Below are 917316 nucleotides of genomic sequence, written 5' to 3'. Positions count from 1 at the left end.
GGTACGTGCGCCACTGCGGTGATCGCCCAGCCGGGCAGCACCACCTGGCCGGGTACGGGGGTCAACTCGTCGACGATCTCCTCGACGGTGACCAGGGACCGGCGGGCGGCCAGCACCGCCTCCTTCTGCACGCCGGTGATGCCCCACATCTGCACGTTGCCGGCGCGGTCGGCGCGCTGGGCGTGCACCACCGTCACGTCGGGGTTCAGCGCGGGGACCGCGGTAAGCGTCTCCCCGGTGAACGGGCAGTCGATGCTGCGGATGTTGCCGGTGTGCCGGGGCAGGTCGGTGCCGGTGTAGCCGCGCAGCACCGCGAACGGCAGGCCGGAGGCACCGGCGACGTAGCGGTTGGCCATCCCGGCGTGGCTGTGTTCCTCCAGCTCCAACGGGACGGGCCAGGAGTTCTGCACGGCGTCGCGGAAGCGGTGCAGCGACCCCACGCCGGGGTTGCCGCCCCAGGAGAAGACCAGGCGGCGGGCGCAGCCGGCGCCGATGAGCTGGTCGTAGATGACGTCGGGGGTCATCCGTACCAGGGTCAGGTCGCGCCGCTCCTGCCGAATGATCTCGTGGCCGGCGGCGAACGGGATCAGGTGGGTGAATCCCTCCAGCGCCACCGTGTCCCCGTCGCGGACCAGCTCCGCGACGCCGTCGGCCAGCGGGACGAGCTTCGCCATGAGCCTCCCTGCCTCCTGTTTCACGTACCCACCGACCGCTGTTCGGCATGCGGACCGGCGTACTTATCTCGAACGTAATCGGCGTTGGTGACGTTCGTCAACGCGCCCCGGCCGGCCGGATTCACCCGTCCGACCTGTCGCAGAAATGTTGCGGTGATCCGTTGACGCGAGCCGAGTCCCGTGCAAATGTCCTTGATGAGAACGCCTGTTCGGCAAGCGAACAAGCGACGCGCGCGGTCGGCCCTGGCTACCGCCGGGCCGCCGCACGTATCAGGCGTGGCCGGAACCATCCCGCCGGCCACCGCCCGTGCCTGTCCCACCTGCGGCGCAAGGAGGATCACCATGCCCCTGCTCGACACCGACACCTGGCACGGCCGGATCTACAGCGACGGTTGGGTGCGGGCCTCCGGCGGCACCGCCACCGTTCGTGCCCCCGCCACCGGCGAGGAGATCGGCCAGGTCGGCGTGGCCGACGCCGACGACGTCGCGCGGGCCAGCATCCGGGCCGCCGCCGCGCAGCGAGCCTGGGCCGCCACCAGCTACACCGAGCGGGCCGCCGTGCTGCGCCGGGCCGGCGCGTTGTGGGAGCAGCACGCCGCCGAGGTCGGCGAGTGGGTGGTCCGCGAGTCCGGGTCGATCCCGCCCAAGGGCGGCCTGGAGACCGGCACCGCCGCGCAGGAGTGCTACGAGGCCGCGACGCTGCCCTCGCAGTCACTCGGTGAGATCATCCCGAGCGCCCAGCCCCGACTCAGCCTGGCCCGCCGGCTACCGGTCGGCGTGGTGGGCGTCATCTCGCCGTTCAACGCTCCGCTGATCCTGGCGATCCGCTCGGTTGCCCCGGCGCTGGCGCTGGGCAACGCGGTGGTGCTCAAACCGGACCTGCGTACGGCGGTCTGCGGTGGGCTGTCCATCGCCCGGATCTTCGAGGAGGCGGGGCTGCCCGAGGGCCTGCTGCACGTGCTGCCGGGCGGCGTCGCGACCGGCGAGGCGCTGGTCGCCGACCCGCGCGTACGGGTGATCAGCTTCACCGGGTCGTCCGCCGCGGGCCGCAAGGTCGGTGAGGCCGCTGCCCGGCACCTGAAGCGGGCGCACCTGGAGCTGGGTGGCAACTCGGCGCTGGTGGTGCTCGACGACGCGGACCTGGACCTCGCCGTCTCGGCCGGTGCCTGGGGTTCCTTCCTGCACCAGGGGCAGATCTGCATGACCACCGGCCGGCACCTGGTGCACGAGAGCCTCGCCGAGCGGTACGTCACCGAGTTGGCCGCCAAGGCCGACCACCTGCCGGTCGGTGACCCCGCCAAGGAGCAGGTGGCGCTCGGGCCGATCATCGACGAGGCGCAGCGCGACAAGATCCACGCGCTGGTCACGTCGAGCGTGGACGCGGGTGCCCGGCTGGCCGCCGGTGGCAGCTACGAGGGGCTGTTCTACCGGCCCACCGTGCTCGCCGATGTCACCCCGACCACCCCGGCGTACGCGCAGGAGGTGTTCGGCCCGGTCGCCCCGGTGCTCGCCTTCAGCGACCTGGACGAGGCGGCGGCGCTGGCCGGCGCCAGCGAGTACGGGCTGTCGCTCGGCATCCTCAGCCGCGACGTGATGAAGGCGATGGCGCTGGCCGAGCGCATTCCCAGTGGCATCGTGCACATCAACGACCAGACCGTCAGCGATGAGGCGGTGGCGCCGTTCGGCGGGGTCGGTGCGTCCGGCACCGGTTCCCGCTTCGGCGGGGCGGCGGCGAACATCGAGGCGTTCACCGAGACGCAGTGGCTCACGATGCAGGGCGACATCACCCGCTACCCGTTCTAGGCCCCAAGGAGGCATGGATGCGTACCCAGGTCGGCATCATCGGAGCGGGACCGGCCGGTCTCATGCTGTCGCACCTGCTGCACCGGCACGGGATCGACTCGGTGGTGGTCGAGAGCCGTAGCCGGGAGTACGTGGAGCACCGGCTACGCGCGGGCGTGCTCGAACAGGGCTCGGTCGACCTGCTGCGAGACACCGGCCTGGGGGCACGCCTGGACCGGGAGGGGATGCGGCACGAGGGCATCGAGCTGCGCTTCGACGGCGAGTCGCACCGGGTGCCGATGACCGAGCTGACCGGCCGGGCGATCACGGTGTACGGCCAGCAGGAGGTGGTCAAGGACATGATCGCCGCCCGGCTGGCGGCGGGCGGGACGATCCTGTTCGAGGCACCCGCCGACCGGCTGTCCGGGCTGGACAGCGCCCCGGTGATCCACTTCCGGCACCAGGGCCGGGACGAGGAGTTGCACTGCGACTTCGTGGTCGGTTGCGACGGCTACCACGGGATCAGCCGGCCGACGGTGCCCGACGGGGTGCTGACCACCTACGAGCGCACCTACCCGTTCGCCTGGCTGGGCGTGCTCGCCGCCGCCCCGCCCGCGGTGGAGGAGCTGATCTACGCCCACCACGAACGCGGCTTCGCCCTCTACAGCATGCGCTCGCCGCAGATCTCCCGGCTGTATCTCCAGGTGCCGGCCGACGAGGACATCGCCGACTGGCCGGACGAGCGGATCTGGGCCGAGCTGCGTACCCGGTTGGAGACGGTGCCGAACTGGACGCTCAACGAGGGGCCGGTGCTGGAGAAGTCGATCACCCCGCTGCGCAGCCTGGTGGTCGAGCCGATGCAGTGGCAGCGGCTGTACCTGGCCGGCGACGCGGTGCACATCGTGCCGCCGACCGGTGCCAAGGGCATGAACCTGGCGCTGGCCGACGTCGCGCTGCTCGGTGACGCCTTCGCTGCCTGGTACGCCGACGGCAGCACCCACCTGCTGGACGGCTACTCGCGTACCGCGCTGCGCCGGGTCTGGCGGGCGCAGCAGTTCTCCTGGTGGATGACGTCGATGCTGCACCGACTCAACGCCGACGACCCGTACGAGGCGAAGCTCCAGTCGGCGACCCTGCGGTACGTCACCACCTCCCCGGCGTACGCGACAAGCCTCGCGGAGAACTACGTCGGCCTACCCGAGGTCTGAGCGCGGAAGGTGAGGGACCTCAGCGCTTGCGCGCGAGGATGAGCCGGAACCGTGGGCTGCCGTCGCGGTGCTGACCCAGACCGGTCAGGGCGGTGTCGGTCGCGGTGAAGCCGACCGCCGTCAGGTCGTCACGCAGCGCGGAGAGGCTGGTGGTGTGGTAGTACATCACGAACGGCGGGCGCCACACGGCGTTGCGGACCCGCATGGTCAGGTCGAACCCGCGGGTGACCCAGTGCGAGACCGAGGTACGCGGCGACGGCGTACCGATCGGAATGGCGAACAGCCCACCCGGCCGCAGCGCCCGGTGGACCCCGGCGAAGAGCGCGGGCCGTTCCTCCGGCAGGAAATGCCCGAGCGCACCGGCGCTGACCGCGAGATCGAACCCCTCGGTGAACGGCAGGGCCCGAACGTCGGCCCGCACCCAGCTGGCCTCCGGAAATGCGCGGCGCGCCTGCGCGAGCATCCCGGCGCTGAAGTCCACGCCCGTGATCCGATCCCGACACAGAGAGCTGAGGACCTGCATTCCCGCGCCGGTGCCGCAGCACACGTCCAACCCATTGTCGAACGCACCGACTTCGGTAAGCGCCTGCGCGGTCGCGCGGAGAACGCTGTCCGGCGTGCGGAAGGGCGTGTGGTCGAACTTCGGCGCCAGCAGGTCGTAGCCGCGCTCCACCGAGGAGAGCGCCTGGACGCACAGCTCCCGTAGCGACGGGCCGTTGGGCGAGAACACCGGCCGAGGGTACCTTCCGGACCGCCGGCATCCGCCGATGCCGAGGTACCCAGCCGAGTGGACTATTCGCGCGGGCCGGAGTCGCGGGGACCTGGCGCACGGCGGCGTTACGAGGTAGAAACATCTCGGCGAGAGAGCGCTCTCACAGACCTGGTCCACCGTGTCGTCGGGCCCGCCATCAACCGGCCCGACGGGAAGGACGAACGCATGCCGACCCCACCACCGCACCGGCGACTCGGCCGGGCACTGGCCTTCGGGCTGGTGCTGACCACCGCCGCGGTCGCCACGAACACCCCGGTCAGCGCGGGTCCGCCCCGGCCGACCAGCCCCACCTTCGGGCCCAACGTCACGATCTTCGACCCGAGCATGCCGGTCAGCCAGATCCAGGCGACCCTCGACGCGGCGCACGCCGCGCAGGTCGACAACGAGATGGGCACCACCCGACACGCCTACCTGTTCCGGCCGGGCCACTACGGCACGGCCGACCAGCCACTCCAGATCAAGGTGGGCTACTACACCGAGATCTCCGGCCTCGGCGCCTCCCCCACCGACGTGGTCATCAACGGCAAGGTCGAGGCGTACAACCGCTGCCTCACCGAGGGCGGCACCGCCAACTGCATCGCGCTCGTCAACTTCTGGCGCACGCTGAGCAACCTGTCGCTGCGCATCAACGCCACCGGCCAGGACGACTGCCGCGCCACGGCCAACTTCTGGGCGGTGTCCCAGGCCGTGTCGATGCGCCGGCTCGACATCAGCGGCGGCGGACTGTCGCTGATGGACTACTGCACCAACGGACCGCAGTACGCAAGCGGCGGCTTCATCGCCGACTCCCGGCTGCCGGCCACCACCAACGGCTCACAGCAGCAGTGGCTGACCCGCAACAGCGAGGTCGAGAGCTGGTCCAACGCCGTGTGGAACCAGGTGTTCGCCGGGGTGGTCGGCGCTCCCGACGACGCCGGTTTCCCCGACCCGCCGTACACGACGCTCGACACGACCCCGTTGAGCCGGGAGAAGCCGTACCTCTTCGTCGACGCCAGGGGCAAGTACCAGGTCCGGGTGCCGGCCGTGCGCCGCGACACGCGCGGCATCACCTGGGGTACCCGGATGACGCCGGGACGGACCATCCCGATCAGCGACTTCTTCGTCGCCCGGCCGTCCGACCCGGTGCACGTCATCAACCGTGAACTCGCCCGGGGCCGGCACCTGCTGCTGACCCCCGGGGTGTACGACGTGGCCCGCAGCATCGAGGTCCGCCGGCCCGACACGATCGTGCTCGGCATCGGGCACGCCACCCTGACCGCGGTCGACGGCGCGGTGCCGCTCAACGTCGCCGGGGTGCCCGGCGTGGTCGTCGCCGGGGTCACCATCGACGCGGGTCTGAAGGAATCACCGGTGCTGCTGCGGGTCGGCCGCAAGCACGGCCGCAACCACAGCACCCCGCGTAACCCGATCACGCTCTCCGACGTGTACTTCCGGGTCGGCGGCCCACACATCGGCAGGACGGACACCGCGCTGGAGGTCAACAGCGACCACGTGCTGATCGACCACACCTGGGTGTGGCGGGGCGACCACGGCGTCGAGGGCTTCACCGAGGGCGTCAACGGCGACACCGACCGCTGGCGTACCAACACCGGTCGCTACGGCGTCGTCGTCAACGGCGACCACGTCACCGCCACCGGCCTGTTCGTCGAGCACTTCCAGCGGTACAACACGGTGTGGAACGGTGAGCACGGCACCACGATCCTCTACCAGAACGAGTTGCCCTACGACCCGCCCACCCAGGCGGACTGGCACAACGGCAAGGTCAACGGGTGGGCGGGCTACAAGGTCGGCGACCGGGTCCGGCACCACACGCTGCACGGCGGCGGGGTGTACGTGTTCAACCAGAACAACCCGTCGATCCGTACCGAGAACGGCTTCGAGGTGCCGGCACGCCCCGGCGTGCGGCTGCACCACATCATGACGGTCAACCTCAGCGCCGGCACCATCGACCACGTGGTCAACGGCGTCGGCGAGGCGGCCGACATGGACCGGGTCGGCGCTCCGGTCTACCTGGAGCAGTACCCGTAGCGCCGCAGGCGGGGGCCGGCGGCTCGCCGGCCCCCGCCGAGCGGTTCAGTCCACCACCGGGCTGCGGCGCTCCAGCAGGACGACGTCGCGCCAGCGGCCGTGGTGGCGGCCCACCCGTTCGCGGGTGCCGACCACCCGGAACCCGGCCCGCCGGTGCAGCGCCAGGCTGGCGGTGTTCTCCGGGAAGACGCCGGACTGGATCGTCCAGATGCCCGCCGCGTCGGTCGACTCGACAAGCGCGTCGAGCAGCAGCCGGGCCACGCCCCGCCCGTGGGCGGCCGGGTCGACGTAGACGGAGTGCTCCACCACCCCGGCGTAGACCGCCCGCGCCGAGGTCGGTGACACGGCGATCCAGCCGATGAGCGTCCCGTCTGCGCCGACCGCCACCAGCCGGTGGGCCGGCAACCGGCCGGCGTCGAAGTCGGCCCAGGATGGCGCGACGGTCTCGAAGCTGGCGTTCCCGCCGTCCAGCCCGGCCTGGTAGATCGCCAGTACCCGGTCGGCGTCGTCCGCCGTCATCGGGCGCAGCCGCACCTCCGCCGTCACCGGCTCATTTCCGATCATTGGCGAATCGTAGGCGAGGGCACCGGACGGCCCGCACGGCGATCGGAACCGCGCCGGGTCTGGGTCCGGCGACCGCCGCCGCGCTAGCTCGCCGGCCCGTACCGGTACCGCTCACCGTGGCAGCCGAGTCGACGCGAGCGCAGCCGCCGGGCCGGGCGCGGCCTGCCGGCGGACGGTTCCGGCACGGGCGAGTCGCGCTCCCCCTCGGCCACGTGGACGACCGTGTCGAAGGTGCTGGTGAAGCGCTGCCGCAGGGACGGCGGCAGCGGTGCCCGGCTCACGCAGTGACGCAGCCGGGGCAGTACCCGGCGGCCCCGGGCCGCATCGAGCAGGGCCGCGTACATCGCCGACGTGCCGTGGAAGACGGTGACCTCCTCACGCAGCATGAGGTCCAGCGCCGCCGGGCCGGTGAAGCGGCTCAGCAGCACCAGGGTCGCCCCCGCCCGGAAGGTGCCGGTCAGGGCGACGGCCCGGCCGAACCGGCCGCCCAGCGGCAGGCAGCCGAGCACCACGTCGGTGCCGTCCGGGTCGGCGGCCGGGTCGACGTCGGGGTCCGCGAACGTGGCGGTGCCGCCGGGTGGGGTGTCACAAAGATCCTCCAACCGGGGTACGCCGGACAGGCCCCGGGCCGGGCCGACCGTGAGCAGCGGTACGCCGGCCCGCGCACTGAGCCGCCGCCCGGCCGCCAGTTGCGAGGTGTGGCAGACCAGCAGCCTCGCCTCCCGGGCCAGGTGGTCGGCGTGCGGACCGACCGGCACGCCGACCGGTAGCACGACCGCACCGGCGGCGAGAGCGCCGTAGTAGACCCGGGGGAAATCCACCACGTTCGGCGCGAGCAGGGCCACCGCGTCGCCGTCGCGGACCCCGGCGGCCCGCAGACCGGCGCCGTAGCAGCGGGCCTCCAACCACAACTCGGCGTACGTGACGCGGGCCCGGCCGTCGACGACGGCGACGGTGTCGGCGTGCCGGTCGGCGGAACCGGCAAGCACGGTCGCCGGGGAGAGCGCGGTCATCGGGGCGGGTCCACGTACAACCGGCTCACCGTCTCGGCCACGCAGACCGGCTTGCCGCCACCATCGCCGTCCACTGTCACCGTGGCCACCAGCTGCGCTCCGCCGTCGAACGGGCTCACCTGGTCGATCGTGGCGACGACCCGCACCGAGCTGCCGACGCGTACCGGCGCGGGGAAACGGACCCGGTTGAGGCCGTAGTTGACCCCCATCCGCACCCCGTCCACCCGGTAGAGGCGGCCGACCAGGGCGGGCAGCAGGGCGAGCGTCAGGTAGCCGTGGGCGATGGTGCCGCCGTACGGCCCGGCCGCCGCCCGTTCCTGGTCGAGGTGGATCCACTGGTGGTCGTCGGTGGCGTCGGCGAACAGGTTCACCCGGCGTTGGTCGATGGGGAACCACGGGCCCGGCCCGAGTCGCTCGCCGACCGCGCCGGCCAACTCGTCGATGCTGGCGAAGCGCCTCATCCCAGATGCCCTCCGAGCTTCGTGTACCCGCGCAGCAGGTCGCGGGAGATGATCAGTCGCTGCATCTCGTCGGTGCCCTCGAAGATCCGGTACAGCCGCACCTGCCGGTACCAGCGTTCGATCGGCAGCTCGCGGGTGTAGCCCATCCCGCCGTGGATCTGCATGACCCGGTCGACCACCCGGTTGACCATGCCGGCGCCGTAGAGCTTCGCCATCGAGGAGGCGTGCCTCGGGTCCAGGCCGGCGTCGACCGTCCACGCGGCCCGCAGGATCAGCCAGCGGGCCGCCTCCAGCTCGGTCTCCGAGTCGGCGATCATCCACTGGATGGCCTGGTTGGTGCCGATCCTGGACCCGAAGGTCTCCCGGGTGTTGGCGTAGTCGATGGCCATCCGCAGCGCGCGTTCGGCGATGCCCACGGCGTGCGAGGGGATGGTGTAACGCCCCTTGCCGATCCACTGCATGGCGAGGGTGAAGCCCTGCCCGACCTCGCCGAGGATGTTGCGGTTCGGCACCCGTACGTCGTCGAAGAACAGCGAGGCGGGCCCGCCCTCGCCCATGGTGGGGATGAACTCCGACCGCCAGCCCATCGCCCGGTCCACCAGGAACGCGGTCGCTCCGCCGTCGCGGGCCCCGCGCTCCGGGTCGGTGACCGCGATGACGATGGCGAAGTCGGCCTCGTTGCCGCCGGTGATGAAGGTCTTCTCGCCGTTGAGGATCCAGTCGTCACCGTCGCGCCGGGCCCGGAACCGGATGTTGGCGGCGTCGGAGCCGGCGCCCGGCTCGGTGATGGCGAAGCAGGAGTTCCGCTCCCCCTCGATGGTGGGCAGCAGGAACTCCTGCCGCTGCTCCTCGGTGGCGTGGAAGAGGATGTTGTCCGCCTCGCCACCGAAACGGAACGGCACGAAGCTGCGGCCGATCTCCGTCCAGATCAGCGACTGGACGACGGCGGGCAGGTCCATGCCGCCGTACTCCGCCGGCGTGGCCAACCCCCAGAAGCCGAACTTGCGGGCCTTGAGCTGCAACTCCCTCAGCTCGGAGCGTTCCAGGCCGGGTTGGTGGGCCCGCTCGCGACGCAGCAGCTCCTGCTCCAACGGCATGACCTCGCGGGTGATGAAGTCGCGGGCGGTGTCGCGGATGGCCCGTTCCTCGTCGGACAGCCCGAAGTCCATGTGCTCACGGTTCCTCTCGCGGGTTCAGAAGGCGTTGACGCCGGTGAGCGCCCGCCCGATGAGTAGCTGCTGGATCTGGCTGGTGCCCTCGTAGAGGGTGGCGACGCGGGCGTCGCGCAGGTACTTGCCGACCGGGTACTCGTCGATGTAGCCGTACCCGCCGAAGACCTGGATGGCGTCGTTTGCCGCGCGGACGGCGGCCTCGCTGGCGAACAGCTTCGCCATCGACGCCTCGGTGGCGAACGGCTGACCCCGGTCGATCAGGTCGGCGACCCGCCAGACCAGCAGTCGCGCGGCGGCGGTGTCGACCGCGATGCCGGCGAGCAGTTGCTGCACGAGCTGGTGCCCGGCGATCGGCTTGCCGAACTGCGTACGTGTTCCGGCGTAGCCGACGGCGGCGTCCAGGCAGCCCTGGGCGATGCCGACGCAGCCGGCGGCGACCGACATCCGGCCCTTGGCGAGGGTGGCCAGCGCCAGCTTGAAGCCGGCACCGCAGTCGCCGAGGCGGGCGGTGTCGGGCACTCGGACGGCGTCGAGGACGAGTTCGGCGGTGGCCTGCCCGCGCAGGCCCAGCTTGCCCTTGATCTCCGACCGGGTGAGGCCGGGGCTGTCGGTCGGCACCAGGAACGCGGTGATCCCCCGGTGGCCCGGGCCGCCGGTACGGGCGAAGAGCAGCGCCACGTCGGCAGTGGTGCCGTTGGTGATGAACGTCTTGCGGCCGGTCAGCAGCCAGTCGTCGCCGTCACGCACGGCGCGGGTGGTCAGCGCCGCCGCGTCCGAGCCGCTGTCCGGTTCGGTGAGGGCGAAGCAGCCGAGCGCGGTGCCGGAGCAGAGCGCGGGCAGCCACCGTTCTCGCTGCTCCGGGGTGCCGTGGGTGGCGATCGACTTGGCGACCAGGCCGAGCGAGACCGACACGATGCCCCGGACGGCGGAGTCGCCCCGGCCGAGTTCCTCAAGCACCAGGCAGTACGCGAGGTGGTCGCCGCCGGATCCGCCGTACTCCTCGGCGATGGTGAGGCCAAGGAAGCCGACCTCGCCGAGCTTGCCGACGATGCCGGGGTCGACCGCCTCGCGCCGGTCCCAGGCCGTCGCGTGCGGCACCACCTCGCGGTTGACGAACTCGGCGGCGAGCGCGCGGACCGCGACCTGCTCGGCGGAGAGGTGAAGGTCCATGGCAGTAAACTAGCGGTGCAAGTTTTATGCTGTCCAGACCCCGGTGTGGCAAAGTTCCCCGCGAGCCACCCACCCGAAGGAGGACGCCATGCCCCGGCCGCGACAGGCCCTGCTCAGCAGGGAGCGGATCGTCGAGGCCGCTGCCGCGTTGATCGACGCCGAAGGGCTCAACGCGTTCTCCACCCGCCGGCTCGCCGCCGCGCTGGGCGTGCGCGGGCCCTCGCTCTACAACCACTTCGGCACCAAGGACGAGATCCTCGACGCGGTCGCGGACAGCATCACCGGCCAGGTCGACGTGTCGTTCTTCGCCGAGGTCGACTGGCGTGAGGCGCTGCGTCGCTGGGGCCACTCCTACCGGGCCGCCCTCGCCGCCCATCCGAACATCGTCCCGCACCTGGCCCAGGGTCCGGGTCGACGCCCGGCGGCGCTGGCCATGGCCGACGCCGTCTACGGCGGGCTGGTCGCGGCAGGCTGGCCACCCGCCCGGGCGACGCACATCGGCGCGCTGATGCGCTACTTCGTGATGGGTTCCGCGCTCAGCTCCTTCGCCCAGGGCTTCGTGGAGGATCCGGGGCTCTACGCCGAGCAGTACCCGCACCTGAGCCAGGCCCACCGCCTCGCCGAGCACCAGCAACAGGTCGACGAGGGCGCCTTCGCGCTGGGCCTGGAGGCGCTCATCGACGGGCTGACGCACACGTACGAACGCGTCGTCGGCCCGCTGCCGCCCCTCCCGCCGAGCGGCCCGGCGTACTAGAGTCCAAACTTGCACCGCTAGTTTTAGTCTAGGTGAGGAGCCCATGGAATCCGTACGGACCGACTTCTACCTCGACGGACGCTGGGTGCGCGCCGAGAACGGGCAGCCGCTGGAGGTGCACAACCCGACGACCGAGGAGGTCATCGGCACCGTCCCGGCCGGCACGGCCGAGGACGTCGACCGGGCCGTGACCGCCGCCCGGGCCGCCTTCGAGGGCTGGGCGGCGACCGACCCCGCCGACCGGGCCGCCCACCTCGACCGGCTGCACGCCGCCCTGACCGCCCGCGCCGACGACATCGCGCACACCGTCGCCGCGGAACTCGGCACCCCGCTGAAGGTCGCCACCCGGGTCCAGGCCGGGCTGCCGCTCACCGTGCTGCGCAGCTACGTCGACCTGGCCGCGCACCCGCCTGCGCCGCAGACCGTGGGCAACTCCCTCGTGGTACGCGAACCCGTCGGCGTGGTCGGCGCGATCACCCCGTGGAACTATCCGCTGCACCAGATCGTCGCCAAGCTGGCGCCCGCCCTGGCCGCCGGTTGCACGCTGGTGCTGAAGCCGAGCGAGCTGACCCCGCTGACCGCGTACCTGCTCTTCGACGCCATCGACGAAGCCGGCCTGCCGCCCGGCGTGGTCAACCTGGTCACCGGCACCGGGCCGGTGGTCGGCGAGGCGCTCGCCGGCCACCCCGGCGTGGACCTGGTCTCATTCACCGGCTCCACCGCCACCGGCCGGCGGATCACGCACCTGGCCGCCGACCGGATCGCCCGGGTATCGCTGGAGCTGGGCGGCAAGTCGGCAAACGTGATCCTCGACGACGCCGACCTGGCCGGCGCGGTCAAGGTGGGCGTCGGCAACGCCTTCCTCAACTCGGGCCAGACCTGCACCGCCTGGACGCGGATGCTGGTGCACCGGGACCGCTACGACGAGGCCCTCGACCTGGCCGCCAAGGCCACCGACGGCTACCGGCTCGGTGACCCGCTCGACCCGGCCACCCGGCTCGGCCCCCTGGTCTCCGCCCAGCAGCGGGACCGGGTACGCGACCACATCACCCGGGGCCTGGCCGACGGCGGCCGGCTGGTGGCCGGCGGCCTGGACGCCCCAGTCCCACAGCGGGGCTGGTTCGTCGCCCCCACGGTCATCGCCGACGTCGACCCCGACAGCGCCCTCGCGCAGGAGGAGGTCTTCGGGCCGGTCCTGGCGGTCATCCCGGTCGACGACGACGACCACGCGGTACGGGTCGCCAACAACTCCCGCTACGGCCTGGCCGGCGCGGTCTGGTCCGGCGACGAGGAGCGGGCGCTGCGGGTGGCGCGCCGGCTGCGCACCGGTGCCGTCGACATCAACGGCGCGCCGTTCAACCCGCTCGCCCCGTTCGGCGGCTACAAGCAGTCCGGCGTCGGCCGCGAGCTGGGCGTGCACGGGCTTGAGGAGTTCAGCGAAGTGAAGGCGATCCAACGGTGAGGGGCCTGGTGGTCCGGGGCGTCGGCGCGCCGCCCCGGGTGGAACCTGTCGAGCTGCCCGGCACCGGCCCCGGGCAGGTACGGGTGGCGGTCCGGGCGGCCGGCGTCTGCCACTCCGACCTGTCCATGGTCGACGGCACCATCGCCGCGCCGTACCCGCTGCTGCTCGGCCACGAGGCCGCGGGCGTGGTGGTCGAGGTCGGTGACGACGTCGACCGGATCGCCGTCGGCGACCACGTGGTGCTCGACTGGGCTCCCCCGTGCCGCGTCTGCTGGTACTGCGGGCACGGCGAGCCGTGGCTCTGCGAACGCTCCGGCACCCCCGCCGCCACCGCCGGGCACACCATCGACGGCGAGCCGCTGCACGTCACCCTCGGCCTCGGTGCGCTCGCCGAGCAGGTGGTGGTGCCGCAGCAGGCAGTGGTGACCGTACCGCCGGAGCTGCCCTTCCCCACCGCCGCGTTGCTCGGCTGCGCGGTGCTCACCGGCGTCGGCGCGATCCGCCGTACCGCCGACGTGCGGCCCGGCGACTCGGTGGCCGTCATCGGTCTCGGCGGCGTCGGCCTCTCGGCGGTCGCCGCCGCTCGCGCCGCAGGCGCTGCCCGCGTCATCGCCGTCGACGTCGCACCCGCCAAGGCCGAGCTGGCGCACGCCGCCGGGGCCACCGACTTCCTGCTCGCCGACGACACCCTCAGCCGCGCGGTACGGTCACTCACCGACGGCCGGGGCGTCGACCACGCGGTCGAGTGCGTCGGCCGGGCCGCCACCATCCGCGCCGCCTGGCGGGCCACCCGGCGCGGCGGGCAGGTCATCGTGGTCGGCATGGGCGGCAAGGACGACATGGTCGCCCTCAGCGCCCTGGAGATCTTCCACTCGGCCCGCACCCTGCGTTCCTCGGTGTACGGCTCCTCCGACCCGGACCGCGACGTGCCCGAGCTGGCCCGCGCGGTCCTCGACGGCACCCTCGACCTGGATTTCCTGGTCACCGACCGGATCACGCTCGACGCGGCACCGGAGGCCCTGGCCCGGATGGCCCGGGGCGAAGGCGCCCGCACGGTGGTCCTGTTCGACTGACGCGCCCCGGTCGGCCAGCGGCATCCCCGCTCCGAGCATCGAGGGCGTTTATCGAGTGTCGTGACAGGTCGGTGCCCTGCCACCTGTAGCGACCTTCCCTGGCCCAGCACGGACACCTTTTCCGGCGACCTGGAGATCTTCCGTCAGTACGTGTCGCCCCAGTAGGTGTCCGTGCTGGCGTTCACCACGTCCTCCAGCGTACGAAGACCGGTGGGAAAGATGTTGAGTTGCCGCAGGTCGGCGAGGTTGCACCAGCGCATCCCCTGCTGGCCTTCGTCGGAGACATCGTCTGCGGCCAGGTAGTCGGCGGACAAGTCCGATTTGAGTTCCGCGAGAAAGTAGAACTCGATCTTGTGTTGATCGCGCCCCTTCCCGGCCAGTTCGTGGCGCGCGTGAATGTACTCACGAACGAAGAGCAGGCGCCCTGGCATCACGTCCGCGCCGATTTCCTCCTGGCATTCACGGATCAGAGTTTCGGTCAGCGTCTCGCCGTACTGCTGCCGACCGCCGGGCAGCGAGTACCAGACCCCGAGCCCCATCTTGCGGTCCACATACTTCAGCAGGAGCACCCTGTCGCCATCGAGGATGACAGCCTTGGCAGAGTTTTCGAGCCGGCTCTCGGCACTCGTCATGTCGTCGCTTCCAATCCCGCTGCTTCGATCATGTCCTGGAACGTGTGCGGAGGTGGGTTGTTCTGCCAGCCATTCATCGCCAGGCGGTCGAGCAGCGCCCGCTTGAGGTCGATGATCGCCAGGAGCGGCTCACCGAACCGAGGGTCCAGAGCATCGAGGCCGAGCGCGATCTCACGCCAGAGGGTATCGGCCTCCCGGTAGCACTCCCGCATGATGCCACCCGACACCAGCATCTCCAAGATGGCGCTGTGCGTCTCGTTCAGCTCAGGATCGTCGGCCAGCGCCCGGTTGAGCACACCAGCATGCCTGCCGTGGCTGCCGATGACCTGCTGCGCCCGGGTCCAGAGCTTGCTGATCGAGTGGCGCAGGTGCGCGTTGAGCGTCGGCTCGGCGAGCCCCTTGGCGACCGGGTAGCTCACCAGCCCAGTAACGGTGTCCTCGAACAGGTCCGCCAGTTCGTCCACCCGCTGTCTCAACCGGCGCATGTCGCGGAGCTCGTCGGCCAAGCCATCCGGCACGGTCTTCCCGAGATAGGCAAGCAGTCCGAGTAGGCCAGACGAGTAGAAGCCAGATCCGAGGTGTCGAGACCTGACATCCATTCGATACCAGTTCACAAGGCTGTCTCCGTCTTCGAGCGGCGCTGCGTCGAAGCGGGCGGCGTAGTTGTCGTACATGGACTGCACGATTTCCACCGTCACCTCGGCCATCACCGGTAGTGCCCGAACGCCTGCTGGTGTGAGCGTCGCCTCGCGGACCATCGTCAGCAGGCTGGTCATCGAGAGGCACATGGTCGAGTTGACATCGGCAAGCAGCAAGGCCGGGTCGCGGATGCTGTAGGAAGCCGAAAGGTCGAGGTGGCGGTCCATGTTGTTGAGGATGAGGGTCTGACCCAGTGCGTAAATCTTCAGGTACTCAGCCAGCACCTCCGGATCGGCACCGATCCGGGCACCAACCGCGGCCACCGGCACCGTCTGCCGGAACAGCAGCTCGGAGTCAAGGGCATCCTGATACAGCCGGGACATCCGGGGAAACAGAAAGTCCATAGTGCGTAGTTGGCTAATGGCTATCAAGATCGGCTGACCGTATCGGGCGAGAAGTTCGACCGTCGTACCGAAGTCGTAGCCGACTGGGTCAGCACCCGTAGAGAAACGCCTCACCCGCCCGCTCCCACTGACCGTTTTCGTTGTACCCTCTGGAGTACCTCCCACGTGAACTCCATCTGCAAGAGGAAGTAGATCAGCGCGAACGCCGCTGACAGCAGGGGCGTCCAGGAGATGTCTGTTCCATACGTGATGAGACGGTCGGCACCGACAGCGACGTACGCGGCGTTGAGCGATCCGATCACCACTGAAGTAAGTGCTGCGGCCTTCAGCTTGCGTCGACTCTCCAGGTATGGGTTGGTCGACCCCCACACCGGTTTCCATCCTTCGGGAAAATCGGCGGCAAGCGCGTGCAGATAGAGGCTTCGCAGCCGGTTGACCTGGTGTTTCGCCTCGGTCTGCACCCGATCGGTGACGACATAGGCCCGCAGGACGATCGTGTTCAACACCCCAGCAATCACCGCCGCCGCATAGATGATCGGTAGCCGCAGCACCGTGCCGACCTGCCCCACCGAGGAGATCAATTTTGCGGACACCAGGGCACCAGCGACCAGCACCGGAAAAGCCAGGATACGGAGACTGAGCTTATAGAGATCCCTTTCGGCGTCCTTGTAGTCGTTGTGCAGGATGAACGCCTGCTCGAAGTCGATCAACAACATCTTGCGGGCGGTCTCTACGTCGATGCCCCCGGGTCGCGTCCGCGCTGGCGGTGTGGTGCGAGCCTCCGCATTCTTGGGCGTCAGCGCCTGCTTGATCACCTGGCGCAGACGCCTGCGGCGTTCGTGAGTAGGCACGGGTGATCGCCACCTCCCCATGGTCACGTGCTGCGCATTATCGCGTCAGACGTGGCATCATGGAAACGGCGCCGCAGAGACGACAAATGCCGACGGAAGACTATCGCGATCGAGGGCGGTTCTGCGGTCAGTGCACTTCGCCGCGCTACGGTGACGGTCATGCCGCGCTACCTGAAGGTCGTCTACCTCCTAATCCTGCTCGCCCTCGTGGTCTTGGGCTTCGCCTGGGACGCGTCCGTCGGTCTTAAGATCCTGGTTGGTGCGGTGGCGGTAATCCCTGTTGTGGTAGCTAATTTCGTCCTCAGGCACCGGCGGAGCGGGTCGCCCAACGCATAGCCCGAAATGTACGGCGGCCTGTCCCACCTCCGGTCATCGCGCTCACCAGCGCGCCGCCAACCCGTCGGCCGCCGACCCCACACCTCGGTGGAGCAGCCGTTTGGCAACTCGACCTGGAGCCGTCTGGCCCTGTCGGAGCCGCAATCCCCAAGTCTCAACCCTGTCCCACCGTCGGCCCTGCGATGAGGATCAGTCGGTTGCGGGCTGGGCGAGAGACAGGAATGGGGCCGTCACTGGTCAGCCCACCCCGAGGGCAACGGCGAGCTGCGTGATCGTGCTCGGGGCGCACGCGTCACGGGCGATCTCGGCGAGTAGCTCCCGGCCCGCGGGCCGGTGACGGATCTCGGCCGGTGCGGTGCGTTCGGCTTCGATCAGGACCCGGGCAGCATTGGTCGCATCGTCGGCGTGGAGGTAGGCGCGGGCGACGTCGAGCAGGTGCGCAGCGCGATGTTCGGGGGGTAGCCACCGCCACCCGGGTCGCCTGGTGGCCTTCTCGTGCCAGCCGATTGCAGCACGGACGTCACCGGACTCGACGGCTGCGGCGGTACGCGCCAGGGCGACGGCGGTGGGTCCGAACCCGGTGTGGTGATGGTCGTGCCCGTCGCCGACCCGCTCGGCCATGCCGGCGGCCTCGTCGATCAGCTCAGTGGCGGTCGACTCGTTCCCGTGCTGTGCGGCGGCCAGGGCCGCCTGGCTGAGCAGGGTTCCACACAGGGACAGCTCCGCCGGTGTACCGCTGTCGATCTCCGGCGGGGCGATCCGGTACGCGCCGGCGAGCATCAACGACTTCGCCTCCCGCGTACGACCCGACATCCGCAGCACCTGGCCGAGCTGGACGGCGGCGGCTGCCACCAGCTCCCGGTCACCGGTGGCAGCGAGCATCGCCCGATCGGTGGCCAGCCAGGCCAGCTCGGCGTCGCCGAGCTTGATCAGCAGGGCGGCCGTGATCCGGTACGCTCCACCAGCGGGGTTCGACCTGTGGCCGGGGCTTGGGCGTAGGTGCGCTGTGCATTGGTGAGCAGGTCCGGTGCTATGTCGATCACCTGCTGGTAGCGGGCGTACTGGAACGTCGTCCACGCGTGCCCCACCTCCCGCAGCATCCGGTCCACCGGCATCACCGGCCGCAGGCCCGCCGGCATGCCCAACGGAATCTCGTACCGGGACAGCGCAACCCTGATCCGATCGACACCCTCGGCGCGATGTGTCACCTCGGCCGGCTCGGTGTTCCCGCCGACCAACACGGCGGCATCGATACGCAGCACGCGGGCGATCTGCTGGAGGGTGGACAGTCTGTCCAACGATCGGGCTCCGCGCTCAACCTTGTCGACCCAGCTCTTCGACTTGCCGAGCCGGTCGGCGAACATCTGCTGCGACAGCTTCCGCCGCCCCCGCCAGTACTGCCCTACGTCCTGGTCGCCCCGGCGCTCGTCCTGGCCTGGCTGGTCTCCACCCGCCGTCCGACCGGCAACAGCTCAACGCTGTCCACGACGCCACCGCCGGTCCGGTCTCGCCCGGGTGATCTCCTCCGCCGGGATCCGCTCCGCCTCAGCCTCGGCGAGAAGCCGCCGCTTCGCCGCTTCCCGCTCGACTGCTTGGATCTGCTCGCCCCGGCTCACCCCTGGCTCGTCGCCGTCACCCTGCATCCCCACCTCCGTCGGCCGAAGCGCGGCGGCAGTCGACCGTCGCAGGTCTACAGTGACGTCCGAATGTCACCGACCGCGACGACACAAAGCCCGGCAAATAGGCCACATTGGTGGCGACAAAAAGGCGACACGACGCTATCTTGTCGGTCATGGACGCCCCCAATACCGCCCTGCGAGCTATCCGCATCGGGATGCGGATGAGCCAGGACGACTTCGCCCGCGCGCTCCAGGCGGCCGGCCATCGCGTCGGTGAGCCCAACGACGCCAACAAGAGGCTCGTCCAACGATGGGAGTCCGGCGCGATCGCTGCGCCCAGACCCGTCTACGCTCGCGCGCTGGAGGTCGTCACCGGCCTGCCGATCTCGCTGTTGGGCTTCGCCTCGGTTCCCGGCAGGGAGGTCGCCGACGACCAGCACGGCGGCCACGACCTGACATCTCCCATGTCCAGCCTGGCCACGCCGACGCCAAGGCCGACCACGGTTCACCAGTCGTACGAGGGAATCTGGCTCAGCCGCTACCAGTACTACTCAAGCGGCCGGGGAGACTCCTTCGCCGGCCAGCACTTCGTCGTAGTTCTCCAGCACGGCGACCGACTGACCGCACGTAGCCTGCCCGGTTCGGCAGCCTCGTCTCTCTCAATGGACCTGACCGTGGACGGCTCCGTCATCACCGGCACCTGGGTCGAGCAGACCGACCCGGCCGGCTACTACCGGGGTGCCCGCTATCACGGTGCGATCCAACTCCTCGCCGAGCCCACGGGCCGACGGATGGCCGGAAAGTGGGTCGGGTTCGGCAAGGACATGGACGTCAACACCGGCCCGTGGGAACTCATCTTCCGCGACCCCTCGACATCCAAGGCAACACTCGACCGATACAACACGACGGCGACGTAGCGCGCCGCTATCCGACCGACGACGCCGAGCCGCGGCCGACCTCGGCGTGGCGCTTGGCTAAGCCTGAGTACAACTTCCCTGTTGTTGTCGTCTCCGTTCGGTTCGAGGCGACAGCTTCCCCGTTGTTGTCCTATCCGTAGGGCCACTGACTACGGTCGGCGCTTGTACTGGTTGCCGTGTCGGGCGGTGAGGTGGTCGGGGCTGATTCAGCCGGGCCACCCGTCGAGGTACTCGGCGAAGGAAACGTCGCCCCGCTCGTCGCCGCCGATTTCCCGGAGCTGGTCCAGGTCGTCGTAGCCAGGAGTATCGGGCAGCAGCACCCGCAGGGGGTGCGTGGCGTGGTCGGCCAGGGACTTCCACAACGCTCGGGTCAACTCAGGCTGGTCGGAGTTGGCGCTGTAACCGTCCTGGAAATAGCCGATCCGCTGGTCGCCCAGCCGGTACGCGGTGCCCAGTGCCATACACATGGCGCACTGCGGACAGGCCAACCAGCCGGTGAGCGACATTCGGGAACCCCAATCACATCGTCATGCCACGGCGGTCAGGTGGCGGCGTCGCGTTCGGCCGCGTCGCGTTCGGCGGCGTCGATGTTGGCGTCGGTGACGACGAACATGCCGAGCAGCAGGGTCAGCGTCAGCGACCCCATGATGGCGAAGACCGCGCGGAGGCCGAAGACCTCGGCCGCGACGCCGCCGACCAGCGCGCCGGCCGGCATGCTTCCCCAGGCCAGCATTCGGTAGCCGCTGTTGACCCGGCCGAGCAGCCGGTCCGGGGTGATGCGTTGGCGTAGCGAGATGGTGATGACGTTCCAGGTGGCGAGCAGGATCCCGCCGACGAAGAAGACCGTGCCGATCACGAAGGGGTTGGTGCTCAGCGCCGGTACGCCGACGACGGCGGCCATCGCCAGCACGGAGAGCGCGAGGGTGCGGGACCGCCCGAGCCGTTGTTCGATCTTGGCGGTGGCGACCGAGCCGAGCACGATGCCGGCGGCGATGGTGGTGAGCAGGAGGCCGTACCCGGGTTCGGTGAGGCCGATGGCCGAGTCCGGGCCGACCGCGTAGAGCACCAGCACGGCGAAGATGCCGCTGGTGATGAAGTTGCTGGTCCCGACCATCGTGGCCAAGGTGCGCAGCAGCCGGTGCCGCCACAGGAAACGTAGCCCTTCGGCGATGTCGGCGCGCATCGTCGTCGGCTCGTCGCGCTCGATCCGGAACCGGCCGGTGACCAGGAGCAGTGCGGCGACCGCCAGCGCCCACAGCACGGCCGGCCCGGCGAGTGCCAGGGCCACCCCGGCGGCGATCAGGAAACCGGCGAGTGGCGGGCCGATGAACTGGTTGGCGGCCAGTTCCACGGCGGCCAGCCGGCCGTTGGCCCGGGGCAGCTGGTCGCGGGTGACCACCTGCGGCAGGATCGACTGGGCGGAGGTGTCGTAGAGGGTCTCGGCCATGCCGAGGCCGAGCGCCACCAGGTAGAGCAGCCAGATCGACCCGGAGTCGAAGGCCGCCGCCAGGGCCAGTGCGCCGATGAGTGCCGCGCGCAGGGTGTTGGCGGCGAGCATCACCCGCCGCCGGTCGAGCCGGTCGGCGAGGGCGCCGGCCGGCAGCGCGAACAGCAGCCAGGGCAGGCTGTACGCGGCGGCGACCCCGGCCACCAGCACCGGTGAGCGGGTGTAGCCGACGGCGACCAACGGCAGTGCGATCTTGACGATCCCGTCGGCCAGGTTGGACACCGCCGACGCGGACCAGAGCCGCCAGAAGCGACCCCCCAGCCGAGAATCGTGCGCCGCCCCCTGATCCGTACGCACTGGTTCCTCGACCCCCGTCATGCCGCCGATCATCGCAGCGTCGCGGCGACCGGCGAAAGGCCGCGCGGCCTTTCACTGAGTGAAATAGACGCTGCCGATCAGCGGTCGGATCACGGGATCATCCGACCGCACCCCGCTCCCGTCCCGAGAGAGGTTGGGTCACGATGGCGTTCGCCCGCAACCAGTGGTACGTGACGGCCTACAGCAACGAGGTCGGGCGGGATCTGCTCGCCCGCACCGTGCTCGGTGAGCCGCTGGTCCTCTACCGCACCGAGTCCGGGGAGGCCGTGGCGCTCGCCGACCGGTGCGTGCACCGTCGCTACCCGCTGTCGGAGAGCCGCCTCGACGGCGACACCATCGTCTGCGGCTACCACGGTTTCACCTACGACCAGACCGGCACCTGCGTCTTCGTGCCGGGCCAGCAACGCATTCCGCGGACCGCGCGGGTCGCCGCGTACCCGTTGGTGGAGCAGGATTCGCTGATCTGGGTGTGGATCGGCGACCGGGACCGGGCCGACCCGACTACCATTCCCCGCGCCCCCTGGCTGGACGACCCCCGGTACGCGGTCGTCCGCGGGATGGAGCCGCTGAACGCGCGGTACAGCCTGCTGGTCGACAACCTGATGGACCTGTCGCACGAGACCTACCTGCACGGCGGCTACATCGGCACCCCCGAGGTGGCGAACACGCCGATCACCACCGAGGTGGACGAGGAACGCGGCATCGTCTACGTCAGCCGGCACATGGACGACGCCGAGTGCCCGCCGTTCTACGCGAAGTCGACAGGCATCCAGGGCCGGATCACCCGCTGGCAGGACATCGAGTTCCACCCGCCGTGCCTGTACCTGCTGCACAGCCGGATCGCGCCGCAGGGCCTCTACCCGCCGGCCGAGGGCGAGGACAGCGACGCCTTCCACGCCGAGATCGTGTACGCCATCACGCCGTCGACGGAGAACACCACCTACGATTTCTGGGCTGTGGCCCGCGACTTCGCCATCGACGACGAGTCGGTGAGCGAGTACCTGCACCAGAGCAACCGCACGGTGGTCATGCAGGACGTGACGGCGCTGAACATCCTGGAGCAGGTGACCGCCTCCGAACCGGACAAGTACCAGGAACTGAGCATCAACATCGACACCGGCGGGCTCGCCGCCCGACGTCTGATCGCCCGGATGGTCGAGGCGGGGACGGTGGGGGCGCCCCGATGACCGAGCCGGCCCACATGCTCACCGGCGACCGGATCTACCGGATCCACTGGATGCCGGGTACGGACACGCTGCGCGGGATCTGCCACTGCGGTGCCGAGCGCGTCGCCGAGGAACCGGTCGAGCTGTGGGAGTGGCTGCTCGCCCACCCGTACGGTCACCAGCCGCCGGAGGCGGTCGCACCGACCCCGCACGCCGCACCGACCCGGTCGGCGGTGCCGGCATGACCGACGACGACCTGGCCGGCGCGGAGCTGGTGGTGACCGACCGGGACCCGGCAGCGGAGGGTGTCGCCGTGCTGAGCCTGTGCCGCCCCGACGGCGGCGACCTGCCCGCCTGGACCCCGGGTGCCCACCTCGACCTGGAACTCGGGCCGGGGCTGGTGCGCCAGTACTCGCTCTGCGGCGACCCGGCCGACCGCGCCACCCTGCGGGTCGCGGTCCAGCTGGAGGCAGAGGGGCGCGGCGGCTCGCGGCACGTGCACGAACGTCTCACCCCGGGCGCGACCGTCCGGGTGCGCGGGCCGAGGAACAATTTCCCGCTGGTGGCGGCGCCGCGCTACCTGTTCGTCGCCGGTGGCATCGGCATCACCCCGATCAGGCCGATGGTCGCCGCCGCCGACGCCGCCGGAGCCGACTGGCGGCTGGTGTACGGCGGACGCAGCCGCGCCACCATGGCCTTCGCCGACGCCCTGCGGGAGAAGTACGGCGACCGGGTGAGCCTGTATCCGCAGGACGAGGTCGGCCTGCTCGACCTTGACGAGCTGCTGGGGCAGCCGGTCGACGGGCTGGTCTACTGCTGTGGGCCGGAGGCGTTGATCGCGGCGGTGGAGCAGCGCTGCCGGACGTGGCCCGCCGGGGCCCTGCACGTCGAGCGCTTCACCCCGCTGGCCCCCACCGAGGCCGCGGACGCCGCCGTCGAGGTGGAACTCGCCCTCAGCGGCCGGACGCTCACCGTGCCGCCGGGCACGTCGATCCTCGAAGCGGTGGAGGCGGCCGGTGTGCAGGTGCTCTCCTCGTGCCGGGAAGGTACCTGTGGCACCTGCGAGACAGGCGTGCTGGACGGCGTGCCGGAGCACCGGGACAGCCTGCTCACCGAGGCGGAACGGGCCGCCGGCGACACCATGATGATCTGCGTTTCCCGGTCCGTCACGCCCCGGCTGACGCTGGAGCTGTGACCGGCGGGCCGGGGTCGGCATGATGGCGGGGTGGACGCGCAACCCGGACGGTCGGTCACCAACAAGGTGCTGGCCCTGCTCGACGCGTTCACCCCGGCGAGTCCGGCGCTGACCCTCAGCGAGCTGGCCCGGCGGGCCGAGCTGCCGTTGCCCACCGCGTCCCGCCGGGTCGCCGAGCTGGTCGCCTGGGGCGCGTTGGAGCGGGGTGACGACGGGCGGTACCGGATCGGGTTGCGGCTGTGGGAGGTCGGTTCGCTCGCTCCCCGGGGGCTCGGGCTGCGTGAACTGGCGCTGCCGACCATGGAGGACCTGTACGAGGTGACCCACGAGAACGTCCAGCTCGCCGTCCGGCAGGACGTCGAACTGGTCTTCATCGAACGGATCGCCGGGCGGCACGCGGTGCCGGTGCTCACCCGGGTCGGTGGTCGCTTCGCGTTGCACGCCACCGGCGTCGGGCTGGTGCTGCTCGCGTACGCGCCGGCCGAGGTGCAGGAACAGGTGCTGGCCGCGCCGTTGGAGCGGTACACCCCGCTGACCATCACCGATCCCGGGCGGCTGCGACGTGGGCTGGCCGAGGTGCGCCGCACCGGGTACGCGGTGAGCGACCGGCAGGTGACCATGGACGCCCTCTCAGTGGCCGCGCCGATCTGCGGACCGGAGGGCGCGGTGGTCGCCGCGATCTCACTCGTGGTCGCGCAGCACCGGGCGGACCCGGTGGCGCTGGCGCCGCTGGTCCAGGCGGCCGGCCGGACCATTTCCCGATCCCTCGGCACCTCGTACGGGTCACGGCGGCCGGTCGGGTGAGGCCGGTACCGCGCTGTGACCTGGCGCAGTAACGTGTCCGGGTGTTGATGCGCTCTGGTCAGCCCCGCAGCGGCGCAATCGCCACCGGGGCGTCGTCGTGGTGAGCGATGTTCTGGGTGAGTCGCCGCCGGGTTCGCCGTCGGAGCGGGCGGCGGTCGGGCGGGCCCGGTCCCAGCGGCTGCTGGTGACCCTGCTCGGCGACCACTGGCACGCCGGTCGTGCTCCGCTGCCGTCCGGGGGTCTGGTGGCGGTCCTCGCGGAGTTCGACATCGCCCCCGCGAACGCCCGCGCCACGCTCGCCCGGCTGACCCAGCGGGGCATGCTCCAGCGGACCAAGGAGGGCCGCCGGACCAGCTACCGGTTGACCGAGCCGGCCTGGCACATCCTCCAGCGCGGAGCGCGGCGCATCTTCGCCGCGACCGACGAGAGCACCTGGGACGGCAGTTGGACGCTCATCGCGTTCACCGTTCCGCTGGAGGACGCGAACCAGCGGCGGCTGATCCGGGCCCGGTTGCGCTGGTTGACGTTCTGGCCGCTGTACGACGCCACCTGGGTCACCCCGCACGACCGGCTCCACGAGGCACGCGAGCAGCTCAGCGAACTCGGCGTCACCGACGCGGTGCTCCTGCGCTCCACGGACCTTGAGCTGCTGCCGGACGGCAGGGCGCGGCTGGAGGCGGCCTGGCGGATCGACGAGGTGGCCGCCGGATACCAGGAGTTCCTGCACCGCTACCGCGACCTGGCCGACCGGGCCGAGGCCGGTGCGGTGCCGGCGGCGGAGGCGCTCGTCGCGCGTACCGAGTTGGTGAGCGACTGGCGGGCGCTTGTCGGCACCGACCCTGACCTGCCGGTCGAGTTCCTACCCGCGTCGTTTCCACGCGCCGAGGCACGGGCGATGTTCCTGAGCATCTCCGAGGCACTGGCACCGCTGGCCCAGAAGCGCTTCGAGGACCTCGTCCAACGGCTCGAACCGGTCTGACCGCACCGTACATCCGTGCCGAACCCGGCCCAGGGCCACCTCACGGCATCGATGCATTGCACTTCCATTGACTGCCGATCAGTTTTCGCATTACGTTCTCCCCGTGCCTTCGACCCCGGAGGCCCAGCCGCCCGTCCCCGGCTGAAAGGGGTCCCGCCATGCCCATCCACCGTTCGAGGAGGAGCACCCGGCACCGACCCCTCCGGGTGGCGTTGACCGCGCTCGTCGCCATCGCACTGGTCAGCAGCTCCGCACCGGCCGGCGCCGCGCCCCTGACCGGCAAGGGCGGCGACAGGGGCTTCGACGTGACTGTCGTCTCCGGCCGCCCGGACATGGTCAGCGGCGGCGACGCCCTGGTACGGGTCACCGTGCCGCGTACCGTCGCGCCCCACCGGGTGAAGGTCCGCCTCGACGGCCGCGACGTGACCGGCCGCTTCCGCCCAGCGGGCGACAAGCGGACCCTGCTCGGCCTGGTGGACCGGCTGAAGCTGGGCCGCAACCGGATCGAGGTCCGCACGCACGGACCGGGCTGGGGACGCCCCGGCGCCAGCCTGACGCTTGTCAACCATCCGGCCGCCGGCCCGGTCTTCTCCGGGCCGCACATCCCGCTGTTCTGCACCGCCTCGGGCAGTCCGTGGCACCTGGGCCCGGTCGACGAGAACTGCCACGTCACCGAGGCTCAGGTCAGCTACCGGTACCGCAGCACCGCCGGGAGCTTCGCCGACCTGCCCGACGGTCCGCTGCCGGCGGACGTGGCCAGCACAACCACCACGGCCGGCCGGACCGTCCCGTACGTGGTGCGGATCGAACGCGGCACCATCAACCGGGCGGTGTACGAGATCGCCATGCTGCACCAGCCCGGCACCCCGGCCCCGAGCCCCTGGGCGGCCACGCGTGGCTGGAACGAGCGGCTGGTCTACACCTTCGGCGGCGCCTGCGGCATCGGCCACACCCAGGCCACCAGCACCGGCGGCGTACTCGACCACACGCTGCTGAGCCGCGGCTACGCGGTCGCCAGCGCGACCTTCAACGTGTACGCGCACAACTGCAACGACGTCACGTCCGCCGAAACGGCCATGATGGTCAAGGAACACTTCGTCGAGACGCTCGGCGTACCGGCCTTCACCATGGGTTGGGGTGGATCGGCCGGCACCATGCAGCAGTTGCTGATCTCGAACGCCTACCCCGGCATCCTGGACGGCGTCATCGGCAGCATCGGCTACCCGGACGAGCGCTCCACGACCATCTCCGGTCACGAGTGCCGGTTCATCTCCCAGGCGGCCACCGCCGCCGGGCTGTCGGCGGCGCAGCAGCACGCCGTCAGTGGCTTCGGCAGCCCGAACACGTGCTTCGGCTACCAGTTCTTCGACAGTGTGGACTGGCCGACCGCCTGCCCCGCCCACATCCCCGCCGACCGGCGCTACCACCCGGACACCAACCCGGAGGGCATCCGCTGCGCCATGGCGGACTTCGTCTCGAACGTCTACGGCGTCGACCCGAGGACCGGTGCCGGCCGGCCGATCATCCCGGACACCGTCGGCGTGCAGTACGGCCTGGCGACGCTCAGGGCGGGCGTGATCAGCCCGGAGCAGTTCGTCCGGCTCAACGAGGGCATCGGCGGCTTGGGCGTGGAGGGCAACCGCACGCCGCAGCGCACCTCGGCGAACGTCGCGGCGATCAGCAGGGCGTACGCGACCGGCCGGGTCAACCAGTTCGACGGCGGGCTGCGCTGGACCCCGGTCATCGAGACGCGCGGCTACACCGACCCGACAGGCGACTTCCACGACCGGTTCCGCTCGTGGACGATGCGGGAGCGGCTGGTGCGGGCCAACGGCAACGCCGACAACCACGTCAGCGTCACCGGCCCGCCGGGCGCGGCCAGCGCGGCGATCCAGGAGCAGGCGCTCGCCGACATGGACGCCTGGCTGACCGCGCGCGGCCGGCTCGCGGCGGCCCGTCCGCACCTCGACGCCGTCGCGCTCACCCGGCTGTCCCGGCCGCGTGGCCTGGCCGACGGTTGTGTCGCGCCCGACGGCGAGCGGATCGTGGAGCGGCTGACCCTCGACCCGAACGCCCGGTGCAACCAGCTCTACCCGTACCACCGCAATCCCCGGGTGGTGGCGGGCGGGCCGACCACCTCGGCGGTGCTCAAGTGCCAGCTTCAGCCGCTGCGCAAGTCGGGGTACGGGGTGCGCTTCACCGCCGAGCAGTGGCAGCGGCTGCGCGCGGTCTTCCCCGACGGTGTCTGTGACTGGTCGAAACCGGGCGTCGGGCAGCGCCCGCTCGCCGGCACCTGGATCCGCTTCTGAGGCTCAGCGCGTAGTCGGGGAGGCTCGCTCGTCGCGGGCCTCCCCGACCGCGCTCAGTCGGGAAAGGCGAGCAGGCGCAGCAGGCCGGCCAGCCGCTCGTGCTCCTCGGGGGTGACCGGGGCCAGCAGGCCCAGCTCGACAGCACGGGCGGCCTGCTGCGCACGGGCGAACAGATCCCGGCCGGCGTCGGTCGCGACGAGGACGTTGGCCCGCCGGTCGGCGGGGTCGGTGCGGCGCTCCACCAACTGGCGCTGTTCGAGCCCGTCGACAAGCGCGACGACCTGGCTCGGGTCGAGGCGGAGGAACTCGGCCAGCTCCCGCTGGGTGGGTCGAACCCCGTCGGCGGCCAGCGCGAGCACGGAGTAGGACCGCGCCTTGAGCCCGTGCTCGGCGAGGGCGGCGTTGGCCGCCGCGAGCGTGAGCGCGTTGGCGCGGGCCAGCAGAAAGACCAGGTCACCGCCGAGCACGCTGTCCCGCAGGGCGTCCCGCCCCGGCAGCCGGGTCTTCCCGCTAGCGGACATGGCGACGATGGTAGCGCGTTTCACCAATGATTGACATTTTCAACGGTCCGTGCTCAGATCGGGTGAACACGAAGGAGTTCTCCATGTCCCTGGACGGCAAGGTCGCCATCGTCACCGGATCCGGCCGCGGTCTCGGCCTCGCGTACGCGCAGGAGCTCGCCCGGCAGGGTGCCGCCGTGGTGGTGAACGATGTCGACGCGCAGGCCACGGCCGACGCCGTCGCGTCGATCGAGGCGCTCGGTGGCCGGGCCGCCGCGGTGGTCGCTCCGGTCGGCCCGACCGAGACCGCCGAGCGGTTGGTCGCTGCCGCCGTCGAGACGTTCGGTCGACTCGACATCCTGGTCACCAACGCCGGTGTGCTGCGCGACACCGTGCTGTGGAAGATGACCGACGAGGACTTCGACACCGTCATCAACGTGCACCTGCGCGGCACCTTCACCACCGTGCGCGCGGCGGTGCAACACATGCGGACCGCGGGCGAGGGTGGCCGCATCATCTGCATCGGCTCCCCCACCGGCCAGCGCGGCAACTTCGGCCAGACCAACTACGCCGCCGCCAAGGCGGGCATCGTCGGCATGACGCGTACCTGGGCGCTGGAGCTCAAGCGCGCCGGCATCACCGCCAACACCGTGGTCCCGGTGGCCGCGACCGCCATGACCGCCACCGTTCCCTACTTCGCCGCTGCCGTGCAGGCGGCCGAGCAGGGCGAGCCGATGCCGGCGTTCTTCCGGCACGATCTCGGCTTCGGCACGGCTGAGGACGTCGCCGGTCTCATCGCGTTCCTCGGCTCCGACGCGGCCGGCGGGGTCACCGGTCAGGTGATCGGGGTGGGCGGCGACCGGCTCCAGGTCTGGACCCACCCGGAGGCGGCGCTGACCGCCCACCGCGAGGGCGGCTGGACGTACGATGCTCTGCTCGAAGCCTGGCCGGCGACGTTCGCCGGGGCGCTGCAGAGCGTCGGCGAGCGGTTCCCGGAACTCCCCGAGGAGTTCAAGACCGCAGGCTCCTGACCCGCCGGACGAAAGTTCCCCATCATGTACCAACCCGCCATCGACCTCGACGCCGTCACCGCGATCGACATGCACGTGCACATCGAGGTCGACGAGCACGGCCACAACTCGCTGCCCGACGACCTGGTGGCGGCGGTGTCGAAGTACTTCAAGGCCGACGGGCCGCGCCCGGCGATCGAGGCGGTGGCGCAGTACTACCGGGAACGCCAGATGGCGGCAGTCGTGTTCACGGTGGACGCCCGCACCCAGTTGGCGCACCAGCCGCTGTCGAGCGTGGAGATCGCCCGCGCCGCGGCCGAGCATGCCGACGTCCTGATCCCGTTCGGGTCGGTCGACCCGCGCACCGGAGCGGCGGCGCTCGACCTCGCCAGTCGGCTGATCGAGGACGAGGGCGTACGCGGCTTCAAGTTCCATCCCACCGTGCAGGGCTTCGATCCGAGCGACGAGCAGTACGCCCCGCTGTGGGGCCTGCTCGAAAAGGCCGGTGTGCCGGCGCTGTTCCACACCGGGCAGACCGGCATCGGTGCCGGGATGCCGGGCGGCTACGGCTTCCGGCTCGGCCTGTCGAACCCGATGCTGCTCGACCCCGTCGCGGCGGAGTTCCCCGACCTCCAGATCATCATGGCCCACCCGTCGGTGCCCTGGCAGGACGAGGCGCTGTCGGTGGCCACCCACAAGCCGAACACCTGGATCGACCTGTCCGGCTGGAGCCCGAAGTACTTCCCGGCCGAGCTGGTGCGGTACGCGAACTCGCTGCTCAAGCGCCGGGTGCTGTTCGGCACGGACTACCCGCTACTCACCCCGGACCGCTGGCTGCGGGACGTGCGCACCACCGACCTCAAGCCCGAGGTGCTTCCCGGCATCCTGAAGGACAACGCCGTCCGGCTGTTGCGCCTGTCCAGCTGACGACGAGAGGACGCTCATGACGACGACGATCACCTACGAACAGCTCGCCGACCTTGCCGGCACCGACCTCGGCTACACCGACTACCGGACGGTCACCCAGGACCAGGTGAACCTCTTCGCCGACGCCACCGACGACCACCAGTGGATCCACGTCGACCCGGAGCGGGCGAAGAACGGCCCCTTCGGCGCGCCCATCGCGCACGGCTTCCTCACGCTCTCGCTGGCGGTGCCCTTCTGGACCGAACTGCTCGACGTGAAGGGGGTCACCACGAAGGTCAACTACGGCCTAGACAAGGTGCGCTTCCCGGCCCCGGTAAAGGTCGGCTCGCGGGTACGCATGACCGCGACGGTCGCCGAGGTCGTCGAGGTGGCCGGCGGCTACCAGATCGCCGTCGACCAGACGATCGAGATCGACGGCGGCGCCAAGCCCGCAGTGGTGGCCCGCGGCCTGTACCGCTTCTACGCCTGACAGCCAGCGGCACGCCGGGAGGCCGCCCGGCCACCGGCACGCCGACCGGCCACGCATCGACGCACCATCCGCCACCACCGGGAGACCGCTGATGCACGAACAAGGAATCGGTGCCTGGCTGGCCAAGCGCCGGCTCAAGTCCCCCGACAAGCTCGCCCTAGTCCACGGCGAGGGCTCCACCGTGACGTACCGCCAGTTCGCCGACGGCACCGACCGAGTCTCCGCCCTGCTGCGGCGGCTCGGCGTCGGCAAGGGCGACGCGGTGGCCTACCTGGGCGAGAACAGTCCGGATTTCCTCCAGGTGATGTTCGGCGCGGCGCGGCTGGGCGCCGTCTTCGTGCCGATCAACACCCGGCTGGCGCCGCCCGAGGTCGCCCACGTGCTCACCGACTGCGGCGCGCGGGTGCTGATCCACGATCCCGAGTTCGGCGAGCGGGTGGCCGCAGCCATCGGCACCGGGCCGTCCCCGCGCGTCGTCGTCACCGGAGAGGGTACGGCCGACCGGCCGGGACTGACCCGGCTGCTGAGCACGACCGCCGTGGACGACGCTGCCGTGGCGGTGAGCCTGGACGACCCGGCCGCGATCATCTACACCTCGGGCACGACCGGCCGGGCCAAGGGTGCCGTGCTGACCCATGGCAACCTCACCTGGGTCGCGCTCAACTGCGTGGTCGACTACGACGTCGTGTCGACCGACGTCGCGCTGATGATCTCGCCGTTGTTCCACGTCGCGTCCCTCGGCATGGGTGCGCTGCCGGTCATCCTCAAGGGCGCCACGCTGGTGCTGGAGAAGGGCTTCGAGCCGGGACGCGCGCTCGCCCAGATCGAGCGGCACGGCGTCACCATGCTCAGCGGCGTGCCGACCACGTACCAGCTGATGGCCGACCACCCGAACTGGGTCACCACCGACCTGTCGACGTTGCGCAAGCTGACCTGCGGTGGCTCGGCCGTACCCACCCGGATCCTCAACGCCTACGAGGAACGCGGCCTGTCGTTCTCGCAGGGCTACGGCATGACCGAGGCGTCGCCGGGTGCGACGTCGCTGCCCCCGGCGATGACCCGCGCCAAGCAGGGCAGCGTGGGCCTGCCGCACTTCTTCACGAGCGTGCGGATCGCCGACGAACACGGCGCACCGATCGGCGACGACGGCATCGGTGAGATCCAGATCTGCGGCCCGAACGTCTTCCCCGGCTATCACCTGCTGCCGGAGGCGACGGCCGAGGCGTTCACCCCGGACGGCTGGTTCCGCTCCGGCGACCTCGGATACCTCGACGCCGACGGCTACCTCTACATCTCGGGCCGCCTCAAGGACATGATCATCTCGGGGGGCGAGAACATCTACCCGGCCGAGATCGAAGTCCTGCTCGGCGAGATCGACGGAGTGACCGGCGTGGCGGTCATCGGCGTACCGGACGCGCGGTGGGGCGAGGTGCCGTGGGCGATCATGACGGTGCGGGAGGACGCCACCGTCGACACGGCGACGGTGCAGCAGTTCCTCGACGGCCGGGTCGCCCGTTACAAGGTGCCCAAGAACGTGGTCGTCGTCGACGAACTTCCCCGGACCGCGTCCGGGAAGGTGCGCAAGGGCGATCTGCGGAGCCGGTTCGCCGGCTAGGCCCGGCTGCGCCGGGCCGGATCGCCGACCGACCTCGCCGCGGCACCGGCGACGTTCCTGGCCACCGCACCGGTGCCAGCGGTGACGAGGGCGGCGAACTCGTCGGCGGAGGCCGCAGCCAGCCGCTGGTGCATCCGCCGGTAGACCTGCGTCGACCGCTCGGCCGGCCACTGCGCGTCCATGAACTCGCGGGGCAACCTCGGGTCCGCGCGCAGCAACGCGAGCCAGTCGGCCACCAGCATGGTGCGTACGGTCAGCGCGCTCGCCGCCTGGGTCGCGGCGCCCGGATCGCCCCACACCTCGATGAACGCCAGGTGTTCCCGCCGGATCGCCTCGATGTCCCATGCCGCCCGGACACTGTCGGCGATCGGAAACCCGGCGAGTTCCCGGGCGTGGAAGGCGACGACCGTCTTGGGGGGAAGGTCCTGACACAACGGCTCCAGCGACCCGGCGAGGTCGACCTCACCGGGCGCCAGCCAGAGCCCGTCGCGCAGCGGCGCGAACCCCTCCCAGGTCAGGGTGGAACGCAACCGGTGGCGCAGGGTCCGCTGTCCCTCGGGGATCGTGAACGTGACGAGGGTCCAGCCGGTGCCCTGCGGCTCGAACGGGCGCGGGCCACGGACGCGTGCGGTGGCCTCCCGCAGCACCGCCACGCCGTGCTCGGTGAGCGAGAAGAGGATCTCCCGGCCGCTCTTGCTCCGGTCCAGCATGCCGGTCTGCACCAGCCGGTCGAGGGTCGCCCGCGTCGCCGGTGCGGCGACGCCGGCGCCTTCGAGCACCCCGATCAGGACGCTGGCGCGAATCGGGCCAACCGCATCGTCGACGACGTGCTCGCCGAAGAACGCGAGCAGCAGCTGCTTCGGCTGACGACTGCGCACAGCTCTCCCTCTCGAGCGAATCCACCCCGCGGCACGGTCACGGGGCGACGGTCTGCCCGCGCTTCGCACGCTGGATCTGGTCGTAGACATGCGTACGCAGCTCGGTGAAGCGCGGCAGCGCCCGGGTGGTGATCTGGTCGCGCTCCGGCGGCAGGTCGACGGTCAGATCCTCCTGCACCCAGGTCGGCGACGCGGACAACACCAGCACCCGTTCCCCCAGGTAAACCGATTCGTCGATGTCGTGGGTGACGAAGAGAACCGAGATCTTCCGGTTCGTGTGCAGCTCGCGGACGAGATCCTCCAGGTCCGCGCGGGTCTGCGCGTCGACCGCGGCGAACGGCTCGTCCATGATCAGCACTTCGGGTTGGTACGCGATGGCCCGCGCGATCGCCACCCGCTGCTGCATGCCGCCGGAAAGCTGCCACGGGTGACTGCGTGCCGCGTGCGCCAGCCCGACCGCCTCGATGGCGTCGGTGACGAGCTTGTCGCGTTCCTGGCGGGACAGCCGCTTGTGCCGCAGCGGCAGCTCGACGTTGCCCCGGACGGTCAACCACGGGTAGAGGCTGCGACCGTACTCCTGGAAGACGACTGCCATCGCCGGGCTCGGGCCGGTCACCGGCTCTCCGTCCATCTCGACCAGGCCGCTGGTGGGCCGGAGCAAGCCGGCGAGACACTTCAACAGGGTCGTCTTGCCGCAGCCCGACGGCCCGACGATGCAGACCAGCTCACCGGAGCGCATGGTGAAGCTGATGTCCCCGATCGCCTCGACATCGCCGTTCGTGGACTCGTAGACCTTGCGCAGGTGCTCCACCCGCAGCAGGGTGCTCCGGTCAGGCACGGTTGACCTCCCTGATTCCGTGGTACCAGCGCAGCACCCGTCGCTCGACGACACCGAAGGTCGCGGCGAGGAGCACGCCGACGAGGCCGAGCAGGAGAATGCCGCTCCACATCTCGGCGATGAGGTAGTTGCGTTGGAAGTAGGCGATCCGATAGCCCAGTCCGGCGGACGAGGCGAACATCTCCGAGATGACCATCAGGATCAGCGCGACCGAGAGCCCCTGCCGGACCCCGGTCATGATCCGCGGACTGGCGGCCGGGAGCACGAGGAACCGGAGCCGCTCCCACCAGGTGATCTGGAACGAGTCGGCGGTCTCGGACATCACGCTGTCGGTGGCCCGGACACCGTCGATCGTGTTCAGCAGGATCGGCCAGACCGCGCCGGAGACGATCACGACCACCTTCATCGTGTCGGTGATGCCGAGCAGCAGCATCACGACCGGGATCAGCACCGGCGGCGGGATGGCCCGGAAGAACTCCAGCAGCGGTTCGAGCAGTTCCCGTAGCCATTGGAACAGCCCGATGAGCGTGCCGGCGGCGATGCCGATCACGATCGAGGCCGCGATCCCGAGGGCGAGCCGGTAGAGGCTCGGCAGCACGTCGTCGACGAACGCGGGGCCGATCCAGGTCTCCCGGAAGGCTTCGAAGATCGTGAGGGGGCCGGGGAAGAACCGGTTGGTCGACGAGCTCGACGCCACTCCCCAGACCACCAGCAGCAGGAAGGGCAGGCCGAGCGGGTAGAGGAAACCCGCAGCGACGCGGCGCCCGAGGCCGCGCCCGCGCGAGCGCTGGGCGATCCGGCCGGTGTGCACGGTCACAGGACCTCCTCACCGCGTACGGACTGGTGCCACGACAACGAGCGCCGCTCGATGAACCGGAAGACGAGATTCACCACGAGCCCGAGCAGACCGGTGACCACCACGAAGGCGTACAGGCCGACCGCGTCACCGGCGGACCGGGACAGCTCGATCATTCGCCCCAGACCGGGATTGCCGATCACCATCTCGGCTGTGATGGCGAGGATGAGGGCGACCGCCGCAGCCAGCCTGACGCCCGTCATGAGGTACGGCAGGGCGGTCGGCAGCACCAGGTACGACAGCCGCTCGCGGCGGGTGAGTCCGAAGCTGCGGGCGGTGTCCCGGGCGACCGCGTCGACGTCGGCGACGCCGTAGATCACCTGGACGAAGACCTGCCAGAACGACGCGTAGATGATGATGAGCAGGGCGGCCTGCATCTGGATGCCGAACAACAGCACGGCGAGCGGGATGAGCGCCACCGACGGGATGGGCCGCAGGAACTCCACCACCGTGTGGGTGGCGCGGCGCAGGAAGGGCACCAGGCCGACGATCGTGCCGAGGACGACGGCGGCGGCGGTGGCCACGGCCAGCCCGATCGCCCAGGAGGTCATGGTGTACCCGAGCCGGCGCCAGAAGGCGAGGTCACGGAACTCCTCGGCGAGCCGGGCGAGCACGTCCGTGACGTACGGCAGGTACTGCGAGTTGATCAGGCCCAGGGTCGGGACCAGCTGCCAGATGACGAGGAACCCGGTCAGCCCGACAACGCCCAGCATCACCTTGCGCAGCGAACGGGGACGCCGGAGGGACAAGACGTGCATGTTGCTCCCGTGGTCGGCGGCGACGCCCTTCCCGGTCGGTCACCGGGAAGGGCGGGACCGCGCCGGCTACTGCTGTTGGATGAGGCGATCGAAGTTCGGCTGCTGATCGAGCACCTTGTACTTGCCGGCGAGCGTGGCCAGCGATTCCAGGCTCGCCCGGTCCAGCTCCCAGCCGAACTCCGGCAGCTTCACCGAGTCCGCGACCGCCTCCGGAAGTTCCAGGTTGTCCTTGATCGCCTGGCGGACGGCCGCCTCGTTGGCGGAGTCCTGGGCCCACGCGAGGGTCTCCTTCATCGCCGCGGTGAAGTCGGCGACCAGCTCGGCCTCAGAGTCCAGCTGCTCCTTCGTCGTGATGGCGGTGAGCGTCGCGAGCCCGGGGGCGACCGCCTGGTACGGCGCGACGACGAAGGTGTCGCCACGGTTGCGCAGCTGGGTGACGAAGGGTTCCGGCACCCAGGCGGCGTCGATGTTGTCGGCCTCGAGCTGCGCCGGGACGTCGGGGAAGGCGACCTCGACGAACTTGATGGTCGAGGGGTCGCCGCCGTCCTTCTCCACCGCGGCCATGATCGTCACGTCGCCGGCCGCGCCCAGGCTGTTGACCGCCACCCGCTTGCCCGCGAGCTCCGCCGGCCTGGTGATGCCCGACTTGGCCGAGGCCACCACGGCGTTGATGTCGTCGCCCTCGGCGTAGGACGACGCGTAGTTGCCGATGATCACGACTCCGAGATCCTGCAGGTCGGCCCGGAACGGACCGAACGGCTGACCGATGGCGAAGTCGATGTCGCCGTTGATGAGCGCGGGGATGGCCTGTGCGCCGCCCTGCGCGGGCAGCACCTCGATCGACAGCCCGTGCTTTTCGAAGATGCCGGCCTTCATGCCACCCCACAACGCGGCGGTCTCGGTGATCGGCAGGGCCGCGACACGAACCTGGCGAAGTTCGCCGCTATTCTCTCCCGAGGGGGTGGCATCGGAGTCCGTACATCCAGCGAGCGCGATCGCGACGCTGGCGATCAGCCCGACCGTGAATAGCTTCTTCATCGACAAGGCCCTTCCTGGGGCGGGAGTGGTGGGCGCGTCAACACCGACAGGTGCCTTGGGACCTGCGGCGGGCTGGATGTGAGTGAGATCACCCGGCCGTGTTGGCCATCGTGGGCCACCGACCCTCAAATGTCAAGAAATTCTGACGCCCGTCATGGATCAGTTGAATATCGGTTTGGCCACGTCAGCCCAACGCGCGGACCAGCTCGGTGCGGGAGCGGATGCCGAGCCGGTGGTAGATGTTGCGCAGGTGATGGTCGACGGTCCGGGTGGACAGGAACATCTGCCTGGCCACCTCCTGGTTGGTGGCACCGGAGGCGACCAGGTGGGCGACGCGCAGCTGCTGACCGGTGAGCAGCCGCACGGCGTCCGGGTCCGGCGTACCGACGGACTCCCCCGCGGCGCGCAGCTCCACGGTGGACTGCCGCGCCCACGCCTCGGCGCCGAGCAGGATGAAGGTCTGCCGGGCCCGGTGCAGGTGACCGCGAGCCTCGCGGGGGCGGCGGGCGTGGCGCAGTTCCCGACCGAAGAGCAACTCGGTGCGCGCCCGTTCGAAGGTGGCGGCGTCGCACGGGTGCAGGGACAGCGCGGCCCGGAAGTACCGCTCGGCCTCGGCGCTACCGCGCGGGGCCAGCAGCGCGTGGCAGCGGGCCGACAACGCCCGGCGCAGCGGGCTGGCGGTGCTGCCGGCCCAGCGGTCGAAGACGGCGAGCGCGGCCCGGGCCCGGGCGTGCCGACCATCGTGTGCGGCGGCCTCCACGAGGTGGGGCGTCGCCATCACCTGGACGAGGACCTGGCCGCGTCCGGTACCGGGCCGGGCCAACGCGGCCAGGCGGTCTGCCGCGTCGGCGTACCTGGCGTCGACCAGGTCCAGCAACGCGAGGGCCCACTCGGCGAGGGCGTGCGGGCGGCTACCCGGTACGGCGACGTCGCCCAGCTCGGCGACGTGGCCGAGACTGGCGTCGTGGTCGGACCGCACGGCCGCGAGCACGGCGAGCAGGCCGAGATGCACGCCGGCGCTGCTGCGCTGGCCGGCGGCCCGCGCCACCCGCAGCCCTTCCCGGCAGCTCTGCGTCGCGGCCTCGTGGCGACCCAGCCAGTACTCGCTCATCGCGCGTAGTTCGAGCGCCCGGGGCAACAGGGACACCTCGCCCCGGTCGGCCGCCAACTCGACGGCGCGGTCGGCGAGCCGGTACGCCGCCGCGTCCACCGCGACCAGCAGACCGGCCACGGCCGCGCCGGTCAACGCGGTCGGGGTCGCTGCCGCACTTGTCAACCGGTCGCCGAACACCACCGCCCGACGTAGCAGCGGGCCGCCGTGGGCGTGGTCACCGCGCAGCGTGGCGGCCACCCCGGCGACCAGGGTGGTCAGCAGGTCCGCCCAGGGTGGGTCCCCGTCGCGACGGAGTGCCGCCATCCGTCGGGCCACCTCGGCGTAGCGGTACTGGTCGCCGCAGAAGCAGACCGCCTCACCGGCGCGGACCAGCGCGACCAGTGCCGACTCACGGTCCATCTCGGCCAGTGCGCCGGCGGCGGCCAGCAGGTTCGGCAACGCGGCCGGCGCCGAGCCGCAGCGCAGTCGCATCTCGCCCCGCAGCAGCTCGGCGAGACCGCCGGTGGGAGAAGTGACCGGCACGTCCGCGACGCGATGTAGCAACGCGCGGGCGCGACCGGGATCCCCCGCCTGCCAGGCGTAGCGGGCGGCGGTGACCTGCCGGCTGGCGGCGAGCACCGGATCGTCGCTGAGTTCGGCGGCCCGGGCCAGCGCGGTCGCCGCGGTGGAGCGGTCCACACGGTCGTCCACCGCGTCCGCCAGTTCCGTGGCCAACGCCGGTGCCGGTCCGTCGGTCGCCGCCGCCAGGTGCAGGGCCCGACGCAACCGGGCCCCGGTGCCGTCGAGCGCGGCGGCGAGCAGTAGATGGGCGTCGCGGCGCGCGGTCACGGAGGCGGTGGCCTCGACCATGGCCCGGGCCAGCGAGCGGGGAAAGGCGACACCGCCCGGTGCGGTGAATCGGATCAGGCCGGCGGCCTCGGCCGGTGCGAGCACCGCGAGACTGTCGCCGGCCGCTCGCAGCGCCCGGCTCAGCGTCACCGGATCCGCGACGTCCGTATGGTCGGCCGGGGCGGTCGCGGCGAGCGCGGCCAGCAGCAGCGCGCGCCGCGTCTCGCCGGGCAGACGGGAGAGCAGGCCACGGTAGGCCCGGCCCAGGCCGCCGTCGGCCGGCGGGGTCGTGGGCAGCGGTTCCAGCCCGTGCCACTGGCCGTGTGCCAGCGAGTCCGCGAGGTCGACCAGGGCCTGCGGGTTGCCGGCGGCGAGGGCGCTCAGCCCGGCCAGCACCGGGCCGGGTGGTGGCGGCCCCGGGCGGCGCGCGGCCAGCAGGGCGTGGCTGTCCGGCTCGTCGAGCGGCAGCAGCCGGCGGCCGGGTATCGCGTCCGCTCCGCGGTCGCTGCCGGCGGTGAGCAGCAGGACGACGGGCAGCTGCGGCAGTCGTCGGGCCACCAGGGTCAGCAACCGCGCCGTCGGGGCGTCGCCGACGTCGAGGTCGTCCATGGTGCACAGCAGCGGGCCGTCGTGGGCGGCCTCGGCGAGCAGCCCGAGCACGGCGTGGGAGAGCACCAACTGGTCCTGGTCGCGACAGCCCTCACCGGCCACCGCCCGACGCAGCACCTCCCGTTGCCGCTCGGGCAACGCGCCGATGCCGTCGAGCACCGGATCGAGCAGCCGCTGCAATCCGGCGTAGGGCAGCATCGCCTCGTCGGGCAGGCCAGCCGCGGCGAGCAGCCGACGCCCCCGGCCGTGCCGGTGGGCGTACGCCAGCAGGGTGCTACGCCCGGACCCGGGTTCGCCGTGCAGCAGCAGCGCCTTCCCGGCCGGTGCGGCGAGCAGTCTCCGGATCTCCCGGCACTCCGCCTGCCGGCCCCGTAGCACAGCTATTTGCACCGTCGATGCAGTAACCATGCATCGAGTCTCGCCTACGCATCGGCGCTTGAGAAGAGGGAATTGTCGGGTGGCGGCGGCCCGGGTCAGCGGTCGGCCGGCTCGGCGAGCAGCGCGCCGACGGTGCGGGCCATCACCGCGCGGGCGGCGTCCACGCCCAACCCGAGGCTGTCGCGCAGGGTCGACCACGCCGGCCAGGTGCTCGCCGCCACCACGGCGTTGACCACCTGGTCCCGGGCCGGCCCGGTGCGGTCCAGCTCGTCGGCGAACAGCTGCTCGACCTCGTCGCGTACCCGGGCGATGTGTTTGAGGCGGTTGCGGCGCAGCTGCGCGGAGACCGGTTCGCGCATCTGTGCCGCCCGAGCCGACGGCGCGATCAGTTGCAGCAGTTTCGCCCGCTGCCGGCAGAACGCGTCGACCCGCTTGGCCAGCGGCAGGCTGGGCGAGATCGGCCGCCACGCGGCGTCCTGCTGACGAAGCAGCTCCGCCCCGCTGGCCTCGAACAGGGTCTCCATGTCCTTGAAGTTGGTCCAGAGCGTACGCAGGGAGATGCCGGCCCGCTCGGCGATGCGCTCGCCGGTCGGGCGCAGGTCTCCCTCGGAGATGAGCGCGAGATGCGCCTCGACGATCGCCGCCCGGGTGCGCTCGGCCCGGGCGGTGCGCCCGTCGACCCGACCGGCTGCCTCGGCACTGACCATCCCCGCCGTCCCCCTCACCCTGGCGTCGCCTTCGTGCGAGCCGAGTCTAGGCGTTTGCCGAGACCCTGCCCGGACGAGCCGGCCCGATCGCACCGGTGCCGCCGCGGATCGCGGCGGGTCGGCGCGGGTCGGCTCAGCTCGCCGGTGTGCACCGACCGGGATCGGGCCGGGCGGTGCACACCGGGCGAGCGGATCAGGCGCTCGGCACGCCGTTCGCCGGTGGCGGCACCGGCGGTGTGGCGTACTCGTTGACCGGCCCGTCGGACTCGTCGGTCTCGTACGTCGGACCGAAGTAGCGCTGCTCTCCCCCTTCGACCCGGCTCAGCCGACCGCCGCCGTAACCGGAGTGGTCGGTGGCGGAGAACCGCAACGGCGCCACCCCGGGCCCCTGGTAGCCACCCTTGCGGACGGCTTCGACAAGCGACTCCCGGGTGAGGTCCTTGCCGGCGGCCTGGAGCACCTGCACGAACAGGTAGCCCACCGCCATTCCGTAGACGGTGTTGCCGTCGAACTCCGCGCCGCCGTTGTGCTCCGTGTTGACCTTGGTGAACAACTGGATCCACGGATCGTCGGCGTCGTTCTGCATCGGCAGGTAGTTCAGACCGACCATGCCCTCCAGCAGCCCGGCGGCGTCGCCGAGCTGGCGAGCCAGCGTCGGGTGGTCGGCGCCCACGTTCGACACCACCCACTGGGGGCGGAAGTCCAGTCGGGCGGCGGTGCCGACGGACAGGGCGGTGAAGCCCGGCACGGTGGCCAGGATGACCACCTCGCAACCGGCGGCCTTGAACGCACCGATCTGCGGCGCGACGTTTGTGTTGCTTGTGACGTAGGTCTGGCGGTCGGTCACGCCGTCGGCGCCGAGCACCTTCTCCACGCCGGCCAGCGCGTCCCGGCCGAAGTCGTCGTCCTGCCCGAGGAAGCAGACCTTGCGACCGGGCAGGGTGGTCTTCACGTGGTTCGCCAGGATCTTGCCCTCGACCGTGTAGTCGGGGTTGAAGCCGAAGGTGTTCGGATAGCGGTCGGGCTGGTCCCAGCTGCGGCTGCCGGAGGCGACGAAGAGGTCCGGCACCCGGTTGGTGTGCAGGAAGTCCAGCACGCCGGTGTGGGTCGGCGTGCCGAGGCCGTTGAGGATGGCGAAGACCTTGTCCTGGAGGACGAGCTGCCGGACGACCTGCTGGGTGGTGGCGGGGTTGTACCCGTCATCCATGATCTTGTACGTGATCTTGCGGCCGTGCACGCCGCCGTTGGCGTTGACGTAGTCGAAGTACGCCTTCGTCGCCGGGGCGATCTTCGAATAGCCGGCGGATGCCGGACCGGTCAGCGGCATGTGGGTGCCGACGACGATCTCCGAGTCGGTGACGCCGGGCACCGGCGCTCCCGCACCGGGACCGTCGTCCGAGCCGCACGCGGCAGAGGTGAGCAACAGGGTGAGAGTGGTGGCGATCACGAGACCGCGCCGTGCCGTGCTTCGCATGGGACACCGACCTTTCATCGGTCCGGTAGTGCGAAATGGATGGTTGGGGTGAGTAGGTGCGACGGTTACGACCGCCCGACCGGCCAGCGGGCGCGCATCGCCCTGGCCAGCCGGGACAACAACCCCTGCACACCGCCCGGCGCGACGATCATGACCGCGATCAGCGTGCTGCCGAAGATCGCCAGCGGCAGGTTGCCCTCCAGTCGCTGCGCCGCGGCCGGCGAGAGGGTGAACAGGTTGGTCAGGGAATGCGTCAGATCGGGCAGCGCGACCAGCAGGATGGCGCCCCAGGCCGCCCCGGCGATCCGACCGAGACCGCCGATGACCACGGCCATCAGCAGGAACAGCGACAACGTCAGGCCGAACGCGCCGGGCGACACGCTCTGCGCGAGCACCGCCAGCAGGGCCCCGCCGAGGCCAGCGCTGGCCGCGCTGACCACGAACGCGACCACCTGGGTACGGGCCACGTGGATACCGGCCAGCCGGGCGGCGACCTCGTCGTCGCGTACCGCCCGGAACGAGCGGCCGTAGCGGCTGCGGACCAGGTTCGCCAGCAGCACCAGGCAGATCAGGGACGCCGCGGCGGCCATCCAGAGCTGCCACCGCTCGTGCGGGAAGTAGCTGCCCAGCGCGGCCGGGGCCGGGGCCACCGGCACCGCCAGGCCCTGTTCGCCGTTGAAGACCCCGTCGAAGGTGACGGTCAACGCCGGCACCACCACCGCCACGGCCAGGGTCAGCCCGGCCAGGTACGGCCCGCGCAGCCGGGCGGCGGCGACCCCGACGACCGCGCCGACGACGACGGTGGCCAGCACCGCCACCACCAGCGACACGGCCAGCCACCCACCGGCGGTGAGACCCCGATCGGCGAAGGCGTTCTGTACCAGCGCGAGGCTGTAGGCGCCGGTGGCCATCAGCGCGCCGTGTCCCAGCGAGAGCTGCCCGCAGAGCCCGGTCAGGACGGTCAGCCCGGCGGTGGCGCAGAGGTAGGCCGCCACCGTGGCCAGTTGGTAGTTGCGGAACGAGTCGAGTTGATAGCTGACCGCCAGCACCAGCAGGGCGACGCCGGTCGCGACGGCGAGGTGGCGCACCAGGGTCGGCAGTGACCGGCCGGGGCGAACGGGATCGACGGCGGCGTGCCGGGTGGGCGGTGTCGCCGCCCGGGTGGCGCTCACACCCGCCTCGCGGCGACCGGGGCGAACAGCCCACCGGGGCGTAACAGCAGCACCGTCAGCAGCAGCGCGAGCACCGCGAGCGGGATGAGATCGCCGCCGGCGTACCCGCTGACGTAGGACAGCAGCAGGCCGACACCGAGACCGCCGACGACCGCGCCGGGCGGGCTGTCCAGCCCGCCGAGCACCGCGGCGGTGAACGCGGAGACGAAGACCAGGTCCATCGCGTGCGGATGCAGCCCCAGTTCGGTGGGGATGACCAGCATCCCGGCCAGGGCGCCGACACCCGAGGCCAGCGCCCAGCCGAGGGTGAGCATGCCGCCCACGTTCACCCCGAGCAGCCGGGACACCTCGGGTGCGAACGCCGCGGCGCGCATCCGCAGCCCGATCGCCGTCCGGGTGAAGACCCAGACCAGGGCCGCGCCGACCACCCCGACGGTGGCGAAGACGAACAGGTCGTACGGGGACAGCACGGCCGTGCCGCCGACCGTCAGCGCGGTCCGGCTGAACGGTGTCCGGGCCGGCAGGTACTCGTTGCCGTACACCATGCCGAGGATCGCCTGGATCAGCAGGACCAGCCCGAGCGCCACGATCACCGGATTGAGCGGTGACCGGTGGTCCACCAGCCGCATCACCGCGACGTCCACGACCGCGCCGAGCAGCAGCCCGGCCAGCAGCGCCGCGCCGAAGCCGAGCCAGTACGAGCCGGTCACGGCGGTGACGCTGTACGCGACGTACGCGGCGGCCACCGCCATCGCGCCCTGGGCGAAGTTGACGATCCGCCCGGCCCGCCAGATGAGCACCAGGGCGAGTGCGAACGCGGCGTAGACCGCGCCCCTCGACAGGCCGTCGAGGGTGAGGAAGAGGAAGCGGTCCACGGTCCTCCTTGCGCTTCAGAATCCGAGGTAGGCGTGGCGCAGGTCGGCGTCGTCGCGCAGCCGGGCGGCCGGGGCGGCCAGCGCGACCCGGCCGAGCGACATCACGATGCCCTGGTCGGCGACGGCCAGGGCGCTGCGCACGTTCTGCTCGACCAGCAGCACGGTCAGCCCGGTGTCGTCGCGCAGCTGGCGCAGCAACGCCATGGTCTGGGCCACCACCCGCGGCGCCAGGCCGAGTGACGGTTCGTCCAGCAGCAGCAGGCGGGGCCGGCCGACCAGCGCCCGACCGAGGGCCAGCATCTGCCGTTCGCCACCGGAGAGCTGGTGGCCGAGGTGTCGCCGCCGCGAGGCCAGCGGCTCGAACAGCTGATAGACCTCGTCGAGGGCGCGCGCGGCGTCGCTGCGGTCCCGCCGCCACAACGCGCCGAGCCGGAGGTTCTCCTCCACGGTGAGTTCGCCGATCACGCCGCGCCCCTCCGGCACGTGCGCGACGCCGCGCCGGACGAGTTGCTCGACCGGGGTGCCGCGCAGGTCGCGGCCGTCGAGGAGGATCCGACCGGCGGTCGGGCGCAGCATGCCCGACAGGGTGCGCAACAGGGTGGTCTTGCCGGCGCCGTTGGCGCCGATGACGGCGGCGATGGTGCCGGGGGGCACCCGCAGGTCGACGTCGTGCAGCACCGGCACCGGCCCGTAACCGGCGGCCAGGGCCTCGGCGGTGAGCAGGTCGCCGGCCACTACGCGGCCTCGTCGAGAGCCGCGCCGAGGTAGGCGTCCACCACGGCCGGATCCTCGCGGACCGCCTCGGGCGGCCCGGTGGCGACGACCCGCCCGAAGTCGAGCACCACGATCCGGTCACAGACCGCCATGACCAGGTCCATGTGGTGTTCCACGAGCAGTACCGCGCAGGGGTCGGAGGCCCGGTGCGGCAGCCCCCGGATCAGCTCCGCGAGGCTGTCCACGTCGTCCGCGCCGAGGCCGCCGGCCGGCTCGTCGAGCAGCAGCAGCCGGGGGCGCGCGGCCAGCGCGCGGGCGAGCGCGACCCGCTGGCGTACCGCGAACGGAAGGGTGTCCGGCGCGGCGTCGGCGTACTCCGTGATGCCCAGGTCGGCCAGGACGGCGCGGGCGTGCTCGCGCAGCCGGCGCTCGTCGCGGTCGCTGCGAGGCAGACCCAGCAGGGCCGGTATCAGCCCGGTGCGGGCGGTGTGGGTGGCCCCGGCCATCACGTTCTCCAGCACGGTGAGCCCGGCGAACAGGCCGGTGCCCTGCAACGTCCGGGCGATGCCCAGCCGGGTCAGCCGGTGCGGCCGTGGTCGAAAGGGCCGGCCGTCGAGGGTGAGTGTGCCGGTGTGCGCGGTGGCGAAGCCGCAGACGACGTTGAACAGCGTGGTCTTGCCGGCCCCGTTCGGACCGATCACCCCGACCACCTCGCCCGGCCCGACCGTCAACGAGACGTCGTCGAGGGCGATGAGGCCGCCGAAGCGGACGCCGACCTGGTGCAGTGCGAGACCGTCCGCCATCAGCCCGCTCCTCGCCTCGCCGCCATATTATTACACTCGGAGTGTACGTTTCTCGCGTGTTTCGTCAACACCCTCGATGCCTGGTTGTTACCTGTCGGTACTGCGACTCGTGACGCCCTCGGCGGTGCCCGGCCCGGGCAGGTCGACCAGCCGGGCCAGGGCGGCCCGGTGCCGGTCGGCGGTGCCGAAGGCGATCGCGGCGCTCTTGGCCCGCTTGAGATAGAGATGGGCCGGGTGCTCCCAGGTGAAGCCCAGCCCACCGTGCAACTGGACGCAGACCTCCGCCGCCCGGACCGCCACCGGGCCGCAGTACGCCTGCGCCAACGCGGCGGCCAACGACGCCTCGGAACCGGCGGCGTTGGCGGCCGCGTACCGGGCCACCGCCCGAGCCTCGGTCAGCTCCACCCAGAGGTCGGCCAGCCGGTGCTTGACCGCCTGGAACGAGCCGACCGGTCGGCCGAACTGTCGACGCTGCCGCACGTAGTCCACCGTCGTGTCCAGACACCACTGCGCCACCCCGACCTGTTCGGAGGCGAGCAGCGCCGCACCCGCGGTGAGCGCCGCCCGCACCGCCGTCGCGGCCACCTCGCCCGCCGCGACCCGGCGGGCGGGCGCGGCGGTGAACTCGATGTCGACGAGCGGTCGGGTGGCATCCAGCGACACCACGGGAGTCGTCCGCACCGCCGGATCGGCGGCGTCCACCGCGTACAGTCCGTCGCCGGTCGGGACCAGCAGCAGGCCAGGCGGCGCGGTGTCGGCGACGCCGGCCACCCGGCCGGAAAGCGTCGGCCCGGGGCCGGCGGTGACCGCGCCGGGAGCCGCGTCGGGCGCGGTGGCGAGACCGACGGCCAGCGCCACGTCGCGTTCGGCGGCCGCGACCTGACGCAGCAGCGTGGACTCGCCGCAGGCGAGCAGCGCCCGGGTGGCCACGACGGTGCCCAGGAAAGGCACCGGCGCGACCGCTCGGCCCAGTTCCTCCAGCACCACCGCGACCTCGCGGAACCCGGCCCCGGCGCCACCGTGCTCGGCCGGCACCACCAGGCCGGTCACCCCGGTCTGGTCGACCAGCCGACGCCACAGCTCCGCGTCGTACGACGCACCGGCGTCGACGGCGGCGAGGATGCGCTGCCACGGTGCGTGCGTGGCCAGCAGGGCGCGGACGCTGCCGCGCAGCGCCTCCTCGTCGGAGTCGTAGAGCAGGTCGGTCATCGGTCCACCCGGGGCTCGGCGGGCAGCCCGAGCACCCGCTCGGCGATGATGGTGCGCAGGATCTCCGACGTGCCGCCCTCGATGGAGTTACCCCGGGCGCGTAGATATCGATAGGTGGCGGTGCGGCCGAGCAGGTCCGGGGCCACCGGCCGCCGCATCGTCCAGTCGTCGTGCCGCAGCCCCTCGGCGCCGCGCAACTCGACCTCCAGCCCGCTGATCCGCTGGCTCAGCTCGGCGAAGGAGAGCTTCACCGCCGAACCCTCGGGGCCGGGTTGGCCGGCGGCGACCAGTTGGCGCAGACGCAGCGCGGCCAGCCGGGCGGCTTCGGCGCGCACCCACGCGCGCAGCACCTCCTCGTGCAGGCCACCGGTGCGCAGGTCCGGTCGCTCCCGCCACAGCCGGGCCAGCACCCCGACCATCCCGCCCTCCCGGGGCAGCGGCCGGCCGCCGATGGCGACCCGTTCGTTCATCAGGGTGGTGCGGGCGATCCGCCAACCGTGTCCGACCTCGCCGATGCGGTGGGTGTCGGGTATCCGGACACCGGTCAGGAACACCTCGTTGAACTCTGCCTCACCGGTGGCCTGCCGTAGTGGCCGCACCTGCACCCCCGGCGCCGCCATGTCACAGACGAAGTAGGTGAGGCCGTGATGCTTCGGTGCGGCGGGGTCGGTGCGGGCCAGCAGGATCGCCCAGCGCGCCTCGTGGGCCAGCGACGTCCACACCTTCTGCCCGTCGACCACCCAGCCGTCGCCGTCGGGCACCGCCCGGGTACGCAGGCTCGCCAGGTCGGAGCCGGCATCGGGCTCGCTGAACAGCTGGCACCACACCTCCTCGCCGGTCCACAACGGTCGCAGCCAGCGCCGGCACTGGGCCTCACTTGCGTGCCGCAGCAGGGTGGGCGCGGCCATGCCGAGCCCGATGCTGTTGCGCCGGGGCTGGTTGTCCGGCGCACCGGCCGCGGCGAAGGCGTCGTCCACCACCGCCTGGAGATGCGGCGGTGCGCCCAGGCCTCCGCGACCCGGCGGGTGATGCACCCAGGCCAGTCCGGCGTCGAAGCGAGCGCGCAGGAAGCCGGTGCGGTCACCGCTCGGATCGTGCCTCCGCAGGAACGCGGCGACCAGCCCGCGCAGCCCGTCGGCCGTGTGGTCGGACACTCGCCACCTCCAATATTTTTGCACTGCTGATGCAATATAAGGCCGCCGGTCCACGGGACGGAAGACCGGCGGCCGGACGGCCGGGGCGGACGCGACGCGACCGCCCCGGACCGACCTCAGTGCGGGCAGGTGTCGCGGTACTCCTCGATCGCCAGGCCGCTCGGCCCCGGGCAGAGGAACTGCTCGTACCGGGTGTCGTCGTCGACGAACCGCTTGAGCCAGGCCACCATCTGCTTGGCGGTGGGGGTGTTTACCGTGTTGGGGAAGAAGTGACCTTCGCCGTTGAGTTCGAGGTACGCCTTCTCCGCCGAGGCCGGGATGCTGTTGTAGAACGGCTCGGAGTGCGACGAGACCGAGGCCACGGTGTCGTACTCGCCGCCGACGATCAGCGTCGGCACCCGCAGGTTGGACCAGTTCTTGGTCAGGTTCCACGGCGCCAGCGGCACGGCGGCCTGCAACGACGGCCGGCTCGCCGCAGCCTCCAGGCTGCCGCCACCACCCATCGAGTGCCCGGCCACGGCCAGCCGACTGGCGTCGATCCGGCCGCGCACCGAACTGCGCTCGGTCAGGTAGTCCAGCGCGGCCAACAACTGCCGACCCCGGCTGCTCGGCTGGTCGAACCGGGTGATCGTGTCGATGCCGATGACCACGAAGCCGTGCGAGGCGATCCGCGGGCCGAGCCAGTCCAGGCTCGACCAGGAGGCGGTGTAGCCGGGCGAGATGGCCACCGCGCCGAAGGTGCCCGCCGTGGTGGTGGTCGGGTAGTAGATGACGCCGCCGCCGAAGCCGCTGACCAGCGAGGAGACGCTCGTCGACGAGGTGGCGAACGGGCCGCGGCTGGCCTCCAGGATGGCGTTTGTCGGTGCCGGTCCCCGCTCGTACGGGTTGGCGGCCTGGACTGGGGACGAGGCGGCGACGACGCCACCGGTGGCCACGACGGCGGCCATCGCCAGCCGGGCCAGGAGGGAGAGGGAACGGGGACGGGTGGTGGTGGTAGATCGCACGTCGGATACTCCCTTGGGTTGGAGTTGTATCGACTGCGATCAGTGTTTGGGGCGTCCCACCAGCCCCGCATCGGCAAAATCACCAGTCCCGGCGTCGTCGGTGGAGCGCGATGCCGCCACCGACGACGCCGGCGGCCTCACAGCACGGCGCAGAGGGTGCCGTTGAGCCGGAAGGCGGTAGGTGTCACGTTCGGCCCGCTGTACTCCCCGACGAAGCCGGCGCTCGTACCACCCTCGGCGGGTATCCGACGGTTGTCGTCGGTGCTGGTGACCCGGACGGTGGTGTCGACCTGCTCCCAGTTCGCGCTCCAGCCGCTGCCCACCCGCTGCCACGTCGTCGGCCAGGTCCAGGTCAGCGTCCAGCCGTCGATCTCGGTGTCGGTGTTGTTGACGATGTCGACGTTCGCCACGTAACCGTTGCCCCAGTCCGTGGTGCGGGTGAAGCGGACGCCGCAGCTGCTGGTGGCCGGGGCGCCGGTGGTGAAGGTCAGCGGCGGCGACGCCCACGAGACCCGGCCGGCGGTGTCCCGGGTCAGCACGTTGACCGTGTACCTGCGCCCGGGGACGAGGTTGTCCACGGTCAGCGAGGTGCCCGAGGTCTCGCCGAGCTGCTCGCTGACCGCGCCGTACTGCCGGTGCACCTCGTACTTGGCGATCGGGCTCGCGCCCCGGGTCGCCGCCGGCCAGGAGATCGTCGCGGTCCGGTCGGTGACCTCGGTGGCCGTGGGCTGCCCCGGTGCGCTGGGGTGCCCGGTGGCCGGAGCGGCTGACTGCACCACGAGCGTGGTCAGCGAGTACGGCGGCAGGGTCCGGCTGGTCGCGCTGCCGGACCGGCTGGTGGTGATGGCGGTGGCGCCGTTGGTGTGGGTGTGCACCGTCGGCTCCCCACTCGACGGGGCGAAGCCGGCGTAGTCGATGGTCACCTCGTGGGCGTTGTCCGGATCCCGGTTCACCAGCAGCACCGCGACCTCGCCGTTGGCCCGGCGTACCGCGTGTGCGGCCACCAGCGGGTCGTCGCTGGCCGCCCGGATGAACTGATCGCCGGTGCGGGCGAAGCGGCTCATCATCGACAGCCCGTGGTATGCGGCGAAGGGGGTGTTCAACGGCGGCTCGCAGACCGATCCGTCCGAGGTGCAGGTGCCGCTGGAGAGCATGCCGAAGTCGCCGTAGTCGGTCTGCCCGGCCACTGTCGACACCTGCCCGATGCCGTTGCGCACGTTCCACCAGTGGACGGTGAACACACCGTTGGCCAACAGCCCGCTGTACGCGTCGGCGAGGAACAGCGCGGCCGGCTGGCTGGTCATGCCCTGGGAGGTGACGTTCACCTCGGTGAGGCTGATGCCGATGCGCCCGGCGTCCGGGCCGGCGTACCTGGTGATCTGCTCCCGGAGCAGGTGGACCGCGTCGGTGATGTGGCTGGTCCGGGGCAGCGATTCGGCGGCGCTGCCACCCGGGTACCAGTGCACGTCAACGAAGTCGATCTTCTGGCCGGCGATGTCCAGCACGGTCTGGTTCCACGGTCCCGGATCGTCACCAGCGGTCAGCCCGTCGGGCCAGTTCGCCGGCATGGTGAGCACCGCGCCGACCTTGATGCTCGGGTCCACGGCCTTCATCGCGTCCGCGTACTCGACCACCAGGTTCGCGTAGTAGGTGGCGCTCTTGTCGGGGTGGTGGTCGGCCTCCCACGCCGACCCGTAGTGGCCGTTGCCGTAGTTCTCGTTGCCGACCGTCCAGTACCGGGCGTCGTAGCCCTTCGTCACGTTCGCGTACCGGACCCACTCGGCCGCTTCCTCCGGGGTGCCGGTGCCGTAGTTCGCGATGATCATCGGCTGGGCGCCGGCCCGCCGCACACCGGCCATGAAGGTGTCGAAGTCGGTGCCGGGGGCGACGTAGCCGCCGGGCGCGGTGTGGTCCTCCCAGTGGTAGATGTCGGCGTAGGAGCCGCCGGGATAACGCATCATCTGCACACCGGCCGTCCGCAGCAGGTCCGACGTCTCGGTGGTGCCCAGCTGCGAGTCCCAGATGGCGTGGTTGACGCCGAGCGCGGTGTCGGGCACGGTGGCCAGCCCGGCTCGGGCATTCACTGTGATCGCCGCCGACGTGCTCGCCGCGACGGCGTTCGGTTGGTCGATCCCGACCAGTGCCGTGCCGAGCAGCAGGCCGACCGCGAAGAAGGAGTGCGCGCGTCGGACGGATGGTCGAGGTCGGGCCAGGTGTCGAACCCCGTGCCGGTCCGAGAGTTTCATGATCTTCCTTCGTTGGTCACGCGGAGACCCACCGGCCCCGAGCCCGACGTGCCGGACCCGGGGCCGATGGATCGGAGACGAATCCGTCTTCGGCCGTCACCCCCCGGAACCGTGACGGTCCCGGTTGCCCATCGAGCGACGGTCACTCACACGCGCGACAACGCATCGGCGTCCAAGAATCCCACAGCAATCGGTCCGGCTCAACGCCCGGTTCACTGCTCGGAACTAATAGTAAGGTTTATGAACAGTGGGTGTTACCATCACAGTCGTCGATGACCGTTCCGGCTCTCGACGTACCACTCCCCCCGGAAAGGAGTGATCGCATGTCGAGATTGCGCGCCCTGGCCGCGCTCGCGGCACTGACGCTCACCGGCGCGCTGCTGGCGGTCATCCCGTCGACCGCCGCCTCCGCCGCCGCCTGTGCCACCCCGTGGCAGTCCGCCGCGGTCTACACCTCGGGCATGCAGGTCTCCCACAACGGCCGCAACTACCAGGCGAAGTGGTGGACGCAGAGCGAGGCCCCGCCCGGCACCACCGGAGTCTGGCAGGATCTCGGCGCCTGCGGCGGCAGCACCCCGCCGCCCCCGGGCGGCACCTGCAACCATCCCAACTGGATCGCCGGCACCTGGTACCCGGCCGGCAGCATCGTGCGGTACACCAACGGCCAGTACTACATCGCCGAGCACGACAATCCCGGCTACGACCCGATCATCAGCACCTGGTACTGGAACCCGTACACCTGCTCGGGCACGCCGCCCACCAGCAGCCCGCCACCGACCAACCCGGGTGGCTTCGTGGTCAGCGAGGCCCAGTTCCGTCAGATGTTCCCGAACCGGAACTCCTTCTACACGTACTCCGGGCTGATCAATGCGCTGAGCGCCTACCCGGCGTTCGCGCGCACCGGTAGTGCCACCGTGCAGCGACAGGAGGCGGCGGCCTTCCTGGCGAACGTCTACCACGAGACCGGCGGCCTGGTGCACATCGTGGAGCAGAACACCGCCAACTACCCGCACTACTGCGACAGCGGCCAGCCGTACGGCTGCCCGGCTGGCCAGGCCGCCTACTACGGGCGCGGGCCGATCCAACTGAGCTGGAACTTCAACTACAACGCGGCCGGCGCCGCCCTCGGGCTGCCGCTGCTGACGAACCCGTGGCTGGTGCAGAACGACGCTGCCGTGGCCTGGAAGACCGCCATCTGGTACTGGATGACGCAGCACGGGCCCGGCACGATGACCGCGCACAACGCGATGGTCACCGGGGCCGGCTTCGGGCAGACCATCCGCAGCATCAACGGCTCGATCGAGTGCAACGGCGGCAACCCCGCCCAGGTGCAGAGTCGGGTCACCCGGTACCAGCAGTTCGTGGGCATCCTCGGGGTGCCCGCCGGAGCGAACCTCTACTGCTGATCCCCCGGCTCCGGCGTCGCCGCCCACCGCGGCGGCGCCGGACCGGTCAGCCCACCTTCGGGGTGGCCCGGTCGATGATCGCGGCGAAGTCGACGCCGGCCGGCAACGTGCCGTAGGCATGCCCCCGGTCGCCACCGAGCCGGGACGCGCAGAAGGCGTCGGCGACCGCCGGGTGACCGTGACGCACCAACAGCGCCCCCTGCAACACCAGCGCCAGTTGTTCGACCACCCGGCGGGCACGTACCTCCAGATCGGCCGGATCGGCCAGGGCCGCCCGCACCTGGCGGACCGCGGCGTCGAGCCGGGCGTCAGCGCCCGCGGCGGCGTCCACCTCCGACTGGAACGCCGCCAGCACCTCGGGCTGGCCGGCCAGCGCCCGCAGCACGTCCAGCGCGGCGACGTTCCCCGAGCCCTCCCAGATGGAGTTCAGCGGCGATTCGCGGAACAGCCGCGGCATCCCGGACTCCTCCACGTAGCCGTTCCCGCCCAGGCACTCCAGGGCCTCCGCGGCGTGACCGGGCCACCGCTTGCAGACCCAGTACTTGCCCACGGCGAGGGCGATCCGCTTGAACGCCGTCTCGGCCGCGTCGCCACGTGCCGAACGGTCGGTCGCCCCGGCCAGGCGCATCATCAGCACCGTGGCGGCCTCGGACTCCACCGCCAGGTCGGCCAGGACGTTGCGCATCAGCGGCTGATCCACGAGGTACCGACCGAACGCCCGCCGGTGCGCGGCGTGATGGGTGGCGGTGACGACCCCGTGGCGCATGCCGGAGGCCGCACCGATCACGCAGTCCAACCGGGTCAGGTTCACCATGTCGATGATGGTGCGGACGCCCCGGCCCTCGTCGCCGACCCGCCAGGCCACCGCCTCGTCGTACTCCACCTCGGCGGAGGCGTTGGAGCGGTTGCCGAGCTTGTCCTTCAGCCGCATCAGCCGCATCGGGTTCCGGGTGCCGTCGGGAAGCACCCGCGGGACCAGGAAGCAGGTGAGCCCGCCCGGCGCCTGGGCGAGGGTGAGGAAGAGGTCGCACATCGGCGCTGAGGTGAACCACTTGTGCCCGACCAGCCGGTAGCTGCCGTCGGGCGTCGGGCGGGCCGTCGTGGTGTTCGCCCGGACGTCCGACCCGCCCTGCTTCTCGGTCATCGACATGCCCGCGAGCAGCCCCTGCTTGCGCTGCGGTTCACGCAGCCCGAAATCGTAGCTGCGGGCGGTGAGCAGCGGTTCGTAGCGAGCGGCCAGGTCGGGGGCGTGCCGCAGCGCCGGTACCGCCGCGTACGTCATCGAGATCGGGCAACCATGGCCGGCGTCGGGTCGCCAGACGTGGAACTTCGCGGCCCGGGCGACATGCGCGCCGGGTCGCTCGTCGGCCCAGGGAGCGGCGTGCAGGCCGTGCGCCACGGCGGTACGCATCAACTCGTGCCAGGAGGGGTGGAACTCCACCTCGTCGACCCGGTGTCCGTACCGGTCGTGGGTACGCAGCACCGGCGGATGTTCGTTGGCCAGCCGGCCGTGCTCGACCGCCTGTTCGGTGCCGGCCAGCCGGCCGAGTTCGTGCACCTCGGCCGTGGCCCAGTCGGCCCCCTCCCGGGCCAGCGCGTCGAGCAGCGCGGGCTCGTCCGCCGTGTCGTGGCTGACCAGCGGCGGCACCTGGTTGAACACCTCGTGTGTGCTCACGACGGGACTCCCAACGCGCGGTGGATGAAGGTGATCAGGCCGCCGACGGTGTCCGGGCCGGCGACGCCGGCGGCCAGCGGGCCGACCATCGCCTCAGCCAGCGCGCCGACCACTGCGGTGGAGGTCAGCTCGGGATCCTGCGCCGGCAGCTCACCGTCGGCCACCCCGTCGGCGATGTAGCCGGCCAGCAGCGCCGCGTGGGCACGCCGGAAGACCAGTCGCTGCGCCTCCACCGCCGGATCGACCGGCTCGGCGAGCAGGGCGTACGCCAGCCGTGGCGACCGTAGGGCCCGGCCGGCGAAGGTTTCGATGACCGCGCGGACCCGCGCCGCGGCCGTGCTCTCGGCCGCGGCGGCCCGGGTGACGGCGTCGATCTCGCGCTGGCTGGCGGAACGGAACACCTCGGCGACGAGGTCGGCCTTGGCGGGAAAGTGACGGTACACGCTGCCGGTCGCCACCCCGGCCCGCGCCGCGACGGCAGCGACCGCGCAGCCGGCATAGCCGTCATCGGCCAGGATGTCGATCGCGGCGGCCACGATGCGTTCCCGCGAGGCGGTCAGCCGCGCCTTCACCCGCTCCGTGCTCCGGTAGGCCACCAAAGGATTGAACCATCATTCATTTCTTGCCGGCAAGCACCCGACCGGCGACCAGTACCGCCGCCGGGACGTCCCCGCCGGGTGAGCCTCAGGCGGCCACGGTCACAGGTCGTACGCCTGCGCGAGTTGCTTGCGCAGCGCCTCGACGAATGGCCGCAGCTCGGCATCGAGGGAGGCCGCTTCGTCGGGGGTGACCACGACCGAGGCGTCCCGGTGGGGCATTCCCGAGATCACCTGGTGCCGCCGGCCCGGCGCCGGATGGCTGGCGAGCAGTGACGCGTACTCGCGGATGGTGAGCTGACGCAGCATCGGCAGCCGCACTGCCTGCTCCGCACGGGTGGTGGCGATGGCCCGCCGCCACACATCCATCGCGACCCCCGGCGTTGGATGCGCGGTGACGAGAGGCGACAGCAGAGGCGACAACGCCAAGACGTCGATCATGCTGAGAGCCGCGGTGCTGCCCGCCGCACTCGCCGCCATCGCGTCGGCTCGCACCTCCGCTCGACGCCCCTCCCGGGCATCGAGCGTGTTCATCGCGAGGTGTACGGCGAACAGCAGCCAGCTGACGGCACCTCCGACCAACTGCCAGAGTGTGTAGAAGAGGGCGTAGATACCCGCCACGTCCCTGTCGTGCGCGTCTCCGTGTGGCGGCCGGGTCACGGTCGCGAGCATGCCGAAGAAGGTCCGGGCCGGCTGCGTGAGGAGACGACGGCGGGAGTCGGCCCAGCGGAAGTGTCCGAGTTCGTGACCGATCAGTGCCACCATCTCCTGCGGCGACAGGCCCACGAGCAGCGGTACACCGAGCAGCAGTACTCGGGTCCTGCGCACCCCGACGACTGCCGCCGCCGCGTTCCACTCGCCGTTGAGCACTATGAGGTCGGGCTTCGGTGCGCCGACAGAGTCGCCGACCTGTTCGACCAGACGGTGCAGCGCCGCCTGTCGCTGCGGAGTCAACCGGTAGGTGCCTTTGACCACCTGTCGGACGCTGCCCAGGCGGGGACGCAGCGCGTAGGCCACGGCGGCGAGCAGCAGCGGCAGAATCAACGGCCCCACGCCGTCGACCAGCAGCCACACGGCGGCGGCCAGCGCACCTAACGGAAGAAGCACCAGCGCGAACGAGACCAGCACGAGCAGCAGGAAGGCAGGCGTCAGCCAGGAGTGGGAAGCACCCAACTGCGTGGCCATGTGGGCCAGGCGGCGGTCCGCCCGGAACCCGGCACGACGATCGAGCCGTTCGAGAGACCGGCCGAGACGGCCGACGGCACTCGAAGCGGCGACGTCGAGGTTCCACTCACAACGTCCGCACCAGGGTGGCTGATCGACGACGGTCCGCAGCTCCGTGCTGGCGCAATCCGGGCAGGAGCCGACGCCGGGCTCGGACATGATGTGGTCACGCGCGATGGGCACCGCGACAGTGTGATCAACTGCTATGTCTCCGTCAACGGCTCACCATCGCCGGGCTTCGGCGGGTACCTGCCAGCGCGCGTTTCAGGTCAGCGGCTTGGCGAACCAGTGGTGGGCGTACGGGTTGTCGTTGTAGCGCGGGATCTCCTGGTAACCCTCGGCGCGGTAGAGCCGCATCGCCTCGGTGAGAGTGCGGTTGGTGTCGAGGCGGATGCTGGCCGCGCCGGCCGCCACGGCGTGCCGCTCCAACTCGCCCAGCAGGCGACGCCCGACGCCGAGCCCGCGCACCGAGGCCGACACCCAGAGGCGCTTGATCTCGGCGGGCTCGCCCGGGGACAGCCGCAGCCCACCACAGCCCACCGCCTCGGTCGAGAGGGTGGCGACCAGGAAGAGGCCGGCCGGAGGCACGTATTCCTGCTCGTCGGCGCCGCCCTGACCCACCTCGAAGCCGGAGTCGAACCGGGCGGCGAGTTCCCGCACGTACGCCCGCAGGCAGGCGCGGGCACGCGGCTCACCGGGATGGCAGGGTTCGATGGTGACAAGCGACGCCATCAACAGGCGCTCGACCTCGGCCATGGCGCTGGTGAGCCGGGCGCGTTGGCCGGCGGTGAGCGGTGCGAGGACGGACCAGGCCAGCTCGTCGGACCTGCCGTCCAGCAGGTGCCACTCGGCGCGGCCGGCGTCGGTGAGGCGGACGGTCCGCACCCGGCCGTCTCCCCCAGCGGGCCCCACCACGACGAGGCCCGCACCCTCCAGCGTCCGGAGCAGCCGGCTGAGGTAGCCGGCGTCGAGATCCAGCCGGGTACGCAGGGCCGCGACCTCGGCACCGTCGGGTCCGATCTCCCAGAGCAGCCGTGCTTGCGCCAGGGGCCGATCCCGAGCGAGATAGCTGTCGTCGAGCGCGCCGACGCGCTGGGTCACCGTGCGGTTGAAGCGCCGCACCACGTCCACGAGTGCACGATCCACGATTGCTGACTTTAGTCAGATATTCGAGTGACGAACAGTCGCCGGGGACGATGAGCCGCGCAGGGTCGGCGTGGCCAGGGCCGCCAGCCCGGTCACGGCGAGTACGCCCGCGCAGCCGAACAGCACCGCCGGGACGTCCACGATCTCGACGACGAGGCCGAACGCGTTGGCCGTCACCAACAACGGCAGGCTCTGCGCCAGCACCAGCACGGACTGCACCCGAGCCAGATGGGTGAGCGGCGTGGCGGCCAGGACCAGTGGACCGACGTGCGTGGCGAAGCAGCCGGCGCCGGCACCGACGAGCACACCGGCCAGGACGGCCGGCAGCGGAGCGCGGGCGACCGCGAGCGCGACCACGCCAGCGGCGGCGACCAGCAGGCCGACGGCGGCCACCGCTGCGGGACGGGAGGACCCACCGCGCAGCAGAACCCCCAGCGCGATGGCGGCGGTGCCCAGCGCCATCGCCGCGACGACCGCGCCGGTGGCCGACGCCGACCAGTCCCGCTGCCGGGCCAGCAGGGGCACCAGCAGCGTGCCGACCGGCAGGAGGAACCCGGCCGCGACGCCGGTCACCAGCAGCGCCAGCCGCAGCACCGGCACCGACCAGGCGAGGCGCAGTCCGTCCAACCCGGCCGACACCGGCGACCGCCGGTGAGCCACCCCGGCGCCGGGCGGCCTGTGGCCTCGTCCGGTGTTCGGTGGCCGCCCGCCGTCCGACCCGGCGTCGGGCGGCCCCTCGCAGTCCGGCCCGGCGTCCTGCGGTTGCTCGGCGGCGGGTCGGACGACCAGCAGGACCGCGAGCATCGCCAGGAAGGTGGCGGTGTTGGTCAGGGCCGCCCCGGCGAGCCCGGTCATCCCGAGCAGCACGCCACCCAGCGGCGGGCCGCTGAACAGCGCGAACTGCCCGACGAGTTGCCGGGCCGACATCGCGCGGGCCAGCACCCCCGGCGGTACCAGCCGCCGTGGCATCGAGCCCGAACTCGGCAGCTGAAAGGCGTCCACGGTGCCGATCGCCAGCGCGGTGAGCAGCAGCGGCAGCCGCAGGTCGAGCGGCGACCACGCGACGGCGGCCAATGCCACGGTGACCACCACCATGGCCGCGTTCGAGGCGAGCAGGACGAGCCAGACGCCGAACCGGTCGGCCACCGCACCGCCCACCAACAGCAGCAACACCCGAGGCAGCACGATCGCGGTCGGTACCAGGGCGGCGAACCGAGCCCCCTGCCCGGCCGCCGACCAGGCCATCGCGAACGCCATCGCCTGTACGCCGACCAGACTCAGCGCGCTGCCGCCCAACCACACCCGGTACGCACCCGGCATCTTCGCCCGGCCCCCACTTGCCACCACCACGTGCCCCTGCCGTCGCCGCTCGCCCGACCGGTCTCGGCGAGGACGCCGGCCGGCTGCCCTCGGCACCCTCCGGCCTCGACCGGGTCGAGGGTCAATCCGGGTCGCCCCGCAGCCCCGTCAGCAACGTCTTGCGGTAGCCATATAGAGCCGCGTATGTTAGCGATAACATTGATGGGCTTGGCAAGGCCGCCACCGCAGCAAACGCGCCGGGTCCGATCGTTGCGCGCTGCGCGCCGCGCATCGACGTCATCGCACCACTCCTCGCCGCCCGGTCGGCCACCACTCCCGCCGGGTCGGGCGGCGTTCCCCCATGCCACCACGGAGGTCGTGATGCCCTACCCGTCCCTCAACCGTCGACACGTGCTCCGGGCCGCCGGCGCGGCCGCCGTCGCCGCCGCCGTCGGCCCCGCACTGGCCAACGGCACCGCCAGTGCGGGACTCCCCCCGGTACGCCCCGACCTCGGCGTCTCCGCGTACGCCTTCGAGCCGGGTCAGGTTCGGTTGACCGCCAGCCGTTGGCTGGACAACCAGAACCGCACGGTCAACTACCTGCGCTTCGTCGACGTCAACCGGCTGCTCTACAACTTCCGCGCCAACCACCGGCTCTCCACCGCCGGTGCCGCGGCCCTGGGCGGCTGGGAGGCCCCCAACTTCCCGTTCCGCACCCACTCGCAGGGGCACTTCCTGAGCGCCTGGTCGTACCTGTGGGCCGTGCTCGGCGACACCACCTGCCGGGACAAGGCCAACTACATGGTGGCCGAGTTGGCCAAGTGCCAGGCCAACAACGGTGCCGCGGGCTTCAACACCGGCTACCTCAGCGGCTTTCCCGAGTCCGACTTCACCGCCGTGGAGAACCGCACGCTCAACAACGGCAACGTGCCGTACTACGCCATCCACAAGACCCTGGCCGGGCTGCTCGACGTGTGGCGATACGTCGGCAACAACCAGGCGCGCGACGTCCTACTGGCGTTCGCCGGCTGGGTGGACTGGCGCACCAGTCGACTGAGTTCGGCGCAGATGCAGGCGATGCTGGGCACCGAGTTCGGCGGGATGAACGCCGTGCTGACCGACCTGTACCAGCAGACCGGCGACGCCCGCTGGCTGACCACCGCCCAGCGGTTCGACCACAATGCCGTGTTCAATCCCCTGGCGGCCAACTCCGACCAGCTCAACGGGCTGCACGCGAACACCCAGGTACCGAAGTGGATCGGCGCGGCCCGCGAGTTCAAGGCCACCGGCACCACCCGGTACCGGGACATCGCCAGCAACGCGTGGAACATGACGGTCAACGCCCACACCTACGTCATCGGCGGCAACAGCCAGGCCGAACACTTCCGGGCCCCGAACGCCATCGCCAGCTACCTGCGCAACGACACCTGCGAGGCGTGCAACACGTACAACATGCTCAAGCTGACCCGGGAGCTGTGGCTGCTGGACCCGAACCGGGTGGCGTACTTCGACTTCTACGAGCGGGCACTGCTCAACCACCTGATCGGAGCGCAGAACCCGGCCGACAACCACGGCCACATCACGTACTTCACCCCGTTGAACCCCGGCGGGCGGCGAGGTGTCGGACCGGCATGGGGCGGCGGCACCTGGAGTACGGACTACAACTCCTTCTGGTGCTGCCAGGGCTCGCAACTGGAAACCAACACCACCCTGATGAACTCGATCTACTTCCACAACGACACCACGCTCACGGTGAACCTGTTCCTGCCCTCGGTGCTGAACTGGTCGCAGCGCGGCATCACGGTCACCCAGAGCACCACCTACCCGGTCAGCGACACGACGACCCTCACCGTGACCGGCGACGTCGGCGGGTCGTGGACGATGCGGATCCGCATTCCGGCGTGGACGCAGGGAGCGACGGTCAGCGTCAACGGCACCGCGCAGAACATCAGCACCACCCCGGGCACGTACGCGACCCTCACCCGATCCTGGGCCTCCGGCGACACGGTGACCGTACGGCTCCCGATGCGCGTGATCGTGCAGCCCGCCAACGACGATCCGAACGTGGTGGCACTCACCTACGGGCCCGCGGTGCTCTCCGGCAACTACGGCAACACCGCGCTCTCCGCCCTGCCCGCCCTGGCCACCACCTCGGTCAACCGGACCAGCACCTCGGCGTTGACCTTCACCGCCACCGCCAACGGCGCCACGGTCAACCTGGGCCCGTTCTACGACGCGCACGGGCACAACTACACCGTCTACTGGAACGCCAACGGCCAGTCCCCGGGCACCGGAACGGCGACGTTCCGGCTCGCCAACGCCGCCAGCGGCCTGGTGCTCGGCATCGAGAACATGTCCACCGCCGACGGGGCGCCGGCGTTGCAGTGGGGCGACAACGGCACCGCCGACCATGACTGGCAGCTGGTCGTCGACGGCAACGCGGTGAAGTTCCGCAACGCCAACAGTGCCAAGGTGCTCGGGGTGCAGAACATGTCGACCGCCGACAACGCGCAGGTCCTGCAATGGTCCGACACCGGCACGGCCGACCACCGGTGGACGATCGTGGACGTCGGCGACGGGTCACACAAGATCCGTAACGGGCACACCGGCAAGCTGCTCGCCACCCTCAACGGGTCCACCGCGCAGGGTGCCCGGGTCGTCCAGGATCCGGACAACGGCACGCCGGACAACCAGTGGCGGTTCGTGCCCAACGGTGCCCGCCGGATCCAGAACCTGGCCACCGGTCTCGTGCTGGGCGTGCAGAACATGTCCACCGCCGACGGCGGCCTGGTGATCCAGTGGGGCGACACCGGCACCGCCGACCACCTCTGGACCGCGATCGTGGACAGTGGCGGCTACCTGCGGCTGCGCAACTCCCACAGCGGCAAGGTGCTGGGGGTGGAGAACGGCAGCAGCGGCAACGGCGCCCGCGTGGTGCAGTGGGCCGACAACGGCGCGGCCAGCAACCGGTGGCGGCTGCGGTACGCCGCGAACGGCTACTTCCGGATCCAGTCCGCAAACGGCGGGCGGGTCCTCGGCGTCACCGGCGCCTCGTCCAGCCAGGGCACTCAGATCGTGATCTGGGACGACAACGGCGCGGGCGACCACCGTTGGCGTTTCATCTGAGCCTGACCGCTGTCACCGAGGCCGTCGGAGCGACCCACCACGGGGTCGTCTCCGGCGGCCTCGACCGTCATTGCATCCATCGTCATCGCTTGAGCATGTTATCGATAACATGCTAGCTTCGGGACAGGGAGCCACGGGCACGCTCCTGTTCAGGTCACCGGCCACCGGGCCGAGGCGGCACCAAGCCGACCCCGCCTGGCGGCCTGTCCGGGCCGGCATCCGCGAGACGCCGCGCGCTGTCAATCCGCGCGGAAGGGCACGCCTCGACGGCACCGATCGTCGCGTCATGGCCGCTGTCATCGGCGACCGCCACATCCCGACCAACCCCGCAACCCGTGCGATCCGCGCTCGGGTCGCCTCGCCGTGCCCGGATCCACACCTCCGCGCCGGTAGGCGGCCGCCAGCAGGCTGATCCGGGGTGGCATCCCGAACCACCACCATCGAAAGGGCACGTCGATGAAATCCAGAACCACCGGAGGCAGGGTCGTGGGCATCCGACCGCGTACCGTGCTGATGTCCGTCGCGGCCGGTGCCGCGCTGCTCGTCTCCACCGCGCTGGTCGCGCCCTCCGCCCACGCCGCCGCCAGCACCCTCGGCGCGGCGGCGGCGCAGAGCGGTCGCTACTTCGGCGCCGCCACCAACTCGTTCCAGCTCTCCAACTCCGCCTACGCCACGATCCTCAATCGTGAGTTCAACTCGATCGTGGCCGAGAACGAGATGAAGTGGTACGCCAACGAGCCCCAGCAGAACTCCTTCAGCTTCAGCGCGGGTGACCGGCTCGTCGCGCACGCCCGGGCCAATGGGATGTCCGTACGTGGCCACACCCTGCTCTGGCACGCGCAACAGCCCGGCTGGGCACAGAACCTGTCCGGCACCGCGCTGCGTAACGCGGCGATCAACCACGTCACCCGGGTAGCCACCCACTACCGGGGTCAGATCCACTCCTGGGACGTGGTGAACGAGGCGTTCGCCGACGGTGGCAGCGGCGCGCGGCGGGACTCGAACCTGCAACGCACCGGCAACGACTGGATCGAGGCCGCCTTCCGCGCCGCCCGCGCGGCCGACCCCGGCGCCAAGCTCTGCTACAACGACTACAACACCGACGGCATCAACGCGAAGTCGACAGGCATCTACAACATGGTGCGCGACTTCAAGCAGCGCGGCGTCCCGATCGACTGCGTCGGCTTCCAGTCCCACCTCGGCACCACCCTCGCCGGTGACTACCAGGCCAACCTGCAACGCTTCGCCGACCTCGGCGTCGACGTGCAGATCACCGAGCTGGACGTCGCTCAGGGCCCCAACCAGGCGAGCATCTACGAACGGGTGACCCGGGCCTGCCTGGCCGTGACGCGCTGCACCGGGATCACGGTCTGGGGTGTCTGGGACGCCGCCTCCTGGCGGGATGACAACCCGCTGCTGTTCGACGGCAACGGGAACAAGAAGCCCGCGTACACCTCGGTGCTCAACGCGTTGAACAGTGTCAGCGGACCGAACCCGACCACCGCGCCGCCGACCACCACCGCGCCCCCGCCGGGCGGCGGTGCCTGCTCGGCCTCGGTGTCGCTGAACTCCTGGAACGGCGGCTTCGTGGCCACCGTACGGGTCACCGCCGGCAGTGCCGCGATCCGGGGCTGGACCGTGCGGATCACGCTGCCCGGCGGCGCGGCGGTCACCGGCACCTGGAACGCGCAGGCCAGCGGCAGCACCGGGACGGTGAGCTTCGGCAACGTCAGCTACAACGGTCAGGTCGGCGCGGGCGGTAGCACCGAGTTCGGCTTCCAGGGCACCGGCGTCGGCCCCTCCGGCACCCCCACCTGCACCGCAACCTAACCCACCCCACCCGGGTACGAATCGCCGGTTGATCAAGAAGTTTTGGTCGCGTCCAGCGCGCAGGCCGACCAAAACTTCTTGATCAACCCTTCGGTGGAGGGGTTGGTCAGGGGCGGGGTGGGGGGCCTACGCTTCGGCGGGCCACCAGGGTCGGGGCGATGGTCCGGCGCAGGGCGCCACCGCTCACCGACTCGATCTGGGTGAGCAGCATCTCCAGGCTCGCCCGGGCCACCGCGCCGAAATCCGGTCGTACGGTGGTCAACGGCGGAATGAAGTAGGCGGCCTCCGGCACGTCGTCGAAGCCGACCACGCTGATGTCGTCCGGCACCCGGCGGCCGTGCTCGTGCAGGGCGCGCAGCACCCCGAGGGCCAGGTGGTCGTTGGCGGTGAAGACGGCGGTGACGTCGGGCATCCGGGCCAGCATCTGCCCACACCGGTAGCCGGCCGCCGCGGACCAGTCCGCCGGCACCAGCGGCGGGATCTCCGCGCCGGCCGAGGTCAGCGCCGCCCGCCAGCCCTCGATCCGGCCGGCGCTGTCGAACCAGTCCGACGGACCGGAAACGTGCCAGACCGTACGGTGACCGGCGTCGAGCAGGTGCTGGGTGGCGGCCCGGGCACCGGCCGCCTGGTCCACCGTCACCAGCGGCATCGGCCGATGCGGATCCCCGTCCACGGTCACCAGCGGCACGTCCTTCGGCAGACGCTCCAACGCCTCGCCGGCCGACTCCACCGGCGCGATCACCACGATGCCGGCGACCCGGTGCGCCAGATGCCGCTCCACCACCGCCGAGATCGACCGATGATCGAGGTCACGCACGCTGCCCACACTTACCGCGAAACCGGACTCGGCGGCCGTCTGCTCCAGCGCGGCCAACAGCGAGGCCGGACCGTAGAGGGTGGTGTTCTGCGCGACCACCCCGATCACCTGCGAGCGGCCGGTGACCAGCGCGCGGGCCGCCCGGTTCGGCCGGTAGCCGAGCTCGGCGATGGCCGCCTGGACGCGCAGTCGAGTCTGCTCGCGTACGTTCGGGTGCCCGTTGAGCACCCGCGAGACCGTCTGATGGGAAACACCGGCGAGGCGGGCCACGTCCGTCATCGCAGGATCGCGTACGGCCATCTCACACTCCCCGCAATCCAGTCGCTCGCCGCAGCCCGTCGGCGATGACTGGCACGGCTCAGGTACAAAGATCCCCTCGCGCGGTGCCCACGCCGGCCCGTGCCGTCCGGGTGGAGAGCGCTAGATCACGCACAGTCTAGCGCCAGTAGCCGCCCCGGTGGCCGCCGGGCCGTCCGCGTACGCCACACAGCGTCCTTCATCGCTGTCTGTTAGCGGTCACACCCGGATTCCACTCCGTTCGGTTCGACGCAGATCTGTTGCTCCGAGAGGCTGTGTGGGCAAGCAACAGACAATTTACAGGCATTGATGATAGCGATAACATTCCTGTCATCGGAACGGTGCCTGCCGACACGGCGCGGCGGCAACCGTGCGGGGCCCGAAACAGCGTGCCGACCGGCGATATCCGGGCCCTGCACATCGGCGTCCCGGACGACTGCACGCGTACGTGGGCGGCGTGCGCAGGATCCGCCCGCAGAGTTCCACCCGGCCGGACCCCGCCGAACGCCGCGATGCCGGCGACCGGACCGATCACCACACCGACGCAAGGAGGATTCGACGTGCGTAGCGCAAGAAGGTGGCTGACCGCCGCCCTCGGCATCCTGGCGGTGACGCTCACCGCGAGCTTCGCCGACGGGGTCATCTCCCCCAAGCCGGCGCAGGCGCTGAACAACGGCGTCGCCCGTACCCCACCGATGGGCTGGAACACCTGGAACACGTTCGGCTGCAACATCAACGAGACGCTCATCCGCCAGATGGCCGACGCGATCGTCAATCACGGGTTGCGCGACCTCGGATACAAGTACGTCGTCGTCGACGACTGCTGGTTCAACCCGGACCGGGACGCGCAGGGCAACCTCCAGGCCCATCCGCAGCGGTTCCCGAGCGGCATGAAGGCCCTCGGCGACTACCTGCACTCCCGCGGGCTGCTGTTCGGCATCTACCAGGGGCCGCTGGACCAGACCTGCGCCCAGTACTTCGACGCCTTCCCCGGTTCCACGGGCAGCCTCGGACACGAGTACCAGGACGCCCGGCAGTTCGCCGCCTGGGGCGTGGACTACCTCAAGTACGACTGGTGCTCCCCCACCGGCACCATCAACGACCAGGTGGCCCGGTTCGGCATCATGCGCGACGCGCTGGCGGCCACCGGCCGGCCGATCGTCTACAGCATCAACTCGAACAGCATCCACGAGAAGACCGGGCCGCAACGCAACTGGAGCGACGTGGCCAACCTCTGGCGGACCACTGAGGACATCACCAACACCTGGGACAGCGGCCAGACCAACGGCTACCCGATGGGCATCCAGAACATCGTCAACGTGAACGTGCCACTCGCCGGCTACGCCGCACCGGGCGGATTCAACGACCCGGACATGTTGGAGGTCGGCAATGGCGGCATGAACGACACCGAGATGCGCAGCCACTTCGCGCTGTGGTCGATGATGGCCGCGCCGCTGATGATGGGCAACGACCTGCGCTCGGCCAGCACAGCGACGCTTGACATCCTGCGCAACCAGCACCTGATCGCGATCAACCAGGACACGTTGGGGCTCCAGGCCGTGCAGGTCTCGCACGACGGCACCCGGCGGGTACTGGCCAAGCGGCTGGCCAACGGTGACGTCGCGGTCGCGCTGTTCAACCAGGGCAACTCCACCACGACGATCTCCACCACGGCGGCGGCGATCGGCAAGACCGGCAGCTCGTTCACGTTGCTCAACGCGTGGACCGGCGGCACCTCCACGACCACCGGGACCATCTCCGCGAGCGTGCCGGCACACGGCACCGTGGTGTACCGGGTAAGCGGTGGCGGCACCACCAACCCACCGGTCCCGAGCACCTTCCGGCTGCGCAGCGAGTCGGCCGGGCGCTGCCTCGATCTCGACAACTCGAACACCGCGAACGGCACCGGAACCCTGATCTGGGACTGCCACGGCAACCCCAACCAGCAGATCACCCAGGACGGCCAGACGTTGCGGATCCTCGGCAAGTGCCTGGACGTGCCGACGAACGCCACAAACGGCACCCGGGTGCAGGTCTGGGACTGCAACGGCGGCACCAACCAGCAGTGGACGTTCAACGCCAACGGCACGGTGAGCAACGGCCGCTTCCCGTCGCTGTGTCTGGACGTCAACAACGCCGGCACCGCCAACGGGACCGCGGTGATCCTCTGGTCCTGCCACGGCAACGCCAACCAGCGGTGGAGCCGGGCATGAGCATCACGGCGCTCCGCCGCGTCGTCGCCGTGCTCGTGAGCATGACCTGCGCGATCGCCCTGCTACCCGGCGCGGCGCGGGCCGACAACCCGATCGTCCAGCACATCTACACCGCCGACCCGGCACCGATGCTGCACGACGGTCGGGTCTACCTCTACACCGGCCACGACGAGGACGGCTCGACCTACTTCACCATGCGTGACTGGCGGGTCTTCTCCTCGGCCGACATGGTGAACTGGACCGACCACGGCACGCCGATGAGTCTGGCCACGTTCGCCTGGGCGGACGCCAACGCGTGGGCCGGGCACGTCATCGCCCGTAACGGGAAGTTCTACTGGTACGTGCCGGTCCGGCAACGCTCGAACGGGCAGATGGTCATCGGGGTCGGGGTCGCGGACAGCCCGACCGGGCCGTTCCGGGACGCGCTCGGCCGCCCGCTGGTCGGCAATGGCGAGATCGATCCGCACGCGTTCATCGACGACGACGGTCAGGCGTACCTGTACTGGGGCAACCCGAACCTGTGGTACGTACGGCTCAACCCTGACATGATCTCGTTCTCCGGCGGTCCGACCCAGATCCCGCTCACCACGGCGGGCTTCGGTACCCGGACCGGAAACGCCAGCCGGCCCACCCTCTACGAGGAGGGGCCGTGGGTCTACAAGCGCAACGGGCTCTACTACAACGTGTTCGCGGCGGAGTGCTGCTCGGAGTTCATCGGCTACTCGACGGCACCCGGCCCTACCGGCCCGTGGACGTACCGGGGAACGGTCATGCCCCGGCAGGGCTCCAGCTTCACCAACCACCCCGGCGTGATCGACTTCGCCGGTGGGTCGTACTTCTTCTACCACAACGGTGCGCTGCCCGGCGGTGGCGGCTACACCCGGTCGGTCGCGGTGGAGAAGTTCACCTACAACTCCAACGGAACCATCCCCACCATGAACATGACCACCGCCGGGGCACCCCAGGTCGGCACGTTGAACCCGTACGTACGCCAGGAGGCCGAGACGATCGCCTGGGGATCCGGTATCGAGACCGAGCCGGCCAGCGAGGGTGGCATGAACGTCGGCTGGATCGACAACGGCGACTACATCAAGGTAAAGGGGGTTGCCTTCGGCACCGGAGCGACCACCTTCTCCGCGCGGGTCGCCTCGGCCACCAGCGGCGGCCGTATCGAGGTACGGCTGGACAGCGCCAGCGGTCCGCTCGTGGGCACCTGCACGGTGGCCGGTACGGGCGGCTGGCAGACCTGGACGACCACCAGTTGCGGGGTGTCCGGCGCCACCGGCACACGCGATCTCTACCTGCGTTTCGCCGGCGGCAGCGGCAGCCTGTTCAACGTCAACTGGTGGCAGTTCGCCGGTGGCGGTGGCGCACCGACGGCCTACCGGATCACCAATCGCAACAGCGGGCAGGTCGTCGACGTCCAGCAGCCGAACCTCGACAACCTCGCGGTGATCGGTCAGTGGAGCAGCAACGGCAACGCCTGGCAGCAGTGGCGTTTCCTCGACGCCGGCAACGGCAACGTACGGCTGCAGAGCGTGCACAGTGGCAAGTGCGTCGACGTGCGCGACGTCTCCACGGCCGACGGGGCGCAGATCATCCAGTACACCTGCCACGATGGCCTGAACCAGGTCTTCAGCTGGCGATCGACCGGCGACGGCTACCACCAGCTGGTCAACGTCAACAGCAACAAGTGCCTGAACGTGGCCGGCGGCTCCACCGCTCTCGGTGCCGCCCTGGAGCAGCGTACGTGCAGCTCCGCGTCGAGCATGCAGTGGTCCCGCGCCGCCTGAGCCACAGGTAGCCGAGGCCGGACGGGTGCCGGGTGGGATGTCTCCCACCCGGCACCCGCATGTCCCCCGGCTGCCGGCGGCGGCAATCGCCGGGCCGGAGGAGGGGCCTGTCGCCCGCTCGGCGGGCAGGCGACAGGCCCCGGTCCGTGGGTGACGGCCCGGCATCGGTACGACGCCGGACCGTCAACCGTCACCTCATGGCGTGGCCAACTCGAAACGGCGCACCGTCACCGAGCCGCCCAACGCCTGGGTGGCGTAGTTGAAGATGGCGAACCGGTAACCCATGAAGAACGTCCAGTTGTTGTTGAGCGTCAGGGCGTTGCCCAGCGGGACGAAATTGACCCCGTCGGTGCTGTAGGAGAAACGCGCCTGCCGACCGGAGCCGGGCCGGATGTCGGCGTTGGCCCGCAGCCAGATTCGCCCACCGGAGACCGCGGCGCTGGCGATCTCGCTACCGGTGCTGCTGGTGTCCCAGTTGCTGTTCATGTTCAGCCCGTTGGTCATCACCACCCGGGTGGCACCGTTGTCCCGCCGGACGCCGATCCACGCCGAGACGTCCCGCAGCATGGCCAGGCCGGTACGATCGCCGTCGCGCATCGTCGAGTAGTCGATCTCGACCGTGCCGGTCGAGGTCGGCCCCTGGATGCGGTGGGTGATCGTGTTGCGTGCCCGGTAGAGGTCGTTGGTCACGGTGGCGGTCTGCAACCGAAGCCCGTTGTTCACCGACCACCGGCTGTTGTCGGGGTTGTGGTTCCACTCGTACTGCGGACCGAGGGTGGTGCCGGTGAACGTGTCGACGCCGGTGAGCGGCTTGACCGGACGCAGCGGCAGCGGGTTCGGGTAGTTGACGCCCCAGGCGCCGTTGACCGTCTGCACCTGCGGCCAGCCGTCCGCGGTCCAGTTGATCGGCGCGAGGGTCGGCATCCGGCCGCCCGGGTACGCGTCGGTGAATGCCATGTAGTACCAGGATCCGTTCGGCAGCTGCACCAGTCCGCCCTGGTGGGGCACCCCGCCGCCGGAGATCGGGCCCTGCATGTTGAGCAGCACCTGGCGCTGCTCGTACGGGCCGAAGGGGCCGTTTGTGGACTTGAGCACGTACTGGCCGTTGGCCGGGCGGGTCAGCCAGATGTAGTAGGCGCCGTTGCGCTTGTAGAAGCGCGCGCCCTCCAGGGTGCCGATGCTCGACGGCGTCTGGTAGACCTGCTGCGCCCGGACCTGGCTGCGCCCGTCGGCGGAGAGCTGAGCCACGCTGATGGTGCCGTTGCCGTACGCGACGTACATGGTGTCGTTGTCGTCGATCAGCATCCCGGCGTCGTAGTAGCACTGCGGCAGGGTCGCGTGCCGGCTCCAGGTACCGTCGACGGCCGTCGCGGTGTAGATGTGGGTCTGGGCGAAGTTGATGCACCCGGCCCAGTAGTAGGTCTGGTTGCTCGGCCGGTAGTTCAGCGTCGAGGCCCAGATGCCCTCCACGTACGCCTGCTGCCCGGCGGGCAGGTCGTACTTGGTGCCGAAGTCCAGACGGGGTACCGAGTGCCCGGCGAACTCCCAGTTCACCAGGTCGTACGAGCGCAGGATCGGGGCGCCGGGCGAGTAGTGCATGGTGGAGGCGGTCATGTAGTACACCTCGCCGACCCGGATGACCTCGACGTCGGCGAAGTCCTGCCAGACGACGGGGTTGGTGAAGCTGCCGCCGGAGGGCGGGTCGGTGGGGTTGCCGCCGCCGTCGACGCGGACGAGTTGCCACTGCTGGTTGGCGCCGCCCCAGTCGTCGTACTGCACGATGTTGCCGCCGTCGGCGGTCGAGGCGTTCTGCACCTCCATCACCTTGTTGGAGTTGCGGTTGATCAGCCGTACGTAGCCACCTGCCGAGTCGGCCAGTCGGAACTGCTGGTTGGTCCCGTTGTGGTCGGACCACTGCACGATCGAGGCGCCGTTGGCGGTGGAGAAGTTGTAGACGTCGAGCACCTTGCCCGAGTGCCGCGACTTGAGCCGGTAGTAGCCGCCGCCGGAGTCGACGAACTGCCACTGCTGATGGTTTCCGTCGTTACGCGACCACTGGGTGATCCGGGCCCCGTCGTTGGTGGCCAGGTTGTAGACGTCGAGAGCCTTGCCGCTGTTACGGTTGACCAGCACGTACCAGGCGTTGGTGTCCACCGTGGCCGCGGCTGCGGGCGATGGCGCCACCGCGGCGAGGGAGCCGCCCACCACCATCGCCGTCAGGATGGCCGCCGCGCGCGACAGCCAGCCGCGCCGGCCCGGCGCGGTCCGTGGGACCTCACCATTGGCAATCATGATTCTCCTTCGGGATACGAGCAGAACGAACAGGACGGCTCCTCTGCGGCCTACGCCGTCGCTGATCCGGTGCGGCGTGTGATCGCTAACATGACCGCCCTGCCCAAGGGAGAGATCAGGTGACCACCAGCTTCAGAGCAACGTGGCGCGTCCCGGACGGCCACAGATATCGTCCGTCTTCACTACGACTGTGAGCGATAACACGGCCTTCGTCAAGACGTAACATCAACGACGCCGTACGGCTCGCAGAAGCCTGCTCGCGGTCCCCGGCCGGCGGGGTGGCGCGCCGGCCGGGGACCCTGCCACCCGCGGGCGCGGGCAGCCGCTGGCGGGGCGGAGAGGCCGCTACGGCAGCTCCGCCACACCAGCGTCAGCGGGCGGTCAGAACCCCCGGGCCAGCCGGTAGTACGCCTGGTTCCAGCGCAGCTCGTCGGCGAACCGCCGGGGATCGGTCTCGGCGTCGATGACGACGAGTTCGGTACGGCTCATCTCGGCGAGGTCGTGCAACTCCTCCACCCCGACCGCCTGGGACAACACGGTGTGGTGGGGCGCGCCAGCGGTGATCCACGCTTCGGCGGAGCCGGGCAGGTGCGGTCGCGGCCGCCAGACCGCCCGGGCGACCGGCAACCGGCGCAGTGGTTGCGGTGGGGAGACCACGTCGACCTCGTTGGCCACCAGCCGGAAACGCTCGCCCATGTCCGCCAGGCCGAGCACCACCGCCGGCCCCGGCGCGGCGTCGAAGACCAGCCGGACGGGATCCTCACGACCGCCGATGCTCAGCGGATGGATCTCCACGTTCGGCACGTCACCGGCGATCGACGGGCAGACCTCGAGCATGTGGGCACCGAGCACCAGTTCCTCGCCCGGGGTGAGGTCGTAGGTGTAGTCCTCCATGAACGAGGTTCCGCCCTCGGTGCCGACGGCCATCGCCTTGAGGGTGTGCACCAGCACCGAGGTCTTCCAGTCGCCCTCACCGCCGAAGCCGTAGCCATCGGCCATCAGTCGCTGCACCGCGATGCCGGGCAGTTGACGCAGCCCGCCCAGGTCCTCGAAGTTGGTGGTGAAGGCGCGGAAGCCACCGGCGTCCAGGAAGGTGCGCAGCCCCAGTTCCAGCCGGGCGGCGTACCGCAGCGAATCGTGCCGCTCGCCGCCGGGTCGTAGCTCGGCGGCGACCCGGAAGGTGTCGTCGTACTCCTTGACCAGATCGTCGATCTGCGCCTCGGACACCTCGTCGACCACCCGCACCAGGTCGTTGACCCCGTACGTGTTCACCGAGACGCCGAAGCGCAGCTCCGCCTCGACCTTGTCCCCCTCGGTGACGGCCACGTCGCGCATGTTGTCGCCGAATCGCGCCAGCCGCAGCGAGCGCATGGCCGACCAGCCGATCGCCGCCCGGGTCCAGGCACCGACGCGGGAGACCACCCGGGGGTCGGAGACGTGCCCGGCGACCGTCTTGCGGGCCACCCCGAGCCGGGTCTGGATGTACCCGAACTCCCGGTCGCCGTGCGCGGCCTGGTTGAGGTTCATGAAATCCATGTCGATCTCGTCCCACGGCAGCAGGACGTTGGCCTGGGTGTGCAGGTGCAGCAACGGCGTCTGCAACGCGTCCAGGCCCGAGATCCACATCTTCGCTGGCGAGAAGGTGTGCATCCAGGCGATCACCCCGACCGCCCCCTGCGACGCGGCATCCCGGCAGGTCCGCAGGATGTCGGCGCTGGTGGTCAGGACCGGCTTCCAGACCACCCGGGCGGGAATGTGCGGCGATTCGTCGAGCAGAGCGGCGATCTGACGGGACTGGTCGGCCACCTGCCGGAGCGTGTCCTCGCCGTACATTGCCTGGCTTCCGGTTAGGAACCAGACCTCGGGTTCAGGGTGTGTTGCCATGGGAGTTGCCTTCCGCGAGAGGGGCGGTCACTTGTAGCGGATGCCGATGAGGCGCTGGAGCAGGATGAACGCGAAGAGCAGGCCTCCGATCACGATCTTGGTCCACCAGGAGTTGAGGCTGCCGTCGAAGGTGATCAAGGTCTGGATCACGCCGAGTACCAGCACACCGAGCACCGTGCCGAAGATGTACCCCGAGCCACCGGTGAGCACCGTGCCACCGATGACCACGGCCGCGATCACGTCGAGTTCCATCCCGATGGCGATCAACGGGGCGCCGGACAACGTGTAGAAGGAGAGCAGGATCCCGCCGATCGCCGCGCACAGGCCACTGATGGTGTAGACCGCGATCCGGGTCCGGCCCACCGGCAGCCCCATCAGCAGCGCCGACTGCGGGTTGCCGCCGATCGCGTAGACGTTGCGTCCCAGTCGCGTGTACGCCAGCACGTACGCGGCGATCAGGACCACCGCGAACGCCACCAGCACGCTGATCGAGACGAAGTTGCCCCGGGGATCGCCGATCCGGTACTGCGACATCGTGGTCCAGAACCCGTCGGTGATCGGAATCGACGCGTCGCTGATGAACGTGCACATGCCCCGGGCGAAGAACATCCCGGCCAGGGTGACGATGAAGGGCTGGATGTCGAAGAAATGGATCGCGCAGCCCATCAGGAACCCGAGCGTCGGCCCGATCAGCAGGGCGATCACCAGCACCAGCAACGCGGGCAGCCCGGACTGCAACAACCAGGCCGAGACCATCGCGGTCATCGCCGCCACCGAGCCGACCGACAGGTCGATACCGCCGGTGAGGATCACGAAGGTCATCCCGACGGCGATGACGAGAAGGAAACCGTTATCGATGAAGACGTTGAAAACCACCTGGACGTTGGAGAACGCCCGGTACTGGGACACACCGATGCCGTACATCACCAGCAACAGCGCCAACGTCGCCAGCACCGGCATGTGCCGCCGAGGCAGCTTGGCCCAACTCGGAGCGGAGATCGGGAAAGTACTCATGCCGGCACTCCGCTCCGCTCCGTGCCGCCATGAGGCACCAACACCCTGAACTGATGATTCGCTCGCTGACGCTCACTCATGCCGGCACCTGCTCCTTCTGCCGCTGCGGAGACGGCTGGGGCGGCGGCGGTGCCCCGGGCCGTCGACGGCGGAACTTCGCCCGGAAGGCCGGTGCCTGGATGAGGCAGACGGCGATGACGACTACCGCTTTGAACAGCAGCGCCGTCTGGGGTGAGATGTTCATGGCGTACACCGTGGTGGTGAGGGTCTGGATGATCAGGGCGCCGAGGATGGTGCCGCCGAGGTAGAACCGGCCACCGGCGAGCGAGGTGCCGCCGATGACGACCGCGAGGATCGCGTCCAGCTCCACCCACAGGCCGGTGTTGTTGCCGTCGGCGCTGGAGACGTTGGCGGTCATCATGAACCCGGCGATCGCGGCACAGGCGGCGCTGACCACGTAGACGAGGAAGACGACCCGACCGGACCGGATGCCGGCCAGCCGGCTGGCCTCCCGGTTACCGCCGACCGACTCGACGATCATGCCGAGCGCGGTACGGCGGGTGAACGCCGCGACGAGTAGGGCCGCGGCCAGGGCGATGAAGATCGCCAGGGGCAGGGTCAACAGGTGCCCCAGCCCGATCGCCCGGTACGGCCCGGAGTTGATGGTGATGATCTGGCCCTCGGCGATCAACTGTGCGAGGCCCCGGCCGGCCACCATCAGGATGAGCGTGGCGATGATCGGTTGGATGCCGATGACGGAGACCAGAACCCCGTTCCAGGCACCGAGCACCAGCGCGACCCCGAGCGCCATCGCGAGCGCGGTCAGCACGGTGACGAGGTTGTTCTGGTCCGGTGCCCGGCTGATGTAGAGGCAGGCGATGGCGCCGCTGATCGCGCAGAGCGAGCCGACCGACAGGTCGATGCCGCCGGTCGAGATCACCAGGGTCATGCCCAGCGCGACCAGGATCAGCGGGGCGCTCAACCGCAGGATGTCGATCGGGGTGCCGTACAGGTGCCCGTTGTTGACCTCGATGGCCAGGAACCCCGGACGGTAGATGGTGTTGGCCGCCAACATGACCACGAGCACGGCGACCGGCCAGAACAGCCGGTGGCCGAGCATGGTACGGAAGCGGTTCCCGGCGTCGCTCATCGGCTCGCCTCCTCACGCTCGGTCCCGCTGGCGATGGTCTGCATGACGCGGTCGGCATCCACAGTGTCGTCGTTGTCGAGCTGGGCGACCAGTTCCCGGTCGCGCATCACCGCGATCTTGTGGCTGAGACGCAGCACCTCCTCCAGCTCGGCGGAGATGAACAGCACCGCCATCCCACCGTCGGAGAGCTCCACCACCAGCCTCTGGATCTCGGCCTTCGCGCCGATGTCGATTCCCCGGGTCGGCTCGTCGAGGATTAGCAGTCGCGGCTCGGTGATCAGCCAGCGGGCCAGCAGAACCTTCTGCTGGTTGCCGCCGGAGAGGTTGCGCACCGGCATGTCCGGGTTGGCCGGACGGATGCTCAACGCCTTGATGTACCGGTCGACCAGCTCGTCCTGGCGGCGACGTGGGATCGGGCGCAGCCAGCCCCGGGCGGCCTGCATGGCCAGGATCATGTTCTCCCGGACCGACAGGTCGCCGATGATCCCCTCCGCACGGCGGTTCTCCGAGCAGAAACCGATGCCCCGCTCGATCGCCTGCACCGGGTTGCGCAGGCCGGTCTGGGCGCCGTCCACCTGGACCTCGCCGCGGTCGGCCCGATCAGCACCGAACAACAGCCGCGCCACCTCGGTACGCCCGGAGCCGAGCAGCCCGGCCAGGCCGACCACCTCACCGGCGTGGATGGTCAGGCTGAACGGGGCGACCGCGCCCCTGCGCCCGAGCTGCGACACCTGGACGAACGGGGCGCCGCTCTCGATGGCCGCCGTCGTCTGCCGGGGCTGCTCGTCGATCCGATCGAGAACGTCGAGCTCCTTGCCGATCATCTTCTCCACCAGCGCCAGCTGCGGCAGCTCGGCGATCGGGTACTCCCCCACCAGCGTGCCGTTACGCAGCACGGTGATCCGGTCGGCGATGCCATAGACCTGGTCGAGGAAGTGGGTCACGAAGAGAATCGCGATGCCCTCGTCCCGCAACTGCCGCATGATCCGGAACAGTTGCGCGACCTCGCCGGCGTCCAGGCTGGAGGTCGGCTCGTCCAGGATCAGCACCCGGGCCTGTACGTCGATCGCCCGAGCGATCGCCACCATCTGCTGCACGGCCAGCGAGTAACTCGCCACCGGCGCGGTGACGTCGATGTCGAGGTCCAGCCGGGCGAGCAGCTGTCGGGCCCGCCGACGCACCTCGCCCCAGCGGACGGCGCCGAAACGGCGCGGCTCCCGCCCGATGAAGATGTTCTCCGCCACGGACAGGTTCGGGCAGAGATTGACCTCCTGGTAGACCGTGCTGACCCCGGCCGCGGCAGCCTGCATCGGTCCGTTGAAGGCCACCTGCTCGCCGTCGAGGGTGACGTTGCCCTCGTCGATGCCGTAGACGCCTGTCAACACCTTGATCAGGGTCGACTTGCCGGCGCCGTTCTCGCCCATCAGGGCGTGCACCTCGCCAGGAAGGAGCCGGAAGTCGACATTGTGGAGTGCGCGCACCCCGGGAAAGGACTTGCTGATCCCGGTCATCGTCAGGACCGGACGACTATCCGTCATCCCATCGATCCTCTTCTAATTTTCATCGATGCGGAAGGGCCAGTTCTCCCGGCACGCCGCCCGGCCGGCCAGCGGGCCGGCCGGGCGGCGTGGCACGGGACGTCGGGCCGGACGCCCAGTCCGTCGGGAATGGGCGACGCGGCGGGGCCGCCACGTGGGTGCGGCGGCCCCATGCGTCATCAGTACTTGCGGTTGGGCAGGGCCTCCTTGGCCTGCTCCTGGGTGAAGGTGGTCTCCTCGGTCTCGATCCGCGGCGGCACCTCCTCGCCGGCGTGCACCTTCTTGGCCAGGTCCATCAGCTGTGGGCCGAGCAGCGGGCTGCACTCCGCGATGAAGTTGAACTTGCCGTCGGCCAGGGCCTGCATGCCGTCCTTGACCGCGTCGATGGTGATGATGGTGATGTCCTTGCCCGGCTCCTTGCCCGCCGCGGTGATCGCCTCCAGCGCGCCCAGACCCATGTCGTCGTTGTGCGCGAAGAGGACGTCGATCTTCGGGTGGGCCTTCAGGAACTGTTCCATCACCTGCTTGCCGCCCGCGCGGGTGAAGTCACCGGACTGGGAAGCGATGACCTTCAGCTTGGGGTCGGCCGCGATCGCCTCGGCGAAGCCCTTCTTCCGGTCGTTGGCCGGGGCGGAGCCGGTGGTGCCCTGCAACTCGACGATGTTCACGTCGCCGGTCGCGTCCTTCTTGTTCTCCACCAGCCACTCGCCGGAGAGCCGGCCCTCCTTGACGAAGTCAGAGCCGAGGAAGGTCTTGTAGAGCGACTTGTCGGCGGAGTCCACGGCGCGGTCGGTCAGGATGACCGGGATGCCGGCGTCCTTGGCCTCCTTGAGCACCGTGTCCCAGCCCGACTCCACCACCGGCGAGAAGGCGATCACATCGACCTTCTGCTGGATGTAGTTGCGGATGGCCTTGATCTGGTTTTCCTGCTTCTGCTGCGCGTCGTCGAACTTCAGCTCGATGCCGGCCTCGGCCGCCGCCTCCTTGATGGAGTTGGTGTTGGCCGTACGCCAGCCGCTCTCCGCGCCGACCTGGGAGAAGCCCAGGACGAGCTTGCCGTCGTCGCCTCCGTCGCCGCCGCCGGTGTCGCTGTTGCCGCAGGCCGCCACGCCGCCGGCGAGCAGCACGGCGGCGACGACCGCGATGGCGCGCCGACGCGCCATGGGCATTCGCATGTTCCTCATCGGATCTCCTCGGGTGGGGTGCGGTTGTCCACGCCGGCCGCAGAGGTACACGAGCAGCCAGCGCTGGTGGTGCGGAATCTGTGCGTCAGGTGGTGCCAGGCGACCCGGTTCACCGGGTCGGTCAGGAGTTCGCCGGGGGCGAAGAACGTTGGCCGTAGACGTTCTGGTAGCGGTCGTAGAGGGCGTCGATGTCGGCCTGCGCCATCGGCACCGGTTGCCCGAGCGCGCGCGCCAGGTGCGCGGTTCGGGCGACGTCCTCACACATCACCGCGGCCTTGACCGCGGCCCGGGCGTTGCGCCCGATGGTGAAGACGCCGTGGTTGCGCATCAGCACCGCGGGCGATCGGTGCCCGGTGAGCGTGCTGACGATCCCCTTGCCGATGTCGTCGCCGCCGATCAGGGCGAACGGGCCCACGGGGATCTCCCCGCCGAACTCGTCGGCCTGCGCGGTGAGGTGGCACGGGATCGACTCGCCCCGCGCCGCCCAGGCGGTGGCGTACGTGCTGTGGGTGTGCACGACGCCGCCCACCTCGGGCATGGCGCGGTAGACGTAGGCGTGCGCCGCGGTGTCGCTCGACGGCGACAGTTCCCCCTCGACCGGCACGCCGTCGAGGTCGCAGAGCACCATGTTGTCGGCCGACAGGTCGTCGTAGTCGACGCCGCTCGGCTTGATCACCATCAGCTCGTGCCCGGGTACCCGGGCGGAGACGTTGCCGGCCGTCCAGGCGACCAGACCGTACCGGGTCAGTTCGCCGTGCAGCCGGGCCACGCTCTCGCGCAATTCGCTGATCTGTCGGCTCACTTCGACGTTCACGCGAAGACCTCCTGCTGCGACGTAGCCGACTCCACAGCCGCGTTGCGGATCGCCCGCAGCCGCAGCATCACGTCGTTGGCCCCGCGACCGAAGTGGTCGTGCAGCGCCCGGTACTCGGCGTAGAGGGCGTCGTAGGCGCGTACCCGGTCCGGGTCCGGCTGGTAGACCGCCGCCGATATCCGCCCCATCGCCTGCGACGCGTGATGGATCGAGGGGTGGGCGCCGGCGGCCACGGCGGCGTGGATCGCCGAACCGAGCGCCGGCCCCTGCGCGGAGCCGATGATGCCCAACGGCCGGTTGGTGACGTCGGCGTAGATCTGCATCAGCAGCTCGTTCGACGTGAGGCCACCGGCGATCACCAGGTCGTCGACCGGCACGCCGGCCTCGACGAACGCCTCGATGATCATCCTGGTGCCGTACGCCGTCGCCTCCAGCAGGGCCCGGTAGATGTCCTCCGGGCGGGTGGCCAGGGTCAGCCCGACGATCAACCCGCTGAGGTCGTGGTTGACCAGCAGCGACCGGTTGCCGTTCCACCAGTCCAGCGCGACCAGGCCGTGCGCGCCGACCGGCTGCGCGGCGGCCAGCTCGGTGAGTCGCTCGTGCGAGTCGACGCCGGCCGGCGCGGCGTGCTTGACGAACCAGCCGAAGATGTCGCCGACACCGCTCTGCCCGGCCTCGTAGCCCCACGCACCGGAGCTGATGCCACCGTCGACCACCCCGCACATCCCGGCCACCTCGGCGAGATCGGTGCCGTTGACCACGTGACAGGTCGAGGTACCCATGATCGCCACCAGCCGGCCCGGGTCGAGCGCCTGGGCGGCGGCCGCGGTCACGTGCGCGTCGACGTTGCCGACCGCGACGGCGATCCCCTCCGGCAGCCCCGTCCAGGCCGCGGCACGGGCGGTGAGTCCACCGGCCCGGGCGGCGAGGGGCATCAGCGGGCCGTCCAGTTTGGCCACGAAGTCACCGAAACCGGGATTGAGCGCGGTGAGGTACTCCGCCGACGGGTAGCTGCCGTCCTGGTGGATGCCCTTGTAGCCGGCGGTGCAGACGTTGCGGGTCTCGACACCGCACAACTGCCAGATGATCCAGTCCGCCGCCTCGATGAACCGCTCGGCCCGGTGGTAGACCTCCGGATCCTCCTCCAGGATCTGCAAGCCCTTGGCGAACTGCCACTCGGCGGAGATCTTCCCGCCGTAGCGACCGATCCAGGGCTCGCCACGTTCGTGGGCCAACGCGTTGATCCGGTCGGCGTGCGGCTGGGCGGCGTGGTGCTTCCAGAGCTTCACCCAGGAGTGCGGACGCTGCCGCAGCTCCGGCACCTCGCACAACGGCGTACCGTCGGCCAGCGTCGGCAGCACGGTGCAGGCGGTGAAGTCGGTGCCGATGCCGACCACGTCGCCCGGGTCGATCCCGGCGGCGGCCACCGCCGCCGGCACCGCGTGGCGCAGCACGTCGCGGTAGTCCTCCGGGTCCTGCAACGCCCAGTCCGGCGGCAGCGGCGTACCCCCGTCCGGCAGCGCTGAGCTGATCACCGCGTTGCGGTACTCGTGCACCGCGGTCCCCAGCTCGGCACCGTCGCGGACGCGGACCACCAGGGCCCGCCCCGACAGGGTGCCGTAGTCGACGCCGACGACGTACTCGTCGCCCGCTGCCACACCGCTCATCTTCACCTCCGGCCGATGACGGACCTCAGTGTTAACGCTCACATCCGATGTCGTCAAGACACCTCCCGGCAACAGCTCCGTAACGGACTGCATGGTCGCAGGCCCACCCGCCGGTCGGCTACCCCATGCCACCGGCCCGACCGCGTCGTCGACGCCGGCCGCCCTGCTCAGACCTGTTGTCGCCGCCGGAAACCCGGCACCGGCGCGGACGTCGGCACGCCGACCTCCGGCGACACCGGTGCGGTCAGCGCCGCCAACGGATCGTCGAGCAGCCGGGCGAAACCGAGTTCCGCCGCGCCGACCAGGGTGGCGTCGTCGCCGAGGGCCGCGGTGCGCAGCCGGACCGTCTCCCGGGCCACCGGCAGCACGTGCCGGGCGATGCGACCGCGTACCTGGGCGGCGGCCCCCGGGTAGAGGTCGCACAGCATCCCGCCGAAGACCACCACACCCGGGTTGAACAGATTGATCAGATTCGCGACCCCGATGCCGAGCCAGTCGCCGATCCGGCGCAGCGCCTCCCGCGCCATCGGATCCCCACGGTCGGCGTCGTCGGCCACCGTCCGGACGGCAGCACGCCCGAACAGCTCGGCGGGCCGACCGGCGGCATCGAGCAGGGCCCGCTCCCCCACCTCCGCCTCCAGGCAGCCGCGCGAGCCGCAACCACAGGGCCGGCCGTCGTACGGGTTGACCACCATGTGCCCCAACTCGCAGCCGTAGCCGCTGTCGCCGCCCAGCAGCCGCCCGCCGACGATGATTCCGCCGCCGACGCCGACGTCACCGTGCAGGTACACGAGATCGTCGAGGCCGACACCCGCGCCGCGCTGCTGTTCCGCCTGCGCACCGAGGTGGGCCTCGTTGCCCACCGACACCGGCAGGCCGAGCCCGAGGCGGCGGCCGAGTTCGTCGCCGAACGCCTGGTCGACCCAACCCAGGTCGGGCCCGTACCGCACCATCCCGTCGCCCGGCCGGATCATGCCGCAGTACGACGCGCCCACGCCGACGCAGCAGGCGCCCGGCGGTGCCGCCCGGTGCAGCTGGCGGCCGAACCGGGCGAGGACCGTGACCACGTCGTGCAGGTCCGGCCCGGCGCGCGGACGCACCGCCTCCCGCCGGTCCAGGATCCTTCCGCCGAGCCCGACCCGGGCAGCGACCAGCCGGTCCACGGCGACGTCGAACGCCAGGACGTAGCAGCGCTCGGACGCCGGTCGCACCACAAGTGACGGGCGTCCGGCACGGCCGGTGTCCACCGGTGACTCCTCACCGACGAGACCGAGCCGGCTCAGCTCGGTGGTCAACGCCATGATGGTGCTGCGGTTCAGGCCCATCCGTTCGCTGAGCTCGGCCCGGGACAGCGGGCCGCGGAGATGCACGTGCCGCAGCAGCGCGCCGGCGTTGCGCCGCCGAATCTCCTCCTGGACCAATCCGACCTCCGCAGGTCAGCTCCGAGCGACGCGGAGCCGACCCGAGGAAGTGTTTCCACACCGCGACCCGACGTCAAGCGTCGGCCCGCGCCCCGAAGCTGGCGGTCGCTCAGCGGCTCGCGCCGGCGCGGCGCTTGTTGTAGACGTCGAAGGCCACGGCGACCAGCAGCACGAGGCCCTTGACCACCGACTGCAACGACTGGTCCACACCCATCAGCTGCATCCCGTTGCTCATCACCGCCATGATGAGCCCGCCCACCATCGCGCCGACGACGGTACCGACACCGCCGGTGACCGCCGCACCGCCGATGAACGCGGCGGCGATCGCGTCGAGTTCGAACATGTTGCCCGCCGCCGGCTGCGCACCGTTGGAGCGGGAGGAGAAGATGATCCCGGCCACCGCGGACAGGAAACCCATGTTCACGAAGATCCAGAAGTTCACCGTGCGGACCTTGACGCCCGACAGCATCGCCGCGGACAGGTTGCCGCCGATCGCGTAGACCTGCCGACCGAAGACCGTACGCCGGGTGAGCAGCCCGTAGACGAGGACCAGCGCGGCCAGGATGATCAGCACGATCGGCAGGCCACGGGCGTGGGCCAGTTGCCAGGCGAACCACATGACCACGGCACCGACAAGCGCCAGCCGGGCGACGAACAACGCGAAGGACTCGACGGGCTGCTGGTAACGGACGCGCGCCGCGCGGGTACGGAAGCCGCTCACCACGTACCCGGCCACCGCGATGCCGCCGATGAGCAGGGTGAAGGCGTCGTAGCCGTCGCCACCGATGAGTCCGTTGAGGAATCCGGCCGCGATCCGGTTGTACTCGGCCGGGAACGGCGACAGCGAGATGTTGTCGAGCACCCGCAGGGTGAGGCCGCGGAACAGCAGCATGCCGGCGAGGGTCACGATGAAGGCCGGGATGCCGACGTACGCCACCCAGAAGCCGTGCCAGGCACCGACCGCGAGCCCCACCGCCAGGGCGGCCAGCACGCCGACCCACCATGGTTGTCCCTGCCGGATCACGACCACTGCGGAGACCGCGCCGGTCAGCGCCACCACCGAACCGACCGAGAGATCGATGTGCCCGCCGATGATCACGATGACCATGCCGATGGCGAGCACCAGGATGTACGAATACTGAAGGACGATGTTGGTGATGTTGCCCGGGCTCAGCGAGAGACCGTCGGTCAGGAACGCGAACAGGGCGACGATGACGACGAGAGCGACGAAGATGCCGCTCTGCCGCAGATTGTTCAGGATCAGCGTACGTGGGTCGCTGGTGCCGACGTGCAGTGCGGCGGCGGAGGCGCTCTCGGCCGACTTCCGGTCGGTCGAGGAGGGCTTGGTGCTGGTCATCCGACGCTTTCCTTGTCCTTCGCCATGAGTTCCATGAGCTTTTCCTGGGTCGCCTCGGCGACCGGCACCTCGCCGGTGATGCGCCCGGCCGACAACGTGTAGATGCGGTCACACATGCCGAGCAGCTCCGGCAGTTCCGAGGAGATCATGATGACGGCCTTGCCGTCGGCCACCAAGCGGTTGATGATCGTGTAGATCTCGAACTTCGCCCCGACGTCGATCCCCCGGGTCGGCTCGTCCAAAATCAGCACCTCCGGGTCGGTGAACAGCCACTTCGACAGCACGACCTTCTGCTGGTTGCCGCCGGAGAGCTTGCCCACGACCGACATCACGCTCGGCGCCTTGATGTTCATGTCGCGCCGACTGGACTCGGCGACCTTGATCTCCTCGTTGTCGTTCACCCAGCCCAGCCGGGCGAGCCGGCGCAGCCCGGCCGCCGAGACGTTGCGCCGGATGTCCTCGATGAGGTTCAGGCCGAAGCGCTTGCGGTCCTCCGTCGCGTACGCGATGCCGTTGCCGATCGCCTCCGCGACGGTGCGCGCCCTGACCTCCCGGCCGTGCACGAACAGTCGACCGGTGATGTCCCGACCGTAGGAGCGCCCGAAGACACTCATCGCCAGTTCGGTACGACCGGCGCCCATCAGTCCGGCGATGCCGACGACCTCGCCGGCGCGCACGTTCAGGCTCGCGCCGTCGACGACCAGGCGGTCCTGGGTCGGGTGCCGCACCGACCAGTCCTCGATGCGCAGCACCTCCTCCCCCGGCGTGGAGACCCGCTCGGGGTAGAAGCTGTTGATGTCGCGGCCGACCATTCCCCGGATGATCCGTTCCTGGGTCATCTCGCCGGAGGCCATCTCGAGCCGTTCCACCGTCCGCCCGTCCCGCAGCACCGTGGTGGAGTCGGCGATCGAGGTGATCTCGTTGAGCTTGTGCGAGATCATGATGCAGGTGATGCCCTCGTCGCGCAGGCGTCGCATCAGGTTGAGCAGGTGGGCCGAGTCGACGTCGTTGAGCGCGGCGGTCGGCTCGTCGAGGATGAGCAGTCGGACCTTCTTGGAGATGGCCTTGGCGATCTCCACGAGTTGCTGCTTGCCCACGCCGAGCTGCACCACCGGCGTGACCGGGTTCTCCGCCAACCCTACCGAGGCGAGCAGTTTCGCCGCCTCGGCGTTGCTGCGGTTCCAGTCGATCAGACCACCGGGCCCGCGCTGCTCGTTGCCGAGGAAGATGTTCTCGGCGATCGACAGGTACGGCACCAGGGCGAGTTCCTGGTGAATGATGACGATGCCCCGCTGCTCGCTGTCGCGGATGCCGCGGAAGTGCACCGGTTCGCCGTCGAGGAGGATCTCGCCGTCGTAGCTGCCGGACGGGTAGACCCCCGAGAGCACCTTCATCAGGGTGGACTTGCCGGCGCCGTTCTCACCGCAGATGGCGTGGATTTCCCCACGGCGTACGGCGAGTGTGACGTCCTGGAGCGCGGCCACGCCCGGGAAGGTCTTGGTGATGCGACGCATCTCGAGGATGTTGTCGTCGGTGCTCACCATCCTGAGCCTCCAGATCGTCGTGGGTGTCAGGGGTGGTGCCGGGCTCGGCCGCGGTAGCGCCGCCGAGCCCGGCGGTGCCGTCAGCCGGCCTGGCCGGCGGCGACCTCCTCGGCGGTGAAGTAGCCCGAGTCGATCAGGACCGGCTTGATGTCGTCCTTGAACACCGTCTGGACCGGCAGCAGGTACGACGGAACGACCTTGACACCGTTGTTGTACGTCTCGGTGTCGTTGGCCTCCGGCGCCTTGTCGGTCAGGAACGCCTCAGCGGCGACGACGGCCTGCTCGGCCAGCAGCCGGGTGTCCTTGAAGATGGTGGAGCTCTGCACCCCGTCGTCGATCAGCTTCACCGAGGCGATCTCGGCGTCCTGGCCGGTCACCACGGGGAAGTCCGCCCCCTTGTAGCCGGCGTTCTGCAGGGCGGTGATGATGCCCCGCGACAACCCGTCGTACGGCGACAGCACGCCGTCGACCTTGGTGCCGCCGGTGTAGCTGGAGGTGAGCAGGTCCTCCATCCGCTTCTGCGCGGCCTCCTGCTGCCAGCGCAGGATCGCCACCTGTTCGATGTTGGTCTGCCCGGAGGTCACCTTCAGGGTGCCGTCGTCGATGAACGGCTTGAGGGTGTCCATCGCCCCGTCGAAGAAGAAGTGGGCGTTGTTGTCGTCGAGCGATCCGGCGAACAGCTCGATGTTGAACGGGCCCTTCGCCTCGCCCCGCGCGCCGTCCTTGGTCTGCACGCCGAGACCGACCAGCAGTGCGGTCGCCTGGGCGACACCGACCTTGTAGTTGTCGAAGCTGACGTAGAAGTCGACGTTCGGGCTGTCCCGGATGAGCCGGTCATAGGCGATCACCGGGATGTCGGCGTCGGCCGCCGCCTGCAACTGCCCGCTCAGCGCCGTGCCGTCGATCGCCGCGATGATGAGCACGTCGGCACCCCGAGTGATCATCTGGTCGACCTGCTGGGACTGGGTGGGGATGTCGTCACCGGCGTACTGGAGGTCGACCTGGTAGCCCTTGGCTTCGAGCTTCTCCTTGACCGAGTTGCCGTCCGCGATCCACCGCTCGGAGGTCTGGGTCGGCATCGAAACGCCGATGGTCAGGTCGCCGGGCTGGTCGCTGTCGTTTCCGCCGCTGCCGGCGCCGTCGCCGCTACAGGCCGCCATGCTCAGCGCCAGGGCGGCGCTACCGAGAGCGGCCAGGACTCTTCTGTTCACTGGCTTCCCCAATCTGGAACTCGCGCCGTCGCACCGGCTGCGCGGGTCGCACTTGGGGCCCAAGTGTTAGCGCTCACAATGCCTAGGTCAACACCTGGTTGGAAATACTGCGGTCACGGTCTCGTAACGAACGCCCCGCTCCCCCATCCGGCCGAATCGCCGCAGGTCAGGGCGGCGATCACGAGGTGCGACCAGGGCGTCGCGCGGACCTACCGGACGGCGGTCATCGACGTCAGAGAATACGGCAAGCCCGGGGTGGCGAAAACCCCAGGGCCGAGTGCCGTCCACACCCGACCGTGGCCGCCGGGTGGACCGGCGGCGAGCCGGCGATTCTCCCGAAGATGTGAACAGTCGGTTTCGACCCCGTCACCAAAGGCGGCCTTGACATCGACCCGACCGACGCCGATGCTCTGCTAAATCAGTTTAGCGCCCGCTGATTCGGAGCTCGACAGAGCCGCTCCGGCGCGAAGCCGGACCAGACGGACGCGTCCAACGAGGAGGGCCGATGAGACTGCGCAGGACGCTCGTCTCCGTCGCCGCGGTGCTGCTGCTGGCCACGTCCGGCACGGCTGCCTATGCCGCGACCAGGGAAAACGGCGGCGGCACCGGTGGCATCCGTAGCGTCACCCCCATCACCACGGTCTACACCTACGGCCAGAAGGTCTCCGCCGTCGCCGTCGAGTACGGTGCGACGGTCAACCCCCGCAAGCTCGACAACTCGACCTTCGCGGTCTCCGACACCAGCTACAACTTCCGCTTCAACCCGATCGAGGATCTGCCCAAGCTGACCGAGCGGAAGATCACCCACACCTACACCAACAGCAGCGCCACCGTCCGCGCCGACCGCCGGTCCGTACCGGGCCGGTTCGTCATCGTCGAGTTGGACCCGGACCAGAACGCCGGCTGGACGGTCATCGTCTCCAAGTGCCCGACGTTCCTGTGCACGGTGAAGGTGAACCCTGAGCTGCCGACCCGGGTGACCCAGCGCAAGGACGTGCACGCCCAGCCGGGCAAGGGCAAGGGCGCCGGGCCGGTGCTGGCCAAGGGAGCGCCGCGTACCTCGCACGGTGTCACGGAGGCACCGGTGAACCTGCTTGTCGACGAGTTCCGTTACGGCTCGTACCTCAGTGGCGGCATGGTGCTGCCGTACCACTACCACCTGCCGAAGAACTACCAGCCCGGCCGGAAGTACCCGCTGATGGTCGTTCTGCCCGGGCACGGCATGGGCTGGGACGGCGACAACACGGGCGTACAGATCGCCGCCGACATCCCGGCGACGGCCTGGCTCCAGCCGAGCGTCACCGGCAGCCGTGAGGACGTCATCGTGCTCGCCCCGCAGAACCAGCGGGTGGGCGACGTGGCCGAGGCGGAGCTGCTGGTCAAGCTGGTGGAGCAGTTCAGCAAGGACCACGCGGTGGACACCGAGCGGGTGTACGCCACCACGGTCTCGTACGGCTCGCGGCTGTTGTGGGAGGCGTACGCCAAGCGCCCCGACCTGTTCACCGCCGGCCTGGTCACCGGCGGGTTCCAGGTGAGCACCAGCCAGGCGGAGGCCATCGCCGCCGCCGAGATCCCGCTGTGGATCACCCACGGCGTCAACGACCACCTGCTGAACATCTCGCTGGCCCGCAACTCGCGGGCGGCGCTGCGATCGGCGTACGAGGCGCAGGGCAAGACGCCCGAGCAGATCGCCGAGTTGCTGCACTACACCGAGTACGACAACGAGGCGTTCACGCTGCCCGACTACCACGCGGCCTACGGTCCGACGTACGACGACCAGAGCATCCTGCAGTGGCTGCTGGCCCAACGAAAGTGAGTGCCGGCCGGTACTGAGCACACCGGGCTCGCCGGCCGCGACATCCCGTCGCGGCCGGCGAGCCCGATCTGTTGCCGCCCGGCGGCGAGTCGGAGACCCGCCCTCGGCCGTCAGCTGCCGATCGCGATGGCGAAGATGTGCATGGTCGGTACGTTGGCCGCCGGACGTGCGCTGATGTTCGGCAGTTCCACCCGGGCCACCGGCTTGTTCTGCAACCCCACCCCGACGTAGTAGACGCAAGCGGTGGTGTTGTGCCGCTGGTTGCCGGGCCGGTTCTGGTACGCCATCACGACGGCGGCAGTGCCACCGGCGTGGGGGCCGCCGTACCAGTCGGGGGTGCTCAGCGTGAACGTCTGCCGGGTGCCGTCGGCGTAGACCACCGCGGCCGTGCCCGACACGGCCCCGTAGGTGCCGGTCGCGAGGAACCCGAGCGTACGGCCCGTGCCGGTCAGCCCGATCGACTGCCCGGAGGCGATGGCGTTGTCCGCGCCGCCCGGCGCGACGTTGGGCCAGCGGAAGGTGACCCCGTTGCGGCTCACCGTGCTGCCCGGCGTCACCCCGGCCTGGGCCAGGGCCTGCGCGGAGAGGGTGGCGCCATTGCCGTCGAAGTTGCCGGCGCCGGTGTTGTTGTCGTTTGTGGTGCTGACGTTTGTGAAGCTCTGCTCCAGCGGCGGTGCGGTGGGCGTGCCGCCGGAGCCGGTGGCCCGGTAGGTGCGCCCCGCCTCGACGGTGACCTCGATCAGGTCGTTCTCGACCTTCGTGGTCCGGGCCGGGGTGCCGTCAGCGGCATCGACAACGGTGTGGTCGCCGGTGAACATCCGGCCCCGCAGCCGGACGGTGCCGGCCCGGTCCGGCCGGACGAGGATCTCGGTGGCCTGGCCGTTGCTCCAGGTGATGCCGACGGTGTGACCGCCCCGACCGCGCAGTCCGCTGACCCGTCCGCTGGGCCAGGCCGCCGGCAGGGCCGGCAGGATGTGCAGCTCACCGACGTGGCTGTGCAGCAACATCTCGGCGATGCCGGCGGTGGCGCCGAAGTTGCCGTCGATCTGGAACGGCGGGTGCAGGTCGAACATGTTCGGCGCGAGCCGGGCCGGGGTGGCGAGGAAGCGGATCAGGTCATGGGCGCGGTTGCCTTCCTCCATCCGGGCCCAGAAGTTGATTTTCCAGGCGAGCGACCAGCCGGTGCCGTCGTCACCCCGGATCTCCAGGGTGCGCCGGGCCGCCTCGAAGAGTTGTGGGGTGCCTCGCCGGGTGATCTGGTTGCTGGGCGCCAGCCCGTAGAGGTGCGAGATGTGCCGGTGGTTCCGCTCGGTCTCGACCCAGTCGTACAGCCACTCCATGATGTTGCCGCGCGACCCGATGCGGTTCGGCGCGAGCCGGTCCCGGGTGGCCCGGACCTGCGCCCGGAAGGTGGCGTCGGTGTTGAGGATCTCGCTGGCTCGGGCGCACCCGTCGAAGAGGTCCCGCAGGATCTGGTTGTCCATCGTGGGCCCGGCGCACACGCTGGCGTCGGCGTGGTGACCGATCTCCGGCGAGTTCGACGGGTTGGTCACCAGGTAGCCGAGGCTCGGCTCGGTCACCAGGGTGTCGAGGAAGAACTGCGCCGCACCCTTCATCGCCGGGTAGTTCGCCCGGAGGAACTCGACGTCCCCGGTGAACAGGTAGTGGTCCCAGATCAGGGTGGCCAGCCAGGCGCCGCCGGTCTGCCACATGCCCCAGAAGGCACCGTCGACCACCGAGGTGGCGCGCCAGGCGTCGGTGTTGTGGTGGGTGACCCAGCCGCCCGCGCCGTACTGCACCTGGGCGGTGCGGGCCCCGGCCACCGCGAGATCCCTGACCATGTCGAAGACCGGTGCGTGGCACTCGGAGAGGTTCGTGGTGTTGGCCGGCCAGTAGTTCATCGGCAGGTTGGCGTTGATCGTGTACTTCGAGTCCCAGGCCGGCGTGAGGGAATCGTTCCAGATGCCCTGGAGATTGGCCGGCTGGGTGCCCGGCCGGGAGGACGAGATCAGCAGGTACCTACCGAACTGGAACAGCAGCGCGGAGAACTGCGGATCGTTGACGCTGTTGTGCTGCGCGATCCGCACGTCGGTCGGCTGGTCCGCGGCGGAGGTTCGGCCCAGGTCGAGGCTGACCCGACCGAACAGCGCCTGGTAGTCGGCGACGTGCCGAGCGCGCAACTGGTCGTAGCTGCTGGCCCGGGCGGCGGTGAGGTGGCGCCGCGCGATGCCCTGGTAGTCGCCGCCGACGTTGCGGTAGTTGACGTAGCTGGAACCGATCGAGACCAGCAGGGTCACGCTTGTGGCGCCGGTGACCCGCAACGTGCCACCGGAACTGCTCACGGTGCCGCCGCTGACCGTGGCGTTGGCCAGCGCCAGGAAACGCACCGCACCGTTGACGCCCTCCTGATTGCCGGAGACCCCGTCAAGGGCGATCGTGCCGCCGTCCGGGCTGGAGGCGGAGGTCCGCTGCGGACTGTCGAAAGTGGCGGTGAAGGTGATCGAGCTGGCCCGGTCGGCGGTCAGCCGCATCGCGATGACCTGGTCCGGCGCGCTGGCGAACGTCTCCCGCTGGTACCGCACGCCGTTCATCACGTACGACACGCTTGTCGTCGCGGTGGTGAGGTCCAGCTGTCGGTTGTACTGCGACGCCCCGCCGGAGGTCGGGAAGGCCAGCCGGAGGTTGCCGACGGTCTGGTACGCCAACTGTCCGACCGGGTTGCCGAGCATCGTCTGATTGATCAGGTTCTGAGCCTGGGTCCACTGATTGGCGAAGACGAGACGCCGGATCTCGGCCAGCGCGCCCAGGCCACGGGGGTTGCTCGGGTCATGCGGTCCGCCGGCCCAGATGGTGTCCTCGTTGAGCTGTAACCGCTCCGCGTCGACGTTGCCGAAGACCATGGCGCCGAGCCGGCCGTTGCCGATCGGCAGCGCCCGCAACCAGTCGGTGCCGGCGGCCTCGTCGTACCAGAGCGCCAGGTCACCGGCGGCCAACACCTGTGGCGGTGCCGCCGAGTCCGCACGGGCCGCGGCGGTCCACGGCAGCGGCAGCAGGGCTCCACCCGCACCCGCCGCACCGATCTTGAGGGCCTGCCGTCGAGTCAGGTCTGACATCGATCCTCCAACCGAGACCGATCCGGCCATGCGAAGCCTCACTGATCGCCGGCAGACCCAGAACGGCCCAGACGTCTGATGTGTTTCGCGTAGGTTACCGCCGAGCAAGCCGATAGGCAACGGTCGATCCAGGCATCGGAACGACGCGTTCACCAAGCGGTCGATGCCGCTTCCACCAGGTGTTCTATGGCCTGGAGGCAGGATGATCCCGCTCCCGTCGGCCGCCCGGGTAGACCGGAGCACGCACCGAGCGGGAAGCTCGACTAACCATATTCATCAGATGAGCTGCCGGGTCGGATCGGTGTCAGCGCCGGTCCGTCGCGACGCGCTCAGGCGACACGGTGCGCAGGACAGCCGCCCACCAGTCAGGGGTTCCGGTCGGACAGGTCAGGGCACCTCCTCGGTCAGGTGCCAGATCTCCTGCATCGGGGCCCACCAGTGCCCCGATCCGGGTTCGGCGAGAGACTCCTGGCAGGGGTCGGTCAGCTTCCACCACGCCTGCGTCTGCGGGTCGTCGGCCATCCGACGCTGGTCCGCGTCATGATCGTCGCCGACGTACTCGTAGTAGCCGAACAACAGGTCGCCGTGGAGAAAGATGGTGAAGTTGCGGATGTTCCCCTCGCGCAGCGTCTGCTCGACAGCGGGCCAGACCGCGGCGTGCAGCCGCAGGTAGGTTTCCCGGTGCTCCGGCCTGAGCCGGATCACCATGCCGTAGCGTCGCACGTCACATCCTCCGGCGAGGTCGGTTGATCCTGGTCCCGGCAGCCGCACCGCGAGCGAGCAGCGTCGCCGACAAACGTCCGATGTCTCTATAGTGGTGGGGGTCGCCGGCGCCCCTCACGGGCATCGGGTGCAGGCCGGCGTCCGGCTGACCTGTCCGAAGGGGGCGCGCATGGCACTTACCGACGACGCGATCGCGAAGATCCGGAGCATGATCCAGAGCGGTGAGCTGCCCCCGGGGACGCGATTGCCACCGGAGCCGCAACTGGCCGCCCAGATGGGGCTCTCCCGAAGTGGCGTCCGGGAAGCGGTGAAGGTGCTCGAATCGGCTCGGGTGCTCGACGTGCGACGCGGCGACGGGACGTACGTGACAAGCCTCGCCCCCCGGCTGTTGCTGCAAGGGCTCGGCGTCGCGGTGGAGTTGCTGCGTGACGACACCCTCCTGGAGGTCATGGAGGTACGCCGGATGCTGGAGCCGATGGCGACCGGCCTGGCGGCGTTGCGGATGACCGACGCCGACCTCGACGAGCTTGGCCGGATCCTGGAGGACATGCGCGCGGCGGCCGACGACGCCGAGAAGCTGATCCAGTTCGACACCGCCTTCCACCACACCGTCGTCGCCACGACCGGCAACGAGACCCTCACCTCGCTGCTGGACGGGCTCTCCGGCCGTACGCTGCGGGCCCGGGTGTGGCGCGGGTTGATAGAGGGCAACGCGGCGCACCAGACCATCGAGGAGCACCACACGATCTACCTCGCGCTGCGCACGCGTGACCAGTTGCTGGCACAGGCCAGCGCCCTGCTGCACGTCAACACCTCCGAGGCGTGGCTGCGCACCGTGCTCGCCGCGACGTCGGCAGACGGGTAGACACCGCCCGGCGCGGACCGGGGGTCTGTCGGAATCGCTCCGACGGTCGTCCGGACCGGGGCGGAGGCCGGCCGCCGGCACGCCCCGCCGGGTCTGCTTTGTCGGCGGTGTCCGAGGACCCGCGGTCAGCCGGATCGGATGGGGCGGACCGACTGAGTCGAGCCAGACATCAGACGACCCACGCCGGACGGCGGCGTGGCCGAGGAACTCGGCGGCCTCGTCGGGACGGCAGCGGCCGCCCCGCACCAGTACGGTGCCGTACCGCCCGGCCGCAACACTGATCATGTCTGCCGTGCTCCCGCCATGACCGACGCGTCCGCCCACGCCGGGCCGCCCGGGAAGCGGTACTGCGCCAACGAGTCGGGCAGGATCCGGGCGCTCATGCCGGGCGCGTCGGGCGCGAGGTAACGTCCGCCATTGACGCGTACCGGATCGACGAAGTGCTCGTGCAGGTGATCGACGTACTCGATGGCCCGGTTCTCGGTGCTGCCGCTGAGCGCGACGAAGTCGAACATGGCCAGGTGCTGCACCAGCTCGCACAGTCCCACTCCCCCGGCGTGCGGGCAGACCGGCACCCCGAACTTCGCGGCGAGCAGCAGGATCGCCAGGTTCTCGTTGACACCGGCCACCCGGCAGGCGTCGATCTGCACCACGTCGACGGCGTCGGCCTGGAGCAGCTGCTTGAACATGACCGCGTTGTGCACGTGCTCGCCGGTGGCCACCTTGACCGGGGCGAGCGCCTTGCGGACGGCACCGTGCCCGAGCACGTCGTCCGGCGATGTCGGCTCCTCGATCCAGTACGGGTCGAACTCGGCCAGCTCCCGCATCCAGCGGATCGCCTCGGGCACACCCCAGATCTGGTTCGCGTCGACAGCGATCCGGATGTCCGGGCCGACGGCCCGTCGCGCGATGCCCATCCGGCGGATGTCGTCGGTCAGGTTCCCGCCCACCTTGAGCTTGATCAGCCGGTAGCCGGCCGCGACCGCCTCCCGGCAGAGCCGGGCCAGCTTCTCGTCGTCGTAGCCCAGCCAGCCGGGGGTGGTGGTGTACGCCGGGTAGCCTTCGGCCCGTAGCCGCCGCTCGCGCTCGGCCCGCCCACCCTCGGCGGCTCGCAGCAACGCCGCCGCCTCGTCCTCGGTGAGGGCGTCGCGCAGGTAGCGGAAGTCGACCTGGGCGACCAGTTGCTCCGGGGTGAGGTTGGCGAGCAGCTGCCACAGTGGCTTCTCCGCCCGCCGGGCCGCGAGGTCCCACACCGCGTTGACCAGACCGCCGGCGGCCATGTGCACGACCCCCTTCTCCGGCCCGAGCCAGCGGATCTGGCTGTCGCCGACGAGCCGGCGGGCCAGTGCCCCCGGATCGGCGACCAGCTCGTCGACCGGCTGGCCGACCACCATCGGGGCGAGTGCCTGCACCGCCGCGACCTGGAGGTCGGTGCCCCGGCCCACGGTGAAGACCAGCCCGTGTCCCTCGGCATCGGCCGAGGTGCGCAGCACCACGTACGCGGCGGAGTAGTCGGGGAACGGGTTCATCGCGTCCGACCCGTCGCGATGCCGGGAGGTGGGGAACCGTACGTCGATGGTCTCTACGGACGAGATGCGCTCACTCACCAGTAACTCCTGAGGGTCGAGCAGGTGGGCCTGGTTGCCTGCCTCGCGTTGGGCCCGGCCGACGGGCGGGCCGCCTCACGTCTGCGCCTTGCCTCCGGTGATGCGGGAGACCACCAGGGCCACCAGGATGACGGTGCCGTTGAGGAAGTTCGTCCACTGCGCAGGCACCCCGGCCAGGGTCAACACATTTATGATCATGAACAGCAGCAGGACGCCGGTAAAGGCGCCGAAGACGCTGCCCTTACCGCCGTTGAGGCTGACGCCGCCGATCACCGCCGCCGCGAAGACCTGGAAGATGGCGCCGCTGCCCTGGGCCGACGGCACCGCCGCAAGCCGGCCGCTGATCAGCAGACCGGCGAGCGCCGCGAGCACACTGGCCACGATGAGCGTCAACCAGAGCACCCGGTCGGTACGGATACCCGCCGCCCGGGCCGCGTCGGCGTTGCCGCCGATCGCGTACAACGCCCGACCCGCCCGGGTGTAACCGAGAACGACGATCCCGGCGGCGAACAGCAGCAGCGACAGCCAGATCGAGGCCGGTACGCCGACCCAGGTGGCGGAGCCGAGATAGGTCATCGACTCGGGCAGCATGAAGAAGGTCTGACCACCGGAAATCCCGGTGAGCAGGCCGCGCAGGACGATCAGCATGCCCAGCGTGACGACGAAGCCGTTGAGGCCGAAGCGGACGATGAGCAGCCCGTTGAAGGCGCCGACGAGAGCGCCGACGAGCAGCACGACCGGGACCGCCCAGGCGTCCGGTAGCACGTCGAGGCCGAGACCCCGGGTCAACGCGGGATCCACCACCAGCCAGGCGGCGATACCCGGGGCCAGGCCGAAGGTGGACTCCAGCGACAGGTCCATCTTGCCGGTGATCAGCACGATGGTCTGGGCGAGGACCACGATCGCGATCTCCGACATGCTCTGCAGCACGTTGATGATGTTGTCGGGGCTGAGGAAGACCGGGCTGACGACGGACCCGACGATCGCGACCGCGATGATCGCCGGCACCAGCGCCAGGTCCCGTAGCCGGGCGATGGCCAGGCTCCGTGATGCGGCGGCCCGGGGTGGTAGTGGCGTTTCGGCCGGCCGCGCGGTGGTGGAGAGCGTCTCAGACATGGTGGAGATCCACCCCTTCCATGGCGGCTACCAGCTCGTTGTCGCTCCAGCCGTGGGCCAGCTCGCGGACCACCCGCCCCTGGAACATCACCAGTACGCGATCACAGATCCGTAGGTCGTCGAGTTCGTCGGAGACGACAAGCACGCTGGTACCGCGACGGCGTACCTCCTCGACGACACCGAGCAGGGTCTGTTTGGAGCGCACGTCCACCCCGGCGGTCGGGGTGATCAGCACCAGCAGCTTCGGATCGCTGGCCAGTGCCCGACCCATGACCACTTTCTGCTGGTTGCCCCCGGACAGCTCGGAGACCGGCACCTGCGGCCCGGCGGCCTTGATCGCCAGTTCGGTGATGGTGTCCCGGGCCAGGGCGTCACGCCGGGCCGGCGAGATGAGGCCCCGCCGGCCGATCCGATGCGGCACGGTCATGGTGACGTTCTCGGCGATGGACAGCAGTGGCACCAGCCCTTCGCGGTGCCGGTCCTGCGGCACCAGCCCGACACCCGCGTCGAGGGCGTCGGGCACGCTGCCGGGCCGCAGCGCACGCCCGTCGACAACGACCGTCCCGTCCGCTGGCCGGGCCAGGCCGACGATCGCTTCGGCCACCTCGACCTTGCCGCTGCCACCGCCGCCCGCGATGCCGACCACCTCGCCCGCTTGGACCTCGACGGACAGCTCGGCGCCGGAGGTGGTGACCAGATCGCGTACGGCGAGCAGCACCGGCGCGTCGGCGAGCAGCGGCCGGTGGTCGGCCTCGGGCATGGTCACGTCCTCGCCGGTCATCGCGGCCACCAGTGCGGGTCGGCTCAGCTGCGCCACCGGGGCGGTGACGATGTGCCGGGCATCGCGGAAGACCGTCACCTGGTCGCAGATCTCGTAGATCTCCTGTAGGTGATGGCTGATGAACAGGAAGGTCACGCCCTGCGCCCGCAGCTGCCGGATCCGGGTGAACAGCCGATTGATGCCAGCCCCGTCGAGCTGGGCGGTCGGCTCGTCGAGGATGATGAACCGAGCGCCGAAGGAGAGCGCCCGGGCGATCTCGACGAACTGCCGCTGCTCGACGGAGAGCGTCGACGCGGGCTGGCGCACGTCGACCTCCACCGACCACTCCGCCAGCAACTGCTCGGCCGCGCGGCGCAGCCGCGACCAGCGGATCAACCCGGCCCGACCGCGGGCGTGCCGGTTGAGGAAGAGGTTCTCCGCCACGGTGAGCGTGCCGATGATCGTGGACTTCTGGTAGACGCAGGCCACCTGCTTGCGCCAGGCGTCGCGGTCGCCGAGCGGCGGCGCCGGACGCCCGTCGAAGGCCACCGCTCCGTCGTCGGCCGCCTGCAAGCCGGTGAGAATGCTGACCAGTGTGGACTTGCCGGCGCCGTTGCGCCCGACCAGGGCGTGGGTCTCGCCGCGACGCACCACGATCCCCGCGTCGGCCAGCGCCACCGTCGACCCGAATCGTTTGGTGATGCGCACGGCCTCGACGACGGGCTGGCCGGCATCGCCCAGCCCGTCGGCCGACCCACTCGGGGTGACGCTCATGCGTTGTTGCCCCACAGGGACGGGTCGTCGAACTTGAGGGTGGGTTCCCCCGCGATCGGCGCACCGTCAAGCGTCACCAGTGGCGCCGGCAGTTGGTCCTCCAGCAGGCCGTCGCGCACCTGGATGATGTTGCTGCCGTGCTCGGTCGGGCCAGGCTGGAACGTCTTGCCCTCGATCGCCGCCTGCACGTACTCCAGGCCGTACTTGGCGTAGAGGTCGGCCGGCTGGCTGACCGTGGCGTCGATCAGCCCTTCGCCGATGTTCTTCAGCTCCTCGGGAATGCCGTCGTTGGAGACCACGAAGACGTGCTTCGCATCGCTCGGCGGTACCTGGAGACCGCGCTGCTTGAGGATCTGAAGGGTCCCGGACAGGGCGAACGAGGACTGCATGTAGATGCCCTTGATGTCCGGGTCCGACGCGAAGCGGGTCTGGAGCTTCGACGCCGCCACGTCGGCCTTCCAGTCGGTGGCCTCGCCGAAGACGGTGATGTCGGGGAACTGTTGCTGCATGCACTCGTTGAACGCCTCGGTACGGTCCCGACCGTTGATCGAGTCGAGGCCCCCCTGGAGCATCACGACCTTGCCCTTGCCCCCGAGTTTGGTGCCGAGGAACTGACACGCCTTGATGCCGTAGGCGCGGTTGTCTGCTCGGACGACCATGAACACGTTGCCGGTGTCCGGCCGGGTGTCGATGGTGACCACCGGGATCTTCTTGCTGTCCAGTTGGGACAGGGTCGGCGCGATGGCGGCGGTGTCCTGCGGCGCCATCACCACACCCTTGACGCCCTGGCTGATGAAGGTCTGGGTGTTCGAGATCAGGTTGGCGATGTCGTTCTGCGAGTTCGTCGTCTTGACCTCGACGCCCAACTCGTCGGCGAACTGCGGGACGTACTTGATGTAGGAGTTCCAGAAGTCCGTGTCGGAGCGGGGGTAGTCAACCCCGATGACCTGCGAGCTGCCCGATCCGGTCCCGTCGGCCGCGCCGTCACCGCAGGCCGCCAGGGAGGCCGACACGCCGAGCAGCAGCGTCAGCCCCACGCTCGTCAATGCCCTGTTTCTCATTGCCGTTCCTCCATATCCGGGACGTCACCGCAGGTGCGTCGTCGCGACCGGGTCCGGTCGCGACGACGCGCGTGTCGGACGTGATGTGCGAAGGGTTCATGTGGTGGCGATGGTCCACCGCAGATCGCCGCCGTCGCCGGGCGCCTGGTAATCCGCCGCGCCGTCACTGGTCCGCAGTTGCCGAGGCAGTCGGACGGGCCCGCGGTGGCGGCCCGGCCGGGCAACGGCCCAAAGGAACGGAGTGCGGGACATGGCGATCCCTCCAAGGCACGGTGGCGGGGTGGTGGAGTTCACGTGACTTAGACATCAGACGTTAGGGCTTGCAGACATGTGACGTCAACGTCCAGGATCGCGCGAAACCCGGACGGTGGTGACGTCGGATCGTCTTAGACATCAGATTGATTGCATCAACGAGCAGCACTCCAGCCCACCGGAGGCTGGCGGCCCGCCAGCGCGGGCACCACCGCCCGCGCCTCGCGGGCGGCCCAAGGGACACGGCGCGTGACCGCCACGAGCGGGAACCTCGGCCACCGATGTTGGCGATCACATCGGCACAACAACCGCTGTCCGTCCGGGTGTGGGGGACGCTAGATGCGAACGCTAACATCGATGTCGCTGAGATTGCTAGCTTGTTGCGGACGCGATCAGGAGAATCTGAGCCGCCAGCGTCATCGCCCGCCCACCACGGTCGCGCACCGAATTGTCGGCCCTGCCTGGCAGGGTGACTGCCGGAACGCGAACGGAATGGAGCAACGCGATGAGCCGCCACATCCAGGTCACCTTCGACGCCCACGACCCGACAGCGCTGTCGACGTTCTGGCGGGACGCACTTGGCTACGTACATCCCGGCCCGCCCGGCGTCGACCTTCCCGAGGGCGCCGACCCGCTGGCCGCGTGGGACGACTTCCTCGCCCGGATCGGCGTACCGCCGGAGCAGCGCAACACCAGGTCGGCCATTGAGGACCCGGAAGGGCACGGCCCACGGCTGTTCTTCCAACAGGTGCCGGAGGACAAGATCGTCAAGAACCGGGTGCACCTCGACGTGCGGGCCGCGCCCGGGCTGACCGGAGCGGAACGAATGGCAGCCTTACAGGCCGAGTCTGATCGGCTTGTCGCGTTGGGCGCCACGCAGGTGCGCCGGGTCGAGCCCGCGCCGCCACTTGAGGGCGGCTTCATCGTGCTGACCGATCCCGAGGGCAACGAGTTCTGCCTCGACTGACCGGGCCGGCCTTACGCCGACTCCCCCTGCTCAGCGATCAGCGTCAACAGGTCGGCGTGCGTAGGCGCGTCGGCCGCCGCGACGAGCCCGCCCAGGCCGCTGCGCCAGGGTTGGCCGTCGAGCCCGGTCACCACGCAGCCGGCCGCCTCGCAGAGCGCGATGCCGGCCGCGAAGTGCACGTTGTCGCGCAGTCGGCCATCGGTGACGTACGCGGCGCGCCGACCGGCCGCGACCCAGGTCAGTGCCAACGTGGTCGACACGACCCGGGGCCGGAATCGCTCGACGAACCTTTCGTGAGCCAACAGCCGGACGGCCCGGAACACCCGCTCGTTCGGGTATGGCGGATCGAGATTGACGTCCACCAGCCCGGAGGCCGCCGAAGGCGTGAGTTGCTCGTCGGCACCGGCGCGCCGCACCCGGGCGTCGGTGCCGTCGGTCCAGAAGACCTCCTGGGTGAACGGGTCCACGGCGGCCGCCACCACGACCTGCGCGCCGACCCGCAGGGCCACGTTTACCGAGACCAGCGTGGTGTGTACGGCAAAGTTGAGCGTCCCGCAGAGCGGATCGACAAGCCAGACGCGCCCGTTCCCGCCTGAGCCGCTGCGTCCGCTCTCCTCGGCCAGCACGGCGTCGTCGGGTCGCGCGGACCGCAGCACGCCGAGGATCGCCTGCTCCGCCTCAACGTCGGCGGTGGTGGCGAAATCCCCACCCGACTTCGCGAACCGGGCCACCGCTGTGCCGTGGTGCGAGCGCACCACCTCGGCGCCGGCCTGCGCCGCCCGGATCGCGAGATCAGCATCGACAAGGGACATCCGACCAGCGTACGGCGATCCCGGTCGCGGGTGTGCCCCGGCTCAGCCGAGCGGCTTCGCCGGGCCACCCGCGTCGGTCACCTATCGCCCGAGGCAGTCCCGGACCGCTGCGGAGAGCAGGTTGGCCCGCTCGTCGTCGAAGCCGCCCATCTGGTTGACGACATAGCCGAAGCCGACCTGGTGGGCGTCGTCGCCGAAGGCCAGGTGTCCACCCGCGCCGTCGTGCCCGAAGCTGCGTACGCCGAGCATCGGGCGGGGCACCGAGTGCACCAGGAAACCGGTGCCCCAGCGATGCCCCGCATCGGGCAGCCCGTAGACCTGTTGACCACTCACCCGGACCGTGACGGCGTCGTCGACGGATGCGGGGCTGAGCAGCCGCGCCGCACCCACCTCCGAGACGCAGGCGGCGTAGAGGCGGGCCAGGCTCTCGGCCGTGCTGACCGCGCCCGCGCCCGGGATCTGGGCGGCCTGAATAGCCGGGTCGTTGAAGCTGACCAGGCCGTTCTCGTCGGCGGGGAAGGCGAAGGCGCCGCCCATGGTGATGCCGCGCTCGGCGACCGGGTCGCTGGCCGGGACGGGCTCGCCGATCGGCGCCAGCATCCAGGCGACGGCGTCCCGCTCGGCGGCCGGCAGTCCGATCCAGGTACGCAGGCCCAGCGGCTCTCCGAGAACGCGGGCGAAGTAGGCGCCGGGCATCTCACCGGTGATCCGCCGGATCACCTCGCCGATCAGCCAGCCGTAGGTGATCGCGTGGTAGCTGTGCGCGGTGCCCGGCTTCCACAAGGGAGCCTGCGCCTCGATGGCCTTGATCACCGGCTCCCAGGCGAGCACCTCCTCGCGGGAGAAGGGCTTGTCCAGCGCCGGCAGGCCGGACTGGTGGGTGAGCAGCCACCGGACGGGGATCTCCGCCTTGCCGTGCTGGCCGAACTCCGGCCAGTAGCGGGTGACCGGCGCGTCGAGGTCCAACCGCCCCTCCTGCACCAGCAGGTACGCGCAGATCGCCATGATCCCCTTGGTGCAGGAGAAGACGACGGCAGGCGTGTCCGCCGTCCAGGGGCGTCCCGACCGGACGTCGGCCAGCCCGCCGTGCAGGTCCACGACCTTACGGCCGCGCAGGTAGACGGCGACCGCCGCGCCCACCTCCTGCCGGTGGGCGAAGTTGTCCCGAAACACGTCGGCGACCGGGCCGAAGCCCTCTTCGACGTCACCGTGGATCTGGCTGTCGCTCAACCCGCTATCCCTTCACGGAGCCCTGAAGCAGGGCCTTGATGAACTGTCGCTGGAAGATCAGGAACACGATGAGGGTAGGCGTGAGGATGAGCAGCGAGCCAGCGCAGAGCAGCACCAGATCGGTTCCCCACTGTCCCTGAAAGGCACCGAGGGCACCCGCCATGGTCCGCTTCGTCGCATCGTCGACGAGCACGATGGCGAGCAGGAACTGGTTCCAGGTCCACAGGAACAGCAGGATGGTCAGCGACGCGATGGCCGGCCGAGCCAGCGGTACGTGCACCCGCCAGAACAGCTGCCAGGTGTTGCTGCCGTCCACCCGTGCCGCCTCGGACAGTTCCCGGGGCACGTTTATGAAGTGGGCGCGCATCCAGAAGACCGCGAACGGCATGTAGAGGCCGATCAACGGCAGGACGATCGCCCAACGGGTGTTGAGCAGGCCCAGGTCCCGCATCTGGTAGTACAGCGGGGTGACCACCGCCTCGAAGGGCAGGGTCAGGCCGAGCAGCAGCAGCCCGAAGGCGAGGTGACCGCCGGGCACCCGCAGGTGGCCGAGGCCGAACCCGGCCATGGTCGCGATGAGTACGCCGACCGGCACCACCCCGGCCACGATCAGCGCGCTGGATTTCAGCAGCGCGCCCATGTTCGCGGCGTTGAAGGCGTCGACGAAGTTGCCCCACTGCGGATCGGTGGGCCAGGCCAGGCCGGTGGGCACGGTGCCGCGCGGTTGCAACGCCGCCGACAGCATGCTCAGGAACGGCAGCAGGGTGACCACGACCAGCGCGATCAGGAAGATGCGTCCGGTCAGCCGCTCGCTGCGGGTGGTCAGGTTCATCACTTCTCTCCCCGGGTCAGCCGCTGGATCGGCAGTACGCACACCAGCACCAGCGCCATCAGCACCACCGCGAGGGCCGAGGCGAGGCCGACCTGACGCTGGGAGAAGGCGAGCCGATAGATCTCCAGGCCGGGCACGGTGGTCTGGATCCCCGGGCCACCGCTGGTGGAGATGTAGACGATGTCGAAGCTGGCCAGCGCCGCGATGATGGTCACGGTCAGGCAGATCCCGATCTCCTGGCGCAGGCTGGGCAGGGTGACCGCGAAGAACTCGCGCACCGGGCCGGCGCCGTCGATGCGGGCGGCCTCGTAGAGCGAAGGGTCGATTTTGCTCATCCCGGTGATCAGCAGGATCGTGCAGAGGCCGAGCATGACCCAGGTGCCGATCACGCCCACCGCCGGCAGCGCGGTGTCGAACTCGCCGAGCCAGGCCCGGGTGACGCCGCCCAGCCCGACCGCCCGCAGCGCCTGGTTGACCAGGCCGTTGGTGGAGAGCACCCAGCTCCAGGCGATGCCGGCGGCGACGAGCGGGATCACCTGGGGCAGGAACAGCACGGTCCGGACCATGGTGCCGGCCGGGCCGGTGGTGATCCGCCGGACCAGGCTGGCCACGAGCAGGCCGAGCAGGACCGGGATGAAGCTGAAGAAGATGATCAGAATGAACGCGTTCGAGATGATCTTCAACAGGTCCCGGTCGGTGAAGACCGTGAGGTAGTTGTCCAGCCCTGCCCACCGGGCCGCACCGATGCCGTTCCAGTGGTACAGCGAGTACTGCATGGTCAGCACGAGCGGACGCAGCACGAAGACGCCGTACATGATCAGTGCGGGCAGGACCCAGAGCCACCCGGACCACCGGACCGTGCGGCCCCACCGCTTCCGGTGGGGCCGCGCGGGTGACCGGGTGTCCCCCCGGCCGGGTCGGGACGCGGTGCCCGACCCGGCCGGGGCGCTGCCGAGGGCAGACGTCATCGGGACAGTTCCTTCTCGTACTCGGCCTGGACCGCCTTCACGTACCCCTCGGGGGTCTGCTGGCCGGCGATCAGCTTCTGCATTTCGGGGGTGATGGCGGCGGCGAAGATGCCGCCGGTGGCGTTCGCGGTGAAGTCGACCGCGCCGTTGTCCGCGCCGAGCTGCTGGGACGCCTTGAGCGTCTCGGCGAGCACGGTGCCCTCCGACACCGGCGGCAGGGCCAGGTCGGCCGGGCCGCCCGGGTGCGAACCGCCGATGGTGACCGAGATTTCCCGGGCCTTGTCGTTGGTGTGCACCCAGTTGAGGAAGAAGGCAGCGGCGTCCGGGTTCTTCGCCTTGGCGCCCACGCCGAACGTGTTCGGCGCGGACATCGCGACCCGCTTGGCGTCGGCGGTCTCACCCGGGAAGAGGAAGAAGCCGACCTCACCGGCCATGTTCTTGTCCAGGTTGCCCGACTCCCAGTCGCCGTTGAACATGAACAGGCCGTTGCCCTTCTGGAACTCGCCCATCATCGCCGTGTAGTCGATGGCGTTGGCGTCCTTCGGGAAGTAGCCGGCCTCCGCCCACTTCTGGATGGTCTGGGTGGCCTTGAGCGCTGCCGGCGTGTCGAAGGTCGCGCCCGGCTTCTGGAAGATCCAGTCGGCGATTGCGGTCGGGTCGCCGTACTGGTTCTGCAGCGCCTGGTGCGGGAAGTTGATGCCGGCGGTGTTCTTGTTGAACTGCATGATCGGCAACAGGTTGGCCGCCTTCGCCTTGGCCAGCAGCTCCTCGAACTCGGCGATGGTGGCCGGCGGCTGGGTCATGCCGACCTGCTCGGCCTGCTTCTTGTTGTAGAAGACGCCGGTCACGCTGTAGCCCAGGCCCATGCCGTACAGCGAGCCGCTGCCGCGCACCGCGCCGCCGTCGGACAGGCGCAGCTGGACGAGCTGGGAGGCGGGGAACTTGTCCCAGCCGTACGCGTCGAAGTACGGGTCCAGGTTCTTCAGCAGCCCGTCCTTGACCAGGTCGACCATGGTGGGCAGGCGGATGATGTCGGGCGCGTTGTCCGAGGCGAGCACCCGGGGCGCGTTCTCCGTGATGACGGTGAACTGGTCCTCGCGGACGTTGAACTTGACGTTCGGGTGCTGCTTGGTGAACTCGTCCGCGAGGGCCTTGGCCAGCGGGAAGCCGGTCTCGGCGTACATTTCCAGGGTGATCGGGTCGGTACCCAGCTCGGTGCTCACCGGGGCGTCGGAGTCCCCTGCGGGGGTCTCCTCCGAACCCGGTGCGCTACAGGCGGTGATGGCCAGGCTGACGCCCACCAGTGGCACCAGCAGGGCCAACCGGCGTCGGGTGAATCTTGTCGAGAACTCCGGCACCTCATGCTCCTTGACTCATCCGCGCGCCGGACCGACTGACGGCCGTTCGTGGCGACCGCCACGAGTCCGGCCCGTCGGCCACCACGTGTCGCACGTCGCGTGCCGAACCCCGGCTCGCGGCCCGCGGTACCCAATATGACGTCGGAAGACGCGAAGGCGTCCACCGCAGAGGCGAAACCACGTCGCTAAACTGATTTAGCAGAGCATGCGCGCGTCGCCGGGGACTGTCAAGGACGAGTTCGCAACGGTCTGGAAACAACTGGTTCACCGGCCCCCGACCAGGCCGGACACACCGCCGGTGACCACGGAAGTGACTCGACCCAGCATGATGGGACCACGGCGGCGTCGGGACGGCCGCCGTGATCGGAGGACGCAATGGGCCGTGAGAGAGCGACACTGGCCGACGTGGCGCGACGGGCCGGTCTGTCCAAGACCGCCGCGTCGATGGTGCTGAACGGGCGCGAGGGCACCCGGCTCTCCGCCGAGGCGCACCAGCGGGTCTTCGCGGCAGCGGAGGAACTCGGCTACCGACCGAACGTGGCCGCCCGCAGCCTACGGACCCGCAAGACCGCCACCATCGCGTTCGTCTCCGACATCGTCGCCACCACCCGCTTCGCCGGTGGCCTCATCCGCGGGGCGCTGGACGCCGCCCGCGAGCGCGACCACGTCCTGCTGATCACCGAGACGCAGGGCGACGCGACGTTCGAGCGGTACGCCATCGAGGCCATCCTCGACCGCCAGGTCGACGGGGTGATCTACGCGGCCATGGCGACCCGCCGGCTGGCGGTGCCGCCGGCCATCCTCGGCGGTCCGGTGGTGCTGCTCAACGCGACAAGTCCGGAGCCGTTGCCCTGCGTGCTGCCCGACGACGAGGGCGCCGGCGCGATGATCGCCGAGACGCTGCTCGCCCAGGGCCACCGGGACCGGATCGCCCTGATCGGCCGCAACCGGCAGAAGGAACTCGACCCGGAGATCTCGCTGGCCGCCGACGCCCGGTTGCGCGGCATCCGGAGCACGCTCGCCGCGGCCGGTGTCGCACTGCTCACCGAGGGCTTCTGCCCCGAGTGGCTACCGGAGCACGGCTACGCCGCCATGCGTACGCTGCTGGACCGCCCGACCCGGCCCACTGCGGTGATCTGCATGAACGACCGACTCGCCTTCGGCGCGTACCAGGCGCTCGGCGAGGCCGGCCTGAGCATTCCCGGCGACCTGTCGGTGATCTCCTTCGACGACGACCCGATCGCCGCGTGGCTGCGGCCGGGGCTGTCCACGGCGGCGCTGCCGCACGAACAGATGGGCCGCCGTGCGGTGGAGGTGCTGCTCGACGGGGGTGACGGCGGCGCGTCGCTCGTGCCGATGCCGCTGCGGCGGCGACGGTCCGTGGCCGCCCCCGACGCCTGAGCTTCACCGTCTCCCCGACAGCACCACCGCACCCGCTGTAGTCGCTAAACCGATTCACTGGTACGTTTCCGGCCATGCTTCGACTGCCCGACCACTGGGTGTGGGACAGCTGGTACGCCCAGGACGACGACGGCCGCTGGCACGCGTTCTTCCTGCGTGCCTCCCGAGCCCTGCTGGACCCCCATCGCCGCCACCGGCGCGCCTCGATCGGCCACGCGGTCTCCACCGACCTGCGCTCCTGGCAGCTGCGCGCCGACGCGCTCGTACCCGCCGACGCACCCGCCTGGGACGACCTGGCGACCTGGACCGGCTGCACGGTCCGCGGCCCGGACCAGCGTTGGTACCTCTTCTACACCGGGGTCGGCCGGGCCGAGGACGGCCTGGTGCAGCGCATCGGCCTGGCCGTCTCCGACGACCTGGTCAACTGGCACCGGCACGGCGACGGGCTGCTGCTCGAAGCCGACCCGACCTGGTACGAGCTGCTCGACCGCGAGCTGTGGTACGAGCAGGCCTGGCGCGACCCGTGGGTCTTCCCGGACCCCGACGGCGACGGTTGGCACATGCTGATCACCGCCCGCACCAACCAGGGACCGGGCGACACCCGAGGTGTCGTCGGCCACGCGACCTCCCCCGACCTGGTCAACTGGACGGTCCGGCCGCCGTTGTCCACGCCGGCCGGCTTCGGTCACCTGGAGGTGCCGCAGGTCGCCGTCGTCGACGGACAGCCGCTGCTGCTGTTCTGCACCAATGCCTTCGCCGCCGGCCGGGAACCCGAGTCGCGGCTCTGGGTCGCCACCGGACCGACGGTGCGCGGGCCCTGGGACATCGCCGCCGCCCGGCCGGTCGCGCAGCCGCACCTGTACGCGCCCCGCCTGGTCCCCGACGGCGACGGCTGGTCCCTCATCGGCTTCGTCGAGCACGCCGACGGCGAGTTCGTCGGAGAACTCAGCGATCCCGTTCCGGTCCGCTACGACCCCGCCCTCGGCCTCGTCGCCCGGCACCCGGCGCCCGTCGGTAGGTGAAGTGCCGTCGACGCCCGCCAACGGGCGGTCCCGGTACGCGGGCGCCCGGGCTGACGGGTCACCGGTCGATCGGTGCGGACGCCGGCCGCTGCCCGCCCCGCGCGTACGGCAGTAGGACCACGCCGAGCAGGTAGATGGTGAGCACGCCGATGGCGACCAGGGCCGGCAGCGCCCGGCCGACCGGCAGCAGGAGCAGCGGTACGACGGCGACGGCCAGGTGGCCCGCCCGGGTGCCCCACCCGGACAGATAGCGCACCAGCAGGGTGCCCAGCAGATAGAGCGCGGTGCCCCCGTAGAGTGCCACCACTCCCGGCCATCCGAGGGGTTCCCCACCCGGCGTGTCGGCGGCGGAGATCAACGCCAGCACGTCCTCGAACCCGAGCGCCGTGTAGAGCACCCCGGCGATCAGCGGCAGATGTCCCAGCGAGTAGGCGTCCGCGCCGATCCGGTCCCGCCGCTCACCGTCGGCCCGCAACAGCGCCTGCTCCGCGAGCGGACTGACCCGGTCGAAGTGGACCGACCACAGGCACGCGATCAGGATGAAGCCGATCACCGCGCCGGCGAGCACCGGAAGCTTGGTGACCATGGTGCCGACACCCACCCCGGCCGCGAGGAACGACTCGCCCAGCGCGATGATCAGGACCAGCCCGTGCCGTTCGGCGAAGTACTCGGGGCTGCGCACCGGCCACCCGCCCAGGCGGTTCTGCACCACGCCGCGCTGCCCGCCGATCTCGACCAGGAAGGCCAGCACCCACAGCCAGGTCTGCGCCCATCCGCCGAGCACGGCACCGACCAGCAGCGGGAACCAGGCCAGCACACTCGCCACGGCGAAACGCCGGATCCGCCGCCGCAGCGCCGGCTCGCCCGCCCAGTGGTAGAGCGCCAGGTGGACCGCGCGCAGCAGCACGTACGACAGGGCCAGCAGCAGCGGCCCGTCCAGGCCCGACGCGCTGTCCCAGGCGCCCGGCATGACCAGCGCGGCGACGAAGAACCCGGCCATCGCGGCGAGCACCAGGAGGCGTACCGGCGGCCTGTCGACGCGGGTCTGGTTACCCAGCCAGAGATACCCCGACCAGGCGAACCAGAGCAGCATCAGCAACAGCAGCCCGCGGCCCATCGCCACCGGATCCGGTGGCTTCCCCATGAAGGCGACGATCCGGGTGAGCGTGAAGACGAAGACCAGGTCGAAGAAGATCTCGAACGGCGTGACCGCGCGTACCCCACGCCCCGGCGCCGGCCGACCCACCCGCCACCCACGGCGCACCTGCCGAAGACCCTTCCGTCGGTCAACCCCGCCGCCACCCTGCGGCTTCAGCAAGATGCTAGGCACCAACCACCCCCACCCAGACCCAATTCCCCACCCCAGCCCGCCCAGGTGATCAAGAGGTTTGCGTCGCTTCCCGGCCGGGATCCGACGCAAACTTCTTGATCAACGTGGGGTCGGGCTCGGTCGGAGGTGTCGGGTCACGCGGCGCGCATGGCGCGCACGGACTCCTTGGCGAACAGGCACGCCGCGCGGTGGTCGGGGTCGACCTCGGCCAGCACCGGATCGGTCTCGGCGCACTCCGGACGCGCCTGCGGACAGCGGGTACGGAACCGGCAGCCGCTCGGCGGGTCCACCGGGCTGGGAATGTCACCGCTGAGGATGATCCGGCGGCGTTCCCGCTCGGCCTGCGGGTCGGCGACCGGCACCGCGGACAGCAGCGCGGCGGTGTACGGGTGGGCCGGGTCCCGCCAGATCTGTGCCGGGGTGCCGCTCTCCACGATCCGCCCCAGGTACATCACCGCCATCCGATCGCTCATGTGCTCCACGGCGGCCAGGTCGTGGGCGATGAACAAGTAGGTCAGGCCCAGATCCCGTTGCAGCCGGCGGAGCAGATTCATGATCTGCGCCTGCACGCTCAGGTCGAGCGAGGCGATCGGTTCGTCCAGCACGATCAGGTCCGGTTCGCCGGCCAGGGCACGGGCGATACCGACCCGCTGCCGCTGGCCGCCGGAGAGTTCGTGGGGATGCCGGTCGGCCAGTTCGCCGCGCAACCCGACCATGTCGAGCAGTTCGTCGACCCGGCGGCGGCGGGCGGCACCACCGTCGGTGAGCCGATGCACGATCAACGGCTCGGCGATGCTCGCCCCGATGGTGAGCCGGGGATCGAGGGACGCCTGCGGGTCCTGGAACACCATTGCCACCCGGCGACGCAGCGCCCGCAGCCGTCGTCGGGACCAGCGGGTGACGTCCTCGCCGCCCACCCGCACCGTGCCGGAGGTGGGATCCACCAGCCGGAGCAGCGCCAGCCCGGTGGTGGACTTGCCGCTGCCCGACTCACCGACCAACCCCAGCGTCTCCCCCCGCCGTACCCGCAGGGACACGCCGTCGACGGCCCGCACCACACCGCCCAGCGTCGGGAACCACACCGTCAGATCGTCGAGTTCGGCCACCACCTCGCCCGGCTCCCGCTGCTTCGGCACCACGCCGTGCGCCGTGCCGTCGGCGGACCCGACCGCGCTGAGCCGATGATCCGCTCGCTGCCGCTCGCTCATCGGCGCTCCCCGTCGCTCGGCTGCGGATAGAAGGTGCGGACCTGGTGTCCGGCCGAGACCGGTACCAGCGGCGGCAGCTCGTGCTCGCAGCGGGCGTCACCCCGCACCGGGCAGCGGGGCCAGAACGCGCAGCCCGCCGGCAGATCCAGCGGGCTGGGCGGCGCACCGGCGATGGTGACCAGTTCCGCGCTGCCGGCCGCCGGGTCCGGACGGGCGGCCAGCAGGGCCTTGGTGTACGGGTGCGACGGCGCACCGAAGACGGCGTCGACCGGCCCCTGTTCGAGGATCCGGCCCCCGTACATGACCGCCACGGTGTCGGCGATACCGGCGACCACACCCAGATCGTGGGTGATCCAGACGACCGCGGTGCCGAGCCGCCGTTGCAGGTCGCCGACCAGCTCCACGATCTGGGCCTGGGTGGTGACGTCGAGGGCCGTGGTCGGTTCGTCGGCGATCAGCAGGTCAGGTTCGCAGGCCAGCGCCATGGCGATCACCACCCGCTGGCGCATGCCGCCGGAGAACTGGTGCGGGTACGCGTCCACCCGCTGCCCGGCCGACGGGATGCCGACCATGTCCAGCAGTTCGACGGCGCGGGACCGGGCCGCCCGTCGGGTCAGCCCGAGGTGTTCCTCGGCGGCCTCGGTGACCTGCCGGCCGACGGTGAGCACCGGGTTGAGCGAGGTCATCGGATCCTGGAAGACGAACCCGATGTGCCGCCCCCGCAGTCGCCGACGGCGTTCCTCGGTCACCCCGGTGAGTTCCGTGTCGAGCAGGTGCACCCGCCCGGTCACCCGCGCGGTGCGGGGCGCCAGCCCGGTGGCGGCGAGCACGCTCATGCTCTTGCCGCTGCCGGACTCGCCGACCAGCGCCAGCGTCTCCCCGGGCCGCACCGCCCAGTCGACGCCGGCGACGGCGCGGGCCGGACCACGCCGGGTGCCGATGGTGACGGTGAGGTCCTCGACGGCCAGTACGGGCTTCATGCGGTGCTCCTCCTGGCTTCGCTGACGGTGAGCTGGCGGGGATCCAGCACGTCCCGCAGCGCGTCACCGACCAGGTTGAACGCCAGGACGGTGAGGAAGATCGCCGCACCGGGGAAGAAGCCCAGCCACCAGGCATCGGTGACGAAGCCGCGCCCGTCGAACAGCATCCGGCCCCAGGCCGGATCGGGTGGCTGGACGCCGAGGCCGAGAAAGGACAGCGCCGCCTCGGAAAGGATCGCGAAGGCCAGGGAGAGCGACGTCTGCACGATCAGCGGCGCCGCGATGTTCGGCAACACGTGCCGGCGCATGATCCGCAGGTCGGACGCGCCGACGGAGACCGCGGCCCGGACAAAAACCTGTTCCCGCACCGAGAGCACGCCGGCCCGGGTCACCCGGGCGAAGATCGGCGTGTAGACCACGCCGATCGCCACCATCGCGGTGACCAGGCCCGGACCGAGTACCGCCACGATCGCCACCGCCAGCAGCAGCACCGGGAACGCGAACAGCACGTCCATGCAGCGCATCAGCACGTTGTCGAGCCAGCCCCGGTAGTAGCCGGCGAACAGCCCGAGGGTCGCCCCCACCACCAGCGCGATGCCGACGCTGACCAGGCCGACCTGCAACGACACCCGGGCGGCGACCATGACCCGGCTGAGCACGTCACGGCCCAACTCGTCGGTGCCGAACGGGTGTGCCCAGCTCGGCGGCTGAAGCATCTGGTCGACGTTCACCTCGTTGATGCCCGACGGAGCCAGCCACGAGCCGCCCACGCCCACCACGACCAGCACCAGCAACACCAGGCTGCCGGTCAGGGCCAGCGGATCGCGCCGCAGCGCGGCGAGCACCCGGCGCAACTGCCCCTCATGGTTGATCGTCTGCTCGCTCATTTGACCGTGATCCTCGGGTCGAGACGGGCGTAGAGGATGTCGACCAGCAGGTTGACCAGGAGGAACAGCGCCGCCACCAGCAGCACCGCCCCTTGCAGGACCGGATAGTCCCGGGCTGCGACAGCGTCGTAGGTGAGCCGCCCGATGCCGGGCCAGGCGAACAGCACCTCGATCACGATCACCCCGCCGAGCAGGCTGGCCAACTGCACCGCCACCACGGTCACCACCGGAATGAGGGCGTTGCGCAGCACGTGCCGCAACACCACCACCCGGGTACGCAGTCCCTTCGCCTCGGCGGTGCGCACGTAGTCCTCGGAGAGCACCTCCAGCATCGACGAGCGGATGAACCTGGTCAGGATCGAGGCGGTGACCAGGCCGACCGTGGCGGCGGGCAGCGCCACGTGGGACGCCCAGCGCCCCGGATCCTCGGTGAGCGCGACGTACCCCGACGGCGGCAGCCAGCCGAGCACCCCGGAGAAGAGCAGGATGCCCATGATTCCCATCCAGAAGTCCGGCACCGAGACACCGAACTGGCTGAACACCCGGGCCGCGTGGTCGACAAGCGAGCCGCTGCGGATGGCCGAGACGATCCCCAACGGAAAGGCGATCGCCATGGCGAACACCACCGCGGTGACCGCCAGCGACAGGGTCGCCGGCAGCCGCTCCAGAACGATCGCGGTGACCGGGCGTCCACTGCGGAAGCTGACCCCGAGGTCGCCGGTCAGCGCCCGCCGCAGGTAGTCGAAGTACTGCACCACAAGTGGCTGGTCCAGCCCCGCCCGGGCCCGCAACGCCTCGTACGTCTGCGGGTCGAAGCGGGTGCCGAGGGCGACCCGGACCGGGTCACCCGGCACCAGTTGGAGCAGCAGGAACACCACGAGGGTCACGCCGAGCAGCACGACGGCCGACTGCAACAGCCGACGGATGACGAAGCGGGCCACCTGAGGTCCCCCGCCGGGTCACCGAGCGAGAGCCACGTCGCGGAACCGGATCGCCCGGTCCGTGCGTACCTCGTAGCCGCTGACCTGCTTGGACCAGCCCTGGGCCACGTCCGGGTTGTAGAGGTAGATGTAGCTGGCGTCGTCCACGATCTGCTTGGCCACCTGCTCGTACTGCTGCTTGCGGGCGGCCTGGTCGGTCTCCGTCCGGGCCTGGTCGAGCAGCCGGTCCACATTCGGGTTGGCGTACTCGTGGAAGTTGAACGTGCCGTCGCTGTGGTGCTGGGCGTAGTAGAACTCGTCAGGGTCGATGTTGCCCAGCCAGCCGAGCATGAACGAGTCGAACTTGCCGGCACCCTGCTCGTCGAGCCACTGCGCGAAGTCCAGCGTACGGATCTCGACGGTGATCCCGACGGCCTCCAACTGGGAGGCGATGACCTGGGCGGCGGTGACCGTCTCCGGGTACTCGTTGGTGACCATGAGGTCCATGGTCAGGCCGCTCACCCCGGCCTGGTCGAGCAGTTGCTTGGCCTGGTTGACGTCGTGGGTGTACGGCGCGTACTCGTAGTAGAAGGCGCTGTTCTGGGGGATGGCGGTCTGGTTGACCGTGGCCAGCCCGAACTTGGCGGCCTTGGTGATCGCCTCACGGTCCAGCGCGAAGGCGATGGCCCGGCGGACGTTGACGTCGTCGTACGGCTTGCGCGCCTGGTTGAGCGCGAGATACCAGTAGTCGGTCGAGGGCACCGACTGCACCGTCGGGTCGTCCCCGTCGAGCAACGCCGGCACCTGCTGCGGTGGCAGGTTGTCGGTCCAGTGCACCTCACCGCCGCGCAGGTTCTGCAGGGCGACGGTGGGGTCGCTGACGAAGGTGAACCGGACGCCGTCCAGCTTGGGCTTCTCGCCCCAGTAGTTGTCGTTGCGGACCAGCCGGATGCTGTCGCCGGAGCTGTAGTTCTCCACGGCGAACGGGCCACTGCCGACCGGCTTGGTGGTGATCTCGCCGGATTCCACGTTGGCCTTCTGGACGATCGCCACGCCCTTGAAGCCACCGAGGTTGGCCAGCAGGTTCGGGGTCGGCGCGTTGAGGGTCACCACCACGGTCTTCGGGTCGGTGGCCTCGATCGACTTCACGGTGCCGAACTTGTACGCGTTGTTCAGCTTCTCGTCGATGATCCGGTTGTAGGAGTAGACGACGTCCTCGGCGGTAAGCGGCGAACCGTCGGAGAACTTGACGCCCTCGCGGAGGGTGAACGTCCAGGTCAGCTGATCCTCGCTGGTGGTCCACTCGGTGGCCAGGGAAGGCTTCATCTCCAGGTTGGCGTCCGGCTCGACGAGCGTGTCGAAGACGTTCTCCAGCACCTGGAAGCTGTAGTAGGCGGAGGTCTTGTGCGGATCGAGCTGGTCGGGCTCACCGCCGATCGCGGCGTTGAGCACGCCTCCGGCGCCCGCCGTGTCGTTGCCGTCGACGTCGACGCCCTCGCCCCCACTGCATCCCGCCGCGGCGGCGAGCATCAGGGCGATCGTCGCGCCGGCCAACCGGAATCTGGTCCTGGACATGGTCCTCCCCTGGATTCTTCCCCGGCAGTCGAAAGATCTTGCGAGTCTGGTCCCCCGACCTAGCGATGTCAACACAAAACGTGGCAAATTGCCCTGGTCGCCGCCGCCCTGCTCGCCCACGCTAACCGCAAACCCGCCGGCCGGCAGGGCTCGGACCGGTGGGCGGACACGTTCGCCGTCAAGCTGTGACCCGGGCGGTCAGAGGCAGCACCAGCAGTAGAGGTGGTGACCGGCGGCCTGGGCACGGCGGGCCAGGGCGCTGATCTCCTCGATCACCGGCAGCAGTTCATCCGGCGGCAGCGGCTCACCCCAGGCCAGCTCCTCGATCTGCCCCCACCGCGCCGACAGCTCGGGAGACTGAGCGGCAGTGATCGACGCCAGGGTGTCCCTGGTGGCATCGTCGAGGACCATCAACCATGGCCCTTCGTCGCCACCGCTCCAGATCAGCCGCTGCTCGATCAGATCGGTGGACCAGGCCAGCCCGCGCACGAAGCCGACCAGCTTGCCGAGGGTCACCGCCGGCTCGATGCCCTTGAGGTCGATCGCGTCCACCCCGGGGCGGCCCCCGGACACGGCGACCGGACCGCCGTCGAGCTCCGCCATCAACCCGATCGCGGCGTCGTCGTCAGCCGCCCGGAAGTAGTCATACAGAACACCCATGGGACGTACCCCATCAGGTGGGTACGACAGCGCCCGCGCTACGGACAGTTGTTGCTGGTCAGCCGCAGCGTGTACTCGGCGTCGTCGTTGGTGATGCCCGACGGGGCGCCGTCGAAGTAGGTCTCCACCTTCTGCCAGCCGCGCCGCTGCTCGTAGTGCAGATGCGGGGCGCCGGAGTTGCCGGTGCTGCCGATCCGGCCGATCTGCTGGCCCTGGACGACCCGCTGGCCGGCCTGCACCAGCGGCGGCTCCAGCAGATGCAGGTACTGGGTCTCCCACCGGCCGCCGTGGTCGATCTTCACCCAGTAGCCACCACCACGACCCCGCGGGCCGTCCGGATTGTCCGGGGTACGACCACCAAGCGACCCGTTGATCCCGGCCACGGTGACGGTGCCCTCGTACGAGGCGAGCACCGGTTGTCCCCACGGGTCGCCGGAGAGCGGGAAGAAGTCCACGTCGTAGTCGCCGTGCCCCGGGTAGGTGCCGACCTGCCAGGTCTCGCCGCAGCCGACCGGCATCTGGAACAGCGGGCGGGGTCCCGGCGGGCGCAGCACGATCACGGCCGCCACGGCCAGGGCGATCACGATGCCGAGGCTGAACAGGAGCCCGAACCGGGTACGGCGGGCGCGGCGGTGGGAACGGGGGTGGCCGGTCGTCACGGCCCAGAGCATGTCAGAGACCGGCAACCCCCGTCGGTCGCCCTCAGGCCGGCACCGCCGGCACGGCGGGACCGCTCGGCGCCGGCACCGGCACCGGGAGCACCACCACCGGACAGGTCGCCTTGCGTACGCACTCCTCACTTACCGAGCCGAGCACGGTGTGCCGCAGCCGGCCGTGCCCGTGGCTGCCCAGCACCAGCAGGTCGGCGCCACGGGCGGCGGCGGTCAGCACGTCGGCCGGCCGGCCCTCGACGACCTCGGCCGAGACCGGTGCCGCCGACGCGCCCCGGGTGACCTCGCCGATCTCCCGGGCCAGCAGGGCGGTGGCCCGCTCCTCCTCCTCGATCGGATTGGGCGCGACCATGGCACCACCGTCCAGGCCGTCCCACCGCCAGGCGGTCACCGCCTGCACGGTGCCGTTGCGCTCGGCCGCCTCACCGACCGCCCACCGCAGGGCACGCCGCCCACCGTCCGAACCATCGACGCCCACGACAATCAGATACGTCATCGTTCTCACCTCTCTCCGTCCTGCTTCCAGTGCAGCGCCCGGACGTGGTGCGGACCAGCGGCCGGAGTCCCCTCCGGACGGGTCGGACGGCCCTGGGCCGGGCAGGACCTGCGACCCGGTCGAGCCGCCCGAATTCCACGGAAGATCGCCGTCGATCATCGGCCTTGTGAGGCGTCACGATCACCTGGTAGACATCACATGTCTTGCGGCTCGTTCGCGCCGCGGTATCTGGGGGTGACGGTGAAGCTGCTGCGAGTGGGCCCTCCGGGGCGGGAGACGCCGGCACTGCTCGACGAGGCCGGCCAACTCCGTGACCTCAGCGGTGTGACCGACGACCTGGACCCCGCCTTCCTGGCCACCGACGGCCTGGCCCGCCTGGCCGGCATCTCCCGGCACGATCTGTCTCCGATGGACCCCACCGACCTGCGGATCGGCCCCCCACTGCGCCCCGGAAAGATCGTCTGCATCGGGCTGAACTACCGCGACCACGCCGCCGAGACCGGCACGGCCCTGCCCGCCGAGCCGGTGGTCTTCCTCAAGGCGGCGGACACGGTGGTCGGTCCCGACGACCCCGTGCTGGTGCCCCGCGGCAGCACCAGGACGGACTGGGAGGTCGAACTCGCCGTCGTCATCGGCCGCAAGGCGCGCTACCTGCCGTCGGCCGAGGCGGCGCTGGACTGCGTCGCCGGGTACGCCATCTCCCACGACGTCTCCGAGCGGGAATTCCAGCTCGACCGGGGCGGCCAGTGGGACAAGGGCAAGTCCTGCGAGACGTTCAACCCGCTCGGCCCGTGGCTGGTGACCGCCGACGAGGTCCCCGATCCGCAGGACCTGCGGCTGCGGCTCTGGGTCAACGGAGTGCTGCGGCAGGACGGCACCACCAAGGACATGGTCTTCCCGGTGGCCGAGATCGTCCGCTACCTGAGCCAGTTCATGGTGCTCTACCCCGGCGACGTGATCAACACCGGCACCCCGGCCGGCGTCGCCCTCGGGCAGCCGGAGCCCAAGCCGTACCTGGTCGCCGGGGACGTGGTCGAGTTGGAGATCGACGGCCTGGGCCGGCAACGTCAGACGCTGGTACCGGCATGACCGGCGACGGGCCGGGGTTCGCTGGCGAACCCGTCGCCGGCTCGGGCGAGTTCACCGGGTTGGCGGCGGTGGTCACCGGCGGCGCCTCCGGCATCGGCCTGGCCACGGCCACCCTGCTGGCCGAGCGGGGCGCCCGGGTGGCCTGCCTGGACCTGAACGCACAGCACGTACCCGAGCCGTTGCTCGGGCTGGCCGCCGACGTGACCGACGACGCGTCGGTACGGGCCGCGATCGCCGCCGCCCACGAGACGTTCGGCGGCCTGGACGTCCTGGTCAACAACGCCGCCGTCGGTGCGGTCGGCACCATCGAGGCCGGCACCGATGAGCAATGGCACCAGGTTCTCGACGTCAACGTGGTCGGCATCGTCCGGGTGACCCGGGCCGCGCTGCCGCACCTGCGCGCCTCCGCGCACGCCGCGATCGTCAACATCGGTTCCATCGCCGCCTGGCTCGGGCTGCCGCAGCGGGCCCTCTACAGCGCCAGCAAGGGGGCGGTGCAGGCGCTCACCCTGGCGATGGCCGCCGACTACGTCACCGCCGGCATCCGGGTGAACTGCGTCAACCCCGGCACGGCGGACACCCCGTGGGTACGTCGGCTGCTCGACGCCGCCGACGATCCGGCGGCGGAACTGGCCGCGTTGCGGGCCCGCCAGCCCACCGGTCGTCTCACCACCCCGCAGGAGGTCGCTGCGGCCGTGGCGTACCTCGCCAGTCCGCTGTCCGGATCGACCACCGGCAGCGTGCTCGCCGTCGACGGCGGCATGCACGGCCTCCGCCTGCCCACGCCGACGACCCGGGCCTGAGCGGCAGCTCAGCGGGCGAGACCGATCGCCGGGCCGGCCTTGCGGACCGACCGGCGGGCCACCGCAACGCCCGGATCACCGGGATGGCCGGGCCCCACCACGTCACCGCGTACGTCGGCGACGATTGTGGCGAGCAGGTCCCGGCTGGACCGCAGCGACTCGATCTTCTCGGTCAGCAGGTCCAACTCGCCCTGAAGGGTGTCGGCCAGGCGGGCCCGGTCGGCCGGCTCGTCGGGGATCGCGGCCCGGCCGTCCAGCAGGAACCGCAGCGCCTGTCCGACCACTCCGGACGGCAGCGCGGCCGACAGCATGCACCGGATCCGGGCCACCCGGTCGACGTCGGATTCCTGGTAGATCCGGTAGCCCGACTCGGTGCGTACCGGCGTCAGCAGGCCCTGCTCCTCGTAGTAGCGCAGCATCCGCACCGACGCGCCGGTCCGCGCGCTCAACTCACCGATCCGCATCGCTTGACTCTAACGTCGGTGTGAGGCTTTAGCGTCCCCTCTGTGATCATCTACGTACTCTTCGTCTGCTCCTTCGCCGTGGCCACCGCCGAGTTCGTGCTCGTCGGCCTGCTCCCCCAAGTCGCCACCGACCTGGACGTCTCCGTGGCCGCCGCCGGGCAGTTGGTCACCGCGTACATGATCGTGGTGACCGTGGGCGGCCCGGTCGCCACCGTGCTGACCCGTCGGCTGCCACGCCGGAAACTGCTCGCCGGCACCATGGCGCTCGCCACGGTGTCCGCGGTAGCCAGCGCCATGGCCACCTCGTACCCGATGCTGCTGTCGGCCCGGTTGGGCTCGGCGCTGGCGCAGGCGCTGTTCATGGCGGTGGCCTCCCAGGTGGCGATGGCCTCGGTCCCGCCGGAGCGGCAGACCGTCGCGGTGGCCCGGCTGTTCGGCGGGTTCGCCCTGGCCACCGTGCTCGGCCTGCCGCTGGGCAGCCTGATCGGTGAGGCGTACGGCTGGCCGGTCACCTTCGTGGCCGTGGCCGGCATGGCCGCGCTGGGGCTGCTCGGCGTGCTCGTCTTCTGCCCCCGCATTCCCACCCCGCCACCGGCCGGCGTCCGCGACAGCGTCGGTGCGCTGCTGCGCCCCGGCATCTACGCCGGACTCGGCGTCACCCTGCTGGCGCTCACCGGTTTCGTGGCCGCCTTCACCTACGTCGCGCCGATGCTGCGCACCGTCACCGGACTGAGCCCCGGCTGGGTGAGCGTCGGTCTGGTCGGCTACGGCCTCGGCACCATCGCCGGCAACCTCCTCGCCGGCCGGGTACGCCCCGAGGCGATCACCCGCCGGCTGCCCCTCGCCGTCGGCGCGCTGACCGCGATCCTGCTGGTGCAGCCAGTCCTGCTGCCGGTGGCCCCGCTGGCGCTGGCCGGGCTGGCCCTGCTGGGCGCGGCGGCGTTCCTGGTCGTGCCGCTGGTCCAGACCTGGCTGATGGGTCAGGTCGACGCGGCCACCACCGGCCTGGTCGCCGCCGTCAACATCTCCGTCGCCGGTGCCGCCGGAGCCCTCGGCGCCGCGCTCGGCGGCACGGTGCTCGCGGTCGGCCTCGGCCCGGCCTGGATCGGCCCGGTCGCCGCCGTCTCCGTCCTGGCCGCCACCATCGTCGCCACCCGCCTCCCCCGGGTTCTCTCGTCACGCGGGCCTTCGCCCGCCGCACTGCTCGACCGCTGAGCACAGGAGTCGGTCGTGCCGTCGGGCGGGAGACCGCACCGACTAGCGAGACGCACCATGCGTGGGAAGCGTCAGGTCAGGGAGAGCCGTTCATGTCTCCCTGACCTGTGGTGTCAGCGGATGATCGGGGTGGTCTTGACGAAGATGGGTGGCGGCTCGGGCGGCCGGGGCGGCAATGCTATGCCGACCGGGAGTGTCTGACCGTCCCACAGCAGCAGGATCTCGTTGGTTCGCGAGCCGGTGCTGATCCACTCGATCAGGATCACCACAAAGGACGCGCCCGGCAGCACCACGCCCTCGTCCAGCCCCTCGATTTCGCTGATCTTGAATCCTCGGGACTGCACCTTGACACCTGTCGCCGGTTCGTTGCCGACGTTACGGATCACGTACGGCGTCCCGATCTCCATCCGGCGGCTACGAGGAAGCTCGGCCTGCCAGGACACCGGCGGAGGTGCCTGCGGTACAGCCAGTTCGGCGGCGACAGCCTGCCGCTCGGCGGCATCAGCGGCGCGCTGAGCGTGCCGCAGCGACCGTACCGACACCGCCAGGGCCGTCGTGGAGAAGATGACAGACGATACGACACCGGCCCACGCCGCCGCGTCGCCGTAGCTCACCGCCATGCCCGGAAGGGTAGCCCCACCCCGCACCTGGTCCATCCACCGTCGAGCGATGCCATCGGGGCCGCCCGTCCGACAATGTTGCCGGGAAGAGTTACTCGGCGACCGTGCAGGTGTACGGTCCGAAGTGGCGGCTCCGAGTTAAGAGCTGCGGATCCTCGCGTTCGGGGGCGTCGACATGGCAGTCATCGCGGATGGTCGGTTCGGTGAGGAACTGCGTAGGCTCCGCCTGTTGGCGGGCCTGTCACTACGGCAGCTCGCTCCGCTTGTCCTGTCCAGTCGAGGGCATCTGCACGATCTGGAGACGGGTCGACGCCGGCCAGCCGTAGACCTGGCCGCACGACTCGACGATGTGCTCGACACCGACGGCGTCCTGTCCGGCATGCTGCATCCATCGCCCGCGCCGCGCGACCCTGAGCGCTTGTCCTATGTCGCCGAGCATCCCCGTCGTGTCGACCCTGCGACCCTGCACACCTTGGCCGAGTTGCTCGCCGCGCATCGTCGGCTGGAAGACACCCTCGGCTCCACACCACTGTTGCCGACGATGCGTACCCAACTGGACCTGGTCACCACACTCGTAGCGGAGGCAACCTCGGAGCTGCGACCGAAGGTGGTTGACCTCGCCGCACAGTGGGCCCAATTCGGTGGGTGGCTGTACGCCGCCAGCGACCGGCCTCGGCTCGCCAGCCGTTGGTACGGCACGGCCCTGGAGTGGGGCACTGAGGCGGGTAATCCGGACATGGTCGCCACGGTGCTCAGCATGCGAGGACATATCGCCTGGTCGGAGCGGCGTTCGCACCCGATGATCGGGCTTTCTGCGGCGGCGGCACGACAGCCGGCCAGCCCTGGCATACGTGCCATTGCCATCCAACAACAAGCCCGTGGTCAAGCGCTGCTCGGCGAGGCGGACTTCGTGACCGCCCTGCTCGATCAGGCTGCGGAGTTGATGGAGGCGGCCCGCCAGGCACCCGACCGCGAGCCGCCATGGATCTACTTCCACTCAGCCGCCTACCTGACCATGCAGCGCGGCCTCGCCTACCGGCTCCTCGGCTGGAATGCGCAGGCGATCGAGTATCTGCGGTTGGGGCTGTCCGGGCTGCCGCCAGAGGCTGCCGGCGCCGCCTGGACCGGGCCCTACCTCCTGCGTCTGGCGGCGGCGCTCGTCGACACCGGAGACGCCAGTGAAGCGCTGAGCATCTACGAGAGAGTCCGAAGCATCGGGCAGGCGACCCACACGGTCAGCCTCGTTGACCAAGCCGAGGGGGCCGTCCGCGCAATGTCCGCAGGTAGATAGCAGACACCCACCCCCTCGACCGTCACCGTCCGATCACTGAATGCTGATCGAGGGCACATAGTGCCTGCTCAGGGAGGTGACGATGAGGGACGAGGTGCCGATCGGGCGGCGGGTGGCGTACTGGCGGGCGCGGCGGCGGATGTCGCAGCAGGTGTTCGCCGACCGGCTCGGCAAGTCCAAGAGCTGGGTGGACAAGGTCGAGCGCGGGGTACGGGCCCTGGACAGGGTTTCCACGCTGCGGGACATCGCTGCCGCGCTGCGGATCGATCAGGCGTTGCTGCTCGGCCAGGACAGTCGACCTGCCGAAGCGACCACCAGCGTCGAGGGCGTCGAGTTGATCCGGGCGGCACTGTCCGCGTACGACATTGCCTTGGATCGGCCCGCGGCGCGCCGGGACGCGCCGGACGCGGCTCGGCTGGCGCGGGGCGTCGCGCATGCCTGGACCAGTTTTCAGCATGCGCGGTACCCGGCGCTTATCGGTCTGCTGCCCGAGTTGCTGGCCGGGACACAGCGCGGTCACGCCCACGATCCGCAGGCGGGCCGGGTTCCGCTGGTGGAGGCGTACCGGGTGACCGCTTCGCTGCTGGTGAAGCTCGACGAGACCGAGTTGGCCTGGCTCGCCGCCGACCGGGCGATGACGGTCGCGACCGGTGATCCCCTACTGGTGGCCGCCGCCACCGTGCAGCTCGGCCAGGTGTTGCGGGCGGCTGGTCGCGCGCGGGAGGCGGGCACGGCGGCACTGGCCGCGGCGTACCGGATCGGGCAGACCGACCTCGACGTGGCACGCATGTCGCTCTGCGGGACGTTGCTCGTGCAGGCGGCGCTCGCGGCAGCCCGGCACGGCGACGACCGGGCCGCCGCCCGCGTCGACGAGGCCGCCGACCTGGCCGCCGAGGTCGGCGACGGCAACGATCATCATCACACCAGCTTCGGCCCGACTGCCGTGGCGCTCGCCCGGGTCGCTGTCGCGATCGATCTGGGTACGCCGGACGAGGCGATCGTCCGACACGAGAAAGCTGTCGGACGGGACGGCTGGCGGTGGCTGCCGCCGGAGCATCGGGCCGCTCATCTGATCGACGCCGGTCGTGCGTACCTTCAGGTTGCCGACCCGGTGAACGCGGCCCGGGTGCTGCTGGAGGCCGACCGGACCGCCCCCGCCGAGGTACGCCGCCGACCCGCCGCCCGGAACGTGCTCGCCGCCACGGTCCGCCATCCGGGTGCTCCCGCCACGATCGTCGCGCTGGCCGCCACCCTCGGGGTGGCCCGCGCATGACCGCACCGTTGCTCACCCTGGCGCAGATCCTCAACCGGCTCACCCTGACCGCCCGCTGGACGCTCCGTGACCACGAGCAGGCCTCCGACGGTCGCTGCCCGATCTGCCGCGTCCCCGACTGTGCCGTGGCCACCGCCGCCCGCAACCTCCTCACCACCCTCAGGCAGACCCGCTGGACCGGGGACGGTGACACTTTGGATCCGTGGCAGTCGCGGTAGTCGACACGCCGACCATCTGACGCCTTTGCTGCCACGGATCCTTCGGCGACGGGTTACGACGGCGCGTGCTGGGGCGGGAGCTCGGGTGCCGGGTCGAGGAGGCGTTGGCGCTCGGCCGCCACGACCTCTCGGACCAGTTCGGCCTCGGACAGGTCGACCGCCTCCGGGCTCGCGTCGGCCGTGTCGCTGACCCGGGCGAAGTCGTCGAAGATGCGTCGCTTGCCGGCCAACAGTTCGGTGATCCGCTGGTCGACGCCCTCCTCGGAGAGCAGCCGGTGGACCTGCACCGACTGGACCTGCCCCATCCGGTGTGCCCGGGCGATGGCCTGCGCCTCGGTGGTGGGTTTCAGCTGAGGTTCACAGAGGACGACGACGGAGGCGGACTGGATGTTGAGCCCGACGCCACCGGCCACGATCTGGGCCACCAGGACGGCCCCATGGCGGGCGGCCGAGAAGTCGTCCACCATCCGCTGCCGGTGGTTGGCGGGCACCGAACCGGTCAGCGGACCGAAGACCGGGCCGGGAAGGGTACGGGCGACCAGTTCGAGTACCTCCCGGAAGTGGGAGAAGACGATGACGCGGCGCTCGTTCTCCGCCGCCTCCCGGACGATCTCGACGAGGCGCTGCATCTTTGTGGACTCGGCGGCCTGAAGCATGGCCGCCTGGCGCATCCGCATGAAGTTTCCCCGCTCGACCGCCTCGCGGTAACGCGTGGTGTCCGCCGAGGACATCGGCAGCCACTCCTCGACCTCGATGAGTTCGGGCAGTTCGTCGAGCACGTCGTCCTGGTTGCGGCGCAGGTACGCGGGCGCGATCTGCCGCCGGAACCGCGCGGGTGACGGGTCGGTGGTGTCGACGGTGAGATCGGGGCGTACATAGCGGGCGAGGTTGCGGAACTCGTCGACCTTGTTCTCCAGCGGTGTACCGGTGAGCAGGATGGCCCGTTCGGCGCGCGCGACAATCTCCTTCGTCCTGATCGACCGCTGCGCCTGTGGGTTCTTGACGTAGTGCGCCTCGTCGACCACGACGCACGCCAGTTCGGGGACTTCCCGGAGTTGCGGCTCCCACCAGGCGAGGGTCTCGTACGTGGTGACCGCCACGCCCCCGTCCCGCAGCCAGGTACGGGCCGCGGCATCGCGTTCCGGGCCGTGCACCCGGTGTGGACGCAGCCTCGACTTGCCGCTGATCTCGCGGACCCAGTTGGTCACCACGGCGGCGGGACACACCACCAGGAAGTGAGTGCTTCCGCTGCTGCGCAGGTGCGCCAGTACCGCGAGCGCCTCGACTGTCTTGCCGAGGCCCATCTCGTCCCCGATGATGACCTTGCGCTGGACCAGGGCGAAGCGCGCCGCGAAGCTCTGGTAGCCGCGCAGCGAAGCGGTCAGGTGTGCGCCGTCGAGCACCTGGTCGCGTACCGCCTCGATGATCTCGTCCGGGAGGTCGCCGTGCGCGGCGTTCCCGTCGCCGCTGGCGAATCCCAGCTCGGAGAGCATCGCGAAGTAGTCGGCGGGGCGAGTGAGGAAGTCGTCCCAGGGGTCGGCACGCATGTTCCGCCGACCCGGTGCGGAGGATCTGCCGAGCAGCTCGGCTCGCCGTTTGACGATCTCGATGCTCTCGCAGAGGCCGCTGGCGGCGAGCCTTCGGGTCGGCACCACCAGCAGGTGAGTGGTGCTGCGGTCGATGGTGCCGCCCAGCGGCGCGAGTTCCGCGGCGCGTTCGAGATCGGCTGCCGCGCCACGCGTGCGCCGGCGCGCGTCCCACTCGGCGAGCCGCCGCAGCAGAAGAGTGGTCTCCGGGTGGCGGTGGTCGACGTCGATTCGGACCGGCGTCTCGTCGTAGGTGGTCTGCCAGAGGGTGCGGGCAGCTCCGATCAGGCGACGAGCCGAGGTCTCCCCGACACCCGGAAGCGCCTGAAGCGACGGGCCATGGTGCAGCACGTCCTGCACCGTGACGACTCCGGCGTCGGCCAGTGGCCCGAGGCGGAACCGGTCGCGGGTGACGGTTCGCAGCGCCTCCACCGGCATGTCTTGCAGGATGCGGTGCACCTCGGATTGTCTGACCTGCTCGCCCGCTTCACGGGCCGCCGACCGGTACGGGGCTTCACCGGCCACGACCTTGTCGATGGCGGCAAGTGCCGCCGGCAGCCCTCCGAAGACCGACCGGTCCACCAGCTCCGGCTCCGGACCGGTCCACCCGGCCGACTCCCGCTCCGGTCCGATCCGGCCGGTGGGCCCGCGCTCCCGCCCCGTCTGCTCGACAAGTTCGGGCTCCCGGCCGGTGCGCTCGGCGAGGAGCGCGAAGCGAAGGGACGGGTCGAGCAGGTCGCGGACGTCGTCCCGGACCGGGTCGGAAGCTGCGGTGGGGACGCCGAGGTACGCCAGGCGCTCGGGACCGCCAGTGGCGATGACCTGCGCGTGCCGGTCGCGGAGGAACATCGCGGCGGTGGCCGCTGACTGCTTCCTGGCTGGCCCGGCGAGGTGACGGCGTACGTCGAGCATGGGCGCGAGGTCGGCGACGGCGCGAGGAGCGTCATCGGTGAGCAGGCGCAGCAGGGCGTGGTCGGCGGCTGTCGTCGCGGGAAGCACGGCCCGCTCCTGGAGTCGCCGGACGGCGTCACGGTCGTTCGCCCGCAACGCGAGCACGCGCCACGCCCCCTGGCCGGAGCGATCGACCACAACGCTGCGGTCCCGCAATCCCATCTCGGCGCTGCTGGCCGCCTGCTGGACGCCCCGGTGCCAGTCCCGTACGTCCTGGGCGACTTGGCCCCACCGCCTGAAGTCCGCCACGAGCCGACGCAGCTCTACGCGCTCGGCCTTGTCCATCCGCACCCCGGCCCGGTACCCCGCCACCCACCCGAGCATGCCGCACAGCTGACCGCCATGCGGCAGCAACTTCCCCGACGTTGCTGCCTCGGGCGCCCTTGAGGGGACAACATCGCCGATGTTGCTGCTTCCTGGGGCCTGTCTCGCTAAGGGTGTTTCCGGCGATCTTGGTTAGTAGGTTTCAGCGGCTGGGAAGCGGTCGCTGAAGGTGATGGCGAAGGCGTTCAGGGCGGGTTTCCAGCGCATCGTCCATCGGGTTCTGCCTGCCCCGGTGGGGTCCAGGGATCGGGTCACCAGGTACAGACACTTCAACGCGGCCTGCTCGTTGGGGAAGTGGCCGCGGGCCTTGACCGCCCGCCGGTAGCGGGCGTTCAACGATTCGATCGCGTTGGTCGAGCAGATGACGGTGCGGATCTCCAGGTCGTAGTCGAGGAACGGGATGAACTCCGCCCACGCGTTGTCCCACAGCCGGATCACCGCCGGATACCGGCCGCCCCATTTCTCGGCCAGGTCGTCGAACGCGGCCCTCGCGGCGGTGGCGTTGACGGCGGTGTAGATCGGCTTGATATCGCGCTTCAGCTCATCCCAGTAGCGCCGCGAGGTGAGCCGGAAGGTGTTGCGGATCAGGTGGATCACGCACGTCTGCACGATCGTCTGCGGCCACACGTTCGTGACGACATCGGGCAGGCCCTTCAACCCGTCGCAGACCAGGAAGAACACGTCCTTCACGCCCCGGTTGCGCAGGTCGGTGAGCACGCTCATCCAGAACTTCGCGCCCTCACCACCCGAGCCGGCCCACAACCCGAGGATGTCCTTGTCCCCGTCGAGGGTGACCCCGATCGCGGCATAGAACGGCCTGTTCGCCACCTGCCCATCCCGCACCTTCACCACGATGGCGTCGATGAACACCGCCGCGTAGATCTCGTCCAGGGGCCGGTGGGACCAGTCGGTCATCTCCTCGATCACCTTGTCGGTGATCCGCGAGATCGTCTCCTTGGACACCGAAGCCCCGTAAATCTCGGTGAAGTGCGCCGAGATCTCCCCGGTGGTCAAACCCTTGGCATACAACGACAACACCACCTCATCGACGCCCGACAGGCGACGCTGCCGCTTGCGCACGATCTGCGGGGTGAACGTGCCCGCCCGGTCCCGCGGCACGTCGATCTGCACCGGTCCCGACGCGTCGGTCAACACCGTCTTCGACCGAGTGCCGTTGCGGATGTTGCCCGAGCCGGCGCCGTCGGGTTCGTGTTTGGCATAACCGAGATGCTCCGTCATCTCCTCGTTCAACGCGGTCTCCAGGACCGTCTTGGTCAACTGCTTCAACAGCCCGTCCGGACCCGTCAACGACAAGCCCTGCTCCTTCGCGGCCCGAACCAGCTCAGCGGCGGCTTTCGCCTCCGCCGACGGCTCGGGCCGCTTCTTCCGTCCGGTCTGGTCGTTCAGTGTCGCGGTCATCACGGCACCCTCCTCACCAGGCACAACGCCCGGCAGGTCAGGCCGGAAACACCTTTAGATCCACAGACCCGCTTCCTGTTCCCCGTCGGGGCGAGGGTCCCATTGGGTGGGTGGGTGGGTGGGGGGTGGGCGCAGGGTCAGGTGATGAGGAGCTTGCGGCCGATGCCGGCGCGGAACTGCGACATCGCGTCGGCGTAGGCGGCCAGGGGGAAGCGGTGGCTGATGAAGACCTGCGGGTCCAGCACGCCGGCCGCGAACAGCTCGGCGGCGCGGTCGAAGCTGTGCAGGACGGCCATCGAGCCGGTGACGGTGATCTCCTTGTTGTAGATGCGGTACGGCTCGACCGGCACCCGGGTGGCGTACTCGGAGACGCCGAACTGGAGGAAGGTGCCGGCGGGAGCCACCCGGGTCAGGCCGTCGGCGATCGCCGCCTCGACGCCGGTGCAGTCGATCACGACGTCCCAGCCGCGCGGGCGGTCCAGCTCGTCCGCATTGGCGGCGCTCGCCGAGCAGCCCAACTGGACGGCGGTTGCGAGGCGGTCGGGGTTCAGGTCGACCACGCTGACGGACGCCGCACCGCAGCGCTTCGCCAGCTCCAGCATCATCAGGCCCATGGTGCCGGCGCCGTAGATGAGATAGTGGTCGGCCAGCCGGCGGGGCAGCACGTCGAAGCCGCGTACCGCGCAGGAGAGCGGTTCGATGAGGGCGGCGTCAGCCGGGGCCACACCGGACGGCAGCACCACGCAGTTGCGTACCGGGGCGAGCGCGTACTCGGCCGCCCCACCGGAGACGGTGACCCCGATGGCGTTCCACCGTTCGCAGAGGTTGCCCCGGGCCCGGCGACACTGGTAGCACTCGCCGCAGTGCAGCGACGGGTCCACGGCGACCGGGTCGCCGACCCGCACCTCGGTGACGTCCCGCCCCACCGCGACCACCGTGCCGGCGAACTCGTGGCCCGGCACGATCGGGTACGCGGGCGCGAACTCGCCGTCCATGATGTGCAGATCGGTGCCGCAGATCCCGCACCCGGCGACCTCGACCACCACGTCCCGGGTGCCGGGCGTCGGGTCCGGCACCGACTCGACGCTGATCTGGCCCGGCTTGACGATGACTGCTGCCTTCACTTGACCGCCCCCATGGAGAGTCCTCGGACGAGTTGTTTCTGGGCGATCCAGCCAGCCAGCACGACCGGTAGCGACACGATTGTCGCCGCCGCGCAGAGCCGGGCCAGGAACAGCCCTTCGGACGTGATGAAGCCGACCAGGAAGATCGGCGAGGTGCCGGCCCGGGTGGCGGTCAGGTTGACCGCGAAGAAGAACTCGTTCCAGCTGAAGATGAAGCAGATCAGCGCGGTCGCGGCCAGGCCGGGCGCCACGATCGGTAGCAGGATCCGCCGGATGGTGACGAGCAGGTCGGCGCCGTCCATCGCCGCCGCCTCGATCAGCGCCGCCGGCACCTCCAGCAGGAACGACCGCATCATCCACACCGCGAGCGGAAGGTTCATGGCGGTGTAGAGCACGATCAGGGTCCAGACGTTGTCCAGCATGCCGAGGTCCTGCACCAGCAGGTAGATCGGCAGCAGCGCGGCGACCACCGGCAGCATCTTGGTGCTGATGAAGAAGAACAGCACGTCGCGCCAGCGTTCGACCGGCCGGATCGACAGCGCGTACGCCGCCGGGGTGGCCAGTACGAGCACCAGCAGGGTGGACAGCACACTGGCCATCACCGAGTTGAGCAGGTACGGGGTGATGTCCCGGTCGAAGACCTGCCGGTAGCCGTCAAGCACCGGGGTGAAGAACCAGGACGGCGGGTTGCTGGCGGCGTCGACCTCGCGTTTGAAGCCGGTGAGCACCATCCAGGCCACCGGCAGGAAGAACAACAGGCCGGCCAGCCACGCCAGCACGGTCCACGCGGCCCCGGTGCGGCCCGCGCTGCGCCGGGCCGGACTCGCGGTACGGGTCATCGTGCGTCCTCCATCCGGAACAGGCTGGAGATCACCCGCAGCGCGAAGGTGGCGACGATGATGGTGCCGATCACCACCACGACGCCGGCCGCGGCGGCCTCGCCGTACTCGAACTTGCGGAAGGTGGTCAGGTAGATCTCGTACGGCAGGTTGGTGGTGGCCCGACCTGGGCCGCCCTGGGTGATGGTGAAGACCGCGTCGAAGGTCTGCACCAGGTAGATGGAGCCGAGCAGGGCACCCAGTTCCAGGTAGGGCCGCAGGTAGGGCAGGGTGATCCGGGTGAAGGTCTGCCACGGGCCGGCGCCGTCGACCCGGGCCGCCTCCAGCGTCTCCAGGGACTGGCTCTGCAGGCCGGCCAGGATGATCAGCATCATGAACGGGGTCCACTGCCAGACCAGCGCGGCGACCACGGAGACCATCGGGTACTGCGACACCCAGTCGGTGCTGCCGCCGAGGATGCCGTTGATCAGGCCGTAGGACGGGTTGTATATCGCGTGTTTCCACAGCAGCGCCGCCGCCATCGGCATCACCAGGAACGGGGTGATGAGCAGGGTGCGGACGATCCCCCGGCCGGGGAACTTGCGGTCGAGCAGGATGGCCAGGCCGAGGCCGAGCAGCACGGAGGCGATCACCGACGAGGCGGTGAGCACCACCGTGTTGAGCAGCGCGGCACGCAGTCGACCGTCGGTGAGCACGGTCGCGTAGTTCGCCAGGCCGATGAACTCGCGGCTGCCCGGCCGCAGCGCGTTCCAGCTCTGGGTGGACAGGTAGAGGGTGAACAGGAAGGGCAGTTGCGTCACCACGATGGCGAAGACCAGGGCGGGCAGCAGCGGGGCCCGACGGGTCCAACGGTGCCGCCGGTCGCCACGGGTGGGACGGACGGTGGGACGCGGTGGGGCGTCCGCACCGGTGGTGCTGGTGGTGGTCATCGATCCGCCTCGGGGGCAGGGCCGGGGCCGGTCGGTCGACCGGCCCCGGCGGGCGGCTACCGGTGGTTGCTGGCGGCTTCCTCGGCCAACCGCTGGCCGTCGGCGAGCGCCTGGTCGACGGTGGTCTGGCCGGCGATGGCGGCCGACACCTCCTGCGACACCTTCGTGCCCAGGTCGGCGAACTCGGGGATGCCGACGAACTGCACGCCGAGGGCGGGGCGCGGTTGCACCCCGGGGCTGACCGGGTCGGCCTCCTGGATGGACTTGAGCGTGATGTCGGCGAACGCCTCGGCGGACTGCCGGTACTCGGCGATCTCGTAGGTGGACTGACGCTTGCCCGCCGGCACCCGGGACCAGCCGAGTGACGAGCCGACCAGCTTCTCGTACTCCTTGCCGGTGGCCCAGGAGATGAACTTCCAGGCGGCGTCGGCGTTCTTCGTGGTCTTCGGCATGGCCAGGGCCCACGCCCACAGCCAGCCGGAGGATTCGGTCTTGTCGACCGGCGCGTACGCGTAGCCGACCTTGCCGGCGACGGTGCTGGCGTTGGCGTCCTCCAGGGTGCCGGCGGCGGAGGTGGCGTCGTACCACATGGCCGCCTTGCCCTGCCCGAAGGTGTTCAGGCACTCGGTGAAGCCGGACTGCGGCGCGCCGGGCTGGCCGTGTTCGCGCAGCAGGTCGACGTAGAACTTCGTCGCCTCGGTGAACTCGGGTGCGTTGACCTTCGGCGTCCAGTCCTGCTCGAACCAGGTGCCACCGAAGGTGTTCACCACGGTGGTCAGCGGGGCGAACAGCTCACCCCAGCCGGGCAGCCCGCGCAGGCAGATGCCGGAGACGCCGGCCGCGTCGTCGTCGAGCCGTTCGGCGAACTCGGCCACCTGCTGCCAGGTCGGCCGCTCCGGCATGGTCAGGCCCTCGGCGGCGAAGAGTTCCTTGTTGTACATCAGGAACGACGACTCGCCGTAGAACGGGGCGGCGTAGAGCTTCCCGTCGGTGCCGGAGAGCGAGGCGACCATCGGCTCCAGCAGGTCACCCTTGTCGTACGCGGTGTCGGCGTCCGCGTACGAGCTGAGTTCGTGCAGCCAGTCGTTCTGCGCCCAGATCGGCGCCTCGTACGCCCCGATCGTCGCCACGTCGTACTGGCCGCCCTGGGTGGCGACGTCCTGGGTGACCCGGTCGCGCAGCTCGTTCTCCGGCAGGATCGTGAACCGCACCTCGATTCCGGTGTCCTTGGTGAAGTTGTCGGCGGTGACCTTCGCCAGGTCCTCCATCTGCGGGTTGCCGACCATCAGCACGGTGATGGCGGTGCCGTCGCTTGAGGAACCACCGCCCGCTCCGGAACAGGCGGTCGAGACCAACGTGACGGCGAGGACGGCGGCGAGCGCGGCCGGCCCACGCCGTCGACGAGGAGTTCGTGTTTCAGGCACAGCGAACCTCCATGGTGGGGTGTGGTGGTGAGGGAAAGGTGGGTCGGACGGCGGCGCTCAGACGCGCAGCACCACCGGGCCGAGCAGTGAGTAGCGGTGCGCCTCGGACGCCGGCAGGGCCGTGTCCGTGACGATGGTGTCGACGTCCGCGACGTCGGCGAAGCGGCAGAAGCTGTGCCCACCGAACTTGGTGTGCACCCCGGCGAACACCACCCGCCGGGACACCGACATCACCTGGGCCTTGACGGCGGCCACCGCCGGGTCGGGCGTGGTCAGCCCGTGCTCGCGGGAGATGCCGTTGGCCCCGACGTAGGCCAGGTCGATGACGAATCCGGCAAGCATGCGGGTGGCCCAGTGGTCGACGGTGGCCAAGGTCCGGCCACGGACCCGGCCGCCGAGCAACAGCACGGTGAGGCTCGGGTACGCGGCCAGCGCCGCAGCGGTGTGCAGGGAGGCGGTCACCACCGTCAGTGGGCGGTGGGTGGGCAGCGCCTCGGCGATCAGTTGCGGGGTGTAGCCCTCGTCGATGAAGACCGACTCGGCGTCGCCGAGGTGTTCCACCGCCGCGGCGGCGATCCGTCGCTTCTCCACGACCATCCGGGTGGCCCGGGTCTCCAGGGTCGTCTCGAAGCGGGCCGTCTCCACCGGGTACGCCCCGCCGTGGGTGCGGCGCACCAGCCCCTGCTGGGCCAGCAGGCTCAGGTCGCGTCGGACGGTTTCCGGCGCCACGCCCAGGTCGGCGGCGAGCTTACGCACGTCGACGTCACCCTGACGGCGAGCCAAGGTGAGGATGTGCTGCCGGCGCTGGGTCGGGTCCACCTGCACACCTCCGTTCGGCTCGGGTGCTTTTTTGTAACACCGATGAACGGCAGGTGACCCCGGTCACCTGCCGTTCAATCCAGTGGATTTGGTGACCGGCTTCCACCGCCGAACGGGCAGCCCATAACCGTCACCGCCGGCAAACCGCCACAAATACCTTGCCCGTTTCGTGGCACGGCCTGCCCGACCGGTACCCGCGCTGCCCGCTCGGGCAGGGACCGGTCATCCCGGTGCCGCTCCGTTGTCGACCAGCCGGAACCGCGTGGTCAGTGGTGCGTCGCCCAACTCCTCCAGGATCAGGCCACGGGTCGGCGAGTTCTGCAGGTACGCCGACTGGCTGCTGATCGCGTACGTCGGCGCACCGCCGCGTTGCCCGTCCCGGACGATGGTGAACTGCTGCCTCGGTTCCTCCGGCGCACAGGTGGCCGCCACCACCCGCAGCGGCTGGCTGCCCGACGACCGCACCTCCCAGCAACTGTCGGTCGGTTCGCCGCCCCGCTCGGCGGCCCGGACCAGATAGGTGCCGGGTCCCTGCGGTGTGACCACGAACAGCTGGCGGCCCTCGTCGCCGTCGACCTCGGCGAGGCGACCGTCGGCGAGCAGGGAGAGCCCGCCGCTCTGCTCGGCCGCCCGGACGATCGTCACCTGCCGCCGCCCCGACAGCAGCGGATCGTTGCTCGGCGAACCGGACGTGCCGGCCGCGTCGGGAGTCGCCGACGCGGCAGCCGGCGGTGTCGTCGGGCCGGCCGGGCCGACGGGGAGGGAGTCCGAGCCCCCGGTGGGACGGGCCAGGACCGCGCCGGCACCGAGCAGACCGACGAGTACGACGCCCAGGGCGGCGGAAGCGGTCCGTCGGCGGCGGCGACGGGTGTCGCCCCGACGTCGGATGTCGACGGCGGCCGGCACCCTTCCCTGCCGGCCGTGCCCGGCCAACGCGCGCAGGGCCTCGTCGAGACGCGGCTCAGGACCCATGACTGCCTCCCCCGCCGGTGGTCTCGTATGCGTCGTCGCTCAGGTGCGCGGCGAGGGCCCGGCGTCCCCGGGCGAGCCGTGTCTTGACGGTGTTCACGTTGCTGCCGATCTCCGCCGCGATCTCGGTCACACTCAGCCCGACCAGGTGGTGCAGGACCACCACCCGCCGCTGGTCGGCGGAGATGCGTCGCAGCGCCGACACCACCGCCACGTGATCGACCGAGGTCGGCTCGACCTGATGGCCGGCCATCTCCCGGCGGTGGGCACGGAGCCGGTTCACCGTCTTGCGCCAGGCGCTCACCGCGATCCGGTACGCGACCCGGCGCACCCACGCCTCCGGGCTGTCGCACTCCCGTACCGACGCCCAGCGGTCCCAGGCTCTGGCGTACGCCTCCGCCACCGCGTCCTCGGCCTCGGCCCGGCTGCCGGTCATCGCCGCCAGGTGGCCCAGCACCCGCTGCGCCGACGCCGAGTAGAAGGCGTCGAACTCCTCAGCGTCGCGTTTCACTCACGTTCCCACCCGTACTGTCGCTGCTTGTCGTGGCCTGGCGGTCACGCCCCCGGGACCGGTGCCCGGGGGGCGTGACCACGCCCTACCTCCGGGGTGCCGGTCCGGTGTCGGTGAACCGGAAGCTACTCGCCGGCGGGGCATCCCCCAACTCCTCCATGATCAGGCCGGAACGTGCGGAGTTCCGCAGGTAGGCCCACCGGTTGCTGATCAGGTACTCGCGGGGACCACCGTCGGCCACGGCGGTGATCTCGAAACGCTGGGCGGGGTCGTCGGCCCGGCAGACGGCGCCCCGTACGTGGAGCGGCCGGGTGTCGCCCGGGTTGCGCACCTGCCAGCAGACCGGCTGCCCGGTGCCGCCACCGTGGTACGCCTTGACGAGGAACTGTCCCGAACCCACCGGCGTCGGTACGAACACCTGTCGGCCCCGGTCGTCGTCCACCTCGGCCAACCGGCCGCCGTCGAGCAGTGCCAGCCCCGACTCGAAGGCACCCACCCGGACCATGGTGATCCGACGCTTGCCGGACAGCAGCGGGTCCGCCGCCACCGTGGGCGGTGGCGTTGCTGCCACCCCCGACGGGGCGTCCACGGGCGGCGGCGTCCGTCCCGCTGCCACCCCCGCCGGAGCGTCCACGGGCGTCGCCGCCTCGCGCGCCGGCCCGTCGCCGGAGGCCGGACCCATGGTGTATACCGCGACGGCGGTGCCGGTCAGCACCACCAGGCCCGCAGCGGCGAGCCACCTACCCAGCGACACGATTCCTCCCGAGCTGGTCGGCACCGGGGCCAGCCGCCGGGTGGCGGGTGATCCTCGGTCGATTCAGCGGGATGACGCGTACCGGCGGCGGAAGGTTTCACGGCTCGGCCGGATCTCTCACCTCAGACTCGGCGCGGCCGACAGGCTGGGGCCCGGCGCGGCCGGCGGGGCACCTGTCGGCGCGGCGCGGTCGGCCGTCAGCTCAGTTTGACCAGGCGCATGCCGGTGCGGATCAGGACCACCGCGCCACCTGCGGCCATGACCAGGCCGACGCCCGGCATCAGTTGCCCCCAGGCACCGGTGCTGGCGCTGAGGCTGATCAGACGGGCCACCTGCCATCCGACGATCGCGGCGACGACCAACCCGGGGATCAGGCTGTGCGCGATGGCCACCTTGCGGTACGGCAGCAGGGCACCGGCGACGGCCAGGAACGCCATGCTCAACGTCCAGAGACCGGGACCGGCCGCGCCGGAGAGCGAACCGAACGGCGTGATGACCCAGGGCAGCAGCGAGCCGACAAGCGCGAGCACGCCGCCGACGATCATGCCGAGACTGCCGGCGTGGAAAACGCGCCGGCGAACCGGGGCGGCGGTGGATGCGGTGTCGGCCATGTCCGGATGCTAGGCGCTCCACACCGTTGATCGACCGGGCCGATCGGTGAGCGGTCGGGCGGGGTCGGTGGGCGGACGGACCGGGCCCGCGAAAACCGCGAAACGGGACGATTTCGCGCTCCGGTCCGCCCCACTCGACCGTTCGCGGGGTCCAACGGACCGCTCAGCGACCCGAGGCCGCACCTGACGGATCAACTCTTGCCTGGCCAGGCTGCATCACGTTCGCTTCCCAGACCAAAGGTGTGACCGACCGCACAACCACGTCGAGCAGTACGGCGACGCGGCTGGGCGGGTCGGGCCACGGCACCAGCACCGCGTCACCACCAACCGGGCGCCGTGTCGCAGGCCCCTCGCCGGATCTACCGGTTCCATACCGACTAGGAGGCTCCAGACATGACCGAGGTAACCCCCGATAAGGAGACCCGTGGCGGTGAACCGCCACCGGCGGCACCACCACCGGCTTCCCCGCCGGACAACAGCTGGCGCAAAGAGTACTGGAGCCGCAATCTGCGGCTCATGGTGATTCTCCTGGCCATCTGGTTCGTCGTCTCGTTCGGCTTCGGAATCCTGCTCGTCGAACCGCTCAACAACATCGTCATCGCCGGATTCCCGCTCGGGTTCTGGTTCGCCCAGCAGGGATCGATCTACGTCTTCGTGATTCTGATTTTCGTGTACGCGAAGATGATGGATCGCCTCGACAACCAGTTCGGTGTTGACGAGCAGGAGACCGAGGGGGCTGGCAAATGAGTCAGATCCAGATCTGGACCCTCGTCTTCATCGTCGGCTCGTTCGCCGTCTACCTCTACATCGCCTGGCGCAGCCGGGTGAAGGAGACCGCCGGCTTCTACGTCGCCGGCCAGGGCATCCCCACCATCGCCAACGGTGCGGCCGTGGCCGCCGACTGGATGTCGGCGGCGTCGTTCATCTCGATGGCCGGCCTGATCGCCTTCCTCGGCTCCGACGGCACCATCTACCTGATGGGCTGGACCGGCGGCTATGTGCTGCTGGCCCTGCTGATCGCCCCCTACCTGCGTAAGTGGGGCAAGTTCACGGTGCCCGAGTTCGTCGGTGACCGGTACTCGGAAACCGTGCGCACCATCGCCGCGGTGGCCGCGATCATCATTTCCTTCACCTACGTGGTCGGGCAGATGCGCGGTGGCGGCATCGTCTTCAGCCGGTTCCTGAAGCTGGACGTGACCCAGGGCGTCATCCTCGCCGCCGTGATCATCGGCTTGTACGCGGTGCTCGGCGGCATGAAGGGCATCACCTGGACCCAGGTGGCGCAGTACACGGTGCTGATCGTCGCCTATCTGATTCCCGCCTTCGCGGTGGCGCAGCAGATGACCGGATTTCCGGTCCCGCAGGTGTCGTTCGGGCAGATCCTCGCCGAACTCGACGCGATCAGCGTCGAGATGGGCTTGAACCAGTACACCGAGGCGTTCGCGGCCCGGCCACAGATCGACGTGTTCCTGGTGACGATGGCGCTGATGATCGGCACCGCCGGTCTACCGCACGTCATCGTCCGGTTCTACACGACGAAGACCGTACGCGGTGCCCGCTACTCGGCGTTCTGGGCGCTGTTCTTCATCGCCCTGCTCTACACCACCGCCCCGGCGGTGGGCGCCTTCACCAAGCTGAACCTGCTCCAGGACGTCAACGGCGTCTCGGCCAACGCCCTGCCCAGCTGGATCGAGAACTGGGCGGCGACCGGGCTGGTCACGGTCAGCGACGGCGCGACGACCATCAACACGGTAAGCAACAGCCCGACCTCCGGCGCCGACCTGATCGTCAACAACGACATCCTGGTCCTCGCCAGTCCCGAGATCGCCGGCCTGCCGGCACCGATCGTGGGTCTGGTGGCGGCCGGCGGCATGGCCGCCGCGATGTCCACGGCAGCCGGCCTGCTGCTGGTGATCTCGTCGTCGTTCTCGCACGACCTGTACTTCCGCCGGGTCAAGCGCGACTCCACCGACCAGCAGCGACTGCTCGCCGGCCGGATCGCCATGGGCCTCGCGGTGCTGGTCGCCATCTACGCCGGCATCAACCCGCCGGCGTTCGTGGCGCAGGTGGTCGCCTTCGCCTTCGGCCTGGCGGCGTCGACCTTCTTCCCGGCCATCGTGCTTGGCATCTTCTGGAAACGATGTAATGCCACCGGCGCGGCGGCCGGCATGGTGACCGGCCTGGTCTTCACCGCCAGCTACATGATCTACACGCTGCCGGTGTTCGGCACCGCGGCCAACCCGCACATCTTCGACATCAGCCCGGAGGGCATCGGCACCATCGGCGCGATCGTCAACTTCGTCGTCACCATCGTGGTGTCGAAGATGACGGCGCCACCGCCGGACGAGATCGTCGAGATGGTGGAGAGCATCCGCTACCCGGCCGCCCGGCGGGAGGTGACCGCCGGCACCGCCGCCGACGCCGCCTGACCCACCTTCCTGTCGAGAACCACCGGTCGCCGGTCCCACCATCGATGTTGGGGCCGGCGACCGGCCCGTTCCGGAGGACCTGGGTCCGCTCAAGATCCGCGCAACATCGGGGAACCTGCTGCCTCAGCCCGGCCGGAGGCAGCAGGTTCCCCGATGTTGTCCCCCTCGGCCGGTGTCGCCGTCAGGAGGGGCGTGCTGGGGGCGGTGGGATGTGTGAGGTGTGTTACCGGTGTTGTGGGGAATCAGGTCGGCGGCTGCGGGTTGCAGCCAGGTATGACCGTCGCACCACGATCCGCCCCGGCTCCGGTCCGGCGGGAGACCTTCCGGTGAGCGCCGTCGACACCGCCGCTCCGCCGTCCGCGCTGATGCCGGGCGACCTGATGAGCCGTCGCCAGCGCCTCCGCCTCATTCTCGTCCTCGGCTCGCTGATCGCGGTGGGCCCGCTCACCATCGACATGTACCTTCCGGCGTTGCCCTCGATCGTCGACGACTTCGGCACCACCTCGGCGGCGGTCCAGCTGACGCTCACCGGCACCCTGATCGGCCTCGCCCTCGGACAACTGCTGATCGGTCCGCTCTCCGACGCCGTCGGCCGGCGGACACCGCTGATCGCCGGTACCGCACTGCACATCGTGGCGTCCGTGAGCTGCGCCCTCGCCCCGAACATCACAGTGCTCGGCGCACTGCGGGTGGTCCAGGGCCTGGGCGCGGCGGCGGCTGCCGTGATCGCCATGGCCGTGGTCCGCGACCTGTTCAGCGGCGCGGCCTTCGCTCAACTGCTGTCCCGCCTGTTGCTCGTGATGGGCGCCGCTCCGATCCTCGCGCCGACCCTCGGCAGCGAACTGCTGCGGTGGACCCAGTGGCGTGGCGTGTTCGCCGCCCTCGCGGTCTTCGGCGTACTGCTGCTGCTGATCGCGATGCTGGGCCTGCCGGAGACGCTGCCACCGCTGCGGCGTCAACGCGGTGGGGTGCTGCCCACCGTCCGGCTCTACGGCGCACTGCTGCGTGACCGCGCCTTCGTCGGGCTGGTGCTGGTGGCCGGGCTGGCCATGGCGGCTCTGTTCGCCTACGTCGGCGGCTCATCGTTCGTCCTGCAGGAGCGGTACGGGCTCGACGAGCAGCAGTTCGGGCTGGCCTTCGGCGCCGGGGCGGTGGGGCTGATCGCGGCCACCCAGGGCAACGTACGGCTGCTGCGTCGCTGGTCCCCGCAACGGATCCTGGTGACCGCCCTGATCGTGGGCTCCGCCGCCAGCGTGCTGCTGCTCGGCCTCGCCGCGACCGGGATCGGCGGCCTGCCGGCCCTGCTCGCGTCGCTCTGGGTGGTGCTCGCGGCGGCCGGCCTGGCGCTGCCGAACGCTCCCGCGCTGGCCCTGACCCGACACGGCGAGGCGGCCGGCACCGCCTCCGCTCTGCTCGGCGCGGTGCAGTTTGGCATCGGGGCGGTGGCCGCTCCGCTGGTGGGCGTGCTCGGCACCGGTGCCGTGGCGATGGCCCTGGTGATCGCCGGCGGAATGGTCTCGGCCCTGCTCGTGCTCGTCGTGGTGGTCCGCCCCGGCCAGCTGGCCGTGCCGGAGCCGGTGGAGGCGATGGCAGTCGCCGCCCACTGAGGACTCCCGGCACGGCGCTGCGGTGTCGGTGGGTTGCACTACCGTGCGGCGGCGTGAGCGTAGTCCAGACATACCGGTATCTCGCCCCCTCCACCCTCGCGCAGCGATCACTCGCCCTGCAGACCAGCGGCGGTCCCGCGCCGAATCCCCGCTTCTTCACCGGTTTTCTCACCACTGGGCAGGCAGCCGCGGTGGGTCTGCTGGCGGTGGCCGAGGTGGCCCGCACCCGCTACCACCGGCCGGTCAGCCCGGCCAGCCTCGACCCGGTGGTCACCGGCAGCCGCGACCGGCTCCGCTTCGAATCATTCTCCGGCTGCTGCGGGGTGTACGCGCGGCTCGACGTGCTGCCCACCGGGCTCGACGGTGACGTGTCCGAGCACGGCACCACGAACGTCGACGTGAACACCCCGCTGCGCGAGGCACTGGCCCGGGTCGGTGGTCTGGATCCGCTGCACCTGTCGGTCGGTCCCGACGATCTCACCGTCTCCACACTGGACGGTGCGGTGGTGGAGAAGAAGGTGCCGCTGCCGGCGCGCTGGCTGCGCGGCTTCGCCGAGGTCCAGGTCCTCGCGGCCCGCTTCGAGCCTCGGGCGGAGCTGCCGGCCGCCGAGGCCAGCGCCTTCCTGCGCCGGCTACCCAGGGGCAGCGAACGGTCGGTGCTCTGGGTGGTACCGGCCGGCCGGTCCCTGCGGCTGACCTCCCGACCCGTTCCCGGAGCGGTCTGCCTGGCCGGGGCCGGCCGACTGGTCGCGCTGCAACCGATGCTGCGCTTCGCGAAAACCCTCCGGGTGTACGGGCCGACGGTGGCTCCCGGCGCCGCTCCGGCCCCGAGCGTCTGGGACCTGGACACCGGCGCGCTGCGGCTGTCGCTGACCCTCTCCCCCGAGCCGTACCGGGGTTTCTCCGGCGAGGGGGCCGCTCTCGCCGCGCTCGCCGGAGACGATGTCGTCGACGACGCCGACCTCATCTCCGCTCTGCTCTCCTGGGATCCGACCATCGAGCCCGACCGGCTGGCCGAGCAGGCCGGCATCGACGCGGAGCGGGTCCGGGGCGCACTGGCCCAGCTCGGCACCGCCGGTCGGGTCGGCTACGACGTGGCCGAGGCGGCGTACTTCCACCGGGTGATGCCGTACGACGCCGGCCGGGCCGAGCGGGACAACCCCCGGTTGGTCGGTGCGCGGGCGTTGCTCGACGCCGAGGCGGTGCAGCTCGACGGCACGGCAGCGACGGTACGCAGCGGGGACCAGGTGTACCGGGTCCGCCAGCTCCCCGACGGCGGGCTGACCTGCACCTGCCCCTGGTGGGCGAAACACCGGGGGCAACGCGGGCCGTGCCGGCACGCCCTGGCCACCCGGATGCTCGCCGCCGAGCGGGTCGAGGAGCGGGTGTGACGCGGCCGGTGCAGAGCACCGTACGTCGTCGGCGGGAGTTGGCGGCCGGCGGCACGAGCGACCTGTTTGACCTGGTGAGCAGCGGTGACGCCGATTCGGTCGCGGCGGCGCTGGAGGGCTTGCCGGAGCAGCGCCGCCGGGAGATCGGCGTGGAGTTGACCGCCTGGTTCAAGCAGCACCGGGACAACTGGTGGGCGGCCGGCACCGGGACCGCCCTGGCGGCCGCCGTGGTCGGCTGCCTGCCCACCGCAGCTCAGGCCGCGGCGATCCTCGGTCGTCCCTCGGTGAACCCGCACGGTCGGCGCGCGGCCGAGCTGATCCGTCGAACAGCGCAGGAGCGGGGTGTCGACTGGCTCGTCGACCTGGCCCACCGGATCGCCGCTCGGTTCCGTCAGGACACCTGGGTGGGCCGGTGGCATTTCATCGCCGCGCTGCTGCACGCCGAGGGGGGCGCGCCACCCACCGACGACCGGTGCGTGCAGCTGTGGTTGACCGGGGTCGAGGCCCCCGACCGGTTCCACCAGGGCCAGCCGGCGCCGGTGGTCGACCGGCTGCGCGACGATCCGTTCCTGGCCGCCATGCTGCCCCGGCTGTTCGAGGTGGATGGCATCGGCGTGCAGATGATGTTCGTCGCCCCCCACGACAACTGGGACGAGCACGGTCAGCCCGCCCTGCCGGCCGCCCTGGCCCAGCTCGCTACCGAGGGGGTGGTCGACCGGATGATGCTGCTCGACGGTTCGATCAGTCGGCTGCTGCGCGGCGACCGGCCCGCCGCGCTGCGCGCCTTCACCACCCTGCTCGACCAGCTCGCGCCGACCCCCGCCGAGGTCACCGACCGGGTCACCGATTATCTGCGGCTGCTCGTCGACGCTCCCGCGCCGGTGGCCACCATGGCCCAGAAGGCGCTGCGGAAACTGCCCGAGCTGGAGCTGGAGCCGATCCTCGACGCCGCCCGGCAGATGCTCACGCGACCCGACAAGACACTCGTCAGGACCCAGCTCACCTGGCTCGACCAACTTGCCCGCCAGCACCGGGACCGGGCCGCCGAGATCGGCGAGGTGATCGCGGTGGCCGCCGACCATCCGGCGGTGGAGCTGCGGGAGCGGGCGGCGGCTCTGGCGGCCCGACACGGTGTCGAGCCGGCACCGTTCATCCCGGCGCTGACCCGGCCACGCGGCGACGACCTGTCCCCGCCCGCGCCGCCCGCACCGGCCTCCGACCCGATCAACGACGTGGACGAGTTGACCGAGGAGGTCGCCGCCCTGCTGGGCGCGCCGTACGAAGGGGCACCCCTGGAGCGGATCCTCGACGGGCTGGTCCGGCTCGCCGCAGCCGACGGGCCCCGGGTACGCGCCGCACTCGACCCGGTGATCGAGCGGCGGCACTGGTCGTGGGCGAACGAGCACCGCTGGGATCCACTCTGTCTCTGCGAGACGGTGGTCGAGGTGTTTCGCAGCGCCGGTGTCGGCCACACCGACCGGCGGCGGGAGCGGTGGGAGAAACTGCTGAAGGCGGTGCACCGACCCGACGCGGTGCCGGAGCTGGCGGTCACCGATCCCAAGGTGCCGCCGATCCACCGGCTGTTGCGTGCCCGGCTGGCCGAGATCGGCGCGTACCTCGACGAGCCGGGACAGTCCGGCCTGCTGGCACTGCCCACCTCGACCAACGGTCTGCTCGACCCGATGGCCCTCCTGGAACGGCTCACCGCGCTGGGTCACCGGGAGCCGGGCCACTGGGATCTCACCCAGGCGCTGCTGCGGTTGCCAGCCGACGTCGACGAGTCAGTCGCCGCGAAGGCGGCGGCGCTCGGCACCGCAGCCGGCCAACGGCTCGCCGGCTGGCTACGCGACGGCGGCCTGCCGCAGCCGGTCATCCGGTCCCGCACCGTCACCCGAGACCCGCGCCGGGGCAACCGCCACTGGGAGTGGGCGTACATGCCGGCCGAGCGCATCCTGGTCGAGCTGGCACCACCCACCGGCACGATCGACCGCTACGGGCTGCTCACCGCGCCGGCCACCCCGCTCGGCGGCGACCACTCCGGCTGGGTGCACCTGTGGCCGTCGCTGCTGCCCAGCCACAAAGGCGCGGTCACCGCGTACGCTCTGCCGCTGGTCGCCGGTGCCGCGGACATGGACGAGCGCGGCGGCGCGACGGTGCTGCCCCTGCTCGCGGAGGTCGGTGGCCCGGGCGGGGTGGCTCTCGACCTGGCGGTGGCCTACGGGCTCGCTGCCCGGCACGGCCCGGACCGGGTGGCGACGGTGGACGCGCTGCTCGCCCTCGCCGCCGCCGGTGACTTCGACGCCGCCGGCACCGGGGAGCAGCTCGGCACGCTGGCCGCCCGGCAACTGGTGAAGCTGTCCCGGGTCGTCGAACCGCTGCGCGACGCCGCGCAGGCTGGCGCGCCGCTGACCGTGTGGCGGCTGCTGGCCGCCGCGCTTCCGGCGGTGCTGGCCGCGCCCACGCCACCGCGTGGCGTACCGGATCTGCTGACCCTGGCAGCGGAGACGGCCACCACGACGGGCGTCCGGATCGACGTGCCCGGCCTGGCCGACCTCGCCGGGCGGAGCGGCTCCAGCCGCGTGGTCACCGAAGCCCGCCGCCTGCACAAGGCCCTGTCCGAGACCTGACGCGCCGGTACGCCACCCCGGACCTACCGAACCTCGCGTGGAGCGCTCGACATGTGAATCTTGGTCCGTGAGCACCCTCCTGGGGGCGCTCACGGACCAAGATTCCTACGGCGTGGAGTGGGTCAGGCGACGGGGGTGGGGGTGGGGAAGCGGTGCCAGACGCGGTGGTCGGCCATCAACTGCTGGACGGCGGTCAGGACGTCGCTGGCGGAGTCGCCGGTGACCACGCCCGGAGAGCCGGTGACGCCGACCTGCTCCAGCACCGTGACGCCGCTGCCCCACGCGCCGATGGCCTTGGCGTGCCGCCAGCACTCCTCCACCATCAGCAGGACCCGGGGGTCGACGGCGGTCGAGCCGGCTGCGCCCGCCTTGGCGTCGCGGGCCGGTATCGCGTCCGGGGCCGGTGCGGGCGCCGAGGCGAGCAGGAGCGCGTCGAGTTCGACCGAGCGGCCGGTGGCGAAGCTGCGTTGCGCGGGCAGATCGCCGATGGTTCCGCCGTGCGGCGCGATCAGCAGTGGCACCATGTCGGCGGCGAAGACCGCCTCGCGGACCGCCCGGACGCTGTCCAGGTCGACGTCGGGGTCGACGACGATGCCCACCATCCGCCCGTCGGCCGGCCACTGCCGGCCCACCTGGGACAGCGCGGGGCTGGGCTCGACGTCGGCCACCGGCACTGTCGGCTCCGGCGCGGGCAGACCGAGGCCGGTGGCCACCTGGGCGCAGAGCACCGGGTCGATGTTGGCCAGGCACTGGAGCTGCCGCTCCTTGATCGCCTGGTGGTAGCACTTGCCCAGCTCGAAGGTGTACGCCCGGATGATGTGTTCCCGCTCGACCGGGGACATGCTCAGCCAGAACAGGCGGGCCTGGCTGAAGTGGTCGTCGAACGAGGCCGGGTTGGCGCGTACCTTGGGGGCCTGCGCGACCTGCACCGGCACGTCGACGAACGCGTCGTCGTCCGCGCCGGCCGGGAACGGGTTGCCACCGTCCAGGGAGTTCGGCCGATACGGTGCCACGCCCGCGTGGACGGCCTGCTGGTGGAAGCCGTCGCGCAGCATGTCGTTGACCGCAGCGTGCGGCCGGTTGATCGGGATCTGCGCGAAGTTCGGCCCACCCAGGCGGGTCAACTGCGTGTCGACGTACGAGAAGAGCCGTCCCTGGAGCAGCGGGTCGTTGGTGACGTCGATGCCCGGCGGCAGGTGCCCCACGTGGAAGGCGACCTGCTCGGTCTCGGCGAAGAAGTTCGTCGGCGTGCGGTTCAGCGTGAGCTTGCCGACCGGCTGCACCGGTGCGAGTTCCTCCGGCACGATCTTCGTCGGATCGAGCAGGTCGATGCCGGCGAAGGTCTCCTCCGGCGTGTCGGGGAAGACCTGAAGGCCGAGTTCCCACTCGGGGAACGCGCCGGCCTCGATGGCGTCGTAGAGGTCACGCCGGTGGAAGTCCGGGTCCATGCCGCCGAGCAGCTGGGCCTCCTCCCAGACCAGCGAGTGCACGCCCAGCTTCGGCTTCCAGTGGAACTTGGCCAGCACCGTCTCGCCCGCCGCGTTGACCAGCCGGAAGGTGTGGACGCCGAAGCCCTCCATGGTCCGGTACGAGCGGGGGATGCCCCGGTCGGACATGTTCCACATGGTGTGGTGCTGGGCCTCGGTGTGCAGCGAGACGAAGTCCCAGAAGGTGTCGTGCGCGCTCTGGGCCTGCGGGATCTCACGGTCCGGGTGCGGCTTGCCGGCGTGGATGATGTCGGGGAACTTGATGGCGTCCTGGATGAAGAAGACCGGCATGTTGTTGCCGACCAGATCGAAGGTGCCCTCGTCGGTGTAGAACTTCGTGGCGAAGCCCCGGGTGTCGCGGACGGTGTCGGCCGAGCCCCGGGAACCGAGCACCGTGGAGAAGCGGACGAAGACCTCGGTGGTCCGCCCCTTCTTCAAAAAGCCCGCCCGGGTGACGGCCTCAGCGGTGCCGTACGCGGTGAACTCGCCGTGCGCGCCCGCCCCGCGGGCGTGCACCACCCGCTCGGGGATCCGCTCGTGGTCGAAATGGGTGATCTTCTCCCGCAGGTGGTGATCCTGGAGCAGGACGGGCCCGCGCGGGCCGGCCTTGAGAGAGTGGTCGGTGTCCCGTAGCCGCGCACCCTGCGCGGTGGTGAGGAAGGCGCCCTGCTGACCGTTGGCGGTGGCCGGCGCGCCGGTCTCGGCGCCGGTCGGCGTACGGGTCTGCGGGGCACCCTGCTCGGGTTTCGGTGGCAGCGGCTCGTGCGGCGTCGTCGGCTCGTCGAGCGTCGGCGGAGCGCTGCCCGGCGCACCGGGCACCTGCGGGGTGAGGGCGTCGGTCACCTTCTCCGCCGCGGCCTCCACGACATTCCTTACCGCCTCGGCGGGGTTGCGGGCGTTCATCTTGACAGGTACCTCCCTGGGGCACGAGAGCCAGATGGCCAGGGCGGTACCCGGGGAAGACCGAGCAAAACGGAGCGAATGGCGCGGATGTGGGTATCTTCGATCACTCCGGCCGCAGTTGCTCGTAGTACGCCTTCATCGGCGGGTGGTAGTCGTCGAACGACGGCAACGCCGTGTCGTCGCGGGCGGCCACCAGACAGTCGAGGTAGTACTCCCAGCCCGGCCCCACCTCACCGATGCCATCGGCGTCGTCGAGGTGGTGGACGAAGCGCAGCTCGGTCCGCTCGCCGTGGGAGGTCAGCAGCAGCTCCAGCACCCAGTGGCCGTACTCGTCGCGCATCGAGACGGCAAGCCGTCGGGGTGGCTCACACGCGTCGATCCGCAGATCTGACCAGGGCGCTTCCTCCTCCAGCGCCATCTGCACCCGGATGGTGCGGCCGGGCCCGGCGTCGCCCTCCCACGGGCCGAACCATCGTGCCGTGCGTTCCGACTCGGTGAGGCTGGCCCACACGTCGTCGATGGGGGCGGGGAACGTGCGGGTGAGGACCAGGTCCATGCCGTTTTCGGTGCCGAAGAGTCGGCCGGTCGGTACACGGGTCATGCGGTGCGCTCCTGTGTGGCGGGTGGCGAGTCGCCGGATCGGCGGTCGCGGCGGGCACGGTAGACCTCGGTCTCCAGGGCGTCGAAGCGACGTTCCCAGAGCGCGGTCCGGGTGAACGGGGTCAGCCACCGGACCAACTCGGCGAGCCGGGTCGGATCCAGTTCGTAGAACCGCTGGCGGCCGACGACGGTGTCGCGGACCAGACCGCAGTCGCGCAGCACGCGCAGGTGTCGGCTGATCGCCGGGCGGCTGATCTCGAACTCCTCGGCGATCCGTCCGGCCGGCAGCTGACGCTCGCGCAGTAGTTCGAGGATGCGCCGCCGCACCGGGTCCGCGATCGCGGCGGCCACGTCGTCCACCGCCAAAGCGTAACCTATGGGTTACGCTTTCGGAGCCCAGGCAGCGGGCCGCAGCCTCCCAGAATTCGTCCTCGCACCGCCCGAACTAGTGCAAAGGTGGCAGAGACAGAGCTGATTCATGGTCGGGAGATCTGATGCGGATCGGATACAAGCTGTCCAGTGAGGGCTTCGGGCCGAACGAGATCATCCGGCAGGCGGTGCGCGCCGAGCAGGTGGGGTTCGACTTCGTCGAGATGAGTGATCACTTCCACCCCTGGCTGGACAGCCAGGGTCACTCGTCGTTCACCTGGACGGTGCTCGGGGCGATCGCCGCCCGGACCGACCGGCTCGAACTGGCGACCGGGGTCACCTGCCCGAGCGTGCGCTACCACCCGGCGATCATCGCTCAGGCCGCCGCCACACTCGCCCTGGTCTCCGACAACCGGTTCACCCTCGGCGTCGGCGCCGGCGAGCGCCTGAACGAACACGTCGTCGGCCAGGGCTTCCCAGGGGCGCGGGGGCGACACGAACGGCTCCGCGAGGCGCTAGAGATCATCCGACTGCTCTGGTCCGGCGGCTACCGGTCGTACGAGGGGAAGCATCTTCAACTGGACGATGCCCGCGTGTTCGACCTGCCCGATGAACTGCCCGTCATCGCCGTCGCCGCCAGCGGCGAGGCGTCCGTGACCATCGCCGCAGAACTCGGCGACGGCTTGTTCGCCACCGAGCCCGAAGCCGACCTCGTGCAGACGTACCAGCGACTCGGCGGACAGGGGCCACGCTACGCCGAGGTGCCACTGGCCTGGGCGCCCGACGAGCAGCAGGCCGTGCGGGCGGCCTGGGAGACCAGCCGCTGGGCGGTCACCGGCTGGAAGGTGATGAGCGAACTGCCGAACCCGGTTAACTTCGACGCGGCCTCGCGTACCGTCACCGAGGACGACATCCGGCAGCAGTTCGCCGTCGGTCCCGACCCGGACGTGCACGTCCAGGCCGTGCGGACGTACGTCGACGCGGGCTTCGACCACATCGTGCTGCAGAACGCCGGTCCCGACCCCGACGGCTTCCTCGACTTCTTCCAGGACGTTCTCGCCACCCGGCTGCGGTCCCTCGGCTGACCTGCGCACCGGCCGGCATCGGCCGGTGTGGCGAGCATTGACACCGCCGACAGTGACGTGATGTGCTCCCAGCGTAGCGATAATGACAACCGTGATCGTTACCTGAGGAGGAGCATGTCTCTCACCGTGCCGCCGAGCCTGCTGCGGGCCGCCGAGTCCGGCCCCGTCGATGACGAGGACTTCGTGGCCTGTGTCCGCGAGTCGCTGCCGTACGCCTGGCAGACGGTCAGTCGGGTGGCGTCGGAGCTGGCGTCCTCCGACGCCGAGTTCGCCGACAACGAGGTGCCCCCGCCGAGCGAGGCGGAACGGGGCCAGCTGTTGCGGGCGTTGGCCAGTGACGCCATCCGGTCCAGCCTGGAGCGCCACTTCGGCATCAAGCTCGCCTTCCAGAACTGCCACCGGGTCGCGGCGTTCCGGCCGTCCGCCGTCGACTCCGACACCTACCGCCGGTTCATCTCGATGCGGGGCCAGCTGCTCAACCAGTCCCCCGAGCTGCGTGACTGCTGATCCGAGCGGGGCCCGGCGGGCCGGCGGGCGCGCGAGTGCGCACCTGTTCCTGCTCGCCGGGCAGCGCCCCGGCGACTCGCACGCCGAGGCGCTGGCGACCGCCCACCGGTACGGTCGCGCGGCCGAGGCGACCGGCTTCGCTGGGGTGTGGATCGCCGAGCACCACTTCATCTCCTACGGCGTCTGCCCGTCGGCGATCACCTTCGCCGCACACCTCCTCGGGGCCACCCGCCGCATCGAGGTGGGCACCGCCGCGTGCATCCTGTCCAACCGACACCCGGTGGCGTTGGGCGAGGAGGCGGCGCTGCTGCACGAACTGTCCGGTGGGCGGTTCCGGCTCGGCGTCGGTCGGGGTGGCCCCTGGGTGGATCTGGAGGTCTTCGGCACCGGGACGGAGCGGTTCGCGGACGGGTTCCATGACGCGCTGGAGCTGTTGACCCGGTGGCTGTCCGGGCAACCGACGGTGGCCGGGAACCATCGCTTTCCGTTTCGTGCCGTGCCGGTGGTGCCGCGACCGCGTGGCCGGCTGCCCGTCTGGGTCGCGGCGACATCGACCGGCACGGTCGAGCTCGCCGCCCGGCACGGCCTGCCGCTGTTGCTCGGCCTGCACGCCGACCTCGCCGAGAAGGCGGAGTTGCTCGATCGCTACGCGCGGACGGCCGAGGCCCACGGCAAGAATTCCGCCGGCATCGAGCATGCCAGCGCCCATCTCGCCCAGGTGGCGGAGACCGACGCGGCAGCGCGTCTTGCGGTCACCACCGGGCTTCCCCCACTGCTGGCCGGCACCCGGGAGTATGTCCGTCTGGACGGCGCACCAGCGGGGCGACGGGACCCGGCCGGCTACGTCGAGCATCTGATCGACATTCATCCGGTGGGTACGCCCGACCGCTGCCGACAGGCGGTCGCCCGGGCCGCCGCGTTGCCCGGGGTACGCCATCTGCTGTTCATGGTGGAGGCCGGCGGCGGGCCCGAGATCGGCCTGGCCAACATGCGTCGGCTGGCCACCGACGTGCTCGACCTTGCCCCGGCCGGCGATCCTCAGCCGCTCACGCCGACCTCGGCGAGTCAGGCGGCGGGTTCGGCGTCGGACGGCGAAGCGACCCGCTACCATGCGATTCATGGAAACGATTTCCGTTAGCATTTCGGTGGAGGGACGCCGATGAAGATCGCCTTCGTCGGGAAGGGTGGCAGCGGCAAGACCACCCTCGCCGCGCTCCACGCCCGCCACCTCACCGCCGCGGGACGCCCGGTGCTGGCCATCGACGCTGACATCAACCAGCACCTCGCGGTGGCTCTCGGTGGCCCGGCCGCCGTGGGCACGATGCGGCCGTTGAGTGAGCACCTGCCAGCAATCAAGGAGTACCTGCGCGGCGACAACCCGCGCATCGGCTCGGCCGCGCAGATGGTGAAGACCACCCCACCGGGGCGGGGCTCGCGGCTGCTCCGGGTGGCGGAGGAGAACCCGATCTACGCCGAGTGCGTCGGCACCGTCGGTGGCGTACGGCTGGCGGCAACCGGCGAGTTCAGTGCCGAGGATCTGGGGGTGGCCTGCTACCACTCCAAGGTCGGCGCGGTGGAGCTGCTGCTGAACCACCTGCTCGACGGCCCCGGCGAGTACGTGGTGGTGGACATGACCGCCGGCGCCGACTCCTTCGCCTCAGGGCTGTTCACCCGCTTCGACCGCACCTTCCTGGTCTGCGAGCCGACCGTGCGCAGCGTCAGCGTCTACCGCCAGTACGCCGGCTACGCCCGCGACTACGGGGTGGCCCTGTCGGTGATCGGTAACAAGGTCGAGGACGCCACCGATGTGGAGTTCCTCCGCGAGCACGTCGGCGCCGACCTGCTGACCTGGATGAGCCGGTCAGCCTACGTGCGCCGCGCCGAGCGCGGCACGGTCGGCCCGCTGGACGACCTGGAGGAGCCGAACCGGGCCGTGCTGAGCCTGATGGCCGACGCCGTCGACGGCACCACCCAGGACTGGACAGCGTTCACCCGGTGGGCCCACGAGTTCCACCGACGCAACGCCGAGGCGTGGGCCAACGAGCGCGCCGGAATCGACCTCACCACGCAGATCGACCCGGACTTCCGGATGGGACCGGCCGCGCTGGCCGGCGCCGTCTCCCACCCCTGAGGCACCGCGCTGCCGGGCCGGCTCGCGTCGTGCCGGCGGCCCGTCGCGTTTGTTCCAACCTGGTTAACGTCACCTGCCGCGTACGCGACAGGTCTGGCGCCGGGCGCGACATCTTGCGACGCTGGTGATCGTGTATGACTACGACCTGTTGGTGCTGGGCTCCGGACCCAGCGGTCAGAAGGCCGCCATCGCCGCCGCGAAGCTTGGCCGGCGGGTCGGCCTGGTGGAGCGGCGCGACATGCTCGGCGGGGTGTGCATCAACACCGGCACCGTGCCCTCCAAGACCCTGCGCGAGGCCGTGCTCTACCTGACCGGCCTCAGCCAGCGAGACCTCTACGGCAGCAGCTACCGGGTCAAGGACGAGATCACGGTAAGCGATCTGGCCGCCCGGACCCAGCACGTCATCAACCGGCAGACCGATGTCATCCGCAACCAGTTGGCCCGCAACCGGGTCGCGATCATCACCGGCACCGGGCGGTTCGCCGACGCCCATTCGGTCTGGGTGGACGGCGACTCCGGACGCGAATCCAAGGTCACCTTCGACAAGGCCATCATCGCCGCCGGCACCCGGCCGGCCCGGCCCGACAGCGTCGACTTCGACGACCGGACCATCGTGGACTCCGACGGTGTCATCAACCTCCAGGCCGTACCCCGCAGCATGGTCGTGGTCGGCGCGGGCGTGATCGGCATGGAGTACGCCTCGATGTTCGCCGCGCTCGGCACGAAGGTCACCGTGGTCGAACGCCGGGAGCGGATGCTGGACTTCTGCGACGAGGAGGTCGTCGAGTCGCTGAAGTATCACCTGCGGGACCTGTCCGTGACATTCCGCTTCGGCGAGGAGGTGGCCTCGGTCGAGAAGCACCAGACCGCCGCGTTGTGTGTCCTCAAGAGCGGCAAGAAGATCGTCGCGGACACCGTCATGTACTCGGCCGGCCGGCAGGGCCAGACCGACGGGCTGGACCTGGCCGCGGCCGGGTTGACCGCGGACCGGCGCGGTCGTATCGAGGTCGACGCGAACTACCGCACCGCGGTGGAGAACATCTACGCCGTCGGCGACGTGATCGGCTTCCCGGCGTTGGCCTCGACGTCGATGGAGCAGGGACGGTTGGCCGCGCAGCACGCCTGCGGCGAGCCGGACCGCCCGATGCACGAGTTGCAGCCGATCGGCATCTACACCATCCCGGAGATCAGCTTCATCGGAAAGACCGAGGAGGAGCTGACCGACAGCGCGACTCCGTTCGAGGTGGGCATCGCCCGCTACCGCGAACTGGCGCGCGGCCAGATCGTGGGTGACTCGTACGGCATGTTGAAGCTGCTCGTCTCGCCGGAGGACGGTCGACTGCTCGGCGTGCACGTCTTCGGCACCGGCGCCACCGAGATCGTCCACATCGGGCAGACGGTGATGGGCTGCGGCGGCACGGTGGAGTACCTGGTCGACACGGTGTTCAACTACCCGACGCTGGCCGAGGCGTACAAGGTGGCCGCCCTGGACGCATCCAACAAGATCCGCAACATCACCCGGATCGACGGCTGACACCTCACCCTCAGCAACAGCAGACTCGATAGTGAACAGTCACTTGGCGTGACAGCCACACCCGCCCGGCCACTTACCCCTTTCCGCACTTTGCTCTGCTTCAACCAACGCAGCAGCGACTGAGCTGGGCAAACTCCAGCGGCCGTAGTCGACCGGCTCGGCGATCAGTCACTTCGTGTAACCGTTGCGTGGGTTGAAGCAGAGCAAAGCAGGCGGGGTGGGAGGTAGGTGGGCGGGCGGGGAGGCGGATACGGATGGTGAACGGCCGCGCGGCCGGTGCCTCCGGGTGCCCGTCGCGGTCCCTGGTCCAGCCGAAGCCGGCCAGGGACCGCGACACAGGGCCTAGGCAGCTGCCAGGGCCGGCTCCCGGGTGGGCCGCAGGTGCCGGGCGTACGCGCTGGTGGTGAAGAACGACGGCAGGTCCTCGGCGAGGGCGGTCTCCTCGACGATCCGCGCGGCCTGCTCGGCGCGTTCCCGCTCGACGCCCTCGCGCCCCTCGGTCACCGTGGCCAGCTCCTCGGCGAGCATCGAGCGGACCAGTTCCTCGGTCACCGATCCCCCGCCGGCCAGCGGGGTGCCGTGGTGCAGCCACTGCCACAGCTGGCAGCGGGCGATCTCGGCGGTGGCCGCGTCCTCCATCAGGTTCCACAGCGCCACCGCGCCCGTGCCGCCGAGCCAGGCGTCGATGTAGCGCAGCGCCACCGCCACGTTGGCCCGTACCCCCGCCTCGGTGACCTGTCCCGGGGTCTTGTCCACCGAGAGCAGCTCGGCGGCGGTGACCGTCACCTCGTCGCGGCGCCGGTCCAGCTGGTTCGGGCGCTCGCCCAGCACCCCGTCGAAGACCTCCCGGCAGGTCGCCACCAGCCCGGGGTGGGCCACCCAGGACCCGTCGAAGCCGTCGCCGGCCTCGCGCTGCTTGTCCGCCCGCACCTTGCGCAACGCGTCCTCGTTGACCTGCGGGTCGCGGGCCGGGACGAAGGCGGCCATCCCGCCGATCGCGTGCGCGCCACGCCGGTGGCAGGTGCGCACCAGCAGTTCGGTGTACGCGCGCATGAACGGCACGGTCATCGTCACCGCGGCGCGGTCCGGCAGGATGAAGTCCGGCCACTGGCCGAAGTTCTTGATGATGCTGAAGATGTAGTCCCACCGGCCGGCGTTCAGACCCGCCGAGTGCTCGCGCAGCTCGTAGAGGATCTCCTCCATCTCGAACGCGGCGGTGATCGTCTCGATCAGCGTGGTGGCCCGGATGGTGCCCTGCGGCAGCCCGAGGTAGCGCTGGGCGAAGACGAAGATGTCGTTCCACAGCCGCGCCTCGCGGTGGCTCTCCAACTTCGGCAGGTAGAAGTACGGGCCCTTCCCGGCGTCGAGCTGCCGCCGGGCGCAGTGGAACAGGTACAGCCCGAAGTCGACCAGGCTGGCCGAGATCGGCCGCCCGTCAACCACGATCCCCTTCTCCACCAGGTGCCAGCCGCGCGGCCGGACCACGATCGTGGCCAACTCGTCGCCGAGCGCGTACCGCTTGCCACGCGCGTCGGTGAAGTCGATCCGGCGGTCCAGCGCGTCGATCAGGTTGAGCTGACCGCCGATGACGTTGTGCCAGGTCGGCGCGGTGGCGTCCTCGAAGTCGGCGAGCCACACCTTGGCGCCGGAGTTCAACGCGTTGATGGTCATCTTCCGGTCCGGCGGCCCGGTGATCTCGACTCGCCGATCCTCCAGACCGGGCGCGGGCGACGCCACCTGCCAGGTCGGATCGTCGCGGACAGCGGCGGTCTCCGGCAGGAAGTCGGGCAGCTGACCGGTGGCGTAGCGGTCGCGACGGGCCCGGCGGGTGTCCAGCAGGGCCACCCGGCGGGCGGCGAACTCGCTGTCCAGCGCGACCAGGAAGTCCAGCGCCTCGCCGGTGAGGACCTCGTCGAAGCGTTCGGCCATCGGGCCGATGATCTCGTATCTCATGCGAACTGCTCCTCCTCCGTGGAGCCACGCAGCGCGGTGGTCTCGGCGGCCGGGTTGAGCACCGTGCTGATCAGGTCGAAGTAACCGGTACCCACCTCGCGCTGGTGCTTGACCGCGGTGTAGCCGGCCGGCTCGGCCGCGAACTCCCGCTCCTGGAGCGAAACGTACGCCGACATGCCGTCGGCCGCGTAGCCCCGGGCCAGGTCGAACATCGAGTAGTTGAGGGCATGGAAGCCGGCCAGGGTGATGAACTGGAACTTGTATCCCATGTGACCGAGTTCCCGCTGGAACTTGGCGATGGTCGCGTCGTCGAGGTGCTTGCGCCAGTTGAACGACGGCGAGCAGTTGTAGGCGAGCAGCTGGTCCGGGTACTCCTCCTTGATCGCCTCGGCGAAACGCCGAGCGACCTCCAGGTCCGGCGTGCTGGTCTCCATCCAGAGCAGGTCGGCGTGCGGCGCGTACGCCAGGCCACGGGCGATGCACGGCTCGACGCCGTTGCGGACCCGGTAGAAGCCCTCCGCGGTGCGCTCGCCGGTGACGAACGGCTGGTCCCGCTCGTCGACGTCGGTGGTGAGCAGCGTGGCGGCCTGGGCGTCGGTGCGGGCGATGACGACCGATGGCACGCCCGCCACGTCGGCGGCCAACCGCGCCGCTTCCAGGGTGCGGATGTGCTGGCCGGTGGGGATGAGCACCTTCCCGCCGAGGTGACCGCACTTCTTCTCGCTGGCGAGCTGGTCCTCCCAGTGCACGCCGGCTGCGCCGGCCGCGATCATCGCGTTCATCAGCTCGTACGCGTTGAGCACTCCGCCGAAGCCGGCCTCGGCGTCGGCGACGATCGGTGCCAGCCAGTCGATGCCGGAGTTGTCGCCCTCGGCGGTGGTGATCTGGGCGGCGCGGAGCAGGGCGTTGTTTAGCCGGCGCACCACCGCAGGCACCGAGTTGGCCGGATACAGGCTCTGGTCGGGGTAGGTGTGCCCGGCCAGGTTCGCGTCGGCGGCAACCTGCCAGCCGGAGAGGTAGATCGCCTTGAGCCCGGCCCGGACCATCTGCACGGCCTGGTTGCCGGTGAGGGCACCGAGGGCGTGGATGTAGTCCTCGCTGTTCAGCAACCGCCACAGCCGGTTCGCGCCGTGTCGGGCCAGGGTGTGCTCCTCCTGGATCGCGCCACGCAACCGCACCACGTCCTCAGCGCGATAGCTGCGTCGCACACCCCGCCAGCGGGGGTTGGTGTCCCATTCGTGCTGCAACTGCTCGACCGCGGTAACCATCGTTGCTCATTCCCTTCGAATTCCGTCGTCACCTGGTGACGCTGCGCGAGACGCCGGGTCGCCGGGTGTGTTGCCCACGGTCACACGGCACGCCGGAGGTGGTCGAGGGACGGAAAAAGCCAATTATTGAAAAGTCGACGGGCGATTCTGCGAAGTTGTGAAAGCGCCTATTCGCAGCAGTGCTAATGTGGCCGGATCAGACTGCCGGACCAGGGAGGTGAGGGCCGTCGCCAGGACCTTCGCCGGGGCCCGGCTACGCCGGATGCGCGAGGAGCGTGGGCTGAGTCAGACGGAGCTGGCCCGACACCTCAGCATCTCCCCCAGCTATCTCAACCAGATCGAACACGACAGCCGGCCGCTGACCGTCCCGGTGCTGTTGCGCATCACCGAACTGTTCGGCGTCGACCCGACCGTGTTCGCCGCGCACGACACCCCGCGGCTGGTCGCCGGGCTGCGCGAGGCCCTGCCCGGCCGCGCCGGGCTGACCGAACTCACCGAACTGGCCAACCGGCTGCCGGAGGTCGCCGCGGCGGTCATCGAGCTGCACCGTCGCTACCAGCAAGCCGACGAGCAGCTCGCCGAGCTGGTCGGCGACCGCGAGCGGATCGGTCGCAGCCCGCACGACCAGGTCACCGAGTTCTTCTACCGGCGGCAGAACTACGTACCGGATCTCGACGAGGAGGCCGAGCGGCTGGCCGGGCGGATGGCGCTGCGTCGCGGCGAGGTCCGCGCCCTGCTCCGCGACCGGCTGGCGCAGCGGCACGGCGTACACGTCACCCGCGAGGACGCCGCCGCACTCGGCGGTGAGCTGCACCGGTACCGCCCGCAGACCCGCACCCTGCACCTGTCGACGTCACTGCGCGCCGGGCAGGAGGCGATGCGGATGGCGGCGCAGATCGCGCTGCTGGAGTTCGCCGACGTGATCGACGAGATCGTCGAGTCGGAGGAGTTCGACGACGTGCAGACCCAGATCCTCACCCGGGTCGGCCTGGCCAACTACTTCGCGGCGGCGCTGATCCTGCCGTACGAACACTTCCTGGCCGCCGCCGAGCAGCGCCGGTACGACATCGACCTGCTCACCCAGCACTACGCGATGGGCTGGGAGACGGTCTGCCACCGGCTCAGCACCTTGCAGCGGCCCCGGGCGCGTGGCGTGCCGTTCTCCTTCGTCCGGGTCGACCGGGCCGGCAACATGTCGAAACGCCAGTCGGCCACCGGTTTCCCGTTCTCGCGTACCGGCGGCACCTGTCCGCTGTGGACGGTCTACGAGGCGTTCGGCGCGCCGGGGCGGGTGGTGACCCAGGTCGCCGCGATGCCGGACGGGCAGCGTTATCTGTGGATCGCCCGCACCATCACCCGGCACCACGGCGGCTACGGCCAACCCGGCAAGGTGTACGCAATCGGGCTGGGCTGCGAGGTGCGGCACGCCAGCCGGCTGGTCTACTCCACCGGAATGGACCTGCACGCGGCAGAGGCCGCGACCCCGATCGGGCCCGGCTGCAAGACCTGCGAGCGGATGACCTGCCCACAGCGGGCCGCCCCGCCGATCAGCCGACAACTGGACGTGGACGAGAATCGCAGCACCTTCATCCCGTACCCGTTGCGGACCTGACCCCGGACCGCCGCCCACCGCCCGCCGGTACGGATACACTTTCAGCCCCTCCGCGAGCCCAGGGCTGGTGCATGGTTTCTCGTCCGACAGTTCCGCGGCCACTGGTGGCCGCCATCGCCCTGCTCTCGGTCGCCGTGCTGCTGGCCGGCTGCTCGGTCGTCGCACCTGTCGCACCGGCACCGCTGCGGGTGCTCCAGCTGAACCTGTGCAACAGCGGCATGGCCACGGGCTGCTACACCGGCCGCTCGGTGGCCCGGGCCGCCGAGGTGATCCGGGCCGAGGCCCCCGACATCGTCACCCTCAACGAGATCTGCTCCGGCGACGTGGACACCCTGGAACGGGCGATGACGGAGGTGCACGACGGCACGGTGGTGGCCGCCTTCCAGCCGGCGCGAAACGGCCGCACCGGCGAGCCGTACCGCTGCGTCAACGGGCAGCAGTACGGCGTCGGGGTGCTTACGCACATCGCGGCACCCGCCGGCGACCACGAGGTGCACGCCGGGATCTACCCGGCACAGGATCCGGCCGACCCCGAGCAGCGGGCCTGGCTCTGCGTCGAGGCCCGCACCCTCTTCTTCGCCTGCACCACCCACCTGGCGTACACCAGCTCGACGCTGGCCCTCGCCCAGTGCGCGCACCTGGTCGGCACGGCGATCCCGCAGTTGCACGCTGACGGTCGCTACCGGCCCACAGTGGTGAGCGGCGACCTCAACCTGCGGCAGGGTGGCACGCCCGACGTGCGCTCCTGCGTACCGGAGGACTACCGCCACCGGCACGACGGCGGGGTGCAGCAGTTCATGGCCACGGCGGACCTGCGGATCGAGGCGACCAGGTCGGTCAGCATGGAACGGACAACCGACCACGCGGCCTTTCTGGTGACGCTCACCCTGCCCGGTGAGGGCGACCCCGCCCACTGAGGACCACCCGGGTCAGTCCCACCAGAACGCCCAGGTCGGCGCGTCGACGATGCGTTCGGCGTAGGCGGCCAGGGTGCACGGCCGCTGCCCCTGCCAGACGTTGTCGGGGCAGAAGGCGAAATGCTCGGCCGCCACCCGCAACGCCTCGGTGGTCTCCTCCGGAGGCGCGGCGACGCTCAGATACAGCTCGGCGAAGCCGACCCCGATCACCCGGACCCCGAACCGGTCCTCCCAGCTGCGCAGCACGGCCGACAGCCGGCCGGGATCGTTCGTGTGGTTGGCCGCGCCCAGCCAGCCGAGGACGGCCAAGGCGTCGCTGCCCCGCTCGGCGGGGACCAGGCCGAGGCGCATCGCCGGTTGGGCCAGCGACAGCTGCTCGGCCCAGTGGTCCGCGTGCCGCTCCGGCGTGGTCCACGGCTCGCCGGGCGGCGCCAGCCCCGGCCAGTCCAGCCCGTACGGGGCGGTGACGGCGACCCGCCGGTCGTTGGACAACTGGTCGTCACCGTCGTAGGGGGCCGTCTGGCCGGCCCACCAGCCGGCGAGCAGCCGCTCCGGATCGTGTTCGGCCGGTGACGAGCCGCGCTCGGGCCAGAACTCGCCGTCCTCCCAGGGCCGCGTCGGCTCACCCTCGTAGCAGTCCAGCAGCAACGGCCACAGCCCCGACTGCGCGTGCGCCGCGTGCAACCGCGACCACAGCCCGGCCGGCGCCGGGTCGTCACTCAGCCACAGCGTCGGCCGGTCCGCGTCACCCCCGTCACCGCGCACCGTCCGGCCGGGCGGCAGCGGCACGGACAACGTCCGGGGACGCGCAGCGGCGTCCACGAACAACTCCAGCAGGTCGGGCGGCATCTCGTTCAGCTGTGCGGTCACGACGCGTGAGGATAGCGGCCAACTCCGACAATCCTCCGCGACAGGCCGGTCGGTGGACGCAGCCGGACCGCCGTCAAGGTAAAGCCCGCTCACTCCGCAGCGGCGAATCTCTCGACGTTGTCGACCGGGCCGACGACCAGGATCAGGTCCCCGTAGCTCAGGACAGTGTCGGGGGTCGCGTGGGTGAAACCCGGCCGTCGCCCGCCCACGGCCGCCTCAGGCTTCACCGCCACCACTGTCACCCCCCACCGGCTGCGCAGCCGGGACTCACGCAGCGGCATGCCGACCACGTCGTGCGGAGGCTTGGTCTTGATGACCGCAAAGTCCGCGTCCACCTCGACGTAGTCGAGAATGCGGCCGGTGAGCAGATGGGCGGTGCGTTCACCCATGTCGTGCTCGGGTGCGATGACGTGGTGGGCGCCGACGCGAGTCAGGATGTTGCGGTGCTGCCCGCTCACGGCCTTGGCCCAGATGTCGGGGATGCCTAGCTCCGAGAGCAGGCTGGTCGTCAGGATGCTGGCCTGGATGTCGGTGCCGATCGCCACGACCGCCCGGTGGAAGTCGCCGACACCGAGTTGCCGCAACGCCTCGATGTCGGTCGAGTCCGCGGTGATCACGTGCGGAAGTTGCCCGACGAGGCTCTGCACGGTCTTCGGCTGGCTGTCGATGCCGAGCACCTCGGTACCCCGCTTGGCCAGTTCGAGAGCCAGAGCGCTGCCGAAGCGGCCCAGACCGATCACGACGACCGGCTCGTTACGGATGTCAGCCAACGATCGTCCTCTCCTCGGGTAGTTCGAAACGCCGATTACGGTCCCGCAGCGCCAGCGCGGAGGCCAACGTGAGCGGTCCGATCCGGCCGGCGAACATCAGCAGTACGAGCAGCACGTCGGCCTGCGGCGGCAGGTCAGCGGTGATGCCGGTGGACAGGCCGACGGTGCCGAACGCCGACACCACCTCGAACAGGACCGCGTCGAGCCGGTACGGGGTGATGGCCAGCAGGATGAAAGTGGCCACGGCCACCGTGCCCGCGCTGAGCAGAACGATCGCGAGAGCCTGACGCTGGTTGCTGGCAGGAATCCGGCGGTGGCCCACGTTCACCTGAGTCTCGCCCCGCATCTCGGACCACAGCACGAAGGCGAGCAGCCCGAAGGTGGTGACCTTGATGCCGCCGGCCGTCCCCGCGCTGCCACCGCCGATGAACATCAGCACGTCGCTGGCGAGCAGGCTCTCCGGACGCATCGCACCGATGTCGACGCTGTTGAAACCGGCGGTACGTGTCATCGCGGAGGCGAAGAACCCGGCCAGCAGTTTCTGTGGCCCGTTCAACGGGCCGAACGTCCCCGGATTCGCATACTCGGCGAGGGTGAACACCGCGGTGCCGAGTGCCAGCAGCGCGACGGTGAGCGCGACGGTTATCCGGGTCGTCACCGACCAGTACGCCGGGCGACGCCAGGTGCGGACCAGTTCGAACACGACCGGAAATCCCAGCCCACCGAGGATGACGGCCGCCGTGATGGTCAGGGTGATCCAGGGGTCGGTCACGTAACCCATCAGGCTGTCCGCGTACGTGGAGAAGCCGGCGTTGTTGAACGCGGAGATCGCATGGAAGACGCCCTCGTAGAGCGCCGTACCGAACGGGCGCTGGTACGCGGTGGCGAACCGGATGGTGAGCAGCGTGGCTACGACTGCCTCGCTGACGAGGCTGAACACGACGATACGACGCACCACGCCGCGTACGTCGCCCAGGTTGAGACTCTTGGTTTCGGCCTGCGCGAGGAAGCGGGCACGTAGCCCGAGCCGACGCGACAGCAGCACGGTGAACAGCGTGGCCAGGGTCATGATTCCGAGGCCACCGATCTGGATGAGCAGCAGGATGACCACCTGCCCGAAGGTGGACCAGTAGCTGCCGGTGTCGACGGTGACCAGGCCGGTGACGCACACCGCCGAGGTGGCGGTGAAGAGTGCGTCCACCAGTTCTGTGCGATTTCCCGATCGCGTCGCCGCGGGCAGGGACAGCAGACCGGTGCCCACCATGATCGCTCCGGCGAAGCCCACGGCGATCATCTGCGCCGGATGTCGAAACCGGTCACCACGTCGCTGCCAGGCGGGCCGTCGGGTCAACGGGCGCACGATCGGCCGCCCGACCTTTGCTCGCGCCGGCTGGGACGATCCGAGGTGCTGACAACCCGTCCGACGAACCGGTCCACCGGTCGCCTCTGGTCAGCAGCGATCACCATAGGGCGCATCCTCCCACGGTCGAACCGTCCCGGTCCCGGCCCGGCAGGTGGAGGTGACCGGCGCATCAAGGTCCGGCGGCGTACCGTGCCGGTGTGGAGCCTGATCGGACGTCCGGGCAGCGACCGCGCCGGACGGAAGGGTCGGAGGCGGAGCTGCTGTCGGCGGCACGCGCCGGCGACGGTGCGGCGTTCGGCCTTCTGGTCGGGTCGCTGCGCGACGAGTTGCGGGCGCACTGCTACCGGATGCTGGGCTCGTTGCACGACGCGGAGGACGCGGTACAGGACACGCTCGATCGGGCCTGGCGCGGTCTGGATCGCCTCGACGACCATGCCGGGATCCGGCCCTGGCTGTACCGGATCGCGACGAACCGGGCGTTGACCCTGATCGGGCGGCGACACCGGCGGGAGCTGCCCACCGACCTACGCGCCGACACCAGGCCGACGAGCGAGGTCGCCTGGTTGGAGCCGTACCCGGATCGGCTGATGGCCTGGGCCGACCACCTGGGCCCGGCAGCTCGGGTGATCGCCCGGGAGAGCGTCGAGCTGGCGTTCGTCACCGCGCTGCAACACCTGTCAGCCCGGCAACGCGCGGTCCTGCTGCTGCGTGACGTGCTCGGTTATCCGGCCCGCGAGGTCGCCGACCTGCTGGACACCACGGTCGTGGCGGTCAACAGTGCGTTGCGGCGGGCCCGTGCGGTGCTCGCCGGCCTACTGCCGGACCGGACCCAGCAACGAGCCCTCGGCGCGCTCGGCGACCCCGCGCGGCGCGATCTCGCCCGGCGGTACGCGGCAGCCTGGGAGACCGGTGACGTCGAGACCCTGGTGGCGATATTGACCGAGGACGCACGCTACTCGATGCCGCCGCAACGGGTCTGGTACCAGGGTCGCAGCGCGATCCGCGGCTTCCTCGCCGAGGCGGTGCTGTCACACCGCTGGCGGTTCCTGCCGGCCTCGGCGAACGGACAGCTGGCCCTCGGCACGTACCTCTGGGACGACGCCCAGGCAGGCTACCGGCCGGCTGGTCTGGATCTGCTGACGCTGGATGGCAGCCGGGTCAGCGAGGTGGTCTCCTTCCTCGACGCACCGTTCCCGGAGTTCGGCCTGCCCGCCCGACTTTCCGAGGACGACCTGGCCACCTCGCGGTGAGTTCGCGTGCCGCCCGGGGTTGTAGGGGTGACGGACCCGATCGACCCGGAAGGACCGAGCCGAGCATGAGCCACGAGGAACAGATTCGCGAACTGATCGAACGCTGGGCCAGGGCGGTACACCGGGGGGACCTAGGCACGGTCCTCGCCGACCACGCCGAGGACATCGTGATGTTCGACGTGCCGCCGCCGCAGCAGGGAGTGCGTGGCCTCGACGCGTACCGGCAGACCTGGCTTCCGTTCGTCCGCTGGCAGGCTCAGGGTGCGTCGTTCGACATCGAGTCGCTGGAGGTCACCGCCGGCGACGAGGTGGCATTCGCGTACGCCCTGCTGCGCTGCGGCACGCCGGCGGACCTGGCCGAGGCGCCCGACCGGCGGTTGCGCCTCACCCTGGGCCTACGCCGCCACGACGACCGTTGGGTGGTCACCCACGAGCATCATTCGTTCGCCCTCGACCCGGCACCCGACCGGGACTCCGCCTCCGACGAGCGGGAACTGTACGAGTTGCACGAGCGGTGGTTCGCCGCGACGGCGGCCAAGGACCTCGACGCCCTGATGGAGCCGATCGCCGCCGATGTCGTGTCGTACGAGCACGAGGCGCCGCTACGGTACGTCGGGGAACCGGCGGTACGCGAGGTCTGCCAGGCCGGCCTCGACGCCTCGGGTGACGGTGCGGTGAGCTGGGAGGTGCCCGACCAGACGCTCATGGTCGACGGTGATCTCGCCGTGTCGTGGGGCCTGAACCGGGTACGGGTCGCCCGCTCCGGTGATGCGACCGTCGAGAGCTGGTCGCGCGGTACCCGAGTGTTCGCCCGACGCGACGGCGGCTGGCAACTGGTGCACCAGCACCTGTCCTACCCGTTCGACCCGGTGACCGGTGCCGCCCGGACCGACCTGCTTCCCTGAGCTGACCGGTCCGGGGCCGCGGTCAGCGTTGCACGCGGGCGCCGGCCCCGCGCACCAGCGCTTCCACCTCGGCCAGGCTGGCCATGGACGTGTCGCCCGGAGTGGTCATCGCCAGCGCGCCGTGCGCGGCGCCGTACTCCACCGCGAGAGCCAGGTCGCCGTCGCGTTCGAGCAGGCCGTAGATCAGCCCGGAGGCGAAGCTGTCGCCGCCGCCGACCCGGTCGAGGATCTCCAGGCCGGGTCGGTGGGTGGCCTCGGCGAACGCGCCGCCGGCCCAGGCCACGGCACCCCAGTCGTTCACGGTCGCGCTGCGTACCCCGCGCAGGGTGGTCGCCACCACCTTGAAGTTGGGGTACGCCCGGACGACCGCCTCGATCATCGCCTTGAAGTTGCCGGCGTCCAGCGCACCGCTGTGGATGTCGGTGTCGGGTACCGGGAAGCCCAGGCAGGCGGTGAAGTCCTCCTCGTTGCCGATCATCACGTCCACCAGACCGGCGAGCCGGGTGTTCACCTCCCGCGCACGCTCCTGACCACCTACGGCCTTCCAGAGGCTGGGGCGGTAGTTCAGGTCGTACGAGACGAGGGTGCCGTGCCGACGGGCGGCGGTCATCGCGGCCTCGGCTGTCTGCGCGGCCGTCTCCGACAGGGCGGCGTAGATGCCGCCGGTGTGCAGCCACCGCACCCCGAGCGTGCCGAAGAGGTGGTCCCAGTCGACGTCGTCCGGCTTGAGCTGGCTGGCGGCGGAGTGGCCCCGGTCGGAGGTGCCGACCGCGCCGCGTACCCCGAAACCGCGCTCGGTGAAGTTCAGTCCGTTGCGGACGGCGCGGCCGATCCCGTCGTACGGCAGCCAGGTGATCAGGCTGGTGTCGACGCCGCCCTGGAGGATCAGGTCTTCCAGCAGCAGGCCGACCTCGTTGCGGGCGAACGCGGTGACGACAGCGGTCCGCAGGCCGAAGCAGCGGCGCAGCCCCCGGGCGACGTTGTATTCGCCGCCGCCCTCCCAGACCCGGAACTGCCGGGCGGTGCGGACCCGACCCTCACCGGGGTCGAGCCGCAGCATGACCTCGCCGAGCGAGACCAGGTCGTAGTGGCAGTCGGTCTTCGGCCGAGGGTCCACCGCGCTCACACCGCACCTCCTGCGGCGGCCAGCGCCTCGCGGGTGCGGGCGGTGATCTCGTCCCACTGCTCGCCGGCGATCAGGTCGGCCGAGACCATCCAGCTCGCGCCGACCGCCAGGACCGCCGGCAGGGCCAGGTAGTCGGCGATCACCGCAGCGGTGATCCCGCCGGTGGGAATGAACCTGACGTCGCGGAACGGCGCCGCCAGGGCCTTGATCATGGCTGCCCCGCCGAGCTGCTGGGCGGGGAAGAACTTGACCACGTTCAGACCGGCGTCGAGGGCCATCTGGATCTCGGTGGCGGTGGCCGCCCCGGGCACCACCGGCACGCCGGCCTGCTGGCAGGCACGGACCACGGCCGGCGCGAAGCCGGGGGTCACCACGAACCGGGCACCGGCCCCGATCGCCCGCTCGGCCTGCTCGACGGTGAGCACCGTCCCGGCCCCGACGGTCAGGTCACCACGGGCGGCAAGCGCCGCGATGGCATCCAGCCCGGCCGCGGTACGCAGGGTCACCTCGACCGCGGTCAGACCACCCTTGACCAGTGCGTCACCGAGTGGATCGGCGTGCCGCGCGTCGTCGAGCACCACCACCGGCAGCACCCGACCGACAGGCAACTGTTCAGAACCATGAACGTTGGTCACGTACGTGACCATACTGGAGGCGTACGCCCTTCGCTAGTCTGGCCTTGTGCCCACCGCGCCCGAGGATTTCCAGCCCGTGAAGTCGGCTGGACGTACCCTCGACCTGCTCGAACTGCTCGCCGATCAGCCGCAGACCTGGGCGCTGGGCGACCTGGCCCGCGCCCTCGCCATCCCGAAGAGCAGCCTGCACGGCCTGCTGCGCACCCTGGTCGGCCGAGGCTGGGTGCAGACCGACGAGAGCGGCACCCGCTTCCGGCTCGGCCTGCGCGCGCTGCGGGTCGGTGCCGCCTACCTGGACGGCGACGACCGGGTGGGCCTGCTGTCCGGCGTGCTTGACGAGTTGTCCCGTCGCTTCGGTGAAGCCGTGCACCTCGGTCGACTCGACGACGACCAGGTCGTCTATCTCGCGAAACGGGAGTCGGTGCACCGCCTGCGGCTCTACAGCGCAATCGGCCGCCGGCTGCCGGCACACGCCACCGCGCTGGGCAAGGCGCTGCTGGCCGAGCTTCCGGACACCGATGTCGACCGGATGCTGAACTGGCCGCTGGCCCGCCTCACGCCGCACACGGTCACCGAGCGCGAGGCCCTGCACGCCGCCCTGGCGACGGTGCGGACCACCGGGCACGCCGTCGACCGGGAGGAAAACGCGGAGGGCATCCGCTGCTTCGCGATGGCCGTGCCGTTGGCGAGTCCGGCGGTCGACGCGGTGAGCGTCTCGGTGCCGGTCAGTCGCCTGCGCCCGGAACTCGAAGCGGCGATCGTCGCGGCGCTACGGGAACTGGTCGGTGGACTCGCTCAGACCCGGAGCATGCTGAGCGCGTGATGTCGGCCTCCCTCTCCCCGCACTGAACACCGGGTCGGACGCTCGGCCCCGGGGTGCCTGAACGGCGGCGTTGACCCTGCCCAGCACCCCTCATAACCTGAGTGAATCGATTCGACTGCGAGGAGCGGGATGAACATCGGGGAGATCGCCCGCCGCGCGGGCGTGTCCCGCAGCACCGTGTCGTACGTGTTGAGCGGCAAGCGGGCGGTGTCGGAACCGACCCGGCAACGGATCCAGGCCGTCATCGACGAGTTGGACTACCGTCCCAACGCCAACGCCCGAGCGTTGAAGGAGGGCCGCACCCGCACCCTCGGCCTGGTCATCCCCCCTGCCAGCCAGCGGCTGACCGACATGCAGCTCGGCTTCGTCGCCAGCGTGGTCGAGGCCGCCGCCCGCGCCGACCTGGACGTGCTGCTCTCCCCCTCCGGCGGCGACCACGACCGGTCGTTCGAACGGATCGTCACCGGACGCCGCGTGGACGGCGTGATCCTCATGGAGATCCGGTTGGAGGACGACCGAGTGACCCGGCTGCGGCAGAGTCGACTGCCCTTCGTCACCATCGGCCGCACCGCCGAGCCGACCGGCACCAGCTGGGTCGACGTGGACTACGAGGGTCTGATCGCGCGGTGTGTGCACCATCTGGCCGACCTGGGGCACCGGCACGTCGCCCTGGTGAACCGCTCGGCCGAGCTGGTGGCCGCCGGCTACGGACCCGGGCACCGCGCCCTGGCCGGGTTCTCGCACGCGGTGGCCGAACGCGGGCTCACCGGCGTCGACCTGTGCTGCGGTGACGACGCGCCCGCTGGCGAGGCCGCCATGAGCCGGCTGCTGACCACCCGTCCGGAGGTCACCGCCGTTGCCACAATCAACGAGGCCGCCCTGCCCGGCGTACAGCGGGCCCTGGCGGCCGAGGGCCGGCTGGTGCCTCGCGACTTCTCCGTGGTCGGGGTCGCCGCCGCGCACTGGGCCGAGGATTTCCGTCCGCCGTTGTCGGCCGCGGACGTGCCCACCCTGGAGATGGGTGCCGAAGCCGTGGCGCTGCTGCTCGAACGGATCGCCGCCCCCACCGCCGCTCCCCGCCACCACCTCTACCAGCCCCCCATCTCGCTGAGAGCCAGCACCGCCCCACCCCCTCCCCCCTGACCCCCTCCCCCCTGACCCCCACCCCCCTGACCCCCACCCCCACCCCCACCCCCACCCCCACCCCCACCCCCACCCCCGACCGCAGCGTTGATCAAGAAGTTTTCGCCGTGCCCGGCCGCGCGGCGCGACGAAAACTTCTTGATCAACCAGGTCGGTGGGGTGGACGGCGACGGCGGTGGTGGGCGGCGGCGAGGATGAGATAGCTGCTGGCGGTCCAGGTGTAGGCGCGGTCGCGTAGGCCCGCGCCGGTCTCGGCGTCGAAGTTCTCCGCGAAGCCGGACTTCTCGCACAGGGCTCGGAACCGCTGGCTGATGTCATCGGCGAATCCGATGTGCCCGGCCCGGCGCAGGCCGTCCTCGATCAGTACGGTGGCAGGCGCCCAGATCGGCCCACGCCAGTAGCCGTCGGCCGCGTAGTGCGGGGAGTCAACCGGCTCCGTGGCGAGGCCGTGTGCGGTCAGATGGCGCTTGAGACCACCGGCGAGCCCGGCGCTCACATCGGCGGGCAGGTCGGCACCGAGCACGATGGGCATGAGGTCGAGCAGACTCGTGCTCGACCTCAGCCGACCGGTCCTGGCACTGCGGGCCACGAACCGCTGGCCGTCCCAGAGCGCGCCGAGCAGCTCGGCGCGGATCTGGCTCGCGGTGCGACTCCACTGCCCCACCTCCTCGGGCAGCCCCAACTCCCCGGCCAGGTCCGCGAGCTGACGCAGCTGCAACAGCAGCAGCGCGGCGAGATCAGGTGTCTCGACGGTCCGATCGCCGTCGAAGGTGGTCGCGTTGTCCCATCCGCTGTCATTGCCGTGCTGGTAGTGCGGCAGATGATGACCGGACACCCGGCGTTGGTCGAGCCAGAAGGTCGTCCAGCGGGCAAGCCGGCGGTACATGTCGGAAAGCTCGTCACGCGACAGTGGCCGGGACAGCCGCTGCCGCAGCTGCCGCAGCGCCCAGCCGTGCACCGGCGGCTTGACGTAGTTGTGCAGCACCTCGGAGTGGGCGACAGAATCCGGCAACGCACCCGTCGGGTCCTGATGGTCGAAGGGTAACTGGACCTGGTGCCAGGCCAGCTCGGCGTCCGCCTCGGCGAGGGCCAGGGCGTTGAAGCAGTGGTCCCAACTCCACACCTTGTTCATCCAGTGCTTGGACATCAGCACGGCAGGCCGGGCGAGAAAGCCGCCCGGCGCGACAGTCGCCGACCACAGCACGTACGCGGCTAGTTCGGCGGCGGGAGTCTCGGAGCTGCGCCAGGGTGCCAGCCGGTCGACGAAGCTGGCGAACTCGGCAGTCGTCGACCTGACGAGCTGATCGAAGTCACGGTCGCCCGGGTAGCGGCGGCGGGCCGACTCGTACTCCTCGACAGCGATCTCCCACGGCTGGTCGGCCGGCAGCTCCACCGCCCGCGCGGCGGTGCCGAGCGCCTCGACGCCGACGGCACGGGGGTCGCCGCGAAGCGACGTGACCCGGTAGCGGCGGCCGGTCTCGTACGAGGTGAAGACGTACGAGTCATCGACCGGGTCGTGGAGGAGGTAGGTGCCGCTGAACGGGGTGAGGGTGTCCCGCGCGGCGGCGATCCGCAGGCCGATTCCGCGGCCGCGCAATCGCACTGCGTCCCGGCCGTCGTAGGTCACCTCGATCAGGCCGGTGCGGTTGCGCCAGGTCAGCAGCGCCGCGCTGGCCGTCACCGTGGTGTCGGCCGAAGGCGTCAGCCGAAGCACCGGATGCATCCCGGTCTGGTGTGAGACCAGATGCAGCTCGGATGCCTGAGTGTGCGCTGCCACCACCGGCGAGATGCTGAACCAGGACCCGTGGTAGCTGAACGGAATCTCCTGGATGGAGAAGGTCGGGCCGGTACGGACGACGGTCATGATCGGCGACTGCCTTTCGGGGTGCGGTTGGTGCGGCTGCTCCGAGAGCCGGCCGGATCAGTCCTTGATGGCGCCGGCGGTGACCCCGGCGGCGACGTAGCGTTGCGCCAGCACCAGCAGCAGGGTGGTGGGAATGGACGCCACCACGGCGGTTGCCATGATCGCGTTCCACTGCTGGTTGTTGTTGCCTATGTACTGGTAGATGCCGAGGGTGATCGGCCGATGGCCGCCACCGCTGGCCAGGGTGGCGGCGAAGACGAAGTCGGACCAGGCCCAGAGGAACGCGAACAGCGACACGGTGACGATCGCGTTCCGGCTCACCGGCAGCACCACCGACCAGAACGTCCGCAGCCGGTTGGCGCCGTCGACAAGCGCGGCCTGGATCAGGTCGTCCGGTATCCCGGACATGAAGGCGGTGAAGATCAGCACCGCGAAGGGGACCGCGATCGTCGAGTCGGCCAGGATCAACCCGGGCACGGTGTTGAGCACGCCGAGGTTGAGGTAGATGGCGTAGAAGCCCATCGCCATGATGATGCCGGGGATCATCTGCGCGATCAGCAGGACGAACCGGATCGCCCCGCCGCCGGGCGGCCGGAGCTTGGCCAGCGCGTACCCGGCCGGGGCGGCCAGGACCAGGGTGACCAGTACGGTACCGAGCCCGACGACCAGACTGGTGCCGACGTACGGCAGCTGCTGGCTGAGCACGGCTCGGTAGCCGTCGAGGGTGCCGTCGATCGGGAACAGGTGCGGCGGGCTCTTGCGCATGTCCTGGTCCCGGGTGAACGAGACGTTGATCATCCAGTAGACGGGGAAGAGCATCAGCCCGGTAAGCATCACTCCGAGCCCGGTTCGCCACCAGCCACGCGTCGGTCGGCTCATGACAGCCGCTGCCGACGCTCGAAGCCGAGATAGAGCCCGCCCGCGGCCACCGCCAACAGGATCAGCAGGTTTCCGACGGCCGCCCCGGACCCGAACTCGGGCAGCAGGTTGCCGAACCCGAGCCGGTACGACCAGGTGGCCAGGGTGGTCGACGAATCCGTCGGGCCACCCCTTGTCATGATCCAGATCAGGTCGAAGACCTTGAGCGTGTAGACCAGCCCGAGCAGCAGTGTGATCGCCGAGACCGGGCGCAGCAACGGCCAGGTGATCCACCGGAAGCGCTGCCAGCCGCCGGCTCCGTCCAGCTCCGCCGCCTCGTACAGCGGACGCGGGATCGCCTGTAGGCCGCTGTAGAGCACGACCAGGTTGAACGGGATGCCGATCCAGATGTTGGCGATGATCACCGAAACCAGCGACCACCGCGGTGAGGTCAGCCAGTTCACCGGATCCACGCCGACCAGCGCGAGCGCGGCGTTGACCACCCCGGCCTCGCTGTTGAGCAGCCACGACCAGGTGGACGCCGACACGATCAACGGCAACAGCCAGGGTACGAGGAACAGCGCGCGCAGCGTACGCGAGAGCGGAAAGTGCCGATGGAAGAAGAGCGCCAGCAGCAGCCCGATGGCGAACTGGAAGGCCAGCGACGCGGCGGTGAAGACGAGCGTGTTGAGCAACGCCGACGGGAACGTCGGCGCTGAGAGCACCGCCCGGTAGTTGTCCAGCCCGGCGAACGGCGCACCACCCTGGACGAAGGAGCGGACTGTGTACTCGCGCAGGCTCAACTCGACGTTGCGGTACAGCGGATAGGCGTAGAAGGCGACCAGGTAGCCGGCCACCGGGGCCAGGAAGGCCCACGCCGCCCACCGGGAACCGCTGGGGTGGCGACGGCGTCGGTGTGCCGGTGGGGCGGTGCTCGCTGCCCCACCGGTCTCGCCCACCGTCGCGGCTCGCGGGGTACGGGTGACGTCGATTCCCATGTCGGGTGGCGTGCCTGGTCAGCTCGTCGCGCTCACGGCGGCCTGCTGCGCGGCCGACAGCGCCTCCTGCGGCGTCTGCGCGCCGCTGAGCGCGGACTGCACCGCCGTCCACAGCGGCTCGGAGATCCTCGGATACCGGGTTCCGAGGTCGTCGCCGGTGCGTTCCTTCGCCGCCTTCACCGCGTCGACCCAGACCTTCAGCTCGGCGTTGGCCGCCACCTGTTGCTCCTGCACCGCAGCGACCGGGGCGATGTAGGACAGCGTGGTGTCCGTGGTGAGCAGGTTGTCGCCGCTGGTCAGGCAGGTGACCAACTGCTGCGAGGTGGCGTACCGTCCGGTGTCACGCTGCACCGGCATGGAGATGAACTCACCTCCGGTGGGTGCCGGGGCGGTGCCGCCGGTACGGGCCGGGACGGGGATGATGCCGTACTCGAAATCCAGCTTCGCCGCGTTGGCCAGCTGCCAGGTGCCGTTCTCGCTGAACGCGTAGTCGCCGCTGGCGAACTCCTGCCAACTTGTGGTCTGCGTGTTGTTGATGACGGAGTTGGGGGCGTGGCCGGCGGCCAGCCAGTCGCTCCAGAGGGTCAACGCCGCCACCGCCGGTGGCGCGTCCAACGCGGTCAACTGGGCACCGGCACCCCAGAACCAGGGCAGGAACTGGAAGCTGCCTTCCTCGGTGCCGATCGCGGAGAAGGTGATGCCCTTCTTGCCGGCTGCCTTGACCTTGACCAGCGCCGCGGTGAGTGAGGGCCAGTCCGTCACCGTGGTGATGTCCACTCCCGCCTCGGTCAGCAGGTCCTTGTTGTAGTAGAGGGCGAGGGTGTTCGCACCGATGGGTACGCCGTACGTCTTGCCGCCGCTCTGCCCGGCGCCGAGCAGGTTGGGTTCCATCGCCGACACGTCGAGGTTCGTCTCGTCGGTGGTGGTCAGGGTGCCGGCCTCGGCCAGGGTGGAGATCACCGGGTTGTCGATGATCAGTACATCCGGGGAGTTGCCCTGCTGCGCGGCGAGCAACGCCTTGTTCGTCAGGTCGGTGGTGTCGTAGCCGGTCCGTTCGACGGTCACCCCGGCCGACGTGCCGCAGCCCTTGAGCAGTCGGACCCAGTCGGAATCGTCGGTGAACTGCGGGTACGGGTCCCAGATGGAGTATGTCCCACCGGCCTCGGTCGACGGGGACTCCGTGGAACAGGCGACGGCTGTGGCGGCGACGGCGACTGCCGCCAGGGCGGCACCGATGGCACGCCCGCGCGGGATGGATCGGGTCATCTGACGCCTCGCTTCGATCGCTGTGGTGGAAGGTGCGCAACATCAGCCCACTGTCGAACCGATTCGCCGAATCGGTTCGGCCGACCATAGGCCCGGCCGAGCGACCCGGTCAAGAGCGGGCGAGACGAGGTCCGCCACAGTGTGAAACGTGCGCTTCACGCTGGCGTCACGGCGTTGACATTTACAACCGTGAACTCCTACGCTCCGCAGCGAATCGATTCGCCAACGCCCTCCGCCCTCGGACGTGCTCCCGTCGCAAAGGAGTCCCCAGTGCCACTCCCCCGCACGAGCAGACCAGGACCTCTCCGCCGCCTCGCCGCCCGACTCGCGGTCGGTGTTCTCGCGGCCACCGCCGTCGTCGCGGTATCCACGCCGGCCCAGGCCGCGGACGAGTCGATAAGCGTGAACTTCTCGAGCACCAGCGGCGCACCGACGTACCGCGCGGCCGGCTGGATCTACGGCATGACCGAGAACGCCTCCGGCCCGGCCGATCACTTCTATCGGGACGTGAAGTTCCGGTACATGCGTGCCGGTGGCGCACAACTGCCCGGCAGCGGCTGGGTCGGCGGAAACTACGAACGCCGGTGGAACTCCACCCTCGCCCAGGCTCGCCGGACCAACGCTCTCGGCGGCGAGTTCATCCTCCTGCCGCACGACCTGTGGGGTGCCGACGGTGCCGCGATCTCCCGTTTCCCCGGCGACAACGGCAACTGGACCGACTACGACAACTTCCTCAACCGGGTCATCAGCGATGTACGCGCGGCCGGACTGACGGTGCAGTGGGACATCTGGAACGAGCCCAACATCACGCTGTTCTGGAACCGCCCGATCTCCCAGTACTTCGAGTTGTGGCGCCGCACCTACCAGCGCATCCGGGCCGAGTTCCCCAACCAGCTCATCGTCGGGCCGAGCTGCGCCTGCGTACCCTCGACCAACCACGCCTTCTGGAACCAGTACCTGGACTTCGTCCGCTCGACCAACACGGTGCCGGACATCGTCAGCTGGCACGCCCTGCCCGGTGATCCGGTGGCCAACGTCGCCGCCGCCAACGCGACACTCGACCCGCGCGGCATCCCGCACCCACGGCCGTACCAGATCAATGAGTACGCCGCCCCGGACGAGCAGAACCCCGCCGACGGCGCCTGGTACATCGCCCGTCTGGAGCGCGCCCGCGCCGACGGCCTGCGGGCGAACTGGGCCAGCGCCGGCAACCTGCACAACGACCTGGGCAACCTGCTGGTGCGCAACTCGGCCGGGCAGCATCAGCCGAAGGGCGAGTGGTGGGTCTACCGCTTCTACGGCTCGCAGACCGGGCAGATCGTTTCGGTCTCGGCCAGCCCGTCGTACGACGCCTTCGCCACCAAGGCGACAGGTTCGGCGAAGGTGCTGCTCGGTGGGGGCCGAACCACCGGAAACCTCACCGTCAACCTGCAACGGCTCGACACCACGGGCATCGTGCAGAACAACCAGGTCCGGGTGCTCACCCAACGGATTCCCCACAACGGCGGCGGCGCGGTGCAGGGCCCGGTCACCGTCTCGAACAGCGTGGTGAGCGTGAGCGGCAACAACGCCACCGTGACGGTGCCCTACGCCAACCAGACCGACACCTACACGCTGACCCTGCTGCCGCCCGGCGACGGCGGCTTCCAGTCGGTGGCCGTGGCACAGCACTCCCAGCAGTGTCTCGACAACACCGACCGCAACACCGCCGACGGCAACGTGCAGCAGCAGTTCCACTGCGAGGGTGGCGACCAGCAGCTGTGGAACTTCCAGCCGGTCTCCGGGGTGGCGAACACCTACACCGTGGTAAACCAGCAGACCGGCAAGTGCCTGGACGTCAACGGGGTGTCCACCGCCGACGGCGCGGCGGTGCACCAGTGGGGCTGCCACGGTGGTCTCAACCAGCAGTTCACCCTGCGCAAGGTGACCTACCCGGGCAACGACCCACACGACTACCAGTTGGTGGCCCGACACAGCAACAAGTGCGTCGATGTCAGCACCATCTCCACCGCGCCCCGCGCCCCGGTCCACCAGTGGACCTGCAACCCGGTGGGCCAGGGCGGCCCACTCAACCAGACCTGGCGGCTGTGGGGCCGGTGACCGCCGATCCCGGCCGATGAACGAGCCCGCCGGCCGAGGCGGCCCCGTCCCCACCGGGACGGGGCCGTCGTGGCGTTCCGGGCGGGCGGGTCAGGCCGGTAGGCGCCAGACCTGGTTGGTGCCGCCGAAGCAGTCCCAGATCTGGAGCCGGGTGCCGTCGGCGGAGCTGTTGCCGGTGGCGTCGAGGCACCTGTTCGACGCCGGGTTGCGTAGCGTGCCGTTGGACTGGGCCTGCCAGACCTGGGCGCCGGTGCCGTTGCACTCCCAGAGCTGGATCGGGGTGCCGTTTGCGGTGCCGGCGCTTGTCACGTCCAGGCACTTGCCCAGGGCGCGCAGGGTGCCGTCGGTGGCCACGGTCCACCGCTGCGCGTTGGTGCCGTTGCAGGTGTAGAGCTGGATGGCGGTGCCGTTGGCGGTGGCCGCAGCGGCGACGTCGACGCACTTGCCGGCGATGCCGGTGATCTGGCCGGTCCGGCCGGTCGGCGGCGGGGAACCACCCATCACGGTGTCGTAGATCGCGCTGACCAGCGACGTCGAGCCACCGGTGTCCTGGGTCAGTTCCCAGTTCATCATGCCGCCGGCGTTGGCCATCGCCCACTGGGTCTTGCGCTTGACCGTCGGTACGCCGTTGTAGCACTGCTGAGCGCCGCCGACGATGGTGCAGTCCCGATTGGCATTGGCCGGGTCCATGCCGACCAACTGGGTGTAAGTGTAGTAGCCCGGTCGGCTGTAGAAGGGCACCCCGAGGATCGCCTTGCTAGCCGGCAGGCCGCGAGCCTTCCAACCGTTCACCGCGTTTATCGACCAGTCGTAGTTGGCGTGGGGACTACCGCCGTCGTACGCCATGATGTTGAGAAAGTCCACGTGGTTGAAGACCGACGTCGGTACGCCGTCGCGGTAGTAGCCCTCCGCCACCACCGCTGCGGTGAGCAGCTTGCCCTGTGGGCGCAACGCGTTGCTCAACTGCTGCATCAGCAGGCTGAAGTTGTTGGCCGAGGTGCCCGGGTCCGGGTACTCCCAGTCCATGTCGACTCCGTCGAGGCCGTACTGGTTGACGAAGTTGACCACGCTGTTGACGAACGTCGTGCGGGTGCCGGCGTTGGCCGCGAGTGCCTCGAAGGCGCTGTCGTCACCGTCGTTCCAGCCGCCGATGGCGATGGAGACCTTGACGTTGTTCGCCCGGGCCAGCGACACCAGCGAGGTGAGCTTGCTCGGATTCTCCACCGCGCGCAGGGTGCCGTTGCTGTTGGGCAGCACGAACGCGTAGTTGATGTGGGTGAGCTTGGTGTACTGCACCGAGTTGACGTTGCCGGTCCAGGACGGCAGGTAGCCCACGCTCTTGAAGTTGCCGGGCAGGACCACCGCCTGCGCGGCGGTAGGGGCGACGGTGAGAGTGGCGCCGGCGGTGACCAGCGCGAGCAGACCGGCGGCGAGGGCCGAGCGCGGCCGGGGACGTGGTGGGGACATCGAGGACCTTCCCGTGGCAGGTGAGGGTGCCGTGCCGCCACGGCCGGTCGTGTGGAGCCGCCGATGACCGGCCGTGGCGTACGGGTGCTTGGTTCCTCGAGGCAGCCAAATCTTAAAGAGTGTTTACGGTAGTGGTCAATGACGCCCTTCGATCAAAGCTGCGGCCGGATCAGCCGACGGTGACCTGGTACAACGTCGTGTTGACCTCCCCGCTGCCGGTGAAGATCTCCGGTCCCGCCTGGACGCTTGTCAGGTACTTCGAGCGGTTCATCCAGCCCCGGGACACCACGTCGTCGGTGAAGTCGCGGATGTTGAGCGTCGCGCTTGTGGTGTTGCTGGTCCGTACGTAGGAGTAGACGTTCCAGGTGCCCACGTAGCCACGCCAGACCTCCCAGGTGGTACCCGCGATGGTGACGGTGCCCTGGCGACTGCCGGCCGGGGACGCATTGGAACGGTAGAGCCAGATCATCAGCTCGTCGGTGGGCTGGTCCGCCGAACCCGGGTTGGCCATCGGGTGGAACCACATGTCGTACGCGACGTTCATGTTCGAGGCGCCGTTGGAGGTGACGTTGAAGCGCCAGTTGGTGTTGACGTCACGGTTCGCGGAAAGCTGCACCGGCAGCCCGGTGTTCGGCCGCCGCCAACCCCAGTGCCAGCCGAGGATCGCCGCCGCGTACGACTTGACGCTGCTCGGGTCGCCGCTCCAGGTGTAGCTGGTCCCCCAGTAGATGGGGTCTCCCGGCCCCCCGTTGGACCAGATGCACTGGCTGCCGGTGGCACCGGTGGCGCCCCACTGGTTGTTGGGGATCCAGTACTTGCCAATGTCGATCAGATCGTCGCTGTCGCACAGCCGACCGGTGGGGGGATAGTCGGGCACCGGCGGCGGCGTGGTGCGGGTCGGCGTCGGGGTCGGACCGGGGTTGCTGGAGCCGGTGCAGGTCACCCCGTTGAGCGCGAACGCGGTCGGTACCGGGTTGCTGCCGCTCCACGAGCCGTTGAAGCCGAAGCTCGCGGTGCCGTTGAGGCCGATCGCCCCGTTGTACGACACGTTCGCCGCGGTCACCTGCGCGAGGTCCTGGGTCACGGTGGCGTTCCACGCCTGCGTGACCCGCTGCCCTGCGGCGTAGGCCCAGGTCAGACGCCACGACGACACCGGGTCGCCGAGGTTGGTGATTGTCACGTCGGCGTTGAAGCCGCCCTGCCACTGCGCGGAGACCGTGTATCGCACGGCGCAGCCGACCGTCGCGGCATGTGCGACCGCGACTCCGACGGCGGCGGTGACGACGGTGCTGGCCACCGCGGCGGCGAGCAGGGCGAGGCGGGTGCGTTTCACCATTGGTCCTCCTTCAGTCCTGGCCGCCACGTGGGCGGCCGGGACTGTTCGCGTTCACGACAGCGGCGGATCCGGCGTGCGGTTCGTGATCGCGTACGGAGGCGGCAGCCGGCAGCGGCATGTGCGTGGCCCGGATCGCGCCGGTGGCGCTGGTCCTGGCCGTCGCGGCCCATCTCGCCCGGCGACCGTGCCCGAGAAGTCGCCCGGCGGACACGGCGCCGGCTCGGTCGCCCTGCCCATCATCGATGGCTGACGCTGCGACGGTACGACGATGCACAGACAGCAGTCAATGAGGGGCTTCTAGTCCACAGTGGCCCGTCGAGATCCACTGTCGATTTGTAGTCAGTCCGTGGGGCCGCCGCGTCAGTACCCTGATGCCACCCGGTCTTCGGTGTCGCCCTGTCGAGAGGTCCAGCATGGCTGGTATGTCCGGCACACCAATCACGGTTTCCCTCGTCGTGGCGGTCGCCGCCGGGCTGCCCGCCATGCCGGCACCGACGTACGCCGACGGGCTGCTCGCCGAGGTGGCCGTCACCCTCAGCGGTACCGATTCCGCGGAATGCGGTGCCTCGGCCGCCCCCTGCCGCACCGTCAGCCATGCCGTGGGCCGGGTCGCCTCCGGCGGCACGGTCCGGATCGGGCCCGGCTGGTACGACGAGAACATCATCGTCCCGGACGGCCTCGCGGTCAGTCTGATCGGTGTCGGCATGGACGTCACCGTCCTGAACGGACGCCAGCGCGCCACCGTGGTGGACTCGTGGGACGGCGGCGCACTCGAGGTGGCGGACCTCAGCATCGTCAACGGTGTCGGCGAGGGTGCCCTCGACGGCGGCGGAATCACCAGTGCGGCACCGCTGACCGTGCGGCAGGTTCGGCTGTGGCACAACGCGGGTGAGGTCGGCGGCGGGATCGCGGCCTACGCCACCACCAAGGTCAGCGGAAGCATCATCAGCGGAAACAGCGCTCGGTCCGGTGGTGGCGGTATCTTCTCGCGGTTCCACGGGTTGACTCTGGAGAGGTCCACGGTTGGCGGCAACCGCGCCGCCGTCGCAGGTGGCGGCATCTACGCGGTCTTCTCGGCGACGCGGATCACGGACTCCACGATCACCGGCAACATGGCCGGTACCAGCGCGAGCGGAATCCTCGTCGCGCACGGGGACCTGCGACTGCGGCACACCACGGTCGCCGGCAACCAGGGGCCAGCGGCGCTGGTGACCTCCGGCGATCCGAAACATGCACATGACATCACCGCGTCCCTGTTCACCGGCAATGCCGGCGGAGACTGCGTGCTGATCCACTCGCCCGCCATCGACCTGGCCAACCAGAACGTCAGCGCCGACGGTAGTTGTGGCCGGCAGGTGGCGGCGGTCGACATCGACCTGCGCCCCGTCGCGGAGCTGGCCACCGGCACGACCCCGACGCACGCGCTCGGCGTGGCGAGCACGATCCGCGGCAGCATCCCGGCCGGCGACCCGCTCTGCGACGGCGCCGACCAGCACGGCCAGAGCCGCCGTAGTTCGCTGGCCGGCGGCTGTGACCCGGGCGCGTACCAGTCGGCTCCGGTGCCGTTCAACGCGATCCCGCCGCAACTGAGCGGACTCGACAGCCCGATCGACCCCTACGGATCGGTGGGCAGCGCGACGCCCGGGGTCTGGCCGTTTCAGCGGAACCTGGTGTACGCCTTCCAGTGGCAACGCTGCCACCACTCCGAACCGGTCTGCGTGTCGATTCCGGACGCCGTCGGCAGGACGTACCGAGTCACCGAGGCCGACGCCGGCAGTCGGCTGCGGGTACGGGTCGTCGCGACAAGCGCCACCGGAATCAGTCAGCCGGCCTACTCGGCGATCACCGAATCGATCGGCTACGGCTGATCGGGCCCCGTCCGGAGCTGACGCCGCCGGCACCGAGGTGCCTAGCATCGGTCGGCATGACGGCCACCTCGACCACGTTCCGCAATCCCGTGCTCTCGGGCTTCCACCCCGATCCGAGCATCTGCCGCGTCGGCGACGACTACTACCTGGTCTGTTCGAGCTTCGAGTACTTTCCCGGCGTACCGATCTTCCACAGCCGGGACCTGGTGAACTGGCGGCAGATCGGCAACGTGCTCGACCGCCCCGGCCAGTTGCGGCTCCCGCCGGACACGCACGCCTCGCGCGGCATCTTCGCACCGACGATCCGGCACCACGACGGCCGGTTTTGGATGATCACCACGGACGTCACCCTCGGCCGGCACCTGCTCGTCACCGCCATCGACCCGGCCGGGCCGTGGTCGGACCCGGTCTACTTCGACCTGCCGCACGTCGATCCGTCGCTGGCGTGGGACGACAACGATGACTGTTGGTTGACCGTGTCCGGGGTGGAGTCCTATCGCGTTGATCCGCAGGCCGGCACCATCCTGGAAGGGCCGGTACCGATGTGGTCCGGCACCGGTGGGCAGTACCCGGAGGCCCCGCACCTCTACCGGATCGGCGAATGGTGGTACCTGCTCGTCTCCGAGGGCGGGACCCACACCGGGCACGCGGTCTCCATCGCCCGGTCCCGCAGTATCCGGGGGCCGTTCGAACCGGGGCCGGTGAACCCCTTCCTCACCCACCGCAGCATGAGGCGTACGGTGCAGGCCACCGGCCACGCCGACCTCGTCCAGGCCGGAGACGGCAGCTGGTGGATGGTCCTGCTCGGCATTCGCGCCAAGGGCCAGTGGCCGCCGTACCACGTGCTCGGTCGGGAGACCTTTCTGGTGCCGGTGCGGTGGGTGGACGGTTGGCCGGTGGTCGACCCGGTCGAGGAGGTCATGGCCGCCCCTGCCGGCAGCCCGCCCGCGCTCGCCCCGTCCCCAGACGCTGGCGGGTACCGCGAGGACTTCGACGGCGGCGAGCTGTCGCCGCGCTGGATCTCCCTGCGTCACCGGCCGAGGACGAGCTGGTCGCTCACCGAACGGCCGGGATGGCTCATCCTGCACGCCGACGGTACGACCCTCGACCGCGCCGGGGCGACGCTCGTCGCCCACCGGCAACTGCATCACGACTGCCGGGCCAGCGTCCGGGTCGATCCCGGTACCGGGCGGGCCGGGCTGACCCTGCGCCTGGACGAGGCGCACCACTATGACCTTGAGGTCGCCGACGGGACCGTACGGGTGATCGGCCGGGTCGGACCGTTCCGCCAGGTGTTCGGCGAGCGACAGGTGCCGCCCGGGCCGGTCACCCTCACCATCTCCACAAGGACGCACAACCTGCTGCCGCCGACGGCGACCGCCGCCGACCAGGCGGCGGCACCGGGAGCACCCTTCGGCGTACGCCCCTCCGCCTGCGACATGGTCACCTTCGCGGTGAACACCGAGCAGGGCCCTGTGGTGCTTGCCGAACTCGACGGCCGCTACCTGTCCACCGAGGTCGCCGCCGGCTTCACCGGCCGGGTCTTCGGCCTCTACGTCACCGACGGAAGTGCCGCCTTCAACTGGTTCGACTACCAGCCGGTGGCGACCGGCGCGCCGGGTGCGTCGACGACGCCGTGACCGAACGAGGACCGGCCGTGCGGGGGCGAGCCCCGCACGGCCGGTGTGGTTCGGCCCGGTCAGCCTGCGGTGCAGGACCTGATCTGCGGTCGGGCGCTGGAGTTGCCGTTCATCATCGTGGTGAAGCCGAACGTGTTGCCGCTGCCGTTGGAGCGCATCGTCATCACGTTGCCGCTGCTGTCCCAGGTGGGGCTGCCACTCCAGGTGGCGGAGATCCGCTGCGGCGGGGTGATGGCGACGACCACCGACCAGGTGCTTGCCCCATTGACCGTCACGGAGGTGTTGTAGCGGTCACCCCAGACCTGGCCGGGCGTCACCGTCGCGGTGCACCCGCCACCGGGCGGCGGAGTGGTCGGGTTGCCGGTGGGCGGCGGGGTCGTCGGGTTGCCGGTGGGCGGAGTGCCGTTGTTCAGCGCGGTGAGCACGGCGTCGTACGCCGGCTTCTTCTGGCCACTGCCGTTGAACAGCAGCGGGTTCTCGCTGGAGCGCCACGAGTCGGAGTCGCGGATGCCCCAGACGGTGATGCCCTTGCAGCGCGCGACAGCGAGGCAGTCGTTCACCACGTTGCGGTACGCGTCGGTCGGGGCGTTGCGGATGTCCAGCTCGGTGATGTGCACGTCGACGCCGAGGGCGGCGAAGCTGGACAGGGTCGTGCGGTAGTTGCTCGGGTAGTTCGAGCCACCGGTGAAGTGCGACTGGAGGCCGACGCAGTCGATGGGCACGCCACGGCTCTTGAAGTCCTGGACCATCCGGTAGACGGCCTGGGTCTTCGCGTCGTTCCAGTTGTCGATGTTGTAGTCGTTGTAGCACAGGTCGGCGTTCGGGTCGGCCTGCCGGGCAGCGCGGAAGGCGGCCTCGATCCAGTCGTTGCCGGTGCGCTGGAGGTTCGAGTCACGGCGAGCGCCGCTCGACCCGTCCTGGAACGCCTCGTTCACCACGTCCCACCACTCGATCTGGCCCCGGAAGTGGGTGGCGACCTGGGTCACGTGGTTGAGCATGGCGTTGCGCAGCGTGGTGCCGGACATGTTCTGCATCCAGCCAGGCTGCTGGGAGTGCCACGCCAGAGTGTGTCCCCGGACCAGCATGCCCTGGCTGCGGGCGTGTTGGACCAACCGGTCGGCGTTGCCGTAGTTGAACTGCCCCTGGTTCGGCTGGAGCGCGTCGATCTTCATTTCGTTCTCGGCGGTGACCTGGTTGAACTCGCGGTTCAGGATGGTCGTGTAGGCCGAGTCGTTGAGCCTGCTCACCGCGACGGCGGTGCCGAAGTAACGACCGCTTTCAGCCGCCGAAGCACCAAGGGTGCTCGCGGCGCTGGCGCTGCCGGGCAGGACCACGGCGCCCGCGGTGGCGAGCAGGCCGACGGCGGCGGAGACAACGAGCGCGGCGCGCAGTCGCCTCGACCGTCCAGGTGCTCGGGAAGAGTTGGCCATGACGCTCCTTCCGGGTCCGGTGGCCCGATGGGGGCAGCATGAATCCGGACGTATGGTTGCGGAAAGGGTGGACCGTGCGCACCTCGGCCAAAGGGATCGCATCGGCCTTACTGGGCCGAAGTATTGCAGCGAGATTTCACGCACGTCAATGATTTCCGGAAGTTCCACCGGAAGTTTCGAAGCGTCACTGGGCATGACGGCGTTCGCCGCCATGCCCAGGCGCTCGGCGCGCAGCGTCGGAAGCTACCGGGCGGCGCAGGTGGGAGTCATCCCGGTGCCGGTGCCGGTGCCCTGGAAACCGAACTCGGTGGACTGCCCGGCGGCGACGGACCCGTTGTAGCTGACATTGCTGAAGGTGACCGCTCCACTGGAGCCACTGCGCTGGGCGTTCCAGGAGTTGGTGACGCTGGCACCGGAGGGCAGCGTCATGGTGACCGCCCAGCCGTTGAGCGCGGCCGAGCCGGCGGTGACCCGGACTGTGGCAACGAAGCCACCCGTCCACTGATTGACGGACACCGAGGCCGAGCAGGCACCGCTCGCCGGTGGCGTGGTGGGAGGCGTCGTCGGCGGGGTGGTGGGAGGCGTGGTGGGAGGCGTCGTCGGCGGGGTCGTCGGAGGCGTGGTGGGAGGCGTCGTCGGCGGCGTGGTCGGGCCGTCGGCGAGGGTCGGCGTCTGCCAATCCCGCCACTCGGAGAGGTTGCCGGCCTTTCGGCTGGAGATCCGGAACACGCCCGTGGAGCTGCCCGTGTTGAGCAGGAACTTCTGGATGTTCTGCTGCAACGGGGTACGCCACTCCGACCGGGAGGCGCAGTGCGTGCCGTCCTGGACGTCGGACCAGTAGCTGATGTTGTCACCCACGCCGAGTGCCCGGTAGACCTCCGCTCCGGCCAGCGCGGCGACACTCGAGGAGCGGGCGGCCAGCCAGTCGATGTGCGGGTTGTCCATGATGAGCAGTCCACGCGGAGCCACCATGGCCACGGTCTGGTGGGTGTCGATCGGCAGGTTCGCCGGGTTGCCGGTGTACGAGCCGAAGGCGTCACCGAGCCATGGCTGCTCGCCGTACGCGCTGCTCAGCGGTTGGGCACCGGACTCGCCGGGGATGCCCCGGAAGATCGGCGAGCCGGCGCTGCCCGACTCGATAGGCATGGTCAGGGCGATGCGCTGGTCGAAAGCGCCCGTCACGAAGGCGCCCTTGCCGTAACGGGAGCACCCCGTGACGCCGGTCGCGTCCGCGCGGAGGATGTTTCCGCCCGACTGCTCGATGACGTCGATGATCCGGCTGACGCCCCAGGCCCAGGCAACCAACAGTCCGCTGCTGCTCGACGAACCGTAGATGCTGTAGAAGGCGCCCTGCTTGTTGTTGCGGGGAGTGCCCTCCCGCCCCACCGCGAGCGGGTCATAGCTGATCACGGCGGCACCGGCGGACCGGATGGTGGCGGTGTCCGCCCCGAACCCACCGAGCACCACGACGGCCGGATACGGCCCACTGCCGCCGCTGGGCAGTTGCACGCTCGCGGAGAAGCTGGCAGTACGGCCGTTGTGCGCCACGTTCACGGTGATGCTGGTGTTCGAGACCGTACCGCTGACGGTCTGCGGTTTCGCCGGCTTCTCACCGTAGACGTACCGCTGCGCGAGCTGCTTGGTCTGGGCTCGCTGACAACGCCAGTCCGACTTGGCCGAGATCCGGCTCCCGTCGAGGCGCCGGAAGGGGTCGGGCAGCCTGGGGTTCGCCGAAATCGTTCCCGGATTCGGCGTCGGGCAGTCGACGCCGTCGTCCTCCACCGAGGAGACGACCGCGAGGCCGTCGGCGGCCCGGGCCACGCCCATCTCCGCCACCGTCAGTGTCGTCGCGGCGAGGGCGAGGGCGAGCGCCGCCACCGCCAGTACGACGACCACCGAACGGTCCCGTGGGCGGCCAACCTTCGCTGTCACTCCAGTCCCCTTCCGGGCAGACGCCGAGACCGACATTGATCGAGCAGCATCGATCGCTATCTGAGGGTAAGTTTCGAGCCGGGAAACGAAACGTGTCAATATAGTTTCGGTGATTATCGGCGCTGAACGGCGGTCGGGCGCGCATCAGCGCGCCGACATCAGGCGCGCTGGGGTGGCCCACGAGGACGATCACGGCCGGAGCGGGAAGTCCACACCACAAACCAACCCCGGCCGGCCGTAGTCGCGGCGAGCGACAGCCGACTGGGGTTGTTTACCCTGGGTTCACCACCGGTCCACGACTGGTCCACTCGCGCGCGAACCGCGCCCTGACCAGCCGACCGGCCCGAGCCGGACGATCACGGATGCGCCTGACGCGCGCCAAAAGTCCAGGTTGGCACAACATTGCCATTGACCCGGTTCGATGCGTCCCATTACTATTCCCGGAATAGTTCCCGCAAGTTTACCGAGACTTTCGGTTGCGTTCGGTTGCCTGACCGCAGCTCGTGCCGACGAGATGAGACGGGGCCGGCGCGACAGCGACCCAGGAGGAAGACACCAGATGTCGCAGCTCATCCTGTTCGCGATCGACATCGGCGCGGTGGTGCTGCTCGTCTTCGGGCTCTACTTCCCGAGACACCGCCGCCGGGATCTCGTGGTCGCCTACCTCGGCGTCAACGTCGGTGTCCTCGCGGTGGCCAGCGCGCTCAGCGCCAGCAACGTCGGCGCGGGGCTCGGGCTCGGGCTGGCGCTGTTCGGCGTACTGTCGATCATCCGCCTGCGGTCGACGGAGCTCGACCAGCACGAGGTCGCGTACTACTTCTCAGCGCTGGCCCTGGGCATCCTCGGCGCGTTGAGCACCACCTCGGTCTGGCTCAGCGCCGGGCTGATGGGCCTCATCCTCGTGGTGATGTTCCTGGGCGACCATCCCCGGCTGCTCCGCCACTACCGGCACCAGATCATGGTGCTCGACTCGGCCGTGACCGACCACGTGACCCTCGTGGCCCAGCTGGAGCAACTGCTCGGCGCACGCGTGCACGTCGCCACCGTGCAGCGACTCGATCTGGTCAACGAGACCACCGTCGTCGACGTCCGCTACTCGGTCAAGGGCCAGACGACCAGAGCCACCGCGACGCCGGCCAAGGCGGGAGCGGCCCGATGAGCATCCAGCCGATCACCGCGCCCCTGGCGGCCATGGACACCATCGGGCTGACCGAACTCATCGACCGGGCCGCCTTGCAGACCAGGGTGGACCGCAAGTACCTCGTCCCGCTCGACCGGTTGCCACACCTGCTGGAGCAGCTCGTTCCGCACGCACGGGTGCTGGAGATCGACGGCGCGCGGAGCTTCCGCTACGAGTCGGTCTACTTCGACACCCCGAGGTTGGCCAGCTATCACTGCGCGGCCTACCGGCGGCGACGCCGCTTCAAGGTGCGCACCCGCACCTACCTCGACTCAGCCCAGTGCTGGCTCGAAGTCAAGATCAGCGGAGCGCGCGACAGCATCACCAAACACCGGCTGCCGTACGATCCGCACGACCGCACGACAGTGCTACCCGGCCGCGCATTCGTCGACGAGGCGCTCGCGCGGGAGGCGATCTGCCCGCCCGCCGGCAGCGCCCTCGACCCGGTGCTGGTCACCAGCTACCGGCGGGCGACGCTGCTACTGCCGGCGACCGCCAGCCGGGTCACCATCGACACCGGGCTCGCCTGGCAGGCCGGCGCCACCTCACTGCACCTGCCGGAGCTGGCCGTGGTCGAGACCAAGACCAGCGCCGCCGCATCGCCCGCCGACCGGCTGCTGTGGCAGCGCGGGCTGCGGCCCGCCCGCATCTCCAAGTACGCCACCGGTCTGGCCGCGCTGCGTCCGGACCTGCCGGACTCGCCCTGGCGCCGGACACTGCGCCGGCATTTCCGCACCACCCCGTCGGTGGGCACGGCACCGACCGCCACCACCCACCGTCCCGTTCAGGAGGCATCGTGCGTCTGACCGACCGCAGCGTCGGCACCTCGGCGGCACCCCTGCGCATCGCGGGGATCGCGGCCGTCGCCATGCTGGTCACCGCGTTCCTCGTCCCGTCGCCGGCACCAGCCGGTGCCGAGCCCCTCGCCGGCACGTCCAGTTCCACCGTCCCGGCTGACCGGACCGCCGGTTCCCGCACCGCCGCGGACGCCGCCGCGGCTGCGGAGGCAGCCGAAGACCTGGTTGGCGACATCGGCTTCTCCGTGCCCAGCGGCACCTTCTCCGGCGAGGTCTCGGTATCGCTGAGCACCACCGTCAGCGGTGCCCAGATCCGCTACACCACCGACGGACGCCTGCCCGACGCGCAGTCGCCGCTCTACTCCGGCGCGGCGCTGCGCTTCACACGTACGACGCAACTGCGGGCCCAGGCGTTCGTCGGGCAGACCGCCTCGGGTGCGCCCGGCACCGCCATGTACGTCGCGCGCAACACCAGCACCACACACGACCTGCCGGTCGTCCTGATCGACTCGTACGGTGCCGGGCGGCCCGACCGGGAGTACTTCGATGCCACCACGATGATCTTCGAGCCGAGCGGCGGCAGCACCTCCCTGGCCGCCGCACCAACGGTGGCCACCCGGGCCGGGTTCCGGCTGCGCGGGCAGTCGTCGGCGATGTTCGCCAAGACGCCGTTCCGGCTCGAATTCTGGGACAACGAGGACGACGACGCCGACTACCCGGTGCTCGGCATGCCGGCCGACTCCGACTGGGTGCTGCGCGGACCGTTCAGCGACAAGGCGCTGATCCGGGAGGCGTTCGTCTACGACCTCGGGCGGCAGATGGGCCTGCCGGCACCCCGGTACGCCTTCGCGGAGTTCTACCTGAACACCGACGCCGGGCCGGTCGGTTCCGACGACTACATGGGTGTCTACATGCTCGTCGAGACGATCAAGAACTCGAAGGACCGTCTCGACCTCAAGCAGCTCCGCGAGGACGACCGGACCCTGCCGAAGATCACCGGCGGTTACATCTTCAAGTTCGAGTGGATGGCCGCCGAGGAGCCGACCCTGCCGTGCACCGGGCCGGCGGCGAGTTGCTGGAACTACCTTGAGGTCGCCGACCCGTCGCCGCTGCAGCCCGAGCAACGCGACTGGTTGCGTAACCACATCCAGGAGTTCCACAACGTGCTGCGGGCGCCGAACTTCGCCGATCCGGTGAGCGGCTACCGGGCGTACATCGACGTGGGTTCCTTCATCGACCAGCTCATCATCAACGAGCTGAGTCGCGAGATGGACTCCTACATCCGCAGCGCCTACTTCTACAAGGACCGCGACACCAAGATCTTCGCCGGGCCGCTCTGGGACTACGACCTCAGCTTCGGCGTGGGCGGCTTCTTCCAGAACGACCAGACCGCCGGTTGGCAGTACCAGCAGGTCCGCCAGCCGGTGGCCAACGACTGGTACACGCAGTTGATGCGCGATCCGGCGTTCGTCAACGAGGTGCGGCTGCGCTGGCAGACGCTGCGCCGTGGCCCGCTCTCCGACGCGTCGTTGCAGTCCCGCATCGACGGCCTCAGCGCACCCCTGACGGCCGCCGCGCAGCGTAACTTCGCGCGTTGGCCCAACCTGAGCACCCGGAACGTCGGGCCGTTCATCACGCCGACCGCGCCGACCTGGCAGGGGCAGGTCCAGTTCATGCGGGACTGGATGCTCCGCCGCGCGGCCTGGCTGGACTCGACTGCCGGCTGGGGCGGGTCCACCACGCCCCCGCCGACCACTCCCCCGCCCACCACCTCGCCGCCCACCACGCCGCCGCCGAGCAGTCCACCGCCCACCACGCCGCCGCCCAGCGGTAGCGGCTGCACGGCGACCTACACGGTGACCAACCAGTGGTCCGGCGGCTTCCAGGGGGAGGTGCGGGTCACCGCGGGCGGTTCGGCGATCAGCGGCTGGACCGTGACCTGGACGTACCCGGCCGGGCAGACGGTCACCCAGGCATGGAACGCGACAGTCACCAGCCAGGGATCGGCGGTGACCGCCCGTAACGTCAGCTACAACGGCAACCTGGCCGCGGGCGCCAGCACCTCGTTCGGTTTCCTCGGCGCCACCACCGGCACGCCGAGCACACCCACACCGACCTGCACGGCGAGCTGATCAGAGCGAACGTCCGGCACCGGTCCCTCCAGCGGACCGGTGCCGGACGTCCGGGTGGCAGGACAACCGTCGGGTGGTTCCGGGACAGCTGACGCCGATGGATTCCGCTAAGCTCCCCTATTATTGTGTCGATCGGTACAGAAATAGGGGCAGGCATGACGGAACTCGCCGGCAAGGTTGCGCTGGTCACCGGCGGTAGCCGGGGCATCGGAGCGGCGGTTGCCGCCCGCCTCGCCCGGGACGGCGCGGACGTGGCCATCACCTACCGCGCCACGGCCGACCGAGCGCAGACGGTCGTCGCCGAGGTGGAAGCGGCAGGCCGCCGGGGAATCGCAATCGCGGCGGACAACGCCGACTCCGCCGCGGTCGCCGCCGCGGTCCGACGTACGGCTGGCGAACTGGGCCGGCTGGACATCCTGGTCAACAACGCCGGCATCTTCCCGTACGGGCCGATCGAGCAGGTCAGTCTGGCGGAGCTGGACCGTGCCCTCGCGGTGCACGTACGCGGGGTCTTCCTCGCCATCCAGGCCGCTCTCCCCTATTTGGGGCCGGGCGGAAGAATCATCAGCATCGGCAGCTGCTTTGCCGAGCGGGTGCCGTACGCCGGAGTCAGCCTCTACTCGATGACCAAGAGCGCGCTGCTCGGTCTGACCCGTGGGCTGGCCCGCGACCTCGGCCCCCGGGGGATCACCGCGACCGTGGTGCACCCCGGCTCGACGGACACCGAGATGAACCCGGCCGACGGGGAGGGCGCCGATCACGAGCGCAGCTTCATCGCCCTCGGGCAGTACGCGGCCGCCGCCGACATCGCGGCGACGGTCAGCCACCTTGCCGGTGCGGGTGGCCGCTACATCACCGGCACCGCCATCGCCGTCGACGGCGGCTTCGCCGCCTGAGGTCGGCCGTCCGGCACGCAGCCACCGGCCGGCCTGCCGGGTAGCGGGAGGCAGCGGGCCGCACATCGTGAGGAGCGTAGGCATGGCATGGTTCGTGCTGGTCGTGGCCGGACTGCTCGAGGTCGTCTGGGCGACCGCGCTGAAGAACACCGACGGGTTCACCCGGCTCTGGCCCTCGCTGCTGGCGGTCACCAGCGCCGTGCTCAGCTTCGTCATGCTGGCCTGGGCGATGAAGAGCCTGCCGGCCGGTGCCGCGTACGCGGTCTGGGTCGGCATCGGAGCGGTCGGTGTCGTGATCGCCGGGATCGTGACCATGCAGGAGAATGCCGGTCCGGCACGGCTGTTATTCCTCGCCCTGATCGTGGTCGGGATCATCGGGCTGCGTCTGGTGGAACACTGACCGCTGAAGCCGGTGGAAGGGGAGGACGCGACGCATGACGGCCACGCGAGGTCGACCCCGCACGTTCGACCGCCAGGTCGCGCTGCGGCGTGCGATGGAGGTCTTCTGGCGTCGCGGCTACCAGGGTGCCTCGATGACCGAGCTGACCGCCGCCATGGGCATCGCTTCGCCCAGCCTCTACGCCGCATTCGGCAGCAAGGAAGCGCTGTTCCGGGAGGCCGTCGATCTCTACAACGCCACCGAGGGCGCCGGCCCCCGGGCAGCCCTCGACGGTGGGAAAACCGCCCGCGCGGCAATCGAGGCGATGTTGCGTCACCACGCGTACGCCTATGTGGATCCGGCGAATCCGAGCGGGTGCCTGGTCGTGCTCGCCGGCGCCGGCACGGTGCCCGAGTCCGATGCGGTCGGCCAGTTCCTCGCCACGTGCCGGGAGCGTGACATCGCGGAGCTGCGGCGGCGGATCAGCCGGGGGATGGACGAGGGTGATCTACCCGCGTCGGTCGGACCTGACGCACTCGCCCGGTTCGTCGGCGCGGTCGTACAGGGCATGGCGGTCCAGGCACGCGACGGTGCCACCGCCGAGGATCTCCTCGGCATTGTCGACTGCGCCATGGCCGCCTGGGACGGCCTGACCCGGGGCGGCGCCCCGACGAGCTGACTCCTTGCCCTCGCACCCGGCGAGCGCGGCTGCCCGGTACGCCCGGTTGGTTTTCCCGAGGCCGGTGACCGCGCCCGCCGCAGCGTCCGGCACGATCGGCGGCATGGTGTTCCACGGGCTCGCGTACACCGCGACACCGCACGACCGGGCGGCGAGCCTACGCGTCGACCCGGCCCGGGTTGCCGACCTGCTCGACCGCGACGACAGCCAGGTGCTGCCGATGTGGCGCGACCGGCCGCTGCTCACGGCCGACGGCAGACCGGTGCGGCTCACCGGTGCGCCCGCCCGAACCCTGGTGGCGGCGGCCGGTCAGACCGCCCTGCTCGGCCTCGACGGCACCACAGCGAGTTTCACCGCCGATCTCAGCGACGTCGAGGAGACCGAGGCGCTGCGCCTGGCTACTGCGCACCGCAGCACCGACCTGCGCGGGCTGGCCACCACCCTGCCCGGCCCACTCGCCGCGACCCTGGCGTACGCGCGCGGCCTGCTCTACTGGAACCGGCACGCCAGACACTGCGGTACCTGCGGCGCGACCACGGCCAGCGCCGACGCCGGTCACCTGCGGATCTGCCAGGGCCCCGACTGCGGTCGGCAGTTGTTCCCCCGGATCGAACCCGCCGTCATCGTGCTTGTGGAATCCCCCGATCCGCAGCCACGCTGCCTGCTGGCCCGCCATCACGGTGCCGGCGCGGACGGCTTCTCGCTGCTCGCCGGCTTCGTCGAGATCGGCGAGAGCCTGGAGGGCGCCGTCCGTCGCGAGGTCGGTGAGGAAGCCGGCGTGACGGTCGGTGCGGTCACCTACCAGGGTTCCCAGGGATGGCCGTTTCCGGCCGGTCTCATGGTCGGTTTCGTCGCCCGGGCAGTCGAGGAGACGATCGCCGTGGACGGACGCGAACTGTCGGAGGCCCGATGGTTCACCCTGGCCGAGATCGTCGAACGCGTCCGCAACGGTCCCGGCTCGGGACCGGTCGACTCCATCGGCGGTCGGCTGCTGCGCTCGTGGGCCGGGCTCGACCGGCCACCGCTTCCGCACGCCGAGGACTGAGACCTGGCCAGCACGGCGCACCCGCGAATGGCATTCGGCGAGGACAGCGGGTTAGCCTGCCCTAACTCATCGAACGTGAGGCGGGGGCATGACACAGACCACGGGGCGACTGATCCGCCGGATGTTCTGGCGGCAGCGTCGCGACACCGCCCTGTGCGCCGCGTTCTGGTCACTGCACCAGCTGTGTGAGGCTCTCGTTCCGGTGGCCATCGGCCTGGTCATCGACCAGGCCGTCGGAACCGGGTCGACCTCGGCGATGGCCTGGTCCGTGCTGGGCATCTTCGCGTTGTTCACCGCCCTCACCATGGGCTGGCGGTCGGGCTTCTGGTTCCTGTCCCGGGCGGTCACCGAGGAGTCCCACGAGCTGCGGATGCGGGTGGTCCGACGGGTCGTCGGCGGTCAGGGCGTCCGGACCAGCCGCCAGAGCGGGGAACTGCTCTCGATCGCGACCTCCGACACGCAGTCCGCCGCTGAGCTGCTCGAACTGGGCACCCGGGGGGTGAGCGCGCTGGTCGGGCTGACGGTGTCGACGGTCGTGCTGCTGCGGATCGACTGGTCGCTCGGGCTCGGACTGGTGGTGGGCGTGCCGCTCCTGGTGCTCGGGCTCAACGCGCTGGGGCCGGTCGTGGGCCGCCGCACGTCCGCGCAGCAGCAGGCGGTCGGTCGGGCCGCCGCCACGGCGTCGGACCTGCTGCGTGGGCTGCGACCGCTGCGTGGCTTCGGTGGGGTCGACGAGGCCGTCGGCCGTTACCGCACGGCCAGCCGTACGTCGCTGCGTGCCGGCATCGGGACGGTCAAGGCCGGCGCCACGTTCGTCGGCGCGTCCACCTTCACGACCGGCCTGCTGATCACCGCCGTGGCCGCGCTGGCTGGCTGGTACGCCCTAAACGGGCGGATCACGGTCGGGCAGCTCATCACGATCGTCGGGCTGGCCACCTTCCTCACCGATCCGGTGCTCAACCTCGCCGACTGCGTCTTCCGGCTGGCGACGGCGCGGGCCAGCGCGGCCCGCGTGGCCGAGGTGCTCGCCGCCCCGGAGCGGGTGCCCTCCGGGACGCGGACGGCCGAGCCGGGGACGTTGAGCCTCGACACGGTGCACGCGCCGGGCCTGGACGGCGTCGACCTCGCCGTGGCCCCCGGTGAGCTGCTCGGCATCGTCACCGCGGAGACCAGCACGGCGGACGACCTGACCGAGTTGCTCGCGGGGGCACGGCCGCCGGAGCGGGGTGAGGTGCGGCTGGCCGGCACGCCGATGCGGGAGCTGGACCTCGCCTCGTTGCGGCGAACCGTGCTTGTCGAACCGCACGGCGTGGACCTGTTCGGTGCCACGCTGCGGGAGGTGCTCCAGACCGGCGACGACCGGGACGACGCCGCCCTGCGCGCCGCCATGGCCTCGGCCGCCGTCGGTGACCTGCTCGCCGATGACGCAGGATTCGACCGTGGACTCGTCGACCACGGCCTGAACCTCTCCGGTGGCCAGCGGCAGCGCCTCGCCCTGACCCGCGCGCTGCTGGCCGACCGGCCGGTCACCGTCTTCCGCGACCCCACCACGGCGATCGACGCGGTCACCGAGCACGCCATCGCCGACGGCATCCGCGCCTACCGGGCCGCCGACGACCGGGCGACCGTCCTGGTCACCACCAGCGCACCGCTGCTCGACCGGTGCGACCGGGTCGTCTTCCTCCACGCCGGTCGGGTGGCGGCCGTCGGGCGTCACCGCGACCTGCTCGCCGACTCGTCGTACGCGGAGGTGGTGCTGCGATGACCCCGGGAGCGACGATTCTGCCGGTCGCGAGCGGCCGGGTGACGCTCACCGCCTTCTGGCGGGCTCTGCGGCGCTATCCGCTGCTCGCCTGGGCATCGGTGGCGGCGGCCGCGGCGGCCAGCGTCGCGGCCGTCGTCGTGCCGATCCTGCTGGGCCGGCTGGTCGACCTGGTGGTGGCCGGTGGCACCGTCGAATCACTGCTGCTCACCTCGGCGTTGATCCTCGGCGCGGGCCTGGCCGCCGCGATCCTCACCGGCGCGGCCAACTGGCTGGTCACCGAGTGGGGCATGCGTGCCTGCGCTGACCTCCGCGAGGAGGTGCTCGACCGGGCGCTGCGGATGGACGCGACCCGGCTGGAGAGCGCCGGCTCCGGCGACGTGGCCTCCCGGGTCACCGAGGACGTGGAGCGGGTGACCGACTCGGTGCGGCTGGCGGCCGGGATCTTCACCGCCCTGGTCACCGTTGTCATCACCTTCGCCGGTTTCGCGACCCTCGACTGGCGCATCGCCGCCGCGTTCCTGGTCGTCTTCCCGGTGTACGTGCTGAGCCTGCGCCGTTTCGTGCCGCAGGCGAAACGACTGTACGCCGCCGAACGGGAAGCCGCGGCGGTGCGTACGCAGAGCGTGCTGAACACCTTCACCGGTGCCCGGACGGTGCACGCGTACGGCATGCAGGAGCGCCAGAGCCGACGGGTCGAGCAGGCCTCCCGGCACGCGGTGGTGGCGCGCCTGCGTGCGGTGCGGGGCTTCCTCTGGTTCGCGAACACGATGAATTACGCGGAGGCGCTCGGCCTGACCGCCGTGCTGCTCACCGGCTTCCTGCTGGTACGCGCGGGCGACAGCACGGTCGGCGACGTCACCGCTGCGGCGCTGCTGTTCCATCGACTCTTCGGCCCGCTCGGCCTGTTGTTGATGTCGTTCAACGACATCCAGTCGGCCGGGGCGGCGCTCGCGCGGCTCGTCGGCATCTCCGGGCTCGACGTACCCGCTACGCGGCCGGCCGGGCCGATCTCCGGTTGGCTGCCGACGAGCATCACCGCCAAGTCGGTGTGGCACCGCTACCCCGGCGGCCCTGCCGTCGTGCAGGACGTCTCGATCGAGATCGCCGAGGGCCAGTCGTTGGCGATCGTCGGCGAGAGCGGAGCCGGCAAGACCACCCTCGCGGCCATCCTCGGTGGCGTCTTCCCCGCCGCCGAGGGCGAGGTGTGGTTGGGTGACCGTCGGATCGGCGAGCTGGATCCGGCCGAGCTGCGCCGGACCGTCGGCGTGGTCACCCAGGAGGTCCACGTCTTCGCCGGCACCCTCGCCGACGACCTGCGGCTGGCCGCTCCGGCCGCCTCGGACGACGACCTGCACGCCGCCTTGCGGCTGGTCGAAGCCGACGGTTGGGTCAACGCCCTGCCCGACGGGCTGTCGACCCGGGTCGGCGACGGCGAACACCCGCTCACGGCCGGTCAGGCGCAGCAGGTGGCGCTGGCCCGGATCGCCCTGCTCGACCCACCGATCGTCGTCCTCGACGAGGCCAGCGCCGAGGCCGGCAGCGCGGGGGCCCGACAGCTCGAACGGGCCAGCGCCGCCCTGATCCGGGGCCGCACGGCCGTCGTGGTCGCCCACCGGCTCAGCCAGGCACACACCTGCGACCGGATCGCCGTGATGGCGCACGGCCGGATCGTCGAACTCGGCGCCCCGGACGATCTGGTCGCGGCCGGCGGCCGGTACGCCGAACTCTGGTCGGCCTGGCGACGCTGACCCGGCCCGTCCGACCGTCAGTCGCGCAGCAGCGGCAGTACCCGCCGACCCAGCAGGTCGATCCCGCGCTGCGGGGTCAGGCCGTGCGGGGTGCCGAACTCGACCCGGCTCGCCCCGGCGTCGAAGACCGCCGCGGCCTGCGCGGCGACCTGCTCGGGCGTACCGGAAAACGCAAACAGGTCGAGCAGGTCGTCACCGATCAGTGCGCCGGCCAGATCGTCCTCGCGGCGGGTGACGTGTTGCTGGATTCGGGCCAGCAGTTCCGGGTCGACCTCGACGGTGGGGTCGAGGGCGGCGACCACCGCGAGGTACATGGCGACCTCGGTGCGGGCCATCCGTCGGGCCAGCGCACCGTCGGTGTCGACCACGGTGACCGCACCGAGCACCACCCCGGTGTCCCGGCCCGAGGCCGCCTCGTCCAGCCACGCCCGCATCGTCTTGGCCATCGCCGGATTCGCCGATCCGCCGACCTTCACCTCGTCGGCGAACGCGGCGGCGGACCGGGCGGTCTGCTGGCCCCACGTGCCCACCAGTACCGGCACGTCCGGCCGGGCCGGGGTGTACCGCAGCGCGGTACCCGGCGCGACGGTGAACTCACGGCCGACGAAACCACAGTCGTCACCGGCGAGCAGCCGCCGGACGATCTGCACCGTCTCGGCGATGCGTCGCAGTGGCCGGGTCTGCGCCACCCCGACCTGTTGCAGCCAGGTGCCCCGGGCCAGGCCGAGGTACGCGCGGCCGTGCGAGGCCAGGTCGAGGGCGGCCACCTGACCGGCCACCTCCACCGGGTGCAGGGTGAACGGGTTGAGGCAGGCCGCGCCGAGCCGGATCCGGCGGGTGTGCCGGGCGGCCACCAGCAGCGGAAACAGCGGCGGCTGGTACATCAGGTCGCCGAAGACCGACAGCACGTCGAAGCCGTGCCGTTCGGCCAGCTCGGCCAGCACGGCGTACTCGTCGGCGGACTTGTCCGACTGGAGGCCGACACCCACCAGGCGGGTCACGTCAGCTCCTCGGTGGGGATCTGCCGCCGTCCGGTGCGCTCGATGCGCATGATGAGCCGCTCCTCCGGGTCGGGGCAGGCGACGTGGCTGTCCCGGGCCATCCAGTCGCCGTCGTCAAGGGCCCGCTGCTTGGCCGGTAGCAGCGGCAGGCACGCGGCGAGCGCGTACAGGCAGAAGTGCTGGCCCTCGGGAATGCGCAACCGGCACGACTCGGTCAGGTCGACGTGGTCGCCCGGCTTCATGCCGCACACCGAGCGTCCCTCGATCCGCTCCACCACGATCCGCAGGTCGTAGACGTCGGTGGTGGGCTGGTCGTCGCTCATCGCACGGCCTCCGCGTGGTGGTGCACGATCCGCCAGCCCGCGTCGTCGCGCCGCAGCACATCGGTGACCCGGAAGCAGACGTCCGGTCGGTCGGCGGCGTGCCGGGCCCGCAGCACGTACCGGACCAGACCGGTGTCGTCCCACGACTCGGCGTGCAGCTGTTCCGGAGCCACGCTGACCGGTGCCGGTCCGGTCGCCTCGGCAGCCCGGCGGTCACGCAGCACGTCCAGCGCAGCCAGCCCGGTGAGCAGCCGGTCGGCGTCGGATTCCCAGATCGTCAGGTCGGGGTGCAGGTGGGCGTCGAAGGCGGACCGATCCCCCAGTGATCGGTACATGTCGGTGATCGTGCTGGTGAGTTCGTCGATACTCATCGGGGTCACTTCCGGTCGAGGGAGGCGGCAGCGGGTCGGAACGTCTCGGCGAGGCGCTCACGCAGCGGATCCAGGCCCATCGGCCCGAGCGCCAGCGCCGTGTGGTGGAACTGTTTGCGGTCGAAGGTCGGGCCGGCACGACGCTCGGCGTCCTGGCGGGTCTGCTGCCACAGCCGCGCGCCGACCTTGAAGGCGAGCGCCTGCGCCGGCCAGCCGAGATAGCGGTCGACTTCGAACCGGGCGGTGGCGGCGTCCAGCCCGGCGACCCGGGTGAGCAGGTCCACGGCCACACCGTGGCTCCAGCGGGGCGCGTCGGTGAACCCGTTGCCGGGCGGGATCGGCAGGTCGAGGTGCAGGCCGAGGTCGATGACCACACGGGCGGCCCGCCACATCTGCCCGTCCAGCATGCCGAGCCGTTCCGCCGGGCCGGCGTAGAGGCCGAGTTCGTCGGCGAGCCGTTCGGCGTAGTGCGCCCAGCCCTCGGCGTACCCGTGCACGTGGCACAGCGTGCGCTGCCACGGGTGCAGGTCGGCGGTGGTGAGCGTGATGGCGTGCTGGAGGTGGTGACCGGGCAGCCCTTCGTGGCAGAGCGTGCCGACGTGCCGCCACACCGGCACCGTCGACTCGCCCGGCGGCACCGACCACCAGATGCCGCCCGGGCGGGTCAGTTGCGCGTCCGGTGGGGTGTAGTACATGACCCCGGAGGTGGCGGGACTGATCCGGCACACCACCCGGCGGGTGGCGGCGGGGATGTCGAAGTGTGTCCCGTCGAGCAGTTCGGTGGTCAGTGCGGTCCGCCTGGCCAGCCACTCCTCCAGGGCAGGGCCGACCGGCACCCGCCCGTCCGGGTCGGCATCCAGCGCCGTCCGGGCGGCGGCCACGTCCGGGTGGCCGCAGTCGGCCGCCGCCGCCCGCAGCTCGGCCGCAGTGCGGGCCAGCTCCGCCCAGCCGTACGCGTACAACTCGGCCAGGTCGACGGTGGCGCCGAGGAAGGCGCGGGCGGTGATCTGGTAGAGGTCGCGGCCCACGCCGTCCACCTCGGTCGCGGCGGGAGCCAGTTCGGTACGCAGGAACGTGGCAAATTCCGCCGTGGCAGCGGTGGCCAGCCGGGCACCCTCAACCAACCGCTCGGCGAGCGGCCCGGCCGGGTGACCGGCGACGAGACCGCCGAAGAAGTCGGCGTCGACCCAGGCGGTGCACTGCGCGGCGACGGTCAGCACCTGCCGGCGGGCGACCAGTTGACCACGCTGGGCGGAACGGCGCAGCGTCGCGGTGTACTGGTCCAGGGTGGTGGGCAGCCGGTGCAGGTGATCGGCGACGACGGCCCAGTCGTCGACGGTGCTCCGGGGCAGGTTGTCGAAGACCTGCCGGGCCAGGTGCACCGGGGTGGCCAGCGGGGCGAGCAGCCGGGTGGTGAAGCCGGCGTCGTAGAGCGCCACCTCGCTGGCCAGCCGGTCCGCCAGGGCACCGGCGAGGGCACGCTCGGCCGGGCCGGTCACCGTGGCGGCGGCCAGGGCGGTCGCGGTCGCGCGGGTCAGCTCGGCGCGGGCGTCGAACCCGTCCGGCGACAGGTCGGCCAGCCGCCATTCGGGGGTACGCCCGGCTGCTTCGGCGGCCTCCGGGTCGAGCGCGGCGAGGGCGTGCAGGTATTTGTCGGCCACGGCGCTGACGCGCGGCGCGGACGCGCCGGTCATCGGGGCTTCCGGAGCCGGTGGTGGTCGTCGCGGTACACCACGCCGCCCTTCATGACCCCGTGCAGGGTGCGCAACGCGGAGACGGAACGGGTCGGGTCGTCCCGCAGCACCAGCAGGTCGGCGTGCTTGCCGGCCTCGACGCTGCCGAGCGTGTCGGCCTGGTCCAGCCATTCGGCGGGACGGATGGTGGCAGCCTTCAACGCGTCGGCGACCGGCATCCCGGCGTCCACCATGAACTCCAGCTCACGCACGGTCGCGCTGGTCTCGTCGTAGCCCGCGTGCGGCGGCATGTCACTGCCCAGTGCGATCGGCACCCCGTTGCGGATGGCGTGCTGGAGGCTCTCCCAGTGCCGGGGGCCGGCGGCCAGGGCCCGGTCCATCAACCAGCCGGGCACTCCGGAGTCACGGAAGAACTGTTCGCAGCGGCTCACCACGATGGTGGGCACGTACCAGACGCCCCGGTCGGCCATCAGGCGGGTGACCTCGTCGGTCAGCTCGTAGCCGTGCTCGACGCAGTCGAGGCCGAGTTCGACGGCCCGGCGTACGGTGTCGGCCGGGCCGGCGTGCGCGGTGACCTTGCGCCCCCAGTCGTGGGCGACCCGGATGACGGCGGCCATCTCGTCGTCGAGCAGCTGCGGGGTGTCGATCGCCTCGAACTGACCGGCGATCCCGCCGGAGATGCAGACTTTGATCAAATCAGCGCCGGCCCGGATCTGGGCCCGGGTGAGCCGCCGGAAGCCGTCGGCGCCGTCGGCCTCCAGGGCGTCGGCCTCCCAGCCGTGACCGCCGGTGCAGCACAGCGCGTGTCCGGCGGTGAAGATCCGGGGGCCGTCCACCGCGCCGGCCTCGATGCCCCGGCGCAGCGCGAAGTCGGCGTAGCGCCCCTCGCCGACCAGCCGGGCGGTGGTCACCCCGGCGTGCAGGGTGCGGCGGGCCGAGTCGGCCATCAGCAGCACCAGTTCGGCCAGGTTGGACCGGTGCACCGTGTCGGCGAGGTGACCGGGCAGCCCGAGGGAGAGGTGCACGTGCATGTTGGTCAGGCCGGGCATCACCACGTCGCCGCCGAGGTCGACCACGCGGGCGTCGCCGGCCTCGGCAAGCACGTCGTCGACGGCTGCCACGGCCTTGATCATCCCGTCGGCGCCGACCCAGACACCCCGGTCGGGCTGGAGGTGGTTGGCGACGCCGTCGTAGAGCGCGAGGTTGACCAGGACCTGTTCGGTTGCGGTGTGCATTGACGACGTCCTCAGTTCGCGGGCACGGTGGCCGGGGCCACCGTGGGGTCGTTGAGCCAACAGGCGGCGCTGCGTCCGCCGAGGTCGAGGGTGGGTGGCTGGTCGCCGCAGGGGGCGAAGGCGTGTGGGCAGCGCGGCCGGAACCGGCAGCCGGTGGGGGCGTTGGCGGGATCGGGCACCTCACCGGCCAGGGTGGCGGGCAACCGTGGGGTGGGGCCGATGCGGGGCACCGCGTCGATGAGCGCCCGGGTGTAGGGGTGTCGCGGGTTCCGCCACAGCTCCCGGGTGGGCGCGCTCTCCACGATGCGGCCGAGGTACATCACGGCGGTGATGTCGGCGATCTCGTGTACGAGGGCGAGGTCGTGGGAGATGAACAGCATGCCCATGTCGAGATCGCGGACCAGGCCGACGAGCAGGTTGACCACCTGTGCCTGGGACGAGGCGTCCAGCGCGGTCACCGGTTCGTCGGCGATGATCATGCGGGGTTGCGGGGCGAGTGCCCGGGCGATGGCGAGGCGTTGCCGCTGGCCGCCGGAGAACTGGTGCGGGTACCGCTCGGCGGCGGTGGTCGGCATGCCGACCCGGTCCAGCAGCTCGCGCACCCGGTCGCGGCGGGCCGCGCCGGTCACCGTCGCCGGGACGCCGTCGAGCAGTTGCGCGCCGATGGTGCGCCTGGGGTTCAGCGAGGCGTACGGGTTCTGGAAGACCATCTGCAGGCCGATCTCGGTGTCCGGCCGGCGCCGCCAGCCCAGCGGGGTGACCGGCTGCCCGGCGAAGCGGACCACACCGGCGCTCGGCGGGGTCAACCCCACGGCCACCCGGGCCAGTGACGACTTGCCGCAGCCGGACTCGCCGACCAGGCCGACGATCTGCCCGGCCGCCACGTCCAGGCTGACCCCGGCGACCGCGAGCACCCGGCCGCGTCCCCGCGAGCGGTACTCGACCTCGACGTCGCTGATGTCCAGCAGGCCGGTCATCGGGCTGTCACCTCCAGGTGCGGGCGGACCACACAGGCAACCGACCGGTCGGCAGCCACCGGAGCCAGGGGCGGTGGCACGGCGCCGCAGGCCGGCTCGGCGTACCCGCAGCGGGGTTGGAACGGGCAGCCGGGCGGTGCCTCACCCGGCGCCGGCGGGGCGCCGGGGATGGGCCGTAGCGTGCCGACGGCCTGGGTGCCGTGTGGCCGGGCGCCGAGCAGCGCCGCAGTGTACGGGTGGGTGGGTGCGGTGAGCAGCGCCCCGGTAGGGCCGGTCTCCACCACGCGACCGGCGTAGAAGACGTAGCCACGGGTGGTCAACGCGCTGAGCACCCCCAGGTCGTGGGTGATGAAGGCGACGGCCAGCCCGGTCTCGGCACGCAGCCGGTCGAGCAGGGCGAGGATGCCGGCCTGCACGGTGACGTCGAGCGCGGTGGTCGGTTCGTCGGCGATCAGCAGTCGGGGCCGGGCGGCCAGGGCGATGGCGATGGCCGCCCGTTGCCGCATGCCGCCGGAGAACTGGTGCGGATAGGCGCGCAGGGCACGCTCGGGGTCGGGGATCCTGACCTGATCGAGCAGTTCCACCGCCCGGCGGGTCGCGGACCGTCGGTCCAGTCGCAGGTGCACCCGCATGTGTTCGGTGAGCTGACGGCCGACGGTGAGCATCGGGTGCAGGGCGGCGGTCGGGTCCTGGAAGACCATGGCGATGCCCGCGCCCCGGATCCGCTGCCAGCCATTGTTGTCCAGGCCGAGCAGGTCGGTGCCGGCGAACCGCGCCGTTCCGGTGACCTTGGCTCCCGCCGGCAGCAGACCGAGCAGGGTCTGTGCGGTGAGGCTCTTACCGCAGCCGCTCTCCCCGGCGATGCCGACGAGTTCGCCCTCGTCGACGGTGAGCGACACGTCGTGCAGGATCGGCAGCGGCCCGCGCGGGCCGGGCAGGGTCACGGCGAGGGAGTCGACGTCGAGCAGCGGCGCCATCTCAGCGTCCCTTCGCGTAGCGGGGGTCGAGCCGGTCGCGCAACGCGTCGCCGAGCACGTTGAAGGCCATCACGACGGTGAGGATGGCCAGGCCCGGGAAGACGCTGACCCACCACATCGACAGGTCCTGGGAGCCGAGCGCGACCATCGAGCCCCACTCGGCGGCCGGTGGGCGGGGCCCCAGCCCCAGGAAGGAGAGCGCGGCGAGCAGCAGCACCGCGTTGCCGAGTTCCAGGGTGGCCAGCACGATCGCCGGGCCGATGCTGTTGGGCAGCACATCGCGGCGCAGCGCCCGGACCGGTCCGACGCCGAGCAGTCGGGCGGCGCTGAGGTAGTCGTCGCCGCGCATGCTGAGCACGGCGCTGCGGATGACCCGGGCGTAGACCGGCCAGGAGACGATGACCAGGGCCAGCACCGCGTTGCGGGTGTTCGGGCCGAAGGCGGCGGTGACCGCCATGGCCAGGATGATCTGTGGGAAGGCGAAGACCAGGTCGGTGAGCCGCATCAGCGCCTCGTCGGCGAACCGTCCCAGGTATCCGGCGACCAGGCCGAGCAGGCCGCCGACGAGCAGGGCCAGCGAGACGATGGCCAGGGCCAGCGGGATCGACAACCGGGCGCCGTGCACGACCCGGCTGAAGATGTCCCGGCCGAGGGAGTCGGTGCCGAACCAGTGCGCGGCCGAGGGTGCCGCGTAGGTGTCGGCGCTCTGGGCGAGTGGATCGTAGGGGGCGACGAGCGGGGCGAGGATCGCCACCAGCAGCCAGCCGCCGAGAATGGTCAACGCCACCACGGCGATCGGCTGTCGCCAGATCGGCCGGCCGGCCGAGCCACCACGCAGCCGACCGAGCCATCGACGGCGGGTCAGCGCCCGGTCCACCTTCGGGTCGGGGGCCACCGGATCAGGTGCGATCATCGTCATGACAGGCGGATCCTCGGGTCGATGAGCCCGTACAGCAGGTCGACGGTGAGGTTGACAAGCGTGTAGACCAGCGCGACGAACAGGCTGACACCGAGGATCGCGGGCAGGTCGAGGGCGGTGGCGCTGCGGTAGGCGTACTGACCGACGCCCGGCCAGCCGAAGATGCTCTCCACCAGCACCGTCCCGGACAGCAGCGAGGCGAAGGCCAGGCCGGAGACGGTGACCACCGGGACCAGCCCGGCGCGCAGCAGGTGCCGGCGCAGCACCACCCGGGCCGGCAGGCCCTTGGCGTACGCGGCCCGGATGTAGTCCTGCTGAAGCACCTCCAACATGGCGGAGCGAACAAAGCGGACCAGCAGCGCCACGGTGAGCGAGGTCAGCACCAGCACCGGCAGGGTGAGGTGTTGGGCCGCGTCCCAGGCCACGTCCCACTGACCGGCCAGTGCCGCGTCGACCGTGTACATGCCGGTGACGGTCGGCGGCGGGCTGAAACCGGTGGAGAGCCGTCCACCGCTGGGCGCCAGCCCGAGTTGGTAGAAGAAGACGTAGAGCACCACGAGCGACAGCCAGAACGGCGGCGTGGAGAGCCCGAGCAGGGCACCCACCCGCACGAGCTGGTCGGTGACCCGGCCGTTGCGGACCGCCGCGAGCATGCCGATCCCGGTGCCGATCACCAGCGCCAGCACCATGGTGGGGATGGCCAGTTCCAGGGTCGCCGGCACGTACCGGACCAGGTCGTCCAGGACCGCCCGACCCGTCTGCTGGGAGATACCCAGGTCACCGCGGAAGAGGTTGCCCAGGTAGTGCAGGTACTGCTGCCAGAGCGGCTGGTCCAGCCCCCACTTCTCGCGGAAGGCGGCCACCGTGGCCGGGTCGTTGAGCGCCTGGTCGGACAGGTTGGCGGTGACCGGGTCACCGGGCACCACGTTGACCAGCCCGAACGTCACCACGGTGACGCCCAGCAGCAGTCCGGCGGTGATCGCCAGCCGCTTGGCCAGGAAGGCCAGCAGCGGGTGGGACCGGCGGGGCCGGGGCGCGGTCGTGGTGACCGCGCCCGGCTCGCCGTTGTGGACGGTCGTCATGGTGCTCCGACTACCTGCGGCCGACCGCGGCGACGTCGACCTGCCAGCCGGCGGCGGAGTAGTCCGCGCCGGTCAGGTCGGCGGTCGCCACCACCGTGGAGGAGTTGCTGGCCAGCACGATGTACGGGGAGGACTGGTTCATCAGCCGCTGCCATTCCTGCATGGCGGTGGCCCGGGCCGCGAGGTCGAGGGTCTCGGTGACCTTCTCACCGGCGGCGACGACCGCCGGGTCGGCCCGCTCGACGGTCCAGCCCGAGCGCAGTGCGGTGGCCTGCCCGGGCGCCATGTTGTTGATCAGTGAGTCGGCGACCGGGTAGTTGAGGCTCTGCGGAGTGAAGCCCAGCGGGGACTTACCGCCGCGCATCTCGTCGAGGAAGGTGGTCAGCGGCTGCGGGTTCAACTCCAGCGTGATGCCGGCCTCGGCGGCGTCGCCCTGCACCTTGGTGGCGACGGTGCCCAGGTCGACGCCCTTGTAGGTGATGGCCGGGTAGTTGAACTTCACCGTCGGGTTGGTCAGTTCGGCCTCGGCGAGCAGCGCCTTGGCCTTCGCCACGTCCCGGGTGGACGCCTCACTCTCGGGCAGGGTGCCGGGGAAGGCCGGCGCGACCAGGCCGGCGCCGGGAGCGGCTCCCTCGCCGTACAGCGCGGCGATGCCCTGGTAGTCGATGGCGGCACGCAGCGCCTGGTTGAACTTCGGGTTCGCGGTCACCGCCGAGACCGCCGGGTCGGCGTTGAGGAAGAGGAAGTAGACGGTGTCCTGCACGCCGGAGGTCTGCAGGCTCTCCGGCAGGCCGTCGAGCAGCTTGCCGGAGATGTCCAGCGAGATCTCGGCGCTCTCGGCGCGTTGCATGGTCAGCTTCTGGGTCTGCACGTCCATGTTGCGCAGTACCACCCGCTCGAACTGTGGCTTGTCGCCCCAGTAGTTCGGGTTGGCCTCCAGCACCACCTGCGACTCCGGCTCGTACGACTTGAGCACGTACGGCCCACTGCCGATCGAGTTGGTGTCGAGGTACTGCTGGGCGGTGTCGCCCTGCGCGGCGTCCGCGCCGTCCTTGGCACCGTTGTCCCGGGCGACCTTGGCGTTGAGCACACCGGTGGACGGCATCGCCAGCACCACCGGAACGTTCGGGTTGGGGGTGGCCGAGGTGACCACGACGGTGCTGTCGTCGGTCTTGCTGACGCTCAGCTCGCTCACCGTGACCGCCGGGCTGCCCTTGATGTTCTTCAGCCGGTTGAGGGAGAAGACCACGTCGTCGGCGGTGAGCGGGCTGCCGTCGGAGAAGGTCACTCCGGAGCGGAGCTTGAAGGTGAAGGTCTTTGCGTCCGGCGACGCCTCGTACGACTCGGCCAACGCCGGGACGGGGGTACCGACGTCGGAGCCTTCGAAGGTGAGCAAGGTGTCGTAGAGGGCGTGCACGGCGGTCAGGCCGGTGGCTTCGTAGACGCGACCAGGGTCGAGGGTCTTGAGCACGAACGACGTGTTGACGGTGAGGGTCTTGGCCTCGCCACCGTTCGCGTTGCCACCACTGCCGCCGGCCGTGCAGGCGGTGGTGGAGATGATGGCCAGCGTCGCCAGAGCGAGCGCTCCGGCGCGGAGCCGGCGGGGGGACACCGACATGCTGTTCCTACCTTCGTATGGCGCGGCCCGCTGCGCGGGACCCGCGGGGCATCGACGTCCGGCGGCACCACCACTGGCCGGGCCCAGACGGCCAATGCCGGTGTTCCGGGTTCTCTCGGGGTGCGTCGGGTTCTCGGGGTGCGTCGTCGCAGGGTTGGATGTAGCCGGACTCGCATTCGTCCGGTTCATGTCTGGACGCGGCGTGTCCACCAGTACCAAACAGCGCCGCCCTCGTGTTTGACCACCCTAAACACGGCCGTGTAGCTTGGTCAAACATTTTTAGCCACACTGTTATCGGATCGAGGTTCACATGCTCGGTGACCGGCTCCGCGTCCTGCGCCAGCAGCACTCCCTCACGCTGCGGCAGCTCGCCACAGCCGCCGACGTGTCACCCGCCCTGCTGAGTCAGATCGAGAACGGGGCGACCGACCCGAGCCTGGCCACCCTGCGCAAGCTCGCGCAGGTGTTCGACACCTCGATCGCCGAGTTGTTCTCCGAGCCGGAGGCACCGGCGGTGCACATCAGCCGGGCCGGCAGCCGCAGCCTGCTCACCGCTCCCCCGGGCCAGATAACCTACGAGCGCCTGACCCCGGGGCGCGGCGATCTGGAGGTGCTCCAGGCCCACCTCGCCCCGGGCGACGCCAGCTCGGCCGAGCCGTGGGCGCACCCCTCGACCGAGTGCGCCATCGTCATCAGCGGCGAGGTGGTCGCCGACATCGGCGGCGAGACGTACACCCTCACCGCCGGTGAGGCCGTCACCTTCGACTCACGCCTGGCCCACCTCTACCGCAACGCCAGTGACCAGCCAGCCCACCTGATCATCGCGGTCACGCCACCCAACCCCTGAGCGGGCTGACCGGCATCGCGCTGTTGCGGCGGCCGCGCCGGTCGCTACTGTCGTCCGCGTGAATCTGGACGACATCGCCACCCGGCTCGGCGTGCCCATCGAGGACATCGACCGTGTGCACCGGCTGGCCGGCGAGCACCCGTCGGCGCCGGTGCCCGCCAGCGCCGACGCGCCCGCGCTGCTCGACCGGCTCGCCGTACGACCGGACGACGCCGCCGAGATCATGGCGGGCTGGCCGGACCCCGACTCCACGCAGTGGACCCCGGAGCTACGCTGGCTGCTCGACCGCTCGATCGCCCTGGTCCGCGCGGATCTCGGCGGTCACGAATGGCTGCCGCCCGGTCCGGCGCTACCGCGCGAGCGGGGCCCCGCCTGGCGGCACCTCTACGTCTACACGTACCTGGCCCTGGTCGACGTGGTCAGGGGGTACCACCGTGACCACGGCGTTCCCGACGCCGTCTCCTGGGTGACCCTCGCTGACCTGGGTCGCAACCTCGCCATCGACCGGCGAATGAATCGCGAGGGCTGGTCGGTCATGCAGAGCTGGCTGACGCTGCACTCGCGCGGCGCGGTCTACGAGCTGGGTCGGCTTCAGCACCATCGCGGCGGCACCGCCATCGACCTGCACATCCCCGACTCGGGGTCGCTGACCCCGGAAGCGGTCGAGGCGTCCCTCGACGAGGCCCGGGCGTTCTTCCCGCGCCACTTTCCCGACGAGCACTACACGTCGTTCGCCTGCGGTTCGTGGCTGCTCGACCCGCAGCTGCGGGAGTACCTGCCCGAGGAGTCCAACATCATCCGCTTCCAGCGACGTTTCGAGCTGGAGCCCTATCAGGAACCGGAAGGGCTCGACGCCGACGTCGAAGTGGTGCGGTTCGTGTTCCGTACCCTGACCACACCGCTGGACCAACTGCCGCGCGACACCGTGCTGCAACGCGCCGTCATCGACCACCTGAAGGCCGGCCGCCACTGGCAATGGCGCCGCGGACGGTTCCCGATCGAGCCGGTCCGCTGACCGCGGCGGGTCGGCTGGTGCTGGTGCCGCCGCTGTCACCTGCCGCGCCCGGGTAACCTGCGCCCGAGCGCTGGGACCGGACCCGGACGGCGATGGCGGCGGCGAGCAGGGCCAGACCAGCGACGTGCAGCGACCGGACGATTGTCGCGGCGAGGATGGTTGCACCGGGCAGCAGCGGCACGAGCGCCAGTCCGGCGACGGACACCAGCGCGGCGACGCTCCAGAACAGCACTGGAAGCCGACGTGGCGGTGCGAGCCGGCGAGCTCCTGCCGCCGCCGCTGCCCGCCGACCGAGGCGTGCGGTGAGCACCACGGCGAGCAACGCACCGACGAGGGTGCTCGTCAGATCCGAGACCGTCCACCAGGAGACGTCCGTAACGCTCGACCATCGGAGACCGAACACCACTCGAAGCCAGTCGTCGGTGTGCGTCAGCCAGTCCCAGCCGAGGTGGCTCGCCGCGCCGAGGAGCGCCGAGCTGATCGTGATCCACCAGCGGTGCGGCCACCGGGCCAGGGAACCGTGCCCACTCCAGCCGAACCAACGCTCGCCGGGCAGGTGAGCCAGGATTGCGTCGGCGCAGGACCGGAAGACCGCCGCGTACGCCAGCGCCACCGGCAGGCACCACCAGAACAGCGCCGGCCAGGAATGGGTATCGGCAAAGGTTCGTCCGGTCGGGCCGGTTGCCAGGTAGACGACGTCCGGCGACATCGCGCCGAAGCTCAACGTCACGCCGTCGAACCACCGGGGCCGCCACCACTTGAGCGCCAGCACCGGCGCGAGATGCGAAGGGAAGGTCAACGGCACGGTGCGGAGCATAGGGCCTGTCGTCCGCGCGGGCGTCGGCCCGCGACCGGGCGCGGACCCCCGAGTGGGATCCGCGCCCGGACAATGTACGGATCAGCTGACGGTGCAGGTCGCGCCGTTGAGGGTGAACGAACTCGGTTCAGCGGTGTTGCCGGTGTGGGTGGCCTGGAAGCCGATGCCGACCGACGCGTTCGGGGCGATGGTGCCGTTGTACGACATGTTCCGCGCGGTCACCTGCCCGGAGGTCGGTGAGTAACTAGCGTTCCAGCCGCCGGTGATGGTCTGCCCGCCGGGCAGCGTGAAGACCAGCGACCAACCGTTGATGGTGGAGCTGCCGGTGTTGGTGATGGTGATCTGTTCGGTCAGCCCGTTGTTCCAGGCGTTGACCTCGGCGGCGACCCGGCACGCTCCGCCACCGGGCGGCGGCGTCGTCGGGCTCGGGGCCGGCGTGGTGGGGTTCGGCGGCGGGGTGGTCGGGTTCGGCGGTGGGGTGGTGCCGCTGCCGAACTGGGTGAAGAAGCGCCAGGTCTCGCCCGGCAGCCAGGTCCGGGAGCCGCTGTCACCGGGTGCGCCGTCCTGTGGTGCGGCGATGTGTCCCTCGTCGAACGCCGCCCAGACCACCGGGTAGCCGGACGTGCAGCCGGAGTAGGTGGTGCTGCGGTGGGTGAGGCTGCCCTGCGACGGTTCCGGGGGATTCTGCGCGGTGCAGCCGTTGTTGCGGACGAACCGGTCCCGCAGCGACCGCCCGTTGGAGATGTTGAGGACGCTGTCGCGGATGCCGTGTGCCCCGAAGTAGGCGACCGGCTGGGTGCCGCCGCTGCATCCGCTCAGCTGCGCACCGCCGTAGACGGCGACGGCGCGGAAAATGTTCGGCCGGGCGCAGGCGACGGCGTAGCTCATGGCGCCGCCGTAGCTGAACCCGAGCGCGAAGCGCTGGGTGGTCTCGACGCAGAGGTCGCCCTCGATCTGCCGGAGCATGTCGTCGACGAACGTGACGTCTTCACCACCGGAGTTGGCCCAGCCGCTGTTGAGGCCCTGGGGCGCGACGAAGATGGTGCTGTTGTTCGACAGTGGCAACAGTCCGTAGTAGGCCCAGGTGTCGCGCTGCACCGTCTGGCCGGTGGCCACGTCGGTCGCCGAGCCGTTGAGCCAGTGGAACCCGAACACCAGTCGGTACGGGTGGTTGTTGTTGTAGTTGTCCGGCACCCGCAGGATGTAGCTGCGGTTCTTGCCGCTGCTCTGGATGGTGTGGGTACCGCTGCGCAGCGTGGGCGTCTTGCCGCAGCCGGCGGTCGCGGCCAGGATGCCCGACTGGGCGGCCGGGACGCTGCCGGGGTTCGCGCTCAACGTCGTACCGGCGGCGGCCAGCACCATCAGGGCCGCGAGCGCGACCGGTCCGAAAATCGATTTACGCCTGGACATCGTGACTCCATTCCGCGCCCGCTGTGGACGCGCGGCGGTGCGGCGCATCGCCCTGGTGGCGGCGCCGGGAACGGCCGGCGTACCGCGGGGTATGCGCCTGGGTACGGTGCGACACCGTTCGGGCTGTCAGGTCAGGTGGGCGGCCCGGAGCGGCGATGCTCTGCGTGTGCCACGGCTCCCGCGACGTACCGTCAGCCGCCCTGGACCGGCGGCGTGACCCGTCCCGCACGGGGCCCGCAGTGCCCGTCAGCCGGCGCAACGCGCCTCGGCTCGCCTGGTCACCGACCGGGCGGGGGACGTCGGAGCGTGCCCTTCGCTCCTGCCTCCGAAACGTAGCCAGTGAGCGATAACATCGCAAGGTGTAAATGTCTAAACTCCGAAGGGAGACGCCGTGCGTCGGTCCCCCTACCTGCTGGCACTGCTCGGCATCGGTCTGTCCGGCACGCTGGTGCTGCACGCGGCTCCGGCGGCGGCGCGGACCGCACCCACCGCCACACCGGGAATCGTGGTCGTCGACGGCATGACCCAACCGGTGTTCTCGCTCGCCGACGCGATCGAGGAGCGGGTTTACGTTCAAACCACTGTGGACACCGACCATGACGGCCGCCTCGACCGGGTGGCGATCGACATATCCCGGCCCCGGGAGACCGCCACCGAGGGATTCAAGGTGCCGGTCATCTTCGAGCACAGCCCGTACCGCAAGGACGTCTGGTATGACGTGCCGTACCCGAGCGTGCTGGTGGACGAGCTGCCGCAGAACGGCGTCGACCGCCGGGCCGGCCGACGGACGTCCGACGTGGCGGTGCAGCGGGCGGCGACAAAGGCCAACCTGCCCGGTTCACTCGACGACTACTACGTGCCCCGGGGCTACGCGGTGGTGCTCGGGCAGAGCGTCGGCACCGGCGATTCCGACGGCTGCCCGACCAGCGGCGACCAGGCCGAGACGCTCGGCACCAGAGCGGTGATCGACTGGCTGAACGGGCGGGCGAAGGGGTACGACGCGGCTGGCGCGCCGGTCACCGCCGGCTGGACCACCGGCGCCGTCGGCATGACCGGTGTCTCCTACAACGGCACCCTGCCCAATCAGGTGGCTACCACCGGCGTCCCGGGGCTGCGGACCATCGTGCCCGTGGCCGCCATCAGCAGCTGGTACGACTACTACCGCGCCAACGGCCTGGTGGTGGCACCGGGGACCTATCAGGGTGAGGACACCGACGTGCTGGCCGGGTTCACCGCCGGTCGGGCCCGGGCCGAAGGTCGCTGCGCCGATGAGATCGCGGCACTCGGCGCCCGGCAGGACCGGGTCACCGGCGACTATTCGGCGTTCTGGCGCGACCGTGATTACCTTGACGCACGGCAGGTGCGGGCCAGCGTGCTCGTCGTGCACGGCCTCAACGACTGGAACGTCAAGACCGAGCACTTCGCCGGCTGGTGGGACGAGTTGGCCCGGCACCGGGTACCGCGCAAGATCTGGCTGCACCGGGGCGGGCACGGTGGCCCGGGCAACACCGCGTCGGTGACCCTACCGGACGGCCGGACCTGGACGTGGAAGCAGACCGAGAACCGCTGGTTCGACCACTGGCTGTGGCAGGTGCCCAACGGGATCATGGACGAGCCGAGGGCCGTGGTGCAGCGCGAGGACGGTGGCTACACGACGTACGCCGACTGGCCCGATCCGGGCAGTCGGGAGGTCGCGCTGCGGCTGGCCGCCACCGACGCCACCACGGTCGGCACGCTCACCTCCGCCCGGGCGCCGAAGCGCTCCGTCGAGCAACGCTTCGTCGACGAGGGGCGCACCATCCACCCGGACACCCTGGTCGCCGACCCGGAAACGGCAAGCCCGCACCGGTTGGCCTACCTGTCTCCCACGCTGCCCCGCGACGTCCGCATGTCCGGCCGTCCGGAGCTGCGGCTGCGGCTGGCGATCGACAACAAACCGGACGCGAACCTCACCGCCTACCTGGTCGACTACGGACCGGCCGGCTCGACCGCCGCACCGACGGTGGTGACCCGTGGCTGGATGGACCCGCAGAACCGGCGGAGCATCTCGCGCACCGACCCGCTGCGCCAGGGCAGACTGTACGACCTGCGGTGGACCCTGGAGCCCAAGGACCACGTCTTCCCGGCGGGTCACCGGATCGGCCTGGTGATCTTCTCCAGCGATCAGGATTACACCCTGCTTCCGCTGGGTGGCACCCGGCTGCGGGTCGCACCGCACCACAGTGAGCTGCGCCTACCGGTGGTCGGCGGAAGGGCCGACCTCGGCTTCTGACCCGGAAGGGCGGGCGGCACGACCGGCGCCGAAGACCCGTTCGTAGCCGACGAGCACCACGAGGAAGGTGGCGAGCAGGCCGAGGGCAACCAGGCCGGGCAGGTACCGTCCGGCCGGCAGCAGCGCCAGGGCCACCGCGGGCGCGAGCAGCTGCGCCGGGGACACCGATCGGACGCTGAGCCCACGGAACAGCACCTCGCCCGCGAGATACAGCGCGACCCCACCGAACAGCGCCACGGCCGAGATCCAGGCCAAACCCGACTCGGCGGCGTGCCAGGGTCGATGATGTGCCAGCGGGGCGATCACCTCGTGCACCCCGAGCGCCAGATAGATCGTCCCGGTGACCAGCGCGAAGTGGCCGCCGCTGTAGGCGTTGGCGGCTAGCCGATCCCGTCGCGGACCGCGCTCAGCCATCAGCGCCTCGCCCGCCGCCACCGAATTCAGCATGTACAGCCGAAACAGGCAGACCGTGACCACGAGGGTGAGCAGCGCGGCCAACATGGTCGGACCATTGATCATTTCGGAGCCGATGCCGGCGCCGACCGAGATCAACGTCTCGCCGAGCGCGATGATCACCACGAGGGTGTGCCGTTCGGTGAAGTACTCGGAGCTGCGCAACGGCCACCCGCTGATTCTTGAGGCGACCAGTCCGCCGGCGAAGTCGACCGCGACCGCCGCCGCCCAGAGCAGCAACTGTGCGCCACCACCGAGGACGGCTCCGAGGACCAGCGGGATCCAGGACAGCGCGGTGGTCAGGGTGTAGATGCGCAACGTGCGGTGCAGCCGCCGGTCGCCCTCGGCCGCCCGGCGATAGAGCACCAGGTGGACCGCCCGCACCACGAGATACGACAACACCAGGATCAGGCGCGGACCCGGGCTCGGTTCCCATACGTTCGGGATGACCACGGCGATGAGAAAGATCGGACCCATCACGGCGGTGGTGCCGGCCCGGATCAGCCCGATGTCGGCGCGAGCCTGGTTGCCCAGCCAGGCGTAGATCAGCCAGGAGATCCACAGCAGCAACAGGACGACCAGGCCCTGGAGCAGGGTCAGTGGCGAGGTGTGACCAGCCATGTAGGCGGTGATCCGGGTCAGCGCGAAGACGAACACCAGATCGAAGAAGATCTCGTACCGCGTCGTCCGGTGCATCTCCGTGGTCGTCTCGACGCGCCCTCGGAGGAACCGCCCCATGTGCCCATCTTCATCGTTGCGACCGCCGTGGTCCCGACGATTGGCCAAGCTCGACCCTCCGGCTAGGCCGGCAGCCGGCGCAGGTAGTGATCAAGGGTGACCCGCCCGTCGGGGACGAACGGCCAGGACGGGTCGGCGAGCCGGGCGGCCAGCTCGGCCAGGTCGAGCCACCACCCCTCGGCGACCTCGCTGGGCTGATGCACCACCGGGCCGCAGCGGTGCCGCCGGTAGCGGGCCTCGAAGACGTAGGCGAGGTAGTTGGTGCGCGTGTCGGCGTACCAGTACCGCAGGCAGGGCCGGATCTCGCAGTTCGTGACGCCCAGTTCCTCGGTGAGTTCCCGGGCAGCCGCCTCGGACGGGTCCTCGCCGGCCAGCACGACACCTCCGGCGAAGGCGTCGTGCATGCCCGGATAGACGTCCTTCGTGTCGGTGCGGCGGTGGACGTACACGCGGTCCTGCTCGTCGCGCAGCAACACCGCCGTCGCGGCGTGCGGCAGGTTGCCGGCACGCACGGCACTGCGTGGCGCGGTGCCGGTAACGGTTCCCGAGATGTCACCTTCCAGGTAGAGCGCCACGAGTTCGTCCATCCGCCCACCGTAGCGCCGGTCGGGTCCGACACGGCCTCGGCGGTGATCCCCTGCCCCCGTCCAGGTACCACCGGAACCGCCGTACGCCGTCCCTTCACCGGGACGGCGAGCCGTTCAACCAGCGTTCGAGGGCCTCCGGAGTTTCGAACAGCAACACCGGCGGTCCACTCGGATCGGCGTGCCAGGCCCGTAGTCGACGCCGTTCCCGGCCGAACTCGGTGAGGTGCCACACCAGGACCGACTCGCTGGACAGCACGCTGCCCAGCGACTCACGGTTGCCGTTGCAGATCTCCTCCCCCGTCGACAGCCGGCGCAGCGTACGCCGCAACAACCAGCGGAAGGACAGCCCGCGCGGGTAGTCCAGACCGATGACCAGGTCCGCGCGGGCCAGCGGCACGTCCCGCCAACCGTGGTACGCCCCGTCGAGAATCCAGCGGTCGCGGCGGCAGATCGCCTCGATCCGGCTGCGTTGCCGCGCCACCGGCACCTCGATCCAGTTGGGCTCCCAGAGCAGGTCGTCGACCGGGTACCAGGGCAGCCCGAGCCGCTCGGACAGCCGTTGTGCGAGGGTGGATTTGCCGGAGCCGTGGATCCCGTAGACCAGGATGCGCGACAGCGTCTTGCTCATCGCGCGGCAGCCTATCCGGCCGCCGCCACCAGCCCGAAGGAGGCGGCGGGGCGGCCGGTCGACGGCCGCCCGGAGCCGGGATCAGCGGTTGGTGGCCAGGTCGCCGCAGTCGGTCTCGTCGGGCAGCAGCGGTCGCAGGGCCACCGTCCACCGCTTGCCGTCCGAGACCCACGGGGTGGCCGCGTTCGCCGCCGCCGCGGCGGTGAGCACCTGCTGCGCCTCGTCACCGGTCGCCGTGACACAACCCAGGCTTAGGCCCTCGCCGAGTTCGGCGCCCGGCAGCGCCGGCCCGGGCCAGGCCACCTCGGGCTGCTCACCGGCCTCGGCATTGGCGACCCAGGGCTCGGCCACGGCGGCGACGGCGGTCGGCACGTACGGCTGTGTATCGGTCGCCGCGGCGGCGAGCGGACCGGACTCGGCGGTCAGCGAGTCGGCGAACTCCCGCAGGGTGTCCCGCTTCGCCCGCTGGTCGGCGGTGAGCCCGGTCTGCGCTCCGCCGGACTCGGCCAGGGCATAGACCTCCAGCTCCTCGACGCCGTTGTCACCGAGGATCGTGAAGCGCGTCGCGGGCGCGTCGGCGACCGGCGGCGTACCGAAGTCCGCCGGTCCGCCCACCCCGGCGGCGCGGGCCGCCTTGAGCAGTTCCTCCACCTCGGTGGCGCTGATCGTGCCCACCTGAAGGTTGGGCAGCGCCGGACCGGGATAGATCAACGGCACCGGCCCCTGGGTGATCACCCGGCCGTCACCGTAGACGCTGACCGTGGGCAGGCGGGTGGCCAGCATGGCCGGCGTGACGAACCCCCCGGTGTGCTCCATCCGGAACACCACCGCGTCGGCGGAGTAGGACCGCTCGGGTGAGTCCGCCTCTCCAGACCCGGCGTCACCGGCCTGCTGGCCGCAGGCCGCGGACGTCAGCAACAGCAGAGGGACGACCGCGAGTCGCCCGCTTCGACGAATGCTCATGCCGATCGGACGTCGGCGGGCGCCGATCGGTTGCATCCGACCGGCACCGGCGCGGTCCGCCGCAGGCCCCGGGTCAGCAGCAGCGTCGTGACCAGCGACAATCCGGCCATCACGGCCACCGCCCGGTGGGTCGGCAGCAGGTCGGCGACCGCACCGGCCAGCGCCGCGAACACCGCCTGACCGGCCAGCATCCCGAACGGGTTGGACCGGCTGATCGGCCCGAACCGACCGCCATCCTGATCCGGTTGGGCACGCCGCTGAGCACCCCGCACCTGGCCGCGCTCACCGGGCTGTCCCTGGGCGCGGTCGGTGACCATCTGCGGGTACTGCTCGACGCGGGCATGGTGACCAAACGCCGCTCGGGGCGGGAGGTGCGCTACTGGCACACCCCTCGTGGCGCCGTCCTGGCGGCCGGTGAGCCGGTGCCGGCGGATGTCCGGGTGGACGAGGTCAGGCCAGATTGATCGTGAACGCCGCGGTGTGCACCTTCCCGTCCACCTGGAAGTCGAAGAACGCCCGGTAACGGCCGGCACTCGGCGCGGTCAGCCAGAACTTCACCGCGCCGTCGACCAGCTCCGGCTCCGGATGGACATGCAGGAAACCCAGGTCGCCTTCGCGGACCACCACCAGATGCCCGTACGCGCCCAGGTAGCGCTCCAACGGCGCCGGCCCGGCCGCCCCGTCGCGGTCGACGCGGAGGGTCAGCGGAACGGTCATCCCGATGGTGGGCGCGCCGGCCAAGGACACCGTGTACGGACCGGTCGTCGTCTGCGGCTGCGGCGGGGGCAGTCCGGCCGGTTGGTAGTTGCCCGGCACCTCGTGGTCGACGCCGAGCACCAGCGGCAACCCCGTGCCGTCAGCCGTGGTCACGGTGAAATCCGCGTAGATGCGGTAGCCGCCGGGTCGGGTGAGTTTCAGCGGCACGCTCCAGGTGCCGTCGTCCGCCATCGTCGGGTGCAGATGCTGGTATCCACCGAGGTCACGGCCGACCACGATCATGTGCAGCGGCTTGTCGTGCACCACCGCGAAGCGGGTCACCGGCTGCCCGTCGACCCCCACCACCCGGAACCGGTAGTCGCTGGTCGCGCCGGCCGCCTGGGAGCGCAGCACCGGCTTCAGCGTGTACCCGGCGACGCTTACCGTCGTACCGGTGGCCTGGTCCTGGCCGTCACCTGGATGCGAGTGCGGGCCGGTTCCCGGCCGGTGCTGGTGTCCGTCGCCGGCCGACAGCGCCTGCGCCGCGTCCCGACCGCCGCTGCCCGGTGCGGTGCCCGGCGGCTGCGCGATGTAGGTGGGGTCGTCGTCGGTGCCGATCCGGCCGAGGGCGAACCCGGCCAGCAGCGTCAGGACGAGTCCCCCGACCAGCAACGCGAGCCGGGTGTCGCCGACGCGCTGCCACCAGCCGGTCGACGCGGATCCGTCCGCCGGTGCCGCAGCGGCGGCTTCCGCAGGTTCGCCGTGCGCCACCAGTGCGGTGGTGACCGCCCGCTGGGCCGGGGTCGCCGGTACCGTGGCTGCCTTCGCGCCTCGCCGAGCGGCCGGGACCACAGCCGTGCGTGCACCACCTGTGGCACGCCGCCCCTTGGCCTTCGTGTTCGGCTTGGCGCGAGGTCGGTTGGCAGCGGACCGGCGTACCGCCTTGCGACTCCGCTCGACGCGGGCCGGGCGGCGCTGCCAAACGAGGAAACCGGCGACCGCGACGACGGCCACCACCACGACGACCCAGCCCGGTGGGCCCATGCCGCCGGAGTCGTCCGAGGTGGGTGGCGCGGCGGCAACCGACGGGAGCGGCGCCGTCGGGGCGACGGGAGTGGTGTCGCCGGCTGCCTGCTGCGATCCGGTGTCTCCGTGCTGCTCGGCGGCGGCGAGCAACGACGGATCCGGCTGACCGGTGGGCGGTTGCCAGTTCGGCGGCGCGGCCGTCGGCTTACCGGTGTACCGGAAGGTGATCGTGCCACGCACCGGGTCACCGTCTGAGGCCACCGACAGGTAGCTCACCGAGTACTGGCCGGCGGCGGGCAGGTGCGCGAGGGCCACCACCGCGGGAAAACCGGTGGTGTACTCGCGCGGTTCGAACACCCCGTCGACCAGGAAGTACTCCCGCACCGGACGGTCCAGTGTGCGGGGTTCGCCATGCGTCCAGCCGTTGTCGACCCGGGCGCCGCCCGGCGCTGTGACGGTGAAGTACGCGTCCTCGCGGACCCGCTCGGTGAAGGTGAGCTGCACGGCCGTCACGGCCTCATCGACGGTGGCACCATCGGCCGGTGTGGACGTCGCCAGGGTGCCGTGCGCCGAGACAGGCGTGGCGGTCCCGAGAAGGACGACGCTGGCGGCGAGGGCCAGAGCGAGCAGACCGACGGCGACACGGCCGTGAGCCCGAGGGAGACGACGCATCGGATCATCCTCGCGATGACGCCGCTTTCTGCAATAGGTCGTCATCTTTTTGTTCAGATGGGAAAAGTTCTGGTCGTCCCGACCGATACCGGGATGGTGGTCCACTGCCGTCGTCCTGATCAGTCGGCGACGCGGACGGACTCGCGGCCCTCGGCCCGGGCCTGTTCGAGCAGTCGGGCGAGCTTCCGACGACGTCGGCGGCTGATGGTCCGCCAGCCCAGCAGCAGCGTGCCGACGAGCACGCCGAGGACCAGCTGTGGCCAGGGCAGCGCCCATGCGGTCACGGTGATGGTGGTCGGCCGGATATCGGCACCGGCCGGATCACCGGAGACGACCGTCGGGGTGACCTCGACAGTGGTGGTGAGCCGTCCCAGCCCCCAGATCCCCCCGACGTGGGCTTCGACCTTTCGCCCGTCGCCCGGTAGCAGCTCCGGCACGTCGGTGGCGGCGCTCCGGCCCGCCAGGCCGAACAGCTCGCCCACCCGTACGCTGCCGTCACCGGTAGCCGCGACGTTGCCGTTGTTCTGCGCGGTGAACGTCAGGTGGACATCGCCGGGGCTGAAGGGATTCCACGACCTCTCGTACCTGACGCTGAGATCCTCCACCGCGACTGCGGCGGTGACCGTGCCGCTGGCCCGCAGCATGACCCGGAACCCGACCCTGCTCTGCACCGCCACCGTGCTCCCGGCGCTGGTCACCGTGGCCGCGACACCGGCCGGATGATCCCCCGGCGTCGCGTCCGGCGGCACGGTGATGGTGAACGGCACCACGGTCGTCTGCTTCGCCCCGACGGTCACCGTCTCGGGCAGGGTGATCCAGGTTCCACCGTCCACCGACTCCTGGCCGGAGGTCAGCATGTTGAACCGCCCCTTGTCGGTCAGGTAGCCGTCGGCGGCCTGCAACGCGAACACCACCGGCGCGTCGCCGAAGTTCCGCACCGCCAGGTGCTCGGTCAGCACCGTACCCGGATCCAGCGTGTGCTCGATCCACCGACGGCCGTCCGGGCCCCGGGCGTCCGCCGGCTGCACCGCCCAGGTCACCGTCGCACCGGTCGGCTCCGCCGACACGGCGACCGGTGCGGACAGCACGATGGCCGACATCGAAACCAAAACCGCCCCCCACCGCGGCAGGAATCGGATCATCACAGTCCTTCGAGGTCGGGAGAGTACGGACCGGGGGCCGCCGGTCGGCGACCCCCGGGTGTGCGGTGACGTGCCACCGCACCGGCCGTCACTCGAACAGGGACAGAGTCAACGTCGAGGTGTACGAACCGGCTGCGACATCCGCCGGGGTGCGCAGGAACAGGTCGGCGTCGACCGAGTACGCGTCCCCGGTCACCGCACCCGAGTCGAACGTCGAGACCAGCAGCTCCTGGTCGACCAGACCCACGTTGTTCCCCGGCTGTGTCGGCTCGTCCAACACCGTGACGACCTCTTCGCCCGCGCTGACCAGGCCGGTGTCGCCGCCGTCGAGCAGTCGCGGCTTCCAACCCAGATGCCCGGCGGCGATCGGCGCCTGACCGGCGCTACCGACGAAATCGGTAGCGCTGCCCAGCACCGCCCACGCCGCACCCTCGGGTGCCTCGTCGGCCGTGCGGGTGTCGGTGACGGTGACTGTCGGCAGCCCGCCGACGAACTGGCGTACCAGCAACGTCGAGCCGTCCTCGGTCAACGCCACCGAGTCCCCGGCGATCGACATCGCCAGCACTCCCGGCTCCTGGATCTCCTCGATGTCGACCGTGACCTCCACCTCGCCGGTGTCACCCGGCTCGGCCTGGGCCGGTGACGGCACCACCGCCGACCCGACCAGGAGGACGCCCGCAGCCCCCGCTGCGACCAGCCGCTTGCGATTCCATGTGCTCATCCGTTGCTCCGTTGTCGTGTGTGGATGGGGTGCAGGTCAGGCGCCGCAGTCGGCAGCGGGATACTCGGCGGTGCGTACGGTGGTGCCCTCGACACCGTCGGCGGTGACCCGGACGGTCGCCACCCCGGCCGGGACCGTCGGCGTCCGCGCATTGAACTGCTGGTACGCGTTGGCGCCGGGTGCCACGCCGGTCACCGACCGCTGCCCGTACGCCGTCTCCAACACCACGTTCACCGACGTGTCGTGATCGTTGCGCGCCTGCACCGCCACGTACGCGTTACCACCCACGCACCGTGCCTGGGCACTGACCGTCACCGGCACCCCGGTTCCGTTCTCGAAGGCCCAGGTGTCCAGTTCGAAGAGGTCGGCGCCCTCCGGCCCGGCGTAGGTGAAGTACACGTCGTGCACGCCCGCGACACCGTCGAGTTCGGCGGTCAGTTCCGTCCACTCGCCGAGGGGCGCGTCAACCGGGATGGTCGCGACCACCGGTGCGGTGACCTCGCCCAGTCGAATCTGGATCGATCCGCCGCTGACGAGCGGCCGTACCTTCGCCGTCACGCTGCGGGCACCGTCACCGAAGTCCACCGACGACAACGCCGTCCAGTCGCCATCGTCGATGTCACGTACGACCATGTTCGGTGCCGCGTCGCCGAACTGCGCGGACCCGCCGTCGACCTTGGCGGTCGCAACACCCTTGCTCCAGCCGAAGGTCTCCGCCTCGAACACCCGGTACGGGTCGAAGTCACGGACCTGGTCGACACCGGCGTAGGTGCCCACCACCTGCTGGATCGTGCCGTCCTCGTTGAAGGTCAGCTCCTGGATGTGCGGGCTGCGGTACCCCTGGGTGGTGTTGCCGTTGATGCGCTTGTTCAACGTCGGGGCGTGATACGTGAAGTAGTACCTGCCCTCGTACTCGAAGACCGACTGGTGGTTGTTGCCGCCGGTGCCGGTGCCGAAGAACTGGGACTGGTTCGGGAACAGCACACCCGCATAGGTCTCCTTCGGCCACTCCATCGGGTCGTCGGAGATCATGTAGCCGATCTGGCCGCCGCCGGGATAGCCGGGCAGCGGAGTCTGGTTGCCGCCGAAGTCGTTGCCGCCGAAGTGCGACGAGTACGACAGGTAGTACTTGCCGTCGCGCTTGAAGACCTGGGCCGCCTCGAACGCCACCGGGGCGTCCACCACCGCTGCCGTACCCTCGGTCGACACCATGTCGTCGCCGAGCTCGATGACCCGCAGGTTCTTCGGGTTGTTGAAGCGCTCGGCCGGCGGCAGGCTTGTCGACGCCGGGCCACCACCGAAGTAGAGGTACGCCTCGCCGTCGGAGTCCACAAGCGGAGCGGGGTCGAACTTCCAGGCGACGTCCTCGGCACCGGGCGTGCGGCCGTCGATGAGCGTGCTCGTCCGCTCGCTGGTCCACGGACCGACCGGCGAGGCACCCGTGATCACGTTGCTCGAACTACCGTTGTTGGCGTAGTAGAGGAAGAACTTCTCCTCGCCGTCGACCACCTTCTTGGCCATCCCGGGGGCCCAGGAGTTGGCGGTGAAGGGTGCCACCCCGTTCGGGCCCGCGACCTGGATCTCGCCGTGGTCGGTCCAGTTGACCATGTCCGTCGTGGAGATCACGGTGATCTGGTTGATGTCGCCGTAGTTGATGCCCGGCGAGACCCCGGTGGCCGGGTCGGGCGCGTACCCCTGGGTGTCGTTGGTCAGGTACAGGTAGACCCGGCCGTCGTGCACGAAGCCGAAGCCGTCGGCACCGAACTTGTGCCCGATCAACGGGTTGTGCTCGCCGGGCAGCTTGCCGACGACCTCAATCGTCTTCGACGGCGCGGGCGGCGGCGCGGCGCCGACCACCGACACGCCGTCCAGCTTGAAGTCCATCAGGTGCACCTCGGGGTCCGACGACGGCGTGCTCGTCCACGGCGTCTCGAAGAACAGCCGGGCGGTCGACACGTTCTGATCGGCCGGGATGGTGAAGGTTCCGGTGAACTCCGCCCACTGGCCCTTGGTGGCGACGACGCTGACCAGGTTGGTGTAGGTCGCCGCGCCGTAGTGCATCGTGGCGAAGAACTGCTTCGTCGCCGGTCCGTTCGGGTTCTCGTACTTGATCCGGGCGGTCAGCGTGTAGCTCTGCCCGGCCTGCATCCGGCCGCTGAGATCCTGCATCGGGCCGGACCCGGTGGTCGCCCGGTTGGTGACGAGCACGGCGTTCGAGCCCGCGTGGGCGTCCGCGGTGAGCGACAGAGTGGCGCTGTCGGTCGCGTTGCCGTTGTTGACGAACCAGCCGGTGAGGCCGTCCTCGAATCCGCCGTTCACGACAAGATCGGTCTCGTCCGCCTGGGCCGGCGACCCGGCGACGAGCCCGGTGGCCAGCATGAGCCCGACCGTGACGACAGCGGCGGCCCGACGTAGGGCCGCCCTTCGCACGCGATGTGTCACTGACATCCTCCTTGATCACTGCGGTGGATCCGGGGGTTCGGATGCTGGCGGCCGGCCCGGGCCGTCCAGCCTTCGCCGTGGCGGGTCAGCAGTCCGCAGCCGGGTGGTTCGCCGTATGCACGGTGGTCACCATGCGTCCGTCGACCGGCCCGGTGACCCGGACGGTCACGGTGCCGGCGGACACCGCCGGGGCACGGGTGTTGAACTGCTGGTAGGCGTGGGCGCCGGGCGCGACGTCCGGGACCGACCGCTGGCCGTACGCGGTCTCCAGCACGATGTCGACCGGCGCGTCATGGTCGTTACGGGCCTGCACGGCCACGTACGCGCTGCCACCGACGCAGCGCGCCTGCGCGTTCACGGTCACCGGCACCTCGACCCGGTCGGCCCGGAGTACGCCGAGCCGGGCGAGCTGGTAGCTCAGCGCCCGCTCGGGGGCGTCGATCTGGTTCTGGGTGCCGAACCCGGCGGCCCGCGCCGCCTGCGCCTCGGCCAGCCGGGCGAGCATGACGGCCCAGGCGTCGGCGGGATGGTCGGCCTCGTCCAGCGACCCGGCGTACGCGATGGCGGCGTCCAGCCGGCTGGTGTCCAGTGGTCGGCCCTGGGCCGTCAGCGTGTCGCTGAGCAGGAAGTGGTCGAAGTCGACGTGCCCGCCGGTCTGCTGGGTCGCGTAGTTGAACAGGCCGACCCGGTGCCCCATGAAGTGGGCGAGACTGCCGTCCAGCGTCTGCGGGCCGACCCGGCTGCCCAGTTGGGACCACTGACGCCCGTCGAGGCTGTAGTGGAAGGTCGTCCAGAGCTGACCGGTGGGCGAGGCGAAGTCGAGGTCCGCCTTCAGGTGCACCTCGGTGGCGTCACCCAGCGGCACGGTGCTGCCCGGCAGGAAGTTCTCCAGCGTCGCCTGGTCCAGGTCGACCGCGAACGGTTGGCCCCGGTTCACCACGCCGATGGTGTTGACGCCACCGGTCCGCTTGACCGCGACGTACGAGAAACCGCGGTTGTAGGCGGCCAGACCGGCGACGTCGCCGTCCTTCATCCCGGAGATGTCCATTCTGGTTTCCACCGACTGCCGTGGTCCGAACGTCCGCTGCGACAGGGTGTTGCGGGCCTCCTCGAACCAGGCCAGTTCGGCGCGGTTGGCGAGCTTGGTGTAGACGTAGTCGCCGGTGACGACCTTGCCGGCGGTGAGTCGCAGCCATCCGGCGCGGTCGGTCAGCGACCAGTACCGGTTGTCCGGGGCGTGGTTCCATTGCCACGCCAGGTCCAGCCGCGACCCGTTCGGCGCGATCTCCTCCGCGCTTCCCGGCGGCGGCGTCCACTCTTCGTCCAGGTAGGGCTTGTGCGGCGCGTCGTTGGCGAAGTCGTCGGAGACCACGATGCTCTGCTGCCGGGCGAACAGTTCCTCGGCGGGGCTGAGCCGGATCGGTTTGGCGAAGGTGCCGTCCACCGCCACGACCCCGTTGGCCCCGAAGGTCGGCCAGCCGTCTGACCAGGTGGCGGGGATGAGCGCCGGGATGCGGCCGATCGGGAAGGTGTCCCGGAAGAACATGCCGTACCAGTCCGTCGTCCCGCCGTCGCGGGTGATCGGCACCAGGCTGCCCTGCGCGAATCCGTTGGAGTTGAGCACGCCGCGCGCCTCGTAGGTGTTCACGCCGCCGGTCGAGGTGTAGCGGCCGAGCAGTTCGCGGGAGCGGAACATGACGACCTGCCGGCCCTGGCCGGAGGGCCAGGTGATGATGACCGCGTAGTACCAACCGTCGATGTGGTAGAACTGGGCCCCCTCGAACAACCCGCCGATGAACGGCTGACCGGCGTAGTCACCCGCGGTGAAGATGTTGGGGTAGTCCGCGGTGATCTCGGTCAGGTCGGCGTTGAGCCGTACCGCGCTGGTCCCGCCGGAACCGTAGAAGATGTACGGCGTGCCGTCGAGGTCGAAGAAGAGCGAGGGATCGTGCAGGCCCCGGCCCAGCGCCGTGCGCTGCCACGCCCCGTTCTCGATGTCGTCGGTGCGGTAGATGTACGCGCCGCCGAGGTTGTTGGTGTTGAACGCGACGTAGAAGACGCCGTCGTGGTGGCGCAGGGACGAGGCCCACTGGCCCTGCCCGTACGAGTTCTGCCCGTTGCGTAACGAGAACGAGTCGCCGACGCTCGCCCGGTTGAACACGTAGTTGACGATTTCCCAGTTCACGAGGTCGTAGGACTTCATGATCGGCGCACCCGGGCTGAGGTGCATCGTGGTGCTGATCATGTAGTAGACGTCGCGACCCTCGTCGTTCTCGGCCGCCGGCACCCGTTCCACGCTGATGTCCGGCACGTCGGAGCGCAGCAGCGGCACACTGTAGGTGCCGTCCCCGCGGTCGGTCGAGGTGTACGACGAAGGAGGGGCCCACTCGTCGGCGGCGTGCGCCACGCCACCTGGGGAGATCGCGGCGGCGCAGAGCAGCACGCCGGCCGTGACCAGTGGCATTCGTCGTGGCGGGCGTGGGGCAGGAGGGCCGGCAGACACCTGCATGGCGGGGCTCCAGACGCGAGTGGTACGGGAGCCTCTATGCTGTTAGCGCTAACATAGATCGTCAATACCTTGGTCGAGATCGATCCGAAATATTCGTGAAACAGCGCCGCCGCCAACCCGGCGCAGGTGGGTCCAGAAGGGACCGGTCACCGAACCCGGACGGCTCCGCCTCCACTGAAGGCGGGCAGCCGGCCGGGCGGCGGTGCCAGAGTTCAGCGCGAGTAGTACTCCACGACCAGTTGCTCGTCGCAGCGGACCGGCACCTCGGCGCGGTGCGGCAGCCGGGTCAGCCGCGCGGTCAACCCGGACAGGTCGACGTCGAGGTACGCGGCCGGGCGCTGCGGGGCGTGGGTGCCGGCCGCGGCGACGACGAAGGGCGTCTTGGCGCGGCTGCCCTCGCGTACCGCGAGCACGTCACCGGGGCTCAGTCGGGCGGACGGCCGGTCGACCCGCCGGCCGTTGACGTTCACATGCCCATGGCTGACAGCCTGGCGGGCCTGGTAGATGGTGCGGGCGAAGCCGGCCCGCAGGACGAGCGCGTCGAGACGGCTCTCCAGGTCGATCACCAGCTCCTCGCCGGTCTTGCCCGGGCGACGCACCGCCCGGTCGAACGCCCGCCGGAGCTGACGTTCCCGCAGGTCGCACTGGGCCTTCAGACGCTGCTTCTCCAGCAGGCGGACCTTGTAGTCGCTCTCCTTGGTCCGCGAGCGACCGTGGACTCCCGGCGGGTACGGCCGTCGCTCGAAGTAGCGCACGCACTTGGGCGTCAGCGGGATGCCGAGCCGGCGGGAGCGCTTGATCTTAGGGCGGGACTGGTTCATCATCACCTCTCTAGTAAGGTAAGGCTAACCTAAACGGAGGTGGGAACGTTGGGCAAGGCACTCCCGGCGGTGACGACCAGCACCCCGGCGGAACGGCTGCGTACGCTGCTCGTCGGCACCGGGTCACTGACCCTGCGTACCCCCACGCACCGCGCGAATCTGGTCGGTCGGCACACCGTCGCCGCCGACGGGCGGCTGCGACTCGCCCTGCCCGCCCGGACCGAGGTGGCCCGGCAGTTGCTCGACCTGGGCGAGACACCCGCACAGATCGAACTGACCGATCTCGTGCCGCTCCCCGTACGCGATCGGGTCCGCGCCCGCGCCACCCTGTCCGGCTGGCTCACCCTCGACGAACTCGACGGCGGCGAGGTGACCGCCCGGCTCGACCTGGCCAGCGCCGATCTCATCGACCCCGACGGCGACGCCAGCGTGGATCCGGACGCACTGGCCGGCGCACGTCCCGATCCACTCGCCGCGCACGAGGCGGAACTGCTGCGCCACCTGCACCGGCATCCGGACGCGATGCGACGCCTGGGCCGGCAGGCCGCTGCCGGCCTCGGCGTCGACGCCCGATCCGTCCATCCACTACGACTCGACCGGTACGGGATCGTGCTGCGCCTGGAGTTGCCGACACACCACCGGGACGCGCGGATCGCCTTCGTCAGCCCGGCCGACGGGCTCCGGGAAGCGGTCGCACACCTGGCCGGTCTGATCGGCGCCCACCCGTCCTGCCGGGCCTGCGTCACCTCCCACCGGTAGCGCACCGCCGCCGTCCCGACCCACCTTCACGAACGGAGCCTCCATGCAGCCCAGCCGAGCAGAACTGGCCCGTACTCTGGTCAGCAGCACCACCCCGGCCACCGTCGTGGTGGAAGACCTTTCCCCGGTCACGGGAGTACGGCACGGCGCCGACGACGACGGCCGCGTCCTGCTGCTCTGTCACCGTGGCGACCCGCTCGCCACCGGGCCCCACGACGTGTGCGTGCAGATCGCCGACGAACCACCGCTGCCGTTCTCGCCCGGTTGGGGCCAGGTCCGGGTGAGCGGTCGGGCAACCCCGCTCGGTGGAAACGCGGCCCGGACCGCCGCCGACTCGATCGCCGTCACCCTGCCCGATCCCGACCTGCTCGACGTCGGCCACCACACCGTCATCGTCGAGGTCGTACCGAGCCGCGTCACGCTGCTCCCCCGGCGGGCCGAACCGCACGAGGGCCCCCGGCCGCCTGCGCCCGCGACCTCCGGCTGGCCGGACGGCCCGGTTACCGACGGCTCGTCGGTGGGCCGGCACGACGAACTCGCGATCGGTCTCGCCGACTATCGCAGTGCCGACCCGGATCCGGTGGCAGCGATGGAACGCCCGTTCCTGGTCGATCTGGTCGACCATCACGGCCCGCAGCTCTACCCGTTCCTGCGGCGGCAGCTGGTCGCCTCGGGTGTCGACCTGCCGGCCGACTGCCTGCCGTGCCCGCTGCGGCTCGACCGGTACGGGCTGCTCGTCTCCGTTCCCGACGGTGACTCGACCGCCTGTTACCGGCTCTGCTTCACCCCGCCACTCGACGGTCAGCAGGACCTCCTGGACCGGCTGCATCCGGTGCTGTTCCACCACCGCTGCGACCACCACTGACGAACGCCGACGACCTCGACAAACCGCAGCTGCAATTCGAAAGGCGGCGCACGGCCCGCAGATTCGATGGTTTGCCTATCCTCAGGCTCGTAGCAGCATGGCGTAGGGTGAGCGCCGTGACGTTGTTCCGCATGAGCGAGGCGGCCGAGCTGCTGGGGGTCAGCGCGGACACGGTGCGGCGCTGGGTGGATGCCGGTCGTCTCGCCGCCACCCGCGACGAGCAGGGACATCGGTTGGTCCACGGCGTCGATCTGGCCGCCTTCGTCCGGGCGCGGTCCGACGACCCGGTCGATCGGGCCGACGAGTCCTCGGCCCGTAACCGGCTCCGGGGGATCGTCACCGCCGTGCTCAAGGACGCCGTGATGGCCCAGGTGGACATTCAGGCCGGCCCGTTCCGGGTGGTGTCGCTGATGAGCCGCGAGGCCGTCGACAAGCTGGGACTGTCGGTCGGTTCGGTGGCGATCGCGGTGATCAAGTCGACCACCGTCGTCGTGGAGCGACCGCCGACCAACGCGGGCCGGAGCAACGGCTCGTGACCACCCGACGCCTGGCCCTGTTCACCGCCACGATGACGGTCGCGATCACCGGCTGCGGCAGTGGCGGGAGCAGCGACCGGCGACCGCCGGACGGTGCCTTGACCGGTGACGTCACGGTGTTCGCCGCCGCGTCGCTCACCGAGTCGTTCACCCGGATCGGCGAGGACTTCGAGACGGCGAATCCCGGCGTACGGGTCACCTTCAGCTTCGCCGGCAGCTCCGCCCTCGCGAACCAGATCAACCAGGGTGCCCCGGCGGACGTCTTCGCCTCCGCCTCTCCCGGGAACATGACGACCGTCATCGACGCCGGCAACGGCGACGGCAACCCGCGCATCTTCGTCCGCAACCAGCTCGTGATCGCGGTACCGGACGGCAACCCGGGCGGGGTGAACGGCCTGGCCGACCTGACCCAGCCGGGCGTCAAGGTCGCGCTCTGTGCCGAACAGGTCCCCTGTGGCGCGGCGGCGGCGAAGGTCCTGGCCGCCGCCGGGACGAAACTCACCCCGGTCACGCTGGAACCGGACGTCAAGGCGGCCCTGTCCAAGGTACGGCTGGGCGAGGTCGACGCGGCACTTGTGTACCGCTCCGACGTACGGGCCGCCGACGAGGACGTGGATGGAATCGAGTTCCCCGAATCGGCCGGGGCGATAAACGACTATCCGATCGTCGTGCTGACGAACGCCCCGAATCAGCCGGCCGCCCGGGCGTTCGTCGAGCAGGTGCTCTCCGGGCCGGGCCAGGCCGTCCTCGCCGCCGCCGGATTCCAGGCTCCGTAGCAGATGCCCCGGCCTGACCAGGTGACCGTCGCGCCCGCCCGGTCCACGCCACCTCCACGCGCCAGGCGCACCGGTCGGGTACCCGTCGCGTTGCTGCTGCCCGCCGGCCTCGGCCTGCTCTTCCTGGTGCTTCCGCTGGCAGGTCTGCTGGTCCGTACGCCGTGGAGCACCCTCCCACAGCGCCTGACCGAGCCGGGGGTGCTCACCGCGCTGCGGCTGTCCGTACAGGCGGCCACCCTCGCCACGCTGCTCTGCCTCGTCCTCGGGGTGCCCCTGGCCTGGCTGCTCGCCCGCATCGACTTCCCGGGGCGCCGCCTCGTGCGTGCCCTGGTCACCGTGCCGCTGGTGCTGCCGCCGGTGGTCGGTGGCGTGGCTCTGCTGCTCGTCTTCGGCCGGCGGGGCATCCTCGGCGGCTGGCTCGACAGCACCTTCGGGTTCACCCTGCCGTTCACCACGACCGGTGTGGTGCTCGCCGAGGCCTTCGTCGCAATGCCCTTCCTGGTGATCGCCGTCGAGGGCGCGCTGCGCGGCGCGGACGTCCGGTACGAGGAGGCGGCGGCGACCCTCGGCGCGGGCCGGTGGACCACCTTCACCCACGTCACGCTCCCGTTGGTCGCCCCGGGCATCGCCGCCGGAGCGGTGCTGTGCTGGGCCCGGGCGCTCGGCGAGTTCGGCGCCACCATCACCTTCGCCGGCAACTTCCCCGGCCGTACCCAGACCATGCCGCTCGCGGTGTACCTCGCCCTCGAAACCGACTTGGAGGCGGCGATCGTGCTCAGTCTCGTCCTGCTCACCGTCTCGGTGGTGATCCTGGCCAGCCTCCGCGACCGATGGCTCGGCAGCTCATGACCACCGATCCGAACTCCCCCGGCGTCGATCCGAGCCCGCCGGGCGATCCACCGCCCGGACGTGCGGTGCTCGACGCCCACCTCGTCGTGGACCGTGGCACCTTCCGACTCGACCTGCCGCTGACCATCCGCCCCGGCGAGGTCGTCGCACTCCTCGGGCCGAACGGTGCCGGCAAGACCACCGCGCTGCGGGCTTTCGCCGGCCTGCTCCCGCTCACCGACGGGCACCTCAGCCTCGCCGGCCGCCACCTGGATCATCCCGGCCGGCGGATCTGGACGCCGACCGAGCAGCGCCCGATCGGCGTCGTGTTCCAGGACTACCTGCTCTTCCCGCACCTGACCGCGCTGGACAACATCGCGTTCGGGCCACGTCGACAGGGCCTCGACCGGCAGCGGGCCCGGCAGCGGGCCGCGGACTGGCTGGCCCGGGTCGGGCTCGCCGACCACGCCCGGCGCAAGCCCCGGCAGCTGTCCGGCGGGCAGGCCCAGCGGGTTGCCCTGGCACGGGCCCTCGCCGTCGAACCGGCACTGCTGCTGCTCGACGAGCCACTCGCCGCCCTCGACGCCCGGACCCGGCTCGACACCCGCGCCCAACTCCACCACCATCTCGCCAACCACCGCGGCGCCACACTGCTGGTCACCCACGACCCGATCGACGCCGTCGTCCTCGCCGACCGGCTGGTCATCATCGAGGACGGGCAGGTGGTGCAGGAGGGCGACGTCGCCACCGTCACCGCCCAGCCACGCAGCGACTACGTCGCCCGCCTGGTCGGTCTCAACCTCTACCGGGGGTACGCGGACGGGCACCACGTCCGGCTCACCGACGGGTTCCACCTCGTCACCGGCGACCAGCACGTGGGTGCCGTCTTCGTCGCCTTCGCGCCGTCGGCCGTGGCGCTGCATCCCCGTCGCCCCGACGGCAGCCCCCGCAACACCTGGCCGGTCACCGTCAACGGGATACAGCGCCACGGCGACAACCTGCGGGTGCAACTCGACGGCCCGGTCACCGTGGCGGCCGACATCACCCCGGCCGCCGCCGCCCAACTGCAACTGGCACCCGGACGAACGCTCTGGGCCGCCGTCAAGGCGGCCGAAACCCGGGTCTATCCGGCCGCGGTGGCACCCACCGGCGCCGAGCCGTAGCCTGACCGGTCGCGGGACACCGTCCGCGTGCCCGACCAGCGACATCGACCACCGGCGACCCGAGGGCCGATCACGGGAAGTCGTCCGGGCTGGTGCCGGGTAGCGTGGCCAGCAGCTGACCGGCGAGCCCCCGTACCGTGGGATCGGGCGCGCCGGCCAGTCGGACGAGCAGCGGCCTGGTCCGGGTGTCCTCGCCGTAGTGCCGGGCGAGCGCGAGCAACGCGGTACGGCGGATCTCCCAGTCCTCGTCGTCGACCAGCCGCATCAGCAGCTCCCGTACCCCCGTCCGGTCGGCCAGGTTGGCCGCGAGTTGCTCCGCGGCCCGGCGGCGTACCTCCAGCGCCGGATCGTCGCGCACCAGACCCACCAGCAGCACCCGGACCTCCGGGTCGTTGCCGAAGTGCTCGCCGAGCGCTGCGGCGATGCGGGCCCGGATCGCCGGATCCCGATCGGCCAGCCGGCGCATCAGCCGCAGCGTCACCGCCATGGCGGTCTCACCTCGCGCGATCAGGCAACACACCGCCGCGTCGAAGGCCGCCGGATCGGTGTCGGACTCGATGCATTCCAGCAGCACGTCGGTCACCACGTCCGGGTCACCGTACGCGCTGAGGGTCTCCACAGCGGCGAGTCGGATGCCGGCGTAGCTGTCCCGGCGTGCCCGCCGCGACAGCGTCTCCACCAGCCCGTCGCTGCCACCGTCGCGGGCCAGCGCCTGCGCGGCCGCCCGCAGCACGTTCGGGTCGGGATCCCGGCGGACCTGCTCGGCGAGGCACTCCACCACCGCCGAGTCGAGCGGCTCACCGAGGTGGGCCAGGCTGCGGGTGACGCGGAGCCGGACGATCGGATCCCGTTCCCGGGCCGCCCGGCTGATGAGCAGCTCCTGCGTGGCGGGCCCGAGCAGCGGCCGACCGGTGAGCAGGTCGACGGCGGCGAGCCGGACACCGGCGGTGGGGTCCTGGCGGGCCCGTTCCAGCAGCAGCTCGCCGGTGCGGTGATCCGGGTACGCCTCGGCCAGCGCACGAACCGCGGCGAGCCGCACCGTCGCGTCGTCGTCCGTCCGCGCCGCCTGCGCGGCGACCGCCCAGCCGCTGTCGTCGACCCGGTACCGGTCGGTCAACGCCGCCACCGCCGCCGCCCGCACCGACGCGTCCTCGTCCTGCTCGATCCGGTCCACCAGCCGGTCCCGGCACCGCCCGTCCGGGTCGTTGACCAGCACCAGTCGCTGTACGGCGACGGCACGGACCCGTGCGGAGGCGTCCGAACCGGCCAGTTTCAGCAGCAGCTCGGTGCCCTCCGCGCCGACCCGCCCCGGCAGCAGCTCGCACACCAGGCAGCGTCGCACCTCGTCATGGGAGTCACCGGCGATCCGGGACAGGGCACGCCCACGGGCCGTCTCGCTCTGCTCGGGGAGGGTGAGCAGGCAACGCAACGCGGACTGCACCACGCCGGGGTCGGTGTCGGTGGCCAGCAGTCGGTGCAGCGTCTCGGTGACATCTGGCAGGTCGAGACAGCGGGTGGCGAGCACCGTCACGGCGGCCCGCCGTACGCCGGTGTCCCGGTCCTCGGTCGCCCGCGTCAGCAGCAACCGTCGAATCTCCTCGGCCAGCTCGGACCGCCCGCCGAGGGACTGCACGGCGAGGGCGCGGACCGCCGCGTCGGCGGAACCGGCGAGTTCGCTCAGCGCCACGACCAGGTCACCGGCGGCACCGAAGTTGGCGACCAACGCGCGGACCGCGGCCTGGCGGACCGCGGTCGAGCCTTCCGCCCGGGCCTGTGCGAGCAGCAGATCCTGACAGTGGCGGCGGCTGCGGCCGGTGTCGTCCAACCGTCCGGCGGCCTCCGCCAGACCGGCGACAAGCGCGATCCGCGCCTGCCGTTCGCGTCCCTGGCCGAGTTCCCGGACCAGCAACTCCTCCAGTTGCTCATCGGCGGTGGACAGCACCGCCGCCGACCGGGTGGCGAAGGTCGAACCGGAACGCCAGCTGGTGCGCACCCCGCGGCGGCGGTACCAGTGCAGGAAGACGGCCCGGCCGGGCCAGTGCGGCCCGAGCGCCCGGATCGAGGAGAGCAGTTCCTGCTCGGTGACCTCGACGAGGTTCGGATCGTCGGCGGAGATGCCGTGCTCGATCAGCAGCACGACCTGGCGGAGCACCGCCTCGCCGGCACCGGCCAGACCGGCCGGCTGCGGTGCCTCCGCCACGCACTGCGCGGCCAGGACCAGGTTCCACGGTGCGCTGGGCAGGTTCAGCGGCGGCCACGGTCGGTTGACCTCGGTGGCCAGCAGGGTCACCAGCTCGTTGGCAACCTCGGCGGGCAACGCGCTGGCGACCAGCCGTAGCACCTCCCGCCAGGACGGATCTGCCCAGTTATCGCGGAACAGCGCACGCAACTGGTCGATCCCCCAGGTGTCCGGGTCATGATCGAACCTGTCCACGATCTCCTCGGCACAGAAGAACTCCAGAAACGTACGGTGCACGAACCCGAACAGGCGCAACCCGTACCGTTCCAGGATGAAGCTGCGCTGGCGCAATTTGTCAATCATCGAGTACGCCATGGCGTGCGCGCGGTCGTTCTCGAAACCGTAGAACTCCACCAGGTGGTCCCGGAAGATACGCGAGAGCTCATCCGCCTCGATGTAGTTGCCGGCCGGCCCCGACTCCCGGCACTGCATCCAGAAGGCCAGGTGGCGCAGCAACCGCAGCTTCGCCTGCGGATCCAACGGCGGCACGTCGCCGTGGCTCTCCCGCAGTTGCTTGGTCACGTCCCATTCGGAGATCAGCACATCGGTGACGTGCGCGTAGAGCCGGCGACGGTTGCGGGGCAGCGGGCGGTCCCGACCGACGATGGCCATGAGCATCAGCAGCAACGGATTGCCGGCGATCTCGTGCATCGCCCGGGATCGCCGCACCACGTCGAGGATCTGCCGCCGCTGCCGGTCCGCCTCGACCGACGGGGTCGGCACCACGTACTGGTACCAGTTGCCGAGGAAACGCGCGATCCGCTCGTCGTCGAGATCCTCCAGGGTGAAGTGGTCGAATCCGGCGTTGGCGAAGGTGTGCCGGAGGTAGCCGGCCGCCCGGGAGGTGACCACCGTGCGCACCCCGGGGTACTCGTTGGCAAAGGTGGCGATCTGCCCGGCCATCTCCTCACGTTGCGCCGGATCGAACACCTCGTCCAACCCGTCGAAGAGGAACAGCGCCTGCCCGCCCTGCCGCAGGTACGCCTCAAGCACGTCCCGGTCGATCCCGGCCAGCCCCTGCTGGTGCCGGTGGCCGACGTAGTCCAACAGCCCGTCACACCGGCCGTCCCCGCGATGCGCGGCGTACGATCGCAGCTCGATCAGGACGGGAAGGTACCGGTCCAACGCCGCCAGCCGGGGCTCGTCACAGACGCCGGCAAGCGCGAGGGCGAGGTAACGTGCCGCCGCCGATTTGCCGGACCCGGGATCGCCGAGCAGCACGATGGCCCGCCGCGCCGGGTCACAGACCACGTCGAACAGCGCCGACGCCTCCTTGGCCGCGTACTCCTCCCAGAGCCGTTCCACGTCCCTCGGGTCCACCACGCCGGGCAGCGCGCCGGCGTCACCGTCCGGCCCGGAGCCCGCCCAACGCCACCAGGCCAACGGCATCTCCGGCCGGGCGTCCTCGTGCACCCGTGGCTCGACGAACACGTTGGACAGCCCGACGGTGAGGTAGCCGATGGTGGGCCGGGGCGCGACGGCGTCCAGCGGCACCGCCTGATACCGCAGCCGCAGCTGCTTGTGGTACTGGCTGCGGACCGCCTCCGGCAGGTGGGTGTCGGGGTCGCCGGGCTCACGCGCCGGTGACCGGCCGCTGCGCACGTCGGCCAGCGCCACGGTGACCTTCGCCGACAGATCGTCCACGCTGGAGAAGAAGGCGCACAGGTGGCGCTCCTTCAACTCGTTGCGCAACGCCACGATCTGCTGCCAGTCGCCGTTGCGGTCGATCATGTCGACCGGCCAGGGCGTGTCCTCGGCGACCAGGAAGATCAGGCACGGCTTGCCGGCGGCGAGTGCCTCACGGTACTCCAGCTCGGTGATCGAGGACTCCTGACCCGGTGGCCGGTAGCCGTAACGCCAGGCGAAAAGCCCGACGTAGAGATCACATCGGCGTACGTCGGTCAGGCAGCGTTCCAGGGGTGGACGGGCGTCGGCCCCGTACGCCTCCATGGCGACGTCCTCGATCTCGAGGCGACGCGCCACCGCGTGTACGGCCGCACGGTATTCCAGCAGGTCCTTTTGGGTGGCTGAAATGTAGACCTTCATCGACGGCAAACTCCAGGGGTGGCTGGCGACCGCATTCTTCAAAATATCAGCCGTCGTCACATCCATCCGGCCCGTGAAGTCCGCACCCCGGTCACATATCGGCTTTCCCGCCACGGATGGGCCTATGATGGCCGCGGGACGGATTCGATCCGGTCACCGGCCGCAGGTCCATGCCCGCCGGTGTCCCCCGTGGTGCCGATGCGGAGGAACCATGCTCACGGTGGGCGAGGTGCACACCAGCCTGCTACAGCACAGCACGGCGCTGGCGCAGGATCAGAGTGCCGAGGTGCTCAGCCTGGTCGAGGGTGAGGCGGTGCTGACCTCCCGACGTCCGTCGCTGTACGCGGTCTCACCCGACGTCCGTACCGGCGTGGACTGCTGGCTGCCGAGCGCGAAGAACCGCCAACTGCGGGGAGTTGGCGCGGTGGTCACCCGGGCCGTCATCACCGGCGGTCGGATCGTGCAGGCCTCCTCCATCATCCAGGTCGTCGCCGGGGAACGCCGCCGGCCGTGGTCGCACTACCTGGCCAACTCGGGTGTGCTGGAGACGGTCGGCAAGCTGGACGCCGACGACCTGACGAGCGGGTTCCTGCACGGCAACGCCGCCGACGTGCTGAACCTGGACGCGATCACCGGCCGGGTGCTCGACAGTGTGCAGATGTCCGACCTGCTGGACCGACGTCCACCGCTGCGTGCGGCGCGCACCCGGCTGCGGTGGACCGCCCAGGTGCATCAACAGCCGGGCGAGAACGCCACGGCGGACGTGGCGGTGGACTCACCGACGCTGCGCACCGTGCGACTCACGGTGAGCCCGCAGGACGTGCCGGCGGCGGTCGCCGGCCTCTGCGAGGATCTCGCCCTGCACGACTGGCTGCTCACCATGCTGTCCGCCCTGGTGGAAGCCGCGGTGACCCGCGCCGGCTCGACGCAGGAACACATCGAACGGCTGCGGCCGGTGCTGGAGCACCTGTTGCATCTGTGGCTGCCCGGTGCCCGCGTCGACCCACGGCTGCGGCCGATCTGGGACCGGCTGGAGCAGGTACCGGGGTTCAGCCGGCAGTGGCAGTCCTCGGTCAACTGGATCCGGGATCAGATCACCGTCGGCAACATGGCCATCCTGCGCGACCTGGCCGGCCGGGCGGCGGTCGGCCAGCCGTGTGGGCCCGCCCCGCTCACCGAACCGTTCTCGGCCGCCAACCGGGGCCCGTCGGACCGCAGGGTCGGTCGCGGTGCGCAGGCGCCACGCGGCTGATCAGTCGCCGATGAACACGTAGCTCAGCCGGTCGACCAACTCGTCGGGCAGTTCCAGGCCCTCGCTGCCGGCCCGCTTGGCGACCTGGCGCGCGACCGCGGGTGGCACCGCCACCTGCCCGAGAATGGTCCGTACGGCCAGCTCGACCGGCAGGTACCGGGTGTCCATCATCGTCACGGTGCGGTACCCGCAGAACGGTGTGGCGTTCGGATTCAGCTGGACGATGGCCGGGAGGCGGTCCCAGTCGGTCGGCAGCGGCTCGTCGGCGGGAAGGCGGTACGGCTGGGTGATCGTCTGCCCCCGGTGCCGCAGCACACCCAGCCGGGTCATCTGCCACACCGAGGCGAGCAGCGCACAGGCCCACACCCGGCGGTCCGGTTCGTCGGACCACAGTTCGATGTCGACGAAAATGGAGTGCGGTGCGTCGCCGGACTGCAGCGGCGGTGACCACGGTATCGGCAGCGTCATCGCGGGCGCGTCGGCGTGCCCCGGCGAACGCTTGCCGTTGGACAGCCAGCCCGACTCACTCAGCGGTGGGCGGCTTCCGGTGGTGTTGCGTGGCGGCTCCACGACCAGGGTGTCCACCACCAGCCGGGCCAGTTCGACGTCGTCGTAGCGGGCGAAGCTGGATTCGCGGGCCACATAGTCGAGCATCAGCCCGTGCTCCGCCGCGGCCTGCTGTACCTGCGGGATCACCTCGCGCGGCGTGGCGAACCTGTGGAAGTAGTCGTCGACGAGGAAACAGGTGCTGATTCTGGGTTGTCGGTGGGGGCGCAGCCCCCGGCGGGCCAGCGCCGGGATCGCCTGCGCCCAGTCCGCGATCCGGGCGAACTTGCGCCGTAGGTCGCGGCATCCGTCGCCGAAGTCCTCGGCGTAGACGTGCCCCAGCTCGACCGAGAGATGCGAGTACGGCACGCTCTCCGTCCGGCGTACCGCGGCTGCCTCCTGAAACCTGACGTCCACGCTCATCACACGGTCTCCCATGCGGTCTCGTCGAAGAGCTTCTCGGTCAGCTTCACGAAGGCGTCCACGGTCCCGGCGTTGGCGATCTTGGCCTGCACGTCATTGTCCGAGATCAGCTGCTCGCGCCATTGCAGGAGTGGGTCCAACGGCACCGCGCCGAGCAGCGTGGTCCGTCCGAGGCCCCGCTTGCTGGCCTGTTCTTTCAGTTCCTCGTGGCATTTACGCAGAAACGCCTGCTGCGCCAGCTCGAGATGGCCGACCTCCGGCCCGCGCGAGTCGATCACCGCGGTCCGCACGAACCGTAGCGACTCCCGTAGCCGGTCCGGCTCGTGGCCGTACTCCTTGCCCATGGCCAGGATCCCACCGGCCTCGAAGGCGAGATCCGCCGCCGCCGCCACGTGCTGCGGTGTCCAGCGGTGGAAGACCAGCCACCGGACGGTCACCTTGCGCAGGGTCCGGTTGGCGGTGGCGGCCAGCGCGATCTGGCTGGCGTACGAGCGACCGGCGCTGAGATCCACCAGGGTCAGGTCGAACTCCTCCTCCAGCCGGAGAAAGAGCTCGGCGCAGCGTCGGCCGATGTCGTCGGTGAAGCCGAACTCGCTGCCGTTGCGCTGCCCGGGCAGCAGCACCAGCGAGCTGGAGCGGGGCGGTCGTTGGCGCAGGCTGACCCGCTCCGAGGTGCCCCACACGTCCAACTGCTCCGGGGACGGGATCTCGCCGCGAAGGTAGCGGTGTAGGCCACCGCCGTTCGGGCCGGCGCCCTCGATACCGTTGGTGGCCTGGGGGATCTGGAACGTGATGCCGGCCGTCGGCGAACCGAAGTCGTAGTCCAGGTAGCAGGTGGAGCGGCCGGAGAGCGCGCTGCGGTAGGCGATGTTCGCCGCGGTCACCGAGCGCCCGGTGCCACCCTTGTGCGACGTGACGAAAACCAGCATTCAGATCCCCTCGCTGGCCTTCTGTTGGCCGGTGGTGATGTCGTTCAGCTGTAGCAGCAGGGTGCTGGCCAGCGCGGCGGCCGTGCCCGGTTGGTCGTCCACGAGCGACTGCGCACGGCGCAGCGTCGCCCGGATGCTGCGCATGCTGCGTTGCATGGCCTCACCGGCGAACGTGCCGCTCATCAGCTCACGGTCGAACACGTACTCGGCTTCGTCGATCAGGTCCTGGGCGTACGTGGCGAGGTTGACCGCGCGGGGGAACGGCCGCTCCCAGAGCAGCTGACCGGCGTTGACCAAGGCCTGCACGACCCGCTCGGTCAGGTACCAGGAGGGCGCCTCGGGCAGCGGCGCCAGCCCGGGGAACGCACCACCGGCGTGATCCCACAGCCCTCGGTGCCGACCTTCGGGAATGCGCCGCAACAGCAGGTGCTCCCACACCTCGTCCGCGAGTTCGAGCAGCTCGCTGCGGTGCCGGGCATTGTTCAACAGCCCGGCGACGGTGGTGGCCCGCTGCAGCAGCACAGTGGAGAACTCGTTGACGTTCCACGTCATGATCGGTTTGGAGGTGGCGTCGTTCAGGGTCACCTGCTTGCCCGGGGCGTGCACGACCAGCGCAGCCTCGTTGGGCGAGGCGCGCCTGGTGATCCGGCCTCGCTGCGCCAGCTCCACCAGCACGTTCCCGATCCGCCCGAACTCCTCGTCACCGCCGCGGCCGCTGGCGACCAGCCCTTTCACCGCCAGCGAGGTGGCCTGCAGGGTGTAGTAGTCGGTCCGGTCGCCGTCGGTGGTACGCCAGGGAATGTCCTCGATCGGCCACCGTCGCCGGTTACCGAAGGTGGCCACCGTCGCCCAGTACCTCCGGGTCAACTCCCAGCGCAGTTGCAGGATCCGGAACAGGCGCTGCTGTTCCTCGTTGAGCAGGCCGAGCAGACGGGTACGTTCGGAATTGAGGTCGTCGATGGCGTCCACCGCGATGACGGTGAAGTACAGGTAGGGAGCGTTCTCGGCCGAGCCCTCGCGTTGCGGGCCGATCGGCTCGGTCGTCGTGACCTCCTCGGCACCGGCGATCGTGCCCCACGACCAGCCACACTCGAAGAGCATTTCACTGCTGTCCAGATCCTCGGTGACCTGACCGGATCCGACCACGACGTTGCGCAGGCTCGCCATGGTGTCCCGCAGCTGCGCCCGCAACGCGGTCACCACCTCACGGCGTGGCAGCTCGTCCTGGTTGACCATGTCGCAGAGCCGGACACCGAACTCGTCGGTCGCGGCGAAGACCGAGGTGCTGAAGCTGCGCAGCAGCCCGACCATGGCCGCGGTCAGCCGGATGCTGGCCATCTCCTCCAGCTTGTCCAACTGGGCCCGCAGATCGGCTCGCTGGGTGGAGGGGCGGTAGATCTTGACGAAACCGATCGTCGCCAGGGTGAGCGTGATCGACACCGCGAACGAGTCGACCACGTCCATGGAACGCTGCTCGTCGGTGAGGTCCGGACCACCCTCGACCGGGGTGAGGTAGCTGCCACCACCAAAGGTCGGCGCGCCGCTGTCGTCGGTGTAGCGGACGAAGTACTCGGTCATGATCTTGACCAGTCGGCGCGGGATCTCTATCGCGCCGCCGATCGCGCCGAAGGCGTCGATGACCTCCTCGTCGATCCGGTCCGGATCGTCGAGCGACAGCACCGGGATCTTGGTTGCCGGCAGCAGCAGGGTCAGCAGTTGCTCCGCGTCGCTGATGGAATTGGACCCGCTCCGGCCGCCCCAGTCCCATTCGCCGTTGCGAAGACAGCTACGCACCGTGGCCCGCCAGATGTCGAGAATTTCCTGGCGCGGCTGCATCCGCATGGTCCACCACCGTCTGCTGTAGTCGTCGAAACGGAGCTGCTGATGTTGCCTGACCCACGATGATCCACGATGACGTGCACCCATCATCGTATCCCTGCCGGAGCGTGACCTGAACGGCCGTGCGTACCGATGTCCCGCAGAATTCAGCCGGCCCAAGTGTCCAGGTGAGAGGGATGCGGGGCGGCGATATCCGAGGTCAGCCGCGGCTACGTCCGGTGACCAGCAGCATGCCAAGATACCCGTCGCGCAACGACGGCGTGGGGCGCACCTCGTGCATGTCCACGTCGTACGCTCCGGCCGCCATGCTCGCCACCACCTCCGCGCGGTGCAGTTGCACTGCCGGAAACCAGTGCTGCCCGACGCGGTAGCCGTTCGAGCCCAGCATGAATGCCGCGGCGAACGGCGAACCGGGACGCAGCGCTCCGAGGAACCTGCCGATCGCGCGCTCCGCCTCGACCCGGTCGGCCGAGATCGAGCAGGCCACAAAGAACATGGTGCCCGCACTCCAGACCCGCCTGGGCAGGTCGAAGACGCTCAGCTGCAACACCCGACCCACCCGGGCCAGGTGGCTGCGGGGGTCGGTCAGCGCCGCGTACGCCGCGTGTTCCGCACACACCTGCCAGTACGCGTCCCAGCACTCGTCATAGCCGCTGATCTGATCACGCAGCCAACGCACATTCGCGGTGGAATATTCGCAGAGTTCGACGCTGCGGGCGAATGGCAGAAGCGACAGCGTCGGGTAGAGGTTTGCGCCTGAGCCGACGTCGACACAGTCTGCGCCGGCAATCTTCGCACCCGCGAAAAAGTCTCTTATCCGACAGAGGATTTCACGATCATCATCGCGCAGGACCGAGTAGTTGTGCTGGACGTAGGCGCCCGGGTCGAACCCGTCCCACTCGACCTCGGAATTGACCGTTCGCGGGGACTCAACTCGTGGCGGCGGGGTCGACGGCCCACTACAACCTGCACCAGCCGCCGGAATCAATGCCATGGAGGTGCCTCCATTGAAGTCGGCAGATCACTGTGGTCGTTGCCCCGACGCACGCAGCCCGTTGCCCATTATGCATCGGATGCGATACCGATTCGCAAGTATCGACGTTGACGCGACTCGATCACCCGGGTCGGCATCGTCGCGCCGCCGACGGTGATTGATCGCTGTAAACCACAGTGCTTCCGGCGGCCACTGTGGACCGCGATCAGCAAACGTACTCAGCTGGATGAATGCGATCAGCCGCCGGCACCCTCGGCGGAGCCGTCCGGACCGAGCGCGCCCTCCACCTCGCCGACATCGAGGTGCACGTGCTGGTGACCCTGTCCGGCATCGATGTTGACCTGGTCGAGCTGGGTCGCCGCGACCGACCAGGTGGTGACGGCGAGGGTCGCCTGCCGCGCGGCCAACTGCATCCGCTCCGCGCGCCCGGCAGTCGGACCGCCGAGTGCGAGAGCGACCGAGTCGACCGCGACGGCCACCTGGTCGACGGCGCTACGCAGCCCGCCACGGGCGACGTTGGTGGCGGTCATGCCCGATGGCGGGTCGGCGAACTGGGCGACCAGCCGCCGCATGGTCTGCTGCCACTGTTCGACCTGGGCCCGCTCGGGCGTACGCCCCGCCTCGGCGTCCTGACGGACGGCGCGGATGATCGGCGCAAGTTCCTCGCCCGTCCGGTGAGCCATCTCGGTGAGTTCGACAACCTGCTGCGCGTCCCGCTCGGCGTCGGCCTGGCGCATCTTCGCCACGCTCGCCTCCGTCGGGTCCGGCCGACCCACAGCGTGCCCGACCAGCCCGCCGGCCGGGGCCGCCACCAGGACCGCCGCTGCGGCGGTAGCGACGATCCACGTCCTCTTCCGGTGCTGCCGCGCGGGCGGAGCGACCAGGTAGGAGGGCCTTCCGGTTCGACGGGACATGACACCCCTCGCATCGACGGCTGTTGCCTGGGAGCGTAGCTGTCGTCCCAAGCGACGTCGATAGTTTCCAACCCACCAGCCGAACTTTCGCCTGGAGCAAACGAAAGCTGCTCGGTCTACCCCTCGGCCGGCGCGCCCAGCCGGGCGAGCGCGCTACGGGCGCGGGCCTGTTCCTCGGGTCTGTCGATCTCAGTCGCCAGGGCCAACGCCTCGACATGCCGCGCGACCGCCTCGTCGCGTGCGCCCTGCCCGGTCAGCGCCCGCCCCAGCCCGTTGAGCACGCACGCCTCGCCGTACCGTTCCCCGATGTCGCGGAAGAGGGCGAGGGCCGGTTCGTAACACTCGACGGCGTCCGCGAACCTGCCCAGCGCGACGTAGGCGTCACCGAGGTTGTTCAGCGCGGTCGCCTCGCCGCCGAGATGCCGCAGCTCACGAAAGATCGCCAGGGCCCGGCCGTTCTGGTCGACCGCGGTACCGGGGCGGCCCAACCGTTCGTGGACGGCACCCAGGTTCGTCAGGGTGTTCGCCTCACCGACCCGGTCGCCGATCTGGACGAAGCGGTCGAGCGCCAACTCGTGGTACCCACCGGCGCGCTCCCAGTACCCGGCCGCGCTGTGCACCACACCGAGGTTGCCCAGCACCCGGGCCTCCCCGCGACCGTCACCGGCCGCGCGGAACAACGGCAGTGCGCGTTCCAGATGCCCGATCCCCTCCGGATAGCGGCCCAACTGCCAACACACCACACCCAGATTCGTCAGCGCGGTGGCCTCGGCGACAGTGTCCCCGAGCAGCCGCGCCGCGTGCTCGGCCTCGGTGTGCACGGTGATCGCATCGGCCGGATAACCACCGTTGTCGAGATAGACGTACAGGGTGCCGGCGAGCCACACGGCGTGCTGCGGCCAGCCGTTGCGGGCCGCGTGCACGCAGACCGCCACGAGGGTGGCACGCTCCGCGTCCAGCCAGCGCAACGCGGTCCTGGCCTTGTCGAGCACCGGGACGGCCGGGGGTGGCTGAGGCAGTGGCGGTCGACGGTGACGCTCGGCCGGATACAGCGCTTCCATCGCCGCCGCCGCGCTGTACAGGTAGTGGTCGAGCAGACGGGTCAGGGCTGCCCGACGATCCGCCGGCCGGTCCTCCTCCCGGCCGCGCTCCCCCGCGTATGCGCGGACGAGGTCGTGCAACGCGTACCGCCCGACGACGGGCTGCTGGACCAGGTATTCGGCGGCGAGATGACGCAGGTCGGCTGCGGCGGTGGCCGGATCGGTGTCCAGCAGGGCCGCGGCACCGTGCTCGTCCAGATCCGCGCCGGGCTGCGCGGCCATTCGCCGCAGCAGCGTCTGCCGCCGGTCCGGCAGGTGCTGGTACGACAGGTGCAGCGCCAACTCCACCCCGCTGTCGAGCCGGCGGTGCCGGTGCCGCTCGTCCAGCCGGTCGGCGTGGTCGGTGACCGTCCACCCGGGCCGCGAGGCCATCTGACCGACGACCACACTCAGCGCCAACGGCAGGTACCCGCACCGCAACGCGACACGCTGGTGCGCCGACGGATCGCTGCCCACCGCTACGCCGGGGTGCGACCGGACCAGCAGCCGCTCCGCCTCCTCCGGCGTGAACAGGTCGAGGTCGAGATGCACCGCCTCGTCCAGGTCGGCGAGCCGGCGCCGGGAGGTGACAAGTGTCAGGGTGCCGGCTGAGCGCGCCAGGAGCGGACGAACCTGCTCCGCGCCGGCCGCGTTGTCGAGCACGACCAGCACCCGCCGACCCGGGAGCCGCTCGGCGAACGCCGCCGCGCGCTCCGCCAGGCCGAACGGGATCTCGTGGCCGGACATGCCCAGCAGGCGCAGGAAGCCGTCCAGCACCGCGCCCGGCTCGGCCGGTGGCTGCCCCGGATCCGGGTGGTAGCCGCGCAGGTCGACGAAGAGCGTCGTGTCGAAGTGCCCTTCGTCGACAAGCAACTGGCCGGCGCGTACCGCGAGGTGGGTCTTGCCGACCCCGGCCATGCCGGCGAGCACGCAGACCTGCGCGCCGCGCCCAGCCGGGCCGGGTTCGGCGGTCAGCACGGCCAACTCCCGGAGCCGGGTCAGCTCCGCCTGACGGCCTGTGAAGGCCCCCGCGTCGTCGGGCAGCCGGTCGAGCACCCGTACCTGGGCGGCCGCGGTCGTCTCAGCGAGACTGACCCGCAGCGCCTGTCGCCAGTGCGCGAGGTAACCCGTCTCGTCGTGCAGTGCCTGTACGACGGCGAGCATCAGATCGGCGTTGATCCGCCGCCGCCCGGTCTTGAAGCAGTCCACGACGGTGCCTCGGCGAGCCATCTCATCGTCGGGGCGACCGTCGGCCCGCCACCGCTCGTTTACCCGCCGGGTGATCGTCTCGTACGAGGGATCACCGGCCCAGAGCTTGAGCGCCCGTAGGCAGCCGATCAGTTCGTCGAGGCTGTGGGCCGTGCCCGGGTCGGGTGGCCCGTTGGACACGGCAGCCTTCATGACACCCACGAGTTGCGACGATAACAATCGATCCCGTGACACCCCGTACGGAATCGTTTGGACTTCGCTGGCGGGTCAGAAAGACGTGGTGGGATCAGGCGGGGTGACGGCCGCCACGGGGTACGGGGGCGTGGCGGCCAGCAATTGTCAGGCCACCACCGACGCAGCCCGGCGGACCTGCCGGAACGTCAGGCGAAGCGGGCCGGGTCGCCGGCGCCCACCCGGACGATCTCGGGCTCACCGCCGGAGAAGTCCACCACCGTCGTCGGTTCGGTGCCGCAGTCACCCGCGTCGACCACCGCGTCGACGGCGTGGTCGAGGCGCTCCTTGATCTCCCAGCCCTGGGTCATCGGTTCCTCGTCGTCGGGCAGCAGCAGGGTGCTGGACAGCAACGGCTCGCCGAGCGCGTCCAGCAGCGCGCGGGTGACCGGATGCGCGGGAATGCGTACTCCGACGGTCTTCTTGCGGGGGTGCCACAGCCGCCGGGGCACCTCCTTCGTGGCGGGCAGGATGAAGGTGTAGCTGCCGGGGGTGGCCGCCTTCACCGCCCGGAACACCGCATTGTCCAACTGCACGAACTGCCCGAGCTGGGCGAAGTCGCGGCACACCAACGTGAAGTGGTGGCCGCTGTCGAGGTGGCGGATCTCCCGGATCCGGTCCATGCCGTCCTTGTTGCCCAGCTGGCAGCCCAGGGCGAAGCAGGAATCCGTGGGGTAGGCGATCAACCCGTCCCCGCGAACGATCTCGACCACCTGACCGATGGTGCGCGGTTGCGGGTTGTCCGGGTGCACGTCGAAGTACCTCGCCATGGGCGAAGCTTAGGCCGCCCACGTCCGCTGTCGCGTTGCCGACAGTGGCACGCTCAGGCAGGCGTCGACGCCCATCGTTGTCTCTATGGTCGTACGCGCACCCGGCGGCGGCTACGGGGACCTGCTCCGGCCTCCCACGACGCCAACCCCGGTCCGGGTCACCGTGCTCGCGTTCGCACTGCTGGCACTGCTGTTCGCGCTCGCGATGGTGCACCGGTCGCTGGCCGCGAAAGGCTCCCTCGGCGCCGTCGCCTTCTTCGCCGTGATGGCCACCGCGTGCGCCCTGGTCGCGGTCAGCCTGGCGGCCCGCCGCCGCTGGGCGCCGTACCCTGCGTACGCCGTGGCGGGTGTGCTGGCCGCCGCCTCGCTGGGACTCTTCGGCGCGATCACGATCGTCGGCCTGGGCCTGTTCGCCTGGGTGGCGGTGGCCCTGAACACCCGGTCTTCGCGGGACTGGTTCGGCCGGCGCGGTCGGCTGCGCTGACCGTCCGGTCCCGGCTGCGCCACCGCGACCGTCATGGCCGACCCACCGGCCGGCCGCACCGGCCGGACGGTCCTAAACAGATTGACAGGCGCACCGGCCCTCGACAGGCTGGGCGGGCAGGACGTTGTCAGCCGACGTGGCACACGGGGAGAGGCCATGAGGCGTCCACGCGTCAAACCTGAGCACGCGCCCTACCGGATCGCCGACGGCCGGATCCGGATCGGCGGCCCGACGTACGGCATCGCCGCCGAGGTGGCGGATCCCAGCGGTGCCATCTGGTGCCTGCTGGAGAGCATGGACGGCAGCCGCAGCGTGGCGGAGATCGTGCGCCACGTGCAGACGGCGCATGCCGACCAACCGAGCACCGACATCCGCGCCGCCCTGCAACTCTTCGTCGACTCCGGATACGTCGAGGAGACCGACGCGCCCGACCCGCCCGAGCTCAGTGCGCGCGATCGGCAGCGTTTCGACCGCAGTCGGGCGTACTTCCGCTGGATGGACCTCGTCCCCCGGGACAGCACCTGGGAGCCGCAGGTCGCCCTGAGCCGCGCGACCGTCACCGTGATCGGGCTCGGTGGCACCGGCGGGATCGCGGCCATGGCGCTGGCGGCCAGCGGTGTCGGCCGGCTCCGCTGCGTCGACCCGGACGTGGTCGAACTGTCGAACCTGAACCGCCAACTGCTCTACGCCGAGCAGGACATCGGTCGGGCCAAGGTCGATGCGGCGGTGGACCGGCTTCGGCAGTTGAACTCGACGGTCGAGGTCACCGGGCTCCGGCAGCGGGTCACCGGCACCGAGCAGGTGGCGGCCCTCGCCGCGGAATGCGACGTCCTGGTGCTGGCCGCCGACCGGCCACCGGCGCTGCGGCGATGGACCAACCGCGCCTGCCTGGCCACCGGCACCCCCTGGGTGGACGCCGGCTACCACGGCCCGCTGGTGCAGGTCGGACGGTACGTGCCGGGCACCGGACCGTGCTGGGAGTGCGTCCGGTGGGCCGACGCCGAGCAGCACCACGCGATCGGTGTCCGACACGCCGACACGGTACGGCGCAACGCGGCGGTCGCGAACGCGGTTGCCGCACCAACGGCGGGAATCTCGGGTCACCTGGCGGCACACCATGCCATGGCGTTGATCACCGGCGTACCGGCGCTGCCGGCGGGGCGGGTCGACGCGGTCAACCTCCTGGCCCCCGACGCGACCTTCGTTCGCGACGACCCACGCCGACCGGACTGCGCCGCCTGCGGGACGCCGGCATGACCGCCCCCGGGGTGAGCGGACGCGCCACGCCCGGGGCAGCCGCACCCGCGCCGCAGGTGTCCGACCCGAAGCCGATCGCCGACCGCAGTCGGGTCCGGCTGCACCGGCTCCATTTGCGTGCCGAGGGCAACTCCTGGGTCGTCGGCCGGGTCGACACCGGGTCGTTCGTCCGACTTCCGCCGATCGGGCACCGGGCCATCACGCTGCTACCGCACACCACCGTCGGCGAGGTGCGAACCACGCTGCGGGAGGAGAGCGGCGCCGACGTGGACGTCGCCGAATTCGTCTCCGACCTGGTCGCCCTCGGTTTCGTCGCGGAGATCGACGGTCGACCGCTGCCGACGGCGCCGGCACCCAGACCGATGTTGCCGTGGCTGCGTCAACGGCACGTCCGCTGGCTGCTGCATCCGGTGGTCCCGCTGATCGCAGGTGCCGTGGTACTCGCCGCCGCGGTGGCGATCGGACGCGAGCCCGTGCTGGCGCCACGCCACCAGGACCTGCTCTGGAGCGACAGCGGCGGGCTGATCATGCTCGGCAATTTCGGGATCGTCTGGACGCTTATCGGTCTGCACGAGTTGGCGCACCTGGTCACCGCCCGCGCGGCCGGGGCACCCGGTCGGATCAGCTTCGGTACCCGGTTGCAGTTCCTGGTCGCGCAGACCGACGTCAGCGGCGTGTGGGCGGCGCCCCGCCGCGACCGCCTGACCGTCTACCTCGCCGGTATCGCGACGAATCTGGTGATCTACGCCGGAACGGTGCTGGCGCGGGCCACCGGTGTCGCGGGTCCAGCCGATGGCCTGCTCGCGGCGGTGGGCCTGCTCTCGCTCGGTCTCGTCCCGGTGCAGTTCCTCGTGTTCATGCGTACCGACATCTACTTCGTGCTTCAGGACGTGACCGGCTGCGCCAACCTGTACGCCGACGGCTCGGCCTATCTGCGACACCTGGCGGCACGGCCGGTGCGCCGGTTCCGGCGGGCAGCCGACCCGGGCGAGGACCCGAGCCGGCGACTCACGGCACGGGAGCGCCTGGCCGTGCGGGCGTACGCCGTCGTGCTGGTCGGTGGGACGGTCGCCTGCCTGGCGGTGGCGGTTCTGGTCACCCTCCCGGTGGCGGTCACCGTACTGACCTCGGCCATCGGCGCCGTGCTGGCCGGCGGCTCGGCCGGCGACCTGTTCGACGCGGGCGCGGTAGCTGCCATCAGCGTCGTCTTTGTCGTCCTTTGGACCCGTGCCTGGTGGCATCGCCACGGGCACCGGGTCCGACGGGGGATCAGCCGCCATCGGCGGCAAACCGGAAGGAGGTGAACCGCATGGAGAAGACGGACGGCCGCAAGGCCGACAAGCCGCAGGCCGGCAAGCTCGACAAGATCGAGATCCGCAAGCTCGACAAGATCGAGACGACCGCGCTGAGCAGCAACCCGTCCGGCTGATGCCGACGGACCGCCGGCTCGACGCGATTCCGGTCGCGCCGAGCCGGCGGCACCCGGGAAGGTGACGGTATCGAGACAGAGAGGTGAGGCCGTGCGGGATCTGCTCGATCAGGCGACCGGGAGGCGGCTGGCGCGGGAGGAGTACCTGGCGGACTTCTGGGAGCGGTTCTGGGCCGTCGACGGCGCGCACATCTGGAAGCTGGAACGACGACAGCACTTTCAGGAGCCGGGCTACGGGGTGTGGGAGGCGTTCGCCCGGGGCGACTGGCCGGAGTCGATGCGGCTGCTCCAGGCCGACCGGCAGCAGATAGCCGCCGAGCACCGGCGGATGGCCCGGCACGCGATCAGGCTGCACTGGGTTCGGGTGGTGGAGCCGCCGCTGAGCGAGTACGTGCGGTGGAACCTGCACGTGCTGCGGATCAGGGCGGAGTGCGGCACCGATGTCCGGATCGTAGGGCCACCACAGGTCGCGCCACTGGAAGTCAGCGAGCCGCTGCCGGAACTCGTCGCGGTGGCCGACGAGACGCTCTACGAGGTGTGTTACGACGTCGACGGCGTACTCGTCGGCGCGGACCGCTACGCAGACGCGGACCTGGTCCGGGCGTGCCGGCAGGTGGTCACCGACCTACATCGGGCGGGCGAGCCACTGGCCGACTACTTTCCCCGCGTAACTGCGCGACGACCGCGTTCATGACGTGTGCCGCATCGCGTCCGACACCGCGCAACGTGTTCGAGGCGAAGGAGCGCTGGAACTCCAGGCCAAGGTAGGCAAGGCCGGCATGGGTCGTCGACACTCCACCGACCTGCCGGGGCGCGTTGCGGTCCACCCCGAGCGGACTGAGGTAGTCGAGGTCCGGGCGGTAGCCCGTGGCGAAGATGACAGCATCGACCTTTTCGGTCGTGCCGTCGCGCCAGCACACACCGTCGGGGGTGAAGGCGGTGAACATCTCGTGCCGGGGCAGCGCACCAGAGGCGAGGGCGTCGCGGTAGCGGCCGGTGTCCAGCACGGCGGCGTGCCGGATCAGCCGGGTGACGGCGGACCGTGGAAGGCGGTCCGCGCCGGTGACATGTAGCCAGTGGTGCAGGTCGCGACCCCGGATCCGCTGCGGCAGAAAGCGGACGGGCTCTCGGGTGGCCAGCGTGGTCCGGGCGTGCATGGCCAGTTCGTAGGCGACCTGGACGGCGGAGTTTCCAGCGCCCACCACCACGACCCGCCTACCCGCGTACGCCTGTGGCCGGCGGTAGTGGGCGACATGGCGTAGGTCTCCCGCGTAGTCGGCTTGGCCGGGCAAGCTGGGCAGGTGCGGTCTGCCGAAGGAACCGGTAGCGGCGATGACACCGGCGGCGGGTATTTCGTCGCCGGTGCCGGTTCGGACGAGGTATCCCCCGTCAGCACGGCCGTGTACCGCGACGACCCGGGTCTGGTTGCGGATCTCGGCGTCCAGCACCCGCGCGCAGCGTCGGAGGTAGGCGACCACCTCGTCCCGGTGAGGGTAACGGTCAGGGTCACCACCGAAGGGCAGGCCGGGCAGGGAACTGTAGCGGGCGGGAGAGAAGAGGGTGAGGCTGTCGTAGTAGTCCGGCCAGGACCCCACCGGCTCGGCACCAGCGTGCAGCACGATCGGTCGCAGACCGGCGGTGAGAGCGGCGCGGGCGGCGGCGAGGCCGGACTGGCCTGCACCGATGACGACGAGAGGGTCGCTGGAGGGGCGCACGCCGCGACCATATCGTCATTTCGTTGAATGACAAAATGACTGGTTGAGGGAAAGGTGGAACGATGAGCGACAGCGCCGCCGGCACATCCCCCGGGACGCCGGTCACCGACGGAACCGATTGGCACCTCGCACCGCAGACCCAGGACTTCCTGAAGGCCCTCGGCAGCCCCACCCGACAGCGGATGATGATGCTCTTCTCCGCCGGCGCGGAACTCTCGGTAGGGGAAGTGGCCGAGCGGGTCGGCGTCAGCCAGGCCACCGCGTCGCAGCAACTGACGCTACTGCGACGCGGCGGGATCGTCAGGTCACGTCGCGACGGCAAGACCGTGCTGTACCGAGCCGACCCAGAGGGTGCCCTGACCGCCCTGTCGGACCTGCGCTCCTATCTGACGAACTGCTGCTGAGTCACATCGGTCCGAGGAACTGCGGACGCCGGGGGCGCGAGCTTGACGGACGAGAATTAGTCAGCAATAGTTGAGTCTATGGAGGTTGAGCTTTCTTCGTTGGCGGCGCGAGCGCGCACCCATGCCGCACTCGGTGACCCGGCGCGCCTGGCGATCGTGGACGCGCTCACCCTCGGTGACGCCTCGCCCGGCGAGATCGCCAACCGGCTCGACATGCCGACCAACCTGGTCGCCCATCACGTCAAGGTCCTCACCCAGGCCGACCTGGTGGTGAAGGTCCGCTCCGAGGGCGACCGACGGCGCACCTACCTCCAGTTGCGCCCCGAAGCGCTCGCCGCCCTCGCCACCCCCCGGCTGACCGGGGTCGGTCGGGTGGTCTTCGTCTGCACTCACAACTCGGCCCGCTCGCAGCTCGCCGCCGCGCTGTGGCGACACCGCACCCGCGGCGCCGCCGCCTCGGCCGGCACCCAACCGGCGGCCCGGGTCCACCCCCGCGCGGTCGCCGTGGCCCACCGCCACCACCTCGACCTCGACCCCACCGGCACCGCCCACGTCGCCGACGTCGTGCGCAGCGACGACCTCGTCATCGCCGTCTGCGACAACGCCCACGAGGGACTGACCGACCAGCTACGCCCCCGGCTGCACTGGTCGGTGCCCGACCCGGTCCGGGTGGACACCGACGAGGCGTTCGAATCCGCCTACGCCGACCTCGCCGACCGGGTCGCCCGGCTCGCTCCCGCCGTCCTACCCGGAGACCCACGATGACCCACCTCACCCGCAGTCCCCGACCAGACCTCTCGGTCGATCAACGTCTGGCCCTGCGTACGGCCGCAACCCGCCTCGCCGAGGAGTTCCACGGCACGTACGGCAGCGAGACGATCGAACGTTTCCTGCACAGCAGCTACGACCAGTTCGCCGTCGACGGTCGGATCCCCCACTACCTGCCCCTGCTCGCCGAACGCTTCGCCCGCCAGCGGCTACAGGCACTGGCCCGCGTCGAAGGCCTTCACCGTGACGGCCGGCCCGTCGTCCTGTTCCTGTGCACCCACAACGCCGGCCGCTCGCAGATGGCTCTCGGGTTTCTCACCCACCTGGCCGGCGATCGGGCCGTGGCCTGGTCCGGTGGCAGCGAACCGGGCACCGAGATCAATCCCGCCGCCGTGGCGGCCATGACCGAACGCGGTATCGACATCTCGGACGAGTTTCCCAAGCCCTGGACCGACGAGGTGGTCCGCGCCGCAGACGTGGTGATCACCATGGGCTGCGGTGACGCCTGCCCGGTCTTCCCGGGGACCCGCTATGAGAACTGGGACCTTGCCGACCCTGCCGGCCTCGACGTCGACGATGTCCGGCCGATCCGCGACGAGATCGAGCAGCGGGTACGGCGGCTCCTCGACGAGTTGAACGTTCCCACCCCATAGCCATCGAGGAGAAGCACAACCGATGACCATCGCACTCCCGCGGCGCCTGCTGGCCGAGTTCACCGGCACCGCCCTGCTGGTCACCGCCGTGGTCGGCTCCGGCATCATGGCCACCGACCTGTCCCCGGACGACGTCGGCCTGCAACTGCTGCAGAACTCGATCGCCACGGCCTTCGCCCTCGGCGTACTGATCCTGATGTTCGGGCCGGTCTCTGGCGCTCATTTCAACCCGGTCGTCTCCGCCGCCGACTGGCTGCTCGGCCGCCGCTCGGGCACCGGGCTCTCCCCCCGGGAGCTCGCCGGCTACGTCGCGGCACAGGTGACCGGGGCCATCGCCGGGTCGGTGCTGGCCAACCTGATGTTCGACCTGAGCGCGGTCAGCTTCTCCGGCCGGGACCGCAGCGGTGGCAACCTGTGGCTCGGTGAGGTCGTCGCCACCGCCGGCCTGGTCCTGCTGATCTTCGCGTTGGCCCGGTCCGGCCGCGCCACCGTGGCGCCGGCCGCCGTGGGCGCCTACATCGGAGCCGCCTATTGGTTCACCTCGTCCACGTCGTTCGCCAACCCCGCCGTCACGGTCGGCCGGGCGTTCACCGACACCTTCGCCGGCATCGCCCCGGCCTCCGTACCAGGCTTCGTGGTGGCACAGGTCGTCGGTCTCGCCGTCGGTGTCGGCCTACTGGCGGCCCTCTACCCGGACGCCGGTGCCGCCGCCGACCAGGTGGTCGTGCCGGCCAACGACCAGGCGACCGCGAGCCGACACCCATGACCTCCACGCACGACCGACCGCCAGCCACGACCCCCGCACCGCAGAAAGGCACCTCGTGACCGACAAGCCAAGCGTCCTGTTCGTCTGCGTACACAATGCCGGCCGCTCGCAGATGGCCGCCGGCTGGCTACGCCACCTCGCCGGCGACACCGTCGAGGTCCGCTCCGCCGGCTCCGCGCCCGCCGAGACGATCAACCCGGCAGCCGTCGCGGCCATGCGCGAGGTGGGCATCGACATCACCGACCAGACCCCCAAGCTCCTTGAGTACGCGACTGCGGAGTCCTCCGACGTCATCGTCACCATGGGCTGCGGTGACGCCTGCCCCGTGTTTCCCGGCAAGCGCTACGAGGATTGGAAGCTCGACGACCCGGCCGGCAAGGGCGTGGCGGCGGTACGCCCGATCCGTGACGAGATCCGTACCCGGGTCGAGGCGCTCCTGGCCGACCTGCGGAGAGCCGGCTGACGCCCGCCGGCCAGAAACGTGCACCGTGAGTGCAAAGTCCCACCGCCTTTTCGTTGACGAGCCTGACCTCGATGCCGGAATACTGCTTCCAGTCCCGAGATCGGAGGCAACGATGACGGCGGATCCACACGGCAAGCTTCCCACCGGGTTTCTCGCCGACGGACCTGACGAACCTGTGGTCATGCTCAATCTGCTGCGGTTCGCCGACGGCGGCCGCGCGCGGTACCAGCAGTACGCGAAGGCTTTCGCCACGACCGTCGCGCCGCACTACGGAGTCGAGGTCGTCTACGCCGGCGACGGTGACGACGCCCTCATCGCCGCGGCGGATCAGCAGTGGGACGCGGTCCTGCTGGTGCGCTATCCAACCCGCCGGGCGTTCAGTCAGATGATCGCCGATCCGGCGTACCAGCGGATCGCCCACCTGCGGCGGGAGGCGCTGAGCGATGCCGTGCTGCAACCCACCCGCCCCTGGGGAGGGACGCCAGGAGACGACTCCAGACAGCCGTGACCGACGCGCGCACCGCGCCACGAGACGGAGACTTGCCCGAACGCCGACCGGCTGGTTAGGTATGCCTAACCAAAGTTCGGGGAGGGTTCACATGTCGTCGCCCGCTGTGTCCGAGGCGATCGACGGTCTGGACAGCGCCGTCGTCACCACCGACCAGGTCGACATCCCGGCGCTGGCCGAGGTCTACCGCCGCGTGCACGCCGCCGACCTGCACCTGGTCGACCACACCGTGCCGACGGTGGAGGAACGCCTGCGGCGGACCGCCGAGGCCCCCGGTTTCGAGGCGGCGCTCGGGTACGTCGACGGCCGGCTCGTGGGGACGGTCATGGGTTGTCCGCTACCACCGGAGACCCTCTGGTGGCGTGACCTGACCTCCGCCAAGGATCCCGACCTGGCGATCGAGTGGCCGGGCCGCACCTTCGCGGTCTGCGAGGCGTTCGTGCTGCCCGAGTACCGCCGCCACCGGCTCGGATTCCGGATGACTGTCGAGTTGCTGGCCCGACGGCGCGAGGAGCGGGTGTCACTCGCCGTCGCCGAGACCAACACCCGGGTGTGGCACGCGCTGCAACGAACCGGGTTCGACCACGTCGGCGACCTCGTGCCGTTTCCCGGCTGGCGCTCGCACCGGATGCTGGTGCGGGCACTGCCACTTGCCGCTCGGCCCTGAGCCCGACGCCCACGCGCGCCCGTCGGCAGTCGCCCGGCTTCGACCAGGGACGTGCCATCGAGGGTCGGCAGGCTCCTCGTCGCCCGAACCGCATCCACAGTGGAGAACCGAGTGAAACGCAACTGGGAAGCCCTCGTACTCAAGGCGTTCGGGGGCCGGAACTTTGAGCTGACCGTCCTGGAGAACGAACCCGTCGGAGACCGCTACCAGCGGCTGCTCGTCGACGGGGGCGACCTGCTGCGTACCTGCGGTGTGCACCCCACCATGTGGATCCGGCTGTGGTTCGACAACGAGGGCCGACCCCACCAGCGGGCGTACACCCTTGTCGACCCGGACGCGGACAGCGGGCGCTTCCAACTCGTGTTCGCCCTGCACGACGGCTGCGCGGCGCGCTGGGCCACGACGGCTCGGCCCGGAGACACCATCGAGGCGACCGTGCAGGGCAGCTCCTTCACGCTCCCCGAACCGGTGCCCGGCCGGCTCTACCTGGTCGGCGACGCGGCGTCCCTACCCGCGGTCAACAGCCTGCTCGACGCCGCCGGGCCGGTGTCGGCGAGCATCTGGCTCGAGTACGCCCATGATGGCGAGCGGAACCTGCCGCTGCGTACCCGGCCACACGACGAGGTGGTGTGGGTGCCGCGTCGCGACGAGGGTCAACACCTGGTGGACACCGTCACCGCCGCCCTGAACGCCGCCCAGGAGGACGGCCTGTACTGGGTGGCCTGCGAGGCGGCCAGCACCCGCAGCATCGTCAGACACCTGCGGCGCGGGCTGGGCGTCGGCAAGGAGCAGGTGGCGGCGCTGGCCTACTGGCGCGCTCGGTGACGGCCCATCACCGAGTCGGCTCGTGATGCTGTACCTGACCGCCCTCAACCCGACCGACTCCGTGCTGGACGGCCTGCTGCCGGCCGCCGACACGCTCGGCGTGCCGGTCACCGTGTTGACCGACCGGCCCGACGACTGGCCCACGGCGGTGCCGACGCGGGGCTGCCCGGTGCGGGACCCGCAGGCCGTCATCGACGTGGTCCGGAACGGGCCAGCCGCGGTGGGACTCTTCTCCAACAGCGATCACCTACAGGCCGCGACGGCGCTCGCCGCCCGTCGTCTCGGCCTGCCCGGTAAGGATCCCGAGTCGGCGCGACGCTGCAAGGACAAGGCCGCCACCCGGCAGGCCGTCGCCGACGCCGGTCTCGACGTGGTCCACGCCCAGCGCCTCACTCCGGGGCAGCCACCGACGTTCGACGTCTTCCCCGCTGTGGTCAAGCCGCGTGACGGCGTCGCCAGTGAGGACGCCTACCTGGTCACCGACGCGGACGAGTTGGTCCGGCGGGTGACCGAGATCCGCGGTCGCCGACCGGACGCGGCACTGGTGGTGGAGGAGTACCTGCCGGGTGAGGTGCGCACCCACGACACGCTCGGAGACGCCGGGACGCTGGCCGTGCTCGGTGGCTGGCGTACCACGCTCGGCCCGCCGCCCACCTTCACCGAGCTGTGCCTGGAATGGGCACCCGCGACTCCGGCGACGGCCGAGCGGCTACGCGCTCAGCTGGACGCGCTCGGCGTACGGTTCGGCCCCTGCCACACCGAGTTCGTCATGCACCGGGAGCGACCTCGGCTCATCGAGGTCAACGACCGGTTGATCGGTGACCGGATGGATCTCATCCTGGCCGAGCTGCTCGACGTGCCGCTGTTCGAGTACGTCATCCGGCTGCACCTCGGCGAATCCGTCGCCGACCTCGGTCTGCCCGACCCGACCGCGATCAACCAGACCGCCCGGGTGGAGTACGTCTGCGCCGAGCGCGGCGGCACCCTCGTCGCCGCCCCCGGTCCGATCGACGCGGTACGCGACGGGATCCGGCTCGGCTGCCGCCCGCTGCGGCCGATCGGGACCACCGCTGAGCACACCGGCACCAACCGCGACTACCTGGCCGTCCTGCACGCCATCGGGTCGGATCCGGCCGTGGTGCGCCGCGCGCTCGTCGAGTTCCGCGCCGGACTGGACTGGGTGATCGACACGTGACCGATCCGGTGGAGCAGCAGCTGTTCCGCCGGGTGCTGGACGCCCTGCTGCGCGAGGACCATCTCGGCCTGAGCAGCGGCGGCGGCCCCGACGGCCCCGGCTGGTGGCAGGCAGCGCACCGCGCCGGCCGGTTACGCCTTCCTGTTCGACCCGACGGCTTCCAACACGCCGTCCGCCTCGCCCGCGCCGAACTGCACGTGCACCCGCCCGGCCGGGCGCCACACCGGGTGGACACGCTTGCGGGGCTGCTGGAGCTGCTCGCGCCGCACGACGACGTCGAGGCCGAGCAGGGGTGGCGCGCCTTCACCGACGAATGCCGGCAGGACCTGCTCGCCCGCCGGCTGGCCGAGACCACCCGGTCGGAGACGTACGCCCGGATCGCCGCCGACCGGGTCGACCCGCCCACCGGCTTCGGCGGCGCGCTCCTCGACGACGTGCTCGCCGCCCACGCCGGCCACGCCGTCTACCCCACCGACCGGTGCCGGCACGGCCTGGACGAGGCCGAACTGCTCCGGTACGCACCCGAGCACGCCCCCACCTTCGCCCTGCGTTGGCTGCCCGTACCGGCCCGGACCCTGCGGCTGAACGGGCGGCTGCCCGCCTGGTGGCCGACGCCGCGCCAGGCCGGGGAGGTGCTGTTGCCGGTGCACCCGCTGACCGCCGACCGGTCGGCCCTACCGGTACTCGACGTACCGGAGATCACCGTGCGACCCACCCTGTCGATGCGGACCGTCGCCCTGGACCGCTATCCGACGACCCACCTGAAACTGCCGCTGCCGACCGCGAGTCTGGGTGCCCGCAACCGCCGTACCCTCGCGCCTGACGCGCTCTCCGACGGCGCGGCGGTGGCCGCGCTGCTCGACCGCATCGCCGCGGAGCAGCCGCGCTTCGCCGACCGGATCACGCACGCCGACGAGAGCGTCTTCGGTCACTGCGACGACGACGAGCTGCGGTCCTTTCTGTTGCGTCGGCTACCCGCCGGGCTGGAGCGGGCGACCGTGGTGCCGGTGGCCGCGCTCGCCGCGACGGATCCCACCGCCGGCACGGTCGCCCAGCGAATCGGCGGCGCCGACCCGACCCGGCTCCTCGGGTCCTATCTGGATCTCCTGCTCGACTGGCACGTGTGCCTGTGGTTACGGTACGGAGTGGCGTTGGAAGCACATCCGCAGAACATCCATCTGGTCCTACCGTCCGACGGTCCGATCCGGCTGTTGTACAAGGACAACGACGGCGCCCGGCTGGACCCCCGGCACGCGGGCACGGTCCGACTGCGCGATCAGCGGATGTGGATCCGCCATCCCGGGGAGCTGGCCGACATGTTCGTCACGATCACACTTCACCTGGCGGCGACGGCCCCCCTGCTGGCCCTGGCGGATCAGGGGGTCGCCGTGCCCTCCCCGGCCGAGGCCCTCGCGCCCCGGCTGCGCGCCGCCCGCGACCGGTGGGGCGACACACCCGCCGCCCGAGAGCTGGTCGACCGCGTCCTGACCGCCGACCGGTTGCCGGTCAAGGCGATGCTGACCGCCGGCACGCTGCTGCCCAAGCAGCGGATCGGCTGCACCGACGTGAACAAGTTCTACCACCGCACCGGACCCAACTACCTGCGGAACGCCTCGTGACGCCGCAGACCGCCGAGGCCACCGCCGGGCCGGCGGAACGCGCCGCCGACCTGGCCGCCACGCACACCCTGCTCTCCTGCTACCTGCGGGAGGTGGCCGCGCCCGACGGTGCGGCCGAGACCGTGGGCGGGCAGCTTCGGATCCGGTTGCCACACCTGGGGCTGACGCTCTCCTGCCGACTGGCCCGGATCTCCCCCGTGCTGGCGCACCGCTACGTCGGTCCGGTCCGCTGCCGGCCGGCGGCGGCACCGGTCGCCCGCCGCCACCCGGCGGTTCCGGATCCGCCGGCCGCCGACACGCTGGGCGACGGCTCGACGGACGCCGACGGGCCGGTCGACGGCGCGCAGCTCGCCCGGCTGCTCGCCGCCGAGCTGCGCGCCCGCACCGGGCTGGTTAACGACGAATTCGTCGAGCAGGTGCTCGGCAGCCGGGACGCGTTGGCCACCCTGTTGCGGCAGCGCCCGTCCAACGACCCCACCCCCACCGGCGACCCGGTGGTCGACGACTATGTCGACTCCGAACAGTGTCTGGTACACGGCCACCCGCATCACCCCAGTCCGAAGTGGCGCAGTGGTGATCCGGCGAGCTGGCGTCGCTACGCCCCGGAGCTGCGCAGCAGCTTCCGGCTCGACTGGCTCGCCGTGCCCGCCGACCTGGTGGCGGGCGACGGGCCGGTGGACGAGCTGATCGCGCCGCTGGATCCGCCGGACGCGCCACCCGGTCACCACCTGCTGCCGGTGCACCCGTGGCAGTTGGACCTGATGCCACCTACCGATCTGAGGTTGCGCCGGCTCGGCCCGGCCGGCGTACCGGTCCGCCCGACCGCGAGCGTCCGTACGCTCTACGCCCCCTCGGTCGACCTGTTCCTCAAGACCAGCCTGCACGTGCGCATCACCAACTGCCTGCGCAAGAACGCCCGCTACGAGTTGACCGGAGCGGTGGCGTTGACCCGGTTCCTGTCCGGTGTGCCGCTTCCCGCACGGGTCGGGTTGCTGCGGGAGCCCGGCTACCGGACCGTCGACCTGCCGGGGGCGGACGAGGCGTACGGCACCATCCTGCGGACCGGGGTACGCGAGCATCTGCGGCCGGGCGAACGGGTGGTGTTGGCGGCGGCGCTGGCCAGCGCGCCGCTGACCGTGCCGGACCCGATCGACTGGTGGCGGGCCTACGTCGAGCTGCTGGTGCCCACGGTGCTGCGCCTGTGGCTCGGCCACGGCGTGGTCCACGAGGCACACCTGCAGAACGTGCTGGTGGTCCTGGATCCGGACGGTCGCCCGGCCCGCCTGGTCCTGCGTGACCTCGAAGGATTGAAGCTGGATCTCGGACGGTTGGCGGCCTGGCCCAACCGGGTGCCCCGGCAGGCCGCCTACACCCCCGCACAGGCGGCCCGGCGCGTCGTCTACTGCCTGTTCGTCAACCATCTCGCCGGTCTCGCCGGTGCGCTCGCCGACGGCCACCCCGGCACCGAGCCCCGGCTGTGGCAGACGGTCCGGCGAGCCGTCGAGGCGGCGTACGCACAGCTGGGTGAGCCGGCCGAGCTGACCCCGCTGCTGCACGGCGCTCCGCTCGCTGCGAAGGCGAACCTGTTGGTCCGCTGGCACCGGGCCGCCGACCAGCAGGCACCCTACGTCGAGGTGCCCAACCCGCTCGGCGGTGCCGAATGACCCGACCGACGTACGTCTACGATCTCGCCGCCCTGGCCACGCACGCGGCTGCCGTCCGGGCGGCCCTGCCGGAGCGGGTCGAGCTGCTCTACGCGGTCAAGGCCAATCCCGACCCGGGGATGCTGCGCACCCTCGCGGCCACTGTCGACGGTTTCGAAGCCGCCAGCCGGGGCGAACTGCGGCACCTCGCGGCGGTGCTACCCGACCGGCGGGTGGCCGCCTTCGCCGGACCGGGCAAGACCGACGCGGATCTTTCGGCAGCGCTGGCCGCCGACGTGCACCGGGTACACGTCGAGTCCGCCACCGAACTGCACCGGCTGGCCGCCCTGGCGCGGGCCGCCGGGCGTACCGTCGATGTGCTGCTGCGGGTGAACCTGCCGGTCGCGACCCCGGGCGCGGTCCTGGTGATGGGCGGACAGGCGAGCCCGTTCGGCCTGGACCCACCGGAGGCGGTCCGGCTCGCCGTCGACCCACCGCACGGGGTCCGGGTCCGTGGCGTGCACGCCCACCTGGCCAGCGGGCTCGACGCGCCGACCGCCGCCGCGGTGGCGCGCGAGGTGACCGACTGGGCGGTGCGGCAGGTACGCGCCGAGGAGGTCAACGTCGGCGGCGGCATGGCCGTCGACTACCGCCGCCCGGAGCACCGCTTCGACTGGCCGAGCTACGGTCGGCTGCTCGGCGAGGTGTGCGACGCCCACCCGACGGTCCGGCTCCGGATCGAACCCGGCCGGGCCGTGGCGGTCTACTGCGGGTCGTACGTGACCGAGGTGATCGACGTGAAGCGGTCCCGGGGTCAGTGGTTCGTGATCGTCGCTGGCGGCACCCACCACCTGCGGACTCCGGCGGCCAAGGGACACTCCCAGCCCTTCGTCGTCGTGTCCCGCGACGGTGCCGGGCCGCGTACCGACGGTGGCCCGGTCACCGTCGTCGGCCAGCTCTGCACGCCCAAGGACGTGCTGGCCCGCGACGCCGAGAGCGGCCCGATCGCCGTCGGGGACCTCCTCGTGTTCGGAATGGCCGGCGCCTACGCGTGGAACATCAGCCACCGCGACTTCCTCATGCACGATCCGCCCGACTTCCGGGTAGGAGACCCACTCGCCGTCGCCCACAGCTGGGGCCGCTAGCGGGTAGCGCTCCGGCGACGACGTCGCCGCTCTCGCGGCGGCCGGTGAACCGGCCCGGCGGTGATCGGCAGGATCAGCGCCGGGCCGGACCCGGTTCGTGGTGGTGGCCGGACCGCCGTCAGAAGTCGTCGTCGAAGGCGACAGTGCCGGTGACTCCGACCTGATAGGCCGACACTCGCCGTTCGAAGAAGTTGGACAGCTCCTGCACGTCCTGCAACTCCATGAAGGCGAACGGGTTCTTCGACCCGTACAGCGGCGCGATCTCCAACTGCGCCAGCCGCCGGTCGGCGACGTGCTGGAGATATTCGCGCATGTCGGCCAGGGACAGCCCGGACACGCCCTGTTCGAGCAGGTCGGCGGCGAACTGCACCTCGCACTCGACGGCCTCGGCCAGCATGTCCCGGACCTGCTGCTCCATCTCGGCGTCGAAGAGGTCCGGCTCCTCGGCGCGTACGGTGTCGACCACGTCGAAGGCGAAGGCCATGTGCATCGACTCGTCCCGGAACACCCAGTTGGTGCCGGAGGCCAGGCCGTGCAGCAGGCCCCGGGACCGCAGGAAGTACACGTAGGCGAAGGCGCCGTAGAAGAACAGTCCCTCGATGCAGGCGGCGAAGCAGATCAGGTTCAGCAGGAACGACCGCCGGTCCGCACGGGTCTTCAGCTCCCGCAGCTCGAAGATGGAGTCGATCCATTTGAAGCAGAACTCGGCCTTGCGGGCGATCGACGGGATGTTCTCCACCGCCGCGAACGCCGCGAACCGTTCCCGCTCGTCCGGCACGTAGGTGTCCAGGAGGTTCAGGTAGAACTGGACGTGCACCGCCTCCTCGAACAGCTGCCGGGACAGGTAGAGCCGTCCCTCCGGCGAGTTGACGTGCTGGTAGAGGTTGAGCACGAGGTTGTTGGCCACGATGGTGTCGCCGGTGGCGAAAAACGCGACAAGCCGGGACACCAGGTGCTGCTCCGCCGGGGACAGCTTGGCCAGGTCCGTGAGGTCGGAGTGCAGGTCGACCTCCTCGACGGTCCAGGTGTTCTTGATGGCGTCCTTGAACCTGTCGAAGAACTGCGGGTAGCGCATGGGCCGCAGGGTCAGGTCCATGCCGGGGTCGAGCAGCATCTGCCGCTGGCCGGTGTCGGGTTCGGAAACAGTTGTCACTGGCACGCCTCGCAGCTCTCGGGGTTTTCCAGGGAGCAGGCCAACGCCTCGTCGTCGCTGACCGCGACGATCGGCCTGGCCGCCGGGGTGACGGCGACGGTGGCCTGCTGGATCCGGGTCGCCGGACGCGACCGCAGGTAGTAGGTGGTCTTCAGCCCGGCCTTCCAGGCGTACAGGTACATCGAGGAGAGCTTGCCGATGGTCGGCGCGCTCAGGAACAGGTTCAGCGACTGCGACTGGTCGATGAACGGAGCGCGGGCGGCGGCCAGGTCGACAAGCGCCCGCTGCGGCAGCTCCCACGCGGTACGGAACAGCTCCCGCACCTCCTCGGGCAGCTCGGCGATGCCCTGCACCGACCCCTCGGCCCGCTTGATCTGCTCACGGATCGGCGCGGTCCACAGCCCGCGCGCCTTCAACTCCCGCACAAGGTACGTGTTGATCTGGAGGAACTCGCCGGACATCGTCTCCCGCTTGAACAGGTTGGACACCTGCGGCTCGATGCACTCGTAGCACCCGGCGATCGAAGCGATCGTGGCGGTCGGCGCGATCGCCACCAGCAGCGAGTTGCGCAGGCCGTGGCGGGCGATCTGCTCCCGCAGCGCGGTCCACCGCGACGCCTGCGTCACCTCCGCGCCCCACAGGTCGGGATGCAAGTCACCCTTCGCGGCGCGGGTTTCGGCGTACGCGGGGTGTGGGCCGAACCGCTCGGCGAGCCCGGCCGACGTCTCCAGCGCGGTCAGGAAGATCTCCTCCTGGACCCGGGTCGACAACTCCCGGGCCGGTGCCGAGTCGAACGGCAGACGCAGGGTGAACAAGGCGTCCTGTAGCCCCATCAGGCCGAGCCCGACCGGGCGCCAGCGCGGGTTCGACACCGCCGTCTGCTCGGCCGGGTAATAGTTGATGTCGATCACCCGGTCGAGGAACACCACAGCCGTGCGTACCGTGGCGCGCAGCTTCTCCCAGTCGACACCGTCGGCGGTGACGTGCGCGCCCAGGTTGACCGACCCGAGGTTGCACACGGCCGTCTCGGTGTCGCTGTTGACCTCCAGGATCTCCGTGCACAGGTTCGACAGGTGGATCGTGTTGCCGGGCGCACCGGTCTGGTTGGACAGCCGGTTCGCCGCGTCCTTGAACGTCATCCAACCGTTGCCGGTCTGCGCGAGCGTACGCATCATCCGGCCGTAGAGATCGCGGGCCTTGACCGTCCGCACGGCCTTCTTCTCCGCCGCCCGGTACGCCTCGTCGAACGCCTCGCCGAACAGGTCCGGCAGCTCGGGCGCGTCCGACGGGTCGATAAGCGACCAGTCGCCGTCCGCCTCGACCCGGCGCATGAACTCGTCCGGGATCCAGTTCGCCAGGTTCAGGTTATGGGTACGCCGGGACTCCTCCCCGGTATTGTCCCGCAACTCCAGGAACTCCTCGATGTCCGGGTGCCACGGCTCCAGGTACACGCAGGCCGCGCCCTTGCGCCGGCCACCCTGGTTGACCGCCGCCACCCCCGCGTCGAGGGTCTTGAGGAACGGCACGATGCCGTTGGATCTGCCGTTGGTGCCCCGGATCAACGCGCCCCGTCCCCGGACCCGTGACCAGGAGATGCCGATCCCGCCGGAGAACTTCGACAGCTTCGCCACCTGGTGGTAACGCTCGTAGATCGAGTCGAGTTCGTCGCGCGGCGAGTCGACCAGGAAACACGACGACATCTGGGTGTGCCGGGTCCCCGAGTTGAACAGCGTCGGTGAACTCGGCAGGTACGCCAGGCTCGACATCAGCCGGTAGAACCCGATCGCCTCACCCGGGGTCTGCGACAGCCCGCAGGCCACCCGCAGCAGCCAGTACTGCGGCGTCTCCACCACCAGGCGGGTCTGCGGATGCCGCAGCAGGTAACGGTCCGCGACGGTACGCAGCCCGAAGTACTCGAACCGCAGGTCACCGTCCGGGTCGACCGCGTCGTCCAGCTTGCGGGCGTTGCGGGCCACGAACTCCGCGGTAGCGTCTCCGATCAGCCCCAGGCCGTGGGCGTAGCGGATCGACTGGCTGAAGCTGGCCACCTGCTGCCCACGGACCTCCTTGTCCACGTACGCGGCCAGCAGCCTAGCCGCCAGCTTCGAGTACTGCGGCTCCGTACCGATCAGCTCGGCGGCCGTCTGAATGGACAGCTTGTCCAGCTCGGCGGTGGTGGCACCGTCGTACAGGCCGCTGATGGTCTTGGTGGCCACCCGCAGCGGATCGACCTCGTCGAGGTCGGTCACCCACCGCTCCACCGCCCGGACGATCTTGTTGACGTCCACCGGTTCCGTGGCGCCGTCGCGTTTGCGGACCTGCATCACCTGCCGGCGCTGCTCCGACACACCTGCGTCGGAGGCCGGCGCCTCCCGCACGACCGTCACGTCTCTCTCCTCGCGCCGTCTGCTCAGGGCCTCGGACACGCGGGAGGACGCCACGGGATCCGCGCAGGCGGCACGGCCCGTTCATGGCGTCGGCCGTCCCACGCGGCCTGCGGCCGCCACCCACGAGTGCGGGCGGCGTGCTGGCAGGTCTTCGGACTCGTGGGCGTGCTTACGCGCTCCTACTGGCCGTCGCTTCCCAGGCCGGAGCCCAGTGCTTCGTGACGGCTGTCGTTCCCACTCACCGCTGCGGGGCAGCCCCGGATTCACACCGGGTTCCCTCTTGCCTCGGCCGCCCCGGATGGGCGCCGAACCAGCTACGAGTGACACCATATATGGGCGACCCGCGAACGCAAGACACCAGATGGTGTGTCGGCGTGTCCTGCAACGTGGGTCACATCCTGCTACGCCGGTCCGTGCTTGACCGGTCGCAGGCCGGCCAGCGTACGAAAAGGACGGCGGATGCGACGGGATGCTGATCGTCGGTCACGCCCCGGCGTGGCTACCCGTCCCGCAGGTGCACCGCAGCCACGCGAGGAACCGGGTCGTCAGCTCGCCGGGATCCTCACGCGGCAGGTCGTCCAACGCCGCCGTCAACAAGGCACCCGCGTACATCGACAGGCCCACCCGGTCCCGGCCGTACGCCTCGGCGGCCGTCGCATGCCGGCCACCGGGTGTTGCGCCGGGCCTGGTCGAGCAGGCGTTGCCGGGCGGCCTTCTGCTCGACAGCCTCCCGCCACTGCCCGCCGTCCGCCAGCGGTATCGGCCGCCGCCGCAGCCACCACCAGAACCTGCGCCACCTGCTCACGCCATCACCTCCACCGAAGTTCGGGACGGGGGCGGCGGTACGTGGGGGCGCACCGCCACCACCCACAAGAATCGTGCGATGGCGGTGGGTGCTCAGGGCAGGTGCGAGGCGTCCGGCGCCCTGTCCGGGACGGTTGACGGACAGCTCAGCCGGTGGCGACCGCGAGTGCCTGCCGATATTCCTGCGTCCATGCGGCTTCCCGCTGGTCAGGCGGCAACCCGGCCAACCCGGCCCGCAGGTTGTCGATGCCGGCCGACGTGTCGCCGAGCGCCAGATAGGCCAGCCCGAGACCCATCCTGCTGAACGTGGGCGTCAGCCAGTAGGCCAGGACCGGCGCCTGCTCACGCTCGGCCGCCTCGGTGAGGTCGCTCGCCTCCCCGAGGAGCCCTACCGCTGAGTTCCGGTCGCCGAGTAGCGCAAACCCATGGGCGGCCTGGACCGCGTCGCCGACGCGTTGCAGCGCCGTCGCCCCGGGTGTGTGGTACGCGGTGAGGAAATGGCGCACGATGCCGCGCGGGTTGCCTCGCTGCCGCTCCAGGTAGCCTCGGAAGTTCTCCACCTGCGCCGCGAGCGGGCCACTGTCAACGGCGTCGGCCTGCCTGGCGGCCTCGATCAGCACCTGTATCGCCTCACCGTCGTTGCGGGCTTCCGCATGCAACCAGCCGACGAACTGCGTCCACTCCGCCACCACCCCGTGCAGTTGGCCGGCGTACGGCCCGGCAGCCCGCTCGGCGAGTTGCTGCATGGTGGACCACTGCGCCACCATCGCCGGCAGTGTCACCGGAGCCGGCAGGACGTCGTCGAGGCGGCGTTGCGCGGCCAGCACCTCGGCGAGCAGCCGCACCGCAGCGGCGTCGAGGCGGGTCGGTTCGGCGAGCACGTACGCCAGGCGGTCATCGTCGTCGGGGGTGGTCACGGTCGGCGCATCGACGACCATCGCGGCCAGCGTCCCGCCGGCCTCCAGGGTGTCGTCAAGGTGCGCGGCGAGTTCTCGGGACGGTCGGGTCCGGCCCGTCTCGAGGTCGTGCACGTAACTCTTCCCGACGTACGCGAGGCGGGCCAGATCACGCAGTGACAGGCCACGGACACGTCGAAGTCGGGCAAGCTCAGCGGGAAACCGTGGGTCAACGATGGTGCGCGCGCTCGGCGGCATGACGAAGCTCCCGGGTGAAGGACTATGCGGCGGTCTGCTGGCCTCCACACCAGCGAGCCGCCACAATCGACGGTACTCGGCTCCGACGTGCGGCGGCAGCAACCGCCGAATGAGCCGGGCACGTGTCGGCGAGATGGCGAATCGCGCGGACCTGTCGAATTCAGTCAGCGAAGGCGGGATGGCTACGCGTCTTCGTCACCGTCCTGAAACCCAACCGAGGTGGCAGGTCGACGCCGCGCTGTAATCGTCAGAGCATGGTCGCTCGAACGCGCGCGAGGACACGGCGGATCGTCGCCACCCTGGCCGCCACACTGCTCATGCTGACCGCGCTGACCGCCTGCACGCCAGAGATCAAGGGCATCACCGTGGATGCTGACGGCCGACCGCTCGCCGCGCTGGCCTGGTGCGCGGACAAGCCGCCGGACGTGATTGTCCTTGCCACCGAACGCGCGGTCTCGCCCACCCCGTCCGGCGCTCCGGAACCATCCGCGAATTGGCCGAGCTGGCCGGCCTGCAACCAGGATCAGCCATGATCACCGCAATCGTGAACAACGACGAGGTACCGAAGTACGTCTCCCTCGACGAGTTCGCACGCCTCGGCAGGGCCGAGTGCTGACCTCGCTCGGTTCTGCCGTCCTGGCCGGGTGAAGCCCAACCTGGAGAGAATCCCGGGGAAGCAGGACCGACTCGCGGAGGAGATCCTCGCCCGCGCGCCGCGACGCATCGAGCAGAGCTTCGTACGCTCCCTCGACCCCACCAACGCGCTCGCCCTCGGCCACTACGGTGCCCGCCTCGCCACCCTGGCATTGCGCCAGAACTCCGTCGATCTGCTACGCCGCTCAGTGCTGGCGACCGGCCTCGCCCGATGTCTGGCGTCCGATGACGACCGGGACTTCATGCTGGCTCTGGCAGTGCCGTGGATCGTGGCACAGCAGCTCGGCGAAGCCCCCGTCGAGGTATTCGCCACGGTCGGCGACAGCCTGCCGGACGGGCCGGTCGCCAGACTGGTCCACACCTTCGGTGCCCGTACCGACATCACCCTGGAAGCCTTCGGCTGGGAACTGGTGACGACATCCGACGGCCCGGACTTCCGGCCGGCGTCCTGATCACAGAAGCACCTCGGGAGTGCCGGCTTGCGCCTGGCCGACGGCCTGAGCGATGGCGAGGGTGTGCTGATACTCGCGCCACTGGGCCAATTTGCCGTGGCTGGTCCGCAGTACCCCGATGAACGGTGCCGAGGCGGTGACCCCGGTCGCCGTGTGTGTGCCGACCAGTTCGTACTCGACCACGATCACGTCGGGGTCGCCGGTCTCGTGCACGACCACGTTGCGGCAGCCGCCGCAGGTGACCGCAGCCATGTTCAGTGCGGCGACGACCAATCTGGCGTCGTGGTGGGCGCGCCGGAAGTGGTACGGCGAGTGTATGAACTGGGAGCACGCCAGCACACGCGCAAATGGGGCAATGGGTTGCCTGCGCAGCGCGAAAACAGCACCGGCGTGCCGCCGGACGTTCGTCTATGCTCGCTCGTATTTCCTGCAACTGCCGAGCGGTGGAGAGGGAGAGCCATGTCGGACTGGTTGGACTTGTTGGAACGGGGGTCCTGGTTTGCGGCGATAGCAGGTACGCTGGTCGCTGTCATCGTGGCCGTACAAGCGTCGAACACCTCCTCTAGGATGAAATCGACGCTGGATATGGCGAGGCCCTTTGTCCGCGCGTTGGCGCTCTCCCTGGACAAGCCAGAAATCCTGGCCGCATACGAATCCGAGTGTACGACCGCCAAGGAGATCCTGCGCAAGAAGACGCGCCGCAGGCTCGGTGTGGCAGGAGTGGTACTTGGCATCCCGGCATTTTCGGTAACCGCTGCCTTACTTCTTCCTGAGGTTCCTAATCGCACCGAGATGCGGTTCTCCATCGGCGACGCAGCACAGCAGGAATGCACGACCGGCGGTCTGAACTTCGCAATGCATACCACCTGCACCAATCGCTGGTTCCTTGACTCGCCAGGGCAGGCAATCCAGGCACAGGCCACCCTCTCGGGTCCGGCACGCCAGAGAGATCTGAGCATCGTCGTTGATGGCTGCTCGGACCGCGCGCAGGTTCGGTGGGAGCTACTCGCCGATGGCGAAACTCTCGGCAATGGCGTGGCTGGTTCTGGGAGCCAGGAACAGGAACTGCGCGTACCTAAGGGCAAGTCATCGCTCACCATCCGAGCCGAGCGAATCGATGATAATTCGTGCTCCGCAGAACTCGTCGTCGAGGCCATCCAGTGGCCCTAGTACTTCAGTAGGAGATCCGTTTCCGGGCTCGGTGGGGTCATGTCGGGTGTAGTGACTGATCTTGGCTTTGGTTTGGTGCCGGCCTCGGAAGGTGGACCACACGATGACGTTGCCGACGCGTCGGGTGGGTTCTGGTTCAACGCCTACCGCAGGTGCCGGAAGTGCAGGTCACGGCACCTGCGGGCGTCACTTGGCGTTGAAGTAGCTGGCCTCGGGGTGGTGGACGACGATGGCGTCGGTGGCCTGCTCCGGCATCAGCTGGAACTCCTCCGACAGCTGCACACCGATCCGTTCGGCGCCGAGCAGCTCCACGATCTTCGCCCGGTCCTCCAGGTCGGGGCAGGCCGGGTAGCCGAACGCGTACCGGCAGCCCCGGTAGTCGGTGCGCAGCAGGCCGGCCAGGTCGGCCGGGTCGTCGTCGGCGACGGTACGGCCGTCGGGCAGCTTCCACTCGGACCGGACCCGCTTGTGCCAGTACTCGGCGAGAGCCTCGGTGAGCTGCACCGACAGCCCGTGCACCTCCAGGTAGTCGCGGTACTCGTTGCGGGCGAACAGCTTCGCCGCGTACTCGCTCACCGGCTGACCGACGGTGACCAGCTGCAACGCGACCACGTCCAGGGCGCCGCCGCGCGGGCGGAAGAAGTCGGCCAGGCAGAGCCGCCGCTCCTGCCGCTGCCGGGGGAAGGTGAACCGGGCCCGCTCGGCGTGCCCGTTCTCGTCCAGGACGACCAGGTCGTTGCCCTCCGAGTACGCCGGGAAGTAGCCGTACACCACGGCCGCCTCCAACACCTGGTCGGCGATCAGCCGGTCCAACCAGTAGCGCAGCCGGGGTCGGCCCTCGGTCTCCACCAGTTCCTCGTACGACGGGCCCTTGCCGCCGCGCGCACCGCGCAGCCCCCACTGGCCCATGAAGGTGGCCCGCTCGTCCAGCAGCGCCGCGTAGTCGGCCAACGGCACCCCCTTGACCACCCGGGTGCCGTGGAACGGTGCGACCGGCACCGGCACGTCGACCGCGACGTCGGAGCGTACCGAGGTGTCGTGCAACTCCGGCAGCGACTCGGCGACAACCGCGCGCTGCCGTTCCCGACGGGCCCGCCGGGCCGCCAGGGCCGCCTCCCGCTCGGCGTCGACCACGGGAGCGCCGCCGCGCTTGGCGGCCATCACCCGGTCCATCAGGGACAGCCCCTCGAAGGCGTCGCGGGCGTAGTGCACCTGGCCGGGGAACATCGACCGCAGGTCGTCCTCGACGTACGCCCGGGTCAGCGCCGCGCCACCGAGCAGGACCGGCCAGCGCTCCGCGACCCCGCGCGACGCCATCTCGACCAGGTTCTCCTTCATGATGACGGTGCTCTTGACCAGCAGGCCCGACATGCCGATGGCGTCGGCGCGGTGCTGCTCGGCGGCGTCGAGGATGGCGGAGATCGGCTGCTTGATGCCGATGTTCACCACCTCATAGCCGTTGTTGGACAGGATGATGTCGACCAGGTTCTTGCCGATGTCGTGCACGTCGCCCTTGACGGTGGCGAGCACGATGCGACCCTTGCCGCCGTCGTCGGCCTTCTCCATGTGCGGTTCGAGGTACGCCACCGCGGTCTTCATCACCTCGGCCGACTGCAACACGAACGGCAGCTGCATCTGACCGGAGCCGAACAGCTCACCGACAACCTTCATGCCGTCCAACAGGATGTCGTTGATGATGAGCAGCGGGGCGGTGCCGGCCGCCATCGCCGCGTCGAGGTCGGCTTCCAGGCCGTTACGCTCGCCGTCGATGATCCGCCGCTTGAGCCGCTCGTTCAGCGGCAGGGCCGCCAACTCCTCGGCCCGGGTGGCACGCGCCGAGGCGGCGTCCACGCCTTCGAAGATCTCGATGAACCGCTGCACCGGGTCGTAGCCCTCGCGCCGCCGGTCGTAGACCAGGTCGAGGGCGATCTCGCGCTGCTCGTCGGGGATCTTCGACATCGGCAGGATCTTGCTGGCGTGCACGATCGCCGAGGTGAGCCCGGCCTGCACGCATTCGTGCAGGAAGACCGAGTTGAGCACCTGCCGGGCCGCCGGGTTGAGTCCGAACGAGACGTTCGAGACGCCCAGTGTGAAGTTCACCCCGGGCCAGCGCCGGGCGATCTCCCGGATCGCCTCGATGGTCTCGATGCCGTCGCGGCGGGTCTCTTCCTGACCGGTGGCGATCGGGAAGGTCAGCGCGTCGATGAGGATGTCCGAGCGGTGCATGCCCCACCGACCGGTGAGGTCCTCGATCAGCCGCCCGGCAACCCGTACCTTCCACTCCGCCGTACGGGCCTGACCCTCCTCGTCGATGAGCAGCGCGACCACGGCGGCGCCGTGCTCGGCGACCACCGGCATCACCCGCGCGTACCGGGACTCCGGGCCGTCGCCGTCCTCGAAGTTGACCGAGTTGACCACGCACCGGCCGCCGAGCATCTCCAGGCCGGCCTCGATCACCGCCGGCTCGGTCGAGTCCAGCATGATGGGCAACGTGGAGGCGGTGGCGAACCGGCCGGCCAGCTCACGCATGTCGGTGGTGCCGTCCCGGCCGACGTAGTCGACGCAGAGGTCCAGCAGGTGCGAGCCGTCACGGGCCTGGCTCCGGGCAATCTCCACGCAGGACTGCCAGTCGGCGGCGAGCATCGCCTCCCGGAACGCCTTGGAGCCGTTGGCGTTGGTCCGCTCCCCCACCATCAGCACGCTGGCGTCCTGCGCGAACGGCACGTGGTGGTAGATCGAGGAGACCCCCGCATCGGTACGCGGCTCGCGGGCCACCGGCCGCACGTCGCGCAGCCGCTCGGCGAGCACCCGGATGTGCTCGGGAGTCGTGCCGCAGCAGCCACCCACCAGCGCGACGCCATAGTCGGCGACGAACCGTTCCAGCGCATCGGCCATGTCGTCCGGGCCCAACGGGAAGTACGCCCCGTCCGGGGTGAGCACTGGCAGACCCGCGTTGGGCATCACCGACACGGGGATGCGGGAATGCTGTGCCAGGTAGCGCAGATGTTCGCCCATCTCGGCCGGCCCAGTCGAGCAGTTCAACCCGATCAGGTCCACGCCGAGCGGCTCGATGGCGGTCAGTGCCGCGCCGATCTCGCTGCCCAGCAGCATGGTGCCGGTGGTCTCGACCGCCACGTGACAGATGATCGGCACCGTACGGCCCGCCTCGGCCATCGCCCGCTTGGACCCGACCACCGCCGCCTTGACCTGGAGCAGGTCCTGGCAGGTCTCGACGATCAACGCGTCCGCGCCGCCAGCGATCAGCCCGCCGGCGTTCTGCTGGTACGCGTCACGGAGGCTGGCGTACGAGGCGTGACCGAGGGTCGGCAGCTTCGTACCCGGACCGATCGAACCGAGCACCCAGCGGGGCCGCTCCGGGGTCGAGTACGCGTCGGCGGCCTCCCGGGCCAGCCGCGCCCCCACCTCGGACAGCTCCCAGATCCGGTCGGCGATGTCGTACTCGGCGAGGTTGGGCAGGTTCGCGCCGAAGGTGTTCGTCTCCACACAGTCCGCGCCCGCCGCGAGGTACGCCTCGTGCACCCCACGTACGACGTCCGGGCGGGTGACATTGAGAATCTCGTTGCACCCCTCCAGACCGTCGAAGTCGTCCAGGGTCAGGTCCGCAGCCTGCAGCATCGTGCCCATCGCCCCGTCGGTGACGAGGATCCGGTCTGCCAGCGCATCGAGCAACGAAGTCCGCACGACCTCAGGTTAGTGCGGTGGGACCGGCCCGCACCCCCGCGTGCCGTCCGATCCCACATTGTGTCATCGGGATCACGTTGCCCGCTTTGGTACGCATTGCCCAACACGTGCGCTGCCGACCGGTGTCCGCGCGGTCCTACGCCGTGTCGACGCCCGCCCCATCCGGCGCGGCCGACGGGCCGGGTCCGGGCCTGGCACGTAGGCTGACTGACGTGAAGGACTACAGCGACACCGCCACGCACCGTGGGCGGACGACCGGGACCATCTCCCGGACCGCCGGTGACGAGCAGGAGGTGACGGCGTGACCGAGTTCGACGGGCTGCCGGTGCTGCGGTCCCCGGTCGCCATCTGCGCCTTCGAGGGGTGGAACGACGCGGCGGACGCATCCACCGCGGCGGTCGAGCACCTGGAGCAGGTGTGGGAGGCCCGGCCCGTCACCGAGCTGGACCCGGAGGACTTCTACGACTTCCAGGTCAGCCGGCCCACCATTGCCATGTCCGACGGCGCCACCCGCCGGGTGGAGTGGCCGACCACCCGGTTCACGGTCGCCAGCCCCGCCGGCACCGAGCGGGACGTGGTGCTGATCCGCGGCATCGAACCGAGCATGCGGTGGCGGACCTTCTGCGAGCAGGTGCTGGAAATCTGCCACAGCCTGGAGGTCGAGCGGGTGGTGCTGCTCGGTGCTCTGCTGGCCGACGTGCCGTACACCCGGCCGCTGCCGATCAGCGGCAGCGCCTCCGACGCCGACGCCGCGCGCCGCTACCAGCTCACCCCGACCCGATACGACGGGCCGACCGGCATCGTGGGCGTGCTGCACGACGCCTGCACCCGGGCCGAGGTCGACGCCGTCTCGTTCTGGGTTCACGTGCCGCACTACGCCAACAACCCGCCCTGCCCGAAGGCCACCCTCGCCCTGCTGCACCGGGTCGAGGAGGTGCTGGATCTGCCGGTGCCCATGGCCGACCTGGCCGAGGAGGCCGCCGAGTGGGAACAGCGGGTACGCAGCGCCGCCGAGCAGGACGCCGAGCTGGGCGAGTACGTCCGCGAGCTGGAGGAACGCGTCGGTGACGCGGGCATCACCCCGTTGACCGGGGACGAGATCGCCCAGGAGTTCGAGAAGTACCTGCGCCGCCGGGGCGGATCTGCCGGCCCCACCGCCGGTTCCTGGTAACCCGCTACCCGTTCCGCTTTCGAGACCCCGGGTCGTTCGTCGGCCCGGGGTCTCGAAGTATGTGTCGGGGTGGCGGGGCTCACCACCCGTACGGCATCCTAGGAACCTAGCTGAAATGAGGAGGCGGGGATGCAGATCAACCCGGGGGCGGCCGAGTTCCCGCACCGGCAGATCGCCGCGCAGCTCAAGACCCAGATCCGCCGCGGCGACTGGGCGCCCGGCGAACGGCTGCCGTCCATCCCGGCCATCGCCGAGATGTTCGGGGTGGCCAAGCAGACCGTGCAACGCGCCGTCGACCAGCTGCGGGTCGAGGGCATCCTGATCACCAAACCCGGTTCCGGTACGTACGTGCGGGGCACCCGGCGGCGACTCAACCGGCTATCCCGGGGCCGCTACGGCGGCTTCCGCGGCTACCACACCGACCTGGCGGCCCGATATCGCCAGCAGCTCGTCTCCGTCGGCCGCTCCCCCGCGCCGCCCGAGGTGGCCGATGCGTTCGGCGTACCCGACGGCACCGAGCTGCTCTGCCGCCGCCACCTCGTCCGCACCGAGGACGCACCGGTCGAGGTGGGCGCCTCCTGGTTCCTGCCCGCCGACACCGCCGGCACCACACTCGAGCGGGCCGAGGCGTTCGGCCGGCCGCTCTACCAGGAGGCAGAGGAGGCCACCGGCCGCCGGTACGCGACCGCCACCGACACCATCACCGCCCGCCAACCCAGTCGCGAGGAGTCGGAGACCCTCCAGATCCGACCGGACACCCCGGTGCTGCACCTGCTGCACGTGGCGTACGACCCGCAGCGCCGGCCCATCGAGGTCGCCCAGGCCACCTGGCCGGGCCCGGTCACCACGCTGACCGAGGAGTACCAGATTCCCGCCCCCACCGCCGAGCCGGACCCGGACCCCGGCCTCGTCCTCGGCTGACCCCCACCACCTCACGTCCGCCACCCCTGGAGCCCTCGCCCCGACGGGGAACAGGTAGCAGCAACATCGGCGATGTTGTCCCCTCCCGAGCGCCCGAGACAGCAACATCGGGAAAGTTGCTGTCTCAAGGCGTCCGGGAGGGGCGCGCACGACAACAGGATCGGGGACGTTGCCCTACGGCGTCCGAGGCAGCAACATCGGCGATGTTGTCCCCTCCCGGGCACGCCAGGCAGCAACATCGGGGATGTTGTCCACCGGGGCGGGAGTGGTCCCGGCGCGGGAGGGGCACCGCGCGGGAGGGCACCGTGGGAGGCGGGGACGTCGGGGGCTTTGCCGGCTCGGGCTGTCAGAGACGGATGCCGAGCAGGGCGTCGACGGTCTCGGCGAAGAGGCGCGGTGCGGCCGGGTCGTCGTCGGCGGCACCGGCACTGGCACTGGCACTGGCACTGGCACTGGCACTGGCACTGGCACTGGCACTGGCACTGGCACTGGCACTGGCACTGGCACTGGCACTGGCACTGGCACTGGCACTGGCACTGGCACTGGCACTGGCACCGGCTAGGGTCCGCTCGGCCCACTCGTCGGCCAGCCGCAGGGCACCAGGGGTGTCGAGATCGTCGGCGAGTCGTTCGCGTACGCCGGCCAGGAACGCCGCCCCGGACGGTCCGGCGGTCGCGGCGGCGGCCCGCCGCCAACGACCCAGCCGTTCCTCGGCGGCGGTGAGCAGGTCGTCGGTCCAGGACCGGTCGGCGCGGTAGTGACCGGAGAGCAGGGCCAGCCGGACCGCCATCGGATCCACCCGGTCGGCGCGCAGCCGGGAGACGAAGACCAGGTTGCCCCGGGACTTGGACATCTTCTCGCCGTCCAGCCCGATCATGCCGGCGTGCACGTAGTGGTTGGCGAACGGTGCTGCCCCGGTCAACCGCTCGGCGTGCGCGGCGGAGCACTCGTGGTGCGGAAAGAGCAGGTCGTTGCCGCCGCCCTGCACGTCGATGGTGGAGCCGAGCAGGCCGAGGGCGATCACCGCGCACTCGATGTGCCAGCCCGGCCGGCCCGGACCGAGGTCTCCGCCCGGCCAGGACGGCTCGCCGTCGCGGGCACCGCGCCAGAGCAGCGGATCCAGCGGGTCACGCTTGCCGGCGCGGTCCGGGTCGCCGCCGCGCTCGGGGAAGATCTCCAGCATCTCCGCGCGGGACAGGTTGGACTCGTAGCCGAAGCTCGGTGCGGCCGAGATGTCGAAGTAGACGTCACCGGTGCCGTCGTCGAGGCGGTACGCGGCACCGTCCTTGAGCAGCACCAACACCTTCTCGGCGATGTCCGGGATCGACTCCACAGCGCCGACGTAGTGGGCCGGCGGGATGATCCGCAAGGCCTCCATGTCCTCCCGGAACAGCGCCGTCTCCCGCATCGCCAGGACCTTCCAGTCCTCGCGGTCGCGTTCGGCCCGTTCCAGCAACGGGTCGTCGATGTCGGTGACGTTCTGTACGTACCGGACCTCGTGACCGGCGTCGCGCCACATCCGTTGCACCAGGTCGAAGGTGATCATGGTGGCGGCGTGACCGAGGTGGGTGGCGTCGTACGGGGTGATGCCGCAGACGTACATGGTGGCGGTGCCGTCCGGATCGCTCGGCTGCACACTTTCCCGCGCCGAGTCGAACAACCGCAACGTCTCGCTCCGGCCCGGCAGCCGCGGCACCTCGTGCCCCACCCAAGACTCCATGACCGTCAGCCTAGCCAGCCGTTGGGCGACGTCACGCCGGCCCGAGAGTGATCAACGCGACAGGCTCAGATCGGCGGCCAGGGCACCGCCGGCCAGTCCTGGGACGGCTGCGGATAGCGACCGCTCTCGCACAGCCGGTCGACCCGGGCGGTCAGCTCGGCGATCTCACCGAGGGTGAGGTGCTCGGCCAGTTCCTCGCCGAGCGGGCCGGCGAGCTGACGGGACAGGCGGCCGAGCATGTCGACGGCGTCGGCCGGCAACGACCGGCCGGCCCAACCCCAGAGCACCGTACGCAGCTTCTCCTCCACGTGGAAGCTCACCCCGTGGTCGACCCCGTGAATCCGGTCGTCCGGACCGACCAGGACGTGGCCACCCTTGCGGTCGGCATTATTGATCACCGCGTCGAGCACCGCGAGGCGGGCCAGCCGCGGATCGTCGGCGTGAGCCAGCGCGTACGGGGTGCCGTCGTCGTCGCGGGCGGCCGCGATCGGGAACCAGCGGGGTGGCACCGAGTCGGCCGGCACGAAACCCACGAGTGGCTCGGCGTCGGGCGGCTCGTCGATCCACAGTTGGCAGGAACCGGGCCCGAACGGCCCGTCCCGCAGCACCGTCGGCGGCACCAGGTCCCAACCGGTGGCGGCGGAGACCAGGTAGGCGGCCACCTCGCGGCCCGCGAGGGTGCCGTCCGGAAAATCCCACAGCGGTCGCTCGCCGCGCACCGGCTTGTACACGCACCGCGCCGACGCTCCGTCCAGGCTCAGAACGCCACGCAGGGTGGTGTTCGAGGCATCGACGAGCCGCCCTTCGACGGTCAGCTCACCGTCACGCAACAGGCGCAGCGCGGCACCCCCGTCCTGTCGGGGAGCCACGCCGGACGAGGTCACCGGTGGTAGCCGTTGTTCCGGGGGCAGAGGTGGCCAGCCGGGTCGAGGGGCTGACCGCAGAGCGGGCACGGCGGCCGGCCGGCGTTGACCACGCGCCGGGCCCGCTCGATGAACGCGCGGGTCGCTTCAGGGGTCAGCCGGACCCGGAGCCGGTCGAGGTCCTCGTCGGGCTCGACATCGTCGGGGTCGTCCTCCTCCTCCGACTCGCCAAGCTCGATCTCGGTCTCCGCCTCGCCGACCGCGATCGCCTCGATCACCACGGTCGCGGTGTCCGCGTCGAAGGCCAGGCCCAGCGTGCCGACCCGGAACTCCTCGTCCACAGGTGTCTCCAGCGGGTCGTTGTCACCGACCGGGACGGCAGCAGCCTCAGGCAGTTCCACACCGAACCGACGCTGGGCCTCGGTGAGCAGTTCCTCCAGCTTCTCGGCGAGCAGGGAGACCTGGACCTTCTCCAGCGCGACGCTGACCAGCCGGCCACCGCCGCGCGCCTGAAGGAAGAACGTGCGCTCCCCCGGCGGCCCGACGGTCCCGGCGACGAACCGCTCCGGCGGCTCGAAGGCGTGCACCTGGTGGGTCATACCCACGACCCTATCCGGCGGCCCCGCACAGCGCGCACCCCACCGACCCGAATAGCGACGCCGCCGACACCGCGTGTCCCGCCCGCGGTGCGCGCCGCGGAACACGGAGCCCGGCGGCTCACCGGGACGCCCCCGCGCCACCGCCGACCGCGGCGTCCGAGTCCGCCGGCCGGCGGGCCCGCCGACGCCGCTTACCCGGCGGTGGCACCAGGCCGGCCAGGTCACCGCCGACGTCGTTGAGGCGTACCAGGAAGGGCCGCAGAGGGGTGTAGCGGATCGCGGTCACCGACGCCGGGTCCACCACGATCCGCTGAAAAAGATCCAGATGTACGCCGAGCGCGTCGGCGACGATGGCCTTGATCACATCGCCGTGGCTACAGGCCAGCCAGACCGCCTCGGGACCGTTTTCGGCACTCAGTCGGGCGTCCCAGGCGCGTACCGCCGCGACCGCTCGGGTCGCCATCTGCGCCATCGCCTCGCCACCGGGGAAGACGGCCGCGCTGGGGTGCTGCTGCACCACCGGCCAGAGCGGCTCCTTGGCCAGCTTCTTCAGTGGCTGACCCTCCCAACTGCCGTACCCGCACTCGATCAGGCCGTCGTCCACCACCGGCGACGCCTCGGGCAACGCCAGGTCCAGGGTCTGCCGGCACCGGATCAACGGGCTGGTAACCACGGCCGTCAACGGCACCAACCGTAGGCGTTCACCAACTGCGGTGGCCTGGGCTCGGCCGGTCTCGTCCAGTTCGACGGGCTGCCGACCGGCGAGCCCACCGTCGGCGTTTGCGGTGGTGCGTCCGTGCCGCAGGAGCAGAAGTGTCGCCACCCGCACAACCCTAGGCCCTCGCCCCACACCCCTCAGGGCAGTGCCCAACTCCCCCCGACGGCAACCCCGGCCACCTGCCACTCGCCACCACGCCGCAGCTGCGCGGTGGCGAGTGGCGGGTGGCGGGTGGCGGGTGGCGGGTGGCGGGTGGCGGGAAGATCTTGGTGCGATTCGGCCCTCTGGTGGGCGGTTTCGGACCAAGATCCGGGGCTGTGGTGGTTCGGCAGCCCGGCGTTTCGGGTGGCGGGCGACTTGGCTCGGGCCTGCTGCGCGTTGGCGGGCGCCGGATGCGGCAAGTCGGGCCTTCCCGGGCGCCGGAGACCGCGACTTGCCGCATGTCGTGAATCGGCGAGCCATTTGGCTCGGTGGGGTGGAGCGCGGGTGGCGGTGTGGCGTGGTGTGGTGTCCGGGATTCGCGGCGGGTGCGGTGGTGTGGTGTGGTGTCCGGTTTTCGCGGGCGGTGGCGGGTGGCCGGACGGAATGATCGGCGGTCGGTCGGCGTTGTAACCGGTGACTGACCACGCAGCACCTACCCACCTACCCCCTGGTGGGCCCGGCGGGACACGGGAATGACCCGCCCCGGTCAGTCGTTGGACATGGTCCCGGCGCGTGAAGTGGCACCGCCCCACGCGTCACCCCCTTCGGGCCGACAGTTCGGCCCAGACCCTCGGAACCGAAACGGCCCACCCCCAGAGGCCGACGGTCCCACCAGTCCTTCTGGCACCCCACGTGCACGGTCCCACCGCCACCCCCTGTGCAGGCGGGACGGACCTCACCCCCGAACGCGAAGGAGCCCCCCATGAACACCACGCTGCGCAAGAGCATCCTGGGCATCGCCGGCCTCACCGCCGCCGCCGGACTCGCCGCCGGCCCTCTGAACCACGGCACCACAAGCAACGAGCCCACCCAGATCACCCCGATTGCCGCCGTCCAGGCCGACAAGCCGGACATGGGCACGTTGCTGCCGCACGGCGCCCCGAGCAACCAGTCGATGATCGAGTTGAACGATGAGCAGGTCGGCAATGTGAAGGCGATCATCGCGGCGACGAAGAAGGCCGGCATGGACGAGCGGGCCGCGGTCGTGTCGATCGCCACCGCGCTGCAGGAGTCGAAGTTGGAGAACCTGGGTCACCTGGGTGACCGCAACGACCACGACTCGCAGGGCCTGTTCCAGCAGCGCCCGTCGTCGGGTTGGGGCACGGTGGAGCAGATCACCGACCCCGAGTACTCGACCCTGGCGTTCCTGAAGGGGTTGAAGCAGGTCGACGGCTGGCAGGACATGCCCCTCACCCAGGCAGCGCAGACCGTGCAGGTGTCGGCCTACCCCGACCACTACGCCCAGTGGGAACAGCAGGCCGCCGACCTCGTCGCCCAGCACTGGACCAGCTGACCCCCACCACGGTCAGACAACAACCGAAGACATTCCTCCACAGGGGGAGCAGAAAGCCGCTGGCCGGCACCCGACACCCCGGGTGCCGGCCAGCGGCACATCCAACAACACCAGACAGCAGACAGCAGACAGCAGACAGCAGACAGCAGACAGCAGACAGCAGACAGCAGACAGCAGACAGCAGGATCCTGGGCCGGCTGGCCTACCTTCGCGCGGAGGCGGACCAGGTCAGGCTGGGGGCGACCGTGCCCGGCGCAGGGATCAAGCCTGACCGCCCGAAGCCGGGCACGGTCGCCCCCAGCCCCCAAACAGCAACCACCCTTAAACCGCAACCGCGCCGGAGCCGCACACCCCAGAACTCAGGCTCAGGTGGCGCTGATCGTCCCGGTCAGCAGCAGGGCCAGGACGAGCGTGCCGATCGCGACCCGGTAGAGCACGAAGATGTAGAGGGTGTGATGCGCGACGTAGCGCAGCAGCCAGGCGATGGCCGCGTAGCCGACACCGAACGCGATGAGCGTGGCGACGACCATCTGCGCGACGCTGGGTACCGAGGTGCCGGGTGCCGCCGGTTCGAAGACGTCACCCAGGCTGAACACCCCGGACATCACCACCGCCGGGATGGCCAGCAGGAACGAGTAGCGGGCCGCCGTCTCCCGGGTCAGGCTCAGGAAGAGACCGAAGGTGAGCGTCGCTCCCGAGCGTGACACACCGGGGATGAGCGCCAGCGCCTGGGCGAAACCCATCACCACGCCGTCCCGCATCCGGAAGTCCCGCAGCGTACGGGTCTGCCGGCCCCAGTACTCGGCGAAGGCGAGCACGAAGGCGAACACGATCAGGGTGGTGGCCACCACCCACAGGTTGCGGGCGGTTTCCCGGATCTGGTCCTTGAACAGGAAGCCGAAGAAACCGATCGGGATCGAACCGATGATCACGTACCAGCCCATGCGGTAGTCAAGGCTGGAACGGACGGATTTGTCCCAAATGCCGACGACCCAGGTTCGGCCGATACGCCAGATGTCCTTGGCGAAGTACAGCAGCACCGCCGCCTCGGTGCCCAGCTGGGTGACCGCGGTGAACGATGCTCCGGCGTCCTGTTCGAAGAAGATCGCCGAGGTGATCCGCAGGTGACCCGACGAGCTGACCGGAAGGAACTCGGTCAGGCCCTGGACGATGCCCAGGACGATGGCTTCGATCCAGGTCACTCCCCGACTCCCGAGAGGTCCAGCGCCTCGGCGACGGTCCGCAGGGTCTGCACACCGGTGTCGCGGTCGGCGGCGAAGAGGGTCACCGACAGGGTGGTGACCCCGGCCTCGGCGTACTCGCGCATCCGCTCGGCGATGCGCTCCTTCGGACCGAGCAGCGAGGTCCGGTCGATGAACTCCATCGGCACGGCGGCTGCGGCGTCGCGCTGCCGCTTGGCCAGGTACAGCTCCTGCACCTCGCGGGCGGCGTCACCGTAGCCCATCCGGGTGGCCAGTTGGTTGTAGAAGTTCTGCTGGCGGCTGCCCATCCCACCGACGTACAGCGCTGCGTACCAGCGGACCAGCTCGGCGCAGGAGTTCAGATCGTCGCCGACCACGACCGGCACGGACGGCACCACGTCGAAGCCGGCCAGCTCCTTGCCGGCCTTGGCCCGGCCGGCACGCACCGCCGCGAGCTGCTCCTCGGCGAACTCGGGCGCGTAGAAGACGGCCAACCAGCCGTCGGCGATCTCGCCGGCCAGTTCCAGGTTCTTCGGGCCGACCGCGGCCAGGTAGATCGGGATGTGTTCGCGCGGCGGGTGGAAGCCCAGCCGCAGCGCCTTGCCGGGACCGTCGGGCAGCGGCAGCGTGTAGAACTCGCCGTCGTAGGCGACCTCCTTGCGGCCCACCGCCAGCTTGACGATGTCCACGTACTCGCGGGTGCGGGCCAGCGGCTTGCCGAACCGTACGCCGTGCCAGCCCTCGGAGACCTGCGGGCCGGACACACCCAGACCGAGCCGGAACCGTCCTCCGGAGAGCGAGTCGATCGTGGCCGCGGTCATCGCGGTCATCGCGGGCGTCCGGGCGGGGATCTGCATCACCGCGCTGCCGATGTCGATTCGCTCGGTCTGCCCGGCCATCCAGGCCAGCATGCTCGGCGAATCGGAACCATAGGCCTCGGCGGCCCACACCACCGAGTAGCCGAGCCGGTCCGCCTCCTGAGCCAGGGCCAGGTGATCGGCCGGCGTGCTCCACGCTGTCTGGTATCCGAGGCTTAGCCCGAGTCGCACAGAGTCCTCCCCCATCCGCAGTCGCATCAGGTTACGCGGTGTGGGTGGCCGGGACGATCACCGGCTCACCCCGATTCGCGGGCAGACTCGACGGGAGCGAGGATATCCGTCCGGCCCTGGTTCGAAATAAGGTTCACCCATGCAGCAGCGACCGCTCGGCCGCAGCGGGCTGGCGGTTTCCCGGCTCGCGCTCGGCACCATGACCTGGGGCCGGGACACCGACGCCGACGACGCGGCCGCGCAGTTGAAGAGTTACCTCGACGCCGGTGGCAATCTGATCGACACCGCCGACGTGTACGGCGACGGCGACGCCGAGTCGGTGATCGGCTCGCTACTGGGCAGCCTGGTGCCCCGCGAGGAATTGTTGATCGCGACGAAGGCGGGGCTTCGACCGGGCGGCAGCCGACGCCGGGACGGCTCCCGAGGGCACCTGCTACGCACGCTGGACGCCTCGCTGCGACGGCTCGGCACCGACCACGTCGACCTGTTCCAGGTGCACGGCTACGATCCGCAGACTCCACTGGAGGAGACCCTCGCGGCACTTGATCATGCGGTGGCCAGTGGCCGGGTCCGCTACGTCGGCGTGTCGAACTTCTCCGGCTGGCAGACCGCCCGGGCGGCGGCCTGGCAGGCGGCCTGGCCGGGGCGGGCCCCGGTGGTGGCCGCCCAGGTGGAGTACTCACTCCTGGAGCGGGGGGTGGAGCGGGAGGTACTGCCCGCCTGCGAGGCGCTTGGGTTGGGGGTGCTGCCCTGGTCCCCGCTCGGTCGCGGCGTGCTGACCGGCAAGTACCGGCACGGCCGCCCGGCGGACTCCCGAGCGGTGTCGCCCCATTTCGAGCGTTTTGTTGCCACCTACCTGGAGCCGCGCTGCTCCAGCATCGTGGAGGCGGTGGCCACGGCCGCGGGTGGCCTCGGCGTCTCCCCGCTGGAGGTCGCGTTGGCCTGGATCCGGGATCGGCCGGGAGTGACCGCCCCGATCCTCGGCGCCCGCACCTCCGGACAGCTGCTCGGGGCGCTTCAGGTGGAACGGATGACCCTGCCCGACGAGATCACCACGGCGCTGGACGACGTTTCGGCGCTGGAGGTCGGCTATCCGGAGCGCGATGGTTGAGCATCACCCGGTGAAGGGTGGCGCTTCCGGGGTCCAACTGGGCAGCATAGGCCCCATGGACTACGAATACGCGCCGCTGCGGTTACCGCCGAACGTCGATCGGTTGACCGCCGCGGCGCAGCTGGCGATCCAAGCGGAATACTCCGGCTGGGAGCTGGCCCGGGTGCGGCTGTTCCGCGACGGTACGCGGCAGGTGATGCTGCGCCGCCGACGGGTCAACCAGCCGCAGCCGGGCCTGTCGTACTGACCGTCGGCGGTGCGGCAACCACCGGGCCGACCGTACCGGCCGGCCCGGTGACCGATGGGACAGCCTGTGCTGTCAGTGCACGTGGTCGTGCTCGTCGTCGAGTTCCAGGAACGGGTGCTCGTCGAGGCGGCCGACCAGGCGGTCGTCGACGCCGGGCTGGAACGGACCGGCCGGGTCGTCGTCGGCGAACGACTCCAGGTCGACCGGGGTACCGACCTCACTGACCATCACCACACCGTCGAGCGGTTCCAGCTCCGGCACGTCGAGCGCGCCGAGCGAGCCGTCGCCGCTCTGCAGCAGCTCCAGCACGGCCTCGCCGACGCCCTCCACCGGCGGCACCTCCTCGTCGCCGGGCACGCCCTCGCGGCGGGCGGCCTCGGCGATGCGGATCAGCGCGGAGACGCTCGGCACCCGGTAGTCACGCCGCTGGCGTACGGAGATCACCTGCGGGTGCGGGTCAGTCGACTCGACGCCCTCGCCGCCGGCGAAACGCTGATCGGCCTCGTCGGGGTCGATGGACTCGACGTCCCACGGGGTGACCTCGCCGAAGGCGTCCATGAGTTGCTCGTCGTAGGCGAACGACGCATTGTTCAGCGCGACGTACGCCTGCCAGACGTCGTCGTCGTCGATCCGGCCCTGCGCGGCCCGGACGGCGGCCAGGTGGTGGCGGGCCGCTTCGATCACGCGCTCGAGAGCGGCGTCCAGCTCACCGTGCTGGTCGGTCATGTGAGGCGTCCCCTTCACGAAGAATCCAGGATGTCTAGCAGGTACGCAGGAACCGGTCGAGAACCCGCACGCCGAACTGTAGTCCGTCCACCGGGACCCGCTCGTCGATGCCGTGGAACAGCGCCGAGAAGTTCAGGTCGGCCGGCAGGCGCAGTGGCGCGAACCCGAAGCAGCGGATGCCCAGCTGCGAGAAGGCCTTGGCGTCGGTGCCGCCGGAGAGCATGTACGGCACGGGTCGGGCACCCGGGTCCTCGGCCCGCAGCGCGGCGCCCATGGCCGCGACCAGCTCGCCGTCGAAGGTGGTCTCCAGCGCCGGCTGCCGTTGGACGTACTCGATGGCGATGTCCGGGCCGATCAGCTCCCGCAGCTGCCGCTCCAGCAGCTCCGACTGTCCGGGCAGGCTGCGGCAGTCGATGGTGGCGCTGGCCCGGCCGGGGATCACGTTGTCCTTGTAACCGGCGGCGAGCCGGGTCGGATTCGCGGTGTTGCGGATGGTGGCGCCGACGATGTTGGCGATCGGGCCGAGCTTGGCGATGGCGGCCTCCGGGTCGTCCGGGTCCAGGTCGATCCCGAGCACCTCGGAGACCTCCTCGAGGAAGGCCCGCACGGTGTCGGTGACCACCACCGGGAAGCGGTGCCGGCCGATCCGGGCCACGGCCTCGGCCAGCGCGGTGACCGCGTTGTCGTCGTGCAACATCGAGCCGTGCCCGGGCCGGCCCTTGGCGTACAGCCGCAGCCAGTCGATGCCCTTCTGAGCGGTCTCGATGAGGTAGAGCCGCCGCGCCGGGTCCACCGTGTACGAGAATCCGCCGACCTCACCGATGCCCTCGGTGCAGCCGTCGAAGAGCTCACGGTGCCGGGTGGTCAGGAAGTGCGCACCGTACTCGCTGCCCGCCTCCTCGTCGGCGGTGAACGCGAGCACGATGTCCCGTGGTGGGCGCACCCCCGTACGCTGCCAGTGGCGTACCACCGCCAGGACCATCGCGTCGAAGTCCTTCATGTCGATGGCACCGCGACCCCACAGGTAGCCGTCGCGCAGCTCACCCGAGAACGGGTGCACCGACCACTCGTCGGCATCGGCCGGTACGACGTCCAGGTGCCCGTGCACGAGCAGCGCGCCACGGCCGGGGTCGACACCGGGTATCCGGGCGACCACGTTGGCCCGACCGGGCGCGGACTCGTGGACGACCGGGGTGATGCCGACATCGGCAAGCTTTTCCGCGACGTACTCGGCCGCGCCGCGTTCGCCGACGCTGGTGGCGTTGTCGCCGGTGTTCGTGGTGTCGATGCGCAGCAGATCCCGGCACAGCTCGACGACCTCGTCGGTCGGCGCGGGAAGGGCGGCGTGGGCGTCGCTCGTCATCGTGCCTTCATATCAGCCTAGAGTTTCGGTTCGGGCGGCCGCGGGTACTGCCGCGCCTGCCCGATGCCCGTCGAAGCCCTCTCGTCGCTCCGCCCGCCCGCCCAGGAGGCGACCATGTCCGTCCATCTGCCGCCGCTGCCACCCACCCCCGGGGACGCCTACCAGCCCACCGGGCGCAGCATCGCCGACCTGGTCGCCGAGGAGCACCGGCAGTTGCTGCAGTTGACCCGGCGCCTGATCGAGCCCGGGCCGGACCCGGAGCACGGCCGCGACGTCCTGGTCGCCGCCCTGTCGCGGCACCTCTCCGGCGAGGAGCAGTACCTGCTGCCCGCCGTCCGGCACGCCGTCGAGGGCGCGAACCCGCTTGTCGACGAGGTGTTGACCGGCGACGTCGAGCTGCTGCGCGCCTTGCGGGAGCTGACCGACGAGAACCTGCCCGACATCGCCGCCCGGGTCGAGGCGCACGCCCGTGCGGTCGATCCGCTGATGCAGCGGCTGTGTGCCTCCGCCACCGAGGAGGAGCTGATCCGGCTCGGCAACCGGTTGGAGATCGCCGAGGAGGCGGCACCGACCCGACCGCATCCGGCGGTGCCGCACAACCCGCCGTGGAACCGGATCGTCGAGCCGGCGGTCGGGGTGGTCGACAAGGTTCGGGACGTCCTCGCCGGTCGGCACACCCAGTTGGGTGAGCTGACCGAGCCGCCACCTCGGTGAGAGACCCACGCCACGTTCATGGTCGTTGATCCGTCCAGGCACTACCGCCGGCTGCGCCGTGGCCCTACCGTCACGCTATGAACCTGGAGTTGCGCCACCTGCGGGTGGTCTGCGCCATCGCGGAGACAGGGAGCGTGACCAAGGCGGCCTCGACGCTCGGCCTGGCCCAGCCGGCGTTGACCGCCCAGCTCCAGCGGATCGAACGCACCCTCGGTGGGCCGCTGTTCGAACGGGACCGGCGCGGCGCGCGGCCCACCGCCCTCGGCGAGCTGGTGCTCGCCCGGGCCCGGGTGCTGCTGCCGGCGATGAAGGGCCTGCAGGACGAGGCAGCCCGGTTGGCCGGCGCGGGCGACGCCCCCCGCCGGTACCGGTTCGGCGGAGTGAACAGCCCGATCCTGGGTCGGCTGGTGCACCGGCTGGCGGCCGAGCAACCGCAGGCGCAGATCAGCACGCATGCCTCCTGGTCGGTCGACGAGCTGGCCCAGCTGGTCGCCGGCGGACGGCTGGACTACGCGCTGACCGGGGTCTGCGGTGACTCGACACCGTCGGCGGACTACGGGCTGAGCTGGCGGGAGGTCGCGGTCGACCCGGTCATGGTGCTGCTGCCGGAGACCCATCCGCTGGCCGGGCGCGACGAGGTGGACCTGGCCGACCTGCGGCACGAGCAGTGGGTGGCGGCCCCGGGGGACGGTTGCTTCGGCGACTGCTTCGCCGCCGCCTGCGCCCGGGCCGGGTTCACCCCCCGCAAGGTGTACGAGGCCGACGTGCGCAGCTGCATCGATCTGGTCGACGCCGGCGAGGCGGTGGCGTTGTGTCAGGCCACGTTCCGGCCGGTCGCCGGTCTGGTGACCCGCCGGCTGGTCGATGCGCCGCTGCGCTGGCGGCTGATGCTGGGCTGGCACCCGGAGTCGGCCGCCGCCCGCACCGCCGACCTGGTGCTGGAGACCGCCCTGGTCGCGTACACCGATGCCCTGGCACCGCATCCGGCGTACCTGGCCTGGCTGCTGCGGAACCCGGCGTTCGGCGTTCGGCGACCCGCGCCGGTGGTGGCGGCGCATCGGGTGCGAACCGGCTGAGCGCGGGTAAGGGGCGGGTATGACCGACCTCTATCCCGCCGCCGACGACCGCGAACTGCTTCGTCGGGCTGCCGCCGCGCACACCGCCGCCGTCCGCGAGTGCGAAGCGTTCCTGCGCCGGTTGCCGGAGGTGCCCGACCCGGCCGACCTGGCCGAGTACGCCAACCTGCTCACCCGCGAGGAGCAGACCCGCGCCGACCGGCAGGCCGCCGCCGACGCCGCCGGGCTGGCCATCGCCAGCCTCGAAGCCGAGTAGCCCGCCCGGGCACACGGTCGTCCCCGGCGCGATGCGGCGGCGCCGGGGACGACCGTGGCGGGTCAGCGTTCGACGAGCACGTCGTGTCCCAGGTCGAGCAGGCTGTGCCGCCATTCGTCGTCGGAGTTGCCCCGGCCGGGCTTGGCGGCGGTAAGCGATCGGATCCGCTCGACGGCGTCACGCATCACGTCGATGTCCTCCGGCGTCAGGTCGACCTTGCGTTTCCGCAGCACGGCGAGGATCTGCCGGCCCGGCTCCGGCAGGTTCAGGTCCGGGTCGGGGCCGAACGCGCTCTCGCCGGAGCCGCGGGTCAGCAGCCACTGTCGCAGTTGCTCGGACGGCACGTTGACCTCGGCGTGGAAGTTCTCCCAGAGCACTTCCACCTCTGGGTCGAGTCGCTGTTCGCGTACCATCAGCCCTCCTCTGCCGGCGGCGACCCGGACTCCTCCGGGTGCCCCTCGTCGGTCTGCCCGCCCAGCCCCTCCGGCGGCACCTGCACCCGGGCGGGGTTGGCCGTCGGTGACGCCAGGATCGCCTCGGTCCGCTCGTCTTCGCGGGCCTCGTCCGGTTCGGTCATCAGTACCCTTCCGGTCAGCGGGGATGCGAGGTCGCCGCCCTGGCATGACCCCGGCCGGCCGCCACGTCGAAGGCCAGCCGGTCGTCCCGGGCGTCGACGGTGACCCGCTGACCGGGTGAGATCTGCTGCTCCAGCAGCATCCGGGACAGGTGGTTGTCGACCTCCCGCTGGATCACCCGGCGCAGTGGCCGGGCGCCGAACTCCGGCTGGTAACCGTGGTCGGCGAGCCAGTCGATGCCGGCGGCGGTGAAGTCCACCTCGATGTCCTGGGCGTGCAGCCGGCGACGGGTCTCCTCCAGCAGCAGTTCGGTGATCTGGCGCAGTTGCTCGGCCTCCAGCCGACGGAAGATGATCACCTCGTCGATCCGGTTGAGGAACTCGGGGCGGAAGTTCTCCTGCAACCGGCGCATCAGCCGCTCCCGCAGCTCGTCGCTCTCCTGCCCCGGCTCGCCGGCGCCGAAGCCGACCGCGCGCTGGGTGCCGGTGATCAGTTCGGAGCCGAGGTTGCTCGTCATGATGAGTACGGTGTTCTTGAAGTTGACGGTGCGGCCCTGGCTGTCGGTCAGTCGCCCGTCGTCGAGCACCTGCAACAGCACGTTGAACACGTCCGGGTGGGCCTTCTCGATCTCGTCGAGCAGCACCACCGCGTACGGGCGGCGACGGACCGCCTCGGTGAGCTGGCCGGCCTCCTCGTACCCGACGTAGCCGGGCGGAGCACCGACCAGTCGACTGACCGTGTGCCGTTCCTGGAACTCGCTCATGTCGACCCGGACCATCCGGTCCGCCTCACCGAACAGCGCCTCGGCCAACGCCCGCGCCAGTTCGGTCTTGCCGACGCCGGTGGGGCCGAGGAACAGGAAACTGCCCATCGGCCGGTTCGGGTCGGCCAGGCCGGTACGGGAGCGACGGACCGCCTCGGCGACCGCGGTGACCGCGTCGTCCTGCCCGACGACCTTCTCGTGGAGTTGACCCTCCAGCCGCAGCAGCCGGTCCCGTTCCTCCTCGGTGAGCTGGCTGGCCGGGATGCCGGTGGCCCGGGACACCACCTCGGCGATCTCCTCCGGTCCCACCTCCGGCACCTGGTTGCCGCTGCCGTCATCGCCGCGGGCCCGGTGCACCTGGCTCTCCAGCTCGGCGACCCGGTCGCGCAGCGCGGAGGCACGTTCGTACTGCTCGTCGGCGACGGCCTGCTCCTTGTCCCGCCGTACCTCCTCCAGCTGCTGTTCCAGGTCGCGCACGTCGGCGTCCGGGGTCCGGGTGCGCAGCCGGACCCGGGCGCCGGCCTGGTCGATCAGGTCGATGGCCTTGTCGGGGAGGAAACGGTCGGTGAGGTAGCGGTCGGACAGTTCCGCGGCGGTCACCAACGCCTCGTCGGTGAACCGCACCTGGTGGTGTGCCTCGTAGCGGTCCCGCAGCCCGCGCAGGATGGCCACGGTGTCCTCGACTTTGGGTTCGGGTACGAACACCGGCTGGAAACGCCGGGCCAACGCGGCGTCCTTCTCGATGCTGCGCCGGTACTCGTCGAGGGTCGTCGCGCCGATCACCCGTAGTTCGCCGCGGGCCAGCGCCGGCTTGAGCATGTTGGAGGCGTCCATGCCGCCCTCGCTGCCCGCGCCGCCCGCACCGACCAGGGTGTGGATCTCGTCCAGGAAGATGATCAGCTCCTCCCGGTGGGCCCGGATCTCGTCGATCACCTTCTTCAGCCGCTCCTCGAAGTCGCCCCGGTACCGGGTTCCGGCGACCAGGCCGGCCAGGTCGAGCTGGATCACGCGCTTGCCGAGCAGTGTCTGCGGCACGTCGCCGTCGCAGATCCGCTCCGCCAGTCCCTCCACGATCGCGGTCTTGCCGACACCGGCCTCGCCGATCAGCACCGGGTTGTTCTTGGTACGCCGGGACAGGATCTCCACCGCCTGCTCGATCTCGTCGGCGCGCCCGATCACCGGGTCGATCTGGTCGTTGCGGGCCAGGTCGGTGAGGTCCTGGCCGTACTGGTCGAGCGTCGGCGTGCCCCGGTCCGGTCGAGGCCCGCCGGCCGGACCACGTTCGGCGTTGGCGGCCTGCAACGACTCCGGCTGGATCCGGCCGGCGGCGAGCATCCGGCCGGCGGGCGACTCCGGGTTCAACGGCAGGGCCATCAGGATGTGTTCGGGCCCGATGTAGTTGGCGCCCATCGCCCGGGACAACTGATGCGCGTCGAGCAGGGCCCGCTTGGCCGCCGGGGTCAACGACAGGTTCGGCGGCACCTCACCCTGTGGTGCACCGTCACCGCGTCCGCCCAGGGCGTTGACCAGGGTGTCCGGGTCCGCGCCCGCCCGCCGGACCAGGTCGCGCAGCGGCTCGCGTTGCAACGCCGCCCAGAGCAGGTGGTCGGTGTCCAGGTCGTTGCTCTGCTTCTGCGCGGCCCGACGCGCCGCGTCGGCCAGCATCTCCCGCGCGTCCGCGGTCATCAGTCGGGTGATGTCGACCCGATGCGCCGGGCGTCGCCCGCCCTCGCCCCGACCGAAGTACCGCGCCAGGAACTCGTCCCACGGGTCGGAGCCGAAGTCACCGGGTCCAATCATGTCTGTCCTCCGCGGTCGGGCGAGACGGTCGGCACGGGCTACCCCGGCGCCGGCCGGACAAACGCCACGAAGGGCCAACCAGCCGTTGCCGACACCGGATGGCAGGCTGAACGGATGGAACCGACACCGCTGCTGATCGTGGACGCGGCCAACGTGGTCGGCTCGCGCCCGAACGGCTGGTGGCGCGACCGGGCCGGCGCCACCGCCCGACTACGCGACACGCTCGTCCCGCTGAGTGGGCGGGGTCTGCCGCCGGAACTGCCACCCCCGGTCGAGGTGGTGCTGGTGGTGGAGGGGGCGGCCCGGGACGTGCCGGGCGTCGAGGGAGTACGCGTGGTCTCCGCCGCCGGCTCCGGCGACGATGCCGTGGTCGACCTGGTGGCCGGCACCGGGCAGCGGCGACGGGTGGTGGTGACTGCCGACCGCGAGCTGCGGCAGCGGGTCACCGCGTACGGCGCGGAGGTGCGGGGACCACGGTGGCTGACCGGTGGTGGCGGTGGGTGAGCGGCCGCCCACCGGTCCCACGAATCGGACCCGGGGCGTCTATGGTCGACAACCGGTCAGCGGGGCAGGAACACTGACAGGGCAGTTGTTCTGTCCCCTACCGGCATAGGCTCTAATGGAGTCCTCCCCGCCCCCAGGAGGTTCCGCGTGGCGAGCGTCGCCGAGCTCAAGGCAGCCATCGATGTCGCACTTCAGCAGATCGGTGACGGTCAGAGCGCCGTGCAGGCCGCCGGCGAGAAACTGGCCGAGGCGCAGCAGACCCTCGCCGGGGCGCTGGAGGGCAGCGGTCACACCACGGTGGAGGCGGCGCAGGCGTCGCTGACCCAGGCCAGCCAGGAGCTGGAGGAGTGCCTCGCCGCGACACTCGTCGCGGTCGAGCAGGCCCAGCAGTACGTCTCGACGCTGTAGGGGCGGGCGTGTCCATCGTCGAGGAGGTCGGCGCGCAGGTCCGCGCCGCCGCCGAGGAGTTGCCGCTGGGTCTGCTCGGGCAGGCGCTGGAGAAATTCGGCCTGGCCAGTGAGCGGCTGCGCTGGGTACGTCAGGAGTCGGCCAACCCGATGGGGGTACCGGAGCTGTCCGCCGCCACCGAGCACGCGGAAACCGCCGGCTACGCGTTGCGGCTGGCCCAGGAGCAGCTGACCGCGTACCTCGCCGCGATCGGGCTGGCCCCCGACGGCGCGCCACCGACGCCGGGGCAGCCCGAACGGCGGCCGGTGCACGACGCGCCCGGGGCGGCCGAACCGGTGGTCGCCGCGCCCGAACCCGCCGGCGAGGTGCGGCTGCGTCGCTGGTGGTCGGTGCGGGTGGCCGAGCTGACCGGCGAGCGGGAGGGTCCGGCGGAACAACCTGACGAACGCATCGCTGACTCCCGGGAACTGCTGCACCGGGTGGTACGCGGTGTCCGGGCCGGTGATCGCGACCGGCTGCACCGCGAGCTACGTGGCGCGCACGCCGACGTCGGTCTGGGGCTGGCCGCCGTGGCCCCGCCGCTGCTGCGCGACCTCGCCAGCGAACTGCTGGGTCATCCGCCGCGCGGCGACGACCTCGCCCGGCTGCACCGCGAACTGGACGGTCGGGTCCGCGACCTGCTCCCCGGCCTGCCAGCCCCGGTGCTGGAAACCCTGCTCAGCCGGGTCTGCCGGATGCCTCCGCCGCGGCGCGGCGAGGGCGAGCAGCCGCACGCCGCCGACCCGGCGGTCACCGCCGGGGTGCTCACCGGCGTCCTGCTCGACCGTCTCGGCCGCGACCTGCCGCCCGAGCCCGGTGCCGGCGACCGGCCCTCCCACGGCCGGCCCACCTCCCCCGACGAGCCAGTCAGCCAGCCGAGGCGCGGTATCAATGGCTGACCGGCGCAATCAGCTGGTCACCCGCGTCCGGGAACTGCTCGCCGAGGCACTCGGCGCGTCCCGGCAACGGTCGGCCACGGCACAGATCACGCTCTCGGCGGCCCACGATCGGGCGGTGCGGATACGTCGCGCCGCCGCCGGCGTGCCGGAGCGTGTCGGCGCCGAACGCGACCGCCGCCTCGCCGAGATCGACTCCCGGCACGCGGCACGGTTGGCGGTGCTGGCCCGGGAGGCGGCCGAGGCTGCGGCCCGGGAGGCGCCCGGCGCAGGTTCGGCGGACTGGCCTGGGTGGCGCCCCACCCCGGCCGAGCGAGCCGAACCACCGGGAGCGACCCGGATCGGCACCGTACGGCTGGCCGGCACCGAGCCGGTACCGGCACTGGTACCGCTGCTCGATTCCGGGCACGTGACGCTGGACGGGGACGCCGACGGCTGCGCCGCCGTGGTCGCCGCGCTGCTGCTGCGCAGCCTGGGCCGGGCGGCACCGGGCAGCGTACGGCTGGTCGGCTACGACCCGGACCGGCTCGGCGGCGGGCTGGCCGGATTCGCTCCGCTGGGTCCGGCGGGGCTGCTCACCTTCGTCGGCCCGGGTGGTCTGGGTCGACTCCTGGACGACCTGGTGGAACAGATCCGCCGGATCAACGAGACCGTCCTGGCCGGCGAGCACGCGTCGCTGCGCGACCTGGCCGCCGCGACGGGACGCCGGCCGGAGCCGTGGCGGGTCGCGGTGCTGCTCGGCGGCGACGAACTGTCCCGGCACGAGCGCGGCCAGCTCGACCGGGTGGTCCGTGCCGGCGCGGCCTGCGGGGTCCACCTGATCGTGCGGGGTGTGCCGGTGCCCGACCAACAAGCGGTTACCCGGGTGACGGTGACCGCCGACGGCGCCCGGATCGGCAGCCTGCCGGTCCGGCTCGACCCGCCTCCGCCGGCTTCCCTGGTCACCGAGACCTGCCGGGACATCGCCTCCGTGGTCAGCGCCGGCCCCGCGCCCACCCCGTTCACCGATCTGCTGCCGCCGGCCGACCAGATGTGGCGGGAGGACTCGTCGACCGGGCTGACCGCGCCGATCGGTGAGGGACCACAGGGCCGGCCGGTGCTGCTCACCCTCGGCGACTATCCACCGCACGCGTTGATCGGGGGCCCCTCCGGCACCGGCAAGACAAACCTGATCTTCGCCTGGATCGGGGCCCTCGCGGCCCGGTACTCCCCCGCCGAGTTGGAGTTCTACCTGCTGGACTTCAAGGAGGGGGTGTCCTTCGCCCGGTTCGCCCAGGGCCGGCGGGACCCGAGCTGGCTGCCGCACATGCGGCTGGTCGGCATCAACGTCAACACCGACCGGGAGTTCGGCCTGGCGCTGCTGCGCTTCCTGGCCGAAGAGTTGCGCCGACGGGCGGACGCGGCCAAGAAACACGAGGTCACCAAGCTGGCCGAGCTGCGCGCGGTGGACCCGACCGGACACTGGCCGCGCATCGTCGCGGTGGTCGACGAGTTCCAGATGCTGCTGGCCGGCCGGGACGCGGTCGCCCGGGAGGCGGCCGACCTGTTGGAGGACCTGGCCCGCCGGGGCCGCTCCCAAGGCATCCACCTGGTGCTGGCCTCACAGGACGTACGCGGCATCGAGGCGCTGTGGGGTCGACCCGCGCTGGTGGCCCAGTTCACCCTGCGGATCGCGCTGCCGAAAGCGCTGCGCATCCTCGCCGAACGCAACGACGCCGCCCAGTCGCTGCCGAAGTTCCACGCCGTGGTGAACGCCGAGTCGGGCCTTTCCGAGGGCAACCAGGTGGCCCGGATCCCGTCGGCCAGCGACTGGGAGACGTGGAGCGACCTGCAGCACCGGCTGTGGCGGATGCGTCCGGCGGAGGCGTCGCCCGCCCGTCTCTTCGACGGCGACGCCGTTCCTCGGCTGGCCGACGCGCCGGACTTCCGGGCGCTGCGGGCGCCGGAGGTCGGTACGCCCCGGGGGCCGGTCGCGCTGCTCGGCGAGATCATCGACGTGCAGGCCCGCTCGGCGGTGCTGCGCCTGCCCCGGGCACCCGGCCGCAACCTGGCCGTGCTGGGTACCCGGGTCGACGAGGCGTGCGCGGTGCTGGACTCGGCGGCCCGATCGCTGGCCCGGCAGCACCGCCCCGGCAGCGCCCGCTTCTCGATCGCCTGCCTGGATCCGGACGCCGACCCGGCAGCCCGGGCCCTGTACGAGGATCTCGCCGACGACGCCGCCTGGTACGACGAGGAGACCGTGGCCGAGCTGATGGCCGAGACGGCCGACGCACTGGGTGCGCCCGGCGCCACCGGAGCACCTCACTATCTGCTGCTGTTCGCCGTCGATGCGGCGGCTGGGACGCTCGCCGCACGCACCGGCCGGGCCACCGGGCTGGAGAGCCTGCGCCGGATCCTGCACGACGGCCCCGAACGGCGTACCCACGTGTTGGCCTGGTGGCGTGGGGTGGCCCGGATGCGCGCCGACCTGGGTGGCACCGGCGCCCGCACCGATCAGATCGGTGCCTGGGTGGCGCTGGACACCCACGGCGGGGAGTTGGGCCCGTCGTTGTACCCGGGCAGCGGTGGACCGGACTGGTACCCCCGCCCGTGGCGCGGGCTCTTCTTCGACCGGGCGGTGCACCGGACCGGGCAGACCATCATTCCCTACGGGCCGGCCCGATGAACGAACCGGTCACCAGCCAGACGTACACCGCCCAGCTGCGACGGCTCGCCGAGCTGGCCGCCCGGGTGCGCGAGCAGCGCGACGAGGCGCGAAACTGGTACGACCAGCAGTGTGCGGCGGCCGACCGAGCGGTGGCCGAGTCCGCCGACGAGGTGTACCAGGCCGAGCGGGAGCTGGCGGCCGCGCGCGAGGCACAGGAACGGGTGGACGCCGAGGTGGCGGTGCTGTGGCAGGAGCTGAACAGCCGGCTGGGCGGTGGCGGGCGACGGGCCGGGGCACCGCCGGCGCCTGCGCCGGACGCGACCGGCGATCCGGTCGCGCTGTTGGACGCCGTACGCGATCTGCTGCGCCGTACCCGTCAGCCCGGCGAGCTGCCGGGCAACGTCAATCCGCTGTTGGCGTTGTGTGGTGTCGGCGGTGCGGTGCTGGCGTACGCGCTGGGCGCCGTCGCCCGCGCCCTGGGTGTCCGCAACGACGGTGACCTGGCTGTCGGCCTGCCGGTGTTGGCTCTGGTGGTGACGCTGCTCGGCCCGGTGCTGGGCCTGATCCCGGCGCGCCTGATCGCCGACCGTCGCCACGCCGTGCTGAGCCCCCGCCCCGTCCTCATCGTCGTCATCGCCGGCCTCACCGTCACTCTTCTCCTCCTGGCCCTCCCCCTCCCCTGACCACCCTTCCCCCCTCGTTGATCAAGAAGTTCGCGTCGGGATTTCCGGCGAGACCGACGCAAACTTCTTGATCACGGTGAGCTGGGCGGCGGGACGATCAGGCGGGGGTGAGGGCGGCCTCGCGGAGGAGGCGGCGGGTGAGGGTGAGGCGGTCGGCGTCGGTGTCCAGGCCGGGGAGGTCGCCGACGCGGACCGCCGGGCCGGCGAGCAGCGCCCGCACCGCGGGTCCGCACTGCGCCGGCAGGGTGACCGTACGGTCGAACAGCCGCAGCGCCACCCGCTCGCCCTCGGCGACCAACTGCCAGCGCAGGCCCGCCCGGACGGTGACCCGGCTGTCGGCGGTGAGCGTGGTGATCGCGGCGGCCTGAGCCAACGGCCGGATCGGCGCCGGACGTGACGCCGACCAGGCCCGTTGCCGCAACCGGCCGGCCACGGCGGCCGGGTCGGCCCGCAGCAGCCACTCCCGCAGTGCCTCGACCGTCTCGGTCAGCTCCGGTTCGATGGCGTCCGGATCGGCCACGTCGACGCCGAACGGCAGGGTCGCCCGCAGTCGCTGGTCCTCGGCGGCCAGCGCGAGCAACTCCTCGACCAACGCGTACCGGGTCAACGCCCGGACACCGACGGTCAGGTGCAGCGAGCTGGATTCCTGCGCCTGGGCGCTGTGCAGCCAACCCCGGGGCAGGTAGAGCGCGTCACCCGGTTCCAGGACGACGTCCAGCGCGGCGGGCCCCTGTGCGGTCGCGGCGACCTCGTCGGCGCGGCCGCCCCATGGTTGCCGCTCCAGCGGGTCGGGCAGCACCGGCGGATGGATCCGCCAGTGCTTGCGGCCGTCTACCTGAAGCACGAAGACGTCGTGGGTGTCGTAGTGGGTGGCGAAACCCTGGCTGTCCGGCGGGGTGAGGTAGGCGTTGACCTGCAACGGCTGCCCCACGGCCAGGCTCAGGTCCCGGGTGAAGTCGATCAGCGCCGGCCAGGTGCGGTGCAGACCCTGCAGGACCAGGGTGGCACCGTCGGCGTACAGCTGGAGGATCCTCTCGTCGAGGACCTGATCGTCGATCTCGGCGCCGGCGCCACCGCCGCCGGTGTACCGCGCCGCCGGCAGCACCTGGCCGTCCTTGGCCACCCGCAGGAAGGGGGTACGCAGGCCGCGCCGGCTGAGCAGTTCGTCGGCGTCGGCGGGGCTGAGCAGATCAGTGAAGCCGGCCGGGTTGGGCAACTCGTCGGCGCGGGACAACAGCGGGGTGCGCCCCCAGTGCGCGGCGGCGAACTTCGCCGCTTCCACGCTGACGCAGCGGGCCAACGCGACCGCGGCCGACGCCCGATCGGCGGGCTCGTCGAGGCCGGACGGCACGGCGGCCGGAGACGAAGCCGCCGGGCGGCCGTGGCCGCCCGGCGGGTCGAGATACGTCATGGCGATCCGTTACCGGGCTGCGCCGTCGGCGCCGCCGTCCTGCTGACCGGGGGTCGCGCCGCCGTCGGCCGGACCCTCGGCGCTACCGTCCGCACCGCCGTCGTGCTGACCCGGGGTCGCGCCGCCGTCGGCCGGACCCTCGGCGCTACCGTCCGCACCGCCGTCGTGCTGACCCGGAGTGGCGCCGCCGTCGGCCGGACCCTCAGCCCCGCCGCCGCTGGTGGTCTGCATGTCATCGTCGTTGAGTGGCATCGTGCTCCCTCGGATTGACCCGCCCCCGCCGCCATTGGTCGGTTGCGTCCTGCCGCGGGTGGTACCCCGCTCCCGATCTTCTCTAACCACACACCTGGTCCCACCGTAATCGCCCGAACCATCCGACATGACCAGTTCGCCGCTGCGGGCGGGCCAGCGCCTCGGGTGGCAGGATTGCCGGACACACCGACGGAGGTGCTCATGACTGAACCACTGGAGCCGGTGACCGAGGACTGGCAGCGCGCCCTGGCGATCGTGGCCCATCCCGACGACCTGGAGTTCGGTGCCGCCGCCGCCATCGCCCGCTGGACCGGGCAGGGCAAGCAGATCGTCTACTGCCTGGTCACCAGCGGCGAGGCGGGCATTGACGGAATGCCGCCGCCGCGTGCCCGAGAGGTACGCGAGCGAGAGCAGCGGGAGTCGGCAGCCCTGGTGGGCGTGGACACGGTCGAGTTCCTGGGCCTGCCCGACGGGGTGCTGGAGTACGGCGTACCGCTGCGCCGGGAACTGGCCGCAGTCGTCCGGCGGCACCGCCCGGACATCGTCATCACCAACAACTTCCGGGCCACCTGGGACGGCGCTGACGTGCTCAACCAGGCGGACCACATCGCGGTGGGGCGGGCCACCCTGGACGCGGTCCGTGACGCCGGCAACCGGTGGATCTTCCCGGAGCAGCTCACCGACGGCGTCGAACCGTGGGGCCGCGTACGGCAGGTGTGGGCGGCCTCGTCGCCGCGTTCCCGCCACGGGGTGGACACCACCGCCACGTTCGACCAGGGGGTCGCGTCGCTGCTGGCCCATGAGGCGTACCTGACCGGCCTGGGCGACGGCAGTTTCGACGCCGAGGAGTTCCTGGAGGGCGGCGCGCGGCCGGTCGGCGCCCGGCTGGGCGTGCGCTACGGCACCTCCTTCGAGGTGTTCCACTTCGACCTCTGGTAGGGCCGGGGCCGCCGGCCCGGCGAACCGGGCGCGTCGACCCACCCCACAATGGGCGGGGCGGGTCACGACGGGCCCGGAGTCAGGGCATGATCCGGGCGAGGTCAGCGGGCATCGTGCCCTTGACGTCCTCCCACTCGCCCTGGGTGATGTGCCGACGCAGGGTGTCCAGCACCACCTGGACCACCCGCTCCGGGCCGCCGGCCACGTCGTACGGGAAGCCCTGGCGGACCTCGTAGAGGAAGTCGTCCCGGTTGAGCTTGATCGGCACGTTCTGCGGCTGCCAGCCGTCGAAGTAGATGCCCCGCACCACGACCGGCAGTTGAGCGGAGAACTCCACGCTCTCCTGCACCGGCATCCGGTCGCGGAGCAGGTGCAACACGGTACGCAACGCGGCGTACGACTGGTTGCGCTGCTCCTTCGGCCATCCGTACGCCTGCTCGATGTCCTTCAGGATCAGGTTGGTCTTGTCCATCGAGGACTCGATCGCGGACTGGAACTGCTCAGCCATCTGTCCACCCCCGTAGGTCGGTTTCCCACCGTCGGTCGTCGTGACGTCGCGGCGGACCCACCGGGCCGCGCCGGTACCGGATCGGGCTGTCGCGGCCGGCCCGGGCGACCCGTCGAGGCTGCTCGGACGCTCCGACGGTGCGCAGGACGCCGGTTCGCCGCCGATGCGGTACGACCCGAACGGTCATCGCGGTCACCTCCGTGGTGTCGCTTCCGCGCGGACGATCGCCAACGGCGCGTCGCCCGCTTGACCCCATCCTCGGTTGCCGCAAGGTGAGGTGCCCTCACCCCACCCGGGTGAGAACCGCCCGCGCCCCCATCGCACTCGAACCGCTGGCGGTCAGGCGCGAGTCACCGAAACAGCCATCACCCTCCGTGACAGCATCGATCGCCGCCCCATCTAACCCTCAGTGACAGCCTTGACGTCACCCCCGCTACCCCTGTTCAGCCCCTTTGCTCTGCTTCACTCCACGCACTAGTCCACAAGCTGGTGAGATGCGGCGGGGGCACCGATGAACCCACGGCCGTATCGACACGGAGAGTAGTTCTTTGCGTGGGTTGAAGCAGAGCAAAGGGAGCAGGGTGGGAGGCCGGACGGGCTAGGGCAGGTCTACGGAAAGTGGCCACTGCTGCGCGTACCCAGCAGCCGGGCACCGCCGGGCCGGGCCGCCGTGATCGCATCCTCGGCTCTGCACGACGCCGGGCACGGCGGCGGGGACGTCAGCCGGTCTCGCCGAGCAGGGCCTGGAGTTGCTGGGCGTTGGTCTGGGCGTAGTCGCGGTAACAATTGTGTACCCCCGATTTAGCGCTGTAGCGAGCTGCGAAAAGCCAGCTCGCTGACCAGCGAAAGCCGCTCATTTATCGGCACCATGCGCAGCGCCCTCCGGCCGACTATCACCGAGGGTGATCGGCGTCGTGGCAAGGCCGCCTGCTGGGGTGTGCACATGGTGAAAATCCGTGTACACCTCGCTTCCTTGTCGATTCCGGACACGCGCAAGCTCGGGTCGCACCGCAGGACCAGCTAGCGACCAGGGAGATCACGATGGCTACCACGACCCGCACCCGCCGCACCCGCACCGCCGCCGCGAAGGCCGCCCCTGCTGCCGCCCCGGCGCAGGCCGAGACCGCGCCCGAGGCTGCGCCTGCCGCCCCGGCACCCCGCAGCCGCACCCGCAAGGCCAAGGCCGCCCCGGCGCAGCCCGAGACGCCCCCTCAGCCGGTCGAGGCCGAGGCCGCTGCGCCCGCCGACGCCGAGGGCGCGAAGCCGGCGACGCCCCGCCTGGACCAGAAGGCCCTCGTGCTGGCCTTCCTGACCGCGCACCCGGGCGACGAGTTCAGCCCGCAGGCGGTGTCGAAGGCGATCACCCCGGAGGGCCGCAAGCCGCTAGGGGTGCGGGACTGCCTGGCGCGGCTGGCGAAGCAGGGCACGGTCGAGGTCACGTCGGAGAAGCCGCTGCGGTACCGGCTGGTTGCCGCAGCCTGACCCAATTGGACGGCCCGGGAAGGCGCTGCAACGCCGACCCGGGCCTTGATCGCCTGCGAAGGAGGCGACTATGGAACACCGTACGTCTGTGCCTATCGGGCCGGTAGCCCGCGTCTATCCGCTGCTGCCGCCGCGCCCCGCCGACGACGGCCCGGTGCTGTCGTTTGGCCTGCTGGTCGATGTCGCCGGGGTTCTGATGGCCCACGGCTTCCCGCGCCCGCAGGGCCGCGACTTTGTCGCGCTGCGGGAGTGCGTCGCCTGGTTCGTGTACGCCTCGGATGAGCCCGGCGACCTGCGGGACATCGAGGTACCGGACGGCCCGCCGCCGCCCCTGCCGGTAGGCGTCGATGGGCGCGCTGTCGGCGAGCCGGGGCGGGGGGTGCGCCATGTTCAGGCGTGATGGCGCGGACCTGCCGCGCAGGGCTCGGGTGGCGGTCCTGTCGCCCGCAGACTTGGCGATCATCACCGACGCCCTAGCCGATCACCTGGAGGAGGCTGTTGCGGCAGCCGATCACCTCGCGGGCGCAGATGATCCCGCCGGGCGGGCGGAGGGCCGGATCGCAGACGGGAGGGCGGCGGCGGTGCGTGCCCTGATGATCCGCCTTGGTGCCCCCGAGGACAGGTGGTCGTGGTTCCCGCTGGCACCTGACAGGCTGCCTGACGGCATGGGGTAGCCCTACCCCTGCGGCCCGGTGTGTTCGTGCCCCTGTGGCGCGTCCGCCGGGCCGCTTCGTGCGCTGCGCCTGCCCGGGATCGGCGGTCACCCGCTGCCGGATCGTCTGCACCACTTCGCCGAGGATCGGCTTGATATCCCGGGTCTGGCGCTCCGTGATTTGTGCGCCATGGCGCACATCTTCTGTCGCCTCCTCGATTGCCCGGATTACCCGTGCCTGGTCGAGGACCTGATACGAAGTACGTCGGGCCATATCGAACCGGTCGCGGACGTACGCCTCCCACGTGTTGTACCCGAGTGCCCGCCACACCCGCCGCTCGTGTGCCTCCATCAGCAGCGCCCACACCTACTCCGCTGCCGGGCCGCTGCGTGCCCGCAGCCAGCCGAGGAACTGTGCGTGCGCCCCGGAGGTGTCGACGCCGAGGCGGTACAGGTCCTCTAGGGCGTCGGCGAGGGCGCAGGCGAGGTAGACGGCCAGCGCGGGCCGCGCCCCCCGGTACTCGACGGCCAGCGCTGCGCGGGCGTCCCCGCAGGGCCACGGCTGCCCGCAGCGGCGGCACCGCCAGGTCGGCCGCGCCGGTAGGTGGGCGCGGGGTGCCCCGATCATCGGATGCCGGCGCGGTGCGCCTGCGCGGGCGTCAGCGCACCTGCCCGCCCGATCACGGGGTGGAGGGCTGTCAGCTCCCGCGCCAGCGTCGGCGCTGGCACGCGGGCGGTGCCCCGGGCCGTCGCAGCCTCGGCGGGCGGCGGTATCAGCCGCCGGTCGGGGCAGGGCCAGCGGAGGCCGCAGGTGCACCGCCGCCAGCCCGTCCGCCAGTTCCGGCGGTGGGTAGGGCCGGCAGGAATCGGGCGGGGTGGCTTCGTCCAGGGTGGCGGCATACAGCCCATCGTTTGTCGATGCCCTGACCCTTGTCAAGTGCACAGTGGGCTACTGACCAGTTGGACTACTGCCCAGTTGGCCTACTGACTAGTTACCACGTGGCTACCCTGCGGCCATGCCACGGCACCTGTACGGCGCAGCCGAGATCCAGGAGCGCCTCGGTGTCAGCCGCCAGCGGACGCGGCAGATCATCGACCGCCCGGACTTCCCTGCGCCGTATGAGCGGCTGCGGATGGGTGCGGTGTGGCGGATCGCTGATGTGGAGCGCTGGATCGCGCAGCACCGCCCGGGTCGGGTGGCAGGCGACGAGTAGGCGGCGGCCCGCCCCCGAGGACGATGGGGGCGGGCCGCACTGCGCGCAGCGGGCGCGTACCGAGGGGAGGACGACCCTCGGGGTATCGCTGCGCGGGCTACTGGACGGGCGGACCAGGCAGCGTCGTCACCTTGAATCCGCCCGTCGCGCTGGCATGGAGGGCGCGTGTCTGCGCTGCCGCCGCGTTCGCTGCCGCCTGCGCCTGCGCGTGCTGCCGATCCCGCTGCGCCTGCACCTCTACCCGCAGCCGGGCCGCGTCGGCGGGCGTCACCGACGGCCGTCCCGACCAGTCTGGGGCGGTGTCGATGCCGAGGTCATCGGCGACGCCCTTCATGCGGGCTGCCGTCCAGTAGATCGAGACGATGCCGGTGTCGGTGAAGGCCCGTACGACGTCGGCGAGGGCGATGCGGCAGTTGCACCCCTGCGCCTCCTCCTGCTGCTGCCTGCGCCCCATCACGCCGCCCCCTCCAAGTCGAAGATCGCCTTCCAGTAGGCGACGCTGCGTCCGGTCACCCGCTGCTGCTGCCGCGCGCCGATCTGGGTATGCGGGTTCGCGCCGTAGTTGACGGCGCTGACGTCACCCCGATCAATGTCGAAGGACACGATCTTGAACTGGGTGAAGTCGTCGTTCCACCACCCCTCGGTGATCCGGAACGCAAACGACTGCTCGGTGATCACGCCGTCGCCGATCGCCAGCATGAGATCCCGCACGTCCTGCCGATCAGGGTTCAGATAGGCGGTGTCCTTCAACCCGCGCTCATCCGCCGACAGCTCCAGCGTCCCGGCGGTCGTCCGCGCCATCGTCAGCCCGCCGTGGTTGACCAGGAACACCACGTCAGGGTTACCGGCTAGCGTCGCCGTCGCCGCACCTACGGCGACGACCTCTTCGTACGGGCCGTACGCGTCCCACATGTCGTAGGCGCGCTCGAACACGGTCGCGTACCCCTCGACGCGGTGCCACTTCTTGCCGTCCCGCTCGATCAGGTCGGCGCGCAGGTGCGCCGGGAAGGCCGCCTTCCGCTGCGCGGTGCCCTGCCCCATCCCGGCGGCGTCGCGCACCATCCGGCCGGGGGCACCGCGCAGGCTGGCGGCGGTCCCCACCCCGCGCATCGCCTGCGCCCGTGCGACGGCCGCAGCCGCCCGGCTCGTGGTGTGCGGCGCTGTGATGCTGCGGCTGCCGGCTGGACCGCTGATGTCGATGCCGGCCCGGCTGCGTCGCCAATCCTCCCAGAGCGCCGAGCCGTTCGCTTCCAGGTGATCGGCGAACGCCATCACGTCGTCGGCGCGCTCAGAGAGGATCGACTGCGCCCGCCGCACCGCCTGCCGGTAGTAGAAGTCGTCGACGGCGGCGAGGTTGCGGTAGTCGCTGCGGCAGCCGATCTCGCCGCGCCCCGGCCACTGCTGCCAGCGGAAGGCGGAGATCCACACCATGCCCGCCGAGTACACGGCTGCCGTGTCGACCCGATCACCGTCCGCCCAGAACCGGGTGTTCCCGCAGCCGTCGTCGGTGACTGTCACCTCGCCGACCAGAAAGCCCAGCGCATCGGCCACAACAGCGTGCGCGGCCTCGTGCTCCGCCGTCAGCCGCAGCTCCGACTCATCAAGGATCACCGTTTTGCCCCCCTCGTCCTCTACGTCAAGCTTGGGCGAGAAAGGCGCCTCCACAAAGGGTCTCTGAGCGGCCACGGCTGCGGATCACTCCCCCCATGCGAGTCGGCGTTTCACCATGAGGTCGGCCATGAACGTGGCGTGCCCCTCACGAAGGAACGCGTAGTCGACTTCCGTGGCGGCCTCGATGTAGTCGCACATCGCCACCGCGAACTCGTAGGCCAACGCCGCCTCGCCGGGCGGGAGACCCCGCAGCAGGGTGAGCATTGCGGTGCCGTCGCGCAGCAACACGGCCCGAACCAACGCCACCGCGCGGGCGGTCCCGAAGCCGGCCGACGATGCGGAGCGCGTCGTCGGCCGCTCGGCGGGCTCGCCGGCGTTCCACCACGCCTCCCAGTCGATCTCATCAGGGTTCATGTCGCGGCTCTTGTCGTCGCTCATCACGCCTCGGCCTCCCATCCGCAGTCCGGGCACTCCAACAGCCGCCGCTCAACGACGTAGGGGCGGCCCACACCGCCGCTGGCGGCAGGGTCTAGGGCTTCACCTAGAAGGGCGGCTGCCGTTGCCGCTGTGGTGCGCCCGCCTGCCCGCGCGGCGGCGTCTAGGCGGGCCGCCACCTCGTCGGGTAGCGGAATTTCGATGCTGACCATGATCAACCTCCTGCTTGTGGATCAACTGCATGGACTTACGGCCGGTAGAAAAAAATTGCACAGGCAAGTGCGCGGCCTGAGGTGGCGGTGGCCCTAAAAAACGTGGCTGGTTGGTCGGGTGGGCTGATGTCGTGTGCGGTGATGGTGGCGTCGTAGCGGTCGCCGCCTCGGTGTTCGGTGATGGTGAGGCCGTAGTAGATGGCGGTGATGAGTAGTCCTCGGTCGTTGCGGATTTGGACGGCCTGCCCGGTCCAGGTGGTGAGGGTGTCGATGTCTGCGGTGGTGATGTCGCGCAGGGTGAATGTGTAGGTGTGGTCGCGGTAGGCGGGTGCGGCGATGGGGCGGCGGGTGCCTGCGCTGTAGGTGCGTACTTCGCCGGGGGTGGTGGTGCGGCGGGTGCGTTCGGGGGCGGTGTGTGCGGCGATGGCTGCGCCGTCGGGTAGGCGGTTGATCCAGAGTTTGGTGAGGGTGACGGCGACCATGATCAGGTTCCCTCCGGTGTTGGTGGGGTGCGGTTGCGCCGGAGCGTCCTAGATCGACCCACGGCCATGCCCGAAAGGGGTGTACGGGGGTGTACGTGTACACCCCTCCCCGGGAAGCAACCCCTATGTGGGCGGGGGGTTTGTGTGTGTGACCTGCATGTTTGTGTTTCTGGATCATGCGGTTTATCGGTTGCAGGGGTGTACATGTACACCGCGTACACCCCCGTCACCCTGCGGCCCTCGTCAGCCGGTACCGCTGCCCCGCCTGCCCGCCGCCCGCTGCGTCGGCTCCGATCTCCCCGGCTGCGGCGAGGCGGTCTAGGGCTTCGTCCAGGTGCTCCCGGTCCCGTGCGGCGATGGCCCGTCGTAGCTCGCTGCGGGACATGCCGTCGCTACCGGCGTCGGCCAGCTTCCGAGTGATCGTCCGGCAGACCCGGCGGGTAGCGGCATCGTCGGTCTTCTCTGCGACGACGACTGCCCGTTCGGCCTCCATCACTCCGCGCTCCCTGTTCCGCTGGGATGCTGCGCGGCGCAGCGCTGCGGCGATGCCTGCGCGGGTGTGGGCGCTGATCATCATGACGGCGGCGGCTATCTGCCAGTCGTCGTCGGTGATGGCGTGTCGGCCGTCGAGGATGGCGAGGGCGGCGGCGACCTTCAGCCGCGCCAGCAGTGCGTGGGCGTCGAGGTCCTCGGGTGCCTGCCTACGTATCCGCAGCCAGCGGTCGTAGTCGATCTCCTGCCGGGCGGTGTCACAGACACCCATGATCTGCCGGTGGTGCGGTGACCAGGCGGGCGGCTTCCACTCCCAGGGCTCGGGAGGCGGCGGCAACTCTCGCGGTGCGTTTAGGTCGTAGACGGGCAGCCAGAGGAACCGCTGTGGGGTGCCGCCGTCGGTGTCGCCTAGCAGGGTGCCGCCGCGCCCCGGCTGAACGCCTGCGATCAGCGCCAGCCGGTACGTATGGGCGCGGAGCAGCAGCCGCTTGGTCGGGTCGGCGTAGGCGAAGCCCAACGGCTCCCCCGACCATGCCTTCCGTAGCTCGGGCAGCAGCGTCGCCCCGCGCCGATCACCGAGGGCGGTCAGGGTGTCGATCTCCGACACGTTGATCAACGCGGCGTTGGTGTGCTGGTCGATCTCCCCGTTGCGCTGCCGCCGGGCGTACAGGTGCGTCAGGCCCTCGCCGCTGCCGACGCCCGCCTCGATGAACGCCCCGGTGTCGGGGATGATCCTGCGCGCGATGGCCTCGGCTGTTCCCTTCCCTTCGCCGGACTTCCCGACCATGGCGACGAACAGGTTCAGTGATCCCTCCCCGCCGACGAGGTCAGGCAGCACCACCGTTGGGGGCGTCGCGGCGATCACCCGGGCGAGGACGGCACCGAGGACGGCCGCTGCGCTGGCGCGGCCCGCCAGTGCGGCGTCGCGGATGTGCGCCAGTGACGGCCGCTGATCCCAGATGTTGTCGGCATCCAGCGGCGGCGGCTGGTCCTGCGGCGGGCGGGTGCCGTTCACCGATGCTGCGGTGGCCTCCGCCGTCCGCAGTTCGGCCCATCCCTGCGCCTCGATCGCCTCCCAGGCGGCGGCGTCGTCCTCTGTGAACCCCGCCCGCAGATCGTCGGGCAACGAGTCGATCATGTGGGAGCTCCTGTCCCATCCCGCGTACCTGCGGAGCTCCTGGTCTTGGGTGTCACGTAGGTACGCTGGGACGTGACGCCCGCTTGGCTAGTTGGTCTGTGGTCGTTTGGTCCTTCTGCGGGGATCGCTGCTGATCCGCCCGCCCTCCCGGCCTGGTCACCGGGAGGGCGGCGGTGTCTCATCCGCCGTCGTCCGCCCCGGGCGCGGGTGCGTGCGCGGCGATCAGCGCAACCAGCCGGTCAGCGGCCTCCCGGAGGTCGGCCCACGCCGCCCTGTCGGAGTCGTAGGCCAGCCCGGGGCGGCGGGCCGCGATCAGGGCCTCACAGGAACGGGCACCTGCGGCGACCTGGTAGGCGCAGCCCCGGAACTCCCGGGAGTCGGCGCTGCCGGTGGGCCTCTTCGCCGTCACGCTGCTGCCCCGCCCTGAGCGGTGGGCCTCGCCTGCCCGGCTGCCCTTGCCCTCCGCGTCTGCGCCGACATCAGCGCCAGCCGCGCCATGTGGGCCTTCTGCGCCTGCCGGGCACGCCGCGCCCGCTCGGCGGGGTCCATCGTGCCGTCAGGGTCAACTTGCCGCTCGAATCGGTCGAGGGCAGCCTGGCGGGCGGGCGCTGTCCGGGCTGTCGGGTCGGATGTGTTCGCCCAGGACACGTAGCCGCCAACGCGGCCCGCTAGGCGACGGGCATTAGGATCTTTCGCTGCCATCGGGGACGGTGCTCCCAACACATGGAGATGCCAGGGCCGCCGGTCCGCGTGCGGCCACTACCTCTAGTTGGAAGCCCGTCCGCGCCGTCCAGGGTGACGGCATCGCCGGGGTGGTGCAGGGCCGGAAACCGACCCACGCCGCGATGCTACAGCGCTCTCAGAGGCGGTCGCCAAGCGAAAGGCGGGCGTTCGCCGCTCGTGCCCGCTCCGCTGCCGTCGCCGCGCCGTAGCGGTCCAGCATCGCCCGGGAGCGCCAGCCGCCGAGGGCCATCAGGTCGCCTTCCTCCCCTCCGTTGGCCCGGAATGCTGCCGCCCAGGTGTGCCGTAGCTGGTGGGGGTGGATGTGGCCGATCCCGGCGGCTGCGGCCCGCCGCTGCAACATGGCCTTGATGCCGTCGCTGGTCAGCGTCGGCCTGCCCCTGCCGCCAAGCCACAGCGCAGGCAGCTCGGCGTACGGGTGCCGCCGCCGCTCCCGCAGGTAGCGGTCCAGCGCCCGCGCTGCCTTGACGCCGAGGCTGATCATGCGGCGGCGTGGCCCGGACCTGTTGGTGCCCTTCCCAGCGGTGACGGTGATCGTGCGGGCACGGATGTCGACATCATCGACGCCGAGGGCGGTGATCTCGGCCAGCCGCAGGCCGCAGTCAATCAGGACGTAGATGATCGCGGCGTCGCGGCGGGCGGTGAAGTCGCCTCCGGCGCAGGTACTCAACAGCGTCCGCACGGCATCGGGCGGTAGCACTGGCGTCGTTGGCTGGTTGGGGGGCGGGGTGCGGATGCCCGCCGTCGGGTCGGTGTCGCTCTCGCCCTCGGCGACGAGCCAGCGGTAGAAGTGCCGGACGCCTGCGAACCAGGATCGGGCGGTGCCCGAGGATGTCGTGTCTCGGAGGTGGACGATCCACGCCCGGATGTGATCGCGGGTCACCTCGTCTGGGGCGACTTCGGGCGGCAGCCAGTCAGCGAGGTGCCGCAGCGCCCGCAGGTACGACCTAATCGTGTTCTCGGCGTAGGCGTCGGCGCGGAGCGACAGCTCCCAGGAGTCGGCGAGCGTGCTGAAATCGGGGTGAGGCATGAGCGGAAGCTATCGGCACTATCAGCGCTGTACCAAGGCGGCTTCGAAGGGCTGCTTCACGTCTCCGCAGCTAGGATGGCCTGTAACTGCTGCGCGTTCCGCTGCGCATAGTCCCGATAGCAGTTGTTCATGAGTACGTGCGTCTGTTCGGTCTCGCCAGCCAGTTCGCGGAGCTTGGGGGCCCAGTCCGTGAGCTCCCGTTCGGAGTGGTGGTAGCCGAACTTCTCGTGGATGTCCTTGCTGGTCCACTTGTCGCTGTGCCCGTGGAAGCGCACCACCGCGAGGTCGGAGGTGGCGGCCAACACCGGCGGGATCGACGAGCGGTGCCCCTGCGGCATGTCCACGCTGACGTACGCGAGCCGGTGCGCACGCAGGAAGTCGAGGGTCTCGGTGGCGTTGTCGCCGTCGAACCAGGACGCGTGCCGGAACTCGAAGACCGGGCGCAGCGGCGCGCAGCGCCGCGTCACCTCCAGCAGGTACTGCTTGTTGTCACGCCGGATGGTGAACCAGGGCGGGAACTGGAACAGCAGCGCGCCGAGCTTGCCCGCCTCGACCAGCGGATCGAGGGCGCTGAGGAAGCGCGTCCAGACCTCCTCGTACGCCTGCGGCGGCAGGTCGTCGGGGTAGAGATTGCGCTTGCTGGTCTCCGGACGCAGCTCCTTGTAGATCGCGCTGACCCGGGTGGGGTGGCCGGTGAGCAGGCTGAACGCCTTCACGTTGAAGGTGAAACCGGCCGGGGTCCGCTCGGCCCACAGCTTCGCCGTACGCTCCGCGGGCGGCGAGTAGTAGGTGGCGTCGACCTCGACCAGCGGGAACTGGCGCGCGTAGTAGGCCAGCCGTTTCTCCGGGTTGTCGGCGGTCTGGGGGTACCAGCCGGAGTCCAGCAGAGTCCGGTCGGTCCAGGACGCGGTGCCCACCTTGATCTCGCCCATGGGTGGAGTCCCACCGTGTCCCGGACCGACCGGCAACCGTTGCGGTCAGGCCGCCCGACGCTCGCGCGTCTGCTTGCAGGTGACGCAGGTGGTGGCCGACGGGAAGATCTCCAGCCGTTCGACCGGGATCGGCGCGGTGCAGCCCTCACAGAAACCGTAGGTGCCCTCGGCGAGCCGGGCCAGGGCGTGCTCGTACTGGGCGCGACGGTCCAGGATGGTCCGCAGCAACGACTGTGCGGTGTCCCGCTCGGCGGTCTTGGTGCCGCTGTCGGCCTGGTCGTCGCCGGCGGTGTCGCCGACCTCGACGAGCCGCAGCACCTGGCTCTGCTGCACCGCCTGCTGGTACTCCTCGGTCAGCTCGTCGTGGCGGGCCTGCAGGGAGAGCCGGATCTGGTCGGTCTCCGCCTGGGATCGGCCGGTGCCGACCGTGTCGTGGACGAGCATCGCTGCCTGCCTTTCCTGGGCCTTATGGTCTCCGCGGGCGGGTCGGTCCACACCCGGTCATACCGCCCAAGTCATCGCACCCGGGCGCTGTGAGCCCCGCGTTTACCCTCGCTGTCGGCGACTCAAACCGGTCCGTCGACGGATTCCACCAACGCCGGGCGACGCGGGTCGTCGACCCGGACCACCACGTCGGCGAAGCTGGCCGGGGCGACCTCGGCGGCGTACCTGTCGAATGCCGGCAGGGTCCAGGCCAGGTCGGTCCCGGTGTGCCGACGCAGCGCGGCGGCCGACATCTCCAGGTGTACGACGACGTCGAAGGCCAGCCCGCCGCCGAGCAGGAAGGCGCCGCTGACCAGTACCACCCCGCCGGGTGGCAGGTCGACGTAGGCGGCCCGGCTGGCCCGGTCCGTCCGGGCGTCCCAGAGCGAGGGCAGCACCCTCCCGGGCCCGTCCGGCCCCGCCGGGTCCAGCACCTCCCGCCGCAGACCGGCCTCGTCGATCCAGCTCTCGTAGTACGAATCCGGGTTGGTCCGGCCCTGTTCCAGGCGTAGCGAGGCGGGCCGCAGGAAGTCCTCGGTCCGTACGTGCAGCACCGGGTGGCCGAGGGCGCGCAGTGGATCGACCAGGGCGTCGGCCAGGTGGTCGGGGCGGGCGGCCGGCGCACCGTCCAACGCGACCCGCAGCCGTCCGGTCGACCTCGCGCCGGCCAGCCGCTCGGCCAACTCGCTGACCAGGAGCGGCGGTGAGATGGGACGTACGCGCATCCCACAATGGTGCCCGCCGGACGGAGCGAGGCCGGGCCAGGCCGGCGCGACCCGGTCAGCCGGCCCGGTCGAGGGTGACCCGGGCGTCGTCGGCCAACCGGTAACCGACGCCGTAGACGGTGGTGACCAGCGGAACGTCCACGCCGACCTTGCCGCGCAGCCGACGCACGTGCACGTCGACCGTGCGTACGCCGGCGTGCTCGTAACCCCAGACGGCGTTGAGCAACTGGAGCCTGGTGAAGACCCGTCGGGGATTCGCGACCAGGTGCAGCAGCAGATCGAACTCCAGCCGGGTCAGCGGCAACGGCTCGCCGTCGCGCAGCACCGACCGGGAGGACGCCAGGATGTGCAGGGCGGGAATGGCGGGCGCGAGCTGCCGCGACGGCGTACGACCCGCCGGCACGGTCTCGCTGCGGCGTTCCGGCACCACCGGACCGACGGTGGTGATGGTGCCCTCGCCCCGCTCCAGCATCTCCCGGGCCGCGTCGAGCAGCCGCCGCGCGGCCGGCGTCAGCGACTCCTCGCACGCCAGGGGAATGGAGAGGGTGACCGTCAGGACTGGCGCGGCGGTGTTGGCGGGACGACGCTGGCCGCCGGGGGGTCGACCGGGCACCGCGGGTTGGGACGTATGCCATCCGGCGCGCGACGAAGCGGGGCTGACCGACATGGTCCTCCTTGGCTGGTCCGGGTGTTCCCCACGGCCCCGGGACGCCGCTTTATCGATGTTTCCCGGCGCCCGTGCGAGGGTCAAGAGGCGGCTGCGTTGCATGAATGTGACAATTGACCGACACATCGGAGCCGTCCGCTCGCTCTGCGTACGAGGCCAGATGATTACAGCAGAGTCGCCAAGTTGACCTGATACGGGGGGTGGTCCACACCGTTCGCGGCCTTCGCGGCGGGATGTCCGGACCCGGCGTGACGTCGGCTGTTCGCGCTCCCACGCCACGGCCGTCACGCGAACGGGACAGCGGTGCCGGCCCCGAACGGTCGGGCAACGGCGAGCGGGTCGACTGGCGGTCGCGAGCGGTGCGACGGCGGCGACTAACCTGGACCGGTGAGCGACGAACTCGACGCCGAGACCCTGGAATTCGCCCACCGGATGTTCGACCTGGCGCGCGACGGCGCGACCACGGAGCTCGCCGGGTACGTCGACGCGGGGCTACCGGTCAACCTGACCAACCAGAAGGGTGACAGCCTGCTGATCCTGGCGGCGTATCACGCGCACCCGGAGACGGTGCGCGCGCTGCTCGACCGGGGAGCCGATCACTCCCGCGCCAACGACCGGGGACAGACGGCGCTGGCCGCAGCGGTGTTCCGCAGCAACGCCGAGGCGGTACGCGCGTTGCTCGACGCGGGCGCCGACCCCGACGGCGGCAATCCGTCCGCAGTGGCCACCGCCGAGTTCTTCGACCTGCCAGAGATGCTCACGCTCCTCCGCACCGGCTAGACGCCTACGCCCGGGCCTCGATGAGGAAGCGGCGGGCGTGGGCGACGAAGGGGCCCTCGGCGCGGATCCGATCGTGCAGGCGCCGCAGCGCGGGTCGGTGCGCCGCCACGGTGAAGCCGGGCACGGTCCAGATCACCTTGCGCAGGAACCAGACCACCGCGCCGATGTCGTGGAAGACCGTCCGCAGCGTCGCCTCACGCAGGTCCACCACGGTCAGGCCGGCCGCCCGGGCGGCGGCCACGGCGTGCTCCGGATGGCGCTGTGCCGGCGGCGGCAGCGGGCCGAGGATCGCCTCGCTGAGTTCGCGTACGGTCCCGGGACCGATCTGCTGGGACAGGAACGTACCGCCCGGACGCAACACCCGGGCCACCTCGGGCCAGTCGGTGCGCACCGGATGCCGGCTGACCACCAGGTCGAAGACGGCGTCACGGAACGGCAGGGGCGCGTCGCCGGTCACCGCCACCACGCTCGCACCGAGTGGCGCAAGGTGCTTCCGCGCCACCGGCACGTTCGGCGGCCACGCCTCGGTCGCCACCAGCAGCGGGGGCGGGTGGGGCACCTCGGCCAGCACCTCTCCCCCGCCGGTGTCGATGTCCAAAGCCGCGTCGACACCCGCCATCCGCGCTGCCACCAGCCGCGCGTAACCCCAGGGTGGGCGTTCCTCGGTGGCCCGCCCGGCAAGCCAGTCGAAGGCCCATCCCTCGACCGGGACGGTGGCCCCCTCGGCGATCAGATCCTCGAAGCTCGTCTCTCGCGGCACGGTGTCAGCGTGTCCGGCCAGGACCGCTCCGGCAACGCGTTATCCGACGCTGCCCGCCGAGCACCGACGCCGACGCAGCACCCGGGTACCGGGCCGGGCGCTACGGACGGGGGCGTACGACCTCGACGGTGGGGGCGTCCACGCCGCGTACCAGCTCGACGCTTGCCGTCTCGGACCGGGTGGCGTCGAAGTGGCGCATCAGCCGCGCGCCTAGGTGGACGCCCACCCCGCCGACGGCGAGGCCCAGCACTTCGACGACCAGCAGCGCCGGAGTGGCACCGCGGTTCGTGGCGTCCGCCCGGACCAGGCAGGAGAGCAGGAACAGCCCGGCCATGCCGGCGTTGACGACGTTGAAGCTGATCGCCGTGTGGCGGGTACGGTCGGGCGGCACGTCCCACAGGTCCACCATCCCGGCCACCGCGGTCAACGCCGCCGTCACCAGGGCGGCCACTGCCGTCCAGTAGCCGACCTCGCCGAGGAAGACCGGGCCGCCGACCACGTCGGCGAGGTCGAAGATGACGGCACAGACGAAGAGCCCGTACGGAAAGGTCACCAGCATCGGTTGGATGGGGTGCCCCTGCACCCGCAGCCGGCTCTGCATCATGGTCCCCCTGGCTAGGTTCAGTCCATCAGTCCAGGGTGCTACCCGGGCGCCACCCGGGCGAAACGACACGCCCCGGTCAGTTGTCCCGAGGTCGCGACACCGTGCTGACGAGCCGTTCCGCCACCTCCCGTAGCGGGATCGACAGCGACGACGCGGCGCTGCGCAGCACGTCGAGAGCGTCCTCGGCGGGGCAGCCGCGTTGGGTCATGATGACGCCGACCGCCTGACCGATCACGCCGTCGTTGAGCAGCGCGGTGTCCTGCTGCCCGGTCAGCGCGGCACGCTTCTCCCGGTCGCGCACCGCCGCCAGCAGCAGGCCGGCGTGTTCGGCCAGCAGCATCGCGGTCAGCTGGTGAGCGGGGGTCAGGGCGTCGGGTTCGGCAGCGTACAGGTTCACCGCGCCGATCACCTGGTCATCGATGTCGACGGGTGCCGAGATGACCCCGCGTACGCCCAGTTCGCGGGCCCGGGGCGTCCAGTCCGGCCAGCGCGGTTCGACGCCCAGCTCCTCCGCGCCGACCATCTCCCGGCGGCGGATCGCCTCCATCGCCGGAGTGTCCGGACCGTACCGCAGGTCGTCCAGCCCGCCCAGCCGCGGATCGGAGGCGGCCACGCCGGCCGGCTCGCCGGCCCGCAGGGCGGTGAACCCGCACCAGGCGACGCCGCCGACGGCGTCCCGGGTGATCCGGACCAGCGCGGAGAGCGCCGCGTCGAAGTCGTCCACGGCGATCAGCCCGGCGGTCACCTCCCGCAGCAGGGCAGCCGTCTCCAACACGCCGAGCGTCTCCGCCAGCGGTGTACGCGTTTCCAGGTTCACGAGCCCGCAACTCCCGTACGCCCGGTCAGCGTCGTCACCCGTATCCTCCTCGGCTGGGCCCCCACGCTGGAGCCGCACTCGACATCACGATCGCCCTGCTACCGGCGCCGACAACGGTCGAAGCGGCGCAAACCGGGGCCCCTCCCAGGGTACGGGTGCCGCCGGGAGGGGTGGGCCGGACCGGACGACTCAGCGAGAGCCGGCCCCGCTGAGCCGCCGCCCGACCGAGGCGATCAGCCGGTCCAGCTCGGAGCCGAACGGGTTGTCGTGCACCAGATACGTCCAGGTGGCGCTCGGCCGGACCAGTTCCGCCGCGTCGGGCTCCCAGTCGTCGTCGAACTCGGTCTCGGCGAAGGTCGCGAGGGTACGCGCCTCGATCGCCGGCACCAGCTCGGTGAAGGCCGGCACCGCGGCACGGTGGAACTCGTCGAGCGGGTCGAGCCGTCCCAGGGCCCGCAGGTGCACGCCCTCGCGGACCTCCGACAGCTCGGCCAGGTGCGATGCCCACAGCCGGTCAAGGTGGTAGAGGGCGATCGACCGGGCCACCTGGGCCAGCAGGTCCTCGTCCATCTCGCCGGCCTTCTCCGGCATCTTGTCCAGCAGCATCAGGGCGGCGACATCGCTGGTGAGCAGCCGCTCCCGCCGCTCGGCGAGGGCCTTTCGCTGCTGCTCGATGACCACGCTGTAGCGCCAGGTGTTGCGGTGGATCTCGTGGTTGACCCCTTCCGCGACCCGCTGGGCGTGCTCCACGGCGTAGTCCACCTGCGGGTCGGTGACCAGGCCGTCGGCGTTCATCCGGGGCGACGGCGGGACGGTGTCGCCGGCGTGGCGGACGACCAGGTCGTCCTCCAGGCTGACGTAGAAGACCGAGCCACCGGGGTCGCCCTGGCGGCCGGCCCGGCCGCGCAACTGATCGTCCACACGGCGGCTGTCGTGTCGGCCGCTGCCGATCACGTAGAGACCGCCCAGCTCGGCCACCCGCTCCCGGTCGGCCTGGTCGCTGCCACCGAGGCGGATGTCCACGCCCCGGCCGGCCATCTGGGTGGAGACGGTGACCGCACCGTACGCGCCGGCCTCGGCGATGATCGCCGCTTCCTCGTCGTCGTTCTTCGCGTTGAGCACCACGCACGGCACCCCGGCGGCGTTGAGCCCGACCGCCAACTGCTCGGACTCCTTGACATCCAGCGTGCCGACCAGCACCGGGCGCCCGTCGGCGTGGCAGCGCCGGATCTCGTCGATCAGCGCCTCCTCCTTCTCCGCCCGGGTGGCGTAGATGCGGTCCGGCTCGTCGACCCGCACGCACGGGGTGTTCGGCGGGATCACCGCGACCTCCAGGCCGAAGAACTCCCGCAACTGGTCGCCGACGAGCACCGCGGTGGCGGTCATGCCGCACACCACCGGGTAGAGCCCGACGTACGCCTGCACGGCGATGGTGCCCAGCACCTCGCCCTCTGCCGTGGCGTCCAGCCCTTCCTTGGCCTCGACCGCCGCCTGGAGCCCGTCGGGCCAGCGGCGGCGCTGGGCCACCCGCCCCCGCATCTCGTCGATCAGCTCCACCGTGCCGTCCCGGACGATGTAGTCCACGTCCCGGTGCAGCAGGGCGTGCGCGTGCAGCGCCACGTTGACCGCGGAGAGCTGCTCGACGTTCTCCTCGTCGTACAGGTCGATGCCGAGCTTGGCCTCGACGGCGGCCAGACCGGCGGAGGTGAAGGCGACGCTCCGGCCGTCCTCGGCCACCGTGTAGTGCTTGCCCTTGCGCAGGCCGCGCACCAGCGCAGCGGCGGCGTGGACCGGATCCTGCTCGCCGGGGACCGAGCCGGCGAGGACCATCGGCACCCGGGCCTCGTCGATCAGGATCGAGTCGGCCTCGTCGACGATCGCGGTGCGCAGCGGGCGCTGCACCCGGTCCTCGATGTCGGTGACGAGCTGGTCGCGGAGGAAGTCGAAGCCGGCCTCGCTCACCGAGACATAGGTGACGTCGCAGGCGTACGCGGCGCGCCGCTCGATCGGGGTGGACGCCTCGTTGACCCAGCCGACGGTGAGCCCGAGCAGGGTGTAGATCGGCTCCATCCACTGGGCGTCGCGGCGGGCCAGGTAGTCGTTGACGGTCAGCACGTGCACCGGCCCGTTGCCGAGCCGGACGTGCCCGTACGCGGCGATCGCCGCGGTGAGCGTCTTGCCCTCACCGGTGGCCATCTCGGCGACCTTGCCCGAGAGCAGCGACATGGCGCCCAGCAGCTGGACATCGTACGGACGCTGGTCGATGCCGCGGCGGGCCGCCTCGCGGCCGAGCGCACAGATCTCCTCGTAGCTCGACGCCGCGGTCGCCGCCTCGGTGAGCTCGGCGTCGTCGAACGCCGAGATCTCCTCCTCGCGGGCCTCGATGACCGGCAGCAGCTTCTCCAGCGGAGCCAGATCGACCGTGGTGCCCGGGCGTTGGAGGAACCGGCGGAACCTGGTCTTCAACCGTTGCGACACACCCATGAGCCGCAACGGTACGCGACCGGACCGATCTTGAACGTCCCGGCCGCCCTCCCGAATCCGCGCGATCTTGCACTCGATGTCTCGACATGGGGGATGTCCAGCGCATAAGGAAGACCAGACGTGCACGAATCGCGGAAATTGGGCCTGGTTGGTGGACGCAATCAAAGGTTCATCAGCCGGGAACGTGGCCGGAGCACGCTTGTGATCAAGCTGGGGGACCAATCCGGTTAGCGTGCGGGGGGCTGGGAAATCCATCACCCGGTCTTCCCGCCGACGAGGGGGTGCCTGTGCGCAACAACGAATCTCTGGTCTCGCCGGTGGTGGAGGCCTGGGCCACCTATCGGACCACCTCGGCGGCCGACTGGCCGACCCGACGACTCCTGCGGGCCAAGGGTGACAGCCGGGTCAGCGTGGTGCTGCCGGCGCGCAACGAGGAAGCCACCGTCGGGGCGATCGTGGCGACCATCCGCGAGCACCTGATGGACCGGGTGTCGCTGGTCGACGAACTGATCGTGGTCGACTCGCGGTCCACCGACCGCACCGCCGCGGTGGCCCGGGCCGCCGGCGCCGAGGTGGTCGGCCAGGACGCAATGACCCGCGGACTGCCCCGGCTGACCGGCAAGGGCGACGCGCTCTGGGCCGGCCTGGCCGCGGCGGAGGGCGACGTGGTCGCCTTCGTCGACGCCGACCTGCGCGAGTTCCGGCCGCACTTCGTCACCGGGCTGCTCGGCCCGCTGCTGACCGACCCGTCGGTCGATTTCGTCAAGGGCTTCTACCACCGGCCCCTGGTCAGCAGCGGCGGGGTGGAGGCCGACGGCGGCGGCCGGGTGACGGAGCTGATGGCCCGGCCGATGCTGAACCTGTTCTGGCCGGAACTGGCCGGGTTCGTGCAGCCCCTCGCCGGTGAGTACGCCGGCCGCCGGGAGGTGTTGTCGCGAGTGCCGTTCGTCTCCGGCTACGGCGTCGAGACCGCCATGTTGATCGACCTGCTCGAACTCGTCGGGTTGGACGCGCTGGCCCAGGTGGATCTCGGCGAGCGTAAGCACCGGCACCAGGACACCGCCGCGCTGGGCCGGATGTCCGCCCAGATCATGCTCACCGCCTGGTCCCGGTTGCAGCGCCGGGGCTGGGCGAATTCGGACGTACTGCCCACCGCCCTGCTGACCCAGTTCCGCCGGGGCGGCTCGGACGCGCTGCCGAACCTGGACCGGGAGATCGTGGTCAGCGACGTCGCCGTGGAGGAGCGGCCCCCGCTGGCGGAGTTGCAGCACCAGCTGCCGCGACGGCAGGTCGCCGCGGCATGACGTGTCCGACCCCACGGTGGCGTTTCACCCCGTGGAGGGCCGGGTACCTGCCAGGCTCTGCGACACCGCCGAGACGAGGGTGGAGATGGCGAGCCGGATCACCTGCCAGGTGCACGACGGAGCACAGGTCACCGTCGTACGCCTGGCCGGCACCCTCGACATGATCTCGATGCGTGAGGTGTACGCGCGCCTGGAGGAGTGTCTGGCCCGGCAGCCCGACGCGCTGGTGGTCGACCTGGCCGAGCTGGCCGTGCGGGACCAGCTGGCGGTGTCCGTCTTCGCCGCCGTGGCGCGTCGCGCCGCGGACTGGCCGATGGTGCCGCTGGTGCTCTGCGCACCCCACCCGGAAGCCGCCGCCCTGCTGACCGCCTCCACCGCCTGCCGGGTGGTGCCGATGCGGGACAGCTGTGACGAGGCGAGCCGGTTCGCCGGCGCGTCCGCCGTGAGCCGGCTGCGGCTGCGCCTGGACCCGGTGGCGGCGGCCTGCCGGCGGGCCCGGGAACTGGTGACCGATGCGTGTGCCCGGTGGAACCTGCCCGAGGCGGCCGGTGCGGCCTCGGTGGTGCTCAGTGAGCTGGTCGGCAACGTGGTCCGGCACGCTGGTACCCCGATGCAGGTCACGGTGACCCTGCGCCGGCCCTGGCTGCACCTGGCCGTGATCGACGGCAGCAGCGCGGCGGCCCGGCCCGGCGCGGCCGGGCAGCACGACGAGGGCGGTCGTGGGCTGCTGTTGGTACGCGAGCTGGCCGACCGCTGGGGCAGCGCGCCGGCCGGCGACGGAAAGGCCGTCTGGGCCACGCTACCGGCGAATTGACCGAAATTACCGCTCTCGCCTGGTTACATGGTCGACGGGGTGGGTAGCCACGCCCGTCCTTATCCGTCGTCAACGCAGGTGAGCGCTCATGCCCAAGCGGGTTACCACCGAACCCGGACAGGACCGGGGCCCGGCGATCCTCGCCCCGGCCCGGTTCGGCGGCTATCCCGGACCGCTGCGCAGGCCGCTTCCGGGCGGAAAGCTGGTCAGGTTCCTGGCCACCACGGACCACAAGCAGATCGGCCTGCTGTACCTGCTGACCTCGTTCGGCTTCTTCGTGCTGGCCGGGATCGAGGCCATGGTGATCCGCGCCGAGTTGGCTCGGCCCGGTCTACAGTTTCTCGCCCCGGAGCAGTACAACCAGCTCTTCACCTCGCACGGCGCGGTGATGCTGCTGCTGTTCGCCACCCCGGCGGCGTTCGGCTTCGCCAACTACATCGTGCCGATCCAGATCGGCGCCCCGGACGTGTCGTTCCCCCGGCTCAACGCGCTGGCCTACTGGCTCTACCTCTTCGGTGGGCTGATGGTGGTCGGCGGGTTCCTGACCCCGGGTGGCTCGGCCGACTTCGGCTGGACCGCGTACACGCCGCTGAGCACCGTCGAGCACTCCCCCGGCGTCGGCGCGAACATGTGGGTGATCGGCCTGGTGGTGTCCGGCCTGGGTACGATCCTCGGCGCGGTCAACCTGATCACCACGATCCTGACCCTGCGCGCGCCGGGCATGACCATGTTCCGGATGCCGATCTTCACGTGGAACATGCTCTTCACCAGCGTGCTGGTGATTCTGGTCTTCCCGCTGCTGGCCGCCGCGCTGCTGGCGCTCAGCGCCGACCGGCTGCTCGACGCGCAGGTGTTCAACCCCGACACCGCCGGACCGATGCTGTGGCAGCACCTCTTCTGGTTCTTCGGCCACCCCGAGGTCTACATCATCGCGCTGCCGTTCTTCGGCATCATCACCGAGGTCATCCCGGTCTTCTCCCGCAAGCCGATCTTCGGCTACACCGGCCTGGTGCTGGCCACCATCGCGATCACCGTGCTGTCGATGACGGTCTGGGCGCACCACATGTTCGCCACCGGTCAGGTGCTGCTGCCGTTCTTCAGCATCCTGAGCTATCTGATCGCGGTGCCGACCGGGGTGAAGTTCTTCAACTGGATCGGCACCATGTGGAAGGGACAGCTCACCTTCGAGACGCCGATGCTGTTCGCCATCGGCTTCCTGGTGACCTTCCTGCTCGGCGGGTTGACCGGCGTGCTGCTGGCCAGCCCGCCGGCCGACTGGCACACCCACGACAGCTACTTCGTGGTCGCCCACTTCCACTACGTGGTCTTCGGCACGGTGGTCTTCGCGCTCTTCGCCGGCTTCTACTTCTGGTGGCCGAAGATGACCGGACGCCTGCTCGACGAGCGGCTGGGCAAGCTGCACTTCTGGACCATGTTCATCGGCTTCCACGGCACCTTTCTGGTGCACCACTGGCTCGGCAACGAGGGCATGCCCCGGCGATACGCCGACTACCTGCCCACCGACGGGTTCACCACGCTGAACACCATCTCCAGCATCTTCGCGTTCGTGCTCGGGGCGTCCACCCTGTTCTTCATGTGGAACGCCTGGAAGTCCTGGCGCTACGGCGCCGAGGTGACGGTGGACGATCCCTGGGGCTTCGGCAACTCCCTGGAGTGGGCCACCACCTGCCCACCACCGCTGCGCAACTTCGACCGGATGCCCCGGATCCGCTCGGAGCGGCCCGCGTTCGACGCCAAGTACGGCGAACTCGTCTCCGACCTGGGCCGCGACCTTCCACAGCGGACCACCCGGCCGCCGCAGGAGTTCCGCGACGAGATCCACCGGGAGGTGCACATGCCGGAGTCACCGAGTGCCGAGGGGGCGCACGGCGCGCGGGAGGCCGTCGCGTACCAGCCAGCGCCGCAGTCCGGCGCCCGGCCGGTCGACGTGCCGGAGCCGGAGGAGGTACGCCGGCCGAGCTTCGAGGAGACCGACGAGCCGGAGGACAACCCGCTGGGCGCGCAGCGCGAGGCGCAACCCAACGACCGGTGGCGGCATCCGCGCGGACACGGTGACACCCCGCAGAACTGATCGACGCGTACCGGTCGGGGCGGCACCGGTCGGTGCCGCCCCGACGAGTTCCCCGAGGCTCAGCGACCGCGCACCGGCGCCGTGGCGCGCGGCTGGTTGGCCGACTCGGACTCGGCGGGACCGTTCTGCCACGGTGGCGGCGCGTCGGCGAGCATCGCCTGGCGCAGCCAGGTCAGCGCCCGCGACAGCAACCGGGACACGTGCATCTGGGAGATGCCGAAGCGGGCCGCGATCTCGGCCTGGGTCTGGTTGCCGTAGAACCGCATGGCCAGGATCCGCCGCTCCCGCCAGGGCAGCCGGTGCAGCAGACCGCTGACGGTCACCCGGTCGTCGACCGACTCCAGCGCGATGTCCGACTCGCCGACCAGATCGCCGAACTCCGCCGAACTCTCCCCGCCGACCGGCGCGTTGAGCGACGCCGGGCTGTAGCCGGCCGCCGACTCCAACGCGGCGAGGATCTCCTCCTCCGGCGTCTCCAGCCGTTTCGACAGTTCGGCCACCGTCGGTGCCCGGGACAACTCACTGGTCAGCGCCGCCGTCGCCTGTCCGACCTCCAGGATCAGGTCACGTAGCCGGCGGGGCACGTGCACACCCCAGGTGCGATCCCGGAAATGCCGCTTGATCTCGCCCACGATGGTGATTGCCGCGTACGCGGTGAAGGAACCCCGTTCCGGGTCGTACCGGTCGACGGCGTTGACCAGTCCCAGGCGGGCCACCTGTTCCAGGTCCTCCAACGGCTCGCCGCGCCCCCGGTAGCGGCGGGCCAACCGGCCCGCGAACGGCAACGCGAACCGGACCAGGTCGTCGCGGGCCTCCTGGCGACGCTCCGGCGGCAGCCCTTCGATCCGCGCCGCGTACGCCAACGCCGCGGCGTCGAGGTCCTCAAGCCCACGATCGGTGGGTGGTGGTGTGGTTGTGGTGGTCTGTCCGAACATCCGCGCCTCCCTCGGGAAGGACCCCGCCCGGATTCGCCGACACCGGGCACGCGCGTAGGCACGCACGGGCCTGTGACTGGGTTACGTGACTGGGATGCCAGCGGGCGACGGCGCCGCGCCACGCAAGGTGATCAGCCTGTCGCAGCCGGCGGTGTTCCCGCTCCGTAGGTACTCAATCACGGGATCGCGGGTTCGCGAGGATGTTTCGTCAGCCCGGTCTCAACAGATCAGCAGGCCGTGGTGGCTCCCGCCGTCGCGCAGCGCGGCCAGTGCCTCGCCGGTCGCCAGCGGCGCCGGGTTGGGCAGGTCGTACGGCTGGGCGCGGAGCACCTCGGTGGCCCTGCGGGTGGGCACGGAGGTGACCGGGTAGCCGCGCGCCGAGGTGCGGTCCAGGGCCCGCCGCCGCCGACCGAAGCCGGCGACCGCCAGCCACTGCGGGAGCCCGGCCAGCGCCGGTGAGCGTACGCCGGGTGGCTCCGGCAGCACGTCGATCGAGGTGAACGACTCGCTGCCGGCCAGCCACCACTCCACCTGTTCGACGCTGCGCCGGGTGGCGTTCTCGCACCAGTACGGCACCAGCCCGGCCCGGAGCACCTGCCAGGGGTCGAGCAGTCGCCCGCACTCGACCACCAGGCGGTCACCGGTCTTGCCGGCGGCCCGCAGCCAGTGTCGGTACAGGTCCGCGGTGGCCGCGCTGAGCGCCTCCGGCGTGGGCACCAGGATCTGGTGCAGCGGATGACCGTGCCGGGAGGTCCAGTCCCGTACGCCCCGGTCGAAACCGGACTCCACGCCGTGTTCGGCGGCAGCGGGCGGGGCGGAGATCTCCGGTGGTTCCCAGTGCGCGCTGTCCCCGCCGGCCGAGCGCAGCACCTGCCGCAGCGCGTGACTGTCGGGATGGAAGTCCACCGGGTTCAGGCCGCTGGCCGGGCAGCCGAGTTGGAAGCTGTGCCCGTCAGCGGCGTCCACCACCGGCCAGGTCCGGGTGTCCCGCAGCACCAGCACCGGCGCGCCGGGCGCCAGCCGGTCGGTCAGAAAGCTGCGGTACGCCGCCGGCAGCGCCCGCCAGCGGCCGGTCAGCGCCACCGTCGCCCCGGCCAACGCGCCTCGGCTGGCCGGGCAGTGCACCTGCCGTACATGCAGGTCGGGGTTGCCGGCGAGCACCCGTCCGGCAAGCGCCGCGCCGTGGTCCAGGGCGGCGCGGGGCCGGTCCACCGCGCCCTGCGGCCAGTGCGCGATCATCTCGAAGCCAGCGGGCAGCCAGGGCATGCCCAGCGCCACCGCCAGGTGTGCCACGCCGCCGTGCGGGGAGCCCAGCAGCACCCCGGGGTACCGGCGCCGCGGGTACTGGTCGACGAACCAGCGGGCGACCCGCTCCGCGTCGACCTCGGCGGCCTGACCGGCGGTGAGGGCGATCCGGCCGGCGGAGCGGATCGCCGCCGCCCGCCGTACCGGCTCGGGCGTACCGGCGAAACGGGACACCGGTCCGGCGTGCCCGAGGTCGGCGCAGTCGCTGCCGCGTAGGGCGCGGGCGGTGGCCCCGACCAGGATCCGGGCGGTGCTGCCGGCCGCGACCACGCGGTCACCGGCCATGCCGGCCCCGGCCGCCGTCAGTCCCGGGCGCACCTTGCGCACCGGCCCCACCTTGCCTCGATCGCTCACCACGCGGCCCGGCTTCCCGCCACGATGCGGGTTAAACAGGGCATCTCCCCACCGGACGGCATCAATCAGGGGATCTTGCCCCTTCCCCCCAACACCGACCACCCGCCATCGCCGGTGCACCGTTGCCGTCGAGCACCATCGGGGATCCTGCTGTCTCGCCGTCGCCCGGGGCAGCAACATGCCCGATGTCGTCCCATCCCTGCAGGTTCCACGGGCCTGGGAGCAGGGCGTCCGTGACCATCTCCAGCACGCACGGGCGGTCGGCGGTCAGCGCCTCGTCCCAGGCCACGCCGACCAGCTCCGGCCGGTCGACGCGCACGCCGTGCAGGCCGAGCAACCGGGCCCAGCCGGCGTACGGGACGTCGTCGGTCATCGGCCGGTCCCCACGCCGGAGATGACCAGACCGCTTGTTGAACACCAGCACCACCAGTCGCGGGTCAGGCCACACCGACCGCCAGCGGGAAACGGTGACCAGTTCGCCCAGTCCCTGCGAGCGCATCCCCTCGTCGGTGACCAGGGCGATCACCGGCCGGTCCGGGTCGGCCAGCTTCGCGGCGACGGCGTACGGCAGGGCACCGCCGGGCGGTCCGGCCGGACCCACCACGACGTGCGCCGTCGTCTTCAGGTGTACGGCCGGCAGGGTGCCGTCGACGATCACCGCGCCGTCCGGTGGCAGCCGGGCGGACAGCTCGTCGAGTATCCAGCGGCCATCGGTTGCGGCGCGCGGCGACGCGGCCTGCACCCCGCCGACCGGTGACGGGGGAGGCAGCACCAGGCCGACCGGGCGGCGAACGTGCGCCGCGACGCGCAGCGCCTCGTCCACCAGCTCCGGCACCCGCACCGGATCGGCGGCGTACCGGACGCCGTGACACACCTCGGCGAGCAGTCGTGTCGTGAGACCCACCTCGTCGTCCGGGACCGGGCCGGGCTCGGCGACGACGGCGAGCACCGGCAGGCCGGCGCCCCGGGCGGCGTCGAGTCCCGCGAGCAGGCCGGCGGCGGCCACTCCGCCGGCGGCCAGGCAGACGCCCGGGCCGCCGGTGAAGCGGGCGTGCCCGGCCGCCATCACCGCAGCGCACTCCGCGTTGCGGACGGGTACGAACTCCGGGTCGCCACCGGCGGCGTCGAGCGCCTCGACCAGTGCCGTGGCCGCCTCCGCCGGATGGCCGAAGACCCGCGGAATCCGCCCGGCCAGCAGCCGGTCGACCACCGCGTCAGCGACGCTCGGGTCAGGCACCGCCCCGTCCCGGGGTGACCGGGTCGACGTAGCGCAGCACCGCGCCCACCCCGTCCACCAGGTCGGGCGCCTCGTCGGCGCCGAGCACGGTCAGCTCGGCGTCGGTGCCCACCAGGGCACGCACCAGCGCCGCGTCGGCCCGCACCCGCTCCGGTTCGGCGACCGCGGCCAGCTGATCCGGCTCGGTGGCGATGTCGGTGGCGGCCGGGCCGATCCAGAGTTCGCCGTCGGCCGACGGGTCGTCGACGATGAGCATCGTGTCGACCTGGTTGCGCTGCAACGCGGCCACCACCGCGTCGAGTCCGGCGCCGACGTCCTCCTGCGTGCCGAAGCGGTCCAGCGCCGCGTTCACCCGCTGGTCGGCCACCTCGGCGATGGTCTGCACGGTCAGGTCGTCGAGCAGGGTCTGGTCGGCGCCGCCGGCCCGGGAACCGGCGTCGGTGCGTACCACCAGGTCCTGCCAGCGATCCGGCATCTGGGCGGCGATCATGCCGGTGGCGCGGACGTCGCCGGCCACCACCACCACCTCGGCGCCCACCCGCTCGGCCAGTTCGACGGTCGCGGCGGTGACGTCACCGGCGTTGTGATGCCATGCCTCCATCGCGGCCCGCTGGTAGCGCGACTGGGACCAGCCCCCGGGTTGGACCCGGCGCAGCTGGTAACTTTCCCGACCGACGACATGTGCCCGGCGCGGCACTCCGCCGGCACTCACCGACATCGCGTCGGCACCCGTGCGGTCGGCCAGCACCCGCACCCACGCCACCTGTTCACCGCGCTGGGCCAGCAGCGGCATCACATGCGGCAGCGGGGCGTACGCGGCCAGATCCCGTCGCGGCGGGGCGGACAGGTACTCGGAGAGCACCACCTGTCCGTGGGCACCGAACACGGCCAACCCGTAGTCGCCGGGCATCGGGTCGTGTCCCCGGACCACCCGGTCGATGGCGGCCATCGTCGGCTCGTCCGCCCCCTGCTCGGCCAGTTGCCGTTGCAGGCCACGCCAACGCAGATCGAGTGCCGCGTGCGCGTCCTCGGTGTCCAGGGAGGCGTCCAGGTAGACCGAGCACCACGGGCCCGGACGCTGGTACAGCGGGCGCAGGAAGGACAGCTGCATGCTCGACCCCTTTCCAGCTCGGCCCACCGCTTACCCGCGTCAGCGTGCTTGTCACCTGCCGGCAACCGCGTGACCGGTTTTCATTCACGTCGTTCAACCCCGAGGATCGATACGATCTGTAGGCGTAGGCGGACTCTGGGTGGTGGCATGGACGCGACATCGTATTCCCGGCGCAGCCTGCACCCCACCGGGCGGATCCTCACCGCGCAGATCGTGCGCCTGATGGACGGCTACCCCCGGGAGGTGCGGGTGGGGCAGCCGGTGCTGGTGGTGGTGCTGGCCGCGGCCAGCGTGGCGGGCCTGCTGGCCAAGCTGGTACGAGCCCTGCTCTCGGCCGGCTCCGGCACGGGTCGACGCAGCTTCAAGGAGCTGAAGAAGGGACCCGAGTACCTGGTCACCCCGGTGCGCCTGCGGGACGCCGACGGCCGGCTCTACGAGGTGGAGTTGCACGGGCACCTGCCGCAGAGCGCCCTGCATCCGGCCGACCACGTTCAACTGACCCTGCGCGACCAGGGTGATCCCGACCTGGCACCGAAGATCGAACGGATCGTCAACCTCACCACGGGGCAGTTGCTCCGGCCGCGTACGGCCACCATGTGGTCGCACCTGGGGCCTCCGCTGCTGCTCCAGGCGATGCTGGGCGTGCTGGTGGTCGCGACGGTGGCCGCCTGCACGGCGGTGACCTGAGGCGGCGGCCCGGCAAGACCGACGGCACGGGGGCCAGCCGCCTCGGGCTCAGCCGACCGGAGCGGGCTCCGGGGCCGGCTCGCCGACGTCGAGCATGCCCCGCCGCCGCGCCCAACGCTCGAAGATCACGGTGGCGAACGGCGGCACCGCGCAGGCCAACGCCACGAACGTGGCCAGCAGGCTCCACCGGTGCACCCGGGCCACCGCCAGCACCAGCACCCCGTACGCGACGAAGAGCGCGCCGTGGATCGGCCCGAAGATCTGCACCCCCAGCTCGTTGCCGGGCGGGCCGTACTTGACGGCCATGCCGGCCAGCAGCCCGGCCCAGGAGATCGCCTCCGCGATCGCCGCCACCACGAACAGTCGGGTCACCTTGTCACGCACGACGGCCATGCTACGGACCTCTCCACCGGTCCCGACTTCCGCAGGTGGCATGGACGTGAGACGTTCGGGGTACCAGCGGTGACAGGGTGGTGACCTATGGGCGAGGAAGTCGGCGTACAGACCTTCAGCCGTCAGGATCGGGCTCGCTACCGGGACAAGGTGCGCCGCTGTCTCGACGTCTTCGCCGAGATGCTGCGCGAGTCCCGGTTCGACGTCGACCGGCCGATGACCGGGTTGGAGATCGAACTCAACCTGGTCGACGCCGAATCGATGCCGGCGATGCGCAACGCCGACGTGTTGCAGGCGGTGGCCGACCCGAGCTTCCAGACCGAACTCGGCCAGTTCAACGTCGAGATCAACGTGGCGCCGCGGCGGCTGTCCGGTACCGGCACCGCCGAATTCGAGGAGCACGTCCGCGCCGCCCTGAACTCGGCCGACCAACGGGCCCGCACGGTCGACGCGCAGCTGGTGATGATCGGCATCCTGCCGACCGTGCTACCGGAGCACCTGACCGCCGCCACCCTGTCGGCAAATCCCCGTTACGCGCTGCTCAACGAGCAGATCTTCGCCGCCCGGGGTGAGGATCTGCGGATCGCCATCAACGGGGTGGAGCGGCTGGCGGTCACCGCCGACACGATCACACCGGAGGCGGCGTGCACCAGCACCCAGTTCCACCTCCAGGTGGGGCCCGGCCAGTTCGCCGACTACTGGAACGCCGCCCAGGCCATCGCCGGGATCCAGGTGGCGCTCGGCGCGAACTCGCCGCTGTTCTTCGGCCGTGAGCTGTGGCGCGAGACCCGGATCCCGCTGTTCCAGCAGGCCACCGACACCCGCCCCGAGGAGATCAAGACGCAGGGGGTACGCCCCCGGGTCTGGTTCGGCGAGCGCTGGATCACCTCGGTGTTCGACCTGTTCGAGGAGAACGTGCGCTTCTTCCCGGCGCTGCTGCCGGTCTGCGATCCGGAGGATCCGTCCGAGACGCTCGCCGCCGGAGGGGTACCGACCCTCGCCGAGTTGCGGCTGCACAACGGCACCATCTACCGGTGGAACCGGCCGGTCTACGACGTGCTGCGGGGCCGGCCGCACCTGCGGGTGGAGAACCGGGTCCTGCCGGCCGGTCCGACCGTGCTGGACACCATCGCGAACGGGGCGTTCTACTTCGGGCTGGTCCGGGCGCTCGCCGAGGCCGACCGGCCGCTGTGGTCCCAGATGTCGTTCAGCGCCGCCGAGGAGAACTTCAACACCTGCGCCCGGCACGGCATCGACGCCCACGTCTTCTGGCCCGGTCTGGGTTACCTGCCGGCCGCCGAGCTGGTGCTGCGCCGCCTGCTGCCCCTGGCCCACCACGGTCTGGACCGGTGGGGTGTCGAGCCGGACGAGCGGGACCGGCTGCTCGGCATCATCGAGCAACGCTGCCTGACCGGCCGTAACGGCGCCACCTGGCAGGTGGAGACGCTGCACCGGCTGGAGTCGACGGACCAGCTGGACCGCCCGGACGCGCTGCGCCAGGTGGTCCGGCACTACGTGGAGCTGATGCACAGCAACCGGCCGGTCCACGAGTGGCCGATCCCGTGACCACCTCCCGACACAACGCGTGACGGGTCCGTCACAGTCGCTACCGTGAGTGGGTTTCGTCCGCCGGGTGGAGAGGATCCCGCCGATGCCGCGGTCACCACGTCATGCCATCCCACTCACCGTCGCCCTGCTCGTCGTCAGCCTGCCGCTGCCCGCCGCCGCGAGCCCCGGGCTCGCCCAGTCCGCCGCCCCGCGCGCCACCGCCGCCGCGCCGTCCACGTCCACGTTCGCCGCCACGTCGCACCGGGAGGAAGCCGGTCGGAGCACTGTCGACACCACTGCGGGCGAGGTACGAACCACCTTGCGCGACCGGGCCACCGGGGCCGCCGTACGAGGATGCGTGTCCCTGGTTCCCGTCGACCGTGACCGGCTCACCGTCGTGTATCAGGGCGAGCCGCAGGACGGCCGGCACGGCGGCTGCACCGGCGTTGACGGTGGCGACGTGCTCGCCAGCAACGTGCCGCCCGGCCGTTATCACCTGCTCGCCGAGCCCTACGACAACACGCAGTACGGCATGCAGTGGGTCGGTCGGCACGGCGGCACCGGGCAGCGGGAGCGCGGGGTGACGATCCGGGTGCGTCCGGGCAAGACGGTCACCGCCCCGACGGTCCGGTTCGACCCGCCAGGCACCGTCACCGGCCGGGTCACCCGCGCGGCGGACGGCACCCCGGTCTACTTCGGATACGTCCTGCCCCTGCCGGTGGTCCCGCATCCCAAGTACAGCGACTACGGTGTCATCACCGATGACGACGGTCGGTACACGCTCACCGGTCTCGGGCCGTACCGCTGGCCGTTGTACTACACCGGTCCCGGACTGGCCAGCCAGTGGTCCGGCGGGGTGGCCGACCGCCGGAAGGCCGACACCGTACGGGTCCGGTCCGGCACGTCCGTGACCAGCAATCAGACACTCGTCGCGGGCACCGTGGTCAGCGGCACCATCGCCGTCGACGAGATGCCCAACTACTCCCAGGTGATCGCCTTCCACGCGCGGACCGGCGACGTGACGGGGGTGGTCGACGTCGGCGCCGACTACACGCTGCGGCTGCTGCCGGGGCAGCGGGTGCTGCTGCGGTGCGACTGCGCGCACGCGCCCAGCCGCTGGTTCCCCAACGCGGCGGAGGTGGCCGGGGCGCAGCCGGTGCGGATCCGGCACACCCCGGTCACCGCCGACTTCGACCTGACCGGTCCCGCCACGGTGCCGACCCCCTAACGAGCGCCCGGTCCCGGCCGCGCCGCCCGTCGGCGCGGCCGGGACCGGGCCGCACACGAACCCGAGCCAGCGACCGGACCGGCCACCAGGACGACCCGCCACGGTCGCCTGGTGGCCGGGTCCAGGCTCCAGGGACCGGCTCAGCTCAGCGCGTCGAGGGTGAGCTCGGTGGCCCGGGCGAGCAGGGCGTCGTCGCGCTCGGCGTCGGGCTCGGCCCGATCGGAGAGCACGGCCAGCACGATCGGTGCCCGGTCCGGCGGCCAGATGACCGCGATGTCGTTGCGGGTGCCGTGGTCGGCCGAGCCGGTCTTGTCACCCACCGCCCAGCCCTCGGGCACACCGGCCCGGATCGTCTTGTCGCCGGTGGTGTTGCGCTTGAGCCAGTCGACCAGCAGGGCCCGGTCGTCCGGGGAGAGGGCGTCGTCGACGGCGTACGCCCGCAGCGTGGTGGCCAGGGCGCGGGGCGTACTGGTGTCACGGCGCTCGCCCGGGACGTACGCGTTGAGTTCGGTCTCCCACCGCGTCGGCTCGGTGACCTCGTCGCCGATCTCGCGCAGCGCCTGCTTGAAGCCGGAGGGACCGCCGAGCTGCTTGAGCAGCAGGTTCCCGGCGGTGTTGTCGCTGTAGCGCACCGCCGCGTCGGCGATCGCGCGCAGCGACAGGCCGGTGTCGACGTGCCGTTCCGTGATCGGCGAGTAGGTGACCAGGTCGTCGCGGGAGTAGCTGACGACCCGGTCCAGTTCCTCGGTCGAGGTCGCGGCGAGCACCGCGGCGGCGGCGAGGGCCTTGAAGGTCGAGGCGTACGCGAAACGCTCGTCGGCCCGGTGCGTGACGGTGCTGCCGCTGCCGGTGTCGATCGCGTACACGCCGAGCCGGGCGTCGAACTCCCGTTCCAGCGGCGCGAAGTCGACGGTGACCGGCGCAGCGGACGGCACCGGTTCGGACACCGTCGGCGTTGGTGTCGGCCTGGACGGGCTGCCGGGAGAGCAGCCGGCGAGCAGGCCGAGTGTCAGCGCGAGCGCGATCGCACGGGTACGGCGGTTGGTACTGGTCACAGCTGGGTCCTTCCCTCGATCAACCGGTCCACCGGACGTCGTCCGGGCAACCGGCACCCAGATTCGCAGCGCCGTCCCATGCTGTCGAAGACACCGACGACGGTACCGATGCCGAATCGGCATAGACTGCCGGCGTGGATCTGGTGGCGGCCTGCCGGGCCTTCGTGTCGGTCGGCGCCCACGGCAGCTTCACCGTCGGCGCCTCGGTGGCCCGGATCCCGCAGTCGGTGGCGAGCCGACGGGTGGCGGCACTGGAGCGGCACCTCGGCGGGCAGTTGTTCGACCGCACCTCGCGCAGCGTCACGCTCACCCCGTTCGGGCGGGACATGCTCGCCTCGGCCCGGCGGATCGTGGAGTTGGCGGAGGCGATGGAGCACGACGCCGAACGGGCCCGGCTGCGCCCGTTCCGGCTGGCCGTGCCGGCGGTCTGCGCGCCACGCTCGCTCGCCCGGCTGGTGGTCGAGGCCCGTCGACACGACCTGGATCTGGAACTGCGCCGGGGCGAGCCGGCGGAACGGGCCCGACTGCGGCAGCGCCACGAGGTGCGCGCCGCGCTGCTCTGCGTACCGCCGGACGAGGCCGCGTGGCGGGTGCCGCTCGGCCTCGCGGGCGGCACCGACCCGGGTGTCGAGGTGGTGCGGCTGGAGACGCTGCGGACCCCACGGGCGAACCGACGGACCCGTCGACGTCGGGTCTGGATCTCACCTGAGGACGACGTGCCGCACGTCCGTGACCCGCTGACCCGGCTGCGCGACGCCGTCGGGTTGCAGCCGACCCAGGTGGCGGTCGCGGAGTCCGTGGTCGACGCCGCCGCCGAGGCGCTCGCCGGCACCGACCTGGTGCTCTGCTCGCCCGCCGAGGCGCGCGAACTCGGACTGCACTGGCGGCAGCTTGGCGAGCTGCGACCGGTCCGCGGCTACCAGGTGACGGCCGGTGTCCGGGAGGACGCCGAGCGGCTGCGTGGCGCGTTGGGGGCCGCCGTGGCGCGGTGCCTGGGCGTACCGGAGGCGGCGTGACCGTCGGCCGCCTGCTCCGCACCGCCCGGGAGACGCTGCGCGACGCCGGGCTGCGGGGCTGTCTCCTGGTCCGCGATCTCGACTCCGGCGACGAGTTGGGCCTGGACGACGACGTGGTGCTACCCGTCGCGTCGCTGGTGAAGGTGCCGTTGGCGGTGGCCACCGTGGACCGGATCGAACGCGGCGAACTCGACGGCGCCACTGCGGTCACGGTGGCCCCCGGCCGGGTGCGCACGCCCGGTCCGACCGGGTTGAGCCGGTTCCGGCACCCGGCCACCGTGGCGATCGACGACCTGCTCTACCTCAGCGTGGCGATCAGCGACGAGGGGGCCTCGGACGCGCTGTTCGCGTTGACCCCGCCCACCGTGGTCGCCGACACGCTGCGCCGTTTCGGCGTCGACGGGATCAGCGTCCGGCACCGCACCCGGGACCTCACCGACACCCCGGCCGAGCGGCTCGCGCCGGAGGTGCACCTCGCGCACTCGCTCGCCGCGTCCGCGACCACCGCCGGTCAGGGCCATCCGGTCGCCCAGCTGGACGTGGGCCGGGCCAACTCCGGCTCGGCCCGGGCCTTCGTCGAGCTGCTGCACGCGCTGTGGCGCCCGTCGCGAATACCGGCCGTGGTGGCCGCCCGGGTGCGCGAGCTGATGGGTGACAACCTGCTACGACAACGGCTCGCCCCGGATTTCAGCTCCGACAGCTCCCGGTGGTCGTCGAAGACCGGCACGCTGCTCAACCTGCGGCACGAGGTCGGCGTGGTGGAACACGCCGACGGGCAGGCGTACGCCGTGGCCGCGCTGAGCGAGTCGACGGTGCCGGCGGCCGTGCAGCCGCAGGCCGAGGCGGCGCTGGCGCAGGTGGCGCGGGAGCTGCACGACGCGCTGCGCGCCGCCCGACGCTGACCCAGCTGACAGATCGCGACCCCGCTCCGCTGGCCCGCCGGGCGCCTCCACGCGCCACGCGATGTAAAAGTTCCTAGACATGATGTCAAAGACGCCTTACTCTCATGATGTCAATGATTCTTTACATCGAGGAGTCGTCATGACGCACCAGGAGAAGCGGGCCTGGATCATGCTGGTGGTCAGCGTGGTCGGCTACGCCGTCTACGTGGCCGTGGTCCTGAGCCGGGTCGGTGACGGGCGACTGACCGCGACGCCGTACGCCGGCGCCCTGCTCTGGACGGTCGGCGGCGCCATCGCCGCCAGCATGCTCCTCGAGATCGGGATCGGCATGGTGAACCCGCGCGCCTCGCGGGTCAGCGACGTCCGCGACCGGGAGATCGGGCGGTTGGGCGACCACGTCGGGCAGGCGTTCGTGGTGATCGGGGCGGTGTCGGCGATGCTCATGGCGCTGGCGCAGTGGCACTGGTTCTGGATCGCCAACGTGATCTACCTCTGCTTCGTGCTGTCGGCGGTGGTCGGCTCGCTGGCGAAGGTGGTCGTCTACCGCAGGGGCGTGCCGCAGTGGTGAAGCCGACCCGCGTCACAAACAACATCCGGGCACTGCGTTTCGCCCGGGACGAGATGACCCAGGCCGAGCTGGCCGAACGGCTCGGGGTGACGCGGCAGACCGTCATCGCCATCGAGCAGGGCCGCTACTCCCCCTCGCTGGAGATGGCCTTCCGGATCGCCAATGTGTTCGGCGTACGGCTCGACGACGTGTTCCAGTACCCCGAGGAGGCACCGTGAAGGCCATCGTGTACGACCACTACGGCCCGCCGTCCGGGCTGCGGCTACGCGACATCGACCGTCCCGGCGTCGGGGACCGGGAGGTGCTGGTGCGGGTCCGCGCCGCCGGGGTGGACCCGGGAGTGTTGATCTTCCTGGCCGGACGTCCCTACCTGGTGCGGCTCGCCGCCGGGCTGCGCCGGCCCCGGGTTCCGGTCCTCGGCAGGGACGTGGCCGGTGTGGTGGCCGAGGTCGGCGCCCGGGTGACCCGCTTCCGGCCCGGCGACGACGTGTACGGCACCTGCCTGCGCGGGTCGTACGCCGAGTTCGCGGCCACCCACGAGCGGCGGTTGGCCGGCAAGCCGACAAACCTGACCTTCGCCCAGGCCGCCGCCGTACCCGTCTCCGGGATGACCGCCCTGCGCGCGGTCCGCGACACCGGCCAGGTGCGACCCGGTCACCGGGTGCTGGTCATCGGCGCCTCCGGCGGCGTCGGTTCCCAGGCCGTGCAGATCGCCAAGGCGTACGGTGCGACGGTCACCGGCGTCTGCGCCCCCACGAAGACCGAGTTCGTCCGCTCGCTCGGTGCCGACGACGTTCTCGACTACACCCGCGAGGAGATCGACCGGGACGGCCCGGTGTACGACGTGGTCGTCGACACCGGCGGCAACCGGCCGCTGTCGTTGCTGCGACGCGCGCTCACCCCACGCGGGACGCTGGCCCTGGTCGGTGGCGACTGGACCCGGGGTGCGCTGCTCGGCGGCTACGGCCGGCAGATGTTCGGGGCGCCGTTGTTGTCTACGGTCGTCGGTCACCGGCTGCGCGCTGTGAGCGCCCGCGAGCGCATCGAGGATCTCGACAAACTGCGCGACCTCGTGGAATCCGGCGCGCTCACCCCGCAGGTCGACCGCAGCTATCCGCTCGCGGAGACGGCGGACGCGCTGCGCCACTTCACCGACGGGCACCCGGCCGGCAAGCTGGTCATCACCGTCTCTGGACCGGGAACGTAGGCGGTCACGTCGCTCGGCCGGCGCGCTATCGGAACAGCGTGGCGCGCCCGGCCCGGCTCCCCACCAGGCGATTCCGGGTGTCCAGGTCGTTGACCACGTCCGTGGCACCCAGCCCGTGGGCGGTCAGGTCGACGGTGCGCCCGACCCCCCACAGGACGGGCCGTCGGACACCGGCGGCGGTGTCGGCGCTGCCGAGGACCACCCCCAGGTCGTTCACGGCGGTCGCCCGGCTCGTCGCACCGCCCAACGTGCCCAGGTCGGCCAGCACCCCGGCGCGCCAGCGGAACGCCCGGCCATTGGCCACACCAACCACGTGGCCGAGGTTGTTGATCGCCGTCGCCTGGTCGCCGACAGGGGTGACGACGCCGTCCCGCAACCGGCCACCCACGCAGGTGCACGGGTAGTCGTAAGGCGGGACGTTGAAGGTGCCCACCACGTCGCCCCGGTTGTTGAACCCGGTGGTCAGCTCGTAGAAGTCCTGCCGGCCCAGGTCGGTGATCGCACCGTCCTGCCACACGACACGGTGCGGGATGTCGGTGGCCGGGTTGCTCAGGCCGAGTACCTGCCCCCGGTCGTTGACGGCGACCGCTTCGCTGTAGTCGCCGCCGAGGGTGCCCAGGTCGATCATCTGGCCATTCCGCCAGAGCACTGCCCGGCTGATCAGCTCAGGGCCGATCGAGGTGCCGACCACCTCACCGCGCTCGTTGACGTCGACAGCGGTGGACTCCACGTGCCCCGGCAACACGCCGAGGTCGGTCATCACCCCGTTGCGCCAGACGAACGCGTGCCGTGCGCCGTCGGCCGTCAGGCTCCAGCCGACGACCGTGCCACGATCGTTCATCGCGGTGGCGGCGCTGGCGGCACCGCCCAGGGTGCCCAGGTCGACGGCGTGGTAGGCGAGCGTGGCCGGGGCTGCGGAGGCGGCGACCGCGGGCAGGACGGTCAACGCGGACGCGACGAGCACGGTCACGGACGCGGCGGCGGACAGGCCGGTGGGATACCTCAACGGGTCCTCCTCGGTAAGCGACGAAGACCGACGCCAGCCCACCATCGTGGACGGTACGCGATCGGTCGGCTACACAAAGTAGAACCGACTTCCGGGGAAGTCACCTCGGTCGATCGGCCACGGATCGGTGGCCGTGCGCTGCCCGCGACCGTTCAGGTGCCCTCAAGGCCCGCAGGCACCCACAGACGGCACGCGGCGAAGCGGCGGTCGGGGAGGTCGACGTTTCAGCCGCCCGCCTGCCACACGGACCACAGGCCGTACAGGGTCGCGACGCCCAGCGCCACCGTGCCCAACGCGACCGAGCGGCGGTACTGTCCGCCCGGACGGACCCGGACGGCGACGACGACAGCCACGTAGAGCACCGCCACGATCGTCGTCCAGAGCCACGCGGCCGAGATCCGCGCGTCGACCCGACAACCGGCCGGCGCCGGATGCACCGCGGGGCAGACGTCGGAGCGCGGCACGGCCAGGTACCAGAAGCCAGCCCAGGCGAGGACCGCGACGGCGGTCGCCACCGCGACCGTCTGCCAGGGTCGGACGCCTGCCAGCACCGCCACCTCCTTGAGCGCCTCCGAAGGCGGCAAGCGTACCGGCCACGGATCGGCAGGCCGGAGACGGCACCGCCCACCGCCGAGGGTGGGTGACCGTCGGCGGCGGGTGGGTGGGCTTGACCGGATCCGGTCGGTCAGTCTACGCCGAACTCCATCGCGGCACGGTCGAGCGCCTCGTCCTCCGCCGACGGGACACCCCGGGAGGCGATCGCCTCCGCGCCGCCCTCCGGCATGGCGCCGATCAGCCCGGTCGAGGCCGCCTGGGCCGCACCGACCACCCGCTGCGGAGCGCCGCCGACCATACCCAGGTGCGCGTACTGCTCAAGCTTGGCCCGCGAGTCGGCGATGTCGAGGTTGCGCATGGTGAGCTGACCGATGCGGTCGGCCGGGCCGAAGGCGGAGTCCGTCGTACGCTCCATCGACAGTTTGTCCGGGTGGTAGCTGAAGGCCGGCCCGGTGGTGTCCAGGATCGAGTAGTCCTCGCCCCGACGCAGCCGCAGCGTCACCTCACCGGTCACGGCGGTGCCGACCCAGCGTTGCAGCGACTCACGCAGCATCAACGCCTGCGGGTCCAGCCAGCGGCCCTCGTACATAAGCCGGCCCAGCCGGCGGCCCTCGTTGTGGTAGTTGGCCAGGGTGTCCTCGTTGTGGATGGCGTTGACCAGCCGCTCGTACGCGGTGTGCAGCAACGCCATGCCGGGCGCCTCGTAGATGCCCCGGCTCTTGGCCTCGATGATCCGGTTCTCGATCTGGTCGGACATGCCGAGGCCGTGCCGGCCGCCGATGGCGTTGGCCTCCAGCACCAGGTCGACCGCGCTGCCGAACTCCTTGCCGTTGATGGTCACCGGCCGGCCCTGGTCGAAGCCGATCGTCACGTCCTCGGTGGGGATCTCCACCGCCGGATCCCAGAACCGGACGCCCATGATCGGGTTGACCGTCTCGATGCCGGTGTCGAGATGTTCGAGGGTCTTCGCCTCGTGGGTGGCGCCCCAGATGTTCGCGTCGGTCGAGTACGCCTTCTCGGTGCTGTCCCGGTACGGCAGGCCCCGGGCCAGCAGCCACTCCGACATCTCCTTGCGGCCACCCAGGTCGCTGACGAAGTCGGTGTCGAGCCACGGCTTGTAGATCCGCAGCTGCGGGTTGGCCAGCAGGCCGTAGCGGTAGAACCGCTCGATGTCGTTGCCCTTGAAGGTCGAGCCGTCACCCCAGATCTGCACGTCGTCGGAGATCATCGCCCGCACCAGCAGCGTGCCGGTGACCGCGCGGCCCAACGGCGTGGTGTTGAAGTAGGCCCGCCCGCCCGAGCGGATGTGGAAGGCACCGCAGGTCAGCGCGGCCAGGCCCTCCTCCACCAGGGCCGCGCGGCAGTCGACCAGCCGGGCGACCTCGGCGCCGTAGGCGAGCGCCCGGTCCGGCACCGAGGCGATGTCGGGCTCGTCGTACTGGCCGATGTCAGCGGTGTAGGCGCACGGAATGGCGCCCTTGTCGCGCATCCACGCGACCGCGACGGAGGTGTCGAGGCCGCCGGAGAAGGCGATGCCGACACGTTCACCGGTGGGCAGGGAGGTCAGGACCTTGGACACGAGGAAAAGTATGCACCACGGCGTATGGTCATGCAAGCCAAATGGGATAAAGGGCCGCCGGCTACCGGGGGTCGTGGCGGGCGCGACGGCACCGGCGACCGGATCGACGAGGGTCGAGCAAACTGAGAGTTACCAGCCCCCGACCCATCCACCATCATCATTGCTAACCCTACGTGATGATGAGGAGCCTATCCGTGACCAACACCGACAGGCGCACCAGCCCTCCACCCGCTGACGACGAGCTCCGCGTTCCGGCCGAGACCGGCCGCACCTCGATCTTCGTCCCCGGCGAGACGCCACGTCGACGCGGGCTGATCATCGCGCTCAGCGTGCTTGCCGGCTTCCTGCTCACCGTCGTCTGGTCGGCGGAGTTCGTCGACCGGACCATCGGTGACAACGTCGCCAACACGCTGCTGGGTCACGACGCCAAGGAGACTCCGATCAGTGGGGTCGTGGCCGGCGTGCTCTTCGCGTTCGTCTCGGGCATCGCCGGCACCTTCACCGCCTGCAACGTCGCCGCCTTCGGCGCGCTCGCCCCGCTGGCCGGCACCTCCGGCGGTCGACTGAGCCGCTTCCTGGCACTGCTGCGACCGCTGGGCTGGATGGCGGTCGGCATGATCGCGGTCTCCGCCACGTACGGTGTGGTCGTCGGCCTGGTCGGGACCGCGATGCCCCAGTTCTCCACCGCCTCGAACACGGCCGGCTCACTCTCGCCGCGCAGCATCCAGTCCATGGTGGTCTTCGGCGCCATCGGGCTGATCATGATCTACCTGGGGCTGGCCGCCCTGCGGGTGGTGCCGGACCCGTTCGCCCGGATCTCCCGCCGGTATCCCAATGCGCCGCTGGTATTCATGGGCGCGCTCATCGCCGGCTTCCTGATCGGACGCCCGTTCTCGCTGTTCCGGCAGATGTTCCGCGACGCCGCGGAGAGCGGCAACCCGCTCTACGGCGCTGCCGCGTTCACCCTCCAGTCGATCGGCAACATCGTCATCATGGCGGTGCTGTTCATCCTGCTCACGTGGTTTGCCGGCAGCCGGCTCCAGCGCTGGTTCGCGGCCCGCCCGAGCCGGCTGGCGGCGACCATGGCGGTGGCGTTCCTCATCGCGGGCGCCTTCACCTTCCTCTACTGGGACATCCGTCTGCTCGCCCGCCGCGAGATCATCCCCTGGTACCCGACCGCCCCCTGGGCGTGACCGCGAACCATGCCCCGGTCGACTTCCTGACGTCGGGGCTGGCCCAGGCGAGCGTCACGCCGCCCTCGCTGGGCACGGGCCACGAAAATCACGCGCCGCGCGAGCGGACGCGTGCGATCGTGGCCCGATGCCGCAACCGGTTCTGCGTACCGATCGTCTATTGCTGGTCCCACTCGCCGATCGGCACCTCGACCTGGAGGTCGAGCTGGACTCCGACCCGGAGGTGCTGCGCTACCTCTACGGCCGGCCCCGTACCAGGGACGAGGTGGTCACCTCGCACGCGAACCGGATGGCCCTGGCCGACAAGGTGGACGGCCTCGGCTACTGGATGACGTTCGGCACCGACGGCGGGGCTCGCGGATCGAGGCCGCCGCAGGCCGAGGATGACGGGGAGTTCATCGGGCTGATGATGCTTCCGCCCGCGCACGGCCCCGACCAGCCGGACGATCCGGCCGTCGCCGAGCTGGGGTACCGCCTCCTGCGCCGGCACTGGCGCCAGGGTCTGGCTAGCGAGGCCTCCCGGGAACTGCTGCGACACGCCTTCGAGACGGTCGGTCAGCGCCGGGTCATCGCACAGACCATGGCCGTGAACATCGGGTCTCGTCGGGTGATGGAGTCCGTCGGCCTGCGCTACGTCCGCACCTACTTCCCGTCCTGGGACGACCCGCTGCCCGGAACCGAACAGGGCGAGGTCGAGTACGCCATCACCGGCGCAGAGTGGCGGGCCACCCGACCCGGGTGAACTGCCCGAACGTGACGGACAGCGAGGAACCAGGGCACGAACCGCGCGGCCGGACCGACGGTAGAGTTGCACGCCTGCTGCGGCGCTTCGCACGCCGCGCGATGGTGCACGCTGTGACGGAGAGGACGCGCGATGGAGGGCATCAACCCCGAGGCGCCGCCCAGCGGCCCGGGCTGTGCCGACTGCACGGCGACCGAACCGCCGGGCTGGTGGTTCCATCTACGGCGGTGCGGCCAGTGCGGTCACATCGGGTGCTGCGACTCCTCGCCCAGCCAGCACGCCAGCGCCCACCATGCCGCGACCGGGCACCGGTTCGTCCGCAGCTTCGAGCCGGGCGAGGAATGGTTCTGGGACTACGACGAGCAGGTGCTGTACGAACAGGGGCCCTCGCTCGTGGCGCCCGTCAGCCGTCCGCCGGAGCAGGGCGCACCAGCTCCGGCCGAGCGCGTGCCCGCCGACTGGAAGCGGCAGCTGCACCGCTAGGGCGCTGGCTGGGACCGGTGGTCGGGCGAGGCCCGGGTGGGCCGGCCGACCATGATGTTCGGCATGCGGGAGACCGTCGCCATCGCGCTGATCACGTCACTGTCCACGCTGACCGCCGCCGGCCTCACCGGGCTGGTCACCGCGCTCACCGGGCGTCGACAGGTCACCGGCCAACTCACCGCCGCTCGGGAGGAGCGCGACGCGCAGCGTACGGTCCGCCGAGACCAGGCACGGCGGGACACGTACGTCGGCTTCCTGGCCGCCTGCGACCGGGCGTACCGGGCACTGGACACCGGGTGGGTCGGGCCGGACACCGCACCCGGCGAGGACGCCCCGTACCGGGCGCTGCGCGCGCTCGACGAGGCGTACAACCTGGTGTTGCTGGCCGGCCCGGACCCGGTCGCGGACGCCGCCGGGCGGACCGTGCGCAGCGTCAACGAGGAGTACGCCCAGCAGCGTCGGTTACTCCGGAAGCAGGCCACGGAAGCCACCCCGCCGGGCGAGCGGCACCGTGCCGAGCACCTCGCTGCGCTGCGCTGCCGGACCGAACGCCGCGACGCGTTCGTCGCTGTCGCGCGCGGAGCGCTGGAGCCGAGCTGACCAGCGGACCGTCAGGGGGTGATCGGGGTGGGGGCGGACTGGGCGGCGGCTCGTAGTGCGGTCACCGCCATTCGGGCCGCCGGGGTGTGCTCGACGGCGTCGTGCACCACCACGTGGATGGACCGGGTCGGTGTCGGGCGGAGCAGCCGGACGCAGGTCACCCCGTCCGGCAGGTGCGCCGCGCCGAGCGCGGGCAGCACCGTGAGGCCGATGCCGGCGGCGACGAAGGCGAGCGCGGTCCGGTAGTCGTGCGCCTCGACCCGGAAGGCCGGCCGAAAACCGGCGGCGGTGCAGGCTTCCAGGAGGTTGGCACGGCACCAGCCCCGGGCGAAGTCGTTGTCGACCCAGCGCTCGTCGGCGAGGTCGACCAGGTCCGTCTCCGGCCGGTCGGCGAGGTGATGCCCGGCCGGCACCACGGCGACGTACGGGTCGTCGAGGAGGTGGTGGGCGGTGAAGCCCGAACCGGGGTCGAAGCCGGTGCCCGCCACGACCACCTGCACGTCGGCGCGCTCCTCCCGGCTGTCCGGGATGTGTTCGCGTAGTTGCAGGTCGAGCCGTACTCCGGGAAGTCCGGTGAGGATGGACCGCACCACGTGCGGCATCCACGCCGCGCCCACCGACGCGAAGTACGCGATGGACAGGGCACCGGTGCGACCGGTGCGCAGGTCGGCGATGAGCGATTCGGCCGCACCGACCCGGGCGAGCACCCGATCGGCTTCGGCGGCGAGGGCGTGCCCGGCGGCGGTGGGCCGCAGCCCTCGTCCGGCTCGGGCGAGCAGGGTGAGACCGGTCTCGCGTTGCAGTGCGGTGAGGTGCTGACTGACGGCGGAGGGGGTGTAGCCGAGGTTGGTGGCGGCGGCCTGGACCGACCCGGACGCCACGACGGAACGGAAGACGCGGAGGCGGTGAACGTCAAGCACCGCCCAACGATAAAGCGCTACTAAACTGTTGTGAAGAAACAGTCGCTGGTGCTGAATCGTCGGGCGGCCGAGAATCTCCTCATGAGCAGCCCGTCGATGACCGAGCCCGCCGCCCCGATCCTGGCCGTCCCCGCGAAGCCGGTCACCGGGTACGCCGGGCGCGCGGAGCGGCCCCGGTCCTGGCCGATCGTCACCGCGGCCGGGACCACGGTGCTGCTGTGGGCCTCGGCGTTCGTGGGCATCCGCTTCGCCGGGCACGACTACTCCCCCGGCGCCATGGCGCTGGGCCGCATGGTGGCGGCGTCCGCCGCGCTGAGCGTCTTCGTCGCGGTCACCACCCGTCTGCGGCGCGCCCGAGCACCGCACGCCACGACCCGGGACACCCTGCCCCGTGGTGGCACGTTGGGACTCGTCGCGCTCTGGGGCGTGGCCTGGTTCGGCGGGTACAACGTGGCGCTCAACGCCGCCGAGCGGCTGGTCGACGCCGGCACGGCGGCCCTGCTCGTGGCGGTCGCACCCATCCTGGTCGCGGTGGCCGCGGTGCTCGTCCTGGGCGAGCGACTCACCGGCCGGCTCGGCGTCGGGGTAGCGGTCGCCTTCGTGGGCGTGGCCCTGATCGCGGCCAGTGGTTTCACCGGGCACGCCGACAAGGTAGGCGTCGGGCTGGCGGTGCTCTCCGCGCTGTTGTACGCCTTCGCCGTACTGCTGCAGAAACGTCTGCTGGCGCGGATGGCCGCGCCGACGATGACCTGGCTCGGCGCGCTGGCCGGGACGGCCGCCCTGCTGCCGTTCACCCCCACCCTGCTGGCGGAATTCGCCGCAGCCCCGCTGCCGGCCACCGTCGGCGTGCTGTTCCTGGGCGTGTTCCCGACCGCGATCGGCTTCCTCACCTGGGGTTACGTGCTGTCCCGCTGGACGGCGGGGCGCACCACCGCCGCCACCTACCTGGTCCCGCCGGTCACCGTCCTGCTGTCCTGGACGCTGCTGGGCGAGGTGCCGGCTCCGTTGGCCCTGCTGGGCGGCGCGCTCTGCCTGACCGGCGTGGTGTTCGCGACGCGCCGCTGAGGGGCGTGGGCAGCCAATGGTGGGGCAGCGCACGCCGGCCGGGGGCCGGCGTGCGCCCGCTTTCCAGAATGAGCTGCTCAGCTACAGGCAGCGCCGTTGAGGGTGAAGCCGGTGGGCGGGGCGTCGTTGCCGCCATGAGTGGCCTGGAAGCCGATGGTGACTGAGGCTCCCGGCGGTATGGACGGGTTGTAGCTGACGTTCGTCGCAGTCACCTGACCGCTGGTTGGTGAGTACGTGGCACCCCAACCAGAGGTGATCGTCTGCCCGGGGGCGAGGGTGAATCGCAGCGACCAGCCGTTGACGGCGCTCGTGCCGGTGTTGGTGATGGTGATGTTGTCGACCAGGCCGTTGTTCCACGCGTTGACCGCGTTGGTCACCCGACACGCCCCCGTGGGCGGCTCGGTGGTCGGGCTCGGGGTGGGCGTCGGCGTCGGACTGACGGTCGGAGTGGGCGTCGGGGTGACCGTCGGCGTGGGTGAGGCGGACCCTTCGGTCAGGACGATCGTGGAGATGCTCCGGGCGGGAACGTTCACCGTCGCCTGTCCCCCGCTGATGTTCACCGCCTGGGACTGGGCGCCCGAGGTGCGTGAGGTGACGATGTACTCGGCCGACGAGATGTTCTGCGGCACCTGGACGACGGCGTCGTTGACCGCGTTGTTCGACCGGTTGAGCAGCACCAGCACGACCTTGCCCCGGCCACGGTAGGCGGTGACCTCCAGCCCGGAAGCCCGCGAACTCTTCGACACGCCCACCCGGCGGTCACCGGGGCGGACGTACTTGGCGTACTGGGCGAACGCCTGGCCACGCTTGAGGACGGCGCCCTTGGTGGTCCCCCACTGCGCCTCACCGTCACCGATGAAGGAGTAGAAACGCCGGCCGTACCACCAGATGTAGGCGCTCCAGTTCGCCTCCATCGACCTGTGCACGGTCCGCATGATGTCGTCGAGGGTCTCGTTCCAGACGGCCGTGTTGCCGGGGTCTCCCCAGATGTTCGAACCGCTGCCGTCGGCCGCGTGCAGATTCCACTCGGTCATCCACTGGTTCTTGCCGTACTGGGCGGCGAGCGGGTACGGAGAAAGGTTCCCGCTGTTCTCGGCGTCGTACAGGTGGCCACCGACGTAACCGATGTTGTTGCGGGCGGTGGCGTCCTGCAACGTGGGGTCGGAGTACTGGCGTGCGAACCGCAGGGACTCGCCGACCATCAGCTGGGTGTCCCTGACCCGGGCACCGTGGTCGCGGACGAAGTTCCGCATCTCGGTACCGGTCCAGTCCATCGAGTCGTAGTCGGGGTGCCAGTCCGGCTCGTTCTGGACCGAGGTCACGTCGATGGTGACCCCCCGGCTCTTCATGAACTGCACGTAGCTGTTCAGGTGTTCCGCATAGTCGTCGTAGTAGTCGGTCCGGAGCTTGCCGCCGTTGATCCTGCTGTTGTTCGTCTTGAAGTGGGCGGGCGCGGTCCACGGCGAGGCGAGGATCTTGACGTCGGAGCCGTAGGACTTCGCCGTTTGCAGGCTGCTGGCGTACAGACCCCATTCGCTCGATACGGGCGACACCACGGTCCGCACGATCGACAGACCGAGCTGTCCCGGCCCCGTACCGACGAGGGTCTGGGTTTCGCTCGTCGTCCACGGGTCACCGGAACCACCGAAGATCGGCGTCGCGGCCCCGAACCCGTCGATCGTCTGGAAACTCGAAGCGGTGTTGACGGTGATGTCGGGTGTCGCGGCCAGCGAGGGCGGCGCGGTCAGGATTCCCGCCACGGTGACCAGCGAGGTCGCCGCCGCGAGCACGGTGATCGCGCCGGCTCCGTGCCGCCGACGCGACGGTGGGACGTTGTCAGGTTGGGCAAGCCTCATCGGGCTTCCTCTCTACCGCCGCTGCCAGGCAGCGGCGGCACCTCGCGCAGCTGGGCACGCCCGGTCAGCCCGAGCGGCCGAACGGCAGCGAGCCAACCGCCTGCCGTCGCCCCCAGCTACAAGTCGATCAGGAACGATCCGCTCCCGCGCCGTTGCCCTCGGCTCGGGTGACCATCGCTGCCACTCCCCGGCACCGCATCGACGGTCATCTTGCCAGCCCTGCCCAGCGCACTGCAATCGTTTGCCGAACCGACAGGCTGACCCATCACACCGGGCGGGACTCCGGATGGGGCCGGGATCGGCCGTAGACTCCCCCAGATCACGCTGTCGGTCGATGCACCGGGGTCGGAAGGGTGTCCGTGGCGAGTGACGCGAACGGAGGGAACACGGTCCCGCCTGCGCCCCACGTCGAGGTGCCACCTGCCCGCGGGGACCGGCGCAACCGATGGATCCTGGTCCTGGGGATCGTGACGACGGTGGTGGCGGTGGCAGCGGGCCTGACCGTGTGGGTCGCCGGACGGGAACCGGAGACGGCTACGCAAGGTGACCCACCCCGTTCGGCACCCACCCGGTTCGACCCCGGCCAGCAACTGTTCCGCCTCAGCTTTCTACCTGGCCCTGTGCACCGGGTCCGCTACCAGACCGAGCCGGACATGCACATCATCGACATGGCCGGACGACCCGATGACCCCCAGCAGAGCGACGAGGTCTCGACCGCATCGACCTGGCGCGTCGAGGTCTTGATGGCGGCACGGGACGTCGATGTCCATCGTTATGATCGGGAGTACGACCAGGAGGCCGGATGGCGCGTCCCGGGTGAGTCCGTCGCGCCGGTACGTGGTCGTCCCGCCTTTCAGAACGAGGGCGGCGTTCTGTCCTGGGAGTACGCGCCGGACGCTTGGATGCGAATTGCGGCGTCCGGTGATGACCCACATGAGATGACGCGTCAGGTGGCCGAGGGCATTCGCTGGGAGACGACGCCACTGGCCTTGCCGGTCCAGGCGATGGAGCTGCCCGACGGTGCCGTGCTCGGCGGCGCCGACCTGCAATGGGCCGACGACGAGCTGTGGCCCCACGACGCCCCACTGAGGAACTACGCCCACGCCCAGTACATGCTGAAACCGATCAAGGGTTATCGCGGCTACCTGAGGCCCGACATTCAGGTCGGCATCAGCACCGACAGCCTGGCCAGCGGCAGACACAACGGCACCGATGACATCACCGTGTCCGGCCGTGCCGCCACCGCGGTCGACTGGGTCAGGACTGGCGCAGGGGTCTACCGGGTGGAACAGCTTCCCGGTGGGTGCGCTGAGTGCGTCGCGGAGACAAGAATCATGAGCCGGCGCGGCAACGAGGCGCTGGGGGGCCGGGACATGGCGCTACGGCTGGCGGCCTCGATCCGGCTGGCCGACGGCGTCGAGGATCCCGCCGACTGGCGAGCGCGATGAGTCGACCGGCAACCGTTCGGTGGCCATAGGGATTTGTGGCAGTGCAGGAGGTCGCGACCCGGCGTGTCGGATGCCGGCACTGCCACAAATCGGTCCACCGACTCCGCAGCAGGGTCGTCTTAGAGCTCTTAGGCGGGCGACGCCGAACGCTGCCGGGCGACGCTGGGCCAGCACGGCGAACTATCGCCGAAGTGGGATGATGGGACCATCGATCGAGCGGTGCCGAGAGCCGGTCGCGAGGAGTGTCGAGTCGATGAACCTTGACCCGTTGTGGACCGACCTGACGACTGAGCTGTTGGACATCCTCGCCTCATACCGATCCCGGGTAGCCGAGTTGAACGTGCGGGAGAAGGCCGACCGCACCCTGCTCACCGAAGCCGACCTCGCGGTCGAAGACATGGTCATCAGCAAGATCCGGGCGGTGGACCCTGATGCTCGCGTGTTGGCCGAGGAGTCGGGCAGTGGCTCGTGGCGGCCCGGCCACGACGAGGAACCCGAGCGGATCTGGGTGATCGATCCGATCGACGGCACGGCTGAGTTCGTCAATCCGCACAGCACCGAGTTCTGCTCCGTGGTCTGCCTGCTGGAGCGACGGGAGCCGACTGCCGCGCTCATCGTCGCGCCGGAACTGGGAGACGGCGGTAAACCGATCGTGGTGGTCGCCTCTCGGGCCGACGAGACGATCACAGTCAACGGCAGACCGGCGACGTACAACCGCGAGCCGATTCGTGTCGCATCCCTGACCCGCAGCGCCCGATCGGAAGCCCCGCCGCACGAGATCGGCATGGCCGAGGCAGGTTACGCCCTGAAAACGCGGACCACGTCACAGACGCTGGACATGCTGCGTACCGCCCTGGACCTCACTGATCTCGCGGCGGGTGCGCCGCGCTTCGACCTTTTCTACCGCCCTCGGCAGAAGGTCTGGGACGGCCTCGCAGGCTTGTGTCTCGGTGAGATCGTCGGTCTAATGTCCACAGACGTGAATGGGAAACGGCATTTGCCGGTGCCCATGGAAACGCTCGCCCAACCTGAGCCGACTTTCGCCAGCACCGTGATGGGTCGCCCGGAGGCCGTCAAGTGGTTCGTGGAGCTAGCCCGGGACTCCCCCATCGGAACACCGAAGTCCTCGTAGACGTCACCTCGATCATCAGCGCGGAGGATTTCGTCGTTGCGCAGAACCGCGGGACCCGGCCCGACGACCCGTTCGCCCGCCAAGCATTCGTCGAACTGATCCAATCTCTGATCTTCATGGACCGGGTGTGGGTGGCGCATCCGGTACTCGCCCGACCTTCGGCCGCCGACTTCGGCGCCAGACCGTATCTCCTCCGGGCGTTGGCCGACGTGGGACTGTTGCACCCGCTGCAACTCGACGACGACGAGACCAACCGGATGCGGGACGCCGAGGAGACGGCACTGCACGAGTTGCAGAGCTGGCGCGGCAACCAGGTCCTCGGGCAGTTCATCGGTCAGGCTGTCACCTGCGACGATGCCCTGCCCGACTCACGGAACTCGCTGTCGAAGCGCATCCACGGCTGGTGCGCCTTCCAGGCTGCCAATGTACGGGTCGCCGGTCATCACACGGATCGAATCACCACCTCCGACGGGGTCGAGGACGACCCTTTCGGCACCTGGGCACGAGCGGCCTCGATCGTGCTACGTGGCCCGCTGCGACTGATGGCACCGCCTGGCGAGGAGGTCTACGTCGCGGCGACATTGGCGCGCGGGCTGAAGTATCAGGCACGTGCGGACGCCACCAGCCTGTCCTACCAGGCCCATCCCGTCCGGCGCGACGTCCTGCTGACCTTCGACCTCTCCACCGAGGGTGCGACGGAAACGGTGGTGCTCGACGTCATCAAGGCCATCCGGGGGATCCACGAGTCCCTCGTGACGGCGGCGGACGACAATGACACGCACCGCGTACAGCTTCTCGAACTCGAACTTCCGCTGTTGGGCGGCCGTCTCTGGCAGGCGGATGAGACCGGGCGGCTCGGTGAACGCGAATGGATAGACCTGATCGTCGCCCGGATCGCCGATTACCGGGACAAGGCAGCCGACCTGCGGGCCGCCGTCGCCCGCTGCGTCACCGACGAGGATCATCTTCGCCTCGCCCGCGACATCAACGGGGCGAAGCGACAACTCCTGGAACGGCTCGGCCTGCGCCGGGTGGCGCTCTCGCCGGTCGAACAGGAACTGGTCAACGGGGTGGCATCGGTGACCGAGTCGGTGCCCGGTGTACCCAAGGTCGCCGGCATGTGGATCGGCGCACGGGCACTCGGCAAACAGGTCTCCGCCACCGGCACGCCGGTGCAACGCTTCCTCTACAAGGAGTTCTACCGCGCCTGGAAACGCGCCGGCCGCTGACCCGCCGGGCCGGTCAGCGGGTGAGGCCGACAAGGGTGGCCAGACGAGCGACGCCGGCCGGGGCCGGGTGACGGTGGGCAAGATCGGCGATGACGGTACGCGCCAACGGCCGGCAGCGGATCTCGGCCGGCGCGATGGCGTCGGCGTCGACCAGAGCGCGGGCCGCAGCCCGCAGGTCACCGATCTGGAGGTACGCCCGCGCCACGTCCACCAGATACGCGCCCCGATGCTCGGCCGGCAACCGCCGCCAACCATCCCGCCGCGTGACCACCGCGTGCCCGTGCACCGCCGCCTCCGTGTCTCCCAACTCGACCGCCGCCAACCACCCGCGCCAACTCGACGGCCGCCGGCCCGAACCCGGTCCGCTGCGTGTCTTCACGAACCTTGGCGGCGAGCCCGGCCGCCCGTCCAGTCAACTCGGCGGCACGTCGGGCTTCGCCGCACCCTGCGGCGGCCAGCGCACCCTCAAGCAGCAACGTTCCCTGTACGGCGGCATGGTGTGGCCCAAGGCGGATCGCGGCGGCACACGTGACGGCCAGGGCCAGCCGGTGCCGGCCCAACGCCCGCAACGCCTGCCCCACCGACACCGCCGCCGACGCGGACAGCAGCGCATCACCGCCCGCCGCACCCATCGCCCGGTCCGCGGCCAGCCAGCCCAGGTCGGCCTCGCCGAGCTTCACCAGCACCGATGCGGTGACCCGGTACGCCTGCACCAGCAGATCCCGCCCCGACGATGCCTATGCGGCGTCCAGCAGCCCCGGCAACGCCCGCACCAACTGCGCGTAGTGCGCGTGCTGGAAACTCAACCAGGCATGCTCGACCTGCCGTCGCACCTCGACTGGCAACACCGGATTGCCGAACGCCCGGTCGTAGCGGGCCAGCGCCGCCCGGATCCCGTCCACCCCGTCCGGCGTACCGGCATCCTGCTGCTGCGGCGGGCGACGCTGACCGAGCAGCACCATCGGATCGACCCGCAACACCTCGCCGATCTGCTGGATCGTCGGGTACCGGTCCAGTCGCCGGGCACCCCGTTCCACCTTGTCCACCCAGCTTTTCGACTTACCCAACCGGTCGGCGAGCATCTGCTGGGTCATCCCACGCCGGACCCGCCAGCGAGCCACCCGCCGGCCGATCGGCAGCTCACCGCTGCTCACGCCGCCACCGCCGGTCCGGCACCGCCCGCGTGGTCTCCTCCACCGGTACGCGCTCCGCCTCTGCCTGAATCAACAGGCGTCGCCTGGCCGCCTCCCGCTCCGCCGCCTCAACTTGCTCGCCCTCACTCACCGACTCGCTGTTCCGGCCCTGCATGCCACCTGCACCGCCCGTCTTCCTCGTGCCTCTCGGAGTTGGGCGTGGACGCCCGATCGCAGGTGCATCGGGCATCCACGCGAGGACGGCCCGACAGCGCCAACCGAGGGGAACGACCTCCTCGGCAACCTCCCAGGTACCGTTGGGTAGTTAAGGGCTGACGTAGGTGGTCTACTCGTGTTGCCAACCGAGGAGAAGACGTGCCACCGCGTTACCGTTACGAACAGATCGCTGACGACATCGCCGAACGCATCGGCTCCGGCGAGTTCCCGCCCGGCTCGAAGTTGCCCAGCCGACGCGAGCTGATCGAGCATTACGGCGTCACCGAGCCCGTGATCGACCGCGCCATGCAGGTGCTACGAATCAAGGGCATGACCGAGACGTTGCCGGGTGTCGGCGTGTTCGTCAGGGAGTAGTTGCCCTACCTTGCCTAGCCTCTCCCTAGCCAGGCGGCAGACGTGCCCGCCAGGACTCATCGCGCGGTACCAGCTTTCCTAGCCAGGCGCGCGATAGGTGACGGCCGCTACCGGAGTACATCCGCGCGCGTTCCCCCAAACTTGGACAGTTCCTGTTCGGCGCTAACGACATCTGTCCAAGATTCCAGCCTTCCCCGAGCGTCACAGCGCCACGATGGCGGCTGTTTCGGCTGGTAGTTCGATGCGGTCGCGTTGCACTGTGACGCCGCTACCGGTGGCCAGCAGGACGCGCCGCGCCACCCCGGGCAGGGTGATCCGCTGCGGCTTACCGGCCAGGTTCGCCGCGACCAGGCAGCCACCCCGCCGCATCACCAGGAACTGGTCGCCGTGGCGTACCTCCATCGCGAACAGGTGTGGATCCGACAGTTCGGGGCGGGACTTGCGGAGCGCGATCAGGCGGCGGTGGAAGTCGTACATCTCGCGGTGTTCGGGTTTGTCCAGCTCGGCCCAGTCGAGCCGGGAGCGGAGGAAGGTCTGCGGGTCCTGCGGGTCCGGCACGTCGCCGGGTGGCCAGCCGTGGGCGGCGAACTCCGCACGGCGACCGGAGACCACAGCGGTCGCCAGTTCCGGCTCCGGGTGCGAGGTGAAGTACTGCCAGGGCGTCGAGGCGGCCCACTCCTCCCCCATGAACAGCATCGGGGTGAACGGCGCGGTCATCAGCAGGGTCGCACCCACCCGCAGCAACGCCGGGGAGAGCGAGGCCGACAGACGATCACCGACGGCGCGGTTGCCGATCTGGTCATGGTTCTGGAGGTAGGCGACGAAGCGGTGGCCGGGGGTACGCGGGTCGACCGGGCGGCCGTGTTGGCGGCTGCGGAAGCTGGACCAGGTGCCGGTGTGGAAGAAGCCCCCGGTGAGCACCTCCACCAGGCATTCCATGGTGCCGAAGTCACCGTAGTAGCCCTGCCGTTCGCCGGTGAGCAGGGTGTGCAGGGCGTGGTGGGCGTCGTCGTTCCACTGGGCGTGCAGGCCGTGGCCGCCGGCCTCCCGGGGGGTGATCAGCCGGGGGTCGTTGAGGTCGGACTCGGCGATCAGGGACAGCGGGCGGCCCAGATGCGTCGAGAGCGATTCGACCTCGACGGTGATCTCTTCGAGGAGGTGCACGGCGCGGGTGTCGGGCATGGCGTGCACGGCGTCCAGCCGCAGCCCGTCGACATGGTAGTCGCGCAGCCACATCAGGATGCTGTCGATGATGAAGCGGCGTACCCCGTCGGAGTGCGGGCCGTCCAGGTTGATGGCCTGACCCCAGGGGGTGTGCCGCTCCCCCACATAGGGCGCGAACTTCGGCGCGTAGGCCCCGGAGGGCCCGAAATGGTTGTAGACGACGTCGAGGATCACCCCCAACCCCTTGGCGTGGGCGGCGTCCACGAAACGTTTCAGGCCGTCCGGCCCGCCGTAGGGTTCGTGCGGGGCGTACCAGCAGACGCCGTCGTAGCCCCAGTTGTGTTCGCCGTTGAACGCGTTGACCGGCAGCAGTTCGATCATGTCGACACCCAGGTCGACCAGGTGGTCGAGTTTGCCGATCGCCGCGTCGAAGGTGCCCTCCGGGGTGAAGGTGCCGACGTGCAGCTCGTACAGGATGCTGCCGGGCAGCTGCCGGCCGGTCCAGGAACCGTCGGTCCATCCGAAGGCCGCGTGGTCGTAGATCCGGCTGGGGCCGTGCACCCCGGAGGGCTGCCAGGCCGACCGGGGGTCGGGCAGCGGCTGGTCGTCGTCGTCGAGCAGGAACGCGTAGTCGGTGCCGGCGTCGGGCACCTCGACCCGCCACCAGCCGCCCCGGCCGGCACGCATCTCGTGGTCCGCCGCACCCGGCAGGTGCAGCCGTACCCGTGTCGCCTCGGGCGCCCAGACGGTGAACTCGGTCATGACGCAGCCTCCCGGGTCAGGTGGTGGGCACCAGCAGCGCGACGGGATAGGTGGTCAACAGGTCCGCGAGGCGGACCTGAGAGCCACTGTAGACCCGACCGGTGAACAGGCACGACATCTCTTTAACGGGTAGTGACAGGGTGGTCTCCCGCCAGCCGCCGGCCGCCGCCAGTCGCAGCGGCAGCCGGGTGGCCACGGCGACCGCACCGCCCCGGTCGAAGGCCACGGCGTGCCGGGCCGCCGGCCCGTGCACGATGAGCGGCTGGTAGTCGCCGAACAGCTCCTGGTGGTCGCGACGCGCCCGCAGGGTCCGCGACACCACAAGCAGTTTCGCCGCGCCGGTCTCGTCCACCGGCGGCTGCCAGCCGGCGTCGAGCCGGGCCAGCAGTTCCCGGCGTACGCCGAAGTCGACCGGGCGGCGGTTGTCCGGATCGACCAGCGAGTTCTCCCACAGCTCGGTGCCCTGGTAGGTGTCGGGCACCCCGGGCATGGCCAGTTGCACGAGCTTCTGCCCCAGCGAGTTCGACCAGCCGGGCGGGGTGATCTCGGCGGCGAAGGCGGCCAGCTCCGAGCTGACGGCCGGGTCGTCGTACATGGCGTCGACCAGGGCGTGCATGGCCCGTTCGAAGTCCGGGTCGGGCTCCGTCCAGCTGGTCGAGGCCGCCGCCTCCCGGGCGGCCTTCTCCGCGTACGCGTGCAGGCGCTCGCGCTCGATGGGCCAGGCGCCGACGGCGGTCTGCCACAGCAGGTGGGCCAGGGCGGCGTCGGGCAACGGCACCGCCGCCATCCAGCGGGTGACCGCGTCGGCCCAGCGCTGCGGCAGCTCGGCGAGGACGGCGAGGCGGGCGCGGACGTCCTCACCACGTTTCGTGTCGTGGGTCGACAGGGTGGTCATGCTCGCCGGCCAGCGCTCGTGGCGGGCTGCGGCGAAGCGGTGGAACCGGCCGGGCCGGGTGCCGAAGTGGGTGGGGCTGCCGCCGACCTCGTTGAGCGCGATGAACCTGCTCCACCGGTAGTAGGCGGTGTCCTCGACGCCCTTGGCCATCACCGCGCCGGTGAACTGCGGGAAGCGGCGGGCCAGCTCGTCGTCGGGGTCGCGCAGCCGGCGGGTGATCGCGTCCAGCGCGCCGGTCAGGTCGGTGCGGCGGCGGCCGGCCTCGGCGCGGGCGTTGGCCAGGTGCCGTGCCCCCTCGGGCGGGTAGCCCCGGTAGACGGCGAAGGCGGCGGCGAGTTCGGCCAGGGCGGCGCGGGCCGTGTCCGGGTCGACGTCGGGGGCGAGCGCGGCCAGCCGGGTCAGTTCGGCGGCCAGCAGCCGGGTGGCGGCGCCGAGTTTCGTGTCGTGGGTCAGGTCGGCCCAGGAGGTGGCCCGGCCGGCGAGACGGGTGTCCAGGGCGGTGAATTCGGCTTCGGCGTCGCCGTCGACGAAGAGCCCGCCGACGGCGCCCAGCGCGTCGTAGCCGGTGGTGCCGTCGACCGGCCACGCCGGCAGTTCCTCGCCGTACTCCAGGATCTTCTCCACGATCAGCCAGGCCTCGGGTGCGGCTTCCCGCAGCCGGGCCAGGTAGCCGGCGGGGTCGCGCAACCCGTCGGGGTGGTCGACCCGGATGCCGTCGACCTCACCGGCCGCCACCCAGGCCAGGATCAGCTCGTGGGTGGCGGCGAACACGTCCGGGTCCTCCACCCGCAGCCCGGCGAGGCTGGAGACGGCGAAGAACCGGCGGTACGTCAGCTCGGCGTCGCCGCGTCGCCAGGAGACCAGCTCGTAGTGCTGCCGGTCGTGCACCTCGCGGGCGGCGCCGTCGCCGGTGCCGTCGGCGATCGGGAAGCGGTGTTCGTGGTAGCGCAGCTCCCCGTCGGCGAGCTTCAGGTCGTCGAGCGCGTCGGGGGTGTCGGCGAGCACCGGCAGCAGCAGCCGGCTCCGCTGCCAGTCGATGTCGAACCAGGCGGCGTACGCCGACTCGCGGCCCCGGCGCAGCACGTCCCACCAGGCCGGGTTGGCTGCCGGTACGGCCACTCCGGCGTGGTTGGGGACGATGTCCACGACCAGGCCGAGGCCGGCGTCCCGCAGTGCCCGTAGCAGCCGCTGCCGGCCGGCCTCGCCGCCGATTTCCGGGTTGACCTGCCGGTGGTCGACGACGTCGTAGCCGTGCGCGCTGCCCGGTGCGGCGGCCAGCAGCGGCGCGCTGTAGAGGTGGGTGACGCCGAGGTCGGCGAGGTAGCCGGCGAGGCCGGCGGTGGCGTCCAGGTCGAAGCCGGGGCGCACCTGCACCCGGTAGGTGGCGCCGACGGGCTTCGCAGGCATGTCAGGCCACCCTCTCCAGCACCACCAGGGACCGGTCCGGTACGCAGAGCGTGTCGCCGGCCTCCACGGTGGTGCCCTTGTCCTGGTCCGGTTCGGCGGTGCTGATCACCAGTTCCCAGCGGTGGCCGAACTCGGCCGGTGGGAGGGTGAAGTCCAGTGGTGCGTCGTGGGCGTTGAAGCAGAGCCAGAACGAGGCGTCGTGGTGGCGTTGGCCGTACTGGCCGCGTTCGCGGATGCCCTCACCGTTGACGAACAGCGCCACCGAGCGGCCGAAGTCGTTACCCCAGTCCTCGCCGGTCATCTCCCGCCCGTCGGGGGTGTACCAGGCCAGGTCGGGCAGCGGCTCGTCGACCTCGCGACCGTGCACCGGCAGGCCGCTGAAGAACCGGCGACGCTGGAACACCTGGTGCTGGCGGCGGAACTCGACGAGCCGGCGGGTGAAGTCGAGCAGTTCGGTGTCGGCGTTGTCCCAGTCGACCCAGGCCAGCTCGCTGTCCTGACAGTAGGCGTTGTTGTTGCCCCGCTGGGTCCGGCCCAGCTCGTCGCCGTGGCCGATCATCGGTACGCCCTGCGACAGCAGCAGGGTGGCGATGAAGTTGCGGCGCTGCCGGGCGCGCAGGCCGAGCACGCCCGGGTCGTCGGTGTCGCCCTCGACGCCGCAGTTCCAGGAGCGGTTGTGGCTCTCCCCGTCGCGGTTGTCCTCGCCGTTGGCCTCGTTGTGCTTGTCGTTGTACGACACCAGGTCGTTGAGGGTGAACCCGTCGTGGCAGGTGACGAAGTTGATGCTGTGGAAGGGACGGCGGCCGTCGTCCTGGTAGAGGTCGGCGGAGCCGGAGATGCGGGAGGCGAACTCGGCGAGGGTGGCCGGTTCGCCGCGCCAGAAGTCGCGGACCGTGTCGCGGTACTTGCCGTTCCACTCGGTCCACTGTGGCGGGAAGTTGCCGACCTGGTAGCCGCCGGGACCGACGTCCCACGGTTCGGCGATCAGCTTCACCCGGCTGACCACCGGGTCCTGCTGCACCACCTCGAAGAAGGTGGAGAGCCGGTCCACCTCGTAGAACTCGCGGGCCAGGGTGGCAGCCAGGTCGAAGCGGAAGCCGTCGACGTGCATCTCGGTCACCCAGTACCGCAACGAATCCATGATCAGTTGCAGTGAGTGGGGGCTGCGGACGTTCAGGCTGTTGCCGGTGCCGGTGTAGTCGACGTAGTAACGTCGGTCCTCCTCGGACAGCCGGTAGTAGCTGGGGTTGTCGACCCCCTTGAAGCTCAGCGTGGGGCCCAGGTGGTTGCCCTCGGCGGTGTGGTTGTAGACCACGTCGAGGATCACCTCGATACCGGCGGCGTGCAGCGCCTTGACCATGCCCCGGAACTCCTGCACCTGCTGGCCCAGATGGCCGAGGGCCGAGTACGCGTGGTGCGGGGCGAAGAAGCCGATGGTGTTGTAACCCCAGTAGTTGCGCAGCCCCAGGTCGGTCAGGCGGTGGTCGTTGACGAACTGGTGCACCGGCATCAGTTCGATGGCGGTGATCCCGAGCCGGGTCAGGTGCTCGATCATCGGGGGCGAGGCGATGCCGGCGTACGTGCCGCGCAACTCCTCGGGGATGCCGGGCAGCCGCATGGTCAGCCCGCGGACGTGGGCCTCGTAGATCACCGAGTGGTGGTACGGGATGCGCGGCGGCGCGTCGTTGCCCCAGTCGAAGTAGGGGTTCACCACCACCGACTTCGGCATGTACGGCGCCGAGTCGTCGGTGTTGATCCGATCGGGGTCGCCGTGGGTGTAGTCGTAGACCGCCGGATCCCACCGCACGTCACCGTCGATGGCCTTCGCGTACGGGTCGATGAGCAGCTTGGCCGGGTTGCAGCGCAGCCCGTTCGCCGGATCGTACGGGCCGTGCACGCGGTAGCCGTACCGCTGCCCCGGCCCGATCCCGGGGATGTACGCGTGCCAGACGTACGCGTCGACCTCCCGCAGCTCGACCCGGCGCTCGTGGCCCACGTCCCACTCGTCGAAGAGGCAGAGTTCGATCTTCTCCGCCACCTCGGAGAAGATCGCGAAGTTGGTGCCCATCCCGTCGTAGGTGGCCCCGAGGGGGTACCGCTCGCCCGGCCAGACCTGCATGTCGCTCCTTCGGCCCACATGTCATGAGCGCGCCCGCACCATGAGCGCACCCGCCGGGGCGGCCCGGTGATGCGCGCGGCGGTAATGCCCCGCACGGTCCACCGCCAATCCATCCGATCGGGTGAATGCCCGGTATCCGCCCGACTGAGCCGAGATGAACCCTGCGGTGTCCTCGGTCACTGAGGCCCTCTTCGAGATGCGCGATCGGCCGTCATGACGTTTCCTTGTTCGCGGGCGCGTAGTGCGCGCGCCTATCAGATCCTTGCACCGCGGACGCGTCCACGCGTGTCCGAAACCCAACCCTGCCCGTTCGCCGCCACCGACGTCGGCGCGTTCCTTCCTGCACGGACGGAGACTGATGTGACCACCCTGCGGGTCGGCGGACGTACCGCCACCGCTCCGGACCGCGTCCACCGCCCCACGCTCACCTCGCGCCCCCAGGTTCCGACGCCGTCCGGCCCTACCGCCGGGACACAGACCCGCCGCATCCTGATGCTGTCGTGGGAGTACCCGCCGGTACTCGTGGGCGGCCTGGGTCGGCACGTGCACGCCCTGTCGGTGGCGCTGGCCGCCGCCGGTCACCAGGTCACCGTCGTCACCCGCCACGCCGACGGCGCGCCGCTTGAGGAATACGTCGACGGCGTACGCGTCGTCCGTGCCGCCGAGGACCCGGTCACCTTCCCGCTGGCCACCGGATCGCTGCTGGCCTGGACCATGGCCTTCAACCACACCCTCACCCGCGCCGCCCTACGCGCCGCCGCGACCGACGACTACGACGTCATCCACGCCCACGACTGGCTCGTCGCGCACACCGCGATGACCCTGCGCGACCACCTCGACCTCCCCCTCGTCACCACCATCCACGCCACCGAAGCCGGCCGGCACCAGGGCTGGCTACCCGAGGAGATGAACCGCACCATCCACGGGGTGGAGCACTGGTTGGGCGGCGAGTCGAACCGGGTGATCGTCTGCTCCGGCTACATGCGCGACGAGGTGGCCGGCCTGTTCGGCGTGCCGAACGGCCGGGTCGACGTGGTGCCCAACGGGGTCGAGCCGCACCGCTGGCGGGTCTCCGCCGCCGCCGTGGCCAAGGCGCGGGCCCGGTTCGCCGGAGACGGGCCGCTTGTCACCTTCGCCGGCCGGCTGGTCTACGAGAAGGGTGTGCAGCACCTGATCGCCGGGCTGCCCCGGCTGCGTGAGCGGCACCCGGGGCTGCGCGCGGTGATCGTCGGCGACGGGCCGTACCGGGGTGAACTGGAGGCCCACGTGCACCGGCTCGGCCTGGCCGACACCGTCAGCCTGCCCGGTTTCCTCGGCGGCACCGACCTGCCCGCAGTGATGGCCGCCTCGGACTGCTTCGCCGTGCCCAGCATCTACGAGCCGTTCGGCATGGTCGCCCTGGAGGGAGCCGCCGCCGGTGCGCCGCTGGCGGTAGCCGAGACCGGTGGGTTGTCCGAGATCGTCGAGCCGGGCGTCACCGGCGTGACCTTCCGGCCGCACGATCCGGACGCGCTGACCGACGCGGTGCACACCCTGCTCTCTGACACCGAACGCGCCCGGACGCTGGCCCGCCGGGCCCGGGTGATGGTGCACGAGCAGTACGGCTGGGCCGCCATCGCCAGCCGCACCGCCTCGACGTACGCCTCGGCGATCACCCAGGCCCCGACGTTCACCGCCGAACGCGCGGCGCAGCAGATGGCGCACGGGCGGGCGCTCCCGGCGCTCCCGGAGGGCAACCTGCTCGCCGCCGCCGGCCTGCGCTGACCCCTTACCCACCGCTCGCGCTTGCGGGCGCCTCGCCCCGACCCGGACCTCGACCGGGTCGGGGCGATGACCCATCGGCGATCGGGGGGCGGCTATCGGGGCCCGAGTCCCGTCCTTCCGTCGAGCAGCTCGCGCGCCGCGTCGAGATGACCCGCGTGTCGTGCGGTCTCCTCGATCATGTGCAGGACGACGCGCCGCAGGTCGGTGACCTCTTCTCCGAGCGGGCCGGGGTGCCGCTCGCGTACCGGGGCGGACAGCGACGTGGCGGCGAGGACGGCGTCGGACCGCTCGCACTGGGCACGGTAGAACTCCAGCACCACCGACGGCGGTCGGGGCGTGGTCAGCGGCGCGTGGTCGTCGTCGGGCCAGACCAGCGGGACGGCCGAGCCGAGCATGATCTCCTGGAACCAGTGTCGCTCGGCGTAGCCGAGGTGCTCCACCAGGCCCAGCGGCGTCCACCCGGAGGGCAGCACGGCGGTGGTCAGGGCCGTCACGTCGAGCCCGTCGATGATCGCGAGGACGCTTACCCGCTGCGCCTCCAGGAACATCGACAGTGCGCTCTTCTCCTCGTCACCCATGCCGTGCATCCCCTTTTGTCAGCCGATGCCCCGGGACGTGTCGCCCAGATCGGCTCCAGCGAATGCGGACGGTAGCAATCCCGACCGACACTTGCTCACGACCGCCGTCGGCAAACCCCTAGTCTGCCGATCAGCACGGCGGCCAGCATCAACAGGTGGGCCACCAGCACCACGCGCCCACCGAGCGAGAACGGTGGGACCCGCACCTGCTGACTCATGGGCGGCACCGTACCGCTCACCCGGTTGGTGCGGCAGCCCGGACCTGACGGGGCCACCGGCCGGCAGGGCGAATGGCAGCATGCTGGACATGACGAGGATGGACGGTGGGGACGTCGAGCGGGCGGTGACCGAGATGGTGCGGGTGCTCACGCCGCACCTGTCCCGGGACTGGCGGGAACACCGGGCGGGCCCGCTGAAGTGGAGTTGCTGGACGACGGCGGTCCACGTCGCCCACGACCTGCTGGCGTACGCGGGTCAGGTCGCAGCCCGCCCGGATGCGGCGTACCTGCCGTTCGACCTGGTCGTCCGGGACGACGCCGCGCCGCGCGATGTTCTCGCAGTGGTCACCGCCTGCGGGCGGCTGCTCAGCGAAGCGGTCGACGCTGCGGATCCGGCCGCCCGTGGGTGGCACTGGGGGCCGACCGATCCGGGTGGCTTCGCCGCACTGGGGGTCAACGAGACGCTCGTGCACACCTGGGACATCGCCCAGGGGCTCGGGATCGACTGGCGGCCACCGGCGGCGCTGTGCGCGGCGGTGCTCGCCCGGCTCTTTCCGCAGGCCCCGGCCGGGGATCCGGTCGATGTGTTGCTCTGGTGCACCGGCCGGGCCGAGCTGGCCGGCCAGCCCCGGGTGACGTCCTGGGTGCTGAAGGCCGCCGTCGACTGACAGACCCGGCGGGCACCGCCGGGCGGCGCGTGGGGCGGCGCCCGCCGGATGGCACCAGACCCGTTCGGGTAGTCGGTCTGCCGTTACGATCTATCCACACTGGTCGGCGACGCTGCGCATCCGACACACTCGCAGGCATCCGGCGGCGGTGCGGTCCGAGGAGGGCGCGGGTTGCTGCGCGATCATCTGGTCACCGGGGCGCTGCCGGTGGCCGAGCTGGTCGCCGCCGGCACGGTTACCACCGTCGCCGGCACCAGCCTCACCGTCACCGGTGTCGGGCAGGGCGCCCGCCTCGACGACCAGGCCGAGACGGTGTGCGCCGACTACCGGGCCGGCGCCGCCCGCATCCATGTCATCAACGAGGTGCTCGGCGACCTGCCCACCACTGCGGGTCAGGACGACGACGGCCATCCGGCGCACTGAACGCGGCACGACGACGGCCGCCGTACCCGTGATCGGGTGCGGCGGCCGTCGTCGTGCGGGCTGCGTCAGGTTGCGCGGTCAGCGCTGCTCGACGGGGAGGTAGTTCCGCTCGGCGGCACCGGTGTAGACCTGCCGCGGACGGCCGATCTTGGTCTCCGGGTCGTTGATCATCTCGCGCCACTGGGCGATCCAGCCCGGCAGCCGCCCCAGGGCGAACAGCACGGTGAACATCTTCGTCGGGAAGCCCATGGCCTTGTAGATCAGGCCGGTGTAGAAGTCGACGTTCGGGTAGAGCTTGCGGGAGACGAAGAAGTCGTCGGCGAGGGCGATCTCCTCCAGCTGCATCGCGATGTCCAGCAGCGGATCCGGCTTGGCCATCCGGCCGAGCACGTCCTGCGCCGCCTGCTTCACGATCGCGGCACGCGGGTCGTAGTTCTTGTAGACCCGGTGGCCGAACCCCATCAGCTTGACGCCGTCCTCGCGGTCCTTCACCTTGCGGACGAACGACTGCACGTCACCGCCGTCGGCCTGGATGCGCTCGAGCATCTCCAGCACCGCCTGGTTGGCGCCGCCGTGCAGCGGGCCGAACAGCGCGTTGACGCCGGCCGAGACCGAGGCGAACAGGTTGGCGTTGCTGGAGCCCACCAGCCGCACCGTCGAGGTGGAGCAGTTCTGCTCGTGGTCGGCGTGCAGCACGAAGAGCATGTCCAGCACCCGGGCGATCACCGGGTCGACCTCGTACGGCTCCGCCGGCACACCGAACGTCATCCGCAGGAAGTTCTCCACGTAGCCCAGGGAGTTCTCCGGATACAGCAGCGGCTGCCCGATCGCCTTCTTGTACGCGTACGAGGCGATGGTCGGCACCTTCGCCATCAGCCGGACCGTGGACATCTCCACGTGTTCGGCGTCGAACGGGTCGAGGCTGTCCTGGTAGAAGGTGGAGATGGCGCTGACGGCGGAGGAGAGCACCGCCATCGGGTGGGCCTCCCGGGGGAAGCCGTCGAAGAAGCGCCGCATCTCCTCGTGCAGCAACGAGTGCCGGCGGATCCGCTCGGTGAACTCGGTCAGCTCCTGGGTGGTCGGCAGCTCACCGTAGATCAGCAGGTAGGAGACCTCCAGGAAGGAGCTCTTCTCGGCCAGCTGATCGATCGGGTAGCCACGGTAACGCAGGATGCCCGCGTCACCGTCGATGTAGGTGATCGCGGACGAACAGGCGGCGGTGTTGACGAACCCCGGGTCGTACGTCGTCAGCCCGGTTTCCTTCAGCAGCTTGCCCACACCGATCCCGGCGGGGCCCTCGACCGCGGAATGTACCGGCATCGACAGCTGCCCGCCGGGGTGATCGAGCTTGACTTCCGTCATGTGGTTCCTCGCTTCGCCGGCAGATCTACGTTGAATTGCCTTCGCTTCTACCGTAATTGCGGTTGCGGCAACACCGCCGCTCGTGGTTCGGCGGTGAGGCATGCGTCACCCGATTCCCGACCGAAGCGCCGGGAAACCCCGACGACCGGGACGGACAGGCAGGAAAGGCGCACGTAGCGTGCAAACAGGCGGAGTGAGAAACGATCCAGGACCGGCGCGCGTGCCGACCTGGCGGGCCCGACGGACCGGTCAGGAGATCGACAGCTGACGAAGTTGGCCGTCCTGGCCGACCAGGTAGAGGTCGAGGCGGTTGGCACCGGCCCGGAACAGCCGGTCGTCGGCGAGCAACGCCGCGAAGCGCCGGCCGCCGGGGTCCGGGGCGACCACCGGGACCACCGCCGTGACGGTGCCGTTGACGGCCACCGCCAGCTCGGTGCCGTCGGGGACGTCGTCGTCGACGGTGCCCCAGATCATGCCGGGCAGCACACCCTCGTCGGGATCGACGGCACGGAAGGCGTCCAGCCCACCGACCCGGGCGCTGCCGGAGATCGGTGCCGCGCCCACGGCCGTGCCGACCAGCCGGTGCGGCGCCATCGGTGGCGGCGCGGCCGGCACCCCGCCGCTGATCGGCATCGGCTGGGACGGCCGGTCGTAGAAGACCTTGCCCGCGTCGGCGCGGGGCCCCTGCCGGGCGGAACGACCGTCGACCCCCCAGGGCAACCGGATGGCGGCCTCGTCGGCGATCGTCGGCAGCAGGTCGACGTGTTGCCAGTTGCGGTCGTCGACCCGCCCGCTGCGCTGGCCGGGCGTCTTGACGAACAGCGGCACCCAGGCCACCTCGTCGGCGGCGGCGCGGATCGCGTCCTCGCCGCGCCCCTGCACGCCCTTTGTGAAACTGACTCCGTGGTCGGCGGTGACCACCACGAGCGCCTCGTCCCACAGTCCGCTGGCGCGCAGCGTACGCATCGTCTCGCCAATCAGCCGGTCGGTGTAGCCGAGTTGGGCGAGGTGCCGGGCGCGGGCCAGGTCCACCCAGCCGTCACCCTCGTTGGGGAAGTCCTCCGGGGCCTCGTACCGCGCCCCGGACGGCAGGAACGCCCACGGCGAGTGGGGCATCAGCAGGTGCAGGAAATGCAGTGTCGGTCGCGCCGACGGGGTCAGGCCGGTGAGGAAGCTGGTGAAGCGGGCCGGCTGGTTGACGTTGAGGCTGTCCCAGCGGAACTTCGGGTCGGTCGGCACCGGCTCTGCGGCGTCGATGCCGGCCTCCTCGGCGGTGCGTTCGCGGTAGGAGTCCTCCGGGTCGATCCGACTGTCGTGCGGCGCGATCACCTGACGCAGCAGCTCCGCCGTCTCCCGCACCAGCACGCCGGTCCCCTGTTCCGGGGTGACCGGCTGCTCGCAGCGGCTCGGCGGGCAGAGCCGGGTGATGCTCTCCTCGGCGCGGATGTCGTACAACCCGCCGAAGGCGGTGAAGAGGTTGTCCGGGTAGTGCGAGTAGTGCGGGGCGAACGACTCCGCCGGGTAGCGGCCGGTCAGCATCGCCGGCAACGCGTACGGGGTCCAGCCGCTGACCCCTGTCGCGTTGCGGTACCAGGTCGAGGCGGCGGCCAGCTCGGCGAAGTGCGGAAACCGGGTCGCGTCGACGCCACCGGTGGCGTCGAGCAGGGAGACCAGCGGAAGCTCGTCGAGGATCAGCATGATCACCGGCGGGTGCCGGTTGCCGGTCGCCGTGCCCGCCACGCCGCCGTCGCCGAGCGGCAGCACCACCGGCCCGGTCGGCGAGGCGAACAGGAACAGCCCGACGAAGATCAGCGGGCCGACGGCCGCCAGGCGCAGCACCCGACCGAGAGCCGTCCAGCGCCGGTGAGCGACGGCTCCGGCGGCGCCGAACACCAGCGCCACCAGCAGCAGCGGTACGCCCCGCAGCGGTGTGGTGTGCCGGCCCACCTGCACCGCCAGCGCGGCGACCAGCAGCCCGAGCAGCAGGCTGTGGGTGACCGTCCGCACCGCGGCTCCGGCCAGGCCGGCGAGCAGGCCCAGCAGCCCGAGCGCCACCGTCGGCACCACCGCGACCAGAGCCACCAGCAGCAGGATCTCGCCCCGGTCGGCCCGGTGGAACAGGAAGAAGTCCGGGCTGCGGCCGAGGATGTCCAGCAACGGCTGGGTGATCACCAGCCCGACCAGCGCGGTGACCTCCAGCAGCCGCCGGCCCTCAGCTCGCCAGCCGCCCCAACCCCACCACCTGCGGCGTACCGTCTCGGTCAGATCGGTCGGCGCGGACGGGGCCGGCACCGGTTCGCTGCCGGGACCGCTCACGCCGGCCTCGGTGGTGGGGCGGTCGGTCACGGAAGCGCCACCCGGTACAACGTGCGGGTCCCCGAGGGCAGTTCCAGCCGGTCCTCGACGGTGCCGTGGCCGGCGAGCAGGGCCTCGAAGGCATCCCGCCGGTAGTCGGGAAAGATGCCGTCGGGCTTGTTGGCCAGCAGTCGGGCGGCCATCGGGTCGTCCGGGTGGACGAACTCGGCCACCAGCCGGCCGCCGGGCGCGGCGAAGCCGGCGAGGCAGGCCAGCACCTCCGGCAGCGGCACGTTGCGTCCGATCGCCAGGTGGTGCACCAGGGCCAGGGCGAGCACGGTGTCCGCGTTGACCCGGGCGGCGAACGAGGCCCGTTCGGTGCCGCGCCAGCCACCGCCGGGCGACGGGTCGGCCAGGTCCATCACCAGCGGCAGGACGTGCCGTTCGCCCTCTCCGCGCAGGGTGCGGTACAGCCGGTCGACCACCGCCGGGTCCTGCTCCACGGCGACCACGTAGTCGGCGTGCCGGGCCGCGAGGCGCGCGTACCGTCCGTCGTTGGCGCCCAGGTCGAGCACGAGCCGGCGCCGACCGGCGACGCTCAACGCGGCAGCCACGAAGCGCTCCTTGCCCGCCCGGTCGTCGCCGGAGTAGCCGCAGGTCTGCTGGTAGTCGACCCAGTGGGTGGCAGCCGGCTGATGATCAAGGCGGCGGACGAGCTTCTCCAGCCCCCGCACGGTGGCCACGGCCAGCTCACGGGTGTACCCGGCGTCGCGCAACTGGGCGCGTACGTCGGCGGTGCTGGTGTCGGCGCTGCGGCGCTGCACGGAGCCGTGCAGGTGGACGTGGGTGAGCACCCCGGGCAACAGCCGACGGGTGCCCCGGAACAGTGGTCCCATCTGCTCCGGCTCGATGCCGTCGACCTGGGCCCGCAGCCACGGTTGGAAGGCCAGCCCCAGGTGGGCGCTGAGCATCAGCGGGTAGAGCAGTGTCTGGCAGAACTGTCGGTAGCCGGCCCAGGGTTCACCGTCGCGCAGCGGAGTGAAGGACCCGATGTCGATGAAGACCGGCTCGGTGCCGCGCCACTGGAGGTTGTACGCCGAGCCGTCCTTCGTGGTGAAGCCCGCCGGCAGGGCGGCCCGGAGGATCTCCAGGTGCAGCAGCGCGGCGTCGCGCAGCATGGCGAAGGACCACTCGTACGGGTGTGAGACGAACGGAACGCGCTCGTGCCGAAGCACCGTCGCCCAGTCGGTCGACGCCGGACCCGACGGCAGTTCCCGCAACGGCGACTCCACCGGCAGTTCCTCGGTGCCGCAGACCTTGCCGGCGGCGAGCAACGGCGGAAAGAAGCTGCTGGCGGCGAGGGCACGCCAGTCGGCGGCGGCGGTCCGGTCGAGCGCGCGCAGCACGTCGTCGCCGGCGTGGAACACCCGGTTCGCCGGGTCGCGGAACGAGCCGGGCTCTGGCCGAGGGTCGACGTGCAGCGGGGCCGGTCGCGACGACCGGCCAAGGTCCGGAATCACCATCGGATCGGGTCAGCTCTGGTCGGTGGGCTGGCGGCGGAACCGGCTGACGAGCCTGCGCCAGTAGAGCTTGGCCGCGACCGCGACGCCGGCGATCCCGCCGACCACCGCCTGCACGATCAGGCTGCCGGATCCCGCGTCCAGGTAGGCCAGGTGGTTCACCGACCGCTCCTTCCTCTGCCGTCACAACCGACACCAACCGCCATAAGTCTCGCATTGAGTATTCGGGCGGCCTGGCCGGACCATGCCACCGTACGCTGCCAATTGCCACCTGTCGGGCACAACAACACACTTCCCACCCCATTTCCCCCCGCCCCCACCCCGACGCCCGGTTGATCAAGAAGTTTCCGCCTAGTTCGATCTTCATCGGCGACCAGAACTTCTTGATCAACACGGTGTGTCGGGGGTGCTGTCAGGGGTGGTGGTGCATGGCTAGGCGGAGCAGGGTGAAGCGCAGGGCTGTGGCGGCGAGGTTTGCCGCAAGCAGGACCGCCAGTTCCACAGCCCGGTCCGGGGTGGTGGCCGCGTGCAGGATGGCCAGTGACCCGCTGGTGAGCGCGAGGCCGAGAGCGAACGCCAGCAGTCCCTGCACGTGGTGCCGGGTGACGTGCCGGCGTCCGGCGATGCCGAAGGTGAGCCGCCGGTTGGCGGCGGTGTTGGCCACCGCGGTGAGCAGCAACGCCAGCAGATTCGCCGGCTGGGCACCGAGCGCACCCCGGGTCAGCGTGAACAGCAGCAGGTACGCGCAGGTGCTGACCACCCCCACGGCGGCGAACCGGACCAGTTGCCGGGGCAGCCCGGCGGGCGCCTGCTGCGGCGGTGCCGCCAGCGGAGCCCGACCGAGCTGCGCTCTCAGCTCGGCCAGGGGCAGCGCACCGGTCAGCAGCGCCCGGCCGAGCCGACCGATGCCGCGCAGATCGGCCACGGCGGTGGCCACCACGTCCACCCGGCTGTCCGGGTCGTCGATCCAGTCGACCGGCACCTCGTGGATGCGTAGTCCGGCCCGCTGCGCCAGCACCAGCAGCTCGGTGTCGAAGAACCAGCCGGTGTCCTGCACCAGTGGCAGCAGCTCGCGGGCCACGTCCGCCCGGATGGCCTTGAACCCGCACTGCGCGTCGGAGAACCGGACGGCCAGGGTGCCGCGCAGCAGCAGGTTGTACGTCCGGGAGATGACCTCCCGCCGGGCACCGCGCACCACCCGGGCGGTACGCGCCAGCCGGGTACCGATGGCCACGTCGGAGTGACCCGAGATCAGTGGCGCGACCAGCGGCAGCAGCGCCGCGAGATCGGTGGAGAGGTCGACATCCATGTACGCCAGCACCGGCGCGTCCGACGCCGACCAGGCCGCCCGCAGGGCCCGCCCGCGGCCCTTGGCGGACAGGTGCCGTACCCGAACCTCGGGCAGCTCGACGGTGAGGGCCTCGGCGACGGCCGGCGTGCCGTCGATGCTGGCGTTGTCGGCGATGGTGATCCGGAACGGGTACGGGAAGTGCTCGGCCAGGTGGGCGTGCAGTCGCCGGACGCTCGGGCCGAGGTCGACCTCTTCGTTGTAGACCGGGACGACGACGTCCAGTACCGGGTTCGGTGCGCCGGGCCGGGCCGGTACGGCGGCGCGGGAACCGATCGAGGTGATCATCGCGGTCACCCCTGCCGTCCGCTGCTCAGGTCGTAGAGAGCGACCCCGTCGACGGTCTGCGTCGGGAAGTTCGCCGCGACCCAGGCGGCGATCTCCGAGGAGGCGGAGCTGCCGCCGTTGGTGCCCCGGAAGCCACCCCCGCCGAGGAACCAGTGGATCCTGCCGTCGGCCACGTACCGCTGGAACTGCTCGAGGGTGGGCGACGGGTCGCTGCCGTTGAAGCCGCCCACCGCCATCACCGGCCGGCCGGTGGCCAGCTGGTAGCCGGAGGCGTTGTTGGAACCGACGGTGGCCGCGATCCAGGTGTAGTCGTCCCCGTCGCGTTGCAGCAGCTCCCGCAGTTCCGCGCTCGGCTCCCGGGAGTCGAGCAGGCCGCCAGTGCCGCCACGGTTCGCTCCGGTCCGCCCGGCCGTCGGCGGCCCACCGGGGACTTGGCCACCGGAGACCGCACCGCCGAGGGGTCGGCCGCCGTCGGTCTGGCCGGCGCCGTCGGCTGTGCCCGGCGGGCCGAAGCCGGATCGGCCGTCGCCGGGTCGACCGGTGCCGTCGAAGCGGCCGGCGTAAGGGCCGTCGGCGAAACGTCCGCCCCCGCCCGGCCCGAATCCGCCGCGCGCCTGCGGACCGGCGGTCGGGATGGCGCCGGTGTGCGGGGTCGCTGCGGTCTGCATCGCGTACGCGGCCGGCCCGGCCAGCGCCACCGCCGCGCTGACCAGCAACGCCGGGACGGCCGCGCGGCGGACCAGCCGATGGGCCAGCAGCAGCGTCGACACCGCGATCAGCCCGCCGACCAGTACGGCGGTACGCAGCCACGGATACCAGTCGGAGGTACGGCCCAGCAGCGTCGCCGACCACACCGCAGTGACGACGACGGTGCCGGCGAGGACCAGGGTGGACGCGATCCGTCGTCCCCTCGACGCGACGGCGCGGGCCTGCCAGAGCAGGGTCGTGCCGATGCCGACCAGCGCGGCGACCGCCGGTGCCAGCGCCACCGTGTAGTACTCGTGGAAGATGCCGGACATGTAGCTGAAGATCCCGCCGGTGACCAGCAGCCAGCCGCCCCAGAGCAGCAGCCCCGCCCGCGCCCGGTCGGTACGCGCCGCCCGGCCTGCCAGCACCAGCCCGGCCACCAGCAGGATCAGTGCGGCCGGCAGCAGCCAGGAGATCTGCCCGCCGACCTGCCCACCGAACATGCGCAGCGGGCCGGCCTGTCCGGAGAACGGGCCGCCGCCGCCCGGCCCGCCGCCACCGCCGACGCTGCCCACCTCGTTGCCGGTGATCCGACCGAGACCGTTGTAGCCGAGGGTCAGCTCCAACACGCTGTTGGACTGCGACCCGCCGATGTACGGGCGGTGCGCGGCGGGCACCAGCTCGACCACCGCCACCCACCAACCGGCGGCCACCACCACAGCCAGCCCCGCGATCAGCACCTGCCGGAGCCGGCGGCCCGGCGTGGTCGGCGCGGCGATCAGATACACCGCCGCGAGGACCGGCAGCACCAGAAACGCCTGGAGCATCTTGGTCAGGAAGCCGAAGCCGACCAGGGCGCCGGCCAGCACCAACCACCGGGTGCTTGCCGTCTCCAGGGCGCGGACCGTGGCGTACGCGGCGGCGACCAGCAGCAGCACCAGCAACGCGTCCGGATTGTTGAACCGGAACATCAGCGTGGCCACCGGCGTCACGGCGAGCACCCCGCCGGCGATCAGGCCGGCGATCGGCCCGTACCAACGGCGCACTGCGGCGTACAGCAGGCCGACCGTGGCCACCCCGCAGAGCGCCTGCGGCACCAGCAGCGCCCAGCTGTTCAGACCGAACAGGCGTACGGAGAGCGCCATCAGCCACAGCGAGGCGGGTGTCTTGTCGACGGTGATCGAGTTGCCCGCGTCCGACGAGCCGTAGAAGAAGGCCGTCCAGTCCTGCGAGCCGGCCTGCGCCGCGGCGGCGTAGTAGGAGTTGGCCCAGCCGGAGGCGCCCAGGCCCCACAGGTAGAGCAGCCCGGTGGCCAGCAGCAACGCGGCCAGGGCCGGCCGTACCCAGGCGGTCGAGGGGGCCGAAGGGTCGGGTGAGGCGGTGGGCGCCCCGGACGGGTGCGACGGATTGCCTGTGCTGTCCATGCCGGCCAGCCTCGGCCAGGCAGCTGTCGTGCCGCCGTGGCTCGCCTATGCGTCGGCTGTGGAGTTGGGCAGCCGGACGGTGAAGACGGTGCGGCCCGGCCGGGAGTCCAGGGCGACGGTGCCGTGGTGCGCCTCCACCACGGCGGCGACGATGGCCAGGCCGAGGCCGGTGCTGCCGTGGGCGCGGGACCGGGAGCTGTCGCCGCGGGCGAAGCGTTCGAAGACCTCGGGCCGCAGCTCGGGCGGTACGCCGGGGCCGTCGTCGGTGACGCTGAGTTCGGCGGTGTCGCCGGCCTGGCGCAGGCGGGTGGTGACAGTGCTGCCGGGCGGGGTGTGCACCCGGGCGTTGGCCAGCAGGTTCGCCAGCACCTGGTGCAGCCGAGCCGGGTCGCCGGGCACCCGGATGACCTCGTCGGGCAGGTCGAGCTGCCAGCGGTGCTCGGGGCCGGCCACGTGCGCGTCGCTCACCGCGTCCACCATCAGTGCGGTGAGGTCGACCGGTTCGACCGCCAGGGGTCGGCCCGAGTCCAGCCGGGCCAGCAGCAGCAGGTCGTCGACGAGGCCGGTCATCCGGGTGCTCGCCGATTCGACCCGGCGCAGCGCGTGGGCCACGTCGGGCGGCACCTCGTCGCGGCCCCGGCGCGCCACCTCGGCGTAGCCACGGATCGCCGCGAGGGGCGTACGCAGTTCGTGGCTGGCGTCGGCGACGAACTGGCGTACCCGGGTCTCGCTCGCCTGCCGGGCGGCGAGCGCGGCGGCGACGTGGCCGAGCATCCGGTTGAGCGCGGAGCCGACCTGCCCGACCTCGGTACGCGGATCGGTGTCGGCTGCCGGGACCCGTTCGGAGAGTGCCACCTCGCCCCGGTCCAGCGGTAGTTCACTGACCCGGGCGGCGGTGGCGGCGACCCGGCGCAGCGGACGCAGCGTGGCCCGGACGATCAGCGCTCCGGCGGTGCCGGCGATGAGCAGGCCGACGGCGGTGACCCCGGCCTGCGCGGCCACCATCGCCCAGACGGTCTCCTGCACGCCGGCCAGCGGCACACCCAGCACCCGCACCGTCCCGGTGGCCGACTGCCGGGCCACCACCCGGTAGCCGCCCCGGTCCCCCAGGCTCAGACTGTGCGCCCGGCCGTCGGTTGGCACGTCGGCCAGCTCGCCCACCTCGCCGACCGGTACCGGCTGTTCCTGCCGGCCGACGAGTGTCCACGCCTCGGTGACCCGGCCGTCGACGACCTGGGCGCTGATCGTGCCGGGCGGGAAGCCGCGCGGTACCCGCACGTCGCCCCACGGGCCGGTGCCCGGGCCGGGTTCCCAGGGGGCGCTGGGCCGCCCGCCGGGCGTGAAGCGCAACTGCTCGTCCACCCGGGAGATCAGGAACTGCCGCAGTGCCACGGTGGTGAGGCCGCCGATGGCCAGGCTGACCACGGCGAGCAGCGCGACCAGGGTGATCACCAGGCGGGTCCGCAGCGACCAGCCCGCCAGCCACCGGCGCACTCCGCTCACTCCGCCGGCTTGAGCAGGTACCCGGCCCCGCGCAGCGTGTGGATCATCGGCTGGCGGCCGGCGTCGATCTTCTTCCGCAGGTACGAGATGTACAGCTCGACCACGTTGGCCTGGCCGCCGAAGTCGTAGTTCCACACCCGGTCGAGGATCTGCGCCTTGCTGAGCACCCGGCGGGGGTTACGCATCAGGTACCGCAGCAGCTCGAACTCGGTCGCGGTAAGGGTGATCAGCCGACCGTCCCGGCGTACCTCGTGGCTGTCCTCGTCGAGGGTGAGGTCGCCCACGGTGAGCACCGCGTCCGGGCGGGCGGCCACCGCGAAGCCGGAGCGGCGCAGCAGCGCGCGCAGCCGGGCGATGACCTCCTCCAGGCTGAACGGCTTGGTCACGTAGTCGTCGCCGCCGACGGTCAGCCCGGCGACCCGCTCCTCGACCGCGTCCCGGGCGGTCAGGAACAGCACCGGCACGCTGTCGTTGTCCGCCCGCAACTTGCGCAGCACCTGGAAACCGTCGAGGTCGGGCAGCATCACGTCGAGCACCACCGCGTCGGGTCGGAACTGCCGGGCGGCGCGTACCGCCGCCATGCCGTCGGCTGCCGTACGCACCTGCCAGCCTTCGTACCGCAGCGCCATCGACAGCAGGTCCGTCAGGGTCGGCTCGTCGTCGACGACCAGCACCCGGACCGGTTCACCGTCCGGTCGACGCAGTTCCACCCGGCCCGGCGTGGCCTCGCCCTCGATCCTCATGGCTGCCATGGTGGGGCCGCGCACTTGGGGCCGCTTGTGCGGTTGCTGTGTGCCAGCTGTGCGGCCACCGTCGGAGGGGGTCGACCCGGGGTCACTCGGTCACACCGACCGGGTCGGTCCGGACGAAACGCATGGACCAGGTGCCCGACCCGTCGGGGCGTTGCCGCACGTAGAGATGGTCGGCCGCCGGTGTGGGCGCCTCCTGCGGCCGGCGCAGCACCCACAGCCGCGGCGGCGCGCCGTCCGGCCCCGCCGGCAGCGACCGGACCAGGTCGTGGGCCGGACCGCCGACGAAACGTACGGTCACCTCACTCATCACGTTCCGCCTCCAGCCCGCCCGGCGCGTCGGGCGTCCCGGCTCGCACGCTAACGCACCAGCCGCCGTAGGAGGCGGGTTTGCCCTGATCGGAGCCGGGGTACCGTGCCGGGGCCACGGCCTCACGCGCCGCGGCGGAGCACTACGAGGTCAGGGGGCGGTCGATGCGTACGCTGGACGGGCGCTACCGGCTCGAACAGCGCATCGGCATCGGCGGGATGTCGGAGGTGTGGCGGGCGTACGACACCGTGCTGGATCGGTCGGTCGCGGTGAAACTGGTCTCGCCCGGTCAGCCCGACGGGACGGCCTCGGTGGAGCGGATCCGCTCCGAGGCACGCTCCGCGGCCCGCCTGGTCCACCCGAACGTGGCAAGCGTGCACGACTTCGGCACCTGCGACACCGGGTTGGGGCACGAGCTGCCGTACATCGTCATGGAGCTGGCGGAGGGGCAGACCCTCGCCGCACACCTGCGCACCGGCCCACTGGACTGGCGGATCGCGGTGCGGGTCTGCGCGGAGGTCAGCGCCGCGCTGGCCGCCGCGCACGCCCACGGCATCGTGCACCGCGACATCAAGCCGGCAAACGTGATGCTCACCCCCTCGGGGGTGAAGGTGCTGGACTTCGGCATCGCCACCCCGGCCGGGGCCGCCGACACCGCGCCCGACGGCGTCGTGGTCGGTACGCCCGCGTACCTGGCACCGGAGCAGCTGCACCGGGCCCCGGCGACCCCGGCGGCCGACATCTACGCCCTCGGCGTCCTTCTCCACTACAGCCTCGCGGGACGCCTGCCGTACCCGGTGGACAGCGTCAGTGAGTTGCTCGGGCGGGAGTCACGCCGGGCACCGCGGCCGTTGCCCGAGTTGCCCGGGCTGCCCGCCGAGGTGGCGGACCTGTGCCGGCGCTGCCTCGCCGACGACCCGACCCGGCGGCCGAGCAGCCTGGTGGCCGCACTGCTGCTGGCCGAGGCGGTCGACGCCCGGGTGTACGTGCCGATGCACGAGCCACTGATGCCACGGCAGCGGCCACCGGCGGTGAGTCCGTGGACGGAGCGGGCGGCGGCCGAGGTCACCGAGGCCGCCGCCGGCGCCCAGTGGAGTCGGCACGGCGGTTGATCCCCGGTTTCACGCGTCCGACCCCGGGTAGCCGGGCGGGGAGTGACGGGAGGAACGCGATGCCGAGTTCCTGGCTGAACGAGGTTGCCGCCGCGACCGCCGAGGGCGGTCACATCCACACCGACGACGAGGCGCTGTCGACCGCCCTCGCCTCGCCGCTGGCGCCGCACTGCACCGGGCTGACCCCGTCGCAGCTGCTGGCCGCCGCGTTCGCGTCCTGCCTGCACCACGCGGCGGTGGAGGCGGCCGGCGGGATCACCGACGAGGCGCACACCGTGCAGGTACGCGCGGAGGCGAAGCTGGGGCGGGACGACGACGGCCGGTACCGGGCCGACGTGCACGCCTCCATCTCGTCGGTCGGGCTGAGTCGACAGCAGCTCGCCGAACTGGTCGAGCACGCCGATCGGCTGTGGCCGTTCTCCAGCGAGGACGGCGGCCGGCACCGGCTCACCGTCACTCCGGCGGAGAACGGCCGGCACTGACCCGCTGGTGGGATGAGCGGGCCGGGTTCCTGCCGGCGCGTACCGCCGCCGGCGGGCACCGGATGGTCCGACCGCCCCACCAGACGGCTCGAATGGGTCGAGCCAAGCCTCACCCATTCGGGGGAGGCAACCAACGGGCTCGATAGACGTCTACAAGATCCCGTTTCCGCCCTGTTTTATAGGCTCATTCCTGACATTTACTCCACGGCGGATAGGTCGGGCTCGACCCATATGTAGGCGTAAGTGGAAAATGACCCGGCGGATAGCCGCGAATTGTGACGCATGCCACCAACCGGGCCGATGGCAGGCGGCGATTGGCTTTCTAGCCTCGGCGGGTGCATCCCGACGACGACTTCGACCAGAAGCTGACCCCCGGGCAACCGCCGAGCCTTTCGGCCGACGGTGCATCATCCGAAAGGTTGATGGGGCGGCATCGTGCCGTGCCGACACCGCGCCGCGGCGTTCGCGCGGTGCTCGCCTCCACCCCGGTCCGGGTGGCCCTGGCCACCGGCGTGACCTGCTGCCTCGGCGCCACCGCCGTCGTGGCCACCCGGCACGATGACGAGGTACCCCCGCCTCCGGTGACCGAGGCGCTCACCGACCGCGCGCTCACCGACCGCGCGCTCGCCGCCCAGGAGAAGGCCGCCTCCCGGTCCCTCGACCGCAGCCCCACATCCGCCCCGGCCAGCCCCACCGCCTCGCCCAGCGCCAAGCCGTCGCCCACCCCCAAGCCGAAGCCGAAGAAGACCCCCACCAAGCCACCACGCCCCCGACCCGTCGCCGGGCTCACCCAGGCACAGATGGACAACGCCAAGGCAATCGTGGACGTCGGCGTCGACATGAAGATCCCCCGCCAGGGGCTGGTGATCGCGGTGGCCACCGCGATGCAGGAGAGCACTCTGCTCAACTACGCCAGCGGCGTGCTGCCCGAGTCGCAGAACTACCCGCACCAGGCCATCGGCTGGGACCACGACTCCGTCGGGCTGTTCCAGCAACGCCCCAGCAGCGGTTGGGGCAGCGTACGGGACCTGATGCGGCCGGCGTACGCGGCCCGCGCGTTCTACGAGGCGCTGCTCCAGGTGCCCGGCTGGCAGCAGATGAGCCTGACCCTGGCCGCCCAGGCCGTGCAGATCTCCGCCTTCCCCTACGCCTACGCCCAGCACGAGGACCGGGCCGCCACCGTGGTGGCAGCGCTGACCTGAGCCGGGCGTACGTCGTCGGGTCAGGCCCGCCGGTAACGGCGGGTCAGCCCCGCTTGGGCAGCACGACCACCCGACCGAAGAACTCGTCGATCCGGTGCACCACGTCGTTGAAGTCGTCCAGGTCGATCGGCTTGGTGACGTAGGCGTTGGCTTGGAGCGTGTAGCTGCTGATGATGTCGGTGTCCGCGTTCGAGGTGGTAAGCACGACGATCGGGATCGTCCGCAGGTCCTCGTCGCCCTTCACCTCGCCCAGCACCTGACGCCCGTCCATCCGGGGCATGTTGAGGTCGAGCAGGATCACGTCCGGGCGTTGGGCGTCGCCGTGCCGGCCCTCGCGGCGGAGGAACTCCATCGCCTCCTGACCGTCGGCGACCACGTCGATCACCTTCTCGACGTCCGAGGTGGCCAGGGCCTCCTCGATCATGAGCACGTCGCCCGGGTCGTCGTCCACCACGAGAATGCGAACCGGAGCGAGGGTGCGTGCGCCCATCTCTACCTGCCTCAGGTCGGCCAGGACGGGGCCTGCCGGCCCCGCGCTGGCGGAAATCTAGCCCATCGCCGGACGGTCGGCGACCGCCGGGTCCGCGAAGTCGCGGCCGTACCTCCAGCACCCCCGGCCTGGCCCGCTACGGTCAGCACAGATGTTTGCTGCGCGACAAGTATAGGGGGGCCATGGGGGCCGGCATCTCACCTCGCGGTCAGGCGGCTCGCCGGTCGGCAACCGGCAGTACCGCGCGTCCCCGCTGGAGATAGTCCACCGCCCGGGGAAAATCGTGCAGCACCCTGCCGTAGTGGGCCAGCGAAGCGTCCACCGTCACGGCCGGCACGCCACGACTGTCCAGGATGGTCACCAGCCACTCGACGAACTCGGTGAACAGCGAGCCGTCGTCGACGTAGAGGGCGGCGGCCAGGAAATCCAGGATGTATCCGAGGTCGCTGACCGTCGAGTCCAGTTGGGCCGGGCTGTGGTCGCGAATGGCCGGGAACCGCTGCGCCAGGTCGGCCAGCGCGCTGTCGATCAACTCACCGCGCCGGCTCACCAGACTGGCGTACTCGTCGTCGGCCAGGTGCGCCAAATCGGCCGCCGCGACCGAACGCAGGGCCCGTTCGTCGCCGAGCAGGTCGGCGGCGGCGGGCGCGCTGCCCGCCCAGGGCACGCCGAGCCGCCGAGCCCACCGGCCGTCCACACCGAAGCCCCGACCACCGACCAGCACCGGCACGTCCGAACGCCGGCACGCCTCGATCATCCGGTGCGCGTGCGGCAGCCGCATCGGCAACGCGGAGGCCAGCGCCACCGCGTACGCGTCGTGCCGGTGCAGGTACGACACCAGGTGCGCGGCGGGGACGCTGGCGCCCAGGAAGGTGACTTGCCAGCCGCGCAGCCGCAATACCTCGGCGACCAGTCGCGCCGGTAACGCGTGCCATTCACCGTCCATGCAGGCCACCACGATCCGGGCGCGGGTCGGGCGCACGTCGGCGTACGTGGCGACGGCCGCCACCACCCGCTCGCTGATGTGCGTCGCCGCGTGCTCCTGGGCCACACTCCACTCGTTGCGCGCCCAACGCTCCCCCACCTCGGCCTGCGCCGGAGCGACCAGATCCAGCAGCACGCGTTCGGCCGCCACGCCGGCGTCGAGCAGCCCGCGCGCCACCTCGATGGCGGCATGCTCGTCGGCCTCGGCGAGACAGTGCAGGTAGTCCGGGTAGACGGCGTCGAGCGAGGCATCCCTCGTCGCGGCGGTCACCGGGCCGTCGCCCCCTCCGGGTCCGGCCCGGCCACGCTCGGCACCGCGTGCAGATGCCGTTGGGGGCGGTTGGCGACGCCGCTGGCGCGCAGCGCGAGAACCGCGATGTCGTCGTGGTCACGCTGGGCCAACCAGTCGGAGGTCACCTGCTCGATCCGCTCGGCCAGCGCCGGTGCCGGCATCCGGTGGCACCCGGTCAGCGCCTGCACCAGACGATCGGCGCCGAGCAGTTCCTCGCCCCGCCGGCCGCCGCGCGCCTCGGTGACTCCGTCGCTGTATAGCAGGCAGGTTTCACCGGGGGCGAGCCGCGTGGAGACCTGACCGATGCGCGGATCCGGCACCACGCCGATGAGCATGCCGTTCAACGGCAACTGCTCCACCTCGCCGGAGGAACGCAGCACCAACGGCGGCAGGTGCCCGCCGCCGGCCAGCGTCAGCCCCAGGCCACCGTCGCGGTGCGGACGGACCACACCCAGCACCATGGTGGCGAACCGGCCCTGACCGTGCGCCAGGGTCGTCTCCAGCAGTGCGTCGTTGAGCAGCCGCAGCAGCCTGGCCGGTTGCTGCTCGACCCGGTGCAACGCGTGCAGGCACTGACGCAGCTGCCCGGTGAAGACCGCCGCCTCGACCCCCTTGCCGGAGACGTCGCCGAGGAAGAACACCGAGCCGCCGTCGGGCAGCCGGTGAGAACCGTAGAAGTCGCCGCCGATGCGCAGGCCGGCCTGGGCGGGACGGTACGCCGTGCCCCACTCCACGCCCGGCGCCGCAGCGGGCTCGACAGGCAGCAGGCTGGCCTGCAACATGTCGGCCACCTCCGCCTGTTCGCGGTAGAGCAGCGCGGTGGTCAAGGCCGCACCGGCCCGGGCGGCGAAGGCCCGCACCAGGTCGAGGTCGGCCTCGCCGTACCAGCCGCCCGTCCCCCGGGCGACGAGCAGTACGCCCGCAGGCGCGTCCCGGCCCGGCAACGACACCAGCCGGGCAGCCACCTCGGCGGCGGAGACACCGGGCAGCCAGCCCGCCTCAACGACCTGCTCGACCAGCCAGTCGACGGCATGCGGCTGGTTACCCCGCAGACTCTCGACGATCGCCGGCGGGAGCGCCGTCGCGGGAATCACCCCGCGATCGACGGTGGGTGTCTCGCCTCCGGCCTGACTGGCCCGCCACCAGCGGGCCCGTCCGGACCGTGGCGCCAGCACCAGCACCGCCACCTCGGCGAGGGTGGGCACGGCGAGGCGGACCACCGCTGCGGCGGCCCGGTCCGGATGCAGCGGGTTGCCCAGCTTGTCGCCGACCATCGTCAGGAATGCCGACCTGGACCGCTCGGCGGCCAGTTCCTCGGAGCGCCTCGCACGGTCGCTGACGTCCTCGACGTACCAGCAGCTACGCCCGGCGGAGAGCGGGACTCGACGTACCCGCAGCCGCCGGCCGTGGTGAAGCAGGTATGGATCGAGCGAGGCCAACTGCTCGACGGCCGCGAGCGTCCCGCCGACGGCCACCTCGGGCAGCAGACGCTGCGCGACCGGGCTGACGTGTCGTACGGTCCCGTCCGGGCCGCACACCACCACGCCTTCACGGAGATGCTCGGCGATCTCGGGCCAGTCGACGGCGGGCTGACCCTGCACCGGCTCCAGGGCGGGCAACGCGGCGACCGACCGGGAGGTGGTCGGACGCCAGGCGGCGACCCGGGCGGCGCTCGGCGTGGAAGACCGTCCGTCGCCGGGGTCGAGGTCCCTGACGTCGGCACCTGTCACCAGCTTGAGCCTCGCTCCTTGTCGGGTCCGCAGCCGCTTCGAGCGGCATGCATGGTCACGTCCTGACACCCAGCCTACGCGGGTCTGCCGGTGCCGCCACCCGGGCGACCGTCCGCCGGGCACCGCCGGCCGCCCGAAAGGCGGGCCAGCTCAGTGGTTGTTACGATCCGATCGCCCCTACCCGCCCGCCACCCGCGGAAGGCGTGATCGTTGCTGTCCCACGGTCGCAGACCCGAGACGCCGCCGCTGAGCATGTCCGTCGACCGGTCCGATCCTGACGCCCCCGTGATCAAGGTCGTCGGTGATCTCGCCTACACCACCGCCGCGCCGCTGCGGGCCGAGATCGACCGGTCGATGAGCACCGAACCCAGAACGCTGGTGCTCGACTTCGGCGGCCTGCAGTTCATCGACAGCACCGGACTCAGCGTCATCGTGCACGCCTGGCGCGAGGGTCAGCAGCGGGCCATCCGACTGCGGCTGCGGACCGTCCCCCGGTTCCTCGAGACCATCCTCGACATGACGGGGGTGACCGGCCTGCTGGCCCGCGAACCGGTCGGCACCGAGCCGGACGATCAATCTCCGGTCACCGCGTAGCGGCTGTCGGCAAACTTCACACCCCCGCGACTTGCGCTTGGCCGGCGTACTGGGAGCATGTAGTCATGTCGGCACAGCTGTTGGTCATCGAGGTCGACCGGCACGACGCGGGGCAGGCCGAGTTGCGGCTGACCGGCGACCTCGACTTCGACAGTGCGCCGGAACTCATCGACGTCGTGGCCGCCCTGCGGCGCGACGGCTACCAACAGTTCGTCCTCGACCTCAGCGGCGTCGGGCTGTGCGACTCGTCCGGGTTGAGCGCGCTCGTGGTGGCCTATCGGGGTGGCTCCGCGCCACTGCGGCTCACCGGCGTCAACCCCACGCTGCGCCAACTGCTGGACCGCACCGGCCTCGCCGAGCTGCTGGAGCTTCCCCTGGCCGCCGGGGACGATGACGTGCAGGCGGCCGGCTGATCCACTCGGGCCACCAGAAGGGGTGGCCCCCGACCCTGGGACCAGGGGTCGGGGGCCGGAGGATGGCTCAGGAGGCCGGGACCGGATACCGGCCCGTACGGTGGATGGTCGGCTCCGCGTCCTCCGGTGGACCCGAATCCGGAGTTTTGAACAGATAGCGGACGAACTCCGCACCTGTACCGTCGTCCTGCGCCCCGGGCCACTGGCCGGCGCAGTCGACGCCGATCACCTCGCGGCCGCCGCCGTCGGCCTCTTCCAACAGCGCCCACAGGCTCACCGGGTAACAGCGGGTGCGCTCAGGTGCCAGCCGCCACCGGGCGTACCAACCGGGTCGAGCGGGGACGATCTCGACTATCCGCTTCATCACGACCTTCCCTTCCGCCGTGCCTCGGAAGATCTCCGGTCCACCACGATCGTCAGCCCCGCCCGGGTGACCGGCCCTCACCCCGGCGGGATGAAGCCTCACCGGCGTCGGCGACCGGCACCCGGCCCGACCCCGGCCCGATCGTTTCGCACCGGCGACGGCCGGGAAGGCCATCGACGAAGCCAGCGAACACCAGCGGAAGCGAGGTGTGCACCATGCGTAAGCAGATGGAGGGCGACAACCAGCGCCGCCGGGCACTGGCCCGGCAGGCCCGGGAACGCGGCATGCGAGCCGCCGACGCCGGCGCCAGCCTGAGCGCGTCCAAACAACTCACCCACCTCGACCAGAACAAGCGGGCCGGCCCGGCACCGGCTGGCGGCCGCAAACCGGACACCACGCGGGGCGGTCCCGCTCCCCCGCCAGCCGGTTTGCCGGAGGCCCCTCGGCCCCGGCCGGAGCCAGGTGTGCAGGCACCGGGGATCACCACCATGGGCTACCGCGACCTGGTCGAGGACGTCGTACGTCGCGCCGGGGTCGACTTCCGCACCGCCAAGGTCGGGGTCGAGTCGACGGTGCTCGTGCTGGCCTGGGCCCTGGAGGCCGGCGAACGCCGCCGGTTGCTGGAGGCGGTGCCCGCCTCACTGCACGACGTGGTCCCGGTGGACGGCATCGAGCGGCGCCAGGACCTGGGCGGCTTCCTCTCCGAGGTGGGTCGGATCAGCGGTCGAAGCCCGGAGCAGGCGCGCTATCAGGCCGAGGCGACCCTCGCCGCACTCGCCGAGCACGACGGTGACCTGGTCGAGTCGCTGCACGTACCGGATGAGCTGCGGCAGTTGCTGGAGCAGCCGTCGGCCGGCGGCGGCGTGGTCGGTCCGGTCAGCGCGCTGCCGCCGTTGTCGGCGGCCGAGCTGCGTACGGCCCTGGGCGACCTGCCCTACTGGTCCGGTGACGGCACCGCGCTGTCCCGGACCCTGGAATTGCCGCCGGGCAACCTGGACCGGGTGTTGGACCGGCTCGACCTGCTGCGCCAGCAGACCGGCCGCGGACCACGGATCGGCCGCGCCGACCCGACGACCGCCGTGCTGACCGTGACCTCAAGCAACGCCGGGGCGGTGACCGCGATGGACATCGACCTGGCGCACGCGGTGGATGACGCCATCGACGAGGCGGGGGCCGGAATGGCCGCCGGCTGAGCCGTCGAGATGTCAGCCGTGCGGTCGTGGACACCCACACGACCGCACGGCGGGTCGGTCGGGCCCCGTGGTCAGCGGGCCCGCGCCGGCATCTCGGGCGACGCACTCTCCAGCGGTACGGCGGTGGCGGAGATCAGTCCGAGCTGTGCCGCCGACCGTTGCAGCGCGGCGTCGAGGAACCAGTCCGCGCTCACCCTGGCCCGGTTGCCGGGCATCGCAAGCAGGTGGTAGCCCCGGGTGACCGCCTTGGCGGGCAGACCGGACAGCGGCACCTTCAACGGGTTCGCCGCGGCCTGCTTGCCGCCCAGGTCGACCACCCAACCGAGATCGTGGTGCTTGTACGGCCGGCGGCGTCCCTGCCCGTACGAGGCGGCGATGTTGTGCGCGGCCAGTTTGCCCTGCCGCTGCGCGTGCTGAGCGGTCATCGTGCAGATCTCACCGGGCCGGGTCAGGTCGGGCACCGCGGCGGCGTCGCCGCAGGCGTAGACCTCGGGGAACCCGGGGACGTTGAGGTACTCGTCGACGACCAACCGCCCTTTCTCGGTCCGCAGGCCCAGTTCCGCCACGAACGGGTCGGGACGTACGCCGACGCACCAGACCAGCGAGCAGGTGGGCACGTACTCGCCGTCGGTGAGCTTGACCCCGTCGGAGGTGGCGACCGCCACCGAGGTACCCATCCGTACGTCGACCCCGCGCCGCCGCAGCACCTTGTCGGCGGTGGCCGACATCCGCCGGTCCAACTCCGGCAGCACGCGTGGGGCCACGTCCAGCAGCATCCACCTCGGCCGGATCTTGAGCCGGGGGTGTTGGGCGGCCAGTTCGTCGGTGAACAGGATGCCGTGCGCGGCCACCTCGGTACCGGTGTATCCGGCACCCACCACCACGAACGTGGCACGTGCCTGCTGCTCCGCCGGATCCTCTGCCTGCTCGGCCAGCTCGATCTGCCGGACCACATGATCGTGCAGGTAGAGCGCCTCAGGCAGACCGCGGAAGCCGTGCGCGTACTCGGTCACGCCGGGAATTGGTAGCAGCTTGTTCACGCTGCCGACGGAGAGGACCAACCGGTCGTACGCCAGCCGATTGCGGTCGCCCTCCGGCTGGGTGAAGCCGACCCACCGGTTCTGCAGGTCGACGCTGTCGGCCTCGCCGATCACCACCCGTACGCCGTCCAGGGTGCCGGCCAGCGGCACCGCGATCCGGCCCGGCTCCACCACCCCCGCCGCCACCTCCGGCAGCAGCGGCAGGTACAGGAAGTAATCCGTCGAGTTCAGCAGGACGATCTCGGCTCGGTCGCGGGCCAACCGGCTCAACGTCTTCGCCGCGTGGTACCCGGCGAACCCGGCCCCCACGATCACCACACGAGGCTTCGTCATTTCGGCCCGGTTCCCGTCATGCGCGCCGGCAAACGTCCCCACGACAGTCGCGAAGACCTCAGCGTGGCCGGTCGAGTGGCATCGGGAACTGGAGGAACGTGGCGCCGCGCAGGTCCAGCCAGGCGCGGTCGGGCGCGCGGACCAGCCGCACCATCACCTCGACGCAGGTGGGGCAGCGACCCACCAGGCCGGGCGCATGCGAGTAGACCCGAAGCCCGGCCACCGGACCGGGGGTGCCACAGGTGGCGCACCGGGCGGTGGCGGTGCTCAAGTCGACCGCGAACACCTCCCCCAACGGACCGTCGAGCATGTTGCCGTCCACGTAGGGCAGCGCGGTCATCCGCGGTCTCCTCTCAACCGGTCGGGCCGAAACGTTCGGTGCGTACCCGCCGCGCCGGGTGGCCCAGCCCGACGAGCAGGTCGGAGACGGTCTCCACGAAAGCGGTGGGCCCGCACACGTACACCAACGGCTCCAACTCCGGCGGCCAGCCATGGGTGTTGACATCGGCGAGGCCGAGCCGGTGCGGCTCGCCGCGCCAGCCCTCGGGCGCCTGCCGGGTGTACACGTACGCCACGTCCAGGCCGGCGTCGTCGCGTACCCGTCGCCGCAGCTCGTCGGTGTAGAAGGCGTCCTCGGGGGTGCGGACGGAGTAGATCAGCCGGAACGGTGCCCGGCTTCCGGCCGCCCGCCGGCCACGGATCATGGCCATCAGCGGCACCACCCCCGACCCCCCGGCGACCAGCAGCACCGGTTCGGTCTGCTGTGGCCGCCAGACGAACCAGCCGCCGATCGGGCCGCGCACCTCGACCGGATCACCCTCGCGGTAGGCGTCCACCAGGAACGGCGACACCTCGCCGTCGGACACCCGCTGGATGGACACCTCGATCCGGTCACCGTCGGCGGGGGCGGCGAGCGAGTACGACCGGGCGGCCTGGTACCCGTCCGGCGCGGTGAGCCGGATGTCGACATGCTGGCCAGGCAGGTGGGCCGGCCAACCGGGTACCTCCAGCACCAGGGTCCGCGCCGTCGGCGTCTCGGTCCGGTGTGCCACCAACCGGGCCGCCCGCCAGCTCATCCGGCCGCTCAATCGCCCTGGTACCGCTGCTCACGCCACGGGTCGCCGTAGTCGTGGTAGCCGGCGGTCTCCCAGAAACCCGGGGTGTCCTCGACGGTGAGATGAATGCCCCGCACCCACTTGGCGGACTTCCAGAAGTAGAGGTGCGGCACGAGCAGCCGCGCCGGCCCGCCGTGCTCGGCCGGCAGGTCGTCTCCGTCGTAGGTGTGCACCAGCCAGGCCTGCCCGTCGCGCAGGTCCTCCAGCGGGAGGTTTGTGGTGTAGCCGCCGTAGGAGTGCGCGAGGGCGTAGTCGGCGGCGGTGTCCACGCCCTCGAGCAGCGTGTCCAGCGAGACGCCGCGCCAGGTGGTGCCGAGCTTGGACCACCGGGTGACACAGTGAATGTCGACGGTCGGCGTCTCCTGCGGCAGCGCCATCATCTCGTCCCAGCTCCACCGGTACTCCGTACCGGTCTCGGAGCTGATCACGAATTCCCACTGGTCACGGGGCACCCGTGGGGTCGGGCCCGCGGAGAGCACGGGAAAGTCAGGCGTCAGGTACTGGCCGGGAGGCAGATCCGGAGCCTCGGCGCGCGGCCGACCCTGGAAGCCCGGTGTGACGATACCCACCGCTCAGTCCTACCACGGCGAGGACCGCCGGGGGCGGGTTCGACCGGCACGGAGTCGGCCACCCGTTCCCGGAGACGCTCACTTCCGCTCGGTGACGACTTCCTTGGCCCCCGGCACCACGTTCCGGGTCGCCCGCAGGCTGGTGATCGTGACCACGGTCAGCACGCCGACGATGACCAGCAGCGAGGCCACGGTGGGGATCTCCGGGACGCCCTCCCAGACACCGTGCGCCCAGTGCAGGCCGAGCTTGATGCCGATGAAGGCCAGGATGATCGCCAGGCCGTAGGTGAGGTGGACCAGCCGGCTCAGCGCCGCGTGCAGCACGAAGTACAGCGCCCGCAGGCCCAGCAGGGCGAAGGCGTTGGTGGCGAAGACGAGGTACGGGTCCTCGGTGATGCCGTACACCGCCGGCACCGAGTCGACGGCGAAGACCACGTCGGTGGCGAACACCGCAACCACCACCAGCGCGAGCGGGGTGAGCGCCCGACGCCCGTCGACCCGGACGGTCATCTTGGTGCCGTGGTACTCGTGGACCACCGGCATGAACCGGCGCAGCAGTCGCACCGAGCGCATGTTGCCGATGTCCACCGTCTGCTCGTGCCCGGTGAACGCGTCGCGGAGCAGCTTGGCGGCGGTGAACAGCAGGATCAACGCGAAGATCAGAAAGGCGAAGTCCAGGGTTTGCAGGGCCGCCGCGCCTAGGGCGATGAAGACACCACGCAGGACCAGCGCTCCGGTGATGCCGAACAGCAGCACCCGCTGGGCGAGTTCGCTGGGCACTGCGAAGGCGGCCAACAGCAGCATGAAGACGAAGAGGTTGTCGACCGACAGCGACTTCTCGACCAGGTATCCGGTGAGGTACTCGAAGCCACGCTCGGAGCCGTAGCGGTGCCAGACCCAGGCACCGAAAGCCAGCGGCAGGGCTATGTAGAAGGCGGTCCAGCCGAGTGCCTCCTTGAGCGACACCTCGTGCGGGCGCCGGGTCACCAGGAAGTCCAGCGTCAGCAGGGCGAGCACGCCAAGGATGGTGATCGCCCACAGCGAGGGCGTGCCCACCGACTGCAGACCAGCCGCGACAGACAAATCGGACATGGGGCCTCCTCGAACACCGTGTCATGTTCGAGGTCTCCTTCACCCACGTTTCGTGGGCAACCACCCGAGGCGCGCTCCGGGCGCGCCGTACTGACCGGCATGGTTCGTGGGAAGTACTCCCCTCGTGCTGACAAGGTTAGGACAGCCGAATTCCACCCGCCAGGCGGGGCGTTGTCGGGCCCGGTGGCTTCGCTCACGGCCGGCAGCCGACCGCTGCTGAGGTGAGCGCCTATCGTGACCCGGTGACCGCAGACCTGGCGACCGGCCCGCTGGCCGGCGTACGCGTGGTGGAACTGGCCGGGATCGGCCCCGGGCCGTTCGCCGCCATGATGCTGGCCGACCTGGGGGCCGACGTGATCCGGGTGGACCGGGTCACCGAGGTGGATGCCACGGCCTTCGGCACCCCGCACCCCGATCTGCTCAACCGGGGGCGCCGCTCGATCGGGGTGGACCTGAAATCCGCCGACGGGCGCGAGGTGGTACTGGCCCTGGTCCGCGACGCGGACGCCCTCGTCGAGGGGTTCCGGCCCGGCGTCACCGAGCGGCTCGGCGTCGGGCCGGCCGACTGCCACGCGGTCAACCCGGGGCTGGTCTACGGCCGGATGACCGGCTGGGGCCAGGACGGCCCGAACGCCCCGTACGCCGGGCACGACATCGACTACCTGGCGCTGACCGGTGCGTTACACGGCATCGGACGGGCTGGTGAGCCTCCGGTGCCGCCGATGAACCTGCTCGGCGACTTCGGTGGCGGCGGAATGATGCTCGCCCTGGGTGTCGTCTCCGCGCTGTACGCGGTGCGCGGGGGCGCCACCGGCCAGGTGGTCGACGCGGCCATCGTGGACGGGGTCGCGGTGCTCAGCACCCAGATCCACGCCCTGCACCAGCTCGGCATGTGGCGAAACCCGCGCGGGGTCAATCTGCTCGACGGGGGTGCGCCCTTCTACGACACGTACGAGTGCGCCGACGGGCGGTACCTCGCCGTCGGGGCGCTGGAGCCGCGCTTCTACGACGAGCTGGTGCGGCTCACCGGCTTCCCGCTGCCGCCGGACGAGCCGATCGACCGCACCGACCCGGCGAACTGGCCGGCGCTGCGGGCCGCCTGGGCGCGCCTGTTCCGCACCCGTACCCGCGACGAGTGGGCCGCGCTGCTCACCGCCTCCGACGCCTGCGCCGCGCCGGTGCTGGACTGGCGTGAAGCCCCGGAACACCCGCACCTGGCCGCCCGGAAGACGTTCGTGCTCAGCGACGGGGTCGTCCAACCGGCGCCGGCACCCCGGTTCTCCGCCACCCCGGCCGCGATCCGCCGGCCGCCGCCGTGGCCGGGCGAACACACCGACGAGATTCTCGGCGAGGCAGGCTTCGACCGGGACCGGATCAGCCGGCTGCGCGCCAGCGGGGCGATCGGCTAGTGCGGTGTCCGCACCGACGGCCAGTCAGCCGCGCCGCAACGTGGCGCCGGGCGCCAGGGCGGGCTCAACCATGTCGCGGTAGTCGCGGGGCAACTGGACCACCAGTTCGTCGAACTCGCCACCGGTCACCGCCTCCCGAAGGGTGGTGAAGACCGCGCGGACCGCGTCCCGGGCGGCCGGCTCCCCCACCCCGGCGCGGAGCGCGACCCGGGCGACGAACTCGGCGGCGCCGAAGCGCTCCGCCGCCTCGATGTCCGGTGTCGGGCGCATCGGCAGCCTCAGCGGAGCGGGCAGCTGCACGGCCAGGTCCAGCACCTCGCCGCCGGTCAGCCGCTCGGCCAGCGTCTCCAGCGTCGCCCGAATCAGCTCCACCGCCCGCGACGATGACGTGGCGGTGCGCTGGGCGACCTGGTCGACGAACGTGTCGTAGTTCATCGCGTACCCCCTCCGGCCGGCGCTTACCCACCCGCCCGGTATGGAAACGGCGACTGCTTTTCCGTCGGCCTCGGCGCGTGAGCGGCCCCGGGTCGGGTATCCGCGCCCGGTTGTGGCCGGACCGAATGCCCGGGAGGAGCCGACATCATGGCGAGTTACGCCGACGTCCTGCAGTACCTGTCGAGCCTGGACTACCCCGCCGGGAAGGACGAGGTGGTACGCGAGGCCGAGCGGGAAGGGGCGCCGCCGGACGTGCTCCAGGCCCTGCGCGCCCTGCCTCCGGTGGATTACGCCAACGGCAACCAGGTGGCCCGTTCGGCCGGCATCGACGCGGCCCCCGAGATCACCGATGCGCAGCGTGGCGCGCAGGGACGCGACAAGCGGCACCAGCGGGTATCTCAGCACCTGCGCGGCATCTAGGCCCTGCCCGGCGCGTCTCGACTCGCCGGTAGACAGGGAGGCGCCCCGGCAACGAACCGCTGCCGGGGGCGCCCCTGCGTAACCGCCTGCCCTGGCGACGGCGCACCCGAACCGGGTCGCGGCCACCAGGCGGCCGACAGCCACCCGAACCGGGTGGCTGCGTTTTACTGCGGACAGCTTACCGCACGCCATCAGCCGAACGGACAGCGGGTACCGACGAAGGGCCTCATTCTGTCAGCTCGGCGTAGCGCCCCTCCAGGTCGACCCGCGCGAGCGCACCGACCAGCCAAGCGAGCCGCTCCGACTCGCGGCCGCCGGCCAGCCCGGCGAGATCCTCGGCGGAGCGGCCCAAGCCGAGTCGCCGCGCCGCCGTCAGCGCCCGCCGGTCGGCCACCGGCGCGACCTCGCCCCACAGCGCCTGCACCTCGCGCAGGAACAGGTCCGCGACCTGCTCGTCGACCCCCGGGAGGGCGGTGAGCAGGGCCCGCTCACGGGCCGGGTCGCGGTGCGCCGCCGACCGCAGCCGCCTTAGGTCGCCCCGGTACCGTTCGACGACCGTGCGGGCCAGCCGGCCCAGCAGGTCGGCCAGCGCGTCGACGTCGCCGCGCTGGCCGCTGTCGCGCAGCGCCCTGACCCGATCCGGGTGTGACGCGCCGGACAGCCGGGCGGCGCTGTCCCAGCCCGCGTCAGACAGCGCGTGCGCGCCGTCGACGGCCCGCCGGAAATCTCCCCGGCGGGCGAGCAGCATGGACAGGCAGAGCACCTGGAACAGGCTGGACGGGTTGTTTGTGACCCGGAATCCGTACTGCTCGGCGAAGCCCCGGCCGCTACCGGCGAGCCGACGCGCCAACCGCTTCCTGTCCTCGATCGTGGCAACCGTGGTGGGCATGAGCGGCTGTTACCCGCGCCCCGCACGAGTAGGCCGGGTGTCCCGGCCGCCCGGACACGAACCTCAGCTGCGATCCAACGTCAGTACGCGTACCCCTGAGTCCAGCACGGCGGCGTCCACGTGGGTGAACAAGGTGGGCTGGAAGGGACCGGCGAACATCGGGATGCCCGAGCCGATCACGGACGGGTGCTGCTTGATGATGAGCCGGTCGATCTCGGGCAGCAGGCTGTGGGCCAACGTACCGCCGCCGACCAGCCAGATGTCCAGCTCGCTGCCGTCCTGCTTGAGGCTGCGGACTCGGTCGAGGGCGTCGGTGCGGACCAGCTCGACGGCGTTGCCCGGCGTTGCCCGCAGGGTGGTGGAGAACACCAGGTGACGCAGGTGCGGATAGGCGTCGTCGAGCCCGGCGTCCAGGCCGAGCTGATAGGACGCCCGACCTTCGAGCACCGTGTCGAAGACCTTTCCCGGCCCCTCGACGCCCAACGCGGCACGGGCGGGCGCGGGCAACGTCTCCGGGAAGTTGGTCACCATGTAGTCGATCAGGTCGGCGGGGACCGGGAAGTAGCTCCGGCCGCTCGGGTCCCCGCCGTCCGGGCCGGCGATGAAGCCGTCGAGGGTGGTCGCCACGTAGTAGGTGAGTCGGCGCAAGAGGCTCTCCATCACAGGACGCTCAACTGTCGGATCGGTCCTCGGGGTTCAGGCCGGCTTGGGTCACTCGGCGCCCACGAGCCTCGCCAGGGTAGCTTCCAGCTCGGCGCGGCCGCGTTGCTGCCCCTCGGCCGCGGTGAGTTCGGCGAAGAGCAGACCGTCGACGAGCGCGAGCGCGGCCTTGGCCACATCGCGTGCTGCCACGACGCCCTGCTCGGTCAGCCGCTGCTCGATGGCACCACGCACCCGGTGCGTGCCGGCCGCCAGGACCTCGCGCAGCTCGGGCCGCCGTACGGATTCGAGCGCGAGCTCGTAGCGGGCGAGGAGCCGCTCCCGGTCGGCGCTGAGCAGCTGTTCGGCCACTCGGGCGAGGTCTGCGGCGAGCGTCCCGCCGGTTGCGGGAGCGAGGGCCGCCTCGTCCAGTTCGGCCAGCCGGTCGACGGCCGCCCGGAGCAGGTCCGCGCGGGTGCGGAAGTAGTAGGAGGTCGAGCCGAGCGGAAGCCTCGCCTCCCTGTCGACGGCTCGGTGCGTGAGTCCACGTCCACCGGCCGTGGCCAGCGTGGTGATCGCCGCGTCCGCGATCACCGTCCGGCGTTCGGTCGCCATGGGCTTCCCTCCCAGCTCTACAGGTGTAGAGTAGCACTCCTCGACACCTGTAGAGGAGGAGTCCATGCCGAACGACTACGTGGTGCACGTCCTCGTACTCGGCCTGGCCACCACCGCAGCGTTCAGCCCACCCACGCGACCACGGCCGCTGGCGCGGGCCGCCTTCCTGGCCGGGATGGTCGTGAACGAGGTGCCCCACCTGGTACTGACGCTGCTCGCGGTCTCGACCGCCGCGGCCGTCTGGAGCGGGGACCTGCGCCGCGACGTGTTGTCGGGCGTCCTGCTGGCGGGCGCGGCCGCGACCGCGGTGATGCTTGTCGGGTTGACCCGCCGGGCCACCCGTTCGAGCTCCGTCGCTGACGCCGCACTCCGAGCGGCCGGCATAGACCGCGCACCGCCGCGACAGAGCCGGTGGCGTACCGCCCTCGCCCCGCTTCCGATCCGACCGCGTTCCGTGCAGCGGCTACGCAACCTGCGCTACGGCGACCACCGACGCCAGCGCCTCGACGTGCTGCGACGCCGCGACCGGCCCACGGGTGGCCCGGTGCTGGTCTACTTCCACGGCGGCGGCTACTTCTCGGGAAGCAAGAACTGGGAAGGTCGTGGCCTGCTGCATCACCTCGCCGCGCGCGGCTGGCTGTGCGTGAGCGCGACGTACCGACTCCGTCCCGGTGCGGGCTTCGAGGAGCACCTTGCCGACGCGGAGGCCGCGATGGCCTGGGCGCGCGAGCACGCCGAAGAATACGGCGCGGACGCGACGACTGTGGTGATGGCGGGCAGCTCCGCGGGCGCTCATCTGACCTCTCTCTACGCGCTACGCGCGACGCCCGACGAGCGCCCTGCCGCAGCGGTCTGTCTCTACGGCTACTACGGCCGTTACTACGGCCGCGGTAGAGACGAGGTGGTCACGTCGACCCCGTTCGCGCTGCCGGCATCCGACGCACCGGCCTGCCTGATCGCGCACGGAAGTCTCGACAACCAAACCTCCGCCGCCACGGCGCGCGCCCTGGCGGACAAGCTGCGAGCCGAGTCGTCGCAGCCGGTGGTCCACGTCGAACTGCCCGGCGGCCAGCACGCGTTCGACTTCGTCTCCTCCTGGCGGCTGACCGCTGTCATCGACACCCTGGACGCTCTTCTGGCTGACATCGGCGTGGGAGCGAAACGTCGCCTGGAGGCGTCGTGAAGGTGCTGATCGCCGGCGGGGGTGTCGCCGGTCTGACACTCGCGGCGCTGCTGCGTCCCCGTGGCCACCAGATCACCGTGGTCGACCCCGGCCACGGCAGCGACGACGGCTTCGCGCTCGCCCTGTGGCCACACGGAACCCGGGTGCTGCACGCGGTCGACGTTCATGACCGGCTGGTCGAGCGCGGCCTTCCGATGCGGCGCTACACGGCGCGGTCGGGGTCCGGAGCCCTGCTCACCACCTCCGGGCCACCTGCCGGCATCGCCCGCCACGGATATCTGGGCATCGTGCCGCGCGGCGACCTCGTCGAGATGCTGGCCACGGCCTGCGACCACGTCGAGCACCGGACAGGTCGCGTCGTTGCCCTGGAGCAGCACCACACCCGCGTCGATGCTCATCTCGACGACGGAACCACCATCGAGGCCGACCTGTTGGTGGGTGCCGACGGCATCGGTTCCGCGGTGCGCACCGCGCTCCTCGGACCCCAGCCCCGGCATGACACGGGATGGACCTGCGCCACGTGGTGGATCGAGGCGGCGGACCACCCGGGCGACGCCGGTGAGACGCTGGAATTCTGGGGAGCCGGCAGCTTCGTCGGGTGCTACCCGTGCCAGGGCCGGGTGTGCCTGATCGTCGGCGGTCCCTCGGATACCGTCCGTGGTCCGCAGGCCAGGGCATGGCTGCGCCGGACCCTCACCGGAGCGGGCCTGCCCGCCGACCGTCTGCTGCCCGGCTCAGACGACGAACGTTGGCTGTGGCCCATGACCGACGTGCGCTCCACCCGATGGGTACGCGACCGGGTGGCGCTGGTGGGGGACGCCGCCGCCGCCTTTCTGCCGACCGCCGGAATGGGCGCCTCGATGGCACTGGAATCGGCAGCGGCGCTGGCCGATGAGCTCAGCCGCTGCGACGCCGGCCACGTGCCCTTCGCGCTCCGCCGCTACGAGCGGCGGCGAAAGGGGCGTGTCGAGCGGGCGCAGCGGCAGTCACGCCACTTCGCCCGGGCGCTCTTCACCTCGTCGAGCACGGTCGCCCGCCTCCGCAACGGGATCGTCGCCCGGATGTCCGTCGACCGGCTGCTCGACCCCTTGGTGCGCGACTTGGAGCACCCCGCCTGACTGGACACGGCACTAGCCGTGGAAGCCGCCGGAACGGTCGCGGGCCTTGAGCCGGACAGTGGGCAGCGCCGGTGCCGGCAGCGGCGGGTCGGGGTCGTCGGCCACCACCCCGAAACGCCGCCCGGCCATCCAGTCCTCCCGGGCGGCGACGATCTCGTCGTGGTCACGGCCGACGAAGTTCCACCACATCACCAGCGGCTCCTCGAACGGTGTGCCACCGAGCAGCATGAGCCGGCTACCCGGCTCACCACGCAGGCGCAGCACGTCCCGCCCGGCCCCGAGCCAGAGCAGCGCCCCGGGCACCAGCGGTTGGCCGTCGACCTCGCCGGCACCGTCGAGGGCCAGCAGCGCGTACTCGAAGTCACGCCGCAGCGGCAGCCCGGCCACCGCCGATCCGGCCAGTTCCAGTTGCGCGCCGAGCAGCGGGGTGTGCACCCGGGCCGGCGAGCGTTCTCCGGCGAGTTCCCCGACCAGCAGGGTGACGTCGAGATCCCCGTCGCGCCACCGGGGCAGCTCGGCGTGGTGGGCGAAGTCGGCCCCGCCGGCTCGGGCCTCGTCCGGCAACGCCACCCACAACTGCACCCCGTGCATCAGGGGCGGGTGCTCCGCCGGTGAGCGTTCGGAGTGGGCGATGCCGTGACCCGAGGTCATCACGTTGAGTTGGCCGGGACGGATCGGCTGCTGGTTACCGAGGCTGTCGCGGTGCAGGATCTCGCCGTCGAGCAGCCAGGTCACCGTCTGCAGACCGGTGTGCGGGTGCGGCGGCACCTCCATGCCGGGCCGTTGGGCCACGTCGTCGGGGCCGAAGTGGTCGACGAAGCACCACGCCCCGACCAGTCGACGGGTGCGCTGCGGCAGCAGCCGGCGCACCGTGGTGTAGCGCCCCAGCGGCACATCGTGGCCGGGCAGCAGCACGCTGCCTGGATCGACCGTCGCCACCCCGGGCGGACGGGTCTCGGCAGGCATCGCTTCGGCACGCTCCACGGTCCGACTCTACGCCGGCCCCGGCCGGCCGCCCGGCGGTCGGCGAGCGGCTGCCCCGCACGGGCTCAGCCGCCGCGTACGGTCACCACGTTGGCACCGGCCACCAGGTCCAGGAAAATCCGTTCGGGGGCCCGGTCCCAGCCCTGCGAGCCGAGCACCGTACCCGGGGCGAGGCCGTCGCGGCGCTCGCCGTACAGCTCGACGGCACCGGCGCCGGAGCCAGTCCGGACGCGCACCGGCACGCCGTCGGTGACCGTGACGTCGAACTGGTTGACCCCACCGGTGACCCGCACCACGAGCAGCCCGTCGACGTGGGGCAGCCGAAGGTCGGTCCGGGTCGCGCCACCCACCAGTTCCAGTCCGGACAGCCGGGCGGCGCTGAGGTCCATCCGTCGCTCGGCGGTCCCACCGGTGAGCCGCAGATCCCAGGACACCCGGGCGTTCAGCAGCACCTCGACCATGCCCGGCTGCTCGCCGGTCCGCTCCATCCGCAGCGACACCCGATCGCCTACCAGTTCCGGACGTGCCCGCGAGCCGGACGCGGCGGGGCTGACCACGCGGTACAGCTCCTCCCCCAACTCGGTGACCCGCAGATCCACCCGGTCCAGCCCGTCGACCAACTCGAAGCTGGCCCGCCGTCGATCGTGCAGCGGCGCGGTCCGTACCTCCTCGGGGCTCTCCCGCGCCGCCCGGGCGGCACCGCCCAGTCCGCTGGCGTCGTCCGGCGCGGCGGTCGCGCTGGCCACCGAGTCCGTTCCGCCGGAGAAGACCCGGCCGAGCCGGTGCGGGTCGGAGAGGATCACCACGACGGCAACCGCTCCCAGGCCCAGCACCAGCACCGCGGCGGCGACCAGCAGCCGGGCGACCGGCGACCAGGTCGGTCGGTCCGGTGGTGGTTCCCCGATGTCGGGCGTCACCGGTGACACCTCGACCTGCGCCGGGGCTGGCCCGGGGTGTGTTCGATCCTGTCCGCCCTGCACCGATCCGGCCATCGGTCTCCCCTTTCACGGTCCCCTACCGAGGGGTACGCGCCAGGAGGCGGGTCGGATCAGTCGACCGCGTGTCGAACCGGTACCTGAGCTGGTCCGGGACCGTCGGTGAACCGGACGGCAGTGACGAACCGTATCGAAGGACGGTCGGCGCGACGCCGCCGAGGTCCGGCAACGGCGCCGGGCCTGAACCGGAAGGGACGTGTCGGTGATGCCGGAGACGGTCGAGTCGGTGTTCGCCAGTGTGGTCGCCCGCAACCCGGGTGAGCCCGAGTTCCACCAGGCCGTACGGGAGGTGTTGGAGAGCATCGGGCCGGCGCTGGCCCGGCACCCGGAGTACGCGCGGGCCCGGATCATCGAGCGGATCTGCGAACCGGAACGGCAGATCATCTTCCGGGTGCCCTGGGAGGACGACGCAGGTCGGATCCGGGTGAACCGGGGCTTCCGGGTCGAGTTCAACAGCGCGCTCGGCCCGTTCAAGGGTGGGTTGCGCTTCCATCCCACGGTGTACCTGGGCATCGTCAAGTTCCTCGGCTTCGAGCAGATCTTCAAGAACGCGCTGACCGGGCTGCCGATCGGCGCCGGCAAGGGCGGCGCGGACTTCGATCCCAAGGGGTGCTCGGACCGCGAGGTGATGCGCTTCTGCCAGAGCTTCATGACCGAGTTGCACCGGCACATCGGGGCGCAGACGGACGTGCCGGCCGGTGACATCGGGGTGGGCAGCCGGGAGATCGGCTACCTGTTCGGCCAGTACAAGCGGATCACCAACCGGTACGAGTCGGGTGTGCTGACCGGCAAGGGCCTGTCGTACGGCGGCGCGCAGGCGCGTACCGAGGCCACCGGTTACGGCGCGGTGTTCTTCGCCGAGGAGATGCTGCGGCAGACCGGGGATGGTCTGGACGGCAAGCGGGTGGTGGTCTCCGGTTCCGGCAACGTGGCCATCCACGCCATCGAGAAGGTCCACCAGCTCGGCGGGACGGTGGTCGCCTGCTCCGACTCCACCGGCTACCTGCTCGACGAGAAGGGCGTCGACCTCGACGTGTTGCGGGAGCTGAAAGAGCGGCGGCGCGGCCGGTTGGCGGACTACGTGCTGGACGTGCCGCACGCGGTAAGCGTCGCCGGCCGTACCCCCTGGGAGGTGCCGTGCGACCTGGCCCTGCCGTGCGCGACCCAGAACGAGATCGGCGGCGCGGAGGCCGCCCAGTTGGTCGCCGGTGGCTGCGCGGTGGTGGTGGAGGGGGCGAACATGCCGACCACCCCCGAGGCGGTGCGCATCCTCGGTCGGGCCGGCGTGCGCTTCGCTCCCGGTAAGGCGGCCAACGCCGGTGGCGTGGCGGTCAGCGCCCTGGAGATGCAGCAGAACGCCAGCCGGGAGACGTGGACCTTCGCGAAGTCGGAGCAGCGGTTACGAGAGACGATGCGGGACATCCACGCCCGGTGCTGGGCGACGGCGGAGGAGTACGGCCTGCCGGGCGACTACGTGGCCGGGGCGAACATCAACGGGTTCCGCCGGGTCGCCGAAGCGATGCTGGCGCACGGCGTGGTCTAGGGCGGGCAGACAGGTACCGGTGCCCGTCGGAGGGAGCGGCGGGCACCGGTACCTTCGTTCTCCGGGCCCTGCCCGGAATCGTGGATCAGTTCGCGCCACCCGCACCGAAGCGGTTGCGCCGCCGCCAGGCCAGCGTGCCGAGCAGCAGGACGGCACCGGCGGCGACGAGCCCGCCGCCGACCTTCATCGGCGTGTCCAGGCTGCTGCCGGTGACCGGCAGGTGCGGCTTCTTCTTCGGCAGCACCCGCAACTGGGTCGAGGCGGTACGGCCGGACTCCCGACCGGTCGCGGTGAAGGTGAGCAGGCCGGTCACCGACGGCGTGTACCGCCGGGTGAAGACCCCTTCGGAGTTGGTCCGGGCGGTGAAGCTCAGCGGCGCGCTGGCCTGGAAGGCCACCGGCGCCATGGCGACCGTGCTGCCGTCGCTGCGCCGTGCCGTACCAGCGGCCGGTGCGGCCAGCGGCGACACCGAGACGACGATGTCGACCGTCTCGTTCGGCCCGAAGTTGCGGCCGGTCAGGATGACCGTCTCACCGAGGAAGATGGTGGGTCGGTTCACCGTCAGCGACGCCAGCACCGGCGGATACGGCGGTGGCTGGGGCGGATCGGTGACTGTTGGCGACGGCTGCGGCTGCGGTTGCGCCGCCCCCGCCGCAGCCGGCACGGCCACCACGGCCAGACCGACCGTGAGCGCCATGATGATGCGGGATAGCCGCATGGTTCGTTCCCTCCTACTGAGAACAGCTTGGTGCGGTAACAACATGGGTGGTCCATGGGGTGGCGGTCGGGGTCAGCCACAGCTCGGCCGCTCCGCTCTCCGTCTTGCCGGTCAACAGCGAGACCTCCAACGTGCGGGTCCCGCCAGGTCCGATCTCGACGTTCACGGTGGCGACCTGCCGCTGCCGCTCGGTGCCGTTGCCCACCGAGGTCTCGGCACCGTCGACTCGGGTGTCGAGCACCGCCCCGCCGGCCGGCCCGTACACCGACACCAGCGTCCGGACGGTGTACGGATCCCCGGCCCGACCGAGGCCGAGGACCGACTCGCTGAGCCCCGAAGCCGGCGCGGTGGACCGGAGCGTCACCCGCAGGTTCAGCTCACGGCGACCGTCGGCGTGGCAGTCGCCGACCGTCAGGTCGGCGGTCTGCCGGAGGTAGTAGCCGAGCTTCGCGCCGCTGCCGTCGTTGAGGAACACGCCGACCGTCGGCACGGTGTCCTGTTCCGGAAGCGTCCCGGCCATCCGGCTGTCGCCGAATGTCCGCTGTTCCTCCGGTCGGGCACTCCAGAACAGTATCCGACGTTCTTGTATAGAGCGGTTGAATGCGGACAACAACCCATTCGGGTGGACGTTCCGGGCGAATAGCGTGTCGAAGACGGTGGCCGCCGCGCCCGCGAAAAAGCCGTCCTGTTCTCTCGGACTCATCCGCTGGTAGGTGTCACTGAGCAGGGTCCGAACCACGTTCTCGGCGCTCAACGCCACGCCACCCGGCACCCGCACCGGCCCGGTGGCCTTCAGCAGGTACGACAGCACCACCGGATCGACGGCCAGGACGCCGTCCACCGTCTCGCCGCTGTGCCGGCGGTACATCTCCCGGTACAGGGCCGCCGCGGTCGGGAAGTGCGGGCTGAGGTTCACATCCGCCGGATAGATGCCCGGCAGCTCTCCCCAGAGGGCGCGCACCTCCGCCGGGATCTTCAGCGGCTGGGCGAACCGGCCGATGCTCGAACCGCTGCCCTGGGCCCCCATCTTGACCCGGCCATTGTTCGCCTCGATGACCGCGTACGCGCCGAACATGCCGCCGGTCGCGCGCAGCTCAGCGGGGTTCTGCGACACCAGCAGATACCGTCGCGGCCCGTCCACGCCCAGCAACGGCGGCAACAGTCGGCTCGCCCGGTCCGCCGCCGAGGTCATCGCGGCCAACTGGTCGATCTCGCCACGCAGCTCCGTGAGGGCGCGTCGGACCTGCGCGACCAGCCGGTCACCGGAGACCTCGGCCAACTCAGCGCGGGTCCGCTGCACCGTGGCGTGCACCGCGACCAGATCGTCGGTGACCGTACGCAGCCCGGTCAGGTCCAGCCGACCTTCCTGGGGGATCAGTCCACCGAGGTCGACCCGGAGCAGCGCCGGGAACGCCTGGCGGGCCAGGTCGTCGATGGCGATGGCGATCTGCCGAACCGCGGTGAGGTTCGCCCCGGCCACCGGGGCCTGTCGGCCGAGCCACCATCCGGGGTCCCCGGTGGCCCGCCGCGCCGCGCCGGCCTGCTCCTGCAAGGCGGCGAGGGTCCGCTGGGCGCGTGCGGTGTCGCCACCGACCAGATGGGCACTCAGTTCACCGGCCAGGCCGGCGGCGTTTACCAGATGGGCGCGCGCCTGCCAGCCACGGAAACCGACCCACCCGGTGAGACCCAGCATCAACGAGGCGACCACCAACGTGGTCAGCAGGATGCGACGCAGTCGGGCGCGCCGACGGCGGCGGGATCGGCTACGCCGCCGTCGAGGGCTCTCGCTCTCCGACACATCACACCTCTTTCCAAAAACGGACAGAAGACCACATTGTTCTTAACACCTAACGGTGAGTTTGGCGGGTTAATGACGGGATCAGGCGTTACGAGAGGTTCGTTCGGCTTCCGTGGCACGCCTGGCGCCGATGGCCGCCGCCTCGCGCAGCAGCGCCTCGATGCGATCCACGCCCGACGGCAGCGACATCTCCCGGAGATACGCTTCCCGGCCGCGCCGACCCATCTCGGCCCGCGCCGGTGCGGGGATCTGCGCCGCCAGCCAGAGCCGGTCCGCCAGGCTGGCCCAATCCTCCGGCGGGCAGGACAGCCCCGCCCGGGCCCGTTCGACAAGCGTCGCGGTGTCGCCGCCGGCCGAGGCGACCACCGGCGCTCCGCAGGACAGGGCCGCCTGGAGCTTGTCCGGGACGCTGCTGCGCAGCTCGGGCAGATCGCGCACCATCACCAGCTGGTAGTCGGCGGCGGCGTACAGCTCGGGCATGTCCAACGGGGAGCGCCGGTCCACGAATCGGACGTTGTCGGCCCGCAGCTCGGCGGCGAGTCCCCGCACCCGCCGCTCGTCGGAGCCCGAGCCGACCAGGACCAGATCGACGGTCTCGCCCAGGGCTGCCGCCGCGCGTACCGCCGTGTCCAGTCCCTGCCGCGCGCCGATGGTGCCGGCGTGCATCACCACGCACCGTTCGTCCCGACGGACCAACCGCCGAGCGGCCGGACTGGCCGACACCGGGCGGAAGATCCGCTCGTCGGTCCAGTTGAGCACCACCCGGACCCGCGCCTGGTCGATCCCGTCCGCCAGCACCGCGTCCCGCAGGGACGGCGTGGTCACCGCGACCCGGCTGGCGGCACGGTAGGTCCGGAGGGTGGCCGCCCGCACCCGCGCCGCCCACCGGCCGTCGTCGACGGCCTCGGGGACCTGTTCGGCCCAGACGTCCGGCACGTGCAGTACCAGCGGCACCGGACCGAGCAGGCGCAGCAGGGCCGCCGAGGCGAACGCGGCGGCCGGCGGCTGGTGCACGTACAGCACGTCCACGCCGGCCAGGAACCGGCGGCCCACAAGCGCCGCGCTGCCGGCGAAGGTCAGCCAGGAAGCCATCCGGCCGCGTACGGTGACGTCGCCGGTGCTGTACCGGGGCACCCGCCGCACGGTCAGCCCCCGGCTGCGGGTCTCGTGGTGCCAACGCTGCCGCCACCCCGGGTACACGTGCCCGCCCGGATAGTCGGGGAAGCCGGTGAGGACCCGCACCTCGTGCCCCCGCGCCGCGAGTTCCTCGGCGAGGCTGCCGGGGATGAACGCCGGCTCCGGCGGAAAGTGGTACGTCACCATCCCGATTCGCACCCGGACACCCCCGTTCCCTCGCATCGGTTCGGCGCGCCGCCCGGGACCGTGGCTGCGACGAATGCGTACGATCTCGACATCCCCTCACCGGGCGGACGCCGCCGGCGACCGTCAAACGTCGCGGCGCCACCGCCCGCGACCGCGTCGTCCAGGGGGTTCCACATGCTCAGCGGGGTGTTGTTCGTCTGCCACGCCAACCTGTGCCGGTCACCGATGGCCGAGTACGCCGCCCGTCGCCTGCTCGCCGGGCAACCGGTGACGGTGGCCAGCGCCGGCACCGACGCCGTCGAGGGCCTGGCCATGCATCCGTACGCGGCGGCGATCGCCGCCGAGACCGGCGAGGACCCGGCGTCGTTCCGCAGCCGGCGGCTGCTGCCGGAGCATCTCACCGGGGCGGTGCTGGTGCTGACCGCCACCCGGCGCCAGCGCTCCATCTGCACCGCGCTGGCGCCGGCGGCGCTGCACCGGACCTTCACGCTGCGCCAGTTCGGCCGGCTCGCCGCGGCGGCCGAACCACCGCCGGACGAGCAGGACGATCCGGTACGGGCCGCGGTGGCGGCCGCCGCACTGGCCCGGGGGCGATTGCAGCCCGCCCCCGGCGATGCGGACGACCTGCGTGACCCCGTGGGGGGCACCCCGGAGGACTTCCGACGCTGCGCGGAGGAGATCGACCGGGCGTTGCGCCCCCTGGCCACGCTCATCGGGACAGCCGGGTGAGTTCCTGCGTGTGGTCGCTCACCTCGCCGGCGTTGGCCCGCTCGGCATGCCGGCCGCCCCGGCTGCGGTCCCTCGGCACCGACTGGCCACCGGCCGCGGCGGCGACCACCCGGTAGGCCTCGTACTGGTACGCCTCGGCCTTGGGCACCCGGGCCATGTTGAGCACGCAGCCCAGTAGCCGCACCGAGACCGAGTGCAGGGCCCGGGCGGCTGCGGCGACCTGGGCCCGCGAGGTACGTCCCTGCTGGGTGACCAGCAGCGCGCCGTCGGCCTGCACGGCGACCACCACACCGTCGGTGACCGCGAGCAGCGGCGCGGTGTCGATGATGACGATGTCGGCGGATTCACGCAGGGCGAGCAGCAGATCCGACATGGCCTTGGAGCCGAGCAGCTCGCTCGGGTTGGGCGGCGCCGAGCCGCTGGGCAGTACCAGCAGCGACTTGTCGCCCCAGCGCTGGACCACGTCGCCCACCTGCACGTCGCCGACGAGCACGTCGGTCAGCCCCACCCCCGGGTCGATACCCAGGTAGTCGCCGACCTTCGGGCGACGCAGGTCGGCGTCGACAAGCAGCACCCGCCAGCCCGCCTCGGCCAGGGCGATCGCCAGGTTGCACGACAGGGTGGTCTTGCCCTCGCCCTGCAGGGCGCTGGTCACCGCGATGACCCGGGCCGGCTCGTGCACGTCGACGAAGCGCAGGTTCGTCCTCAGCTTGCGGACGGCCTCGGCCCGCGCCGAGGTGGCGGCGTCACCGACGATCAGTGGGGCCGACCGCGCGCTGGTGTCGATCGGGATCTCGCCGAGCAGCGGGCTGCCGGTCACCCGCTGCAGGCCGGCCGCGTCGCGCAGCCGGACATCGGCCATGCCCCGCAGAATCGCCAGACCGACGCCGGCCAGCAGGCCGAGCAGGGCGCCGATCGCGGTGTTGCGTACCGGCTGCGGCGACACCGGCGTCGGGGTCACCCGTGGCCCACTTACCACCTCGATCTTGATTGGCCCCGGGGTGCCGTCCGGCCGCGCCTCGACCTTCTGTACGAGTTCCACGAACTTCGCCGAGAGCGCCTCGGTCACCCGCAACGCCCGGGTCTGGTCGGTGTCGGTCACCGACGCCCGCAGCAGCACCGTGCCGGTCTCGGTGGAGGTGCTGACCCGACGCTGAATCTCCTCTGCGGTCAGCCCGAGCTGGTTGTCGGCCACCGCGGCCTGCGCCAGCCGATCGCTGGTCAGCAGCTCCGCGTAGGACTTGACCCGCTGCTGGAGGAAGAGCCCGCCCTGGTAGGCGTCGGTGACACCCTGGCTCGGCGTGGTGACGAAGAAGGTGACCGAGGCGACGTAGCGAGGCTGGGCCCGCACGGTGACCAGCGCGGTCACGCCCAGGGCCACCATGAGGGTGACCAGGACGATCCACCAGTGCCGGCGCACCAGGCGTAGTTGGCGGTACAGGTCCATCAGGCGGGCCTCCGTACCGGGCCGGTAACGCCAAAGAACTTCACGAAAACCCCCAAGGTCGACTCAATCTCGTGAAACCATTAAAGCGGCTCATGCGGCTTATGTCCGGAGTTAGGTATTTTCTCAATGGCGGATCGTGCCCGCAGTGACCAACCGGACCGGGGGTCTGTCGGAATCGCTCCGACCCGGAAAAATTGCGGTGTCTTCGCCGAGCACTTCGGGTGACTCCTCGCCCTCCTGTGGGAAGAGTCGCGTTCGCCCCGCTCGCGACGGCCGTCGGCACTGGATAGGGTCTTGCACGGGTGTGCCGGGAAGCCTGGTCGGCGATGGTGCCGTGCTGCCCTCCGACCGACGAGGTGGACCTCACGTATGACCGATCAGACCCCGCCCCCCGAGCGCCGCGGCGTGCGCGGCCTCTTCGCCCGGACCTCCTGGCCCGAGGCGCGTTTCGTGGCCGACGTGCTGCGCACGGAGACCGTCGGCGGCGCCCTGCTGCTCCTCGGCGCCGTGATCGCACTAGTCTGGGCGAACTCGCCCTGGGGTGACGCCTACGCGGACCTGGGGCGGTGGGTGCCCTGGTCGGGCGGCGCGGCGTTGCACCTCGACCTCGACCTGGCCACCTGGGCCGCCGACGGCCTGCTGGCCATCTTCTTCTTCGTGGTAGGGCTGGAACTCAAGCGCGAGTTCGTCGCCGGCGAACTGCGTGACCCGCGGCGGGCGGCGCTGCCGGTGGTGGCGGCGGTCGGCGGAATGGTCGTGCCGGCGCTGATCTTCGTGGCCGTCAACGTCGCCGGTGGCGGCGACGGACTGCGCGGCTGGGCGATCCCGACCGCCACCGACATCGCGTTCGCGCTGGCGGTGCTGGCCGTGATCGGGGCCTATCTCCCGCAGGGACTGCGCGCCTTCCTGCTCACCCTGGCCGTCGTCGACGACCTGCTGGCCATCACCATCATCGCGATCTTCTACACCGACGACTTCAGCATCGTCCCGCTGCTCGCCGCCCTGGTGCCGATCGCCCTGTTCGGCCTGCTGGTGCAGCGTCGCCGCACCTGGTGGTGGGCGCTCATCCCGCTCGCCGTGATCGCCTGGACCCTGGTGCACTCCTCCGGAGTGCACGCCACGGTGGCGGGCGTGCTGCTGGGCTTCACCGTGCCGGTGCTCGCCGGCAAGGGCAGCCCCGGCGGTCGCCCGATGCCCGGCCTCGCCGAGCATCTGGAGCACGTGTGGCGGCCGATCTCGGCCGGCTTCGCGGTACCGGTCTTCGCGTTCTTCGCCGCCGGGGTGTCCCTGCGGGGCGCGGACCTCGGCGCGGTGATCACCGACCCGATCGTCCTCGGCATCGTGCTCGGCCTCGTCGTCGGCAAGTGCGTCGGCATCCTCGGCTCCACCTTCCTGCTGGCCCGGTTCACCCGGGCCAGCCTGGACGAGGACATCAGCTGGTCGGACCTGCTCGGCGTGTCGTTCCTGGCCGGTATCGGGTTCACCGTGTCGCTGCTCATCGGCGAGTTGGCCTTCGGCTCCGACGGGGTCGAGGGCGACAACGTCAAGGCGGCGGTGCTGGCCGGCTCGTTGATCTCGGCGCTGCTGGCCACCGTCGTGCTGCGGCGGCGCAACAAGGTGTACCGCGCGATCGCCCTCAAGGAGCAGGTCGACCAGGACCGGGACGGTGTGCCGGACGTCTACCAGAAGCCCGGCGGCTGACCCCGTTCCGCGCCGCACTCATCGGGGAAACGCCCGGCCGACCCGCTCGGCCGGGCGTTTCGCCTCTCTCGACCGCCGCCGGAAATCCGCGGTCAGCGCGGTACGCACCAGCAGGCGCAGTGCCACGATCGCCACCAGTACGGCGATCTCCGTCCAGGACTGCTCCCCGGCCAGCCGCAGCAGGCCGGCGGCGAGCAGCATGTCGAGCAACACCCCCAGGGCCGTCGTACGCGAGCCGGTGGTCAGCAACGCCACCGCCGCAGCGAGTACACCGAGCGCCGTGATGAGGGCGGACAGCAGCATCCTCATCGGTTGTCGACCTGCCGCTGCTCGTGTTCGATCTCGCGTCCCAGCACGTAGTTCAGCACCGTCCGGATGGCCGCGATGGCGGCCAGTTGGCCGATCTGCGCGAAGGTCGGCGACAGCGCGGTCCGCAGGATGTCCGCCGCCAGCTGGAATTCCAGGCCGAGGGTGAGGAAGCGCCCCAGTGAGAGCCGGATCCGGGTGAACACGGCGGCGTCGCGGTGGCGCAGCCCGTCGACCACGAACCGCAACGCGGCCAGCGTCGCACCGACGACGATGACGAACGCGCCGACGAGTTCCACAGCGGTCACCAGCAACTGGTGGCCCTGTTGGAGGATCACCTCGACGTCCACCCCGCGGGCTTACCCGGCCTGCCTGCGGGTAGTCGGCGCCGGGTCGTACGACGACGGGCCGGTCACCGCGGCCGCTGGGCAGGCGACCACGGCGGTCAGCGCAACTGGGTCACCGCGTCGATGATCAGCCAGACACCGCTGATGGCGAAGAGCGTGGCGGCGCCGTACCTGATGGTTCGTTCCGGCAACTTCCGGCCGAGCAGCCGGCCGGCGATGATCGCCAACGCGTCCGCCAGGACCATGCCGATCGTCGAGCCGATCCAGGTGCCGAACCAGCCGTACTGGGTGGCCAGCGTGATGGTCGCGAGCATCGTCTTGTCGCCCAACTCGGCGATGAAGAAGGCGACACCGACGGTGATCACGGCTGATCTGCCGCCGCGGGCGGCACGGCGCTCGTCGTCCTCGGTGAGCCGGTCGCCCCGCAGCGTCCACGCGCCGAAGCCGAGGAAGGCCAGACCCGCCAGCAGCGAGATCCAGCCGGTCGGCAGGGTCGCGCCGAGGCCGTGGCCGATCGCCACCGAGGCGAGGTGCACCACTGTGGTGGCGACGGTGATGCCGATCAGCACCGGCACCGTGCGATACCTGGTGGCGAAGGCCAGCGCCATGAGCTGGGACTTGTCTCCCAGTTCGGCGACGAAGATTACGCCGAAGCTGATCACCAGCGCGGCGAGGAACCCGTCCATGATGTCCTTCCCGGATCAGACCGGGAGAAGGGTGTGGGGACGCCCTCGACCCGGCCGCGACAGCCTGGGTCGAAGGTCTCGCCCGCCTCGCCGAAACGAGGCCGGGTGGCCGGATGCGTCACGCACCAGTATGTCGACCACGACGTTATGGGCTACTCCCCTTCGCTACGCCCAGCCTAGCCGATCGTCCGTGCCCGGATCACCGGGGCCCGGCCGTGCCGGCCGCCGGGCCCCGGTGCCGAGCTGATCAGCTCCGCCGCTGGACAGCGCTCATTCGGCGCGTGCGAGGGTCACCCCGAACAGGCCGTCCGGGTCGGTCCAGAACCGCTCGGTGCGGAACCCGGCGGCGGCCAACTCGCGCGAGATCCCCTCCGGGCGGAACTTCGCCGACACCTCGGTACGCAGGTCCTCACCGACGGCGAAGTCGACGTTCAGGTCGAGCACCGCTACTCGCATGGATCGCTCAGCCCGCAGCCGCATCTCGATCCACTCCTGATCCGGATTCCAGAGCGCGACATGGGCGAACCCCGCCGGATCGAAGTCGGCGCCGAGTTCCCGGTTGAGCACCCGCAACACGTTGCGGTTGAACTCCGCGGTCACCCCTGCCGCGTCGTCGTACGCGGGCACGATCACCGCCGGATCCTTGACCAGGTCGGTACCGACCAGCAGCCAGTCACCCGCCTCCAGCGCGGCCCGCATCCCGGCGACGAACGCCGCCCGCTCCTCCGGCAGCAGGTTGCCGATCGTGCCACCGAGGAAGATGACCAGCCGCCGCCCGCCGGTCGGCAGGTGCTCCAGGTGGCGCGTGAAGTCCCCGACGATGCCGCGCACCCGCAGGCCCGGATAGTCGGCGGCGAGGGCGGCGGTGGACCCGGCCAGCGCGCTGACCGACACGTCCAGCGGCACGAACGTGCCGAGCCCCCCGTGCTGGGTGAAGGCGTCCAGCAGCAGGCGGGTCTTCTCCGAGGAACCGGAGCCCAGCTCGATGAGCGTCTTCGCGCCGGTCAGCTCGGCGATCTCCGTCGCCTGCGCGGCCAGGACGGCACGCTCGGCCCGGGTCGGGTAGTACTCGGGCAGTCGGGTGATCTCGTCGAAGAGTTCGCTGCCCCGGGAGTCGTAGAACCACTTCGGCGGCAGCCACTTCGCCGCGGCGGTCAGCCCGACGCGGACATCCCGACGCAGGCTGCGACTGATGTCCCGGTCGTCGAGGTGGATCTCGAGCGGCTCAGCGCTCATCTGCTGTCCCCTTCCGTCGTCTCTCACAGGTGTGTGCGGACCCGGGGCCTGCCGGCCGGACGCCTCACCACGCCGCCAGTGCCTGCTGGCGCAGATCGGTCGCCGTGGCCTGCACGAGTTGCCCGTCGGGCACCGCACGCCAGCCCGGTCCGTCGTCGTGCGGTTCGGAGGCGAGCAGCACCGACGCGGGTGTGGCACGCAGTGACAGGGCGTGCCCGGCCGCGCTGGCGACCACCGTGTGCCCGTCGGTGAGCAACAGGTTGAGCCGGGAGCCGGGGGCCGCCGCCGCCGCCGAGGTCACCGTCTCGGCGACCGCCCGGGCCGGCGCGACACCGGCGCGCAACCGGTCACGGACCAGCGCCCACAGCAGTGCCGAGTCGGTCGTCGCGTCGAGGGTGAGCAGGTCCCGTACGGGTAGCTCGGCGGCGAGCGGGACCATCGTGTCCGGCCAGCCCCGGACCACACCGTTGTGGCTGAACAGCCACCGCCCCTCGGCGAAGGGCGCGGCGGCGGTGTCGACGATCGCCATGCCGACGGTGGCTGAGCGGACGGCGGCCAGCACCGCGCCGGTGGAGGTGACCGCGGCCAGTTCGGCGATGGTCGGGTCGCTCCAGATGGGTTGCGCCCGGCGGTACCGCACCGGCGTCTGGCCGTCCGGGTACCACCCGATGCCGAAGCCGTCGGCGTTGATGGTCCCGCCGCCGCGCATGTCGCGGGGAGCCCAGGACTGGCGCAGCAGCGAGTGCGGCGGGTCGAACAGCAGCTCCCGCAGGGTCACCGGCGGCCCCAGATAGGCCAGGTGTCGGCACATCAGGCGACCGGCTTCCGGGCGTTCACCGATGCGCCTCGTCCGGCCGGGCGTCCCGTGCGCAGCGGAAGCCGCTGAAGATCTGTCGCCGGATGGGATAGTCCCAGTTTCGGAACGTGCCGCGGCACGCCGCCTGGTCGGTACCGAACGAACCACCCCGCAGCACCTGGTAGTCGTCGCCGAAGAAGACCTCGGAGTATTCCCGGTAGGGAAAGGCGGCGAAGCCCGGGTAGCCCCGGAACGGGGTGGCGGTCCATTCCCACACGTCGCCGATGAGTTGATGCACCCCGAGTGGCGAGACGCCTGCCGGATAGGCGCCCACCGGTGCCGGCGACAGGTGCCGCTGGCCCAGGTTCGCGTGCGCGGAGGTCGGATCCTCGTCGCCCCACGGATAGCGCCGGGACCGGCCGGTCGCCGGATCCCACCGGGCGGCCTTCTCCCACTCCGCCTCGGTGGGCAGCCGCTTGCCCGCCCAGGTGGCGTACGCCTGTGCTTCGTGGAAGCAGACGTGCACCACCGGCTCGTCGTCGCGGACCCGGTCCAACCTGCCGAACCGCAGGTAGGCCCAGCCGTCTCCGTCCCGCCGCCAGTGCATCGGCGCGCTGAGCCCGGCCTGCCTGCGGTGCTGCCAGCCCGCCTCGGTCCACCAGCGCGGGTCGTCGTATCCCCCGTCGGCGATGAACGCCCGGTACGCACCGTTGGTCACCGGTGCGGCGTCGATGACGTACGCGGGCAGGTCCACCCGGTGGGCGGGGCGCTCGTTGTCCAGTGCCCACGGGTCGGTGTCGGTGCCCATCACGAACGGGCCGGCGGGCACCAGCACCTCGGCGGGCACCCGTACGGTCGGCTCGGGTGGCGGCGGCGCGTGCAACGCCACCGGGCCGGAACGCAACTGGTGGGTGGCGAGCATCGTCTCGTCGTGCTGCTGCTCGTGCTGCACGATCATGCCGAAGGCGAAGCCGTCGGTGACCAGCCGACCGCTGTCGAAGGTGACGCGGTCCAGCAGGTCGTACACCTTCTCCCGGACCGTGGCCACGTACGCCCGGGCCTCCGGCGGCGGCAGCAACGGCAACGACGGGCGGTCCCGACGCGGCTGCTTGAACGCGTCGTACAGGTCGTCGATGTCACATCGGACCGGTTCCCGCCCGCCGACGTCGCGTACCAGCCAGAGTTCCTCCTGGTTGCCCACGTGCGCCAGGTCCCACACCAGCGGGGACATCAACGGCGAGTGCTGACGCATCAGGTCGTCGTCGTCCACCGCCTCGGTCAGCAGGGCGGTGCGGGCGCGGGTACGCGCCAGCTCCGCCGCGATCCGGCCGCGTAACCCCTCGACGTCGCGGTCGATGCCGATGTCGGTCACCGCATGCTCCTCTCCGCGGCGTCACGCCGCCGTCGTAATCCGTGGTCCATCTCCTGGTGCAGGGTCGGCGGCAGTTCCAGCCGCGGCAGCGCGGTCCGGGCCAGGTCGAGCAGGCCCGCGGCGGCCCGGGCCAGGGTGGCGTCCCGCAGGCCGTGCCGCGCGGCGCGATGCCAGCTGTCGGCAGCGGGCGCGGCCGCCTCCATCGCCGCGACGATCGTGTCGGGCCCGCTGAGCAGTGCGCTGAGCACCGCCAACGGCAGGATCCAGCCCCGCCCCGGTTGGGCGTCGAAGTAGCGGATCTCCAGGTAGCCACGCGGACGCACCGGCGGGAAGAGGGTGCTGACGTGGTATTCCAGGTCGTCGACGCGGGGCGGTCGGTGCAGCGCCCCGTCGACCCAGTCGGCGAAGGTCACGCCCGGCGGAGCTGTCCAGTCCGGACCGTCGCCGCGCACGCAGAGCAGCGGCGCGGCCAGGACGTAGGCCGTCCAGGCGGCGACCGGATCACGGTCAGCTTCGGCGGGCGTCCAGACCGGGGCGGTGCGGGCGGGATCGATGCGCCACCACGCGCCCATCCGGGCCGACGCCCAGCCGGTGTCACGGCCGGCGTGCCGGTTGGCGGTGGCGAAGGCGGCGAGCAGGGGCGGCCCGACCGCGTGTACCAGTTGCCAACGGGCCGGCAGTTGCTCAGGCTGCCCGGCGTCGAGACAGATCTGCAGCCCGGCGGTGCTGTACATCATCGTCCGCCCGTCGAGCCCGCGACGGTCGAAGACCTGGCGCATCGCGCGGTAGCGGGGGGTGTCGATCACCGGCCGAGGGCGTCGGTACGGGTCGATGCCGGCCCGGCCGAGAGTCAGGCCGGCGGCGTCCAACAGTCTGGTGGCCTGCTCCACGTCGGACTGGGTGGCATCGATCAGCGCGGCGACGCAGGCTTGCGGTGCGGTGGAGATCTCCAGTTGCCCGCCGGGCTCGACGGTCATCGCGCTGCCCCGGAGCAGGCGCAGGGCGGGGCTGGTCGGGTCCAGCGTGGTGGGGCCGTACGGCCCCAGTGCCGCGCGCAGCCGCGCGGCGTCGACGGGGCGAACCGGATCGACGGCGTCGTGGACCGTCCATTCCAGCTCGACCCCGGTGAGGGTGGGTGGACCGGTCTTGAAGCAGATCCGGGCTAGGTGCCGGGCCGCGGCGGCACGGTCCCGCAGCACCGGGATCCGGTCCACCTCCGGTGACATCACCATGCGTGGCTCCTTCCCGATCGATCCGCCGCCACGGTAGCCCACCCCGGTGACATCGAACCCATATGAACCTGAACCGCACGGTGCCGACGCACCGGCTCCGAACGCCTGACACGTCGCCTTCGCCGGCTGGTTGACGAGGCGATTCGCCCGGGGGGCGGTCTCGGCAGCTCCGCCACCATCTGTGTAGCAGGGACCAACCGTCCGTCGAACGGATTTCACGATTCGGTCGAATTCGGCTCGGGCGGAACAGGTTCCCCTTCGCGCGGACCGCCGGACGGAGGGGTCCGGTGGGACTCAGCCGGCGGCGCTTCCGGTCTGCTCCGGCTCGGCCCGCAGGCCGTGGCAGTACTCCTCGACGTGTTCCGCGCCGCCGGCCGCGACCACCAGCTCCTCGAAGGCCGGCGTACGCAGCGCCTGCTCCCGCTGCCGTTCCGACTTGGCCAGATAGGCCCGGCATAGGCCCGGATGGTCCCTGGTGTTGTCCGAGTTTCCGGGGCCGACGTTCCCGCTGGCTCCGGGGCTCGGCGTCGCCGAGGCGCCCGGTGGCCACACCGGGGTGCTCGGCGACCGCGTGGGTGGGGAGGTCGGGACTGCGGTAGGACCGTCGGTCGGGGCTGCGGTGGCCGCTCCGGTAGGCCCGGTCTCCCCGGGAGGCGTGGCGTCGATGGTGGGTGCCGGCGCGGCGGGGCTGGTGACGACCGGCGGCGAGACCGGACCGGAGCCGTCCAGACCGGCCGCCGCCAGAGCGACGCCCGCGGTGGCGGTGGCCGCCAGACCGGCGACCCAGGCCACCGCGCCAACGGTGAACCGGCGCCGTCGTCGCCGGGGCGTCGACGCCGCCGCCCCAGGTTGGCGGGCGGTGCGGAACGCCGCGACGGCGGCCTCCTCGCCGGCCAGCTCCCGCTCCCGCGCCGGACCGGCGGCGGCCCGTAACAGGTCGGCGAGCGGGCCGGTCGGACCCGGTGCCGTACGCGTGGGTCCGGAGTGCGAGGCGGCATCCAGCAGCCGCTCGTGGTCGCCGCGTCGCGACCGGCTCAGCATCACTCGCAGTCCACGCATGTCAGCCGTCCACCGGTTCGGTCCGCGGCGGCAGGCCGGCTCGTCGCCGGACCCGGATGTCGGCCCCGGTCGGGACGTCGTCGGGTGCGGTGCTCGCAGCTCGCTGGTCCAGCAGCACGGCCAGCCGGCGCAGGCCACGGTGGGCGGCGGTACGCACCGCACCGGCCCGACGGCCGAGCACCCGCCCGGCGGTCTCGGCATCGAGCCCGATCACGGCCCGCAGCAGCACCGCCTCGGCCTCCCGGGGCGGCAGGCTGGCGATCATCGCGAGCGCGGCCTCGGTGCCGAGACTCTCGCCCGCCCGTTCGGCGGTGTCCGCGTCCCCGGCCAACTCGCTGAGTTCCTGCACGGGCACTGACAAGGCGGGGCGACGGCGCTGCCGGCGCAGGTGGTCCATGGCTCGGTTCCTGGCGATGGTGACGACCCAGGCACGAAACTGGCCGCCGGTGAAGGTGGGCAGGTCGCGGGCCACCTGCAACCAGGTCTCCGACGCGACGTCCTCGGCGTCCGCACCGACCAGGGCGGTCAGGTAGCGCAGCAGCCCGGGCTGGAGATTGCGGTAAAGGTGACGGAAGGCGTCCTCGTCGCCCGCCCGGGCGGCCACCACCAGTTCGTCCAGTTCACCGGTCACGGTCGCACCGCCGCCCCACCGGCCGCTCTCGGGAGGCCCACCGAGGGGCGGCACGCCTCGACTCGGCCGACTCCGCGCCCCGGACCTCGCTCCGCACCCCACCCCCGTTGACCTGAACGAACCGGGCTCGTGCGGCCCGGTAGCGGATTCTCGCCGACAACGCCGAGGACCACAACCTGACCGCGCGCCAGTCCCAGCCGACCGAGGTTGGGCCGACGTTCGAAGCGCCGACACCGCCGGACCGGGACGTGGCGGGCACACCCGCAGTGAGAATTGTCTACCTGCGCAACCGCGGTTCGCCGTAACGCGGCGCGGGCCCACGACGCTGCGGACGGTCGGACCGGACCGACACCGACGACAATGTGGCGCCCTGTGCCGTCCTGATCACCCTGGGACAACCGCGGTCCGCGGTCGACGGGTCCGTCGATTCGGACAACGGGCCGACCATCGGCACGGCCCGACCCGCCGACGCGCCGTTCGGGCTCGCGGTGGGTACGGTAATGCCGTGTTGTCTTCGGAGGTCGTACTCAGCGGTCGCTACCGCTTGGACGAGCGTGTCGCCACCGGCGGCATGGGCGACGTCTGGCGGGCGACCGACCTGATCCTCGGACGGCAGGTCGCGGTCAAGGTGCTGCTGCCCTCGCTCGTCTCCGACCCCGATTTCATCGCCCGGTTCCGCGCCGAGGCACGGATCATGGCGGCGCTGCGGCACCCGGGAATCGTGCAGGTCTACGACTGCGGTGAGGACGATCTGCCCGACGGTGGCCGGGCCGACTACCTGGTCATGGAGTTCGTCACCGGTCAGCCGCTGTCCAAGCGGATCGAGGCCGAGGGTCGCCTGGACGTCGGCCTGACCATGTCGGTGGTGGCGCAGGCGGCCCAGGCGTTGCACGCCGCGCACGTCGGCGGGATCGTGCACCGCGACGTCAAACCGAGCAACCTGCTGATCCAGGAGGACGGCACGGTCGTCCTGGTCGACTTCGGCGTGGCCCGTTCGACGAACGTCACCAGCATCACCAGCACCAACGCCGTGCCGGGCACCGCTCTGTACATGGCTCCCGAGCAGGCCGCCGGGCGACCGGTCTCCGGCGCGACGGACCTGTACGCGCTCGGTGCCGTCGCCTACTGCTGTCTGACCGGCAGTCCGCCGTTCACCGGCGACAACCCTCTCCAGGTCGCCGTCCGGCATCTCGACGACCCACCACCGGAACTGCCCCACGACATCCCGGAAGCGGTGCGGGTGCTGGTCGACCGGGCCCTGGCCAAGGACCCGGCCGACCGGTTCAGCAGCGCGGCGGCGATGGCGGAGGCGGCACGGGCAGCCGTCTCCGAGGGCTCCCTGCCCACCACGGTGGTCCCGGCGGCCACGGCGCTGCGCGACGCCGGGCCGGACACACGCACCGGACTGCCGGTGATCGACGCACCGCCACCGGGCCGTCGGCGTCGCGGCAAGTTGGTGGGCGCGCTGACCGCCGTGCTGGTCGGGATGACGGCGCTCGGCGCAGCGCTCGGCGCCACCCAGGAGGCCAACACCCCGGCGGTCAAGCTGCCGACCACCGCACCGACGGTGGAGTCCACCGACGAGGAAGCGGCACCACCGAGCCCGCAGGAGAGCGCACCGGCGCAGGCGCCGTCGCTGCGTCCGGCCGGTTCGACGACCCGGCCGAGCGAGTCTCCGTCGCCTGAGCCGTCCTCGCCCCAGCCCAGCGAGTCGAGCGAGCCCGCGTCGCCGGACCCGACCACGCCCAGCCCCGACCCGGAGCCGACGGATACGCCCAGCAGTCCGGCGCCGTCGACACCCACCACGCCGTCCACGCCCACCACGCCGCCGGACGGTGATCCGCCGGGCACCGGCGAGGGCGAGAGCGGCTGACCTCACCGGCCTCAACCTTCCCTAAACGCGACCGGTCGCTCTAAATCCCCGAAACGGACGTACGGCACCACACTGCGCTCTAGGCTCCTCACCAGCAGTTATCTCCTACTGTTCGGGAGTTCGGGTGAGCGTGGAGAAGTTGGTCGTCGTCGGCCAGGGTTATGTCGGTCTGCCGCTGGCCATGCAGGCCGTCGAGGCCGGTCTGGACGTGGTCGGCCTCGACGTCGACGCCGACCGGATCAAGCGCCTCGCTTCGGGCGAGTCGTTCGTGTCGGACATTCCCGCCGACCGGCTCGGCCGTGCGCTGGCCAGCGGTCGGTACCGCCCGAGCACCGAGTACGCCGATGCCAAGGACTTCGACATCTGCGTCATCACCGTGCCCACTCCGCTGCGTGACGGCACCCCCGACCTGAGCTTCGTGGAGCAGGCCGGCACGGGGATCGGACCGTACCTGCGGCCCGGTTGTACGGTGGTCCTGGAATCCACCACCTACCCCGGCACCACCGAGGAGCTGCTCCGACCGCTGTTGGAGGCGGCCAGCGGGCTGCGCAGCCCCGGGGACTTCCACCTCGGGTACAGCCCCGAGCGGATCGACCCGGGCAACCCGACCTGGCGGCTGGCCAACACCCCGAAGGTGGTTTCCGGGGTGGACGCCGCCGCGCTCACCCGGATCGACTCGTTCTACCGGCGCCTCGTGGAACGCACGGTCCCGGTGGACTCGACCCGGGTCGCCGAGCTGACCAAACTCATCGAGAACACCTTCCGGCAGGTCAACATAGCCCTGGTCAACGAGCTGACGATGCTCTCGCACCAGTTGGACATCGACGTGTGGCAGGCCATCGAGGCGGCCGAGACGAAGCCGTTCGGATTCATGCCGTTCCGGCCCGGGCCCGGCGTCGGCGGGCACTGCCTGCCGATCGACCCCTGCTACCTCTCCTGGCAGGTCAAGCGCCGCCTCGGCCGGCAGTTCCGGTTCATCGAGCTGGCCAACGACGTCAACCACGAGATGCCCGAACACGTGGCGCAACGGGTGATGGCCGGGCTGAACCGCTCCGGGCGGGCGGTCAAGGACGCCCGGCTGCTGCTGCTCGGGCTGGCGTACAAGCGCAACACCGGTGACATGCGCGACTCGCCGGCCGTGGAGGTCGCCCGCCGGCTGCGGGAACTCGGCGCCGAGGTCCGGGCGGTCGAGCCGTACGCCGAGGCGCACCACCTGCCCGCCGGGGTGCTGACCGTGGGCCTGACCGAGCGCGAGCTGCGCGAGGCCGACGGTGTCGTGGTGGTCACCGACCACGACGTGTTCGACTACGACCTCGTGGTCCGGCATGCCCGATACGTCTTCGACACCCGCAACCGCTGCACCGGCCCCACGGTGGAACGCCTCTGATCAGCGGTCCGCGAGTGCCTCGACGACGGGCAGCGCCAGGGCCCGGCGGGCCGGCAGCACCGATGCGACCAGCGCCGCCAGCACCGCGATCCCGAGGATGCCGCCGAGCTGTCCCCACGGCACGACGAGGGTGAACTCGCCGGCGATCCGGGACAGCACGGCCATCGCCGAGGCGGCGACCCCGGTGCCGAGGGCGACGCCGAGCACCGCGCCGACCAGCGCGGTGAGCACCGCCTCGACGGCCAGCATGCCCCGCATCCGCCCACGGGTCAGACCGACCGCCCGCAGCACCGCGTTCTCCCGGGTGCGTTCCACCACCGACAGGCTCAGTGTGTTCGCCACCCCGACCAACGCGATCACCACCGCCAGTCCGAGCAGTGCCACCACGAACGCCAGCAGCATGTCGATGGTGCCGGTGAGCATCCGTTTGTACGCCGCCTGGTCCATCAGGTTGACCGTCGGGTAGTCGACCAGGACCGCCTCGATCGCGGCCCGGGCCGCAGTGGCGGACACCCCCGCCGCCGGGTCGACCTCCGCCAGGTGGCCCCGCTCGTCGGGGAAGAGCCGGGTGAAGTCGGCGTCGTCCAGTTCGACGACGTGACCCTCCGGTATCCGCCCGTTGTCGGCCTCGGGTCCGGTGCCGACGACCACCGCCGCCACCTCGAACGAGCGTCCGTGCAGGGTCACCGTCTCCCCCGCCGACCAACCGCGCCGACCGGCCAGCTCCCGGTGCACCAGCAGCCGACCCGGTCCGAACCGGTCGAGCTGCCCGGTGAGCACCCGGTCGACCCGGTGACCGACAAGCGCCGGGGCGGCGGCCCGGAACTCGACGTCGGCGACCACGTGCGTACGCGACTCGTGCACCGTGCCCAGTTCGGGACGGTCGGCCAGCGCGTCGACGACCCCGGCGGGCAGGTCCACCCCGATCCCGGTCACCACGAAGTCCACGCCCACCTCGGCGTCGACGCTGCGCTCGATGGCCGCCTTGGTGCTCTGCGCGCCCACCACGAAGGAGGAGACCAGGCCGATCCCGATCACCAACGCGGTGGCGGTCGCGGCGAGCCGTCGCGGATTGCGGACCGCGTTGGCCACGGCGAGGGAGCTGGTCCTGCCGAAGATGCTGCGGGCCGGGACGCCGAACAGCCGCACCAACGCCGGCACCAGCACCGGACCGAACAGGACCAGGCCGAGGAAGCCGAGCACCCCGCCCAGGGCCACCAGCACGACCTGCCCCGCCGAGGCCGCGCCGACCAGTGCCGCCACCCCGCAGGCGAGGACGATCGCGCCGAGCGCCAGGCGTACCCGGCCGGCGGGGCGGGCGACCTGGACGGCGGCGTCGGTCAACGCGGCCACCGGGGCGACCCGGGTGCCCTGCCAGGCCGGTACGAGTGCCGCGCCGACCGTGAGGGCCGTGCCGGCGGCGAGGCAGCCCAGCACGGTGCCGACGGTGAGGGTCGGCTCGCCGTGCAACGGGGTGTCCAGCCGCGCCATCAACAGGTTGAGGCCGGCCGCCAGCCCGGCACCGAGCCCCACGCCGAGGGTCGAGGCGGCGAGCCCGACCGCTACCGACTCCAGCAGCGTGGCCCGGAACACCTGTTCCCGGGTGGCGCCGACCAGGCGCAGCAGCGCGGTCCGCCGGGTGCGCTGGGCGAGCACGATCGTGAACGTGTTGGCGATGACGAAGGCGGCGACCACCACGGCCACCCCGGCGAAGGTGAGCAGCACCATGTTGAACTGGCGCAGGTCGCGAACCTCCTCGGCCACGGTGGCGTCGAGGATCTCCTGTCGGGTGCGTACGGTCGTGTCCGCGCCGGCCGCCTCGGCGATCCGCTCGGCGAGCAACCGATCGGTCGTACCCGCCTCGGCCGCCACCATGATCCGGTCGTAGCCGCCGCGGTCGGTCGCGGCGAGGGCGTCGGCACCCACCAGACCGATGTACGGACCACCGACGTCGCGCGCAGTACCGGCCACGTCGACCGTGCCCACCAGGGTGTACGGGCGGGCCGCGCCGCTGGCGCCGCCGACGCGTACCGGCGCGCCGAGGTCGAACCCCTGCGCCGTGACGGTCCGCTGGTCGAGCACCAGCTCGCCGGTGCGGGCGGGCAGGCGGCCGGCCACCACGTCGTACGACTGGAGGGCGGGATCGGTGGGGATCGCGGCGAGGACCCCGTAGCCGAGCACCGGACGGCCGTCGGAGCCGACCAGCCCGCCGGTGCCGATCAGCTCGCCCTCGGCGGCGCGTACCCCGTCGACCGCGCGCACCCGTTCGACCAGGGACGCGTCGATCGCCTCGTCCCGGTAGACACCGACGTCGGTGTGGCGGTCGAAGGTGCCGGCCCGGTCGTACGCGCCGGCCCGCATCCCGTCCACGAAGATCAACGTGCCGGCGATGAAGGCCACCCCGAGGACGACGGCGAGGGTGGACAGCAGCATGCGCGCCGCCTCGGCGCGCAACGACCGCAGGGTCAGCCTGATCATGTCAGCGCCCTCCGACCGGGGCCGTGGCGTCGGTGTCCAGACGACCGAGCACGTCGAGGACCCGCTCGGCGGTCGGCTCGGCCAGTTCCCGGACGAGCCGACCGTCGGCGAGGAAGACCACCCGATCGGCGTGGGCGGCGGCGACCGGGGCGTGGGTCACCATCACCACGGTCTGCCCGAGGGTGTCGACCGCCTCGCGCAGCAGCCGCAGCACCTCTGCCCCGGCGCGGGAGTCCAGGTTGCCCGTGGGCTCGTCGGCGAAGATCACCCACGGTTTGGTGATCAGTGCCCGGGCCACCGCGACGCGCTGCTGCTGGCCACCGGAGAGTTCGGCCGGACGATGCCGCAGCCGGTCGGTCAGTCCCACCGCCGCGACCACCTGCCGCAGCCAGGCCGGGTCCGGCCGCCGTCCGGCGATGTCCAACGGCAAGGTGATGTTCTCCTCCGCGCGCAGCGCCGGCAGCAGGTTGAACTTCTGGAACACGAAGCCGATCCGGTCGCGGCGCAGCAGGGTCAGCCGGCGGTCGTCGAGGCGGCCCAGCTCGGTGTCGCCCACGCGTACCGTTCCGGCGGTGGGGCGGTCCAGGCCGGCCAGGCAGTGCATCAGGGTCGACTTGCCGGAGCCGGAGGGGCCCATGATGGCCGTGAAGCGGCCGGCGGCGAAGTCGACGTCGAGGTCGTCGAGGGCGACGACGGCGGCCTGGCCGGTGCCGTACTGCTTGCGCAGGCTCCGAGCGGTGACGGCGACACCTGCGGTTACGTGGACGGGTGGTGCGATCGACACGTGCTGCTCCGTGGGACGGTGGATGTCGGACGTCCCCGACGCTATGGAGACCACCGGCCTGTCGAGATCAACCCGGACGCTCGACCTCGGTACGCCTCAGGTCGTCCCGCCCCGGCCACTCCCGTACGCCTCAGGTCGTACGCGGGCCCTCAGCGCCCGGGGTGACCAGGCCGCTCTCGTACGCCAGCACCACCGCCTGCACCCGGTCGCGGAGCTGGAGCTTGGCCAGGATCCGGCCGACGTGGGTCTTCACCGTCGCCTCGGCGACGTGTACCCGGGCGGCGATCTCCGCGTTGGCCAGACCCTGCGCGACCAGCAGCAGGATCTCCCGTTCCCGGTCGGTGAGCTGGGCCAGCCGGGGGTTCTCGGTGGGCCCGCTGCCGAGCTGTCCGGCGAACCGGTCGAGCAGCCGGCGGGTGATCGACGGGGCGACCACCGAGTCGCCGCCGGCGACGACCCGGATCGCGGTCAGCAGTTCCTCCGGAGGGACGTTCTTGAGCAGGAAGCCGCTGGCTCCCGCGCGCAGCGCGGCGAACGCGTCCGCTTCGGTGTCGAAGGTGGTCAGCACCAGCACTCTCGGTCCTCCGGCCGGCCGGTTGGCGCAGAGCCGCCGAGTGGCCTCCACCCCGTCCATCGTCGGCATCCGGATGTCCATCACCACCACGTCCGCCGGGACGCGGTCGAGTACCCGCAGCGCGTCCGCGCCGTCGATCGCCTCGCCCACCACCTCAAGATCGGGCTGGGAGTCCAGCACCATCCGGAAGCCGGCTCGCACGAGCGCCTGGTCATCCACGATCACCACCCGGATCGTCATGCCGCGAGCACCTCCGAGCCCGGGGACGACGGCAGCGGCAGCCACGCCCGTACCTGCCAGCCACCGGCCAGCCGGGCACCGGCGGTGAGGGTGCCGTCGTACACCGAGACCCGTTCGCGCATGCCGACCAGCCCGTGACCACCCGGTGGTGTCGGGGTGAGCGGTCCGTGACCGCGACCGTCGTCGACCACCGCGAGCGCGACACCGTCCGCGGTGTGCGCCAGCGTGAGCGCCACGCTCGCTCCCACTCCGGCGTGCTTGAGCACGTTTGTCAACGCCTCCTGCGCCAACCGGTGCACGGTCAGTTCCAGCGCGGGCGGCAGCGGGAGGGATCTGCCGGTGACCGTGTAGCGCACCCGCAACCCGGCCTCCCGGAACCGGTCCAGCAAAGCGGGCAGCTCGGCCAGCGAGGGCCGCCGGTGGTCGGGCCCGGCCGGGTCGGGCACGGGTCGTACGGCCGGTGTGGGCACTGGTTCCGGAGGGTTCGCTTCGCGCAGTACGCCCACCAGCCGACGCATGTCCTCCAGTCCCTGCCGGCCGGTGTCCGCCACGATCTTGAGCGCGTCCCGGGAGGTGTCGGGATTCTGGTCGATCATGTACCGGGCCCCGTCCGCCTGAACGATCATGACTGCCATGCTGTGCGCCACGACGTCGTGCAGTTCGCGGGCGATGCGGGTGCGTTCCTCCGCCACCGCCGCCCGCGCCTCGGCCTCCCGCTCGCGTTCGAGGGTGGCCGCCCGCTCCTCCAGGCTGAGCACGTACTGCCGGCGGGTACGGACGTTCAGGGCCACCAGCCAGACCGCCCCGGTGAGCAGGGTGTAGTAGACGGCGGCGTAGTACCAGGCGGCCGGCAACGGATCCCGCACGGCGGCGAAGACCGCTCCGAGCACGGCCACCACTCCGGCGATGGCGCCGTCGCGTAGCCGCTCGGCGTACTTGACCACGCCGTAGAGGGCGATCAGGACCGCCACGTCGTAGAGCATCGGCGCCCACCCGAGGGCGACCTGGGCGAAGGCCAGCGCCGCCACCACGACGGTCACCGCCACCGGGCGGACGCGGCGGAACAGCAGCGCCAGCGCCATCGCGACACCTATGGAACTGGACCACCAGCCGCCCGGCTGCACCGGCCCGCCGGCCACGCTGACCAGGGCCACCAGGCCGGCAAGGGCAACGTCGAAGGCGACCGCGGGCAACCGCCGGCCGAAGATCATCGCATTCATCGTGCACCCAGCGTACGAGGCATCCCGGCGACGGACGCGAAAGGTGCTCCCGGCCTTCCCGGAGCTGGATCGGTCAGGACGGCAGCAGGTCGCGCATCCGGGCGATCTCGACGGACTGCTCGCTGGCCACGGAGGTGGCGAACTGCTCCACGGTCAGGTCGACCCCCACCTTCAGCACGTCGGTCGCCATCACCACGGCGCCCTCGTGGTGATCGGTCATCATCCGCAGGAAGAGACGGTCGAACTCGGCGCCCCGGGCGGCCGCGAGCCGGCGCATCGCCTCGGCCGACTGCATCCCGCGCATCGTGGCGTGGTCGTGCCCGTCGACACCGGCGGAGAGACCCCGCGCGGTCAGCCAGGCCCGCAGCACGCCGATCTCCGGCCCCTGGCTGGCCCGGATCCGGTCGGCGAGGGCACGCACCTGCGGCTCGGCGGACCGGTCGGTGGCCAGCTCGGCCATCTCCAGCGCCTGCTCGTGGTGCGGGATCATCATCCGGACGAACCAGGTGTCCAGCCCGTTGTAGCGCGGCGGCGCGTCGTCGCGGACCTCGTCGGCGGGGCGTTCGACGGCTTCCTCACCCGGACGACCCGGCACGATGACCGGTGGCGCGGAGGCGTCCGCCGAGGCCGGCGCGGGGCTGGCGGTGGCGGGCGCGGTGGCGGTTGCCGGGGCCGGATCGTCCGATGCGGAGACACCGCGCAACGCGAAGGCTCCGGCGGCCAGCGCCACGGCAACCGATGTGACGGCGGCGAGTAGCCGTCCGCGTCGGGCGGTCATGCCACACCTCCTCCGGGTCGAGGTCGCTGCGATCGTAACCATTCACATTGGACGTAGAATGTGAGCTGGATCACATCGATGAATCTCATCTACGAGTAGGGTACGGCCAACGTCACTACCCCTCTCGAAGGGCGTCGCCGATGGTCGGATCGACCCTGCCACGGGGGCGGCAACTGCGTATCGTCAGTGTGGCCGCCACCGGGCTCCTCCTCGCCAGCATCGCCGTTGCCTCGCCCGGCAACGCACAGACGGTCTCGTCGGCGGCCAGCGAGCCCGCCGCAGCCGTCCAGGCACCGCTCGGTGTCGACGAGATTGCCAGCAGCCCCAACCTCAAGCTGATCGCCAACCTGCCGAAGCAGGCGCCGTTCGACACCACCGCGGCGCTCGGCACCGACATCGCCTTCCAGGGCAGGTACGCCTTCGTCGGCAACTACGACGGCTTCGTCATCTACGACGTCGCCAAGCCGAGCAAGCCGAAGATTGTCTCCCAGGTGCTCTGCCCGGGCGCGCAGAACGACGTCTCCGTCTACGGCGACCTGCTCTTCCTGTCCACGGACTCGTCCCGCAACGACGACTCGTGCAGCAGCACCTCCCAGTCCGCCACGAACAAGGCATCGTGGGAGGGCATCAAGATCTTCGACATCAAGCACAAGGCCAGCCCGCGGTACGTCAAGGCGGTCGAGACGGCCTGCGGCTCACACACCCACACGCTGGTACCGGCGAAGGACAAGAAGTCGGTCTACCTGTACGTCTCCTCGTACAGCCCGAACGCCGCCTTCCCGGACTGCCAGCCGCCGCACGACTCGATCAGCATCGTCAAGGTGCCGCTGAAGAAGCCGACCGACGCGGCCGTCATCGCCACGCCGAACCTCTTCCCCGACGGTGGCTACGAGGGTCGTACCGGCGGCTCGGCGACCACGGGCTGCCACGACATCACCGCGTACCCGACGAAGGACCTCGCGGCCGGCGCCTGCATGGGTGACGGGGTGCTGCTGGACATCAGCAAGCGGGAGGCGCCACGGGTGCTGCACACCGTGCGGGACACCACCAACTTCGCGTTCTGGCACTCGGCCACCTTCAACAACCGTGGCACCAAGGTCGTCTTCACCGACGAGCTGGGCGGTGGCGGCGGCGCCACCTGCAACGAGACCGTGGGCCCGCAGCGTGGCGCCAACGCCATCTACGACATCACCGGTCGGGGTGACCAGCGGAAGCTGGAGTTCCGCAGCTACTACAAGATCCCCCGCACCAACGGCGACACCGAGAACTGCGTGGCCCACAACGGCTCGCTCATCCCCGTCCTCGGCAAGGACATCATGGTCCAGGCCTGGTACCAGGGCGGCGTCTCGGTGTGGGACTTCACCAACTCCCGCAAGCCGAAGGAGATCGGCTACTGGGAGCGCGGCCCGCTGTCGGACAGCCAGCTGATCGTGGGCGGCTCCTGGTCGGCCTACTACTACAACGGGCACATCTACTCCTCCGACATCCAGAAGGGGCTCGACGTGCTGGCGCTCAACGACTGGCGGACGTGGACGGCGAAGCTGGCCCACTTCCGCGAGCTGAACGTCCAGACCCAGCCCAGCTACCTGAGCTGGTAGGACCAGCGCACCGACCGGGCCCGGTCACCCCGTACGGGGTGGCCGGGCCCGACCGCGTAACAGCCGCATCGACTGTCGCGTTTCCTCCCGCCTGCCCCGGGTACCACGTCCGTCACGCAGGGAAGGGGTGTGAGATGACGCGCAACGAGTACCACGTGGTGCCCGACGGCGCCGGCTGGAAGGTCGAGCAGGGCAGCACCGTCGTCGGGACGTACGACACGAAGCAGCGGGCGGTCGAGGCCGGGCGCGAGACGGCACACGGCAACGAACCCAGCCAGCTCGTGGTGCACACGGCCGACGGCAAGATCGAAACCGAGTACACCTACCAGGACGACCCGTACCCGCCCGCCGGCTGACCGGGCGGCACCAGCGGCGGCCTGCCGACACCATCCACCCCGGGTGCTGTCGGCAGGCCGTCGTCGCGGGTCCGTCGTCGCCACCGTCCCTCACCGCCGCCGCGGCTCCGCTGCCACCGCTGGCCGTGCCGGCCGTCACCTGCGACGACACCGAGACCGGCGGGGTACGCCGGGCGTGTCAGGATGGCCGATCGTGACCACTGCCGGGGCTGCCCCGCCCGCCCCGATCCGACCGCCCCGCCGCCGACCCCACCCGCTCGACGCGATCGCCGTTCTGCTCGCCGTCGTCGGGGCCGGTTGCGTCGCGACCGGGCTGTTGCCCCGCCCCGAGGCCGCCGCCACCCTCGGCCGGATCCTGCCACTGCTGCTCTTCCTCGGCACCGTGGTGGTCCTCGCCGAACTGACCGCAGCCGCCGGTGTCTTCGACGTGCTCGCCACCCGGCTGGCCGTGGCCGCCGGCGGTAGCTGGCCCGCGCTGTTCGCACTCTGCGTCGGCTTCGCCGCGGTGACCACCGTCGTGCTCAACCTGGACACCACCGCCGTGCTGCTCACCCCGGTGCTGCTCACCCTGGCGGCCACCCTGCGCACCGCGGTGGCGCCGCTGGCGGTCACCACCGTCTGGCTGGCGAACACGGCCAGCCTGCTGCTGCCGGTGTCCAACCTGACCAACCTGCTCGCCGCGGACCGGATCGGCCTGGACCCGCTCACGTACGCGAGCCTGATGTGGCTGCCGCAACTGGCCGTGCTCGCGGTCACCACGGTGCTGCTCTGGTACTGCTGGTGGCGGCCGGCCCGGCCGCCCGGCAACCGGTTCCCGGCACCGGCGGCACACCGCCCGCCCGACGGGGTGCTGTACCGCACCGCGCTCGCCGGCTGCCTGCTCTTCGTCGGCGCGATCCTGGCCGGCGTACCGGTCGGCCTCGGCTCGACGGTCGCCGCCGGTCCGCTGGTGCTCGCCTTCGCCATCCGCTCGCCCCGCACGCTGCGGTACGCGCTGGTCCCCTGGCGGTTGCTGCTCTTCGTCACCGGGCTGTTCCTGGTGATCCAGACCATCGGTCGGCACGGGTTGAACGACCTGGTGGCCGGGCTGATCGGGCCGGACGGCGGGGTGCTCGGCGCGCTGCGCGCAGGTGGCACCGGAGCCCTGCTGGCCAATCTGGTGAACAACCTGCCGGCCTATCTGGCCGGCGAGGTGGTGCTGCCGGCCGGGGAACGGCAGCGACTGCTGGCGCTCCTGATCGGCACCAACGTGGGACCGCTGGCGCTGCCCTGGGCGTCTCTGGCGACGCTGCTGTGGCTGGAACGATGCCGGGCCGCCCGGGTCCGGGTGCCGGCGGTCCGGTTCCTGCTGACCAGCGCCGTGGTCGCGGTGCTCGGCACCCTCGCCGCGGTCGGTGCCCTGCTGCTCACCGGCTGACCCTGATCGGGGCCGGGCGGCGTGGCCGGTCACCCGGCCACGCCGCTCGGCTCAGGCTCGACGGACCGGCAGCTGCAACTCGGTGACCCCCTTGTCGGCCTCCTCCGGCCAGTACTCCACGTAGAGTTCGCGCGCGTAGCCGTCCGTCCGCCAGTCGTTCTCCTCGATCCAGCGGGCCAGCACCTGCAGGCTGCGGTCGGCCGTGTCCATCGGGCCGTGGTGGATCGTCGTCGCCGCCGTGATCGCCGGCAGTTCCACCACGGTGATGCCGCCGACCGCATCCCGGTTGCCCTCGATCCCCACCCCGGCGTGCACCACGACGCCGTCGCCGTCGGCGGCCTGGTCGTACCAGGCCACCGCCGGACCGGCCGGGCTGACCCCGGCGGCCTCCAGCCGGCGGAACAGCTCCGGGTAGAGCGGCGTCAGTACCGGACCGATGTCCGCTGGTTCGTAGCTGCGGGCGACGGCACTCAGCTCCGCGACCCGGATCGACGGCACCTGCTTGAGCACGACATCCTGGCTGGTCATCCGACCCTCCGTCTCAATCATGTGGAGCCTCGCCTCGACGCTGGACAGTCGGGCGGTGTCCGCCGCCACCTGCGCCGCCAACTGGGCCCGACGCAGCCGCAGCATGCCCCGCAGCTCGACCAGGTCGACCGCCTCGTCGAGGATCGCCCGCACCTGGGCCAGGGTCAGGCCCAGCTCCTTGAGGGCGATCACCCGGTTGAGCCGACCCAGTTGGGCGGCGGTGTAGTAGCGGTAGCCGCTGTGCGGATCGACGGCGGCCGGCGGTAGCAGCCCGATGCTGTCGTAGTGCCGCAGCATCCGGACCGACACCCGGCCCAGGCTGGCGAAGTCTCCGATGGTCAACATGGCTCCCCCAGGGTCGGCGCTGACACCGTGTCAGAGTCAATCCTGGGCCACCACGGGCCCGACAACGACTCAGCCGGGCAGCGGGGCCTCGTCGCCGCGGTTGCGACGTGGGGACACCAGCCGGCGCATGATCGGGGTGGCGTTCCACTTCGCCGCACCGACCAGGTCCCGGGCGTGTTCCAGCACTGTGTAGTCGGGCCTCGCCCGACCGGCGGCGAGCGCGGCGTCCAGGTCGTTGCCGCAGCGCATCAGCACGCTGTCGAAGTCACGGCGGACCGGCTCCAGCAGGTGGTAGCCGAATGATCGGTGCAGGCGGGCGAAGAGCGGCTTGTACAACCGGGCCCGCTCGTGCAGCCCGGAGGAGTACGACATGGGGTTCTTCGGCCGGCGTCGGATGTAGTCGGGCAGCACGTCGGCGAAGGCCCGGCGGACGATCCACTTCTCCTGGCCGGCACGCAGCTTCAAATCGATCGGCAAGCGCATCGCCAGCTCGACGAGCGCGAGGTCGAGGAAGGGCACCCGGGCCTCGACGCCGAAGGCCATGCTGGTCCGGTCGACCCGCTGGAGCTCGGTCCGGCACAGGTTGCGGATCTTGTGCAGGAAGAGTCGCCGGGACGCCTCCGGACCGACCTCGTGGTACATGGGGTAGCCGCCGAACAGCTCGTCCGAGCCGTCTCCGGTGAGGACCACCTTGACGCCCAACTCGCGCAACCGCCGGAAGATCGGCACGGAGACGACCGCGTTGATGATGTCGCCGTACTCGGTCAGCTCGGAGATCCGGATCGCCTCCCGCACGTCGGCGAGCCGGATGTCGCGCGGGCGCAGCTCCACCACCTCGTGCGCCACGCCGAGATCCTTCGCCAGCCGCCGGGCGTACGCCAGGTCCGGGCTCTCCGGCACGCCGACGGTGACGGCGACACAGTCCGGGTGCAGCTGGGCCGCGTGCAGCAGCGCCAGCGAGCTGTCCAACCCGCCGGAGAGCACCACGCCCACCGTCAGGTCGGTGTCCAGCCGCACCCGGAGGCTGTCGGTGAGGGCGGCACGGACGAGCAGGGCGGCCTCGTCCGGGTCCGCCACCACCGGCCGGCCCGCGCCGAGGGCGAGCAGGTCCACGTACGGTCGCAGCTGCGGGTGACCGTCGGCGTCGGCCCAACCGTGGTGCCCCGGCGGCACCTCGCCCACCGGCGCGCCCAGCCGGACCAGCGCCTTGACCTCACTGGCGAGGTGCAGGCACCCCGGTGTCCGCGCCCAGTACAGGGGCTTCACGCCGAGCGGATCCCGGACCAGGTACGCGCGTCCGGTGGCCCGTTCCACCACGACGAAGGCGTACTCGCCCCGCAACCGGGTCACCACCTGCTCGCCCCAGTGTTCGAACGCCGCGAGCACCACCTCGGTGTCGCTGGCGCTGCGGAACCGGTGACCGAGGGCGGTCAGCTCCGACCGCAGTTCATGGTGGTTGAAGACCTCGCCGTTGTAGCAGAGCAGCCACCGCTCGTCGGCGGAGACCCAGGGCTGCACGGCGCGCTCACGATCCACCACCCGCAGCCGCCGGGTGCCGGCGAGCAGACCACTCTCGTGTCGGGTCTCGGTCACCTCGCCCCGTGGCGCGAGTGTGCCGAGCATCCGCCGGAAGATCGCCGGGTCCGCCTCCGGGCCGATGCTGAGCATGATCCCGCACACGGTCAGCCCCCCATTTCGGCTTCGTACGCGCGGCGCAGCCGCAGCGTCGCCGACGGCGCGAGGCAGATGTGCCACGCCTGCCCCTCGTCCACCACGTTGATCTCGCCCGCCCGTTGCCGGTTCAGCAGCAGCCCGGCCAGGGTGTCCCGGACCCCGAAGCGGCGGTACCACTCCATCTCCACGTCGACCGCCCAGCCCAGGCAGTGGCCGCTGGGCACCATGGCGGCGTACCCGAGGCGGCGCAACCGGTACTGGTGTTCGGCGCTGCGGACCAGGCTGGTCACCCAGAGCGGCGGCGTGCCCGCCGGGGTGGTCGCGGCGAACTCGCGACCGATGTCGTTGAGCAGGGCGATCACCTCACGGCGGGACCGGCGGAACAGCAACCCGGCGGTACGCGGCGTGGCGTCGGGCAGCACCCGGCGGCGCAGCGCGCGTACGCCCCGGCCGACGACCGTGCGGGGCTGCTCGGTGTACTGGAACCGCAGCAGCCCTCGCCGCCGCAACCACTCCAGGTCGACAAGTTCGGCGCTGTGGTAGACCTCCGTGTCGGTGAGGAACGTGGCGGCGTCGCGCCACCACATCACGTCGATCCGGGACAGCAGGTAGATGCGGACCAGTGCGGCCAGGTCAGCGGCGGAACTGCGCTCGTTCGGCTGGTACCGGGCCATCTCCAGCAGCAGGGTCTCGCGGGCTCCGATCAGCCCCTGGGAGGTGGCGTCGAGCACCTGCATGATGGCCGGTTCCCGCAGCCGCTGGTCGATCAGCACCTGACGAGCCTTCGCGCTGCTCACCCCGGCGAGCGCGCTCACCTCGACCAACAGTTCGGCCACGGCGTCGCGGTAGGCCGCCAGGTCGGGCGGGGCCGCGGTGACCGGGCGCACGATACCCGGTGGGCGTCGGCGGGCCGGGGTGACGGGGAGACCGGGTCGGTGTCCCGGGCTTCGGCTGGGCACTCGCATGATCGGTCCTCTCTGCCGCCGCGACGGTCGCCTGTGACAGAAAGTAACCACACCAATCCGGATGAGTGCGAGCAATACTCCTGTATCCCCCTAAGGCGTGGCAGACCACTCGGCAGGCGCGTGCCGCCCGGCGGCACACAGACCGGGCGGGGTCGTTGTACCATTCGGTACAACGACCCGTGCCGCGGAGGTGCGGTCGACGGACGGGAGGGACGGTCGATGCCGACCATCACCCTGACCACGGGCACGATCGACTACACCGACACCGGTGGTGACGGAGCAGTCCTGGTGCTGCTGCACGGTGTGAACATGGACGCGAGCCTGTGGCGTCGGGTGGTCGCCGAACTCGGTCCGACCGTGCGCTGCGTCTGCCCCACCCTGCCGCTCGGCAGCCACCGGAGACCGATGGACCGGCCGGAACTGGTCACCCACCGGGGCGTCGCCGCCCTCGTCGGGGAACTGCTCGACGCACTGGACCTGCGTGAGGTGACCCTGGTCGCCAACGACTGGGGTGGCATCCAGTTCCTCGTGGCCGACGGCCCGACCGACCGGATCGCCGGTCTGGCGCTGGTCGCCTGCGAGGCGTTCGACAACTTCCCGCCCGGAAAGCCGGGCAAGGCGGTGGCGATGAGCGCGCGACTTCCGGGTGCGCTGTGGCTGTCGATGCAACTTCAACGGTTCGGCTGGTTCCGGCGCGCTCCCGGCGCGTGGGGGTGGATGAGCAAGTACCCGATCCCCGACGAGGTGCTGGACGCCTGGTTCCGACCGGCGCAGCAGGACCGGGCGATCCGACGGGACCTGCGCACCTTCGCGTTGTCCACCCCGCCGAAGGCGGAACTGCGGGCCCTGCCGAACCGGCTGGCGTCATTCGACCGCCCGGTCCTCGTGGCCTGGGCCCGTGAGGACAAGCTCATGCCCCCGTCGCACGGCCCCCGGCTGGCGGCCCTGTTTCCCCGGGGCCGACTGATCGAGATCGACGACAGTTACACCCTGGTGCCGGAGGATCAACCCCGCCGGCTCGCGGCGGAACTCGCTCGGTTCGTCACGACCGAGGTGCGCGGGCCGCACCCCTGAGCCGTTGCCGGACGTCACCCACGCCGCGCGCGTCACCCGGCCCGGCTGATCGGCCGGGTGGATTGCAGGAAGGCCGCCATGGTGGCGTCCGCCGTCGCCCGGTCGCCGGTGAGCGCCAACTCGAACAGGACGCCCCGGGTCATCGCCATCGCCATCCGCGCCTGGATCCGCGCCTGTGCGGTCGGATGGCCAACCTCCTCGAAGAACCAGCCGAGCCGGTCGGTCCAGAAGGTGATCCAGGTGCGCAACGCGCTGGCCCACGCGTGCCCCTGCATCGCCGCCGCCGACATCTCGAAGAACAGCGGCGCGAACGCCCGATCGTCGGCGAGCCGGAGCCAGAAACGCCAGGCGCCGTCGTACGGGTCGTCGGCCGCCTCACGCAGCAGCGAGTCGAGCAGTTCCTGCTGGTCCCGCCAGACGGCCTCGACCATCGCGGTGAGCAGCCCTTCGCGGGAGCCGAAATGGTAGATCAGCATCCGGTGGCTGGTCCCGATCTCGGCCGCGAGCGTACGCAGGCTGGTGTCGCCGACACCGTTGGCGGCGAAGTACGCGATCACCCGTCGCAGGAGGGCCTCCTGCGGACCGCCGGCCGGCACGGTGACTGTCACGACCCGATGCTAGTGCGGTGGCCAGGACCGTTGGCGGTGTCGCGGCGAGGTCCGCTCTCCGCGATGACGGTCAGCGGTCGGGACACGGCGGCGTCCAAGGCGGCACCGCCCTCGGCGACGCCGCGCACATGTTCGGGTGGTCGCCGCAGCGGTCCAGGGGAGGTGATGAAAGGCTTGACCCATGAGTTCCACGCCCGTACTGCCCGACCCGTCCGCCGAGCCGCCCGCCTTCACGGAACTCGGCCTACGACCCGAACTGCTCGCCGCACTAGCCGCGCTCGGGTACGAGGAGCCCACGCCGATCCAGCGGGAGGCGATCCCACCGCTGCTGAGCGGCCGGGATCTGCTCGGGCAGGCGGCGACGGGCACGGGCAAGACGGCGGCGTTCGCCCTACCGCTGTTGCAGCGAATGCCCGACGACCGGGCCGGAGACGACCCGCACGCGCTCGTGCTGGTGCCGACCCGGGAACTCGCGGTGCAGGTCTCCGAGGCGTTTCACCGCTACGGCAAGGACCTCGGTGCGCGGGTGTTGCCGATCTACGGCGGGCAGCCGATCGGTCGGCAGTTGCGGGCGCTGGACGCCGGCATCGACGTCGTGGTGGCCACTCCCGGTCGCGCTCTGGACCACATCGCCCGGGGCACGCTGCGGCTGGGCAACCTCGCCACGGTGGTGCTGGACGAGGCCGACGAGATGCTCGACATGGGCTTCGCCGAGGACATCGAGGCGATCCTGGAACACACCCCCGAGCAGCGACAGACGGTGCTGTTCTCGGCCACCATGCCGGCGCGTATCGACGGGATGGCCCGAGCGCACCTGAGCGATCCGGTGCGCATCCTGATCGCCCGCGAGCAGCCGGTGGCCGGTGAGGCGCCCCGGGTGCGGCAGAGCGCGTACCTGGTGGCGCGGGCGCACAAACCAGCGGCGCTGGGGCGGGTGCTGGACGTCGAGTCGCCCACCGCGGCGATCGTGTTCTGTCGCAGCCGGGAGGAGGTGGACCGGCTCACCGAGACGATGAACGGTCGCGGTTACCGGGCGGAGGCGCTGCACGGCGGCATGAGCCAGGAGCAGCGGGACCGGGTGATGGGGCGGCTGCGCGCCGGCACCGCCGATCTGCTGGTCGCCACCGACGTGGCGGCCCGTGGGCTCGACGTCGAGCAGCTCAGCCACGTGGTCAACTTCGACGTGCCGTCGGCACCTGAGTCGTACGTGCACCGCATCGGTCGGGTTGGCCGAGCCGGACGGGAGGGGGTGGCCATCACCCTGGCCGAGCCCCGGGAGCACCGGATGCTCAAGACCATCGAGCGGGTCACCGGGCAGCGGATCGCGATCGACAAGATCCCCACGGTCGCCGATCTACGAACCCGTCGGCTGGAGCTGACCCAGGCCGCGCTGCGGGAAAGCCTGCTGGAGGACGACCTGGACCCGTTCCGGGTGATCGTCGAGACGCTCAGCGACGAGTTCGACCTGATGGAGGTGGCGCTCGCCGCCGTGAAGCTGGCCCACGAGGCGACGCTGCCCGGTTCCGACGAGGCCGAGGAGGAGATCCCGCAGGTGGCGGTCCGCCCGCCTCGGGAGGGCCGGTCGGCGGGGTACGAGGGCCGGGGCGAACGCCGACCGGCGCGGCCCCGTACCGCCGGCACCACCCAGGTCTTCATCGGGGTGGGCCGGCGGGCCGGGGTGCGCCCGCAGGATCTGGTGGGCGCGATAACCGGGGAGACCGGGGTCCGGGGCAGGGACATCGGCTCGATCGAGATCGCTGATCGCTTCTCCCTGGTCGAGGTGCCCCTCGGCGTCGCCGACGAGGTCATCGCCGGGCTGCGCGGCAGCACCATCAAGGGCCGTAAGGCCACCGTCCGCCGGGACCGGGAGGGACGTCCCGGCGAGCGCCGATTCGACGACGGCGACCGACGCGACCGCCGCTGATCTCGGTCACCCTCCCGCGCCCCGGCTCCCGTCGCCTGCTCCGCTGTGCCGCGCCCCCCGGCCAGGTGACCGGGGGCGCGAGCACGGTCAGGCGGCGGTGACGCGCTGCCCGCCCAACGACGCCGGATCGATCTCGGCCGGGCGCAGCGCCAGCGCGAGTACGTCGGCGACGTCGGCCAGGGTGTGCACGGTCAGCGCCTCGCGCACCTCGGTCGGCAGGTCGTCCAGGTCCGGTTCGTTGCGGGCCGGGATGATCACCTCGGTCAGTCCGGCCCGGTGGGCGGCGAGGAGCTTCTGCTTCACGCCGCCGATGGGCAGCACCCGCCCGGAGAGAGTCACCTCGCCGGTCATCCCGAACTCGGGGCGTACCGGTCGGCCGCTGGCCAGCGATGCCAGGGCGGTGACCATCGTGATGCCGGCGCTGGGCCCGTCCTTGGGCACCGCGCCCGCCGGGACGTGCAGGTGGATCCGCCGCCCGGCGAGGGCGTTCGGGTCCAGGCCGAGGCGACGACCGTTGGCCCGCAGGTAGGAAAGGGCGATGTGCGCCGACTCCTTCATCACGTCGCCGAGCTGGCCGGTGAGGGTCAGCCCCGGCTCGCCGTCCATGCTTGTCGCCTCGATGAACAACACGTCTCCCCCGGCACCGGTGACCGCCAGTCCCGTGGCCACGCCAGGTGTCGCGGTGCGTTCCGCCGATTCCGGCGTGTGCTTCGGCCGGCCGAGGTAGCGGACCAGGTCGTCGGCACCGACGCGGGCGGGCGTCGGGTCGTCGGCCAGGGTCACGGCCACCTTCCGCATGATCTTCGCCAGGGCACGCTCCAGCTGCCGTACGCCGGCCTCGCGGGTGTACTCCCCGGCGATCCGTGCCAACGCTGCGGCGTCCACGTCGACCTCGTCGGTGGTCAGCCCGGCCCGCTCCCGCTGGCGCGGCAGCAGGTGGTCGCGGGCGATGGCCACCTTCTCGTCCTCGGTGTACCCGTCCAGAGTGACAAGTTCCATCCGGTCCAGCAGCGGCCCGGGGATGGCTTCCACCACGTTGGCGGTGGCCAGGAACAGCACATCGGACAGGTCGAGGTCGACCTCCAGGTAGTGGTCCCGGAAGGTGTGGTTCTGCGCCGGGTCGAGCACCTCCAGCAGGGCCGCGGCCGGGTCGCCGGCGTACCCCACGGAGACCTTGTCCACCTCGTCGAGCAGCACCACGGGGTTCATCGACCCCGCCTCGCGCAGCGCCCGGACGATCCGCCCGGGTAGCGCCCCCACGTAGGTACGGCGGTGTCCCCGGATCTCGGCCTCGTCACGGATACCGCCGAGGGAGACCCGGACGAACGTCCGGCCGAGTGCCCGGGCGACCGACTCACCGAGGCTGGTCTTGCCGACACCGGGCGGGCCCGCGAGGGCCAGTACGGCACCGGAGCCACGGCCGCCGACCACCCCGAGGTCACGTTCGGCGCGCCGGTTGCGCACCGCCAGGTACTCCAGGATGCGGTCCTTGACGTCGGCCAGGCCGGCGTGGTCGGCGTCGAGCACGGCCCGTGCCGCGGCCAGGTCCGTGTTGTCCTCGGTACGCGTGCTCCACGGCATCTCCAGCACCGTGTCGAGCCAGGTACGGATCCAACCCGCCTCCGGGGAGGCGTCGCTGGCCCGCTCCAGTTTGCCGACCTCCCGCAGGGCCGCCTCGCGTACCTTCTCGGGCAGGTCGGCGGCCTCGACGCGGGCCCGGTAGTCGGCCGAGCCGTCCGGGGCGTCCTCGCCGAGTTCCTTACGGATCGCGGCGAGCTGCTGGCGCAGCAGGAACTCCCGCTGCGTCTTCTCCAGTTCTTCGCGTACCTCGGAGTTGATCTGCTCGGTGACCTCCTGCTCGGCCAGGTGGTCCTTCACCCAACCGACGAGCAGTTCCAGCCGCGCGGTGACGTCCGGTGCGGCCAGCAGTTCGGTCTTCTGCGCCAGGCTGAGCCAGGGCGCGTAGCCGGCCGAGTCGGCCAGCTCGCCGAGGTCGGTCATCCGCTCCACCGCGTCGATGACCTGCCACGCGCCGCGTTGCTGGAGCACGGAGGTGACCAGGGCGCGGTACTCGCGGGCCAGTTCCCGGGCTTTGCCGGCCGGGGCGGGTTCATCGATCTCGGACGCCTCGACCCACAGCGCCGCGCCGGGACCGGGCACCCCGGAGCCGATGCGGGCGCGGGCGATGCCGCGGATCACGGCGGCCGGTTCGCCGCTGGGCAGCCGACCGACCTTCTCGATGGTCGCGACCGCGCCGACGGAGCCGTACTCGCCGTCCAGGCGGGGCACGGCGAGCAGCTTGTGGTCGCCGGTGGCGCGGGCCGCGTCGACCGCGGCCTGGGTGGTCGGGTCGAGGGTCACCGGAATGACCATGCCGGGCAGTAGTACGGCGTCGGTCAGTGGAAGTACCGGAAGAGTTGCCATCGAACACCTGCTATCGCGTATGAGTTGAGCGTGTTTGGCTCAAGTCGCGACGGGCCTCGGTTGTTCCGCCGTGTGACCCAGCACACGGCAGGCGGCTCACAGCTAGTCGGCCGCGCCCACGCGGAGCAGATCCAAAATCGGGGATTTCGATGTCACGCAAAACGCGAACCGCCGCAGGGCGCGCTTTTGTTGCGTAATTGGCGGACGATCAGTCAAACTTTGAGCACACCCCGTCAGACACAGGGAGTAATCGACGATGGCCAAACAAGTAATCACGGTGCTGACTGACGACCTCGACGGCGGAAAGGCCGACCGTACGGTCGAGTTCAGCCTGGATGGCGTGGCGTACACCATCGACGTTTCCGACGAGAACGCGGGTGTCCTGCGGAAGGCGTTGGATCCGTTTATCAATGCCGGCCGGCGACTCGGCCGTGGTGCTGCCGACACGGGCCGTAACCCACGTCGTGGCATCGGTTCGGGCACGCCCGGAATGAACCGCGAGCAGAACCGCGCCGTCCGCGAATGGGCGGTCCGGAACGGCTACAAGATTTCCGAACGGGGTCGCATCCCGGTCGAGGTGGTCGAGGCGTACAAGAACCGCTGAGCAGCGGGAATGTCGCTCTGGCGCGGTTAGGGCTCGGGTCACGGCAGGATTGCACCGGCTTTCCTACATGCAGCGGGGCCGCCCGGAATTTCTCCGGGCGGCCCCGCTGTTTGGTCTCAGCCGCACGACCTCAGTCGTCGGCGTCAGTTGACCTGGATGCGCACCGCGTCGAAGGCCGGGGTCTGGTTGGCCCGCTCCGACATCGGGATGCGGTGCGAACCGTCGCCGGCCCAGACCGCGCACTGCGCGGTACCGGAGTCCGGCAGGCCCGGGATCTGGATGGTCACCTGGTCCGGCTGGGCGCCGCCGCCACCGTCCTCGGTGGCCACGAAGAAGGCCGGCACCGGCTCCGGCGCAGGCGCCTCGTCCGTGTTGTTCAGCATCCGGCAGGCGGTGTGGAAGTGACCGCGGGTCAGGCCCTCACCGTTGAGCAGCGAGCTCTCCAGGTAGTAGCCGCCCTGGCCGGCCGGGAGGAACCGGTCCCGGACCAGGTTGCGGGTGCTGACCTGGATCGAGAAGCCCTCGTTACGGTTGATCTGCTGCGGGAAGTCGGTGATCAGCAGCGACGGGTTGTTGGCTGCGGCACCGACCTCGCCGAAGGCGGTGCTGATGCAGCGGTTGCCGTTCTGGAAACCGTCGTGCGCCTGAAGCTGGCTGTTGTCACAGTTGTTCGCCAGCACGTCGAGACCGTTGTTGTTGTTGCCGCCGTCGTTGTCCCCGTCGTTACCGCCGTTGTTGTTGCCGCCGTCGTTGCCGCCGTTGTTGTTGTCGACCGGCTGCACCTGGCAGGTGGCGAGGTTGCCGAGGCCGCGTGGCCGGGGGCCGAAGCGGTCGATGGCGATCGTGATCCGGCCGATGGTCGCTCGACGCTTGCTGGCCAGCGGATTGAGGATGGCGTTACGGATGAACCCCTCGCCGCGGTCACCCTCTGCGGCGAGTCGCTCGTCCGCCTCGGTGATCTGGGTCTGCAACGCGTTCAGGTTGCGGTCCACCTCGGCGCGGGCCCGGTCGGGCACCTGCGGGAGTCGGCTGACCACGTCCGGGCAGGCCACCGCGAAAGCGCCGTCGGTCGCGCCGTCGGTGCCGTCGCGAGTCTCCTGACACTCCTCGACGGTCTGCTGCCCGTCGCCCCAGTGGTTGACCACCCAGCGGCCGTTCTGCCAGGTGCGGGTCGTGGTGGCGCCCCGAGCGGCCGGCGCGGTGGCGCCGGGGCTGGGTGCGACACATTCTGCCGCCACCGGTCGCTGCTGCTGGTTTGACCGTCGGTCACCGGCCGACGAGATCTGGGTCACGGCGACGACGCCGCCGAAGACAGCGAGCGTGGCGCCAACGGCCAGAAGTCGCTTGGTCCGCGCGTTACCGGTTGGTCGGCGCGACCGGGTTGACCTGCGCATCGAATTGCTCTCCTTCTCGATCCGGTTCCTGATTCGTGACTCGACGGACCGAACGGAATCTTGGTTGGCGCGTTCGACGGGGACCGCCTGAACGCACCGGTGGCACGTCGACGAACGACGATGCCCTTTCCGCACCGTCTGCCGCACCTGCCGGTGCGGGTTGGGGAGATCCTGTCCATTCGCGGTGAGGTACGGGCCCGCTCCGACGGCGGTTCAAAGGCCGCCAACTTTTTTTCGATGTTTCTTTCCGCGCCCGGCCGGTCACCGTCCGCCCTCGGTCGACGAACGCTCAGGATGCGGTCACCGCTGGCAGAGATGGTCGTAGGCGAAATCGCCGACGAGTTCGTCGCGTCGATCCCGCAGCTGCCGAATGTCGGCCAGCAGATCTGCGAGTGGCACCAGCGTCGGCGCGTCCGACTCGATCGTCCGCAGTCGCTCGCCGACCGCGAGGACGGCCAGGTCCTCGGCCAGCCGAGCGGGTTCGATGCCGCAGGAGAGGCCGTGCGCCTGCACGGTCACCCGCTCCACCAGCACCTCGCCCGGACGCACCTCGGCCCAACTCCACCCCTCGGCCGGCCCGCGCGCCCAGCACACGTGCAACCCGCGCAGGATCGGATCGGTCAGCCGACGCGCCACGTACCCCTGCACCGCCTCGACGCGGGCAAGCGCGCCGAGGTCGTTGACCGCACCCTCACGTCCGTCGGGCAGCCGGCCGACGATGTCCCGGAACCCGACGCCCGCCAGGTCGGATCCGGCGGCACCGGCGGCGAACCGACGCGCGTCGACGAGGTACGCGACGATCCGCGCCCCGTGCCCGGCGGTACGCAGGGTGGCCGAGACGACCCGTAGCAACGGCAGCCCGATCGCGGCGGCGACAGCCTCCGTGGTCCGCTCGGCCCGCCGGGCTGTGGCGTCGGTCGACGGCGACCGGAACTCGACGGCGAACTCGGGCCGTCCGGTCACCGCCGTGCAGACCACATGGTCGAACAGCGTCCGGCTGGCCGTGTTCCACTGGCTCGCGGTGAGACCCGGCGGCCGACGCCGGACGACCTCGCCGAGCCGCAGCCCGGCATGTATCCGCTGCTCCGCCCGGACCTGCACGGGGGCGCGCCCGGCGTCCTCCGGCACCTGCGACAGCCCGCGATCGTGGTCACCGGTCATCGTCGTACCCATGAGTCCTCTTCAACCTCTCCTTGCCGGCCGACAGCGGCCGCGAGGCCGGACGACGGTGCGCGGGCAGCTCGACAAGGCTCTCCTCCCGTCGGCCGACCGAGTCTAGGATGACGATCATGCCGGCGGCTCCCCCAGCGGGCCGGCGGTGACCGGACGCGCTCCACGCCGGACCGACCGGCAGCCGGGCCGAGGAGGTGGACGGGTGCGGGTGGTGTCCCTGGTGCCGTCGCTTACCGAGGCGGTGGCGGCGACCCTGCCCGATGTGCTGGTCGGCGCCACCGACTGGTGCACCCATCCGGCGGACCTGGACGTGCCACGGGTGGGCGGCACCAAGTATCCGGACCTGGACCGGGTTCGCGCGCTGCGTCCGGACCTGGTCCTGCTCAACGTCGAGGAGAACCGGCGGGAGGACGGCACCGCCCTGGCCGCGGCGGGGATACCCACCCGGGTGACCTATCCGCGCACTGTGGACGGTGCGCTGACCGAGCTGGCCGACCTGCTTCGGGAGCTGGGATCGGCAGCGGAACCGCACTGGCTGACGAAGGCCCGCCGAGCCTGGGCCGCGCTGCCGGGAACGCCGGTCCGCCGACGCGCGGTGGTGCCGGTCTGGCGGCGGCCCTGGGTAGTGCTCGGCGCCGACACCTTCGCCGGGGATCTGCTGCGCCGGCTCGGCGTCGACAACCCGTACGCCGAGCAGCCGCAGCGGTATCCACGACCGACCCTGCCGCAGCTGCGGGACCAGGCACCGGAGCTCGTCGTGCTGCCGGACGAGCCGTACCGCTTCACGCGCGACGACGGGCCGGAGGCGTTTCCCGGCATTCCCTGCGCCCTGGTGTCCGGCCGGCACCTGACCTGGTACGGCCCTTCGTTGGCGGAGGCTCCCGCACTGCTCTCCGCCCAGCTCGCCGATCTCTACGTCGCCCGCTGACCGCCGCGACGCACGGTCGTCGAGGGCGGCACCTGTCACCGGTCCCGGCGAACAGGGGTCGAAGGTCCCGGCCGGCACCGGCCCGCTGGCCCTGATCGCCACCGCCTCCCCGGGCGTCAAATGGAAGTGCCACCGGGACACGCGGTGCGAAGCAGAGAAGGGACGTGGACATGATGACCGCGATGATCGAGCGGAACACCGCCGCCAAGACCCCGGTGGCCGAGACCAACCAGGAGCAGAACCTCCGCACCCGGGCCACCCGCTACCTGCTCGCCGGGCTCCGCCTGGCGCTCGGTTGGGTCTTCCTCTGGGCCTTCCTGGACAAGGTGTTCGGCCTGGGGTTCGCCACCGAGGCGAAGAACGCCTGGATCAACGGGGGCAGCCCGACCAAGGGCTTCCTCAGCTTCGGTGCCGCCGGCCCGTTCCAGGGCTTCTACAACAGCATCGCCGGCGCCGCCTGGGCCGACTGGCTCTTCATGATCGGCTTGGCCGCCATCGGTACCGCACTGCTGCTCGGTATCGGAGTGCGCGTCGCCGCCGCGGCCGGTGGTCTGCTGCTGGTGCTGATGTGGACGGCCGTCCTGCCTCCGGAGAACAACCCCTTCATGGACGACCACCTCGTCTACGCCGGCGTGCTGGCCCTGCTCGCGGTGACAAACGCCGGTGACACCTGGGGCCTGGGCCGCACCTGGGCACGACTGCCGATCGTCAAGCGGTTCGGCTGGCTCCGCTGACCCTGATCACCTCCCCCCGCGGCGGGCGTCACCTACCGGTGACGCCCGCCGCACCGCATCCGGCGCGCTCGGCCACCGGTGGCCCACATCGGTCCACGGGGCGCGCCGGGCCGTAGCATCCGGCAGGATTGTGCTGAGACGGAACCGACGCACCAGGAGAATCCGCATGAACCAGGCAGCGAGAAAGCCCGAGATCGGCCCGATCGAGGGCGCCCCGCCGGCCGACCTCGTGATCGAGGACATCACCGTGGGCGAGGGCCCGGAGGCTCAGCCCGGGCAGGAGGCCCGGGTGCACTACGTCGGGGTGTCCCATTCCACCGGCGCGGAGTTCGACGCCTCCTGGGACCGGGGCGAGCCGTTCGACTTCCCGCTCGGCGGTGGACGGGTCATCGCCGGCTGGGACCAGGGCGTGGTGGGGATGCGCGTCGGCGGCCGACGCCGGCTGACCATCCCGCCGCACCTCGGGTACGGCAGCCGAGGCGCCGGTGGCGTCATCAAGCCCAACGAGACCCTGGTCTTCGTGGTCGACCTGCTCGGCGTCCGCTGACCGCACGCGTCCGGCGCCGGCCCCGTGCCCGGCGCCGGACGCGTCGTCGGAACCCCGCACCCGGTGCGCCACCTGACGGTGGCACGCCGGCCGGTCACGCCGCGGCGAGCACCCGCTGCGGCGTCGTGCCGACGACCGGGATGACCCGTCCCAGGCCGGTGGCCCGCAGCACCCGCTCCACCAGGGGCGGCGGGTCGACCAGCACCAGATTGCCGCCCTGCGACCGCACCCAGAGCCGAGCCGCGACAAGTGTCCGGACCCCGGCAGCGGAGAGCAGCCGGACCCCGGAGAGATCCACCCGCAACTCGGTGCGGGTGGGGGCCGCCCAGAGCGCGGCGCGGAACGCCGCGACCGTGGCGATGTCGATCACACCGACCACGCGAACGCACACCGCGTCGTCGGACACGCTGGTCTCGACGTGGAACCGTTCCTCGCGCTCTGGCATACGACGAACCTATCCCGCACCACCGACACTTCCACCCTGCTGGAAGGCGGTTCCGGGTAAGCCCAGGGCATGACCCGCAGGCCGGCCGGGTCCACCCTAGGGACGATCCCCGGCCCTCAGGGTGACCACCTTCCGGAGACCGCCACGACACGCCGGGCCGACCCGAGGGCGGGTGGCCCGGCGCGTACGTCTGGTCAGCCGCCGCTCGCCGACGGCTGCGGTTCGGGCGAGCCTCCGGCGACCGCTCCCGGGTCCGGGGCCTGGGTCGGCGAGGGCCGCAGGCCGGCCGGCACCGGCAGCGCGCTGCCCTTGGCGAACTGCTCCCAGCTGACGTTCCACGCCGTCCAGCCGTTGCCCTCGTCGAGCTCGACCTCGGTGCCCTTGACGGTGACCAGGTCACCGACCTGGGTGATGCCCATCAGCCAGTCCGCGTTGGCCGCCGACAGGTTGGTGCATCCGTGGGACACGTTGGTGTATCCCTGATCCCCCTCCGACCAGGGCGCGCCGTGGAGGAACTCACCGCCCCAGGTGAGTCGCTGCGCATCCTCGACGTCGACCACGTACGGATCGGCCGAGCCCCGCGTGTCGAACGTGGTGAACTCGTGCTTCTCCATGATCACCATCTTGCCGCTGGAGGTGGGCGTGCTCGGCTTGCCGAGACTTACCGGCAGCTTGCGCAGCAACTTGCCGTCCCGGATCACCGACATCTGCTTGCTCGCGTTGTCGATCTCCAACTCGACCTGCCGACCGATCTTCGAGGTGGCCCGCCGGTCGGCGTCGCCGACGTGCTCCTTGCCGATCGGCAGGCCCTCCAGCGCGGCGCGGACCTTGATCGACGTACCGGGCCGCCAGAAATCGGGCGCCCGGTAATAGACCTGGCTGCCGTCGGACACCCAGGACCAGGTGCCCGGCTGCGGCGGATCCGTTTTCACGAACAATCGGCGTTGCACATCCGCCCGCGCCTCTTTGGGAATTGGCGGGTCGAAGGCGACGGTTACCGGCATAGCCGTTCCGTACGTCCGATCATCGGCGAAATACAACGTGCTGACAATGGCTGGTTTGGATGATTTGGGCTGCGTCGTGAAGGTCGTCCTGCGGGTGACGGTCTTCCCGGAGTGGCCGGTCGCGGTGACCTCCGCGGTGTACGTCCGCTTCGGTTCCAAGGTCCGGCTCGGCACCCACCCGGAGCCGTCCTCACGCGGCTCGGCCGCGACCGTCGCGCCCTTGTCGTCGGTGATTCGCACGGCGGTGACCTGCCCGTGCTTGACCATGGTGCCGATCTCCCCGGTGACCGGCACGTCCCGCGTCCCCTCGGCCGGCGTCACGGACAGTTCCGGGTTGGCTCGCGCCTCGGCGGGCTGCCCGGCCCTGCGATCGCCGGTGCACGCGCCCAGCGCCAGCGGTGCCGCTGCGACACTCACCGCCAACAGCGTCAGTCGCCGCCTCAACATCATGATGCGTCCCCCCGTTATAGCCGCTTCCTCCGCCACATTCTCCCTAGCTCGGCACCGACGTTTTTGCGGTTTCGACCAAGAGCGGGGACATTACATGGAGAACCGTTTCCGTAATCGCACCCAGGCGAACGGAAAATGCCAGCGACGACGGTACGGGCGATACTCGGTCGACTGTCGCGTTCTGTCCGGCGGCGTACCACTGATCCGCTCCGTGGGGTCCGCACCCGGCGGACGTCGATCGCGGGTTCGCTGTCCCGCCTGCGGGCGGAACGGCGAACCCTCCCGGTCGACCTGGTTCCGTCAGACCGTGGCGATCAGCAGCGCGGGCTGCTCGACACAGTCCGCCACATGCCGGAGGAACCCGCCGGCCACACCGCCGTCGCAGACCCGATGGTCGAAGGTGAGGCTCAGCTGCGTCACCTTCCGGACCGCGAGCTGGCCGTCGACGACCCACGGCTTGTCCACGATGCGGCCGATGCCGAGCAACGCGGCCTCCGGGTGATTGATGATCGGGGTCGAGCCGTCGACGCCGAACACCCCGTAGTTGTTGAGCGTGAAGGTCCCCCCGGTCAGCCGGGCCGGTGGCAGCTCGCCCGCCCGGGCCGCGGCGGTGGTGGCCGCGAGTTCGGCAGCCAGTTCGGTGGTGGTGAGCCGCTCGGCGTCCCGCAGCACCGGCACCACGAGCCCCCGGTCGGTCTGGGCGGCGATGCCCAGGTGCACCCCGGCAGACTGGACGATCCGCTGGCCCTCGGTGTCGACCCGCGCGTTGAGCTGCGGGTAGCGGCGCAGCCCGGACAGACAGATCCGCGCGAACAGGGCCAGGATGCTCACCGGACGGTCCGGGCGAGCGGCGTTGATCGCGGCCCGGGTCTCCAGCAGGCCGGTGGCGTCGGCGTCCACCCAGATGGTCACCTCGGGGATCTCCCGCCGGCTGCGGGACAGCTTGTCCGCGATGGTGCGGCGGATACCGGTCAACGGGATGACCAGATCCTGGGCACCGACCGGGCGCGGGTCTCCCGATGCCGGTTGTCGTCCCGTCGTCGCCGGCCGGTCGGGAACAGCGGTGAGCCGGGCGGTCCCGTCGGCCGGCGCCCCGGTGACGTCGCGGGCCGCCGCCTCCACGTCGGCCCGGCGGACCACACCGCCGGGGCCGCTGCCGCGCACCGTCGTCAGGTCCACCCCACACTCCCGCGCCAACCGCCGCACGATCGGCGAGATGACCAGTGGCTGGGCCGGTTCGGGCGGGCCGGGCTCCCGGTCGGCCACCGCCACCTGCCGGCCGGCGGCGGACGGAGCCACTGCCGCACCCGATGCCGTCGCGGCGTCCCTCGCGCCCGACGCGTCCGTGGCCGCGGCGAGCCGAGGCCGCCTACGACGGCGGGAACTGCCGTGCCCGGTGCCGTACCCGATCAGGACGTTGCCGGAGCCGGCCCGCTCCTCCTCGCGGTAGACCGCGTGCCCGGTCGGCTCACCGCCATCGGCGCGCCCGCCGACCGGATCGGCGACGGTGATCAGTGGCTGGCCCACCGGGCGCACCTCACCCTCGGCACCGTGCAGGGCGACGACCCGCCCGGCGTACGGGCAGGGCACGTCGACGACCGCCTTGGCGGTCTCGACCTCGACCACGGTCTGGTCCACGGTGACCGTGTCGCCGACCGCGACCCGCCACTGGACGATCTCCGCCTCGGCGAGACCCTCTCCGAGGTCGGGCAGGAGGAAAACCTTCTCGGTCATGCCGCACTGCTCTCGGTCAGCCAACGCCGGTCGGGCTGGTCGTCCCACTGCAACCGGGCGACCGCGTCCAGCACCCGGTCGACCGACGGCAGGTGGGTGTGCTCCAGCATCGGCGCCGGGTACGGGATGTCCAGCCCGGAGACCCGCAGCACCGGAGCGTGCAGCGCGTGGAAGCACCGCTCCTGCACCCGGGCGGCGATCTCCGCGCCGACCCCTGCGAAGCCCTGCGCCTCCTGCACCACCACGCACCGTCCGGTACGACGCACCGAGGCGGCGATGGTGGCGTCGTCGAACGGCACGATGGTGCGTACGTCGACCACCTCCAGGTCCCATCCTTCCTCGCGGGCGGCGTCGGCGGCCTCCAGCGCGACCGGAACCGCCGGCCCGTACGCGACCAGGGTGGCGTCGCGTCCGGCCCGGCGCACGACCGCCCGGCCGAACGGCTCGGTGCGGGTCGGCAGCTCGGTCTCGGCGCCGGCGAAGTAGAGCTTCTTCGGCTCCATGAACACCACCGGGTCGGGGTCGTCGATCGCCTCCCGCAGCAGCGAGTACGCGTCGTCGACGGTCGCCGGGGTGACCACCTTCAGGCCCGGGGTGTGTGCGTAGTACGCCTCCGAGGAGTCGCAGTGGTGTTCCACGCCGCCGATCCCACCGGCGTAGGGCACCCGGATCACCATCGGCACACTCAGCGCGCCCCGGGTGCGGTTGCGCAGCTTCGCCACGTGCGAGGCGATCTGTTCGAACGCCGGGTACGCGAACGCGTCGAACTGCATCTCGACCACCGGCCGCAGCCCGGACATGGCCAGCCCGACGGCGAACCCGACGATGCCGGCCTCGGCGAGGGGGGTGTCGAAGCAGCGTTTGTCGCCGAAGCGGGCCTGGAGTCCGTCGGTGATCCGGAAGACCCCGCCGAGTTGGCCGACGTCCTCACCGAAGACGAGCACCCGCTCGTCGTCGAGCATCGCGTCGGCGAGCGCGGCGTTGAGCGCCTTCGCCATGGTCATGGTGGCCATCAGGCGTCCTCCTCAGCTGCCGCGGCCAGTTCGGCGCGCACCTGCTCACGCTGCTCCACCAGTTGCGCGGTGGGTTCGGCGTAGACGTGGTCGAAGAGGCTGAGCGGGTCGACCGTGGGTTGGGTGTTCATCCGTTCCCGCAGGTCGGCCGCGTACCTCTCGGCCTGCTCGGCGATCTCGGCGACGGCCGCGTCGTCGAGCACGTCCCGGCCGCGCAGGTAGGTCTCCAGCCGGACCAGCGGGTCGCGGTCACGCCACGCCTCGACCTCGTCGGCGTCGCGGTAGCGCGAGGCGTCGTCGGCGTTGGTGTGCGGCTCCATCCGGTAGGTGTGCGCCTCGACCAGGAACGGTCCCCGGCCGGCGCGGGCGTGCGCGACCGCTCGGGTGAGCACGGCGAGTACGGCCACCGGGTCGTTGCCGTCGACCTGCTCGCTGGGTACGCCGTACCCGACACCCTTGTGCGCCAGCGTCGGGGCGGCGGTCTGCCGGGACAGCGGGACGCTGATGGCGTACCTGTTGTTCTGCACGAAGTACACGACCGGGGCCTTGAACACGGCGGCGAAGTTGACTCCCTCGTGGAAGTCGCCTTCGCTCGTGGCACCGTCGCCGATGTAGACCAGGGCCACCGTGTCGCGCCCCTGGTAGGACTCCCCGTAGGCCAGGCCGGCGGCGTGCACGCACTGGGTGGCCAGCGGCGTGCACTGCGGTGCGGTGCGCCGCTGTGCCGGGTCGTACCCGCAGTGCCAGTCGCCGCGCAGCAGCGTCAGCACCTCGACCGGGTCGATGCCGCGGGCGGTCAGCGCCATCGACTCCCGGTAGGTCGGGAAGACCCAGTCGTCGTCGCGCAGCGCCAGCACGCCGCCGACCTGGCAGGCCTCCTGGCCCCGGGAGGACGGGTAGACGGCGAGCCGGCCCTGCTTGGTGAGCGCGGTGGCCTGCGCGTCGAAGCGCCGGCCGACGACCATCCGCCGGTACATCTCGCGCAGCGCCTCGACCGGCGGTTCGGGATAGTCCGCGCGGGCCGGCAGCAGGGTGCCGTCCGGGTTGAGCAGCCGGACCGGTTCGGTCTGGGGCAGCAGGCCGGCGGCGGGGTCGGGCGCGGCCGGGGTGGCCGGCCGCCGCTTGCGCGGGGATGCCCTGCGGGCCGCCTGAGGGGTGGTGGTCACGGCGGAACCTCCTGGACGTGTGGTGGCCCTATGCTCCTGCTGTCGGATGATTGACTCAAGATGCCCGGTGAACGCGGGATGAATGGCACCCGGAGGAGACCACGATGAGCCAGGAGGCCGCCGAGGAGGCGGACCGGCGGGGCGGAACGGGACGTTCGGCCGTCCCCCTCGACGAGGTGGACCGGCGCATCCTCGACGAGCTGACCCGGGATGGTCGGCTCTCCATCCGGACGCTCGCCGAACGGGTGCACGTCTCGCGGACCAACGCGTACGCCCGGGTGGAGCGGCTGCTGCGGGACGGGGTGATCACCGGTTTCGCCGCGCGGGTCGCCCCGGAGGCGGCCGGCCTGGGCACTTCGGCGTACATCGCGCTGACGATCAGGCAGAACACCTGGCGGGAGGTGTCGGCGGAGCTGGCCCGGGTGCGCTACGTCGAACACGTGGCGCTGCTCAGCGGTGAGCACGACGTGCTGGCCCTGGTCCGGGCGCCCGACAACGCCACCCTGCGGGACGTGGTGCTGGACCGGGTGCAGCGCATCGCCGGGGTGCTCGCCACCCGCAGCTGGCTGGTCTTCGAGGAGTACGACGGGGCGCGCAGCCCGTGGGAGTGACCGCTCAGCGCTCGGGCGGCGACTCCAGGCCCTCCCGGTCGGCCAACTCCAGCAACGGCGCCAGGGAGAAGCGGCGCTCGTCCAGGCCCGCGTGCGGGTCGCCCCGATCGGCGAACCGGCCCGGCATGGTGGTCACGTCGAAGTCCTCCGGCCGGGCGTCGTCCAGCTCCGCCCAGTCCAGCGGCGCGGACACCAGCGCGGCCGGCGTGGGCCGGATCGAGTACGCCGAGGTCATCGTGTGGTCCCGGGCCATCTGGTTGTAGTCGACGAAGACCGGCCGGTCCCGCTGTTCCCGCCACCAGGTGGTGGTGACCAGGTCCGGCCGTCGCCGCTGCATCTCCCGCCCGAGCGCCAGCACCGCGCGGCGGCAGTCGCCGAAGCTCCACCGCGGCTCGATCGGGACGTAGACATGCAGGCCCCGCCCGCCGGTGGTCTTCGGATAGCCGGTGAGCCCCAGCTCGTCGAGGAAGGCGCGCACCTGCTGCGCCACGGGCACCACCTGGTCGAACCCGACGCCGGGCAACGGGTCGAGGTCGATCCGCAGCTGGTCCGGCCGCTCCACGTCCGTCTTGCTCACCGGCCACGGATGGAAGCGCAGGGTGCCCAGGTTCACCGCCCAGATCACCACGGCCAGCTCCGCCGGGGCGACCTCGTCGGCGGTGCGTCCGCTGGGGAAGGTGATGTGAGCGGTGCTCACCCAGTCGGGTGCACCGGCCGGCACCCGCTTCTGGTAGAACGCGTCACCCCGGTTGTCCGCCCGGGTGGCGATGGTCGCGCCCTCGAACACGCCGCGGGGCCACCGTTCCAGCATCGTCGGCCGGTCCCGCAACGCGCGCAGGATGCCGTCGCCGACGGCGAGGAAGTAGCGCACCACGTCGAGCTTGGTCAGCCCCCGCTCCGGGAAGTACGGCTTGTCCGGGCTGGTGACGCGGACCGTCCGCCGCCCCACCTGGATCTCCTCCGCCGCCGTCGCCACATCTGAGAGGGTACGACGCGACGCCCGGCGCGGCGGGCCACCGCCGGACGCCGGGCCGCGACGAGTCCCAGCATCCCGAGCCGTGGCGCCGCCGGCCGGACCGGGTGGAACCGCCGTCGTCGCGCCGCTCAGCCGTTCTCGCGTTGCAGCCGCGCGGCCAGCATCTGCTTGCCCTGCTCGCCCGCCTTGCGATTGTTCTCCTGAATCTTGCGGAACCAGGTGGCGAGTTCCTGGTCGCCTCGGGCGTCCGCGTCGGCGATGTAGGTCTCCAGATGCCAGATGTTCTCCAGCGACATCTGCAACGCGTGGATCAGGTCGTAGTTCTTGTCCTTCACCGGACTGTCCGGCCGCTGCACCATGGTGGCCACGACGCACCTCCAGCTCGTTGGTTGCCGGCCGCATACCCCCGGTCGGCCGCAGCACACGCATCAGCCTGAGGCGCAGTTCCGTGGTAGCCCGCCGGGTGGTGGCGGCCGAGCCGGTTCACCAGGCCGTCGGCGGCACCCCGTCCGGTGGCGGCAGGATCTGCCGCAGCCGGCCCGGGGGGAGGCGACGGGTCCGCCACTCCCGGGGGTAGCCCACCGACACCTCCTCGAACCGCACCCCGTCGTGCCAGGTGGTACGCGGGATGTGCAGATGGCCGTAGACCACCGCGGCGGCGTCGAAGCGTACGTGCCAGTCGGCGGTGGCGGCGGTGCCGCACCACTGGGCGAAGATCGGGTACCGCAGGACGCGTGTCACGTCCCGGACCAGGGGCCAGTGATTCATCAGCACGGTCGGCAGCGCCGGATCGCGTTCGGCGAGCCGGCGGGCGGTCTCGGCCACCCGCGCCGCGCACCACGCCGACCGGCTCTCGTACGGGTCGGGGTGCAGCAGCACCTCGTCGGTGCAGACGATTCCGGTCCGGTACGCCTCGGCCAGCGCCGCCTCGGGCGTGTCGAAGCCGTCCGGCCGCCAGCTGTGGTCGTACAGCAGCATCAGCGGGGCCACCGTCACCGGGCCGCCGGGCCCCTCCCACACCGGGTACGGGTCTTCGGGCGTGACCACGCCGAGCTCACGACACAGCTCGACCAGGTGGGCGTAGCGCGCCACGCCCCGCAACGTCACCGGGTCGCCGGGCGGGGTCCAGAGCTCGTGGTTGCCCGGCGACCAGACGACCCGGGCGAACCGGCCGGCCAGCAGCCGCAGCGCCCACTCCACGTCGGCGACGGTGTCGCCCACGTCACCGGCGACGAGCAGCCAGTCCCGCGGCGTCCGGGGACGCAGCCCTTCGACGATCGACCGGTTCTCCGGATATCCGACATGCAAGTCACTGATGGCCAGGAGACTGCCACCATCGTCCGTCCCCGCCATGCCTCCGATCCTAGTGAAGCGATCAAGGGCGTCGATCCGGCCGCGCCCGGCGGCGCTGCGGCCCGCCGTGCGGGCGTACCCGGTAGGATCCCCTCGGGCCGTGACTGGCGCATGGAGATGGAGAACCATCGGGGAGCGGCCCCGTCACGAGGACGCATGCCGAGCGCCTGGGCCTTCCGCACGTCACCTGGAGGTCGCATGCCGCGCAACGCCGAATCCACAGCCTTCCGCAGCGCTCTTGAGGTGATCCGTGGTGTCGAGCCGCGGGTCGCCGACGCGATCGGCGCGGAGCTGGCCGACCAGCGCGAGTCGCTCAAGCTGATCGCGAGCGAGAACTACGCCTCCCCGGCGACGTTGCTGGCCATGGGCAACTGGTTCAGCGACAAGTACGCCGAGGGCACCATCGGACGCCGGTTCTACGCCGGCTGCCAGAACGTGGACACCGTCGAGGCCCTCGCCGCCGAGCACGCCCGGGAGTTGTTCGGCGCGTCACACGCGTACGTGCAGCCGCACTCGGGCATCGACGCCAACCTGGTGGCGTTCTGGGCGATCCTGGCCGACCGGGTCGAGGCGCCGGCGTTGCAGCGGGCCCAGGCGCGGCACGTCAACGACCTCACCGAGGCCGACTGGTTCGCGCTGCGACGTGAGCTGGGCGACCAGCGGATGCTCGGCATGTCGCTGGATGCCGGGGGGCACCTCACCCACGGTTTCCGGCCGAACATCTCCGGCAAGATGTTCGACCAGCGCAGCTACGGCACCGACCCGGCCACCGGCCTGGTCGACTACGACCGCGTCGCCGAGGCGGCGCGGGAGTTCCGCCCGTTGGTGCTTGTCGCCGGCTACTCGGCGTACCCCCGAAAGATCAATTTCCGGATCATGCGGGAGATCGCCGACTCGGTCGGCGCCACCTTCATGGTGGACATGGCGCACTTCGCGGGCCTGGTCGCCGGGAAGGTCTTCACCGGCGACTTCGACCCGGTGCCGCACGCGCACATCGTCACCAGCACCACGCACAAGTCGCTGCGCGGCCCGCGCGGTGGCCTGGTGCTGTGCGGCCCGGAACTGGCCGACCAGGTCGACCGGGGTTGCCCGATGGTGCTCGGCGGCCCGCTGCCGCACGTGATGGCCGCCAAGGCGGTCGCCCTGGCCGAGGCCCGCCGCCCCGACTTCGCCGGCTACGCCCGCCAGATCGTCGACAACGCGCAGGCGCTGGCCGAGGGCCTGCTGCGCCGGGGTGCCAAGCTGGTCACCGGCGGTACCGACAACCACCTGGTGCTGATCGACGTCACCGGCTACGGGCTGACCGGCCGGCAGGCCGAGCAGGCGCTGCTGGACTCCGGCATCGTCACCAACCGCAACGCGGTGCCGCAGGACCCCAACGGCGCCTGGTACACCTCCGGCATCCGGATCGGCACCCCCGCGCTGACCACCCGGGGGCTCGGCACGGCGGAGATGGACACCACCGCCGAGCTGATCCACACCGTGCTCAGCCAGACCAGCGCCGGGGTCGGCCCGGACGGCAGCGCCTCCAAGGCGAAGTACGTCCTCGACCCGGCCCTCGCGGACAAGGTCAGCCGCCAGGCCAGCGAGTTGCTCACCGGTTTCCCGCTCTACCCCGACGTCGAGCTGGGCTGACGAGGTCGCGCCGGGCCGGGGCGTCCCGGCCCGGCGCGATCCCGGCCTCAGGCGATCGGACGTTTGAGGTGGTAGCGGTGGACCTCGGTGCTGCCCTGCACGTTGTTCACGTCCTCGGCGGCGGAGACGAGTTCCCAGCCGTCCCGCCCGGCGCGGTTGAGATGCGCGATGGCGGTGTCGCCGTACGCCGTGATGTCCTTGCGGGACCCGTCCGGGCCGTACCAGACGAACGAGACATGAAAATTGCGGCCCTGCCCCTGGTAGCGGCGGACCAGCAGGGCGTACTCCCAGGCAACCATGTCGCCCATTATGACCGTCCACCGAGGACGCCGGCAGGGCAGCGGTCACAGGTTGCAAAGCGGTGAACGCGATGAGTCGCCGTACCGGTACCGGTCAGTCCACCGGCACCGTGCGCAGTGCCCGGGCGGCCACCGGGTCGGCGCAGCCGGCCAGGGCCAACGCGTCCCGCAACTCGTCGGCGAGCAGGGCCAGGGCGGTGCTGGCCGCCGGTTGCCCACCGACCGCCAGCGCCCAGAGCATCGGCCGACCGACCAGGACTCCGTAGGCACCCATCGCCAACGCGCGCAGCACGTCGACGCCGCCCCGGATCCCGCTGTCCAGCAGCACCTCGCACCGGTCACCGACGGCCGTCACCACCTCGGGCAGCATGGTGGCGCTGGCCGGGACCCCGTCGAGCTGCCGGCCGCCGTGGTTGGACACGACCACCGCCTGCGCCCCCGCCTCGACGGCGCGTACGGCGTCGGCCGGGTCCAGGATGCCCTTGACGACCAGCGGCAGGTCGCACCTCTCCCCCAACCACCGCAGATCCGCCCAGCTCAGTGCCGGAGCGAAGGGCGAGTCGTGCGGCGTGGACAGCGGGGTGACGCCCGGCGTACCGCCGTGGGCCAGGTCGTCGCGGCCACCCGGCAGATTCGCCGGGACCAGCTCCGGCGGCAGCCGGAAGGTGTTGCGCAGGTCCCGCAGACGTCGGCCGAGCACCGGCACGTCCACCGTGACCACCAGCGCCCGACAACCGGCGGCGCGGACCCGGGCCAGCAGGTCGGCCACCAGCGACCGGTCCCGCAGCCAGTACAGCTGGAACCAGACGTCGGCGCCGGTGGCGGTGACCTGCTCGATCGGGGTGCTGCCGAGAATGCTGGCCAGGTACGGCACCTCGGCGGCACGGGCCGCGGCGGCCAGCGCCGGTTCGCCGTCGGGATGCACCAGCCGTTGGTACGCCATCGGCGCCACCCCCACCGGCATCGCGTACTCCCGGCCGAGCAACCGGGCCCGCAGTCTCGGGGTGGTCACCCCGGTCAGCACCCTCGGCAGCACGCCGACCCGGTCCAGCGCACGGCGGTTCGCACCGAGGGTCACCTCGGCGCCGCTGCCGCCGTCCAGGTAGTCCCAGACGTGCGGTGGCAGCACCGTCCGGGCCAGGGTGGCGAAGTCGGCCAGGCAGACCGGGGCCGGACCGGGCGTGATCTCCATACGGTCCACCATCGCCGACCCGGCGCCCGCCACGCCACTGTCGCGCCGGAGGATCGGCGCCGGCGCGGCGAGGTGTCCGGGCGGAGTCGGACGCGCCCGGCGGGGCCCACCGGGCGCGACACCTGGCGTACCGTCGGGAGGTGGCCAGTTGGGACGACGTACGCCGGATCGCGCTGGGCCTGCCGGAGACCAGCGAACGGCCCTCCTACGACGGGGTGGCCGCCTGGCGGGTGAAGGACAAGCCGTTCGTCTGGGAGCGCCCGCTACGCGGCAAGGAACTCCAGGACCTCGGTCCGGCCGCGCCGGAGGGTCCCATCCTCGGGGTACGGGTGGCGGACTTGGGCGTCAAGGAGGCGTTGCTCGCCGACGAACCGGACCGCTTCTTCACCACGCCGCACTTCGACGGCTACCCGTCGGTGCTGGTTCGGTTGGACCGGGTCGACGTCGCCGAGCTGACCGAGCTGATCGTCGAAGCTTGGTACGCCCGCGCCCCGAAACGGCTGGCCGCCGCGCACCAGGCGGAGACGGCGCCACCCGCAGAAGATTCGGGATAAGGAGACGCCATAAAGGCGCTCGATAACCGCCCCCACTCCGCACACCGTCGACGCGCGTGCTCATCCCTCCCACCCCGCCGGACTCCCCGGACAACACCCCGCCGGACTCCCCGGCACCTTCAGGGATACTGCTGCATCCGGCGTCGTCGAGGCAGCAGTGTCAGCGAAGTTGCGGGTCAGCGCAGCGCGGGGCAACAAGCGCCGGCGTGGCGGTGGGGGGCGACTCCGACGGCGCGTCCCCGGTAAGGGCGGGGTGGGCGAGACGCCGCTCGCCGAGCGCCAGCACCAGGGCCACGGCGCTGAGCAGGGCGCCGATGAGCACCGTGCGGTGCACGCCGTGACTCGGCAGCGTTAACCCGCCGACGAAGGCGCCAGCGGTGATGCCGACGTTGACGGCGGCCGACACGGTGGCGGCGGCGAGGTCCGAGCGCCCCGGCGCCACCTGCAGGACGAGGCCGCCGAGGGTAGCGGTGAACGCGGCGAACGCCAGCCCGGCCAGTGCGATCAGGCCGACGGCCGCGGCGGGCCGGTGCCCCAGTGTGTACAGCCCGATCAGGGCCAGCGACTGTACGGCGACCGTCGCGACCAGGGCGAGCCAGGGGCTGCGATCCACCAGCACGCCGACGGCGAGGATGCCGAGCACGCTGGCGATGCCGCGGACGAGCAGGACGGCACCGACCGAGGTCGCGGCCATGGCGCTGTGCTCGGTGACGAAGAGGGCGACGTAGGTGTAGGCGGCGATCGCCCCGGCGGTCGCCAGCACGGCCACCGCGACCAGCAGCCAGAAGCGTCGGGCGTCGGGCGTCGCGCCTCGGGTGGCGTGCCCCTGGTCGGGCCGGGTCGAGGGCAGCAGCGCGGCGACCACCGCGAACACCACCGCGCCGAGCCCGGCCACCGCCAGGAACGAGGCCCGCCAGCCGGCCCGCTCGCCCAGCCAGATGCCCGCGGGTACACCCAGGGCCAGGGCGACGTTGCCCCCGGCGAACACGACCGCGACCACCCGGCCACTGAGCCCCGGCCGGAACAGTTCCGCGGCGGCCGGCACCACCACCGCCCAGAACAACGCGTGGGTCGCCGCGGTCGCCATCCGGGCCGCCAGCAGCACCGCGAAGCTGCTCGCGAAGACCGTCACCGCGTTGCTGACGACGAAGCCGGCCAGCAGCGCCGACAGCAGTGGCCGGCGAGGAACCCGGCGGACCAGCGCGGTCAGCGGCACCGAGGCGACCATCACCACCGCGCCGTACGCGGTGACCAGCATGCCAACGTCCGCGGGTGACACGGTCAGGTCCAGCGCCATCGGCAGCAGCAGCCCGATGGGCAGCGCCTCGGCCGTGGCGTAGAGGAAGGTGCCGCCCGACAGTCCGATCAGGACCACTGTCGCCCGCCCGCGTCCCATGCGCCCTCCAGTGTTACCTGCTATGTCGTTTACGGGGGTAACACTAGGGAGCGCCCGACACACGGTCAACTGGTAAAGTCTGTTTTGATGGAAACATTCGAGGGTGTCCGGAGGCTGCGCCTGGTGGGCGGCAACCTCGCGCTGGACTTCGTCAACACCCGCACCGGTCCACCCGTCGGGCCGCCCGACGGCGACGTGCTCACCGGCTATCCCGAGCTGGTCGCCTGGGCCGGCTACGCAGGCGTCCTCACCGACGCGGAGGTGACCAGGTTGCATCGTCTCCGCCACGACGACCCGGACGCCGCGCAGGCCGCCTTCGAACGGTCACTGCGCACCCGCGACCGGCTCGACGAGGTGTTCCGGGCCCTGGCGAGCGGCCGGAGCCCGAGCAGGTCCGCCCTGGCCGACCTGCGTGACGACGAAGCTGACGCGCTCGCTAACGCGCAGCTCGACCGGGCCGGCAGTTTCGTCTGGACCTGGCGGGACGACCGCACCGCCGCCCGACCCCTCCGGCCGGTGGTGCACGCGGCGATCCAGCTGCTCACCACCGGCCCGCTGGACCGGATCAAGGGCTGCGGCGGCTGCCGCTTCGTCTTCACCGACGAGAGCAAGAACCGAAGTCGACGCTGGTGCAGCATGGACGACTGCGGGACCACCGAGAAGGCCCGACGCTACGTCGCCGCGCGCCGCACCCGGGCGAGCCGGTGAGCAACGACGCCGGACAGCGCCACCGGTGGACCACCGCCGGGCTGTCGCGTTCGTCCGCTGTTCGTCCGACCGCCACACCGGTGTCGCCCGCTCCGCGTACCGTCGACGCACGTGATCATCCGTCCGGCGACCACCGAGGTGCGCGCGTTACGCCGTATCGGTGACACCGCCCCGCACAGCGCCTTCACCGACCTGGTCCGGTACGCGGGAACCTGGTTCTGCGCCTTCCGCGAGGGCCGGTCGCACCTCTCCGACGACGGCGTCCTGCGGGTGTTGACCTCCTCGGACGGTCGTTCCTGGCAGACCGCGGCCGTCCTCGCCCAGGCCGGTGTCGACCTGCGCGATCCGCGCTTCGTCCTGCGCCCCGACGGACGGTTGCAGCTGCTCGCCGCCGCCGCGACCGGCATGCCGAAGCAATTCCGGACCGTCACCGCGGTCAGCGACGACGGTAAGCGGTGGGACGAACCACGGCCGGTCGGCGAACCCGACGTCTGGGTCTGGCAGGCCGCCTGGTGCAGCGACGCGATGTACGGCATCGGCTACGCCACCCGGGACCCACGGTTCGTCCGGCTCTACCGCAGCGAGGACGGCTTCGATCTGCGACCGGTGGTACGGACGTTGTTCTCCGCCGGTTATCCGAACGAATCCGGGCTGGTCTTCGACCCCGACGGCACCGCCACCTGCCTGCTACGGCGCGACGGCGGTACGGCAACCGCCCAGCTGGGTCGCGCCCGCCCGCCCTATCGGGAGTGGACCTGGACGGACCTGGGGGTACGCGTGGGCGGGCCGGCGCTGTGCCGGCTGCCCGACGACATCCTGGTGGCCGGCGTACGCCTGCACGACGGCGCGGTGCGGACCGCGATCTGCGCCGTCGACGTGGCGCGGGGCCGGCTGCGGGAGCTGGTGACGCTGCCCTCCGGCGGCGACTCCAGCTATCCCGGCCTGGTCTGGCACGACGAGCGGCTGCACGTCAGCTACTACTCATCCCACGAGGGGCGCAGCTGCGTCTACCTGGCCGAGGTCGACCTCGGGTCGCACTGAGGGCCCGCCGGCCACGTCCACGGCCGGGGCGCGGCGCGGCTCCGCCGGTCGGCGGAGGGGTGCTTGTCGGTGCGGGTCGACAGCTCGGCGAGGGGTCGGCGGATCGACAAGGAGTCGCCGATCGGCCTCGCCCGGCGAGAACAGCGGTCCGGTCATGACATCCCCACCTCACCATCGGCGTCGCTGCGGCGCGAACCGGCCGCAGGTCGCCCGCTCGGAGCACTGCCGGAACCCTACGGCAGGCACGGTGGACATTGCTTCATGCAAATGGATACCGGAGACGGGCAACAGGCCGGATTGTCGCCGGGCCCTCCGGCGAGGATGATCGATTCCGTGTGCCGACCTTGAGTGAGTGATTCGACACCTAGCGTGCATCGTTCACCCGGGCGTCCCGGCCGGTACCGGGGTCTGCGCGTGAATGTGGAAACGCAGGGACCGGGCGTCGGTGAAGCACTCCCGCATCGGCCGGACCAGGTCGCGGTGCTCCGGGCTGCGCTCCCACGCCTCGAAGTCGGCCAGGCTGCTCCACTCGCTGGTGATGAGCCACTGCTCCGGGTCGGTCGACGAACGACACACCTGGTCGACAAGATGGCCCGGCACCCCGTCGGCGACCAGGTGCCGGACCGCCTCGTAGGCCAGCAGGAAATCCTCGGTTCGCTCGTCCGGCACCCGGACCAGGAACACCACCCGTGCTCGCGTCATCACCCCTCCTCGCCGACCGGTGGCGCACCGCGCAACACCAGCGCACTGTTGAATCCGTCGAAACCTCGGGCGCAGACCAGCGCCACCCGGGTACGCGGGCGGCGTGGGGCCCGCAGGAAATCCAGCTCACAGCCCTCGGCCACGACCTCCGGACCGGCCGAGGCGGGCAGTGTGTCGTGCGCGAAGGCGAGCAGGGCGGTGGCCACGTCCAGCGCCGACCCGCCCTGATGCGCCCGCCCGGTCAACTCCTTGTGGGTACTGACCGGCGGCGTGCGGGCGCCGAAGACGGCACGCAGGGCGCTGGCCTCGGCCCGGTCGTAGCGGGGCACCCCGAGCGCGTCGGGGACCACCACGTCCACCTCGTCCGGCTCGACGCCGGCCCGGCCCAGGGCCAGCCGCATCGCGCGGGCGTACTGATGCGGGTCACCGGCGCTGTCGGACGTGGTGTGCGCCGCGTCGTGGGTGGCGCCCCAGCCGGTCACCTCGCCGTAGCTGCGCGCCCCCCTCGCTCGGGCGTGGTCCAGTTCCTCCACCACGAACACCGCGCCTCCCTCGGCCGGTAGGTAGCCGCTGGCGGTGGCGTCGAACGGCCGGTAGGCGTGTTCCGGATCGGCCACCTCGCTGAGCAGGCCGGACCGCAGCTGACAGGCGAGCGCGTACGGGCTCAGCGGGCACTCGGTCGCCCCGGCGAGCACCACCGAGGCGCCGCGCCGCACGGCCCGCACCGCGTGCGCCAGGCTGTCCAGGCCACCGGCTGACTCCGCCACCAGCACTCCGCACGGTCCCTTCGCCTGATGCCGGATGGAGAGCTGTCCGACGCTGGCCGCGTAGAACCAGGCGATCGACTGGTACGCGCCGACCGTGCGCGACGGTGACGACCAGAGACGTTGCAGCTCCCGCTGGCCGAACAGGTTGCCGCCGGAGGCGCTGGCCAGGGTCACCGCCCAGCCGTACGGGTCGGTGGCCCGCTCCGGCAGTCCGGCGTCGGCCAGCGCCAGCGCGGTGGCGGCGAACCCGAGGTGCGTCCACCTGTCGGTCTGCACCAGAGCGCGGTTGTCGGCGTACCGGGCCGGGTCGAAGTCCGCCACCTCGCCGCCGAGACGGGTCGGGTACCCGGCGGCGTCGAACAGGGTGATCGGACCGGTACGGCGGCGGCCGGCCAGGACCGTACGCCAGTGCGCGTCCGCGCCGACGCCGCTGGGCGCCACCACCCCGATGCCGGTGACCACGGCCCGCCCGCCGGTCACGCCGTCACCTCGACGGCCGTCCGGACCCGACGCGTGCTCACGGTGTCACGTCCCGGGCCAACCGGCGGAACAGCATGGCCGACTGGAATCCGCCGAAGCCGCTGCCCACCGAGAGCGCCACGTCCACCGGCACCTCCCGGGCCTCGTTGGGCACGTAGTCCAGGTCGCATTCCGGATCCCGGGTGGCCCAGTTGGCGGTCGGCGGCACCACTCCGAACTCGATGGCCAACGCGCACGCGGCCATCTCGATGGCGCCGATGGCACCAAGTGAGTGCCCGACCATCGACTTGATCGAACTGATCGGTACCCGGTAGGCCGCCGATCCGAGCGACCGTTTGAACGCAGCCGTCTCGTGCCTGTCGTTCTGCCGGGTACCCGAGCCGTGGGCGCTGATGTAGGAGACGTCCTCGGGCGCCAGGCGCGCCTGCCGCAGCGCGTCGGTGATGGCCAGCCCCATCTCCAGGCCGTCGGGGCGCAGCCCGGTCATGTGGTATCCGTTGCTGCGACTGGCGTAGCCGGCCACCTCGCAGTAGACGTGCGCGCCGCGCCGCACGGCGTGTCCGGCCTCCTCCAGCACCAGCACCGCCGCCCCCTCGGCCAGTACGAATCCGTGCCGGTCGGCGTCGAAGGGGCGGGAGGCGTGCGCCGGGTCGTCGTTGTCCGGGCTGGTCGCCTTGATGGCGTCGAACGAGGCGACGGTGACCGGTGAGATGGGCGAGTCGGCAGCCCCGGCGAGCACGATGTCGGCCTCGCCGTCGACGACGAGTTGGTGGGCGTACCCGATGGCGTCGATGCCGGAGGTACAGCCGGTGGAGATCACCTGGGCCGGACCGTGCAGGCCGTGGCGGCAGGCCACGTCGGCGGCCAGGCTGCTGGGCATCAGCGCCGGGTAGAGGTACGGGCCGCCGAGTGCCGCGTCGACCAACCAGCGCCGGCCGCTGTCGCTCACCGTCACGTACTCCTGCTCCAGCGCCATGGTGCCGCCGACCGCGGTGCCGAGCACCACCCCGGCCCGGTCGCGTTCGGCGTCGGTGAGGTCCAGCCCGCTGTCGGCGACCGCCTCGGCGGCACAGGCCAGCGCGAACTGCACGTACCGGTCGGCGCGCTGCCGCTGGGCCGGGGTCAGTCCGGCGGCGTCCGGGTCGAAGTCGCACTCGGCGGCGATCTGCGACCGGAACGGTGAGGGGTCGAAGAAGCTGATCCGCCGGGTCGCCGTACGGCCCTCGGTGATGCTCTTCCAGAACCGGTCCCGGGTCACCCCACCGGGGGCCACCACCCCGACGCCGGTCACCACCGTGCGGCGGCTGGTCACGACCGGTCCCGCTGTTCGACAAGCTCGGTGTCGACGTGGCCGAGTTCCGGGCGCGGAGCCAGCGGTCCGAGGTGGAAGACCACCTCGGCGGGGAGATGACCGGTGTTGCGCAGCCGGTGTCGGACGTTGCGGGCCACGAACAACGCCTCGCCGGCCGCCAACGGCACCGGTTCGTCGTCCAGGTCGACGGTGATGGCGCCCCGGGCGACGTAGAGGAACTCCTCGCTGTAGGGGTGGTAGTGCTCGGCGATCCGCTCCCCCGGCACCATGGTGGCCACGCCCATGAAACCCGAGGTGCTGCCGACGGTACGCGGACCGAGCAGGACGCGCAGCTCGCCACCGCGACGGCGGTCGGCGGGCACGTCCCGGGCGGCCACCAGGGCGAGGTCACTCATCGTCTGCTCCTGTCGCGCTCGTACCGGTCGCCGACGCCGTACTCGTCAGGGTCGTCCGGTTCCGGGCGAGCCGCTCGACGCGCTCCTTGATCACGGCCAGCTGCACCGCGCTGTTGGTGTTGATCCGTTCGGTCATCCCGGCGTTGTCCACAGGTGCGGTCGGTTTCATGGCGAAGTCCTGCATCCAGGTCATCCGGACCCCGTCGGGTTCCTCGGTGTAGGTCCAGCGGATCCGCATGTACTCGAACGGGCCGGTCTCCACCCGGCGGGCGTGCACCTGTCGGGTGGCCGGGTCCGCGGTGCGTTCGCTGACCCAGCTCCAGGCCACCCCGTTCTCGTCGGGATGCATGGTGAGCCGGAACCGGACGGTGTCGCCGTTCCGGTCGAGGATCTCCGCCCGCGCGTACTCGGTGAACAGGTCCGGCCAGCCCGCCACGTCGTTCGTCACCGACCAGACCAGCTCCAGCGGGGCGGCGATGACGACGCTGTTCTCGGTGTGCCCGGGCGGGTCGGCCCGCCGGGCGACCAGGTCGGCCACGGCCGGAATGGTCAACTGGGCGGCCTGCTCCGGGATGCTCACCTGCCACCGGTCGGCGACCACGGCCGAGAGTTCGAGCAGGGCGAGCGAGTCCATGCCCAGCTCCTCCAGGGAGGCGGCCGGCGCGCGGGCGGCGGCATCCGGGTCGAGGCCGCAGTTGGTCACCAGGATGTCGGTTATCTCCGCGGTCAGCGAAGCGCCGTCGGTGACGGTCATCGTTTCCTCCTCGGGTGTGCGGGTTTCGGTGCGGCGATCAGGCGGTCCACCAGCCCGGTGGAGTGACGCCCCTTGCGGAACTCGGCGTCGTCGAGCACCCGCCTGACGAACGGGATGGTGGTCCGCATCCCCGGTCCGGAGATGTCGAACTCGCCGAGCGCGCGGTCCAGCCGGCTCAACGCCAGGTCGCGGTCCGGGGCCCAGACCGCGACCTTCGCCAGCAGCGAGTCGTAGTGCGGACCCACCAGGTAGCCGGCATGGCCGTGGGTGTCGACCCGGGTGAACGGGCCGCCGGGCGGCACGAACCGGTCCAGCCGGCCGGGCGTCGGGGCGAAGTCCCGGTCCGGATCCTCCACGTTGACCCGGCACTCGACGCTGACTCCGGTGAACCTGATGTCGTCCTGACGCCAGCGCAGCGGGGTGCCGGCGGCGACGTGGAGCTGCTCGTGCACCAGGTCGATCCCGGTGATCATCTCGGTGACCGGGTGTTCCACCTGGATCCGACAGTTGATCTCCAGAAAGTGGAACCGTTCCTCGGCGTCGACCAGGAACTCCACAGTTCCGGCGCCGGTGAACCCGACGTCGAGGGCACCGCGCAGGGCGGTGCTGGCGATGGCCTCCAGCGTCGCCGGGGACAACGCCGGGGCGGGCGCCTCCTCGACCAGCTTCTGATGGCGACGCTGCACCGAGCAGTCCCGGGTACCGAGGTGCACGCCGTTGCCGTGCGAGTCGCAGAGCAGCTGGACCTCGACATGCCGAGCGTCGGTCAGGTAGCGCTCGACGTACACCCGGTCGTCGCCGAAGGCGGCCTGGGCGGCGGCCCGGGTGCGCGCGTACGCCCGGGGCAGGTCCGCCGGGGCACGGACCACGGCCATCCCGCGACCCCCTCCCCCGGCGGCGGCCTTGATGATGACCGGATAGCCCACCTCGGCGGCGAGGGCCGCGGCCTCGGCGGCCGTCGGTACCGGCTGCACGGCACCCGGTGCCAGCGGTAGCCCGGCCCGGCTCATCAACGCCCGGGCGGAGGACTTGTCGGCCAGCACGGACATCACATGTGGCGGCGGGCCGACGAAGGTCAGCCCGTTGTCCGCGCAGATCTCCGCGAAGTCGGCGTCCTCCGAGAGGAAGCCGTAGCCCGGGTGCACCGCCTGGGCGCCGACCTTTCGGGCGGCCTCCACCACCGCCGCGGCGTTGAGGTAGCTGCGCCGGCTGACCGAGGGGCCGATCCGGACGGCCTCGTCGGCCAACCGCACGGCCGCCGAGTCGGCGTCCGCCGTGGAGTAGACCACCGCGGTACGGATGCCCAGTTCCCGGCACGCGCGCAGGATGCGCAACGCGATCTCGCCCCGGTTGGCGATCAGCACCTTGGAGAACATCAGCGCACCACCCCTCACGCCAGGTCCAGGGCGACCAGTGGCTGGTCGTACTCCACCGGCTGTCCGTCGACGGCGAGGATCTCGACGACCCGGCCGGGTCGGTCCGCGACGATCTCGTTCATCAGCTTCATCGCCTCGACGATGCCGACGACCTGCCCGGGTCGGACCTGGTCGCCGACGGCCACGAAGGGCGCCGCACCCGGCTGCGGCGACCGGTAGAAGGTGCCGACCATCGGCGAGCGGACGCTGGTGCGGGTGGCGGGGCTCGCCGCCGGCGGGGCCGCGGGCGGTTCGGCCGGTGGGCGGGGAGCGGCGGCGACGCTGGAACCCGTGGGGCCGGACGGTACGCCCGGACCGACCGGCCGGTCCCACTCCACCTCCAGTTCGGCGTCGCCGAGGCGCAGCCGCAGCCGGCGTACCGGCTCGGCCAGTTCGGCGATGAACTGCTGGGCGTGTCGGCGCAGGTCGGTCAGGACGGCGTCGGCCGCCGCGTACCGGCCGGGACCGGCGAGGCCGTCGACCAGGTGGCCGGTCTCGTCACCGTCCGGGGTCGGCGCAGCGGTACGAGCGAGGTACGCGCCGTCGGCGTCGGACCGCCCGGAGCGGACCGCGTCCGACGGCAGCCCGGCGGTCGCGGTCGGTGCGCCGTCCACAGGCGACGCCGGGGCCCCGGCGACGGTGGGCGCGGCACCGGCCGTGGCGCTCACCGGGCACCCGCCCGGGCACCGGCACGGGCGGCGCCGAAGCGGCGGAAGCGCCGTCGGCGTCGTTGGACGAGGGTCACCGTCGGCACGTCCAGCAGCGGCAGCAGGTTCGCCAGCAGCGCCTGCCGGACGGCTCGGGCCGTCGCCTCGGGGTCGTCGGCGGCCGAGCCGTCCGGCTCGGGTACGACCTCGTCGACGACCCCGAGCCGGCACAGATCCGGCGCGGTCAACCGCAGCGCCCGGGCCGCCTGCGGGGCGGCGGTACGACCCGGCCAGAGGATCGCGGCGCAGCCTTCCGGACTGATCACCGAGTAGACCGCGTGCTGGAGCATCAACACCCGGTCGGCCACCGCCAGGGCGAGGGCACCACCGCTGCCACCCTCCCCGGTCACCACTGTCACCACCGGTGTGGGCAGCACGCTCAGGGTCAGGATGTTCTCCGCGATGGCCGCCGCCTGGCCGTGTTCCTCCGCCTCGACGCCCGGGTCGGCGCCCGGGGTGTCGACCAGGGTCACCACGGGCAGCCCGAGTCGGGCCGCCAGTCGCATCAGCCGCAACGCCTTGCGGTGGCCCGCCGGGGTGGCCATGCCGAAGTTGCGGGCGGCCAGTTCGGCAGTGGTGTGTCCCTTCTGGTGGCCGATCACCATCAGGTGCCGGCCGTCGAGCCGCGCCACCCCACCGACCACCGCCGGGCAGTCGCCGCCGAGCCGGTCGCCGTGCAGCTCGGTGAAGCCGTCGAAGGTGGTCTCCAGGTAGTCCAGGGTGGTGGGGCGGCCGGGGTGCCGAGCCAGGCGTACCGTCTCCCAGGCGTCGCGGGCCGGCGTCCGGGACGCGGGCATCGGGCGGGCCGCCTCGGGCAGCGGGGCGGTGGCGCCGGGGCGGTTCGTGGCCCGCCGGCGGGTGGCGGCGAGCAGGGTCGCCAGTCGGGCGCGCAGCGCGTGCCGGGGTACCACCATGTCGATCTGGCCGTGCCGCAGCAGGAACTCGGCGGTCTGGAACCCCTCCGGGAGGGTGCGTCCGGTCACCTGGCGGATCACCCGGGGACCGGCGAAGCCCATCCGGGTGCCGCTCTCGGCGAGTACCAGGTCGGCGCTTGTGGCGAAGGAGGCCGCCACCCCGCCGTAGGTGGGGTCGGTCAGCACGCTGACGGTGAGCAGCCCGACCTCGCGCAACGCGGCCATCGCCTGGCTGACCGTGGCCATCTGCATCAGCGACAGCGCGCCCTCCTGCATCCGGGCACCGCCGGAGGCGGTGACCAGGACCAGTGCGATGTCGAGCTCCAACGCCTGCTCGGCGGTACGGGTGATCAGCTCGCCGACGGCACAGCCGAGACTGCCGCCGAGAAACCGGAAGTCCATCACCGCGAGCGCACAGCGCGACCCGCCGATCGTGGCGGTGCCGCAGAGCACCGCCTCCGCCAGGCCGGTGTCGGCGCGGGCGGCGGCGAGCCGGTGCGGATACGGCAGGACATCGACGAAGCCGATCGGGTCCACCTCGACCGCACGGTCCGGCAGCGGCCGGAACGATCCGGGGTCGACCAGCTGGCTCACCCGCTCGGGTGCGGCGAGTCGGGTGTGCAGGCCGCACTCCGGGCAGACGTCGAGATTGCGGCGCAGTCGCTTGCGGTAGAGCAGGGCGGCACAGCCGCCGCACCGGGACCACAGGGACTCGCCGGAGGGCGCGGTGGCGGTCACGGCCGGTGCCCGTCGAAACGGTAGAAGCAGCGGGCCATGGCGTCCCGGGGCGCGCGCCAGTCCGGCCGGTACGGCGAGATGTAGGAACTCAGCCGGCTGCTGACCCGGACGAACTCCGGGTGCTCCCGAACGGCCTCGACGGCGCCGTCGCCGGCCGACTCGGTCTCGATGAGATGCACGTACAGGTCGTGCAGGCGGTACAGCGAGCGATGCCGGACCCCCACCAGGCGGGGCAGTTCGGTCGTGTCGGACTCGGCGAAGATCTCGGCGACCGCCGATTCGGCGGTCGGGACCACCTTCGCGACGATCAGCGTTCGGTCCATGCTGGTCCTCCCCCCATGGGGCCGGTCGGGCGCCACCGGGTGCGCCCGGACGGCTGCCGCCACGATGCGCGGCACCGCGTCACCCGGGCGTCACAGACACCCCCGGAAAGAACGGAGCTGGTGACGCTGTGTTGACGCAAGCTGTGGTTCAGCTGAGCGGTCACGGTTGCCATGATCAGCGCGATTGGCCAGTTCAGAGGCGGTTTCACAGACGCTGACGAGTTGCATTGCCGACAACATCGTTGACTCAGAGTAATTGCGATTGATAATCTTCACGACGGTCGGACCCGGCACCGCACCCCACGTGCGACGGCCCGACGAGTCGACAGTGGCGTCCCGGCGGCCACGCCGGGCCCGGCCTGAACCCGCAACCGACGCGTTTCGCAGGGGGTGCCGCCGTGGCCGCCGTTTCGCCCACGCCCACCACCGGCCAGCCCCACGACGCCGACATCCGGCTGCATCTGCTCGGCGGCTTCCGCCTGACCCACGGCGACACCCCGGTGGTGGTGCCCCGCGGCCTGCAACGGATCATCGCGCTGATCGGGCTGCGCCCCGGGGCCACCCGTACCCACCTCGCCGGTCTGCTCTGGCCGGAGGCCACCGAGGAACGGGCGCTGTCGTCACTGCGGACCGCGCTGTGGCGACTGCGTCAGGATCCGTACTGCCCGCTGAGCACCGCCGCCGACACCGTCCGCCTCGACCCGCTGGTCCGGGTCGACGTCGACCTGCTCATCGACACCGCCGGTCGGGTCCGTGACGGCCATGCGCCGGGCGACGCCCCGAAGGCCCTCGCCGCCGGCCGGCACGACCTGCTGCCCGGTTGGTACGAGGACTGGGTGCTGGCCGACCGGGAACGGTTGCGCCAGCTCCGACTGCACATGCTGGAACAGGTCGCCGGCCAGCACCTGGCCGCCGGGCGGCACGGCGAGGCGTTGGAGGCGGCGCTGGAGGCGATGGCCGCCGAGCCGTTGCGCGAGACGCCACACCGGCTGGTCGTACGCATCCACCTCGCCGAGGGAAACGCCTTCGAGGCGGTGCACGCCTATTACGTCTACCGGGATCTGCTGCTGCGGGAACTGCGCCTGGAGCCGTCGCCGGCGATGAGCGCGCTGCTCGCGGAGACGCTCGACCCCATCCGGCGCGCCAGCCGGCCGGCCAGCGGACCCCGCCGGCACGTGGTCACCCGCAACGCCGCTCCAGGCCCGTTGACGATGCGTCACCGCACCGATCCCGGACATTGACGGACAGGTGACTGTGCGGGCGACAGGGTGGAGCCACAGCGGCCCGGCACCCGGTGTCCGGCCGGGCCGAACCACCGGTGAGAGGGGTCCGATGAGCCGTCTAGTGATCGTCAACAGAATCATCCCGGGCGCGGAGGGTCGCGTGGCGCAGATCTTCGCCGAGTCCGACGAGACCGAACTGCCCAGCCTGACCGGGGTCCGCCACCGGTCCCTGTACTGCCTGCACGATCTGTGCGTACATCTCATGGAGACCGACGACGTCGGCGCGGACGCCCTCGCGGCGGCCCGCAACCATCCGTTGTTCCAGCAGGTGAACGAGCGCCTGTCCGCGCACACCTCGCCGTACCTGCCCACCTGGCGCTCGCCGCGCGACGCGATCGCCAACTGTTTCTACCGCTGGGATGCCGCGGACGTTCCGGCACCGCGTGTGGCCGGCTGACCGGGCGAGAACATGACGACCCGAGCACCGCACGTCCTGGTCATCGGCGCCGGCACCGGCGGCCTCTGCCTGGCCCACGGGCTGCGCCGAGCCGGAATCGGCGTCGCGGTCTACGAACGACACCGGGCCAGGGGCGAAGGACTGCTCGGCTACCGGGTGGGCATCGGCCCCACCGGCAGTCGGGCCCTGCGTGACTGCCTACCGCCCGAGCTGTTCGAGATCTACCTGGCCACCTGTGCCCGCTCGCCCCGCTATTTCAACGTGCTCAGCGAGAAGATGCGCCACACCGCGTCCTTTCCGCTGCGACCGGACACCCACCCGGTCGACACGGAGCGGTCCGTGGCCCGGATGACGTTGCGCCAGGTGCTGCTGACCGGTCTGGAGGACGTGGTGCACTTCGACCGCACCTTCACCCGGTACGAGCAGCACGACGACGGCACGGTCACCGCCCACTTCGCTGACGGGGGCACCGCCACCGGTGACCTCCTCGTGGCGGCGGACGGCACGCACTCCGCGGTCCGCCGCCAGTACCTGCCGCACGCCGTCATCCGGGACGCCGGCACGGTCAACATCGCCACCCGGGTGCCACTCACGGCGCACACCCGGTCCCTGCTGCCAGAGAGCGTGCAGCGGGGCATCTCGCTGATCTTCGGCACCGGCGGGGTGATGGGCGTACTGCACGTGATGGAGTTCAAGTGGGACCGCGACGGCCGGCTGAAACCGGAGACCAGCTCGGCGGACGCGAAACTGCTCACCGACTGGCCGGGGCTGCGACACGATCCCACCCGCGACAACATCAACCTGGTGGTATGGAGCACGGCCCGCCGGTTCCCGTCCGACGTGATGCGTCGCCGGGGCACGGAGCTGATCGAGGTGGCCCTGGAGCTGACCGCCAACTGGCACCCTCACCTGCGGGAACTGCTCAGCCTGGCGGACCCGGAGAGCGCCCTGCCGATCCGGGTGTCCACCTCGGAGCCGGTGCCGCCCTGGAAGAGCAGCACCGTCACCCTGCTCGGTGACGCGATCCACACCATGACGCCGGGGCGCGGCGTGGGGGCCAACACCGCACTGCGCGACGCGAACCTGCTGCGGCGGCAGCTGATCCTCGCCGCCGCCGGTGAGAAGAACCTGGTGCAGGCGGTGGCCGACTACGAAGCGGCGATGGTTCCGTACGGCTTCGCCCGGGTCGCCGACTCGCTGGGGCGCAGCGGCACCAACGGTGACGATCGCATGTACCAGCCGGTGTTCGGGCGGCTCGCGCTGCTCGGTGCCCGGGGTTACTTCCGGGTCACCAGCCGGGTTCCCCGGTTGCGGCGCAAGTTCATCGACGACTTCTACACCTACCGAGGTGAGCAGGACTGATCCGCATCGCGACCCCGGCGCCCGAGTTGGTGTCGGGGTCGCGATGTGTCCACATCCGCACGGCAGCGCCACACCGTCCGTCCCGTACCGGACACCTGCCGTAGCCTCCGCCCGTCCGGTACGGACTGTTACCTGGCCTGCCTGTCGTCCCGGCCGCGCGTATGCGAAGCTGCGGCGAGTTTTTCTCGCGACGATCCGGACGTGAACCTCAGGGAGGGTTACCGTGGGCGAGTCCTTCGGGAGCTGGCTGATACTGCTCGTGGCGCTGCTGGCGGGGCTGGCGGTGGGCTGGGTACTGCTGCGTGGTCGGCGGTCGGAACCGCCCGCGCCGACGGCCGGCACGGCGAGCGACGCGACCACCGAGGCGAGCGAATCGGCCCCGGTCGCCGCCGGAACCGCGCAGTCCACCACCGCGACCGAACCAACGACCGAGCCGGCTTCCGGCGCTCCGGCGAGCACCGGAACCACTACTGCGACGCAGGCCGAGCCGACCGAGGCCGAGCCGGCCCCGACCGCCGCCGCGGAATCGGCCGGCAGCACCACCGAGGAGCCGCTGACCGGTACGCCCACCGGGGCGACGCGGGTCGGCGAACCGCTCGCTGGCGACGTCGACCCGTCGTCGATCCATGCGGGACCGACGGCGGACACCACGGCGGACACGAGCGCGGAACCGCGATCGACGGTCGCCACCCCGCCGGTCCGGCCCAAGGACACCACCGAACCCGCAACGGCAGCCAGCGCAGCCGACCCGGTCGCCACCGAGCCGGCCGTCGCCGTCGACCCGATCGCGACCGAGCCGGCGGTCGCCGCCCATCCGGTGGTGACCGAGCCGGCTGCGGCAGCCGAGCCGGTCTCCGCGGAACCGGTAGCCGCCCAGGCCGACGACTTCCGGCGCATCCAGGGGGTCGGCCCGAAGATGGCGGCGGCACTGCACGGCGCGGGTATCCGGACCTACCGGCAGTTGGCCGAACTGGACGAGGCAGCGCTGCGGGAGACCGTCAAGAGCGCCGGGCTCCGCGCCACCGCCAGCCTGGCCACCTGGCCTCAGCAGGCGAAGGTGCTGGCCGCCCAGGCCGACAGCGAGTCCTGACGACCCGGGCCGCCGGTCGCGGAGACGCCCCCCGCGGGCTCCGCGACCGGCGGCTCCGGTGTACGCCGTTCCGGTGACCGGCCTCGACCAGGACACGCTCCGACCGGAAACGCCGTTACGGTCGGTACGCCGGCCGAGCCGGCAAGCCGCACTGTCGCCGGCTGCCGGGAGTCATCCGTGCCGTTCGCCCAGCAACAGCCCGAGAACCCACGGCGACCTCTCACCCGCAGTGCCACCACGACCCGCCGGGTCACCCTCCTGGAACTGTTCTTCGACCTGGTCTACGTCGTCGCGTTGGCGCTCATCTCACGCGGGCTGGCCGAGGAGATCAACTGGCACCAGGCCGGCCAGGCGCTGATCCTGCTGGCCGCGGTGTGGTGGACCTGGACGATCACCAGCCTGGTCACCGACCTGTACGACCCGGAACGCACCGAGATCAAGGCCCTGGTGCTCGCGGTGATGTTCGGGGTGCTGCTGATGGCCAGTGCGATCCCCAAGGCGTTCGGCGATCGGGGGCTCACCTTCGCCGGTGCGTACGTCGCCATCCACCTCGGGCGCGGGTTGTTCATCATCCCGGCGGTGCGCAACGACCGGCAGATCCAACGACGGGCGGCCCGGGTCTTCTGCTGGTTCACGCTGTCGGCGGTGCCCTGGATCGGCGGCGCGTTCGTCTCCGAGGACGCCCGAATGGCGCTGTGGCTGCTCGCCCTCGGCCTCGACTACCTCGGGCTGCGGCTGTCCTACCCGGTGCCCGGGCTGGGCAGCGTCCCCGCTTCCCTGTTCAGATTGACCGCCGAACATCTCGCCGAGCGGTATCAGCAGTTCTACACCATCGCGCTGGGCGACGCGATCCTCGTTATCGGCATGGCGTACACCACCAATCACTCGGAGCTTGAGGACGCCGTGGCGCTGCTGCTGGCCTTCGCCACCACGCTGGTGCTCTGGCGGATCTACGTGCACAAGGCCGGGGAACTGCTGCCCGTCGCCATCAAGGTCGCGAAGAAGCCGATCCGTTTCCTGGGCACCTCCCCCTACACCCACCTGGTGATGGTCGCCGGGGTGGTCATCACGGCGGCCGGCTTCGAGGTGGTGCTGCACACACCCACCCTGCCCGCGCGTACCCCGCCGGAGTGGGCGGCGATCATGCTCGGCGGCCCGGCGCTGTTCCTGGTCGGCCGGGCCCTCTTCGAACGTGAGGTGTTCAACCGGGTGTCATGGTCCCGGCCCGGCGGCGTGGTGGCGCTGACGGCGGTGGCACCCGCGACACTGTTTCTTCCATCTCTGACCGCTGGGCTGGCCGCGCTGTTGGTGCTCACCGGAGTGGCGCTGGCCGACCTTCGACACACTCGCACCCGCCCGCCTGAGGCACCCATGCCGCCGTAGCTCACGGCGGCCTCCGTTAGCCGCTCGGCGCGTCTGGGTACAAGGCCCACACCTTGCAACCCACCCCGAACCTGTGGAGGAAGCCATGCGTGGCACGTCGATATTCGGAGTCCTCGTGGTGATCTGGCTCGTCATCGGCGCCATCGCCGCCGGTCAGCGCGGCTACTACAGTGACGAGGAAGCCAACTGCGCCGAGGTCGGCACGATCCTGGTGACCATCGCCGCCGGGCCGTTGAACTACGTCGGCGCCAACCCGAAGGTCGACTGCGAACTGCCTCAGCCCTCTCAGTGAGCCCGGGGAACACGAACAGGGCCCGTGCCGGCTTCGGACACGGGCCTTGTTCGTCGGCGGGATGCGGCTGCCGACCGTGCCGGCTCAGCGGAAGCAGTGCGCCACCGGCACCTTGCTACCCGCACAGTTGGTCGGGTTGTTCTCGATGACGACGCTGTCGTCATCGATCTTGACCTGGGCCCGTTCGGCCTGGATCCCGCCCGCCTTGACGGTGGACTGGTTGCCGATCACGTGGCTGCGGTAGAGCGAGGTCGAGCCCGCCGTCACGAACAGCCCCGCCCCCTGCGACCGCTTGCCGACCGCGGCGTTGCCCTTGACGTCGCTGCCCCGCACGAGCAGGTTCGACCTCTCGGCGTGGATGCCGCCGCCGTTGCCGCGCGTGGTGTTGTCGCTGATCACGCTGTCGTCCACGGGCAGCAGGCCCTGGAAGGTGGAGATGCCGCCGCCCTTGACGGTGGCGACGTTGTCGCGGACCGTCAGCTGCCGCAGCACCAGCACCGCGTCGGAGTTGGCCAGGCCGCCACCGATCTCGGCGCTGTTCTGCGCCACCAGCGTGTCCAAGACCTTGGTACGGGCGGAGAAGCTGGCCACACCGCCACCCTGACCGGCGTTGTTCTGCACGAAGGTGGAGGAGTACACGTCGCCCGCGGCCCGGAAGTTGGCCAGGCCACCGCCGTAGCTGACCGCGCTGTTGTGCCGGAACTCGGTGCCGTGCATGGTCATGACGCCGCCGTTGAGCAGGCCCCCGCCCTTGCCCTGGGTGCCGGCGGCCCGGTTGCCGATCAGTTTGCTGTCGCTGATCCGGAGGTTGCCGTCGTTGAAGATGGCGCCGCCACCGCCCTCCGCCGACAGCGAGGTGCTGCCGACGACGGTGACCCCTTCGACGACCGCCGTGGCGCCGTGCACGATGTGGATGCTGCCGCCTTCCGCCGCCGAGCGGCCGTTGCGCAGGGTGACGTCCCGGAGGGTCAGTTCGCCACCGTCGCGGACGGTGAAGAAGCGGAAGTCGGGGGTGTTGACCCCCCGGGCGATGGTCGCGCCGGAGCCTTCGATGGTGATCCCGTGGTAGATCACCGGCAGGCCGGCCTTGTCGTCGGCGGGGTTGCGCGGTGGCGCCTCGGCGTCGCCGGGGTTCTCAGCGGCATCGGCGGCCTCCCGCGCGTCGCGGATGCCGCCGTCGTACTCGTCGGGCTGCTGGAACGCGTGGGTCAACGTGTAGGTGCACTTCTCCGCCAGCCGCAGCGTGGCGCCGCCCTCGGCGTTCGCCCGGACCAGCGCCGCGATGAGCCGGGCGGAGTCGCAGGGCACCGGCACCACCGTGTCGTCGGGTGCGCGCCCGTGGTGACCGCGCGACCGGCCGGTCGCGCTCCCCTGGCCGTCCGGGGTCGCGCCGGAGTCGTGCCGCCACTCCGGCCGTTGCCGGTCCTGCCCCCGGCGGTGCGGTGTCTCGTCGACTCCGGGCACGTCATCCTGAAACATAGCGGCGGGCTGGCCCGGGTTCGGTGCCGCCGGGTCACGGTCGGCGGCCGAGGCGGTGACGGCGGTCAGGCCCGCCGCCCCGACCACCAGGCTGCCCGCCACCAGGCCACCGGCCAGCAACCACCGGGACCGCCGACCGGGTCGGGTGGACCCGCGGCTCCCTTGGTACGTGGACATCAGCGCTCCTGCCTCTCGTGCATGCGGAAACACGGCCGCACCGAATCGGGCGCGGGGTGGCTGACTTCGCCTCAGCCACCAGAGGCCACCGTACGGCGACACATGACACAAATCAGGCATAAGTGAACGGGTAAGCCATTCGGCTTCACATCTACCCGGAGCCGGCATCGACCGCGCCGCTCAACCCCCGACGTGGATGCCGGGGCGGCGGGCGGGATCCGGCTCGGACTTGCGCAGAATCTCCCGTACCACAGGTGGCGTGTCCCCCCGCCCGAGAATGAGATAGCGCAACAGGTGGGCGATCGGGTTCCCCTCCGACCACTCGAAGTGGGCGTGCGGGCGTACGCCGGTGGCGTCCCGCAGCGCCAGCAGGATCGCCGCGATGGCGTTCGGCGCCGCCGGGCTGCTGGCCCGCAGCACCCGGTAGCCCCCCACCTCGACGCCGCACACCCGGAGCACGTGACGGAACCCCGAGGGGTCCACCACGTCGATCTCCAGGAACAGCACGTCGGTCGCTCCCGGAACCGGGTTCAGGCCCCGCTGCGCGCGCTCCTTGATGGTGTACTCCTTGATCGCCCCGCTGCGCCGTTTGTGGGCGATCACGTGCAGCCGCCCGTCATGGGCCACCGAGTCGGCGATGAACCGCCGCGCCGCATCGTCGAACTCGACCCGCTCCGCCCTCAGTTCGGTGGTGCGGGTCACCCGGGACACCAGCGACACGGCGATGATGCCGAGGATGAACAGTCCGGAGATGGCGATTCCGTCCGGCTTCTCGATCACGTTCTCGACCAGCGCGTACAGCAGCACCAGGGTGAGCACCGTGAAGCCGGCGGCGACGCCGCGTTGCCGACGACCGGCGGCGGCGATGGCCACCGCGACGGCCGCCGACACCATCATCGCCAGGATCCCGGTGGCGTACGCCCCCGCCTGCGCGTCGACGTCGGCGCGGAACACGATGGTCAGCACGATGCAGACCAGCGTGTAGACGATCACCACCGGGCGCACCGCGCGCGCCCACTCCGGGGCCATGCCGTAGGAGGGCAGGTAGCGCGGCACGATGTTGATCAGCCCGGCCATCGCCGAGGCACCGGCGAACCAGAGGATCAGCACGCTGCTCACGTCGTAGGCCGTACCGAACGCCTCACCCACCTGCTCGTGGGCCAGATAGGCAAGCGCCCGCCCGTTGGCGGCCCCGCCCGGCGCGAACGCCTCGGGCGGGATGAGCACCGCGGTGACGAAGGTGGTCGAGAGCAGGTAGACAGACATGATCAACGCGGCGGCGGTGAGCAGCCGCCGGGTGTTGCGGATCCGGGCGGCCAAGCGGGCCGGTGCGTCGGGCCCCTTTCCCGCCACCAGCGGCATCATGCTGACCCCGGTCTCGAACCCGGACAGGCCCAGCACCAGCAACGGGAACGCCAGCGCCGCGGTCAGCGCCACCTGGCCCGGACCGCCGCCCGTGGTGAGCGCCGCCGTCCAGTCCGTCAGCGGACGGGGATCATCGGCCAGCTCGACGAGCGACACCCCCACGATCACCGCGTTCAGCCCGAGGAAGGCGGCCACCAGCGGGACGGCCACCGCCACGGCTTCCCGAAAACCGAGCAGGAACACCCCGCCGAGGATCAGCAGCAGACCCACGGTCACCCCGACGGCGACGCCGGTGCCGCCGAACCACTCCGGCAGGTACGGGTTCTGCAGCACGTGCACGGTGGCGTCGGCCGAGGAGAGCGTGATCGTGACGATCCACGAGGTGGCGACGAAACCGAGCAGCACCAGCACGAAAATCTTGCCGCGCCAGAACGGCAGCAGTCGTTCCAGCATCGCCACCGACCCCTGGCCGTGCGGGCTGTCCCCGGCCACCCGGCGGTACATCGGCAGCATTCCGAACAGCGTCAGTGCCACGATCAGCAGGGTCGCCACCGGTGACAACGCACCGGCGGCCAGGGCGGCGATGCCGGGCAGGTAGGACAGGGTGGAAAAGTAGTCCACGCCGGTCAGGCACATCACCCGCCACCAGGCGTGCGACCGGGTCTGTCCCTCGGCGGTCTCCGGTCCGACCGGCTGCACCCGGTGGACGAACAACCACCGACGCAGCCGACTCTCCGGTGTCACCGGGCCGGTCGGGACGGCCACCCGCTCGGGCACGGTGACCCTCCGCCCCGCCCGCTCCCCCTTGCGCGTCGGGTCCCGCGCGGCACGCAACTCCGGTTCTGGTGCGCCGGTCGCCGGGCGGCGGCGTTCCCGGCCCCGTCGCGCTCTCGTCCGGTCCCCCATGTCCCCGCCTCACCGTTGTCGAACAGACCGTAGGTGGTGGTTCGTCCGCTACCGGTCAGCCGCCGTCCGGTGCGGTGAGCGCCCGAGCCAGGTCTGCGGGGTCGGTCACGGTGACGGTCATCCCGGGATGTCGGGGCCACCGGCCGGGCAGCAGGGCGGGCACCGGTCGCACGAACCGGACACAGAGCCCGGCGGCGGTGGTGGTGCCGAAGGTGACGCCGGTGTCGGCGCCGGACAGGTGCGGACCGATCACCCGCCACCAGCGGTACGGGCCGCCGCTCTCCACACCCGCGATGTTCTCCCGACCGGTACGTAGCTGCCAGGGGCCGAACCGGACCAGCAGTTGGGCGGAGTCGACCCGCACCCAGGCGGTGCCGGGCCGGACGCCGATCAGCGCCAGCAGCCGGCGGAACCGCGGGTCGAAGCGGAACTGGAAGACCTGAACGGTCATCCCCGGGCTCCGCGGGCGGCGCGGTCTCCCGGCCGCGCTGGGCGGGGTGGGGCGGCAGGGCGCGGTCGCGGCCGGGCGGCCGGACGGTGCCGGGACACAGTGGTCATGGTCGCGGCGTACCCGGAAGGGGCCGGCCGACACCCCCCGGGCCGGCCGGCCCCTGTTTCCCCCGTGGTCCCCCCGTGGTCCCCCTGTTCCCCCGTGCCCCCGGCTCCCCCGTGCTCCCCCCGGTGGCCGCCTCCGGGCGTTGCCGCCCGGTCTCGGGTCGGATGCCCCCGCGCCCCTCGGGTGGACGGAGCGCGGGGACCCCCCGTCCCGGTTACTGCAGGAACGCCCCGAGGGGCGACAGCAGCAACCGACCGAGCGCGGCGGCCGTGTCGTCGAGCCGCCTGCGCTCGCGCTCGTGCTGGTGCGGGTCGTGCCGGCACCGCCAGATCCGCTGCGCGTTGCGCCAGGCGACGTCGCGCGTGTAATGGATCAGCTCGCCCTGATACCAGTCGTCGATCTCGCCGTTGAGCATGTCGATGAGCAGTTGCCACTGTTCGAGATAGCCCCGGCGCAGGCCGGGGATCTTGTCGGCGAAGATCTTGTTGATCTCCAGATAGTCACGGTGCTGGTCGCTGCCGTCGACCGGCTCGGACTCCAGGTGGTCGAAGGTGGTGACAAGTGCGAACGGCAGATCGAAGTTGATGTGCGCGTTGACGCCGGCCGCCGCCGAGGGCAACGGTCGGGCGTCCGGCCCGCGCATCCGCTCGAACAGGCACGCCCAGGCCCGGGGCGTGCTCGGGCTGGCGTCGCTCCACATCCGTAACGCGTCGAAGTAGCGAGCCGCGAACTCGACGTCCAGCCGGGACAGGAAGACCGGGTCGACGAACCGGTCGGCGTACAGCCCGTCCAGCACGCTGGAAGTGATGGTGAGGTACAGCTTGTTGAAGTCCGCCAACGGGCAGCTGTCCAGCAGCGGAGGCAGCCGGACCAGCATGTCCTGCAGCTTGGTCAGATGGTCGACGACGGCGGGCACGTCGGTCGGATGATCGGCCAGCAGGTCGACGATGTCCCGGTGCACCGGCCCCCACGCCGGCTCACCACACCCACCGCGCTCGCTCATGTCCCCTCCAGGCTGCTCGCCGGCGTCGTCGTGCCCGTTGCGACGCCGGGCCCCAGCCTTTCAGGCGTCCGCTGCGCGGACATCAGTAGAACGACGTATCCGACACCTACGCCCGACTACGCAGGAAGATGGCGCTCGCCTGAACCCGGGTACGTACCTGGAGCTTGTCGAAGATGTGTGACACGTGGACGCCGATGGTCCGCTCGCTGATGAACAGCCGCTGGCCGATCTCCTTGTTGGTCAGCCCTTCGGCCACCGCGGCCAGCACCTCATGCTCCCGAGCGGTCAGGGCGGCCAACTCCTCACCGATCGACCCGCCGGACGTCCCGGACTCGACCGCGCCGCGCTCCTCCAGCGCGACCCGGGCCCGCCCGGCCAGCGTACGGATCTCGTCGGTCAACGGCACCGCGCCCAGCGCCTGCGCCATCTGGTACGCCTGGCGCAGCAGCTTCCCGGCCGTGGCGGCCTTGCGGCGGCCGGCCAGCAACGCCTCGGCCTGACGTAGGCGGGAGTACGCCGCCGGGTACGGGTGGTTGCGGTGGTCCCACTCGGCCGCCGCCCGCGCCCACAGCTCCGGATCGGCCCCGTCGAGCCGGCTCACCTCAGCGGCGCACAACGCCAGGTAACCGTCGATCACATAGCGCACCGGCCGGGCCGCCCGCTCACTGCGTGCCGCCACCCGGTCGGCGATGCCACGAAGTCGGCGCACCGCGTTGTCGTCCACGGCGACGGTGCGGCTGGCGTGTGCCTCCGCCTCGGCGCGCAGCCCGTGCCAGACCAGCACCGCGAGGATGACCAGGTCGTCGGAGCGGGTCTCGGTCAGACCTCGCTGCACCGCGTGCCGGGCCACATCGTGCCGCCCCTGCCACATGGCCAGCCCAGCCCGCAGGGTGAGCAGCGGGATGACGTGCCGGGCGCCCCCGCCGGCCAGGATGGTCGCCACCGCGTCCAGGTCCCGGTCGGCCGCCTCGACGTCGCCGTAGCCGACCGACAGCCGGCAGCGGGCCAGCAGCAGCTCGACGGCGTCAGCGCCGGAGGGACGGTGCCGCAGGGCCGAGGCGACCACCTTCTCCGCTTCGGCCCACTGTCCCACCCGGAACAGTCCATTGGTGGCGATGGCCAGCAACCGGGTCTCGTAGGACCGGCCCAGTCCCAGCTCGGCGACCCGCTCGGCACCCCGGCGGGCGACCACCACGCCCTCCTCGAGGATGTTCAGCGGCCCGGTCAGCAGCTCGGCCAGGTGCAGATAGGCCAACGCGACGTCCTCTGGACGACCGGCCCGCTCGGCGGTGGCCAGTGCCCGCCGCAGCACCGCCAGGCCCGCGTCCGGATCCTGGCGGTACGCCTCGGAGAAGCCCAGCGCGGCGCTGGCCAGCACCACCTCGGTGGTCGCCCCGTCCACCTGCTCGGCCAGGGCGAGCGCCTCCCGCGCCCGCTCGCCCGCCTCGGCGTACCGGCCGAGTTGCAGCAGCAGCTCCGCCAGTCGGGCGGCGGCGGTGGCCCGCTGCCCCGGTGTGCAGTCGGCGACGGCGAGCGCCTGCTCGTACTCCGCCTCGGCCAACGCGGAACGGCCGGCGGCGGCCAGGTAACGGGCCCGTCGGATGTGCAGCTCGCAGGCCGGAAGGTCGGTGTCGGCACCGGCCAGTTCCTCCAGCAGGGCCAGCGCGCGGGCGTACTCACCACAGTGGTGGGCCGCCTCGGCCGCCCGCCCGAGCAGCGTGGCCCGGTCGACGCCGGGCAGTCCCTCGGCCGACTGCACCGCCACCGACCAGTGTCGATGCGCCTCGGCGTAGCCGTACAGCCGCTCCGCCTCCTCGGCGGCGGCCACCGCCGCCGGCAGCGCCCGCTCCGGCTCACCGGCCAGCCGCCAGTGATGGGCCAGCCGGGCCTGGTGCAACTCGGCCGGGGCCGAGGTCAGTGCCTCGGCGTAGCTGCGGTGCAGCAGCGCCCGCTCGGCGGGGAGCAGCTCATCCTCCAACACCTCGGCGACGAGCCGGTGGCGGAGCCGGTAGCCGTCGGCCGAGCCGACCAGCAGCCGGTGGGACACCGCTGCCCGGACCGCATCGAGCAGCTCGTGCTCCGGCAGCCCGACCACCCGGGCGAGCAGCCAGTGCTCCACCGGTTCGACTCCGGCGGCGACGGCGTGCACGGCCCGGTGGGCCGGTCGGGGCAGCGCGTCCACCCGGGCCAGGAAGACCTCGCGGAGGGTGTCGGAGAGCCCGTCGCGACCGTCGCGCAGTTCCCGGGAGAGTTCCTCGACGACGAAAGGGTTGCCGCCGCTGCGCTGCCACAGTTGCTCGGCCGCCTCCGGCGCCAGTGGCCGGCGCATCACGGCGGTGGCCAGTTCCTCGGTGCCGGCCCGATCGAGCGGGGCCAGATCGAGTACCCGTACCGACCGCAGTCGGCGCAGCTCGGTGAGCACCCGACGCAGCGGATGCGCCCCCTGCAACGACTCCGACCGCACCGCCGCCAGCACCGACAGTTGCAGGTCGCCGAGGCCGGCGAGCAGGTAGAGCAGGAGTTGGCGGGTCGTCCGGTCGACCCACTGGAGGTCGTCGAGCACCAGCACCAGCGGGCGGCCACCGGCGATCACATTCAGCCCGCGGGACACCCGCTCCAACAACGCGCCCGCGCCGTCCGGGCCGGCCCGGTCCTCGGCGAACACCCCGAGCAGCGCGCGGACGGACGCTGCGGCCGGCGGGGCGAGGTCGGCGTCGAGGCGGCGCAGCGCCTGGCGCAGCGGATGCAGCGGCGAGGCGTCGCCGATGTCCAGACAGGACCCGGTGAGCACCAGGGCGCCACCGTGGCTCAACTGGCCGCCGACTTCGTGCAGCAGGCGCGTCTTGCCCACGCCACTCTCACCGGTCAGGAACACCGCCGCCGTGTTTCCCGGCGTGACGTCGTCGAGCAGCGCGGATCGTACCGTCGCCATCAGGTCGTCCCGACCCACGAGCGGTGTGGTGTCCACGTCGCTGGCCATGGCTCGCAGCCTAGTCACAGGTTCCGTCCCCGTTCTACAGGTGCCTCGCGTCAGTCCTCCGCATCGCGTCGACATTGCGACCAAAGGTTGCGTTCGGCCGACATACGTCGTTCTGCCGATCCGCCGTCAGACCAGCGGTGACAGGCTCCGGGCATCGTCGGCGCGTACGGGGGGAGAGGCAGGTGCGATCTCCATGCCCAGTTCTGTTTTCGCTGGTCAGCTAGCCGTCGAGCGGGTTCCTTGGCCCGTGACGGAGGAGCGGCGGACCATCACGGTCCTCTTCGTGGACATCGTCGGTTCGACCCGGTTGGTCGACCGGCTCGACCCGGAGGACGTCCGCGCCCTGCAACGGGCCTACTTCGGCACCGTCGCCCGGGTGCTGCGGCGGTGGAACGGCGCGGTGGAGAAGTACGTCGGCGACGCCGTGATGGCTCTGTTCGGCGCGCGCCGTGCCGACGGGTGGGACGCGTACCGGGCGGTGCGGGCCGGGCTGGAGATCCAGCGGGCGCTGGACGGCCGACCGTTGGCCTCGGCTCCGGGCCTGCGGCTCCGGGTCGGCGTCGCCACCGGTGAGGCTGTGGTCGACTTGGCCGTCGACCACGACGGCGGGCACGGCGTGGCCAGCGGCGCGGTCATCACCCTCGCCGCCCGGTTGCAGGAGCACGCCCCACCCGGCGGGGTGGCGCTCTGCCCGGCCACGCATCGGGCCGTCGTCGGGCTGATCGCACAGCGCCCGGTCCCGGCGGTGACCGTTACCGGCAAGGCCCTGCCGGTAGACGTCTGGCACGCCATCGGCACCGAGCGTCCCCGACCGCCACGGCACGACATCCCGCTGTTCGGGCGGCGACGGGAGTTGGCCGTCGCCCGGGAGCAGCTCGCCGAGGCGGTACGCGGGCGCGGTGACCGCCGGGTGTTGCTGCTCGGTCCGCCCGGCAGCGGGCGCAGCCGCCTCCTGCGCGAACTGGTGCGGAGCACCCGCACGCTGGGCGGCGTCCCGGTGCGTTGGTGCTCGACGACCTGCCCGCCCTACCCGGAGGGACCGCTGGATCCCGTCGCGGACCTGGTCCGCGGTCTGGCCCAGGTGGGCACCGGCGACGACCCCGAGACGGTACGCCGCCGGCTCGCCGCCGCCCTGACGGATCTGGTGCCGGCCGAACTGCTGACGCCCGCCCTGAACACAGTGGAGGACCTGCTCGGGGTGACGGTCGCGCAGACCGGGATGGTGGCGTACTGGCGGGAGGTGCTGTTGAGCCTGGCGCGGCGGCAACCGGTCGTGGTCGCCGTCGACGATCTCGACCGTGCCGCACCAGCGCTGCGCCACCAGCTGGCCGTGCTCGTGGAGCTGGCCGACAAGCGTGACCTCCCGCTGGTGCTGGTGGCGACGGGCACTCAGGAGCTTAAGCTGGACGCTTCCGGTCCAGGGGTGGTCAGGGTGCTCCTGTCCCCGCTCGACACCATCACCACCGGCCGGCTGTTGCGCCGACTGCTGCGTCGGGCCGGCCGACCTGCCTGGATGGCGGCCCGGTTGATCCCCGTGACCGGTGGCAGTCCTGGGCGGGCGGTGGCCTACGTCCGTACGGTCACCGGGGGCGACAGCGGGAGCCTGCCCGTACCGGAGGGTGTCCGTCGGGTCGTGGAGGCCCGGCTGGATCGTCTCGACGCCGATGCGCGTGCGGTCCTGACGGCCGTCGCGCTCGCGCCGGGCCGCACCGGGGCGGAGCTGGCCGAGGTTCTCGACTGGCCGCGGACCCGGGCGGCGGCGGAGCTGGCCACCCTGACCCGCAACGGCCTGCTGGTGCACCGGCCGACCGGCGGTTACGACGTCGCCGATCCGGTCCTGCGGCAGGTCGCCGACGCCCGGCTGCCCCGGGCGGTGCGCGCCGTGCTCGCCCGGCGGATCGACCAGGTCACCTCGGCGGCCGCCACGATCGCGAGCCGGATGGTGGCGCGGACCTGCGGCGTCGCCCTCCGGTCGACGGCCTGGTCAGCGGTGCTGAAGGAAGGCCAGCACCCGATCCCAGGTCAGCCCGGCAGCGACCGGGTCGTGGTCAACCACGGTCGGGTCGGTGAAGAGATGCCCCGCCCCGGGATAGCGGTGCACCACGAGATCCGCTCCGGCCGCGACCATCTCCCGCTGCCACTGGTCGACCTCGTCGGGCGGGTCGTAGGCGTCCGGGTCAGCCAGGTGCAGGTGCACCCGGAGGCCGGGACGGACCGCCGCCGGGGATCCTCCGGTGCCGTGCAGCAGCAGCAGGCCGGCGGTGTCGGGTCGTTCGGCCAGCAGCGCGCCGGCCACCCCGGCACCCATCGAGAACCCGGCGAGCACGGTGTCGGGCGGCAGCCCGTCGAGCGCCGCGCGGGCCCGGTCCAGAACTGTCTGCTGGCCGATCCGCTCCAGCAGGGCGAAGCCCGCCGCCACGGAGTCGACGGCGGGCACGCCGTACAGGTCGGGCGCGTGCACCTGATGGCCGGCGGCGCGCAGCCGGTCGGCGGCCGCCAGCACCGCCGGCCGCAGCCCGTACACGGAGTGGAAGAGCACGACGTGTCCCATCGGGACATCGTGCCCGACGCCCGCGACCACCACGGAGCGGCGCGCACGGGATCCGTCCCGGGCGGAGCGTGGACCCGCGTCGGCTGGAGCAGCGGTGCCGGATCCGGGGTCAGCGTCCCTGGCCGGCCGCCGGTGCCCGGTCCCGCTCCCCCGGATCCGATCCGTCAGCGTCAGGGGGAGCTGCCGCGCGCAGGGTCCGGCTCTGGCCACGGAACTCCGCGACCACCTCCCCACCCTCCCGGCTCACGGTGACGTCGTAGATGCCGCTGCGGCCGTACCGGGTGCGCTCGCTGGCCCGAGCGACAAGCACGTCCCCCTGGTGGGCCGGGCGGACGAAGGTGATGTCGGCTCCGGCGGCGACGGTGGCCGGACCATGGCTGTTGCAGGCCAGGGCGAACGCGGTGTCGGCCAGTAGGAACACGTAACCGCCGTGCGCGATGCGGTGTCCGTTGACCATGCCGTCGGTGATCCGCATCCGGGCCACCGCGCTGCCGTCGGCGGCGCTGAGCAGCTCGATGCCGAGCCGGTTCGAGGCCACGTCGGCGTCGAACATCTTGTGCGCGGCGGTGCGCTGAGGGTCCACCTTGCTTCCAGTCCGTTCCGGCCGGGCAGCTCGCCCTCGCCACGGGACATCATGGCACCGCCGGCGGGCGGGCGTTCGGGGAGGCTGGCCACGGGCGGGCGCAGGTGCTCGCGGAGACACGATCGGGCCGGACCAGGTCATCCCGGTCCGGCCCGATCCGATCATCGCCATGCCATCCTCCCGTAGTTGCAAAAGATTGGCAACAAGCCTGGACAGGCGAGCCGTCTAGTAACTAGCGTGCTCGCCATGAGTCCTTACATCAGCAATGTCGCCGCCTGGCAGGAAAGTTGGGACCGCCAGCAGGAGGCGTACATGCCGGACCGCGAGCAGCGGTTCACCGTCATGCTCGACGCGGTCGACGCCATCCGCGAGGCCACCCCGCCCCGGCTGCTCGACCTGGCCGGCGGCACCGGCACCATCTCCCTGCGGGCCCTGCGACGTTTCCCCGACGCCGAGATCACCCTGGTCGACCTCGACCCGGCACTGCTCGCCCTCGCCACCGCCTCCCTCGGCGAGCGGGCCACAATCGTCACTGCCGATCTGGGCCGGCCGGACTGGACCACGGCGCTGCCGCACCGACGCTACGACGCCGTGCTCACCGCCACCGCGCTGCACTGGTTGCCCGCCGACCGGTTGCGCATCCTCTACACGGAGATCCGCGACCTGCTCCGGCCGGGCGGCCTGTTCGTCAACGCCGACCACATGCCCGACGGCGACCTACCCGAGTTGACCAAGCGGCTGCTCGCCCGGGGCGAGGAGCACCGGGCGGCCCGCTACGCCGCCGGCGCCGTGCTGTCGTGGTCGCAGTGGTGGCAGCAGGCCGAGCAGGACCCGACGCTGGCTCCGCTCGTGCAGCAACGCCACGCCATCTACCCGTCCGGACACAGCCCGGAATGGATGCCCCCGGCCTCCTGGCACCTCACCGCCCTCAAAGACGCTGGATTCACCGAGGTCGGCACCCTCTGGCGCGGCGCCGCCGACGCCGCCGTCGTCGCGCTCCACTGACCTCGCCTTTCGCAATCATGCAGTTGTGGTCGTTGCTTGCTCCGCATTCGCCCCACTCGTCCACTGCCACAACTGCATGATCGCCGGGGCCGGGTACCGCGGGGAGTGGGGTTAGGGTGCGGTGGTGGTGGCGTTCGAGCATCTTGCGGGGCGGGTCTGGCTGTGTGCGGGGGATCCTGACCCGGAGTTCGTGCAGGCGGGCGTCGCGGTGATCGCCGACGAGCGGGGCAGCGTACTTGTGGATGCGGGACAGAGCCCGTCGCACGCCCGTGAGATCCAGGTCGCGTTGCGCGCCGCCGGTCTACCGGCGCCACGGTGGCTGGTCTACACCCACCACCACTGGGACCACGTCTGGGGCGCCTGCGCCTGGCCGGACGTGGAGATCATCGGACATGTCAGCGGCGCGGAGTTGCTACGCGCGGAGGCGACCCGGCCGTGGAGCGTCCGATACCTCCGCGAGGAGGTGCTCCGCAACCGGCGGCTCGGGCCGAGCTACCGGGCTCGCGCGCTGGCCGTCGACTCCTGGGACGAGTTGCGGATGCTACCGCCCAGCCGGGTCTTCACCGACGAGGTGGAGTTGCCCACCGGCGTGCTGGCGCGCCACGTCGGCGGCCGGCACGCCCCGGACTCCACCGTCGTGGTGGTACCCGACTCGGGGGTCATGCTGCTCGGGGACAGCTGGTATCCACCGCCGGCGCACCTGCGGACACCGGCGGACGAACCGGACCTCGCGCTGGTCGGACGGCTGCTCGACGACGACATCGGCTGGTACGTCTCCAGTCACAGCCCGCCGTTGACCCTCGACGAGGCCCGGACGGCGATCACCGGCTGAGTCGGCAGCACGGTCGGCTCAGCGGGCGCGACGCTCCGGATGGGCCCGGTTCCAGGCGCGCATCCGATCCGGGTACCCGACCTTGGCGGCCTCGTAGAGCGGGATGGCGTGTTTGCGGGCCAGAGCGCCAGCGGCGCGCGGCGTGCCGGTGCGGCGGCGGATCCACTCGCCGTCGTGGGCGATGGCCATCACTGTGGTGTCGGTGGCGGTTGTCTCCGGCTCCAGGTAGAACTCCACCCCCTGCCGGCTGGTGGCGAAGCGCTCAAGCGCGGCGAGGTCCTCGGGGGTACCCTCGCGGTCGAGTTTCGTCGGGGTGCCCTGCGCGGCTCGTGACCGCCGGCTGAACCAGCCCATGCCCGGCTCCTCTCCTCGGCGTGACTCCCAGTGCAGCACCGTCACCTGGCAGATCCCTGTGAGCCGGGTGAGAATCCCCCGTCGGTAGCCAACCGACGGCGGCACGGCCACCGGCCTGCTACGCGTCGGGCTGCGCCGAGCCCGCCCGCGCCGGCGCCCCCGTGCCGCCGGCGACGGGCGGGCGAGCCGCCGGGACCAGCAGGAGGGTCGGCAGCAGGAGCAGCGGTACGACCAGCAACGCTCGCAACGTGCCGACCTGGTCACCGAGCAGGCCCAGCAACGGCGGCCCGGCCAGGAACGCCGTGTAACCGATCACCGCGACCACGCTTACCCGTACGTGCGCGTGCTCCTCCTCGTCGGCGGCGGCGCTCATTCCCACCGGGAAACCGAGCGAGGCACCGATCCCCCACAGCGCGACGCCGACCACCGCGACCGGACCGGACCCGGCGAGCACCGCCAGCCCCGCGCCGACGATGGCGAGCAGGATCGTGGTGGTCAGCACCGGCCCCCGTCCCCAGCGGTCCAGCGCCACCGTCCCGACGGTGCGGCCCAGCGTCATACCGACCACGAAGACACCGAAGACCGCCGCGCCGGCCGCCTCACTGAAGCCGTAGCCGTCGATGAAGGCGACCGCGAGCCAGTCGTTGGCGCTGCCCTCGGCGAACGCCGCCGCCAGCACCAGCAGGCCGATGAGCAGGGTGCGCGGCTCCCGCCAGGCGGCCAGCAGTCGACTGCGACGCCCGGCCGAGGTGCCGGCCGCCGCCGGCTCGGCCGGCAGGAACGCGCGCACCCCGAGCAGCGTGCCGCCGAACACCACCGCGGCCAGCACACCGAGGTGCACGGCGACCGGGACGCCCAGGCGGGCGGCCCCCGCGCCGATGCCCGCGCCGGCCACCGAGCCGAGGCTCCAGGCGGCGTGGAAGCGCGGCATCACCGTCCAACCGAGCCGCCGTTCGACCGCCGCGCCCTCGATGTTCATCGCGACGTCGCAACTGCCCGAGCCGTACCCGAGCGCGAACAGGCCCACCGCCACCCCGGGCAGCCATCCGGCCACACCGGCCGAGATTCCGGTGATGGTCAGCCCGAGCGCGACGAGCAGGGTGGACGCCGCCACCGCCCGGGCGGCACCGAGACGCTGGGTGACCAGGCCGGCGGTAGGCATGGCGAGGATCGCCCCGAGCGACAGGGCGAGCAGCAGCAGGCCGAGCCGACCTGGGCTGAGTCCGAGTCCGTCGCGGACCGCCGGCACCCGGGCGAACCAGGTGGCGACGGCCAGTCCGTTGAGCGCGAACACGACCGCCACACCGTTCCGGGCGGCCAGGACGGCCCGGGACGGGCCGGCGCCGGTCGGCGGGGTGGCAGGGGTGGTGACGACGGGGTCCATCCGGTCCTCTCCTCGGGCAGTACGACGATCACACACCTGGGAGCGCTACCACCACAATCCACCTCCGGTCCTTACCAGCGGCCGTCGGGCACGGCATGATGCTGATGGGCGCCCAGGCGGGCGGGAGCAACAACGGGGAGAAGTTCATGACGACGGCAGCGCGCCGCCCGGCCACCCTCGACGACGTGGCCCGGGCCGCCGGGGTGTCCCGTTCCACGGCGTCCCGGGTCCTCGCCGGCAACGGTTTCGCGTCACCTACCGCCCGCGAGCGGGTACGCACCGCCGTGAACCTGCTCGGCTACGTGCCGAATCCGGCGGCCCGGGCCCTGGTGCACGGTTCCGGCGTACGGCTGCTGATCGCGGTGGCGGGCACCGGCCCGGCTGTCCTCGACGACCCCTACGTCGACCAGGCGGTCGCCGCGGTGGCCCGGGCCTGCACGCCGCACGGTCTGGGTGTGGCGGTGCAGTGGGTGCCGTTGGGAGCGCCGGAGCGGCTGACCCAGTTGACCGAGGACCGGGGCGTGGCCGGCCTGGTCCTGCTCAACACGACCCCGGCGCTGCTGGACCTGGTGCCGCGCCGGCTGCGCGGCCGGGCCGTGTCGATCGGGATCGGTTCGGCCACGGTGCCGTCGGTGGACATCGACAACGGCGGGGGCACCGCGGCAATCGTCCGTCACCTGTACGACGCCGGACGGCGACGGATCGCCATGGTCACCGGTCCCCGCTGGCTGGCCTGCGCCAACCGCTCTGTGGGGGCGTACCGCAGGCTGCTGCACGACGCCGGCCTGCCGGCCCGGGAGGTGGTCGGCGACTTCAGTGCGGCCCGAGGTTACGCCGCCGCTCGGGAGGTGCTGCGACGCTGGCCGGACACCGACGCGATCGTCGGGATCAGCGACGCGACGGCGCTCGGGGTGATCGGACGGCTCCGGGCCGACGGCATCCGGGTGCCCGAGGACGTCGCGGTGACCGGATTCGACGACATTCCGCTGGCCGCGACGGTGGCGCTGACCACGGCCAGTCACCCGGTACGGCAGATCATCACCGCGGCCGCGACCATGGTGCTGGAGCATCGCGAGGCGCCGGAGACGACCGTCTTCCCCTCGGCGTTGGTCGTCCGCGGCAGCGCCTGAAGGGTCAGCCGGTCTCCTTCCGGCTTCTACAGGCGTAGAAGGGAGTCGCCGTGGCGGAGCGGCATGCGGTCGTGGCCGGGGCGGGCATCGGCGGGCTGGCCGCCGCCCTCGCCCTGCACCGACGGGGCTGGCGGGTCACCGTGCTGGAGCAGGCCCCCGAGCCGCGTGAGGTCGGCGCGGGAATCACGCTGATGGCGAACGCGGTACGCGGGCTGGACGCCCTCGGCCTCGGCACCGAGGTACGCCGGCTGGGGCGCGACGGCGCCACCGGCGGGCTGCGCACCTGGGACGGGCGCTGGCTGTCCCGGGTGGACGCGGCCGAACTGGAGCGCGTGCTCGGCACCACCGCGCTCGGCGTACACCGGGGCGCGCTGCACCGGGCGCTGCGCGAGGCGCTGCCGGCCGACGCGCTGTGGACCGGCTGCGCGGTGCGGGACGCCGATCCGACCAGCGGCATCGTGCGCTACCAGCGCGACGGTGAGCCGGCCGAGATCTCCGCCGACCTGGTGGTCGGCGCCGACGGGCTGCGCAGCGCGTTGCGTACCCGGCTCTGGCCGGACAGTCCGCCGCCGGCGTACTCCGGCTCGACCGCCTGGCGGGCGGCGATCGCCTTCGACGAGCCGGTCCCCGCGGCGGTCAGCTGGGGACCGGGCAGCGAGTTCGGCACCGTCCCGCTCGGCGACGGGCAGGTCTACTGGTACGCCGCGATCACCGCCCCGCCCGGCCGGCAGGCCGTCGACGAGCTGGCCGAGGTACGCGAACGCTTCGGCCGCTGGCACGACCCGGTACCGGCGCTGCTCGCCGCCACCCGACCCGACGACGTGCTGCGCAACGACCTGTACCACCTGGGCATGCCGCTCCCCCGCTACGTGCGCGGCCGGGTGGCCCTGCTCGGTGACGCCGCGCACGCCATGACCCCGCATCTGGGGCAGGGCGCCTGCCAGGCGATCGAGGACGCCGTCACGCTTGGCGCGCTCGCCGGTCCGGAGGTCGACGTTCCGGTGGCGCTGCGCGCGTACGACCGGCTGCGCCGACCCCGCAGCCAGGCCATCGCCCGCGCGGCCGCCCGCACCGCCCGGTTCGGACAGGAACTGCGACACCCGGCGGCCATCGCGGTACGCAACGCGATGCTGCGTCTCACACCGAGCCGGACGGCGCTGCGGGGCATGGCGAAGCACGCCGACTGGCATCCGCCGAGGCCGGACTGACGCCAGACCCGACGCAATCCGATCAAGAAATTGCGGTCAACCTTTCAGAATATCGATTTTCCCGGTTCGCGACCTCGGCCGAATGTGACGGGGTGCCGGTAAGATCGGCGACTGGCATGTGACTGATCGCTGACTGATGACTCGGACGGCGAGAGCACACACTGAGCCCATGAATACGAGGCTCGGGCGCTTCAGCACACTCCGCGGCGCGGCGTGCCTCGTACTGGTGGCAGCCCTTTCCGGCTGTATGCAACTCAATGCCGGGCTGACCGTCAACCCGGACGACACGGTCAGCGGCCAACTCCTGCTCACGGCCGAGCGCAACGTCCTGACCTTGAACAACAGGCCGGTCGAGGCGGGCTTCGCCGAGTTGCGGCAGAACATCCCGGCGCTACCCACCGGGCCGGAGACCCGATACGAGGACGCCACCCACTTCGGATCTCTGATCAACTATCGGAACGTGCCGCTTGCCGAATTCGACAGCGAAAGTCTGAGCATCGTCCGTACCGACGACCGGTATGTGTTCACCCTTCCGCTGGACCCGAAGAAGTACGGCGGAAAAGTGGCCGAGCAGGACCCCAAGAATCAAGAGCGATTCATGTTGTTGATGTCGTTCGAGATCGCGGTGACCTTTCCCGGCCGCGTCCTGGACGCCAGCACCGGCGGTCAGGTCAACGACCGGACGGTCACCTGGCGGGTCAATCGCAACGAGCCGAAGCCCGTCGAGCTGCGCGCCGTCGCCGAGGCGCCGCCGCGCCCGTCTCCGGCGGCCGACCCGGACTCCGGCGGCGGGTTTCCCTGGCTGCTGATCGTCGCCGGCACCGTGGTACTGCTGCTCGTCGCGGTGCTTGTCGCGTTCCTGCTCCGCCGCTCCCGCACCGGCGGGACACCGCCCGAGAACGCCACACCCCAGGTCGGCGGAGCCACCCCGGTGACGGCGGCCGCCACGAATCCCGGCCCGCCGGACGCCGGCTGACAGCCGGCCTGCCGCCGCCCGCCGAGGACGGCAGCGAACCCACACCCCACCCCGCAGTACGCAACACCGAAGGGGGATCGGCGATGAACGATCTCTTCACCTGGGCGGCCCTGGGCAGCCTCACCGGAGCCAGTGCCGCGACGCTGCTCACCACAAACGTCATCGGCGGACTCATCGGCCCGAGCGCCGACAAGGCCCGCAAGTGGATCGCGCTGGGCATCGCCCTCGCGCTGTCGTACCTCACCGCGGCCTTCGCCACCGAGGCCGGCGCCGAGAAGTGGATCATTGCGTTCTTCAACGGGCTGGTCATCTTCTCCGCCGCGCTGGGCGTCAACCAGTTGCCCCCGGGCAACCGGCAGGCGACGCCGACCCAGCTGGCCCAGGGCAATGAGCCCCGGTTCATCCGCTCGTGGGCCTGAGCGGAGCCGGCCATGGTCTTCGGAATCTTCAGCGCCGCCGCTCACGTCGCCGCGGGCGCCGTGCTCGGCCAACTAGTCGGGGGCAGCATCGGGCTGCTCATCGGGGCGGTCATCGGCCTGCTCGTCGGCGCGGTCTTCGGCTGGGCGGTCGCCGCAGCCGAGGTCTACGCGGTCAGCCCGCGCGGTGTCCTCCTCTTCGTCGTCGATCACACCTGGAGCCTGCTGAACACCCTCGTCGGTGCGATCTACCTGGCCCTGCACCTGGTGTTCGGCCACTCGCTGGACCGGGCCACCTCCCGGCACAGCTGCCGGGTGAACGTGGTCGAGGGGGTCTCCCCCCGCTACGCCACCACGCTCGGCACGGTCTGCGCCGGTTCCGGCCCCGGCATCCAGCGACACGAGGACGTGCACATCTTCCAGGCCCGACTGCTCGGCCCGCTGTACATCCCGCTGGTCGTGGCCAACTACGTGCTGTTCACCATCGCGCCGATCTGGCTGCTGTACCACGACCACACCGGCGCACCGATCAACCGCTTCACCCGGTACTTCGAGATCGGCGTCTACCCGCACGTGTGGAACGAGGCCATCGCGTACCGGATCCAGGGGACGCCGCCGCGATGACCGACGGTCCGATCTGTGCGGCCACCACCGAGTTGGTGGCGTGGCTGGCCGGGGCGGTGGGAGACACCGTCCCGGTCGGCCCGCCCGGACCCGACGCCGATCCGAGCCGGTTGACCCTGTGGCCGCTTGACGTCCGGCCGGCCCGGCAGACCCGGGGCAGCGGCAGCGGCCCCGAGCCGTACCGGTTCACGGTGCGCTACCTGCTGGCCGCCGGTGGCCCGGAGGCGCTCACCGCGCTGGACCGGGCGCTCGTCGCGGCCACCGGAACAGACGGCCGCACGCTGGTCCTGGAGGCCGGCGACCCGGCCCTGTGGGCGGCCTTCGGTGCGCCGCCTCGACCGGCCTTGCTCATCGACGTGCTGGTGCAGGTCACCCATCCGACCCGGCCGGCCGCACCGGTCCTGCGACCGCTGCGACTGCGACAGCTGGAGATGCTCTCCTTCGACGGGCGCGTCGTCGGCCCCGCCGAACAGCCCCTCGCGGAGATGCGGGTCGAGGTCGTCGGTCAGCCGTACGCGACACGGACCGACCCGACGGGCCGCTTCCGGGTCGTCGGCGTGCCCCACGACCCGGACCGGCCGGCACCGGTCCGGCTCCGGCTCACCGGCCGGGGACAGGTGCTCACCGCCGAGGTCGATCCGACCGAACCCGACATCGTCATCGTCTGCCCGCCGCCGACCACCTGATCCGCCGACCCGACCTGCACGGGAGGACCGATGCCCACCTACTTCTCGCCCGGCATCTACGTCGAGGAGGTGCCCAGCGGTGCCCGGCCGATCGGACCGGTCGGCACCAGCACGGCGGCCTTCGTCGGGGTCGCGCCGGACCGTACCGCCCATCTCGGTACCGCCCTCGCGGTGAACAACTGGACCGACTTCCTCCGCCTGTACGCCGACGGTGACGAGTTGGAGAGCACGCCGCTGGCCCGGGCCGTCTTCGGCTTCCTGGACAACGGCGGCACCCGCTGCTGGGTGGTGAACGTCGGCGAAGGCGGTGCCGTCTCCGGCACCGGCCGCAAGCGCGCCGGGCTTGACCTGCTGGAGGCGGTCGACGAGATCTCCATCCTGGCCGCGCCCGGCTTCCACGACCCGGTCTCTCACGAGGCGCTGCTGAGCATGGCCGAGCGCACCCGCACCATGGTCGCCATCTGCGACCCGGCGCCCGGCATCGACGACATCTCCACCCTCACCCGGGTCGCCACGCCCGGTTCGGGCCGCCCGGCGAAGCCGAGCGACACCACCGGGTCGGACACCGCCGCCGGATCCGGCGGCGGAAGCAGCGGGAATGCTCCGCTGGCGCACCGCCCCCGACAGTCCGACTTCGGTGCCCTCTACTACCCGTGGCTGCGGGTCCGCGACCCGCTCAGCGGCGAGCTGGTGCTCACCCCGCCGAGCGGGCACGTCGCCGGCATCTGGGCCCGCACCGACGCCCTGCGCGGGGTACACAAGGCACCGGCGAACGAGCCGGTACGCGGCGCGGTCGACCTGGGCCACCTGGTCACCCGGGCCGAGCACGACGTGCTCAACCCCCGGGGCGTAAACGTCATCCGGTACTTCCCCGGCGAAGGCATCCGGGTCTGGGGTGCCCGCACCCTCGCCGCCGAGGCCAGCGAGTGGCGGTACCTCAACGTCCGGCGGCTCTCCATCGCCATCGAGCAGGCCATCGCCAACGGCACCCGGTGGATGGTGTTCGAGCCGAACGACTACACGCTGTGGCGGTCCATCCGGCGGGACATCGGCGCCTTCCTCACCCGGGTGTGGCGTGACGGGGCGCTGCTGGGACGCACACCCGAGGAGGCGTTCTTCGTCAAGTGCGACGAGGAGACCAACCCGGCCGACGTCCGCGACGCCGGCATGGTGGTCGCCCACATCGGCATCGCCGTGGTAAAGCCCGCCGAGTTCGTGGTGTTCAAGCTGAGCCAGTGGGCCGGTGGCACCGAGACCGAGACGATTGGAGGCTGACATGCCGACCACGGCCACGCCGCAGCCGGGCACCCCGGTTGACCCGTACCGGGCCTACAACTTCAAGCTGCTGGTCAACGGGGTGACGAACGGCCACTTCACCGAGGTCAGCGGGCTGGAGGTGAACATCCCGGCGGTGCCGTACCGGGAGCAGGGCAACGACCGGATCCGGATGGTCCCGGGTCAGGTGGAGTACGGGCCGGTCACCCTGCACTTCGGCCTCACCGCGTCGCGGGAGCTGTGGGACTGGGTGCACGCCGTCGCCCGGGGCACGGTCAGCCGCCGCAACGTCTCGGTGGTGCTGCTCGACGCCGCCGGCACAGCGGAGGTGCTGCGCTGGAACTTGATCAACGCATGGCCGACCAACTGGCGCGGCGCCCACCTGAACACGCTCGGTCAGGAGATCGCCATCGCGGCGCTGACGCTGCGCTACGAGAGCCTGGAACTGGAGGCCGGTGGTGCCGCGCCGACGCCCGCGTAGCTGGCTGGCCGATCGTCTCCGGTCCGCAGCGGCTGTCGTGGACCGGCTCGCCGGTGCGGTCGACTCCCCCACCCCGCGGCCGCCGGCCGGCCCGCCCGCGAGGTCGGGCGGGGAACCGGACACCATCGATCGTGCCGTCGCGGCCACCCCTGCCGTGCCCCACGGTCGGCCCCGGCGACCGGGGCAGCCACCCGAGCACTGGCTGCGGATGGTCACCGCCCACGCCCCCGGCCTGCTCCGGGACCTGGCCCTCGACCCGCCGCCGGCCGGCACGTACCACCATGGGCCGGGCTTCCGCGAATCGGACGGCGACGGCCGGTCGGAGGAAGGTTTCGCCGATCCTGCGGGCGAGGGTGGTGTGGACGGTCCGGGGCATCGACCCGCGACGACGGTCGAAGAAGCCGGTCGGCACGCCGAGCGACCCGGCGCGGCGACCGGTCCGGACCCGACCGCCGACGCGCCCACGGAGCACTCCCCGACGTCCGGGCCGGCACCGGCCACCCACTCCCCCACGTCCTTTGCTCTGCTTCACCCCACGCACCACGTAACGTCCGGTATCCGGACATCAGCCGGTGCGCCGATTGAAGCAGAGCAAAGGGACCACAGTGGAATGTCCCGGCCCGTTCCGGCGACGGCCGCGCAGCACGGGTCCGCCGGGCCCGGCGGACCAGGCGGACCGGTTGGGTCGAGCGGGTCGCGCGCTGTCCGCCGGCGATCGACCCGAGGGGCGGTCCGGGTAGCCGGGGCGGCGGCAGCAGCCACGACGGATGCCCACGACGGGGCTCCAGCGTCGACGCCAGGTCCCCGCCCGGCCGAGCCGGTCCGGACGGACCCGGGCGCGACCACGGCCGGGATTCGCACCGATGCGGGGCGGCCCGCAGCAGTCCCGGCCACGGCGGAGCCGCCGCTGCCGCCCGTACCGACCTCCCGGCACACCGATCCCACGAGCCCATACACCGGCCCGGCGGGCCCGCCCACCGACGCAGCCGCCTGCCCGCCGGTCGACGCGGCGGGACGGCCCACCGGCTCCGCAGGCCGGCTCTTCGACGTGGCCGGGCCGGGGCCGGCGGGGCCACCGGGTAACCCCGAGCCGCGACCGGCAGCGGCCACCCCGGGGCACCGGGCGGTGCTCCGGTTGGTGACCGGGCGCCAGCGGACGGCCGACCCTCGCCTGCCGGACCGGGACGGTTGGGCGGGACGCCCGATCGGGCCAGGCGACGGACGCTGGGTACCCCACGGGCCACCCACCGGCGACGGGCGGTGGCCCGGCAGTGGGCTGCCGATCGGCGATGGACGCTGGTCCGTGGGCGCGGACGTCCGCTGGCCGGAGCTGGAGTCGTCGCGCGGTGGGCGTACGCGGCCCGACCCGTGGCCGGCTCTCCCCGACGACCGGTCGCTGTGGTCGGTGCCCGGACCGGCCGACGGCGACGAGCACCGGACGCGGCGGCTCGACGGTGAACAGGCGGGTGGCTGATGCAGCGGGTGGCCTTCCTCATCGACACCGGCGAGCGGATCGACTGTCTGCTCAATCCGGAGACCGTGCAGGTGACCCGCCTCGCCGGGGTGCGTCAGCGAGGTGGCGCCGACGGTCAGCTCACCGGCGCCGGGCTGGCCGACGACCCGCTGCTCTTCACCGGCGGTGGCCGCACCGAACTCGTGCTGGATCTGCTCTTCGACATCGACTTCGCCGAGGGGCAGGTCCGTCCCACCGACGTCCGGACGCTCACCCGACCACTCTGGATGCTGGCCGAGAACTCGGCGGTGGAACACGGCTGGCTACGTCCACCGCTGGTACGGATGGTCTGGGGCAAGACCTGGAACGTGCCCGGTGTGATCGTCGCGGTGGCGGAACGCTTCGACGCGTTCACCGCCACCGGCTCCCCACGCCGCTCCTGGCTGCGGCTCAAACTGGTCCGGGTGGCGGAGGACGCCCGGCACGCCGAGGCGGGCTTCGCCGAGGAGTTGTCCGCCGCGCAGACCCCCACCGTCGCCCCGGGCACGGCCGTGGTGGCCGCCGGTGACGGCACCGCCACCGCCGACACCTCGGGCGTACGCTTCGATCTGCTCGCCCACGACGCGCTGGGCTCGCCCCTGCGCTGGCGGCTGTTGGCCGAGCACAACCGGATCACCGACCCGCTGGCCGTGCCCGCCGGCACCGCGCTCGCCGTACCGCCGCTGCCGGGCACCGCACCGGCGGGGGCGACGTCCACCGACTCCTCCGGGGCCGGGTCGTGACCGCCGCCGCGCCCCGGGCGCTGACCGTGCTGCTCGGCGGTAGATCGCTGCCCGAGGCGGTGACCGGCCGGGTCGCCTCGGTGCGGGTGGCCGCCCGCCTGAACCGGCCCACCCAGTGCGAGGTGACGCTGCGCACCGCCCCTGGCAGCGCCGCGCTGACCGGACCGGTGCAGATCGGCGCGAGCCTGGACGTGCACCTCGACGGGCGTCCGGAGGCACTGTTCACCGGGGAGGTCACCGCCGCCGAGATCGAGTACGCCGCCGACGGTACGGCCGTCCAGCGGGTGCGCGGGTACGACCCGCTGCACCGGTTGCGCAAGCGGCAACGGATCCGGGTCTTCGAGTCGGTGAGCGCCGCCGGGTTGGCCACGGAACTCTGCGCCGACCTCGGGTTGCGTGTCGAGGCGGAGGTCGACGGCCCGCACCTGGACCGGCTTCCGCACCACCGGCCCAGCGACCTGGACCTGCTTGTCGAGGTCGCCGCACGGGCCGGGCTGCACCTGACTGTCGACGGTGACGTGCTGCGACTGGTCACCCTGGACGGCTACGGCGAGGCGATCCCCCTGGAACTGGGCCGCGACGTGCACGGCCTCCGGTTGTCGGTGAACGCCGACAGCGCCGCCGGGGAGAGCGCGGTGCTGGGTTGGCATCCGCAGCGCGCCGAGGCGATGGCCCAGAGCGTCGGCACCCCCCGCTGCGGGCGACGCACCCCGGCCGATCCCGATCCGGCCGATGTCGGCGCGGACGGCGCACGTACCGCCCTGGACCAGCCGGGGCGCAGCGACGACGAGATCGCCGCATTGGCCCAGGCCCGGCTCGACACCCGGGCCGCCGCCCTGGTCACCGCCGACGGCACGGCCGAGGGCACGCCCGCGTTGCGGCCCGGCCGTCGGATCCGGCTGACCGGGGTGGCCGAGCCGGTGGCCGGGACGTACGTGTTGACAGAGGTGGTGCACACCGTCGACGCGAACGGTCACCTGAGCCGCTTCTCCACCCTGCCGCCACCGGCACCGCGCACCGGCACGCCGGCACCGGCGGTGGTCACCCTCGGCACGGTCACCGACGTGTCCGACCCGGACGGTCTGGGCCGGGTACGGGTGGAACTGCCCGCGTACGGCGGGGCGGACGCGGGCTGGCTGGCGGTGCTGTGTCCGGGAGCGGGGCGGGGCAAAGGACTCATGGCGCTGCCCGATCCGCAGGACAGCGTGCTGGTGGCGCTGCCCGGTGGTGAGCCGGCCTCCGGGGTGGTGCTCGGCTCGCTGTTCGGCACCGTCGAGCCGTACGACACCGGGATCGACGACGGGCGGGCCCGGCGCTGGTCCCTGCGTACCGCCGGTGGTCAGCAGGTGGTGCTCGACGACGTGGCGCGAAGCCTGCGCCTGAGCACCGACGGCGGCAGTTGGCTGGAACTGACCCCGCAGTTGGCCACCCTGCACGCCGCGACGGACCTGGTGTTGTCCGCGCCCGGTCGGGCGATGGTCGTGCGGGCCCGCAGCGTCGACTTCCTGCACGCCGAGACCGTCGAGGACCCGCAGACGGCGGCCGAGCAGGCCCGAATCCTCGCTCGCGCCCACCACGAAGGAGGCAGCTGATGCGCTGGATCCACCGCGACTCGGTGATCAGGTGCAGCCACGACGGCCGGGTCCGCAACCGGGCGTCCCAGGGATGGGTCACGGTGGCCGGCGTACCCGTGCTGGTGGCCGACGACCCGAAGGGCCGGGAGATCGTCGCGTGCCCGAACTACGGCGCCACGGTCAAGCCGTGCACCGGCACCGAGGCGGTGCGGGCCGGCTACAGCGACTGGGTACGCGTGGACGGCCGGCGGATCGTGCTGTCGCACCTGTCCGGGTTCACCAACGGCAGTCCACCCGGCCAGTTCACCTACCGGGTACGCGATCCCCGGCAGCGTTTCGTGGGGGCCGACCGGTGAGGGCGATCCGGTTCGTCGGCGCCGGCTTCGACCCCGGTCAGGGCGGCGGGCTCGGGTTGACGGCGGCCGGCGGCCTGGCGATGACCGACGGTGACGAGACCGTACGCCAGGCGCTGTTCCTGCTGCTGTCCACCACGCCGGGCGAGCGGCTGATGCGACCGGGGTACGGCTCCCGCCTGCACCGGCTGGTCTTCGCGCCGAACGACGACACCACCGCCGGGTTGGCCATCCACTACGTCCGCGCGGCCATCGCACGCTGGGAACACCGGATCGACGTGCTCGACGTCGACGCCGGACCGGATCCCGACGACCCGTGGCGGCTGGTGATCCGGCTGGACTACCGGATCCGGGCCAGCCTCACCCCCGGGCAACTCGTCTTCTCGGTCGACCTGCTGCCCGCCGACGACGACCCGACCACCGGTTCCGCCGCCGACATCGAGGAGGCACGATGACGCTGCCCGTGCCGCACCTGGACGATCGGACCTTCCTCGACCTGCTCACCGAGGCCCGGGAGCGGATCCGGCAGTCCTGTCCAGGATGGACCGACCTGTCCGCGCACGACCCCGGTGTCGCGCTGCTGGAGGCGTTCGCGCATCTCACCGAGGTGATGATCTACCGGCTCAACCAGCTGCCGGAGAAGGCGTACGTCTCCTTCCTCAACCTGCTCGGGGTGACCCGGCACCCACCGGCGGCGGCCTGGGCGGACGTCCGGTTCACCCGCACCGGCCCGGACGATGCCCCGCTGCGGATCCCCGCCGGTACCCGGGTGGCCGCCGCCCGCGGAGCCGACCCACGCCCGGTGGTCTTCGTCACCTGCGAGCCGGCGCTGCTCGCCGCCGGGCAGCGTGAGGTGACCGTCCGGATGCACCACTGCGAGCCGGTGGAGGCGGAGTTGCTCGGTGTCGGCACCGGGCAACCGGGGCAGGTGCTGCGCGCCGGGCGCGCCCCGCTGGCCCGTACCGCCGAACCGCTGGACCTGCTGCTCGGTGTCGAGGTGCCGACCGGCTCGGTGGAACTGGGCGCCGCCGCGCGGGAACACGACGGGCGCACCTTCGAGATCTGGCGGGCGGTGGACAGCTTCGCCGGGCTCAGCCCGCAGGACAAGGCGTACCTGGTGGACCGGTGCTCCGGCACCGTGACCTTCGCCCCGGCGCTGGACCTGCGGGCCACCGACGGCGGGACGCTGACCTTCGGCGACGGCGCGGTCGCGGCGGTGCCACCGGCCGGGCGGCAGGTCCGGCTGTGGTACCGCGCGGGCGGTGGACCGGCCGGCAACGTGGCCGCCGGCACCCTGACCAGCCTGCGTGACCCGCTGCCCGGAGTGAAGGTGGTCAACCCGCTGCCGGCGGCCGGTGGGCGGGAGCTGGAGGCCATGGAGTCCGTGCTGCTGCGCGGGCCGTACGCCTTCTTCGCCCAGCAGCGGGCGGTGACCGCCCGGGACTTCGAGGTGCTGGCCACCGCCGCCGGCGGGGTGAGCCGCGCCCGTGCCTTCACCCGGGCCGCCGTCTACAGCTTCGCCCGCCCCGGTGAGGTGGAGGTGGTGCTGGTGCCGTACGTGCCGGACGGGGCGCGGCCCGGTGGCCAACTGCCGGTGGCGGTGCTGCGCGATCACGAGGTGGAGGAGGTCCGGTTGCGGGTCGAGGCGGACCTGGAGCGCCGCCGTTCGCTGGGGACCACCTGCCGGGCCTCCTGGGCGCGGTACAAGGCGGTGTCGATCCGGGCCCGGGTGGTGGTTCGTCGGGAGGAGGACGTCGACGCGGTACGCCGACGCATCCACGACCGCCTGCACCAGACGTTGACTCCGCTGCCGACCGCACTCAACCCGACCGGTTGGGCGTTCGGTGAGCCGCTGCGGGCGTCAAACGTGTATCGCCTGCTGGAGCACGCCGAGCCGGGGGTGCGCTACGTCGAGTCGGTGCGGTTCGAGGTCGACGAGGCGCCGGACAACCAGGTGCGTACCCTGGCGGCCGACCAGTACCAGCCCCGCACCTGGTACGCCGGCAGCGGGGCGGTGCTGTTCCGCTCCACGAACGCGGGAGCCGGTTGGGAGCCGGCGGGACGCTTCGACGAGGAGACCGTGCAGCGGGTGGTGCCGGCCCCCGCGCCGGTGCGACCCGGCATCGTGCCCCGGGCCGGTTCGGTGGCGGTGGCGACGGTACGCGCCGGCGGCGGGTCCCGGGTGCACCTGAGCACCGACCTGGGTGAGACCTGGTCGCTGCTGGCCGACCTGGACTCGCGGGTCGGCGACCTGGCCTGGATCGACCGGGACGGCGCCGGAGCGCTGCTGGTCGCCACCGACACCGGCCTGTACGAGGTGTCCCTGCTGCCGGGCGCGGTGCCGTTGCAGATCCTGGTCGATCCGGCCGACGCCGATCGGGGTTTCTACGCGGTGCGGTCGTTCGTCTCCGAGCGCGGCGCGGCCGGGGTGGCGGTCGCCGCCCAGGCCGGTTTCGGGGTGTACCTGTCCCACAACGCCGGACGCCCCGGCAGCTTCAGCCACGTCGGCCTGGCCAACGTGGACAACCGGGTTCTCGCCGTGCAGTACGACGGACCGGCCACCCTGCTGTGGAGTGGTGCCGGCGAGCCCGATCCGAAAAGGCCCGGCCAGGGGTGCTTCCGCACCCGGCTGTTCGAGTCCGACGTGAAGTGGCAGGCGCTGTCGGCGGGCTGGCTCGGCGGCACCTGCCGGGATCTCGCCTTCAGCGGTTCGCTCGCGCTGGCCGCGACGCAGAGCGGCGGGGTGCTCCGGCTGGACACGCTCGCCGCGCAGCCGCAGTGGACATCGGTGTCGGTCAACTGCGGGTTGCCGCTGCGTGACCGGACCCGGTTCATGCCGGTGGACGCGGTCGCCGCCACCGGCGCGGCGGAACGCCTGGTGCTGGCCGGCGGGGAACGCGGCGTGCACCGCAGCGAGGACGCGGTGGAGTGGTCGGCCAGCGCGAACCAGTCGACCGCCGACGTGGTGACCGTCCCGGACACCTGGCTGCTCTGCTCCGGCGAGCACGACATCGAGGTGGTGCGGCAGGATGCGACGAGCGGCCATTGAGCGGCTGCTGCCCGCGGCCTACCAGCGGGCGGCCGGGCCGGGCAGCGTGCTGTGGGCGTTGCTGGACGTGATGGAGGCGTTGCACGCCCCGGACGAGGCGGTGCTGTCCGAGGTGGACGCGCTTTTCGCGCCGTACCGGGCACCGACGCCGATGATGGCGTACCTGGCCCGGTGGGTGGCGATGGACCACCTGGTCAGCGCGCCCCGGCGGGACGTCCCCCTGCCGTTGCCCCTGAATCGGCTGCGCGACGTGGTGGCGCACGGCGCGGCACTGGCCGCCTGGCGGGGCACCCCGGACGGTCTGCGGGTCGCTCTGGAGCTGGCCACCGGGGTCACCGGGTTCGTCCTCGACGAGCCGGCCGAACGGCCGTTTCACCTGGTCGTCCGGGTGCCCGCCGACGCCGTCGATCAGTTGGCGCTGGTCGACCGGATCGTGGCCGCGGAGAAGCCGGCCGCGGTCACCGCCGAGATCACGGTCGGCGACACCCCGTCCGAGCGGGCGGTCGGCCGGGCCAGCGTGCCGTCGCCGGCCGTCGACCCGTCAGCTCCCGTCTCCCCCGTTTCCGCCGCCGAGGAGCCGTCATGACCACCGAATGGACCGTCGTCGCCGCCGCCGAGCAGTTCACCCTGGACGCCCGCAACGCCGGTGAGCTCACCTTCACCGTCTCCAACCCGGGCGTCGCACCGGACACCGTGGTGTTCGACGTGGCACCCGGCGAGGGCACCCAACGGTCGTGGTTCACCGTCACCGAGCCCCAGCGGGTGGTACCGGGCCAGGGTTCGGTGTCGTTCCTGGTCCGCCTGGCCGTGCCGGCGGGCACGCCGCCCCGGCGCTACGACATGACCGGGTTCGCGTACTCGGCGAACACGGCGCCGGAGGAGAGTTCCCGCTCCAGCGGCCGGGTCACCTACGAGGTGCGCGCGGTCGCGCCGCCGAAGCGTACGCCCTGGCCCTGGATCGCCGCGGCGGCGGCGTTGGTGCTGGTGGTCTCGGCGGTGGTGGTCTTCCTGGTGGCCCGCGACGATGAGCCGCCACCGCAGGCGCAGGTGGTGACCGTCGAGGCGGAGACCCTGGTGACCGGGGCTCGGGTCGAGTCGCCCTCGGGTTCCGGTGCCACCGTTCAGGTGCAGCAGAACTGCTGCGAGGTGACCTGGTCGCAGGATGCTCAGCTGTTCTTCCTCGGCCGTGCGGTCAACGACCGGGTGACCGTGACGGTGGCGCTGCCCGCCGAGGCGACCTGGCAGTTCTCGGCCGTGCTGACCACCGCGTCCGACTACGCCAACACGGTCTTCCTGATCGATGGCCGGCAGGTCGGCGCCCCGTTCCTCGGGTTCACGCCGAAGGTGCAGGTGACCGACTGGGTCGAGGTGGGTCGGGTGCGGCTCGGCCCCGGTACGCACGAGATCACCCTGGTCGTGATCGGCAAGACGCAGAGCACGAACCGCTACTTCGCCGGTATCGACCTGCTCCGGTTCACCGAGGTCGCACCGGAGGACCAGCGATGAGCGAGCGGCAGCGAGCGAATCATCAACTCAGCGCGGCGATGCCTCATGACGGCACGCAGCGAAGCGAAGTGCCGACATGAGCGGGCAGCAGAAGGCGCTGCTGGCGGCGCTGGGCGTACTGCTGGTGGTGCTGTTCGCGGTGGCGGTGGGCGCGGGTAGCGACGACCGGGGCGACCCGGCGGCCCGGCATCCACTTGTCGACCTGCTGGGGCGAGCCGGAGGTGGGCGGAGCGCCGTCGATCCGGCCGGGGTGGACGCGGACTGCGCCGACGCCGCCGGGCAGTTGGTGGTCAACGGTCGCTGCGAGCTGCGCATCGCCGATCCGGGCGGGTTGCGCACCCTGATCCTGCGCGGTCCGCAGGCGTTCAGCGTACGGGCCACGGCCCCGGGCGACGCCGACTTCACGGTCACCGACGAGGTGGATCCCGCCGACGACGGCAGCGGCGCCGTGGCCCGGGTCGCCGTCGACCGAGCCACCACGGTGCTGGTGAGTTGTCCGCCCGGGTGCCTCGTCACCATCGCGCAGGACTGAGGCGGGAGGTCGGCATGGGTGCGTTGCGCAAGCCGTTCCTGCTGCTGGCGATGCTGGCGCTGGTGCTGGCGGTCGGCCTGGAGGTGGGTGCCGGGCTGTTGCTGGGCGGCGGTGACGCCGGTGCGGAGTTGGCCGGCAGCGCCGCCGACCTCGGGGTGGAGGTCGGCGACGTACGGGAGGTCAGCGAGCCGTCCGGCCGTGGTACGGGTTACCTGGCGCTTGTCGACGCGGCGGCGCTCTGGACGACCGGGCTGTTCTGCCTGGGTCTGGTGCTGCCGGACCGGCTGCACGGCCGGATCCAGGGCGTCGCCACCCTGATCTTCTCCATCGTTCTGATCCTGGTGGCCCTGCTGGCGCTGGTGTTCGCGTTCATCGAACTCATGATCATGGTGTCGTTGTTCCTGGCGCCGCCGTTCGGCACGCTGGCGTACCTGGCGCTGTGGGGCTTCTTCCCGGTCGGTGACGCCGCGGTGCTACTCGCGCTGGTGCTGCTGCTCAAGCTCGCCTGGGCCGGGTTGCTGATCCTGGCTCAACCGAAGTTCCTGCAGAACAAGGGGCTGGTTCTGCTGATCCTGACCAGCCTGCTCTGCACGGTGCTGCTGGAGTTCCTGCACCACCTGGTGCCGGTGATCCTGGTGAGCATCGTCGACTCCGTGGGCGCCGTCGTCTTCGCGATCATCGCGATCGTCTGGGCGCTGGTGCTGCTGATCGGAGCGATCCCGGCGATCGTCAAGGCGGTGCGGACCACGGCCGCCCTGCGCGCCGAGCCGGACCCGCACGGCTGACGGCCGGCCTGAAGGAATGAGCTGTGCCGTCAGTCGGGACCGCTGGTCTGCCTGAAGACGCCGGCGTGGACGGCTGCCGCTGCCGCTTCGGCGGCCCGGTCCGCCATGGCCTCGTCGATGGGGTCTCCGCTGACGAGCAGGCGGTAGTAGAGCGGTGCCGAGACGGCACGGATGACCTCGGCTGCGTCCGTGTCCGGGGGCAACTCCCCGCGCCGCACGGCCTGTTCCACGCAGGGGGCCCACTCGGCGATCCGGACGGCGTAGAAGCGATGCAGAGCATCGGCGGCGCGTAGGTCGCAGGTCGCGGCGACGATGACCGCCCGGAACAGGGCACCCTGACGCGAGTCGACCAGGGTTCGCTGCACGAGCCGGGCATTGGCACGCAGGTCTCCGATCAGGCTTCCGGTGTCGGCTCTCGGCAGCGACTGCTCCGCCATGTCTGCCAGCAGGTCGGTGACCAGGCCGGCGGCCGTACCCCAGCGGCGGTAGACAGTTGTCTTGCCCACCTCGGCACGGCGCGCCACGTCCGCGAGGTCAAGACGGTCGAAGCCGTGCTCGACGAGTGCGTCACCGGCAGCTTTCAGCACGGCGGCGCGGACCCGGGCGGTCCGTCCTCCGGGCCGGATCGCACCGACAGTCATAACGGGTCTCCAGTTCCCTTAACTGCGATTGACTGCTAGCGTAGCCGACGCGCTAACGAAACCCCAGTTCCCTTAGCGGAAGGATTCATCGTGGAGTACCGACGACTCGGGGCATCCGGCCTCACCGTGCCCGCCCTCAGCTTCGGCGCCGGCACCTTCGGCGGGTCCGGCCCGCTTTTCGGCGCCTGGGGCAACACGGACGCCCGAGAGGCGAGACGCCTCGTGGACATCTGCATCGAGGCCGGGATAACGATGTTCGACACTGCGGACGTGTACTCCGACGGCGCGTCCGAGGAGGTGCTGGGGCAGGCGATCAAGGGCCGACGCGACGCCGTCCTGATCTCGACCAAGAGCGGTCTGCCGACCGGTGACGGGCCGAACGACGCGGGAACCTCACGGGCTCGTCTCATCCGATCGGTCGACGTGGCGCTGCGCCGACTCGGGACCGATCACATCGACCTGTTTCAGCTACATGCCTTCGACGCCGCGACGCCCGTCGAAGAGGTCATCGCGACCCTTGACGACCTGGTGCGAGACGGCAAGATCCGTTATCTCGGCGTCTCCAACTTCGCCGGCTGGCAGCTCATGAAATCCCTCGCCGCAGCCGACCGGGAGCATCGCCGCCGCTACGTGGCACACCAGGTCTACTACTCGCTCGTCGGTCGGGACTACGAGTGGGAGCTGCTGCCCCTGGGCCTCGACCAAGGCGTCGGAGCCGTGGTGTGGAGCCCGCTCGGCTGGGGACGACTCACCGGCAAGATCCGCCGCGGCACACCGCCACCGGCCACGAGCCGGCTCCACGCGACCGCCGCCTTCGGCCCACCCGTCGAGGACGAGCACCTGTTCCGCGTCATGGACGTCCTCGACGAACTGTCCCGCGAGACCGGTCGAGCGGTGCCGCAGATCGCGGTCAACTGGCTACTGCAACGGCCCACGGTAGCCACCGTCATCATCGGCGCCCGCAACGAGGCACAGCTGAGGCAGACCATCGACGCTGCCGGTTGGTCACTCACGCCGGAACAGACAGCCCGGCTCGACACTGCCAGCAGCCGCACCGCGCCCTATCCGTACTTTCCTTATCAGCGACAGGAAGCCTTCGCCAGGCTCAACCCTTCGCCGGTCGCGACCACAGCCTGAACGCAGACCCAAGCTAGAGAGGCGGCAACAACCCTGTAGTTGCCGCCTTTCGCGGGCCGGACACGGCGACAACCCTGATGTTGCTGCGTCGACGGCGGGGCGGCGTCCAGGGGGCGGTGGTCGAGATCCTGGACGCCCACCTATTGCTTCCGGCGGATATGGTTGCCCCGTGATCGGGCTCGGCCTGCTCTGGTACCTCGTCGGCGTGTTGGCCGACGTCGGTGCCAGCAGCATGCTCTCCGGCACGGCGGCGGTGACCGGCGTGCTGCTGGCCGCCGTGCTCGCCGCCGGGGTCCTGCTCACCGGGACGGTGGCCGATCCCGCCCTGCGGGTCACCCGTCGGATGCTGCGGGAGCGCTCCGGCCGTACCGGCGTACCCCGCCACCGCGATCCGGACGCTGCCGGCCGGGCCCGGCCGAGAGCCCCCACCGCCGCGACCCTCGCGGTCGCCTGAGCGTCTCTCCACTCACCCACCTCTGCCGCTCGTCGGCGACCGCTGGTGACCGTTCCTGCTCACATCAGCCTCAGGCCGTATCGAGGGGTGTTCCATGTCCATGATCTACCACGCCATCTCCGAGATCCTGTTGTTCTGGCACGCCGCCTGGCAACGGCTGCTCGGCGACGCGTCCGTGCTGGGCACCGAGTGGTCCTGGGTGCTGGGCATCGTCTTCCTGGTGCTCACCGTCCGGATCATCCTGTTCCCCGTCTTCGTCAAGCAGATCCGGTCGCAGCGAGCCATGCAGGCGTTGCAGCCGAGGCTCGCCGAGCTCCAGGCCCGGCACCGCGACGACCGGGTGACCCTACAGAAGGAAATGGTCGAGCTGTACCGGGTGGAGAAGGCCAACCCGCTGATGGGTTGCCTGCCGATGCTGGTGCAGATCCCGGTCTTTCTCGGCCTGCTCCACGTGTTGCGACATCTCAAGCCGACGATGCCGGACCACCTGAAGACGCTGTACGGCTGGTCGGTGACCCAGTTCGACAGCGCCTCGTCGGCCACGCTGTTCGGCGCCCCGATCGCGGGTACCTTCGGCTCCACCGGGCAGGAACTGGCCCTGCTCGGCGCGGACAGCGCGACGGTCAGGATCGTGGCCGCCGTGCTGATCGTGACGATGATCGCCACGACCTACCTGTCCAGCCGTCAACTGATCCTGCGCAGCGGCTGGGCCACGGACCCGCAGCAGCGACTGGTGCAGCGGCTGATGCTCTACGGCATCCCCGCCTCACTGCTCGTCTCCGGACTGATCTTCCCGATCGGAGTGATCATCTACTGGGTGACCACGAACCTCTTCTCGCTCGGCCAGCAGACCTGGATGCTGCGCAGGTACCCGCCACCCGCTACCGCGACGACCGGTCCGGGTGCGCCGGCCAGCACGCCGACGGTTGACCCGACCCGCGACGGGGACGCAGCTGGCCGTCCGTCCGCACCGAAGGTCGGGGCGAAGCCGACCAACCGCCGCCGGAGGCGGGCCACCTGAGTCGCGGGGCAACCGCGCGGCGGACGTGCACCAGGGCAGTTCCCGATCATCGGGAACTGCCCTGGAACAGGCGGTCGGCCACCATCGCGGCGGTGGCCGGTCAGCCTGGATTCAGCTGATCTCGGCGGTGGTCCACCGGGCGGAGGCGTTGGTGACCGGCGCGACGTCGCCGACGAGCGTGGTGGACGCCTCGACGTCACGGCGCGCGCTGGTGCCGATCCAGAGGTCCACGTCGCCGGGCTCCACCACTCGCGTCAGCGTTCGGTCGGAGAAGGCCAGCCGGGTGGTGGGCACGGTCAGCGTGACGGTGGCCGACTGACCCGGTGCCAGGTGGACCCGCTGGTAGCCGAGCAGTTGCGCCACCGGTCGGGTCACCGACGCCACCAGGTCACGGCCGTAGAGCTGCACCACGTCGTCGCCGGCCACTCCGCCGGTGTTGGTGACGCGTACGCTCACCGTCAGCGCCCCGTCGGTCGGCGCCGTGGCCGGCACCGTCAGGTCCGTGTACCCGAACGTCGTGTAGGACAGGCCGTGACCGAACGGCGCCGCGGGCGTCGCCAGCAGGTTGGTCACCTCGTTGCCGTCGCCGAGCGTGGGATGCAGGTACGAGTACGGCTGCGCGCCCGCCGACCGGGGCAGACTGACCGGCAGCCGTCCCGATGGGTTGACCCGCCCGGAGAGCACACCGGCGATGGCGCCCGCCCCCTCCTCGCCGGGGAAGAACGTCTGCACCACCGCCGCGCAGCGGCTCAGCGCCCAGTCGATCGCGTACGGCCGGCCGGTGAGCAGCACCAGCACGACGGGCCGGCCCGTCGCCAGCACCGCCTCGACCAGGTCCCGCTGCACCCCGGGCAGTTCCAGGTCGTCCCGGTCGCAGCCCTCGCCGACCGTGCCGCGACCGAACAGTCCCGCGTGGTCGCCGACGACCAGTACGGCGACATCCGCCGCGGTGGCCGCGGCGACCGCGGCGTCGAAGCCGGAGCGGTCGTCGTCGTCCACCGCGCAGCCGCGGGCCGAGGTGACCAGTTCGGCACCGAACTCGGCGCGCAGCGCGTCGAGCACCGTCGGCACCTCGATACCGGCCTCCACGTCGGGATGCTGCACGAGCACGTGGTTGAGGAAGGAATAGCACCCGAAGAGGGCACCCTGCCGGTCGGCGTTCGGCCCGATCACCGCGATCCGCCGGCCCGCCGGCAGCGGCAATGCGTCCTGGTTGGCGACCAGGACTATCGACTTCTCCGCGAGGCTGCGGGCGATCGCCCGGTGCTCGGGCGAGTCGAGGTCGACCACCGGGGCGGGCTCGTCGGTGAAGGTGGCGTCCAGCAGCCCGAGTTCCAGCTTCTGGCGCAACACCCGCAGCACCGCCTGGTCGATCACCGACTCCTCGATCCGGCCGGCGCGCACCGAATCCGCCAGGGTCAGGTACGCGTCACCGGTCGGCAGCTCGATGTCGACACCTGCGGTCAGCGCCTGCACGGCCGCGTCCGCGTGGTCACCGGCGACCTGGTGCAGCAGGTTCAGGAACGCCACACCGTAGTAGTCGGCAACCACCGTGCCGTCGAAGCCCCACCGGTCCCGGAGCAACCCGGTCAGGATCGTCGGATCGGCGGCCACGGGCACGCCGTCGATCTCGGCGTAGGAATGCATAACCGAGCGGGCGTCGCCGTCGAGGATCGCCATCTCGAACGGTACGAGCAGCACGTCGGCGAGTTCACGCGGACCGGCGTGCACCGGCGCGAAGTTGCGCCCGGCGCGGGAGGCTGAGTAGCCGACGAAGTGCTTGAGCGTGGCATGCACGCCCTGCGACTGCAGGCCGCGCACGTACGAGGTGCCGAGGGTGCCGACCAGGTAGGGATCCTCGGCGATGCACTCGTCGACCCGCCCCCAGCGGGGATCACGGATCACGTCGAGCACCGGGGAGAGCCCCTGGTGGATGCCGAGCGCCCGCATCGACGCCCCGATCGCCGCAGCCATCTCCGTGACCAGGGCGGGGTCGAAGGCCGCCCCCCACGCCAGCGGGGTCGGGAAGGTCGCCGCCTTCCAGGCCGAAAGCCCGGTCAGGCACTCCTCGTGCACGATCGCCGGGATGCCGAGCCTGGTCCCCGTCACCAGGTCGGACTGGAACTTCCACAGCCATGACGCCCGCGATACGGCCTCGACCGGCCGGGTGCCGTAGGCGCGGGTGAGGTGACCGAGCCCGTGCCGGGAAAAGTCTTCGAGCCGGCCGATGTCACCGAACTCGCCCTGCAACGGCGCGACCGCCTCGCCCTCCGCCTTTTCCCAGAAGCCGACGAGCTGTGCGATCTTCTCCTCGATCGTCATCCGACCGAGCAGTTCTCGCACGCGCGTCTCGCCATCGGACCCGTACCGGTCGGGCCGGCCGTGGCCCGATCCTGTCTGGGCCGGCACTGTCGCCGGCCCGCCCACGACCTCGCGGACCTCAGTCATGCTGTGTTACCCCTTTTGTGTTCGTGCCGCTGCCGCTCAGCCCTTGACCGCGCCCTGGAGGCCACCGACGATCTGCTTCTCGGCGAACGTGAAGAAAATAAGTGCCGGCAGCATCGCCAGCGAGGTGAAGGCGAGGATGCCCGCCGTGTCGGAGGTGTACTGGCTGGAGAAGTTCTGCACGCCCAGCGGCAGGGTGTGCAGGCTCGCGTCGCCGAGCACGAGCAGCGGCAGCAGGAACGCGTTCCAGCTGGTGACAAAGGCGAGGATACCGACGGTGACCAGCGCGGGCCGCGACAGGGGCAACAGGATGCGCCAGAGGAAGCCGAGCCGACCGGTGCCGTCGATGGCCGCCGCGTCCTCCAACTCCCGGGGGATGGCGGTGAGGAACGGTCGTAGGATCACGATCGTCAGCGGCAACGCGAAGGCGACCTGCGGCAGGATAACCGCGTAGTACGAGTTGATCAGGTTCAGGTCGCGCAGCATCAGGTAGAGCGGCAGGATCGCCGCGCCGGCCGGGAACAGCAGGCCCAGGGTGAAGAAGGTGTAGAGCACCTCACGGCCGCGGAAGGTGTAACGGGCCAGCACGAACGCGGCGCAGACCCCCAGCACCACGACGCCGATCGTGGTGCCCAGGGACACCACGGCGCTGTTGAACACCTGCCGCCAGAAGTCGCTCTGGGTCAGCACCCGGGAGTAGTTGTCCCAGACCCACGGGTCGGGCAGCCCGGCCGGGTCCGCGACGATCTGCGGCGTGGTGCGGAAGCCGCCGACGATCACGTACACCACCGGGGTGATCGACACGGCGGCGACCGCGAGCGCCAGCGCGTAGGTGAGGGGATTCCCCCACGAGATCGGGCGACGCTTGGCGGTCGGAGACAGAACGGCGTTCGCGGCCACGATCAGTTTGCCCTTCTGGTGATGGCGCCCTCGATGTCGCGACGCAGGAGGAAGCGCTGGAACAGCACTGCCGCGACGAACGAGATGGCGAACAGGATGACCGCCACCGCGTTGCCGTAGCCCCACAGGCGAGCGAAGAACCCGTTGTCCACCATGTACGTCGCCATGGTGGCCGACGCGCCCAGCGACCGGACCGCAGGCACGGAGGTCACCCAGATCACGTCGAAGACCTGCAGCGAGCCGATCATGGACAGGAACATCCAGATCCGGATCGTGGGCCCCAGCAGCGGCAGCGTCACGTGCCGCTGGATCTGCCACCAGCTCGCGCCGTCGATGGCGGCGGCCTCGTTCAGCTCCTGCGGCACGTTCGACAGACCGGCCAGCAGAAGGATGATCGCGAAACCGACGTACTTCCAGGTCAGGACGGCCAACATCGTCCAGATAACGATATCGAGATCGGCGAGCCACGCCTGTACGAGACTGCCCAGTCCCAGCGACTCCAGCATCGCGTTGACCGTGCCGGCGTCGGACAGCAGCAGCTTCCACATGATGCCGACGGTGACCTCGGCCAGCACGTACGGCACGAAGGCCAGCAGGCGGAACAGCGTACGGCCCCGGAAGTTGCGGTTGAGCAGCAGGGCGACGCCCAGCGCGATGGGTCCCTGGATCAGCAGTGACCCGAACACGATGATCGCGTTGTTGCGCAGCGCGTCGATGAAGATCGGGTCCTGGAAGGCCAGGACGTAGTTGTCGAAGCCGACATAGTCGGTGGGCGGTCCGACGCCACGCCAACGGAACAGGCTGTAGTAGAAGGCGAAGCCCATCGGGACCAGCACGAACATCACGTAGACGATCACGGCTGGTGTCGTGAGCCCGATGATCTCGTACCACTTGCGTCGGGTCTCGGCGGCCCGAGCGGACGAGCGCCGGGCAGGCCGAGGTCCCGCCGGCGGCGCGGATGCGCCGCCGGCGAGGTCCAGGGTCGGGTTGGTCGACGTCACTTGCGCGCGGCCGCCTTCATGGCCTCGACAACCTGCTCAGGGGTGCCGTTGCCGGCGAAGATGGCGACGATCGCGTCGTTCATCGCGTTACCGACGGTGCTACCGAACGCCGTGTCCAGCCAGAGCTGCACGTAGGTGGCGCTGGTGGTGGCCTCCAGGATGGACTTCAGGGCCGGGTCCTTGACGCCGTCCTCGGCGCCCTTGGCGACCGGCAGGCCGGTGCCGGTCTCGGCGTAGCCCTTCTGCACCTCGGGGCTGACGATGTACTTGAGGAACTCGACGCACTCGGCCGGGGCGTTCTTGGCGCAGGCGAAACCGTCGCCGCCGCCCAGGGCCGCCTTCGGGTCACCGGCGGAACCGGTGATGGCGGGCACCGGGAACCAGCCGATGAACTTGTTCAGCGCCTCCTGGTCCTCGGTGACGGTGTCCAGGGTGCCCTTGTTCCAGTCACCCATCAGCTCCATCGCCGCCTTGCCGTTGGCCAACAGGCCGTTGGCGCTGGTCGGGTCGTTCTGGCCCGGCGTGGCGATGAAATTGGGCTGGAACGGCTCGGTGTCGATGAAGGCCTTCAGGTCCTGACCGGCCTTGACGAAGCACTGGTCGTCGAAGACGTTCTCGAGGGAGGCCTTCCGCAGGGTCTCCACCGAGCAGGCACGCAACGCGAAGTTGTACCACCAGTGCGCGGCGGGCCACTTGTCACCGGCGCCGACGGCGATCGGAATTACGTTGATCGCCTTGAGCTTGGTGACCGCGTCGTTCAGCTCGTCGAAGGTGGTCGGCGGAGCGGTGATGCCGGCCTGCTGGAACAGGTCCTTGTTGTACCAGATGCCCTCGATTCCCATCCGGTACGGCAGGCCGTACTGCTTGCCGTCCACCTGCCAGATCTCGACCGCGCTGCCGATGTTGGCAACCTCGTCCTTGACCTGGTCGGTGATGTCCTTGAGGTAGTCGGCCTCCACCTGCTCGCGGATCTCGCCGCCGCCCCACGCCTGGAAGATGTCCGGCGGGTCGTTGCTCAGCAGCGCGGCGGGGAGCCGGGTGCGCTGGAGCTGGTTGGTCTCGATGCCCTCGATCTCGATCGTGACCGTGGGGTGCAGGGCATTGAAGTCCTTGGCGACCTTTTCCCAGTAGGTCTTGCCGGGACCGTCCTGGGAGGCGTTGTGCCACCAGGTAAGCGTCACCGGGTTCTTGTACAGCTCGCTCTCGGCAGGCGCCTCGTCCTCACCGCCGCCACCGCAGCCGGCGACGAGTAGTGCGGTTGTCATGGAAAGCGCTAGAAAGGTGGTTGCACGGCGCTTTATAGCCATCGATGTCTCCTCGACCAGTCAGTCGGGTGCTCGGCCTGAGCGAGTTTTTCAGTCGGGTAACCCAGTGTCAATCGGTGTCGATAACGTTTTCGACTCGTCTCCGTAACCGGCCCGATCGCCCTCTATCATCATCGACGTGGCGTTTCCCCAGCGTGTCAAGATGTCGGACGTAGCCCGCACGGCCGGCGTCTCCGTGGCGACCGTTTCCAAGGTGGTGAACGGCCGTTACGGAGTGGCACAGGCGACCGTGGAACGGGTCCAGCAGGTCATCCGTCAACTCGGCTACGAGGCGAGCCTGGGTGCGCAGAGCCTCCGCAGCCATCGCACAAACGTGCTGGGCATCCTGGTCGCCGAGTTCGAGCCGTTCTCGACCGAACTGCTCAAGGGCGCCAGCGTGGAGGTCGCCGGCACCGGCTACCAGCTACTGGCGTACTCCGGCGGCGACGGTGCCGGTACGGCCGTCGGTTGGGAACGCCGCTCGCTGGCCCGGTTGTCGGGCACGCTCATCGACGGGGCCGTGATCGTCACACCGACGGTGGTGGAGACCAAGCAGGGCTTCCACGTCGTGGCCGTCGACCCGCACACCGGCCCGTCGGGGCTGCCGACCGTCGATTCCGACAACTTCGCCGGTGCCGTCCTGGCGACCAACTATCTGTTGTCCCTCGGCCACCGCCGCATCGGGCACATCAGCGGACGCCGCGACCTCGAGTCGTCCCGGTTGCGCGAGGCGGGCTTCCGGCAGGCAATGGCCGACGCGGGCGTGACGGTGGACGAGCGGCTGGTGCGGGTCGGCGGGTTCCGCATCGAGAGCGCCGCCGAGACCGCCGCCGAACTGCTCTCGTTGCCCGACGGCCCGACCGCCGTCTTCGCCGGTAACGACCTCTCCGCGATCTCCACAATCGACGTCGCCCGGAGCATGGGCCGGTCGGTCCCGGACGACCTGTCCGTGATCGGCTTCGACAACATCCCGGAATCGGCGCTGGTCAACCCGCCACTGACGACGATAATGCAGCCGTTGCAGCGGATGGGCGCCGAGGCGCTGCGGCTGCTGGTCGACCTGATCGCCGGCGTCGAGCGGGACACCCACATCCGGCTGCCCACCGAACTTGTCGTCCGCTCGTCCTGCCGTCCGCTGCGCGATTGATCAGCCGCCCCTTTGCCGCTTCTCGCGCCATCTGACGGCGTGCTCCCCCGCCGACGGTATTTCCCGGCCCCGACCCCGCTCTGTATTTGGCGTAACCAGGTCGACACCGGAGCGTAACGAGCCGGGTCGACCACGGCTCCGTCGATGGGAGACACCTGTCATGAGCAGTGTAGGGAGACGGCTCCGCCGGGCCGTGTGGGTCGGGTTCGTGGGAGCGGCGCTGACCGGCCTGTTGACGACCGGCGCAGCCGCCGCCGTGCCGGTCGGGCACGGGTCGGACCGCGCCACCCCGGTGGCCCGCACCGACGTCCACATCCGGGATGTCGCCGCCGACACCGGAGTCCAGCCGCACTCGCTCGACCCGCTGTGGGCCAGCCCCGACATCAAGGTCTGCCCCACAGCGGTGGAGTGCGCCGTGAGCCAGAACCCGGTCGTCGGCGCGACCAACTACATCTTCGTCAAGCTCCGTAACCCGGGCCCGTCCGGCTCGGGCTCGGTCAACGGCGTGCTACAGGTCTACCGGACGACGCCGGGTGGCGGTGCGGTGTGGCCCATCCACTGGACCAGGATCGGGGCGGCCTCCGTAGCCGCCGCACCGGGCGTCACCACTGTCACCATCCCGTGGAAGGGAGTCCCGGGACCGGGTCATTTCTGCCTGCTCGCCCGCTGGGTGTCGAACTCCGACCCGATGACCGTCGAGGGTCCGGACATCAGCACCAACACCCGGAGCAACAACAACATCGCGTGGCGCAACGTCGACTCGGTCCAGCTCACCCCGGGTGCCGGCCCGACCGTCCGGCCCTTCGCGATCGGCAACTCGCTCACCGTGCCGTCGCGCAACGAGGTGCTCTTCGTGGCGGCCGAACCATTGCAGAACATCGGTGGCCGGGTGGTCGTCGACCTCGGCCAGGAGTTGTTCGAGCGCTGGCGTGCCGGCGGCGCGGTCGGCACCGGGGTACGGCCGATCGGCAGGACCCAGGTGGAGATCGTCGACACGACCTGGGCCAGCCTGGGCAACCTCCTGCTGCAACCCGGTGAGCGGGCGCAGTTCTCGCTGATCTTCACGGCCCAGGCGGAAAGCGACGGGGAGATGTGCCTCGCCGTGGTCCAGTTGGGCCCGGACAGCAGCGGGACGATGTCCGACCTGGGCGGTGTGCAATATCTGATCACCTCCCTGAAGGAGTAGTCCTCCAACGCCGTGTGCCGCGGGGGTCGGGAACCGTCCCGGTTTTCGATCCCCGCGGTGTCAGCGCAGGCAGACCCAGTCGGTCACCACGCTGAACCCGCCGGAGCGGGCGTGCAGCTGGATCGGGCCCGGCGGTGGGAGACCGAGCGAGAAGAGACCCACGGCGTCGACCGAGGTCTCCTCGTAGGTGCCGTTCGCGGTCCGGGCACTGACCCGGCCGCCGTCGACCGGACTGAGCTGCCCGACGATTCCCGTGCCGCCGATCTCGATCTCCACCACGATCGGGCCGCCCCGGAAGGACAGGTTCCGCGTGGAGCCGGCCGACCGGGTGGCCACCGCGCCCGGCTCACAGGCCGAGTCGAAGACCAGCTCAGCGACGGTGGGCTGGGCGCCCACCGTACGCCAGGCGAAGGCCGCCCGGGCCGCCCGGAGGTGCTCCTCGGGGACCTCGCCCGCGTCGCCGAGCGCCGCGCGCAGCTCCGCGCCGAGCGCGGCGTCATCGGCCGGCGGCCACTGCTCCATCACGCTCACCCCCCTTCGTCCCGTCCCCCGGGTGAGCACCAACGTACGGCGCGAGCGCGGCACAGGCACGAAGCCGACGCAGGCAACGCGCCTGGGTCGGCCCGATGCTGCCGACCGGTACGCCCAACCGCTCGGCGGTCTCCCGATAGCTCAGCGGCGGATCGGCCGTGAGCATCGAGAGCACCTGCTGGCAGCGGGGTGGAAGCTGGGCGAAGCCCTCGCGCAGGGCCCGCCGCCGCTCGGCACGCAGCAGGTCCTCGTCCGCCGCCGGCGACGTGCCGTGGTACGCGTCGAGGGCGCCACCGGACGGGTCGACGGGTTGGGTCCGCCGGCCGAGGCGGGACATCCGGTAGCACTCCCGCCGGGTGGTGACGGCCAGCCAGCCGGCCAGCGCCTCCGGTCTGCGCACCTGATCCAGATGTTCCACGAGCCGCAGCCAGACGGTCTGGTTGACGTCCGCGGCCTCGGCCCCAGCCAGGTCGTGGCCGCGGATCACCGCGTAGACGAGCGGGGTGTAGCGGCGAACCAGCTCGGTCCAGGCCGACTCGTCACCGTCGGCTGCGGCGGCCACCAGAACCGCGGCACCGCGCTCGGTCACCACAACGTGTCCCGGGAACTCATTCGACGAACACGCCGTAGTCGGGGTGCCAGGACGGCGCCGCCAGCAACGCCAGCCGGGCCTCGTCGGCGCTCAGGTCACCGGCGGTCATCAGGGCGGCGAGCCGACCGGAGACGTGGGCAGCCGCGAACGAGGTGCCGGCCCACGTCGCGAAGCCCTGGAACACCCGGGTCGGACGATCGGGCAGCGGCAGTCGACCCGCGACGTAGGTGCTGTCCCGGCGGCCGACGGCACAGGCGTCCACCCACGACCCGAATCCGCTGTCTTCCGCCGGTGCCAGGCCGGCAGGACCCGAGGCGAGCGCGGCCACTCCCACGACGCGGTCCAGCGCGGCCGGCCAGATCGGTCGGTCGGTGCCGGCGTTACCGGCAGCCGCTACCACCGCGGTGCTCGGCGGCAATCCGGCCACGGCGTTGGCAAGTGGCATCGAGGGCTGGTCGTCGAGGGTGAAGCCGCCCAGCGAGAGGTTCACCACCGACACCTCGGGCGTCAGCCGTCCCATGGCCGCCACCACCATGGCCTCGTCGCCGATCCCGGTCGGCGCCAGTGCCGCCTCCGGGTCGACGTGTACGCCCGGCGCGGCCTGCCGCACCACCCCGGCGACGAACGTGCCGTGACCGCCCTGCACGGCGAGCACGTCGGCGTACAGGTAGAGCGGGTCCTCGTCGTCCGGCTCCGGGAGATACCCACCGCCCAGCCAGGACGGGTGGTAGTCGCCGGCCTTCCGCCAGATACCGGTGTCGCAGATACCCACCGTCACCCCCGCTCCCTCGCCGAGCCGGCTCGGGTCGGGCGGTGCGAGCGCGGCGGCCTCCCGCGGCGGCGTACCCGGGTTGCCCATGATGTTGCCCAGGCCGACCAGCACATGGTGCGGTTGGACCCGGGGTGCCGGTTGCCCGGGCCACTGTCGTGGGTCACGCAGCCTCGTCACGATTGAGGGAACATCGGTCTCGGCGACGAACCGCAAGCGGGTGACTCCCGCGAAGCTGTCCGCGATCGTCACCGCGTGGCCGCGGGCCCTCAGCCAGGCCGCGACCCGCTGGGCGTCGGCGGTGGCGGCAAGCAACTGCCGGGGCCGGTAGAGGAAGTGCCGGCCGGCGGCGAGGTACCGCCGCACGTCGGGATCGGCGGTCAGCGCCGCCTCGAACGCGAGCTGGTACGCCTCGTCGTCAGCACGGTCGTGCCGGGTACGCGCGTAGCTCGGACGTGACCCTGCGCCGAACGGTAACGCCGCCGCGGCCAGGGCGGATGCCGCGAGCAGTCGCCGACGCGACGGTCGGCCGGTGAGGGTGGCGCGGTCAGGACGCACGGATCCTCCAACTGTGCGAGAGGCGGCACGCCCACCGGTGGCGGGCGCGGCGGCCCCCGCGAACCTCACCAATTCTTCCAATCAATCGTTGCAAGTCAATGAGGTGAACGCCCGTAACGGCCCACCGTAGCGCCATTCGTCGGCGTTGACGGACGAGTGTGGATGCTGAATTCTCTGACCATGCCTGACCGCACCGGTAGCGGTGCCGGAACCGCCCAGGCGGCTCTCGACCTCGTCCAACGCTGTCCGCGCGAGGCGATCACGATCGCCACCGGGGTCCTCACCGCGATTCCCGCCGATCGCGACGAGCGCGCCACCGCCGAGCGGGCCATCGGTCTGGCCCTGCGGGAACTAAACGATTTGTCCGGTGCGCTTCGCCACCTGCGCCGGGCGGTCCGCAGCGCCGGCTCCGCCCGCACCGAGGCGCTGGCCCGGATGAGCCTCGGCTACGTACTGGCCAACGCCGGCCGTACCGCGGCGGCGCTGCGCGAGGTGACCGCCGCGCTGCCCGAGCTGACCGGCGCCGATGCCGGACGCGCCCGAATGCAGCGGGGCGTGGTGCTGCACTACCGGGGGCTGTACGACGACGCGGTCCGCGACTACGGCCAGGCCATCGACATCGCCCAGCGTGAGGGTGACCGTCTCCTGGAGGCACGGGCTCGCAACAACCGCGGACTGCTCAACGCCCACCGGGGCACCGCAGACGGCACCGACGATCTGGACCGGGCGGCGGCGGTGTTCCACGGCCTCGGCCTTGACCTGGCGGCGGCCGACGCCCGCTGGAACGGTGGGATCGCCGCCGGGCTGCGCGGTGACGTCGCCGCCGCACTGCGCTGTTTCGCCGCCGTCGGCGAGGAGTACCAGCGGCTGGCCGTGCCCCGGCCGGCGCTGCTGCTCGACCGCTTCGAGCTGCTGCTGTCGGTGCCGCTTGTCGACGAGGCGGTGCAGGTCGCCGCCACCGCCATCCGGGAGTTGCGCAGTCGGGGAATGGCCTCCGATCTCGCCGAAGCGCTGCTGGCCCAGGCTCGGGCCGCGCTGCTCGCCGGTGACCTGGACACCGCTACCGGGTCCGCCGCGGCGGCACGCAACCGGTTCCGTCGCCAGGGCCGCCGTACCTGGGCAGCCTTCGCCCGGCACGTCGAGCTACGCGCCGAGTTTCGCCGGGGCACGCGGTCGGCCACGCTGCTGCGGGCGATGGTGCGCACCGCCGACCAGCTCGACGCCACCGGCTGGCCGGATCCCGCCCTCACCACCCGCGTCGACGCCGGACTGCTGGCGACGGAGTTGGGCCGGACCGGACGTGCGACGGCGCTGTTCGCACAGGCCGCCCGTAGCCGCGGTCGCGGCACCGCCCCGCGACGTGCCCGAGGTTGGTACGCCCTGGCGATGTCGCGTCGGCTCGGCGGTGACGAGGCCGGTGCGGCCCGCGCACTGCGACGCGGCCTGGCCGTGCTCGACCGGCACCGCACCTCGCTGGGCGCCACCGAGCTACGCGCGCACAGCGGGGTGTACGGGCAGGAGCTGGCGGCCGAAGGACTGGACATCGCGGTCCGGGCCGGCGCACCGGGCCAGGTGCTGGCCTGGGCCGAACGGTGGCGCGCCAACGGGCTACGGATGCGCCCGGCGCTGCCGCCCGATGATCCCGACCTGGTCGCTGCCCTCGCCGAACTCCGACTGGTCAGCGGCCTGCTGGAGGAGGCGGTGCTGGCCGGGCGGACCGTGCACAGCCTGCGCGAGCGGCAGACCCGGCTCGAACAGCGCATCCGGGACCTGGCCCGGCGCGCGCCGGGCGGTACTCAGGTGGTGGCACCACCGGGTGTCCGGCGCCTGGCCGACCGACTCGGCGCCCGCGTCCTGGTCGAACTCGTGGCCCACGGCGACCGGCTTCGGGCGGTGCTGCTCCGCGACGGCCGCGCCAGCCTGCACGACCTGGGTCCACTCGACCAGGCGGCCCAGCTGGCGCACTGGCACCGGTTCGGGCTACGCCGGCAGATCGTCGGCGGGGACTCGGCCGCCGCGCGAGCCGGCACCGAACACGCCGCCGCGGCGCTCGACAGTCAACTCTTCGACCCGATACGGCGGCAGGTGGCCGACCGTCCGCTGGTGATCGTCCCGGTCGGCCCGCTGCACGGCGTCGCCTGGGCCGGGTTGGCCACCTGCGCCGGCCGGGCCGTCACCGTCGCCCCGTCGGCCACCGTCTGGCTCAGCGCCGAGCAGCGCGAATGGTGCACCAGGGCACCGGTGCTGGCCAGCGGTCCACGCCTGCCGGCCGGGCGGGCCGAGGTCGCACGGCTCGCCCGGGTGTTGCCGGCAGCCCGGACGTTGACCGGGGCGGACGCCACCGTCGCCGCGCTGACCTCGGCGATGGATCGGGCCGCGCTGGTGCACATCGCGGCGCACGGCGCGTTCCGGGCGGACAACCCCCAGTTCTCCACCCTGGAACTCGCGGACGGGCCGCTGTTCGCGTACGAGTGGGAACGGCTCACCCGTCCGCCGTCCTGTGTGGTCCTCTCCGCCTGCGAGTCCGGGCTGCACGGAGTCCGCCCGGGCGACGAGATCATGGGCTTCGCCGCGGTGCTGCTGGCGCTGGGTACCCGGTGCCTGATCGCCACCGTGTTACCGGTGCCGGCGGAGCCCACCACCGCTCTCATGGTGGACCTGCACCGACGGATGCGAGCCGGTACCCGGCCGGCGCAGGCGCTCGCCAGCGCCCAGCGGGTGTTCGCCGCCGGCGGCGACGACACCGCGCGGGCCACCGCGGCGGCGTTCGTCTGCCTCGGCGCCGACTGACGGGTCATGCGTCGGGTTGACCGGACCCGGTTCAACCACCCGCGGCGGCCAGCCCGGCAGCGCCTTCCGGGTCGAGCCTGCCGTCGACCACGATCACCTGGTGACGGCCGTGCCGGCTGGTGCCGGCGGGGATGGTCAGCGTCCGCGCGAAGGCGTACGCCACGCACACCCCCGGGTACATGGTGGTCCGGACGAACCACCGGTCCCCCGGCCCGAGGCCGCTGAAGACGAGGGTGTACGCCCCGCCCTCGGGAGCCTGTCCGCGCAGCGCCACCCACGGTCGGTCGCAGCCGTTGACCGCCTCCTCGCCGGTCAGCTCGGCGGCGAACACCTCGGGCGGTTCGGTCGCCACCGCCCGCCAGAAGAACCCGCCGTAACCGGCGCCGCCGGGGCGCCCGTTGGTGGCCGGGCTGCCCAGCACGATGTCCCGCTCGGCGGGGGCGGTGAGGGTGCTGGCGAGGTCGAGTCGCCAGGCGCTCGGGTGACCCGACACGGCTGAGGCGCTGATGGTGCGCTGTTCGGAGAGCAGCACGTCACCGGCCGGATCACACCAGTGCAGCCGGTGGTCGAGCCGGTCGGGCGTCCGCTCCTCCCACCCCACGTGGACGATGCGTCCGTGGTCGCCACGCCAGGTGTATCCGACGTCGCGGACGTAGGTGCGCCCGCCCCAGAGGTTGGTGCCGGCGACGTCCTGCACCGCCACCGACGCGCCGAGGTGCCAGACGTGGTCGGCGGGCAGAGCGTCGGTGACCGGGGTGCCGGCCAGGGTACGCACCGGGTGCAGGTAGGGCCGGGGCCCGTGTTCGGCGTCGAGGTCCGGGGCGAGCACGTAACGGGCCACCGGCGTACCGCCGACCAGCAGGTGCGGGTCCGCGCGGCCCTCGGAGGCGTCATCGGTGGCCCGGCCGAGGGTTCCGTCCCGTCCGTTCACGACAGCTCCACCTGGGTGACCGGCCGGCGACGGGCGACGGCGTGCACGGCGACCAGCGCGTACCCGGCGAGGATCGGCACCGCGACCGGGGTGACCAGCACCCCGACCAGTACGGCCACCAGACTGGTCCCGGCCAGCGCGGCGCAGTTCGCGGGGTGGTCGAGGCAGGCGCGGGCCGCCCTGGTGACCGCCGACCGCCACCCGGTTCCACCGGTGCGCCCCACCTCGACCACGATCGCGGCGGCGTAGCCGAGCAGGGCCGCTGCCACCACGCTGGTGACAGCCAGTCCCACCGCCCCACCCGGGACCCGACCGGTGGCCAGCGCCACCAGGTTTGTGACGAGCAGCCCGACGCCGCCCAGTCCCAGCAGGGTGACGGGCAGGCCGGGCAGCAGTCCCCGGCCGAACCGCGACATCGTTCGGCGGGCGGTCGGCCAACTGCCCGTGTCGAGCCAGTCGTGCAGCGCCGCGCTGGCGGCGCCGACGGCGGCGCCGGCGGTCAGCACCGGCGCCGAGGCGAGCACCGTCAGGATACCCAGCAACGCCAGGTCGGCAGCGTCGCGTACGGTGTCGCGCCAGTCGCGGCGCTGGTCGCCCCGCTCGTCAGCCCTTGAGTCCACTGGTGTTGATCCCCTCGACGAGCATCCGTTGGAAGGCGACGAAGAACAGGAAGACCGGCAACAGGGACAGCACCGCCATGGCGAACATCGGCCCCACGGCACTCTGGCTGGTGGAGTCGATGAACAGGGTCAGCGCCACCGGGACGGTGTAGTCGCTCAACTCGGACAGGAAGACCAGTTGCCGGAAGAAGTCGTTCCAGGTCCAGATGAACGAGAAGATCGCGGTGGTGACCAGGGCGGGACGGCTCAGCGGCAGGATCACGTGCCGGAAGATGCCGAACGCGTTCGCGCCGTCGATCCGCGCCGCCTCGTCCAGCTCGCGCGGGATGCCGCGCATGAACTGCACCATCAGGAAGACGAAGAACGCCTCCGTGGCCAGGAACTGCGGGATCAGCAGCGGCAGGTAGGGCCACTCCCCGCCGACCAGGCCGAGGGTGCGGAAGAGGATGTACTGCGGCACGATCAGCACGTGTCCCGGTAGCAGCAGGGTGCCGATCATGACGGCGAACCACAGCCCCCGCAGCCGGAACCTCAGCCGGGCGAAGGCGTACGCGGCCAGCAGGCAGCTCACCGCGTTGCCGACCAGGGTGAGCAGGCTGACCATGGCGCTGTTCAGGAAGAAGCGGGCGAAGCTGACGTCGAAGTTGGTCCACCCGTCGGTGTAGTTGCCCGGGGTGAAGTTCCGGGGCAGCAGACCGATGTTGTTGACGATCTCCTCCTGCGACTTGACGGAGGTGCCGATCATCCAGAACAGCGGGTAGAGCACGACCGCGACGATGGCCAGCAGCACGACCAACCGGAGCCAGGAACGGCTGCGTGGGCGTTGTGGACGGGTCGCCACGGTCGGGGCGACGGTATCGGCCACCATCAGCGATCCTCCCCGTCGGAGTAGTGCACCCAGAACCGGCCGGTGCTGAAGAAGATCACCGTGATGATCGCGATGGCGATCAGGAACACCCAGGCCATCGCGGAGGCGTAGCCCATCTCCAGGTTGGTGAAGCCGGTGATGTAGAGGTTGAGCGTGTACATCAGGGTCGAGTCGACCGGCCCGCCGGTGCCGTTGCTGAGCACGAACGCGGCGGTGAAGCCCTGGAACCCGTTGATGGTCTCCAGCACCAGGTTGAAGAAGATCACCGGGGAGAGCATCGGCAGGGTCACGTTGACGAACTGTCGGAACTTGCCGGCCCCGTCCACCGCGGCGGCCTCGTACAGCTCCGTGGGCACCTGCTTGAGCCCGGCCAGGAAGATCACCATCGGTGCGCCGAACTGCCAGATGGCCAGCACCATCAACGTCTCAAGCGCCCAGTCCGGATCGTTCACCCAGGGCTTGCCCTGAATGCCGAAGAGGGCGAGGAACGAGTTGAACGCACCGTCCCGGTTGAACATGTTGACCCAGACGATGGCCAGGGCCACACTGCCGCCGAGCAGCGACGGCAGGTAGAACAGGCCGCGGAACAGTCCGACGCCGCGCCAGGCCCGGTTGAGCAGGAGAGCCACACCGAGCGCCGCGGCCAGTTTCAGCGGTACGGCGATCAGGGCGAAGCTGAGCGTGACCCGTACCGAGTGCCACCACGAGGTATCGCTTGTGAACATCCGTTCGTAGTTGGCCAGCCCGACCCACTCCACCTCGGACCACGGCGTCAGGATGTCGTAGTTGGTGAAGCTGAGGTAGAGCGACAACAGCATGGGTATCGCCGTGATGCCCATCAGACCGATGAGCCAGGGCGACAGGAAGACGTATCCGGCCAGACCTTCCCCGTGCCGGATCCGTCCGGTCCCGCGCCGGTTGGCGTCGGGCCGAACGGATCCGGTGCCGCGTCGGGTCGGGTCGGGCGCCGTGGTCAAGGCCACGAACTGCTCCTCTCCGGGTGGTGCGGCGGGTCAGGAGGCGATTGCCGCCTTGCACGCCTCGACGAACTGGGCGGCGGACTCGGCGGGGGTGGCTCGGCCGTACTGCGCGTTCTCGGCGGCCTTGATCAGCTCGGCGCGAACCTTGCTGTGCCCCTTGATCGGCACCTGGGGCGCCTCGCCGAACGTCTTGGCCAGCTCGGTCTCGACGGCGATGGACTGCTTCATCGCCTCGTCGGTGGTGTCGTCGCTGACCACCCGGCGCAGGTCCAGGTTGGACGGCAGGCCCCGGTCGGTGCCGAGCAGCTTGACCGCGTCGGCGTCGTTCGCCAGGAAGTTGATCACGTCGACCGCGATGTCCGCGTTCTTGCTGCCCCGGAAGACCGACCAGTACATCGAGGCGCGGGCCCACTGGCCGCTGGGGTCACCCGGGTAGGCGATGACGCCGAGCTCGTCGGAGGTGTTCTTCTTCAGCTCGGGCATCTGGTTGACCCACACCCACGAGGTGGCGGCCTTGCCGGTGACCACCAGCTGCTTGGTGATGTCGGTGGCGTTGCCCTCGTGGATGACGTCCGGGGTGGGGGTCGCGCCCCGCTCGCGGGCGTCCTTCCACAGCTCGAACCACCTGGTCACGTCCTCCACGGTGAAACCGAGGTCGTTGCCGGAGTACAGATCCTTGCCCTGCTGGCGCAGCCACACCCAGAACGCCTTGTCGATGGCGCTCGCGTCCATCGTGCCAGGGACACCGGTCTTCTTGCTGACCTCCTCGGCCCAGGCGATGTGCTCCTCCCAGCTCATGCCGGTGGTCGGCTCGGGCAGGCCGTTCTTGGTCACCAGCGTCTTGTTGTAGACCAGCCCCTGGGTGTTCTCCCCGGCGGCCAGGCCGGCGAGCTTGCCGTCGACCACGCCGTACTGGAGCAGGCTGGGCGGGAACTTGGAGGTGTCGAGGTCACCGGACTCCTGGTACGGCTTGAGGTCCAGGGTCGCGTTGCGGGCGGCGTACTCGGTGAGGAAGTTGTCATCGATCTGGAAGATGTCGGGCGGGTTGCCGCCGGCGGTCAGGGTGGCCAGCTTGTCGAAGTAGCCCTGGTTGGCCTGCCACACCTTCTCGAAGACGACGTCCGGATTCTTCTGGGTGTAGAGGTCCAGCGCCTGCTCGGTGAGCTGGGCCCGGGCCTCGCCACCCCACCAGAAGATCGAAATGGTGGTCTTGCCGTCGGACGCTGCGTCGTCGCCGCAGGCCGCGGCCGCGCCGACCAGCGGCAGGGCGACGACCGCGGCGACCAGGCCGCGCAACAACCGGCGGCGCAGCAGGGGGGTACGGTAGGTGCGCCCGTCGGGCGCGCTGGCGGTGGGGTGCGTTGCGGGGTGCATGTGCGCTCACTCCTTGGCGTTAGGAGGCGACCACGTCACCGGCGGCCACGACCGGGTTGCCCGGGTCCGCACGGCGATGCGGGCCCGGGCCAGCGGCAGCGGTTCCGGGACGTTCCCGGCCGGCGTAGGGGCCCGGCGCGGTGGAGTCGCGGATGACCAACTCGGTCTGGAGCATTACCTGTGCGGTGGTACGACGGACGCCGACTGCCACGGTGGCACCGCCGCCCCGCGCGGTACGCGGGAAATCGGTGTCTTGTTGCAGCAACATGTCGACGGCCGTCCGGCCGGCGGCCGCGGTTGGCGTGGCCACCGTCGTCAGCTTGGGGCGGGTGAGTCGGCTCAGGGAGATGTCGTCGACACCGACGACACTGACCTCCTGTGGCACCCGCACCCCGAGTGCGTCGAGCCCTTCGAGAAGCCCGATCGCCATCAGGTCGTTGTAGGCGAGCACGGCGGTGACGCCGGCCCGGCGGACCTGCTCCGCCTGGGCGAGGCCGCCGGTCTCGGTGGGCGGGTTGGGACCGAGCACGGTCAGCTCCGCTCCCGCGGCCCGGGCGGCGGCGCTGGCGGCACGCCGGAGCTCCCGGCTGGTCCACGAACCACGTGGACCGCCCAGCAGCGCCATTTCCCGGTGACCCAGCCCGGCGAGGTGCTCGATGGCCGAACGCGCGCCCTGCCCGACGTCCATCAGCACGCACGGCAGCCCGGCCAGCTGTCGGTTCACCACCACCAGCGGCACCTCCCGACTGAGCTGCTCGATCAGGCTGTTGCTCATCCGGGGGCTGCACAGCAGCACCCCGTCGACCTGCTTGGCCAGGGCGTGGACCAGTTCCTCCTCGGCGGCGGCGTCCTCGTTGGTGTCGGCCACGAAGACGTGGTAGTCGCGGTGGCGAGCCTGGCTCTCCGCCGCCTTGATCAGTGGCGGGAAGAAGGGGTTGGCGATGTCGGCGATGATCAGCCCGATGTTGTGGGTGCGGCCGGTAATGAGTGCGCGGGCGGCGCGGTTGGGCCGATAGCCCAGATCCTCGGCGCACGCGAGCACCCGTACCCGGGTCTCGGGGTTGACCAGGTGGGGTGCCGAGAAGGTGCGGGAGACGGTGGAGATGTGCACGCCGGAGGCCCGGGCGACGTCCCTGATGGTGACTGGCATCCAGGCCCCCTTCGTCGATGTGTCGGCGGTCACGGGTGCCGCCAATTAATGCAAACGGTTGCGCCAGTGTCAACGGTGGATGGTTACAGCTGTGTTTCGGTGGGCCATACATCATGCCCTGTTAAGCCCATAAAACAGGGCAAAGGCCGCCGATTTTCGCGCCCTCGTTGACGCGAGCCGATCGACCGTGGTTACTTCAGTGCAAAGGTTTGCAGAGAGATCGAGGAGGGTCGGTCCGTGTCACCGCAATCCGGCAGGCGGGCCCGGTACGCCGTGGTCGGCACCGGCGCCCGCGCCGAGATGTTCGTCCGGGCGCTGGTGCGCGACCACGCCGACACCGTCGAACTGGTCGCCTTCGCCGACGTCAACCAGGCCCGGATGGACGCCCACAACCGGTGGCTCGGTGAGCTGGGCCACCGACCCGTGCCGACCTACCACGCGGGCGACTTCGCCACGATGCTGGCCAAGGAGCACGTCGACGTGGTGTTGGTGACCTCCGTGGACGTCACCCACGACGAGTACGTGGTGGCTGCGCTGGAGGCGGGCTGCGACGTGGTCACCGAGAAACCGATGACCACCGACGCGCCGCGCTGCCAGCGCATTCTCGACGCGGTACGCCGCACCGGCCGGCGGGTGACGGTGGCCTTCAACTACCGCTACAACCCGCTGCACGAGCAGTTGCGCCGGCTGCTGGCCGACGGCGCGGTCGGCGAGATCGGCTCGGTGCACTTCGAGTGGCTGCTCGACGTGCGCCACGGCGCCGACTACTTCCGCCGCTGGCACCGGGACAAGGCCAGCTCCGGCGGCCTGATGGTGCACAAGGCCAGCCACCACTTCGACCTGGTCAACTGGTGGCTGGACGCCACACCCGTGCAGGTGTACGCCGCCGGCCGGCTGTTCTTCTACGGTGCCGCCGGCCGCCGGCACGGCTACGCCCGGGACTACGACCGGGCCCATGCGTCGCCGGCCGCCGACGACGACCCGTTCGCGTTGCGGCTGGCCGAGCACCCCCGACTGCGCGAGTTGTACCTCGACGCCGAGGCCGAGGACGGCTACCACCGGGACCAGAACGTCTTCGCCCCCGGGGTCAGCATCGAGGACGACATGGCGGTGCTGGCCACCTACTCCACCGGGGCGACCATGACCTACCACCTCACGGCGTACGCGCCCTGGGAGGGATACCGGGTGATGGTCAACGGCAGCCGGGGCCGCCTCGAACTGGAGGTCACCGAGAGCGAGTTCGTAAGCCCGGCCGCCGCCGGTGCGCTCAAGGGCGCCGCACTGCACGGCGACCAGGCCGCCGACGAGGGTGGCGCTGCCACGCTGACCCTGCGCCCCTTCTGGTCACCGCCGCAACGCATCGAGGTCGACGGCTACACCCGGCACGGGCACGGCGGGGCGGACGCTCGGATGACTCAGGTGCTGTTCGGTGGCGTACCCGATCCGCTGCACCGCGCGGCCAGCGCTCGCGACGGGGCGCTGGCCCTGCTCACCGGCCTGGCCGCCAACCGGTCCTTCGAAACCGGCGCACCCGTGCGGGTCGCCGACCTGCTCACCCTCGACTGACACCGACCACAGGAGCCGCTCCCCGTGCCCACCTCGACCAGACCCGACCTGCTCCTCCCCGCCGAGCCGGGCCAACGCGCGCTGGCCCGCGAGCTGTACGCGCTGGTGGCGCAGTTGCCAATCATCTCCCCGCACGGGCACGTCGATCCGGCGCTGCTGGCCGAGGACCAGCCGTTCCCCGACCCGTCCCAGCTGCTCATCGTGCCCGACCACTACGTGACCCGGATGCTGCTCAGCCAGGGCGTCTCCCCGGGCGAGCTGGGGGTGCCCAGCCGCGACGGCAGCCCGGTGGAGACCGACGGGCGGCGCATCTGGCGTCGCTTCGCCGACGGGTGGCACCTGTTCCGGGGCACGCCGTCACGGCTGTGGCTGGAGCAGACCTTCACCGAGGTGTTCGGCGTGCACACCCGACTCACCCCGGGCACGGCCGACGAGGTGTACGACGCCCTCGCCGCCCGGCTCGCGGAGCCCGACTTCCGGCCGCGGGCACTGTTCGAACGGTTCAACATCGAGGTGCTCGCCACCACCGAGTCGCCCCTGGACGATCTGGGCCGGCACGCCAAGCTCGCCGCCGACGGCTGGGGCGGTCCCGGCGGGCGGGTGGTCACCACCTTCCGTCCCGACAACGTGGTCGACCTGGACTTCGAAGGCTGGTCGAGCAACGTCGACCAGCTCGGCGAGATCACCGGGGAGGACACCGGGACGTACGCCGGTTACCTGGCCGCCCTGCGTTCGCGCCGGGCCGCCTTCATCGCCGCCGGCGCCACCTCGTCCGACCACGGTCACCCCACCGCCCGTACCCTCGATCTCGGTGCGGACGCGGCGGCGCTGTTCGACCGGGCCCGGCGGGGCGCGGCGGAGCCGGGCGACGCGGAGGCGTTCCGGGCGCACATGCTGCTGGAGTTCGCCCGCATGTCGCTCGACGACGGCCTGGTCATGCAGTTGCACCCGGGGGCGGTGCGCAACCACAACCGGTGGCTGCACGCCCGGCACGGCCGTGACGTGGGTGGCGACATCCCACAGGTCACCGAGTACGTGCACGCCCTCGCCCCGCTGCTGGACGCGTACGGCAACGACCCCCGCCTTCGGGTGGTGCTCTACACCCTCGACGAGGACACCTTCACCCGGGAGCTGGCACCACTGGCCGGTGGGTACGCCGCGCTGCTGCTCGGTGCGCCCTGGTGGTTCCTGGACTCCCCCGAGGTGCTGCGCCGCTTCCGCGAGTCGGTGACCGAGACCGCCGGCTTCTACAACACCGCCGGGTTCGTCGACGACACCCGGGCGTTCTGTTCCATCCCGGTCCGGCACGACGTGGCGCGCCGCGTCGACGCCGGTTTCCTGGCCCGGTTGGTCGCCGAGCACCGGCTGCCCATGGACGAGGCCGCCGAGACCATCGTCGACCTGGCGTACCGGCTGCCGAAGCGGGTCTTCAAGTTCGGAGAAGAGTCATGACCAGCATCACCGAGGTGACCGTGCACGACGTACGGTTCCCCACCGCCGCCAGCGGCGACGGCTCCGACGCGATCAACCGCGGCGACTACTCGGCCACCTATGTGGAGTTGAGCACCGACGACGGGCCGACCGGCGCCGGCTTCACCTTCACCAACGGCCGTGGCAACGAAATCACCTGCGCCGCGGTCGACGCGCTGGCCCACCACGTACGAGGGCGGACGGTGCAGGAGATCACCGCCGAGCCGGTGGCGTTCTGGCGCTCGCTCGTCGCCGACGTGCAGCTGCGCTGGCTCGGCCCGGAGAAGGGGGTCATCCACATGGCCACCGGCGCGCTTGTCAACGCGGTGTGGGACCTGCGGGCCAAGCTGGCCGGCAAGCCGATGTGGCGCTACCTTGCCGAACTGCCCACCGACGAGCTGGTGGCCAATGTCGACTTCAGGCACATCACCGACGCGCTCACCGCCGACGAGGCCGCCGCCATCCTGGACAAGGGGCGCGACGGGCTCGCCGACCGGCTGGCGCTGCTGGAACGCGAAGGCTTCCCGTCGTACACCACCTCGGTGGGCTGGCTCGGCTACCCCGACGACAAGGTCCGGGCGCTGACCCGGGAGGCGTACGCGCAGGGATGGCGGGCGATGAAGATGAAGGTCGGTGGCCCGCCCGCCGACGACCTGCGGCGGGCCCGGATCATCCGGTCGGAGATCGGCCCGGACGCGCTGCTGATGATGGACGCCAACCAGGTCTGGGACGTCGACGAGGCGATCACCAACATGACGGCGCTGGCCGAGGTCGACCCGTACTGGATCGAGGAGCCGACGCACGCCGACGACATCCTCGGCCATGCCCGGATCGCGCGGGCGATGGACGAGCTGACCGGCGGGCGGTGCCGGGTCGCCACCGGCGAGGTGGCCGCCAACAAGGTCATCTTCAAGCAGCTGTTGCAGGCCGAGGCGATCGGCGTGATGCAGATCGACGCTTGCCGGGTCGGCGGGGTCAACGAGGTGCTCGCCGAGATGCTGATGGCGGCGAAGTTCGGGGTGCCGATCTGCCCGCACGCCGGTGGCGTCGGCCTCTGCGAGTACGTGCAGCACCTGGCGATCTTCGACTACCTGCGGGTGGGCGCCAGTCTGGAGGGACGGATGGTGGAGTACGTCGACCACCTGCACGAGCACTTCGTCGACCCGGTACGCACCCGCGACGGGCGCTACCTGCTGCCGACCGCTCCCGGCTACAGCGCCACCATGCACCCCGAGTCGATCGCCGCCTTCCGCTTCCCGGACGGTCCGGCATGGCGGTGACCGTGGGCGCGTCCCGACTAGGGCTGGGCGCGGTACGCCGGTTGCCCGCGGAGGCCCGTCCCCTGATCCGTCCGGGCGCCGTCCCGGCCGGTGTGGTGCACCTCGGGCTCGGCGCCTTCCACCGCGCCCACCAGGCCGTCTACACCGAGCAGGCGATCGGCCTGGCCGGCGGCGACTGGGGCATCATCGGCGTGGCCCCCCGCAACGCGGAGATGGTGGCGACCCTGGCCGCCCAGGACAACCTCTTCAGCGTCAGCACGCTCTCCGCCGCCGACCAGCACACCCGCGTGGTCGGAGCACTGGCCGGGGTGCGACTGGCCGCCGCCGACCCGCAGGCCGTGGTGGCCCTGCTGGCCGACCCGGCGATCCGGGTGGTCACCCTGACCGTGACCGAGAAGGCGTACCAACTCGATCCGGCCGCCGGCACGCTGCGACCCGACGCCGACCTGGTCGCCGACCTGACCACCGACCGGCCACCGATCACCGTGCCGGGCCTGCTGGTGCGTGGCCTGCTGGCCCGCGCCACCGCCGACGCCGGACCGATCGCCCTGGTCAGCTGCGACAACCTGCCCGCCAACGGCCGCCGGCTGCGGAGCCTGGTGACCCAGTCCCTGGCGTACGCCGGCATCTCGCGACAGGTGCTGGACTGGGTCGAGGGGCAGGTCGGTTTCCCGGGCACCATGGTGGACCGCATCGTCCCCGCCAGCACCCCGGAGACCCTCGCCGCGGCCCAGCGGGCACTCGGCGTCGAGGATCTCGCGGCGGTGGCGGCCGAGCCGTACACCCAGTGGGTGATCGAGGACGACTTCCCCGGCGGTCGGCCGGCGTGGGAGCGCGCCGGGGCGGTGCTCTGCGCGGACGCGGGGCCGTGGGAGCGGCTGAAGCTGCGCGCCCTCAACGGCGTGCACTCGGCCACCGCGTACCTCGGCGCGCTGGCCGGCTGCGAGACGATCGCGGAGGCCCTCACGCTGCCGCACCTGGACACGGTGCTGCGCCGGCTGATCGCCGAGGACGTGGCCGCCAGCTTCGTCCCCCCCGACGGGGTGGACGTGGTCGGCTACGGCGAACAGGTGCTGGAGCGCTTCGGCAACCCGGCGATCCGGCACCGCACCCTCCAGGTGGCGATGGACGGGTCGCAGAAACTGCCGCAGCGCATCCTGCACACGGTCGCCGACCTGCGCGCGGCCGGGCGGCCGGCCCGCTGGGCGGCGCTGGTCGTCGCCGCCTGGATCCGGTTCGTCCAGGGCAGCGCCGACGACGGTCGCGCCCTGCCGCTGGACGACCCGCTGGCGGAGCGGATCCGCGCCGCGCTGGCCGCCGCGCCGCAGAGCCCGGCGGGGGCGGTGGAGGCGGTGCTCGGCCTCGACGAGGTCGTGCCGCCCGAGGTGGCCGCCGACGCACAGGTCCGCGCCGACGTGGTCGCCTGGCTCACCGACCTGCACCAGCACGGTGTACGCGCCACCCTGGCCGGTGCGGTGTGACGAGTCCCCGGGTGGCGCTGGTGGGGGCGAACGGGCACGGGCGCTGGCATCGCCGCGTCATCGGGCCGCTGCACGAGGCCGGCCGGGTACGCCTGGTCGCCCTGGTCGACACCCGGCCGATCGAGTGCGAACCGGCGGCACCGGTGCCGGCCGGCGTCCCGGTGTTCACCGACCACCGGGCGATGCTCGCCGGCGTCACGCCGGACGTGGTGGTCATCTGCACCCCACCGCACACCCATCTGCGGATCGCCCGGGACGCGCTGACCGCCGGGGCGGACGTGCTGCTGGAGAAGCCGCCGGTGCTCTCCACCGCCGAGCACGAGGAACTGTCCGGGGTGGTGGCCACCACCGGCCGGATCGTGCAGGTCGGATTCCAGGCGCTCGGTTCGGCGGCGCTGACCGCGCTGACGGACGCGGCGTCGGCCGGGCGGATGGGCACGGTCAGCGGCATCGCCACGGTGGCCGCCTGGCAACGCCCGGACGCCTACTACGCCCGCGCGCCCTGGGCCGGGCGTCGGCTGCTCGACGGGCGGCCGGTGCTCGACGGTGCGCTGGCCAATCCGCTCGCGCACGCGGTCATGCAGTGCCTTGCCGTCGCGGAGGTGATCGGCGGCGGGCCGGTGGAGCCGGTAAGCATCGAGGTGGAGCGCTACCGGGTACGGCCGATCGAGGTGGACGACACCGCAGCGCTGCGGGTGCGGCAGCGGTACGGTCCGCCGATCGTGGCCGCGGTGACCCTGGCCGGCGAGGACTTCATCGCCGGTGAGGTGATCGTCACCGGCGACGCCGGACGGGCGGTGCTGGAGTACCCGACCGACCGGCTGCTGCTGCCCGGGGAACCCCTCGCCCGTGCGGTGCCCGGCCGGTGCGGGCTGCTGGAGAACCTGCTGGACCACCGGGCCGATCCACGGGTACCGCTGATCGCGCCGCTGGCCCGGACCGCGCCGTTCACCGCCGTCCTGACCGCCCTGCAGGCGGCACCCGAGCCGGCGCTGCTCGATGGCGCGCTGGTGGACGCCGTCGGCGTCGGCGCGCAGCGGGTGCTGCGGGTGCGCGGCGTCAACGAGGTGCTACGTCGGGTGGCCGACGAGGGCCGACTACCGTCGGAACTCGGCGTGCCATGGGCGATTGCGCCTTGGCGAACCGAACCGATCGAGCAAGAATAGGAGGCGCCACCGCAACAAACTGCAAATCCACGGTCCAGACAGGATCGAAGACGCAGCGATGAACAGCGGTTTCCCGACCAGCACACGTCGGGACGATGCCACTCGACACAATTAGCTGCAACAAATCTGCACATCATTAATATTGACCCTCGTAAAAACATGAACGTAACCTTCGTCATTGATAAGAAACAACGACGAAGGAAACGGAACGAGCCGATGCGCAGACTTGCCGCCGCCGCGGCATCGACAATTATCGCCCTGACCGCCCTCCCCGCCGCCGCTTCGGCGCAGCCGTCGAACGACGCGGGGGTCGGCAGCCACCACGAGCGGGGCGACCGCACACCACTCTCACCGTTGGCCCGACAGCTCGGCCGGCAAACCCTCCCGGCCGGTGACGGCTGGGCCGCCGCCGGTCCCGGCACCACCGGAGGCTCCGCCGCCTCGGCCGATCAGATCCACGTGGTGAGCAGCCGCGCCGAGCTGGTCGCCGCGCTCGGCGGAGACAACGCCACGAACGCAACGGACGCCACCGCCAAGATCGTGTACGTCAAGGGTGGTATCGACGGCTTCGAGGACGCCGATGGTCGGCTGCTCGACTGCGCCGACCTGGCTGATCCCGGGTACTCGCTGGAGGGGTTCCTGGCCGCGTACGACCCGGCGGTGTGGGGCCGGGTGACGCCGAGCGGGCCGCTGGAGGAGGCCCGGCGGCGCTCGGTGACCAGCCAGACCCAGCAGACCCAGATCAACGTCGGCCCGAACACCACGATCATCGGGCTGCGGGGAGCGCGCCTGACCGGGCTGACCCTGATGATCGACCGCGTGTCGAACGTGATCGTCCGCAACATCACCTTCGACGACGCCCGAGACTGCTTCCCCGCCTGGTCCCCCTCCGATGGCGAGGCCGGCAACTGGAACTCGCAGTACGACCTGCTCTCGGTACGCCGCAGCGAGAACGTCTGGATCGACCACAACACCTTCACCGACGGCGACAACCCGGACAGCGCCCAGCCCGTCTACTTCGGACGGCCCTACCAGGTGCACGACGGCGCGTTGGACATCACCCACACCGCCAGCCTGGTCACCGCATCCTGGAACCGCTTTGTGGGACGCGACAAGCTGATGCTGATCGGCTCCTCCAACACCGTCGGCCCGGATGTCGGCCGGCTCAACGTCACCCTGCACCACAACCTGTTCGACGGCGCGCTCCAGCGGTTGCCGCGGGTCCGCTTCGGCCAGGTGGACGTCTACAACAACGCCTACCGGCTCGGCGGTGACGGCTTCCAGTACGCCATCGGCGTCGGTGTCCAGTCCGCCGTGCACGTCGAAAACAACCACTTCACCCTCGATGCGGGCGTCACTGCCGTCGACCTGCTCTACGACTGGGGCGGCACGGCGATCACCACCCGGGGCAACTGGGTCAAGTCAGCCGGTGCGCCGTCCCGCCCGGTGGATCTGGTCGCCGCGTACAACGCCGCACACGACCCCGACCTGAGTCCCGACGCCGGCTGGACGCCGACGCTGCGGCACGGACCGGTACTGCCGGCCCCGCTGGTGCCGCTGGTGGTCGGCCCACTCGCCGGCGCCGGACGCCTACCGCTGTAACCCCCCACTCCACCACCACCAACCAGGAAAGGTGAGACGAGGATGAGACGACCAGTCGCACTCCGACTCCTCGCAGGACTGGCCGCCACCGCCACGGGAGCCGCGGTCTGCGTGGCCCTGGCGACGCCGCAGGCGTCAGCCGCGGTCGGCAGCGCCACCGGCTTCGCGACCGGCAACGGTGGCACCACCGGCGGCGCGGGCGGACAGACCGTGCGCGCCACCAGCGGCACGCAGATCCACGCGGCCCTGTGCAACCGGGCCAGCAGCAGCACCCCGATCACCATTCAGGTCGAGGGGACCATCAACCACGGCAACACCACGAAGGTGTCCGGTTCAAGCTGCAACACGGCCGACGACGTGATCGAACTCAAGCAGATCAGCAATGTCACGATCCTCGGGGTCGGCAACGGCGCCGTCTTCGACCAGATCGGCATCCACATCCGCGAGGCCAGCAACATCATCATCCAGAACGTCACCGTCCGGAACGTCAAGAAGTCCGGCTCGCCCACCTCCAACGGCGGCGACGCCATCGGCATGGAGTCCGATGTCCGTAACGTCTGGGTCGACCACGTCACCCTGGAAGCCTCCGGCGGGGAGTCGGAGGGCTTCGACGGGCTGTTCGACATGAAGAACAACACCCAGTACGTGACGCTGTCCTACAGCATCCTGCGCAACTCCGGTCGGGGTGGCCTGATCGGATCCAGCGAGAGCGACCGGTCCAACGGCTACGTCACGTTCCACCACAACCTCTACGAGAACATCGACTCCCGTACGCCGCTGCTCCGCGGCGGCATCGCCCACATCTACAACAACCACTACGTACGCCTCAACGAGTCCGGCATCAACTCCCGGGCCGGGGCACGCGCCAAGGTGGACAACAACTACTTCCAGAACTCCAAGGACGTGTTGGGCACCTTCTACACCGACGAGGCCGGCTACTGGCAGGTCAGTGGCAACATCTTCGACAACGTGACCTGGTCCTCGCGTGGTGGCGACACCAACCCGGCCGGCCCCAACCCGACCTCCAACACAAGCGTCAGCATCCCGTACTCGTACCGGCTCGATGCGGCCAGTTGCGTGCCGAGCATCGTCAGCCAGACGGCCGGCGCGAACAAGGGCATTCGTACCTCCAACGGCAACTGCACGCCGCAGAGCCCGACCGCCGGGCCGACCAGCCCGACGCCCGGTCCGACCACCACCACCCCGCCCCCGACCAGCAACCCGACCCCGACGCCGAGCCAGCCCAGCGGCACCAACCTGAGCATCGGCGCCGGCTCCGACGGCTCCAGCAAGGCCAGCGGCACCAGCTACGGCGACGTGCGCGACGGCAACATGAACACCGCCTGGTCGCCGAACGGCACCACCGGCCAGATCTCGATCAAGTGGGGCTCCGCCACCACGGTGTCGAAGATCAACATTCGGGAGGCGTCCGGCTCCGCCGGCACCATCCGTAACTGGCGGGTCCTGAACCATGACACCGGCGCGGTGCTGGCCTCCGGCACCGGCGCGGGCGTCATCAGCTTCGGGTCGACGTCGCTGCGCAAGATCACCTTCGACATCACCAGCTCGACCGGCACCCCACGGGTCGCCGAGTTCGAGACGTACGCCAGCTAGCACCTGCACCGACATGGTGGGAGCCGTCGACACCCGACCGCTCCCACCACTGTCCTCCCCGCCCCCTTTGCTCTGCTTCAACCCACGCACAGGTTCCCGGGTGAATCCGTTGCGCCAGTTGAAGCAGAGCAAAGGGGGCACACCAGTAACTCCGGCCCGACGCACGATCTGGCCAGGGCCGCCACGCGACAGCCCCGGGCGCCGGTGCGCGGCCGTGGCCACCGACCGGAGCACGACCGTGACCGCGTACGGCAGAATCTGCGGGCGATGCACGCGGCGACCATCCTCACCGCGCTCGCCGACCTGGCCCCGGCCGGTGCCGAGCGGATCCTCGACGTGGCCGGAACCGGCCGGCCGCTGGTCTGGCTGCCGGAACCGCACCGGGGCCCCCGCGGCGCGCGGCTGGACCGGCTCGCCGCGCTGGACGCCCTGCACCGCGACGAACGGATCCTCCGCCTCGGGCTGGCCTTTCTCGTCGGCACGGCCGACCTGGACGGCGCGCGGCGACGTGTCCGACTGCCGCTGCTGGCCCAACCGGTACGCCTGCAACGCGGCCGGCGCGATTACCGGGTCGTGCCGGCCGGCGACCTCGAACTGACCCCGCTCATCGAGGACCGGGAACTCGCGGCCCGGCTGGAGGCAGCACCGGGGCTGGCCGGGCCCGGCTGGCTGACGGCCCCCGGCACCACCGCCTGGATCACCGCGGCGGCCGAGGCCGCAGGCGTGAAGGTGACCACGGTCCGGCCGCGACCACCGCGTGGCAACGACGACGACGTCATCGGGGTCGCCGCGGCAGCGCTCTTCGTGACCCGTGACGTGTTCGCCGGTCGCCTCCGCGACACCCTGTTGAGCTGGGCGAGCCGTCCCGGGCTGGCGGACTCCGCCCTGAGCCGGCTCTATCTCGGCACCGATGGCGACGCGGATCCGATCGCAGACGGCGGCCCCAGCGACGAGGGCGAGGTGCTGTCGCCCCTGCCGCTCAACGAGGCGCAGCGCGACGTGATCCGGCGGACCCGGACGGCACCCGTGGTGGTGATCTCCGGCGCGCCGGGCAACGGCAAGAGCCACGCCCTGGTCGCCGCCGCGCTGGACACCGTGGCTCGCGGTGGGTCGGTACTGGTGGCCACCCAGTCGACCCACGCCGCCGAGGTGTTGGGGGAACTGTTGCGCCGGCATCCGGGTCCGCCGCCGGTGCTCTTCGGCGACGCCGAGCGGCGCGGAACCATCGCCACCGAACTCGCCGGTGGCGTCGCCGTCGGCGTGGACGACGCACAACTGCGCCACGACACCAGCGCCGTGTCGGCCGCCCGAGACCGGGCCGACGGGGTCCGCGCCGGCATCGCCGCCGCGCTGGAGCAGGAACGCCTCGCCGCCACCCTGCCCGACTGGCAACCACTGCTGCCCGCCCGGAGCCACGACGCCCCGGCGGTGTTCGAGCCGGACACCGACCTCGACGCGATCCATGCCGCCCTGCACGCCGCGAGCCGGAGTGGCGACGGCTGGTGGTCCCGGTGGCGCCGGTCCCGCGCCGCCCATCGACTCCACAGGCTCACCGGCGCCGGCCCGGCCGTACCCGTGTCCCAGCTGCGGGCGGCCGTGGACGCCGCACACGCCGTACGTGCCGCCGCCCGGCTGTCCGCCAACGGCGGCACCGACCTGGCCGCCGCCTGGCGGGTGTTGGCCGAGGCGGACGTCGCGCTCGCCCAGGCGGTCGGCACGGCGCTGCGGAACCAGACCGCCAGCGCGCGACGCTGGACCGCGGACGCCCGGCGCGCCGCCAGCGGTCTGGGTACCGCCCTGCGGGCCGGACGCAACCGCCGCCGGGAACTGCTCGCCACGCTGGACGCCGAGGCGCTGGTCCGGGCGCTGCCCCTGTGGGTGGGCACGGTGGCCGACGTCGAGGATCTGCTGCCACCGGCAGCCGGCATGTTCGACCTGGTGGTGCTCGACGAGGCCGCGCACATCGATCAACTGCGAGCCGCTCCGGTGCTGGCCCGAGCCCGCCGGGCGCTGGTCGCCGGCGACCCACGGCAGCTACGGTTCGTCTCCTTCGTCGCGGACGCCGACGTGACCGCGACGCTGCACCGGCACGGCCTGGACCGCTACGCCGACCGGCTCGACGTACGCCGGGCCAGCGCCTTCGACGTGGCGGCCGGTGCCGCACCCGTGACCTGGCTCGGTGAACACCACCGCTGCGCGCCGCACCTGATCGGCTTCTCCGCCCGCCGGTTCTACGACGACCGGCTGGAACTGGTCACCCGGCACCCCGGCAACGAACGGGCCGACGCGATCGACGTGGTGCCGGTCGCCGGTGCCGCCGTCGTCGACGGCGTCAACCAGGCCGAGGTGGCGACCGTGCTCGACCTGGTCGCCACCCTCGCGGCCCGCCCCCGCAGGGCGGCGTCGCGGTGATCAGCCCGTTCCGGGCGCAGGCCGACGCGGTGGAGGCGGCGCTACTGTCGGCGTACGACGTCGACGAGATCGAACGGTTGGGCCTGCGTACCGGGACGGTGCACGCGTTCCAGGGCAGCGAGGCGGACGTGGTGATCGCCACGCTCGGGCTGGTCGACGACGACCCGCCGGCACGGCACCGATTCGTCGCCGAACCGAACCTGTTCAATGTCCTGGTCACCCGGGCCAGGAAGCAGCTCACGGTGGTCACGTCGCTCCGAGCCCCGGAGGGCATCATCGGCGACTACCTCCGGTACGCCGAACAACCACTGGACGCCGCCTACCTTGGGCCGCCGGACACGACCCACGCCGGGCCGCCGGGCACGACCGGGGCGGGAGCCGCCGAGCCGGCCCCGTGGATCCGGGCGCTCGCCGTCGAACTCGCCCGGATCGGACTGACCGTACGGCCCGACTACCCCGTCGGCCGCTGGCGGGTAGACCTGTGCGTCGGCGACGACGGCCCGGTCGGTTTGTTGTGCGGCGTGCACCCGGACGGCGTGGCCGCGCACGTGGAGCGGCAACGCACCCTGACCCGGGCTGGCTGGCGACTGTACGACGCTTTCGCCAGCCACTGGGCCGACGACCCGATCCGCGCTGCCCTCGACCTCGCCACCCGCATTTCGTCTGTTGGACCACGTGAGCCATGATCAGACAGCTTTGAAGACGGTGTCCAGGTGCCATTCGAGGTACTCGGCGTTGGGCCGGTCGGCTCGCCGGTCCGGGAGGGTGATGGACGTTCCGGCCTTCGCGTAGAACTGGTCCCCGTTGCCGAATTCACTACGCAGTCGAGGGCTGACCATCAATCGGAACTTGGGGTCCACGCCCAGATATCCCCGGTCGAAGAGGATGTGCACATCCGACTTGAGCAGCAGGCCGTTGTCGATCCGGTGCTCCCCGCCCTGCGGGAGCGGCCGGATGTGAGCCGCCTGCAACACCGGCTGGACCTTGTTGCCGGTGATGGCGCAACGCCGTCCGTAGGCACCCAGCACCACGGCTTTGAACGACTGCTGGCCAAGGCGCTGCGGCACGAGTCGCGGGTCACCGTAAACCGGACCTGGCCGATGCCAGGGCTCACTGAAGTCCACCTCGACGCCCAAGCCCAACAGACGATGTAGCAGAAGCTCGAAGTATCCCGCCACCGAAGGGTCGGCCAGGTCGTACGTTTTCCCCTGCACCACATTGGAGGCGAATGCCGGAGGTGGATCGGCAGTCGAGTCTTCGGGGAAGAATGAGCCGTCACGGACGAAGATGCAGCCGATGACCGGGTCCTCATCGCGTGCGATCGGCTGCTTACGATAGCGCCCGACGCTGCGACGCATCTCATCTAGGCTGGCCGCACCGTTCGCCTCGCCGAACAACTCCCATGCCTCGGAGATCTTCAGCCGGGTGAACCCGCTGAAGAAGCCTCCTCCGACTATCCGGTTCAGCGGGTAGTGCGCCTTGAAGAAAAAGGGCTCGCCCGGCGTTAGAGCGCGGAAAGCACCGCCGGAGGGCCGCCAGAAGTTGACTTCTTTCAGGCCGGGACGCTCAGCCAAGAACCGGTACCACTTCTCGTCCGTCACTCCGACGAAAGCCCTCAGTGCGTGTTTGAGATGGGGTTGATCAGGTCTGGTTGAAGGTGCGGCGGGCTTGACGCCGTGCCGGTCGGCCGCGGGTGATGCGGCGGGTCATGCCGGTGATGGCGGCCCAGCGGATGAGGGCTTCGGAGACAGTCGGGTGGCGTTCGTAGTCGCGGGCCAGGCGGCGGCAGGCGGTGAGCCAGGCCAGGGTGCGTTCGGCGACCCAGCGGCGGGGGTGGACGGCGAAGCCGCGTTGGTCGGCGGGTTTGCGGACGATCTCCAGCGTCGTGCGTAGGGTGTCGCGGGTCCAGTCGACCAGCCGTCCGGTGAAGCCCTGGTCGGCGTAGACGTGCCGGATCGGGGTGAGCATGTAGGCGTGGAGCAGGGCGGTCTTGGCGCCGTCGCGGTCCTGCCATGACGCGGCGAGCACGGTGACGGTGACCAGCAGGCCGAGGGTGTCGGTGATGATGAACCGCTTACGGCCGTTGATCTTCTTGCCCGCGTCGTAGCCTCGGGTGTCCCGGCCGACGGTGTCGGCGCCCTTCACGCTCTGGGAGTCGATGATCCCTGCCGACGGCTGCGACTGACGGCCCTGCTGCACCCGTGCCTTGATCCGCAGTGTGGTCAGGAGTTCCTCGGTCACGCCGGCTTCTTCCCACCGGGTGAAGTACCAGTACACCGTCTGCCACGGCGGCAGATCCGCCGGCAGGTACCGCCACGGACACCCCGACCGCACCACGTACAGGATCGCGTTGACGAGCTCCCGCCGCGGATGCTTCTCCCGGCGGCCGTCCGTGTTCGGCTCCGGCAACAACGGCTCGATCAGCGCCCACTGGGCGTCAGTCAGGTCGGAAGGGTAGCCACGGCGCGCAGACACCGCGCCACCCTGCCCGCCCCACCGCTGGATGTCATGCCGCCACGCCGTCCACAACAGACCTTCTCAAACACGCTCTCACAGCAGTCAGCATGCATCGGACTTGATCTACTCGCTACCCCCGAACGGTCGGTGTCGCGGACCTTGACGTCAAGGCTCCCGCATCCAGGTCTTCGGATCGGTGATGAAGACACCCTCGCCGGCGCGCGGGCGCTGAACCTGCGGGTCGTTTCGATCTGCGACCGCCTCGCGTACGACGGCTGGATCTGGCTGACCGGGTACGTCATCGACCGGCGCGGCAACGCCACCGCCAAACGGGAGGTCTAAGAGCGTGTTTGAGAAGGTCTGTTGTGGACGGCGTGGCGGCATGACATCCAGCGGTGGGGCGGGCAGGGTGGCGCGGTGTCTGCGCGCCGTGGCTACCCTTCCGACCTGACTGACGCCCAGTGGGCGCTGATCGAGCCGTTGTTGCCGGAGCCGAACACGGACGGCCGCCGGGAGAAGCATCCGCGGCGGGAGCTCGTCAACGCGATCCTGTACGTGGTGCGGTCGGGGTGTCCGTGGCGGTACCTGCCGGCGGATCTGCCGCCGTGGCAGACGGTGTACTGGTACTTCACCCGGTGGGAAGAAGCCGGCGTGACCGAGGAACTCCTGACCACACTGCGGATCAAGGCACGGGTGCAGCAGGGCCGTCAGTCGCAGCCGTCGGCAGGGATCATCGACTCCCAGAGCGTGAAGGGCGCCGACACCGTCGGCCGGGACACCCGAGGCTACGACGCGGGCAAGAAGATCAACGGCCGTAAGCGGTTCATCATCACCGACACCCTCGGCCTGCTGGTCACCGTCACCGTGCTCGCCGCGTCATGGCAGGACCGCGACGGCGCCAAGACCGCCCTGCTCCACGCCTACATGCTCACCCCGATCCGGCACGTCTACGCCGACCAGGGCTTCACCGGACGGCTGGTCGACTGGACCCGCGACACCCTACGCACGACGCTGGAGATCGTCCGCAAACCCGCCGACCAACGCGGCTTCGCCGTCCACCCCCGCCGCTGGGTCGCCGAACGCACCCTGGCCTGGCTCACCGCCTGCCGCCGCCTGGCCCGCGACTACGAACGCCACCCGACTGTCTCCGAAGCCCTCATCCGCTGGGCCGCCATCACCGGCATGACCCGCCGCATCACCCGCGGCCGACCGGCACGGCGTCAAGCCCGCCGCACCTTCAACCAGACCTGATCAACCCCATCTCAAACACGCACTAAGTCCGACCCGCCGGCCTCCGCCCTGCCTCGGTAGCCGTTTCGCGCGGACGCGTTCGAGGTGCGATCCGTGCTGACGGCGGTTACTCGTCACCGAGGCGAGAGTCCGGCGTGCCGTCCTGCTGATTAGTTGGGTCGGCGGCTGGCGAGGATGGCGAGGGCAGTTGCCGGCGCAGCCCCCACACGTCGAGGGCAGTGAGGTGGCTGAGCGCCCCGCGGCCTCGCATCCAGGCGGTGACTGCACGGCGGCAGAGGGCCGGGTCGATCCGGCTGAGCGGCGGGACGCTCGGATGCTTCAAAACGCTCGGATCCCTCATCAGGTGTGCTGCCGCGAACACCTCGGGCAGAACCCGCACCAGTTCGCCGTTGGTGCACGCGCGTTGCAGGGTCCACTCCGGCACGACCTGCTCGACGAGGGATCGGGTCACCAGGCCGTGCCCACGCTTCATCAGTTCCGCCAACACCGCATCCACGCCGCTGACCGTGTCACCCTCAGCACCGACCGACAGCCTCGGATCCCGCCTCCTGTGGACAACGGCCCCACTGTGAATAACTCCCACAATCCGTCGCCGTCTGCTATGAGGGGTGCCGTACCTACCCGTGATCGTGGCAGTGCGGCTGTTCGATTGTCGGCGTGTTGAGCAGCCGCACTGCCACGGCCAAGCGGAGCGATTGATGAGGGCGGCGGAGGTGGGGGTGATCCGATATAAGGGACGGATGGACTTGCCGCCGTATCTGGCCACCATGCCGATGCACGCGATAACCGAGATGCACGGCGAGGCCGGGCTGCGGGAGCGGTTCCGGCTGGAGATCGAGGAGTTCGGCGACGGGGAGCGTGGCCGGCTCGACGAGGCGTTGGAGCTGGCCGGGTGGCTCCATCGCGATGATCGGCGGTCCCGGGAGCCGTACGTCAACCATCTGCTCCGGGTGGCGATCCGGATGCTGCACCACTACCAGGTACGCGACGTCGACGTGATCGTCGCCGGTCTGCTGCACGACGCGGTCGAGGACCATCCGGCCGAGCTGGCCGACGCCGGGGATCCCAGAAGCGGCGGGGAGCCCGGGAGCGGCGGGGAGCCGAACAGCGGCGGGAGGCTGGGCGTCGGTGGGGACGACGTTGGGGATCCGACCGACGCGGCGTTGGCGGTGCTGGCCGAGCGGTTCGGGGCGCGGGTGGCGCGGCTGGTCGCGGCGGTGACCAACCCGCCGTGGGAGCCCGGACGCGATCGCTACGAGCAGTACCGGGAGCATGTCGCGGCCAGTCTCGAACGGGAACCGTGGGCGCGGGTCATCAAGGTCTCCGACTTCACGGACAACGGCGTCGGGGTGATCCATTCTGTCGGCCCGAAGGTCGAGTCGTCGGCCCGCAAGTACCGCCCCCTGGTGCCGGTGTACCGCGACCTCGTCACCCGTGCCGACACGCCCCTGTCCGAGCCGGTGAAGCAACACATCCTGGGTCAGCTCGACCTGGCCGAGCAACGCTTCAGCGCCATCCTCGACCAGCCCGCCCACCCCGCCTGAGCCGGTCGGTCACCGCTCCGCGGGCGCTGCGGGTTGCGGGTCGGTTCGGAGGTTGAGCCTGCTCACCAGCAGTTCGGCCTGCGCCACCGACCCGCCGCCGACCCCGAGCCCACCACGGGCAGCATGGTAGAACGCGTCGCGTGCCTCGTTGGCCCGGTGCAGCAACATGGGCCGGTCGGCGTCGGCCTGCCCGTCGCGCGCCAGCCGCTCGACCTCCCAGACGCTGTCCCGCCAGGCCCGCGCCGCCGTCACCGTCGGCGCGTCGCCGAGCAGCAGCACGTTCTCCCAGGCCAGGGTGTGCCGGAAATCTGCCTCCGCGAGCGCGGCGAGCGCCGTGTCCCGGTCGACGTAACCGCCGGTCAGTCGGCTGGCGATGGTGTGTGTCTCCTTCAACGCCCGGGCGAACTCGACGTACGCGTCGAGCCGGCGCTCGTCCCAGCGCACCGTCTGGTTGCGTCGCCACCGCGACCGGTCTGCCAGCGAGGTGGCGACGATCGTGCCGATGGTGCCGACCAGCACGCCGAGTAGTGCCGGTAGCTGCGCAGCGAGACTGTCCATGGCCGCACAGCCTGGCAGCAGCCGGCAACCGCCGTCCATACGTCGAGACTGGATCTGTTCTGGATACGATGGTGATCTAGGCCCTTCCCAGAGGACGACCACTTCGATAGGAGCCCAGCATGGCCAGCCCGGTGGCCCGCGAGGCTCGATCGCCCGTGCCGATGGCGAATCCGCTGACTCAGCTGTCCCTGGCCGAGCTGCGACGACGTACCAGCGTCAAGTGGCGCCAGTACGCCGATGACGTGCTGCCCCTCTGGGTGGCCGAGATGGACGTGCCGTTGGCCGCGCCGGTCGCCGAGGCGCTGCACGACGCGGTCGGGCGTGGTGACACCGGATACGCCTACGGCACGGGGTACGCCGAGGCGCTCGCCGACTTCGCGGCCCGCCGGTGGGGGTGGTCCGATCTGGCGGTCGACCGCACCGCCCTGGTCCCGGACGTGATGCTCGGCATCGTCGAGGTGCTCCGACTGCTGACCGCTCCCGGCGACGCGGTGGTGGTCTGCGCACCGGTCTACCCGCCGTTCTACGCCTTCGTCAGCCATGCTGACCGGCGGGTGATCGAGGCGCCGCTCGGTGCGGACCAGCGGATTGACGTGTCGGCGCTGGGCGAGGCGTTCCGCCGGGCCCGTGCGGACGGCCGCCGAGCGGTGTTCCTGCTGTGCAACCCGCACAACCCGACGGGTGTGGTGCACCGCCGGGACGAACTCGAAGCGGTCGCCGACCTTGCCGGCCGGTACGGGGTACGGGTGGTCTCCGACGAGATCCACGCTCCGCTGGTGCTGCCCGGGGCGCGGTTCACGCCGTACCTCACGGTGCCCGGCGCCGAGGACGCGCTGGCCGTGCTGTCCGCCTCCAAGGCGTGGAACCTGGCCGGGCTGAAGTCGGCGCTGGTGGTGGCCGGCCCGCACGCGGTCGCCGACCTGCGGCGGATGCCGGAGGAGGTCGGCCACGGGCCGAGCCACCTGGGCGTCATCGCGCACACCGCCGCCTTTCGCGACGGCGGCGAGTGGCTGGACCGCCTGCTGGCCGGTCTCGACCACAACCGCGAGCTGCTGGGGGTGTTGCTGGCCCGGCATGCGCCGACTCTCCGGTACCACCGCCCCGAGGGCACCTACCTCGCCTGGTTGGGCTGCACCGCGCTCGGCATTGACACCGGCCCGGTCGGCGACGAGCCGGGCGTGGTGACCGACATCGCCGGGCCGGCACGGCTGTTCCTCGACCGTGCACGGGTCGCCCTCAGCTCCGGGCACGTCTTCGGCACCGGCGGTGCCGGCTTCGTACGCCTCAACTTCGCCACGTCGCCGGAGATCCTGACCGAGGCGGTGACCCGGATGGGACGCGCCGTCACCGAGCACCACGCGTCGCACGGCTGACCGACCCCGCGACGGGTCAGGCGAAGAAGCCTTCACGCAGGTTGATGCCGTGTTCCAGCCACGCTTTCATACAGCAGAGCATCTGGGTCCAGCCCTGGCAGTTGCCGTACGAGGCTGCCTGGCCTTCGGGGGTGGGCCGCCACCCCTGCTCGGCGATGGTGACCAGGGTCCGATCGTCACCGAGTGACTCGAACTCCATGGTGACGGTGGTGAAGTAGGAGGCACCGGCGACCGGGGCGTCGCTCGTGGGCTGGGCGCCATCGGCCGCCTCCCAACGCAGCACGATCCGCCGGTCCTGTTCCACCTCGACCACCTCGACCGGGAAGGCGCCGGGGAAGTCGGCGAAATCCCAGGTGACGGTGGCGCCGGTGACCAGCCGGCCCTTCGCGCCACCGGTGGTGAAGTACCGGGAGAGCTGGTCGGGATCGACCACCGCCTCGAACACCTCGTGCACCGGACGGCCGATCCGCCCGGCGACCTTGAATCGCAGGTCCATTGCGGTCCCCTCTCGCGTCGTCGACATGTTATAGCTTTATAACATGTCGAGTCGTCGTGGCGGGCGCGCCAACCCGGAACAGGTCGACGAGGACCGGGTTTTCAAGGCGCTGGCGTCGTCGACCCGGCGGCAGCTCCTCGACGCGCTCAAGGACCGGGCCCGGACCACCGGTGACCTCTGCGAACGGTTCCCGCACCTGGACCGCTGCACGGTCATGCAGCACCTGCGGGTGCTGGAGGCGGCCGGGCTGGTCATCGCCCAGCGCAAGGGACGCGAGCGGTGGAACCATCTCGACCCGCTACCGATCAAGCACATCCATGACCGGTGGATCGGCGACTACGCCAGCGCCGCGGTGGGCATGCTGGCCACCCTCAAGAGCGACCTCGAACGCCGTACGCCGTAGTCGCGGCAGCGGTTGGCGACGCGGAGCCGCCGGTCCCTCCGGGCAATTCGGCAACGTGCGGCAAGATGGGCACGGTGACCGTCGTACGTGGCCTTGACTTCGATGTGTCCCGGGCCCTCGGGGCCGTCACGGCGCTCCTGACCGGACCGATACCGTCCGCCGGCAGCCCCACCTCGATCGAATCCGACCCGCACACCGGCGAATGGGTGGCCACCCGCGCCGCCGGCTTCGTGCTCCTGCCGCTGTGGGAGGGACCGGATCTCACCGGCCTGCGCGACCCTGAGTGGACCGAGCAGGTGGAAGCCGGCGACCGGCACCTGGCCACACTGACTCGAGCGTTGGACGAGCAGTGGGGCCCGCACCGCGTGCGTACCGTCGATTACCTCCTGCGGAACCCACAGGCGGACCGTCCGGCGGTCTACGACGCGATATTTCGTCAGGATCTCTACGGCGACCTGCGCGGCTGGGCGCCCGACGAGGCGCCGGCCCGGCAGCTCGCTCTCGTCCTCGGGCACAGCGACGGCGACCAACCCCTCACGCTCGCCGGGCTGGTCACCGCCGGCGCGATCCCCGAACTGCCCGACTGAACAACGTCAGCGGGTCGCCTCAGCGGTCAGCCGCGACTCATGCGAGCCGTCGGCGATGGGTGTGTGGCACCGCTCGACCGGCCGCCGTTGGCGATCAATGGCTCGGCCAACAGGACGGCGAGCGCCGCGATGGCCAGCAGACCGCCGACCAGGGCCGTGCTGCGCACGCCGTACCCGGGCAGAAGGAGGGCACCGAGCAGGGATCCTCCGGCGATGCCGACGTTGAAGGCGGCGGAGTTTCCCGCCGCCGCCAGGTCGGAACGTCCCGGCGCCACTTCGAGTACCCGGTTCTGCAGCGCCGGCGTGAGCGCACCCATGGCGAACCCGGTCAGGGCCAGCAGCACTCCGGTCGCCGGTGTCGAATCGGCGAGGACGAACATCTCGAGCAGGGCGACCGCGAGCAGCAGCACCGGCATCAGCATCGCCGCGCGCTGGTTGCGGTCGCTCGCGATTCCGCCGACGCTGATGCCGGCGAAGTCCGCGAGCCCTCGGGCGAGGAGAAGAAGACCGACGGCTGCGGGAGCGAACCCGGTGACGTCGGTCAGGAACACAGCCGTGTAGGTGAACGCCGTGAACAATCCGCCCACCGACAACGCGGTGGCGAGCACCACGGTGACGTAGCGGCGGGTGTCCGGGCTGGTGCCGGTGAACGCATGGGTGGCCATCATCGGCGTCGACGGCATCAGCGTCACGATCGCCACGAACGCGGCCAGCGCCAGACCAGCCAGGGCCAGAAACGCCGCACGCCATCCGAGCTGCTGTCCGAGCCAGGTACCGGCCGGCACGCCGAGCATCGGGCCGAGGGAGGCCCCGGCGAACACGACAGCGGTGACCTTTCCACGTACCCGGAGCGGGAACATGCCTGCGGCGGCGGGCGCCACCACCGCCCAGAACAGCGCCTGGGTGAGCGCTACGACCACGCGCGCCCAGAGCAGCACCTGGTAGTCGCGGGCGGCGGCCGAGACCAGCGTGGCGATGACCAGTACGCCCAGCAGGACGGTCAGCAGGCGACGACGCGGCACCCGCTGGGTGAGGTACGTCAGCGGAACGGAGACGATCGCGACGGTGACCGCGTACCCGGTGACGAGCAGGCCGGTGTGGGACACCGACACGTTCAGATCGGCGGCGATGAGCGACAGGATCCCGATCGGCAGCGTCTCCATGGCGACGTAACAGAACGCCGAGGTCGAGAGCGCGATCAGTGCCCCGATCGCCCGTGGCGATGCGGCTGTCACCGGCTCCGGTGGCCCTTCACGACCGCGTCCGGGGGCGGTTCCGGTAGTCGGAGGCCGGTATCCCGCGCCGTGGCGTGATCGATGCGACTGCGGCCGCACCGAGGATCAGGGCCGGAATCACGAAGTAGACGCCGTCACCGAGGCCGAGAAGCAGCCCCCAGGCCAGCATCACGATCGCCGCCAGCGTCGTCGCGACACCGACCACGCGGCCCACCAGGTCTGCGCCGAGCGGCAGCAGGGCCACGACCGTCGGCACGCCCAGCAGATAACCGGTGGCGGCGCCGCTGTCCGACACGGTGGCGGGCAGCATGGCGACGGCGATTCCCAGCGTCACCCCGAGCGCGAGCAGTCGTAACGACCGGCCGAGGGCGTACGGTGTGGCGCGCCGACGGCCCAGGTAGACGAGCGCAGCCACCGCGATGGACAACGCCAGCCCTCCGCCGACGATGGCAGCGACGTTCATGACGATTCCTCCCCTTCCATATACTGCCCTCGGTCAGGACGGCGCCGCGCGGCTGATGGCGGCCTCGACCGCGGCGCCGATGCGACTCAGCGCTGCCAACTCGTGCGGCTCGAGCTGATCAATCAGGTATTCCCGGACCGCCGCAACGTGCCCCGGCGCTGCGGCGACGACCACCTCGTAGCCCGCCTCGGTCAGCACGGCGTTGGTACGCCGACCGGCGCCGGGGACCCGGGCTCGGGTTAGTAGCCCACGCTTCTCCAGCCGCTCGACGACGTGCGACAGGCGGGACAGCGACGCCGCCGTGCGGGCGGCGAGGCGGCTCATCTGCATCGTGCGCTCGGGCTCCTCGGAGAGCACCGAGAGCACCATGTACTCGAAGAAGGTCAGCTGGGACTCGCGTTGCATCCGTGCGTCCAGGGCAGCCGGCAGGCTGATCATGATCGCGGAGTTGGCCAGCCAGGCCGCCCGCTCGTCATCACTCAGCCATCGGGTTCCGGCAACTGCTCCGGCGAGCCCTTCCGCCGCCTCATTCTTGGCCATGACGTCACGATACAAAGCAACTTGTTGACGCTTCAAGTTCGTGGGTGTAGAACTTGAAGCGTCAAGTTCGGCCGGATGTGACTCCTCGGAGCACGGGCCGGCCGCCAACCTCAGGAAGGACCCCTTGATGCAGACCACAACGCTGGGCGGCCTCCAGGTCTCCCGCATCGGGCTCGGGGCCATGGGCATGTCGGCCTTCTACACCGGGGCCGGCCGGAACGAAGCCGGGTCGATCCGCACCATCCACCGCGCGCTGGACCTCGGCGTCACGCACCTGGACACCGCCGAGGCGTACGGGCCGTACGTCAACGAGGAGTTGGTTGGTCGCGCGATCAAGGGCCGCCGGGACGAGGTCGTCCTGGCCACTAAGTTCGGCCTCGTTTCCCACGCCGGCAGGCCGGGACCGGACAGCACCCCGGCCAGTATCCGAGCGGCCGTGGACGGGTCGCTGCGGCGGCTCGGAACCGATCACATCGATCTGTACTACCAGCACCGGGTCGACCGCGACACGCCCATCGAAGAGACGGTCGGAGCGTTGCGCGAGCTTGTCGCCGCTGGCAAGGTCCGTCACATCGGGCTCTCGGAGGCGTCCGAGACGACGATCCGACGGGCTCACGCGGTTCATCCGGTGGCCGCCGTCCAGACGGAGTACTCGCTGTGGACCCGCGACCCCGAGGCCGACGTACTGCCCGCATTGCGTGAGCTCGGGATCGGCTTCGTGCCCTACGCACCCCTCGGGCACGGCTTCCTCACCGGCGACATCCGCTCCCTCGACAGCCTGGACGCCACCGACTGGCGACGCACCAACCCCCGGTTCACCGGCGACAACCTCACCCGCAACCTCCGCATCGTCGACGAGGTCAACGACGTCGCCGGCCAGGTGGGTGCCACGCCCGCGCAGATCGCTCTGGCCTGGCTCCTCGCGCAGGGCGAGGGCATCGCGCCGATTCCAGGCACCAGGCGAATCGACCGGCTCGAGGAGAACTGCGCCGCCGACAACATCCGACTCACCGCCGACCAAGTCGCCCGACTGAACAACCTTTCCCCGGCGTCCGGCGATCGCCACGCCGAGCCCGACATGGCCGCCATCGACGGCTGATCAGGACATACATACCCCCAGCGGCCGCACCACGGCCGCAGGTCAACGAAGGGAACCGCACATCATGCCGAGCAAGGCGATTCGGGTGGGCATCATCGGAGCGGACACGAAGGCCAGTTGGGCCGGGGCCGCACACATCCCCGCACTCGCGGCACAACCGCAGTTCGTCCTGGCCGCCGTGGCCACCCGTCACGAGCAGAGCGCCCGCGCGGCCGCCGACGTCTTCGGCACCGAGCGCTGGTACGCCGATCCCCTGGAACTCATCCACGATCCGTCGATCGACCTGGTCACCGTGGCGGTGAAGGTCCCGGCCCACCGCGACCTCGTGCTGCCCGCCCTGGCCGCGCAGAAGGCCGTGTACTCCGAATCGCCGCTGGGCGCCACCGTCGCGCAGACGGAGGAGATGGCTGACGCGGCCGGAGGGCTGCACACCGCGATCGGCCTCCAGGGGCGGCTCAACCCCTCGGTGCGCCGTGCCACAGAGATCATCGAGTCCGGGAGACTCGGGCGGCTGCTCTCGGCGCGAGTCACCGCGACGACGTTCGGAAACGGACCCGAGTCGGTGAGCGCGTACGAGTACTTCGACAAGGCCGCATCGGGCGCCGGATTCCTGCCGATCGCGGCAGGCCACGTGCTGGACGTGGTCGAGGCGGTCCTCGGCGACATCACCGAGATCGACGCGCGTACGGAACTCCTCTGGCCGGAGGTGAAGCTTGTGGACTCCGGCGCCGTCTCCGTCCGCGAGGTGCCGGACCATCTCGACGCCATCGTCAAGACCTCGTCGGGGGCCGCCGTGGGAGTGCAGATCCTGGCTGGCGTGCCCCCGACGGACGCCGCCTTCAGCCTGGAGGTCCGCGGCTCGGACGGGTGGCTGAAGCTGACCGGCAACCATCCGGCGGGCGTTCAGGTCGGCGACCTCGCGCTGTCGTCGAGCGCCGATTTCGCCGCACCTGACCGTCCCGTCGCCACCGGCACCGGCCCGACCGCCGCAGAGATCTGGACCGGCGCGGCCATCAACGTGGGCGAGGTGTACGCCAGCCTGGCGCGCGACATCATCAACGGAACCCACCACACGCCCGGCTTCGGACACGCTGCCCACAACAGCCGCCTGATCGCCAGAGTCGAGCGGGCCGCACGAACCGGCGCCCGCCAGTAGGGCCGACGGTCAGCGCTGAGCCGGTTCCCACCACACCAGATTCGCGGCGACCTGAGCGACCGGCTCGATGATCTCCCACCCTTCGGCGATCAGCCCGTCGTCGATCCGCCAGATGTCGACGACCGCGATCTCCGACCCGGTGTCCGGAAGCCAGCGTCGCGAGTGCACCACGACGTGATCGCCGTCGGCCAGCACCTGATGGATCTCGACCCGCATATCGGCGAGCGGCACCAGCGCGGCGCGGACGGCGGCGAGCCACTCCCTCTTGGTCGATGTGATCGAACCCGGCCGGTGGTGCACGAAGTCGTCTTTCAGCAGTTGGGCGAGCGCGTCGACGTCGCCTGTCTCGATCAGCCCTGCCAGCGCCCGTTGGACGATCGTCTTGTTCTCCGTGGTCATGGACGCAGTGTTTCCCGCACCCGCGACGCCTGTCGATGACATCGGATGTCATGGCGCCTGGCTCCTCGATGAGTACGCTCCATGACCGTGTACACGGTCGGGGAACTCCTACGACAGTGGCGACATCGCCGGGGACTCAGCCAACTCGATCTCGCCATCGCCGCGGACGTCTCGGCGCGGCACGTCAGCCTGGTCGAGACGGGCAGATCCAAACCGAGCGCCGACATGATCCTCCGGCTCGCCACTCAACTCCATGTGCCGCTACGCGATCGCAATCGGCTCCTGCTCGCCGGTGGCTTCGCACCCCGCTACACCGAGCGTCCACTCGACGACGACGCACTGACGGCTGCCCACGACGCGATCCGCCGGGTGCTCCGCGCGCACGAGCCCTATCCAGCGGTGGTCTTCGACCGCCGATGGAACATCGTGATGACCAACCGCGCCGTCGAACCGTTCTTCGCACAGGTGGCTCCCGACCTGCTGCGGCCACCGGTCAACCTGGTACGGCTGGGACTGCACCCACGCGGGCTCGCCCGCCTGGTCGTCAACCTGGCCGACGTACGCGCGGTGTTCCGCACCCGGATCTCACGCCAACTCGCCACCGCGCCCGACCCTTACCTCACCGCGCTCTACGAGGAACTCCTGGCGCCCGGGCAGGACGAGACGCCAGGTCAACGGCTCGACGTCGACGTCGTGATCCCGATGATCCTCAACGTCGACGGGCGGGAACTGCGACTGTTCTCGACCATCACCACCTTCGGCACCCCGATGGACGTCACCATCGACGAGATCGCGATCGAGTCCTACTACCCGGCAGACGCGGCGAGTGCCTCCTACTTCACCGAATAACGTGCCTCCGGTCCGGCCACGGACCGCAGCGGTCCGGTCAGGGCACTGAGCCGGCACGCGGTCCCGTGCTGTTGCCGGGAGTACGGCTACGCGGTCGCCGAGTCGGTCTTGCGGACCAGCAGGTAGCCGTACGGTGGCTCGCCTTTCTCGGACGGAGTGCTGCCCTGGAAACCAACGCGAGCCCGGCGGCGGCGAAGCGGTCCGCCATCTCCCGGGCCGAAAGCCAGTAGCGATCGAAGTCGATGCCGAAGCTGGCGATGCGGCTGCCGGGACCGTTACGGTGCGCGGTGCCGTCGCCGTGCTTGAAGGCCGCCACCAGGTAGCCGCCCGGCCGCACGACCCGGGCGAGTTCGGCGAACGCGTGAGCCCGGGCCTCGGGCGGAAGGTAGATCAACGAGAACCAGCACACCACCCCGGCCATCGACGCATCTTCGAACGGCAGCTTGCGCAGGTCGGCGACCTCGTACGCGAAGCCCGGGTTGTCCCGCCGCGCCACCTCGATCATTCCCGGCGAAAGGTCCACCCCGCGCGGCGACAGACCCCGGTCGGCGAGGTACGGCAGAAGTCGCCCGGTGCCGCAACCCACATCCGCGACCTCCGGCCCCACCGCCAGGGTCAGCTCGGCGAACAGGTCGAGCATCGCCCGCTCGATCGGCATCCGCTCAAGCGCCCCAGCCACGTTCTTCGCGTACCACTCCGACAGCACGTCGTGCGCGTGTCGCAGCTCCTCGGTCCTGCCGTCCATTCCCGGTTGCCCTTTCGTCGACCGCCGTCGTGGCGGCGAATCTACCGCCGGCCCAGGACAGGCACGGAAGGCGGAGATCGCAGCCGACTGCCTAGCGGAGGCGCAGTCCTTCAGTGAGGAGTCCGACCAGGCGACGCGCGTCGTAGCGGGGGTTGTCATCCGCGCCGATACAGAGATTGCCGACGCCACGCAGCAGTTCGTAGGCATCCATGTCGGGGCGGATCTCGCCCGCTGCGGCAGCTGCGTCGAGGAGTTGGGCACACACGGGGACGAGGCGGTCGATGAAATAGGCGTGCAGAGTCTCGAAGGCAGCATCGTCGGACTGCAATGCCTCGGCAAGGCCGTGCTTGGTGACCAGGAAGTCGACGAAGAGGTCGATCCAACGCACCAGGGCGGCATGCGGTGTACTGCTGCTCGCCAGCAGTGCCGGACCGGCCTCAGCGCATGCCTCGACCTGGTGCCGGTAGACCGCGACGATGAGATCGGCCCGCGTCGGAAAGTGGCGGTAGATCGTGCCGATGCCGACGCCGGCCCTGGCGGCGATGTCGCGCACGGGCACATCGACGCCGGAGGTGACGAAGGCCGCGGCGGCGGCGTCCAGCAGTGTCTCCTCGTTACGTCGGGCGTCCGCACGCTTTCGCCTGGCTGACGCCCCTGATCCGTTGTCGGTGCTGGCCACTGCGCGTTACCTCCACCACGTCCCTTGCTATGCGGAACCTTGTTCCGTATGTTGGCTAACGGAACACGGTTCCGCTCAGTCAGCATACTGAACCGGCGAGCCAAGATCCCAGCCGCGCTTCGCAAACCACTTCACCGTCGCAAAGGAGACAAGTCATGCAGTACCGCACTTTGGGCCGCACCGGTGTGCAGGTCAGCAGCCTCGTGCTCGGCGCGATGAACTTTGGGAAGATCGGCAACACCACGCAGGAGGAAGCGACCGCCATCGTCGATGCGGCCCTCGATGCGGGGATCAACCTCATCGACACCGCTGACGTGTACAGCGGCGGCCAGTCCGAGGAGATGATCGGCAAGGCCATCGCCGGTCGCCGCGACGACGTCGTGCTGGCTACCAAGGCGAGCTTGCCGATGGGCGACGAGCGCAACCATCGGGGCAGCTCGCGCCGGTGGTTGGTCACCGCGTTGGACAACAGCCTGCGTCGCCTCGGTGCCGACCACGTGGATCTTTATCAGATCCACAGGTGGGACCCGAGCACCAGCGACGAGGAGACGCTGTCAGTGCTTACCGATCTCCAGCGGGCGGGAAAGATCCGGTACTTCGGCTCGTCGACCTTCCCCGCCTACCGAATCGTTCAGGCGCAGTGGGCCGCCCGGGAGAACCATCTGGGCCGGTATGTCACCGAACAGCCCAACTATTCGATCCTGCAGCGTGGGGTCGAGACCCACGTGCTGCCGGTGACCGAGGAGTACGGCATGGGTGTGCTCGCCTGGAGCCCACTGGCGTCGGGATGGCTGTCTGGTGCGATCCGTGCCGGCCAGGAAATCAGCACCAACCGCTCGGGCTTCATGCAGCAGCGCTACGACATCAGCATCCCCGCCAACCGCGCCAAGCTCGACGCTGTCGAGAAGCTCGCCACGGTTGCCGACGAGGCCGGCCTCAGCATGATCCAGCTCGCGCTCGGATTCGTCACCGCGCATCCCGCCGTGACCAGCGCGATCATCGGCCCTCGCACGATGGACCACCTGCATGCGCAGCTCGCCGCCGCGGACACCGTGCTCTCCGCCGACGTGCTCGACGCGATCGACGCGATCGTCGATCCCGGCGTCGACCTCGCCGCACACGAGAAGAACGACACACCGCCCGCCCTGCTCGACTCGGCGCGGCGACGTCGCTGATCGCTCTCACGTCAGGCACGCACCCGAGCAGCAGGCGTACCCCTGCTGCTCGGTGCGTCGCAGGGTGGCCCTTAAGGAAGGACGACCGACCCATGCCGCAGACACCCCTGCCTCGATTCGGGATCATGACCGCCCCGTCGCAGGTCGACTACCACGACGTCCTGCGGGTCTGGCGCGAGGCAGACACCATCCCGGAAATCGAGCACGCGTGGCTGTTCGACCACCTCATGCCGATCGGCGGCGACCCGAACGGGCCGACCTACGAAGGCTGGACACTGCTCTCGGCCCTCGCCGCACAGACCCGACGACTGCGCCTCGGCCTGCTCGTGACCAGCAACCGCATCCGCCCGCCCGCGATGCTGGCCAAGATCGCCGCGACCGTCGACATCGTCTCCGACGGACGGCTCGACTTCGGTATCGGCGCGGGTTCACGACCCAGCCACCCCCTGGCCCGGCGCGAGTACGAAGCACACGGTCTGCCGTTCCACGACACGGCATACGCGGTGGGAAGCCTCGCCGAGGCATGCACCGTCATTCGGCGTCTGTGGACCGAGACCGACCCGTTCGACTTCAACGGGACCTACCACCGGCTCACCGGAGCATTCGGCAACCCCAAACCCGTCCAGCGCCCCCACCCACCGATCCTCGTCGGCGGACGCTCGGCCGCCGTGCTGCGGGTGGCGGCCGAGCACGCCGACCTGTGGAACATCCCCGGCGGCGACATCGACGACGCCGCCCGCCGCAGCGCCCTGCTGGACCGCTACTGCACCGAGATCGGGCGCGACCCCGCCTCGATCACCCGATCGATCGTCCTGCCGGTCTCCTACGACCAGCCCGGCATCACCCAGGAGGCAGTCGGCAAAGCGATCGACGCCGGCTTCCCGCACATCGTCCTCGGACTGCCCGCGCCCTACCCCGCCAACGTCGCCCAGTGGGTTGCCGACGAACTCATCACCACGCCCGCTAAGTAACCGAGCCGCAGCACTGACCCTTCGCATCCCGGTGACGCGGCCGTTGCCGAGCGCAGGACCAGAAATTGCTCAGATCAGGGATTCCCTCAGCCCTCGGGCGCGACAGCGGAGAGCCAGTCCTCGACCGGGGTGAGCGGGACGGGTGCGGGGCGTTGGACCGCCGTGGTCAGCTCGATCCGCCGGCCCTCCGCGGCCGACCGGAGCAGGCTGGTCATGATGTCGAGTACGTGCAGCCCGACCTCGCCGCTGGCCCGTGGCGGACGCGTATCGTCGGCCCGGACCAGGTCGATCAGGCCGACCCCCCGGGCGGCGGCGACGTACCCGGCCCGCGGTTCGACTGTGCGCCATCCGGGGCCGTCGAGCGCGAGGTGGCGGACCTCGCCGTCGAAGTTGTTCGGATCGGGTACGGCGAGGGTGCCCTCCTCCCCCTGCACCTCGATCGGCACGGCCGTCGTCGCGACACCGTCGAAGGTGGTTGTGAGCGTGCTCAGGGCACCACCCTCGTGTTCCAGCACACCGCTCACGTGGGTCGGCACCTCGACCGGGATCCGCTGCCCGAGCCGGGGGCCCGAGCCGATGACCCGGCTGTCACGCAGCCGGCTGGCCGCTCCGATCACCGCCCGGACCGGCCCGAGCAGGTGGACCAGCGCGGAGATGTAGTACGGCCCCATGTCCATGAGTGGGCCGCCGCCCGGGGCGTAGTAGAAGTCGGGGTTGGGGTGCCAGCGCTCGTGTCCCGGGGTGACCATGACGGCCGATGCGGAGAACGGGCGGCCGATCAGCCCACCGTCGATCGCCGCGCGGGCGGTCTGCGTACCGGTGCCCAGAACGGTGTCCGGCGCGCATCCGACGCGGACGCCGGCCGACGCCGCCCGGTTCATGAGCGACCGGCCCTCCGGGAGCGTGACGGTGAGCGGCTTCTCGACGTAGACGTGCCGGCCGGCGTCGATCGCCGCGTTCGAGATCTCGGCGTGCGCCGCCGGGATGGTCAGGTTGAGCACCGTTTCCACGTCGGGGTGGTGGAGCAGTCGCTCGACACTGACCGCCTCGGCGCCGGGAATCGTGGCGGCGGCCGCGTCGGCCCGGGCCGGGTCCAGGTCGGCCACCGCGACGACGCGCACGGTCGGATGGTCGGCCAGCGTGTTCAGGTACGCGCGGGAGATGAACCCGAGACCTACGACGCCGACGCCGTGCGGGTCGCCCACACCATTCCCCTCTCGATGACGGTACGGACGCTCGGATGCTCCAGCACGTCGAGGCTGTGCCCCGGAGTCGTCACCACGATCCGCCCGGCGCCCCAGTGTCGGGTCCAGATCGCCGGTGAGGTGACCGGCCGGTGCCACGGGTGCCACTCCCGGGTCGGGTGGCTGGTGGTGGCCAGGACGTCGATCAGGTCGTCGTGCAGGACCCAGTACTGTTCGGTGACCAGGTCGAAGTTCTCGATCCCGGCGGTGATCGGATGCTCCCGGCCGAGGTCGGTGATGGTGACCGAGTGAGGCAGGAAGTTGTCTGCCTCTCCGCCGCTACGGTCGCACGGCTGGACGCCCGGGTGGGTCGCGAACTGGCCGCCCACCAGGTGCAGGTAATCCGACGAGGCGCGGAACGAATCGACGATGCCACCGTGCCAGCCGGTGAAACCCGTACCGGCGACGACCGCCGCAGCCAGACCCGCCACCTGCTCCGCGGTGATCTGCGACATCGTCATGCACTGCACGATGAGGTCGGTGTCGGCCAGTTCGGCGGCGTCGGTGTAAACCTCCGTCGACCCCTCCACCCGTACCGCGTATCCGCTGCGTTCGAGGAACGGGATGAACAACTCTGTCGCCTCGACCGGCCGGTGGCCCTCCCACCCGCCTCGGACCACAAGGGCTCTCCGCTGCGTCACACCCACTCCTCCCCCGGTCCCGCCTGGGCCCGCCGTGCGTCGGCCAGGGACTCGACACAGGGCCTAACCGTACCCGGGCCGCCCTCCTGGCTCAGCCCCTCACCCGAGGCGCCGAGATCCGGGCCCGCCTACCATGCGCAGGAGTAATGGTCGGTGCTGGTCCTCCGGTCGCCAGTTCCGAGCGCTGACAACGCACAGCGTACGGTCTAGGCGGAAACCACGGATATAAGCTGCATGCATGATTGACTCGTGGACCTTGCGGGTGCTCCTGGAGGTCGCCAGCCGGGGTTCGTTCTCCGCCGCAGCCGAGGCGCTGTCCATGACACAACCAGCCGTATCCCGGCAGATCAGCGGATTGGAACGGCGGGTCGGCGTGCCGTTGTTCCGTCGGCTTCCGCGCGGCGTACGGCTCACCCAGGCCGGGCAGACCGCCGTCGAGCTGGCCCGCGACATCCTGGTGCGGACCGACGCCCTGGAAGCCCGGTTGCGCGCCTTCACCAGCCTGACCGGCGGGCAGCTCAACGTGTCGGCCTTCCCGAGCGCCAACGCCCGGCTGACTCCGGAAGCCATTCGGTGCTTCGCCGAGTCCCATCCGGGCGTCGCGGTGAACCTTGTCCGACCGGACGAGGCCGGGCCGCTGGCGGCCATCAGGGACGGCCGGATCGACGTGGCTCTGCTGACCTCGTGGCAGTTGTTCGTCGACCCGGCCAGCGCGAAGTACGACCCGTCCGCGTCGCGAGTCACCGATGAAGCGCTGGACGGTCTCGACCTGGTGCCGCTCTGCGACGAACGGCTACACGTCGCCCTGCCGGCCGATCATCCGTTGGCGCAGCGCAATCGAGTGCCGTTGCGGAAACTGAAGGACGAGCGGTGGATCGAGGGCGCCTATCCGGACTGCCTCGGTCCGATCCCGCCGATCGCCGAGGCGTTGGGCGGTCCCCCGCAGATCGCCTTCTTCTGCGACGACTGGAACGGCAAGCAGGCCCTGGTCGCCGCGCGGGCCGGTGTCATGCTCGTGCCGACGCTGACCCAGGCCGCGCTGCGGCCGGACATCGTCCTACGCCCCACCGTTCCGGTCCTGCCGACCCGCCGGTTGTATGCCGCAGCGGCCGCCCCGCCGTTCCGGTCGCCGGCGGCGACCGCGATGATCGAGATCCTCACGGCAATCTGCCGGCAGCCCGTCGAGGCGTGACGACCGTCGGCGGCTTCCGGAACCAGGCGGGCGCCACCGCCAGCAACACCGCGGTGACCAGGGTCAGCACCCCGGTGCCCTGGAACAACACGTCGTCCGAGATGCGCGCATCGCCGTCAACGGGATAGAGGTCGTTGATGAGGGTCTGAGCGTCCAGCAGCCGCAGCACGACGAACAGGGCGTGATTGAACCCACCCTCGAAAAGGCCGACCGCCGCCACCCAGAAGGCGTAGACCAGGGACCAGAAGATCGGGCGAGCCCACCGCATCGTCGATCCGAGCCGATATGCCAGATACGTGACAGCGAAGACGGCGCTGAACACCCCAGCCAGGATGGTCCGCTGTGGGCTGTCGAACCGGAGCCCCCCGTACACGTGATGGATGAACGTCACCAGGAAGACCACTGTGGTCCAGGCGATGGCGGTTCCGCGCCGGTCCGCTGAAGCTCGTTGCATCAATGCTCACATCCTTCGGACGTGGCCGGAATCCGGCCTGTCGCCAGCTCGATCGGGAACGACGGTTTGCTCGTGCACGGTCAGGTCATGCCGCCGAATCGTCTTCAGGAACTCGCCCACGTCGACGATCTGGTCGATGTGATGCACCCCGGGCGGATAGCGGCGACCCATCAGGCCGATGGCGATCTCCGCTGCCACCACGCCTGTCGCATGACCCTCCTGACGGCCCGTCACCGCCGACCACACCTGCCTCCCGCCCCTGTCGGTGGCCGAAGCGTGCACCACGAACCGGTCCCCGCCGAGCCGCAGTCGGCTCGACGCGCCGGTCAGCAGGCGAGCCCCGCCCAGCCGATCCGCCAGCCGGAAGGCACCGACCCCACGCAGCCCGAACAACGCCGCCGTCACCGCACCGGAGTCGAAACAGAGACGAGTGGTCACCGGGACGCCGAGCGTGCGGGTCAACGTGTACTGATCCGAGAAGGGAAACGGGTACGCGGTGCGTACACCGAACCCGGGCAGGTCAACCCGGGCCCGTTCCGGCCGTCGAGTCCGGTCGGGCGGAGCCGTCAGTCCCGCCACCGTCCAGCGGACCGAGTCGGGCCCGTGGTCACCCGCCGTACCCAGCAGGATCGTCACGTCGACGGAGGTCGCGGATGGCAGGCGTTCGGTGCAGCGTCGCGCCAGCACGTTTGTCAGCCCGGGTGCCAGCCCGACGCTGAGCACGGCGGCCGTCCCGGTCCGCTTCGCGGTGGCATCGAGCCGTTCGATGCCGGCCAGCACGTCGGCTGACGCGCTGATGTCGACGACGGCAATGCCACGGTCCAGGCATGCGCGCGCCACCGCCTCGTTGCGATGCTCCACACACATGACCACCACGGCGGCGTCGGCCAACACCCCGTCGAGACCCCGCGGGTCGTCGAGGTCGAACCGGCGCGGGGTCAGCCGGCCCGGGCCGGTCCGGGCCAGGGCCTCAGCACGCGCCAGATCACGACCAGCGACAACGACCTCGTTCGCGGCATCCCGGGCCAGTGTGGTGGCCACCACCCGACCCACTGCGCCGTAGCCGCCGATCACGACGGCCCCCCCGTGGCCGGTCATTGCCACCTCGCCGTGACGCCCCAGTGCCTACCGCTGAGGTGGACACCGGCCCCGAGGTCGTACCTGCTGATCACCACGTCGTGCCGGCCGCGGGGGAATCGGTACACCGGCGCATCGCCCTGGTGGAACCGGGCGTTCGTCAGCCCGTCCCGGACCGCGTCGGCCCGGGCCCGGTCGAGCATCGGCGCGGACAGGTCGACTCCGGCAGCCCGACCCCGGGCACATTGTCGTGCCGCTCGCCGGGTGGTGCGCCCCGTGCCGCACCCGATGTCGAGCACCACGTCGGTGGGGCCGATGTCGGCCAACCGGAACAGGCGGTCGAGCAACGCATCGTCGAGGTCCCCCCGCCGATCGTGGTGCTCGACCCAGTACGCCCCCTCCGGACCGTTCCAGGCCGCTGCCTGGTCAGCGTTTGCCACCCGCATCTGATCACCTCTTCGGACGCCGTCCACGGAAATGAGTCTGCGCGGGCGCAGCTATGAGCACCACTGCAACTTGGTAGGGGAAGCCATGACATCAGCGCATGGCAACGCTTCGTACGGCGCCGCTCTCGCCAGCGGATCGGGCAGCGGTGCTCCACCAGGATGAGGTGTGGTCGGGGTCGAGCCGCCGCAGTGTGCAGTCGGAGGGCGACCCTGCCCGCGCCTGGGCCCTTTGGACGGTGTTGCTGTCGGGATAGCGGGAACTGCCTTGCCGAGGCGCACCCGGCGGGACAAGCTGCCGCCATGCTGGAACAGCAGCGCGGCAAGCTGTGGCTGGTGGTGGCAGCCGCCGGCTACGGCAAGACCACCGCGCTGCGCCGGCTGTTCCCCGGCCCGACCGTCCGGTGGCAACGGGAGTGCGACGTCGATGCGTTGCTCCGCGGCGAGCTGGCGGAGCTGGCCGCCGGCGCGACGCAGCTCGTCCTCGACGGACTGCCCGCCATGTCGGAACGGACCGAGCAGGCTTTGCTGCACGCGATCGCCGGCCTGCCGGACGGCGTACGGCTGGCCCTGTCGTCGCGATGGCCGGTGGGCTGTGCCGCGTCGTCGTGGTTGACCCGGATGGTGCCCGCGCAGCTCCGCCCGGCCGAGCTGAGCCTGACCACCGATCAGGTCGACGAGGTGCTGCACACCGAGTACGGGCTGACCGCCCCCGCCCTGGCGCAGCGCGTGCATGAGATCACCGCAGGGTGGCCCGCGCTGGTCCGGCTGGTCGCCGAGACCCTGGTCGCCGAGGGCGTACCTGCCGGGCCGCTCCTGCCGGCGGTGACCGAGCCCGGCGGTCTCGTGACGGGTTACCTGGCCGAGGAGGTGCTCGGCCCGCTGCCGGAGGACGTCCGGCGGCTACTGCACGAGGTGGCCGACCTCGCGCCGGTGACGGCGGGCGTCTGCGCGGTCGTCGGCCACCCGGCGGCCGGGCCGCACCTCGGCCGGCTGCTGCGCACGGGGCTACTGACCAGGGTCGGCACCGATCCCGACACCGGGCCCCGGGTGGTACCGGTGATCGCCGCGGTCGCCGGCCACGACCGGCCGCCGGTGACGCGCGGGACGCTGCTGCGGGCGGCGACCTGGTACCGCGACCATGGCCCGGCCCGCGCCGCCGCGTTCACCTTCCGGCTCGGCGGCGACGATGCGGCGCTGGCCGCGGTGCTCGACGAGCACGGCGACCGGATGATCGCGGCCGGCCGGCCCGGCGCGATAGCCGAACTGGTCACCACCCTGCCGGCGCCGCTGCGCACCCGCAGGCTACGGCTGCTCGCCGGCGACGCGCTGCGTACCGCTGGCGACGTGGCCGCGGCGGCCCGCGCGTATCAGGAGGTGGCGGCAGCCGAGCCGAGGTGGCAGCCGGGAATCGCCTGGCGGATGGGCTTGATCCACTACCTGCGCGGCGACCAGCCCCGGGCCCTGGCCGACTTCGCCCGGGGCGACGAGGCCCCGGGTTGCCCCACCGATCAGGCGATGCTGCTGGCGTGGACGGCGGCGGCCACCGCTCGCAGCGGTGACGCGGCGGCCGGGGTGGCACACGCCTGGCGGGCCTACCACCGCGCGGCCGAGACCGGCCGGGACAGTGCGCTGGCCACCGCACACGTCAGCCTCGCCCTCTGCCTCGGACTCACCGGTGACCAGGTCGGCGGCGAGGAGCACTACCGGCTGGCGCTGGGCATCGCCGAACGCACCGGCGACCTGGTGCTGCTGGCCCGGATCCTGGTCAACCAGAGCTACCACCTCGTCGAGCAGGCCCGCTATCCGGCAGCGCTGGCCGCCGCCCAACAGGCGGCCGGGCACGCCGAGGCTGCCGGCCACGCCAACCTGTACGCGATGGCCGCCGGGACCGAGGCCGACATGCTGGCGATGCTCGGCCGGTACGACGACGCGGCGACGCGGTACGCCCAGGTGCTCGCCCGCCATCAGCGGATGGGCTCGCGCCGCTGCGCCGACACGTACCTGGGTCTGGCCGAGCTGCATCTGATGCGCGGCTGGCGGGAACAGGCCCGGGCGGCGTTCGTCGAAGCGGTCCGGTTGGCCGATGACAGTGACAGCCGGAAGCTGGCGGTGCGGGCGCACGCCGGGCTGGCCCGGGTGCTGCTGCCCGACGACACGGTGGCGGCGGCCCGGCACGCCGCCGAGGCAACCCGGCTGGCCAGTGACGACCTTCGGGTTCCGGCACTGCTCGCGCAGGGCTGGGTGGCGCTGGCCGGCGGCGACGCCGCGCACACCGCACGGTTGGCCGGCGAGGCGCTAGACCTGGCCCGGTCCGGTGGGTTGCGGGCCGGCCTGGCCCGGGCGCTGGAGCTGCGGGCCGCCGCGGAGATCGACCCGGGTCGGGCCCGCGCCGCCCTGCGCGAGGCGTACGCGATCTGGGCCGACGCATCGGCGGTCGGCGACGCGGCCCGTACCGCGCTGGCGTTGAGCCGGCTGCCGGGCGCCACCGCCGACGATCGGTTCGCCGCGCTGCTGGCCACCGAGCGCCTCGCCGCCGGGGGCGGCTCGATCGACCAGGAGGAGACGCCGCCGGACCAGCCAGCCGACGGCCAACCGTCACATGGCGTGGGTCGCGTCGGCGTCCTGGTCCGCGCCCTCGGCCGGTTCGAGGTACGGGTGGCCGGGGCTGCGGTACCGCCGTCGGCCTGGCAGTCGCGGCGGGCGCGGGACCTGCTGCGGATCCTGGTGGTGCGCCGGGGCCGGCCGGTGCCCCGGGGCGAACTGTGCGAACTGCTCTGGCCCGACGACGATCCGAGCAGGACCGGGCACCGACTGTCGGTGTTGCTGTCGATCGTGCGCGGGGTGCTCGACCCGGACCGGGTCTTCGCCTCGGACCACTACCTGGTGACCGACGCGGCAAGCGTCGCGCTGGACGTCACCCATCTGCGGGTCGACGTGATGGAGTTCCTCGGTGCGGTGACCCACGGTCGTCGGTTGCTCGATCGGGGTGCCCAGGCGGAAGCACGCACCATCCTCGCGGCGGCCGTGCGGGACTACCGGGCGGACGTGTTCTCCGACGAGCCGTACGCCGACTGGGCCTCGGCGCTGCGCGAGCAGGCGCGGGCCGCGTACGTCGCGGCGCTGCGGATGCTGGCCGACGCGCACCGGTCGGCGGGAAACAGCGACGCCGCCGTGGACTGCCTGCTCCGCCTGCTGGAGAAGGATCCGTACGACGAGCCGGCCCACCGGATGCTGGTGCGCACCCTCGTGGCGGGCGGACAGCACGGCGGGCGTTCACCCGCTACCGCGCGGCGATGCGCGCGATCGGAGTACGGCCGCCGGACGAGATCATCCTGACGCCACGGGTCGGGGTACGGCCGTCGGCGACGGTCGTACCCCGACCACGGTGAAGGTTCGGGCAGCGCCGGCACGGCATTCGGCGCTCAGTAGATGTCGTGGTCGGTGCTGTACCCCGTGACCATCCACTTCGGATCATCGGTCAGGTACCGGGGAACCGTTCGCAGCTCGTCGTCCGCGGCCGACGGCCCGGCAGGTGTGCCGCCGCGGACGGACCGGCCCGTCTCGGTGCCGGCCCGCTGGACCGCCGCGACGGTCACCCGGGTCCCGTCGTCGTTGGGCATCATCGCGTCGATGAAGATGTCGGATGCGGGGGCCGGGAACGGGTTGGAGAGGCTGGGCAGCACGGTGATCTCACCGCCGACACCGGACATGGACGGGAATTCCCACTCCCAGTCGCGCTGCACGGTCACGGTCCTCGGCGAGGAAGTACCGACCGGGCTGGTCGTGGCGAACCGCTTGTAGCGAAATACTCCGCTGTCCTCCCACGAGGCACGGCTGCCCTCCACACAGACCGCGTAGGCGACCGGGCTCGCGCCGATCCGGTGGAAGGCCGTGCGAACGGTCACGCTCGCGCCGTCGGTGTCGGGGACCAGTCCGGCCAGCGGCACCCCGGCGGGCAGGTCGAACCCGGTGCCGCTGAGCACCAGGTCGGCGGGGCAACTCGCGGTTTGCGAACCGGCCGGGGATACCTCGACGACCCGCGCCGTGCCGTCGTCGGACTCGCAGATGGCGGCGGCGATCACCGACCACGGTTCCGCGTGGTCCGGGTACGCCTCGCCGCGTACCTCGACCGAGGTCGCGCCCGGCACGATCGCGGCCAGGCGGACTCCCCCGTTGCCGTTCCTGATCCGGCCACCGGCACCGATCAGCACCTCGTCCGCCCCGCACGTCGCGGTCACGCTCTTGGGCGACGTGGTGTCGTAGCCGCTCTCCGCCCGATGCCGGTACGCGGCGTGCGCCGCCCCGGGTAGGACGAGGGTCGCGGCGACCGCGACGACCGCTGCGGCCGCCGCGACAGCGCACCGCGACCGATTGCTTGTGCCGAGTGTCGTGCCCCTGCTCATGACCACTGTCCTTTCCTGCTGACGCTGCCGCGAACGGTTCGCGCGGCGCTGCCCGGAATCATCGGCGGGGCCCGTCACGGTGGCGTCATGGTGGCGCACGGCAGGCTCCGGAAATCGCCCGCGCCTGGTCACGCCGACCGACGTGACCAGGCGCTGCGCCCGCTGACGGTACGGGCCCACGAGCTGTTACGGGCCCCAGCAGATGACGTGGCTCTCCAGATCCCACGGGGGCAGGTAGACCCCATCCTCGACGGCGATCGCCTGGGCGTTGTTCTGGGCGACGTTCGCCATCGACCGGGTGAGCAGGACGTTTCCGGTGGCGGTGGCGGCGACCGTGGCGCCGACGCCGGTGGCGAGCGCGCCGGCCGGGCAACCCGCGGACACCTGCCCCTTGGGGCTGACGCTGTTGGCCGCCCCGGTCAGGCTGACCAGCGTGCCGGTGAGGTTCGCCGGCAGGGTGGCGCAGATGGCGTACCCGACGAGTTCCCACGGCCCGGCGAACCCGCCGGCCGCGCCCGCGGTGACCACCCCGGCGGTGAGCGCCGCGTTCGGCTCGATCCGCTGGTAGAACGCTTCCCCGTTGGCGGTGCGCAGCTCCGCGCCGAGCCCGAGCAGGTCGGTGCCGGCCGGGCAGGCGGCCACCTGGTTCTTGATCGGGTCGACGTTGCTGCCGCTCGCCGAGGTGACGCGCTGGTAGTTGGCCGGGGGCGCGCCCGGCACGCAGATCGCCTGCGCCACGAGGGTGTACGCCCCCGCCACACCGCCCGGGTTGGTGTGCGCCCAGACCGTCACCGACTGGGTGGCCAGGTTCGGAATGATGTCGGTCAACGTGACGTCGCCGCCACCACCGTCCACGGAGCCGCCGCCACCGGCGAGAAACTCGCCGGCCGGACAGGTGGCCACGGCGGACTGGTTGGGGAAGGCGCCCGCCACGCTGACGTTCACCACTGTCGCCTGCGCCGGCCCCGCGCCGGTGGCGACGGCCACGGCCGTGCTGGCCAGCAGCAGGCCCGCGGCACCCGCGAGCCGGGCGAGCCTGGATCGAGTACGCATCGTGCACTCCACTTCGTACCTGCCGCGAGACGATTACGCCCCGACGGGGCGACGCGGCAGGTAACCCACGATCCGTGCCGGCCTCACGGCGGCCTCAGTGCCGCGTCAGGGTGGACGCAACGGTGCACCATCGACGCGGAGGAGCCCCGCGTCGACGCTCGTTCGTGGCTGCCGCGGCGCACAATGAGACGATGGCGACGACCCGGGTCATCCTCTACCGTTTCCGGCTTCCGCTGCCGCGCGGCGACATGATCGTGCACCGGGAGGGCAGGAAGACGACTATCCGCTGGGACGACGAGCCGGTCGCGGTGTTGACCGTGGTGTGGGTCGATGACGAGTCCCGGCATCGCTACTTCATCGACCGCGATCTGGCCGACCGGTTCGACCTACGCCCCGCCGAGCGGGACTGGCAGTTCGTGTCGGTGGACCTCGACCCGGCGACGGCCGCGCAGTGGCGGGTCGCGGCGGAGAGCTACCTGACCGCGATTCAGGCCGCCGAGCGCGACCGGCACGCGGCCCGGGATCATCCGCCGTGGTTCCGACGCAAGGCCGCCGCCGAGCGTGCCCGGTCCCGGCACCGCGCGGCGCTCGACGCCGCCGACAACGCCTACGCGCCGGTGCGGGAGGCCGCCTCGCGATTGGTCGACGAGGTGTACGCCCCGATCGCGACACGGGAGAGAGCCATCGCGGCGATCATCGGCAAGCCGCTCTGGAGGTACGTGCGCAGGGGCGACATCGCTCTTGTGCACGCGGCCACCTCGGGCGGGTCGACCGCCGAAGAGCTCATCTCGGCCATCAGTCGGCAGAAGGGGATCACCGCGTTCCGGTGGGAGCCCGATGCCGTGGCGAAGGCCGTGGAGTTGCTCGGGGAAGACGGATTCGAGGTGTGGTGGCACCGGTTCGCCGGGAATTGGCAGTACCGGCTTCAACAGAACGAGAGAGCACGGCGGGCCGGCGGCACCGGCCTCGCCGGCACCGGCGGCTTCGGAATCTGAGCGCGGGTGTCGAGTCAGCCCATCCGGCTCTGCCCGCAGGGCCCGCCGTGATCGCAGTACGGCTGCCGTTGGCTCCGCCCGCACCCGCACAGGACCGCCCTGGTCTCCGCGCGCACGCCCTGCGGCGTGTCCACTCTCAACTCACCGCGCACGATCAACTGTCCGGTGGAGTCGCGCCTGATCTGCGTCGGCCGGTCCGGGGACTCCGCACCACCGTCTGCGAATTCGTACCGCAACGCTCCGGAGGGACACCGCCGCACCACCTCGGCCAGGCGCTCAGCCTCGGCGCCGTCGGGCCGGATCCACGGGCGCTGACCCGGGTCGAAGACCGCCGGCAGGCCGCGTACGCACTCGGCGGCGTGCAGGCAACGCCGGGCCTCGAAGGTCACGGTGATCGACCGGCCCTCGTACGCCTTCGTCGCCGTTTCGCTGCTCATGCCGACCTCCGTCGCTGTCCTACCCGGCTGTTCAGTCGCTGACCCTGCTGCGGGACTGGTACACCAGGTCCTGATACTCGGGGTGCCGGGCGATCCAGCCCGCGAAGAACGGACAGGTGGGCAGGACCAGCAGATTCGCGGCGCGGGCCGCGTCGAGGCCGGCGCGGGCCAGGGCGGCGCCCACTCCCTTGCCCTCGTACGCCGGCAAGACCTCGGTGTGCACGAACGCCACGAGTTCCGCAGTGCGGATGTACTGCGCGAAACCCGCGACCGTCGATTCTCCCTCGACCCGAGCCTCGTACCGATTGGCCTCGGGGGCATCGCTCACATTCACTACCATGTGTCCTCCAGCTCGCCGTGCTGCGCATCGAAACCCGATGCCCGTCATGAGCCGGGTACGCGGCCACGCGCACGACGCCCCACCCCGGTTGGTTGATGTGTCACCCAGATTAGCCACCGATAGTTGATGCGTCAACCGGCCCCCGGGCTCGCCAGCCTTGACCGAATCCGCGCAGGAAGTCCGGCAGCCACATGCCGTCGACGTTGTCGTTACGCTCCCCGCATGGACCCAACGCCCCGCTGGCTAACCTCGCAACAGCAGGTCGCCTGGGACAGTTTCATCCGCATGCAGGAGAAGCTCATCGGACGGCTCGCCCGCCGAATCCAGGCCGACTCCGGCATGTCCGCCGCCGACTACATCGTGTTGGTCAAACTCACCGAGACCAGCGGCGGACGGATGCGCCTGACGGACCTGGCTAAGCAGGTGGAGTGGGAAAAAAGCCGCATGTCACACCAGATACGGCGAATGGCCGAGCGCGGACTGGTGGCCAAGGAGGAATGCCCCGACGACGGACGCGGAGCGTTCATCGCGGCCACCCCAGCCGGCTGCAAGGCGATCGAGGACGCGGCACCCCTGCATGTCGAACATGTCCGCCGGCTGTTCATCGACGCACTCAGTCAGGAAGAACTCGACATGCTCGCCAGCATCTCCGATCGCGTCCGTGCCCACCTGGAGAGTCAGCCCGACTGAGGCCGAGCGACACCGAGGAGTCGCTGTGCCTCGCCGCTGACCTGGGGGGAAGCGATCGGAGCCCAGGCAGCGAACAGCGAGCGTAAGTAGTCGCCGTACCTGTCCGCGGTAGCAGGATCCTGCTCGACGACATCCAGTTCGTTGACGATGCTGAGATCCACGAACGGTTGCCTCTGGTCGGGTTCCAGGTGCCAGGTCCGGTTGGTGAACCGGTCGACGACCACACCGGTCTCCGCCAGCTGTCGCCAGGTCCGCCATCGGTCGCAGGCCCCGTACAGGTAGACAAGTGCCTCGGCGTCATCACCGATGAGGTTGCGCAGTGTCGCTCGATCGGCCCAGTCGAGCAGCGTCACATCGAAGCCGTCCGTGCCGTAGACGGCATGCGCGAGACCGGCCAGCTGCGCGTCGACCGCACATCCCAGGTCACCAAGGCGGTCGTGAACCCGGCACAGGTGGGCGTAGAGAGTGCCGCCGGGATGCGGAATGGTCTCGGCTCCACGCTGCCGCAGCCAGTGCCGCACCTCGGAATCCACGCTCATGTGCCCGACCTTACGTAAGCCGCGTCCGACCGGCGGCCCGTCAACGAGGGCGGTTCGTCACACCGGCGTACCGAGCAGCTCGGTCGTTCGCTCCCACAGGCGGGTGGCCAACTTGTCGTCCGTGGCCTGCCGGTGGACCGGCCCATTCGGTGTGAGGCGGTGGAAGTAGCCGCCGTTCACCGCCTCCGGATCAGGCATCGTGGCCAGGTGAACCAGCGGCTCGGCACCCTCGGCGAGAGTGGACAGACCACCGAGCAGGCGGTACCGGACCAGCGCCGCGACCAGCGGGGCTTCCCGGTTGATGTCGGTGGCGGCGATCACCCCCGGGTGGAACGCCATCGCGGTCAGCCCGCTGCCCCGGGTACGCCGGGCCAACTCGCGGGTGAACAGGATGTTCTGCAGCTTCGTCATCCCGTACCGCAGCAGCTCGGACCGTTTGCCGGCACCTTCGAGATCGTCGAGATCGATGCTGCCGAACCGGTGGCCGTTGCTGGAGGTGGTGATGACGCGCGCCCGCCCGACGGTGGTCAACCGGTCCAACAGGAGATTGGTGAGCAGGAACGGAGCCAGGTAGTTGACCTGGAACATCACATCATGACCGTCCTCGGTACGGCTGCGCCTGGTCAGCACGACGCCGGCATTGTTGGCCAGCACGTCGATACAGGGGTAGCGACCCAGGAGGGTGTCGGCGAGCCGGCGTACGTCCGACAGCCGGGTGAAGTCGGCCACCAGCGGCTCGCCGCCCACCTGGCGCGCGACGGCTGCGGTCTTATCGGGCGACCGGCCCACCACCACCACGGACGCGCCCAGGCACGCCAACCGGCGGGCGGCCTCGGCACCGATACCCGCACTGGCCCCGGTGATCACCACGGTCTTGCCTGCCAAGATCCGGTCACCCATGGCATCCATCTCCCCGAATGGGACGATGGCCAATCGTAAGAAACCAACAGCACGAACGCCACCGCCAGTGGTGATCAGGCCGAGCAGCCGGTGCAGCCCGGCCGTGATGCCGGCGGTCAGCAACGCATGGTCGGTGCTCAGCGCGGTAGCGATCTGCATGAGCAGCCACATCGTGGCGGAAGCCGCCGACGGTCGAACATGCCCGCCAGCACCACCCCGACGTGGCGGTGCTGGACATTCGCATCGCCGTCGAGGCTGGCCTCGTCGACCATCCGTCCAAGGAATGATCAGGCCGACCCTGTCGAAAGCCAGGGTCGGAACCCTGGTGAATCTCAGGGATGGTGACTGCCTTTCGGGCACGGCGGCGGACCGCTCCCGGCTCATACCGTCGAGACATGATCGACCTGCTGGAAACCGCGATTACCTCGCCCTGGGTTTACCTTGCGTTGTTCGCGATCGCGACCCTCGACGGGTTCTTCCCGGTCGTGCCGTCGGAAACCATGGTGATCACCGCTGGCGTGTTCGCGGCGAGTGGCGAGCCGAACCTGACGCTGGTCGTCGTCGCCGCCGCACTCGGCGCATTCTGCGGTGACCACGTCTCCTACCAGATCGGGCGTACGGCAGGCAGTGGATTCATCGACCGGCTGCCATCCGCCAGCCGGCGCCGGACGGCATTCCGGTGGGCCGCGGGCACTCTCGCCAGCCGCGGTGGGCTGCTGCTCGTGGTCGCCAGATACATCCCCGGTGGCCGGACGGCTGCGACCATGACCATGGGCGCCGTACGCTACCCAAGGACCAGGTTCGCGCTTTTCGACGCCGTGGCGGCCACATCCTGGGCCGTGTATTCGGCCGCCGTCGGATACATCGGCGGCGAGGCATTCGGAGACAACAAGCTCCACGGTCTCATGCTCGGCCTCGGTATCGCCGCCGGCACCACGATCATCGTCGAGGTGGCCCGGCACATCCGCCACCGTACGAGCGCGCACTCACCGTCGCCTGGCACAGTCGGTGACCCGCCCCGAGGGCCGCTACGTTCCCGGCCGGATCCCCGCCCGACGACAGGGCAGTCCCCGCACCGAGCGGGCAAACCGCGATGACCTCGCCGGGCGCGAGGCTGTCAGTTGATCGATCTTGACGGGCGGTACCGACCACGAGCCGTGTGGTCGGTACCGCCCGGCCCGGTTCGGTCAGCCCCCGCGCACCTCGGCGGCGGCGTCGACCAGGTGCCGCAGGGACGCCTCGACCTCCGGATAGCCGCGCGTCTTGAGGCCGCAGTCCGGATTGACCCACAACCGGCGGGCCGGCACGGCCGCGACCGCCCGGCGCAGTGCCTCGATCACCTCGTCGCGCGGCGGCACCCGGGGGGAATGGATGTCCCACACCCCGGGTCCGACACCCCGGCCGTAGCCGATCGCGGCCAGATCGTCAAGCACCTCCATCTTGGACCGCGATGCCTCGATGCTTGTGACGTCGGCGTCGAGGGAGTCGATGGCGTGGATCACCTCGCCGAACTCCGAGTAGCACAGGTGGGTGTGGATCTGGGTGTCGTCGGCGACGCCGCCGGTGGCCAGCCGAAACGCTCCGACGGCCCAGTCCAGGTACGCCTTCTGGTCGGCCTTGCGCAGCGGCAGCGTCTCGCGTAGTGCCGGTTCGTCGACCTGGATGACCCGGATGCCGGCGGACTCCAGGTCGCGGCACTCGTCGCGCAGCGCCAGCGCGACCTGGTCGGCGGTGTCCGCGAGGGGCTGGTCGGTACGGACGAACGACCAGGCCAGGATGGTGACCGGGCCGGTGAGCATGCCCTTGACCGGTTTGCTGGTGAGCGACTGCGCGTAGGTGGACCACTCGACGGTCATCGGTGCCTTGCGGGACACGTCACCGTAGATGATCGGTGGGCGTACGCAGCGGGAGCCGTACGACTGCACCCAGCCGTGCTGCGTGGCGGCGAAACCGTCGAGCTGCTCGCCGAAGTACTGCACCATGTCGTTGCGTTCCGGTTCCCCGTGCACGAGCACGTCCAGACCCAGCTGTTCCTGCAACCGGATGACCTGCGCCACCTCCGCGCGCATCCGCGCCACGTAGCCGGCGTCGTCAAGGCTGCCGGCCCGGTGCGCGGCGCGGGCCCTGCGCAGTTCGGCGGTCTGCGGGAACGACCCGATCGTGGTGGTCGGCAGCTCCGGCAGGCCCAGTCGTTCCTGCTGGCGGGCGGCCCGGTTGCGGTATTCACCGCGCTGCCGGTCGGTGGGACGCAGCGCGGCCAGGCGGCCGCGGACGTCGTCGTGACGCCAGGCCGCCGGGGTGGGCGGCAGTGGCGCCGGTAGCGCGGTGGTGCCGTCGCGCAGCGCACGGCCGAGCACGACGATCTCGTCGACCTTCTGCCGGGCGAACGCCAACCGCGCGGACAACCGGGGGTCGAGGTGCGTCTCCGCGGACACGTCGACCGGCACGTGCAGCAGCGAGCAGGACGAGGAGACGGCGACGTGATCGGCGAGCCCGGCGACCGTCGCGCCGGCAGTCACGGCGGCCCGCAGGTCGGTACGCCAGATGTTGCGGCCGTCGACCAGGCCGGCGACGATGGTCTTGCCGCCCAGCGGGCCGGCGGCGGCGAGCCGGTGCAGGTTGCCCGGTCCGGCGACCAGGTCCACGCCGACGGCTTCGACCGGGGTGTCCAGCAGGGCCGGAAGCGCGTCCCCAAGGTCACCGAAGTAGGTCGCCACGAAGATCCGCGGTCGGTGTGCGAGTTCACTGAGTCGGGTGTAGGCGCGACGGAGGGCATCGATCTCGGCGGGGCTGCGGTCGGCGGCGTAGGCGGGTTCGTCCAGTTGCACCCAGCCGACACCCGCGTCCGCCAGGGTGGCGAGAATCCGGGCGTACGTCCGGACCAGGTCGTCGAGCCGGGCGAACGGATCGTCTCCCTTGGCCAGCAGCAGGAACGTGGCCGGGCCGACGAACACCGGGCGGGTGGTGACACCCAGGTCGTGGGCCTCGGCGTACTCGTCCAGCGCCTTCGCCGGGTTGGCCGTGAAGACGGTGTCCGGGGCGATCTCCGGCACCAGGTAGTGGTAGTTGGTGTCGAACCACTTCGTCAGCTCCAGCGCCGGCTCGGCGTCGACGCCGCGGGCCATGGCGAAGTAGGTGTCCAGCGCGGACAGGCCCAGCCGGGCGAACCGGTTCGGGACCGCGCCGACAGCGACGGCTGTGTCGAGCATCTGGTCGTAGTAGGAGAAGGTGTTCGACGGGATCGCGTCGAGACGGGCATCGCGCAGCGTCCGCCACACCTGCGCTCGGAGACCGGCAGCGGTGTTGGCCAGCGCCTCGGCGTCGATGGTGCCGGCCCAGTACGCCTCGACAGCCTTCTTCAGCTCACGGTTGACGCCGATGCGTGGATAGCCGAGCACGGTGCTCTGCCCGAATGCGGTACTCACCAAGGGGGTCCTTCCCTCGAAGTGTCCGGCGGACACGGAAGGGGAAGACGGGTACACCTCGGGTACCGGCTTCCGCCCTGGCCCTCCCGAGCGGCCGCCGGCGGCGCACACCGGCGGCGTGCGCAGCACTGGCAGGTCTTCGGACTCGCGGGCATGACACCAGGTCGCCTACTGGCCGTCGCTTCCCAGACCTCACGGTCCAGTGCTTTGTTGACGGCGGTCGTTCCCACTCACCGCTGCGGGGCAGTCCCGGATTCACACCGGGTTCCCTCTTACGACGCCCCACCCACCCGGACGGGACGAACCAGCACCACCGCCATCGTACGGGCCACGCCGCCGGCTGGGCCCGTAGTGCCCGACCTACGGGACTACGGGACGACCGCACGCACCACGCACTGGACCGTGCGGTCTGGAAGCGACGGCCGGTAGGAGACCGGCCAAGTCCGTCGACGGCGGCCAGGCCCGGCCGGTGCCGCCGCTGCCACCTCAGGCCGACGGCGACCGGCGCCGCCACCGCGAGGCACAGACCCGCCGCGAGCACCGTCTGGCCCTGCGGCACACCGTGCTCGCGTGGCACCGAGCAGAGTGAAGGCTCCGCTCGGTGCCACGGCAGCCTTGCGGGACGTCTCGACGCGAATCGCTCTCCGCATGGCCTCACCCGGCCCGCTCGTCAGGACTGCTCAATCTCCGAGAACAACCCCTTGAACGCGACCTGCGTCCCCACGAGCGTGCCGAGGACGTCAGCGGCAGCGGGCGTCGTGACTGCGTCGGAGGCGTCTTCGTAGCTGTCGAAGTAGAGGTCGAGGGTCCGGTAGGCGGGGGTAGCGGTCCCGTCCTCCTTCGGCCACACCTTCGCAGACTCAAGTCGTCGCAGCTTCGGCAGCTTCGCCGCGGTCGCCTGCACGTCCGAGTAGGCACGCTCGAAGTCGTCGGGGTCCGCTGGGTTGTCGATGATGAAAGTGATCTTGGTGGACATTGAAGCCTCCATTTGTCGTTCGTTCTGGGGGCAACGGCTCGGGCTCGCGTTGGCGATACCCGAGCCGCTTCGATCCGGCGTGAACCGCTACGGAGGAACGCTCGGCTCCCCGTCAGCGGCCGTACGTCTCCAGCAGGCGCAACCAGACCTCGCTGACCGTCGGGTACGCCGGCACCGCGTGCCACAGTCGGTCCAGCGGGACCTCTCCGACGATGGCGATCGTCGCAGCGTGGATCAGTTCCGCGACGTCCGGACCGGCGAGGGTGAAGCCGACGACCACCTTTCGGTCCTCGTCGACGACCATGCGGGCATGTCCCTTGTAGCCGTCGGCCTGCAGGCTGGCTCCGGCGACAGTCCCCAGGTCGTAGTCCACGACCCGAATCCGCAGTCCGGCCGTCTCGGCCGCAGCCGCGGTCAGCCCCACCGACGCGATCTCCGGGTCGCTGAACACCACCTGCGGCACCGCACGCTCATCGGCGGTCACGGCGTGCCGCCCCCACCTGCCGTCCTCGACCTTCTCCCCCTTTGCCCGGGCCACGATCGCGTCGCCCACCGCGCGCCCCTGATACTTGCCCTGATGGGTCAGCAGCACCCGCCGGTTCACATCACCCGCGGCATACAGCCACCCGCCTCCGCCGACCACACGCAGCGTGTCGTCGACCGCCAGCCAGGCACCCGGCACCAGTCCCACGCGGTCGAGGCCGATGTCCTGAGTGTTGGGCGTCCGGCCGATCGCCACCAGCACCTCGTCCGCCTCGACCCGCTCGCCGTCGACAGTTGCGATGTGGACGATTCCGCGGTCGTCGCGGTTTACGGAAGCGGCCTCCACGCCGGGGCGTACCGACACACCGGCCTCGCGCAACGACTCCGTGACCAACTCGCTGGCGAACGGCTCCGCCGACGGCAGCACACCGTCACGGGCAAGCACCTCCACCGACGACCCCAGAGCGGCGAAGGCGGTCGCCATCTCGGTCGCCACCACGCCGCCACCGATGATGGCGAGCCGACGGGGAACCGACCCGGCCGAGGCAGCCTCGCGGCTGGACCACGGCGCCGCCGCGCGCAGACCCGGAATGTCCGGCAACAGCGCGCTGCTGCCGGTCGCGACGACCACCGCATGCCGCGCGGTCAGCCTGGTCGTGACACCGTCCACGCCGGTCACCTCGACAACGCGGGCGGAAGCGATCCGCCCCTGGCCACGGTGCAGGGCGATACCGGCCGACTCCAGCCAGGAAACCTGCCCGTCGTCCCGCCAATGGGATGCGAAGGAGTCGCGCCGGCCGAGCACCGCAGCCGCATCCAGGTTGCCCGTCACAGCCTCCCGAGCACCCGGCAGTTGGCGAGCCGCCCGCAACGCGGACGCGCTGCGCAGCAACGCCTTGGTGGGCATACACGCCCAGTACGAGCACTCCCCACCGACCAGTTCCCGCTCGACGATGGCGGCGGTCAGCCCGCCCCGCACGACCCGGTCGGCAACGTTCTCCCCGACCGGACCGGCACCGATCACGACGACGTCGTACTCAAGTGAGGTCATGTCAGTTTCCCTTCGCGGCACGGCCGAGACGGACGGCCGCGATCAGGAAGAAGACGGCGCCGGGAATGGCGTAGCCAGCCGCGTTGATCAGCGACGGGTGATCCGCGGCGGCTGCGACGATGAAGGAGCCACCAGCCAGCACCGAGATGCCGCCGCTGATGATCATTGGCCACTGGCCGCCCATCCGCCGACGGGTGACACCTACGATCAACTGGACCAGACCGGCGACGATCGCCCAGGCACCCCAGACCCGCAGGACCGCGGGAACGCCGGACGCCCCGGCGACGCCCACTCCTACCGCCGCGACGAGGCTCACCGCGATGTTCACATAGAGCAGGGCCGGCGAGCCGGTGGCCCTTGACGAACGAAGGTCGTAGCTGGCGGCACCGACGTCGAACAACGGATAGAGCACGAACAGCGCCACCGCGAGCGGACCGATCTCCTTGGCGGTGGCGATCGTCACCCCGGCCCACACGATGGCGAACGCGAAGCGGATGAAGTACAGCCGCCGCAGCGCGGAGGCAGCCTCGGAGATACCGGGCGAAGCAGCAATGGTGGTCACGGGTGACCCTTTCAACGGAGAGGTGGTAGACCGAACGTTCTGTCTCTATAAGCATGCCAGGGGCGGCCGGCACCGTCAAGACCGAACGTTCTATCCGCCACCTCGGTATCGCGCGACCACCGCGCGCCACGGCTCTCGCCGGAGGCCCGCCCCCTTCGTCGCCGCATCGGGCCACGCGTCGTCATCGACGTGGCGCTGTTGGCCCCTGAGGTCGCTCGCTTCCCTCAGACCGAACGTTCTGTTCGCTAAGGTTGAGGGCATGACACGTGGCAAACCCGACAATCGGCCCTCCGAGGCGCGCCTCCGGCTGCTCGCCACGGCAACCAGGATCTTCTACTCGGAGGGCATCCACTCCGTCGGTGTCGACCGGATCATCGCCGAGGCGAAGGTGACCCGGGCGACCTTCTACCGGCACTTCCCGAGCAAAGACGACCTCATTCTCGCCTACCTACGCGAAGTCCATGAGATGGAGCGCGGCACGGTCGACGCGGCCATCGCCAACGATTCATCACCCGTCGACCCGCTCCTGGCCATTGCCGATTCCATAGCTCAGAACATCCAGTCCCCCGGCTTCCGTGGCTGCGCCTTCCTGAACGCCGCGGCGGAGTATCCCGACATGGAACACCCCGTGCGCCAGGAGATAATCGCCCACCGGCAATGGTTCCTGGACACGCTCAGCAAGCTGATGGCGCAGGTTCACCCGGAAACGGCGGACCCGGCCGCACGCCGTTTCGTCATGCTCCGCGACGGCGCCATGGCAGCCGGATGCCTCTTCGACCCCGCGTTGGTGTCCGAGACATTCCTGCACGGCGTCGAAGACCTTCTTCAGCCGAGCGCCGATCGACCGTCGACCGAATCCATCGGCTGACCGGGCCGCACCGGGTCCAGACGACGACCGGCGGCGTTGGATCGCCGATTGGCCCTCGCCGCGACACCGCCAACGTTCCCTGGAAATCGCACTAGCGTAGATGCCGGGCGAAGAACTCGGCCGCGCCTTCCCCTGCGTACCAGGGAACACCAGTGTGTCCGCCCATGTTGGCGTGCAGCGTCTTCTCCTTCGAGCCGAAGGCGTCGAACAGCTTGAGGGCCGCCTGTCGGTCGTTCCCCTCGTCGTCCCACTGCAACAGCACGTGCAGCGGAATGGTGACCTTCCGGGCCTGCTCGAACATGATGCGCGGCACAAAACTCCCGGCGAAGAAGCCGGCGGCCACGATGCGCGGCTCCACCACCGCAAGCCGGATGCCGACGGAGATCACTCCCCCCGAGTACGCGACCGGGCCGCCGATCTCGGGCAGCGACAGGAAGGCATCCAGGGCGGCCTGAAATTCCGGTACCGCCTTGTCGACGAGCGGGAGGATGAGGGCATCGATGATCTCGTCGTTGACCGGCTCGCCGGCCTCCAGCGCCCGGCGCAGGTCGACGCGGGCCTGTTCGATCGCGTCCCAGCGGGGCCGATCACCGCTGCCGGGCAGCTCGATCGCGGCTGCGGCGAACCCATCCGCCACGGCACGCCGAGCCCGCGCCACCAGACGTGGGTACATCCTGCCCAGCCCGAGTGGCGGGTGGCCGAGCAGCACCAGCGGGACCGGCGGTGTCGCGGATGCGGATGTCCACAGGATGCCGGGGATCTCGCCGAGAGTGAACTCGCGTTCGACGACGCCGTCATCGAGGTGTCGTGCAGAGGTGAATCGCATGGTCGTGCCTTTCGGGAGTGCTCGTGGACGGCGCTCCCGGACGACCTATCGCCCGACCGTGACTGCGGGGAGAGCACCCATGTCGAAAACGTTCACGGGTATCACCTCCTCGGTCTCTGGCACGGCCTCCGGCAAAATAGCAGCGGGCCGCTACGGTCCGCCGCGCATTTCTGCGCCGCACCGCGCTCACCGGATGCTGCGGATACCTAGCATCAGCAGCCCGGATGCCACCGCGCACAGGGATCCGAAGACGAACAGCGCCGGATAACCGCCGAACCAGGTGATCAGCGCACCGGCCACCGCTCCGGCCAGCAGCTGGGGCAAGCCGGTGGCCACCTGCAGGATGCCCAGGTCACGGCCCTCGCTGTCGGCATCGGGCAGGACCAGGGACATGACTGCCAGGTCGACCGCGAAGTAGGTGCCGATCGAGGCGCCCAGACAGGCAGCGTAGATCAGCATTCCGGTCCAGGTGGGCATCGCCAGGGGAATGGTCATCGACGCGGCGACGCCGAGGGCGCTCACTCCGACGACCATCTTCCGACGATCCACCTTGTCCGCGATCCAGCCCGTGAGGCCAGCCACGACCACCCACACCAGGATGCTCAGTGTCAGCATGGTGGTCACCGCAGCGGCCACATCGCCGCCGGGCACGTTCTCGGAGCCGATGTAGTCCTGCAAGGTGTAGAAGAGGTAGCCGCTGACCACGTAGTAGGACGCGAAGAGCATGAACCGGCTGGCGAATGCCAACCGGAAGTCGCGGGCGGCGAAGGCGGCGAAGAACGAACGCAGCCGCTCCCCGAGACGCCAGCGCTCACGCACAGGGAGCGGCAGGCCCCGCGCCGACCCTTCCCGGGCCCCGACCAACAGCAGCACGGTGGTGACCAGCAGCACCCCGGCGATGACGGCATAGGCGGTCAGTTGGCTCACCCGGCTGGCGATCTGAACGCCCAGCACGACGCCGGCCGGGGTGCCCATCCCGATGACTCCCGCAGCCAGGCCACGGCGGTCATCGGGAACCCGGTCGGGCAGGATCGCGGTGATCGCGCCGGAGTAGAGGTTCGCCGCGAACCACAACACCATTGTGGTCGCGATCAGCCCCAGCAGGCTGTCGGCCAAGCCCATGAGGATGCAGGCGACAGCCGAGACCACCGCGGCCCCGGCGATCCAGGGTGTCCGACGTCCGAAGCGGGAACGCGTACGGTCGGACAGCGCACCACCGAGCGGAATCGCCACCATCGTCGCGACGGCGGCGAGCGTGTTGAGCAGGGCGAGGTTGCCGACCTTCGACGCCGGGTCCACCGCCTCGACCTGCGCCGGGAGGATGACCGCCGAGATGCCGTTGAAAAGCGCGTACATGGCCGCCGTGGCCGGAAAGAGCAGGATCAGCAGGCGGCCGACACGCGGCCGGGACGCCGGTGCGTGCGGGGGGCGGCGCAAATCAGTCACGAGGTCTCCGGCCGGTCGAGCGAAGTAAGGATCATGCCATCAGTCGCGCGTCGGGCTCCGACCGGCGTGGGTGATATCGTCCGCCTGTGGCAGGAGCTCCGTACCGTTTCGACGGGTTCGAGCTTGACACCTCCCGCTACGAACTCCGGCTCACAGGCAAGCGCGTCCCGCTGGAGCCGAGGGCCTTCGACGTGCTGCTGCACCTGATCCGGCATCGAGACCGAGTCGTCTCCAAGGAAGAGCTCCTCGACTCGGTGTGGGGCGACCGCTTCGTGACCGACGCCGCAGTCACCACCGTGCTCCGCGCCATCCGGCTGGCCATCGGCGACGCCGGCAAGGAACACCGGCTGATCCGTACCGTCTATCGCCGCGGTTACCAGTTCATCGGGCCCGTCACGCAGACACCGGCCGGTGCGGAGGCAGGACATGACCGGGCCCTACCCGCTCGGTTGGCGATGTCGTCAGGTCTCGGCTTCACCGGCCGGCAGCACGAGCGCGCGACGCTCGCGGACGCGTGGAAGGAGGCGCTCGCCTCGCGGCAGCGTCGGATGGTGCTGGTGAGCGGCGAGGCGGGCATTGGTAAGACGACGCTGTGTTCGGTGTTCGCGACCTCGGTGCAGCACGAGGCGGTGGTGCTTTACGGGCGTTGCGACGAAGAGTTGTCGATTCCCTATCAGCCCTGGCGGGAGGTGCTGACGGATCTCGACCGCGATGCCCACGATGTCGTCGACAGCCGCCGCGACGCGCTCGCACCGCTGCTGGGTGGCGCGAGCGCGGTGAGCCTGGAATCGGATTCGGCCCGGTTCGCGCTCTACAACTCGGTCCTCGACATACTCGATGCCGTCTCGGCACGCAGTGGACCGGTACTCGTCGTGCTCGACGATCTGCACTGGGCGGACATGCAGACACTCGCTCTGCTGCGGCACCTCGCCGAGCGGGCACTGACGACGCCGGTCCTGGTGATCGCCACATTCCGCGATTCCGACTTCGACGCCTCGCATCCGCTGAACGTGTTGCTGGCCGCCACCCATCGCGAGCCGGGAACGGCCCGGCTGGCCCTGCGCGGTCTGGACAACAACGAAATGCTCGGCCTGCTGGAGACGATCGCCGGCCACGAGATGGACCACAACGGGCTCACGCTGCGGGATCTGCTGCGCGCCGAGACCGAGGGCAACCCGTTCTTCGTCACCGAGATTCTGCGTCATCTCGCCGAGACCGGGGCGATCAGCCGCCAGCAGGACGGCCGCTGGGCGACTCCGACCCGGCTGCTGACCCGGGGCCTGCCGGTAAGCGTCCGGGAGGTCGTGGGCCGCCGTGTCCAGCGCCTCGGATCCGGAACGCGTCGGGCGTTGGACACCGCGTCGGTGCTCGGCCGGGACTTCGAGCTCGATCTGCTCTCCGAACTGCTCGGCGAAGCTCCACTGCAGACGTTCGAACGGCTGGCGCCGGCGGTCGACAACGCTCTCGTCACCGACGCCGCCGGGCGATTCGCGTTCACCCACGCCATCGTCGCCCACACGCTGTACGCGGAGTTGAAACCCACCGCGCGGGCGTTCATCCATCAGGCGGTAGCGATGGCGATGGAGCGTCGGGTCGGCGATGACGCGGGCGAGCAGGCCGCCGAGATCGCCCACCACTGGATCCATGCCGTCGCACCTGCGAACCGCGCCAAGGCAGCGGAATACTCGCAGCAGGCGGGCGCCTACGCGCTGACTCACGTGGCACCCGACGAGGCGGTCGTCTGGTATCGCCACGCCCTTGAGCTGATGCCCGCCGGTCCCACGGTGCGACGCTGTGAATGCCTCGTCGGTCTCGGCACCGCGCAGCGTCAATCCGGCGACCCCGCGCACCGTGAGACGCTGCTCGAAGCCGGTCGCCTCGCGATCGAACTCGACCACGACGAGCTTCTCGTCCGTGCCGCACTCGCCAACAACCGTGGCGACGTCAGCGGATTCGGGACGACGGACGAGGACCGGGTCCAGATCCTGCGCCGTGCGATCGCCGCGCAGCCCAACCCGGCGGACGGTGCGCTGCTCCACGCGATTCTCGCCATCGAGATCCATGCCACCGCCGCCGAGGACCTGGAAGAGGCCGCAGCCCGTGCGGTGACGCTCGCCCACGAGGCCGGCGACGACCACGTCCTCGCGCACGTCGTACGGCTCACCGAAAGCGCCCTGCGCACGCTGGACGCCCTCGATCGTCGTGAGCAGTTGTTGCAGGCGGGCATCACGGCCGCGGAGCGAACCGGTGACGCGCGGTTGCGCGGCATCCTCTCGATGTCCCACCACGAGATCGCGCTTGAGCGCGGCGACCGTGAGGTGATGAACCGGGAGAAGGACATCCGCAACGCGTTCGCCCAGCGCAGTCCGGAACCCTTCGTCCGCTGGACGAACGCCCAGACGTCGTCGATGCACCACTTTCTGGACGGCGACCTGGCGGGAGCCGAAGCCGCCGCGACCGCCGCCCTCGAACTCGGCGTGGCAACCGGCCAGCCCGAGGCGTTCTTCGGTTACGCGGGTCAGCTCTTCCAGATCCGCCGGGCCCAGGACCGACTGGCAGACGTGGCCGAGGCCATGGAGCAGGTCCTCGACCAGAACCCGATGCTGCAGGTCTTCCGGGCGGGCATGGCCTACGTGTGGTGCGAGCTCGGCCGGGCAGCCGACGCCCGGGCGCTCACCGACTCCCTCGACGTCTCCGCCGGCGGCGCACCCCAGTTCTGGTCGACCTCCCTGATGCTGTGGGCCGAGGTCTGCCACCGGCTCGTCCTTCCCGTCCCCGCCTCCCGGCTCGTGCCACTGCTCGACGGCTGGCGCGACCGGGTCGCCAGCACCGGCGCGACCACCGAGGGTTCGATCGCCTACGGGCTCGGCCTCGCACTGGCCACCGTCGGCCACCACGAGGAGGCGGCGGCCGCCTACGACCTCGCCCTGACCGTGAACCGGCGGCTGCGCTCCCCGCTGCTCGTCGCCCGCACCCAGATCGCCTATGCCGATCTGCTCGCCGGGACCGAACCCGACCGGGCGCGATCTCTCGTCACCGACGCGCAAGCAGCCGCCAGGCGCTTCGGTCTCGCATTTGTCGACCGTCGTGCCCGGCAACTGCTCGATCGTCTCCGCTGAGATTCACACCCCCAACCGGAACGCCTCGACATGCCGCTGGCGGGCCGGGACCCGCAGCGCGCGGAGGCTGCGCTGCACGGTGGTGGCCATCGCCGCGGGACCGCACAGGTAGACGTCCCGTTCGGCGATGTCGGGAACCAGGCCGCGCAGGCTCTCCGGGCTGAACGGCTGGCTGCCGTCGGCGGTGCGACCGGTCAGCAGATGCAGGCGGGCACCCCGGGCCTGTACAAGATTGCGCAGCTCACCGATCAGCACCGCGTCGGCGGGGGTGCGGGCCCGGTAGAGCACCACGACGTCTCCGGTCAGCTCCGGGTCCTCCAGCAGCGCCCGGATCGGGGTGATGCCGATGCCGCCGGCGATCAGCAGGGTGTTCTCCCGGGTACGGCCGGCGGTGGTGAGGGCGCCGTACGGTCCCTCGGCGTAGACCCGGGTGCCCACCGGCAACTGCCGCAGCCCGGCGCTGGTGGAGCCGATCGCCTTCGCGGTCAGCCGCAGCGTGCGGCCGTCGGGTGCCGCGGACAGCGACCACGGGTTGACCTGCCACCAGGAGTTGTGCCCAGGGAAGCGCCACCAGAAGAACTGGCCGGGACGGGCGCGCAGCCGGTCCAGGCGGTTGCCGGCAATGTAGACGGAGACGGCGTTGTCGGTCTCCGGCACCACCGCGACGACCCGCAGCCGGTGCCGGAGGTTGCGCACCAGCGGCACGAACAGGCGGTTGGTCAGCAACGAACCGACCGCGAAGGCCCACAACCCCCACCAGTACGCCTTGGTGACGTCGCTGTTGGCGAACGAGGCGCCCTCGTAGATCTGGTGGATCACCGAGAGCACGATCACCACGTACACCACCAGGTGGATGGCGTGCCAGGTCTCGTACGACATACGGCGGCGGGCCATCCGTACCGAAGTGAACGCCATGACGCCGATCAGGACTGCGGCGATCATGCCGAGTAGTACCGGCATCTGCTTGGCCAGGTTCGGGATCTCGGCGAAGAACGAGATCCGGTCGAGCTGTGCGTAGCCGAGCATCACGAAGGTCGGATGCAGCACGACCAGCCAGAAGATCACGAACCCGGTCCAGCGGTGCCAGTTTGTGAGTTTGTCCATGCCGATCCGCCGTTCCAGGAACGGCACCCGGCCGATCAGCAGCAGTTGCAGTGCCATCACGAAACCCAGATGCAGGCCGAGGAAACGGCCGATCCCGGTCAGGGTGTTGGGCACCGGCCGGCTCGGATGGGCGAACATGACCTGGAGGATCACCAGGTTGACCAGGAGAAAGGCCCAGAGCAGCAGGTACGCGACCCGGGCCTGGCCGAGGCGGCGCACCGGTGCTGCCGGGGCGGCGGTGAATGTGGTCGTGGACATCGCGAGCCTTCCTGAAGCGGTCCTGTTCGGACCGGCGTGAGATTCCGTCGACGGCCTAGCGGGACGGCGCGGTCGCCGTCACACCGATCTCCGGCAGGCGGACCTTTCCGTCCGCCTCAGCGTGCCAGCGCCAGCGTGCGCCCGGAAGATCGCCGAGCACGATCGCGACCTGCCCGGTGCCGGGCCCGCAGGCGGCGAGCAGATGCGCCGCCTCGTCGGCCGAGGGCGTCTCGGCGATCACCGCCAGGGCGGTGAGCGAACGACGGCGGGCGGCGAGGCGCACCATCCCGTCGTCGGTCTCCGGCCCAGAGTCGTTTATCCGCAGCTCAGTGACGGATCCCAGGCGTAGCGCGGACTGTGGCAGGCCGGGTGGCTGGCCGCCGAGTCCCGGCACCGACAGCACCGGCAGATCCGGACGGAAGCGGCTCAGGTCGGCCATGAGGTTGGCCAGGACGTCGATGGCGACCCCGGCCGATCCGCCGATCGCCAGCACGCCGTCGAGCCAGGTGAGATCCACGAACAGGGTTCCGTTGTCGTCTCCGCCGACCCGCACCAGGCACGGCGTGACCGCGTCACCCCGGGTGGGCCGTCCGGCGTCGGCGTCGACGGGGCGCGTCCACACACCGTCGGCCTCGGCCAGCCAGGGCGGTCGGGGGGTGTGGTCGGCGGTGACCCAGGCGGTCACCGCGCCAGTGTCCACGCGCAGAGCGTACGCCTCGACCTGATCGGCGGTCAGTTCGGCGGACGCCTGCCAGGCCAGCGCGGGACGATTCTGGTCGGCGGCGAACTCGGCGGACAGTTGCGCGCGCGTACGCATCCGTTCCTGGATCTGGCGGTGCCAGCGGGCGTTGTCGGCGTAGGCGCGGCGACGTCGGCGAAGCCGGGCGACGAGCCGGCGGCGGAAGATCACCAGGAGGCTGAGCAGGGCCAGGATCACCGCGCCGAGCAGCGCGGCGGCGACCTTCCAGGTGAGCAACGGCGTACTGTCGGCGGCCGCGGTGGAGCCGATCCGGCCGAGCCGGACGTCAGGCCCCGTCGCATCGGCCGGCAGCAGCAGAACCCATCCAGGGCGTACCTCACCGGAGTCGGTGAGGGTGCCGCCGTCGCTCTGCGGGCGGGACCGGTTCAGGTCGAGAATCTCGGCGGCGCGGGCCGGATCACCTAACGTTCGCTCAGCGATCTGTGCCAGGGAGTCGGCGCGCCCGCCGTTCTGTCCGGGGCTTCGCACCACGGCGACCTTGACCACGTCGTCGGGAGCGGCCGAGACGGCCGCCGGTACGGCCAGGACGGCGGTGAGCGCCGCGAGCAGCAGCAGTACGGCACGGCGGATCATCGGGCCGCCGTCCAGCCCTGGGTGGCGGCACTGGTGATGATCGTGTCGGTGCTCTTGTCGGCGACGTTGCGGTAGAGCGGCGATCCGTCCAACGTCACCTGTTTGGTCCCATCCTTGCGGCTCAGCCACCACACCCGGTCGTCGTCGATGCCCTTGAGCTTGACCCTGCCGCCGTTCCTGGCGACCACGGGCTGCCACAGGGCGGCGCACGCGCCCGTGCAGTTGCTGGCCGGCGGGTCGGTGTCGTCCCCGTCGAAGCGGTAGATCGTCGCGCCGTCGTCGTCGACGACGATCGGGCCGTCCTTGCCTTCCTTCGCGGTCAGCGTGCTGGTGCGGTCCGGCTTCGCGGCCTTCAGCTCCGCCGTGGTGATCAGTGCGTCGATGGCCTTTCCGTCGGACCCGAACGCGAACCACGCGTTGTCGACGCCCTGTCCATTCAGGTCGCCGGGCACCGTGTCGCCGCCGAAACGGTAGGCCGGCCGGCCACCGATGGTGACCTGCACGCCACCATCGGGCCGTCGGATCGCACCGATGTCGTCGGTCTTCATCCCGTCGACGAACACTCGGCCGCCGGCCTGGATCAGTACCGGTGGCCAGCTCTCGGCGCACGTGCCGGTGCATGCCGAGGCGGGCGGCTCGGCCGGGTCCCGGGTGAAGCCGTAGAGGGTGAACCCGGTTACGTCCGTCACCGTCTCTCCGATGGTGGCCTTGTTTGTGGAGAGCTGGACCCACTTGGCCGGGGCCTGCGGGCTGGGCACCGTCGGGTCAGACGCCGGAGGCTTCGTGCCGGCCGCCGGAGATGCTGCGCTGGCTTCGACGGCATTGTCGCCGCGACCGTCGCCGGTCAGGCCGGCGCTGGAGGCCGGTGCGTCCACCAGTTGAATCTCACCGCCGGCGAGAACGGGCGCCGCCGCCGGATCGGCGGCTTCGTTCCCGGCGCAGCCCGCCAGGAGCAGGGCCGCGGCAAGTGGGACGGCCAGAGCGCGGACCGGGGTGCGGGACACGATGACACCTCCGTTTCGATCGGGCTCGACAGGTGCGGTCTTCACGACCGGACCACCGATCCGGTTCGAGGCTTGTGTTCCAGGTCACATTCGCCGAACCGCTGCGGGACGTCCGACGTGACGGGCGCATGGCCAGATCAGACATCGTCATCCCGGGCGAAGATCTTCAACAGGCAGCGGACGCGATGCGCCAGGTGCTGCGGACCATCAGCGTCAAGCGCAGCTCGGCCGACTTCAACCGGACGGTCGGACCTCCGGTCCGCGACGCGGCGGAGAACTTCGAGGACCGCTGGGACGCCGGTCGCAAGCAGCTGCGCAACGAGTGCGACGACATCATCGAGGCGATCGACGTGATTCTCGACGCCTTCGCCGCCGTCGATGACCAGAGTGGCGACAGCCTCGGCGGTGGCCGGTGACCGCCCCCGTACCCACCCCTGGATCATTCACCTTCGAGGTGCCGGAGGGTTGGCTCGACTACGACCTGGCGGGACAGGACTTCAGCCGGCAACAACGCGAGCTACGGGCCGCGGTGTCCACCGCCGAACAGCGCAGCGCGGTCGACGACGCGCTGCGCCAGGCCCGCCGCCTGCTGCGGGCGGCTCGTCGGCAGGGAGCTGCGGCCGCGGCCGGCATGATCGCCCGCGACGACGACGGCGGGCTGCTGATGGCGTTCGTGGCGGCCTTCGGGATCACCGTCCCGGACGGTACGCAACCGTCGGTGGCCGACATCGCCCAGCAACTGACCCGCCCCGCCGGGCTCAACGGCCACGGAGACCGCACCGTCACCTCGGCCACCCTGCCCACGATCGGCACCGTCGCCCGGATCACCGGAACCGAGGTCGTCGAGCTGACCGAGAGCACGTCCGCGGTGATGGTCGCCATGCACACGATCATTCCCGTGCCGGGACAGCCCGGCTCGTACCTCGTGGTCACCGGAATGAGTCCGAACCTGCCGCTCGCCGACGCTCTGTACGACGTCTTCGACGCGATCACCGGCACGCTGCGCTTCACCTGACCGGCCGTCCGGGCACCACGGGATCCGGCGACGCCGAGCCGGCGTCACCGGATCCCATGCTTTCAGTCCGCCTTCGGCACCTGCACCGCCGTCAGCACCCCGTCGCCCAGATGCAGGTAGGCACGCCCTGGCCGGGCGGCCTGCCCGACGATCCCCCGTGGGATCCGCATCCCGATCAGCTCCCCGTCGGTGATGCTCTGCGGTGCGATCAACAGTCCAGCCCGGTTGCGTTTGAGCTGGGTCAGCCAGCCGGCCAGGCCGAGACTGAGCGCCTCGGCGTTGCCCGCGACCACCAGGCCCCACCCATTGCCTGCCGCACCCCGGGCCAGGGTGTTGAGGTCTCCGTCGACGTCCGACTGGGCGAGCAGTTCGGCGTCGTCGATGACCACTGTCCCGGTGTCCTCCGGAATGCTCTTGAGCAGGTCCCGGAAGTCCATCGCGGCGATGCCCGCGTCGGTCACCACCGCGGCCACCCCGGGCTGCCCGGCCAGGTCACGCAGTGGCGAGCGCCGCGGCGCCACCACGAGCAGCCCGGTGCCGTTGGCCAGCAGAGTCCGTGCCACCGACAGCAGCGCGGTGCTCCGGCCGGAACGCGGTGGCCCGCCGATCGCAAAGGTCGGAATGTCGGCGAGGTCCGGGCCGAGCGGGACGACCTCGTCGCCGCCGACCCCGACGATCGCCGTCAGGGCGCGGCCCGGCTCCGACAGCATCCGGCGCACCTCGGCGTACCCGATCAGGTCGGGCAACGCCGCGAACCGGCGCGGCCGGGCGGTCCCCGGGACCGTGGCGTCCCGCACGGTGAGCTGTCTGGCGATGTCGGTCAGTGCTGCTGCCTGTCCCTGCCCACTGAGGTCCGGACCGAGGACCGCGATCTGCGCCTCCGCGTGGTCGGCCAGCCGGATCGCCCGGCCCGGTGCCTGCTCCGGGGGTACGTCGCGCAGGTTGAGACCCAGCAGGGAGTAGTCGCTGCGGTCGTTGAGGCGCAACACCAACTTCTCCTCGGTGGCGCCGGCGAACCGGCCCGAACCGAGCACCTTGTCGCCGGCCAGCACGACGTGGACACCGACGCCGGCACCGTCACGCAGCAGCCGGGTCAGCCGTTCCAGATAGCTGCCGTTGTCGTACGTCGCGAAGTCCCGCTCGAACACCTCGAATCGATCGACGAGCAGCACCACGTGTGGCAGTCGCCGATCGGCGGCGGCGTTGCGCCGCTGCTCCGCCAGATCCGCGACGCCCTGCTCACCGAACCGGGCCTGCCGTCTGGTCAACTCGCTGTTCAGCCAGGTCAGCAGGCGATCGAGGCGCTCGGTCTGTAGCCGGTCCACCACCGCGCCGCAGTGCGGCAACCCGACCAGCGGCAGCAGCGCACCGTTGCCGCAGTCGACGGCGTACAGGTGCAGGTCGGCGCTGGAGTGCCGGGCGGTCAGCGCGACCGCCAGGGTACGCAGCGCCTGCGAACGGCCGCTGCGGCCGGATCCGATGAAGAACACGTGCCCGGTACGGTCGGTGTCGAACAGCAGCGGCTCGCGGCTCTGCGAAGCGGGCAGATCGACGATGCCGTAGGCGACCGCGCCCAGGTCGCCCGGGATCGTGGCCGGCGGCGGCTGAGGGAGATCCGCCCACTGTGCCACCTCGGTGAGCGCCGGCAGCCACGGGCTCGGCTGCCGCGGCACCCCGAGCTTGTCGGTCGCCGCGACGACAGCCGCGACGAGTTCCCGCAGGTCGGTGTCGGCCGGTCCACCAGTCGTGGCAGTCGACGAGCGGCGGGCCGGAACCGGGTCGCCCAGCCGTGACCAGTTCACGTGGGTGACCTCGACGCGCACCTCGTCGGCCCGGTCCCCCAGCACCGGCCGTCTGCCGCCGATGCGGCCAGCCTGGAACGGCAGCAGCGCGGCGTACCCCAGCCGGGCGTACGCCCGACCAGGCGTGCGCGGCGACAGTTCACCCGCGTCGGGTGCGTCGATGATGTCCCGGCTCTCGCCCTGGTCGGTGGTGCGCAGGGCGATCCGCAGGTTCGTGTTCGCCCGGATGTCCGGGGTCACCGCTCCGGACGGCCGCTGCGTGGCCAGGACCAGGTGGATCCCAAGAGATCTGCCGCGCTGCGCGATGTTGACCAGACCGGTGACGAAGTCCGGCAGCTCGCGCACCATCGACGCGAACTCGTCGATCACCAGCACCAGCCGCGGCATCGCGGGCATGCTCGCATCCCGGGCTCGGCGTTCCTGGTACCGGATGATGTCGGAGGCGCCGGCCGCGGCCAGCACGTGCTCGCGACGGCGCAACTCCGCGCCGAGCGAGGTGAGCGCCCGCTCGACCAGGTGGGTGTCCAGGTCGGTCACCATGCCGACGGTGTGCGGCAGCTGTTCACACTCGGCGAAGGCACTACCGCCCTTGTAGTCGACCAGCACGAAGGTCATCTCGTCCGGCCGGTTCGCCACCGCCAGCGTGGCCACCAGGGTCTGCAACAGCTCCGACTTGCCGGCTCCGGTGGTTCCCGCGATCAGGGCGTGCGGGCCGTCGCGTACCAGGTCGATCGCGAACCGGCCGTCCAACCCGACGCCGAGCACCGCTTCGGTGCTGGCCGGCCGGACCGCCCAACCCGCCGCGATCCTGTCCGGCGTCGGCGGCTCCAGGTCGAGGATGTCGAGCAGCCGTGCCGACGGCGGCAGCACCGCCTCGTCGCCGTCGCCGGACACCCCCAGCGGCGCCATCCGCCGGGCCGCCCGCTCGTACCATCCGGCGTCCGGTTCGTCGGCGCGAATGCCGGCGACCAGCGACGTCTTGGCGGTCCGCAGCGATGCGCCGTCCGCGCCGGACACCACCACCGCCCGGCACTCCTCGGGCAGCAGCCGTTCCTCCGGCTCCAGGCACATCACGTAGACGCCGACGGCGGGACCGTCCCGCAACAGCGGGACCGCGCCGGGCATCGACCGCAACCGCCGCGCACCGTCGAACACCACCAGGATGTCGGGATCGCCGGCTGCACCGCCCCGTTCCGCCCCGCTCGCCCGGTCACCGGCCGACCGTGCCGCGATCACCCGGTTGAGTTCGGCGATGCGTCGCGACACCGACTCGGCGCTGGTGCCGATCCGGACGTACGCCTCCTCGCCGTCGGCCCGGGTATGGGGAAGCCAGCGCAGCCACGACCAGCGGTGCTCACCGGCGGCATCGGTGAGCACACAGATGCGCAGATCGTCGGGGCTGTGCAGCACGGCCGCCTGCGCCACCAGCCAGGGAGCCAGCCGGGCCAGGCGGTCTCCGGCCACCCCGACCACGCCGCTGTCGCGCACATCCACGGCCACCGGCACCTGGCCCAGCTCGGGCACGGTGATTCGGCGGTGCTCGTCCAGCGCCGGATCCTCCACCCGCACCCCCGACGGCATCGAACAGGTACCGACCCGCAGGGCGAGAAAATCGTCGTCACGCCAGCGCCGCTCCCACAGTCGTTCACCTGGAAGGGTCGCGATCCGGCCGGTCAACGCCGGGTCCGGGTAGGCGTACCGGCGGGCCCGCTGCTCCTCCAGCACCGCCTCGTCGATGTCGGCACGGACCCGGAGAAGCTTCTCCTCGTACTCCTGCATCCGCTCGGCGTGGCTCTGCCTACCGCGCCGCTTGGCACCGAACTGGGTCAGCAGCGCAGCGAGCGGAGAGACCAGCGCGAGGAAGATGAACCGCCAGTTGCCCGTCGCGAGAATGCCCACCAGCGCACCGATCGCCGGGGCCAGCAGCAACGTCACCAGGCCGATCGGGCTCTTGTCGGATTCGGTCGGTGCGGCGGGCAGCCGGAACTGCCCGCCCATGATCTTCGGGAAGAACCGCGGCGGACGGTTGAACTCCCAGGTGAACCCGTCCGCCGTACGGGTCAGCGGGGCGCGTACCGGCACGCCGGTGGCCAGTTCCAGCAGGACGCCGCCGACCGCCAGCTGACGGCCAGCCGGCCACTCGGCGGTGCCGTCCAGGGCAACGCCATCCAACTCGACAGCCGTTACCGCGGTCACCGCCACCGTACGGTCCACGGTGACCAGCAGCCGAGCGGCGACCGGCGGCACATCACCGGCAAGGCGTACCCGGCACGTGGGCGCGCTGCCCACCTCGTACTCCCCGGGGGGAAGGAGCACGATCCCACCGGCTCCCGGGCCGCCCACCAGGCGCACCTCCACCGCGCCCGCCCGACCGGCCGTTGGCCGGGCCGGACGATTCAGGCCCAACTCGGCACCGGCGCCCAGCCGCGCTGCGGCAAGCGAGAGTCCCGGGTCCAGGGGTTGGGCACCGTGGAACAGCGTGCCGGGACGGCCGCCGACGGCGTCGGCCAGCTCCGCGGCGAACGTCCCCACCGAGGTCCCCGGCTCCGCCTCTACGACCAGCGGCTCCGCCGCAGGTGAGGCGTCGGAGACCAGACTGACGTTGAGCCGCATCTCGACCCTCCTCCTTTCCTCTCAAGCGGACACGCCCAGCGCTTGCGCACGCCGGGCGTGTCCGATTCGTTTGAAACGGCGGTCAGCCGAGACGCGAGCCGAGGTCCTGGTCGGTGGAGGCGAATGCCTCACCGACCGAACGGACGTAGTTGCCGATGCCCTGTAGGCCCTGGTTCACCTGGTCGAATCCCTTGGCGAACTCGTCGAAGAACGGCTGGAACTTCTGCTGGGCGGCCGGGGTGCGGTAGCCCTGCGCGAGCAGGTTCTGCACCTTTCCGCGTACCTCGACCAGCTTGTCCTGTAGCTGGGAGAAGTCGTTCAGCAGCGCCGCCGAGGTCTGGGCGGTCTCTTCACTGTTGACCGCGAAATCGGGCATGGTGACACTCCTTGATCTCTTGAACAGCCACCGGCAGGCCGCCGGCCGGTTCTTACCTGCGGAACTTCCTGGTGATGCCGGTGTCGTGCTCGGACGTTGACGCGCCCGTGGCGGCGTCAGCTGCGCCCAACACGAATCCCGCCTGCACAGCCGCCTCGACCACCGCGTCGGTCGGCGGATCCTCGGCTTCCTCGTTCTCGATGGCGGCCGATGCCGCGTCGCTTGCACCGCTGGAGACGATCCCCGTCACCGCCTCGCCCGCACGCTCCTCGACGGACTTCTCACCGGCCGGCTCCTCGTCGACCTTGCGGGCGTCCGGTGCGTCCTCGCCGTTCGGGGGCGCGTCCGGCTGCACCGGGCGGGCGCCTACCGGCTCAGCCGCCGGTTCAGCCGCAGGTTTGGCCGCCGGCTCAGCCGCCGGTTTGGCCGCCGGTTCGGTGACCGCCGCGGGCTGATCCGATCCTGGCGGTCGCGTCGGCGCAGGAGCAGCGGTGGCCGGATCGGCACCGCCCGTCCCACCGCCGGCAGCGGGTGCGCCGCTGGTCACCGGTGCTGGAGCCGGCTGCGGTGGAGCAGCAGCAGTCGGTGCCGAGACGTTGCCGGCAGAGCCGTCGCCGCCGGAAGCAGACGACGGTGCCGGGCTACTGACCGGTGGGTCGATGGAGGTGGATGCACCCGGCGGCCCGCCGCCCGCGGGAACGGGCTCGGTGGCCGATGCGCGGTCCCCGCTGGGAATGTCACCGGCGGGCGCACCGTCACCGCCACGTGCGGTGTTCGCCCCCGACAAGCCCTCGGTGCCACCACCAGGAGGGAGATCGAAATCCGGATCGCCGGTAAAGCCCTTCCGGAAGCCGTCGGCGAGACCTCCGGCGGCGGCACCCGCCGCCGCACCGCCGAAAATCGAGGCGGCGTTGAAGTCTGCGTCGTTGGCCTTCCCGAGCTTGTTGAGGCCGATGGTCGCGACCTCCTCCACCACGCCCTTACCGAAATCGGTCACCACCTGGTTGCCGAAGCCACCACCGCGGCCACCGAACCGGAGCAGGCCACTGATGACGGTGTTGTTCCGGCCGAACTGGCCGAATGCCGCGGCTCCGCTGCCGGCCGTCTTCACAAGGCCAGGCGCTACCGCTTTCGCACCTCGCACGAACGGACCGAAAAGCTTCGCTCCGGGCACGAGAGCCACCAGGCCCACCACGAGCGTGCCCAACTCGAAGTTTCCGTTCGCAGCCTGAACCGCCACCGTCACCACGAGGGCTACCGCGGCGAGCACGATGCCAACCACCGGCAGCAGCACCCCGACGACGGCGATCGCGACATCGATGATCAAGCGGAGGATTGGGTTGTTCCGGAAGAAGTCGCCGATGCGCTGGAAGAAGTTGCGCCGCGGCGGTGGCTTGATGGCCTTCGAGGCGGCGTCGTCGAGCGCCCGATTGCATCGCGCGGACGCGGCCTCCCGCAGTCGGCGGGCGTCGGCGGCCAGTCGTTGCGCGGCCGAGAGCTGGTCCCGTGCGCCGTCGATCTCGTTGGCCGCCGACCGCGCCGCCGCCTCCTGCCCCGGTGTGGCGTCGACGGCCACTCGCGGCACGGCGAGCCGTACCACCTGCACGGCCTCGGTCGCCTGATCCATCGCGGTGTCGATGCGGGTCTGCTGCTCGCGCAGCGCCCGGCTGTAGATGCGGTACGCCTGTGCCGCCGTGTCGAAGGAGTCGACCGCCTGCTGCAGCTTGCGTGGCAGGCTGTCGAGCATGTCCCGCAGCTTCTCCATCGATTCGCCGCGCGCTCTCGACAATGATCCGCCCCGCCCGAGGACCCGCACACCGGTCTGGGCGTCGTCCCGGATCTCCTCGTAGAAGCGGGCCAGCTGATCGATCTGGTCCGGGTCCCCGGGGGTCGGATCCCGGTCCATGCCGAGGATGCTGAATCCGGAGGTGTGCCGCCGGCTCATGAAGGGCTGCCCGGACCGGACGAAGCCGCGGACGCCAGCTCGGCCCGCAATGCCCGGACGGCATAGTGAGCCCGGGATTTGACGGTTCCCGGCGGTATGCCGATGGATCTCGCGGCCTCGGTCACCGTACTGCGGCGGTAGTAGAGCTCGAAGATCACGTCACGGTGCTCCGCGGTCAGCCGGCGTAGGGCCGGCATGAGGGCGGCACTGGCCACGACCGCATCGGCATGGTCCGGAACGGGCTGCTGGATGCTGTCCCAGACCTCACTCCCCACCGGTTGCGACCGTCGTCCACGCAGCTGGTCCACGGCGGCGTTGTGCGCGACCGTGTACAGCCAACTCCTGATCGAGCCCTCCCGGCCGACCAGCCTCTGCCGGTGACGCCACGCCCGCAGCAGGGTCTCCTGATAGACGTCCTCGGCGATGCTCTGGTTGCGGGTCAGACGGAGCAGGTACGCGCGAACGGAGGCGCCATTCTGTGCCACCAAGTCGGCATAGAACTGCTCGGCCGTCGCTGACTGGGCCGGGGCACGCATCACACCAGGTGACCGTCGTCCGACCCGGCCCGCCGTGTCACAGCTGTTCCGGATGGTCTCTCCGGATCTCTTTTTCCAGGCTCGCCGGCCCTGTCCCTGCAGACCGCCCTGACCCATGCCAACGGCATCGGCGGTGCTATGACCCGTGGTCACCGCGGAAGCTCTCCCTCTGCTCCGGGGCCGCCGGTGCGGACCCGGTTCAGAGCCTGCGGGAACCGCCGGGCCAAACCTTTTCGATTGTCTGAGGACTTTCTGAGGACACCGGAAGGATGCCCCGACGGGTCCGCGAGGTCGCCCCAGCGCCAACAGGTCGCCCACGTGCCGCGGCAGGGGTCACCACACGAGCCGTGGCGGTTCTTCACCGGTTTCGCTCGACCTGCGGGGCCGCGGAACGCGCAGGGGCATGGTCAACGGAGCCGCCGATTGCGAAACTGCTTCAATCTGTGTCAGCACGACCATCAGGGCGCCCGACGGATCAGGTAACCATGCGTGCCGGCCAGGCAACAACACGTGCCCGGCTGGTGAGCCTGACCACTACCCGAGGCAGGCTCGACATTGGCACGACCCGGACGGAGGACGGATTGTCCAGCACACCGCTCTCTCTGCCGAAGCCGTCCGCGCGGGCGCCCGAGTTCGGCCGGGACGCGCTCATCGTCTGCGAGAACCTGGTGCGGATCTACCAGACCGGTTCGATCGAGGTGCAGGCACTACAGGGACTGGACCTGACCGTGGAGAGCGGCGAGCTGGTCGCCGTCGTCGGTGCCTCCGGGTCGGGCAAGTCGACGCTGCTCTCCATCCTGGCCGGCGTCGACGCTCCCACCGCCGGACGGGTCCGGGTCGACAGGTGGAATCTGCTGGCGATGTCCCGAGCGGACCGGGTGAACTACCGGCGGCACACCGTCGGGTTCGTCCGGCAGCAGACGGCGAGCAATCTGATCCCCTACCTGACCGCGCGGGAGATGGTGGACCTGCCGATGACGGCGGCGCGTACCGCGAAGGAGGAGCGCCGGGAGCGCGCCGCCGAGCTGCTGGACAGCCTCGGTGTCGCCGACTGCGCCGATCGGCGTCCCGGGCAACTCTCCGGAGGGCAGCAGATGCGGGTCGCGATCGCCGTGGCGCTGGCCAACCAGCCGCGGGTTCTGCTCGCCGACGAGCCGACCGGCGAGCTGGACGCCGCCACGTCCGCGGAGGTCTTCGCTGTGCTGCGGGAGGTCAACCGGCGCTACGGCGTCACCGTTGTCGTGGTCACCCACGATCCGGAGGTCAGCGGCCAGGTCGAACGGACCGTCGCGATCCGGGACGGGCGCACCAGCAGCGAGGTGCTGCGCCGCACCACCACCGACGCGCGCGGCGACACGCACACGATCGCCGAGGAGTACGCGGTGATGGACCGGGCCGGGCGGGTGCAGGTGCCCCGCGACTTCCGCCAGGCGCTGGCGCTGACCCGACGGGTCCGGCTGGCCCTGGAACCGGACCACATCACGATCCGCCCCGACGCGGGGAACGGCGAATGAGCGGCGAGCCGCTGCTGCGTGTGCGTGGCGTGCACCGGCGCTTCCGTACCGGGCCGACCGTCGTACACGCCCTGCGCGGCGTGTCGTTCGACGTGGCCGCCGGTTCCATGGTGGCGCTCGTCGGGCGGTCCGGCTCGGGCAAGACCACCCTGCTCAACACCATCGGTGGCCTGGATCGCCCGGACGCCGGCACCGTGCACATCGACGGCACCGACGTGACCGCGCTCGACGAGGACGGCCTGTCGCGGCTGCGGCGCGAGAAGGTGTCGTACGTCTTCCAGAGCTTCGGGTTGATCCCGGTGCTGTCGGCTGCGGAGAACGTCGCCGCCCCGTTGCGGCTGGCCCGCGTCGCCCCGGCCGAGCGCGAGCGGCGGGTCGAGTTGCTGCTGGAACTGGTCGGCCTGGCCGACCACTCCCGGCAGCGGCCGGCCGAGCTGTCCGGTGGCCAGCAGCAGCGGGTGGCGATCGCCCGCGCGCTGGCCGCCTCGCCCCGGCTCCTGATCGCCGACGAGCCCACCGGGCAACTGGACGCTGAGACCGGGCTGTCGGTGATGGCTCTGCTGCGCGGGGTGGTCGAGTCCGAAGGCGTCACCGCACTCGTGTCCACCCACGATCCGGTGATGATGGCACTGGCCGACCGGGTTATCCGCATCCACGACGGGCACCTCGATGAGGGGACAGCCGGGCGACCTGACGAGCCCGTGTCGGATGCCAGGTGACGCGACGATGCTGAGGCTGGTCACCCGGCGCGCCCGCGTGCAGTGGCCGTTGCTGGCGGCCCTTATCGGGGTCGTCACGGTCGGCGCGACCATGCTGGGCACCTGCACCCTGCTGAGCACCCGCACCGCCGAGCGGGCGCTGGAGGTCGCCATGGCCCGCGCCGTTCCCGCCGCCGTCGACGTGACCGTCTACACCGGCACCGTCGAGGGCCCAGACGCGCTCTCCGTCGCCGCCGACACCCGCACCGTGGTGGCTGCCGCGCTGGCACCGTTCCCGGTGACCACAACCGCGCGGGCGTCGACAGTGCTGCGGGCGCTGCCGCCCACGATCGCCCCGGGCACCACCGTCCCGCCCCAGGCGTACCTGTCGGGATTGGACGACCTGTCGACCCGAGCCGAGCTGGTCATCGGGCGCTGGCCGCACGAGCGTGGTGAGGCTGTGGTGTTGGAGTCCACCGCCCAGTTGCTCGGCCTCACTCCCGGTAGCCGGGTACGCCTCGGCGCCGAGCTGGCCCACGCGCCCGTCCCGGCCATCGACCTGACCGTCGTCGGTGTGGTCCGCCCGTTGCCGGGGCGCGGCTGGGACCGCGACCCGCTGGCCGCGACCGGCTCCGCCATCGGGCACCAGGACGGCCGCTTCCGGCAGCCGGTCAACGCCTACGGCCCGTTCCTCGTCGACCTCGCCGATCTGGTCGCCACCGGTGCCACAGTCGACCGGATGGAGGTCACCGCTCATCCGGACCTGTCCCAAGCCAACCGTCGCGACCTGGCGGCCGTGGCCAGGGCCGTCCGCAGTGCCGACCGCCGGCTGGCCGCCACCCTCGGCGACCGCGTCCGGCTCGCCCGGGTCGCCTCCGACCTGCCGCTGACCCTGCGGTCCGCCGACGACCAACGGCACGTCACCGCCGCCGTCGTGTTCGCCATAGCCGTTCTCGGCGGTGTCCTGGCCGGGACGGCACTCGTCCTCGCGGGCCGGCTGACCGCACGGGTACGCGCCGACGAGACCGCCCTGCGGTCCGCCATCGGCACCAGTAGCCGCCAACTCGCCGCCACCGCGATGCTCGAAGCCGGGCTCGTCGCCGCCGTCGCCGCCGCGCTCGCGATACCAGCATCGTCGGCCCTGCACGCCGGCCTGACCCGGCTGCCGCCGCTGGACGGTGCCGGCCTGACCGTCCGGCCGGACATCACCGGTACCCAGGTCCTCGCGGTGACTGGCGGCGCGCTGGTACTCGCCGCCGTACTCACCGTCCTGGCGGTCCGGCCCGGTCCGGCAGCCGGCGACCGACGCACCCGCCGCGAGCTGCTGGCCCGGTCCGGCGCCGATCTGATGCTCACGGTGTTCGCCGCCGCCGCCTGGTGGCAGCTGTACGCGCAGCCCACCGCCGCCGACCCACGCGTCGACGCGGTCCGGGTACTCGCGCCGGCGCTGCTGCTCACCGCAGGCGCCGCCCTGGCGTTGCGGGTGGTACTGCCCGCCCTGCGCGGCGCCGACCGGCTGGCATACCGAGTCCGTGGGCTGGCGCTTCCGCTGGCGGTCGCCGAGGCCGCCCGTCGGCCGCAGGCGGTCGCCGTCGGACTGCTCGTCGGGCTGGCCTGCGCGGCCGGAACCTTCGGCCTCGCCTTCGACGCCACGTGGCACCAGTCGCAGCGTGATCAGGCCGCGCTTTCCGTCGGCACCGACCTGGCACTCACCCTCGGTACGGCGCCGGTGGCCGGAGAGGGCGCGGTCGTCGGCGCGGCCACCGAAGGGACGGTCAGTCCGGCCCTCGACCGTGGTACCGCCGTCGGTCAGTGGCTCGGCACCGCCGGCGATGCGCCGCGCCTGGTCGCCGTCGACACCACCCGCGCCGACGCGCTGCTGCGCGGACGGCTCGACCGCGACCGTACGTGGTCGGACGTGGCGGCGAGGCTCGCCCCACCGACCCGGGTCACCGGCGTCCCCGTTCCGGTTGATGCCCCGCTCGTGATGAGCGGAACCGCGACCGGCGAGACCTCGCTCGTCGTGACGCCACGGCTGCTGCTGCAGGACGCCACCGGCCTGCGTACACCCTGCACCGGTCCCCCCGTGCCGCTCGACGGCCGGCAGCATCGGCTGCCCGGGTGCGCGAGCGCCGACGGACTGCGCCTCGTCGCGGTGTCCCTGCCGGTCGAGGCCGGGCCGGATGCCGGGTTCCCGGTCGGCGGTCGCACCACCATCGACGTCACCCTGACCGTGCCGCGACTCGGATCGGCTGACGGATCGGACTGGACCGCCACGTCCGTGCAGACGGTCCCGAGCACGTTGCGCGACCCGACCGTGGGACTTTCCGCCACGCCGACGGGAGCGGCGCTCCGGATGGCGGCCTCCGTCGACCTCGGGAGCATCGCCTACACCGCGCCAAACCTCGTCGCCACCGCCTTCCCGGACCCCGGACCGGTGCCGGTCGCCGTCTCCGCCCGCTTCGCCAGCGAGGTCGGTGCCAGCAGCGGCAGCCGGCTCAGCGTCACGGTCGGCACCACGCCCGTGCCGATCGTCGTCGCCGAGATCGTGCCGACCGTGCCGTCCGCACCCGGCGCCGTCGCCGTCCTGGCCGACCTGGACATGCTCTCCAGGGCCCGCGCCGTCGCCGGCGACCTGACGTTCCCGGTCGACGCCTGGTGGGTCGGCCACCCAGCCGGTCCCGGTGCCGCCGAGCGGGCCACCGCCCTGCACCTGGGCACCGTCACGACCCGCGAGGCGGAGACCGCCCGGCTCACCGGCGGTCCGCTGCACGCGGGGCTGCCGGCCGCGCTCCGGCTCGTCGTCCCGGCTGCGGCCCTGCTGCTGCTCGCCGGCATCGTCCTGCACGTCACCTGTGATCTCCAGGTCCGCGCCGTCGAGGTGGCGCGGCTGCGCGGTCTCGGAATGTCCCGGCGCGACATCCGGGCCGTGCTGCTCGGCCAGCATGCCGGAGTGCTGCTGCCGCTGCTCGCAGCGGGCGCGGCCGTCGGCGCGCTCGCCACCCGCGTCGTCGCTCCCCTGCTCGTACGCTCCGACACCGGCGCCGCGCCAGTCCCGGCCGTCCAGCCACACTGGCCATGGCCGGCCGAGGCCGCGCTGCTCGCCGCACTGCTGGCCGGATGCCTGCTGGCGGTCGCCACCGTGGTCGTCGTCCAGGTCCGCCGGGCCGACGCCGCGCACCTGCGGGTGACGCCGTGAACGGTTGGTTGACCCGGCGGTGGCCGGCGCCGCACTGGCCCAGCGTCCGTGGGCGTGGCCGTGCCGACGCCGGACCGCTGCTGCTCACCGCCGCGGTCATCGCGGCCGTCGCGCTGCTCGCCGGGGCCGTGCCGGCGCTGCTGCGTGCCGCCGCCGACGACGCCGTCCAGGACACGGTCCGCCGCGCCAGCCACGCCTCGAACGTGCTCGTGCACGCCAATTGGGAACGCGACGACGGCCCGACCGGCGGGCGGATCCGGATATCCCGCCTCGCCGAGGACGTCGACGACTTCCGCGCCCGGGCAGCGTACGCCCTCGGGCCCGACCTGGACGCCGCGCTGCTCCCGCCCACCGCCGTTGTCAGCGGCCCGATCCTGCGCATCACCGGTGGCAGCGTGCCGCGTACCTTCCAACTCACCTACCTGGCCGACGACGTCGGCGGGCCGGAGGTGACCTGGATCGCCGGCAGCGCGCCCGGCCCCGCCATCCCCGAACCGTCCATCGAGGTTCCCTACAACGGACCGCCCTGGCCGGTGCAGGTCGGCCTCTCCGAGGCCGACGCCGCCGCCCTCGACCTCGGCCCCGGCGATCGAATCCCGGTGCAGGACGGACAGGGGCGCGACAAGGACGTCCGGATCAGTGGGATCTACCGACCCGCGGACGGCAGCGACCCCGCCTGGCGACTCGCCCCGGCGCTTCTGCGCCCCGTGCCCGGCGCCGACGGCGTGGGCACGACCCGGTTCGCAGGTCTGCTGTCGCGTGAGTCGCTGCCGGACGCCCGGCTCGCCTTCGACGAGGACGAACTGCGGCGCAGCGTCCACTTCGCCCCCGAACCCGACGCGCTCACCTGGGACGCCTCCGCGGCGCTGGCCAGCCAGATGGTCAGGCTCAAGGCGGCGTCGGGCTCATCAGGCGTCCGTGACCAGTCCCTGAAGTGGGAATCACAGCTCGACACCGTCCTGCGCGACGCCCGCACCCAGATCAGCGCCGCTTACGCACAGGCCGCCGTCCTGCTCGCCGGAGTCCTGACCGCCACGGTGCTGGTCCTGCTGCTCGCCGCCGATCTGCTGGTCCGCCGCCGTACCCCGGCGCTGACCGCCGCCCGGCAGCGTGGGGCGGCGCTGCCCGACCTCGGTGCGGAACTGATCATCGAGTCCACCGTGGTGTCCCTGTCGGCCGCCGCCGTCGGGCTCGCGCTCGCCCGTGTGGCCGCTCCGGGCGTCTCCTGGACCTGGACCGTTCCCGTGGTGCTGGCCGGTGCCGTCGCCGGGCCGACGTTCGGCACCCTCGCCGCCGCCCGCGCCAGCCGCGACCGGCGCCAACCCGCCAACCCGGCCGCCCGGCGCTGGATCCTGGCCACCGGTCAGCTGCGCCGCGCCGCCGTGGAGGCCGCCGTGCTGATCGCCGCGGTCGCCGCCTTCGTCACCCTGCACCAGCGCGGGCTGCGGCCTGTCGCCGCCGACGGCGACTCCGGCGAGCTGACCGGCGACCTGGTTCTACCGGTCAGCGCCGTCGCTCTGGGCGTGCTCACCGGCGCGCTCGTCCTGCTACGGCTGCTGCCTGTCGGAGCACGGCTCGTGCTCCGACAGGCCCTGCGCTCGCGCCGCCCGCTGGCTGTGTTCGGTGCCGCCCGGGCGGCCACGACGGCCGGACGCGCGCTACCGCTGCTGGTTCTGGTCAGCGCCACGGCGCTCGCCTCGTTCGCGCTTGTCGTCGGCGGGACCGTCGCCCGCGGCCTGGCCGACGGCGCGTGGAACACCGTCGGCGCCGACGCCCGCCTCGACGTCGACGCCGAGGCCGCGGCGCCCACCGTCGCCGAGCGCATCGCCGCCGCACCAGACGTGGGACAGGTCGTCGTCGCACAGGTGACCGATTCGGCGCGCATCTTCACCGAGTCGACACTGCTCACCCCGCGCCTGGTGATCGTGGACGCCGCCGCGTTCCAGCGTTTGCTGGCCACCACCCCGCTGCCCGACGCGCCGGCGCTCGCCCGGCTCACGGCACCCGGTCCTGGCCCCGAAGACGTCCCGGCGCTGGTCCTGTCGAGCGACGGCGAGCTGCCGACCGGCACGCGGTTGCAGCTGACCCGGGAGGACGCCCCGGCGATCCGGCTCGCGGTGGTCGGTACCGCTCCCTCCGTCGGCGGCGCCAGCGACGTCGTCATCGTGGACGCCACTGCCCTGGCCGAGGCGGGGTTGCCCGCCGTTCCCAACACCGTCTGGGTCACCGGCCCCGGCGCGGCGCAGGCCGTGTCGAACAGCGATATCGCCGCCGACGTCGTGCTGCGCGCGGACGTCCAGCGGGCGCAGCGAGTGGCTCCGCTGACCGCAGGGATACTGCGGCTGGCGTGGACGGCCGCCGCGGTGTTGCTGGCGCTGGGGTTGCTCGGCCTCACGCTCGCCACCGCCGCGGGTGCGTCGGAGCGGTGGCAGACCCTGACCCGGCTGCGAACCCTCGGGCTACGGCCACGCGACGCCCGCTGGGTCGCCGCCGGAGAGCTGCTACCGCCGGTCGTGGTCACCGCGATCTGCGGCCCGCTGTTCGGCGTCCTGCTCGCCCGCCTGACGCTCGGTCCGCTTGAGCTGCGGCTGCTCACCGGTCAAGCCACCGACCCGGCTGCGGTGTTGCCGTGGTGGCTGCTCGGTCTGGTGAGCGTGACGCTGCTGGCGGCGGTCGCGGCGGTCGTACCTGTCGAGTCGGCGCTGCGGCGACGCGACCGGCTGAGCGAGGTACTCCGCGCCGGCGAGTAACCGGCACAGCCGGAGCGGAACCGCGGCTATGTAGCGTGGCGATCGGAAGAGTGGCATGCGTTGAGCGACAGCCCGGCCGGCGGTCAGCCGTTGAGGAACTGCTCCAGCCCGTCAAGCATGCGGTCGAGCCCGAACCGGAACGTTCGCTCCGGATCGTCGATCGCGTTGTACTCCTCGCCGGCCACCCGCCCGACCCGGCCGGAGATCGGATAGGCGTCGGCGGGCATCACCCGTTCGAGAACCGGCGCGTTGATCTCCCACCATTCGGCGTCGGAGATGCCGGACCGCTCCGCCGTACGCCGTGCGTCCACCGATGCCCGCGCCATCCCGGCGGTGAACCCGCTCAGCAGCGTGACCACCTGGTCCATCTGGAGATCGGTGAAACCGGCACCTTCGATGGCCGCGAGCTGCCACTCGTACCGGTCGGAGACGTTCGGACCGATCCACGGCCGGCTGTTCTCCACCTGAAGCAGCCAGGGATGCCGGTGGAACTCGTCCCACAGCTGCTCGGCGATCCGGGTCATCCGCTGCCGCAGCGGGCCCTCGTGCGGCGGGAGTTTCTGCTCGCCCGCGACCTCGTCCACCATCAGGCCGATCAGCTCGGAGCGGCCGGGGACGTAGGTGTAGATGGACATCAGCTTCAGCCCGAGCCGATCGGCGACCTTGCGCATCGAGAAGGCGGGCAGGCCCTCCTCGTCGGCCACCGCGATCGCGGCCCGGACCACCTCGTCGATGGTGGCCCGCTGCTTCGGTCCCCGTGAGCCCTGCGGCGTGCCGAGGGTGCGCCGCCACAGCAGTTCGAGCGTGCGGTCGACGTCCTGACTTTCCATGTGCGGAGATTACCCCGTGAGGTGTACGGTGTACCACGCACCATTTCCGTAAGGCATACGGAGTTAGGAGCGGCGTTGACGAACCACACCCTGACCGCCGACGGACTACGCAAGAGGTACGGCGACGTGCACGCGCTGGACGGCTTCGACCTGAGCGTGCCCCCCGGTGTCATCCACGGGCTGCTCGGCCCCAACGGCGCCGGCAAGACCACCGCGGTCAGGGCGCTGGCCACCCTGATCGACGTGGACGGCGGCAGCGCCAGCGTCGCCGGGTTCGACGTGCGCACCCAGGCCCGCCAGGTCCGGCGCCGCATCGGACTGGTCGGGCAGAACGCCGCCGTCGACGAGATCCTCGGCGGCCGGCAGAACCTGGTGATGTTCGGCCGACTCTACGGCCTGAACTCCGCCGACGCCCGGGTGCGCGCCGACCAGTTGCTCGACACCTTCGACCTGACGGACGCGGCGACCCGGGCCGTCTCGACCTACAGCGGCGGGATGCGCCGCCGGCTCGACATCGCCGCCGGCCTCATCCTGACCCCGGCGGTGCTGTTTCTCGACGAACCGACCACCGGCCTCGATCCCCGCGCCCGCAACGAGGTATGGGCCGCCGTGCGCGAGATCGCCGTCCGCGGCACCACGGTCCTGCTGACCACGCAGTACCTCGATGAGGCCGACCAGTTGGCCGACCGGATCTCCGTCATGAACCACGGCAGGATCATTGCCAGTGGTACGCCGGACGCCCTCAAACGTCAGGTCGGCGGAGACCGCGTGAGCGTCACGGTGCCGCTGCGCGAGCCACTGGCATCCATCGCGCAGCGGATGGCGGCTGCCGTCGAGGCACCGCCCGCGATCGACACCGACACCCGCACCATCACCTTCGAAGTCGGCACCGGCGTGGTCGCGATCGCCGAGATCGTCCGCGCCCTGGACGAACTAGGCGTCACCCCGGAGGACCTGATGCTGCGCCGCCCCACCCTCGACGAGGTGTTCCTGACCCTGACCGACAAGGAGGTCGCGCGATGACCACCCTGCGCGCCGGCTGGGTCATCACCCAGCGGGATCTGGCCCACTGGGTACGCCAGCCGTGGGCACCCGTATTCGGCCTGCTCTTCTCGATCATGCTGCTGCTGGTCTTCGGCTTCCTGTTCGGCGGGGCGATCAGCGTCCCGGGCGGCGGCGACTACATCAGCTTCCTGCTGCCCGGCATGCTGGCGTTGAGCATGATGTTCGGGGTGGAGGCCACTGCGACCGCGATGGCCAACGACGCCCGCAGGGGCATCACCGACCGGTTCCGCTCGATGCCGATCGGCAGTGCGTCGGTGGCGCTGGGCCGCGTCGGCGCCGACATGGCCAACTCGGCTGTCGAACTGCTGGTCCTGATCATCGGTGGCCTGCTCATCGGTTGGCGGATCTCGTCGGATCCAGCGTCGGCGGTCCTGGCTGTGCTGCTCCTGCTCCTGCTGCGGTTCGCCGTCCTGTGGATCGGCATCTTCCTGGGGCTGACCTTCCGCGGCGAGGGCGCGACGATGGCGGTACAGGTGCTGGTCTGGCCCATCGGCTTCCTCTCCACCGCGATCGTGTCCGCCGAGACGATGCCCGGCTGGCTCGGCGACCTCGCGGCCTGGAACCCGTTGTCCGCGACCGCGACCGCCGCCCGTCAGCTGTTCGGCAACCCGACCGGCATCACCGAGGGGCCGCTGGTCGGCGGGGCGGTGTGGCTGGCGGTCGGCTGGCCGCTCCTGCTGACCGCCGTCTTCGTACCGCTGTCGGCGCGGGCGTACCGCAGACTGCGCCACTGAATCCGGCCGGACCGCAGCTCGAGCGCTTTCGCCCATGGTCCGTGTACCACAACCCACCAGGAGAGCAGATGAGCTTGATCGACCAACTACACCGCCTGCTCGACGCCGGACTCGCCGACGTCACCGGCAGCAGCCCGGCAGAACTCGCCGCCTGCGTCGCCGCGCTGCCAGACGAACCCCAGTGCGTGCTGGCCGTGCACCCCGAGCTGGCCACCGCGCGTCAACTGGCACCGCTGCTGCGCCGTGACGACAAGCCCGGCTTCGTCGTCGACGACATGGTCGACCTCGAGCAGTTCGTACCCATTGAGGGCCTCGCCCTACCCGACCGCCCGCTCTATCTCGTCCGCGAACCCGACCGCGGCGACTACATGCGCAACTGGAGTCCCAACGAAGCGCTACCGGCCATCCTCGAACGCGGACGAACACCGCTCACCATCCACGAGGGGATCAGCTGGCTGCTACAGGAACCGAAGGTGCTCGAACCCAATCACTGCTTCATGACCATCGGCTCCCGCAAGCCCACCGGCGACACCCTCGACGCCCGGACCCCTGCAATTTGGATCAGCGGCGGAACCGGACGCGACGGCACCGCCCGACGCAGAGCGCCGAAGATCGGATGGTGCTGGGCGGGCAACCGGCATACCTGGCTCGGTTTCGCCTCCGCGCGCCACCGCAGTCCTGTCAATTGATCACGGCAGCGTCGCGGAAACGGAAAGGGCAGTTGTCTCCAGCCTGACCAGCTCCATCCCGTTGTGCACAGGCGGCGATCCGCCTTGCCGGATCGCCGCCTGAACCTAGCCGCGCCACCGCCAACGCTCCTGGACACCGCACTAGGATCGTCGGCCATGACTCGCACCACGCCGCCGCGGCCGCTGGACGTCACGGAGCTCTTCCCTGAGTTGAGGAACCACCCGGCGAGCCTGAGGAATCCGCACGGCAGTCGGCAAACTGCGAGAACACGCTCGATGTCGGGTCGCCGAGAATTCAGCCATGACTGCCACGGAGCGCACCGGTCTGGATGCTGTCCCGTCGACATCGCCGACCCGACGTGGTCGCGTGATCCTGATCGCCGTCGGAGTCGGTGTACTGCTGTCAGTGCTGTGGTCGTACGAGTTCGTCGACCACACCATCGGCGATTCGATGGCCAACGCCATCCTCGGCCGGGACGCGAAGGCGACCGCGATCGGCGGTACCGTCGCCGCCCTGGTCTTCGCGTTCGTCTCTGGTCTGGCCGGTACCTTCACCGCCTGCAACATCGCCATGGCCGCGTCGATCGGACCGATGAGCCAGGCGAACGCGGGTGCGGCGGCCCGTGCCGGGCTGCGTAGCCTGGTGCGGCCGGTCGGCTGGCTGACCCTCGGAATGGTGGCGGTCTCCGCCAGCTACGGGTTCATCGGCGTGCTGCTCGGTGAGCGGCTGCCGCAACTGTCCACCGCCACCGTCGGGACGCTCCCGGTCCGCCTGATCCAGTCGATGATCGTGTTCGGGGTGATCGGGCTCGCTTTCGTCTACCTCGGCCTGGCCTCGCTCGGCGTGGTGCGGGATCCCTTCGCGCACCGGCCGGTGGCTCGTGTGGTGGTGCTCGGCGCGCTGGTCGGTGGCTTCCTGATCGGCCGGCCGTACCCGCTGTTCAACAAGCTGTTCCACTGGGCGGTGGAGAACGGTAACCCGTGGTACGGCGCAGGGGCCTTTGTCCTCCAGTCACTCGGCAACATCGCCATCGTCACGGTGCTGTTCGTCCTTCTCGTGCTGGTGACGCGGGGCGGCTTCATTCGCTTTCTGGCGGCCAGCCCCGCCCGCACCGCCGCGTTGACCGGCGGAATGCTGATCGCGTTGGGCGTGTTCATGGTCGTCTACTGGAACGTGCGACTGCCGGCGATGTTCGACTACGGCTGGTTCCCCACGATGCCCTACAACCAGTGAAAGCCGACGGATGATCCGCGCCTGAGCATCTGCTGATGCCCGGGCCGCCACCTGCCCGGAACTATCGGCCGATCACGTGCCGACGGCACAGAAAGGAAGGTCTGCTCGTGTCGGCTGCCTACCAGGGCGCAGATCCAGCGGACGGCGATGTCGCCGGGACGGGAAAGGACGACATCGCGAATCGACCCCTCGGGCCGAACCGCACGGCGGGGCGACAATCGGCGCGGCATCCGGTGGTCGGGCAGCGGTCGACAGCGGACAGCCACTTCTGGTGGCGCTGGGGCTACGAAGCCGCCGAGGCTGGTCCCGTGCCGACAATCGGCGAGGAGTTGTCGGGCGGACCGGGCCCGATGCCGTGACATCACGTGGGGTGAACAGCACGTTGCGGAATGTCACCTTACCGGCACCTTTTCGGTATTCAGTATGGTATCTTTACGCTCCTCTTTCGAATAGCACACTGCCGTGACGAACGTGATGTCGACATGCGCCCACCGAGAAGGCCCTACGTAGCGGCGACCTCGCTACCGTGCTCCGCCTACGTAGCCCCCACCGACCGTCGGCACCACCTGCGGTCGTACGCCAGTCGCGGCCCGATCCCCCCGGTTGATATGACCTTCGGTGAACTGCACGGGCTACCCCTGAAAGCCCTGGCGACGCGGCCGGTCACAGAGCAGTTCCCGGATCTCAACTCAGGTGTCGTCCATCTCGATGCGCCCGCCGGAACGCTGGCCCACGCCGCCGTCCTCGACGTACTCGAAAACTATCGGAAAAATAGCGTGGGCGTCCCCTGGCACCGCTCCCAGGTGGCGCTCAACTGGGCCGCCAACCGATTCCGGGCGCTTATCGGCGCACCCGGCGGCGCCGTCTCGTTCGGGCCCGACATGACGAGCCTGACCCAGGCCTTCGTCCGCTCGATCGAGCCGGCTCTCCTGCCGGGCGACGAGGTCGTCTGCACCACGTTGGATCATCGTTCCAATGTGGATCCCTGGCGGCAGGCCGCCCACCGCCGCGGGGCCGCGGTACGGATGGCAGAGGTGTCCCCGGACGGCCGGTTGACGGTGGACGCCGTCGCCACCCAACTCGGCCCGCGTACCCGTTGGATCGCGGTGACCGCCGGATCCAACGCGCTGGGCACCGCGCCCGACCTCGTCGGTATCTGCGCCGCCGCTCGGCTTGCGGGTGCCCAGGTCTTCGTTGACGGCGCACAGGCGCCGGCGCACCTGCCGGTCGACGTCGCCGCCTGGGGCTGCGACGTCTTCGTCACCTCGGCCGCCACGTGGTACGGCCCCGGATGCGGCATCCTGTGGCGGCGCGGCGGTAGAATCTCCGCCACGCTGCTGCGCGGTGCCGCGCCGACCGGCAGGCCAGGCATCGAAGCGATCCTGGCCACCGGTGTCGCTGCCGAGGTGCTGATGCACTGGGACCGCGCATCGGTCTTCCGGCACGGCGAGCGGCTGGCGAACCTTCTGGCCCGAAGTCTCCGCATGATCGATGGGGTACGCGTGCTCGGTCGGTCGGGCGACGCGGCACGCCTGCCGATTGTCGCGTTCCAGGTCGCCGACCGTCCGGCCGCCGAGGTCGCGGCTCAGCTCGCCAACGGTGGCGTCGTCGTCGGACACGGCACGTTCGGGTCGGAGCCGGCGCTGCGGGCCGTGACACCGGAGACCCCGGAGGCGCTGCGCGCCGGCATGGCCCGTTACACCTCCCGGGCCGACGTGCGTGCCCTCATCGCCATGCTCGCGGGGATCGCAGCGACCCGCGACTGACCGGCCACTCTCAGCTTGCGCGGTCCCCACTGATCGACCGCGAGGGCTCGAACGCCCGGCGTCGGCGTGCCACGATGGGCTCGACGTGCAGGCGCAGGCCCAACCCGACAAGGAGGGCCGGTGAAACGACCCGGGGCACCAGACGGCCGGCCACTGCTCCTCGACGGCGCGCTCGGCACCGAGTTGCAACGGCACGGTCGTTCCGTCAGCGCTCCCTGGTGGACCGCGGACTGTCTGCTCGACGCCGCCGGCCGACGGCTGGTCACCCAGGTGCACGCCGCATACGTCGCCGCTGGTGTGGACGTACTCACCGCGGACACCTTCCGCACCACCCCGCGTACCGCCCACCGGGCCGGCACCGGCCCCGACACCGCCGCTCGCCTGGCGCACGTCGCGGTGTCGCTGGCCCGCGAGGCAGCCGCCACCGTGGCCCGCCCCGTCGCCGTCGCCGGATCGATCGCGCCGATCGAGGACTGTTACCGGCCCGAGCTGGTGCCCGACGAAGCGGTGTTGCGCAACGAGCATGCCTGGCTGGCCGACCAGCTCGCCCGCGCCGGCGTCGACCTGGTCCTGGTGGAGACGATGAACACGATCCGCGAGGCGGTCGCCGCCGTAGGCGCCGCCCGCGCGCACGGGCTCACCACCTGGGCCAGCTTCGTGTGCGCACCGGGTGGTGACCTGCTCAGCGGCGAGGACGTGGTGGCAGCCGCCACCGCGGTACGCGCCGCCGGGGCGAGCGCGGTGCTGGTCAACTGCACCGATCCGGCCGGTACGGAACGGGCGCTGGCCCGGCTGGGACGGGCCGGCGCCGGGCGGCTCGGCGCGTATCCGAATCTGGAGGACCGCACCGGTCTGCCGCCCGCGACACCTGTCGACCGGTACCTGCCGCCGGCAGTGTCGCCGGCCGCGTTCGCCGGTCTTCCGGACACGGATCCATGGCGCGGCCTCGACATCGTCGGGGGCTGCTGCGGGGCCGGCCCGGAGCACATCGGCGCGTTGCGGGCACGCTGGCCGCGGGACGCCGACGAGGGTCAGCCGGCAGCGGCCACGGACCGCGTCACCCCGGGCGGGTAGGTCGGGACGATGCCCAGCTCGTCCAGGTCCGCCCGTACGCCCTCACGAAGCCTCATCCGCGCGGAGTCGGGCAGCAGCGCGGCCTCGACGGCGGTCATGGTCATCCCGGCGAGCTCGGCCACCGTGAAACCGTGCCAGCGCGCCGCGAGCCGGTGCTCGGCGACCAGGTCGGTGTGGAACATCGACGGATCGTCGGTGTTGAGGGTGATCCGGACGCCGGCCTCCCAGAGCCGTCGCAGCGGGTGCGCCTGCGGCGTCGACACCACGCCGGTCCGCAGGTTGCTGGTGAGGCAGACGTCGAGGACGACTCCCCGGTCCCGGAGCACCTTCATCAGCGCCGGGTCCTCGACCGCTCGGATGCCGTGCGCGATCCGGGGTGGGTGGAATGTCAGACAGTCCCAGACGCCCTCCGGTCCCACCGCCTCACCCGCGTGCGGCACGAACGGCACACCACGTGCCGCCGCCCACCGGATCGGCTCGGCGAACAGCGAGGCCGGCCGTCCCGGCTCGAAGCCACCGAGCCCGAGCCCCACCACCCCGCCGGGTCCACCCGCCACGGCCCACTCCGCGATCTGCTGGCACTCCTCGACCGACTCGCCACGGACATGGTCCACGACGAACCGCATGCTCACCCCGAACCGCCGCCACGCCTGCTCAGCGCCCCTGCGCACCGCGTCGAGCTGCTCGTCGAACGGAATGCCGCGCCCGCGCCAGTGCGTGCCGGGGCTGAACGTCACCTCCAGGTGCCGGACGTTCTGCCGGTGCGTCGACTCGGCCAGTTCCTCGGCCAACAGTTGGAGATCGGCCGGCTCACGTAGCGCGGCACAGCACTGTTCGTACAGTTCGGTGAAGTGCCGGAAGCTGCGGAAGCGGAACAGGTCGGTGATCCGCGCCTCGTCGAGCCGACCGAGGTCGAGCCCGTGGCGGCGGGCGATCCGAAGCAGCGTTCCAGGTCGGACCGAACCCTCCAGGTGCACATGGGTCTCGACCTTGGGCAGCCGCTGGATCATCTCGTCGCGGTCCGGTCCGAGCGGTTCGGCGGTGCTCACCGTGCCGATTCTAGGTTCGTCACGACCGGACGGGCCGGTTCCGGCAACGGTCGATCGGGTCCAGCGGGTAGGAGGGCAATCTCGAAGAGGCCGCCGTGTACTATGTCTAAGTAAAGGGGCGTTGCCTGGGCCCACACTGCGGCATGGAGGAGCGCCGTGAAAGAGCAACGAGACCGTCGGACCTACGGCCAGCAGTGCGGCCTGGCCTTCGCGCTGGATGTGGTGGGCGAGCGGTGGACCCTGCTCATCATCCGTGAGCTACTGGTCCGACCGCGCCGCTACCGGGATCTCCTGGACGCCCTGCCGGGCATCGGCACCAACCTCCTGGCCGACCGGCTGGCCTTCCTGACCGAGGTGGGCATCACCCAGCCGCTGGACGCCGAGCGGCGGACCGCCGGCTACGCGCTCACCGAGTTGGGTGAGAAGCTACGCGAACCGGTCCTGGTGCTGGCCCGCTTCGGGCTGACACTGCTCGCCCAGCAGCCGGGTCAGGTCCAGGCGCCGGTCACCCGGGCGTCGTGGGCGGCGCTGGCGATCGAGTCCATGGTCGACCCCGCACGGGCGCTGGTCGACGAGGTCTACGAGTTCGACATCGAGGGCGAGGTCTTCCACGTCCGGGTCAGCGACGGCGAGGTGCGGACGATCAGCGGTACCGCCGGTCCCGACGCGACCCTCCGGGTAGCCACCGACGCCCGCACCTTCTTCGACCTCGGCAGCGGCGCGATCGAGCCGGTCGAGGCGGTGGTCAGCGGGGTGGTTTCGGTGACCGGGCCGGCGGCGGCCATGCCACGCTGCCTCTACCTGCTGGGCCTGGGTGGCCGCCCGGGTGTCGAGCGGATGTTGTCGACGGCCGGCGGCGCGAGGCGCTGACGCTCACCGACCGGGACGGGCGGCCGGTCGGGCCACGCCACGCTGGAAGGCGCCACCGCCGACAGCTCGGGCACGGCGAGGCTGAAGCCGAGCCGGCCGCGTAACGCATGCTGACTGTCGATCGCCATCAGCAGCTCCGCCAGCGACTCCAACGCCGGTGCCCGATCAATCCCGCCGACATCAACCGGCGCGAATCCGAGTCCACACAGCAGCGCGGCACACTCGATCTTGGCCGAGGGGTGGTCCCCGGCCAGTGGCACCGTGACCGGCCGGCCGTCCAGCACGGGCTCACCGAGCATGCCGGCGGGCACTGTGTTGAGGGCTTTGACCACCCGCCATTGTGGTAGCAGTTCCGCAAGCAGTCGGCCGCTCCGCCGACCACCTCCGACGCTCGACGGCGGGTTGGTCGTATCGACGACCGTACGCCCGCGTCCGTCATCGAGCAACCCGTCGCGGGCCAGGTCCACCGCGGCGTCGAATGGCAGCGCGAGCACGAGCAGATCGGACCGGGCGACCACGACCGGTGCCGGCACACAGTGGATCTCGGGATACGAAGCCAGCCCGACCGGTCGCGTGCCATCGCGCGTACGGCCGGCAATGAGCACCCGTTTGCCCTGCACAGCAAGGTTCCGGGCCAGCGCAGAGCCCATCCGTCCGCGGCCGAGGACGCCGATCATCGGGTGCACCGCACGCCGCGGCGGCGACAGCAGGCAGGCGGTCGTACGGACACACGCATCTTCTGACTCCGGGGTCGGTGGTCAGATTCTCCGCCGAACGCGGCCCGAGAGCTCGGGTCGGGTCGGGTCGTCGGACAGTGTCGCCCAGTCACCTTGACGGCGACTTGAACTCTCCCGGCATGCGGTTGACGCCGCGCGGCTCGACACGACTACTTTAAGTATGGAAGTTCTTCACTTAAGGTGGAGGAGAACCGAGCCAGCACCAGAACAGCTTGGGGGACCCGTGAAACGGACCGAGGTCGAACTCCAGATTCAGATTCTCGGTTCCGTGCGAGCAACGATCCACGGCCAGGAGGTCGACCTGGGCCCCCCGAAGCAGCGGGCGGTTCTGGCCCTGCTGGCGCTGCGGGCCGATGGGCACGTGCCGCTGGACGACCTGATCACCGTCCTCTGGTCGGGACGGCCTCCGGTTCGGGCCGCGAGCCTGGTGCACACCTATGTCGCGCGGTTACGGCACACACTGGAGCCCGACACGCCACGACGTCAGCGCACCAACGTCATCGCCTCAGCGCCCGGCGGCTATCGACTCACCGTGGCCGACAACCAGCTTGACCTGCTCCAGTTCCGGGCCGGCATCCGCGAGGCGGCGGCCTGGCACGCGGCCGGCGAGCACGAGATCGCCTTCACCACGTACCGGGAGACCCTTGAGCGGTGGCGGGATCCGCAGCTCACCGACCTCACCACGTTGCTTGTCGAACAGGACGACATCGGCCCGCTACGGCAGGAGTTCCTGGCTGCCGCACTCGACTACATCGGGCTCGGCCTGGAGTCTGGACGGCCCGAGGTGGTCCTGCCACTGGCCGAACGGCTCGCCCAGGCCGAGCCCCTCAACGAGCGGGTCCAGGCGCGGGTACTACGGGCCCTGGCGCGCATCGGGCAACGCGCCTGGGCGATCGAGCGGTATGCCGACGTCCGCGCTCGCCTCAAGCTCGACCTGGGTGTCGATCCGGGGGCCGAGCTGACCGAGGCGTACCGAGAAGTACTGGACGCCGATCCGCCGCGACCTGACGGTGCGACCGCCAGTGGGGACCATCAGCCGCCCTGGCGGGGACCGGCAGCCGTGGTGGACGAACTGGTTGGGCGGACCGCCGACCTCGCAGCGGTCTGCGACCTGCTCGGCGATTACCGCATGGTGAGCCTCACCGGCCCGGCCGGGGTCGGCAAGTCGGCACTCGGCATGGCCGTGGCGTTGGAGCTGCGGGAACGATTCGCCGACGGGGTCGCGGTGGTGGATCTGGCGAACGCGCGCACCGGCCGGGAACTGGTCCAGGCGACGGCGGCGGTCGTCGACGAGCCGGGGTCCTGGCACGCCAAGGGCTGCCTACCGTTGACGCATCGGCTGCACGACCGCAAGCTCCTGCTCGTCCTCGACAACGCCGAACTCGTCACCGACGAGGCCGCCGACCTCGTCGACGACGTGCTCCGCGGCTGTCCGCAGGTCCACGTCCTGCTCACCTCGCGGGAGCTGCTCGGTCTGCCGTACGAGGCGGTGTACCCGGTGCGGCCGCTGGCGGTCGAGAAGGAGCACGGCTCCGCAACGGCACCCGCACTTGCGCTGTTCGCCCAGCGGGCGGTGCAGATCCAACCGGCGTTCCGACTCACCGAGAGCAACCTTGAGGCGGTGCGGTCGGTGTGCCGGGCGCTGGACGGGCTACCCCTCGCCATCGAGCTCGCCGCCGCATGCCTGCGTACCCAGCGGCTGGAGGCGCTGGTCAACGTCGTGGACGACCCACTTCGCCGGATCCGTCCGCGCCGCCGGGGGTTGCCAAGTCACCACCGTTCACTGCGCGCCGCAGTGAACCGCAGCATGGAACTGCTGGGGCCGGCGGAACAGCGGTGCTTCGCCGCGCTGGGCGCGGTTCCGGCGGAGTTCGGCCTGGAGGCCGCGGCGGTGGCCGGCCGGGCGATCGGCGGTGAACCCGAGACACTGCAAATGCTGCTCGATCGGCTGGTGGACAAGTCGGTGCTGGAGGTCCTGCACGGCGCGTCGGGCCGTCGCTACCGAATGCTCGGCACGGTCCACGCGCTGGCGCGGCAGATGCTGCGCGAGCACGGCGTGGACAGCTCGGCCCCCGCAAGCCGCTGCGGCTGCGGCTGCCACACCGGCCATTGAGGCGAGACATTCACCGATCACTGCTATATGATTCTTTAGTAGATGTTGGCGGTCGACGAGCAGGAGATCTCGTATGGACCAACGCCACCTGCTCATGCACCAGGCAATGCTCGGTGACCGTAGACGCGTCGAGTCCTACGACCGGGCACTGGCCACGGTCATCGACGAGAACGCCGTGGTCGCCGACGTCGGCGCCGGCACGCTGGCGCTTACCGCGTTGGCGCTACGGCACGGCGCCGCACACGTGTACGCCGTGGAGGCTGATCCTCAGATCGCCGCCGTCGCGGACCGGATCATCAAGGCCAACGGCTGGCAGGACCGGGTCACCCTGATCGCTGGGGACGCCCGGCTCGTTCGTCTGCCCCAACAGGTGGACGTGACGGTCTGCGAGCTGATGGGCAACCTCGGGCCGGAAGAGGACATGGCCCGTATCCTGCGGGTGTTCAACCGCCGTAACCTGCGACCCGACGGCGCCGTGGTGCCCGAGCGGGTTGTCACCTGGCTGGCGCCGGTGCAGTTCGGCACCGAAGGTTGGGGCATCTGGTCCCCGGACTTCTTCGGCATGCGGCTCGACGTGGTGCAGGAACTTGTCGACCCCACCGCCCACCTGCACTTCCTCACCCAGGAGCCGACCCTGCTCGGCGAACCGGTCGCGCTTGTCGACACCGGCCGCGGCGACACGGGACTACGCAACGCCCGCCCGCTGGCCCTACCGCTGCACACAGCCGGAACGCTGCACGCCGTGCTCGGCTACTTCACCGCCACGCTCGCCCCGGGGATCGAGCTGTCCAACATGCCGTCGTACCCGGGCTGCAACTGGGCGGTCTTCGTCTGGCCGCTCCGGCACACCGCCGTCGCGGCCGGCGACACCGTACACGTGCGTCCCCGACGTCCCGATGGTTCCGCCGCGCGGGACGTGACCCAGTGGCGCCTCGACTGTCGTCTCGACCGGGTGAGCAAACAATGATCATTTACACCGCTGCCTCCGTCCGTGACCACTCCGTCGACGCCGACCGGATCTCGGGCCTCACCTGGTCCGGTCACACCCTCTGGTACGCCGACGCCGGACGCGGGCGGGCGGTCTGCCTTGACCCGCGTACCGGGGTGCCCGGCGCCGAACTGGCCTGTCCCGGTCTGGTCACCGGGCTGACCACTCTCGGTGGGTGCCTCCTCTACGCCACGTCGACCACCCTGCGGCTGACCGAACCGCAGAGCGGGGATGTGCTGCGGGAGGTGGCCAGCCCTCGGCCGGATACGCAGGTCTGCGGCATGGAGGCGGGCAAGGACGGCATCTGGCTCGGCTGGCCGGACGCCCTGGAGTTGCGGGACGCCTCCAACCTGCGGCTGCTCGCGGCCATACCCGCGCCACTCGGTGTCGCCGGCATCACGGTCACCGACCGGTACGTCGCGCACACCGATCTGCTCGGCGAGGCCATCACGGTCTTCGACCTCCAGACCGGACGCAACGTGTTGCAGATCCAGGTCGACGGTCGACCCGCCACCAGCCTGACCTGGGACGGGCTCCGCCTGTGGTACGCCGACGCCGGCAACATGCGCCTGCGGGCGCTGGACGTCCCCGGGCTGTCCACCGCGCGGGGCTGATCAGGACCCGGTTGACCCCCGGCAGAAAGGCGCCTGATGCTACCGCTCAAGTATCTCCTCAGCCTCTCCCCCATCGGCGCGCCGTCACTTGAGTCATCCCGTTTGCCCGCCCCCGAACGTCTCCAGTTGACCGGGCGCGCGCTCGTCATCGGTTCGGTGGCCGCCGCCTCGATGGCAGCGGGTGTCGTCGGCGCCTCGGCCACTGCCGTACGGCACGGCAGACCGGCCGGTCGGCGGCGGCTCGCCCGGGAGATCGCCCGGACCGTCGCCCGCCTCGGCCCCACCTTCATCAAGGCTGCCCAGGTCCTCGGTACCCGCCGAGACGTCGTGCCGGCCTGGCTCTGCGACGAGTTGTCGATGCTCCAGGACGATGTGCCGCCAATGACCGCGACGCAGGGACGCACCGCGCTGCGCGAGGCGTACGGCGACGAACTGGACGAGGTGTTCGTCACCGTCGAGAAGGCTCCGACAGCCAGCGGCAGCATCGCCTGTGTCTACCGGGCCACCCTGCTCGACGGCGGTACCGTCGCGCTCAAACTGCGCCGTCCCGGAATCGGTCCCCGGATGGCTGCCGACCTCGCGTTGCTGCGCCGGGGAGCGGCGCTCGTCGCCCGGTTGCCGATGTTCCGTGGGGTGCCGGTGCGTGAGGTCATCGACAACCTCTGTGAGTCGGTGCTCGGGCAGATCGACCTCGGCCGTGAAGGGCGGGACCTCGGCCGCCTGCGGGAGGATCTGGGCTCGGTGCCGCGGGTCCTGGTGCCGCGGGTGCATCCGGAGGCGAGTCGCCCGGCCGCCATCGTCATGGACTTCGTCCCGGATCTGGCCGTCGACACCGCGGACCGGTGTCCCCCGGCGTTGCGCCGAAGGTTCGCGGCCTCCGCGCTGACCGTGGTCTATCAGATGCTGTTCATCAACGGGTTCGTCCACTGTGACCTGCACCCGGGCAACCTCTACTTCACCCGGGGTGGCCAGGTGGTGGTGCTGGACGCCGGGTTCAGCGTCCAACTGTCCGAGCGGATGCGGGACCTGTTCGCCAACTTCTTCCTCAACATGTCGATCGGCCGGGGCGAGCGCTGCGCGGCGATCGTGCTGGAGAGCGCCATCGGGGTGTCCGACGACGCGGACGTGGGGGCGTTCACCGAGGGTGTCACAGACCTGGTGGCCCGCAGCTACAAGCTGTCCGCCAAGGAGTTCAGCCTGATCGCGTTCGCGGGGGAACTGTTCGACCTGCAACGCCGGTACGGCGTCGCGGCGTCGCCGGAGCTGGTGTTTCCGTTGCTGTCGCTGCTCGTGGTCGAGGGCACCGTGCGGTCGCTCGATCCGGACATCGACTTCCAGGAGACGGCCAAGCCGATCCTGAACCGCGCGTTGTTCGGCATCCGCTGAACCACCCGATCGATGAGCGGGGGGACCGATCAATCGGTCCCCCCGCTCGGGATCGTCAACGTCCCGCCGCGGTCACCACCTGGCGACTCCGGTGGCCACGGCGTTGGCCCGGGTGCCCGGCCAGTCGGCCACGATCAGGGGCACCAGACGCAGGTCGGCCGTGGCCATCCGGTCGAAGCGGCGCCACAGCGTGGTGGCCGTTGCCGCGTCGAGCGTCCGCAACGCCTCGATTGCGACGCCGGCCGGGTCACCGGAACCGCCGTCAGCCGGCCAGATCCGGTGCAGCAGGTCCCGGTTGGCGTTACCGGCCCAGCGCGGCGTCCACTCGTGCAAGGTGAGATCGACACCCGGCTCCCCCGCCGACACTGTGACGACGTCGACTCCGTACCGGATGAACACATCGGCCACGGCCGCCGCCACGACCGCCGGCCGTGACCCGACCGGCACCGCCAGGACCAGCCTGCTTCCCGGCGTCAGTCCGGCGTCAGCGAGCAGGTGCCGGCCCCGTGTCAGGTCACCGTTATCGGGCGCGGCGTCGGTGTCGGGCGCGGCACCCGGGTCCCCGGGTTGCAGGACACCGTGCTGCGCGGCGGCACCTACGGCACCGGCAGCGCGTGCCGCCTCGGCGAGGGCAGCCCGGTCGACCGCCCAGGTCAGCGCGCGGCGGGCCGCGAGTGACCACGCCGTCCCGCCGGGCGTCGCGGACAGGTAGTAACTACAACCGGTGCCGCCGAAGCGGGCTGGCGACGCCGGCAGATCCCAGGAGCGAACCCCGAAGTCGGTAGCGTCGTCCAGCGGCTGGTCGCCCGAAGAGGCCACGACGTCGATACGGGACGCGGTCCGCCGGCGGATCGGGTCGGTGGCCGGGTCCCATCGGGGGTTGGGCTCCAGGACGAAGTCACCACCCGGGGTCAACTGCCGGGCGATCCGGTACGGCCCGCAGGCCGGGTTGCAGCGGTACAACTCGGGGCTGTCCGGCACGTAGTAGTCGTATTCGCGTGGGGCCAGGGCGGCGTACCCGGTGGCCAGCAGGTCGATCAGGTCGCTGGCCGGTTCGGTGAGCCGCAACACTACTGTGTCGCCCTCGACCCGTAGCCCCGGAACCCGGGTGAGGTGGGAGAACTGGGCGAGCGCGGGGGCGTGCGCCGCCCAGTGCCCGAACTCCTCGTCGTATCGCCGGTAGTAGTCGGCCAGCCCTTCGATCAGCGCGCCGAAGTACGGCCGCATCGGCCGGGCCAGCGGATGGGCCGTGCGCTTGAGGCCCCGCACGGCGTCGGTGGCGCCTACCTCCCGGGCACGCTGCGCGTCCCAGTACACGCCCGAGCGGACTCGAACACGCCAGGTTCGGCCGTCCGCGCTGATCCCAGCGTTCTCGACGGTGGGCACCTCCCGCGCGACGTCGGGCACCGGTCGCCCAACCGGGTCGTCGGTCACGGGGACGGCGAACAGCTGTCGGGTGATGAGCCGGAGCACCTGCCCGGTCCCGATCCTGCCGGGCTCCCCCTCGCCAGGCAGTCCGTCGGCAGGCCGCAGAAACCGAAGCTGGCTGCGGTCGGTCGGGGCAGCGGTGGATGTCCGCTCGCGTACGCCGGTCATGCGGGCACCGTCCCCACGTCCGGGAGGGTACCGGTCGTCGGTTGCCCGGAGCCACGGAAGACGAGCTTGGATTTGTCGATGTTGTCCGGGTCGCCTTCGCAGTCGACCACGACGATCTGTCCCGGGGTCAGTTCGTTGAACAGGATCCGCTCGGAGAGGTTGTCCTCGATGTCGCGTTGGATGGTGCGGCGTAGCGGACGGGCGCCGAGTACCGGGTCGAAGCCCTTCGCCGCGAGGTACTTCTTGGCGTTGTCGGTCAGTTCCAGACCCATGTCCTTGTTGCGCAGCTGCGTCTCGATGCGGGAGATCATGATGTCGACGATCGAGAGGATCTCGTTCTGCCGCAGCTGGTGGAAGACGATGGTGTCGTCGATGCGGTTGAGGAACTCGGGCCGGAAGTGCTGCTTGAGTTCGTCGTTGACCTTCTGCTTCATCCGGTCGTAGTTCGACTCGGAGTCCTCCGAGGCCTGGAAGCCCAGCGACACCGCCTTGGCGACGTCGCGGGTGCCGAGGTTGGTGGTCAGGATGATGACCGTGTTCTTGAAGTCCACGATCCGGCCCTGACCGTCGGTGAGCCTGCCGTCCTCCAGGATCTGCAACAGCGTGTTGAACACGTCCGGGTGGGCCTTCTCGATCTCGTCGAACAGCACCACGCTGAACGGCCGGCGCCGCACCTTCTCGGTCAGCTGCCCACCCTCGTCGTAGCCGACGTAGCCGGGAGGGGCACCGACGAGCCGGGACACCGTGTACCGGTCGTGGAACTCCGACATGTCCAACTGGATCAGCGCGTCCTCGGACCCGAACAGGAACTCCGCGAGCGCCTTGGACAGCTCGGTCTTACCCACACCCGACGGGCCGGCGAAGATGAACGACCCCGACGGACGCTTCGGGTCCTTCAACCCCGCCCTCGTGCGGCGGATCGCCTTCGACACCGCCTTGACCGCGTCCTCCTGCCCGATGACGCGCTTGTGCAGCTCGTCCTCCATGCGCAGCAGACGCGAGGTCTCCTCCTCGGTCAACTTGTAGACCGGAATACCGGTCCAGTTGCCCAGCACCTCAGCGATCTGCTCGTCATCGACCTCCGAGACGACGTCCAGGTCACCGGCCTTCCACTCCTTCTCCCGCTGCGCCTTCTGACCCAACAACTGCTTCTCGGTGTCCCGCAGCTGCGCGGCCCGCTCGAAGTCCTGCGCGTCGATCGCGGACTCCTTGTCCCGACGCACCTGCGCGATCCGCTCATCAAAGTCCCGCAGGTCCGGCGGCGCCGTCATCCGACGGATCCGCATCCGCGCACCCGCCTCATCGATCAGGTCGATCGCCTTGTCCGGCAGGAACCGATCAGAGATGTACCGATCGGCAAGCGTCGCCGCCGCCACCAAAGCCGCGTCGGTGATGGAGACGCGGTGGTGCGCCTCGTACCGGTCCCGCAGACCCTTCAAAATCTCGATGGTGTGCGCCAGCGACGGCTCACCCACCTGGATCGGCTGGAACCGCCGCTCCAACGCGGCGTCCTTCTCCAGGTGCTTGCGGTACTCGTCGAGGGTGGTCGCGCCGATGGTCTGCAACTCACCCCGCGCCAGCATCGGCTTCAAAATGCTCGCCGCGTCGATCGCACCCTCCGCCGCGCCCGCACCCACGAGGGTGTGAATCTCGTCGATGAACAGGATGATGTCGCCCCGGGTGCGGATCTCCTTCAGCACCTTCTTCAGACGCTCCTCGAAATCACCCCGATACCGCGAACCCGCCACCAACGCACCCAGGTCGAGCGTGTAGAGCTGCTTGTCCTTCAGCGTCTCCGGCACCTCACCCTTGATGATCTTCTGGGACAGGCCCTCCACCACGGCGGTCTTACCCACACCCGGCTCGCCGATCAGGACCGGGTTGTTCTTGGTGCGGCGGGACAGCACCTGCATGACCCGCTCGATCTCCTTCTCCCGCCCGATCACCGGGTCGAGCTTGCCCTCCCGAGCCGCCTGAGTCAGGTTCCGACCGAACTGGTCCAACACCAGACTCGTCGACGGCGCGGCCTCACCCGGCGCAGCACCAGCGGCAGCCGGCTCCTTACCCTGATAGCCCGACAGCAGCTGGATCACCTGCTGACGCACCCGGTTCAGATCCGCGCCCAACTTCACCAGCACCTGCGCGGCGACACCCTCACCCTCACGGATCAAACCCAGCAGGATGTGCTCCGTGCCGATGTAGTTATGCCCGAGCTGCAACGCCTCCCGCAACGACAGCTCCAACACCTTCTTGGCCCGCGGCGTGAACGGAATATGCCCGCTCGGCGCCTGCTGACCCTGACCGATGATCTCCTCCACCTGCTGACGCACGCCCTCCAGAGAGATCCCCAGACTCTCCAAAGCCTTCGCCGCGACACCCTCACCCTCATGGATCAGGCCCAACAGGATGTGTTCCGTACCGATGTAGTTGTGATTGAGCATCCGGGCCTCTTCCTGGGCCAGGACGACAACCCGTCGCGCTCGGTCGGTGAACCGCTCGAACATAACCGCCACCCTTGAAGAGTGACGTCGCCCCGGGTGACGCAAGGGCACCCGGGACGACGTCTGCTACCGGACTAAACCAGCCGTCACGCGCTGACGTAGGCCTCGGAGCCCACCAGTGCGTCGGCCAGCTTCATCTGCACGCCGGTCAGGCGCGCCCGGACGTCGCCGCCGGAAGTGCGCAGCGCGGCGTCCGCGTGGTCGGCCGTCAGCACCGTGCCGGTCGGCTCGAGGTCCTTCAGCCGCCCAGCCAGGTGCACCGGCGCCGCCGCGTACAGCGTCGCCGACGGGGTGACCAGCTCGAAGTGAGCGTCGAAGTGCAGCTCACCCGGGTAGCGCAGGGTGCTCAGGCTGTCCTCCGTACCCTCACCGAGCTGGCCGCCCGAGACGGTGAAGAAGCTGGCCCGCAGCATGACCTTGCCACCCAGAGCCGGGCTGTTGCCCACCAGCGCCACCCGCGCAAGCTGGGCCAACACGCCGGAACCCTGGTCGTGCTTCTCCGGGCCGAAGAGGAGGATCTCGGCGCCGGCGGCCAAGGGGTAGTCGCCGGAGAGTTCGATCTCCTCGGTACGGCCGTTGACCTCGACCTTGATCTTCGCCTCGGTCGACGCCTGGATGATGATCGACGGGTCGACCAGCATCGAGACGCACGGGCCGATGCTCGACGCGAAGAAGGCGCTCGGCGTGTTGCCGACGGCCTCGTTCTCGTCGTTCGACGGGTACCACGCGGCCGGCAGGTTGGTGCCCCGGACCACGTTGTGCGCCGGCATGACCTCGCCCTGGTCACCGTAGGGGCGACCGAGGAACGGCGAGGTGAGCGGGGTCTTGTACGGCGGCAGGCCGTCAACGATCCCCTTGACGTCGATGACACCCCGGTGGGCCAGCCGCATGGTGCTGGTCTCCAGGATGCCGAACCGACGGATGTAGAACTCCGCGGGGAAGTTCTTGCCGGGCACGATCTGCTTGATGTGACCGGTGTTCGGCAGGTAGGGGTTCGACAGGATCTGGATCCGGTCGTTGAGCGTGTAGCTGAACCCCTTGATGCCGACCTCGGGAGCGCTGATGAGCTCCAGGTCGAAGCTCGCCGTGCCGTCCTCGTCGACGGTGTGCTTGAACCCCTGCATCGGCCACTTGTTCATCTGCACGAACCCGGACAGGTTGATCGTCTCCCGGCGACCACCGTAGTAGTCGTCGCCGAAGACGACCGTCGCCGCCGCCAGGATGTGCGGCCGCAGCGGCTTCGGCTCGATGTTGAGTGACTCGTAGGTCTCTCTCGCCGTGTCAGTCACGGCTCCACCTCCCTGTATGCCCCGGATGCGGTGACGCCTCTGTGACGCCTCTCCACCGGAGGACCACTACTCGGGACGCTATCGATTTTTAAAGTGCTCGTCAATCGGCCTCGATTGATCCTTAGCGAAATAATGTCCCAATTCGCGCATGGTTGAAGCCTGTGTGCGTCACAGAGGGCAAACGGGTCCACACAAGAGGAAGGCAGGAGTGCTACCGGTTTCCCTATCGGGCAGTCCGATCCGGCGAACCGGTCAGACCGCGCCCGTCGCGGCGGTCAGCGGGAAGTCCGGCACCCGCAGCATCGGCATGGCCACGTGTGCCACCGCATCGCCCCAGTCCCGCGCGCGGGTCGGCACGGTCCGTCCGACCTCGGTGGCCCGCATGACCATCGCCAGCGGGCTGTCGTTGAAGCGGAAGTTGTGCACCGCACCGACGACCTCGCCGTCCTCGACCAGATAGACGCCGTCCCGGGTCACCCCGGTCAGCGCCATCGTCGCCAGGTCCACCTCGCGGATGTACCACAGGCTGGTCAGCAGCAGGCCACGGCGGGTACGGGCGACCAGGTCCGCCTCGGCACCGCCGCCCGGCGGCCCTTCGAGGATCAGGTTCTCCACCAGCGGGGTCAGCGGCATGCCCAGTTCCTCGGCGCTGTGCCGGGTGTGCACCAGCGAGCGCAGGCGTCCCTGTTCCCACCAGCGGGTCGGGCCCAGCGCCAGGCCATTGTCGAAGACCGACCGGGCCCCGCTCGACGCGGCCGCCACCAGGAACGGCGCACACCGCAACCCCTCGGCCGTCGGATCGCTGCGCAGGGTCAGCGGTATCCCGGCGATCGTCTCTCCGATCCGGGTACGGCCGCCGGCCCGGCTGTAGGCCGTCCGGCCCTGCGCCGCCGCCGCGGCACCCGCCGTGGTGTACGCGTAGTTCATCAGGTCGGCGACCGCGCTCGGCGGTACGAGGCACTCGTACCGGCCGGGTGGCAGGTCGACCCGTCGTCGCTCCCACCGCAGCCGCCGGTCGAGATCGTCCTGAAGCCCGGCTACCGACACGTCAGTGAAGTCGTCGGTGACGGCGCTGGTCCACACCGGAGCACCGCGCCCGTCACGCGCGGTCAACTCCAGGTGTCCGGCGGATCCGTCGTGCCGCAGCCGCGCGCCGGCGGAGGTGCCGAGAAACGTCGTCCGGGACCCGTGTTCGGCGTACCCGTGCAGCACCTGGCCGTGCCCGGCGGCCCGCGCGAACCCGGTAGAGAGCTGCTCGACCAGGCCGGCGAGCACGCCGGGCGCTGGCGGTCGGACCGGGTCGTCCCAGCACGGCGACGCCGCACCAGGCTCCGGCAACGGTCGGGCGTCCGGTGCCGGCGGCGCCTGTCGGGCCACCGCCTCCGCGCCGTCCACCGCATCGACGATCTCGGCCCGGCCCACCCGGCCGGACACGGACACCGCGCCTACCCGTCCGCCGACGACCGAGACCACCGACAGCCGATACTCGTCCGCGTCGCCGGCCGCCACCAGCGTGCTGTCGGCCCACCGCAGGTAGCGGTCGACGCCGGACTCCACAATCACCACTGTGGCGTCGCCGCGGGCGGCGGCGAGGGCCAGTTCGATGGTCTCCTGCGGCCCCGGTGTGTTCATCCCGTCGCCCCCGTCCGCGTGTCCGTGACAGGCACCGCCCGGAACAGCGCCGACGGGCAGCCGTGCCCCGCCGCGGCGATCTGGAGCGGCTGGGCCTTGCCGCACTGGCCGGCACCGGACAGCAGCCAGGTCTGCGGGCCGCCGACCGCCTCCAGCGACCGCCAGAAGTCGAGCGTGGTGCCCGTGTACGCGATGTCGCGCACCTGGCCGACCAGTCGCCCGTTGCGGATCCGGTGGAACCGCTGGGCGGTGAACTGGAAGTTCACCCGGGCCATGTCGATGGAGAAGCTGTTGTCACCGACGACGTAGAGGCCGTCGCGGACCCGACCGATCAGCTCGTCGGTGTCCGGGCCGTCCGGCGCCGGGCACAGCGAGACGTTCGGCATCCGGGGCACCGGCAGATGCCGGTAGGACTCGGCGTACGCGCAGCCGGTGGAGCGGTCCAGCCCGGCGGCACCCGCGGTCTGTCTGTCGTGCTGCACCCCCACCAGCAGGCCCTCGGTGACCAGCGGCCAGGAGCCGGCGGCCACCCCGTCGTCGTCGTAGCCCACGGTGGCCAGCGCGTGCGGGGTCGTCCGGTCGGCCACCACCGTCATCTGCGGTGAGCCGTAGCGCAGGACACCGACGTCCTGTGGCCGGACGAAGGAGCTGCCCGCGAATGCCGCCTCCCGACCGCGCATCCGGTCCAGTTCGGTGGCGTGACCGACCGTTTCGTGGATCGTCAGCCACAGGTTGGTCGGGTCGATCACCAGGTCGTACCGTCCCGGCTCGATCCTCGGGGCCGCGGCCTTCTCGGCCAGCAGTTCGGGCATCCGGGCCAGTTCGCCGGCCCAGTCCCAGCCGGTGCCGGTCAGGTACTCCCACCCCCGGGCGGCCGGCGGGCCGAGCGTCCGCATCGCCTCGAACGTCCCGTCACCGGCGTCGATCCGGAAGCCGAACACCATCGGATGCAGCCAGGTACGTCGTTGCCGGATCCGCCGGCCCTCGCTGTCGTGGTACACCGTCGACTCACGGAAGACCTGTAGGTACGCCTCGGCCAGGTGCGCGCCGCCGTCGCGGAGCAGCCCACACCAACCGGCCAGCAACGCGGTGCGTTCGGCGGTCGGAACCCCGAACGGATCCACCTCGTACGGCGACTGCCAGTCCACAGGTGGGGGCACCGGCTCGGCGGTGAGACGCACCGGCTCGCCGCGCAACGGTCGCACCGTACGGGCCAGCGCGCAGGCGCGGGCCGCCAGCGCGCCGACCCCGCGCGGGGACAGCTCGACCCCGGCGGCGAAACCCCAGGTGCCGTCCACCAGCACCCGCACCCCGACGCCGGTCTCCACGCTCTCCTGGCTACTCTCCGGACGGCCGTCGCGGACCCGCTCGCGCAGGGCACGGACCCGCCGCAGCCGGACGTCGGCGTACGTCGCGCCAGCACTGCGAGCCTGCCGCAGCGCCGCGTCGGCCAGGTCGTCGACCGGCAGCGTGTCGAATCCCGGCTCGACGGCCGGGGCAGGAGTGGTCACCGGAACCGGACGCCAGGGTGGTGCGTCGTCCACTCCCCTGCCCGCACGGTGCGCAACGCGGCCACCACCCGGTCGATCTCGGCGACCGTGCTGTAGACCGCGAAGGAGATCCGTACGGTTCCGACCAACCCCAGGTCGTCGAGGAAGGTGCTGGCACAGTGCACGCCGGACCGGACGGCGATGCCGTGCTGGTCCAGGTGACCGCCGACATCGTAGGGATGCAGGCCGTCCACGGCGATCGAGACGATGCCCGCGGGGTCGGTCGCCGGGTCGCCGATGACCCGCACCCGGTCGATCTCGCCCAGCGCCTGCACGGCGTACCGGACCAGATGCGCGTCGTGCGCCCGTACCGCCTCCCGGCCGAGGCCCTCCAGCCAGGTCAACGCCGTGGCCAGCGCCACCGCCGCGGGGATGTCCGGGGTACCTGCCTCCAGTCGGGCCGGTACCGGCACGTACGACACCGGGGCATCGTGGGAGACGCCCTTCACCGTCCCGCCGCCGACCTGGTACGGCGGCAGGTCAACGAGCAGGTCGCGGCGGCCGTAGAGCACGCCCGAGCCCATCGGGCCGTACACCTTGTGACCGGAGAAGCAGTAGAAGTCGGCCCCGATCTCCCGTACGTCGACGGGCAGGTGTGGCACCGCCTGCGCGCCGTCGACGACCACCGGCACGCCGCGCTCGTGGGCGACGCGGACGAGATCCCGCACCGGGTTGACGGTGCCGAGCACGTTGGAGACGTGGGTGACCGCGACGAGGCGGGTCCGGGGACTCAACTCGGCCGCCAGAGCGTCCGGTTGGACGGGCCGGCCGGCGGCCGTCGGCACCACCCGGAGGGTGGCGCCCTGCCGCTCGCACAGCCGCCGCCAGGGCAGCAGGTTCGAGTTGTGTTCCATGCCGCTGACCACGACGTCGTCGCCCGGACCGACGATCCGTGCGGCGAAGGTCTCGGCGAGCAGGTTCGTCGCGTCCGTGGTGCCCCGGGTGAAGACGATCTCCTCGTCATGGGCGGCGTTGAGGATGCGACGCACCGTCGCCCGGGCCTGCTCGTAGTGGCCGGTGGCCCGGCGGCTCAACTCGTAGAAGCCGCGGCCGACGTTGCTGTTGGCGGTGACGTACTGGTCGACCAACGAGTCGAGCACACATCGGGGCTTCTGCGTGGTGGCCGCGTTGTCCAGGTATGCCAGCTGCGGGCGCTGGTCGGCGTGGTCGAGGAACGGGAACTCGGCCCGTACCGATTCCAGGGGATGGGCAGCCGTGTCGGTCATCCTGACTCCTCCGTGAAGCTCGCGATGAAGCGGTCGAGGAAACCCGGTGGGCAGGGAAACAACTTCTGCTCCGGGTAGGGCCGCTCCGCCGGCGGAATCCAGCCGGGCGCGCCGCGGCGGGGCCACCGACCGGTCCGGTCCGCCAGGTGCGGCCCGTGGAAGAACCAGCAGATCTGGCTGACCTGCTCGGTGAAGACGACCGGGTGCACCAGTGGCGAGTACATCGCCAGGTGGCCGTAGGCGGCCCGGAACTCACCGGCCACCCCCATCGTCGCGCCGTGCAGAATGTGCCCGAACACGTCGTGCACGACCCGGAAGATGTCGTTGTGCAGCAGCTCGACGCCGTCGACTGTGACGCCCGACGGCGCACAGAGCGGATGGTCCGGTGCCGGTCCGTGGGGACCGTGTCCTGCGCTGGTGAGGTAGACGTACAGCACGCCCGTGCGGTCCACGGAATCGATCAGCTCGGCCGCGCCATGGTACGGCTGCCCAGGTCCCCGCCACGGCACGACCCGCAGCCCGGCCGGTTCGAGCAACGCGAAGTGGCGCCGGGTCTCCTCGGTGAAGCGGTTGTACCGGGCGACGAGGTCGGCGTCGAGGGCCCGCCGGGGCGCGCGGTCGAAGTGCCGGGCCACCTCGCGGCAGAACTCCGGATCGACGCGGACCCGGGTGCGGGACAGCCGGGACAGGTCCCGGTGGGGTAGTTCGTTCCGTGCGGCTGCGGCGTCCACGTACGCCTGGGCGACCGTCAGCAGGCGGTCGTGCCGTGCCGACGGTCGGACCCGGTCGGCCGGGCTACCGGCTCTGGTCGTCATCCGGTCCTCCCCGGCGTCGCCCCGTCGGGTGCGGCGCGCGCCCGCAGGCACAGCGCCGAGCCGGGCAGGCACACGATGCCCTCCCCACCGGCGTACCCGGCCGCCGCGTCGGCGAGTCGGTCCCATCCGGCGCGTTCGCCGTCGCCACCGAGGTGCTGCCGCACCGCACGCAGCAGGCCGGGCGGTGTCACGTCCCGGGCGTACTGGAGGTACTCGGCGACCGAGGCGAACCGCATCGAGACCGGCACGGACTCGATGGTGATCTCGACGAAGCCGGCGGTCGCCAGTTCCTCGTGGGTACGCGCCACGTCGCACATGCTGAACGGACCGGGTCGCGGCGGTGGCGGGCCGGGCAGTTCGGCACCGAGGGCGCGGAAGGCCAGCGAGGTCATCGGATTGGCCGCCGGGGTGTCCCAGACCGCCGCGGCCAGCACGCCGCCGGGAACCAGCAGGCGACACAGGCCGGAGAGCATGCGGTGCCGGTCGACGGCGAACATCAGGCCCCAGCGGCTGAGCACCACGTCCATCGAGCGCAGCGGCAGGTCCAGTGACTCCACGTCGGACTCGACGAAGTCGATCGGATGGTCGAGACCTGCGGCGGCCATCCGGGCGCGGCGTACCATCTCCGGAGCGAGGTCGATGCCGAGCACCCGGCCGGTCGAGCCGACCAGGCGTCCGGCGCTGATCGCCGGCTCGCCCGTGCCGCAGCCGACGTCGAGCACCCGGTGGCCGGGGCGCACTCCGGCCGCGCGCAGTAGCCAGTCGGTCACCGGCGCGGCGGCGCGTTCGTACCGGTCCCGCCAGAACTCCCACCCGCCGCTGACCGCGTTCCAGGTGTCGCGTTGCTCGGCCTTGAAACCTGCCGGGTCGAACTGTACGACCGTCATGCTGTCTCCTCGCCGGCGAAAATCGGCCTCCGCCAACTATATGATTCACAAGTATCTTGGGCAACGTCGGCTCTTGCGGGCTGAAGACTCACCAACGACAACGTCTTCTTAAAGCGTCTTGCGCCTCGGCGCGGTGTCCACCCTCGCGCTCCCACGGGTAGCCTTCGCCGAAGCGCCGGAACGTCCGAAGGGGAGCCGACATGAGCCAGGCCGACCCAGCCACCGCACCACCGAGCTGGCCGGTCGGTGCCGACGAGGCGTACGCGGCGGCGCGGCGCGGACTCGCCGACGCCGAGCAGGAACTGCGCGACCAGGTCGAACGGGTGGCCGCCGCCCGCCGTGCCCTGCCGCCCGGCCCGCTGCTGGCCGACTACCGGTTTGCCGAGGGCCCCACCGACCTGGACCGCGCCGAACCGATCCGCGAGGTGCGGCTGCGTGAGCTGTTCGACGGGCACCCGACACTCTTCCTCTACCACCTGATGTTCGCTCCGGACGCCACCGAGGCCTGCCCGATGTGCTCGATGTGGGTCGACGGCTTCCACGGCGTCCTGCCGCATCTGCTGCGGCACACCGCTGTCGCGGTGGTGGCGAAGGCGCCGCTGCCCAGGCTGCGGGCGTGGGCCCGCAGTCGTGGCTGGGCCGACCTGCGGATCGTCTCCAGCCACGGCACCTCGTTCAACGCCGACGTCCGGGCCGAGTACCCGGACGGCACGCAACGCCCGATGGTCAGCGTGCTGCGGGCCGAGGGCGAGCGGGTACGCCATCTCTACTCCGCCCCGGCGAGCTTCCCGGACGGCGGTGAGCGCGGCATCGACCTGCTCAGCCCGGTCTGGAACGTGTTGGACCTGTTGCCCACCGGACGCGGCGACTGGTACGCCGGCAACGACTACGTCGCCGAGCCCGGCGCGGGCCGATCCGCCCCGCGCTGACCGACCCGCTCGCCCAGGAACGCCTCGGTGGCCAGCAGATCCGGCAGCCGTACCGCCGCCAGCCGGCGACCCGCGAAGTCGGCGTACCAGACCAACGCGCCGTCCCAGGTCAGGCCGACCGGCCGACCGTCGACGAGCGCCTCCCCGAGCAGCCTGCCGTCCCGGCCGTCCACCGCCCGCAGCAGCGCGGCCTCGAAGTCGGCGTAGATCACCACGTCGCCCGCCACGGTCAGGCCGGACGGTGTACCGGGCACCGGGAACTCCCGGCGCACGGTCATCGTCTCGACATCGCGCAGTTGCACCACCGACGGGCCGCGCAGGCCCATCCACATCATCACGCCGCTGGTCTCGACACCACAGAGCCGGCCACTCGGTGGCCGGACCTCCCGCTCGTCGAGGACCTCCCCGCTGGTCGGGTCGATCAGCAGGATGCGCTTCGGACGTCCACCGACCTGGCACAGCGCCCCGCCACCCACCGTCAGGTCCGCCCGGACCCGGCGGCAGGACAGCGTCCGTACCACCGCGCCCGTGGCCGGGTCGAGCGCGTAGATCTCTCCGGCCGCCTGATCGGAGTGCCAGAAGAACTCACCGTCATGGGTGAGGCCACAGAGGTAACTGCCGGGGGCGGGCAGCTCCCGGGCAATGGGCAACGTCGTGTCGACACCGGGAATGGTCATCGGGTACCCCTTCTCGTCTCGGTGAAGCGGTGAACCGGTCAGATGCCGTCGGCAAGCGCCCGGGACACGTCCTCGACCAGGTCACGGCCGTCCTCGATACCGGCCGAGAGACGGATGAGTGCGTCACCGATGCCCCGGCGGGCGCGGACCTCGGCGGGCACCGGCCGGTGCGTCATCAGCGCCGGACACTCCACGAGGGAGTGCACGCCTCCCAGGCTGACGCCGCAGGAGAACAACGCGAACCGGTCCAGCAGCCGCGCAGCCGGGCCCCCCAGATACTCGAAGGACACCATCGAGCCGGGCTCGGTCATCTGGGCCTTGGCCACCGCGTGCTGCGGATGCTCGGCAAGCCCCGGGTAGTGGACCCGTCCGACGACCGGGCTGGCCCGGAGCCGCTCGACCAGCGCCCACGCGTTCGCCACCTGCCGACTCACCCGCAGCGAAAGCGTGTGCAGGCCCCGCCGGACCAGAAAGCAGTCAAGCGCGCCCGGCACGTTGCCGGCCGCCGTTCGGTACGACCGGTACGCCGCGTGCAGTTCCTCGTCCGCGTAGACCAGAGCGCCACCCAGCACGTCGGCGTGCCCGGCGATCGACTTGGTCGTGCTGTAGAGGGAGACGTCCGCGCCGAGGTCCAGTGGGCGCTGGAGCGCCGGACTGGCGAAGGTGTTGTCCACCACCAGCCGGGCACCGCGCTCGTGCGCCCGGCCAGCGACCTCGGCGATGTCCACCACGCTCAGCAACGGATTGGTGGGCGTCTCGACCCAGACCAGCGCGACGCCGGGGACGTCCAGCCCGCTGTCGATCCCCTCCGGCGTGGTCAGGTCGGCGTAGCGCACCCGGACGCCCTGCCGGGCTGCCAGCTCGAACAACGCGTCGGTGCCGGAGTACACGTCGTCGGTGCTCACCACGCACTGTCCCGGGCGCAGCTGGGCGAGCACGGTCGCCGCGGCGGCCTGCCCGGAGGACAGGACGGTGGCGAACCGTGCCCCCTCCAGATCGGCAAGACACTCCTCCAGTTGCTCCCGGGTCGGGTTCTCACCCCGCCCGTAGAAGTAGCGGAGGTCGTCCTGCGCCCGCCGCTCGTACGTCGTCGAGACGTGGATCGGCGGCACCACGTCTCCGGTGCCCGGCGTTGCCCGCCGACCCCCGTGCACCAGGCGCGTGTCGAACCGCATTTGTCACCCCACCCCGACGCCGGCACCGCGGAACGGTGACAGCGCCCGGACCAGGCCGGCCGGTACGCGGGCCGGCTCGGTACGTCCGTTCGGCCCACGCATGCAGGCGATCCGCTGCCGCCCCCGGGCCACCAGCAGGTCGTCGTCGGCGATCCGCAGGTAGTCGAAGGCCAGCTCCATCTGCGTCTGGGTCAACTCGGCCAGCCGCATGCGTACCGCCAGCCGGTCGAACGGAGCCAGCTCGGCGAAGAACTCGCAGTCGACCTTCAGGGTGAACAGCTTCAGGTCGCCTCGCAGCTCGTCGAGCACCTCGGGCGCGTGCTCGTGCAGGAACATCTCCCGGCACCGACCCTGCCACCGCAGATAGTTGACGTAGTAGACGTTGCCGACGAGATTGGTCTCCTCGAAACCGATGGTGTGGTGGTACTCGTAGTAGCGCGACACTGTCACCCCTCCGTCCCGTTGAGGACCGCCACCACGACCTGCTCCGCGGCGCCCGCCACCGGGCACACCCGGGTGGCGATCCGCACGCCACCGGAGTCCAGCACCACCCACCCATCCGGGGCGGCGCCGGACACCAGGGTCAACGGACCGCCGGTGCGCCCCGCCTTCTGCAGGCACTCGGTCGCGCACCACACCCGGGTCGCCGCGAGATCCGGCGTGTCACCGACCTCGGCGACGAGCAGCGCCGCCAGCGGCCCGTGCCGACCGATCAGGTCGCGCCGGGCGTCCGCCGACCGGACGGTCACCGGCTCCACGTCGCAGGCCAGCGGGGCGCCACCGACCACCGCGAGGCGCAGTGGCGCGGAGTACGCCACCGACACCTCACCCAGGCCGTCGGCCTCGGGTCGCCCGTCCGGTCGGTGGCGTACCACCACCGGCCGGCCAGCCGCCCGGGACAGCAGTGTCTCGGCGTCGCGCGGCCCACCGCCCGGCGCGGCTGCCACCGCGACGTCCCCGGTGAACACCTCCGCCAGACGCCGCTGCAACAGCGGCCCGAGCAGCACCGCCGGCCAACCCGAGGCCGGTGCGTGTGGACGCACCGCGCGCAGTCGAAGCCCTGTCCAGCTCTCGATCACCGTGCCGGTCGCGTCACGGACCACCGCGTCGTAGACGTAGCCCGTGCCGTGCTGCTCGCGTTCCCAGGCGGTGATGGTCACCGTCTCGGCCGCGGAGAGCTTCGGACCGGCGGACCAGATCCGGTCGATGCCCTCCGGCAACAGCGTCGCATCCGGCACGCAAACCTGGATGCCATGCATGAACGCGTCCCGGGCACCGGGGTCGCCCAGCACGAGACGGCCCGGTAGGAAGCGGCTGAACCATTCACCCGCGTCGCTGGTGGTCACCTCCGCCTCGACGAGCCGCGCCGCCACCTGCCGGTAGCTGTTCAGCCGCTGGAACCGACCGGCCTGGAACAGCAGGTCACCGTAGAGGTCCCGGGCCGGTTCCAGGGGAAGGGCCGGCAGCTCCGTCTGCTCCGGCGCAGCGGTGTCCTCCGGGTACGACCCGTCCGGCGCGAACCGCATGCGGGCCCGGAAGTGGTCCGCCGCGAAGCCGGTCTCGGCGCTGCGGATCACGACGTCGATCACCTGTCCCGACCGGACCAGCGCGGCCACCCGGATCGTGACACCGCTCTGCGGGTCGACCACCACCGGCCGGTCGAACCGGACGTCCTCGATGACCGGCACTCCCGGGTGGCGGGCCAGCGCGGTGGCGACCTGGGCCATGGCCTCCAGCCCGAGCACCGCGGGAAAGATCAGGTCACCGTCGAGCTGGTGATCGGCCAGGTACGGGTCGGTGGTGGGCGCGAGATCCACCTCGCAGACGAGTTCCACGCCGTCGTAGCGGATGAGAGGTCGTTCGGTGAACCGCAACAATGGCAGCTCCGGCCGGTGGTACCGCAGGGTCTCCAGCCCACCGGTACGCCCGGTGACCACCACCACCGGCGGCAACGTGTCGTCGGAGAGCACCTCGCGCAGCACCCGCAGCCCGTCCTCCGGGCCGATCGGGGTGACGCCACGGCCGCTGAGCGCCTCGACCACCGACAGCCGTTCCCCCATGCCGACGCCGGACCACACCGACCACTCCAGACAGACCGCGCGGCACGTCGGGTAGGTCGCGGCGACATCCCGGGTCAGCTCCGCGAGTGCCTCGTTGGCGGCGGCGTAGTGCGCCTCACCATGCAGCCCGGCCCGCCCGATGATGCTGCCGAACGTCACGAGCAGCCGCAGCTGCGCAGGGTCGATCGCGGCGAGCACCGCGCGCAGGCCGCCCACCTTCGGCGCGAACACCTGGCGGACCGCGGCCTCGTCGAGGTCGCCGAGCGCGGTGGGGGTGTTCAGCCCGGCGCCGTGCAGCACGGCGGTCACCGGGCCCCAGTCGGCGGTGAGGTCGGCGACGGCGGCGGCGACGGCGGCGGAGTCGGTGACGTCCACCCGCAGGTAACGCAGGTCGCTGGCGGAGTCACGCAACCGGGACAGGTTCGCGGACAGCACCTCGTCGGTGGCCGGGTCGGAACGACCGACCACCGCCAGCCGGCCACCGCTCTCCCGGGCCAGCAGCGCGGCCGCCTCGGCGGTGATGCCCTTGCCGCCACCGGTCACCAGCAGCACGTCCGCCGGTCCCAGGGGCAGCGCACCCGGCCGGGGATCGACCGGAGTAGGCCGCAGCACCGGCACCCGGCGGATGCCCGCCGCGTCGTACGTCACCTCGGTGAAGTCGACGGTGCCGGCCACCTCGGTCACCACCCGGTCCACGGTGTCCGGTCCGAGCGGAGTCGTCACCACCGTCGTCCGCAGCCGGTCACCCTCCAGTCGGGCGGTCTTCGCCAGCGCCCCGCCCCGTGCCGCCGGTTGCACCAGCACCAGCCGGCCACCGGCGGGTTGCCGCAGCGCGGCCTGGGCACCACGTACCGCGACCTCCAGGTACGCCTCGTCGGGGTCGTCCGGCAGGCAGACCAGGACGCCAGAGCCGAGCCCGGCCTCCTCCAGCGCGCGCCGCAGCGGTTCGGCGAGCCGATGGCCGGGACTGGCGTAGACGTCCCACCGACCCCCGGCGCCCGCCGGCTCGCCCGCCGGCGCCGGCTCGTCGACCAGGTCGACGACGAAGGTTCGTACCCAGGGCGCGACCCCGGCGACGACATCGGCTGGTCCGACGGTGTCCTCACGCCCCCGCGCATGCAGCGCTTCGGCCATCTCCCGCACGGTCGCGGTGGCGAAGTTGGTCGGCACGGACACCGCCGACAGCCCCATCGCCCGCGCCGCCTCGTTGACGATCTGCCCAACGGTGATCGAGCTCATGTGCAGGTCGTCGAGGAGGCGACTGTCCTCGTGGAGCACCTCCACCGGCAACTCCGCCCGCTGCGCCACCAACTGGCGGACCAGCTCCAACGCCCCGTCGCCGGCGGGAAGCGCGACCTCGGCGGTCGGCGCTGGCGACGCGGCGGCGGCCGGCACCGCCACCTGGGGAGCCGACTCGCAGGGGTTGGCGAAGAAGGTGCTCGGCCGGTCCAGGTCCAACGGCCGGGTGAACCGGTCCTCGAACAAGGCCGGATAGCTGGCCGGACCACCCAGCACGTACACCGCACCGACGGCGGTGAGCAGGCCGACGAGAGACTCGGCGTCGGTGTCCAGCGCCAGCGCCGGAAGGTCCGGCATCTGGTCCCGGGCCAGCCGACTGAGCACCTGCCCCGGCCCCACCTCGACGAACAGGTCGACCTCGACCGCGGCACGGGCCAGCGCCACGGTGAAGCGCACCGGCGCCTGGATCTGCCGGTGCAACAGCTCGACCAGATCGGTGTCCGGTGGCAGCACGATCCCGGTCACCGTCGAGGCCACCCGCCGCAACGGTGGGCCGAACCGGCACGACCGCAGCCGTTCGCCGAAGGCTTCGGCCGCAGGCGCCATCAGCGGCGAGTGGAAGGCGTGCGAGACATTCAGTCGGGTGCAGGCCAGACCGGCCAGCGACGCCCGCCGGGCCACCTCGCCGACGGCGTCGTCAGTGCCGGCCACCACCGTCTGTCGGGGGCCGTTGTAGCCGGCCACCACCGCGCCCGTGCCGTCGAGCAGGGCGGCGGTCTCCGCCGGGTCGCCGATGACACCGGCCATCGCACCGGGCCGGGCCAGGCTCGCCATGAGGTGCCCCCGCGCCGCGACCAGATCCCGCAGCTCACCCTCGTCCAGGCAGCCCGCCCAGTGCAGAGCGGTCAACTCGCCGAGGCTGTGCCCGACAGCGACAGTGGCGTCGATGTCAAGCGCGTCGAGCACCCGCAACGCGCCGATCGACCCGGTGACGATGCGGGGTTGGGCGGCAGCGGTCCCGACGCTTTCGGCACGGTCACCGCCGGGGACGTCGCCTGCGGTCCGCCAGACCTCGTCCACCTCGGTGAATCTCCGGCGCAGTGCGCCGCCACCCCAACCCTGACCGGAGCCCTGGCCGGGAAAGAGGAAGCCGACGCGGACCGGACGGGTGACCCGTCCGACGAAGACACCCAGCCCAGGGTCGACCAGCCTGCCCGGGGCCCCGGGCGCCAGCGCGGCAGCTGCCGCCTCCACCGCCCGCTCGGCCTCCCGGGGGGTACGGGCCACGACGGCGGCCCGGTAGGCCCGCCCTCGTTGCTGCCGGTGCAGCGTCGCCGCCAGGTCGGCCAGGTCGGCGAAGGCGAGCTTGGCCACCGTCGGCCGTAGCTGCTCCAGCCGTTCCCGCAGCGCGTCCGGGCCGTCGGCGTCCACCAGGAGCAGCTCGGCGTCCTGCGCCGACCGGGCCAGCTGCCGGGTACGCCGGTCCAGCTGCCGGCGACGCGGACGGACCGGCCCGTCGATCACCAGGTGGGTGTTGATGCCGCCGAACCCCATCGCGGTGATCCCGGCCCGCTGCGGAGCGTCGTCCGGCCAGGGCTCAGCCTGGCGGACCACTCGCAGCGCCGGCCGGTCACCGACGAGTTCGGCGTGCGGATCGGTGCAACCCACGGTCGGCGGGATGACCTGATGGTGCACCGCGAGTACGGCCTTGATCAGCCCGGCCACGCCGGCCGCCGCCTTGGTGTGACCGATCATGCCCTTGATGGAGCCGATCGCCGCCGGTGCGACCTGCGGATCGGCCGACCGCCGTTCCGCGCCGAGTGCCCTCAGTTCGGTGGCGTCGCCCACCGCTGTCCCGGTGCCGTGCCCCTCGAACAGCGGCACGCTCTCCACGCCGAAGCCCGCCCGTTGGTACGCGCGGCGCAGCGCCAACCGGTAGCCGTCGGCCTCGGGTCGGGTCATGCCGCCACGCCCGTCGGAGGAGACGCCCCAGCCGGCGACCGTGGCGTAGATGCGGCGGCCCTGTGCGAGCGCGTCCCGCTCCCGCATCAGCACGACCATGCCGCAGCCCTCACCAGGCCAGAATCCGTTGGACCGACGGTCGTAGACGTACATCTCCTCCCGGGCCAGGGCGCCGGTGCGGGCGAAGCCGACCATCTCGAACGGATCGATCGACAGGTCCACCCCACCGGCGATCGCCACGTCGACGTCCTGATCGGACAGGTTGCGACAGGCGGTGAGCACGGACAACAGCGAGGAGGCGCAGGCGCCGTCCACGGTGTAGCCGCCGCCGTGCAGGTCGAAGTAGTTGCAGATGCGACCGGCGATGGTGTTGGACAGGCCACCGGCGAGGCTGTCCTCGGTCACCTCCGGGAACGGCGACTTGTAGGAGGACTCCAGGCCGGCGAGGAAGTCCGCCACCCGCTCGTCGTCCCAGCCCTGCGCGCCCAACGCGGCGCCCACCACCCGCCGCACGTACGGCCAGCGCAGCCGCATCGTCCCCGCCCGGGTGAACTCGCCGGTCAGCGTGTTGCCGACGACGACGGCCGTACGCTCGCGGGGCAGGCCGTCGCCCTCGGCGAACCCGGCATCGGCCAGCGCCTGCGCGGCCATGTCCAGCGCCAGCCAGTGGGTCAGGTCGGTGGAGCGGTAGGTGCTGCCGCTGACCTTGAAGCCGACCCGGTCGAACTCGTACCCCTCGATCACCGCGGCGTTGGCCGCGTAGTAGCGGTCAGCCGCGGTCGGGTCCGCCGACCAGTAGTCCTCGGCGCGCATCCGCTCGTCGGGCAGCCGGCGGAACGCCCGCCGCCCGGCGAGGACGTTCTCCCAGAGTTGACCAGGTCCGGCGGCGTCGGGAAACCGGCAGGCCAGGCCGACCACGGCTATCCGACTCATGCCCGCACCATCTCGCGTGTCACGCTGGCCGACACCTTGCCGTCCAGAGCGCCGGCATCGGTGGGCCCCGGCTGCGCGGCGAGGCGGACCGCGTGCAGCGACCACAGGAAGCCGCCACGGATCAGGCAGACGATCGCGGTGGCGAAGAACAGCCCGTACACGACGGATGCGCCGGTGAGCACGCCGTAGACCAGCGCGACACCGCCACCGAAGGCGAACTGCGACCAGGGCTTCGACGGTGTCGTCCCCGGATCCGTGATCATGTAGTTGGTGAACAGCACGAACGCAACGCCGGTCATGGTGGCCAGCGCGCCGACGATGGAGGTGTCGAGCACCAGGCCACGGAACACCGACTGGAGGACGAACACCCCCAGCCAGCCGGCGATCAGCCACATTCGGCCGGTGAGCTTGGCGTTGAGCAGCGTCCCGAAGATCACGATCACCGCCGGGACGATCCAGTCGCCGATGCCGGTGAGGTGCTCGGTGAACTGGTACGGCGGTGCGATGGATATCCACGGAAACAGCAGCAGCGCGATCGCGATGCCGAAGTTCGACGGGTTCATGTAATGCCGGAGCCGGCCGTTGACCGGCGCTCGGAACAGCCACTTGCCGCTGATCGCGACCATCACCGCGAAGAGCATGACCGGCACCTGGTCGTTGACGTACAGCAGCATGTTCACGGCGAGGCTGGTGATGTGCGCCGGGTAGAGGAACTCGACGAATCCGCGTACGCCGCCGCCGAGGTAACGCGCGCGGCGCTCCTCGGCCCACGCGCCGATCGTCTCCAGCAGGATCTCGACGCTGTACCCCACCGCCAGTGCGAGCAGTGGCCACGCCCAGGCCTGCTCGAACCCGAGCACGGTGTACCCGAAGATGTTCAGGGCCGTGATGGAGATGGCGAACCTGCGCAGCGCGGTGACGATCCGCGGGTCCTTGTGTTGGGTACGCTGCTGACTCATCGCGAAGCCTCCCGTGCCTGGGTACCGAGGGCGAGGGTGTGCCGCCCGGGGGTGAGCCGCAGTTCCTGCTCCCGGGGGGTGCCCTCACGGTCGCGCCAACTCAGCTGCACGGTGACCGGACCAGCCACCTCACCGAGGCCGACCGAAACTTCGTTGCTGCGCCGGCCGGAATGGCCGCTACCGCCGTCGACGCGATCGATCAGCACTCGCCCGTCCGGGGTGGTCACCCGGACCTGCGCGCCGATCACCGGAGACCCGGCGCCAGCGAGCGGGCCGGCGGCCTGCGGCTGGTCGTGCAGCAGCCGCAGCGTCAGGTTGGCCCCGGTCGTCGGGCTGTCGTTGTGGTACACGACGGGGGCGTCCCACTGCCGGGCCACGGCGAAATCGAGCCGGCCGTCGCCGTCCATGTCACCGACAGCGACACCCCGAGTGGGCACCCGCTCGGCCAACCCGAGTTCGACACTCAGGTCCTCGTACCGGCCGTCGTCGCCGGCCACGTGGAAGACCAGGTGCTGGCCGCCGGCGATGTCGTCGCCCTGCTCCACCCGGGGCCACCAGCGCGGATCGGCCAGCAGCTCGTCGTTGGCCGTGGCCAACTCCTGCAACTGCGCCCAGCGGTTGACCTCTCCCTTGACGAAGCCCGCCGTCTGCACGATGTCCGGCCGGCCCCGGTTGGTGAAGTCGGCGAGCTTCACGTCCCAGCTCCAGCCGCTCCAGGCCAGGCCCAGCTCGGCGCTGCGGTCCTGCCACGGCGCCTTGCCCTCGCGCAGCGTGGCGCGCAGCTCGTCGGCGTCGGCGGCGGTGTTGACGAAGGCGAAGTTGCTCTCCTGGATACCGAACGACGTGGTGATGTTGCCGACGTACAGGTCGAACATGCCGTCGCCGTCGAAGTCGCCGAAGTCGACGCCCATGCCCTTGAACGAGTCGTGGCCGACCCGCTTCGACTTGGGCGTCAACCCGGGAAGTCCGCTGCTCTCCACCAGGGCGAAGGCGATCCGGCCCGGCTCCGACCGGTTGTGCAGCAACCGGTCGGGGCCGAAGTCGTTGGCGATGTACAACTCCGGCAGCAGGTCGCCGTCGACGTCGTTGGCGGCGACCGCCAGCGTCCAGCCCCGCGACACGTCGGTGGCGAAGACGTCCGGCACCTCGGCGTACGAGACGTCGGGCTCCGGGCCGGCGCTGCCGCCGGTGAACCGCAGCACGTGGTCGTCGCCACCGTTGAGCGCGTTGGACATCGACCGGTTCATCGCCACCCCGCCGTGCTGGCCGGGGTCGAGTACCGGGCTGTCGGGGAAGTAGTTGCCGATGTAGACGTCGAGGTTGCCGTCACCGTCGAAGTCGGCCAGCGTCGCGGCGTTGGTGTTCCACTGCGGACCGGTGTAGGTGCCACCGGCCGGCACCCGGTCGGGCAGCAACTCGACCGCCACATAGGCGTCGCGGGACAGGGCTGTCGCGTCGGCCCGCGCCAGGAACGCCACAGGCGTGCGACCCCAGTAGTAGACCAGCAGGTCGGTACGGCCGTCTCCATTGAGGTCGCCGGGCAGGCAGCCCATCGGGGCGATGTGCGGGTTGGTGGGCAGCGGCGCCAGGTCCAGCACGAAGGGCTGGTAGCGGTCCGCGCCCGGGGTCGGTGCCGGCGACACCACGACCCGGTCGATGCGCGGGTCGGTGACGCAGAGGTCATTGGCAAGCCCGTCGCCGTCCAGGTCGTTCACCGCGATGCCCGCCCCGACCGAGGAGATCCACGCCGCGATGTGCCGGTACGCGCCGTTCACCTGGCGGATCGACTGCTGCGGCAGCCCACCGGGCATGGTCAGCGACAGGGGCGTGAACCGGTAGGACTGCGCCATCACCCGCCGCTCGTCGGCGCTCGCCTCCGGCAACCGGACGGCCACAAAGGTGCCGACGAGCAGCACCAGCGCCACCACCCCGGCCAATTGCCGACGGAGCATCCTTCTGATTGCCAACACGGGTCAGCACCTCCCCAAGGTCACGAACTGCTGGGCGATCCGCTGCCGCCAGACCAGGAACGCCGGCACCGGCCCGTCGTGGTCGAGGCCGTCCAACGCGTGCTCGGTCACCTCGGCGGCCTGCGCTGCGGGCGTACCGCAGAACACCTCGGTGGCGACGCCGGTGTGTTCGCTGGTCAGGCCGGCACGGCGACGGGCCTGCGCGGCGAACGCGCTGCCCTGCGCCATGGCCGGTGCGTACGCCGCGCCCCGTTCAGCCAGCCGGAGCAGCAGTTCGCGGCGGGCGCCGCCGGCGTAGGTGGCGGCGAGCGCGGTCCCGCTGTACAGGTCCTCGCGCCGCTCGACGGGGAACTTGTCGATCGTGTCGGCGACCCGGTCGGGGTCGGCGCCCGCCACGAACCACAACGCCCGCCCGACGCCCTGGTCGATGACCTGACCGGTCCACCGCCCGGCGGGATCCCCCGGCCACGAGCCGATCCGGTCCCGGTGGCGTTCCCGCACGTATCGCTGAGTGTGGAAGTACGCCTGGTGGAAGCCGTACCCGTCGAGGGCCAACCAGCCCAGCAGGCGGTCGGTCGGTTGGACGGCCCGCCAGCGCCAGCGGGGCAGCCGGGCCATCGCCCACCCCAGCCCGACATGGACCATGTAGACGTGCCGATCGGCGGGACCGGCGAGGAAACGGGCCAGCCGGCGGCCACCGGTCAACCCGTCCAGCACGGCGAAACCCATCGCGGCACCCTCGTACGCGAAGCCCCGCAGGTCGGGCTCGACCGTCTCCAGCCGCGCCGCGGCCTCGACCGGGCCCCGCTCACCCACCGCGTACCGGAAGCCGGTGAGGAAGTGGACGCCGACGGACTCCAGCAGCTCGCGGCTGGCCTCGTCGCGGGCGACAAACCCACGAGTGGCAAAGCTGGCCTCGGTTGTTTTCGGGGTCAGAAGGTTCTGACGAATGGTTCGCCAGTTGACGGGCATGGATTACTCCTGACGCGCGTCATCCGCAATAAGGCCGACATGATTCGGCAAATTGGACCCCGCTGATTAATCAGCCCCATACGGGACCAGTGTCGCCGTGTCGGTACCCGAACCATGTTTCACGGCGATCATCGGAGTTACTTCTCTCAACTTGCTCGGCTGGCCCATCAATTGCCGGCCGGCCCTCCCGGCCAGCAATCAAGAAAACGTCAAGCACAGCCGCGCACAATCCACAACGGTGCCCGATCGACTCGCAGGGAGTGCACGTGAAAACGACGTCAGGCATGACGCGGAGCACGGTCGACCACTCCCGTGCTGCCGCTGCGGCACGGGCGATCGAATACATGCGTGGTCATCTCGCGGAGCCGCTGCAGCTTGCCGACCTGGCCCGGGTGGTTCCCTTCAGCCCGTTCCACTTCCATCGGCTCTTCCGGGACGTGACCTCGATGACCCCGGCCCGGTTCCTCGCCGCGCTGCGCATGGCGGAGGCCCGCCGGCTGCTGCTGCACACCGGCCTGACGGTGACCGCGATCAGCGGCTACGTCGGCTATACCAGTGCCGGCACGTTCACCACCCAGTTCACCCGTCTCGTCGGCACCTCGCCCGGACACTTCCGCCAGTTGGCCCGGCTGCTGGCCGGACGGCCCTGCTACGTCCTGGCCGAGGCGCTGCGCCGGGCGCGCACCGAGGTGGTCCGCCCCCGGCTGACGCTGCACCTGCCCGACAGCACCCCCGACGACCTCGTCCTGGTCGGCCTGCGCACGGCGGGTGAGTCCAGTGACGCGTCAACTGCGTGGGCGGTCTCGGCCGGCGGCACGGGCGTGCCGGTGGTGGCCCGTCCCGGCACGTACCACACCCGGGTCGTGCTGGTCCGAGGTCACAGCACGGTCGCCCAGGCCCTTGTGGACGAGGAGCCGACCAGCTATCTGGTGGGCGCCTCGGACCTGCTGCTGCCCCAGGACGGCCGGGCCCGTGCCCGCATCGCGATCCAGCCTCCCCGCCCCACCGACCCGCCCGCGCTGGCGATCGGGCCGGTGTGCCGACTGGTCGAGACGCTCATCGGCCGGGTCGCACCGGGACGCTGGTCAGGACCGGCCCGGCCGGTCGGCCGTCACGCGCCCGCCACCCCGGCCATCGCGTGATGGCGGCGGCCTGGCGGGTTCGCCCGACGGTGACCGGCCCGCGACGCCGTGAACAGGAAGGCGGTTCCGGACAACCATGCCAATCGATCCCGTTTCCGGACGCGTGTCCGCACTGAAGGCCGCCGTCATCGGCGCCGGTTACGTCGGCACCTGCCTCGCGGTGGCGCTCGCCGAACGCGGCGCCGAGGTGGTGGCGATCGACAGCGACGAGTCCCTGGTGGCCGACCTGCGGGCCGGCCGGTGTCGGCTGCCCGAGCCCGGCCTCGCCGCCGCCGTGGCCGACCTGAGCGCCACCGGACGGCTCACCGCGAGCAGTTCGTACGCGGTGGTGGCCGGCGTCGACGTGGTGCTGGTGACCGTCGGCACGCCTACCGACCCGCGGGGTGAGATGGTCGCCGACCAGTTGGTGGCGGCCTGCGAACAGCTCTCCGGGTACCTGCGCGCCGGGCAGTTGGTGATCGTCAAGTCGACGGTCTCCCCCGGCACCACCCGCACCCTCGTCGCGCCATTGCTGGAGCGCGGTGGGCTGGTCCGCGAATGCGACTTCTGGCTCGCCTTCTGCCCGGAGCGGCTGGCGGAGGGTGCCGCCCTGGCCCAGGTGCGCAGCCTGCCGGTCGTGGTGGGCGGGGTCGGTCCCCGCTCGGCCGCGGCGGCCGAGCGCTTCTGGCGCTCCAGCCTCGGCGTCGAGGTCCATCAGGTGCCGTCCGCCGAGGCGGCCGAGGTGGTCAAGCTGGCCACCAACTGGTGGATCGACGCGAACGTGGCGGTTGCCAACGAGCTGGCACGGTACTGCTCGGCGCTCGATGTGGACGTCCTGGACGTGACCGGCGCGGCGAACACCCTGCCCAAGGGCAGCAGCATGGTCAACCTGCTGATGCCCGGGGTGGGGGTCGGTGGCTCGTGCCTCACAAAGGACCCGTGGATGGCCTGGCGGGACGGTCGCAGCCGAGGCGTCCCGCTACGCACGGTGGAGACCGCCCGGGCGGTCAACGACGACATGCCCCGCTACACCGCCTCGCTGATCGCCGACGAACTGCTCAAGCTCGGCCTGGACCGGTCGGACACCACGGTCGCCGTGCTCGGCGCGGCCTTCAAGAGCGACACCGGCGACGTCCGCAACACCCCGGTGCTGGGCGTGGTGGCGGCGCTGCGCGAGGCCGGGTTCCAGGTCCGGATCTTCGACCCGCTCGCCGACCCGGCGCAGATCGAGGCCCGGTTCGGCTTCGCACCGGCGGCGAGCCTGGCCGAGGCGGTCGCCGGGGCCGGCTGTCTCGCCTTCCTCGCCGGACACCGCCAGTTCCACGACCTCGACCTCAGCACGCTGGTCACTCAGGTGCACCGCCCCTGCCTGTTCTTCGACGGGCGCATGCACCTGACGCCGACGCGCATCCGCGAGGTGCTTCGGCTCGGCTTCGCCTATCGCGGTATCGGGAGGTGACATCGTGCCGAGGTCCTTGGTGACCGGCGGCTTCGGCTTCGTCGGCAGTCACGTGGTGCAACGCCTGCTCGACCGGGGTGACGAGGTGGTGGTCTACGATCCCGCCGACCCGCCGCCGGACCTGGCCGGGGCAGCCGGCGACGTCCGGCACGTGCGAGGCGACGTCCGTGACGCGACCGCGCTGACCGCTGCCGCCACCGGCGTGGACGAGATCTACCACCTCGCCGCTGTCGTCGGCGTCGACCGGTATCTCAGCCGGCCGCTGGATGTCGTCGAGGTCAACGTGGATGGCACCCGCAACGCCCTGCGGGCCGGCCTGCGCTGTGGCGCCCGGGTGCTGGTCTCCAGCACCAGCGAGGTGTACGGACGCAATCCCCGGGTGCCGTGGCGGGAAGAGGACGACCGGGTGCTCGGCAGCACCGCGACCGACCGCTGGTCGTACGCGACGAGCAAGGCCGCCGCCGAGCACCTCACCTTCGCCTACCACCGGCAGGAGGGACTACCGGTGGTCGTGCTGCGCTACTTCAACGTCTACGGCCCGCGCCAGCGGCCCGCGTACGTGCTCAGCCGCACGATCGCCCGGCTGCTCCGTGGTGATCCACCCGTGGTGTACGACGACGGCCGGCAGACCCGCTGCTTCACCTGGGTATCCGAGGCGGCCGAGGCGACCCTGCTCGCGGCGGCGCACCCGCGGGCGGTCGGCGAGTGTTTCAACATCGGCAACACCGTCGAGACGCCGGTGGCCGAGGCGATCCGGCTGGCCGCCGAGGTGGCCGGGGTGACGGTGTCGGCCCGGACGGCGGACACCGGTGCCGGCCTCGGAGCCCGTTACCAGGACATCCCCCGGCGCGTGCCGGACTGTGGCAAGGCCGCCAGCCTGCTCGGCTGGCGCGCCGAGACTCCCTTGGCGACCGGCCTGCGCCACACCGTCGAGTGGGCCCGGCGCAACCCTTGGTGGACAGCGCAGGCCGACGACGGGTTGGTCGCCCGGTAGCCGGAGCACCACAGCGCCGCTCGGGTGGTCGGGGGTGGGCAACACGTGCGGTCAGGCCTGTCCGGGCACGACGGTGGCTGGGCGGATCTGCCCGCCGAGGCTCGGCCGGTCACCGGTGACCCGGGCTCGCGCGTACCGGCGACGGAGCGGTTCCTCCACCCAGCGGTGCAGACCGAGCGCGACGGCGATCGACACCAGCAGCATCGCGCCGGCGACCAGGAAACCCACCCCGGCGCCGAACCGCTGGTCCGCACCGACCAGGTGCCGCATGATCAGCATGATCGGAAAATGGATGATGTACAGCGCGTACGACGCGTTGCCCAGGGCGACCAACGGCCGGGATCGCAGCACCCGACCGCGACCTTCCAGGTCCGCGTGGGCGAGGTTCGCCACCAACGCGAACAGGGGCAGGAACAGCGCCGCGCTGAAGATGAAGGTGAACGGCAGCATCGGGGTCAGCAGGAACGCCAGGATCGTCGAGACCACCAGCTTCCACCGGGCGACCCGCCGCCAGCGACCGGTCTGCACGATGCGCGCCAGCACCATGCCGAGCAGGAAATTCAGCAGCCGGACCGGAGGGAAGGTGTAGACGAACCAGTACTCGGTGAGGTTGAACGGCAACCAGTCCAGTTGGGCAACGCCGGGTAGCAGCGGGCTCAGTGCCGAGATCAGCAGGATGCCCCCGATGATCGCGAAGCACCAGCGCCACAGCCGCTCGGCCGGGATACGCAGCACCAACGGCAGCAGCAACGGGAACAACAGGTAGAAGAAGGCCTCGGTCGAGATCGACCAGGCCGGGGCGTTCAGGTAGGACAGGTAGTCCCAGGACGGCACCCAACCCTGCACCAGCAGCAGGCTCGCCACCGCCGGGCCGGCCCGTAGGTCGGTGGAGAATCCGCTGACCGGCGACGGCGCGCTGGCGAGCAGGACGAACGCCACCGCGACACCCCAGGCGAGCACGTGTAGCGGCACGATCTTCCAGAACCGGCGACGCCAGAACCGGACGGCCCGGTCCATCGCTGGCGCCGACCAGGTCAGCACGAAACCGCTGAGAGTGAAGAAGGTGGCCAGGGCGGCCGAGGCCAACGGCGTGGTCAGGCCCATCCCGAGTTGCAGCGCCTCGTTGGCGAAGAGCTGCGACGTGGAGAGCAGGTGCACCGCCGCCACGGTGAGCGCGAGGAAGAAGCGATAACCGGTGAGTGCCGGCAGCCGGTGTGGTCGTGCGTCGGTGTGTGTCACGTCGCTCCTCGGATGGGCCGGGCCACGCCCTGAGCCGTCGGATGCCGCGCGTCCACCGGTGCCATCGGCGGGTGCCGACACTCAGGCTGAACCTTTCGTCGTATCTGCCGACGAAATAGGATCAGTCCGTCTGGCAGACAAACGTCCGTCGTCCCGCTGATTGGTTGCGGTGAATGCGACGATGACACGCGCACGGGCGCTGACGCACCGTACTATTGGACGGTTCGTCGATCCGTAGAGCGAGGTTGCGACGCCGAGGAGACGGTCCGGTCTATCCGTTTCCCGGGTTACTCATCCGCCGGACCACCACAACCTTCCCGGCTCCCACATCGTAGGATTGGTCCGTCGAGGTTGGCCCGCGTCAGATCTGTTCAGTTCGACGGCGGCTCGCCGGTACGGATGGCCACGAAAAGTCCTCGTCCGGTTAACCAGCCGGTCACATATGACCCTTCGCAGCCGGCGGCGGCGAACGCGTCCAAATACTCGTCACGAGTGAACATCGCCAGCAGGCCGACCTGGGTGAACTCGCGTATGCCGTGGGCGTCACCCACCAGCCAACGCTCCTCCATCCGGGTGAGCCGCCCCTGCTGGGTCGAGCGTGAGATCCGAGCCACCACCCGGTCCGGCTCCCGGACCAGGTCGCCACCGAGGTGACCGTCGATGAACCGCTCCGGAAACCACCAGGGCTCCACCACCAGCACGCCGCCGGGCGCGAGATGCCTGGCCATCGTGGCGATGGCGGCCCGCATCTCCGCCACCGTGCCGAGGAAGTTGATCGCGGTGAAGAGGCAGGTCACCGCGTCGAAGGTGGCACCCAGCCGGAAATCGCGCATGTCACCGGCGTGCAGCGTCACCCCGGGCAGCCGGCGGCGGGCCACGTCCAGCATGGCCGGCGCGAATTCCACGCCCTCGACATGGGCGAACCGGCCGGCGAACGATTCCAGGTGGGCTCCGGTGCCGCAGCCGACGTCGAGCAACCGGGTCGCAGCCGGACGGACGGCCAGTATCCGGTCGGCCACGTCGGTGGCCTCTGCCTGCCAACTCTTGCCCCGGCTACGGTAGGTCGCCTCGTACACCGCGGCGTGCTGTGGCCCGAACATTCCTACCCCTCCCGGCACCACCGGTCGTCGACCAGGTGGCGAGCTGGATCGGCGGTGCCAGGACGATCGCCGACCTGCCGCCTTTATAACCACGGTCTGATATTGTCGTGCCGTGCACGCGTTCGACGTCCTGGGCGACCCCGTCCGCCGCCGCATCATCGAGCTGCTGGCCGACGGCGAGATGTCGGCTGGCGAGGTCGGCGCGATCGTGCAACGCGAGTTCGGGATCTCCCAGCCCGGTGTCTCCCAGCACCTTCGGGTGTTGCGGGAGAACGGCTTCACCACGGTGCGTCCGCAGGGCACCCGCCGCCTGTACGCCGTCGATCCGGCACCGCTTCAGGAGCTGGACCACTGGCTGGAGCGCTATCGCAGCTTCTGGAGCCAGCGCCTCGACGCGCTGAGCACAGAGATCGCGCGGGGTCGGTCCCGCCGCCGGTCCGGCAGCGGCGAGTCGCCGGCCGACCACCAGACCCGCCGTCAGTCCGGCGGCACGGACGGCTAGGGCGCGTCTTCCGGATCTTCGCCGGCCTGCGACGGACCCAGAAGGCACCCGGCGGCGCTGGTGGTTCGTCCGGATACCACACCGGCATCCGGACGAACCAACGCCTTGCCGAATCGCCGCCTGGGCCCCGTCTCGGCTCGACCGGATCCGGGTGACACGCCCGGGGCGGTTCCGGACGCTCCGCTCCGGTGACCGCCCAGCTGCGCCGGCACGGCCGGACGACGGCGAACGGGCGTTCGGACAGCCCGATTCGGGCCCATCGCTCGGGCGCGATCAGGCGGCCCGCCCCGCGGCGAAGTCGGGCAGCCGGCGGGCGACCTCGTCGGGGGCCGGCATCGCGGCGATCTCGGCGGCGACCGCCTTCGCCGCCGTCCGGTAGCTCTCGTCCGCGATCAGCCGCTTCGCGGCGTCCGCCACCGCCTCGGCGTTGACACCGCCGGGCGGCAGGTGCTCACCGGCCTTGGCCTGGGCCACGGCTTGGGCGTTCGCGAACGAGTCACCAGCCCACGGGAAGGAGAGCTGCGGCACACCGGCGTCGAACGCGCCGATGGTGGTCCCGCTGCCGCCGTGATGGACCACGAGGTCGACGTGGGGAAGCAGCGCCGCCTGCGAGACCCACGACTCCAGCCGCACGTTGGTCGGCACCTCGCCGAGTTGGGTGAGATCGAGCGAAGGGCCGCCCGCGACGAGGACATCGACGTCCAGGGCGGCCAGGCCGTCGATCGCGGCCCGCAGCACCTCGACGGTGCCGCCACTGGAGGTGCCCAGGGTCAGGTACACCAGGGGCCGGGACCCGGTCCGCGCGAGTACCCAGTCCGGCACGTCCGGTCGCTCGGTGAACGGCACCGGGCGCAGCTCATGGCGCTCGGGGCGGGACCGGAACGCGGGCTCCTGCAACGACGGCGGATAGATGTCGAGGAACGGGTTGCCGAAGGCGTCGATGCGCCCGGGCGGCAGGTCGATGCCGAGCTGAGCGGCGAGCCGGGCCACCTCGTCCTCGATGGAACGGGTCAGCTCGTCCGGGGTGTCTCGGCCGACCCCGTGGCAGATGGTCGGGATGCCGGCCTTGGTGGCGGCCAGTCCTGCGCCGTAGTTGCTGATCTCCTGCACGACGAGGTCGGGTCGCACCCGGTCGAGCACCGGCTGGAGCTGGTCGAAGATGCGCTGTGGCATCACCTGTCCGAACACGATCTGGGGAAGCTCGCTGAGCTGCTCGGGCGTCAGCCCGTCGGGGCTGTCGGTGTCGAAGCGGATCCGTAGCGCCGCCAGGAAGCCGTCGAAGACCGGCATCCCGGTGGCGACCGGGTCGAAGCCCTGCCCACGCAACACCTCGGCGAAGCCCTCACCGGTGGCGAAGGTGATCTCGTGGCCGGCATCCCGAGCGGCGGCGGCCAACGGCAGTAGCGGGTAGGTGTGGCCGTGTGTTCCGAGACTGGCGAACAGCACACGCACGTCGATCACTCGCCTTTCGAAGGGAGAACAATCCACTTTATTCATATCTAGCACAGGCCTTACGGATCTACAGTGTCCCGGCTTGCGCAACTCGTACGGCAAGCAACCTTGCCGTGTTGTGCCATCCGACGCTCCTGCTCTACGCTTGAAAATATAAAGTGATCTACGTCTGGGAGGCCTCTATGGGCAGCGGTGACGGTCAGGACCTGCGTGCCTTCGTGCACGACTCGGCCGAGGAGACGGACACGACTCAGCGCCTGACGAAGCTCTTGACCAACTCCCCCATCCCGACCGAGGAACTGGTCAACAACCTTCCCCTCTTCCTACGCCGGCACCAGCTGACCGACCTGCTCTCCATGGACCACCTCTACCGCGAGGTCCTGGACGTACCCGGCGTGATCATGGAGTTCGGTGTCCGGTACGGCCGCCACCTCGCCACCTTCACCGCGCTGCGCGGCCTCTACGAGCCCTACAACCCGCTGCGCCGCATCGTCGGCTTCGACACCTTCACCGGATTTCCGGACGTCAACGAGGTCGACAAGGTCGGTCCGACCGCGTACGAAGGCCGGTTCGCGACCCCCGGGGGCTACCCGGCGTACCTGCGGGAGGTCCTCGACGCCCACGAGTGCAGCGAGTTCTTCGGCCACGTGACCCAGCGCAGCGTCCTCGTTGAGGGGGACGTACGCGAGACGGTGCCGCGCTACCTGGCGGAGAACCCGCAGACGGTCATCGCGCTGGCCTACTTCGACCTCGACCTCTACGAACCGTCCAAGGCGGTGCTCGAGGCCATCCGTCCACACCTCACCAAGGGCAGCATCGTCGCCTTCGACGAGTTGGACAACCCCAAGTGGCCGGGGGAGAACATCGCGATGCGGGAGACCCTTGGCCTGGACCACGCCACGCTGCGCCTGATCCCCGGCCGACCGGCCCCCGCCTACCTGCGGTGGGGCTCCTGAACCCCGCGTGTCCACCGCGCATCGAGCAAGCCGGGCGGGGTACGTATAAACTCTGACTTACGTTTGCGTCGACTTATGGAGAGGTGGGCGAGCCGCGGGCCGTCCACCTCCCGCACAGCGACAGTGAGGACGGAGACATGCCACAGGAGAAGACCGCGTCCGCCACCCGCACGGCGACCAAGAGCACCACCGCCCGGAAGCCGAAACCGCCGAACTACGATCCGTTCGTCCGGCACAGTGTCACGGTCGCGGCCGACCGCAAGACCGCCTTCAAGGTGTTCCTGGAGGACTTCCCGCAGTGGTGGCCGGAGAACTTCCGCACCACAAAGGTCGGCGCGCCCCTGGGCGTCGACCCCAAGAAGGGCGGCCGCCTCTACGAGATCGACGAGCAGGGCGAGGAACACACCTTCGGCCTGATCCGCACGGTGGACGCACCGGACACCCTGGCCGTCGGCTGGCGACTCAACGGTTTCGGCCGCATCGACCCGGACAACGCCAGTGAGTTCACGGTGACGTTCGTGCCCGACGGTCAGAAGAAGACCCGGGTTGAGGTCGAGCACACGCACTTCGACCGGATGGGCACCAAGCACGCCAAGCGGGTGCGCAACGGCATGGACAAGGGCTGGCCCACGATCCTCGCCTCCTTCGAAAAGAGGATCAAGGAGGTGACGGCGAAGTGAGCGAACTCAACAACCCGGTGGCCTCCGGCCAGCCGACCGAGCGACTCATCGGCCGGCGTTCGATCCCCGCCGGCGACGCCCGCAGCGTCATCATCCGGCAGCGATACGACGCGCCGGTCGAGGAGGTATGGAGCGCCTGCACCGACCCGAACCGGATCAACCGCTGGTTCATCGAGCCGAAGGGGGAGCTACGCCAGGGCGGCACCTTCGACCTGCCGGGCAACGCGCACGGTGACATCCTGCGTTGCGAGCCGCCGCGGCTGCTCACCCTCAGCTGGATCTACGGCGACAAGCCCGACAGCGAGGTGGAGCTGCGGCTGAGCGAAGACGGCTCCGGCACGCTGCTCGAACTGGAGCACGCCACGGTCTCCGACCTGATGCTCATCGAGGTGGCCGTGGGCTGGGAGATGGCCCTCGACTTCCTGAGCATGTTCCTGCGCGGCGACCTGCCCGGCGCCCCCGTACCGGAGGACGCCGCCGAGGAGTTCGAGCCGAGTCCCGAGATGATGCGGATCGCCCAGGAACGCGGCCAGACCTGGGCCGCCCTGGTCAATGCCGAATCCTGACCGCCAGACGAAGCCGGCCCCGGTTCCCTCGTGGGAACCGGGGCCGGCTTCGTCTGGGGTCAGCGCTGCTTGCGGTTGTAGAGCAGGGCGGTCGGCGTCGCGAACACCACAATGAGCGCCGCGCAGGCGAGCAGACCCGCCGTGAGGTCACCGCCAGACAGATCACCGTGCATCAGGCCACGCGTGGTGGTCGCGGCATGGGTGACCGGGTTCAGCTTCACCACCGCCTCGAGCCAGCCCGGCATGGTCTGGGAGGGGGCCAGGATGTTGCTGCCGAACAGCAGGATGAACTGAAGCAGGTTGACCACACCGGCCGCGGCCGTGGGCTGCGGAATCAACACCGCGAAGAACATCCACAACCAGCTCACGCTGAAGGTGAACAGCTGCAGGTAGAGCAGCGCGAGCACCACACCGGCGAAGCCGCCGTCCGGGCGGAAGCCCAGCAGCAGACCCAACGCCAGCGGCACCACCGAGGTCAGCGCGTACCGCAGGACGTCGCCGCCCATCGTGCCGACCAGGACCGCCGGCTGCCAGATGGGCGTGGAGCGGACCCGATCGAACATCCCGGTCGCGATGTCGCGGTTGAGCGTCAGGGCACTCATCATGCTCGACGCCACAAGCGACAGAACGATCACACCGGGCAGGAAGAACTGCAGATAGTCCCCAGGCGTACCGGCGATCGCGCCACCGAGCAGATACGTGAAGACCAGGGTGAGGATCACCGGGAACACCACGGCGGTACCAAGGTGGTCCTGCACGTACTTCAGCTTGATCAACGTCCGCCAGGCGAACGTACGGCAGGCGAAGAGGGCGCCCGGAGCGGGTGGCCGTTGCATGCCGGGCACCGACCGACCGGGGAACTCGGCCGCCGGCCGAGCCTGGGTGCTGGATGATGTCATGCCCGAACCTCCGCTTCCTCTTCTCGGGTGTCGTCCAGCGTGGAGTGGCCGGTGAGCGCGAGGAACACCGTGTCCAGCGACGGCTGCCCCAGGGTGAAGTCCTCGACGCTGATTCCCGCGCGGGCCAACTCGCCGAGGGCGCGCGCGGCCTGGTCGGCGTCGGGAATCTTCACCAGCAGCCGGGACGGGTCGGACTCGGCGTCCACGCCCGCGCCGATCGCGCGGGCGAGCAGCGTGCCCGCCTCGGCGCGGCGGGACGGATCGGTCAGCAGCACCTCCAGCACGCCGTCGGCGCGGCTGGTCTTCAGCTCGGCTGGCGTCCCGCGGGCCACCACCTGCCCGTGGTCGATCAGGGTCAGGTCGTCGGCCATCTGGTCGGCCTCGTCGAGATACTGGGTGGTGAGCAGGACGGTGCCGCCGTCCTGGACGAGCACCCGGATCATCTGCCAGACCTCGCTGCGGCTGCGCGGGTCGAGGCCGGTGGTCGGCTCGTCGAGAAAGAGCAACTCGTGCGTCACCACCATGCTGGCGGCCACGTCGATGCGCCGTTTCTGACCACCGGAGTAGGTCTTCACCAGCCGATTACCGACCTCGGTGAGCTCGAACGCCTCCAGCAGCTGCTCGGCGCGGGCGGTGGCCGGGCGGTGCCGCAGGCCCTGGAGGCGGCCGGCGAGGATCAGGTTCTGCAGGCCGGTCATGTCCTCGTCGAGCGCCATGGTCTGCCCGGTCAGGCCGATCCGGCGGCGTACCGCCGCCGCCTCGCGCACCACGTCGTGACCGAGCACCTGGGCATTGCCGGAGGTGGGCCGCAGCAGGGTCGCCAGAATCTTCATGGCGGTCGTCTTGCCGGCGCCGTTGGGCCCCAGTACACCGTGGATCGTCCCGGTGCGCACGGTGAGGTCCAGCCCGTCCAGGGCACGCGTCTCTCCGTAGACCTTCACCAGCTCATGGGTCTCAATGGCCAGCGCTGGATTGCCTGTCATGCTCTCTCCCGTCGCGTCACAGCGAACTCGGGCAGCCGAATCACGAGATCTTGCCCGGACCAAGCTACAGAAGCTACTTATATTATTCAAGCCTGCTATTAGTCGCGACGACAATAACGCCGGATCAATCCGGCGGGTCAAGCCACAGGTTGGCCGCGTCGTACCAGCGGTCGACGTGCGGGAGGGGAATCGCGTCGCGTACCCGCGCGCTGGTCAGGTGCTCGATGGTCGGTTCGCAGACCAGGATCGGCACGATCGCCACGTCGGTGAGGACCTGCCGGTCGACCTGGTGCCACAGCGCCGCCGCCGAATCCTCGGTAGGCGCGGAGAGCGCGCGGTCGATCAGGTCGTCGACCAACGGATTGTGGTAGCCGCCGTAGTTCGCCGTGCCGACGGCTGTGTTGCTCTGGAACATCGGCTGTACGTAGGACCGGCCGTTGTTGCCGAACCAGTCGGGCATGAAGGCCGCCGGGGTGATGTCCCACTCCCCCGCTGCCGCCCGTTTCGGATCCTGGAGGATGCGGTAGTACTCGTCGGTCTGGTCGATCTCCACCAGTCGACAGTCGATCCCACCCGCGGCCAGGTCCTCGGCGATCGCCTTCGCCACCTGACCGTGCACCGCGTCGATCCGGTAGATCATCGTCAGGGTGAGCCCGTCCGGATAACCCGACTCGGCCAGCAGTTGGCGACACCGCGCACGGTCACCTTCGTCCCCCGGGGTCGGGTACGGGTCGTAGTCACGGTGGCCGACGTTGCCAGGCGGGATGACGCCGTGCGCGGGACGGGTCACCGTGCCGATTCCCATGTCGTCGAAGAACCGGACCAGCCGCGCCTTGTCGATCGCGTACGCGATGGCCAGCCGGACCTCCCGCCGCCGCAACGCGCCCGCCGCACGCGGACTGTGCAGGTTGAACACCAGGTAGGGGTTGAGCGCCCAGCCGAGGTTGCGGTCCGCTTCGGTGCGTCGGCGTGGCCGCCCCACGGCGGCGCCCCAGGACAGGTCCGCCCGTCCGCTGGTGATCTCGTCGCGGACCCGCTCGTCGCTCACCCGGGCCATCCGGACGTCGATCCGGTCCACGTACCGGCGACGGATCGGGTCGGCGTCGGGCCGCCAGGCCGGGTTGTGCGCCATGGTGAGGTGGCTGCCCGGAACGTAGGAGGTGATCCGGTACGGACCGTTGGAGCGGACCTGGCGGATGAACTCCGGGCTGTCCGGGACGAGTTGGTCGTACTCGTGCGGGGCTGCCGAGGCGAACGGCATCGCCAGCAGGTTGAGCAGATCGTTTGCCGGTCTGACCAGGTCGATGACCAACGTCCGGTCGTCGACCGCCCGCAGGCCGGCGATGTCGTGGCTGTTCTGGTAGTCGGCAAGCTCCGCAGCGGTGGGAGTGCGGCCGGCGAAGCGAGCCCGGTAGCCCGCGACGAACTGCCCCATCCCGGCGATGGTGCTGGTGTAGTAGGCGAGGGCCCCCGCGCCCGCCACCGGATTCGCCATCCGCTTGAAGCCACGGACGAAGTCGGCGGCGGTGACCGCCCGCTGCGGGCTGGTGTCCCAGTACACCCCGTCCCGCAACCGCAGCGTGTAGCTCCGACCGTCGGCGCTGCGTCCTCCGTTGGCGAAAGTGGGCAGTTCGGCGGCGACATCCGGCACCGGCACCAGTGCCCGGGCATCCTCCGTGGTCGGATAGCTGAACAGCTGCCGGGCGAACAGCCGGATCACCTGGTGGGAGAAGGCGTAGTAGGCGGCGGCGGGGTCGAGGTGGTCAAGTCCGCCGGGGCCGTAGAAGCGCAACGTGCCGCCGGGGCGGGGACGTGGGTGGGGATCCGGCACGGTTCGACGACCTCCCTGCTCAGGCCGGCACGCCGACCGCTACGGACATCACCGACCGGGTGGCCACCACCTGCTCCATTCGGAGGCCGGCGGCGATGAACAACGGTTCGAGTTCGGCGGCCGTACGCTCCTGTCCGGTGCGTGCGGCCAGCATCATGAAGTCCATCTCCTTGCTCTGGTGCGGGTCGTTGCCCTCCGGAACGACCGCGTCGACCACCAGTACCCGGCCGTGCGCCGGCATCGCGCGACGGCAGTTGGTCAGGATCCGTACGCTCCGCTCGTCGTCCCAGTTGTGCAGGATCCGCTTGAGCACGTGCACGTCGGCGTGAGGCGCCTCGTCGAGGAAGTCGCCGGCCACGACCTTCCAGCGCCCGGCGACGTCCGGCTCGTCGAGCCGATGGCGGGCGACCACCTCGGCGCGGTCCAGCAGGATGCCTTGGAGGCCGGGGTGTTCGCGCAGCACGGTGAGCAGGAAGCCGCCTCGCCCGCCGCCGACGTCGGCGACCGTGCCGGTGTCGGGAAAGAGGCCGGTGCGGGCGAGGATCAGGTGCTCGGCGGCGCTGACCGTCTCCATGCCCTCGTAGTAGAGCGCTTCGACCTCGGCGTCGTTGTCGAAGTAGTCGTTGAGCGAGCGCCCGAAGATCTCGTCGAACCCGGGTCGGCGCGCCCCCATCGCGTCGGTCACCCGGTGGCTCATCGTCCAGAACATCGTGTCGGTGAACATGAGGATGCCGGCCCGCGCCGGCACCGGGGAGTCCGACCGCAGCGCGGCGCCCTTGTCGGTGAGGGTGAACCGGCCGTCGTGCTCGTGCACCACGTCCCGCGCGGCGAGCAGTCGCAGCACCCGGCGCAGTCCGTCGACGTCGGTGCCGGTGGCGGCGGCCAACTCGGTGGCGGTGCGCGGCCCGTCGGCCAGATGGTCGGCGACGTTCACCGTCGCTGCCGCCCGCAGCGCCGCCGCGTAGGTGTAGCCCATCGCCTCCTGGTAGAGGGCCAGCGCCGACTGCAACCTGTCCATGTTTCCTCCGGGCCCGATCGCTACTGCCGCACACGCTTGCTCGGATGCTATACCGGAATGAAGTGGATGGCAGCGCTAGCCTCTCTTCACCGCAACTTGCGCGATAGCCTCGCCGCTTTTCACTTGAGAAAGTGATTGTTCTGAGCGTCGGCCCGGACCGCCTCTGCGGCCTCCGGACCCGCCGTCGGCTACGAAGGGATCACCGTGAGCCATACCGTGGAGTCCCCCGGCTCGGCCACCGTCCCGGCGTCGGTGCCACCGAGCCCGTTGCGCACCGCGTCGTGGAGCCGCATCCGGGAACTGTTCGCCCTGGACCCGACGACAGTGCATCTCAACACCGGAACCGTCGGGGCCATGCCGTACGAGGTCCTCGACACCGTCGACCGGGTCACCCGGCAGTGGACGGGTGGACTTCTGGACGTCTACCGGCCGGCCATGTTCACCGAGTACCGGGCCTTCATCGGCAAGACGTTCGGGGTGGACGAGGACGAGATCGTCATCTGCCACAACGCGACCGAGGGCGTCGCCCGGGTCATCCACGGGCTGGACCTGCGCGCGGGTGACGAGGTGGTGACCACCACCCACGAGTGCTACTCGGTGTTGTCCAACTTCAACCTGCTGCGCAACCGGCACGGCATCGTGATGCGCACCGTCACCCCGCCGTCGGGCCACGACGTACGGGCCGAGGAGATCGTCGACCTGGTCGAGTCGGCGATCACACCGCGTACCAGGGTGCTGTCGTTCGCGGCGATCACCCTCTTCACCGGCACCATGTTCCCCGTCCGGCAGCTGTGCGAGCTGGCTCACCGGTACGGCCTGACCACAGTCATCGACGGCGCCCTGATCCCCGGCATGCTCGACGTGAACCTGCGCGACTACGGCGCCGACTTCATCACCTGCTCCGGCTCGAAGTTCCAGTGCGGACCGCTCGGCACCGGCCTGATCTACGTCCGCAACAAGGTCGTCCCCGAGTCCAACCCGCTGCCGTTGCCCACCTTCTGGCCGCTCATCTCGACCTGGTACCCGATGATGGGCAGCCCGCCGCCGCGTACCACAAACGAGGTCGCCAGCTACAACATGGGCGACTACCTGCAAAGCGCCGGCAGCGCCAACCTGGCGCGCGGCGCCGCGCTGACCCGCGCCTTCGAACTGTGGGACGACATCGGGCGGCACCGCATCGAGCGGTACGTCATGGAGCTCGCCGAGTACGCGCGCGGCCGACTGATCGAGGCTTTCGGCGAGGAGGCCATGTACTCCCCCGGCGTCGATCCCCGGCTGCGCTCACCGCTGATCGCGTTCAACCCGTTCCGCCGCCCCGAGGACGCCTGGAACATCAAGAAGTTCATCACCTTCGTCAAACGACTGGAGACCGAGCACCGGATCTGGACCCGTTGGACCGAGTTCGACGTCCCCGGATCGCCGCACCAGCACTACGCGGCACGCATCACCACGCATCTGTTCAACACGCGTGAGGAGATCGACCACAGCGTCCGGACGATGGTCCGCCTTGCCGAGGAGATGTCCTGAGGTGACCCAGGCACGCAGCACCACGATCAGCACACCCGGCACCCGGCACCGGAACATCCTGCGGTTGCTCGGTACCACCGCCGTCCACCAGGCCGACCCGGCCGCCGCCTGGTCCCCGGCCGAGCGCCAACTGCTGCGGCTGACCACGCGGCAACTGGTCAGCTACCGCGGGGCGGCTGACCCGACCGACTGGCGGGCCCTCGGCCCGGTCGGTGACCTGGCCGTCGACGTGCCGTCCACCTACAACGCCGGGCTCGGCGCCAGTCACCGCTCGTATGTGGCACACCTGCGCCCGGACGTGTGGTGGGACACCCCGCAGCCGAGGCGGATCACCGCTCACGACGTCGTACGCGGCTTCAAGCGGCTCGCCAACCCCGTGACCCGCCATCCCGCGCTGCCCTATTTCCGCAGCACGATACGAGGCATGGACCGGTACTGCGCGGAGTACGCCGCCGCCGTCGCCGGTCAGCCGGTCTCCGCGGCACTGCTGGCCGGCTTCGCCAACGCGCACGATCTGCCCGGCGTGTTCGCCCTCGACGACGAGACGGTCGTCATCGAACTTGTCCGCCCGGCGTTGGACTTTCCCGACATGCTCGCCCTGTCCTGCGCCTCCCCGGCCCCCGCCGAGTACGACGCGTACCTGCCGGGCAGCCCCGAACTGCACGCGCATCTCGTCGCCAGCGGGCCGTACCGGGTCGCCGCATGGCAGCCCGGGGAGACCATCCGGTTGGAACCGAACCCGACCTGGCGTCCGGAGAGCGACCCGGTGCGGCGCCAGCGTTTCGACGCGGTGGAGTTCCGCGTCTCCGACGACGGTCCGCGCCGGCTGGCCGACCAGCTCGCCGCCGACGTGGCCGACCTGCCGTGGGGGGTGCCCGTCGGCGAGGTGAGCGGGTATCGGGCTGACCCGTTCCTGGTGTTCAACCTGCGCGACCCGGCCAACCCGGCGGTGGCCACGGCAGCCGTGCGGCGGGTCATCGCCGACGCGATCGACCGGTCCGCGCTGGCCCGGATCGCCCGCGCCGACGACCCGTGGTCGGCGATTCGCGAGGCGTACACCGTGGTGCCGCCGGGCAACGACGGACACCTGCCGCCGGACCCACCGGCCGACCCACCGGCGCACGGCACCCCCCGCGAGCGGCTCACCGCCGCCGGCCATCCGGACGGACTCGTCCTGACCGCGGTGTGCCCCGACCGGACCGAGGAGGTGGCCCTGGCCCGCGCCTGGGCCGCCGACCTGGCCACGGCCGGTATCGAGGTACGGCTGGTGGCGTTGGACGAGGCGACGCACCGGGCGCTGCTCACCGGCGCCGCAGACGCACCGGCGCAAAGCTGGGACGTCAGCACCACGTCGTGGACGGCACCGTGGGGGTACGGCAACGCGCGGGTGTTCCTCCAGCCGCTGGTGGATGGCGCACGGCCCAGCGGCCACCGCGACGAGGAGATCGACCGGATGGTCGAGGAGGCGGTCGACGCCGCCGATCCCCGGGAGGCCGTGGCGTGCTGGCAGCGGGTGCAGCGACGGCTGCTGGCCGACGCTGCGGTCGTACCCCTGCTGTTCCGACGCCCCACCGGCGCGGCGCCGCGCGGGCCACGGGTGCACGGCGCCGATGCCCTGCCCTCGCTCGGTGGCCTGGCCGACCTCGGCGACGTCCGCCTGAGGAACGAGCGGTGAGCACCGCCGAGGAGGTCGTCGCCGACTACCTCACGCTCGGGCTGCGGATGGGTCGATTGGTCGACGGCTACGTCGACTGTTGGTTCGGCGATCCGGCGCTGGCCGCCCGGGTCGCCGCCGAGCCGGTCCCCGACCCGGCGACGTTGGCCGGGCAGGCCGGTGAGCTGCTGGCTCGGCTGTCCGACGCGGACCTGCACACCGACCGCCGGCGGTTCCTCACCGCCCAGGTGCGGGCCGTGCACTGCGCCGCCCGGCGGGCCGCCGGTGAGCCGACCGGCTTCCTCGACGAGGTACGAACCTATTTCGGCGTCGAGATCGGGCTCGGCGACCCGGAGCGGTACGCGGCGGTGCATGACGCGATCGGCGCGCTGCTGCCCGGCAGCGGCACGCTGATGGAGCGGGTGGAGGAGTTCTACGCCCGCAACGTGGTGCCGCCGGATCGGCTGGGTCCGGCGGTACGGGCCGTCACCGACGCGCTGCGTGAGCGTGCCCGGCCGCTGCTGGGGCTGCCCACCGCCGAGCAGGTGGAGATCGAGGTGGTCCGCGACCGGCCGTGGAACGCGTTCAACCGCTACCACGGCGGGTTTCGCTCCACAGTGACCCTGAACGAGACGGCGGGCCGCACGATCGCGGTGCTGCCGTTGATGGCGACGCACGAGGCGTACCCCGGTCACCACGCCGAGCACTGTCTCAAGGAAGCCGGCCTGGTCCGGCAGCGGGGCTGGGACGAGCACCGGATCGCCCTGGTCAACACGCCACAGTGCCTGATGGCCGAGGGAACCGCCGAGCACGGTGCGACCGCCCTGCTCGGCCCCGGTTGGGGCCGGTGGACCAGCGAACTGCTGACCGACCAGGGCGTCACCGTCGAAGGTGAGCTGGTCGAACGGCTGGTCGCACTGGTCAACCAGCTCATGCCGGCTCGCCAGGACGCGGCGATCCTGCTGCATGACCGGGGCGTACCGCCCGACGACGTCGTGGCCTACCTGCACCGGTGGCTGCTGCTGCCCCGGGACCGGGCCGAGCAGATCGTCACCTTCCTGGTCGATCCGTTGTGGCGGGCGTACTCCACCACCTACGTCGAGGGTGCCCGGCTGGTCGGCTCGTGGTTGGCCGCCCGGCCGACCGAGGTGCCGCTGATCGAGCGGTATCGCACCCTGTTGACCGAGCAGGCGCTACCCGGTCAACTGCACGACGACATCGTCGCGGAGGCGGCCGGTCCGGTCCCCACGGCCAGCTGATCCGGCCGGCGTCAGCGGCGCCGGGACAGATACGCCTCGGTCGCGTCGGCGGCGCGTACCGCGCCGCCGGCCTGCCGCACCTGCTCCCGCATCGCCGCCACCCGCTGCGCCAGCGCAGGGTCGCCGGCCACCCGCTCGACCGCGGCGAGCAGCTCCTGCCCGTCGGCCTTCTCCCCCGGCAGGAGCACACCGAGACCGAGCTGGTCGACCCGGCGGGCCATCGGCTGCACGTCGAAGGAGTGCGGTACGACAACCAGTGGGCGCCCCCAGTGCAGCGCCTCCATCAGGGTGCCCATGCCACCGTGCGTGACGCAGACGCTCGCCCGTTCCAGCACCTCCACATGCGGCACCCACGGGTGCGCCTCCACATTCGGCGGCAGATCGCCGAGCTGCGCCGGATCGACCTGGTCGCCGAGGGTCATCACCACGTGCCAGGGCTGATCGGCGAACGCGCGAGCACAGTCGCGGAAGAACTCCGGCCGGTCGTTGAAGGTGGTGCCCAGCGACACCAGCACGACCGGTAGGTCGTCGACGGGCGGTGTCCACCGCCCGAGAAAACGTCGTTGCCCGAAACAGGGCCCCACGAACTCGAACCGCTCGTCGAAGCTCTCCCCGGCGATCTGGAACGCCTTCGGCACAAACACCAGGTTGAACTGCTCGACGTGCTGCCAGCACGCGATCACCGACCGGGTCAGACCGTGCTCGGCGAGCAACGCCGCCAGGGTGTCCCGGAACGCCGGGAGGTCCAGCGGGTCGATCGTGCCGGCCAACTCGATCATGTCCCGGGAGAAGGAGTAGCGCTCGTTGGAGGCGAAGGCGGCGCTGAGCCGGCCGGCCGGCCGATCCCAGCGGGCGGCCAGCAGCTGCCCGGCGATGAACGGGAAGTCGTCGTAGAGGATCAGGTCCGGGACGTCGTCGTCGAGCGCGGCAGCGGTGGCCCGCAGCACCGACACGTTCTCCCGCAGATACATCAGGTGCGGTCGGACACCGAGGTCGTCGGCGCCGAAGACCTCGGCGGCGTCAGCGTCGATGATCTCCGATGCGTACGGCACCACGGTCGCGCCGGCCGCCGCGACCGGCGCGGCGAACCCGCCTGCGGTGACGTAGCTGACCCGGTGTCCACGCCGGACCAGCTCGGTGACCACCGCCAGGGTGGGCAGGACCAGGCCGTGGCTGGCCACGTTGACGAAGAGCAGATGGGCCAACGGTCGACTCCGTCCGTGGTCGCGTCCCGCACCGGTGTGGCACGGGTTCAGGTCAGGACATCCAGGCGTCCGGTGCCGGACCGCCGCGCCCCGGCGGCGGGAACAGCTCGTCCAACCGGGCCAGTTCGTCGGCCGCCAGTGGCTGCTCCAACGCCCGCAGGGCACCGTCGAGGTGCTCCGGCGTACGGGGACCGACCACGGCCGCGGTCACTCCCGGCCGGTGCAGCACCCAGGCCATGCCGACCTCGGCCGGGTCCCGTCCGAGATCGGCGCAGAAGCGCTCGTACGTCTCCAGCGCCGTGCGGTGCCGGGCCAGCCCCTCAGCGGCCCTCCCCTGGGCGGACTTCACCGCCGTGCCCTCCGCCCGCTTGCGCAGCACACCGCTGAGCAGGCCACCGTGCAGCGGCGACCAGACCAGCACGCCGATGCCCTCGGCTGCGGCGGCCGGTAGCACCTCCAACTCGACGTACCGGCTGACCAGGTTGTAGACGCACTGCTCGCTGGCGAGACCGAGCAGCCGGTGTCGGCGGGCGGCCTCCTGTGCGCTGACCAGGTCCCAGCCGGCGAAGTTGGAGGATCCCACGTAGCGGACCTTGCCCTGGCGCACCAGTTGCTCCATGGCCTGCCAGATCTCGTCCCAGCCGACCTCCCGGTCGACCTGGTGCATCTGATAGAGGTCGATGGTGTCGGTCTGCAACCGACGCAGCGACGCCTCGCAGGCGGCGACGACATGCCGGGCGGACAGGCCCCGGTCGTTGGGGTTGTCACTCATCGGATTGCCCACCTTGGTGGCCAGCACCACCGAGTCGCGGCGGGACGGGTCCTTGGCCAGCCAGCGGCCGATCATCTCCTCGGTCCAGCCACGGTGTACGCGCCATCCGTAGATGTCCGCGGTGTCGACCAGGTTGACCCCGCGGTTCCACGCGTGGTCGAGCAGCCGGTGGGCGTCGGACTCGTCGACCCGACCGCCGAAGTTGACGGTCCCGATCGCGACCCGGCTCACCCGCAGGCCGGTCCGGCCGAGCCGGACATGCAGCGACGCCACCCGTACCTCCTGTGCCGGGCCGGATCCACCATCCGGCAACCACCCTTACACGATATAGATTTATGAAGCATGCGACGTGGGGCGATATGAGGTCCGCAATCAGGAAGAACGGTTAGCACCCCTGGACGCCCTTCCGCCCTTGACCACCCTCATTAATCACTTGAGAATCATGTGGCACCTATCGAGGGGGGCGCGATGATCCCGTTGTCCAAGGTCGCCATGTCACCGGACGTCGGCCGACGCGTCTCCGCCGTGCTGCACAGCGGGCGTCTGGAGCACGGGCCGACCGTGGCCGAGTACGAGGCGGCGGTCGGCGAACGCATCGGCAACCCCCGCGTCGTGTCGGTCAACTGCGGCACCGCCGGACTGCACCTGGCCCTCAGCCTCGCCGCCCGCCCCGGGCCCGGGCAGGCCGCTCAGGCCGATCCGGGTGAGGTGCTGAGCACCCCGCTGACCTTCGAGGGCACCAACTGGCCGGCCCTCGCCAACGGGCTGCGGGTGCGCTGGGTCGATGTCGACCCGGCGACGCTCAACGTCGACCTGGACGATCTGGCGGCCAAGATCTCACCGGCCACCCGGGCCATAGTGGTCGTGCACTGGCTCGGATACCCGGTGGACCTCAACCGGCTCTCCGCCATAGTGGATCAGGCCGCGGCCCGGTACGGTCACCGGCCACTGATCATCGAGGACTGCGCTCAGGCGTGGGGTGCCACCTACCGGGGCAGCCCGCTGGGCACGCACGGCAACGTCTGCGTGTTCAGCACCGGGGCGATCAAGACCCTCACCACCGGCAGCGGCGGACTGGTCGTGCTGCCCGACGACGACCTGCACGAGCGGCTGCGGCTGCGCCGGTGGCTGGGTATCGAGCGAGCCTCGGACCGGATCACCGGCGACTACGACGTGGCCGAATGGGGTTACCGTTTCGTCCTCAACGAGATCGGCGGCGCGATCGGCCTGTCCAACCTGGAACACGTCGACGAACTGCTGCGCCGGCACCGGGAGAACGCCGCCTACTACGACAAGGAGTTGACCGGTCTCGACGGCGTCGAACACACCGAACGCGCCGACGACCGGGAGCCCTCGTTCTGGGTGTACCCCCTGAAGGTGCGCGACCGTGCCGCGTTCATGCGCCGGCTGCACGAGGCCGGCATCGCCAGCAGTGTCATCTCCCGCCGCAACGACGCGCACAGCTGCATGGCGTCGTCACGAGCCCACCTGTCCGGCCTGGACTCGGTGGCCGACCGGGTGGTCTACATCCCGGTGGGCTGGTGGCTCACCGCGGAGGACCGCTCCCACGTCGTCGAAACGATCAGATCCGGCTGGTGAACCACGCCAGCCGTCACCTCGACCCGAAGGGCACCGACATGCGCGTCCTGTTCGTCTCCTCCCCCGGTATCGGTCACCTCTTCCCCCTGGTCCAGCTCGCCTGGAGTTTCCGCACCGCCGGTCACGACGTGGTCATCGCGCTGGCCGAACACACCCAGAAGGCCGCCGCCGCCGGCCTGGAGGTGGTGGACGTGGCCCCGGACTACAGCGCGGTAAAGGTCTTCGAGCAGGTGGCCAAGGACAACCCGCGGTTCGCCGAGACGGTCGCCACCCGCCCCGCCATCGACCTGGAGGAGTGGGGGGTGCAGATCGCCGCCGTCAACCGGCCGCTGGTGGACCGCACCATCGCTCTCGCCGACGACTTCAAGCCGGACCTGGTCGTCTACGAGCAGGGCGCGACCGTCGGGCTGCTCGCCGCCGCACGCGCCGGGGTACCCGCCATCCAGCGCAACCAGAGCGCCTGGCGCACCCGGGGCATGCACGCCTCCATCGCCTCATTCCTGACCGACCTGATGGAGAAGCACCAGGTCACCCTGCCCAAGCCGAGCGTGACGATCGAGTCGTTCCCGCCGAGCCTGCTGCTGGAGGCAGAGCCGGAGGGATGGTTCATGCGCTGGGTGCCGTACGGCGGCGGAGCGGTCCTCGGCGACCGGCTACCGGCGTCCCCGCCCCGCCCGGAGGTGGCCATCACGATGGGCACCATCGAACTCCAGGCGTTCGGTATCGGCGCGGTGGCGCCCATCATCGCCGCCGCCGCCGAGGTGGACGCAGACTTCGTGCTGGCGCTCGGCGACCTCGACATCACCCCGTTGGGCGAGCTGCCGCCGAACATGCGCGCGGTCGGCTGGACCCCGCTGCACACCCTGCTGCGGACCTGCACCGCGGTGGTGCACCACGGCGGTGGCGGCACCGTGATGACCGCGATCAACGCGGGCCTGCCGCAGTTGCTCGCACCCGACCCCCGCGACCAGTTCCAGCACACCGCACGGGAGGCGGTCAGCCGGCGTGGCATCGGCCTGGTGAGCACCGCCGACAAGGTCGACGCCGACCTGCTGCGGCGGCTGATCGAGGACGAGTCAATGCGCACGGCGGCGCGGGAGGTACGCGAGGAGATGCGCGCGCTGCCCACGCCGGCGGAGACGGTACGACGCCTCGTGGAGCACATCGCCAACTGAGCCGGCTCACGCTGTCCGCCGGCCCGTCCGGCGGACGGCGTGACCAGCCACCGGAGGGAGAACCTCGTGTTGGCCGATGCCGTGACCGCGTTCGATCCGACCGCCGTCGACGTCCGGCGCGACCCGTACCCGTCGTACCACTGGCTGCTCCGCCACGATCCGGTGCACCGCGGCGCCCACCAGGTCTGGTACGTCTCGCGTTTCGCCGACGTCCGCGCGGTGCTCGGCGACGATCGGTTCGCCCGGACGGGCATCCGTCGATTCTGGACCGACCTGGTCGGGCCCGGCCTGCTCAGCCGGATCGTCGGCGACATCATCCTGTTCCAGGACGAGCCGGACCACGGCCGCCTGCGTGGGGTGGTCGGCCCGGCCTTCTCGCCGTCGGCGTTGCGCCGCCTGGAGCCGATGGTCGAGGCCACCGTCGACGACCTGCTACGCCCGGCGCGGGCCGTCGGCACGATGGATGTCGTGGCCGATCTGGCCTACCCGCTGGCACTGCGCGCGGTCCTCGGGCTGCTCGGCCTGCCGGCCGGCGACGCCGACGCGGTCGGCCGCTGGTCGCGTGCGGTGGGCCGGACGCTGGACCGGGGTGCCACCGCCGAGGACATGCGGCGCGGGCACGCGGCCATCGCCGAGTTCGCCGACTATGTGGAGCGGGCGCTGGCCGAGCGGCGCGACGACGGTGAGGACCTGCTGGCCCTGATGCTCGCCGCCCACCGGAGCCGGCGGATGAGCCGCAACGAGATCGTCAGCACCGTGGTCACCTTCATCTTCACCGGCCACGAGACAGTGGCCAGCCAGCTCGGCAACGGCCTGCTCAGCCTGCTGGACCATCCGGAGCAGTTGGATTCGGTGCGCCGACGGCCGGACCTGGTGCCCCGGGCGGTCGAGGAATGTCTGCGCTTCGACCCGGCGGTGCAGTCGAACACCCGGCAGCTGACCGCCGACGTCGAGTTGCACGGCCGGCGGCTGCGCCGCGACGACGTCGTGGTGGTCCTCGCCGGTGCGGCCAACCGGGACCCCGGGCGGTACGACCGACCCGACGAGTTCGACGTCCGCCGCGAACCCGTGCCGTCGATGTCCTTCGGAGCGGGCATGCGCTACTGCCTCGGGTCGTACCTGGCCCGGCTTCAGCTGCGTACCGCCCTCGGCGCCATGGCCGCGCTGCCGGACCTGCGCCTGGCTGTCAGCCCGAACGAACTGGTCTACCAGCCTCGAACGATGTTCCGCGGTCTCACGAGGCTGCCGGTCGCGTTCACGCCGGCCGGTTGAGCCCCGCCGGCGGTCCGACGTACGCGAGCAGGAGGAGCAGGTGCCATGAGACAACCCGGTGCCGAGTACGACGTCATAGTCGTCGGTGGCGGTCCCGCGGGGGCGTGCACCGCCGGTCTTCTCGCGCTGGAGGGGCACCGGATCCTGTTGCTGGAGCGTGAGAAGTTTCCCCGCTACCACGTCGGCGAGTCGCTGATCACCGGCATCGTCCCGACGCTTACCGCGTTGGGACTGCTCGACCGCATGGCCGAGCTGCGGTTCCAGGTCAAGTACGGCGGCAGTCTGCTGTGGGGCGAGAACCAGACGGAGCCTTGGTCGTTCCGCTTCCGAGAGGTCCGGGGTGGCCGCTACGAGTACGCCTGGCAGGTCCGGCGCGCCGAGTTCGACGCGATGCTGCTGGACCGGGCGCGGGAGCTTGGTGTGCACGTCATCGAGGGGGCGACCGTACGGGACGCGCTCACCGACGGCGATCGGGTCACCGGCGTGCGCTATCAGTTCAAGGGCGAGTCGGACTCCGTGTCGGCGCGGGCGACGATTGTGGTCGACGCCGCGGGCCAGCATCGCTGGTTGGGTCGCCGGTTCGGGCTTGTCGACTGGTACGACGACCTGCGCAACGTGGCCGTGTGGAGCTACTGGCAGGGCGCCCTGCGCTACCCGGGTGAGCACGAGGGGGACCTGCTGACCGAGAGCTGCCGGCAGGGCTGGCTCTGGTACGCGCCGCTGAGTCCGGAGCTGACCAGCATCGGCTACGTCACGACCAGCGATCGGCTGGTGGCCTCAGGGCTGTCGCCGGAGCAGCTGCTGGAAAAACAGATCGCGGAGTCGTCCGAGGTCTCCTGGCTCACCTCGGGCGCGAAGCGGGTGGATATCTATCGTGCGGCGCGCGACTGGTCGTACACCTGCCAGCAGTTCTCCGGCCCGGGCTGGGTCCTGGTCGGCGACGCGGCCGCGTTCATCGACCCGCTGCTCTCCTCCGGGGTGACCCTGGCCATGCGCGGAGCGAACAGCGTGGCGAAGGCGGTCCACGAGACGCTCACCGCACCGGACAAGGAACGGCACGTCATGAAGGACTACGAGGACAGGTACCGGGACTTCCTCGGCCAGTTGCTGGAGCTGGTCCGGTTCTTCTACGACGGCGCGCACGGCAAGGAGGAACTGCACCTGCGGGCTCAGGCCATCGTGGATCCCGACCGCAGCCTGCCACCCAAGCTCTCGTTCGTGTCGCTGCTCTCCGGGCTGGTCCGCGGGGACGAGAGCCTTGCCCCCGGCGCAATCGACGAGCATTGACCACTACATCTGGCGCTATATATTGTTAAAGTAAAGATCCTAAGATCATTCGCCCCGAGGAGTGAACTCGATGCGCACCGCCGGAACGTACATTCGTGGGATCGGGGCCTACCTTCCTGAGACCGTGACCGTCGAACACGCCGTCGCCCAGGGCTGGTATCCCGAGGAGGACATCGAGACCCACGAGCTCGGAGGCGCCGCCGTCGCCGGGGACCTGCCCGCGCCGGAGATGGCCCTCCGCGCCGCACAGGACGCCCTGAAAACCAGCGAGCTGAATCGCGGCGACATCGACCTGCTGCTCTACGCGGCCGCCTGGCACCAGGGCCCCGAAGGCTGGATCGCCCACGCGTACCTTCAGCACTACCTGCTCGGCGGCGTGCCCCGGGCGAGCGAGATCCGGCAGGGCTGCAACGGCATGTTCACCATGCTGGAACTGGCCGCGAGCTACCTCAAGGCGGAGCCGGAACGCACGGCCGCGATGCTGGTCGCCGCCGACAACTACGGGACCCCGCTGTTGGACCGCTGGCGGACCAACCTCGGGTTCATCCTCGGCGACGCCGCCTCGGCGGTGGTGCTGAGCACCGAGAGCGGCTTCGCCGAGCTGCTGTCGGTCTGCTCGATCACCGTGCCGGAGGCCGAGGAGGTCCACCGCGGCGGCGAGCCGATGTTCCCGCCCGGCGCGACCCTCGGCAAGGATCTCGACTTCGGCGCGCGGCTCTTCTACCACATCACCGAACAGACGCCCGTGCTCGCCGTGCTGGGCGAGGCACAGGAGACCATGACGACCGTGGCCGAGCAGGCGCTCGCCGAAGCCGGCATCGACACCACCGACCTGACCCGGGTGTCCTTCATGAACTACTCCCGCGAGGTGGTGGAGCAGCGCTGCATGGCGCCACTCGGCCTCGGCATGGAGAAGTCCACATTCGACTTCGGCCGCATGATCGGCCACTGCGGCGCCAGCGACCACCTGCTCGCCCTGCACCACCTGCTGCGTACCGGTGAGCTGACGGCCGGTGACCACGTGCTCTGGCTCGCGATGGGCCCCGGCGTCGAGTTCACCGCAGCCGTGCTGCGCATCCTGCACACCCCCGACGGCCTCTGACCGGCCCGGAAGCCGCCACCGACCCACGGAGGTACGACGATGACCCGGGATGACCCAGCCGGCCGCCCCTTCCAGGTGGCCGTCATCGGTGTCGGCTGCCGGCTGCCCGGCGACGTCGACAGCCCCGACGCCCTCTGGGAACTACTGCTCAAGGGGGGACAGACCAACGCGGAGATCCCCACCCAGCGGTGGCGGGCGTACCGCGAGCGAGGCCCGGAGTACGAGGCGGTCCTGCGGGAGACGGTGACCGCCGGCAGCTATCTCGACGACATCGCCGGATTCGACGCCGAGTTCTTCGGCCTGACCCCACGCGAGGCCGCCGAGATGGACCCGCAGCAGCGGATCCTGCTGGAGGTCGGCTGGGAAGCGCTGGAACACGCCGGCCTGCCACCGACCGGTCTGGCCGGCAGCGACACCGGCGTCTTCGTCGGAGTCAGTACCACCGACTACGGCGACCGGCTGCTGGAGGACCTGCCCACCGTCGAGGCATGGACCGGCATCGGCGCGGCCACCTGCGCACTGGCCAACCGCATCTCGTACGCCCTGGACCTGCGCGGACCGAGTGTCGCCGTCGACACCGCCTGTTCGGCGTCGCTGGTCGCGGTTCACCTGGCCTGCCAGAGCCTGCTGCTCGGCGAGAGCACCGTCGCCCTGGCCGGCGGCGTCAACCTGGTGCTCGCGCCCGGGCAGAACGTGTCGCTGGACGCTGCGGGCACGCTCGCGCCCGACGGGGTCAGCAAGTCCTTCGACCGCGACGCCGACGGCTACGGCCGAGGCGAGGGTTGCGGTGTGCTGGTACTCAAGCGACTCGACGACGCGGTCCGGGACGGCGACCGGGTGCTGGCAGTGATCATCGGCAGCGCGGTCAACCAGGACGGACGCACCGACGGCATCATGGCCCCCTCCGGAGAGGCCCAGCAGCACGTCGTCCGCCGCGCCTGCGCCCGCGCCGGCGTCACACCGGACAGCGTCGACTACGTGGAGGCACACGGCACCGGCACCCGACTGGGCGACCCGGTCGAGGCCGGCGCGCTCTCCGCGGTCTACGGCGCCGGCCGACCGCCGGAGCGGCCCTGTCTGATCGGGTCCATCAAGTCGAACATCGGCCACCTGGAAGGCGCGGCCGGCGTCGCTGGACTGATGAAGGCGATCCTCGCGCTGCATCAGGACCGGATTCCCGGCACCCCGCTGCGCGGCCGGTCGATCCCCGCCGTCGACGGCGACGGCACCGGGTTGCGACTGGTCACCAGCCCGCTGCCGTGGCCACGTCGCGACGGGCCCCGCCGGGCCGCCGTCTCCGGCTTCGGGTACGGCGGCACCATCGCCCACGTGATCCTGGAACAAGCCCCGACGCTGCCGTCCACCGACACCGCGGACGACGACGCAGGCCAACCCATGGTGCCACTGTCCGCCCGCTCCGCCGCCGCCCTTCGCGCGCAGGCCGGCCGACTCGCCGACCGGCTCGCCGCCGACGACCGGACCAACCTGGCCGACCTCCGGCACACCCTGGCACACCGACGCGCCCACCTGAGCCACCGTGCCGTGGTCACCGGCACCGACCGCAGCGGACTGGCCGCCGCGCTGCGCCAACTCGCCGACGATCAGGCGGACGCCGGCACCGTGTCCGGGGTCGCACCGGGCGGCCGCTCCGTACGCCCGGTGTGGGTGTTCTCCGGGCACGGGTCGCACTGGGCCGGAATGGGCCGCGACCTGCTCAGTCACGAGCCGGCGTTCGCCGCCGCGATCGACGAGATCGAGCCGGTGGTCGCCGAGGAGGCGGGCTTCTCGCTCCGCACCGCCCTCGGCGCCGCGGAACTCGGCGGCGTCGACCGGATCCAGATCCTGACCTTCGCCATGCATCTCGGTCTCGCCGCCGTGTGGCGGGCGTACGGAGTGCGACCGGCGGCGGTGATCGGCCACTCCGTCGGTGAGGTGGCCGCCGCCGTCACCGCCGGCGTACTGAGCCCGGTCGACGGCGCCCGACTGATCTGCCGCCGCTCCGCCCTGCTACGCCGTGCCGCCGGGCGCGGCGCGATGGCCATGGTGACCCTGCCCTTCGCCGACGTCGCCGAACGGCTGGCCGGCCGCGCCAACCTGGTCGCGGCCATCGCCTCCGCCCCCGCCGCCACGGTGGTCTCCGGCGACATCGCCGCCGTGGACGAGATCATCGAGCAGTGGCCGGCCGATCGGATCGCCGTTCGCCGGGTGCAGTCCGATGTGGCCTTCCACAGCCCGCACATGGACCCGCTCGTCGACGAGTTGCGCGCCGCGGTGCTCGACCTGGACCGTTCACCGGCCGTGGTACCGATGTACTCGACGGTGCTCGACGACCCGCGCGCGACGCCCAGCTGCGACGGTGACTACTGGGCGGCCAACCTGCGGCGCCCGGTACGCCTGGTCCATGCGGTCGAGGCGGCCCTGGCCGACGGACATCGCGCCTTCCTGGAGATCTCCGCGCACCCGGTGGTCGCCCATTCGCTGCGGGAGACCGCCGACCACGCCGACATCGCCGACGTGTACATCGGAACGACCTTACGGCGGCACGCCCCCGGCCACCGCACCATGGTGGCGGCAGTCGCCGGAGCGTACTGCCACGGCGTCGAGCTCGACTGGACGCGCCACTCCCCGCAGGGCCGGCTCGTCGAGCTGCCCCACTACGCCTGGCAGCACCGCGAGCACTGGCGTGAGCCCGAGCCGCCGGGCACCGCAGGTGGGCACGACATCGGGTCGCACACGCTGCTCGGCACGCCGACCAGTGTGGCCGGCAGCGAGCTGCGCCTCTGGCACACCGTGCTCACCGACGCCACCCGCCCGTACCCGGGCAGCCACCAGGTGCAGGGCGCGGAACTCGTGCCGGCGGCGGTGCTCGTCGCCACGTTCCTCGCCGCCGCTGCCCGCGACGGTGCTCCGGTGGCGTTGCGGGAGCTGTCGATGCGGGTCCCGCTCGCCACCCACGTGCGCCAGGAGATCCAGGTGGTCGACGACGAGGGCCAGCTGCGGCTCGCCTCCCGACCGGCCAACGGCGACCCGGCGCCGTGGCTGACCCACGCCACCGCCCGGGCCGTGCCGGCGAACGACCCGCTTGCCGGCACGGTGGCCACACCGCCGGCCGGCGGTGTGGTCGCCGACGTCGGGCTGGTCGCCGCCCACCTGACCGCCGTGGGAGTGCCGGCCACCGCCTTCCCCTGGACGGTGGACCGTCTGATCACCGCCGAAGGCGGCCTGCGGGCACGGGTCCGCTTCCCGGAGTCGGCCGGCGGCTGGGCGGCGATCGTCGACGCGGCCGTTTCCATCGCACCTGTCGTCTTCCCCGGCCCGCCCCGACTGCGCCTGGTAGACGGCGCCGAGTGGGTCGAGATGGCCGGCGCGCCGCCGACGGTGGCGGTGATCGACGTGATCCGCGACGCCTCCCGGGAGGACACCGCCTCGGTCCTGGTCAGCGCGCCCGACGGCACGATCGTCGCGCAGTTCGCCGGCTTGCGGTACCCGGTGGTGCCGGACGCGCCGGACGGGCCGGCCGACCAGTCCGGAGCGGCCGGCGGGTCGCTGGCCGGGATGGATCCGGACGAACTGCGCGAACGCCTGATCGACGAGGTGCGCGCCGCGATCGCCGCGGAGATGAAGCTCCCCGCCGAGTCACTGGACCCGCGGCTGCCCCTCGTGCAGCAGGGCTTGGACTCGGTGATGACCGTCATCGTGCGGCGACGGCTGGAGAAGACGTACCGCCAGGTGCTGCCGGCCTCGCTGTTCTGGCAGCAACCGACAGTCGTGGCGATCGCGGCCGAGCTGACCGAGTTGATCGCCGCCCCGCCGCAGCCGGCCGGAGCGGCCGCCCGCTGACCCACCGGACGCGCCCCACCGGAGGACCGCATGGCACCGACCACGAGCATCACCCAGCCCGGGCTGCGGCACCGGATGCAACACCTGATCTACGGCTTCTTCACCGCCCAGACGCTGCACGTCGCCGCCCGACTCCGGATACCGGACCTGCTCGCCGACGGTAAGGCCGACGTCGCCGCGCTGGCCGAGGCCACCGACACGCACGCGCCGTCACTGCGGCGGCTCCTGCGCGCGCTGGTGTTCCTGGAGGTGCTGGAGGAGCCGGAGCCCGGGATCTTCGTCCTCACCGAACAGGGCGAGCTGCTGCGGTCGGACGCCATCGGGTCGATGCGGGAACTGGTGCTGCTGCTCTCCGGGCCGGAGAGCTGGGCCGCCTGGGGGCAGCTCGAACACGGCGTCCGCACCGGCGAGGTGGCCTGGGAGCATGCGCACGGGCAGAGCTGCTTCGCCTACCTCGCCGCGAACCCCCAGCGGCAGGCGGCGTTCAACGCGGCAATGGCGGAGGGTTCCCGGGCGTTCGTGCCGACGCTGATGTCCGCGTACGACTTCTCCGACCTGGAAACCGTGGTGGACGTGGGCGGTGGCAGCGGGGACCTGCTCGCCGGGCTGCTCACCGCGTACCCACGGCTGCGGGGCACGGTCTTCGACACCCCCGACGGCGTGGCCGACACCGCGCGCACGCTCACCGCGCAGGGCGTGGCCGACCGGTGTGAGGTCCGGTCCGGGGACTTCTTCCGGTCGGTGCCGTCGGGCGCGGACGCCTACCTACTCAAGAGCGTCCTGCACGACTGGGACGACGACGAGTGCGTGGCGGTGCTGCGGACCGTCCACCGAGCGACCCGCCCGGACAGCCGGATCCTGCTCGTGGAGTCCGTCATGCCACCGACCGTCAGCACCAGCCCGAGCGTTGCTCAGGTGGTCATGAACGACCTGAACATGATGGTGTGCCACGGCGGCCGGGAACGCACCGTGGCCGAGTTCCGGGAGCTGTTGCGCACGGCGGGTTTCCAGCTGGATTCCGTCGCGCCCTGCCCGGCGCCGAGCGTGATGTGCGTACTCGAGGCGACGCCGGTGACGGACGGAACGCAGCCATGACCAGCCTGGGTGACCTGCACACCACCGGGCCAACCGCCCCACCGGCCCGGGCCACGATGGTCCGCGTTCCCGGTGGCACGTTCCTCCAGGGTTCCCCGGAGCGGACGTTGGACTGGCTGGAGGCCGAGGGGCAGGCCTTCCCCCGGGACTGGTTCACCGACGAGACGCCGCAGCGACCGGTGACCCTGCGCGACTACCTCATCGACCGGTACCCGGTGACGGTCACCGAGTTCGCCGACTTCGTCGCCCGCACCGGGTACGTGACCTCGGCGGAGCGGGCCGGCGGCAGCATGGTCTACAGCGACTACTGGGAGATCCGCGAGGGCGCGTGTTGGCACCGTCCGGCCGGCTACGGCAGTGGCGTCCGCAACCGCGGCGACCACCCGGTCGTGCACATCTCGTATCCGGACGCCGAGGCATATGCGACGTGGGCGGGCAAACGGCTACCGACCGAGTCGGAGTGGGAACGGGCGGCGACCGGGCGGGCGTACCGGCTCTGGCCCTGGGGCGACACCTGGGACCCGACCCGGGCCAACACCGCCGAGTGGACCGGCGGCAGCCTCCGCGGGCTCGATGAGTGGCGGAAGTGGTGGTCGGGGATCCACAACGCCCAGGGCCCGGTGCCGCAGACCACACCGGTGGGCGCGTTCTCACCGCACGGCGACAGCCCCGACGGCTGCGCCGACATGACGGGCAACGTATACGAGTGGACCTCCACCACCGCCCACCTGTACGCGCCCGAGACCCGCTGCGACCCCACCATCCACCTGGTGATGGGCCGGTTCCGGGCGATCCGGGGCGGCTCCTGGATGAATTTCCGCTACCAGGTCCGATGCGCGGAGCGGCTCTACGGAGACCCCACCGGCTGGTCCAACTTCGCCCTCGGCTTCCGCTGCGCCGACGACGCGCCCGAGTCCGGCGCCGAACACCACGGGAGGTAGCAAATGGTCACGGTGCTGCTGTCGGCGGGCTGGGCCCACCGTGGGCAGAAGACGTTCGCGTGTCACGAAGGCACCGTCCGCGACGTCATCCGGGAGTTCGTCGAGTCCTACCCGCACTACCGGCGGCGGCTGCTCGACGACGACGGTGAGCCCCTGACCTACTACAACGTCTACCTCGACGGTGACCTCGTCGAGGCCACCGACCGATCCCGGGTGGCCGCCCCCGCCGACAGCACGGTGGCCATCGTTCCGCCCCTGGCCGGTGGGTGACCCTTCGACCGGTCGGGTCGCCGCCACCCACCAGGGTCAACCTTTGGAGTAGTCATGGTCCTGCCGCACACAGAAGCCCGACCTCGTCCGGGGCACGCCGACCGGGACCACCTCGCCGCCCGGCTGGCCCGGTCGGCACGACACCGCCCGCGTCCGGTCGATGACCTGGAGGCGTGGCTGGACGCGCGGGCCCGGGCCAACCCCTTCGAGATCACCGAGGTGCCGTTCGCCGAGCTGACCGGGTGGTCGTTCGCGCCGCACAGCGGTGACCTGGTGCATGACAGCGGCCGGTTCTTCAGCGTCGAGGGCCTGCACGTCCGCACCGACGGTGGGCCGGTCGACGAGTGGTGGCAGCCGATCATCCACCAGCCGGACCGGGCCATCCTCGGCATCCTGGCCCGTGAGATCGACGGTGTGCTGCACTTCCTCCTCCAGGCCAAGATGGAGCCGGGCAACGTCAACGGCATCCAGTTCTCCCCCACCGTGCAGTCCACCCCCAGCAACTACCTGCGGACACACCGGGGCGCACGGTCCCGGTACGTGGAGTACTTCCTGGAACCCGGGCGTGGACGAGTGCTGGTCGATGTGCTCCAGTCGGAGCAGGGTTCGTGGTTCCGCGGCAAACGTAACCGCAACATCGTCGTCGAGGTGACCGACGACATCGAACCGCACCCGGACTTCGTGTGGCTCACTCTCGGCCAGATCCACGACCTGTTGCACCGGCCGAACCTCGTCAACATGGACGCCCGTACCGTGCTCTCCTGCCTGCCCGGCCACGCGGTCGCGGCCGACCCCGCCGACCCGGGCATCGCCGCCGCCGTCGCGCGGTCCTCGCTGGCTGACGACGATGCGGCGTGGCAGCCGTTGCTCCAGGTCCGCAACTGGTTGACCTCCAACAAGGCCGGCCGGACCCTGGTGGCTCACCAGGTGCCGCTGCGGCAGGTACGCGACTGGCACCGAGGCGACGCCGACATCCGCCACCGCTCCGGCCGGTTCTTTCGAATCGTCGGGCGTGCCGTGCGGGCCAGCAACCGGGAGGTGGCCCAGTGGCGGCAGCCGCTCCTGGCCCCCTGCGGCACCGGTCTGGTCGCCTTCGTCGTCCGGCGTCTCGGCGGCGTCCTGCACGTGCTCGCCCACGCCGACCTACGACCCGGCTACCGAGACATCGTGGAGCTTGGCCCGACCGTGCAGTGCACTCCGGACAACTTCACCGGCGCGCACCGTCCCACCTACCTGGATCTGGTCTGTTCCGACCGGGTCCAGGTGCATTACGACGTCCTCCAGTCCGAGGAGGGTGGCCGGTTCCACCACGCGGTGACGCGGCATCTGGTGGTGGAGGTGGGCCCGGAGTTCCCGGCCGTGACCCCACCGGACTACACCTGGGTGACCCTGCGCCAGCTCACCGCGATGACCGCGTTCAGCTACCAGGTCAACATAGAGGCGCGCAGCCTGCTGCTCTGTCTGCGGGCGCTGACATGACCGGGTACCAGAGCCCGCCGACCGGCGACCAGCCCGGCGCTGCGGTGCCGTCAGGGTCGACCGATCCGGGCATCGACGCGTTTCCGCTGCCTCGGCGCTGCCCCTTCAGCCCTCCTGCCGAGTACGCGCGACTACGCGCCGAGCACCCGGTCGTCCGGCTGCCGATGCTCGGCGGTGACACGGCCTGGGTGGTCTCCCGGCACGCCGACGTCCGGCAGGTGCTCAGCGACCCCCGGATGAGCGCGGACCGACGTCGGCCCGGTTTCCCGAAGTTCGCCCCGACCACGGAAAGCCAGCGGCAGGCGTCGTTCGCGAACTTCCGCCCACCCTTGAACTGGCTCGACCCGCCCGAGCACGCCATCGTCCGGCGACAGATCGTCGACGAGTTCTCCGTACGCCGGGTCCGGCAGTTACGGGCGCTTGTCGAACGGGTGGTCGACACCCACCTCGACGCGTTGGTCGCTGCCGCGCCCGGCGCCGACCTGGTGTCGACGTTCGCCTACCCGGTGCCGTCACAGGTGATCTGTGAGGTGCTCGGCGTGCCCTACGGCGAGCACGAGTTCTTCGAGCGCCGTTCGACGCTGATGTTCCGCCGGAGCGCGCCGGCTGACGAACGCGCCCGCTGTGCCCGGGAGATCCGCGACTTTCTCGACGTGGTGGTCAGCGACAAGGAACGCCGTCCCGGCGACGACGTGCTCAGCCGGCTGCTCCAGCAGCAGCGCAGCGCCGGTGACGTGGACCACGAGGCCGTGGTGAGCATGGCGTTCGTGCTGCTGGTCGCCGGGCACGTCACCACGTCCAACATGATCGCGTTGAGTGTGCTGGCCCTGCTCAATCATCCGGCACGGCTGGCCCGGCTACGCGCCGAGCCCGAGCGGTTCCCGGCCGCCGTGGAGGAACTGCTGCGGTACTTCACCGTGGTCGAGGCGGCGACGGCCCGCACCGCCACCACCGAAGTCACGATCGGCGGGGTGACCATCGGGGCGGGCGAGGGGGTGGTGGCGCTGGGGCAGGCAGCTAACCGTGATCCGGCGGTGTTCGAGCACCCCGACGAGTTCGACCCGGACCGGGACGCCCGCGCGCACCTCGCCTTCGGCTACGGCCGGCACGTCTGCCCGGGTCAGCATCTTGCTCGGTTGGAGCTGGAGGTCGCGCTCAGTCGCCTGTTCCGGCGGCTGCCCGGCCTGAGACTCACGACGGAGGTTGCCGACCTTCCGCTCAAGGAGGACGGCAACATCTTCGGGTTGTACGCCCTACCGGTCGCCTGGTGATCCGAGCGGGTGTCGGGCGAGCCCCGCGACGTCGAGCTGGCCAGTCCGCGTCCCGGTCGCTTTCCCGCCGCGACCCCGACGGCGTACTCCGGCATCGGACCGGCCCTGGTCACGGCCGTCCGGTGATCAGCTTCTCCCACGCGCCGCCGATCCGGTCGGCGGTCGCCGTGGCCGCCGCCACCTGCTCCGGCCCGGCGGTGGCGATCCAGTCGACCGCCCGCCCCTCGGGCAGGTCGCCGGCCAGATAGTCGCCCAACGCCAGCAGGCCCATCTCCCAGCCCGCGCCCAGCCCCCAGAGGCCGGGACCGGCGTTCGGCACGATGTCCGCCGGCACCGGCGCGTGCTCCAGTTCCAGGACTGTGGACTCGCCGTCCGGGGTGAGTCGTAGCTGAACCTCGCTGCTGCCACCGCCCGACTCCCAGGTCAGGCCGATCAGGCTGGGCCGCTCGCACCGGCGGATCTCACCGCTGGCGTTGCCCTCCAACTGGAAGCGTCCACCGGCCCGGAGCTCACCGGCGACGGGCAGGAACCAGCGCACCAGGCGCTGCGGATCGGTGATGGCGTCCCACACCTCTTCCGGGGAGGCGTCGTAGCTGCGCCGGAGCACCAGGATGCTCATGCCGTCCGGGTGTTCCCGCAACTCGCGGTCGGTGTCCTGGAGCCCGTCGAAGATCCTGTTCATTGCCCTCGTGGCCTTCCTGCGGGTGCACCCTCACACCGGACTCGATCCGGCGGCACCCGAGGACTTTAGCAGCCAGAACTCGCGCAATGTCCCATTCTGGACCGGGGCGACGGCCACGAGTCGCGCTGGCCCGCGCCGCCTGACGGCGTCGGTTCTGCTCTGCCCAGGCGCATGGCGGGCGGCGGACGGTCAGGCGGCGCCACGCGTGGGGCGGCGCAGGAGCAGGATCACCACGGCGAGCAGCACGAGGCCGTCCAGCGCCAGCAGGGCGGCGCCCATCGGGTCCACCCCGTGGGCGTGCGCCCCGTCGTCGGTCGCGTCCGCCGGACCGGCGGGCGCCGCAGCGTTCGGAGAGCCGACGGTGAGGCGGGCGATGCCCGAGGCGGTACGCCCGTCGACGGTCACCACGTGGTAAGCCACCGCGAGTTGACCGGGCCGGGTCACGGCGACCTGCTGCCGCAGACCGTCGTCGCCGTCGGGCACGGCCGGCCCGGTGTTCAACCGGATCCGATCGGCGTCGTAGACCACGATGTGCGAACGACCGGGGTCAGGCTCACCGGCGACCCGGATGCGTACCGTGGTCGGCAGGTCCGGCAGGACCGCCCCGTCGGCCGGTTCCATCGAGAGCACCTCGACCGCCCGCCCCGCTTCCGATTCGGTGCCGGCCCGGCCGACCAGCGCCAGCACGGCCACCAGCGCCGCCAGGCAGATGGCGGAGCCGACGTAGATGCGACCGGTGGTGGACATCCCGCCCGATCAGCGTCCGGCCACTGCGGCCGGCTGACGCGGGTTGACCAGGCGACCGGCGCACGAACAGCGCATGGCCGCCCGCTCGGTCTCGTTGGGGCGCAGGTGCAGGTACATCGCGAACAGCATCGGGATGAAGACGACCGAGTTGTAGAACAGGTGCAGTTCCACCCGGGGCACCACCAGTTGCAGGATGCTGACCGGGCCTTCCTCGCCGGCGATCCGGAAACTGCTGTGCGCCTGGATCAGCAGCAGCGCGTGCTCGATGTGGTGCCAGAACTGTAGGGCGAGGGCCACCGTCCACCACGCCTTCGCGCGGCCGGTGAAGCCCGGCAGCAGCAGAAAAAGCCCGACCAACATCACGATGGCGTACCCGTAGTGCAGCCACTCGGAGCTGACCAGCCAGGGGAACGGCATCCCCAGCACGCCGCGTGCCTCCGGGCGTGCCCAACCGAGAACCCAGATCTGGTACGCCTGCACGAGGTGTTCCGCCCAGTGAGCCACCACCACAGCCATATAAATCGCAAGCGCTAGCCGGTGGTGCCGGTCGTTCAGGGAGGAGATCAGGCCGGACCATCTGGTTCTCGCGGCAGGTGTCACGGATCCTCCATTCCCCAGCGAAAGCCGTCTACAGACACCTTAGGAAGCTCGTCGTCGCCGCATGTCTCTGAGCTTGCCGTCTATGCGCGGGACCGACCCGGGGGCTAGCCCGCCCGACAGCACAGCTATATACATTGAAAGCTCACCGGATCGCGGGAGTGAGCAGATGCACCAACGGCGGCACATTCTCTTCGCCAACGTCCAGGGACACGGACACGTCTACCCCTCGCTCGGCCTGGTGAGCGAGCTGGTTCGGCGTGGCCACCGGATCAGCTACGTCACCACCCCGCTCTTCGCCGACGTGGTGACCGCGGCCGGTGCCACCGTGGTGCCGTACAAGTCCGAGTTCGACACCTTCCACGTGCCCGACGTCATCACCAAGGCGGACGCGGAAACCCAGTTGCACCTGGTGTACGTCCGGGAGAACGAGGCCATCCTGCGCGCCGCCGAGGACGGGCTCGCCGACGACATCCCGGATCTTGTGGTCTACGACGTCTTCCCGTTCATCGCCGGCCGGTTGCTGGCTACCCGGTGGCGTCGTCCGGCCGTCCGCCTCAGCGCCGGTTTCACCGCCAACGAGCACTACTCGTTCTTCGAGGAGCTGTGGAAGAGCCACGGTCAGCGCCACCCCGCGGACGTGCCGGAGGTCAACGACGTGATCGTCGATCTGCTCGCCCGCTACGGGTTGCGCACCCCGGTCCGACAATTCTGGAACGAGATCGAGGACCTCAACATCACGTTCCTGCCGAAGTCCTTCCAGCCCTTCTCGGAAACCTTCGACGACGACCGTTTCGCCTTCGTCGGACCGACGCTTACCGACCGGCCGGTACGCACCGGCTGGCAGCCGCCCACTCCGGACACTCCGGTGATCCTGGTGTCGCTCGGCAACCAGTTCAACGAGCATCCCGAGTTCTTCCGGACCTGCGCCGAGGCGTTCGCCGGTACCCGGTGGCAGACCGTGCTGGCGATCGGCACCTTCCTCGACCCCACCGTGCTGGAGCCACTGCCGCCGAACGCGGAGGCCCACCCGTGGATCCCGTTCCACGAGGTCCTGCCGCACGCGGAAGCCTGCGTCACCCACGGTACGACCGGCGCCGTGCTGGAATCCCTGGCAGCCGGCGTACCGCTGGTCCTGGTGCCGCACTTCGCGACCGAGGCCGCACCGTCGGCGCGCCGCGTCGTCGAGCTGGGGCTCGGCTACGAACTGACGCCGGAGCAGGTCGAGCCGGCAACGATCCGGGCCACCGTGCAACGGCTCCACGACGACCCGGCGCTGGGCGAGCGGGTCGATCGGATGCGACGCGAGATCCTGACGGCCGGCGGCCCGTCGGCGGCCGCCGACCGGATCGAGAGGTACCTGGACCGGTCCCGGGGGTGATCAGGCCCACCGGCCCGGGCGGTATGGGTGTGCAACTTCGGCGAAAGCGCGGCCTGCCGGGAGCGGGAGGCCGCGCTTTCGCCGACGTTGTCGACCGGGGTCTCCAGCAGCGGCACGATGCCCGATCCGGGCCCGGCCGTCAGCGGCGGGCGGCGTGGGTCACCGTACGCTTCACCGTGCCGTCGGGGTTGAAGGTCGTCCACTCGCCGACCTTCTTGTTGCTGGCGTAGTCACCCCGGTCGATCAGCTCACCGGCGGCGTTCCACCTCGTCCACGTGCCGTGCTTGCGTCCGTGGTCGAATCCACCTCGCTGCATGATCCCGCCGGACGAGCGATACCACACCCACTCGCCGTGCACGGTCCCGTTGTCGAAGCCGCCCTCCGCACGCAACCTGCCGTCGGCGAAGAAGTGCTTCCAGGTGCCCTGCCGCTCGCCCTCGACATACTCGCCGACCATCACACCGCCGTGCGGATCCGGGTCGGTCCAGAGGCCCGTCTTGCGGCCCTGCGCGTCCTTCTCGTCCGGAGTCGGTGGGGTACTCACGTGCGTTCTCCTATTCGCTCAGTGGCCACCGCTCGATGATCGAGCGCAGTGGTGCGGTGTCGAGATGATGGACCTTGGTGCGGCCGACCCGTTCGGACCAGACCAGGCCGGCCTCTTCCAGTACGGCCAGATGCTGGGAGATCGCCTGTCGGGTCGAGGTGGTGCCATGCTCCGCGAACAAGCGGCTATGGATCTCGAACAGGCTCAGACCGTCGGCGAGAGCGAGCTCGTCCATGATCCGCCGCCGCGTCAGGTCGGCCAGCGCCCGGTAGAGCACCTGCACCCGTCAACCATAGGTAATCCGGCGCTTGCCTATCAAGGCTTCGTCTTCTCGCATCATGCGCCATCGCAGGCATGCTCTGTCGAATGCCCATCAGCCCAGCGGCCGTACCGAATCGAGGTCGCAGTTGCTGCCGCCGATCGGTGACAGGCGCGGAACCACCGACCATCCGCCGTCGCGGGCGGCGATGATCGGCGGCTCCGTCGCCACCGCCTACGGCTTGCGGGCGAGTAGTCCGACGAAGGTGTGGTAGGTGTCGGTCTGTTTCGGCGCGGGCGCGCCGGGATCGGGACGCCACTCGGCCAGTGGCACCAGCCCCGGCTCCAGCAGCGTCAGCCCGTCGGCGAAGGAGAGGATCTCCTCGTCGGTACGCCAGCGGCCGGTGCCCAGCGACTTGTTGAAGACCCGTTCGACCTCACGTGCCTTACGGGAGCCCTCCGGGTCCCGCTCGCCCGGATCACGGAAGTGCGAGATCGCCACGTAACTGCCGGACGGCAGCGCTTCGATCAACTCGGCCGACACCGCTCGCGGCTCCTCGTCGTCGCCGAGGTGGTGCAGGATCGCGAAGAGCAGCAACCCGATCGGCCGGTCGAGGTCGAGGAACTGGCGGACGTCCGGATGGTTGAGGATCTCCTGCGGTCGCCGGACGTCGGCCTGGATCACCGTCGCCGTGCCGTCGGCGGCGAGCAGGGCCCGCCCGTGCGTCAGGACGATCGGGTCGTTGTCCACGTACACCACCCGGGCGCTCGGGTTGTGTTCGGCGGCGACCTCGTGCACGTTGCCCTGAGTGGGCAGCCCCGAACCGATGTCGAGGAACTGATCGATGCCGGCCTCGGCGACGAGGAACCGGATCACCCGGCGCAGGAAGGCCCGGTTCGCCTGGCCGGCGGCCGGCCCGTCCGGAGTGATCCGCAGGGCGTGCTCGGCGACCTTCCGGTCGACCTCGAAGTTGTCCTTACCGCCCAGGAAGTAGTCGTAGACCCGCGCCACGCTGGGGACGGTGAGGTCGATTCCGGGGGGTGCGGCCTCGTCGCGGGTCAATGGCATCTCCATCCGATTCTGATCAGCGCCGGGTGCTGCGCGCGGCCCCGGACCTTGTCCGGGAGTGTACCGATCGGACGGTGTAGATCGTCGCCCCGATGGTATCGCTCCCAGCGGATCGGCACCGCGAGCAGGCCCGTCTTCATCGCGACGTCAAGGGCAGGACCGTTCCCTCGGGTCGGGTTTGCTGCGAAGTCAGTGCCCGAAGAGCCAGTTTGATCATGGCGGCATCACCGCTGGCCTTTTCCTTCGTCAGCAGTTCCTGCAGACCTTTCTCGTCGAACCAGCGACCCTCGGTGAATTTGCCGGCTTCCAGGCGGGGCTGGCCAAGGTCGCCATCGGCGGTCGCCAGGACGTCGACTTCCCTGCGCCGTTGTCCGTCAGCACCGGTCCAATCGAATACGTGAACCACATCGGTGATCCGGTCGAGCCGCCAGCCGGTCTCCTCGGTGACCTCGCGAGCCAATGCAGCGGGTAACGTCTCCCCCGGTTCCACGTGGCCGCCGACGATGTCCCAGCAACCCGGAAAGAGACGGACGTGAGGCGCGCGGCGTTGCAGGTACACCCGCCCGTCTGGATCGCGGATGACCGCGCCGACGACACAGGTCAGGCCGTCTCGCTCAGCAGTTCTGCCCAGTTGGTCAAGGCTGGTCAGGATCGCGTCCACTGGCGTTGTTCCGCCTCTCGTCCGGTCTGCTGATGGGCGTAGTAACTGGCGTACAAGTCGGTGAAGTGGCCACCCGCGGCAAGTAGCGTGTCGAAATCACCCTCCTCGACCACCCGCCCGTGGTCGAGCACCAGTAGCCGGTCCACGTGACGGATGGTGGCGAGCCGGTGCGCGATCACCAGGACCGTCCGGTCGGCCATGAGCCGCGTCAGCGCCTGCTGGATTCCAGCCTCGGTGAGCGGATCGATGCTCGCGGTCGGCTCGTCGAGCAGCAGGATTGCCGGTTGTTTGAGGAAGATGCGGGCCAGCGCGATGAGCTGGCGCTGGCCGGTGGAGAGCTCCCGTCCGAGGCTGGCCATCTGATCGTCCAGCGCGAAGGGTATGCAGCGGGCCCAGACTTCACCGAGTTGGTCAACCGCCCGTTGCACGTCGGCCCGGTCGGCGCCGGGCCGAGCGTAGGCGATGTTCTCGGCGAGGGTGCCGGCGAAGATGAACGGGAGTTGTGGCACCACGCCAAGCCGGTGCCGGTATTCGGCCAGGTCCAGTCGGCGGATGTCGCGGCCGTCGATGAGCAACGCGCCCTGCTGAAACTCGTACCCGCGAAGGACCAGTTTGGAGAGGGTCGACTTGCCCGCGCCGGTACGTCCCACGACGGCCACTGTCTCGCCTGCGGCTATCCGCAGGTTGAGCCGGTCGAAAACGAGCGCCCCGGAACCGTACCCGAATCGCAGATCACGGATCTCGATCTCGCCGCGCAGGTCGGCGACTGGCTCGGCGGCGGTCTGCCGAACGCTGTCCTCGCTGTCGATGAGTGCGAAGACCCGTTCGCTGGCGGCCAGCCCCTGCTGGAACAGGCTCCAGAACGAGGCGGCCTGGGTGAGCGGCAGCCACAACAGCCCGAGCGCGTGCAGCGCGAAGTACCAGTCCCCGGCGGAGAGGCTCCCATCGATGGCAAGGCTGCCGCCGCCGACGAGTAGCGCGGCAGTACCCAGCACCGAGATCATGGTCAGCACCGGCAGGATGACCGTGTAGATCAGGCCCTGCCGGACGTAGACCAGATAGGACAGTCGGTTCACTCGCCGGAAGTCCTGGTAGAGGCTCTCCTCCCGGCCGAAGCTCTTGGCTATCAGGATGCCCACCATCGACTCGTGCACGGTCGAGTTGACCTGGGCCATGACCTGCCGGGTGCGCAGGGCGGCGACGCGGGCGATTCGGCGGAACAGCAACGCGACGCCTACCAGGAGGGGCGTCACGACCAGCAGGATCAGGCCGAGACGAGGGTCGACGGCGAACACCACCGACCCGAGTACCACTACCAGAACCATCTGGCTGAAGAAATTCAGCGTCAGCGTCATGACCGCGCTGAAGGACTCGGTGTCGCCGGTCACCCGGCTCAGCACCTTGCCCACTGGATGCCGGTCGTGGAAAGAGGCGTCCCGAGCCAGTGCCGCCTCTGCCACCTCCCGTTGCAATCGCAGCACGAGGTCGCCGACCAGCCAGGCGATGAGCCGCTGCCGGCCCCAGTTCATGGCCCATGCCGCCGCTGCGGCGACGATGACGAACGCGCTGATCGTCCAGGTGAGATGGCTGCCATCACGCACCTGGTCGATCATCCGGGCGATGGCCACCGGAACCGCTGAAGTCAGTATCGAAGCACCCACTGTCAGGACCACGGCGAGCGCGATACGCCGGGTACCCGGGCGCAGCCGGTGGCCGATCCGGGCGATCAACTCGCGGTTACGGTAGACCCGGTCGTAGTCGTCAGGATGCAACCCGGCGAAGAGGTCGCTCATCGGTATATCTCCTGATACAACGCGCAGTGATCGATCAGCTCGGCGTGGCTGCCAAGGCCGGCCACCTCTCCCCGGTCGAGCACCAGGATCAGGTCGGCCCGCCGGATCTGGTCAGGGCGGTGCGACACGAGGATGGTGGTCCGTCCGGTGGTCAGGGCGTCAATCGCGTCGGTGATCTCTTGGGCGGTCCGCGCGTCGATCGCGCTGGTCGCGTCGTCAAGCGTGAGGATGGGTGGGTCGGCGATCAAAGCCCGGCTGATCACCAGACGTTGCCGCTGGCCACCGGAAAGGGTGCTGCCGCCCTCGTTGAGTACGGTGTCGTAGCCCTGCGGCAGTTGGCGGATGAATCCGTCCGCGCGGGCAAGTTGAGCGACCTTGGACACCTCGTCGGAGCTGACTGGTCGGTGTACACCGAAGGCGACGTTGTCGAACACGCTCTTGGAGAACAGGAACGCGTCCTGGTGCACGTTTCCGATCTGCCGCCGCAGCGCGCCCGGCTGCCAGTCCGAGATGTCTCGCCCGTCGATGAGAACCCGCCCGCCGGTGACGTCGTAGGTGCGGTTGACGAGCTTCGTGAGCATGGTCTTTCCGCTGCCCGTCGGGCCGACCACGGCGAGTGTCCGGCCGGCAGGCAGGTGGAAGGACACGTCCCGCAGGATCACCCGGCCCTGGTAGGTGAAGCTCACTCGGTCGAAGGTCACGCTTCCGGTCACCATCGCGGTGGTGCCGCCGGTTTGTTCACGCTGGTCGGAGTCGGCATCGGTCAACTCGTGCATCCGGGCGCAGGCCACGTATCCCTCCTGGATCACCGGGACGGACTGCTCCGACATCGAGATAGGCACCGCGAACAGACCCAGCCAACCGAGGTAGGTGATCACTTGGGCAAGGGCCAGCTCACCGGCGGAGAAGAGTGCCAGCGAGTGCACCGCCCCTGCCGCCATACCCAGCCCGAAACCCAAGGCCGGCAGGTACACGGCCTGTGCGTGACCGCGCCGGACATAGGCGTCCCGGTACGCCGTGGCTGCGGTGTCGAACTTTGCGAGCTCGTTCCGCTCCTGGCCGGATGCCTGCACCGTGGCCATACCGGTCAGAGTTTCGGAGAACTGTTCGTTGAGATCGGTGAACCTGCGTCGCAGCCTGCGGGTCAACGGATGCAACCGGCGCACGTGCCGCCAAAGCGCGAAGGTGAACACGGTGACGAGCAGCGCTGGTGCCAGCAGCAGCTCCGCGCGCATCGTGGCGATGAATATGATCGGGATAGCGAGCGCGATCACTCCGTTGAAGGCGGTCGCGACGCCGGGACTGATCAGGTAGTCGACGAGTCGGGCGTCGTTGATGGTGCGGGCCAGGATGTCCCCGATCCGCTGCCGGTCGTGGAATGCCTGACCCTTGTCCAGCAGGCTGCGGAAGAGCTGGTCGCGGGCATCCCGCTTGACCCGCTGCGCGACGATCTCCATCGATCCGGCGGAGAGCAGGTCCGCCAGGAACCGTCCGACGCCCAGCGCGGCGATCACCAACGCAGCGTTCACCACCACTGTGAGGGCCGGGTCTTGACGAGTCAGCTCGTCGAAGGCACGGCCCACGTACAGCGGTATCAGGGTGGCGAGCAGGTGCGCGGCCACCGTGGCGACGGTGAAGAGCAACAGCAGCCAGCCCTGCGGCCGAAGATGGACCGACAGCCAGCCCAGAGTGCCAGCCCTGCCGGTCCGGTCGGCCATGCTAGCGCACCTCCACACGATCGGCTCGGCGGCTCTTTCCGTTTCCGCCTGCCGGAGCAGTCAGGTGTGGTGCTGAACCGAGCTGAGCCAGGGCCTGGTCGATGAGTATCGAAGCACCGAGCGCGTCACCGATGATCGGCGCGGGCTTGTCCGCCGGCGCCTTACCGCGGCAGTGGTCGAGGAACGCGGCGAGTTCCGGCCCGAAGCCGCTGCGCGCCCAGCCGTCGTCGAGGTTGCGTGTGCTGTGTAGCAACGTTCCGGAAGGACGTCCGGCATCGACGTCGAGCCGGATCTGCTCCAGCGATCCGGCAGTGAACCGGCTGCCGTCGACCGTGTGCACACTGAGCCCCACGAGGAAACTCTTGGTGTGATTGCCCATCCGCAAGGTGGTCAGCGAACCGTCCTCGTGTCGCAGGGTGACGTTGATGAGGAAGCGATGTTCACCGTTGCGGATCGCGTGCGCGTCCACCCGCCGTACCTGCGCGGGCGAGAACCAGCGAGCCAGGTCGAAAGCGTGCACCCCGTTTTGCCGGAGCCAGGATTCCAGGGTCGTGTCGCACCCCCACTGAGGCGCGGACGGATGCCGACTGTAGAAGTCGATGGTCGTCTCGACCGGCGCGCGCCGCGCCGCAGCGGTGAGCGCGTGCAGATGCTGCAGGGTTTCGGCATACCGGAAGTTGAAACCCACCTGGACGTGCAGACCGGAACCTTGGATCACCTCGTCGAGCTGCCTCAGGGCAGGGGTCGACGGAGCCGCCGGCTTCTCAACGAAGCAGTGGACGCCCCGCCGCACGAGGTAGTCGGTGATCTGGAAGGACGGTATCGGGGGGACCGCGATCAGGGCGGCGTCGATGGTGCTCAGATCGAGTTCCTCGACCGCACCGGCCAACACGGTCGCCCGGGTGACGGCGCCCATCGACGCAACCAGGTCAGGATCGGGGTCGACGCAGGCCACCGTCTGGTGGGCGGGCAGGCGATGCAGGAACGGTTGAAGGTTCTGGCGCATCTGGCGGCCGCAGCCGACCAGCGCGAGACGCAGCGGGTCACTCATCATCTGCCTCGCCATCAGTCGACCACAGGCGCAGCGCACGAGTGGCTCGGTCCTCGAGGTCGGCCCAGTCGGTCTGGCCGTGGGCGAGGCAGACGAAGGACGGATGCCCCTCCAGCAGCAGGATTCCGTTGGCCGCGAATGCGGCGAGCAGGTTCTCCCGGCGGGTCTTGTCCCCGAGAACGTCGTCGGAATAGACCAACTCGAACATGCCTCCACCGAGCACCGGCTGGGCCCACACCGAACCGGCCACGCCCGCCGACTTGGCCGCCTGGGAGAACGTCTCCGCAACTCTGGTGCCGATTCGTCCCAGTTCGGCCCAGCCGTTCGGCGAATCGCCGATCGGCTGTTCCAGGATGTCCCGGGTGGCCAGGGCGGCATAGGCTGCGAGCATCTCCTTGGAGAAGGTGCCACTGAGCCGGGCGCGTTCAGCGTGGATCAGTAGTTCGGGCCGTCCGATCAGGACGCTGATCGGCGCTCCGTTCGCCAGCGCCTTGCCGATGACGATGAGGTCTGTTTCCAGCCCGAGATCGTGCGCGTAGCCAAGAGGGGAGATCCGGCCACCGGTCTTGGTCTCGTCGAAGACAGTGAGCAGTCCCGCTTCGTGGCACATCGCGAGTGCCTGGGCAAGCACAGCGGGAGTCGTGAACGACGCCAGGTAGGCATCGAAGACGAAGCAGCCCAGCCGGTCCCGGTGAGTGTCGATGATCTCGGCGAGGGATTCCAGTCGCAGGTCGACCCAGTTGTGCACGGCCTCGTCACCAGTGACTCCGCGCATCCCATCGACATAGCGGAGCTTCTGACGAAACGGTGAATGCAGCGGCTCATGCCACTTGAGCGAATTCGCGACCTGTGAGTCGTGCCAGCCTATGTACCCACTGCGGATGACACCGAGTCGACCGGTTTCCATCGCGGCGATACGCAGTGCGCCCGTTATCGCCTCCGAAGCGGTCTTGAAAAAGGCTCCCCGCGCACCCGGCCGTGGCGCGAGCAGTCGATCCAGATATTCTTCATGAAAGCGCGAGTACCCGGGCATCATGACGCCGTTGCTCAGGTAGCGGCTGAACCGCTCGGTGAATTCTGGTGTCGCGTGGCCGAGAATCACTGGCCCGTAGCCCATGACGAAGTCAAGGTAGGTCGCTCCATCGACAGCCTCGACCTCGCCCCCCTTTCCCTTGGAGAACAAGAGCTGCTTGTTGTTGGACCGAAATTTCTTGGTGATCTTCGAATGGGCAATTCGCTGGCTCACGACTGTGCGACTCCTCAGCAAGAGAAACGATCCACGCTTCAATCGAGGTATCGGTGGACTCAAGATCGTTACGCGGCCACGACACCGAAACAGGTTAACGTACGGTTACTGGGGCGTGACGCTAGTGGAATCATCGCCTGATGTCAACGTTCGAAAATGGTTGTGGATCGACACCATACGGGTGGTTTTTATCGTATTTGAACTATGCGGCAGTGGTTCCTGGCCGCAGCCTGGGCTGCCACAGGGTTCGTTGATGCGCATAAGTGGGGCTTGGGCGAATCGGCGTGATTCGCCTTGATTTTTCTTGCCTTATCGAAAACGTAGGCGATCATTGATCTCAGCGCCGGTCTCCGATATTTTATCTGGCAAGGAGTGTGATATGTTTCGGTATCCCCGGTATGCGCACGAGCTGACCGATGAAAACCTGACGATGACAGCCGAAGAGCTGGCAAAGGTCTCCCGCTACCCGCTGACAATCCACCGAGACACGGCCGACCTGTATGAGCGGCTCGCCCGAGACATGGCGGATGAGCTACGCACCAACAATGATCGCGGTGCACCCACCCGGTGGATACTGCCGGTCGGCCCGAAAGCGCAATACCCCATCTTGGCGAACATCTGCAATGCCGAGGGCATCAGCTGGGCCAACGTTTTCGCGTTCCACATGGACGAGTTCCTGGACTGGCAGGGCCGGCCACTGCCGTCCACCCATCCGTTCAGCTTCCGTGGCTTCTGCGACCGCAATCTGTACGACCTGCTCCGACCGGACCTGCGGCCGAATCCCGACCAGATCGTCTTCCCGGACGTGTTCGCCCCAGATCAGTTCGCCGCCCGGCTGGCAGAGGTCGGCGGCGCTGACACGTGCTTCGCCGGCTTCGGATACCGGGGGCACCTGGCCTTCAACGAGCCGCCGTCGAGCCGCTGGCACCACTACAGCGTGGACGAGTTCGCCGAGTCCACCACCCGCGTGGTCACCTTGCTGGAGGACACGATCGTCGCGCACTCACACCGCACCACCGGTGGCTACACACAGGCCATCCCCCGGATGGCGGTGACCGTGGGGATGGCCGAGATCCTGTCCGCGCGACGGCTGCACCTGATCACCGATGGCGGCGCCTGGAAGCGCTACATCGTACGAGTGCTGCTCCTGACCACTGAACCTGACGTGTCGATGCCGGTCACGCTCGCCCACCGACATCCCCACGTCGAGGTCACGGTCGACGCGAGCAGCATCGCACCGTGTGCACTGGGAATCACGCCATGAGCGGGCCCCTACCGTGACAGTCCTCGCGGTCGGCGCCTACACCGTCGACTTCTACATTTTCGGTGATCGACTGCCGTCGGTGGGCGAGACTGTGGCGGCGACCGGCACCGCGTCCGCGCACGGAGGCAAGGCTGCCAACGTAGCGGTGGCCGCGGCGCGGCTCGGCGGGCGAGCACGCTTCATCGGCGCGGTGGGCGGAGACCAGGAAGGTGCCGAGGCGCTGGCCACGCTGGCGCGCGACGGGGTGGACGTATCCGCTTGCCCACGCACAGATCCGCCCACCGCACGCAGCTTCATCTGCCTGGATTCCCGTGGGCAGCAGTACATCATGACCTGGGCTGGTGCGGCGGACGGTCTCACAGCTGACGTGGCCGCCGCAGGAGCCGCGCTGTTGCGGCCGGGTGCGGTCCTGGTGCTACAGGGCGAGATTCCGGTGGCGGTGTCGGCGGCAGCAGCCGCCGCCGCGGTGCCCGGCGTCACCGTGGTGCTCAATCCGAGCCCGGTCGAGCCGTTCACCCAGCCGAGGTCCGATCCGGACGCCGCTCGTCTGCTGGCTCGCGCGGATCTGGTGGTGCTGAACGCCGCCGAGTGTCGACGGTTGATCGGCGAGCGCGCCGATAGCACGCGCAGCGGCCTCTCCGCCGAGGCCGCGCAGTTGCGCCGACAGATCAGGACCGCGACCGTGGTGGTGACCGTGGGCGCTCAGGGAGCGCTTGTCATCCGCGAAGGCAGCGAGATGCACGTGCCAGCGCCCGAGGTGAAGGTGGTCGATACGACAGGCGCTGGCGACGGCTTCGTCGGCGCGCTGGCCGCCGGCATTGCGGCGGGCATGCCGCTTGCGGAAGCGGTGCTGCTGGCCTGCCGCGCCGCCGCGGTGTCGGTGACGCGGCAATTCTGCATACCGAGCTATCCCCGTGCGAGCGAGTTGAGCCATGCCCCACTGAGTCCGCGACAGCGCTAGCCCTGTGTCGAAGTCCCTGGCCGGCCTACGTCGGGCCCAGACGACGGCCGGCCGCGTTCGGGCCTGGCGACGCGTTTCACCTGCGAACGGTATTCGGCATTGGCATGTCATCTGAATCGGAGGACCTTTGTGACTGAGACCCGGACACCCGCCCGCACCGTGATCATGGATCACGACGGCTCCCTCGACGATCTGCTGTCGTTACTGCTGCTGACCCGCTACGACGTGGACCTGCAGGGGGTCGCCGTCACGCCGGCCGACTGTCTGCTGGCGCCCGCGTTGTCAGTCACTCACCGGATTCTCGACCTGGCCGACCTTCCGCACGTGCAGGTAGCGCCCGGCAGTCTCGCCGGCCCCCACCCGTTTCCGATGGCATGGCGAACAGACGCGCTGCGGGTGGAGGCGCTGCCCGTGCTCAACCGCTTTCCGCCGCGGGAGCGTACGCCCGGACCGGTCCTCCCGGCGCACGAACAACTCGTGAAGTGGATCGAACAGGCGGCCACCCCGTTGACCATTCTCGTCACCGGGCCGCTCACCAACCTCGCCTGGTGCTTGGACAAGCACCCATGGCTTGAACAGGCGATCGGCGAGATCGTCTTCATGGGAGGCGCGTTCGATGTGGCGGGCAACGTGGAAGAACCGGGCCACGACGGTTCCGCAGAATGGAACGTCTACTGCGACCCGAAGGCGGCCCAGCGAGTCTTCGCCACCCAGATACCTATCACCCTCTTCCCGCTCGACGTGACAAACCAGGTACCGGTCACCGATGAATTCGTCCGCGCGTTCGGGGCGCACTACGGCAATCCGGCTAGCGATCTGGCAGGTTCGTTGCTCGCCATGACCTTTGGCACCGTCGAGACGGTTGGCTCGCCGTACTGCTGTTGGGACAGCCTGGCCACGTCGTATCTCGCCGCACCTGAGCTGTTCACCTTCGACCAGGTGCGGTGCACTGTCGTGGTGGATGGCGCAAGCGAGGGGCGCACGGTACGTGCCGACGACGGACGCGTCGTGCGATGTGCGATCACGGTGAAACAGGAGGACTTCTACCGGCATTGTCTCCAGCTGCTGACCTGAAACGCTCGGGCCCGACTGGTGCGTTTGCTCCGCAAGTCCGACGGCGCGGGAGAGCGATTGCCTCCACGATGCGCTTGCCGGCATCGGGCCCGCCGGGCGGGGCCACGATAACGACGGCTGATCGGCGACCTTGGATCGGCAATGAATCGATGGACGTCTGTCTCTTTCTCGACATCGGCAACCCAACGGTGTCCAACCTGGTTCAGGATGGCCGCATGACCAGTCGTTCAGGACCAAAACTCGAGATCGACCGGGGCGATCCCCGGCATCTCACACGACCCGGGAAGAGGGATGTTCGATGGGAGCAAGAACAATCGGTGGTCGGCGCCTAAGTTACCCCATCCTGGCCCTGGCCTTGGCCCTGCCGCTGTTGACCATCGGTCAGCCGGCGCAGGCGGCTCCGCACGCCGACGGTGACAGCATCCGTCAGGTGGGCACGGCCGTCAGCGCCGAGGCGTGGGCGGCCGGCAGGCAGCGGTACGGTGCGCAGGTGACTGCCGACTCGGCGATCGAGGCGTACTGGACGCCCGAGCGGATGCGCAATGCCAAGCCCGTCGAGGAGTCTCCCTCGTACAAGGCCGCGGCACGGCGTTTCGCCCAGAGTGGCGGGACATCGTCCGCCGCGCCGACCAACCGGTCCAGGCCGGTGGATGTGCCTCCGCTCGCGGGCCTGATGGGCACCCCGGGCATGTCCACGCAGGCCATCAACCCGAACCTCGGCTCCAACCACCCGACCGCCCGGTCCAACGGCAAGGTTTTCTTCAACATGGACGGCGGATCGTGGGTCTGCTCCGGCGCGGTCATCAACTCGGTCGGCTTCAACACCGTGTGGACCGCTGGCCACTGCATCCACGGCGGCCCCGGCAGCAGTCTCGCCACCAACTGGTCGTTCGTCCCGGCGTACGACGATGACCTGGCCAACCCTCGGCCGCACGGCACCTGGACGGCCCGCGAGCTGTGGACCTGGAGCAGTTGGATCGACAGCTCCAACTGGGAGGCCGACATGGCCGTGGCCATCATGAACACCCGGAACGGTGTCCGCATCGTGAACCAGTTCGGGGGCCACGGCTTCCGTACGCACCAGGGCTTCACGGTCGGCATCAACAACTTCGGCTACCCGAGCGGCGCGCCGTTCGACGGCGGCAACCTGTTGAGGTGCAGCGGCAACTCGACCCAGTCCGGGGCGCGGATCCGCATCAACTGCGACCTGACCGCAGGCGCCAGCGGCGGCCCGTGGTTGATCAACTGGGATGGGAACTGGGGCTATCTCAACGGGGTCAACAGCACGCTCAACTCGTACGCGGCACCGACCCTGTGGTGGTCACCCTATTTCGACGACACCGCGTCGGAGTTGTACAACTTCACCGCCCCTCGCTGACCGATGTCCGGTGACAGATATCTCGTCCGGTAGTGCGCCCTTGACCTGAGCGGGCCTCCTCCAATGGCAAATGATCGAGCGACTGGTCGCCGTTGGAGCTGGCCCGCGGCGCGAGTGGAGCGGGTGGGACCGCATCGGTGATCATGGAGTTCGCTACGCTTCACGACGCCCCGAGGATCTCACCCGCCGGTGCCCTCAAGCCCGATCACCGCACTGTCCGTGGCCGCCGGCTACCCCGACGCGTCACCACCCGCCGTCACCGAGGATGAGGCGTCAGGACTGCTACGCGCCTTGTCGCGCGTACCGGATCCCCGCGACCATCGCGGGCTGCGGTACCCGACGACAGGTCTCCTCGCGGTCACGGTGTGCGCGGTCCTGGCTGGCGCATCGTCGTTCGCCGGGGCGACAGACCCCGTCCGTTCCTGAGATGCTGCCGGAGGGTCTTGCAGGCGTCGGAGCCCGTGGCCGTCCGGCCGGCATCCACCCCCGTGGCCGGTGAACGCTCGGCAGGCGCAAGGCTCTGGCGGGCAACGTCGACGGAGGCGGGGTTGGCAGTGGTGGTGCGAGTCAGTGGCCGCAATGCTCGGTTCCAGCAGTGGGAAGCTCTCCTCGGCAACCGGACCAAGCGGCAGCGACGCGGCGAGTTCATCGTGCAGGGCGTGCGCCCGATCACCATGGCCGTCGCACACGGCTGGCAGGTCCGGGAGCTGCTCTACGACGCCAACGCTCACCTGTCCGGCTGGGCACGCCAGACCCTGGACACAGTACGGGCCGAGACGTTCGCCGTCTCGCGTGACCTGATGCACGACCTCGGCGGTAAGGCAGATGCGGTGCCAGAGCTACTGGCCGTGGTCGCGCTGCCGGAGGACGATCTCCGGCGGATCCCGGTTTCTCCGACCATGCTCACCGTCGTGTTCGATCGGCCCACCAGCCCCGGCAATATCGGGACCCTCGTTCGGTCGGCGGACGCCTTCGGCGCCGGCGGCGTCATCGTCACCGGCCACGCCGCCGACGTGTACGACCCGAAGGCGGTCCGGGCGAGCACCGGCTCACTGTTCGCCCTGCCCGTGGTCCGGGTCCCCTCCCACCAGGCCGTTCTTTCCTGGGTCGCGGACATCCGTGCCGACGGCATCGGCATGAGCATCATGGGCACCGATGAGCACGGCGTCCTTGACGCCGCCGAGTACGACTTCACACAACCCACCCTGACGTTGATCGGCAACGAGACCACCGGTCTCAGCTCCGGTTGGCGCGAAGCCTGCGACCAACTCGTCCGGATCCCCATGTTCGGGTCCGCCAGCTCGCTGAACGCGGCGACCGCCGCAACCGTCGTGCTGTACGAATCGGCACGCCAGCGGGCCGCCGCCGCCCGGCGATAGCGCACCGATCGCAGGCCTCCGCCGGCAGCTGACCACCGAGGCCGACGACCAGGACCTGATCCGGCAACTGCGCTGCACGTTCCACTGGGCTCCCCAGCGCCGGTCAGGACGCTTCGGCTTTGGACGCTCGGTCCTTGGTGGAGAGCCTTCGTGGACGCTGCTGGAGGAAACAACCGCCCGACCCGGGCCTGGTGACGCGGACGGCGGTAGGGGTTCACGCCACGACGTCGACGGGCGACCGCGCGGGTTGGTGGCGTAGTGACCGCCAGGTCGGCAGCGCGCTCGCCAGCACCGCCAGCAGCAGGCAGAGGCCCACCACCCCGCCGACCACCGACCATGGCACCACCAGGTCGACCGGTACACCGGCCTGCTCGGCGAGTCCGGCACGGATGCTCAGCAGACCGACGAACGCCACAGCGCCTCCGAGCAGCGCCCCGATCAGCACCACCAGGGCGGACTCGGCCGCGACCAGCCAGATGACCTGCCGGCGGGTCGCTCCGGCCAGCCGGATCAGCCGCAGGTCTGGCAGCCGGCCGGCAGCGGCCATCAGCAGCGTGTTCGCCACCGCGACAGCCCCGTAGCCGGCCGAGACACCGATCAGCAGCAGCGTGGCGAGCCAGACGAGGCGATCCTCCGCACGATCCGCCTCGGCCGCCCACCCTTCGACGTCGAGGATCCGCGCTCCGGCCGGCGGATCGATCAGCTCCTGGACGTACACCGCGGACGAGAGCGCCGACGGGTCGTGCTCCCGCACCACGGACCGGCGCAGGAGCAGATCGCCCGGGATCGAGTCGTCGGCGACGACAGCGACGACTCGCAGCGACACCAGCTCCCCGTCGGCGAAGACCAGCGCGTACCGATCGGTTGGCTGGCGGTTCGCCGATGCGGTGACAACGACCGTGTCACCGCCGCTGAGGTCGCTGAGGGAGCCGGCGATGACGGTGAGCGCGCGGTTCGCGGCGGAGAAGCCCGCCGGGTCCACGCCGAGCGCGGTCAGTGGCCGGTTCACCGGCGGCCTGGCCGGGTCGCTCACAAACACCGTCGTCGGTAGCAGGGCGGTGCCCCCGGTCGCCGCGACGGCCTGGTCCGACAGGCCAGGTGTGCGGTCGGGCACGACGATCCAGCCGGCGTTCACGTTGTCGGCCCGGCCCGCCGCGTAGGCGGCCGTCGTGGTGCGCACCATGCCGGAGACCAGCACCGCGAACGCCACCGTGAGCAGCACCGGGGCGGCGATCGAGGCCGTCCGCCGGGTCGCGGTCAACGCCCCGGCCCGGACCAGCATCCCGATCGCACCGCCCGGTCGACGCACCGGCAGACGCAGCATCCGCACCACCGGGCCGACGACCGTCGGTGCCAGCACCGCGACACCGGCCACCAGGGCCATCACCGCGTAGAGGGCGAACGTGGCGGCGCTGCGGGCGTCGTCGGACGTCGCGGTACCGAGGCTGAGAGCGACCCCCACCGCGACGAGGAGCGCCCCGGTGGCGGTTCGTAGCCGTCCGATCGGCCGTTGCTCCACGGCCGCCTCACGCAACGCCTCCAGTGGGCGAACACGTGCTGCTCGGCGCGACGCCGACCAGACGGCCAGCAGCGCGATCACCGGCCCGGCGGCGAGCGACACCGCGACCGGCCAGTGCTCGTAGCGGACCCGGAAGGTCGCCGGCTGGAATCCGACGTCGACAAGCAGTCGACCCAGCACCGGAGCGAGCGCCGCGCCGACCAGGAGCCCGGCGATCCCCGCAGTGACACCGACGACGAGCGCCTCGACGTACACCATGCGGCGGATCTGACCACTCGTCGCGCCGACGGCGCGCAACAAACCCAACTCGCGGCGGCGCTGCGCGACCGTGAACGCGAAGGCGGAGGCGACCACGAAGACCGTGACGAAGCCGGCGAGAGCCGCCGTGGCGGTGAGCACCTGCATGCCGATCCAGCGGGTACGGGCGTCGCCCCGAGGCTCCAACGCTCCGCGTCCGTCGCCGGTCAGCGCCCGTCCGTCGCCGCCGACGACGCCGCGGGCCGCCGCGGCGACGTCCTCGGCATCGGCACCCGCCGCGACAAGCAGACCGATGGCCCGGACGCCGGGCGCGAGCGCGGCGGCGACCTCGTCCGCGACGTAGACACCGGGCGCATCGACCAGACCGGTGACGGTGTACGACTGCGGCCCTGCCGCCGTGAGCAGGGTGATCGGCCTGCCCGGACGCAGCCCCAGCGCACGGTCGACGACCACCTCGCCGGCCTGCCGGGGCGCCTCGCCGGCGGTGAGACGGAATCCACCCAGCCGGGTGCTCGACCAGCCGTGTCCCTGGTGGGCGTCCTCTCGCTGGCCGTCGGTGGCCGGGGGCCGGCCGTCGACCAGCGCCTGGGCGTAGAAGGTCCGGTCCGGCACCGCGGCCGTGACCCCCGGCACCTCGGTCAGCCTGCTGGTGAGTTCCGCCGCCCTGGCAGCCGACCAGGGCCGGGTCGGCGCGAACGAGTCGGCCGAGGCACCGGCCTCGGGGCTCTGGACGACAACTGCCGCGTACGCCAGCCGGTCGGGCACCTGCGGGCGTCCGGAGGCGAGCAGCAGGGTGGTCGCCGCTACCAGTGCCACGCCGGCGGCGACGACCACGAACGCGCTCACCGACCTTCGGAGGCTCAGCACGACCGCTCCCCGGCGATCTCCGCCGGTGCCGTCTCCTGCTCGGCGATCCGCGCGGCCACGACCGCAGCGGTGATCCCGCCGGTCATGTCATCGACGATGCGGCCATCGGCGAGCAGCAGGACCCGATCGGCGTACGCGGCGGCGATCGGATCGTGGGTCACCATCACGACGGTCTGCCGGTGGTCGTCGACGAGTGCGCGCAGCAGCCGAAGGATCTGTCGAGACGCCGCGCTGTCCAGCGCCCCGGTCGGTTCGTCGGCGAAGACCACCGCGGGACGGGTGATCAACGCCCGCGCCACGGCGACACGTTGCTGCTCGCCGCCGGACAGTTCGCTCGGCCGGTGGCCAGCCCGATCGACCAGCCCCACGGCGTCGAACGCGGCAGTGACGTCACGGGCCGGGGGGCGGCGCCCGGCCAGGCGCAGCGGCAGCTCGACGTTCTGTGCCGCGGTCAGCGTGGACACCAGGTTGACGGCCTGGAAGACGAAGCCGATCCGCTCGCGACGCAGCCGAGTCAACTCGTCCTCGCCCAGCTCGTTGAGGCGACTGCCGCCGATGATCACGGTCCCCTCGGTCGGCCTGTCCAACCCGGCCGCGCAGTGCAACAGGGTGGACTTGCCCGAGCCCGACGGACCCATCACCGCGGTGAACGTGCCGCTGGCGAAGCTGGTCGTCACGTCGTCGAGCGCCGTCACCCGCCGCGCTCCGGCGCCGTACACCGCCCGTAGCCCGGTCAGGATCACCGTCTGTGTGGTCATGTCCGCCAGCGTGCCGGCTCCGGCAGGTGTCGGGCGTCGTGCCGGTGCAGACACTTTCCGGTCCGCCCCTGAGTGGACCCGGGGTGCCGGAACGCGGCAGAAGTCCTGCCTGAGGATGACCACCCACAGGTGGACGCGCCGGGTCCGGCCGGCCGATACGCTCGGGCAGGTGACCGCCTTCCTGCTGACCCGGCGGCTGCGGCCGGTGGAACTGGCCACCGTGGACGCCGTGCTCGCCGTGTCGGTCGGTGGGCTGCTCGGCCCGTACGCGGCGCTGGAATCGCCGCTACGTGGTGGTGTGCACGAACCGCTGTGGGTGTCGGTGCTCGTCGGGATGGCCCTCGGGTTGCCGCTGGCCGTCCGGCGACGGTGGCCGGTCACAGTCGCCGTCGTGATCAGCTGTGTCGCCGCCGTCGCCCTGATCACCGGCGTGGTTCCCAGCTATGCCGCCGCCGCGCCCGGGCTCGCCGTCGGTCTGTCCGTCTACACGGTGGCCGTGTCGACGAGCATGTACCGGTCGGTGCTCTGCGCTGCCGGTTGTCTCGCGTTGGTGAGCGTCGCCCTGGTGTTCAGCGAGAGTGATCTCTGGTCGCGGACCGGTGCGGTCGGCTACGCCGCCGTCATGATCGTGCCTGCCGGGATGATCGGCTGGCTGGTTCGGGAGCGCCGCGCCCTGGCCGCCCGTCAGGGCGAGCACCTGGTCCGCCAGGCCGCCACCGAGGAGCGGTTACGGGTGGCGCGGGACGTGCATGACGTGGTCGCGCACACGCTGAGCCTCATCGTGGTGAAGGCGGCCGTCGCCAACCACGTCGCCGAGGCCGACCCCCGCGAGGCGGGCGCCGCCCTGCGGGTGATCGAAGAGACCGGTCGCAACGCGTTGACCGACGTCCGCCGGGTGCTCGGCGTGCTGCGCGAGGGCGCCCCGTATGCCCCGGCGCCCGGGCTGGACGAGTTGCCCGCGCTCGCCCGGCAGGCGGCGATCGGCGGTGTCGACGTACGGCTCGACGTACGGCGGGAGGAACCGGCCGCAGCGGTGCCGGAGTCTGTGGGTCTGGCGGTGTACCGGATCGTGCAGGAGGCGGTGACAAACGTGGTGAAGCATGCGGCACCGGCCATCTGCCGGGCAACGGTGACCGTCACGCCCGGCAAGGTCAGGGTCGAGGTGACCGACGACGGCCGCCGGCCGGTCTCCACCGCCGGGGAGGGACACGGGATCATCGGGATGCGGGAACGGGTGGCGCTGCACGGTGGCGAGTTCCACGCCGGTCCACGCCCCGGCGGCGGCTTCGTCGTCACGGCCAGCCTGCCCTACCGGGCGGCCGCGTGATCCGGGTGTTGATCGCCGACGACCAGGCGCTGCTGCGTGGCAGTTTTCGGCTGTTGGTCGATTCGACACCGGATCTCACCACCGTCGCCGAGGCGGGCACCGGCGCGGCGGCCGTGGCGTTGTCAGCCGAGCACCGGCCGGACGTGGTGCTGATGGACGTGCGGATGCCGGAGATGGACGGCATCGAGGCGACCCGACGGATCTGCGCCGACCCGACGGGCGTCGGCACCCGGGTCGTCATCCTGACCACCTTCGACCTGGACGAGTACGTCTACGGGGCGCTGCGCGCCGGGGCCAGCGGGTTCCTGCTCAAGGACACCCCGCCGGCGGACCTGCTGGCCGGCATCCGGGTGGTGGCCGCCGGCGAAGGGCTGCTCGCGCCGACGGTGACCCGCCGGCTGATCGACGAGTTCGCGCGTCGGCCCGAGCCGGCCCGGCCGCTGCCGCGACGGCTGGCGGCGGTGACCGAGCGGGAACGGGAAGTGCTCACGCTGATCGCCCGCGGCCTGTCCAACACGGAACTGGCCATGCACCTCAATCTCAGCCCGACCACCGTCAAGACGCACGTCGGACGATTGTTGACCAAGCTGGCGGTCCGTGATCGGGCGCAACTGGTAATCGTTGCCTACGAAACGGGCCTGGTTCAGCCGGGCGGCCCACGCTGAGCGGCTCGCCGCACCGACGGGAGCCATGAGTCGGTACGTCGCCCGACTGCGCAACGACTGCATCCTGGTTGCCGACCTCACGGCCATTTCCGGAATGTTTCCGGAAGTTGTTGACAGTGCGGCAGGCCGGTATCGAGACTGACCGTTCCGGGGGCATGCATACACGTCGATTGATGACGTCCAGCACCAAGGGAGGGCCCGTGAACAGCGACCTGAGGCAGCGTAGGAAGGTTGCTCGAACAGCTTTACCGACGGCGGTGTTGTTGCTGATAAGCAGCGCTGTCGCGGTCCAGTCGAGCGCCCCGGCCGCGGCGGCCGAGACCACGCTGCGGGCCGCAGCCGCCAACGCCGGGCTGTTCTTCGGCGTCGCAGCCTCACCCAACCGGCTCTACCCGATCGTCGGGCAGGAGTTCAGCCAACTGACGCCCGAGAACGACATGAAGCCGGACAGGATCGCCACCTCCAGCGGCGGGCTGCAGAACACCAGCGGTGCGGACACCCTGGTCAACCACGCCCAGAGCAACAACATGCTGGTCCGCGGCCACACCCTGGTCTGGCACTCCCAGGCCGGCGCGTTGCAGGGTGCCAGCCAGGCGACGCTGAACACCTTCATCGGCAACGCCATCAACCGCTGGGGCAGCAGGATCGCGTACTGGGACGTCGTCAACGAAGCGCTGGAGGACAACAACACCGGCCGGCGACGCAACCAGTGGCCGCACTCCATGAACCGGGACGCCAACGGCGACGGCGACTTCTTCGACGCCGGCGACACCGACGTCATCCGGGACTCGTTCATCCGGGCCAAGCAGGTCGTGCAGGCCGGCGGGCTGACCACCAAGCTCTGCATCAACGACTACGACGTCGACGGCCTCACGGTCCAGGGCGGCACCCCGAACCGCAAAGCCAACGCGCTGTACGACATCGTCCGCAACTACCGGCAGTACATCGACTGCGTCGGGTTCCAGGCGCACTTCAACGACAACCCGAACAGCGTCATCACCGACGACATCCAGGCCAACATCCAACGCTTCGCCGACCTCGGCGTCGAGGTACACATCACCGAGCTGGACATCGACGACGACCTGAGCAACAACGACATCGGCGCAGGCCAGGCGGAGAACTACCGCAAGGTCGTACGGGCCTGCCTCAACGTCGCACAGTGCACCGGCATCACCGTCTGGGGCATCTCCGACAGCGAGTCGTGGCGCTCCTCGGAGCGGGGCCTGCTGTTCACCGGCGGCAATGGCAGCTACCAGAAGAAGGCCGCCTACCACGCGGTTCTCGACGAGCTGAACAAGGGCCGCAACTCCACCCCGCCGCCGACCACGCCGCCGGTGACGCCGTCCGTCCCGCCGACCACGCCACCTGTCGATCCGACCACCCCACCGCCACCGACCACGCCGCCGACCACCGGTTGCTCCGCGACGGTCTCGCTGAACTCCTGGACCGGTGGGTTCGTCGCCACCGTCAGGGTCACCGCCGGCACCGCGCCGATCAGTGGCTGGAGCGTCCAACTCACCCTGCCCTCCGGGGCCACCGTCACCAACGCGTGGAACGCCAACCGCAGCGGAAGCAGCGGCACCGTGCAGTTCAGCAACGTCAGCTACAACGGCTCAGTGAACGCCGGCCAGTCCACCGAGTTCGGCTTCCAGGGCACCGGGACCGCCACCGGCCTGACCCCGGTGTGCACCGCCACCTGAACACCATCTGTCCTGGTCGGCCGGCAGACCGGCCGACCAGGACAGGCACCACGGCGACGACACGAGCCGAGGCGGGTCAACACGACCGCAGCCGGGCTCGCCATGGATGATCCGGGTGGACCAGGCCGAGCGTCGCGTCCAACCAGCCGCGTTCCGCGCGGGACAGCAGCGGCAGCACGCCGGTGAAGTCGGCCTCGTCCTTGTCGCGCGGGTGCTTTGCCTTGAACAGCAGTACGGCCTCGACAGCCAGGTACGGGATCCCGCCGTCGCTGCGCCGGATGATCTCCCGATACGGCCGCCGGATCCGCTGTTCGTCGCGGCGGCAGATCCAGACCTCCCCGTCGTGTGGCTCACGGAAGACGTCGAAGCGCCACCTGCCTGCCGCCGGATCCCAGGCCCAGGTCTGATGCGAGTCGCCGGCCAAGGCGTCGGCCGTCGACGGCACCAGCGCGCCCCCGCCCGCCGGCACCCAGAAGTCGAGCTCGGGAAAGAGCGGCGGCAGCAGCGCGAAATGCGCCGCAGGCACGGCGATCTCAAGGTCCCCGTGGGCCCGGGTCGGCTCGCCGCGGAACAGATCCACCGCCCAGCCAGCCGCGACGTACCAGGGGACCGGCAGGTCGCGAAGGCGTTCGGCCATCTGGACCGGGTGCCAGGCCTCCCACGCATCGACATCGGGATGGTTCACGACGCGAGCGTACGGCGCAGGAGAGCGCCGGTCGCATCAGCGCCGCCGTCGTGGTTGCGTGACGTACCCGCTTGGCAGTGACTCCACGTCACACGCGATCGTGACACTGCGTCACTTACGTCTCCGGCGCGTCCGCGCTGTGATGGGACACGCTCGTCGTGGACCAGCAGACCACCGGCGTGCCACGTTGCGAGCGTACGGCTGCCAGCCCAACGGTCCGGACCGCCCTGTCCTGACCGCGACGCGGCCGTGCTCGGACGGTCGTCTCACGATGGGGAAGGCTGGGCTATAGCGTTGAGCTCGGTGTGCCATCGCGGCCAGCGGGGGGAGACATGGAACTTTTCGGACGGCACGCCGAGACCGCGGTACTGGACCGGCTGCTGAATCGTGCGGCGGATCGCGCCGGCTCCGGGCTGGTGCTGTGGGGTGAGCCGGGCATCGGCAAGACCGCTCTGCTCGATTACGCCGTCGAGGCGGCGTCCGACGCGACGGTGTTGCGGTGTCGGGGCACCCGGATGGAGACCGGGCTCGCGTTCGCCGCGCTGCACGAGTTGCTGTGGCCGGTGTTGGACCGGCTGGAGACGCTCCCCGCCCCGCAGGCTGCGGCGTTGCGGGGTGCGTTGGGAATGAGCCGAGACCCGGCCAACCGCTTCCTCATCGGCGCGGCAGTGCTGTCGCTGCTCTCGGGTCTCGCGCGGGAGCGGCAGGTGCTGGTCGTGGTGGACGACGCTCAGTGGGTCGATGAGGCGAGCGCGCTGTGCCTGGGGTTCGTCGCCCGGCGAGTGGCGACGGAGCGGATCGCGGTGCTGCTGACCGGACACGAGGATCCCGCCTCGGGGCCGTGGGAGGGTTTGCCGGCCCTGGCGGTCGGAGGTCTGGCCGACGAGGACGCGCGCCAGCTCCTGACCGCTGTCGTGCCCGGGATCGACGCGGCGCTGGCCGATCGGACGGTGCAGGCGGCGGGTGGCAACCCGTTGGCGCTGCACGAGCTGCCCACCCTCGATCGCGAGACCGACGGCGAGGCGACCCTCCCGCACGCCGGCAACCCGGTGCCGGTGGGGCCACGGTTGCGACGGGCGTTCTGCGCACGGGCCGAGGCCCTGAAACCGTCGACCCGGGCGTTACTGCTGCTGGCCGCCGCCGAGGGCCGGGGCGACCGGCACGTCGTGCACCGTGCCGGTGCCGCCTGGGGCATCGACACCTCCGCCTGGGACGAGGCCCTGCGTTCGGGCCTGCTCCATGCCTCGGGAAGCCGCCTGGAGTTCCGGCACCCACTGATTCCGGCAGCCATCTACGACGGTTCCCCCTTCGCGGAGCGGCAAGCTGTGCATCAGGCGCTGGCGGCGGCCCTGCCGCAGGACGCCACCATGGAGCGGGCCTGGCACCTGGCAGCCGCTGCCGACGGGCCGGACGAGGACGTCGCCACACTGCTGGAGCACGCCGCCGAGGAGTGCCTGCGACGCAGTGCGGGTCCGATGGCGGCTCGCACCCTGGGTCGGGCCGCTGAGCTGTCCCCGAAGCCAGCGGACGCCACGCGCCGGCTGGCCGCCGCCGCCCGCGCCGCGTGGCACGCCGGCAATGCCGAGGCGGCGCGGCAGTTGCTCGAAGAGGCTGAACGCCTGAGCGGTGTGCTTCCCGTCGTCCGGCAGAGCGGCGGGCTGCGCGGGATCCTCGAATTCGCGTACGGCATGCCCGAACGCGCCCACCATTACCTGACGAGCGACATGGCCGCGGTACCCGAGACCCGCCGTGCCGTGGAGCTGGGCACGGTCGCGGTCCGCGCCGCCTGGTCGGCCGGGCGGTCCGACCTTCAACAGGAGGCGCTACGACGCGTGCGGGCCGTGGCCACCGCCGCTGACTCCGCCGTGTCAGAGCTGATGCCCGTGTTGGAAAACTGGTGGTCCTGCTACGACGTGACCGGCGAGGCCATCCCGACGACCCGGGATCTGGCCAGCGACGTCGTCGGTCGGCTCGGTACGGTCGCATGGGAGTTGCTGCCGCCCGTGCCGTTGGTCCAGGCCTGGGGCATCGACGGTGGACTGCTCGACGTGCTGCGCATGCAGGCCGTGCAGCTGCGGCGACGGCACGAGCTCACCGCGCTGGCGCTGGTGCTGGCCCAGATCGCGGTCCTCGACACCGCCGCGGGCCGGTGGGGCGCCGCCGAGCAGGCGGCGACCGAGGGCCTGCGACTCGCCGAGGAGATCAAGGCGGATCACGTCGCCACGCAGAGCCGCGCCTGCCTCGCCTTGTTGGCTGCCGCCCGCGGCGAGCATCGCGCCGTCGAGGAGCAGACCAATCGGATGTTGCAGGTCTCGGTGCCACGCGGAGTACGAGCGCTCAGCGCATCGGCGTACTGGATCCGTGGACGAGCGGCGCTGTTCGACGGTCGTCCGCAGGAGGCGCTGAGCGACCTGCTGTGCCTCGTCGAACCCGGCCACGAGGCCGCCCACACCACCTTCGCGCTGCTCGCCGCCCCGGACACCGTCGAAGCGGCGGTGCAGGTCGGCAACAACGACGTCGTCGGGTTTCAGCTCGCCATGGTGCAGGAGTGGGCGCAGCGTACCGACGCGACCTGGGCCCGCACGGCCGGCCATCGGCTCACGGCACTCGCCGACGGTGGATCGGCGGCCGAGGCGTCGTTCCGAGCCGCCCTGGACGTCGCGGGAGCGGGGACGCAGCCGTTCGAGTACGCCCGCACTCGGCTGCTGTACGGGGAATGGCTGCGGCGGGCGCGCCGCCGGGCCGACGCCAGTGCCCAGCTGGCCGCGGCAGCCGAGACCTTCGACCGCCTGGGCGCGGGCCCACTGCGCGTGCGGGCGCTGCGCGAGCAGGCCCTGACCGACCGACGGGCCGCACCTCGCGGGACCGATCCGCCGACCGTCGCCGGGCTGACCGCACAGGAGCTGCGGGTCGCGCGGTTGGCTGCGGATCGTCTGACGAACCGGGAGATCGCGGCACAGCTGTTGATCAGCCCCCGCACGGTCGGCCACCACCTGGCAAACGTCTACCCCAAGCTGGGCATCACCTCCCGTGCCGAACTGGCCAGGATCAACTTTGATGGAGACCTGCGGCTCAGCTAGCGCGGTGTCCAGCGGGCGACGACCGGTCCGACCGTGCGCCGTGGACCGGTCGAGCACCGGTTGGCGCCCGCCCCATTGGCGATCCTCACCGAGCAGTGTTCTGCTGCCACCGCAACGGGTCGTCCTCCAGCGCGGCGCGATCCCAGTGCCCGAGGTCCGCAGCGGCTTCGTAGGTGGTCTGAAGGAACTCGGCGACCGCACGGTCCGGGTCCGGAGCGGTGCGGGCGACCTCGTACGGCAGCAGGAACTGCTTGAACTCGGAACTGAAGTACGCGCCTTCGGGGCGGACCTGCTGCTCGGCGAACCCCTCGGGTTCGGGATAGGCGTAGGAGTAGAAGGCGCCTTCCTCGCCGCCGCCGGGCCAGAACCCGCAGCTGGACAGTTCCCGGGAGTAGCCCTCGACCATCACCCAGTCCCCGCAGTTGGGCACGCCGCCCGGGTGCGGCGGGGCCGACCGGCCGGAGAAGCGGGTGCAGGCGAGGTCCATGCCGCCCCAGAAGAAGTGCACCGGACTCACCTTGCCCACGAAGTGCGACCGGAACTCGCCGATCACCCGATTCGCCTGCAGCAGCTGTCGCCAGAACAGGGCGGCCGCCTCGCCGTCGTAGGAGGCGTGTTCGTGGTCTTCCGCGAAGGGGATCGCCGGATCGACCTCGTTGGGGTGCGGCCGGATCGGTGCCTCGACATCCAGTTCGTCGAGCATGGCCATGACCCGCGAGTAGAACTCGGCGACCGGCATCGGCCGGAGCGGGAGGCTCCGCGCGCCGCCGTTGCTGCTGCGGACGTCGAGCCGCTGGCCGATGAAGTCGAACTCGATCTCGAAGGCCCCCGTGCCGTACGGGATGGCGGACGTCGTCAACCCGCGAGGGCTCACGTACAGGGGCACCTGCCACCAGTGGTTGAGCAGCGGAGCATGCGCCATACGGATCTTGCCCACGATCTGGGTCCACATGTGCAGGGTCTCGCGGGTGGGGGTCCAGTCCGAGACCCGCAGGCTCGGCCAGCTCGTCGGTGCCGGGCTTGTCATCGCTACTCACATCCTTGGCGCTGTCACGGAAGGGTGACGGTCGTCGTGGTCGGATCCTCGGTACGGCTGGCCGACGCGTCAGCGGTACTCGGGGTTTGCGGCATCCGGATGGACCCCTGCGTCCCAGGCAGTGCGCTGGTTGCCGTACGCCGGGAACCCGCCGGCACGACGCATCATCGACGCGAGGTGGAGCAGGTTGTAGGTCATGAACGCGGTGTTGCGGTTGGTGAAGTCGTTCTCCGGCCCGCCGGAACCCTCGTCAAGGTAGGACGGCCCGGGCCCGACCTCACCGAGCCAACCCGCGTCGGCCTGCGGCGGAACAGTGAAGCCGATGTGCTGCAAGCTGTAGAGGATGCTCATCGCGCAGTGCTTCAGGCCGTCCTCGTTGCCGGTGAGCAGGCAGCCACCGACCCGCCCGTAGTAGGCGTACTGGCCCTGCTCGTTGAGCACGCCGGAGTAGCCGTAGAGCCGCTCGATCACCCGCCGGGTCACCGAGCTGTTGTCGCCGAGCCAGATCGGTCCGGCGATGACCAGGATGTCGGCTGCCAGCACCCGGGCCAGCAGCGCGGGCCATTCGTCGGTGTCCCACCCGTACTCGGTCATATCGGGGCGAACCCCGGTGGCGATGTCGTGGTCGACGGCGCGGATCTGGTCCACGCTGACCCCGTTCGCCTCCATGATCGCCACACTGCGGTCGATCACCCCCTGGGTGTGGCTACGGCCCGGGGAACGGTTGAGGGTGCAGTTGATGTAGGTCGCGCGCAGCCCGGTGAAGTCGGGCTTCTCGATCCCCGTCGCGGTCATGGGGTCCTTTCCTGGTATCGGTCGTGCCGTCGGCCCGTCGGCCCCGCCGGGTCCACGTGACGAGTGTCGGACGCTGCGGCCCTCGCCGGATCGGCCGGTCAATCGGTCGGTCCTGCCCGGTCAGCGCGCTCAGGCACGCAGGCGATCACACCTGATCAACTGCGTCGACGACCGTGAGTCGGCCGCCGTCGCCGGGATCCGGGTCCGGGATCATCGTCTCCGGATCCACGAGATAGACCTCGTGACCGTCGAGCGTGAGCCGACGCGCGACCTCCAGGAGCATCCGTCGGGCCACATCGTCGATGGAGTGCACCAGCGAGACGTCGAGAACCACGCGGGGCTCCGCAGGCGCGCTCTCCACGAGCTCGCGAACGATCCGCTCGGCTCCCGCGAAGCGGATTCCGCCCTGCAACCGGAGAACCCGGGTCGCGTCCGCTCCACCGCCTCGTACTCGATTGGAACGCACGACCGCGCGCGCTGCGGGAGGGACCTCCATCACATGCAACCCCATGTCGTACGAGAACCGCTCGAACAGCGACACTCCGCGCACGCTGTTGCCGTGCCGGTCCAGTCGCGGCGAGAAGGTGGCGATGCCGAGCTGACCGGGGAGGGCACCGATCAGTCCCCCGGCCACACCGCTTTTCGCCGGAATGCCGACCTGCGTGGCCCAGTCGCCGGCGGCGTCGTACATTCCGCAGGTGGCCATGACGCTCAGGACCTGGCGCACCACCGCCCCGTCCACCACCTGCTCGTTCGAGAGGGGATTCGCCCCGCGGTTGGCCAGCGTCGCCGCCATCATCGCCAGATCTCGGGTGGTCACGAGCACCGAGCACTGACGGATGTAGCCGTCGACGACGGTCCTGGGATCCTCGGTGAGGATGTCGTGGCTGCGGAGCATGTGCGCGATGGCGAGGTTGCGGTGCGCGTTCTCCATCTCGGATGCGCATACCGTCTCATCGACGGTCAGCTGACGGCCCGCAAACGCCGAAAGCCCCTGAACGACGCGGTCGACCCGCTCGACGGGCTTCAGGTTCTCCGGTCCGGCGAGTGAGTGAGCGGTGATCGCGCCAGCGTTGATCATCGGATTGCGGGGACGCCCCGTGTCGCTTTCGAGGGATATCTCGTTGAACGCCTCCCCAGACGGCTCGACCCCGACCTTGGCGAGCACTCGATCGAAGCCGCGATCGGAGAGTGCCATCGCGTACACGAAGGGCTTCGAGATCGACTGGATCGTGAACGCGGCATCGACGTCGCCGGCACCGTGGACCGTGCCGTCGACCGTAGCGAAGACCGCTGCGAGACGGTCGGGATCAGCTGTCGCGAGTTCGGGAATGTACCCCGCCGGCGCCCCGGAGATGTCCGATTCGACATCTCCAAGTACCTCAGCCAGATAGTCGGGAACGACTGACCGCATCCGTCCTCCTCAGGTCCTCGCGGAGGCTGCCAATGCGGGGCCTCGCGCACCAGCAGCCTGGCAGGCCGCGGTGCGGGTTCGCAGCTCGACCGCCTCGACACTCTCCATCCAGCGGCGACGCCGACAGGTGCCGCAGCCCGCCGGCCCGGTCGGTGAGCATGCGGCCCGAATCAGGTCGATCCACTTGGCGAGCGCGAGCACCTCGTCGAACCGATAGCGGAGGAGGTCGCGGGTCTCCGGCGTCGAGAGGTGGCGCAGCGCCGGTATGCCGGAGCCCGGTGCGACACACGTTCTTCGCCTACTGACACCCGGCGCCTCTCTGGGGCCGATGCCTGGACGCAGAGAGGCGCCGTCCGGGTGGCAGGGCACGGAGAGCATCGGCTGCGTGCAGCCCTCATGCTCTCCGCACGCTGCGCTAGTAACCGTAGATCATCTTGTAGGCCACCTCGGGCAGGAACTGCCCGGCGCTGGATCCGCCGCCGACTCCGCAGTTGCCGTCGGACTCACCCGGCGTCTTGAGCCAGAGCAGCATTTCCGCGCCGCCGCCCATCCGGCTGGGGGTGCCGATCCTGCGGCCGCCGGGGTTGCACCATTGACCGTTGGAGCCGTTGCCGTTGCGACTGGTGTCGATCACGTACGGCTTGCTGTATCCGAATCTCCACAGCGCGGAAGCGACCTGATTGCCGTAGTTGGTGTTCTCGCCGGTGGTGAAGTAATTCGAGACGTTGAGCGCGAAGCCGCGTGCATTGCCCACGCCGGCCATGTTGAGCCGCTGCGCCATCGTCTGGGCATCCACCCAGCGGGGATTTCCGGCGTCGATGTAGGCCCAGGTGTTGGGTGCCTTGGACCGGAACTGGCCGACGGCGCGGGAGAGCATACCCACTCGGTCGTTGATCTGCGCCTGGCTCATGCAGTTGAAGTCGCCCAGGGAGTCGGGTTCGAGGACCACTACGGCAGGACGGCTGCCGATGGCGGAGGCGAAGGAGGCGATCCATGAGTCGTAGGCGGCGACGCTGCCGGCGCCGCCACCGGAGTGGCCGCCGCACGCGTCCCGGCCCGGAAGGTTGTAGGCCACCAGCAGCGGCAGCTTGTCAACCGCATCTGCGGCGCCCACATAGCCCCGGACCGCGCTCCCGATGTCGCCGCTCCAGTTGCCGAACCATCTGGCCATCGGCTTCTGCGCGATCTCGGTACGGATGGCGGCGGCGCGTCCGTCGCCCGGGTTTGCGGCCGCCCACCTCGCCGGGCTCGAGTTGGGGTCGACGTAGAAGCCGCTGGTCTGGCTGACCGGATCCGCGTGCGCGGCTGGTGCCCCGAGCAGGATCGCGGGAACCGCCAACGCCAGGGCGGCGGCAATTCCCCAGGGGCGGGTGAAGCGTTTCATGGATAGCTCTCCTCTGGGTAAAACTGGAAGCGCTTCCAGCGATGTTCATCCATGCATTGCCGTCCGATGTTCGGTAAATTTCAGGCAGATGTCAAGAGAGGCCATCCCCGCGACAGGATCTGGATCACAGATTTCTGGGACCGCTTCCAGGCTGACGACGACAGCGAGCCACCTCGACGCCGTCGATGCCGGCCGATACGATCGGTGAGCGGTAACGGCACCGGCCGGCGGTAGCGGCTGCCCCGACGTCGGACAGGAAGGACTCGGCATCGCGATGGCAGCGCAGCGGCCCCGGCGGCAACCAACCCTGGACGAGGTCGCCGAACGCGCCGGCGTGTCACGTTCCGCCGCGTCCCGGGTCATCAACAAGGCGCCGCATGTCAGCCGCGCCACGCGCGAAGCCGTGGAGCGCGCCATCAAGGAGATGGGCTATCTACCCAACCGCACCGCCCGTGCCCTGGCCACCCGACAGACGGGGATCGTCGCGCTCGCGGTCTCCCATGACGATCCCGAGCTGTTCGCCGACCCGTTCTTCGCCCAGGTCATCGTCGGCGTGTCCGCAGCGCTGGAGGAGACCGACCTTCACCTGCTGCTGTGCCTGGCCAGCTCCGGCCGGGGCCGGTCCCGGCTGACCAACCTGCTGCACACGCGCGGCGTCGACGGCATCATGCTGATGGCGCTGCACGGCGACGATCCGCTGACTCACATCGTGCGTCGGGCCGGGCTGCCCGCGGTGTACGGCGGGCGGCCGTTGAATTTCGAGCCACAGTGGTACGTCGACTCCGACAACCTCGGCGGCGCGCGACTCGCCACCGAATACCTCATCGGGCTCGGCCGAACCCGGATCGTCACCATCACCGGTCCCATGTCCACCGACGTCGGCCGCGCTCGCCACCGCGGCTACCGCGAGGCGATGATCATGGCTGGGCTGACCCCGTACGCGACGGCAGAAGGCGACTTCACCGAGACCGGCGGTGCCGCAGCGATGAAATCACTGCTGGACAGCCACCCCGACCTCGACGCCATCTTCGCCGCCAGCGACGACACGGCGGCGGGGGCCCTCCGCGTCCTCATCGACGCCGGCCGGTCCGTGCCGGCCGACGTGGCAGTGGTGGGCTTCGACGACCTCGGCATGGCCGAACGAACCGATCCGCCGTTGACCACCGTTCACCAGTCGGTCCAAGCCCTGGGCAGAGAAATGACCCGGATGCTCGTCGACCTCATCGCGGGGCACGAACCCTCGTCCATCATCCTGCCCACGAAGTTGGTGCTACGCGACTCGGCATGATCCGTGACCCGGGCAAGCTGGCCGGGAGGTGGCGTCGCTCGCGTGTGGTGGGCCGGCCACCCGGATCGCTGAAGACACCGGTTACCGGACTTGCCACGCTCCCCTCGGGTCGAGTGCCCAGCACCGTGTGCCGCTCGACTGCGTCGCGCCTCCTATGCCTGAACAAGGTCCCGGCGGAGGAAGCAGGACAGCAGTTGGCTGAACTCGTGCGGGTGCTCGATCGCCGGGACGTGCCCACATCGGCCGAGCACGTGCAGCCGGACGTCGGCCAGGTGCTCAAGCAGGGGTTGGGTTGCGGTCCTGAGCGGGGTGACCCGGTCCTGGGCGCCGTGCACGAGCAGCACCGGCGCGCGGATCGCTGCCAGCGTTTGCGCCGAGAGGGTGAGCTCGTCGACCCATCGTGCCCTCGGTGGCGGGAACAATGACGCGTATGCGGCTGCCCCCGCTCGCATCGCCTCGGCACGGGCGTCGACGGCCGAATCGGTCACGAGCGCCTGGTCGTGGACGAGGCGGCTCAGCATGTCTCGTGCGCCCAGGGGACCGGCGGGGGCGGCCCAGAGCGCGTCGAGATCGGCGGAGAGCGGCGCCCCGGGGGCGCCCATCGTCGCGACCGCCACGACCCGGGTGACCTGGTGGGGGCGTGCGGCCGCCAATGCCAACGCCACCGCACCGCCCATCGAGTGACCCACCACGGCGTAGCGGTCGACACCGAGGGCGGCCATCAGGCCGGCGGCCTGCTCCGTCCACAGCCGGAGCCCACCCCGGGCACCCGCCGGGACAGGTGTACGGCCGAACCCCGCCTGGTCGGGAGCCACCAGGTGCCAGGACGTGCCCAGCGCCTGCGCCGTCGTTGCCCAGGCGCCGGACCCGGTCGTGCCGGGTCCGGAGCCGTGCAGCATCAGCACCGCGGGCCCGGTGCCGCCCTCAAGGACGTGGACGGGAGAGCCGTCGACTGTGACGGTCCGACGTGTCGTCACCGGGACGGGCCAGGCGTGCTCATGCCGATGCGGGGTCGACGGACTTCGAGAAGAGCTCCATCATCGCCCTGCCGAACCGCGGCATGTCGGGCCACCCCCGGCAGGAGACGAGGTTGCCGTCCACCACGTCGGGAGCGTCGATGACGGTGGCGCCCGCATTTTCCATGTCACCGGTGATGGGTGGGAAGCACGCGGTCTTTCGACCCTTCAGTAGCCCGTACACCGCCGGCACCTGCGCCCCGTGGCACACCAGGGCTACGGGCAGGTTGCGCGCGAAGAAGTGCTCGGTGATACGCCTGACGTCGGCGTCGACCCGGATCCACTCGGGGGCACGTCCCCCGGGGATGATGAGGGCGTCGTAGCGCTCGACGTCGACCTCGGCCCAGGGCACGTCGACCGGCAGCTTCCGGCCGTTCTTCTCCACGTAGGCGTCGGAGTTGGGGTCGAACTCGTGGATGACCAGTTGCACGTCACGCCTCGTCCGTGACGAGACGTCGACGTCCCAGCCGCCCTCCTGCACGCGATAGTAGGGATACATGGTGTCGAGTTCCTCGGCGGCGTCGCCGGTCAGGAGCAGCGCTCTGGGCACCTGCTTCTCCTCGCATCCTGGGGGCGGGTGGGGTAGATCCGATCCGATCCGATTCGGTTAGCATTCCCCGGCCCGGCCCGCCCGTCAACCCTCCGCCGCCACTGCGTCCGCGTCCTTGGCCTCGTCGAACAATCGTCGGAAACGCTCGCCGGAGCGCAGGATGTGCCGACGCATCGCGTAGGCGGCGGCGTCGGGGTCGCGCGCGGCGATCGCGGCCACGATCTCCTCGTGCTCGGCCATGGCCAGGTGAGTGACCTGGGTGTCGTGGTGCAGCCGAAAGAGGTGCACGTGGCTGTGCAGACGAGCGAGCGCTTCCCGGATGACCTGGTTCTCCGCGCTCAGGGCGACGAGGTCGTGAAAGGCGGCGTCGCGTAGACCGAAGGCGCCGTACGCCGTGGGCCCGGTGCCCCCCTCCAGCTCCGCCATCTCCTCCAGCATTGCTCGCAGACCGGCCACCTGCTCCAGCGATGCGCGTTCGGCGGACCTGCGCGCCGCCGCCGGCTCGAGGAGTAGGCGAACCTCGAGCATGTCCTCGAATCGGCGACGGGTGATCTGGGGTGGAATGCGGTAGCCGGCATGGGGCACCCGCACGACCAGGCCCTCGGCCTCCATGCGGTTCAGGGCGTCCCGGATCGGCGTCTGCGAGACCCCCAGTTCCCGCGCCAGGACGTCGATCGTGACGCGGGAGCCAGGCTCGATCCGCAGCGACATCAGCTGTCCGAGCAGCGTGTCGTACACCTCGTCGGCGAGCCGGCCGCCAGATCTTCCCGACGACGTGCCGCCCGTCACGGCTCGACGGCCCCGCGCGATCATTCCTTCGTCGTCCATCGTGACGTGAGGCCCTTCTTTGCGTCTTCCGGAACCTGTTGACATCAGTCACAACTCTGCGACATGCTGACGCCCCAGCCGGATCGTATAGGAAAAGTGGCGTACGACCGCCATCCTGCACCGTCGCGGAACCACCCGCGATCGCTCTACTTCGATCACCTGGAGCTCCCATGAGCGTGCTCGACGTCCTGCGCGGTTCGTCCCCGGGCCGCAGGTGGACGGGAGGACTGCTCGACGGCACGAAGATCGAGTACATCACGCCGCACTCGTGACGCCGGTCCGCGGGTCAGCCGCCGCGACAGCCCGCCAACCCGCCTGAAACCAACCCGGCAACTGCTCGGCGAAGCACCTAGCGAGGTCGTAGAAGTCCCCACTGAGAAAGCAGGCAAGGATATGCGGTATCAACAGCGAATAGGACGAAAATCCGTTCCCGGGCGAAAGGTGCAGCTGGCGACGGCGGCCATGCTGCTGGTGGCCACGACCATGGCGGCCTGCGGCGGTGGCCAGGACGACGGCGAGCAGGCGAGCGCCCCCAAGGCGCCGGCGACCATCCCGGAGCTCACCACGGACCCGCTGACCCTCAGCTTCATCTGGTTCGACTGGCCCCCCGCCCAGGCCCTGGAAGACTTCGCGAACGCGGAGTACACAAAGGAACGGTCGAACGTCACCGTCAAGGTCAACACCGTGCCGAACGCGAACTGGCACGATGCCATGTTCACCCAGTTCGCCGCGCGCAAGACCGACTTCGACATCGCGATCCTGGACTCGCAGCACATCGGCGAGGCCGTGACGAACGGCAACATCCTGGACATCACCGACTTCGTCAAGAACAACATCGAGGTCGATGCCTACAACCCGTACCTGCTGGCGGCCTACGGCCAGTTCCCGCAGGCGGAGACCGGTCAGCGCGACGAGAACGCCAGCCTGTACGGGCTGCCGCTGCTCGGCGACACCTGGACGATGATCTACCGCAAGGACCTGATCGGTGACAAGCCACCGCAGACCTGGGACGAGATGATCTCGGTCGCTGAGAAGTGTCAGGCGGACAACCCCGGCGTGAGCGGGCTGGCGTTCCACCAGGCCAACGGCTCCGACGCCGCAGCCGTCACCTACAACACGGTGAACGGTGTCTACGGCGGCAACCTCTGGGACCCGAAGGCCCGCAAGATCGACGGCGTTCTCAACGACGCCGCGGGCCAGGAGGCGATGGACGTCCTGGTCAACAAGATGAAGCCGCTGACCGCCAGGGGCTCCGGCAACTGGTTCATCGACGAGGTGAACGCGGCGGTCGCCCAGGGCAAGGCCTGCATCGCGTTCAACTGGATCGCCGCGAGCGGCGGCCTGCTCGATCCGAAGGAGTCGACCCTCGGCACCACCCGGGAGCAGATTCTCGACAAGTTGGGTTTCGCCACCCTGCCGAGCCAGAAGACGAACCTGGTCCCGCTCGGCGGCATGGGGATGCACGTGTCGGCCTATTCCGCCGAGGCGAACCAGGTGGAGGCGCTGAACTTCATGAAGTGGTTCCAGCGGGCTGACATCCAGAAGAAGTGGGCCGCGGCCGGTGGGGTGCCGTCGCGTACGGACGCCCTGTCCTCGCCCGAGTTCCTCAATGCCGGGCCGTTCAACCAGGTGTACGCCGACTCGGTGCCGCGGATGCGGGACATGTGGAACGTGCCCGAGTACGCGCGCCTCGTCGACATCGAGAACACCAACGTCAACGCGGCTCTCAACGGTGCGAAGAGCCCGAAGCAGGCGCTCGACGACATCGCCAAGGAACAGCAGAGCGTGCTCGACTCCAGCGGCCGCAAGGGCGGCGGCGGGCTGTGAGTGACCCCGTACCTCTGACAACCGATGCCGGGCAGGTGGCGGCGGCGCCGTCACCTGCACCGGGTCGGTCCCGCCGGCTGAGCGACCGCGGGCTGGCGGTGGCCTTCATCTCCCCCGCGTTGCTGCTGTTGCTCGCGATGTCGGTGTTCCCGCTGCTGTGGGCGCTGTACCTGTCTTTCACCGACTACTCGGCCACCCGCGGGGGGCCCGCCCGTTTCGTCGGGTTCGGGAACTACACAGCCGTCCTGACGTCGGCGCAGGTCCACCAGCGGGCCCTGACGACGTTGATCTACGTGGTCGGTGCGGTCGGCCTGCAGACCGTGCTCGGTTTCGGCATCGCCTACCTGATCTCACGCCGCACGCACGGGCGAGGAGTGCTTACCACTCTGTTCCTGGTGCCGATGATGCTGTCGCCGGTCGTGGTCGGGCTGTTCTGGCGCTTCATGCTCGACGCGCAGTTCGGCGTGATCAACAGCATGCTCGGCTCGCTCGGCCTGGGGCAGGTGGAGTGGCTGACCCGGCAGCGCACGGCGTTGATCTCCCTGATCGTGGTCGACACCTGGCAGTGGACGCCGTTCATCATGCTCATCGCGTTGGCGGGGCTCACCGCGGTGCCCAAGTACCTGTACGAGGCCGCCTCGATCGACCGGGCGTCGGAGTGGTTCCGGTTCCGCACCATCACCCTTCCGTTGGTGTGGCCGCTGCTGCTGATCGCCGTGTTGTTCCGGGCCATCGAGGCCTTCCGGCTGTTCGACCTCGTCTACATCCTCACCAACGGCGGCCCGGGTGTCTCCACCGAGACGTTGTCGTTCCACGTCTACAAGGTCGCGTTCCTGGGCTTCAACACCGGAACCGCCTCGGCGTACGGGATCCTCATGGTCCTCGTCGTCATCGTCCTCACGCAGCTCTACCTGCGCTACCTGAACAGACTCAAGGAGGGCTGATGGCCGTCTCCGTCGACGAGGCCGTGTCCACAGGTCCTGCCCGGGATCGCACGCCCCCCGTGCGCCGTCGAAGCGGCCGAGGTCGCTCGGTGCTGGAGGTCGCGCTGCTGACCGTGCTGGCCGTCGTGATGCTCTTCCCGGTGTTGTGGATGATCGAGACGTCCATCAAGGAAAACCGGGACGTCTACGCCGTCCCCGCCGAGTTCATCGGCTTCACGGTCACGATGGAACATTTCAAGGACGTGTTCGTCGGTCCCGACGGCGGTCGCTCGGCCCTGTCCGTCGCGTTCCTCAACTCCGTCCTGGTCGCCGGGGCCTCCACGGTGCTGGCCACCCTGCTGGGTGTCCCGGCGGCCTGGGCCTACTCACGCTTCGCCGTGAAGGCCAAGAAGGACCAGCTGTTCTTCATCCTGTCCACCCGCTTCATGCCGCCCGTGGTGGTGGTGATCCCGATCTTCCTCATGTACCGCCAGGTCGGACTCATCGACAGCAAGCTCGGCCTGATCCTCATCTACGCCGCGTACAACCTGCCGTTCACCATCTGGATGATGAAGGGGTTCGTCGACGAGGTGCCCGCGGAGTACGAGGATGCCGCGATGCTCGACGGGTACACCCGTCTGCAGGCGTTCCGGCGGTATACCCTTCCCCTGCTCGTGCCCGGCATCGCCGCGACGGCGGTCTTCGCCCTCATCTTCTCGTGGAACGAGTTCGTGTTCGCCATCTTCCTCACCTCCAGCGACAGCGTGCGCACCGCCCCACCCGCCATCGCCGGCCTCATCGGTGGCACCACGACGGACTGGGGTCTGGTGGCCGCCGCCTCCGTGGTGTTCGCCCTACCGGTGCTCGTCTTCGCCTACCTGGTCCGCAAGCACCTCATCGCCGGTGTGACGCTCGGGGCGGTGCGACGCTGATGGCCGGCATCGAGGTAACCGCCCTGCACAAGCGTTACCCGGACGGCACGGTCGCGGTCGAACAGGTGGACCTGTCGATCGGCCACGGCGAGTTGTTCGTGATGCTCGGCCCGTCGGGTTGCGGCAAGACGACCACGCTGCGGGCCATCGCCGGCTTGGAGCGGCAGACGACGGGCGACATCCGCATCGGCGACACGCTTGTCAACGACCTGCCGCCGGCCGAGCGGGACATCGCCATGGTGTTCCAGTTCTACGCCCTCTACCCGCATCTGAAGACCCGCGACAACCTGGCGTTCCCCCTGCGGGCCGAGGGGCTGCCCAAGTCGGAGGTGCTCAAGCGGGTCGACGAGGCCGCCCGGCTGATGCGGCTCGGTCCGCTGATGGATCGGCGACCGCGTCAACTGTCCGGCGGGGAGCAGCAGCGTGTTGCGCTCGCCCGCGCCCTGGTGCGCCGGCCGCGCGCATTCCTGATGGACGAGCCGCTCACCAACCTGGACGCGGAGTTGCGGGCGGACATGCGTACCGAGATCAAGCACCTGCAGGGAGAGTTGGGGGCGACCATGGTCTACGTCACCCACGACCAGGTCGAGGCGATGTCGCTCGGTCACCGGATCGCCATTCTCAACAAGGGCCGCGTCGAGCAGATCGGCACGCCGCTGGAGGTCTACGACCGTCCGGCGAGTCTCTTCTGCGCTGCCTTCATCGGCTCTCCGCCGATGAACCTGATCGAGGTGGAGGTGGCCGACGGGGCGTTGCGCGCTCAGGGCGGGCTGGCGCTCACCCCACCGCCCGGTCTGTCCCGCGACTGTCACCTGGTCGCAGGTGTGCGGCCGGAAGCCCTGGAGGTCACCGCACCGGGGGCGGAGCGTTCGGTCCCGGCCCGTGTGGTCTCGGCGGAGTGGCTGGGCGACGAGATCATCTACGTCGTCGACCACGGCGGCCAGCACGACGTGCGGGTGCGGATGCCACCGACTGTCCGATTCGCAGCTGACGCACAGGTCGGGCTACGGCACACCGGCGGGACCCCGGTGGTGTACGACGTGAGCACGGAAGAGTTGGTGGCCTGATGGGAACCGTGGCAGCGCACGGGCTGTGCAAGTCCTTCGGCAAAGTGCAGGCCCTGGACGGGGTGACGCTGGACGTGCCGGACGGCTCGTTCTTCGTCGTGCTCGGGCCCTCCGGGGCAGGCAAGACGACGACCCTGCGGGCGATCGCCGGTCTGGAGAAGCTCGACGCCGGGTCGGTGCACCTGGACGGCGCGGACGCGACCGGTGACGCCCCGGCCGAACGCGACCTGGCCATGGTCTTCCAGAGCTACGCCCTCTACCCGCGACACACGGTGTACGAGAACATCGCGTCGCCGCTGCTGGCCCGGCGCTGTTCGTCCAGCGAGATCGCCGCTGCCGTCGAGCGGATGTCGCGCCTGCTGCACATCGAACGGCTGCTGCAGCGTCGTCCCGCGCAGCTGTCCGGTGGTGAGATGCAGCGGGTCGCCCTGGCCCGGGCGCTGGTCCGTAGCCCGCGCGCGTTCCTCATGGACGAGCCACTGACGAACCTCGATCTCAAGCTCCGCGTCGAGATGCGTACCGAGCTCACCCGCATCCACCGCAGCCTCGGCGCAACCTTCATTTATGTGACAAACGACCAGGTGGAGGCCCTGTCCATGGCCGACCAGGTCGCGGTGCTCAAGGAAGGAAAGGTGCAACAGGTCGGCACCCCGACCGAGGTGTACGAGCGTCCCGCCAACCAGTGGGTCGCCGGATTCGTCGGGAGCCCGCCGATCAGTCTGCTCGCCTGCCGCGCCGAGGGAGATCGTCTGGTCGGTGCGCAAGGCTGGACGCTGCCTCGGCCCCACTGGACCACGGCTGAGGACGGTCGTGCGCTGCTGCTGGGCCTGCGCGCGGAGGACCTGTCCGTCGAGCAGCGTGGGCACGCGTCGTTGTCCGGCGAGCTCTACGGGCTTGAGCCGCTCGGTGACCGAACGGTGGTCGACGTCCGAGTGGGAACGGAGATCCTCAAGGTCAAGGCACGACCCACAGTCACCGGAACGCCGGGCGAGCGGCTGCAGGTGACGGTCGACCTGGACCGTGCGCACCTGTTCGATGCGGGCACCGGGCTGTCGCTGCCCGAGGCTGGGCGGTAACCCAGGCCACCACCACATCCGACCCGCTCGGCAACCTCGCCTCCGACGAGGCTGGACCCCGTCCGGCTACGCGCACAGCGTGGTCGCCGAGGCACGCCAGACAACACCAAGAAGATCAAAGGAGGCGACGCAATGAGTGACCCGATGAGCGTCCTGGCCCCCGAGCACCGGCGACTTCGGATCGGCGACGCCTGGTGCGACGCCACCAGCGGAGCCACCTTTGCCGTCGAGGACCCGGCCACCGGCAAGACCATCGCCGAGGTGGCGGACGCCGACGTCGTCGACGGGCTCGTCGCACTGGACGAGGCGAGCAAGGCAATGGCGGAGTGGGCGGCGACCCCACCACGGAAACGATCAGAGTTGTTGACGGCGACGTACCGGGCACTGACCGAGCGATCCGAGGAGGTCGCCCGACTGATCACGCTCGAGATGGGCAAGCCACTCGCCGAGGCCCGGGCAGAGGTGGCCTACGGCGCCGAGTTCTTCCGCTGGTTCGCCGAGGAGGCGGTGCGGATCGAAGGGCGCTACAGCACCGCCCCCGCAGGTGGATATCGCATCCTCACCGTGCCGAAGCCGGTCGGCCCGTGCGTCTTCGTGACGCCCTGGAACTTCCCGTTGGCCATGGGCGCCCGCAAGATCGCTCCTGCGCTGGCCGCGGGCTGCACGACGATCACCAAGCCAGCAGCCCAGACCCCGCTCACCATGCTGCTCCTGGCCCGCATCATGGAGGAGATCGGCGTCCCCCCGGGCGTCGTCAACGTGGTGACCACCAAGCGGTCCGGCGAGGTGGTCTCCGCACTGCTCGCCGACAGCCGGACCCGCAAGCTCTCGTTCACCGGGTCGACCGAGGTCGGGCGCGTGCTGCTACGACAGGCTGCCGACAACGTACTTCGTACCTCCATGGAACTGGGCGGCAACGCGGCCTTGATCGTGTGTGCCGACGCGGACCTGGATGTGGCGGTCGACGGCGCCATGGTGGCCAAGATGCGCAACATCGGGGAGTCCTGCATCGCGGCCAACCGGATCTACGTCGAGGAGCCGGTGCGCGAGGAGTTCACGGCGCGCTTCGCCGAGCGGATGGGCGCGCTGTCGGTGGGCCATGGGCTCGACGACGGCGTGGACGTCGGGGCGTTGATCGACGAAGCCTCGGTCGCCACGATCGACGAGCTCGTCGCCGACGCGGTCGATCGCGGCGCCCGGGTCTTGGTGGGCGGCGAGCGCCCGGCCGGACCGGGCCACTTCTACCCGCCCACAGTCCTGGTCGACGTGCCCGAAGATGCGCGGATGCTCAAGACCGAGATCTTCGGCCCGGTCGCGCCGATCATCTCGTTCACGTCCGACGACGAGGTGATGGCGAAGGCCAACGACACCGAACACGGCCTGGTCGGATACATCTTCACCCGTGACCTCCAGCGGGCGCTCCGGTTCACCGAGGGGCTGGATACGGGAATGATCGGCATCAACCGTGGTCTGATCTCGGACCCGTCGGCTCCGTTCGGCGGCGTCAAGCAGTCCGGGGTCGGCAAGGAGGGGTCGCACGAGGGCATCCTCGAGTACCTCGACCTCACCTACGCGGCGATCGACCTGCCGTGACCGACCCGCCGCTCCGGGCGCCCGCCGAGAATCATCGCGCCCTGCGTACGTACGACCTGACCGGTCTGCGCCCGGCGGACGGACCCCGGGTCATGGCCGGCACGAACCCGCTGGCGCCAGTGGTGCCGGCCACTCCCCCGGCGCGCCAACCACGGCTGCGGCCACGAGTCCGGGTACCCGGCGCGCGCGCCTGCGGCACCCGGGCGGCCACCCTCGCCGACGCCGTCCAGGTGACCTGGACGTCCGCCCTGCACATCGCCGCCGACGTTTCGGAGAGGCACTGACATGCTTGAGACCGTCCGCGGACCACGCCAGCTGATAGTGGGCGAAGGGGTCGCACAGAACATCCCACGAGTGGTGGCCGAGAGTGGCTCACGCGTCCTCATCTTGACCGACCAGGTCCTTCTGCGGCAGCCGGGCGTGGCCGAGATCGTGGCCGCCGTGCAGGAGAAGGCCGACGTCGTCAAGGTGTTCTCTGACGCGACTCCGGACGTGCCACTCACCGATGTCGATCTGGCTGTCTCAGCCGCCGCCGAGGTGGACGCCGACGTGATCCTCGCCATCGGGGGTGGCACGGTCATCGACCTCGCCAAGATCGTCGGCGTCATCCGGCGGCACGGTGGGACGCCACGCGACTTCTACGGCGAGTCGAAGGTGCCGGGGCCGACGATCCCTCTCATCGCTGTCCCGACGACGTCAGGCACCGGCTCCGAGCTCACACCCGTCTCGGTGTTGACCGACCCGGACCGCGAGCTGAAGGTGGGGGTTTCCAGCGTCTACATCGTGCCCGACTTCGCCATCGTCGACCCCGAACTCACGTACACCTGCCCGGCGACCGTCACCGCCCACTCCGGCATCGACGCGTTCTGTCACGCGGTGGAAAGCTACACCGCGCGACCCCGGGCCCACGGGCCGCGCGACCCGGTGGAGCAGGTGTTCCTCGGCCGCAACCCGATCACCGACCACTACGCGCTCCTGGCCGCGGAGCGGATCGCCCGTAGCCTGCATCGTGCTGTCAGGGACGGAGGCGACACGGACGCGCGCGCAGACATGTCCTACGGGTCCATGCTCGCCGGGATCGCCTTTTCCCACGCGGGCAACGCGGCCCCGCACGCTCTCCAGTACCCCATCGGCGCAGCCACGCACACGCCGCACGGCCTGGGCGTCGGGCTGCTGCTGCCGTACGCGCTGGACGCGGCCAAGGACGCCGTCGCCGACCGGTTGGCCATCCTCGCCGGGGTCTGCGGGCTCGACGTGACCGATGCCTCGGACGCTGAGGCCGCGGACACGTTCCTCACCTGGCTCGACAGACTCCTCGCCGACATCGGCATCCCGCCCACCTTGGCGGACATCGGCGTGGCCCGCGCCGACCTCCCCCGTTTCGCGCAGATGGCAAGCGGCGTGACCCGCTTGATCCAGAACCATCCAGGCCCGACCGACACCGCCAGCCTGACCGCGATCCTGGAAGCGGCCTGGACCGGGGACCGGGCCCGAAGCGCCCTCACGTCGAGCAGAAACAGTGACCGGCCTTCCACTTGACGCCGAGTCCCACGCCGTCCTGCTGAGTAGGTGTGCGATCGTCAGGCGTGTTCTCCCCCGGCCGCCTCAGCCACGATCCAGCCAGATCAGCCGGTGAAATCAGCGGCGTACGCCGCGAGCGATATGCCACCCCGCCGACGGTCCCCCAGCCCGCAGCCCCCGGGCCGTCGGCGTGACCACGCTGAACGAGGTCTCGCTCACGGTCAAGCCCGGCGGAAAGATCGGTGTGATCGGCGACAACGGATCCGGAAAATCCACTCTGCTGCGCCTGCTCGCCTGACGAAGCCGACCCGACAACAGCTCCGTCACCGTCGCCCGGTGGCGTCGACTATCTGGCCCAGACCCTGGACCTGCCCGGAACGGCCCTCGTCGGCGACGCCGTCGATCTCGCGCTGGCGGACCTGCGCGACCTGGAGCGCCGGATACGGCAGGCCGAGCTCGGCCTGGGTGATGCCACACCCGCCGAGCTGCCCCTCTACGGCGAACTGGTCGCCCGGTTGGAAGCCCGCGAGGGGTATCAGGCCGACACCCGGGTCGAGATCATGCTGAACGCACTCGGCCTGCCCGGACTGGACCGCAACCGCCTGCTGGGCACCTTGTCGGGCGGGCTGAGGTCCCGGCTCGCGCTGGCCGCGGCTTCCGAGGTGCTCTCCCGTGTAGCAGGTGGCGTTGATTCCACATGCTAAGGCGGCGACATCCGGCCATTCCTCCCGCTCTCAGGCCGGGTACCCCCGGTGTATCCCCTGCAGCCCGGCGATACGAGGCGTTTCGTGCCGATCTGTCGGCGTTTCCGGTGCCGGGGCAAGGGAACCTGACAGAGGTGGCCCTACGAGAAGGAGGATCGTTGTGGGTGACTTTATGAGCAAGGCCAAGGATTTCGCGGACAAGCACGACAAGCAGGTTGACCAAGGGCTGGAGCGGGCCGGTGACATGGCCGACAAGCGCACCGGCGGCAAGTACGACCAGCACATCGACAAGGGTGTGAACCAGGCCCAGGAGCGTACCGGCGAGGGTGACCAGGTGCGCTGACGCCAATGCGGGTCCCGGGCCGTCGCTTTCAAAGGGTTGGCCCGGGCCCGCCCGTCGGCCTGGTCGCGCAGGTCGCCGTCCCAATATCGATTCGGGGTGGTCTGCGAGCCGAGCGGCGTGCTTCCGAATCCGGACTCGTGTCGCACCTGGTCGGAGGCCATCGTCTCGCCCCCTTCCTGCCGCTGGAGCAGGCTTGGCCGTCGTCGACGCGCTGCCTCAGGCCGTCAGATCCCGACGTGACCAGGGAATGGACCACCGCTTACCCGGACGGGGCCGCGCGGATTCTGCTCGGGCGGCGGCGTTCGTTGCGGGTCACCAGTCCATCGCGTCCCGCTCCCTACCAGCAGAACACCCGTCACCAAGGGAGCGGCGCGCTCCTACCATCGCCGCACGCCCGCCGCAGGCATGGGGGTTCGTGTCGGTAGGACGACGTCGACCACGAATCCATGATCGTCGTTCGCGGCGAACTGCAACTCACGCCCAGGTAACCCGGCCCCCGGCGTCGGCGAGCAGCACGTAGTAGGCCCGGGCACTCGCGCGCCACGCGCAGGGACCGACCCGCCCGCGCCGACGCCCGCTCGGAGTGGCCAGAAGTGGTTCCTACCTTGGCGCCGTTGTGTCACGTGAGCGGGCGGCCGGTCGCGAGTCCAACCTGGTTGCCGACGTCCTCGCTGTCTGCGGCGGTCAGCACGGCGTCCAACAGACCGGGGAAACGGGCGTTCAGGTCCTCACGGCGCAGCACGACGTAACACCGGGTGCCTTCCTGGCGAGTGCGGGTGAGCCCCGCAGCGCGCAGCACCCGCAGATGGTGGCTCAGCGTCGACTTGGACACCGGCGTTCGCAGCTCTCCCCAGCCGCGTTCGTGGCCGTCGGACAGCAGTCGGACCAGGCCGATCCGGAGCGGGTCGCTCAGCGCGGCCATCACGTCGGTGAGGGTCATCTCGGCGAGTTCCGGGTGCTGCGGATCTTTCACCCGACCATGATAGCTTGTTCGATGTTCTACGAATATCGAACAAGAGGTGGAGTTGTGACCACACCCCCAGACACCGGCCCATTCACCGGTCGCGTGGCCGTCATCACCGGAGCAGGATCAGGAATCGGCCGCGCGGCCACGATCGCGTTTGCCGAAGCCGGCGCGCACGTCCTCGGTGTCGGACGCCGCGCGGAGGCACTGCACCGCACCGCGCAAGAGCATCCCGGCATCGCCGTTCTCGCCACCGACATCCGCGCGACCCACGCCGGCCAGGCGATCATCGACGCCGCCGTCGACCGGTGGGGTCGGGTAGACGTGCTGGTCAACAATGCTGGCGCCACCGCCGTCATGCCGCTCGCCGACACGGTCGCGGACCGCATCACCGAGATGTTCGACCTCCACGTCACCGCACCCAGCATGCTCGCCCACGCGGCTCTACCCCACCTGCGGCGCACCCGCGGCACCATCATCAACATCTCCAGCACCTACGGCCATCGCCCGGTGGCCGGCGCCGCCCACTACGCCGCGTCCAAAGCCGCCCTCGAACAGCTCACCCGATGCTGGGCACTGGAACTGGCCACCGACGGCATCCGGGTCAACGCCCTGGCCCCCGGCCCCACCGAAAGCGAAGCCCTGCGCGCCGCCGGCCTGCCCGCACCCATGGTCAACCAGATCAAACAGGACGAAGCCGCGCGCATCCCACTGGGCCGCCGCGGCCACCCCGACGACGTGGCCAGATGGGTGCTCCGGCTCGCCGACCCCGCCGCCACCTGGCTCACCGGACAAGTCCTCACCATCGACGGCGGCCTCGAACTCACCTGAGAGCAGCAACTCGGCTGGCCAACGGCCGCAGCCTGAGCCCACGACTCGGAACTCAGACAGCGTGACGAAGTCGGTCGATCAGCCGAGCACATCCGATAGCCGCAGACCGGGCGCAACGTTCGGTCGCGCCCACCATGATGCCCGATGGCGGGCGGGCGTCCTGGCCGGGCATCCAGGTACCGCCCGGTATGAGCAACCTACGGCGTGCGCCGGGTCCTCTTCGAACGCCTCGCCGACTGACCAGTCGTCGATGCGGCGGTGCGGGACGCTTTGGCAGCGGTGGCACCGCGTGATCGCCGAACCCGAACCGGCTCGATGCCGGCAACGTCAGCCCCCATTCTGGCTGCTGGCTCCCCGCCCGATGCTCGGGACGCTGGCCATGCAGGCTTTCGCTCGGCGACCGGTGCCCGGCCTGAGCACGCAACGCTCAACCGGTGTGGCGTGTCCGATCCAGCTTCCAGCGCACTTGGAATGTCAGCGCCGCGGCCATCAGCACCGCCGGGACCACGGTGAAGCCGATCAACAGGGCGGTGTGGGCGGACTCCGGCTGCGTCACGGTCTGCCCCTCGGTGGTGGCGATGAAGCCGCCTAGGGCGAGCACGGCCGAGTACACGTACGGGCCGATTGCGGTGCCGGTGGCTTCGGTGGCGGTCCAGACACCGGTGTAGGCGCCAGCCCGGACGGTGCCACGCTGCTCGGCGGCCGCGACCGCGTCCGGGACCATCGAGAACGCGAACAGCTGCAGCCCGGCGAACGCGATGCCCAGGACGCCGACCACCGCGACAGCCGGCCCGGTGCCGTAGCCGAGCAGCGGCGCCAGCGAACCGGCCACGAAGACCGCCTGGCAGATCAGCAGGCCACGCTGCTTGCCGATGCGCCTGGACACCTGCATCCACACCGGACCGGCGACGACCGCTGGACCGAGGAACGCCCCCATGAACAGGGCGGTTAGCCCAGAGTTCTCGAAGACGTACTTGGTGTAGAACGGCAGCGCTGCGAGGAACAGGTGAGTAGTGGTGCCGGTGAACAGGTAGGACAGCACCAGCGCGCGGAAGTCGGGATCCCGCCAGGCGACCGCGATGTCACCGATGGTCGAGTGGGCCGCCTGCTGGTCGGGCATCCGGAAACCGGCGTGGGCAGTGAGACGCCGTACCCCGGTCAGTGCGACCAGCCCGGAGATCACCATGACGCCGGAGAGCAGCAGGGCCATCCAGCCGTAGTCGCCGCGCCGTCCCGACTCCACCAGCGCCGGTGCGGCCACACCGGCACCAAGCAACCCGAGGGTGAGGAAAAGCATCCGGAACATGAACACCCGGGTGCGCTCGTGGTACCCGACTCGAAGATCGGACGGGGTGGTCAGGTAGGGCACCTGGAAACACGCGAAGAACAGGTTGCCGGCGATGAACCAGCCGCCCACCCAGAGCGCCGCCGATGCGCCGGAGAAACCGGCGGGCACCGAGAACATCGCCACCATGGCCACCGGAAGCAGCAGACCGACCCGCAGCATGCCGAGCCGGTGTCCGCTGCTGCGCGCTTCCCGGTCGGATCGGCTGCCCAGCATCGGATGCACGATGATGTCGATGATCTTCGGCAGCAGCAGGGTGAGACCGGCCAGGAACGGCGAGACACCGAGCGTATTGGTGAGGAAATAGAGCAACAGCAGGCCGGGAACGGTTACCCAGACGCCCATCCCGACCGAACCGGTGGCGTACGCGATCAGGTCACCTGCCCTGCTTCGTACCTCGCCCGCCGCCCCGCGCAGCGCCGTCATCGGGTCGCCTCGTGCCGTGCGACCACACCCGCGGCCAACTCGGCGCCCTGGAACGCGCCGGAGCGGACCCGGCCGGCGAGGATGCGCGCCACGATCCGATCGGTCAGCGCGGGCAGGTGACGGGCCAGGAAGAACTCGACCGCGCCCCGCCGGGTGGTGGGTAGATCACGGCGAGGACGACGACTGAGCGCGGCGCGCAGCACGGTCCGGACCACCCCGTCCAGCGGCTCGTATTGGCTCATGCCCTCCAGCGACAGCCCGGCCGCGGCCGTCGAGTCGTGGATCGGGCTTCGTACCGCCGACGGGTACACGCAGGTGACGCCGACATGGGTGCCGAGCTCCAGACGCAGCGCGTCCGCGTACGCGACCAGGGCGCGCTTGGAGGCACCGTACGCAGCGGCCAGCGGCAACTGCATGACGGCCATCCGCGAGCTGAGCATGACTATCCGGCCACCAGAGGCGACCAGCGCGTCCACACATGCGGCGGTGACCCGCCAGGTGCCCAGCAGGTTGATGTCGAGCTGGCGGCGTACTTCCGCGCCCGGCGCCAGTTCGGCCGGGGCCGGCCCACCGATCCCGGCGTTGTTGATCAGCAGGTCGAGCCCACCGAGCTGGTCAATTGCTTCGCGTACCACCGCCGGCACCGCGTCGTCGTCGGTGATGTCGCAGGCCAGGACCCGGACCGGGTCATCGGCACGGGAGGCCAGGTCCAACCCGACGACCTTGGCCCCGAGTTCGTCCAGCCGGGCACAGATGGCCCGGCCGAACGTGCCGGAGGCACCGGTGACGAGGACACGCAATCCGCGGGGGTCTCGGGCGCTCAAACCACACTCTCCTCGGCGGTGAAGGTGCGTCCGCCCCGGGCGAGGCGATTCCGGCCAGCCGCGATCTCCCTGAGCAGGTCGGCGACGTACCTGTCGAAATCGATACGCATGTGCGGCCGCGCGTTCGTGCCCCACCGTGCGATGGCGGCGCGCAAGGCTCGCTGCACGGCGTGCTGCTGTTCGTCGATGCCGGGCAGGGCATAGCCGCCGGAGAGATACGCGGCGACCAGTTTCGCCTGGACCTCCACGACCGGCAGAGCGGCACCGGTGGACTGCATCAGGCCGACGAATGCCAGGCTGGGGTCGTCGAGATGGAAGACCCGCTGGTACAGCAGCAACTGTTGGGGGTCGGGGCCCAGCCATTGAGGGGACAGGAACGGGATACTCACCCGGTACCCGGTGGCCCAGACGATCACGTCGACCGGGTCGGCGCTGCCGTCGGTGAACATCACCCGTTCCCCGTCCAGCCGTTCGATGCCGGGACGTGGGGTCACCTCGCCGTGGGTGAGCCGGTGCAGGATCGTGTCGCTGATCGTCGGATGGTTCTGGAACAGGCCACCGGCCGGGGCGGGTAAGCCGTACCTCTGCGGGGTCCCGACAGCGAGCCGCAACAGGGTCTCGGCGATGCGCTGCCGCAGCCGCCACGGCAGGGCGGCGAGGGCACCGCCGGTCGCGTCGGCCGGGCGGCCGAACAGGTACTTGGGGACGATGTGGACGCCGCGCCGGGCGGAGAGCAGGACCGGCCCCCGAGCGACGTGCGAGGCGTCCACCGCGATGTCCATGGCCGAGTTGCCCATGCCGACGATCAGCACCCGCCGATCCAGGAAGACGTCCGGAGTGCGGTAGTCGTGGGCGTGCATCTGGGTGCCGTGGAACGTGCCCGGATAAGCCGGATCCGGATAGCGCGGATCCCAGTTGTGGCCGTTCGCGACCACCACGGCGTCGTACCGCTCGGTGTCACCGGACTCGGTCGTCACCGCCCAGACCCGGTCACGCTCGACGCGGGTGACCGTGCTCCCGAACCGGATGTGCGGAATGAGCCCGAACGACTGCGCATAGTCGGCCAGGTAACTGGCGACGCGACTGGCCGACGGATAGTCGGGCCAGTCCGCGGGCATCGGAAAATCCGCGAACTCGGTGCGGCGTTTGCTGGTGTTCAAGTGCAGGGAGGCGTACGCCGGAGACAGGCCGCTGCTGTTGTCCCTGACCCACAGGCCACCGGGCCGGTCACCCTTTTCGTACGCCACCACCGCACAACCGGCGTCGAGCAGCGCCTTCACCGTGGCGAGACCGGCCGCTCCCGCACCGATCACCGCCACCCGACTCGAAGAAACGGCCATGGTGCTCCTCGACGGTTGTAGCTTCCGCCAAACCGTAGGGCCTGGCACGGGGGCGATCACATGGCGTGGAGCACGCAGTTTCGGGTTCTTGTTGTAGCGCAGCACAACGGCGGAGAGCATGACAGGATGACGCATCCGGACGGCTGGACGACGATGGTGAACCTGATCGAACGCGTCGTGGGCGATGACGAACTGCTGCCCTCGGTGGTCGCCGGAGTCCGTACCACCGTGCGGGAGGTCTCCGCACTGCCCACCTCCGACATCGCCGGGCACACCCGCGCTCTGCTGGTGGCCGCAACCCGCGCACTGGCCGCACGGCGCGGCCCCACCGAAGCTGAGCTGTCGTTCGTCGCGGACCTCGGTGTCACCCGTGCCCGGCAGGGCGTGCCGATCGAATCGGTGCTGGGCGCGATCCACGTCGCCGAGCGCGCGATCTGGGCCCGGGCCCGGGAACTCGCCCGGGACCAAGGCGTCAGCGCCGAGCAACTGCTGGACGTCCGGGACCTTTACGACGACTGGGCCGAGGCCGTCCGGGCCCGGCTGATCAGCGCGCATCGGGCTACCGGAGCCAGCACGGATCCGCTTCCCGGGCGCCGGGACACGGCACTGCTGCGGCGGCTGCTCCAGGGTGGTTCGGCGGCCACGCTGGCAGCCGCCGAGGCCGGCCTTCCGGTCACCGACGGGCTGTGGGTGCTCGTCGCCCGGCCCGGGGAGACCGCCGCCGGCATCGAACGAGCCGTGCGCGAGCACCCGCCGGTGCTGTGCGCAACCGTGGACGACCTGATGGTCGGAGTTCTGTCCCGGGCTCCGTCCGCCCGCCTGAAGGGGACCGCGGCCGTGGCAGGGCTCGCCGGTCCGGCCGAACCGGAGAAACTCGCGCCGGTGCAGCGGCTCGCCACCGCGGCCCTGACCGCCGCCGAGTCCACCGGCCGCACCGGACTGATCCACATTGCCGATGTGGCCTGGCTGGCGGCGTTGACCGAGCGGGCAGACCTGGCAACGGTGCTGCTCGACCGCTACGCGCCCGCTTGGGCGACACTCGGACCGACTGCCGAATCGGTGGCGCACGCCGTGCTCGCCTGGCTGGAGAGCGACCGCGATGTCGACCTCGCCGGGGCGAGACTTTTCGTGCACCCCAACACGGTTCGCAATCGGGTCCGGCGCTTCGCCGCCGTCACCGGCATCGACCCGGCGGGCACCTTCGGTGCCATGACCGCCTGGTGGCTTTGCCGGACCTGGCTGCGCGACGCGACCTGATCTCGCACCGTGCGGATCACCACCCTCCCACCAGACGGAAAGATCGGAGCCGAAAATGGGGATCGTCGACCACTAGCCTCGATCATTCACCGCTGATGTCGGCCGCTTCGGTCCCGCGCCTGTGATCGCTGGTGTTCGATGCGGTCCGGTCAGGTCATGGTGAGGGGCCGTCTGTCGCGGCGGTGGGTGGTCGGTCCGGTGGTCGGCTCCCCTATGGGACGTGCTGGCCCATCCCCTGCTACCCGCCACAGACGGGCCGGACCTGAACATATAGACCTGGTCCAGGTGTCACCTCTACGGTCTTCGGGCTGGTGAACAGGCGCGGGATGCGTCGGAGGCCGCGCGGTGCGTACAGTTCCGGGTCGGACTTGGGGTGCGCCGGATAGATCCGGCGCAGGGAACGGGACGAGACAGCGACAGCATGACGGCGGACAGAATTACGGAAACCGGTCAATACCGCATTGACCCGGCCCTGCTGGAGACTTGTCTCAGCGTCTTCGAGGCGTTGGAGGACCTGCCTCCCGATCACCCCGACGTGGTGCGGGTGCAGCGGGCCACCGCGAAGCTCTACAAGATGATCAAGCAGCGACGACGTGAGGAACGGCGGGATGCCATCGCGGCAGCCGACCGCGCGGTGACGGCGGCCACCGCCACCGCCGCCCCAGGCCGGATCGACGACGAGACCCAGGGCAACCCACTCGCCTCCCCCACCGTAGGTGCCACGGCCGGCGTCCTGCACAAGCCGCGTGGCTGCTACATCTGCAAGCAGCGCTACCGCGATGTGGATGCCTTCTACCATCAGCTCTGCCCGCCCTGCGCCGCACTGAACCGGGAGCGCCGCGACGCCCGCACCGACCTGACCGGCCGGCGCGCGCTGCTCACCGGCGGCCGGGCGAAGATCGGCATGTACATCGCGCTGCGGCTGCTGCGCGACGGCGCGCACACGACGGTGACCACACGGTTTCCCCACGACGCGGTCCGCCGATTCGCCGCGATGCCCGACAGCGGGCAGTGGCTCCACCGCCTGCGGATCGTCGGGATCGACCTACGCGACCCCGCCCAGGTCATCGCCCTCGCTGACTCGGTAAGCGGCCAGGGACCACTCGACATCCTGATCAACAACGCGGCGCAGACCGTCCGCCGCACGCCTGCGGCGTACGCGCAACTCGTCGCCGCGGAGGCGGCGGCCCTGCCGGACGGCCCACTGCCGGAGATGATCACATTCGCCAAACCGGCCGGCCGGGGCGACCCGGCGGGTAGCCTGACAGCCCCACTGAACTCGCCCACCATCACCCCGCACGCGCTCACCGCGCTGGCGCTGACCAGCGGCTCCGCCTCACCGGCACGGATCGCAACAGCCAGCGCCATCGACGCCGGCGGTCTGGTCCCGGACCTCGACCCGGTCAACAGCTGGGTGCAGCGGGTGCACGAAGTGGACCCGGTCGAACTGCTCGAAGTGCAGCTGTGCAACGTGACCGCGCCGTTCGTCCTGATCAGCCGGCTGCGACCGGCGATGGCCGCAGCGACCGCCCGCCGCAAGTACGTGGTGAACGTGTCGGCGATGGAGGGCCAGTTCGCCCGCGGCTACAAAGGGCCAGGGCACCCACACACCAACATGGCCAAGGCCGCGCTCAACATGCTGACCCGCACCAGCGCCCAGGAGATGCTGGCCGACGGCATCCTCATGACCAGCGTCGACACCGGCTGGATCACCGACGAGCGGCCACACCCCACGAAGATGCGCCTGGCGGACGCCGGCTTCCACGCTCCGCTGGACCTCGTCGACGGCGCGGCCCGGGTCTACGACCCGATCATCCGCGGCGAACAGGGCGAAGACCTGCACGGCTGCTTCCTCAAGGACTACACACCCTGCGCCTGGTGATCGCTGCTGCCCTGCCGAAAACCTCATCCACGCAGGGACCGGGAGCACAGGCCGCGAGGACCCCACGACACGGGTGGTCAAGCCATGGGAGTTCGTGTCGGAGGGGCGACGTCGACCACGAATCCATAATCGTCGTTCGCGGCGAGCTGCGACTCACGCCCAGGTAAACCGGCCGCCGGCGTCGGCGAGCAGGTCGAACGAGCACACGAGCGCGCCCTGCTCTCGGCGGCGGCCGATGACGTACCACTGCGGTCCCGGGCGGCCGGATGGTACTGGTGGCGGCGGTGGCCGTGCTCGCCGGCCTGGCCGCGGCGATCGCACGCGAGCGGCGCCCGTGAGTTCATGACCGCGAGCCGGGCGTGGCGTCGCGTCCCGGGGTGACCAGGCCACTCTCGTACGCGACCACGACGGCCTGTGCTCGGCTGGCGAGGCTAAGCTTGGTCATCGCCCGATGTAGGTGGGTCTTGACCGTCGCCTCGCTGACCACCAGTCCGCGTGCGATGTCGCCGTTGGTCATGCCGGTGCCGATCACCCGCAGCACCTCGATCTCGCGAGCAGTTCGGAGTCAAGGCCGTAGTGCCGCGTTCGGCCAGCCACAGGTTCGGCAGGGCGACGCCCTTGTGCTTGTCCCGGGCCCGCAGATACCGCGACAACGCCCGGGCCGTCTTCGGCCCGAACCGCACCCGCCGATCCTTGGCGCCCTTGCCGTTCAAACGCACCGACTCCGTGTGCAGGTCCACATCAGCGACCAGAAGGTTGCCGACCTCCGACAGGCGTGCGCCGGTGTTGCAGTACACCCGGATCAACGCCTCATCACGCAGGTTCGCGAAGCCTTTGCCCTTGCAGGCGTCGAGAAGCTTGCTGGTGTCCTCGTCACGCATGACCGGAATCAGCTTGCGGGGCGTCTTCGGCTGACGCACCCGCTCCATCGGCGACCGGTCGATGGCCTCCTCGTCGAGGAGCAGCCACTTGAAGCTGGGAGGTTGGGCGATCGGCAGCGGCGTGGAGCGCGGTGAGGGTGAGCCTGACGAGGCGGTCGAGCCCCTCGTCGGACGTCACGGTTGCCGAGGCGGTCAGCGCATGCGCCAGGAGTTGCGGTAGACCAGTTCGATCTTGAACGTCGACCAGAAGTTCTCCATCAGGGCGTTGTCGAACGAGTCGCCGACTGAGCCCATCGAGGGCAGGATCCCGTTGTCGGCCAGGCGTTGCGCGAAGCGGAACGACGTGTAGTTCGAGCCCCTGTCCGAGTGGTGGATCAGTTGGCCGTCGCGGACGTCGCGGGACCAGATGCCGTACTCGAGAGCACCGAGGATCAGGTCGGTGTCGCAGCGGTCGGAGCACCGCCAGCCCACGATGCGGTTGGAGAACACGTCTCGCACCGCGGCGAGCCAGAACACGCCCTCGCCGCAGGGGATACGGGTGGCGTCGGCGACCCACAGCCGGTTCGGTGCCGCGGCGGTGAAGTGCCTGTTGACCAGGTCCGGTGCCGGTGTCGCCTTCGGGTTCGACCGGGTCGAGGGGATGCGCCACTTCTTGCGCAGGAACGCCCCTTGCAGGCCGGCGTCACGCATCAACCGCTCGACCCGCTTGCGGCCCACCTGGCGGCCTTGGCGCCGCAGCATGGCGTGCACTCGCGGACTGCCGTAGGTGCCGCCGGACACATCGTGGATCTCCGCGATCTCCACCGCCAGGTCCGCGTCCTCGCGCCGTCGCGGTGACGGGTTCGCTGCCTGGGCGAGCCACCCGTAGTAGGTCGACACGGCCACGTTGAGGACCCGGAGGACGGGCTCGACCCCGAAGCGGTCGCGTAGCTCGTCGACGAGCGTCATGACCGTCGCCGGGTCGGGTCGAGTTCCGAGGCGAAAAAAGCCGACGCGGCCTTCAGGATCTCATTCGCCCGCTTCAACTCGGCGTTCTCCCGCCGCAGCCGACGCAACTCCTCCACCTCCGAGGTCGTCGGCCGGTCATCACGCTGACCCCGGTCGGCCTCGTCCTGGCGGATCCAGTTCCGCAACGCTTCGTGATGCACCCCAAGCTGCCGCGCCAGCTGGCGGATCACCGGCTTCGGGTCCGACTCCCGATACAACCGCACCGCACGTTCACGCAGCTCATCGGGATACTTCTTCGGTGCTGCCACGGATGACTCCCTTCAGCTCCATCAGAGCATGATCGAAAGCCTCCGAGCTACCGGGGGAACCTCACCTTCGTCGTGGGTCATCTGTTCAGCTATCCGTCAGCTCGTCCGTCATGCCCTCCACGTCCATGGGCCTGTCCCGGGGATCGGGAGGCCGACGAGCGTCCTGAAGACAGCCATTACCGGGGGCGAGCCGTCGCTGGCTGGGACACCCCAGCGGACTTCGAAGGCGATGCGAGGCGCCCATCCGTACCAGCGATGGGCGCCTCGACGTACGGTGCCTTATCCGATGGGGTGGAAACGGCGCAGGCGGAGGCTGTTGGCGACCACGAAGACCGAGGAGAAGGCCATCGCGGCACCGGCGATCATCGGGTTTAGCAGCCCCGCCGCCGCCAGGGGTAGGGCGGCGACGTTGTAGGCGAAGGCCCAGAACAGGTTGCTCTTGATGATCCGCAGGGTGCGCCGGGCCAGCCGGATGGCATCCACGGCGGCGGTCAGGTCGTCCCGGACGAGGGTCAGGTCGGATGCCTCGATCGCCACGTCGGTGCCAGTGCCCATGGCCAGGCCCAGATCGGCCTGGGTGAGCGCGGCGGCGTCGTTGACGCCGTCGCCGACCATCGCCACCACCTTCCCATCGGCTTGGAGGCGCTTGACCACGTCGACCTTGTCGGCGGGCAGCACCTCGGCGATCACCTCGTCGATGCCGACCTCGGCGGCCACCGCGTTCGCGACGGTGGAGTTGTCGCCGGTGAGCAGGATCGGTGTCAGGCCCAGCGCCCGCAGCTGGCCGACCGCCGCCCGGCTGGTCGGCTTGACCACGTCGGCGACGGCGAGGACACCGCGAGCCTGTCCGTCCCAGCCGGCCAGCACGGCGGTACTCCCGGCGGATTCCGCCTGGCCGGCGGCCCGTTCCACCTCGGCGCAAACGTGCAGGCCGCGCTCACGCAGCAGCCGGGCACGGCCCACCACCAGGTCACGGCCCTCGATGAGGCCCGTCACACCGAGGCCTTCGACGTTGGCGAACCCGGTGACCGGCGGCAGCGGCCCCGCGTCGGCGGCGCCGGCGGCGATCGCCTGGGCGATCGGGTGTTCGCTGGCCGCCTCGATCGCCCCGGCGAGCCGAAGCAACTCGTCGGCGTCCTGGCCCTCGATCGGGCGCACGTCGACCAGGGTCATCTTTCCGGTGGTCACGGTGCCGGTCTTGTCGAGCACCACCGTGTCGATCCGCCGGGTCGATTCCAGCACCTCCGGCCCCTTGATCAGAATGCCGAGCTGGGCACCACGCCCGGTGCCGACCAGTAGCGCGGTCGGGGTGGCCAGCCCGAGCGCGCACGGGCAGGCGATGATCAGTACGGCCACCGTGGCGGTGAACGCCGCTGCCAGACCAGCTCCGTTGCCGATCCAGAATCCGAGGGTGCCCGCCGCGAGGGCGATCACGATGGGAACGAACACCCCCGAGATCCGGTCGGCCAGTCGCTGCACCGCGGCCTTGCCGGTCTGCGCCTGCTCGACGAGCTTCGCCATCTGGGCGAGCTGGGTGTCCGCGCCGACGCGAGTGGCGGTGACGACGAGCCGGCCGCCGGCGTTGACGGTGGCACCGACCACCGTGTCGCCGGGGCCGACCTCGATCGGAACGGATTCGCCGGTCAGCATGCTGGCGTCGACCGCCGAGGTCCCCTCGTGCACCGTCCCGTCGGTGGCGATCTTCTCGCCCGGACGCACCACGAACCGGTCCCCCAACACGAGCTGGTCGACCGGGATGCGGATCTCGGCACCGTCGCGGAGCACGGCGACGTCCTTCGCACCGAGTTCCAACAGGGCGCGAAGTGCCGCCCCGGCGGTCCGCTTCGAGCGGGCCTCAAAGTAGCGGCCCGCGAGGATGAACGTCGTGACGCCGGCCGCTGCTTCCAGGTAGATGTGCCCGGCACCGCCGTCTCGGCTGACGTCGAAGCTGAACGGGTGGCTCAGCCCGGGCGTCCCCGCGTCGCCGAGGAACAGCGCCCAGACCGACCAGCCCAACGCGGCGAGGGTGCCCATCGAGACCAGCGTGTCCATGGTGGCGGCGCCGTGGCGCAGGTTGACCAGCGCCGCGCGGTGGAACGGCAGGCCACCCCAGACGACCACCGGGGCGGCCAGGGTCAGCGACAGCCACTGCCAGTAGGTGAACTGCCAGGCCGGCACCATCGCCAGGGCAATCACCGGGACACTCAACACCACGGAGACCCACAGCCGGGTCCGTACGCTGCGCAGTTCGTCGACCGGTTCGGCCGGCTCGGCGATGCTGGCGGGACCTCGCGGGGGTGGCAGGGCGGCACTGTAGCCGGTCTTCTCCACGGTGGCGATCAGGTCGTCCGGAGTGAGGTCGCCGGTGTACTGGACGGTCGCCTTCTCCGTGGCGTAGTTGACCGTGGCCGACACACCGTCCATCCGGTTCAGCTTCTTCTCGATCCGCGCCGCGCAGGAGGCACAGGTCATCCCACCGATGGCCAGCTCGATCTGATTCGCGGCGAGCTGCAAGGGTTTCGCACTGGATGTCATCGCCAGCTCCGATCAGTCGTGGCCGTGGCCGGGGTCGCCGTGCCCGTCAGTGGTGGTCGTGGCCGGGCTGGTGAGCTCGTACGGCGTCGCCGGGCCGCCCGGTGCGGGGCCCCCGACGCCGGCGGCGGTCAGGGTGAACTCAGCTGTCCGCACCGTCCCGGCGTGTTGGAAGTCCAGAAACAGCCGGTAGGTGCCGGCCGAGGGGACCTCGGTGTGGAAGGTCACCTGCGGGCCTGGTTCGGAGCGCCCGTCGCCAGGTTCTCCGTCCGGGTGCACGTGCAGGTAGGCCAGGTCACCCGAGCGCAGAGCCACCAGGTGGCCGTAGGCGCCGAGGTAGGGCTGCAGGTCGACGACCGGCACACCGTCCCGGCTGATGGTCAACGTCAGCCTGGCCGTCGCCCCCGGCCGCAGGTCACCGTCAAGGGCGACCGTGTATCCGTCGACGCTGGCGGTGCGTGCCGGTGCGGGCACCTGTCGCGGAGTGAAGGTGCCCGGGAGGTCGACGTCCACGCCGAGAGTGAGCGCCTCACCGCCGGTGGGGATGAAGTCAGCGAAGGCGCGCCAGGTTCCCGGGTCCCTGAACGGTGCGGCCACCCGCCAGGTGCCGTCGGCGGCCATCTCGGGATGGACATGCCGGAAGCCGGACAGGTCCCTGCGGGTGACGATCAGGTGCATCCGCTTGTCGTGGGCCTCATCGAAGGCGGTGACGGTCTGCCCGTCCGGACCGGTGATCCGGAAGGCGAACTCGCCGGGTGGGGCGGAAACCGGCGCCAGGGTGTAGCCGCGGTCGGAAACCAGCAGTCCGCCGGGAATCTGGGAGGCTGCTTCGCTTCCGGTTTCGTCATGGGGGGCGCTGCCGTGGGCGGCGGTCGTGTCGTGGCGGGTCTCGGCGGCTGGGGCGACGGGGTCGGTCAGCTGACCGACCCCGTACGCCGCACCGAACACCGCCGCGAGGCCGAGCGCGAAACCGCTCAGCTTCGTCGCCGTGTTCATGACTGGATACCTCAGTTCTTGTTAGCTTCGAGAAAACGTTCAGGCGTTGACGAGCTCGTAGCCGGCCTCGTCGACCGCGGCCGCAACCGCGGCGGGATCCAGCGGCGCCTCACTGTCGACGGTGACCTGCCCGGAGGCGAGGTCGACCTGGACATCGCGAACCCCGGCGATCCCGCTGATCTCGGTACTGACCGAACTCACGCAGTGCCCGCAGGTCATACCCTTCACCTGATAGGTGGCGGTGGTCATCAGGACGCTCCTCCCAATCAATTTCCACGGGGCGGCTCGCCGCCCGAAGATACCCCCCAGAGGTATCTCTCATCGCACGTTAGCATACCCCCCTGGGGTAGGCTATCCTGGGTTTCATGACCACACCCACTCCGATCCGCGGCTACACCGCCAGCAAGGATCAACTGCTCGCCCGGCTGCGCCGCGTCGAGGGCCAGGTACGTGGCATCGAGAAGATGGTCGACGACGACCGCTACTGCATCGACGTGCTCACCCAGATCTCCGCCATCCAGGCCGCCCTGGACAAGGTCGCTCTCGGCCTGCTCGACGGGCACGCCCGGCACTGCATGCACGAAGGCGCCGCCGAAGGACGTGCCGACGAGATGGCCACCGAGATGATGGCCGCCGTCGGCCGCCTCATGAAGCGCGGCTGATCCCCCCACCCTGCAGGTCGGCTACGTTCAGACCAGGGGTGAGCCGCTCTGGCGCGGCTGGCCGCCCTGGCATGGCAGCGACGATCACGACCGTGACGAAAGCCGTCAGGGGCCCTGGTGTCCGGTGTCCGCGACGGCTCTGTGCCCGTGAGCACCGCCGGTCGCGCGGCACACCCATCAGGTGCCCTGGCGCATCGCACCCGCCGGTCAAGCGCAAGAAGCCGCTGCCGCGACAAGCCCGACCAGCGCCGGTGCGGCAACTGCAGCGAGCGGGAGCAGCAAACGCGGCAGCCCGGTGCGGGCGTGGGCGCCGGCCCGCAGATGGTGCAGTCGCAGCAGCATGTCCGCGCCGGCCATCGGTAGGGCGTGTGCGGGCTGGACGATCCGGCAAGCGGCGATCAACGCGTCGCGGACGGCGCGGAGGGCTCATCTACCTGGCTACCGAACGGCCGGGCGCTGCGCAGCGCCGCCGACACCGGTCACCACCTGGCAGCCGCTGATGCCCTGAGCTAGCGCGGTGTCCAGGTGTGCGGCGGCCCGGTCGGGATCGCCCCGACCGGGCCGCCGTTCGCGCTGTGTCAGCGTCGTCCGGGAGTGAGGTTGACCCGGCGCAGGAGCTGGGCGTTCAGAGCCACCACGATAGTGGAGGCGGACATCAGTACCGCACCGACCGCCGGGCTGAGTGTGACCCCGGCCCAGGCCAGCGCGCCGGCGGCGAGTGGGATCGCCACCACGTTGTACCCGGCGGCCCAGGCCAGATTCTGGATCATCTTGCGGTACGAAGCCTGAGACAGTCGCATCACGCCGGTGACGCCGCGCGGATCCGACGAGGCCAGGATGACTCCCGCCGACTCGATCGCCACGTCGGTGCCCGCACCGATGGCCAGGCCCACGTCGGCGCGGGCCAGGGCGGGCGCGTCGTTGACGCCGTCGCCGACCATCGCCACGGTCAACCCTCGGGCCTGAAGGTCAGCCACTGCCCGGTCCTTGTCCGCCGGCAGCACCTCGGCGAACACCTCGTCGACCCCGGGTCGGAATCCCAGGTCCGCAGCGACCGCCTCGGCGACCGGGCGGGCGTCACCCGTGATCATCACGATCTTCCCGATGCCCTGCTCGCGCAGATCCGAGATGGCTTCGCGGGCCTCGGCGCGAACCTCGTCCTCCAGCGCGAAAGCGCCGACCGCGATCGATTGGCCGGCCTGCGACAGCCGGATCAGGTGCAGTACCGCCGCGCCGCGGGCCGACCAGGCCTGCGTGGTGGTAGCCAGGTCCTCGGGAACCTCCGCACCAACCTCCCGCAGCAGGGCGGGTCCGCCCACGGCCCAGGTGGTGTCGTCGACGGTAGCCTGGACGCCGCGACCGGTCAGCGATCGGAAGTTGCCGGCGGCCGCTCGCAGTCCTCGGTCCTGCGCCACCTTGACCAAGGCTTTGGCGAGCGGATGTTCGCTGTCGGCCTCGACCGCGCCGGCGATACGCAGCACCTCGTCCTCGCTGACGCCGCTGGCAGCGGCCACGGCGGTGACCGTGTGCGCGCCCTTGGTCAAGGTGCCGGTCTTGTCGAACAGCACGGCGTCGACGGTGCGCATCCGCTCCAGGGCGAGGCGGTCCTTGACCAGGATGCCGGCCTTCGCCGACACCGCCGTGGACAGCGCGATCACCAGCGGGATGGCCAGCCCGAGCGCGTGCGGGCAGGCGATCACCAGGACCGTCACTGTCCGGACGACGGACTGGTCGAGGTCGCCCAGTGCCCACCAGGCGGCGAAGGTGACCAGCGCGGCGGCGGTGGCGACGTAGAACAGCATCGCCGCGAACCGGTCAGCCAGCACCTGAGCCCGGCCGCTGGATGCCTGCGCCTGCGCCACGAGCCGGCCGATGCCGGCCAGCGCGGTGTCCTCCCCGACCGCGTCGACCCGGATCCGCAGCGCGGAGTCGGTCGCCACCGTGCCGGCCACGACCCGGTCCCCGACGCCGCGGGGCACCGGCCGGGACTCCCCCGTGATCATTGACTCGTCCAGTTCGGCCGACCCGTCGATGATCCGGCCGTCGGCAGGCACCCGGCCGCCCGAGCGGACCAGAACTACGTCCGCAACCCGCAGCTCGGCCACCGGCACCCGGCGCACCGTGCCGTCGGCGTCGATCTGTTCGGCGTCGTCGGGCAGGAGCGCCGCCAGCGCCGCCAGCGCGCCCTGCGCCTGACCGATCGCCTTCATCTCCTGCCAATGACCCAGCAGCATGATCGAGACGAGCGCGGCCAGCTCCCACCAGAAGTCCAGGTCGAACGCGCCCAGGCTGGTCGCCATCGAGGCGACGTAGGCCACCGTGATCGCCATCGAGATCAGCAGCATCATCCCGGGCGCCCGGTCGCGGACCTCGCGGACACCGCCGATCAGGAACGGCCAGCCGCCGTAGAAGAAGACCACCGAGCCGAGAACCGGGCCTACCCAGCTCATGCCCGGGAAGTCGATCGTGTAGCCGAACCAGTCCATCACCATGTGGCTGGTCACCACGATCGGAATCGTCAGCCCCAGGCTAAGCCAGAACTTACGTCGGAACTGCTCCGGATCGTGGCCTGCGTGCTTGTCATGGGATCCGTGCCCGCCGGCGGATCCGTGCCCAGCGTGGCGGTGGCCACCGCTCGGCCCGGCACCGCCGTGATGCCCGCCGTCAGCGTGCTCACCCACCGGATGCCGGTGATGCTCGTCCTCGTTGGTGACCACCATGGCATCGGCGTGCGTCGCGTGTTGGTCTCTCATGCCCTCCACCTCCACACGGCACGGTATACCCCGTAGGGGTATATGGCAACCAGTTTACATGGTCGGCCACTGGCCCTCCTGGCACGAATATCTGCCGCGACCTCGCGCCCATGCCAGATACCTGTACCCCCCTCCGGTAACTGGCATGACAGGCGAGCTGCGACTTCCTGAGGCGGGATCGGTGGCAAATCCGTCCGAGACCACAGGATGTCTGCCGCGCACCGACTCCTACTGCGCCCCCTTCTCGGGGGACCACCCACCCGGCCGCGGCATCACTGGAGCCCTTCAGCCATCCTCAAACCGCTGATGGGATGTCGTGCCGAGCACTCGTTCATGCTCAACCGGCGGGGCATCGGCGGCTGGCGGACTCGTCGTACTCGGGGACGGGCCGGGCCTGCGCCTCCTCGGCGGTCTCGGCCACGCCGTTGCGCCGAATGTCCTCGATGAGCCACTCCATCTCCGAGATCTCTCGCCGCTGCGCCTCACTGATCTCCACGGCGAGCCGGCAGACCCGCACGTCGTCGAGGTTGGCCCGCTCGGACCGGGTGATGGCCATCGAGTGGTGCGGGATCATCGCGTTCATCCAGCCGCTGTCGTCCACGGTGGCCTGGCTGCGGTCGAGGACCACCCCCGTGCCGAACAGAAGAACGCTCGCCGCGATGATGCCCAGGTTCGCCTTGGTGTTGCTGTACATGTTCCGCATCCAGCCGAGCATGACCATGCCCATCGTGCCGCCCATAGCGAACGCCATGAACATGCGGCTCTCGCTGAAGCGGATGTCGCTCCACCGCCAGGTACTCAGGTACATCACGCCGTACATGACGACCATTGCGGTCAGGATCATCGCCGCGAAACGCAGGTACATCTTCATCTCGTGCGACAGTCCGCTGCCACGAGCACCTCCGCCTGATGTCCGCTCGTCCATCATCCTTGGGCCTCCACTTCTTCGTCGTGACCTCTCGCCACTTCGGACCGAGGTTCGGCCCGCGATCTCCCCGCGGTGCCGCCGCTACTCGATCGCCCGTACCCACGCGCTGACCTGGCGAACCGAGCATCCTGGCTCGCCGGCGCGCACTTCAGGGAATCTTCATACTCGCGGGCTGGCACCTCGTCGTGGTCGTAGGAGGTGAGGTAGAACGACCGGCGTCGAGTACGAGACCTGATCTACGACCCGCGCTGCTGCGGCCCGACACCATGTCCGGCCGCCGGGCCACCGGCACGTGACCGCCAACCAACCACACCGCCAGGCGACGTACCAGCGCGGCCAGTACCTGTTCCGCACCCGCATCGACACGGGTCGGTCCCGCTATCGCTGACCGTGTTCGTTCTGACCGGCCCGCGCCGGTCATGTGTCCGGGCAGCTCACGGCTGGTAGGCGAGGTTGATCATCATGCCGGTCTCGGCGTGGTAGATGTTGTGGCAGTGGATCATCCACTGTCCAGGATTGTCGGCGTCGATCTCGACGGTGACGGTCTGGTGCGGGGTGACGATGACGGTGTCCTTGCGGGGGCCGCCGTCGCGGAGGGCGAAGGTGTGTCCGTGCACGTGCATGGGGTGGAACATCATCGTCTGATTGGTCATCCGCAGCCGTACCCGTTCACCCTCCCGCACCAGGAGCGGCTCGGCGTCGCTGAAGGTCTTGCCGTTGATGGTCCAGCGGTAGGGCATCATGCTGCCGCCGAGGACCAGGTCGTGGGTCCGGTCCGGGGCGCGCTGGGGCAGCCGTACGCTGTCGGCGGCCCGCAGCTGGTTGGTGAGGATGACGCGCCGGTCGAGTTCGGCCGCGCGTACCACGGTCGACGGTGGCCTGCCGCCTCCGGTCCGGACCACCGCGAGCGCCTGCCCCGTCTTGCCCTCGGCGACCGCGACCAGGGGGAATACCCCGTCGGCGACGACGACCTCGACGTCGACTCGTTCCCCCATGCCGACGACCAGTGCGTCGGTGACGTCCGGGACGACCGGGAATCCGTCGCTGTGTGTGACGGTGAGTCGGTGCCCGCCCAGCGCCACCCGGAACGCGGTGTCGGAGGCGGCGTTGACCAGCCGGATGCGTACCCGCTGTCGGGGCCGGGCGGTGAGCGTGACGGGGGCGGTCGGGACCCGACCGTTGATCAGGTAGTGCGGGTAGTCGACGTCGCCCGCGCCGCCGAGCAGCGGCGACATCATGGTCTCCATTCCGCCACCGCCCATCGGCACCCCACCTCCGTGGTTCATGCCGGGCATGCCGTGCCCGCCGTGCATGCCGCCCATGTCCCCGCCGAGGGAGGCCAGGACGTCGTCCGGGGTGCGCCCGGTGCCGTCGACCCAGTCATCGAGGACGACGATCCATTCCTGGTCGTAGCGGCCCGCGTCGTTCGGATCGTCCACGATCAGGACGCCGTGGAGCGCCCGGTCGAGTTGCACGCCGGAGTGCGGGTGGTAGAAGTAGGTTCCCGGGTCGGGCAGGGTGAACTCGTAGGTGAAACGCCCGCCCGCGCCGATCGGGTCCTGGGTGACGCCGGGGACGCCGTCCATGTCGTTGCGCAGCGCGATGCCGTGCCAGTGCACGCTGGTGTCCGTGGGTAGGTCGTTGACCACGTCGACGCGGAGCCGGTCGCCGGCCTTCGCCCTGATCAGCGGGCCGGGGGCGGTCTCGGCGTAGCCCCAGGTGTCGACCGTTACGCCGCCCAGGTCCAGGGTCACCGGGCGGGGGTTGAGGGTGGCGCGGACGGTGGCGGCGCCGGGGCGGTGCCGGGCCAGTTCGGCGCGGCGGACCGTCTCCGCGCGGGGGTCGACGAGTTTCGGGGTGTTGTTGCGGTCGGCGGTGACGGCGACGACCCCGGCAGTGCCGGCGAGACCGGCAGCTCCGGCGATCCCGGCGATCAGGTGGCGGCGGGTGAGCAGCGGTGACATGGAGACTCCTTTGGTGTCCGCCTCCAGCGTGATCAACCGCCGGCCCGGCGAGTAGGGATCGGGCCGCATCTTCAGAGAATCTTCATGGCCCCCGAGGGGTCGTTCCGCCGGTTTCGCGCCATGGTTGAGGGGGACGAGAGGTCACCCTGAAGCCGCACCGGGGGGCACTCCGGGCGGGTGGGTCAACGACGAGGAAGTGGACGTAGTCGATGAGCAGGACGTCGCAGCCGATGCGACCGCGCAGCAGGCCCGGATCCGGGCGCAAGACGCAGGGTCGCGGTGCGCCGGCCGCACCGACGCGGAAGATCGTCATCGCGGCGCTGGCCGGGCTGGCTGTCCTCACCGCCGTGGTGGTGTTCGCCCTGCGCGGTCAAGGTTCTTCGGACGACCACACGGCTGGTGCCGGACACGAGGGGTTCGGGCACGTACACGGGATCGCGGTCGACCCGGGCAGCGGCGCCCTGCACGTCGCCACGCACGTCGGGCTGTTCCGCATCGACGATCCGCGGACCGCCGTACGCGTGTCGAAGGACGACCTTGACCTGATGGGCTTCACCGTGGTCGGTCCCGGTCATTTCCTGGCCTCCGGTCACTCCGCGCACGGCCCGGCCAACGTGGGCCTGATCGAGTCGACCGACGGTGGCGCGACCTGGCGGGAGAAGTCACTCTCCGGTACGGCGGACTTCCACGGGCTCCAGGTCGCCCACGGCTCTGTCTACGGCTACAACTCGACCGACGGCGCGTTCATGGTCAGCGCCGACCAGCGGAGCTGGGAGCAACGGTCCCGGACGGCGATCGGCGCGTTCGCGGTCAGCCCGATCGACGGCGGGACCTTCCTCGCCGTCGGCCGCGACGGCCTGCAGCGCTCCACCGACGGCGGCCGCAGTTGGCAGTCGGTGCCCGACGCCCCCGCTGTCGGCCTACTGACCTGGGACCGCACCGGTGTGTGGGCGGTCGCCCGGGACGGAGCGATCTGGTCGTCGACCGACGGCGGGGGGCAGTGGCAGCGGCGCGGAGCCGTGCCGGGTGAGGCCCACAGCTTCGCCGTGCAGGACGGCACCCTCTTCGCCGCGCTCGCCGGTGACCGGGTCGTCGCCAGCACCGACGGCGGCGCCACCTGGACCGATCGGTACGCCCCGGAGTGAGGAGCACGTCCGGTAGGAATCAGGACATGAGTGGACGGGTGCTGGTCGTCGACGACGAACGGAGCCTCGCCAAGGTCGTGGCGAGCTACCTCGAACGCGACGGCTACCAGGTGCGCTGCGTCTTCGACGGCCCGACGGCGTTGGACGCCGCCCGGGAGGACGAGCCCGACGTCGTCGTCCTGGACCTGATGCTGCCGGGCCTCGACGGCGTGGAGGTGTGCCGGCGGCTGCGGACGTTCAGCGACTGCTACGTCATCATGCTGACCGCCCGCACCGAGGAGACCGACAAGCTGACCGGACTCGGCGTCGGGGCGGACGACTACCTCACCAAGCCGTTCAGCCCCCGCGAACTCGTCGCCCGCGTCGCAGCGATGCAGCGTCGCCCCCGGGAGCGGCACGCCCGGCCGGAGACCCCACCGCGCCGGTTCGGCCCGCTGGAGGTCGACGTACCCGCCCGGGAGGCTCGCCTGGACGGTGCGGCCGTGCCACTCACCCGCACCGAGTTCGACCTGTTGGCGGTCCTGTCCGCTCGACCGAACGTCGCGCTGAGCCGCGCCCAGCTGATCACCGCGGTGTGGGGTGACGGGTGGGTGGGCGACGAGCACCTGGTCGACGTGCACATCGGGCATCTGCGCCGCAAGCTCGACGACGACCCCGCCCGCCCCCGGTTCATCCGCACGGTAAGGGGCATCGGCTACCGAATGGGGCCGCAGTCGTGAACCTCCGGCGCGTCAACCTCGCGGTGCGGCTCTTCGCCGCGCAGGTGCTCGTGCTCGCCGTGGGCGGGCTGACCCTGGCGCTGGTCGCCGGCGCGGTGGGCCCGCGGATCTTCCACGAGCACCTCGGGCGGGTCGGCGGGGAGGTCAGCGCCGAAGCCCGCTGGCACGTCGAGCAGGCGTACGCCTCGGCGAACGCGCTCGCGCTCGGTGTCGGCCTGCTCGCCGCGCTGGCCGCGGCGCTGGCGGCCAGTGTGTACGCGACGCGACGGATCGCCAGCCCGGTCACTCACTTCGCGCACGCGTCGGCCAGCCTCGCCGACGGGCACTACGACGTCCGCATGGCCGACCCCCGCCTCGGGGACGAACTCGAAACCCTCACCGACTCCTTCAACACCATGGCGGAACGCTTGGAGACCGTCGAAGCGACCCGACGACGGCTGCTCGCCGACCTCGGCCACGAGCTGCGCACCCCGCTCGCCACCATCGAGGCCTACCTGGAGGCCGCTGAGGACGGCGTCGCCGTCGACGACGAAGACCTCCAGTCGGTGCTGCGCGCCCAGACCGCGCGGCTGCACCGCCTCGCCGACGACATCGCCGCGGTCTCCCGCGCCGAGACGCACCAACTCGACCTGCACCCGGTACGGACCGCCCCGGCGGACCTGGTCCGGGACGCCCTGGCCGCGGCGCGGCCCCGCTACGCCGGCAAGGGCGTGACGCTGCGCAGCGACGTCCGCCCGGCGGCACACGTCGACGTCGACCCGCAGCGGATGGGGCAGGTGCTCGGCAACCTGCTGGACAACGCGCTACGGCACACACCCGAGGGCGGGACCGTCACGGTACGCGTTACGGGCGGTGCCAGAAACGTGGAGCTGGCGGTGGTCGATACCGGTCCCGGCATCCCGGCGGAGCATCTCCCGCACGTCTTCGAACGCTTCTACCGGGTAGACACCGCCCGGGACCGGGACAACGGCGGGTCCGGAATCGGGCTCGCCATTGTGCGCGCCGTGGTCAGCGCCCACGGCGGACGGGTACGGGCGGAGAACGTCCCGGGCGGTGGTGCGATGTTCAAGGTGATGCTGCCACCGGTGGGACAGGCACAGGTCTGATCAGACGAAGCGGCCCCCGGCCAACTGTGCCGGGGGCCGCTTCGGTGGTGCCCGGTCGGGTTAGGCGGAGTAACCGCGTGAGGCGGCCCAGTTCGCCAGCTCCTCGACGTCCATCCAGTAGGTGCCGTCACCCACCGGCTGCCACGGGTCAGCAATCTTCACCTTCTCGCCGTCACCCTCGTAGGCGACCACGGTCAGGTAGTGGCCCGGGAATGACCGCTCGACACCGTCGAGGTCGGTACCGGCGCCGATGACGTTGACCACCGCGACCCGCTCGTCGTCGACGGCGGCCTTCAGGTCGGCCTTCATCCGTTCTACCTGATCCGGCGTGACCGAATCGGTCGGCAGCTCACCGGCCTGGTAGACGTCGGAGCCGAGCTCCTCGTTCAGCACACGGGTGATGTCGAAGGCCGACGGAGTGCCGGCCTCGGTGGTGCCCAGCTTCTCGGCCAGCTCGTCCTGGCTCGGGACCTCGCCCTGTGCGCTCAGCGCGATCCGCGTCGACGCCGGCCCGCAGTAGTAGAAGTTCGGCTGAGCCTCGAACGCGTAGCCGCCCACACGCTTGTCCGCGCCGTCCTTGGCCCTGTCGGCCTGGACAGCGCTCACCGGGGCGCTCGCCTGCGGTGCCGCCGCTTCGGCGGCGGCGGCCGGGCCGGCGGCGAGAGCACCGGCGAACGTCAGACCGGCGACGCCGAGAACACTCTTACGAACAATCCCGGTGGTCACATTCTCAGGAAGCCAACGAGTGAACGTCGTCATAGGTATTCGCCTCTCATCCGCAGGGTGAGCGGCGCGCGACCTACACGAGGGCGCACCACTGATGGGATGTCAACCGGAGACAAGACCCGGGGAGTCGCACTCACCCGGGCATCGCAGATGTAACGATGTCGGAGGAACCCGCATTCCGCCGGCAGCCTTTTCCTCTGCGAGCACCGGGCCCGGTCGAGTCCCGGTCTCGACCTTCCCGATCAGCGGGACATTCCGGGAATCCAGGCTGTTCGCACCAGCGGACATCGTCGGCGGAAACGCGCCAGTGAGACATCCCGCACGGGTCCGCCTTCCCTTCGTTCGGCGCCTTTTCGGGGCATGCCGGGCGGCAGCCGCCGGAATTCTCGTAACGTCGCGAGTGTGACGGGCATGTCGCGAGGTCATGGAGGCTTCCGATGATGTGGGACGGCGCGATGGCGGGCTGGATGATCGTCTGGTCGATCCTGATCCTGGCCGGCCTGGTGGCAATCATCATGCTCGCCGTACGGACATTCTCCGGCGGCCCCGAAGGGCGAACCGGTGGACGGGCCTCGGCCCGCCAGATCCTCGACGAACGCTACGCACGTGGCGACATCAGCGACGAGGAGTACCGCCAGCGCCGGCAGACGCTGGAGTAGACGTACCACCCAGGTGAGCGCGAGGACGACCCTGCCCTGGAACGACCATCACATGGGCGGCTGGGGAACGACCACGCCGATCGTCGGCGAACTCCGTCAAGACTGCGGATCCCGGCCGGGCGGTGCCGGCTTAACGGGGACGGTGATTGTCTGCCCGCTGCTGATGGTCGTCGGGGGATGACCGGCGACGCGTACGGTGACCGGTCCTGCGTTGCAGGGTGACACGGCCAGGGTGAGGTCGTGCCGGGTGACGGTGAGGTGCAATTGGTGGCCGCGGTAGGTGAGCAACGTGTGGAGGCTGACCATTTCCTGCGGCAGCCGCGGGTTGAGCCACAGGGCGTCGTGGCGGGTCTCCAGACCGAGGTAGCCGCGTTCGGCCAGGTCGAGGGTGCCGGCCATGGCACCCAGGTGGATGCCCTCGCGGGTGGTGCCGTCCTGGGTGTCGCTGATGTCGGCAGACAGCGCCTCGGTGAAGAACCGCCAGGAGGCGGCGCGGTCGGTGCGCGCCTGCACCCACGCGTACACGACGCGGCAGAGGGTGGATCCGTGGCTGATTCGCTCGACGTAGTACTCCACCGTGCGCCGCAGTGCCGGCCTCGGCCACCGGTAGCCGAGGCCGGCGAGTAGATCGCGCAGCTCTTCTGCGGAGAGCAGGTAGAGCAGCATGAGCACGTCGGCCTGCTTGCCGATCTGGTAGCGGTTGGGTGAGTCGCCCTCGGCGGCGAGGATGAGATCGAGGCGGCCGATGTTGCCGTACCGGGCGGTGTAGCTCGGGAGGTCGAACTCGGCCAGGTCGGCGTACCCGTCGAACTGGCTGATGATCTGCCGGCCGTGGAACGGCACGTACATGCGGCTGGTGATGTCCCGCCAACGGGCCAGTTCCTCCGTCCCGACGCCGAGCGCGTCGGCCGGATTGCCGCCGTCGTGACAGCCGAGCAGATCGATCACCTCACGGACGCGGTGCAGCAGCCACACGGTCATCACGTTGGTGTAGGCGTTGTTGGTGAGCCCCGGCGTATCGGCGTCGGGGTAGCCGTCGTGGAACTCGTCCGGGCCCATCACCCCGGTGATCCCGTACCGTCCGGTGGCCGGGTCTTCCTCGGCCAGGTCGGCGAAGAAGCGGGCAATCTCCACCATCAACTCCGCACCGTACGTACGCAGGAAGTCCAGGTCACCGGTGGCCTGGTAGTACTGCCAGACCGAGTAGGCGATCGCCAGGCCGACGTGCCGTTGAAGCGCCGAGTGGTCCGGCATCCACTGGTTGCTGCGCGTGTTGAACAGCTCCGTCGGGGTTTCGTCGCGGCCGTCGCTGCCCGACTGCCACGGGAACATCGCACCCGTGCGGCCCACCGCCGCCGCGGCGGTTCGGGCGGCGTCGAGCCGCCGCCAGCGGTAGAGCAGCAGGGCGCGGCTGACCTCGGGCAGGTGCAGCACGAGCACGCGGTGCACGAACACCTCGTCCCAGAAGATGTGGCCCCGGTAGCCCTCCCCGTGCAGGCCCCGCGCCCCGACGCCCACGTCGAGGTCGACCAGGTTCGTCGAGGTGGCGGTGAGCAGGTGATAGGTGTGCAGGTTGAGCGCCAACGCCGGCATGCCGGTGTCGGTACGCAGTTCGACGTGGCTGCGTTCCCACAGCCGCCGCCAGGCGTGCACGTGGGCGGTGAGCAGGTCGTCGAACGAACCTGCTCGGGCCACCGCCTGCCGTGCGGCCGTGGCAGGTTCGGTTACCGCCCGGTCCCGGGAGGTGTAGATGGCCACCGTCTTCTCCACCCGTACCGGCCGGCCCTCGCAGACGGGAATCGTAAAGGTCTCCGCAGGTCGCCCGGTGGTCATCTCGACCTGGCGCTGCACGTCGGCCTGCGCATCGGGCACCAGCACCCGGGTACGCGCGGCCAACGCGACGTCGATCCCGGACTGGCTCGTGCGTACCCGCAACCACAGCCCGACCGGATCGTCGGGCCCCTGCCCCGCCGGCTGCAGGTGCCGGCCGGCCAGGGGCGCGTACTCGGCGACCTGACGGTTGGTGACCTGGCCGTCGATGGCCGAACACACGTGCAGCGTGCCTGACCAGTTCTCCGGGACGAAGGTCGCGTGCATGGCGGCGAGATGCGGAGCGGCCATCGACACCAGGGTCGCCGACACGACCGTCGTCGCCCGGCCATCGCCGTCGACGTACCGGTAGTGGCGGTGGAGTACGCCGGCGCGCAGGTCCAGGGTCTGCCGGTACTCGCTGACCCCCGGCCCGTCCGTGCTCACCCACCGATCCTGGTCGACGCCCCATCGCAGCACCAGCCAGTTGGGCAGGTTGACCAGGCTCTCGTCCTCGTGGACGTGACCGTGGACGCGGGTGCGCAGCCGGTTGAACACCCCGGCGGCGTAGGTGCCCGGATAGTGCACCGGCCCGGCGTCGACCTCTGGGGCGGCTCCCCGGGCAGCCAGGTAACCGTTACCGACCGTGCACAGAACCTCCCGGATCCCCTCGCCGTCCGGATCCACACCGGCGTAGTCGAGCAACCATCCAGCGTGCCCCACACTCGCCTCGATTGTCCGGCTGGTCTGCCACCAGCGGCGCCGCGCCGCGTCCTCGTCGATGCCAACGGCCCCCAGACTCGTGAAAACCAGGTCGGCACCGTGCCGAGACAGCTCCGCCGTTGCCCCACCGTCCCGGTCCAGACCGATGACCAGACCGAACCCGGCCGACCGGGCGGCCAGCACACCCGCCTTCGTGGCGTCGACGACACCAGCCCGCGCGGGATGCACCCCCAGCGTCCCCGCTGCGAGCAGCAGCGTGGCCGGCTCCGAACCGGCCCTCTCCGGCTGTTCCTTGTCGTCGGCGCCGACGACGGCGGTGAACAGTTCCGCAAGCCCGCCAGCCCTCAGTGCCTCCCGGCAGCGTCGGTGAGCGACCACCACAGCCGTGGACAACCCGAGATCACGCAGACGTTCGACCAACTCAACCGTGTCCGGAAAGGCCGTCACATCCGGAGCCACGTCCCGCAGCACCACGTCGAGGTCGAACAACACCGCGTCGAGCCGTTCGAGCGGCAGCCGGACCGCCCCCGGCAGGATCTTCCGGGGCTCGCTGCCGCTGCTCACCCCTGCCCATGAAACACAACCGAACATCCGGTGCGGATACCCCGAAACCGGACGCCGATGCCCCTACTGCGAATGGCCCTTCGCGCCGCGATCGATTCGGTGACACTGAGCCGGGGGTGCCATGAGTCACGACAACGAACACCGGCCGCCGCCGGAGCAGCCCGACGCGGGTCACGCTGGACCACACCGGAGTCACGACAAGCACGCCGGGCATGACCCGGAGGCATTCCGCCGCAAGTTCTGGCTCTCCCTGGCGCTGACGATCCCAGTCATCCTCACCAGCCACCTGGTGATGCAGTCGCTGAACTACTCGCTGGACTTCCCCGGGATCACCCTGATCGGCCCGGTGCTCGGCTCCATCGTGTTCTTCTACGGCGGGTGGCCGTTCCTGGTCGGCGCCGTCCGGGAGGTCCGCGACCGGGCACCCGGGATGATGCTACTGATCGGCCTGGCGATCACCGTTGGCTACCTTGCCTCGCTCGCCACCAGTCTGGGCACTTTCAACCTGGACTTCTGGTGGGAGATGTCCGCGCTGGTGACCGTCATGCTGCTCGGGCACTGGCAGGAGATGAAGGCCATCGGCCAGGCCCGGGGTGCGTTGGCCGCGTTGGCCGAGCTGCTGCCCGACGACGCCGAGCGGGTCGGTCCCGACGGCGGCGTGCAACGGGTGAAGGTACGCGAACTGCGGGTCAAGGACCTGGTGCTGGTTCGCCCGGGTGCCCGAGTTCCCGCCGACGGGCACGTCATCGACGGCAACGCCGACATCGACGAGTCGATGATCACCGGCGAGTCGCGGCCGGTGCCGCGCGGCGTCGGCGCCCGCGTGGTGGCCGGCTCGGTGGCCACCGACTCCGCGATCCGCGTGCAGATCGACGCGGTGGGCGAGGACACCGCTCTGGCCGGCATCCAGCGGCTGGTCGCGGAGGCCCAGGCCGCCGGCGGGCGTGCCCAGGACCTCGCCGACCGGTTCGCCGCAGTGTTGTTCTACGTCGCCACGGCCGTGGCCGTGCTCAGCCTCGTGGTCTGGACGGCCATCGGAAACCTGGGTGAGGCAGTCGTCCGCACCATCACCGTCCTGGTGATCTCCTGCCCCCACGCGCTCGGTCTGGCGATCCCCCTCGTCATCGCGCTGTCCACCGGCCTGGCCGCCAGCAACGGCATCCTGGTCAAGCACCGGCTCGCCCTGGAGCGGATGCGCCAGGTCGACGTCGTCCTGTTCGACAAGACCGGCACACTCACCAAGGGCGAGCACACCGTCACCGCGGTCGCCGCCGCCGACGGAACCAGCGAGGACGATGTGCTGCGCCTGGCCGCCGCCGTCGAAGCCGAGAGCGAGCACCCGCTCGCCCGCGCCATCGTCAAAGCGGCAAAGGAAAACGGACAACAGGCGACCGCCACCCAGTTCCAGGCGCTGCCCGGCCGCGGCGTGCAGGCCAGCATCGACGGCTCCCGGTACGCGGTGGGTGGGCCCGCCCTGCTCCGCGAACAACAGATCCAGGTGCCCGACAGTCTCGCCCGGACGGCCGAAGACTGGTCCGGGCGGGGCGCCTCGGTGCTGCACCTGGTCACGCTGGACCGGACACCGCGAGCGCTCGGTGCGATCGCTTTGGAGGACGAGGCACGCCCCGAAGCCCGGGATGCCATCGAACAGCTACGCCAGCTCGGCGTACCGAAGATCGCCATGATCACCGGCGACGCCCGGCCGGTCGCCGAGGCAGTCGCCGCCGACCTGGGCTTCCGGCACGGCGTCGACGAGGTCTTCGCCGAGGTCTTACCCGCCGACAAGGACGACAAGGTCAGCGAACTACAGGCCCGGGGCCTCACCGTGGCGATGGTCGGCGACGGCGTCAACGACGCCCCCGCACTGGCCCGCGCCGACGTTGGCATCGCCATCGGCGCCGGCACCGACGTGGCGATCGAAACCGCCAGCGTCATCCTTGCCTCCTCCGACCCACGCGGCGTCGCCAGCAGCGTCCGCCTGTCCAAAGCGTCGTACCGAAAAATGATCCAGAATTTGGCCTGGGCCGCCGGCTACAACGTCATCGCCATCCCAGCCGCCGCCGGAGTATTCGCCGGGGCCGGCCTCGTCCTCAGCCCCGCCGCCGCCGCCGTACTCATGTCCGCCTCCACCATCGTGGTCGCCCTCAACGCCCAGACACTGCGCCGGGTGCAGCTGGCCCCCGAACCGCAGTGACGCGAGGACGACCTTGCAGGTGAGGTTCCCGGTAGCTCGGAGGCGTCCTCGACACGGGAGGCGCGGTACCGGTTACCCCAAAGCCGGCATCCGTGGTGAAGCGTCTGGTAACGAACTATGTAAACAAATAGCGTTTCCCGTAACAAATCTTCCAACTGCAGTAGCGCACCGATACAGTCAGCTCGGTCTGTCCGGCTAGGTACTGCTGACCGAAAGGTCCATGGTGCACCGACCTGTCATGCGAGCCCTCATGCTGCTGGCTCTACTGATCTGCGTCGCCACGGTGCACCATGACGCCACCCATGATCATGCAGGTCACGCCGCTGCGACGACGGCATCGACCAACACCGACGAGCCGTCGCCTGGCGAGGTGACTGACGGCAGCCTGACGGCCTCGGCAGACGGCCACGCCGGGGGTGTTGGTCACAGTGCTCACGGAAGCTCCTGTGAAACTGTGTTTTCCGTCGGTTGGCGCACCGGCACGCCCGCTTCGCCGGGCGTTGTCTCCACGCCACCAGCCACTGACGTTGAAAGCGACCTCGCCGGCACAGCCGTACATCCGATGGTCCGTCCCGGACGGATCCTTCTGCTGCACGTGTGCGTCAGTCGAACGTGACATCACCGGCAACCTGACATCAGCGCACAGCACAGCGCCGCGCCTTGGTTCTGAACCCGTCTGCCCTTCAGGCGTGCCCGAGCCGCGGTAGCGCTGTCCGCCCTCGCACATCTTCGGACGCTTCATCCGACATGCCTCGCCTCATGCTGCCCGCTCCACATCGATGTCGCTACGTCACGCCGCTGAAAGGACCCATCGTGGTCAACCGTGCTTCTATCTGTCCTGCTGACCTGCCGACACTGAGTCAGCTGATCGTCAGTTCGCCCTGCCACCTGCTCGACCAACTCGTCGGTAACACCCCGGTGTTGTGGACCCCCGACATTGGCGGCTCGACGCGCGGGTTCTGGGCCAAACTCGAAGGGCACAATCCCGGCGGCCTCAAGGACCGACCCGGTCTGCACTTGGTCAAGTGCGCTCGGGAAAGCGGCGACCTGGCGCCAGGCGCCCCGGTCGTCGAGTCCACGTCGGGCACCCTGGGGCTGGGGCTCGCGCTGGCAGGGATGGTGTACGGACATCCCGTCACCCTGGTCACGGACCCAGGCATGGAAGCGCCGATGCGCAACCTGCTGTCCGCCTACGGCGCCCGCGTCGATGTTGTGCACGAGCCGCACCCGACGGGCGGCTGGCAGCAGGCCCGCCGCGACCGTGTTGCGGAGCTGATCAACGAACACCCGGGTGCGTGGTGCCCGGACCAGTACAACAACCCCGACAACGTCGACGCCTACCAAGGTCTCGCCTTGGAGCTCGCCGCCCAGCTCGGACGCATCGACGTCCTCGTGTGCAGCGTGGGTACCGGCGGGCACAGCGCCGGCGTCACCCGGGTGCTGCGCCAGTTCTTCCCGGACCTACGTCTGGTCGGCGTCGACACGACCGGTTCCACCATCTTTGGTCAGCCGGCCCGCCCCCGGCGAATGCGTGGACTGGGCAGCAGTATCTACCCACGCAACGTCGACTACGGCGCCTTCAACGAGGTCCACTGGGTCACCGCCCATGAAGCGGTCTGGGCCTGCCGGCGGATGGCCGCCGACAGATACGTCACAGGAGGCTGGAGCGTCGGCGCGGTGGCCCTGGTGGCCTCGTGGCTGTCACGCACCCTGCCGGATGCCATCCGCATCGCCGCGATCTTCCCGGACGGACCGCAACGCTACGCCGAAACGATCTACAACGACGCCTACTGCCGGCAGCACAACCTGTTGGACCGGGCCCCGGCATCAGCGCCGGAGTACATCAGCCACCCCCGCGAACGCGAGGTTATCCGGTGGACCCGGTGCACCACCGTGCTGGACCCCGTCGCGATCGACAACCTCACGGACAACGGCGCGTCGCAGGCGGCGGTGGCACAACCCGGGTCCGGCCGGCGGACCTCCACCGCGCTGGTGGACCCCGTCAGGGAGCCCGCGTGAGGGCAGCCCTGTCGCAGGTCGGCTCGTTCAACCGGCCCATCCAGCTGCTTCTGATCAACCAGCTGACGATCAACGTCGGCTTCTACATGCTCATGCCATACCTGGCCGGTTACCTGTCCAACAACCTGGCCATGGCCACCTGGATGGTGGGCCTCATCCTCGGCATGCGCAACCTCAGCCAGCAAGGCATGTTCCTCATCGGCGGCAGTCTCGCCGACCGCATCGGGTACAAACCGATGATCCTGGCCGGACTCGCACTCCGGGTGGCGGGCTTCGCCATGCTCGGCTTCACGCAAGCGGTGCCGACCCTGCTGGTGGCCTCCGCGTTGACCGGCCTGGCCGGTGCCCTGTTCAACCCCGCCGTTCGCGCATACCTGGCTGCCGAAGCCGGGGAGCGCAAGGTGGAAGCGTTCGCCCTGTTCAACGTCTTCTACCAGGCGGGCATCCTCGTCGGTCCGCTCATCGGCCTGGCGCTGCTCGGGGTCGCGTTCCGGTGGGTGTGCGTCGTGGCTGCCGCGCTGTTTCTCATTCTGCTCGTCTTGCAGGCCCGCGCGTTGCCGTCCCGGCGTGGCACCGGCGACAAACCGCAGCAGAGCATGCTGGCGGACTGGCGGCAGGTCGTGCGACACCGGCCGTTCCTGCTGTTCTCCCTAGCCATGATCGGCTCGTACGTGCTCAACTTTCAGGTCTACCTGGGCCTGCCGATCGAGGTCCGACGAGTCACCGGCGGCGAGGCCGGCGTCGCGGCGCTGTTCGCCATCTCCGGGATACTCACCGTGATCGGGCAGGTCCGACTCACCAACAGAATAAAGGCACGGTGGACACCTGCCCACGCCATCGCCCGAGGGCTGCTGCTCATGGGAGCATCGTTCGTGCCGTTGGCGCTGGCTGCCGGGCTACCATCGGCCAACACGAGCCGACCGCTCGGCTGGCTCGATTATCTGCTTGCGTTGGCTCCGGTCCTGATCAGCACAGTTCTCCTGACGTTCGCCACCATGATCGTGTACCCGTTCGAGATGGCCACCATCGTCAACCTCGCCGGCGAACGAACCGTCGCCACGTACTACGGCTTCTACAACACCCTGTCCGGTATCGGCATCGCCGCCGGTAACCTGCTCACCGGCTTGGCCTTGGACGCCGGCCGCAGCAGCGGCTTCCCCGCTCTGCCGTGGATAGGGCTGACCGCGACCGGGATCGTCTGCGCGACCGCGATCGCGGCACTTGGCAAGCGCGGCAACTTCACCTCGCAGGCAACGGTTGCGCTTACGGAAGCAACACCGCCCGCCGCGCCGACCCACCCCGTTACGGCAAACAGCCGCTGACCGCTGCCCAGCGCTTAAGGGTGGGGTCGACCTCCGCTACCGGTCGACCCCACCCATGGCATCGCCGATGCCACACTCGCGGCACTGGTACTTCGCGTCCGAATCGAGCGCATGGCAGCCAGTCTGCTCAGTACGGTGATAGCCACGAAGCCTGACATTTCGATAATTGAGCGACGGTTGTATCTCAGCATCGGCGAGCCCGGCTTTGTCACCGGAGGACCAGACACGGCGGATGCGGGTGATCGCCGGTGCGCTCGAGGCATACGTCGCCATCTGCGAGATCCTGCACTGCCGAAATCCGGATCCCACGCCTCCTCTGGAGGACGTGGCCACGTGGACCGTCGCTGTTGACGTAAATAAAATAGGCCAGCTCAGCTGGCCTATTTTAAGTCGGGACGGCCGGATTCGAACCGACGACCCCTTGACCCCCAGTCAAGTGCGCTACCAAGCTGCGCCACGTCCCGATTGCCACCACCGGGATCTCCCCGCGACAGCCGGTACAGCTTAGCGCAGGCTCCGCTCCGCTCGCACCGACCCCTCCTGGCACCCCAGTGGCGCTGGAGCCGCGCCAGAGCTGGCTACTGTGGCGCGACGACGCACCCCACCACCGCTAGGGCGTCCTAGGAAACTGGTTAACTTGGGCGGTTCGCGCGCAGCGGGGAGCCGAGGGTCAGCCGTGGGCTTTGCCGCGGCCGCCGGGTCCGAGCTTCTTGCGGGGGCGTACCGAGATCTCGATCGGGCTGCCCTCGAAGCCGAACTCCTCGCGCAGCTTGCGCTCGACGAAGCGCTGGTAGCCGGCGTCCAGCGGACCGGTGGTGAAGAGCACGAAGCGCGGCGGGGCCACCCCCGCCTGGGTGGCGAACAGGATCCGTGGTGCCCGACCGCCACGCACCGGGTGCGGGGTGGCCTGGACCAGGGCGGTGAGCCACGCGTTGAGCTGTGCGGTGGGGATCCGCGTCTCCCAGCTGTCCAGCGCCCGGTGCAGGGCGGCGGCGAGCTTGTCGACCGCCCGGCCGGTCTTCGCCGACAGGTTCAGTCGGATCGCCCACGGGATGCGACGCAGCTCCCGCTCGATCTCCTTGTCCAGGTAGTACCGGCGGTCGGCATCGACCAGGTCCCACTTGTTGAAGGCGATCACCAGCGCCCGGCCGGACTCGGTGACCATGGACAGGATCCGCTGGTCCTGCTCGCTGATCGGCTCGCTGGAGTCCAGCAGCACCACCGCCACCTCGGCCGCCTCGATCGCCGAGGCGGTACGCAGGCTGGCGTAGTACTCGGTGCCGCTGGCCCGGCCGACCCGCTTGCGCAGCCCGGCCGTGTCCACCAGGTGCCAGGTGTCGCCGCCGATGGTGACCAGGCTGTCCACCGGGTCGACGGTGGTGCCGGCGACCGCGTCGACCACCGCCCGTTCCTCGCCGGAGAAGCGGTTCAGCAGGCTGGACTTGCCGACGTTCGGCCGCCCCACAAGCGCCACCCGACGTGGGCCCCGAGGGCGGTACTCCGCCACCTTCGGCGCCTCCGGCAATGCCGCCAGGATGGCGTCGAGCAGGTCACCGGAACCACGTCCGTGCAGTGCCGAGACCGGGTGCGGTTCGCCGAGGCCGAGTGACCACAGCGAGGTGGCCTCCAGCTCGATGTTGGTGTTGTCGGCCTTGTTGGCCACCAGGATCACCGGCTTGGCGCTGCGGCGCAGCATCTTCACCGCCGCCTCGTCGACGTCGGTGGAGCCCACCGTCGCGTCGACCACGAAGACCACCACGTCGGCGGTCAGCACGGCGGTCTCGGCCTGGGCGGCGATCGCTGCGGCGCGATCCTTCGCGTCTGGTTCCCAACCGCCGGTGTCCACCACGGTGAACGCCCGCCCGGACCACTGCGCGTCGTAGGGGACCCGGTCGCGGGTGACCCCCGGGACGTCCTCGACCACCGCCTGGCGGCGGCCGATGATGCGGTTCACCAGCGTGGACTTGCCCACGTTGGGGCGGCCGACCACGGCCACCACCGGTTGTGGACCGGTCTGCTCCTCGGTGTCCAGGTCCGGCTCACGCAGCTCGACCCAGCCGTCGTCACTCACGCCACTGACCGTTCGGCAAGTAGGGCCCGCAGGCGCGCCACGACCTCGTCGATACCGAGCTCGGTGGTGTCGAGCACCACCGCGTCCGGCGCCTGGGCCAGCGGGTCGGCCTTGCGGGTCGAGTCCAGCTGGTCACGCCGGGCCAGGTCGGCGGCGGTGGCGGCGACATCGGAGGCGTTCTCGGCGCTCCGCCGCGCGGCACGTGCCGCGGCCGACGCGGTCAGGTACACCTTCAGGTCGGCGTCGGGCGTCACCACGGAACCGATGTCCCGTCCCTCGACCACGATCCGACCAGCCTTGTTGATCATGTCCCGTTGGCGGGCCACCAGCAGCGCCCGGACCGCCGGCACGGCAGCCACGGCCGAGACTGCGGCGGTCACCTCGGGGCCACGGATGTCGGTCTCGACGTTCACCCCGTCGACAGTCACGCCGTACCCCGCGGGGTCGGTGCCGATGCGCAGATCGACCTCGCCGGCGACCTTCGCCACCGCCTGCGCGTCGGTCAGGTCGACGCCGGAGCGCAGCACCGCCCAGGTGATCGCCCGGTACATCGCACCGGTGTCGAGGTAACGCCCGCCGAGGCCCGTCGCGAGCCGTCGGGAAACGGTGGACTTACCCGAACCGGACGGCCCGTCCACAGCGACCACGCAGCGCCCGGCCCGCACGTTTTCCTCCACCGTCGTCCTCCTCAGCCCGTACCTCACGATCCGTCGGAGACGACCGCGAGCGGTTGACCACACAAGTCCAATGATGCCCGGCGCCGTGCAGCGCCACCGGCCGGGCCGTCAGGCAGCCTACCCGCAGCCGTACCCGCGACTGCCGCCTCAGTCACCCACGGCCTTGAACAGGGCGGCGACCTCCGCGTTGGTAAGCCTCCGGGTCCGCCCGGCACGCAGGTCGCCGAGCCGGATCGGCCCGATGGAGGTACGCACCAGCCGGCTCACCGGGTGGCCGACCTCCGCGAGCAGTCGGCGTACGATGTGTTTGCGGCCTTCGTGCAGAGTCAGCTCGACCTGAGCGGTACGCCCCAGACTGTCCACCACTCGGAAGGCGTCGACGGTCACCGGTCCGTCCTCCAGCTCGACCCCGGCCGCCAACCGCTTGCCGAGGTTGCGGGGAATCGGGCCGGAAACCTCACATAGGTAGGTCTTCGGCACCCCGTAGGAGGGGTGCATCAGCCGGTGGGCCAGGTTGCCGTCGTTGGTGAGCAGCAGCAGGCCCTCGCTGTCCGCGTCGAGCCGCCCGACGTGGTAGACGCGCTGCTCGACCCGGTTGCCGAGAAAGTCGGCGAGCGCGGTACGCCCCTTCTCGTCCGCCATGGTGGAAACCACCCCACGCGGCTTGTTCATCGCCAGGTAGACCAGCCGGGTGTCGGCCGCCAGCCGCTCGCCGTCGACGTGGATGACCGCCGTGGTCGGGTCGACCTTGTCGCCGAGCTGCGCCACTCGCCCGTTGACCGTCACCCGCCGACGGAAGATCAGATCCTCGCAGGCACGCCGGGAGCCGACACCGGCGGCGGCGAGCACCTTCTGGAGGCGTTCCGGGCCGGTGTAGACGGGGGCGTCGGGGCGGGGGGTGCGGTCATCGCGCGGCATCGGCAAGCTCTTCTACGTCGTCGGGGAGGAAAGGGGCCAGGGGCGGCAGGTCGTCGAGACTGTTCAGGCCGAGCTTCTCCAGGAACAGGGTGCTCGTCCGGTACAGGTAGGCCCCGCTGTCGGACTCGGTGCCGCACTCCTCGACGAGGCCGCGAGAGACCAGGGTACGGATCACCCCGTCGCAGTTGACACCGCGGATGGCGGAGATGCGCGACCGGGTCACCGGCTGCTTGTACGCCACCACGGCCAGGGTCTCCAGCGCGGCCTGGGTCAGCCGGACCGACTGCCCGTCGAGAATGAACCGCTCGACGTAGGTGGCGTATTCCGGTCGGGTGTACAGCCGCCACCCGCCCGCCGCCCGACGCAGCTCGAACCCGTGGCCGGCGGCGGTGAAGCTGGCGGCGATCTCGTCCAGCATCGGGCCGATCCGCTCGGCCGGTTGCTCCAGCACCTGGGCGAGGACGAGTTCGCTCACCGGTTCGTCGACCACCAGCAGGATCGCCTCCAGCGCGCCGCGCAACTCCGTGTCGTCGAGTTCCGGTGCCGGCTCCGGTACCGGCCGGACCCGCGCCCCTGACCGCTTCCGCCCCAGATCCGGAACCCCCTCCCCCGTCCTCCCACCATCCCCGCCCCCTTCCTCACCGCGCCCCTCGACCAATTCGATCTTGGACGGGAACGGCCCCTGGAGGGGCACCTCCGCACCAAGGTCCGCGGCCTCCTCCACCACCGCAACCGAGGCGGCGGTGGATGGAGCAGCGGGATCGGCGGGCGAGGCCGGATCAGTGGACGGGCCGGGATCAGTGGACGGGCCGGGCTCGGTGGTTGGGCCGGGCTCGGTGGTTGGGGCGGAGTCCTCTGGTGGGGCGGGAGCCGGGCGTTGCCACGGCGGCACCCAGGCGGCGGCCTGCTCGGCCAGGGAGTCCGACCGCTCTTCGTTGCTCATCCAGCACGCTCCTCGGTCGTTCCCATCGCCTCAGCCTCGTCGGCCCCAGCACCCCCGACACCGCCCTCGTCAGCACCGTCACCAACCGGGCTCTCGGCCGCCACCACGGTGCCACCCGCCTGCGGCCCGGCGGACAGCTCCGGGGACGACTCGTCGGACAGCTCCGTGGACGGCCCGTCGGACAATTCGCCGGTCGGGCTGGCGGACGGCTCCGGGGCCGGAGCGGGCTGCCCCGAGGACGGCTCGGGTGGTGTCCCGGCGTACTCGTCGATGGCCAGCGCCGGCCCGCCGTCGGCGGGACCTGTCCAGCGCACGGTCAACTCCTCCAGCGCCTGCTCCTGCACGAAGGCCACCACACCCTGTCGGTACAACTCCAGCAGGGCGAGGAACCGGGCAACCACCTCCAGGGTGGCCTCACAGTCGGCGCAGAGCAGCGAGAAGCTGGCGGTGCCGGCCCGACGCAGCCGTTCGGCGATGATGCCGGCGTGTTCCCGGACGCTGACCCGGACCATGTGCACGTGGGCGACGGACACCTCGGGCACCGGTTTCGGGGTCATCGCCCGCACCGCCAGCTTGAGCAACCGTTGCGGGCCGACGCCGAGCACCAGGTCGGGCAGCGCCTCGGCGTAGCGGGCTTCGAGGGTGACGGCCCGCGGGTAGCGCCGACCACCGACCTCCTCCAGTGCGGCGATGTGCGCCGCCGCCTCCTTGTATGCCTTGTACTGCAACAGCCGGGCGAAGAGCAGGTCCCGCGCCTCCAGCAGGGCCAGATCCTCCGGGTCCTCGACCTCGGCGGCGGGCAGCAGCCGGGCGGCCTTCAGGTCGAGCAGGGTCGCGGCGACCAGTAGGAACTCGCTCGCCTCGTCCAGGTCCCAGTCGTCGCCCATGGCCCGGATGTAGGCGATGAACTCGTCGGTCACCTGGTGCAGAGCGACCTCGGTGACGTCGAGCTTGTGCTTGCCGATCAGTTGCAGCAGCAGGTCGAACGGGCCGGTGAAGTTGGCCAACCGCACGGTGAACCCGGTGCCCTCCGCCGGCTCCGCGGCCACCGCCGGCCCGGTCGGCACCGCCGGCTCCGCGGCCACCGCCGGCCCGGTCGGCACCGCCGGCTCCGCGGCCACCGCCGGCTCAGCTGGCACCGCCGGCTGAGCAACGATCATCGGCTCCCCGCCGGGGTCCGGGACGGGTGGGTCAGCCGCAGCGGTCGGGTCGAGGGGCGGGGCGCTCACGCCGACGACGGTAGTCCACGGTCGGGACACCTCGGTTCAGCGCCTCCTACCGCTCGGCCTGCGCGGCGATCACCTCGCGGGCCAGCTGACGGTAGTTGCGGGCACCCGAGGACGCCGGGTCGAGCGTGGTGATGGGTGAGCCGGCGACGGTGGACTCGGGGAACTTCACGGTCTTGGTGATCACCGTCTGGTAGACCTTGTCGCCGAACGCCTCGACAACCCGCTGGAGCACCTGCCGACAGTGCGTGGTGCGGCTGTCGTACATGGTCGCGAGGATCCCCTCGAGCTCCAGGTCGAAGTTGAGCCGCTCACGCACCTTGTCGATGGTGTCCAGCAGCAGCGCCACGCCGCGCAGGCTGAAGAACTCGCACTCCAGCGGGATGAGCACGCCGTGCGCGACGGTCAACGCGTTGATCGCCAGCAGACCGAGTGACGGCTGGCAGTCGATCAGGATGTAGTCGTACTCCTTGCGGATGCTCTTGAGCACCCGGGCCAGAGCCATCTCGCGGGCGACCTCGTTGACCAGCTGGATCTCGGCGGCGGAGAGGTCGATGTTCGCCGGCAGCAGGTGCAGCCCGGCCACATCGGTCTTGATGAGCACGTCGTCGGCGGTGACGTCGTCCTGCATGAGCAGGTTGTAGACCGACAGGTCCAGGTTGTGTGGGTTGACGCCCAGCCCGACGGAGAGGGCGCCCTGCGGGTCGAAGTCGACCAGGAGCACCTTGCGACCGTACTCGGCAAGTGCGGCACCGAGGTTGATGGTCGTGGTGGTCTTGCCGACGCCGCCCTTCTGGTTGGCCATCGCGATGATGCGGGCCGGCCCGTGCCGATCGGTGGGCATCGGTTCCGGGATCGGCTTGCGCATGGTGTAGGCGGCCGGGTCCGCCGGGCCCAGATCCGAGCCGAGGGCGTTCTGCTGCTCGCGGAGCTCCGTCGTCCAGGTCTCGGCACGGTCACCGTTGCCAGCCATGTCCTCGATGCCCCCTCCCGACGACCGTGCGGCGTCGGAGCCGCCCGACGTCCTTCGCGGTGCCGCTGCGCACCCCGGTCCACTCGCCGCGAGGGCCGCGCCATGCCGACTGTACGCCACCGGCCAGCAGGGCGTTCGGCACCCGCTCGGCGTGTCGGCCGGTAGCACCGACCACCAGCAGGTCAGGCCGTCAGCACCCGGCCGGCTCCGGGCTGCGACCACACCGCCGGTCACCGGCCGAGCAGGTGCGGCGGGCCACCGTCGACGGTCAGTTCAGCGCTCGGGGATGTGCGGTGGCGTAGACCTCGCGCAACCTGTCGACGGTGACCAGTGTGTAGACCTGGGTGGTGGTGACCGAGGCGTGGCCGAGCAGTTCCTGCACCACCCGCACGTCGGCCCCACCGTCGAGCAGGTGGGTGGCGTACGAGTGGCGCAACGTGTGCGGTGACACGGCCTTGGGGCCCTCGACGGTCAGCCCGGCCCGCTGCGCGGCGCGGCGCAGGATGGTCCAGGCGCCCTGCCGGGTCAGCGGGCCGCCCCGGGCGTTGAGGAAGATCGCCGGAGTGCCCCGGCCGGCGGCGGCCAGCCCCGGCCGGGCGCGCACCAGGTACGCGCCGAGCGCCCGCAACGCGTACCCGCCGATCGGCACCAGGCGGGTCCGGCCGCCCTTGCCACGTAGCACCGTCACCCCGTCGTCGAGGTCCACGTCGTCCACGGCGGTGCCGACGGCCTCCGAGATCCGCGCTCCGGTGCCGTACAGGAACTCCAGCAGCGCCCGGTCGCGCAGCGCCAACGGGGCGGCGTCCCCCGCCGCGTCGACCGGGCCGGCGGTCTCCAGCAGGGCGACCACGTCGTCGACCGGCAGCGCCCGGGGCAGCCGTCGGGGTGCGGCGGGGGGCCGCACGTCCCGGCTCGGGTCGGCGCCGACCAGGCCCTCGCGTAACGCGAACCGGTGCAGTCCGCGTACCGCGCTGGCGGCGCGGGCCGCCGAGGAGACCGCGAGCGGCGGGTGACCGTCGGCGCCGGAGCGCAGCCGGGCCAGGTGGCGTTCGATCTCCCCGGTGGAGACGGCCGACAGGTCGGTCACCCCGACGGTGGCCAGCGACCCGAGGTAACGGTCCAGGTCCCGACGGTACGAGGCGAGCGTGTTCGCGGCCAGTCCACGTTCGACGGTGAGGTGGTCCAGGTAGCCGCGGACGGCACGACGCAGGGCCGGCGCGGGTTGCTCGCCCCCGCCGGCCTCGCCGTCGGTCAGCCGGTCGGTCAGGCCAGCACCTCGGTCAACGGCAGGGTGGGCAGGCCGTGCGCCTCGGCGACCGGACCGTAGACGACCTGCCCGTCGTGGGTGTTCAGGCCCAGCGCCAGCGCCGGGTCGTGACGCGCGGCCTCGCGCCAGCCGTGGTTGGCCAGTTCGAGGGCGTACGGGAGGGTGACGTTCGTCAGCGCGTAGGTGCTGGTGTTCGGCACCGCACCGGGCATGTTCGCCACGCAGTAGAAGATCGAGTCGTGCACCCGGTAGACCGGGTCGGCGTGGGTGGTGGGCCGCGAGTCCTCGAAGCAGCCACCCTGGTCGATCGCGATGTCGACGAGCACGCTGCCCGGCTTCATCCGGGAGACCAACTCGTTGGAGATGAGCTTCGGCGCCTTCGCGCCGGGCACCAGCACCGCGCCGATGACCAGGTCCGCGTCAAGCACCGCACGCTCGATCTCGTACGCGTTGGAGGCGACGGTCTGCAGGTGGCCCCGGTAGATGGCGTCGGCCTGGCGCAACCGGCCGACGTTCTTGTCCAGCAGCAGCACCTCGGACTGCAGGCCCAGGGCGATCGCGGCCGCGTTCATGCCGGAGACACCGGCACCGATGACCACGGTCTTGGCCGCGTACACACCGGAGACGCCGCCGGGCAGCACCCCACGGCCACCGCCGGTACGCATCAGGTAGAAGGCGCCGACCTGCGGGGCGAGTCGTCCGGCCACCTCGGACATCGGGGCGAGCAGCGGCAGCGACCGGTCCGGCAGCTCGACGGTCTCGTAGGCGATGCCGGTCACCTTCCGGTCGAGCAGGGCCTGGGTGCAGTCCCGGGAGGCGGCCAGGTGCAGGTAGGTGAAGAGCACCTGTCCTTCGCGCATCCGGTGGTACTCCTCGGCGACCGGCTCCTTGACCTTCAGCACCAGGTCGGCGGCGTCCCAGACCTCGTCGGCGCTCTCCAGGATCTTGGCGCCGGCGGCGGCGAACTCCTCGTCGGTGATGCTCGACCCGAGCCCGGCGCCGGCCTCCACGAAGACCTGGTGGCCGCCGCGGGTGAACTCGTTGACGCCCGCGGGCGTGATCGCCACCCGGTACTCGTGGTTCTTGACCTCGCGTGGGATGCCGACCTTCACGATGCTGACACCTCTCTTCGGGGCACGTTCACCCCGACTGCGCGGTGCCGCGGCGGCCCCATTGCCGCCCCGGTCATCCGGTCCCGCCGGCGGCAGTCTAGGCGTGACCGCACGTCAGCGGAGCCTGCACTGTGACACCTGCTCGCCATGGCCGTTGACGATGTGTCAGGTGTGAGTACCCGGGCCGGCGGTGGACGTCACATCAGCCGTCAGGACAGTCTTCGGCACCATCGTCCCATCTGGTGCACACCGGTGCGGACAACGCGTTAGTGGATCACTATTGTGTCGCCCCATGACCACTCCTCCAATGCAGCCCGGGTACCCCCAGGGCGTTTCTGACAAGAGCAAGGTCGTCGCGGGCGTCCTGCAGATCGTGCTGGGCGGCTTCGGCGTCGGCCGGTTCTACATGGGCGACACCAAGACGGGCGTCATTCAGCTGATCGTCACCCTCGTGACCTGCGGTATCGGCAGTATCTGGGGCCTCGTCGACGGCATCCTGATCCTGGTGAACGGCGGCGTCGACGGACAGGGCCGGCCGCTGCGCGACTGACCCACGAGACCACGCGGGGGCCGGGCGGTGCACCGCCCGGCCCCCGCGTCGTGTTCCACGGGACCGCGTACCGGTCAGCGGGGCAGCGGGGCGTCCGCCCGGCGCAACCCCGACCAGCCGGCGTCGCGGGCGCGGGCGGCAGCGAGCAGCCCGGCCACACACGGTCCGTTGCTGATCTCCCCCGCCAGCACCATGCCGACCGCCTCGTCCAGGTCGATCCGGACGATCTGCAGGTCGGCCTCCTCGTCATGACGGTCGTGTCGCTGCTCCACCGGCACCTCGCCGAGATCCCGCGCCAGGAAGACCCGGACCAGCTCGTCGGTGAACCCGGGCGAGCTGTGCACGTCGACGAGCACGTCGAGCCGGCCGGCGGTGAGATCGACCTCCTCGGCCAGCTCACGCGTTGCCGTCACCGACGGGTCCTCTCCGGAGACGTCGGTCAACCCGGCCGGCAACTCCCACAACCGCCGGCCCACCGGCTGACGGTACTGCCGGATCAACACCACCTGACCGGCGTCGTCAAGCGCCACCACCGCCACCGCGCCGACGTGCCGGACGAGGTCACGCGCGGCGGTGCCACCGCCGGGCATGGTGACCTCCTCGGTGACCACCTCGAAGATCCGGCCGCGGTAGCGCAACTCCCGCGACCGCACCTCGTAGCGGTGCTCGACGGCGCTCATCGGCCCACCACCGGGTCACCCGCGCCGGCCTCGGCCCTCATCGCCCCTTCGATTCCTGCGGACCGTCCGCTCACGAGGCCGAGGCCGCCTTCGTGGCGGCGCCGTTGCGGGTCGCCCGCTCGGCGGTGGCCCCGTCCAGATCGACCGGGAGCTGGTCGGCGTGCGAGTACGTCACCGCGGCGTGGACGAAGGCCGCGAACAGCGGGTGCGGCCGGGTGGGGCGGCTCTTGAGTTCCGGATGCGCCTGGGTGGCCACGAAGAACGGGTGCAGATCGCGGTCCAGCTCGACGAACTCGACAAGCCGACCGTCCGGCGAGGTGCCCGAGATGTGCAGCCCGGCCTTGGCGAGCTGGTCGCGGTAGGCGTTGTTCACCTCGTACCGGTGCCGATGCCGCTCGCTGACCTGGGTGCTGCCGTACGCCTCAGCGACGATCGACCCCTCGGTGAGCGTCGCCGGGTACGCGCCCAGCCGCATGGTGCCGCCCAGGTCGCCCTTGCCGGCGACGATATCCTGCTGATCGGCCATGGTGGCGATGACCGGGTGCACCGCCTCGGCATCGAACTCCAGAGAGTTGGCGCCGTCCAGGCCGGCCAGGTGCCGGGCCACCTCGATGGTCATGCACTGCAGGCCCAGGCAGAGCCCGAGCAGCGGAATGCCGTTCTCCCGGGCGTACCGGGCGGTGCCGATCTTGCCCTCGATGCCCCGGACGCCGAAGCCGCCGGGGATGACGATGCCGTCGACCCCGGCCAGGGCGGCCGCCGCACCGGTCGGGGTGACGCAGTCGTCGCTCGGCACCCACCGCAGGTGGACCCGGGCCCGGTGGCCGAAGCCGGCCGCCCGGATCGCCTCGCTGACCGACAGGTACGCGTCGGGCAGGTCGACGTACTTGCCGACCAGCGCGACGGTGATGGTGTGCCGGGGCTGGTGCACCCGCTCCAGCAGGTCGTCCCAACCCTCCCAGTCCACGTCCCGGAAGGAGAGGTTCAGCCGGCGCACCACGTACGCGTCGAGCCCTTCCCGGTGCAGCACCTTCGGGATGTCGTAGATGCTGGGCGCGTCCGGCGCGGCGATCACCGCTTCGGCGTCGACGTCGCAGTAGAGGGAGAGCTTGTGCTGGAGCTTCTCCGGGATGTCCCGATCGGAACGGCACACGATGGCGTCGGGCTGGATACCGATGCTGCGCAGCTGGGCGACCGAGTGCTGGGTCGGCTTCGTCTTCAGCTCCCCGGAGGGGGCGAGGTAGGGCACCAGCGAGACGTGCAGATAGAAACAGTTGTCGCGACCCAGGTCGTGGCGTACCTGCCGGATCGCCTCCAGGAACGGCAGCGACTCGATGTCACCGACCGTGCCGCCGACCTCGGTGATGACCACGTCCGGGGTGCGGCCGTCGTCGTCCGGGTCGGCCATGGCCAGGATCCGGGACTTTATCTCGTTGGTGATGTGCGGGATCACCTGGACGGTGTCCCCCAGGTACTCACCGCGCCGCTCCTTGGCGATCACCTCGGAGTAGATCTGGCCGGTGGTGACGTTGGCCTTGCCGGACAGCGACCGGTCCAGGAAACGCTCGTAGTGGCCGACGTCGAGATCCGTCTCGGCACCGTCCTCGGTCACGAAGACCTCACCGTGCTGGAACGGGTTCATCGTGCCCGGGTCGACGTTGAGGTACGGGTCGAGCTTCTGCATCACCACGCGAAGCCCCCGCGCGGTCAGCAGGTTGCCGAGACTGGAGGCGGTGAGCCCCTTACCCAGCGAGGAGGCGACGCCTCCGGTGACGAATATGTGCCTGGTCGTCCGTGCTGAAGGGGCCAAGGCCTGCTCCCGTGTCGTCCGTCGCGGTCGTGCAGACCGCCGAGCCGATCAGCGAAGTGATCACGCGATCCACGGGATTCCACGGTAACACCTCCCCAACGGCCGGCCGGTGCCGCACCCGGTACCGCCGCCGAGTCACCCGGTCGCGACCTCGGCCGACGACCGTGCGCCCGGCCCGTCACCGCCCGGCCTGTCACCGGTTGACCCGCCATCAGCCGGCCCGCCGCCGTCCGGCCCGCCATCGTCCGGGCGACTACCGTCCGGCCCGCCGCCGGCCGGGCGGTCCGCTCCCGGCTGGGTGCGGTCCGCCGAGTGGTCGAGCACCCGCAACGCCGACAGCGCCGCCAACGGCACCACCACGGCTGCCGCAGCCCCGGCCACGTCCAACGCCGCGGCGCTGAGCAGCCCGCCGATCACCGCCGCCACCGCGGTGCCCGCCATCGCCGCCCGGATCGCCGGGTAGATGCCGAACAGCCGCATCAGCCCGCCCCAGGGTTGCAGCAGCGCGAACCAGACCAGCAACGCGCCGGCCAGCGCCAGCACCGTCAGCGGACTGTTGACAAGCGTGTCGAAGCTCGCGGCGCTGGACCGCTGCACGGTCAGCCCGCCGGTACCGTCGCCGAGCGCGGCCAGGAACCGGCCGAGGCTGCCCCGCTCCGCCGGGGTCCGACCCAGATCCACCACCGCGAACCCGACCGTCACGGCCAACCCGGCCATCGCCGCCCAGGCGAGCCGGGTCAACGTCAGCCAGCCACCCGCGCTGATCGCCGCCGCCACGCTCACTCCAGCGGTCAGGGCGATCGCGCCGATCGAGTCGGCGCCCAGATACGCGCTGCCGACGATCACCACGGCGGCCCCGCCGACGACGACCATGACGGTCGGACGCCAGCCACGGCGCACCCGCTGGGCGAGCCAGCCGGCGCTGAGCAGGGCGGCGGCAGCGAAGACGCCGAGACCGACGGTACCGAGGCCGGCATAGCGGCCCCCTTCCAGCGCGGAGTAACCCACCACCCCGTTGAGCTGCAACCGGGCCCCGGTCACGACGTCCAGGCCAACGGCCAACATGGTCAGCCCGGCTACCGCGCCGAGCGGACCCAGGGTGGCGCGGTAACCGGGTGTCAGCCGAACCAGCAGCGTCGCGGCAGCCAGCAACACGGCGGTCAGCCCGGCGAACGAGGCCGCCGGATACGCGAAGCGCCACCACGGCGCGGCCTCGGCGACCAGCGCCGCCGGTATCGCGAGCGCGGCGGCGACAAGCAGCACCTCCACCGTCGCCACCACCGGACGCGGCACCGGTTTCGGTCCGTACGGCCCGGCGTGCCGGCGGGCCCGGCGCAGCAGCGGCAGCACCGCCACCGCGAGCGCCACCTGAACGACGGCCAGCAGGGTGAAGAACCCGCCGGCCACCTTCCGTTGCGCGGCGGCTTCCCGGTCCGCGTCCGCCGGCTCGGCGATCGCGGCGGACAAATCGGCCGGCCGGCCGTCGACCGACTCGGCGGGCCGGCCGAGGAACGGCCGGTCGGGCATCGGACGACCCAGGACGGTCAGCGCGGTCGGGGCCAGGTCGATCAGTTGCAGATAGCCACGGCGGTCCGTGCTGGGCGAGGTCAGCCAGCCCTCTTCCCAGCCCGGACCGTGGGCAACGGCCACGTGCAGCCGGGACGGCAACTGAGTGTCGGAGACCCCGGCGACGATCACGAGCGATCGCGGCGGCCGGCCGTCGAGCACCCGGGCCAGTTGCGCGTCGGCAGCCCGAGCCGCCGCCGCCCGTACCGCCGGGTCGTCGCCCTCCACCGTGCCGAGATCGACGATGCTGAGCACGCAGGAGCCGAGCAGCCCGGCGGGATCCGCCGGCAGCGTCGGCGCGTACCGGTCGACCCGACCGAACGGTCGGGCGGCGGCCACCGCCGCGCCCGGTCCGACCGCCACCGAACACCGCACCGACTCCGACAGCGCACCGGGTACCGTGCCCCACGGCAACCGCTCCTGGTTGTGCACGGCAACGCTCTCCTGATCCGGCAGGTTCGCGCCGATGCCGTCCGGCTGCTCCACCGTCACGTCGACGGGCGGACACTGCCCGTCCCCGCCGCGGCTGCCGGGCCAGGCGGCAAAGCTGCCCGCGCCGAGCGTCAGCCAGCCGTCCACGGGACAGGTGGGTCGATGTGCGGACCGCACCGACAGCGACCCGATCGAGCCCTCGCGGGCCAGCCGCCACAGCGTCGGCGTACGCTCCGCGTCCACATCGTCCCAGCGCAGCCCGGCCACGCCGACGAGAACCACATAGTCGGCGCTCTGCCGGGCCGGCGGGCTCTGCGGGCGGGCGGCCAGCGCGGTGACCCCGAGCGCCACCACCACCAGGGTTAGCAGGACCGGAGCGATACGGCGCAGCATCACCGGCGTCCCGTCGACGGTGCGTCTGCGTCCGGCGATGCCGGCCCGGCCGGGCCGGGTGTCAGCTCGGCGTAGAGCGCGAGCAGTTGGGTGCGGGTCTGCGCCTCCGTCGGCCAGGTCAGTGCCCGCGCCGCGCCGCGCCGCGCCAGTTCGGCGCGGCCGGCCTCGTCGTCGAGCAGGCCGCGCACCGCCGCGTCGACCGCGTCCACATCACCTGGCGACACCAGCACCGCCGCGTCACCGACCAGTTCCGGCAGCCCACCCACCGCGGTCGCCACCAGCGGTACGCCGGCCCGCAGCGCCTCCTGCGCGAACAGTTGACGGGCCTCCCAGTCGCTGGTCACCACCGCGAGGTCGGCGCCGGTGAGCAGATCGGCCACGTCCGTGCGGTGCCCCAGCAGGGTGACCGGTGCGCGGGCGGCGCTGATCCGGGCGGCCAGCGGCAGGTAGGCCGGTCCGCTGCCGGCGATCACGACAACCGGCGGCGGGGTGCGCTCCCGCCATCGGGCGGCCGCGTCGACCAGGACGTCGTACCGCTTCTGCGGATGCAGCCGGCCCACCGACAGGATCAACGGCTGGTCGGCCGCGACCGCGAACTCGGCCCGCACCGCGGCCCGGCGACGACGCGGCGCGGGCAGTTCCGGCGCGGCGACCGGGGCGAGCCGGGCATCCCCCGCGCCCAACACGACGGCCCGCGCCACCAGGTCACCCGAGGCGCCGAGGGTCACCCGGGCGTTCCGCGCCACGATCCGCTCCACCAACCGGGACAGGGCACCGCGTACCCCGCCGGCCAGCACCGCGTTGTGCCAGGTGACCACGAGCGGGGCCGCCGGCCGGGCCAGCACCGCCACCAGCCCGGCGCGCAGCCCGTGCGCGTGCACCACGCTCACCTGCTCGGCGGCGAGCAGACGGCGCAGCACGCCGACGGCGCGGGCGTCGCCCGGCGTGGGACTCGCCGGAATCTCCACCGGCCGGAACCGGGCACCGGCGGCCACGAAGTCGAACTGGTCCTGGGTCGCCGCCGGCCCGCAGACCAACACCGGCTGCCCGGCCTCGGCCAGCCCGCGCGCCACCGACCGGACATGCTGACCGACCCCGCCGGTGCTGGAAGCCAACAGCAACATCACCGTCCCCGGCTGGCCCGGAACGGCCGCCGGCCCATTCGTCGCGCTCACCGGACCCACTCTCCGTTCGCGACCGGGGGGCTCGCAAGCTCACTCCTCGCGCTCACCGGACCGACACTCCGTTCGCGACTGCGGGGCTCGCAAGCTCACTCCTCGCGCTCACCGGACCGCCTCCTCCTTCCGGTCACCTGGCCGGGCCCGGCGCAGGCGTCGACCCAGGCCGGTCAGCAGTGGCCGCAGGTCCTGCCGGTCGACCAGCCATACCACGGCGAGGAACACGACAGCGACCAGGACTCCGGACAGCATGCCCTGCATCAGTGCCGTCCACCGCGCCGGGGGGTCGCCCTCGGCGCCCAGCAGCCGTAGCATCCCCACCGCCGCGACGGCGGCCGCACCGCCGGCCAGCAGACCGGCAGCGCCGGCCCGTCCGGCGCCGGCCAACGCCTCCCGGCCGGCCGACCGGGCGACGGCGACCAGCAGCAGCGCGCCGAGCAGCAGCATTCCCGCCGAGTTGGCCAACGCCACCGCCAGCACCCGGTCGGCCACCGGAAGCAGCGCAGACAGCGGAAGCAACGCCAGCGGTACCGCCAGCCAACCGGCGGTGATGGTGGCGGTCGCCGCCCGCGTCGCGCCCCGGGCGTACAGCGCGCGGGACAGCACCGCGAACAGCCCGTACCCGAGCAGCCCGGGCGCGTAACCGGCGATCGCGGCGGCGGTCGCGTCGCTGTCGAGCGGGAAGAACCGGCCGATCGGGCCGGCCGCACCGACAAGTGCCGCAGCGCCGAGGAAGCTGCACAGCAGCACCCCACGCAGGGTCGCCGACAGCACCTTCCGGTAGGTCCGCTCGTCCGCGCCCGCCGCCGTGGCCAGGGTCGGGTACGCGGCGGTGGCCAGCGGCACCGCCAGCACCGCCCAGGGCAGCAGGTAGAACGTCTGGGCCAGGTTGAACACCTGGAACGCCTCGGTCCGGCCGCTGGAGAGCCGGTAGAGGATCACCGCCAGCGCGACCTGTTGGGCGGTGACCGTCACCACGCCGGCCACCGCCAGCCCGCGTACCCGGGCCCGGGCGTCGGCCGGGAACGCGTACCCGGGGCGCAGCGTCAGCCGCAGCCGACGCAGCGGGATCAGCAGCGACAGCGACAACACCACCACGCCGAGGGTGGTGCCGACCGACAGGATCAACTCACCGCCGCGGCCGGCCTGCGCCACGCTGGCGCCCGTACCGGCGGCCCCGGCGAAGACCAGGTAGACGACGACCACCGTGAGGCTGGACAGCAGCGGCGCGATCACCGGCCAGGCGAACCGCCGGTGCGCCTGGAGCACGCCGGTGAGCACGATGCCGATGCCGTACAGCGGCAGTTGCGGCGCGAAGACCCGCAGCATCCGGGCGCCGGCCGCCAGTTCCTCCGGTGACCGGCTGTCGCCGAGCGCGGTGATGATCGGCCCGGCGCCCAGGGCCACCAGCACCGCCAGCGGCACGAGCAGCGTCACCGTCCAGGTGAGCAGGGCGCCGGTGGTGGCCGCGACCGCCTGCCGGTCCCCCGCCGCGACCGCGCCGGCGAGCAGCGGTACGACCAGGCTGGCCAGCGCCCCGCCCGCGACGATCTCGAAGATGATGTTCGGGATGGTGTTCGCCAGGACGTACATCGCGCCCAGGTCGCTGTCCTGCACCACCCAGGTGAACACGGCGGTACGCCCGAACCCGGCCAGCCTGCTGACCACGGTGAGTACGGCGATGAGGGCTGCCGCTCCGGCCAACCGGCCGGCGCCGGCGAGGGGGGCCGGTCTGGTCACGTCAGTCGGCGCGTCGGCCCAGCGCGTCGAGTTCACGCAGCCCCGGCGTGCTCGCGATGACCTTCGTGAAGCTCACCTTCTCGCTGGCCGCGGTGAGCCCGGCGAGGACGGCGAGCAGCCCGGCCCGGCCGACCGGGCCGGTGCGGGCGGCCAGCGCCACCCCGAGCACCGCGCCGAGGGCGTTCGCGCCGCTGTCACCGAGCATCACGTCCTCGGCCAGGTCTTCGGGGAGCAGCCCGGCGGCGGCACCGGCCGCGCCCGAGGCGATCCCACCGTGCCGGCCACCGCTCAGCGGCGCACCGAGCAGCAGACCCGACTTCAGTGCCCGTCCGGGACGCAGGTCGAGCAGGTTGACCAGGTTCGCCGTGCCGGCCACCACCCCCGCGCCGAGCAGCACGTCGACGCCTCGTCCCCAGATGCCCTGCCGGCGCCGACGACGATGCCCGGCCACCCCCGGGTCGGCGGCGAGCAGGGCGGCCGCCCCCAGACCGGCCGCGCCCACCCCGACGATCTTGACGAGGCCGGCGGTGACCCGGCCCTGCCGCAACGCGGCCAGGTGCCCGGCGAAACCCTTTGCCGCCTTCTGCTCCGGACGGGCACCGACAACGTCGTCGTAGAGGCCCACGGCACCGGCGCCGAGCCCGGCCACCAGGGTCGCCGCGCCGGCCGGCACGCTCGCCGCCCCGCAGGCCGCGGCACCTGAGGCCCCCAACGCGAGGGCCGGGCCGGCGGCCAGGGTCACGGTGCGTTCCCGGAAGTTGGTCCGCTCCAGGGCCACCGCGGGCGGTGAGGTACGGATCTCGCGCAGCGCGTACCGGGCAGCGACCGCCCCGATCCCGGCCACCAGGAGTCGACCGAAGACCGTCACGTCGCCGTCCCGCTCACTCACGCCATCCCCTCCCGCCGGCCGGCGGACATCGTCGGAATCGGGCACCGGGTGCCCCGTCAGGCCACTGAACCCTTGCCGGCCCGCACCGCTCGGCGGGTGCGTACCCGCGCCGACGCCGCGACGGGTCGGAGCGTGCGAAGTGGGTGAGAAGGGTTCACTGGGGCAGTCTAGGCACCAGCGAGGCGGCGCTGTCACCGACGCCGAAGTGACCGGCCTTGCGCTCGGCGAGCTGCTGCACCAGCGCCAGGGTGGTGACCAGTTGCCCCTGGACCGTGTTGGCGTTGTCGATGGTCGAGATGGTCTGGGCGAGCACCGCGTCGCCCCGGACGAAGGCCACCAGATTGCCGCCGGCCGAGCCGTTGCCGGCCACCACGATGCCCCCGGTCCGGTCGAACTGCTCGGCGATCTTGACGACGGACTCGTCCTTCTTTGCGGAGTCCTTGTCCACGTACGGCTGCCCGCTGACCACCACGACGGCCTCGGCCGGCGCGGTGATCCGGTCCGACGTGGTCAGGTAGTTGGCGTTGCCGTACGCGGCCAGCACCGCCCGCCGGTCGGCCTCGGTGACCGGCTCGGCACCGGCGGGCTGGTCCAGCAGTACGGTCGCCAGCAGGGCGCTGGAGGTCTCGACGCCGTGGCCGTTGCCGGGCAGCCCCGCGGTCGGCGCCTCGGTCGGTCGGGCCGCGGTGACCGCCAGTTCGAGCAGGTCGTTGTTGTTCTCCGGGTTGATGAACTTGTCCTGCAGGTCGATCCGCCCGGTGACGTCGGCACCGGCCAGCTGGAGCATGTTGAGCACCCCCTCGGTGTGCTCGCGACCGGTGGGCAGGCTGAGCACCAGCACCCGCTTGCCGCTGAGCGTGCCCGGCAGCATCACCTGGGCCATCTCGGCGGCGAAGTCCTCCTCCAGCTCCAGTTCCCGCTGCATGTTCTGGACCGCCTGGCGCTGGTGCTGGTTGTCCTTGCGTAGCTCGTTGACGGTCTCCCGAAGCGAGTCCGCTACCGGACCGTTGAGTGCGGCGGTACCGACCACCAGGCCGATCGCCAGGGCGAGGAAGACCGCGGTCAGGGACACCACGTGGTACCGGAAGTTGATCACGCTTGAAGCCTCTTGATCGGTCGGGAGCTAGAAAAGCTGGCCGAGCTGGAACACGAAATTGTCCCACCACTCGGAGACCACGCCCAGGTACGCCTTACCGACGGTGGAGACGGCCACCGCCGAGGCCATGGCGGCGAGTGCGGAGAGGACCAGCAGCAACAGGGACGACCCGGAAATACTCTGCCGGTACAGCCGGCTGACCCCCTTGGCATCGACCAGCTTGCCACCGACCTTGAGCCGGGTGAGGAACGTCGACGCCATGCCGCCGCGCCCCTTGTCGAGGAACTCCACGAGCGTGGCGTGGGTACCCACCGCGACGATCAGCGAGGCGCCCTTCTCGTCGGCCAGCAGCATGGCGAGGTCCTCGCTGGTGGCGGCGGCGGGAAAGGTCACCGCCGGTACCCCCAGGCCGTTGACGCGCGGCAACCCCGGCGCCCGCCCGTCCGGGTACGCGTGCACGATCACCTCGGCGCCGCAGCGCAGCACGTCGTCGGTGACCGAATCCATATCGCCGATGATCATATCTGGGGTGTAGCCCGCCTCGACCAGAGCGTCGGCGCCCCCGTCGACGCCGATGAGCACCGGCTTGAACTCCCGGATGTACGGGCGCAGCACGTCCAGGTCGGCCTTGTAGTCGTAGCCCCGAACCACGATCAGACAGTGCCGGCCCTGCACCTCGGTGGCGATCTCGGGCACGCCGACGCCGTCGAGCAGCAGGTCCCGCTCCTGCTTGAGGTAGTCCATGGTGTTGGCGGCGAACGCCTCCAACTGCACCGACAGGCCCTCCCGGGCGTCGGTCATCGCCTTGGCCACGCTCTCGGCGTCCTGGCGACTACCGTGCGCCACCGGGTCGTCGTTCAGGTAGACGGTGTTGCCCTCGATGCGCACCGTGTCGCCCTCACGGATCCGCTCGAAGATGCCCTCACCGAGGTCGTCGAGCAGCGGAATACCCGCCGAGATCAGCACCTCCGGCCCGAGGTTTGGGTAACGGCCGGAAACCGACGGCTTGGCGTTCAGCACCGCGCCGACACCGACCGCGACGAGCGAGTCGGCAGCGACCCGGTCCAGGTCGACGTGGTCGATGACCGCGATGTCGCCGGGGCGGAGCCGGCCGACCAGCCGCTTCGTGCGACGGTCGAGGCGCGCGGTGCCGAGGATCTGTCCCGGTTCCGCGTTCCGGGCCCGGCGCAACGTGGGTAGACGCATCGTGACCATCCTGGCATGTGAGGCAGGCGAATCTGTCGCGACATGCCTGAGCAGGGCCGCCTACCCAGGGAAACACACATGGGCGAAGGCCGGTGTGCCTCCGCTCACAATCGCGGTCTCAGGACCGCCGTTCCCTGGCCGCCACGGCCAGGAGTTCCTCGGCGTGAGCGATACCCAGATCCGAGTCCGGCAAACCCGCAAGCATCCGGGCGAGTTCCCGGGCCCGCTCGGTGTCCTCCACCACCCGCACCCCGCTGGTGGTGACCGCACCGCCGGTGTCCTTGGCCACCACCAGGTGCCGGTCGGCGAAGGCGGCGACCTGAGGCAGGTGGGTCACCACCAGGACCTGGTGGCTGCGGGCCAGTCGGGCCAGCCGCCTGCCGATCTCCACCGCCGCCTGACCGCCCACCCCGGCGTCGACCTCGTCGAAGACCAGCGTCGGCGGGCCGCCGGAGCCGGCGAAGACCACCTCGATGGCGAGCATCACCCGGGACAGCTCACCGCCGGAGGCACCCCGTTGCAGCGGCAGCGACGGCGCACCGGGGTGCGCCAGCAGCCGCAGCTCGACCTCGTCACCGCCGTCGGGCCCGACACCTACGTCGACCCCGTTGACCGGCAACGTCGGCTCGGCCCGCCCGGCGGGTCGGGGCAGCACCGCCACCTCGATCCGGGCGTGTGGCATCGCCAGCCCGGCCAGCTCGACGGTGACCTGATCGGCGAACCGCGCCGCCGCCTCCTGCCGGGACAGCGACAGCCGGCCGGCCAGCTCGGCCACCTCGCCGGCCAACCGGGACGCCTCCCGGTCCAGCTCGTCGAGCAGCTCGTCGGAGTTGTCCAGCTCGGACAGTCTGGTCCGGGCCCGCTCCGCCCAGGCGATCACGCCGTCGACATCGTCGGCGTACTTACGGGTCAACGCGCGCAACGCGGCCCGCCGCTCGTAGAGCGCCTGCAACCGAGCCGGGTCGGCGTCCAGGCCGGCGAGGTATGTGGACAGCTCCACCGAGACGTCAGCGACCAACGTGGCCGCCTCCTCCAGACGGACGGCCAGTTCACCGAGCGCCGGATCGGTGCCGGCCTGCGCCTCAAGCGTGCGCCGGGCGGTGCCCAGCAGCGTCGAGGCGTCCGGAGTGTCGTCGGTGGCCTCCAAGCCGCCGGCCACGCACTGATGGGCCAACTGGGCCGCGGTACGCAGACCCTCCGCGTGCTCCAGTCGCTGCGCCTCCGCCTTCAGCTCGTCGTCCTCGCCCGGCTGCGGATCCACCCGGGTGATCTCGTCGAGCCCCAACCGCAGCAGGTCGGTCTCCTGATGGCGTTCCCGCGCATTGCGCCGCCGGTCGGCCAGGTCGTCGACCACCCGACGCCACCGGGTGAACGCGTCCCGCGTCGCGTCGAGCAGCTTCTCGTGCTCGGGACCGGCGAACCGGTCCAGCGCGGCCCGCTGTTCGGCCGGGCGCAGCAGCCGCAGTTGGTCGGACTGACCGTGTACGGCGACCACCTGCTCACCGACCTCGCCGAGCATCGACACGGGCATGCCGCGGCCACCCAGATGGGCCCGGGACCGGCCCTCCACCGTGACCGTGCGGCTCAGCAGCACGCAGCCGTCCTCGTCGGGCTCACCTCCGGCGTCGGTGATCCGGGCGTGCACCGTCTCCGCCACCCGGCCACCGAGGCGCAGCCGGCCCTCGACCACGGCACGGCCGGGTTCGGCGCGTACCCGGCCGGCGTCGGCCCGGCCACCGAAGAGCAGGCCGAGCCCGGTCACCACCATGGTCTTGCCCGCACCGGTCTCGCCGGTGATGACGTTCATGCCGCCGGCCAGCGGCAGCGTCGTGTCCTCGATGACGCCCAGTCCGGTGATGCGTAGCTCCTCCAGCACAGCAACCGACAGTAGACGCGTGGCCCGACACTTGACCAGCCGGCGCGGCCGGCAGCCTCAGCGGCGGTTGCCCCGCCAGCCGTGCACCGGGAGGTCGAACTTTGCCACCAGGCGCGCGGTGAACGACCGGTCCCGCAGCCGCACGATCCGCACCGGCAGGGTGCCCCGCCGCACGGTGACCCGGGCGCCCGGCGGCAGGTCGTAGACCCGCCGCCCGTCGCAGCAGAGCACGGCCAAAGTGGTGAACGGGTCGACGGTGATCGTCATGGTGGAGGTGGGTGCCGTCACCAGCGGTCGGCTGAACAGCGCGTGCGCGCTGATCGGCACCAGCAGTAACGCCTCCACCTCCGGCCAGACCACGGGCCCGCCGCCCGAGAAGGCGTACGCCGTGGAACCGGTGGGCGTGGCACACACCACGCCGTCACAGCCGTAGCGTGACAGCGGCCGCCCGTCGACGTCGACGAGCAGTTCCAGCATCTGGGCCCGCTCGCCCTTCTCGACGCTGATCTCGTTGAGGGCCCACGACTCGATGGTCGGCCCACCGTCGAACTCCGCCGTCACGTCGAGGGTGAGCCGCTCATCGACGCTGTAGTTGCGGCTGACCACGTCACGGACCGCTTCGTCGAGATCGTCGATCTCCGCCTCGGCGAGGAAACCGACCTTACCGAGGTTGATGCCGAGCAGCGGCACCTTCGCCGGCCGGGCGAGCTCCGCGGCGCGCAGGAACGTCCCGTCCCCACCGAGCGCGAAGACGATCTCGGCGCCTTCGGCCGCCTCCGGCCCGGTCACCGGCACCACGCCCGGCAGGTCGAGATCCTCGGCCTCCTCGGCCACCACCCGCACCTCGAACCCGGCGGCGATCAGGTCCGCAGCGACCGCACGGGCATGCTCGGTGCTGCGCCGCCGGCCGGTGTGCGTCACCAACAGGGCCGTGCGGGTCACCGCGCCGCCGCCCCGCTCCGCTCACCGGCGGCCTGAGCCGCCACGCTGCTGTGCCAAACGGTTCGCTCGCTCCGCTCGCTCACGTGGCCACCTCCTCCGTCACCTCGTCCGGTCCGTCACCGGACGTCACCGGGCCACCTGGCCCGGCCGCCACCACGGCCCGCACCCGCTCCGGGTCGGCCGGTGGCGCGTCCCGGCGTAACCATACGAAGAACTCGACGTTGCCGCTCGGCCCCGGCAGGGGGCTGGCCGCGAGATCCGCCAGCCCCAGCCGCAGCGTCGCGGCTGCCGTGGCGACCTCAAGCACCGCCTGCGCCCGAAGCTCCGGATCGCGCACCACCCCACCGGTGCCGACCCGCTCCCGGCCCACCTCGAACTGCGGTTTGACCATCAGCGCCAGGTCACCGTCGGCCCGGGTGCAGGCCGCCAGGGCCGGCAGCACCAGCCGCAACGAAATGAACGACAGGTCGGCGACGGTCAGGTCGACCGGGCCGCCGATCGTCTCCGGCACCAGCGTCCTGACGTTCGTGCGTTCGAAGACCCGTACCCGGGGATCGTTGCGCAGCGACCAGGCCAGCTGGCCGTAGCCGACGTCCACCGCGACCACCTCGGCGGCCTCGGCGCGCAGCAGCACGTCGGTGAAGCCACCGGTGGACGCGCCGGCGTCCAGACAGCGTCGACCATGCACCGTCAGCCCGGCAGGGGCGAAGGCGGCGAGCGCACCGGCCAGCTTGTGCCCGCCCCGGGAAACGTACTCGGAGGTCGGGTCGGCACCGCTGACCAGCAACGGATCGGCGGGATCAACCATCGCGGCGGCCTTGCGGGCGGGCACCCCACGCAGCTGCACGCGGCCAGCCTCCACCAACGCGACAGCCTGCTCACGGGAGCGGGCCAGGCCGCGACGGACGAGTTCGGCGTCCAACCGGTTACGCCGTGCCATGGATGGACGCGCCTCCTCAGGCCTGGTCGATGGTGGCCAGCGTCTCCCGCAGCGTCTGGTACGCGGCCTCGTACTGGGCGATCTGGTCGGCGGGTCCGAGCGTCGCGGCGTTCGTGATTGCCTGCATCGCGGCCTCCACCGCCGGGTGACCGTCGTCCTGCCCGCCCTCGCCGGTCCAGCGCTGTGGCGGCGGACCCGGGCGCGGACCCGGCGGCGGGCCGGGCCGCGGCGCGGTCATGCGGCGCCGTCCGGGCGCGGCGGTGCGGCCTTGGCCGGTCGCGACGTCGGTTCACTGTCAGCGGTACGCACGACCGTTCCGGATGCCTTCTTGGCCACGGTCTTCTTCGCGACCGCCTTCTTGGCCACCGCTTTCTTGGCCACCGCCTTCTTCGCCACCGCCTTCGTCGGCGGGGCGGCGGCGGCGGTCGATGGCGTGCCGACGGAGGGGGTCTCGACGGACTCGGGGGCCGCCACCGGGCCCGGCGCGGCGCCGCTGGTGGGCGTACCGGAAGCGGCCCGGAGCTGGCGTTCCAACTCGCGCACCCGGCGGTCCAGTTCGGCGACCTCCTCGGCGGTGGCCAGGCCCACCACGCCGAGCGCCCGCTCGACCTCGAACCGCACCAATTTGGTCAGGGCCTCACGGTTGGCCGCGCCGGTCGACCGCAACTCCTCGGCGAGGGTCTGCAGCTGGGCCGCCGTCGCACCGGTCGATCCCATAGCCCGGCGCACCGCGTCCTGTGCTTTCTTCCGGGGCGCCTCCGTCAGGCCCATGGCCAGTTCGAGGTAGGTACGCCACGCGTCCTGCATGCCTGAGTCCTTTCGCCCGACGGCTGTGCAGGTGTCACGCTACCGGGCCGTCGGAACCGTCCTGTGCGGTACGGTGCCGGGAGACGACGTGGTGTGGCGAGGAGGCGATTGGTGGCCACGGTGGACGAGTGTCGGCAGGCGTTGCAGGATCTGGCCGCCCGGCTCGAGCGCAACGCGGAGACCGTACGCGATCGCGTGGACCTGGATCGCACCCTGGCCTGCCGGATCACCGATCTGGAGACCGCCTTCCACGGCCGGCTCACCGGCGGGAGGCTGGTGGAACTCGCCGACGGTGACGACCCGAAAGCGAAGATCGCCATGAGCACCACAAGTGACGACCTGCTGGCCCTGGTTCGCGGCGATCTCGACGTCACCCGCGCGGTCGCCAACCGCCGCGTGTCGATCAAGGCGAACCCGTTCGACCTGATGAAGCTGCGCAAACTGCTCTGACCCGGTCAGGGTGCCAGGGCGAGTCGCTCCAGCGCCTTCGCCGCCTCTGGGGAGGCCGGCCGGATCGGGCCGGTGGGATGACTGCGCCAGGCCACCGCGCAGAGCGCGGCGAGCGCGTCAAGCGCACGCCCCGAGCCGGACAGCTGCCAGTCGTCGGCCCCGGTGATGGTCACCTGCCAACCACCGTGGTCGGCGTCCGACGCCGGCACCCGTACCACACCGTCGGGGTCGAAGAGGCCGGTCAGGTCCCATGAGACGTACGTCGGCCGCCGCTCTGCGGGCGCGCCGAGCAGCTCGGCGGCGTCGCTGACCCCGGTGAGGACCAGCAGGCTGTCCAGACCGGCCCGGTTGGCGCCCTCGATGTCGGTGTCCAGCCGATCGCCGACGACCACCGTACGACCGATGTCCGCCCGCCGGGCGGCGGTGGCGAACAGCTCCGGTGCCGGCTTACCGACGATCTCGTCCGGGTTCCGGCCGAGCGCGGTGGCCAGCGCGGCCACCAACGCGCCGTTGCCCGGCAACGGCCCACGCCCGCTGGGCAGGGTACGGTCGGTGTTCGTGGCCACCCAGGTCGCGCCGGCCCGTACCGCAACCGCGGCCTCGGCCAGATCGGCCCAGCCCACCTGCGGGCCGTACCCCTGGATGACCGCGACCGGACCCTCGTCGGCCGTGGAGACCGGCTTGAGCCCGGCCTCGCTGATCTCGGCCCGGAGCGCCTCGGCGCCCACCACGAGCACCGGCGCGCCAGCCGGCAGCCGCTCACCCAGCAGCTGGGCGGCTGCGGCGGCGCTGGTGAGCACCTCATCCGGTCGCGCCGGCACACCCATCCCGGTGAGCAGGTCGGCCACGTCGGCGGCACGGCGCGAGGCGTTGTTCGTCGCGTACGCGACGGCTCGGCCCTCACCGTGCAGCCGGGCGACCGTCTCGACCGCGCCGGGGATCGGCTGGTCGATCAGGTAGATCACTCCGTCCAGGTCGAAGACGACCAGGGCGTAACCGTCAACCAGCCGGTCCCCGCTCATCGCTGCCGTGCCTCCGGCTCCGCGGTCCCGTCCGCCTCGCGGCGGTCCGCACCGGATCCGGCGACCTCCGGTGCGGCCTCGATGTCGGCTGCCACGTCCTCGGCCGGCTCCGCGCCGGTGGTCGCATCGTGCTCGGGTCCGTCGGACGCCAGGTCACTGCCGACCGGGTCATCCTGGTCGGACACCTCGGCGGTGGTCGACGGGCCGGCGTCCGGGCTGGTCGGTACGGCACCGGGGGCACCGGGACCAGCTACCAGTTCCTCGGTCACCTCGTCCTCGTCGTCGCCCTCGATGACCACACCGTCGAGTTCGAGCAGCCGCTCGGCCGCGTCGGTCTCGGCCTCGGTGTCCACCTCCGCCGCGCGGGAGAACCACTCCCGTGCCTCGGCTCGCCGCCCGACGGCCAGCAGCGCGTCGGCGTACGCGTACCGCAGCCGTGCCGTCCACGGCTGGACGGTGTCGCTGGTCAGGTCGGGGACCTGGAGCATCGCCACGGCCGCGTCCCGCTGGCCGAGGTCGCCGCGCGCACCAGCGGCCACGATCAGCAGTTCGGTCGCCACCGCCGGGTCCAGCTTCTCCTGGTCGGCACCCCGGAACAGGTCGATGGCCCGCTCGGGACGGCCCAGTGCCCGCTCGCTGTCCGCGATCACCGCAAGGTGGCTCTGCGCACCGCTCATCCGGTGGTACGTCCGCAGCTCCGCGATGGCCGACTGCCACTCCCCGGCGTGGTAGGCGGCCAGGCCGACTGCCTCCCGGACTGCGGAGATCCGCGATGCGAGCCGGCGAGCGGCCAGTGCGTGCGCGAGCGCCTCGGCCGGGTCCTCGTCGATCAGCTGCCCGGTCGCCACGAGGTGTCGGGCAACGGTCTCCGCGACCGGCTTCGCCAGCGACAGCAGCTCGGCGCGGACGTCCTTGTCCAGGTCGGTCGCGACGATCTCGTCAGGCAACGCCGGCGCCTCCGTACGCCCGTCCTCGGCCGAGCCGGGTCCGTCCGCACGCCGGACAAAGCGACGTTCACCGTCCCGGTCGTCCCGGAATCCGCCGCCACGGCGGTCGCCGCCACGCTCATCCGTGCCCCGACGGAATCCGCCGTCGCGGCGCTCGGCGAAGCCGCCCGCTCCGCGAGCACCCTCCCGGTCCCGGAAGCCACCCTCACGGCGCTCACCCCGGAACCCGCCGTCCCGACGCTCACCGTCGCGAAAACCGCTCTCGCGACGGTCGCCCCCACGGAAGCCACCCTCACGACGCTCACCATCGCGGAAACCGCCCTCACGGCGCTCACCGCCACGGAACCCACCGTCGCGACGGTCGCCGCCACGGAAGCCACCCTCACGACGCTCACCGCCATGGAAACCGCCCTCACGGCGCTCACCGCCACGGAACCCACCGTCGCGGCGCTCACCGTCGCGGAAGCCACCCTCGCGACGGTCACCCTCACGACGCTCACCGCCACGGAACCCACCGTCGCGACGCTCGCCCCCACGGAAGCCACCCTCACGGCGTTCACCGCCACGGAAACCGCCCTCACGACGGTCGCCCCCATGGAACCCACCGTCGCGGCGCTCGCCGTCGCGGAAGCCACCCTCACGACGTTCACCGCCACGGAAGCCACCCTCACGACGGTCGCCGCCACGGAAGCCGCCCTCACGACGGTCGCCCCCACGGAACCCACCCTCACGACGCTCGCCGTCGCGGAAGCCGCCCTCACGGCGCTCGCCCCCACGGAAACCGCCCTCACGGCGCTCGCCGCCACGGAACCCGCCCTCACGACGGTCGCCCCCACGGAAGCCGCCCTCACGGCGCTCCCCGCCACGGAACCCACCGTCGCGGCGCTCACCGTCGCGGAAGCCGCCCTCACGACGCTCGCCCCCACGGAAGCCACCGTCGCGACGCTCGCCGCCCGCGCCGCGATCGTTGCCCCGGAAGCCACCCTCACGGCGGTCGCCATCTCGACGGAAGCCGCCGCTGTCACGGCGTTCGCTACGGAACCCGCCAGTTGCCCGGTCTCCGCTGCGGAAACCACCGGAGCGCTCGCCACCGTCGCGGCGGAACCCGCCCTCACGACGGTCGGAGTCGCGACGTTCTCCGCCTCGGAAGCCGCCGGTTCGCCGGTCCCGGTCGCCGGAGCCGTCGCGCCCGCCGAAGCCGCGGTCGTCGCGCTCGCCCCGGTACCCACCGCCCGAGCGGCCACTGTCCCGGAAGCCGCCCTCACGGCGGTCACCGTCACGACGGAAGCCGCCGGACCGGGATCGGTCGCCGCCGTACCCGCGGTCGTCGCGAGAACCTCGCTCCTCTCCCCGGTCCTGGCGCGACGGACGGTCGTCGCGGCGAGGTCCGCCGTCCCGATCCGCCGGTCGGCCCTGGTAACCCCGGGGGCGGTCCCCGCCCTGAGGTGCTGAACTCACAGGTACATCCTTCCTGAGTACGCCGTATCAACGACGCAACGCAGTCGAGGGCCGACCCGATTCCGGGTGGCCCTCGACTGTGACGTGTGTCCGGCGGTGTCCTACTCTCCCACACCCTCCCGGGTGCAGTACCATCGGCGCTGGAGGGCTTAGCTTCCGGGTTCGGAATGAGACCGGGCGTTTCCCCTCCGCCATGACCGCCGTAACCTTATCAACATGTCAAACAACACCGTTCGCTGACACCATCCATGTTGGTGTCGGGTGTGTTGTTTGTTTGTTGTGAGTTACACAGTGGACGCGAGCGATCGTTGTAGTCAAGTCCTCGGCCTATTAGTACCGGTCAACTGAACCCGTTACCGGGCTTACATTTCCGGCCTATCAACCCAGTCGTCTAGCTGGGGGCCTTACCCACCCGAAGGTGGTGGGATACCTCATCTTGAAGCAGGCTTCCCGCTTAGATGCTTTCAGCGGTTATCCCTTCCGAACGTAGCTAACCAGCCGTGCCCCTGGCGGGACAACTGGCACACCAGAGGTTCGTCCGTCCCGGTCCTCTCGTACTAGGGACAGCCCTTCTCAAGTATCCTACGCGCACGGCGGATAGGGACCGAACTGTCTCACGACGTTCTAAACCCAGCTCGCGTACCGCTTTAATGGGCGAACAGCCCAACCCTTGGGACCTGCTACAGCCCCAGGATGCGACGAGCCGACATCGAGGTGCCAAACCATCCCGTCGATATGGACTCTTGGGGAAGATCAGCCTGTTATCCCCGGGGTACCTTTTATCCGTTGAGCGACACCGCTTCCACACGCAAGTGCCGGATCACTAGTCCCGACTTTCGTCCCTGCTCGACCCGTCAGTCTCACAGTCAAGCTCCCTTGTGCACTTGCACTCAACACCTGATTGCCAACCAGGCTGAGGGAACCTTTGGGCGCCTCCGTTACCCTTTAGGAGGCAACCGCCCCAGTTAAACTACCCACCAGACACTGTCCCTGAACCGGATAACGGTCCGAAGTTAGATACCCGAATCAACCAGAGTGGTATTTCAAGATTGCCTCCACCCATACTGGCGTATGAGCTTCACCGGCTCCCACCTATCCTACACAAGCCGACTCAAATACCAATGTCAAGCTATAGTAAAGGTCCCGGGGTCTTTCCGTCCTGCCGCGCGTAACGAGCATCTTTACTCGTACTGCAATTTCGCCGGGCCTGTGGTTGAGACAGTGGGGAAGTCGTTACGCCATTCGTGCAGGTCGGAACTTACCCGACAAGGAATTTCGCTACCTTAGGATGGTTATAGTTACCACCGCCGTTTACTGGCGCTTAAGTTCTCCGCTTCGCCCCGAAGAGCTAACAGGTCCCCTTAACGTTCCAGCACCGGGCAGGCGTCAGTCCATATACATCGAATTACTTCTTCGCATGGACCTGTGTTTTTAGTAAACAGTCGCTTCCCCCTGCTCTCTGCGGCCATACAACGCTCCACCCGCGCGGGGCTTCACGTCTCCGGCCCCCCTTCTCCCTAAGTTACGGGGGCAATTTGCCGAGTTCCTTAACCACAGTTCGCCCGATCGCCTCGGTATTCTCTACCTGACCACCTGTGTCGGTTTGGGGTACGGGCCGCTCGGAACTCGCTAGAGGCTTTTCTCGGCAGCATAGGATCACTGACTTCACCTGAATCGGCTCGGCATCACGTCTCAGCCTTCATGACGTGCGGATTTGCCTACACGTCGGCCTACACGCTTACCCCGGCACAACCACCGGCCGGGCTCAGCTACCTTCCTGCGTCACCCCATCGCTTGACTACTACCCGCCAGGTTCCCACGCTCCCCCAGCTTGGTCCGAAGACCGCACCAGGCTCGGGTGGTTAGCACAACGAGGTTCATCAGGGACGCTCCTTCGCGGGTACGGGAATATCAACCCGTTGTCCATCGACTACGCCTCTCGGCCTCGCCTTAGGTCCCGACTCACCCAGGGCGGATTAACCTGGCCCTGGAACCCTTGGTCATCCGGCGGAAGGGTTTCTCACCCTTCTTTCGCTACTCATGCCTGCATTCTCACTCGTGCCGCGTCCACAACTAGGTCACCCCGCTGCTTCACCCCCGGCACGACGCTCCCCTACCCACCCACACACCTGGATGCCCACCTCGAAAGACAGACACCGGGCTCTGTGTGAGTGCCACAGCTTCGGCGGTGTGCTTGAGCCCCGCTACATTGTCGGCGCGGAACCACTTGACCAGTGAGCTATTACGCACTCTTTAAAGGGTGGCTGCTTCTAAGCCAACCTCCTGGTTGTCTATGCGACCCCACATCCTTTTCCACTTAGCACACGCTTAGGGGCCTTAGCTGGTGATCTGGGCTGTTTCCCTCTCGACTACGAAGCTTATCCCCCGCAGTCTCACTGCCGCGCTCTCACTTACCGGCATTCGGAGTTTGGCTGATTTCGGTAAGCTTGTAGGCCCCCTAGACCATCCAGTGCTCTACCTCCGGCAAGAAACACACGACGCTGCACCTAAATGCATTTCGGGGAGAACCAGCTATCACGGAGTTTGATTGGCCTTTCACCCCTAACCACAGGTCATCCCCCAACTTTTCAACGTTGGTGGGTTCGGCCCTCCACACGGTCTTACCCGCGCTTCAGCCTGCCCATGGCTAGATCACTCCGCTTCGGGTCTAGAACATGCGACTCAAACGCCCTCTTCAGACTCGCTTTCGCTACGGCTCCCCCACACGGGTTAACCTCGCCACATGCCACTAACTCGCAGGCTCATTCTTCAAAAGGCACGCCGTCACCCCGCAAGGCTCCGACGGATTGTAGGCGAACGGTTTCAGGTACTATTTCACTCCCCTCCCGGGGTACTTTTCACCATTCCCTCACGGTACTCGTCCGCTATCGGTCACCAGGAAGTATTTAGGCTTACCAGGTGGTCCTGGCAGATTCACGGCAGATTTCAGGAGTCCGCCGCTACTCGGGAACACCCACAGAAGACCAGCAGCTTTCACCTACCGGACTATCACCGTCTACGGTCAGCCTTTCCAGACCATTCAGCTAACCACTGGCTTTATCACTCCTCACACGAGTGTCAGCTCGTGTAGCAGGGTCCCACAACCCCGACCACGCAACCCCTGACAGGTATCACACGCAACCGGTTTAGCCTCAATCCGCTTTCGCTCGCCACTACTCACGGAATCACATGTTGTTTTCTCTTCCTACGGGTACTGAGATGTTTCACTTCCCCGCGTTCCCTCCACACACCCTATGAGTTCAGGTGCAGGTGACACCACATGACTGATGCCGGGTTACCCCATTCGGACACCCTGGGATCACAGCTCGGTTGACAGCTCCCCCAGGCCTATCGCGGCCTCCCACGTCCTTCATCGGCTCCTGGTGCCAAGGCATCCACCGTTCGCCCTTGACAACTTGACCACAAAGATGCTCGCGTCCACTGTGCAATTCTCAACAAACAACCAACCCACAACCCACCGTCTCCCACCAGCCCGGCAACCACCGGCGGTATGAGAAACCAGGCCATGCCTGGCGCCACTCAGGACACCACGTCCCAAGCATCGGCTCTGAAAGACAACCACCACGGGTTGTTCCTTCAGGACCCAACAGGGTGCCCTACGCCTCCCCCAGCCGCACCACAACCCCGTTCCCACCACCCCACAGGGCAGCTGTACTAGGAAATTCCGGCCGTTGCCGAGGAAAACTCGCCAGTGTCTCCGCCAATCGAGCACCCCGACCCGACATCCGCGGGCCGCGGGCTCCATACCAGCCTTCGCTGGATGGTGCTCCTTAGAAAGGAGGTGATCCAGCCGCACCTTCCGGTACGGCTACCTTGTTACGACTTCGTCCCAATCGCCAGCCCCACCTTCGACGGCTCCCTCCACAAGGGTTGGGCCACCGGCTTCGGGTGTTGCCGACTTTCGTGACGTGACGGGCGGTGTGTACAAGGCCCGGGAACGTATTCACCGCAGCGTTGCTGATCTGCGATTACTAGCGACTCCGACTTCACGGGGTCGAGTTGCAGACCCCGATCCGAACTGAGACCGGCTTTTTGGGATTCGCTCCACCTCACGGTATCGCAGCCCATTGTACCGGCCATTGTAGCATGCGTGAAGCCCTGGACATAAGGGGCATGATGACTTGACGTCATCCCCACCTTCCTCCGAGTTGACCCCGGCAGTCTCCCATGAGTCCCCAACCGAATTGCTGGCAACATGGGACGAGGGTTGCGCTCGTTGCGGGACTTAACCCAACATCTCACGACACGAGCTGACGACAGCCATGCACCACCTGTCACCGGCCCCGAAGGACCCCACATCTCTGCGAGATTTCCGGCGATGTCAAACCCAGGTAAGGTTCTTCGCGTTGCATCGAATTAATCCGCATGCTCCGCCGCTTGTGCGGGCCCCCGTCAATTCCTTTGAGTTTTAGCCTTGCGGCCGTACTCCCCAGGCGGGGCGCTTAATGCGTTAGCTGCGGCACAGAGAACCGGAGAGGCCCCCCACACCTAGCGCCCAACGTTTACAGCGTGGACTACCAGGGTATCTAATCCTGTTCGCTCCCCACGCTTTCGCTCCTCAGCGTCAGTATCGGCCCAGAGACCCGCCTTCGCCACCGGTGTTCCTCCTGATATCTGCGCATTTCACCGCTACACCAGGAATTCCAGTCTCCCCTACCGAACTCTAGCCTGCCCGTATCGACTGCAGGCCCGCAGTTGAGCCACGGGTTTTCACAGTCGACGCGACAAGCCGCCTACGAGCTCTTTACGCCCAATAAATCCGGACAACGCTCGCGCCCTACGTCTTACCGCGGCTGCTGGCACGTAGTTGGCCGGCGCTTCTTCTGCAGGTACCGTCACTCGCGCTTCGTCCCTGCTGAAAGAGGTTTACAACCCGAAGGCCGTCATCCCTCACGCGGCGTCGCTGCATCAGGCTTCCGCCCATTGTGCAATATTCCCCACTGCTGCCTCCCGTAGGAGTCTGGGCCGTGTCTCAGTCCCAGTGTGGCCGGTCGCCCTCTCAGGCCGGCTACCCGTCGTCGCCTTGGTAGGCCATCACCCCACCAACAAGCTGATAGGCCGCGAGCCCATCCCAAGCCGAAAAACTTTCCACCCACAAACATGCGTCCGCAAGTGAATATCCGGTATTAGCCCCGGTTTCCCGGGGTTATCCCAAAGCCTAGGGCAGGTTGCTCACGTGTTACTCACCCGTTCGCCGCTCGAGTACCCCGAAGGGCCTTTCCGCTCGACTTGCATGTGTTAAGCACGCCGCCAGCGTTCGTCCTGAGCCAGGATCAAACTCTCCAACAAAAACCTGAAGGAAAATCCATCCCAGCAACAAACAAAATTGTTGCCAAAGGAATCCAAACCAACCAGAAAAACTGGCCAGCCCGGGAATCAAACAAAAATTTGGCACTGGCATATCAAGCACCCTGTTGAGTTCTCAAAGAACAACCACACACCATCAGACAACCCCACAAAGGGGGCCACCATCCGGGGCACCACACCCGCCACAACCGCGCCGGGCACTTTTACTACGTTACCCGGTGGTTTCTGCCGTGTCAAACCGGCTCACACCGCTTTGTCACGCTTCAACCCATTTCTCCGGGCACCACGATCAAGCCGGCTTCCGCCGTTCCGGTCGTGGTTTTGGCAGGCCAGCCGCTGCGGTCTACCGCTAGCGCGCCTGGGGCCCTGCCGGTCGTCAACCATACCCGGTCGGTTTCGCCCCGCCAAATCCGCCTCCCGGCAAATCTGGGGCACCGCCCGGCTCCGACCTGGTGGGCATGAGCCACCCGGTCCGAAAGGTCTACCTGCGCTCCGGCCTTGGGCTTTCGCCCTGTTTCGTCCGTTCCGCGCTGGCAGAGAGAAAGTTACGCGCCCGGCGGATTGATCGTCAAATCCACCGGGCGCGTCCCGCGTCACACCTGCCGGTCGGTGGTCAGGAGCCGACCTCCACCCCGGCGAAGGACCGCTTCCCCCGACGCAGCACCAGGTACCTGCCGTGCAGCAGATCCGCCGGAGAGACGACGGCGTCCGCCGCGACGACGCGGACGTTGTTCACGTAGGCGCCGCCCTCGGCGATCACCCGCCGGGCTTCCTTCATGCTGGGCACCAGGCCGGACTCCTTGAACAGGGCGGCCACCTCGGGGAGGTCGTCAAGGCGTACCAGGCCGGCCTCGGTGAGCGCGGCGCGCAGCGTCACCGCGGACAGGTCGTCCAGCGATCCCCGGCCGAACAGGGCCTGACTGGCGGCGACCACCTGCGCCATTTCCCGCTCACCGTGCACCAGGGTGGTCAGTTCCTCGGCGAGGGCACGCTGCGCGGCCCGGGACGCCGGCCGCTCCGCGGTCTCCTTCTCCAGTTCCTCCAGCTCCTCCCGGCTGCGGAAGCTGAAGTAGCGCAGGTAACGACCCACGTCCCGATCATCGACGTTGATCCAGAACTGGTAGAAGGCGTACGGGCTGGTCATCTCGGGATCGAGCCAGATCGCGCCACCCTCGGTCTTGCCGAACTTCGAGCCGTCCGACTTGGTCACCAGCGGGGTGGTGAACGCCTGGACCGGCCCGAGCCCGCGTCGCCGGACGTAGTCGACACCGGCAGTGATGTTGCCCCACTGGTCGGAGCCACCGAACTGGAGCTGGCAGCCGTGCCGCCGGTGCAGCTCGAAGAAGTCGTTGGCCTGGAGCAGCTGGTAACTGAACTCGGTGAAGCTGATGCCGCTCTCCAACCGCGCCCGCACCACCTCGCGAGCCAGCATCCGGTTTACCGGGAAGTGCTTGCCCACGTCACGCAGGAACTCCACCACCGACATCTCGCCGGTCCAGTCCAGGTTGTTGACCAGGCGGGCGGCCTGGTCTCCGGTGTACGACACGAAGGGCGCGAGCTGGTCACGGATCCGCTGCACCCAGCTCGCCACGACCTCCGGCGGGTTGAGGGTCCGTTCCGCGCTCTCCTTCGGATCGCCGATCTGCCCGGTGGCGCCCCCGACCAGCAGCAGTGGCCGGTGCCCGGCGAGTTGGAGACGACGAGCGGTGGTGACCTGCATCAGGTGGCCGACGTGCAGGCTCGGCGCGGTCGGGTCGAAGCCCACGTAGAAGGCGGCTCCCGGGCCGTCGAGCAGCGCGCGCAGCTCGTCCGGGTCGGTGGAGTCCTGGAGCAGACCCCGCCAGCGCAGGTCATCGGTCAGGGAATCCCGCCGGACCGGCGGGAGGGTGCTGTCGGTCACGGTCACCGATTGTCCCCCATCAGGCCGGTCCGGCCCTACCGGGTTCCGGCGGAAGGCACCGGCACTAGGCTGGCGAGTCCAAGATCGTGGAGGTGGCCGTGGACGTGTCGACGATGTCGGGTGGCTTCTTCGCCCTGCTCGGGCTGGAGTTGGACGAGATCAGCGGGGACCGGGTCACGATCCGCTGGCGGGTCCGCCCGGAGCTGCACCAGCCGTACGGCATCCTGCACGGCGGGGTCCACTGCTCGGTGGTGGAGACGGCGGCGAGTCTGGGTGCCGGTGTCTGGCTGGGTGAGCGCGGGCGGGTGGTCGGGGTGTCCAACCAGACCGACTTCCTACGGGCCGTGGACGAGGGTGAGCTGGTTGCCGTCGGCACCCCGGTGCACCGGGGGCGGAGCCAACAGCTGTGGCAGGTGGAGATCACGGACGCGGACGGGCGGCTGGTCGCCCGCGGCCAGGTCCGCCTGCAGAACCTCTACCCGACCGCCGACTGACAAAGCCGGGACTGACATGAGCCGGGACTGACAAGGGCAGCCGGCTGACAGGGCTCCGAGCGGGTGGAACACCCGCCGGCCCGGGAACCGGGCGCAGCCCGACCGCCGCTCATCGGCGCCGCGCCGCCTGGGCGGCACTGAAGGCGGTTTCGGGTAGATGGCGGCTTTCGCGGCGTTATCGTCGCGTCGATGACCGAGCCCGCACCACCGACGTGAGGAAGCTCCTCGCCGCCACGCTCGGCATCCTGTCCGCGGTCGGTGGTTTCGTCGACATCGGCGACCTGGTCGCCGCCGGCCAGGCCGGTGCTCGCTTCGGCATGGCGCACGCCTGGGTGTTGCTGCTCGGGGTCGTCGCCATCTGCGCGTACGCGGAAATGGCCGGACGGATCGCGGCGGTGACCGGCCGGGCGGTGTTCGACCTGGTCCGGGAACGGCTCGGTGCCCGGATGGCACTGCTCAACCTGGTGGCGTCGTACCTGGTCACGGTGATCACCCTGGCCGCCGAGCTGGGCGGGGTGGCGCTGGCGTTGCGGCTGGCCACCGGCGTGCCGTACCTGCTCTGGGTGCCCGTCGCCGGGATAGCGGTCTGGCTGGTGCTGTGGCGCATGCGGTTCCCGGTGATGGAACGGGTCTTCGGGCTGGCCGGGCTCGCGCTGGTGGTGTTCGCCGTCGCCCTGTTCTGGCTGCCGACCGACTGGGCGGCGCTCGGGCGCAGCGCGGTGGCACCAGACGACTCGGGTCAGGGCTGGGGGGCGTACTGGTTCGTGGCGGTGGCGCTGTTCGCCTCGACGGTGAGCCCGTACGAGGTCTTCTTCTTCTCCTCCGGTGGGGTCGAGGAACGCTGGAGCGCGGACGACCTGGCCGATGCCCGCTTCAGCGTGCTGGTCGGCTTCCCGATTGGTGGCTTCCTCGCCCTGTCGCTGATCGCCACGGCGGCGGTGGTGCTGCGCCCCGCCGGGTTGTCGGTGGACAGCCTCGACCAGGTCGCGCATCCGGTGGTGCTGGCCTTCGGCGCGGCCGGCCTGGCGGTGGCGGCACTGGCGTTCTTCGCGGTCACCTTCGGCGCCGCGCTGGAGACCGGCCTGTCCGCCGCGTACGCCGCCGCGCAGTATTTCGGTTGGCAGTGGGGCAAACGGGTCAGCCCGCGCGAGGCGGCCCGATTTCACACGGTGCTGCTGGTCAGCGTGCTGCTGGGCGTGCTCCTGCTGCTCACCACTGTCGACCCGGTGACGCTCACCGAATTCATGCTGATCATCAGTGCGGTGGCGCTGCCGCTGACCTACCTGCCGATCCTGGTGGTCGCCAACGACCGCACCTACCTGGGCGACCGGGTCAACGGCCGGGCACTCAACCTGCTGGGCGCGGTGCTGCTGCTGGTGATCCTCGCCGCCTCGATCGTCGCCGTACCGCTGGCGATCGGTACGAGGATGGGCCAGTGAGAATCCAGGTCAGCCAGGAACTGCTCGATCGCCAACTCGTCGACCGCGACGGCCGGCTGGTCGGCAAGGTCGACGACGTGGAGTTCGGGCTCGGCGCGGACGGGGTGCCGTACCTGCGGTCGTTGCTCACCGGCCCAGGTGCGCTCGGGCAGCGGGTCGGCGGTCGGCTGGGCCGGATGCTGGTGCTGACCGCCGAACGATTCGTCACGGATCGTCCGGTGGCGCCGTTGCGCATCCCGTACGCCCTGGTCACGCGGGTGGACAGTGCGGTCTGGCTGCGGGTGCGGGTCGACGAGCTGCCTACCTCGCCGGTGGAGGAGTGGTTGCGCCGACACCTGATCGATCGGATCCCGGGGGCCGGCCGTGCGAGCGGGTGAGTTACTGGGTCGGACGGCGTACGACCATCAGGGCCGCCGTCTCGGTCGGGTCGTGGACCTCGTGCTGCGCGGCCCCGCTGACGGCCCGCTGCGGCTGACCGACCTGGTCGTCACCCGGCACTGGTACGGCCGGTTGAGTGGGCGGCTGATCGGTCCGCAGCGGCATCCGTCGGGTCCCTGGGCGATCCGGGCGTTGGCCCGGCTGCTCGGTCGGAGCACCTGGCAGGTGCCGATGGATCGGGTGCGGTTGGACCCGCCGCTGCCCGACCCGCGCGGTCCGGGCGGGCCGGGCGGGCCGGGCGGGCCGGGCGAGCGCTGACTCGAAGCGTGCCTGAGCAGGCCCGTGCCGCCCCGACGACGGTCACCACGGGCGGGTTAGGCGCGACCCGCTCAACGACGGGTGCCGTCCAGCACCGAAGAGCCGTCGGTCGGCGTACCCGATCTGTCGTCCGGCTGCGACTCGGGCTCGTCGGGGACGGCAGGCGTAGCTGCCTCGGCCGCACCGGGGGCTGCGGGCGTCGCTGTCTCGGGAGTCTCCGGGTCCTCGGACGCCGCTGTGGCGCGGCGCAACCGGATGCCGGAGACCGCCCGGTCGTCGGCGAGCGTCACCTCCAGCCGCCAGGCGTCGACGGTGAGATGCTCCCCGGCGCGGGGAATCCGGCCGAGACCGGCCAGGAGCAGCCCGGCCACGGTGGTGTAGTCGCCGTCCGGACGCCCGGGCAGTTCCACGCCGATGTCGGGCAGATCGTGGACGGGAAACGTGCCCGGCAGCAGCAGCGCTCCCTCGTCGTCGGTGCGTACCGCACCGACGTCCCGGTCGGTCTCGTCGTAGATCTCCCCGACGATCTCCTCGAGGATGTCCTCCAGGGTGACGATGCCCTCGACGGCACCGCGTTCATCGACGACCAGGGCCATGTGCTGGCGTTCGGCCTTGAACCGGCGTAGCGCGTCGACCACCGGTACCGAGTCCGGCAGCAGCAGCGGCGGGCGGGCGTACTCGTCGACCGGCTGATCGTCACCGACGCCGACCAGATCCCGCAGGTGGATGACGCCCACCGAATCGTCCAGGCCGCCGTGGCGTACCACCGGCGCGCGGGAGTGCCCGGAGGCGGCCAGCACGAGTCGGGCCGCCTCCGCCGTGGTGCCGCTGTCCAGGCAGAAGACCTGCAACCTCGGCACCAGCACCGCCCGCAGCCGCCGCTCGGCGATCTCCACCGCGCCGGCGATGATGGTCTGCTGCTCCTTGGTGAAGCCGTGATGACCGGACACGATGTCCCGCAGCTCGTCCGGGCTGATCTCGTCCCGCTCGGGCTTCGGGTCCAGGCCGAACAGCCGTACCACCAGGTCGCTGGTGGCACCGAGTACCCAGACCACCGGCCGGGTGAGGGCCGCGAGCAGGTCGAGCGGGCGGGCTACGAGCAGCGCCCACCGCTCCGGAACCTGCATGGCGATCCGTTTCGGCGCCAGCTCACCGAAGACCAGGGTGACGAAGGTCAGCACCAACGTGACAAGCACCACGGACACCGGGCCGGCGGCCCGGCCGAAGACACCCTCCAGCAGCGGGACCAGCGGCCGGGCCAGTGACACCGCGGCGGCTGCCGAGGCGAGAAAGCCGGCCAGGGTGATGCCGATCTGGATGGTGGCCAGAAACCGGTTGGGGTCGCGGGCCAGCCGGGCCAGTACCCGGCCCGTGCGCCCGGTGCGCTCCAGCCGTTGGACCTGGCTGTCGCGCAGCGACACCAGCGCCAGCTCGCTGCCGGCGAAGATCGCGTTCACCACGATCAGGACTGCGACCAGGGCCAGCTGGCTCCAGTAGCTCTGCACGCCTGGTTCTCCCTCGCTGTACCGCGCGCCGTGGCGCCGCCGGTGGTGGCCCCGCCGGCGTAGCGGTGCCTATGCCCACTCGCCCCGGCGGTGAATCATCGCCCGGTCGGGGGCGGTGGATCATCGCCCTGCGGCAGCGCCGGTGCCGGCACGTCAAGGATGTAGGACTCCCCCGCACGGCGGAACCCTAGGCGGTGGTAGTACGGGGCGATCATGCCCGGCGGGCTCACCACCTGGCGGAACCCACGGTCGGTGAAGAGGCTGCTGCGCCGGTAGACGAACTCGCCGGGGGTGAAGTCACGAAACGGCGGGGTGACGTAGTCCAGGTCGACCTGGGCCACCCCGTCGCCGGCGTCGCGTACCAGCACCACACCGACGACCTCGTCGGCGCGTACGACGAGGAAGGCCGCACGGCCGGCCAGCCGGTCCGGGCGGAAACCCGGGTTGAACCGGGCGATGTCGGCGGCGTGCACCCGCAGCGTGTGGGCCAAGAACGCGTCGTCGGCCCCCACCTCGACGACCTGGTAGGTCTGCTCGTCATGGCGGGTGCTGAGCAGCCGCCGCAGGTACCAGATGTTGATCACAGCCAGCACCACGTTCAGCCCGACCATGGGCCACACCCGGATCGTGGCGTTGTAGCCGATCAGGACGGCACAACCGACCAGGTTCAGGGCGCGCAGCCGCAGGATGCGCGTCTGCAGCAGCGACCAGACCAGCAACGCGGAGCCGGCCCAGCCGACCAGTTCCAGCCAGTTCACCCCGCGAGGGTAGTCGCCGCCCTGGTCAGCCCCGGTGTCAGGGGGCGGATCACGCCGGGTCGGCGCCGGGTGACGGCGGCAGTTCCAGGACGTACTCGTCGATCTCGTGGCCGCGTCCCGGTGCGTACGCCCGCTCGGTGCTGCGGACGACGAAGCCGCAGCGGCGAAGCACCGTCAGCGACGCGGCGTTGTCGGTGGCCGTCCGCGCGAACAGCGGCCGGCGGGTGACCTCCCGCAGCAACGCGGCCAAGGCACGGGTGGCGTACCCACGGCCCCAGTGCGGCCGGTCGATCCAGTAGCTGACCTCGAACGCGCCGTCGACGGGGAAGGCGAGCACGTGGCCCACCACCGTGTCGTCGACGGTCACCGTGCGGGCCAGGTTCTCCGGGCCGGTGAGGATGCGGACCCAGTGCGCGGCGAACGCCCGCCGGTCCGTCGGATCCTCGGCGCCGAAGGCGGCCATCCGGTTGGCCTCCGGGTCGAGCTGGTGGACGAAGAACTCCACCAGGTCGTCCTCGCGTACCGGGCGCAGCCGCAGGTCATCGGTCACCGGCCGACCATACGCGGCCCGGTTGAGGACCAGCGACCCTGTTCGGATCGGCTTTCGGCCCTGCCCCCACCAGCGGCGACGTTGCTACCAACGAGGCAGAGGCATCGACGGCGAAGTGGAGGCCGGGTCATGACCAGGTACGTGTACGACTTCATCGAGGGCGGTCGAGGCATGGCCGACCTGCTCGGCGGCAAGGGCGCCAACCTCGCCGAGATGACCCGGCTCGGGTTGCCAGTGCCGCCCGGCTTCACCGTCAGCACCGACGCGTGCCGGGCGTACCTCGTCGACCGGAAGGTGCCGGAAGGACTGTTCGACGAGGTGAACGCCCACCTGCGAGAGGTCGAGGTGCGGCTGGGCCGGCGGCTCGGCGACCCTGCTGAGCCGCTGCTGCTGGCCGTCCGTTCCGGCGGACGCTACTCGATGCCCGGGATGATGGAGACCATCCTGGACATCGGGCTCAACGACGCCACCGTGACCGGGCTGGCCCGGATCAGCGGCGACGAGCGGTTCGCCTGGGACTCGTACCGACGGTTGATCCAGATGTTCGGTCGGACGGTGCACGGTGTGCCGGCCGAGGAGTTCGACCGAGAGCTGGACGCGTTGCGGGCCACCGCCGGGCCGGACGGCCCCACGGCGGAGCAGTTGCGCGGGCTGGTCGAGACGTACAAGAAGGTGTTCGCCGACCGGGTCCGTCACGACTTCCCACAAGCCCCGCACGAGCAGCTGTACCTGGCGATCCGGGCGGTCTTCGAGTCGTGGAACGCCTCCCGGGCGGTGCTCTACCGACGCCGCGAACACATTCCCGACGACCTGGGCACCGCGGTCAACGTGATGGCGATGGTCTTCGGCAACCTGGGCCCGGACTCGGGTACCGGGGTGGCGTTCACCCGCGATCCGGCCACCGGCGCGCCCGGCGTGTACGGCGACTACCTGTCCGACGCCCAGGGCGAGGACGTGGTGGCCGGGGTCCGCAACACGGTGGGGCTGGACGAACTGTCCCGGCTCGACCCGGCCAGCTACCGCCGGCTGACCGGGATCATGACCACGCTGGAGCGGCACTACCGGGACCTGTGCGACGTGGAGTTCACCATCGAGCGGGGCCGGTTGTGGATGTTGCAGACCCGGGTCGGCAAGCGCACCCCGGCGGCGGCGTTCGTGATCGCCGCGCAGCTGGCCGACGAGGGTCTGATCAGCTGGGACGAGGCGTTGACCCGGGTCAGCGGGGCGCAACTCGCGCAGCTGATGTTCCCCACCTTCGACCCGGAAGCCACGCCGGAGCCGTTGGCCACCGGTGTCGGCGCCTCGCCCGGAGCCGCCGCCGGACGGGTGGTTTTCGACAACGCCGCCGCCACCGCGGCGGACGGGCCGGTGATCCTGGTCCGCCGGGAGACCAACCCCGACGACCTGCCCGGCATGATCGCCGCCGCCGGCATCCTCACCGCCCGGGGCGGCAAGACCTCGCACGCGGCGGTGGTTGCCCGGGGCATGGGACGCACCTGCGTCTGCGGGGCGGAGGCACTGGAGATCGACCCGGAGCGCGGCGAGTTCCGCGTCGGCGACCGGACGGTCCGGGCCGGTGACCTCATCTCCATCGACGGCAGCAGCGGCCGGATCTACCTCGGCGAGGTGCCGGTCCGTCCGTCCCCGGTGACCCGCTACCTCGCCGGTGAGCTGGCGCCGCAGTCCGACCGGCTGGTCTCGGCGGTGGACCGGCTGCTGCGGCACGCCGACTCGGTGCGACAGCTCGGCGTACGCGCCAACGCCGACACCCCCGACGACGTGTCGCGGGCGCGGACGCTCGGCGCGAACGGCGTCGGGTTGTGCCGCACCGAGCACATGTTCCTGGGCGCCCGCCGCGCCCTGGTGGAGCGGTTGATCCTGGCCGACGGGCTGAACGAGGTCCACGCCGCGCTAGCGGAGCTGCTGCCGTTGCAGCGGGAGGACTTCGTCGCGATCCTCGCGGCGATGGACGGCCTGCCGGTGACCATCCGGCTGCTCGACCCGCCGCTGCACGAGTTCCTCCCCCCGTTGCCCGAGCTGGCCGCGCGGGTGGCCCGGGCGGAGGCGCTCGGGCAGGATCCGGGCCGCGACGCGGTGCTGCTGGCCGCCGTCCGCCGGATGCAGGAGAGCAACCCGATGCTGGGCCTGCGCGGGGTTCGGTTGGGCCTGGTGGTGCCGGGCCTGTTCGCGATGCAGGTCCGGGCCGTGGCGGAGGCGGCGGCACGGCGGGTGGCCGAGGGCGGCGACCCGCGCCCGGAAATCATGGTGCCGCTGGTCGTCGACGTGCACGAGCTGGCCGCGGTGCGGGCCGAGGTGGCCGACGTGCTGGCCACCGTGCCGGGGGCGCCGCCGATCCCGGTCGGCACGATGGTCGAGACGCCGCGGGCGGCACTGACCGCCGGGGCGATCGCGGGCGAGGCGGAGTTCTTCTCCCTCGGCACCAACGACCTGACCCAGACCACCTGGGCGTTCTCCCGCGACGACGGGGAGGGCTCGTTCCTCGGTGACTACCTGGAGCGGGGCATCGTCGAGACGTCGCCGTTCGAGACCGTCGACGTCGCCGGGGTGGGCCGGCTGGTCCGCCTGGCGGTGGCCGAGGGCCGGGCCGCGCGACCCGGGCTGACCGTGGGGGTCTGCGGCGAACACGGCGGTGACCCGGAGTCGGTGGAGTTCTTCGCCGACGCCGGACTCGACTACGTCTCCTGCTCGCCGTACCGGGTGCCGATCGCCCGGTTGGCCGCCGGTCGGGCCGCGGTGGCCCGCGACTGCGCCGGCTCCGACGCTCGATAGGAGGTACCCGAGATGACTGCGATCTTCAATGCCACCGGGCCGGTGCCGCTGGTTCCGCCCCGACCGGCCCCGGAAACGGCGCCGCAGCCGGCAGCGCCGCTGTCGGTCGGGCCGGTGCAGGAGTTGCCCGGCACGCCGCCGGCCGCTGTGCTGCCGGTGACCCGCGACGGACGCCCGGTCGGCGTGTTCGTCGCGACCGGCGGACGCGTGCGGTACCTGCCGCTGCCCGACCCGGATCGGCTGCTGGTCGCCACCGCCGGGGTGCTGGCCGTCGGGCTGGTCACCGCCGGGGTGACGGTGCTGGGTCGGCGCCGGCCACCCGCGGTCGCACGGCTGACCATGGGCCCGGGCGGCTGGGTCAGTTTCCGAGGGGTACGCGCCCCGGCTCCCCGGGCTGCCCGCCCCTGGTGGGCCCGCCTGCTCCGGGCCCACCGCCTGGTCGCCGAACGCTGAGCCGCGCCGTCGGGCGGGTACGCCACGGCGAGCACTTTCGGTGATGTGCTGCCTCCGGCCGGCCGGAGGCAGCACCATCGCGGATGTTGCCCGGATCATGACCAGGGTCGGCCGGCACGTCGGTGCCCGGCCCCGACGGGCGAGCAGCGTGCCGGCGTCACCGCGTGGGGACGGGCCGGCAGGGCCGTTGGTCCCGGGCCGGGCGGGCGATCGCCCCTGCCGGGCGGTGCCGGTCTCGGCGAGGCTGGTGTCGAAGGGGCGTGCCGTCCGGGTACGCCCGATGCACAGGGCGGAGCGGACGGTGGCCGGACAGGTCCAGGTCGCGGACGGGGACGTACGCAGGGAGAGCATCGTAGCGGCGGCACCCGACACCGGGCTCAGCTCGACCGAGGCCGCCCGACGGCTGCGGGTCGACGGACCGAACGCCGCCGCGACACCGCCCCGCCGGCACCTGGCTGCCCGGGTCGTGCACCAGCTCTCCGATCCCCTGGTCGCGCTGCTGCTCGCCGCCGCCGTGGTCACCACGGTGCTGCGGGACTACCCCGACACCGCGGTGATCCTGCTCGTGGTCGCCGTCAACACGGCCATCGGGGTGGTGCAGGAGGTACGCGCCGACCGAGCCATCGCCGCGCTCGATCAGCTCGCCGCGCCGACCGCCCGGGTGATCCGCGACGGCCGGGACGCGGTGCTGCCCGCCACCGAGCTGGTCCGGGGTGACCTGGTCCGGGTCGAATCCGGCGACGTGGTCCCGGCCGACCTGCTGCTGCACGATGCGAGCCGGCTGCACCTGGACGAGTCGGCGTTGACCGGCGAGTCGGTGCCGGTGTCCCGGGCGGCAGGCGAGGAGGCCAGCGCCGGCACGGTGGTGACGACCGGTCGGGCCGCCGGCACCGTGGTACGCACCGGCGCGGCCAGCGCGCTGGGCCGGATCGCCACCCTGGCGGCCACCACCCGGCCGGCGGCCACCCCGCTGCAACGGCGTCTCGCCGCGCTCGGCCGGATCCTCGGCCTCGCCGCCGTGGCGTTGTCCGGCCTGGTCTTCGCCATCGGTGTGCTCAGCGGTCGGCCCCTGGTGGACATGGCGGTCACCGCGGTGAGCCTGGTGGTGGCCGCGGTGCCGGAGTCGCTGCCGGCGGTGGTGACGCTGGCCCTGGCGCTGGGGGCCCGCCGGATGGCGGCTGCCCGGGCGATCCCCCGCCGGCTGCACGCGGTGGAGACGCTCGGCTCGGTCACCGTGATCGCCTCGGACAAGACCGGCACCCTGACCGAGGGACGGATGGCCGTGCAGTCGGCGGTCACCGGCGACGGCGAGCGGTTCGGTGTCACCGGCAGCGGGTACGCCCCGCACGGCACCGTGCACCGCGACGGCACGCCGGTGGCGGTGCCGGACGAGTTGCGCCGGCTGGCCCGGGCCGGGCTGCTCTGCAACGACGCGACCCTCGCCCCGCCGACCGAGGAGCGACCCCGCTGGGGCGCGGTGGGCGATCCGCTGGAGGCGGCCCTGGTGGCCTTCGCGGCCCGCTGCGGCCTGGATCCGCAGACCACCCGCAACGCCTGGCCCCGGGTCGCGGAGCACCCTTTCGACCAGCAGTTACGACGGATGACCACGGTGCACCGCTCCTGCGACCGTCGCTACCTGGTGGTGTGCAAGGGCGCCCCGGAGAACGTGCTCACCACGCCACTGCTCGACGCCGACGCCGACGAGTTGGCCGGCCTGACCGCCGCCGCGCACCGGCTGGCCGGCGACGGGCTGCGGGTGCTGGCGGTGGCCGCCGCCCTGGTGGACGCCCCACCGGCCGACCTCGCGCACCCCGAGGGACTGCGTCCGGTGGGTCTGGTCGCCGTCGGCGACCCGCTGCGCGCGGGAGCACCGGACATCGCCGACGGCTTCGCCGACGCCGGTGTGCGGCTCGTGCTGGTCACCGGCGACCACCCGGCGACCGCGGCGGCCATCGCCGGTCAGCTGGGCCTGTGGGCCGACGGCGACCCGGTGGTACGCGGCGACGACGGTGACCCCGCCGAGGCACCGGCGGCGGCGCGGGTGTTCGCGCGTACCCAGCCGGAGCAGAAGCTCGACATCATCGCCGGGTTGCAGTCCCGAGGGCATGTGGTGGCGATGACCGGCGACGGCGTCAACGACGCACCGGCGCTGCGCCGAGCCGACATCGGGGTGGCGATGGGCGGCGGCACCGAGGTGGCCCGGCAGGCGGCCGACCTGGTGCTGGTCGACGACGACCTGTCCACCGTGGCCACCGCGATCGGCGAGGGCCGCAGGATCTACGACAACATCCGCCGGTTCCTGCGCTATGCCCTCTCCGGCGGGGTGGCCGAGATCGCGGTGATGCTGCTCGGGCCACTGTTCGGCCTGCCTGTGCCGCTGCTGCCGGCCCAGATCCTCTGGATCAACCTGCTCACCCACGGGGTGCCCGGGGTTGCCCTGGGCGCCGAACCGGCCGAACCCGGCACCCTGCGTCGGGTGCCACGCTCACCGCAGGAGTCGGTGCTCGGCGCGGGGCTGGGCCGGCAGATCCTGGTCGGCGGCGCGCTGATCGCGGCGGTGACCCTGGGAGCCGGCGTGCTCGCCGCCCACTGGGACCGGCCGTGGCAGTCGGTGATCTTCATCGTCCTCGGCCTGACCCAACTCGGCGTGGCCCTGGCGGTCCGCGCGCCACGACCGGGCGGACAGCGGCGGGGCAACCTGGCCCTGCCGCTCGCGGTCGCCGCCTCCGCACTGCTCCAGGTGGCCGGAGTGCTGCTGCCGCCGCTGCGGGAGCTGCTCGGCACCGAGGTCCTCGGCGTCACCGAGCTGCTGGCCTGCGCTGCGGTCAGCGTCCTGCCCGGTCTGGTGCTGCGGCTGACTCGGCGTACGCCGGACACCGATCTGTCCACCTTTACGCCGTCAGTGAGCGAGGCTGACAGCGAAGTCGAGAAGGAGATGTGATGACCAGCAACACCGGCGCCCCCGTCGTGGTGGGCGTGGACGGTTCCGAGATCGCCCTGCACGCGGTGCGCGCCGCCGCGCGGGAGGCGGCGTACCGGCATCGTCCGCTGCGGATCGTGCACGCGTTCATCTGGCCACTGATGCGGGTGCCGCTGGGCCCCGCGCCGGGTGCGCCGGCCGACGGCGGGCTGCGTAACCAGGCCGAACGGTTCCTGGCCGACGCCGTCGCCGAGGCCGGCAAGGTGGCCCCGGAGGTGGCGGTGACCGGTGAGGTGGTCGACGGAGCGGCGAGCACCGTCCTGCTCGCCGAGGCCCGGGACGCGGCGTTGGTCGTCCTCGGCAACCGGGGGCTGGGCGGCTTCGCCGGGCTGCTGCTCGGCTCGGTGGCCGTGCAGGTCAGCGCCCACGCGGACGGTCCGGTGCTGGTGGTTCGCGGCGAATCGCGGGCGGATGGGCCGGTGGTGGTCGGCGTCGACGGTTCGGAGCTGTCCCGGGAGGCCGTCCGGTTCGCCTTCGAGGAGGCCGCGTGGCGCGGCACCGACCTGGTTGCGGTGCACGCCTGGCTCTATCCGACCCCGGCCGGTCCCGGTGACATCCTGCCCCTGGTCTACGACCTGGACGCCTTCCGGGACGAGGAGGAGCGCCTCCTCGCCGAGGCGGTGGCCGGCTGGTCCGAGCGCTATCCGGAGGTGCCGGTGCGGCGGCGGTTGGTGCGCGGTTCCCCAGGTCGGGCGCTGGTCGAGGAGTCCCGCACCGCCCAACTGGTGGTGGTGGGCGCGCGTGGGCGCGGGGCGCTGGGCGGGCTGCTGCTCGGCTCGGTCAGCCACGCCGTGCTGCACCACGCCCACTCCCCGCTGGCGATCGTCCGGAGGCTGCGTACGGTCGAGGGGACCTGACCGGTGGTGTGTCGACGCGTCCCGGCCGCGGGACGCGTCGACAATGAGCCCTGACCGACTCATGGAGTGACGATGAACCGACCTGTCGTGGTGGGGGTGGACGGATCACCGCCGAGCCTGGTGGCCGCGGAGCACGCGGCGCAGGCGGCGGTGTGGCGGTCCCGCCCGCTGCACCTGGTACACGGCTACCTGCATCCGCTCGGCTACGGCGTGCCGATCAACCCGTACGAGGTGGGCGTGCCGGCAGCGTCGGAGGACGGCCGCAAGATGCTCGAACAGACCGCCGCCGAACTGGTGGACCGGTGGCCGGGGTTGACGGTCGAGGTGCGTCAGGTGGCCGGCGGGCCGGGCGCGACCCTGGTCGAGGAGTCCCGGCGGGCGGAGCTGGTGGTGGTGGGCAGCCGGGGTCTGGGCGGCTTCGCCGGGCTGCTGCTCGGCTCGGTCGGCACCCAGGTCGCCGCGCACGGGCACTGCCCGGTGCTGGTGATCCGCCCGCCCGACCGTCCGATCCCGACCGAGGGTCCGGTGCTTGTCGGTGTGGATGGTTCGGAGTCGGCCGAACTCGCCGTCGGTTACGGCGCGGAGGAAGCCGTCCGGCGCGGCGGGACGCTGGTGCTGATGCACGTCGCCGACGAAGGCGACGACGACGGGGCGGCGGCGGCCCTGCTCGCCACCGCCGGTGCGGCGGCGCGGGGCAGCCACCCGGGGCTGACCGTGGAGGAGCAGGTGATCGTCGCGCCCAAGCCCGATCAGGCGCTGATCGAGGCGACCGGGGACGCGGCGCTCGTGGTGGCCGGATCGCGCGGTCGGGGTGGCTTCGCCGGGTTGCTGCTCGGCTCGGTCAGCCAGACGCTTGTGCACCACGCCCGCTGCCCGGTGCTCATCGCCCACCCGTACCAGCCGGAGCAGTGAGCGCCGCTCGACCGGGCCGCCGCCACGTCGGCGGCCCGGTCGGCGGGATCAGCCGTCGCGGCCGTTGAGCAGTTGGTCGAAGCTGGTGGTGAGGGCGAACGGGTCGACGGGTCCGCTGGACGGGGCGCTGCGCCGCACCAGCTCGGCCAGTTCTCGACCGGCGCGCTCGATCCGGGCGCGCAGCGCACCGTCGACGGTCCCGCCGGACCAGTCCTCCGGGGCGGCGAAGACAGCGGTCGGCGTCACCACCGCCCGCAGGTAGGTGAACATCGGACGGAGCGCGTGCTCCAGCGCCAGGGAGTGCCGGGCGGTGCCGCCGGTCGCGCCGACCAGCACCGCACGGCCGCCGAGCGCGTCGGCGTCGACCAGATCGAAGAACGACTTGAACAGACCGTTGTACGAGGCGTTGAAGATCGGACTGACGGCGATCAGCCCGTCGGCGCCGGTGACCTCGTCCAGTACCTGCCGCAGCGGCTCCGACGGAAAACCGGTGAGCAGATGGTTGACAATGTCGTGGGCGTGTTCGCGCAGTTCGACCGGGCGCAGCTCGACCTGCTCGCCGTGCCGGACCAACTCGTCGCGGGTGGCCGCGGCGAGTTGGTCGGCCAGCAGCCGGGTGGATGAGGGCTGGCTGAGACCGGCCGAGACCACGGCGAGGGTACGCACGGTCATCGGGCGCCCTCCGGTGCCCGGCCGGTGACGTCGTCGACGGCGTGGACGGTGCTGTCGCCGCCACCCCCGGCGGCGGCCAGCAGCGAGGCGTGGGTCGGCGCCAGCGGCACGTGCGCCGGCCGCAGCGACTCGAACTCCTTGCGCAGCACCGGCACGACCTCCTCGCCGAGCAGATCGAGCTGCTCCAGGACGGTCTTCAACGGCAGCCCGGCGTGGTCGACGAGGAACAGCTGCCGCTGGTAGTCACCCACGTAGTCGCGGAAGCTGAGCGTACGGTCGATGACCTGCTGCGGGCTGCCCACGGTCAGCGGGGTCTGCGCGGTGAACTCCTCCAGCGAGGGGCCGTGGCCGTACACCGGCGCGTTGTCGAAGTAGGGGCGGAACTCACGTACCGCGTCCTGGGAGTTGCGCCGCATGAACACCTGGCCGCCGAGACCCACGATCGCCTGGTCGGCCGAGCCGTGACCGTAGTGCTCGAAACGCTGCCGGTAGAGGCCGACCATCCGCCGGGTGTGCTCGGCCGGCCAGAAGATGTGGTTGGCGAAGAACCCGTCGCCGTAGTAGGCGGCCTGCTCGGCGATTTCGGGACTGCGGATGGAGCCGTGCCACACGAACGGGGGTACGCCGTCGAGCGGGCGCGGCGTCGAGGTGAACGACTGCAACGGGGTGCGGAACTTGCCCTTCCAGTCGACCACGTCCTCGCGCCACAGCCGGCGCAGCAGGTCGTAGTTCTCGATGGCGAGGGGGATGCCGTTGCGGATGTCCTGGCCGAACCAGGGGTAGACCGGCCCGGTGTTGCCCCGGCCCATCATCAGGTCGACCCGGCCGTCGGCGAGGTGTTGCAGCATCGCGTAGTCCTCGGCGATCTTCACCGGGTCGTTGGTGGTGATCAGCGTGGTCGCGGTGGACAGCAGCAGCCGCTCGGTGCGGGCGGCGATCCAGCCCAGCATGGTGGTGGGCGACGAGGGCACGAACGGCGGGTTGTGGTGCTCGCCGGTGGCGAAGACGTCGAGGCCGACCTCCTCGGCCTTCAGCGCGATGGCCACCATCGCCTTGATCCGTTCGGCCTCGGTGGGCTCCCGGCCGTTTGTCGGGTCGACCGTGACGTCGCCGACGGTGAAGACTCCGAACTGCATGACCGCTCCCTCGTGTCGTCCGACCGGGCGATGGTGCCCGACGCCCCCGACAACATATTTGACGAGTCAACTATTCCGCGAGTCCCGCACCCACCAGTGTCCCCCGTCACGTCCTCCCCATCCCCGGCCGCGACCGGCGACGCCATCGACGAAACCGGACAACGGGGTCAGGTTCGGCGTCGTGGCACGTGCCGGCGGTACGGGCTGACGGTCGGGTCACCGGTGATCCAGAAGCGCCAGGGCACGTCGTGCGCGGCAGCCACGCCGACCCGCGGGCCGGCGGAGACGGCCGACGGCGCGACCGGGCGGGTCGGCGGAGACAGCAGCAGCGGTCCGGTCCCGTCGAGCATGCAGGTGCCGTTCGCCGCCGCATCGACGCCAAGCGCGACCACCAACCGTGCGGGTCCGCGCGCGAGATCCCGGTCGGCCACCTCGCCACGCCGCTTGCGGGCCAGGTCCATACCGTCGACCACCTCGCCGGCACGCAGCAGGACCGCCGCCGCCTCCCCCGCGTCCCCGCAGACGACGTTGAGGCACCAGTGCATCCCGAAGACGAAGTAGGTGTAGGCGTAGCCCGCCGGACCGAACATCACAGTCGTCCGGGGCGTCGGTCCGCGATGCGCGTGCGAGGCGGGATCCACCCCGGTGCCGGCGTACGCCTCGACCTCGGTCAGCCTGATCCGGACCCCGTTGGCCGACACCTCCCAGCCCAGCAGGTGCCGCGCCGTCTGCGCGACGTCGGCGGCCGGGGCACTCGACCAGGGATGCTGCACGCCTCCAGATAACCCGGCCCGGGTCCGACCGGCAAGCCGCGCCCCATGCTGATCGAGGGCCACGGCCGCAGCATCCGGCAGGCAGTACGCGAAGATCACGCAGAGGATCGACGTGCGACGAGATCGTTCTCGTAGGCTGCGATGACGAGCTGGGCTCGATCACGGGCGTCGAGCTTGGTGAGCAGGTTGCCGACGTGAGTCTTGACCGTCTTGATCGAGATGGTGAGTGTCCGGGCGATCTCGTCGTTGGACAGGCCGCGGGCCACGAGAGACAGCACCTCGGTCTCGCGGCCGGTGAGCCTGTCGATCTTACGAACCTCGGGCGGGCCGGGCCGGTCGAGGTAGTGCGCGACGAAGCGGGTGAGAATGCTTGGCGCGAAAAGGGACTCGCCCGCGTGGGTCCGTCGGATGGCGTCGACGAGTTGGTCCGGGTGTGCGTCCTTGAGCAGGAAGCCGTGCGCCCCGGCGCGCAGCGCGGCAGCCACGTACTCGTCGAGCGCGAACATGCTGAGCACGAGGACCCTGGTACCGCTTAGTTCGGTGGCGGCGGTGATGCGTCCGGTCGCTTCGATGCCGTCGCCGTCGGGCATCCGGATGTCCATCAGGACGACGTCGGGGCGGCGTTCGCGGGTGAGCGACACGGCCTCGTGTCCGGTGGCAGCCTGACCGACGACGCTGAGGCCCGGGGTGCCGTCGATGAGCAGGGCGAGGCTGTGCCGCAGGAGCGGCTGGTCGTCCGCGACGAGCACCCCGATGCTTGTGGACGGGCCCGCTGATTCCGTTGTCATCCGGACCGCCGAGCCGGGAGGCGCGCCGTGAGCTGGAAGCCCGGCCCGGACGGGCCGGCGCGCAGGGCACCATCGAGCATGCTCACCCGCTCGCGCAGACCGTCCAGGCCGTGGCCGGCCCCGGGGCGGGGTCGCCAGCCGGGGCGGGGACCGGTGTCCCGTACCTCCACCACGATCGCGTCGCCGTCGCGATCCACGGTGACGTGCACGCAGGTCGGCCCGGCGTGCCGGGCCGTGTTGCTCAGGCCCTCGCGGACGATCGCGCACACGGTGAGCTGCACGCCCGGCGGCACCTCGCCGACCTTCCGCACCTCGACAGTGGCGGCGATCCCGGCGGCGGTCGTGGAGCGCACGATCTCCGGTAGGGCGTCGAGTGTGTCGGGCGGCCGCAGGGGAGCGGGCTCGGCGCCAGGTGCGCGGAGCACGTCGAGCATCCGCCGCAGCTCGGCCGTGGTCTCCCGACCGACCTGTTCGATGTCGGCCAGGGCGTTCGCCCGTTCGGCCGCACCGGTCGGCCCGGTCACTCGGGCGGCCGTGGCGGCACGCACCGTGACCAGGCCCAGGCCATGCGAGACGAGATCGTGAAGCTCACGGGCGATGCGCAACCGTTCCGCCGCCGCGGCCCGCTCAGCCGCCCAGGCGGTCAGCCGGTCCTCGTACACCCGCCGTTCCTGACGGGCGCCGATCACCGCCCAGAGCAACGCTGCGACGGCGGTCGTGGTGATCACCGTCAGCAGGAGCGTCCCGGCCGGCCCCACGGTGCCCGCCGTCATCAGGCAGAGGAGCAGAGCCACCGGCACCGATACGGCGACGGCGGACAGCCAGGGGCGCCGTGTCGGTCGCCCGTCAGGTGCCATCTCGCGAGTCTAGGAACCCGGACCGTGGCCTGACATCGGACCTGGGTCGGAGCGACCTGAGGTGGGCGGGCTGGCGGAAGTCCCGGCTCTGGTCCGATGACGCGGACCGGCACTCTGAGCTGACATGGTGCTCATGCTGTCAGTCGAGCGTCTGGTCAAGCGGCGCGGCTCCCGCGAGATCCTCACCGATGTCACCTTCCGGGCCGCACCGGGCCGGGTGACAGGTCTGCTGGGGCCGAACGGTGCGGGCAAGTCATCCACCCTGCGCATCCTGCTGGGCCTGGACCGGGCAGATGCCGGCACGGCCCTGGTCGACGGCCAACCGTACCGGCGCCTGCGCCAGCCGTTACGCACCGTCGGGTCGATGCTGGAGGGCTCCGGCGCACACCGCTCCCGAACCGCGCGCAATCACCTCACCTGGATGGCGCGCAGCAACGGCATCCCGATCCGACGGGTGGCCGAGGTGCTCGATCAGGTCGGGCTCGGTGCCGCCGGAGGAACCAGGGTCGGCCGGTTCTCGCTCGGCATGTGCCAGCGGCTCGGGCTGGCCGCGGCGCTGCTCGGCGAACCACGTGCACTCGTGCTCGACGAGCCGGTGAACGGGCTCGATCCGGAGGGCATTCGCTGGATCCGCGTTCTGCTGCGCGGGCACGCGGACGCCGGTGGCACCGTGCTGCTCTCCAGCCACCTGATGAGGGAGGTGGACGAGATCGCCGACGACCTGGTCGTCATCGCCCACGGCCAGGTTGTCGCCGCCGGTCCGATCCGCGAGGTCACGGCCGGCTATCCGACACTGGAGGATGCCTTCTTCGCCCTCACCGGGCCGACGGCAGGTGGGCGATGACCTTCTTCGACGCGGTCGCCGCCGAGATTCGGAAGACGGCGACGCTGCCGGCGACCATGGTCGCGCTGGCTGTCACGGTGCTCGGTCCGGTCGCGATCACTCTGATCAACGCCATCGGCGTCCGCGCCGCGCTGCGCAGCGGACGGTCCGAGCTGACGGCCTACACCTCGCCTGTCGATGCGGTCTTCTCCGCGGTGCCGATCGGCACGGTCGGCGCGGTGGTCCTCGGCGTCGTCGCCGTTGGCGGCGAGTACACCGCGAACAGCGCCAGGATCGGCGGCGGTCGGCAGATCACCACGACCCTCACCGCCATCCCCAACCGCCTCGGCGTGCTGGCCGCCAAGGCCGTCACCGTCGCCCTGCTGGTCGCGGTCGCGGCTCTGGTGGTGATTCCCGCCTCGTTGGCGCTGGCCAGCGGGATAGTCGGCGCCGACGCTCCGCCGGCCCCGGAAGGGGTGCTGTCCCGCGCTGTCGGTGCCGGGATCTACTGGCTGCTCACGGCGCTGATCGCCCTCGCGGTCACGGTCTTCACCCGCAACGGGATCGTCCCGATCATCGTGCTCGTGGTGAACAGCAGCCTCGTCTCGGTCTCCGTACTGCTGTCGCACCTCACCCCGCTCGCGAGGTTCCTGCCCGATCTCGCGGGCATGAGCATGTTCGCCGGCGACCTGCTGGCGTTCGACGACGCGCTCGCCCCGGTCACCGGCGGCCTGGTCATGGCCACCTGGACGGCCGGGCTACTCGCGCTGGCCGGTGCGGTCTTCCTGCGGCGGGACGCGTGATCCGCGCCTGCGCCCGCGCCACCGTCGCGGAGTTGACCAAGCTGTTCGGCCTGCCTGCGGCGCTGGCCGCGGTCTTCGGCACGATCGGCGCAGCCGTCGCCATCAGCGGGGCGTTGGCCGCCTCGCCGGTCGGGGCGAACGAGCCGGTCGCAGTCGTCCTCCAAGCGGTGCCGTACCTCCAGGCCGGCACCATCTCGCTCGGCGTCCTCGCGGTCGGAACCGAGTACGCCGATGGGCAGATCCACACCACCCTGCTGTGCGTGCCGGACCGCCTGGCCGTGCCGGCCGCCAAGACCATCGCCTACCTGGCCTGGGCTGCCGGAACCGCCGTCGCGGCGCTCGCCGTCGGGCTGCTCACGGCCCGAATCGCGCTGGCCACGCGGGACGTCCCGGTGGTCACCGACGGTTTCCCGTGGACAGTCGTCGGCGCGGCGGTCCATCTCGCGCTCATCGGGTTGCTCGGGCTGGCTTTTGCCGCGCTCCTGCGGGCCGTCGTATCCGCTCTCGTCGTCACGCTCAGCCTGGTTCTGGTCGTCTCGCCGGTGCTGGACGCCGTCACCCCGCACGCTCGTTACCTGCCGGACCAGGCGGGTGGCCTGCTCTACCTTCCCGACCCGGCACGGGTCCTGACGCCCGCCACCGGCCTGCTCGTTCTGCTCGGTTGGGTCGTCGTCATCGGGAGTGCGGCGGTGACTTCCTTCCGACGCCGGGACGCCTGAGGCCGATCACCCTCTCCACCCCTACCTCCCCCGCCCCGCCCCCGGGCGCGTCGAGGCAGCAGTTTCGGGGAAACCGTCGCCTCCGGGCACGCTGAGGCGACAGTTTCCCCGAAACTGCACGAGCAACCGCGAAGGGGTGCGGGTCAGCGCGGGACCACTGACTCGGCGGTCCAGTTGCGCCAGGTGGTCAGTTGGTCGGCGGCGGTGGCTAGTTGGTCGGCCACCGGGCCGGGACCCGTGGAGCCGGGGGTGATCCGGGCGGCGAGGGCGGACCGGACCGAGAGCACGTCGCGGACGCTCGGGTCGAGGTGCTCGCTGACGGTGGCCAGGTCGGCGTCGGAGACCTCGTCAAGAGCGCAGTCCCGGGCCGCGCAGAGCGCCACCAGCTTGCCGGTGATCTCGTGCGCGTCGCGGAACGGCACGCCCTTGCGGACCAGCCAGTCGGCCACCTCGGTGGCGAGGGAGAAGCCCACCGGCGCGGCGGCGACCAGGCGGTCGACGCGTACCGTCATGGTGGAGATCATCCCGGCGAGCGCCGGCAGCAGCAGTTCCAGGGTGTCGACCGCGTCGAAGGCCGGCTCCTTGTCCTCCTGCATGTCCCGGTCGTACGTCATCGGCAGGCCCTTGAGCATGGTCAGCACGGCGACCAGCCCGCCGACGAGCCGCCCGGACTTGCCCCGGGCCAGCTCGGCGATGTCCGCGTTCTTCTTCTGCGGCATGATCGACGAGCCGGTGGCGAAGGCGTCGTCCAGCTCCACCCAGCCGAACTCCTGCGACGTCCAGAGCACCACCTCCTCACCGAGCCGGGACAGGTGCACCCCGATCATCGCGGTGACGAAGAGGAACTCGGCGACGAAGTCCCGGTCGGCGACCGCGTCCATCGAGTTGGCGAAGGACGTCCGGAAACCCAACTCCTTCGAGACCGCCCCCGGGTCCAGCGGCAGCCCCGAACCGGCCAGCGCCCCCGCGCCGAGCGGGCTGACCGCGGTCCGGTGGTCCCAGTCGCGCAGCCGTTCCAGGTCCCGCAGCAGCGGCTGCACGTGGGCGAGCAGCCAGTGGCCGAAGGTGACCGGCTGGGCGTGTTGCAGGTGGGTCATGCCGGGTGCGGCGGTGTCGACGTGCCGTCCGGCCTGCTCGACGAGCGCCTCGGCCAACTCCACCAGCCGCGCGGCCACGCCCCGCGCGTGGTCACGTAGGTAGAGCCGCAGGTCGGTGGCGACCTGGTCGTTGCGGGACCGGCCGGCACGCAGCTTGCCACCGAGGCTGCCGAGTCGTTCCAGCAGCCCGCGCTCCAGGGCGGTGTGCACGTCCTCGTCGTCGACGGTGGGACGGAACGTGCCCGAGGCGCAGGCGGCCTCCAGGTCGTCGAGGGCGGCGAGGATGCGGCCCAGTTCCTCCGGGTCGAGCAGGCCGGCGCCGGCCAGCACCCGGGCGTGCGCCCGGGAACCCGCGATGTCGTACGGGGCCAGCCGCCAGTCGAACTGCACGCTCACCGACAGGCGGGCCAGGGCTTCGGACGGGCCACCGGCGAAGCGCCCTCCCCACAGGCTCGTCCGGTTGGCCGCTGCGCTGTTCTCGGTCAGGCTCTTGTCATCCACCCGGTCAATTGTGGTCCCCACGATCAGCCGCCTTCCCACCGGGCACCCACGTCCGACACGACCTCGCTCACTGCGTACCGCTCCCTTCGCCGCTCTCGTCCCGGCGGGCCCAGCCGGCGAGCCGTTCACCGAGCGCGGCGCCACCGTCAGCGGCGCGCGCCACGACGAAAATGGTGTCGTCGCCGGCGATGGTGCCGACGACCTCCGACAGACCTGCCCGATCCAACGCGCTGGCCAGGTAGTGGGCGGCTCCCGGCGGGGTACGCAGGACCGCGATGTTGCCGCTGGAGTCGACCTCGTTGAGCAGTTCGCGCAGCAGCCGCACCAGACGGGCCGGCGCCGCCTCGGCGTCGCGCAGCGGGCGATGGCCGTCCTCGGGGATCACGTAGACGGCTCGGCCGTCACCGCCCCGGGCGGTGACCGCGCCGAGTTCCTTCAGATCCCGGGAGAGGGTGGCCTGGGTGACCTGCACGCCCTCGTCGCCGAGCAACTCGGCCAGCTCGGTCTGCGACCGGATCTGCTTGTCGCGGATCAGCTCGACGATGCGGGCGTGCCGAGCGCCCCGGGTCAGTGGTGCCGTCATGTCGGCTCTCCTTGGAGCAGGAAGGTCAGCAGCGCCTTCTGGGCGTGCAGCCGATTCTCCGCCTGGTCGAAGACGGCGCTGCGCGGGCCGTCGAGCACCTCGTCGGTGATCTCCTCGCCGCGATGCGCCGGCAGGCAGTGCAGCACGACGGCCTCCGGCGCGGCATGCCCGAGCAACGCCTTGTTGACCTGGTACGGCAGGAACGGGGTGCTGCGGTCCAACCCGTCACCCTCCTGGCCCATCGAGGTCCAGGTGTCGGTGGCCACCACGTCGGCGTCCCGCACGGCGGCGACCGGGTCGGTGAGCACCCGGACCGAACCGCCGGTGCCGGCGGCGATCGCCTCGGCGCGGGCCACCACGTCCGCGTCCGGCTGGAAGCCGGCCGGGCCGGCGACCCGCACGTGCATCCCGGCGGTCGCGCCGGCCAGCAGGTACGAGTGGGACATGTTGTTCGCCGCGTCCCCGACGTAGGCCAGCGTCCGCCCCGCGGTGCCGCCACACCACTCACGGATGGTGAGCAGGTCCGCGAGCAACTGGCAGGGGTGGAACCCGTCGGTCAGCGCGTTGACCACCGGCACGGTGGCACCGACGGCCACCTCCGCGATCCGGTCGTCGCCGTGGGTACGCAACACGATCGCGGCCACGTAGCGGGACAGCACCCGACCGGCGTCGGCGAGCGACTCACCCCGACCGAAGTGGGTGACCTGGGTGTCCACCACCATGGGGTGACCACCGAGTTCGGCGATGCCGGCGTCGAAGGAGACCCGGGTACGCAGGCTCTGCTTGTCGAAGAGCACCGCCACCGAGCGGGGCCCGGCCAACGGCGCGAACGCGAAGCGGTCGGCCTTCATCCGGCCGGCCAGGTCGAGCACCGCGGACTGCTCGGCCGGAGACAGGTCGTCGTCGCGCAGGAAGTGCCGGATCATGCGGAAGCCTCCGTCGGCGTCACCGGGTCGGTCGAGATCTCGGTGCGAGAGCGCCCCTGGGAAGGCGTCTCCGTGACCGGATCCGCAGCGACCGCCGGGGCGGCGGTCGGGATCACGCTACGGGACGGCGCATCCTGGGCACCACGATCTGGCGCGCTCGTGGCGGCGCTCAGGGCGGCCGGCAGCGCCGCCAGGAAGGCGTCGGCCTGAGTGACGGTGAGGATCAACGGCGGGGCCAGGCGGATCACGTCGGGCTGGATCGGGTTGACCAGGAAGCCGGCCTCGCGCAGCGCGCCGGCGAGGGCGACGGACGCCGGTGCGGTCAGGGTGACGCCGAGCAGCAAGCCCGCACCGCGTACCCCGCCGACCAGCGGATGGCTGAGAGCCTCGATCCCCCGACGCAGCCGCTCACCGATCCGCTTGACGTGGTCGAGCAGCCCCTCACTGGCGATGGTGGAGATCACCGCCAGGGCGGCGGCACAACTGACCGGGTTGCCGCCGAAGGTGCTGCCGTGCGAACCAGGGACGAGCAGGTCGGCCGCCGGGCCGAAGGCCAGGGTCGCGCCGATGGGCAGCCCGCCACCGAGCCCCTTGGCCAGGGTCACCACGTCCGGTTCGACGCCGTCGGCCTGGTGGGCGAACCAGTGTCCGGTCCGGCCGATGCCCGTCTGCACCTCGTCGAGCACCAGCAGGGCACCGTGCCGGGCAGTGATCCGCCGGGCCTCGGCGAGGTAACCGGCAGGCGGGACCACCACTCCGTTCTCACCCTGGATCGGCTCCAGGATCACCATGGCCGTGGCGTCGGTCACCGCCGCGGCCAAGGCGGCGACATCACCGTACGGGACATGGGTGACCTCGCCCGGCAGCGGACGGAACGGGTCCGCCTTGGCCGGTTGACCGGTCAAGGCGAGAGCGCCCATGGTGCGGCCGTGAAAGCCGCCGACGGTGGCCACCACGTGAGAACGGCCGGTGCACCGGGACAGCTTGAACGCCGCCTCGTTGGCCTCGGCTCCCGAGTTCGCGAAGAACACCCGCCCCGGCCGACCGGCCAACGCCAGCAGCAACTCGGCCAGCGCCACCGGCGGCTCGGAAATGTACAGATTGGAGACGTGGCCGAGCGTCGCGACCTGCTTCGACACGGCCGCCACCACCGCCGGGTGGGCGTGACCGAGCGCATTGACCGCGATGCCGCCGAGCAGGTCGACGTACTCCCGGCCGGCCTCGTCGACCACGACGGCGCCCGAGCCCGACACCAGCGCCATCGGCGGCGTGCCGTAGTTGTCCATCATCGCCTGCCGCCACCGGCTGACCAGAGCACTCATGAGGGAATCACCATCGTTCCGAACCCTTCCGAGGTGAACACTTCCAGCAGGGTGGAATGGGCGACCCGACCGTCCACGACGTGCGCGGCCGGCACTCCCCCGTTGACGGCCCGCAGGCACGCCTCCATCTTCGGCACCATGCCCGACTCCAGCGACGGCAGCAGCTTCGCCAGCGCATCGGTGCTGATCTCGCTGACCAGGCTGGACTTGTCGGGCCAGTCGGCGTACAGGCCGGGCACGTCGGTGAGCACCACCAGCTTGCGCGCCCGCAGGGCTACCGCGAGCGCGGCAGCGGCGGTGTCGGCGTTCAGGTTGTGCAACACCCCGTCCGCGTCCGGCGCCACCGTGGAGATCACCGGAATCCGGCCGGCGGCGATCAGGTCGTCCACCGCCGAGACGTCCACCGACTCCACGTCGCCGACCTGGCCGACGTCGACCGGCTGCCCGTCGACGTACGCGGGCCGCCGCACCGCCGTGAACAGCCCGGCGTCCTCGCCGGAGAGACCGACCGCGAACGGCCCGTACGCGTTGATCAAACCGACAAGTTCCCGGCCCACCTGGCCGACCAGCACCATCCGGACCACGTCCATCGCCTCCGGGGTGGTCACCCGCAGGCCACCCCGGAACTCGCTGTCGATGCCCAGCCGGCCGAGCATCGCCGAGATCTGCGGGCCGCCGCCGTGCACCACCACCGGTTTCAGCCCGACGTACCGCAGGAACACCATGTCGGCGGCGAAGGCCCGCTGCAACTCCGGGTCGACCATGGCGTTGCCGCCGTACTTGATCACGACCGTGGACCCGGAGAAGCGGGCCAGCCACGGCAGCGCCTCGATCAGCGTGGCCGCCTTCGCCTGGGCACGGCTCAGATCAGAGCTCAGGGTCACCGGACCGACCTTCCGTTCACGACTGCGGGACTCCGCTGCGCTGCATTCCTCGCGCTCACGTTGAGTAGGCCGAGTTCTCGTGCACGTAGGCGTGCGACAGGTCGTTGGTCCACACCGTCGCCTCGGTGGTACCGGCGTGCAGGTCGATCCGGATGGTGACGTCCCGGCCGGAGAGGTCGACCTTCGAGCGGTCCTCGGCCGCCGCGCCGCCCCGGCAGACCCAGATGCCGTTGACCGCCACGTCCACGGCGTCCGGCTCGAAGACGGCGGTGGTCGTACCGACGGCGGCGAGGATCCGACCCCAGTTCGGGTCGTTGCCGAACAGCGCGGTCTTCACCAGGTTGTTGCGGGCCACCGCCCGGCCCACCTCGACCGCGTCGTCCTCGTCGGCGCTGCCGACGACCTCGATGGCGACCTGCTTGGTGGCGCCCTCGGCGTCGGCGAGCAACTGCTGAGCCAGGTCGTGACAGGCGGCGGTGACCGCCGAGGCCAGCTCCGTCTCGCTCGGCGCGACGCCCGAGGCACCGCTGGCCAGCAGCAGCACCGTGTCGTTCGTCGACATGCAGCCGTCGGAGTCGACCCGGTCGAAGGTGACCCGGGTGGCTGCCCGCAGCGCGGCGTCGAGCGCCTCCGGCCCGGCCACCGCGTCGGTGGTGAGGACGCAGAGCATGGTGGCCATCGCCGGGGCCAGCATGCCGGCGCCCTTGGCCATGCCGCCGACGGTCCAGCCGGCGCCGGAGACGACTGTGGTCTTCGGCCGGGTGTCCGTCGTCATGATCGCTTCAGCGGCGGCACCACCGTTGTCACCCAGGCTCCCGGCAGCAGCGGCAACCCCGGGCAGGAGCCGGTCCATGGGCAGCCGTTCGCCGATCAGGCCGGTGGAGCAGACCGCCACCTCGCCCGCGCCGATCTGATGCACGTCGGCCGAGGCCAACGCGGCAGCGGTGTGCTCGGCGGTGGCGTGGGTGTCCTGGAAGCCGGCCGGGCCGGTGCAGGCGTTCGCGCCGCCGGAGTTGAGCACCACCGCCCGCACGATGCCACCCCGGACGACCTGCTGGGTCCAGAGCACCGGCGCGGCCTTGACCCGGTTGGCGGTGAAAACACCGGCCACACCAGCGTCGGGTCCGTCGTTGACCACCAGCGCCACATCCGGCTCGCCGCTGGTCTTCAGGCCGGCGGCCACCCCGGCCGCCCGGAAACCCCGGGGTGTGGTCACGGTCACGGCGCGGTCCCCCAGACGGACAGGCCCGTGGTCTCGGGCAGGCCGAACATCAGATTGGCGTTCTGCACCGCCTGGCCTGCGGCACCCTTGCCGAGGTTGTCCAGCGCGGCGACCACGATCAGCCGACCGGAGTCGACATCGACGGTGGCCTGCAGATGACAGGAGTTGCCGCCCAGCGTGGCGGCGGTGTGCGGCCACCGCCCCTCGGGCAGCAGATGCACGAACGGTTCGTCCGCGTACGCCTGCGCCAGCACCGCGCGCGGGTCGGTCCCGCCGGTCGGCAGCACGGTGACCGTGGCCAGGATGCCGCGCGGCATCGGTGCCAGCACCGGCGTGAACGACAGCCCGGTCACCCCGGTGGCCTGCTTGATCTCGGGTACGTGCTGGTGCGCGCCCACCTTGTAGGGCGACAGGTCGCCCATCACCTCGCTGGCGAGCAGGTGTGCCTTAGCGGCCCGGCCCGCGCCCGAGGTGCCGGACGCGGCGACGACCACCACGTCGTCGGGTCGGGCGGCACCGGCGGCGATCAGCGGGGCCAGCGCGAGGGTGATCGTCGCCGCGTAGCAGCCGGTGCTGGCCACCCGTTCCGCGGCGGCGATCCGCTCCCGCTGACCCGGCAACTCGGGCAGGCCGTAGGTCCACGCACCGGCGTGCGGGCCGCCGTAGTAACGGGCCCAGGCGTCGGCGTCCACGAGCCGGTGGTCGGCACCGAGATCGACGATCCGTACCCCGGCGGGCAGTTGCGCCGCGAGAGCGGCGGACTCGCCGTGCGGGAGGGCGAGGAAGACGAGATCGGCCTCGGCCAGCACCTCCGGCGCGGTCGCACCGAGGGTCACGTCCAGCCCGGTCAGCTGCGGGTGAACCGCGTCGAGCCGTTGCCCGGCCTGACTGTGCGCGGTCGCGGCGACCAGGTCGAACTCGGGATGTCCGGCGAGCAGGCGGAGCAGTTCACCACCGGCGTACCCACTCGCCCCCGCGACCGCAGACCGAATCCCCATACCTACCTCCGCATGACTATGCAGCGAGGATAGCCTCGAAAGGAAGTTACTGCAAGGTCATACAGTCGTGCGCATGGTGATGTAAGGCAGGGTGCGGTGGCCCTCCGGTGCCGAAGGAGGGCCACCGCACGATCAATTGGTCCGCCCCGACAGGCCGTGCTGACGCTCGTACGTCCGCAGCGCGGCGTCCCACGCCTGCGTGTACTCGGACGGCCCAAGGCCGAGATCACCGTGGCCCTTCACCGCCTCCCGCAGCAGACTCACCAGATCCGGGACGGTGTCACGGCGCTCCACCACGTACCGCTGGAAGACCTCGGCGAACTGCTCTCCCGCCAGCCGCGCCGCATGCCCGGTGACCGGGTCGTCCTCCAGGCTCTGCAACACCGCGGCCCACCGGCGGGTCAGGTCGTCGGCCTGCCAGGCACGGATCTTCTGTAGTTCGTGGTGGCACTCGAGCTCGATCCGCTCTTCCCAGTACGGGCGCAGCCGCTCCCGCACCCGCTCGTCGGGGCTGACCCGTAGATGAACTCCGAACTGCGGCAGGCTCGCGTCCTGCGGCCAACGTTGGTGCATCAGGAGGTTGTTCAGCGCCCGCTCCAGGTCGTGAGCGCGGTGCGGTTCGTGCTCGCGGGCGAGGTCCACCGCCCGTTCCCGGACGATTCCACCCGCCCACGGCAACAATCGCTCGGCGCGCAGGCGCAGTTCCTCGAACCCCATGTTCGACGCGGTCCAGAGGTAGACGACGTGCAGGCGGAAGTCGAAAGCGTCACCCTTGGCCGGCACCAGGAGGGGTTGCGGTACGTCCTGCCGAAAGCTCACCCGAACGGGTACCGGCGGCAGCGGAGCAGGGGACGGCGGAAAGATGGAGTGCCACCATCGGCGATCGGCCTGCCTCGGCACCGAGTGGTGGACGTGCGGGTTCCCGGCGGGTTGATTGCTCATCGGTTGTCCTCATCGATAAGTTGTCCGACATCGGCAAGCAGGGCGTTCCGGGGCATCACCGGGCGCCACACGTGCCGTAGCTGGTGGTGGAGTCGCCGACGCAACGGAATCCGTCCCGCCACCACGAGTCGCAGCAGCGCCAGCACGTGCCCAGCGACCTCGGGTTGGCCGTCCGCCCGGTTGAGCCAGGAGCCGAGGGTCCGCCAGGACCGGTACGCCGTTTCCGGCAGGCTCAGCGCTGTCGCCCAGAGCGTCGCCAGGTCATCGTCGGTGATGAACCCCGTACGGGCGAGGTCCAGCAGTTCCGGCCAGTGTTCCCGCGGCGGTCGGGCCCACCGTTCGGCCAGCACCCGCAGCGTTCGGGCGGCGTGCAGTTGTACCTCGCGGTCGGGCGACCGGGTCCACTCGACCAGATCGGGCACCAGGGCGGTGGCGTGCCCGCTCTGATACACCTCGACCAGGCCCCGAACCACGGAGTTGTTCCAGCGTTGCATGCGCGCCGACGCGACCAGGCGAAGCTGCACCAGCGCCGCGTCAGGCCAGAGACGGGCCAGCCCGAGTTCGTGGGCTCGGGCCACGGTGTCCCGCAGATGGCCGGCCGGCCCGGCTGCCCAGCGATCCAGCTCGGCCCTGACCCGCTGTCTCAGATGCGGTTGCATCGCCATCGCCACCAGCACGATCGCGGCCGCCTGCCGAACTCCGGCCCGCCGCTCCCGGGCCAGATCCCGTACCGTGTCCAGGGCCGCCTGCACGTCCCTGCTCGCCGTCCAACCGACCGCACCGGCCGCCGCCTGGCGTACGGCCGGCTGTTCGGCCCGGACCAGATCCGCGAGCCAGCCGAGTAACACCCGAGGTGGGTACCAGTCCGTCCAGGCCACGTCGAGCACGGCGGAGCGCAGTTGCTCGCTGCCTGCGGCGAACTGGAGATGGGCAGCGCCCACGGCCCACCCGTCGGCCGGTACCACCACCGCCGCCCGCAGCGTCTGGCCGAGCAGCTGATCGACGGTGGTTCCGCGCAGGCGCAGCGGAACCGTCGCCGGTGGCATCGGCGCGTCGGCCGGCACGAGCCGATCGGCGTACCCGAGCCCGTCAGCGGCCACGAGCCGGTCGGCGGCGAGACGGATCTCCGAGGCGGAGAGGCCGACCAGGACCGCGCAGGAGAGCCGGAACGCCCGTACCTGGTCGCGGGACCAACCCACCGAGGCACCGGCACCGTCCTCCGCGTCGAGAATGCGCGCGGCGCGCTCGCGCAGCTGCCGGGGCAACAATTCGGCCAGACGGGCGGTCAACGCCGCGGCGCGTGGTGCCGTGCGGGCGATCGCCTGCACCACCGCAACGACCTCGCGTGGTCGAGGTTCCCCGCCGAGGTAGGTCGCCAGCAAGGGATGCCGGACGCACTCCTCGTCGACATACCGTTCGACGCATCCGCCGGCACAGCCGTCCGCGCAGAAGCCGACGCACGGCACCGTCAACTCACGCCGCAGCCGAGTGCGAAACACCTCCTCCGCAGGCGGCGGTCGATGCTCGACGACATGGCCGCTGAGATCCTGGATCCGCCGCGAGAAGTCACCGACGAGAAGCAGGGTCACCCCGTGGGTCTCGGCGCGCGCCGCCAAGGCGACGAGGGTGTACCCGTCCACCGAGCACACCGTCTCGTCGCTGAGCCGTAGCACGTAGCCGCATCCGCTACGGGGACCGGAGTTCGTGCCGAGCAGGTCGGCGAGTTGCTCGACGCCAAGAACCCCTACCCGGCCGAAGCCGTGCCGGCGGGCCGAGGCGACAAGCGCGGAGGTGAAGCGGCCGCTGCCGGTCGGACCGGACAGGCACACCAGGTGGCGTTGCTTCAACTGCCGGTCGAGTTGCTGATCGCTCGCGGCGGGGGCGTACGCGAAGGCGACCTCCCGTACGGTCGACTCGCTCAGTGTCTCCGCCCAGACGCGACCACCCCCGGCGGTTGCGGCGGCGGTGACGTTGACCGTGCCGATGGCGAGCGCGCCATGGCCGGTCGCGTTCTGTCCCTGTACCTGCATGTCGCCAACATCGATGCGCCCGCTGTCGCCGAGCAGACCGGCGAGTCGGCGCAGCACGTCGGCGGAGTCCAGCGGCTCCTCGGTCTCGTCGGTGTCCTCGACATCCTCCGGCTCCCGCTCCGTGGATGGCGGGTCCGCAGCGGTCGCGCCGCTGTCCGGCGCGAGTCCGGGGCGGCTCTCCTGCGGCTGGTCGCCCGGTGGCTCCAGCCCGGCATCGGCCGGCACGGCTTCGGAAGCGGACCTCGCCGACTCCGGACGGTGGTCGCTCACCGGTCCGTACCTCCACCGAGATTCGCGTCACGACCGATCGACCCGATCGCCGTGGCACCCGGGCCGATGGCGTTCTGCCCCTCGACGGTGATGTCGCCGGTTCGGATCCCGCCCGGGGCGGGGATGTCGCCATCCCGCTTCGCGCGTGAACGGCGAGCAGAGACATCCGACGTGTCCCCGGCCGGCGGGTTGGACTCCGGGGACCCGTCCACCCAGGACGACAGATCCTCGTCGACGACGCAGAGCCACGCCGGTTCCTGAAATCCCTTGCTCGCGTGGACCACGTCGATCCGACGGAACCGGTCCGGGCGGAGCTCCTCGGGATACTCGGTGACAACGTCACGGTAGATGTCTGCGGACACCACGAGCGCGATCCCGGCCTCGGGAAGGCGGCCAGTGCCCGACGGACCGGCTCCGCGTCGCACAACCTGCTGACCAGCACTACCGCTTGCCCGGGAAATCCGTTGGCACCGTCGAGGTGCACCATGCCCTGGTGCACCGCGACCCTGAGCCGGATGCGGGCTGCCGGCAACCGGCTGGCGTTGTACCGCCGTAGCAGCCGATTCAGCTCCGGCACGAACCGGCCGATCACCCTCGCTTCGGGTATGTCGTGCGGCAGGATCGCCAGTTCCCCGTCGCCCGACTGCTGTGTCGTCCAGCCCACCCGGTCCATGCCCACGTCGCCGGCTGCCTCCCGCAGCAGGCGGTGAAAGTCGTGCTGGGCCTCGTACTGCTGAAGGTTGGTACGCCGGCTGTAGCGCTCCATGTCCACGCAGACCAGCAGGCGCCGCTCTGGATGTCGCATGTGGTCGGTCCTCCTCACCATGGCCCGTCAGAGCCGGGCACCAGGTGACATCCAAGACGCGTCGAAGCTCGGAGATCCCGTAGAAAGACGGCATCGCCGCGTTTGTCGACCACCCGTCATCCCCTCCTGTGCGGGTGTCTCGACGGTTCCGTACGGATGGACTTGGCCCATGTGGACCCTGCCGATCGACCTGCTCCTGGGATCGGGGCTGGCGGCGTGGCCGACGCTCGGGTTGCTGGTCGCCTACCTGCTCGCGGCGGCGCTGTTCCGTCAGGCGTCGCGCACCGCGAAAGACCGGTTACGCTTCGATCGCTTTCGTTGGTGGAGAAAAGTGGGAGCGTTGATGCGGCGAGAAACGCCTCAGACCGCACAGTGGCCCTACGGCACATTCCTGCAGCGGCTGGGCCCCCCAGTCCGCACGGCGTTGTTGGAACTCGGCGTTCGCCGTCAGGTGCCGGCCGGTCAGATCCTGATTCACGAGGGACGCCAGGAATCACACCTGGTTTTGATCGAGCAGGGGCTGACCAAGGTCACCGCCGCGCTGCCGGACGGCCGAACCGCGCTGCTGTCGCTCCGGGTCGGGGGTGACCTCGTCGGTGAGATGTCCGCGCTTAACGAACAGCCAAGGTCGGCGACGGTCACCGCGTGCGGACCGGCCCGCTACAGCGTGATCCCGTGTGACCGCTTCCGAGCCTTCCTACGCGGGAACCCCGACGCGGCGCTCGAACTCGCGGCCATGGTCTCGGACCGGCTGCGCTGGTCGAACCGGCGACGGATCGACTTCACCTCGTACCCGGTCAAGATCAGGGTGGCACGGGTCGTGGCGGAACTGTCCCGCACCCACGGTCGGCGGGCGCCCGACGGTGTCGTCATCGATGTCCGGCTCACCCAACCGGAACTCGCCACGATCTGCGGCGCCTCCGAGACCTCGATCCAGAAGAGCCTGCGTGATCTGCGGACCGAGGGCCTTGTCGACACTGACTACCGTCGGATGACCGTCCTCGACCTGCCGCGACTGCGGGCGGTGGGGCAACTGGACGCCGAGGAGCGGTAGCCAGGTCCCGTTCCGGCCCCCGGCGACAGGCCCTGACAGCTCCCGGGTCAGAGGCGGTCCTCGGCGACCGCGTGGGTCACCCAGGGGATGACCTCGTCGAGCATCTCGTCCAGGGTCGTGGTTGCGGTGAAGCCGAGCACCTCGCGAGCCTTCGTGGTGTCCGGTACGCGTTTTTGTACGTCGTACTGGAAGGGGTCGTCGCTGACGTGCCGGAAGGGCACGTCCGGCCCCTTGATCTTGCGCCAGATCAGCTCGGCCAACTCCAGGACGGTGGTCGACTCGGCGGTGGAGAGGTTGAAGTCCTCGTTGCGCGCCGCCGGGTGCTCGATGGCGAGCGCGATCCCCCGGGCCAGATCGCCGCCGTAGGTGTAGTGCCGCACCTGGTCGCCCTCGCCGAGGATGTGCAGCGGGTCCTGCCCCTTGACGATCTTCTGGACCAGGTCCGGTACCACGTGCGACATGGCCAGCTTCACGTTGCCGGAGAGCACCTCGGCCTGGCCCAGCGCCCGCCCCTCCCCCACGCCGACGCAGTTGAACGGCCGCACGATCGTGTAGGGCAGCTGGTACTGGTCCCAGGCTGCCCGGGCGTAGTACTCCACGGCCAGCTTCTGGAAGCCGTACGAGGACAGCGGCGGCGGGATCCGTCGCTCGTCGCCCTCCCGGCTGGGCCAGTGCTCGGTGGACTCGAACACCATCGAGGAGGAGAGGTAGGTGACCTTCGACAGGCGACCGGCGCGGTGCGCCTGCAACGCCGCGTCGCAGGTCGCCGCCATGATCCGCTCGTTGGTGGCGAGCAGGTCGTAGGCGTACGCGTGGAAGTAGGAGATCCCGCCGATCATGGCGGCGCCGGCGACCAGGTGGTCGCAGCCGTCGAGCAGCCTGGTCAGCAGATCGGTGTCGCGGGCGTCCCCCTCGACGAACCGGAACCTCGGGTGCCCCTCGTGGCTCTGGGCGACCGGACCGTACTTCGAGAAGTTGTCGACACCCACCACCTCGTGGCCACGGTCGAGCAGCTCCGCGACGAGGTAGCCGCCGATGAATCCGGCCGAACCAGTTACCAGGACCTTCGCCACGTACGCTCCTATGCCGTCTTCTCGTACTCGGTGCCACGCGGGGTCGGCACGGCCGCCGTCCGCACCCGGGCGGCCAACTTCTCCCGGCTCAACCGCCGACCGTAGGCGAACAGGTACCAGCGCAGGTAGCCGGGGAGGAAGCGGCCGAGGTCGAAGTGGGACTCGCCGAGCGGACGGTCCAACCAGATGGTCGGGATCTCGGCGACCGGCAGGCGCAGCCGGGTGGCCTTCGCGGTGAGTTCCAGCCCGATCTCGAAGCCGGTCCGCGACTCGATGCCGACCTCGCGGACGAACGCCGTGTCGTACGCCTTGAAGCTGTTGGTGGCGTCCCGGGTGCCCGCCCGGGCGAAGGTGTAGAGGCTGCGGCCGGCCCAGCGGGACATCAGTCGCTTCAGCCTCGGCCCGCCGACCTGCTGACCACCCGGCATGTACCGGGAGGCCGCGGCGACCACCACGCCCCGGTCCACCAACCGGGCCAGCTCGTCGATCTGGCGGGGATCGTCGCACCCGTCGGCCATCGTCACCACCGCGACCGGCGCCAGGGCCGCGTCGATGCCGTACCGGATCGCGTTGGCCGGGCCCCGGCCGTAGGTGTTGAGCACCGCCCGGACCCTCGGGTCGGTACGCGCGATCCGCTCGACGTACGCAACGGTGGTGTCCTCGGGCATGTCGTGCACGATCAGCACCTCGGCGGGCAGCATCAGTTCGCGCAGCATCCGCTCCAGGCAGCGGATGATCGCCTCGCCCTCGTTGTAGACCGGCACGATCACCGAGACCCGGGGATTCATCACACCCGCACCCCCTGCCCGGTGAGACCCCACATGTCAATCACCGGTTTGTCGGTGTCCAGGCGGGCGTACTGCTCGTGCGGTGCGGCGATGACCAGCAGGTCGGCCCGGCGCAACACCTCGTCGAGATCGACGAAACGCTCGTCCGCCACGTACGGGTCGGTGCAGAGCGTCTCACGGGTCTTCAACGCCAGGATCTTGCGTAGCTTGTACGCCAGGCTCTCCCGGGGATCGTCGCTGCCGCCCTTGAAGGCCATGCCGAGGATGCCCACCGTCGAGGTGGCCAGGTCGAACCGGTCCTCCAGGCGGGACACCAGATACAGCGGCAGCCCTTCGTTGATCAGCATCGCGGAGTGGCCCAGGACGAAGTTGTTCCGGTTGAACGCGGCCAGTTGCATGGTGTCCTTGAACAGGCACGGTCCGGCGGCGAAACCGGGCATCGGCAGATCGGCGGCGCGCGGGTAGTCGTACGCCACCGCATGCCGGATCCGGGCGAAGTCCAGCCCGAAGTCGTTGGCCATCATCCAGAACTGGTTCGCGGTGGCGAACTTGATGTACCGCCAGGTGTTGGTGAACAGCTTCGCCAGCTCGGCCTCCTCGGGTTCGAGCGGGACGATCTGGTCGGTCAGGTGCCGGAACAGCTTCTCCGCCCGGGTCAGCGCCTCCGGGGTTCGTGCGGCGACGATCTGCGGCAGGGTGAACAACTCGGTCATCGCCCGGCCCTCGGCGATCCGCTCCGGGCAGAACGCCACGTCCGCGCGCAGCCCCTTGCCGGCCAGCAGCTTCTCGGTCAGCGCGGTGACCCCGGGGTAGACGGTGCTGCGCAGCACGATCAGCTGGCCGTCGCGCAGATGCTCGGCGCAGCGTTCGAGCGCGCGGGGCACGGCACCGAGATCCGGGTTGAGGTGCTCGTCGACCGGCGTGCCGACCACCACAACCAGATGCTCCGACGCCCCGACGGCGGCGGGGTCGGTGGTTGCGCGCAGCCGCCCGGCGGCCACCGCCTCGGCCAGCGGACCGGCCGCGCCGGGCTCGGCGAAGGGCAGGGTGGCCGCGTTGACGCCCGCGACGGCCTCGGCGTTGATGTCGTACAGCACGACGGACAGCCCGCGGGCGGCGAAGGCGATGCCCAGTGGCAGGCCCACCCGGCCACAACCACCGACGATGCAGACGTCGACCGAGGCGGGCGGATCATCGGACATGAGGGGGCTCCCGTGGGGGTGGCGGGGGTGATGCGGATGACGGCACTCGGAATCCAAGCAGGCTAACCGCTCAGAGGTAACTCGCGGGTAACCAAACAGCCATCGGTGTTGACCTTTCGGTCGATCCCACACCGAGCGCCTTGCCGCCGTCACCGATCGCACACGCCGTCGGTGCCCGCACCCACCACCGGGGTCGGGAATGGGCCCCTTCTTTGCCCGAGGCGTAGCGAAGGGGCCCTTCCCGACCTGTCAGGCGCCGCGGAGGCTGGCGCCGCAGCGTTCGGCGGCGCGGGCGACGGCGGCGTCACGGGCGGCCACCGCCTCCTCGACCGTCAGGGTGCGGTCCGGTGCCCGGAAGGTGAGCTTGTAGGCCAGCGACTTGCGGCCGGCGCCGAGCTGCTCCGAGGCGTACACGTCGAACAGGCTGACCGACTCCAGCAACTCGCCGGCCCCCTCGACGAGCGCCTGGCGCACCTGCGCCGCCGGCACCGACTCGGCCACCACCAGCGCCACGTCGATGAGCGCCGGCGGGAACGTCGACACCGTCGGCGCGCCTACCGGCGGGGCGGACGGCAGGGCGTCCAGGTCCAGCTCCATGGCGCAGGTCCGCCTCGGCAGTTCCAGCGTCGCGACGACCTGCGGGTGCAGCTCACCGGCGTGACCGACCACCGTGCCGTCGACCAGCAGTTCCGCGCAGCGGCCCGGATGCCACGGGGCGTACTCGGCCGACCGCACCTCGACCTGCCGGTCGGGTACCCCGGCGGCGGCCAGCACCGCGCGGCCGGCCTCGACCGCGTCCGCCCAGCCTGCCGCCCGGCCGCCGCCCCACCAGCCGGCCGGCTCGATGTCACCGGTCAGCACGACGGCGACGTGCCGGGGTTGGCGCGGAACCACCGCGTCGGCGGCGGCGAACTCCGCGTCGGTGGGACGCCGATCCACGCCCATCGCCGGCGGGCTGCCGGCGTCCGGCCGGGGGTGGAAGACCGTGCCGATCTCGTAGAGGGACAGGTCCCGCAGACCACGGCCGAGGTTGCGCCGGACGATGCCGAGCAGCGGGCCGAGCAGCGTGGTGCGCAGCAGCGGCTCCTCCTCCGACAGCGGGTTGGCCAGCCGCACCGCCCGGCGGCGCGGGTCGTCGGCAGGCAGGCCGAGCTGGTCGGCCAGGTCCGTGGCGACGAACGGGTGCGCCAGGACCTCGACGTAGCCACGCTCGGCCAGGGAGCGGGACACCGCCCGGTGGCGTCGCTGCTGCCCGGTCAGACCCCGGCCGGGCGGCGCGGTCGGCAGCACCGACGGCACCTTGTCGTACCCGTCGAGGCGGACCACCTCCTCGACCAGGTCCGCCGGGTCGGTCAGGTCGGGCCGCCAGGACGGCGGGGTGACGCTCAGCGTCTCGCCGCCACCGGCGGCCACCGCCACCTCACCCGGGTCCTCGGCCAGCCGGTCGGCGCCGCGCGACACGGTGCAGCCGACCTGCTCCAGCAGGGCGGCCACCCGGGCCGGCGGGTAGTCCACCCCGACCCGCCGGGTGGGCAGGTCGGCCGGCAGGGTGACCGGGGTACGCGGCCGGACATGGTTGATGTCCAGCACCTCGTCGCTGGCGGTGCCGCCCGCGTACGACGTGAGCAGCCCGACCGCCCGGTCCAGGGCGACCAGCGGCAGCGCCGGATCCACCCCCCGCTCCCAGCGCTTCGCCGCCTCGCTGAACAGCTTGTGCCGACGGGCGGTGCGGCCCACCATCGCCGAGTCCCAGTGCGCGGCCTCGAAGAGCACGTTGACGGTGGCCGGCAGCACCTCGCTGGTCTCGCCGCCCATCACGGCGGCGAGCGAGATCGGCATGCCGTCGCCCTCGGCGGCGAGCGGGTTCGGCAGCCCGGCGTCGCAGATGACCATGTCCTCGGGGGCGAGGGCGCGGGTCACCCCGTCGAGCGTGGTCAGTTTCTCCCCCGGTACCGCCCGGCGCACCACCAGCGGGCCGGCGATCCGGTCCGCGTCGAAGGCGTGCATCGGCTGGCCGAGTTCAAGCATCACGTAGTTGGTGATGTCGACCGGCAACGAGATGCTGCGGATGCCGGCGATGGTCAGCCGCTGCCGCATCCAGTCCGGGGTCTGCGCCGCCGGGTCGACGTCGCGCACCATCCGGGCCGCGAACCGGTCGCAGCCGACCGGGTCGCGCACCTCGACCGGGTACGCCGGCTCGGCCGTGCCGGGCGTCGCGGGCATCCGGCCCCGGTCGGTGTAGTCGAGACCGAGAGCGTGCGCCAGTTCGCGGGCGAGCCCGCGCAGTGACATCTGGTAGCCCCGGTCCGGGGTGATCTCCACCTCGACGATGATGTCGTTGAGGCCGATCACCGGCCGTGCGTCGTCGCCGGGCTCGGCGACCACGTGCTCGGGCAGCACCAGGATGCCGTCGTGGTCGTCGCCCAGGCCCAGTTCCCGGGCCGAGCAGATCATCCCGTTGGAGTTGCGCCCGTACGTCCGGCGGGCGCCGACGGCGAAGTCACCCGGCAGCACCCCGCCGGGCAGAATGACCACGACCCGGTCGCCCGGAGCGAAGTTGCGGGCACCGCAGACGATCTCCTGCGGCTCGCCGGTGCCGTTGGCAGTGCCCACGTTCACCAGGCAGAACCGGATCGGCTTCTTGAAGCCGGTCAGCTCCTCGACCTCCAGGACCTCGCCGACCACCAGTTGCCCGGTGACCGTGCCGGAGAGGTCCACGATGGACTCGACCTCGATGCCGAGGTCGACCAGGGCCCGTTCCAGCTCGTCAACGGGCAGGTCGGGAACGTCGACGTACTCCCGCAGCCAACTGAGAGAAACTCGCATGATGTGTAACCACCGTCTCCGTAACTCGCGCCCGCACTAAGCCCCGTGGCCGAACGCCCGGGTGAACCGGACGTCGCCCTCGACCAGGTCCCGCATGTCGCCCACCCCGTGCCGGAACATCACCGTCCGGTCGATACCCATGCCGAAGGCGAAGCCGGAGTAGACCTCCGGGTCGATGCCGCACGCCCGCAACACCCGCGGGTTGACCATGCCGCAGCCGCCCCACTCGACCCACTGTGGGCCCTTGCGGTGCTCCGGGAACCACACGTCGAACTCGGCCGACGGCTCGGTGAACGGGAAGTAGTGCGGCCGGAACCGGGTCTTCGCGCCCGCGCCGAACATGGCCCGGGCGAAGTGGTCGAGCGTGCCGCGCAGGTGCGCCATCGTGATGCCCTTGTCCACCACCAGGCCCTCGACCTGGTAGAAGACCGGGGAGTGGGTGGCGTCCAACTCGTCGGTGCGGTAGACCCGGCCGGGGACGACCACGTAGATCGGTGGGGTGCGGGTGAGCATGGTGCGCGCCTGCACCGGCGAGGTGTGGGTACGCAGCACCAGTCCGGAACCCTCCGGTGCGATGTGGAAGGTGTCCATCAGCCCGCGGGCGGGGTGGTCGGCGGGGATGTTCAGCGCGTCGAAGTTGGTCCACTCCAGCTCGACCTCGGGCCCCTCGGCCACCTCGTAGCCCATCCCGATGAACAGGTCGCTGATCTGCTCCATGAGCAGGGTGATCGGGTGCCGGGAGCCACGCGGGTGGCGGTCGTACGGCAGCGTCACGTCGACTCGTTCGGCGACCAGGACCCGCTCGGCCTGCTCACGCTCCAGCACCTCGGCACGGGCGGCGTACGCCTGCTCGATGGTGCGGCGGGCCTCGTTGACCCGCTTGCCGGCGTCGGCCTTGGCGGCCGGCGGCAGCGCGCCGATCTCGCGGCGGGCCAGCGAGACCGGGGCCCGGTCGCCCAGGTGCGCCGGGCGCACCACGGCGAGCGCGTCGGGGTCACCGGCGGCGGCGAACGCCTTCTCGGCCTCGGTCACGGCCTCGGCCAACGCGGCCGGGTCGAGCAGGGCGACCTGCTTCGGGTCGTACGGATCGTTGCGGTAAGTCATGGCGTACGGGCACTCCCTCACGACGGCGCCAGCCCTCGCGGGCGGCTAGGCGAGTCTACGGACGCGCGGCTGTGCCGCAGCCCGCCGGTGGGAGTCGCGTGGAGAGCAGGTCAGGCCCGCCGCCCGCCGACACCGGCGGGCTGGCTAAACGAACGCCGTGGTGCGTTCATCATCGGGGCCGCATCTCCTCCGTCATGTGCGCGTGACCTCGGGTCAGCGCTGTGCTCTGGCCGAAGCGTACAGGCAGACGGCCGCCGCCGCAGCCAGGTTGAGGCTCTCGGCCCGCCCGTGCAGCGGCACCCGGACCCGCGCGTCGGCGGCCTCGGCCAGCTCGATGGGCAGGCCGTGCGCCTCGGAGCCGAACAGCCAGGCGGTCGGTGCGGCCAGCCGGCCGGCGTCGACCAGGTCGTCGAGATCAGATTCGCCGTGGCCGGTCGCGGCGAGCACGGTCAGCCCGGCGGCCCGCGCCGCGGTGACCGTCGCGAGCGGGTCGCGCTCCCGGACCACGTCGACGTGGAACAGGCTGCCCGCGGACGACCTGACGCACTTGCCGTTGTACGGGTCGACGGCGTCCCCCGCAAAGATCACCGCGGTGGCGCCGGCCGCGTCGGCGGTACGCAGCACCGTGCCGGCGTTGCCCGGGTCACGGATGCCGGCGAGCACGGCCACCAGTCGGGGGCTGTGGGACAACGCGTCGGCCAGGGACACGTCGAGCTGCCGGCAGACGGCGACCAGTCCCTGCGGGGCGACGGTCTCGGCGAGCGCGGCGAGCGCCTCGTCGGTCACCTCGGAGACGGGTACGTCGTCGGCGGCGGCGGTCGCCGCGAGGTCGGCGTACCGGTCGAGGGCGGCCGGGGTGCCGAACAGTTCCAGCACGGTGCCGGGTCGGCTCAGCGCCTCCCGGACCGCCTGCGGTCCCTCGGCGAGGAACCGACCCGCGGCGTCGCGTTCGCGGCGACGCTGAAGTCGGCGTGCGGCCACCACCCGGGGCGTACGCGGTGTGAAAAGCATGTTCTCCGCCACACGCGCGAGGCGTCCCCCGTGGCCGAGGGACGCCTCGCTGCGCTGGGTGGGACTCAGGCGGCCTGGGCGGGCGCGCCGCCGGTGCCCTCGGCCTGCACGGCAGCCCGGGCCAGCTCGACGATCGCCGCGAACGCGGCGGCGTCGTTGACCGCCAGGTCAGCCAGGATCTTGCGGTCGACCTCGATGCCGGCCAGGCGCAGGCCCTGGATCAGCCGGTTGTAGGTCATCCCGTTGGCGCGGGCACCCGCGTTGATCCGCTGGATCCACAGCTGCCGGAAGTCGCCCTTGCGGTCGCGACGGTCCCGGTAGGCGTACTGCATCGAGTGCAGCACCTGCTCCTTGGCCTTGCGGTACAGCCGGGAGCGCTGACCGCGGTATCCGCTCGCGGTCTCCAGCAGGGTACGGCGCTTCTTCTGGGCGTTAACAGCCCGCTTGACGCGTGCCATCTCAACTCCTTCTTGGATTCAGGTGGCGCGCGTCAGCGGCCGAGCAGCTTCTTGATGCGCTTGACGTCAGCCTTGGCCACCTCGACCACGCCCGTCAGCCGGCGGGTGCGGGTGGAGGGCTTCTTCTCCAGGTTGTGACGCAGACCGGCCTGCTGCTTCGTGATCTTGCCTTTGCCGGTCACGCGGACCCGCTTGCCCATCCCCGTGTGGCTCTTCATCTTCGGCATGTGGAACGTCTTCTCCCCTGTTACTGACCGCTGGTGTCAGCGGTCGTGCCGGTCTCACCGGCTGCTGCGCTCTCACTTGTCACCGCAGGCTCGGCGGTCGCGGCGGGCTCCTCCGCGGTCCGCTCCCGAGGCCCGCCACGGGACGCCGTGGCGGCGACCGCGGAGGCCTTCACGGCCCGGTGCGGAGCGAGAACCATGATCATGTTTCGGCCGTCCTGCTTCGGAGCGGACTCCACGTATCCCAGTTCCGTGATCTCGGACTCGAGCCGGCGCAGGAGCCGGTAGCCCAGCTCCGGGCGACTCTGCTCGCGACCGCGGAACATGATCGTCACCTTGACCTTGTCGCCGGCCTTGAGGAACCGCACCACGTGACCCTTCTTGGTCTCGTAGTCGTGCGGATCGATCTTCGGCCGGAGCTTCATCTCCTTGATGACGGTCTGCTGCTGGTTACGCCGCGCTTCGCGCGCCTTCAGTGCGCTCTCGTACTTGAACTTGCCGAAGTCCATGAGCTTGCACACCGGCGGGCGCGCCATCGGCGCAACCTCGACCAGGTCCAGATCGACGTCCGCGGCCAGCTGAAGGGCGCGCTCCAGCGGGACGATGCCCACCTGCTCACCCTCGGGGCCGACCAGTCGGACCTCACGTGCCCGGATCTGATCGTTCACGCGTGGTTCGACGCTGATGGGGCCTCCTCGAGTCGGATCTTCATGCGTGGCCGACCCGGCGGCTCCCGGTGGGAACCGGCCCGGAAAGTAGAAGGCCCCGGCGAATGCCAGGGCCTGCTCGACCGGTCGGCACGATCACAGGATCGCGCATCCGATGCCGGGACGTGCCCGGAACCGGTGACCGGACCCGGACGCCAAAGGCGGCGACTCGGGTGGGAGCAGGCGCTCCGCTTTCACGGCCACCCGCCGGAGCGGACAGCCTGGTCGACTTGACAACACTACACCCTCGGCCAGCGGCCCCTCAAACCGGGCGCTGGCCCGCTGCCCGCTCGGCGAGCGCGGCAAGGTGCTCCCGGTGCAGCCGGCGCAGGGCGCGCACCCCGTCGACGGCGAGCTGTTTGTCTGCGGCCTGGAGGGCGACCACCGGCAGCAGGTCGTCGTCGTACAGCTCCAGGGCCGCCCAGGGGGCGCCCCGGTCGAACCGGACGCCCCGGACGACCTCCCAGGGCAGTTCGTACGAGCCGATGATGTTGCGCACCCGCACCCCCCGCGCGTCCGCCTCGACCCGAGGCCGGGTGAACAGCAGGGTGCCCAGGGCGAACAGGATCCCAAGCCCGATCATGGCGAACTGGTCACCGCGCTGGAAGGTGCCGTACCCGTTGCCGGTCGGGCCGGTCAGCGTGGTGGCGACCAGCGCGAAGACCACGACCAGCAGGATCGCCGACACCCAGCAGACCAGCCGGATCCGGCGTGGCCGCAGCCGGAACAGCTCGGTGCCGGTCGCCCGCTCGCGCTCGCCCGGACCGGCGCTGGGCTGCGTCACGTCCCGCCGCTCACTCATGGCACAAGTCTGCCATCCGCTTCCGGCCGCCCCGCCGCCGCCACACTGACGTGGACCTCACGGGCCATCGAAGCAGCGACTCACAACCGGCAGGCGTGGATGTTGGTGACCAGGATCGCGCGGGCACCCAGCTCGTAGAGTTCGTCCATGATCCGGTGCACGTCGTCGCGGAGCACCATGGCCTGCACCGCCACCCAGCCCTCCCGGTGCAACGGCGAGACCGTCGGCGACTCGATGCCCGGGGTCAACGAGCTGGCCCGATCCAACAGCCCGGCCGGCACGTCGTAGGCGAGCATCACGTAGCGGCGGGCCACCAGCACCCCGTGCAGCCGGCGCAGCAGCTGCTCGGCCTGCGGGTGAGCGGCCGCGCCGGTGCGGCGTACCAGCACCGCCGAGGATTGCAGCAGCGGCTCACCGAAGACCACCAGACCGGCCTGGCGCAGCGTGGCCCCGGTCTCGACCACGTCGGCGACCACGTCGGCGACGCCCAGCCGGATGGCGTTCTCCACCGCACCGTCGAGACGGATCACGTCGGCCTTGACGCCCAACTCGGCGAGGTGCCGCTCGACCAGCCCCGGGTACGCGGTGGCGATCCGGTGCCCACCCAGCTCCCGTACGTCGTCGACGTCGTCGGGCCGGGCCGCGAAGCGGAAGGTGGCCCGGCCGAAGTTCAGGTCGACGACCTCCTCGGCCGGCGCGCCGGAGTCGATCAGCAGGTCCCGGCCGGTGATGCCGACGTCCAGATCACCGGAGCCGACGTAGGTGGCGATGTCCTTCGGCCGCAGGTAGAAGAATTCGATGTCGTTGGCCTGGTCGCGGCAGACCAGGTCCTTGGTGTCGGTGCGCTGGCGGTAACCCGCCTCACGCAGCATCTGGGCGGCCGAGTCGGCCAGGGCGCCCTTGTTGGGTACGGCGACACGCAGCATGACGGAGTGCTCCTTCGATCGGTTCGGTTCGACGGTGGAGGCACTCACAGATGTCGGTAGACGTCCTTCAGGTCGAGACCGGTGGCGAGCATCAGCACCTGGACCTGGTAGAGCAGCTGGGAGATCTCCTCGGCGGTGCGCTCGGACCCCTCGTGCTCGGCGGCCATCCAGGACTCGGCCGCCTCCTCGACGACCTTCTTGCCGATGAAGTGCACGCCCTGCTCCAGTGCGGCGACCGTGCCCGAGCCGGGGGTGCCGGCCGCGGCCTTGGCCTGCAACTCCGCGAACAACTCCTCGAACGTCTTCACGGAGACGGATTCTCGCAGTCGCCCAGGGTCGACCCGCGCGCCGGGTCGGTGGTGACCGGTGGACGGAACGCATCCCACACCGGCACGATGGGACAACCCTTCGATCCCCACCTATGTTGGTCGTACGCTGTCCGCCATGGTCACCACCCCGCGTACCCTCGCCTTCGCCTCCGCAGCGGCCGTTCTGCTCGCGGCCAGCGCCTGCACGCCGCAGGCCCAGCCCGCGCCCATGCCGACCGTGTCGATGCCGTGCGCCAAGGACAGCCTGCCCACCGAGACTGCGGGCAAGCTCACCATCGCCACCGGTGCGGCGGTCCGCCAGCCGTGGTTCGTCGACGACAAGCCGGACAACGGTCAGGGCTTCGAGTCCGCCGTGGCCTACGCGGTGGCCGAACAGCTCGGCTACGCCCGCGACGACGTCACCTGGACACGGGTGGGGTCCGAGGCCGCTGTCGCCCCCGGGCCGAAGACCTTCGACTTCGGCATCGACCAGTTCTCGATCAGCGACGAGGGCAAGCAGGCGGTCGACTTCTCCGCGCCGTACCACCTGGTCCGGCAGGCGGTGATCACGCTGAAGTCCACCGAGATCGCAGGCGGGGCCGCGCTGGCCGAACTGCGTGACGCCCGGCTCGGCGCCCAGGCCGGCACGACCGGCCACCAGGCCATCACCGATCTGGTGCAGCCGAGCTCCGAACCGCGGACCTACAAATCCCGCGACGAGGCCACCAAGGCGCTGCGGAACGGTCGGATCGACGGCCTGGTGGTGGATCTGCCCACCGCGTTCACAATCGCCGGGACGGAGATCGACGACGCGGTGATCGTCGGACAGCTACCCCAGGTGGGCAGCCCGGAGGCGTTCGGACTGCTGCTGGAGAAGGACTCGCCACTCACCGGTTGCGTCAGCGCGACGGTCGGACAGCTCGCCTCCGAGGGCGTCCTCAAGCAGTTGGAGGAGCGGTGGCTCGCCCAGGAAGCGGGAGCGCCCGAACTCACGTGAGCACGGTCGAAGCCGGTTTCCGACTGTTCGGAAGAGGACTGGTCGATGCTGGTCGCCGGCTGATGGACGCATCCTGAGGCGACAGCCCCTCGTCGCCGGGAGACCCCATGATCTGGATCATCGAGAGCAAGAGCAAGATCAGCCGCGAGTTCGCGGCCGACCTCAAGCGCCTCCGGGCGAACAAGGCGGTGGCGCAGCACGTCACCCGGGCCGTGCTGAACAGCACGATCGCCGAGATGCAGACCCCGCTGAAGCCGGCGCTCAAGCCCGGCGAGCCGGTCCTGGTCCTCGCCCACTCCGGCTACGACATCGATCCCCGGTCCGGGCAGGAGGCACCGTGGATCGGCGGACGGTGGCTGGACGAGTTCGCCCAGGACCTGGCCGCGAAGTTCACCCCGGCCGGGATCAGCGGCCACACCCTGTGGTTCCTCGTCTGCCACACCGGACACGACATCAGCGCGCTGGCCAACCACCTGGTCACCGCCGGCGTGGACAACGTGACGATCTACCTGCCGAAGAACTTCATGTACGTCAGCAAGACCGGCATCCCGCACGTGCTGCTCAGTGACGCCGACCTGGACGACGTGAACCGGGACGTCGCCCGGTGCGACAGCGACTACTGGAGCATCCAGGGCTCGCAGGCCACCGGCAGCTACTGGGCCGGCTGCTCGATCAGTGGTCAGACCGTCACCCCGCTGTCCTCAGCGGCGGTCGAGCAGGCCGTCCAGGCACAGTTCGATCCGAACGAGGAGGAGAGCTGAACCGCCGACGCCGCAACCGTCAGGCGCCGAAACCGACAGGGTAGTTGCCGGCGGCGGCGGTCTGGCGGATGGCGAGGGCGGCGTCGAGGGCGGCCACCGTCGACGACCAGCCCTTGTCCTCGGCGGAGTCGGGCAGGCCGGCACGGTCGCGGGCCTGCTCGATGGTGTCGACGGTGAGCACGCCGTGGGCGACCGGCTTGCCCTCGTCCAGGGCGACCCGGGTCAGGCCGTCGGTGACCGAGCGGCAGACGTAGTCGAAGTGGGCGGTGGCACCGCGTACCACCACGCCGAGGGCGACCACCACGTCACAGCGCCGGGCCAGGGCCTGCGCCACCACGGGCAGCTCCACCGAGCCGGCCACCCGGGCCACCACCGCCCGCGCACCGCACGCCTGCGCGGCGGCGACCGCCCGGTCGAGCATGTGGTCGGTCAGGTCACCGTGCCAGCGCGCGGCGACCACACCGACGGTCATCCCGGCCGCGTCCACCGGAGCCGTACCCGGCTCCCCGAAACCCGCCATCTCTCCTACGCTCCGATCTCTCTGCCCGGCACCGGACGCCCCATCGGCGCCTCGGCCACCTCGTCAAGCTGGTCGAGCAGATGGCCCATCCGGTCCCGCTTGGTCCGCAGGTAACGTACGTTTTCCGGGTGCGGGCGCACCGGCAGCCCCTCGCGGCCGGTGACGGTCAGTCCGTAGCCCTCCAGCCCCGCCCGCTTGGCCGGGTTGTTGGTCAACAACCGCATCGAGCGGACCCCGAGGTCGTAGAGGATCTGCGCGCCGGTGCCGTAGTCACGCGCGTCGGCCGGCAGGCCGAGGTCGAGGTTCGCGTCCACCGTGTCGCGGCCCTGGTCCTGCAACTGGTACGCCTGGAGCTTGTGCAGCAGCCCGATGCCACGCCCCTCGTGACCGCGCACGTAGAGGACCACGCCCCGCCCCTCGCGGGCCACCCGGTCCAGGGCGGCGTTGAGCTGCGGCCCGCAGTCGCAGCGCACCGACGAGAAGACGTCGCCGGTCAGGCACTCCGAGTGCACCCGGACCAGCACGTCACGGCCGTCGCCGATGTCGCCCATCACCAGCGCCACGTGCTCGGCCGAGTCGTACTCGCTGCGGTAGCCCAGCGCCCGGAACACCCCGTGCTCGGTGGGCATCCGGGCGTCAGCGACCAGCTCGACCTGCTTCTCGGTGCGCCGCCGGTAGGCGATCAGATCCGCGATTGTGACCAGGGTCAGCGAGTGCTCGGCGCAGAACTTCTCCAGGTCCGGCAGCCGCATCATGGTGCCGTCGTCGTTGACCAGCTCGCAGAGCACCCCGGCCGGGCGCAGCCCGGCCAGCCGGGTCAGGTCCACGGCCGCCTCGGTGTGCCCGGGGCGGCGCAGCACCCCACCCGGGCGGGCCCGCAGCGGCACCACGTGCCCCGGGCGGGCCAGGTCCGTCGGGCCGGTGGCCGGGTCGGCGAGCAGCCGGATGGTGTGCGCCCGGTCGGCCGCCGAGATGCCGGTGGTGACCCCTTCCCGGGCGTCGACCGTCACCGTGTAGGCGGTCTGCCGCCGGTCCTGGTTGGTGTGGTGCATGGGCGGCAGGTCGAGCCGGTCGCACTCGCTCTCGGTGAGCGGTACGCAGATGAAGCCCGAGGTGTGCCGCACCGTGAAGGCCAGCAGCTCCGGGGTGGCCAGCTCGGCCGCGAAGATCAGGTCACCCTCGTTCTCCCGGTCGGCGTCGTCGACCACCACGACCGGACGGCCGGCGGCGATCTCGGCCAGGGCCTGCTCGATGTCGGCGAAGGTCATGCCGGCACCTCCGCTCCGTCGACGGTGCGGCCGGCCAGCAGCCGCTCGACGTACTTGGCCAGCACGTCCATCTCCAGGTTGACCGGGTCACCAACCGACCGGGTGCCGAGCGTGGTCGCCGACAGGGTGGTGGGGATCAGGCCGACGGCGAACCAGTCGGCACCGACCTCCGCCACGGTCAGCGAGACCCCGTCGACGGTGATCGAGCCCTTCTCCACCACGTACCGGGACAACGCGGCGGGCAACCGGAACCGGACCGTCTCCCAGCGCGGGGCCGGCTCGCGGGAGAGCACCTCGCCCACGCCGTCGACGTGCCCCTGCACCAGGTGACCGCCGAGGCGGCTGCCCAGCGCGGCGGCCCGCTCCAGGTTGACCCGGTCGCCGGTACGCAGCGCGCCCAGCGCCGAGCGGCGCAGCGTCTCGCCCATCACGTCGGCGGTGAACACCCCGCCGTCGACGTCGACGACGGTCAGGCAGACCCCGTTGACCGCGATCGAGTCGCCGTGCCGTGCGTCGGAGGTGACCAGTGGGCCACGGACCGCTACCAGAGACGAGTCCTCCGCCGTCGGGGTCACCCCGACGACCTCGCCCAGTTCCTCGACGATGCCGGTGAACATGCCTAGCCCTCCCTCTTCCGGGGCAGCGCGGTGATCCGCAGGTCGGGACCGACCTGCGTAACGTCGGTGAGTTCCAGGTCGATGGCCTCGGCGATGGTGGTCACACCCGCATCGACAAGCGCGGCGGGCCCGGCCCCGAGCAGCCGGGGCGCGAGGTAGCCGACCACCCGGTCGACCAGGCCGGCGGCGAGGAACGCCCCGGCGAGCCGGGGCCCGCCCTCCAGCAGCACGGCCCGTACCCCACGGGTGTGCAGGGCGGCGAGCAGCGCCGGCAGGTCGACGCCACCGTCCGGGGCGGTGCCCACCTCCTCGGCGGTGGCCACCCAGGTGCGGGCGGCGCCGTCGCGGACCCGGGCGTCATCCGGGGTACGCCCGACCGAGTCGACCACCACGCGCAGCGGCTGCCGGATGGCCAGGCTGCCGTCGCGCAGGTTGCGCACGGTGAGGCGGGGATCGTCGGCGAGGACCGTGCCGACCCCGACGACCACCGCGTCGACGGTGGCGCGCAGCGCGTGCACGTCCATCCGGGCCGCCTCGGACGTGATCCACATGCTGGTGCCGTCGGCCGCCGCGGAGCGGCCGTCCAGGGTCGCGGCGTACTTCCAGATCACGTACGGCCAGCCCCGACGCATGGCGGTCAGCCAGGCCACGTTGCCGCTCTCCGCCTCGGCCTCGCGTACCCCCAGGTCGACCCGGACCCCGGCGGCGCGCAACGTGGCTGCGCCGCCGGTGGCGACGGGATTGGGGTCCGGTACCGCGATGACGACCCGGGCCACCCCCGCCTGGACCAGCGCGGTGCTACAGGGGCTGGTGCGGCCGACGTGGTCGCAGGGTTCCAGGGTGACCACCGCCGTGCCGCCCTTGGCCCGCTGGCCGGCCTGGGCCAACGCGACGATCTCGGCGTGCGGTCCCCCGGCGTACGCGTGGAAGCCCTCGCCCACCACCTCGCCGTCGGCGTCGAGCAGCACGCAGCCGACGACCGGGTTGGGACTGGTGGTGCCGAGCCCGCGCGCCGCGAGTTCGATCGCGCGACGCATCGCCTCGTCCACGGAGACGCTTGCCATCGCCTGCCGCTGCCCTCTCGCTCGTACGCGCGGGCGGGGAGGTCGGCCGGGTGGCCACGGGCAGGCAGCGGAATCCGGGTACGGCACAGCCGCCCCGGCCGGGACGCGCGCACGCCGGAGCCCGGCGAGCCACACGGCTCCCTTCCGTCCCGCGCGCTGTCTCCCATCCGGACTGTCTGGGCGCGGACGAGCCGCCCCCAACCGTCGGCCCCGGATTCTCACCAGGTCCACCGGGCGGACGAACCGCTCCCGGGTCGCGGGCTTACCACGGTCGGACCGTGGATCACCGCCGGTTCGGAATTACACCGAGTCCCGCCAGCGCGTGGTGGGTACTGAGCAAAGTCTTACACGTCCGGCGGGGCACCGGGCCACCCGGGCGAGCTACTTCACATGACGGTTACCGGGGTCGGCGACGCCGCGACGGCGATCCACCGCCACGTACGAGCCGGGTTGGCTCTTGGCCACGGTCTTCATCTCGGAGGCGACGGTCATCGCCTCCAGCGGGTTGGTGATGCGCTTGTCGGCGTCGGAGATGGCGACCCCGATGGAGAGGGTGACAAGCGCCGCCCGGCGGATGTTGCCCCGCCGGTCCTTCAACTCCACGTAGCCGCGTTCCCGGTCGGTGGGATCGTAGAGGGCGTCCGCGGCCTTCTCGAAGTCCGACGAAACCCGCAGGGTCAGTGGCCGTACCTGCTCGGGCGTGCACACGAAGACAAAGTCGTCACCGCCGACGTGGCCGAGGAAGGCCGGCGGCAGGGCCACCGCGACGACCGCCCGGTGCAGGCTGCGGGCGAGCGCGGAGATGAAGCCGTCGCCCCGGACGAACCCGTACCGGTCGTTGACGCTCTTGAACCGGTCAATGTCGATGTAGCCGACGGCGTAGTCCGCGCCGCCACGGACCCGGTCGGCGATCTCCCGGCGGATCCGGCTGTTGCCCGGCAGGCCGGTGAGCGGGGAGACCTCCCGGAACTCCTTGTTGCGCCGCAGCGTGGAGCTGACCCGGGCGACCAGCTCGGCATTGTCGAAGGGCTTGACCAGATAGTCGTCGGCCCCGGCGTTGAGCCCGTGGACCTTGTCCTGGGTCATCCCCTTGGCCGTCAGCATGATCACCGGCAGGGCGGCGGTCATCGGATCGGCGCGCAGTCGCCGGGTCAGTTCCAGCCCGTCCACCCGCGGCATCATCAGGTCGACCACGGCCAGGTCGGGCCGCTGGCGTTCGATCAGCTCCAACGCCTCCTGACCGTCGGCGGCGAGGATCACGTCGAAGCCCTGGAGACGCAGGTTGAACTCGACGAAGCGGGCGATGTCCTCGTCGTCGTCGACGACGAGGATCACGTCCTTGCGATCGTCGTCGGGGGTGTCCACGTCAGGCCCCGGCCGCCGCGCGTTCGGCCAGCCCGCGCAGCCGGCGTACCGCCTCGGCCGGGTCGTCGGCGCCGTAGACGGCGGTGCCGGCCACGAAGGCGTCGGCGCCCGCCGCAGCCGCCTGCTCGATGGTGTCGGCGGCGATCCCGCCGTCGACCTCGATGCGCAGCTCCAGGTGGCCGGCGTCGACATGGCGGCGCGCGGTGCGGACCTTGTCCAACAGCTGCGGGAGGAAGCGCTGCCCGCCGAACCCGGCCTTGATGGTCATGACCAGCAACGTGTCGAAGCTGGGCAGCAGGTCGAGGTACGGCTCGATCGGGGTGTCCCGGTCGATCGCCAGCCCCGCCTTGGCACCGGCCGCCCGCAGGTCCCGGGCCAACGCCACCGGGTCGTCGCAGGCCTCGGCGTGGAACGTGACGTTGTACGCCCCCGCGTCGGCGTAGCCGGGCGCCCAACGCTTCGGGTCGGTGATCATCAGGTGCACGTCGAAGGGCAGCTTGGTGGCGGCCCGCAGGCTCTGCACCACGGGCAGCCCGATGGTCAGGTTCGGCACGAAGTGGTTGTCCATGACGTCGACGTGCAACCAGTCCGCGGCGTCCTCGACGGCACGGACCTCCTCGGCGAGACGGGAGAAATCGGCGGCGAGGATGCTGGGCGCGACGATCGGCGGCGGTACGGTCACAGGGCCAGTGTACGAACGCGGCCAGCAGCCGCGGCAGCGTGCCAGCAACCGGGACACCCCGTGACCCGGAGGTGACCAATGGTGCAGAATGACCCCCTTCGAACCGATGAAACGGAATGAAGCTCAGCTTCCACTGGCCAGACGACCGATTCGCGGCAACACTCCATCGGGGACGGTGACGTATCGTGCATGCCGGTGGGCGCGGGAGCCGGCAGCCGGGCGGCAGCTCCCGGAAAGGGCGGACGATGCGACGGTGGCTCGCGGCACTGGCGCTGGCCAGTGTGGCTGCGATGGTGCTCAGCGGCTGCGTGCGGCCGGGTGGGACCGACGGCGATCTCACCGACGACTGGCAGACACTGCGGGCGCCGACCATGTTCGTGCCGGCCACCGACGCCTGCCTGCCCCGGATCACCGCGGTGGTCCAGGCGAGCACCTACGAGACCGTGGACTGTGCTCGCAACCATCTCGCCGAGGCAATCCACGTCGGCACGTTCACCGACGCAGCCGCCGAGGGTGAACGCCCGGAACCGGGGTCGGCGGCCCTGCGTACCGCCCGCGCGGAGTGCGACCAGCGGGCGCGCCTGGTGCTCGGCGGTGACTGGCACACCGCCCGGTTGACGCTCAACATCTCCCTGCCGTCGGCGCCGGCCTGGAACGGTGGTGCCCGCTGGTTCCGCTGCGACCTGAGCGAGACCGACAGCATCGACAACACCCGGCCGGTCAACCGCACCGGCAGCCTGCGCGGCGCACTGATCGGCGACTCACCGCTGGTGCACCGTTGCTTCGACCCGAAGCTCATCGGCGACAGCCTCAACTACATGGCCCCGGTGCTGTGCACCGAGCCGCACGGCGCCGAGTTCGTCGGTGTCTACGTCGAGCAGGACATGAGCTGGGAGCAGTTCGTCCGTTCGGCCGGCCAGGCCCACAAGCGGTGCATGGAGCTGATCGCCGCCTTCGCGGACGTGCCCAACAACGCCGACCTGCCCTACCGCGCCGGTTCCATCTTCTACCCGCCGTCACAGCGGGAATGGGAGGAGGGCGACCGGGGGGTGCGGTGCATCCTTTGGAGCGACGACCGCAAGCTCACCGGCTCGATGCGCGGCGTGGGCCCGCAGGGACTGCCTGTCACCTGAGTACGGTGCGGAAACGGCTCGAACGGTCGCCGAATCCGGTGCCGTATGCTGCCGCTTCGACAGCGGGGAGCGGGAGGTCCACGGGGATGCGACGATGGCTGACCGGAGTCGCCCTGGCGACCGTGGTGGCGCTGGCGGCGACCGGCTGCACCCGGCCGGCCGGCACCGATGGTGACCTGGTCGACGACTGGACGTCGATGAGCGCACCGGCGGTGTTCACGCCCGGCTCCGGCACCTGCCACGGGCAGCCGCAGGAGGTCGGCTACCTCAGCGCGTACGCACCGGTGGACTGCGCGCAGCCGCACCGGGCCGAAACCCTGCACGTCGGAACGCTCACCGAAGCGACCGGGTCCCGACTGCCGACGGCCGGCAGCAAGGGGATGCGCGCCGCGTTCGGCGAATGCGACCGTGAGGTCCGCGAGACACTGGGCGGCGACTGGCGCGGCGCCCGGATCGGGCTCACCGTCGTCCTGCCCTCGCCGCAGGCGTGGACCGGCGGCGCCCGGTGGTTCCGCTGCGACGTCCACGAGCTGCGCGGGCTCGACACCCCGATACCGGTACGACGTACGGCCAGCCTGGCCGGTGCGCTGGACGGGTCCTCGCCGCTGCGGCACGGCTGCTTCAACGCCCGCACCGAGGGCGACGAGGTGACCGAGATGGTCGCCGTCAAGTGCACGGCGAAGCATCGGGCCGAGTTCGTGGGTCTGTGGCAGGCACCGGAGAGCAGCTGGTCGGAGTTCCTGGAGAATCCGGGGCGGAGCCATCGAGGTTGCCGCAGCGCCGTCGCCCGCTTCGCCAAGCTGCCGGACGACGGCAACCTCCAGTACCGGGTCGGCACCATCTTCTACCACCCGTCGGAAGGCGAGTGGCGCAGCGGCAACCGGTCGGTCCAGTGCTTCCTCTGGATGAGCGACCGCACCCTGACCCGATCGGTGAAGGGTGCCGGCACCCGGGTCCTGCCCATCAACTGACCCAGCCCCAGCCCCAGCTCCGGCCGCTTCGTCCCGGCCCCGGCCCGTCGCCCGCGAGATCTTGGCAAGATTCCGTTCGCGAATAACGGAAACTGTCCAAGATTTCGACGTGAGGAACCCGAATCGTCGGGGCGGGGTGGGGCGGCGAGGCGGTGGGTGCGGGGTGGGGCGGCGGGGCGGTGGGTGCGATGGGTTCCTGCGCTGACGACGAAGCGCCCACCCCCGTGCGGGGACGGGCGCTTGCGCGCGGGTCGGGTCAGGACCGCCCGGCGGCCCGGGCGACGAACGCCTGCCAGGCCGCCGGGGCGAAGACCAACGCCGGACCGGTCCGGTCCTTCGAGTCGCGGACGCCGACGACGCCGGGAAGATTGTCGGCGACCTCGACACAGTTCCCACCGTTCGAGCTGCTACGGGTGCTTGTGCGCCACACGGCGCCGGTCAGGTCAGCCATGATCGTGCCTCAAGGAAGTCGATGGTCTGGCGGCGCGGGAGCGCCACCGAGCGCAGCGTATCCCAAATGGACCAGAGCGCGGCGGTGTCGTTGGTCAGCCGGCCGGCGGCCTGGTCGTCCAGGTAGGCGACGTCGCCGTCCTCCGTCGTGGCGATGACGAACGGCCCGGCCTGCCCGGGGTGCAGGCCGGCGTCGAGCGGCAGTACGTGCAGCAGGATGTTGGGCCGCTGCGCCAACCGCACCAGGTGATCCAGCTGTGGGTGCATGATGTCCGGGGCGCCGCGACGCAGCGCGAACTCGTCGATGACCGCGACGAAGAGCGGCGGTTTGCGCCGTTCCAGGACCGACGACTGCCGGCGCATCCGGGTCTCGACGTAGCCGGCCACCTCGTCCGGGGCGAGCAGCCCGCTGCTGAGCACCGCCGTGGCGTACTCGGGGGTCTGCAACAGGCCCGGGATGACCGCCACCTCAAAGGACCGCAGCGCGGTGGCCTGGAGTTCCGTCTCCACCCACGGCCGGAGCCAGGACGGCTCGCGCCGCTTCAAAACGTCCGGCCAGATGTCCTCGATGTCCCGCCCTAGTGCCGCAGCCGCCGCCGCGCGGTGTCGGGGATGCGGCACCCGCCCCGGGGCAACCCACCGTGCGACTGTCTTGGGATCCACGCCTACCTGTTCGGCGAGACTCTCGGCGGTTTCCCCCGCGTCCACCATGGCTGCCCTCAGCGCCTGATTCATGCCCGCCTCCCACATGACGTCCTTGACGTCTGAAGAACCTATGCCTACGCCCTGTAGTCGTCCACATTCGCCACGCGATGGTTCTCGTGGGCGGCGCGTGCGGGCCTTGGGACGGCAATCCCGCTCGCCGGGTCGCCGGGGGTCGCCCCTGGGCGAGCAGACCGGGGCGACCCCCTCCAACCACGACGGAGGAGGCACCCATGTCCGTGCAAGAGCCGGCGCGTGGCAGGTGACCGGGCGGGAGGGCGGAACACCTCGGGTCCGTCCCGGCGTGTACCTCCTGGCCCGGGAAGCATCCCCGCAGTTCCACCAACCGATCCTGGTCCGAGTGATCCGGCACCTGGAACGCACGACGTACGACGGGTGGGCCTGGGTCGACGTCTACCAGCTCGATCGGCACGGGGACGCGACGCAGCGGCGGGCGCTGTTCCTGCGGCCCGCGGGGATGCGGCCGGTGAACGTCCCACCCGTCCCGTACGCCGAGCGTCGCTCCCGGCCCCGCTCCGGCGTCGCGAGCGTGACCGGATGAACGGCCGGATCGAGGCGCACGTCCCGTCCCGCCCGACGTGGCGGTGCCGGGCCTGCGGGGCCGCCTGGCCCTGTTCTCCGGCGAAGCTGAATCTGCTCGCCGTGTACCGGGAGGACAAGCCGGCGCTCATGGTGCACCTGGTGGAGTTGCGCGAAGAGGCCGCGGAGCAGCTTGCCGGGCTATCGCCCGGTGAACAGCTCCCGGATCTGCACCGACGGTTCACGGACTGGGTACCCGTCAGGTCCGCCGAATAGCCACCCGCCCCGGTCGCTGCGGCTCTTCCCCCGACCGCCGCGCCCGGGGCGGGTCCGGGCGGCCGGTCCGCAGCACGCCACAAGCGGATCCCGGCGGCGGGGTCCGCAGCACACCACGAACGGATCCGGACGGTGCCGGTCTGCCGATCAGGTACGCCACGAACGGATCCCGGCGGTGCCGGGGCCGGGATCAGGTGCGGCGGAGCAGGGCGAGGAACATGGCGTCGGTGCCGTGCCGGTGCGGCCACAGCTGCACCGTCGGTCCGTCGCCCAACCCTGGCATGCCGGCCGGCAGCACCGTACGGGCGTCGACGAAGTCGACCGGCACTCCGCTGCGGCGGGCCGCCTCGGTCACCGTCACGTGCGTCTCCACGGTGTGCGGTGAACAGGTCACGTAGGCCACCAGCCCACCCGGCCGGGCCGCCCGCAACCCGGCGGCGAGCAGCTCACGCTGCAACCGGGTCAGGGCGGACAGGTCGGACGGCTGACGCCGCCAACGTGACTCCGGCCGGCGACGCAGCGAGCCGAGCCCGGTGCACGGCGCGTCGACAAGCACCCGGTCGAAGTGTTCCTCCGGCAGCTTCGGCTCGGTGCCCACCAGCCGGCCGTCGGTGTTCAGCACGGTGACCGGCAGCCCCCGGGTGGCGCCGGCGACCAGCCGGGCCCGATGCTCGGCCACCTCCACGGCGGTCAGCCGCGCGTCCCGCTGCGCGGCGAGGGCCCCGAGCAGACCGGACTTGCCGCCCGGCCCGGCGCACAGGTCGAGCCACCGGCCGTCCGGCCCGTCCACCGGTGCCAGCGCGAGCGCGTTCGCCACCAGTTGGGAACCTTCGTCCTGGACGTGGGCCCGCCCGTCGGCCACCGCCGCCAGCTCGCCCGGTGCGCCACCGGCGAGGTAGACCGCGTACGGCGAGAAGGCGCCGGGCGCGCCACCCACCTCGTCGGCGAGGTCGACCGGGTCGACCAGGCCGGGCCGGGCGCACAGGTGCACCGGAGGGCGCTCGTTGTCCTCGATCAGCAGGCGGGTGGTCTCGCCGAAGTCGCCACCGAGCGCCTCGTTGAACGCCCGCACGATCCACTGTGGATGACTGTAGGCCAGCGCGAGGTGGCCGACCGGGTCGCTGTCGATCGACGGTGCCAGTCGAGTCACCCACTCGTCGACGTCGCGGGTGGCGACCTCGCGCAGCACGGCGTTGGCGAAGCCGGTGGCGCCCTGGCCCACCGCCCGGACCAGGTCGACGGTGGAGGAGACCGCGGCGTGCGCCGGCACTCGGGTGTGCAGCAGTTGGTACGCGCCGATGCGCAGCGCGTCGCGGACCGGTGGGTCGATCCGCTGCACGTCCCGCCCGGCCGCGTCGGTGAGGATCGCGTCGAGCGTGCCGAGGTGGCGCAGCGTGCCGTAGGTCAGTTCGGTGGCGAAGGCGGCGTCCCGGCCGAAAAGTCCCGCGTCGGTCAGGATCGCCGGCAGCGCCAGATTGGCGTACGCGTCGTCGCGGTGCACTGCCGCGACCGCCTCGTACGCCGCGTACCGTGGCCGGTCGACCATCGGCCGCCCCCGACGCTCTCCGCTGCGGCGGGCGGCGGTCTCCCTCACGCGAACTCCTCCCCGGCACCGACGCGGGCACCGCGTGCCCAGTCGGTCGCCGGCATGGCCCGCTTGCCGGCCGCGCGCACCTCGCCGAGACGGACCGGGACGGTGGCGGTGCCGGCCAGCACCCGCGCCTTCTCCACGAGCAGCTCACCGGGCTTGAGGTCGGGCGCGTCCGGTGCCGGGGTGACCGGGCCGAGCTTCACCCGCTCGTCGCGGAAGGTCGTCCACGGGCCGGGGGCCGGGGTGCAGGCACGGATGCGCCGGTCGACCGCGAAGGCCGGGTCGCCCCAGCGCACCCGGGCGTCCTCGACGGTGAGCTTCGGGGCCAGCGAAACGCCGTCGGCCGGCTGCGGCTGCGCCCTGGCGGTGCCGTCCTCCAGCGCGTCAAGCACCGCCACCAGCAGCCCGGCGCCGCTGTGCGCCAAGCGCTCCAGCAGGTCCCCGGAGGTGTCCGCGGGCCGGATCTCGTCGGTGAGCGTGCCGTAGACCGGGCCGGTGTCCAGCCCCTCCTCCAGGTGGAAGACGCTGGCCCCGGTCAGCTCGTCGCCGTGCAGCACGGCGTGCTGCACGGGTGCGGCACCCCGCCACGCCGGTAGCAGTGAAAAGTGCAGGTTCACCCAGCCGTGCCGGGGGATCTCCAACGCGACCGGCGGCACCAGCGCGCCGTAGGCGACCACCGGCACGCAGTCCGGAGCCAGCTCGCGCAGCCGGTCCAGGAACTCCGGCTCCCGGGGACGCGCGGGGGTCAGCACCTCGACACCGTGCTCGTCGGCCCAGGCACCGACCGGGGAGCGGACCAGCCCTCGGCCGCGCCCGGCGGGCGCGTCCGGGCGGGTGACCACGGCGATCAGCTCATGCCGGGAGGCGGCCACGGCGGCCAGGGCCGGAACGGCGACGGCCGGCGTACCGGCGAAGATCACACGCACCCGGTCACCGCCCCAGACCGAAGGGGCTGCCGGCGGCGTGCGGGCTCAGCTTGACTGTGGGCGGCGCGGCGGCGTCGTACCACTCGGCCTGGCGGATCGCCTTCATCGCCTCCTTGCGGCCGGCCGCATCCAGCCGGTCGAGGAAGAGCACCCCGTCGAGGTGGTCGGTCTCGTGCTGCACGCAGCGGGCCATCAACCCGGTGCCGACGATCTGCATCGGGTCGCCGTAACCGTTGAAGCCCTTGGCGATCACGTTCTGCCGGCGCTTGGTGTCGAAATAGAGCCCGGGAATGGACAGGCACCCCTCCGGGCCGTCCTGCTCCTCCTCGTCGGGAAACTCCAGGACCGGGTTCACCAGGTGGCCGAGCACGTCGTCGACGTCGAAGGTGAACACCCGCAGGCCCACGCCCAGTTGCGGCGCGGCGAGACCGGCACCGCCCTGCTCACGCATGGTGTCGGTCAGGTCCTCGACGAGCTTGCGCAGCTCGACGTCGAAGTCGACCACCGGATCGGCCGGCGTGCGCAGCACCGGATCCCCGAACAGACGGATGGGCTGGACGGTCACGCGGGTTGGCTCCTTCACGGCGGGACGGTAGTGCCGTACCAGTCTACGGACTGCCGATGGCCGTGCCGGCCGGCGCACCACCAACCGTGGCCGCCTGCGGTTCACCCACGGTGATCGGCAGGTGGTCGTACCCGCGCAAGGTCAGCCGGATCCGTCGCCGGGGCTGCCCGGCCGACGCCAGCCCGGGCAGCCGGCGCAGCAGCGCCGGGAAGGCCACCTGCGCCTCCAGTCGGGCCAGCCCCGCTCCCAGGCAGTAGTGCGGCCCGGCGCCGAAGGAGAGTGGATTCAGCTGCGCCCGCCACGGGTCGAACCGCTCCGGCCGCGGGTACCGCCGGGGGTCGCGGTTGGCCGCGCCGAGCAGCAGCAGGATCCAACTGTCGGCGGGCACCTCGACCCCGCCGAGCCGAACGGTTTCGCCGTTGGTGCGGGTGGTCAGCTGCACCGGGGAGTCGAAGCGGAGCAGTTCGTCCACGTACGCCGGGGCGTGCTGCGGGTGCTGACGCAGCACGTCGGCGGCCCGGGGATGGGCCAGCAGCACCGCCAGCCCGTTGCCGAGCAGGTTGGTGGTGGTCTCGAAGCCCGCGACGAGCAGGATCACCAGGTTCGCCAGCAGTTCCTCGCCGGAGAGCCGGTCACCGGAGTCGTGCGCCTGCACCAGGGCGGTGGTCAGGTCGTCGGCGGGGCGGCGGCGACGGTCGGCCACCAGCTCGGTGAAGTAGTCCCGCAGCTCGGCGGCACCGGCATCGGCCACGGCCAGCTCCGCCGGAGTGATCTCGGGCTCCAGGGCACCGGTCAGATCGGCCGCCCAACGCCGGAACAGCGGGCGGTCGGCGGCGGGCACGCCGAGCAGCGCGCAGATCACCCCGACCGGTAGCGGGTACGCGAACTCAGCCATGAAGTCGACCGGAACGCCGCCCCGGCCGGTCGCCGCCATCGCGTCGATCAGCTCGTCCGTCTGCGCCGCGACCACCTCACGCATGGCACCGATCCGGCGTGGGGTGAAGGCGCCGGCGGCGAGCCGACGCATCCGGCTGTGGTCGGGCGGGTTGGTCCGCAGCATCGACCGGGCGATCGAGGACAGGGCCGGGCTCTCCCGCCAGCCGGGCAGGAACTGGTCCCGCAGGTGGCCGTCGAGGACCCGGATGCGGGCGTCCCGGAGGAGTTCGTCGGCCTCGGCGTGGCCGGTGACCGCGTACAGGCCCGGACCGGCCTGCACAACCGGTCCATGGGCACGCAACCGCTCGTACGCCGGATACGGGTCGACCCGTCCCTCGGGCGACATGAGCGACGCAAACGCCTCACTGACGTCCATCTGGCCTCCTCGGTGTCCAGGAGGCTCCATCATGCCCGTGCGACGCTGTGACCTGCGGTAACCAGGGCGTACGGCGAGGCGCGGCGGGGCTCAGCCGGCGACGCCGCTCTCCCCCGCCAGCACCGCGTCGCCGGCGAGCAGGGCGTGCTCGGGCAGGGGCAGGTGGATGTCGTGGGCCGCCTCCCAGTCGTGGATCAGGCTGGGCCGGGCCTGCGCGGCGAAGTAGTCCATCGCGCTCACCCCACCGACCACCGGCTCCTCGACCTCGGCGACCAGCCGGCCCGGCACCAGCCGGAAGCCGTTGCGCAGCGCGGCGCTGAGCCGGCGGTGCCCGTTGACCACGAAGAAGTACTCGCCGGTGTACCCGATCTCCAGTGGCTCCAGGCCGGTTTCACCGGCGGCGGCGACCTCGCTGGTGAGCGCCGAGTCCCACATACCGCGCAGTCCGGTGACGTCCTCGGTCGGGTAGACCCGCCCGGGGTCGAGCAGCAGCAGCGGCGGGGCGCCGCGCAGCACCTCCGGCGCGAGTCGCCCCTCGTACGCATCGACGATGCGCTCGATCACCTCGTCGGCGGGCGCGCGGGTGGTGTCGCAGATCAGGTCGTAGTTGCGCAGCCTGGCCTTGTCCACGCCGTACCGGACCAGGAACCGGCCACGCTCGCTCTCGCTGCGTTCCCGGAGCTTGGCCTTCGCCTCGTCCAGTGAGGTGTAGCTCTCGGCCGGCCCGGAGGGGCGCAGTAGGACGCGGCGGGCGGCCTCCCCCGGCTCGGTGATCATGTGCACCTTGAGTGCGTCGGTGAAGAAGTGCCAGGCCAGCCGGGAGTCCATGACCAGACTCTCGCCGGAGGCGGCGATGTCGCGCTGGAGCTGGTCGACGTAGCCGTCGACGGCCTGGTCCAGCTCGGCGTGCAGGTTCAGCTGGAGCGCGGTCATCTGCCGCTCCTGCGCCATCTGCCGGTAGAGGTCACCGACGCTGACCCGGCGCAGGCCGAGTCGCTTGGCGATCTCGACGGAGACCGTGCTCTTGCCGCTGCCCAGGTCACCGTTGAAGACGATCGACTGACGAACGGTCACGACTTGTCCACCCCTGATCACCGGCCGGTTGAGATCATCGATTTCCGCGCCGGGCCGACGCGGTTCCGCCGTCGTCGCGCCGCCCTCGGACACCTCCAGCTCGACCTGGAGTCGCCGTACGCACCGGCATGACGGGCGATGCTACCACCTCGCGCCGTCCTGCCTCCGGGACGCGACCGTGAGCGGGCGAGTCGATACGGACAGTCATGATCAGGTAACATATCGCACTTCTTGGGACATCGGTCGGCACACACCGTCACCGCTGGGTCAGAACAGCGCGAGCGGGTCGACCTGGAGGCGTACCGGCTCGGTCGCCTTGCGGGCGCTGCGTACCCCGGCCGCCGTGTGCAGCGCGCCGGCCATGTCGGCGGCCCGAGCCCTCGGCACCCGCACCAGCATCCGCTCCCGCTCGCCGTCGGCCGGCACCGGACCGAGCACTTCGGCCCCGTCGGGCAGCCGCGCCTGCGCCAACAGGTCGGCGACCGCGGCGGGCAGGCCCGTCACGCTGGCCATCCGCATCGCCGGCGGAAAGCCCAGCTCCCGCCGCTCGGCCAATTCCCGGGCCGCGAACCAGCCGGCGTCCCAGCGCAGCAGCGCCTGCACCGGCGCGAGCGCGCCGTCGGCGACCACCACCACCCGACCCCCGGCAGCGGCCGGCCGGGCCAGCGCCGCGGCCCCGGTCCAACGCCGCAACGCCTCCTCGCCGGCCCGCAGATCGGCGCGGGTGAGCAACGCCCAGGTGTCCAGCAGCAGCACCGCGCCGTAGCCGCCGGTCGCCACCGGCTCGGCCCCGGGAGTCGCGATCACCAGGCCAGCGCCGCCCGGGACGTCGGCCAACACCTCCTCGCGGCCGGAGGTGCGCACCGGCACCCCCGGGAAGGCCCGCCCCAGTTCCTCGGCGGTCCGCCGGGCACCGGTCACCGAGGCCCGCAGTCTCCGCCCGCCACACTGCGGACAGGCGTAGGCGGCGGCGATCCGGGCGCACCAGCGGCAGGCGGGCGACCCGCCGGCCGACGGCAACGCGAGCGGGCCGGCGCAGTGCGGGCAGCGGGCCGGCGTACGGCAGTCGGCGCAGGCCACCGAGGGCAGGTAGCCGCGCCGGGGCACCTGGACCAGGACCGGCGCATCCGCGCGTAGTGCCTCCCGGGCGGCGGTCCAGGCCAGGCTGGGCAGCCGGGCGGTCGCCGCACCGGGATCGCGGGCCAGTTGCGGGTCGTCGCCGGCCGGCACGATCGCGGGGGTACGCGCCCGCAGCACCGCCCGGTCGGCGATCACCTCGCGGGCCCAGCCGGTCTCCACCAGCAACTGCGCCTCGGCGGTACGGGCGTAGCCGCCGACCAGCGCGCCCGCCTCCGCCAACTGGGCCCGGGTCAGCAGCACCTCCCGGGCGTGCGGGTAGGGGGCTCGCGGCTCGGCGTGCAGATCGTCACCGTCGTCCCAGATGGCCACCAGTCCCAGCCGGTCGACCGGGGCGAACATGGCAGCCCGGGTGCCGATCACCACCGGGACGTCGCCACGGCGGGCGGCCAGGAACGCGCGGTAGCGCCGCGCCGGCCCGAGGGCGGCCGACAGGCAGACGTGCCGGCCCGAGCCGAGCCGTGCGGTCAGCGCGGCGTCGAGCCGATCGAGGTCCCGCCCGTCGGCCACCACCACCAGCGCGCCCCGGCCGGCGGCCACCGTGGCGGCGACGGCGGTGGCGTAACGGGCCGCCCAGTCCTCCCCCGGCAACGCCGACCACACCGCACGGGGCGAGCGCCCGTCGGCAAGTGCCCGCAGCAGCGCCGGCCCGGCCGGGTAGTCGCGCCATCCCTCCGGCGCCGGTGAACTTGGCGGGTCGGCCGGTGCCTCGTCGGCCGCCCGGACCTCGGCGGTGACCTCCTTCTCCACCCGGGCGTGCCGGGGTGGAACCGCCAGCCGCAGCACGTCGGCCAGGCTGCCGGCGTACCGGTCGGCGACGACCCGGGCCAGCCGGGCCACCTCCGGGGCGAGCACCGGCACCGGGGACACGACCTTGTCGAGGAACGCGAGCCGGGGGTGCTCGGATCGTTCGGTCCGCTCCAGCAGCCAGCCGTCTACCAGTTGGCCGGCGAAGCGCACCTTCACCCGTACCCCCGGCACGGCGTCGGCGGCGAGGGCCTGCGGAACCAGGTAGTCGAAGGGCCGATCCAGGTGGGCCAGGGGAACATCGACGCAGACACGGGCGACCGGCGACCCGTCAGCGGGCCGCCGGTCGTCACGCCGGGTGGTTGTCAGGCTCCCGCGGCCGACTTGAGGTCGGCGGCGCGGTCAGTGGACTCCCAGGTCAGGTCGGGCAGCTCGCGGCCGAAGTGGCCGTAGGCGGCGGTCTGGGCGTAGATCGGCCGCAGCAGGTGCAGATCCCGGATGATGGCGGCGGGACGCAGGTCGAAGATCTCGGTGACCGCCTTCTCGATCGAGGCCACCGGCACCGTCTCGGTGCCGAACGTCTCGATGAACAGGCTCACCGGATGCGCCTTGCCGATCGCGTACGCCACCTGCACCTCGCACCGCTCCGCGAGACCGGCGGCCACCACGTTCTTGGCCACCCACCGCATCGCGTACGCGGCCGAACGGTCGACCTTCGACGGATCCTTGCCGGAGAAGGCCCCACCACCGTGGCGGGCGTAGCCACCGTAAGTGTCCACGATGATCTTCCGCCCGGTCAGGCCCGCGTCGCCCATCGGGCCACCGATCTCGAACCGGCCGGTCGGGTTGACCAGCAGCCGGTAGCCCTCGGTGTCCAGCTCCAGGCTCTCCAGTTCCGGGGCGATGACGTGGTCCCGCACGTCCGGGGTGAGCAGCGACTCCAACGAGATGTCCGCGGCGTGCTGGCTGGACACCACCACCGTGTTCAGGCGTACCGGACGCAGGCCGTCGTACTCGATGGTGACCTGGGTCTTGCCGTCGGGACGCAGGTAGGGCACCGTGCCGTCCTTGCGTACCGCGGCGAGCCGGCGGGCCAGCCGGTGCGCGAGCGCGATCGGCAGCGGCATCAGCTCGGGCGTCTCCGAGCAGGCGAAGCCGAACATCATGCCCTGGTCACCGGCGCCCTGCGCGTCCAACGCGCTCTCCGACGTCCCGGTACGCAACTCGAACGCGTTGTCCACGCCCTGCGCGATGTCCGGCGACTGGGCGCCGATGGAGACACTGACCCCACAGGACGCCCCGTCGAAACCCTTCTTCGACGAGTCGTAGCCGATACCCAGGATCGTCTCGCGCACGATCGTCGGGATGTCGGCGTACGCCTTGGTCGTCACCTCACCGGCGACGTGCACCTGACCGGTGGTGATCAGGGTCTCGACGGCCACTCGGCTGTGCGGATCCTGCGTCAACAGGGCATCGAGGATGCCGTCACTGATCTGGTCGGCGATCTTGTCCGGGTGGCCTTCCGTGACCGATTCGGACGTGAAGAGGCGGCGTGTCACGGTACTCCTAAGTTCTTGGACGTCGTTCCGCGGCAGTGTAGTCACTAACCGTCGACGGCATCGTCCACGGTCGTCTTGCGTCCAACCGTCAGGAGAAGTCACCCGGCCAACCGGGCGACCACCAGGTCCCACACCCCGTCGGCGAGATCCTCCTTGGACCGCTCGGGTATCCGGGTGACCGAGCCGTCCACGCTGATGACCGTGGCCGCGTTGGTCTCGGCGCCGAAGACCTTGTCCGGCCCGACCTCGTTGATGACGATGAGGTCGGCCCGCTTACGGGCCAGCTTGGCCCGCCCGTTGGCCTCGGCGTCGCCGGTCTCGGCGGCGAACACCACCAGCACCTGCTCCGGCCGACGACGCTGACCCAGCTCGGCGGCGATGTCCGGGTTGGTCACGAGTTCGATGATGGGTGCCGTGCCGTCGTCCGATTTCTTGATTTTGCCAGGCGCGTACGTCGCGGGTCGGAAATCTGCCGGAGCCGCCGCCATCACCACCACGTCGGCGTCCACTGCCGCCTTCAGGGTGGCCTCCCGCAGTTCGCCGGTGGTGCCCACGCGGATCAGGTCCGCACCGGCCGGGTCGGGAAGTGTGACGTTGGCGGCGATCAGCGTGACCCGGGCACCCCGGGCGAGGGCGGCACGGGCGAACGCGTAGCCCTGCTTGCCGGAGGAGCGGTTGCCCAGGAAGCGCACCGGGTCGAGCGGTTCCCGGGTGCCACCGGCGGTGACCACCACCCGACGGCCGGTCAGGTCGGCCGGCGCGTCGGCGCCGCGAGCCAGGATGCGGCGGGCCACCGCGAAGATCTCCGTCGGCTCCGGCAACCGGCCCTTGCCGGTGTCGACACCGGTGAGTCGCCCCACGGCCGGCTCGACGACCCGGACGCCCCGGGACCGCAGCGTCGCGACGTTGTCGACGGTGGCCGGGTGTTCCCACATCTCGGTGTGCATCGCCGGCGCCAGCAGCACCGGGCAACGGGCGGTGAGCAGGGTGTTGCTGAGTAGATCATCGGCGAGGCCGTGGGCGGCGCGGGCCAGCAGGTCGGCGGTGGCGGGTGCGACCACCACCAGGTCGGCCTGCTGGCCGAGGCGTACGTGCGGCACCTCGTGCACGTCGGACCAGACGTCCTCGGCGACCGGCTGCCCGGAGAGCGCCGCCCAGGTCGGCGCGCCGACGAAGCGCAACGCGGCTGCCGTCGGCACCACCCGCACCTGGTGGCCCGACTCGGTGAACAGGCGCAGCAACTCGCACGCCTTGTAGGCGGCGATCCCGCCGCCGACGCCGAGGATGATCCGGGCGCTCATCGACGGGCGGAGGATTACGGCTGGTCGGTCGGCTCAGCGGTGAGCAGGCCAGCGTTGATCTCGCGCATCGCGATGGAGAGCGGCTTCTCCTGGGGAGTGGTCTCGACCAGCGGGCCGACGTACTCCAGCAGGCCCTCACCGAGCTGGCTGTAGTAGGCGTTGACCTGGCGGGCGCGCTTGGCCGCGAAGATGACCAGCGCGTACTTCGACGTCGTCTTCTCCAGGAGCTCGTCGATCGGCGGGTTGGTGATGCCTTCGGGGTTGGCGATGGATCCCACGGATAAACCTCTGCGTCTTTCGCACGGACCGCGCGTGAGCGCGGCGCCGGCGCTCAACCGCGCGGACGCGGCCGGGCCGGAGCCAGGAAGGAAGAACCGATGAATCCTACCAGTTCGTCCACGACCCGCTCGATGCGGTCGGCCGACACGCTGAGGTCGAAGGCCGTCACCACCGGCGGGCCCGGCAGTCGACCGGGCGGATGGAGCAGGACGAGTCGTGCCCCCGGCCAGCCCGCCCGGACCAGCAGCGCACCGTCGAGGTCCAACGCGAGCAGCACCGGCTGCCCGGCGGCGAGCCGGCGGCGTAGCGGGGCGGCCTCCGTGCCGCGCCGGTGAGCGCCGAACCGACTCCACTCCAGCAGCTCGCCGGCGGCAAGCCGGCGGTCGAACTCCTCAGCCGTGACGAAGTGTCGGTGGACGCCGTCCAGTTCGTTGCCCCGGCGGGGCCGGGTGGTGACCGCGACCGGCGTCCACACTGACGGAGAACGCGCCCGGATCAGCTCGACGACACTCTCCCTACCGGCGCCGGATGGGCCAGCCAGGACAGTGAGCCGAGCCGCCGGGCGCGCCTCGTCATCCAAGCTCACTGCTTGTTTCTACCCGCAGTCGTGCTCAGTTGGCGGCGAACTCCCCAAGCAGCGCCTTGCGCTGCTGCTCGCCGAGGCCACGCAGGCGGCGACTGTCGGCGATCTTGAGCTTCTCCATGATTTGAGTAGCCCGGATCTTGCCGATGCCCGGCATGGCCTGCAGCACAGCCGACACCTTGAGCTTGCCGACGACATCGTCGGACTCGGCCCGCTCAAGAACGGCTCCGAGGGTGGTCTTGCCCTGCTTGAGCTGCTCCTTCAGCTCGGCACGGGCTTTGCGGATCTCCGCAGCCTTTTCCAGCGCGGCTGCGCGCTGCTCGGGGGTCAGTGACGGGAGCGGCACCAGTTCTCCTCAGGTCCCTATCGCGACGGGCGGGACGCACCGCCGCATCTGTGAAACGTGGTGTCGCTGTGAACCAAGGGGTTCCCAGCGCGGGGAAAACTAGCGGTCAACGGAGCTTTCGGCAACGTGGGCGCGCAATGATCACCACAAAGTGACCGAGCCATCAGTCAGTCAGGACATCGCCAGGACCGCCCGACACTCGGTCACGGCGCGGTCCGCGGCGGCCCGCAGCGCGTCCGGATCGGGCCCGGCGCCCAGCACCTCACGGGAGTACGCGGGCAGCACGGCGGGCAGCGCGGAGCCGAAGACGACCCGCAGATCGGCTGCCGTGGCACCCTGCGCTCCGAGCCCGGGGGCGAGCAGCGGCCCGTTCACCGCAGACAGGTCGCAGCCGGTCTCTCCGACCGTCGCGCCGATCACGGCACCGACGCTCCCGAGCGGCTCCGCACCCGCGTTGAGCTGGGAAATCTCGTCGAGGATCGTTTGCGCGACGCTGCGGCCGTCGGCGCCGCGGGCGCGCTGCACCGAGGCGCCCTCGGGGTTGGAGGTGAGCGCCAGGACGAACACGCCGCCGCCGTGCTCGGCGGCCAGCTCGAACATCGGGGCCAGCGATCCGACCCCCAGGAAGGGGCTCGCGGTCACCGCATCGACATACATGGGGCTGGATGGATCAAGGTAGGCCGACGCGTACGCCTGGACCGTCGAACCGATGTCGCCGCGCTTGGCGTCGAGGAGAACGAGCGAGCCGAGATTTCGTAACTGTCGGATAGTTGACTCAAGGACCGCCACCCCTTGAGACCCGAATCGCTCGAAGAACGCCGACTGGGGCTTGACCACCGCAACCCGGTCACCGAGCGCGTCCACGACGGTCCGGGCGAAGCGGTCGAGGCCGGCCACATCGTCGTCAAGGCCCCACCGGGACAGCAACGCCGGGTGCGGGTCGATCCCCACGCAGAGCGGTCCGCGCTCGTCCATGGCCCGGTGCAGCCGGGCGCCGAAACTCTCCATGTCGCCAGTGCCTTCCTCTCGTCCCGGCCGGGCTTCCACCCGTCCGCGCCTACTCAGCAGGCCCGGATCGGGGTGCCGCCGGGCTACTCCAATTCGCGATGCCTGCCGAACACGCCTACTCAAATCCAGCCGAGGGCCGATACCCGCCTACTCAGCCCGCCGCTACCGCTGCCGAGATACCCGACATCACGACGGCGAGGTCGGCGTCCGTGGTGACGTACGGCGGCATCGTGTAGACCAGATCCCGGAACGGACGCAGCCACACCCCCTGCGCCACGGCGGCGGCCGTGGCCGCGCCGAGATCCACCTCGTGGTCCAACTGGACCACGCCGATTCCGCCGAGCACCCGCACGTCCGTCACACCCGGTGCGCCGCGCAACGGCTCCAGCCCCGACCGCAGACCCCGTTCCAGCCGCGCCACCTGCCCGGCCCAGTCACCGGCCCGCAGCAGGCCCAGCGACGCGTTGGCCACCGAGCAGGCGAGCGGGTTGCCCATGAACGTCGGGCCGTGCGCGAGCACACCACCGGCCCGGATGCCCCGCGCGACCTCCGCCGTGCACAGCGCCGCGGCCAGAGTCAGATAGCCGCCGGTGAGCGCCTTGCCGACGCAGAGCACGTCCGGGGTGACCCCGGCATGCTCGGCGGCGAACATCGTCCCGGTACGGCCGAAACCGGTGGCGATCTCGTCGAAGATCAGCAGCACGCCGTGCGCCCGGGTCACCTCGCGCAGCACCCGCAGATAGTGCGGGTGGTGGAAACGCATCCCGCCGGCACCCTGCACCACCGGTTCCACGATCACCGCGGCCAGCTCGTGGGCGTGCCGCTCCACCGCGTCGATCAGCGCCGCCTCGTACGCCGGATCGGGCGGGCTGTCGAAGCCACCCGGCGGCATCGGGGCGAAGACCTGCCGCGGCAGCACGTCCCCCCAGAGGTGGTGCATGCCACCCTCCGGGTCGCAGACGCTCATCGGATGGAACGTGTCGCCGTGGTACCCGCCCCGCCAGGTGCCCAGCCGGTGTCGCTGCGGCCGGCCGGTGGCCCGCTGGTACTGCAGGCACATCTTCACCGCGACCTCGACACTCACCGAACCCGAGTCGGCCAGGAACACGTGCTCCAGCCCGTCGGGCGTCACCTCGACCAGAGTGCGGGCCAGCTCCACGGCCGGCGCGTGGGTCAGTCCGCCGAACATGACGTGACTCATCCGGCCCAACTGGTCGACCACCGCCGCGTCCAGCACCGGATGCCGGTAGCCGTGGATCGCCGCCCACCAGGAGGACATCCCGTCGACCAGCTCGCGGCCGTCGGCCAGCCGCAGCCGTACCCCCTCGGCGCTCTCCACCAGGTACGGCGCCACCGCCGGCGGCAGCGCGGCGTACGGATGCCACACGTGCGCCGCGTCGGCGGCGAGAACCTCCTCCGGCGTCATCGGTCCTCCTTGCGTCCCCTTTGCTCTGCTTCACCGGACGCCCGGGTTCCGCGCCGAAACCGTTGCGTGGGGTGAAGCAGAGCAAAGGGGGGTGGTGAGTGGGTGGTGTTCGTCAGGCGCCGGTCGTGGCCGGACGCACGGCACCCGCAGCCGCGCGGGCGACGGCCCGGGGCAGCGCCGGGCCACGGTAGATGAACCCGGTGTAGAGCTGCACCAGGCTGGCGCCGGCGTCGAACATCCGGGCCGCATCGTCGGGGTCGACGATGCCGCCGACGCCGATGACCGGCAGTCGCCCGCCCGTCTCGGCGTGCACGAAGGCGACCACCTGCCGCGCCCGGTCGGCCAGCGGACGGCCGGACAGCCCACCGGTCTCGCCGGAACGTCCCCGGTCGGTCGGGGCCAACCCGTCCCGTCCGAGGGTCGTGTTCGTGGCGATCACTCCGGCGGCGCCGCGAGCCAGGCACACCTCCAGCAACTCGGCGATGGCCGGCTCGGTGAGGTCGGGAGCGATCTTCACCAGCACCGGCTTCTCCCCCACCAATGCCGCCAACAGCGCGTCCAGATGCTCCCGGTCCTGCAAGGCGCGCAGCCCGGGGGTGTTCGGTGAGGAGACGTTGACCGCGAAGTAGTCGCCGTGCTCGCGCAACGCGCGGTACGACTCGCGGTAGTCCTCCACCGCGTCCTCCAGCGCCGTCACCTTCGACTTGCCCAGCGAGATTCCAAGCGGTACGCCGAGCGGTCGCGGCAGCGCCGCCAGCCGGTCTGCCAGCGCCTGCGCCCCGGCGTTGTTGAAGCCCATCCTGTTGATCACGGCCTCGCTGTCGACGAGCCGGAACAGCCGGGGCCGGGGATTGCCTGGTTGGGGACGCGCCGTCACCGTGCCGACCTCGACGAAACCGAAGCCCAGTGCCGGCCACGCCGGCAGCGCCACCCCGTCCTTGTCCATCCCGGCGGCCAGGCCGACCGGGTTGGGAAATGACACCCCGAACACCGTGCGCGGCGCCGACACGGCGTACCGGGCCCGCAACGCCGCCAGCGCCACCGGCGTCCGGGACAGCGCGGCCAGCCGCCGCAGGGTGAACTCGTGCGCCGCCTCCGCGTCCCCACCCCCGACCCGGAACAACCCCCGCCGAACGGTCCGTTCGAAGATCACGCCGCCCCTCCCCGATGCCATGCGTCGATCAAGAAGTTCTGGTCCCGCCGAGGGCCACCCGAGGACCAAAACTTCTTGATCGACGAGAACGGGGTGGTGGCCGAGGGGTGGGGGGTCACTGGGCGGACCGGAGGGTGGCGTGGAGGGCCTGGAGGGGGCGTACCTGCATGTCGCCGCGGATCCTCGCCTCGATTCCCATGACCGCGGCGGCGGCGCCGGGGACGGTGGTGACGCAGGGGATGTCGGCGGTGACCGCGGCGCTGCGGATCTCGTAACCGTCCGAGCGGGCGCTGGCACCCGAACCCTGTGGCGTGTTGATCACAAGAGCGACGTGGCCACCGAGGATCAACGACACCGCGTCGTCCTCGGAATCGGCCTCGTAGTGCTTCGGGACCTGCTCGCAGGCGATGCCGTGCCGGCGCAGCACCTCGGCGGTACCGCTGGTCGCGACGATGTCGAAGCCGAGATCGGCCAGCCGCTTGATCGGGAAGATCATGCCGCGCTTGTCGCGGTTGGCCACCGAGACGAAGATCCTGCCCTCGGTCGGCAGCGACCCGTACGCCGCCGACTGTGACTTGGCGAAGGCGTGCCCGAAGGCGGTGTCGATCCCCATCACCTCGCCTGTCGACTTCATCTCCGGGCCGAGCAGCGAATCCACCCCCTTGCCCGCCGGGGTACGGAACCGCTTGAACGGCAGCACCGCCTCCTTCACCGCGATCGGGGCGTCCGGCGGCAGCGAACCGCCGTCCCCGGTCGTCGGCAACATGCCCTCGGCGCGCAACTCGGCCAGGGTCGCGCCGAGCGCGATCCGGGCCGCCGCCTTCGCCAGCGGCACCGCCGTGGCCTTCGAGACGAACGGCACGGTACGCGAGGCGCGCGGGTTGGCCTCCAGCACGTACAGCGCGTCGTCCTTCAGCGCGTACTGCACGTTGAGCAGCCCGCGTACGCCGATGCCCCGCGCGATGGCCTCGGTGTACCGGCGGACCTGGGCCACGTGCGAACTGGCCAGGGTGATCGGCGGCAGGGCGCAGGAGGAGTCGCCGGAGTGGATGCCCGCCTCCTCGATGTGCTCCATGATCCCGCCGAGGTAGACCGCGCCGTCGGCGTCGCAGAGCGCGTCCACGTCGATCTCGATGGCGTCGTCGAGGAAACTGTCGACAAGCACCGGATGGTCCGGCGAGATGTCGGTGGCCCGGCCAATGTAGTCGCGCAGCGTGGCGTCGTCGTAGACGATCTCCATACCCCGCCCGCCGAGCACGTACGACGGCCGGACCAGCACCGGGTAGCCGATCTCGTCGGCGATCTCCTTCGCCTCCTCGTACGAGGTGGCGGTGCCGTGGTCCGGCGCGCGCAGGCCGGCCCGGGCCAGCAGCGATCCGAAGGCGCCGCGTTCCTCGGCCAGGTGGATCGACTCCGGTGAGGTACCCACCACCGGCACCCCGGCGTCCTTGAGTCGCTGGGCCAGTCCGAGCGGGGTCTGCCCACCCAGCTGCACGATCACGCCGACCACGCCCGGCCCGCCGACGGCCCGGCCGGAGGAGTCCTCCGCGTGCCAGACCTCCAGCACGTCCTCGAAGGTCAGCGGCTCGAAGTAGAGCCGGTCGGCGGTGTCGTAGTCGGTGGAGACGGTCTCCGGATTGCAGTTGACCATGACGGTCTCGTAGGACCCCTTCAGGGCCATGACCGCGTGCACGCAGGAGTAGTCGAACTCGATGCCCTGCCCGATCCGGTTCGGTCCGGAACCCAGGATCAGCACCTTGGGCCGCGCCGAGCCGGCCACCTCCGTCTCCTCGTCATAAGCGGAGTAGTGGTACGGGGTGGTGGCCTCGAACTCCGCGGCGCAGGTGTCCACCGTCTTGTAGACCGGCCGGAGGCCGAGGCGGTGCCGCAGCGTACGGACCCCGTCCTCGGCGGCCAGTTCGGGACGCAGCGCGGCAAGCTGCCGGTCGGAGAGGCCGGCCCGCTTCGCCCGGCGCAGCAGCTCCGCGTCCAGCACCGGCGCCGCCACGATCTCCGCACGCAACTCGACCAGGGCGGCGATCTGGTCCAGGAACCACGGGTCGATGCCGCCGGAGGCGGCGCTGACCTCGGCGATCGAGGCACCGAGCCGCAACGCCCGCTCCACCGTGTAGAGCCGCCCGTCGTGCGGCATGCCCAGCGCGGCGAGGGTGTTCTCCTTCGTCGCCCCGACCGGGTCGGGCACGGTCCAGAAGCCGGCGGCCTTGGTCTCCATCGAGCGCATCGCCTTGTTCAGCGCCTCGGGGAAGTTGCGCCCGAGGCTCATCGCCTCGCCGACCGACTTCATCGTGGTGGTCAGCTCCGGATCCGCGCCGGGGAACTTCTCGAACGCGAACCGGGGGATCTTCACCACCACGTAGTCAAGCGTCGGCTCGAACGCGGCCGGCGTCTTGCGGGTGATGTCGTTGGGGATCTCATCGAGGGTGTAGCCGATGGCCAGCTTCGCGGCGATCTTCGCGATCGGGAAGCCGGTCGCCTTCGACGCCAGCGCCGACGAGCGGGACACCCGCGGGTTCATCTCAATGACGACGATGCGACCGTCGGCCGGGTTCACCGCGAACTGGATGTTGCAGCCACCGGTGTCCACGCCGACCTCGCGCAGCACCGCGATGCCCAGATCCCGCAGGTGCTGGTACTCCCGGTCGGTGAGCGTCATGGCCGGCGCCACGGTCACGCTGTCACCGGTGTGCACGCCCATCGGGTCGACGTTCTCGATCGAGCAGACCACCACCACGTTGTCGTGGCGGTCCCGCATGAGTTCGAGTTCGTACTCCTTCCAGCCGAGCACGCTCTCCTCGATGAGCACCTCGTGCACCGGGCTGGCAGCCAGCCCGGCACCCGCGATGCGTTCCAGGTCGGCATCGGTGTGCGCCATGCCCGAACCGAGACCACCCATGGTGAACGACGGCCGGATCACCACCGGCAGGCCCAGCTCGGCCACCGTCTCGCGGACCTCGTCCATCGAGTGGCAGACCCGCGAACGCGGCACCAGGCGAGCCGGATCCTCGACGCCGAGGCGTACGCCGGCCTTCGCCACGATCTCCTTGAACAGCTGCCGGTCCTCGCCGCGCCGGATCGCGTCGATGTTCGCGCCGATCAGCTCGACGCCGTACTTCTCCAGCACCCCGGCCTCGTGCAACGCCACGGCGGTGTTCAGGGCGGTCTGCCCACCCAGGGTGGGCAGCACCGCGTCCGGACGCTCCTTGGCGATGACCAGCTCGACGAACTCCGGGGTGATCGGCTCGACGTAGGTGGCGTCGGCGAACTCCGGGTCGGTCATGATGGTGGCCGGGTTGGAGTTGACCAGGCTGACCCGGATCCCCTCGGCGCGCAGTACCCGGCACGCCTGAGTACCCGAGTAGTCGAACTCGCAGGCCTGTCCGATGACGATCGGTCCCGACCCGATCACCAGGATGTGCTTGAGATCGGTCCGCTTAGGCATTGGTACGCCCCCCACTGAGAGCCCGGCCGTCGATCAGCTCGGCGAAGCGGTCGAAGAGATAGTCCGCGTCGTGCGGGCCGGCCGCCGCCTCCGGGTGGTACTGAACGGTGAAGGCGGGCACGTCGCGCGCCCGCAGCCCTTCGACCACGTTGTCGTTGAGGCAGACATGCGACACCTGGACGCCGCCGAACTCGGTCTCGATCACCTGGTCCGGCACCACCGCGCCCGGCCGTGCCCCGGGCACCTGCACCGCGAAGCCGTGGTTGTGGCTGGTCACCTCGACCTTGCCGGTGACCCGGTCGAGCACGGGCTGGTTGATGCCCCGGTGGCCGTAACCGAGCTTGTAGGTGCCGAAGCCGAGCGCCCGGCCGAGGATCTGGCTGCCGAAGCAGATGCCGAACAGCGGCACCTCGCGGCGCAGCACCTCGCGGGCCAGCGCGACCGGCGCGTCGGCGGTCGCCGGGTCACCGGGGCCCGGTGAGAAGAAGACCGCGTCGGCGCCGGTGGCCAGCAGGTCCTCGATTGTCGAGTGGGCCGGCAGCACGTGGGTGGTCACGCCCCGGGCGGCGAGCCGGCGCGGCACGTTGCGCTTGATGCCCAGGTCCAGCGCGGCCACCGTGAACCGGTGCTCGCCCTCGGCGTCGACCACGTACGGCGTCGCGGTCGTCACCTCGGCGGAGAGGTCCGCGCCGAGCATCTGCGGCGACTGGCGGACCCGTTCGAGCAGCGCCCGGGGATCGTCCTCGACGCTGGAGACGCCCACCCGCATCGCGCCACGTTCGCGCAGGTGACGGGTGAGGGCCCGGGTGTCCACGCCGCTGATGCCGACCACGCCCTCGGTGGCCAGCCGGTCCTCCAGCCCGCCGGTGGCCCGCCAGTTGGAGCTGATCCTGGCCGGGTCACGCACCACGTAACCGGCCACCCAGATCCGGCGTGACTCGTCGTCGGAGGTGTTGACGCCGGTGTTACCGATGTGTGGAGCGGTCTGCACCACCACCTGACGGTGGTACGACGGGTCGGTCAGCGTCTCCTGGTAACCGGTCATCCCGGTGTTGAAGACCGCCTCGCCGAAGGTCTCCCCGACGCTGCCGTACGCCTCGCCGTGGAAGGTGCGCCCGTCCTCCAGGACGAGAAGAGCCGACCTGCGCTTCACTTGAGAGCCTTTCCGTCCAGGACCGTCGCCTCGCCACGCAGGAAGGTCGCCACGATGCGACCCGGCAGCGTCATCCGGGCGTACGGGGTGTTGCGACTACGGCTGGCCAGTTCCGCCGGCTCGATCACCCGACGGGCCGCCGGGTCGACCAGGGTGAGGGTGGCCGGTGCCCCGGGGGCCGGGTCGTGGCCGTGTTCGGTGAGCCCGGCGATCCGGGCCGGCGTACGGGACATCCGCTCGGCGATCAGGTCCCACTGCGGACCCAGCACGTCGAGCGCGATGGACAGCGCCGTCTCCAGCCCGAGCATGCCCGGCCGGGCGTACGCCCACTCGCACTCCTTGTCCTCCACCGCGTGCGGGGCGTGGTCGGTGGCGATGATGTCGATCACCCCGTCGACAAGCGCGGCCCGCAGCGCGGCGATGTCGGTCGCGGTACGCAGCGGCGGGTTGACCTTGAAGACGGGGTCGTAGGTCTCGGCACGTGTGTCGGTGAGCAGCAGGTGATGCGGGGTCACCTCAGCGGTGACGCGTACCCCCCGGGCCTTGGCGTGGCGCAGCACCTCGACGCTGCCGGCGGTGGAGACGTGGCAGATGTGCAGCCGGCTGCCGACGTGCTCGGCCAGCAGCACGTCCCGCGCGATGATCGCCTCCTCGGCGACCGCCGGCCAACCGGTCAGGCCCAGCCGGGTGGAAACCTCACCCTCGTGCATCTGCGCCCCCTCGGTGAGCCGGGGCTCCTCGGCGTGCTGGGCGATGATGCCGTCGAACGCCTTCACGTACTCCAGCGCACGGCGCATCAGCCGGGGGTCGGCGACACAGTGCCCGTCGTCGGAGAAGATCCGCACCCGGGCCGCCGACTCGGCCATCGCGCCGAGTTCGGCCAGCCGCTCCCCGGCCAGGCCGACGGTGACCGCGCCGATCGGCTGCACGTCGACCAGCCCGGCCTCGCGGCCGAGCCGCCACACCTGCTCGACCACACCCGCGGTGTCGGCCACCGGCGAGGTGTTCGCCATCGCGCAGACCGCGGTGTAGCCGCCGAGCGCCGCCGCCCGGGAACCGGTCTCGACCGTCTCGGCGTCCTCCCGGCCGGGCTCACGCAGGTGGGTGTGCAGGTCGACCAGGCCGGGCAGGGCGACCAGCCCGTCGGCGTCGATCACGGTGGCATCCGACGCGGACAGGCCCGTGCCGGTCTCGACGACGACGCCGTCGCGGATCAGCAGGTCGGTCGGTGCGGCGCCGAGGATGCTGACGTTCCTGATCAGGTACGAGTTCACCGGTTGTTCCCCCCGAGCAGCAGGTAGAGGACGGCCATCCGGACGGAGACACCGTTGGCGACCTGTTCGACGATGGTGGAGCGGGGCGAGTCCGCGACCTCCGGCGTGATCTCCATGCCCCGGTTCATCGGGCCGGGATGCATGACGATGGCGTGCTCCGGCAGTCGGCCCATCCGCGGCCCGTCCAGGCCGTAGCGGCGGGCGTACTCGCGGGCGGACGGGAAGTACGAGTCGTTCATCCGCTCCCGCTGCACCCGCAGCATCATCACCACGTCCGACGAGGGCAGCACCGCGTCGAGGTCGTAGCAGACGTCGGTGCCCGGCGCGAGAGCGGCGGCGATGTCGACCGGGATGAGCGTGGGTGGCCCGACCAGGGTCACCTTGGCGCCGAGGGTGGACAGCAGCAACACGTTGGAACGGGCCACCCGGGAGTGCAGCACGTCACCGACCACCGCCACCGACAGGCCGGCCAGGCGGCCCAGCCGGGACCGCATCGTGTACGCGTCGAGCAGCGCCTGGGTGGGGTGCTCGTGGGTGCCGTCGCCGGCGTTGACCACCGAACCGTCGACCCAGTCGGCGAGGCGGTGCGGGGCCCCCGAGGCGGGGTGCCGGACCACCACCGCGTCGGCCCCCATCGCCTGCAGGGTCAGCGCGGTGTCCTTCAGGCTCTCGCCCTTGGCGACGCTGGAACCCTTCGCCGAGAAGTTGATCACGTCGGCGCTGAGCCGTTTGGCCGCCGCCTCGAACGAGATCCGGGTGCGGGTCGAGTCCTCGTAGAAGAGATTCACCACGGTCCTGCCCCGCAGCGCGGGCAACTTCTTGACCTCGCGACCGGCCACCGCGGCCATCTCGGCGGCGGTGTCCAGGATCTGGGTGGCGGTGTCGGCGTCCAGGTCGGCGCCGGAAAGCAGGTGCCTGATCATCGGGCCTCCTCCCCGTAGAGCCGGACCTCGTCCGTGCCGTCGGTCTCGACCAGCGTCACCTTGACGCTCTCGGCCAGGGCGGTCGGGATGTTCTTGCCGACGTAGTCGGCGCGGATCGGTAGCTGCCGGTGCCCCCGGTCGACCAGGACGGCGAGTTGCACCGAAGCGGGCCGCCCAAGGTCACCGAGCGCGTCGAGGGCCGCCCGGACGGTCCGGCCGGAGAAGAGGACATCGTCGACGAGGACCACCCGCTTGCCGTCGATGCCACCGGCCGGCAACTGGGTGGGGCCGACCGCCCGGGTGGCGTTCCGGCGCAGGTCGTCGCGGTAGAGAGTGATGTCGAGCACGCCGACCGGCACGGAAATGCCCTCGAAGGCGCTGATCCGGGCGGCGAGCCGGCTGGCGAGGGGGGCACCCCGGGTGGGGATACCGAGCAGCACGGTGTCAGCCGCGCCCTGGGTCTTCTCGAGGATCTGGTGAGCGATGCGGTCGACCACGCGTTGCAGGTCGGCGCTGGTCAATATCACCTTCACCGAGGGTTGTCGCGGCGGCGACGACGGGGCAGCCGATGGGTAGGCCACGGCGGACCTCCTTCCCCGCCTCACGGGACGGGTCGTTAAAGGACGTCGGATCCTCCCGGCCAGCCGGGAGTGGCCGGCGCAGGGGCTTCGGCAACGTTACCAGTGGTCGTCGCCGCCTCGACGCGCGGGCACCAGCTACGACGGCGTCACCCGTCGCCGTTGGCTGACTGGCCAGTCAGCCAGGCGAAACGGGACAACTCACCCGGGGTACACAACGGGAAGATCGCGACCACTTGACCACGTGTACGAATCCCCGTACCGTCACGCTCCGTAGCGAATCGCTGGGAGAACCCGAGCAGCACTGGGAGTGTCCGAATGCCCTCTGAATACGCCAAGTCTCTGGGCGCCCGCCTGCGCTCCATCCGCCAGCAGCAGGGCCTGTCCCTGCAGGGGGTGGAGGAGAAGTCGAACGGGCGTTGGAAGGCGGTTGTGGTCGGCTCGTACGAGCGCGGCGACCGGGCCGTCACGGTGTCCCGTCTGGCCGAGCTGGCCGAGTTCTACCGCGTGCCGGTCTCGGAGTTGCTGCCCGACGGCAGCGGGGTACGACACGAACCCACCAGCAAGATCGTTCTGGACCTGGAGCGCCTCTACGACGAGGCCAGCGAGGATCTCGCCTACGTGGCCCGCTACGCGCGCGCCATCCAGCAGCAGCGCGGCGACTACAACGGCCGGGTGCTGTCGATCCGTGCCGACGACCTGCGCGCCCTCGCGATCGTCTACGACGCCTCGCCGTCCGGCCTGATCGAGCGGCTGACCGAGCACGGCGTACTTGTCGCCGACCCCCGGGCGTTCTTCGCCTCCTGAGATTCGACCACGCGAAAGGGCCCGTGCCGGACGCACGGGCCCTTTCGTCGCTTCCGTCGCTGATGCGCGACACCCATCGGCGGCGTCCGCCCACCTCAACGGGTGGCGTACTCGGCGATCCGGCCGAGCAGACCGTTGAGGAAGCGGGGCGAGTCGTCGGTCGACATCTGCCGGGCCAGCTCCACCGCCTCGCTGATCGCCACCGCGTCATCGATCTCGTCGAGATACAACAGCTCGTAGACTGCGATCCGGGCCAGGTTGCGGTCGACCACAGGCATCCGGTCCAGCGTCCAGCCCTCGGCGTAGCTGGAGATCAGCTCGTCGATCCGGTCCAGGTGCCCGGCCACCCCCTCGACCAGGCCGACCGCGTACCCGAGGTGGTCGGGACGCGGCTTCTCGATCCGCTCGACATAGCCGGCCAGCACCTCGACCGGCGGACGATCACGCAGGTCGGCCTCGAAGAGCACGTCCAACGCCCGCTTGCGCGCCTTGCGACGCGCCGGCATCTGCTGCTTCGGACCCTCGGACATCAGGCGCGGCCGAGGTAACGGCCGTCGCGGGTGTCGACCTTGATCTTCTCGCCGGTGGTGACGAAGAGCGGCACCTGAACGGTCGCGCCCGTCTCCACCGTCGCTGGCTTGTTGCCACCGGTGGACCGGTCGCCCTGCAGGCCCGGCTCCGTGTAGGTGACCTCCAGCACGACCGAGGTCGGCAGCTCGACGTAGAGCGGCACGCCCTCGTGGGTGGCCACGATCGCCTCGGCTTCGGGCAGCAGGTAGTTGGCTGCCTCGCCGACCGTCCCGCCCATCACCGTGATCTGGTCGAACGTCTCCATGTCCATGAAGACGTAGTCCTCGCCGTCGGCGTAGAGATACTGCATCGTGCGCTTGTCGACGGTCGCGGTCTCAACCTTGGTGCCCGCGTTGAAGGTCTTGTCGACCACCTTGCCGGAGAGCACGTTCTTCAGCGTGGTACGCACAAACGCACCACCCTTACCGGGCTTGACGTGCTGGAACTCGACGACGGACCAGAGCTCTCCGTCGAGGTTGAGTACCAGGCCGTTCTTCAGGTCGTTGGTGGTGGCCATTTCCTGCCTTGATCATCATTTGGCGGACAGACCTGGCAAGTCTACTAGCCGCCTCGCGACCCGCCGACCGCCGTCGGCCGCCCGCGAAGGTCCACCGCCGGTCGACAGGTCCAGCCCGGCTCGGCCTGCCAGCATGCGGCGCACTGAACCCGCCTGTGCAGCACTGTCAGTGACACTCCGCCCCGCCCCCGACTTATCAACCCGCTCCCTTTGCTCTGCTTCAACCCACGCAACAGTCACTGTCGGTGGCGACAACACCGTACGTCGTCGCCAACGTGCTCCCGAAAGTGCTGCTCAGCCGCTAGTGCGTGGGTTGAAGCAGAGCAAAGGGTGGAAGGGGTTGTTGGGCGGGGGCGGTGACTGCTCACTGAGGGTAGATGTCACCAAACGTAGTTGCGGCCATGAATGAGGTGCAGCCGAGCCGTCAGCCGACCTTGCCAGCAGGTCGAAGGCCGAACGGTCCGGTCGCCAGCCGGCTCGGGACGTCAGGCGGCTCGGGACGTCAGGCGCTCTGGTCGCGGCGGTCGGCCAGGTGGTGCAGGGCGAGACGGTAGCCGTCGACGCCGAGCCCGCAGATCACGCCGGTCGCCACCGCCGAGACGACGGAGTGGTGACGGAACTCCTCCCGCGCGTGGATGTTGGAGATGTGCACCTCCACCAACGGCCCACGCAGCATCGCGCAGGCGTCCCGCACCGCGATCGAGTAGTGCGACCAGGCCGCCGGGTTGAGCACCACGGCGGCACCCTCGTCGGCGGCGGTGTGCAGCCAGCCGAGCAACTCATGCTCGGCGTCGGTCTGCCGCACGACGACGTCGAGGCCCAGGTCCCGCCCGGTGGTCTCGCAGAGTTCCACCAGGCCGGCGTAGCTGGTCACCCCGTAGACGTCGACCTGGCGGGTACCCAGCCGGCCCAGGTTCGGCCCGTTCAGCACGTACACCCGCATGGTCATCGGGACACCGCGGCGTAGGCGGTGTGCAGCAGGTCGTCGTCCGGGCCGTCGAGGATCGCCGGTCGGGCCAGCCCGTCGAGCACCACGAAACGCAGCCGACTGCCCCGGGCCTTCTTGTCGACCCGCATGGTGGCCAGCAGGCGAGGCCACGCGTCGGCGGCGTAACCCGTCGGCAGATCGAGCGCCGTCAGCACCGCCCGATGCCGCGACGCGGTGGCCGCGTCCAACCGGCCGGCGAGGCGGGCCAGCTCGGCGGCGTACACCAGGCCGACCGACACCGCGTGACCATGCCGCCAGCGGTAACCCTCGACCTTCTCGATCGCGTGGGCCAGCGTGTGCCCGTAGTTGAGCACCTCCCGTACGCCCGACTCACGCAGGTCTCCCGCGACCACGTCGGCCTTGACCCGGATGGCCCGCTCGATCAGCTCCCGGGTGACCGGCCCGGCCGGATCGGTCGCGGCGGCCGGGTCGTCCTCGATCAGGTCGAGGATGACCGGATCAGCGATGAACCCGCACTTGACCACCTCGGCCAGGCCGGCGGCCAGGTCGGCCGGCGGGAGGCTGTCCAGCGTGGCCAGGTCGGCCAGCACGCCGACCGGCGGGTGGAAGGCACCCACGAGATTCTTGCCGGCGGCGGTGTTGATTCCGGTCTTGCCACCCACCGCCGCGTCGACCATGCCGAGCAACGAGGTGGCCACCGGCACCCACCGCACCCCGCGCAGCCAACACGCCGCCACGAAGCCGGCCAGGTCGGTGACCGCGCCGCCACCGATGCCGACCACCGCGTCGGTACGGGTGAAGCCCGCCTCGCCGAGCCGGTCCCAGCACTGCGCCGCCACATCGACGTGCTTGCTGGCCTCGGCGTCGGGCACCTCGATCGGCAGGGGGGTCACGCCGGCCGCGGCCAGGCCGGCGCCTACCGCGTCGGCCAACTCCTTCAGGGGCGGCGCATACAGCACCGCGACCTTGGCGGCATCGGGCAGCAGGCCAGGCAGCGCGTCAAGCAGGTCGCGGCCGACCAGCACGTCGTACGGCCGTTCGCCACCGACCGGGATCCGGGTCACCTCGTCCATCGCCGGGAGCCTAGCCCACCCACCACCGATCCGACCCGCGCCGCCACCGGCTGCCCGAGGGTTGGAACAACCTCAGTCCGGCGGGCCCCACCCCTTACGGCTTCAGCAGGGCGGCGATCTCGGTGACGATCTCCTCGGGGGTGCGGCCGTCGGTGACCACGGTGGCGGTGGCGACCTCGGCGTACAGCGGTCGGCGCTGGTCCATCAGATGTTTGAGAGTGGCCCGGGGGTTGATCGCCAGCAGCGGCCGGCCGGCGCCGAGGCCGACCCGTTTGACCGCGTCCGGCAGCTCGACGGAGAGGTGCACCACCCGGTGACCGACAAGTGCGGCCCGGTTCTCCTCGGCCAGCACCGCGCCGCCGCCGAGGGCGAGCACCCCGGAGCAGGAGGCCAGCGCCGCGGCCAGCGCCGCCCGTTCGAGGGTACGGAAGTGCGCCTCCCCCTCGTCGACGAAGATCTCCGGGATCGGCTTGCCCGCCAGGCGCTCGATGTCGGTGTCGGTGTCGCGGAACTCGACGCCGAGCGCTGCCGCAAGGCCCTGCCCGACAGTGGTCTTGCCCGAGCCGGGCGCGCCGACCAGCACGCAGACCGGCCGGGTCGGACCGGTCACCGGATCACCAGCGCGTCGAGGTAACCGGCCAGGTTACGGCGCATCTCGGCGACCGAGTCACCGCCGAACTTCTCCACCGCCGCCTCCGCCAGCACCAGCGCCACCATCGCCTCGGCCACCACGGCGGCGGCCGGCACCGCGCAGACGTCGGAGCGCTGGTTGATGGCGGTGGCCGGCTCACCTGTGGTGACGTCCACCGTCGCGAGGGCCCGGTTCAACGAGGAGATCGGCTTCATCGCCGCCTTCACCCGCAGCGGCTCACCCGTGGTGATGCCGCCCTCCAGGCCGCCGGCCCGGTCGGTGACCCGCCGCACGCCGGTGGCGGTGGGCATGATCTCGTCGTGCGCCTCGGAACCCCGGGACCGGGCCTGCTGCCAGCCGTCGCCGATCTCCACACCCTTGATCGCCTGAATCGACATCAACGCGGTGGCCAGCCGGGCGTCGAGCTTACGGTCCCACTGCACGTGGCTGCCCAGACCCGGCGGTACGCCGTACGCCAGCACCTCGACCACGCCGCCGAGGGTGTCGGCGGCCTTCTTCGCGGCGTCGACCTCGGCGACCATCCGGGCGCTGGCCTCCGGGTCGAGGCAGCGCAACGGGTCGGCGTCGATCCGCTCGGCGTCTTCCGGGCGGGGACGCAGCCCCGGCTTGACGGCGACCGGGCCCAGTTCCACCACGTGCGAGACGATCTCGATGCCGAGCGCCTGCTGCACCAGAGCCTTGGCCACCGTGCCGACGGCGACCCGGGCGGCGGTCTCCCGCGCGCTGGCCCGCTCCAGGATCGGCCGGGCGTCGGTGTGGCCGTACTTCTGCATGCCGGCCAGGTCGGCGTGGCCGGGTCGGGGCCGGGTCAGCGGCGCGTTGCGGGCCTGCCGGGCCAACTCGTCGGGGTCGACCGGGTCGGCGGCCATCACGGTGCGCCACTTGGGCCACTCGGAGTTTCCGACCCGGATGGCGACCGGGCTGCCCAGGGTCACCCCGTGCCGCAGGCCGCCGACGATCTCGATCTCGTCCTGCTCGAACGACATCCGGGCGCCCCGGCCGTAGCCGAGCCGGCGGCGGGCCAGCTCTCCGGCGATCTCGGTGGAGGTCACCTCGACACCGGCCGGCACCCCCTCCAGTAACGCGACGAGAGCGGGTCCGTGCGATTCCCCTGCGGTCAACCAGCGCAACACAGCCCTGAGTCTGTCACGCCCGGTGTCCGCCGCCCCGCGCCGCCCGCCGCGTCCCGCCCTACGGACGCGGCGGGCGCGACCCCGACGCGGGCGGCGGAGGCAGACGGCACAGCGGGCGGTCAGATGCCCCGGCCGCGTCGGTGCAGGGTGCGCAGCACCGTGTCGGCGCGCACCACCCGCCCGGCGACCGCCAGGGCCAGATAGGCACGGGGTTCGCGCGGGTTGCGCCGGATGGTCCGTCGGGCCCAGCGCACCGCGCCCCGGGAGTCCCCCGACGCGGCGCGGGCGAAGGCGATCTGCCCGGTGACCCGGGCCTGCCCCGCCGGTTGGCTGGCGAACTCGGGGTAGCGGTCCAGCAGCCACTGCAACGCCTCGGAGATGGTGTCCCACCGCTGGGCGAAGTACGACCGTTTGTGCCAGCGCACCACCACGTACGGGGTGCGCAGGTTGACAAGCGGTGCGCTGCGGGCGGCCCGGAGCAGGAACTCGTAGTCCTCGGCGTAGCTGCCCGGGATCTCCTCGTCGACGAGCCCGAACCCGTCCCGCAACGCCGCCGCCCGGATGACGAAGGTCGACGGATGCAGTTCGGTCATCCGGTCGCGCAGCAAGTCGGCCAGGCTGATCGAGTCGCGGTCCAGCACCCGCTCAACGGTGTGCCCGTCGTAGCTGACCCGGATGCCGCAGCTGACGAACTCAGCGCCGGGCACGGCGGCCAGCGCCTCGGTCTGGGCGCGCAGCTTGCCGGGCAGCCACTCGTCGTCGTCGTCGCAGAAGGCGACCAGTTCACCGGAGGCGGCAAGGGTGCCCGTGTTGCGGGCACCGGCCAGGCCGGGCGTGCGCGCGTTGGTGATGACCCGCACCGGCCGGTCCGGCGCGGACAGCTCCGCCAGCGTCGGGTCCGGTTCGGACTGGTCGTAGACGACGACCACCTCGACCGGTCCCGGGTAGTCCTGGGCGACGATGGCCCGTACCGCGGCCCGCAGCAGCTCCGGCCGGTCGCGGGTGGGCACCACGGCGCTCACGCTCGGGTACGGGGTCACGGCTTCCGCCTTCCGTTCGGGCCGGGTCCGCGCCACGGCCGCCACCAGGGTCGGTGGTGCCGCTGCGCGGCGGCGGCCACCAGGTCTTCGACGATCACTCCCACCCGTCGCACCGCGGCGCGTCGCCCGTCGGCCGCACCGGCGTCCACGGCGACGGTGAACCGGGCCCGGTCAGCGAGACCGGCGGCCAGCGTGTCCAGCAACTCCTGCCGGGACTCGCAGAGCGCCACGAGGCCGGCCGCGCCGAGCCGGCGGGCGAACAGCAGCTGATGGTCGTCGACATGCTCGCCCCGGGTCGGATCGCGGGGCACCACGATCGGCAGGTGCCCGTGCCGGCGGGCCTCCAGGATGGTGGCCGGCCCGCCGTGGCAGACCACCAGGTCGGCCCCGGCCATCGCCGCCTGCAACTCGGCGTGGCCGAGGAACGGCACCGCGTCGGGCAGGTCATCCGCCCGGGTGTGGCCGTGCTGCACGGTCAACCGAACCTCACCGGCAACCTCGTCGTGCCACCCGCGCAGCCAGTCGACCAGCCGGTCGAACGGATGTTTGTCGGTGCCGACAGCCACCAGCACCCGCGGCCGGCCGTCGGAGCCCGGCTCGCGCGGCTCCGGCACGCGTACCGTCGGCTCCTCGGGGGCCGGGCGAGGCCGCACCGGCGTGGCCCGGTGCCCGTCGCCGGGCCCGTCGCCGCTCACAGCAGCGTCCCCACGACTGTGGCCTCCGGGTACTGGCGGCGCTGCTCCTCCCACTGCACGAGCATCGCCGACAGGAACGGGCGGCACAGCCGGGCGGTGAGCGTCGGTGTGTCGATCCGGTCGTAGACCTCGATGTAGACGGTCGGGATGCGGCGCAGCCGAGCGAACACGACGAACGGCACCGCCACGCCCGCGCCGGTGGTGACCACCGCGGCGACCCGCCGCCGACGTAGCACCCGGACGGCCAGCCACGCGTTGCGCAGCAGGTTGCCCAGGTGGCGGGTGGTGGGATGGTACGCCGGAACGACGTCCTCCCCGGCCAGCAGCGACAGCGCCTCGGGCGTGTCGAAGGTGACCCAGCACCGTCGCCAGGTTTCGTACCAGGGCCGCAGGGCGAGCAACTGCGCCAGGTGCCCTCCGCTCGACCCGACCAGCAGCAGCACCGGCTGCTGGTCGGCTCCTTCGTTTGTGTTGTCCACGCGACTCCCCACAAGTCCGCTTGACGTGTCGGTCAGCTGTGTCGGTTCGAAATGGTGTCCAGCAGGGCGGGATGCAGCGCCGGATTCCAGCCGGCACCGGCGTCCGCCAGCCGCCAGGTCCGCAGCCACATCTCCACCAGGTAGGCATCGGCCACCAGCCGCTGCCGTGCCCGGTCCAGCCCCAGCACGTCACCGTGCCGGTTGAGCCAGGTGTCGACCTGCCGGGCCGCCTCGGCGGCCGGTTCGCCGCGCGCCACCAGCGCGCGTTGGAACGCGTCGTGGGCCAGGTCGAAGCCGACGGGTACCTCCGGTCCGCTGTGCTCCCAGTCCCAGGCGATGAGTTCCCCCTCGTGCCGGCCGAGGTTCCACGGCACCCAGTCGCCGTGCCAGTGGCCGAACTCGATGGCCACGTCACCGTGCCGGCGAGCCAGGTCGGCGACGGCGGCCGACGCACGGTCGCCGACGGTTTCGGCGGCGCGCCGCGCCTGCGCGGTCAGCCGGGCCAGGAACGGTGAGCCGGCCAGTTGCCGGGCCGGCGCCGGTGGGCCGCCCCGCCGGGCCACCGCGAGCAGCGCAGTCAGGTCGGGCGGCGTGTCGACGGACACCCCACGGATCCGCGCCGGCAGCGGTTCGACCACCGCCACCGCCTGCCCGGCCCAGGCGAACTCGGTGAGCAGGCGGGTGGTGCCGGGATGACCGGCTGTCCCGGCCAGCCCGGCGACCTCCCGTAGCGCCGCGGCCTCGGTGGTGACCAGCGCCCGCGTCGCGTCGTTCCAGCCGATCTTCGCGTACCCGCGCGGCTCGCCCCGGCCGTCGAACAGTTGCAGCGTTGGCTTGTGGTTCGGGTCCGGTGGGCGCACCCCGCAGGCGGCGTGTACCGGCGCGCCGAGTTCGGCACCGACCCGCGCGGCGAGCAGCACCTCCGCCGGGTCGAGCCCGACCGGCAGCGCCACGGTCAGCACCGGAAAGGGGGCCCGGTCCACCGCGCCGGCCCGTGCCGCGACACCGAGCACCGCCCGCGCCGCGCGCAGCTTCGCCGGGCGCAGGGCGTTGTACGACAGCAGCGCCGCCGCCGCGACCCGGGGGCAGCCCAACGGCAGCAGGAAGCGGGCCCGAGCCACCGACGGCACCACCGCGTACCGGGCCACGACGGTGTGCCCGGCCGGCGGCTCGGCGTCCACGGTCACCGCGACCCGGGCGTCGGAGAAGACGGCCCGGGTGACCCAGCCCAGCCCGTCGTCGCGGCTGCGGGGGTCGCCCGTGGTGGTGGCCGAGGCGGTCACGCGACCCGGTCCGGCCAGTCGAGCCGCAGTCCCAGCCGCCGCCGCAACGCCTCGTTGTGCGGGCGGTAGTACGCGGTCAGCTCGGCGCGCAGCGCCGGCTCCAGGGGTGCGGACCGCCGGTCGTTGTAGACCTTGAAGTTTGGCAGGTCGAACGAGGGGAGGCCGAGGAAGTCCAGGGTGCGCCGGTAGGTGGCCCGGGCGTCGCGGTACAACTCCTCGCTGGGCAGGAAGAGGATCTGGCTACGGTCGAAGCGCTCCAGCCACGGTTGCAGGTGTTCCAGGTACCGACCCCGCGCCCGGTAGGTGTACCAGTCGTAGGGCTCGCTGAAATAGTTCGGTTCGGCGATCAGCCGGTCCCGCTCCCCTGCCGTGCGCTCCGCCTCGGCGGCCAGTGCGGCGGCGAAGTCGAGCGGCTCCACGCCGTTGGTCCGCCGCTCCTTCCAGTGCGAGTAGGCCCGTTCCACCGGGTCGCGTAGCAGCACGATCAGCCGCACCGAGGGCATCAGCGCGGACACCCGCTCGGCGGCCAGCGGGTGGAACATGTACAGCGGGGCGGCCTCACCGACGCGAACCGGACCGCCGTGGCGGTTCTCCAGCGCCTCCCGCTGCCGCAGGGTCGGGAAGTGCGAGCGGTACCACGCCTCGCCGCGGTGCCAGTGTTCCTCGAAGTAGTGCGAGGACTTCGTGTTCCAGGCCGGGAAGAGCCGTGGCACCAACGGATGCTGGATCAGGTAGTTCCACAGCGAGGTGGTGCCGCCGCGCTTGGTGCCGATGATGAGGAAGTCCGGTAACGGCCGGCGGTCGCTGGTGCGTACCCCGTAGTCGACGAGGCTTTCCCGTACCCGGTTCGTCACCTGGGTCGGCACCAACTGCTTCACCCGGTCGCGAATGGACGACACGACGAACTCACCTGCCCTTCGACGTCCGTGGCGGGTCGCCGGCCGGCGACCCGCCACGGATCTGCACCATGGTCACCCGGATGCCGCGTCGCACCCGGGACAACGTCAACAAGCCGACGCAGACGATGGCGAGCGTCGCCACCGCAAGCACCAGTCCGGCGATGCCTCGGCCGGCCACCGCCAGCCCGGCCACCGCCGCCAGCCCGACCCCGGCCACTGTGGCCGCCGCTGAGGCCAGCATCCGGGCGTCCACCAGGGGCTGGCGCACCACCAGCCGGGCGAAGGTGGCCGCGCAGAGGTTCTCGGTCACGATGCCGGCGGCCCAGGCCACCGCCGCGCCGGTCGCCCCGTGGTCGGGGATCAGCGCAAGCCCGCCGCCGACGGTGACCAGCAGCCCGGCCAGCGCCGCGGCCAGGTGCAGGCCGCTGCGCCCGCCCATCAGCAGCAGGCTCTGCACATTGCCGACCCCGGTGTTGACGAGCATCGCCACGGCGAGCACCGTCATCGCGGCGGCGCCGGTGGTGAACTCCGGGCCGAACAGCGCCAGGAAGGCCGGTGCGAAGACGGCGAGCAGCAGGTACACCGGCCAGGAGAGGACCAGCCCCCAGCTGGTCAGCTGCCGGTGCACAGCTGCGGCGGCGGCCCGCTCACCCCGGCCGAGCAGCCGCGACAGCTGCGGGGCGACGGCCACCCGCAGCCCCTGCATGGCGAGTTGGCCGGCGAGGACGTAACGGCCGACGGCACCGAAGACACCGGCGTCGGCCGGGCTGGCCAGGGCCGAGGTGAGCAGCACGCCGATCCACATGCTGCCCGCGTCGATCGCCGCCGACGCGGCGCGGGGCAGCGCGAACCGCCAGAACGTCGACCAGTCACCGCGCTGCGGGCGCAGCCGGGCCCCCGCGCCGATCCCGAGCGGCCCGGCGACCAGGATCAGGCAGACCAGCAGCGCCACGGCGGCGGGCACCAGCCAGCCGGTCATCCCGGCCAGCAGCCCGCCACCGGCGAGTACCGCCGCACCGACCAGCAGCGGACGGGCGATCGGCAGCAGCAGGAACTGCACCGAGACGTAGGACCGCATCGGGCGTACGCAGCGCACGACGGCCAGCAGCAGGTTCATCGCGACCACCACGGGTACCGCCGCGAAGGTCACCACCAGCAGCGGCCCGCCCGCCGGGCCCAGCAGTCGGCCGGCGAGCGGCCCGGCGACAACCGCGCCACCCACCGCGACCAGCACGGCGAACAGCAGCGGTGGGGTCAGGGCGACCGGCAGCACCCGGGCGCCGTCGCCGGGCCGTCGCCGGGGCAACGCCCAGATCAGACCGGTCTCCGCGCCGAGGGTGCAGATCGCGGCGGCGACCGTCACCACGCCGATCGCGGCGAAGAACGCCCCTGCCCCGGTGGTGCCGTAGCCACGGGTGATGACCACCGCGAGCACGAAACCGAACAGCCCGCTGGTCGCCGCGCCGAGCAGCCCGGCGACGCCGCTGCGGGTGCTGCGCCGGGTTTCGGCCGCGCCGTCCACCGCCCCCGCCGCAGGGGCGAGGGTGCTCGGCGTACGCCCGGGTCCGTCGCCCGTCGGTGGGCTGGTGGTCGCCGTCATGCCCGCATCACCGCCGTCGGCCGCGGCATCCCGACCGGCGGGGTACGGCGTTCCCGTTCGGCGAGTGCGAGCGCGAAGGCCACCGCGAAGAAGGCCACCGCGAGGTTCTGGTTGGCCATCCCGTAGAAGGGGACCTGCACCAGGCAGATCACCGGGACGACGGAGAGCCACTGCCCGGCCGCCGAGGTGGCCCGGGCGCAGATCAGCGCGGCGGCGACGAACCAGGCCAGGAAGCACAGCAGAGCCGGTACGCCGTGACTGAACAGCACCATCCACAACTGCCCCTGGGTGCCGATCGGCGCGTCGGCGGTGACGGTGTCCACCTCCATCGGCGCGCCGTAGCCCAGCCACGGCGAGTCACCCACCCGACGCAGCACCTCGGCGTAGAGCGACAGCCGGTCGGTGTTTGTGTCGCTGGATTCGACCCGATTACCGATCAGCTCGGCGACCGGGATGAACAGGCTGGCGAGGCCACCGAGCACCACCATGCCGCCGATCGAGGCGGCCACCCGGGTGTTGCCGCGCAGCGCCGCCCGCACCCCGAGCACGGCCAGGCCCACACCGAGGCTGAGGAACATCGCCCGGTTGAGCGTGAGGAACGCCGGGACCAGCGACACCGGCAGCGACGCCAGCAACGCCCAGCGCAGCAGGCCACGCCGACGCAACATGGTGTACGCGACAACGCACGGCAACGTCATCGCGTACGCGCTGCCGTAGTTGTTCGTGTACGCGTACGGGGCCGCCGGCCGGTAGATCGGGTTGAGTGACCGGGCGCTGTATTCCGCGGTGGTCAAATGGACCATGTCGCTGATGAACGGCACCCCGGACACGCCCGGCGGCAGCAGCGCCTCGACCGGGGTGGTCAGTTCCAGGCGTGGCACCAGCACACCGAGCCACCCCAGCGCGACAAGTCCGAACCAGAACGCGCACAGCGGCACCAGCACGGCAGCCTGGTCGGGTCGCTCCCGGGCTACGGTGTAGACGTAGACCGCGACGACCAGCGCGGTGAGGTAGAACGCCAGCCGCAGCACGAAGGTCGGCAGCGAGGTCGGGGACGCCAGCCGGGTCGCGCTGGCCACCACGAGTGCCAGGAACAGCAGCCAGATCCCCACGGCGGGCGGCAGCGGCACCCGCCCCCGGGTGGCCAGCAGGGTGAACAGCACGGCACCCAGCAGCGGCCAGCCGAGGTAGAAGGCGCCGGCCACCCACCAGAGCGGGACCAGCCCGAACATCGCGGCCAACGGCCACAGCGGCAGTCGGGGCGGCGCGGCGGGCGGGGGCGGGGCGGCGGCGCTGGCCGGTAGGGGCGGCTCGGTGGTCGCCGGGGCGCGGGTGACCGGCACGCCTCAGCTCCGCCCGCTGCGGCACAGCACGAACCCGAGCGGGTTGACCCCGGCCGCCCGCAGCCGCTCGGCGAGCCGGCGCAGGTCGGCCTGGCGGGTGCGGTCCCGTTCGACGACGACCACGGCGGTGCCCTGCCGGGCCACCGCCACGCCCCGCTCGTCGGCCTCGGCGGGCGGGGCGTTGTAGAGCACGAGACGCTGGTCGGCGCCCTGCCGCCAGGTGCCGAACCGCACGGTGCCGGCGCCCACCACCACCTGCTCGTCGCCGCTCACCCGCCCGTTGTCGGTACGGCTGCTGGTCTTGGCGACCCGGGGCAGGGTGAGGGTGGCCTCCGGGTCGGTCGAGGCTCGGGCGCCGATCGGATGTGGGGAGGGACGTCGGGTGATGACCTCGGTGGGACCGTCGTCGGTGTCGATGTCGGTTGGGGCGGTGCGGGGTTTGGGCACGGCGGGTCGGGTCGGGTCGATGGCCGCGGGCAACCGGCCCCGGTCGGTGAGCACCGTGGACCGCAGCCGGTCGAGCCGGCCGCTGTCGTCGGCCACGAACACCTCCCGCCCGGCCACGGCGAGCGCTACCGCGAGCCCGGCGGTGATCGCGGTGGCGTCCTCCCGGGCGGTCACCACGGCGACCCGGGCGGGCTCGCGTACCCGCTCGGCGACGGCCATCGCCACGTAGCGGATGTCGGCGTCGACCGCCCGGCCACGTAGCCGGGCGCGACGGACGGTGCCCAGCAGCGGCAGGCCGGTGCTGTCCCGCGCATCGGCCACGCTGCGAATGCGCCGGTCGGCCGACTCCCACAGGAAGGCGAGCACCAGACCGATCACCGTCCCACCGAGCAGCCCACCGGCGAGCAGCATCGACGAGCTGCCGGCGGTGGTGGCCAACGCCTGCTCGGCGCTGCGGGTGACCCAGCCCGGATTCACGTCGACCGCCGCGATCTCCGTCCGGGCGGAGCTGAGCTGGGTGAGCTGGTTGTTGATGCCGCCGAGTTCGGCGACGGCGGCTTCGGCGGCGGCAGCGTCCCGGGCGTTGTTGATCCGGCGCTGCACGGTGTTGCGCTGGGCGACGATCTTCTCGATGCTCTCGTCGTACGAGTTCAGCATCTCCTCGCGCTGCTTCTCGTACATCCCGCGCCGGATGTCCAGGTAGCTCTGCGCGGCCAGGTTGGCGCCCGCCACCGCCCGTTCGGCGTCGCCGGCCTGGTAGATGAAGCGCAGGATCTGGCCACCGGCGGGCACCTCGACCTCAAGGGCGTCGCGTACCGTGCGCTGGTCCGAATCGAAGGTCGCGGCCAGCTTCCCGACGACCTCCGTGCCGGTGGCGATCCCGCTCTCCACGTTCATGTTCACCGCCCGGTCGGCGGCGGCGCCGCTGGGCGTGAAGGCGTCGGTGACCACCGGCCGCACCGCCACCACCGCGCTCGCCGTCACCGAGGCCGGTGCCACCAGCAGGTAGCCGACCGCGGCGAGCAGTCCACCGAGGGCCACCGCCGCGACCAACCGGATCCGGTGCAGCGGCACCCGCACCACGTCGGTGATGGTGACGCTGCGGGAGGTCGACGCGGTGGTTGGGCCGTCTCCGGTCCAGGCGTTGGGCGTGGCATCAGTCATGGAACTTCTTCGCTATCTGTTGTGGATTGCCGATCACCACGACCCCGGGCGGGACGTCGGCGCGGACCACCGTCGCGGCACCCACGACGCTGTCCCGGCCGATCCGCACCCCCTTCATCACCAACGCGTGCGCACCGATCCACACGTTGTCCTCGACGGTGATCGGCGCTCGGGTGGCCGCTGTGGGCGGGTCGTGACGGCGATCGGGGGCCAGGTTGTGGAAGTCGTTGTCGAGCAGTTCGCAGTCCGACAGCAGGCACCGGTCGCCGATGGTCACCGAGGTCCAGGTGCCGATCCAGGTCGCGTTGAGCAGACAGTCGGCGCCGACGCGTACCTCACCGGGCCCGGCGAAGCGGACCAACTTGTTCAGGCGGGTGTGCGCACCGATGCTGACCCGCACCCCGCGACGCAGCCGGATCCGGCCACGGATCTCCACCCCCGCGCCCAGTTGCAGGCGCGGGTAGCGCAGCCGGTACCAGCCACGCTTGACCGCGAAGACGGTACGCACGACGAGTCCACGTCGGATGCTGGACAACGAGCCTCCCCACTTCCTCGGGTCGGCGCGGGTTGCCCCGCGCCGACCCGAGGTGAACAAACTACCGAGGATTCGTTACGAACGGTGAACGCTAGGGCACCGAAAAGAACATCGACGCGGTCGACCAGGTCAGCTCCGGCGTGGCTTCCGCGATGAGCGTCGACGCGGTGCCGTCGACCGCGGCGGTCGGCGCCAGGGTCGGATCGAACGGCACGCTACGCAGCGAGCCGTTTGTCGCCCCGTAGACGATCTTTCCGTCCACCCAGGCCATGCCACGTACCGCCGACCAGGTCACGCCCGTGCTGGGCAGGACGAACTCGGTGGCACCCAGGTAGCTGCCGTCGATCTCGAAGTAGCGGTAGTAGAGGTTGTTGGCGCCGCTGCGGGTGTAGTACAGCCGGCCGTCGAGGTAGAACGCTCCGGTCAACAGGGCCGGGTTGTACCAGTCGTTGTAGCCGGACGCCTCCCAGGAACCACCGATCGTGTTGCCGTTGAACAGCGAGACGTCGATCCGGCTGCCGGTCGGTGTGCCGGAAACCACGTGGGACCAGTAGATCCGGTCGTCGACCAGCCAGGTCGCGCCCGCGTCGGTGTAGTTCGGCTGGCTGACGACGGTGGCGTTGGCGGCGTCGAGGGTGCTGCCGTCGAACGGTACCTTCGCCACCTCACCGGGGCCGACGTTCAGGTGGAGGTGCCCGCTGCTCCCGGTGGGCGGGTTCTTCGGGATGATCGTGCGCCCACCGCTGATCGGGAACACACCGAGCCGGCCGTGGTACTCGTTGCCCATGCCGTCCGAGTTGTGTCCGAAGTAGAGGCCGGCGCTGCCGCGCCAGAGCACCGGCACCGAGGATCCCCACGAGCTGGCGCCGGAGGGCAGGTCGGAGCCGCCGCTGCGGCGCGGGTTCCAGTTCACCGGCATGCCGGTGGCGGGGGTGACCGCGGCGATGCCCAACCGGTCGATGGCGCCGTTGCCGGCCCGGTCGCTGGCGTTCGGGTTGTTCAGCCAGCGGAAGTGCCCGCCGAGGTAGATGATGTTGTCGGCCACCTCGACCGAGGTGATGGTGTCGTTACCGGTGAAGTTCACCCAGGTGGCGACCTGGCTGGGGCCCCGGTGGGCGGTCTCGAAACGGACCAGGGCGTCGCAGTAGGCGCTCGGCCAGCCCGACCCGCCGTTGGTGCCGACGACGAACCAGGTGCCGTCGCCACCGAAGCGTACGTCCTGCACGTAGTGCACGAATGTCGCCGGGTTGGCGCACGGCGCGACGAACCGCTCCGAGCTCCAGTCGATGACGCTGGGCGTGCCCGTGAGGTCGACCAGCGCGATCTGGTTACGCGGCAGGTCGTTGACGTAGAGGAAGTTGCCGCCGACGACGAGGGTGCCGCCGTCCGGGGAGACGTCGATGGTCCAGGCGTACATGCTGGTGCCGTGCCGGCCGACGCTGGTGTTGATGTCGAAGGTCGCGTCGATCTCGCCGGTCGTCGCGTCCAGCCGGCCCAGCCCGGAGTGCGCGGTGCCGTTGAGCCAGTTGAAGGCCCCGGCCACGTAGAGCCAGTTGCCGTGCAGCACCAGGTCACGCACGGTGCCGCCGTCGGAGCGACCGGCCCAGCTGTCGATGATCATCCCGGTGGACGGTTCGAGTGCCACCAGGTTCTTGCGGGACACGCCGTTGACGTTCTTGAAGGCCCCGCCGACGATCAGGGTGCCGCCCGGGCCGGCGATGAGCGAGTTGACCGCGCCGTCGAGCACCGGCAGGAAGGCCGTCGAGATCGTCCCGGTGGTGCGGTCGTACGCGAAGAGATAGCTGCGGGAGATCCAGGCCGAACTGGCCGTCTGACGGATCTGCGTGAAACTGCCCCCGACGTAGACCGTGTTGCCGATCTCGGCGAAGGCGCGAGCCTCACCGTTGCGGGCGTGCGGAGTCTGGTCGGCCGGATCGGTCGAGACCAGAGTGGCCGGCTCGGGTACCGGTACCACGGCTGCGGCCGCTGCGGTGGGCACGGAAAACACGGCCGCGACGGTCACCAACGCGACGGCCGCGGCCGGGAGTCGAAGCCGACGGGTGGAACGCCACGACAAGGAGTATCTGGGCACGCTGCGCCTCCAGAGTGGACGAGAATGCACGTAGCGTGCCGGTCCACGCTGGAGGGCGGCATCCGCCGATTGGGCGGAGGGTGGATCAGGAAACGGACAACCTCAGCGACGGTCGGATTTCCGACAGTCGCTGCGGCGGCCCGCTTCCGCGGCTCAGCTCACCTTGGCTCAGCGGCTCCCTCCCGTCGGTTGCCGCAGGTAGCTGTCCCGTCCTGCGGCGGCGAATCCGGCCACCGCCGCCGCGTTCTGATTCATCATCATGTTGCAGGTGCTCGTGGTCTTCGTCATGCCGGCCGAGTTGAAGTAGACCGCTGCCTTGATCTTCGGATGGGCCTTCAGCGCCGCCGGGAACTCCTCGAACCAGCGTCGCTTCGCGTTCGGATCCGCGGCGTTCATGTTGGTGCCGAACTCGGCCAGCATCCGGGGCTTGCCCGCGCCGATGCCGTTCTGGTCGAGCCACCGGTAGAAGGAGCCGATGGTGGTGCTGGGGCTCTTCCAGACGGTGCTGCCGTTGCAGACGTGGAAGTTGTACGGGTCCCAGGCCACCCAGTCGACGTAGCGGTCACCGGGATAGAGCCCGGCGTACCTGTCGTAGTGACCGGACCAGCCCATCATCGTCCACACCCAGACGGCGTTGTCCGCCTTGGCGTCGGCGAACCGGTCGTGCACGTACCGCCAGGCCCGGACGAAGTCCGCGTCGCTGCCCTTGGCCGGCTCGTCCTCCGGCTCGTGGTCGAACCCGATGAAGACCGGCTGGCCGATCGCCCGGATCCGTCCGGCGACCGCGTCGATCGTCGCGTCGTACCGCCCGCTGTAGACGTCCTTCCAGGTCAGCACCGTACCCGAGGAGAAGATCCGACTCTCCCAGGCGAAAAACATGAGCCTTCCCTCGCGCATCTGTTGCTGCTGGAACTCGTCGGGGAAGGCGCCGTTGCTGCCGGTGTTGGAGAAGTCGTGATAGCGGTGGACGACGTCGAACTTCCGCCCGACCTGCTTCTCCACGTCACTGACGGCCTTGCCGTGATCCCATCCGGCGGCGGCGTTCGTCGGCGAGTACATCCCCCACCAGGCACCGCAGCCGGGGACCAGCTTCGCCGAGACCGTTCCGCACTTGCCCGACTCCGGTGGCGGCGGTGTGGTGGTGGGGCTGGGCCGGGCGGGCGACGGGCTCACGCTGGGCGAGACGGTCGGCGAGGCCGGAGGACGGCTGGCGGTGACCGTCGGCGAGGGCGCGACGCTGGGTGAGGCCGACGGCGGCCGGATACCCACGCCGTCGTAGCTGATCGTCAGGCTCGGCCGCAGATCGGGGTTACGGTTCTCGCCGGAAGCCCAGTAGATCCGGGTGTCCAACCCGGCCTGCGCCAGCGACAGGGTCCAGATGCCGTTACCGGTGACCAGGCCCGAGACATCCCACTCGTTGAAGCCCTTGGCGACGCCGGTGACCGTGTCCAGCGCCGCGCCCAGCGGCGTCGGCATCGGACGGGCCGCGCGGGCGTCGAGTCGGGACTCGTGCGCGGTGACCGTCGCCTGGAACTTCTGCCAGGCGTGTACGCGCAGCGTGGCCCGTACGTTCATCGCGTTCGCCGGCAGCTTGGTGACCAGGAAGGTCAGCACCGCCTCGCGGGCGCCACGCGGGTTGCCGTCGCAGGGCGCGGGACACGTCGCGAGCGTCGTCTTGACGCTGTTGTCACCGTCCTGGGGCACCGCCGTGGCGGTGGTGTCGGCCACCACCGCGATCGACAGGCCGTCATCGGCGAGCAGCGGCACCATGGTCGCGCCGAGCCCTAGCACCACAGTGGTGCCGATGACGCCGAGCATCACGGCCTTACGCCGGCCGCCACGACGCGGGATCATGCGGTGCAGTCCGCGACTGGTCACGGATACTCCTCGTGTCTTCGACGATAACGCTGAGCAGCGTATCCGCGTACACAACGGAGCGTGCGAATGACGGCAGGACCTAAGCGCGTCTTAAAACTCACCTAAGACACTCCTACGCCTCCCCACCCCACCCCCGCCCCGCCCCCACCTCACCCGACTCCATTGATCATGAAGTTCACGGCGGGTTGCCGGTCGGCGCAGCACCATCACGTCGCTCACCGCCACCAGCACACGAGATCTTGGAACGTTTCCGTTATTCGCTAACGCAAACTTCCAAGATCTCGGCAGATCGCCCCGGCGGCCGGGAGCGGACCGCGGGGCGAGCGGTGCCGGCGGTGCCGGCGGCTGGCGGGCGGCGCCGGCGAGCGGGCGGTGGGGCGAGCGGCGATCGGAGCGGGGTGGCGGGGCGGGCGGCGGCTCGCGGGCGGCGAGGGTTCCGGCACGCCTCGCCGCGTTGGGTACCGTCACCTTGAGCCGGAGAAGGCCGCCGGCCGGCGGGAGATCAGGTACCGGCGCGGGTGGCGGCGGTGAGGGCGGCGGCCATTGCCGAGCGGGGGGCGGGTGCGCCGGTGAACTGCTCGAACTGGCCGATCGCCTGGGCCAGCAGCAGGTCGAGGCCGGAAACGATCCGACAGCCGGCGGCTTCGGCGGCGGCGGCCAGCGGGGTCGGCCACGGGTCGTAGATCGCGTCGAAGACCACCGTGCCGGCTCGCCAGGGCACCCTGCCGGCAACTTCGTCGGCGGCCCCCTTCGGCACCGTGGAGATCAGCACATCGACACCGGCCAGCCCCGAAGCCTCGGACCACGCCGCCGCCGGCCACGGTGCGCCGATCATCGTCACGCCGAGCGCCGCCGCGACCGGTTCCAGTTCGGCGAGCGCCGCCGGGCGGCGGGCGATCACGGTCACTGCGGCCGCGTGCAGCCGGGCCGCCGCCGCGAGGGCAGCCCGGGCGGTACCGCCCGCGCCGAGCACGGTGACGGTGGCGCCGGGGCGTACGCCCGCCTCGGTCAGCACCTCGACCATGCCGCTGACGTCGGTGTTGTCGGCGTACCAGGAACCGTCGGGTCGGCGTACCAACGTGTTGGCCGCGCCCACGGCGGCGGCGACCGGCGAGACCTCGGCGGCCACCGCGAGCGCCGCCTCCTTGCCCGGCATGGTCACCGACAGCCCGGCCCACTCCGGGCCCAGGCCGGTGACCAGGGCCGGCAGCTCCGCCGCCGCGCACTCGATCCGGGTGTACGACCACCCGGTCAACCCGGCGGCGGCGTACCCGGCATTGTGGATCACCGGGGAGAGCGAATGGGCGATCGGTTTGCCCAGCACCGCCGCCCGGTGCGCCGCTGGCCCGTGCACCGACGCCTCGGGCACCGATGCTGCACCCCCCGACGCCGCAGGCGCTGACGCGACGCTCCCTGACTCAGCCACGATCGCTCCTCAGCAGCATGCACACCTGTCGCCTAACATCCAACAATGTCTGACAGCAGTCTGCGGCACCGCAAGGGCGAGATCACCCTCACCGTCCGAGGCGCCGACCGGCAGCCGCTCGCCGACCAGGCGGTGACGGTCGCCCAGGACCGGCACTCGTTCGCCTTCGGCAACATCGGTTTCGACTTCGTCAACCTGGTGGGCGGGCCCGGCCCGACGGGAACCACGGACGTCGAGAGCTTCGGCGGGACCGACCACCTGGATCTGGACCGGCTGGGTGAGCTGTGGCTGAACCTGTTCAACACCGCGACCCTGCCGTTCTACTGGGGTCGCTACGAGCCCCGGCGTGGCGCGCCCGACACCGAACGTCTCACCGCCACGGCACGGTGGCTGGCCGAACGGGGCGTCGCCGTCAAGGGCCATCCGCTGGTCTGGCACACCGTGCAGCCGTCGTGGCTGCTCGGTCTGGACCTCGACGAGGTCGAAGGGCTGCTGCGGGCCCGCGTCCGCGATCTGGCCGGTGGATTCGCCGGCCTCATCGACACCTGGGACGCGATTAACGAGGCGGTCATCATGCCCGTCTTCGACAACGGCGACAACGCCATCACCCCGCTGGCTCGGGCGCGCGGACGCATCCACCTGGTGCGGTTGGCGTTCGAGGAGGCCCGGGCGGCCAACCCGGCGGCCACGCTGGTGCTCAACGACTTCGACCTCAGCTCGGCGTACGAATGCCTCATCGAGGGCGTTCTCGAAGCCGGTGTCCGCATCGACGCGATCGGCTTGCAGACCCATATGCACCAGGGCTACCGGGGCGAGGAGTACATGCAGCAGATGCTCGACCGGTTCGCCCGGTACGGGCTGCCACTGCACCTGACCGAGACCACCCTGGTCTCCGGGCACCTGATGCCGCCCGAGATCGAGGACCTGAACGACTACCAGATCCCGCACTGGCCCAGCACGCCGGAGGGCGAGGCGCGGCAGGCCGAGGAGATCGTCCGGCACTACCGTTCGCTGCTCGCCCACCCGGCGGTCCAGTCGATCAACTACTGGGGGCTCACCGACCGGGGTGCGTGGCTCGGCGCGCCCGCCGGACTGGTCCGCGCCGACGGCAGCCCGAAGCCGGCGTACGACGCGCTGGCAGCGCTGGTCAAGGGCGAGTGGTGGCTGCCGCCGACGGACCTGCGCACCGGAGCGGACGGCACCGTAGCCGTCGAGGGCTTCCTCGGCGACTACACCGTCTCCGTCGGGGACCGCACCGCACGCTTCACCATCGACGCCACCGACACCACGACCACCCTCGACCTGGCCTGAACGCCGGGTCGCTACGTCGGTGACCGGGTCTTCACCCGGTCACCGTGTCTCAGCAGCGATCAGATGATGCCGGCTTCCCGGGCCTTGGCCTCGTTCTTCAGGTGGTCGTCGTAGGTCTCCGCGAAGGCGGAGTTGCCCTCCTTGTCGACGGCCACGAAGAACAGCCAGTCGCCGACCGGCGGATCCATCGCCCCCTCAAGGGCTTCCTTGCCGGGGTTGTTGATCGGCGTGGGGATCATGCCGCGTAGCTTGCGGTTGTACGGATTGTCCGGATTGTCCAGGTCGCTCTGGGTCATCTGGCCGGACGTCTTCGTCTTCTGCCCCGTCAACTCCAGGTAGTAGTTGACGGTGACGTCCATCTCCAGGCAGCCACAGTCGAAGTTGCCCCGGTACACCCGGTTGTAGGCGACCCGGGCGACCTTGCCGAGGTCCTTCTTGGTGCCAGCCTCTGCCTGAGCCAGCGAAGCCACGATCAGCGCCTCGTACGGGGAGATCCCGCCGCGCTCCTCCTGCACCCGGTCGGCGAACTCCATCTCGCCGGTGACGGTGAGGAAGTGGTCGACCATCTGGCCGAGGATGGCCTCGGCGGTGGCGTCCGGCGGGATCTCGTAGGTGTCCGGGAAGAGGAAGCCCTCGATCGACTTCTTCGGCTTCTTGCCGTCCTCCCGCTTGAACCACCAGTCCGGTACGCCGAGCTTCTCCGGGTCCTTCGCGGCGGTCTCGAACTCCTTCACCGGAATTTCGGTGTGATCGCTGAGCAGCTTGAAGATGCTCTTCGCGGTCCGCCCCTCGGGAATGGTGAGCCCGTTGACCACCCGGTTCTTCGGGTCGAGCATCGCGGCCAGGGCCAGCTCACCGCTCATCTGCTTGCGCAGCTTGTAGGTCCCGGGTTGGACGTTGCGGCTGCGGGAGTTCTCGTCGGCCGCCTCGATGAACGCCTTGGTGCTCTTGATCACACCGGCGTCGTACAGCGCCACGGCCATGTCGGCGAGGAACGCGCCCTGCGGAATCTGGACGGTCACCTCCTCGGTGCCGCCGCCGTCGTAGTCGGGCGTGACGAAGTAGCTCTGGATCCGGTCGAAGCCGTAGAAGGCGCCCCCGCCGATGCTGCCGAGCAGCACGACGGCCAGCAGCAGGGCCAGAACGGTCTTGCCCCGCCCACCACCGGACCGGCCGCCCTTACGGCGGCCACGGCGGTGCTTGCCCTTCTCCCCCCGCTCCTGCTCGTCGAACCCGAGGTCCAGCTCGTCCATCATTGCGTCCGCCTCCGCTGCGCATCCAGCCAGCTCTGCAGAATTTCCACGGCGGCGGCCTGGTCGACCACCGCCCGTTGTCTCTTCCCCCGGACACCACGCTCGGCAAGCCTACGGCTCGCCACGACCGTGGACATCCTCTCGTCGGTGAGCGTCACCGGGACCGGAGTTATCACATCGGCCAGTTGTCGAGCGTACGCCTTCACGTGCTCCGCCGCCGGGCCATGTTTGCCGGCCAGATTGACCGGAAGGCCCACCACCACCTCGACTGCCTCATGTTCGGCGACCAGCGCGGCGAGTTCGGTGACGTCCGACGGCACCGCATCTGACCTGGGGTTCTGCTCCCGCGCGAGGGTGACCAGCGGGGTGGCCAGAACCCCGTGCGGATCGGACCGGGAGACCCCGATCCGGACCTGCCCGACGTCCACGCCGAGCCGTACCCCACGGGGCGAGTCGCTCACGCCGCGTCACCTCCCCCGACAAACGCGTCAGGGCGGACCGCGCCGGTCCGCCCTGATCCGCTGCGCTGGCGACTCACGCGTCGACGAGCGCCCGCTCGACCGTGAGCAACAGTCGAGGCACCTCCGACTCGGGCAGCCCGCCGCCCTGGGCCAGCTCGGGGCTGCCGCCGCCACGACCGGAGAACGCCGCCTTGACCAGCTCGTTCGCGGCGATGCCCCGGCTGCGGGCGGCCGGGTTCACCGCCACCACCAGCGACGCCTTGCCGTTGGCTCGGGCGGCCACCGCGACCACCCCGGGCCGGGACGCGTCGATCCGCCCCCGGATCTCCTGGGCGAGGGTACGCACGTCGTTGCCGACCGCCCCCTCGGGCGCCTCGGTGCCCACGTAGGCGACCCCGTGCACGTCCTTGGCCTGGGCAGCGAGGGCCGCCGCGCCACCGAGCACCAGCTGCGCGCGTAGCTTCTCCAGCTCCTTCTCCGCGTCGCGCAGCTGGGTGACCGTCTGCTCGACCCGGTCGGCGACCTGCTCGGAGGGGACGCGGTACAGCTCGGCGAGGCGCGACACCAGCAGGTGCTCGCGGGCCAGGAAGTTGAACGCGTCCATCCCGACCAGCGCCTCGACCCGGCGTACGCCGGAACCGATTGACGACTCGGAAAGGATCTTGACCAGACCGAGCTGACCGGAGCGGGCCACGTGGGTGCCGCCACAGAGTTCGCGGGCGTAGTCACCGACCTCGACCACCCGGACATGCTCGCCGTACTTCTCGCCGAAGAGCGCCATGGCACCGATGCGCCGCGCCTCGTCCAGTGAGGTGATGAACGCGTGCACCTCCAGGTCGGCCAGCAGCACCTCGTTGACCTGCTGCTCCACGTCCCGCAGCACGCTGGGCGCCACCCCGGTGGCGGTGTTGAAGTCGAAGCGCAGCCGGCCGGGCGCGTTCAACGAGCCGGCCTGGGTGGCGGACTCGCCGAGAAAGTTACGCATCGTCTGGTGCACCAGGTGGGTGGCGGTGTGCGACCGGGAGATCGCCCGCCGCCGGCTGGTGTCGATCTCCGCGTAGCCGGTCTCCCCCGCGCGCACCTCACCGCGCAGCACCCGGGCCCGGTGCACGATCAGCCCCGGCACCGGCTGCTGCACGTCGAGGACCTCGACCTGGCCGCCGCCCACCGTGATCATGCCCAGGTCGGGCTGCTGGCCACCGCCCTCGGCGTAGAACGGGGTGGTGTCGAGCACCAGCTCGATGGTGTCGCCCTCGACGGCCGCCGCGCGCGCGCCGTCGGTGCCGAGCACCGCGCGGACCGTCGACTCGCGGGCCGTCTCGGTGTAGCCGGTGAAGGTCACCGGGCCGCCGGCGTCGAGCACCGACCGGTACGCCGACAGGTCGGTGTGCCCGGTCTTACGCGCCTGCGCGTCGGCCTTCGCGCGGGCCCGCTGGTCGGCCATCAGCCGGCGGAAGCCCTCCTGGTCGACGGTGAGCCCCTGCTCAGCGGCGATCTCCAGGGTCAGGTCGATCGGGAAGCCGTACGTGTCGTGCAGCTGGAACGCCTGCTCCCCCGACAGCGCGCCGCCCCCGGAACTGCGGGTCTGCGTGATCGCGGTGTCCAGGATCGTCGTACCGGCCCGCAACGTGGCCAGGAACGCATCCTCCTCGGCGTACGCATACGCCGAGATCCGGTCGAAGTCCGCCGCCAGCTCCGGGTAGGACGGCGCCATGCAGTCCCGCGCCACCGGCAGCAGCTCCGGCAGCGCCCGCTCCTGCCAGCCGAGCAGCCGCACCGACCGGATCGCCCGACGCATGATCCGCCGCAGCACGTACCCGCGACCCTCGTTGGACGGGGTCACCCCGTCACCGATGAGCATCAACGCGGTACGCACGTGGTCGGCGATCACCCGCAGCCGCACGTCGTCCGGGTGTGACTGGTTGGCGGCGTGGCCCGAGTGCGCGCCGTACCGCTTGCCGGTCAGTTCGGCCGCACGGTCCAGGATCGGCCGGACCTCGTCGATCTCGTAGAGGTTGTCGACACCCTGCAGGATCGACGCCATCCGCTCCAGGCCCATGCCGGTGTCGATGTTCTTCGCCGGCAGCTCACCAAGGATCGGGAAGTTCTCCTTGTCGGTGCCCGGGCCCCGCTCGAACTGCATGAACACGAGGTTCCAGAACTCCAGGTACCGGTCCTCGTCGACCTCCGGGCCGCCCTCCGCGCCGTAGGCCGGGCCCCGGTCGTAGTACAGCTCCGAGCACGGGCCGCACGGGCCGGGGATGCCCATGGACCAGAAGTTGTCCTTCTTGCCCCGGCGCACGATGCGCTCGTCGGGCACCCCGGTACGACGCCAGATGTCGTACGCCTCGTCGTCGTCGAGGTAGACCGTCGCCCAGATCCGCTCCGGATCCAGCCCGAACCCACCGGCCTCGACCGACTTCGTGGCCAGCTCCCAGGCGAGCGGGATCGCCCCGTCCTTGAAGTAGTCGCCGAAGGAGAAGTTCCCGTTCATCTGGAAGAACGTCCCGTGCCGGCTGGTCTTGCCGACCTCGTCGATGTCCGGCGTACGGATGCACTTCTGGACACTGACCGCGCGCCGGTACGGCGGCGTCTGCTGACCCAGGAAGTAGGGGACGAACTGCACCATGCCGGCGTTGACGAACAGCAGGTTCGGGTCGCTGATGGCGGGCAGCGGAGCGGACGGCACCACGGTGTGACCGTTCGCCTCGAAGTGGGCGAGATACCGCCGCTTGATCTCCGCCGTCTTCATCGCTGGTGTTCCTCCGGAAAGATCTCTCGGTCGCCGACACGCGGGTCCTCCCGCAACTCGGCGAACTGGTCGTCGAACGCCTCGCCCTGGGCGAACGCCTCGTGGATCTCGTGCTCCCGCTCGGCCATCCCGGCGCGTACGTCCGCCACGAAGCTACGCAGTTCCTCGACAAGGCCGCCAGCGGATTGCGACAGGTTGTCGGCGATGCCGGCCGGGGTGTACGCGTGCGCGGCGCGGGTCGCCTTGCGCACCACCACCACGCCGACGGCCAGCCCGATGCCCAGCCAGAAAAGACGCCTCATGCTCGTACCTCCCGGGTGCCTTCGGGGTCAGCGGTTCCCGCGCCGGGCGGCGCGCCGCTGAGCCTTGATGGTGTCCCGCACCTCGCGCTCGGTCTCGGCGTGCCGGCGGGTGGCGGCGGCCTTGCGCACGCCGTACCCGAACGCGGCCACCTTGACCAGCGGGTTGGCCGCGGCGGCGGAGACCACGGTGACCAGGTTGGCGACGTTGGCGCTGATGTTCTGCGCGTGACCGGTCATCGTGTCGACCTTGGCCAGTTGGAGGTTGACCCCGTCGATCGAGGTCTGGACCTGCTCCAACGTCACGTTGACGTTGCGTACCGTGGTGTTGACGTCACCGAGCAGGGGCCCCGTCCGGTCGTTGAGGTCGTTGATCATGCGGGTGGTGGCGTCCACGGTGTGTCGCAGACGCAGGATGGGCAGCGTCAGGATCAGCACCAGCATCGCGAACGCGATCGCCGCGATCAGCGCCGCGACCTCCAAAAAGCCCACGCCAGTCCTCCTCAAACTGTGCGGTCGGGGCGCAGCGCCCCGAGCCGCACGACCGTCTCGCCCTCGTCAACGTCGAGTGCCCGGCCGACCGCCGGTCACCACCAGCACCTGACCCTACCGTCCGTGATGACGATCGGCTCAGGACGGTGGTGACGGCGTCAGGTCGCTCAACGGGTCGTCGGTAAGTGTCGGGAAGGGATCCTCACCGGTCAGCGAGGGATCGGTGCTCGGCTGTGGCCGCGTCCGCTCGTCGTCGATCGCGTTGCGCACCTTCACCGACACCAACGATCCGGGGCACTCCTGCGCCGCGGTGGACGGGTCGGGAGCCGGCACCACCGCAGGCTCGCCGTCCACGGGTGGCGGCACGCAGGTCCGTTCCCGTACCCAGAGGTCGAGGGTGAGCTCGTCCCGCCGCCAGCAGGTGTAGCTGCCCTTCTCCTCCTGCTCCGGGCAGTAGTTGGGCGTCCACCGCTGCCAACCGTCGCGGGTCAGCGCGGCCTCGTACGCCTGGGCCGTCTCGTCCGGCGACCGGTCGGAGGTGGCGGTCCGTTCCCGCAACCGGCAGTCGAGCAGGCACCACTGGCTGCCGCTGACGTCATCGACCGGTTCGACCGAGGCCCAGGACGGCACCTCCAGTTCGTCAAGCGAGGCGAAGACCGGATCCCGGTTCATCGTCTGCACCCCGAAGAACGCGGGGAGAACGCCGAGCAGGAGGACACTGGCCAGCACCAGCACGGCGGCGCGCAGCCGCGGGGAACCTGGCGGCTGGCGGCGCGACTCACCACCGTCGCCGGTCTGGTCGCCCTCGGGCCGGTCGACGTCGGCGGCCGGCGGCACCTCGGCACGTCGGGCCATCGGCTCCGCCCCGGGATGCCCGGCCGGATCAGCCGGTGCCACGGCAGCCGCGGCGCGGGCCACCGCCGGAGCCTCACCGCCGCGCCCGGGAGGCACCGGCGGAGGCCCGGAGGGTTCGGGACGCGCCGGATGCCGGTGCGGTGGCGTGGCCCGGCCGGCGAGCCGGTCCTCCGGTCGAACCGGGGCGCCGGCTCGAGCCGTGACCGGCGGACCGATCGGACCGGTGCCGGCACCTCGGACGGGGTCAGCCGGGCCACCGCCGGCGGAGCCGGCATCGGGCCGGTGCGGGCCAGCATCGGGCCGGTGCGGGCCGCGGGCGGGGCCGGACGGCGGGCCACCCGGGCGACCGGCCGGGCCGTCGGGGCGGGCCGCACCACGCGCCGGTCCCACCGGCGGACCGTCAGGCCGGGCCGCACCACGCGGCGGAACCCCCGGCGCACCACCGGGCCGCGCGACGCCAGGCGGCGGGCCGACGGGTGGGCCGTCCGGACGCGCCGCACCACGCGGCGGAACCCCCGGCGCACCACCGGGCCGCGCGACGCCAGGCGGCGGGCCGACGGGTGGGCCGTCCGGACGCGCCGCACCACGCGGCGGAACCCCCGGCGCACCACCGGGCCGCGCGACGCCAGGCGGCGGGCCGACGGGTGGGCCGTCCGGGCGCGCCGCGCCGCGGGGCGGAGTTCCGGGCGGGCCCTCGGGACGCGCCGCGCCACGGGGCGGGCCGTCGGGCCGGGCGGCCGGGCCGGTGGGACCGATCCGGGGCAGGGCGCCGGCCCGACCGGTTGGCTCAGGTCCGCCCGGGCCCGGGGCAGGGCCGGTCGGCGGAATGGGACGGCCCGGTCCAGCCGGTGGCCCGTCGGCGCGGCGGGCGGGCCCGGCACCCGGACGTTCCGGACCCGGCTCGACCCCGCGTCCATCGGCCGGTGCGGTGCCCGCGTTCGGCCGACGGGGCGGGCCGCCGGCTTCCGTGCCACGGCGGTCGCCGATCGTCGGCGTACCGCCGGACGGCGTGCCGACCACGCGGCCGGACGGTGCGGTGGGTCGCTTGCTGATCGTGGGCAACGCCGGGTCGGTGTGGTGCGGTCGACCGGCCTGCCGGAGCCAGTCGGACGGCCGCTCCGGCCGACTGGAGCGGCCCTCGGCCGGCCGCCCACCGCCGGCTGGCGTCTCGGCAGCGGCACCCGCTACGTGCCGTCCGGACGGCTCCTCGGCCGCCGCGCGCCGGCCCCGGGTCGGTGTGTCCTCCTCGTCGGCCGCGCGGCGTGCCCGCGGTGGCTCGGGTGGCCCGTCAGCAGGTCGGCTACCGAACGGCGGCTGCGGTTCGGGTGGCCTCCGACGGCCCGACGCCGCGTCGGCGGCACCCTCGGGCCCGACCGCGCCGGGTGCGGTCCGGCGGTCCCGGTCGGCGCCGATCGGTGCGCCGGACTCCTCGCGACGAACGGGTGCGGGCTGCGCGGGCCCAGCGGCCGGACGGCCGGACGGCGCACCGGGGATCGGTGGCGCGTTGCCGGACAGCGGCACCACTGGCCGGTCCTCCTCCGGCTCGGCGGCCCGGCGGCGGCCAGCTCGCCGACCGCCCGCCGGCGCGCCGCCCGGCCGACCGACGGCGGGCGTCATGCCCGGCGCCGCCGGGCCGTGGGCGGTGTCCGGCGATGCCGGGAGAGGTTCGGTCGACGGCAGGCGGCGCGGGCCGGCCGGCGCGGCGTTCGGTCGGACGCCGGGCAGGCGCCGCTGCCCGGGCGGACCCGACACCGGGCTCGCCGGCGCACCCGACACCGGGCCCGCGGGCGGCCAGCCCGGGACGGTCGGTGCGCCGGAGACCGGGCCGGCCTCGGGAACCGGCCTGGGGCCGTCGCCCGGAACCGGCTCACCGGAATGTGGCCGCCGGGCGGGCGGCCCGGCGGCTGGCGGCTGCTGCGGCCAACCGGCCGGCGGGGTGTTCGGCGGGTCGGGCTCGTGACGGGCGGCGGGCGGCGGTGCAGCGGCGAACGGCGGGGGGGCCGGGAGCCGTCCGCCGGGCGGGCCGGCAGGCGGCCGGGCAGCCGGATTACCCGGCCAGGGGCCGTCGACCGGACGCGCTCGTGGTGGTTCGGCCGGGCCGCGGCCGGGTGGCGGCGCTACCGGAGCGTCCGGCCCCGGGTGGTTGACCGGCGTGGGGCCGGGCCGCATGGCTGGCTGCGGACCGGATCGCTCGGGACCGCTGCGTGCAGCGGCGGACGGATCGACGGCAGCGCCGTCGGGGCCCAGCTCGGTGCGCTGCTGCTTGGCCGAACGCAGGTCGTCGATCCAGCCGAAATCCTCGCCGCTCCCCGTTTCCTCCGGGGCGGCGGCCTCGGACTTGCCCCGACCCCAGCGACGGCCCTTGCCGCGCCGCGCGTCCGGGCTCTCGTCCGGTCGGTCCGACGATTTCACTGTTGACCCCTCCCGTCGGCGCTCGCGCCGACCTCTTCGGCCACCTGGGCTGCCGTGGCCGTACGGCCGTCGTCATCGTCCCCCCCGGACGACGTCGGCCGGGCCGGCCGACCGCCCTTTGCCGGCTCATCCGTGCGGGCAGGAGTGGACAGCCCGCGGACGATCCGGCGTAGCAACGGCAGCCGGCCGGCCACCGATCGCTCCGCGCCGTGCTGACTCGGTCGGTAGTAGTCGGTGCCGACCAGGTCGTCGGGCACGTACTGCTGGGTGACCACGCCCCGCTGGTCGTCGTGCGGATAGCGGTAGCCGATGCCGTGCCCGAGCCCCCGGGCACCGGAGTAGTGGGCGTCGCGCAGGCCCCGGGGCACCGGCCCGCCCCGGCCGGAGCGCACGTCGGCGATCGCCGCCCCGATCGCGGTGGTCGCCGAGTTCGACTTCGGTGCGGTGGCCAGGTGGATGACGGCCTGAGCGAGATTGAGCTGCGCCTCGGGCAGGCCGACGTACTCCACCGCGTGGGCCGCGGCGGTCGCCACACCGAGCGCCGCCGGGTCGGCCATGCCGACGTCCTCGCTGGCGAAGATCACCAACCGCCGCGCGATGAACCTGGCATCCTCCCCGGCGACCAGCATCCGGGCCAGCCAGTGCAGCGCCGCGTCCACGTCGGAACCGCGCATGCTCTTGATGAAGGCGCTTGTCACGTCGTAGTGGGCGTCCCCCGCCCGGTCGTAGCGGACGGCTGCGGTGTCCACCGCGCGTTCGGCGGTGGCCAGGTCGATCTGGTCCTTGCCCAGCGCGGTCGTCGAGGCGGCCGCCGCCTCGAGCGCGGTGAGCGCCTTGCGGACGTCCCCGCCGGCCAACCGGATCAGGTGCTCCTCCGCCTCGGCGGCGAGGGTGAGCGCCCCGCCCAGGCCGCGCTGGTCGACCAGCGCGCGGCGCAGCAGCCCGCGTACCGCAGCGTCGTCGAGGGGCCGAAGGGTGAGCAGCACGCACCGCGAGAGCAGTGGGGAGATGACCGAGAAGTACGGGTTCTCGGTGGTGGCCGCCAGCAAAGTGACCGTCCGGTCCTCCACCGCCGCGAGCAGCGAATCCTGCTGGGTCTTGCTGAACCGGTGCACCTCGTCGATGAAGAGCACCGTCGGCGGGCCACCCGAGCGCCGCTGTCGCCGCGCCGTGTCGATCACCGCACGGACGTCCTTCACCCCGGCGGTCAGCGCGGACATCGCGACGAACCGCCGGTCCGTCGCGGTGGCGACCAGGTGGGCGATAGTGGTCTTGCCGCTGCCCGGCGGCCCCCAGAGGATGACCGACATCGGTGCGCTGCCGGTGACCAGCTGGCGTAGCGGCGCACCGGGAGTGAGCAGGTGTTCCTGGCCGACCAGCTCATCGATACCGGCCGGGCGCATCCGGACCGGCAGCGGCGCGTCCGGCCCGGCCGGGGTGAAGCCGCCGACACCACCGAAACCCGCCTGCGCACCGGGTGCTGCGGCGGGTTCACCGAGGGTGAAGAGGGCGTCGGACTCCATCACGAGAACAGTACCGGGCTCGGCCGACTTCGCCGGAATCGCGCCGTCGGCCGAGCCAGGGGTGATCGTTACCGGTCAGCCGCGGCCCGGGCGGCGACCCCGGTACCAGCGACCACCGCCGCCACCCGGCCCCCGGCCGACGCCGGCCAGATAGAGCGAGAGCAGCAGCAGACCGATCAGCACCAGGGTGTTCCAGTTGAACAGGTCCGGTGCGCCGAGTTTGGTGTCCAGCAGGTCGAGCAACAGGGCGAAGCCGAAGACGACGGCCGCAGCGATGGCGAGCATGACGTTCCTCCGGTGGGGGTTCCAGTAGGTCGGCGCGGGATGTACCCGATCGGTCGGCTCGCCAATCTCCACGGTGGATCACGCGACTCCTCCCCACCCGCCGCCTACGCTGACGACATGATCAACGCCGACGAGGTCCTCGATGGGCGGAGCGCCATCCTGGCCGCGACGGGCCGCCATCCCTTCGTGCGGCACTCGCTGCCGATCCACGAACCGGCGCAGGGCTGGCGACGCGCCGGGACCGTGTGCTGGCTGCTCACCGTCGAGCAGGGGCCGATCGGTGGCGTGATCGGCCCGTCTGACACGGCGATCGACCTGGTCAGCACGCTGGTCACGGATGGCAGGTTGGGTGCCGGACGGTGGCTGCACCTGCCCCGTACGGATCCGGCGCCGCTCGGTCCGGCCGTGGCCGGGTACGAGGACTGGGATTTTCTCTGGACGACAGGTGCGCCGCCGGCACAACCCGGCGAGGAGCGGGTGGTACGACTGACCGAGGCGGACCACCCGGCCCTGACGGCGCTTATCGACGAGGCGTTCCCGACCAGCACCGCCCGTCCGGGCAGTCCGCAGGTGCGCGGCTGGTACGGCATCCGCGACGGTGACCGGCTGGTCGCCTGCGGCGCCGACCGGACCCGGGGCGAGGTCGGTTTCCTCGCTGGGCTGGCGGTGGCACCGCAGCACCGAGGACGCGGCCTGGGTGCGGCGATCACCACCGGAATGACGCGGGCCCTGCTGGACCGGTACGGCATGGTGGCGCTGGGCGTCTACCCGAGCAACGTGACGGCGATCCGGCTCTATCGGCGGCTCGGCTACGCCGACACGTTCCCGCTCACCTCGGTCCGCTTCGTCTGATCGTCGGTGGGGCCGTCGGCGATCCTTCCTGCCCGGCCGGCGACCGGTTCGTCGACGATCGTTTTCGCCTGGTCGGCGGGCGGCCTGGGTTGGCCGGCGACCCGGCCCGCCCGCCAGGCGGGCAGGTACAGCGGTGCGGCGACCGCCAGCGCGACCGCACCGACGAGCATCGCCGTGCTCACCCCGGCCCGGTCGCCGATGAAGCCGAGCAGCACGCCGCCGAACGCACCGGCCGGCATGGCCACCATCGAATTCACCGAGATCACGCTGGTCCGGTACGGGCCGTCGACCTGCCGGTGCAGCAGTCCCATGTGCAGCGGGTTCGACGCGCCGTGCACGGCATGGCAGGCGAAGAAGGCGATCAGCACGCCGACCGGTCCGGCCAGCAGGGCCATCCCGACCACGGTGACGCCCTGCACGATCCGCAGCACCGCGGCACCGGGTGCGGCACCGAGCCAGCGGATGAGCAGCGGGGTGGCCGCCGCGCCGGCCGCCGAGGCCAGCCAGGCGATGGTGCTCGCCGGGCCGAGCAGGGCGGCCGCCCGGTCGGCGTCGCCGATCACCTCGGCCAGCCGGATCGGCAGCAGGCTCTCGAAGGTGACCATCCCGAAGCCCCAGAACAGCTCCACCGCGACCAGGGCGAGCAGCACCCGGGACCGGCGCAGCAGGCCGAACGCCTCGCCGACCATGCGGGGTGCGGCCCGGACCGAGGCCCGCACCGCACCGGGCCCGCTCGCCGGTCGCCGTTCCACCAGCAGGGTCAGCAACGCCAGCAGCGAAACCCCCTGCAGACCGAGGGCGGCCAGGACCGGCGTGGTCAGGGCACTGACCGGACCCAGCGGACCGAGCGCGACCAGACCGCCGCTGAGCAGCGCACCGGCCGCGATGCTCAGGCCGAGCACGGTGCCACCGTGACCGAGACCCTTCTCGTACGCGGCATCCGGGTCGACGGCCAGGGTGCTGTCCACGTACCAGGACTCCAGCGGGCCACTGTCCAGGGCACGGAACACGCCCTGCAACGCCCAGACGATGGCCAGCAGGGCGAACGAGTCCGCCACCACCAGCAGACCCAGTGAGACGAGGCTTACCGAACCGGCCGCCACCAGCACCGGCTTGCGGCCCAGCGCGTCGGCGAACCCACCGGTCGGCAACTCCAGGGCGAGCACCACCACCCCCTGGGCGGCGGCGGCCAGACCGATCTGGGTCAGGGTCAGGCCCCGCTCCTGCATCAGCAGGATCACCACCGGGATCAGCAGGCCGGTCGGTAGCCAGCGCAGACCGTGCAGGACCAGGAAACGACGCCGGATCTGGCGTACGGACAGCTCGCTCACGGCTTCCTCCCGAGCAGCAGCGGGAAGGAGGCGAGGAAGATCTGCACCTGCTCGGCACCGGGCTCATCCGGATCGGCCCCGGCCCGGTAGCGCTCCAGGATGCGCCACAGCTCCTGCTGCAACTCGGTCAGCTGGGCCGCCGGAATGGTCAGGAAGGCATCGCTCATGCCGAAGGCGTCCCGCCACTCGGGTGACCACTCGTCGCGGACGGCGAACCATCGCTCGGTGTGCTCGACGAAGAGGCGGACCTGCTCGGCCTGGATCCACTCCATCGCGGCCCGGGCGTCGGGGTCGTTGTCGAAGTCGGTGTTCTCCCAGTTGGTCACGTCATGGGCGGCCCGCCACCAGCGCTGTCGCCCGGTGCCCCGGTCAGGCTCCTCGACGACCAGGCCGACCTCGGCCAACTGGCGCAGGTGATAGCTGGTCGCGCCGGTGTTGCTGTCGAGCAGTCCGGCGAGGGTGGTCGCGGTGGCCGGTCCCTTGACCCGCAGCGCGCCGAGCAGCCGGGCCCGCAGTGGATGCGCCAGCACCCGGACCTGTCGGTGATCGATGCGGACCTGTCGCGGCGGTGGTCGACGCTCTCCCTCGGTCACGGATGCACAATATCTGTGCACAACTATTATGCACAATAGTTGTGCACAGCTGCCGTCGGTGCATGGTGGGTGGCGGCCGATGAGCGGTGCCGTCTGCGCCCAGCTGCGCTTCAGGCGGCCGTCACCGGTGTACTCAACGGCCGGTGGAAGCGGCGAAAAGCTCCGAGACACCGCGCAGTCGGGTACGGAGCAGACTGGCGGCGCGGAAGGAGTCGAGGCGCACCTCGGTGGGGCGCACCAGGCCAGCGCCGGTGGTGGTCTTCAGGCCGGCCGGGTCGATGCCCTCCCGGCGGGCCACCAGCAGGCCCAGCTCCTCCCTCACCCCCCGCCCCCGCTCCCGGACCGGTTGATCAAGAAGTTTGCGTCACCAGATGGCCCAGATCATGACGCAAACTTCTTGATCAACGGACAGAGGGTCAACGGGGAGAGGGGCAAGCGGGGAGAGGGTGGGGCCGGGGATGGGTCAGGTGGGGTCGGATACGGGGGCGGCGGGGCCGGCGGTGCCGGGGTGGGATGGGGGCTGCTGGGGCTTGGGCTTGGCGTCGATGCCGGCCTCGGTGCGCTGCTGGGCGGTGATCGGCGTGGGTGCGCCGGTCAACGGGTCGAAGCCGCCCCGGGTCTTCGGGAAGGCGATCACCTCGCGGATCGAGTCGGCTCCGGCGAGCAGCATGCAGACCCGGTCCCAGCCGAACGCGATACCGCCGTGCGGGGGCGGGCCGTAGCTGAACGCCTCCAGCAGGAATCCGAACTTGTCCTGTGCCTCCTCGGGGCTGATGCCGAGCAGGTCGAACACCCGCTGCTGCACGTCACGGCGGTGGATACGGATCGAACCGCCGCCGATCTCGTTGCCGTTGCAGACGATGTCGTACGCGTACGCCAGAGCCCGGTCCGGCGCCTCCTCGAACCGGTCGACCCACTCGGAGTTCGGCGAGGTGAACGGGTGGTGCACAGCCGTCCATCCCCCCTCGTCGGTCTTCTCGAACATGGGGGCGTCGACCACCCAGCAGAACGCCCATGCGCTCTCGTCGACCAGGCCGGCCCGCTTGGCGATCTCGATGCGGGCCGCACCGAGCAGTTCCTGCGCCTCTCGGGTTTGCGGGCTGGCCGCGAAGAAGATCGCGTCGCCCGGCTTGGCACCCACCGCGTCCGCCAGCCCGGCCAGGTGCTCCGCCGAAAGGTTCTTCGCCACCGGCCCGCGTGCCTCGCCGGTCTCGGCGTCGAGTACCACGTAGGCCAGGCCCTTGGCACCCCGCGCCTTGGCCCAGTCCTGCCAGCCGTCCAGCTCCTTGCGGGTCTGGGACGCGCCACCGGGCATGACCACCGCGCCCACGTAGCCACCCGCGTCGATCGCCCCGGCGAACACCCGGAACGCGGTACCCCGCAGGTAGTCGGTCAGCTCGGTCAGCTCGACGCCGTAGCGCAGGTCCGGCTTGTCCGAGCCGTACCGGGCCATCGCGTCGTGCCAGGTGATCCGTGGGATGGGCCGGGGGATCTCGTGGTCGGCCAGCTCCGACCAGAGCGCGGCGACGATCGCCTCACCGAGGTCGATCACATCGTCCTCGGTGACGAACGACATCTCGATGTCCAGCTGGGTGAACTCCGGCTGCCGGTCGGCCCGGAAGTCCTCGTCGCGGTAGCAGCGGGCGATCTGGTAGTAACGCTCCATCCCGCCGACCATCAGCAACTGCTTGAACAGCTGCGGCGACTGCGGCAGCGCGTACCAGCTGCCCGGCTGAAGGCGCACCGGCACCAGGAAGTCGCGGGCGCCCTCCGGCGTGGACCGGGTCAGCGTGGGCGTCTCGATCTCCAGGAAGTCCCGCTCGTGCAGCACCGTACGAGCCAGCTGGTTGGCGCGTGACCGCAGCCGCATGGCGCGCGCCGGGCCGCCGCGCCGCAGGTCGAGGTAGCGGTACTTGAGCCGGACGTCGTCCCCGGCCACCACCTGGTCGTCCACCGGCAGCGGCAGCGGCGCGGCCTCGGAGAGCACCTCCAGCTCGGCCGCCGTCACCTCGATCTCGCCGGTGGGCAGCTCCGGGTTCTCGTTACCCTCGGGCCGCCGGGTGACCTCACCGACGACCTTGACGCAGTACTCGTTGCGCAGCGCGTGCGCGTCCTCCTCCCGGAGGACCACCTGCACCACGCCCGAGCCGTCGCGCAGGTCGACGAAGATGACACCGCCGTGGTCGCGCCGGCGGGCCACCCACCCGGCGAGCGTCACCGTGGTGCCGGCGTCCGTCGCGCGCAGGCTGCCGGCGTCATGGGTACGGATCACGACGTGCGTCTCCCTCGTCTTGCCCTACGTCTGCTCCCCGGCATTCTGTCAGCACCCGCCCGTCGACGTTCCCCGGGTACGCGGACCAGCACCCTTGTCGACACCTGCGGTGACGGACGGACGCTCCGTCAGCGCGTCCGGCTCACCGACACGACCCTCGGGTCCACGGAGTAGCGGCGCGCCACGTCGTCGGCGTCGCCCGCGGTGGCGCCGGGATCGAACAGCACCTCCAGGCACGAGCTGTGCGGCCCGTCGAACCCGAAGCCGGCGATGACGTGATCGGGATCGAAGCGGCGGCTGTCGCGGGTCAGCTCATCGACGGATGCTTCCGGCCGCACGCACACCATCACCTCGGGCTGGGTACCGCTCCAGGCCATGGCCGGCGCCGATGCGCCGATGGTGAGCAGGAGAGTCGCCCCGACGCCGATCACGGTGGCCCGGCCGAGCGCCGACCTGCTCGCCGGAAAGGCCCCGAGGGCCGGCCGGCTCGACGGCAGGGCCACCGCGCCGAGAGCGGCCAGGACGTACGCCCACAGCGCCCGCTTGTCCGCCGTGTCGTACAGGGCCAGCGCGACGACGCAGGCGCCGATGGTCTGGGTGACCAGGGCGACCACCCGGAATTCCGGCTGGTCGACAACCGCTGCGGGTATCGCGGCGAGCACACCGAGCACCAGGAGCAGCCCGACGAACCAGGACGCGTTCCATTCACGACGCGCGTCCACGGCGAGCAGCACCCAGGCCGACACCTGCCCGCCCACGAAGATCGGCGCGCGTAACTGCGCCAGGAGTCGTACGACCATCGGTCGACCGTAGTTGATGAAACCTGATCCGGAACAGCGGTGCGGGCCGCCGGAGGAGGAATCCGGCGGCCCGCTGGCGGAGGAGATTCTCCCGGTGGGCTGGTCAGAAGACGCTGACGCCGTAGCGGCTCAGCGCCTCGGTGACCGGCTGGAAGAAGGTGGTGCCACCGGTACGGCAGTTGCCGCTGCCGCCGGAGGTCAGGCCGAGCGCGGTGCTGCCGCTGAACAGCGAGCCGCCGCTGTCGCCGGGCTCGGCGCAGATGTTGGTCCGGATCAGACCGCTGACCCGCCCCTCGGCGTAGTTGACCGTGGCGTTGAGCGCGGTCACCGAACCGCTGCGCAGGCCGGTGGTGCTGCCGGAGCGCTGCGCCGACTGACCGACGTACGCGTTACCGGCGCCGGTGATGTCCCGGTAGCTGCCGTTGTAGAGGTAGACGTTGCCGGCCGCGTTGCCCGAGTTGTTGTGCCGGACGATGCCGTAGTCGTTGCCCGGGAAGCTGCTGCCGGCGCGGGTGCCCAGCAGCGAGGTCTGACCCGAGTTGCTGTACCAGCTCGACGAGATGTTGGTGCAGTGGCCCGCAGTCAGGAAGTAGTACGTGCTGCCGCTGCGCACGTTGAAGCCGAGCGAGCAGCGCCCGCCACCGCCGGCGTAGATGGCCTGGCCGCCGGAGATCAGGGTGCTCAGCGGGGCGGCCCCGGCCTCGATGCGCACCGCGCCGTTGGTGCGCGCGGCGGCGGCCTTGACCTGCTCCAGCTTGGCGCCGGTGACGGTGGTGTCGACGGAGATGACGACCTGGTTGGTGACCGGGTCGGTCCACCAGGCGGTGCCGGGGATGTTGACGGAACGCTCCAGCACGGCGGTGGCGCGGTTCAGCTCCGCGGCACCGCGCTTGACGACCTTGACCTTGGCGCCGGCGGCGGCCGCCTGGCGGGCGGCGGCGACGTCGGTGACGGCGACGACCATCTTGCCGCTGGCGTCGGCGTAGGTGCCGGCGGCGCGGTCTCCGAGCCGGTCGGCGAGCGCGGCGGCGGCGTCGGGCGAGACGCTCCCGGGTGCCGCCTGGGCGGGGGTGCCGGCCAACACGCCGGCGACCAGGGTTCCTGCCGCGGCTACGGTGACGACACGGCGGAGCATTGACCTCGTGGGTCGCATGTAACAGCCTCCCGACATGGGGGATGAGGCCCTGTCACGTCGACAGGGACGGGGGCAGCTCGACCACCTGGGGAAATGACCAAGCGATGGAAAGTATTCACATATTTAAGATCGTTAACAAGACCTGGCTATGCCCGAATTCACCCACCGGCAATCCGTAACAGGGAGGACACATACGAAGACCGGGGTGTCACACGGCCAGTACGACCTCCGTGTGACACCCCGGACCGGGAAAGCGATCTCAGGGTTACGGCAGCACCGCGCTCAGCTCACCAGTGGCTTGAGATCCTCGCGAGGCGGCGTCCACTCCCCCGGCGCGGCGGCCACCTGCTCGCCGGAACGGATGTCCTTGACCTCGTCGGGGTCGCCGTCCGCGCCCGGGAACCAGACGTACGGGATGCCACGCCGCTCGGCGTACCGGATCTGCTTGCCGAACTTCGCCGCGCTCGGCGACACCTCGGCCGGGATCCCCCGGGACCGCAACGCCCCGGCGACGGAGTCGCTTGTCGCCCGCAGTTCCTCGTTGGTCACCGCGACCAGCACGCAGGTGGGCACCGCCCGCGACACGGACAGTGCGCCCGCGCCGAAGAGCAGCCCGAGCAGGCGGGTCACGCCGATCGAGATGCCCACCCCGGGGAAGCGGGCGTTGCCCGCGCTGGCCAGGTTGTCGTACCGACCGCCGGAGCAGATCGAACCGAACCGCTCGTACCCGATCAGCTGCGTCTCGTAGACGGTGCCGGTGTAGTAGTCCAGACCCCGGGCGATACGCAGGTCCGCCACGCAGAGACCCGGCGCGTGCGCGGCGGCGGTCTCCACCACCCGGACCAACTCCTCGACCCCCTCGTCGAGCAGCGGATCACTGACCCCGAGCGCGCGCACCGCGTCAGCGAAGGAGGCGTCCGGCGCGGAGATCTCGGCAAGTGACAGCACCGCCTTGGCCTGTGCCTCGCTCGCCCCGGCGGTGGTCGCCAGCAGCTCCGTGACACCGGCCGGGCCGATCTTGTCGAGCTTGTCGACCGCGCGCAGCGCCGCCTCCGGATCGGTCAGACCGATGCCCCGGTAGAAGCCCTCACAGATCTTGCGGTTGTTGACCTGGATGCGGATCGGCGGGATCGGCAACGACCGCAGCGCGTCGCCGACGACGAGCGGCATCTCCGCCTCGTGGTGCACCGCGAGGGTGTCCCGGTCGACGATGTCGATGTCGGCCTGGAGGAACTCCCGGTAACGCCCCTCCTGCGGGCGCTCACCGCGCCACACCTTCTGGATCTGGTAGCGGCGGAACGGGAAGTTCAGCTTGCCGGCGTTCTCCAGCACGTACCTGGCGAACGGCACGGTCAGGTCGAAGTGCAGGCCGAGGGCGTCGTCACCGGCCGGGCCCTCCGGGTCACCGTGCAGCCGTCGGATCACGTAGACCTCCTTGGAGGTCTCCCCCTTACGCAGCAACTGGTCCAACGGCTCGACCGCCCGGGTCTCCAGCGGCGCGAAGCCGTACAGCTCGAAGGTCGACCGGATCCGGTCCAGCACGTACTGCTCGATCATCCGTTGGGCGGGCGTCCACTCCGGGAAACCGGAGATGGGCGTGGGCTTGCTCATGACGTACTCCCTCGGCAGCCGCGCGCTGCGCGGCAGAGTCTGCTGACGATCCCGCGCGGTCCGCGCGGTGCGGTCTCGACGCGACCGTTACAGGCCGCGGGTGGGTGCCGGTCGCGCGCCGCCCAGCTCCGCCACCTCGACGAGGTACGGGTTGGTGGCGCGCTCGCGGCCGATGGTGGTCGTGGGGCCGTGCCCGGGCAGGACGACGGTGTCGTCGGCCAACGGGAGAATCTTGTCCCGCAGGCTGGTGACCATCGTCGGCATGCTGCCGCCCGGCAGGTCGGTGCGGCCGATCGAGCCGGCGAAGAGCACGTCACCGGAGAGGCAGAGTTGCTCCGCCTCCCAGGGCGAGCCGGCGCCGGGCAGCCGGAAGAGCACCGACCCGCCGGTATGGCCGGGCGCATGGTCGACGGTGATCTCCAGCCCGGCGAGGGCGAGCGTCGTACCGTCGGCCAACTCGGCCACGTCCTCGGGCTCGGCGTACGGCAGTCGCCCGCCGAAGAGCTGCGTCAGTTCCATCGACAGCGCCTTCGTCGGATCCGCCAGCAGCTCCCGATCGTCCGGGTGCACGTACGCGGTGATTCCGCGCGCCCCGCAGACCGGCGCCACGGAGAAGGTGTGGTCGAGGTGCCCGTGGGTGAGCAGCACCGCGGCCGGGTGCAGACGATGCTCGGCGAGCAGCGCGTCGAGCCGGTCGACCACCCCGATGCCGGGATCGACCACCACGCACTGTTCCCCCGGCCCGGTGGCGACCACGTAGCAGTTGGTGCCGAAGGCGTCCGCGGGAAAGCCGACCACGAGCACGTCCGCTCCCCTTTCCGTCGAGTCGTCCTCTCCGGCAGCCTACCGGCGTCGCCGGCCGACCGGCCCGACCCGCCGGCCCCCGGGTGAGGCACTGACGGAGCCCGATGTAGAAGGGCACCGACCTCGTACACCACTTTCCCAGCCGGTACCCGTACACTCTGGCGGGCGTGTGGCGTGGCACACCTGCCGCCCGACAGGTACACGACCACCGGGTGACGACCAGGGTAGAGGAAAGGGGAGCACGGGTGGCTTCCAGCAGGGACCGGCAGCGCAAACTGGCGCGGGCCAAGCTCGACCGGCAACTGGCCCGCCGGGCCGCCGCCGCCAGGCGTCGCCGACGCATCCAGGCCGGTGTCGGCACCGCCCTGATCCTCGTGCTGGTCGTCGCCGGCTCGGCGTGGGCCCTCGGCGCGTTCGACAGCGAGCCGACCGAGGACACCGCGGCCGACGAGGTCTGCCTCTGGACCCCGCAGAACACCGAGGGCAACGCCAGCCTCAAGGATGTCGGCGAGCCCCCGACCACCGGGCTGCCGGTCACCGGCACCCGGCCGATGACGATCACCACCAACCAGGGTGCGCCGATCTCCGTCGAGCTGGATCTTGCCAGCGCCCCGTGCGCCGCGGCCAGCATCACCCACCTGGCCAGCCAGTCGTTCTACGACAACACCAAGTGCCACGAGATCACCGCCGACGGCGCGGTGCGCTGCGGCGATCCCAGCGGCACCGGTCTGGGCGGCCCGGCCTACTCGTTCTACGACGAGAACGTGCCGACCGCGCCGGAGGCGTCGCCGCAGCCGAGCCCGTCCCCGGACGATCCACCGACGTACCCCAAGGGCACGGTCGCGATGATCTCGAACCCGCCCGGGGCCAACGGCAGCCAGTTCCTGATCTTCTTCAAGGATTTCACCACCGCCGAGCCGAAGTTTCCGATCATCGGCCGGGTCACCGAGGGCCTCGACGTCGTCGAGAAGATCGGCGCCCTGCCGACGGTGGACAATGGGGCCGGGGAGAAGGTCAAGCCGGAGAATGACGACGTGGTCATCCAGAGCCTGACCGTCGGCGAGCCCGTGCTGGATCCGGCGTCGTCCGCCGATCCCGCGCCCTCGGGCACGCCGGAGTCCTCCGGCACACCGAGTCCGGCGGCCTCGGGCGACCCCGAGGCCAGCGCCAGCGCCGGCTGACCACGGGCGGCCGGGCCCCAACCCCACCGCAGCGGCATCCACATACAGTCCAGGAGGATCGAGGCGTGACGTCCACCAGAGAGCGGCAGCGCGCGGCGGCCCGCGCCCGGCTCGAGAAGGAGATGGCCGAGCGGGCCGCTCGGGCCCGTAAGCGCCGCCAGACGCAGGCGGTCGTCGGGGCCGGCGTGGTCCTGCTGCTGGTGGTCGCCGGCACGGCCTGGCTCGCCAGCAACGTGCTCGGCGACGACAGCGGCACCGACAACGCGGCCCAGGACGCGAACTCCGTGCAGTGCGACTGGGTCGAGATGCCCGACGGCGAGCGCACCCCGCAGGTCAAGGACGTCGGGCTGCCGGACACCCAGCAGAGCAAGGTCGGCGTCCAGACCATGACGATCACCACGAACCTCGGCCCGATCACCGCCCGGATCGACAGGTCCGCGGTGCCGTGCACGGCCGGCAGCTTCACCCACCTGGCCGAGCAGAACTTCTTCGACAACACCAAGTGCCACCGGCTGGTGACCGAGGGCATCAAGGTGCTCCAGTGCGGCGACCCGAGCGCCACCGGCGAGGGCTGGCGGGACACCGACGGCACCGGCGGTCCGAGCTACCGCATGGCGGAGGAGAACCTGCCGGCCGACAAGCGGCCGCCGTACCCGGAGGGCGTCATCGCGATGGCCAACTCGGGCCAGCCGTCCAGCAGCGGCAGCCAGTTCTTCATCGTGTACGGCGATTCGCCGCTGGACCCGAACTACACCGTCCTCGGCACCATCACCGGCGGAATGGACATCGTGAAGGATGTCGCGGCGGCCGGTGACGACGGCGCGTTCGCCCAGCAGGCCGGCGGCGGTCACCCGAAGAAGGAGGTCGTCATCACCGACCTAACCATGACCGACGCCTGACCCCCGAACCACCCGAAGCGCCCGTCGGCCCCGCCGACGGGCGCTTCGCTCACTCCCCCCAGCCCGGTTTCCGCCTTGGTTGATCAAGAAGTTTTGGTCTCGATCCGGCCGGATCGAGACCAAAACTTCTTGATCAACAGGGTCAGGGTGGGTGGGTTAGGCGCCGGAGGTTACGCGGTAGGCGTCGAAGACGCCGTCGACCTTGCGTACCGCCGCCAGCAGGTGCCCTAGGTGTTTGGGGTCGGCCATCTCGAAGCTGAACCGGCTCACCGCCACCCGGTCGCGGGTGGTGGTGACGGTGGCGGAGAGGATGTTGACCCGCTCCTCGGAGAGCACCCGGGTGACGTCCGCCAGCAGCTTGTGCCGGTCGAGCGCCTCCACCTGGATCGCCACCAGGAACGTCGAGGCGGAGGTGAGTTTCCAGTTCACCTCGACCACCCGCTCGCCCTGGGCGCGCAGGTCCTCCGCGTTGGCGCAGTCGTCGCGGTGCACGCTCACCCCGCCGGAACGGGTCACGAAACCGAAGACCGAGTCCGGCGGGACCGGGGTGCAGCAGCGGGCCAGCTTGATCCACACGTCGCTGACCCCGCGTACGACCACACCTGGGTCGTGGCTGGAGGCGCGGCTGCGCGGCGGGCGGGTGGCCACGGCGGTCTCGGCGATGTCCTCGGCCGCGCCCTCCTCCCCGCCGTAGGAGGCCATCAGCTTCTGCACCACCGACTGGGCGGAGACCTGACTGTCGCCGACGGCCGCGTACAGCGACGCCACGTCGGCCAGGTGCAGGTCCCGGGCGATCGCCATCAGGTTGTCGGAGGTGAGCATCCGCTGCAACGGCATGCCCTGCTTGCGCATCGCCTTGACGATCGCGTCCTTGCCCTCCTCGATCGCCTCCTCGCGGCGCTCCTTGTTGAAGTACTGCCGGATCTTCGTCCGCGCCCGGGGGCTCTTGACGAAGCCGAGCCAGTCCTGAGTCGGGCCGGCCGTGTCGGACTTCGAGGTGAAGATCTCGATCACGTCGCCGTTGGACAGGGTCGACTCCAGCGGCACCAGCTTGCCGTTGACCCGCGCCCCGATGCACTTGTGCCCCACCTCGGTGTGCACCGCGTACGCGAAGTCCACAGGCGTCGACCCCGTCGGCAACGGGATCACGTCGCCCTTCGGGGTGAAGACGTACACCTCCTGGCTGGACAGGTCGAACCGCAACGCGTCCAGGAACTCGCTCGGGTCGGCGGCCTCCCGTTGCCAGTCCAGCAGCTGCCGCAGCCAGGTCATCTCGTCGATGTGGGCGGGCGGGCCGACGATCTGGGTGCCCTTGTGCTCCTTGTACTTCCAGTGCGCCGCGATGCCGAACTCCGCCGTACGGTGCATCGCGTACGTGCGGATCTGCATCTCCACCGGCTTACCGGTGGGACCGATCACCGTGGTGTGCAGCGACTGGTACATGTTGAACTTGGGCATGGCGATGTAGTCCTTGAACCGGCCCGGCACCGGCTGCCAGTTCGCGTGGATCACCCCCAGCGCGGCGTAGCAGTCCCGCACCGTGTCGACCAGGATGCGTACGCCCACCAGGTCGTAGATGTCGTTGAAGTCCCGCCCCCGCACGATCATCTTCTGGTAGATCGAGTAGAGGTGCTTCGGCCGGCCGGTGGTCTCCGCCTTGATCTTGGCGGCCTTCAGGTCGGTCTGCACCTTCTGCGTCACCTGCCGCAGCAACGCCTCCCGCTGCGGCTGGTGCTCCCCGATCAGCCGGTTGATCTCCTCGAACCGCTTCGGGAACAACGTCCCGAACGCCAGGTCCTCCAGCTCCCACTTGATCGTGTTCATACCGAGCCGGTGGGCCAGGGGGGCGAGGATCTCCAGCGTCTCCTTCGCCTTCTGCTCCTGCTTCGGGCGCGGCAGGAAGGTCAGCGTCCGCATGTTGTGCAGCCGGTCGGCCAGCTTGATCACCAGGACGCGCGGGTCCTTGGCCATGGCGACGACCATCTTGCGGATCGTCTCGGCCTTGGCCGCGTCACCGAGCTTGACCTTGTCGAGCTTGGTGACCCCGTCGACCAGCAGGGCGACCTCGCCACCGAAGTCGGACCGCATCTGGTCGAGGGTGTACTCCGTGTCCTCGATGGTGTCGTGCAGCAGCGCCGCGACCAGGGTGGTGGTGTCCATGCCCAGGTTCGCCAGGATGGTCGCCACCGCGAGCGGGTGGGTGATGTAGGGGTCGCCGGACTTGCGGTACTGCCCGGAGTGCCAGCGCGCCGCCGTGTCGAAGGCCCGCTGCAACAGCCGCGCGTCGGCCTTGGGGTGATTCTCCCGGTGCGACGCGATGAGCGGCTCCAGCACCTCGCTGACCTGCGAGGACTGCCATGGCGCGTTGAACCGGGCCAACCGGGCCCGGACCCGCCGCCCGGTGGGCGCGTGGGACAGGCCGAATCCACCGGCCGCCGAGGAATCGCCGTCCCCGGAGCCGGCGGCCGGACGAGCCGGGTCGCCGGTCCGCTGCGCCGCGCCCGACCCGCCACCCGGCGCCGCCGCGGCGCCGTTGCGGTCGGTCAGCGAGCCCTCCGCGTCACCTGTCGGGTGCACCGTGCCCTCCACCGGAGGAACGACCTCGTGGGACACCGGCCTCCTCACCGCTCGCCGGGACGACACCGACCGTGCGCCGGCCGGTCTGGTCTAGCGCCGCACAGGCGGGTAACCGCCCGGTCAGCAATGGGCAATGCTACCCCCACCGGGGGTGCCGTGCCGCTCCGCCGGACGGACCGTGCCGGGCCCGTCCGGGGCCGTTGACGCCTCAAACGGTCAACAGGGCATGCACGGGACGCGGGGCCAGTCGGTCGCGCCCGCCGAGGAAGGACAGCTCCAGCAGCACGGTGAAACCCGCCACCGTGCCACCCGCTCGCTCCACCAGATCCAACGTGGCCGCCGCCGTGCCGCCGGTGGCGAGCACGTCGTCGACCACCAGCACCCGGTGGCCGGCGGTGAAGGCGTCCTGGTGCACTTCGAGCGTGGCCTCGCCGTACTCCAGCTCATAGGAGGCGGCGTACGCCGGCCGGGGCAACTTGCCGGCCTTGCGCACCGGCACCACCCCGACTCCGGTCGCGTACGCGATCGCGGCGGCGACCACGAACCCGCGCGCCTCGATGCCGACCACGGCGTCGAAGGACTCCCGCCCGTGGTACGCGACGATTCCGTCGATCACGTCCCGGAAGGCGTCACCGTCGGCGAACAACGGCATCAGGTCCTTGAACATGACGCCGGGCTTGGGAAAGTCAGGCACGTCGAGCACCCGGCTGGCCACCAGCCGGGCCACCTCCGGCCCGCTGTCCCCGCGTACTCCGGTGCTGTGGGTCTCCGTCACGGCAGTTCCGCTTCCCTTCCACACGACGGCGGCGTCCCGCACACTGCTCGCACAGCATGCAGGACGCCGCCGGTACCTGTTTCTACCGGGTCGCCCCGGGTGTCCTCAGCGTCGCTTTCCGCCGCCCGGACGGTTGCCGCCACCGGGACGCCCGCCCCGGGCACCGCCGGAACGCTTGCCCGCCGGCCGGGCGCCCACCTTCGGCGCGGCGGCACCGGCGAGCGCGCCGGTCTCCGCGGTGACCGGCTCCTCGTCCCGCTCGACCGGGCGCGGCTGGCCACCCGCCTTGGCCAGGGTCTCGCCCCGGCTGACCGTGGACCGCCGGGCCAGCACCCGCTTGTTGTGCGCCTGGATCCGCGGGTCGCGGTTCTTCAGCACCACCAGCAGCGGGGTGGCCAGTGTGATCGAGGTGAGGAAGGCCATCGCCATACCGACGAAAAGCACCAGGCCGAGGTCCTTCAGGGTGCCCGCGCCGAGCAGGCCGGCACCGATGAACAGGATGCCGCCGACCGGGAGCAGGGCGACCACCGAGGTGTTGATCGACCGCATCAGGCTCTGGTTCACGGCCAGGTTGGCCGCCTCGCCGTACGTCTGGTTGTTGTTCGCGGTGATGCCTCTGGTGTTCTCCTGCACCTTGTCGAAGACCACCACCACGTCGTACAGGGCGAAGCCCAGAATGGTGAGGAATCCGATGATCGTCGACGGGGTGACCTCGAACCCGACGATCGAGTAGAGGCCGGCGGTGAGGACCAGGTTCATCACCAGGGCGAAGATCGCCCCGACCGCCATCTGCCACTCGAAGCGCAGGACCAGGTAGACGGTCACCAGCGCCAGGAAGATCACCAGACCGAGCAGGGCCCGGTTGGTCACCTGGCTGCCCCACGCCTCGCTGACCCGGTTACTGGCGATCTCCGCCGGATCGATGTTGAACACCTGACCCAACTGGGCCCGGACCGCTTCGGCCTGCTCGGCGCCGAGCTCGGTGGTACGCAGCTCGTAGAACTCGTCACCGCCACCGCCGACCTGCTGGGTGGTGACCACCCGGCCACCCTCACCCGCGGTGGCCAGCACCTCGCCCGCGCGGTCCTCCACCTGCTCCAGGGTGCCGACGCTGGTCGGCACCTGGAACGAGTTGCCACCGGCGAACTCGATGCCGAGGCTGAAGCCCCGGAAGATGACGCTGCCGAGCGCGATCAGCACCAGCACGGCGGCGACGGTGAACCACATCTTGCGCCGGCCGACGATGTTGAGGCCGGCCTCACCTCGGTAGAGGCGGGCTGCCAGACCAGTCTCAGCCATCTCAGGCCTCCTTGACACGCTGGTTGCGGGACGGGGCCTGCTCCGACCGGGCCGGCAGTGCCCGGCCCAGGCCGCTGACCCGTGGGGACAGGAACGCCTTGGTACGGGCGAACATCGTCATGATCGGATGCCGGAAGAGGAAGACCACCAGCAGGTCCAGCACCGTGGCCAGACCGAGGGCGAAGGCGAAGCCCTTCACCGTGCCGACCGAGACGATGTAGAGCACCACCGCCGACATGATCGTGATCGCGTTGGCGGAGATGATCGTCCGGCGGGCCCGGACCCAGGCCCGAGGTACCGCGCTACGTGGGCTGCGCCCCTCCCGGATCTCGTCCTTGAGCCGTTCGAAGTAGATGACGAACGAGTCCGCCGCCACACCGAGCGAGACGATGATGCCGGCGATGCCGGCGAGGGTGAGCGTGAAGCCGATCTGCCGGCCGAGCACCACCAGCGCGCCGAAGAGCAGCAGCGCCGAGAGGATCAGGCTCAGGAAGATCACCGAGCCGAGCAGGCGGTAGTAGAAGAACGAGTAAATGATGACCAGCAGCATGCCGATGCCGGCCGCGAGCAGACCGGCCCGCAGGTGGCTGGCGCCCAGGGTGGCGGTGACGTTCTGCTGCTCCTGCGCCTCGAAGGTGACCGGCAGGGCGCCGTAGCTGAGGTAGCCGGCCAGCTCGCTGGCCTCGGCGTTGCTGAAGTTGCCGGTGATCTGGGAGTTGCCGGTGAGCACGCCCTGGATCTGCGGCGACGAGATGATCTGGTTGTCCAGCACCACGGCGACCCGGCACTTGCCCTCGTCACCGAGCGCGGACGCGTCGCACGCCTGGCCCTCGTTGTTGAACGCCTCGCGGGTCAACGCGGTCCACTTGTCCTGGCCGGAGCCGGTGAAGTTCAGGCTGACCACCCACTGGCTGGTCTGGTCGCGCACCGCGTTGGCGTCGGAGACGTCGGTGCCGAGCACCTTCGCCACGTCCAGCAGGTTCTTGGCGTACCCGCCCTCGCAGGCGACGACCTGCTGCTCCGGGTCGGAGATGGACGCCGGGGGCCGGTCGTCGAGCTGAGCGCAGCTGATCGTCGGCACGTTGAACTGCATCTGCGCCGGCAGCACCGCGACCTCGCGGCCGCTCAGCTCA

The 917316-nt window shown here is 71.0% G+C and carries 812 protein-coding genes, 1 tRNA gene, 3 rRNA genes, 9 pseudogenes and 4 riboswitches (2 of these 829 only partly in view); of the genes and pseudogenes, 321 read left to right on the top strand and 504 right to left on the bottom strand.

Features of this window, described 5'->3' with window-relative positions; translation table 11 throughout:
- On the bottom strand, positions 1–674 hold the 5' portion of the coding sequence (locus tag ACN26Z_RS16160) for a CoA transferase subunit A (RefSeq protein WP_282238567.1). 145 nt of this gene lie to the left of the window's left edge; only the first 674 of its 819 coding nucleotides appear in the window; it begins with the start codon at positions 672–674; its stop codon lies off the left edge, out of view.
- A 342-nt stretch (positions 675–1016) separates the two neighbouring features.
- Here ACN26Z_RS16160 and ACN26Z_RS16155 point away from each other — a divergent pair, with 342 nt between their 5' ends.
- Both ACN26Z_RS16155 and ACN26Z_RS16150 read left to right on the top strand, forming a co-directional pair.
- A complete protein-coding gene (locus tag ACN26Z_RS16155) occupies positions 1017–2477 on the top strand; it encodes a benzaldehyde dehydrogenase (RefSeq protein ID WP_282238569.1) in 1461 nt (486 codons plus the stop codon).
- Positions 2478–2494: 17 nt separating this feature from the next.
- Positions 2495–3664, top strand: a complete 1170-nt coding sequence (locus tag ACN26Z_RS16150) for a 4-hydroxybenzoate 3-monooxygenase (RefSeq protein ID WP_421462035.1) — start codon at positions 2495–2497, stop codon at positions 3662–3664.
- 19 nt (positions 3665–3683) lie between these two features.
- On the opposite strand, the gene ACN26Z_RS16145 is transcribed toward ACN26Z_RS16150, so the two are convergent.
- Positions 3684–4394 (bottom strand): class I SAM-dependent methyltransferase, encoded by a 711-nt coding sequence (locus tag ACN26Z_RS16145; protein WP_421462033.1) that lies wholly within the window; start codon positions 4392–4394, stop codon positions 3684–3686.
- A 207-nt stretch (positions 4395–4601) separates the two neighbouring features.
- Here ACN26Z_RS16145 and ACN26Z_RS16140 point away from each other — a divergent pair, with 207 nt between their 5' ends.
- Positions 4602–6464 (top strand): adenylyl cyclase, encoded by a 1863-nt coding sequence (locus ACN26Z_RS16140; protein WP_421462031.1) that lies wholly within the window; start codon positions 4602–4604, stop codon positions 6462–6464.
- Positions 6465–6509: 45 nt separating this feature from the next.
- Here the strand turns inward: ACN26Z_RS16140 and ACN26Z_RS16135 are convergent, their stop codons facing one another.
- From ACN26Z_RS16135 to ACN26Z_RS16115, 5 genes are all read right to left on the bottom strand, one after another.
- Positions 6510–7028 (bottom strand): GNAT family N-acetyltransferase, encoded by a 519-nt coding sequence (locus ACN26Z_RS16135; protein WP_421462029.1) that lies wholly within the window; start codon positions 7026–7028, stop codon positions 6510–6512.
- A gap of 83 nt (positions 7029–7111) precedes the next feature.
- Positions 7112–8041 carry an AMP-binding protein gene (locus ACN26Z_RS16130; RefSeq protein ID WP_421462027.1) on the bottom strand — a complete coding sequence of 310 codons (930 nt, stop codon included), beginning with the start codon at positions 8039–8041 and terminating at the stop codon, positions 7112–7114.
- Complete coding sequence (locus ACN26Z_RS16125) at positions 8038–8502, bottom strand: MaoC family dehydratase (protein WP_396886766.1); 465 nt, start codon at positions 8500–8502, stop codon at positions 8038–8040. The genes ACN26Z_RS16130 and ACN26Z_RS16125 overlap by 4 nt, the downstream gene beginning before the upstream one ends.
- The gene (locus ACN26Z_RS16120) at positions 8499–9671 is read right to left on the bottom strand and encodes an acyl-CoA dehydrogenase family protein (protein WP_282238577.1); all 1173 of its coding nucleotides are present in this window, start codon (positions 9669–9671) and stop codon (positions 8499–8501) included. The genes ACN26Z_RS16125 and ACN26Z_RS16120 overlap by 4 nt, the downstream gene beginning before the upstream one ends.
- Positions 9672–9695: 24 nt before the next feature.
- Positions 9696–10844 (bottom strand): acyl-CoA dehydrogenase family protein, encoded by a 1149-nt coding sequence (locus ACN26Z_RS16115; protein ID WP_421462025.1) that lies wholly within the window; start codon positions 10842–10844, stop codon positions 9696–9698.
- A gap of 88 nt (positions 10845–10932) precedes the next feature.
- Between ACN26Z_RS16115 and ACN26Z_RS16110 the strand changes: the two genes are divergently transcribed.
- Genes ACN26Z_RS16110 through ACN26Z_RS16100 form a run of 3 tightly spaced genes read left to right on the top strand, consistent with a single transcriptional unit; the run spans position 10933 to position 14133 of the window.
- A complete protein-coding gene (locus ACN26Z_RS16110) occupies positions 10933–11598 on the top strand; it encodes a TetR/AcrR family transcriptional regulator (RefSeq protein WP_282238579.1) in 666 nt (221 codons plus the stop codon).
- Positions 11599–11641: 43 nt separating this feature from the next.
- The gene (locus ACN26Z_RS16105) at positions 11642–13060 is read left to right on the top strand and encodes an aldehyde dehydrogenase family protein (protein WP_421462023.1); all 1419 of its coding nucleotides are present in this window, start codon (positions 11642–11644) and stop codon (positions 13058–13060) included.
- Positions 13057–14133 (top strand): alcohol dehydrogenase catalytic domain-containing protein, encoded by a 1077-nt coding sequence (locus ACN26Z_RS16100; protein ID WP_421462021.1) that lies wholly within the window; start codon positions 13057–13059, stop codon positions 14131–14133. The genes ACN26Z_RS16105 and ACN26Z_RS16100 overlap by 4 nt, the downstream gene beginning before the upstream one ends.
- A gap of 143 nt (positions 14134–14276) precedes the next feature.
- On the opposite strand, the gene ACN26Z_RS16095 is transcribed toward ACN26Z_RS16100, so the two are convergent.
- The 6 genes from ACN26Z_RS16095 to ACN26Z_RS16070 all read right to left on the bottom strand — a co-directional run bounded on the left by ACN26Z_RS16095 (position 14277) and on the right by ACN26Z_RS16070 (position 18638).
- Complete coding sequence (locus ACN26Z_RS16095) at positions 14277–14765, bottom strand: NUDIX domain-containing protein (protein WP_282238582.1); 489 nt, start codon at positions 14763–14765, stop codon at positions 14277–14279.
- Positions 14762–15808: a hypothetical protein gene (locus ACN26Z_RS16090; RefSeq protein WP_421462019.1), complete on the bottom strand. Its 1047-nt coding sequence runs from the start codon at positions 15806–15808 to the stop codon at positions 14762–14764. The genes ACN26Z_RS16095 and ACN26Z_RS16090 overlap by 4 nt, the downstream gene beginning before the upstream one ends.
- Before the next feature lie 110 nt (positions 15809–15918).
- Positions 15919–16659 (bottom strand): hypothetical protein, encoded by a 741-nt coding sequence (locus ACN26Z_RS16085; RefSeq protein ID WP_421462017.1) that lies wholly within the window; start codon positions 16657–16659, stop codon positions 15919–15921.
- Positions 16660–17232: 573 nt separating this feature from the next.
- Complete coding sequence (locus ACN26Z_RS16080) at positions 17233–17877, bottom strand: hypothetical protein (RefSeq protein WP_421462015.1); 645 nt, start codon at positions 17875–17877, stop codon at positions 17233–17235.
- A gap of 47 nt (positions 17878–17924) precedes the next feature.
- Positions 17925–18359 carry a helix-turn-helix domain-containing protein gene (locus ACN26Z_RS16075; RefSeq protein ID WP_421462014.1) on the bottom strand — a complete coding sequence of 145 codons (435 nt, stop codon included), beginning with the start codon at positions 18357–18359 and terminating at the stop codon, positions 17925–17927.
- Between the two features lie 108 nt (positions 18360–18467).
- A complete protein-coding gene (locus ACN26Z_RS16070; protein WP_282238586.1) occupies positions 18468–18638 on the bottom strand; it encodes a hypothetical protein in 171 nt (56 codons plus the stop codon).
- 149 nt (positions 18639–18787) lie between these two features.
- Here ACN26Z_RS16070 and ACN26Z_RS16065 point away from each other — a divergent pair, with 149 nt between their 5' ends.
- Complete coding sequence (locus ACN26Z_RS16065; RefSeq protein WP_282238587.1) at positions 18788–19531, top strand: helix-turn-helix domain-containing protein; 744 nt, start codon at positions 18788–18790, stop codon at positions 19529–19531.
- A gap of 206 nt (positions 19532–19737) precedes the next feature.
- On the opposite strand, the gene ACN26Z_RS16060 is transcribed toward ACN26Z_RS16065, so the two are convergent.
- Complete coding sequence (locus ACN26Z_RS16060; RefSeq protein WP_421462011.1) at positions 19738–20037, bottom strand: hypothetical protein; 300 nt, start codon at positions 20035–20037, stop codon at positions 19738–19740.
- 35 nt (positions 20038–20072) lie between these two features.
- Positions 20073–21356 carry an MFS transporter gene (locus ACN26Z_RS16055; protein WP_421462009.1) on the bottom strand — a complete coding sequence of 428 codons (1284 nt, stop codon included), beginning with the start codon at positions 21354–21356 and terminating at the stop codon, positions 20073–20075.
- Between the two features lie 143 nt (positions 21357–21499).
- Between ACN26Z_RS16055 and ACN26Z_RS16050 the strand changes: the two genes are divergently transcribed.
- The 6 genes from ACN26Z_RS16050 to ACN26Z_RS16025 all read left to right on the top strand — a co-directional run bounded on the left by ACN26Z_RS16050 (position 21500) and on the right by ACN26Z_RS16025 (position 27809).
- On the top strand, positions 21500–22543 hold the full coding sequence (locus ACN26Z_RS16050) for a Rieske 2Fe-2S domain-containing protein (RefSeq protein ID WP_421462007.1): 1044 nt from the start codon (positions 21500–21502) through the stop codon (positions 22541–22543).
- On the top strand, positions 22540–22767 hold the full coding sequence (locus tag ACN26Z_RS16045; protein WP_421462006.1) for a hypothetical protein: 228 nt from the start codon (positions 22540–22542) through the stop codon (positions 22765–22767). The genes ACN26Z_RS16050 and ACN26Z_RS16045 overlap by 4 nt, the downstream gene beginning before the upstream one ends.
- On the top strand, positions 22764–23717 hold the full coding sequence (locus ACN26Z_RS16040; RefSeq protein WP_421462004.1) for a PDR/VanB family oxidoreductase: 954 nt from the start codon (positions 22764–22766) through the stop codon (positions 23715–23717). Before ACN26Z_RS16045 ends, ACN26Z_RS16040 begins: the two co-directional genes overlap by 4 nt.
- 30 nt (positions 23718–23747) lie before the next feature.
- Positions 23748–24521: an IclR family transcriptional regulator gene (locus ACN26Z_RS16035; protein ID WP_421462002.1), complete on the top strand. Its 774-nt coding sequence runs from the start codon at positions 23748–23750 to the stop codon at positions 24519–24521.
- Between the two features lie 100 nt (positions 24522–24621).
- Positions 24622–25500 carry a PaaX family transcriptional regulator C-terminal domain-containing protein gene (locus tag ACN26Z_RS16030; RefSeq protein ID WP_421462000.1) on the top strand — a complete coding sequence of 293 codons (879 nt, stop codon included), beginning with the start codon at positions 24622–24624 and terminating at the stop codon, positions 25498–25500.
- Between the two features lie 158 nt (positions 25501–25658).
- Entirely contained in the window at positions 25659–27809 is a 2151-nt protein-coding gene (locus tag ACN26Z_RS16025) for a DUF6351 family protein (RefSeq protein WP_421461998.1), read from the top strand.
- Between the two features lie 53 nt (positions 27810–27862).
- Here the strand turns inward: ACN26Z_RS16025 and ACN26Z_RS16020 are convergent, their stop codons facing one another.
- Entirely contained in the window at positions 27863–28330 is a 468-nt protein-coding gene (locus ACN26Z_RS16020; RefSeq protein WP_093402244.1) for a MarR family winged helix-turn-helix transcriptional regulator, read from the bottom strand.
- An 83-nt stretch (positions 28331–28413) separates the two neighbouring features.
- On the opposite strand from ACN26Z_RS16020, the gene ACN26Z_RS16015 reads away from it, so the two are divergent.
- From ACN26Z_RS16015 to ACN26Z_RS16000, 4 genes are all read left to right on the top strand, one after another.
- Positions 28414–29340, top strand: a complete 927-nt coding sequence (locus ACN26Z_RS16015) for an SDR family oxidoreductase (RefSeq protein WP_421461996.1) — start codon at positions 28414–28416, stop codon at positions 29338–29340.
- 24 nt (positions 29341–29364) lie between these two features.
- A complete protein-coding gene (locus ACN26Z_RS16010; protein WP_282238597.1) occupies positions 29365–30246 on the top strand; it encodes an amidohydrolase family protein in 882 nt (293 codons plus the stop codon).
- Positions 30247–30262: 16 nt separating this feature from the next.
- Positions 30263–30715 carry a MaoC family dehydratase gene (locus tag ACN26Z_RS16005; RefSeq protein WP_282238598.1) on the top strand — a complete coding sequence of 151 codons (453 nt, stop codon included), beginning with the start codon at positions 30263–30265 and terminating at the stop codon, positions 30713–30715.
- Between the two features lie 91 nt (positions 30716–30806).
- The gene (locus ACN26Z_RS16000) at positions 30807–32330 is read left to right on the top strand and encodes an acyl-CoA synthetase (protein ID WP_421461993.1); all 1524 of its coding nucleotides are present in this window, start codon (positions 30807–30809) and stop codon (positions 32328–32330) included.
- Here ACN26Z_RS16000 and ACN26Z_RS15995 read toward each other — a convergent pair.
- The 16 genes from ACN26Z_RS15995 to ACN26Z_RS15920 form a co-directional block, all read right to left on the bottom strand.
- Entirely contained in the window at positions 32327–33208 is an 882-nt protein-coding gene (locus tag ACN26Z_RS15995) for a PaaX family transcriptional regulator C-terminal domain-containing protein (protein WP_421461991.1), read from the bottom strand. The genes ACN26Z_RS16000 and ACN26Z_RS15995 overlap by 4 nt on opposite strands.
- A gap of 37 nt (positions 33209–33245) precedes the next feature.
- A complete protein-coding gene (locus ACN26Z_RS15990; protein ID WP_421461990.1) occupies positions 33246–34046 on the bottom strand; it encodes an ABC transporter ATP-binding protein in 801 nt (266 codons plus the stop codon).
- Positions 34039–34863: an ABC transporter permease gene (locus ACN26Z_RS15985; protein WP_282238602.1), complete on the bottom strand. Its 825-nt coding sequence runs from the start codon at positions 34861–34863 to the stop codon at positions 34039–34041. The genes ACN26Z_RS15990 and ACN26Z_RS15985 overlap by 8 nt, the downstream gene beginning before the upstream one ends.
- The gene (locus ACN26Z_RS15980) at positions 34860–35660 is read right to left on the bottom strand and encodes an ABC transporter permease (RefSeq protein ID WP_421461988.1); all 801 of its coding nucleotides are present in this window, start codon (positions 35658–35660) and stop codon (positions 34860–34862) included. Before ACN26Z_RS15980 ends, ACN26Z_RS15985 begins: the two co-directional genes overlap by 4 nt.
- Before the next feature lie 66 nt (positions 35661–35726).
- Positions 35727–36698: an ABC transporter substrate-binding protein gene (locus ACN26Z_RS15975; protein ID WP_093402465.1), complete on the bottom strand. Its 972-nt coding sequence runs from the start codon at positions 36696–36698 to the stop codon at positions 35727–35729.
- A 184-nt stretch (positions 36699–36882) separates the two neighbouring features.
- On the bottom strand, positions 36883–39657 hold the full coding sequence (locus ACN26Z_RS15970; RefSeq protein ID WP_421461986.1) for a LuxR C-terminal-related transcriptional regulator: 2775 nt from the start codon (positions 39655–39657) through the stop codon (positions 36883–36885).
- 65 nt (positions 39658–39722) lie between these two features.
- Positions 39723–40334: a TetR/AcrR family transcriptional regulator gene (locus ACN26Z_RS15965; RefSeq protein ID WP_282238605.1), complete on the bottom strand. Its 612-nt coding sequence runs from the start codon at positions 40332–40334 to the stop codon at positions 39723–39725.
- A 193-nt stretch (positions 40335–40527) separates the two neighbouring features.
- Positions 40528–41808 carry an ABC transporter substrate-binding protein gene (locus tag ACN26Z_RS15960; RefSeq protein WP_282238606.1) on the bottom strand — a complete coding sequence of 427 codons (1281 nt, stop codon included), beginning with the start codon at positions 41806–41808 and terminating at the stop codon, positions 40528–40530.
- A gap of 65 nt (positions 41809–41873) precedes the next feature.
- A complete protein-coding gene (locus ACN26Z_RS15955) occupies positions 41874–42980 on the bottom strand; it encodes a branched-chain amino acid ABC transporter permease (RefSeq protein WP_421461984.1) in 1107 nt (368 codons plus the stop codon).
- Entirely contained in the window at positions 42977–43855 is an 879-nt protein-coding gene (locus ACN26Z_RS15950) for a branched-chain amino acid ABC transporter permease (protein WP_093402232.1), read from the bottom strand. Before ACN26Z_RS15950 ends, ACN26Z_RS15955 begins: the two co-directional genes overlap by 4 nt.
- Before the next feature lie 15 nt (positions 43856–43870).
- On the bottom strand, positions 43871–44590 hold the full coding sequence (locus ACN26Z_RS15945; RefSeq protein ID WP_093402231.1) for an ABC transporter ATP-binding protein: 720 nt from the start codon (positions 44588–44590) through the stop codon (positions 43871–43873).
- Positions 44590–45372: an ABC transporter ATP-binding protein gene (locus tag ACN26Z_RS15940; RefSeq protein ID WP_093402230.1), complete on the bottom strand. Its 783-nt coding sequence runs from the start codon at positions 45370–45372 to the stop codon at positions 44590–44592. Before ACN26Z_RS15940 ends, ACN26Z_RS15945 begins: the two co-directional genes overlap by 1 nt.
- A gap of 87 nt (positions 45373–45459) precedes the next feature.
- Positions 45460–46581, bottom strand: a complete 1122-nt coding sequence (locus ACN26Z_RS15935) for an acyl-CoA dehydrogenase family protein (RefSeq protein ID WP_421461980.1) — start codon at positions 46579–46581, stop codon at positions 45460–45462.
- The gene (locus ACN26Z_RS15930; RefSeq protein WP_421461978.1) at positions 46578–47735 is read right to left on the bottom strand and encodes an acyl-CoA dehydrogenase family protein; all 1158 of its coding nucleotides are present in this window, start codon (positions 47733–47735) and stop codon (positions 46578–46580) included. Before ACN26Z_RS15930 ends, ACN26Z_RS15935 begins: the two co-directional genes overlap by 4 nt.
- 116 nt (positions 47736–47851) lie before the next feature.
- A complete protein-coding gene (locus tag ACN26Z_RS15925) occupies positions 47852–48682 on the bottom strand; it encodes an alpha/beta hydrolase family protein (protein ID WP_093402464.1) in 831 nt (276 codons plus the stop codon).
- Between the two features lie 194 nt (positions 48683–48876).
- Positions 48877–50985, bottom strand: coding sequence for a cellulose binding domain-containing protein (locus ACN26Z_RS15920; RefSeq protein ID WP_421461976.1), 2109 nt, complete (start codon positions 50983–50985; stop codon positions 48877–48879).
- 323 nt (positions 50986–51308) lie between these two features.
- Between ACN26Z_RS15920 and ACN26Z_RS15915 the strand changes: the two genes are divergently transcribed.
- The gene (locus ACN26Z_RS15915; RefSeq protein WP_421461974.1) at positions 51309–52391 is read left to right on the top strand and encodes a glycoside hydrolase family 19 protein; all 1083 of its coding nucleotides are present in this window, start codon (positions 51309–51311) and stop codon (positions 52389–52391) included.
- A gap of 46 nt (positions 52392–52437) precedes the next feature.
- Here ACN26Z_RS15915 and ACN26Z_RS15910 read toward each other — a convergent pair whose 3' ends face one another.
- The 5 genes from ACN26Z_RS15910 to ACN26Z_RS15890 form a co-directional block, all read right to left on the bottom strand.
- Complete coding sequence (locus tag ACN26Z_RS15910; protein ID WP_421461972.1) at positions 52438–54066, bottom strand: isovaleryl-CoA dehydrogenase; 1629 nt, start codon at positions 54064–54066, stop codon at positions 52438–52440.
- Positions 54063–54662 (bottom strand): TetR/AcrR family transcriptional regulator, encoded by a 600-nt coding sequence (locus ACN26Z_RS15905; protein ID WP_421461970.1) that lies wholly within the window; start codon positions 54660–54662, stop codon positions 54063–54065. The genes ACN26Z_RS15910 and ACN26Z_RS15905 overlap by 4 nt, the downstream gene beginning before the upstream one ends.
- A gap of 102 nt (positions 54663–54764) precedes the next feature.
- Positions 54765–56069 carry a M48 family metalloprotease gene (locus ACN26Z_RS15900; protein WP_421461968.1) on the bottom strand — a complete coding sequence of 435 codons (1305 nt, stop codon included), beginning with the start codon at positions 56067–56069 and terminating at the stop codon, positions 54765–54767.
- An 81-nt stretch (positions 56070–56150) separates the two neighbouring features.
- Positions 56151–57032: a bifunctional helix-turn-helix transcriptional regulator/GNAT family N-acetyltransferase gene (locus ACN26Z_RS15895; RefSeq protein WP_282238617.1), complete on the bottom strand. Its 882-nt coding sequence runs from the start codon at positions 57030–57032 to the stop codon at positions 56151–56153.
- A gap of 15 nt (positions 57033–57047) precedes the next feature.
- On the bottom strand, positions 57048–58379 hold the full coding sequence (locus ACN26Z_RS15890; RefSeq protein ID WP_282238618.1) for an MFS transporter: 1332 nt from the start codon (positions 58377–58379) through the stop codon (positions 57048–57050).
- Positions 58380–58712: 333 nt separating this feature from the next.
- Between ACN26Z_RS15890 and ACN26Z_RS15885 the strand changes: the two genes are divergently transcribed.
- On the top strand, positions 58713–61457 hold the full coding sequence (locus ACN26Z_RS15885; protein WP_421461966.1) for a beta-L-arabinofuranosidase domain-containing protein: 2745 nt from the start codon (positions 58713–58715) through the stop codon (positions 61455–61457).
- A 456-nt stretch (positions 61458–61913) separates the two neighbouring features.
- Complete coding sequence (locus ACN26Z_RS15880; RefSeq protein ID WP_093402219.1) at positions 61914–63287, top strand: endo-1,4-beta-xylanase; 1374 nt, start codon at positions 61914–61916, stop codon at positions 63285–63287.
- Between the two features lie 106 nt (positions 63288–63393).
- On the opposite strand, the gene ACN26Z_RS15875 is transcribed toward ACN26Z_RS15880, so the two are convergent.
- A complete protein-coding gene (locus ACN26Z_RS15875; RefSeq protein ID WP_170863337.1) occupies positions 63394–64383 on the bottom strand; it encodes a LacI family DNA-binding transcriptional regulator in 990 nt (329 codons plus the stop codon).
- A gap of 578 nt (positions 64384–64961) precedes the next feature.
- Here ACN26Z_RS15875 and ACN26Z_RS15870 point away from each other — a divergent pair.
- Together ACN26Z_RS15870 and ACN26Z_RS15865 are read left to right on the top strand one after the other, a co-directional pair.
- Positions 64962–66614 (top strand): glycoside hydrolase family 27 protein, encoded by a 1653-nt coding sequence (locus tag ACN26Z_RS15870; RefSeq protein WP_421461963.1) that lies wholly within the window; start codon positions 64962–64964, stop codon positions 66612–66614.
- Entirely contained in the window at positions 66611–68407 is a 1797-nt protein-coding gene (locus ACN26Z_RS15865; RefSeq protein WP_282238620.1) for a family 43 glycosylhydrolase, read from the top strand. The genes ACN26Z_RS15870 and ACN26Z_RS15865 overlap by 4 nt, the downstream gene beginning before the upstream one ends.
- A gap of 195 nt (positions 68408–68602) precedes the next feature.
- Here ACN26Z_RS15865 and ACN26Z_RS15860 read toward each other — a convergent pair whose 3' ends face one another.
- The 12 genes from ACN26Z_RS15860 to chvE all read right to left on the bottom strand — a co-directional run bounded on the left by ACN26Z_RS15860 (position 68603) and on the right by chvE (position 85483).
- Entirely contained in the window at positions 68603–70699 is a 2097-nt protein-coding gene (locus ACN26Z_RS15860) for an RICIN domain-containing protein (protein WP_421461961.1), read from the bottom strand.
- 381 nt (positions 70700–71080) lie between these two features.
- Positions 71081–72583, bottom strand: coding sequence for an L-arabinose isomerase (gene araA / locus ACN26Z_RS15855; protein ID WP_282238622.1), 1503 nt, complete (start codon positions 72581–72583; stop codon positions 71081–71083).
- A 27-nt stretch (positions 72584–72610) separates the two neighbouring features.
- Positions 72611–73597: a galactofuranose ABC transporter, permease protein YjfF gene (yjfF, locus tag ACN26Z_RS15850; RefSeq protein WP_093402214.1), complete on the bottom strand. Its 987-nt coding sequence runs from the start codon at positions 73595–73597 to the stop codon at positions 72611–72613.
- A 76-nt stretch (positions 73598–73673) separates the two neighbouring features.
- A complete protein-coding gene (locus tag ACN26Z_RS15845; protein ID WP_093402213.1) occupies positions 73674–74747 on the bottom strand; it encodes an ABC transporter permease in 1074 nt (357 codons plus the stop codon).
- Positions 74744–76285, bottom strand: a complete 1542-nt coding sequence (locus ACN26Z_RS15840; protein WP_282238623.1) for a sugar ABC transporter ATP-binding protein — start codon at positions 76283–76285, stop codon at positions 74744–74746. Before ACN26Z_RS15840 ends, ACN26Z_RS15845 begins: the two co-directional genes overlap by 4 nt.
- Positions 76286–76464: 179 nt before the next feature.
- Complete coding sequence (locus ACN26Z_RS15835; protein WP_373870606.1) at positions 76465–77469, bottom strand: ABC transporter substrate-binding protein; 1005 nt, start codon at positions 77467–77469, stop codon at positions 76465–76467.
- Positions 77470–77590: 121 nt separating this feature from the next.
- A complete protein-coding gene (locus ACN26Z_RS15830) occupies positions 77591–78283 on the bottom strand; it encodes an L-ribulose-5-phosphate 4-epimerase (protein ID WP_232511079.1) in 693 nt (230 codons plus the stop codon).
- On the bottom strand, positions 78280–79950 hold the full coding sequence (gene araB / locus ACN26Z_RS15825; RefSeq protein ID WP_421461957.1) for a ribulokinase: 1671 nt from the start codon (positions 79948–79950) through the stop codon (positions 78280–78282). The genes ACN26Z_RS15830 and araB overlap by 4 nt, the downstream gene beginning before the upstream one ends.
- A gap of 167 nt (positions 79951–80117) precedes the next feature.
- Positions 80118–81371 (bottom strand): ROK family transcriptional regulator, encoded by a 1254-nt coding sequence (locus ACN26Z_RS15820; protein WP_421461955.1) that lies wholly within the window; start codon positions 81369–81371, stop codon positions 80118–80120.
- A gap of 109 nt (positions 81372–81480) precedes the next feature.
- A complete protein-coding gene (gene mmsB, locus ACN26Z_RS15815; RefSeq protein ID WP_093402209.1) occupies positions 81481–82728 on the bottom strand; it encodes a multiple monosaccharide ABC transporter permease in 1248 nt (415 codons plus the stop codon).
- A complete protein-coding gene (gene mmsA / locus ACN26Z_RS15810) occupies positions 82725–84272 on the bottom strand; it encodes a multiple monosaccharide ABC transporter ATP-binding protein (protein WP_093402208.1) in 1548 nt (515 codons plus the stop codon). The genes mmsB and mmsA overlap by 4 nt, the downstream gene beginning before the upstream one ends.
- 80 nt (positions 84273–84352) lie before the next feature.
- Positions 84353–85483: a multiple monosaccharide ABC transporter substrate-binding protein gene (gene chvE / locus ACN26Z_RS15805; RefSeq protein ID WP_093402207.1), complete on the bottom strand. Its 1131-nt coding sequence runs from the start codon at positions 85481–85483 to the stop codon at positions 84353–84355.
- Positions 85484–85988: 505 nt separating this feature from the next.
- On the opposite strand from chvE, the gene ACN26Z_RS15800 reads away from it, so the two are divergent.
- The gene (locus ACN26Z_RS15800) at positions 85989–87299 is read left to right on the top strand and encodes a hypothetical protein (protein WP_421461952.1); all 1311 of its coding nucleotides are present in this window, start codon (positions 85989–85991) and stop codon (positions 87297–87299) included.
- Positions 87300–87409: 110 nt separating this feature from the next.
- Here ACN26Z_RS15800 and ACN26Z_RS15795 read toward each other — a convergent pair whose 3' ends face one another.
- Together ACN26Z_RS15795 and ACN26Z_RS15790 are read right to left on the bottom strand one after the other, a co-directional pair.
- The gene (locus tag ACN26Z_RS15795) at positions 87410–90412 is read right to left on the bottom strand and encodes a glycoside hydrolase family 95 protein (RefSeq protein WP_421461950.1); all 3003 of its coding nucleotides are present in this window, start codon (positions 90410–90412) and stop codon (positions 87410–87412) included.
- A 387-nt stretch (positions 90413–90799) separates the two neighbouring features.
- Positions 90800–91135, bottom strand: a complete 336-nt coding sequence (locus ACN26Z_RS15790) for an L-rhamnose mutarotase (RefSeq protein WP_396886811.1) — start codon at positions 91133–91135, stop codon at positions 90800–90802.
- A gap of 169 nt (positions 91136–91304) precedes the next feature.
- On the opposite strand from ACN26Z_RS15790, the gene ACN26Z_RS15785 reads away from it, so the two are divergent.
- A complete protein-coding gene (locus tag ACN26Z_RS15785) occupies positions 91305–92000 on the top strand; it encodes a FadR/GntR family transcriptional regulator (RefSeq protein WP_421461948.1) in 696 nt (231 codons plus the stop codon).
- Positions 92001–92281: 281 nt separating this feature from the next.
- Here ACN26Z_RS15785 and ACN26Z_RS15780 read toward each other — a convergent pair whose 3' ends face one another.
- The 4 genes from ACN26Z_RS15780 to ACN26Z_RS15765 form a co-directional block, all read right to left on the bottom strand.
- A complete protein-coding gene (locus ACN26Z_RS15780) occupies positions 92282–93610 on the bottom strand; it encodes an enolase C-terminal domain-like protein (protein ID WP_421464658.1) in 1329 nt (442 codons plus the stop codon).
- Between the two features lie 72 nt (positions 93611–93682).
- Positions 93683–94723 (bottom strand): ABC transporter permease, encoded by a 1041-nt coding sequence (locus tag ACN26Z_RS15775; RefSeq protein WP_421461946.1) that lies wholly within the window; start codon positions 94721–94723, stop codon positions 93683–93685.
- Complete coding sequence (locus ACN26Z_RS15770; protein WP_282238630.1) at positions 94716–96257, bottom strand: sugar ABC transporter ATP-binding protein; 1542 nt, start codon at positions 96255–96257, stop codon at positions 94716–94718. Before ACN26Z_RS15770 ends, ACN26Z_RS15775 begins: the two co-directional genes overlap by 8 nt.
- Positions 96254–97318 carry a sugar ABC transporter substrate-binding protein gene (locus ACN26Z_RS15765; RefSeq protein WP_421461943.1) on the bottom strand — a complete coding sequence of 355 codons (1065 nt, stop codon included), beginning with the start codon at positions 97316–97318 and terminating at the stop codon, positions 96254–96256. The genes ACN26Z_RS15770 and ACN26Z_RS15765 overlap by 4 nt, the downstream gene beginning before the upstream one ends.
- A gap of 757 nt (positions 97319–98075) precedes the next feature.
- Between ACN26Z_RS15765 and ACN26Z_RS15760 the strand changes: the two genes are divergently transcribed.
- Positions 98076–98537 carry a VOC family protein gene (locus tag ACN26Z_RS15760; RefSeq protein ID WP_421461941.1) on the top strand — a complete coding sequence of 154 codons (462 nt, stop codon included), beginning with the start codon at positions 98076–98078 and terminating at the stop codon, positions 98535–98537.
- Positions 98538–98548: 11 nt separating this feature from the next.
- Here ACN26Z_RS15760 and ACN26Z_RS15755 read toward each other — a convergent pair whose 3' ends face one another.
- The 5 genes from ACN26Z_RS15755 to ACN26Z_RS15735 form a co-directional block, all read right to left on the bottom strand.
- Entirely contained in the window at positions 98549–99349 is an 801-nt protein-coding gene (locus ACN26Z_RS15755; protein ID WP_421461939.1) for an inositol monophosphatase family protein, read from the bottom strand.
- 81 nt (positions 99350–99430) lie between these two features.
- Positions 99431–100579, bottom strand: coding sequence for a serine hydrolase domain-containing protein (locus tag ACN26Z_RS15750; RefSeq protein ID WP_421461937.1), 1149 nt, complete (start codon positions 100577–100579; stop codon positions 99431–99433).
- 4 nt (positions 100580–100583) lie between these two features.
- Positions 100584–101411: a carbohydrate ABC transporter permease gene (locus ACN26Z_RS15745; protein WP_093402196.1), complete on the bottom strand. Its 828-nt coding sequence runs from the start codon at positions 101409–101411 to the stop codon at positions 100584–100586.
- Entirely contained in the window at positions 101411–102379 is a 969-nt protein-coding gene (locus ACN26Z_RS15740) for a carbohydrate ABC transporter permease (protein WP_093402195.1), read from the bottom strand. Before ACN26Z_RS15740 ends, ACN26Z_RS15745 begins: the two co-directional genes overlap by 1 nt.
- Entirely contained in the window at positions 102376–103737 is a 1362-nt protein-coding gene (locus ACN26Z_RS15735; protein ID WP_093402194.1) for an ABC transporter substrate-binding protein, read from the bottom strand. Before ACN26Z_RS15735 ends, ACN26Z_RS15740 begins: the two co-directional genes overlap by 4 nt.
- Positions 103738–104112: 375 nt before the next feature.
- Here ACN26Z_RS15735 and ACN26Z_RS15730 point away from each other — a divergent pair, with 375 nt between their 5' ends.
- Positions 104113–105138: a LacI family DNA-binding transcriptional regulator gene (locus ACN26Z_RS15730; RefSeq protein WP_093402193.1), complete on the top strand. Its 1026-nt coding sequence runs from the start codon at positions 104113–104115 to the stop codon at positions 105136–105138.
- A gap of 74 nt (positions 105139–105212) precedes the next feature.
- The gene (locus tag ACN26Z_RS15725; protein ID WP_421461934.1) at positions 105213–106160 is read left to right on the top strand and encodes a glycosyl hydrolase family 32; all 948 of its coding nucleotides are present in this window, start codon (positions 105213–105215) and stop codon (positions 106158–106160) included.
- 58 nt (positions 106161–106218) lie between these two features.
- On the opposite strand, the gene ACN26Z_RS15720 is transcribed toward ACN26Z_RS15725, so the two are convergent.
- The 9 genes from ACN26Z_RS15720 to ACN26Z_RS15680 all read right to left on the bottom strand — a co-directional run bounded on the left by ACN26Z_RS15720 (position 106219) and on the right by ACN26Z_RS15680 (position 114887).
- Positions 106219–107424: a low temperature requirement protein A gene (locus ACN26Z_RS15720; protein ID WP_421461932.1), complete on the bottom strand. Its 1206-nt coding sequence runs from the start codon at positions 107422–107424 to the stop codon at positions 106219–106221.
- 200 nt (positions 107425–107624) lie between these two features.
- Positions 107625–108698, bottom strand: a complete 1074-nt coding sequence (locus ACN26Z_RS15715; RefSeq protein WP_421461930.1) for an ABC transporter ATP-binding protein — start codon at positions 108696–108698, stop codon at positions 107625–107627.
- On the bottom strand, positions 108695–109678 hold the full coding sequence (locus ACN26Z_RS15710; RefSeq protein WP_421461928.1) for an ABC transporter ATP-binding protein: 984 nt from the start codon (positions 109676–109678) through the stop codon (positions 108695–108697). Before ACN26Z_RS15710 ends, ACN26Z_RS15715 begins: the two co-directional genes overlap by 4 nt.
- A complete protein-coding gene (locus ACN26Z_RS15705; RefSeq protein WP_421461927.1) occupies positions 109675–110565 on the bottom strand; it encodes an ABC transporter permease in 891 nt (296 codons plus the stop codon). Before ACN26Z_RS15705 ends, ACN26Z_RS15710 begins: the two co-directional genes overlap by 4 nt.
- On the bottom strand, positions 110562–111506 hold the full coding sequence (locus ACN26Z_RS15700; protein WP_164447131.1) for an ABC transporter permease: 945 nt from the start codon (positions 111504–111506) through the stop codon (positions 110562–110564). The genes ACN26Z_RS15705 and ACN26Z_RS15700 overlap by 4 nt, the downstream gene beginning before the upstream one ends.
- A gap of 18 nt (positions 111507–111524) precedes the next feature.
- Entirely contained in the window at positions 111525–113060 is a 1536-nt protein-coding gene (locus tag ACN26Z_RS15695; RefSeq protein ID WP_421461926.1) for an ABC transporter substrate-binding protein, read from the bottom strand.
- 198 nt (positions 113061–113258) lie between these two features.
- The gene (locus tag ACN26Z_RS15690; RefSeq protein WP_421461924.1) at positions 113259–113720 is read right to left on the bottom strand and encodes a hypothetical protein; all 462 of its coding nucleotides are present in this window, start codon (positions 113718–113720) and stop codon (positions 113259–113261) included.
- Positions 113721–113758: 38 nt separating this feature from the next.
- Positions 113759–114391 (bottom strand): M23 family metallopeptidase, encoded by a 633-nt coding sequence (locus ACN26Z_RS15685; protein ID WP_421461923.1) that lies wholly within the window; start codon positions 114389–114391, stop codon positions 113759–113761.
- A 31-nt stretch (positions 114392–114422) separates the two neighbouring features.
- A complete protein-coding gene (locus ACN26Z_RS15680) occupies positions 114423–114887 on the bottom strand; it encodes a universal stress protein (protein ID WP_421461922.1) in 465 nt (154 codons plus the stop codon).
- A gap of 240 nt (positions 114888–115127) precedes the next feature.
- Here ACN26Z_RS15680 and ACN26Z_RS15675 point away from each other — a divergent pair, with 240 nt between their 5' ends.
- Entirely contained in the window at positions 115128–115976 is an 849-nt protein-coding gene (locus ACN26Z_RS15675; protein WP_421461921.1) for a fumarylacetoacetate hydrolase family protein, read from the top strand.
- A complete protein-coding gene (locus ACN26Z_RS15670; protein WP_421461920.1) occupies positions 115973–116779 on the top strand; it encodes an SDR family NAD(P)-dependent oxidoreductase in 807 nt (268 codons plus the stop codon). Before ACN26Z_RS15675 ends, ACN26Z_RS15670 begins: the two co-directional genes overlap by 4 nt.
- Before the next feature lie 8 nt (positions 116780–116787).
- On the opposite strand, the gene ACN26Z_RS15665 is transcribed toward ACN26Z_RS15670, so the two are convergent.
- The gene (locus tag ACN26Z_RS15665) at positions 116788–117243 is read right to left on the bottom strand and encodes a MerR family transcriptional regulator (RefSeq protein WP_421461919.1); all 456 of its coding nucleotides are present in this window, start codon (positions 117241–117243) and stop codon (positions 116788–116790) included.
- A 42-nt stretch (positions 117244–117285) separates the two neighbouring features.
- Between ACN26Z_RS15665 and ACN26Z_RS15660 the strand changes: the two genes are divergently transcribed.
- Positions 117286–118458 carry an MFS transporter gene (locus ACN26Z_RS15660; RefSeq protein ID WP_421461918.1) on the top strand — a complete coding sequence of 391 codons (1173 nt, stop codon included), beginning with the start codon at positions 117286–117288 and terminating at the stop codon, positions 118456–118458.
- Positions 118459–118571: 113 nt separating this feature from the next.
- Here ACN26Z_RS15660 and ACN26Z_RS15655 read toward each other — a convergent pair whose 3' ends face one another.
- On the bottom strand, positions 118572–119078 hold the full coding sequence (locus ACN26Z_RS15655) for a hypothetical protein (RefSeq protein ID WP_421461917.1): 507 nt from the start codon (positions 119076–119078) through the stop codon (positions 118572–118574).
- 175 nt (positions 119079–119253) lie between these two features.
- Here ACN26Z_RS15655 and ACN26Z_RS15650 point away from each other — a divergent pair, with 175 nt between their 5' ends.
- The 3 genes from ACN26Z_RS15650 to ACN26Z_RS15640 all read left to right on the top strand — a co-directional run bounded on the left by ACN26Z_RS15650 (position 119254) and on the right by ACN26Z_RS15640 (position 121860).
- A complete protein-coding gene (locus ACN26Z_RS15650; RefSeq protein WP_421461916.1) occupies positions 119254–120369 on the top strand; it encodes a helix-turn-helix domain-containing protein in 1116 nt (371 codons plus the stop codon).
- Between the two features lie 82 nt (positions 120370–120451).
- Positions 120452–121642, top strand: a complete 1191-nt coding sequence (locus ACN26Z_RS15645; protein WP_421461915.1) for a helix-turn-helix domain-containing protein — start codon at positions 120452–120454, stop codon at positions 121640–121642.
- Complete coding sequence (locus tag ACN26Z_RS15640; protein ID WP_282238650.1) at positions 121639–121860, top strand: hypothetical protein; 222 nt, start codon at positions 121639–121641, stop codon at positions 121858–121860. The genes ACN26Z_RS15645 and ACN26Z_RS15640 overlap by 4 nt, the downstream gene beginning before the upstream one ends.
- A 53-nt stretch (positions 121861–121913) precedes the next feature.
- Here the strand turns inward: ACN26Z_RS15640 and ACN26Z_RS15635 are convergent, their stop codons facing one another.
- The 11 genes from ACN26Z_RS15635 to ACN26Z_RS15585 all read right to left on the bottom strand — a co-directional run bounded on the left by ACN26Z_RS15635 (position 121914) and on the right by ACN26Z_RS15585 (position 134120).
- The gene (locus tag ACN26Z_RS15635; protein ID WP_421461914.1) at positions 121914–124709 is read right to left on the bottom strand and encodes a DEAD/DEAH box helicase; all 2796 of its coding nucleotides are present in this window, start codon (positions 124707–124709) and stop codon (positions 121914–121916) included.
- A gap of 144 nt (positions 124710–124853) precedes the next feature.
- A complete protein-coding gene (locus ACN26Z_RS15630; RefSeq protein WP_421460383.1) occupies positions 124854–126140 on the bottom strand; it encodes an IS256 family transposase in 1287 nt (428 codons plus the stop codon).
- A 137-nt stretch (positions 126141–126277) separates the two neighbouring features.
- The gene (locus ACN26Z_RS15625) at positions 126278–127264 is read right to left on the bottom strand and encodes a zinc-dependent alcohol dehydrogenase family protein (RefSeq protein WP_421461913.1); all 987 of its coding nucleotides are present in this window, start codon (positions 127262–127264) and stop codon (positions 126278–126280) included.
- The gene (locus ACN26Z_RS15620) at positions 127261–128103 is read right to left on the bottom strand and encodes a carbohydrate ABC transporter permease (RefSeq protein WP_210823365.1); all 843 of its coding nucleotides are present in this window, start codon (positions 128101–128103) and stop codon (positions 127261–127263) included. Before ACN26Z_RS15620 ends, ACN26Z_RS15625 begins: the two co-directional genes overlap by 4 nt.
- Positions 128100–129032 carry a carbohydrate ABC transporter permease gene (locus ACN26Z_RS15615; protein ID WP_421461912.1) on the bottom strand — a complete coding sequence of 311 codons (933 nt, stop codon included), beginning with the start codon at positions 129030–129032 and terminating at the stop codon, positions 128100–128102. Before ACN26Z_RS15615 ends, ACN26Z_RS15620 begins: the two co-directional genes overlap by 4 nt.
- A 56-nt stretch (positions 129033–129088) precedes the next feature.
- Positions 129089–130456, bottom strand: coding sequence for an ABC transporter substrate-binding protein (locus tag ACN26Z_RS15610; RefSeq protein WP_421461911.1), 1368 nt, complete (start codon positions 130454–130456; stop codon positions 129089–129091).
- A 57-nt stretch (positions 130457–130513) separates the two neighbouring features.
- Positions 130514–131275, bottom strand: a complete 762-nt coding sequence (locus ACN26Z_RS15605; protein WP_093402455.1) for a DeoR/GlpR family DNA-binding transcription regulator — start codon at positions 131273–131275, stop codon at positions 130514–130516.
- A 222-nt stretch (positions 131276–131497) separates the two neighbouring features.
- Positions 131498–132247 (bottom strand): hypothetical protein, encoded by a 750-nt coding sequence (locus tag ACN26Z_RS15600; protein WP_421461910.1) that lies wholly within the window; start codon positions 132245–132247, stop codon positions 131498–131500.
- Positions 132237–132755: a sigma-70 family RNA polymerase sigma factor gene (locus ACN26Z_RS15595; protein ID WP_282238653.1), complete on the bottom strand. Its 519-nt coding sequence runs from the start codon at positions 132753–132755 to the stop codon at positions 132237–132239. The genes ACN26Z_RS15600 and ACN26Z_RS15595 overlap by 11 nt, the downstream gene beginning before the upstream one ends.
- Positions 132756–132840: 85 nt before the next feature.
- A complete protein-coding gene (locus ACN26Z_RS15590; RefSeq protein WP_421461909.1) occupies positions 132841–133509 on the bottom strand; it encodes a hypothetical protein in 669 nt (222 codons plus the stop codon).
- A gap of 197 nt (positions 133510–133706) precedes the next feature.
- Positions 133707–134120, bottom strand: a complete 414-nt coding sequence (locus tag ACN26Z_RS15585; RefSeq protein WP_093402168.1) for a hypothetical protein — start codon at positions 134118–134120, stop codon at positions 133707–133709.
- A gap of 393 nt (positions 134121–134513) precedes the next feature.
- On the opposite strand from ACN26Z_RS15585, the gene ACN26Z_RS15580 reads away from it, so the two are divergent.
- The 5 genes from ACN26Z_RS15580 (at position 134514) to ACN26Z_RS15560 (ending at position 142174) form a co-directional block, all read left to right on the top strand.
- Positions 134514–134867 carry a DUF4212 domain-containing protein gene (locus ACN26Z_RS15580; RefSeq protein WP_093402167.1) on the top strand — a complete coding sequence of 118 codons (354 nt, stop codon included), beginning with the start codon at positions 134514–134516 and terminating at the stop codon, positions 134865–134867.
- Positions 134864–136549, top strand: a complete 1686-nt coding sequence (locus ACN26Z_RS15575; RefSeq protein WP_421461908.1) for a sodium:solute symporter family protein — start codon at positions 134864–134866, stop codon at positions 136547–136549. The genes ACN26Z_RS15580 and ACN26Z_RS15575 overlap by 4 nt, the downstream gene beginning before the upstream one ends.
- 380 nt (positions 136550–136929) lie before the next feature.
- Positions 136930–138156 (top strand): multidrug effflux MFS transporter, encoded by a 1227-nt coding sequence (locus tag ACN26Z_RS15570; RefSeq protein WP_093402454.1) that lies wholly within the window; start codon positions 136930–136932, stop codon positions 138154–138156.
- Positions 138157–138209: 53 nt separating this feature from the next.
- Positions 138210–139547, top strand: coding sequence for an SWIM zinc finger family protein (locus ACN26Z_RS15565; RefSeq protein ID WP_421461906.1), 1338 nt, complete (start codon positions 138210–138212; stop codon positions 139545–139547).
- Positions 139544–142174: a DUF6493 family protein gene (locus ACN26Z_RS15560; RefSeq protein WP_421461905.1), complete on the top strand. Its 2631-nt coding sequence runs from the start codon at positions 139544–139546 to the stop codon at positions 142172–142174. Before ACN26Z_RS15565 ends, ACN26Z_RS15560 begins: the two co-directional genes overlap by 4 nt.
- Before the next feature lie 122 nt (positions 142175–142296).
- On the opposite strand, the gene ACN26Z_RS15555 is transcribed toward ACN26Z_RS15560, so the two are convergent.
- The 3 genes from ACN26Z_RS15555 to ACN26Z_RS15545 form a co-directional block, all read right to left on the bottom strand.
- Positions 142297–144564, bottom strand: coding sequence for a catalase (locus ACN26Z_RS15555; protein ID WP_421461904.1), 2268 nt, complete (start codon positions 144562–144564; stop codon positions 142297–142299).
- A gap of 103 nt (positions 144565–144667) precedes the next feature.
- Positions 144668–145165: an SRPBCC family protein gene (locus ACN26Z_RS15550; protein ID WP_421461902.1), complete on the bottom strand. Its 498-nt coding sequence runs from the start codon at positions 145163–145165 to the stop codon at positions 144668–144670.
- A complete protein-coding gene (locus ACN26Z_RS15545; protein WP_093402162.1) occupies positions 145162–145524 on the bottom strand; it encodes a metalloregulator ArsR/SmtB family transcription factor in 363 nt (120 codons plus the stop codon). Before ACN26Z_RS15545 ends, ACN26Z_RS15550 begins: the two co-directional genes overlap by 4 nt.
- 134 nt (positions 145525–145658) lie before the next feature.
- On the opposite strand from ACN26Z_RS15545, the gene ACN26Z_RS15540 reads away from it, so the two are divergent.
- The 5 genes from ACN26Z_RS15540 (at position 145659) to sthA (ending at position 150790) form a co-directional block, all read left to right on the top strand.
- The gene (locus ACN26Z_RS15540) at positions 145659–146618 is read left to right on the top strand and encodes a TIGR03557 family F420-dependent LLM class oxidoreductase (protein ID WP_093402161.1); all 960 of its coding nucleotides are present in this window, start codon (positions 145659–145661) and stop codon (positions 146616–146618) included.
- A gap of 114 nt (positions 146619–146732) precedes the next feature.
- Positions 146733–147125 carry an SCO5389 family protein gene (locus ACN26Z_RS15535; RefSeq protein WP_232511073.1) on the top strand — a complete coding sequence of 131 codons (393 nt, stop codon included), beginning with the start codon at positions 146733–146735 and terminating at the stop codon, positions 147123–147125.
- Positions 147115–148263 (top strand): LLM class flavin-dependent oxidoreductase, encoded by a 1149-nt coding sequence (locus ACN26Z_RS15530; protein WP_421461901.1) that lies wholly within the window; start codon positions 147115–147117, stop codon positions 148261–148263. Before ACN26Z_RS15535 ends, ACN26Z_RS15530 begins: the two co-directional genes overlap by 11 nt.
- Before the next feature lie 21 nt (positions 148264–148284).
- Entirely contained in the window at positions 148285–149256 is a 972-nt protein-coding gene (locus ACN26Z_RS15525; RefSeq protein ID WP_421461900.1) for an ATP-binding protein, read from the top strand.
- A gap of 130 nt (positions 149257–149386) precedes the next feature.
- Positions 149387–150790: a Si-specific NAD(P)(+) transhydrogenase gene (gene sthA / locus ACN26Z_RS15520; RefSeq protein WP_421461899.1), complete on the top strand. Its 1404-nt coding sequence runs from the start codon at positions 149387–149389 to the stop codon at positions 150788–150790.
- A gap of 342 nt (positions 150791–151132) precedes the next feature.
- On the opposite strand, the gene aceB is transcribed toward sthA, so the two are convergent.
- Positions 151133–152743, bottom strand: coding sequence for a malate synthase A (aceB, locus tag ACN26Z_RS15515; protein ID WP_093402158.1), 1611 nt, complete (start codon positions 152741–152743; stop codon positions 151133–151135).
- Positions 152740–154011, bottom strand: a complete 1272-nt coding sequence (aceA, locus tag ACN26Z_RS15510) for an isocitrate lyase (RefSeq protein WP_421461897.1) — start codon at positions 154009–154011, stop codon at positions 152740–152742. Before aceA ends, aceB begins: the two co-directional genes overlap by 4 nt.
- Positions 154012–154228: 217 nt before the next feature.
- Between aceA and ACN26Z_RS15505 the strand changes: the two genes are divergently transcribed.
- Together ACN26Z_RS15505 and ACN26Z_RS15500 are read left to right on the top strand one after the other, a co-directional pair.
- Positions 154229–155623 (top strand): short-chain fatty acyl-CoA regulator family protein, encoded by a 1395-nt coding sequence (locus ACN26Z_RS15505; RefSeq protein ID WP_093402156.1) that lies wholly within the window; start codon positions 154229–154231, stop codon positions 155621–155623.
- A 104-nt stretch (positions 155624–155727) separates the two neighbouring features.
- On the top strand, positions 155728–156540 hold the full coding sequence (locus tag ACN26Z_RS15500; RefSeq protein WP_421461896.1) for an endonuclease/exonuclease/phosphatase family protein: 813 nt from the start codon (positions 155728–155730) through the stop codon (positions 156538–156540).
- Positions 156541–156552: 12 nt separating this feature from the next.
- On the opposite strand, the gene ACN26Z_RS15495 is transcribed toward ACN26Z_RS15500, so the two are convergent.
- The 3 genes from ACN26Z_RS15495 to ACN26Z_RS15485 form a co-directional block, all read right to left on the bottom strand.
- On the bottom strand, positions 156553–157410 hold the full coding sequence (locus tag ACN26Z_RS15495; protein WP_421461895.1) for a DUF4253 domain-containing protein: 858 nt from the start codon (positions 157408–157410) through the stop codon (positions 156553–156555).
- Positions 157411–157499: 89 nt separating this feature from the next.
- Entirely contained in the window at positions 157500–158180 is a 681-nt protein-coding gene (locus tag ACN26Z_RS15490) for a potassium channel family protein (protein WP_093402154.1), read from the bottom strand.
- A complete protein-coding gene (locus ACN26Z_RS15485; RefSeq protein ID WP_421461893.1) occupies positions 158173–159531 on the bottom strand; it encodes a TrkH family potassium uptake protein in 1359 nt (452 codons plus the stop codon). Before ACN26Z_RS15485 ends, ACN26Z_RS15490 begins: the two co-directional genes overlap by 8 nt.
- Positions 159532–159800: 269 nt before the next feature.
- Between ACN26Z_RS15485 and ACN26Z_RS15480 the strand changes: the two genes are divergently transcribed.
- Positions 159801–160793 (top strand): sigma-70 family RNA polymerase sigma factor, encoded by a 993-nt coding sequence (locus ACN26Z_RS15480; RefSeq protein WP_421464657.1) that lies wholly within the window; start codon positions 159801–159803, stop codon positions 160791–160793.
- Between the two features lie 65 nt (positions 160794–160858).
- On the top strand, positions 160859–161698 hold the full coding sequence (locus ACN26Z_RS15475) for a YybH family protein (RefSeq protein ID WP_421461892.1): 840 nt from the start codon (positions 160859–160861) through the stop codon (positions 161696–161698).
- A gap of 22 nt (positions 161699–161720) precedes the next feature.
- Here the strand turns inward: ACN26Z_RS15475 and ACN26Z_RS15470 are convergent, their stop codons facing one another.
- On the bottom strand, positions 161721–162824 hold the full coding sequence (locus tag ACN26Z_RS15470; protein WP_421461891.1) for a sugar kinase: 1104 nt from the start codon (positions 162822–162824) through the stop codon (positions 161721–161723).
- The gene (eda, locus tag ACN26Z_RS15465) at positions 162821–163459 is read right to left on the bottom strand and encodes a bifunctional 4-hydroxy-2-oxoglutarate aldolase/2-dehydro-3-deoxy-phosphogluconate aldolase (protein ID WP_282238667.1); all 639 of its coding nucleotides are present in this window, start codon (positions 163457–163459) and stop codon (positions 162821–162823) included. Before eda ends, ACN26Z_RS15470 begins: the two co-directional genes overlap by 4 nt.
- Positions 163460–163505: 46 nt before the next feature.
- Here eda and ACN26Z_RS15460 point away from each other — a divergent pair, with 46 nt between their 5' ends.
- The gene (locus ACN26Z_RS15460; RefSeq protein WP_421461890.1) at positions 163506–164282 is read left to right on the top strand and encodes an IclR family transcriptional regulator; all 777 of its coding nucleotides are present in this window, start codon (positions 163506–163508) and stop codon (positions 164280–164282) included.
- Between the two features lie 129 nt (positions 164283–164411).
- Positions 164412–165425, top strand: a complete 1014-nt coding sequence (locus tag ACN26Z_RS15455) for a LacI family DNA-binding transcriptional regulator (RefSeq protein WP_093402148.1) — start codon at positions 164412–164414, stop codon at positions 165423–165425.
- Between the two features lie 142 nt (positions 165426–165567).
- On the opposite strand, the gene ACN26Z_RS15450 is transcribed toward ACN26Z_RS15455, so the two are convergent.
- The 4 genes from ACN26Z_RS15450 to ACN26Z_RS15435 are packed head-to-tail and all read right to left on the bottom strand — an operon-like array spanning position 165568 to position 170411.
- The gene (locus ACN26Z_RS15450) at positions 165568–167289 is read right to left on the bottom strand and encodes an amylo-alpha-1,6-glucosidase (protein WP_421461889.1); all 1722 of its coding nucleotides are present in this window, start codon (positions 167287–167289) and stop codon (positions 165568–165570) included.
- 57 nt (positions 167290–167346) lie between these two features.
- Complete coding sequence (locus ACN26Z_RS15445) at positions 167347–168168, bottom strand: carbohydrate ABC transporter permease (protein WP_421461888.1); 822 nt, start codon at positions 168166–168168, stop codon at positions 167347–167349.
- Positions 168165–169145, bottom strand: coding sequence for a carbohydrate ABC transporter permease (locus tag ACN26Z_RS15440; RefSeq protein WP_421461887.1), 981 nt, complete (start codon positions 169143–169145; stop codon positions 168165–168167). The genes ACN26Z_RS15445 and ACN26Z_RS15440 overlap by 4 nt, the downstream gene beginning before the upstream one ends.
- Before the next feature lie 18 nt (positions 169146–169163).
- Complete coding sequence (locus ACN26Z_RS15435; protein WP_421461886.1) at positions 169164–170411, bottom strand: sugar ABC transporter substrate-binding protein; 1248 nt, start codon at positions 170409–170411, stop codon at positions 169164–169166.
- Positions 170412–170681: 270 nt separating this feature from the next.
- Here ACN26Z_RS15435 and ACN26Z_RS15430 point away from each other — a divergent pair, with 270 nt between their 5' ends.
- Positions 170682–172511: an RICIN domain-containing protein gene (locus ACN26Z_RS15430; RefSeq protein ID WP_421461885.1), complete on the top strand. Its 1830-nt coding sequence runs from the start codon at positions 170682–170684 to the stop codon at positions 172509–172511.
- Between the two features lie 90 nt (positions 172512–172601).
- Here ACN26Z_RS15430 and ACN26Z_RS15425 read toward each other — a convergent pair whose 3' ends face one another.
- Together ACN26Z_RS15425 and ACN26Z_RS15420 are read right to left on the bottom strand one after the other, a co-directional pair.
- Positions 172602–173978, bottom strand: coding sequence for a glycosyl hydrolase family 18 protein (locus ACN26Z_RS15425; protein ID WP_421461884.1), 1377 nt, complete (start codon positions 173976–173978; stop codon positions 172602–172604).
- Between the two features lie 169 nt (positions 173979–174147).
- The gene (locus ACN26Z_RS15420) at positions 174148–175314 is read right to left on the bottom strand and encodes a GH12 family glycosyl hydrolase domain-containing protein (protein WP_421461883.1); all 1167 of its coding nucleotides are present in this window, start codon (positions 175312–175314) and stop codon (positions 174148–174150) included.
- A gap of 422 nt (positions 175315–175736) precedes the next feature.
- On the opposite strand from ACN26Z_RS15420, the gene ACN26Z_RS15415 reads away from it, so the two are divergent.
- On the top strand, positions 175737–177182 hold the full coding sequence (locus tag ACN26Z_RS15415; protein ID WP_421461882.1) for a right-handed parallel beta-helix repeat-containing protein: 1446 nt from the start codon (positions 175737–175739) through the stop codon (positions 177180–177182).
- 56 nt (positions 177183–177238) lie between these two features.
- Entirely contained in the window at positions 177239–178822 is a 1584-nt protein-coding gene (locus ACN26Z_RS15410; protein WP_421461881.1) for a glycoside hydrolase family 43 protein, read from the top strand.
- A 59-nt stretch (positions 178823–178881) separates the two neighbouring features.
- Here ACN26Z_RS15410 and ACN26Z_RS15405 read toward each other — a convergent pair whose 3' ends face one another.
- Together ACN26Z_RS15405 and ACN26Z_RS15400 are read right to left on the bottom strand one after the other, a co-directional pair.
- Positions 178882–180252: an endo-1,4-beta-xylanase gene (locus tag ACN26Z_RS15405; RefSeq protein ID WP_093402138.1), complete on the bottom strand. Its 1371-nt coding sequence runs from the start codon at positions 180250–180252 to the stop codon at positions 178882–178884.
- Between the two features lie 243 nt (positions 180253–180495).
- Positions 180496–182184 (bottom strand): cellulose binding domain-containing protein, encoded by a 1689-nt coding sequence (locus tag ACN26Z_RS15400; RefSeq protein ID WP_421461880.1) that lies wholly within the window; start codon positions 182182–182184, stop codon positions 180496–180498.
- 559 nt (positions 182185–182743) lie between these two features.
- On the opposite strand from ACN26Z_RS15400, the gene ACN26Z_RS15395 reads away from it, so the two are divergent.
- The 10 genes and pseudogenes from ACN26Z_RS15395 (at position 182744) to ACN26Z_RS15350 (ending at position 192805) form a co-directional block, all read left to right on the top strand.
- Entirely contained in the window at positions 182744–183343 is a 600-nt protein-coding gene (locus tag ACN26Z_RS15395) for a DUF4956 domain-containing protein (protein ID WP_093402137.1), read from the top strand.
- On the top strand, positions 183340–184170 hold the full coding sequence (locus tag ACN26Z_RS15390) for a polyphosphate polymerase domain-containing protein (protein WP_282238676.1): 831 nt from the start codon (positions 183340–183342) through the stop codon (positions 184168–184170). Before ACN26Z_RS15395 ends, ACN26Z_RS15390 begins: the two co-directional genes overlap by 4 nt.
- Before the next feature lie 62 nt (positions 184171–184232).
- Positions 184233–185858 (top strand): annotated as a pseudogene (locus tag ACN26Z_RS15385) (CotH kinase family protein); the annotation flags it as partial.
- Positions 185859–185888: 30 nt separating this feature from the next.
- Positions 185889–186293 (top strand): annotated as a pseudogene (locus ACN26Z_RS15380) (cellulose binding domain-containing protein); the annotation flags it as partial.
- Positions 186294–186448: 155 nt separating this feature from the next.
- Positions 186449–187189: an SDR family NAD(P)-dependent oxidoreductase gene (locus ACN26Z_RS15375; RefSeq protein ID WP_421461878.1), complete on the top strand. Its 741-nt coding sequence runs from the start codon at positions 186449–186451 to the stop codon at positions 187187–187189.
- An 82-nt stretch (positions 187190–187271) separates the two neighbouring features.
- A complete protein-coding gene (sugE, locus tag ACN26Z_RS15370; RefSeq protein WP_421461876.1) occupies positions 187272–187589 on the top strand; it encodes a quaternary ammonium compound efflux SMR transporter SugE in 318 nt (105 codons plus the stop codon).
- 34 nt (positions 187590–187623) lie between these two features.
- Positions 187624–188247, top strand: coding sequence for a TetR/AcrR family transcriptional regulator (locus tag ACN26Z_RS15365; protein WP_421461875.1), 624 nt, complete (start codon positions 187624–187626; stop codon positions 188245–188247).
- A 103-nt stretch (positions 188248–188350) separates the two neighbouring features.
- Complete coding sequence (nudC, locus tag ACN26Z_RS15360) at positions 188351–189292, top strand: NAD(+) diphosphatase (RefSeq protein WP_421461874.1); 942 nt, start codon at positions 188351–188353, stop codon at positions 189290–189292.
- An 88-nt stretch (positions 189293–189380) separates the two neighbouring features.
- Positions 189381–191057: an ABC transporter transmembrane domain-containing protein gene (locus ACN26Z_RS15355; RefSeq protein ID WP_421461872.1), complete on the top strand. Its 1677-nt coding sequence runs from the start codon at positions 189381–189383 to the stop codon at positions 191055–191057.
- A complete protein-coding gene (locus ACN26Z_RS15350; RefSeq protein WP_421461871.1) occupies positions 191054–192805 on the top strand; it encodes an ABC transporter ATP-binding protein in 1752 nt (583 codons plus the stop codon). Before ACN26Z_RS15355 ends, ACN26Z_RS15350 begins: the two co-directional genes overlap by 4 nt.
- A 17-nt stretch (positions 192806–192822) precedes the next feature.
- Here ACN26Z_RS15350 and ACN26Z_RS15345 read toward each other — a convergent pair whose 3' ends face one another.
- Genes ACN26Z_RS15345 through ACN26Z_RS15300 form a run of 10 tightly spaced genes read right to left on the bottom strand, consistent with a single transcriptional unit; the run spans position 192823 to position 203002 of the window.
- Complete coding sequence (locus ACN26Z_RS15345; protein ID WP_093402131.1) at positions 192823–193806, bottom strand: LLM class flavin-dependent oxidoreductase; 984 nt, start codon at positions 193804–193806, stop codon at positions 192823–192825.
- Positions 193803–194129 carry a TIGR04076 family protein gene (locus tag ACN26Z_RS15340; RefSeq protein WP_093402130.1) on the bottom strand — a complete coding sequence of 109 codons (327 nt, stop codon included), beginning with the start codon at positions 194127–194129 and terminating at the stop codon, positions 193803–193805. Before ACN26Z_RS15340 ends, ACN26Z_RS15345 begins: the two co-directional genes overlap by 4 nt.
- Positions 194126–194500, bottom strand: coding sequence for a nuclear transport factor 2 family protein (locus tag ACN26Z_RS15335; protein ID WP_282238683.1), 375 nt, complete (start codon positions 194498–194500; stop codon positions 194126–194128). The genes ACN26Z_RS15340 and ACN26Z_RS15335 overlap by 4 nt, the downstream gene beginning before the upstream one ends.
- Before the next feature lie 5 nt (positions 194501–194505).
- The gene (locus ACN26Z_RS15330) at positions 194506–196194 is read right to left on the bottom strand and encodes a DUF885 domain-containing protein (RefSeq protein WP_421461869.1); all 1689 of its coding nucleotides are present in this window, start codon (positions 196192–196194) and stop codon (positions 194506–194508) included.
- Complete coding sequence (locus ACN26Z_RS15325) at positions 196191–197429, bottom strand: amidohydrolase family protein (protein ID WP_421461868.1); 1239 nt, start codon at positions 197427–197429, stop codon at positions 196191–196193. Before ACN26Z_RS15325 ends, ACN26Z_RS15330 begins: the two co-directional genes overlap by 4 nt.
- Before the next feature lie 11 nt (positions 197430–197440).
- Complete coding sequence (locus ACN26Z_RS15320; protein WP_421461867.1) at positions 197441–198406, bottom strand: ABC transporter ATP-binding protein; 966 nt, start codon at positions 198404–198406, stop codon at positions 197441–197443.
- Entirely contained in the window at positions 198403–199383 is a 981-nt protein-coding gene (locus ACN26Z_RS15315) for an ABC transporter ATP-binding protein (RefSeq protein ID WP_421461865.1), read from the bottom strand. Before ACN26Z_RS15315 ends, ACN26Z_RS15320 begins: the two co-directional genes overlap by 4 nt.
- Position 199384: 1 nt before the next feature.
- The gene (locus tag ACN26Z_RS15310; RefSeq protein ID WP_282238687.1) at positions 199385–200302 is read right to left on the bottom strand and encodes an ABC transporter permease; all 918 of its coding nucleotides are present in this window, start codon (positions 200300–200302) and stop codon (positions 199385–199387) included.
- The gene (locus ACN26Z_RS15305) at positions 200299–201384 is read right to left on the bottom strand and encodes an ABC transporter permease (protein WP_210939475.1); all 1086 of its coding nucleotides are present in this window, start codon (positions 201382–201384) and stop codon (positions 200299–200301) included. Before ACN26Z_RS15305 ends, ACN26Z_RS15310 begins: the two co-directional genes overlap by 4 nt.
- Positions 201385–201394: 10 nt before the next feature.
- Positions 201395–203002, bottom strand: a complete 1608-nt coding sequence (locus ACN26Z_RS15300; protein WP_421461863.1) for an ABC transporter substrate-binding protein — start codon at positions 203000–203002, stop codon at positions 201395–201397.
- 310 nt (positions 203003–203312) lie between these two features.
- Here ACN26Z_RS15300 and ACN26Z_RS15295 point away from each other — a divergent pair, with 310 nt between their 5' ends.
- On the top strand, positions 203313–203849 hold the full coding sequence (locus ACN26Z_RS15295; protein WP_282238689.1) for a cupin domain-containing protein: 537 nt from the start codon (positions 203313–203315) through the stop codon (positions 203847–203849).
- 58 nt (positions 203850–203907) lie between these two features.
- A complete protein-coding gene (locus ACN26Z_RS15290) occupies positions 203908–204864 on the top strand; it encodes an acyltransferase domain-containing protein (protein WP_421461861.1) in 957 nt (318 codons plus the stop codon).
- On the opposite strand, the gene ACN26Z_RS15285 is transcribed toward ACN26Z_RS15290, so the two are convergent.
- A complete protein-coding gene (locus ACN26Z_RS15285; RefSeq protein ID WP_421461860.1) occupies positions 204791–205669 on the bottom strand; it encodes a DUF4184 family protein in 879 nt (292 codons plus the stop codon). The genes ACN26Z_RS15290 and ACN26Z_RS15285 overlap by 74 nt on opposite strands.
- A 93-nt stretch (positions 205670–205762) precedes the next feature.
- Complete coding sequence (locus ACN26Z_RS15280; RefSeq protein ID WP_421461859.1) at positions 205763–207091, bottom strand: cellulose binding domain-containing protein; 1329 nt, start codon at positions 207089–207091, stop codon at positions 205763–205765.
- A 391-nt stretch (positions 207092–207482) separates the two neighbouring features.
- On the opposite strand from ACN26Z_RS15280, the gene ACN26Z_RS15275 reads away from it, so the two are divergent.
- The gene (locus tag ACN26Z_RS15275) at positions 207483–209363 is read left to right on the top strand and encodes a Xaa-Pro dipeptidyl-peptidase (RefSeq protein ID WP_421461858.1); all 1881 of its coding nucleotides are present in this window, start codon (positions 207483–207485) and stop codon (positions 209361–209363) included.
- On the opposite strand, the gene ACN26Z_RS15270 is transcribed toward ACN26Z_RS15275, so the two are convergent.
- From ACN26Z_RS15270 to ACN26Z_RS15250, 5 genes are all read right to left on the bottom strand, one after another.
- Complete coding sequence (locus tag ACN26Z_RS15270) at positions 209325–210554, bottom strand: low temperature requirement protein A (protein ID WP_421461856.1); 1230 nt, start codon at positions 210552–210554, stop codon at positions 209325–209327. The two genes, ACN26Z_RS15275 and ACN26Z_RS15270, sit on opposite strands and share 39 nt — an antisense overlap.
- A 62-nt stretch (positions 210555–210616) precedes the next feature.
- Complete coding sequence (locus ACN26Z_RS15265; RefSeq protein WP_421461855.1) at positions 210617–211141, bottom strand: NUDIX hydrolase; 525 nt, start codon at positions 211139–211141, stop codon at positions 210617–210619.
- Positions 211142–211235: 94 nt separating this feature from the next.
- On the bottom strand, positions 211236–211769 hold the full coding sequence (locus tag ACN26Z_RS15260) for an AAA family ATPase (RefSeq protein WP_421461854.1): 534 nt from the start codon (positions 211767–211769) through the stop codon (positions 211236–211238).
- Between the two features lie 81 nt (positions 211770–211850).
- Positions 211851–212732 carry a hypothetical protein gene (locus tag ACN26Z_RS15255; protein WP_421461853.1) on the bottom strand — a complete coding sequence of 294 codons (882 nt, stop codon included), beginning with the start codon at positions 212730–212732 and terminating at the stop codon, positions 211851–211853.
- On the bottom strand, positions 212729–212923 hold the full coding sequence (locus tag ACN26Z_RS15250; protein ID WP_421461852.1) for a hypothetical protein: 195 nt from the start codon (positions 212921–212923) through the stop codon (positions 212729–212731). The genes ACN26Z_RS15255 and ACN26Z_RS15250 overlap by 4 nt, the downstream gene beginning before the upstream one ends.
- 54 nt (positions 212924–212977) lie before the next feature.
- On the opposite strand from ACN26Z_RS15250, the gene ACN26Z_RS15245 reads away from it, so the two are divergent.
- Positions 212978–213196 carry a helix-turn-helix domain-containing protein gene (locus tag ACN26Z_RS15245; protein WP_421461851.1) on the top strand — a complete coding sequence of 73 codons (219 nt, stop codon included), beginning with the start codon at positions 212978–212980 and terminating at the stop codon, positions 213194–213196.
- Here ACN26Z_RS15245 and ACN26Z_RS15240 read toward each other — a convergent pair.
- The 6 genes from ACN26Z_RS15240 to rpsD all read right to left on the bottom strand — a co-directional run bounded on the left by ACN26Z_RS15240 (position 213183) and on the right by rpsD (position 222761).
- Positions 213183–215126, bottom strand: a complete 1944-nt coding sequence (locus tag ACN26Z_RS15240; RefSeq protein WP_421461850.1) for a copper resistance CopC family protein — start codon at positions 215124–215126, stop codon at positions 213183–213185. The genes ACN26Z_RS15245 and ACN26Z_RS15240 overlap by 14 nt on opposite strands.
- Before the next feature lie 119 nt (positions 215127–215245).
- A complete protein-coding gene (locus ACN26Z_RS15235; protein ID WP_421461849.1) occupies positions 215246–216226 on the bottom strand; it encodes a hypothetical protein in 981 nt (326 codons plus the stop codon).
- A gap of 130 nt (positions 216227–216356) precedes the next feature.
- Positions 216357–216989 (bottom strand): hypothetical protein, encoded by a 633-nt coding sequence (locus ACN26Z_RS15230; protein ID WP_093402112.1) that lies wholly within the window; start codon positions 216987–216989, stop codon positions 216357–216359.
- 36 nt (positions 216990–217025) lie between these two features.
- Complete coding sequence (locus ACN26Z_RS15225; RefSeq protein WP_421461848.1) at positions 217026–219437, bottom strand: family 43 glycosylhydrolase; 2412 nt, start codon at positions 219435–219437, stop codon at positions 217026–217028.
- A 79-nt stretch (positions 219438–219516) separates the two neighbouring features.
- Positions 219517–221895, bottom strand: coding sequence for a glycoside hydrolase 43 family protein (locus ACN26Z_RS15220; protein ID WP_421461847.1), 2379 nt, complete (start codon positions 221893–221895; stop codon positions 219517–219519).
- A 257-nt stretch (positions 221896–222152) separates the two neighbouring features.
- A complete protein-coding gene (gene rpsD, locus ACN26Z_RS15215) occupies positions 222153–222761 on the bottom strand; it encodes a 30S ribosomal protein S4 (protein ID WP_421461846.1) in 609 nt (202 codons plus the stop codon).
- A gap of 48 nt (positions 222762–222809) precedes the next feature.
- On the opposite strand from rpsD, the gene ACN26Z_RS15210 reads away from it, so the two are divergent.
- The 6 genes from ACN26Z_RS15210 to ACN26Z_RS15185 all read left to right on the top strand — a co-directional run bounded on the left by ACN26Z_RS15210 (position 222810) and on the right by ACN26Z_RS15185 (position 227688).
- Positions 222810–223520: a DUF2470 domain-containing protein gene (locus ACN26Z_RS15210; RefSeq protein ID WP_421461845.1), complete on the top strand. Its 711-nt coding sequence runs from the start codon at positions 222810–222812 to the stop codon at positions 223518–223520.
- 43 nt (positions 223521–223563) lie between these two features.
- Positions 223564–224385, top strand: coding sequence for a hypothetical protein (locus ACN26Z_RS15205; RefSeq protein WP_421461844.1), 822 nt, complete (start codon positions 223564–223566; stop codon positions 224383–224385).
- 116 nt (positions 224386–224501) lie between these two features.
- Positions 224502–224921, top strand: coding sequence for a TOBE domain-containing protein (locus ACN26Z_RS15200; RefSeq protein ID WP_421461843.1), 420 nt, complete (start codon positions 224502–224504; stop codon positions 224919–224921).
- Positions 224922–224953: 32 nt separating this feature from the next.
- Positions 224954–225697, top strand: coding sequence for a molybdate ABC transporter substrate-binding protein (gene modA, locus ACN26Z_RS15195; protein ID WP_421464656.1), 744 nt, complete (start codon positions 224954–224956; stop codon positions 225695–225697).
- 3 nt (positions 225698–225700) lie between these two features.
- Positions 225701–226546 (top strand): ABC transporter permease, encoded by an 846-nt coding sequence (locus ACN26Z_RS15190; RefSeq protein ID WP_421461842.1) that lies wholly within the window; start codon positions 225701–225703, stop codon positions 226544–226546.
- A complete protein-coding gene (locus ACN26Z_RS15185) occupies positions 226528–227688 on the top strand; it encodes an ABC transporter ATP-binding protein (protein WP_282238709.1) in 1161 nt (386 codons plus the stop codon). Before ACN26Z_RS15190 ends, ACN26Z_RS15185 begins: the two co-directional genes overlap by 19 nt.
- A gap of 70 nt (positions 227689–227758) precedes the next feature.
- On the opposite strand, the gene ACN26Z_RS15180 is transcribed toward ACN26Z_RS15185, so the two are convergent.
- On the bottom strand, positions 227759–231973 hold the full coding sequence (locus ACN26Z_RS15180) for a HEAT repeat domain-containing protein (protein WP_421461841.1): 4215 nt from the start codon (positions 231971–231973) through the stop codon (positions 227759–227761).
- A 211-nt stretch (positions 231974–232184) separates the two neighbouring features.
- On the opposite strand from ACN26Z_RS15180, the gene ACN26Z_RS15175 reads away from it, so the two are divergent.
- Positions 232185–233225, top strand: coding sequence for an SCO2521 family protein (locus tag ACN26Z_RS15175; RefSeq protein WP_093402103.1), 1041 nt, complete (start codon positions 232185–232187; stop codon positions 233223–233225).
- Here the strand turns inward: ACN26Z_RS15175 and ACN26Z_RS15170 are convergent, their stop codons facing one another.
- From ACN26Z_RS15170 to ACN26Z_RS15140, 7 genes are all read right to left on the bottom strand, one after another.
- On the bottom strand, positions 233226–234194 hold the full coding sequence (locus tag ACN26Z_RS15170; protein WP_421461840.1) for an SCO2522 family protein: 969 nt from the start codon (positions 234192–234194) through the stop codon (positions 233226–233228).
- Positions 234194–235123: an SCO2523 family variant P-loop protein gene (locus ACN26Z_RS15165; protein ID WP_093402101.1), complete on the bottom strand. Its 930-nt coding sequence runs from the start codon at positions 235121–235123 to the stop codon at positions 234194–234196. Before ACN26Z_RS15165 ends, ACN26Z_RS15170 begins: the two co-directional genes overlap by 1 nt.
- A complete protein-coding gene (locus ACN26Z_RS15160; RefSeq protein WP_282238712.1) occupies positions 235124–236965 on the bottom strand; it encodes an SCO2524 family protein in 1842 nt (613 codons plus the stop codon).
- Positions 236966–237161: 196 nt separating this feature from the next.
- Positions 237162–237956, bottom strand: a complete 795-nt coding sequence (locus tag ACN26Z_RS15155; protein ID WP_421461839.1) for an SCO2525 family SAM-dependent methyltransferase — start codon at positions 237954–237956, stop codon at positions 237162–237164.
- A 236-nt stretch (positions 237957–238192) separates the two neighbouring features.
- The gene (locus ACN26Z_RS15150; protein ID WP_282238714.1) at positions 238193–238870 is read right to left on the bottom strand and encodes a hypothetical protein; all 678 of its coding nucleotides are present in this window, start codon (positions 238868–238870) and stop codon (positions 238193–238195) included.
- Between the two features lie 116 nt (positions 238871–238986).
- The gene (locus tag ACN26Z_RS15145; RefSeq protein WP_421464655.1) at positions 238987–241350 is read right to left on the bottom strand and encodes a tetratricopeptide repeat protein; all 2364 of its coding nucleotides are present in this window, start codon (positions 241348–241350) and stop codon (positions 238987–238989) included.
- 188 nt (positions 241351–241538) lie between these two features.
- Positions 241539–242159 (bottom strand): L-threonylcarbamoyladenylate synthase, encoded by a 621-nt coding sequence (locus ACN26Z_RS15140; RefSeq protein WP_093402096.1) that lies wholly within the window; start codon positions 242157–242159, stop codon positions 241539–241541.
- Between the two features lie 85 nt (positions 242160–242244).
- On the opposite strand from ACN26Z_RS15140, the gene ACN26Z_RS15135 reads away from it, so the two are divergent.
- From ACN26Z_RS15135 to ACN26Z_RS15120, 4 genes are all read left to right on the top strand, one after another.
- Positions 242245–242643: a hypothetical protein gene (locus ACN26Z_RS15135; protein WP_421461838.1), complete on the top strand. Its 399-nt coding sequence runs from the start codon at positions 242245–242247 to the stop codon at positions 242641–242643.
- 156 nt (positions 242644–242799) lie between these two features.
- Positions 242800–243900 carry a HesA/MoeB/ThiF family protein gene (locus tag ACN26Z_RS15130; protein WP_421461837.1) on the top strand — a complete coding sequence of 367 codons (1101 nt, stop codon included), beginning with the start codon at positions 242800–242802 and terminating at the stop codon, positions 243898–243900.
- Positions 243897–245204 carry a hypothetical protein gene (locus ACN26Z_RS15125; protein ID WP_421461836.1) on the top strand — a complete coding sequence of 436 codons (1308 nt, stop codon included), beginning with the start codon at positions 243897–243899 and terminating at the stop codon, positions 245202–245204. The genes ACN26Z_RS15130 and ACN26Z_RS15125 overlap by 4 nt, the downstream gene beginning before the upstream one ends.
- A 216-nt stretch (positions 245205–245420) precedes the next feature.
- Complete coding sequence (locus ACN26Z_RS15120) at positions 245421–246023, top strand: DUF6879 family protein (protein WP_282238719.1); 603 nt, start codon at positions 245421–245423, stop codon at positions 246021–246023.
- Here the strand turns inward: ACN26Z_RS15120 and ACN26Z_RS15115 are convergent.
- Entirely contained in the window at positions 245947–247044 is a 1098-nt protein-coding gene (locus ACN26Z_RS15115; RefSeq protein ID WP_421461834.1) for a flavin-containing monooxygenase, read from the bottom strand. The genes ACN26Z_RS15120 and ACN26Z_RS15115 overlap by 77 nt on opposite strands.
- 62 nt (positions 247045–247106) lie before the next feature.
- Between ACN26Z_RS15115 and ACN26Z_RS15110 the strand changes: the two genes are divergently transcribed.
- The 12 genes from ACN26Z_RS15110 to ACN26Z_RS15055 all read left to right on the top strand — a co-directional run bounded on the left by ACN26Z_RS15110 (position 247107) and on the right by ACN26Z_RS15055 (position 257700).
- The gene (locus ACN26Z_RS15110) at positions 247107–247448 is read left to right on the top strand and encodes an ArsR/SmtB family transcription factor (protein ID WP_421461833.1); all 342 of its coding nucleotides are present in this window, start codon (positions 247107–247109) and stop codon (positions 247446–247448) included.
- A gap of 78 nt (positions 247449–247526) precedes the next feature.
- Complete coding sequence (locus tag ACN26Z_RS15105) at positions 247527–248213, top strand: helix-turn-helix domain-containing protein (RefSeq protein ID WP_282238722.1); 687 nt, start codon at positions 247527–247529, stop codon at positions 248211–248213.
- A complete protein-coding gene (locus tag ACN26Z_RS15100; RefSeq protein ID WP_421461832.1) occupies positions 248210–248869 on the top strand; it encodes an arsenate reductase ArsC in 660 nt (219 codons plus the stop codon). The genes ACN26Z_RS15105 and ACN26Z_RS15100 overlap by 4 nt, the downstream gene beginning before the upstream one ends.
- Positions 248870–248891: 22 nt before the next feature.
- A complete protein-coding gene (locus ACN26Z_RS15095) occupies positions 248892–249635 on the top strand; it encodes an aquaporin (RefSeq protein WP_421461831.1) in 744 nt (247 codons plus the stop codon).
- 55 nt (positions 249636–249690) lie between these two features.
- The gene (locus tag ACN26Z_RS15090) at positions 249691–250098 is read left to right on the top strand and encodes an arsenate reductase ArsC (RefSeq protein ID WP_421461830.1); all 408 of its coding nucleotides are present in this window, start codon (positions 249691–249693) and stop codon (positions 250096–250098) included.
- A 112-nt stretch (positions 250099–250210) separates the two neighbouring features.
- The gene (locus ACN26Z_RS15085; RefSeq protein ID WP_421461829.1) at positions 250211–250606 is read left to right on the top strand and encodes a DUF1330 domain-containing protein; all 396 of its coding nucleotides are present in this window, start codon (positions 250211–250213) and stop codon (positions 250604–250606) included.
- 91 nt (positions 250607–250697) lie between these two features.
- Positions 250698–251273: a GNAT family N-acetyltransferase gene (locus ACN26Z_RS15080; protein ID WP_282238726.1), complete on the top strand. Its 576-nt coding sequence runs from the start codon at positions 250698–250700 to the stop codon at positions 251271–251273.
- Positions 251274–251384: 111 nt separating this feature from the next.
- Complete coding sequence (locus tag ACN26Z_RS15075) at positions 251385–252098, top strand: siderophore-interacting protein (protein ID WP_282238727.1); 714 nt, start codon at positions 251385–251387, stop codon at positions 252096–252098.
- Between the two features lie 25 nt (positions 252099–252123).
- Positions 252124–253293 carry an ATP-grasp domain-containing protein gene (locus ACN26Z_RS15070; RefSeq protein WP_421464654.1) on the top strand — a complete coding sequence of 390 codons (1170 nt, stop codon included), beginning with the start codon at positions 252124–252126 and terminating at the stop codon, positions 253291–253293.
- Complete coding sequence (locus ACN26Z_RS15065) at positions 253290–254912, top strand: IucA/IucC family protein (RefSeq protein ID WP_282238728.1); 1623 nt, start codon at positions 253290–253292, stop codon at positions 254910–254912. The genes ACN26Z_RS15070 and ACN26Z_RS15065 overlap by 4 nt, the downstream gene beginning before the upstream one ends.
- Positions 254909–256576 (top strand): IucA/IucC family protein, encoded by a 1668-nt coding sequence (locus ACN26Z_RS15060; protein ID WP_421461827.1) that lies wholly within the window; start codon positions 254909–254911, stop codon positions 256574–256576. The genes ACN26Z_RS15065 and ACN26Z_RS15060 overlap by 4 nt, the downstream gene beginning before the upstream one ends.
- Positions 256573–257700, top strand: a complete 1128-nt coding sequence (locus ACN26Z_RS15055) for an alanine racemase (protein WP_421461826.1) — start codon at positions 256573–256575, stop codon at positions 257698–257700. Before ACN26Z_RS15060 ends, ACN26Z_RS15055 begins: the two co-directional genes overlap by 4 nt.
- A gap of 118 nt (positions 257701–257818) precedes the next feature.
- Here the strand turns inward: ACN26Z_RS15055 and ACN26Z_RS15050 are convergent, their stop codons facing one another.
- The 3 genes from ACN26Z_RS15050 to ACN26Z_RS15040 all read right to left on the bottom strand — a co-directional run bounded on the left by ACN26Z_RS15050 (position 257819) and on the right by ACN26Z_RS15040 (position 263198).
- The gene (locus tag ACN26Z_RS15050; RefSeq protein ID WP_421464653.1) at positions 257819–258814 is read right to left on the bottom strand and encodes a ribonucleotide-diphosphate reductase subunit beta; all 996 of its coding nucleotides are present in this window, start codon (positions 258812–258814) and stop codon (positions 257819–257821) included.
- Between the two features lie 35 nt (positions 258815–258849).
- Positions 258850–261240, bottom strand: coding sequence for a ribonucleoside-diphosphate reductase subunit alpha (locus ACN26Z_RS15045; protein ID WP_421461825.1), 2391 nt, complete (start codon positions 261238–261240; stop codon positions 258850–258852).
- 125 nt (positions 261241–261365) lie between these two features.
- Positions 261366–261570, bottom strand: a riboswitch (cobalamin riboswitch).
- Positions 261571–262190: 620 nt separating this feature from the next.
- Positions 262191–263198, bottom strand: a complete 1008-nt coding sequence (locus ACN26Z_RS15040) for a helix-turn-helix domain-containing protein (RefSeq protein ID WP_421461824.1) — start codon at positions 263196–263198, stop codon at positions 262191–262193.
- A gap of 254 nt (positions 263199–263452) precedes the next feature.
- Here ACN26Z_RS15040 and ACN26Z_RS15035 point away from each other — a divergent pair, with 254 nt between their 5' ends.
- A complete protein-coding gene (locus ACN26Z_RS15035; protein ID WP_421461823.1) occupies positions 263453–263731 on the top strand; it encodes a hypothetical protein in 279 nt (92 codons plus the stop codon).
- A 111-nt stretch (positions 263732–263842) separates the two neighbouring features.
- Complete coding sequence (locus ACN26Z_RS15030) at positions 263843–264304, top strand: hypothetical protein (protein ID WP_421461822.1); 462 nt, start codon at positions 263843–263845, stop codon at positions 264302–264304.
- On the opposite strand, the gene ACN26Z_RS15025 is transcribed toward ACN26Z_RS15030, so the two are convergent.
- Complete coding sequence (locus ACN26Z_RS15025; protein WP_282238740.1) at positions 264305–264556, bottom strand: nuclear transport factor 2 family protein; 252 nt, start codon at positions 264554–264556, stop codon at positions 264305–264307.
- Between the two features lie 207 nt (positions 264557–264763).
- Here ACN26Z_RS15025 and ACN26Z_RS15020 point away from each other — a divergent pair, with 207 nt between their 5' ends.
- Positions 264764–265474, top strand: a complete 711-nt coding sequence (locus tag ACN26Z_RS15020; RefSeq protein WP_282238741.1) for a hypothetical protein — start codon at positions 264764–264766, stop codon at positions 265472–265474.
- A 186-nt stretch (positions 265475–265660) separates the two neighbouring features.
- Here the strand turns inward: ACN26Z_RS15020 and metH are convergent, their stop codons facing one another.
- Positions 265661–269176, bottom strand: a complete 3516-nt coding sequence (gene metH, locus ACN26Z_RS15015; protein ID WP_282238742.1) for a methionine synthase — start codon at positions 269174–269176, stop codon at positions 265661–265663.
- A gap of 301 nt (positions 269177–269477) precedes the next feature.
- Between metH and ACN26Z_RS15010 the strand changes: the two genes are divergently transcribed.
- Together ACN26Z_RS15010 and ACN26Z_RS15005 are read left to right on the top strand one after the other, a co-directional pair.
- Positions 269478–270347: a PAC2 family protein gene (locus tag ACN26Z_RS15010; protein WP_093402074.1), complete on the top strand. Its 870-nt coding sequence runs from the start codon at positions 269478–269480 to the stop codon at positions 270345–270347.
- A 129-nt stretch (positions 270348–270476) separates the two neighbouring features.
- A complete protein-coding gene (locus ACN26Z_RS15005; RefSeq protein ID WP_093402073.1) occupies positions 270477–271268 on the top strand; it encodes a GntR family transcriptional regulator in 792 nt (263 codons plus the stop codon).
- Positions 271269–271794: 526 nt separating this feature from the next.
- Here the strand turns inward: ACN26Z_RS15005 and mshC are convergent.
- The 4 genes and pseudogenes from mshC to ACN26Z_RS14985 all read right to left on the bottom strand — a co-directional run.
- Positions 271795–272988: pseudogene (mshC, locus tag ACN26Z_RS15000) on the bottom strand (cysteine--1-D-myo-inosityl 2-amino-2-deoxy-alpha-D-glucopyranoside ligase); the annotation flags it as partial.
- 65 nt (positions 272989–273053) lie between these two features.
- Positions 273054–273872 carry an SCO1664 family protein gene (locus tag ACN26Z_RS14995; RefSeq protein WP_421461821.1) on the bottom strand — a complete coding sequence of 273 codons (819 nt, stop codon included), beginning with the start codon at positions 273870–273872 and terminating at the stop codon, positions 273054–273056.
- A complete protein-coding gene (locus ACN26Z_RS14990; protein ID WP_093402070.1) occupies positions 273869–274450 on the bottom strand; it encodes a DUF3090 domain-containing protein in 582 nt (193 codons plus the stop codon). Before ACN26Z_RS14990 ends, ACN26Z_RS14995 begins: the two co-directional genes overlap by 4 nt.
- Before the next feature lie 118 nt (positions 274451–274568).
- On the bottom strand, positions 274569–275279 hold the full coding sequence (locus ACN26Z_RS14985) for a histidine phosphatase family protein (protein ID WP_421461820.1): 711 nt from the start codon (positions 275277–275279) through the stop codon (positions 274569–274571).
- A 793-nt stretch (positions 275280–276072) separates the two neighbouring features.
- Between ACN26Z_RS14985 and ACN26Z_RS14980 the strand changes: the two genes are divergently transcribed.
- A complete protein-coding gene (locus ACN26Z_RS14980; protein ID WP_421461819.1) occupies positions 276073–276663 on the top strand; it encodes a hypothetical protein in 591 nt (196 codons plus the stop codon).
- A 365-nt stretch (positions 276664–277028) separates the two neighbouring features.
- Here the strand turns inward: ACN26Z_RS14980 and ACN26Z_RS14975 are convergent, their stop codons facing one another.
- Complete coding sequence (locus tag ACN26Z_RS14975; protein ID WP_421461818.1) at positions 277029–277865, bottom strand: undecaprenyl-diphosphate phosphatase; 837 nt, start codon at positions 277863–277865, stop codon at positions 277029–277031.
- Positions 277862–278914, bottom strand: a complete 1053-nt coding sequence (locus ACN26Z_RS14970; RefSeq protein ID WP_210935793.1) for an LLM class F420-dependent oxidoreductase — start codon at positions 278912–278914, stop codon at positions 277862–277864. Before ACN26Z_RS14970 ends, ACN26Z_RS14975 begins: the two co-directional genes overlap by 4 nt.
- Positions 278915–279053: 139 nt before the next feature.
- Here ACN26Z_RS14970 and ACN26Z_RS14965 point away from each other — a divergent pair, with 139 nt between their 5' ends.
- Together ACN26Z_RS14965 and ACN26Z_RS14960 are read left to right on the top strand one after the other, a co-directional pair.
- Positions 279054–280025 carry an aldo/keto reductase gene (locus tag ACN26Z_RS14965; RefSeq protein WP_093402795.1) on the top strand — a complete coding sequence of 324 codons (972 nt, stop codon included), beginning with the start codon at positions 279054–279056 and terminating at the stop codon, positions 280023–280025.
- Positions 280026–280080: 55 nt separating this feature from the next.
- Positions 280081–280272 carry a DUF5703 family protein gene (locus tag ACN26Z_RS14960; RefSeq protein ID WP_093402794.1) on the top strand — a complete coding sequence of 64 codons (192 nt, stop codon included), beginning with the start codon at positions 280081–280083 and terminating at the stop codon, positions 280270–280272.
- Between the two features lie 72 nt (positions 280273–280344).
- Here the strand turns inward: ACN26Z_RS14960 and ACN26Z_RS14955 are convergent, their stop codons facing one another.
- Positions 280345–280998, bottom strand: coding sequence for a hypothetical protein (locus tag ACN26Z_RS14955; protein ID WP_210935798.1), 654 nt, complete (start codon positions 280996–280998; stop codon positions 280345–280347).
- Positions 280999–281032: 34 nt separating this feature from the next.
- Complete coding sequence (locus ACN26Z_RS14950) at positions 281033–282361, bottom strand: M20/M25/M40 family metallo-hydrolase (RefSeq protein ID WP_421461817.1); 1329 nt, start codon at positions 282359–282361, stop codon at positions 281033–281035.
- Positions 282362–282475: 114 nt separating this feature from the next.
- Here ACN26Z_RS14950 and ACN26Z_RS14945 point away from each other — a divergent pair, with 114 nt between their 5' ends.
- The 3 genes from ACN26Z_RS14945 (at position 282476) to ACN26Z_RS14935 (ending at position 284407) form a co-directional block, all read left to right on the top strand.
- Positions 282476–283075, top strand: coding sequence for a hemerythrin domain-containing protein (locus ACN26Z_RS14945; protein WP_093402841.1), 600 nt, complete (start codon positions 282476–282478; stop codon positions 283073–283075).
- A gap of 77 nt (positions 283076–283152) precedes the next feature.
- A complete protein-coding gene (locus ACN26Z_RS14940; RefSeq protein ID WP_421461816.1) occupies positions 283153–284151 on the top strand; it encodes a LysR substrate-binding domain-containing protein in 999 nt (332 codons plus the stop codon).
- Between the two features lie 19 nt (positions 284152–284170).
- Entirely contained in the window at positions 284171–284407 is a 237-nt protein-coding gene (locus tag ACN26Z_RS14935) for a hypothetical protein (RefSeq protein WP_093402790.1), read from the top strand.
- 62 nt (positions 284408–284469) lie between these two features.
- Here ACN26Z_RS14935 and ACN26Z_RS14930 read toward each other — a convergent pair whose 3' ends face one another.
- The 3 genes from ACN26Z_RS14930 to ACN26Z_RS14920 are packed head-to-tail and all read right to left on the bottom strand — an operon-like array spanning position 284470 to position 287545.
- Positions 284470–284820, bottom strand: a complete 351-nt coding sequence (locus ACN26Z_RS14930) for a DUF3140 domain-containing protein (protein ID WP_421461814.1) — start codon at positions 284818–284820, stop codon at positions 284470–284472.
- Positions 284820–284984, bottom strand: coding sequence for a hypothetical protein (locus ACN26Z_RS14925; RefSeq protein ID WP_421461813.1), 165 nt, complete (start codon positions 284982–284984; stop codon positions 284820–284822). The genes ACN26Z_RS14930 and ACN26Z_RS14925 overlap by 1 nt, the downstream gene beginning before the upstream one ends.
- Positions 284985–284998: 14 nt before the next feature.
- Positions 284999–287545 (bottom strand): ATP-dependent Clp protease ATP-binding subunit, encoded by a 2547-nt coding sequence (locus tag ACN26Z_RS14920; protein ID WP_421461811.1) that lies wholly within the window; start codon positions 287543–287545, stop codon positions 284999–285001.
- Between the two features lie 114 nt (positions 287546–287659).
- On the opposite strand from ACN26Z_RS14920, the gene ACN26Z_RS14915 reads away from it, so the two are divergent.
- From ACN26Z_RS14915 to ACN26Z_RS14895, 5 genes are all read left to right on the top strand, one after another.
- Positions 287660–288049 (top strand): hypothetical protein, encoded by a 390-nt coding sequence (locus ACN26Z_RS14915; protein ID WP_282238754.1) that lies wholly within the window; start codon positions 287660–287662, stop codon positions 288047–288049.
- Between the two features lie 147 nt (positions 288050–288196).
- On the top strand, positions 288197–288457 hold the full coding sequence (locus ACN26Z_RS14910) for a hypothetical protein (RefSeq protein WP_092379879.1): 261 nt from the start codon (positions 288197–288199) through the stop codon (positions 288455–288457).
- Between the two features lie 8 nt (positions 288458–288465).
- A complete protein-coding gene (locus ACN26Z_RS14905) occupies positions 288466–289395 on the top strand; it encodes a hypothetical protein (RefSeq protein WP_282238755.1) in 930 nt (309 codons plus the stop codon).
- Complete coding sequence (locus tag ACN26Z_RS14900) at positions 289388–292057, top strand: FtsK/SpoIIIE domain-containing protein (RefSeq protein WP_421461810.1); 2670 nt, start codon at positions 289388–289390, stop codon at positions 292055–292057. The genes ACN26Z_RS14905 and ACN26Z_RS14900 overlap by 8 nt, the downstream gene beginning before the upstream one ends.
- On the top strand, positions 292054–292722 hold the full coding sequence (locus tag ACN26Z_RS14895) for a hypothetical protein (protein WP_421461809.1): 669 nt from the start codon (positions 292054–292056) through the stop codon (positions 292720–292722). The genes ACN26Z_RS14900 and ACN26Z_RS14895 overlap by 4 nt, the downstream gene beginning before the upstream one ends.
- 97 nt (positions 292723–292819) lie before the next feature.
- On the opposite strand, the gene ACN26Z_RS14890 is transcribed toward ACN26Z_RS14895, so the two are convergent.
- Positions 292820–294133: a cupin domain-containing protein gene (locus ACN26Z_RS14890; RefSeq protein ID WP_282238758.1), complete on the bottom strand. Its 1314-nt coding sequence runs from the start codon at positions 294131–294133 to the stop codon at positions 292820–292822.
- Positions 294134–294142: 9 nt separating this feature from the next.
- A complete protein-coding gene (locus ACN26Z_RS14885) occupies positions 294143–294385 on the bottom strand; it encodes a hypothetical protein (RefSeq protein WP_093402782.1) in 243 nt (80 codons plus the stop codon).
- A gap of 201 nt (positions 294386–294586) precedes the next feature.
- Between ACN26Z_RS14885 and ACN26Z_RS14880 the strand changes: the two genes are divergently transcribed.
- Entirely contained in the window at positions 294587–295324 is a 738-nt protein-coding gene (locus tag ACN26Z_RS14880) for a PIG-L deacetylase family protein (RefSeq protein ID WP_170863362.1), read from the top strand.
- Between the two features lie 79 nt (positions 295325–295403).
- Here the strand turns inward: ACN26Z_RS14880 and ACN26Z_RS14875 are convergent, their stop codons facing one another.
- On the bottom strand, positions 295404–295832 hold the full coding sequence (locus ACN26Z_RS14875; RefSeq protein WP_093402780.1) for a DUF2267 domain-containing protein: 429 nt from the start codon (positions 295830–295832) through the stop codon (positions 295404–295406).
- Between the two features lie 1041 nt (positions 295833–296873).
- On the opposite strand from ACN26Z_RS14875, the gene ACN26Z_RS14870 reads away from it, so the two are divergent.
- Both ACN26Z_RS14870 and ACN26Z_RS14865 read left to right on the top strand, forming a co-directional pair.
- A complete protein-coding gene (locus tag ACN26Z_RS14870; protein ID WP_421461808.1) occupies positions 296874–297314 on the top strand; it encodes a hypothetical protein in 441 nt (146 codons plus the stop codon).
- A gap of 88 nt (positions 297315–297402) precedes the next feature.
- Positions 297403–297714, top strand: a complete 312-nt coding sequence (locus ACN26Z_RS14865; RefSeq protein ID WP_421461806.1) for a hypothetical protein — start codon at positions 297403–297405, stop codon at positions 297712–297714.
- A gap of 73 nt (positions 297715–297787) precedes the next feature.
- Here the strand turns inward: ACN26Z_RS14865 and ACN26Z_RS14860 are convergent, their stop codons facing one another.
- Positions 297788–298333, bottom strand: a complete 546-nt coding sequence (locus ACN26Z_RS14860) for a hypothetical protein (protein ID WP_421461805.1) — start codon at positions 298331–298333, stop codon at positions 297788–297790.
- Positions 298334–298594, bottom strand: a complete 261-nt coding sequence (locus ACN26Z_RS14855) for a hypothetical protein (protein WP_421461804.1) — start codon at positions 298592–298594, stop codon at positions 298334–298336. It lies immediately after the preceding gene.
- Between the two features lie 388 nt (positions 298595–298982).
- Here ACN26Z_RS14855 and ACN26Z_RS14850 point away from each other — a divergent pair, with 388 nt between their 5' ends.
- Positions 298983–299180 carry a helix-turn-helix transcriptional regulator gene (locus tag ACN26Z_RS14850; RefSeq protein ID WP_421461802.1) on the top strand — a complete coding sequence of 66 codons (198 nt, stop codon included), beginning with the start codon at positions 298983–298985 and terminating at the stop codon, positions 299178–299180.
- Between the two features lie 97 nt (positions 299181–299277).
- On the opposite strand, the gene ACN26Z_RS14845 is transcribed toward ACN26Z_RS14850, so the two are convergent.
- The 12 genes from ACN26Z_RS14845 to ACN26Z_RS14790 form a co-directional block, all read right to left on the bottom strand.
- A complete protein-coding gene (locus ACN26Z_RS14845; protein WP_421461800.1) occupies positions 299278–299637 on the bottom strand; it encodes a hypothetical protein in 360 nt (119 codons plus the stop codon).
- Entirely contained in the window at positions 299634–300791 is a 1158-nt protein-coding gene (locus ACN26Z_RS14840; RefSeq protein WP_421461798.1) for an HK97 family phage prohead protease, read from the bottom strand. The genes ACN26Z_RS14845 and ACN26Z_RS14840 overlap by 4 nt, the downstream gene beginning before the upstream one ends.
- An 84-nt stretch (positions 300792–300875) precedes the next feature.
- Positions 300876–301229, bottom strand: a complete 354-nt coding sequence (locus ACN26Z_RS14835; protein WP_421461797.1) for a hypothetical protein — start codon at positions 301227–301229, stop codon at positions 300876–300878.
- Complete coding sequence (locus ACN26Z_RS14830) at positions 301229–301438, bottom strand: hypothetical protein (protein WP_421461795.1); 210 nt, start codon at positions 301436–301438, stop codon at positions 301229–301231. Before ACN26Z_RS14830 ends, ACN26Z_RS14835 begins: the two co-directional genes overlap by 1 nt.
- A 35-nt stretch (positions 301439–301473) precedes the next feature.
- Complete coding sequence (locus tag ACN26Z_RS14825) at positions 301474–301920, bottom strand: hypothetical protein (RefSeq protein ID WP_421461793.1); 447 nt, start codon at positions 301918–301920, stop codon at positions 301474–301476.
- A gap of 226 nt (positions 301921–302146) precedes the next feature.
- Positions 302147–303550, bottom strand: coding sequence for a hypothetical protein (locus ACN26Z_RS14820; RefSeq protein ID WP_421461791.1), 1404 nt, complete (start codon positions 303548–303550; stop codon positions 302147–302149).
- Between the two features lie 178 nt (positions 303551–303728).
- Positions 303729–303959 (bottom strand): hypothetical protein, encoded by a 231-nt coding sequence (locus ACN26Z_RS14815; protein ID WP_421461789.1) that lies wholly within the window; start codon positions 303957–303959, stop codon positions 303729–303731.
- A gap of 450 nt (positions 303960–304409) precedes the next feature.
- Positions 304410–305321 (bottom strand): tyrosine-type recombinase/integrase, encoded by a 912-nt coding sequence (locus ACN26Z_RS14810; protein ID WP_421461787.1) that lies wholly within the window; start codon positions 305319–305321, stop codon positions 304410–304412.
- A 56-nt stretch (positions 305322–305377) separates the two neighbouring features.
- Positions 305378–306253 (bottom strand): DUF72 domain-containing protein, encoded by an 876-nt coding sequence (locus tag ACN26Z_RS14805; RefSeq protein WP_421461785.1) that lies wholly within the window; start codon positions 306251–306253, stop codon positions 305378–305380.
- A gap of 45 nt (positions 306254–306298) precedes the next feature.
- Positions 306299–306697 carry a TraR/DksA family transcriptional regulator gene (locus ACN26Z_RS14800; protein ID WP_093402778.1) on the bottom strand — a complete coding sequence of 133 codons (399 nt, stop codon included), beginning with the start codon at positions 306695–306697 and terminating at the stop codon, positions 306299–306301.
- 122 nt (positions 306698–306819) lie between these two features.
- The gene (locus tag ACN26Z_RS14795; RefSeq protein ID WP_282238761.1) at positions 306820–307461 is read right to left on the bottom strand and encodes a uridine kinase; all 642 of its coding nucleotides are present in this window, start codon (positions 307459–307461) and stop codon (positions 306820–306822) included.
- A 55-nt stretch (positions 307462–307516) separates the two neighbouring features.
- A complete protein-coding gene (locus ACN26Z_RS14790) occupies positions 307517–308128 on the bottom strand; it encodes a winged helix-turn-helix domain-containing protein (protein WP_093402776.1) in 612 nt (203 codons plus the stop codon).
- 387 nt (positions 308129–308515) lie between these two features.
- On the opposite strand from ACN26Z_RS14790, the gene ACN26Z_RS14785 reads away from it, so the two are divergent.
- Positions 308516–308908, top strand: coding sequence for an ankyrin repeat domain-containing protein (locus tag ACN26Z_RS14785; RefSeq protein WP_093402775.1), 393 nt, complete (start codon positions 308516–308518; stop codon positions 308906–308908).
- Between the two features lie 4 nt (positions 308909–308912).
- Here the strand turns inward: ACN26Z_RS14785 and ACN26Z_RS14780 are convergent, their stop codons facing one another.
- From ACN26Z_RS14780 to secA2, 4 genes are all read right to left on the bottom strand, one after another.
- Positions 308913–309668: a class I SAM-dependent methyltransferase gene (locus ACN26Z_RS14780; RefSeq protein ID WP_421461783.1), complete on the bottom strand. Its 756-nt coding sequence runs from the start codon at positions 309666–309668 to the stop codon at positions 308913–308915.
- 100 nt (positions 309669–309768) lie between these two features.
- A complete protein-coding gene (locus ACN26Z_RS14775) occupies positions 309769–310272 on the bottom strand; it encodes a DUF2231 domain-containing protein (RefSeq protein WP_421461781.1) in 504 nt (167 codons plus the stop codon).
- 76 nt (positions 310273–310348) lie between these two features.
- Complete coding sequence (locus ACN26Z_RS14770; RefSeq protein WP_421461779.1) at positions 310349–311089, bottom strand: GAF and ANTAR domain-containing protein; 741 nt, start codon at positions 311087–311089, stop codon at positions 310349–310351.
- Positions 311090–311278: 189 nt separating this feature from the next.
- Positions 311279–313573 carry an accessory Sec system translocase SecA2 gene (gene secA2, locus ACN26Z_RS14765; protein ID WP_093402771.1) on the bottom strand — a complete coding sequence of 765 codons (2295 nt, stop codon included), beginning with the start codon at positions 313571–313573 and terminating at the stop codon, positions 311279–311281.
- Positions 313574–313893: 320 nt separating this feature from the next.
- Here secA2 and ACN26Z_RS14760 point away from each other — a divergent pair, with 320 nt between their 5' ends.
- The 3 genes from ACN26Z_RS14760 to ctaD all read left to right on the top strand — a co-directional run bounded on the left by ACN26Z_RS14760 (position 313894) and on the right by ctaD (position 317783).
- Positions 313894–314877: a glucosyl-3-phosphoglycerate synthase gene (locus tag ACN26Z_RS14760; RefSeq protein ID WP_232511146.1), complete on the top strand. Its 984-nt coding sequence runs from the start codon at positions 313894–313896 to the stop codon at positions 314875–314877.
- Positions 314878–314962: 85 nt separating this feature from the next.
- The gene (locus ACN26Z_RS14755) at positions 314963–315691 is read left to right on the top strand and encodes an ATP-binding protein (protein ID WP_421461778.1); all 729 of its coding nucleotides are present in this window, start codon (positions 314963–314965) and stop codon (positions 315689–315691) included.
- Positions 315692–315779: 88 nt separating this feature from the next.
- A complete protein-coding gene (gene ctaD / locus ACN26Z_RS14750) occupies positions 315780–317783 on the top strand; it encodes a cytochrome c oxidase subunit I (protein WP_093402769.1) in 2004 nt (667 codons plus the stop codon).
- A 59-nt stretch (positions 317784–317842) separates the two neighbouring features.
- On the opposite strand, the gene ACN26Z_RS14745 is transcribed toward ctaD, so the two are convergent.
- The 4 genes from ACN26Z_RS14745 to ACN26Z_RS14730 all read right to left on the bottom strand — a co-directional run bounded on the left by ACN26Z_RS14745 (position 317843) and on the right by ACN26Z_RS14730 (position 322725).
- Complete coding sequence (locus tag ACN26Z_RS14745; RefSeq protein WP_421461776.1) at positions 317843–318784, bottom strand: SigB/SigF/SigG family RNA polymerase sigma factor; 942 nt, start codon at positions 318782–318784, stop codon at positions 317843–317845.
- 153 nt (positions 318785–318937) lie between these two features.
- Complete coding sequence (locus ACN26Z_RS14740) at positions 318938–320308, bottom strand: hypothetical protein (protein ID WP_421464652.1); 1371 nt, start codon at positions 320306–320308, stop codon at positions 318938–318940.
- A 130-nt stretch (positions 320309–320438) separates the two neighbouring features.
- Positions 320439–321614 (bottom strand): thiamine pyrophosphate-binding protein, encoded by a 1176-nt coding sequence (locus ACN26Z_RS14735; RefSeq protein WP_421461775.1) that lies wholly within the window; start codon positions 321612–321614, stop codon positions 320439–320441.
- On the bottom strand, positions 321607–322725 hold the full coding sequence (locus ACN26Z_RS14730) for a Vms1/Ankzf1 family peptidyl-tRNA hydrolase (protein WP_282238769.1): 1119 nt from the start codon (positions 322723–322725) through the stop codon (positions 321607–321609). Before ACN26Z_RS14730 ends, ACN26Z_RS14735 begins: the two co-directional genes overlap by 8 nt.
- 147 nt (positions 322726–322872) lie before the next feature.
- Here ACN26Z_RS14730 and ACN26Z_RS14725 point away from each other — a divergent pair, with 147 nt between their 5' ends.
- Positions 322873–323412 (top strand): hypothetical protein, encoded by a 540-nt coding sequence (locus ACN26Z_RS14725; RefSeq protein WP_093402765.1) that lies wholly within the window; start codon positions 322873–322875, stop codon positions 323410–323412.
- A gap of 48 nt (positions 323413–323460) precedes the next feature.
- On the opposite strand, the gene ACN26Z_RS14720 is transcribed toward ACN26Z_RS14725, so the two are convergent.
- A complete protein-coding gene (locus ACN26Z_RS14720) occupies positions 323461–323805 on the bottom strand; it encodes a DUF3817 domain-containing protein (protein ID WP_282238770.1) in 345 nt (114 codons plus the stop codon).
- Positions 323806–323892: 87 nt separating this feature from the next.
- On the opposite strand from ACN26Z_RS14720, the gene ACN26Z_RS14715 reads away from it, so the two are divergent.
- Both ACN26Z_RS14715 and ACN26Z_RS14710 read left to right on the top strand, forming a co-directional pair.
- Positions 323893–325371 (top strand): glutamate--cysteine ligase, encoded by a 1479-nt coding sequence (locus tag ACN26Z_RS14715; RefSeq protein WP_093402763.1) that lies wholly within the window; start codon positions 323893–323895, stop codon positions 325369–325371.
- 85 nt (positions 325372–325456) lie between these two features.
- Positions 325457–326581, top strand: a complete 1125-nt coding sequence (locus ACN26Z_RS14710) for a hypothetical protein (protein ID WP_282238771.1) — start codon at positions 325457–325459, stop codon at positions 326579–326581.
- A gap of 140 nt (positions 326582–326721) precedes the next feature.
- Here the strand turns inward: ACN26Z_RS14710 and bla are convergent, their stop codons facing one another.
- Positions 326722–327636, bottom strand: a complete 915-nt coding sequence (gene bla / locus ACN26Z_RS14705) for a class A beta-lactamase (protein ID WP_421461772.1) — start codon at positions 327634–327636, stop codon at positions 326722–326724.
- A gap of 134 nt (positions 327637–327770) precedes the next feature.
- Here bla and ACN26Z_RS14700 point away from each other — a divergent pair, with 134 nt between their 5' ends.
- From ACN26Z_RS14700 to ACN26Z_RS14680, 5 genes are all read left to right on the top strand, one after another.
- Entirely contained in the window at positions 327771–328652 is an 882-nt protein-coding gene (locus tag ACN26Z_RS14700; RefSeq protein ID WP_421461771.1) for a LysR family transcriptional regulator, read from the top strand.
- Positions 328649–329554, top strand: coding sequence for a serine hydrolase (locus ACN26Z_RS14695; protein WP_421461769.1), 906 nt, complete (start codon positions 328649–328651; stop codon positions 329552–329554). The genes ACN26Z_RS14700 and ACN26Z_RS14695 overlap by 4 nt, the downstream gene beginning before the upstream one ends.
- A gap of 139 nt (positions 329555–329693) precedes the next feature.
- A complete protein-coding gene (locus ACN26Z_RS14690) occupies positions 329694–330122 on the top strand; it encodes a hypothetical protein (RefSeq protein WP_093402758.1) in 429 nt (142 codons plus the stop codon).
- Positions 330123–330175: 53 nt separating this feature from the next.
- Positions 330176–330340: a helix-turn-helix transcriptional regulator gene (locus ACN26Z_RS14685; RefSeq protein ID WP_232511145.1), complete on the top strand. Its 165-nt coding sequence runs from the start codon at positions 330176–330178 to the stop codon at positions 330338–330340.
- Positions 330337–331329 carry an NAD(P)-dependent alcohol dehydrogenase gene (locus ACN26Z_RS14680; protein WP_421461767.1) on the top strand — a complete coding sequence of 331 codons (993 nt, stop codon included), beginning with the start codon at positions 330337–330339 and terminating at the stop codon, positions 331327–331329. The genes ACN26Z_RS14685 and ACN26Z_RS14680 overlap by 4 nt, the downstream gene beginning before the upstream one ends.
- Before the next feature lie 25 nt (positions 331330–331354).
- Here the strand turns inward: ACN26Z_RS14680 and ACN26Z_RS14675 are convergent, their stop codons facing one another.
- The 3 genes from ACN26Z_RS14675 to argG form a co-directional block, all read right to left on the bottom strand.
- Positions 331355–332335: a hypothetical protein gene (locus ACN26Z_RS14675; RefSeq protein ID WP_421461766.1), complete on the bottom strand. Its 981-nt coding sequence runs from the start codon at positions 332333–332335 to the stop codon at positions 331355–331357.
- Positions 332336–332559: 224 nt separating this feature from the next.
- On the bottom strand, positions 332560–332886 hold the full coding sequence (locus tag ACN26Z_RS14670) for a hypothetical protein (RefSeq protein WP_421461764.1): 327 nt from the start codon (positions 332884–332886) through the stop codon (positions 332560–332562).
- A 134-nt stretch (positions 332887–333020) separates the two neighbouring features.
- On the bottom strand, positions 333021–334469 hold the full coding sequence (gene argG / locus ACN26Z_RS14665) for an argininosuccinate synthase (protein ID WP_421461762.1): 1449 nt from the start codon (positions 334467–334469) through the stop codon (positions 333021–333023).
- A 194-nt stretch (positions 334470–334663) separates the two neighbouring features.
- Here argG and ACN26Z_RS14660 point away from each other — a divergent pair, with 194 nt between their 5' ends.
- The 4 genes from ACN26Z_RS14660 (at position 334664) to ACN26Z_RS14645 (ending at position 337487) form a co-directional block, all read left to right on the top strand.
- Complete coding sequence (locus ACN26Z_RS14660) at positions 334664–335662, top strand: hypothetical protein (protein ID WP_421461760.1); 999 nt, start codon at positions 334664–334666, stop codon at positions 335660–335662.
- Between the two features lie 127 nt (positions 335663–335789).
- The gene (locus ACN26Z_RS14655) at positions 335790–336404 is read left to right on the top strand and encodes a GNAT family N-acetyltransferase (RefSeq protein WP_421461758.1); all 615 of its coding nucleotides are present in this window, start codon (positions 335790–335792) and stop codon (positions 336402–336404) included.
- 132 nt (positions 336405–336536) lie between these two features.
- Positions 336537–336887: a UBP-type zinc finger domain-containing protein gene (locus ACN26Z_RS14650; RefSeq protein WP_421461756.1), complete on the top strand. Its 351-nt coding sequence runs from the start codon at positions 336537–336539 to the stop codon at positions 336885–336887.
- Positions 336888–336950: 63 nt separating this feature from the next.
- Positions 336951–337487, top strand: coding sequence for a hypothetical protein (locus ACN26Z_RS14645; protein WP_421461754.1), 537 nt, complete (start codon positions 336951–336953; stop codon positions 337485–337487).
- 11 nt (positions 337488–337498) lie between these two features.
- Here ACN26Z_RS14645 and ACN26Z_RS14640 read toward each other — a convergent pair whose 3' ends face one another.
- Entirely contained in the window at positions 337499–338407 is a 909-nt protein-coding gene (locus tag ACN26Z_RS14640; RefSeq protein ID WP_421461752.1) for a LysR family transcriptional regulator, read from the bottom strand.
- A gap of 81 nt (positions 338408–338488) precedes the next feature.
- Between ACN26Z_RS14640 and ACN26Z_RS14635 the strand changes: the two genes are divergently transcribed.
- On the top strand, positions 338489–339472 hold the full coding sequence (locus ACN26Z_RS14635; RefSeq protein ID WP_421461750.1) for a DMT family transporter: 984 nt from the start codon (positions 338489–338491) through the stop codon (positions 339470–339472).
- 77 nt (positions 339473–339549) lie between these two features.
- On the opposite strand, the gene ACN26Z_RS14630 is transcribed toward ACN26Z_RS14635, so the two are convergent.
- Complete coding sequence (locus tag ACN26Z_RS14630; protein ID WP_421461748.1) at positions 339550–341328, bottom strand: cellulose binding domain-containing protein; 1779 nt, start codon at positions 341326–341328, stop codon at positions 339550–339552.
- Between the two features lie 653 nt (positions 341329–341981).
- On the opposite strand from ACN26Z_RS14630, the gene ACN26Z_RS14625 reads away from it, so the two are divergent.
- From ACN26Z_RS14625 to ACN26Z_RS14615, 3 genes are all read left to right on the top strand, one after another.
- Positions 341982–342776 carry a hypothetical protein gene (locus tag ACN26Z_RS14625; RefSeq protein WP_421461746.1) on the top strand — a complete coding sequence of 265 codons (795 nt, stop codon included), beginning with the start codon at positions 341982–341984 and terminating at the stop codon, positions 342774–342776.
- A 70-nt stretch (positions 342777–342846) separates the two neighbouring features.
- A complete protein-coding gene (locus ACN26Z_RS14620) occupies positions 342847–343908 on the top strand; it encodes an inositol monophosphatase family protein (RefSeq protein WP_421461744.1) in 1062 nt (353 codons plus the stop codon).
- A 116-nt stretch (positions 343909–344024) separates the two neighbouring features.
- Entirely contained in the window at positions 344025–345137 is a 1113-nt protein-coding gene (locus ACN26Z_RS14615) for a hypothetical protein (protein WP_421461742.1), read from the top strand.
- A 13-nt stretch (positions 345138–345150) separates the two neighbouring features.
- Here ACN26Z_RS14615 and ACN26Z_RS14610 read toward each other — a convergent pair whose 3' ends face one another.
- From ACN26Z_RS14610 to ACN26Z_RS14600, 3 genes are all read right to left on the bottom strand, one after another.
- Positions 345151–345516, bottom strand: coding sequence for a hypothetical protein (locus ACN26Z_RS14610; RefSeq protein WP_421461740.1), 366 nt, complete (start codon positions 345514–345516; stop codon positions 345151–345153).
- A gap of 358 nt (positions 345517–345874) precedes the next feature.
- Positions 345875–346291, bottom strand: coding sequence for a helix-turn-helix domain-containing protein (locus ACN26Z_RS14605; protein ID WP_421461738.1), 417 nt, complete (start codon positions 346289–346291; stop codon positions 345875–345877).
- Positions 346278–346445 carry a hypothetical protein gene (locus ACN26Z_RS14600; RefSeq protein WP_421461736.1) on the bottom strand — a complete coding sequence of 56 codons (168 nt, stop codon included), beginning with the start codon at positions 346443–346445 and terminating at the stop codon, positions 346278–346280. Before ACN26Z_RS14600 ends, ACN26Z_RS14605 begins: the two co-directional genes overlap by 14 nt.
- Before the next feature lie 200 nt (positions 346446–346645).
- Here ACN26Z_RS14600 and ACN26Z_RS14595 point away from each other — a divergent pair, with 200 nt between their 5' ends.
- The gene (locus ACN26Z_RS14595) at positions 346646–346861 is read left to right on the top strand and encodes a winged helix-turn-helix domain-containing protein (protein ID WP_396888065.1); all 216 of its coding nucleotides are present in this window, start codon (positions 346646–346648) and stop codon (positions 346859–346861) included.
- Positions 346862–347062: 201 nt separating this feature from the next.
- On the opposite strand, the gene treZ is transcribed toward ACN26Z_RS14595, so the two are convergent.
- The 3 genes from treZ to glgX are packed head-to-tail and all read right to left on the bottom strand — an operon-like array spanning position 347063 to position 353208.
- Positions 347063–348787, bottom strand: a complete 1725-nt coding sequence (gene treZ, locus ACN26Z_RS14590; protein ID WP_421461734.1) for a malto-oligosyltrehalose trehalohydrolase — start codon at positions 348785–348787, stop codon at positions 347063–347065.
- A gap of 16 nt (positions 348788–348803) precedes the next feature.
- A complete protein-coding gene (treY, locus tag ACN26Z_RS14585) occupies positions 348804–351089 on the bottom strand; it encodes a malto-oligosyltrehalose synthase (RefSeq protein ID WP_421461733.1) in 2286 nt (761 codons plus the stop codon).
- A gap of 1 nt (position 351090) precedes the next feature.
- On the bottom strand, positions 351091–353208 hold the full coding sequence (gene glgX / locus ACN26Z_RS14580; RefSeq protein WP_421461732.1) for a glycogen debranching protein GlgX: 2118 nt from the start codon (positions 353206–353208) through the stop codon (positions 351091–351093).
- 360 nt (positions 353209–353568) lie between these two features.
- Between glgX and ACN26Z_RS14575 the strand changes: the two genes are divergently transcribed.
- Positions 353569–354972, top strand: a complete 1404-nt coding sequence (locus tag ACN26Z_RS14575; protein WP_282238801.1) for a glycosyltransferase family 4 protein — start codon at positions 353569–353571, stop codon at positions 354970–354972.
- A gap of 92 nt (positions 354973–355064) precedes the next feature.
- Here the strand turns inward: ACN26Z_RS14575 and ACN26Z_RS14570 are convergent, their stop codons facing one another.
- Together ACN26Z_RS14570 and ACN26Z_RS14565 are read right to left on the bottom strand one after the other, a co-directional pair.
- Complete coding sequence (locus ACN26Z_RS14570; RefSeq protein WP_282238802.1) at positions 355065–355550, bottom strand: DinB family protein; 486 nt, start codon at positions 355548–355550, stop codon at positions 355065–355067.
- A 95-nt stretch (positions 355551–355645) separates the two neighbouring features.
- On the bottom strand, positions 355646–355768 hold the full coding sequence (locus tag ACN26Z_RS14565; RefSeq protein ID WP_421461731.1) for a hypothetical protein: 123 nt from the start codon (positions 355766–355768) through the stop codon (positions 355646–355648).
- A gap of 98 nt (positions 355769–355866) precedes the next feature.
- On the opposite strand from ACN26Z_RS14565, the gene ACN26Z_RS14560 reads away from it, so the two are divergent.
- Both ACN26Z_RS14560 and ACN26Z_RS14555 read left to right on the top strand, forming a co-directional pair.
- Complete coding sequence (locus ACN26Z_RS14560; RefSeq protein ID WP_421464651.1) at positions 355867–356436, top strand: maleylpyruvate isomerase N-terminal domain-containing protein; 570 nt, start codon at positions 355867–355869, stop codon at positions 356434–356436.
- A 171-nt stretch (positions 356437–356607) separates the two neighbouring features.
- Positions 356608–356859, top strand: a complete 252-nt coding sequence (locus tag ACN26Z_RS14555) for a fasciclin domain-containing protein (protein ID WP_396888058.1) — start codon at positions 356608–356610, stop codon at positions 356857–356859.
- A gap of 78 nt (positions 356860–356937) precedes the next feature.
- On the opposite strand, the gene ACN26Z_RS14550 is transcribed toward ACN26Z_RS14555, so the two are convergent.
- The 9 genes from ACN26Z_RS14550 to ACN26Z_RS14510 all read right to left on the bottom strand — a co-directional run bounded on the left by ACN26Z_RS14550 (position 356938) and on the right by ACN26Z_RS14510 (position 368345).
- A complete protein-coding gene (locus ACN26Z_RS14550) occupies positions 356938–358221 on the bottom strand; it encodes a citrate synthase (protein ID WP_093402738.1) in 1284 nt (427 codons plus the stop codon).
- Positions 358222–358470: 249 nt separating this feature from the next.
- Positions 358471–360486 carry a sulfatase-like hydrolase/transferase gene (locus tag ACN26Z_RS14545; protein ID WP_421464650.1) on the bottom strand — a complete coding sequence of 672 codons (2016 nt, stop codon included), beginning with the start codon at positions 360484–360486 and terminating at the stop codon, positions 358471–358473.
- 77 nt (positions 360487–360563) lie between these two features.
- Complete coding sequence (locus ACN26Z_RS14540) at positions 360564–362039, bottom strand: class I SAM-dependent methyltransferase (protein ID WP_421461730.1); 1476 nt, start codon at positions 362037–362039, stop codon at positions 360564–360566.
- Positions 362040–362048: 9 nt separating this feature from the next.
- Complete coding sequence (locus tag ACN26Z_RS14535; RefSeq protein ID WP_155220336.1) at positions 362049–362198, bottom strand: hypothetical protein; 150 nt, start codon at positions 362196–362198, stop codon at positions 362049–362051.
- 250 nt (positions 362199–362448) lie between these two features.
- A complete protein-coding gene (locus tag ACN26Z_RS14530) occupies positions 362449–363672 on the bottom strand; it encodes a glycosyltransferase (RefSeq protein WP_421461728.1) in 1224 nt (407 codons plus the stop codon).
- 5 nt (positions 363673–363677) lie between these two features.
- On the bottom strand, positions 363678–365783 hold the full coding sequence (locus ACN26Z_RS14525) for an ArnT family glycosyltransferase (RefSeq protein ID WP_282238808.1): 2106 nt from the start codon (positions 365781–365783) through the stop codon (positions 363678–363680).
- 45 nt (positions 365784–365828) lie between these two features.
- Complete coding sequence (locus tag ACN26Z_RS14520; RefSeq protein WP_421461726.1) at positions 365829–367286, bottom strand: HAMP domain-containing sensor histidine kinase; 1458 nt, start codon at positions 367284–367286, stop codon at positions 365829–365831.
- Positions 367283–368029, bottom strand: a complete 747-nt coding sequence (locus ACN26Z_RS14515) for a response regulator transcription factor (protein ID WP_093402734.1) — start codon at positions 368027–368029, stop codon at positions 367283–367285. Before ACN26Z_RS14515 ends, ACN26Z_RS14520 begins: the two co-directional genes overlap by 4 nt.
- A gap of 91 nt (positions 368030–368120) precedes the next feature.
- Complete coding sequence (locus ACN26Z_RS14510; RefSeq protein ID WP_093402733.1) at positions 368121–368345, bottom strand: hypothetical protein; 225 nt, start codon at positions 368343–368345, stop codon at positions 368121–368123.
- A gap of 164 nt (positions 368346–368509) precedes the next feature.
- Between ACN26Z_RS14510 and ACN26Z_RS14505 the strand changes: the two genes are divergently transcribed.
- From ACN26Z_RS14505 to ACN26Z_RS14495, 3 genes are all read left to right on the top strand, one after another.
- The gene (locus tag ACN26Z_RS14505) at positions 368510–369457 is read left to right on the top strand and encodes a serine/threonine-protein kinase (RefSeq protein WP_421461725.1); all 948 of its coding nucleotides are present in this window, start codon (positions 368510–368512) and stop codon (positions 369455–369457) included.
- Positions 369458–369516: 59 nt separating this feature from the next.
- The gene (locus ACN26Z_RS14500) at positions 369517–369939 is read left to right on the top strand and encodes an OsmC family protein (protein ID WP_421461723.1); all 423 of its coding nucleotides are present in this window, start codon (positions 369517–369519) and stop codon (positions 369937–369939) included.
- Positions 369940–370274: 335 nt separating this feature from the next.
- The gene (locus tag ACN26Z_RS14495; protein WP_421461722.1) at positions 370275–371141 is read left to right on the top strand and encodes a hypothetical protein; all 867 of its coding nucleotides are present in this window, start codon (positions 370275–370277) and stop codon (positions 371139–371141) included.
- Positions 371142–371184: 43 nt separating this feature from the next.
- On the opposite strand, the gene ACN26Z_RS14490 is transcribed toward ACN26Z_RS14495, so the two are convergent.
- The 3 genes from ACN26Z_RS14490 to ACN26Z_RS14480 form a co-directional block, all read right to left on the bottom strand.
- Entirely contained in the window at positions 371185–371631 is a 447-nt protein-coding gene (locus ACN26Z_RS14490; protein ID WP_093402729.1) for a response regulator, read from the bottom strand.
- Positions 371632–371839: 208 nt separating this feature from the next.
- The gene (locus ACN26Z_RS14485; RefSeq protein WP_282238811.1) at positions 371840–372886 is read right to left on the bottom strand and encodes a cobalamin B12-binding domain-containing protein; all 1047 of its coding nucleotides are present in this window, start codon (positions 372884–372886) and stop codon (positions 371840–371842) included.
- Positions 372883–374637: a PP2C family protein-serine/threonine phosphatase gene (locus tag ACN26Z_RS14480; protein ID WP_421461719.1), complete on the bottom strand. Its 1755-nt coding sequence runs from the start codon at positions 374635–374637 to the stop codon at positions 372883–372885. Before ACN26Z_RS14480 ends, ACN26Z_RS14485 begins: the two co-directional genes overlap by 4 nt.
- A gap of 252 nt (positions 374638–374889) precedes the next feature.
- Here ACN26Z_RS14480 and ACN26Z_RS14475 point away from each other — a divergent pair, with 252 nt between their 5' ends.
- Positions 374890–375231 (top strand): STAS domain-containing protein, encoded by a 342-nt coding sequence (locus ACN26Z_RS14475; protein WP_348774984.1) that lies wholly within the window; start codon positions 374890–374892, stop codon positions 375229–375231.
- 65 nt (positions 375232–375296) lie between these two features.
- The gene (locus tag ACN26Z_RS14470; RefSeq protein WP_421461718.1) at positions 375297–375644 is read left to right on the top strand and encodes an STAS domain-containing protein; all 348 of its coding nucleotides are present in this window, start codon (positions 375297–375299) and stop codon (positions 375642–375644) included.
- 67 nt (positions 375645–375711) lie between these two features.
- Here the strand turns inward: ACN26Z_RS14470 and ACN26Z_RS14465 are convergent, their stop codons facing one another.
- A complete protein-coding gene (locus ACN26Z_RS14465; protein WP_421461716.1) occupies positions 375712–376008 on the bottom strand; it encodes a hypothetical protein in 297 nt (98 codons plus the stop codon).
- 215 nt (positions 376009–376223) lie between these two features.
- Here ACN26Z_RS14465 and ACN26Z_RS14460 point away from each other — a divergent pair, with 215 nt between their 5' ends.
- Positions 376224–377201 carry a DUF2267 domain-containing protein gene (locus ACN26Z_RS14460; RefSeq protein ID WP_421461715.1) on the top strand — a complete coding sequence of 326 codons (978 nt, stop codon included), beginning with the start codon at positions 376224–376226 and terminating at the stop codon, positions 377199–377201.
- A 71-nt stretch (positions 377202–377272) separates the two neighbouring features.
- On the opposite strand, the gene ACN26Z_RS14455 is transcribed toward ACN26Z_RS14460, so the two are convergent.
- The 5 genes from ACN26Z_RS14455 to ACN26Z_RS14435 form a co-directional block, all read right to left on the bottom strand.
- Positions 377273–378574, bottom strand: coding sequence for an NAD(P)/FAD-dependent oxidoreductase (locus ACN26Z_RS14455; protein ID WP_421461713.1), 1302 nt, complete (start codon positions 378572–378574; stop codon positions 377273–377275).
- A 58-nt stretch (positions 378575–378632) separates the two neighbouring features.
- The gene (locus ACN26Z_RS14450) at positions 378633–378914 is read right to left on the bottom strand and encodes a DUF6510 family protein (protein WP_282238818.1); all 282 of its coding nucleotides are present in this window, start codon (positions 378912–378914) and stop codon (positions 378633–378635) included.
- A 13-nt stretch (positions 378915–378927) separates the two neighbouring features.
- Complete coding sequence (locus ACN26Z_RS14445; protein WP_282238819.1) at positions 378928–379650, bottom strand: ferredoxin reductase; 723 nt, start codon at positions 379648–379650, stop codon at positions 378928–378930.
- Positions 379651–379658: 8 nt separating this feature from the next.
- Positions 379659–380258: a sulfite oxidase-like oxidoreductase gene (locus tag ACN26Z_RS14440; RefSeq protein WP_421461711.1), complete on the bottom strand. Its 600-nt coding sequence runs from the start codon at positions 380256–380258 to the stop codon at positions 379659–379661.
- 78 nt (positions 380259–380336) lie between these two features.
- Entirely contained in the window at positions 380337–381350 is a 1014-nt protein-coding gene (locus tag ACN26Z_RS14435; RefSeq protein WP_282238820.1) for a TerC family protein, read from the bottom strand.
- 242 nt (positions 381351–381592) lie between these two features.
- Between ACN26Z_RS14435 and ACN26Z_RS14430 the strand changes: the two genes are divergently transcribed.
- Positions 381593–382759: a CaiB/BaiF CoA transferase family protein gene (locus ACN26Z_RS14430; protein WP_421461708.1), complete on the top strand. Its 1167-nt coding sequence runs from the start codon at positions 381593–381595 to the stop codon at positions 382757–382759.
- 24 nt (positions 382760–382783) lie between these two features.
- Here the strand turns inward: ACN26Z_RS14430 and ACN26Z_RS14425 are convergent, their stop codons facing one another.
- Complete coding sequence (locus ACN26Z_RS14425) at positions 382784–383194, bottom strand: DUF2267 domain-containing protein (RefSeq protein ID WP_093402720.1); 411 nt, start codon at positions 383192–383194, stop codon at positions 382784–382786.
- A gap of 147 nt (positions 383195–383341) precedes the next feature.
- Between ACN26Z_RS14425 and ACN26Z_RS14420 the strand changes: the two genes are divergently transcribed.
- Complete coding sequence (locus tag ACN26Z_RS14420) at positions 383342–383614, top strand: DUF2795 domain-containing protein (RefSeq protein ID WP_093402719.1); 273 nt, start codon at positions 383342–383344, stop codon at positions 383612–383614.
- 226 nt (positions 383615–383840) lie between these two features.
- Here ACN26Z_RS14420 and ACN26Z_RS14415 read toward each other — a convergent pair whose 3' ends face one another.
- From ACN26Z_RS14415 to ACN26Z_RS14405, 3 genes are all read right to left on the bottom strand, one after another.
- Positions 383841–384503, bottom strand: a complete 663-nt coding sequence (locus tag ACN26Z_RS14415; protein WP_093402718.1) for a hypothetical protein — start codon at positions 384501–384503, stop codon at positions 383841–383843.
- Between the two features lie 63 nt (positions 384504–384566).
- Positions 384567–385163, bottom strand: a complete 597-nt coding sequence (locus tag ACN26Z_RS14410) for a dihydrofolate reductase family protein (protein WP_421461705.1) — start codon at positions 385161–385163, stop codon at positions 384567–384569.
- Positions 385164–385214: 51 nt separating this feature from the next.
- Positions 385215–385757, bottom strand: a complete 543-nt coding sequence (locus ACN26Z_RS14405) for a TetR/AcrR family transcriptional regulator (RefSeq protein ID WP_093402717.1) — start codon at positions 385755–385757, stop codon at positions 385215–385217.
- A gap of 64 nt (positions 385758–385821) precedes the next feature.
- Between ACN26Z_RS14405 and ACN26Z_RS14400 the strand changes: the two genes are divergently transcribed.
- A complete protein-coding gene (locus ACN26Z_RS14400) occupies positions 385822–386940 on the top strand; it encodes an alpha/beta hydrolase (protein WP_421461702.1) in 1119 nt (372 codons plus the stop codon).
- Complete coding sequence (locus tag ACN26Z_RS14395; protein WP_421461700.1) at positions 386937–388058, top strand: FAD-dependent oxidoreductase; 1122 nt, start codon at positions 386937–386939, stop codon at positions 388056–388058. Before ACN26Z_RS14400 ends, ACN26Z_RS14395 begins: the two co-directional genes overlap by 4 nt.
- Positions 388059–388070: 12 nt before the next feature.
- Here the strand turns inward: ACN26Z_RS14395 and ACN26Z_RS14390 are convergent, their stop codons facing one another.
- Entirely contained in the window at positions 388071–389024 is a 954-nt protein-coding gene (locus tag ACN26Z_RS14390; protein ID WP_421464649.1) for a pirin family protein, read from the bottom strand.
- 83 nt (positions 389025–389107) lie between these two features.
- Positions 389108–389959 carry a hypothetical protein gene (locus tag ACN26Z_RS14385; protein WP_421461698.1) on the bottom strand — a complete coding sequence of 284 codons (852 nt, stop codon included), beginning with the start codon at positions 389957–389959 and terminating at the stop codon, positions 389108–389110.
- Positions 389960–390242: 283 nt separating this feature from the next.
- Here ACN26Z_RS14385 and gdhA point away from each other — a divergent pair, with 283 nt between their 5' ends.
- The gene (gene gdhA, locus ACN26Z_RS14380) at positions 390243–391580 is read left to right on the top strand and encodes an NADP-specific glutamate dehydrogenase (RefSeq protein WP_282238827.1); all 1338 of its coding nucleotides are present in this window, start codon (positions 390243–390245) and stop codon (positions 391578–391580) included.
- Positions 391581–391665: 85 nt separating this feature from the next.
- Here the strand turns inward: gdhA and ACN26Z_RS14375 are convergent, their stop codons facing one another.
- From ACN26Z_RS14375 to ACN26Z_RS14365, 3 genes are all read right to left on the bottom strand, one after another.
- Positions 391666–392298, bottom strand: coding sequence for a hypothetical protein (locus ACN26Z_RS14375; RefSeq protein ID WP_210935912.1), 633 nt, complete (start codon positions 392296–392298; stop codon positions 391666–391668).
- Between the two features lie 13 nt (positions 392299–392311).
- The gene (locus tag ACN26Z_RS14370) at positions 392312–394096 is read right to left on the bottom strand and encodes a DUF4012 domain-containing protein (protein WP_421461696.1); all 1785 of its coding nucleotides are present in this window, start codon (positions 394094–394096) and stop codon (positions 392312–392314) included.
- An 81-nt stretch (positions 394097–394177) separates the two neighbouring features.
- Positions 394178–395431, bottom strand: a complete 1254-nt coding sequence (locus tag ACN26Z_RS14365; protein ID WP_421461694.1) for a glycosyltransferase family 4 protein — start codon at positions 395429–395431, stop codon at positions 394178–394180.
- A 162-nt stretch (positions 395432–395593) separates the two neighbouring features.
- On the opposite strand from ACN26Z_RS14365, the gene ACN26Z_RS14360 reads away from it, so the two are divergent.
- Positions 395594–396148: a low molecular weight phosphatase family protein gene (locus tag ACN26Z_RS14360; RefSeq protein WP_282238831.1), complete on the top strand. Its 555-nt coding sequence runs from the start codon at positions 395594–395596 to the stop codon at positions 396146–396148.
- Here ACN26Z_RS14360 and ACN26Z_RS14355 read toward each other — a convergent pair.
- Positions 396129–397595, bottom strand: coding sequence for a polysaccharide biosynthesis tyrosine autokinase (locus ACN26Z_RS14355; RefSeq protein ID WP_282238832.1), 1467 nt, complete (start codon positions 397593–397595; stop codon positions 396129–396131). The two genes, ACN26Z_RS14360 and ACN26Z_RS14355, sit on opposite strands and share 20 nt — an antisense overlap.
- A gap of 369 nt (positions 397596–397964) precedes the next feature.
- Between ACN26Z_RS14355 and nhaA the strand changes: the two genes are divergently transcribed.
- On the top strand, positions 397965–399296 hold the full coding sequence (gene nhaA, locus ACN26Z_RS14350; RefSeq protein ID WP_421461691.1) for a Na+/H+ antiporter NhaA: 1332 nt from the start codon (positions 397965–397967) through the stop codon (positions 399294–399296).
- An 18-nt stretch (positions 399297–399314) separates the two neighbouring features.
- On the opposite strand, the gene ACN26Z_RS14345 is transcribed toward nhaA, so the two are convergent.
- The 9 genes from ACN26Z_RS14345 to ACN26Z_RS14305 form a co-directional block, all read right to left on the bottom strand.
- Positions 399315–399605: a hypothetical protein gene (locus ACN26Z_RS14345; RefSeq protein WP_421461689.1), complete on the bottom strand. Its 291-nt coding sequence runs from the start codon at positions 399603–399605 to the stop codon at positions 399315–399317.
- Positions 399602–399952 (bottom strand): DUF1622 domain-containing protein, encoded by a 351-nt coding sequence (locus ACN26Z_RS14340; protein WP_421461687.1) that lies wholly within the window; start codon positions 399950–399952, stop codon positions 399602–399604. Before ACN26Z_RS14340 ends, ACN26Z_RS14345 begins: the two co-directional genes overlap by 4 nt.
- A 95-nt stretch (positions 399953–400047) precedes the next feature.
- Positions 400048–400635: a TMEM165/GDT1 family protein gene (locus ACN26Z_RS14335; protein WP_421461685.1), complete on the bottom strand. Its 588-nt coding sequence runs from the start codon at positions 400633–400635 to the stop codon at positions 400048–400050.
- 270 nt (positions 400636–400905) lie between these two features.
- Positions 400906–401871, bottom strand: a complete 966-nt coding sequence (gene egtD / locus ACN26Z_RS14330; protein ID WP_282238836.1) for an L-histidine N(alpha)-methyltransferase — start codon at positions 401869–401871, stop codon at positions 400906–400908.
- 64 nt (positions 401872–401935) lie between these two features.
- On the bottom strand, positions 401936–402682 hold the full coding sequence (gene egtC, locus ACN26Z_RS14325) for an ergothioneine biosynthesis protein EgtC (protein WP_421461682.1): 747 nt from the start codon (positions 402680–402682) through the stop codon (positions 401936–401938).
- Positions 402683–402704: 22 nt separating this feature from the next.
- Positions 402705–404039 (bottom strand): ergothioneine biosynthesis protein EgtB, encoded by a 1335-nt coding sequence (gene egtB / locus ACN26Z_RS14320; RefSeq protein WP_421461680.1) that lies wholly within the window; start codon positions 404037–404039, stop codon positions 402705–402707.
- Positions 404036–405271 carry an ergothioneine biosynthesis glutamate--cysteine ligase EgtA gene (egtA, locus tag ACN26Z_RS14315; protein ID WP_421461678.1) on the bottom strand — a complete coding sequence of 412 codons (1236 nt, stop codon included), beginning with the start codon at positions 405269–405271 and terminating at the stop codon, positions 404036–404038. Before egtA ends, egtB begins: the two co-directional genes overlap by 4 nt.
- Before the next feature lie 294 nt (positions 405272–405565).
- A complete protein-coding gene (locus ACN26Z_RS14310) occupies positions 405566–406330 on the bottom strand; it encodes a hypothetical protein (protein ID WP_421461676.1) in 765 nt (254 codons plus the stop codon).
- 1 nt (position 406331) lies between these two features.
- Positions 406332–406961, bottom strand: a complete 630-nt coding sequence (locus ACN26Z_RS14305; protein WP_421461674.1) for an RNA polymerase sigma factor — start codon at positions 406959–406961, stop codon at positions 406332–406334.
- A gap of 505 nt (positions 406962–407466) precedes the next feature.
- Between ACN26Z_RS14305 and ACN26Z_RS14300 the strand changes: the two genes are divergently transcribed.
- Both ACN26Z_RS14300 and ACN26Z_RS14295 read left to right on the top strand, forming a co-directional pair.
- The gene (locus tag ACN26Z_RS14300; protein WP_282238842.1) at positions 407467–408834 is read left to right on the top strand and encodes a serine/threonine-protein kinase; all 1368 of its coding nucleotides are present in this window, start codon (positions 407467–407469) and stop codon (positions 408832–408834) included.
- A 124-nt stretch (positions 408835–408958) separates the two neighbouring features.
- The gene (locus ACN26Z_RS14295) at positions 408959–410221 is read left to right on the top strand and encodes a nucleotide sugar dehydrogenase (protein WP_282238843.1); all 1263 of its coding nucleotides are present in this window, start codon (positions 408959–408961) and stop codon (positions 410219–410221) included.
- On the opposite strand, the gene ACN26Z_RS14290 is transcribed toward ACN26Z_RS14295, so the two are convergent.
- The 5 genes from ACN26Z_RS14290 to ACN26Z_RS14270 form a co-directional block, all read right to left on the bottom strand.
- Positions 410222–412699 (bottom strand): ABC transporter permease, encoded by a 2478-nt coding sequence (locus ACN26Z_RS14290; protein ID WP_421461672.1) that lies wholly within the window; start codon positions 412697–412699, stop codon positions 410222–410224.
- Between the two features lies 1 nt (position 412700).
- On the bottom strand, positions 412701–413477 hold the full coding sequence (locus tag ACN26Z_RS14285) for an ABC transporter ATP-binding protein (RefSeq protein WP_421464648.1): 777 nt from the start codon (positions 413475–413477) through the stop codon (positions 412701–412703).
- A gap of 136 nt (positions 413478–413613) precedes the next feature.
- On the bottom strand, positions 413614–414297 hold the full coding sequence (locus ACN26Z_RS14280) for a response regulator (protein WP_093402696.1): 684 nt from the start codon (positions 414295–414297) through the stop codon (positions 413614–413616).
- Positions 414294–415508 carry a sensor histidine kinase gene (locus ACN26Z_RS14275; RefSeq protein ID WP_421461669.1) on the bottom strand — a complete coding sequence of 405 codons (1215 nt, stop codon included), beginning with the start codon at positions 415506–415508 and terminating at the stop codon, positions 414294–414296. The genes ACN26Z_RS14280 and ACN26Z_RS14275 overlap by 4 nt, the downstream gene beginning before the upstream one ends.
- Positions 415509–415590: 82 nt before the next feature.
- The gene (locus ACN26Z_RS14270) at positions 415591–416295 is read right to left on the bottom strand and encodes a DUF305 domain-containing protein (protein WP_421461667.1); all 705 of its coding nucleotides are present in this window, start codon (positions 416293–416295) and stop codon (positions 415591–415593) included.
- A 140-nt stretch (positions 416296–416435) separates the two neighbouring features.
- Between ACN26Z_RS14270 and ACN26Z_RS14265 the strand changes: the two genes are divergently transcribed.
- From ACN26Z_RS14265 to ACN26Z_RS14255, 3 genes are all read left to right on the top strand, one after another.
- Entirely contained in the window at positions 416436–417893 is a 1458-nt protein-coding gene (locus ACN26Z_RS14265; protein WP_421461665.1) for an LVIVD repeat-containing protein, read from the top strand.
- Between the two features lie 134 nt (positions 417894–418027).
- Complete coding sequence (locus ACN26Z_RS14260) at positions 418028–418249, top strand: DUF2188 domain-containing protein (RefSeq protein WP_093402692.1); 222 nt, start codon at positions 418028–418030, stop codon at positions 418247–418249.
- A 193-nt stretch (positions 418250–418442) separates the two neighbouring features.
- A complete protein-coding gene (locus ACN26Z_RS14255) occupies positions 418443–419666 on the top strand; it encodes an SLC13 family permease (protein WP_421461662.1) in 1224 nt (407 codons plus the stop codon).
- 51 nt (positions 419667–419717) lie between these two features.
- Here ACN26Z_RS14255 and ACN26Z_RS14250 read toward each other — a convergent pair whose 3' ends face one another.
- The 3 genes from ACN26Z_RS14250 to ACN26Z_RS14240 all read right to left on the bottom strand — a co-directional run bounded on the left by ACN26Z_RS14250 (position 419718) and on the right by ACN26Z_RS14240 (position 423178).
- Positions 419718–420539: a MerR family transcriptional regulator gene (locus tag ACN26Z_RS14250; protein WP_421461660.1), complete on the bottom strand. Its 822-nt coding sequence runs from the start codon at positions 420537–420539 to the stop codon at positions 419718–419720.
- Between the two features lie 69 nt (positions 420540–420608).
- Positions 420609–422219 (bottom strand): asparagine synthetase B family protein, encoded by a 1611-nt coding sequence (locus ACN26Z_RS14245; protein WP_093402689.1) that lies wholly within the window; start codon positions 422217–422219, stop codon positions 420609–420611.
- A gap of 2 nt (positions 422220–422221) precedes the next feature.
- Positions 422222–423178 (bottom strand): DUF5715 family protein, encoded by a 957-nt coding sequence (locus ACN26Z_RS14240; RefSeq protein ID WP_421461658.1) that lies wholly within the window; start codon positions 423176–423178, stop codon positions 422222–422224.
- A 219-nt stretch (positions 423179–423397) separates the two neighbouring features.
- Between ACN26Z_RS14240 and ACN26Z_RS14235 the strand changes: the two genes are divergently transcribed.
- On the top strand, positions 423398–424252 hold the full coding sequence (locus ACN26Z_RS14235; protein WP_421461656.1) for an alpha/beta fold hydrolase: 855 nt from the start codon (positions 423398–423400) through the stop codon (positions 424250–424252).
- A 32-nt stretch (positions 424253–424284) separates the two neighbouring features.
- Here ACN26Z_RS14235 and ACN26Z_RS14230 read toward each other — a convergent pair whose 3' ends face one another.
- Positions 424285–424860 (bottom strand): TetR/AcrR family transcriptional regulator, encoded by a 576-nt coding sequence (locus ACN26Z_RS14230; protein WP_093402686.1) that lies wholly within the window; start codon positions 424858–424860, stop codon positions 424285–424287.
- A gap of 181 nt (positions 424861–425041) precedes the next feature.
- Here ACN26Z_RS14230 and ACN26Z_RS14225 point away from each other — a divergent pair, with 181 nt between their 5' ends.
- Complete coding sequence (locus ACN26Z_RS14225; protein ID WP_421461653.1) at positions 425042–426784, top strand: DEAD/DEAH box helicase; 1743 nt, start codon at positions 425042–425044, stop codon at positions 426782–426784.
- Positions 426785–426871: 87 nt separating this feature from the next.
- On the opposite strand, the gene lon is transcribed toward ACN26Z_RS14225, so the two are convergent.
- Positions 426872–429208 (bottom strand): endopeptidase La, encoded by a 2337-nt coding sequence (gene lon, locus ACN26Z_RS14220; RefSeq protein ID WP_282238854.1) that lies wholly within the window; start codon positions 429206–429208, stop codon positions 426872–426874.
- Positions 429209–429464: 256 nt separating this feature from the next.
- Between lon and ACN26Z_RS14215 the strand changes: the two genes are divergently transcribed.
- The gene (locus ACN26Z_RS14215) at positions 429465–429812 is read left to right on the top strand and encodes a histone-like nucleoid-structuring protein Lsr2 (RefSeq protein WP_093402683.1); all 348 of its coding nucleotides are present in this window, start codon (positions 429465–429467) and stop codon (positions 429810–429812) included.
- Between the two features lie 143 nt (positions 429813–429955).
- Here the strand turns inward: ACN26Z_RS14215 and ACN26Z_RS14210 are convergent, their stop codons facing one another.
- Positions 429956–431206, bottom strand: coding sequence for a hypothetical protein (locus ACN26Z_RS14210; protein ID WP_282238855.1), 1251 nt, complete (start codon positions 431204–431206; stop codon positions 429956–429958).
- Between the two features lie 300 nt (positions 431207–431506).
- On the bottom strand, positions 431507–432379 hold the full coding sequence (locus ACN26Z_RS14205) for a DUF2726 domain-containing protein (protein WP_282238856.1): 873 nt from the start codon (positions 432377–432379) through the stop codon (positions 431507–431509).
- A 202-nt stretch (positions 432380–432581) separates the two neighbouring features.
- On the opposite strand from ACN26Z_RS14205, the gene ACN26Z_RS14200 reads away from it, so the two are divergent.
- The 3 genes from ACN26Z_RS14200 (at position 432582) to ACN26Z_RS14190 (ending at position 434588) form a co-directional block, all read left to right on the top strand.
- A complete protein-coding gene (locus ACN26Z_RS14200) occupies positions 432582–433307 on the top strand; it encodes a helical backbone metal receptor (protein ID WP_421461650.1) in 726 nt (241 codons plus the stop codon).
- A gap of 173 nt (positions 433308–433480) precedes the next feature.
- Positions 433481–434041 (top strand): DoxX family membrane protein, encoded by a 561-nt coding sequence (locus ACN26Z_RS14195; RefSeq protein WP_093402823.1) that lies wholly within the window; start codon positions 433481–433483, stop codon positions 434039–434041.
- A gap of 166 nt (positions 434042–434207) precedes the next feature.
- Positions 434208–434588, top strand: coding sequence for an FKBP-type peptidyl-prolyl cis-trans isomerase (locus tag ACN26Z_RS14190; RefSeq protein WP_421461648.1), 381 nt, complete (start codon positions 434208–434210; stop codon positions 434586–434588).
- A 94-nt stretch (positions 434589–434682) separates the two neighbouring features.
- On the opposite strand, the gene ACN26Z_RS14185 is transcribed toward ACN26Z_RS14190, so the two are convergent.
- The 5 genes from ACN26Z_RS14185 to pdhA form a co-directional block, all read right to left on the bottom strand.
- The gene (locus ACN26Z_RS14185) at positions 434683–435033 is read right to left on the bottom strand and encodes an STAS domain-containing protein (protein ID WP_282238858.1); all 351 of its coding nucleotides are present in this window, start codon (positions 435031–435033) and stop codon (positions 434683–434685) included.
- Positions 435034–435227: 194 nt separating this feature from the next.
- Positions 435228–436487 (bottom strand): L,D-transpeptidase, encoded by a 1260-nt coding sequence (locus tag ACN26Z_RS14180; protein WP_093402677.1) that lies wholly within the window; start codon positions 436485–436487, stop codon positions 435228–435230.
- A gap of 300 nt (positions 436488–436787) precedes the next feature.
- Complete coding sequence (locus ACN26Z_RS14175; RefSeq protein ID WP_282238859.1) at positions 436788–438221, bottom strand: dihydrolipoamide acetyltransferase family protein; 1434 nt, start codon at positions 438219–438221, stop codon at positions 436788–436790.
- Positions 438218–439234, bottom strand: coding sequence for an alpha-ketoacid dehydrogenase subunit beta (locus tag ACN26Z_RS14170; RefSeq protein WP_282238860.1), 1017 nt, complete (start codon positions 439232–439234; stop codon positions 438218–438220). The genes ACN26Z_RS14175 and ACN26Z_RS14170 overlap by 4 nt, the downstream gene beginning before the upstream one ends.
- Entirely contained in the window at positions 439234–440400 is a 1167-nt protein-coding gene (pdhA, locus tag ACN26Z_RS14165; protein WP_396887740.1) for a pyruvate dehydrogenase (acetyl-transferring) E1 component subunit alpha, read from the bottom strand. Before pdhA ends, ACN26Z_RS14170 begins: the two co-directional genes overlap by 1 nt.
- A 104-nt stretch (positions 440401–440504) precedes the next feature.
- On the opposite strand from pdhA, the gene ACN26Z_RS14160 reads away from it, so the two are divergent.
- A complete protein-coding gene (locus tag ACN26Z_RS14160; RefSeq protein ID WP_093402674.1) occupies positions 440505–441011 on the top strand; it encodes an Lrp/AsnC family transcriptional regulator in 507 nt (168 codons plus the stop codon).
- A 4-nt stretch (positions 441012–441015) separates the two neighbouring features.
- On the opposite strand, the gene ACN26Z_RS14155 is transcribed toward ACN26Z_RS14160, so the two are convergent.
- The 3 genes from ACN26Z_RS14155 to ACN26Z_RS14145 form a co-directional block, all read right to left on the bottom strand.
- Positions 441016–441987: a DNA polymerase domain-containing protein gene (locus ACN26Z_RS14155; RefSeq protein ID WP_421461644.1), complete on the bottom strand. Its 972-nt coding sequence runs from the start codon at positions 441985–441987 to the stop codon at positions 441016–441018.
- Between the two features lie 128 nt (positions 441988–442115).
- Positions 442116–442346 carry a hypothetical protein gene (locus ACN26Z_RS14150; protein WP_093402821.1) on the bottom strand — a complete coding sequence of 77 codons (231 nt, stop codon included), beginning with the start codon at positions 442344–442346 and terminating at the stop codon, positions 442116–442118.
- A 124-nt stretch (positions 442347–442470) separates the two neighbouring features.
- On the bottom strand, positions 442471–443340 hold the full coding sequence (locus tag ACN26Z_RS14145; RefSeq protein WP_282238863.1) for a metallophosphoesterase family protein: 870 nt from the start codon (positions 443338–443340) through the stop codon (positions 442471–442473).
- A 90-nt stretch (positions 443341–443430) separates the two neighbouring features.
- Positions 443431–443520: riboswitch (ZMP/ZTP riboswitch) on the top strand.
- Positions 443521–443538: 18 nt separating this feature from the next.
- Between ACN26Z_RS14145 and ACN26Z_RS14140 the strand changes: the two genes are divergently transcribed.
- Entirely contained in the window at positions 443539–444975 is a 1437-nt protein-coding gene (locus tag ACN26Z_RS14140) for a glycine hydroxymethyltransferase (protein WP_093402671.1), read from the top strand.
- A gap of 47 nt (positions 444976–445022) precedes the next feature.
- On the opposite strand, the gene ACN26Z_RS14135 is transcribed toward ACN26Z_RS14140, so the two are convergent.
- Both ACN26Z_RS14135 and ACN26Z_RS14130 read right to left on the bottom strand, forming a co-directional pair.
- Positions 445023–445283, bottom strand: a complete 261-nt coding sequence (locus ACN26Z_RS14135) for a hypothetical protein (protein ID WP_093402670.1) — start codon at positions 445281–445283, stop codon at positions 445023–445025.
- Between the two features lie 85 nt (positions 445284–445368).
- A complete protein-coding gene (locus tag ACN26Z_RS14130; protein ID WP_421461641.1) occupies positions 445369–446466 on the bottom strand; it encodes an alpha-hydroxy acid oxidase in 1098 nt (365 codons plus the stop codon).
- A 140-nt stretch (positions 446467–446606) separates the two neighbouring features.
- On the opposite strand from ACN26Z_RS14130, the gene ACN26Z_RS14125 reads away from it, so the two are divergent.
- A complete protein-coding gene (locus tag ACN26Z_RS14125; protein WP_282238866.1) occupies positions 446607–447020 on the top strand; it encodes an MmcQ/YjbR family DNA-binding protein in 414 nt (137 codons plus the stop codon).
- Positions 447021–447180: 160 nt separating this feature from the next.
- Here ACN26Z_RS14125 and ACN26Z_RS14120 read toward each other — a convergent pair whose 3' ends face one another.
- Positions 447181–448416 carry an MFS transporter gene (locus ACN26Z_RS14120; protein ID WP_421461639.1) on the bottom strand — a complete coding sequence of 412 codons (1236 nt, stop codon included), beginning with the start codon at positions 448414–448416 and terminating at the stop codon, positions 447181–447183.
- Positions 448417–448503: 87 nt separating this feature from the next.
- Here ACN26Z_RS14120 and ACN26Z_RS14115 point away from each other — a divergent pair, with 87 nt between their 5' ends.
- Both ACN26Z_RS14115 and ACN26Z_RS14110 read left to right on the top strand, forming a co-directional pair.
- Entirely contained in the window at positions 448504–449124 is a 621-nt protein-coding gene (locus ACN26Z_RS14115) for a CGNR zinc finger domain-containing protein (RefSeq protein ID WP_421461637.1), read from the top strand.
- A 111-nt stretch (positions 449125–449235) separates the two neighbouring features.
- Positions 449236–450165 carry a sialidase family protein gene (locus ACN26Z_RS14110; protein WP_421461635.1) on the top strand — a complete coding sequence of 310 codons (930 nt, stop codon included), beginning with the start codon at positions 449236–449238 and terminating at the stop codon, positions 450163–450165.
- Between the two features lie 378 nt (positions 450166–450543).
- Here ACN26Z_RS14110 and ACN26Z_RS14105 read toward each other — a convergent pair whose 3' ends face one another.
- From ACN26Z_RS14105 to ACN26Z_RS14065, 9 genes are all read right to left on the bottom strand, one after another.
- Positions 450544–450867, bottom strand: a complete 324-nt coding sequence (locus tag ACN26Z_RS14105) for an antibiotic biosynthesis monooxygenase family protein (RefSeq protein ID WP_421461633.1) — start codon at positions 450865–450867, stop codon at positions 450544–450546.
- Positions 450867–452114 carry a beta-ketoacyl synthase N-terminal-like domain-containing protein gene (locus ACN26Z_RS14100; RefSeq protein ID WP_421461631.1) on the bottom strand — a complete coding sequence of 416 codons (1248 nt, stop codon included), beginning with the start codon at positions 452112–452114 and terminating at the stop codon, positions 450867–450869. The genes ACN26Z_RS14105 and ACN26Z_RS14100 overlap by 1 nt, the downstream gene beginning before the upstream one ends.
- A gap of 37 nt (positions 452115–452151) precedes the next feature.
- Positions 452152–453426, bottom strand: a complete 1275-nt coding sequence (locus ACN26Z_RS14095; RefSeq protein WP_282238872.1) for a beta-ketoacyl-[acyl-carrier-protein] synthase family protein — start codon at positions 453424–453426, stop codon at positions 452152–452154.
- Complete coding sequence (locus tag ACN26Z_RS14090; RefSeq protein WP_421461629.1) at positions 453423–453821, bottom strand: cupin domain-containing protein; 399 nt, start codon at positions 453819–453821, stop codon at positions 453423–453425. Before ACN26Z_RS14090 ends, ACN26Z_RS14095 begins: the two co-directional genes overlap by 4 nt.
- Positions 453814–454575 carry an SRPBCC family protein gene (locus ACN26Z_RS14085; protein WP_282238874.1) on the bottom strand — a complete coding sequence of 254 codons (762 nt, stop codon included), beginning with the start codon at positions 454573–454575 and terminating at the stop codon, positions 453814–453816. The genes ACN26Z_RS14090 and ACN26Z_RS14085 overlap by 8 nt, the downstream gene beginning before the upstream one ends.
- A complete protein-coding gene (locus ACN26Z_RS14080) occupies positions 454572–455951 on the bottom strand; it encodes an acetyl-CoA carboxylase biotin carboxylase subunit (RefSeq protein WP_282238875.1) in 1380 nt (459 codons plus the stop codon). The genes ACN26Z_RS14085 and ACN26Z_RS14080 overlap by 4 nt, the downstream gene beginning before the upstream one ends.
- A gap of 14 nt (positions 455952–455965) precedes the next feature.
- A complete protein-coding gene (gene accB / locus ACN26Z_RS14075) occupies positions 455966–456574 on the bottom strand; it encodes an acetyl-CoA carboxylase biotin carboxyl carrier protein (RefSeq protein WP_421464647.1) in 609 nt (202 codons plus the stop codon).
- Between the two features lie 80 nt (positions 456575–456654).
- The gene (locus ACN26Z_RS14070; RefSeq protein ID WP_421461626.1) at positions 456655–458349 is read right to left on the bottom strand and encodes an acetyl-CoA carboxylase carboxyltransferase subunit alpha; all 1695 of its coding nucleotides are present in this window, start codon (positions 458347–458349) and stop codon (positions 456655–456657) included.
- The gene (locus tag ACN26Z_RS14065; RefSeq protein ID WP_093402657.1) at positions 458346–458672 is read right to left on the bottom strand and encodes a TcmI family type II polyketide cyclase; all 327 of its coding nucleotides are present in this window, start codon (positions 458670–458672) and stop codon (positions 458346–458348) included. The genes ACN26Z_RS14070 and ACN26Z_RS14065 overlap by 4 nt, the downstream gene beginning before the upstream one ends.
- Positions 458673–459070: 398 nt before the next feature.
- Between ACN26Z_RS14065 and ACN26Z_RS14060 the strand changes: the two genes are divergently transcribed.
- The 6 genes from ACN26Z_RS14060 (at position 459071) to ACN26Z_RS14035 (ending at position 464479) form a co-directional block, all read left to right on the top strand.
- A complete protein-coding gene (locus ACN26Z_RS14060; protein ID WP_093402656.1) occupies positions 459071–459913 on the top strand; it encodes an AfsR/SARP family transcriptional regulator in 843 nt (280 codons plus the stop codon).
- 91 nt (positions 459914–460004) lie between these two features.
- A complete protein-coding gene (locus ACN26Z_RS14055) occupies positions 460005–460352 on the top strand; it encodes a TcmI family type II polyketide cyclase (protein WP_093402655.1) in 348 nt (115 codons plus the stop codon).
- A gap of 12 nt (positions 460353–460364) precedes the next feature.
- Positions 460365–461714, top strand: coding sequence for an FAD-dependent oxidoreductase (locus ACN26Z_RS14050; protein WP_421461623.1), 1350 nt, complete (start codon positions 460365–460367; stop codon positions 461712–461714).
- A gap of 223 nt (positions 461715–461937) precedes the next feature.
- Positions 461938–462804, top strand: coding sequence for a helix-hairpin-helix domain-containing protein (locus ACN26Z_RS14045; protein ID WP_421461621.1), 867 nt, complete (start codon positions 461938–461940; stop codon positions 462802–462804).
- A gap of 177 nt (positions 462805–462981) precedes the next feature.
- Complete coding sequence (locus tag ACN26Z_RS14040) at positions 462982–464187, top strand: low temperature requirement protein A (protein WP_421461619.1); 1206 nt, start codon at positions 462982–462984, stop codon at positions 464185–464187.
- Between the two features lie 85 nt (positions 464188–464272).
- The gene (locus ACN26Z_RS14035; protein WP_093402652.1) at positions 464273–464479 is read left to right on the top strand and encodes a hypothetical protein; all 207 of its coding nucleotides are present in this window, start codon (positions 464273–464275) and stop codon (positions 464477–464479) included.
- Positions 464480–464563: 84 nt separating this feature from the next.
- Here the strand turns inward: ACN26Z_RS14035 and ACN26Z_RS14030 are convergent, their stop codons facing one another.
- The 5 genes from ACN26Z_RS14030 to ACN26Z_RS14010 all read right to left on the bottom strand — a co-directional run bounded on the left by ACN26Z_RS14030 (position 464564) and on the right by ACN26Z_RS14010 (position 472945).
- Complete coding sequence (locus ACN26Z_RS14030; RefSeq protein WP_421461617.1) at positions 464564–466135, bottom strand: hypothetical protein; 1572 nt, start codon at positions 466133–466135, stop codon at positions 464564–464566.
- 180 nt (positions 466136–466315) lie between these two features.
- On the bottom strand, positions 466316–468406 hold the full coding sequence (locus ACN26Z_RS14025; protein WP_421461615.1) for an amino acid transporter: 2091 nt from the start codon (positions 468404–468406) through the stop codon (positions 466316–466318).
- A 55-nt stretch (positions 468407–468461) separates the two neighbouring features.
- Positions 468462–468857 carry a hypothetical protein gene (locus tag ACN26Z_RS14020; protein WP_282238885.1) on the bottom strand — a complete coding sequence of 132 codons (396 nt, stop codon included), beginning with the start codon at positions 468855–468857 and terminating at the stop codon, positions 468462–468464.
- Positions 468858–469176: 319 nt separating this feature from the next.
- Complete coding sequence (locus ACN26Z_RS14015; protein WP_093402648.1) at positions 469177–469965, bottom strand: DUF5995 family protein; 789 nt, start codon at positions 469963–469965, stop codon at positions 469177–469179.
- A gap of 106 nt (positions 469966–470071) precedes the next feature.
- Positions 470072–472945 (bottom strand): helix-turn-helix transcriptional regulator, encoded by a 2874-nt coding sequence (locus ACN26Z_RS14010; RefSeq protein ID WP_421461611.1) that lies wholly within the window; start codon positions 472943–472945, stop codon positions 470072–470074.
- Between ACN26Z_RS14010 and ACN26Z_RS14005 the strand changes: the two are divergent.
- A pseudogene (locus ACN26Z_RS14005) lies at positions 472944–474311 on the top strand (AAA family ATPase); the annotation flags it as partial. The gene ACN26Z_RS14010 and the pseudogene ACN26Z_RS14005 overlap by 2 nt on opposite strands.
- Positions 474312–474929: 618 nt before the next feature.
- On the opposite strand, the gene ACN26Z_RS14000 reads toward ACN26Z_RS14005, so the two are convergent.
- Positions 474930–475496: a dienelactone hydrolase family protein gene (locus ACN26Z_RS14000; RefSeq protein ID WP_282240528.1), complete on the bottom strand. Its 567-nt coding sequence runs from the start codon at positions 475494–475496 to the stop codon at positions 474930–474932.
- 181 nt (positions 475497–475677) lie between these two features.
- A pseudogene (paaI, locus tag ACN26Z_RS13995) lies at positions 475678–476049 on the bottom strand (hydroxyphenylacetyl-CoA thioesterase PaaI); the annotation flags it as partial.
- Positions 476050–476325: 276 nt separating this feature from the next.
- Here paaI and ACN26Z_RS13990 point away from each other — a divergent pair.
- Both ACN26Z_RS13990 and ACN26Z_RS13985 read left to right on the top strand, forming a co-directional pair.
- Positions 476326–477084 carry a class I SAM-dependent methyltransferase gene (locus tag ACN26Z_RS13990; protein WP_282238888.1) on the top strand — a complete coding sequence of 253 codons (759 nt, stop codon included), beginning with the start codon at positions 476326–476328 and terminating at the stop codon, positions 477082–477084.
- Between the two features lie 124 nt (positions 477085–477208).
- On the top strand, positions 477209–477916 hold the full coding sequence (locus tag ACN26Z_RS13985; RefSeq protein WP_421461608.1) for an MBL fold metallo-hydrolase: 708 nt from the start codon (positions 477209–477211) through the stop codon (positions 477914–477916).
- 18 nt (positions 477917–477934) lie between these two features.
- On the opposite strand, the gene ACN26Z_RS13980 is transcribed toward ACN26Z_RS13985, so the two are convergent.
- Both ACN26Z_RS13980 and ACN26Z_RS13975 read right to left on the bottom strand, forming a co-directional pair.
- Positions 477935–478270: a hypothetical protein gene (locus tag ACN26Z_RS13980; RefSeq protein ID WP_093402817.1), complete on the bottom strand. Its 336-nt coding sequence runs from the start codon at positions 478268–478270 to the stop codon at positions 477935–477937.
- Positions 478271–478388: 118 nt separating this feature from the next.
- Positions 478389–479654, bottom strand: a complete 1266-nt coding sequence (locus ACN26Z_RS13975; RefSeq protein ID WP_282238890.1) for an MFS transporter — start codon at positions 479652–479654, stop codon at positions 478389–478391.
- A gap of 146 nt (positions 479655–479800) precedes the next feature.
- Between ACN26Z_RS13975 and ACN26Z_RS13970 the strand changes: the two genes are divergently transcribed.
- From ACN26Z_RS13970 to ACN26Z_RS13885, 18 genes are all read left to right on the top strand, one after another.
- On the top strand, positions 479801–480784 hold the full coding sequence (locus ACN26Z_RS13970; protein WP_093402816.1) for a LacI family DNA-binding transcriptional regulator: 984 nt from the start codon (positions 479801–479803) through the stop codon (positions 480782–480784).
- 50 nt (positions 480785–480834) lie between these two features.
- On the top strand, positions 480835–481992 hold the full coding sequence (locus ACN26Z_RS13965) for an FAD-dependent monooxygenase (RefSeq protein WP_421461606.1): 1158 nt from the start codon (positions 480835–480837) through the stop codon (positions 481990–481992).
- A gap of 169 nt (positions 481993–482161) precedes the next feature.
- A complete protein-coding gene (locus tag ACN26Z_RS13960) occupies positions 482162–482968 on the top strand; it encodes an LppM family (lipo)protein (RefSeq protein WP_421461604.1) in 807 nt (268 codons plus the stop codon).
- 83 nt (positions 482969–483051) lie between these two features.
- Positions 483052–483387: a hypothetical protein gene (locus ACN26Z_RS13955; RefSeq protein WP_093402640.1), complete on the top strand. Its 336-nt coding sequence runs from the start codon at positions 483052–483054 to the stop codon at positions 483385–483387.
- 12 nt (positions 483388–483399) lie between these two features.
- On the top strand, positions 483400–484008 hold the full coding sequence (locus ACN26Z_RS13950) for a glycine zipper family protein (protein WP_282238894.1): 609 nt from the start codon (positions 483400–483402) through the stop codon (positions 484006–484008).
- Entirely contained in the window at positions 484005–484694 is a 690-nt protein-coding gene (locus tag ACN26Z_RS13945) for a carboxypeptidase regulatory-like domain-containing protein (protein WP_421461601.1), read from the top strand. Before ACN26Z_RS13950 ends, ACN26Z_RS13945 begins: the two co-directional genes overlap by 4 nt.
- A 30-nt stretch (positions 484695–484724) precedes the next feature.
- A complete protein-coding gene (locus tag ACN26Z_RS13940) occupies positions 484725–485969 on the top strand; it encodes a phage tail sheath family protein (protein WP_421461599.1) in 1245 nt (414 codons plus the stop codon).
- A gap of 1 nt (position 485970) precedes the next feature.
- Entirely contained in the window at positions 485971–486450 is a 480-nt protein-coding gene (locus ACN26Z_RS13935) for a phage tail protein (protein WP_093402636.1), read from the top strand.
- A 1303-nt stretch (positions 486451–487753) separates the two neighbouring features.
- Complete coding sequence (locus ACN26Z_RS13930; RefSeq protein WP_282238898.1) at positions 487754–487924, top strand: hypothetical protein; 171 nt, start codon at positions 487754–487756, stop codon at positions 487922–487924.
- Entirely contained in the window at positions 487924–488685 is a 762-nt protein-coding gene (locus ACN26Z_RS13925) for a hypothetical protein (RefSeq protein ID WP_282238899.1), read from the top strand. The genes ACN26Z_RS13930 and ACN26Z_RS13925 overlap by 1 nt, the downstream gene beginning before the upstream one ends.
- The gene (locus ACN26Z_RS13920) at positions 488682–490277 is read left to right on the top strand and encodes a phage baseplate assembly protein V (RefSeq protein WP_421461596.1); all 1596 of its coding nucleotides are present in this window, start codon (positions 488682–488684) and stop codon (positions 490275–490277) included. Before ACN26Z_RS13925 ends, ACN26Z_RS13920 begins: the two co-directional genes overlap by 4 nt.
- Positions 490277–490615 (top strand): hypothetical protein, encoded by a 339-nt coding sequence (locus ACN26Z_RS13915; RefSeq protein ID WP_282238901.1) that lies wholly within the window; start codon positions 490277–490279, stop codon positions 490613–490615. Before ACN26Z_RS13920 ends, ACN26Z_RS13915 begins: the two co-directional genes overlap by 1 nt.
- Positions 490612–491067, top strand: coding sequence for a GPW/gp25 family protein (locus ACN26Z_RS13910; protein ID WP_282238902.1), 456 nt, complete (start codon positions 490612–490614; stop codon positions 491065–491067). Before ACN26Z_RS13915 ends, ACN26Z_RS13910 begins: the two co-directional genes overlap by 4 nt.
- Positions 491064–493661 carry a putative baseplate assembly protein gene (locus tag ACN26Z_RS13905; RefSeq protein ID WP_421461593.1) on the top strand — a complete coding sequence of 866 codons (2598 nt, stop codon included), beginning with the start codon at positions 491064–491066 and terminating at the stop codon, positions 493659–493661. Before ACN26Z_RS13910 ends, ACN26Z_RS13905 begins: the two co-directional genes overlap by 4 nt.
- Positions 493642–494247 (top strand): phage tail protein, encoded by a 606-nt coding sequence (locus tag ACN26Z_RS13900; protein ID WP_421461591.1) that lies wholly within the window; start codon positions 493642–493644, stop codon positions 494245–494247. The genes ACN26Z_RS13905 and ACN26Z_RS13900 overlap by 20 nt, the downstream gene beginning before the upstream one ends.
- Positions 494244–495167 carry a hypothetical protein gene (locus ACN26Z_RS13895; RefSeq protein WP_282238905.1) on the top strand — a complete coding sequence of 308 codons (924 nt, stop codon included), beginning with the start codon at positions 494244–494246 and terminating at the stop codon, positions 495165–495167. Before ACN26Z_RS13900 ends, ACN26Z_RS13895 begins: the two co-directional genes overlap by 4 nt.
- A 76-nt stretch (positions 495168–495243) precedes the next feature.
- The gene (locus ACN26Z_RS13890; protein WP_282238906.1) at positions 495244–495699 is read left to right on the top strand and encodes a hypothetical protein; all 456 of its coding nucleotides are present in this window, start codon (positions 495244–495246) and stop codon (positions 495697–495699) included.
- Positions 495700–495713: 14 nt separating this feature from the next.
- Positions 495714–496484: a hypothetical protein gene (locus ACN26Z_RS13885; protein WP_421461589.1), complete on the top strand. Its 771-nt coding sequence runs from the start codon at positions 495714–495716 to the stop codon at positions 496482–496484.
- Positions 496485–496513: 29 nt separating this feature from the next.
- Here the strand turns inward: ACN26Z_RS13885 and ACN26Z_RS13880 are convergent, their stop codons facing one another.
- A complete protein-coding gene (locus tag ACN26Z_RS13880) occupies positions 496514–497125 on the bottom strand; it encodes a TetR/AcrR family transcriptional regulator (protein ID WP_421461587.1) in 612 nt (203 codons plus the stop codon).
- A gap of 90 nt (positions 497126–497215) precedes the next feature.
- Here ACN26Z_RS13880 and ACN26Z_RS13875 point away from each other — a divergent pair, with 90 nt between their 5' ends.
- The 3 genes from ACN26Z_RS13875 to yidC all read left to right on the top strand — a co-directional run bounded on the left by ACN26Z_RS13875 (position 497216) and on the right by yidC (position 499737).
- Entirely contained in the window at positions 497216–498262 is a 1047-nt protein-coding gene (locus tag ACN26Z_RS13875; RefSeq protein ID WP_282238909.1) for an aldo/keto reductase, read from the top strand.
- A gap of 169 nt (positions 498263–498431) precedes the next feature.
- A complete protein-coding gene (locus tag ACN26Z_RS13870) occupies positions 498432–498716 on the top strand; it encodes a DUF6412 domain-containing protein (RefSeq protein ID WP_421461584.1) in 285 nt (94 codons plus the stop codon).
- 94 nt (positions 498717–498810) lie between these two features.
- Entirely contained in the window at positions 498811–499737 is a 927-nt protein-coding gene (gene yidC, locus ACN26Z_RS13865; protein WP_421461582.1) for a membrane protein insertase YidC, read from the top strand.
- Positions 499738–499848: 111 nt separating this feature from the next.
- On the opposite strand, the gene ACN26Z_RS13860 is transcribed toward yidC, so the two are convergent.
- The 4 genes from ACN26Z_RS13860 to ACN26Z_RS13845 are packed head-to-tail and all read right to left on the bottom strand — an operon-like array spanning position 499849 to position 505348.
- Positions 499849–502185, bottom strand: a complete 2337-nt coding sequence (locus tag ACN26Z_RS13860; RefSeq protein WP_421461580.1) for a glycoside hydrolase family 3 N-terminal domain-containing protein — start codon at positions 502183–502185, stop codon at positions 499849–499851.
- Between the two features lie 36 nt (positions 502186–502221).
- On the bottom strand, positions 502222–503088 hold the full coding sequence (locus ACN26Z_RS13855; protein WP_093402815.1) for a carbohydrate ABC transporter permease: 867 nt from the start codon (positions 503086–503088) through the stop codon (positions 502222–502224).
- Positions 503085–504083 (bottom strand): carbohydrate ABC transporter permease, encoded by a 999-nt coding sequence (locus ACN26Z_RS13850; protein WP_093402620.1) that lies wholly within the window; start codon positions 504081–504083, stop codon positions 503085–503087. Before ACN26Z_RS13850 ends, ACN26Z_RS13855 begins: the two co-directional genes overlap by 4 nt.
- A complete protein-coding gene (locus tag ACN26Z_RS13845; RefSeq protein ID WP_421461579.1) occupies positions 504080–505348 on the bottom strand; it encodes an ABC transporter substrate-binding protein in 1269 nt (422 codons plus the stop codon). The genes ACN26Z_RS13850 and ACN26Z_RS13845 overlap by 4 nt, the downstream gene beginning before the upstream one ends.
- A gap of 202 nt (positions 505349–505550) precedes the next feature.
- On the opposite strand from ACN26Z_RS13845, the gene ACN26Z_RS13840 reads away from it, so the two are divergent.
- Both ACN26Z_RS13840 and ACN26Z_RS13835 read left to right on the top strand, forming a co-directional pair.
- The gene (locus tag ACN26Z_RS13840; protein WP_170863354.1) at positions 505551–506534 is read left to right on the top strand and encodes a LacI family DNA-binding transcriptional regulator; all 984 of its coding nucleotides are present in this window, start codon (positions 505551–505553) and stop codon (positions 506532–506534) included.
- Between the two features lie 160 nt (positions 506535–506694).
- Complete coding sequence (locus ACN26Z_RS13835; protein WP_421461578.1) at positions 506695–507720, top strand: hypothetical protein; 1026 nt, start codon at positions 506695–506697, stop codon at positions 507718–507720.
- 60 nt (positions 507721–507780) lie between these two features.
- Here ACN26Z_RS13835 and ACN26Z_RS13830 read toward each other — a convergent pair whose 3' ends face one another.
- Genes ACN26Z_RS13830 through ACN26Z_RS13820 form a run of 3 tightly spaced genes read right to left on the bottom strand, consistent with a single transcriptional unit; the run spans position 507781 to position 510170 of the window.
- Positions 507781–508242, bottom strand: coding sequence for a hypothetical protein (locus ACN26Z_RS13830; protein WP_421461577.1), 462 nt, complete (start codon positions 508240–508242; stop codon positions 507781–507783).
- The gene (locus ACN26Z_RS13825; protein WP_093402814.1) at positions 508217–508840 is read right to left on the bottom strand and encodes an RNA polymerase sigma factor; all 624 of its coding nucleotides are present in this window, start codon (positions 508838–508840) and stop codon (positions 508217–508219) included. The genes ACN26Z_RS13830 and ACN26Z_RS13825 overlap by 26 nt, the downstream gene beginning before the upstream one ends.
- Before the next feature lie 19 nt (positions 508841–508859).
- Positions 508860–510170, bottom strand: coding sequence for a S8/S53 family peptidase (locus ACN26Z_RS13820; protein ID WP_421461576.1), 1311 nt, complete (start codon positions 510168–510170; stop codon positions 508860–508862).
- Between the two features lie 180 nt (positions 510171–510350).
- Between ACN26Z_RS13820 and ACN26Z_RS13815 the strand changes: the two genes are divergently transcribed.
- Positions 510351–512960: a CHAT domain-containing protein gene (locus ACN26Z_RS13815; RefSeq protein ID WP_421461575.1), complete on the top strand. Its 2610-nt coding sequence runs from the start codon at positions 510351–510353 to the stop codon at positions 512958–512960.
- Positions 512961–512991: 31 nt separating this feature from the next.
- Here the strand turns inward: ACN26Z_RS13815 and ACN26Z_RS13810 are convergent, their stop codons facing one another.
- From ACN26Z_RS13810 to ACN26Z_RS13785, 6 genes are read right to left on the bottom strand one after another with little or no spacing between them, the layout of a single operon-like run.
- Positions 512992–513891 carry a PmoA family protein gene (locus tag ACN26Z_RS13810; RefSeq protein ID WP_421461574.1) on the bottom strand — a complete coding sequence of 300 codons (900 nt, stop codon included), beginning with the start codon at positions 513889–513891 and terminating at the stop codon, positions 512992–512994.
- Entirely contained in the window at positions 513888–514511 is a 624-nt protein-coding gene (locus ACN26Z_RS13805; protein ID WP_421461573.1) for a hypothetical protein, read from the bottom strand. Before ACN26Z_RS13805 ends, ACN26Z_RS13810 begins: the two co-directional genes overlap by 4 nt.
- Complete coding sequence (locus ACN26Z_RS13800) at positions 514495–515379, bottom strand: carbohydrate ABC transporter permease (RefSeq protein ID WP_093402612.1); 885 nt, start codon at positions 515377–515379, stop codon at positions 514495–514497. Before ACN26Z_RS13800 ends, ACN26Z_RS13805 begins: the two co-directional genes overlap by 17 nt.
- A complete protein-coding gene (locus ACN26Z_RS13795; RefSeq protein ID WP_093402611.1) occupies positions 515379–516362 on the bottom strand; it encodes a carbohydrate ABC transporter permease in 984 nt (327 codons plus the stop codon). Before ACN26Z_RS13795 ends, ACN26Z_RS13800 begins: the two co-directional genes overlap by 1 nt.
- A 30-nt stretch (positions 516363–516392) precedes the next feature.
- Entirely contained in the window at positions 516393–517733 is a 1341-nt protein-coding gene (locus ACN26Z_RS13790; RefSeq protein WP_093402610.1) for an ABC transporter substrate-binding protein, read from the bottom strand.
- A 19-nt stretch (positions 517734–517752) separates the two neighbouring features.
- On the bottom strand, positions 517753–518883 hold the full coding sequence (locus ACN26Z_RS13785; RefSeq protein WP_093402812.1) for a LacI family DNA-binding transcriptional regulator: 1131 nt from the start codon (positions 518881–518883) through the stop codon (positions 517753–517755).
- Between the two features lie 237 nt (positions 518884–519120).
- On the opposite strand from ACN26Z_RS13785, the gene ACN26Z_RS13780 reads away from it, so the two are divergent.
- The 9 genes from ACN26Z_RS13780 to ACN26Z_RS13740 all read left to right on the top strand — a co-directional run bounded on the left by ACN26Z_RS13780 (position 519121) and on the right by ACN26Z_RS13740 (position 532160).
- Positions 519121–520449 carry a Gfo/Idh/MocA family protein gene (locus ACN26Z_RS13780; protein WP_421461571.1) on the top strand — a complete coding sequence of 443 codons (1329 nt, stop codon included), beginning with the start codon at positions 519121–519123 and terminating at the stop codon, positions 520447–520449.
- A gap of 24 nt (positions 520450–520473) precedes the next feature.
- The gene (uxaC, locus tag ACN26Z_RS13775; RefSeq protein WP_282238921.1) at positions 520474–521901 is read left to right on the top strand and encodes a glucuronate isomerase; all 1428 of its coding nucleotides are present in this window, start codon (positions 520474–520476) and stop codon (positions 521899–521901) included.
- Positions 521898–523199 carry an enolase C-terminal domain-like protein gene (locus ACN26Z_RS13770; RefSeq protein WP_421461570.1) on the top strand — a complete coding sequence of 434 codons (1302 nt, stop codon included), beginning with the start codon at positions 521898–521900 and terminating at the stop codon, positions 523197–523199. The genes uxaC and ACN26Z_RS13770 overlap by 4 nt, the downstream gene beginning before the upstream one ends.
- Positions 523190–524680 carry a mannitol dehydrogenase family protein gene (locus tag ACN26Z_RS13765; protein WP_421461569.1) on the top strand — a complete coding sequence of 497 codons (1491 nt, stop codon included), beginning with the start codon at positions 523190–523192 and terminating at the stop codon, positions 524678–524680. Before ACN26Z_RS13770 ends, ACN26Z_RS13765 begins: the two co-directional genes overlap by 10 nt.
- A complete protein-coding gene (locus ACN26Z_RS13760) occupies positions 524677–525846 on the top strand; it encodes a Gfo/Idh/MocA family protein (protein WP_421461568.1) in 1170 nt (389 codons plus the stop codon). The genes ACN26Z_RS13765 and ACN26Z_RS13760 overlap by 4 nt, the downstream gene beginning before the upstream one ends.
- A gap of 216 nt (positions 525847–526062) precedes the next feature.
- On the top strand, positions 526063–527448 hold the full coding sequence (locus tag ACN26Z_RS13755) for a pectate lyase family protein (protein WP_421461567.1): 1386 nt from the start codon (positions 526063–526065) through the stop codon (positions 527446–527448).
- A 42-nt stretch (positions 527449–527490) separates the two neighbouring features.
- Positions 527491–529062, top strand: a complete 1572-nt coding sequence (locus ACN26Z_RS13750; RefSeq protein WP_421461566.1) for a pectate lyase family protein — start codon at positions 527491–527493, stop codon at positions 529060–529062.
- Positions 529063–529329: 267 nt separating this feature from the next.
- Positions 529330–531474 (top strand): AAA family ATPase, encoded by a 2145-nt coding sequence (locus ACN26Z_RS13745; protein WP_421461565.1) that lies wholly within the window; start codon positions 529330–529332, stop codon positions 531472–531474.
- The gene (locus ACN26Z_RS13740) at positions 531471–532160 is read left to right on the top strand and encodes an AAA domain-containing protein (protein ID WP_421461564.1); all 690 of its coding nucleotides are present in this window, start codon (positions 531471–531473) and stop codon (positions 532158–532160) included. Before ACN26Z_RS13745 ends, ACN26Z_RS13740 begins: the two co-directional genes overlap by 4 nt.
- On the opposite strand, the gene ACN26Z_RS13735 is transcribed toward ACN26Z_RS13740, so the two are convergent.
- Together ACN26Z_RS13735 and ACN26Z_RS13730 are read right to left on the bottom strand one after the other, a co-directional pair.
- A complete protein-coding gene (locus tag ACN26Z_RS13735; RefSeq protein ID WP_421461563.1) occupies positions 532161–533075 on the bottom strand; it encodes an HNH endonuclease in 915 nt (304 codons plus the stop codon). It lies immediately after the preceding gene.
- Positions 533076–533115: 40 nt separating this feature from the next.
- Positions 533116–533979 (bottom strand): IS5 family transposase, encoded by an 864-nt coding sequence (locus tag ACN26Z_RS13730; protein WP_421464646.1) that lies wholly within the window; start codon positions 533977–533979, stop codon positions 533116–533118.
- Positions 533980–534090: 111 nt separating this feature from the next.
- Here ACN26Z_RS13730 and ACN26Z_RS13725 point away from each other — a divergent pair, with 111 nt between their 5' ends.
- Both ACN26Z_RS13725 and ACN26Z_RS13720 read left to right on the top strand, forming a co-directional pair.
- Positions 534091–534273 carry a hypothetical protein gene (locus ACN26Z_RS13725; RefSeq protein ID WP_421461561.1) on the top strand — a complete coding sequence of 61 codons (183 nt, stop codon included), beginning with the start codon at positions 534091–534093 and terminating at the stop codon, positions 534271–534273.
- 45 nt (positions 534274–534318) lie between these two features.
- Positions 534319–535182 (top strand): IS5 family transposase, encoded by an 864-nt coding sequence (locus tag ACN26Z_RS13720; RefSeq protein WP_421464646.1) that lies wholly within the window; start codon positions 534319–534321, stop codon positions 535180–535182.
- Between the two features lie 106 nt (positions 535183–535288).
- Here ACN26Z_RS13720 and ACN26Z_RS13715 read toward each other — a convergent pair whose 3' ends face one another.
- Positions 535289–535678, bottom strand: coding sequence for a hypothetical protein (locus ACN26Z_RS13715; RefSeq protein WP_421461560.1), 390 nt, complete (start codon positions 535676–535678; stop codon positions 535289–535291).
- Between the two features lie 244 nt (positions 535679–535922).
- Between ACN26Z_RS13715 and ACN26Z_RS13710 the strand changes: the two genes are divergently transcribed.
- A complete protein-coding gene (locus ACN26Z_RS13710; protein WP_421461558.1) occupies positions 535923–536726 on the top strand; it encodes a phosphohydrolase in 804 nt (267 codons plus the stop codon).
- Between the two features lie 9 nt (positions 536727–536735).
- On the opposite strand, the gene ACN26Z_RS13705 is transcribed toward ACN26Z_RS13710, so the two are convergent.
- On the bottom strand, positions 536736–537284 hold the full coding sequence (locus tag ACN26Z_RS13705; RefSeq protein WP_093402810.1) for a hypothetical protein: 549 nt from the start codon (positions 537282–537284) through the stop codon (positions 536736–536738).
- A 119-nt stretch (positions 537285–537403) separates the two neighbouring features.
- Here ACN26Z_RS13705 and ACN26Z_RS13700 point away from each other — a divergent pair, with 119 nt between their 5' ends.
- A complete protein-coding gene (locus ACN26Z_RS13700) occupies positions 537404–538657 on the top strand; it encodes a MalY/PatB family protein (protein WP_421461556.1) in 1254 nt (417 codons plus the stop codon).
- 16 nt (positions 538658–538673) lie between these two features.
- On the opposite strand, the gene ACN26Z_RS13695 is transcribed toward ACN26Z_RS13700, so the two are convergent.
- A complete protein-coding gene (locus ACN26Z_RS13695; RefSeq protein WP_421461555.1) occupies positions 538674–539180 on the bottom strand; it encodes an SRPBCC family protein in 507 nt (168 codons plus the stop codon).
- Between the two features lie 16 nt (positions 539181–539196).
- Here ACN26Z_RS13695 and ACN26Z_RS13690 point away from each other — a divergent pair, with 16 nt between their 5' ends.
- Positions 539197–539556, top strand: coding sequence for an ArsR/SmtB family transcription factor (locus tag ACN26Z_RS13690; protein ID WP_421461553.1), 360 nt, complete (start codon positions 539197–539199; stop codon positions 539554–539556).
- 74 nt (positions 539557–539630) lie between these two features.
- Positions 539631–540143 carry a hypothetical protein gene (locus ACN26Z_RS13685; protein ID WP_421461552.1) on the top strand — a complete coding sequence of 171 codons (513 nt, stop codon included), beginning with the start codon at positions 539631–539633 and terminating at the stop codon, positions 540141–540143.
- A gap of 26 nt (positions 540144–540169) precedes the next feature.
- Here the strand turns inward: ACN26Z_RS13685 and ACN26Z_RS13680 are convergent, their stop codons facing one another.
- Genes ACN26Z_RS13680 through ACN26Z_RS13670 form a run of 3 tightly spaced genes read right to left on the bottom strand, consistent with a single transcriptional unit; the run spans position 540170 to position 542381 of the window.
- Positions 540170–541378, bottom strand: a complete 1209-nt coding sequence (locus ACN26Z_RS13680) for an MFS transporter (protein WP_421461550.1) — start codon at positions 541376–541378, stop codon at positions 540170–540172.
- 16 nt (positions 541379–541394) lie between these two features.
- Positions 541395–541841, bottom strand: a complete 447-nt coding sequence (locus tag ACN26Z_RS13675) for a hypothetical protein (RefSeq protein ID WP_421461548.1) — start codon at positions 541839–541841, stop codon at positions 541395–541397.
- A 33-nt stretch (positions 541842–541874) separates the two neighbouring features.
- A complete protein-coding gene (locus tag ACN26Z_RS13670; protein ID WP_421461546.1) occupies positions 541875–542381 on the bottom strand; it encodes a MarR family winged helix-turn-helix transcriptional regulator in 507 nt (168 codons plus the stop codon).
- A gap of 127 nt (positions 542382–542508) precedes the next feature.
- On the opposite strand from ACN26Z_RS13670, the gene ACN26Z_RS13665 reads away from it, so the two are divergent.
- Entirely contained in the window at positions 542509–543480 is a 972-nt protein-coding gene (locus ACN26Z_RS13665; RefSeq protein ID WP_421461544.1) for an aldo/keto reductase, read from the top strand.
- Between the two features lie 64 nt (positions 543481–543544).
- Positions 543545–544636 carry a Gfo/Idh/MocA family protein gene (locus ACN26Z_RS13660; RefSeq protein ID WP_421461542.1) on the top strand — a complete coding sequence of 364 codons (1092 nt, stop codon included), beginning with the start codon at positions 543545–543547 and terminating at the stop codon, positions 544634–544636.
- A gap of 9 nt (positions 544637–544645) precedes the next feature.
- On the opposite strand, the gene ACN26Z_RS13655 is transcribed toward ACN26Z_RS13660, so the two are convergent.
- The gene (locus ACN26Z_RS13655) at positions 544646–545035 is read right to left on the bottom strand and encodes a nuclear transport factor 2 family protein (protein WP_421461540.1); all 390 of its coding nucleotides are present in this window, start codon (positions 545033–545035) and stop codon (positions 544646–544648) included.
- Between the two features lie 81 nt (positions 545036–545116).
- Here ACN26Z_RS13655 and ACN26Z_RS13650 point away from each other — a divergent pair, with 81 nt between their 5' ends.
- A complete protein-coding gene (locus tag ACN26Z_RS13650; protein ID WP_421461538.1) occupies positions 545117–545884 on the top strand; it encodes a helix-turn-helix domain-containing protein in 768 nt (255 codons plus the stop codon).
- Between the two features lie 86 nt (positions 545885–545970).
- On the opposite strand, the pseudogene ACN26Z_RS13645 reads toward ACN26Z_RS13650, so the two are convergent.
- Together ACN26Z_RS13645 and ACN26Z_RS13640 are read right to left on the bottom strand one after the other, a co-directional pair.
- Positions 545971–546629, bottom strand: a pseudogene (locus tag ACN26Z_RS13645) (class I SAM-dependent methyltransferase).
- 91 nt (positions 546630–546720) lie between these two features.
- Complete coding sequence (locus ACN26Z_RS13640; RefSeq protein WP_421461536.1) at positions 546721–547308, bottom strand: TetR/AcrR family transcriptional regulator; 588 nt, start codon at positions 547306–547308, stop codon at positions 546721–546723.
- Between the two features lie 155 nt (positions 547309–547463).
- Here ACN26Z_RS13640 and ACN26Z_RS13635 point away from each other — a divergent pair, with 155 nt between their 5' ends.
- Positions 547464–548483, top strand: a complete 1020-nt coding sequence (locus ACN26Z_RS13635) for an aldo/keto reductase (protein ID WP_421461533.1) — start codon at positions 547464–547466, stop codon at positions 548481–548483.
- A 125-nt stretch (positions 548484–548608) separates the two neighbouring features.
- Complete coding sequence (locus ACN26Z_RS13630; protein WP_421461531.1) at positions 548609–549454, top strand: LLM class flavin-dependent oxidoreductase; 846 nt, start codon at positions 548609–548611, stop codon at positions 549452–549454.
- A gap of 86 nt (positions 549455–549540) precedes the next feature.
- On the opposite strand, the gene ACN26Z_RS13625 is transcribed toward ACN26Z_RS13630, so the two are convergent.
- Positions 549541–550659 (bottom strand): Gfo/Idh/MocA family protein, encoded by a 1119-nt coding sequence (locus ACN26Z_RS13625; RefSeq protein ID WP_421461529.1) that lies wholly within the window; start codon positions 550657–550659, stop codon positions 549541–549543.
- Positions 550629–551339, bottom strand: a complete 711-nt coding sequence (locus ACN26Z_RS13620) for a ThuA domain-containing protein (RefSeq protein ID WP_421461527.1) — start codon at positions 551337–551339, stop codon at positions 550629–550631. Before ACN26Z_RS13620 ends, ACN26Z_RS13625 begins: the two co-directional genes overlap by 31 nt.
- A 238-nt stretch (positions 551340–551577) precedes the next feature.
- Between ACN26Z_RS13620 and ACN26Z_RS13615 the strand changes: the two genes are divergently transcribed.
- Positions 551578–552531, top strand: coding sequence for a LysR family transcriptional regulator (locus ACN26Z_RS13615; RefSeq protein ID WP_282238965.1), 954 nt, complete (start codon positions 551578–551580; stop codon positions 552529–552531).
- Here the strand turns inward: ACN26Z_RS13615 and ACN26Z_RS13610 are convergent.
- Genes ACN26Z_RS13610 through ACN26Z_RS13600 form a run of 3 tightly spaced genes read right to left on the bottom strand, consistent with a single transcriptional unit; the run spans position 552497 to position 554508 of the window.
- Positions 552497–552985: a hypothetical protein gene (locus ACN26Z_RS13610; protein WP_421461525.1), complete on the bottom strand. Its 489-nt coding sequence runs from the start codon at positions 552983–552985 to the stop codon at positions 552497–552499. The two genes, ACN26Z_RS13615 and ACN26Z_RS13610, sit on opposite strands and share 35 nt — an antisense overlap.
- A 6-nt stretch (positions 552986–552991) precedes the next feature.
- Positions 552992–554083 carry a saccharopine dehydrogenase family protein gene (locus ACN26Z_RS13605; protein ID WP_421461523.1) on the bottom strand — a complete coding sequence of 364 codons (1092 nt, stop codon included), beginning with the start codon at positions 554081–554083 and terminating at the stop codon, positions 552992–552994.
- Positions 554080–554508 carry a class I SAM-dependent methyltransferase gene (locus tag ACN26Z_RS13600; RefSeq protein WP_421461522.1) on the bottom strand — a complete coding sequence of 143 codons (429 nt, stop codon included), beginning with the start codon at positions 554506–554508 and terminating at the stop codon, positions 554080–554082. Before ACN26Z_RS13600 ends, ACN26Z_RS13605 begins: the two co-directional genes overlap by 4 nt.
- Before the next feature lie 300 nt (positions 554509–554808).
- Between ACN26Z_RS13600 and ACN26Z_RS13595 the strand changes: the two genes are divergently transcribed.
- Complete coding sequence (locus ACN26Z_RS13595; RefSeq protein WP_421461521.1) at positions 554809–557844, top strand: BTAD domain-containing putative transcriptional regulator; 3036 nt, start codon at positions 554809–554811, stop codon at positions 557842–557844.
- An 86-nt stretch (positions 557845–557930) separates the two neighbouring features.
- Here the strand turns inward: ACN26Z_RS13595 and ACN26Z_RS13590 are convergent, their stop codons facing one another.
- Entirely contained in the window at positions 557931–558911 is a 981-nt protein-coding gene (locus ACN26Z_RS13590) for a hypothetical protein (RefSeq protein ID WP_421461520.1), read from the bottom strand.
- A 186-nt stretch (positions 558912–559097) separates the two neighbouring features.
- On the bottom strand, positions 559098–559964 hold the full coding sequence (locus ACN26Z_RS13585) for a hypothetical protein (protein WP_139233099.1): 867 nt from the start codon (positions 559962–559964) through the stop codon (positions 559098–559100).
- A gap of 191 nt (positions 559965–560155) precedes the next feature.
- On the opposite strand from ACN26Z_RS13585, the gene ACN26Z_RS13580 reads away from it, so the two are divergent.
- A complete protein-coding gene (locus ACN26Z_RS13580) occupies positions 560156–560959 on the top strand; it encodes a hypothetical protein (protein ID WP_421461518.1) in 804 nt (267 codons plus the stop codon).
- Between the two features lie 14 nt (positions 560960–560973).
- On the opposite strand, the gene ACN26Z_RS13575 is transcribed toward ACN26Z_RS13580, so the two are convergent.
- Both ACN26Z_RS13575 and ACN26Z_RS13570 read right to left on the bottom strand, forming a co-directional pair.
- Positions 560974–561396 (bottom strand): (4Fe-4S)-binding protein, encoded by a 423-nt coding sequence (locus tag ACN26Z_RS13575; RefSeq protein ID WP_421461516.1) that lies wholly within the window; start codon positions 561394–561396, stop codon positions 560974–560976.
- A 31-nt stretch (positions 561397–561427) separates the two neighbouring features.
- Positions 561428–561724, bottom strand: a complete 297-nt coding sequence (locus ACN26Z_RS13570; protein ID WP_282238983.1) for a GNAT family N-acetyltransferase — start codon at positions 561722–561724, stop codon at positions 561428–561430.
- A gap of 234 nt (positions 561725–561958) precedes the next feature.
- On the opposite strand from ACN26Z_RS13570, the gene ACN26Z_RS13565 reads away from it, so the two are divergent.
- A complete protein-coding gene (locus ACN26Z_RS13565; protein ID WP_282238984.1) occupies positions 561959–562426 on the top strand; it encodes a MarR family winged helix-turn-helix transcriptional regulator in 468 nt (155 codons plus the stop codon).
- Here the strand turns inward: ACN26Z_RS13565 and ACN26Z_RS13560 are convergent.
- Positions 562414–562965 (bottom strand): DUF6817 domain-containing protein, encoded by a 552-nt coding sequence (locus ACN26Z_RS13560; protein WP_421461514.1) that lies wholly within the window; start codon positions 562963–562965, stop codon positions 562414–562416. The genes ACN26Z_RS13565 and ACN26Z_RS13560 overlap by 13 nt on opposite strands.
- A gap of 57 nt (positions 562966–563022) precedes the next feature.
- Positions 563023–564024, bottom strand: coding sequence for an SDR family NAD(P)-dependent oxidoreductase (locus ACN26Z_RS13555; protein WP_421461512.1), 1002 nt, complete (start codon positions 564022–564024; stop codon positions 563023–563025).
- A gap of 236 nt (positions 564025–564260) precedes the next feature.
- On the opposite strand from ACN26Z_RS13555, the gene ACN26Z_RS13550 reads away from it, so the two are divergent.
- Positions 564261–564962 (top strand): DedA family protein, encoded by a 702-nt coding sequence (locus ACN26Z_RS13550; RefSeq protein WP_421461510.1) that lies wholly within the window; start codon positions 564261–564263, stop codon positions 564960–564962.
- A 90-nt stretch (positions 564963–565052) separates the two neighbouring features.
- On the opposite strand, the gene metE is transcribed toward ACN26Z_RS13550, so the two are convergent.
- The 4 genes from metE to ACN26Z_RS13530 all read right to left on the bottom strand — a co-directional run bounded on the left by metE (position 565053) and on the right by ACN26Z_RS13530 (position 570362).
- On the bottom strand, positions 565053–567290 hold the full coding sequence (gene metE, locus ACN26Z_RS13545) for a 5-methyltetrahydropteroyltriglutamate--homocysteine S-methyltransferase (protein ID WP_421461508.1): 2238 nt from the start codon (positions 567288–567290) through the stop codon (positions 565053–565055).
- Between the two features lie 113 nt (positions 567291–567403).
- Positions 567404–567614, bottom strand: a riboswitch (cobalamin riboswitch).
- Positions 567615–567960: 346 nt separating this feature from the next.
- On the bottom strand, positions 567961–568266 hold the full coding sequence (locus ACN26Z_RS13540) for an EthD family reductase (RefSeq protein ID WP_282238989.1): 306 nt from the start codon (positions 568264–568266) through the stop codon (positions 567961–567963).
- Positions 568267–568378: 112 nt separating this feature from the next.
- Positions 568379–569800 (bottom strand): dihydrolipoyl dehydrogenase family protein, encoded by a 1422-nt coding sequence (locus ACN26Z_RS13535; protein WP_421461506.1) that lies wholly within the window; start codon positions 569798–569800, stop codon positions 568379–568381.
- Between the two features lies 1 nt (position 569801).
- The gene (locus tag ACN26Z_RS13530) at positions 569802–570362 is read right to left on the bottom strand and encodes a hypothetical protein (protein WP_093402541.1); all 561 of its coding nucleotides are present in this window, start codon (positions 570360–570362) and stop codon (positions 569802–569804) included.
- Positions 570363–570621: 259 nt separating this feature from the next.
- On the opposite strand from ACN26Z_RS13530, the gene ACN26Z_RS13525 reads away from it, so the two are divergent.
- Complete coding sequence (locus ACN26Z_RS13525; protein WP_282238990.1) at positions 570622–571230, top strand: TetR/AcrR family transcriptional regulator; 609 nt, start codon at positions 570622–570624, stop codon at positions 571228–571230.
- 91 nt (positions 571231–571321) lie between these two features.
- On the opposite strand, the gene ACN26Z_RS13520 is transcribed toward ACN26Z_RS13525, so the two are convergent.
- Together ACN26Z_RS13520 and ACN26Z_RS13515 are read right to left on the bottom strand one after the other, a co-directional pair.
- Complete coding sequence (locus ACN26Z_RS13520) at positions 571322–572056, bottom strand: alpha/beta hydrolase (protein WP_421461503.1); 735 nt, start codon at positions 572054–572056, stop codon at positions 571322–571324.
- A gap of 186 nt (positions 572057–572242) precedes the next feature.
- Positions 572243–573502 carry an MFS transporter gene (locus ACN26Z_RS13515; RefSeq protein WP_421461501.1) on the bottom strand — a complete coding sequence of 420 codons (1260 nt, stop codon included), beginning with the start codon at positions 573500–573502 and terminating at the stop codon, positions 572243–572245.
- 86 nt (positions 573503–573588) lie between these two features.
- On the opposite strand from ACN26Z_RS13515, the gene ACN26Z_RS13510 reads away from it, so the two are divergent.
- Positions 573589–576621 (top strand): AAA family ATPase, encoded by a 3033-nt coding sequence (locus tag ACN26Z_RS13510; RefSeq protein WP_421461499.1) that lies wholly within the window; start codon positions 573589–573591, stop codon positions 576619–576621.
- Positions 576622–576624: 3 nt separating this feature from the next.
- Here the strand turns inward: ACN26Z_RS13510 and ACN26Z_RS13505 are convergent, their stop codons facing one another.
- From ACN26Z_RS13505 to ACN26Z_RS13495, 3 genes are read right to left on the bottom strand one after another with little or no spacing between them, the layout of a single operon-like run.
- Positions 576625–577983, bottom strand: a complete 1359-nt coding sequence (locus ACN26Z_RS13505; RefSeq protein ID WP_421461497.1) for a ferric reductase-like transmembrane domain-containing protein — start codon at positions 577981–577983, stop codon at positions 576625–576627.
- A gap of 55 nt (positions 577984–578038) precedes the next feature.
- A complete protein-coding gene (locus tag ACN26Z_RS13500; protein ID WP_421461495.1) occupies positions 578039–579316 on the bottom strand; it encodes a hypothetical protein in 1278 nt (425 codons plus the stop codon).
- Positions 579313–580320, bottom strand: a complete 1008-nt coding sequence (locus tag ACN26Z_RS13495; RefSeq protein WP_421461493.1) for a hypothetical protein — start codon at positions 580318–580320, stop codon at positions 579313–579315. Before ACN26Z_RS13495 ends, ACN26Z_RS13500 begins: the two co-directional genes overlap by 4 nt.
- Positions 580321–580448: 128 nt before the next feature.
- Here ACN26Z_RS13495 and ACN26Z_RS13490 point away from each other — a divergent pair, with 128 nt between their 5' ends.
- Positions 580449–580736, top strand: coding sequence for a hypothetical protein (locus ACN26Z_RS13490; protein WP_139233096.1), 288 nt, complete (start codon positions 580449–580451; stop codon positions 580734–580736).
- Positions 580733–581335 (top strand): hypothetical protein, encoded by a 603-nt coding sequence (locus ACN26Z_RS13485; RefSeq protein ID WP_421461490.1) that lies wholly within the window; start codon positions 580733–580735, stop codon positions 581333–581335. The genes ACN26Z_RS13490 and ACN26Z_RS13485 overlap by 4 nt, the downstream gene beginning before the upstream one ends.
- 62 nt (positions 581336–581397) lie before the next feature.
- Here the strand turns inward: ACN26Z_RS13485 and ACN26Z_RS13480 are convergent, their stop codons facing one another.
- The 4 genes from ACN26Z_RS13480 to ACN26Z_RS13465 all read right to left on the bottom strand — a co-directional run bounded on the left by ACN26Z_RS13480 (position 581398) and on the right by ACN26Z_RS13465 (position 588556).
- Entirely contained in the window at positions 581398–585750 is a 4353-nt protein-coding gene (locus tag ACN26Z_RS13480; protein ID WP_421461489.1) for an FtsK/SpoIIIE domain-containing protein, read from the bottom strand.
- Positions 585751–585832: 82 nt separating this feature from the next.
- Positions 585833–586126 (bottom strand): WXG100 family type VII secretion target, encoded by a 294-nt coding sequence (locus tag ACN26Z_RS13475; RefSeq protein ID WP_093402533.1) that lies wholly within the window; start codon positions 586124–586126, stop codon positions 585833–585835.
- 52 nt (positions 586127–586178) lie between these two features.
- Complete coding sequence (locus ACN26Z_RS13470; protein WP_421461488.1) at positions 586179–588071, bottom strand: hypothetical protein; 1893 nt, start codon at positions 588069–588071, stop codon at positions 586179–586181.
- Entirely contained in the window at positions 588068–588556 is a 489-nt protein-coding gene (locus ACN26Z_RS13465; protein WP_421461487.1) for a sigma-70 family RNA polymerase sigma factor, read from the bottom strand. Before ACN26Z_RS13465 ends, ACN26Z_RS13470 begins: the two co-directional genes overlap by 4 nt.
- Before the next feature lie 632 nt (positions 588557–589188).
- Between ACN26Z_RS13465 and ACN26Z_RS13460 the strand changes: the two genes are divergently transcribed.
- From ACN26Z_RS13460 to ACN26Z_RS13445, 4 genes are read left to right on the top strand one after another with little or no spacing between them, the layout of a single operon-like run.
- Positions 589189–590121, top strand: coding sequence for an ABC transporter ATP-binding protein (locus tag ACN26Z_RS13460; protein WP_282239002.1), 933 nt, complete (start codon positions 589189–589191; stop codon positions 590119–590121).
- Entirely contained in the window at positions 590118–590840 is a 723-nt protein-coding gene (locus ACN26Z_RS13455; RefSeq protein WP_421461486.1) for an ABC transporter ATP-binding protein, read from the top strand. The genes ACN26Z_RS13460 and ACN26Z_RS13455 overlap by 4 nt, the downstream gene beginning before the upstream one ends.
- 7 nt (positions 590841–590847) lie before the next feature.
- Positions 590848–594018, top strand: a complete 3171-nt coding sequence (locus ACN26Z_RS13450) for an FtsX-like permease family protein (RefSeq protein ID WP_421461484.1) — start codon at positions 590848–590850, stop codon at positions 594016–594018.
- A complete protein-coding gene (locus tag ACN26Z_RS13445) occupies positions 594015–596768 on the top strand; it encodes an FtsX-like permease family protein (RefSeq protein WP_421461482.1) in 2754 nt (917 codons plus the stop codon). The genes ACN26Z_RS13450 and ACN26Z_RS13445 overlap by 4 nt, the downstream gene beginning before the upstream one ends.
- An 83-nt stretch (positions 596769–596851) precedes the next feature.
- On the opposite strand, the gene ACN26Z_RS13440 is transcribed toward ACN26Z_RS13445, so the two are convergent.
- Positions 596852–597598 carry a TetR/AcrR family transcriptional regulator C-terminal domain-containing protein gene (locus tag ACN26Z_RS13440; protein WP_282239006.1) on the bottom strand — a complete coding sequence of 249 codons (747 nt, stop codon included), beginning with the start codon at positions 597596–597598 and terminating at the stop codon, positions 596852–596854.
- A 75-nt stretch (positions 597599–597673) separates the two neighbouring features.
- Here ACN26Z_RS13440 and ACN26Z_RS13435 point away from each other — a divergent pair, with 75 nt between their 5' ends.
- From ACN26Z_RS13435 to ACN26Z_RS13410, 6 genes are all read left to right on the top strand, one after another.
- Positions 597674–598621, top strand: coding sequence for an ATP-binding cassette domain-containing protein (locus ACN26Z_RS13435; RefSeq protein ID WP_421461481.1), 948 nt, complete (start codon positions 597674–597676; stop codon positions 598619–598621).
- Entirely contained in the window at positions 598618–599397 is a 780-nt protein-coding gene (locus tag ACN26Z_RS13430) for an ABC transporter permease (RefSeq protein WP_421461480.1), read from the top strand. The genes ACN26Z_RS13435 and ACN26Z_RS13430 overlap by 4 nt, the downstream gene beginning before the upstream one ends.
- 68 nt (positions 599398–599465) lie before the next feature.
- Entirely contained in the window at positions 599466–600086 is a 621-nt protein-coding gene (locus tag ACN26Z_RS13425; RefSeq protein ID WP_421461479.1) for a DUF5701 family protein, read from the top strand.
- A gap of 301 nt (positions 600087–600387) precedes the next feature.
- Entirely contained in the window at positions 600388–601320 is a 933-nt protein-coding gene (locus ACN26Z_RS13420; RefSeq protein WP_093402512.1) for a hypothetical protein, read from the top strand.
- A gap of 389 nt (positions 601321–601709) precedes the next feature.
- Positions 601710–603086 (top strand): aminotransferase class V-fold PLP-dependent enzyme, encoded by a 1377-nt coding sequence (locus ACN26Z_RS13415; RefSeq protein WP_421461477.1) that lies wholly within the window; start codon positions 601710–601712, stop codon positions 603084–603086.
- A 120-nt stretch (positions 603087–603206) separates the two neighbouring features.
- A complete protein-coding gene (locus ACN26Z_RS13410; protein WP_421461476.1) occupies positions 603207–604160 on the top strand; it encodes a homocysteine S-methyltransferase family protein in 954 nt (317 codons plus the stop codon).
- Here ACN26Z_RS13410 and add read toward each other — a convergent pair.
- A complete protein-coding gene (gene add, locus ACN26Z_RS13405; protein ID WP_421461475.1) occupies positions 604118–605209 on the bottom strand; it encodes an adenosine deaminase in 1092 nt (363 codons plus the stop codon). The two genes, ACN26Z_RS13410 and add, sit on opposite strands and share 43 nt — an antisense overlap.
- 156 nt (positions 605210–605365) lie before the next feature.
- Here add and ACN26Z_RS13400 point away from each other — a divergent pair, with 156 nt between their 5' ends.
- Positions 605366–606079, top strand: a complete 714-nt coding sequence (locus ACN26Z_RS13400; protein WP_093402508.1) for a winged helix-turn-helix transcriptional regulator — start codon at positions 605366–605368, stop codon at positions 606077–606079.
- Here ACN26Z_RS13400 and ACN26Z_RS13395 read toward each other — a convergent pair.
- Positions 606007–606756, bottom strand: coding sequence for an NADPH-dependent F420 reductase (locus ACN26Z_RS13395; RefSeq protein ID WP_421461474.1), 750 nt, complete (start codon positions 606754–606756; stop codon positions 606007–606009). The two genes, ACN26Z_RS13400 and ACN26Z_RS13395, sit on opposite strands and share 73 nt — an antisense overlap.
- A gap of 283 nt (positions 606757–607039) precedes the next feature.
- Here ACN26Z_RS13395 and ACN26Z_RS13390 point away from each other — a divergent pair, with 283 nt between their 5' ends.
- From ACN26Z_RS13390 to ACN26Z_RS13375, 4 genes are all read left to right on the top strand, one after another.
- A complete protein-coding gene (locus tag ACN26Z_RS13390; protein WP_421461473.1) occupies positions 607040–608929 on the top strand; it encodes an AfsR/SARP family transcriptional regulator in 1890 nt (629 codons plus the stop codon).
- A gap of 73 nt (positions 608930–609002) precedes the next feature.
- Positions 609003–609896: a methyltransferase domain-containing protein gene (locus ACN26Z_RS13385; protein ID WP_421461471.1), complete on the top strand. Its 894-nt coding sequence runs from the start codon at positions 609003–609005 to the stop codon at positions 609894–609896.
- Positions 609893–610531 (top strand): hypothetical protein, encoded by a 639-nt coding sequence (locus tag ACN26Z_RS13380; protein WP_093402505.1) that lies wholly within the window; start codon positions 609893–609895, stop codon positions 610529–610531. The genes ACN26Z_RS13385 and ACN26Z_RS13380 overlap by 4 nt, the downstream gene beginning before the upstream one ends.
- A 126-nt stretch (positions 610532–610657) precedes the next feature.
- Positions 610658–611917 carry an ABC1 kinase family protein gene (locus tag ACN26Z_RS13375; RefSeq protein WP_421461469.1) on the top strand — a complete coding sequence of 420 codons (1260 nt, stop codon included), beginning with the start codon at positions 610658–610660 and terminating at the stop codon, positions 611915–611917.
- Between the two features lie 72 nt (positions 611918–611989).
- On the opposite strand, the gene ACN26Z_RS13370 is transcribed toward ACN26Z_RS13375, so the two are convergent.
- The 8 genes from ACN26Z_RS13370 to ACN26Z_RS13335 form a co-directional block, all read right to left on the bottom strand.
- Positions 611990–613513 carry an ABC transporter substrate-binding protein gene (locus ACN26Z_RS13370; protein ID WP_421461467.1) on the bottom strand — a complete coding sequence of 508 codons (1524 nt, stop codon included), beginning with the start codon at positions 613511–613513 and terminating at the stop codon, positions 611990–611992.
- Positions 613510–616017: an ATP-dependent Clp protease ATP-binding subunit gene (locus tag ACN26Z_RS13365; protein WP_421464645.1), complete on the bottom strand. Its 2508-nt coding sequence runs from the start codon at positions 616015–616017 to the stop codon at positions 613510–613512. The genes ACN26Z_RS13370 and ACN26Z_RS13365 overlap by 4 nt, the downstream gene beginning before the upstream one ends.
- Positions 616018–616100: 83 nt before the next feature.
- The gene (locus tag ACN26Z_RS13360) at positions 616101–617303 is read right to left on the bottom strand and encodes a DUF6004 family protein (RefSeq protein ID WP_093409478.1); all 1203 of its coding nucleotides are present in this window, start codon (positions 617301–617303) and stop codon (positions 616101–616103) included.
- Positions 617304–617555: 252 nt separating this feature from the next.
- Positions 617556–618908 carry a metallopeptidase TldD-related protein gene (locus tag ACN26Z_RS13355; RefSeq protein WP_396887651.1) on the bottom strand — a complete coding sequence of 451 codons (1353 nt, stop codon included), beginning with the start codon at positions 618906–618908 and terminating at the stop codon, positions 617556–617558.
- Positions 618909–618931: 23 nt separating this feature from the next.
- The gene (locus ACN26Z_RS13350; protein WP_421461465.1) at positions 618932–620479 is read right to left on the bottom strand and encodes a TldD/PmbA family protein; all 1548 of its coding nucleotides are present in this window, start codon (positions 620477–620479) and stop codon (positions 618932–618934) included.
- Positions 620443–621711, bottom strand: a complete 1269-nt coding sequence (locus ACN26Z_RS13345; RefSeq protein WP_421461462.1) for a cysteine desulfurase — start codon at positions 621709–621711, stop codon at positions 620443–620445. The genes ACN26Z_RS13350 and ACN26Z_RS13345 overlap by 37 nt, the downstream gene beginning before the upstream one ends.
- Positions 621708–622526 carry a crotonobetainyl-CoA--carnitine CoA-transferase gene (locus tag ACN26Z_RS13340; RefSeq protein WP_421461460.1) on the bottom strand — a complete coding sequence of 273 codons (819 nt, stop codon included), beginning with the start codon at positions 622524–622526 and terminating at the stop codon, positions 621708–621710. Before ACN26Z_RS13340 ends, ACN26Z_RS13345 begins: the two co-directional genes overlap by 4 nt.
- Positions 622523–623413: a class I SAM-dependent methyltransferase gene (locus tag ACN26Z_RS13335; RefSeq protein WP_421461458.1), complete on the bottom strand. Its 891-nt coding sequence runs from the start codon at positions 623411–623413 to the stop codon at positions 622523–622525. The genes ACN26Z_RS13340 and ACN26Z_RS13335 overlap by 4 nt, the downstream gene beginning before the upstream one ends.
- Positions 623414–623613: 200 nt before the next feature.
- On the opposite strand from ACN26Z_RS13335, the gene ACN26Z_RS13330 reads away from it, so the two are divergent.
- Positions 623614–624342, top strand: coding sequence for a DUF899 family protein (locus ACN26Z_RS13330; RefSeq protein ID WP_421461457.1), 729 nt, complete (start codon positions 623614–623616; stop codon positions 624340–624342).
- On the opposite strand, the gene ACN26Z_RS13325 is transcribed toward ACN26Z_RS13330, so the two are convergent.
- From ACN26Z_RS13325 to ACN26Z_RS13295, 7 genes are read right to left on the bottom strand one after another with little or no spacing between them, the layout of a single operon-like run.
- Positions 624300–625019, bottom strand: coding sequence for a hypothetical protein (locus ACN26Z_RS13325; RefSeq protein ID WP_282239023.1), 720 nt, complete (start codon positions 625017–625019; stop codon positions 624300–624302). The two genes, ACN26Z_RS13330 and ACN26Z_RS13325, sit on opposite strands and share 43 nt — an antisense overlap.
- 38 nt (positions 625020–625057) lie before the next feature.
- The gene (locus ACN26Z_RS13320) at positions 625058–626194 is read right to left on the bottom strand and encodes a trans-sulfuration enzyme family protein (RefSeq protein ID WP_421461455.1); all 1137 of its coding nucleotides are present in this window, start codon (positions 626192–626194) and stop codon (positions 625058–625060) included.
- A gap of 3 nt (positions 626195–626197) precedes the next feature.
- Complete coding sequence (locus ACN26Z_RS13315) at positions 626198–626644, bottom strand: acyl-CoA thioesterase (protein ID WP_210937056.1); 447 nt, start codon at positions 626642–626644, stop codon at positions 626198–626200.
- Positions 626641–632493: a type I polyketide synthase gene (locus tag ACN26Z_RS13310; protein WP_421461454.1), complete on the bottom strand. Its 5853-nt coding sequence runs from the start codon at positions 632491–632493 to the stop codon at positions 626641–626643. Before ACN26Z_RS13310 ends, ACN26Z_RS13315 begins: the two co-directional genes overlap by 4 nt.
- Positions 632385–633347 (bottom strand): enediyne biosynthesis protein, encoded by a 963-nt coding sequence (locus tag ACN26Z_RS13305; RefSeq protein ID WP_421461451.1) that lies wholly within the window; start codon positions 633345–633347, stop codon positions 632385–632387. Before ACN26Z_RS13305 ends, ACN26Z_RS13310 begins: the two co-directional genes overlap by 109 nt.
- Positions 633344–635299: a CRTAC1 family protein gene (locus tag ACN26Z_RS13300; RefSeq protein ID WP_421464644.1), complete on the bottom strand. Its 1956-nt coding sequence runs from the start codon at positions 635297–635299 to the stop codon at positions 633344–633346. The genes ACN26Z_RS13305 and ACN26Z_RS13300 overlap by 4 nt, the downstream gene beginning before the upstream one ends.
- Positions 635300–635320: 21 nt before the next feature.
- Positions 635321–636289, bottom strand: coding sequence for a DUF1702 family protein (locus tag ACN26Z_RS13295; RefSeq protein ID WP_282239028.1), 969 nt, complete (start codon positions 636287–636289; stop codon positions 635321–635323).
- A gap of 284 nt (positions 636290–636573) precedes the next feature.
- On the opposite strand from ACN26Z_RS13295, the gene ACN26Z_RS13290 reads away from it, so the two are divergent.
- The 3 genes from ACN26Z_RS13290 to ACN26Z_RS13280 all read left to right on the top strand — a co-directional run bounded on the left by ACN26Z_RS13290 (position 636574) and on the right by ACN26Z_RS13280 (position 639863).
- Positions 636574–637431 carry a helix-turn-helix domain-containing protein gene (locus tag ACN26Z_RS13290; RefSeq protein ID WP_093409507.1) on the top strand — a complete coding sequence of 286 codons (858 nt, stop codon included), beginning with the start codon at positions 636574–636576 and terminating at the stop codon, positions 637429–637431.
- A gap of 76 nt (positions 637432–637507) precedes the next feature.
- Positions 637508–638869, top strand: coding sequence for a nucleotide sugar dehydrogenase (locus ACN26Z_RS13285; protein ID WP_421461448.1), 1362 nt, complete (start codon positions 637508–637510; stop codon positions 638867–638869).
- Positions 638870–638873: 4 nt separating this feature from the next.
- Complete coding sequence (locus ACN26Z_RS13280; protein ID WP_421461446.1) at positions 638874–639863, top strand: NAD-dependent epimerase/dehydratase family protein; 990 nt, start codon at positions 638874–638876, stop codon at positions 639861–639863.
- 51 nt (positions 639864–639914) lie between these two features.
- Here the strand turns inward: ACN26Z_RS13280 and ACN26Z_RS13275 are convergent, their stop codons facing one another.
- Together ACN26Z_RS13275 and ACN26Z_RS13270 are read right to left on the bottom strand one after the other, a co-directional pair.
- Entirely contained in the window at positions 639915–641102 is a 1188-nt protein-coding gene (locus ACN26Z_RS13275; protein ID WP_170863592.1) for an acyltransferase family protein, read from the bottom strand.
- A 371-nt stretch (positions 641103–641473) separates the two neighbouring features.
- A complete protein-coding gene (locus ACN26Z_RS13270; protein ID WP_421461444.1) occupies positions 641474–642202 on the bottom strand; it encodes a class I SAM-dependent methyltransferase in 729 nt (242 codons plus the stop codon).
- A gap of 112 nt (positions 642203–642314) precedes the next feature.
- Here ACN26Z_RS13270 and ACN26Z_RS13265 point away from each other — a divergent pair, with 112 nt between their 5' ends.
- On the top strand, positions 642315–642704 hold the full coding sequence (locus tag ACN26Z_RS13265; protein WP_282239032.1) for an ArsR/SmtB family transcription factor: 390 nt from the start codon (positions 642315–642317) through the stop codon (positions 642702–642704).
- A gap of 273 nt (positions 642705–642977) precedes the next feature.
- Here ACN26Z_RS13265 and ACN26Z_RS13260 read toward each other — a convergent pair whose 3' ends face one another.
- Positions 642978–644165 carry a nucleotide disphospho-sugar-binding domain-containing protein gene (locus tag ACN26Z_RS13260; protein ID WP_421461442.1) on the bottom strand — a complete coding sequence of 396 codons (1188 nt, stop codon included), beginning with the start codon at positions 644163–644165 and terminating at the stop codon, positions 642978–642980.
- Between the two features lie 173 nt (positions 644166–644338).
- Here ACN26Z_RS13260 and ACN26Z_RS13255 point away from each other — a divergent pair, with 173 nt between their 5' ends.
- The 3 genes from ACN26Z_RS13255 to ACN26Z_RS13245 all read left to right on the top strand — a co-directional run bounded on the left by ACN26Z_RS13255 (position 644339) and on the right by ACN26Z_RS13245 (position 646358).
- Positions 644339–645112, top strand: coding sequence for a class I SAM-dependent methyltransferase (locus ACN26Z_RS13255; RefSeq protein ID WP_093409775.1), 774 nt, complete (start codon positions 644339–644341; stop codon positions 645110–645112).
- A gap of 137 nt (positions 645113–645249) precedes the next feature.
- On the top strand, positions 645250–645792 hold the full coding sequence (locus ACN26Z_RS13250) for an SRPBCC family protein (protein WP_093409777.1): 543 nt from the start codon (positions 645250–645252) through the stop codon (positions 645790–645792).
- Positions 645789–646358, top strand: a complete 570-nt coding sequence (locus ACN26Z_RS13245) for an SRPBCC family protein (protein WP_139233227.1) — start codon at positions 645789–645791, stop codon at positions 646356–646358. Before ACN26Z_RS13250 ends, ACN26Z_RS13245 begins: the two co-directional genes overlap by 4 nt.
- A gap of 59 nt (positions 646359–646417) precedes the next feature.
- On the opposite strand, the gene ACN26Z_RS13240 is transcribed toward ACN26Z_RS13245, so the two are convergent.
- The 4 genes from ACN26Z_RS13240 to ACN26Z_RS13225 all read right to left on the bottom strand — a co-directional run bounded on the left by ACN26Z_RS13240 (position 646418) and on the right by ACN26Z_RS13225 (position 651089).
- The gene (locus ACN26Z_RS13240) at positions 646418–647257 is read right to left on the bottom strand and encodes an ABC transporter permease (RefSeq protein ID WP_093409524.1); all 840 of its coding nucleotides are present in this window, start codon (positions 647255–647257) and stop codon (positions 646418–646420) included.
- Positions 647254–648240, bottom strand: a complete 987-nt coding sequence (locus ACN26Z_RS13235) for an ATP-binding cassette domain-containing protein (RefSeq protein WP_093409527.1) — start codon at positions 648238–648240, stop codon at positions 647254–647256. Before ACN26Z_RS13235 ends, ACN26Z_RS13240 begins: the two co-directional genes overlap by 4 nt.
- A gap of 124 nt (positions 648241–648364) precedes the next feature.
- Positions 648365–650071: an ABC transporter substrate-binding protein gene (locus ACN26Z_RS13230; RefSeq protein ID WP_282239034.1), complete on the bottom strand. Its 1707-nt coding sequence runs from the start codon at positions 650069–650071 to the stop codon at positions 648365–648367.
- 19 nt (positions 650072–650090) lie between these two features.
- Positions 650091–651089: a methyltransferase gene (locus ACN26Z_RS13225; protein ID WP_421461439.1), complete on the bottom strand. Its 999-nt coding sequence runs from the start codon at positions 651087–651089 to the stop codon at positions 650091–650093.
- Between the two features lie 198 nt (positions 651090–651287).
- Here ACN26Z_RS13225 and ACN26Z_RS13220 point away from each other — a divergent pair, with 198 nt between their 5' ends.
- From ACN26Z_RS13220 to ACN26Z_RS13210, 3 genes are read left to right on the top strand one after another with little or no spacing between them, the layout of a single operon-like run.
- The gene (locus tag ACN26Z_RS13220) at positions 651288–652616 is read left to right on the top strand and encodes an aminotransferase class V-fold PLP-dependent enzyme (protein WP_282240532.1); all 1329 of its coding nucleotides are present in this window, start codon (positions 651288–651290) and stop codon (positions 652614–652616) included.
- Position 652617: 1 nt separating this feature from the next.
- A complete protein-coding gene (locus ACN26Z_RS13215; RefSeq protein ID WP_282239036.1) occupies positions 652618–654291 on the top strand; it encodes an ABC transporter substrate-binding protein in 1674 nt (557 codons plus the stop codon).
- Positions 654288–655529, top strand: coding sequence for a DUF885 domain-containing protein (locus tag ACN26Z_RS13210; protein ID WP_421461438.1), 1242 nt, complete (start codon positions 654288–654290; stop codon positions 655527–655529). The genes ACN26Z_RS13215 and ACN26Z_RS13210 overlap by 4 nt, the downstream gene beginning before the upstream one ends.
- Positions 655530–655540: 11 nt before the next feature.
- On the opposite strand, the gene ACN26Z_RS13205 is transcribed toward ACN26Z_RS13210, so the two are convergent.
- On the bottom strand, positions 655541–656734 hold the full coding sequence (locus ACN26Z_RS13205; protein ID WP_421461436.1) for a macrolide family glycosyltransferase: 1194 nt from the start codon (positions 656732–656734) through the stop codon (positions 655541–655543).
- A gap of 52 nt (positions 656735–656786) precedes the next feature.
- Positions 656787–657811, bottom strand: a pseudogene (locus ACN26Z_RS13200) (aldo/keto reductase).
- 163 nt (positions 657812–657974) lie between these two features.
- Here ACN26Z_RS13200 and ACN26Z_RS13195 point away from each other — a divergent pair.
- From ACN26Z_RS13195 to ACN26Z_RS13145, 11 genes and pseudogenes are all read left to right on the top strand, one after another.
- A complete protein-coding gene (locus ACN26Z_RS13195) occupies positions 657975–659105 on the top strand; it encodes a DegT/DnrJ/EryC1/StrS family aminotransferase (protein WP_421461434.1) in 1131 nt (376 codons plus the stop codon).
- 38 nt (positions 659106–659143) lie between these two features.
- The gene (locus tag ACN26Z_RS13190) at positions 659144–660280 is read left to right on the top strand and encodes a nucleotide disphospho-sugar-binding domain-containing protein (protein WP_421464643.1); all 1137 of its coding nucleotides are present in this window, start codon (positions 659144–659146) and stop codon (positions 660278–660280) included.
- A pseudogene (locus tag ACN26Z_RS13185) lies at positions 660270–661552 on the top strand (cytochrome P450); the annotation flags it as partial. The gene ACN26Z_RS13190 and the pseudogene ACN26Z_RS13185, both read left to right, overlap by 11 nt.
- A 45-nt stretch (positions 661553–661597) precedes the next feature.
- On the top strand, positions 661598–662839 hold the full coding sequence (locus ACN26Z_RS13180; RefSeq protein WP_421461432.1) for an NAD(P)/FAD-dependent oxidoreductase: 1242 nt from the start codon (positions 661598–661600) through the stop codon (positions 662837–662839).
- 70 nt (positions 662840–662909) lie between these two features.
- Entirely contained in the window at positions 662910–663941 is a 1032-nt protein-coding gene (locus tag ACN26Z_RS13175) for a ketoacyl-ACP synthase III family protein (protein ID WP_093409788.1), read from the top strand.
- A gap of 39 nt (positions 663942–663980) precedes the next feature.
- Complete coding sequence (locus ACN26Z_RS13170; protein ID WP_421461431.1) at positions 663981–667781, top strand: type I polyketide synthase; 3801 nt, start codon at positions 663981–663983, stop codon at positions 667779–667781.
- 30 nt (positions 667782–667811) lie between these two features.
- Positions 667812–668876: a methyltransferase gene (locus tag ACN26Z_RS13165; RefSeq protein ID WP_421461429.1), complete on the top strand. Its 1065-nt coding sequence runs from the start codon at positions 667812–667814 to the stop codon at positions 668874–668876.
- Positions 668873–669817, top strand: a complete 945-nt coding sequence (locus tag ACN26Z_RS13160; protein WP_093409559.1) for a formylglycine-generating enzyme family protein — start codon at positions 668873–668875, stop codon at positions 669815–669817. The genes ACN26Z_RS13165 and ACN26Z_RS13160 overlap by 4 nt, the downstream gene beginning before the upstream one ends.
- Before the next feature lie 3 nt (positions 669818–669820).
- A complete protein-coding gene (locus tag ACN26Z_RS13155) occupies positions 669821–670087 on the top strand; it encodes a MoaD/ThiS family protein (protein WP_093409562.1) in 267 nt (88 codons plus the stop codon).
- Positions 670088–670141: 54 nt separating this feature from the next.
- On the top strand, positions 670142–671566 hold the full coding sequence (locus ACN26Z_RS13150) for an NDP-hexose 2,3-dehydratase family protein (RefSeq protein ID WP_421461427.1): 1425 nt from the start codon (positions 670142–670144) through the stop codon (positions 671564–671566).
- On the top strand, positions 671563–672837 hold the full coding sequence (locus ACN26Z_RS13145; RefSeq protein ID WP_421461426.1) for a cytochrome P450: 1275 nt from the start codon (positions 671563–671565) through the stop codon (positions 672835–672837). Before ACN26Z_RS13150 ends, ACN26Z_RS13145 begins: the two co-directional genes overlap by 4 nt.
- Positions 672838–672946: 109 nt before the next feature.
- On the opposite strand, the gene ACN26Z_RS13140 is transcribed toward ACN26Z_RS13145, so the two are convergent.
- The 3 genes from ACN26Z_RS13140 to ACN26Z_RS13130 form a co-directional block, all read right to left on the bottom strand.
- On the bottom strand, positions 672947–673519 hold the full coding sequence (locus tag ACN26Z_RS13140) for an SRPBCC family protein (RefSeq protein ID WP_093409569.1): 573 nt from the start codon (positions 673517–673519) through the stop codon (positions 672947–672949).
- Between the two features lie 189 nt (positions 673520–673708).
- Positions 673709–674266 (bottom strand): copper resistance CopC family protein, encoded by a 558-nt coding sequence (locus tag ACN26Z_RS13135; protein WP_093409571.1) that lies wholly within the window; start codon positions 674264–674266, stop codon positions 673709–673711.
- Between the two features lie 9 nt (positions 674267–674275).
- The gene (locus tag ACN26Z_RS13130) at positions 674276–674782 is read right to left on the bottom strand and encodes a hypothetical protein (RefSeq protein ID WP_282240533.1); all 507 of its coding nucleotides are present in this window, start codon (positions 674780–674782) and stop codon (positions 674276–674278) included.
- A 250-nt stretch (positions 674783–675032) separates the two neighbouring features.
- On the opposite strand from ACN26Z_RS13130, the gene ACN26Z_RS13125 reads away from it, so the two are divergent.
- Positions 675033–676244, top strand: a complete 1212-nt coding sequence (locus ACN26Z_RS13125) for a macrolide family glycosyltransferase (protein WP_421461423.1) — start codon at positions 675033–675035, stop codon at positions 676242–676244.
- 139 nt (positions 676245–676383) lie between these two features.
- Here the strand turns inward: ACN26Z_RS13125 and ACN26Z_RS13120 are convergent, their stop codons facing one another.
- The 8 genes from ACN26Z_RS13120 to ACN26Z_RS13085 form a co-directional block, all read right to left on the bottom strand.
- The gene (locus ACN26Z_RS13120) at positions 676384–676788 is read right to left on the bottom strand and encodes a toxin-antitoxin system YwqK family antitoxin (RefSeq protein WP_093409577.1); all 405 of its coding nucleotides are present in this window, start codon (positions 676786–676788) and stop codon (positions 676384–676386) included.
- A 10-nt stretch (positions 676789–676798) separates the two neighbouring features.
- A complete protein-coding gene (locus tag ACN26Z_RS13115) occupies positions 676799–677071 on the bottom strand; it encodes an ArsR/SmtB family transcription factor (protein ID WP_093409579.1) in 273 nt (90 codons plus the stop codon).
- Positions 677072–677281: 210 nt separating this feature from the next.
- Complete coding sequence (locus tag ACN26Z_RS13110; protein ID WP_282239049.1) at positions 677282–678121, bottom strand: SAM-dependent methyltransferase; 840 nt, start codon at positions 678119–678121, stop codon at positions 677282–677284.
- A gap of 130 nt (positions 678122–678251) precedes the next feature.
- Positions 678252–678776, bottom strand: coding sequence for an NUDIX domain-containing protein (locus tag ACN26Z_RS13105; protein WP_421461419.1), 525 nt, complete (start codon positions 678774–678776; stop codon positions 678252–678254).
- On the bottom strand, positions 678761–680569 hold the full coding sequence (locus tag ACN26Z_RS13100) for an ABC transporter ATP-binding protein (RefSeq protein ID WP_421461417.1): 1809 nt from the start codon (positions 680567–680569) through the stop codon (positions 678761–678763). Before ACN26Z_RS13100 ends, ACN26Z_RS13105 begins: the two co-directional genes overlap by 16 nt.
- The gene (locus ACN26Z_RS13095) at positions 680566–682287 is read right to left on the bottom strand and encodes an ABC transporter ATP-binding protein (RefSeq protein WP_093409585.1); all 1722 of its coding nucleotides are present in this window, start codon (positions 682285–682287) and stop codon (positions 680566–680568) included. Before ACN26Z_RS13095 ends, ACN26Z_RS13100 begins: the two co-directional genes overlap by 4 nt.
- A 1-nt stretch (position 682288) precedes the next feature.
- On the bottom strand, positions 682289–683353 hold the full coding sequence (locus ACN26Z_RS13090) for a Gfo/Idh/MocA family protein (protein WP_282239052.1): 1065 nt from the start codon (positions 683351–683353) through the stop codon (positions 682289–682291).
- Positions 683331–684584, bottom strand: coding sequence for an aminotransferase class III-fold pyridoxal phosphate-dependent enzyme (locus tag ACN26Z_RS13085; protein WP_282239053.1), 1254 nt, complete (start codon positions 684582–684584; stop codon positions 683331–683333). Before ACN26Z_RS13085 ends, ACN26Z_RS13090 begins: the two co-directional genes overlap by 23 nt.
- Before the next feature lie 331 nt (positions 684585–684915).
- Between ACN26Z_RS13085 and ACN26Z_RS13080 the strand changes: the two genes are divergently transcribed.
- From ACN26Z_RS13080 to ACN26Z_RS13055, 6 genes are all read left to right on the top strand, one after another.
- Complete coding sequence (locus ACN26Z_RS13080) at positions 684916–685848, top strand: hypothetical protein (RefSeq protein WP_421461414.1); 933 nt, start codon at positions 684916–684918, stop codon at positions 685846–685848.
- Positions 685826–686809, top strand: a complete 984-nt coding sequence (locus ACN26Z_RS13075; RefSeq protein WP_421461412.1) for a PfkB family carbohydrate kinase — start codon at positions 685826–685828, stop codon at positions 686807–686809. The genes ACN26Z_RS13080 and ACN26Z_RS13075 overlap by 23 nt, the downstream gene beginning before the upstream one ends.
- Before the next feature lie 129 nt (positions 686810–686938).
- Entirely contained in the window at positions 686939–687883 is a 945-nt protein-coding gene (locus ACN26Z_RS13070; RefSeq protein WP_282239056.1) for a nucleoside hydrolase, read from the top strand.
- Positions 687884–688181: 298 nt separating this feature from the next.
- Positions 688182–689261, top strand: a complete 1080-nt coding sequence (locus tag ACN26Z_RS13065; RefSeq protein ID WP_421461410.1) for a trypsin-like serine peptidase — start codon at positions 688182–688184, stop codon at positions 689259–689261.
- Between the two features lie 189 nt (positions 689262–689450).
- On the top strand, positions 689451–689687 hold the full coding sequence (locus ACN26Z_RS13060) for a transposase family protein (protein ID WP_421461409.1): 237 nt from the start codon (positions 689451–689453) through the stop codon (positions 689685–689687).
- Between the two features lie 122 nt (positions 689688–689809).
- Positions 689810–690640 (top strand): TrmH family RNA methyltransferase, encoded by an 831-nt coding sequence (locus ACN26Z_RS13055; protein ID WP_421461407.1) that lies wholly within the window; start codon positions 689810–689812, stop codon positions 690638–690640.
- 214 nt (positions 690641–690854) lie between these two features.
- On the opposite strand, the gene ACN26Z_RS13050 is transcribed toward ACN26Z_RS13055, so the two are convergent.
- Both ACN26Z_RS13050 and ACN26Z_RS13045 read right to left on the bottom strand, forming a co-directional pair.
- A complete protein-coding gene (locus ACN26Z_RS13050; protein ID WP_421461405.1) occupies positions 690855–693284 on the bottom strand; it encodes an FtsX-like permease family protein in 2430 nt (809 codons plus the stop codon).
- Positions 693278–694042 (bottom strand): ABC transporter ATP-binding protein, encoded by a 765-nt coding sequence (locus ACN26Z_RS13045; protein WP_421461403.1) that lies wholly within the window; start codon positions 694040–694042, stop codon positions 693278–693280. Before ACN26Z_RS13045 ends, ACN26Z_RS13050 begins: the two co-directional genes overlap by 7 nt.
- Positions 694043–694211: 169 nt before the next feature.
- On the opposite strand from ACN26Z_RS13045, the gene ACN26Z_RS13040 reads away from it, so the two are divergent.
- From ACN26Z_RS13040 to ACN26Z_RS13030, 3 genes are all read left to right on the top strand, one after another.
- The gene (locus ACN26Z_RS13040; protein WP_421461401.1) at positions 694212–695369 is read left to right on the top strand and encodes a sensor histidine kinase; all 1158 of its coding nucleotides are present in this window, start codon (positions 694212–694214) and stop codon (positions 695367–695369) included.
- Complete coding sequence (locus ACN26Z_RS13035; protein ID WP_282239062.1) at positions 695366–696034, top strand: response regulator; 669 nt, start codon at positions 695366–695368, stop codon at positions 696032–696034. Before ACN26Z_RS13040 ends, ACN26Z_RS13035 begins: the two co-directional genes overlap by 4 nt.
- Positions 696035–696291: 257 nt before the next feature.
- Entirely contained in the window at positions 696292–697734 is a 1443-nt protein-coding gene (locus tag ACN26Z_RS13030; RefSeq protein ID WP_348774975.1) for an endo-1,4-beta-xylanase, read from the top strand.
- A gap of 76 nt (positions 697735–697810) precedes the next feature.
- On the opposite strand, the gene ACN26Z_RS13025 is transcribed toward ACN26Z_RS13030, so the two are convergent.
- Positions 697811–698419, bottom strand: coding sequence for a nucleotidyltransferase domain-containing protein (locus ACN26Z_RS13025; protein ID WP_282239064.1), 609 nt, complete (start codon positions 698417–698419; stop codon positions 697811–697813).
- A gap of 332 nt (positions 698420–698751) precedes the next feature.
- Between ACN26Z_RS13025 and ACN26Z_RS13020 the strand changes: the two genes are divergently transcribed.
- Positions 698752–701499 (top strand): ATP-binding protein, encoded by a 2748-nt coding sequence (locus ACN26Z_RS13020; RefSeq protein ID WP_421461399.1) that lies wholly within the window; start codon positions 698752–698754, stop codon positions 701497–701499.
- Between the two features lie 85 nt (positions 701500–701584).
- Here ACN26Z_RS13020 and ACN26Z_RS13015 read toward each other — a convergent pair whose 3' ends face one another.
- The 4 genes from ACN26Z_RS13015 to ACN26Z_RS13000 all read right to left on the bottom strand — a co-directional run bounded on the left by ACN26Z_RS13015 (position 701585) and on the right by ACN26Z_RS13000 (position 706128).
- Positions 701585–702526, bottom strand: a complete 942-nt coding sequence (locus ACN26Z_RS13015) for a DUF5996 family protein (RefSeq protein ID WP_421461397.1) — start codon at positions 702524–702526, stop codon at positions 701585–701587.
- A 78-nt stretch (positions 702527–702604) separates the two neighbouring features.
- A complete protein-coding gene (locus tag ACN26Z_RS13010; RefSeq protein ID WP_093409612.1) occupies positions 702605–703330 on the bottom strand; it encodes a flavodoxin family protein in 726 nt (241 codons plus the stop codon).
- A gap of 145 nt (positions 703331–703475) precedes the next feature.
- Positions 703476–704744, bottom strand: coding sequence for a glutaminase (locus ACN26Z_RS13005; RefSeq protein ID WP_421461395.1), 1269 nt, complete (start codon positions 704742–704744; stop codon positions 703476–703478).
- A 415-nt stretch (positions 704745–705159) separates the two neighbouring features.
- Positions 705160–706128, bottom strand: a complete 969-nt coding sequence (locus ACN26Z_RS13000; RefSeq protein WP_282239068.1) for a glycoside hydrolase family 6 protein — start codon at positions 706126–706128, stop codon at positions 705160–705162.
- A gap of 274 nt (positions 706129–706402) precedes the next feature.
- Here ACN26Z_RS13000 and ACN26Z_RS12995 point away from each other — a divergent pair, with 274 nt between their 5' ends.
- Positions 706403–707416, top strand: coding sequence for a LacI family DNA-binding transcriptional regulator (locus ACN26Z_RS12995; RefSeq protein ID WP_170863595.1), 1014 nt, complete (start codon positions 706403–706405; stop codon positions 707414–707416).
- Between the two features lie 152 nt (positions 707417–707568).
- Here the strand turns inward: ACN26Z_RS12995 and ACN26Z_RS12990 are convergent, their stop codons facing one another.
- From ACN26Z_RS12990 to ACN26Z_RS12980, 3 genes are all read right to left on the bottom strand, one after another.
- Entirely contained in the window at positions 707569–708393 is an 825-nt protein-coding gene (locus ACN26Z_RS12990) for an alpha/beta fold hydrolase (RefSeq protein ID WP_282239069.1), read from the bottom strand.
- A 19-nt stretch (positions 708394–708412) separates the two neighbouring features.
- On the bottom strand, positions 708413–708982 hold the full coding sequence (locus ACN26Z_RS12985) for a DJ-1/PfpI family protein (protein WP_421461392.1): 570 nt from the start codon (positions 708980–708982) through the stop codon (positions 708413–708415).
- Positions 708983–709066: 84 nt separating this feature from the next.
- On the bottom strand, positions 709067–709810 hold the full coding sequence (locus ACN26Z_RS12980) for a GntR family transcriptional regulator (protein ID WP_282239070.1): 744 nt from the start codon (positions 709808–709810) through the stop codon (positions 709067–709069).
- Between the two features lie 441 nt (positions 709811–710251).
- On the opposite strand from ACN26Z_RS12980, the gene ACN26Z_RS12975 reads away from it, so the two are divergent.
- From ACN26Z_RS12975 to ACN26Z_RS12930, 10 genes and pseudogenes are all read left to right on the top strand, one after another.
- Positions 710252–711637 carry a sugar ABC transporter substrate-binding protein gene (locus ACN26Z_RS12975; protein ID WP_282239071.1) on the top strand — a complete coding sequence of 462 codons (1386 nt, stop codon included), beginning with the start codon at positions 710252–710254 and terminating at the stop codon, positions 711635–711637.
- 98 nt (positions 711638–711735) lie between these two features.
- On the top strand, positions 711736–712581 hold the full coding sequence (locus ACN26Z_RS12970; RefSeq protein ID WP_232511419.1) for a carbohydrate ABC transporter permease: 846 nt from the start codon (positions 711736–711738) through the stop codon (positions 712579–712581).
- 89 nt (positions 712582–712670) lie between these two features.
- Positions 712671–713492, top strand: coding sequence for a carbohydrate ABC transporter permease (locus tag ACN26Z_RS12965; protein ID WP_421461390.1), 822 nt, complete (start codon positions 712671–712673; stop codon positions 713490–713492).
- Positions 713492–714559, top strand: a complete 1068-nt coding sequence (locus tag ACN26Z_RS12960; protein WP_093409635.1) for an ABC transporter ATP-binding protein — start codon at positions 713492–713494, stop codon at positions 714557–714559. Before ACN26Z_RS12965 ends, ACN26Z_RS12960 begins: the two co-directional genes overlap by 1 nt.
- On the top strand, positions 714559–715635 hold the full coding sequence (locus ACN26Z_RS12955) for an ABC transporter ATP-binding protein (protein WP_282239073.1): 1077 nt from the start codon (positions 714559–714561) through the stop codon (positions 715633–715635). Before ACN26Z_RS12960 ends, ACN26Z_RS12955 begins: the two co-directional genes overlap by 1 nt.
- Before the next feature lie 132 nt (positions 715636–715767).
- Positions 715768–717228 (top strand): NAD-dependent succinate-semialdehyde dehydrogenase, encoded by a 1461-nt coding sequence (locus tag ACN26Z_RS12950; RefSeq protein ID WP_421461389.1) that lies wholly within the window; start codon positions 715768–715770, stop codon positions 717226–717228.
- Entirely contained in the window at positions 717225–717512 is a 288-nt protein-coding gene (locus ACN26Z_RS12945; protein WP_421461387.1) for a hypothetical protein, read from the top strand. The genes ACN26Z_RS12950 and ACN26Z_RS12945 overlap by 4 nt, the downstream gene beginning before the upstream one ends.
- Position 717513: 1 nt before the next feature.
- Positions 717514–718767, top strand: a complete 1254-nt coding sequence (locus ACN26Z_RS12940; protein WP_093409645.1) for an iron-containing alcohol dehydrogenase — start codon at positions 717514–717516, stop codon at positions 718765–718767.
- Positions 718768–718888: 121 nt separating this feature from the next.
- Positions 718889–719402 (top strand): annotated as a pseudogene (locus ACN26Z_RS12935) (ATP-binding cassette domain-containing protein); the annotation flags it as partial.
- Between the two features lie 211 nt (positions 719403–719613).
- Positions 719614–719796: an antitoxin gene (locus ACN26Z_RS12930; RefSeq protein WP_421461385.1), complete on the top strand. Its 183-nt coding sequence runs from the start codon at positions 719614–719616 to the stop codon at positions 719794–719796.
- A gap of 619 nt (positions 719797–720415) precedes the next feature.
- Here the strand turns inward: ACN26Z_RS12930 and ACN26Z_RS12925 are convergent.
- Positions 720416–720736, bottom strand: coding sequence for an ArsR/SmtB family transcription factor (locus ACN26Z_RS12925; RefSeq protein ID WP_282240535.1), 321 nt, complete (start codon positions 720734–720736; stop codon positions 720416–720418).
- A gap of 87 nt (positions 720737–720823) precedes the next feature.
- Here ACN26Z_RS12925 and ACN26Z_RS12920 point away from each other — a divergent pair, with 87 nt between their 5' ends.
- Complete coding sequence (locus ACN26Z_RS12920; RefSeq protein ID WP_421461383.1) at positions 720824–721591, top strand: SDR family NAD(P)-dependent oxidoreductase; 768 nt, start codon at positions 720824–720826, stop codon at positions 721589–721591.
- Positions 721592–722018: 427 nt separating this feature from the next.
- On the opposite strand, the gene ACN26Z_RS12915 is transcribed toward ACN26Z_RS12920, so the two are convergent.
- From ACN26Z_RS12915 to ACN26Z_RS12905, 3 genes are read right to left on the bottom strand one after another with little or no spacing between them, the layout of a single operon-like run.
- Positions 722019–723362, bottom strand: coding sequence for an MFS transporter (locus ACN26Z_RS12915; RefSeq protein WP_282239080.1), 1344 nt, complete (start codon positions 723360–723362; stop codon positions 722019–722021).
- Positions 723359–724186: an SDR family NAD(P)-dependent oxidoreductase gene (locus ACN26Z_RS12910; protein ID WP_421461381.1), complete on the bottom strand. Its 828-nt coding sequence runs from the start codon at positions 724184–724186 to the stop codon at positions 723359–723361. Before ACN26Z_RS12910 ends, ACN26Z_RS12915 begins: the two co-directional genes overlap by 4 nt.
- Positions 724183–725526: a flavin-containing monooxygenase gene (locus ACN26Z_RS12905; RefSeq protein ID WP_421461380.1), complete on the bottom strand. Its 1344-nt coding sequence runs from the start codon at positions 725524–725526 to the stop codon at positions 724183–724185. The genes ACN26Z_RS12910 and ACN26Z_RS12905 overlap by 4 nt, the downstream gene beginning before the upstream one ends.
- A 126-nt stretch (positions 725527–725652) precedes the next feature.
- Here ACN26Z_RS12905 and ACN26Z_RS12900 point away from each other — a divergent pair, with 126 nt between their 5' ends.
- Positions 725653–726783 carry a helix-turn-helix domain-containing protein gene (locus tag ACN26Z_RS12900; protein ID WP_421461379.1) on the top strand — a complete coding sequence of 377 codons (1131 nt, stop codon included), beginning with the start codon at positions 725653–725655 and terminating at the stop codon, positions 726781–726783.
- A 421-nt stretch (positions 726784–727204) separates the two neighbouring features.
- Positions 727205–728665: an SDR family NAD(P)-dependent oxidoreductase gene (locus ACN26Z_RS12895; RefSeq protein ID WP_421461377.1), complete on the top strand. Its 1461-nt coding sequence runs from the start codon at positions 727205–727207 to the stop codon at positions 728663–728665.
- A gap of 340 nt (positions 728666–729005) precedes the next feature.
- Here ACN26Z_RS12895 and ACN26Z_RS12890 read toward each other — a convergent pair whose 3' ends face one another.
- The 7 genes from ACN26Z_RS12890 to ACN26Z_RS12860 form a co-directional block, all read right to left on the bottom strand.
- Entirely contained in the window at positions 729006–729182 is a 177-nt protein-coding gene (locus ACN26Z_RS12890; protein WP_421461376.1) for a response regulator transcription factor, read from the bottom strand.
- Entirely contained in the window at positions 729097–729594 is a 498-nt protein-coding gene (locus ACN26Z_RS12885) for a tyrosine-type recombinase/integrase (protein WP_421461375.1), read from the bottom strand. The genes ACN26Z_RS12890 and ACN26Z_RS12885 overlap by 86 nt, the downstream gene beginning before the upstream one ends.
- Positions 729595–729738: 144 nt before the next feature.
- A complete protein-coding gene (locus ACN26Z_RS12880; RefSeq protein ID WP_421461374.1) occupies positions 729739–730494 on the bottom strand; it encodes an IS3 family transposase in 756 nt (251 codons plus the stop codon).
- The gene (locus ACN26Z_RS12875) at positions 730491–730802 is read right to left on the bottom strand and encodes a transposase (RefSeq protein WP_204924187.1); all 312 of its coding nucleotides are present in this window, start codon (positions 730800–730802) and stop codon (positions 730491–730493) included. The genes ACN26Z_RS12880 and ACN26Z_RS12875 overlap by 4 nt, the downstream gene beginning before the upstream one ends.
- Before the next feature lie 279 nt (positions 730803–731081).
- Entirely contained in the window at positions 731082–733337 is a 2256-nt protein-coding gene (locus ACN26Z_RS12870; RefSeq protein WP_421461372.1) for a heavy metal translocating P-type ATPase, read from the bottom strand.
- Positions 733338–733349: 12 nt separating this feature from the next.
- Positions 733350–734330, bottom strand: a complete 981-nt coding sequence (locus ACN26Z_RS12865; RefSeq protein ID WP_421461371.1) for a hypothetical protein — start codon at positions 734328–734330, stop codon at positions 733350–733352.
- A 39-nt stretch (positions 734331–734369) separates the two neighbouring features.
- Positions 734370–734579, bottom strand: coding sequence for a heavy-metal-associated domain-containing protein (locus ACN26Z_RS12860; RefSeq protein WP_396887910.1), 210 nt, complete (start codon positions 734577–734579; stop codon positions 734370–734372).
- 116 nt (positions 734580–734695) lie between these two features.
- On the opposite strand from ACN26Z_RS12860, the gene ACN26Z_RS12855 reads away from it, so the two are divergent.
- Positions 734696–734992, top strand: coding sequence for a metal-sensitive transcriptional regulator (locus ACN26Z_RS12855; RefSeq protein WP_139583992.1), 297 nt, complete (start codon positions 734696–734698; stop codon positions 734990–734992).
- Between the two features lie 578 nt (positions 734993–735570).
- Here ACN26Z_RS12855 and ACN26Z_RS12850 read toward each other — a convergent pair.
- The 3 genes from ACN26Z_RS12850 to ACN26Z_RS12840 all read right to left on the bottom strand — a co-directional run bounded on the left by ACN26Z_RS12850 (position 735571) and on the right by ACN26Z_RS12840 (position 740637).
- Positions 735571–737712, bottom strand: a complete 2142-nt coding sequence (locus tag ACN26Z_RS12850; RefSeq protein ID WP_421464642.1) for a heavy metal translocating P-type ATPase — start codon at positions 737710–737712, stop codon at positions 735571–735573.
- 370 nt (positions 737713–738082) lie between these two features.
- Positions 738083–738616 carry a DUF305 domain-containing protein gene (locus ACN26Z_RS12845; RefSeq protein WP_421461369.1) on the bottom strand — a complete coding sequence of 178 codons (534 nt, stop codon included), beginning with the start codon at positions 738614–738616 and terminating at the stop codon, positions 738083–738085.
- Positions 738617–739107: 491 nt separating this feature from the next.
- Entirely contained in the window at positions 739108–740637 is a 1530-nt protein-coding gene (locus tag ACN26Z_RS12840; protein ID WP_421464641.1) for a multicopper oxidase family protein, read from the bottom strand.
- Positions 740638–740846: 209 nt separating this feature from the next.
- Between ACN26Z_RS12840 and ACN26Z_RS12835 the strand changes: the two genes are divergently transcribed.
- The 3 genes from ACN26Z_RS12835 to ACN26Z_RS12825 are packed head-to-tail and all read left to right on the top strand — an operon-like array spanning position 740847 to position 743607.
- The gene (locus ACN26Z_RS12835; protein WP_421461368.1) at positions 740847–741782 is read left to right on the top strand and encodes a F510_1955 family glycosylhydrolase; all 936 of its coding nucleotides are present in this window, start codon (positions 740847–740849) and stop codon (positions 741780–741782) included.
- Positions 741783–741808: 26 nt separating this feature from the next.
- Positions 741809–742501 carry a response regulator gene (locus ACN26Z_RS12830; protein WP_421461367.1) on the top strand — a complete coding sequence of 231 codons (693 nt, stop codon included), beginning with the start codon at positions 741809–741811 and terminating at the stop codon, positions 742499–742501.
- On the top strand, positions 742498–743607 hold the full coding sequence (locus tag ACN26Z_RS12825) for a HAMP domain-containing sensor histidine kinase (protein WP_421461365.1): 1110 nt from the start codon (positions 742498–742500) through the stop codon (positions 743605–743607). Before ACN26Z_RS12830 ends, ACN26Z_RS12825 begins: the two co-directional genes overlap by 4 nt.
- Positions 743608–743667: 60 nt before the next feature.
- Here ACN26Z_RS12825 and ACN26Z_RS12820 read toward each other — a convergent pair whose 3' ends face one another.
- On the bottom strand, positions 743668–744333 hold the full coding sequence (locus ACN26Z_RS12820) for a C39 family peptidase (RefSeq protein WP_421461364.1): 666 nt from the start codon (positions 744331–744333) through the stop codon (positions 743668–743670).
- Positions 744334–744770: 437 nt separating this feature from the next.
- Here ACN26Z_RS12820 and ACN26Z_RS12815 point away from each other — a divergent pair, with 437 nt between their 5' ends.
- Complete coding sequence (locus ACN26Z_RS12815; protein WP_421461363.1) at positions 744771–744992, top strand: SHOCT domain-containing protein; 222 nt, start codon at positions 744771–744773, stop codon at positions 744990–744992.
- A gap of 96 nt (positions 744993–745088) precedes the next feature.
- Here ACN26Z_RS12815 and ACN26Z_RS12810 read toward each other — a convergent pair whose 3' ends face one another.
- Entirely contained in the window at positions 745089–748088 is a 3000-nt protein-coding gene (locus ACN26Z_RS12810) for a glycosyl hydrolase family 65 protein (RefSeq protein ID WP_421461361.1), read from the bottom strand.
- Between the two features lie 121 nt (positions 748089–748209).
- On the opposite strand from ACN26Z_RS12810, the gene ACN26Z_RS12805 reads away from it, so the two are divergent.
- The 3 genes from ACN26Z_RS12805 to ACN26Z_RS12795 all read left to right on the top strand — a co-directional run bounded on the left by ACN26Z_RS12805 (position 748210) and on the right by ACN26Z_RS12795 (position 753623).
- Positions 748210–750282 (top strand): copper-translocating P-type ATPase, encoded by a 2073-nt coding sequence (locus tag ACN26Z_RS12805; protein ID WP_421461359.1) that lies wholly within the window; start codon positions 748210–748212, stop codon positions 750280–750282.
- Positions 750283–751095: 813 nt separating this feature from the next.
- Positions 751096–752301: a PLP-dependent cysteine synthase family protein gene (locus tag ACN26Z_RS12800; RefSeq protein WP_421461357.1), complete on the top strand. Its 1206-nt coding sequence runs from the start codon at positions 751096–751098 to the stop codon at positions 752299–752301.
- Positions 752298–753623, top strand: coding sequence for an MDR family MFS transporter (locus tag ACN26Z_RS12795; RefSeq protein ID WP_421461356.1), 1326 nt, complete (start codon positions 752298–752300; stop codon positions 753621–753623). The genes ACN26Z_RS12800 and ACN26Z_RS12795 overlap by 4 nt, the downstream gene beginning before the upstream one ends.
- A 36-nt stretch (positions 753624–753659) precedes the next feature.
- Here the strand turns inward: ACN26Z_RS12795 and ACN26Z_RS12790 are convergent, their stop codons facing one another.
- From ACN26Z_RS12790 to ald, 10 genes are all read right to left on the bottom strand, one after another.
- Positions 753660–753896, bottom strand: coding sequence for a hypothetical protein (locus ACN26Z_RS12790; RefSeq protein WP_421461354.1), 237 nt, complete (start codon positions 753894–753896; stop codon positions 753660–753662).
- Positions 753897–754013: 117 nt separating this feature from the next.
- A tRNA-Pro gene (locus tag ACN26Z_RS12785) sits at positions 754014–754087 on the bottom strand.
- A gap of 206 nt (positions 754088–754293) precedes the next feature.
- A complete protein-coding gene (gene der / locus ACN26Z_RS12780) occupies positions 754294–755694 on the bottom strand; it encodes a ribosome biogenesis GTPase Der (protein ID WP_282239090.1) in 1401 nt (466 codons plus the stop codon).
- Positions 755691–756371, bottom strand: a complete 681-nt coding sequence (gene cmk, locus ACN26Z_RS12775) for a (d)CMP kinase (RefSeq protein ID WP_282239091.1) — start codon at positions 756369–756371, stop codon at positions 755691–755693. Before cmk ends, der begins: the two co-directional genes overlap by 4 nt.
- Positions 756372–756518: 147 nt before the next feature.
- Positions 756519–757289 carry a pseudouridine synthase gene (locus ACN26Z_RS12770; protein WP_282239092.1) on the bottom strand — a complete coding sequence of 257 codons (771 nt, stop codon included), beginning with the start codon at positions 757287–757289 and terminating at the stop codon, positions 756519–756521.
- Positions 757276–758232 carry an SMC-Scp complex subunit ScpB gene (gene scpB / locus ACN26Z_RS12765; RefSeq protein WP_421461353.1) on the bottom strand — a complete coding sequence of 319 codons (957 nt, stop codon included), beginning with the start codon at positions 758230–758232 and terminating at the stop codon, positions 757276–757278. Before scpB ends, ACN26Z_RS12770 begins: the two co-directional genes overlap by 14 nt.
- Positions 758229–759392, bottom strand: a complete 1164-nt coding sequence (locus tag ACN26Z_RS12760; protein WP_421464640.1) for a segregation/condensation protein A — start codon at positions 759390–759392, stop codon at positions 758229–758231. The genes scpB and ACN26Z_RS12760 overlap by 4 nt, the downstream gene beginning before the upstream one ends.
- 115 nt (positions 759393–759507) lie before the next feature.
- Positions 759508–760431, bottom strand: a complete 924-nt coding sequence (locus tag ACN26Z_RS12755; RefSeq protein ID WP_093409734.1) for a ParA family protein — start codon at positions 760429–760431, stop codon at positions 759508–759510.
- A gap of 268 nt (positions 760432–760699) precedes the next feature.
- On the bottom strand, positions 760700–761686 hold the full coding sequence (locus tag ACN26Z_RS12750) for a site-specific tyrosine recombinase XerD (protein ID WP_421464639.1): 987 nt from the start codon (positions 761684–761686) through the stop codon (positions 760700–760702).
- Positions 761687–761694: 8 nt separating this feature from the next.
- On the bottom strand, positions 761695–762810 hold the full coding sequence (gene ald, locus ACN26Z_RS12745) for an alanine dehydrogenase (protein WP_093409739.1): 1116 nt from the start codon (positions 762808–762810) through the stop codon (positions 761695–761697).
- 229 nt (positions 762811–763039) lie between these two features.
- On the opposite strand from ald, the gene ACN26Z_RS12740 reads away from it, so the two are divergent.
- Complete coding sequence (locus tag ACN26Z_RS12740) at positions 763040–763360, top strand: TM2 domain-containing protein (protein WP_232511426.1); 321 nt, start codon at positions 763040–763042, stop codon at positions 763358–763360.
- Positions 763361–763434: 74 nt separating this feature from the next.
- Here the strand turns inward: ACN26Z_RS12740 and ACN26Z_RS12735 are convergent, their stop codons facing one another.
- The 13 genes from ACN26Z_RS12735 to ACN26Z_RS12675 form a co-directional block, all read right to left on the bottom strand.
- A complete protein-coding gene (locus tag ACN26Z_RS12735) occupies positions 763435–764040 on the bottom strand; it encodes an NUDIX domain-containing protein (RefSeq protein WP_421461351.1) in 606 nt (201 codons plus the stop codon).
- Positions 764041–764110: 70 nt separating this feature from the next.
- Positions 764111–765850: a CTP synthase gene (locus ACN26Z_RS12730; protein ID WP_421461350.1), complete on the bottom strand. Its 1740-nt coding sequence runs from the start codon at positions 765848–765850 to the stop codon at positions 764111–764113.
- Between the two features lie 135 nt (positions 765851–765985).
- On the bottom strand, positions 765986–768241 hold the full coding sequence (locus ACN26Z_RS12725) for a hypothetical protein (RefSeq protein ID WP_421464638.1): 2256 nt from the start codon (positions 768239–768241) through the stop codon (positions 765986–765988).
- A complete protein-coding gene (locus tag ACN26Z_RS12720) occupies positions 768241–769365 on the bottom strand; it encodes a glycosyltransferase family 4 protein (protein ID WP_421464637.1) in 1125 nt (374 codons plus the stop codon). The genes ACN26Z_RS12725 and ACN26Z_RS12720 overlap by 1 nt, the downstream gene beginning before the upstream one ends.
- A 159-nt stretch (positions 769366–769524) precedes the next feature.
- Positions 769525–771159 (bottom strand): murein biosynthesis integral membrane protein MurJ, encoded by a 1635-nt coding sequence (gene murJ, locus ACN26Z_RS12715; RefSeq protein ID WP_421464636.1) that lies wholly within the window; start codon positions 771157–771159, stop codon positions 769525–769527.
- A gap of 1 nt (position 771160) precedes the next feature.
- The gene (locus ACN26Z_RS12710; RefSeq protein WP_421464635.1) at positions 771161–772027 is read right to left on the bottom strand and encodes a hypothetical protein; all 867 of its coding nucleotides are present in this window, start codon (positions 772025–772027) and stop codon (positions 771161–771163) included.
- Positions 772028–772202: 175 nt separating this feature from the next.
- Positions 772203–773144 carry a copper transporter gene (locus ACN26Z_RS12705; RefSeq protein WP_421461349.1) on the bottom strand — a complete coding sequence of 314 codons (942 nt, stop codon included), beginning with the start codon at positions 773142–773144 and terminating at the stop codon, positions 772203–772205.
- A gap of 27 nt (positions 773145–773171) precedes the next feature.
- The gene (gene steA / locus ACN26Z_RS12700) at positions 773172–774350 is read right to left on the bottom strand and encodes a putative cytokinetic ring protein SteA (protein ID WP_093409814.1); all 1179 of its coding nucleotides are present in this window, start codon (positions 774348–774350) and stop codon (positions 773172–773174) included.
- Positions 774351–774468: 118 nt separating this feature from the next.
- Complete coding sequence (recN, locus tag ACN26Z_RS12695; RefSeq protein ID WP_093409754.1) at positions 774469–776226, bottom strand: DNA repair protein RecN; 1758 nt, start codon at positions 776224–776226, stop codon at positions 774469–774471.
- A gap of 57 nt (positions 776227–776283) precedes the next feature.
- Complete coding sequence (locus ACN26Z_RS12690; protein ID WP_093409756.1) at positions 776284–777168, bottom strand: NAD kinase; 885 nt, start codon at positions 777166–777168, stop codon at positions 776284–776286.
- A 79-nt stretch (positions 777169–777247) separates the two neighbouring features.
- Positions 777248–778108 (bottom strand): TlyA family RNA methyltransferase, encoded by an 861-nt coding sequence (locus ACN26Z_RS12685; RefSeq protein WP_421461348.1) that lies wholly within the window; start codon positions 778106–778108, stop codon positions 777248–777250.
- Between the two features lie 16 nt (positions 778109–778124).
- Positions 778125–778346: a hypothetical protein gene (locus tag ACN26Z_RS12680; RefSeq protein ID WP_421461346.1), complete on the bottom strand. Its 222-nt coding sequence runs from the start codon at positions 778344–778346 to the stop codon at positions 778125–778127.
- Positions 778343–778915: a phasin family protein gene (locus ACN26Z_RS12675; RefSeq protein WP_282239098.1), complete on the bottom strand. Its 573-nt coding sequence runs from the start codon at positions 778913–778915 to the stop codon at positions 778343–778345. Before ACN26Z_RS12675 ends, ACN26Z_RS12680 begins: the two co-directional genes overlap by 4 nt.
- A 111-nt stretch (positions 778916–779026) precedes the next feature.
- Here ACN26Z_RS12675 and ACN26Z_RS12670 point away from each other — a divergent pair, with 111 nt between their 5' ends.
- Positions 779027–779365: an SCP2 sterol-binding domain-containing protein gene (locus ACN26Z_RS12670; protein WP_093409767.1), complete on the top strand. Its 339-nt coding sequence runs from the start codon at positions 779027–779029 to the stop codon at positions 779363–779365.
- 5 nt (positions 779366–779370) lie between these two features.
- Here the strand turns inward: ACN26Z_RS12670 and ACN26Z_RS12665 are convergent, their stop codons facing one another.
- Both ACN26Z_RS12665 and ACN26Z_RS12660 read right to left on the bottom strand, forming a co-directional pair.
- Positions 779371–780387 carry an HAD-IIA family hydrolase gene (locus ACN26Z_RS12665; protein ID WP_421461345.1) on the bottom strand — a complete coding sequence of 339 codons (1017 nt, stop codon included), beginning with the start codon at positions 780385–780387 and terminating at the stop codon, positions 779371–779373.
- Complete coding sequence (locus ACN26Z_RS12660) at positions 780384–781280, bottom strand: tetratricopeptide repeat protein (RefSeq protein WP_421464634.1); 897 nt, start codon at positions 781278–781280, stop codon at positions 780384–780386. Before ACN26Z_RS12660 ends, ACN26Z_RS12665 begins: the two co-directional genes overlap by 4 nt.
- Between ACN26Z_RS12660 and ACN26Z_RS12655 the strand changes: the two genes are divergently transcribed.
- Complete coding sequence (locus ACN26Z_RS12655) at positions 781185–782786, top strand: hypothetical protein (RefSeq protein WP_421464743.1); 1602 nt, start codon at positions 781185–781187, stop codon at positions 782784–782786. The genes ACN26Z_RS12660 and ACN26Z_RS12655 overlap by 96 nt on opposite strands.
- A gap of 94 nt (positions 782787–782880) precedes the next feature.
- On the opposite strand, the gene rrf is transcribed toward ACN26Z_RS12655, so the two are convergent.
- The 4 genes from rrf to tyrS all read right to left on the bottom strand — a co-directional run bounded on the left by rrf (position 782881) and on the right by tyrS (position 790026).
- Positions 782881–782997: ribosomal RNA gene (gene rrf, locus ACN26Z_RS12650) — 5S ribosomal RNA — on the bottom strand.
- 105 nt (positions 782998–783102) lie between these two features.
- A 23S ribosomal RNA gene (locus tag ACN26Z_RS12645) occupies positions 783103–786214 on the bottom strand.
- Positions 786215–786587: 373 nt separating this feature from the next.
- Positions 786588–788102 (bottom strand): 16S ribosomal RNA (locus tag ACN26Z_RS12640).
- The 16S, 23S and 5S rRNA genes sit together here, the layout of an rRNA operon.
- A 631-nt stretch (positions 788103–788733) precedes the next feature.
- A complete protein-coding gene (tyrS, locus tag ACN26Z_RS12635) occupies positions 788734–790026 on the bottom strand; it encodes a tyrosine--tRNA ligase (protein ID WP_421461343.1) in 1293 nt (430 codons plus the stop codon).
- A 107-nt stretch (positions 790027–790133) separates the two neighbouring features.
- Between tyrS and ACN26Z_RS12630 the strand changes: the two genes are divergently transcribed.
- The 4 genes from ACN26Z_RS12630 (at position 790134) to ACN26Z_RS12615 (ending at position 792649) form a co-directional block, all read left to right on the top strand.
- Positions 790134–790514: a PaaI family thioesterase gene (locus ACN26Z_RS12630; RefSeq protein WP_170863436.1), complete on the top strand. Its 381-nt coding sequence runs from the start codon at positions 790134–790136 to the stop codon at positions 790512–790514.
- A 212-nt stretch (positions 790515–790726) separates the two neighbouring features.
- Complete coding sequence (locus ACN26Z_RS12625; protein ID WP_421461342.1) at positions 790727–791953, top strand: NRAMP family divalent metal transporter; 1227 nt, start codon at positions 790727–790729, stop codon at positions 791951–791953.
- Positions 791950–792330 carry a hypothetical protein gene (locus tag ACN26Z_RS12620; protein ID WP_282239103.1) on the top strand — a complete coding sequence of 127 codons (381 nt, stop codon included), beginning with the start codon at positions 791950–791952 and terminating at the stop codon, positions 792328–792330. Before ACN26Z_RS12625 ends, ACN26Z_RS12620 begins: the two co-directional genes overlap by 4 nt.
- Before the next feature lie 52 nt (positions 792331–792382).
- Entirely contained in the window at positions 792383–792649 is a 267-nt protein-coding gene (locus ACN26Z_RS12615; protein ID WP_421461340.1) for a PRC-barrel domain containing protein, read from the top strand.
- Between the two features lie 71 nt (positions 792650–792720).
- Here ACN26Z_RS12615 and ACN26Z_RS12610 read toward each other — a convergent pair whose 3' ends face one another.
- The 3 genes from ACN26Z_RS12610 to ACN26Z_RS12600 all read right to left on the bottom strand — a co-directional run bounded on the left by ACN26Z_RS12610 (position 792721) and on the right by ACN26Z_RS12600 (position 795462).
- The gene (locus tag ACN26Z_RS12610; RefSeq protein WP_282239105.1) at positions 792721–794154 is read right to left on the bottom strand and encodes a hemolysin family protein; all 1434 of its coding nucleotides are present in this window, start codon (positions 794152–794154) and stop codon (positions 792721–792723) included.
- A gap of 95 nt (positions 794155–794249) precedes the next feature.
- Entirely contained in the window at positions 794250–794912 is a 663-nt protein-coding gene (locus ACN26Z_RS12605; protein ID WP_396888179.1) for a hypothetical protein, read from the bottom strand.
- A 49-nt stretch (positions 794913–794961) separates the two neighbouring features.
- Entirely contained in the window at positions 794962–795462 is a 501-nt protein-coding gene (locus ACN26Z_RS12600; RefSeq protein ID WP_421461339.1) for a GNAT family N-acetyltransferase, read from the bottom strand.
- Positions 795463–795591: 129 nt separating this feature from the next.
- Between ACN26Z_RS12600 and ppdK the strand changes: the two genes are divergently transcribed.
- The 5 genes from ppdK to ACN26Z_RS12575 all read left to right on the top strand — a co-directional run bounded on the left by ppdK (position 795592) and on the right by ACN26Z_RS12575 (position 803454).
- Complete coding sequence (gene ppdK, locus ACN26Z_RS12595) at positions 795592–798252, top strand: pyruvate, phosphate dikinase (RefSeq protein ID WP_421461338.1); 2661 nt, start codon at positions 795592–795594, stop codon at positions 798250–798252.
- 12 nt (positions 798253–798264) lie between these two features.
- Complete coding sequence (locus tag ACN26Z_RS12590) at positions 798265–798705, top strand: hypothetical protein (protein ID WP_282239109.1); 441 nt, start codon at positions 798265–798267, stop codon at positions 798703–798705.
- A 301-nt stretch (positions 798706–799006) separates the two neighbouring features.
- Positions 799007–801646, top strand: a complete 2640-nt coding sequence (locus ACN26Z_RS12585; RefSeq protein ID WP_421461336.1) for a cation-translocating P-type ATPase — start codon at positions 799007–799009, stop codon at positions 801644–801646.
- Complete coding sequence (locus tag ACN26Z_RS12580) at positions 801646–802542, top strand: universal stress protein (RefSeq protein ID WP_421461334.1); 897 nt, start codon at positions 801646–801648, stop codon at positions 802540–802542. The genes ACN26Z_RS12585 and ACN26Z_RS12580 overlap by 1 nt, the downstream gene beginning before the upstream one ends.
- 66 nt (positions 802543–802608) lie before the next feature.
- Complete coding sequence (locus tag ACN26Z_RS12575) at positions 802609–803454, top strand: universal stress protein (RefSeq protein ID WP_282239112.1); 846 nt, start codon at positions 802609–802611, stop codon at positions 803452–803454.
- 48 nt (positions 803455–803502) lie between these two features.
- Here ACN26Z_RS12575 and ACN26Z_RS12570 read toward each other — a convergent pair whose 3' ends face one another.
- From ACN26Z_RS12570 to ACN26Z_RS12550, 5 genes are all read right to left on the bottom strand, one after another.
- Positions 803503–804126, bottom strand: coding sequence for an FMN reductase (locus ACN26Z_RS12570; RefSeq protein WP_282239113.1), 624 nt, complete (start codon positions 804124–804126; stop codon positions 803503–803505).
- The gene (locus ACN26Z_RS12565; RefSeq protein ID WP_282239114.1) at positions 804123–805262 is read right to left on the bottom strand and encodes an LLM class flavin-dependent oxidoreductase; all 1140 of its coding nucleotides are present in this window, start codon (positions 805260–805262) and stop codon (positions 804123–804125) included. Before ACN26Z_RS12565 ends, ACN26Z_RS12570 begins: the two co-directional genes overlap by 4 nt.
- A gap of 167 nt (positions 805263–805429) precedes the next feature.
- Positions 805430–806035, bottom strand: coding sequence for a DNA-3-methyladenine glycosylase (locus tag ACN26Z_RS12560; RefSeq protein ID WP_421461332.1), 606 nt, complete (start codon positions 806033–806035; stop codon positions 805430–805432).
- A gap of 95 nt (positions 806036–806130) precedes the next feature.
- Positions 806131–806823, bottom strand: a complete 693-nt coding sequence (locus ACN26Z_RS12555) for a response regulator (RefSeq protein ID WP_421461331.1) — start codon at positions 806821–806823, stop codon at positions 806131–806133.
- Positions 806820–807680, bottom strand: coding sequence for a sensor histidine kinase (locus ACN26Z_RS12550; protein WP_282239117.1), 861 nt, complete (start codon positions 807678–807680; stop codon positions 806820–806822). Before ACN26Z_RS12550 ends, ACN26Z_RS12555 begins: the two co-directional genes overlap by 4 nt.
- Before the next feature lie 133 nt (positions 807681–807813).
- On the opposite strand from ACN26Z_RS12550, the gene ACN26Z_RS12545 reads away from it, so the two are divergent.
- Genes ACN26Z_RS12545 through ACN26Z_RS12535 form a run of 3 tightly spaced genes read left to right on the top strand, consistent with a single transcriptional unit; the run spans position 807814 to position 810025 of the window.
- Positions 807814–808524 carry an ABC transporter ATP-binding protein gene (locus tag ACN26Z_RS12545; RefSeq protein ID WP_282239118.1) on the top strand — a complete coding sequence of 237 codons (711 nt, stop codon included), beginning with the start codon at positions 807814–807816 and terminating at the stop codon, positions 808522–808524.
- Positions 808521–809306 carry a hypothetical protein gene (locus tag ACN26Z_RS12540; RefSeq protein WP_421461329.1) on the top strand — a complete coding sequence of 262 codons (786 nt, stop codon included), beginning with the start codon at positions 808521–808523 and terminating at the stop codon, positions 809304–809306. Before ACN26Z_RS12545 ends, ACN26Z_RS12540 begins: the two co-directional genes overlap by 4 nt.
- On the top strand, positions 809303–810025 hold the full coding sequence (locus tag ACN26Z_RS12535) for a hypothetical protein (protein WP_421461327.1): 723 nt from the start codon (positions 809303–809305) through the stop codon (positions 810023–810025). The genes ACN26Z_RS12540 and ACN26Z_RS12535 overlap by 4 nt, the downstream gene beginning before the upstream one ends.
- Before the next feature lie 143 nt (positions 810026–810168).
- Here the strand turns inward: ACN26Z_RS12535 and argH are convergent, their stop codons facing one another.
- The 10 genes from argH to ACN26Z_RS12485 all read right to left on the bottom strand — a co-directional run bounded on the left by argH (position 810169) and on the right by ACN26Z_RS12485 (position 821165).
- Positions 810169–811632, bottom strand: coding sequence for an argininosuccinate lyase (gene argH / locus ACN26Z_RS12530; RefSeq protein ID WP_093404776.1), 1464 nt, complete (start codon positions 811630–811632; stop codon positions 810169–810171).
- 58 nt (positions 811633–811690) lie between these two features.
- A complete protein-coding gene (locus ACN26Z_RS12525) occupies positions 811691–812206 on the bottom strand; it encodes an arginine repressor (protein ID WP_421461324.1) in 516 nt (171 codons plus the stop codon).
- Positions 812203–813132, bottom strand: coding sequence for an ornithine carbamoyltransferase (gene argF, locus ACN26Z_RS12520; protein WP_421461322.1), 930 nt, complete (start codon positions 813130–813132; stop codon positions 812203–812205). Before argF ends, ACN26Z_RS12525 begins: the two co-directional genes overlap by 4 nt.
- Positions 813129–814454: an acetylornithine transaminase gene (locus tag ACN26Z_RS12515; RefSeq protein WP_421461320.1), complete on the bottom strand. Its 1326-nt coding sequence runs from the start codon at positions 814452–814454 to the stop codon at positions 813129–813131. Before ACN26Z_RS12515 ends, argF begins: the two co-directional genes overlap by 4 nt.
- Positions 814451–815338: an acetylglutamate kinase gene (gene argB / locus ACN26Z_RS12510; RefSeq protein ID WP_421461318.1), complete on the bottom strand. Its 888-nt coding sequence runs from the start codon at positions 815336–815338 to the stop codon at positions 814451–814453. Before argB ends, ACN26Z_RS12515 begins: the two co-directional genes overlap by 4 nt.
- Positions 815339–815393: 55 nt before the next feature.
- A complete protein-coding gene (argJ, locus tag ACN26Z_RS12505) occupies positions 815394–816560 on the bottom strand; it encodes a bifunctional glutamate N-acetyltransferase/amino-acid acetyltransferase ArgJ (protein WP_421461316.1) in 1167 nt (388 codons plus the stop codon).
- Positions 816557–817558: an N-acetyl-gamma-glutamyl-phosphate reductase gene (gene argC / locus ACN26Z_RS12500; protein ID WP_421461315.1), complete on the bottom strand. Its 1002-nt coding sequence runs from the start codon at positions 817556–817558 to the stop codon at positions 816557–816559. The genes argJ and argC overlap by 4 nt, the downstream gene beginning before the upstream one ends.
- Before the next feature lie 132 nt (positions 817559–817690).
- Positions 817691–818500, bottom strand: a complete 810-nt coding sequence (locus tag ACN26Z_RS12495) for a hypothetical protein (protein ID WP_421461313.1) — start codon at positions 818498–818500, stop codon at positions 817691–817693.
- The gene (locus tag ACN26Z_RS12490) at positions 818497–820800 is read right to left on the bottom strand and encodes a hypothetical protein (protein ID WP_282239126.1); all 2304 of its coding nucleotides are present in this window, start codon (positions 820798–820800) and stop codon (positions 818497–818499) included. Before ACN26Z_RS12490 ends, ACN26Z_RS12495 begins: the two co-directional genes overlap by 4 nt.
- Positions 820797–821165, bottom strand: coding sequence for a hypothetical protein (locus ACN26Z_RS12485; RefSeq protein ID WP_421461310.1), 369 nt, complete (start codon positions 821163–821165; stop codon positions 820797–820799). Before ACN26Z_RS12485 ends, ACN26Z_RS12490 begins: the two co-directional genes overlap by 4 nt.
- 609 nt (positions 821166–821774) lie before the next feature.
- Between ACN26Z_RS12485 and ACN26Z_RS12480 the strand changes: the two genes are divergently transcribed.
- Positions 821775–822659 (top strand): Crp/Fnr family transcriptional regulator, encoded by an 885-nt coding sequence (locus tag ACN26Z_RS12480; protein ID WP_282239128.1) that lies wholly within the window; start codon positions 821775–821777, stop codon positions 822657–822659.
- A 47-nt stretch (positions 822660–822706) separates the two neighbouring features.
- Here the strand turns inward: ACN26Z_RS12480 and ACN26Z_RS12475 are convergent, their stop codons facing one another.
- The 12 genes from ACN26Z_RS12475 to ACN26Z_RS12420 form a co-directional block, all read right to left on the bottom strand.
- Positions 822707–823732 carry an NAD-dependent epimerase/dehydratase family protein gene (locus ACN26Z_RS12475; RefSeq protein WP_421461308.1) on the bottom strand — a complete coding sequence of 342 codons (1026 nt, stop codon included), beginning with the start codon at positions 823730–823732 and terminating at the stop codon, positions 822707–822709.
- A gap of 8 nt (positions 823733–823740) precedes the next feature.
- Positions 823741–824520 carry a glycosyltransferase family 2 protein gene (locus ACN26Z_RS12470; RefSeq protein ID WP_421461306.1) on the bottom strand — a complete coding sequence of 260 codons (780 nt, stop codon included), beginning with the start codon at positions 824518–824520 and terminating at the stop codon, positions 823741–823743.
- Complete coding sequence (locus tag ACN26Z_RS12465; protein WP_093404266.1) at positions 824520–825722, bottom strand: nucleotide sugar dehydrogenase; 1203 nt, start codon at positions 825720–825722, stop codon at positions 824520–824522. The genes ACN26Z_RS12470 and ACN26Z_RS12465 overlap by 1 nt, the downstream gene beginning before the upstream one ends.
- Before the next feature lie 249 nt (positions 825723–825971).
- The gene (pheT, locus tag ACN26Z_RS12460) at positions 825972–828548 is read right to left on the bottom strand and encodes a phenylalanine--tRNA ligase subunit beta (RefSeq protein ID WP_421461304.1); all 2577 of its coding nucleotides are present in this window, start codon (positions 828546–828548) and stop codon (positions 825972–825974) included.
- 36 nt (positions 828549–828584) lie between these two features.
- A complete protein-coding gene (gene pheS, locus ACN26Z_RS12455) occupies positions 828585–829652 on the bottom strand; it encodes a phenylalanine--tRNA ligase subunit alpha (RefSeq protein ID WP_421461303.1) in 1068 nt (355 codons plus the stop codon).
- 213 nt (positions 829653–829865) lie between these two features.
- Positions 829866–830663, bottom strand: a complete 798-nt coding sequence (locus ACN26Z_RS12450) for a TrmH family RNA methyltransferase (protein WP_421461301.1) — start codon at positions 830661–830663, stop codon at positions 829866–829868.
- A 65-nt stretch (positions 830664–830728) separates the two neighbouring features.
- Positions 830729–831121, bottom strand: a complete 393-nt coding sequence (gene rplT / locus ACN26Z_RS12445) for a 50S ribosomal protein L20 (protein WP_093404272.1) — start codon at positions 831119–831121, stop codon at positions 830729–830731.
- A 32-nt stretch (positions 831122–831153) separates the two neighbouring features.
- A complete protein-coding gene (gene rpmI / locus ACN26Z_RS12440; protein ID WP_093404274.1) occupies positions 831154–831348 on the bottom strand; it encodes a 50S ribosomal protein L35 in 195 nt (64 codons plus the stop codon).
- 20 nt (positions 831349–831368) lie between these two features.
- The gene (infC, locus tag ACN26Z_RS12435) at positions 831369–832013 is read right to left on the bottom strand and encodes a translation initiation factor IF-3 (RefSeq protein WP_093404276.1); all 645 of its coding nucleotides are present in this window, start codon (positions 832011–832013) and stop codon (positions 831369–831371) included.
- 301 nt (positions 832014–832314) lie between these two features.
- The gene (locus ACN26Z_RS12430; RefSeq protein WP_093404787.1) at positions 832315–832782 is read right to left on the bottom strand and encodes a PH domain-containing protein; all 468 of its coding nucleotides are present in this window, start codon (positions 832780–832782) and stop codon (positions 832315–832317) included.
- A 152-nt stretch (positions 832783–832934) separates the two neighbouring features.
- Complete coding sequence (gene hisG / locus ACN26Z_RS12425) at positions 832935–833780, bottom strand: ATP phosphoribosyltransferase (protein ID WP_093404277.1); 846 nt, start codon at positions 833778–833780, stop codon at positions 832935–832937.
- Between the two features lie 44 nt (positions 833781–833824).
- Complete coding sequence (locus ACN26Z_RS12420) at positions 833825–834106, bottom strand: phosphoribosyl-ATP diphosphatase (protein WP_232511250.1); 282 nt, start codon at positions 834104–834106, stop codon at positions 833825–833827.
- Positions 834107–834224: 118 nt separating this feature from the next.
- Here ACN26Z_RS12420 and ACN26Z_RS12415 point away from each other — a divergent pair, with 118 nt between their 5' ends.
- Together ACN26Z_RS12415 and ACN26Z_RS12410 are read left to right on the top strand one after the other, a co-directional pair.
- A complete protein-coding gene (locus ACN26Z_RS12415; protein WP_421461297.1) occupies positions 834225–835085 on the top strand; it encodes an ABC transporter substrate-binding protein in 861 nt (286 codons plus the stop codon).
- 107 nt (positions 835086–835192) lie between these two features.
- Positions 835193–835846 carry a hypothetical protein gene (locus ACN26Z_RS12410; RefSeq protein ID WP_421461295.1) on the top strand — a complete coding sequence of 218 codons (654 nt, stop codon included), beginning with the start codon at positions 835193–835195 and terminating at the stop codon, positions 835844–835846.
- Between the two features lie 19 nt (positions 835847–835865).
- On the opposite strand, the gene ribH is transcribed toward ACN26Z_RS12410, so the two are convergent.
- From ribH to rpe, 6 genes are all read right to left on the bottom strand, one after another.
- A complete protein-coding gene (gene ribH, locus ACN26Z_RS12405) occupies positions 835866–836366 on the bottom strand; it encodes a 6,7-dimethyl-8-ribityllumazine synthase (protein ID WP_093404283.1) in 501 nt (166 codons plus the stop codon).
- A 5-nt stretch (positions 836367–836371) separates the two neighbouring features.
- A complete protein-coding gene (locus ACN26Z_RS12400) occupies positions 836372–837634 on the bottom strand; it encodes a bifunctional 3,4-dihydroxy-2-butanone-4-phosphate synthase/GTP cyclohydrolase II (protein ID WP_421461293.1) in 1263 nt (420 codons plus the stop codon).
- The gene (locus tag ACN26Z_RS12395; protein ID WP_421461290.1) at positions 837631–838251 is read right to left on the bottom strand and encodes a riboflavin synthase; all 621 of its coding nucleotides are present in this window, start codon (positions 838249–838251) and stop codon (positions 837631–837633) included. The genes ACN26Z_RS12400 and ACN26Z_RS12395 overlap by 4 nt, the downstream gene beginning before the upstream one ends.
- 2 nt (positions 838252–838253) lie before the next feature.
- On the bottom strand, positions 838254–839315 hold the full coding sequence (gene ribD / locus ACN26Z_RS12390; protein ID WP_421461288.1) for a bifunctional diaminohydroxyphosphoribosylaminopyrimidine deaminase/5-amino-6-(5-phosphoribosylamino)uracil reductase RibD: 1062 nt from the start codon (positions 839313–839315) through the stop codon (positions 838254–838256).
- 151 nt (positions 839316–839466) lie between these two features.
- Positions 839467–839639, bottom strand: a riboswitch (FMN riboswitch).
- A gap of 57 nt (positions 839640–839696) precedes the next feature.
- Positions 839697–840797 carry a GGDEF domain-containing response regulator gene (locus tag ACN26Z_RS12385; protein ID WP_282240541.1) on the bottom strand — a complete coding sequence of 367 codons (1101 nt, stop codon included), beginning with the start codon at positions 840795–840797 and terminating at the stop codon, positions 839697–839699.
- The gene (rpe, locus tag ACN26Z_RS12380; RefSeq protein ID WP_093404294.1) at positions 840682–841362 is read right to left on the bottom strand and encodes a ribulose-phosphate 3-epimerase; all 681 of its coding nucleotides are present in this window, start codon (positions 841360–841362) and stop codon (positions 840682–840684) included. The genes ACN26Z_RS12385 and rpe overlap by 116 nt, the downstream gene beginning before the upstream one ends.
- A 245-nt stretch (positions 841363–841607) precedes the next feature.
- Between rpe and ACN26Z_RS12375 the strand changes: the two genes are divergently transcribed.
- Both ACN26Z_RS12375 and ACN26Z_RS12370 read left to right on the top strand, forming a co-directional pair.
- Positions 841608–842495, top strand: coding sequence for a septum formation family protein (locus ACN26Z_RS12375; protein ID WP_282239140.1), 888 nt, complete (start codon positions 841608–841610; stop codon positions 842493–842495).
- Between the two features lie 86 nt (positions 842496–842581).
- On the top strand, positions 842582–843466 hold the full coding sequence (locus tag ACN26Z_RS12370) for a septum formation family protein (RefSeq protein WP_421461286.1): 885 nt from the start codon (positions 842582–842584) through the stop codon (positions 843464–843466).
- Between the two features lie 256 nt (positions 843467–843722).
- On the opposite strand, the gene ACN26Z_RS12365 is transcribed toward ACN26Z_RS12370, so the two are convergent.
- Together ACN26Z_RS12365 and ACN26Z_RS12360 are read right to left on the bottom strand one after the other, a co-directional pair.
- Entirely contained in the window at positions 843723–843917 is a 195-nt protein-coding gene (locus tag ACN26Z_RS12365) for a DUF397 domain-containing protein (RefSeq protein WP_421461284.1), read from the bottom strand.
- On the bottom strand, positions 843905–844651 hold the full coding sequence (locus ACN26Z_RS12360; protein ID WP_421461282.1) for a Scr1 family TA system antitoxin-like transcriptional regulator: 747 nt from the start codon (positions 844649–844651) through the stop codon (positions 843905–843907). The genes ACN26Z_RS12365 and ACN26Z_RS12360 overlap by 13 nt, the downstream gene beginning before the upstream one ends.
- A gap of 229 nt (positions 844652–844880) precedes the next feature.
- Here ACN26Z_RS12360 and ACN26Z_RS12355 point away from each other — a divergent pair, with 229 nt between their 5' ends.
- On the top strand, positions 844881–845180 hold the full coding sequence (locus ACN26Z_RS12355; RefSeq protein ID WP_210939315.1) for a hypothetical protein: 300 nt from the start codon (positions 844881–844883) through the stop codon (positions 845178–845180).
- Positions 845177–845434 (top strand): flavin reductase, encoded by a 258-nt coding sequence (locus tag ACN26Z_RS12350; protein ID WP_282239143.1) that lies wholly within the window; start codon positions 845177–845179, stop codon positions 845432–845434. Before ACN26Z_RS12355 ends, ACN26Z_RS12350 begins: the two co-directional genes overlap by 4 nt.
- Before the next feature lie 190 nt (positions 845435–845624).
- On the opposite strand, the gene ACN26Z_RS12345 is transcribed toward ACN26Z_RS12350, so the two are convergent.
- The 19 genes from ACN26Z_RS12345 to pyrR all read right to left on the bottom strand — a co-directional run bounded on the left by ACN26Z_RS12345 (position 845625) and on the right by pyrR (position 867832).
- A complete protein-coding gene (locus tag ACN26Z_RS12345) occupies positions 845625–847070 on the bottom strand; it encodes an RsmB/NOP family class I SAM-dependent RNA methyltransferase (RefSeq protein ID WP_421464633.1) in 1446 nt (481 codons plus the stop codon).
- On the bottom strand, positions 847025–847951 hold the full coding sequence (gene fmt / locus ACN26Z_RS12340) for a methionyl-tRNA formyltransferase (protein ID WP_421461279.1): 927 nt from the start codon (positions 847949–847951) through the stop codon (positions 847025–847027). Before fmt ends, ACN26Z_RS12345 begins: the two co-directional genes overlap by 46 nt.
- A gap of 4 nt (positions 847952–847955) precedes the next feature.
- Positions 847956–848516, bottom strand: coding sequence for a peptide deformylase (gene def / locus ACN26Z_RS12335; protein ID WP_093404792.1), 561 nt, complete (start codon positions 848514–848516; stop codon positions 847956–847958).
- 43 nt (positions 848517–848559) lie between these two features.
- Positions 848560–849828: a cytochrome P450 gene (locus ACN26Z_RS12330; RefSeq protein ID WP_421461277.1), complete on the bottom strand. Its 1269-nt coding sequence runs from the start codon at positions 849826–849828 to the stop codon at positions 848560–848562.
- A gap of 90 nt (positions 849829–849918) precedes the next feature.
- Entirely contained in the window at positions 849919–850902 is a 984-nt protein-coding gene (locus ACN26Z_RS12325) for an AAA family ATPase (RefSeq protein WP_093404795.1), read from the bottom strand.
- Positions 850903–851169: 267 nt separating this feature from the next.
- On the bottom strand, positions 851170–853155 hold the full coding sequence (locus ACN26Z_RS12320) for a primosomal protein N' (RefSeq protein WP_421464632.1): 1986 nt from the start codon (positions 853153–853155) through the stop codon (positions 851170–851172).
- The gene (metK, locus tag ACN26Z_RS12315; RefSeq protein WP_093404322.1) at positions 853152–854345 is read right to left on the bottom strand and encodes a methionine adenosyltransferase; all 1194 of its coding nucleotides are present in this window, start codon (positions 854343–854345) and stop codon (positions 853152–853154) included. Before metK ends, ACN26Z_RS12320 begins: the two co-directional genes overlap by 4 nt.
- Before the next feature lie 98 nt (positions 854346–854443).
- Positions 854444–855646 (bottom strand): bifunctional phosphopantothenoylcysteine decarboxylase/phosphopantothenate--cysteine ligase CoaBC, encoded by a 1203-nt coding sequence (gene coaBC, locus ACN26Z_RS12310; protein ID WP_421461274.1) that lies wholly within the window; start codon positions 855644–855646, stop codon positions 854444–854446.
- A gap of 14 nt (positions 855647–855660) precedes the next feature.
- Positions 855661–855924 carry a DNA-directed RNA polymerase subunit omega gene (gene rpoZ, locus ACN26Z_RS12305; RefSeq protein ID WP_007075826.1) on the bottom strand — a complete coding sequence of 88 codons (264 nt, stop codon included), beginning with the start codon at positions 855922–855924 and terminating at the stop codon, positions 855661–855663.
- Positions 855925–855977: 53 nt separating this feature from the next.
- The gene (locus ACN26Z_RS12300; protein WP_282239148.1) at positions 855978–856511 is read right to left on the bottom strand and encodes a guanylate kinase; all 534 of its coding nucleotides are present in this window, start codon (positions 856509–856511) and stop codon (positions 855978–855980) included.
- 25 nt (positions 856512–856536) lie between these two features.
- Positions 856537–856854: an integration host factor, actinobacterial type gene (gene mihF, locus ACN26Z_RS12295; protein WP_007458370.1), complete on the bottom strand. Its 318-nt coding sequence runs from the start codon at positions 856852–856854 to the stop codon at positions 856537–856539.
- Positions 856855–857025: 171 nt separating this feature from the next.
- A complete protein-coding gene (gene pyrF, locus ACN26Z_RS12290; RefSeq protein WP_421461272.1) occupies positions 857026–857862 on the bottom strand; it encodes an orotidine-5'-phosphate decarboxylase in 837 nt (278 codons plus the stop codon).
- Between the two features lie 151 nt (positions 857863–858013).
- Positions 858014–859288 carry an adenosylmethionine--8-amino-7-oxononanoate transaminase gene (locus tag ACN26Z_RS12285; protein WP_421461269.1) on the bottom strand — a complete coding sequence of 425 codons (1275 nt, stop codon included), beginning with the start codon at positions 859286–859288 and terminating at the stop codon, positions 858014–858016.
- A gap of 112 nt (positions 859289–859400) precedes the next feature.
- On the bottom strand, positions 859401–860441 hold the full coding sequence (locus tag ACN26Z_RS12280; RefSeq protein WP_421461267.1) for a quinone-dependent dihydroorotate dehydrogenase: 1041 nt from the start codon (positions 860439–860441) through the stop codon (positions 859401–859403).
- Between the two features lie 115 nt (positions 860442–860556).
- Positions 860557–863901: a carbamoyl-phosphate synthase large subunit gene (gene carB / locus ACN26Z_RS12275; RefSeq protein WP_421461264.1), complete on the bottom strand. Its 3345-nt coding sequence runs from the start codon at positions 863899–863901 to the stop codon at positions 860557–860559.
- Entirely contained in the window at positions 863894–865054 is a 1161-nt protein-coding gene (gene carA / locus ACN26Z_RS12270) for a glutamine-hydrolyzing carbamoyl-phosphate synthase small subunit (RefSeq protein ID WP_093404340.1), read from the bottom strand. Before carA ends, carB begins: the two co-directional genes overlap by 8 nt.
- Complete coding sequence (locus tag ACN26Z_RS12265; RefSeq protein WP_093404343.1) at positions 865051–866328, bottom strand: dihydroorotase; 1278 nt, start codon at positions 866326–866328, stop codon at positions 865051–865053. Before ACN26Z_RS12265 ends, carA begins: the two co-directional genes overlap by 4 nt.
- Entirely contained in the window at positions 866325–867251 is a 927-nt protein-coding gene (locus ACN26Z_RS12260; RefSeq protein ID WP_093404346.1) for an aspartate carbamoyltransferase catalytic subunit, read from the bottom strand. Before ACN26Z_RS12260 ends, ACN26Z_RS12265 begins: the two co-directional genes overlap by 4 nt.
- Positions 867248–867832, bottom strand: coding sequence for a bifunctional pyr operon transcriptional regulator/uracil phosphoribosyltransferase PyrR (gene pyrR, locus ACN26Z_RS12255; protein WP_093404350.1), 585 nt, complete (start codon positions 867830–867832; stop codon positions 867248–867250). Before pyrR ends, ACN26Z_RS12260 begins: the two co-directional genes overlap by 4 nt.
- A gap of 315 nt (positions 867833–868147) precedes the next feature.
- Between pyrR and ACN26Z_RS12250 the strand changes: the two genes are divergently transcribed.
- Positions 868148–868636, top strand: a complete 489-nt coding sequence (locus ACN26Z_RS12250) for a transcriptional regulator (RefSeq protein ID WP_007458348.1) — start codon at positions 868148–868150, stop codon at positions 868634–868636.
- A gap of 95 nt (positions 868637–868731) precedes the next feature.
- On the opposite strand, the gene nusB is transcribed toward ACN26Z_RS12250, so the two are convergent.
- From nusB to ACN26Z_RS12160, 18 genes are all read right to left on the bottom strand, one after another.
- Complete coding sequence (gene nusB, locus ACN26Z_RS12245) at positions 868732–869142, bottom strand: transcription antitermination factor NusB (RefSeq protein WP_170863437.1); 411 nt, start codon at positions 869140–869142, stop codon at positions 868732–868734.
- Positions 869143–869165: 23 nt separating this feature from the next.
- Entirely contained in the window at positions 869166–869723 is a 558-nt protein-coding gene (efp, locus tag ACN26Z_RS12240; protein ID WP_093404355.1) for an elongation factor P, read from the bottom strand.
- A 502-nt stretch (positions 869724–870225) separates the two neighbouring features.
- Positions 870226–870666, bottom strand: coding sequence for a type II 3-dehydroquinate dehydratase (aroQ, locus tag ACN26Z_RS12235; protein ID WP_093404797.1), 441 nt, complete (start codon positions 870664–870666; stop codon positions 870226–870228).
- Between the two features lie 2 nt (positions 870667–870668).
- Entirely contained in the window at positions 870669–871745 is a 1077-nt protein-coding gene (gene aroB, locus ACN26Z_RS12230; protein WP_396886660.1) for a 3-dehydroquinate synthase, read from the bottom strand.
- Between the two features lie 94 nt (positions 871746–871839).
- Positions 871840–872355: a shikimate kinase gene (locus tag ACN26Z_RS12225; protein ID WP_093404362.1), complete on the bottom strand. Its 516-nt coding sequence runs from the start codon at positions 872353–872355 to the stop codon at positions 871840–871842.
- A complete protein-coding gene (aroC, locus tag ACN26Z_RS12220; protein ID WP_093404364.1) occupies positions 872352–873530 on the bottom strand; it encodes a chorismate synthase in 1179 nt (392 codons plus the stop codon). Before aroC ends, ACN26Z_RS12225 begins: the two co-directional genes overlap by 4 nt.
- Before the next feature lie 119 nt (positions 873531–873649).
- Positions 873650–874570, bottom strand: a complete 921-nt coding sequence (locus tag ACN26Z_RS12215; protein WP_093404803.1) for a glycosyltransferase family 2 protein — start codon at positions 874568–874570, stop codon at positions 873650–873652.
- On the bottom strand, positions 874567–875184 hold the full coding sequence (locus tag ACN26Z_RS12210) for a glycosyltransferase (RefSeq protein WP_396886689.1): 618 nt from the start codon (positions 875182–875184) through the stop codon (positions 874567–874569). The genes ACN26Z_RS12215 and ACN26Z_RS12210 overlap by 4 nt, the downstream gene beginning before the upstream one ends.
- 77 nt (positions 875185–875261) lie before the next feature.
- Positions 875262–875744, bottom strand: a complete 483-nt coding sequence (locus tag ACN26Z_RS12205; RefSeq protein WP_093404367.1) for a UDP-N-acetylglucosamine--LPS N-acetylglucosamine transferase — start codon at positions 875742–875744, stop codon at positions 875262–875264.
- A 32-nt stretch (positions 875745–875776) separates the two neighbouring features.
- Positions 875777–877027, bottom strand: a complete 1251-nt coding sequence (locus ACN26Z_RS12200; RefSeq protein WP_093404370.1) for a hypothetical protein — start codon at positions 877025–877027, stop codon at positions 875777–875779.
- A complete protein-coding gene (locus ACN26Z_RS12195) occupies positions 877024–877926 on the bottom strand; it encodes a sulfotransferase domain-containing protein (protein ID WP_421461257.1) in 903 nt (300 codons plus the stop codon). The genes ACN26Z_RS12200 and ACN26Z_RS12195 overlap by 4 nt, the downstream gene beginning before the upstream one ends.
- A 7-nt stretch (positions 877927–877933) precedes the next feature.
- Positions 877934–879526 (bottom strand): lipopolysaccharide biosynthesis protein, encoded by a 1593-nt coding sequence (locus ACN26Z_RS12190; RefSeq protein ID WP_421461255.1) that lies wholly within the window; start codon positions 879524–879526, stop codon positions 877934–877936.
- Positions 879523–880869, bottom strand: coding sequence for an O-antigen ligase family protein (locus ACN26Z_RS12185; protein ID WP_421461253.1), 1347 nt, complete (start codon positions 880867–880869; stop codon positions 879523–879525). Before ACN26Z_RS12185 ends, ACN26Z_RS12190 begins: the two co-directional genes overlap by 4 nt.
- Positions 880870–880872: 3 nt before the next feature.
- Positions 880873–882480: a lipopolysaccharide biosynthesis protein gene (locus ACN26Z_RS12180; RefSeq protein WP_421461251.1), complete on the bottom strand. Its 1608-nt coding sequence runs from the start codon at positions 882478–882480 to the stop codon at positions 880873–880875.
- Entirely contained in the window at positions 882473–883015 is a 543-nt protein-coding gene (locus ACN26Z_RS12175) for an acyltransferase (protein ID WP_093404380.1), read from the bottom strand. The genes ACN26Z_RS12180 and ACN26Z_RS12175 overlap by 8 nt, the downstream gene beginning before the upstream one ends.
- 91 nt (positions 883016–883106) lie before the next feature.
- Positions 883107–885092 carry a hypothetical protein gene (locus ACN26Z_RS12170; protein WP_421464631.1) on the bottom strand — a complete coding sequence of 662 codons (1986 nt, stop codon included), beginning with the start codon at positions 885090–885092 and terminating at the stop codon, positions 883107–883109.
- Positions 885093–885275: 183 nt separating this feature from the next.
- On the bottom strand, positions 885276–886985 hold the full coding sequence (locus ACN26Z_RS12165) for a glycosyl hydrolase (protein ID WP_421461248.1): 1710 nt from the start codon (positions 886983–886985) through the stop codon (positions 885276–885278).
- Between the two features lie 502 nt (positions 886986–887487).
- On the bottom strand, positions 887488–888309 hold the full coding sequence (locus ACN26Z_RS12160) for a shikimate dehydrogenase (RefSeq protein WP_421464630.1): 822 nt from the start codon (positions 888307–888309) through the stop codon (positions 887488–887490).
- A 147-nt stretch (positions 888310–888456) separates the two neighbouring features.
- Between ACN26Z_RS12160 and ACN26Z_RS12155 the strand changes: the two genes are divergently transcribed.
- The gene (locus ACN26Z_RS12155; RefSeq protein WP_421461246.1) at positions 888457–889722 is read left to right on the top strand and encodes an endo-1,4-beta-xylanase; all 1266 of its coding nucleotides are present in this window, start codon (positions 888457–888459) and stop codon (positions 889720–889722) included.
- A 59-nt stretch (positions 889723–889781) separates the two neighbouring features.
- Here the strand turns inward: ACN26Z_RS12155 and mltG are convergent, their stop codons facing one another.
- The 8 genes from mltG to ACN26Z_RS12115 all read right to left on the bottom strand — a co-directional run bounded on the left by mltG (position 889782) and on the right by ACN26Z_RS12115 (position 900054).
- Positions 889782–890978: an endolytic transglycosylase MltG gene (mltG, locus tag ACN26Z_RS12150; protein ID WP_093404391.1), complete on the bottom strand. Its 1197-nt coding sequence runs from the start codon at positions 890976–890978 to the stop codon at positions 889782–889784.
- Entirely contained in the window at positions 890975–891436 is a 462-nt protein-coding gene (gene ruvX, locus ACN26Z_RS12145; RefSeq protein ID WP_093404394.1) for a Holliday junction resolvase RuvX, read from the bottom strand. Before ruvX ends, mltG begins: the two co-directional genes overlap by 4 nt.
- A 73-nt stretch (positions 891437–891509) precedes the next feature.
- Positions 891510–894188 (bottom strand): alanine--tRNA ligase, encoded by a 2679-nt coding sequence (alaS, locus tag ACN26Z_RS12140; RefSeq protein ID WP_421461243.1) that lies wholly within the window; start codon positions 894186–894188, stop codon positions 891510–891512.
- On the bottom strand, positions 894185–894490 hold the full coding sequence (locus tag ACN26Z_RS12135) for a hypothetical protein (protein ID WP_093404399.1): 306 nt from the start codon (positions 894488–894490) through the stop codon (positions 894185–894187). Before ACN26Z_RS12135 ends, alaS begins: the two co-directional genes overlap by 4 nt.
- 27 nt (positions 894491–894517) lie before the next feature.
- On the bottom strand, positions 894518–894979 hold the full coding sequence (locus ACN26Z_RS12130) for a DUF948 domain-containing protein (RefSeq protein ID WP_093404402.1): 462 nt from the start codon (positions 894977–894979) through the stop codon (positions 894518–894520).
- 138 nt (positions 894980–895117) lie between these two features.
- Entirely contained in the window at positions 895118–895897 is a 780-nt protein-coding gene (locus tag ACN26Z_RS12125) for a hypothetical protein (RefSeq protein WP_421461241.1), read from the bottom strand.
- 2345 nt (positions 895898–898242) lie between these two features.
- Positions 898243–899769 (bottom strand): replication-associated recombination protein A, encoded by a 1527-nt coding sequence (locus ACN26Z_RS12120; protein ID WP_282239167.1) that lies wholly within the window; start codon positions 899767–899769, stop codon positions 898243–898245.
- Between the two features lie 75 nt (positions 899770–899844).
- Positions 899845–900054: a hypothetical protein gene (locus tag ACN26Z_RS12115; protein ID WP_093404409.1), complete on the bottom strand. Its 210-nt coding sequence runs from the start codon at positions 900052–900054 to the stop codon at positions 899845–899847.
- A 117-nt stretch (positions 900055–900171) separates the two neighbouring features.
- Here ACN26Z_RS12115 and ACN26Z_RS12110 point away from each other — a divergent pair, with 117 nt between their 5' ends.
- Positions 900172–900906, top strand: coding sequence for a GNAT family N-acetyltransferase (locus ACN26Z_RS12110; protein ID WP_421461238.1), 735 nt, complete (start codon positions 900172–900174; stop codon positions 900904–900906).
- Here the strand turns inward: ACN26Z_RS12110 and ACN26Z_RS12105 are convergent.
- From ACN26Z_RS12105 to ACN26Z_RS12070, 8 genes are all read right to left on the bottom strand, one after another.
- Complete coding sequence (locus ACN26Z_RS12105) at positions 900864–902237, bottom strand: MFS transporter (protein WP_421461236.1); 1374 nt, start codon at positions 902235–902237, stop codon at positions 900864–900866. The two genes, ACN26Z_RS12110 and ACN26Z_RS12105, sit on opposite strands and share 43 nt — an antisense overlap.
- Positions 902234–902830, bottom strand: a complete 597-nt coding sequence (locus ACN26Z_RS12100) for a helix-turn-helix domain-containing protein (RefSeq protein WP_421461234.1) — start codon at positions 902828–902830, stop codon at positions 902234–902236. Before ACN26Z_RS12100 ends, ACN26Z_RS12105 begins: the two co-directional genes overlap by 4 nt.
- Before the next feature lie 133 nt (positions 902831–902963).
- A complete protein-coding gene (locus ACN26Z_RS12095) occupies positions 902964–903152 on the bottom strand; it encodes a hypothetical protein (protein ID WP_421461231.1) in 189 nt (62 codons plus the stop codon).
- A 141-nt stretch (positions 903153–903293) separates the two neighbouring features.
- Positions 903294–905102, bottom strand: coding sequence for an aspartate--tRNA ligase (aspS, locus tag ACN26Z_RS12090; RefSeq protein WP_421461230.1), 1809 nt, complete (start codon positions 905100–905102; stop codon positions 903294–903296).
- Positions 905103–905230: 128 nt separating this feature from the next.
- Positions 905231–905902, bottom strand: coding sequence for a hypothetical protein (locus ACN26Z_RS12085; protein WP_421461227.1), 672 nt, complete (start codon positions 905900–905902; stop codon positions 905231–905233).
- A gap of 103 nt (positions 905903–906005) precedes the next feature.
- The gene (locus ACN26Z_RS12080; protein WP_421461224.1) at positions 906006–907055 is read right to left on the bottom strand and encodes a S1 family peptidase; all 1050 of its coding nucleotides are present in this window, start codon (positions 907053–907055) and stop codon (positions 906006–906008) included.
- A gap of 264 nt (positions 907056–907319) precedes the next feature.
- Positions 907320–908648, bottom strand: coding sequence for a histidine--tRNA ligase (gene hisS, locus ACN26Z_RS12075; protein ID WP_421461221.1), 1329 nt, complete (start codon positions 908646–908648; stop codon positions 907320–907322).
- An 87-nt stretch (positions 908649–908735) separates the two neighbouring features.
- A complete protein-coding gene (locus ACN26Z_RS12070; protein WP_093404430.1) occupies positions 908736–909452 on the bottom strand; it encodes an MBL fold metallo-hydrolase in 717 nt (238 codons plus the stop codon).
- A gap of 245 nt (positions 909453–909697) precedes the next feature.
- Between ACN26Z_RS12070 and ACN26Z_RS12065 the strand changes: the two genes are divergently transcribed.
- Complete coding sequence (locus tag ACN26Z_RS12065) at positions 909698–910633, top strand: peptidylprolyl isomerase (protein WP_421461218.1); 936 nt, start codon at positions 909698–909700, stop codon at positions 910631–910633.
- Between the two features lie 65 nt (positions 910634–910698).
- Complete coding sequence (locus ACN26Z_RS12060; RefSeq protein WP_282239175.1) at positions 910699–911532, top strand: peptidylprolyl isomerase; 834 nt, start codon at positions 910699–910701, stop codon at positions 911530–911532.
- 156 nt (positions 911533–911688) lie between these two features.
- Here the strand turns inward: ACN26Z_RS12060 and ACN26Z_RS12055 are convergent, their stop codons facing one another.
- From ACN26Z_RS12055 to secD, 4 genes are all read right to left on the bottom strand, one after another.
- A complete protein-coding gene (locus ACN26Z_RS12055; protein ID WP_282240551.1) occupies positions 911689–914121 on the bottom strand; it encodes a RelA/SpoT family protein in 2433 nt (810 codons plus the stop codon).
- Positions 914122–914317: 196 nt separating this feature from the next.
- Positions 914318–914884 carry an adenine phosphoribosyltransferase gene (locus ACN26Z_RS12050; RefSeq protein WP_093404441.1) on the bottom strand — a complete coding sequence of 189 codons (567 nt, stop codon included), beginning with the start codon at positions 914882–914884 and terminating at the stop codon, positions 914318–914320.
- 105 nt (positions 914885–914989) lie between these two features.
- A complete protein-coding gene (gene secF, locus ACN26Z_RS12045; RefSeq protein WP_421461214.1) occupies positions 914990–916183 on the bottom strand; it encodes a protein translocase subunit SecF in 1194 nt (397 codons plus the stop codon).
- 1 nt (position 916184) lies between these two features.
- Positions 916185–917316, bottom strand: partial view of a protein translocase subunit SecD gene (gene secD / locus ACN26Z_RS12040; RefSeq protein ID WP_421461212.1) — the 3' portion only. Its footprint extends 758 nt past the window's final position; the window shows 1132 of its 1890 coding nt (coding positions 759–1890); its start codon lies off the right edge, out of view — the gene reads right to left on this strand; its stop codon occupies positions 916185–916187.

It is taken from the genome of Verrucosispora sp. WMMD703 (assembly GCF_049178935.1).
Classification (GTDB): Bacteria; Actinomycetota; Actinomycetes; order Mycobacteriales; family Micromonosporaceae; genus Micromonospora; species Micromonospora sediminimaris.
Note: the sequence above shows the minus strand (reverse complement) of the source record. Positions and strands in the feature narration are given on the sequence as shown.

What these genes read in the sequence shown, in the direction of transcription:
- ACN26Z_RS16155 (WP_282238569.1), top strand. Translation starts at nt 1,017, where the DNA reads ATGCCCCTGCTCGACACCGACACCTGGCACGGCCGGATCTACAGCGAC.
- ACN26Z_RS16150 (WP_421462035.1), top strand. Translation starts at nt 2,495, where the DNA reads ATGCGTACCCAGGTCGGCATCATCGGAGCGGGACCGGCCGGTCTCATG.
- ACN26Z_RS16140 (WP_421462031.1), top strand. Translation starts at nt 4,602, where the DNA reads ATGCCGACCCCACCACCGCACCGGCGACTCGGCCGGGCACTGGCCTTC.
- ACN26Z_RS16135 (WP_421462029.1), bottom strand. Translation starts at nt 7,028, where the DNA reads ATGATCGGAAATGAGCCGGTGACGGCGGAGGTGCGGCTGCGCCCGATG.
- ACN26Z_RS16130 (WP_421462027.1), bottom strand. Translation starts at nt 8,041, where the DNA reads ATGACCGCGCTCTCCCCGGCGACCGTGCTTGCCGGTTCCGCCGACCGG.
- ACN26Z_RS16125 (WP_396886766.1), bottom strand. Translation starts at nt 8,502, where the DNA reads ATGAGGCGCTTCGCCAGCATCGACGAGTTGGCCGGCGCGGTCGGCGAG.
- ACN26Z_RS16120 (WP_282238577.1), bottom strand. Translation starts at nt 9,671, where the DNA reads ATGGACTTCGGGCTGTCCGACGAGGAACGGGCCATCCGCGACACCGCC.
- ACN26Z_RS16115 (WP_421462025.1), bottom strand. Translation starts at nt 10,844, where the DNA reads ATGGACCTTCACCTCTCCGCCGAGCAGGTCGCGGTCCGCGCGCTCGCC.
- ACN26Z_RS16110 (WP_282238579.1), top strand. Translation starts at nt 10,933, where the DNA reads ATGCCCCGGCCGCGACAGGCCCTGCTCAGCAGGGAGCGGATCGTCGAG.
- ACN26Z_RS16105 (WP_421462023.1), top strand. Translation starts at nt 11,642, where the DNA reads ATGGAATCCGTACGGACCGACTTCTACCTCGACGGACGCTGGGTGCGC.
- ACN26Z_RS16095 (WP_282238582.1), bottom strand. Translation starts at nt 14,765, where the DNA reads ATGACGAGTGCCGAGAGCCGGCTCGAAAACTCTGCCAAGGCTGTCATC.
- ACN26Z_RS16090 (WP_421462019.1), bottom strand. Translation starts at nt 15,808, where the DNA reads ATGGACTTTCTGTTTCCCCGGATGTCCCGGCTGTATCAGGATGCCCTT.
- ACN26Z_RS16080 (WP_421462015.1), bottom strand. Translation starts at nt 17,877, where the DNA reads ATGCTCGCTGCCACCGGTGACCGGGAGCTGGTGGCAGCCGCCGCCGTC.
- ACN26Z_RS16075 (WP_421462014.1), bottom strand. Translation starts at nt 18,359, where the DNA reads ATGTTCGCCGACCGGCTCGGCAAGTCGAAGAGCTGGGTCGACAAGGTT.
- ACN26Z_RS16070 (WP_282238586.1), bottom strand. Translation starts at nt 18,638, where the DNA reads ATGCAGGGTGACGGCGACGAGCCAGGGGTGAGCCGGGGCGAGCAGATC.
- ACN26Z_RS16065 (WP_282238587.1), top strand. Translation starts at nt 18,788, where the DNA reads ATGGACGCCCCCAATACCGCCCTGCGAGCTATCCGCATCGGGATGCGG.
- ACN26Z_RS16060 (WP_421462011.1), bottom strand. Translation starts at nt 20,037, where the DNA reads ATGTCGCTCACCGGCTGGTTGGCCTGTCCGCAGTGCGCCATGTGTATG.
- ACN26Z_RS16055 (WP_421462009.1), bottom strand. Translation starts at nt 21,356, where the DNA reads ATGACGGGGGTCGAGGAACCAGTGCGTACGGATCAGGGGGCGGCGCAC.
- ACN26Z_RS16050 (WP_421462007.1), top strand. Translation starts at nt 21,500, where the DNA reads ATGGCGTTCGCCCGCAACCAGTGGTACGTGACGGCCTACAGCAACGAG.
- ACN26Z_RS16045 (WP_421462006.1), top strand. Translation starts at nt 22,540, where the DNA reads ATGACCGAGCCGGCCCACATGCTCACCGGCGACCGGATCTACCGGATC.
- ACN26Z_RS16040 (WP_421462004.1), top strand. Translation starts at nt 22,764, where the DNA reads ATGACCGACGACGACCTGGCCGGCGCGGAGCTGGTGGTGACCGACCGG.
- ACN26Z_RS16025 (WP_421461998.1), top strand. Translation starts at nt 25,659, where the DNA reads ATGCCCATCCACCGTTCGAGGAGGAGCACCCGGCACCGACCCCTCCGG.
- ACN26Z_RS16020 (WP_093402244.1), bottom strand. Translation starts at nt 28,330, where the DNA reads ATGTCCGCTAGCGGGAAGACCCGGCTGCCGGGGCGGGACGCCCTGCGG.
- ACN26Z_RS16015 (WP_421461996.1), top strand. Translation starts at nt 28,414, where the DNA reads ATGTCCCTGGACGGCAAGGTCGCCATCGTCACCGGATCCGGCCGCGGT.
- ACN26Z_RS16010 (WP_282238597.1), top strand. Translation starts at nt 29,365, where the DNA reads ATGTACCAACCCGCCATCGACCTCGACGCCGTCACCGCGATCGACATG.
- ACN26Z_RS16005 (WP_282238598.1), top strand. Translation starts at nt 30,263, where the DNA reads ATGACGACGACGATCACCTACGAACAGCTCGCCGACCTTGCCGGCACC.
- ACN26Z_RS16000 (WP_421461993.1), top strand. Translation starts at nt 30,807, where the DNA reads ATGCACGAACAAGGAATCGGTGCCTGGCTGGCCAAGCGCCGGCTCAAG.
- ACN26Z_RS15980 (WP_421461988.1), bottom strand. Translation starts at nt 35,660, where the DNA reads ATGCACGTCTTGTCCCTCCGGCGTCCCCGTTCGCTGCGCAAGGTGATG.
- ACN26Z_RS15975 (WP_093402465.1), bottom strand. Translation starts at nt 36,698, where the DNA reads ATGAAGAAGCTATTCACGGTCGGGCTGATCGCCAGCGTCGCGATCGCG.
- ACN26Z_RS15970 (WP_421461986.1), bottom strand. Translation starts at nt 39,657, where the DNA reads ATGGTTACTGCATCGACGGTGCAAATAGCTGTGCTACGGGGCCGGCAG.
- ACN26Z_RS15965 (WP_282238605.1), bottom strand. Translation starts at nt 40,334, where the DNA reads ATGGTCAGTGCCGAGGCAGCCGGTCGGGTCGACGGGCGCACCGCCCGG.
- ACN26Z_RS15960 (WP_282238606.1), bottom strand. Translation starts at nt 41,808, where the DNA reads ATGCGAAGCACGGCACGGCGCGGTCTCGTGATCGCCACCACTCTCACC.
- ACN26Z_RS15940 (WP_093402230.1), bottom strand. Translation starts at nt 45,372, where the DNA reads ATGGCGGACGGTCTCGCACTGCACCAGGTCGGCGTCCGCTTCGGCGGC.
- ACN26Z_RS15935 (WP_421461980.1), bottom strand. Translation starts at nt 46,581, where the DNA reads ATGACCGACCTGCTCTACGACTCCGACGAGGAGGCGCTGCGCGGCAGC.
- ACN26Z_RS15925 (WP_093402464.1), bottom strand. Translation starts at nt 48,682, where the DNA reads ATGGCCGCCGTCGTGGCCACCGGTGGCGTCGTCGCCGCCTCGTCCCCA.
- ACN26Z_RS15920 (WP_421461976.1), bottom strand. Translation starts at nt 50,985, where the DNA reads ATGAAACTCTCGGACCGGCACGGGGTTCGACACCTGGCCCGACCTCGA.
- ACN26Z_RS15915 (WP_421461974.1), top strand. Translation starts at nt 51,309, where the DNA reads ATGTCGAGATTGCGCGCCCTGGCCGCGCTCGCGGCACTGACGCTCACC.
- ACN26Z_RS15885 (WP_421461966.1), top strand. Translation starts at nt 58,713, where the DNA reads ATGCCCTACCCGTCCCTCAACCGTCGACACGTGCTCCGGGCCGCCGGC.
- ACN26Z_RS15880 (WP_093402219.1), top strand. Translation starts at nt 61,914, where the DNA reads ATGAAATCCAGAACCACCGGAGGCAGGGTCGTGGGCATCCGACCGCGT.
- ACN26Z_RS15875 (WP_170863337.1), bottom strand. Translation starts at nt 64,383, where the DNA reads ATGACGGACGTGGCCCGCCTCGCCGGTGTTTCCCATCAGACGGTCTCG.
- ACN26Z_RS15865 (WP_282238620.1), top strand. Translation starts at nt 66,611, where the DNA reads ATGAGCATCACGGCGCTCCGCCGCGTCGTCGCCGTGCTCGTGAGCATG.
- ACN26Z_RS15860 (WP_421461961.1), bottom strand. Translation starts at nt 70,699, where the DNA reads ATGATTGCCAATGGTGAGGTCCCACGGACCGCGCCGGGCCGGCGCGGC.
- araA (WP_282238622.1), bottom strand. Translation starts at nt 72,583, where the DNA reads ATGGCAACACACCCTGAACCCGAGGTCTGGTTCCTAACCGGAAGCCAG.
- yjfF (WP_093402214.1), bottom strand. Translation starts at nt 73,597, where the DNA reads ATGAGTACTTTCCCGATCTCCGCTCCGAGTTGGGCCAAGCTGCCTCGG.
- ACN26Z_RS15845 (WP_093402213.1), bottom strand. Translation starts at nt 74,747, where the DNA reads ATGAGCGACGCCGGGAACCGCTTCCGTACCATGCTCGGCCACCGGCTG.
- ACN26Z_RS15840 (WP_282238623.1), bottom strand. Translation starts at nt 76,285, where the DNA reads ATGACGGATAGTCGTCCGGTCCTGACGATGACCGGGATCAGCAAGTCC.
- ACN26Z_RS15835 (WP_373870606.1), bottom strand. Translation starts at nt 77,469, where the DNA reads ATGAGGAACATGCGAATGCCCATGGCGCGTCGGCGCGCCATCGCGGTC.
- araB (WP_421461957.1), bottom strand. Translation starts at nt 79,950, where the DNA reads ATGAGCGGTGTGGCAGCGGGCGACGAGTACGTCGTCGGCGTCGACTAC.
- mmsB (WP_093402209.1), bottom strand. Translation starts at nt 82,728, where the DNA reads ATGACCAGCACCAAGCCCTCCTCGACCGACCGGAAGTCGGCCGAGAGC.
- mmsA (WP_093402208.1), bottom strand. Translation starts at nt 84,272, where the DNA reads ATGGTGAGCACCGACGACAACATCCTCGAGATGCGTCGCATCACCAAG.
- ACN26Z_RS15800 (WP_421461952.1), top strand. Translation starts at nt 85,989, where the DNA reads ATGAGACTGCGCAGGACGCTCGTCTCCGTCGCCGCGGTGCTGCTGCTG.
- ACN26Z_RS15795 (WP_421461950.1), bottom strand. Translation starts at nt 90,412, where the DNA reads ATGTCAGACCTGACTCGACGGCAGGCCCTCAAGATCGGTGCGGCGGGT.
- ACN26Z_RS15785 (WP_421461948.1), top strand. Translation starts at nt 91,305, where the DNA reads ATGGCACTTACCGACGACGCGATCGCGAAGATCCGGAGCATGATCCAG.
- ACN26Z_RS15775 (WP_421461946.1), bottom strand. Translation starts at nt 94,723, where the DNA reads ATGTCTGAGACGCTCTCCACCACCGCGCGGCCGGCCGAAACGCCACTA.
- ACN26Z_RS15770 (WP_282238630.1), bottom strand. Translation starts at nt 96,257, where the DNA reads ATGAGCGTCACCCCGAGTGGGTCGGCCGACGGGCTGGGCGATGCCGGC.
- ACN26Z_RS15765 (WP_421461943.1), bottom strand. Translation starts at nt 97,318, where the DNA reads ATGAGAAACAGGGCATTGACGAGCGTGGGGCTGACGCTGCTGCTCGGC.
- ACN26Z_RS15760 (WP_421461941.1), top strand. Translation starts at nt 98,076, where the DNA reads ATGAGCCGCCACATCCAGGTCACCTTCGACGCCCACGACCCGACAGCG.
- ACN26Z_RS15755 (WP_421461939.1), bottom strand. Translation starts at nt 99,349, where the DNA reads ATGTCCCTTGTCGATGCTGATCTCGCGATCCGGGCGGCGCAGGCCGGC.
- ACN26Z_RS15745 (WP_093402196.1), bottom strand. Translation starts at nt 101,411, where the DNA reads ATGAACCTGACCACCCGCAGCGAGCGGCTGACCGGACGCATCTTCCTG.
- ACN26Z_RS15740 (WP_093402195.1), bottom strand. Translation starts at nt 102,379, where the DNA reads ATGACGTCTGCCCTCGGCAGCGCCCCGGCCGGGTCGGGCACCGCGTCC.
- ACN26Z_RS15730 (WP_093402193.1), top strand. Translation starts at nt 104,113, where the DNA reads ATGGGCCGTGAGAGAGCGACACTGGCCGACGTGGCGCGACGGGCCGGT.
- ACN26Z_RS15725 (WP_421461934.1), top strand. Translation starts at nt 105,213, where the DNA reads ATGCTTCGACTGCCCGACCACTGGGTGTGGGACAGCTGGTACGCCCAG.
- ACN26Z_RS15715 (WP_421461930.1), bottom strand. Translation starts at nt 108,698, where the DNA reads ATGAGCGAGCGGCAGCGAGCGGATCATCGGCTCAGCGCGGTCGGGTCC.
- ACN26Z_RS15710 (WP_421461928.1), bottom strand. Translation starts at nt 109,678, where the DNA reads ATGAAGCCCGTACTGGCCGTCGAGGACCTCACCGTCACCATCGGCACC.
- ACN26Z_RS15705 (WP_421461927.1), bottom strand. Translation starts at nt 110,565, where the DNA reads ATGAGCGAGCAGACGATCAACCATGAGGGGCAGTTGCGCCGGGTGCTC.
- ACN26Z_RS15695 (WP_421461926.1), bottom strand. Translation starts at nt 113,060, where the DNA reads ATGTCCAGGACCAGATTCCGGTTGGCCGGCGCGACGATCGCCCTGATG.
- ACN26Z_RS15690 (WP_421461924.1), bottom strand. Translation starts at nt 113,720, where the DNA reads ATGGGTGTTCTGTATGACTACTTCCGGGCGGCTGACGACGACGCCGCG.
- ACN26Z_RS15685 (WP_421461923.1), bottom strand. Translation starts at nt 114,391, where the DNA reads ATGCTCTGGGCCGTGACGACCGGCCACCCCCGTTCCCACCGCCGCGCC.
- ACN26Z_RS15680 (WP_421461922.1), bottom strand. Translation starts at nt 114,887, where the DNA reads ATGACGTATCTGATTGTCGTGGGCGTCGATGGTTCGGACGGTGGGCGG.
- ACN26Z_RS15670 (WP_421461920.1), top strand. Translation starts at nt 115,973, where the DNA reads ATGACCGGCGACGGGCCGGGGTTCGCTGGCGAACCCGTCGCCGGCTCG.
- ACN26Z_RS15665 (WP_421461919.1), bottom strand. Translation starts at nt 117,243, where the DNA reads ATGCGGATCGGTGAGTTGAGCGCGCGGACCGGCGCGTCGGTGCGGATG.
- ACN26Z_RS15655 (WP_421461917.1), bottom strand. Translation starts at nt 119,078, where the DNA reads ATGGCGGTGAGCTACGGCGACGCGGCGGCGTGGGCCGGTGTCGTATCG.
- ACN26Z_RS15650 (WP_421461916.1), top strand. Translation starts at nt 119,254, where the DNA reads ATGGCAGTCATCGCGGATGGTCGGTTCGGTGAGGAACTGCGTAGGCTC.
- ACN26Z_RS15645 (WP_421461915.1), top strand. Translation starts at nt 120,452, where the DNA reads ATGAGGGACGAGGTGCCGATCGGGCGGCGGGTGGCGTACTGGCGGGCG.
- ACN26Z_RS15640 (WP_282238650.1), top strand. Translation starts at nt 121,639, where the DNA reads ATGACCGCACCGTTGCTCACCCTGGCGCAGATCCTCAACCGGCTCACC.
- ACN26Z_RS15630 (WP_421460383.1), bottom strand. Translation starts at nt 126,140, where the DNA reads ATGACCGCGACACTGAACGACCAGACCGGACGGAAGAAGCGGCCCGAG.
- ACN26Z_RS15620 (WP_210823365.1), bottom strand. Translation starts at nt 128,103, where the DNA reads ATGACCCGTACCGCGAGTCCGGCCCGGCGCAGCGCGGGCCGCACCGGG.
- ACN26Z_RS15615 (WP_421461912.1), bottom strand. Translation starts at nt 129,032, where the DNA reads ATGACCACCACCAGCACCACCGGTGCGGACGCCCCACCGCGTCCCACC.
- ACN26Z_RS15600 (WP_421461910.1), bottom strand. Translation starts at nt 132,247, where the DNA reads ATGGGTCCTGAGCCGCGTCTCGACGAGGCCCTGCGCGCGTTGGCCGGG.
- ACN26Z_RS15585 (WP_093402168.1), bottom strand. Translation starts at nt 134,120, where the DNA reads ATGGCCGACACCGCATCCACCGCCGCCCCGGTTCGCCGGCGCGTTTTC.
- ACN26Z_RS15580 (WP_093402167.1), top strand. Translation starts at nt 134,514, where the DNA reads ATGACCGAGGTAACCCCCGATAAGGAGACCCGTGGCGGTGAACCGCCA.
- ACN26Z_RS15575 (WP_421461908.1), top strand. Translation starts at nt 134,864, where the DNA reads ATGAGTCAGATCCAGATCTGGACCCTCGTCTTCATCGTCGGCTCGTTC.
- ACN26Z_RS15570 (WP_093402454.1), top strand. Translation starts at nt 136,930, where the DNA reads ATGAGCCGTCGCCAGCGCCTCCGCCTCATTCTCGTCCTCGGCTCGCTG.
- ACN26Z_RS15555 (WP_421461904.1), bottom strand. Translation starts at nt 144,564, where the DNA reads ATGAACGCCCGCAACCCCGCCGAGGCGGTAAGGAATGTCGTGGAGGCC.
- ACN26Z_RS15550 (WP_421461902.1), bottom strand. Translation starts at nt 145,165, where the DNA reads ATGACCCGTGTACCGACCGGCCGACTCTTCGGCACCGAAAACGGCATG.
- ACN26Z_RS15540 (WP_093402161.1), top strand. Translation starts at nt 145,659, where the DNA reads ATGCGGATCGGATACAAGCTGTCCAGTGAGGGCTTCGGGCCGAACGAG.
- ACN26Z_RS15535 (WP_232511073.1), top strand. Translation starts at nt 146,733, where the DNA reads ATGTCTCTCACCGTGCCGCCGAGCCTGCTGCGGGCCGCCGAGTCCGGC.
- ACN26Z_RS15525 (WP_421461900.1), top strand. Translation starts at nt 148,285, where the DNA reads ATGAAGATCGCCTTCGTCGGGAAGGGTGGCAGCGGCAAGACCACCCTC.
- aceB (WP_093402158.1), bottom strand. Translation starts at nt 152,743, where the DNA reads ATGAGATACGAGATCATCGGCCCGATGGCCGAACGCTTCGACGAGGTC.
- aceA (WP_421461897.1), bottom strand. Translation starts at nt 154,011, where the DNA reads ATGGTTACCGCGGTCGAGCAGTTGCAGCACGAATGGGACACCAACCCC.
- ACN26Z_RS15475 (WP_421461892.1), top strand. Translation starts at nt 160,859, where the DNA reads ATGAGCCACGAGGAACAGATTCGCGAACTGATCGAACGCTGGGCCAGG.
- ACN26Z_RS15455 (WP_093402148.1), top strand. Translation starts at nt 164,412, where the DNA reads ATGAACATCGGGGAGATCGCCCGCCGCGCGGGCGTGTCCCGCAGCACC.
- ACN26Z_RS15450 (WP_421461889.1), bottom strand. Translation starts at nt 167,289, where the DNA reads ATGACCGTCGTCCGTACCGGCCCGACCTTCTCCATCCAGGAGATTCCG.
- ACN26Z_RS15445 (WP_421461888.1), bottom strand. Translation starts at nt 168,168, where the DNA reads ATGAGCCGACCGACGCGTGGCTGGTGGCGAACCGGGCTCGGAGTGATG.
- ACN26Z_RS15440 (WP_421461887.1), bottom strand. Translation starts at nt 169,145, where the DNA reads ATGGGAATCGACGTCACCCGTACCCCGCGAGCCGCGACGGTGGGCGAG.
- ACN26Z_RS15435 (WP_421461886.1), bottom strand. Translation starts at nt 170,411, where the DNA reads ATGACCCGATCCATCCCGCGCGGGCGTGCCATCGGTGCCGCCCTGGCG.
- ACN26Z_RS15425 (WP_421461884.1), bottom strand. Translation starts at nt 173,978, where the DNA reads ATGTCCCCACCACGTCCCCGGCCGCGCTCGGCCCTCGCCGCCGGTCTG.
- ACN26Z_RS15420 (WP_421461883.1), bottom strand. Translation starts at nt 175,314, where the DNA reads ATGGTGAAACGCACCCGCCTCGCCCTGCTCGCCGCCGCGGTGGCCAGC.
- ACN26Z_RS15415 (WP_421461882.1), top strand. Translation starts at nt 175,737, where the DNA reads ATGTCCGGCACACCAATCACGGTTTCCCTCGTCGTGGCGGTCGCCGCC.
- ACN26Z_RS15410 (WP_421461881.1), top strand. Translation starts at nt 177,239, where the DNA reads ATGACGGCCACCTCGACCACGTTCCGCAATCCCGTGCTCTCGGGCTTC.
- ACN26Z_RS15405 (WP_093402138.1), bottom strand. Translation starts at nt 180,252, where the DNA reads ATGGCCAACTCTTCCCGAGCACCTGGACGGTCGAGGCGACTGCGCGCC.
- ACN26Z_RS15395 (WP_093402137.1), top strand. Translation starts at nt 182,744, where the DNA reads ATGTCGCAGCTCATCCTGTTCGCGATCGACATCGGCGCGGTGGTGCTG.
- ACN26Z_RS15390 (WP_282238676.1), top strand. Translation starts at nt 183,340, where the DNA reads ATGAGCATCCAGCCGATCACCGCGCCCCTGGCGGCCATGGACACCATC.
- ACN26Z_RS15375 (WP_421461878.1), top strand. Translation starts at nt 186,449, where the DNA reads ATGACGGAACTCGCCGGCAAGGTTGCGCTGGTCACCGGCGGTAGCCGG.
- sugE (WP_421461876.1), top strand. Translation starts at nt 187,272, where the DNA reads ATGGCATGGTTCGTGCTGGTCGTGGCCGGACTGCTCGAGGTCGTCTGG.
- ACN26Z_RS15365 (WP_421461875.1), top strand. Translation starts at nt 187,624, where the DNA reads ATGACGGCCACGCGAGGTCGACCCCGCACGTTCGACCGCCAGGTCGCG.
- nudC (WP_421461874.1), top strand. Translation starts at nt 188,351, where the DNA reads ATGGTGTTCCACGGGCTCGCGTACACCGCGACACCGCACGACCGGGCG.
- ACN26Z_RS15355 (WP_421461872.1), top strand. Translation starts at nt 189,381, where the DNA reads ATGACACAGACCACGGGGCGACTGATCCGCCGGATGTTCTGGCGGCAG.
- ACN26Z_RS15350 (WP_421461871.1), top strand. Translation starts at nt 191,054, where the DNA reads ATGACCCCGGGAGCGACGATTCTGCCGGTCGCGAGCGGCCGGGTGACG.
- ACN26Z_RS15340 (WP_093402130.1), bottom strand. Translation starts at nt 194,129, where the DNA reads ATGAGCGACGACCAGCCCACCACCGACGTCTACGACCTGCGGATCGTG.
- ACN26Z_RS15335 (WP_282238683.1), bottom strand. Translation starts at nt 194,500, where the DNA reads ATGAGTATCGACGAACTCACCAGCACGATCACCGACATGTACCGATCA.
- ACN26Z_RS15330 (WP_421461869.1), bottom strand. Translation starts at nt 196,194, where the DNA reads ATGACCGGCGCGTCCGCGCCGCGCGTCAGCGCCGTGGCCGACAAATAC.
- ACN26Z_RS15325 (WP_421461868.1), bottom strand. Translation starts at nt 197,429, where the DNA reads ATGCACACCGCAACCGAACAGGTCCTGGTCAACCTCGCGCTCTACGAC.
- ACN26Z_RS15320 (WP_421461867.1), bottom strand. Translation starts at nt 198,406, where the DNA reads ATGACCGGCCTGCTGGACATCAGCGACGTCGAGGTCGAGTACCGCTCG.
- ACN26Z_RS15315 (WP_421461865.1), bottom strand. Translation starts at nt 199,383, where the DNA reads ATGGCGCCGCTGCTCGACGTCGACTCCCTCGCCGTGACCCTGCCCGGC.
- ACN26Z_RS15310 (WP_282238687.1), bottom strand. Translation starts at nt 200,302, where the DNA reads ATGACGATGATCGCACCTGATCCGGTGGCCCCCGACCCGAAGGTGGAC.
- ACN26Z_RS15305 (WP_210939475.1), bottom strand. Translation starts at nt 201,384, where the DNA reads ATGACGACCGTCCACAACGGCGAGCCGGGCGCGGTCACCACGACCGCG.
- ACN26Z_RS15300 (WP_421461863.1), bottom strand. Translation starts at nt 203,002, where the DNA reads ATGTCGGTGTCCCCCCGCCGGCTCCGCGCCGGAGCGCTCGCTCTGGCG.
- ACN26Z_RS15295 (WP_282238689.1), top strand. Translation starts at nt 203,313, where the DNA reads ATGCTCGGTGACCGGCTCCGCGTCCTGCGCCAGCAGCACTCCCTCACG.
- ACN26Z_RS15280 (WP_421461859.1), bottom strand. Translation starts at nt 207,091, where the DNA reads ATGTCCAGGCGTAAATCGATTTTCGGACCGGTCGCGCTCGCGGCCCTG.
- ACN26Z_RS15270 (WP_421461856.1), bottom strand. Translation starts at nt 210,554, where the DNA reads ATGGGGCGGTTCCTCCGAGGGCGCGTCGAGACGACCACGGAGATGCAC.
- ACN26Z_RS15265 (WP_421461855.1), bottom strand. Translation starts at nt 211,141, where the DNA reads ATGGACGAACTCGTGGCGCTCTACCTGGAAGGTGACATCTCGGGAACC.
- ACN26Z_RS15260 (WP_421461854.1), bottom strand. Translation starts at nt 211,769, where the DNA reads ATGAGCAAGACGCTGTCGCGCATCCTGGTCTACGGGATCCACGGCTCC.
- ACN26Z_RS15255 (WP_421461853.1), bottom strand. Translation starts at nt 212,732, where the DNA reads ATGAGCATTCGTCGAAGCGGGCGACTCGCGGTCGTCCCTCTGCTGTTG.
- ACN26Z_RS15250 (WP_421461852.1), bottom strand. Translation starts at nt 212,923, where the DNA reads ATGCTGGCCGGTCAGGCGGTGTTCGCGGCGCTGGCCGGTGCGGTCGCC.
- ACN26Z_RS15240 (WP_421461850.1), bottom strand. Translation starts at nt 215,126, where the DNA reads ATGCGTCGTCTCCCTCGGGCTCACGGCCGTGTCGCCGTCGGTCTGCTC.
- ACN26Z_RS15235 (WP_421461849.1), bottom strand. Translation starts at nt 216,226, where the DNA reads ATGTCGGCCATCGTGCTGTCCGCACCGGTCGCCGTGTCGGCGGAGCCG.
- ACN26Z_RS15230 (WP_093402112.1), bottom strand. Translation starts at nt 216,989, where the DNA reads ATGAGCACATGGAATCGCAAGCGGCTGGTCGCAGCGGGGGCTGCGGGC.
- ACN26Z_RS15225 (WP_421461848.1), bottom strand. Translation starts at nt 219,437, where the DNA reads ATGTCAGTGACACATCGCGTGCGAAGGGCGGCCCTACGTCGGGCCGCC.
- ACN26Z_RS15220 (WP_421461847.1), bottom strand. Translation starts at nt 221,895, where the DNA reads ATGCCACTGGTCACGGCCGGCGTGCTGCTCTGCGCCGCCGCGATCTCC.
- rpsD (WP_421461846.1), bottom strand. Translation starts at nt 222,761, where the DNA reads ATGAACCAGTCCCGCCCTAAGATCAAGCGCTCCCGCCGGCTCGGCATC.
- ACN26Z_RS15205 (WP_421461844.1), top strand. Translation starts at nt 223,564, where the DNA reads ATGCAGCCCAGCCGAGCAGAACTGGCCCGTACTCTGGTCAGCAGCACC.
- modA (WP_421464656.1), top strand. Translation starts at nt 224,954, where the DNA reads ATGACGGTCGCGATCACCGGCTGCGGCAGTGGCGGGAGCAGCGACCGG.
- ACN26Z_RS15190 (WP_421461842.1), top strand. Translation starts at nt 225,701, where the DNA reads ATGCCCCGGCCTGACCAGGTGACCGTCGCGCCCGCCCGGTCCACGCCA.
- ACN26Z_RS15185 (WP_282238709.1), top strand. Translation starts at nt 226,528, where the DNA reads ATGGCTCGGCAGCTCATGACCACCGATCCGAACTCCCCCGGCGTCGAT.
- ACN26Z_RS15180 (WP_421461841.1), bottom strand. Translation starts at nt 231,973, where the DNA reads ATGAAGGTCTACATTTCAGCCACCCAAAAGGACCTGCTGGAATACCGT.
- ACN26Z_RS15175 (WP_093402103.1), top strand. Translation starts at nt 232,185, where the DNA reads ATGCTCACGGTGGGCGAGGTGCACACCAGCCTGCTACAGCACAGCACG.
- ACN26Z_RS15170 (WP_421461840.1), bottom strand. Translation starts at nt 234,194, where the DNA reads ATGAGCGTGGACGTCAGGTTTCAGGAGGCAGCCGCGGTACGCCGGACG.
- ACN26Z_RS15165 (WP_093402101.1), bottom strand. Translation starts at nt 235,123, where the DNA reads ATGCTGGTTTTCGTCACGTCGCACAAGGGTGGCACCGGGCGCTCGGTG.
- ACN26Z_RS15160 (WP_282238712.1), bottom strand. Translation starts at nt 236,965, where the DNA reads ATGCGGATGCAGCCGCGCCAGGAAATTCTCGACATCTGGCGGGCCACG.
- ACN26Z_RS15155 (WP_421461839.1), bottom strand. Translation starts at nt 237,956, where the DNA reads ATGGCATTGATTCCGGCGGCTGGTGCAGGTTGTAGTGGGCCGTCGACC.
- ACN26Z_RS15150 (WP_282238714.1), bottom strand. Translation starts at nt 238,870, where the DNA reads ATGTCCCGTCGAACCGGAAGGCCCTCCTACCTGGTCGCTCCGCCCGCG.
- ACN26Z_RS15145 (WP_421464655.1), bottom strand. Translation starts at nt 241,350, where the DNA reads ATGAAGGCTGCCGTGTCCAACGGGCCACCCGACCCGGGCACGGCCCAC.
- ACN26Z_RS15140 (WP_093402096.1), bottom strand. Translation starts at nt 242,159, where the DNA reads ATGGCGAGGTACTTCGACGTGCACCCGGACAACCCGCAACCGCGCACC.
- ACN26Z_RS15135 (WP_421461838.1), top strand. Translation starts at nt 242,245, where the DNA reads ATGGTCGTACGCGCACCCGGCGGCGGCTACGGGGACCTGCTCCGGCCT.
- ACN26Z_RS15130 (WP_421461837.1), top strand. Translation starts at nt 242,800, where the DNA reads ATGAGGCGTCCACGCGTCAAACCTGAGCACGCGCCCTACCGGATCGCC.
- ACN26Z_RS15125 (WP_421461836.1), top strand. Translation starts at nt 243,897, where the DNA reads ATGACCGCCCCCGGGGTGAGCGGACGCGCCACGCCCGGGGCAGCCGCA.
- ACN26Z_RS15110 (WP_421461833.1), top strand. Translation starts at nt 247,107, where the DNA reads ATGAGCGACAGCGCCGCCGGCACATCCCCCGGGACGCCGGTCACCGAC.
- ACN26Z_RS15105 (WP_282238722.1), top strand. Translation starts at nt 247,527, where the DNA reads ATGGAGGTTGAGCTTTCTTCGTTGGCGGCGCGAGCGCGCACCCATGCC.
- ACN26Z_RS15100 (WP_421461832.1), top strand. Translation starts at nt 248,210, where the DNA reads ATGACCCACCTCACCCGCAGTCCCCGACCAGACCTCTCGGTCGATCAA.
- ACN26Z_RS15095 (WP_421461831.1), top strand. Translation starts at nt 248,892, where the DNA reads ATGACCATCGCACTCCCGCGGCGCCTGCTGGCCGAGTTCACCGGCACC.
- ACN26Z_RS15085 (WP_421461829.1), top strand. Translation starts at nt 250,211, where the DNA reads ATGACGGCGGATCCACACGGCAAGCTTCCCACCGGGTTTCTCGCCGAC.
- ACN26Z_RS15080 (WP_282238726.1), top strand. Translation starts at nt 250,698, where the DNA reads ATGTCGTCGCCCGCTGTGTCCGAGGCGATCGACGGTCTGGACAGCGCC.
- ACN26Z_RS15070 (WP_421464654.1), top strand. Translation starts at nt 252,124, where the DNA reads ATGCTGTACCTGACCGCCCTCAACCCGACCGACTCCGTGCTGGACGGC.
- ACN26Z_RS15055 (WP_421461826.1), top strand. Translation starts at nt 256,573, where the DNA reads ATGACCCGACCGACGTACGTCTACGATCTCGCCGCCCTGGCCACGCAC.
- ACN26Z_RS15050 (WP_421464653.1), bottom strand. Translation starts at nt 258,814, where the DNA reads ATGCTGCTCGACCCCGGCATGGACCTGACCCTGCGGCCCATGCGCTAC.
- ACN26Z_RS15040 (WP_421461824.1), bottom strand. Translation starts at nt 263,198, where the DNA reads ATGCCGCCGAGCGCGCGCACCATCGTTGACCCACGGTTTCCCGCTGAG.
- ACN26Z_RS15035 (WP_421461823.1), top strand. Translation starts at nt 263,453, where the DNA reads ATGGTCGCTCGAACGCGCGCGAGGACACGGCGGATCGTCGCCACCCTG.
- ACN26Z_RS15025 (WP_282238740.1), bottom strand. Translation starts at nt 264,556, where the DNA reads ATGGCTGCGGTCACCTGCGGCGGCTGCCGCAACGTGGTCGTGCACGAG.
- ACN26Z_RS15020 (WP_282238741.1), top strand. Translation starts at nt 264,764, where the DNA reads ATGTCGGACTGGTTGGACTTGTTGGAACGGGGGTCCTGGTTTGCGGCG.
- ACN26Z_RS15005 (WP_093402073.1), top strand. Translation starts at nt 270,477, where the DNA reads ATGCAGATCAACCCGGGGGCGGCCGAGTTCCCGCACCGGCAGATCGCC.
- ACN26Z_RS14990 (WP_093402070.1), bottom strand. Translation starts at nt 274,450, where the DNA reads ATGACCCACCAGGTGCACGCCTTCGAGCCGCCGGAGCGGTTCGTCGCC.
- ACN26Z_RS14980 (WP_421461819.1), top strand. Translation starts at nt 276,073, where the DNA reads ATGAACACCACGCTGCGCAAGAGCATCCTGGGCATCGCCGGCCTCACC.
- ACN26Z_RS14965 (WP_093402795.1), top strand. Translation starts at nt 279,054, where the DNA reads ATGCAGCAGCGACCGCTCGGCCGCAGCGGGCTGGCGGTTTCCCGGCTC.
- ACN26Z_RS14960 (WP_093402794.1), top strand. Translation starts at nt 280,081, where the DNA reads ATGGACTACGAATACGCGCCGCTGCGGTTACCGCCGAACGTCGATCGG.
- ACN26Z_RS14955 (WP_210935798.1), bottom strand. Translation starts at nt 280,998, where the DNA reads ATGACCGACCAGCACGGTGAGCTGGACGCCGCTCTCGAGCGCGTGATC.
- ACN26Z_RS14950 (WP_421461817.1), bottom strand. Translation starts at nt 282,361, where the DNA reads ATGACGAGCGACGCCCACGCCGCCCTTCCCGCGCCGACCGACGAGGTC.
- ACN26Z_RS14945 (WP_093402841.1), top strand. Translation starts at nt 282,476, where the DNA reads ATGTCCGTCCATCTGCCGCCGCTGCCACCCACCCCCGGGGACGCCTAC.
- ACN26Z_RS14940 (WP_421461816.1), top strand. Translation starts at nt 283,153, where the DNA reads ATGAACCTGGAGTTGCGCCACCTGCGGGTGGTCTGCGCCATCGCGGAG.
- ACN26Z_RS14935 (WP_093402790.1), top strand. Translation starts at nt 284,171, where the DNA reads ATGACCGACCTCTATCCCGCCGCCGACGACCGCGAACTGCTTCGTCGG.
- ACN26Z_RS14930 (WP_421461814.1), bottom strand. Translation starts at nt 284,820, where the DNA reads ATGGTACGCGAACAGCGACTCGACCCAGAGGTGGAAGTGCTCTGGGAG.
- ACN26Z_RS14925 (WP_421461813.1), bottom strand. Translation starts at nt 284,984, where the DNA reads ATGACCGAACCGGACGAGGCCCGCGAAGACGAGCGGACCGAGGCGATC.
- ACN26Z_RS14920 (WP_421461811.1), bottom strand. Translation starts at nt 287,545, where the DNA reads ATGATTGGACCCGGTGACTTCGGCTCCGACCCGTGGGACGAGTTCCTG.
- ACN26Z_RS14915 (WP_282238754.1), top strand. Translation starts at nt 287,660, where the DNA reads ATGGAACCGACACCGCTGCTGATCGTGGACGCGGCCAACGTGGTCGGC.
- ACN26Z_RS14900 (WP_421461810.1), top strand. Translation starts at nt 289,388, where the DNA reads ATGGCTGACCGGCGCAATCAGCTGGTCACCCGCGTCCGGGAACTGCTC.
- ACN26Z_RS14895 (WP_421461809.1), top strand. Translation starts at nt 292,054, where the DNA reads ATGAACGAACCGGTCACCAGCCAGACGTACACCGCCCAGCTGCGACGG.
- ACN26Z_RS14890 (WP_282238758.1), bottom strand. Translation starts at nt 294,133, where the DNA reads ATGACGTATCTCGACCCGCCGGGCGGCCACGGCCGCCCGGCGGCTTCG.
- ACN26Z_RS14885 (WP_093402782.1), bottom strand. Translation starts at nt 294,385, where the DNA reads ATGCCACTCAACGACGATGACATGCAGACCACCAGCGGCGGCGGGGCT.
- ACN26Z_RS14880 (WP_170863362.1), top strand. Translation starts at nt 294,587, where the DNA reads ATGACTGAACCACTGGAGCCGGTGACCGAGGACTGGCAGCGCGCCCTG.
- ACN26Z_RS14875 (WP_093402780.1), bottom strand. Translation starts at nt 295,832, where the DNA reads ATGGCTGAGCAGTTCCAGTCCGCGATCGAGTCCTCGATGGACAAGACC.
- ACN26Z_RS14870 (WP_421461808.1), top strand. Translation starts at nt 296,874, where the DNA reads ATGGCTACCACGACCCGCACCCGCCGCACCCGCACCGCCGCCGCGAAG.
- ACN26Z_RS14855 (WP_421461804.1), bottom strand. Translation starts at nt 298,594, where the DNA reads ATGATCGGGGCACCCCGCGCCCACCTACCGGCGCGGCCGACCTGGCGG.
- ACN26Z_RS14850 (WP_421461802.1), top strand. Translation starts at nt 298,983, where the DNA reads ATGCCACGGCACCTGTACGGCGCAGCCGAGATCCAGGAGCGCCTCGGT.
- ACN26Z_RS14835 (WP_421461797.1), bottom strand. Translation starts at nt 301,229, where the DNA reads ATGAGCGACGACAAGAGCCGCGACATGAACCCTGATGAGATCGACTGG.
- ACN26Z_RS14830 (WP_421461795.1), bottom strand. Translation starts at nt 301,438, where the DNA reads ATGGTCAGCATCGAAATTCCGCTACCCGACGAGGTGGCGGCCCGCCTA.
- ACN26Z_RS14825 (WP_421461793.1), bottom strand. Translation starts at nt 301,920, where the DNA reads ATGGTCGCCGTCACCCTCACCAAACTCTGGATCAACCGCCTACCCGAC.
- ACN26Z_RS14820 (WP_421461791.1), bottom strand. Translation starts at nt 303,550, where the DNA reads ATGATCGACTCGTTGCCCGACGATCTGCGGGCGGGGTTCACAGAGGAC.
- ACN26Z_RS14810 (WP_421461787.1), bottom strand. Translation starts at nt 305,321, where the DNA reads ATGCCTCACCCCGATTTCAGCACGCTCGCCGACTCCTGGGAGCTGTCG.
- ACN26Z_RS14805 (WP_421461785.1), bottom strand. Translation starts at nt 306,253, where the DNA reads ATGGGCGAGATCAAGGTGGGCACCGCGTCCTGGACCGACCGGACTCTG.
- ACN26Z_RS14800 (WP_093402778.1), bottom strand. Translation starts at nt 306,697, where the DNA reads ATGCTCGTCCACGACACGGTCGGCACCGGCCGATCCCAGGCGGAGACC.
- ACN26Z_RS14795 (WP_282238761.1), bottom strand. Translation starts at nt 307,461, where the DNA reads ATGCGCGTACGTCCCATCTCACCGCCGCTCCTGGTCAGCGAGTTGGCC.
- ACN26Z_RS14790 (WP_093402776.1), bottom strand. Translation starts at nt 308,128, where the DNA reads ATGTCGGTCAGCCCCGCTTCGTCGCGCGCCGGATGGCATACGTCCCAA.
- ACN26Z_RS14775 (WP_421461781.1), bottom strand. Translation starts at nt 310,272, where the DNA reads ATGATGCAGAGCCGGCTGCGGGTGCAGGGGCACCCCATCCAACCGATG.
- secA2 (WP_093402771.1), bottom strand. Translation starts at nt 313,573, where the DNA reads ATGGGTGTGTCGCAACGGTTGAAGACCAGGTTCCGCCGGTTCCTCCAA.
- ACN26Z_RS14755 (WP_421461778.1), top strand. Translation starts at nt 314,963, where the DNA reads ATGGCGAGCCGGATCACCTGCCAGGTGCACGACGGAGCACAGGTCACC.
- ctaD (WP_093402769.1), top strand. Translation starts at nt 315,780, where the DNA reads ATGCCCAAGCGGGTTACCACCGAACCCGGACAGGACCGGGGCCCGGCG.
- ACN26Z_RS14740 (WP_421464652.1), bottom strand. Translation starts at nt 320,308, where the DNA reads ATGGCCGGTGACCGCGTGGTCGCGGCCGGCAGCACCGCCCGGATCCTG.
- ACN26Z_RS14730 (WP_282238769.1), bottom strand. Translation starts at nt 322,725, where the DNA reads ATGCAGCTGTCCTTCCTGCGCCCGCTGTACCAGCGTCCGGGCCCGTGG.
- ACN26Z_RS14725 (WP_093402765.1), top strand. Translation starts at nt 322,873, where the DNA reads ATGGACGCGACATCGTATTCCCGGCGCAGCCTGCACCCCACCGGGCGG.
- ACN26Z_RS14720 (WP_282238770.1), bottom strand. Translation starts at nt 323,805, where the DNA reads ATGGCCGTCGTGCGTGACAAGGTGACCCGACTGTTCGTGGTGGCGGCG.
- ACN26Z_RS14715 (WP_093402763.1), top strand. Translation starts at nt 323,893, where the DNA reads ATGGGCGAGGAAGTCGGCGTACAGACCTTCAGCCGTCAGGATCGGGCT.
- ACN26Z_RS14710 (WP_282238771.1), top strand. Translation starts at nt 325,457, where the DNA reads ATGCCGCGGTCACCACGTCATGCCATCCCACTCACCGTCGCCCTGCTC.
- ACN26Z_RS14690 (WP_093402758.1), top strand. Translation starts at nt 329,694, where the DNA reads ATGACGCACCAGGAGAAGCGGGCCTGGATCATGCTGGTGGTCAGCGTG.
- ACN26Z_RS14685 (WP_232511145.1), top strand. Translation starts at nt 330,176, where the DNA reads ATGACCCAGGCCGAGCTGGCCGAACGGCTCGGGGTGACGCGGCAGACC.
- ACN26Z_RS14655 (WP_421461758.1), top strand. Translation starts at nt 335,790, where the DNA reads ATGCCGCAACCGGTTCTGCGTACCGATCGTCTATTGCTGGTCCCACTC.
- ACN26Z_RS14650 (WP_421461756.1), top strand. Translation starts at nt 336,537, where the DNA reads ATGGAGGGCATCAACCCCGAGGCGCCGCCCAGCGGCCCGGGCTGTGCC.
- ACN26Z_RS14645 (WP_421461754.1), top strand. Translation starts at nt 336,951, where the DNA reads ATGCGGGAGACCGTCGCCATCGCGCTGATCACGTCACTGTCCACGCTG.
- ACN26Z_RS14635 (WP_421461750.1), top strand. Translation starts at nt 338,489, where the DNA reads ATGAGCAGCCCGTCGATGACCGAGCCCGCCGCCCCGATCCTGGCCGTC.
- ACN26Z_RS14630 (WP_421461748.1), bottom strand. Translation starts at nt 341,328, where the DNA reads ATGAGGCTTGCCCAACCTGACAACGTCCCACCGTCGCGTCGGCGGCAC.
- ACN26Z_RS14625 (WP_421461746.1), top strand. Translation starts at nt 341,982, where the DNA reads ATGCACATCATCGACATGGCCGGACGACCCGATGACCCCCAGCAGAGC.
- ACN26Z_RS14620 (WP_421461744.1), top strand. Translation starts at nt 342,847, where the DNA reads ATGCCGGCACTGCCACAAATCGGTCCACCGACTCCGCAGCAGGGTCGT.
- ACN26Z_RS14615 (WP_421461742.1), top strand. Translation starts at nt 344,025, where the DNA reads ATGGACCGGGTGTGGGTGGCGCATCCGGTACTCGCCCGACCTTCGGCC.
- ACN26Z_RS14600 (WP_421461736.1), bottom strand. Translation starts at nt 346,445, where the DNA reads ATGCAGGGCCGGAACAGCGAGTCGGTGAGTGAGGGCGAGCAAGTTGAG.
- treZ (WP_421461734.1), bottom strand. Translation starts at nt 348,787, where the DNA reads ATGACCGAGTTCACCGTCTGGGCGCCCGAGGCGACACGGGTACGGCTG.
- treY (WP_421461733.1), bottom strand. Translation starts at nt 351,089, where the DNA reads ATGCCTGCGAAGCCCGTCGGCGCCACCTACCGGGTGCAGGTGCGCCCC.
- glgX (WP_421461732.1), bottom strand. Translation starts at nt 353,208, where the DNA reads ATGCAGGTCTGGCCGGGCGAGCGGTACCCCCTCGGGGCCACCTACGAC.
- ACN26Z_RS14570 (WP_282238802.1), bottom strand. Translation starts at nt 355,550, where the DNA reads ATGGGTGACGAGGAGAAGAGCGCACTGTCGATGTTCCTGGAGGCGCAG.
- ACN26Z_RS14565 (WP_421461731.1), bottom strand. Translation starts at nt 355,768, where the DNA reads ATGAGTCAGCAGGTGCGGGTCCCACCGTTCTCGCTCGGTGGGCGCGTG.
- ACN26Z_RS14560 (WP_421464651.1), top strand. Translation starts at nt 355,867, where the DNA reads ATGGACGGTGGGGACGTCGAGCGGGCGGTGACCGAGATGGTGCGGGTG.
- ACN26Z_RS14550 (WP_093402738.1), bottom strand. Translation starts at nt 358,221, where the DNA reads ATGACGGAAGTCAAGCTCGATCACCCCGGCGGGCAGCTGTCGATGCCG.
- ACN26Z_RS14540 (WP_421461730.1), bottom strand. Translation starts at nt 362,039, where the DNA reads ATGGTGATTCCGGACCTTGGCCGGTCGTCGCGACCGGCCCCGCTGCAC.
- ACN26Z_RS14530 (WP_421461728.1), bottom strand. Translation starts at nt 363,672, where the DNA reads ATGATCACCTCGATCGGTTCCCGCGCCGCCGTACCGGCCCGGCCCGGC.
- ACN26Z_RS14525 (WP_282238808.1), bottom strand. Translation starts at nt 365,783, where the DNA reads ATGGACAGCACAGGCAATCCGTCGCACCCGTCCGGGGCGCCCACCGCC.
- ACN26Z_RS14515 (WP_093402734.1), bottom strand. Translation starts at nt 368,029, where the DNA reads ATGAGGATCGAGGGCGAGGCCACGCCGGGCCGGGTGGAACTGCGTCGA.
- ACN26Z_RS14510 (WP_093402733.1), bottom strand. Translation starts at nt 368,345, where the DNA reads ATGAGTGAGGTGACCGTACGTTTCGTCGGCGGTCCGGCCCACGACCTG.
- ACN26Z_RS14505 (WP_421461725.1), top strand. Translation starts at nt 368,510, where the DNA reads ATGCGTACGCTGGACGGGCGCTACCGGCTCGAACAGCGCATCGGCATC.
- ACN26Z_RS14500 (WP_421461723.1), top strand. Translation starts at nt 369,517, where the DNA reads ATGCCGAGTTCCTGGCTGAACGAGGTTGCCGCCGCGACCGCCGAGGGC.
- ACN26Z_RS14490 (WP_093402729.1), bottom strand. Translation starts at nt 371,631, where the DNA reads ATGGGCGCACGCACCCTCGCTCCGGTTCGCATTCTCGTGGTGGACGAC.
- ACN26Z_RS14475 (WP_348774984.1), top strand. Translation starts at nt 374,890, where the DNA reads ATGTCCGTCGACCGGTCCGATCCTGACGCCCCCGTGATCAAGGTCGTC.
- ACN26Z_RS14470 (WP_421461718.1), top strand. Translation starts at nt 375,297, where the DNA reads ATGTCGGCACAGCTGTTGGTCATCGAGGTCGACCGGCACGACGCGGGG.
- ACN26Z_RS14465 (WP_421461716.1), bottom strand. Translation starts at nt 376,008, where the DNA reads ATGAAGCGGATAGTCGAGATCGTCCCCGCTCGACCCGGTTGGTACGCC.
- ACN26Z_RS14460 (WP_421461715.1), top strand. Translation starts at nt 376,224, where the DNA reads ATGCGTAAGCAGATGGAGGGCGACAACCAGCGCCGCCGGGCACTGGCC.
- ACN26Z_RS14455 (WP_421461713.1), bottom strand. Translation starts at nt 378,574, where the DNA reads ATGACGAAGCCTCGTGTGGTGATCGTGGGGGCCGGGTTCGCCGGGTAC.
- ACN26Z_RS14450 (WP_282238818.1), bottom strand. Translation starts at nt 378,914, where the DNA reads ATGACCGCGCTGCCCTACGTGGACGGCAACATGCTCGACGGTCCGTTG.
- ACN26Z_RS14445 (WP_282238819.1), bottom strand. Translation starts at nt 379,650, where the DNA reads ATGAGCTGGCGGGCGGCCCGGTTGGTGGCACACCGGACCGAGACGCCG.
- ACN26Z_RS14435 (WP_282238820.1), bottom strand. Translation starts at nt 381,350, where the DNA reads ATGTCCGATTTGTCTGTCGCGGCTGGTCTGCAGTCGGTGGGCACGCCC.
- ACN26Z_RS14425 (WP_093402720.1), bottom strand. Translation starts at nt 383,194, where the DNA reads ATGAACTACGACACGTTCGTCGACCAGGTCGCCCAGCGCACCGCCACG.
- ACN26Z_RS14420 (WP_093402719.1), top strand. Translation starts at nt 383,342, where the DNA reads ATGGCGAGTTACGCCGACGTCCTGCAGTACCTGTCGAGCCTGGACTAC.
- ACN26Z_RS14415 (WP_093402718.1), bottom strand. Translation starts at nt 384,503, where the DNA reads ATGCCCACCACGGTTGCCACGATCGAGGACAGGAAGCGGTTGGCGCGT.
- ACN26Z_RS14410 (WP_421461705.1), bottom strand. Translation starts at nt 385,163, where the DNA reads ATGGAGAGCCTCTTGCGCCGACTCACCTACTACGTGGCGACCACCCTC.
- ACN26Z_RS14405 (WP_093402717.1), bottom strand. Translation starts at nt 385,757, where the DNA reads ATGGCGACCGAACGCCGGACGGTGATCGCGGACGCGGCGATCACCACG.
- ACN26Z_RS14400 (WP_421461702.1), top strand. Translation starts at nt 385,822, where the DNA reads ATGCCGAACGACTACGTGGTGCACGTCCTCGTACTCGGCCTGGCCACC.
- ACN26Z_RS14390 (WP_421464649.1), bottom strand. Translation starts at nt 389,024, where the DNA reads ATGCCTGCCGAGACCCGTCCGCCCGGGGTGGCGACGGTCGATCCAGGC.
- gdhA (WP_282238827.1), top strand. Translation starts at nt 390,243, where the DNA reads ATGCCGGAGACGGTCGAGTCGGTGTTCGCCAGTGTGGTCGCCCGCAAC.
- ACN26Z_RS14375 (WP_210935912.1), bottom strand. Translation starts at nt 392,298, where the DNA reads ATGCGGCTATCCCGCATCATCATGGCGCTCACGGTCGGTCTGGCCGTG.
- ACN26Z_RS14360 (WP_282238831.1), top strand. Translation starts at nt 395,594, where the DNA reads ATGCTCAGCGGGGTGTTGTTCGTCTGCCACGCCAACCTGTGCCGGTCA.
- ACN26Z_RS14355 (WP_282238832.1), bottom strand. Translation starts at nt 397,595, where the DNA reads ATGGACCTGTACCGCCAACTACGCCTGGTGCGCCGGCACTGGTGGATC.
- nhaA (WP_421461691.1), top strand. Translation starts at nt 397,965, where the DNA reads ATGACCGATCAGACCCCGCCCCCCGAGCGCCGCGGCGTGCGCGGCCTC.
- ACN26Z_RS14345 (WP_421461689.1), bottom strand. Translation starts at nt 399,605, where the DNA reads ATGAGGATGCTGCTGTCCGCCCTCATCACGGCGCTCGGTGTACTCGCT.
- ACN26Z_RS14335 (WP_421461685.1), bottom strand. Translation starts at nt 400,635, where the DNA reads ATGGACGGGTTCCTCGCCGCGCTGGTGATCAGCTTCGGCGTAATCTTC.
- egtD (WP_282238836.1), bottom strand. Translation starts at nt 401,871, where the DNA reads ATGAGCGCTGAGCCGCTCGAGATCCACCTCGACGACCGGGACATCAGT.
- egtC (WP_421461682.1), bottom strand. Translation starts at nt 402,682, where the DNA reads ATGTGCCGACACCTGGCCTATCTGGGGCCGCCGGTGACCCTGCGGGAG.
- egtA (WP_421461678.1), bottom strand. Translation starts at nt 405,271, where the DNA reads ATGGTGATGTCACCGGAGGTGGACCGGATCCCGGTGCTGCGGGACCGT.
- ACN26Z_RS14310 (WP_421461676.1), bottom strand. Translation starts at nt 406,330, where the DNA reads ATGCGTGGACTGCGAGTGATGCTGAGCCGGTCGCGACGCGGCGACCAC.
- ACN26Z_RS14290 (WP_421461672.1), bottom strand. Translation starts at nt 412,699, where the DNA reads ATGATCAGGCTGACCCTGCGGTCGTTGCGCGCCGAGGCGGCGCGCATG.
- ACN26Z_RS14280 (WP_093402696.1), bottom strand. Translation starts at nt 414,297, where the DNA reads ATGACGATCCGGGTGGTGATCGTGGATGACCAGGCGCTCGTGCGAGCC.
- ACN26Z_RS14275 (WP_421461669.1), bottom strand. Translation starts at nt 415,508, where the DNA reads ATGATCTTCGGCCGGCGGTTGCCCGCGGTCGCCTTCGACGTTGCCCTT.
- ACN26Z_RS14270 (WP_421461667.1), bottom strand. Translation starts at nt 416,295, where the DNA reads ATGACCGCCCGACGCGGACGGCTACTCGCCGCCGTCACATCGGTTGCC.
- ACN26Z_RS14265 (WP_421461665.1), top strand. Translation starts at nt 416,436, where the DNA reads ATGGTCGGATCGACCCTGCCACGGGGGCGGCAACTGCGTATCGTCAGT.
- ACN26Z_RS14260 (WP_093402692.1), top strand. Translation starts at nt 418,028, where the DNA reads ATGACGCGCAACGAGTACCACGTGGTGCCCGACGGCGCCGGCTGGAAG.
- ACN26Z_RS14250 (WP_421461660.1), bottom strand. Translation starts at nt 420,539, where the DNA reads ATGTTGACCATCGGAGACTTCGCCAGCCTGGGCCGGGTGTCGGTCCGG.
- ACN26Z_RS14240 (WP_421461658.1), bottom strand. Translation starts at nt 423,178, where the DNA reads ATGCGAGTGCCCAGCCGAAGCCCGGGACACCGACCCGGTCTCCCCGTC.
- ACN26Z_RS14235 (WP_421461656.1), top strand. Translation starts at nt 423,398, where the DNA reads ATGCCGACCATCACCCTGACCACGGGCACGATCGACTACACCGACACC.
- ACN26Z_RS14225 (WP_421461653.1), top strand. Translation starts at nt 425,042, where the DNA reads ATGAGTTCCACGCCCGTACTGCCCGACCCGTCCGCCGAGCCGCCCGCC.
- lon (WP_282238854.1), bottom strand. Translation starts at nt 429,208, where the DNA reads ATGGCAACTCTTCCGGTACTTCCACTGACCGACGCCGTACTACTGCCC.
- ACN26Z_RS14215 (WP_093402683.1), top strand. Translation starts at nt 429,465, where the DNA reads ATGGCCAAACAAGTAATCACGGTGCTGACTGACGACCTCGACGGCGGA.
- ACN26Z_RS14210 (WP_282238855.1), bottom strand. Translation starts at nt 431,206, where the DNA reads ATGCGCAGGTCAACCCGGTCGCGCCGACCAACCGGTAACGCGCGGACC.
- ACN26Z_RS14205 (WP_282238856.1), bottom strand. Translation starts at nt 432,379, where the DNA reads ATGGGTACGACGATGACCGGTGACCACGATCGCGGGCTGTCGCAGGTG.
- ACN26Z_RS14195 (WP_093402823.1), top strand. Translation starts at nt 433,481, where the DNA reads ATGACCGCGATGATCGAGCGGAACACCGCCGCCAAGACCCCGGTGGCC.
- ACN26Z_RS14190 (WP_421461648.1), top strand. Translation starts at nt 434,208, where the DNA reads ATGAACCAGGCAGCGAGAAAGCCCGAGATCGGCCCGATCGAGGGCGCC.
- ACN26Z_RS14185 (WP_282238858.1), bottom strand. Translation starts at nt 435,033, where the DNA reads ATGCCAGAGCGCGAGGAACGGTTCCACGTCGAGACCAGCGTGTCCGAC.
- ACN26Z_RS14180 (WP_093402677.1), bottom strand. Translation starts at nt 436,487, where the DNA reads ATGATGTTGAGGCGGCGACTGACGCTGTTGGCGGTGAGTGTCGCAGCG.
- ACN26Z_RS14175 (WP_282238859.1), bottom strand. Translation starts at nt 438,221, where the DNA reads ATGACCGAGAAGGTTTTCCTCCTGCCCGACCTCGGAGAGGGTCTCGCC.
- ACN26Z_RS14170 (WP_282238860.1), bottom strand. Translation starts at nt 439,234, where the DNA reads ATGGCCACCATGACCATGGCGAAGGCGCTCAACGCCGCGCTCGCCGAC.
- ACN26Z_RS14160 (WP_093402674.1), top strand. Translation starts at nt 440,505, where the DNA reads ATGAGCCAGGAGGCCGCCGAGGAGGCGGACCGGCGGGGCGGAACGGGA.
- ACN26Z_RS14150 (WP_093402821.1), bottom strand. Translation starts at nt 442,346, where the DNA reads ATGGTGCAGCGGCCGGACAGTCCGGTGAAGGACAAGAACTACGACCTG.
- ACN26Z_RS14145 (WP_282238863.1), bottom strand. Translation starts at nt 443,340, where the DNA reads ATGGCGGGGACGGACGATGGTGGCAGTCTCCTGGCCATCAGTGACTTG.
- ACN26Z_RS14140 (WP_093402671.1), top strand. Translation starts at nt 443,539, where the DNA reads ATGCCGCGCAACGCCGAATCCACAGCCTTCCGCAGCGCTCTTGAGGTG.
- ACN26Z_RS14135 (WP_093402670.1), bottom strand. Translation starts at nt 445,283, where the DNA reads ATGGGCGACATGGTTGCCTGGGAGTACGCCCTGCTGGTCCGCCGCTAC.
- ACN26Z_RS14130 (WP_421461641.1), bottom strand. Translation starts at nt 446,466, where the DNA reads ATGGAGATCACGCCCGGTCCGGCCCCGGTCTGCCTGGCCGACTTCGCC.
- ACN26Z_RS14120 (WP_421461639.1), bottom strand. Translation starts at nt 448,416, where the DNA reads ATGGGACGCGGGCGGGCGACAGTGGTCCTGATCGGACTGTCGGGCGGC.
- ACN26Z_RS14115 (WP_421461637.1), top strand. Translation starts at nt 448,504, where the DNA reads ATGGAAACATTCGAGGGTGTCCGGAGGCTGCGCCTGGTGGGCGGCAAC.
- ACN26Z_RS14105 (WP_421461633.1), bottom strand. Translation starts at nt 450,867, where the DNA reads ATGACGCGAGCACGGGTGGTGTTCCTGGTCCGGGTGCCGGACGAGCGA.
- ACN26Z_RS14090 (WP_421461629.1), bottom strand. Translation starts at nt 453,821, where the DNA reads ATGAGTGACCTCGCCCTGGTGGCCGCCCGGGACGTGCCCGCCGACCGC.
- ACN26Z_RS14085 (WP_282238874.1), bottom strand. Translation starts at nt 454,575, where the DNA reads ATGACCGTCACCGACGGCGCTTCGCTGACCGCGGAGATAACCGACATC.
- ACN26Z_RS14080 (WP_282238875.1), bottom strand. Translation starts at nt 455,951, where the DNA reads ATGTTCTCCAAGGTGCTGATCGCCAACCGGGGCGAGATCGCGTTGCGC.
- ACN26Z_RS14065 (WP_093402657.1), bottom strand. Translation starts at nt 458,672, where the DNA reads ATGGACCGAACGCTGATCGTCGCGAAGGTGGTCCCGACCGCCGAATCG.
- ACN26Z_RS14055 (WP_093402655.1), top strand. Translation starts at nt 460,005, where the DNA reads ATGAGCCGTCTAGTGATCGTCAACAGAATCATCCCGGGCGCGGAGGGT.
- ACN26Z_RS14050 (WP_421461623.1), top strand. Translation starts at nt 460,365, where the DNA reads ATGACGACCCGAGCACCGCACGTCCTGGTCATCGGCGCCGGCACCGGC.
- ACN26Z_RS14035 (WP_093402652.1), top strand. Translation starts at nt 464,273, where the DNA reads ATGCGTGGCACGTCGATATTCGGAGTCCTCGTGGTGATCTGGCTCGTC.
- ACN26Z_RS14030 (WP_421461617.1), bottom strand. Translation starts at nt 466,135, where the DNA reads ATGTCCACGTACCAAGGGAGCCGCGGGTCCACCCGACCCGGTCGGCGG.
- ACN26Z_RS14025 (WP_421461615.1), bottom strand. Translation starts at nt 468,406, where the DNA reads ATGGGGGACCGGACGAGAGCGCGACGGGGCCGGGAACGCCGCCGCCCG.
- ACN26Z_RS14020 (WP_282238885.1), bottom strand. Translation starts at nt 468,857, where the DNA reads ATGACCGTTCAGGTCTTCCAGTTCCGCTTCGACCCGCGGTTCCGCCGG.
- ACN26Z_RS14015 (WP_093402648.1), bottom strand. Translation starts at nt 469,965, where the DNA reads ATGAGCGAGCGCGGTGGGTGTGGTGAGCCGGCGTGGGGGCCGGTGCAC.
- ACN26Z_RS14010 (WP_421461611.1), bottom strand. Translation starts at nt 472,945, where the DNA reads ATGGCCAGCGACGTGGACACCACACCGCTCGTGGGTCGGGACGACCTG.
- ACN26Z_RS14000 (WP_282240528.1), bottom strand. Translation starts at nt 475,496, where the DNA reads ATGGGACACGTCGTGCTCTTCCACTCCGTGTACGGGCTGCGGCCGGCG.
- ACN26Z_RS13990 (WP_282238888.1), top strand. Translation starts at nt 476,326, where the DNA reads ATGAGTCCTTACATCAGCAATGTCGCCGCCTGGCAGGAAAGTTGGGAC.
- ACN26Z_RS13980 (WP_093402817.1), bottom strand. Translation starts at nt 478,270, where the DNA reads ATGGGCTGGTTCAGCCGGCGGTCACGAGCCGCGCAGGGCACCCCGACG.
- ACN26Z_RS13975 (WP_282238890.1), bottom strand. Translation starts at nt 479,654, where the DNA reads ATGGACCCCGTCGTCACCACCCCTGCCACCCCGCCGACCGGCGCCGGC.
- ACN26Z_RS13970 (WP_093402816.1), top strand. Translation starts at nt 479,801, where the DNA reads ATGACGACGGCAGCGCGCCGCCCGGCCACCCTCGACGACGTGGCCCGG.
- ACN26Z_RS13960 (WP_421461604.1), top strand. Translation starts at nt 482,162, where the DNA reads ATGAATACGAGGCTCGGGCGCTTCAGCACACTCCGCGGCGCGGCGTGC.
- ACN26Z_RS13955 (WP_093402640.1), top strand. Translation starts at nt 483,052, where the DNA reads ATGAACGATCTCTTCACCTGGGCGGCCCTGGGCAGCCTCACCGGAGCC.
- ACN26Z_RS13950 (WP_282238894.1), top strand. Translation starts at nt 483,400, where the DNA reads ATGGTCTTCGGAATCTTCAGCGCCGCCGCTCACGTCGCCGCGGGCGCC.
- ACN26Z_RS13945 (WP_421461601.1), top strand. Translation starts at nt 484,005, where the DNA reads ATGACCGACGGTCCGATCTGTGCGGCCACCACCGAGTTGGTGGCGTGG.
- ACN26Z_RS13940 (WP_421461599.1), top strand. Translation starts at nt 484,725, where the DNA reads ATGCCCACCTACTTCTCGCCCGGCATCTACGTCGAGGAGGTGCCCAGC.
- ACN26Z_RS13935 (WP_093402636.1), top strand. Translation starts at nt 485,971, where the DNA reads ATGCCGACCACGGCCACGCCGCAGCCGGGCACCCCGGTTGACCCGTAC.
- ACN26Z_RS13925 (WP_282238899.1), top strand. Translation starts at nt 487,924, where the DNA reads ATGCAGCGGGTGGCCTTCCTCATCGACACCGGCGAGCGGATCGACTGT.
- ACN26Z_RS13915 (WP_282238901.1), top strand. Translation starts at nt 490,277, where the DNA reads ATGCGCTGGATCCACCGCGACTCGGTGATCAGGTGCAGCCACGACGGC.
- ACN26Z_RS13905 (WP_421461593.1), top strand. Translation starts at nt 491,064, where the DNA reads ATGACGCTGCCCGTGCCGCACCTGGACGATCGGACCTTCCTCGACCTG.
- ACN26Z_RS13900 (WP_421461591.1), top strand. Translation starts at nt 493,642, where the DNA reads ATGCGACGAGCGGCCATTGAGCGGCTGCTGCCCGCGGCCTACCAGCGG.
- ACN26Z_RS13895 (WP_282238905.1), top strand. Translation starts at nt 494,244, where the DNA reads ATGACCACCGAATGGACCGTCGTCGCCGCCGCCGAGCAGTTCACCCTG.
- ACN26Z_RS13890 (WP_282238906.1), top strand. Translation starts at nt 495,244, where the DNA reads ATGAGCGGGCAGCAGAAGGCGCTGCTGGCGGCGCTGGGCGTACTGCTG.
- ACN26Z_RS13885 (WP_421461589.1), top strand. Translation starts at nt 495,714, where the DNA reads ATGGGTGCGTTGCGCAAGCCGTTCCTGCTGCTGGCGATGCTGGCGCTG.
- ACN26Z_RS13880 (WP_421461587.1), bottom strand. Translation starts at nt 497,125, where the DNA reads ATGACTGTCGGTGCGATCCGGCCCGGAGGACGGACCGCCCGGGTCCGC.
- yidC (WP_421461582.1), top strand. Translation starts at nt 498,811, where the DNA reads ATGTCCATGATCTACCACGCCATCTCCGAGATCCTGTTGTTCTGGCAC.
- ACN26Z_RS13860 (WP_421461580.1), bottom strand. Translation starts at nt 502,185, where the DNA reads ATGACTGAGGTCCGCGAGGTCGTGGGCGGGCCGGCGACAGTGCCGGCC.
- ACN26Z_RS13845 (WP_421461579.1), bottom strand. Translation starts at nt 505,348, where the DNA reads ATGACAACCGCACTACTCGTCGCCGGCTGCGGTGGCGGCGGTGAGGAC.
- ACN26Z_RS13840 (WP_170863354.1), top strand. Translation starts at nt 505,551, where the DNA reads ATGTCGGACGTAGCCCGCACGGCCGGCGTCTCCGTGGCGACCGTTTCC.
- ACN26Z_RS13835 (WP_421461578.1), top strand. Translation starts at nt 506,695, where the DNA reads ATGAGCAGTGTAGGGAGACGGCTCCGCCGGGCCGTGTGGGTCGGGTTC.
- ACN26Z_RS13830 (WP_421461577.1), bottom strand. Translation starts at nt 508,242, where the DNA reads ATGGAGCAGTGGCCGCCGGCCGATGACGCCGCGCTCGGCGCGGAGCTG.
- ACN26Z_RS13815 (WP_421461575.1), top strand. Translation starts at nt 510,351, where the DNA reads ATGCCTGACCGCACCGGTAGCGGTGCCGGAACCGCCCAGGCGGCTCTC.
- ACN26Z_RS13800 (WP_093402612.1), bottom strand. Translation starts at nt 515,379, where the DNA reads ATGGTGGCCGATACCGTCGCCCCGACCGTGGCGACCCGTCCACAACGC.
- ACN26Z_RS13790 (WP_093402610.1), bottom strand. Translation starts at nt 517,733, where the DNA reads ATGCACCCCGCAACGCACCCCACCGCCAGCGCGCCCGACGGGCGCACC.
- ACN26Z_RS13785 (WP_093402812.1), bottom strand. Translation starts at nt 518,883, where the DNA reads ATGCCAGTCACCATCAGGGACGTCGCCCGGGCCTCCGGCGTGCACATC.
- ACN26Z_RS13770 (WP_421461570.1), top strand. Translation starts at nt 521,898, where the DNA reads ATGACCAGCATCACCGAGGTGACCGTGCACGACGTACGGTTCCCCACC.
- ACN26Z_RS13765 (WP_421461569.1), top strand. Translation starts at nt 523,190, where the DNA reads ATGGCGGTGACCGTGGGCGCGTCCCGACTAGGGCTGGGCGCGGTACGC.
- ACN26Z_RS13755 (WP_421461567.1), top strand. Translation starts at nt 526,063, where the DNA reads ATGCGCAGACTTGCCGCCGCCGCGGCATCGACAATTATCGCCCTGACC.
- ACN26Z_RS13750 (WP_421461566.1), top strand. Translation starts at nt 527,491, where the DNA reads ATGAGACGACCAGTCGCACTCCGACTCCTCGCAGGACTGGCCGCCACC.
- ACN26Z_RS13745 (WP_421461565.1), top strand. Translation starts at nt 529,330, where the DNA reads ATGCACGCGGCGACCATCCTCACCGCGCTCGCCGACCTGGCCCCGGCC.
- ACN26Z_RS13710 (WP_421461558.1), top strand. Translation starts at nt 535,923, where the DNA reads ATGGACTTGCCGCCGTATCTGGCCACCATGCCGATGCACGCGATAACC.
- ACN26Z_RS13705 (WP_093402810.1), bottom strand. Translation starts at nt 537,284, where the DNA reads ATGGACAGTCTCGCTGCGCAGCTACCGGCACTACTCGGCGTGCTGGTC.
- ACN26Z_RS13700 (WP_421461556.1), top strand. Translation starts at nt 537,404, where the DNA reads ATGGCCAGCCCGGTGGCCCGCGAGGCTCGATCGCCCGTGCCGATGGCG.
- ACN26Z_RS13695 (WP_421461555.1), bottom strand. Translation starts at nt 539,180, where the DNA reads ATGTCGACGACGCGAGAGGGGACCGCAATGGACCTGCGATTCAAGGTC.
- ACN26Z_RS13690 (WP_421461553.1), top strand. Translation starts at nt 539,197, where the DNA reads ATGTCGAGTCGTCGTGGCGGGCGCGCCAACCCGGAACAGGTCGACGAG.
- ACN26Z_RS13675 (WP_421461548.1), bottom strand. Translation starts at nt 541,841, where the DNA reads ATGAACGTCGCTGCCATCGTCGGCGGAGGGCTGGCGTTGTCCATCGCG.
- ACN26Z_RS13670 (WP_421461546.1), bottom strand. Translation starts at nt 542,381, where the DNA reads ATGGCCAAGAATGAGGCGGCGGAAGGGCTCGCCGGAGCAGTTGCCGGA.
- ACN26Z_RS13665 (WP_421461544.1), top strand. Translation starts at nt 542,509, where the DNA reads ATGCAGACCACAACGCTGGGCGGCCTCCAGGTCTCCCGCATCGGGCTC.
- ACN26Z_RS13660 (WP_421461542.1), top strand. Translation starts at nt 543,545, where the DNA reads ATGCCGAGCAAGGCGATTCGGGTGGGCATCATCGGAGCGGACACGAAG.
- ACN26Z_RS13655 (WP_421461540.1), bottom strand. Translation starts at nt 545,035, where the DNA reads ATGACCACGGAGAACAAGACGATCGTCCAACGGGCGCTGGCAGGGCTG.
- ACN26Z_RS13650 (WP_421461538.1), top strand. Translation starts at nt 545,117, where the DNA reads ATGACCGTGTACACGGTCGGGGAACTCCTACGACAGTGGCGACATCGC.
- ACN26Z_RS13635 (WP_421461533.1), top strand. Translation starts at nt 547,464, where the DNA reads ATGCAGTACCGCACTTTGGGCCGCACCGGTGTGCAGGTCAGCAGCCTC.
- ACN26Z_RS13630 (WP_421461531.1), top strand. Translation starts at nt 548,609, where the DNA reads ATGACCGCCCCGTCGCAGGTCGACTACCACGACGTCCTGCGGGTCTGG.
- ACN26Z_RS13615 (WP_282238965.1), top strand. Translation starts at nt 551,578, where the DNA reads ATGATTGACTCGTGGACCTTGCGGGTGCTCCTGGAGGTCGCCAGCCGG.
- ACN26Z_RS13610 (WP_421461525.1), bottom strand. Translation starts at nt 552,985, where the DNA reads ATGCAACGAGCTTCAGCGGACCGGCGCGGAACCGCCATCGCCTGGACC.
- ACN26Z_RS13605 (WP_421461523.1), bottom strand. Translation starts at nt 554,083, where the DNA reads ATGACCGGCCACGGGGGGGCCGTCGTGATCGGCGGCTACGGCGCAGTG.
- ACN26Z_RS13600 (WP_421461522.1), bottom strand. Translation starts at nt 554,508, where the DNA reads ATGCGGGTGGCAAACGCTGACCAGGCAGCGGCCTGGAACGGTCCGGAG.
- ACN26Z_RS13595 (WP_421461521.1), top strand. Translation starts at nt 554,809, where the DNA reads ATGCTGGAACAGCAGCGCGGCAAGCTGTGGCTGGTGGTGGCAGCCGCC.
- ACN26Z_RS13590 (WP_421461520.1), bottom strand. Translation starts at nt 558,911, where the DNA reads ATGAGCAGGGGCACGACACTCGGCACAAGCAATCGGTCGCGGTGCGCT.
- ACN26Z_RS13585 (WP_139233099.1), bottom strand. Translation starts at nt 559,964, where the DNA reads ATGCGTACTCGATCCAGGCTCGCCCGGCTCGCGGGTGCCGCGGGCCTG.
- ACN26Z_RS13580 (WP_421461518.1), top strand. Translation starts at nt 560,156, where the DNA reads ATGGCGACGACCCGGGTCATCCTCTACCGTTTCCGGCTTCCGCTGCCG.
- ACN26Z_RS13575 (WP_421461516.1), bottom strand. Translation starts at nt 561,396, where the DNA reads ATGAGCAGCGAAACGGCGACGAAGGCGTACGAGGGCCGGTCGATCACC.
- ACN26Z_RS13565 (WP_282238984.1), top strand. Translation starts at nt 561,959, where the DNA reads ATGGACCCAACGCCCCGCTGGCTAACCTCGCAACAGCAGGTCGCCTGG.
- ACN26Z_RS13560 (WP_421461514.1), bottom strand. Translation starts at nt 562,965, where the DNA reads ATGAGCGTGGATTCCGAGGTGCGGCACTGGCTGCGGCAGCGTGGAGCC.
- ACN26Z_RS13555 (WP_421461512.1), bottom strand. Translation starts at nt 564,024, where the DNA reads ATGCAGATCGCTACCGCGCTGAGCACCGACCATGCGTTGCTGACCGCC.
- ACN26Z_RS13550 (WP_421461510.1), top strand. Translation starts at nt 564,261, where the DNA reads ATGATCGACCTGCTGGAAACCGCGATTACCTCGCCCTGGGTTTACCTT.
- ACN26Z_RS13540 (WP_282238989.1), bottom strand. Translation starts at nt 568,266, where the DNA reads ATGTCCACCAAGATCACTTTCATCATCGACAACCCAGCGGACCCCGAC.
- ACN26Z_RS13535 (WP_421461506.1), bottom strand. Translation starts at nt 569,800, where the DNA reads ATGACCTCACTTGAGTACGACGTCGTCGTGATCGGTGCCGGTCCGGTC.
- ACN26Z_RS13525 (WP_282238990.1), top strand. Translation starts at nt 570,622, where the DNA reads ATGACACGTGGCAAACCCGACAATCGGCCCTCCGAGGCGCGCCTCCGG.
- ACN26Z_RS13520 (WP_421461503.1), bottom strand. Translation starts at nt 572,056, where the DNA reads ATGCGATTCACCTCTGCACGACACCTCGATGACGGCGTCGTCGAACGC.
- ACN26Z_RS13505 (WP_421461497.1), bottom strand. Translation starts at nt 577,983, where the DNA reads ATGTCCACGACCACATTCACCGCCGCCCCGGCAGCACCGGTGCGCCGC.
- ACN26Z_RS13500 (WP_421461495.1), bottom strand. Translation starts at nt 579,316, where the DNA reads ATGATCCGCCGTGCCGTACTGCTGCTGCTCGCGGCGCTCACCGCCGTC.
- ACN26Z_RS13490 (WP_139233096.1), top strand. Translation starts at nt 580,449, where the DNA reads ATGGCCAGATCAGACATCGTCATCCCGGGCGAAGATCTTCAACAGGCA.
- ACN26Z_RS13480 (WP_421461489.1), bottom strand. Translation starts at nt 585,750, where the DNA reads ATGCGGCTCAACGTCAGTCTGGTCTCCGACGCCTCACCTGCGGCGGAG.
- ACN26Z_RS13475 (WP_093402533.1), bottom strand. Translation starts at nt 586,126, where the DNA reads ATGCCCGATTTCGCGGTCAACAGTGAAGAGACCGCCCAGACCTCGGCG.
- ACN26Z_RS13470 (WP_421461488.1), bottom strand. Translation starts at nt 588,071, where the DNA reads ATGAGCCGGCGGCACACCTCCGGATTCAGCATCCTCGGCATGGACCGG.
- ACN26Z_RS13455 (WP_421461486.1), top strand. Translation starts at nt 590,118, where the DNA reads ATGAGCGGCGAGCCGCTGCTGCGTGTGCGTGGCGTGCACCGGCGCTTC.
- ACN26Z_RS13450 (WP_421461484.1), top strand. Translation starts at nt 590,848, where the DNA reads ATGCTGAGGCTGGTCACCCGGCGCGCCCGCGTGCAGTGGCCGTTGCTG.
- ACN26Z_RS13440 (WP_282239006.1), bottom strand. Translation starts at nt 597,598, where the DNA reads ATGGAAAGTCAGGACGTCGACCGCACGCTCGAACTGCTGTGGCGGCGC.
- ACN26Z_RS13430 (WP_421461480.1), top strand. Translation starts at nt 598,618, where the DNA reads ATGACCACCCTGCGCGCCGGCTGGGTCATCACCCAGCGGGATCTGGCC.
- ACN26Z_RS13425 (WP_421461479.1), top strand. Translation starts at nt 599,466, where the DNA reads ATGAGCTTGATCGACCAACTACACCGCCTGCTCGACGCCGGACTCGCC.
- ACN26Z_RS13420 (WP_093402512.1), top strand. Translation starts at nt 600,388, where the DNA reads ATGACTGCCACGGAGCGCACCGGTCTGGATGCTGTCCCGTCGACATCG.
- ACN26Z_RS13415 (WP_421461477.1), top strand. Translation starts at nt 601,710, where the DNA reads ATGTCACCTTACCGGCACCTTTTCGGTATTCAGTATGGTATCTTTACG.
- ACN26Z_RS13395 (WP_421461474.1), bottom strand. Translation starts at nt 606,756, where the DNA reads ATGATCGGCGTCCTCGGCCGCGGACGGATGGGCTCTGCGCTGGCCCGG.
- ACN26Z_RS13385 (WP_421461471.1), top strand. Translation starts at nt 609,003, where the DNA reads ATGGACCAACGCCACCTGCTCATGCACCAGGCAATGCTCGGTGACCGT.
- ACN26Z_RS13380 (WP_093402505.1), top strand. Translation starts at nt 609,893, where the DNA reads ATGATCATTTACACCGCTGCCTCCGTCCGTGACCACTCCGTCGACGCC.
- ACN26Z_RS13370 (WP_421461467.1), bottom strand. Translation starts at nt 613,513, where the DNA reads ATGACCGGCGTACGCGAGCGGACATCCACCGCTGCCCCGACCGACCGC.
- ACN26Z_RS13365 (WP_421464645.1), bottom strand. Translation starts at nt 616,017, where the DNA reads ATGTTCGAGCGGTTCACCGACCGAGCGCGACGGGTTGTCGTCCTGGCC.
- ACN26Z_RS13345 (WP_421461462.1), bottom strand. Translation starts at nt 621,711, where the DNA reads ATGACCGACACGGCTGCCCATCCCCTGGAATCGGTACGGGCCGAGTTC.
- ACN26Z_RS13340 (WP_421461460.1), bottom strand. Translation starts at nt 622,526, where the DNA reads ATGACGACCAGAGCCGGTAGCCCGGCCGACCGGGTCCGACCGTCGGCA.
- ACN26Z_RS13335 (WP_421461458.1), bottom strand. Translation starts at nt 623,413, where the DNA reads ATGACGGTCGTACAGTTCGACCCGGCAGGTTTCAAGGCCGAGCAACGC.
- ACN26Z_RS13330 (WP_421461457.1), top strand. Translation starts at nt 623,614, where the DNA reads ATGAGCCAGGCCGACCCAGCCACCGCACCACCGAGCTGGCCGGTCGGT.
- ACN26Z_RS13325 (WP_282239023.1), bottom strand. Translation starts at nt 625,019, where the DNA reads ATGACCATTCCCGGTGTCGACACGACGTTGCCCATTGCCCGGGAGCTG.
- ACN26Z_RS13320 (WP_421461455.1), bottom strand. Translation starts at nt 626,194, where the DNA reads ATGCGGTTCGACACGCGCCTGGTGCACGGGGGTCGGCGGGCAACGCCG.
- ACN26Z_RS13305 (WP_421461451.1), bottom strand. Translation starts at nt 633,347, where the DNA reads ATGAGTCAGCAGCGTACCCAACACAAGGACCCGCGGATCGTCACCGCG.
- ACN26Z_RS13300 (WP_421464644.1), bottom strand. Translation starts at nt 635,299, where the DNA reads ATGCTCCGTCGGCAATTGGCCGGGGTGGTGGCGCTGGTGCTGCTCGTC.
- ACN26Z_RS13295 (WP_282239028.1), bottom strand. Translation starts at nt 636,289, where the DNA reads ATGCCCGTCAACTGGCGAACCATTCGTCAGAACCTTCTGACCCCGAAA.
- ACN26Z_RS13290 (WP_093409507.1), top strand. Translation starts at nt 636,574, where the DNA reads ATGACGCGGAGCACGGTCGACCACTCCCGTGCTGCCGCTGCGGCACGG.
- ACN26Z_RS13285 (WP_421461448.1), top strand. Translation starts at nt 637,508, where the DNA reads ATGCCAATCGATCCCGTTTCCGGACGCGTGTCCGCACTGAAGGCCGCC.
- ACN26Z_RS13270 (WP_421461444.1), bottom strand. Translation starts at nt 642,202, where the DNA reads ATGTTCGGGCCACAGCACGCCGCGGTGTACGAGGCGACCTACCGTAGC.
- ACN26Z_RS13255 (WP_093409775.1), top strand. Translation starts at nt 644,339, where the DNA reads ATGGGCAGCGGTGACGGTCAGGACCTGCGTGCCTTCGTGCACGACTCG.
- ACN26Z_RS13250 (WP_093409777.1), top strand. Translation starts at nt 645,250, where the DNA reads ATGCCACAGGAGAAGACCGCGTCCGCCACCCGCACGGCGACCAAGAGC.
- ACN26Z_RS13240 (WP_093409524.1), bottom strand. Translation starts at nt 647,257, where the DNA reads ATGACATCATCCAGCACCCAGGCTCGGCCGGCGGCCGAGTTCCCCGGT.
- ACN26Z_RS13235 (WP_093409527.1), bottom strand. Translation starts at nt 648,240, where the DNA reads ATGACAGGCAATCCAGCGCTGGCCATTGAGACCCATGAGCTGGTGAAG.
- ACN26Z_RS13225 (WP_421461439.1), bottom strand. Translation starts at nt 651,089, where the DNA reads ATGGACAGGTTGCAGTCGGCGCTGGCCCTCTACCAGGAGGCGATGGGC.
- ACN26Z_RS13195 (WP_421461434.1), top strand. Translation starts at nt 657,975, where the DNA reads ATGATCCCGTTGTCCAAGGTCGCCATGTCACCGGACGTCGGCCGACGC.
- ACN26Z_RS13190 (WP_421464643.1), top strand. Translation starts at nt 659,144, where the DNA reads ATGCGCGTCCTGTTCGTCTCCTCCCCCGGTATCGGTCACCTCTTCCCC.
- ACN26Z_RS13180 (WP_421461432.1), top strand. Translation starts at nt 661,598, where the DNA reads ATGAGACAACCCGGTGCCGAGTACGACGTCATAGTCGTCGGTGGCGGT.
- ACN26Z_RS13175 (WP_093409788.1), top strand. Translation starts at nt 662,910, where the DNA reads ATGCGCACCGCCGGAACGTACATTCGTGGGATCGGGGCCTACCTTCCT.
- ACN26Z_RS13170 (WP_421461431.1), top strand. Translation starts at nt 663,981, where the DNA reads ATGACCCGGGATGACCCAGCCGGCCGCCCCTTCCAGGTGGCCGTCATC.
- ACN26Z_RS13165 (WP_421461429.1), top strand. Translation starts at nt 667,812, where the DNA reads ATGGCACCGACCACGAGCATCACCCAGCCCGGGCTGCGGCACCGGATG.
- ACN26Z_RS13160 (WP_093409559.1), top strand. Translation starts at nt 668,873, where the DNA reads ATGACCAGCCTGGGTGACCTGCACACCACCGGGCCAACCGCCCCACCG.
- ACN26Z_RS13155 (WP_093409562.1), top strand. Translation starts at nt 669,821, where the DNA reads ATGGTCACGGTGCTGCTGTCGGCGGGCTGGGCCCACCGTGGGCAGAAG.
- ACN26Z_RS13150 (WP_421461427.1), top strand. Translation starts at nt 670,142, where the DNA reads ATGGTCCTGCCGCACACAGAAGCCCGACCTCGTCCGGGGCACGCCGAC.
- ACN26Z_RS13145 (WP_421461426.1), top strand. Translation starts at nt 671,563, where the DNA reads ATGACCGGGTACCAGAGCCCGCCGACCGGCGACCAGCCCGGCGCTGCG.
- ACN26Z_RS13140 (WP_093409569.1), bottom strand. Translation starts at nt 673,519, where the DNA reads ATGAACAGGATCTTCGACGGGCTCCAGGACACCGACCGCGAGTTGCGG.
- ACN26Z_RS13135 (WP_093409571.1), bottom strand. Translation starts at nt 674,266, where the DNA reads ATGTCCACCACCGGTCGCATCTACGTCGGCTCCGCCATCTGCCTGGCG.
- ACN26Z_RS13130 (WP_282240533.1), bottom strand. Translation starts at nt 674,782, where the DNA reads ATGGCTGTGGTGGTGGCTCACTGGGCGGAACACCTCGTGCAGGCGTAC.
- ACN26Z_RS13125 (WP_421461423.1), top strand. Translation starts at nt 675,033, where the DNA reads ATGCACCAACGGCGGCACATTCTCTTCGCCAACGTCCAGGGACACGGA.
- ACN26Z_RS13110 (WP_282239049.1), bottom strand. Translation starts at nt 678,121, where the DNA reads ATGGAGATGCCATTGACCCGCGACGAGGCCGCACCCCCCGGAATCGAC.
- ACN26Z_RS13100 (WP_421461417.1), bottom strand. Translation starts at nt 680,569, where the DNA reads ATGAGCGACCTCTTCGCCGGGTTGCATCCTGACGACTACGACCGGGTC.
- ACN26Z_RS13095 (WP_093409585.1), bottom strand. Translation starts at nt 682,287, where the DNA reads ATGGCCGACCGGACCGGCAGGGCTGGCACTCTGGGCTGGCTGTCGGTC.
- ACN26Z_RS13090 (WP_282239052.1), bottom strand. Translation starts at nt 683,353, where the DNA reads ATGGCGAGGCAGATGATGAGTGACCCGCTGCGTCTCGCGCTGGTCGGC.
- ACN26Z_RS13065 (WP_421461410.1), top strand. Translation starts at nt 688,182, where the DNA reads ATGGGAGCAAGAACAATCGGTGGTCGGCGCCTAAGTTACCCCATCCTG.
- ACN26Z_RS13045 (WP_421461403.1), bottom strand. Translation starts at nt 694,042, where the DNA reads ATGACCACACAGACGGTGATCCTGACCGGGCTACGGGCGGTGTACGGC.
- ACN26Z_RS13020 (WP_421461399.1), top strand. Translation starts at nt 698,752, where the DNA reads ATGGAACTTTTCGGACGGCACGCCGAGACCGCGGTACTGGACCGGCTG.
- ACN26Z_RS13015 (WP_421461397.1), bottom strand. Translation starts at nt 702,526, where the DNA reads ATGACAAGCCCGGCACCGACGAGCTGGCCGAGCCTGCGGGTCTCGGAC.
- ACN26Z_RS13010 (WP_093409612.1), bottom strand. Translation starts at nt 703,330, where the DNA reads ATGACCGCGACGGGGATCGAGAAGCCCGACTTCACCGGGCTGCGCGCG.
- ACN26Z_RS13005 (WP_421461395.1), bottom strand. Translation starts at nt 704,744, where the DNA reads ATGCGGTCAGTCGTTCCCGACTATCTGGCTGAGGTACTTGGAGATGTC.
- ACN26Z_RS13000 (WP_282239068.1), bottom strand. Translation starts at nt 706,128, where the DNA reads ATGAAACGCTTCACCCGCCCCTGGGGAATTGCCGCCGCCCTGGCGTTG.
- ACN26Z_RS12995 (WP_170863595.1), top strand. Translation starts at nt 706,403, where the DNA reads ATGGCAGCGCAGCGGCCCCGGCGGCAACCAACCCTGGACGAGGTCGCC.
- ACN26Z_RS12980 (WP_282239070.1), bottom strand. Translation starts at nt 709,810, where the DNA reads ATGGACGACGAAGGAATGATCGCGCGGGGCCGTCGAGCCGTGACGGGC.
- ACN26Z_RS12960 (WP_093409635.1), top strand. Translation starts at nt 713,492, where the DNA reads ATGGCCGGCATCGAGGTAACCGCCCTGCACAAGCGTTACCCGGACGGC.
- ACN26Z_RS12955 (WP_282239073.1), top strand. Translation starts at nt 714,559, where the DNA reads ATGGGAACCGTGGCAGCGCACGGGCTGTGCAAGTCCTTCGGCAAAGTG.
- ACN26Z_RS12950 (WP_421461389.1), top strand. Translation starts at nt 715,768, where the DNA reads ATGAGTGACCCGATGAGCGTCCTGGCCCCCGAGCACCGGCGACTTCGG.
- ACN26Z_RS12940 (WP_093409645.1), top strand. Translation starts at nt 717,514, where the DNA reads ATGCTTGAGACCGTCCGCGGACCACGCCAGCTGATAGTGGGCGAAGGG.
- ACN26Z_RS12925 (WP_282240535.1), bottom strand. Translation starts at nt 720,736, where the DNA reads ATGACCCTCACCGACGTGATGGCCGCGCTGAGCGACCCGCTCCGGATC.
- ACN26Z_RS12915 (WP_282239080.1), bottom strand. Translation starts at nt 723,362, where the DNA reads ATGACGGCGCTGCGCGGGGCGGCGGGCGAGGTACGAAGCAGGGCAGGT.
- ACN26Z_RS12905 (WP_421461380.1), bottom strand. Translation starts at nt 725,526, where the DNA reads ATGGCCGTTTCTTCGAGTCGGGTGGCGGTGATCGGTGCGGGAGCGGCC.
- ACN26Z_RS12900 (WP_421461379.1), top strand. Translation starts at nt 725,653, where the DNA reads ATGACGCATCCGGACGGCTGGACGACGATGGTGAACCTGATCGAACGC.
- ACN26Z_RS12895 (WP_421461377.1), top strand. Translation starts at nt 727,205, where the DNA reads ATGACGGCGGACAGAATTACGGAAACCGGTCAATACCGCATTGACCCG.
- ACN26Z_RS12890 (WP_421461376.1), bottom strand. Translation starts at nt 729,182, where the DNA reads ATGACCAACGGCGACATCGCACGCGGACTGGTGGTCAGCGAGGCGACG.
- ACN26Z_RS12885 (WP_421461375.1), bottom strand. Translation starts at nt 729,594, where the DNA reads ATGGAGCGGGTGCGTCAGCCGAAGACGCCCCGCAAGCTGATTCCGGTC.
- ACN26Z_RS12880 (WP_421461374.1), bottom strand. Translation starts at nt 730,494, where the DNA reads ATGACGCTCGTCGACGAGCTACGCGACCGCTTCGGGGTCGAGCCCGTC.
- ACN26Z_RS12870 (WP_421461372.1), bottom strand. Translation starts at nt 733,337, where the DNA reads ATGACATCCAGTGCGAAACCCTTGCAGCTCGCCGCGAATCAGATCGAG.
- ACN26Z_RS12865 (WP_421461371.1), bottom strand. Translation starts at nt 734,330, where the DNA reads ATGAACACGGCGACGAAGCTGAGCGGTTTCGCGCTCGGCCTCGCGGCG.
- ACN26Z_RS12860 (WP_396887910.1), bottom strand. Translation starts at nt 734,579, where the DNA reads ATGACCACCGCCACCTATCAGGTGAAGGGTATGACCTGCGGGCACTGC.
- ACN26Z_RS12855 (WP_139583992.1), top strand. Translation starts at nt 734,696, where the DNA reads ATGACCACACCCACTCCGATCCGCGGCTACACCGCCAGCAAGGATCAA.
- ACN26Z_RS12850 (WP_421464642.1), bottom strand. Translation starts at nt 737,712, where the DNA reads ATGGTGGTCACCAACGAGGACGAGCATCACCGGCATCCGGTGGGTGAG.
- ACN26Z_RS12845 (WP_421461369.1), bottom strand. Translation starts at nt 738,616, where the DNA reads ATGAAGATGTACCTGCGTTTCGCGGCGATGATCCTGACCGCAATGGTC.
- ACN26Z_RS12840 (WP_421464641.1), bottom strand. Translation starts at nt 740,637, where the DNA reads ATGTCACCGCTGCTCACCCGCCGCCACCTGATCGCCGGGATCGCCGGA.
- ACN26Z_RS12835 (WP_421461368.1), top strand. Translation starts at nt 740,847, where the DNA reads ATGAGCAGGACGTCGCAGCCGATGCGACCGCGCAGCAGGCCCGGATCC.
- ACN26Z_RS12830 (WP_421461367.1), top strand. Translation starts at nt 741,809, where the DNA reads ATGAGTGGACGGGTGCTGGTCGTCGACGACGAACGGAGCCTCGCCAAG.
- ACN26Z_RS12815 (WP_421461363.1), top strand. Translation starts at nt 744,771, where the DNA reads ATGATGTGGGACGGCGCGATGGCGGGCTGGATGATCGTCTGGTCGATC.
- ACN26Z_RS12805 (WP_421461359.1), top strand. Translation starts at nt 748,210, where the DNA reads ATGAGTCACGACAACGAACACCGGCCGCCGCCGGAGCAGCCCGACGCG.
- ACN26Z_RS12790 (WP_421461354.1), bottom strand. Translation starts at nt 753,896, where the DNA reads ATGGCGACGTATGCCTCGAGCGCACCGGCGATCACCCGCATCCGCCGT.
- ACN26Z_RS12770 (WP_282239092.1), bottom strand. Translation starts at nt 757,289, where the DNA reads ATGCCGCGCGATGACCGCACCCCCCGCCCCGACGCCCCCGTCTACACC.
- scpB (WP_421461353.1), bottom strand. Translation starts at nt 758,232, where the DNA reads ATGAGCAACGAAGAGCGGTCGGACTCCCTGGCCGAGCAGGCCGCCGCC.
- ACN26Z_RS12760 (WP_421464640.1), bottom strand. Translation starts at nt 759,392, where the DNA reads ATGATCGTTGCTCAGCCGGCGGTGCCAGCTGAGCCGGCGGTGGCCGCG.
- ACN26Z_RS12755 (WP_093409734.1), bottom strand. Translation starts at nt 760,431, where the DNA reads ATGGCTGGCAACGGTGACCGTGCCGAGACCTGGACGACGGAGCTCCGC.
- ACN26Z_RS12735 (WP_421461351.1), bottom strand. Translation starts at nt 764,040, where the DNA reads ATGAGCGCCGTCGAGCACCGCTACGAGGTGCGGTCGCGGGAGTTGCGC.
- ACN26Z_RS12725 (WP_421464638.1), bottom strand. Translation starts at nt 768,241, where the DNA reads ATGCTGCGCCGTATCGCTCCGGTCCTGCTAACCCTGGTGGTGGTGGCG.
- ACN26Z_RS12720 (WP_421464637.1), bottom strand. Translation starts at nt 769,365, where the DNA reads ATGTTGCTGTTGGCTTCCAGCACCGGCGGGGTCGGTCAGCATGTCCGG.
- steA (WP_093409814.1), bottom strand. Translation starts at nt 774,350, where the DNA reads ATGCGTCTACCCACGTTGCGCCGGGCCCGGAACGCGGAACCGGGACAG.
- ACN26Z_RS12685 (WP_421461348.1), bottom strand. Translation starts at nt 778,108, where the DNA reads ATGGCACGGCGTAACCGGTTGGACGCCGAACTCGTCCGTCGCGGCCTG.
- ACN26Z_RS12680 (WP_421461346.1), bottom strand. Translation starts at nt 778,346, where the DNA reads ATGACCGCGCCGCGGCCCGGCCCGCCGCCGGGTCCGCGCCCGGGTCCG.
- ACN26Z_RS12675 (WP_282239098.1), bottom strand. Translation starts at nt 778,915, where the DNA reads ATGCAGGACGCGTGGCGTACCTACCTCGAACTGGCCATGGGCCTGACG.
- ACN26Z_RS12665 (WP_421461345.1), bottom strand. Translation starts at nt 780,387, where the DNA reads ATGAGCGGGGACCGGCTGGTTGACGGTTACGCCCTGGTCGTCTTCGAC.
- ACN26Z_RS12630 (WP_170863436.1), top strand. Translation starts at nt 790,134, where the DNA reads ATGTCGGGTGGCTTCTTCGCCCTGCTCGGGCTGGAGTTGGACGAGATC.
- ppdK (WP_421461338.1), top strand. Translation starts at nt 795,592, where the DNA reads ATGACCAGGTACGTGTACGACTTCATCGAGGGCGGTCGAGGCATGGCC.
- ACN26Z_RS12590 (WP_282239109.1), top strand. Translation starts at nt 798,265, where the DNA reads ATGACTGCGATCTTCAATGCCACCGGGCCGGTGCCGCTGGTTCCGCCC.
- ACN26Z_RS12580 (WP_421461334.1), top strand. Translation starts at nt 801,646, where the DNA reads ATGACCAGCAACACCGGCGCCCCCGTCGTGGTGGGCGTGGACGGTTCC.
- ACN26Z_RS12570 (WP_282239113.1), bottom strand. Translation starts at nt 804,126, where the DNA reads ATGACCGTGCGTACCCTCGCCGTGGTCTCGGCCGGTCTCAGCCAGCCC.
- ACN26Z_RS12565 (WP_282239114.1), bottom strand. Translation starts at nt 805,262, where the DNA reads ATGCAGTTCGGAGTCTTCACCGTCGGCGACGTCACGGTCGACCCGACA.
- ACN26Z_RS12555 (WP_421461331.1), bottom strand. Translation starts at nt 806,823, where the DNA reads ATGACAACGGAATCAGCGGGCCCGTCCACAAGCATCGGGGTGCTCGTC.
- ACN26Z_RS12550 (WP_282239117.1), bottom strand. Translation starts at nt 807,680, where the DNA reads ATGGCACCTGACGGGCGACCGACACGGCGCCCCTGGCTGTCCGCCGTC.
- ACN26Z_RS12545 (WP_282239118.1), top strand. Translation starts at nt 807,814, where the DNA reads ATGCTGTCAGTCGAGCGTCTGGTCAAGCGGCGCGGCTCCCGCGAGATC.
- ACN26Z_RS12540 (WP_421461329.1), top strand. Translation starts at nt 808,521, where the DNA reads ATGACCTTCTTCGACGCGGTCGCCGCCGAGATTCGGAAGACGGCGACG.
- ACN26Z_RS12525 (WP_421461324.1), bottom strand. Translation starts at nt 812,206, where the DNA reads ATGACGGCACCACTGACCCGGGGCGCTCGGCACGCCCGCATCGTCGAG.
- argF (WP_421461322.1), bottom strand. Translation starts at nt 813,132, where the DNA reads ATGATCCGGCACTTCCTGCGCGACGACGACCTGTCTCCGGCCGAGCAG.
- ACN26Z_RS12515 (WP_421461320.1), bottom strand. Translation starts at nt 814,454, where the DNA reads ATGAGTGCTCTGGTCAGCCGGTGGCGGCAGGCGATGATGGACAACTAC.
- argC (WP_421461315.1), bottom strand. Translation starts at nt 817,558, where the DNA reads ATGGGGATTCGGTCTGCGGTCGCGGGGGCGAGTGGGTACGCCGGTGGT.
- ACN26Z_RS12495 (WP_421461313.1), bottom strand. Translation starts at nt 818,500, where the DNA reads ATGAGCAATCAACCCGCCGGGAACCCGCACGTCCACCACTCGGTGCCG.
- ACN26Z_RS12480 (WP_282239128.1), top strand. Translation starts at nt 821,775, where the DNA reads ATGTGGACCCTGCCGATCGACCTGCTCCTGGGATCGGGGCTGGCGGCG.
- ACN26Z_RS12470 (WP_421461306.1), bottom strand. Translation starts at nt 824,520, where the DNA reads ATGAATCCCCGGGTCTCGGTGATCGTGCCGGTCTACAACGAGGGCGAG.
- ACN26Z_RS12465 (WP_093404266.1), bottom strand. Translation starts at nt 825,722, where the DNA reads ATGTCCGATGATCCGCCCGCCTCGGTCGACGTCTGCATCGTCGGTGGT.
- pheT (WP_421461304.1), bottom strand. Translation starts at nt 828,548, where the DNA reads ATGCGAGTTTCTCTCAGTTGGCTGCGGGAGTACGTCGACGTTCCCGAC.
- pheS (WP_421461303.1), bottom strand. Translation starts at nt 829,652, where the DNA reads ATGACTTACCGCAACGATCCGTACGACCCGAAGCAGGTCGCCCTGCTC.
- ACN26Z_RS12450 (WP_421461301.1), bottom strand. Translation starts at nt 830,663, where the DNA reads ATGCTTTTCACACCGCGTACGCCCCGGGTGGTGGCCGCACGCCGACTT.
- rplT (WP_093404272.1), bottom strand. Translation starts at nt 831,121, where the DNA reads ATGGCACGCGTCAAGCGGGCTGTTAACGCCCAGAAGAAGCGCCGTACC.
- rpmI (WP_093404274.1), bottom strand. Translation starts at nt 831,348, where the DNA reads ATGCCGAAGATGAAGAGCCACACGGGGATGGGCAAGCGGGTCCGCGTG.
- hisG (WP_093404277.1), bottom strand. Translation starts at nt 833,780, where the DNA reads ATGCTGCGTGTCGCCGTACCCAACAAGGGCGCCCTGGCCGACTCGGCC.
- ACN26Z_RS12415 (WP_421461297.1), top strand. Translation starts at nt 834,225, where the DNA reads ATGGTCACCACCCCGCGTACCCTCGCCTTCGCCTCCGCAGCGGCCGTT.
- ACN26Z_RS12410 (WP_421461295.1), top strand. Translation starts at nt 835,193, where the DNA reads ATGATCTGGATCATCGAGAGCAAGAGCAAGATCAGCCGCGAGTTCGCG.
- ribH (WP_093404283.1), bottom strand. Translation starts at nt 836,366, where the DNA reads ATGGCGGGTTTCGGGGAGCCGGGTACGGCTCCGGTGGACGCGGCCGGG.
- ACN26Z_RS12400 (WP_421461293.1), bottom strand. Translation starts at nt 837,634, where the DNA reads ATGACCTTCGCCGACATCGAGCAGGCCCTGGCCGAGATCGCCGCCGGC.
- ACN26Z_RS12395 (WP_421461290.1), bottom strand. Translation starts at nt 838,251, where the DNA reads ATGTTCACCGGCATCGTCGAGGAACTGGGCGAGGTCGTCGGGGTGACC.
- ribD (WP_421461288.1), bottom strand. Translation starts at nt 839,315, where the DNA reads ATGGCAAGCGTCTCCGTGGACGAGGCGATGCGTCGCGCGATCGAACTC.
- ACN26Z_RS12375 (WP_282239140.1), top strand. Translation starts at nt 841,608, where the DNA reads ATGCGACGGTGGCTCGCGGCACTGGCGCTGGCCAGTGTGGCTGCGATG.
- ACN26Z_RS12370 (WP_421461286.1), top strand. Translation starts at nt 842,582, where the DNA reads ATGCGACGATGGCTGACCGGAGTCGCCCTGGCGACCGTGGTGGCGCTG.
- ACN26Z_RS12365 (WP_421461284.1), bottom strand. Translation starts at nt 843,917, where the DNA reads ATGGCTGACCTGACCGGCGCCGTGTGGCGCACAAGCACCCGTAGCAGC.
- ACN26Z_RS12360 (WP_421461282.1), bottom strand. Translation starts at nt 844,651, where the DNA reads ATGAATCAGGCGCTGAGGGCAGCCATGGTGGACGCGGGGGAAACCGCC.
- ACN26Z_RS12350 (WP_282239143.1), top strand. Translation starts at nt 845,177, where the DNA reads ATGAACGGCCGGATCGAGGCGCACGTCCCGTCCCGCCCGACGTGGCGG.
- ACN26Z_RS12330 (WP_421461277.1), bottom strand. Translation starts at nt 849,828, where the DNA reads ATGGACGTCAGTGAGGCGTTTGCGTCGCTCATGTCGCCCGAGGGACGG.
- coaBC (WP_421461274.1), bottom strand. Translation starts at nt 855,646, where the DNA reads ATGAGCGCCCGGATCATCCTCGGCGTCGGCGGCGGGATCGCCGCCTAC.
- pyrF (WP_421461272.1), bottom strand. Translation starts at nt 857,862, where the DNA reads ATGGAGAGTTTCGGCGCCCGGCTGCACCGGGCCATGGACGAGCGCGGA.
- ACN26Z_RS12285 (WP_421461269.1), bottom strand. Translation starts at nt 859,288, where the DNA reads ATGACGCCGGAGGAGGTTCTCGCCGCCGACGCGGCGCACGTGTGGCAT.
- carB (WP_421461264.1), bottom strand. Translation starts at nt 863,901, where the DNA reads ATGCCTAAGCGGACCGATCTCAAGCACATCCTGGTGATCGGGTCGGGA.
- ACN26Z_RS12260 (WP_093404346.1), bottom strand. Translation starts at nt 867,251, where the DNA reads ATGATCAGGCACCTGCTTTCCGGCGCCGACCTGGACGCCGACACCGCC.
- ACN26Z_RS12250 (WP_007458348.1), top strand. Translation starts at nt 868,148, where the DNA reads ATGCCCTCTGAATACGCCAAGTCTCTGGGCGCCCGCCTGCGCTCCATC.
- nusB (WP_170863437.1), bottom strand. Translation starts at nt 869,142, where the DNA reads ATGCCGGCGCGTCGCAAGGCGCGCAAGCGGGCGTTGGACGTGCTCTTC.
- efp (WP_093404355.1), bottom strand. Translation starts at nt 869,723, where the DNA reads ATGGCCACCACCAACGACCTGAAGAACGGCCTGGTACTCAACCTCGAC.
- aroQ (WP_093404797.1), bottom strand. Translation starts at nt 870,666, where the DNA reads ATGCGGGTGTACGTGCTGAACGGGCCGAACCTGGGCCGGCTGGGTACC.
- aroB (WP_396886660.1), bottom strand. Translation starts at nt 871,745, where the DNA reads ATGGACGAGGTGACCCGGATCCCGGTCGGTGGCGAACGGCCGTACGAC.
- ACN26Z_RS12190 (WP_421461255.1), bottom strand. Translation starts at nt 879,526, where the DNA reads ATGACGGCGACCACCAGCCCACCGACGGGCGACGGACCCGGGCGTACG.
- ACN26Z_RS12180 (WP_421461251.1), bottom strand. Translation starts at nt 882,480, where the DNA reads ATGACTGATGCCACGCCCAACGCCTGGACCGGAGACGGCCCAACCACC.
- ACN26Z_RS12155 (WP_421461246.1), top strand. Translation starts at nt 888,457, where the DNA reads ATGTCTGACAGCAGTCTGCGGCACCGCAAGGGCGAGATCACCCTCACC.
- mltG (WP_093404391.1), bottom strand. Translation starts at nt 890,978, where the DNA reads ATGATGGACGAGCTGGACCTCGGGTTCGACGAGCAGGAGCGGGGGGAG.
- alaS (WP_421461243.1), bottom strand. Translation starts at nt 894,188, where the DNA reads ATGAAGACGGCGGAGATCAAGCGGCGGTATCTCGCCCACTTCGAGGCG.
- ACN26Z_RS12135 (WP_093404399.1), bottom strand. Translation starts at nt 894,490, where the DNA reads ATGAGGCGTCTTTTCTGGCTGGGCATCGGGCTGGCCGTCGGCGTGGTG.
- ACN26Z_RS12120 (WP_282239167.1), bottom strand. Translation starts at nt 899,769, where the DNA reads ATGGAGTCCGACGCCCTCTTCACCCTCGGTGAACCCGCCGCAGCACCC.
- ACN26Z_RS12115 (WP_093404409.1), bottom strand. Translation starts at nt 900,054, where the DNA reads ATGCTCGCCATCGCTGCGGCCGTCGTCTTCGGCTTCGCCCTGTTGCTC.
- ACN26Z_RS12110 (WP_421461238.1), top strand. Translation starts at nt 900,172, where the DNA reads ATGATCAACGCCGACGAGGTCCTCGATGGGCGGAGCGCCATCCTGGCC.
- ACN26Z_RS12085 (WP_421461227.1), bottom strand. Translation starts at nt 905,902, where the DNA reads ATGGTCGTACGACTCCTGGCGCAGTTACGCGCGCCGATCTTCGTGGGC.
- ACN26Z_RS12080 (WP_421461224.1), bottom strand. Translation starts at nt 907,055, where the DNA reads ATGCGACCCACGAGGTCAATGCTCCGCCGTGTCGTCACCGTAGCCGCG.
- hisS (WP_421461221.1), bottom strand. Translation starts at nt 908,648, where the DNA reads ATGAGCAAGCCCACGCCCATCTCCGGTTTCCCGGAGTGGACGCCCGCC.
- secF (WP_421461214.1), bottom strand. Translation starts at nt 916,183, where the DNA reads ATGGCTGAGACTGGTCTGGCAGCCCGCCTCTACCGAGGTGAGGCCGGC.